At 35.4% G+C, this 655297-nt stretch carries 550 protein-coding genes, 4 tRNA genes and 1 other RNA gene (1 of these 555 only partly in view); 287 read left to right on the top strand and 268 right to left on the bottom strand.

Features of this window, described 5'->3' with window-relative positions:
• The first annotated feature begins 268 nt into the window (after nucleotides 1-268).
• A complete protein-coding gene (locus R2Q59_RS10480) occupies nucleotides 269-1249 on the top strand; it encodes an acyl-ACP desaturase (protein WP_316768593.1) in 981 nt (326 codons plus the stop codon).
• Between the two features lie 58 nt (nucleotides 1250-1307).
• Here R2Q59_RS10480 and R2Q59_RS10475 read toward each other — a convergent pair whose 3' ends face one another.
• From R2Q59_RS10475 to pyrR, 12 genes are all read right to left on the bottom strand, one after another.
• The gene (locus tag R2Q59_RS10475) at nucleotides 1308-4673 is read right to left on the bottom strand and encodes a methylmalonyl-CoA mutase family protein (RefSeq protein ID WP_316785462.1); all 3366 of its coding nucleotides are present in this window, start codon (nucleotides 4671-4673) and stop codon (nucleotides 1308-1310) included.
• Nucleotides 4674-4908: 235 nt separating this feature from the next.
• Entirely contained in the window at nucleotides 4909-6564 is a 1656-nt protein-coding gene (gene pafA, locus R2Q59_RS10470) for an alkaline phosphatase PafA (RefSeq protein WP_316785461.1), read from the bottom strand.
• A gap of 56 nt (nucleotides 6565-6620) precedes the next feature.
• Nucleotides 6621-7907, bottom strand: a complete 1287-nt coding sequence (locus tag R2Q59_RS10465; protein ID WP_316785460.1) for a folylpolyglutamate synthase/dihydrofolate synthase family protein — start codon at nucleotides 7905-7907, stop codon at nucleotides 6621-6623.
• A 71-nt stretch (nucleotides 7908-7978) separates the two neighbouring features.
• Complete coding sequence (locus tag R2Q59_RS10460; RefSeq protein WP_316768585.1) at nucleotides 7979-8242, bottom strand: hypothetical protein; 264 nt, start codon at nucleotides 8240-8242, stop codon at nucleotides 7979-7981.
• Between the two features lie 15 nt (nucleotides 8243-8257).
• On the bottom strand, nucleotides 8258-9073 hold the full coding sequence (locus R2Q59_RS10455) for an energy transducer TonB (RefSeq protein WP_316768583.1): 816 nt from the start codon (nucleotides 9071-9073) through the stop codon (nucleotides 8258-8260).
• Entirely contained in the window at nucleotides 9073-9474 is a 402-nt protein-coding gene (locus R2Q59_RS10450; protein WP_131554519.1) for an ExbD/TolR family protein, read from the bottom strand. Before R2Q59_RS10450 ends, R2Q59_RS10455 begins: the two co-directional genes overlap by 1 nt.
• Nucleotides 9474-10184, bottom strand: a complete 711-nt coding sequence (locus R2Q59_RS10445; RefSeq protein ID WP_316768579.1) for a MotA/TolQ/ExbB proton channel family protein — start codon at nucleotides 10182-10184, stop codon at nucleotides 9474-9476. Before R2Q59_RS10445 ends, R2Q59_RS10450 begins: the two co-directional genes overlap by 1 nt.
• 2 nt (nucleotides 10185-10186) lie before the next feature.
• Complete coding sequence (locus tag R2Q59_RS10440) at nucleotides 10187-11428, bottom strand: hypothetical protein (RefSeq protein ID WP_316768577.1); 1242 nt, start codon at nucleotides 11426-11428, stop codon at nucleotides 10187-10189.
• Nucleotides 11429-11482: 54 nt separating this feature from the next.
• On the bottom strand, nucleotides 11483-13180 hold the full coding sequence (locus R2Q59_RS10435; protein ID WP_316768575.1) for a hypothetical protein: 1698 nt from the start codon (nucleotides 13178-13180) through the stop codon (nucleotides 11483-11485).
• A 9-nt stretch (nucleotides 13181-13189) separates the two neighbouring features.
• Complete coding sequence (locus R2Q59_RS10430) at nucleotides 13190-16207, bottom strand: tetratricopeptide repeat protein (RefSeq protein WP_316785459.1); 3018 nt, start codon at nucleotides 16205-16207, stop codon at nucleotides 13190-13192.
• 224 nt (nucleotides 16208-16431) lie between these two features.
• Complete coding sequence (locus R2Q59_RS10425; RefSeq protein ID WP_316768571.1) at nucleotides 16432-17364, bottom strand: aspartate carbamoyltransferase catalytic subunit; 933 nt, start codon at nucleotides 17362-17364, stop codon at nucleotides 16432-16434.
• Nucleotides 17365-17369: 5 nt separating this feature from the next.
• On the bottom strand, nucleotides 17370-17915 hold the full coding sequence (gene pyrR, locus R2Q59_RS10420; protein ID WP_316768569.1) for a bifunctional pyr operon transcriptional regulator/uracil phosphoribosyltransferase PyrR: 546 nt from the start codon (nucleotides 17913-17915) through the stop codon (nucleotides 17370-17372).
• 272 nt (nucleotides 17916-18187) lie between these two features.
• On the opposite strand from pyrR, the gene R2Q59_RS10415 reads away from it, so the two are divergent.
• Complete coding sequence (locus tag R2Q59_RS10415) at nucleotides 18188-18583, top strand: thiol-disulfide oxidoreductase DCC family protein (RefSeq protein WP_316785458.1); 396 nt, start codon at nucleotides 18188-18190, stop codon at nucleotides 18581-18583.
• A 49-nt stretch (nucleotides 18584-18632) separates the two neighbouring features.
• On the opposite strand, the gene R2Q59_RS10410 is transcribed toward R2Q59_RS10415, so the two are convergent.
• The 7 genes from R2Q59_RS10410 to cmk all read right to left on the bottom strand — a co-directional run bounded on the left by R2Q59_RS10410 (nucleotide 18633) and on the right by cmk (nucleotide 26356).
• Nucleotides 18633-18830 (bottom strand): hypothetical protein, encoded by a 198-nt coding sequence (locus tag R2Q59_RS10410; protein ID WP_316785457.1) that lies wholly within the window; start codon nucleotides 18828-18830, stop codon nucleotides 18633-18635.
• A gap of 2 nt (nucleotides 18831-18832) precedes the next feature.
• The gene (locus tag R2Q59_RS10405; protein WP_316785456.1) at nucleotides 18833-20512 is read right to left on the bottom strand and encodes a beta-N-acetylhexosaminidase; all 1680 of its coding nucleotides are present in this window, start codon (nucleotides 20510-20512) and stop codon (nucleotides 18833-18835) included.
• 469 nt (nucleotides 20513-20981) lie between these two features.
• Nucleotides 20982-22913: a 30S ribosomal protein S1 gene (rpsA, locus tag R2Q59_RS10400; protein WP_316768550.1), complete on the bottom strand. Its 1932-nt coding sequence runs from the start codon at nucleotides 22911-22913 to the stop codon at nucleotides 20982-20984.
• Nucleotides 22914-23246: 333 nt separating this feature from the next.
• Nucleotides 23247-23972, bottom strand: a complete 726-nt coding sequence (locus tag R2Q59_RS10395) for an SH3 domain-containing protein (protein ID WP_316785455.1) — start codon at nucleotides 23970-23972, stop codon at nucleotides 23247-23249.
• A gap of 155 nt (nucleotides 23973-24127) precedes the next feature.
• Nucleotides 24128-24778: a signal peptidase I gene (lepB, locus tag R2Q59_RS10390; RefSeq protein WP_316768544.1), complete on the bottom strand. Its 651-nt coding sequence runs from the start codon at nucleotides 24776-24778 to the stop codon at nucleotides 24128-24130.
• Between the two features lie 6 nt (nucleotides 24779-24784).
• A complete protein-coding gene (locus R2Q59_RS10385) occupies nucleotides 24785-25621 on the bottom strand; it encodes a DUF1080 domain-containing protein (protein WP_316785454.1) in 837 nt (278 codons plus the stop codon).
• A gap of 51 nt (nucleotides 25622-25672) precedes the next feature.
• Nucleotides 25673-26356: a (d)CMP kinase gene (cmk, locus tag R2Q59_RS10380; RefSeq protein ID WP_316785453.1), complete on the bottom strand. Its 684-nt coding sequence runs from the start codon at nucleotides 26354-26356 to the stop codon at nucleotides 25673-25675.
• Between the two features lie 124 nt (nucleotides 26357-26480).
• Here cmk and arfB point away from each other — a divergent pair, with 124 nt between their 5' ends.
• Nucleotides 26481-26891 (top strand): alternative ribosome rescue aminoacyl-tRNA hydrolase ArfB, encoded by a 411-nt coding sequence (gene arfB / locus R2Q59_RS10375; protein ID WP_316785452.1) that lies wholly within the window; start codon nucleotides 26481-26483, stop codon nucleotides 26889-26891.
• Here arfB and R2Q59_RS10370 read toward each other — a convergent pair.
• Complete coding sequence (locus tag R2Q59_RS10370; protein WP_316785451.1) at nucleotides 26888-27838, bottom strand: lipid A deacylase LpxR family protein; 951 nt, start codon at nucleotides 27836-27838, stop codon at nucleotides 26888-26890. The two genes, arfB and R2Q59_RS10370, sit on opposite strands and share 4 nt — an antisense overlap.
• On the bottom strand, nucleotides 27831-30311 hold the full coding sequence (gene lon / locus R2Q59_RS10365; RefSeq protein WP_316785450.1) for an endopeptidase La: 2481 nt from the start codon (nucleotides 30309-30311) through the stop codon (nucleotides 27831-27833). The genes R2Q59_RS10370 and lon overlap by 8 nt, the downstream gene beginning before the upstream one ends.
• Nucleotides 30312-30591: 280 nt before the next feature.
• Between lon and R2Q59_RS10360 the strand changes: the two genes are divergently transcribed.
• Nucleotides 30592-31218, top strand: a complete 627-nt coding sequence (locus tag R2Q59_RS10360; protein WP_316768533.1) for a tetratricopeptide repeat protein — start codon at nucleotides 30592-30594, stop codon at nucleotides 31216-31218.
• 51 nt (nucleotides 31219-31269) lie between these two features.
• Here R2Q59_RS10360 and R2Q59_RS10355 read toward each other — a convergent pair whose 3' ends face one another.
• Complete coding sequence (locus R2Q59_RS10355; protein ID WP_316785449.1) at nucleotides 31270-31800, bottom strand: hypothetical protein; 531 nt, start codon at nucleotides 31798-31800, stop codon at nucleotides 31270-31272.
• The gene (gene gpmI / locus R2Q59_RS10350) at nucleotides 31800-33320 is read right to left on the bottom strand and encodes a 2,3-bisphosphoglycerate-independent phosphoglycerate mutase (protein ID WP_316785448.1); all 1521 of its coding nucleotides are present in this window, start codon (nucleotides 33318-33320) and stop codon (nucleotides 31800-31802) included. The genes R2Q59_RS10355 and gpmI overlap by 1 nt, the downstream gene beginning before the upstream one ends.
• A gap of 162 nt (nucleotides 33321-33482) precedes the next feature.
• On the opposite strand from gpmI, the gene R2Q59_RS10345 reads away from it, so the two are divergent.
• From R2Q59_RS10345 to R2Q59_RS10330, 4 genes are all read left to right on the top strand, one after another.
• The gene (locus R2Q59_RS10345) at nucleotides 33483-33887 is read left to right on the top strand and encodes a DUF4783 domain-containing protein (protein ID WP_316785447.1); all 405 of its coding nucleotides are present in this window, start codon (nucleotides 33483-33485) and stop codon (nucleotides 33885-33887) included.
• A gap of 44 nt (nucleotides 33888-33931) precedes the next feature.
• Entirely contained in the window at nucleotides 33932-34774 is an 843-nt protein-coding gene (gene nadC / locus R2Q59_RS10340) for a carboxylating nicotinate-nucleotide diphosphorylase (RefSeq protein WP_316785446.1), read from the top strand.
• A gap of 53 nt (nucleotides 34775-34827) precedes the next feature.
• Nucleotides 34828-35475 (top strand): glycerol-3-phosphate 1-O-acyltransferase PlsY, encoded by a 648-nt coding sequence (gene plsY, locus R2Q59_RS10335; RefSeq protein ID WP_131554489.1) that lies wholly within the window; start codon nucleotides 34828-34830, stop codon nucleotides 35473-35475.
• A gap of 83 nt (nucleotides 35476-35558) precedes the next feature.
• On the top strand, nucleotides 35559-36362 hold the full coding sequence (locus R2Q59_RS10330) for a M48 family metallopeptidase (RefSeq protein WP_316768523.1): 804 nt from the start codon (nucleotides 35559-35561) through the stop codon (nucleotides 36360-36362).
• Between the two features lie 207 nt (nucleotides 36363-36569).
• Here R2Q59_RS10330 and R2Q59_RS10325 read toward each other — a convergent pair whose 3' ends face one another.
• Nucleotides 36570-37826 (bottom strand): anthranilate synthase component I family protein, encoded by a 1257-nt coding sequence (locus tag R2Q59_RS10325; protein ID WP_316785445.1) that lies wholly within the window; start codon nucleotides 37824-37826, stop codon nucleotides 36570-36572.
• Between the two features lie 84 nt (nucleotides 37827-37910).
• Here R2Q59_RS10325 and R2Q59_RS10320 point away from each other — a divergent pair, with 84 nt between their 5' ends.
• Complete coding sequence (locus R2Q59_RS10320) at nucleotides 37911-38513, top strand: hypothetical protein (protein ID WP_316768519.1); 603 nt, start codon at nucleotides 37911-37913, stop codon at nucleotides 38511-38513.
• Nucleotides 38514-38517: 4 nt separating this feature from the next.
• On the opposite strand, the gene R2Q59_RS10315 is transcribed toward R2Q59_RS10320, so the two are convergent.
• The 4 genes from R2Q59_RS10315 to R2Q59_RS10300 form a co-directional block, all read right to left on the bottom strand.
• Nucleotides 38518-40623 (bottom strand): ATP-binding protein, encoded by a 2106-nt coding sequence (locus tag R2Q59_RS10315; protein WP_316768518.1) that lies wholly within the window; start codon nucleotides 40621-40623, stop codon nucleotides 38518-38520.
• A gap of 113 nt (nucleotides 40624-40736) precedes the next feature.
• Nucleotides 40737-42014 carry an adenylosuccinate synthase gene (locus tag R2Q59_RS10310; protein ID WP_316768517.1) on the bottom strand — a complete coding sequence of 426 codons (1278 nt, stop codon included), beginning with the start codon at nucleotides 42012-42014 and terminating at the stop codon, nucleotides 40737-40739.
• Between the two features lie 33 nt (nucleotides 42015-42047).
• Nucleotides 42048-42539: a transcriptional repressor gene (locus R2Q59_RS10305; protein ID WP_316768515.1), complete on the bottom strand. Its 492-nt coding sequence runs from the start codon at nucleotides 42537-42539 to the stop codon at nucleotides 42048-42050.
• Nucleotides 42540-42716: 177 nt separating this feature from the next.
• The gene (locus tag R2Q59_RS10300) at nucleotides 42717-44930 is read right to left on the bottom strand and encodes a bifunctional (p)ppGpp synthetase/guanosine-3',5'-bis(diphosphate) 3'-pyrophosphohydrolase (RefSeq protein WP_316768513.1); all 2214 of its coding nucleotides are present in this window, start codon (nucleotides 44928-44930) and stop codon (nucleotides 42717-42719) included.
• 110 nt (nucleotides 44931-45040) lie between these two features.
• Here R2Q59_RS10300 and R2Q59_RS10295 point away from each other — a divergent pair, with 110 nt between their 5' ends.
• From R2Q59_RS10295 to R2Q59_RS10275, 5 genes are all read left to right on the top strand, one after another.
• Entirely contained in the window at nucleotides 45041-45658 is a 618-nt protein-coding gene (locus R2Q59_RS10295) for a DUF4294 domain-containing protein (protein WP_316785444.1), read from the top strand.
• Nucleotides 45659-45661: 3 nt separating this feature from the next.
• Entirely contained in the window at nucleotides 45662-46165 is a 504-nt protein-coding gene (locus tag R2Q59_RS10290) for a glutathione peroxidase (protein ID WP_316768509.1), read from the top strand.
• Nucleotides 46166-46270: 105 nt separating this feature from the next.
• Nucleotides 46271-46987: a bacillithiol biosynthesis deacetylase BshB1 gene (gene bshB1, locus R2Q59_RS10285; RefSeq protein WP_316768507.1), complete on the top strand. Its 717-nt coding sequence runs from the start codon at nucleotides 46271-46273 to the stop codon at nucleotides 46985-46987.
• Between the two features lie 69 nt (nucleotides 46988-47056).
• Nucleotides 47057-48418: an acyl-CoA dehydrogenase family protein gene (locus tag R2Q59_RS10280; RefSeq protein ID WP_316785443.1), complete on the top strand. Its 1362-nt coding sequence runs from the start codon at nucleotides 47057-47059 to the stop codon at nucleotides 48416-48418.
• A gap of 13 nt (nucleotides 48419-48431) precedes the next feature.
• Nucleotides 48432-50309, top strand: a complete 1878-nt coding sequence (locus tag R2Q59_RS10275) for a redoxin family protein (RefSeq protein ID WP_316785442.1) — start codon at nucleotides 48432-48434, stop codon at nucleotides 50307-50309.
• An 83-nt stretch (nucleotides 50310-50392) separates the two neighbouring features.
• Here the strand turns inward: R2Q59_RS10275 and R2Q59_RS10270 are convergent, their stop codons facing one another.
• Nucleotides 50393-50803 (bottom strand): hypothetical protein, encoded by a 411-nt coding sequence (locus R2Q59_RS10270; protein WP_316768500.1) that lies wholly within the window; start codon nucleotides 50801-50803, stop codon nucleotides 50393-50395.
• Between the two features lie 129 nt (nucleotides 50804-50932).
• The gene (gene lat, locus R2Q59_RS10265; RefSeq protein ID WP_316785441.1) at nucleotides 50933-52264 is read right to left on the bottom strand and encodes an L-lysine 6-transaminase; all 1332 of its coding nucleotides are present in this window, start codon (nucleotides 52262-52264) and stop codon (nucleotides 50933-50935) included.
• Nucleotides 52265-52520: 256 nt separating this feature from the next.
• Here lat and R2Q59_RS10260 point away from each other — a divergent pair, with 256 nt between their 5' ends.
• Nucleotides 52521-52712: a hypothetical protein gene (locus tag R2Q59_RS10260; RefSeq protein WP_316768495.1), complete on the top strand. Its 192-nt coding sequence runs from the start codon at nucleotides 52521-52523 to the stop codon at nucleotides 52710-52712.
• A 1-nt stretch (nucleotide 52713) separates the two neighbouring features.
• Here R2Q59_RS10260 and R2Q59_RS10255 read toward each other — a convergent pair whose 3' ends face one another.
• Nucleotides 52714-53592: a 1-aminocyclopropane-1-carboxylate deaminase/D-cysteine desulfhydrase gene (locus R2Q59_RS10255; RefSeq protein ID WP_316768493.1), complete on the bottom strand. Its 879-nt coding sequence runs from the start codon at nucleotides 53590-53592 to the stop codon at nucleotides 52714-52716.
• Between the two features lie 53 nt (nucleotides 53593-53645).
• Nucleotides 53646-54668, bottom strand: a complete 1023-nt coding sequence (locus R2Q59_RS10250; protein ID WP_316768491.1) for a DUF6588 family protein — start codon at nucleotides 54666-54668, stop codon at nucleotides 53646-53648.
• Nucleotides 54669-54867: 199 nt separating this feature from the next.
• Between R2Q59_RS10250 and R2Q59_RS10245 the strand changes: the two genes are divergently transcribed.
• Complete coding sequence (locus R2Q59_RS10245; RefSeq protein ID WP_316785440.1) at nucleotides 54868-55896, top strand: RluA family pseudouridine synthase; 1029 nt, start codon at nucleotides 54868-54870, stop codon at nucleotides 55894-55896.
• 4 nt (nucleotides 55897-55900) lie between these two features.
• Nucleotides 55901-56740: an aminotransferase class IV gene (locus R2Q59_RS10240; RefSeq protein ID WP_316785439.1), complete on the top strand. Its 840-nt coding sequence runs from the start codon at nucleotides 55901-55903 to the stop codon at nucleotides 56738-56740.
• Between the two features lie 406 nt (nucleotides 56741-57146).
• On the opposite strand, the gene fmt is transcribed toward R2Q59_RS10240, so the two are convergent.
• Nucleotides 57147-58055, bottom strand: coding sequence for a methionyl-tRNA formyltransferase (fmt, locus tag R2Q59_RS10235; RefSeq protein WP_316785473.1), 909 nt, complete (start codon nucleotides 58053-58055; stop codon nucleotides 57147-57149).
• Nucleotides 58056-58171: 116 nt separating this feature from the next.
• On the opposite strand from fmt, the gene R2Q59_RS10230 reads away from it, so the two are divergent.
• Nucleotides 58172-59227: a DNA topoisomerase IB gene (locus R2Q59_RS10230; protein WP_316785438.1), complete on the top strand. Its 1056-nt coding sequence runs from the start codon at nucleotides 58172-58174 to the stop codon at nucleotides 59225-59227.
• Here R2Q59_RS10230 and R2Q59_RS10225 read toward each other — a convergent pair whose 3' ends face one another.
• From R2Q59_RS10225 to R2Q59_RS10215, 3 genes are all read right to left on the bottom strand, one after another.
• A complete protein-coding gene (locus R2Q59_RS10225; protein ID WP_316768484.1) occupies nucleotides 59228-59584 on the bottom strand; it encodes a hypothetical protein in 357 nt (118 codons plus the stop codon).
• 14 nt (nucleotides 59585-59598) lie between these two features.
• The gene (locus R2Q59_RS10220) at nucleotides 59599-59814 is read right to left on the bottom strand and encodes a hypothetical protein (protein WP_316768483.1); all 216 of its coding nucleotides are present in this window, start codon (nucleotides 59812-59814) and stop codon (nucleotides 59599-59601) included.
• Nucleotides 59815-59911: 97 nt separating this feature from the next.
• Entirely contained in the window at nucleotides 59912-61189 is a 1278-nt protein-coding gene (locus tag R2Q59_RS10215) for a DUF1343 domain-containing protein (RefSeq protein ID WP_316785437.1), read from the bottom strand.
• Nucleotides 61190-61269: 80 nt separating this feature from the next.
• Between R2Q59_RS10215 and R2Q59_RS10210 the strand changes: the two genes are divergently transcribed.
• Nucleotides 61270-62484, top strand: coding sequence for an ABC transporter permease (locus R2Q59_RS10210; protein WP_316785435.1), 1215 nt, complete (start codon nucleotides 61270-61272; stop codon nucleotides 62482-62484).
• 77 nt (nucleotides 62485-62561) lie between these two features.
• On the opposite strand, the gene truA is transcribed toward R2Q59_RS10210, so the two are convergent.
• The 12 genes from truA to R2Q59_RS10150 all read right to left on the bottom strand — a co-directional run bounded on the left by truA (nucleotide 62562) and on the right by R2Q59_RS10150 (nucleotide 75389).
• Nucleotides 62562-63359, bottom strand: a complete 798-nt coding sequence (gene truA / locus R2Q59_RS10205; protein ID WP_316785434.1) for a tRNA pseudouridine(38-40) synthase TruA — start codon at nucleotides 63357-63359, stop codon at nucleotides 62562-62564.
• Nucleotides 63360-63512: 153 nt separating this feature from the next.
• Nucleotides 63513-64181: a hypothetical protein gene (locus R2Q59_RS10200; protein ID WP_316785433.1), complete on the bottom strand. Its 669-nt coding sequence runs from the start codon at nucleotides 64179-64181 to the stop codon at nucleotides 63513-63515.
• Nucleotides 64182-64415: 234 nt separating this feature from the next.
• Nucleotides 64416-65153: an Imm49 family immunity protein gene (locus R2Q59_RS10195; RefSeq protein ID WP_316785431.1), complete on the bottom strand. Its 738-nt coding sequence runs from the start codon at nucleotides 65151-65153 to the stop codon at nucleotides 64416-64418.
• A 3-nt stretch (nucleotides 65154-65156) separates the two neighbouring features.
• Nucleotides 65157-67316: a hypothetical protein gene (locus tag R2Q59_RS10190; RefSeq protein WP_316785430.1), complete on the bottom strand. Its 2160-nt coding sequence runs from the start codon at nucleotides 67314-67316 to the stop codon at nucleotides 65157-65159.
• Between the two features lie 144 nt (nucleotides 67317-67460).
• Nucleotides 67461-68108 (bottom strand): hypothetical protein, encoded by a 648-nt coding sequence (locus R2Q59_RS10185; RefSeq protein WP_316785429.1) that lies wholly within the window; start codon nucleotides 68106-68108, stop codon nucleotides 67461-67463.
• A complete protein-coding gene (locus tag R2Q59_RS10180; RefSeq protein WP_316785428.1) occupies nucleotides 68108-68596 on the bottom strand; it encodes a DinB family protein in 489 nt (162 codons plus the stop codon). Before R2Q59_RS10180 ends, R2Q59_RS10185 begins: the two co-directional genes overlap by 1 nt.
• A gap of 40 nt (nucleotides 68597-68636) precedes the next feature.
• A complete protein-coding gene (locus R2Q59_RS10175; RefSeq protein WP_316785427.1) occupies nucleotides 68637-69476 on the bottom strand; it encodes a ThuA domain-containing protein in 840 nt (279 codons plus the stop codon).
• Between the two features lie 500 nt (nucleotides 69477-69976).
• The gene (locus R2Q59_RS10170; RefSeq protein ID WP_316785426.1) at nucleotides 69977-72400 is read right to left on the bottom strand and encodes a prolyl oligopeptidase family serine peptidase; all 2424 of its coding nucleotides are present in this window, start codon (nucleotides 72398-72400) and stop codon (nucleotides 69977-69979) included.
• Between the two features lie 80 nt (nucleotides 72401-72480).
• Nucleotides 72481-72909, bottom strand: coding sequence for a hypothetical protein (locus R2Q59_RS10165; protein ID WP_316768464.1), 429 nt, complete (start codon nucleotides 72907-72909; stop codon nucleotides 72481-72483).
• Between the two features lie 5 nt (nucleotides 72910-72914).
• Nucleotides 72915-74342 (bottom strand): hypothetical protein, encoded by a 1428-nt coding sequence (locus R2Q59_RS10160; RefSeq protein WP_316785425.1) that lies wholly within the window; start codon nucleotides 74340-74342, stop codon nucleotides 72915-72917.
• An 84-nt stretch (nucleotides 74343-74426) separates the two neighbouring features.
• Entirely contained in the window at nucleotides 74427-74978 is a 552-nt protein-coding gene (locus tag R2Q59_RS10155) for a sigma-70 family RNA polymerase sigma factor (protein WP_316768460.1), read from the bottom strand.
• 3 nt (nucleotides 74979-74981) lie between these two features.
• The gene (locus R2Q59_RS10150) at nucleotides 74982-75389 is read right to left on the bottom strand and encodes a hypothetical protein (protein WP_316785424.1); all 408 of its coding nucleotides are present in this window, start codon (nucleotides 75387-75389) and stop codon (nucleotides 74982-74984) included.
• Nucleotides 75390-75538: 149 nt separating this feature from the next.
• Between R2Q59_RS10150 and R2Q59_RS10145 the strand changes: the two genes are divergently transcribed.
• On the top strand, nucleotides 75539-76837 hold the full coding sequence (locus R2Q59_RS10145) for a DEAD/DEAH box helicase (protein ID WP_316785423.1): 1299 nt from the start codon (nucleotides 75539-75541) through the stop codon (nucleotides 76835-76837).
• A gap of 168 nt (nucleotides 76838-77005) precedes the next feature.
• Here R2Q59_RS10145 and R2Q59_RS10140 read toward each other — a convergent pair whose 3' ends face one another.
• The 14 genes from R2Q59_RS10140 to mnmD form a co-directional block, all read right to left on the bottom strand.
• Nucleotides 77006-77530 (bottom strand): hypothetical protein, encoded by a 525-nt coding sequence (locus tag R2Q59_RS10140; RefSeq protein ID WP_316785422.1) that lies wholly within the window; start codon nucleotides 77528-77530, stop codon nucleotides 77006-77008.
• 68 nt (nucleotides 77531-77598) lie between these two features.
• Nucleotides 77599-78135, bottom strand: coding sequence for a hypothetical protein (locus tag R2Q59_RS10135; RefSeq protein ID WP_316785421.1), 537 nt, complete (start codon nucleotides 78133-78135; stop codon nucleotides 77599-77601).
• Nucleotides 78128-78835 (bottom strand): M949_RS01915 family surface polysaccharide biosynthesis protein, encoded by a 708-nt coding sequence (locus tag R2Q59_RS10130; protein WP_316785420.1) that lies wholly within the window; start codon nucleotides 78833-78835, stop codon nucleotides 78128-78130. The genes R2Q59_RS10135 and R2Q59_RS10130 overlap by 8 nt, the downstream gene beginning before the upstream one ends.
• Before the next feature lie 282 nt (nucleotides 78836-79117).
• Nucleotides 79118-79837: an SCO family protein gene (locus R2Q59_RS10125; RefSeq protein ID WP_316785419.1), complete on the bottom strand. Its 720-nt coding sequence runs from the start codon at nucleotides 79835-79837 to the stop codon at nucleotides 79118-79120.
• Nucleotides 79731-80336 carry a hypothetical protein gene (locus tag R2Q59_RS10120; protein WP_316785418.1) on the bottom strand — a complete coding sequence of 202 codons (606 nt, stop codon included), beginning with the start codon at nucleotides 80334-80336 and terminating at the stop codon, nucleotides 79731-79733. Before R2Q59_RS10120 ends, R2Q59_RS10125 begins: the two co-directional genes overlap by 107 nt.
• Entirely contained in the window at nucleotides 80336-81118 is a 783-nt protein-coding gene (locus R2Q59_RS10115; protein ID WP_316785417.1) for a YHYH protein, read from the bottom strand. Before R2Q59_RS10115 ends, R2Q59_RS10120 begins: the two co-directional genes overlap by 1 nt.
• 78 nt (nucleotides 81119-81196) lie before the next feature.
• Nucleotides 81197-81760: a Spy/CpxP family protein refolding chaperone gene (locus R2Q59_RS10110; RefSeq protein ID WP_316785416.1), complete on the bottom strand. Its 564-nt coding sequence runs from the start codon at nucleotides 81758-81760 to the stop codon at nucleotides 81197-81199.
• A 6-nt stretch (nucleotides 81761-81766) separates the two neighbouring features.
• Nucleotides 81767-82060: a hypothetical protein gene (locus R2Q59_RS10105; protein WP_316768442.1), complete on the bottom strand. Its 294-nt coding sequence runs from the start codon at nucleotides 82058-82060 to the stop codon at nucleotides 81767-81769.
• 4 nt (nucleotides 82061-82064) lie between these two features.
• On the bottom strand, nucleotides 82065-82625 hold the full coding sequence (locus R2Q59_RS10100) for an RNA polymerase sigma factor (protein WP_316785415.1): 561 nt from the start codon (nucleotides 82623-82625) through the stop codon (nucleotides 82065-82067).
• A gap of 262 nt (nucleotides 82626-82887) precedes the next feature.
• Nucleotides 82888-83517, bottom strand: a complete 630-nt coding sequence (locus R2Q59_RS10095) for a hypothetical protein (RefSeq protein ID WP_316785414.1) — start codon at nucleotides 83515-83517, stop codon at nucleotides 82888-82890.
• 94 nt (nucleotides 83518-83611) lie between these two features.
• A complete protein-coding gene (gene mazG, locus R2Q59_RS10090) occupies nucleotides 83612-84418 on the bottom strand; it encodes a nucleoside triphosphate pyrophosphohydrolase (RefSeq protein ID WP_316768434.1) in 807 nt (268 codons plus the stop codon).
• Between the two features lies 1 nt (nucleotide 84419).
• Entirely contained in the window at nucleotides 84420-84725 is a 306-nt protein-coding gene (locus R2Q59_RS10085; RefSeq protein ID WP_316785413.1) for a hypothetical protein, read from the bottom strand.
• Nucleotide 84726: 1 nt separating this feature from the next.
• Complete coding sequence (locus R2Q59_RS10080; RefSeq protein ID WP_316785412.1) at nucleotides 84727-85839, bottom strand: AI-2E family transporter; 1113 nt, start codon at nucleotides 85837-85839, stop codon at nucleotides 84727-84729.
• Nucleotides 85840-85933: 94 nt separating this feature from the next.
• Nucleotides 85934-86605 (bottom strand): tRNA (5-methylaminomethyl-2-thiouridine)(34)-methyltransferase MnmD, encoded by a 672-nt coding sequence (mnmD, locus tag R2Q59_RS10075; protein ID WP_316785411.1) that lies wholly within the window; start codon nucleotides 86603-86605, stop codon nucleotides 85934-85936.
• Nucleotides 86606-86717: 112 nt separating this feature from the next.
• Between mnmD and R2Q59_RS10070 the strand changes: the two genes are divergently transcribed.
• Nucleotides 86718-87056, top strand: coding sequence for an MmcQ/YjbR family DNA-binding protein (locus R2Q59_RS10070; RefSeq protein ID WP_316785410.1), 339 nt, complete (start codon nucleotides 86718-86720; stop codon nucleotides 87054-87056).
• A 156-nt stretch (nucleotides 87057-87212) separates the two neighbouring features.
• Here the strand turns inward: R2Q59_RS10070 and R2Q59_RS10065 are convergent, their stop codons facing one another.
• On the bottom strand, nucleotides 87213-89249 hold the full coding sequence (locus R2Q59_RS10065) for a M13 family metallopeptidase (protein ID WP_316768426.1): 2037 nt from the start codon (nucleotides 89247-89249) through the stop codon (nucleotides 87213-87215).
• Between the two features lie 257 nt (nucleotides 89250-89506).
• Here R2Q59_RS10065 and R2Q59_RS10060 point away from each other — a divergent pair, with 257 nt between their 5' ends.
• The 10 genes from R2Q59_RS10060 to R2Q59_RS10015 all read left to right on the top strand — a co-directional run bounded on the left by R2Q59_RS10060 (nucleotide 89507) and on the right by R2Q59_RS10015 (nucleotide 101552).
• Nucleotides 89507-91471, top strand: a complete 1965-nt coding sequence (locus R2Q59_RS10060) for a heavy metal translocating P-type ATPase (RefSeq protein ID WP_316785409.1) — start codon at nucleotides 89507-89509, stop codon at nucleotides 91469-91471.
• Between the two features lie 35 nt (nucleotides 91472-91506).
• A complete protein-coding gene (locus tag R2Q59_RS10055) occupies nucleotides 91507-91866 on the top strand; it encodes a hypothetical protein (protein ID WP_316768421.1) in 360 nt (119 codons plus the stop codon).
• A 51-nt stretch (nucleotides 91867-91917) separates the two neighbouring features.
• Nucleotides 91918-92550, top strand: coding sequence for a Uma2 family endonuclease (locus tag R2Q59_RS10050; protein WP_316785408.1), 633 nt, complete (start codon nucleotides 91918-91920; stop codon nucleotides 92548-92550).
• A gap of 8 nt (nucleotides 92551-92558) precedes the next feature.
• A complete protein-coding gene (locus R2Q59_RS10045; protein ID WP_316785407.1) occupies nucleotides 92559-93041 on the top strand; it encodes a hypothetical protein in 483 nt (160 codons plus the stop codon).
• Between the two features lie 317 nt (nucleotides 93042-93358).
• On the top strand, nucleotides 93359-96022 hold the full coding sequence (locus R2Q59_RS10040; RefSeq protein WP_316785406.1) for a valine--tRNA ligase: 2664 nt from the start codon (nucleotides 93359-93361) through the stop codon (nucleotides 96020-96022).
• 3 nt (nucleotides 96023-96025) lie between these two features.
• On the top strand, nucleotides 96026-96616 hold the full coding sequence (locus tag R2Q59_RS10035) for a hypothetical protein (RefSeq protein WP_316785405.1): 591 nt from the start codon (nucleotides 96026-96028) through the stop codon (nucleotides 96614-96616).
• Between the two features lie 156 nt (nucleotides 96617-96772).
• Nucleotides 96773-97303 carry a hypothetical protein gene (locus R2Q59_RS10030; protein WP_316785404.1) on the top strand — a complete coding sequence of 177 codons (531 nt, stop codon included), beginning with the start codon at nucleotides 96773-96775 and terminating at the stop codon, nucleotides 97301-97303.
• A gap of 253 nt (nucleotides 97304-97556) precedes the next feature.
• Nucleotides 97557-98912, top strand: a complete 1356-nt coding sequence (locus R2Q59_RS10025) for a Gfo/Idh/MocA family oxidoreductase (protein WP_316785403.1) — start codon at nucleotides 97557-97559, stop codon at nucleotides 98910-98912.
• A gap of 82 nt (nucleotides 98913-98994) precedes the next feature.
• Complete coding sequence (locus tag R2Q59_RS10020; RefSeq protein WP_316785402.1) at nucleotides 98995-100365, top strand: DUF1080 domain-containing protein; 1371 nt, start codon at nucleotides 98995-98997, stop codon at nucleotides 100363-100365.
• Nucleotides 100365-101552: a Gfo/Idh/MocA family oxidoreductase gene (locus tag R2Q59_RS10015; protein ID WP_316785401.1), complete on the top strand. Its 1188-nt coding sequence runs from the start codon at nucleotides 100365-100367 to the stop codon at nucleotides 101550-101552. Before R2Q59_RS10020 ends, R2Q59_RS10015 begins: the two co-directional genes overlap by 1 nt.
• An 88-nt stretch (nucleotides 101553-101640) precedes the next feature.
• Here the strand turns inward: R2Q59_RS10015 and R2Q59_RS10010 are convergent, their stop codons facing one another.
• Nucleotides 101641-102099 carry a type I restriction enzyme HsdR N-terminal domain-containing protein gene (locus R2Q59_RS10010; protein ID WP_316785400.1) on the bottom strand — a complete coding sequence of 153 codons (459 nt, stop codon included), beginning with the start codon at nucleotides 102097-102099 and terminating at the stop codon, nucleotides 101641-101643.
• A gap of 372 nt (nucleotides 102100-102471) precedes the next feature.
• On the opposite strand from R2Q59_RS10010, the gene holA reads away from it, so the two are divergent.
• The 3 genes from holA (at nucleotide 102472) to R2Q59_RS09995 (ending at nucleotide 106622) form a co-directional block, all read left to right on the top strand.
• Entirely contained in the window at nucleotides 102472-103497 is a 1026-nt protein-coding gene (holA, locus tag R2Q59_RS10005) for a DNA polymerase III subunit delta (protein ID WP_316785399.1), read from the top strand.
• A 99-nt stretch (nucleotides 103498-103596) separates the two neighbouring features.
• The gene (locus tag R2Q59_RS10000; protein WP_316785398.1) at nucleotides 103597-103956 is read left to right on the top strand and encodes a VOC family protein; all 360 of its coding nucleotides are present in this window, start codon (nucleotides 103597-103599) and stop codon (nucleotides 103954-103956) included.
• Nucleotides 103957-104054: 98 nt separating this feature from the next.
• The gene (locus R2Q59_RS09995; protein ID WP_316785397.1) at nucleotides 104055-106622 is read left to right on the top strand and encodes a zinc-dependent metalloprotease; all 2568 of its coding nucleotides are present in this window, start codon (nucleotides 104055-104057) and stop codon (nucleotides 106620-106622) included.
• A 59-nt stretch (nucleotides 106623-106681) separates the two neighbouring features.
• Here the strand turns inward: R2Q59_RS09995 and R2Q59_RS09990 are convergent, their stop codons facing one another.
• Entirely contained in the window at nucleotides 106682-107074 is a 393-nt protein-coding gene (locus tag R2Q59_RS09990) for a hypothetical protein (protein WP_316785396.1), read from the bottom strand.
• A 74-nt stretch (nucleotides 107075-107148) separates the two neighbouring features.
• On the opposite strand from R2Q59_RS09990, the gene R2Q59_RS09985 reads away from it, so the two are divergent.
• Together R2Q59_RS09985 and R2Q59_RS09980 are read left to right on the top strand one after the other, a co-directional pair.
• Nucleotides 107149-107553 carry an EVE domain-containing protein gene (locus tag R2Q59_RS09985; protein ID WP_316785395.1) on the top strand — a complete coding sequence of 135 codons (405 nt, stop codon included), beginning with the start codon at nucleotides 107149-107151 and terminating at the stop codon, nucleotides 107551-107553.
• Nucleotides 107553-108059, top strand: a complete 507-nt coding sequence (locus tag R2Q59_RS09980; RefSeq protein WP_316768391.1) for a hypothetical protein — start codon at nucleotides 107553-107555, stop codon at nucleotides 108057-108059. Before R2Q59_RS09985 ends, R2Q59_RS09980 begins: the two co-directional genes overlap by 1 nt.
• Nucleotides 108060-108101: 42 nt before the next feature.
• Here R2Q59_RS09980 and R2Q59_RS09975 read toward each other — a convergent pair whose 3' ends face one another.
• Nucleotides 108102-108623 carry an acyl-CoA thioesterase gene (locus R2Q59_RS09975; RefSeq protein WP_316768389.1) on the bottom strand — a complete coding sequence of 174 codons (522 nt, stop codon included), beginning with the start codon at nucleotides 108621-108623 and terminating at the stop codon, nucleotides 108102-108104.
• Nucleotides 108624-109054: 431 nt separating this feature from the next.
• Between R2Q59_RS09975 and R2Q59_RS09970 the strand changes: the two genes are divergently transcribed.
• Nucleotides 109055-110530 (top strand): alpha-amylase, encoded by a 1476-nt coding sequence (locus R2Q59_RS09970; protein ID WP_316785394.1) that lies wholly within the window; start codon nucleotides 109055-109057, stop codon nucleotides 110528-110530.
• Nucleotides 110531-110769: 239 nt separating this feature from the next.
• Here R2Q59_RS09970 and R2Q59_RS09965 read toward each other — a convergent pair whose 3' ends face one another.
• Entirely contained in the window at nucleotides 110770-112023 is a 1254-nt protein-coding gene (locus R2Q59_RS09965) for a DUF5103 domain-containing protein (RefSeq protein WP_316785393.1), read from the bottom strand.
• Nucleotides 112023-113933: an ABC-F family ATP-binding cassette domain-containing protein gene (locus R2Q59_RS09960; protein WP_316785392.1), complete on the bottom strand. Its 1911-nt coding sequence runs from the start codon at nucleotides 113931-113933 to the stop codon at nucleotides 112023-112025. Before R2Q59_RS09960 ends, R2Q59_RS09965 begins: the two co-directional genes overlap by 1 nt.
• Before the next feature lie 303 nt (nucleotides 113934-114236).
• Between R2Q59_RS09960 and R2Q59_RS09955 the strand changes: the two genes are divergently transcribed.
• From R2Q59_RS09955 to R2Q59_RS09945, 3 genes are all read left to right on the top strand, one after another.
• Nucleotides 114237-114647: an Rrf2 family transcriptional regulator gene (locus tag R2Q59_RS09955; protein WP_316768382.1), complete on the top strand. Its 411-nt coding sequence runs from the start codon at nucleotides 114237-114239 to the stop codon at nucleotides 114645-114647.
• 109 nt (nucleotides 114648-114756) lie between these two features.
• Complete coding sequence (locus R2Q59_RS09950; RefSeq protein WP_316785391.1) at nucleotides 114757-115407, top strand: NAD(P)-dependent oxidoreductase; 651 nt, start codon at nucleotides 114757-114759, stop codon at nucleotides 115405-115407.
• Between the two features lie 180 nt (nucleotides 115408-115587).
• Complete coding sequence (locus R2Q59_RS09945; RefSeq protein ID WP_316785390.1) at nucleotides 115588-116619, top strand: quinone-dependent dihydroorotate dehydrogenase; 1032 nt, start codon at nucleotides 115588-115590, stop codon at nucleotides 116617-116619.
• A gap of 23 nt (nucleotides 116620-116642) precedes the next feature.
• Here the strand turns inward: R2Q59_RS09945 and R2Q59_RS09940 are convergent, their stop codons facing one another.
• The 7 genes from R2Q59_RS09940 to R2Q59_RS09910 all read right to left on the bottom strand — a co-directional run bounded on the left by R2Q59_RS09940 (nucleotide 116643) and on the right by R2Q59_RS09910 (nucleotide 120068).
• Nucleotides 116643-117239, bottom strand: coding sequence for a hypothetical protein (locus tag R2Q59_RS09940; RefSeq protein WP_316785389.1), 597 nt, complete (start codon nucleotides 117237-117239; stop codon nucleotides 116643-116645).
• Nucleotides 117240-117314: 75 nt separating this feature from the next.
• Nucleotides 117315-117716: a GNAT family N-acetyltransferase gene (locus R2Q59_RS09935; RefSeq protein WP_316785388.1), complete on the bottom strand. Its 402-nt coding sequence runs from the start codon at nucleotides 117714-117716 to the stop codon at nucleotides 117315-117317.
• Nucleotides 117717-118082 (bottom strand): iron chaperone, encoded by a 366-nt coding sequence (locus R2Q59_RS09930; protein ID WP_316785387.1) that lies wholly within the window; start codon nucleotides 118080-118082, stop codon nucleotides 117717-117719. It abuts the gene before it with no gap.
• Nucleotides 118054-118353: a hypothetical protein gene (locus R2Q59_RS09925; RefSeq protein WP_316785386.1), complete on the bottom strand. Its 300-nt coding sequence runs from the start codon at nucleotides 118351-118353 to the stop codon at nucleotides 118054-118056. The genes R2Q59_RS09930 and R2Q59_RS09925 overlap by 29 nt, the downstream gene beginning before the upstream one ends.
• A gap of 1 nt (nucleotide 118354) precedes the next feature.
• Nucleotides 118355-118738 (bottom strand): STAS/SEC14 domain-containing protein, encoded by a 384-nt coding sequence (locus R2Q59_RS09920; protein WP_316785385.1) that lies wholly within the window; start codon nucleotides 118736-118738, stop codon nucleotides 118355-118357.
• Between the two features lie 268 nt (nucleotides 118739-119006).
• The gene (locus R2Q59_RS09915) at nucleotides 119007-119444 is read right to left on the bottom strand and encodes an SRPBCC domain-containing protein (protein WP_316785384.1); all 438 of its coding nucleotides are present in this window, start codon (nucleotides 119442-119444) and stop codon (nucleotides 119007-119009) included.
• 66 nt (nucleotides 119445-119510) lie between these two features.
• Nucleotides 119511-120068, bottom strand: a complete 558-nt coding sequence (locus R2Q59_RS09910; RefSeq protein WP_316768367.1) for a YdeI/OmpD-associated family protein — start codon at nucleotides 120066-120068, stop codon at nucleotides 119511-119513.
• Between the two features lie 114 nt (nucleotides 120069-120182).
• Between R2Q59_RS09910 and R2Q59_RS09905 the strand changes: the two genes are divergently transcribed.
• Nucleotides 120183-120503 carry a DUF6686 family protein gene (locus R2Q59_RS09905; protein ID WP_316785383.1) on the top strand — a complete coding sequence of 107 codons (321 nt, stop codon included), beginning with the start codon at nucleotides 120183-120185 and terminating at the stop codon, nucleotides 120501-120503.
• Nucleotides 120504-120683: 180 nt separating this feature from the next.
• Here the strand turns inward: R2Q59_RS09905 and R2Q59_RS09900 are convergent, their stop codons facing one another.
• The 3 genes from R2Q59_RS09900 to R2Q59_RS09890 form a co-directional block, all read right to left on the bottom strand.
• The gene (locus R2Q59_RS09900) at nucleotides 120684-120863 is read right to left on the bottom strand and encodes a spore protein (protein ID WP_131554409.1); all 180 of its coding nucleotides are present in this window, start codon (nucleotides 120861-120863) and stop codon (nucleotides 120684-120686) included.
• A 38-nt stretch (nucleotides 120864-120901) separates the two neighbouring features.
• Nucleotides 120902-120973, bottom strand: a tRNA-Cys gene (locus R2Q59_RS09895).
• A gap of 70 nt (nucleotides 120974-121043) precedes the next feature.
• Nucleotides 121044-121790: an RNA methyltransferase gene (locus tag R2Q59_RS09890; protein ID WP_316785382.1), complete on the bottom strand. Its 747-nt coding sequence runs from the start codon at nucleotides 121788-121790 to the stop codon at nucleotides 121044-121046.
• On the opposite strand from R2Q59_RS09890, the gene R2Q59_RS09885 reads away from it, so the two are divergent.
• The gene (locus R2Q59_RS09885; RefSeq protein ID WP_316785381.1) at nucleotides 121781-124204 is read left to right on the top strand and encodes a BamA/TamA family outer membrane protein; all 2424 of its coding nucleotides are present in this window, start codon (nucleotides 121781-121783) and stop codon (nucleotides 124202-124204) included. The two genes, R2Q59_RS09890 and R2Q59_RS09885, sit on opposite strands and share 10 nt — an antisense overlap.
• Before the next feature lie 258 nt (nucleotides 124205-124462).
• On the opposite strand, the gene R2Q59_RS09880 is transcribed toward R2Q59_RS09885, so the two are convergent.
• From R2Q59_RS09880 to R2Q59_RS09870, 3 genes are all read right to left on the bottom strand, one after another.
• Complete coding sequence (locus R2Q59_RS09880; RefSeq protein WP_316785380.1) at nucleotides 124463-124990, bottom strand: hypothetical protein; 528 nt, start codon at nucleotides 124988-124990, stop codon at nucleotides 124463-124465.
• Nucleotides 124987-127269, bottom strand: a complete 2283-nt coding sequence (locus tag R2Q59_RS09875; protein WP_316785379.1) for a patatin-like phospholipase family protein — start codon at nucleotides 127267-127269, stop codon at nucleotides 124987-124989. Before R2Q59_RS09875 ends, R2Q59_RS09880 begins: the two co-directional genes overlap by 4 nt.
• Nucleotides 127270-127333: 64 nt before the next feature.
• Complete coding sequence (locus R2Q59_RS09870) at nucleotides 127334-127822, bottom strand: TspO/MBR family protein (RefSeq protein WP_316785378.1); 489 nt, start codon at nucleotides 127820-127822, stop codon at nucleotides 127334-127336.
• A gap of 261 nt (nucleotides 127823-128083) precedes the next feature.
• On the opposite strand from R2Q59_RS09870, the gene R2Q59_RS09865 reads away from it, so the two are divergent.
• The 5 genes from R2Q59_RS09865 to R2Q59_RS09845 are packed head-to-tail and all read left to right on the top strand — an operon-like array spanning nucleotide 128084 to nucleotide 138294.
• Nucleotides 128084-129289 (top strand): Pycsar system effector family protein, encoded by a 1206-nt coding sequence (locus R2Q59_RS09865; protein WP_316768353.1) that lies wholly within the window; start codon nucleotides 128084-128086, stop codon nucleotides 129287-129289.
• A 1-nt stretch (nucleotide 129290) separates the two neighbouring features.
• Nucleotides 129291-131345 (top strand): polyphosphate kinase 1, encoded by a 2055-nt coding sequence (gene ppk1, locus R2Q59_RS09860; RefSeq protein WP_316785377.1) that lies wholly within the window; start codon nucleotides 129291-129293, stop codon nucleotides 131343-131345.
• Nucleotides 131338-132222, top strand: coding sequence for an SdiA-regulated domain-containing protein (locus tag R2Q59_RS09855; RefSeq protein WP_316785376.1), 885 nt, complete (start codon nucleotides 131338-131340; stop codon nucleotides 132220-132222). Before ppk1 ends, R2Q59_RS09855 begins: the two co-directional genes overlap by 8 nt.
• 39 nt (nucleotides 132223-132261) lie before the next feature.
• Nucleotides 132262-135867: a BamA/TamA family outer membrane protein gene (locus R2Q59_RS09850; RefSeq protein WP_316785375.1), complete on the top strand. Its 3606-nt coding sequence runs from the start codon at nucleotides 132262-132264 to the stop codon at nucleotides 135865-135867.
• Nucleotides 135868-135876: 9 nt separating this feature from the next.
• Nucleotides 135877-138294: a GAF domain-containing protein gene (locus R2Q59_RS09845; protein ID WP_316785374.1), complete on the top strand. Its 2418-nt coding sequence runs from the start codon at nucleotides 135877-135879 to the stop codon at nucleotides 138292-138294.
• Nucleotides 138295-138459: 165 nt separating this feature from the next.
• Here R2Q59_RS09845 and R2Q59_RS09840 read toward each other — a convergent pair whose 3' ends face one another.
• Nucleotides 138460-139755 (bottom strand): hypothetical protein, encoded by a 1296-nt coding sequence (locus tag R2Q59_RS09840; protein ID WP_316785373.1) that lies wholly within the window; start codon nucleotides 139753-139755, stop codon nucleotides 138460-138462.
• A 151-nt stretch (nucleotides 139756-139906) separates the two neighbouring features.
• Between R2Q59_RS09840 and R2Q59_RS09835 the strand changes: the two genes are divergently transcribed.
• The 4 genes from R2Q59_RS09835 to R2Q59_RS09820 all read left to right on the top strand — a co-directional run bounded on the left by R2Q59_RS09835 (nucleotide 139907) and on the right by R2Q59_RS09820 (nucleotide 146454).
• The gene (locus R2Q59_RS09835; RefSeq protein ID WP_316768342.1) at nucleotides 139907-140506 is read left to right on the top strand and encodes a TetR/AcrR family transcriptional regulator; all 600 of its coding nucleotides are present in this window, start codon (nucleotides 139907-139909) and stop codon (nucleotides 140504-140506) included.
• A gap of 79 nt (nucleotides 140507-140585) precedes the next feature.
• Nucleotides 140586-141782, top strand: coding sequence for an efflux RND transporter periplasmic adaptor subunit (locus R2Q59_RS09830; RefSeq protein WP_316785372.1), 1197 nt, complete (start codon nucleotides 140586-140588; stop codon nucleotides 141780-141782).
• A gap of 4 nt (nucleotides 141783-141786) precedes the next feature.
• The gene (locus R2Q59_RS09825) at nucleotides 141787-144942 is read left to right on the top strand and encodes an efflux RND transporter permease subunit (RefSeq protein WP_316785371.1); all 3156 of its coding nucleotides are present in this window, start codon (nucleotides 141787-141789) and stop codon (nucleotides 144940-144942) included.
• Nucleotides 144943-145044: 102 nt separating this feature from the next.
• Nucleotides 145045-146454, top strand: coding sequence for an efflux transporter outer membrane subunit (locus R2Q59_RS09820; protein ID WP_316785370.1), 1410 nt, complete (start codon nucleotides 145045-145047; stop codon nucleotides 146452-146454).
• A 40-nt stretch (nucleotides 146455-146494) separates the two neighbouring features.
• On the opposite strand, the gene R2Q59_RS09815 is transcribed toward R2Q59_RS09820, so the two are convergent.
• Nucleotides 146495-147661, bottom strand: a complete 1167-nt coding sequence (locus R2Q59_RS09815; protein ID WP_316785369.1) for a GAF domain-containing sensor histidine kinase — start codon at nucleotides 147659-147661, stop codon at nucleotides 146495-146497.
• Nucleotides 147662-147914: 253 nt separating this feature from the next.
• Here R2Q59_RS09815 and R2Q59_RS09810 point away from each other — a divergent pair, with 253 nt between their 5' ends.
• The 4 genes from R2Q59_RS09810 to R2Q59_RS09795 all read left to right on the top strand — a co-directional run bounded on the left by R2Q59_RS09810 (nucleotide 147915) and on the right by R2Q59_RS09795 (nucleotide 152816).
• Complete coding sequence (locus R2Q59_RS09810) at nucleotides 147915-148286, top strand: response regulator (protein WP_316768332.1); 372 nt, start codon at nucleotides 147915-147917, stop codon at nucleotides 148284-148286.
• 119 nt (nucleotides 148287-148405) lie between these two features.
• Nucleotides 148406-149338, top strand: coding sequence for a hypothetical protein (locus R2Q59_RS09805; protein ID WP_316768330.1), 933 nt, complete (start codon nucleotides 148406-148408; stop codon nucleotides 149336-149338).
• A complete protein-coding gene (locus R2Q59_RS09800) occupies nucleotides 149335-150768 on the top strand; it encodes a glycosyltransferase (RefSeq protein ID WP_316768328.1) in 1434 nt (477 codons plus the stop codon). The genes R2Q59_RS09805 and R2Q59_RS09800 overlap by 4 nt, the downstream gene beginning before the upstream one ends.
• Before the next feature lie 8 nt (nucleotides 150769-150776).
• Nucleotides 150777-152816 carry an LTA synthase family protein gene (locus R2Q59_RS09795; RefSeq protein WP_316785368.1) on the top strand — a complete coding sequence of 680 codons (2040 nt, stop codon included), beginning with the start codon at nucleotides 150777-150779 and terminating at the stop codon, nucleotides 152814-152816.
• On the opposite strand, the gene R2Q59_RS09790 is transcribed toward R2Q59_RS09795, so the two are convergent.
• The 3 genes from R2Q59_RS09790 to R2Q59_RS09780 form a co-directional block, all read right to left on the bottom strand.
• Nucleotides 152817-153971, bottom strand: coding sequence for a hypothetical protein (locus tag R2Q59_RS09790; protein ID WP_316768326.1), 1155 nt, complete (start codon nucleotides 153969-153971; stop codon nucleotides 152817-152819). It lies immediately after the preceding gene.
• 5 nt (nucleotides 153972-153976) lie between these two features.
• A complete protein-coding gene (locus R2Q59_RS09785) occupies nucleotides 153977-155209 on the bottom strand; it encodes a YaiO family outer membrane beta-barrel protein (RefSeq protein WP_316785367.1) in 1233 nt (410 codons plus the stop codon).
• Between the two features lie 141 nt (nucleotides 155210-155350).
• Nucleotides 155351-155422, bottom strand: a tRNA-Arg gene (locus tag R2Q59_RS09780).
• A gap of 138 nt (nucleotides 155423-155560) precedes the next feature.
• Here R2Q59_RS09780 and R2Q59_RS09775 point away from each other — a divergent pair.
• Nucleotides 155561-159073, top strand: a complete 3513-nt coding sequence (locus tag R2Q59_RS09775) for a gliding motility-associated C-terminal domain-containing protein (RefSeq protein ID WP_316785366.1) — start codon at nucleotides 155561-155563, stop codon at nucleotides 159071-159073.
• Here the strand turns inward: R2Q59_RS09775 and R2Q59_RS09770 are convergent.
• From R2Q59_RS09770 to R2Q59_RS09755, 4 genes are all read right to left on the bottom strand, one after another.
• Nucleotides 159070-160080 carry a type IX secretion system membrane protein PorP/SprF gene (locus R2Q59_RS09770; RefSeq protein ID WP_316768321.1) on the bottom strand — a complete coding sequence of 337 codons (1011 nt, stop codon included), beginning with the start codon at nucleotides 160078-160080 and terminating at the stop codon, nucleotides 159070-159072. The genes R2Q59_RS09775 and R2Q59_RS09770 overlap by 4 nt on opposite strands.
• 71 nt (nucleotides 160081-160151) lie before the next feature.
• Nucleotides 160152-161150, bottom strand: coding sequence for a Hint domain-containing protein (locus R2Q59_RS09765; RefSeq protein ID WP_316785365.1), 999 nt, complete (start codon nucleotides 161148-161150; stop codon nucleotides 160152-160154).
• Nucleotides 161151-161166: 16 nt separating this feature from the next.
• The gene (locus R2Q59_RS09760; RefSeq protein WP_316785364.1) at nucleotides 161167-162339 is read right to left on the bottom strand and encodes a histidinol-phosphate transaminase; all 1173 of its coding nucleotides are present in this window, start codon (nucleotides 162337-162339) and stop codon (nucleotides 161167-161169) included.
• 16 nt (nucleotides 162340-162355) lie between these two features.
• Nucleotides 162356-163942, bottom strand: a complete 1587-nt coding sequence (locus R2Q59_RS09755; protein ID WP_316785363.1) for a flavin monoamine oxidase family protein — start codon at nucleotides 163940-163942, stop codon at nucleotides 162356-162358.
• A gap of 309 nt (nucleotides 163943-164251) precedes the next feature.
• Between R2Q59_RS09755 and mgtE the strand changes: the two genes are divergently transcribed.
• Nucleotides 164252-165625, top strand: coding sequence for a magnesium transporter (mgtE, locus tag R2Q59_RS09750; RefSeq protein ID WP_316785362.1), 1374 nt, complete (start codon nucleotides 164252-164254; stop codon nucleotides 165623-165625).
• Between the two features lie 756 nt (nucleotides 165626-166381).
• Here the strand turns inward: mgtE and R2Q59_RS09745 are convergent.
• Nucleotides 166382-167071 (bottom strand): tetratricopeptide repeat protein, encoded by a 690-nt coding sequence (locus tag R2Q59_RS09745; protein ID WP_316785361.1) that lies wholly within the window; start codon nucleotides 167069-167071, stop codon nucleotides 166382-166384.
• Nucleotides 167072-167201: 130 nt separating this feature from the next.
• Nucleotides 167202-168296 carry a redox-regulated ATPase YchF gene (ychF, locus tag R2Q59_RS09740; protein WP_316768309.1) on the bottom strand — a complete coding sequence of 365 codons (1095 nt, stop codon included), beginning with the start codon at nucleotides 168294-168296 and terminating at the stop codon, nucleotides 167202-167204.
• Nucleotides 168297-168475: 179 nt separating this feature from the next.
• On the opposite strand from ychF, the gene R2Q59_RS09735 reads away from it, so the two are divergent.
• Nucleotides 168476-168949: a hypothetical protein gene (locus tag R2Q59_RS09735; RefSeq protein WP_316785360.1), complete on the top strand. Its 474-nt coding sequence runs from the start codon at nucleotides 168476-168478 to the stop codon at nucleotides 168947-168949.
• 68 nt (nucleotides 168950-169017) lie between these two features.
• Here the strand turns inward: R2Q59_RS09735 and R2Q59_RS09730 are convergent, their stop codons facing one another.
• The gene (locus R2Q59_RS09730) at nucleotides 169018-169350 is read right to left on the bottom strand and encodes a DUF3276 family protein (RefSeq protein ID WP_131554379.1); all 333 of its coding nucleotides are present in this window, start codon (nucleotides 169348-169350) and stop codon (nucleotides 169018-169020) included.
• Between the two features lie 133 nt (nucleotides 169351-169483).
• A complete protein-coding gene (locus tag R2Q59_RS09725) occupies nucleotides 169484-171268 on the bottom strand; it encodes an ABC transporter ATP-binding protein (RefSeq protein WP_316785359.1) in 1785 nt (594 codons plus the stop codon).
• 102 nt (nucleotides 171269-171370) lie between these two features.
• Between R2Q59_RS09725 and R2Q59_RS09720 the strand changes: the two genes are divergently transcribed.
• The 9 genes from R2Q59_RS09720 to R2Q59_RS09680 all read left to right on the top strand — a co-directional run bounded on the left by R2Q59_RS09720 (nucleotide 171371) and on the right by R2Q59_RS09680 (nucleotide 177530).
• The gene (locus R2Q59_RS09720) at nucleotides 171371-172459 is read left to right on the top strand and encodes a Glu/Leu/Phe/Val dehydrogenase (protein WP_316768301.1); all 1089 of its coding nucleotides are present in this window, start codon (nucleotides 171371-171373) and stop codon (nucleotides 172457-172459) included.
• Nucleotides 172460-172496: 37 nt separating this feature from the next.
• A complete protein-coding gene (gene nusB, locus R2Q59_RS09715) occupies nucleotides 172497-173447 on the top strand; it encodes a transcription antitermination factor NusB (protein ID WP_316768298.1) in 951 nt (316 codons plus the stop codon).
• A 3-nt stretch (nucleotides 173448-173450) separates the two neighbouring features.
• Complete coding sequence (locus R2Q59_RS09710) at nucleotides 173451-173891, top strand: DUF1573 domain-containing protein (protein WP_316768296.1); 441 nt, start codon at nucleotides 173451-173453, stop codon at nucleotides 173889-173891.
• 102 nt (nucleotides 173892-173993) lie between these two features.
• Entirely contained in the window at nucleotides 173994-174320 is a 327-nt protein-coding gene (gene yajC / locus R2Q59_RS09705) for a preprotein translocase subunit YajC (protein WP_316785358.1), read from the top strand.
• 70 nt (nucleotides 174321-174390) lie between these two features.
• Nucleotides 174391-175338, top strand: coding sequence for a YbbR-like domain-containing protein (locus R2Q59_RS09700; RefSeq protein ID WP_316785357.1), 948 nt, complete (start codon nucleotides 174391-174393; stop codon nucleotides 175336-175338).
• Nucleotides 175338-175928: a dephospho-CoA kinase gene (coaE, locus tag R2Q59_RS09695; RefSeq protein WP_316768291.1), complete on the top strand. Its 591-nt coding sequence runs from the start codon at nucleotides 175338-175340 to the stop codon at nucleotides 175926-175928. Before R2Q59_RS09700 ends, coaE begins: the two co-directional genes overlap by 1 nt.
• A 17-nt stretch (nucleotides 175929-175945) precedes the next feature.
• Nucleotides 175946-176902 (top strand): exonuclease, encoded by a 957-nt coding sequence (locus tag R2Q59_RS09690; RefSeq protein ID WP_316785356.1) that lies wholly within the window; start codon nucleotides 175946-175948, stop codon nucleotides 176900-176902.
• On the top strand, nucleotides 176902-177102 hold the full coding sequence (locus tag R2Q59_RS09685; protein WP_316768287.1) for a DUF5522 domain-containing protein: 201 nt from the start codon (nucleotides 176902-176904) through the stop codon (nucleotides 177100-177102). Before R2Q59_RS09690 ends, R2Q59_RS09685 begins: the two co-directional genes overlap by 1 nt.
• Nucleotides 177078-177530 (top strand): MarR family transcriptional regulator, encoded by a 453-nt coding sequence (locus R2Q59_RS09680; protein WP_316768286.1) that lies wholly within the window; start codon nucleotides 177078-177080, stop codon nucleotides 177528-177530. The genes R2Q59_RS09685 and R2Q59_RS09680 overlap by 25 nt, the downstream gene beginning before the upstream one ends.
• A gap of 3 nt (nucleotides 177531-177533) precedes the next feature.
• Here R2Q59_RS09680 and R2Q59_RS09675 read toward each other — a convergent pair whose 3' ends face one another.
• From R2Q59_RS09675 to R2Q59_RS09665, 3 genes are read right to left on the bottom strand one after another with little or no spacing between them, the layout of a single operon-like run.
• On the bottom strand, nucleotides 177534-178259 hold the full coding sequence (locus R2Q59_RS09675) for a ZIP family metal transporter (RefSeq protein ID WP_316785355.1): 726 nt from the start codon (nucleotides 178257-178259) through the stop codon (nucleotides 177534-177536).
• Nucleotide 178260: 1 nt separating this feature from the next.
• Complete coding sequence (locus tag R2Q59_RS09670) at nucleotides 178261-178824, bottom strand: phosphatase PAP2 family protein (protein ID WP_316785354.1); 564 nt, start codon at nucleotides 178822-178824, stop codon at nucleotides 178261-178263.
• Nucleotides 178821-179552: a class I SAM-dependent methyltransferase gene (locus tag R2Q59_RS09665; protein WP_316785353.1), complete on the bottom strand. Its 732-nt coding sequence runs from the start codon at nucleotides 179550-179552 to the stop codon at nucleotides 178821-178823. The genes R2Q59_RS09670 and R2Q59_RS09665 overlap by 4 nt, the downstream gene beginning before the upstream one ends.
• Nucleotides 179553-179723: 171 nt before the next feature.
• Between R2Q59_RS09665 and glmM the strand changes: the two genes are divergently transcribed.
• The 6 genes from glmM to R2Q59_RS09635 all read left to right on the top strand — a co-directional run bounded on the left by glmM (nucleotide 179724) and on the right by R2Q59_RS09635 (nucleotide 186497).
• Complete coding sequence (gene glmM / locus R2Q59_RS09660; protein WP_316785352.1) at nucleotides 179724-181112, top strand: phosphoglucosamine mutase; 1389 nt, start codon at nucleotides 179724-179726, stop codon at nucleotides 181110-181112.
• A 6-nt stretch (nucleotides 181113-181118) separates the two neighbouring features.
• Nucleotides 181119-182267 carry a cysteine desulfurase family protein gene (locus R2Q59_RS09655; protein WP_316768277.1) on the top strand — a complete coding sequence of 383 codons (1149 nt, stop codon included), beginning with the start codon at nucleotides 181119-181121 and terminating at the stop codon, nucleotides 182265-182267.
• A gap of 542 nt (nucleotides 182268-182809) precedes the next feature.
• Nucleotides 182810-183016: a hypothetical protein gene (locus tag R2Q59_RS09650; protein WP_316768276.1), complete on the top strand. Its 207-nt coding sequence runs from the start codon at nucleotides 182810-182812 to the stop codon at nucleotides 183014-183016.
• 59 nt (nucleotides 183017-183075) lie between these two features.
• Nucleotides 183076-183975 (top strand): MBL fold metallo-hydrolase, encoded by a 900-nt coding sequence (locus tag R2Q59_RS09645; protein WP_316768275.1) that lies wholly within the window; start codon nucleotides 183076-183078, stop codon nucleotides 183973-183975.
• A 177-nt stretch (nucleotides 183976-184152) separates the two neighbouring features.
• Nucleotides 184153-185490, top strand: a complete 1338-nt coding sequence (locus R2Q59_RS09640; protein WP_316785351.1) for a cytochrome ubiquinol oxidase subunit I — start codon at nucleotides 184153-184155, stop codon at nucleotides 185488-185490.
• 2 nt (nucleotides 185491-185492) lie between these two features.
• Nucleotides 185493-186497, top strand: a complete 1005-nt coding sequence (locus tag R2Q59_RS09635) for a cytochrome d ubiquinol oxidase subunit II (RefSeq protein ID WP_316785350.1) — start codon at nucleotides 185493-185495, stop codon at nucleotides 186495-186497.
• Nucleotides 186498-186619: 122 nt separating this feature from the next.
• Here the strand turns inward: R2Q59_RS09635 and R2Q59_RS09630 are convergent, their stop codons facing one another.
• The 12 genes from R2Q59_RS09630 to accD form a co-directional block, all read right to left on the bottom strand.
• Nucleotides 186620-187081 carry a YciI family protein gene (locus R2Q59_RS09630; protein ID WP_316785349.1) on the bottom strand — a complete coding sequence of 154 codons (462 nt, stop codon included), beginning with the start codon at nucleotides 187079-187081 and terminating at the stop codon, nucleotides 186620-186622.
• 87 nt (nucleotides 187082-187168) lie between these two features.
• Complete coding sequence (locus R2Q59_RS09625) at nucleotides 187169-187897, bottom strand: N-acetylmuramoyl-L-alanine amidase (protein WP_316785348.1); 729 nt, start codon at nucleotides 187895-187897, stop codon at nucleotides 187169-187171.
• A gap of 41 nt (nucleotides 187898-187938) precedes the next feature.
• The gene (locus R2Q59_RS09620) at nucleotides 187939-188334 is read right to left on the bottom strand and encodes a hypothetical protein (RefSeq protein WP_316785347.1); all 396 of its coding nucleotides are present in this window, start codon (nucleotides 188332-188334) and stop codon (nucleotides 187939-187941) included.
• Nucleotides 188331-188600 (bottom strand): hypothetical protein, encoded by a 270-nt coding sequence (locus R2Q59_RS09615; RefSeq protein WP_316785346.1) that lies wholly within the window; start codon nucleotides 188598-188600, stop codon nucleotides 188331-188333. Before R2Q59_RS09615 ends, R2Q59_RS09620 begins: the two co-directional genes overlap by 4 nt.
• 35 nt (nucleotides 188601-188635) lie before the next feature.
• Nucleotides 188636-188998 (bottom strand): hypothetical protein, encoded by a 363-nt coding sequence (locus R2Q59_RS09610; RefSeq protein WP_316785345.1) that lies wholly within the window; start codon nucleotides 188996-188998, stop codon nucleotides 188636-188638.
• Between the two features lies 1 nt (nucleotide 188999).
• Nucleotides 189000-189773 carry a type I methionyl aminopeptidase gene (map, locus tag R2Q59_RS09605; protein WP_316785344.1) on the bottom strand — a complete coding sequence of 258 codons (774 nt, stop codon included), beginning with the start codon at nucleotides 189771-189773 and terminating at the stop codon, nucleotides 189000-189002.
• Between the two features lie 253 nt (nucleotides 189774-190026).
• Entirely contained in the window at nucleotides 190027-190506 is a 480-nt protein-coding gene (locus R2Q59_RS09600; RefSeq protein ID WP_316785343.1) for a DUF6265 family protein, read from the bottom strand.
• 3 nt (nucleotides 190507-190509) lie between these two features.
• On the bottom strand, nucleotides 190510-190878 hold the full coding sequence (locus R2Q59_RS09595; RefSeq protein ID WP_316785342.1) for a VOC family protein: 369 nt from the start codon (nucleotides 190876-190878) through the stop codon (nucleotides 190510-190512).
• 73 nt (nucleotides 190879-190951) lie between these two features.
• A complete protein-coding gene (locus R2Q59_RS09590; RefSeq protein WP_316785341.1) occupies nucleotides 190952-191764 on the bottom strand; it encodes a helix-turn-helix domain-containing protein in 813 nt (270 codons plus the stop codon).
• 64 nt (nucleotides 191765-191828) lie between these two features.
• Nucleotides 191829-192401: a hypothetical protein gene (locus R2Q59_RS09585; RefSeq protein ID WP_316785340.1), complete on the bottom strand. Its 573-nt coding sequence runs from the start codon at nucleotides 192399-192401 to the stop codon at nucleotides 191829-191831.
• 163 nt (nucleotides 192402-192564) lie between these two features.
• On the bottom strand, nucleotides 192565-193149 hold the full coding sequence (locus R2Q59_RS09580) for a hypothetical protein (RefSeq protein ID WP_316785339.1): 585 nt from the start codon (nucleotides 193147-193149) through the stop codon (nucleotides 192565-192567).
• A 404-nt stretch (nucleotides 193150-193553) separates the two neighbouring features.
• Nucleotides 193554-194399 carry an acetyl-CoA carboxylase, carboxyltransferase subunit beta gene (accD, locus tag R2Q59_RS09575; RefSeq protein ID WP_316785338.1) on the bottom strand — a complete coding sequence of 282 codons (846 nt, stop codon included), beginning with the start codon at nucleotides 194397-194399 and terminating at the stop codon, nucleotides 193554-193556.
• A gap of 197 nt (nucleotides 194400-194596) precedes the next feature.
• Here accD and fbaA point away from each other — a divergent pair, with 197 nt between their 5' ends.
• The 3 genes from fbaA (at nucleotide 194597) to R2Q59_RS09560 (ending at nucleotide 196685) form a co-directional block, all read left to right on the top strand.
• Nucleotides 194597-195676: a class II fructose-bisphosphate aldolase gene (fbaA, locus tag R2Q59_RS09570; protein WP_316768241.1), complete on the top strand. Its 1080-nt coding sequence runs from the start codon at nucleotides 194597-194599 to the stop codon at nucleotides 195674-195676.
• A 111-nt stretch (nucleotides 195677-195787) separates the two neighbouring features.
• Entirely contained in the window at nucleotides 195788-196294 is a 507-nt protein-coding gene (locus tag R2Q59_RS09565) for a low affinity iron permease family protein (RefSeq protein ID WP_316768238.1), read from the top strand.
• A complete protein-coding gene (locus tag R2Q59_RS09560) occupies nucleotides 196260-196685 on the top strand; it encodes a GNAT family N-acetyltransferase (protein WP_316785337.1) in 426 nt (141 codons plus the stop codon). Before R2Q59_RS09565 ends, R2Q59_RS09560 begins: the two co-directional genes overlap by 35 nt.
• Before the next feature lie 114 nt (nucleotides 196686-196799).
• Here the strand turns inward: R2Q59_RS09560 and R2Q59_RS09555 are convergent, their stop codons facing one another.
• From R2Q59_RS09555 to R2Q59_RS09530, 6 genes are all read right to left on the bottom strand, one after another.
• The gene (locus tag R2Q59_RS09555; RefSeq protein ID WP_316785336.1) at nucleotides 196800-197651 is read right to left on the bottom strand and encodes a hydroxymethylglutaryl-CoA lyase; all 852 of its coding nucleotides are present in this window, start codon (nucleotides 197649-197651) and stop codon (nucleotides 196800-196802) included.
• Between the two features lie 85 nt (nucleotides 197652-197736).
• Nucleotides 197737-199044, bottom strand: coding sequence for an NAD(P)/FAD-dependent oxidoreductase (locus tag R2Q59_RS09550; RefSeq protein ID WP_316785335.1), 1308 nt, complete (start codon nucleotides 199042-199044; stop codon nucleotides 197737-197739).
• Nucleotides 199045-199777: 733 nt separating this feature from the next.
• A complete protein-coding gene (gene secDF, locus R2Q59_RS09545; RefSeq protein WP_316768228.1) occupies nucleotides 199778-202747 on the bottom strand; it encodes a protein translocase subunit SecDF in 2970 nt (989 codons plus the stop codon).
• Nucleotides 202748-202855: 108 nt separating this feature from the next.
• Nucleotides 202856-203344, bottom strand: a complete 489-nt coding sequence (locus R2Q59_RS09540) for a dihydrofolate reductase (protein ID WP_316785334.1) — start codon at nucleotides 203342-203344, stop codon at nucleotides 202856-202858.
• A gap of 116 nt (nucleotides 203345-203460) precedes the next feature.
• Nucleotides 203461-204255, bottom strand: coding sequence for a thymidylate synthase (locus tag R2Q59_RS09535; RefSeq protein ID WP_316785333.1), 795 nt, complete (start codon nucleotides 204253-204255; stop codon nucleotides 203461-203463).
• 119 nt (nucleotides 204256-204374) lie between these two features.
• Entirely contained in the window at nucleotides 204375-205685 is a 1311-nt protein-coding gene (locus tag R2Q59_RS09530; protein ID WP_316785332.1) for a Gfo/Idh/MocA family oxidoreductase, read from the bottom strand.
• A gap of 362 nt (nucleotides 205686-206047) precedes the next feature.
• On the opposite strand from R2Q59_RS09530, the gene R2Q59_RS09525 reads away from it, so the two are divergent.
• The 6 genes from R2Q59_RS09525 (at nucleotide 206048) to R2Q59_RS09500 (ending at nucleotide 209976) form a co-directional block, all read left to right on the top strand.
• On the top strand, nucleotides 206048-206632 hold the full coding sequence (locus R2Q59_RS09525) for a DUF1287 domain-containing protein (RefSeq protein ID WP_316768220.1): 585 nt from the start codon (nucleotides 206048-206050) through the stop codon (nucleotides 206630-206632).
• 98 nt (nucleotides 206633-206730) lie between these two features.
• A complete protein-coding gene (locus R2Q59_RS09520) occupies nucleotides 206731-207036 on the top strand; it encodes a nucleotidyltransferase family protein (protein WP_316785331.1) in 306 nt (101 codons plus the stop codon).
• Nucleotides 207026-207361 carry a DUF86 domain-containing protein gene (locus R2Q59_RS09515; protein WP_316785330.1) on the top strand — a complete coding sequence of 112 codons (336 nt, stop codon included), beginning with the start codon at nucleotides 207026-207028 and terminating at the stop codon, nucleotides 207359-207361. The genes R2Q59_RS09520 and R2Q59_RS09515 overlap by 11 nt, the downstream gene beginning before the upstream one ends.
• A 67-nt stretch (nucleotides 207362-207428) precedes the next feature.
• On the top strand, nucleotides 207429-208232 hold the full coding sequence (gene ispE, locus R2Q59_RS09510) for a 4-(cytidine 5'-diphospho)-2-C-methyl-D-erythritol kinase (protein ID WP_316785329.1): 804 nt from the start codon (nucleotides 207429-207431) through the stop codon (nucleotides 208230-208232).
• An 87-nt stretch (nucleotides 208233-208319) separates the two neighbouring features.
• Entirely contained in the window at nucleotides 208320-208736 is a 417-nt protein-coding gene (locus R2Q59_RS09505; protein ID WP_316785328.1) for an OsmC family protein, read from the top strand.
• A gap of 73 nt (nucleotides 208737-208809) precedes the next feature.
• A complete protein-coding gene (locus R2Q59_RS09500; protein WP_316785327.1) occupies nucleotides 208810-209976 on the top strand; it encodes a trans-sulfuration enzyme family protein in 1167 nt (388 codons plus the stop codon).
• A 475-nt stretch (nucleotides 209977-210451) separates the two neighbouring features.
• On the opposite strand, the gene R2Q59_RS09495 is transcribed toward R2Q59_RS09500, so the two are convergent.
• The 5 genes from R2Q59_RS09495 to tgt all read right to left on the bottom strand — a co-directional run bounded on the left by R2Q59_RS09495 (nucleotide 210452) and on the right by tgt (nucleotide 217374).
• Nucleotides 210452-210739, bottom strand: a complete 288-nt coding sequence (locus tag R2Q59_RS09495) for a LapA family protein (protein ID WP_316768204.1) — start codon at nucleotides 210737-210739, stop codon at nucleotides 210452-210454.
• A gap of 4 nt (nucleotides 210740-210743) precedes the next feature.
• Nucleotides 210744-213551, bottom strand: a complete 2808-nt coding sequence (locus R2Q59_RS09490) for a hypothetical protein (RefSeq protein WP_316785326.1) — start codon at nucleotides 213549-213551, stop codon at nucleotides 210744-210746.
• Between the two features lie 695 nt (nucleotides 213552-214246).
• Nucleotides 214247-215140: a DMT family transporter gene (locus R2Q59_RS09485; protein ID WP_316785325.1), complete on the bottom strand. Its 894-nt coding sequence runs from the start codon at nucleotides 215138-215140 to the stop codon at nucleotides 214247-214249.
• Nucleotides 215140-216243: an LptF/LptG family permease gene (locus R2Q59_RS09480; protein WP_316768198.1), complete on the bottom strand. Its 1104-nt coding sequence runs from the start codon at nucleotides 216241-216243 to the stop codon at nucleotides 215140-215142. The genes R2Q59_RS09485 and R2Q59_RS09480 overlap by 1 nt, the downstream gene beginning before the upstream one ends.
• Nucleotides 216244-217374, bottom strand: coding sequence for a tRNA guanosine(34) transglycosylase Tgt (tgt, locus tag R2Q59_RS09475; RefSeq protein ID WP_316768610.1), 1131 nt, complete (start codon nucleotides 217372-217374; stop codon nucleotides 216244-216246).
• Nucleotides 217375-217688: 314 nt separating this feature from the next.
• Here tgt and R2Q59_RS09470 point away from each other — a divergent pair, with 314 nt between their 5' ends.
• Together R2Q59_RS09470 and rsmG are read left to right on the top strand one after the other, a co-directional pair.
• Nucleotides 217689-218708, top strand: coding sequence for a glycosyltransferase (locus R2Q59_RS09470; protein WP_316785324.1), 1020 nt, complete (start codon nucleotides 217689-217691; stop codon nucleotides 218706-218708).
• 35 nt (nucleotides 218709-218743) lie between these two features.
• Nucleotides 218744-219379, top strand: a complete 636-nt coding sequence (gene rsmG, locus R2Q59_RS09465) for a 16S rRNA (guanine(527)-N(7))-methyltransferase RsmG (protein ID WP_316768194.1) — start codon at nucleotides 218744-218746, stop codon at nucleotides 219377-219379.
• A 32-nt stretch (nucleotides 219380-219411) separates the two neighbouring features.
• Here rsmG and R2Q59_RS09460 read toward each other — a convergent pair whose 3' ends face one another.
• Nucleotides 219412-221391, bottom strand: coding sequence for a M56 family metallopeptidase (locus tag R2Q59_RS09460; protein ID WP_316785323.1), 1980 nt, complete (start codon nucleotides 221389-221391; stop codon nucleotides 219412-219414).
• Complete coding sequence (locus R2Q59_RS09455; RefSeq protein WP_316768191.1) at nucleotides 221391-221759, bottom strand: BlaI/MecI/CopY family transcriptional regulator; 369 nt, start codon at nucleotides 221757-221759, stop codon at nucleotides 221391-221393. Before R2Q59_RS09455 ends, R2Q59_RS09460 begins: the two co-directional genes overlap by 1 nt.
• A 158-nt stretch (nucleotides 221760-221917) precedes the next feature.
• Between R2Q59_RS09455 and dprA the strand changes: the two genes are divergently transcribed.
• Complete coding sequence (gene dprA / locus R2Q59_RS09450; RefSeq protein WP_316768189.1) at nucleotides 221918-223009, top strand: DNA-processing protein DprA; 1092 nt, start codon at nucleotides 221918-221920, stop codon at nucleotides 223007-223009.
• Between the two features lie 132 nt (nucleotides 223010-223141).
• Nucleotides 223142-224503, top strand: a complete 1362-nt coding sequence (locus R2Q59_RS09445) for a pyridoxal-phosphate dependent enzyme (protein ID WP_316785322.1) — start codon at nucleotides 223142-223144, stop codon at nucleotides 224501-224503.
• A gap of 70 nt (nucleotides 224504-224573) precedes the next feature.
• On the opposite strand, the gene murA is transcribed toward R2Q59_RS09445, so the two are convergent.
• From murA to R2Q59_RS09410, 7 genes are all read right to left on the bottom strand, one after another.
• Entirely contained in the window at nucleotides 224574-225899 is a 1326-nt protein-coding gene (murA, locus tag R2Q59_RS09440) for a UDP-N-acetylglucosamine 1-carboxyvinyltransferase (RefSeq protein ID WP_316768184.1), read from the bottom strand.
• A 90-nt stretch (nucleotides 225900-225989) separates the two neighbouring features.
• The gene (locus tag R2Q59_RS09435; RefSeq protein ID WP_316768182.1) at nucleotides 225990-226664 is read right to left on the bottom strand and encodes a DUF4290 domain-containing protein; all 675 of its coding nucleotides are present in this window, start codon (nucleotides 226662-226664) and stop codon (nucleotides 225990-225992) included.
• Nucleotides 226665-227169: 505 nt separating this feature from the next.
• Complete coding sequence (locus R2Q59_RS09430) at nucleotides 227170-229455, bottom strand: ATP-dependent helicase (protein ID WP_316785321.1); 2286 nt, start codon at nucleotides 229453-229455, stop codon at nucleotides 227170-227172.
• A 227-nt stretch (nucleotides 229456-229682) separates the two neighbouring features.
• A complete protein-coding gene (locus tag R2Q59_RS09425) occupies nucleotides 229683-230471 on the bottom strand; it encodes a Fic family protein (RefSeq protein WP_316785320.1) in 789 nt (262 codons plus the stop codon).
• 252 nt (nucleotides 230472-230723) lie between these two features.
• The gene (locus tag R2Q59_RS09420) at nucleotides 230724-232229 is read right to left on the bottom strand and encodes a PH domain-containing protein (RefSeq protein WP_316785319.1); all 1506 of its coding nucleotides are present in this window, start codon (nucleotides 232227-232229) and stop codon (nucleotides 230724-230726) included.
• Nucleotides 232229-232762 carry a PH domain-containing protein gene (locus tag R2Q59_RS09415; RefSeq protein WP_316785318.1) on the bottom strand — a complete coding sequence of 178 codons (534 nt, stop codon included), beginning with the start codon at nucleotides 232760-232762 and terminating at the stop codon, nucleotides 232229-232231. Before R2Q59_RS09415 ends, R2Q59_RS09420 begins: the two co-directional genes overlap by 1 nt.
• 59 nt (nucleotides 232763-232821) lie before the next feature.
• Nucleotides 232822-233784, bottom strand: coding sequence for a GDSL-type esterase/lipase family protein (locus tag R2Q59_RS09410; protein ID WP_316768172.1), 963 nt, complete (start codon nucleotides 233782-233784; stop codon nucleotides 232822-232824).
• A 172-nt stretch (nucleotides 233785-233956) separates the two neighbouring features.
• On the opposite strand from R2Q59_RS09410, the gene R2Q59_RS09405 reads away from it, so the two are divergent.
• Nucleotides 233957-235327 (top strand): dipeptidase, encoded by a 1371-nt coding sequence (locus R2Q59_RS09405; protein WP_316785317.1) that lies wholly within the window; start codon nucleotides 233957-233959, stop codon nucleotides 235325-235327.
• 298 nt (nucleotides 235328-235625) lie between these two features.
• Here R2Q59_RS09405 and R2Q59_RS09400 read toward each other — a convergent pair whose 3' ends face one another.
• The 3 genes from R2Q59_RS09400 to R2Q59_RS09390 all read right to left on the bottom strand — a co-directional run bounded on the left by R2Q59_RS09400 (nucleotide 235626) and on the right by R2Q59_RS09390 (nucleotide 237355).
• A complete protein-coding gene (locus tag R2Q59_RS09400) occupies nucleotides 235626-235970 on the bottom strand; it encodes a hypothetical protein (RefSeq protein ID WP_316785316.1) in 345 nt (114 codons plus the stop codon).
• Nucleotides 235971-236027: 57 nt separating this feature from the next.
• Entirely contained in the window at nucleotides 236028-236492 is a 465-nt protein-coding gene (locus R2Q59_RS09395) for a hypothetical protein (protein WP_316785315.1), read from the bottom strand.
• A gap of 188 nt (nucleotides 236493-236680) precedes the next feature.
• A complete protein-coding gene (locus R2Q59_RS09390) occupies nucleotides 236681-237355 on the bottom strand; it encodes a hypothetical protein (RefSeq protein ID WP_316785314.1) in 675 nt (224 codons plus the stop codon).
• Between the two features lie 163 nt (nucleotides 237356-237518).
• Between R2Q59_RS09390 and R2Q59_RS09385 the strand changes: the two genes are divergently transcribed.
• Complete coding sequence (locus tag R2Q59_RS09385; RefSeq protein ID WP_316785313.1) at nucleotides 237519-238370, top strand: glycoside hydrolase family 25 protein; 852 nt, start codon at nucleotides 237519-237521, stop codon at nucleotides 238368-238370.
• A gap of 48 nt (nucleotides 238371-238418) precedes the next feature.
• Here R2Q59_RS09385 and R2Q59_RS09380 read toward each other — a convergent pair whose 3' ends face one another.
• Together R2Q59_RS09380 and R2Q59_RS09375 are read right to left on the bottom strand one after the other, a co-directional pair.
• Complete coding sequence (locus R2Q59_RS09380) at nucleotides 238419-239024, bottom strand: GIN domain-containing protein (RefSeq protein ID WP_316785312.1); 606 nt, start codon at nucleotides 239022-239024, stop codon at nucleotides 238419-238421.
• A gap of 539 nt (nucleotides 239025-239563) precedes the next feature.
• Nucleotides 239564-240661, bottom strand: coding sequence for a dipeptide epimerase (locus tag R2Q59_RS09375; RefSeq protein WP_316785311.1), 1098 nt, complete (start codon nucleotides 240659-240661; stop codon nucleotides 239564-239566).
• A gap of 239 nt (nucleotides 240662-240900) precedes the next feature.
• Here R2Q59_RS09375 and R2Q59_RS09370 point away from each other — a divergent pair, with 239 nt between their 5' ends.
• The 3 genes from R2Q59_RS09370 (at nucleotide 240901) to R2Q59_RS09360 (ending at nucleotide 243932) form a co-directional block, all read left to right on the top strand.
• Nucleotides 240901-242919: a thioredoxin domain-containing protein gene (locus tag R2Q59_RS09370; RefSeq protein WP_316785310.1), complete on the top strand. Its 2019-nt coding sequence runs from the start codon at nucleotides 240901-240903 to the stop codon at nucleotides 242917-242919.
• Nucleotides 242920-242936: 17 nt separating this feature from the next.
• The gene (locus tag R2Q59_RS09365; RefSeq protein ID WP_316785309.1) at nucleotides 242937-243134 is read left to right on the top strand and encodes a hypothetical protein; all 198 of its coding nucleotides are present in this window, start codon (nucleotides 242937-242939) and stop codon (nucleotides 243132-243134) included.
• 294 nt (nucleotides 243135-243428) lie between these two features.
• Nucleotides 243429-243932 carry a peptidylprolyl isomerase gene (locus R2Q59_RS09360; RefSeq protein WP_316785308.1) on the top strand — a complete coding sequence of 168 codons (504 nt, stop codon included), beginning with the start codon at nucleotides 243429-243431 and terminating at the stop codon, nucleotides 243930-243932.
• Between the two features lie 48 nt (nucleotides 243933-243980).
• Here R2Q59_RS09360 and R2Q59_RS09355 read toward each other — a convergent pair whose 3' ends face one another.
• From R2Q59_RS09355 to R2Q59_RS09330, 6 genes are all read right to left on the bottom strand, one after another.
• Nucleotides 243981-244475 (bottom strand): MarR family winged helix-turn-helix transcriptional regulator, encoded by a 495-nt coding sequence (locus tag R2Q59_RS09355; RefSeq protein WP_316785307.1) that lies wholly within the window; start codon nucleotides 244473-244475, stop codon nucleotides 243981-243983.
• A gap of 35 nt (nucleotides 244476-244510) precedes the next feature.
• Complete coding sequence (locus R2Q59_RS09350; RefSeq protein WP_316785472.1) at nucleotides 244511-245965, bottom strand: outer membrane beta-barrel family protein; 1455 nt, start codon at nucleotides 245963-245965, stop codon at nucleotides 244511-244513.
• Between the two features lie 290 nt (nucleotides 245966-246255).
• Nucleotides 246256-246954, bottom strand: a complete 699-nt coding sequence (locus tag R2Q59_RS09345) for a hypothetical protein (RefSeq protein ID WP_316785306.1) — start codon at nucleotides 246952-246954, stop codon at nucleotides 246256-246258.
• 178 nt (nucleotides 246955-247132) lie between these two features.
• Entirely contained in the window at nucleotides 247133-247576 is a 444-nt protein-coding gene (locus R2Q59_RS09340; RefSeq protein WP_316785305.1) for a hypothetical protein, read from the bottom strand.
• Nucleotides 247577-247580: 4 nt separating this feature from the next.
• Nucleotides 247581-248813 (bottom strand): ABC transporter permease, encoded by a 1233-nt coding sequence (locus R2Q59_RS09335; protein WP_316785304.1) that lies wholly within the window; start codon nucleotides 248811-248813, stop codon nucleotides 247581-247583.
• Nucleotides 248810-249439: an ABC transporter ATP-binding protein gene (locus R2Q59_RS09330; protein ID WP_316785303.1), complete on the bottom strand. Its 630-nt coding sequence runs from the start codon at nucleotides 249437-249439 to the stop codon at nucleotides 248810-248812. Before R2Q59_RS09330 ends, R2Q59_RS09335 begins: the two co-directional genes overlap by 4 nt.
• Before the next feature lie 134 nt (nucleotides 249440-249573).
• Here R2Q59_RS09330 and R2Q59_RS09325 point away from each other — a divergent pair, with 134 nt between their 5' ends.
• Nucleotides 249574-249729 carry a hypothetical protein gene (locus R2Q59_RS09325; protein ID WP_316768130.1) on the top strand — a complete coding sequence of 52 codons (156 nt, stop codon included), beginning with the start codon at nucleotides 249574-249576 and terminating at the stop codon, nucleotides 249727-249729.
• A 59-nt stretch (nucleotides 249730-249788) separates the two neighbouring features.
• Here R2Q59_RS09325 and R2Q59_RS09320 read toward each other — a convergent pair whose 3' ends face one another.
• Together R2Q59_RS09320 and R2Q59_RS09315 are read right to left on the bottom strand one after the other, a co-directional pair.
• Entirely contained in the window at nucleotides 249789-251411 is a 1623-nt protein-coding gene (locus tag R2Q59_RS09320) for an ABC-F family ATP-binding cassette domain-containing protein (RefSeq protein WP_316768128.1), read from the bottom strand.
• 204 nt (nucleotides 251412-251615) lie between these two features.
• Nucleotides 251616-252320 (bottom strand): hypothetical protein, encoded by a 705-nt coding sequence (locus R2Q59_RS09315; RefSeq protein ID WP_316768126.1) that lies wholly within the window; start codon nucleotides 252318-252320, stop codon nucleotides 251616-251618.
• Nucleotides 252321-252384: 64 nt separating this feature from the next.
• On the opposite strand from R2Q59_RS09315, the gene R2Q59_RS09310 reads away from it, so the two are divergent.
• From R2Q59_RS09310 to R2Q59_RS09300, 3 genes are all read left to right on the top strand, one after another.
• Complete coding sequence (locus R2Q59_RS09310) at nucleotides 252385-252939, top strand: hypothetical protein (RefSeq protein ID WP_316768124.1); 555 nt, start codon at nucleotides 252385-252387, stop codon at nucleotides 252937-252939.
• Between the two features lie 82 nt (nucleotides 252940-253021).
• Nucleotides 253022-253597: a nitroreductase gene (locus R2Q59_RS09305; protein WP_316785302.1), complete on the top strand. Its 576-nt coding sequence runs from the start codon at nucleotides 253022-253024 to the stop codon at nucleotides 253595-253597.
• A gap of 151 nt (nucleotides 253598-253748) precedes the next feature.
• Nucleotides 253749-254201: a 3-oxoacyl-ACP synthase gene (locus R2Q59_RS09300; protein ID WP_316768120.1), complete on the top strand. Its 453-nt coding sequence runs from the start codon at nucleotides 253749-253751 to the stop codon at nucleotides 254199-254201.
• 130 nt (nucleotides 254202-254331) lie between these two features.
• On the opposite strand, the gene R2Q59_RS09295 is transcribed toward R2Q59_RS09300, so the two are convergent.
• Complete coding sequence (locus R2Q59_RS09295) at nucleotides 254332-255213, bottom strand: polysaccharide deacetylase family protein (RefSeq protein ID WP_316785301.1); 882 nt, start codon at nucleotides 255211-255213, stop codon at nucleotides 254332-254334.
• Between the two features lie 188 nt (nucleotides 255214-255401).
• Between R2Q59_RS09295 and R2Q59_RS09290 the strand changes: the two genes are divergently transcribed.
• From R2Q59_RS09290 to R2Q59_RS09280, 3 genes are all read left to right on the top strand, one after another.
• Nucleotides 255402-257906, top strand: a complete 2505-nt coding sequence (locus R2Q59_RS09290; protein ID WP_316785300.1) for a S9 family peptidase — start codon at nucleotides 255402-255404, stop codon at nucleotides 257904-257906.
• A gap of 221 nt (nucleotides 257907-258127) precedes the next feature.
• Nucleotides 258128-259336, top strand: a complete 1209-nt coding sequence (locus R2Q59_RS09285; protein WP_316785299.1) for an MFS transporter — start codon at nucleotides 258128-258130, stop codon at nucleotides 259334-259336.
• 272 nt (nucleotides 259337-259608) lie between these two features.
• On the top strand, nucleotides 259609-261273 hold the full coding sequence (locus R2Q59_RS09280; protein WP_316785298.1) for a M28 family metallopeptidase: 1665 nt from the start codon (nucleotides 259609-259611) through the stop codon (nucleotides 261271-261273).
• 50 nt (nucleotides 261274-261323) lie between these two features.
• Here R2Q59_RS09280 and R2Q59_RS09275 read toward each other — a convergent pair whose 3' ends face one another.
• From R2Q59_RS09275 to pyrE, 8 genes are all read right to left on the bottom strand, one after another.
• Nucleotides 261324-261977 carry an outer membrane beta-barrel protein gene (locus tag R2Q59_RS09275; protein WP_316785297.1) on the bottom strand — a complete coding sequence of 218 codons (654 nt, stop codon included), beginning with the start codon at nucleotides 261975-261977 and terminating at the stop codon, nucleotides 261324-261326.
• A 288-nt stretch (nucleotides 261978-262265) separates the two neighbouring features.
• A complete protein-coding gene (locus tag R2Q59_RS09270) occupies nucleotides 262266-262886 on the bottom strand; it encodes an outer membrane beta-barrel protein (protein ID WP_316768110.1) in 621 nt (206 codons plus the stop codon).
• A 170-nt stretch (nucleotides 262887-263056) separates the two neighbouring features.
• On the bottom strand, nucleotides 263057-263572 hold the full coding sequence (locus tag R2Q59_RS09265) for a DUF6646 family protein (protein WP_316768108.1): 516 nt from the start codon (nucleotides 263570-263572) through the stop codon (nucleotides 263057-263059).
• 384 nt (nucleotides 263573-263956) lie between these two features.
• Nucleotides 263957-266557 (bottom strand): ATP-dependent chaperone ClpB, encoded by a 2601-nt coding sequence (gene clpB, locus R2Q59_RS09260; RefSeq protein ID WP_316785471.1) that lies wholly within the window; start codon nucleotides 266555-266557, stop codon nucleotides 263957-263959.
• Between the two features lie 420 nt (nucleotides 266558-266977).
• Nucleotides 266978-268693: an alpha-L-rhamnosidase C-terminal domain-containing protein gene (locus tag R2Q59_RS09255; protein ID WP_316785296.1), complete on the bottom strand. Its 1716-nt coding sequence runs from the start codon at nucleotides 268691-268693 to the stop codon at nucleotides 266978-266980.
• An 86-nt stretch (nucleotides 268694-268779) separates the two neighbouring features.
• Nucleotides 268780-271458, bottom strand: coding sequence for an alpha-L-rhamnosidase (locus tag R2Q59_RS09250; protein ID WP_316785295.1), 2679 nt, complete (start codon nucleotides 271456-271458; stop codon nucleotides 268780-268782).
• Nucleotides 271459-271585: 127 nt separating this feature from the next.
• A complete protein-coding gene (locus R2Q59_RS09245; RefSeq protein WP_316768103.1) occupies nucleotides 271586-271984 on the bottom strand; it encodes an SRPBCC family protein in 399 nt (132 codons plus the stop codon).
• 33 nt (nucleotides 271985-272017) lie between these two features.
• Nucleotides 272018-272683: an orotate phosphoribosyltransferase gene (pyrE, locus tag R2Q59_RS09240; protein WP_316768101.1), complete on the bottom strand. Its 666-nt coding sequence runs from the start codon at nucleotides 272681-272683 to the stop codon at nucleotides 272018-272020.
• A 270-nt stretch (nucleotides 272684-272953) separates the two neighbouring features.
• Between pyrE and R2Q59_RS09235 the strand changes: the two genes are divergently transcribed.
• A complete protein-coding gene (locus R2Q59_RS09235; protein WP_316768099.1) occupies nucleotides 272954-273562 on the top strand; it encodes an NUDIX hydrolase in 609 nt (202 codons plus the stop codon).
• A gap of 120 nt (nucleotides 273563-273682) precedes the next feature.
• On the opposite strand, the gene coaD is transcribed toward R2Q59_RS09235, so the two are convergent.
• The 3 genes from coaD to R2Q59_RS09220 form a co-directional block, all read right to left on the bottom strand.
• Nucleotides 273683-274144, bottom strand: coding sequence for a pantetheine-phosphate adenylyltransferase (gene coaD, locus R2Q59_RS09230; RefSeq protein ID WP_316768097.1), 462 nt, complete (start codon nucleotides 274142-274144; stop codon nucleotides 273683-273685).
• 306 nt (nucleotides 274145-274450) lie between these two features.
• A complete protein-coding gene (locus R2Q59_RS09225; RefSeq protein ID WP_316768094.1) occupies nucleotides 274451-275011 on the bottom strand; it encodes an RsmD family RNA methyltransferase in 561 nt (186 codons plus the stop codon).
• Nucleotides 275002-275823, bottom strand: coding sequence for a DUF3822 family protein (locus R2Q59_RS09220; RefSeq protein ID WP_316785294.1), 822 nt, complete (start codon nucleotides 275821-275823; stop codon nucleotides 275002-275004). The genes R2Q59_RS09225 and R2Q59_RS09220 overlap by 10 nt, the downstream gene beginning before the upstream one ends.
• 52 nt (nucleotides 275824-275875) lie before the next feature.
• Between R2Q59_RS09220 and R2Q59_RS09215 the strand changes: the two genes are divergently transcribed.
• Nucleotides 275876-277321, top strand: a complete 1446-nt coding sequence (locus tag R2Q59_RS09215) for an ATP-dependent RecD-like DNA helicase (RefSeq protein ID WP_316785293.1) — start codon at nucleotides 275876-275878, stop codon at nucleotides 277319-277321.
• On the opposite strand, the gene R2Q59_RS09210 is transcribed toward R2Q59_RS09215, so the two are convergent.
• From R2Q59_RS09210 to R2Q59_RS09200, 3 genes are all read right to left on the bottom strand, one after another.
• Nucleotides 277318-278583, bottom strand: coding sequence for a HAMP domain-containing sensor histidine kinase (locus R2Q59_RS09210; protein WP_316785292.1), 1266 nt, complete (start codon nucleotides 278581-278583; stop codon nucleotides 277318-277320). The two genes, R2Q59_RS09215 and R2Q59_RS09210, sit on opposite strands and share 4 nt — an antisense overlap.
• A 232-nt stretch (nucleotides 278584-278815) precedes the next feature.
• Entirely contained in the window at nucleotides 278816-279013 is a 198-nt protein-coding gene (locus tag R2Q59_RS09205) for a cold-shock protein (RefSeq protein ID WP_131554275.1), read from the bottom strand.
• Between the two features lie 238 nt (nucleotides 279014-279251).
• Nucleotides 279252-280097 (bottom strand): S1 RNA-binding domain-containing protein, encoded by an 846-nt coding sequence (locus R2Q59_RS09200; protein WP_316785291.1) that lies wholly within the window; start codon nucleotides 280095-280097, stop codon nucleotides 279252-279254.
• A gap of 156 nt (nucleotides 280098-280253) precedes the next feature.
• Here R2Q59_RS09200 and R2Q59_RS09195 point away from each other — a divergent pair, with 156 nt between their 5' ends.
• Both R2Q59_RS09195 and R2Q59_RS09190 read left to right on the top strand, forming a co-directional pair.
• Nucleotides 280254-280853, top strand: coding sequence for an LURP-one-related/scramblase family protein (locus tag R2Q59_RS09195; RefSeq protein ID WP_316785290.1), 600 nt, complete (start codon nucleotides 280254-280256; stop codon nucleotides 280851-280853).
• A 176-nt stretch (nucleotides 280854-281029) separates the two neighbouring features.
• On the top strand, nucleotides 281030-281182 hold the full coding sequence (locus R2Q59_RS09190) for a hypothetical protein (protein WP_316785289.1): 153 nt from the start codon (nucleotides 281030-281032) through the stop codon (nucleotides 281180-281182).
• Nucleotides 281183-281260: 78 nt separating this feature from the next.
• Here the strand turns inward: R2Q59_RS09190 and R2Q59_RS09185 are convergent, their stop codons facing one another.
• The 3 genes from R2Q59_RS09185 to R2Q59_RS09175 all read right to left on the bottom strand — a co-directional run bounded on the left by R2Q59_RS09185 (nucleotide 281261) and on the right by R2Q59_RS09175 (nucleotide 284152).
• On the bottom strand, nucleotides 281261-281677 hold the full coding sequence (locus R2Q59_RS09185) for a DUF983 domain-containing protein (RefSeq protein WP_316785288.1): 417 nt from the start codon (nucleotides 281675-281677) through the stop codon (nucleotides 281261-281263).
• Nucleotides 281655-282551, bottom strand: coding sequence for a helix-turn-helix transcriptional regulator (locus tag R2Q59_RS09180; RefSeq protein ID WP_316785287.1), 897 nt, complete (start codon nucleotides 282549-282551; stop codon nucleotides 281655-281657). Before R2Q59_RS09180 ends, R2Q59_RS09185 begins: the two co-directional genes overlap by 23 nt.
• 212 nt (nucleotides 282552-282763) lie before the next feature.
• On the bottom strand, nucleotides 282764-284152 hold the full coding sequence (locus R2Q59_RS09175) for an exonuclease domain-containing protein (RefSeq protein ID WP_316785286.1): 1389 nt from the start codon (nucleotides 284150-284152) through the stop codon (nucleotides 282764-282766).
• 192 nt (nucleotides 284153-284344) lie between these two features.
• Between R2Q59_RS09175 and R2Q59_RS09170 the strand changes: the two genes are divergently transcribed.
• Nucleotides 284345-286117, top strand: a complete 1773-nt coding sequence (locus tag R2Q59_RS09170; protein ID WP_316785285.1) for a glycoside hydrolase family 9 protein — start codon at nucleotides 284345-284347, stop codon at nucleotides 286115-286117.
• A 616-nt stretch (nucleotides 286118-286733) separates the two neighbouring features.
• On the opposite strand, the gene R2Q59_RS09165 is transcribed toward R2Q59_RS09170, so the two are convergent.
• Both R2Q59_RS09165 and R2Q59_RS09160 read right to left on the bottom strand, forming a co-directional pair.
• Nucleotides 286734-287375, bottom strand: coding sequence for a phosphatase PAP2 family protein (locus R2Q59_RS09165; RefSeq protein WP_316785284.1), 642 nt, complete (start codon nucleotides 287373-287375; stop codon nucleotides 286734-286736).
• A 154-nt stretch (nucleotides 287376-287529) separates the two neighbouring features.
• Complete coding sequence (locus R2Q59_RS09160) at nucleotides 287530-293883, bottom strand: alpha-2-macroglobulin family protein (RefSeq protein ID WP_316785283.1); 6354 nt, start codon at nucleotides 293881-293883, stop codon at nucleotides 287530-287532.
• 198 nt (nucleotides 293884-294081) lie between these two features.
• Between R2Q59_RS09160 and R2Q59_RS09155 the strand changes: the two genes are divergently transcribed.
• The 3 genes from R2Q59_RS09155 (at nucleotide 294082) to R2Q59_RS09145 (ending at nucleotide 297662) form a co-directional block, all read left to right on the top strand.
• Nucleotides 294082-294906 (top strand): endonuclease/exonuclease/phosphatase family protein, encoded by an 825-nt coding sequence (locus tag R2Q59_RS09155; RefSeq protein ID WP_316785282.1) that lies wholly within the window; start codon nucleotides 294082-294084, stop codon nucleotides 294904-294906.
• Nucleotides 294907-294935: 29 nt separating this feature from the next.
• Entirely contained in the window at nucleotides 294936-296324 is a 1389-nt protein-coding gene (locus tag R2Q59_RS09150) for a Gfo/Idh/MocA family oxidoreductase (RefSeq protein WP_316785281.1), read from the top strand.
• A 258-nt stretch (nucleotides 296325-296582) separates the two neighbouring features.
• Nucleotides 296583-297662 carry an acyltransferase gene (locus R2Q59_RS09145; RefSeq protein WP_316785280.1) on the top strand — a complete coding sequence of 360 codons (1080 nt, stop codon included), beginning with the start codon at nucleotides 296583-296585 and terminating at the stop codon, nucleotides 297660-297662.
• 186 nt (nucleotides 297663-297848) lie between these two features.
• Here R2Q59_RS09145 and R2Q59_RS09140 read toward each other — a convergent pair whose 3' ends face one another.
• Nucleotides 297849-299189, bottom strand: coding sequence for an MFS transporter (locus tag R2Q59_RS09140; protein WP_316768060.1), 1341 nt, complete (start codon nucleotides 299187-299189; stop codon nucleotides 297849-297851).
• A gap of 263 nt (nucleotides 299190-299452) precedes the next feature.
• Here R2Q59_RS09140 and R2Q59_RS09135 point away from each other — a divergent pair, with 263 nt between their 5' ends.
• The 6 genes from R2Q59_RS09135 to R2Q59_RS09110 are packed head-to-tail and all read left to right on the top strand — an operon-like array spanning nucleotide 299453 to nucleotide 305353.
• A complete protein-coding gene (locus R2Q59_RS09135) occupies nucleotides 299453-300118 on the top strand; it encodes a DUF6134 family protein (protein WP_316785279.1) in 666 nt (221 codons plus the stop codon).
• A 1-nt stretch (nucleotide 300119) separates the two neighbouring features.
• Nucleotides 300120-301124, top strand: a complete 1005-nt coding sequence (locus R2Q59_RS09130; RefSeq protein ID WP_316785278.1) for an SDR family NAD(P)-dependent oxidoreductase — start codon at nucleotides 300120-300122, stop codon at nucleotides 301122-301124.
• A gap of 1 nt (nucleotide 301125) precedes the next feature.
• A complete protein-coding gene (locus tag R2Q59_RS09125; RefSeq protein ID WP_316785277.1) occupies nucleotides 301126-301917 on the top strand; it encodes an SDR family NAD(P)-dependent oxidoreductase in 792 nt (263 codons plus the stop codon).
• 45 nt (nucleotides 301918-301962) lie between these two features.
• Complete coding sequence (locus tag R2Q59_RS09120) at nucleotides 301963-302529, top strand: RNA polymerase sigma-70 factor (RefSeq protein ID WP_316785276.1); 567 nt, start codon at nucleotides 301963-301965, stop codon at nucleotides 302527-302529.
• Nucleotides 302530-302533: 4 nt separating this feature from the next.
• A complete protein-coding gene (locus R2Q59_RS09115; protein WP_316785275.1) occupies nucleotides 302534-303490 on the top strand; it encodes a FecR family protein in 957 nt (318 codons plus the stop codon).
• A gap of 3 nt (nucleotides 303491-303493) precedes the next feature.
• A complete protein-coding gene (locus R2Q59_RS09110) occupies nucleotides 303494-305353 on the top strand; it encodes an STN domain-containing protein (RefSeq protein ID WP_316785274.1) in 1860 nt (619 codons plus the stop codon).
• A 62-nt stretch (nucleotides 305354-305415) separates the two neighbouring features.
• Here the strand turns inward: R2Q59_RS09110 and R2Q59_RS09105 are convergent, their stop codons facing one another.
• Nucleotides 305416-305874, bottom strand: a complete 459-nt coding sequence (locus R2Q59_RS09105) for a hypothetical protein (RefSeq protein WP_316785273.1) — start codon at nucleotides 305872-305874, stop codon at nucleotides 305416-305418.
• 388 nt (nucleotides 305875-306262) lie between these two features.
• Here R2Q59_RS09105 and R2Q59_RS09100 point away from each other — a divergent pair, with 388 nt between their 5' ends.
• The 5 genes from R2Q59_RS09100 to R2Q59_RS09080 all read left to right on the top strand — a co-directional run bounded on the left by R2Q59_RS09100 (nucleotide 306263) and on the right by R2Q59_RS09080 (nucleotide 311463).
• The gene (locus R2Q59_RS09100) at nucleotides 306263-307345 is read left to right on the top strand and encodes a glycoside hydrolase family 18 protein (protein WP_316785272.1); all 1083 of its coding nucleotides are present in this window, start codon (nucleotides 306263-306265) and stop codon (nucleotides 307343-307345) included.
• 137 nt (nucleotides 307346-307482) lie between these two features.
• Nucleotides 307483-307980 carry a hypothetical protein gene (locus R2Q59_RS09095; protein ID WP_316785271.1) on the top strand — a complete coding sequence of 166 codons (498 nt, stop codon included), beginning with the start codon at nucleotides 307483-307485 and terminating at the stop codon, nucleotides 307978-307980.
• A 274-nt stretch (nucleotides 307981-308254) separates the two neighbouring features.
• Complete coding sequence (locus R2Q59_RS09090) at nucleotides 308255-309628, top strand: DUF262 domain-containing protein (RefSeq protein ID WP_316785270.1); 1374 nt, start codon at nucleotides 308255-308257, stop codon at nucleotides 309626-309628.
• On the top strand, nucleotides 309621-310727 hold the full coding sequence (locus tag R2Q59_RS09085) for an AAA family ATPase (protein ID WP_316785269.1): 1107 nt from the start codon (nucleotides 309621-309623) through the stop codon (nucleotides 310725-310727). Before R2Q59_RS09090 ends, R2Q59_RS09085 begins: the two co-directional genes overlap by 8 nt.
• 1 nt (nucleotide 310728) lies before the next feature.
• Nucleotides 310729-311463, top strand: a complete 735-nt coding sequence (locus R2Q59_RS09080; RefSeq protein WP_316785268.1) for a hypothetical protein — start codon at nucleotides 310729-310731, stop codon at nucleotides 311461-311463.
• Between the two features lie 131 nt (nucleotides 311464-311594).
• Here R2Q59_RS09080 and R2Q59_RS09075 read toward each other — a convergent pair whose 3' ends face one another.
• The 4 genes from R2Q59_RS09075 to R2Q59_RS09060 all read right to left on the bottom strand — a co-directional run bounded on the left by R2Q59_RS09075 (nucleotide 311595) and on the right by R2Q59_RS09060 (nucleotide 314713).
• The gene (locus tag R2Q59_RS09075) at nucleotides 311595-311984 is read right to left on the bottom strand and encodes a GIY-YIG nuclease family protein (protein WP_316785267.1); all 390 of its coding nucleotides are present in this window, start codon (nucleotides 311982-311984) and stop codon (nucleotides 311595-311597) included.
• A 123-nt stretch (nucleotides 311985-312107) separates the two neighbouring features.
• Nucleotides 312108-312475: a transfer-messenger RNA gene (ssrA, locus tag R2Q59_RS09070) on the bottom strand.
• Between the two features lie 581 nt (nucleotides 312476-313056).
• On the bottom strand, nucleotides 313057-314256 hold the full coding sequence (locus R2Q59_RS09065) for a pyridoxal phosphate-dependent aminotransferase (protein ID WP_316785266.1): 1200 nt from the start codon (nucleotides 314254-314256) through the stop codon (nucleotides 313057-313059).
• A 64-nt stretch (nucleotides 314257-314320) separates the two neighbouring features.
• The gene (locus tag R2Q59_RS09060; protein WP_316768037.1) at nucleotides 314321-314713 is read right to left on the bottom strand and encodes a DUF1573 domain-containing protein; all 393 of its coding nucleotides are present in this window, start codon (nucleotides 314711-314713) and stop codon (nucleotides 314321-314323) included.
• A gap of 208 nt (nucleotides 314714-314921) precedes the next feature.
• Between R2Q59_RS09060 and R2Q59_RS09055 the strand changes: the two genes are divergently transcribed.
• Nucleotides 314922-317348, top strand: a complete 2427-nt coding sequence (locus R2Q59_RS09055) for a thiamine pyrophosphate-dependent enzyme (protein ID WP_316785265.1) — start codon at nucleotides 314922-314924, stop codon at nucleotides 317346-317348.
• An 813-nt stretch (nucleotides 317349-318161) separates the two neighbouring features.
• On the opposite strand, the gene R2Q59_RS09050 is transcribed toward R2Q59_RS09055, so the two are convergent.
• Entirely contained in the window at nucleotides 318162-318914 is a 753-nt protein-coding gene (locus R2Q59_RS09050) for a DUF6498-containing protein (protein ID WP_316785264.1), read from the bottom strand.
• 207 nt (nucleotides 318915-319121) lie between these two features.
• Here R2Q59_RS09050 and R2Q59_RS09045 point away from each other — a divergent pair, with 207 nt between their 5' ends.
• Nucleotides 319122-321440, top strand: coding sequence for a tetratricopeptide repeat protein (locus R2Q59_RS09045; protein ID WP_316785263.1), 2319 nt, complete (start codon nucleotides 319122-319124; stop codon nucleotides 321438-321440).
• 1 nt (nucleotide 321441) lies between these two features.
• Here the strand turns inward: R2Q59_RS09045 and R2Q59_RS09040 are convergent, their stop codons facing one another.
• From R2Q59_RS09040 to R2Q59_RS09000, 9 genes are all read right to left on the bottom strand, one after another.
• Entirely contained in the window at nucleotides 321442-322188 is a 747-nt protein-coding gene (locus R2Q59_RS09040; RefSeq protein WP_316785262.1) for a LytTR family DNA-binding domain-containing protein, read from the bottom strand.
• Nucleotides 322189-322314: 126 nt separating this feature from the next.
• Complete coding sequence (locus R2Q59_RS09035; RefSeq protein WP_316785261.1) at nucleotides 322315-322920, bottom strand: DUF1684 domain-containing protein; 606 nt, start codon at nucleotides 322918-322920, stop codon at nucleotides 322315-322317.
• A 33-nt stretch (nucleotides 322921-322953) separates the two neighbouring features.
• Nucleotides 322954-323520 (bottom strand): hypothetical protein, encoded by a 567-nt coding sequence (locus R2Q59_RS09030; protein WP_316785260.1) that lies wholly within the window; start codon nucleotides 323518-323520, stop codon nucleotides 322954-322956.
• A gap of 182 nt (nucleotides 323521-323702) precedes the next feature.
• Complete coding sequence (gene aroC, locus R2Q59_RS09025; RefSeq protein WP_316785259.1) at nucleotides 323703-324788, bottom strand: chorismate synthase; 1086 nt, start codon at nucleotides 324786-324788, stop codon at nucleotides 323703-323705.
• Nucleotides 324789-324945: 157 nt separating this feature from the next.
• On the bottom strand, nucleotides 324946-326232 hold the full coding sequence (aroA, locus tag R2Q59_RS09020) for a 3-phosphoshikimate 1-carboxyvinyltransferase (protein WP_316785258.1): 1287 nt from the start codon (nucleotides 326230-326232) through the stop codon (nucleotides 324946-324948).
• Nucleotides 326233-326381: 149 nt separating this feature from the next.
• Nucleotides 326382-327518, bottom strand: coding sequence for a chorismate mutase (locus tag R2Q59_RS09015; protein WP_316768019.1), 1137 nt, complete (start codon nucleotides 327516-327518; stop codon nucleotides 326382-326384).
• A gap of 149 nt (nucleotides 327519-327667) precedes the next feature.
• Nucleotides 327668-328501: a prephenate dehydratase gene (locus tag R2Q59_RS09010; protein WP_316785257.1), complete on the bottom strand. Its 834-nt coding sequence runs from the start codon at nucleotides 328499-328501 to the stop codon at nucleotides 327668-327670.
• A gap of 244 nt (nucleotides 328502-328745) precedes the next feature.
• Nucleotides 328746-329675, bottom strand: coding sequence for a hypothetical protein (locus R2Q59_RS09005; RefSeq protein WP_316785256.1), 930 nt, complete (start codon nucleotides 329673-329675; stop codon nucleotides 328746-328748).
• 286 nt (nucleotides 329676-329961) lie between these two features.
• Nucleotides 329962-330471: a hypothetical protein gene (locus tag R2Q59_RS09000; RefSeq protein ID WP_316785255.1), complete on the bottom strand. Its 510-nt coding sequence runs from the start codon at nucleotides 330469-330471 to the stop codon at nucleotides 329962-329964.
• A 23-nt stretch (nucleotides 330472-330494) separates the two neighbouring features.
• On the opposite strand from R2Q59_RS09000, the gene R2Q59_RS08995 reads away from it, so the two are divergent.
• Entirely contained in the window at nucleotides 330495-330665 is a 171-nt protein-coding gene (locus tag R2Q59_RS08995) for a hypothetical protein (RefSeq protein WP_316785254.1), read from the top strand.
• Nucleotides 330666-330703: 38 nt separating this feature from the next.
• On the opposite strand, the gene R2Q59_RS08990 is transcribed toward R2Q59_RS08995, so the two are convergent.
• Genes R2Q59_RS08990 through R2Q59_RS08980 form a run of 3 tightly spaced genes read right to left on the bottom strand, consistent with a single transcriptional unit; the run spans nucleotide 330704 to nucleotide 332911 of the window.
• A complete protein-coding gene (locus tag R2Q59_RS08990) occupies nucleotides 330704-331645 on the bottom strand; it encodes a sterol desaturase family protein (protein ID WP_316785253.1) in 942 nt (313 codons plus the stop codon).
• 1 nt (nucleotide 331646) lies between these two features.
• The gene (gene aroB / locus R2Q59_RS08985) at nucleotides 331647-332705 is read right to left on the bottom strand and encodes a 3-dehydroquinate synthase (RefSeq protein ID WP_316785252.1); all 1059 of its coding nucleotides are present in this window, start codon (nucleotides 332703-332705) and stop codon (nucleotides 331647-331649) included.
• Nucleotides 332705-332911, bottom strand: a complete 207-nt coding sequence (locus R2Q59_RS08980; RefSeq protein ID WP_316785251.1) for an RNA-binding S4 domain-containing protein — start codon at nucleotides 332909-332911, stop codon at nucleotides 332705-332707. The genes aroB and R2Q59_RS08980 overlap by 1 nt, the downstream gene beginning before the upstream one ends.
• A gap of 95 nt (nucleotides 332912-333006) precedes the next feature.
• Between R2Q59_RS08980 and R2Q59_RS08975 the strand changes: the two genes are divergently transcribed.
• Nucleotides 333007-334191, top strand: a complete 1185-nt coding sequence (locus R2Q59_RS08975) for a proline dehydrogenase family protein (protein WP_316785250.1) — start codon at nucleotides 333007-333009, stop codon at nucleotides 334189-334191.
• Nucleotides 334192-334841: 650 nt separating this feature from the next.
• Here R2Q59_RS08975 and katG read toward each other — a convergent pair.
• Nucleotides 334842-337124: a catalase/peroxidase HPI gene (katG, locus tag R2Q59_RS08970; RefSeq protein WP_316785249.1), complete on the bottom strand. Its 2283-nt coding sequence runs from the start codon at nucleotides 337122-337124 to the stop codon at nucleotides 334842-334844.
• A 217-nt stretch (nucleotides 337125-337341) separates the two neighbouring features.
• Nucleotides 337342-337659, bottom strand: coding sequence for a DUF962 domain-containing protein (locus R2Q59_RS08965; protein WP_316768004.1), 318 nt, complete (start codon nucleotides 337657-337659; stop codon nucleotides 337342-337344).
• Between the two features lie 34 nt (nucleotides 337660-337693).
• On the opposite strand from R2Q59_RS08965, the gene R2Q59_RS08960 reads away from it, so the two are divergent.
• Nucleotides 337694-338944 (top strand): carboxypeptidase-like regulatory domain-containing protein, encoded by a 1251-nt coding sequence (locus R2Q59_RS08960; protein ID WP_316768002.1) that lies wholly within the window; start codon nucleotides 337694-337696, stop codon nucleotides 338942-338944.
• On the opposite strand, the gene R2Q59_RS08955 is transcribed toward R2Q59_RS08960, so the two are convergent.
• Nucleotides 338945-339580: an HAD family phosphatase gene (locus R2Q59_RS08955; RefSeq protein ID WP_316785248.1), complete on the bottom strand. Its 636-nt coding sequence runs from the start codon at nucleotides 339578-339580 to the stop codon at nucleotides 338945-338947.
• A 66-nt stretch (nucleotides 339581-339646) separates the two neighbouring features.
• On the opposite strand from R2Q59_RS08955, the gene R2Q59_RS08950 reads away from it, so the two are divergent.
• Nucleotides 339647-339720: transfer RNA gene (locus R2Q59_RS08950), tRNA-Ile, on the top strand.
• Between the two features lie 79 nt (nucleotides 339721-339799).
• Here R2Q59_RS08950 and R2Q59_RS08945 read toward each other — a convergent pair.
• Nucleotides 339800-340588, bottom strand: coding sequence for an SDR family oxidoreductase (locus R2Q59_RS08945; RefSeq protein WP_316785247.1), 789 nt, complete (start codon nucleotides 340586-340588; stop codon nucleotides 339800-339802).
• Between the two features lie 8 nt (nucleotides 340589-340596).
• Nucleotides 340597-340917 (bottom strand): cupin domain-containing protein, encoded by a 321-nt coding sequence (locus tag R2Q59_RS08940; RefSeq protein WP_316767977.1) that lies wholly within the window; start codon nucleotides 340915-340917, stop codon nucleotides 340597-340599.
• A gap of 152 nt (nucleotides 340918-341069) precedes the next feature.
• On the opposite strand from R2Q59_RS08940, the gene R2Q59_RS08935 reads away from it, so the two are divergent.
• From R2Q59_RS08935 to R2Q59_RS08895, 9 genes are all read left to right on the top strand, one after another.
• Nucleotides 341070-341936, top strand: a complete 867-nt coding sequence (locus R2Q59_RS08935) for a DUF808 domain-containing protein (protein WP_316785246.1) — start codon at nucleotides 341070-341072, stop codon at nucleotides 341934-341936.
• A gap of 104 nt (nucleotides 341937-342040) precedes the next feature.
• Nucleotides 342041-343093 (top strand): endonuclease/exonuclease/phosphatase family protein, encoded by a 1053-nt coding sequence (locus R2Q59_RS08930; protein WP_316767975.1) that lies wholly within the window; start codon nucleotides 342041-342043, stop codon nucleotides 343091-343093.
• Between the two features lie 154 nt (nucleotides 343094-343247).
• Nucleotides 343248-343610 carry a hypothetical protein gene (locus R2Q59_RS08925; RefSeq protein ID WP_410478916.1) on the top strand — a complete coding sequence of 121 codons (363 nt, stop codon included), beginning with the start codon at nucleotides 343248-343250 and terminating at the stop codon, nucleotides 343608-343610.
• 164 nt (nucleotides 343611-343774) lie between these two features.
• On the top strand, nucleotides 343775-347857 hold the full coding sequence (locus tag R2Q59_RS08920) for a two-component regulator propeller domain-containing protein (protein ID WP_316785244.1): 4083 nt from the start codon (nucleotides 343775-343777) through the stop codon (nucleotides 347855-347857).
• A gap of 270 nt (nucleotides 347858-348127) precedes the next feature.
• On the top strand, nucleotides 348128-351334 hold the full coding sequence (locus tag R2Q59_RS08915) for a TonB-dependent receptor (protein WP_316785243.1): 3207 nt from the start codon (nucleotides 348128-348130) through the stop codon (nucleotides 351332-351334).
• A 19-nt stretch (nucleotides 351335-351353) separates the two neighbouring features.
• Nucleotides 351354-353231, top strand: a complete 1878-nt coding sequence (locus R2Q59_RS08910; RefSeq protein ID WP_316785242.1) for a RagB/SusD family nutrient uptake outer membrane protein — start codon at nucleotides 351354-351356, stop codon at nucleotides 353229-353231.
• Between the two features lie 70 nt (nucleotides 353232-353301).
• Nucleotides 353302-354213, top strand: a complete 912-nt coding sequence (locus R2Q59_RS08905; protein ID WP_316785241.1) for a DUF5017 domain-containing protein — start codon at nucleotides 353302-353304, stop codon at nucleotides 354211-354213.
• 143 nt (nucleotides 354214-354356) lie between these two features.
• Nucleotides 354357-355934, top strand: coding sequence for a DUF4955 domain-containing protein (locus R2Q59_RS08900; protein ID WP_316785240.1), 1578 nt, complete (start codon nucleotides 354357-354359; stop codon nucleotides 355932-355934).
• 26 nt (nucleotides 355935-355960) lie between these two features.
• Nucleotides 355961-357232, top strand: a complete 1272-nt coding sequence (locus R2Q59_RS08895) for a glycoside hydrolase family 88 protein (RefSeq protein WP_316785239.1) — start codon at nucleotides 355961-355963, stop codon at nucleotides 357230-357232.
• A gap of 100 nt (nucleotides 357233-357332) precedes the next feature.
• Here R2Q59_RS08895 and R2Q59_RS08890 read toward each other — a convergent pair whose 3' ends face one another.
• The gene (locus R2Q59_RS08890) at nucleotides 357333-357926 is read right to left on the bottom strand and encodes a dihydrofolate reductase family protein (RefSeq protein WP_316767958.1); all 594 of its coding nucleotides are present in this window, start codon (nucleotides 357924-357926) and stop codon (nucleotides 357333-357335) included.
• A gap of 199 nt (nucleotides 357927-358125) precedes the next feature.
• On the opposite strand from R2Q59_RS08890, the gene R2Q59_RS08885 reads away from it, so the two are divergent.
• The 4 genes from R2Q59_RS08885 to R2Q59_RS08870 all read left to right on the top strand — a co-directional run bounded on the left by R2Q59_RS08885 (nucleotide 358126) and on the right by R2Q59_RS08870 (nucleotide 366252).
• Entirely contained in the window at nucleotides 358126-359541 is a 1416-nt protein-coding gene (locus R2Q59_RS08885) for a TlpA disulfide reductase family protein (protein WP_316785238.1), read from the top strand.
• A gap of 220 nt (nucleotides 359542-359761) precedes the next feature.
• Nucleotides 359762-362116 carry a family 20 glycosylhydrolase gene (locus tag R2Q59_RS08880; protein WP_316785237.1) on the top strand — a complete coding sequence of 785 codons (2355 nt, stop codon included), beginning with the start codon at nucleotides 359762-359764 and terminating at the stop codon, nucleotides 362114-362116.
• 70 nt (nucleotides 362117-362186) lie between these two features.
• Nucleotides 362187-364400 (top strand): glycosyl hydrolase family 95 catalytic domain-containing protein, encoded by a 2214-nt coding sequence (locus tag R2Q59_RS08875; protein ID WP_316785236.1) that lies wholly within the window; start codon nucleotides 362187-362189, stop codon nucleotides 364398-364400.
• Between the two features lie 7 nt (nucleotides 364401-364407).
• Entirely contained in the window at nucleotides 364408-366252 is a 1845-nt protein-coding gene (locus R2Q59_RS08870; protein WP_316785235.1) for a hypothetical protein, read from the top strand.
• A gap of 3 nt (nucleotides 366253-366255) precedes the next feature.
• Here R2Q59_RS08870 and R2Q59_RS08865 read toward each other — a convergent pair whose 3' ends face one another.
• The 9 genes from R2Q59_RS08865 to R2Q59_RS08825 form a co-directional block, all read right to left on the bottom strand.
• Nucleotides 366256-368175 (bottom strand): LTA synthase family protein, encoded by a 1920-nt coding sequence (locus tag R2Q59_RS08865; RefSeq protein WP_316785234.1) that lies wholly within the window; start codon nucleotides 368173-368175, stop codon nucleotides 366256-366258.
• Between the two features lie 142 nt (nucleotides 368176-368317).
• On the bottom strand, nucleotides 368318-369568 hold the full coding sequence (locus tag R2Q59_RS08860) for a HAMP domain-containing sensor histidine kinase (protein ID WP_316785233.1): 1251 nt from the start codon (nucleotides 369566-369568) through the stop codon (nucleotides 368318-368320).
• Nucleotides 369565-370242 (bottom strand): response regulator transcription factor, encoded by a 678-nt coding sequence (locus R2Q59_RS08855; RefSeq protein WP_316785232.1) that lies wholly within the window; start codon nucleotides 370240-370242, stop codon nucleotides 369565-369567. The genes R2Q59_RS08860 and R2Q59_RS08855 overlap by 4 nt, the downstream gene beginning before the upstream one ends.
• 33 nt (nucleotides 370243-370275) lie before the next feature.
• Nucleotides 370276-371472 carry a DUF3570 domain-containing protein gene (locus R2Q59_RS08850; RefSeq protein WP_316785231.1) on the bottom strand — a complete coding sequence of 399 codons (1197 nt, stop codon included), beginning with the start codon at nucleotides 371470-371472 and terminating at the stop codon, nucleotides 370276-370278.
• A gap of 11 nt (nucleotides 371473-371483) precedes the next feature.
• Entirely contained in the window at nucleotides 371484-371720 is a 237-nt protein-coding gene (locus R2Q59_RS08845) for a DUF4266 domain-containing protein (protein ID WP_316785230.1), read from the bottom strand.
• Entirely contained in the window at nucleotides 371717-372667 is a 951-nt protein-coding gene (locus R2Q59_RS08840; protein WP_316785229.1) for an FAD:protein FMN transferase, read from the bottom strand. Before R2Q59_RS08840 ends, R2Q59_RS08845 begins: the two co-directional genes overlap by 4 nt.
• Complete coding sequence (locus R2Q59_RS08835; RefSeq protein WP_316785228.1) at nucleotides 372648-373094, bottom strand: thioredoxin family protein; 447 nt, start codon at nucleotides 373092-373094, stop codon at nucleotides 372648-372650. Before R2Q59_RS08835 ends, R2Q59_RS08840 begins: the two co-directional genes overlap by 20 nt.
• Before the next feature lie 49 nt (nucleotides 373095-373143).
• Nucleotides 373144-373854: a VIT1/CCC1 transporter family protein gene (locus R2Q59_RS08830; protein WP_316785227.1), complete on the bottom strand. Its 711-nt coding sequence runs from the start codon at nucleotides 373852-373854 to the stop codon at nucleotides 373144-373146.
• Nucleotides 373847-374497, bottom strand: coding sequence for a cytochrome b/b6 domain-containing protein (locus R2Q59_RS08825; protein ID WP_316785226.1), 651 nt, complete (start codon nucleotides 374495-374497; stop codon nucleotides 373847-373849). The genes R2Q59_RS08830 and R2Q59_RS08825 overlap by 8 nt, the downstream gene beginning before the upstream one ends.
• Before the next feature lie 173 nt (nucleotides 374498-374670).
• Here R2Q59_RS08825 and R2Q59_RS08820 point away from each other — a divergent pair, with 173 nt between their 5' ends.
• Nucleotides 374671-375369, top strand: a complete 699-nt coding sequence (locus R2Q59_RS08820; protein ID WP_316785225.1) for a hypothetical protein — start codon at nucleotides 374671-374673, stop codon at nucleotides 375367-375369.
• A 44-nt stretch (nucleotides 375370-375413) separates the two neighbouring features.
• Here the strand turns inward: R2Q59_RS08820 and R2Q59_RS08815 are convergent, their stop codons facing one another.
• From R2Q59_RS08815 to R2Q59_RS08750, 14 genes are all read right to left on the bottom strand, one after another.
• Nucleotides 375414-375665 (bottom strand): hypothetical protein, encoded by a 252-nt coding sequence (locus tag R2Q59_RS08815; RefSeq protein ID WP_316785224.1) that lies wholly within the window; start codon nucleotides 375663-375665, stop codon nucleotides 375414-375416.
• A gap of 61 nt (nucleotides 375666-375726) precedes the next feature.
• Nucleotides 375727-376257, bottom strand: a complete 531-nt coding sequence (locus tag R2Q59_RS08810) for a hypothetical protein (protein WP_316785223.1) — start codon at nucleotides 376255-376257, stop codon at nucleotides 375727-375729.
• Between the two features lie 604 nt (nucleotides 376258-376861).
• Nucleotides 376862-377341 (bottom strand): GyrI-like domain-containing protein, encoded by a 480-nt coding sequence (locus tag R2Q59_RS08805; protein ID WP_316785222.1) that lies wholly within the window; start codon nucleotides 377339-377341, stop codon nucleotides 376862-376864.
• Nucleotides 377342-377351: 10 nt separating this feature from the next.
• Nucleotides 377352-377879 carry a GNAT family N-acetyltransferase gene (locus R2Q59_RS08800; protein WP_316785221.1) on the bottom strand — a complete coding sequence of 176 codons (528 nt, stop codon included), beginning with the start codon at nucleotides 377877-377879 and terminating at the stop codon, nucleotides 377352-377354.
• Nucleotide 377880: 1 nt separating this feature from the next.
• The gene (locus tag R2Q59_RS08795) at nucleotides 377881-378306 is read right to left on the bottom strand and encodes a DUF1801 domain-containing protein (RefSeq protein ID WP_316785220.1); all 426 of its coding nucleotides are present in this window, start codon (nucleotides 378304-378306) and stop codon (nucleotides 377881-377883) included.
• Nucleotides 378307-378323: 17 nt separating this feature from the next.
• Nucleotides 378324-378857: a GrpB family protein gene (locus tag R2Q59_RS08790; RefSeq protein WP_316785219.1), complete on the bottom strand. Its 534-nt coding sequence runs from the start codon at nucleotides 378855-378857 to the stop codon at nucleotides 378324-378326.
• A 95-nt stretch (nucleotides 378858-378952) separates the two neighbouring features.
• On the bottom strand, nucleotides 378953-379651 hold the full coding sequence (locus R2Q59_RS08785; RefSeq protein WP_316767921.1) for a lycopene cyclase domain-containing protein: 699 nt from the start codon (nucleotides 379649-379651) through the stop codon (nucleotides 378953-378955).
• Nucleotides 379648-380118, bottom strand: a complete 471-nt coding sequence (locus R2Q59_RS08780) for a sterol desaturase family protein (RefSeq protein WP_316785218.1) — start codon at nucleotides 380116-380118, stop codon at nucleotides 379648-379650. The genes R2Q59_RS08785 and R2Q59_RS08780 overlap by 4 nt, the downstream gene beginning before the upstream one ends.
• Nucleotides 380102-380641, bottom strand: a complete 540-nt coding sequence (gene idi / locus R2Q59_RS08775; protein ID WP_316767916.1) for an isopentenyl-diphosphate Delta-isomerase — start codon at nucleotides 380639-380641, stop codon at nucleotides 380102-380104. The genes R2Q59_RS08780 and idi overlap by 17 nt, the downstream gene beginning before the upstream one ends.
• Nucleotides 380626-381141, bottom strand: a complete 516-nt coding sequence (locus tag R2Q59_RS08770; RefSeq protein ID WP_316767914.1) for a hypothetical protein — start codon at nucleotides 381139-381141, stop codon at nucleotides 380626-380628. Before R2Q59_RS08770 ends, idi begins: the two co-directional genes overlap by 16 nt.
• A complete protein-coding gene (locus R2Q59_RS08765; protein ID WP_316785217.1) occupies nucleotides 381138-381974 on the bottom strand; it encodes a phytoene/squalene synthase family protein in 837 nt (278 codons plus the stop codon). Before R2Q59_RS08765 ends, R2Q59_RS08770 begins: the two co-directional genes overlap by 4 nt.
• Nucleotides 381971-383470, bottom strand: coding sequence for a phytoene desaturase family protein (locus tag R2Q59_RS08760; RefSeq protein ID WP_316767912.1), 1500 nt, complete (start codon nucleotides 383468-383470; stop codon nucleotides 381971-381973). The genes R2Q59_RS08765 and R2Q59_RS08760 overlap by 4 nt, the downstream gene beginning before the upstream one ends.
• Nucleotides 383463-384359, bottom strand: a complete 897-nt coding sequence (locus R2Q59_RS08755) for a MerR family transcriptional regulator (protein ID WP_316785216.1) — start codon at nucleotides 384357-384359, stop codon at nucleotides 383463-383465. The genes R2Q59_RS08760 and R2Q59_RS08755 overlap by 8 nt, the downstream gene beginning before the upstream one ends.
• 61 nt (nucleotides 384360-384420) lie before the next feature.
• Nucleotides 384421-384783, bottom strand: a complete 363-nt coding sequence (locus R2Q59_RS08750) for a response regulator (RefSeq protein ID WP_316785215.1) — start codon at nucleotides 384781-384783, stop codon at nucleotides 384421-384423.
• A 196-nt stretch (nucleotides 384784-384979) separates the two neighbouring features.
• Between R2Q59_RS08750 and R2Q59_RS08745 the strand changes: the two genes are divergently transcribed.
• Nucleotides 384980-385750 carry a DUF1080 domain-containing protein gene (locus R2Q59_RS08745; protein ID WP_316767907.1) on the top strand — a complete coding sequence of 257 codons (771 nt, stop codon included), beginning with the start codon at nucleotides 384980-384982 and terminating at the stop codon, nucleotides 385748-385750.
• A 267-nt stretch (nucleotides 385751-386017) separates the two neighbouring features.
• Nucleotides 386018-386329 carry a hypothetical protein gene (locus R2Q59_RS08740; protein ID WP_316785214.1) on the top strand — a complete coding sequence of 104 codons (312 nt, stop codon included), beginning with the start codon at nucleotides 386018-386020 and terminating at the stop codon, nucleotides 386327-386329.
• Nucleotides 386330-386340: 11 nt separating this feature from the next.
• On the opposite strand, the gene R2Q59_RS08735 is transcribed toward R2Q59_RS08740, so the two are convergent.
• A complete protein-coding gene (locus tag R2Q59_RS08735) occupies nucleotides 386341-387798 on the bottom strand; it encodes an SDR family oxidoreductase (protein ID WP_316785212.1) in 1458 nt (485 codons plus the stop codon).
• 132 nt (nucleotides 387799-387930) lie between these two features.
• Here R2Q59_RS08735 and R2Q59_RS08730 point away from each other — a divergent pair, with 132 nt between their 5' ends.
• Together R2Q59_RS08730 and R2Q59_RS08725 are read left to right on the top strand one after the other, a co-directional pair.
• On the top strand, nucleotides 387931-389637 hold the full coding sequence (locus R2Q59_RS08730; protein WP_316785210.1) for an FAD/NAD(P)-binding protein: 1707 nt from the start codon (nucleotides 387931-387933) through the stop codon (nucleotides 389635-389637).
• Between the two features lie 290 nt (nucleotides 389638-389927).
• The gene (locus tag R2Q59_RS08725) at nucleotides 389928-390113 is read left to right on the top strand and encodes a hypothetical protein (protein ID WP_316785208.1); all 186 of its coding nucleotides are present in this window, start codon (nucleotides 389928-389930) and stop codon (nucleotides 390111-390113) included.
• 92 nt (nucleotides 390114-390205) lie between these two features.
• On the opposite strand, the gene R2Q59_RS08720 is transcribed toward R2Q59_RS08725, so the two are convergent.
• Nucleotides 390206-390583 carry a hypothetical protein gene (locus tag R2Q59_RS08720; protein ID WP_316767900.1) on the bottom strand — a complete coding sequence of 126 codons (378 nt, stop codon included), beginning with the start codon at nucleotides 390581-390583 and terminating at the stop codon, nucleotides 390206-390208.
• Between the two features lie 207 nt (nucleotides 390584-390790).
• Here R2Q59_RS08720 and R2Q59_RS08715 point away from each other — a divergent pair, with 207 nt between their 5' ends.
• The 4 genes from R2Q59_RS08715 (at nucleotide 390791) to R2Q59_RS08700 (ending at nucleotide 394352) form a co-directional block, all read left to right on the top strand.
• Nucleotides 390791-391186 (top strand): DUF1573 domain-containing protein, encoded by a 396-nt coding sequence (locus R2Q59_RS08715; RefSeq protein ID WP_316767898.1) that lies wholly within the window; start codon nucleotides 390791-390793, stop codon nucleotides 391184-391186.
• 44 nt (nucleotides 391187-391230) lie between these two features.
• A complete protein-coding gene (locus R2Q59_RS08710) occupies nucleotides 391231-392337 on the top strand; it encodes a hypothetical protein (RefSeq protein ID WP_316785206.1) in 1107 nt (368 codons plus the stop codon).
• Complete coding sequence (locus R2Q59_RS08705) at nucleotides 392321-393421, top strand: hypothetical protein (protein WP_316785205.1); 1101 nt, start codon at nucleotides 392321-392323, stop codon at nucleotides 393419-393421. Before R2Q59_RS08710 ends, R2Q59_RS08705 begins: the two co-directional genes overlap by 17 nt.
• 67 nt (nucleotides 393422-393488) lie before the next feature.
• Nucleotides 393489-394352 carry a flagellar motor protein MotB gene (locus tag R2Q59_RS08700; protein ID WP_316767893.1) on the top strand — a complete coding sequence of 288 codons (864 nt, stop codon included), beginning with the start codon at nucleotides 393489-393491 and terminating at the stop codon, nucleotides 394350-394352.
• Between the two features lie 121 nt (nucleotides 394353-394473).
• Here the strand turns inward: R2Q59_RS08700 and R2Q59_RS08695 are convergent, their stop codons facing one another.
• From R2Q59_RS08695 to R2Q59_RS08670, 6 genes are all read right to left on the bottom strand, one after another.
• Nucleotides 394474-394761, bottom strand: a complete 288-nt coding sequence (locus R2Q59_RS08695) for a hypothetical protein (protein ID WP_316785203.1) — start codon at nucleotides 394759-394761, stop codon at nucleotides 394474-394476.
• A gap of 75 nt (nucleotides 394762-394836) precedes the next feature.
• Nucleotides 394837-395229: a response regulator gene (locus R2Q59_RS08690; protein ID WP_316785201.1), complete on the bottom strand. Its 393-nt coding sequence runs from the start codon at nucleotides 395227-395229 to the stop codon at nucleotides 394837-394839.
• A 31-nt stretch (nucleotides 395230-395260) separates the two neighbouring features.
• A complete protein-coding gene (locus R2Q59_RS08685; protein WP_316785199.1) occupies nucleotides 395261-396346 on the bottom strand; it encodes a hybrid sensor histidine kinase/response regulator in 1086 nt (361 codons plus the stop codon).
• Nucleotides 396347-396349: 3 nt separating this feature from the next.
• On the bottom strand, nucleotides 396350-398476 hold the full coding sequence (locus tag R2Q59_RS08680) for a 7TM diverse intracellular signaling domain-containing protein (protein ID WP_316785198.1): 2127 nt from the start codon (nucleotides 398474-398476) through the stop codon (nucleotides 396350-396352).
• On the bottom strand, nucleotides 398473-399015 hold the full coding sequence (locus R2Q59_RS08675; RefSeq protein WP_316785196.1) for a hypothetical protein: 543 nt from the start codon (nucleotides 399013-399015) through the stop codon (nucleotides 398473-398475). Before R2Q59_RS08675 ends, R2Q59_RS08680 begins: the two co-directional genes overlap by 4 nt.
• Nucleotides 399016-399175: 160 nt before the next feature.
• Nucleotides 399176-401503: an Rv1355c family protein gene (locus R2Q59_RS08670; RefSeq protein WP_316785194.1), complete on the bottom strand. Its 2328-nt coding sequence runs from the start codon at nucleotides 401501-401503 to the stop codon at nucleotides 399176-399178.
• Between the two features lie 120 nt (nucleotides 401504-401623).
• Between R2Q59_RS08670 and R2Q59_RS08665 the strand changes: the two genes are divergently transcribed.
• The 3 genes from R2Q59_RS08665 (at nucleotide 401624) to R2Q59_RS08655 (ending at nucleotide 406701) form a co-directional block, all read left to right on the top strand.
• Nucleotides 401624-402079 (top strand): response regulator, encoded by a 456-nt coding sequence (locus R2Q59_RS08665; RefSeq protein WP_316767881.1) that lies wholly within the window; start codon nucleotides 401624-401626, stop codon nucleotides 402077-402079.
• A 135-nt stretch (nucleotides 402080-402214) separates the two neighbouring features.
• On the top strand, nucleotides 402215-405688 hold the full coding sequence (locus R2Q59_RS08660; RefSeq protein ID WP_316785192.1) for a PKD domain-containing protein: 3474 nt from the start codon (nucleotides 402215-402217) through the stop codon (nucleotides 405686-405688).
• A gap of 2 nt (nucleotides 405689-405690) precedes the next feature.
• Nucleotides 405691-406701 carry a type IX secretion system membrane protein PorP/SprF gene (locus R2Q59_RS08655; RefSeq protein ID WP_316767879.1) on the top strand — a complete coding sequence of 337 codons (1011 nt, stop codon included), beginning with the start codon at nucleotides 405691-405693 and terminating at the stop codon, nucleotides 406699-406701.
• 68 nt (nucleotides 406702-406769) lie between these two features.
• Here R2Q59_RS08655 and rpoN read toward each other — a convergent pair whose 3' ends face one another.
• The gene (gene rpoN / locus R2Q59_RS08650) at nucleotides 406770-408242 is read right to left on the bottom strand and encodes an RNA polymerase factor sigma-54 (protein ID WP_316767878.1); all 1473 of its coding nucleotides are present in this window, start codon (nucleotides 408240-408242) and stop codon (nucleotides 406770-406772) included.
• Between the two features lie 176 nt (nucleotides 408243-408418).
• Here rpoN and mscL point away from each other — a divergent pair, with 176 nt between their 5' ends.
• Nucleotides 408419-408853, top strand: a complete 435-nt coding sequence (gene mscL, locus R2Q59_RS08645; RefSeq protein WP_316767877.1) for a large conductance mechanosensitive channel protein MscL — start codon at nucleotides 408419-408421, stop codon at nucleotides 408851-408853.
• Between the two features lie 94 nt (nucleotides 408854-408947).
• Here mscL and R2Q59_RS08640 read toward each other — a convergent pair whose 3' ends face one another.
• Together R2Q59_RS08640 and R2Q59_RS08635 are read right to left on the bottom strand one after the other, a co-directional pair.
• Nucleotides 408948-409823, bottom strand: a complete 876-nt coding sequence (locus tag R2Q59_RS08640) for a ChaN family lipoprotein (protein ID WP_316767876.1) — start codon at nucleotides 409821-409823, stop codon at nucleotides 408948-408950.
• 55 nt (nucleotides 409824-409878) lie between these two features.
• The gene (locus R2Q59_RS08635; protein ID WP_316785190.1) at nucleotides 409879-412155 is read right to left on the bottom strand and encodes a S9 family peptidase; all 2277 of its coding nucleotides are present in this window, start codon (nucleotides 412153-412155) and stop codon (nucleotides 409879-409881) included.
• Between the two features lie 242 nt (nucleotides 412156-412397).
• Here R2Q59_RS08635 and R2Q59_RS08630 point away from each other — a divergent pair, with 242 nt between their 5' ends.
• From R2Q59_RS08630 to tsaB, 7 genes are all read left to right on the top strand, one after another.
• Nucleotides 412398-413231 (top strand): LiaF transmembrane domain-containing protein, encoded by an 834-nt coding sequence (locus tag R2Q59_RS08630; protein ID WP_316767874.1) that lies wholly within the window; start codon nucleotides 412398-412400, stop codon nucleotides 413229-413231.
• A 77-nt stretch (nucleotides 413232-413308) separates the two neighbouring features.
• A complete protein-coding gene (locus R2Q59_RS08625; protein ID WP_316785188.1) occupies nucleotides 413309-414316 on the top strand; it encodes a sensor histidine kinase in 1008 nt (335 codons plus the stop codon).
• On the top strand, nucleotides 414294-415028 hold the full coding sequence (locus R2Q59_RS08620; RefSeq protein WP_316785186.1) for a LytR/AlgR family response regulator transcription factor: 735 nt from the start codon (nucleotides 414294-414296) through the stop codon (nucleotides 415026-415028). The genes R2Q59_RS08625 and R2Q59_RS08620 overlap by 23 nt, the downstream gene beginning before the upstream one ends.
• 477 nt (nucleotides 415029-415505) lie before the next feature.
• A complete protein-coding gene (gene rpmH, locus R2Q59_RS08615; RefSeq protein ID WP_055133745.1) occupies nucleotides 415506-415664 on the top strand; it encodes a 50S ribosomal protein L34 in 159 nt (52 codons plus the stop codon).
• A 65-nt stretch (nucleotides 415665-415729) separates the two neighbouring features.
• The gene (gene rnpA, locus R2Q59_RS08610; protein WP_316785184.1) at nucleotides 415730-416125 is read left to right on the top strand and encodes a ribonuclease P protein component; all 396 of its coding nucleotides are present in this window, start codon (nucleotides 415730-415732) and stop codon (nucleotides 416123-416125) included.
• Nucleotides 416112-416342 carry a membrane protein insertion efficiency factor YidD gene (yidD, locus tag R2Q59_RS08605; RefSeq protein WP_316785182.1) on the top strand — a complete coding sequence of 77 codons (231 nt, stop codon included), beginning with the start codon at nucleotides 416112-416114 and terminating at the stop codon, nucleotides 416340-416342. Before rnpA ends, yidD begins: the two co-directional genes overlap by 14 nt.
• 53 nt (nucleotides 416343-416395) lie before the next feature.
• Complete coding sequence (gene tsaB / locus R2Q59_RS08600) at nucleotides 416396-417085, top strand: tRNA (adenosine(37)-N6)-threonylcarbamoyltransferase complex dimerization subunit type 1 TsaB (protein WP_316767860.1); 690 nt, start codon at nucleotides 416396-416398, stop codon at nucleotides 417083-417085.
• On the opposite strand, the gene R2Q59_RS08595 is transcribed toward tsaB, so the two are convergent.
• Nucleotides 417082-418497, bottom strand: a complete 1416-nt coding sequence (locus R2Q59_RS08595) for a DUF5723 family protein (RefSeq protein ID WP_316767858.1) — start codon at nucleotides 418495-418497, stop codon at nucleotides 417082-417084. The two genes, tsaB and R2Q59_RS08595, sit on opposite strands and share 4 nt — an antisense overlap.
• 14 nt (nucleotides 418498-418511) lie before the next feature.
• A complete protein-coding gene (locus tag R2Q59_RS08590; RefSeq protein WP_316767856.1) occupies nucleotides 418512-420083 on the bottom strand; it encodes a hypothetical protein in 1572 nt (523 codons plus the stop codon).
• A gap of 90 nt (nucleotides 420084-420173) precedes the next feature.
• Between R2Q59_RS08590 and R2Q59_RS08585 the strand changes: the two genes are divergently transcribed.
• On the top strand, nucleotides 420174-420557 hold the full coding sequence (locus R2Q59_RS08585; protein WP_316785180.1) for a DUF423 domain-containing protein: 384 nt from the start codon (nucleotides 420174-420176) through the stop codon (nucleotides 420555-420557).
• The gene (gene priA, locus R2Q59_RS08580; protein WP_316785178.1) at nucleotides 420557-423034 is read left to right on the top strand and encodes a primosomal protein N'; all 2478 of its coding nucleotides are present in this window, start codon (nucleotides 420557-420559) and stop codon (nucleotides 423032-423034) included. The genes R2Q59_RS08585 and priA overlap by 1 nt, the downstream gene beginning before the upstream one ends.
• Here priA and R2Q59_RS08575 read toward each other — a convergent pair.
• Nucleotides 423031-423711, bottom strand: a complete 681-nt coding sequence (locus R2Q59_RS08575) for a hypothetical protein (RefSeq protein ID WP_316785176.1) — start codon at nucleotides 423709-423711, stop codon at nucleotides 423031-423033. The genes priA and R2Q59_RS08575 overlap by 4 nt on opposite strands.
• 205 nt (nucleotides 423712-423916) lie before the next feature.
• On the opposite strand from R2Q59_RS08575, the gene R2Q59_RS08570 reads away from it, so the two are divergent.
• Nucleotides 423917-424573 (top strand): protein-L-isoaspartate(D-aspartate) O-methyltransferase, encoded by a 657-nt coding sequence (locus R2Q59_RS08570; protein WP_316767850.1) that lies wholly within the window; start codon nucleotides 423917-423919, stop codon nucleotides 424571-424573.
• Between the two features lie 118 nt (nucleotides 424574-424691).
• On the opposite strand, the gene smpB is transcribed toward R2Q59_RS08570, so the two are convergent.
• The gene (gene smpB, locus R2Q59_RS08565; protein ID WP_316767848.1) at nucleotides 424692-425141 is read right to left on the bottom strand and encodes an SsrA-binding protein; all 450 of its coding nucleotides are present in this window, start codon (nucleotides 425139-425141) and stop codon (nucleotides 424692-424694) included.
• Between the two features lie 157 nt (nucleotides 425142-425298).
• Between smpB and R2Q59_RS08560 the strand changes: the two genes are divergently transcribed.
• Both R2Q59_RS08560 and R2Q59_RS08555 read left to right on the top strand, forming a co-directional pair.
• On the top strand, nucleotides 425299-427581 hold the full coding sequence (locus R2Q59_RS08560) for a TonB-dependent receptor domain-containing protein (RefSeq protein ID WP_316785174.1): 2283 nt from the start codon (nucleotides 425299-425301) through the stop codon (nucleotides 427579-427581).
• Between the two features lie 2 nt (nucleotides 427582-427583).
• Complete coding sequence (locus R2Q59_RS08555) at nucleotides 427584-428036, top strand: thioredoxin family protein (protein ID WP_316785172.1); 453 nt, start codon at nucleotides 427584-427586, stop codon at nucleotides 428034-428036.
• On the opposite strand, the gene R2Q59_RS08550 is transcribed toward R2Q59_RS08555, so the two are convergent.
• Both R2Q59_RS08550 and R2Q59_RS08545 read right to left on the bottom strand, forming a co-directional pair.
• Nucleotides 428033-429889, bottom strand: coding sequence for an Nramp family divalent metal transporter (locus tag R2Q59_RS08550; protein ID WP_316785170.1), 1857 nt, complete (start codon nucleotides 429887-429889; stop codon nucleotides 428033-428035). The genes R2Q59_RS08555 and R2Q59_RS08550 overlap by 4 nt on opposite strands.
• Before the next feature lies 1 nt (nucleotide 429890).
• Nucleotides 429891-430541: a metal-dependent transcriptional regulator gene (locus tag R2Q59_RS08545; protein WP_316767841.1), complete on the bottom strand. Its 651-nt coding sequence runs from the start codon at nucleotides 430539-430541 to the stop codon at nucleotides 429891-429893.
• Between the two features lie 137 nt (nucleotides 430542-430678).
• On the opposite strand from R2Q59_RS08545, the gene R2Q59_RS08540 reads away from it, so the two are divergent.
• Complete coding sequence (locus tag R2Q59_RS08540) at nucleotides 430679-431149, top strand: Lrp/AsnC family transcriptional regulator (protein WP_055133732.1); 471 nt, start codon at nucleotides 430679-430681, stop codon at nucleotides 431147-431149.
• Nucleotides 431150-431187: 38 nt separating this feature from the next.
• On the opposite strand, the gene ung is transcribed toward R2Q59_RS08540, so the two are convergent.
• Both ung and R2Q59_RS08530 read right to left on the bottom strand, forming a co-directional pair.
• Entirely contained in the window at nucleotides 431188-431874 is a 687-nt protein-coding gene (gene ung, locus R2Q59_RS08535; RefSeq protein WP_316785168.1) for a uracil-DNA glycosylase, read from the bottom strand.
• Nucleotide 431875: 1 nt separating this feature from the next.
• The gene (locus R2Q59_RS08530; RefSeq protein ID WP_316767836.1) at nucleotides 431876-432430 is read right to left on the bottom strand and encodes a thioredoxin family protein; all 555 of its coding nucleotides are present in this window, start codon (nucleotides 432428-432430) and stop codon (nucleotides 431876-431878) included.
• Nucleotides 432431-432584: 154 nt separating this feature from the next.
• Here R2Q59_RS08530 and R2Q59_RS08525 point away from each other — a divergent pair, with 154 nt between their 5' ends.
• Nucleotides 432585-433127, top strand: coding sequence for a DUF2892 domain-containing protein (locus R2Q59_RS08525; protein ID WP_316767835.1), 543 nt, complete (start codon nucleotides 432585-432587; stop codon nucleotides 433125-433127).
• A 128-nt stretch (nucleotides 433128-433255) separates the two neighbouring features.
• On the opposite strand, the gene R2Q59_RS08520 is transcribed toward R2Q59_RS08525, so the two are convergent.
• The 8 genes from R2Q59_RS08520 to R2Q59_RS08485 all read right to left on the bottom strand — a co-directional run bounded on the left by R2Q59_RS08520 (nucleotide 433256) and on the right by R2Q59_RS08485 (nucleotide 440822).
• Entirely contained in the window at nucleotides 433256-433465 is a 210-nt protein-coding gene (locus tag R2Q59_RS08520) for a hypothetical protein (protein ID WP_131554111.1), read from the bottom strand.
• 171 nt (nucleotides 433466-433636) lie between these two features.
• Nucleotides 433637-435346, bottom strand: coding sequence for a lysine--tRNA ligase (gene lysS, locus R2Q59_RS08515; RefSeq protein WP_316785166.1), 1710 nt, complete (start codon nucleotides 435344-435346; stop codon nucleotides 433637-433639).
• 329 nt (nucleotides 435347-435675) lie between these two features.
• Nucleotides 435676-436032, bottom strand: coding sequence for a type II toxin-antitoxin system HigA family antitoxin (locus R2Q59_RS08510; protein ID WP_316767830.1), 357 nt, complete (start codon nucleotides 436030-436032; stop codon nucleotides 435676-435678).
• Nucleotides 436033-436035: 3 nt separating this feature from the next.
• Nucleotides 436036-436329 (bottom strand): type II toxin-antitoxin system HigB family toxin, encoded by a 294-nt coding sequence (locus R2Q59_RS08505; RefSeq protein WP_316767828.1) that lies wholly within the window; start codon nucleotides 436327-436329, stop codon nucleotides 436036-436038.
• Nucleotides 436330-436426: 97 nt separating this feature from the next.
• Complete coding sequence (locus tag R2Q59_RS08500; RefSeq protein WP_316785164.1) at nucleotides 436427-438334, bottom strand: long-chain fatty acid--CoA ligase; 1908 nt, start codon at nucleotides 438332-438334, stop codon at nucleotides 436427-436429.
• A 332-nt stretch (nucleotides 438335-438666) separates the two neighbouring features.
• Nucleotides 438667-438993, bottom strand: a complete 327-nt coding sequence (locus R2Q59_RS08495) for a HesB/IscA family protein (protein WP_316767825.1) — start codon at nucleotides 438991-438993, stop codon at nucleotides 438667-438669.
• An 85-nt stretch (nucleotides 438994-439078) separates the two neighbouring features.
• Complete coding sequence (gene iscU, locus R2Q59_RS08490) at nucleotides 439079-439492, bottom strand: Fe-S cluster assembly scaffold IscU (protein WP_131554107.1); 414 nt, start codon at nucleotides 439490-439492, stop codon at nucleotides 439079-439081.
• A gap of 118 nt (nucleotides 439493-439610) precedes the next feature.
• Nucleotides 439611-440822: an IscS subfamily cysteine desulfurase gene (locus R2Q59_RS08485; protein ID WP_316767824.1), complete on the bottom strand. Its 1212-nt coding sequence runs from the start codon at nucleotides 440820-440822 to the stop codon at nucleotides 439611-439613.
• 121 nt (nucleotides 440823-440943) lie between these two features.
• Here R2Q59_RS08485 and mce point away from each other — a divergent pair, with 121 nt between their 5' ends.
• Complete coding sequence (gene mce / locus R2Q59_RS08480; RefSeq protein WP_316785162.1) at nucleotides 440944-441351, top strand: methylmalonyl-CoA epimerase; 408 nt, start codon at nucleotides 440944-440946, stop codon at nucleotides 441349-441351.
• A gap of 97 nt (nucleotides 441352-441448) precedes the next feature.
• Nucleotides 441449-441736, top strand: a complete 288-nt coding sequence (locus tag R2Q59_RS08475; RefSeq protein ID WP_316767819.1) for a hypothetical protein — start codon at nucleotides 441449-441451, stop codon at nucleotides 441734-441736.
• Nucleotides 441737-441844: 108 nt separating this feature from the next.
• Here R2Q59_RS08475 and R2Q59_RS08470 read toward each other — a convergent pair whose 3' ends face one another.
• Entirely contained in the window at nucleotides 441845-443464 is a 1620-nt protein-coding gene (locus R2Q59_RS08470) for an amidase (protein WP_316785160.1), read from the bottom strand.
• A 188-nt stretch (nucleotides 443465-443652) separates the two neighbouring features.
• On the opposite strand from R2Q59_RS08470, the gene R2Q59_RS08465 reads away from it, so the two are divergent.
• The 7 genes from R2Q59_RS08465 to R2Q59_RS08435 all read left to right on the top strand — a co-directional run bounded on the left by R2Q59_RS08465 (nucleotide 443653) and on the right by R2Q59_RS08435 (nucleotide 449661).
• Complete coding sequence (locus R2Q59_RS08465) at nucleotides 443653-444279, top strand: hypothetical protein (protein WP_316767816.1); 627 nt, start codon at nucleotides 443653-443655, stop codon at nucleotides 444277-444279.
• A gap of 285 nt (nucleotides 444280-444564) precedes the next feature.
• The gene (locus R2Q59_RS08460) at nucleotides 444565-444813 is read left to right on the top strand and encodes a type B 50S ribosomal protein L31 (RefSeq protein ID WP_113653318.1); all 249 of its coding nucleotides are present in this window, start codon (nucleotides 444565-444567) and stop codon (nucleotides 444811-444813) included.
• Nucleotides 444814-444882: 69 nt separating this feature from the next.
• The gene (locus tag R2Q59_RS08455) at nucleotides 444883-446058 is read left to right on the top strand and encodes a putative sugar nucleotidyl transferase (protein ID WP_316785158.1); all 1176 of its coding nucleotides are present in this window, start codon (nucleotides 444883-444885) and stop codon (nucleotides 446056-446058) included.
• Between the two features lie 182 nt (nucleotides 446059-446240).
• Nucleotides 446241-447002: a triose-phosphate isomerase gene (tpiA, locus tag R2Q59_RS08450; protein ID WP_316767809.1), complete on the top strand. Its 762-nt coding sequence runs from the start codon at nucleotides 446241-446243 to the stop codon at nucleotides 447000-447002.
• A complete protein-coding gene (gene prmA / locus R2Q59_RS08445) occupies nucleotides 447002-447841 on the top strand; it encodes a 50S ribosomal protein L11 methyltransferase (RefSeq protein WP_316785157.1) in 840 nt (279 codons plus the stop codon). The genes tpiA and prmA overlap by 1 nt, the downstream gene beginning before the upstream one ends.
• 88 nt (nucleotides 447842-447929) lie before the next feature.
• Nucleotides 447930-449282, top strand: coding sequence for a UDP-N-acetylmuramate--L-alanine ligase (locus R2Q59_RS08440; RefSeq protein ID WP_316785154.1), 1353 nt, complete (start codon nucleotides 447930-447932; stop codon nucleotides 449280-449282).
• Nucleotides 449283-449304: 22 nt separating this feature from the next.
• The gene (locus R2Q59_RS08435; RefSeq protein ID WP_316767803.1) at nucleotides 449305-449661 is read left to right on the top strand and encodes a helix-turn-helix transcriptional regulator; all 357 of its coding nucleotides are present in this window, start codon (nucleotides 449305-449307) and stop codon (nucleotides 449659-449661) included.
• On the opposite strand, the gene R2Q59_RS08430 is transcribed toward R2Q59_RS08435, so the two are convergent.
• From R2Q59_RS08430 to R2Q59_RS08415, 4 genes are all read right to left on the bottom strand, one after another.
• A complete protein-coding gene (locus tag R2Q59_RS08430) occupies nucleotides 449658-450776 on the bottom strand; it encodes a GNAT family N-acetyltransferase (RefSeq protein ID WP_316767802.1) in 1119 nt (372 codons plus the stop codon). The genes R2Q59_RS08435 and R2Q59_RS08430 overlap by 4 nt on opposite strands.
• A 71-nt stretch (nucleotides 450777-450847) precedes the next feature.
• Nucleotides 450848-451060 (bottom strand): hypothetical protein, encoded by a 213-nt coding sequence (locus R2Q59_RS08425; protein WP_316767800.1) that lies wholly within the window; start codon nucleotides 451058-451060, stop codon nucleotides 450848-450850.
• Nucleotides 451061-451574: 514 nt separating this feature from the next.
• Nucleotides 451575-454508 (bottom strand): two-component regulator propeller domain-containing protein, encoded by a 2934-nt coding sequence (locus R2Q59_RS08420; RefSeq protein WP_316767799.1) that lies wholly within the window; start codon nucleotides 454506-454508, stop codon nucleotides 451575-451577.
• Nucleotides 454498-455382, bottom strand: a complete 885-nt coding sequence (locus tag R2Q59_RS08415) for a LytTR family DNA-binding domain-containing protein (protein ID WP_316767797.1) — start codon at nucleotides 455380-455382, stop codon at nucleotides 454498-454500. The genes R2Q59_RS08420 and R2Q59_RS08415 overlap by 11 nt, the downstream gene beginning before the upstream one ends.
• Before the next feature lie 38 nt (nucleotides 455383-455420).
• On the opposite strand from R2Q59_RS08415, the gene R2Q59_RS08410 reads away from it, so the two are divergent.
• Nucleotides 455421-456143: a ferritin-like domain-containing protein gene (locus R2Q59_RS08410; RefSeq protein ID WP_316767795.1), complete on the top strand. Its 723-nt coding sequence runs from the start codon at nucleotides 455421-455423 to the stop codon at nucleotides 456141-456143.
• Between the two features lie 18 nt (nucleotides 456144-456161).
• Nucleotides 456162-457019 carry a ferritin-like domain-containing protein gene (locus R2Q59_RS08405; RefSeq protein WP_316767793.1) on the top strand — a complete coding sequence of 286 codons (858 nt, stop codon included), beginning with the start codon at nucleotides 456162-456164 and terminating at the stop codon, nucleotides 457017-457019.
• Nucleotides 457020-457296: 277 nt separating this feature from the next.
• Here R2Q59_RS08405 and R2Q59_RS08400 read toward each other — a convergent pair whose 3' ends face one another.
• From R2Q59_RS08400 to R2Q59_RS08380, 5 genes are all read right to left on the bottom strand, one after another.
• A complete protein-coding gene (locus R2Q59_RS08400; protein WP_316785152.1) occupies nucleotides 457297-457803 on the bottom strand; it encodes a hypothetical protein in 507 nt (168 codons plus the stop codon).
• Nucleotides 457804-457808: 5 nt separating this feature from the next.
• On the bottom strand, nucleotides 457809-458315 hold the full coding sequence (locus tag R2Q59_RS08395; RefSeq protein ID WP_316767789.1) for a hypothetical protein: 507 nt from the start codon (nucleotides 458313-458315) through the stop codon (nucleotides 457809-457811).
• Nucleotides 458316-458399: 84 nt separating this feature from the next.
• Nucleotides 458400-461222 (bottom strand): TonB-dependent receptor, encoded by a 2823-nt coding sequence (locus R2Q59_RS08390; protein ID WP_316785150.1) that lies wholly within the window; start codon nucleotides 461220-461222, stop codon nucleotides 458400-458402.
• A 2-nt stretch (nucleotides 461223-461224) separates the two neighbouring features.
• Entirely contained in the window at nucleotides 461225-462475 is a 1251-nt protein-coding gene (locus R2Q59_RS08385) for a 6-bladed beta-propeller (protein ID WP_316785148.1), read from the bottom strand.
• Between the two features lie 381 nt (nucleotides 462476-462856).
• Complete coding sequence (locus R2Q59_RS08380) at nucleotides 462857-463981, bottom strand: CofH family radical SAM protein (protein ID WP_316767783.1); 1125 nt, start codon at nucleotides 463979-463981, stop codon at nucleotides 462857-462859.
• Nucleotides 463982-464219: 238 nt separating this feature from the next.
• On the opposite strand from R2Q59_RS08380, the gene R2Q59_RS08375 reads away from it, so the two are divergent.
• From R2Q59_RS08375 to R2Q59_RS08345, 7 genes are all read left to right on the top strand, one after another.
• Nucleotides 464220-465458: a pitrilysin family protein gene (locus tag R2Q59_RS08375; protein WP_316785146.1), complete on the top strand. Its 1239-nt coding sequence runs from the start codon at nucleotides 464220-464222 to the stop codon at nucleotides 465456-465458.
• A complete protein-coding gene (locus tag R2Q59_RS08370; protein WP_316785144.1) occupies nucleotides 465451-466725 on the top strand; it encodes a pitrilysin family protein in 1275 nt (424 codons plus the stop codon). Before R2Q59_RS08375 ends, R2Q59_RS08370 begins: the two co-directional genes overlap by 8 nt.
• 222 nt (nucleotides 466726-466947) lie before the next feature.
• Nucleotides 466948-467412, top strand: coding sequence for a GNAT family N-acetyltransferase (locus R2Q59_RS08365; protein WP_316767777.1), 465 nt, complete (start codon nucleotides 466948-466950; stop codon nucleotides 467410-467412).
• A 213-nt stretch (nucleotides 467413-467625) separates the two neighbouring features.
• Nucleotides 467626-469518, top strand: coding sequence for an alpha-L-fucosidase (locus tag R2Q59_RS08360; protein ID WP_316785142.1), 1893 nt, complete (start codon nucleotides 467626-467628; stop codon nucleotides 469516-469518).
• A 525-nt stretch (nucleotides 469519-470043) separates the two neighbouring features.
• Nucleotides 470044-473166, top strand: coding sequence for a TonB-dependent receptor (locus R2Q59_RS08355; RefSeq protein WP_316785140.1), 3123 nt, complete (start codon nucleotides 470044-470046; stop codon nucleotides 473164-473166).
• An 8-nt stretch (nucleotides 473167-473174) separates the two neighbouring features.
• A complete protein-coding gene (locus R2Q59_RS08350) occupies nucleotides 473175-474740 on the top strand; it encodes a RagB/SusD family nutrient uptake outer membrane protein (protein ID WP_316767770.1) in 1566 nt (521 codons plus the stop codon).
• 55 nt (nucleotides 474741-474795) lie between these two features.
• The gene (locus R2Q59_RS08345; protein WP_316767767.1) at nucleotides 474796-475587 is read left to right on the top strand and encodes a hypothetical protein; all 792 of its coding nucleotides are present in this window, start codon (nucleotides 474796-474798) and stop codon (nucleotides 475585-475587) included.
• Nucleotides 475588-475664: 77 nt separating this feature from the next.
• On the opposite strand, the gene R2Q59_RS08340 is transcribed toward R2Q59_RS08345, so the two are convergent.
• On the bottom strand, nucleotides 475665-476543 hold the full coding sequence (locus tag R2Q59_RS08340) for a helix-turn-helix transcriptional regulator (protein WP_316767765.1): 879 nt from the start codon (nucleotides 476541-476543) through the stop codon (nucleotides 475665-475667).
• Nucleotides 476544-476781: 238 nt separating this feature from the next.
• Between R2Q59_RS08340 and fucP the strand changes: the two genes are divergently transcribed.
• From fucP to R2Q59_RS08260, 16 genes are all read left to right on the top strand, one after another.
• Nucleotides 476782-478032, top strand: coding sequence for an L-fucose:H+ symporter permease (gene fucP, locus R2Q59_RS08335; RefSeq protein ID WP_316785138.1), 1251 nt, complete (start codon nucleotides 476782-476784; stop codon nucleotides 478030-478032).
• A 1-nt stretch (nucleotide 478033) separates the two neighbouring features.
• A complete protein-coding gene (locus tag R2Q59_RS08330) occupies nucleotides 478034-478363 on the top strand; it encodes an L-rhamnose mutarotase (protein WP_316785137.1) in 330 nt (109 codons plus the stop codon).
• Nucleotide 478364: 1 nt separating this feature from the next.
• Entirely contained in the window at nucleotides 478365-480032 is a 1668-nt protein-coding gene (locus tag R2Q59_RS08325) for an altronate dehydratase family protein (protein WP_316785135.1), read from the top strand.
• Between the two features lie 242 nt (nucleotides 480033-480274).
• Complete coding sequence (locus tag R2Q59_RS08320; RefSeq protein WP_316767756.1) at nucleotides 480275-481063, top strand: SDR family oxidoreductase; 789 nt, start codon at nucleotides 480275-480277, stop codon at nucleotides 481061-481063.
• 66 nt (nucleotides 481064-481129) lie between these two features.
• Nucleotides 481130-483694 (top strand): glycoside hydrolase family 95 protein, encoded by a 2565-nt coding sequence (locus tag R2Q59_RS08315; protein WP_316785133.1) that lies wholly within the window; start codon nucleotides 481130-481132, stop codon nucleotides 483692-483694.
• A 144-nt stretch (nucleotides 483695-483838) separates the two neighbouring features.
• Nucleotides 483839-485986: a TIM-barrel domain-containing protein gene (locus tag R2Q59_RS08310; protein ID WP_316785131.1), complete on the top strand. Its 2148-nt coding sequence runs from the start codon at nucleotides 483839-483841 to the stop codon at nucleotides 485984-485986.
• Complete coding sequence (locus tag R2Q59_RS08305; RefSeq protein ID WP_316785128.1) at nucleotides 485986-487152, top strand: alginate lyase family protein; 1167 nt, start codon at nucleotides 485986-485988, stop codon at nucleotides 487150-487152. The genes R2Q59_RS08310 and R2Q59_RS08305 overlap by 1 nt, the downstream gene beginning before the upstream one ends.
• A 33-nt stretch (nucleotides 487153-487185) precedes the next feature.
• Complete coding sequence (locus R2Q59_RS08300) at nucleotides 487186-488391, top strand: glycoside hydrolase family 88 protein (protein WP_316785126.1); 1206 nt, start codon at nucleotides 487186-487188, stop codon at nucleotides 488389-488391.
• A 4-nt stretch (nucleotides 488392-488395) separates the two neighbouring features.
• Entirely contained in the window at nucleotides 488396-489796 is a 1401-nt protein-coding gene (locus R2Q59_RS08295) for a polysaccharide lyase 6 family protein (RefSeq protein ID WP_316785124.1), read from the top strand.
• Between the two features lies 1 nt (nucleotide 489797).
• A complete protein-coding gene (locus R2Q59_RS08290; RefSeq protein WP_316785122.1) occupies nucleotides 489798-491306 on the top strand; it encodes a polysaccharide lyase 6 family protein in 1509 nt (502 codons plus the stop codon).
• Between the two features lie 29 nt (nucleotides 491307-491335).
• Complete coding sequence (locus R2Q59_RS08285) at nucleotides 491336-492769, top strand: alpha-L-fucosidase (RefSeq protein WP_316785120.1); 1434 nt, start codon at nucleotides 491336-491338, stop codon at nucleotides 492767-492769.
• Nucleotides 492770-492794: 25 nt separating this feature from the next.
• Nucleotides 492795-494324, top strand: a complete 1530-nt coding sequence (locus tag R2Q59_RS08280) for a DUF4955 domain-containing protein (protein ID WP_316785118.1) — start codon at nucleotides 492795-492797, stop codon at nucleotides 494322-494324.
• Nucleotides 494325-494331: 7 nt separating this feature from the next.
• A complete protein-coding gene (locus R2Q59_RS08275; protein ID WP_316767738.1) occupies nucleotides 494332-495159 on the top strand; it encodes an alpha/beta hydrolase family protein in 828 nt (275 codons plus the stop codon).
• A 29-nt stretch (nucleotides 495160-495188) separates the two neighbouring features.
• Nucleotides 495189-495551, top strand: a complete 363-nt coding sequence (locus R2Q59_RS08270; protein WP_316785116.1) for a cupin domain-containing protein — start codon at nucleotides 495189-495191, stop codon at nucleotides 495549-495551.
• A gap of 10 nt (nucleotides 495552-495561) precedes the next feature.
• Complete coding sequence (locus R2Q59_RS08265; protein WP_316785114.1) at nucleotides 495562-496692, top strand: glycoside hydrolase family 105 protein; 1131 nt, start codon at nucleotides 495562-495564, stop codon at nucleotides 496690-496692.
• 62 nt (nucleotides 496693-496754) lie between these two features.
• Nucleotides 496755-497822: a heparin lyase I family protein gene (locus R2Q59_RS08260; protein ID WP_316785111.1), complete on the top strand. Its 1068-nt coding sequence runs from the start codon at nucleotides 496755-496757 to the stop codon at nucleotides 497820-497822.
• Between the two features lie 71 nt (nucleotides 497823-497893).
• Here the strand turns inward: R2Q59_RS08260 and purL are convergent, their stop codons facing one another.
• The gene (gene purL, locus R2Q59_RS08255) at nucleotides 497894-501592 is read right to left on the bottom strand and encodes a phosphoribosylformylglycinamidine synthase (protein ID WP_316785470.1); all 3699 of its coding nucleotides are present in this window, start codon (nucleotides 501590-501592) and stop codon (nucleotides 497894-497896) included.
• Between the two features lie 101 nt (nucleotides 501593-501693).
• Between purL and R2Q59_RS08250 the strand changes: the two genes are divergently transcribed.
• The 5 genes from R2Q59_RS08250 to fbp all read left to right on the top strand — a co-directional run bounded on the left by R2Q59_RS08250 (nucleotide 501694) and on the right by fbp (nucleotide 505314).
• Nucleotides 501694-502077 carry a VOC family protein gene (locus tag R2Q59_RS08250; RefSeq protein ID WP_316785109.1) on the top strand — a complete coding sequence of 128 codons (384 nt, stop codon included), beginning with the start codon at nucleotides 501694-501696 and terminating at the stop codon, nucleotides 502075-502077.
• 146 nt (nucleotides 502078-502223) lie between these two features.
• Complete coding sequence (locus tag R2Q59_RS08245; protein WP_316785107.1) at nucleotides 502224-502526, top strand: GIY-YIG nuclease family protein; 303 nt, start codon at nucleotides 502224-502226, stop codon at nucleotides 502524-502526.
• Between the two features lie 364 nt (nucleotides 502527-502890).
• Nucleotides 502891-503592, top strand: coding sequence for a tRNA1(Val) (adenine(37)-N6)-methyltransferase (locus R2Q59_RS08240; protein WP_316767726.1), 702 nt, complete (start codon nucleotides 502891-502893; stop codon nucleotides 503590-503592).
• Between the two features lie 127 nt (nucleotides 503593-503719).
• The gene (locus R2Q59_RS08235; protein ID WP_316785105.1) at nucleotides 503720-504211 is read left to right on the top strand and encodes a metallophosphoesterase family protein; all 492 of its coding nucleotides are present in this window, start codon (nucleotides 503720-503722) and stop codon (nucleotides 504209-504211) included.
• Nucleotides 504212-504234: 23 nt separating this feature from the next.
• Nucleotides 504235-505314 carry a class 1 fructose-bisphosphatase gene (gene fbp / locus R2Q59_RS08230; protein WP_316785103.1) on the top strand — a complete coding sequence of 360 codons (1080 nt, stop codon included), beginning with the start codon at nucleotides 504235-504237 and terminating at the stop codon, nucleotides 505312-505314.
• A gap of 237 nt (nucleotides 505315-505551) precedes the next feature.
• On the opposite strand, the gene R2Q59_RS08225 is transcribed toward fbp, so the two are convergent.
• Nucleotides 505552-506289: a tetratricopeptide repeat protein gene (locus R2Q59_RS08225; RefSeq protein ID WP_316785101.1), complete on the bottom strand. Its 738-nt coding sequence runs from the start codon at nucleotides 506287-506289 to the stop codon at nucleotides 505552-505554.
• 229 nt (nucleotides 506290-506518) lie between these two features.
• Between R2Q59_RS08225 and R2Q59_RS08220 the strand changes: the two genes are divergently transcribed.
• Nucleotides 506519-507103 (top strand): hypothetical protein, encoded by a 585-nt coding sequence (locus R2Q59_RS08220; RefSeq protein WP_316785099.1) that lies wholly within the window; start codon nucleotides 506519-506521, stop codon nucleotides 507101-507103.
• A gap of 97 nt (nucleotides 507104-507200) precedes the next feature.
• On the opposite strand, the gene rnhA is transcribed toward R2Q59_RS08220, so the two are convergent.
• Nucleotides 507201-507665 carry a ribonuclease HI gene (gene rnhA / locus R2Q59_RS08215; protein WP_316767716.1) on the bottom strand — a complete coding sequence of 155 codons (465 nt, stop codon included), beginning with the start codon at nucleotides 507663-507665 and terminating at the stop codon, nucleotides 507201-507203.
• 386 nt (nucleotides 507666-508051) lie between these two features.
• Between rnhA and R2Q59_RS08210 the strand changes: the two genes are divergently transcribed.
• The 12 genes from R2Q59_RS08210 (at nucleotide 508052) to R2Q59_RS08155 (ending at nucleotide 528579) form a co-directional block, all read left to right on the top strand.
• A tRNA-His gene (locus R2Q59_RS08210) sits at nucleotides 508052-508125 on the top strand.
• Nucleotides 508126-508525: 400 nt separating this feature from the next.
• A complete protein-coding gene (locus R2Q59_RS08205; protein ID WP_316785097.1) occupies nucleotides 508526-509548 on the top strand; it encodes a GntR family transcriptional regulator in 1023 nt (340 codons plus the stop codon).
• A 10-nt stretch (nucleotides 509549-509558) separates the two neighbouring features.
• On the top strand, nucleotides 509559-511157 hold the full coding sequence (locus tag R2Q59_RS08200; protein WP_316785096.1) for a solute:sodium symporter family transporter: 1599 nt from the start codon (nucleotides 509559-509561) through the stop codon (nucleotides 511155-511157).
• A 479-nt stretch (nucleotides 511158-511636) separates the two neighbouring features.
• The gene (locus tag R2Q59_RS08195; RefSeq protein ID WP_316785094.1) at nucleotides 511637-514891 is read left to right on the top strand and encodes a TonB-dependent receptor; all 3255 of its coding nucleotides are present in this window, start codon (nucleotides 511637-511639) and stop codon (nucleotides 514889-514891) included.
• Nucleotides 514891-516822 (top strand): RagB/SusD family nutrient uptake outer membrane protein, encoded by a 1932-nt coding sequence (locus R2Q59_RS08190; protein WP_316785092.1) that lies wholly within the window; start codon nucleotides 514891-514893, stop codon nucleotides 516820-516822. The genes R2Q59_RS08195 and R2Q59_RS08190 overlap by 1 nt, the downstream gene beginning before the upstream one ends.
• 36 nt (nucleotides 516823-516858) lie before the next feature.
• Complete coding sequence (locus R2Q59_RS08185) at nucleotides 516859-518094, top strand: DUF5000 domain-containing lipoprotein (protein WP_316785090.1); 1236 nt, start codon at nucleotides 516859-516861, stop codon at nucleotides 518092-518094.
• Nucleotides 518095-518130: 36 nt separating this feature from the next.
• Complete coding sequence (locus R2Q59_RS08180; RefSeq protein ID WP_316785088.1) at nucleotides 518131-519351, top strand: DUF4998 domain-containing protein; 1221 nt, start codon at nucleotides 518131-518133, stop codon at nucleotides 519349-519351.
• 159 nt (nucleotides 519352-519510) lie between these two features.
• Nucleotides 519511-521769, top strand: a complete 2259-nt coding sequence (locus R2Q59_RS08175; protein ID WP_316785085.1) for a glycoside hydrolase family 95 protein — start codon at nucleotides 519511-519513, stop codon at nucleotides 521767-521769.
• A 7-nt stretch (nucleotides 521770-521776) separates the two neighbouring features.
• Complete coding sequence (locus tag R2Q59_RS08170) at nucleotides 521777-523804, top strand: alpha-galactosidase (RefSeq protein WP_316785084.1); 2028 nt, start codon at nucleotides 521777-521779, stop codon at nucleotides 523802-523804.
• Nucleotides 523805-523839: 35 nt separating this feature from the next.
• Nucleotides 523840-526038: an alpha-galactosidase gene (locus R2Q59_RS08165; RefSeq protein WP_316785083.1), complete on the top strand. Its 2199-nt coding sequence runs from the start codon at nucleotides 523840-523842 to the stop codon at nucleotides 526036-526038.
• Between the two features lie 19 nt (nucleotides 526039-526057).
• Nucleotides 526058-528046, top strand: coding sequence for a sialate O-acetylesterase (locus R2Q59_RS08160; protein WP_316785081.1), 1989 nt, complete (start codon nucleotides 526058-526060; stop codon nucleotides 528044-528046).
• 47 nt (nucleotides 528047-528093) lie between these two features.
• On the top strand, nucleotides 528094-528579 hold the full coding sequence (locus R2Q59_RS08155; RefSeq protein ID WP_316785079.1) for an SDR family NAD(P)-dependent oxidoreductase: 486 nt from the start codon (nucleotides 528094-528096) through the stop codon (nucleotides 528577-528579).
• Between the two features lie 11 nt (nucleotides 528580-528590).
• Here the strand turns inward: R2Q59_RS08155 and R2Q59_RS08150 are convergent, their stop codons facing one another.
• The 5 genes from R2Q59_RS08150 to R2Q59_RS08130 all read right to left on the bottom strand — a co-directional run bounded on the left by R2Q59_RS08150 (nucleotide 528591) and on the right by R2Q59_RS08130 (nucleotide 534253).
• Nucleotides 528591-529019 carry an L-rhamnose mutarotase gene (locus tag R2Q59_RS08150; protein WP_316785078.1) on the bottom strand — a complete coding sequence of 143 codons (429 nt, stop codon included), beginning with the start codon at nucleotides 529017-529019 and terminating at the stop codon, nucleotides 528591-528593.
• Nucleotides 529020-529089: 70 nt separating this feature from the next.
• Complete coding sequence (locus R2Q59_RS08145) at nucleotides 529090-530586, bottom strand: alpha-L-fucosidase (RefSeq protein WP_316785077.1); 1497 nt, start codon at nucleotides 530584-530586, stop codon at nucleotides 529090-529092.
• Between the two features lie 6 nt (nucleotides 530587-530592).
• Nucleotides 530593-532239 (bottom strand): sodium:solute symporter, encoded by a 1647-nt coding sequence (locus R2Q59_RS08140; protein WP_316785076.1) that lies wholly within the window; start codon nucleotides 532237-532239, stop codon nucleotides 530593-530595.
• 22 nt (nucleotides 532240-532261) lie between these two features.
• Entirely contained in the window at nucleotides 532262-533479 is a 1218-nt protein-coding gene (locus tag R2Q59_RS08135; RefSeq protein WP_316785072.1) for an enolase C-terminal domain-like protein, read from the bottom strand.
• A 9-nt stretch (nucleotides 533480-533488) separates the two neighbouring features.
• On the bottom strand, nucleotides 533489-534253 hold the full coding sequence (locus tag R2Q59_RS08130; RefSeq protein WP_316785070.1) for an SDR family oxidoreductase: 765 nt from the start codon (nucleotides 534251-534253) through the stop codon (nucleotides 533489-533491).
• A gap of 171 nt (nucleotides 534254-534424) precedes the next feature.
• On the opposite strand from R2Q59_RS08130, the gene R2Q59_RS08125 reads away from it, so the two are divergent.
• The 6 genes from R2Q59_RS08125 to R2Q59_RS08100 all read left to right on the top strand — a co-directional run bounded on the left by R2Q59_RS08125 (nucleotide 534425) and on the right by R2Q59_RS08100 (nucleotide 546702).
• A complete protein-coding gene (locus R2Q59_RS08125; RefSeq protein WP_316785068.1) occupies nucleotides 534425-535306 on the top strand; it encodes an AraC family transcriptional regulator in 882 nt (293 codons plus the stop codon).
• 648 nt (nucleotides 535307-535954) lie between these two features.
• Entirely contained in the window at nucleotides 535955-542242 is a 6288-nt protein-coding gene (locus R2Q59_RS08120; protein ID WP_316785067.1) for an FG-GAP-like repeat-containing protein, read from the top strand.
• Between the two features lie 29 nt (nucleotides 542243-542271).
• Entirely contained in the window at nucleotides 542272-542967 is a 696-nt protein-coding gene (locus R2Q59_RS08115) for a hypothetical protein (RefSeq protein ID WP_316767696.1), read from the top strand.
• 284 nt (nucleotides 542968-543251) lie between these two features.
• Nucleotides 543252-544379 (top strand): sialidase family protein, encoded by a 1128-nt coding sequence (locus tag R2Q59_RS08110; protein ID WP_316785065.1) that lies wholly within the window; start codon nucleotides 543252-543254, stop codon nucleotides 544377-544379.
• Between the two features lie 12 nt (nucleotides 544380-544391).
• Complete coding sequence (locus R2Q59_RS08105; protein ID WP_316785063.1) at nucleotides 544392-545786, top strand: sialate O-acetylesterase; 1395 nt, start codon at nucleotides 544392-544394, stop codon at nucleotides 545784-545786.
• A gap of 52 nt (nucleotides 545787-545838) precedes the next feature.
• Nucleotides 545839-546702, top strand: coding sequence for an ROK family protein (locus tag R2Q59_RS08100; RefSeq protein ID WP_316785061.1), 864 nt, complete (start codon nucleotides 545839-545841; stop codon nucleotides 546700-546702).
• Nucleotides 546703-546914: 212 nt separating this feature from the next.
• On the opposite strand, the gene R2Q59_RS08095 is transcribed toward R2Q59_RS08100, so the two are convergent.
• Nucleotides 546915-547826: an alpha/beta hydrolase gene (locus R2Q59_RS08095; RefSeq protein WP_316785058.1), complete on the bottom strand. Its 912-nt coding sequence runs from the start codon at nucleotides 547824-547826 to the stop codon at nucleotides 546915-546917.
• Nucleotides 547827-548014: 188 nt separating this feature from the next.
• Between R2Q59_RS08095 and R2Q59_RS08090 the strand changes: the two genes are divergently transcribed.
• Both R2Q59_RS08090 and R2Q59_RS08085 read left to right on the top strand, forming a co-directional pair.
• Nucleotides 548015-548965, top strand: coding sequence for a dihydrodipicolinate synthase family protein (locus tag R2Q59_RS08090; protein ID WP_316785056.1), 951 nt, complete (start codon nucleotides 548015-548017; stop codon nucleotides 548963-548965).
• A gap of 153 nt (nucleotides 548966-549118) precedes the next feature.
• Nucleotides 549119-550342, top strand: coding sequence for a sialidase family protein (locus R2Q59_RS08085; protein ID WP_316785054.1), 1224 nt, complete (start codon nucleotides 549119-549121; stop codon nucleotides 550340-550342).
• Between the two features lie 75 nt (nucleotides 550343-550417).
• Here R2Q59_RS08085 and R2Q59_RS08080 read toward each other — a convergent pair whose 3' ends face one another.
• Nucleotides 550418-551656, bottom strand: a complete 1239-nt coding sequence (locus R2Q59_RS08080) for a sialidase family protein (RefSeq protein ID WP_316785052.1) — start codon at nucleotides 551654-551656, stop codon at nucleotides 550418-550420.
• 213 nt (nucleotides 551657-551869) lie between these two features.
• Here R2Q59_RS08080 and R2Q59_RS08075 point away from each other — a divergent pair, with 213 nt between their 5' ends.
• The 30 genes from R2Q59_RS08075 to R2Q59_RS07935 all read left to right on the top strand — a co-directional run bounded on the left by R2Q59_RS08075 (nucleotide 551870) and on the right by R2Q59_RS07935 (nucleotide 599335).
• Nucleotides 551870-553018 carry a sialidase family protein gene (locus tag R2Q59_RS08075; protein WP_316785050.1) on the top strand — a complete coding sequence of 383 codons (1149 nt, stop codon included), beginning with the start codon at nucleotides 551870-551872 and terminating at the stop codon, nucleotides 553016-553018.
• Between the two features lie 127 nt (nucleotides 553019-553145).
• On the top strand, nucleotides 553146-554291 hold the full coding sequence (locus R2Q59_RS08070; protein WP_316785047.1) for a sialidase family protein: 1146 nt from the start codon (nucleotides 553146-553148) through the stop codon (nucleotides 554289-554291).
• Between the two features lie 28 nt (nucleotides 554292-554319).
• Nucleotides 554320-555765 carry a sulfatase gene (locus R2Q59_RS08065; protein ID WP_316785045.1) on the top strand — a complete coding sequence of 482 codons (1446 nt, stop codon included), beginning with the start codon at nucleotides 554320-554322 and terminating at the stop codon, nucleotides 555763-555765.
• A gap of 82 nt (nucleotides 555766-555847) precedes the next feature.
• Nucleotides 555848-559195, top strand: a complete 3348-nt coding sequence (locus tag R2Q59_RS08060) for a SusC/RagA family TonB-linked outer membrane protein (protein ID WP_316785043.1) — start codon at nucleotides 555848-555850, stop codon at nucleotides 559193-559195.
• Nucleotides 559196-559216: 21 nt separating this feature from the next.
• Nucleotides 559217-560674, top strand: a complete 1458-nt coding sequence (locus tag R2Q59_RS08055) for a RagB/SusD family nutrient uptake outer membrane protein (RefSeq protein ID WP_316785041.1) — start codon at nucleotides 559217-559219, stop codon at nucleotides 560672-560674.
• Between the two features lie 178 nt (nucleotides 560675-560852).
• Nucleotides 560853-561569, top strand: coding sequence for a FadR/GntR family transcriptional regulator (locus R2Q59_RS08050; protein WP_316767669.1), 717 nt, complete (start codon nucleotides 560853-560855; stop codon nucleotides 561567-561569).
• Between the two features lie 155 nt (nucleotides 561570-561724).
• Nucleotides 561725-562504, top strand: a complete 780-nt coding sequence (locus R2Q59_RS08045; RefSeq protein ID WP_316767667.1) for a phytanoyl-CoA dioxygenase family protein — start codon at nucleotides 561725-561727, stop codon at nucleotides 562502-562504.
• Nucleotides 562505-562507: 3 nt separating this feature from the next.
• On the top strand, nucleotides 562508-563446 hold the full coding sequence (locus R2Q59_RS08040; protein ID WP_316785039.1) for a dihydrodipicolinate synthase family protein: 939 nt from the start codon (nucleotides 562508-562510) through the stop codon (nucleotides 563444-563446).
• 76 nt (nucleotides 563447-563522) lie between these two features.
• Entirely contained in the window at nucleotides 563523-564641 is a 1119-nt protein-coding gene (locus R2Q59_RS08035; RefSeq protein ID WP_316785037.1) for a galactose oxidase, read from the top strand.
• 22 nt (nucleotides 564642-564663) lie between these two features.
• On the top strand, nucleotides 564664-565899 hold the full coding sequence (locus R2Q59_RS08030; RefSeq protein WP_316767663.1) for an MFS transporter: 1236 nt from the start codon (nucleotides 564664-564666) through the stop codon (nucleotides 565897-565899).
• The gene (locus R2Q59_RS08025; RefSeq protein ID WP_316785035.1) at nucleotides 565892-566848 is read left to right on the top strand and encodes a 6-bladed beta-propeller; all 957 of its coding nucleotides are present in this window, start codon (nucleotides 565892-565894) and stop codon (nucleotides 566846-566848) included. The genes R2Q59_RS08030 and R2Q59_RS08025 overlap by 8 nt, the downstream gene beginning before the upstream one ends.
• A gap of 96 nt (nucleotides 566849-566944) precedes the next feature.
• Entirely contained in the window at nucleotides 566945-568546 is a 1602-nt protein-coding gene (locus R2Q59_RS08020; RefSeq protein ID WP_316785033.1) for a sialidase family protein, read from the top strand.
• A gap of 424 nt (nucleotides 568547-568970) precedes the next feature.
• Nucleotides 568971-570902 (top strand): fasciclin domain-containing protein, encoded by a 1932-nt coding sequence (locus tag R2Q59_RS08015; protein WP_316785031.1) that lies wholly within the window; start codon nucleotides 568971-568973, stop codon nucleotides 570900-570902.
• Between the two features lie 27 nt (nucleotides 570903-570929).
• On the top strand, nucleotides 570930-574160 hold the full coding sequence (locus tag R2Q59_RS08010) for a SusC/RagA family TonB-linked outer membrane protein (RefSeq protein ID WP_316785029.1): 3231 nt from the start codon (nucleotides 570930-570932) through the stop codon (nucleotides 574158-574160).
• An 8-nt stretch (nucleotides 574161-574168) separates the two neighbouring features.
• Complete coding sequence (locus tag R2Q59_RS08005; protein ID WP_316785027.1) at nucleotides 574169-575695, top strand: RagB/SusD family nutrient uptake outer membrane protein; 1527 nt, start codon at nucleotides 574169-574171, stop codon at nucleotides 575693-575695.
• Nucleotides 575696-575698: 3 nt separating this feature from the next.
• Nucleotides 575699-577183, top strand: a complete 1485-nt coding sequence (locus R2Q59_RS08000) for a fasciclin domain-containing protein (protein WP_316767653.1) — start codon at nucleotides 575699-575701, stop codon at nucleotides 577181-577183.
• Between the two features lie 99 nt (nucleotides 577184-577282).
• Nucleotides 577283-580042, top strand: a complete 2760-nt coding sequence (locus R2Q59_RS07995; RefSeq protein WP_316785025.1) for a SusC/RagA family TonB-linked outer membrane protein — start codon at nucleotides 577283-577285, stop codon at nucleotides 580040-580042.
• A gap of 19 nt (nucleotides 580043-580061) precedes the next feature.
• Nucleotides 580062-581606: a RagB/SusD family nutrient uptake outer membrane protein gene (locus R2Q59_RS07990; RefSeq protein ID WP_316785022.1), complete on the top strand. Its 1545-nt coding sequence runs from the start codon at nucleotides 580062-580064 to the stop codon at nucleotides 581604-581606.
• Nucleotides 581607-581740: 134 nt separating this feature from the next.
• Nucleotides 581741-583675, top strand: coding sequence for a sialidase family protein (locus R2Q59_RS07985; RefSeq protein WP_316785020.1), 1935 nt, complete (start codon nucleotides 581741-581743; stop codon nucleotides 583673-583675).
• Nucleotides 583676-583948: 273 nt separating this feature from the next.
• Nucleotides 583949-584854, top strand: a complete 906-nt coding sequence (locus tag R2Q59_RS07980) for a prohibitin family protein (RefSeq protein WP_316785018.1) — start codon at nucleotides 583949-583951, stop codon at nucleotides 584852-584854.
• A 192-nt stretch (nucleotides 584855-585046) separates the two neighbouring features.
• Nucleotides 585047-586381 (top strand): sigma-54 dependent transcriptional regulator, encoded by a 1335-nt coding sequence (locus R2Q59_RS07975; protein WP_316785016.1) that lies wholly within the window; start codon nucleotides 585047-585049, stop codon nucleotides 586379-586381.
• Between the two features lie 269 nt (nucleotides 586382-586650).
• On the top strand, nucleotides 586651-586728 hold the full coding sequence (locus R2Q59_RS20590; RefSeq protein WP_410478277.1) for a potassium-transporting ATPase subunit F: 78 nt from the start codon (nucleotides 586651-586653) through the stop codon (nucleotides 586726-586728).
• A gap of 109 nt (nucleotides 586729-586837) precedes the next feature.
• Nucleotides 586838-588556 carry a potassium-transporting ATPase subunit KdpA gene (gene kdpA / locus R2Q59_RS07970; protein WP_316785014.1) on the top strand — a complete coding sequence of 573 codons (1719 nt, stop codon included), beginning with the start codon at nucleotides 586838-586840 and terminating at the stop codon, nucleotides 588554-588556.
• Nucleotides 588557-588645: 89 nt separating this feature from the next.
• Entirely contained in the window at nucleotides 588646-590676 is a 2031-nt protein-coding gene (gene kdpB / locus R2Q59_RS07965; RefSeq protein WP_316785012.1) for a potassium-transporting ATPase subunit KdpB, read from the top strand.
• A 103-nt stretch (nucleotides 590677-590779) separates the two neighbouring features.
• Nucleotides 590780-591343, top strand: a complete 564-nt coding sequence (locus R2Q59_RS07960; RefSeq protein ID WP_316785010.1) for a K(+)-transporting ATPase subunit C — start codon at nucleotides 590780-590782, stop codon at nucleotides 591341-591343.
• A 119-nt stretch (nucleotides 591344-591462) separates the two neighbouring features.
• Entirely contained in the window at nucleotides 591463-592533 is a 1071-nt protein-coding gene (locus R2Q59_RS07955; protein ID WP_316785008.1) for a porin, read from the top strand.
• 45 nt (nucleotides 592534-592578) lie between these two features.
• Nucleotides 592579-593706 (top strand): sensor protein KdpD, encoded by a 1128-nt coding sequence (locus R2Q59_RS07950; RefSeq protein ID WP_316785006.1) that lies wholly within the window; start codon nucleotides 592579-592581, stop codon nucleotides 593704-593706.
• A gap of 35 nt (nucleotides 593707-593741) precedes the next feature.
• Entirely contained in the window at nucleotides 593742-595490 is a 1749-nt protein-coding gene (locus R2Q59_RS07945; protein ID WP_316785003.1) for an ATP-binding protein, read from the top strand.
• A gap of 170 nt (nucleotides 595491-595660) precedes the next feature.
• Nucleotides 595661-597295: an ABC-F family ATP-binding cassette domain-containing protein gene (locus tag R2Q59_RS07940; RefSeq protein WP_316767632.1), complete on the top strand. Its 1635-nt coding sequence runs from the start codon at nucleotides 595661-595663 to the stop codon at nucleotides 597293-597295.
• A gap of 213 nt (nucleotides 597296-597508) precedes the next feature.
• Complete coding sequence (locus R2Q59_RS07935) at nucleotides 597509-599335, top strand: ABC transporter ATP-binding protein (protein ID WP_316785001.1); 1827 nt, start codon at nucleotides 597509-597511, stop codon at nucleotides 599333-599335.
• 35 nt (nucleotides 599336-599370) lie between these two features.
• Here R2Q59_RS07935 and R2Q59_RS07930 read toward each other — a convergent pair whose 3' ends face one another.
• Together R2Q59_RS07930 and R2Q59_RS07925 are read right to left on the bottom strand one after the other, a co-directional pair.
• On the bottom strand, nucleotides 599371-600777 hold the full coding sequence (locus R2Q59_RS07930; RefSeq protein WP_316784998.1) for an alkaline phosphatase: 1407 nt from the start codon (nucleotides 600775-600777) through the stop codon (nucleotides 599371-599373).
• A gap of 456 nt (nucleotides 600778-601233) precedes the next feature.
• Nucleotides 601234-601785, bottom strand: a complete 552-nt coding sequence (locus tag R2Q59_RS07925; RefSeq protein ID WP_316784996.1) for a dihydrofolate reductase family protein — start codon at nucleotides 601783-601785, stop codon at nucleotides 601234-601236.
• A gap of 215 nt (nucleotides 601786-602000) precedes the next feature.
• On the opposite strand from R2Q59_RS07925, the gene R2Q59_RS07920 reads away from it, so the two are divergent.
• The 3 genes from R2Q59_RS07920 (at nucleotide 602001) to R2Q59_RS07910 (ending at nucleotide 604095) form a co-directional block, all read left to right on the top strand.
• Nucleotides 602001-602270, top strand: a complete 270-nt coding sequence (locus R2Q59_RS07920) for a hypothetical protein (RefSeq protein ID WP_316767625.1) — start codon at nucleotides 602001-602003, stop codon at nucleotides 602268-602270.
• A gap of 348 nt (nucleotides 602271-602618) precedes the next feature.
• Nucleotides 602619-603551, top strand: a complete 933-nt coding sequence (locus tag R2Q59_RS07915; RefSeq protein WP_316784994.1) for a hypothetical protein — start codon at nucleotides 602619-602621, stop codon at nucleotides 603549-603551.
• Between the two features lie 22 nt (nucleotides 603552-603573).
• Complete coding sequence (locus R2Q59_RS07910) at nucleotides 603574-604095, top strand: GNAT family N-acetyltransferase (RefSeq protein WP_316784992.1); 522 nt, start codon at nucleotides 603574-603576, stop codon at nucleotides 604093-604095.
• A gap of 1579 nt (nucleotides 604096-605674) precedes the next feature.
• Here R2Q59_RS07910 and R2Q59_RS07905 read toward each other — a convergent pair.
• The gene (locus tag R2Q59_RS07905; protein ID WP_316784990.1) at nucleotides 605675-605806 is read right to left on the bottom strand and encodes a hypothetical protein; all 132 of its coding nucleotides are present in this window, start codon (nucleotides 605804-605806) and stop codon (nucleotides 605675-605677) included.
• Between R2Q59_RS07905 and R2Q59_RS20585 the strand changes: the two genes are divergently transcribed.
• The 5 genes from R2Q59_RS20585 (at nucleotide 605751) to R2Q59_RS07880 (ending at nucleotide 611029) form a co-directional block, all read left to right on the top strand.
• The gene (locus R2Q59_RS20585) at nucleotides 605751-605915 is read left to right on the top strand and encodes a DUF5763 domain-containing protein (protein ID WP_410478918.1); all 165 of its coding nucleotides are present in this window, start codon (nucleotides 605751-605753) and stop codon (nucleotides 605913-605915) included. The genes R2Q59_RS07905 and R2Q59_RS20585 overlap by 56 nt on opposite strands.
• Nucleotides 605916-606007: 92 nt before the next feature.
• The gene (locus R2Q59_RS07895; protein ID WP_316784987.1) at nucleotides 606008-606424 is read left to right on the top strand and encodes a hypothetical protein; all 417 of its coding nucleotides are present in this window, start codon (nucleotides 606008-606010) and stop codon (nucleotides 606422-606424) included.
• 322 nt (nucleotides 606425-606746) lie between these two features.
• Nucleotides 606747-607487, top strand: coding sequence for a hypothetical protein (locus R2Q59_RS07890; protein WP_316784985.1), 741 nt, complete (start codon nucleotides 606747-606749; stop codon nucleotides 607485-607487).
• A 325-nt stretch (nucleotides 607488-607812) separates the two neighbouring features.
• Nucleotides 607813-609984, top strand: coding sequence for an AAA family ATPase (locus tag R2Q59_RS07885; RefSeq protein WP_316784984.1), 2172 nt, complete (start codon nucleotides 607813-607815; stop codon nucleotides 609982-609984).
• 52 nt (nucleotides 609985-610036) lie between these two features.
• A complete protein-coding gene (locus tag R2Q59_RS07880) occupies nucleotides 610037-611029 on the top strand; it encodes a hypothetical protein (RefSeq protein ID WP_316784982.1) in 993 nt (330 codons plus the stop codon).
• 237 nt (nucleotides 611030-611266) lie between these two features.
• Here the strand turns inward: R2Q59_RS07880 and R2Q59_RS07875 are convergent, their stop codons facing one another.
• Nucleotides 611267-612277 (bottom strand): LacI family DNA-binding transcriptional regulator, encoded by a 1011-nt coding sequence (locus R2Q59_RS07875; protein ID WP_316784981.1) that lies wholly within the window; start codon nucleotides 612275-612277, stop codon nucleotides 611267-611269.
• A gap of 143 nt (nucleotides 612278-612420) precedes the next feature.
• On the opposite strand from R2Q59_RS07875, the gene R2Q59_RS07870 reads away from it, so the two are divergent.
• The 4 genes from R2Q59_RS07870 (at nucleotide 612421) to R2Q59_RS07855 (ending at nucleotide 620027) form a co-directional block, all read left to right on the top strand.
• Complete coding sequence (locus R2Q59_RS07870) at nucleotides 612421-613311, top strand: inositol oxygenase family protein (RefSeq protein ID WP_316784979.1); 891 nt, start codon at nucleotides 612421-612423, stop codon at nucleotides 613309-613311.
• A 119-nt stretch (nucleotides 613312-613430) separates the two neighbouring features.
• Nucleotides 613431-616445 carry a TonB-dependent receptor gene (locus R2Q59_RS07865; protein ID WP_316784977.1) on the top strand — a complete coding sequence of 1005 codons (3015 nt, stop codon included), beginning with the start codon at nucleotides 613431-613433 and terminating at the stop codon, nucleotides 616443-616445.
• A gap of 18 nt (nucleotides 616446-616463) precedes the next feature.
• Nucleotides 616464-618149, top strand: a complete 1686-nt coding sequence (locus tag R2Q59_RS07860) for a RagB/SusD family nutrient uptake outer membrane protein (protein ID WP_316784975.1) — start codon at nucleotides 616464-616466, stop codon at nucleotides 618147-618149.
• A gap of 249 nt (nucleotides 618150-618398) precedes the next feature.
• The gene (locus tag R2Q59_RS07855) at nucleotides 618399-620027 is read left to right on the top strand and encodes a sodium:solute symporter family transporter (RefSeq protein WP_316784973.1); all 1629 of its coding nucleotides are present in this window, start codon (nucleotides 618399-618401) and stop codon (nucleotides 620025-620027) included.
• Between the two features lie 91 nt (nucleotides 620028-620118).
• On the opposite strand, the gene R2Q59_RS07850 is transcribed toward R2Q59_RS07855, so the two are convergent.
• From R2Q59_RS07850 to R2Q59_RS07840, 3 genes are all read right to left on the bottom strand, one after another.
• A complete protein-coding gene (locus R2Q59_RS07850) occupies nucleotides 620119-621444 on the bottom strand; it encodes an SWIM zinc finger family protein (protein WP_316784971.1) in 1326 nt (441 codons plus the stop codon).
• A 6-nt stretch (nucleotides 621445-621450) separates the two neighbouring features.
• On the bottom strand, nucleotides 621451-624534 hold the full coding sequence (locus R2Q59_RS07845) for a DUF6493 family protein (protein WP_316784969.1): 3084 nt from the start codon (nucleotides 624532-624534) through the stop codon (nucleotides 621451-621453).
• 137 nt (nucleotides 624535-624671) lie between these two features.
• Complete coding sequence (locus tag R2Q59_RS07840; protein WP_316784967.1) at nucleotides 624672-625649, bottom strand: GlxA family transcriptional regulator; 978 nt, start codon at nucleotides 625647-625649, stop codon at nucleotides 624672-624674.
• A 137-nt stretch (nucleotides 625650-625786) separates the two neighbouring features.
• On the opposite strand from R2Q59_RS07840, the gene R2Q59_RS07835 reads away from it, so the two are divergent.
• The 5 genes from R2Q59_RS07835 (at nucleotide 625787) to R2Q59_RS07815 (ending at nucleotide 628486) form a co-directional block, all read left to right on the top strand.
• Entirely contained in the window at nucleotides 625787-626212 is a 426-nt protein-coding gene (locus R2Q59_RS07835; RefSeq protein ID WP_316784964.1) for an SRPBCC family protein, read from the top strand.
• Between the two features lie 18 nt (nucleotides 626213-626230).
• Entirely contained in the window at nucleotides 626231-626614 is a 384-nt protein-coding gene (locus R2Q59_RS07830) for a DoxX family protein (protein ID WP_316784962.1), read from the top strand.
• A complete protein-coding gene (locus tag R2Q59_RS07825) occupies nucleotides 626604-627053 on the top strand; it encodes an SRPBCC family protein (protein WP_316784959.1) in 450 nt (149 codons plus the stop codon). Before R2Q59_RS07830 ends, R2Q59_RS07825 begins: the two co-directional genes overlap by 11 nt.
• A 10-nt stretch (nucleotides 627054-627063) precedes the next feature.
• Complete coding sequence (locus tag R2Q59_RS07820) at nucleotides 627064-627453, top strand: glyoxalase (RefSeq protein ID WP_316784957.1); 390 nt, start codon at nucleotides 627064-627066, stop codon at nucleotides 627451-627453.
• A 130-nt stretch (nucleotides 627454-627583) separates the two neighbouring features.
• Nucleotides 627584-628486: an alkaline phosphatase family protein gene (locus R2Q59_RS07815; RefSeq protein WP_316784955.1), complete on the top strand. Its 903-nt coding sequence runs from the start codon at nucleotides 627584-627586 to the stop codon at nucleotides 628484-628486.
• A gap of 2 nt (nucleotides 628487-628488) precedes the next feature.
• Here R2Q59_RS07815 and R2Q59_RS07810 read toward each other — a convergent pair whose 3' ends face one another.
• Nucleotides 628489-628725, bottom strand: coding sequence for an HTH domain-containing protein (locus tag R2Q59_RS07810; RefSeq protein WP_316767591.1), 237 nt, complete (start codon nucleotides 628723-628725; stop codon nucleotides 628489-628491).
• Between the two features lie 295 nt (nucleotides 628726-629020).
• Between R2Q59_RS07810 and R2Q59_RS07805 the strand changes: the two genes are divergently transcribed.
• The 11 genes from R2Q59_RS07805 (at nucleotide 629021) to R2Q59_RS07755 (ending at nucleotide 644762) form a co-directional block, all read left to right on the top strand.
• A complete protein-coding gene (locus tag R2Q59_RS07805; protein WP_316784953.1) occupies nucleotides 629021-630628 on the top strand; it encodes a trypsin-like peptidase domain-containing protein in 1608 nt (535 codons plus the stop codon).
• 341 nt (nucleotides 630629-630969) lie between these two features.
• Nucleotides 630970-631557: an RNA polymerase sigma factor gene (locus R2Q59_RS07800; RefSeq protein WP_316767589.1), complete on the top strand. Its 588-nt coding sequence runs from the start codon at nucleotides 630970-630972 to the stop codon at nucleotides 631555-631557.
• 230 nt (nucleotides 631558-631787) lie between these two features.
• The gene (locus R2Q59_RS07795) at nucleotides 631788-632939 is read left to right on the top strand and encodes a FecR family protein (protein ID WP_316784951.1); all 1152 of its coding nucleotides are present in this window, start codon (nucleotides 631788-631790) and stop codon (nucleotides 632937-632939) included.
• A gap of 359 nt (nucleotides 632940-633298) precedes the next feature.
• Nucleotides 633299-636664 (top strand): SusC/RagA family TonB-linked outer membrane protein, encoded by a 3366-nt coding sequence (locus tag R2Q59_RS07790; protein WP_316785469.1) that lies wholly within the window; start codon nucleotides 633299-633301, stop codon nucleotides 636662-636664.
• Nucleotides 636665-636675: 11 nt separating this feature from the next.
• Nucleotides 636676-638142, top strand: coding sequence for a RagB/SusD family nutrient uptake outer membrane protein (locus R2Q59_RS07785; protein WP_316767587.1), 1467 nt, complete (start codon nucleotides 636676-636678; stop codon nucleotides 638140-638142).
• Nucleotides 638143-638153: 11 nt separating this feature from the next.
• Nucleotides 638154-638987, top strand: coding sequence for a DUF4843 domain-containing protein (locus R2Q59_RS07780; RefSeq protein ID WP_316784949.1), 834 nt, complete (start codon nucleotides 638154-638156; stop codon nucleotides 638985-638987).
• Between the two features lie 19 nt (nucleotides 638988-639006).
• A complete protein-coding gene (locus tag R2Q59_RS07775; RefSeq protein ID WP_316784947.1) occupies nucleotides 639007-640470 on the top strand; it encodes a PKD-like family lipoprotein in 1464 nt (487 codons plus the stop codon).
• 12 nt (nucleotides 640471-640482) lie between these two features.
• Complete coding sequence (locus tag R2Q59_RS07770; protein ID WP_316784945.1) at nucleotides 640483-641427, top strand: hypothetical protein; 945 nt, start codon at nucleotides 640483-640485, stop codon at nucleotides 641425-641427.
• A gap of 139 nt (nucleotides 641428-641566) precedes the next feature.
• Nucleotides 641567-642712, top strand: coding sequence for a TlpA disulfide reductase family protein (locus R2Q59_RS07765; protein ID WP_316767580.1), 1146 nt, complete (start codon nucleotides 641567-641569; stop codon nucleotides 642710-642712).
• Nucleotides 642713-642902: 190 nt separating this feature from the next.
• Complete coding sequence (locus R2Q59_RS07760) at nucleotides 642903-644321, top strand: alpha-L-fucosidase (RefSeq protein WP_316784943.1); 1419 nt, start codon at nucleotides 642903-642905, stop codon at nucleotides 644319-644321.
• A gap of 108 nt (nucleotides 644322-644429) precedes the next feature.
• Nucleotides 644430-644762, top strand: a complete 333-nt coding sequence (locus R2Q59_RS07755) for a Dabb family protein (protein WP_316767578.1) — start codon at nucleotides 644430-644432, stop codon at nucleotides 644760-644762.
• Nucleotides 644763-644805: 43 nt separating this feature from the next.
• Here the strand turns inward: R2Q59_RS07755 and R2Q59_RS07750 are convergent, their stop codons facing one another.
• Nucleotides 644806-645390 carry a DUF4136 domain-containing protein gene (locus tag R2Q59_RS07750; RefSeq protein WP_316784941.1) on the bottom strand — a complete coding sequence of 195 codons (585 nt, stop codon included), beginning with the start codon at nucleotides 645388-645390 and terminating at the stop codon, nucleotides 644806-644808.
• Nucleotides 645391-645975: 585 nt separating this feature from the next.
• On the opposite strand from R2Q59_RS07750, the gene R2Q59_RS07745 reads away from it, so the two are divergent.
• The gene (locus tag R2Q59_RS07745; RefSeq protein WP_316784940.1) at nucleotides 645976-646845 is read left to right on the top strand and encodes a sugar phosphate isomerase/epimerase family protein; all 870 of its coding nucleotides are present in this window, start codon (nucleotides 645976-645978) and stop codon (nucleotides 646843-646845) included.
• A gap of 14 nt (nucleotides 646846-646859) precedes the next feature.
• Here the strand turns inward: R2Q59_RS07745 and cobA are convergent, their stop codons facing one another.
• Nucleotides 646860-647624: a uroporphyrinogen-III C-methyltransferase gene (cobA, locus tag R2Q59_RS07740; protein WP_316784938.1), complete on the bottom strand. Its 765-nt coding sequence runs from the start codon at nucleotides 647622-647624 to the stop codon at nucleotides 646860-646862.
• A 262-nt stretch (nucleotides 647625-647886) separates the two neighbouring features.
• On the opposite strand from cobA, the gene nirB reads away from it, so the two are divergent.
• The 5 genes from nirB to R2Q59_RS07715 all read left to right on the top strand — a co-directional run.
• Nucleotides 647887-650409, top strand: a complete 2523-nt coding sequence (gene nirB / locus R2Q59_RS07735; protein ID WP_316784936.1) for a nitrite reductase large subunit NirB — start codon at nucleotides 647887-647889, stop codon at nucleotides 650407-650409.
• 118 nt (nucleotides 650410-650527) lie between these two features.
• Nucleotides 650528-650872, top strand: a complete 345-nt coding sequence (nirD, locus tag R2Q59_RS07730) for a nitrite reductase small subunit NirD (RefSeq protein ID WP_316767571.1) — start codon at nucleotides 650528-650530, stop codon at nucleotides 650870-650872.
• 59 nt (nucleotides 650873-650931) lie between these two features.
• Nucleotides 650932-651327 (top strand): hypothetical protein, encoded by a 396-nt coding sequence (locus R2Q59_RS07725; protein ID WP_316767569.1) that lies wholly within the window; start codon nucleotides 650932-650934, stop codon nucleotides 651325-651327.
• A 90-nt stretch (nucleotides 651328-651417) separates the two neighbouring features.
• Complete coding sequence (locus R2Q59_RS07720; RefSeq protein WP_316767567.1) at nucleotides 651418-652716, top strand: MFS transporter; 1299 nt, start codon at nucleotides 651418-651420, stop codon at nucleotides 652714-652716.
• Between the two features lie 93 nt (nucleotides 652717-652809).
• Nucleotides 652810-655297 carry the 5' portion of a molybdopterin-dependent oxidoreductase gene (locus tag R2Q59_RS07715; RefSeq protein ID WP_316784934.1) on the top strand. The gene runs 1097 nt beyond the window's last position, so only the first 2488 of its 3585 coding nucleotides appear in the window; its start codon is at nucleotides 652810-652812; the stop codon falls past the right edge of the window.

Raw genomic sequence — 655297 nt, 5'->3', positions numbered from 1 at the left:
ACAGGCTATGCGAAGCAGGATTTGCCAGGGCATTCAGCAGGGCGTCCGATTGAGGGGGACAACCGACCGTCTGGAAAGAAAGCCTGGCCACTTAAACCTGATAGGAGCGAGCACGCCGCGAAGCAAGTAAAGCGGAAAGCAGGACTGCCTTTGATAGCAACTCAATAGCATATTTCCAGAACCTTTTCCTTTTATCTTTGTTTTAATTACAAATAAACCATGGCTAAGCGATACAGAATACTTATCTTTGTGCCTTAATTATAATACGATGAAAATCAATTTTGGATCAAGAAAGGAAGTATTAATGCATGTTGAGAAATATATGCTTAAGATGATGCCTACTTATTTGAAACCTATCGATACCAATTGGCAACCATCTGATTTTTTACCAGATTCTACTAGAGATTCTTTTTATCAAGACATCAAAATTTTAAGGGAGAATGCGAAAGATTTATCTTATGATTTAGTAGCAGTACTTATTGGAGATACGATAACAGAGGAGGCACTACCTACATATGAATCTTGGTTGATGATGATGGATGGTATTTCACGTGATGAAGAAAGTGGTTGGGTAAAATGGAATCGTCATTGGACTGGTGAAGAAAATCGTCACGGTGATCTTCTAAATAAATATTTATACTTATCTGGTCGTGTTGATATGCGTCAGATGGAAATTTCTACGCAATATTTAATAGCTGATGGATTTGATATTGGCACTGGCCATGATCCTTACCGTAACTTTGTATACACCAGTTTTCAAGAATTAGCCACTAACATATCACACAGAAGAGTGGCCTCTTTGGCTAAAAAAGATGGCGATGTATTATTATCTAAAATGTGTGGTGTAATCGCATCAGATGAATTGCGTCATGCAAAAGCGTATAAAGATTTTATGTCTAAAATATTTGAAGTAGATCCAAGCGAAGCTATGATTGCTTTTGAAGATATGATGCGCAAGAAAATTGTTATGCCTGCTCACTTTTTACGCGAAATGGGAATGAAGATTGGACAAACGTTTGGTCACTTTACAGATGCAGCACAGAGATTGGGTGTTTACACAGCAGTTGACTATGTTGAAATTATGCAATCGCTTATTGAAGAATGGAAAATTGATAGTTTACAAGAATTAAATGAGGCTGGAGAAAAAGCAAGAGATTATGTAATGAATCTTCCAGATCGTTTATTACGTGTTGCGGAGCGAATGAAGAATCCAACAATGGATTATAAATTTAGTTGGATTCATTCTTAAACGATATAAATCAAAACAAAAAAAGCTTCGATTTCGAGGCTTTTTCTGTTTATTAAGATTACATGTTTCTTCGATATTGACCACCAACTTCATAAAGTGCTTTGCTAATTTGCCCTAGAGAGCAGATTTTGCAGACTTCCATCAATTCTTCAAAGATATTGTCACCTTTAATTGCCGTTTTTTGAAGTTTTAATAAAGCTTGTTCAGTTTTTTCCTCGTTTCTATCTTGAAAAGCTTTTAATGCCTTAATTTGATATTGTTTTTCTTCTTCAGTAGCTCTTATAACTTCTCCAGGAACAATGGTAGGTGAACCATTTTTATTTAGGAATGTATTTACACCAACAATTGGATATTCGCCATTGTGCTTTAGGGTTTCATAATACAAACTTTCTTCTTGGATTTTACCACGTTGATACATGGTTTCCATTGCTCCCAAAACACCACCCCGATCGTTGATTCGCTTAAATTCTACTAGAACAGCTTCTTCAACTAAATCTGTTAAATCTTCAATAATAAATGCGCCTTGTAAAGGATTTTCATTTTTGGCTAAACCTAACTCCCTGTTGATGATTAATTGAATGGCCATCGCCCTGCGAACAGACTCTTCTGTTGGTGTTGTTATGGCTTCGTCATAAGCATTTGTATGCAATGAATTACAATTATCGTAGATGGCATATAATGCTTGGAGCGTAGTTCTTATATCATTAAAGTCAATCTCTTGAGCGTGTAATGATCGTCCAGAGGTTTGAATATGATATTTTAGCTTTTGAGAACGGTCATTTCCTTTGTACTTATTTTTTATTGCTTTTGACCAAATTCTACGAGCTACACGACCAATAACTGAATATTCTGGATCGATACCATTACTGAAGAAAAAAGAAAGATTTGGTGCAAAATCATCGATATTCATTCCTCTACTTAAGTAGTATTCTACAAATGTAAAACCATTACTTAGGGTAAATGCAAGTTGAGAAATGGGATTTGCTCCAGCTTCGGCTATATGATAACCAGAAATAGAAACCGAGTAAAAATTCCTTACTTTTTCATCTATAAAATATTTCTGAATATCGCCCATCATTCTTAAGGCGAATTCTGTTGAGAAAATACAAGTGTTTTGAGCTTGGTCTTCTTTTAAAATATCAGCTTGCACTGTACCACGAACAGCACTTATGGCGTACGCTCTAATTTTAGCATAAACATCTTGAGGCAAAACTTCCTCACCAGTTACACCTAATAACATTAAGCCTAAGCCATTATTCCCTTGTGGTAAATCTCCTTGGTAAAATGGGCGTTCAATTCCCTTTTTCTTATATAGGTCTTTAATTTTATTTTCAATCTCTTCTTGTAAGCCGTTTTCAATAATGTACTTTTCACATTGCTGGTCAATAGCGGCATTCATAAAAAAGCCTAACAACATTGGTGCAGGGCCATTTATTGTCATTGAAACAGAAGTTGATGACGCACATAGGTCGAAACCAGAATATAATTTTTTCGCATCATCAAGAGTTGCGATGCTTACGCCTGAGTTTCCTATTTTACCATAAATATCTGGACGAATATGAGGGTCTTCGCCATATAAGGTTACAGAATCAAAAGCGGTAGATAAACGATGTGCTGGCTGGCCTAAAGACACATAGTGGAAACGTTTATTGGTTCTTTCTGGCCCACCTTCTCCAGCAAACATACGTGTTGGGTCTTCACCTTCACGTTTTAGTGGAAATACCCCAGCAGCATAAGGAAATTCGCCTGGAACGTTTTCGGTTAATAACCAACGTAGGATATCTCCCCAATCTTCATATCTTGGCAACGAGATTTTTGGGATTTGAAGTTTAGATAATGATTCGTAATATAAAGGTTGTTTAATTTCCTTATCACGAACTTTATAAACAAAAAACTCATCTTTATATTTTGCTTTAGTGGTTGGCCAATGGCGAAGTAAGCGTTTACATTCTCCATCAAGTTGCTCTTCAATAAAGGTGTAAGCATCTTTCAAACCATCTCCAATATTTTCAAAATCACTTGAAAATTCCATCACACCTTTTAGTTGATAGAGTTTTCTGGCTATTTTACATTGCTTATCTACCCATTCATTATAAGTTTCACTAGCTTCAGCAATTTCAGATAAATATCTAATTCTATCAGGTGGAATAATATAAATTTTCTCTGATTGATTGACAGTAGTCAGCATTGCTGATTTAAAATCAACACCTGTTTTTTCTTTAATTTCATTAAGTAATGAAACAAATAAATTATTCATTCCGGGGTCGTTGAATTGAGATGCCATTGTTCCAAAAACTGGAATTTCTTCATCTTTGGAATCAAAAAGATTGTGATTACGCTTGTATTGCTTTCTGACATCACGTAAGGCATCCAGTGCGCCGCGTTTATCAAATTTATTGATAGCAACAAGGTCGGCAAAATCAAGCATGTCGATTTTTTCTAATTGAGTTGCAGCACCAAACTCTGGTGTCATCACATATAAAGAAACATCACAGTGCTCTGTAATTTCCGTATCAGATTGTCCGATGCCAGATGTTTCTACAATGATTAAATCGTATCCTGCTGCTTTGCAAATATCTATACTTTCTTGAACATTTTTAGAAAGAGCCAAGTTAGCTTGACGAGTTGCTAATGAACGCATATAAACCCTTGGGTTGTTTATGGCATTCATTCTAATTCTATCACCTAGTAAAGCTCCACCTGTTTTCCTTTTCGAAGGGTCAACAGATATGATAGCCAAGGTTTTATCCTTTACTTCAATTAAAAATCGCCTTACAAGCTCATCAACTAATGATGATTTACCAGAACCACCCGTTCCTGTGATACCTAAAACTGGAGCTTGATTTTTAAGCGTCAATTTTTTAAGTTCATTAACAAAATGTTGAGCACCTTCGGGGTCATTTTCTGCAACTGTTATTGCAGAGGCTATACTTTTAACTTCTTTATTCGGAATATTCTCTAGTTCTGTGGTTATTTTTTCGGTGGTAATAAAATCTGTTTGCTCTAACATGTTATTTATCATTCCCTGAAGACCCATTTTGCGGCCGTCATCTGGAGAATAAATTTTTGTAATGCCATAAGCTTGTAGTTCTTCAATTTCTGAAGGAAGTATAACACCACCACCACCACCAAAAATCTTGATGTGATTTGCACCTCTTTCTTGAAGCAAATCGTACATATATTTAAAATATTCTATATGACCACCTTGATAAGAAGTCATTGCAATACCTTGCACATCTTCTTGAATGGCACAATTTACAACTTCTTCTACTGAGCGATTGTGACCTAAATGTATTACTTCGGCACCTGAAGATTGCAGAATTCTACGCATGATATTTATGGTAGCATCATGACCATCGAATAATGCTGCAGCAGTAACGAAACGAATTTTATTTTTAGGCTTGTAGACTTGAACTTGTTCCATTTAGGTTTTGTATTTGGTGTACAAAGGTAACAAAAACTAAGGATTGGCAATATTTATAGCTTAATAGATACAAGCTGTTTTGCTAATTGCAACAGTAGTTTCTTGCATTGTTTTTTGTTGATAAACCTGATTGAGTGATTAGCCCACAATGTAGCGAAGCGGAATGAGGACTATAAACGAAAGCAGGACTAACATAAATAGTTGCCCTGCTTTTGCTTTTCAAAAAAAGAAATATTTATTGATGTGTAATCTCAGTAATTGGCGAACCAACACTTCCACTTGGCATTTGAATATGCAGCATTGCCGCTAATGTAGCTGCAATATCAGTCATGTAATAAGTTTGATTGGTTTTTCCTGGTTTCACTTTCCAACCCATGAATAATAAAGGGATGTGAGAATCATAAGGATACCAGGAGCCGTGGGTTGTACCAGTAGCTCCACCATCAAACCAGTTTGGCTTAGAAATGAAATAAACATCGCCACTGCGACGAGCGTTGTAGCCATTTGTTATTCTTTTCCTTATTTCTTCTGGGATTGTAGAATTATTTAAAATTTCTAAATCTACTGCATCAGCAATACCATTTTGTTTCTTTAAGTAGTTTGTTGCAGCTTTTTTAACTAGGGTGAAATCTATTTTTTTATCTTCTATAACGCTATGGTCAAAATATACCTGATTGTTTGTTACTGTAATTACAGATTTTGAGAGATTGAATTTTGTATTCATTAAAGTATCCAATCCTTTGCGCAAGGCGGAATTGCTTACGGTACCTGATGGCAATTTATTTTCTTTCATAAAGCCAGGCACATGGGCAACTGCATGGTCTGCAGATAAAAATACAAGATAGTTTCCTTTACCAATTGTTTTGTCTAAATAATTAAAGAAATCTTCTAAATCTTTATCTAAACGTAAATAAGTGTCTTCTGCTTCAATTGAGTTTGGACCAAATTGATGGCCAACATAATCAGTAGAAGAACAGCTGATTGCCAAGAAATCAGTATTACCTGATTGACCCATTTTTTCATTTTGGATAACCAATTTTGAAAAATCAAAAGTTATGGTGTTCCCATAAGGAGTACTTTTAATCATCTCGAAGTTCTTGTCGATAAACCCTGTTAATTGATGAGGGAAATTAGGCGTTTCTTCTCCTCTGAACTTACCTTCATAAGTTTTATTATCAGCTGTGCTTTGCGTGTAAGTTTCAATTGGATAAAGTGTATTCCAATTTTTGGCAAAGTATCTATTTGCTTCTTTTTTGCTGTTATAATCTGTCACCCAAGTTGGTAGAGATTGCATATAATAAGTGCTAGAAATAAAGTTTGCTCCATCAAGCCAATAGGCCGCATTTGCTGAATGCCCTGCTGGTAAGATAGAACCACGGTCTTTTATAGATACGCCAATTACCTTGCTTTTGAAATTTGTTGCCAATCTAAGCTCGTCTGTAATTGTGGTTACAAGCATATTCTTTGGCGACATTTCGCCCGCTCTCGACGAACTGCCAACTGTTTTTACGCTTTTGTCTTCTGCACAATATACATCTCTCCCTAATTCTGGGTCGTACCAGTTATTGCCAATAATACCATTAATTGCAGGGACAGAACCTGTATAAATTGAAGTATGGCCACAAGCTGTATATGTTGGTGTGTATGGAATAAAGGTGTTTTCTACAGAGAAACCTTCATTTATAAGGCGTTTAAATCCGCCATTGCTATATCTAGAATAATACCTGTATAGATAATCCCATCTCATTTGGTCGATAACCAAACCTACCACAAGTTTGGGTCTTTCTATGTTTGCAGGATAGGTTTTAGTAGTGGTTTTTGATTTTTGTTGGGCATTAACGTTAGTATAGGTTACCACTAACATTAAAAAAAGTAGATGTTTAAATTTCATTATATGCGTTTAGTGTAGTAAAAATACTAATTGATTATGAAGCAGAAGTGAATTTCTTATAATATTTCTGCTACTACAAAGGTGCTTCCGCCAACGAAAATTAAATCGTTATTTTTTGCCTTGGTTTTTGCTGCTTCTAAAGCTGATTTAACATTGATAAATATTTCCCCTTTTAACTTAAAACGAGCTGCTTTTTCCGCTAAGTCTTTTGCAGGCAGAGCTCTTTCTAGGTCGGGCTCACAGAAATAATAGATTGCATTTTTTGGAAGAATTGCTAAAACACCGTTAATATCCTTGTCTTTTACCATACCTATAACAATGTGCAATTTTTCAAAACTGGTATTATTGATATTTTGAATTACTTCTGTAATTCCTGCCTTGTTATGTCCGGTATCGCAAATTACTAATGGATTTGTACTTAAAGTTTGCCATCTGCCTTGTAAACCAGTTAGTTTTTTTACTTTGTTTAAGGATGAATAAATTGCTTTATCAGGAATGTTAAATCCAAGTTCCTTTAATTTAAGGATGGATTGAATTACTGTTACGATGTTTTTACTTTGATAGGTTCCTGTTAAATCAAGTGCTAAATTTTTATAGCCTAAACCTTTACCTTGATAAATATCCATGGATAATAAGGGATTTTTTTGACGCAAGTTTTCCAAACGTAAATTATCCTGTGCAAAGGTAATTTGTGAATTTTCTTGAATTGCTTTCTGTATAAATACATTTTCGGTTTCTGATTGCCTTTCGCCAATAACAACTGGAATATTCTTTTTAATTATTCCTGCTTTTTCAAAAGCGATTTCTGGTAAGGTATTCCCTAAAATGTTTGTATGGTCTAAACTTATATTTGTAATAACAGAAAGTTCTGGTGTAATGATATTTGTTGAATCTAATCTGCCACCTAAGCCAACTTCTATAACGGCTATATCAACTTTTTCCTTAGCAAAATAATCAAATGCCATTGCAACTGTTACTTCAAAAAATGATGGCTCTGTTTCTTGAATAATTTCAGTTTGATTTTTTACAAAATCTTTTACAAACGATTTAGAAACCATTTTTCCGTTGATACGGATTCTTTCTCTAAAATCTTTTAAGTGTGGAGAGGTATATAAACCAGTTTTATAACCTGCTTTTTGTAAAACAGCAGCTAACATGTGAGATGTTGAACCTTTTCCATTTGTACCTGCAATATGTATGCTCTTAAATTTAGCTTGAGGATTATCTAAAGCTGCACACATTGCAATGGTGTTGTGCAAGTCTTTTTTTAATGCAACCGCTCCAACTCGAGTAAACATTGGCAATTTGCTATAAAGAAAATCTAAGGTTTGTTTGTAAGTCATTATTGATTAAAATCTAATATGGTGGTCTGTGTGTAACAGACCACGGTACAGGATTATAGAACAAAAAATGTTTATTGTGCTAATGTGCCAAATATACTGATGATGATTAAAATAAATAAGAGTGTATAAAAACTTTTGACAAACTCTTTTTTAAATAATAAAACGAACATGGAAATAATAAGGATGGTAGAACTTAATGCAGCCAACAATCCGCCTATTAAAATCAATAATCCAACACCTGAAAGTTCTCCAAGGAAAAATATTGGATATGATATGCCTGCAAATATCAAAGGCCTTTCAAATTTTTGGAAAGGATATTTGATGAGGTTTAGCATTGAAATTAAAGTAGGTTACTTCACTTTGAAGTTGAAAACAACAACAGCTGTTCTAACTTCTGGACCATTTTCTATTCTGTCTAAAGTGGCATTCATAACTGCTCTTTCACATTTGCGGAATAAGGCGTCGTTAGAAAAAGTAGTTCCTTTTGCTCCAGCAGTTGCTGAAATAACTTGTCCGTTTCTATTTACACGAATTTTCACTACAATTTTTCCAGTTTCCTGGCCATCATCTGTTGGAGTAACTAGGTTATTAAATTTGCTTAGTGGAATAGGTGTGTTTCCATTCCCAGAACCACCCTCACCATAATTAGGTGCTAAAGGGTCGCCATTAACGCTTCCTTGGTTGCCAGGCGTAGTACCAGTTCCATCACCTTGACCTTTTCCATTATTCTTATTGCCCTTATAAAGTGCGTTAGGGTTAATGGTTGGTTGAGCTGGTTTACTTTCTGTTGCACTTGTGGGTGCATTGGTACTTTTAGTTGCTTTAGTATTGATGGCAACCGCATCTTCAGAATTTTGAGTAATTACATCTTTTGCATCAACTTGAGATGAAGTTGTAGGCGTAACCTTTTGTTCTGGAGTAACTTTGTCAGGCAATTTATTGTTAGCATTCGGGTCCATTGAAGGTTCTTCAATACTTGTATAATCACTGCCCATTCCGGTCTCTGAAGTACCATAATTAACTACCATACCACCCATTCCAACAGGTTCTTCTGGTTGAAATGCTCCAATAACCCAAATAAAGCTAAGGGCAATAAATAAGCCCATCAAAACTGCAGAAATTGCAATTGCTTTTGGATAGTTATTTTCTTCGCCGGTGGTTGTCATTATTTCTTAGGGTCTACAGCTAGAACTAGCTTTAATTTTAATTTATTTGCAACGTCGTATGCCTTCATGATATTCTCTGCTGGTACACTTTTAGCAACGTATAAAATTATGGTTAAATCTGGAGCTATCTTTTGGTAAGCTTCGATAACTGGTTGTAACTGCTCAATGTTAGTTGGTTTTTTATCAACGAAATAATTTAAATTTTCGTCTATGCTAACCGTAACAGCTTTTTTAGCAGTAGATTGTTGACCGCTATCAGATTTAGGCAATAATAGTTTAACCACCCTCGGATTTACTACGGCAGATGCCAATAGAAAAAACAAAAGCAGGAAAAACATAATGTCGTTCAGCGCAGAGGTATGTACCTCTACGGCACCTTTTTTTCTTTTGCGTAAATTCATTATTTACCTGGTTCTTCTAATAAATCTATAAACTCAATTGCATCTGTTTCCATTTTCAGGATGATTTTTTCTACCATCATATTTAAAATGTGGTATAATACATAGGCAACTATACCAATAATTAGACCAGTTGCTGAAGTAATCATTTTAGTATATAAACCACCAGAAATAGTTCCAATTTCAATCTCACCTTTAATAGACACATCGTGGAAAATTGTAATTACCCCAATAATTGTACCTACGAAACCAAGCATTGGTGCAATACCTGCAATGATACCTAAAATACCTATGTTCTTTTCTAGCTTAGATACTTCTAGTTTTCCTGTATTTTCAATTGCACCTTCAATATCTTTAATAGGTCTGCCAATTCTTTTTAAACCTTTTTCTAACATTCTAGCCAAAGGCGATTTTGTGTTTTTACATAAAGCAATAGCACTATCTAGTCTTCCATCATGTATATTCTGCTTAATTTGAAACATTAAGTTCGATTCATCTTTTGATGATTTACGGATAGTTAAATAACGTTCGATAAAAATAACTAGACCTAAAAAGGCCAATAAGGCTAAGGGAAGCATTACCCATCCGCCTTTAAATAATAAATCTATAAAATGTAATTCTGGTTGAGTTGCTGCTGCAGTTGTAGCAACCTTATTTGCGGTATCTAAAACATTTTTTGCTGTGTCTCCAGCCGCCATTAACAATGTAATCATATTTATTTTTTGTGTGTTTTTGGTAATACAGGTTGTATATAAATGCCTTCGTTATTTAATTTTTTTCTTAAACTATCTCGAAGAATTTTGGCGTCAGCCTCTTTTAAAAATGAACCAGCGCTAATATTAATCATTGTCTTTGAAAGCTTGATTTTCTTAGCAGGAACGCCGTTTTTAGCAAGATTTGCAATAATTTTATTGGCCTTTTTGTCAGTTGCTACTGCACTAACTAAAATTTCGTAAACTGTAACCTTGCTACTATCAACAGCAGGTGTGTCAACAGTTAATTTAACCATCGCATTTGCTTTAGCCAAACTATCAGCTGTTAACGAATCTGTTTTATTGCTTAACGAATCAATTGGAGCAACTGGTATGTTTTTGTCGTGTTTGCCTTCAAAATTTTTAAGATATTTATCAAAGAAGGGTGGGTTAATAAAATAAGCGACAGCTCCAGCGGCAATGATTACTAATAAGATGATTAGCACCTTAATTAAAAATGGCATTCCCTTTTTAGGTTCTTCCTCTTCAACATATTCTTCTTCTATTTCATCCTGACCAACTATTTCTGGCTCTTCTTTTTCTTCAGACTCAACAGTTTCAATTACAGGTGGTGTAATAAAAGTGTTTTCAAAAACCTCAGTAGGGCGATTTTCTGCCTCTGCTATTTCTTCAAAAGTTTCTTGCTCATCATGAAGCAATACATTTTCTTCTATTTCATCTATAGTTTCTTGTCCAGGATTTTCTTCTTCTAACTTGTTTTCTTCTTCAATTTCTTCTAAATACTCAGTTTCTACAGTTTCAGGAATTAAAGCTTCCTTTGGAGTAATTTCTTCTTCCGGTGTAATTTCTGTTAGAGTTGGAAGGCCATAAAACTCGTTTCCGAAATTAGCTTCTTGCGCTCCAACTAGAAGCAATTCGTCGTTAACGTATTTAAGTTTTCCGAATGAGCCTAAGTCTGCTTCTTGATTTTCTGCAAGTTGACTCTGAATCCGCTCTGCGAACTCGCCAATGTAATAGTTAGCAGAATCTGAAGTGATATTCCTTTTGCTACTAATATAGTTTGCTAATTCTTCCTCTTCTTTTATTTCTGTTATAAAGGCTATGGTATAAGTAGGAGGTACAAAAGCGTGTTTCTCCACATCATATTTACCAGGCGATTTTTTCTTATACAGTGTGCCCAAGCCCACAATTCCTACGGTTTTGCGAGTTTGTAATAGCTCTGTTAGGTATAACAATATATCCATTCTGGTAAAAATAAATTATAATTCGGTATCAACCAATATTTAATTGCCTAAGGCCTAAAATGAGTAGCTTAATCCGCCAAAAATACTGAAACCATTTGTACGGTAGTACAAGTATTTGCTATAATTAGTATTAAGCAAGTTGGTTGCCCTTGCAAAAGCAGAAAACTTGTTATTGATTTTATAATCTGCCCCGACACCTAAATCTACAAAGCCTTTTACAGTTACTAATGTTTCTTTTGTTACATCTGGAATAGGAGGGTAAATGCCTAAAATTTGTGGGTCTGAAATGTATACTTTCGCATCGCTATCGTCTTGAATGGCAACATTTGCACTAAAACTTAGCTTTTTATTATAAGTATAAGAGAAGTTTGAACCGATGCGCAATTGTGGTTTGTAATAACTTTCTTGCTCTGCTGCAGGTTTATAATCCTCCATATTTATTTTACCAGTCCATTTTAAGTTATCACTTACTTGAACAGAAATTTCTCCTTCTAAGCCTAATAATTTCATTGTTCCAAAATCATAAATCACATCGAACTTATTGAAGTTGGTGAAGTTGTTGACGAACAAAGGCATATCGGTAATTCTTTTGCTGTAGAATCTAGCTTTGTAACCAAAACCTGGACCACCTGTGCCTTTAATACCTCCACTAATACTCATTTTTTCTACAGTGTTTTGAATGGCGATATTTCCATTTAAGAATGGATTTTCATCTGTAAAGTTTTTTAAGCTATTGCGATTAACATCACCTTTAACTTCTCCAAAAATTTGTAGAAAGTCTGGAATTAAAGTAAAGTCGGCAGTTACGGCAGGGAAAATCCTTGTGCTAGAAAACTCGCCAAATTCTTGAACGAAGTTAATTCCAGCTGTAATTTTTACGCCATTTGCTTGTAGTTTGATGTAAGGATTTAATCGTAATATATTATTTGAAACACTTGTATTTACATCTTTTGTACTCCCTAATTCGGCAGCAGCTGCAAGACCTAAATTAAATTTGCTAATCCTTTTGTTTAGATACCCCGTTAAAGTAATAGCGTTTTCTTTGGCAGAAAATTTATCATTTAATAAATAGGCATTAACCTTTGCTGCATAACTTAAAGCATTCTCATCGTTAGTAAATTTATTGATGGCTTCTCCCTCTAACTCAAAGAAATTGATAGCCTGTTTCTCTGGATCTGGGTTTAAGGTTGGATTTGCTTCATCAATACCATAAAAATATAATCCGTGTCTTTCAAAGTTGACACGGCCATTCAATGTGGTTTTATCGCCAATGCTACGGCCAAATGCACTTAATTGTTGCGTGCTTTCGTTCTGTTTATATAGTTTTCCAGCTTGACTAAAATGTCTAAAAAATGCACCAGCTTGTAAGCCTTCATCTTTTCCAGTACCAACATAAGCTTCTGCCAATACGGTTCCCAGAGAGCCAACGCCGCCTTTTACGTAATTATTAATTAGTACGGCAGCACGTTCGTCGGCTAATTGTTGTGCTTGCAACTTCTGAATATCAGAATTTAACTCTAATTTCCTATCCGTTAAGGCGTAGTTGAATTTGGCTTTATAAGTTGCTACGTTATTCAAGTCTGGACTTCTTCTCAACTTAACAGCATCAGCCAAAACAGGTTTATAGGGTCTTATTACTTCAATTTCTTCCGTAACAGTTTTTTCTGGTGGTTTAACATCTTGCGCCTTCGTTGCAAATGAACCAGCAGTAAGAACAATTAATGTAGTATATATAATTTTGTGTAATCTCATCTTCAATGTCTAATTAATTTTAGCTAATTTCTCTTTGGCAGTTGGCACGATGTCATCCTTACCTTCGTAATTGTCTATAATACTTAATAATGTACTTTTTGCCTGTAATTTATCTTTTAGCGCTAAGTAATTATCAGATAATAGAATAAACGATTTCGCTACCCAATAATCATAGGATGGCATATTGTTTATCAAGTCGAAACAAGTTTTCTGAGAATTTTTATAATCGCCTTTGGCATATTGAATAGCTGCAATATTATATTTCGCTTCTGCAGCGGCTAAGGTTTTTGTTTTAGCTATTACATTATTGAATGATTTAACAGCTTGAACAGTATCGGCTTTTACCAAATATGCTTTACCAATAAATAAATCTGAGCTGTTTTTTTCTTCTTCAGATGCTTTATCAGAGTTTTTGATTAAATCTGCATATTTCATCATGTCATCGGCCATACCCAAAGCGTTGTAAGCTTTTAATAAATTGTTGATGGCATAAGTATAGTGCACTTTATAATCAGCTGTGGTCTCTAATCTTTTTAAGTAAACGATAGCCTCATTGTATTTCTTTTCGTCCATTAAAACCTTCGAAACACTCATTAACGAACGTTCTGTGTAATCGCTTGTCCAATCGTTTAGGATATAATCGTAATCAGGTATAGCCTCCGCAGAGCGATTTAATTTCACTAAAGATTCAGCTCTAATAAAACGAGCTTCCTTATCGTGAATTGCTTTTGGGAATTTTTCAAAGTATGCATTTACGGCCTCGTAAGCACCTTGCGCATCACCTTTTAAATATCTATTGTTAGCCGCTTGAAAAACAATGTTATCTTGTTCACTCATCGAGTAATTTCCAAGTGGAGTAGTGGCAGCGTATGCAATAAAACCATTTGCATCACCTCTATCTACATAAATATTTTTGATAGATTCTAGTGCTTGTTTAGCTTCAACAGAACTTGCATAATCTCTAATCACTTTTTTAAATGATTCTAAGGCAGCATCGTCTTGGTCTTGATTGTATTGTACTAAACCGATGGTTACTAAAGCACGAGGAACATAACTACTACGAGGATACTTAGCTACTAAATCAACTAAATCAGATTTAGATTTATCAAAATCCCCTTTATTGAAGTAAGTATAGGCAGTTTCAAAACCAGCGTCGTCAGCATAATTTGAACCTGGGAATTGGCGCAACAAACTTTGCATGGTAGCAATTTTTGCATCGTCTTGTTTTTGCAAACCTTGTATCATTCCACGTTGAAACAATGCATAATCTTCTCCGGTTAATTTACCGTTGATGATTTTGTTATAGTTAGCCATTGCATCGCCATAGTTCTTGTTAACAAAATATGAATCGGCCAAACGAATGGTTGCGTCTGTTACAGTTTTAGCATCCTTATCATCACCATTTAAAAACTTTTCGAAGTAATTAGCCGCTTTGGTGTATTTTTCATCCTCAAAAGCAGCGTATCCTAAAGCATAATTAGCAAAGTTGTAAACATCTGTTTTTTGTGCAGCAGGCATTGCCAAAAACTTCTCAAAAGTTTTAACAGCTTCGCCAAACTTTCTTAATTCATACATCGATTCTGCCATCCAATAAATACTTAAAGCATTTATTTCTTTATCTTCTGGGAAATTGCCAGAACGTAAAAACATAGATAAAGCGTTAGGGAAAGCCCTTTCGTTGTAAAACTCTAAACCTCTAAAGTAAGTTGCCTTTTGATAAGCTTCTTTTGCTTCAGGCGTTTTGTTTTGTAGAGGTTCTAAAATATCGATTGCAGTTTGGTAGTTTTTGCTGGTTAATAAAATTTCACCTTGTAAAACTCTAGCCTCGTTTATTTTTCTAGAGCTTGGAAATTGCTTAATAAAAGCTTGAATTGATTCTAAAGCTTGAGAATTAAATTCTAACTCGTAACTTAATCTAGCATAACTTAACCAAGCTTCTTCTTGTATTACTTTATCGAAATTTAATCTAGACGCCCTAAAAAATGCACTGCGAGCTTTTTCTTTATTATTAAGCTTTAAGGCAGATTTACCCAAGGTGTACATACCGTTTTGCAGGTAAATGTCGTCTGTAGTTAGTTTTTCTAAAACAGGGATAGATTCCTTAAACTTTCCATTTTGATATAGTGAGTATCCGTATTGATAAATGAAAAGATTATTTTTAGTGTTGTTTTTATCTTTTGAATAAAATTCTGCGAAATACTTCTCTGCATTTTTAAATTCTGACTTTGCAAAATAAGAAGCTGCAACTAAGCTTAACATTTCAGGCTCAAACTGTTGTTTTGTTTTAGCCATTGCGGGAATTGCATAATCTATAACATCATCATAACGCTCATCCAAATAATACATCGAAGTAATGTAGTAAGGATAACTTGCCTCATAAGTAGGAGAGCCTTTCAGTTTCTCGAAGTTGGCCAAAGCAGTTTTATACTCTTTATTTAAGTAATTGATATACGCGAAGTAATAAGTAGCACTTTCTTTAAATGGTGAATCTTCTTTTTTAACCGCTTCAAATAGAGGCTCTGCTTTTTCAAAATTTTTCAACTCAAAATAGGCATAACCTTGTTTAAATTGATATTCTGTTCTCTGTTTTTGAGAAAGAGAACTTGGCTCAGTTTTTTCAAACCATTCTAAGGCCTTTGTATAATTCTTTTGCGCAAAATAAGATTTACCTACATGAAAGTAAGCAAGCTTGGTATTCGGATTTAAAGGGTATTCTCTAATAAATTCTAGAAATAGCGATTCGGCATCCTCATTGCCTAGTTCTAAAGCGCAAACTGCTGCATAAAATTTTGCATTTTCTTTTAATAAAGACAATTCTGCATTGCTTTCTTTTTGAGTGCTGGCTTTGCTTCTAACTTGCTCAACCATTTTAAATTGTTGGGCAGCGGCAACATATTTCTCGTTCTGGAGTAATTCTAAACCAGTTTGGTAGTTTTTATTGAGGTTGATTAGCGGGGTTATCTGGGCAAAACTGGCGGTAATGCCGCCGACTAAAAAGAGGGGAACTAATAGAAATTTCTTCTGCATAGGTTTCAAATATGGTTGGTACTAAATTAGAAATAGTATCAAAGCTTATCAACATAAGTAATTAACATCTGTTGATAACAAGGTTTTAACGAAGAGATTTTGAAATTGGTATAAAGGAAATGAAAAGAGGTTGTTGGTTAATGGACAATAGTTAATTGCCAACAAGATTATCCTTCTGGTCTGCCACTCGGCTATGGACCATCAACCATAAGCTATTCAACTACTTAATCATTCTGACTAGCCAATAAATAAAGTACAGCCATTCTAACAGCTACTCCATTTTCTACTTGTTCTAAAATAATAGATTGTTTACTGTCCGCCACATCACTTGTAATCTCTACACCCCTGTTTATCGGTCCAGGATGCATAACGATGATTTCCTTATCAAGATTATCTAGAATTTCTTTATTCAAACCATACATCATTGCATATTCGCGTTGCGATGGGAAATATTTAATGTCTTGTCTTTCTAATTGGATGCGCAACATATTGGCCACATCGCACCAATTTAAAGCTTTCTTTAAATCGTGTTCAACTTTTACACCTAATGAAGCAATATGTTTTGGAATTAATGTTGTTGGTCCGCAAACCATAACCTCTGCACCTAATTTTTGCAGACAAAGAATGTTAGAAATAGCCACTCGTGAGTGTAAAATATCGCCCACAATAACAACTTTTTTACCCCTAACATCACCTAGTTTCTGGCGAATAGAGAAAGCATCTAATAAAGCTTGCGTTGGGTGTTCGTGTGCGCCATCGCCAGCATTTACAATTTGCGCTTTAATGTGTTTACTTAAAAACTGACCAGCTCCAGCATAAGGATGTCGCATCACTACCATGTCAACTTTCATCGCTAAGATGTTGTTTACGGTGTCAATTAGGGTTTCGCCTTTGCTAACCGACGAAGAAGATGCTGCAAAGTTTACCACATCGGCAGAAAGTCTTTTTTCAGCTAATTCGAATGATAGTTTGGTGCGTGTAGAGTTTTCGAAAAATATATTGGCAATGGTGATATCTCTTAGCGAGGGAACCTTTTTAATAGGTCTGTTAATCACATCCTTAAAATTATCAGCAGTTTCGAAAATCAATTCAATATCATTCAGGTTAATATCTTTAATGCCTAAAAGATGTCTAGTTGATAGTTTTTCTGCTGCCATTTTTCTTATTGTTTCTCTGATAATAAAATCACCTTGTCTTCTCCATCATTTTCTTTCCAACTTACCTTAACTTTCTGACTGTCGACACAATCAACTTGCTGGCCAATATAATTAGGCTCAATAGGTAAGTGTCTAGAAAATCTTCTGTCAATTAATACCATTAATTCAACTCTTTGTGGTCGGCCGTAAGCCAGCAATGCGTCCATCGCAGCACGAATTGTTCTGCCAGTCCACAAAACATCATCAATTAAGATAACTTGTTTGCCTTCTATAATAAAGTTAATGGTATTGCTGCTCGCCGTCACTAGGCCATCTTTTCTTCTAAAATCATCCCTAAAAAAAGTAATGTCTAAATGACCTTTTTTAATGGTATTCGTTTTTAAAATTGCTGAAAGTTCTTGGTGTACACGGTCTACGAAATAAGTTCCTCTGGGTTGAATTCCGATTAATACTGTATTCTCAAAATCGGTATGGTTCTCAATTAATTGATGACAAAGTCTCTTAATTGTGATTTGAAATTTTTGACCGTCTAGCAGGGTTCTCTTTTGCATTGAACAAGGATTGGGCAAATATAGATAAATGTTTTAATGTTGGAAAGTTGAAATGTTGGAAAGTTGAAAAAAGGTGTTGAATTGTTTGATTGCTAAATTGTTATGATTTTGATTTGAAAAGCAGGGTTTGGTTTACATGGGAGCGGATAGTCCTGCTGTTCATTTTACTCTCCCGACGAAAATCGGGATTCGTGCTCATTACCATCAGGTTTAGTTTACATAAGTCTGTGTTTTATAGGGAAGTAAATCCCTTAATAGTTTTATATTTGTATATGCAACCAGTAATTTTTTTCGATGGACTTTGTAATCTCTGTAATGGGGCGGTGCAATTTACCATCCAAAGAGATAAGAATAATATTTTCCGATTCGCATCCCTGCAAAGTGAATACGCTGCCGAAAAAATTACACCTTTTAATATTTCTCCAGAAAATCTAGATAGTTTCATCTTATTAGAAGGTGGGAAAGTTTATTTGCGCTCTACAGCCGCATTAAGAGTTGCTCGAAAATTAAATGGACTTTGGCCTTTACTTTACGGTTTTATAATTGTTCCTCCTTTTATTAGAAATGCAGTTTATAACTATATTGCCAAAAATCGTTATAAATGGTTTGGTAAACAAGAAAGCTGTTGGGTGCCTACACCAGAGTTGAAGAGTAAGTTTTACGCCTAAATCCCCTAAAGGGGACTTTGCATAGTCTGTGAAATTAACAGAAGCCCATTTACGAGTTTGGGGTTTTCGGTCTCCATAACCAAAGCGATAAAACCACTAAAGGAATGGTAATACTCAAGGCTATTAATATCAATTGCTTTCTGTGACTGACAATCTCTACATCGCCCGAAGTAAAAATAACCACTGTTTCTTTAATTGCGTATAATGTAAATATGGTTAAAATAACTGCTAAAATCTTGCGTATCATGGTTAGGGGGTTGTATTTAAATATCTTCTGCTGTAAGTAATTCCCATTAAATCATAGCGCTTAAACTGTGTCTTTAAACGTCTTAAAAAATCAGGATAGTTTTTGCCTTGTTTCGGGCTCCAAAGAATTTCGCTTAAAGCATCCAATCTTGGGAAAATTTGGTATTCTATTTTTTTAGGGTTAGCTACATATTCTGACCAGAGATTGCCTTGTCCGCCCCAAACATATTTGGCTTGTTCAACACTCAATTCTGTCGGAACAGGTTCATAATTATATACAGTTTCTAATGGAAGGTATTTGTTAGCAGCTAGGCTATCATCCTGTAAAAATTGCTTATGATTAAAGTACATCATATTTTCTGGTGTCATGATAACTTTATGATTTTGTTTTGCTGCTGCAATGCCACCTTTTTCACCTCTCCAACTCATTACAATAGCATTTGGTGCTAAGCCACCGTCTAAAATCTCATCCCAACCGATAATAGTTTTTCCCTTGCTATTTACAAATTTCTCAATGCGATGAATGAAATAACTTTGTAACGCACTTTCGTCTTTTAGGTTATTGGCTTTCATAATTTGTTGAGTAACTGGAGATTGTTTCCACCATACTTTTGAGCCTTCGTCTCCTCCAATATGAATGTACTGTGAAGGGAATAAAGCCATCACTTCTGTTAATACGTCTTCTAGAAATTTGAAGGTTTTTTCTGTCGGCTGAAAAACATTGTTGTACTTGTTCATCATTCCCCAAGTTTGCGCAACTTCATATTTTTTATTGGGTTCTGTTCCTAACTCTGGATAAGCAGCTAAAACAGCCATACTATGTGCGGGCATTTCAATTTCAGGGATAATGGTGATGTACCTTTTTGCAGCATAATCAATTACATCTTTAATTTCAGCTTGCGTATAATAACCACCGTGTTTAATGCCATCAGTTTTAATTACAGCATCTTTTGGGGTGATTTTAATGTCTGTTGGAAAAACTTCATACTTAATGCCTTCATTTCCTTTTCCTGGCCAAAGACCAATTATACTTCCATTTCTCCAAGCGCCAACTTCAGTTAGCTTTGGATATTTTTTGATTTCAATTCTCCAGCCATGATCATCAGTTAAATGCCAATGGAAATAATTCATTTTATGCAGGGCGAGATAATCGATGTATTCCTTAACTGTTGCCACATCAAAAAAATGGCGACTCACATCTAGGTGCATTCCGCGGTATTCGAATCGAGGATAATCTGTAATTGTAACAGCAGGTATTTTCAAGCTAGTCGCTTTTTCTGTTGGTAACAATTGGATTAAAGTTTGAATGCCATAAAATATTCCTGCATCTGATGAAGAAGTAATCCGGATTTCATCCTTTTTTATGTCTAGGATGTATGCATTTGGGTGCTCTTCCCCAAAAGATTCTCTAATTAAAATTAATCGTTTTTTTGTATCTGGATTTTTGCTTCTTTGTATATTGTATGTTTTTGACAAATAATCATAAAAATACTTGGCTACAGCATTACTTGCTTGTTCTTGAAATGTAGAATTTGTGATAAGCAATAAGTTATTATCCAAAGTAAATTCTTCGCTTTTTAAACCTTTAGTAATACTGACTGGCTTTGGGATAATATTTATTTCCTGAGCAAAAAGACTAAAGCTCAAGGAGAAAAGTAAAAAGCAAAAAATAAATTTCTTCATAACTGGATAAGTTTGATTTTCAAAAGTAGGAAAAATAAACCTCACCCTGTTAAAGCTATTGGTTAAACGCATTTCCTCTGTTTCCCTCTCCTTGAGGAAAGGGATTTGTAGGCAGAAGCCAAAGCACAAAACGTTGATAGGGTGAGGTTGCCAAGAACCACTTGCTTTCAATTATAAACCCGTCCCGATAGTTATCGGGAGGATGGATGCCTTTCTTCAAGGCAGGAAGGAAAGCGGGGCATGGGTAAGCGATGAGCAATGACATTCATTTTCTAATATTTACCATATAAGACATTTAAGGAAATATAAGGCATGGCTTCAATGAACTCATATTTCTTATATGGTTTAAATTCAACAATGAGATTGCCTCAGTCGATGAAAAATCTCCTTCGCAATGACGAATTTTTCTATAAAAAAATCCCGATAAGCATTGCCTATCGGGATTAAATTTATTTAGCGTTTAAAAAGCTTATTTTTTCTTTTTGCTTTCTTCGCCTTCCATTTGCTCTTTTAATTGAGCAAGAACGCTAAGATCACCTAAAGTAGATTTCTCTACAGAATCTTTCACTTTTTTAACTGCACTTACAGAAGCTTTAGCTTCTTTCTTTTTAGCATTTCTTTCTTCAGCAACTGCTTCAGCTTTAGCCTCTTCCCAAATGCGGGCGTGAGATACAACGATACGTTTAGCATCTTTGTTAAACTCAATGATTCTGAAATCATTAGTTTCTTCAGCTTTGATTACAGAACCGTCTTCTTTAGCCATGTGTTTAGTTGGTACGAAACCTTCTACACCGTATGGTAAAGCAATAACAGCACCTTTATCAGTTACTTTAACTACTGTACCTGTATGAACTGAATCAAGGGTAAAGATAGTTTCAAAAGTATCCCAAGGGTTTTCTTCTAATTGTTTGTGACCTAAAGATAATTTGCGGTTTTCAACATCAAGTTCTAAAACTACAACATCTAATGTATCACCAACTTTAGTGAATTCGTTAGGGTGGTTAACTTTTTTGCTCCAAGATAAGTCAGAAATGTGGATTAATCCGTCAATTCCTTCTTCAATTTCAACAAATACACCGAAGTTAGTCATGTTTTTAACAACAGCTTTGTGTTTGCTTCCAATTGGATATCTCTCAGCAACATTACCCCAAGGATCTTGAGTTAATTGTTTAATACCTAAGCTCATTTTACGCTCATCTCTGTCTAAAGTTAAAACTTCAGCTTCGATTTCGTCGTTAACTTTCAAGAATTCTTGAGGTGAACGTAAGTTTTGTGACCAGCTCATTTCTGAAACGTGGATCAAACCTTCAACACCTGGAATGATTTCTAAGAAAGCACCGTAATCAGCAACAGTAACAATTTTACCTTTAACTTTAGAACCAACAGCTAAGTTAGCATCTAAATTTTCCCAAGGGTGAGGAGTTAATTGTTTTAAACCTAAAGCGATACGTTTTTTCTCATCATCAAAGTCTAAAACAACAACGTTGATTTTTTCGTCTAACGATAATACTTCTTTTGGATGCTCTATGCGGCCCCAAGAAATATCAGTAATGTGAAGTAAACCATCAACACCACCTAAATCGATGAACACACCGAAATCAGTAATGTTTTTAACAGTACCTTCTAATACTTGACCTTTTTCTAATTTAGAAACGATTTCAACTTTTTGGCTTTCTAAATCGTCTTCAATTAAGATTTTGTGTGAAACTACAACGTTTTTAAATTCGTGGTTGATTTTTACAACTTTGAATTCCATTGTTTTACCAACGTAAACATCGTAATCACGGATAGGTTTAATGTCGATTTGTGATCCTGGTAAGAATGCTTCTACACCCATGATGTCAACAATTAAACCACCTTTAGTACGGCTTTTCACGAAACCATTAATAATGGTATCATTGTCAAGCGCAGCGTTGATGGTTTCCCAAGAACGTTGTGTTTTTGCTCTCTTGCGAGATAAAATCAACTGACCATTCGCATCTTCTGGAGCTTCTACGAAAACATCCACTGAATCGCCAATTTTCAAATCAGGTGTATCTCTAAACTCTGAAGTAGAAACTAAACCGTCAGATTTGAAACCTACGTTTAATACTACGTCTTTGTTGTTGATTGATACAACGATACCACTAATGATTTCGCCTTGAGTGATTTGGTTGAAAGTATCTGTATACATATCTTCAAACTTTTTACGGTCTGCGTCACTGTAGTTACCAAATACTTTATCATCTGCATCCCAATCAAAATCTTGATCTGGTGTCGCTAATGATGATTTGATTTGTTCGATAGAAACCGAATCAGCTTCTGACTCAATTGTTTCTTTCTCGGTTAGACGAGCGTCTGCACCTTGTAATTCGGCATTTGTTGCCGCTAGTTCTTTTTCTGCTACTTGTTTTTTAGCCATTAATTAATAATCTCCTTTGTTCCCTATTTAGGGACTGCAAAGGTAGAAATTTCTTTTTAAATAGAAAAGAAATTTTTAATTAATGTTGCTGATATTAAGCGATTTATAATTCCCCTCCCTCGGAGGGGTGCCTGAAAGGTGGGGTGGTTATTGCCTGAAAACATTTAAATAAACATTTTTTGAAAAGGAAGTTCAGTGGCATTGATTAATGTTAGTCCCGCTTTTCGTTGCAATCTTTTTTTCAAAAAGGATTTTCACTTCAATCGGGTTTAGAAAACTTAAGAAAGTGCTAAAGGCAAAACCTTTATAGCGTCCTGTAAACAGTTAAAATAACTAATTCTTTTTAAACGTTCCTCTGGTAAAGCCCTCACCAATTAAGGTATTATTATCTCTAATTAATAAGAGAATGGTGTTTTCTTGTTGCTTAAACTTAATCATGTCACCTTCCACATCATATTTTGTGGTTACCAAGGTATCCGTATAACTATCTTCTATCACAACAGCATTTTGGGGTTTAAATTCAAATGACTGGTAATCTCCATCGCCAATGCTCACGTATTTTCCAGAAACAGATTTCTCTACCATAAAATTTAGGTAACTTAAATAACCTACTGCTAAAATTAAGCAGGTAGAAATTCCCATTAGCACTTTGCTGTTCAGGAATTTAAAAACGCAAAACAGCAAGCCAATCATTACTAAAACTACAAAACAGATGAAATAGATTTTTGAGTTATCAGTGCCAACTTTTTGTTCTACCAAAACTTTTGGAGCTTGTGCTTGGGTTTGTGCAGAAGGTACGGGAGATATTCTGGTTAAATATTCCTTGCTAACCCAGCCTTCGCCGTTGGTAACCTTTATTTTAAAAAATTTGGCATCTGTAAGGGAATCTAAAACTTGAACATTTTCATCCTGCGGTACAAAGCCAATTTTTTTGCTAGTTGGGTCTTTTGTTTCTCTAACATTTAATTTATCAGCTGTAACCTTGTACAAATCTTGAGCATCAACGCTAAAAGAAAAAAGAACTAAAGAAATCAGCAGGAAAAAAAATCTATTCATCATTATTACATTTTTTGGCATCAGTGGTTAAAAGATGCCTTTGGAATTGTTTGCAAACTTATGAAACCTCTGTTAAAAGTCTCAATAAATTAATCAACATTTAGTTTGATGAAAGGTTTTAACGATATTAAGTTAGTTGAACTGATAGATCGCTACGGCTAGAGCAAAGTGCTGCTAGCATCTTTTTTATTGATGAATCCTATATATCTTGAATCCGCTGCATTGGATCTATTGTCGCCTAAAACAAAATAATTATCTTTTGGAACTATGACTGGGCCGAAATGATCAGCATTGTATTTTTTACCCCACAAATCACTTATTTGCTCATTTTCTTCAGCTAATTTGGTCACCTCTCGCTTATTTTCAAAATTCAACTTTTTAGCAAGGGAATTTTCAAGGTTAACATTATAAGTTGTATCGTTAACCCGCGTATAATTGTCTAAATTAATTTCTAGATTAACTATTTTATTAAACTCAGTTTTTGATAAAATATAGGGATGTTTCGTCTCAAAATTTTCAAAAGCCATTTTATCATTAATCAGCAATTGTCCATTTCTAATCTCTACTTTATCACCTGAAATTCCACATATTCTGTAAATTATCAATTCCTCATCTTTTTTGATGGTTATAAAGTCAAATAATTTTGGCATTTTTAAGTTAGATGTTACGATTAATTGACCAAGAACTAAATTAGGTTCGTTTGCAGATGATGCAACTTTATAAGTATTAATGATGCCTGTAACTCTAATTATAACCCATAATGTAATAAGAAACGCTACAACACAGATTAATATAATCGGTTTTTTCATTATTGCCTATTCCTCTTTCAACTTAGCCAAAATCTTCTCCAACTTCACTTTGTCTTTTGAATAACTAGCTAAATCGAAAAGTGCTACTTTTCTAAATTCAATTGGGTGACTTTCACTCTGTAAGGAAATGTATCCGCTAGTTAAACGTTTTCCATCTTGTTTAACTTTAGGGTCGAAATTACTTACGCTGCCACCTCCAACTTGAGGTTTTGTGTAGGTTAACACTAATTCTTTATTTACGTAATGTTTAATCACAGAATCTCCTAAAACCAGAAACTCTGCTGTAACCCATTGTTCGCCATGAAAGGTTTTAGAATTAGACTCTAAACAGTGAGCTACCGTCAATTTATCATCCATATAAATAGTAGTGCCTGGGGTACAAACATTACTGGTATGGCGTTCGTGAGTGCCGTCGCCACCTAATAATTGTCCTTCAATAGAAATAGGGAAGTCTTGGTCTTTCAACATTGTTTTTGGGTCTTGACCGTGTAGCATGGCGCCGCTATTTCTAGTTGCCCAACCTTCACCACCTTTAGCTTGATCGCCAACAAAACGATATTCTACCTTTAATAAATAATAAGAAAATGGTTTTTTATAATGAATATGTCCGTATTGTTTGTCGAAATTTTCGTACCCATCATAACTTACTTTCATGACACCGTTTTCTACCCTGAAAGTGTTTGCATAATTCTCGCCAACTTCATGTTTGGCAATTTTAACAGTCCAATCTTTTAAATCCTTACCATTAAATAGGTTTATCCAGCCTTTTTGAGCTTGACAAGCTGAAGTGCAAAATAGAAGAGAGGCGAGGGTTAATAGTCTTAAATAGGAATTTGGTTTCATGCGATTATATTTCGCAGCAAAATACCAAATTATTTAATAAGGTGGGTGAGATTAAATTTTTTCTAGAAATGGCTTTACTTTTTCTAAGGCAAAATCAAGTTGTTCTTCTTGGGTAAGGTCGGTGTTATCTAAAATAATAGCATCTTCAGCTCTAACTAATGGGCTTTCTTTTCTTGTAGTGTCTGCGTAATCTCTATGAGCCAGGTTTTCAAAAACCTCTTCTAAAGTAGTCACATCATCACCTTTGGATAACAATTCTTTATGCCTGCGTTCAGCTCTTATTTTCGGGTCGGCAGTCATGAAAAATTTAACTTGGGCATCTTCAAAAACAGCAGTTCCAATATCGCGGCCATCCATTACTATGTTTTTAGATTTGCCCATTCTTTGTTGCTGTTTCACCATGTCATGACGAACTTGCTTATTTGCCGAAACCTCACTAACGTTTTCAGAAACTGGCATTTGTCTAATTTCTTCGGAAACTTCTTCGCCGTTTAAAAGGATATGAGATTCGTAATCTCTCGAATGAAAATTTAATTCGATATGGTGTAGCGCATCATTAATGGCTTCTTGATTGGTCATATCAACTTTGTTGCGAATAAAGAACAAAGTAACTGCTCTATACATTGCGCCACTATCGATATATATAAAACCTAATTTTTTTGCCAGTGCTTTTGCCAAGGTACTTTTTCCGCAAGAAGAATAGCCATCGATTGCTATAACCAGATTTTTTCTCATGTGAAACAAAGATAATAATCATTGTTGAAATTGTATGGCTAAATTGTTGCATGAAAATTTGTACAGTTCTCCGTTAGGCAGAGGCACAATTTAACAATAGGATAATTCTAATTATCTTTACACTATGACACCCACTAAAGAAGAATTAACTAAGGAAATCACTTTTAAAACATCTCGGAGCGGCGGAAAGGGTGGGCAAAACGTAAATAAGGTTTCTAGCAAGGTTGAACTCATTTTTAATGTACGAGAAACTTTGTTATTTAATGAGGACGAAAAAGCTTTATTACTAGAAAGATTAAAAACGAAAATAGATACCGAAGGTAATTTGCATATAGTTTCTCAAGTTGATAGAAGTCAGCTGGCTAATAAAGAAATTTCAATTACCAAGTTTCTTGATTTATTAGAAAAATCATTAACCGTTCAAAAGAAACGGAAACCAACCAAAACCCCAAAGGCTGTAATAGCAAAAAGATTGGCTAATAAATCTGTAACCGCTGCTAAAAAGCAGAATAGAGCAAAGCCAACTGTAGATTAAAACCTATAATACATCGCTATCGTTCCATACTGATGCGCTTTTGCATTGCTCTTCACCTCTTTAGATTTAAATAGTACACTATAATCAAAAGTAAAACGAGGTGTACTGTAGTTAAAGCCTAATTGTTGTGCAAAAACTAGCGGTTTCGAATCAAAAGTTACCGGACTATCATCGTTAAACATACTTCCTTGGATGGTAGCATCATAAGCCACAAAGTTAATTTGGGGCTTTGCATAAAAGAAAATCTCTTTTTTAACCAGTTTTTCTGTTTTAGAGTTATTGCTTATTACCGAATTGGTAGCTGCAGAGTTGAATAATTGATTAATACTACCTGCTCTAAATAATATTCCTGCTCCAGCTCCACTATAAGTTGTTCCTACATTTGCATATCCTTCAAAAGAGAAGTCTACATCTTTTTTTGCAGAGCGATGTAATAACTGCGTGTATTGGGCAGAAAGGTTTGCAGCTAACTCATTTTTGATTTGATATTGCCAACCATCAATGGTGTAAAACCCAACAATATCGTGTAAAAGTTGTTGAGCTTCTTTTCCTAAAGCATCTGGTCCAATTGTACCAACTTCTAAACCTGCCTTTAAAATGCTTTCTTTTTTATAAAATAGATTAATATTTCCGCCAGCATACAAATAACCTGCAAAAGGTCTGTCTTGAGTTTTTGGGTCGGGTCTATAACCAGAAATTGGGTTATACATTTTCTGACCAGCAGAAATTTCGTAAGTTAATTTCTCTAATTTTTCTCCAAGCTTTTTTTGGTCGGTAGCGTGACGAAAATAGATAAACAAACCATTGGTGTAATAACGATCCTGCCCGTAAAATAGATAAGCATCATTATCACTTTTAAACCCAAATTCGCTCTTTTGTTCTTGAGCAAAGCTGCAAACGCTTGTTGCAAAAATTAGTAGGATAGCAAACGTTAATTTTTTAAGCATTTTGTTGAATTGGTGCTTGATTGTTTTTAATAGTTAAATCTAGCGGATTTTTAACTTTATCTTTCATCAAAGCCAATTCAATTACCTCTTTCATTTCGGTAACATAATGGAATTGAAGGTCTTTAATATAGTCTTCTTTGATTTCTAAAATATCTTTTCTATTCGATTTGCAAAGAATGATTTGTTTGATATTTGCCCTTTTAGCAGCTAAAATCTTCTCTTTAATTCCGCCTACTGGTAAAACTTTCCCACGTAAGGTTATCTCACCAGTCATTGCTAAATTAGATTTTACCTTGCGTTGTGTAAAGGCAGATGTTAATGCGGTTAACATGGTGATACCAGCAGATGGGCCGTCTTTCGGCGTAGCACCAGCAGGAACGTGAACGTGGATATCAAAATGATCAAATAGGGCATTATCAATTCCAAATAAACCTGCATGTGCTCTAAGATAAGCTAAAGCGATAATTGCCGATTCTTTCATTACATCGCCAAGATTACCAGTTAGGGTTAATTTTCCTTTACCTGGGCTTAAACTTGCTTCAATAAATAGAATATCTCCACCAACAGAAGTCCATGCTAAACCAGTTACCACACCAGCAACTTCGTTTCCTTCGTAAGCATCTTTATCATAAATAGGAGCGCCTAGAATGCGTTCAACATCTGCTAAATTTAATGTTGATTCATAAGGTTCTTCCATCGCAATTTTTGTTGCAATACCTCTTACTAACGAACCAATTTTTTTCTCTAGACCACGTACGCCACTTTCACGAGTATAGTCTTCAATCACTTTTTCGATTAAAGAACTTTTTAAAGTGATGTCTTTATTCTGTAGACCATGTTGTTCTTTTTGCTTAGGCAATAGATATTTTTTAGCAATCTCTATTTTCTCTTCAATTGTATAACCATTAACTTCAATAATCTCCATGCGATCTAAAAGCGCTGGTTGTATTGAGCTTAATGAGTTTGCGGTGGCGATGAAAAGCACATTAGATAAATCGTAATCAGCTTCTACATAATGGTCGTTAAAGGCATTATTCTGTTCTGGGTCTAAAACTTCAAGCAAAGCTGATGAAGGATCTCCTCTAAAATCAGACCCTACTTTATCTATTTCATCCAATACAAAAACAGGGTTCGCGGCACCAGCTTTTTTAATAGATTGAATAATGCGACCAGGCATTGCCCCGATGTAGGTTTTTCTATGTCCACGAATCTCAGCTTCATCTCTAACTCCACCCAATGCCATACGAACATATTTACGATTAATGGCTTTAGCGATAGATTTTCCCAACGATGTTTTACCAACTCCTGGAGGGCCAACCAAACAGAGAATAGGCGCTTTCATGTCTTTTTTTAATTTCAAGACTGCCAAATATTCAATGATACGTTGTTTGACTTTTTCAAGACCAAAATGATCTTTATCTAGGATTTTTTGTGCACGTTTTAAATCGAAATTATCTTTAGTAAAATCGCCCCAAGGTAAATCCAATAACAATTCTAGATAATTCATTTGGATAGAATAATCTGGTGCTGCAGGATTCATTCTTCCTAATTTTTCTAATTCCTTAGCAAAATGATCAGCTACGGCTTTCGCCCATTTTTTCTTTTTTGAACGTGTTTGTAAAGCCTCGTATTCTAAATCAGATGAATTTCCACCTAATTCTTCTTGAATGGTTTTTAACTGAGCATTTAAGAAGTAATCACGTTGTTGCTTGTCTAAATCAATACGAACCTTTGATTGGATTTGATTTTTTAACTCTAACATCTGTAATTCAGTTGTTAGCAAATCCATCACCATTTCTGCACGTTTGCGCAAGTTGCCCATTTCAAGCATTTTCTGCTTGTCGGCAACATCTGCATTCATGTTAGAAGAAATGAAATTGATTAGAAATGAAGTGCTTTCAATATTTTTTAAAGCAATTCCTGCTTCACTAGGAATATTCGGTGAAAGCTGGATGATCTGTGATGACATCTCTTTAATAGAGGCCACAAGATTTTTAAATTCTTTATCGGCTTTATGTTTGGTTTCCGTGAATTTGGCAATAATAACCTTGATATATGGCTCAGATTGTACTTCCTCCACTAGTTGGAAACGTTGTTTGCCTTGGATAATTACCGTCGTATTTCCGTCTGGCATTTGCAACATTTTGATAATATGTGCTACCGTTCCCACACTGTTCAATTCATCAAAAGTTGGGTCTTCAATAGAAACATCTTTTTGAGAAACTACTCCAATAATTCTATCACCCTTATAAGCTTCCTTAATTAGTTTGATAGATTTATCTCTTCCAACGGTAATTGGAATAACAACACCTGGAAATAAAACTGTATTTCTAAGTGGTAAAATTGCAAGAATTTCAGGTGTTTCTTCATTGTTCATCTCATCTTCGTCTTGTTGAGACATTAATGGGAAAAACTCAGTATCTTCATTTATAATTGGTAGTGCTTGACTAAAATCAAATTGATCTTTGCTCATTAAGTGGGCCTTTATTTAAATATAGTAAACGACAAACTGACAGCATTGTCGTTATAAAAGTATTAATTAATTGTTGATTGGTGTAATTTCAACTCTTGTGCCAAAAACATAAATTTATATTGTTCCTGTTAAAAAGTCAGCCCTAAAAAATACTTGCTTATCATATTTAACTTTTTTTAACGTTAAGCATATTAATTACAAGTGGTATGATAGTTGTATATTAGTGTCGATATTACAAAATACTAATTGAATTTGTAATTTTAATTAAATAGAACGTTTGATGAATTATTTTAAGAAAATAGCTGCATTGTTTTTATTTCTTTCGGTTTCCGTGTCAACATTTGCTCAAGGTAATTTTGAGAAAATGGGAATGCAAGCCTTTTTGAAATATGATTATAAAACTGCTGCAGCACAATTAGAGAAGGTAGATAGCAATGGTCCTAACTATGCAAATGTGTTAAAAACCTTAGGTTATTCATATTTTCAGTGTGGCGATTTTGAAAAAGCAATAACTGCGTATAGTAACCTAATTGTGTTAAAGCCTAACGACTATTCTGCTTATTATTATAGGGGTAAAGCAAGGCTGAATATTGCAAATGCCCCAAAGGAATCTTTAAATCAGATGAGAGAAAGTTTTTATACTTCAGCCATTAAAGATTTTTCGAAAGCCATAGAAATAAATGGTGAAGAAGATACCCAGATATTGCAAAATAGGGGTATTGCCTACAAGGATTACGCAATTTTTAAATCTTATAAAATTAAAAAATCAACCGAAAAAGCAGCTTGCTTGGCAATATTTAATAATGCGACAAACGATTTTAAAAAGGTTTTGACCTTACAGCCTTCAAGAAAGGATATCCTTGATTTGATGGATTATGTTAAAGCTCAAGTTGCAAGTTTGAAATAAGGTATAAAAAACAATAAAAAAAGTCTCGTTGAGTTTTCAACGAGACTTTTTTTATTTAAACTTTCCAGTAATGCTATATTGCCTAGTTGCCATTAATTTAATGTGTTGTGTCTTCTTAATTTTATAAACACTATCTGGATAGTAACTCAAGCTATCTTGAGAAGTATAGAGGTCGTTAACGTTTGTGATGTAAACTTTAATAGATGTTAACCTATTGTTCTCTAATGACACTTCTAGTTTTTTAACAGGAATTTTATCACTATGAGAAGTATAGGTTGTTTGACCTCCACTCTTAGCTATATTAAAAGAACCTTTCCATGAGGCTTTATTTATATCGGCATCAATAAATGATTTAAATTCCTGCTCCCAGTTTTTAATATTGATGTTTTTTTGCTCTTCTTTTCCATTTATAAAAACAGTTTTATTTAGACTGGGATTTTCTTTTGATAAGCGTATCGCCTCCTTTTTAAAATAACCTGCTAAATCAAAATAAGTAGTTATAACACTAGCTTTTTCCTTTTCTTTTAAATTACAAGAAACACCTAAAAGAACTACTAAACAACAAAGGCCAAGTTTTTTCATTATACCAAACAATTCCCTGTCATAATTTCTGGGATCTCAATGCCCATAATTTTTAATACGGTAGGTGCCACATCACCTAATTTGCCATCTGCAATAGATTTGTAGTCGTTATCTATTAATATGCAAGGAACTAGGTTGGTAGTGTGTGCGGTATTCACGGATCCATCTGCATTAATCATATATTCAGAGTTTCCATGGTCGGCTAAAATGATGAACGAATATCCATTTGCTATACCTGTTTTTACCACTTGTTCGGCACAAGCATCTGCAGTTTCTACAGCTTTTACAACAGCTTCAAAAACTCCCGTATGGCCAACCATATCTGGATTTGCGAAGTTTAAGCATACGAAATCTGGCCACCCACTTTCTAGTTCCTTATTTATCGCCTCAGTTATTCCAGCTGCACTCATCTCTGGTTGTAAATCATAAGTAGCTACTTTTGGAGATGGAACTAAAATTCTTTTTTCATTTTCAAATTCTTTCTCTCTTCCGCCTGAAAAGAAAAAAGTTACATGAGGATATTTTTCTGTTTCCGCTATGCGTATTTGATTTTTATGATTTGCTTCTAAAACTTCGCCTAAAGTATTCGATAAATCATCCTTAGTGAAAACAACATTTACTTTATCAAAACTTTCATCGTAAGTTGTCATTGTAACATAGTACAAAGGCAATTTTTTCATTTCAAATTCTGGGAAATCCTTCTGACTTAAAGCAGTTGTAATTTCTCTGCCTCTATCAGTTCTGTAATTGAAACAAATTACAACATCATCAGCTTTAATTGTAGCTGTGGGTGCGCCGTCCTCATTGGTAATTACTATTGGTTTTGTAAACTCGTCAGTTATACCTTCATTATATGATTTTTGGATTGCAGATTCGGCATTGCTAGCTTTTTCCCCAACACCATTTACCATCACATCATAAGCAAGCTTAACTCTTTCCCAACGGTTGTCTCTGTCCATTGCAAAATAACGACCAATAACGCTTGCAATTTTACCAGCCGAATTTTTTAAATGATTATTTAAAGTTGATATAAAGCCTAAGCCCGAATTCGGGTCGGTATCTCTTCCATCTAAAAAAGCATGAATAAAAACATCTTTTAATCCTTTTTCATTAGCGGCATCACATAATGCCATTAAATGATTAATATGTGCATGTACACCACCGTCTGATACTAAACCTATAAAATGTACAGCTTTATTATTTTCTTTCGCATAATTAAATGCATTAACTAAGATTTCGTTACTGTGTAAAGTTCTATCTGAAATCGCTTTATTAATTCTTCCTAATTCTTGATATACCACACGACCTGCACCCAAATTCATATGTCCAACCTCTGAATTTCCCATTTGCCCAACTGGTAAACCAACAGCTTCTCCAGATGCTTCTAGTTTAGAATTAGGATAATTTTGAATCATTGAATCAAAAAATGGAGTATTTGCTACGTAAGCAGCATCAGATTTATCTTTTTTCCCGTAGCCCCAGCCATCAAGAATTAACAATACAAGTTTCTTAGTAGTCATTAGTTTTTGTTATAAATGGAATTAATAAAGCAAAATTTTAAATATTTAGACTTTTGCTTATCATTGCAAATATAAGGTATTGGGCCCTTAAAGGAAAGTATTTAAACATTATGATTTATAAGTGGCATAATTTTCGCTTGAAATAAATAGTTTTTAACACACATGATAAAACATTTACTCGCTTTATTTGTTATAGTGCTCAATTTTTCGTCAAATAATGGGCCACAGGTCGATATTATTGATGATTTATCGACTTATTTTAAATCCGGCAACTCTAAGGATATTGCCAAAAATTTTGCATCGTCTGTAGAGTTAATTGTAATTGACCAAGAAGATGTATATAGTAAAGCACAGTCTGAACAAATTTTAAGAGATTTTTTCATAAAAAATACACCAAGTAAATCCACAATAATTCATCGTTTAAGTAGCAATCCAAATTACCGTCATTGTATATTATCATTAAATACAAAAAATGGAAAATTTCGGGTTACTATCACGATGAATCTTAAAAAACCATCTAATGCTTTCTTAATCACTGAATTAAGAATTGAAGCAGACAAGGAATAGTTAATTAAGCAGTAAATTCTTATTTTTGAAGAAAATTTACTGCTTTGGATAAACAAATCGTCGACCTATTTATCAAGAATGCCATTGCCGAAGATGTTGGTGATGGAGATCATACTTCCCTTTCTACCATACCAAAAGATACACAAGGCAAGGCTAAACTCATTGTAAAAGAAGATGGTGTATTAGCTGGAGTAGAGCTAGCGATAGAAATCTTTAATCAAATAGATCCTGCCTTAAAAGTCGATGTTTTAATTAACGATGGTGCCATTGTTAAATATGGAGAAATTGCCTTAACAGTTGAAGGTAGTACCCACTCAATTTTACTGGCAGAGCGATTGGTGTTGAACTGTATGCAAAGGATGAGTGGCATCGCAACTAAAACCAATCGTATTGTACAATTATTAAAGCCATATAAAACTCAAGTTTTAGACACAAGAAAAACAACACCTGGTTTAAGATATCTTGAGAAATGGGCGGTCAAAATTGGGGGTGGAGTTAATCATCGTATCGGTTTATATGATATGATATTGATTAAAGATAATCACGTTGATTATGCAGGAGGAATTGCGAATGCAATTATTGCTGCAAATGCATACCTAAAAATTACTAATAGGAAACTAGCAATAGAGATAGAAGTTAGAAATTTAACAGAGTTGAATCAAGTTTTAGCCCAAGGCAATGTTGATCGTATCATGTTAGATAATTTTCCAATACCACTATTAAAAGAAGCTATTGCTCTAATTAATGGAAGATTTATTACTGAAGCATCTGGAGGAATTGTAGAAGAAAATGTAACTGACTATGCAGCTTGTGGAGTTGATTATATTTCTATGGGCGCTTTAACACATTCTGTTAAAAGTTTAGACTTAAGTTTAAAAGCATTTTAATTCATATAAATTCGACCGTCTTGAAACTGTTTTTTTTAGTATAATTGTAGGTTATGATTTCGATCTACTCTATTTCAGCTCTAATTGTTGCCTATCTTCTTGGTTCTATACCTTCTGCGGTATGGTTTGGTCAAGCTTTTTACGGTGTTGATGTTAGGGAATATGGAAGTGGAAACGCTGGCGCAACAAATACCTTTAGAGTACTAGGGAAAAAGGCAGGTATCATTGTGATGTTCTTGGATATTTTTAAAGGATATACAGCAACAAAACTTGCTTTTTTTATTGGCCTATCCGTTACAGGCCCCCAAAACTCTACCCAATTTGTTAACTATGAATTAGCTTTAGGCGTAATAGCTGTTATGGGGCATTTATTCCCAGTATTTGCAGGTTTTCGGGGTGGAAAAGGGGTAGCTACGCTTTTTGGGATGATTTTAGCAGTTAATCCTACTGCTGCTGGACTATGCGTTCTCGTATTTGTAATTGTTTTGTTGTCAACAAAATATGTCTCTTTAAGTTCTATTTGTGCTGGTTTCACCTTTCCCATAGCTACAGTATTCGTTTTGCAAACCTCCATTAAATCTGAAGTACTTTATGGGATTTGCGTATGCCTTTTAATATTGGTTACTCATCAAAAAAACATTGAACGATTGCTAAAAGGTAAAGAATCTAAAGTCTACCTGTTTAAGAAAAAACAGAGTTGAGAAATGTTTTTCAAACTTTGAGGCATACTATTTGTTAAGTAGAAAATGTGATTAACAAATAATTAATACGCTCAAAAAATAATATGAAAAAATTAATGATTCTAGGTATTGCTACAAGTTTGGTAGTAATTTCCTCATGTTCTACTGTTCCCTTGACAGGTAGAAGCAGACTAAGTTTGGTAGATGACTCTCAATTGCAACAACAAGCAGCAATTGGTTACCAGCAATTATTGAGTGATCCGAGTACCAAAGTTGTGTCTACCAATTCAGCAAATACTCAGATGGTTAAAAGGGTTGGAGCAAAAATAGCTGCGGCAGTAACTCAATATATGAATCAAAATGGATTTGCCGACCAGATTAAAAGTTACAAATGGGAATTTAATTTAATTGAAAGTAAAGAAATTAATGCTTGGTGCATGCCCGGTGGAAAAGTTGCAATCTATACAGGAATTTTGCCAGTTACAAAAGATGAAGCTGGTTTAGCTACGGTAATGGGCCATGAAATTGCACATGCCATTGCACAACACTCTGCAGAAAGAGCATCGCACATGACTGCTGCACAAGTTGGTAGTGCTGCTGTTGGTGTTGCAACCAGCAATTCAAAATACGCTGACTATATCAATCAGGCTTATGGTATTGGCGGACAATTGGTAATTTTAAATTACGGAAGAAACCAAGAGTTAGAGGCTGATAAAATGGGACTTTCATTCATGGCTATGGCTGGGTATAATCCTAGCACTGCAGTTGGTTTTTGGCAAAGAATGGCTCAAGCTAGTTCTGGAGCAGCTAAACCACCTGTATTTTTAAGTACGCACCCTTCTGATGATCAAAGGATTGCAAGAATACAAAGAGATTTGCCAGAGGCGATGAAATACTATAAAAAATAAGATTGAAGGCATAAAGGTGGAGGGTTTCTACTCTCCACCTTTTTTATAGATATTCTTTCCACTTTGTCAATCTTTTACAGATTGACAAAGTTTATTATATATTTAAACATTTATTGAAATTATAGTTTTAAACAATTAAGACTAGATTTAATTCCCCCCTAAACCCTAAACCCTAAACCCTAAACCCTAAACCCTAAACCCTAAACACTAATTCTGACCTAAAACTTTCAGAATTGCAGAAGCTTTCAATAAACATTCTTCATATTCATCTTCAGCTCTTGCTGCATAAGTAATTGCTCCTCCAACTTGGAAAGAAAGATATTTTTTTGCGGAATTATACAGTATGCTGCGGATGATTACATTAAAGTCGAAATCTCCATCAGGGCTTATGCAACCAAATGACCCAGAAAATGCACCTCTTTTACTTTTTTCATAAGTATCTATTAATTGCATGGCCTTAATTTTTGGTGCACCCGTCATTGATCCCATTGGAAATGTATTTTTGATGGCATCCACAAAATGAACTTCAGGCTTAAGCTCACAACTAATAGTTGATATCATTTGGTGAACTTGAGGAAATGTATAAATGCCAAATAATTCATCAACCTTAACAGATCCCTTAACCGCACTTTTGGTCAAATCATTCCGTACTAAATCAACAATCATTACATTTTCTGCCTGCTCTTTAGTGCTAGATTTTAAGTTAGTCTTGATTTGTTCATCTTCAATTAAATCTGTACTCCTTTTTGCTGTTCCCTTTATGGGTTGAGATATTAATTGATTCCCTCTTTTACAAAGAAATCTTTCAGGCGTAGCAGATAAAATATATTGATCGTATATTTTAAAAAATCCTGCAAACGGTGTTGGAGATAACTCATTTAATTCTTGATAAACCGATAAGGGATTAATTTTTGCATTATTTGCGAAAAACTCTTGGCAGAAATTAACTTCATAGATATCGCCACGTTTAATGTGTTCTTGTAGTTTTTCAACTGTATTGATATAAGTTTTTTTATCAAAACGACTTTCGATTCTAATGTCAGTTTTTGCAGAAAAATTAATTATAGAAACTTTGTTTATTGTTTCTATAATTTCTTCATCACCTTTTAATACTTTAATTTCATCGCCCTGCAATGCAATTAAATACTTAGGTATAAAGAAGTATAAATCTGGAAAGTCTAATTGATCTTTATGATTTGTGATAAGTTGTTCTGTTTCATTTTTAAGCTCATAACTTAATAAGCCAAACATCCAATCTTTACTGCTATCATAGAATGATTTAAGGTTTGAAAATGCCTTGCCTGCACTGACTTTAATTTCTTCTTGTATGCCAAATGAAATTAAACAATCATATTGAGAATAGAGATCTCTATAATTATTAGAATCTAAGCAACAGCAAACTTCAAAAGTAGAAGCTAACTGCATTGCTTTTTGTTTGAATAAACTAATAGCCGTTTTGTTCATTATATGGCAAAGATAAAAATGAGATTTGGTTATGGGTTACGTTTTATATTTATATCTTGAGTAAATTTTAAAAGCATATTATTTATGAAAAAAGGGTATTTATTTGTCTTCATTTTTACTTTTCTATGTTTCAATTCATATGCCCAGCAAAATATAGAGCATAAAGGCTATGAAGAATTTAAAGAATATAGAAATTCAAACGAAAACAAACCTAAATATCTTGCCAAAATGTTAACCATTTTAGCAGACTCCAGTAAGCTAACCAATAAGCAAATTGTTAATGTCCAATATCATATTGGTAGATTATTTGAGGAAACAGGAAAACCTGATAGTGCAATTGTTTATTATGATGAAATGCTTAAAAGGGAACCTAATTATGAAGTAGTACATAGGGCACTTGGATTTGTTTATTTGGCAAAGACCAAAAATTTTGTGCATGAGATGAACATGGCTACCAAAGAGAAAAATGTAGATGCAAATGCTAAAGCATATGCCAATTATAAAAAACTGGTTTTAAAAGCTATTCCTCATTTAGAAAAATATCAAGCTTGTAGTCCAGACGAGGAAACATTACTTATAATTGGGAACCTGTATAAAAGTATAAGAGACACTCAATCAATAACAACAATAGAGGCCAGATTAAAGGCTCTTAGTTTAAATTGTGTTTCTTTATTAGAAGATGAATAATTATTTATTTAGATCCAAAAAGTTCATCTAACATTTCGAATATTTCTACTTTGTTAATTGGTTTTGAAATATAGTTTGTAAACCCTTCGCTAAGTATTTTTTCTTTATCTTCTGTAGAAGAATAGGCTGTATTGGCAATTATTGGAATAGTTTGATTAAAGGTTCTAATAATACTAAAAGCTTCAAATCCATCCATTATTGGCATTTTAATGTCCATAAAAATTAAGTCGATATTTGGGTTTTCTTTACAAGTATCAACGGCTACTTTTCCGTTAACAGCTCTTAAGATATTGTAATTTTTTAATAAGAGTATTCTTTGTAATAGCATAAAATTGATGTCGTCATCTTCTGCTATTAGGATAGTTTGATTGGTAATTATCTCACTTTTTTGAGCTTCTTCTTTTACATTCATGTTTAGTTTTGTTTCATCATATTTTAAAGGGATGGAAAAAGAAAATTTGGAGCCTTTGCCTACGGTCGAATCCACATTAATAGTACCGCCTAATAATTCCACATATGCTTTAGTAATGGATAAGCCTAATCCTAATCCGCTAACTTGAACAGAGAATTTGTCTTCAATTCTTCTAAATCGGTCAAAAATAATTTGAATGTTATCTTTTTCTATACCTTGGCCAGTATCTTTTACCCAAAACTCTATAGTTTCTGCTTGTTCATTTACGTAGTAACCTATACTTACAGTTCCAGTGATAGTGAATTTTAACGCATTTGTAACTAAATTTGTTAGAATTTGCTTCAATTTAACTTCATCTGTTAAGACTTTTGTTTTTGGTTTTGATAAGCTTTCTTGGATTAAGAATTGTAAATCCTTTTCTTCTGGTACAGTTATTTTTATAGAATTATATAATTCATAAATACATTTTTCTAAGTCAATTGCCTTATAATTTGGTGTAATCAGTTTAGAGTCAATTTTAGACATTTCTAATAAATCTTCTATAATTGAAGTTAAATTTTTCCCGCTATTTCTAATGATTTTGAGGTATTCGTTTCTATCTTTTATGCCAAGATTGGGGTCTATTAACAAATCACTAAATCCCATAATGGCATTCATTGGTGTTCTAATTTCATGAGATAAATTAGCAAGAAAGGAAGATTTTAATTTGTCGCCTTCTTCGGCCTTTTGCTTAGCAATTTCTAGCTCTTTTCTTTGATTATTATTTTCTTCAAAGAGATTACTGATATGAATAAACTCTCCCCTAATATTTCTTAGGTTGTTTATCGATTTCTCATCTTTAGTTTCTAGAATGTTTGTTATTAAGTCTATTGGCCTATAAACCCATTTTCTATAGTAATAGAGATAAACTAATAGGTTAATTATTGTGGCAATTATTATGGTAATTAATATCTTTTTTGAAGTGATGAAATTTAAATGAAATGGTCGTTCAAAAACAATATTTGATACGGTCTCATTTTGTAGGTCATTTAGGTTTAAATTAACATAAATAGCATCTTTATCTGCCTCATTGACTTTAAATTCTTGAACAATTTTTATTTTCGAGCTTGTGATTTTTTCAAGATTTTTAATGAAATCACTACCTAAAATTCTGGCCATAAAAAAGTAACCAGAAGGTTTAAATTTGTTTTTATGTAAATCGCTAGAAGGATGTATGGTTGCTCCAAAAACCTCTAAAATACCTTGGGGAACTTTTTTATAATACCTTACAAGTTTATCCTTATACAGCTTATTTATTACTCCTTGAGGAAGCTCACCGATGCTTTCCAGTTTCTTGGAAGTTGTTTTGCGTATTAATTGGTTGTTGAGGGTATATACTCCGATAAAATCCGCATCATAAGTAGGAAACTGACTTTGTACATATTCTTTATACCACTTTTCATCTTTTGTTTTAAGGAAAGTAACTAATTCGTCCCAAAAAGTTACATCTACAATTGCTGCAATGTGAGTTTTAGAATTTAAGGTAAAAATTGAATTTACCTCATTTTCATATTCCTTAGATGCTGCATTGTATACCTGTTTTTCTTGTTTAATTGTATAAAAATAGAGACTGCAAAAAAGAATAAAAAACAACCCGCTTGTAGCTAGAATTAATAGCAATAAGCGTTGATAGGTATTTAAGCTAGAGATAATTCGCATTAACTTATGACAACTTTTAGGAATAAATATAAAAGATATAATGATTAATCCTACTAAGATTAAAACTCATTAGATAAAATAAATCCCCTTGTTTTTTCAAGGGGATATTTATATTATTTTAAAGTTAAAGTCTGTGTCCTGTCAGGCCCAACAGAAAGATATTTTATCGGCACTTCTAGTTCTTTTTCTAAGAAAGCAATATAATCAGCCAGTTGGCTAGGCACTTGTTCAATTGATCTAATACCTGTTAAATCTGTTTTCCAGCCTTCAATAGCTTTTAAAACTGGTTTAGGCTCAATAGAAATGATGTCATAAGGCATGTAATCAATTGTTTCGCCATTGTGCTCATAATGTGTACAAGCATAAATGGTATCAAAACCATCCAATACGTCTGCTTTCATCATGATCAACTCTGTTACGCCATTTAACATGATAGCATATTTCAAAGCAGGCAAGTCAATCCATCCGCATCTGCGAGCTCTACCTGTAGTAGCACCAAACTCATGACCAATTTGACGAAGATTTTCCCCCACCTCATTGTCAAGTTCAGTAGGGAACGGACCACCACCAACACGAGTACAATAAGCTTTAAAAATCCCGAAAACATCACCGACTTTATTAGGAGCAATACCTAAACCAGTACAAGCACCTGCAGTCGTGGTATTCGATGAGGTAACAAAAGGGTAAGAACCAAAGTCAACATCTAATAAAGTTCCTTGAGCGCCTTCTGCTAAAACTTTTTTGCCAGCTTTTAAGTAACCATTTACAAAGTGTTCACTATCTACGTGAGGAATGTTTTTTATAAATTCTATAGCTTCAAAAAATGCAGCTTCTTTTTCAGTTAAATCATATTCAAACTCATAGTGAGAAAGAATTTCTTTATGTTTTTCTACTAACTTGGTATAACGAGCTTTAAAATCTGGCAAGGTTGTATCGCCAACACGTAAACCGTTACGGCCAGTTTTGTCCATATAAGTTGGACCAATACCTTTTAAAGTAGAACCGATTTTACCAGCGCCCATTTTTTGTTCATTTGCAGCATCAAGTAGTTGGTGAGTAGGTAAAATTAAATGTGCTTTACGAGCAATTACCAATTTACCAGTTGCTACCGGATCATGTCCAGCTTTTTTTAAATTATCTAATTCTCTTTTTAAAATAATTGGATCAATAACAACACCATTACCAATTAGGTTCATGATGTTTTCATTAAAAATTCCAGAAGGGATAGTGTTAAGTACAAATTTTTTGCCATCGAACTCTAAAGTGTGACCAGCATTTGGACCACCTTGGAAACGTGCTATCATATCATATTGTGGACTTAATACGTCAACAATTTTACCTTTACCTTCGTCGCCCCATTGTAGGCCTAGTAGTACGTCTACTTGCGTCATTATTTTAAATTAGAATATATTTATATTGGATGATTAGTTTGTATTTTGTTTTTGTGAAGCGACAGATTTAATAGTAGCGGCTGCGCTACAATCAAAACAGACTCCATACATATTTAGGGAATGATGTTTAATGTCGAATTTTAATAAATCGCCAACCATACTTTGAATTTGATGGATACGTGGGTCGCAAAATTCTACCACTTTACCACAATCAATACAAATAACATGGTCATGTTGGTGGTAACCATAAGATTTTTCGAATTGTGCCATATTTTTACCAAACTGATGTTTAGTAACTAAATCACATGAAACCAACAATTCTAAGGTATTGTAAACTGTTGCCCTGCTAACGCGATATTTTTGATTTTTCATGTGGATATAAAGAGTCTCCACATCAAAATGGTCATTTCTAGAATAAATCTCTTCCAGAATGGCAAAACGCTCAGGGGTTTTTCTTAAGTTTTTATTTTCGAGATAGGCTTCAAATATTTTTCTAACCAACTCACTAGTATTCTGTTCAGACATAGTTTTAAACTCCTCTCCAAAGGTAGGTAAATGATTACACCGATTAAAATGATTACACCGATTAATAATTAACAAAATGTAAAGATTGTTGATTACTTCTTATTGTTTAATTGTTGTATTGCTAAATTGTTATTGTGCAAATTGAAACTCTCAATTGAAAATAGTGAACTGCTAATTCTACTTTGCATCAAATCTTGTTACACCAGTTACGCCTTTTACTTCCAATAAATTCTTAATTAGGTTATCCAAATGCTCTTTATCGTTAACAAAAATCATAATCGAGCCATCAAAAATTCCATCATTGGTATCTACAGTTATAGAACGCATGTTAACTTTAAAATCGTTTGAGATCACTTTGGTAATGTTGTTAATTAATCCAACATCATCTATTCCTATAATATGTAATCCTGTTAAGAAAGTAAGTTCTTGTTGGCCATTCCATTTCGCTTTTACAATTCTATAGCCGTAGTTTGCCATCAGCTGTGCTGCATTGGGACAATTTGTTCGGTGAATTTTTATTCCTTCACTTACCGTTACGAAGCCAAAAACATCATCCCCAGGGATAGGGTTACAACAAGCAGCCAATGTGTAGTCTATTTTTTGTAAATCCTCACCAATTAATAACGTATCTGAGCCTGGTCCTTTAACCTTATTTAATAAGGCCTCAACATTTTTATTGTCAGGTTTAAAATCATTGCCACGATTTTCTATTTCCTTTTCACTTGATAAATATTCCTTTAAATCCTTCAATTCAATTTTTCCATTCGCTACTGCGATAAAAAGGTCTTGATTTGATTGAAGCTTGAAGTAATAAGTAAGCTTATTTAGGTTATCGGTGTTATACGTGATTTTTAAAGATTTGAGCTTTCTTTCTAAAGTTTCCTTCCCATTTTCTGCTACTTTTCGCTTTTCTTCTTTTAGAGATGATTTTATTTTAGACTTAGCCTTAGCGGTAACAACAATGTTTAGCCAATCTTCTTTTGGAACTTGCTTGCCTGAGGTAATAATTTCAACCTGATCGCCATTCTGCAATTTATGAGAAAGCGGAACCAGTTTATGATTTACCTTGGCACCAATACATCTAGCTCCAACATCGGTATGTATTTCAAAAGCAAAATCTAAAGCGGTTGCACCCAAAGGCAATTGTAATAATGCACCTTTTGGCGTAAAAATGAAAATCTCATCAGAGAAAAGGTTCATTTTAAAATCATCCAAAAAGTCTAATGCATTTGCTTCAGGATTGCTGAGCATTTCCCTTACTTTCTGGATCCATTGATCTAAACCGTTATCGTTACTCGATTCTTTGTATTTCCAATGTGCTGCAAAACCTTTTTCAGCAATCTCATTCATCCTTTGTGTACGAATTTGAACTTCAACCCATTGCCCTTTTGGTCCCATTACAGTGGTATGCAGTGATTCGTAACCATTTCCTTTTGGTGATGAAACCCAATCTCTTAAACGATCGGGATTTGGTCGATATAGGTCAGTGACTATTGAATATGCTTTCCAGCAATCTGCTTTTTCGTGTTCTGGAGCACTATCTAAAATAACCCTAATTGCAAAAAGATCATAAACCTCATCAAAAGGAATGTTCTTCTTTTTCATTTTATTCCATATCGAATGGATGGATTTTGGGCGGCCAAAAATATTCGCTACTAAACCCTGTTCTGCTAAAATTTCATTTACTGGTTCAACAAAGGCCTTAATAAATGAATTTCGCTCTGCTTTTTTCTCATTTAGTTGGGTAGCGATAAATTTATAAGTATCTGGCTCCAAATACTTCATCGATAAATCTTCCAATTCAGATTTAATGGCATACAAACCTAATCTGTGAGCTAGAGGAGCATATAAATAAATGGTTTCTGATGCAATTTTCAGTTGTTTATGCCTAGGCATAAAATCCATCGTACGCATGTTATGCAAGCGATCGGCAAGTTTGATTAAGATTACACGAACATCATCTGCCAGTGTAAGCAGCATCTTTCTGAAATTTTCAGCTTGTAAGGAACTGTTGTAGTCAAAAACTCCAGAAATCTTGGTTAACCCATCAATAATTTTTGCTGTTTTTTTTCCGAATTCACGCTCAATATCTTCCAATGTGATGTCCGTATCTTCAACCACATCATGTAATAAGGCGCATACAATTGATGTGGTTCCCAAACCAATCTCTTCAGCGGCAATTTGTGCAACGGCAATAGGATGATAAATGTAAGGCTCTCCAGATTTTCTGCGCATATCTTGATGGCTTTCTAATGCCATCTCAAATGCTTTTCTAATTTCCTTTTTATCTCCTTTTTGTAATGTAGATTTAGACGCACGTAAAAGTGCCCGATACCTTTTTAAGATTTCTTGCTTTTCTGCCTCTATATCAATTACTAAAGTGTTCTTCATTTGTGTTTTCTAGGTAAATTTTTAGTATTTTTAACTATAAAAGATTATATTCGATTTATAGTTAAAACGAATATATAAAAATAGCTATAACTTTGTACAGGCATAAATTTATGAAATATTCTCGTCTCTTTATTCTGTTATTTGTCATTCTTGCATCTATGGGCGCAAAAGCTCAAGGAACAACCGAGAATGTTATTTGGCCTGTTTTGGGTAAAAATGATACCATTCGAGTTGCAGCTACCAATGATGGCGGTTACATGATTCCTTGGATTGCTTTGCAAGAGGTTAAAATTATGGGGCAGCGTATTTGGCGTTCGGCAGCAGACCAAGCTGCTTTTAATAGGTTAAGGTATAATGTGTTAAAGGTAATGCCCTATGCGTTATATGCCAAAAGGCGCTACGAAAAACTAGAGCGTGATTTAGCTTTGGTTGATGATAAAAAAACGCAAAAAAAATTGGTAAAAGAATGTGATAATGAGATCAAAAAAATGTTCAATACCGAAATTAAAGAACTGACCATTACTCAAGGTCAGATATTAACCAAATTAATTGATAGAGAAGTAGGCAGAACAACTTTTGACATTGTTAAGCAAACAAAAGGTGGCTTTGCTGCGTTCTCGTACCAACTGGTGGCAAGGGTTGTAGGTCATAACTTAAAAACCACCTATAGTGCCACAGAAGACAGGGATATTGAATCTATCATTGTCAATTCTGGTTACTACCAATAATATATGAATTCTAACCAAACGATATATCCATTTAAAGCTAAGTTGCTAAGTGGAAAGGAAAAGAACTTGTCTGATTTTAATGGCAAAGTTGTAATGATTGTGAACACTGCATCAGGCTGCGGGTTTACGCCACAATTGAAAGAGCTCCAAGAATTAAGAGATGAATATGCAGATAAGGGATTTGAAATTTTAGGATTTCCATCAAACGACTTTGGTGGGCAAGAACCTTTGGATGGTGCAGCAATTAATGAATTTTGCGAAGTTAACTTTGGAGTTCAATTTCCCATGTTCGAAAAAACAATGGTTAGGGGAGAATTAGCTCATCCATTATTTAAATTTTTGAGTGATAAAAAATTGAATGGCCATGTAAGTTCCTCACCAAGATGGAATTTTCATAAATACATCATCGATAAAAAAGGAGAAGTAGTAGATTATTTTTATCCCTTTACAAAACCAAGTTCTTCAAAAGTAAAAAAGAAAATTCAGCGCCTGCTGGATGAAAAATAATTGAATAATAGAATGAAAGAATGATAGAATGAAGGAATGATGGAATGAAACACAAAATAGCAAATATTCAATCATTCGAAAATCACTCATTCAAAATTAATATAGATGAAATTAGATATACTTGTATTGGCTGTACACCCAGATGATGCCGAATTAGGCTGTTCTGGAACAATTTTAAAACATATTGCCTTAGGTAAAAAAGTAGGAATTATAGATTTTACGCGAGGCGAATTAGGTACACGAGGCACAGCCGAAACTCGTGATTTGGAAGCTGCAGATTCTGCTCAAATCTTGGGTTTACACGCTCGTGAAAACTTAAGGTTTAGAGATGGTTTTTTCAAAAATGATGAAGAGCATCAATTAGAAATTGTAAAGATGGTTCGCAAATACCAACCAGAAATTATCTTAACCAATGCTTTGCATGATCGTCATCCGGATCACGGTAGGGCTGGAGATTTAGCAAATGATGCTATTTTTCTATCAGGCTTAAGAAGGATTGAAACTGAGGTTGATGGGGTAAATCAAGAAGCTTGGCGACCAAGATTAGTTTTGCAATACATTCAAGATAGATACATCAAGCCAGAAGTTATAATTGATATTACAGATTTTATGGACAAAAAAATAGAATCTATAAAAGCCTTTAAAACCCAGTTTGCTAGTAGTGATACAAGTGAGCCTCAAACGTATATTTCCACTCCTGAGTTTTTTGATTCGGTAATTGCTAGGGCTAGAGAGTTCGGAAAGAATATTGGCGCTAAATATGGCGAAGGTTTTACTTCAAGGAAATTATTAGGGGTTGATAACCTTTTCAATTTACTTTAAATAGTTTCATTTTGACCTCTGCTTTATAACAAAGCGGCTAATTATTTGTTACTCTAAAAACGAATAATTATGCCAAATATATTTTCTTCTCTTAAAAACGCTTACAAACTTTTTAAGCATATTGATTTTAATCAGCTCGATGCTTTATCTAAAAAAGTAGACTTGCCAAAAATGGTCGAGACTATTTCGTCGTTGGATGAAAAGCAATTATCAGGGATGATGAAAATGATGGGTGGCAATGGCAAGAAAAAGGAATTACCTCCAATTGAGGGTGATTTTTATCATCTAGGTGATGAAGCCTTAAAGGATGATGATCGAGAATTGCAACTTAAAGTTAGGGCTGTTTTAGAAAAGGAAGTAAAGCCATTAGTAAATCGTTATTGGAATAAAGCCGAATTTCCATTTGAAATCATCCCAAAATTAGCCGAATTAAATATTTGTGGTTTAACTTATCAGGGTTATGGTTGTCCGGGTAAGTCAAATTTAATGGAGGGGATTTTGGCGATGGAAATGGCTAGAATAGATACTTCAGTTTCTACATTTTTTGGTGTGCAAAGCGGCTTAGCAATGGGCTCTATCTATTTATTAGGTTCTGAAGAACAGAAGCAAGAATGGTTACCATCAATGCAACAATTTAAATTGATTGGTGCTTTTGGATTAACGGAACCTGAAGTTGGTTCTGGTGCCGCTGGTGGCTTGGGTACAACGGCAAAAAGACAAGGAAATAAATGGATTATAAATGGTCAGAAAAAGTGGATTGGAAATGCTCCCTTTGCTGACGTGACTATAATTTGGGCAAGGGATTTAGCTGACGATGAGGTAAAAGGATTTCTCGTTAGAAAAGGAAATCGTGGTTTTGCAGTAGAAAAAATGCGTGATAAGATGGCACTTCGAATTGTGCAAAATGGATTAATTACACTAACCAATTGTGAGGTTGATGAGCAAGACAGGTTACAAAATGCAAATTCATTTAAAGACACTGCTAAAGTTTTAAAAATGACCAGAGCTGGTGTTGCTTGGCAAGCAGTTGGTTGCGCAAGAGGAGCTTATGAAGCAGCCTTAAAGTACACCCAAACTCGTAAACAATTTGGCAGACCAATAGCCTCGTTTCAATTGATACAAAATCACTTGGTAGAAATGTTATCTAATTTAACGGCGATGCAAACTTTATGTTTTAGATTATCGCAACTGCAAGACCAAGGTTTATTAACTGATGAACACGCTTCTTTAGCTAAAGTATTTTGCTCTATGCGAACTCGTGATGTGGTAAGTAGAGCAAGAGAGGTGATGGGCGGAAATGGTATTTTATTGGAATATGATGTGGCGAGATTTGTTGCAGATGCCGAAGCGATTTACTCTTATGAAGGCACAAAAGAAATTAATACCCTAATTGTTGGCAGAGCGATAACTGGTTTTTCTGCATTTGTTTAACTATTTTTAAAGTATGAATTTACGTTATCCTTTCTTTGTTTGCCTTTTATTTATCGGATTTACCAGCTCGGCTCAAAAAGAATTGGTACAAATTAAACCTGCCAAACCTGAAATTGGAGAAAAGGTTGTCATCAGTTTTTTATCTAAAAACTTAACATTAAGGCCTGTTTTAACATTTAGCTACAGCAACTTTTTTGAGATGGCTAATACAATTCCGCTAATTCAAAATGGTAACCATTGGGAAACTTCTTTTGTGGTGCCTAGATATGCAAAATATGCCTCATTCTATATTAAACAAGGTGATAGTACTTATCGGCCAGATGCCAAAAGCCACTATGAACTTATTTTTTACAAACATGGTAAACCAGTTTTTGATACTTATTTGTACAAATCTTATAGTTTAAGTACTCAAATGGGTAAATCTGATTCTTTAAAAATAAAGGTTAATCATTTGATAGAGAAAGAAATAGCACTTTATCCTAATAATTACGCAGCCAAGCTAAAACTCTTGGCGAACAAAATGGCAGATGATAAGCCAAATGCCCAAAAATATTTAAAGGAAGCCTTGATGCTGATTGAGAATAAATTGAATGAAAATCCTACGCAAATGGGTAACATTAATCAAGTAACAATGGGTTATTTGATAATGGGAGAAAATAAAAGGATAGACACTTTAAAAGCGATGCTTTTAAAGAAATATCCAAAGTCTGAAGTTGCTTATGAATATCTTTATGAAGATGCCTACAAAACCAAAATTGAAACAGAGCGGATTAAAAAATTAGAGCAATTGTTAGCCTATACTACAAATGGTGAAAGTTCAACACTATCTGGGATTCATCAAAAGTTATTTGAGTATTATGCTAAAGTAAAAAATGAGAAGAAAGCATTGCAACATGCTAGGGTCGTAGCTGCTGTTCAAAATCCTTGGTTACCAAAAGAAATTAAAGAGCTAGCTTTTACACTTGCAGAGAACAATTTAGCATTAGATACCGCCTTAAAGTATGCTGAAAAGTCTCTCAAGATGGTTGAAGAATATCCATTCGGAGTAATTAGGTATTTTCCTGAATATGGTTACATTCCTGGTTATGTTGCTAATAAGCCTGCTTTAATTCAACAGCAAACAGGAGAAATATTATCAATAATTGGAAATATCTATGTAAGACAAAAGAAATATGCTTTAGCAGAAGAAAAATTAAATCAATCTATTGCACTCTCAAAAAATATTGCTGTATATAATAATCTTGCTTACTTATATGAGCAAACTAATCGACCAAAATTAGCATTTGATGCCTATAGAAAAATTCTTTTACAAATGCCTGTAGATTCAGCCATACTATCTTCTTTTAAAAAGAATTATTTAGCTTATAATGGCAAATTTGATGGTTTTGAAGAGCAGTTAACATTGATGCAACAGGATTGGGAAAAACTTAATTTGCCTAAATTACAGGCTGGAAAATTAAACATCACTGCCCCAATGTTTTCAAATGTTTATGACATGAAAGGTCAATTGGTTGATCCTACAGTTTTCAAAGATAAAGTTGTGGTTTTAGATTTTTGGGCAACTTGGTGTGTACCATGCATTGAGGGATTTCCATATATGCAGAAGGTTTACAATCAATATGCTAAAAATAAGGATGTTGTATTTATGATTATGAACTCTGGTTCAAAAAATAGTTTACAAGATGCCATAACCTGGGTTAGCAATAATAAATTCACTTTTCCTATTTATTATAACGATCGCAAATTGGCCGAGGCTTTTAATGTAAATACTATTCCATCTACTTTCATTATCGATAAATCTAGTAAAATTCAGTACAAGACAGTGGGTTTTGAAGGTCCAATTATGGAAGCTAAATTATTGCTTGAAATTAAGGATTTGTTAGCTCAATAAATGGTGCTGATGAAACAAAGGATCAAAAGAAGCTGCAGATTTGCAGATTTAATTTTTTATAATCTGCGAATCTGCGGCCAAAATTAACGGCTATGGAATGGATTTTTAATTAACCCAAAATTACCCATTGCACTTTTTTCATAAAGAGCAAAGCAAGATGAATTGTATTTTACATCGAAATTTACTGCTCCTGGAGAAAGACTTGTTGGTACATTTACTCCTTCCATAAAGTAATAGACTTTCGTGTTTCCATATTTACTGTGCGGCATCAAATTTCCGTAATCAATGAATTGCGCATTGCTTGTATCCTTAACGGTAACTACATAAATTCTTTGGATTGGTCCGGTATTATTGTCATTGCGATAAGTAGCCAACTCCTTAAAACCACCTTTCAAATCTTCAATTCCAGGTTGTGTAAACATATCTTTAAAAACCCATCCAATAATAACAAACACGATGATGAGGATGAATATATTTTGTTTTTTTATGCGCATTGTTTATTTAAGATAGATTTATATTGGCTGGTAAGAACACCAGCCAAGGAGTTAAGCTATTTTTATTTTGGTTGATGAGAACACTAACCAATGAATTTGATTGTAATCAGCGAATCTGTGGCTAAAGAATTAAAGTGTTAGCAAAATCTTTTCCATCACTTCCATTCCCAAATCGATATGTTTTTTTTCTATGCATAACGCAGGGCGGAAACGAATAGTCTGATTACCACAACCCAAAAACATAACATTATTTTCCATCCCTTTTTGCACAAAGGCATTACGCAGATCCTTAGTGGGAAAATCGAAAGCGCACATTAAACCACGACCACGAACATTACTCATCTTATCATATTTTTGAGCTAATTGATGTAAATGATTTTGTAAATAATTGCCAACTTCAGCAGCATTGTCACACAATTTGTCTTCTTCTAAAATGTTTAGAATTTGCGTTGAACGAACCATATCTACTAAATTACCACCCCAAGTAGAATTGATACGTGAAGGAATATTAAACACATTGGTTTCTATTTCTTCTACTTTTTTGCCAACTAATATTCCGCAGATTTGCATTTTTTTGCCAAAGGCGACAATATCCGGACGAGCTTCTTCACTAAAATGTTGGTGACACCAAAACTTGCCAGTTAAACCAACTCCAGTTTGAACTTCATCATAAATTAAAAAAGCCTCATTTTCATCAGCCAGTTGGCGAAGTTGAATTAAGAACTCCTCACGTAAATGGTTATCTCCGCCTTCAGATTGTATTGGTTCTATGATGATTGCACAGATTTCATCTTTGTTTTCAGCAAATGCCTGTTTAACTTGAGCTATTGATAAGGTTTCGGTTTCTTCGGCAGTTGCCAAATTATTGCCAGTTAATGGAAATTTAACCTGAGGAATAGAAACCCTTGGCCAATCGAATTTTGCATACCATTTAGTTTTATCTGGTAAGGTGTTGGTTAAACTCAAAGTGTAGCCAGTACGGCCATGAAAAGCTCTTTCAAAGTGAAGTACTTTGAAACCCTTTTCTTCTTTATAACCTTTGGCAAAATTCTTTTGAACCTTCCAGTCCATTGCTACTTTAATTGCATTTTCTACAGCTAAAGCACCACCAGCTATAAAAAAGGCATGGGGTAAATAGGAAGGTATTCCAACTCGGCCAAATGTTTTAACAAACTCTGCATATTGTTGAGTATAAACATCAGAGTTTGAAGGGTTTGCCATTGCGGCTAACAATAAATTATGTTTAAAAGCTTCATCGTTTACCATTTTAGGATGATTATATCCCAATGGAACAGAAGCAAAGCAAGTAAAAAAGTCTAATAGGTTTCGGTTATATTTCGAATCATAAATATAAGCTCCATTACTTTTCTCCATATCATAGGTGAGGTCGAAACCATCAGCTAAAATATGTTGTTGTAAAGTTTTGTTTACTTGGTCGGGTGCTACACTTAATTTATACATAGGTAATACATTTTGGTCTGTTCAAAAGTAATGAAATGTGCCAAATTATCAAATTTAGGCTGTTTTTAGACTCTGAGTCTAAAAACTAGGTTTAAATGAACTAAAGTTAGTTTTTGCTAAAAAGTTGATGATAAATTAAGAAATGTGGAAAACTTAAATCTTGAATTTATCTGAAATCCTGCTTTTTGGAGGTGATAAAATTTAGAATTTACCAAATTAATAATGACTACCTTACTGAACATTTAAAAACAGGGTTATGAGATACGGAGTAGTGATTAGTTTTAATTCGACAAAAGGGATTGGCAATATTAAAGATAATAGTACCAACATAGAATATGGTTTTACTAAAGCAGATTGCCCGCACGAAGTAGAGATTTTAGATGAGGTTGCTTTTGAGGTAACGACAGAAAATCATAAAATGAGGGCAATCAATGTTAAGCCATCATAGCTTATTTCAAATCATCATTCAATTTATCTTTCATCCCTAAAATACCAAGTAATCCACCGGTGTGGATAGCTAATATTCTGGCTTCTTTTTTAAAAAAGTTTTTATTGTATAAATCATTAATGGCAAAAAACATTTTGGCGGTATAAACAGGGTCTATTAGCATTCCAGTTTCTGCAGAAAATATTTTAATGAATTTTAAGAGTTCTGGTTTTGTTTTGGCGTAACCGCCGAAATGATAATCAGTATGTAAATTCAGTTTATTTAAATCCGATTCGTATTTGCTTATTTCTTTTTCAATAAATTCCCCACCTTTTAAAACTGGGATAACATTTAATTGAGTGTTTAAGCCTGCTTGATTTATTCCCTTTAACAAGCCTGCTGCTGTTGTTCCTGTTCCTGCTGCACAAAAAATGTGGTCGTAATTTTCGGTTAGTTCTGTTATAATTTCTGCACAACCTAAAGTCGCCTCTTCACTTGCACCACCTTCATCGATAAAATAGGCTTGATGGTCATTGCCAAAATGTTCATCAAATAGTTTTTGCTTGTTTTTATAACTTTCTCTGTCGGTAAATATTAATCTCATCCCAAATAACTTACAAAGCAATAACATTTCGTTTTCTACTTGTTCGCCACGTACAAAAGCTGTTGCCTTCAAATTATTTCTTGAGGCAGCTGCGGCAGTTGCCACTAAGTGATTAGAATATGCGCCGCCAAAACTTATGAGATGTGTTTTTTCTTTAGCAACTACATCCTTTAAAATATATTTGAGTTTCCGCCATTTATTTCCAGAAATATAAGGGTCAATTAAATCATCACGCTTAACCCAAATTGGGTTTAACGATTGAAAATTGATTTGATGGATTGGACTATAGATTTGCATTAAACAAAAAAAGCTTCCCCAAAGAGAAGCTTTTTTAATGATGTTTTAAAATATTATTTGCCTATGCCGAAACCAATACCAGCGTTAAGGAAACCGTATTCGGCTTGTGTATAGGAGCTATAAAATCTAAAGAAACCTAAGTTTAACTGAAAGCCTAATGCAGCTTTTAAGCCACTAATGTCATCGTTTTTAAGTGAAACAGGATCTGTGAATGTAGCAGAGCCCGCTGCAGTTTGAAATTCATAAGTGCCGTAAGCATTTAAGCTAGAGTTTGATGAATGATATCCAACACTAGCAAATGGGGTAAAGAATGCTATCTTTTTAGAAATAATAGCTTCTGCTTGAAACCCTTTAAACTTAATTTCTAAATCTTGATTGTCATACTTTCCATTATTTACATCAAGTTCTTTAGTATATGTTGTATTTGTAAAGCCTAAAGCTACAGCTAAGTCAAACGGGACAAGTTTATCTTTTTTACCCATAATTAATGGAAGTAATTCAATCTTGGCACCTGCTCCAAATTGGTCGATCTTGCCAAAATCACTTCCTAATTTTACACCAGGAATATAACGTAGTGATACATCGATATTTTTAGGTAAACCAACAGTTAATTGAATTTGCGGAGATGGTGCAAATTTTAAGCCAGTACCTTGTGGTAAATTAAATGTTTGCACAACAGTATTTCCTGAATAAACTTCCATTTTAGAACCTACAGCATTATTTCCAATAATTGCTGGGCCAATACCGTTTGAGCCTGATGCTGGTCTAATGGATGTTAATCCTAAAGAATTTGTATTATATGTTTGATCTTTAGTCGGAACAAAAGCTGCAGTTACCGTTACCCTTAAATCAAATCTTAAAAAACTTTTTGTTTTAGCTGTATTGTTCCAGCCAGAGTTAAATCCAATGCCCATCCCTTTGAAGAGAGGATTCATGTAGGCATCTACTAATTTAGTAGCATCTTGAGGAGAAGATTTAAATAATTCACCTAAATCATCTTGAGCCATCAAGTTTAATGGCAATAAAAAAGCACTAATAACAACTAAATGTTTTAGTGGAGAGCGTTTTTTGTTCATTTTTTCGTTTATCTGATTGGTTATCAGGGACGAAAATATATTTTTCTTAGCAGATAAGGAAAAAAGTTTAGAACAATTTTAACATTTTGGGTAAAGTTTTCCATAGGTTGTACTTTATTATTGGTGATTTTACAATAACAAAAACTAAGCCATTTGGTTTTTTTTAAAATTATCAAATTGTTAATCCTATTTTTGCAGCATGGAAAACAATAATATTGATCAGGAAGAAGAGCAGGATTTATTTGAGCATTTTAATATTGTTGTAGATAAAGGACAGTCTTTGCTTCGTATTGACAAGTTTTTGATGCACCGCCTAGAGAATGCATCAAGAAATAGAATTCAGAATGCCATAGATGCTGGGAATGTTTTGGTTAACAAGAAAACAGTTAAATCAAGTTATAAGGTTAAACCTAATGACGAGATTTCCATTGTATTTGCTCATCCACCACGTGATACAGAGGTTTACCCGGAAGATATTCCGATAGATATTGTTTATGAGGATGCTGATTTATTGGTTGTAAACAAACCAGCTGGTATGGTTGTCCATCCAGGTTTTAACAATTATACAGGCACCTTAGTAAATGCATTGGCTTATCATTTTGAGCAATTACCAACTTTGCCAGGTAATGATGGTAGACCAGGTTTAGTACACAGAATTGATAAAGATACATCAGGACTTTTGCTAATTAGCAAAAACGAAATTACAATGACCAAACTGGCTAAGCAGTTTTTTGACCACACAATTACCCGAAAATACATAGCACTAGCTTGGGGCGATATAGAAAAGGACGGTAGAGTAGAAGGTTTTATTGGTCGTAGCTTAAAAAATAGAATTATCATGGATGTGTATGATGATGAAGAAAAAGGTAAATGGTCTGCTACAAACTATAGTGTTTTAGAGCGTTTAGGTTATGTGACTTTAATTAGCTGCCAATTAGAAACTGGGCGTACACATCAAATCAGAGCACATATGCAACATATTGGTCACCCATTATTTAGTGATGCAAACTATGGTGGCGATAAAATTTTGAAAGGCACAACCTTTACTAAATACAAACAGTTTGTAAGCAATTGTTTTGAAATGTTGCCTCGCCAAGCTTTACACGCACAAACTTTAGGTTTTATACATCCAACTACACAAAAATACATGGAGTTTCAGGCACCATTGCCAGAAGATTTTAAATCTGTATTGTTAAAATGGAGAAATTACGCAGCATTGCCTCAATAAATTTATGTCTACCTACATTTTATTTAACGATGAATTTTTCGCTTCAGAGCAAGCTGTAATTAAAGCTAGTAATCGCGGTTTTAAATTTGGCGATGGCTTGTTCGAATCTATGCGAATGTGTAATGGGAAATTGCAATTTGCAGAGCAACACGCCGACCGTTTAAAAGCTGGAATGAAAGCCTTAAAAATGGAAGGCCATGCGCTGTTAGATGAATATTTTTTAAGGCAAAAGACCGCGGAGTTGCTCAAAAAGAATAAATTAAATGGGAATGTACGTTTTAGACTTTCTATTTATCGCGATGGAGAAGGTTTGTATACACCACAGAGCAACAAGGTTGGTTATTTATTAGAAAGCATTCCCCTAGAGCAACCTCAGTATGAACTTAATCAGAAAGGTTTAATTATTGATGTTTATGACGATTTAACTAAGCAAATAGACAAGCTCGCTAACTTTAAAACTAGCAATGCATTATTGTATGTAATGGCTGGGCTTTTTCAAAAACAGCATCGTTTAGATGAAGCAATGATTTTAAACCAAAATGGTTTTTTATGCGAAAGTACAAGTTCAAATATCTTTGTTGTATATCAGAACCAAATTTATACACCTGCCTTGTCTGAAGGTTGTGTTGCAGGCGTAATGCGAAGTGTTGTTTTAAAGCTGGCTAAAATGCACAATCTACCTTTAATAGAAGCACAAATCAATCCAGATATTTTAAACGAGGCAGAAGAGGTTTTTGTAACCAATGCCACTAGCGGAATTAGATGGGTAATGGGCTATGGAAAAAAGCGTTATTTTAACGAAGTAGCAAAGGACTTGAGTACAAAATTAAATGGGTTAATTTAATTAGTCTGAAAATCCGTGAAGTACGAAGTTGAATATTAAGCGAACTTTTTAAGGATTAGAAAATGAATGTTAGTGATTCTTAGGGGAATTCAGTCCTTCTTTCCATTTCAAGTTCCGATGAAGAATCGGAAGCTTTCCATTTCAATAAGGTTTATTTAACAAAGTTGCTGGTTCTTGGCTTATGCAACCCTAAATAGTAGCATAAAACCTGCGTAAACTAAACGGGATAGTAGCGAAAATCCTTTTACAAAGTCCCCTTTGGGGGATTTAGGGGTAAAAGATTGTAGTGCATAGCCCGACTAACTTTAATCAATGCTTTTGATTTGCTTTTCTAAAACTTATTAAAAAACTTTGTGCTCAGCAACTGTGTACGATTAACCTATTAACCAATTCAAACAATTAACCACTACAACCTCATTCCCCTCAAGAACTCATCAATCAGCATGCGTTTTTTACCTTCAAACTGAACGTCAGTTACCTTAATAAAACCATCTTTGGTGGCGAATTTTAAATAAGTTTTTCCATCGGTTAAAAAGGCGCCAGCAGAAATACCAGGTTCTTTATATTCAGGTTCTGCTTTAAAAATCTTTAATGTTTTTTCATTTAAAACAGTAAAAGCAGTAGGGTAAGGGCTTAATCCACGGATGTGATTGTATGCTGTTTGAGTATTTTGGTTCCAATCTACCTTGCAAAAATCCTTAAATATTTTCGGTGCTGATTTTAACTCATCGCTCTGCGGTTGAGGCACTTCGTTATAATCGCCTGCTTCAATCGCCTTAACTGTTTTTACAATCAATTTAGCACCAATTGCCATTAATTTATCGTGTAAATCGCCAGCAGTTTCATCTTCTGTAATTTCTACAGCATCAGAAAAAATGATGTCACCAGTATCTATTTCTTGTTTTAAGAAGAAAGTAGTAACTCCAGATTCTTTTTCACCATTAATAATTACGTGATTAATCGGCGCAGCACCACGATATTGAGGCAATAAAGAACCATGTAAATTAATGGTTCCTTTACTGGGCATTTGCCACACAATTTCAGGCAACATTCTAAAAGCTACTACCACAAATAAATCTGCATTTAAAGCCTTAAGTTGCTCAATAAAATCTGGGTCTTTTAATTTTAAGGGTTGTAAAACCTTCAATCCGTTTTCTATAGCATATTTTTTTACAGCACTTTCACTCAGTTTCTGACCACGTCCGGCAGGTTTATCAGCTGCGGTTACTACGCCAACAATATCTAAACCTGCTTGTTGTAAGGCACTTAAAGAAGCTACTGCGAAATCGGGCGTACCCATAAAAACTATTTTCATTCTGTAATTGTTAATGTCAGCGGTAATGAAGCTACCAAGAAATCTTGGTGGTCTCATGATATGTTGTTTTATAGAACAAAATAACTAAAAATTTCACTCATATTTTCCCTTAATCTATGGTTCCAACTTCCGAAGTGATTGATGCTAGTAGCTTGGTCTATGTTCATCCGGCACAACCAGGTATTTATAGAAGGGGGAAACCTGGGCATTTTTATTTTGTAGATAAAAATGGAGAACGTATAAAGAATGAAAAAGATTTAGAAAGAATTAAAAAGTTGGTTTTGCCTCCTGCTTGGACAGATGTATGGATTTCGCCAAAGAAAAATGGCTATTTGCAAGCTATTGGGGTAGATGCAGCTGGCAGAAAACAATACCGTTATCATCCAGATTGGACAGCTAGACGTTCTGATCATAAATATTTTAGGCTCTTGGAATTTGGAAATGCTTTAACAAACGCTCGAAAGCAAATTGCCAAAGATTTAAGGAGAAAAGATTTCGACGAGCGAAAAGTTTTAGCTATTTGCCTGCAAGTAATGCAGAAAACCTTGATTAGAATTGGCAATGAAAGCTATAAAAAGACTTATGGGAGTTACGGGCTAAGTACTTTAAAGGATAATCATTTTAAGGAAAATGGAAGTAAATCTACTTTAAGTTTCGTCGGCAAAAAAGGCGTAAAACAAGAAGTTCAATTGAATGATAAAACCTTGGCTCATCTGGTAAAAAAATGCAAGGATATTCCTGGTCAGGAACTGTTTCAGTTTTACACAAAAGGAAAGGAACACAAATCTGTAGATTCTGGAATGATTAATAACTATATCAGGGAAATTACTGGCGGTGACTTTACAGCCAAGGATTTTAGAACTTGGGGCGGTACTTTGGAGGCATTAAGACAGTTGGCAAAATGTGCAATTACTACTCCAGAGATGCCTAAAAAGAAAGCTGTAGTACAGGTTTTAGACTGTGTGGCTAGTAAATTAGGTAACACAAGAGCGGTCTGTAAAAGTTCTTACGTTTATCCGATGTTGTTAACTGTTTACGAAGAAGATGGTTTAAATAAATATTTAAAGAAAATAAATACAGAAAAACCTGATAGTACAACAGCTATGCAAAATGATGAAAAGGTATTATTGCAGTTTTTGAAACAAGTGAAATCAAAAGTTTCGAAAAAATGATTATTTCATATCTTTTTTAATTAAAAACGCAGATAATATTCCTCCTCCAATTAGACCAATAGGAATATAAAACTGATTGGGTGATAACAGGTAAAATATAGCTGCAGCTGCCAGTCCAATTCCTATTCTAAATAGTGCGACATTATAAAAGGGAGTTAAATGATCAATTTTTTCTTTTTTTTGCTGTATAAATAAATTTTGAATTACACTCTCAATTATTTCTTCAGGAATACCTTGTTTTTCTAGTCGAGCATAAATGATCTCTCTATCCATACCAGATTTTGAAAGTTTTAGGCCTTCTAAGTACGCCTTTTTCTTCAATTCTTCTTGAGATAACATTGAGTTTTCTTCAGTCATATAAGATTAAATTATTATTTTGGGGTATCATTTACAGAATGCACAGGCTGCTCGCTATTTTCTTTTTGCTGCGCCGGGTTTTTAGTTTTAGCCATTGCATCATCTTCTTTGTAAACCTTATCTTCTGTTTTTTTAACAGCTTTATCGCCTTTATCTACCTTACCTTTTGGCTGCGGTTCTAAAAAATTGCTTGATGCTTTTTCGTTTTTCTTTTTTGCTTCGTTGTTCATGACAGTAGCCTATTAGTTTATGTTTAATCAATTAATACTATAGGAATTACCGTCAACGTTCTTCGACAAGCTCAGAATGACAAACGAAGGCTAAATACTATGGATAAAGCAAATATTTTTTACGCATTAACTTATACTTACTTAATCCTGGTTCCCAGCTTGCACGGATTTCCTTTTCAGATTTTCCATCTATAATTTGCTGTCTAAAATCGCCTACACCGATACGAGCCTCAATTGTACCCACTTCAGCGCTCAATTTATTGTTAAAGAAATCAGCTTTGCGAGGCGAAGCTTTGTAGAGTTCTAATATCCAGCTTAGGTTTAACATTTTAGTCTTCCTAAAGTTTTCAGTATCGTAATTTCTTAAATCTAAACCGTAACAAACTTCATTCATAAATAAAGGTGTTTCGCTCATTCCTTTAATGCTTTTTGGAGTAAAAGAGAAATCAAATTTTCCTTTGAGGTAAGGTGCGCCAACAATGGTAAATGGATACATGGTTCCACGACCATGATTTAAATAAGTGCCCTCGAACAAACAAGTAGTTGGGTAAAGTAAAATGGATTGTGGTGTATTTAAGTTTGGTGATGGATTTACTGGCAATACATAAGGCATGTCGTGGGTATAACCAGCATTTTTAATTACTGTGATTTTGCATTTTAATTTATCCTTTAACCAACCTTCGCCGTTTAACATTTGCGCATATTCGCCAACTGTTAAACCGTGTACAATAGGGATCGGTTGTATACCAATACCAGATTTATATTTAGGGTCTAAAACAGGTCCATCAATATAAAAACCATTCGGATTTGGACGGTCTAAAATCATAACCTCTTTGCCATCACGAGCGCAAGCTTCCATTACACGCTGCAAAGTGTTAATGTAAGTGTAAAAACGAACGCCAACATCCTGTATGTCGAAAATCATGATGTCAACATCGGCTAGGTCTTCCTTTGTTGGTGTATTGTGTTTGCCATATAAAGAAATTGCTTTAATGCCAGTTTTCGCATCAACTGCATCGTCTACGCTTACTCCAGCGCTTGCATCACCTCTAAAACCATGTTCAGGGCCAAAAATTTTCACAATTTTTACGCCTCTTTTAACTAAGCTATCAACAGAAGTTTGTTTGCCAATAATTGAAGTAGGGTTAACTACCATCCCGATTCTTTTTCCTTTTAGTAACGGTAAGTAAACTTCAGTTTGTTCTGCCCCAGTTCTAAATTTTGAAGCTTTATTTTTTGGCTTATCAATATCTTCGGCCTTAACTTTGTAAGGATTTGGTACTTTAGGGTTAAGCTTAGTTTTTGGGCTTTGTCCGCAAGCAGTTAATACAACAACAGTAAAAATCAAGGTAAATAGAAAAGATAATTTCTTCATTTCTTAAGGTTTTTAAAAAGAATATACGCTAAATCGATTTCGAATTAGCACTTTTGCTAAGTTACAATTTATTACAAATTTTGAATATAGAATATTTCATAGCGGGGCGAATAGCCATAAAATCTGAACGTACTTTTAGCAAGTTAATTGTTCGCATTGCGATTGCTGGAGTAATGCTCAGTTTGGCTGTGATGATACTTTCTATTGCGATTATCAAAGGGTTTAAAACAGAAATACAAGATAAGGTAAGAGGTTTTATTGGCGATGTACAGATTTATCGTTTCGATTTAAATGGTTCTTTTGAGAAATCTCCTTTCGTACCGAATGATACCACGCTTGCCTATTTAAAAAGCAACAAAAACCTGGCATCATTCTATCCTTTTGCCACCAAGCCTGCAATTATTTCTGCCAATGGCGAAGTAGAAGGCATTAATTTTAAAGGAATTGATAAAACCTACGATTGGGGTTTCATTAAAAAACATTTAGTAGCAGGAACTATTATCAATTTTATTGATAGCTCTATCAATCCGATTTTAATTTCAGATTATACGGCAAAGAGAATGAAACTTAAAATTGGCGACAGTTTTTTAATGCACTTTGTTCAAGACCCGCCCAAAAAAAGGAAGTTTAAAATTGTAGGGATTTACAATGTAGGTATTGAAAATATCGACAAGAGTTTTGCCATTGGCGATATCAATATCATTAGAAGTGTGAACAATTGGGAGCCCAATCAAATGGGTGGAATAGAAGTTAGGGTTAAGAATTTTGCTCGTTTACAACCTGTTGCTGATAGTATTTATGCGAATTTAGAGTTGAAGTTAAGGTCGAGGTCTGTTAAAGAAAGTACACCAGAAATTTTTACTTGGCTTTCCCTCTTAGATGTAAATACAAGAGTTTTACTCATTTTGATGATGATTGTCGGCGTAATTAATATGGTTACTGCTTTGCTAATTATGATTTTAGAACGCACTTCGATGATTGGGTTACTAAAATCAATGGGTATTTCAGATACGAGTGTGATGAAAATATTTCTTTACAACGCCATTTATTTAGTAGGAATTGGTTTGCTTTTGGGCAATATATTGGGATTAGGTATTGCTTACTTTCAAAGTACCACGCATCTCTTTAAACTCGAACAAACAAATTATTATTTAGCTTATGTGCCGATGGAAGTACATTTTTTAGATGTGCTATTGCTAAATATTGCAACTGTGATTATCTGTACAATTGTATTGATTATCCCTTCGCTTTTGGTAAGTAGAATAAGTCCGTTAAAGGCGATTAGGTTTAAGTAATAGGTTTGTCGGTTCATTAGTGTCACTGGTTCATTGGTTTCTAACTAATCGCAATACGCAATACGCTCTACTCAATACTATATTTCAATCCAATCTTTTTGCTGTAAGCCTGAGAACTCTGTTCTAAGTGGTAAATTTAAATAAGGGTAAGTTACTTTAGATAGATATAAACCAGTAGGATGCGCAATCTCCAACATTCCAGGAGTTTCTAAGGTGATTAATAGGTGTTCAAACTCATCAACACTCATATTACCATTACCTATTTTTAAAAGTTTACCCGTAATTATTCTAATCATCTTCCCTAAAAAACGATTAGAAGCGATGTGGAAACGAATATGGTCGCCATTTGCTGTAGTGAATAATTTAGCTTCCATTACATTGCAAATGGTATGTTCATTTTTATCTGGCGTGGTACAAAAAGCCCTGTAATCTTTATATTGAGGTAAGAGCTGAACGGCTTTTTTCATTTCATCCAAATTCAAATCCCTTACATCGTAATAAGAACTCAACTGGTTTAGAAAAGGGTTTTTGTAGGTATGGATGTAATAGTCATACTTGCGTTGTACAGCATCAAACCTAGCGTGTGGCTTGCCTTCCAAGGGGATGATATCAAAAATAGCGATGTTATGAGGGAGGATTTTATTTAATCTAAATGCCAAATCGAAATCCCATTCTTGCTCAATGTCTGCATGGAAAAAGAACTGACTGGCGTGTACACCCGAATCAGTTCTTCCGCAACCATTTATGGCAATTGGTGTTTTGAAAATATTGCTCAGCTTATTTTCAATTACTTCTTGTACGCTGTTTACTTTTGGTTGGCGTTGCCAACCACTGTAAGTATGTCCGTTATAAGCAATGTGAAAGAAGTATCTCATTTGGCAAAGATAGGATTTCTGAGTTTGTTGGTGAAAAACCTACATTTCATATCTATTTAGAATCTTCGAGAAGTCTTCCGTGACCTCTCGAAGATTATGGGATAAAGCAGATTATGGGCTTACTTAAAAATTAATGAATAACTACCAGTTAAATTACTTCAAATTAATTGATGTTAAAATATAAGTTGTTTCTAAACCACTAATTTTATCTATACGTTCGATAATTTCAAGTGGATAGTATTTAGAAAGGATTTCATTCGCTTTCACAGCAAAATGAAATGGAGATTTGAATTGCTCTGTTACCCAAAGTTCTCTTGTATAAACAACAGGAGGCATAAATATTTCTTCGCTTTCTGAATTCTCTTTATATTGATAAATAACCTTGAAGCATTTGTATCCCTGTATAATTTTTGTTTGCTCTCTATGTTCCTTAATTGAAATAATTTGCTCCTGTCTAAAATAATCTACTAATTGACTTTGGTTATAGCTATTGATTACAATATTTTTTAATTTGTCATAATAATACAGTTCATTGCTTTTATTTTCATCATCTAATTGAGTATAAAATATTTTATCTGCCTTGTATTCAAGGGCAAATGATTTCTTGCCTGGCTCGCTTATTGTTTTAAATAAAAGCTCCTTAATTGGTGCAGCAATTTCGTTTAATTGCAAAGTGTCTATTGGCTTATTAGCTAACTTGTATTCTGTAACCATTTTATCTTTCAAACCTTTTATGAACTCTTTTATAAAAATGTTAAAGGTTTCTTCAAAGGCTTTGCCATCTATGATCTTATTTTCCTTTACCAAGAAGATTGAGCCCATTTTTGGTTCAAATGGTTTTGTTTGTGCAAACGTTATATTTGTAATAAATAGAAGTAGAATAAAACATAGTTTATAAATATGTTTTATCACGTACTTTTTCCCTTTCTGCATATGGGTAGTATTTAAATAAACTTTCTATTTGAGTAGCTAAATTAATAGATTTTATGGGCATACCGTAATTAGTAGTTATATAAGTACTAATATCAATATTTATTTTAGCCTCATTTTAACTTATTATAATTCTTTAAAAAAATCGTAATCTTCATAAATTGCTAAAGGCTTAATTGGCATTAATTCTATAGGCACTAAGCTACTTTTCAAATCTATTTGATAACCTTTTAGCCAAGCCAATTTACAAAGGCCCGAAGTGTCTGGAGAAAAAAACTTGTTAATTAAGACATTTTTGTTTCGTTTTTTATCTGTGTTTAAAAGTGTTTGAAGACCTAATTCTATCAGGTTAACTTTTGAATTTAAAAAGCCCTTGAAGATATCGACAATGGGTTCCCAGCTTTTAAATTGGGTCAGTTTAACAAAACGCTCTAAATTCTTTATATTCTCATCAAGTTTTTGCTTATTATCCAAAATGATATTCTGTACAGCATTTGCAATTTGAAATCCAATGCTTAACTGATTATTCTGTTTATTACTCAACACACTGTATTTTTTTATTAATTCTGTATCATCCGAAAGCAAAGCATAACTTAACCTGTCAATACCACTTTCAATAATTCGCCAATCATAATTCAAACTCATATACTCAGCTACTCTACTGGCTCTATAAAAATAGCACTTAGCCATCTCAAAATCTTTTAAAAGATAGATAGAATAGATTGCATAAATAGTTGCGTATCCTTCAAAAGCGGGTATAAAATGAAAACGTCCATTTTCTTCTGAAAAAATTTTTGCTTTTATATCTTTTTCAGAACTTAAATAAGAATTGTAAACTATTTTTAAATGATCTATTCTATCCATTATTTAATATGATTTGAGTTTAAGAATAACTATTTCAGATGATGCTTTATCAACTCCTGTCACAGTTTTAGTTATTTTATTTCTATTGTTATTTAATAACATTCCCAAAACATTAGTATTAGGATTGGCTATCATTTCATTAATTGTCTGGCCAATCCATTCTTCACTCATTTGAGGCCCTTTATTTGGCGTTCTTACATTAAGCTTAATGTTGCCTTTAGAGCCTACTTGTTTGGCTTCATTAATGAAGATTTCTTGAACATTTCCTGCGCCGTCTTTTTTAATATAAACTCCATCAAAGCCATTATTGCTACCGATTTTAGACTCAAACTTCACGAAACCATTAGTTTCGAAAATATCATCACATAAACTTTCAGTTATTGCACCACTTTGATCACCATTTTGAATTATATTGTCAACTTTATTTTTTAATGTTTGAGATATTGGTGCAACCCTATGACCAGCCTGGTCAATTAGTGTTTTACTTAAATTCGTTAAAGTATTATCCGCTGGTTTTATTCCTTTGAGTCCACTCAGTATGGCGTGAGAAAAACTTCCAACGGCTACTTTTACGAACCTTACTGCGCCATTTGAGGATTTAAATGCTCGATATGCAAGCTTTCCTGCGGCATTGGAAAGAGGTTTTGTAAGTACTTTTGTACTAGTTCTTACCCACTTTCCTCCTGTAGCAAACCAACCATATACCGGAATGGCCGAACCACCACTTAGTGCAGCATTTATATAATCGCCTTCGAGATAATAAATTGCGCCATTTAAAATATCAGCAGCTTCACCTCCAACAGGCGCCATCCCAATTACGTCTAATGCAAAATGTAAATTATCTTTTATTACATTCCAAGTAGCTTCTTTTACAAGCTTTAATCCATCCCAGTCCTGATGAATCATCCAAAGGTAATTATATTCTAATATAATTCTTTCACTAAATGTGGCAATCCAGTCATTGGATGCAGGTGCTTGATAATCATTTTCATCAATTATTGCTAATATGGCATTAGGATTGGCAACGTAAAAATCTTCAATCTCTCCATAGGTGAAATTGCGTTCGAATTCAACATTGAATACAGTCTCACTCCTTTGATGAAAACCATCATCAATTGGGTTTGTAGGCAATGGATACAATCCCCCATTATCTTCATCACAAGGTGATGGAGGTACAACAGCTAACTTCAATCCACTACCACTTTTTGTGTAGGAAACAGAAGGTACTTCTCCATCACAAGGGTCATAATCACCTGGAGGGTTTGGAGTTGTACTTCCACCTCCACCACTAGTAGGGGGAGTGGAGACACCTGGTGCACAATTAAGTGCGGTTCCAACATATCTTAAAGCATCATATGGAGGCCAATCATTTCTACCTTCAACTATATTCCAATCGCCATAAAAATCTTGATAATTACAATCCCAACGGCTATAATGACCATTTTTGCAAGGCATCATTACAGTTTCATAGACATCATATTCTTCACATTCCCCTGGTGCAAGACTAATTGTGTTATGGTTAATTGATATTTCGCTAGTAGCATTTCCTTGAGACATTGTAGTTCCTTTTGAACCTTGGCTTGAACTGTTCAGCCCATTAATTTTAGGGATGTCTGACAAGTCAATTTTATTTGCATAAATCTCTCCCTTAAACCCTAAATGTTTTTTGCTTTTCCAATCTTTTACCCATTCTTGAGTAGGTACATATGTGGTTAAGAAAGCAGTTGTTTTATCATTTAAAACCTGAATAGTTAAATTGCGGAATTGAACTGCATGACGTGTTTCTGGTTTTAAGCTTATCACATAGCTAATTGTGTCGCCAAGTGTAAGCCTTTTTATGCTATCAGTACTAATGTTAAAGCCATTTGAGCCAGCACTGACGTTCATTATAGCTCCTTGATTACCTTTCGCAGCATTAGATAGGGTGGTTTTTAAACTTCCTGTATTGTTTAGGTTAATGGAATTTAAAAATTCAGTATAAGAGATGGTTTTAATTTTCTGGTTACCATCGTTAATTGATGGAATTCTAGGTACAAGTAAATCCTTTTTACAGGAGTTAAAGGACAATCCTAAAAGGATCAGAGAAAAAATTATGAAATAATTTTTTCGAATAGGTTTGACATTGCGTAGCCCTGCCATAGAGAAGCGTTTGTTGTTTTTCATTTTGTTTAGTTTTTTGTTTTCCAAAATGAAAGTAATTAATGAGGTTATATTAAGAAATAATTTTATACAGACAGGGTTATTTTCTATTCGAACAGGTGTGTTTTCTATACGAGTTGTAACATTAATATAGGTCGATATTGGCTATTATTTCCCAATTTTTATAGAAGTGAGCAACTCTTCAAACAGTTTTTCATCTTCTTTAACCTCTAAATTATCCGTGAAACTTAACTGGAAAAAATAGTTGCCATAAGGAATTGCATAAACCTTTGTTCGAATTTGATATTTTAAAAGTTGATTTTGCTGAAAATTGCTTCCGCCAATATTAACTTCAAAAGTTTTTGTTCCAGATAAAATAAATTTTCCGCTGAAATAGATAGATTTCTTTCCATTAATAACAACAGGCTGAGGTGATGTAATAAATGAAAAATCTTGGTATAATGATTTGTATAAATTTGCACTTGCTTTCATGTCTACTTCAAAATCATTAAATAAAACAGAGGGGTTATTTAGTACAGTAATTTGAATTACTGGTATAAAACCACTCTTCTTTTCGTCATATTTATGAAATGTTGCAATTGTAATGGAGCCATTGTTAGCTTCAATGGCATTAGATAATAAGCTGTCACTTAATTTATTGCCAAGTAAACTATCTATAAAGGCATTGTTATTTTTAACTATCCAGTTTTTAGGCTCATTAATGCTGATGCCAAAATATTTATCCTTAAATGTTTTTTGAGCAAAAACACCTTTGGATAAGATATATAACATTACCAATAAAGAGACCTTTTTCATTAAGCTTTGTTTTTAACCAGCCTTTTCATTATTAAACTACAACCATAATGCAAGCCGTCATGAGAAACGATAAATGTTACTGCATCACTTACATTGGTTAAAGTTATGCCTGGGTAGGTTGAAATGGAATAAGGAGTATAGTTGTCGAAAGTTCCGTTTGTTAAGTCAATTTCTAACTGGTTAATTGTACTTAACAAATAACCTTTCATTTGCACTATTTCGGCTTCGCTGAATGCTCTTTCTGGTTTAGAGCCATTTTTATATAAGTCGATTAATTCATCTTCGATAACAAATTTTTGACCTGCTAGTTTATAGCATAATATCTGCTGACTAACCACTAAATGCCCGATTTGCCAAGCTAGGTTGTTGTTAAATCCAGCTGGGATATAGTTTAATTCTTCTGTCGTTAGCTCATCTACTAGGCTTAATAATTTAGTTCTTGATGCTTTGATTACTCTGATTGCTTGTTCCATATATTCGTTATTCATTGTTTGCTTGTAACCTTGTCTATTTCCAATTCCCTATTCTCTATTTCCTTCTTTTACCTAGCCACAACAATCCATCAATCATCATTTTGGTTTGTATTTCGTTGTCGAATGTTTGAGATAGGGAAGTAGTGAATTTATTGTATTTATGTTCGTAATCCATATCGTTATGGCCCATGTTTACATAAATCATTTTGTATTTTTTATTGCTCCAAACTACAGGATAATAGCCGCTTTGCCAAATCTCGTGAGCTTTTGGTCCAGTGCCTAGAGGGAAACTTGTAGAGTCGATAGACATTAAGATATCTATATCTGGATTTTTGCGCAAGTCTTTTTCCCATCTATACCACTCATTAGGTTGTGCCTTGAAAGTTTCAGGTAGTTTTTTAGTAGCGGGATGGTTTTTATTTACTCTTAAAACTGCAGATGTCGGTCGCCAAGTATTGCTACCATATTGCCCAGATCCTAAAAACTCGTTATGGTACCAATCCCAATCTTGTTTAAAAGCTGATGGCGTTAAGGCAAATGCCGAAAAGTGAAAACCCATCCAAGCGCCACCATTTTTCATGTATGTTTCAAAGGCGGCACGTTGTTCTGGTTTCTCCGGACGAGTATCTAAGAACAAAACAACCTCATATTTTGATAGGTAGGTTGCATTAAGATTATCCCAATTAGCTGTAGAGTCGTAACTGAAACTGTATTTTTTCGCTAACTCCGGAAATTTTTTGTTTGCCTCATGCACAAAACTTACGTGGGCTTGGTCGTTTTTGCCTGTATAAAAAGCAATTACCTTAAACTTTGGCTTTTGAGCAAATGCTGAATTACTTGTAATAAAACATATAATAAACAGTATTAAAGCTTTGGTTAAAGTTTTTAGGTTCATCGAGATGGTTTAGTTGGAGTGTTGAAGTAAAGGTAATACAAAGCGATAACAGATGTATAAGATTTTTGAAAATGATGGTTGGTGTTATATGGTAATTACAGTCCTGCCATTTGCTTCAATCTTTTTCCCCTAAACCCCCTAAAGGGGAGTGGTAAAAAGGATTTTCGCTACTGTCAGGTTTAGCTATTGAAGTTGGTGGTTCTTGGCGCATTGCAACCTCTCATAGTAGCAAGAGCCTGCGTAAAATAAACCTGATTGCAACGTAAAGCCCGCAGCGAAGCAAGGACTTGAAGTGCAAAGCAGGACTGGACTTACCGAAGTATTACTGCAATTGCTTTTCAAAGAGTTAACACGTAAATCAACTTTAGTCGTCCGATGAGATTTGCAGGTTGCTTTATACTCATCGAATGACAAGCTATAAAAAAAACATCCGATGAATTATGAAACTCATCGGATGTTTAAAGCGTGATGTCTTACATCTCAATACTCATATCTCAAATCTACTTGGCTACTGTTGGTTTAGCGTTTTTAACATAAGTATTTAACCAAGTATTCATTTCCCAAAGCATGTGTAAAATGTTTTCTTTGGCTCTGTAACCATGCGCTTCGTAAGGTAAGTACACAAAACGGGTTGTGCCACCATGACCTTTAATGGCATTAAACAAACGCTCGCTGTTGATAGGGAAAGTACCTTGATTATCATCCATTTCGCCATGGATTAAAAGGATTGGCGTTTTGATGTTGTTTGCATAACTAAATGGGCTCATTTGGTAATACAACTCTGGTGCTTGCCAATAAGTTCTATCTTCGTTTTGGAAACCAAAAGGAGTTAAAGTTCTGTTATAAGCACCACTACGGGCAATACCAGCTTTAAATAAATTGGTGTGAGCCAGTAAATTTGCTGTCATGAATGCTCCATAACTGTGACCGCCAACTGCCATTCTATTTCTGTCTCCAATGCCCATATCGCTTAGTTTGTTAATTGCAGCTTCGGCATTTAACTTTAATTGCTCTACAAAAGTATCGTTAGGTTTTTTGCCATCTTTAGCTACAATTGGCATTTCTGCATTGTCTAAAACGGCATAACCTTGAGTAACAAAAAACAACGGACCGCCAGAACTGATGGTAGTAAACTTATCTTGTGAACCTCTAATTTGAGCAGCATCTGCAGCAGAGTTAAACTCGCGAGGGTAAGCCCATATTAAAACTGGCAGTGGACCATCTTTCTCTTTGTTATAACCAGCTGGTAAGTATAAATCGCCTGTTAAATCGATTCCATCGGCACGTTTATAAGAGATTTTCTCTTTTTTAACACCAGCTAATTGCGCATAAGGATTGGTGAAATTAGTGATTTGAACATCCGCTATGCGTAACATTAAATTTTTAATGAAATAGTTTGGCGCATCTTTTTGACTTTCTCTACGAGTTAATAAAACCAGTTTTTGAGGGTCTAAAACGTCAGTTATCATTTCAAAAGTCCCAGGCTGTGCTCTCCATAAAATCTCTGATTTTTTAGTTGTTAAGTCAAATTTTGCCAAGAAAGGTAAATCGCCTTTGGCAGATGCACCTGTAGTATTATTCAACAATAATTTGGTGCCACCATCGGTAGTTAAAATTACTTGTCGGCCGTATTTATTTTTCTCTGTTACAGGAAAACCTGGATTGTTATAAGCGTCATTTGTACTTAGCTCGTACAACGTTTCTAAAGCGCCCGTTGTTGGGTTAAAACGACTTAGTTTAGAAGTTTGTTTAGTTCTTGAGTTTTCTCTAACCAAGGCTAAAGTAGCATTTCCCCAGCTTATACCGCCGAAACGCATTTTAGTTTTTAAAAGTTCTTTTGGAGCACTAGTAAAAGGAGCAGCCAATTGCATTACGGCATCATGGTATTCAACATTTTTCTTGATTAATCCGCTATCCAAGGCGACTGTCCAAGTTACGGTTGCAGGTTCATCATCTCTCCAATCGAAACCTCTAGGTACGTTTTGTACGTTGTCATAACCAGAAGGTCTTTCTTCTGTAGATGGTAAATCTGCAAGCATTTTAACCACTTTTCCTGTTCTATCTGTAATGTTTAAAACTGATGGGAAACCGCCTGCTGAAACTAAATAAGAGAAAGGTTTTTTAATGGTGCGAACCATCATGTAATTTTTATCTGGAGATAGCGTAATGCCACTGTAAATAGCAGGTTTGCCAATCGGAGTTTCTATACCAGCTTTATTTTGAACGAGCTGAGAAGTTGCAAAAAACTCGAATAATTGTTCATCGTAAGGAGTTTTAATTAAATCTTGTAATGTTGCACTTGGTGCAGCCTTACCTAAGTTTTGCTGAATGGTTGGTCCTTTTGGAGCTAGTGGACGGGCAGGAGCTAAGGTTGCCGCTTTGGTAATTGTTCTATAAAGCAAGGTGTTATCATCAACCCAAGTTGCGCCACCACCCATGATTGCATTGATAGGTTGCTTGTTAACCTTTGTTGCTTTTCCAGTTGCCACATCGATGATGTATAAATCAACTTTAGTTGGTGTGGTGTTGGTAAAAGCAATTTTAGTTTCACTTGGGCTCCAGCTAACCGCACCTGCATATAGAGGCATTGGTAAACCTGTTACAGCTAATGTTTTGCCACTTTTAATGTTTTTTAAACTGAAGTTGTTGATGAAAGTTTGGCGACTTGCTGAATAGTTATTCGGATTGATACGCATACCAGCGATACGGTATTCGGGCATTGCCAATTCCTCAACCGAGGGATAAGAATTTCGTTCACTAAATAACATCCATTCTGCCTTGCTATCTATGCTAACACCTGGAGTTGGTTTTGCTAATAATAAGTCTGCTATTGCCTTTGGAGGCGTTTGGTAGCTAATTGCATCTTGAGCATAAGTTGTACCAGCAAGTGCAATTAAAAAGAGGTTTAAGATAATTTTCTTCATTTTGTAAGTTTAAATTTCCCGATAGGTTAAACTTACAAAATATTGAAGGAATCAAGCTTTTGTATCAAAAATTTGATACGCTATTTCCTTTTGAGAATTATTGTAGCTTGTTTTATTGAACTTGATGTTCCAGTGCCTGGATAAGGGGATAATTCGGTTAATTCTATGGTGTAATTTATATTGTTTAAAGTAATATCCTGACTTTTAGATTTTGACACTATTTCGCAAGCTCCAATACATAATTCTATATTTTGTTCTTTATGATCATCGTTGAATTTAATTTTCAAGGTTCCAACTCCTTGCCAAACACAATCTGCATTAATTGGACAGCGACTATCTGCAAAATCTGAAGCAGTTACAGTTATTAGATTTCTATCTTTCGGAATAGATGAACTTTCTCCTGACTTTATAATATATGTGCCTGATAAATCTAAATAGGTTTGTTTTTTACAACTCGCAAATGTAAGAATTGCTAATATTATAGCTAAGTAAGTCTTGATTGATTTCATGACGTTTATTTTTTGGTGGATGTAAAGTTGAATTTCAAGTTTAAGCCAACAGTATTTATCCTAAGATTTTTCTCTCCCATGTTACCAATGGCAGGCTTAAAATAGGGTTCGAAAGTAAGGCTGTTATTTCCGATGTTTTGGTTAATGCCAATGGCGAAAATGGCACTTGTCGCAAAATCGAAGCCATTAACTTTGCTTTTTTCGGTTTCTTCTTGTTTTGCTGTTTGTGTTATACCTAAGGCATTTTTATTGCTTAAATTATAACCATAGGTATATTTTTGAGAAAGGTAAGTGTTAGAATTAATTCCTGTTGCTATGTAAAAGTTTTGCTTTTTGGTTGGATAATATTTAAGACTTACAGGTATATCAAAGTTTAACAATTGAGCATTTATGCTGATGTCTGAAATGCTTGTACTGTTTGCAGTGCCTTGGTTATTATTTGGTGCTGAGCTTGCCGCATCAAAAGCAGAATAAGACATAGAGCGAGAAACTTCGGTAGGTATACTTTTCTGATATTCTATTTTATTTTGGCTAACACCAGCACCAAAACTAACAAACAGGCTTTTAGTTAATTTAACATTGGCATTTACACCAAAACCTGCATTTAATTTAGCCGTATTATCTGCATAATAATTTAAAAAAGTACCGCTAAAAACTTCGATAGAACTTTTGGTTTCTTTTGTTTTTCGCTCTTCCTTAGGTTTTTGAGCCAAAATTTTACTTTGGTCGATTAAGAATTGGTCGGTTGTTTTTTTAACGATTATTGGGTCTTTAACCACTGCTCCATTATTGTTCGCAATAACTTGATTTTGGTTGTTAATGTTTTGGGCTGTATCAACTTTGTTTGCCACAACAGTATTTTGACTAATAGGGTCTTGTACAACTCCTACCTTCGGATTAATAGTGTTTCCATTTTTAATAGGTTGCTGTACATTAGCAGTTACAGTTTCTTTTTTTATATCTGATACTTTCGGATTTGTGATGGCTTCTTTTTTGATCGGTTGTTTTACTTTGGCGATAACAGTTTCTTTTTTTACATCTGCAATAATTGGTTTTTCAATTATTGAGTTATCCCTTTGTTGCCCATTCTTTTTTGTATTAAAAGAGTTTTTTGCAGATTTTAATTCTTCGTCTTTTTTACTAACTATTTCTTGATTAATAATGCTGTCTATTTTCGGTTTGATGATTGGCTGCTGTTTAACAATTTGATGAGTATTGTTGCTCTCAGTAGTCTTGTTTAAAGTTAAAAGAAAGCCTAGTGCAACTAAAATAGCAGCAGCGGCCATACTAACCCACCAAATTGGTAGTTTTTTGGTTGGTTTTTCAGGAAATTTTTCTCGTAGTTTCGCCCAACCATTTTCGCTTTGTTCATCATCAAAGTTCTCGAAAACAGTTTTAATCTGCGATACTAATTCTTCATCTATATCTTTCATCTTTCATATAATTTATTTTTAACGGTGATGAAGCTATCATGAGCAATAGTCATTTCTGTTTTTGCCTGTTTGCTCATGATGGTTTCATCTTTTATATATTGAATGCGTAATCAATAAATTTTGCAGTGTTTGTTTAGCCCTTGTTAAGTAGGTTCTCGATGAGCTTTCTGGCATATTCAACATCTTCCCAATCTCCTTATGAGAATAACCATCTATTTCATATAAGTTAAAAACCAAACTTTGCGTCTCATTTAAATTCTTCATCAAGTTTAAAATATCTTTTGCAGAAAGGTTTTCTAAAGCAGATGAGTAGGTGGTTTGCGGTTCTGTGTCTACCATTTCTATGGCTTGACTGAAACGCATGTTTTTCCTCTTGTAATCTAAAGCTGTATTTACTAAAACCTTTCTGAACCACGGCTTGAAATTTTTGTCTTCTTGTATAGTATTTATGGCTTTAAATACTTTAATAAACGAGTCATTAACAGCTTCAAGAGCATCTTCTTTATTAAATAAATATCTTAAACAAACACCCAAAGCATAGCCATAGAAACGCTTGTAAAGCAATTCTTGGTAATGTATGTCGCCATTTTTACAACGGTTTATTAGTTCGTTGTCTGGTATTTGCGTGTTAAGCATTTATTAATTGTTGCGCTTTAACCTATATTCATAATAAGGATAAAGATAGCTTGATGCAGGGTTTGTATTTAGGTTTCTTGATAAAATTAAGCTATCTCCTTTAATTTGATATTCAAAGTTTCCATTAAGAATTAAATTCCAGTCAAAGTCGGCAGTCCAAATATTTTTGTCTTCAAAAGTTACTGTTTTGGAGTTGTTAATTTTAAATGTTCCACTGGCTAATTTAGCTCCTTTATTAACTTTAAATAGGTTATCAGAAAAAGTAATCTCAGTATCAGTTATAACCTTGTTTGTACCTAATGAAGTTCTAAAAGTACCAGTATAATTACCCTTAAAATGATTAGAAGTGCTTTCCTTTTTACAAGCCGAAAATGTGATGATTAATGCCAATAAGTAAATCAGTTTCTTCATAATTTAATTTGTTTTATAGCCAATACGAACATCACTTATTAAACGCTACAAGCATTTAAAAAATAAATCAATTTAATAAAATTGTCGATTTACCATACTCCCTTTTATTTTCCGTAATTTTGCCTCATTATCAATTTACAGAACAAAAAGTGTCTTTAGAACAATTAAAATTAAGCAAACCATTAGTATCGGCAATGACAGCTGCAGGATACCTCAGTCCAAAAGAAATTCAGGCTAGAACAATGTCACGTATTTTAGGTGGTCAAGATATTATAGCAATTGGTCCCGAGGGATGTGGAAAAACTACTACTTATATTTTAGGGGTTTTAATGCGTTTAAAATATGGTTTTGAAGAAGCGCCAAGAGCTTTAATTTTAGTGCCAACTAAAGAAAGAGTGCTAGAAGTGATGGAGCAATTTCAGCTTTTAAATAGAAATCAGACTATTCGTATTGTAGGAATACATGCCGATGGAGCAATGGAAACTCAAATTAATGAGTTGACGGATGGCGTTGATATTGTGGTTGCCGTACCTTCTAGAGCTAGGGCTGTTTATTTGAAATTAGGATTAAACACTAATAAAATTCAAATGTTTGTGGTAGATGATGCTGCAGAAATGGTGAAGTTAGGAATGCAATTACCTATTAATGAATTGGCAAACAGCATACAGAAATGTCAACATTTAATTTTTACTGATGTAATGCATGACAGGCTCGATTTAATGATTGAGAACTTTATGAAATTGCCTACCACTATAGAAGTTGATGAATTAGAGGAGAACGAAACAGAAACGTATACACAGCTTTTATATCACGTTCCTAATTTTAGAACGAAGTTAAATTTGCTTAATCTGCTTTTAAAAGATGCTGAAGTATTTGATAAAGTAGTGGTTTTTGTAAATACCCGTTTAACAGCTCAAACTTTATCAAAAGATTTATTTGATGGCAAGGCCGATGATATTTTTGTTTACAAACCTTTATTTTTTGACGAGGCGGGTTTTGATGATATTGAAGACTTTAAAGCTATAAGTGAAGCTCGTGTTTTAATTGTAGCAAATGAAGGCTTACAGCAAATGGATTTGGAAGGCATCCCATTTATTTTCCATTTTGAATTACCTGTACAAAAGGAAACTTACTTAAATAGGGTAATTAAGCAGGGCGATGAAGAAGTTGTTGCTATTACTTTTACCACCGATTTAGAGTTGCCACAAGTTCGTAAAATTGAACAAGCGATTGGTCAGAAAATTGAAGTGGCAGATTTGCCTGAAGATTTGTTGGTAGAAGAAGTAACTAAAGCAAAAGCTCAAAAGAATAAAATATTAGCAGAGCAAGAGGATGAAGAAAATCATCGTGATGCGGCGTTTCATAAAAAGAAGGAGAGTAACTCTAAAACTTCAAATTTTGGTATTGGCCAAAAGGCGATAATGAATAAGAAAAAGAAACACGGGTAATGTTTGTTTGTCATTCTGAGGAACGAAGAATCTCTTAGTAAGGTTAATCTTGAGATGCTTCGCAAGCTACCAATGTAAAATCGGTACAAGTTCTGCATGACAAAATTAAAATATTATTGTCAGTCTCGAGCGTAATCGTTCTTCGACTACGCTCAGACTGACAAACCATTATTTAGCCATCGGATGTTGAATATACTCACTCCAAATGATAACCTTACCGTTTTTGATTCTTAAGTCATTAAAGAAGTTTAAGCTATCTTTTTTGCCATCTTTAGTTTCATGAACTTGTTTGTACCATAAGCTAACCCATTCTTCAGTTTTATCTTTATTGATAACAGATTCGCGGTCTTGCAATGTAATGGTGATGTTTTTGTATTTATTCATCTCTTCTTGAGCAGATTTAATGAATTCGGCCTTTAAACCTTTAAATTCATAACCATCAACCACAAGGTTAATGCTATCTCCAATAAATTCTTTTAAAGCAGCGGTATCTAAATTTTCAAAAGCTTTTACAGCGTTCATAGCTGCCAATAAATTTTTCGGGTCTTTGTTCATTTCCCATTCTTCTGGGTCTTTAATGGTGTAAGGATACTTTGTAGTATCAGCACTTGAACCAGCTGTAGCTGTGGTTTCCTTGTTTTGGCAAGCAGCAAAAGACAAGGCAAGTAAAAATAGAAACGATAATTTTTTCATTGCAATTAATTTTAGTTTGAATTAGTTAATTAAATATACATAATTAACTGAAAATTAATTGGTTGAAATTAGAATAAGGTTTTGGTAAGTTTTATACTGTCACCTTTTTTTCTAAAGCCAAAAAGGAAATCATTTTTTATGATGTACTGGTTAGAATCCGTAGTTAATAAATAACCGTCTTTAACTGACTTGTAATTTCCATTTAAGAATCCGACAGACATTCCTTCAGTATTACTATAAGTCATACTAAAATATTTGTCCTGTTTCTCTCTAGTGATATTAAAAGTGGTATCTGCAATTCTAAAACTCCACTCTTGATATGTATTATCTAAGCTTCTGCTTATTCCCTGTTTAAATAGATAAGACATTAAAAAAGGAGAAATTAAAGCATTCATAATAAAATAGAGAACATATTTTTTCTTTTTAATATATAGAATGAGTGCTATTATCAAATTTAGAATAACTGTAAATGGTAATAGGAAAAGCAAAGCGATAGAACCACTCGGCTCTGGATTCATACTTTTTACCCAAAACCAAATCAGTACATAATCAACTATCAAAAAGATGATTACAATGATTAAATGCCTAAAGAAATTTTTACTCATTTGCAATTTGAGTTGCCTTTTTATCCATCTTATCAGCGTAGGCAGTAGGGAAGATGGCGTGTTTATTTTTAACCATTTTCTCCATCAATTCTTTTAAATGAGATTGTATTGTTGCTGGTAAGCTATAGAATGTTAGATCTACTTGGGTTTTACGTTCATTATCTAAAACGCCATTTTGGTGTCTGATTGCTGTTTTTAACCCTTTATAATAAATTAAGATTTTAGCTCTGCCATCGTCATAACCATTGGCACCGAAAGTTCCATAAACAATAATTGGTTCTACTAAGCCATCGCCATCTAAATCATTAAACTCACAATATTTTGTCCAAAACCATATTGAAGTTTCTTTTTCATTGCCTTTTACGGTTGGGGTTTTAAAATCGTTTATTTCCCATTTTTTTAAGGTTATGGCTTTGTCGACTTTAAAGTTAAAAGCTTTGATGGTATAGTTAACGGTATCTTTTTCCTTATTAACCGTGTCGGCGCTTTCAGTTAAAGCAACATTATAGGTCCCGCTTTTATCGGTATAGGTATAAGCTCTAAATATTGGGAAATTGATTAAGTTTTTCTTTTTAAAAGCTGTGGTAAAAAACTCGTCGGATTCTGTTTTGGATAATGTTTTACTACTTGGTGTTACTGTTTGGGCATTGATTTGAGAGGCGAAAATGCTTAGCAGTAAAAGGGCGTATATTTTTTTCATAGATGTGGTAATTGTTATAGCAAATATATAAAATGATATTTAACCACATAGATACATAGGTTACATAGAAATGAATAATATATTGGGATTGTATAAGGAAACTTCCCGAAGAATTACTGACTTTAAAATATAAACCTTATTGGAACGAGCACGTAGGGGTAACCCTTGCGGTTACCCGAAGTAAAGTGGAAAGAAGGGCTTCACTATCCGAAGAGTGATGACAATATTTTTCTAATGGAAAAACATAGAGTGGTTTTAACTATGTGTCTATGTAGTTATAAATTAATCTTCTTTTCTTAAAATGGCAATATCCTTTATCAGTTGATTAATTTCTAACTCAAGTGTTCCGTTATAAATACCTCTAATTCTCTTGTTTTTATCTATTAATAAAAAGTGTTCGGTATGCAAAAAGTTAGTGCTGTCTTTGGTGAAACCTAAATCTTCTTCAGCGAAATAAGATTGTCTGGCGAGGGTGTAAATATCAGACTTACTGCCTGTTAAAAAATGCCAATTGGGATTGGTCACATTATACCTTTGAGCATAATCCTTTAAAATTTTAACACTGTCTAGCCAAGGAGTAACGCTGTAAGAGAGCAAAACAAGGTCTTTTTCATCCTTATAAACCGAATCAATCTTTTTCATGTGGGTTGTCATTATTGGACAAATACTGCCACAACTTGTAAAAAAGAAATCGGCAATATGGATTTTACCTTCCACATCTTTTTGGGTAATGGTTTGATTATTCTGATTCTTAAAAGCAAAATTTGCAATTTGATGAGGCACCAACAGATTAACCGAATCCTTATTGTTGATGAATAAAGGTGTGAAATTTGGTGTATTGTAATATGGTAAATGTTCTGTTTTTGTTTCGCTTTGGCAAGCATAACAAATTATGCTAACGACTAATAAAAACGCTATCTGCAACGTTGATGCAGTTTTTTGTGCCGAGTAAGCCATATCTTCTTCCGTTTTTAATGATGTAATTTGCTCTTGTTTTTCCATTTATCCACCACATTTTTTGGCTGCCTTCTTCGTAACCTTTAACCATGTGGAATTCTTTAAAAGGGTTTCCCGTATTGTACCATTCTTTGATAAGGCCATTAAATTCATCGTTATCAAATTCGTAAGTGAACTTTAATTTTCCATCTGGCCACCAACCTTTATGTACTCCTTCTTTTTTGCCAGATATGTACAATCGCTCTTCTGCCAACTGTTTATTCGGATACCAAGTTTTAGAAATGCCTTCCTGCAAACCAGCATAACAAGGTTTAACAAATAAAGTATCGCCAGAGGGATATAATGAAAATTGGATACCAGTAAAGAGTTTGTCTTTGTAATAAATTGTATCTGCAACGTTCTTAAAATCCCAACTATCTGCATTTACATAATTTGTTAGTACTTTTTTAATGGTTTTTAAATGGTTATCACTCTTCTCATTTTTACAAGAATGCAAAACAAAAAGAGCGATAACCAAAGAAATATTGAATTTATATTTGAGCATTAATAAGTTACTGTTCCTGCGGTTCCGTAAAAGCCATTTCCATTTAAATATGGTGCATCTGTAGAAAAGTGGTAGTGATAAATGCCCGCAGGGTAGTCTGCAGTTACACTTGTATGTCCGTGGTATGCATCTAAACTTGCTGTTGCCACCGTTGCACCATTCTCTTTAGGGCCATAAACTGGAAATCCATCTAACAAGAAACCCATTAAGGCATCAGAACCTTTTGCTGTTGTTAACTTGATGGGCTCAACGTGGTAGTGGTAATGTGAACCTGGGTCTGGATGTCCCCAACCTTGGTCGAAACTTACAATTTCTCCACTTAAAGCAGCACCACCACCAGCATATTGGTTATACAAAGGTATGCCATTAATAGCCACACCCATTGGGCCCATTGGAGTTGTTGCGTGTGCAGCATTTATTGCAGGATTTAAAGGAATTTTAAAGGTATAATTTTGCGCAGCTAAAGTGCTGGGGTTTTTATTAAAGGCAAAACCACCAAAAGTTGTTCCTGTAAATGCTTCGTAAAGAGCGTTTGAAGTTGCGTAATAAGCACTTTTATGGTCTGGTAAACCAGTTGTTTTTATGGTGATGTAAGTTCCATCTGATGTGATGCTAGATGCACCGTATATTTTTTTGTAAACATCTGGAACATTTGCACCTACTGTTGTAACTACAACAGGATTAGTTACAGTAGGTGTTGCTGTTGTGCTAGATTTTTTGCAGCTCACTAAAATAATAACGGCTGACAAAGCGATGAGTGAGTTAAAGCGGATGGATTTCATATCGTTTATATTATTGGTTTTCTAATGGGTTTTCTTGTTAGACGTATCTAATTTTGAAATCCTTCGCTCTACTAAAAATTAATTTTCTGACGGGGGTGGAGGATGGTTTCCTTCTGTTCCTTCATGTGGTGGTGGCCCATTATGAGGTGGTCCATCCATTGGTGGACCTTGATGAGGTCCTCTGCCTTTTGGATGTTGTTCACCCATCATCTGCATCACTTGTTTTATAATATCGTCAAATTTTTTCTGCTGTGCTGGGTTACAAATGGCCCTAACTTTTGCAAAATGGTTAAAAGTCAATAAATCTAGTTTTTCGGTAGAAGCGCTTACCATTTTTGCTGCTGTCAATTTCTCAACCTCAGTAACATTTGGTTGATTTAAAAGGCTAAAAAAATCATCTTTTGCGTCTTTAATTTCATCTCTAAGCGGACGAACACCTTGCTGATGCTCCTCAACCAAAACTAAATACTGCTCTTGCTGACTTTTATCTAAGCCCAGTTCTTTAATGATAAATTTTGCTGGTCCGCCTTTTAATTGTTGAGGTTTATTCTCTTTTTTAAACCAAAATAGCCCAATAGTTGCCACGTTTGCAATGAGCAAAAGCACGACTAAGGCAGTTAAAATCTTTTTATTTGAGGTCATTGTCTTTTAATAAGATGAAATATTTTGATCGTAAGCATTGGCAAAACCTTCAATATTAGATTCGTCAGTTTTTTGAGGTTTACTTTTTTGAGTTAGTATGATGGTGTTTATTAACAGAAAAACAGCCAAAGTGCAAATCATCCAAGCAGGTTTTAATGGGAAAACCCAGTCTTTTTGTGTTTGTTCATTAGCTAATCGATTTGTTAATCTTGAATAGAAAAAATCTCTTGGCTCTGCTTCTTCAATTCCTTCTAAACTTTTTAAATACTCGTCAGTTATTGGTGTTTTATGTTGTTCCATAACATTAAGAATTTTTGTAGTGTTGTAATTGTTTCTGTAAATTTTGCTTAGCCCTCGATATTAAAGATTCAATGGCTTTAATACTTTGCTGCATGATTTCACTCGCTTCATCGTACTTTATACCTTGAACTTTTATTAGCGTAAAAGCTACTTTTTGTTTTTCTGGCAGTTCATTTATAGCTTTAAATAATTCTGCTGCTCTTTCTTTGTTTTCTAAGGCAATCCCAGGGTGATGAAAAACCTGATTTGGATTTTCATCATTTGGCATCCACCAAGGCAGTAATTTTTGCAATCGCTGCCTATTTTTTCTTTGTCTAAGTTTGTCCAACGCTTTTCTAACCGCAATTCTGTATAACCAAGTTGTTAACGAACTATCTCCCTTAAATGAAGCTATGGCGTGATACACTTGTATAAAAACTTCTTGTGCCGTATCATCAGCCTCTTCCGCGTCTTGCAAAATATTTAAAACTGTATTGAACACACGGGTGCGATAAGCGTTTACCAAGTGATGGTACGCCGCTTCATTTCGCTTCTTTAATTGCAAAATTAAATCTTGTTCGTTCAATATCAATTTGATGTTAGACGTATGAATTTTAAAAATCCTTCGGTTTATTAAAGATATTTAAAAAGGGGAGATTATTGTTATAGTTGACTGTCAGTCTGAGCGTAGTCGAAGACTTGGAAATTAAAGCCAGTAATTCTCGCCCACATCAGTCCCGCTTTACATTACAAGCCCGAGGAAGAATCGGGGCTTTTCATTTTAATCGGGTTTATAAACGAAAACTTATGCCACGAACTACGGCACCTGCATAAACTTAAAAAAGAGTTTACCAAAGCGGTTTCATTAAATCTATCACCTTTTTCTCAGTCGGAACATTTTTTATAATAGGATGGAAAGGTTCTTTTTCGATTATGATTTCAGTAAAATCGCCAATGTAATTAAATATATATTCTTGTTCTATAAAAGTTCTTGCTCTTCTGCCGGTTAATGAAAAATCTCTTTTACCATTTATTTTTATGGAAACTGGTTTTGCTATAGCTAACTCACAAACTTTAAATTCATTGCGTTCCGGAAAGCCAACTTCAAAATATCCAGGTTTTAGATAAAGCTCTACTTTTTCATCTAATTTGATTTGTAGGAAATCGAACTTGTTTTCGCTTTTGTTTCTAAAACAAAGGTTTTTCTCTGAAGTATAAACTACATTTTGAATGGTTTGGAAGTTATCATCTATTAACAAAATTAAATCGCAATGCTCAAAATTTGGCTGCTCTAAAACCGATTCTGGCAAATGCACGACATTATCTTTTACAAAACCAGCAGTAGATTTAATTGGTTTCCAAGCTATTTTGTCTTTTCTATCTTCAAAAGATTTTTCATCCTTCCCATAGGAATTAATGTTCCTGAAAAGTTGAATAACTCTGAAGGGTTTTTGGGAAATGACGGCTTGGGGTTTCATATTAGTATTTATGGATTCATCATGCTGAATTTATTTCAGCATCTGGCTTGTATGAAAGACCCTGAAATAAATTCAGGGTGACGGTTAGAGGGGGCTACAATTTCTTCGCTTCATTCCAATACACATCCATTTCTGCTAATGTCATATCCTGCAAAGCTTTGCCATTTTCTTTTGCCTTGCTTTCCAGAAACTGAAAACGTTTAATGAATTTTTTATTGGTTTTTTCTAGTGCATTTTCAGGATTGATATCAATAAACCTGGCATAATTAACTAATGAGAAAAGCAAATCTCCAAATTCTCCTTCCGCTTTTTCCTTATCTATGTTTTCGTTCTCTGCGATGTTAAACTCATCCTTAAATTCTTGTAATTCTTCTTCAACCTTTGCCCAAACTTGCTCTTTTTCATCCCAGTCGAAACCAACGCCACGAGCCTTTTCTTGAATTCTGCTTGCTTTAACCAAGGCAGGTAATCCAGCAGGCACACCACCTAAAACAGATTTGTTTCCTTCTTTTAACTTGATTTTTTCCCAGTTCCGTTTTACGTCATCTTCATCATTTACTTCAACATCTCCATAAATATGAGGATGGCGATTAATCAATTTATCGCAAACACCATTTAATACATCGGTAATATCGAAATCGTTGGTTTCGCTTCCAATACGGGCGTAAAAAACCAAATGCATCATCAAATCGCCTAATTCTTTTTTAATTTCCTGCATATCGCCTTCCAAAATGGCATCAGAAAGCTCATAGGTTTCTTCGATGGTTAAATGGCGTAAGGTTTCCATTGTCTGTTTTTTATCCCATGGACATTGAGTGCGTAAGGTATCGAGAACAGTTAATAATCTTAAAAATGCGGTATCTGGACTTGTGGTAGCAGGAGGTGGAATGTTTGCAGGCATATTATTTTATGATATTAAAGGAAATAAGCATAGTTGTAATAAATAGAACGATTAATCCGACAAGAAACAAAACGTCTGCACCTCGTTCCATTTTTGATGCACGAACAGTTGTACTTCGCATAGCTAAAAAAGAAAGTAAACAGCTGCTCATAAAAATAATGATTGCTAGGGCAGCCCCTTCATCAATAAAAGATGACTCTTCTAATTTTGAAATCTTAACTGATGTTAAAACAATGAAACAAAATCCCAATAGATTCGCAGAGGTATTTAAAATATGTGGCGACCTGTTTTCTTTTTCAACTTTCATTTTATTCGGCTTCTTCGAGTTTTATTTTTTTGGTAATTCTGTAGGTCCTTCTTTTTCTAGGCATTTTATGTCCTTCGCCAAGCAATGCTCCCCAAGGTTGTAATCCATCTACTCTTTCGAAAATAATTTTCAGCATTGCTAAATACGGAATGCATAAAAACATACCAGAAATTCCCCAAATCATTTCGCCAACTATAATACCAATAAAGGCAAAAAGCGCATTAATTTTAACTTTAGAGCCGACAACTAAAGGCATTAAGATATTTCCATCAATGGTATGAACGCCGACAAATACTAAAATTACCAATAAAGCTTTTGCGGCTCCAGCTGTTGCGAAAGTAATCAATGCACTAATTAATAAAGCGGTAGAAATCCCCAGATAGGGGATGATATTAAAGATGCCAGCAATAAGGCCTAATAAAATTGCATACTTAACGCCCAAAAAAGTTAGCGCTAAAATCATTAAAACGGTTACAATAAACATCTGAATGAATAATCCAGATACATATTTTCTAATGATGCTTTGTATTTCGCTTACAATTTCGGTAACCTTAGTCTTGTGTTGCTCGGCGAAAACTGTTGTTAAAAAACTAAACAATAACCTTCTGTAATTGAGAATGAAAAACGTAAATAATAAAGTAAACGCCAAGAATAATAAACTTGAAGAAAGAGTTAATAACGTCGTGCCAATTACAACTGCACTTGTAGCTAATGATTTCTCTATGCCATCACTTAAATAAGATTTTTGTTTGTCACCATTGATATGAAAAGTTTTTGTAATCCAGCTTTGTATATCATGAAAGGCGGTAGTAACCTGCTTAACTAATAAAGGCCAGTCATTCCATAATTCTCCTAGCTGATTTCCTAAAAAATAGAATATCCCATAAAGTACGGCAATCATTAAAATTACAGCTGTAATAGATGCAATGCTTCTGCCGAACTTAAATTTTCTCTCTAAAAAATTAGCAAATGGCAAAAGTAAAAAAGCCATTAATAGAGAAAATAGCAATGGCGCCAAAAGGCTTTTGCCCAAGATTGCCAAGTAACCCAGCATGATAATAGAAAGCAGTACTAAAGCTAGTTTGGCAACAAATGGCAGAGCGGTTTCTTTCATGGTAGATAATTTCAATAAAGATAAAAGATTTTTCGTGGGATGGGGAATAGAGAATTGGAAATAGGAAATAGACTCAAGACTGATGACTGACGACTCAGGACTGTTTAACTGCCCTAAGCATTTCTCTTTTTCCTGCAGCACCAGGTAATTTTTCTACTTTTAAACCACAGCTCTTAACTGCCCTTTTTAAGTTGCCAGTAATGGAATAACTGACAAAAACTCCTCCTACGTTTAAAAAACTACAAGTATGGGCAATCATTTCATCAGTCCACATTTCTGGTTGGTGTTGTACAGAGAAAGCATCAAAATAAATCACATCGTACTTTGTTGAACTTTTAAAGTTAGCTAAAGTTGTATTGGCTATTTCTAGTTCGCAATAAGATGATAAAGATTGTTTATTATTCAACGCATCATCGTACTTGGAAAAGAAATTCTGCCAAACCGTTGATGAAACATATTCTTCATAACCTGTTTGTTCCATTACTTCTTTTGAAAGAGGAAAGGCTTCTATCCCTGTATAATCTAGTTTGATGTTATTTTCTTCGCAATGCGCAAAACTTAAAATGAAATTTAATCCAGTGCCAAAGCCTACCTCTAAGACAGAAATTTCATTTTCATCTTTTTGTGCTATGGCAAATTTTAACCCTGCTTCTAAAAACACATGTTTACTCTCTTGCAAAGCCCCATTTGAGGAGTGGTAATGTTCTCCCACAGTTTCATTAAATAAAGTGTTGGAACCGTCAGCAGTTTTAGTGAGGATATTCATAGTCAGTATCAGGATTTTAGGATTTTGAAGATAGTGGTTCAAATTTAGCATTTTCCTTTAGCGATTCTTTCCTAACTTTGGACTTTATACTTTAACCTTTTAGCTTGAAAAAATGGATATCGAAAGTTTCAGAGAATATTGTTTGAGTTTCCCAGGAACAACTGAAGGGATAAAATGGGAACACCTTTGTTTCATGGTGGAAGAAAAAATGTTCATCATTATCGCCATCGATGAAGGAAATAGCTTTTCTACAAAGTGTACGCCAGAAGAATTTGATGAATTAACTGCTAGTGATGGAATTAAACAAGCGCCACACATGGCTAAAAAGCAATGGGTTTACATCGAGAATTTGGATGTTTTAAACGAGAAAGAGTTAAAAGAAAGAGTTAAAACTTCTAGGGAATTGGTTTTGGCTAAGCTGCCTAAAAGAGTTCAAGAGAAGTATAAGTAAAAAAGAATCGTCATTTCGAACGAGATTTTTCATAGACGAGAAATCTTTAAATTTTCACCACAAAAACTGATGGTTCAGAAAATGGAGATGACTTAAAGATCTCTCGTCGCTGCGCTCTGTCGAAATGACGATTACGTATTTAGGTGGCTAACAATTCTACCACAATCTAATTCTATCTTCTGGCTTTTTGTAAAGTTTATCACCAGGTTGAACATCAAATGCTTTGTACCAAGCATCCATATTTACAGGTGCACCAATAGTTCTATACGGACCAGGAGAATGTGGATCTGTTTTAATTAACTGAGCTGCAGCATCTGGTAAAATATTTCCTCTCCAAACTTGTGCCCATGACAAAAAGAAACGTTGGTCTGGAGTAAAACCATCAATTTTTTCATTACCTTGACCTTGTTTTGTCATCTTAAAAGCTGTGTAAGCCGCATTTAATCCGCCTAAGTCTCCAATGTTTTCGCCCATTGTTAGTTTTCCTAAAACATGGATGGTATCTACAACTGTGTAAGCATTAAATTGCTCGCCTAAAGCTTTTGTTTTTTCATTGAATTTAGCACGGTCTTCTTCAGTCCACCAATTTTTTAAGTTACCATCTTTGTCGTACTGACTACCAGTATCGTCAAAACCGTGGCTCATTTCGTGACCAATTACTGCACCAATACCACCATAATTTACAGCATCATCAGCATTCGGGTCGAAGAATGGGAATTGTAAAATCCCTGCTGGGAAAACAATTTCATTCATTGTTGGGCTATAAGAAGCATTTACAGTTGGAGGCGTCATGCCGAAACGAGTACGGTCTACAGGTTTTCCTAATCGGCCTATGTTTTCATTGTAGCCCCAAACACCAGCGTTACGTAAGTTTTGGAAGTACGTTCCTCTATTTATAACTAAGCCAGTATAAGTTTGCCATTTGGTGGTGTAACCAACTTTAGGTGTAAATGCGTGTAATTTTTCTAAAGCTTTCTTTTTAGTTGCATCACTCATCCATTCTAAACCATTAATTCTAATCTCGAAAGCCTTGCGCAAGTTTACAATCATCTGGTCCATTCTAACTTTAGCATCTGGCTTGAAATATTTAGCCACATAAAGCTGCCCTAATAATTCGCCAATTGTACCATCGGTTAAAGCTGACATGCGTTGCCAACGTGGAGTGGCAACTTTCTGGCCAGTTTGTGCTTGTGTAAAAGCAAAACTTGCATTAACAAAAGGAGAACTTAAGTTATTTGCAGAAGACTTCAAGACGTTCCACTCCAAATAAGTTTTCCAATCTGCCAATGGCACAGAAGTTAACATACCATCTAGTTTTTCAAAGAAAGATTTAGAGTTAACTAATACGGTGTCTTGTCCAGTAACTTTAAACTTCGGCATCAATGTTTTCCAATTAATGTTTGGCGTAATCTGGTTAAACTCTGCAACAGTAAGTTTGTTGTAGGTTTTGTATTGGTCACGCATCTCAATACGACTCATTTGAGCTTGTGCTAATGCCTTCTCTATTTTAAATACTGTTTCAGCTTTTTGCTTTGCTTCAGCTTCAGTATTTCCTACAAGAGAAAATAACTTAGTCATGTAAACATTATAAGCTGCTTTAATTTTCTGACTACGAGGGTCATCATTTAGGTAAATATCCCTGTCGTTAAGTGTCGTTCCGCCCTGCGAAATATTTACTAAATATTTGGTTACATTTTTTCTGTCTTGCCCAACGCCAAAACCAAACATTCCGCCGCCGATGCCCGAGGTACGCATATAAGCTGTGTGCTCTAGCATTCCCTGCACACTGTTGATTTGCTTAATTTTTTCCAAATCAGCCTTAATAGGAGTGTAGCCAAGCTTTTCGATAGTTAAGCTATCCATTGCGGCGGCATAAAAATCGCCAACACGTTTATTCACAGAACCTGCGGGAGCATTTTTATCTGCAGCCGCGGCTTCTACTAAACCTCTTACTGCTTGTGAATTAAATTCACGAAGTTCGTTAAAAGAGCTCCATCGAGTTTCTTTTGCTGGTACAGGATTGTTTTTTATCCAGGTACCGCTTGCATATTGGTAAAAATCGTTTCCTGGCTTAACGCTCAGATCCATATTAACCGGATCAATATATTTTCTAGGAGACTGTTGCGCATTAGCCGATATGCTAACAGCCAAAATTCCAAGAACTGCAAAATAATTTTTGAGTTGAATTTTCATACTTTATGTTTTATAAAGTCGAAAATTAAGAATTACTAGATAAATTAAAACAAGTTAATAGAAATATTACTTGTTAAACCAGTAGTATATTTTACTTAGTCCAATTCTGCGAAAAATATCACCATTAAAAAGAGATAACCTGAACGATTTCATATTTTGAATCTTTTAATATCTATTTAACATATTTTAACATCTTTTATTGTGCTGAAATTAAAATGTAACCTAAAAAGGCTAATTTTGAATTATTCTAAATAGAAATGGAAAAACCTAAACATCTCCACGAGAAAAAAGACAATGGTTGCTGCAGCCATAACCACTCTCAACATAGCCACGATGAAGATGGTCACGACCATGATCATGGGGATGCTTCTTCTGTTAAAACCTACCTGCCTGCAATTTTCAGTTTGGTGTTATTGCTTAGCGCAATTGCTTTTGATTATTTTAGAGTTGATTTTTTCAGAAGTTATATTCGCATAGTTTGGTATTTGCTGGCCTATATTCCTGTTGCTTTTCCTGTTATAAAAGAAGCGTTTCAAACAATTACTAAAGGCGAAGTTTTTACTGAATTCTTATTGATGGTTTTAGCCACTGTTGGCGCTTTGGCTTTAGGAGAATATCCAGAAGCTGTTGCGGTGATGTTATTCTATACAGTTGGCGAATTATTTCAAGGAGCCGCAGTTGAAGGAGCAAAAAAGAATATTAAAGCATTATTAGATGTAAGGCCAGATATTGCAAATGTTTTGAGGAATGAAAAATTTGAAACCGTAAAACCAGAAACAGTTGTAATTGGAGAGACAATTCAATTAAAAGCAGGAGAGAAAGCGCCTTTGGATGGAGAGCTCATCAATGATGCCGCAAGTTTTAACACAGCGGCTTTAACTGGAGAAAGTACACCAAGAACCATCAGGAAAGGCGAAACTGTTTTAGCTGGAATGCTAAATCTAGACCAGGTTATTACTTTAAAAGTGACCAAAAAATTTGCAGATAGTGCTTTGTCGAGGATATTGGAAATGGTGCAATCTGCAACTTCACGTAAAGCGAAAACAGAATTGTTCATTAGAAAATTTGCGAAGATTTACACGCCCATAGTTTTCTTTTTAGCCGTTGCTTTGGTTGTTTTGCCCTACTTTATTGTAGCTGATTATCAGTTTCAAACTTGGTTGTACAGAGCATTGGTTTTCTTGGTTATTTCTTGCCCTTGTGCTTTGGTTATTTCTATTCCGTTAGGCTATTTTGGTGGTATTGGAGCTGCTTCTGCCCACGGAATCTTATTTAAAGGTTCCAGTTTCCTAGATGTAATTACCAAAATTAATACGGTGGTGATGGATAAAACGGGAACCTTAACTCACGGCGTTTTTAAGGTTAAGGAAATTAAAGCTGAAATAGATGAAACTCAATTTTTTGCTTTGTTGGCAGCTATAGAAAGTAAATCTACACACCCAATTGCAAAAGCTATTGTTAGCCATTGTGGCGATAAAAAATTATTAGAGGTAAGTGAGGTTAAGGAAATTGCTGGTCACGGATTAACAGCTATGATTGAGAAGAAGAATGTTGCTGCAGGTAATTCTAAATTACTTAAAAAATTAAAAATTGTTTACCCTAAGGAACTAGATGAACAAGTAGAAACTATAGTACTTTTAGCCGTTGATAATCAATATGCGGGCTACGTAATTATAGCTGATGAAGTAAAAGCGGATGCAAAACAAGCCATTCAGGATTTGCATAAAAATGGCGTAAATCAGATTGTGATGCTAAGCGGCGATAAAGCGGCAATCACAGAAAAATTAGCTAGAGAACTAGGAATTGATTTTGCCTATGGCGATTTACTGCCAGAAGATAAGGTAAGTAGATTAGAAGAAATTAAAAAGGACAAATCCAGAGTAGTTGCCTTTGTTGGCGATGGAATTAACGATGCTCCTGTTTTAGCGTTAAGCGATTTGGGAATGGCGATGGGAGCGATGGGTAGCGATGTTGCCATAGAAACGGCAGATGTTGTGATACAAAATGACCAGCCAAGCCGAATTGCAACAGCCATCAAAATCGGTAAAGCAACAAAACGTGTAGTTTATCAAAACATCGGATTGGCTTTTGCGGTAAAGGCTGTAGTTTTAATTTTAGGAGCAGGTGGTTTGGCTACCATGTGGGAAGCTGTTTTTGCCGATGTTGGCGTTGCTTTTTTAGCAATTTTAAATGCTATTAGAATTCAAAAAATGAAGTTTTAAATATGAAAGTGTTATGTAAACTAATTTTCTTGTTAATGATTATTCTGACATTACAAGCTTGTGGAGATAAAAAATTAAACGGAGGTTATGAGATTGACAGTTCAGAAGAATCTTCTAAATTAGAACTTGTATATACAGACGAAGAAGGAAATGCTGTAACAGTAATTGAAGAAAATATTGTAGGTGTTGGGCAGAACAGTGACTTTATTATCGTAAAACAACATCCACCAACTTACGGGAATGTTAATTATTGTTACATCATCCCTTTAAAAAATAAAATTTCAACAAACTTTGAAAAAAATATAATCGGACCATTAGTGGGGTCATCCTTCGATGATGAAAGACGAAGATTAGGTGTGCCTGAAAATCTGAATTTTAATGTGCTCGAGAAGTAGTTTTTCTTGGATTAGGGTTTTAATCAACTGTTTATTAGTATATTTGGTTTGATGGCTGCCGAGAAAACATATCCAGATTTAACTGAAACGAAAGTCTATAGTTTCAACGATGTTGATGAATCGTTAACTTATAGCTATTCGCATTATTTGAACTGGCTTTTTGATGAAAGAGTGGAATTAATTAAAGGGAAAATCTTTAAAATGAGTCCTGCTCCATCTCGAGTTCATCAAGAAGTTTTTGGATCAATTTTTTTAGCAATCGGGAATTTTTTAAAAAATAAACCTTGTAAAGTTTATGGTGCTCCATTCGATGTTCGTTTCCCAAAAAGCAGCAAAGCAGATGCAGCTATATTCACTGTTTTGCAACCCGATATTTGTGTGGTTTGTGATTTAAGTAAACTCGATGATAAAGGTTGCGTTGGTGCACCAGATATTGTCGTTGAAATTTTATCTCCAGGAAACAATAAAAAAGAGCTGTTCCATAAATATCAGGTTTATCAAGAGTTTGGGGTTAAAGAATATTGGGTGGTAAGCCAAAGCGACCAAAACATTTTAATTTACACTTTGGATGAATTTGGTAAATTCCAGCCATCAAAAATTTTCACTTTAGGCGAGGAAATTACATCTTCTGTATTGCCAGGTTTTTTTTTAAACTTGGATGATGTTTTTGATGGAATAGAATGAGAATAATTATGAAAAATCTACTGATTATTTTAGGGCTTCTTTTATGTAAAACAAGTTATGCTCAAGATGCAATCCCGAAAGAAGGAGCTAATGTTATACTTATTAGAAATGAGAGAAATAGCCTTGAAAATTTTTTATTTGTCAAATCAATTTTAAGTAAGGAAAAAATTAAAATAGCTACTGAAGATAAAGAGACGTTCACGATAAAAACTAAAGATATTAAAATCTCGAGAACAGGAGCCTTAGCAAATTTCAATATTTTTTGCCAAGAGAAACAAATACAATTGGAAGGTGGCGTTAAGCCAGGAGAAGTTATGTATATTGGCGGTAAAGACTTTAAGGGGGCATACATTAAGATTTCTAATAATGGAAGATTTACACCAGAGGGGATAAAAATTAAGAATAATATGTTTATTGAAGCTTTTGACGCTATGGATTATTTAGCAAAAGCTTTTGGCTCTTCTTTGTTTTACTTAATCAATCATAAATAATTTAGTCCTAAATGTTTAACTGCATTCTTTTGAGATTGCAACTACTGTGTTCTACACTGCCCTAAGTTTTCTAAACCTGATTGACGTGGAAAGCCCACATCCCGATTCTTCATCGGGAGAGGACTTGGAGCAAAAAGCAGGACTACCATTGATAAATCTCACTGTTACTGATTTTCTAATAATTTTCTAAATTAACTTTAGTCTTTGGTCCATGCCTGCGGCAGGCAGGTTTCAGCTTTGGTCTTTTATCCTTTCCGCTTTGGTCTTTTGAGCGTAAAAACGTATTTTTACACGCTATAACGACACCAACAATATAAATGAGCATTTCTACAAAATACAATCCTACAGAAACTGAAGATAAATGGTACAGCTATTGGTTAGACAAGAAGTTTTTCCACTCTGAACCAGACGAACGTGAGCCATATACCATCGTAATTCCGCCACCAAATGTTACTGGCGTATTGCACATGGGGCACATGTTAAACAATACCATTCAGGATGTATTGATTCGTAAAGCTCGTATGCAGGGCAAAAATGCTTGTTGGGTTCCTGGGACTGACCACGCTTCTATTGCTACAGAAGCAAAAGTTGTAGCGATGTTAAAAGAACGTGGAATCAACAAAAAAGACCTTTCTCGTGAAGAGTTTTTGAAATATGCTTGGGAGTGGAAAGAGAAATATGGGGGCATTATTTTAGAACAATTAAAGAAATTAGGTGCAAGCTGCGATTGGGATAGAACTCGTTTTACAATGGAAGACGATATGTCTGAAGCGGTAATAGATTCATTTATCCATTTATACAAAAAAGGATGGATTTATCGTGGTGTACGTATGGTAAACTGGGACCCAGCTGGTAAAACGGCCGTTTCTGACGAAGAAGTTATTCGTAAGGAGGTAAATCAAAAACTGTATTACATTAAGTATCTAATTGCTGGAACTACAGACCAATTTTTAACAATAGCTACGACTCGTCCTGAAACGATTATGGCTGATGCCGCGATTTGTATCAATCCGAATGATGAGCGTTTTACGCATTTAAAAGGGAAGAAAGTTTTTGTGCCGTTGGTTAATCACGAAATTCCTGTTATTGAAGATGAGTACGTTGATATTGAGTTTGGTACAGGTTGTTTAAAAGTTACGCCTGCACATGATTTAAATGATTATGAACTAGGGGTAAAACACAATTTACCAGTAACAGATATTTTGAATGACGATGGAACTTTAAACGAACTAGCTGTTATTTTGGTAGGCGAGGACAGGTTTGTTGCTCGTAAAAAGATTGCCAAAATGTTGGAGGAAGCTGGTCATTTAGAGAAAGTAGAAGATTATAAATCTCAAGTTGGTTTCTCTGAACGTACCGATGCTGCCATTGAACCAAAACTTTCTATGCAGTGGTTTGTGAAGATGAAAGAGATGGCTCAGCCTGCTTTAGATGATGTCTTGAATGGTGATGTAAACTTAATTCCGAATAAATTTGAGAACACTTACCGTCATTGGATGGAAAATGTTCGTGATTGGAATATCTCTCGTCAGTTATGGTGGGGGCAACAAATTCCTGCTTGGTATGATGATAAAGGGAATTGGGTAGTTGCTAAAACGAAAGACGAAGCTTTAGAAGAGTTTTGGAAAAAGAAAAACTTAGAAGATGCAGCAGCGGATAAAGCAGGATTTAAAAAACAATTAGAGCCATTTTTAAGGCAAGATGAAGATGTGATGGACACTTGGTTCTCATCATGGTTATGGCCAATTTCTGTTTTCGATGGTTTTAAAAATCCTGATAATAAGGACATCAATTATTATTACCCAACAAATGATTTGGTAACGGCTCCAGAGATTTTATTTTTCTGGGTAGCTAGGATGATTATGGCTGGTCACGAGTTCATGGGTAAAAAACCATTTACCAATGTTTATTTAACGGGTATTGTTCGTGATAAATTAGGCAGAAAAATGTCTAAATCATTAGGTAATTCTCCAGACCCAATTGGCTTGATTGAAAAATATGGTGCAGATGGTGTTAGGGTTGGGATGCTAATGTCATCACCAGCTGGTAACGACTTAATGTTTGATGAAGCTTATTGCGAACAAGGCAGAAATTTTGCCAATAAAATTTGGAATGCTTTTCGTTTAGTTAAAGGTTGGGAAGTTGATGAAAATTTGGAGAATCCTAATCAACAAGCCATTACATGGTTCGAGAATAGATTTAATCAGGCATTGGCCGAAATAGAAAGCAACTTTAAACAGTATCGTTTATCTGAAGCTTTAATGGATAGCTATAAGTTGGTTTGGGACGATTTCTGTGCTTGGTATTTGGAAATGGTTAAGCCTGCTTATCAACATCCGATAGATGCGGAAACAAAAGCGATAACCATCGGATATTTCGAGCAAATCTTAAAGTTACTGCATCCATTTATGCCATTCTTGACTGAGGAATTGTATCACGATGAATTATTTGGCGAAAGAGCCGAAATGGATTGCTGTATTGTGGCAGATTATCCTGTAATTGGCAAAGCCGATGAACAATTACTAAAAGAAGCAGAGCTGATAAAAGAGTTAATTTCTGAGATTAGGAATGTGAGAAACACTCGTCAAATTTCACCGAAGGATGCTTTGCCTTTAAGTATAAAAGTTAATTCGGGTTTAGATTATGAAAAATGGATTAACATCGTTTTCAAATTGGCAAATATCAGTGAAGTGGAAATAGTTAACGATAAAATACCAGGTGCGGCAAGTTTTATGGTTGGTAATGATGAATTTTTCATCGTGCTAAACGAAAATGTAGATTTAGATGCAGAGAAAGAACGTTTAACGAAAGAATTACACTATTTGCAAGGTTTCTTAAAATCTGTGGATGCAAAGTTGAGTAATGAGCGTTTTGTTCAAAATGCAAAACCAGAAATTATTGAGAACGAACGTAATAAAAAAGCAGACGCCGAATCGAAAATTAAAACGATAACAGAAAGTTTAGCATTGTTAGAGGGGTAAAAAATGAAAGTTAAAATATTAATACTATTTATTTCGCTGGTTGCCATCTTTTTAGGATGTAGTAAACCTAAACCGAAAATTGAAAAAATCAACTATCAATCGAAGATTTTTTTAGAAAACAGGTTAATTGAGTACATAAATAAAAGTGAAGGATTGCATAGCGAAGACAGCTTGAAGTTCTCAAATGCGCTAGATTCATTTCAAAGACACGTTAAAGGATTAAGTAATAACATAGATTTCTTAACTGCCTTCCCCCTTCAAGCAACCGACATTAGAGATACTTTAATGGGCGAACAGCTTTTTAAAATGGCAACTTTTGAAACTTATACGGATATTTCTAGGCCTAAAGAATCATTACTGAACAGAATGCAATTAAGAATAAATGGAATCTTCCAGTTTATTGATGAGGCGCAGGGTTTGCAGTTAGGTGGTAAATATTATCTTAAATCGATGATTTACAAACAAGGCAAACGTGCTGATGTAAATTATTATAAAAAGACTGGCGGTAATATTTATGTGTTGGGCGTTTATCCAATGCAAGTTAAAGAACTAACTCCTGTTCCTACTACACAAAGAGTGGCGAGTTTGAAATAAATTATAATAAGAGCCTATAAAATTTAAGCCCTTTGATTTTTCGAAGGGCTTTTTTATGATGTTAACGATAATCTTACACTTTAGTTTTTCCTTCATTATTATATATATATTAAATTAGGCAGATAATTCTAACCAATAAAAACCAAATTAAACCCAATGAGAAAGCTAGTTTATTTATTAATGGCGGTTACGTTATTCGCCTGTTCTGAGAAACCTAAAGGGACCGATTCCAATATTTTTCTTGAAAAAGAAGTCAGCAATTTTATTGAAACTAATCCGCAGTGGACTAAAAATGTAAATAATGAAGCCGATGTTACTGATAAGTTTAAGCGCAAAATGATTAATTTGAGTAACGAAGCTAATTTTTTAACAGATTTTCCTTTGCAACTTACTGCTATTTCAGATACAACCGTAAGTGACCAACCTGTGAAAATTGCAACTTTTAAAGGTTTTAAAGATGCTGCGAGACCAAAAGAATCACTTTTAAATGATTTGGAGCTAGAAATAAATGGAATTATTACTGCTGAGCAGGCAGGTAATTTAACGGTTGATAAAAAATATACCTTAAAGGGAATGATTTACAAACAAGGTAAAAGAGCCGATGTGAAATTTTTCCATGGTGGAGAAACGCCAGTTTATACCTTAGGAAAATATACTTTTTGGAATATTGAAGCAAAGGCACTATAGTCATTCTACCGCCTAGTTTTTATAACCCAATAAATATTTGGCCACAGATTCTCAGATTTTATACAATTTATAATCTGCGAATCTGCGGCTTATTTTTTTTGGTTAACAGCTTCTAACCAAAATAGAAACGATTGCGCAAAAATTTTACGTTCACTTTTGCGGTTTTTGTTTAAAAAATCATATTATTGACTTGGGTTAAATCATTTTAATCTAACCAGATATATACTTTCTAATCATTTAATTGTTAGCTGAAATGGACAATACAAGACGAAAATTTATCAAGCAATCAGCGTTGATTGCTGCTGCAACTTATGCGGGCACTTTAACAAGTAGCGCTAAAAGCTACAATCGGATTATCGGCGCAAACGATAGAGTTAGAGTGGGTGTTGCTGGATTTTCTGACCGTTTTAGAGAAACACTATTCCCTTGCTTTCAGAATCATAGCAAAGAACTCAATTTTGATATTGTAGGGCTTTCAGATTTATGGAATTACCGTAGAGATTTAGGTGTTGCTCACCTAAAAGAAAAAATGGGACACGATATTAAAGCTTGTAGAAATAACGATGAGCTTTATGCAATGAAAGATTTAGATGCTGTAATTGTGAGCACAGCTGATTTTCAACACGCAATGCATACCATTGAAGCCGTTAAAGCTGGATGTGATGCTTACATTGAAAAACCTTTTGCGGAAACAATGGCCGATGCAAGAGCAGCTTTAAAAGCGGTAAATGAAAGTAAAAAAATAGTCCAAATAGGTTCTCAACGCAGAAGCGGAGAAAATTACGCAACTGCTGCTCAATATATTCAAGATGGGAAATTTGGCGCAATTACAGCTGTAGATTTAGTTTGGAATGTGAACCAACCAGGCAGATGGCGTAGACCAGACCTAGTTGCTAAATTAAAACAAGAAGATATAGATTGGAAAAGGTTTTTGGTTAACCGCCCTGATGATGCATTTGACCCAAGAAAATATTTAGAGTATAGGTTGTTTTGGCCTTATTCATCTGGAATGCCTGGACAATGGATGTCGCACCAAATCGATACCGTACACTGGTTTACTAAATTAAAACATCCAAGAAGTGTAGTTGCCAATGGCGGTATTTATACTTGGAAAGACGGACGTAAAAATTGGGATTCGATGGTTGCAGTATTTGATTATGGACAGCCGGATAGCAGCGATGGTTTTCAAGTAACCTTTACTTCAAGAATGCAAAATAGTGTAGGCAGTGTTGGCGAGGTATATTATTCAAATGGCGGTGAGTTAAACTTAATCACAAATAAGGTTTCGCCAAATGGCGGATTGAAAGAAAAGGAAGCTGCAGCAATGGGATTAAAGCCGAATTTATTAACACCATTTGACCTTTCAAAATCAGAAATTAAAACTGCAAGTGATGCCAATATGGGCGGAGACCCTTTAACATCAGGTCATATGCGTAATTGGATGGAATGTGTAAGAAGCAGAAAAACACCTAATGCACCAGTAGAAGCAGGATATTATCATTCAATTGCTAACATTATGACTAACGCAGCCGTTCGTACAGGTGCAAAAGCTACTTTCGATGAAAAAACACAAGAAGTAATGGCAGGCGGAAAAGTCTTTAAATATTAAAAAATCAAATCGTCATTGCTAGCCCTGTCATTCAGAGCGAAGCGAAGAATCTCTAATAAAAAAAATCAACCCTATAAATAATATGTTCAGTAACCTAAAAAAAATCAGTTTAGTAACGCTCACTTTAGTCGGATTAATATTATCAGCAAATGCTCAAATGAAACCATTGTTTGATGGTAAAACCTTAAATGGCTGGAAAAAGGTGGTTGGAAAAGCGCCTTATGCCATAGAAAATGGAATGATAATCGGCACAATGACCGCAAATTCACCAAACTCATTTTTGGTAACCGAAAAAGAATATGGAGATTTTGTTTTAGAATTAGATGTTAAACTTGAAGGCACTGAAACCAATACAGGAGTACAAACAAGAAGCCATTTTGATCCTGCTGGAAACAAAGGAGCAGGGCAAGTTTTTGGTCGCCAAATGGAAATAGACCCAACTCCACGAGCTTGGACAGGCGGTATTTACGACGAGGCTAGAAGATTATGGTTATATCCTTTAGAAACAAATCCAGCAGCTAAAACCGCTTATAAATCAGAGCAATTTAACCATTATAAAATAGAATGTATTGGTAACGAGACTAAAACTTGGGTAAATGGTATTCCTGTTTCTTATGTGATTGATACTTTAGACAAAACCGGATTTATCGGTTTACAAGTTCACGGAATTGGTAACAAAACTCATTTAGAAGGGAAGAAAGTTTATTTTAAGAACATCAATATTCAAACAACCAACTTAAAACCAACGGCTTTTCCAAAATCTATTTATGTGGTTAACTTAACTCCAAATACTTTATCTACTCAAGAAAAAGCAAATGGATATAAATTGTTATTCGATGGTAAAACCAACAATGGCTGGGTTGGTGCAAACAAAACAGAATTTCCTGCCAAAGGCTGGGAAATTGCTAATGGACAATTAAGTGTGTTGCCTTCAAACGGAGGAGAATCTACCAATGGTGGTGATATTGTAACTAAGGAAGAATTCTCAGCATTTGATTTGTCGTTTGAGTTTAAGTTAACTGAAGGAGCAAATAGTGGTGTTAAATACTTCGTTACTTTAGCCGAAAAAAGTACTGGTTCTGCAATTGGATTAGAATACCAAGTTTTAGACGATGAAAAACACCCAGATGCAAAATTAGGTCGTGATGGAAATAGAACACTGTCATCATTATATGATTTAATTAAAGCGGATAAAAAATTAGGTAGCCCGCGTCCAATTGGTGTGTGGAATAGAGGTAGAGTTGTGGTTTATCCTAATAATAAGGTAGAACATTATTTAAACGGTGTTAAAGTTTTAGAATATACGAGAGGTTCGGAAGAGTTTAGAAAGTTAGTAGCTATCAGTAAATATAAAGACTGGAAAAATTTCGGTGAAGCTCAAAAAGGTCACTTATTGTTGCAAGACCATGGAAATAAAGTTAGCTTTAGGTCTATCAAAATCAAAACTTTGTAATGCATCGTAGGTCGTTTGTTAAAAAATCAACTTTATTGGGGTCGGGTATATTAATGGCCGAAAATCTTTTTGCTGCAACCGCTTTAGCTCCAATTAACATTGCCATGATTGGTTGTGGTGATAGGGGTAAAGGAGTTTTGTCGGTAATTAAAAAAATGCCAAATCAATTTAATACGGTTGCTTATTGCGATGTATTAGATTTTAGATTAGAAGAGACCAAAAATTATATTTCTTCATCAGCAATAGCGGTAAAAGACTACAGAAAGATACTAGACGATAAAAAAATTGAAGCTGTTTTTATAGCAACACCTTTAAGCGAGCATTTCAAAATTGCAAAAGACGCCATCTTGGCTGGGAAAAGTGTGTATGTAGAAAAAACAATGACTTATGATATTGCACAAGCTTTAGAATTAAGAAAATTGGTTAAGCAATACCCAAAACAGGTTTTTCAGGTTGGTTATCAGTATCGTTATTCTCCACTTTATTTTAGGGTTAAGGAGATGATACAAAGCGGATATATTGGTAAAGTTTCGCAAATAGATTGCAGGTGGGATAGAAATTGGAACTGGCGCAGACCAGTGAAAGACCCAAGTTTAGAAAGGCAAATTAACTGGCGGATGTACAAAGAATACTCTGGCGGATTACCTGCTGAGCTTTTATCACATCAGATAGACTTTATCAATTGGGCATTTGAAACACAACCTGATGAGATTATAGGCACAGGTGGAATTGATGTTTACAAAGATGGCAGAGAAACTTATGATAATGTTCAAGCTGTTTTTCGTTACAAAAATGCCGGTATGATAGGCAATTTTGGCGCAACTTGTGGTAATGCCCACGATGGTTATTTGTTTAAAATAAAAGGAACAAAAGGTTCGGTAAATTTACTGCCAGATACAGGTGTTTTTTATCCAGAATTGGAAACGAAAAGACAATTAGGTATTGTTGACGGCGTAACAGGAGCAACCAAATTAGTTGTAAATACCGATGGTGGCATCCCAATTTTAGATAAGCCAACAAAAGATGGAACTTTTTATGCCTTAGAAGAATTTTATAAAGCGATAACTGAAGGTAAAACACCAGTTTCAAACATCAATACCGGCACACAAGCCTCAATTTGTGTGTCTATGTGTAATGAAGCAATTTATACTGGGAAAACGCAGTTTTGGAAGAAGGATTATTTTTAGATGGGGTGTTTGTCATTCTGAGCATCGCGAAGAATCTCAGAGTAGATTTTTCGCAGAGATTCTTCCTTCGTCAGAATGACAAATTGTGTTACAACTCCTTATAACTCGGTAATTCCTCTACAAACAAAAACTTCCCATTGGTATGGTCAATTTTTGCGTAGTAATGGTTTAAGCCGTTGGTAACAGCAAGCCATCGAGCTTTGTAAACAGAATTGTATCTTGCGGCTTGGTCAAAGGTAGCTTGTGTAATGGGAACGGATGGCGCTTTGCATTCTATCACCATTATCTTTTCGCCTAAGTTGTCATAAACTAAAATATCACTTCTTTTTCTTGTCTGGTTTAAACTTAAACCTCCTTCAATTTGCAGCAAAGCCGATGGAAAGCTTTTCTCCTTTAATAAGTAGCGAATAAAATGTTGCCTCACCCATTCTTCTGGCGTTAAAACCAAATGTTTTTTCCGTATCTCATCGAATATGAAATAGAGTTCGTCCTTTTGGGTAATTTTAAAAGGATGATTAGGCAAATTAAGAGGAGTGGGATTAAACATAAAGTGAAGCAAAGATAACTTTTATCACAAATTTTTGTAGCGCAAAGCCTGTGGTTCTTTTGGTAGGTTCGGTCCCGCCAACGCTTCAATCTTTTAACCCTTTAATCCCCTAAAGGGAAAGGGTTAAAAGTATTTCCGCTAATGTCGTGGCTATGTAACTGCTACAGTAGCTTTTGGGTGGGTTTTACTTGCACAAACTCTGATCCTAAACCCGATAGAGCCAAATAGCCCACAGCGAGGTACGAGCGAGGACTATAGGCGATAGCGGGACTGCAGTTGCCAAAATGCTGTGGCATTATTTTTCTGAAAATTTATCAAATACACTTTTTATCCTCGCATCAAATCTAATTTAAATCGTAATTTTACGCTTACATGAGTGCTGTAGAAATTATTAAAGACTTAAAAGCCAGAAAATTTAAACCCTTGTATTTGCTGCAAGGCGAAGAGCCATATTACATTGACCAAGTGGTTGATTACATGGAGAATAATGTATTGAGCGATGGCGAAAGAGGTTTCAATCAAACTGTTTTATACGGTAAGGATACTGATATGGCGACCATTTTAAATGCTGCGAAGCGATATCCAATGATGTCTGAATACCAGGTAATTATTGTAAAAGAAGCACAAGATTTGAAATGGGCAAAAGAAACTGAAGGCAGTAGTAAAGAAGCTGAATTTGCTTTAAATTATTTCGAGAAACCTTTGCCTAGCACCATTTTGGTATTGGCTTACAAATATGCCAATTTCGATAAACGTAAAAAGATTTATAAATCAATCTCAAAAAACGGAGTAATTTTTCAATCCGACCCAGTTAGAGATTATAAGTTAATGCCTTGGATTGAAGAACACATCAAGGACAAAGGTTATAAAATTGCTCCGCAAGCTGCAGCGCTAATGGCAGAATATTTAGGTACAGATTTATCTAAAATTGCAAATGAAGTAGAGAAACTTTGTTTAAATATTAGCAAGGAAACTACAATTACCACAGAACACATCCAGAAAAATATTGGTATCAGTAAAGAATACAATGTTTTCGAATTGCAAAAAGCTTTAGCAACTCGGAATATTTTAAAATGCAATCAGATTATAAATTACTTTGCAGATAACCCAAAAGCTAACCCGATGGTGATGGTAATGGCAAATCTAAATTCTTACTTCACCAAAATTTTAAAATACCATTATTTGCCAAATAAAAATGATGCAGCGAAGGAACTAGGTGTTAGTCCGTATTTTATTAAAGATTACGAAACGGCCGCAAGAACTTTTAATGATGCAAAAACCTTCGATATTATCAGTTTATTAAGAGAATACGATTTAAAAAGTAAAGGCTTGGAAAGCACAGGGAATACCACTGATGGCGAATTAATGAAGGAAATGCTTTTTAAGATGATACACTAGTTAGTATCAAGAATTGAGTATCAAGTATCAAGATTTAGGACCCATAATGCATCCAAAACATTTCAACTTTTTAACCTTCCAACTTTTCAACAATCTCATATGCTAAAAGGACTAAGAACCATTGTCTACCACGTTTCAGATTTAACTAAAGCTAAGGAGTGGTATAAAACCGTTTTCGAAATAGCACCTTACTTTGATGAGCCATTTTATGTGGGTTACAATATCGGTGGCTTTGAGTTAGGTTTAGACCCAGATACTTCTGGCTACACATCGGGAAATGCATCTATAACCTACTGGGGTGTAGATGATATTGAAGCTTGCTTTAAAAGATTCGAGGCATTAGGCATTCAAATTCACCAAGCGCCAAAAAATGTTGGTGGTGCTATTTGGGTGGCTAGTATATACGACCCTTTCGGCAATGTGATTGGCTTAATTGAGAATCCCGAATTCACTTCGTAACTACTTACGTATTTATCGTTTGTAACTAATAAGTTATCCCCTTTATTCAGCTATTGAAGGCAATCGCTATATATTTACAGGATTAACTTATTATTAACATGAAAAGAAATTTACTAACCATTTTATTGGCTTTAGGAGCGATGTCTTTTACCCAAGCTCAAGTAAGACCGCAAGGAGCAGGGGCAGACACTACTCGTAGAGCCGGAATGCCAGGTGCTGCAACTAGGGCACAACCAAAACCTTATGATCAAGTAATTACAAGTAAGGCAGTTACTAGAAAAGGGATGATTACTACTCATAAATTAGATGATAAATTCTTCTTCGAAATTTCTGACACTACATTAAATAGAGATATTTTGGTAGTGAGCCGTATCTCTAAATCTGGTGCAGAAGTAAGAGCGGCTCAAGGATATGCGGGTGACCAGATTGGAAGTTCTGTAATTAGATTTGAAAAAGGTCCGAACAACAGAATTTTTATGCGTAAGATTAGTTTCAGAACTTACGGTCCAGATTCGACTACTTCAATGTATCAATCATTGAAAAACTCAAACATCCAACCAATTGCTGCTGCATTTAATGTTGCTGCTTACACAGCTGATAAAAAAGGAAGTGTAATTGATGTTACAGATTATTTAAATAGCGATAACGATATTTTCTATTTTAGTTCTGCAGCTTCAAAATCTCGTTTCAGATTGGGAACTCAATTGGCAGACCGTAGTTATGTAACTAATTTGCGTAGTTTCCCAACAAACGTAGAAATTACAGCGGTTAAAACCTATACATTGGCTGCGGCTGCAACATCTCCATTTGGTGGTGGTGCTCCTACAGGTGGTGGTGGCGCAGGTGCTTCAACTGGTTCATCTACTGTAGAATTAAATACATCATTGGTTATTTTACCTAAAGTGCCAATGAAACCTCGTTATTTTGACGCTCGTGTTGGTTATTTCACAGTAGGCTACACAGATTTCGACCTTAATCCACAGGGTGTTAAAGAAATTGAAATGGTTAAACGTTGGAGATTAGAACCAAAACCAGCAGATATGGCTAAATATAAAAGAGGTGAATTGGTAGAACCAGTTAAGCCAATTATTTTTTATATCGATCCTGCAACTCCTAAAAAATGGGTTCCTTATTTAATTGCTGGTGTTAACGATTGGGCTAAGGCTTTTGAAAAAGCTGGTTTCAAAAATGCAGTGATTGGAAAAGAAGCACCAACTTTCGCACAAGATTCTACTTGGAGCATTGATGATGCTCGTCACTCTGCAATCGTTTACAAGCCATCTGAAATTGCAAACGCAAGTGGACCAAGTATTTCAGACCCTCGTTCTGGAGAGATTATGGAAAGCCATATCAACTGGTTCCATAATGTTCAATCGTTAGTGCATGACTGGTATATGATTCAAACAGCTGCTGTAGACCCAAGAGCACGTAAAATGACTTTTAGTGATGAGTTAATGGGCGATTTAATTCGTTTTGTTTCTTCTCACGAAGTTGGCCATACTTTAGGCTTACGTCACAATTATGGTTCTAGTTCAACTGTTCCAACCGAAATGTTGCGTAACAAAAAATGGGTTGAAGCAAATGGACATACACCATCTATTATGGATTATGCTCGTTTCAACTATGTTGCACAACCAGAAGATAACATATCGTCAAAAGGATTGTACCCTCGTATTGGCGACTACGATAATTGGGCAATTGAATGGGGTTATAAATATTTCCCTGATAACAAAACCATCGATGCTGATATGGCAGCTTTAGATAAGATGACCATAGAATCAACTAAAAACAGACGTTTATGGTTCGGTACTGAAACTAATCCAGATGATCCTCATTCGCAAAATGAAGATTTGAGCGATAACGCCATGAAAGCTAGTGAGTATGGTATTAAAAACTTAAAAGTTATTTTAACAAACTTACCTCTTTGGACAAAAGAAAAAGGTGAGAATTATGATAACTTAACTAATATGTACACTCAGTTGACTTCGCAGTTTGGTCGTTACATGGGCCACGTAGCTAAAAATGTAGGCGGTATTTACGAAAATCCTAAAACTGTAGACCAAGCTGGTCCTGTTTACGAGCGTACACCTGCTGCAACTCAAAAAGAAGCGATGAACTTCTTAAATGCACAATTGTTTACAACTCCAAAATGGTTATTAAATCAGCCAATTTTAGATAATATCGATGCTAATCCTTTAGAAGTTGTAGCTAGATTACAAAATTCTACCTTAAATCGTTTATTATCGGGCAGCACTTTAGGTAAATTAGTAACAGCAGAAGCAACTGATGGAGCAACAGCATATAAAATCACTGATTTGTTTACTGATTTAAACGGTGCTGTATTTACAGAGTTAAAATCTAGTTCGGCTATCGATGTTTATCGTCGTAACTTACAGAAATCTTATGTTGATAAATTAATTGCGATCGTTAATCCTCCTGCTCCTGCAGCTGCAACACAAGCGCCTACAGGTGGTAGAGGTAGCGCTGCACCAAGTGGCTTAAGCAATTCACAAAGTGATGTAATGTCTGTAGTAAAAGGCCAGTTACGCGATCTTGATGCAAGCATTAAAGGAGCTGCTTCTTCTCAAGCAGATTCATTAAGCAAATACCATTTGTTAGATTTAGCAGACCGTATTGAAAGTGCTTTAGATAAAAAGAAAGACTAATAAATCTTAAATAATTTGAAAGCGTCCCGATGTAAGTCGGGGCGCTTTTTTATGCTTGATTAATACAAATCGGTTTTGGTAATTTTTGATGTAAGCACTTGTTCGGAAAAATTAGAAGTACTAGTGTAGTAATAAGTTTCGCCAACAATTTTTGTGATTTTTACAGTTATCATCGCGTTATCTGGAATCTTAGGAAATTTTTTGTGCGTTTTGGCATCGTGTGCTAAGGTGTAAGTACAATCGTCAAGCCATTTAATTTCAAACGTCATGGTGGGAACTTTAGCCTTGCCCAGATACTCACCTTGTGTATTTCCAAATCTTTTTATGGTGATTGGGGTTCCTTCATACTCCATCGTAAAAATGCCTTCCTTAAATTTCGAACAATCTAGGGTTTGAGCTTGTAACTTTGCCGATGCGAACACGATAAATAAAAGGAGAGCTGCTTTTTTCATTTAGACTTTATTTTGTGTCCTAAATTAATTTATTTACTGCATAAATTGTAAATTCGGACTTTATAAATTATAATATGAAACATTGGTTGGTAAAAAGTGAACCTTTTAAATACAGTTGGGAAAAATTTAATAAAGACGGTCGTACCTTTTGGGATGGTGTTCGCAATTATCAAGCTCGTAACAACCTAAGGGAAATGAAAGAAGGCGACTTAGTGCTGTTTTATCATAGCAATGAAGGCAAAAATGTAGTAGGAATTGCGAAGGTTGTTAAAGAAGCCTATCAAGACCCAACAACTGATGATAAAAACTGGGTAGTTGTAGATTTAATACCATTCCAGACCTTAAAGAATCCAGTAACTTTAGAGCAAATTAAAGCTGAAGAAAGCTTAAAAGATATTTCATTGGTAAAACAAGGTCGCTTGTCTGTTATGCCATTAAAAGCAACTGAATTTGATAAAATATTAGAAATGGCTAGCTAATGAAACTGCTCGTTTTTATTCTACTTTGCTTTTTCTGTATTTCAGTGAAAGGTCAAACAAGTGATTTTGAAATTAAGGTGGTTTCAAAAAAATACCAGACTGTTAGAGGGGTGTTAAAAAAAGTTTCTGCTGAGGGTATTGGTGTGGAAGATTATAAAGGAAATTACCTCACTTTTAGACCGAGTGAAATTACGAGATTAAAAATTAGAAAACGTGGTTTAACGGTTGGCGAAGCCACAGGCGGGGGCGCCGTAGGAGGTTTAGGTATAGGCCTTTTATTAATGTCGCTAGAAAGCGAAGACAGTCAAAATGGCGATGATTTACTCAAATTAACTGCTGCATTAACTGCTGGCGGTGCAGGTATAGGTGTAATTGTTGGTATAATTGCAGAAATTTCCAACACCAAATATATTCTCAAAGTAAATGAGAATTATGAAAAATATAAGGCTGGATATAAAAACCTAGATAAATATATCAACACCGTAGTCTCCCATCATATTAATTAATTGCTGATTATAATATTGTGGACTAAGCAATCATTCGTGGTATTAATCCTTAAAAAACAAGGCTTTAAGTTCACTAGCATCATTAGGTTCCATTTTGCCAGCTAAAATTAAGCGCAATTGCCTGCGACGTAAAGCTCCGTGGAATAGTTCCTTTTCGTCTTCAGTTTCTGGTAAAAGCTCAGGTACTGGAATTGTTCTCCCACTTTGGTCTACTGCAACAAAAGTATAATAAGCCTCGTTACTTTTGGCCCTAGTGCCAGAAGGAATATTTTCTGCCCAAACATCTAAACGAACTTCTACGGAGGTGTGAAATGAACGTGTAACCTTGGCCTCTATGGTAATTACATCACCTAATTTAATAGGCTGTTTAAAAGATACATTATCTACAGATGCTGTAACTACAATTCTATTGCAATGTTTCTGAGCAGAAATTGCTGCTGCAATATCCATCCAATGTAATAAACGGCCGCCCATTAAATTGTTTAACGTGTTGGTGTCGTTAGGTAATACCAACTCGTTCATTATGGTGAAAGAGTTTTTTGGACTTTTAGATTTTGTGCTCATATTGGGGGCGAAAATACAGAAAATAGATAGGTGTTTGTACATTAATTGTATAAATTATAGTTTTTTGAAGCGCAATGCCAGTACTTTTTTTAACGTAAGTCCTGCTTTCGGCTTTAGTCTTTTCGCTTTCAGCTCAAGAGCTATCGCTCTCAATCAGGGCTATTTATTAACAGACTGTGCTATTAAACCCCTCATAGTTGCAGAACAGAAATTAACTAAACCCGATTTAGTGGAAAGCTTTTCGCTTGAAACGAGAGCGGGACAGAATTTACCAATGAAAAATAGGTTTTGCTTTTCAAATGATAGGAAACATTAAGTAGTGAAGAAGATGAAGGTTTAGTACTTCTTAATTTCTTAATGTTTAATTTGAAATAAACTCAAACATTAACCCTAAATTACCGTTATAAACGCATCGAAATCTAAAATTTACTATGCAAAATCAAACGCTCATCCAATATTTTCATTGGTATTACAATGAATCAGATAATTTATGGACCAAGGCAAAAAAAGAAGCTGCAAACTTAGCATCAATGGGTTTTACTGGTGTTTGGTTTCCGCCAGCCTATAAAGGTAGCAATGGAGGTTATTCTATAGGGTATGATACTTATGACTTATTTGATTTAGGCGAATTCAACCAAAAAAATAGCGTTGCTACCAAATATGGAAAAAAGGAAGAATACATTAATGCCATTAATGAACTGCATAAAAATGGCTTAAATGTAATAGCTGATACAATTTTTAATCATAAAGCAGGTGGTGATGAGATAGAAAAAATTAAAGTTAGAAAAGTAAATGAAGATGACAGAAATGAGTTTATTTCTGAAGAAATAGAAATAGAAGCTTGGACCAAATTTACTTTTCCAGGTAGAAAAGGTGCTCATTCTGAATTTATTTGGGACCATAAGTGTTTTAGTGGGGTAGATTATGCCGAAGACAGTAAAGAATCGGCCATATATGCCATACAAAATGAATATGGCGAAGGTTGGGAAGAGGTGCCGTCTAGCGAATTGGGCAACTATGATTATTTAATGTTTAATGATATTGATTTTCGAAATCCGGCTGTTAGGGAAGAATTGAAAAGATGGGGTAAATGGTATCATGAAACTTGTAATTTAGACGGTTTCAGGCTAGATGCTGTTAAACATATTCCAGCAGAATTTTTAATAGAATGGATAGATTGGATGAAGGTTGAGTGCGATAAAGATTTTTTCATAGTTTCTGAAAACTGGAACATTGAAAGTGTTGAAGAGTTAGAAAAGTACATAGAGATAACTGGTGGAAGAACGCAGCTTTTCGATTCGTTGTTACATCACAATTTTTATTTGGCCTCTAAAGCGGGCAAAGAATATGATTTGAATTGCATTTTTGAGAATACATTAGCCCATCGTAATCCTTTATTGGCAGTTACTTTTGTAGATAATCACGATTCGCAGCCGATGCAGGCATTAGAGTCATTTATAGAGTTTTGGTTTAGGCCATTGGCTTACAGTATGATTTTGCTACGTGAAGCTGGTATTCCTTGTGTTTTTTATACTGATGTTTATGGCGCCGAATATGAAGATGATGGGCATCAGGTGGAATTGATTGGTTTGCCAGAATTGCCTCAGCTTTTAAAAGTTAGAGAGAATTTGGCTTACGGGGAACAAAGAGATTTTTTAGACCATAATAATTGCATCGGCTGGACTAGGGCGGGAGATGAGGAACATCCAAACTCTGGTATCGCTGTTTTAATGAGTAATGGTGACGAAGGTTTTAAGAAAATGGAAATTGGAAATCATCTTACTGGGAAAATATTTGTCGATATTTTAGGGAAACGAAATGAAGAGGTAACCATTGATGAAGATGGTTGGGGAGAATTTTTCTGCGAAGCAGGAAGTGTTTCGGTTTGGGTTTTGAAAGTTGATTAGTTCATTTGTTCACTCGTTCATTGGGGATGGGATAGTTTATTAAATTAGTTCATTAGTTCACTCGTTCATTGGGGATGAAGTAGTTCAGTATTAGTTCATATGTTAAAGTTCACGAAGCCTTAAATAATTGCAAGTAGAATTTGTTGTGGTTAAACTTTGCTCTATATGTACCCCGACTAATGAACTAATGATACCAATGAACCAATGATACTAGTGGACCAATGACACAAATGAACTAATTACCTTTTCACCGAATTAACGCTACTAAACCCAACCAATTCGTCCCACCTGCCACCAAGTTTGCGATAATAAACTAATATTTGATAACTGTTATCCGTTTCGAAAAACGAACCTTCGAAAACTTTATCATTAAAGTTTCCATTTTCATCTACCCAAACATATTTGAAGTCGTACAAGCCTTGTTTTAGCTTTAAGTTACCATAAAAACGCTTTCTGCTTGGTTCGTAGCTTAACTTGTTTTCTTCGTTTAAAATGTAATTATTAAAGCGGCCAACAACATAAGCATTACCTTTTGGCGTTGGTGGCGTAGCATTTAAAGTAAATAAAATATTAGCGTAATCGCTATCCGTAATGTTATCTCTACCATCTTGATTGCGGATAAAGAAATTCCCATTCTCATCAAATTGAGTGCTGTATTTTGCAGTTCCGTTCGGTAAATCTGTAAATAGAACAATGTGATTCGCGGTATCTCTATAAAAATCTTGAACGTGTTCTGCCTTAAACCTGAAATTCCTGAAATCGAATTTCCTAAACTCATTGCCAGCCCAAAATTCATTGGCATTAATCTCGTTGTAAATCAACGTGTTTTGCCTAACAAAAGTAGGCTTGGTATTGGTAATAGCTGTTTCTGGAATCCCATTCTGCATTACCACCGCTTTAATCTCCGTAGAAGGATTTTGAATTAACATTTGGGATGTTATCGAGAAATTTACTTTCTGTTTGCTAAATCTATATTCTACAGAGCTACTTGGTAAAAACTCTGCACCAATACCAACTGTGTTATTTACCACATAAAAACGTTGTGTTACTATTAGTTTGTCAGGGTTATTATTCTCGTAGACCTTTAATAAATAGTTGCCAGAAATTTTTGGTTTAATCTGGTCGTTCGGGAAAACCAGCGAATAATGTGTAAATTTTTGAAGTGTATTAAAAGAGAATTTATAGTTAAAGATAATATCCTCACTTAATCCTTCTAGGTAATCTAATTTGTTAATTCGAGAAGGTTTCCAGTCGTAAGTACAATGTTCAATGGTGTAATTGTAATTTTTATTGCCACCTTTTAAATCATCAAAAGCAAATGTGATGGTTTCACTACCACGTAAAATGATGATAGGAAATGATTGTTCTTTTTTAGTATTGTAGCACTCAACAGTTTTAATATAAGGCTGATACACTTTATTGTCATACACTATTTGTGCATTTGCGTTTAAGAAAAACGCAACAAGAAAGAGTATCAATCCTAATTTTTTCATTAAGCCTCTAGCTCCATAATCTCAGAAGCCAATTCTTCCCAAGTTTTTTGAGCATGGTCTAATAAAGCTTTTTCTGCTAAATATCTTTGGTTGGCTTCTTCTAATTTATGTGGATTAGAAAATACTTCTTCCCTTGCTAATTCTGCTTCAACCAATTTAACGCTCAATTCAAAAGCTGCAATTTCTTCTTCAGTTCTTTTCAATTTATCGTTTAATTTTTTTAATTGTTGCTGTGCATTAGCAGGAGCTGGCTCAGTTGGCTTTTTCTTCTCTTCAGTAGTTGGCTTAACAGGAATTGGTTTTGGTGTAGGGATTACCCTTTTGCTGTTCCATTCTTCATATTCAGCATAAGTTCCAGGATATTCCTTGATTTTTTCTTCCTCAATAAACCAGATTTTGTTGGCAACATTATCCAAGAAATACCTATCGTGAGAAACAGAGATAAATGTTCCTTCGTATTGTTGTAAAGCCTGAATTAAGATATTCACTGATTGAATATCCAAGTGATTCGTTGGCTCATCCAGAATTAAAAAGTTCGAATCTGTAGTTAACGATTTCGCTAAAGCAACCCTAGATTTTTCACCTCCAGATAATACTTTGATTTTTTTGAAAACATCATCGCCTGTAAATAAGAAACATCCTAAAATAGAACGTAATTCTGTATCTGTATGTTTAGGCGCAAATGCTTGTAATTCTTCTAAAATTGTATTTTCTAAATGCAATGATTCTAATTGGTGCTGTGCAAAGAAAGTGGTGGTTACATTATGTCCAGTTTCAATTTTTCCAGTAAATCCTTCAGCTCCAGCAATCATTCTTAACAAAGTAGATTTTCCTTTACCGTTCGCACCAATTAAAGCGATTTTATCACCTTTTTCAATCAACCCATCAGCATCTTCTAAAATCTCGATGTTTGGATATGCTTTGGTAACATTATCAACTTTAATGACGTGTCTGCCACTTGGTTTAGAGAATTTAAAACTAAAGTTTACAGTCGGGTTATCATCATCAACATCCTCCACACGCTCCATTTTATCCAAAGCTTTCATTCTCGATTGAGCCATTTTAGCTTTACTTGCTTTAGCTTTAAAACGCTCAATTAACTTTTCTTCTTGCTTAATTTTAGCTTGCTGGTTTTTAAATTCTCCCTTTTGGATTTCACCACGCAAAGATTTCTCTTCTACATAAAATGAATAATTCCCTGCATAAACAGTCAATTTTCCTTTTCTAGATTCAACTGTTTTTCTAACAATTTTATCTAAGAAATACCTATCGTGAGAAACAATTACAATTGCACCTTCAAAACCTCCTAAATAATTTTCCAACCATTTAATTGAAGGTAAATCCATGTGGTTGGTAGGCTCATCCAGTAACAAGATGTCTGGAGTTTGTAAAAGAATTTTAGCCAACATTACACGCATTCTCCAACCTCCAGAGAAGGTGTTTAACGGACGGTGTTGGTCTTCTGTACTAAAACCTAAACCTGCTAAAATCTCGTTTGCACGGTATTCGATATTATAACCGTCTAAAGCTTCAAATTCTTGTTGTTTATCGCTCAGTTTGTATAAAACATCCTCACTATAATCAGTTTCAATTTGTTTTAAAAGCTCTTCAATTTCATCATGTAACTGATTTTGGCGTTCAAAAGCCTCCATTGCTACGTGCAAAATGGTATGATGAGACTCGTAAGAAAGTAAATCTTGGTTCAAATAGCCAATTTTTAAATCTTTTGCCATCGAAATACTACCAGAAGATGGAGCATATTCGCCAACAATAATTTTTAGTAAAGTAGACTTGCCGGTACCATTAGCGCCGATTAGTCCAACTCTGTCGCCTGGTTTAATGTGCCAGTTTGCTTCGTCGTATAAGGCTCTAGAGCCAATTAGGAAGGTTAAGTCGTTTATAGAAATCATTTCGCTGCAAAAATACGGTTTTTTAAGCCTGTTTTCAAGTCTATTTTTTGAAAACAGAAGGCAGTAATTAATGGCAAAATTGGTCCTGCTTTTCGCTACAATCCCCGAAAAAGAATCGGGGTATTTTCGCTGCAATCAGGTTTATTTAACAACGGCTTTTGCAGCTATTAAGTATGTAAAATGTAAGGTGGAAGATGTAAAATGGACTCACACATCTTCCATTTTACATTTACCATCTTCCAACAAAATTTGTAAATACAAATTTTGTTTATACCTTTGTACTGTAATAAAAATAATTACAGAATGAATAACGGAAGATTTGCCATCGCTTTGCATATTTTAACTTTGCTTGATAAGGCTAATGGCGAATTATTGTCTTCGGAATATTTAGCTGGTAGTATAAATATCAATCCTGTTCTGGTGAGAAAGGAACTGATAAATCTTCGTAACTACGGATTTGTTCAAAGCAAGGAAGGTAAAAATGGAGGTTCATCATTAGCTATGTCTTCAAATGACATCACGTTGGGAGAAGTTTATAAAAGTGTTAGGCAGGCGTCATTTCTAGGCCACCAAAAAAATACACCAAATCCGAAGTGTCCCGTTGGAAAAGACATTAATGAACATTTAAATAGTTTATACAATGACACAGAATTAATACTGATTGAACAGTTGAGCAAACAAAGCTTGGCAGACTTCAGTAAAAAGTTCGATTAAAAATTTTTTGACCTAAACTGTAATAAAAATAATTACAATTAACATATATTAACCTTGATAAGTGAAATTTGTCTCATTACGCAATACGCTTATCGCAATACTAAAAAAAATGAAAGTAGCAATTTTAGGCGCCACAGGATTTGTAGGAACAGCCATTTTAAATGAATTATTAAGTCGTGGAAATGAAGTAATAGCCATTGCCCGTAACTTAGATAAAATTGAAAGCAATGATGAAAAGTTAACCAAATTAGCTGTTGATGTTTTAGATACAGTTCAATTAGCGGAAGCATTAAAAGGTGCTGATGCTGTAGTTAGTGCATTTAATGCTGGTTGGACAAACCCAAATCTATACAACGATACCATAACGGGAGCAACAGCAATTCAGGAAGCTGTGAAACTATCTGGCGTTAAACGTTTTATTTTTATTGGTGGGGCAGGGACTTTGCAAATTGATGGTAACCAACTGGTTGATGGTCCACAATTTCCTGCAGAAATTTATCCTGGAGCATCAGCAGTAAGGGATTATTTTAATGTACTTAAACAAGAAAAGGAATTAGATTGGTTGTTTTTTAGTCCAGCGATAGAAATGCACCCAGGTATTACTATTGGTCGTACTGGTAAATATCGCTTAGGTAAAACTAGCCCTGTATTTAATGAAGAAGGCCGTTCTATTTTATCTGTAGAGGATTTAGCTATTGTAATAGCTGATGAATTAGAAAATAATACACATCACCAAGAGCAGTTTACAGCGGCATATTAGGGATGGAAAATGGATGATGTAAGATGGAAGATGGGGTTGAAATGTAATTAGTGAGTATTGCGATTTTGCAAAACAATATAGCAATTCAACAATAGAACAATTCAACAATATTGATTCTAAATTTGCAGCCTTTTCCATCTTCCATTTTACATCTTACCTCACTTTACTTATCTTCGCAATATGTACCGCCTCATCAAACCTATTTTTTTTAAGTTCGATCCAGAAAATGTGCATCACTTTGTGGTAAAACGCTTAAAATGGTTTCACGATTATTTCCCGTTAGGTAAAACCATTCTTCGTAGTAGTTACGATATTAACGTCAAGGGTTTAGAAAGAGAAGTTTTTGGCATCAAATTTAAAAATCCAGTTGGTTTAGCTGCAGGGTTTGATAAAAATGGAGAATATGTTGAAGCTTTAAGCAATCTTGGTTTTGGTTTTATTGAAGTTGGTACCGTAACACCTTTACCGCAACCTGGTAATGATAAACCTAGAATGTTTAGGTTGCAAGATGATAGTGCAATCATTAACAGAATGGGCTTTAATAACAAAGGCGTTGACGTAATGGCAGAACGCCTGAGATTGTTAAAAGATAAAGACCCAAGTATTGTGGTTGGTGGTAATATCGGTAAAAATAAAAACACACCAAATGAAGATGCAACCAGCGATTACATTAAATGTTTTGACCGTTTATTTGATGTTGTAGATTACTTTGTGGTAAATGTTAGCTCGCCAAATACACCTGGATTAAGAGCTTTACAAGAAAAGGAGCCATTAAAGGAATTGCTAAATACTTTGCAACAACGCAATCTAAAAAACGATATTTCTCGTCCAATACTTTTAAAAATTGCTCCAGATTTAACTAATGAGCAATTAGATGATATTGTAGAAATTGTTCAAGAGACTGGTATAGCTGGCGTTATTGCAACCAATACTACAATAGACAGAAACGGACTTTATACTGAAGAAAAAGTAAAAAGTGAAATGGGTGGTTTAAGTGGCAAACCCTTAACTCAACGCTCCACTGAAGTTATTCGTTACTTATCAGAAAAATCTAATAAATCCTTTCCAATTATTGGAGTAGGAGGTATTCACTCTCCGCAAGATGCCAAAGATAAAATTGAAGCCGGAGCAGCTTTAGTGCAATTGTACACAGGCTTTATTTACGAAGGGCCAGGTTTGGTAAAAAGGATTTGTAAGGAATTAGTTAAGTGATTTGAATCGGTTATAGTTCTCTATTACCTGTTAATATCCATTATTTCACCTTTTTCAAGCATAATTTTCAAGTCGTTTTTAACTAAGGAGAATACCTCTTCACTATAACCTTTTTCTTCTAGGTCGGATAATCCGCTTATCTGATTTGTTTCAAATTTATTCGGCATTATAAATACGCTGTCTCCAACAACCTTGTCAACTTTATAAAGTGTGTAACTTTGATTAGGTAATCTGATTTCATAAACATCATTTTTTTGTGGAGATAATATGATTTTTGCATTTTTTGCTTCGTCTTGCTTATTATAGATAAAACCAGCAGCAATGATAATTGCTACAACTAGTACGCCAGAAAAAATCCAAATTGGAGTTTTCGAATTTGATTTAGCATTCTTGTAAGTTTCGGTTATACTGTAAGTAAAATTACTTTGCTCTAAAACCTCATGGCAATGTGTACATTGCGTAATGCCAATTTTTCCAGCGGGAAGAAATGGTATCCAAAAAAGGTGTACATATCGTTGAAAAACATTTAATTGGATAGTAAATTGGTTGCCGCAGTTTAAGCATTTGTCGGCAAGAGTTTCTGTTCCAATTTTAGTAGTTGAGGTTCCGTAAACAATCATTAGAGCTGAGTTAATTTTTACCTAATTTAGTATATCAAACGATTATTCTCAGCTTTTCAAAAAAAATATTGTCGGTTATTTACTTCTTTCAATTAAAAATCCCCTGTCTTCTTTTTTAAAACCCACTTTCGGATAATACTCCATCGCTGTTGGAACAGAAAGCAATAAAACCATCGACTGTTCTCCTACCTTTTCCCTAGTTATTTCGATTAATTTTTTGCCAATTCCAGATTGTTTATAATTAGGATTTACGGCTAAGTCTGCCAAATAACTAGACCATACCCAATCGGTAATTGTTCTGGAAACTCCCACTAAATTTTCACCATCCCAAGCTGTAACGATAAGGTCAGAATTTTTATACATTGCTGCTATTCTTTCTGTATCGTGAGTTGGTCTAGGTAAACCGGAAGCTTCGTACAACTCTATTATTTGAGCGGTAGCAGGTACAATGTCTGTCTTATAGTTAATTTCCAACATTTATTTCAATTTTTTCAGCGTTTCTTCCGCTCTAAACTTCGTAATCCTAGCTATCAAATCTAAAGGCATTGGTTTATCTAATGGAAATTGAACAGAGCCTTTGCCTTGTTTGTAAACAGACAAATCTTTTTCGAATGCTTTATGGCCAGTTGGGGTTGCGTAAAAACCAATATGACCTTTATATCCAGCAAAATAAACTAAGGGTTTTCCTTTTAGTTTAAAGGCTGGCATTGCATAGCTTATTGATTCTTCAGCCTCGGGTATAGCTAGCTGTATTGCTTCTCTAATCTGGTTTAAGTACTCTCTTGTTTGAGGTGGAAAACCAGCTATATACTCATCAACGGTGGTTATTTTGGTTGTTTCCATAAGCCTGCATTTTTTCTGACCTTACCTTTTTGTAAACGAAGTAACCAATATATAAAATGGCAATCACATTTACGATATTCCAAATATTAAAACCAATAACTAGGGCCTTATCAAAGTCTGACATACTTGCCCAACTATAGTATTCTCCTTTAGATGGTGTGTAAGTATCTTCATAAGACATTAATCCAACTCCCAAAATGATGTAGATAAAAAGGTCTATTGTGATTAAAGCAATTGTTAAAATAACAGATATAAACTTTTTAATTACCATTTTACAAATATTGTTTTAACCATTCTTTTGCTTTTTTGTCGTCCGTAAAGCTCTTCATAGGTATAAGTGGCTTTTTTAGGCTGAACAAAATATTCATTATAAATTTTGATAGACCAGGTTTGGAAACCATCGCCATGGCAGTATAAATAATGGGCAATTGAGTTGTAGAAAATTCCCTTGTTTCCTTATCTGGGACTGGAGAATTTGAAAGATAAATTAGCAAAGGTATAGGCTTATTGTTGGTAATCTCCTTAACCAAAGCCACATTCTTTTTAATGCTGTCAACAGTTCGCCTAGGATTTTTAGAAAGCGAAACTAAAATTCCATCTTCCAAATAATAATCAGCTATTTCACCCTTAATGATGTGTTTATCTTTTAAATCCATATCGTCTCAATGCTATCAAATATAAAAAGATAACCATAAAAACTAAAATGGGATATCACCGGTCGTGATATCATTTTGCTTTGGCGTTTTTGTCTCTTTACGTTCGTCATGCTCAGCTTGTCCCGATAACTATCGGGAGGACATCGTAATGCGACTGTAATGTTATTTATTAATTCTTCTCTCCATCATGCCGCATTACGATTCCCTCCTGCGAGGGAATGACGAAGCCCAAATCATCCATCAAATAGCACACGCTCCATAGCTTATGTTAAGCTTCTTCAGGCTCTAAATAACCTTTTAAGGCAGTATGCACAAAATAAGTCCAACCTGCCAAGAAGTTAGCTTTTGCAAAATCAGGCCCGCCTTCTGCAAGTGTCTCCAAACCAGTATGTGTAAGTTGTAATAACGTTTGTTCGCCCTTGTCAAACAATTCCCAAGTAACAAATGAATTGCCTGGATAATTGTCATAACGCCAACTGTAACTTATTTTTCTTCCTTCTACAACCTCTGTAACCTCACATAGGTGGAGGTATTGTATGCCGTCTTCTGGTCCGCCAATAAAATCAAACTTAAAACCAACTTTAGGTTTAAAATCTTCTAATTGGAAATACCAATTTTTCATTTCGTCAACATTTGTAATGGCACTCCAAACTTTATCAATTGGAGCATTGTATGTTCTTTCAACTACAACATTTTCGTTTTTCATAATAACGATTTTAGGTTAATCTAATTTAAAGTATAAAATGTTTTGAATTGTTTTTGGTTAATCAATTTATCTCATTCTTTTTTGGAGTTCACTTTCAGCAATTGCTTTTTCTAGTCGTGAAAGTTGCGTGGCTTCTTGTTTGGCACCCATTATCCAACCTATGATTAATTTTTGATAGGATGGAGCTTGTGTAGAGAAAAAATCCCAAGCCTTTTTATTGGTTCTAAATTTTTTCTCAAAATCTGCACTTAGTATTTTGGCTTCATTTTCGTGAATATAAACCCTTGATTTATCTTCTTTTCGATGCTGAAAAGCAGCTAAGCCTGCAGGTTGCATTAAGCCTTTTTTAGTTAACTCATCCATTTTCTTAATGTTAACGGCACTCCAAATACTTGTTGACTTTCGTGGAGTAAAACGGATGGTATAACTTTTATCATCAATAGATTTCCTAATCCCATCAATCCACCCAAAACAAAGTGCTTCATCAACAGATTGGGGCCATGACATACTTGGTGTTCCACTTCCAATTTTATAAAAACCTACTAATAACTCAGTTTTGGTTTGATGATTTTTTGCTAACCATTTCCTAAATAATAATGGGTTTTCGAAGAATTGAGCTTCCATTTAATAAAGATAAATTTTAGAGAACAATGGCAATAATATGATTTATAAAAATACCGTTGTTTTTATTTGGATTAATTCTAAATAATATGATATTTGTATTTTAAAACATAGCGTATGTGTAAAAGAACAATTATTGCTCAAAAACAAGGTGTTTCCGTAACACAATGTATTAATTGCAGAACGGTAAATATTTGGAAAACAGGTATGTTAATGAGATTTAGCTTTGACCAATTTACTGAATTTGCCAAAATTACAGACAAAATCGATTTTGATAGCTATTTAGAATATGCGCCAGATGGTAGTGAAGTGGTTATTCTTTCAACACCTTGCAACGATATTTGTTTAATGTTCACCAGGCAAGAACTAGCAAACTTTTCTAATGTAATAAATGAAGCCATTTATATGCAAAGCATTTATAAATTGGTTCATGAATAGGTTAATGGTTTTATAATACCATAGCCTTCATGTTAGTAATTGGTATTTAGCTATTAGCCATAAGCTATCGAATATTGACCAATGAACCAATGATACCAATGAAAAAAACCCTAACGCACAAAAAAGCATCCCAAAAATAAATTTGAGATGCTTTTTTAATCTTTTAAAGAAAAAATCTAACTATCCGTTAGCTGCAACTAATTGAGCTAAAATTGCATTGTTTTTAGCTAATTGGTCTGTTTTAGATTGTTTAGAACGGCTTCCCAATTCTAAGTTAGTAGCTAATTTTAAAGTTTTAACTTCTAAACGAGAAACATTTTTATTGTATCTATCTTTTCTTTTTAATCTTGTTACTGCCATGATAATAAGCTTTATTTCTTTTAATTATTGTTAATCTGAGGTCGAGAGCGGATTCGAACCGCTGTAGCAGCTTTTGCAGAGCTGAGCCTAAGCCTCTCGGCCACTCGACCTTTTAAATTCAAGGTTGCAAAAATAACAATTATAAGTTAGTATGCAAAGCTGATTGCTTTTTATTTCAATTTATTTCTTATTTCTACTCAATTCACTACAAAATATGGCGGCAGATACGGCAACATTTAATGATTCGGCCTTGCCAAACCTAGGAATAGTAACTGGAGTAGTAATTTTTTCTAAAAGTAAATCGCTAATTCCATGTCCTTCATTCCCTAATAAAATTAATCCTTCATTACCCCAATTTGTTTCATAAATATTATTTCCATTTAATAAAGCTCCAAATATCGGTAGTTTAATTTTTGATAAAAATGAATTGAGGTCGGTATAACTTACATTAATCCTGCATAAAGAACCCATGGTAGATTGCACAGTTTTAGGGTTATAGGCCTCAACTGTGTTTTCAGAGCAAATCACGTTTTTTAGTCCAAACCAATCCGCAGTGCGAATAATAGTTCCAAAATTCCCAGGGTCTTGTACATCATCCAGCACTAAAGAAAAAGAATTCTTCAAACTATTAAGGTCTAATTCTTGTTTAGCAGGGATATGAACCAAGGCTAAAATTCCTTGCGGGGTTTGCAAAGTACTAATCTTCTCTAATTCGGCGTTGTTTACTTCAAATAACTTTATATTTGTGAGGTTTTTTGGCAATAGCGTAGCGTAGGCGGGGGTGTAATAGATGCTATTTAACTGATAACTTGAATTTATGAATTCTGTTATAGATTTTATACCTTCAATAATAAATATGCCACTTTCTTTACGGTACTTCTTTTGATGTAGCGATTTTATAAAACTGATTTGAGATTTTGAAAGCATACAATAGCAACTTTAAGCAGCAGGTACAAATTCTTACAATATTACTATTTATTCTTGTTTTTGTGGCAGGATGTTCTTCAACAAAATATATTGAAGACTATCAATCTATAGTTAAGAAGGTTAAAATTGATAGCATTGATAAAGCTTATGAAGAGAATGCCTATAATTATATCCAAAAAGACATTCGTCCTTCGATTTTAGGTTTAAATGTGGGTATTTACAATATTTTCAACACTAAAAATGGGAAATATAAAACCAGCAACATCAAGCCTCTTGGCGATCCGCCTCCAATTTTAGATAGTGCCTTGGTTGAGATTTCGCGTAACCAAATAGAGAAATACTTAAAAAGTAAGGGTTTCTTTATGGCAAAAGTAAAATCTGAAATCGAAGTAAAAGATAAAAAAGCAAAGTTGAGGTTTGTGGCTAAACCTGGTCCGCCATTTTTTATAAATGGAATTACTTATCAAATTCCAGATACTACAATTAAAAACCTTTACCTGTCGAACAAAGAGTCCTTTACTCATTTACGGGTTGGCAAACAATATGATGCAGATTCTTTAACCTACGAAAGGGAACAAATCTATCAGCTGATGCGTCAAAATGGATACTATGATTTTGTCCGTCAGTATATTACTTATAGTCCAGATTCAAATCAAAATAACAGTAAGGTGGGGGTAAAGTTAATTATCGAAAATCCACTTGATGGTACTAAACACAAGACTTATAGTATAGGCGAAACAAATATTCTTATTGCCGAAAATTCTGAAGGGTTTACTGATTTAGATAAACTTTCAGATTCATTAAAAAATAAAAAAGCTTTTAGAGGCATAAAATTTACAGACCTTTCGAAAAGATTTAGAAGAAACCCAATTGTTCGTTATGATTTCATTAGAGAAGGAGAAACTTATGATATCAGAAAAGAGGTTTTAACCTATGACAGGCTTTATGAGTTGAACGTTTTCAAAAACGTTAAGATAGATTACACAAAGGCTAAGGATAGTACGGCAAAAATTGACCCAGTTATTTTTTTAATTCCTCAAAAAAGAAGAAGCGATAGAATGGAAATAGAGGTTCCGTTTAACAGTGGTACATTAGGCTTTAACGTAAGTAATACCTATACAGACAATAATTTTTTAAGAGGAGCAGAGCGATTTCAGTTTCAAATAAAGGGCGGTTTGCAAATGCTCAATGAAAAGGGTGTTCCTATCTTCAAAAACATTTATCAGAGAGATTTTTCGGTAAGTGCGGGTTTAACGGTGCCAAGGTTGATGATTCCTTTTGCTATCCCTATGATGGGTAAAAATGGAATGCCCTACACAACGTTTTCAACTAGTTATTTGTATGCATTACAAAAAGATATTACCATCCGTCGTATTTTTATCAACTCTGTAACTTATGATTGGGTGGAAACAAAATCTAAACTTCACTCATTTACTCCATTAAATTTTGAGTATCGTTTTGGTAGTGTATTAATTGATACCAATGATAAAACAAATAAAAATTACTTGGTAAACGAAGAAATTTTAAGGAACAGTTCTTATAATATTCAATTACTCGCTCGTAAGGATTTTACTTTGGGAATGAAGTATGCCTATTCGCTAAACGCCGATAAATTATTACAAAACAGAACCTTCGTTTATTTTAGAGGAAACATAGATATTGCTGGTAATTTATTAGGAGCGATATCTAGCTTGGCGGGAGATAAACACGACCCTCAAAATGGCGATTATGGTACTATTTTTGGCTTACCGTTTAACCAGTATGTAAGGCCTGAGGTAGATGTGCGTTGGTATAAAAGTTTAGGTGCAGAAAGCCAGTTTGTTGCAAGATTAAATGGTGGGGTTGGTTATGCCTATGGAAACTCTATTTCTGTGCCGTTTGAGAAATTATTTTATGCCGGTGGTTCGAACGGTGTTCGTGCTTGGCAAGCTAGAACATTAGGTCCTGGTAACTACAATAGGGCTGTTATTAAAAGTGAGGCTGCAAGAAAGGCATCTTACGGCATCGACCAATTGGGGCAAATGCGAATTGAAACCAATTTAGAATATCGATTCATGTTAGTTAATAAATTGTTTGGCGGCAAACTTAGGGGCGCTACCTTCCTTGATGCGGGTAACGTGTGGAATATTTCTCCTAACAACCCGAAACCAGAAACTTACTTCGATTTTAAACGATTGGGACAGCAAATTGCCATAGGAACAGGTTTTGGTTTCAGATATGATGTTCAGTTTTTTGTGTTTAGGTTCGATTTAGGCTTAAAACTGAAAGACCCTCAATTTGCTGGTTCAGAGCAATGGGTTATTGGAAAATACTTTAATGGAGCAAAAGAGTTTAAAGCTAACTATTTGGCAGACCATTCTCCAGATAGATATCGTTTTATGCAATACAATTTTGGTATAGGAATGCCATTTTAATTGACGATTTAAGGTTTTGATTTACGATTGGCCTAAACGGTTTCTTGGCGATATTCAAGATAATAATTTTCCGAAAAGCAATTTCCAGCGCAGCATTTTAAGTTTGTCTGGCTATCCGCTAAATCTTTGTTAGCTTTTAGCTATCAAAGTATACCGCTGCTATCCAGTTTACTTAACAAGGGTCTGTGCTACTATCCAAAGTTGCATCATGCCAATGAACTAATGACACCAATGATACTAATGAAACAATAAACTTCTTTAAACCAAATTCTTCAAATAGTCAAACGTAGTTTCAAAAAATGTAGAAATATTTAGGCCATTGCTATAACTAAAAATCATAAAAATGATGAATAGAATAACGGCAATGTAAATGAATTTTTTGAAGGCAAAAGCAAGAATTACGATAATTAACGGAACAATAATCAAGAAAATTCTGCTGATGGTGAAAGGATTTAAATTTCCTTCTTTTTTGTAAACATATAATAATTTGCTGTGTGTGCCTTTATCATTCTGGTGTTTAATGTAAACAAAAGTAGATTTATCAATCGCCAATGGCAAAATGGCAACACCATCATTAAAGGTTAATTGTTGTGTAAACCCACTTACGCTAAATGTATAAGTTCCATTAATTTGCTCCAACGGATTTTCTAGTGAATCGGCTGCAATGATGGCGAGTTTACTGTTTTTTAATAAGCTTTCCTTCACTAAAAAGTTATTGATGTCGGCATTTTGCGCAAAACAATTACCGCAAACAAACATTAAAAACAATACAATTATATTTCTCATTCTATAGACCTTTTATTATAAATTAGATATCCTAAATGTAGTAAAACTCCGTGCCTTTTGTTATTATCATCATATAAATTATAACTAAAACTTACTGGGCCAACTGGTGTATGATAAACTAAGCCTGCTGTGCCTGCATAACGCCATTTGCTAAAGGCCTCAGCATATTTTACACCTTGCAATCCATCTTGCTGAAACTCTTTGTAAGGTAGCATTAAATAGCCTTCTAGTCTAAAGTCAAAATTCTTTTTAATGTGGAATACGTTCTTCAATCCGCCAGCTAAATAACTTGTTGCCCTAAAGTTTGATAAAAATAGAGATTTGCTATCCTGCAAAGGGTAAAATGCTGGGGCAGCCAAAATTGATGAATAGTAGTTGAAAAATAAAGGCTGATTTGAAATTACGCCCTCTACTTGATAGCCTAAACTGTATTTTTTAGTATGAAGGAAATAATGTTCATCGCTTAATTTAATGCTTCCCCACTCTCTAAAAGTACGTTGAACGCCAACTTGTTTTGTAAAGGAGGGTAATGTTCTAAAAATATTACCTTGTGTGTAATTTTCTTTTCCTGTGGTATAATTCACACTTAGTAAAAAGCTATGTCCTCTATCGGCATATTGCTTTCGATTTAAGGAATTTTTATCGAATGTCAAACCAGCTTTCAAACCATTAAAAACTGTTCTGTCTAATATGTCTCCAACAGCAAATGAATTGGTTGGGCTATACCTATCGTTATTATTGATAAAAGCAGTGCTTAAAGTTAGTCTGGCATTTTTGTTCAGCGGCATTCCAAATTTCAAATCAATTTTTCTGTCTGCTTGTTCGATATAGGTTGGGTGAGGATTTTCGATAAAAATCTGACTTGTATTATAGAAATTCCAGTGGTTATAAGTCAATTCTGCTGCGAGGTACAATGGTAATCCAGATGGATAATCTAAACGACCACTAACTTGAGCAGATTCATAAAATCTTCCAGAATAAAAATTAGCACCAACCGTATAAGCCTTACGATTAAGGTAATTGTACTGCAGACCTAGGTAAACGTTACTTATTGGCCTTGATGAAATATTTCCGCCGAAATCTATCTTAAAACTCTTTTTCGGCTGTGCTACAATTTCGAAATTATAGCTATCTGTTGCTGGGTGATAGGAAATTTTTGGATAAACGGTTTCGAAAGTTTCATCGGCCACTAACTTGTAATATCCCCGTTTAATATCTGCTAAATTGAATGTCGCATTATCACTTTTAAAAAGGCGCTCTATATATTTTTTTTGTTGAGAATTTACGCCAGACACCGTTACATTGCTAAAAACTAAATCTGGTTTACGTTGGTTAAAAACTAAACGCTTTGCCGTTAATTCTTCATTTTTAACTCTTCTTGATATGGCTTTTTTTATATTAACCATATCTGCCATCGTTGCATCATAACCACGTTTAATGAGCTCTGCAACAGGTGCAAAGTTAGTGGTGGTATAATCGATTAAATCTGGCTGAATGTAAACACCATTTTCGCCAACCAAAGTAGAATCAGATTTGGATAGAAACATATAAACCAAAAACCGGTTCATTAACCTGTCATCATTTTTTGGATAAGTATTAAATGTTTTAGATGAAACATTTGCACCAATAATAAAGTCTGGTTTAAACTCAGTTTTCATCACATCAGCAGGGAAATTATTGTACAAACCACCATCAAAAACATATTTTCCATCTAATTTAATTGGTCTGTAAACCAAAGGAACTGTCATGGTTGCTCTAACTGCTTCTGCTAAACTCCCTTTGCCAACGGTAAGGCTTTTTTGAGATAAAACATCAGATGCCATACAACGAAAAGGAACAAATAAATTATCAAAGTTATCTTTTGAAATGGCTGATGCTTGTGAAAACAGTTCTAAAAGTGCAAAATTAAGTGGAATATCATTTACAATATTCGACCGAAAATTTAACCTTAAACTTGTATCGATTGATAGTTTCGCAGTAAGAATAGAAGCATTTGCACTGGTTTTTTGGAAATAGTAACTATAATCACTTTTGTATTTTCCAGCCACCCAATCCTGAAAATCAGTTCCTAAAGCTATCTTTTCTATTTGGGTGGGGGAGTAACCTGCTGCGTACATAGCGCCAACAATACCGCCCATTGATGTTCCCGTAATGTAGTCTATCGGAATATTATTTTCTTCGAGTGCTTTTAGCGTACCGATATGAGCCAAACCTTTGGCACCTCCGCCACTTAAAACTAAGCCAACCTTTTGTGCTTTAACTTGTAGCACCAAAAGCATAAGGAATAAAACGAATAGCTTTTTAGGATACATCACCCTATAAAAATATCGTTTTCTTTTGAAACTAGTTTAAAATAAAAATAGAATAAGTTAAATAAGACGCAAAACTGACCCAAAGAATATAAGGTATAAATAGCAAGCCAGCGATTTTGTTAATGCGATAAAAAATAAATGCATTTACAATTATGGTTAACAATAAAATGCCAATTTCTATTAATGCAAAACCAATTTGTTGCTGGTAAAAGAACAAGTAAGACCACATTAAATTGAGCAACAATTGCAAGAAATAAACACCAATTGCCCAAGAATATCCAGAGACAATTTTTCTTTTTTGCCAAACTAAATAAGAAGAAATACCCATTAAAATGTATAATGTTGTCCAAACAGGTCCAAATATCCAATTTGGCGGGTTAAATGATGGCTTATTTAATGTAGTATACCATGTTCTAACAGATTCGAAAGTGAAAAAACCACCAACTGCTCCAATAGCAAGTGGAATTAAAAGGCATATTATAAAAGGTAAAAACTGGAATTTGTTACTGCGACTATTCATTTAGCTGTTAATCTATGTTAATGGTAACAAATATTTAATGACCTTGTTTTTGAATTTAAAAGATTCATTAAAAAATGTAATTAACCATTGATTAGAATTATGTCATTATGGATAAAACAATTTTCATTTTATGGGGTTTTTGATATGCCATGAATAAAATTCCTTATCTTTCGTAAATATGTAATTAATTATATAGAATTTGAAAAATCCATCGTTTACGAAAAAAAATACACCATCCAACTACTTCTCAAATAAATAAAAATGAAATACAAACGCCTTTTAGAAGATGTGAAAGAATTTGTAATGGATTATTTCCATACTCATCACAATGAAAATCTGGTTTACCACAACTTAGAGCATACACAAGACGTAGTTAAGGCAACTATGCAAATTGCTAATCACTATCAGTTAAACGATAAAGATTTTTTTATTGTGATGACTGGAGCTTGGTTCCATGATACAGGATATTTTGAAGACACACAGAATCATGAGCAAATTGGTGCAGATTTAGCTGTAGATTTTCTAAAGAAAAACGATGTTCCTGCAGATGTGAGGGATGCTGTTATGCAGGTAATCCTATCAACAAAAATGCCTCAAAAGCCTACTAATCAGCTAGAAAATATTTTGTGCGACGGAGATTTGTTCCACTTGGGTACAGAGGATTTCAGCAAGAAAAGAAAACTGATGCATAAGGAAGTTGAGTTGCTTTACAATAAAGATATCAGCAAAAATGAATGGCGTAAAAAAGACATAGAGTTTTTAGAAAGTCAACAATACCATACAGATTATTGCGTATTGCTGCTTAGCGACCAAAAAGCAGTAAACATTGAAAAATTAAGAAACAAGTTAAAGGAAGAACCTGAAATCGACTTAAAAAAGGATGATAAACCTATTATACAGGAAAAACTTTTAACCAAAAAAGATAAGAAAAGACCTGATAAGGGAATTGAAACCATGTTTCGCATTACTTCGTCAAACAATCAAAGATTAAGTGATATGGCAGATAATAAAGCGCAATTGCTAATTACTGTAAACTCAATTATTCTTTCATTAATTGTGAGTTTGGTTTTAAGAAGGTTAGAAGATAATGCCTTTTTAATTGTGCCTACTTTCATTTTATTAATGGTGAGTTTATCAACCATTATTTTCTCTATTCTGGCTACAAGACCTTCAATTCCAGATGGTTTGTTTACCGATAATGATTTAGAACGTAAAAAAGTAAACCTGTTATTTTTCGGTAATTTCTACAAAATGGCTTTGAACGATTACTCGAAAGGAATGGTTAAAGTGATGAACGACAATGAATTTTTGTACGGCACTTTAATCACCGATGTTTATTCTCAAGGTGTAGTTTTAGGTAGAAAATACAAGCTCATTAGAATAGCTTATAACATTTTTATGTTTGGCTTAATTGCTGCGGTTTTAGCTTACGTGTTTTCTTATATTGGTTACGGTAAATTAAGTTAGAATGCCCACAACTGTAAAAAATGAATTTTTTGACAGAGATTTAAGTTGGCTTTCTTTTAATGAACGGGTACTTGAAGAAGCAAGCAGAGCTGATGTTCCTTTGTTAGAACGCATTAATTTTCTTTCAATTTATTCTTCCAATTTGGATGAATTTTACCGTGTGCGGATGCCTGTTTTATTGGCGTTGGAAAAATTAAGTAAAAAGGAAAAAAATAATGTCTCAATTGCTGATAATTTACTGGAGAATGCCAATCGAGCCATCCGTAATCAGCAGCAGGAATATGGCAAAACGCTAAGGGAAACTATTATTCCGCAACTGCGAGATAACAAAATTAGCTTTATTTATGGGGTAGATATTCCCGAAGAACTGTGCAAAGAAGTTAGAAGATATTTCTTGAGTCAGGTTTTGGCGTTTTTACAACCTGTTAATTTGGCTGATGCGAAATCGTCCTTTTTTCCTAATAACAATGAATTATACTTTCTAATAAATCTAATTGAGGATGGCCTTACAAAAACCATCATCTTAAATATTCCGAGTAACAATTTACAAAGATTTTATAAAATTGAAAAAGGCGATGAAACCTTTATTGTCTTTTTAGATGATATCATTAGAAATAATTTTGATGTGCTTTTTAACGATGGTGAAATTACTGGATGTTTTAGTTTTAAAATTACCCGTACCGCAGAAATAGATTTAAAAGACGAATATGCAGGTAATTTAGCAGAGCAGATAGAGAAGCAACTGCAAAAACGCGATTTTGGTTTGGCAACTCGATTTTTGCATCAACCAGGAGTGCCAGAAGTTACAATGGAGTTTATTAAGGACAAACTAAATCTTCAAAAAGCAAACACAGTTGAAGGAGGAAGATACCACAATCTAAAAGATTTGTCCTCTTTTCCAGTTAAGGATAAAAACCTTTCCAATCAATCGTGGTCTAAAATTAATTATCCAGAAGTTGTAAAAGAGAAATCATTATATGAGGAAATTTTACAAAAGGATATGCTCATTAATCCTCCATATCAATCTTATGATAGTGTTTTAAGGTTTTTTAATGAGGCGGCTACAGACAAACAAGTAGAAGAGATTTACGTGACTTTATACCGTGTCGCTAGCGATTCTAAAATTGTAAATGCTTTAATCAGCGCTGCTAAAAATGGCAAAAAAGTAGCTGTTTTGGTAGAGTTAAAAGCCCGATTTGATGAGGCAAACAACATCAAATGGGCTAAAAAAATGAAAGAGGCTGGTGTAGATATTATTTACAGCGTTACCGCATTAAAAGTCCACGCAAAAATTGCATTGATTAAAAGGGCAGTTGATAATCGTAAAGTTTACACTGGTTTATTTGCCACGGGAAATTTTAACGAAACCACAGCTAATTTTTACACAGACCATATTTTAATGACTGCTCATCAGGGTATGTTAAGAGAAATGGAGTTACTGTTTATGTTTTTAGCTAAACGCGTTAAACCTACCGACCCAGATTTAATAAAGTTTAAATATTTATTGGTTGCACAATTTAACTTACAGCAAAGCTTTTTGAGATTAATAGATAGAGAAATTCTAAATGCTAGTGTAGGGAATGACGCTGCTATACTCATCAAACTTAATAATTTAGAAGAAAAGGTTTTAATCTCTAAACTCTACCAAGCATCGCAAGCTGGGGTTAAGATAGAACTAATCATTCGCGGGATTTGTAGGCTTATTCCTGGTGTAAAAGGAATGAGTGAGAACATTAAAGTTGTAAGAATTGTAGATAGGTATTTAGAACATGGACGAGTTTTTGTGTTTCATAATCAAGGAGATGAAGAGATTTACTTGGGCAGCGCAGATTGGATGAACAGAAACATTTATAGAAGAATTGAAGTGTGTTTCCCAATTTTTGATGAAAAAATAAAAGAAGAAATAAAATCTATTTTGAAACTTCAGTTGTTAGATAATATTAAGGCAGTAGAAATAAATGACAAAATGATTAACATTCCTGTCGTAACAAAACATAAACCAACGCAATCTCAATATCGTATTTATGAATTACTAAAAGAGAAATACAATGCTTAATCAACCTAAAATCAAGAAATTACATTATTTACTTTTATCAGCGTCGCTAATTAGTTTTGCTATTTTATCTTGTTCTCAAACAAAATCAAAAGGTCCTGAGAGCCCAACAGGATACGATTTATCAAAACCAGAAAAATATGGAATGCCAGATATTTTACAAGAAATATCAGGAATTGCATTTAATAAAGGGGATAACAAAATTGTTTATGCTGAAATGGATGAAGACGGAGCTTTATTTAGTCTTCCATTAGGTACAAAAGATGAAACGAAAACAAAATTTGGAAAAAAGGGCGATTATGAAGACGTAGCGATTGCAAAAGGTTGGGTTGTAATGTTGAAAAGCAATGGCGATTTATACTCTTTTCCGCTAAGCGAAACAAAAAATGCAGAGGTTACAAAAGTTACGGAAACAACAGGACTTTTTCCTAAAGGAGATTATGAAGGTTTGTTTGCAGATGAGACCACTGGCAATGTTTACGTGTTATGTAAAACTTGTAAGCAAGATAAAGACACCAAAGTTACAAGTGGTTATATTTTAACTTTGCAAAGCGACGGTACATTAAAATCTACAGGTAATTTTAGCATAGATGTTAGTCAAGTTGACCAGTTATCTGGCAAAAAGAAAGGCACTTTCCATCCATCAGCATTAGCGGTAAACCCTATTACAAAAGAATGGTATATCGTTTCTTCGGTTAATAAGGCATTAGTTGTTGCCGATTCTAAATGGAAAATTAAAGCTGTTTATCACCTAAGTTCTAACGAGTTTAATCAGCCAGAAGGCATTGCTTTTGACAGCGCTGGTAATCTTTATATTTCTAACGAAGGAAGTGAAACCACAGTTGGAAATATTTTAAGGTTCGATTATAAAAAACCTTAAATTTAAAATAAAATTGTTCTTAACTCTCAAAATATCAATATGTTAAAAAAGCTACTTCTAATTATATGTTTATTTCAGGGCTTAACTGCAATTGCACAAAACGATGTTAGATACAGGGTCATCCTAATTGGTGATGCTGGAGAAATGAATACAGGCCAAGGTGCATCTTTAAAAAATGCGGCGAAACATGTAATTAAGGGCAAAACTACTACACTTTATTTGGGAGATAATATTTACCCAGTAGGGATGGCAATTCCTGGGTATGGTGATTTCGCCGAAACCAGTAAAATACTTCAATCTCAATTTCAACCCATGCGTGAGGCTGGGTCAGCTGTTTATTTTTTACCAGGAAACCATGATTGGGATAAATCTGGACCAAATGGGTTAGCAAAAATTCAGGCACAGAGTGATTATTTGGCATCTTTTAACGACCCACTTTTGAGATTAATTCCTGCAAATGGTTGTCCAGACCCTGTTGCGATAAAGCTAACCGATAAATTAACCATTATTGCTTACGATAGTGAATGGTGGTTATTCCCATACAATAAAAGTAATCCAGCAGCAGATTGCGATTGCAACACAAAGGAAGAGGTGATTACCCGTATGGAAGATTTAATGGAGCAAAATAGAGATAAGATTATCATTTTGGCTTCACATCATCCCTTCCAAAGTTATGGTGCACATGGTGGATATTTTACTTGGAGAAACCATTTATTGCCATTAACCCTTTTAAATAAAAGCTTAGTAATTCCCTTGCCAGTTATTGGCTCTGTTTATCCGCTGCTGCGTTCTACTTTATTAAGCCCTGAAGATATAAATCATCCTACATACAAGGATATGATGAAGCAAATTAATAGTGTTTTCGGGAAGAAACCCAACGTAATTTATGCAGCTGGCCATGAACATGGCTTGCAATTAATAAAAGGAGAACAACTGCAAATTGTTAGTGGTGCAGGTTCTAAAATGACACCTAATAAAAAGGGAAAAAATTCTTTGTTTCAAGAGATGAATCAAGGCTATGTTATTGCAGATCAATTGATTAACAATAATATGCGTTATGAATATTATGTTTATGCGGATACAGGCGTAAAAAAAGTTTTTAGCTATACACAACCTTACAAGGAGATCATGGCTAAGCAGCAAAGCGAATACAAAGTAATTAAAGGCGATAGCATTACCATAAAAGTTCATCCATCTTATGATAGTGTTGGGAAAGTTCATCGTTTTCTTTTTGGCGAAAATTACCGTAAAGATTATGCGATGGACACAAAGTTTCCCGTCTTAAGAATATCCGAAGTTAAAGGCGGTTTAACACCAACACAATTAGGCGGGGGTAATCAATCTAAGTCGTTGCGTTTAAAAGATAAAAATGGAAAAGAATGGGTGTTAAGAAGCGTAGAGAAGTATCCTGAAGTTTTATTACCACAAGGGTTAAGAGAAACCTTTGCAAAAGACATCATTAAAGATAACATGTCCGCACAACACCCTTTCGGGGCTTTGGTAGTACCAACACTAGCTAAAGCGGTTAATGTCCCGCATAGTACTCCAATTATTGGTTGGGTTTCCCCAGATGCTAATTTGGGAGATTATTCTTCAATGTTTGCCAATACTTTATGCTTGCTAGAGGAAAGAGAGCCAATTGGCGATTCGGACAACACGGCCAAAATGTTTAAAAAGCTCGATGAAGATAATGACAACACCTACGATGCAGAGCTGATGCTTCGAGCTAGGGCTTTAGACGTAATGGTTGGCGATTGGGATAGACACGAAGACCAATGGAGATTTTATCCTGAAAAAACCGAAAAAGGCAAAAAATATTTAGCCGTTCCTAGAGACCGTGACCAAGTTTTTTATAGTTCTGATGGCTTTATTCAGCGTTATGCACAAGGCTCATCACTATTACCAATGATGCAAGGCTACGAGCGTGAGATTAAAAAAATTGATTGGTTTTTATGGGAGGGCAGAGCAATGAACAGTCGTTTAATGTCTCAATTTACCGAAGCCGAATGGGATAAAGTGATTAAGGATTTCTGCGCAAAACTAACGGATGATGTTTTAGAAAAAGCACTAAAACATTTGCCAGAACCTAATTACAAATTACGTCACGACCAGTTTTTAGCTAGGTTGAAAGAAAGAAGAGCATCAATGCCAAAGTTGATGAATGATTATTATCATTTCTTTAACAGAATAGTTGATATACAAACCAGTGATAAAAATGAGCGTGTTTTAATTACAGACTCTGCTGGTCAGCATTTAAAAGTTCAAATCAATAAAATATCTAAAGATGGAGATATTAAAGATGAAATCTTTAGCAGAACTTTCGACCCTGAAGTAACCAAAGAGATTCGTTTATACACTAAAGATGGAAACGATAGTTTGCTGTTAGATAATAAAACATCAAACATTAAATTAAGGATTATCGCTGGTGCTGGTAAAAAATATTATAATATTCCAAATGCATCGAGGTCGGTTCAATTGTTCGGTAGAAAAAACGGTAATTCAACCTTTGCAGGAGAAGATGAAAATATGCTCCGTAAAAAATTAGCGGTTGATACTTCCAATGTATCCTATTTAGGGAAAGATATGTATAGTCGTTCTTCTTTAAATGCCGCGGTTGGATTTAACAATGATGATGGTTTATTGCTAGGCTTAAATTATAAGATGGTAAATCCTGGTTTTAGAAAACAGCCTTATGGTAATACACAACATTTTTCTTTCTTATATTCATTTGCAACTGGAGCATTTAAGTTTAATTATGCTGGAGATTGGTTAAAAGCAGTTGGCAAGGCAGATTTTGTTTTAAAAGCAATAGCTAATGCCCCAGATAATACCCAAAATTTCTTCGGTGTAGGTAACGAAACAAAGTATGATAAGGATGCGAACAGCATTAGATTTTATAGAGCAAGATTTAACATTTATCAACTTGAACCAGGACTAAGATGGCGCAGACCTAAATCTACTTTTAGTATCGGAACACTGTTTCAATATTACAAATTTGATGCAGATGATAACGTTGGACGTTTTATTACAAATAATTTACAACTCCATTCTTTCGATAGTTTGAAGGTTGAAAAGGACAAACTTTATGGTGGCCTTGTTGTCAATTTCGTTAATAACACACGAGATAACGACATTTTGCCAACTTTGGGAAGTTATGTTGATTTTAAATGGGCTGCTTATAAAAGCCTAAATAAGTACGCAAATTCTTACGGACAGTTCACGGCAAGCATTGCACTATATAAAAATCTCGATGGAAGAGCTAAATTTGTATTAGCAGATAGATTTGGTGGTGGTATAACTGTTGGTAAGCCAGCATTTTATCAGAACTTATTTTTGGGCGGACAAGGGAATTTATTAGGCTATCGTCAATTTAGATTTGCTGGGCAGCACAGCTTTTACAACAACGTAGAGTTAAGGGCAAAACTTGGAGATTTTGTGAGTTATGTTTTGCCAGGCCAAGTTGGTTTAATGGGTTTTTATGATGTTGGTAGGGTTTGGAATAGTAATGAAAAATCAGATTTATGGCATCACGGAGTAGGGGGAGGTTTATACTTTTCACCAGCTTCATTAGCAATTTTCCGTTTTGTAATGGGACATTCTAAAGAAGGGTGGTATCCTTATGCTTCTATGAGTTTTAGGTATTAAAAGAAAGAGATGAACACGAGCGTAATCCAAATTAATAAAAATAACGAGCAAACAAGTTGCCACGTAGAAGCTACGCTGTCTTTTAGGCCGTTAATCTCTTATTTAAAGAGAAGGCTTAAAACAGAGAAGACTTTAAAGGCAGAATTTTATCGTTTTTTATTAGAAAAGATAGAAAAGGAAGATTCGCTCCGTAATGAAATCCACGCAGAAGATTTAGAAAACTATAAAGATACGCTTGAATTAATTTTTACCATTTTAACGCCTTTAATGGCTAATGAGAAAGATTTATATTGGGCGTTAAGTACACCAGTTCCAGATAAAATTTTCTTTAGTACCGATGCTTTTCACGATATTCTTTCTTTACATGCAGAGCAGAAAAAGAACGATGGAGAGGTGGCGTCAAAAGAAAAACAACAATTACAGTTTATTTATAGAATGATTTTGAATAGGTTCTATAACTATACGACTATCCTAAAAAACGAAATTTTATACGCTTACACAAATCCAGAAACTCATTTAACACAGTTTTACAATATAAACGCTGATACACAATTTATCGATATAACTTATGATGGTGATTTACCTGAACTAAATTTCGAGTTAGTAGCGGCTCAAATTCAAGAGGGCACAGAATTAGACCTTTTACAAGAAGTTATTCCATTGAGCAAATTTAAGTTTGATGGTTTTACAGTTATAACTCTTTCAGACGTAACCTTGCAACATGCAATTGATGGTATTCGCAATGCGTTGGTTAATCACACTTATGAAAATGAGGCTTATGAACACGTTATACAAGCCTTAAAAACCTTAGCAGGAGATGGTCACATCGAATTTGGTTTACTTCCATTTTTAATGGTTAACAATAAGTTTGTATTTGATAACGAACAAAACTCTCAAAGTATATTGCTGGATTCTGGTAAGAAATATAATTTATTAGAAGAGTCTTTCTTTGCCTTAGTTGATGAATATAAGGATAATCCGAGACCAGTTTTATTTAATAATTTAACTGATGCTAAAATTCAGAAATTCCCATTTCTAGAGGTTTTGCGAAAAAACGGAATACAATCTTATTCATTTTTGCCAATTTATTATAACAATCAGTTGGCTGGTGTAATGGAAATTTATTCGAGAGAAAGCTTAGAGGTTGATGAAAAATTAGTGTCAAGACTTCATTCTGCGTTGCCACTATTAGGACAATTATTACAATATAGGATAGAAGAATTTAATTTCAAGATGGATGAAGTTTTGAAAGATAAATTCACTGCTTTACAACCTTCCGTACAATGGAAATTTAATCAAGTAGTTTGGGATTTTCTTAAAAAGAGTAAAGGGAAAAAGAAAACTGCAGAAATTGAAACGGTAACATTCAAAGGACTTTATCCACTTTTTGGTGCAATTGATATTCGCAATTCTACAATCGAACGTAATTATGCTTTAAAGGAAGATTTGAAAGTTCAATTGGCACTTTTAAATAAAACGTTAACAGAATTAAGAGTAATAGTTCCACTCGATTTAATTGATAAGATTTTATTTAACTGTAAGGATTGGTTAAGTAGAATTAAGGATGCAATTAGCTCAAGCGAAGAAGCCTTGTTAAACGAATTTTTAGAGTTGGAAGTTTATCCAATGCTGAAACATATCGTAAAAGGTCATCCACAGGCAAAAGATACTGTACAGACTTATTTTTCTAATATCAATTCAGATAGTGGTATTGCATTTGAAAACAGGCGGACTTTAGAAACGTCGATGCAGTTCATTAATACTGCGGTTAGCGAATATCTTGAAGACGCACAACAAACTTTGCAAGCTTCATACCCTTGTTATTTTGCCAAGTTTAGAACAGATGGAGTTGAATATGATATTTATATTGGTCAAGACATCGCACCAGATGTGCCATTTGATTTATTGTATTTAAAAAATATTCGCCTTTGGCAATTAACCGCAATGGTAGAGGTTGCTCGTTTAACCAACAGCTTGGTTAGCCAAATGCCAAGAGCTTTACTTACAACACAGTTGATATTTATCCACAGCAATCCGATTGATATCAGTTTTAGAAACGATGAAAGAAGATTTGATGTGGAAGGTGCTTACAACATTCGCTACGAAGTGGTTAAAAAAAGGATTGATAAGGTTTTAGTGAAGGGAACTGAAGAACGCTTAACACAGCCTGGCAAAATTGCCTTGGTCTATTTTAACAATTACGAAGCAAATGAATATTTAGAATACATCAAATATTTACAAGAGCAAGGGTTTTTACAAGACGACTTGGAAATGCTAGACCTAGAAGAGTTACAAGGTGTAAGCGGATTAAAGGCTTTACGTGTAGGTGTAAATTACATGTCATGCGATTTCTTTGACGAGCAATGGACAAAGATTAAAAAGACGATTAAGAGAAATCCTTTTAGGAAAGCAGATAAAATGCTTTAATTAAGTTTTACTGTGGTTGAGGATAGCATAAATTAAATCGGGGCTATCTAATCGACACGTCATACCCAACTCGATTGGGTATCTTAATGCGATAGAAAAACTAACTAAATTTATGTATGGTTCTTTAGGATTCCGTTTGTACGGGAATGACGTAACGAAACCTATCTACCTATTATTAGGATACTCATTAATCCAATGAAACCCAGTTTTAACCAGATTAAACTGAGTGTGGTCGAACTGTTTAAATTGAATATTTATCGAATCTTTTCCCATTAAACCTTTTACAGTCAGTTGGTCTTTTCCTTGTTTTAAATAACTCCACGTAAATTTATCCTCTGGGTCTTCGTTTGATGTGAAGTGTAATTTTTTTAGGCTTGTGTCTACCTTTAACTTTACCCAAAAGATACTATCATTCATTTTTGTAATTCTGGCATAACCTGGATAACCGATAATCATTCTTTTCCAACGAGTTGAATCTGTTGTCAATGGTGCAAGTAATTGACCTTTTAGGTTAAAAGTTTTTACATCATAAATTCCATATAATGGAGCTTTAGGTGCTGCGTCTCCGTATTCTTTGGCCATATTAAGGTTACTATATAAAGTAGAGTATAGCGCAAATAAAATAGCAATAGACTTTAGTGAAAGCTGAACAATTTTTTTCCACTTTGTGTGATAAGGATATTCAATTGCAGATGGAGTGGTAATTTTATTAAGGAAGAAGAAATTGATTAATCTATCCTTGTCATACCAAGCTATCCAAGTAGCCATAATTAACAGATTGAGCGAAAATATTTTTACAGGAATATCATAGGCAAAATTCATCGCAACGACATTTGCCATCACAGTCATTGCAACCAATGAACCAAAAAGTGTGGTGCGTTTGTAGAATAAAAGAATGCCAGCCAAAACTTCTGCTCCGCCTGTAAATAAGTTATAACCTGATGAATAACCAACAAAAGTCCAAGCTAAGCCCATAGGTGTAGAATCTCCATAAGGCTCAGTTAATCTAATCAAATCGGGAAAAGGGAATTGTAATTTGATAACCTTAACAAATCCGTAAACGAAAAGCATATAGGCTAAAAAGTAGCGTATCACTATTCTCGACCAATATTGAAATTGATGATATGATGGTCGTTTTCTATCTAAAATTGTCCATATAGTTGTGATGAGTAGTGCAAAAATTATCCATAAAAGTTGGAGCACATAATTATAAGTGGTGTCGCCGCTGCCATTTGGTCTAACAGTAATGGGATAACTTAAGTGCAAAACGTGCTCTCCAAACCAAGGCACCATCCAATGCCAAAATTCAGTATATGGAGTCATCAAGACATATACAAAATGAGGAAACAATTCATCGCTACTGGTAAAATCTACCATCAAAAAGGCAAAGTAGATAGATAACAGTGTAAAAAACCTTTTGCTAATTGACCAAGGTTTTAAGTTTTCAGAGCGTGTTTCCATTTTTAAATGTAAAAAATATCATTCAAAAAAGACTGTTAATGTTTGTTAAAAGCACTTTCACATTTATCTGACAAATAAATGATACGCATTTTAAAAACTGTTTATACATTTGCTTAACAGTGTTAGATTATTTTATGGCACTTAAATAAAAATGGGAAGTAAAGAAAGAATACTGCGTCAGAAAGAAGAAACTCGTAAGAGTATTTTGGATGCTGCTTTACAAATTGTAAAACAAGAGGGCTGGGCTGCGTTAAGTATGCGTAAAATTGCTGATGTAATTGAATATACAGCACCGATTATTTACGAATACTTCTCAAACAAAGAAGGTATTTTATTTGAGCTAACAAGGCAAGGATACATGCACCTAGGTGTTAAAGTAAAGGCTGCCAGAGATAGTAAAGAAGATTCCGAAGAACAATTAGAAGCAATGTGGCTTGCCTATTGGGATTTTGCATTTGAAGAAAAAGAATTTTACCAATTAATGTACGGAGTACAAGTTAATTGTTGTGAACTTTACACTAAAATGCCTGAAGCTGAATATACAACAGATTTATTTTATGATGCAATTGAAAAATTACTGACTAAACAACCTGTTTCTGAAGATACGTCTTGCCTAAAATATTATACTTTTTGGTCGTTAATTCACGGCTTGGTATCTATCAATTTAGTTCAAAAAGGAGCTAATGATGAAATTAATCAGCAAATTTTAAGAAGTGCTATTAAGGCAATTATTAAAACCATTAACGACTAAAACTTTTTTTTGCCCAATTATCTAACAGTGTTAGATTAATTATAAACGTTAAAATAAACAAATTAAAATCTCAATAATTATGAATCATATCTCTAAACTTGCCCCAATATCTAACAATGTTAAATTATTTAACGAATGGATAATTTTGTTATTTGTTACAACGCTTTTGTTTTTAGCTAGTTGTACCAGTAATCCAGACCAGATGGCTGCAGCCCCTGCTCCAGCATTGCCGGTTATCACTATTAGCCAGAGTTCACAGGAAACATTTGTAGATTATCCAGCTTCAATACAAGGTGCTACGGATTTAGAAATCCGTCCACAGATTGCTGGTACGATAGACAGAGTTCTTGTTAACGAAGGACAACTGGTAAACAAAGGCCAATTGTTATTTCAAATTTCTGAATTGCCCTTTAGAGCTCAATTAAATACCGCAAAAGCGGCATTGCAAGCTGCAAAGGCTGCCGTTTTAAATGCACAACTTGAAATTGATAAATTGACGCCACTAGTTCAAGCAAAAGTAGTTTCTGCTTATCAGTTGCAAACTGCAAAAACAGCACACGAAATAGCCTTGGCAAACGTAGAACAAGCAAAATCTAATGTTAACAGTGCACAAATTAATTTAAACTACACTCAAATTAAGGCGCCAATAAGTGGTTACATCGGTAGGTTGCCTAAAAAGCAAGGTAGTTTAGTTGGTCCAACAGATGTTGAATCTTTAACCCAACTTTCTGATGTGCATGAAGTACACGTTTACTTTTCTTTAGCGGAAACAGACTTCATCAATTTTAATGCAAAATACCAGGGTAATTCTGTTGCAGATAGAATTAAACATTTGCCTCCAGTTTCTTTGGTATTGGCTGACCAAACAATTTATCCTTCAACAGGAAAAATTGATATGATTGATGGTCAGTTTGATAAAACTACTGGTGCCATCACCTTAAGAGCCAGTTTTGCAAATGCACAAGGTTTATTAAGGTCGGGAAATACAGGTAAAGTAAGATTAGGCATTGAGCACAACGATATCTTGTTAGTGCCTCAATCTGCTACTGTTGAAATACAGGATAAGGTATTTGTGTTTGCTGTAGGTAAAGACAACAAAATAAGTAAACAACCAATTAAAGTGCTGGGTACAAGTGGTACCAATTATTTGGTAGAAGATGGTTTAAAATCAGGAGACCAAATTGTATCTAAAGGTTTCGAAAGCTTAAAAGAAGGAGATTTAATCCAACCTGAAAAAGCAAAAACAGTAACGGCTTATAACGCCTCAAATAAATAATAAGATGTTCAAAATATTTCTAAACAGACCGGTTTTAGCAACGGTTATTTCTATCCTTTTAGTAATTCTGGGTGTACTGGGATTATCTAAATTACCACTTCAACAATTTCCAGATATTGCGCCACCTGCGGTTCAGGTTATGGCTTTTTACCCTGGTGCAAATGCAGAAACTGTATTGCGTTCGGTTGCTCCATCATTAGAGGAGGCAATTAACGGAGTAGAGAACATGAGTTACATGAGCTCTACAGCAAGTAACGATGGCTCATTGGTAATTACAGTTTATTTCAAATTAGGTACAAACCCCGACCAAGCTGCGGTAAATGTTCAAAACAGGGTTTCGCAAGCTACTAGCCAATTGCCTACAGAAGTTGTGCAAGCTGGTATAACAACTGCAAAACAGCAGAATAGTCTAATTATGGTTGTAGACCTTTTTACAGATGATGAGAAAAACTACGACCAAACTTTCTTAGCCAATTACGCTCAAATTAATATCATTCCAGACATTAAACGTATTCCAGGAGTAGGTTCTGCTACTATTTTTGGTGGTAATAAAGATTATTCGATGAGGGTTTGGTTAAACCCCTCTAAAATGGCAACTTACGGATTAACGCCAAAAGAAGTAATGGCTGTTATTCAAGATAAAAACTTAGAAGCTGCGCCAGGTAAATTCGGCGAAAGCAGTAAAGAATCTTTTGAGTATGTAATTACCTACAAAGGAAAATTAAACAAGCCAGAACAATATGGCGAAATGGTTATCAAAGCTAACCCAGATGGTTCTATTTTAAGGTTAAAAGACTTAGCGAGAATAGAATTTGGTGCTTATTCTTATACCAATTTCACAAGGGTAAATGGTAAACCAGGTATCAATATTGGTGTTGTACAGTTAGCAGGTTCTAACTCTAATCAAATTCAAATTGCTATCGCAAAGCTGATGGAAAAATCAGCTAAAAACTTCCCAAAAGGAGTTAAACATTTAATTTTATACAATACTAAAAATGCTTTAGACCAATCTATAGACCAAGTAATTCACACCTTGATTGAAGCGTTTATTCTGGTTTTCATCGTTGTGTTTATCTTCTTGCAAGATTTCCGTTCTACGTTAATTCCTGCTATTGCAGTACCAGTAGCCATTTTAGGAACGTTTTTCTTCATGTGGATTTTCGGCTTCTCTATTAATCTATTGACTTTATTTGCCTTAGTATTAGCAATTGGTATTGTCGTCGATGATGCGATTGTGGTCGTCGAGGCGGTACACGCAAAAATGGAACATCGCCATTTGGCACCAAAAGTTGCAACTGCTGCTGCGATGAGTGAAATTACTGGAGCAATTATTTCCATTACTTTAGTTATGTCTGCTGTGTTTTTACCAGTAGGATTTATGGAAGGCTCAACAGGTCTGTTTTATAGACAGTTTGCCTTTACATTGGCAATTGCGATTGTAATTTCTGCTGTAAATGCATTGACATTAAGCCCTGCTTTGGCAGCGTTGTTTTTGAAAGAAAATCATCACGCAGGTGCGGAAAAGAAAACTTTTAAAGAAAAATTCTTTGCAGGTTTTAACTCTGGGTTTGAGAAAATCACTAATCAATATACCAATACGTTAAGATTTTTAGTTCGTTTTCGTTGGTTAACATTGGTTGGCTTGGCTGCGGTAATTATTGCCACAGGGGTGATGATTAAGAGAACGCCATCTGGATTTATTCCTTCAGAAGACCAAGGATTTTTGGCAATTTCCTTATCAATGCCAGCAGGCGCTTCTTTAGACCGCACAACGGATGTAATTAAACAAGCTGAAAGCTTGTTAGGGACAATGGAATCTAAACAAACCTTGATGGGTTTATCAGGTTTCAATATGCTTACACAATCATCTAGTCCATCATCAGGTGTGTTATTTGTGCTTTTAAAGTTGACAGATGAAAGAGGTAAGATAAAAGACATTGATGGAATCATGAATGAAGTTAGAGGTAAATTGTCAGCCATTAAAGGCGCAAATTTCTTCGTGTTCACTTTCCCAACCGTTCCAGGTTTTAGCAATATCGATGGTTTAGATATGGTATTGCAAGACAAAACAGGTGGCTCATTAGACAAGTTTAGTGCTGTATCTAACAACTTTATAGCAGAGCTGATGAAACGTCCAGAGATTGCCTTTGCCTTTACCTCTTTTAAGTCTGATTATCCACAATTGGAAATGAAATTAGATGAAGTTAAAGCGGCCCAATTGGGTGTAAGTGTTAAGGATATCTTACAAACCATGCAAGCCTATTTTGGTAGTGCACAAGCATCAGATTTTAACCGTTTTGGTAAATATTACAGAGTTGTTGTGCAAGCTGATAAAACAGACAGAGCTAATTCTGCGGCAATGGATGGTGTGTTTGTGAAAAACAAAACTGGCGAAATGGTTCCAATTAATACTTTGGTTAAATTAGAAAGAGTTTACGGACCAGAAACAGCATCACGTTATAATCTATTTAATTCTATTGGTTTAAATGCAATGACAAAACCAGGTTTTAGTTCTGGAGATGCCATTAGAGCAGTAGAAGAAGTTGCGGCTAAACAATTGCCAGGTGGTTATGGCTATGAGTTTTCTGGAATGACTAAAGAAGAACTTTCTTCTGGCGGACAATCGGCTATCATTTTTATCCTTTGTTTATTGTTTGTTTATTTCTTGTTGTCAGCTCAGTATGAGAGTTACATTTTGCCTTGGGCTGTAATTTTATCCATCCCTACAGGAATATTTGGTGTGTTTGCGGCAATTGGCCTAACTGGAATTTCTAACAATATTTATGTTCAAGTGGCTTTGGTAATGCTCATCGGTTTGCTGGCTAAAAACGCCATCCTAATTGTAGAGTTTGCTATTCAGCGAAGAAGAGCAGGTAAATCTTTATTGTCAGCATCGTTAGAAGCAGCAAAATTAAGGCTACGTCCGATTATCATGACTTCGTTAGCATTTATTGTGGGTATGATTCCGATGATGAGAGCAGTTGGTCCATCAGCTTTGGGAAATCACTCCATTAGTATTGCAGCAGCAGGTGGGATGGTTTTTGGCGTTGTTTTAGGTGTGTTTGTTATTCCTGTATTGTTTATCATCTTCCAATTTTTACAAGAGAAAGTTACTGGTGCACCAATAGCAGTTGCGCATGCAGAAGATTATGGAAACTAATCAGCACACACAAACACAACAGCAGGAACAAACTATCTCTAGTGAGTTCTTGCCTTTAATTTCCTTGTGGTTAAGGAAATGGTACAATTAAAATTTAATGAAATGAACACAATTAAAAATATATCTTTTGCCCTATTACTCTTCATATTAAGTAGTTGTGGCATTGCTAGAGAAGTTTTAGCTCCAAAAGAAGAGATCCCAGGAAATTTTAGGGATATATTAAGCACAGATACAAGCAGCATTGGTGCTTTGCCGATTAAGGATTTTTTCAGCACACCTGCAATTCGTAATTTAATTGATAGCGCTTTGCTAAGAAACTTCGATTTACAAATTGCCTTAAAAAATATCGACGCAGCAGAGCTGATTTTGAAAAGAGCAAAACTCGGTAATATCCCTCAATTGAACTTGCAAATTAATGCAAGTTCAAATCGTCCTTCAGACAATAGCTTAAACGGATTAAGTACTTCGCAATTTTTAAACACGAGTCACATTGAAGACTATAATGCAAATTTAGCTTTGACTTGGGAAGCAGACATTTGGGGTAAAATCAAGAAGCAAAAAGAAGCAGCCTACGCTGGGTATTTACAATCAGCCGAAGTTAAAAAGGCAGTGCAAACTAGGATTGTTGCAGAAGTAGCTTCAGGTTTTTACAGATTATTGATGTTAGATGCACAATTAGCCGTGGCTAAAAGAAATGTAGAGTTAAATAACAATACATTAAAAATGATAAAAATGCAGTTTGATGCTGGTCAAGTTACTTCTTTGGCAATTCAACAGGCAGAAGGTCAACAATTAAGAGCTTCTCAGTTGATTCCTCAAATTACTCAAGAAATAAGTATTCAAGAAAATGCATTAAGTGCTTTAACTGGAAGATTTCCTTCGGCTATTGAACGAGCAATAACTTTAGAGCAATTAACCGTTCCAGAGCAATTAGCAACTGGTGTTCCGGCAACAATGTTAAGCATCAGACCAGACGTAAAAAATGTAGAGTTGGGATTAAAAATTGCAAATGCTAAAGTTGGTATTGCAAATGCAAGATTATATCCAAGCTTAGTCATTTCTGCTAGTGGCGGATTAAATTCTTTCCAAGCAAGCAATTGGTTCAATATTCCAGCCTCCTTATTCGGCGTTGTTGGTGGAGGAATTACCCAGCCAATTTTTCAACGTAAAGAGTTAAAAACGCAATTCGAATTGGCAAAAGTAGAAAGAGACCAATCGGTTTTATTATTCAGACAAGCTGTAATCGGAGCTGTGGTTGAGGTTTCTAACGAACAAGCTAAAATTGTTAACCTAAGATCAGAATATTCGATTGCGCAGAACAGGGTAAAAACCTTGCAGTTAGCAGTTAAAAACTCTGATTTACTTTTTAAAAGTGGAATGGCTAACTATTTAGAAGTTATAACTGCTCAAGGAAATTTATTGCAAGGAGAATTAGATTTAACTACTTTAAAAACAGCGCAATTAAATGCAAGTGTTTCTTTATATAGAGCGCTTGGTGGTGGTTGGCAGTAATTTAAAATAAAAGAAAGCCACTTTTTTAAGTGGCTTTCTTTTATTGAGAGATAGTAATTACAAATTTAGCGCCTTTTCCTTCTTCAGAGGTGATTTCCATTTTGCCTTTTAAGCTATCAACTAAATGTTTTACCATAGCTAAACCAAAGCCGTAACCGCTCTCGCCACCTGTACCTTGCGAAGTGGTCTGGCTACCGTTGAGAATATTTGATATAGCACCTTCATCTAAACCTTCTCCAGTATCTGACACTGTTATTTTTAAGGTTTTGTTGTTCATCTCTAAGGCTAAATCTAAATCTACAATAACGCTTCCACCTTGTGGTGTAAATTTAATGGCATTTGAAATAAGATTACCTACAATTTGCAGTAATTTGTTTTTTGAAATTGGTATGGTTGCCAGTTTTGGGTCGTTATTTATATTTAAGGCTATGCCTTTATTTTGTGCCTGAGGTAGGTATAATTTTTCTAATTTTTCTTTAAAAACAGTTAAGTTAAATCCATCACCTTGTGGCTCGCCCAACCTCTTCTTTTCTTCAGTTAAAATTTCATCTGCAAGATCAAGAATTGATCTACTACTTTTATGAATTAGTGTTACAAAATCCATCACCTCATCAAGCTGATTCTCATTGCCTCGTTCGCTAATAATTTCTGAAATGCCAATTATACCAGACAAGGGCCCTCTAATATCATGTGCAACTCTTTTGTGAGTTTCTTTTGCATCGTTTAGCTTGCTTTTTAACTCTTGTAAAAGCTTTATGGTATTTAATCGATTTACAATCTCATTTGCGATTAACTTTAAAAGCTCAACCTTTTCTGGTGTAAGTTTTTTAAAACTAGTGTCTAATACACATAAGGCACCAATATTAAAGCCAGTACTTGTTTTTAAAGGTATGCCAAAATAATAACGTAGGCTAAGAGGTTTGTCTACATAGAATTTATTTGTAAAACGAGCATCGGCTGAAAGATCCTCAACTTCAAAATGATCATCTCCCATTATGGTATATTGGCAAACTGATTCTTCTCTCGGCATTTGGTCAATTTCTAAGCCATGATGAGCTATTGACCATTGAGTGAATGAGTCAATAAGATTAATTAAAGATATCTCTGTGCCAGCAACTCTAGCCGCTAAATGTATAATGTCTTTAAAGTTATTCTCTAAACCAGAGTAGTCAAGATCATAATCGGAAAGCGTAATTATTCTTTCCATCTCATTTAATGGAATTGGGGTGTTTGAACTTGACATATTTTATTATAAATGCTGATTAATAGACTAATACCAAAGCTATTATTTTCATCATTAAATAATAAATTATTTTTCAAAGAAATTTTGTTTAATAAATGTTAAATAATTTAACTAATTGGTAAACAAGTTTTAAATTGATAACTTACATTTGTTCATATAAACACTATTTGAACTAGCTAATGCTCTCTCTTATTGAACTTGAAATAACTATTTGACTATGAAAATACTAATTGCAGAGGATGACGAGTTAATGCTTAAAACTTTAGAATTAAGGTTAAAGAAAGATGGTCATGAAATAATTTCTGCAAGCGATGGACGCGATGCTTTAAGTAAAATTGAACAACATACACCAGACTTAGTGATATCGGACATCATGATGCCTTATGTATCTGGTCTGGAAATTGTTGCATATTTAGCAGAAAATAGTAAAGAAAAAAAAACCCCTATCATAGTGTTATCTGGTATGGGACAGGAAGATATTGTATTGGAAGCCTTTCAATTAGGTGCTGATGATTTTATCACAAAACCATTTAGTCCGAGCGAACTTTCAGTAAGGGTTAAGAGGTTTGCGGCTATAAATTCGAGATGATTTTTTTTGAGATAGTTATCATATTTTTTGTTTGCGTAACTTTCTTGATGATGCTCTTGATGTTCATCACTCTGACCATCAAGAAAGTGAAGGATCGCAGGTATAAAAAACTAAAGAATATGGCAGATATATTAATTAGAAATGCTATTTTCTTAGAACAAACTGAGGAAAATCAGTTAATTCCTATTACTGCAAGGACGGCGAAAATGTTACCGAATAACAATTTCAGATCTATTTTAACCGAAGAGCTCTTGTCTGCAAAAAAGAATATTTCTGGCACTGCAGCCATTAATTTAGAAAGCCTTTACAATCAGCTCAACTTAGATAAATATGCAGTTAAAAGACTTAAAAGTAGGCGTTGGCATATAAAGGCAAAGGCAATTCAAGAGCTTGGCATAATGGGCCAAAAAACCCATTTAAATAAAATCTACAGATCTACTAATAATAAAAATGATTTGGTGAGGATGGAAGCCCAAACTACCATTGTTAAATTATATGGTTTTGAAGGCCTAAGATTTTTAGATGTGGTAAGCTATCAGATTTCTGAATGGCAGCAGATAAAATTATTGCAAGAGCTTTCTCGCCTTGCTCCAGATAATTTCAGTGGTATCGAAAAATGGCTTGATTCGACTAATATAAGCGTAATTGTTTTTGCACTAAAATTGGTAAGAAACTATCATCGATTTGAACTTTATTCCCAAATAACAGAACTTTTAACTCATTCAAATGAGACTATTCGATTAGAAGTAATTTACACTTTAGAAAAAATTTATACCAATGATACTTCAAAGATTCTGATAGATAGGTATCCAGTTGAAACCTTAAAAAATCAAAAAGCCATTGTAAAGGTATTGCAAGATATTGGTTATGACGATGATATTCCTGCTTTGATAGAGTTTTTGGATCAGGAGGAGAACGAATTGAAGAGATTAATTGTTCGTACAATCGCCAACATCAACCCACAGGGATTAGAAGAAGTAGAAAAGCTTCCGCAAAGTAAACAGCATCCTTTAGATCAGATTATTAAACAAATAAAAGGAGAGTTGATATGAGTTGGCAGTCCATTTTAGTTGATATACTTACTTACAGTATTTTACTTTATTCAATCGTACTATTAAGCCTTTATGTGTTTATTGGTTTATATTCTATAGGAGAAATTAGGAGATATTTATTTAAAAATAGCTTTACAGATTATAGGGCATTGGCAAGTTCTACACAAGCACCTGGTATGAGTATATTGGCTCCTGCATACAATGAAGGAGCTAATGTTATTGAAAATGTACGTTCATTACTATCCATACATTACAATAATTTAGAAGTAATTATAATTAATGATGGAAGCAAAGACGATTCACTAGAAAAACTGATTGCCGCCTACGATTTATATAAAAGCGATTTTTTTGTTAACGAGCAAGTGGCAACAAAGCCAGTTAGGGGCGTTTATAAGAGTAGAGCTAAAAAATATCGCAAATTAATAGTTGTAGATAAAGTAAATGGTGGCAAGGCCGATGCCTTAAACGTTGGCATAAATATATCGCAGAAAGAATATATTGTTTGTATTGATGTTGATTGTATACTTGAACAAGATGCACTACTTAAGCTGGCTAAACCATTTTTAGAAAATACTGATAAAAGAGTTATTGCCACAGGAGGTGTGATCAGAATTGCAAATGGATGTACCATTGAAGATGGAATGTTGGTTAAGATAAACCTGCCAAATACTTTTTTACCTAGAATGCAAACCCTTGAATATATTAGGGCATTTTTGTTAGGAAGGATGGCTTGGAGCAGATTGAATGGTCTTTTATTAATTTCTGGGGCATTTGGAGCATTTGATAAAGAAATTGCAGTAAAATGTGGCGGTTATGATCATAATACCGTTGGAGAAGACATGGAACTCGTTGTTAGAATGAGAAGATACATGGAAGAACTGAAGCAGCCTTACAGAGTTAGTTTTATTCCAGATCCATTGTGTTGGACGGAGGCTCCAGTATCCTTTAAAATTTTAGGTAGACAAAGAAATAGATGGGCAAGAGGAACCATCGAAACACTGAGAATGCATAAAGTTATGTTTTTCAATCCTAAATATGGGCTATTAGGAATGTTAAGCTATCCATATTGGTTCTTTTTTGAGTATCTGGCGCCTATTATAGAGTTTGTAGGAATGTCTTGCTTTATTATTCTTGCGCTTTTTGGCTTAACTAATTGGTATTTTTTCTTTGGCTTATTGGGTTTGGTGTTCAGCTTCGGTATCATGTACTCTATTTTTGCTATTCTAATGGAAGTTCTAACTTATAATCAATACAGCAGGTACCGAGACATTGCAAGGTTAATTGGAACTGCATTGATGGAGCCATTTGTTTTTCACCCGTTTGTTGTATGGTCTTCCATTAAGGGAAATATTGATCTTTATCAAAAGAAAAACTCGTGGGGAGAAATGACTAGGCAGGGCCTTTCTTCGCCAAAGAAACCAAATAGTTAATTGCAGATATGGACAAGGATTCAAGAAATAAAAAATTGAAACAACTGTATAATGTAACTAAAGAATTTGCAAGAATTTTTTTAGTGTGGTTGGGTGTTTTACTAATATTAAGTGTTTTTGAAGTTCTATTTAATGGATTTACGCATGAATTTCCAGAACATATATTTAACATTATAGCACTTTCTTTATTTAAAGGTCTGGTTTTTTGGCTCAAATGGTTGTGGCTAGAATACTTGCTGTTTGTGATTATATACTTTGTTTCAAAAAAGGCTGCGGTAGTTATAAGTTATGTTTTAATTTTTCTTTTGGCATTAACACAGTTACTACTGATTAATTATTTTAATGCTTCTTTATTGCCTTTAGGTAGTGATTTATATGGCTACTCTATCGCAGATATTGAACAAACAGTCGGGGCATCAGGAAGTTTAAGCATTTGGATCATCTTGGGCTTTTTGTTGCTATTAGCTGGACTAATATTTGCCTTAAAATTTTTTCCTAAGAGAATTAATATATCAGGAAAGATCGCCTTAATATTTCCAGTAATTTCACTTTTGTTATTGCTTGTTAACGTAAATTCGATTGGCAGTACAGCGTTTCAATCAGATTTTGCAAATAACCTTGTTCTAAATAAGTCTGATTACTTCTTCTCAGCATCTTATAATTATTTCTTCCCTCAGCCTGAAGAGTTAGATATTTATAGTGATAGTTACATCGCTGATTATGAAAGCAGTAACTCAAGCTTAGTGAATTTTGAATATATTAATGAAAGTGAATATCCTTTTTTGCATCAAGAGCAAACAGCGGATGTATTAACTCCTTTTATGAATCCTAGTAAAACGCCACCAAATATTGTCTTTATTTTGGTTGAAGGTTTAGGAAGGGCATTTACAAATGAAGGTGCATACTTAGGTAATTTCACGCCTTTTATAGATTCTCTTGCTAACAAAAGTTTATACTGGAAAAACTTTTTAAGTGAAGGTGGTAGAACATTCGCTGTTTTACCATCATTAATGGGATCGCTGCCATTTGCAAAAAATGGCTTTTTAGAATTAAATGATAAAATGCCAGGCCATTTGTCTTTGTACAGTTTATTGAAATATAATAACTACCGTACATCATTCTATTATGGAGGCGATTCGAAATTCGATAACATGAAAACCTTTTTACAAAAAAATGCAGTTGATGAAATAAAAGATGGTGCAAGCTTTCCAAATGGATATACAAAGTTGCCTGTTCAAAATGGTTTCACATGGGGTTATTCAGATGATCAGTTATTTGATTATTTCTTAAATACAAGAAGCCAATTGCCTCAAAATCCTGAACTAAGTGTGGTTTTAACGGTTGCAACGCATAACCCGTTTTTAATCGATAATCAGGAAAAATACCTAAAGTTATTTGAAAACAGAATGAGTCAGCTGAATTTTAGCGAAGAACAGAAGGCAACTTATCGTAATTATAAACTACAATATTCGAGCATCTTATATACAGATGAAGCATTACGAAATTTCTTTTTTAAGTATCAAAAAAGAAGTGATTATACCAATACTATTTTCGTAATTACTGGGGATCATAGAATGCCAGAAATACCAATGAACAATAAAATTGATCGTTACCATGTGCCATTGATTATCTTCTCACCAATGCTAAAACGTACGGCCCAAATGGAATCTGTCTCAACACATTTTGATATAACACCAAGTATTTTAGCCTATTTGAAAACGAACTATAAACTAAAAATTCCATCTCAATCAAGTTGGATGGGAACTGGACTTGATACAGCTCGTAATTTTAGAAATATACATCAATATCCGATTATTCAGACCAAAACAGATATGATTGATTTTGTTATGGGAGAATATCATTTAAACGGGAATACTTTGTTTAAGCTTGATAATAATATGCAAGAAGTAGCTATTGAAGATGAAGAAGTTCTAAATCAAATAAAAAACAAATTCGAAAATTTTAAGAAGCGAAATAATAAAATAACTAATGGCGCCAAAATTTGGCCAGATTCATTAATAAGGAATTACTCAATACTTAAAAAATAACTATTTTTTGTGGGCTTGTTCTTTTAAAATGGTTGTCATCAATGGCCTGTAAAAATTCCAGAAGAAACTTTTGCGTTCCATTTTGTCTTCTGTGTCATACATTAAGAACTTAAAAAATTCTATTCCTCTAAAGTAAGAGGATGTCATTGATAATGGATTATCACAAAAATCTCCAGAGAAATAATAAAATTGATAATCATTTCCTTTATGCATTAAAATTGCAGGAAAACTAGCAGGAATGCCATACTTGGCTAGTTCGGTTTTTCCTTTTTGATTAGTGCTAATCTCAAAATTTGATACGTTTTGATTGACTTTATTGTTCGGTACAATTACATCAAACCAAAAGGGATATTTCATCCTTTCAGGTAGGCCAAATTTTTCTATGCCAAATTTACTTGTCACAATCATAGGTATGTCATTGGTTAAATGTGTCGTATCTTCTAAAATTACAACTTGATCAAGATCACTTACAAAAGCAATACCAGCTCGTTTAAATGTCCATTTGTTATTATTGGATGTTTTATAGTTTTTTACCAACCATTTTGGAAGTTCGGTATTTCTTAAGGTATCAAGGCTATCAAAATACCTCGCCGTCCAACCTGTCCAATGCATACCAAACATACTTTCGAAACGGCTTCTGTTTTGTGGGGTAGTTGGAGAACCGATTGTGTTAAATTCTGTAACGATGAGCTTTTTTTTAGCTTTCATTAAGGCTAAAAAATCTAAATCCTTTTCACTTAACCCGCCGTACAATATACCCGAGCTACGCTGATCGGTATGTTGATTATACCACTCTTTTTTGTAGATACCATAAGTGTCGGTAAAATAGGCAATATCGGCATCATCACTTAGTTGCTTTAATTGTACATCCGTAAAACGCTCTAAACCTTTAAGTCTAAACTTCTCGTTATCCTTCGGAAAAAAACCAAAGTAGTCATTACGAATATTGTATCTCTTTGTATTAGTTTTAGTTAGTCTCTCGTGATTTAAAATCCAAGTTAGGGAGATATGCTCTTGACCATCGCTTGTTAAAACCGTTTTGTCTACGATGGCCACTACCATTTTATTTTTAGGTTTAAGCCACCAAAAGATAAACATCAGTACTGGAATAGCAAAAATGAAGGCTATAAAAAGAAGGAGTTTGTTTTTTTTCATAATCACTAAAACCTTCTGATATAACCTATGCTCGCATCAAATTGATTACCCTTAACACCTTTCAAATATTCTTGATTTTCTAAACCTAAATTAAAGGTTACAACATTAAAGGTTTTAAATGATTTCCTTAATCCTAAAGAGATACTGTTAGATTTTAGCTTGTAATTGGTGGCATTAATCAATACATTATTTTGATCATCTGGAGACAAACCCGTTCCTAGACTTAAACTTAAATAATCATCGGCACCGCCAAAATAATATCTGGTGTTTAATGAAAATGATTGAGAAACGTTACTTGTTGATGGGGTTAAGTATGTTCTGAAGTTAAACCAGAAGTTTTTATAGTATTTGCCAATGGATGCAGTGTAAATAAAAGTATTGTCACCGAATCTCAAATATCTAAGTCCTGCATCTGCTTCGAAACTATGTGGTAAGTTGGCATAAAGAGAAAAGCCAGCTCTATATTTGGGAAATACACCAGCTTCTGTTGCATAACCACCACTTACATAAGCATAAAAGGTATTCGAAATTCTTGGATAAGCATCAATTTCAAATTGAAGCCCACTGCTGTTAAATCTATTCGCATAATTTACTCTGCCAGCAATAGAACCATATTTCGTTTGCCTGCTATAATCAACACTTGCAATATGCCATGGGTCTGCAAACTGTTTATCGAAATAGATGAAGCTATAATTAACTCCAACTCTATTTTTTGCACTATTTTCTTTAACCCTACTCGCTAAGGAACGAGCTTCTGTAAGTGAAGGGTTTTTCTTTAAGATATCAACTAATAATACATCAGCTTCTTCCCAGCGTTTTAAATCGTTAAGCAATTTTGCCTTTAATAAATTTAAAGGTTCAGAGTTGGGAACCACTTTAAGACCTTTGTTAACAACAATCAATGCTTTATCTGTATTTTCATTCCAGAATTCTAAATTACCTAGGGCCACGTATGCATCCTCGTAAGTAGGTTGTTTATCAATGATGTAGTTAAACTCTGCTCTAGCACTATCCGGTTTTTTGCTCCAAGTATAAACCCTTCCTAAAAACACTCTTATGTCTGCATAATCAGGGCTGGCTTGTAATGCGGTTTTACTTAAGCTAATCGCTTTTGGATAGTTAGACTCATTAAAAGCAGCTTTACGTGCTTGTGTAAAAAGATCATCAGCACTCTGAGCAAAGGTAAAGATGTTACAGGCCAAAAGTAAAAATGTAATAAAGGAAATGCGAAATCTCATCGGCTAGCTATATTTTGGGTCTGATTGACATTCTAAAGTTAACTAAAAAAGCAAAAAAAGCAATGTTTGAGTTAATGTTGTTTAACTAAATAGAAAACTTATGTTAATGAAAAGGCTTGCAAATATTGCAAGCCTTTCTTGTGTCCCCGACGAGATTCGAACTCATATCGATGGTACCGGAAACCATAATTCTATCCATTGAACTACGGGGACATATCTGCAAATATAGATAAACATCTGTTTAAATGGTGTATTGTAAGTGAAACGTGATTATAAAATATGTAAATATTCTTAACTAAACAGTTAGGCAATATATAATGAAAATTGTATTTTGGCTCTTCAAACTATTTTATGCGCTTTCTCAGATTTTTTATCCTTGTTGCAACTCTTTTTTGTTTTAATAAGGTTTTTGCTCAAACTTATAACGTAACAAGCACAGCTGATAGCGGACCTGGAACTTTGAGGCAAGGCTTATTAAATGCAGCTGCTGCTAACAGAACAACACCGTTTGTTATAAACTTTCAGCTTTCTGGAGATCCAACAGATAATGCAAATAGAACAATTAGATTAAGATCAGCATTGCCAATTATAACTTCTAATACTATTATCGATGGAAGTTCACAAGCTTGGCCTGCATTAGGTGTTTCGGGTGCTAAAATTATCATTGAACCAGAGAATTCAAATACTACATTTTCTGGATTAGTTATTGGACAGTTTTCATCCACAGGTTTGCAAACCACCGCGGTAGAAATTTATGGGTTATATCTTAGGAATTTTGCTACGATTACAAATCTGCAATCAGTAAATACAAGTCAGGGTTCTGGAATAATTATAGATTATAGGTCTAATGACATTACAATTGGTGCACCAGGAAAAGGGAATGTCATCAGTGGAAACATTAATGGAATTCTAATTCAGAATTCTACTGTGTTTGTAACCCCTAATCCATTGAGCAAGCTAAAGGTAAGGTCTAATATAATCGGTTTGTTTTACGATGGGATAACTGCAAATACAAACGTTTATGGTGTGTCTGCAAGTTTATACGACTGCTCATTAGATGTTGGTGGAGATAACGCTGGCGAAGGGAATGTAATCGCCGCGAACAGAATAAACTTAGATATTAAAAGGTTTAGTTCTACAAGTACGAGATTTGATATCAATATTATTAATAATAAAATAGGGGTTGATGCAACAGGTTTAAAGGATTTTCACGAATTGCCAATTTTTCTTTCTTCGTCTTCTTTAGAAATCGCCGGCCTTAAGGTTGATGCTGTTAATTCGGCACTATATGTTCGCAATAACGTTATTGGAGGAAATAGGACAGTAGGGGTTTCTATTACTAATTCTGACTTTATTTTAACAGGAAACACCATTGGAACAGATATTATTGGAAACATAAACTTGGGTAATGGCATTGGAGTACAGATTGGTAATAATGCAATTGGAACAATAGGAGGAGGAGCAACCGAAGAGAAAAATAGTATTGCCTATAATAATTTCGGAATAGAAACAACTTCTTCAAAAGCAGTAAAGATTACTAGAAATAGTATGTATTGTAATAAAACATTCGGAATAGGAAAGACTTTAAGTATTCTGCAGCCATACATTCAAATTCTGAAAAAGCGTGCAGATTATGTTTCAGGAAAAGCGACGCCTAACTCTGAAGTTGAATTGTTTTTCTCACAAAACTGTAATGGTATTTGCGAAGGAAAAACATACATTAAAACTGTACAGGCAGGAAGTGATGGAAAATGGGAATATAATGGAGCGCTAAGTGGAAATGTAACTGCTACTGCTAGTTTGTTAAATGCAACAACATCACCTTTCTCAACGGCAGACTTATTACCAAATGAAGCTATTATAGAACCAGTAACTTGTAATGGAAATGGATCAATTACTATTCCAGAAGATCGTGAAGGATTTACATTTAGTTGGGTTAAAATAGAAACAGATAATAGTCGTACATCAAAGGGAAATACTCAAAGCATTACCGGGTTAGATGTGGGTACTTATGAAGTAACAATTGATGATGGGTGTAAAGCTTTTTCAAGTATACATATTGTTAAAGACCAAAAATTAACTAAACCGACTATAATACCTCCAACTCCGGCTTGCGGACAAACTGTTTTTACTTTTACTGCAGAAGTTTTAAGAGGAAAGGGAACTATTCGTTACCAATGGATAAACACTGCGAATGCGGTTGTAAGCAATAATAATCCAGCTTCCTTGCCAGAAGGCACTTATTTTGTACGGGTAACTGATGATGCAAGCTGTAAACTAGACTCTGACCCGATAACTATTAATAGAAAACCACAGCCAAAAATTAAAACACAAGGTGTATCAGTTGCGGCAGCTTGCGGAAAGGCTAATGGCTCTATAAAAGGAATTGTTTGGGATGATGTAACAGGTACAGCAACTTACAAATGGTTTAAGCATGATCCGGTAACTGGTGCAATGGGCACAACTGAAGTTTCAACTTCGTTAGATTTAGAAAATGTAGAAGGTGGAGGTTATACAATCATGATTTATGATCAAGGCCAATGTTCTCCTGTTTCTCAAAGATACAACATCAGTATTTACAATACGGTAGTTATTAGTGGTGGTGCAATTACACCTGGTAGATGCGGCTTAAACAATGGAATAATTAGTAGCCCGACAATTACAGATGCAGATTATTACGAATGGAAAGACGCAGCGGGTGTTTCTCTAAAAAAAGGAACTTATTCAAGTGGTATGCAAATAGGTTTAACGGATTTAGCGCCTGGAACCTATACGCTTACGGCAAGTAATACACTTTATACCTGTGCAATTAGCAGGCCCTTTATAGTTACAGCTTTAGAACCGCAGTTATTTACTTATACTGAAACCAAAATTAATACAACTTGCGAGCTTATTAACGGTAGCGTCACTCTCAATTATACATCAACAGTAAGACCGTCAAGATTCGAATGGAGAAATGAAGCTGGAACCATCATCCCAGGCACAATTTCAGAGATCAAAAACATCCCAGCAGGTAGTTATACCTTATATGCTTGGGATATTAATAATTGCCAATCTGTTCATGGTCCATTTGTAATTACGGCAACACCGAAATTAACAATCTCACCAAATAGCGGTGTTACAGTAAAAGATGGTTGTAGCTTAAAACGCGGCTCTGTAAAAGGTATTCAAGTTGTTGGTGGTGTGCCAGAGTACGATTATAAATGGATAAATGAAGCTGGAGAGGCAGTTCAATTTACCAAAGATTTAATTGATGTGGGGAGTGGTAAATATCGTTTAGAGGTTAGGGATAAATCTAGTTGTGGTTATGCCATTAGTCAGGTTTATGAAATTTTAGATGAGCCATTTAAAATAGAAGCTCCCGTTGTAAGTGATATTAGGATTTGTTATGTGTCTGATATTGCCGTGCCTATCATTGGGAAGCAAGAGGGAACTTATCAATTATTTGCTGATATGGGCGATGATAAACCAATTTTGGAAACTTCAACCGGTGTTTTCAACTTTAAGGTAAGTAAAACTGCCGATTATTATATTAAAAGAAAATTGGGGTCTTGTGAGAGCACGTTCACCAAAATCCATATTGAAGTTACACATGATAACTTAGAGTTAGGTAACGTAATGACACCAAATGGCGATGGATTGAATGATTTTTGGATGGTTAACGGTTTACCAGATTATAAAGGCAACAATATCAAAGTTTACACAAGAGACGGACAATTGGTTTATGAATCTATAGGTAATTATACCAAGCCTTTTGATGGTAGATTTAGAGGAAAAGACTTGCCTGCGGGCGTTTATTTTTACTTGATAGATTTACGTTCAGAATGTAAGCCAATAAGTGGGAGTATAACTATTTTGCGTTAAAACTGTCGAGTAGAACACCTAACCTGATAACGATTATTTAACAAAAAGCCTAGTACAATTTCATGTGTGCCACGATTAACAGAACGCAATGCCGATGTATTGATGTCATAAGAATAACTTAAGTTAACTAATGCTGCAACATTGAAGCCTGCAAGCATTGAGAATGCATCATTATTTCTATAGCTTGTACCAACCCAAAATCTATCCTGATAAGCTAACTTCAAATTGGCATCTACAGCAGCAGGAGAATTTAAATGGTAGCTTGCTAAAAATGAAGGGATCATTGCAATATCTTCATCCAAAAATATTTTATATCCTGCAGTTGCATAAACGGTGGTAGATTGATAAGGTAACGATACCGACTTGTTGTCTTCAATTGCACTTCTAGAGCCTAAAAGTTGTTTTGCAGAAGCGCCCATGAAAAATCTCGGACTGTATAACCATAAACCAAAACCAACATCGGGTCTAAATCTATTGTTGTAATCAGCTGTAAATAATGGGTCGCTACTGCTTTGTGCAATTACATCAGTAGCATTAAAACTTAGAAAATTAATTCCGGCAGATGCTCCAACAGCTAAATTTACATCATTGCTAATGCCCAAGTGATAAGCATAGGTGAAGTTAAAACTACTTTGTCTTATTAAGCCGGCTTTATCTGTCATTGCTATTAAACCTATGCCATGGTGTGGTTCTGCAGCAGTATAAGTGTTTACGTAACTTCTGCTTAACGGATTGTAGCCTTTAGAATTAAATGAATTTACAGAGCTTCTTACAAACTCTTCACCCATGGGCATACTAAGCGAAGCGTATTGTGTGCTAGGTGCTCCGTCTAATCCCGACCATTGTTTTCTGTAGCCTAATTTTACGTCGATATAACTGTCTATGCCAGATAAGGCAGGATTTAATAAATAATTATTGAAAATGTATTGCGTGCTTCGAGGAGTTTCTTGACTGTAACTTAAATTACAAATTAGCAGGGCGATAATAAAAACACAAAAATATTTCATTAAAAATTAGTTACATCTTATTTCGCTAAGATAATAAGTTGTAACTAATTCTATAGTATATTCTAAAACAATTATTTCTGCATTACCATTACGCCATTCATTACAAAAGTAGTTCCTGCAGAGGCAACCATGTTGTATACTTTTTGTGTTCCGCCAGCAAATTCTTCCTTTTTCCAAACTACAAAAGCTTCATATTTGCCAGTTAATTCATTTAAGCAAAGCACTTCTTCGCCTTCTTTTATCGCTCCAATTTTAAAATTGCCATTTTTGGTAAGCATTGGATGATTTGGCGTTGCTTGTAGCACTTTAGTGCTTAATTTAATTTCTGTTGCAGTTGCAGTTTTTATGCTCTTTTCTGCCATTAAGGTTAACTTGGTTAAGGCATAGTTTTTAGCATCGTGCTGGGTTAATTCTTTAACTTTTACCACTGTAGTAATTTTGGTAGATGGGTCTATGGTTAACACATCATCACCAGCTTTAATGTCTTTTAGCAATTTTTTTGAACCATTAGCCATTGCCACTGCCTCATCACCAGGGAAACAGATATCGCTACCATAAGTTGCAGCTTCTTCAGAAAGATTTTTTCCGCTATTTAAAACCTTATATTGCTGATAGCTTAATTCTTTAGAAATGATATAAGATAACTTTAAGATAAAGTTTTTTTCCTCTTTATTGATGTTATCAATATCTTGAAAGTATTTTTCCCATACTGTGCCTTCGGCAGTAAAATTAGGAATTAGTGCCTGATAGATTTTCCCCTTCTCGGTGGTGTAAAAAACCATTACACCCAGCTCTTGCATTCCTTCCTTAGCTAAAAATTTATATAAATCTATACGTTTTTTTAAACCATCATCTCCAGTAATAAAATACGGTTTTCTCGCTTCGTATCTATCTAAAATATAAATGTTATCAAATTTAACATAAGTGTCTTTGTCCAGGTCTGCAATGGTATATTTTTTAGCTTTATCATACTCCAACATTGTAATTGGACGTGGATTTACAGTTTTTTGTTGAGCTTGAGCAAAGTTGATTGTCAGGCTTAAACTTAAAATAAGTAGAAATTTTTTCATTGTATTATTGTTTGTTTTATGAAATATCTTTAAATGCTTCTGCAAATGCTTTCATTTCATCCATTCTTCCGATACTAACCCTGCACCATTCTTTTTCGCTAAACTTCCAAGTTCTAATGCTTACGCCCCTTTTATTCATTTCTTGTGCAAATTTATTTCCTGTTATTTTAATAGGGAACATGACAAAATTTGCCGAGGAAGGAATATAATCATAACCTTCGGCTTTGAGCACACTATATAAGTATTCTTTTGATGCTGTAGTTTTTTCTAGTGCATCTTTTAAAAATTCAGTTTCTTGATAAGCGATAGTGGCTGCTGCAATTGTTGGAGCTGTTAAGCTCATCATACCAGTTGAGTAAGCAGATAGACTTCTTACAGTTTCTGGCAAAGCAACGATATAACCACAACGTAAACCTGCAAAGCCATATAGTTTAGAGAATGTTCTTGCCACAATAACATTTGAACCTTTTTTAACCATATCAATCATGCTTGCGGCTTTGGGGTCTGGTAAATAATCGATATAAGCTTCATCAATAAATACAGGCACTTTTTTACTTACTCTCTCACAAAATGCTGCAAGTTTAGCTGTGTCTAATATTGTAGCTGTCGGGTTATTAGGGTTGCAGATATAAATTAATGCGGTTTTATCATTTATTTTGGCTTCCATTGCATCCAGGTCTATTTTATAATCGCTTGTTAAGGCGGTTTTTATCCATTTAGCGCCGTGTTTTTCAGCGTCTGCTGGAAGGTCGTTATAAGATGGGTCTGCAGAAATGATTTCTCCACCATTTTTCGCGTAAAATAAGGAAGCAGCTAGCAATATAGGCGATGAACCAGCATCCATCATGATGTTGCCACCTTGAATACCTTCATGTGCTGCAATTTTGCTGGTTAACTCACGCATGTGCATGAAAGGATATTGATAACTGGTGTCCAAAGCTTTTTTCATAGCTTTTTTAGCTGCTTTAGATGGTCCAAAGGGATTTTCATTGGCAGACAACCTAGCCTTCATGGTAGGTTGAGCTCTCAATACTGCAAATTTATCAGCAAAACTGTCGCTCAATACTCGTTGTTGAATGCTACGTGGCATTGCTGAGATTTTGTTTAATGCTCCAGAAAAGAAGGTTGCTGCTCCCGCCATAATGGCTGTAGATTTGATCCAGCTTCTACGGTTAAATGTGTTTGCCATAATTTTTTGTTTTAGGTTATCCTTTTGTTTGGGTTGGGTATTTTAATCTCGATTCTGTGGTTCTAGCATGTATATCGGTTACAACACTTCTTGCCGATTCTAATGCACCGGCCATCCATGCGTTTAAATAAGTTAAATGTTCGCCAGCAAAATAAACGTTGCCGTCTGGTTTAAGCATGGCTGGATAAGAATTTTTCCTGGTCTCAGTATTGTAAACAGCCCATCCACCAATGCTGTATTTTGTTTTATGCCAGCTTACCGAAAGCGAACTTTCAAATTCCTTGTCGTACTGCGGATGAATTAACCTTCCTTTTTGTAAAGCTAGTTTCTCTCTGTCAGCATAGCTTAATTCGCTTACTTGTGCGGCCTTTTCATTAAAATTATAGTAGCCAATTAAAATTCCCTTTTTACTCAAGTAATCATAAGATGGATAAAATATTTGCGTTAATTCATTATTGGTATGAGTTATACCTCCATAAATATGTTCATCTTCTTCCCAAAACCTACGTTTAAATTGTAAACCAATTTTTCCAGTTTTGTTGTACTCTATAAAATCTATGGCTCGATTCACGTCGGAAGAAAAATTGTTTTTTACGCTGCTCAATACTGGTAAAGGCAGGGTACAAATACACAAATCTCCTTGTAATTCGTGTTCTCCAGTTTTATCCTTATAAATAATTTTTACCCCATCAGTTGTGTTGTTGATGGATAATACTTCAGCATTTAATTTTAGCATTGGCGCAACTTTCTTTTCAAAAGCTTGGGCAATTTTGTCCATCCCACCTACAGCTTGAAACATAGTCATCTGCAACTCGTAAGTATATTCTGCAACATTGTAAAAATCTGGGTCCATTAAACCCGATTTGATAATGTCTGCCAGTTTGTATGGGTCAGCAATTAGTCCAGGTTTGTTACCCGCACCAGGTGATTCTATGTATCCTCTTCTGGCAGATGCCTTGTATAATTTATCCACATCCAAACCACCTTCGGCCATTAAATATTCTATAACTTTTTGTCCATCTTCTTTTGTTAAAGCGCTATCTAAATTCGAGTCCATCGTTTTAGAAAGCATCTCCGCCATATAACCCCTTATGTCGTTATGAATTTCTCTATTTCGTACCTTTTTATTAGAAAGTGCGCCTTTTCCTTCGGCGAAAAAGTAAGTGCTTTCGTTAACATTGTTGTAAACCTGAATAGGTACACCTAATTCCTTACAATAATGCAAGGTTAATTCATGGTTATGTGGGATGCGTGAAGGACCAGCATTAAAATATAAACCTTCATCAAACTTTGCAAAAACTGAAGGTTTGTCTTGTTCTGCGTGTGAGCTTCCATTTCTAATGCTCCAGCAACGCCCACCTGTTCTTTCACGAGCTTCAAGAATGGTACATTCATAACCTAATTTAGTTAACTCATAAGCGGAAGCCAATCCAGATAAACCAGCTCCTAAAATGATTACTTTTTTGCCATTTCCTTTTTTTTCTAAATTAAATGCGTGGGCAGGTGCCGACTTTAAAAGGCCCAAAGCAATCATTGCTGGGTAACTAGCGCTTGCTAAAAGACCACTTTTACTTAAAAAATCACGTCTTGATATAGATTTCAAAATTTTTGGAGCTTATTATGACAAATATTGAAATTATAAATGAATGTTTTTTGGTAAAATAGTGATTTGTATCGTTTTTTAAGCATAAATTTTGTGACATAACTACTAATTTGGTAGTGTTTTTATTGTAATTAAATTAATTTTTCAATAAAATCTAATTTTAATTTAATATATAAAGGAAAATTTAAGGTTTATTCTTTTGTTTTCTGTTTATTTCTAACGTTTGATCAAAATTTAGGAAAAATATTAAATTGGATTTTTTAAAAAGAAAAAGGCACTTTTGCAGAACGATGAACTAAATTTAAGCTTATGGAAGAACTGCTTGTAGATGAAGTGTTGGAATTGTTGGAAAACGATAGTGACAGGCAGTTAAAAACCTATTTAAATGAGCTTAATATATCAGATGTAGAGCATTTAATCGATGAGCTTCCACAACATGCTGTAAAGTTTATCGAAACACTTTCAATTAAAAGAGCCGTTAACGTTTTTCGTATCCTCGATTTCCCTACCCAAGAGCGGATCATAAAAAAACTACAAAATAATAAGCTAACTGAAATTATACGGGCTTTGCCACCCGATGATAGAACTGCACTTTTAGGTGAACTAAAAGGAGACGCCGTAAAAAAGCTGCTTATTCTTTTGCCAGATAAGGATAGGATAGAAGCGTTACATCTTTTAGGCTATGAAGAAGATAGCGTAGGCAGGATGATGACCCCAGATTTTATTGCTGTAAAAATAGAATGGACGGTTAGCAGAGTGCTTTCGCACATTCGTCGATATGGCAAAAATTCTGAAACCATAGATGTTGTTTATGTAATAGATAAAGATGGCGTGTTGTTGGATGATATTCGAATTCGTGAAATTTTATTAGCAGACCCAGAAGTTAAAATAGGTGAACTAACGGATAATAGACTAATCGCCCTGAAAGTAAATGACCCTCAAGAAGAAGCAATTCAGGTTTTTAAGATGAATAATAGAGTTGCTTTGCCAGTAATAGACGACCAAAATGTACTATTAGGTATTGTAACCATTGATGATATTTTGTGGATTGCCCACGAAGAATATTCAGAAGATATTCAGAAAATGGGGGGTACACAAGCTTTAGACGAACCTTATTTAGATGTTTCTGTTTTTGAACTTTATAAAAAACGTGTGATTTGGCTTATAGTGCTCTTTTTTGGCGAGTTATTAACCATTGCAGCGATGTCGAACTTTGAACATGAAATTGCAAAGGTGGTTATTCTGGCAACGTTTATCCCATTAATTATTTCTAGCGGTGGCAATAGTGGCTCTCAAGCAGCTACACTCATTATTCAGGCCATGGCACTGGGAGAAGTAACCATTAAAGATTGGTGGGATGTCATGAAAAGAGAAATTCTTTCTGGTATTTTCTTAGGTTCAACACTTTGCCTGCTCAGTTTCAGCGTAATTTTAGCCTGGCATTTTATCATGCCTTCATTTAGCGAGCATTACATTTTAATAGGTTTGGTAGTGGGTTGTTCGCTAATTGGCGTTGTACTTTGGGGTACTTTAATGGGGTCTATGTTACCCTTATTGCTTAAAAAACTAGGTGCCGACCCAGCTGCTTCTTCAACCCCTTTTGTGGCAACTTTAGTAGATGTTACTGGTTTGATTATCTATTTTTCTTTTGCCATGTTGTTTTTAAAAGGCATTTTACTTTAGTATCAATTTCGTCATTGCGAGGCACAGCCTGTCCCGATTTCTCGGGAAAGCAATCTTAATGCGTTGTCAGGTTAGATTAATAGTCATCCGATGAATATAATAAGCTGTACAATATTCATCGGATGACTAAAATAAAATTCTCTTAAAAGTTAATTTGAAAATCAATTACAGTAATTCTTTGGAAAATCCTATCCCGCTTTTCGTTGCAATTCCCGATGAAAAAATCGGGAGATTTACACTGCTCCCGATAGCTATCGGGACGGGTTTAGAAAACAATGTTAATAGTTCTTAGGATGTGGCTAAAGCCTGTGCAAACTGCATAAATCCGTCGGTTAAAACCGACGGCAACGAAAAAATTATTATTGAAATTCAAATATTCATTGCCGTAGGCTTCAGCCAACGGAAAAAATATTGAAAGGTTTGGCTTTAGCCACATTTGAGGATTTTATGTTTTTGGTGGGTGACACACCAACTAATAGGTTAAAATTTAGCAACCAATAAGGTCTAAAGCATAATGCAACTTTCAATAGCAGCAATGACCTGTGTTAACTAAACGGGATAGCAACGAAATCCTTTTGTGTCAGCCTGAGCGAGCTTGCACTGAGCGTAGCCGAAGTGAAGGCCACAAAAGATTGTAGTGTATAGCCCGAGTAACTTTAATGAATGCTTCTGCCCTTGCTTTTCAAATCATAAAAAACCATTCAAATTGATTAGCTTTTATGTTTTCGGTTGGTGAGATACTAGCGATAGATACAACTATCGATTACATTTAGCGGTTAATGCTTTTGTGTAGTCTGCAGTTAAAGGTTTGCCGCCAAGTTTTTTGCATTTATCGTGGAAAATCCATGCGTTAGCGCAATCATTTTTATAAAAATAAGCAGCAGAAAGTTTGAATAATACATTTTGATTTTCACTATCAATTGCATACGCTTTCTTGAAAATTTCTATTGCCTTATCTAATTCTTTTTCATTTTTAGTGTTTTCATATATTGCCATGTGGATACTGGCAATATCAGTGATAATGTTTGAACTTTTAGGGTTAATGGCTAAGCCCTCATTGTATTGCTTATTCGCTGCTTCATAATCTCCAAAAGTGAAATATATTCTTCCAAATCCCCAAAAAACATCCTCATTTGTAGGGTCTAATAAAAAGGCCTGGTTAAATCTGTACATTGCAGTTTCTAAATCTCCTCGATGCAAATAATTAAATCCCATTTTCACCAAAGTTTCAGAGGATTTTCTATGTGTTTCATGTTGTTCCAAAAAGGTTTTAACTAATATTGCATCAGCGTCTTTTTGTTGTTCTGTTTTAGGTAGATTGCCATATTTAGGAATCAATGCCATGTTGTTTTTGGCCTCCTCTTTCCATTGACTGTATGTAATCTGCTGGGAAAATCCACTTAAATAAACGAAGGTAAAAGCCAGAAGTGCGAAATAGTATTTCATAATTAATGTTTTTTAAAAGTACAAAAAAAGCCACTTCAATTGAAGTAGCTTTTAATTTTTATGTTTTCGGTCGGTGAGACACCAACCGATAGGCGCAATGTATAAAAGTCCCCTTTAGGGGATTTAGGGGTTAAACGTTAAATCTAAAGTGCATGATGTCGCCATCTTCTACAACGTAAGTTTTTCCTTCTACGCCTAATTTACCAGCTTCTTTACAAGCAGCTTCAGAACCTAGGGTTACAAAATCGTTGTATTTAATAACCTCGGCACGGATAAAGCCTTTTTCGAAATCTGTGTGAATTACACCAGCAGCTTGTGGTGCAGTAAAGCCTTTAGTGATAGTCCAAGCTCTAACTTCTTGCACACCAGCAGTAAAATAAGTGTATAAATCTAACAAACGGTACGCAGCTCTAATCAATTTATTTACACCAGATTCAGTTAAACCTAAGTCAGCTAAAAATTCTTGACGCTCTTCGTAATTATCTAATTCAGCAATTTCAGATTCGATTTTAGCAGAAATAACCAAAACCTCAGCATTTTCTTCAGCAACGCTAGCTTTCACTAAATCAACATATTTATTACCATCAATTACCGAAGCTTCATCAACATTACAAACGTACATTACTGGCTTTTGAGTTAATAACCCTAAATCCTCAATAAAATCGAAATCATCTTTTTCTACTTTCGCAGTGCGGATAGACTTTCCAGATTCTAAATGCGCTTTAAATACAGAAAGAATATCGAAAGTTCTTTTGGCTTCTTTATCAGTTTTAGCCATTTTTTCTACTTTCTGGATACGTTTGGTAACGGTATCTAAATCTTTCAACTGTAATTCAGTATCAATGATTTCTTTATCGCGAATTGGGTCTACTGAACCATCAACGTGAATTACGTTTCCATCATCAAAACAACGTAAAACGTGTATAATTGCGCTTGTAGCCCTAATATTTCCTAAAAACTGATTACCTAAACCCTCGCCTTTAGATGCACCTTTTACCAAACCGGCAATGTCTACAATCTCAATTGTATTAGGCTGTACTTTGTTAGGTTTTACTAAATCAGCCAGCTTTGTTAAACGGTCATCTGGAACGGTAATTACACCAATATTTGGTTCGATTGTACAGAACGGAAAATTAGCTGCTTGCGCTTTTGCGTTAGATAAACAGTTAAATAAGGTTGATTTACCCACATTTGGTAAGCCAACTATACCACATTGTAATGCCATTTATATTTTTTTATTTGTAATGAAATAGTCAATAGTCTATGGTCCATAGTCCATTGACTATTTCCCAAAGGGCGCAAAGATATTAATTTTTAAGGCCTTTGCCTAGTAAATTATTCAATGCTAAACATTAACATTGCTAATATGTTTATATTTGGTAACCGAGAATAATTAAAACTAAAATGGAAGAAATTAACGAAACACAATTAGAACCCAAAGAAGAACAACTTTTAACTGTTACAGAGGAAATAAGAAGTTACATCTATGAAACAGCAAAATGGGCTAGCTTTTTAGCTATTGTTGGTTTTGTATTAACAGGATTGCTTGTTGTTGGTGCTTTTATGTTTGGCGCAATCATGAGTTCGAATCCCGACCTTGCTTTAATGACAGGAGAACTTGCAAAAGCAGGTAGTGCAGTGATAACAGTTGTGTTTTTACTATATGCCTTTGCTATATTTTACCCAAGTTTACTGATGTTTAAATATGCCAATAAAGCAAAGGTTGGCATTTTATATGGCGAACAAGCAAGCTTGAATGAGGCAATGGGTAAAATGAAATCGTTATTTAAATACTGGGGAATTATTACCATCATTATAATAAGCCTTTATGTTATAACAATTGTGGGTGCAATATTGGGTAATAGCGCAGTGGGATAAGTAATAAATTAGCCAAAAAAAAGTCCCCCAATTTTATATCAGGAGACTTTTTTTAATATGTGATTTTCTTAGAAAGAAAAATCGTCGCTATCTGTTTTTGGCGTATGCGTATATTCTGCATTTTCAGAATATTCATAACGTTTTTCAACTACATCCTGATGAGATTTAATATACTCTACAGTTTCAGTTAAACCTTCAGTAAACTTTTCAAAATCTTCTTTGTATAAAAAGATTTTATGTTTTACAAATACACCATCCTCTAATCTCTTTTTACTTTCTGTTAAAGTAAGGTAATAATCGCCTGAACGTGTTGCCTTTACATCAAAAAAATAGGTGCGTTTACCTGCTCTTACTTTCTTGCTAAAAACCTCTTCTCTCTCTTTGTTGTCAAAATCTCCCATTGTTGTGTGTACTAATTAGTTTAAGGTTGCGGTAAATATAAAGCAATAATTATTAAATCAAAACAGAATTTACTATCATTTTCGAATAAATTAAACTACGTATAAACCACAAGTTTATATCGTATCAAATCTTTTATCGATTTTCCTCTTCTAATAATTGATTGTCGTACATTTCAGCATAAGCACCGTTATTTGCAAGTAGTTCATTGTGCGTGCCTTGCTCAATGATTTTCCCGTCGTCTAAAACAATGATTTTATCTGCGTTTTTAATGGTAGAAATACGATGGGCAATTAAAATACTCGTTTTGCCTTTCATTATCTTGCCCAAATTACTTAAGATTTCTTCTTCTGTTTTGGTGTCAACGGCCGAAAGACAATCGTCAAATATCAAGATTTTAGGCTCTTTTATTAAAGCTCTGGCTATAGAAACACGTTGTTTTTGTCCGCCAGATAAGGTGATCCCTCTTTCGCCTAACATTGTTTCAAATTTCAAATCAAAATCAATAATGTTATTATAAACGGCAGCATTTTTAGCAGCTTGTTCAACCTGTCCTTCTTCAACGACGCTTAAGCCAAAGGCGATGTTGTTTTTGATGGTGTCTGAGAATAAGAAAACTTCTTGTGGTACAAATCCAATTTGATTCCTGAAATTGTTGAGGTTTAAGTTCCTCAATTCCTTGCCGTCTATTTCTATCAGCCCTGAATCGGTATCATACATCCGCATAATTAAGTTTGCCAAGGTAGATTTTCCAGAACCAGTTCTTCCAATAATAGCTACAAATTGTCCTTTTTCTACCTCAAAGCTAATATTTCTTAAAGCTTCAATTCCAGTATCTGGGTAAGTAAAGCTTACATTTTTGAAACTGATTTTTCCATCAAATACGGGTTCTTCAGCATTGCTGGATGTAATATCTGGTTGTAATTGTAAAAACTCATTTATCCGTTTTTGCGATGCAGCTGCTCTTTGAATGAGAGTAGTTACCCAACCTAGCATGGTTACAGGAAAGGTTAATTGGTTAACGTAAACTATAAATTCGGCGATGTTCCCTGGCGTAATGGCGCCATCAATTACTTGTTTACCGCCAATATATACCGTTAAAATGGTACTTAATCCTACCAATAAAAGCATGGTAGGGTAAAACAATGCCTGCACCTTAACCAAATTCATCGAGCTGTTTTTATAAGCAATACTTTCAGTCGCAAAAACATCTTGTACCTGTTTTTCTCTTACATAAGATTTAATTACCCTAATGCCCGAAAATCGTTCTTGTACAAAGGAAGACAATCTTGATAATTGCTCTTGGATACGCTCACTTTTTTGGTTGATTAAAGTGTTTACGAAATAAATAGTAACGACTAAAATGGGTAGCGGTAATAAACAATAAATAGCCAATGTGCTATTTACATCAAACATAAAGTAGATAATGAGTAAGAATAGAACAGCCGTGTTGATGGTGTACATGATAGCTGGGCCAACGTACATCCTCACTCTGTTTACGTCTTCGGTGGCACGATTCATTAAATCGCCGGTATTGTTTCTGCGGTAAAAACCTAGACTTAGTTTTTGATAGTGCGCATAAATTTCATTCTTCATGTCGTACTCAATATGCCTCGACATTAAAATGATAGTTTGGCGCATGAAAAACAAGAATAATCCTCTCATTAAATAGAGGATCAATATCAATGCGCCAAAAAAGAATAAGCTATTGCTAAAGATATCATAGATGATTTCTTGACGTTCAAAACCATCAAAAAGCTGGTAGATAGCGATGTTTTCTGTAATTAAATTGAAAGCGTGACCAACCACTTGAGCAGGTACCACACCAAAAATATTAGAGATGATGACAAAGAAAACGCCTGGAATTATCCACCACTTATATTTATAGAAGTATTTGTTTAAAAAGAATAGATGCTTCATTTTTGGTAAAGTTAGCCAAAAGAGTTTCTTTTTTTAATAAAAACTAAGTAAAATAATGGTTTTTTTATCTTAATTTTGCCGCTATCAATTCAACAAATTTGTATGTCTGGTAATAGTTCTATCGTAACTTCTGTTTTAGACCAATTAAGTGCATCAGGCCACAAAAAAGTGGTTTTTTGTAACGACCCCGATACCGGATTAAAAGCCATTATTGCTATTCATGATACTACATTAGGTCCTGCTTTAGGCGGAACCCGTATGTGGAACTACAATTCTGAAGCTGAAGCTTTAGAAGATGTATTGCGTTTGTCTAAAGCAATGACCTACAAATCTGCCATTACTGGATTAAATTTAGGTGGTGGTAAAGCTGTTATTATTGGCGACTCTAGAAAGATGAAAACTGAGGCTTTAATGCGTAGTTATGGTCGTTTCATCAAAAACTTAAACGGTGAATTTATCACTGCTGAAGATATGGGTACAACCACTAGAGATATGGAATATATCCGCATGGAAACCGAACATGTCACTGGTGTGCCAGAATCTATTGGTGGTGGTGGTAATCCAGCTCCAATTACCGCAAGGGGTGTGTTTTTGGGAATTAAAGCTTGCGTTAAAGAAGTTTTTGGAACTGATATGCTTGCAGGTAGATCTGTAGTTGTGCAAGGAATTGGCAATGTTGGCGAACATTTAGTTGAGCTATTAAGACAAGAAAACGTAGAAGTTTACGTTAGCGATATTAACCAAGACCGTTTACAGGAAGTTGCCAGAAAATATAAGGCAAAACCTATAGATGCAGATAAAATATTTACCATTGGTGCTGATATTTATTCGCCATGCGCATTGGGTGCAACGGTTAATGATAAAACCATCAAAAATATGAAGTTCTCTATCATTGCAGGTTCTGCAAATAACCAATTGGCAGATGAAGATATTCATGGCCAGTTATTATTAGATAAGGGAATTTTGTATGCGCCAGACTATTTGATAAATGCTGGTGGCTTAATTAACTGTTACTCTGAGTTAACAGGTTTTGGTAAAAAACGTACCATGCAGCTAACAGAGCATATTTACGACGCAACTCGTGAAGTAATTAAGTTATCGAAAACAGAAAAAATACCAACAAATTTAGCTGCGGCTCGCATCGCAGAAAAAAGAATAAGCGACATTAAAAAAATTAAATCATCATATTAAATATAAACGGTAAAAATTACCACTCGTTCTTACATTCATGTTAAACAGAAGACACTTAAGAATAAAAGCTTTGCAAAATATTTATGCATGGCACATGACAGACAAAAAAGATAGCGTAAGCAGTCAAAAAACGTTAATGCAAAGCATAGACAGTGTTTTTGAAATGTATATTCGTATGCTAGCATTAATAGTTGATGTTACTGAATATACTTCAATTGATGCTATCGAAAGAGCAAATAAACATTTGCCAACAGCAGAAGATTTAAATCCAAATCAGAAATTATTGCACAATAAATTTGCGGTAATTTTAAAGCAAAATCCAGAATACACAGCTTCAGTTAATAAATATCAAGTTAATTGGCATTCTGATCCAGATTTAGTAAAATCAATTTTTATTAAATTAAAGGAGACAAAGGAATATGCTGCTTATTTAGAAGAAACTGAGGAAGACTTAGAAAGTTCTAAAGAAATCATCAAGTTCATTTTCCGTAAAATCTTATTGAAAAACTTAAACATTATCCAAGCATTTGAGGATAAGTTTATCAATTGGCCTGTAGATAGGGAAGTAATGCAAGGTATGATTGCCAAAACATTAAAAAACTTTACTTCCGAAGATCCGTTTAAAAACAAATTAACGCCAATAAGTGCAGATTGGGTTGAGGATAGCAAATTTGTGAAAGACCTTTTTGTGTTTACCTTGAAAAACGACAATGCGTATCAGGAGTTAATTGCAGAGCGTACTAAAAACTGGGAATCTGAAAGGATTGCATTAATGGACACTATTTTAATGAAAATGGCCATTTGCGAAATGATGAATTTTACCTCGATTCCGGTTAAAGTTACCATAAATGAGTATTTGGAGCTATCAAAGGATTACAGTACACCGAAAAGTAACTCGTTCATTAATGGTATCTTAGATAAAATTTTAAACGATTTAAAAAGAACAAATAGCATTAAGAAAATCGGTAGAGGACTTATAGAAGAGTAAAATATGAAAAACCTATTCATAATTGCGTTTGCAGTGATAGCTTTAGCAAGTTGCAAGCAAAAATCAAAATTGGATGAGAAAGTTGCTGAGGCAGCTAACCCTTCTGCTACAGTTGCTGAAGCTGATGCACCGAAAGTTAAATTTGAAAAAGAAATTTATGATTTTGGTGTAATCACACAAGGTGAAAAAGTGCAGTTTGATTTCAAATTTAAAAATACTGGTAAAACACCTTTAATTATTACAGATGCTACTGCAACTTGTGGCTGTACTGTTCCAGAATACCCTAAAACTCCTGTTAAACCTGGTGAAGAAGGTGTAATTAAAGTTGTTTTTGATAGTGCTGGCAAAATAGGTATGCAAGATAAACAAGTAACTATTTTTTCTAATGCTAATCCAGAAGCTGATAAATTACATTTAGTAGGCGAAGTGAAAGAGAAGAAATAAAAGGTTGATGGCTTAGCTGATAGTCTTTGGCTATTGTCTATCAACCATCGACTATTAACCAATGAATCAATTTAACAATAACAAACAATAACACGTAACATAATGACATCAACAGTATTATTACAAGCAGCCGGAGGAGGTTTCAATTATCAAACTTTGGTAATGATGGGTGCAATCATGGTAGTTTTCTACTTTTTTATGATCAGACCACAAGTAAAAAAAGCTAAGGACCACAAAAAATTAGTAGAGAGCTTAGGCATTGGTGATAAAATCGTAACTACAGCTGGTATTCATGGTAAAATTGTAGGCTCAAACGATACAACTTTTTTAATTGAAGTTGAAGGTGGAACAAAAATCCGTTTTGATAAATCGGCTGTTTCATTAGACGCTACAAAAGCAGCTACAACTCCACCAGCTACAAAAGCCTAATCAGATTTTGACTATTAAAGCCGCTCTTCCTCAATTTCGGGAGAGCGGCTTTTTTTTGTAATTTTACACAATGCCATTTATTAAATTAACTAAGATAGAACGAAAACGTTTTGTGCAGCTCATTATCTGTGTAGGTTTTGCAGTTGCGGCTTGGTTATTCATGGCGTTGAATAACAAATATGTATATACCGCTAGAACACAGTTAGTGTATATAAATGAACCTCAGAAAAAAGCTTTTAAACCATTACAACCAGATGCAGTTAACCTTCAAGTGGAAGGCACAGGTTGGCAGTTGCTTTTCTCTCGCTTAAGGATAAATCCTCAATCTATAACCGTTAGTTTAGAAAAGTTAAATAATCGTAATTATATCCTTTTCTCTGAGCAGTTATTCCAGGTAAATAAGCAACTAGAAACCTCTCAAAAAATCATTTCTGTTAAACCAGATACACTTTATTTTGATTTTTCGAAACGAACAAGCAAAAGGGTAAAGGTTAAATTATTGTCAAAGTTAAGTTTCATTAAACAATATGGTCTTTCTAGTCAAACTCGTTTAACTCCATCTTATGTTAATATTTCTGGTCCGTTTGAAGAACTTGTTAAGATTAATGAATGGTACACAGACACCTTAAAACTAACTGATTTACAAAATTCTACAAGCACAAGAATTGCCTTAAAACAAAATAGTTCAAACAACATTAGTATTTATCCATCTAGTGTAGGTGTAAGGGTTAAGGTTGATGAATTTACAGAGAAAACCGTTCTGGTGCCACTTAGAGTAATAAATAACAATGATTTTTACGATATTAAGCTTTATCCGAAAAAGATAGCGGTAACTTTTATGGTTGCTTTGTCGAGCTATCAAGAAGTAGATGAAGATTTTATAGAAGCTGTAGTTGATATAAATGAATGGAAAATCCTTGGTCACCATAAGCTTACAGTTAAAATTAAACGTTTCCCAGATTATTGCAAATTGGTAAAAGTAGTGCCAAATAAAATCAATTTTATTATAGAAAAGTAATGCTAAAAGTCGGAATTACAGGCGGAATTGGAAGTGGAAAAACCACGGTTTGTAAAGTATTCGAAACTTTAGGTATCCCTGTTTTTTATGCTGATGCAGTTGCCAAGCAATTGATGGTTACAGACCTGATTTTAATAGATGGTGTTAAATCAACCTTTGGCGAGGAAAGCTATCTTGAGAATGGCATATTAAACAATAAGCACATTGCTAGCATCGTATTTAATAATCAGCTAGAACTTGATAAACTCAACGCTTTAGTGCATCCGGCCGTATTTAGGGCCTTTGATAAATGGGCAGCAGAAATTCCTTCGTCAGTTCCTTACACGCTTAAAGAAGCAGCTTTGTTATTTGAAAGTGGTTCGTACAAAATGTGTGATAAAAACATTTTAGTCACAGCGCCATTAACACTAAAGATAAACAGGGTTATGCAACGCGATGCTGTTAGTGCCGAACAAGTTCAGGCAAGAATGGACAAACAATTCACAGACGAACAAAAAGCTAAAATGGCCGATTATTTTATAGATAATACTGAAAATACATCTGTTATTTTGCAAGTTTTAGATTTACATCAGCAGTTTTTAAACTATTAAACTGCTCATTCCTCAATATGTTAAACCAAAAAGAAATTATAGACGATTTTATCGTTCAAACAAAAGTTGGATTGTTTTGTAGTTATGGTAATTTTTACCTCGATCCAAAAGAGCCATTTACAGATGCTGTAATTTCTCATGCACATGGAGACCATGCGGTAGGTGGTAATCAAAATGTGTATTGCACCGAGGCAACTTCTATTTTTATGAAGCATCGTTATAAAAAATTTGCTGCCGGCGATTTCTTTATCAAATCTTATAAGGAAGTTTTTAATTTAAACGGAGTTGAGATAAGTTTTTATCCCGCTGGGCATATTTTAGGTTCCGCATTGGTTTTAATGGAGTACAAAGGCGTAAAATATCTTTATACGGGAGATTATAAGTTAGAGGAAGATTCTACTTGCGAACCAATCGAGTTTATTAAGGCTGATGTATTAATTACAGAAACTACTTTTGCAAATCCAGATACTGAACATCCAGATGCTATTGCAGAAATCAAAAAGCTAAATGATGTTAAGCCAAATATCATGTTGGGTTCTTACGCCTTGGGCAAAAGTCAACGGTTAATTTCAATGATTAATCAGCATTGCCCTCAAAAAAGAATTTTAGTGCATCATAGTATCATACCCTTTGTTAAAATTTATGAACAATTAGGTGTCGATTTAGGCAAGTACGAAGTTTACGATAGAAAAGTGATGAAAAATAACCAAATGGATATGATTTATATCGTTCCACCAATGGTTTACCATAGCTATATTAAGGCTATAAATGTGGTAAGAATTTTTGCCACAGGGTGGAAACATTTACAAAATAACAACGAAGTTCAATTATATATTTCTGACCATGTTGATTGGAACGCGATATTAAAAACGATAGAAGAGGTAGAGCCACAACAAGTTTGGACAACCCATGGAAGTGGCACACAATTACAAACTTACTTTTCACCTAATTTGGTAGTTAAATTGCTCAATTGATGGAAGAAGGGGTTGATTATTATTTCAATGACCAGGGTCTAATGGTTTTTACGGAGGCATATCACCTAAATAGGGGGTATTGCTGTAAGAACAAATGCAAACATTGTCCGTGGAATTATGGGAAAAATAATGGACAAAATTCCCCAACACAGCCAACAAACAAAGCAGATACTAAATGGTCCAACTACAAAAAGAAGTAAAAACTTCAAAATTTGAGAATATTTTTCAACAAGCACTGGTAAACGTAATTTTCACTTACCACTGGAGCAATCAAAAAGTTAAAGATATTTTAACACCTTTCGATATTACCACCCAACAATATAATGTACTTCGAATCTTAAGAGGTCAATACCCAAGTCCAGCAACTGTAAACTTGATTAAAAATAGAATTCTAGATAAAATGAGTGACACTTCTAGAATTGTAGATAGATTAATCCAAAAAGGTTATGCTGAGAAATCAGTTAATAGCTATGATAAACGTGCTGTAGATATCATTATATCAGATAAAGGATTAGCCTTATTAAAAAAGATGGATAAAGAAATTGATTTTTCTCAATTTATAGCGCCAAACATTACGGCAGAAGAAGCAGAGCAATTAAATATCCTTTTAGATAAGATGCGTGGCTAGTTATTAATGACTATGCCCAGCAGCAAAAAAGCCGATTAAAGCAACACCAATTCCCAATAAAACTGCTAACATTTTGCGCTTATTAATTTTATGGTCGGCGCTAGATTCAAAAAGGATTGTGGTAGAAATATGTAAGAAAATACCTATCACAATTCCCATCACCTTGTTAAAATAAGGTTCCATTCCGCTAATGCTTCCATTGCTTAGGCTCAAGCTAAAATAATATCCGGCAGGTGCCATGATAGCAAAAATAATTAGGTATAAAACAACTCCTTTTGGCTTGTAATGATTTTGCACTAAAATGCTTGCCAATGCAAATGCAGCAGGAATATGATGTAAAGAAATGCCAAAAATCAATTCGTTGTTTTGGTCTTTCGCTAAAGGCATTCCTTCTAGAAAAGCATGTAAACATAAACTTATCATAATTCCCCATGGAAAAGCGTGGCCATCATGATGTTTGTGGATATGCCCATGTTCTACACCTTCAGAAAACTGCTCTAAAAAGATCTGTAACAGAAAGCCAATTAAAATGAAAATGCCAATTTCTTCCTTATCAGTTCCACTATAAGCATCTGGAATTAAATGTAAAACCGTAATGGCAAATAAATAAGCGCCACTAAAAGATAAAATCAGTTTTAATAATTGAGACTTATCATTTTTTACCAAAAAGATAGCCAAGCCTCCAAAAAGCGCACAGCAAAATAAAACAAGGAATTTCCAGATTTCCATTTTAGGTAATAGGTTTTATTTTCTTGTAAAGATAAAATGTGAATAAGCCAATGCAAGTTCCTAAAATGGCTCCCGCAAAGGTATCTATGGGGTAATGCACACCAACATAAACCTGTGCAAAGCTAATTAAAAATGCCCATCCTAAGCCTAATGGTAAAATGGGTTTCCATTTTTTGTAAAATAAGCCGATTAGAAAAATGCCAATAGCAAAATGGTTAGTAGCATGTGAGGATGGAAAACTATATCCACTACCACAAGGAACACGATGAATGATTTTATTTGCTAATCTCACCTCATTGCAAGGTCTAATCCTCCCAACGCTAGGTTTTATTATTCTCGATGCAATCAAATCGCCCATGGCAAAGGTTACTAGAATCATTCCAATCATAACTAGTCCTTGTTTTTTATATTGTCTAATGCAAAAAGCAATGATAAATAGATAAAGTGGAGACCAAAAGAAGCGATTCCTGACCAATGGCATTAACCAATCGAAAAATCCATTGCTTAAACCACGATGAACTTTCAGAAATAATTCTGCATCAAACTGCTGTAACTGTTCTATCATGCTTTTTTGCAAATCAGTATTAAACGGTCTGATTTAATTTCATCAAATGGTTCTAGGGCATAACTGCCAAAAGTTTCAGTTATAATTAATCCACTTTTAGTTAACATTCTTTCAAAATCTGCCAAGAAAAAGGCTTGAACACGTTCTTCGAAGGCATAAACCTTTAGTTTGTGCTCGAAGTTAATGTGTTTGATAATCTTACCTTCGGAAACAAATTTATGCAAATGGAATTCGATTCCGTCTATGGTTTTAGTTTCTTGATTGGTTAAGTTTTTGATTATTTTTTGCGTGTTAAAATAATCAATAACCAAAGTGCCGTCTTCCTTTAATCCTTTTCTAAAAGCTTTTAAAGCATTAACATGTTCTTTTTCAGTATCAAAATACCCAAAACTAGTAAACAGGTTAAAAGCAAAATCAAAATAGTTAATGTACGATAGCTTGCGCATGTCATGCACATAAAAATGCAGGTTTTTTTGCTCAAACTGTTGTGCGTATTTAATGCTTTGTTCAGATAAATCTATCCCAGTAACATCATAACCTTTTTTGTTTAGATAAATTGAATGTCGACCTCTGCCACAAGCAATATCTAAAATCCGACTATTTTTTTTGGGGGTGAGATAAGCAGAAAGGTTGTCAATTAAAAACTCAGCTTCTGCATCATTACGCTGACTGTAAAGTATGTGATAATAAGGAGAATTAAACCAATATTGAAACCATTTTCGCTGCATTACGCTGAGGAGTTAACGTTTTGTGATGAACAAATATAGTATTTTGAATTTCAACGGCGATGAATTTAATTTTTTAAGCTGATTAAAAAGGCTTTAAAAATTACTTGGATGTGCATTTTTAATACAATCCTTTCCTTAAATTTTTATTATTTTTGAAAAAATTTATAGAACTTGACTTTAATAAAATCTATATCAGGAATTAGAGGGACTATTGGCGGAAAATCTGGCGATGGTCTAACCCCAATCGACATTGTTAAATTTACTGCAGCTTATGGCTCTTGGGTAATTAACAAAACTCAAAACAAAAAAATTATACTTGGCCGTGATGCCCGTATTTCGGGAGAAATGGTTAATAATTTGGTAATTGGTACCCTGCAGGGTTTAGGAATAGAAGTGATAGATTTAGGTTTATCTACAACTCCTACTGTAGAGATTGCTGTTCCGATGGAAAATGCTGGTGGTGGAATTATCCTAACTGCTAGCCATAACCCAAAACAATGGAATGCCTTAAAATTATTAAATGAAAAAGGTGAGTTTATTAGCGATGCAGATGGAAAAGAAGTTTTAGAAATTGCTGAAAACGCTGATTTTGCTTTTGCAGATGTAAATGATTTAGGTAAAGTAATCTCTAATGATACTTATTTACAAAAACACATCGATGTAATTTTAGCATTGCCCTTGGTTGATGTGGAAGCTATTAAAAAAGCTAACTTTAAAATTGCCATTGACTGTGTAAACTCTACTGGCGGGATATTTATTCCAGCTTTACTGAAAGCTTTAGGCGTAGAAACGGTTTATGAATTATACTGTGAGCCAAATGGCGATTTTCCCCACAATCCAGAACCCTTACCAGAAAACTTAACAGAGATAGCAAAAGTTGTTCAGGCTAAAAGAGCAGATTTAGGTATCGTTGTAGACCCAGATGTAGACAGACTTTGTTTTGTTAACGAAGATGGAACCATGTTTGGCGAGGAGTATACTTTAGTTGCTGTAGCCGATTACGTGCTTAAAAACACACCTGGTAATACAGTTTCTAATCTTTCCTCAACTCGTGCCTTGAGAGATGTAACCGAGAAATCAGGTAACACTTATAACGCATCAGCAGTTGGAGAAGTAAATGTGGTAAACCAAATGAAGGCTACAAATGCTGTAATTGGTGGCGAAGGAAATGGTGGAATTATCTATCCAGAATTACATTACGGAAGAGACGCTTTAGTTGGTATCGCTTTATTTTTATCGCATTTGGCAAAAGAAGGTACAACTATTTCACGTTTGCGTAGCACCTATCCAGCTTACCATATCTCAAAAAATAAAATCACTTTAACTCCAGAAATGGATATCGATAGTTTATTGATAAAGGTTCAAGAGAAATATAAAAATGAGCAAACTAGCACTATTGATGGCTTAAAAATCGATTTTGCTAATGAGTGGGTGCATTTACGTCGCTCAAATACAGAGCCAATTATTCGTATCTATAGCGAAGCTGAAAATGAAACCGTAGCAGAAAATTTAGCTAACAAAATCATTTCAGACATTAAAGAAATATTACAACTTAACTAAAAGCCAATGAAACGTGTTTATTTAGATAATGCAGCTACCACGCCATTAGATAAGGCTGTAATAGCAGAAATGACTAATGTAATGGAAAACTTTTATGGTAATCCATCTGCTATTCATTCCTTAGGTCGAGAGGTAAGAACATTGGTTGAAAAAGCAAGAAAAACGGTTTCTGGCTTATTAAATGCATCTCCTTCAGAAATATTTTTTACTTCTGGTGGTACAGAAGCTGATAATACAGCAATTCGTTGCGGTATTTCTGCTTATGGCATTAAACACGCCATTACTTCTAAAATAGAGCATCATGCTGTAGAACATACTTTAGGAATGTTGTTAAAAGATGGTGTAATAGATAAGTTAAGTTTTGTAAATATCGATGAAAAAGGTAATATCGATTACAATCATTTAGAAGAGTTATTACAAACTAACGAACGCACTTTTGTATCGCTAATGCATGCCAATAACGAATTGGGCACTTTAACGGATATGCAAAAAGTGGGCGATATCTGCGAAAGATACAATGCAATCTATCACGCTGATACAGTGCAGACGATGGGGCACTATCCACACGATGTTCGTAAACTAAAAGCTCATTTTATAGTTTGTGCAGCACATAAACTCCACGGACCAAAAGGTGTTGGTTTTCTATATGTAAATAGTAATATCAAAATTCCGCCGATGATTTATGGTGGTGCACAAGAGCGCAACATGCGTGGCGGGACAGAGAATGTTTATGGAATTGTTGGTTTGGCAAAGGCTTTGGAAATTGCTTATGCAGAAATGGATGAACACCAAACCTATATCCAAGGCCTAAAAGATTATTTAAAAGAACAATTGATTGCCGAAATCCCAAACATTGGATTTAATGGCGAAACTGAAGCAGATAAAAGTCTTTATACGGTATTAAATGTTTCGTTCCCTGAAATGGACATGGCAGATATGTTATTGTTTAACTTAGACATAAACGGCATTTGTGCATCAGGCGGAAGCGCTTGTTCGTCTGGCTCAAATATTGGTTCTCACGTTCTAAATGGCATTAAAGCCGACCCAAATCGTCCTTCTGTGCGTTTCTCTTTCAGTAAGTTTACCACAAAAGAAGATTTAGATTACGTTTTAGAAAAAGTGAAGATGGTGGTTAAGCAAAATGCTTTAGCCTAGTCGTCATTAATTGTTTTGTCATTCAGACTTGTGCCGATTTTACATCGGTAGCGTAGCGAAGTCACTAAGATAAATTCAAAGCCTTAACATAATTGTTAAGGCTTTTTGGTTTTGAAAATCAATGATGCTGTTCCATAGGTTCTGCAGCCCCGCTTTGCGCTTCAATCTTTTTGTGCTTCGACTACGCTCAGCATGACAAAAAGTATTTCCGCTTCAATCGAGTTTATTTAACAAAGTTGCTGGTTCTTGGCAACTGCTAGGTGCAAACCTAAATAGCAGCAGAAATCTACGTATCCTAAACCTGACATACGCGGAAATCTCCCGATTCTTCATCGGGAATTGCAGCATTGGCAGGACTGAACATTAATAGCTGCAAATCTTTTGCTTTTCAAATAATTTGCCAAGTATTTAATAAACTAGGAGATTAATTAGTCATCCGATGAATATGGGCAACTTTCTAATATTCATCGGATGACTCAAAAATCAAAAACAAAACATTTCCATCCATTGTTAGTTAAGCATATCTATTTAAAACAAATGTTATGGAAACTAAAGATAAAAAAGACAGCACCATCAAAAAAGATGCAACTGTAACGGATACCAATCAAGAAACACCTAGAAACGAGGAGAATATTGAAAAAAATTCTTCATCTAACATGACTAGCAATTTCGAAAAAAAGCACGGTCGCACTAACAATGCTTTTGGAGATGGTCACGAACCTGGTACAATTCCTGGAAGCGGAGTTTAACCTAAAATTATTATATTTAAACCACGACATAGTTCGTGGTTTTTTAATTTATCCCTATTATGGAAAGAAGAAAATTTATTCAAAACTCGGCATTGGCTGCAGCTGTGCTTGCCTTTTACAAAGGTGATGTTTTTGCCAATACAAATTTTGCTAGAGCTTACCAGTTTAAAGCTTTAAGAAACGATGTAGGCATCTTTACTGAACAAGGTGGGACTATTGCTTGGTTAAATGGTTCGAGTGGTTTTGTGGTAGTAGATTCACAGTTTCCAGCTTCTGCACCTCACGTAATAGAGGAATTGAAAAAGTTAGGAGAAAAACCATTTAAGTATTTACTGAACACTCATCATCACGGCGATCATACTGCTGGTAACATTGCATTTAAGGGCTTGGCAGAGCACGTTGTTGCCCATCAAAATGCATTAGTGAATATGAAATTAGCTGCAGAAAAAGCTAAGAGCGAAGATAAACAGCTTTATCCTGATGTAACTTTTGGTAAAGGTTGGAAAGCGCCTGTGGGTAAAGAAAAAATCAGTTCTTACTATTATGGTTCTGGTCATACCAATGGCGATGTGGTTTATCATTTCGAAAACGCAAACATTGTACACGTGGGCGATTTAGTATTTAATCGTCGCTTTCCTTATATAGACAAAGAAAATGGGGCACACATTGGCAATTGGATTACTGCATTGGATAAAATTTATAATCAATTTGATAAGGATACCATCGTAATTACTGGGCATAGTTTAGACCCTGAAAAAGTGATTGGCGATAAAGAAAATGTAAAAGCATTTAGAAATTATTTAGAAAGTCTGATGACTTTTGTGAAAGCAGAAATGACAGCTGGTAAAACTAAGGAAGAAATTTTAAAGGCAACCACAATCCCTGGTGCACCCGAGTGGCAAGGCGATGGTATTGTGCGTAGTTTAACCGCTGCTTATACGGAACTGACAGTAGGTTAATAATTAGTTTGGAGTTGAGAGTTGGGAGTCGCCTTACTCCAAACGCTCAACTTTTTACTCCAAACTTTCTTCGCAATTTATAAACATTCTATATTAAAATTTTCCTTGCTATTTTGCTGATAGCTAAAGAATTCAAAATTCTATCGGGTATATTTGTTCTATCAAAATCCCTTTTCTATGGATGATTTTTTAGCCGCCCGCTCACAAATGGCCTTGTCTTTAGGCTTTCATATTATTTACGCTTGTATTGGAATGGTGATGCCATTTTTTATGGCGGTATCGCATTACAAATGGTTAAGAACTAAAAACGAAGTTTATAGAGATATCACTAAAGCTTGGAGTAAGGGAGTAGCGATATTTTTTGCAACTGGAGCAGTATCCGGAACAATGCTTTCGTTCGAATTGGGTTTACTTTGGCCAAAGTTCATGGAACATGCAGGACCGATTTTCGGAATGCCGTTCTCCTTGGAAGGAACTGCTTTTTTCATAGAAGCCATTGCCTTAGGCTTTTTCTTATACGGTTGGAATAAACTTAATAAATGGTTTCATTGGTTTACTGGTGTTGTAGTTGGCGTAAGCGGATTAGCATCAGGGATTTTAGTGGTTGCTGCAAATGCTTGGATGAACAGTCCGGCTGGTTTTGACTTTGTAAATGGCGAATACCTAAACATAGACCCAATAGCGGCAATGTTTAATAAAGCTTGGTTTAGTCAGGCTTTACACATGTGTTTGGCTGCGTTTACCGCTACAGGTTTTGCAGTTGCAGGTGTACATGCTTTAATGATTTTAAGAAAACAGAATGCAGATTTTCATTATAAAGCCTTCAAGATTGCCGTTACTTTTGCAACAGTTTGTGCCGTTCTGCAACCTATAAGTGGAGATATTTCTGCAAAAGATGTGGCAAAAAGGCAACCTGCTAAGCTTGCAGCAATGGAAGCTTTGTATGAAACCCAAAAACCAGCGCCTTTATTGATCGGTGGTGTTGTAAATGAAAAAGATAAAACGGTTAAATATGCCCTAGAAATCCCTGGGGCTTTAAGTTTCTTAGCTTATGGAGATTTTAAATCGGAGGTAAAAGGTTTGGATAAAATCCCTGCAGATGAACATCCGCCAGTTGCGGTAACTCATTACGCATTTCAGATTATGGTAGGCATAGGAAGTTTGTTGGTACTTATTTCACTAATTTACTTTGCCCTTCTTTTACGTAAAAAATCCATCTTGGATAGGAGATGGGTTTTGAAGTTATTCGTGCTTGCCATACCACTAGGTTATATCGCTTTAGAGGCAGGTTGGGTAGTTACAGAAGTTGGTAGGCAACCGTGGATAATCTATGGTGTTATGCGTACTAGAGACGCCGTTACGCCAATGCCAGGAATTGCTTGGTCTTTTTATCTTTTCTCCGTCATTTATGCATCATTAAATGTCATCGTTATCTTTTTGTTATATCGACAAATAAAAATGGTACCTACTTTATATAGTCAACCAGCAGTTTCAACTCAAGCTAAAGCAAATTAATTATGGATTTTGTAATCATCATATTTTTGTGCTTGGCTATTCTGCTTTATTTTTTGTTAGGCGGGGCTGATTTTGGAGCAGGAATTATTGAACTGTTTACTTCTCAAAAAAATAGAAGTAAAACTCGTAAAACGATGAACCAAGCTATTGGTCCGGTTTGGGAAGCGAATCATATGTGGTTAATTATTACCATTGTAATTTTGTTTGTTGCTTTCCCCAAAATATACACTACCATGTCGGTTTATCTGCATATTCCTTTAGCGATTATGTTAATAGGAATTATAGCAAGGGGAACAGCTTTTGTGTTTAGGCATTACGATGCTGTTAAAGACCAAATGCAGGAAGTTTATAATAAGATTTTCATTTACTCTAGTTTCATTACGCCTTTGTTCTTGGGCATTATAGCTGGGAGTGTACTTTCAGGCAAAATAGATACGCAAGCCACAGACTTTGTAAGCGCTTATGTTTATAGCTGGTTAAATTGGTTCTCTATTGCAGTTGGTTTGTTTACAGTAACATTATGTGGCTTTCTAGCTGCTATTTATTTAATAGGAGAGAGCAAGGCTGATGAAGATAAAAAACGCTTCATCAAAAAAGCGGAATTTATGAATGTTGGTGCAGTGATTTTTGGTGCGATGGTTTTTACGGCTGCTTATTTTGAAGATGTTCCCTTAATGACTTGGGTTTTTCAAAATGATGTTGCTTTACTGGCTGTAATTTTGGCAAGTTTATCGCTGGTTTTACTATGGTATTTATTGTTAAAAGGAAAAACAAAAGTATTACGAATCTTAGCCGGTTTTCAGGTTACCATGATTTTGGTAGCGATTAGTTATGCGCACTTTCCAAACTTCATCAGACTTAAAAATGGAGATACCATTTCACTTTATGAAACCATGGCTCCAATTAAAACGGTAGAAAGTTTAGGCTGGGCATTGGTTTTAGGTAGCTTTTTAATTTTGCCTTTCTTGGGATATTTGTTTTATAAGTTTCAACAGAAAGAAGAATAAGATTGGTTCACTAGTATCATTTGTTCATTGGTGTCATTTGTTCATTGGGTTAGGCTAATGAACTATTGAACTAATGAACTTTTCCTCTGAACTAATGAACTTTTTCCTTGTGTCTATTGCTATCATTTAAATTTCCTCACTTTATCAACTTCAGTTAAATACGCAGCAAGAGCAGCAGAGCCGTACCAATTAAATAAATCTGCATCTAATAATTTTGCTTTTACAGCAGGGTCAGTAGCCAAAATTGCTTTTGCTTCTTCTATAGATTTAGTATTTAAAATAAATATTCCTCTGTAGTTTTTATCATTTTTACCCATCGGACCAGCAACAATTAGTTTGTTCTCCTTAACCAATTTACCCATATTTGCCATGTGACCTGCAAATGCACTATCTGATTCTAGTTTTGTTGCCGTAGTGTTGGCACCAGTTTTGAAAATAACCAAAATATACATTTTCATTCCATTATCGTCTGCTTCATACTTTTTTGCTAATGCAGCATCGTAACTTGGATTTGTTTTTTTCTCTTGAGCATTTACATTTATGCCTATTGCAAGACAAAAAATTAAGAGTATTAATTTTTTCATGATATTTTTTGATTTAAATTAATAGTTGGATGCAAAATAGATAAACTCGTTACAAGTTGTTTTATAAAATAATACTAAACAACTCAACTAGTTCATATTTTTCTCAGCTAACCATTTAACCAATTCTGCCTTAATCGCTTCACCCATTTTTTTCTGATTATCAGGGTTTTCTAAAAATTCTTTACTAACTCCATTGTCTCCAACTTCTAAAAGTACTCGATATTTAGCAGTATTTATATGCTCATCAAGGCTGTAAAATGCTTTTTTGCCAGTGCTTTTACAGGTGTAATCATTCCTGCCCGTTGAGCTATCTAACTGAACACCTCTATTTTCTAAAGTTGTAACTGCACTAACTGCAGCAATTAATCTTGCAGCCAATTCTCTGTTCTCTGCTTCGTATTGGTCGCCATCATGGATAAAACCCCAAATTGCATTCCGTTTGGTGCCACCATTGTTATGAACCGCAATAAAAACATCTGGTTTTCTTTTATTAGATTCTTGCAATTCATAAGCGTAACCAGATATTTTACCATCTATTATTGATGATGTATGTTCAATAATTGTATTGCTACCTACATTTGGATGGTGTAGGTTCTCCTTTCCTAAACTCCAAACTTTATATTCTTTTAGCTTTGGTTTGCTTGCCATTGCAACTTCAACTATGCCATTGCAAGTTTTGGCTTCACTAAAATCTACGCCAGTATCTGTTTGATGAGATGGTTGCCAAACTATAACTGCCTTCTTTTTAATGTCATTAATGAATGTAAAACTCGAAAGCAGAATTAAACCGAATATGGATAGGAATAGTTTCTTCATTTTGGGAGATTTGATGAACTAATATATGGAATTATCAATTATTAAAATTCAATAGGGTTTGTTTTCAAATCTAATATTTCAATAACTTCGCAATCTGCTGAGAATAAACCTCCCTCTCTAAAATGTCCTTTGATGCCAACTTTAATTTTTTCATAATGAAAAGGTCTCATTTGATTATTAATAATCCACATTCTTGCAGTTCCAGAATTGGGAACTGGCTTATCGTTATAAAGTAACACATCCCCATTTTTATCCTCAAATTCTGGCCAAATCATATACATCCCATTTCCTGTCTCTTCGGCATAGGAGAAATCTGAACGAATTCCTTGATAGGGTTCTCCAGTTTGCCTACCGCCATCTTCAGGTTTTTTAAAGTTGTATTTGACTCTAAAATCTGCTTTGTGATTTAATCTAAGTTCATAAGGTTGATGCATCATTTTGATTTTAGTCTCTTAATTTCAGATATTAATTTTGGAATATCTTCTCTAGCGTGTGCAATAAAGTCTTGATCTGCAGTTGTTGCGCCAGTTAAATAAATATCTTCGCCTCTTTTCTCTCTCCAAATATCTTCGCCTTCAGCAACACCTGTCATTATAAAACTGTCCCCGCTTTCTACATCGCGTCCTTCAATTAAAGATTTCCATGGAACAGGCGAAGCCATTTTATACCGGTCTTCTATTTCCTTAATTTCAATTATAGTCATATCTTCTATGATTAATTACGGCCAAACTTATTAACTTACCACTCCTGAATAATAACACCCACTTGATTATCCATTAAGGCAAATTCTTTTGCACCCCAAGGACGAAGTGTGATTTTACTAAGATTTGGATGAAGGAATTCTGGATGTGATTGAGAGACTTTTTCATAAACTCCTTCAATGTTTTTAGTCTCTAACCTAAATTCTGGATGATGTTCCTTCGCAAATTTAGTGCTTTGAAAAAGATTTATTCTCAAGCCATCTTTATCTAAAACACATAAGGGTTGTTGTGAATTTAAATCAGTATGTCCAATGGTAAAACCAAGGCAGTCTACAAACATTTTTAAACCATCTCTTATGTCTTTATAGAAAATATTAGGGACTAGTTTTTCGAACTTCATTTTATTGTGATAAATTCCATATATCATTCATTTCTGTTAATATGAGTGGTTTGCCATCAGTAACCACAATAGTATGCTCGTGTTGCGCCATAAAACCACCCATATTACCCACCATTGTCCATCCATCTTGCAAGGTTTCGGCATAGGTAGAAGTTGTTGAAATAAACGTCTCAATTGCAACAACTGAATTTTTCTTAAACCTTGTTAAATTATATTTATCTCTATAATTTGCTATTTCGCTAGGTGCTTCGTGCAAGCTTCTTCCAATGCCATGGCCCGTTAAGTTTTTTATAACCCTGTAACCTCTTTTTTTAGCTTCAGTTTCAATTAAGAAACCAATATCTGCAATGCGAACACCACCTTTTATTTGGTGGATTGCTTTATGTAAAATTTGTTTTGAAGCTTCAACTAATTTCTGGTGTTGGTTTACATCATTACCAATCACAAATGAGCCTCCATTGTCCGACCAAAAACCGCCTAATTCGGCTGAAACATCAATGTTGATTAAATCTCCTTCCTTAAGTATTCTTTTTTCTGAAGGTATGCCGTGACAAAATTCATTATTTACGCTGATACATGTCCAACCAGGAAAACCATAAGTTAAAAATGGTGCCGATTTTGCACCTAAATCATTTAGAATTTGCCCACCATAATTGTCCAATTCCTTTGTCGACATACCCGCTTGGGCAAAGTTTCTCATTTCCTTCAAAGTGTAGGCAACGGCTTCACTTGCCTTTTTCATTCCTATTAACTCTGATTCTTGTGTTATTGACATATTTTTTAATTAGGTATTTATTCTATAACTCTAATGTTTGAGGGAATAATACGCTTTATCCTTCATAAACGAATATAAACCTTTATCATCTGATTGCTAAATGTTTTTTGAATTTGCAGGGAACACCTTAAGGAGTCAGAAAAACATTGTATCCTAAACTACAAATTTAGACATAGCTATAAATGTAAAAAGCTGACGTTAATTACAACTTGTCAACCTTTTATTTAGTTATTGCTAATTATATGAACCGCCTTTATTTCACTCGTTTCATCGGGAAAGTCTGCTTACGTTCTTTTCCATTTTTTGTTCCCGAAATTTCAGCAACTAAGGAGTCTGTACTAATTTTTGTATAAGAGATGATTTGAGGAAAGTCGTGTTTTGGATTTTCGAAAACCAATTGTGTGGCTGAAATGGTTTTGGCGATAAAACGAACTGGCAAACCATCATTTTGATTTCTAAGTATAGGAATGTAGAATAATCTATCTTGCTCCTGAACTAATCGTAAGTTTTCAAAAACAATGGTATCTTTTTCTTTAACCATGTAGCTTTTTCCTTTAAGCTCCTTGTCGCTTACTTTATTCCAAGTTTCATACATACTTCCTCTCTGGTTTTTATTTTCCCATGTTCCAACTAGCCAATCTGCTTTGGTAATGTCGTTTAGTTGGTTAGTTGTCCAAGCAGTAAGGATAGTAACACCAACAACTGCGATTAAAAGTTTTATTCCTGTTTTCATTGTTTAGTTGATTGAATGAACGGCCATTTTGTTTCCCTCAGTATCTATAAATATCGCAAAATATCCCATTTCAGGACTTATTTGTGTTTTTGGAACTATTACAATCCCGTTGCATTTTTCCACTTTATCCAATACGTTTTGTAAGTCGTTACCTCCATTAAGGTAAGCAAGTACTCCATCTGTTGATGCTTTGTAATCTTCGCCTTGTACTATTGCACCAGATACATTCGTCCCATCGGTTGGGAAAAAGCCCATTTTTGTGCCGAACATTTCGGTTTCCTTAATTTCTAAACCTAAAATGGTTTTGTAAAAAGATACTGCCCTGTTGAAATCCATTGCAGGAATTTCAAGCCAATTGATTAAATTTTCCATTGTAAAATTATTTTACGTTAAGTAGCAAAGATGCAACCTGTGTAAAACGTAAAATTGTAAAAATGCGACAAATCTAATCGGTTATAAAGAAAGAAGTCATTTTAAAAGAGTTACCATAAAATTCTTTCGGAGTAAGTCCTGTAAATTCTTTGAAATCTTTTATGAAATGGGCTTGATCGTAATATTCGCCTTCATAAGCCAAAGCTGTAAGACTTGTAAACTCTTTGTTCAGCAACATTTTAAGGGTGGCTTGTAACCTTATGGTTTTCGAAAGTTGTTTAGGACTTAAACCAATGGTCGATGAAAATTTCCGTTCCAATTGCCTGCGGTTGATGTTGGTCTGTTTAGAAAGTTCATCAATGGAAAGTTGTCCATTAGCTGTCAAAATTGTTTCAACTGTCGATTTTATAATGCGGTCAATAGTTTCACTATCCGCTAAGCGATTTAATAAAAATGTTTCAATATGTTTTATTCTATCAGCAACCGAAGAAGTAGTTAAGATTTTCTCTTCTAATTCCTCTCCGTCTTTTCCAAACAATTTTTTTAAGGAGACTGCTGTATTTTCCATTTCCTTTATAGGGATAGTTGCAAGCGGTAAAAAGCCTTCTGGATGAAAACGAATAGAGAAAATTCCTGTTTCGCCAGTCGGTTCTATTTCAAGCGGTTGTGTAAGTTGTCCTATTACAAAACATCTTGGTTGGATAATGCTATCTCCGTTTTCGAGGTACTGTTTGTAAAGGTCGCCATAGTGGAAAATCATCTCCATACAGCCATCTGAAATTATGGTTTGTCTTTGAGGATTTTCTTCTTTTGGACTTTCTAATGTCCAATAACATTTGATAAGTGTTGTTAATTCTTGGCTTGGTTCAAATGTTTGGTAATTCATTATTTTCTTCTTTTTTAAAGGGAATTTGGTTTAGGGTTGCACTTAATGAAATTCGCTCATTTTTTCAGTTCGTTCCCCAAAGTTTAGTTCCGTTGTTATTTAATATGTCAGCACCTGGCAAAACTCCATAACTTCCAATTTTCTTTGTCGCTATTTTGTTATGAATTTGATTTTTCAATTTCCTTGATGTCTGTTCAATTATTTTCCAATCCCATTTTTCAACTTTTCCGTTGTTGTGGTTTGTGTCTTGCCATTTCAAAGCACCCTTTTCATTAAAGTGTCCAATGTGGGAATAATACAAAACATTGTCTTTTTGTCCTCCAAAATAAAGTTGAATTAATCCCCAACCATCAGTTGAGTAACGAAAAGTATGTCCGTCGCAATATTTTGGGTTAAGTTCAACTTTCCTAAAAACTATCTCGCCGCCAAAACGTGGTGTCCAAAGTTGAAATGTTGTAGCGGATTGTCCTCCATTTTCAAGGTCAAACTTTGTAACTATTTCATTTGTTGTTTTGTATTCGGACACTTCCTGTCCATAAGGAGATGCAAGGTCAAATATTTTCAAGTCTGTCTCCTTAAATATGAAGTCAAGCAATTTTATCTTGTCCGTTTTATTTGCGAAGAAGTCGTAAGTCATTTTCGTATGATGTTCGTGTTGCCTCGCACATAACGTTTTACGGCTTTGCGAATTTTTGATTTTACCTTCTGCAATTATCCCCAACACTAACTTAATAAATAATTACTGAACTCGCATATCCCTTGTCGCCCAAAAATTTGCAAAGCCGCTGTTATAGCCAATATTACTTTTTATTGTACTCATTTATAATTTTATTCTCCAAAATAAAATCCGAGTATGCTAAATTCCAGCGAGTGTCATTAGGTACTGGGTCATTTGGCTTTCTCATATCACTATTTCCAATCTGAAATATAACATCTTTAGTTTCCCAAGTTTTTAAGTTCCAATAAGTAATCCAAGATTGTAGAGGATGTGTTTCTTGATAAGACTTTTGTTGTCCATCTGCTCCAAATTTTTGAACAAGTATTTTTGATAATTTTTCCTTTTCTTCTTCATTCATATGCGAAACAGTTATATTCATTATGACATTATTTAATAACGTTAAAACAATAGCTGAGTCGTTTTTCAATTGCCAAATTCCAATAGGAAGTCCTTTGTATTTTTTAGGGAGTTTGTCAACGTTATTCATTGTCCAACCGTCTAAATAATTTGGGAAATAAAGATTTCCTTGCTTTGTGAAAAGGGAAGTGTCAACTTTATTTCCTATTCTGTACCCTCTAATTTCTAATTGACCAGGGTATTTATATCCCTGTCCACAAGCCATTAAGAATGAGGTTAAAATTAATAGAAGTATAACAGTTTTTTTCATAATGCTTGGACATCTCAGTATTGGCTATAACTCAAATATATGCGAAACTCTCCATAATAAAAAACGCCTTAGAAGGTGCTCCAAAGCATTTTGATGTTGCGTATTTGAAATTGCTAAAACCGAGTAAGAACGTTTAAAAACAGATGCAATCATTTAATTACAAGAATATTGATTGTTTTTGCATTTGCACGGAAACCCCAAATAGCAGCACAAACCTTTGTTATCTAAACCTGTCCCGATAGTTATCGGGAGCAGCGAACACGGAACGAAGAGGAGTAAAGCAAAAAGCAGGGCTGACATTCCTAAGAATTTCGAACCCTGCTTTTCTATATCATTAGTTCATTAGTATCATTGATTCATTGGTTTGGCAACTTGCCTAATGAACTATTGAACAAATGAAGCATTTAGTTCTTCATCATTTTCAAGAACGTAGCCAGTTTAGCTTTCATTTGTCTTCTATCAACAATAAAATCTAAAAAGCCGTGTTCCAATACAAATTCTGAAGTTTGAAATCCTTTCGGTAAATCTTTCTTTATGGTTTCTTTAATTACACGTGGACCAGCAAAGCCGATTAAAGCGCCTGGTTCTGCAATGTTAATATCGCCCAACATTGCATAAGAAGCCGTTACACCACCAGTTGTAGGGTCTGTTAATAAAGAGATATATGGAATTTTTGCTTGGCTTAACAAAGCCAATTTAGCCGAGGTTTTAGCCATTTGCATTAATGAAAATGCTGCTTCCATCATACGAGCTCCACCAGATTTAGAAATCATTAAAAATGGAACTTTGTTTTTGATGCTATAATCGATAGAACGAGCTATTTTTTCTCCAACTACCGAACCCATAGAGCCACCAATAAAGGCAAAATCCATACAGGCCACCATTAATTCTTGACCATCTACTTTACCGTGAGCAGCACGAATAGCATCTTTTAAGCCAGTTTTAGCTTGACTTTCTACTATTCTATCTGTATAAGGTTTATTGTCGTTAAATTTTAATGGGTCGCCAGAAGTTAGGTTAGCAAATAATTCGGTAAACTGATTATCATCGAAAAGAACTTGGAAATATTCTTTAGAACCAACTCTTAAATGATAATCACAATAATGACAAACGTATTTATTTTCTATTAAATCTGCGCTATGCAGTGCTTTTTTACAGTTAGGGCACTTATTCCACAATCCATCTGGTGCTTCTTTCTTTTCTTGTGTTGTGGTACTGATACCTTTTTTTTCTCTCTTAAACCAAGCCATGTTACTAGTTAAAAATGCGAGTACAAAGAAACGAAAATTTTTTTAACAATAACACCTGTTTTTATGGAAGTGTTTTATGAAAAAGTAATTGGTTATTGTAAAAAATACACCTAGTTATTGTAAAAAGTACACTTAGGTAAAAAATGTAGTTTTTGTTGATTTTTTTTATAACTTCGACATATCAAATTTAAATAGAAATGAGTTTAAAAGGCTATAAAGGCGTAATTTACGGAGCTGCTGTACAAGATTTGTTTGAGCAGGCTAAAAAACATCAATTTGCATTACCAGCAGTAAACGTTACAGGAACCAATACCATAAATGCGGTAATGGAAACTGCAAAGGCAGTAAATTCGCCTGTAATGATTCAACTTTCTAATGGAGGTGCACAGTTTTACGCAGGTAAAACATTAAATAACGATAATTTGAATGCTTGTATTTTAGGTGCGGTTTCTGCAGCTAAACACGTTCATTTATTGGCAGAGCATTACGGTGTTGCTGTAGTTTTACATACAGACCATGCTGCTAAAAAGTTATTACCATGGATTGATGGTCTTTTAACGCATGGCGAAAAATTCTTCGCTGAAACTGGTAAACCTTTATTTTCATCGCACATGTTGGATCTTTCTGAAGAACCAATTGAAGAAAACATGGAAATCTGTGTTGAATATTTCAAACGTATGGCGAAAATGGGAATGACCATTGAAATTGAATTAGGTGTAACTGGTGGTGAAGAAGATGGTGTTGACAATAGCGATGTAGATAGCTCAAAATTATATACGCAACCAAGTGAAGTGGCGTATGCTTATGATGAATTAAGTAAAGTAAGTGACCGTTTTACAATCGCTGCAGCTTTTGGTAATGTTCATGGTGTTTACAAACCAGGTAACGTTAAATTACAACCAATTATCTTGAAAAACTCTCAAGATTATATTAAAGAGAAATATAGCTTAACAGCAGAAAAACCTATCAACTTTGTTTTCCATGGTGGTTCTGGTTCATCTCAAGAAGAAATTAGAGAAGCTATTTCTTACGGTGCAATTAAAATGAACATTGATACTGATATGCAATGGGCATTTTGGCAAGGAATTTTAGATTACTACAAAAAGAACGAGGCATTTTTGCAAGGTCAGATTGGTAATCCAGATGGAGATGATAAGCCAAATAAAAAATATTATGACCCACGTGTTTGGTTACGCAAAGGCGAAGAAGAATTTGTTAAACGTTTAACAGGTGCTTTTGAAGATTTAAACTGCATTAACGCCAACGATAAATTGTAGTAGGTTAAAACATTTTCTAAAGCTTAATGTTTTAGCTAAAAGCGTAACAGATAAACTTGTTACGCTTTTTTATTGCGTTTAAATTTATCAACTTAGTAGAAACATAATCTTATGAAAGCCAAAAAAGGAATAAGCTTATTTGAAAGATTTGCAAATGGCGCAACCAAGTTTACTGGAAGCTCTCCAGCATTTTTAGGTGCAGCAGGAATAGTAGTATTATGGGCTGCAATGGGTCCTTTGTTTGATTATTCTGAAACTTGGCAATTGGTTATTAATACAGGCACAACTATCATTACCTTTTTAATGGTGTTTTTAATTCAGAAAGCGCAAAATAAAGACGGTAAAGCTATTCAGTTAAAATTAAATGAATTAATAGCAGCACAAGAGCATACCAGCAATAGGATGGTAGATATTGAAGATTTAACTGAAGATGAACTAGACCAACTCCATAAATATTACGTTAAATTAGCAGCATTGGCTAAAAAAGAATCCGATATTCATTGTTCTCACTCTATTGACGCCGCCGAAGAGTTAAATACAGAGAAATCTAAAGGCACTAAACACTATAAAAAACCCAAAAAAGATGGACTCACTTCTCGTACAAAAAGCACTAACTAAAGAAGAACTTGAAAAGGTTTTTGCCATTCGTAAAATCGTTTTTGTGGATGAACAAGGTTGTCCGCCAGAACTGGAGTGGGAAAATGAAGATGTTTCGCATCATTTTATAGCCTTATCAGACCATCAGCCTTGTGGCGCTTGCAGATGGCGTAAAACGGATAAAGGTTACAAACTAGAACGCTTTGCGGTACTTAAAGAGTTTAGAGGGCAAGGAGTGGGCAGGGCCTTAATTGCAACAGCTTTGGATGATTTACCTGATGATGCAGATTATATATATTTAAACTCTCAATTAGATGCCATGAGTTTGTATGCAAAATTTGGTTTTGTAGCCGAAGGAGAGCAGTTTGAGGAAGCAGGTATTCAGCATTTTAAAATGGTGAAGAAGGTTTAGGAGTTTTAAAACATTAAGGAGTTAAGAAGGTTTAAGCCTAGAAAGTCTTATTTTATTTAGGTAAGTAATTAACCCATAAATCCTTAATTAAGCTTAATTTCTTAATGTTGAAAATTAATTCCGACTAAAAACTTTTGAAGATAAAAGCATTGCCTCATTCCATTTTGCCATATCGAGATTTAAATTCTCACCCTTGCTTTGCAAGAAAGAAATTAAATCTTCTGTAGCCATATTTCCAGTTAAATCGTCACTTGCCATTGGACAACCACCAAAGCCTTTTAAGGCACTATCAAATCGTGTGCAGCCAGCATTGTAAGCGGCTTCAATTTTTTCTAAGCGAGTAAATGGTGTGCTGTGCAAATGAATACCAACTTCTGTTTGGTCGAATTTTTTTATCAATGCTGGAAGAATGAGCTCTATTTTTTCAGAGGTAGAAACTCCAGTTGTATCAGCCAGTGAAAGTATTTTAACCCCTCTTTTTACTAATTCATCAGCCCATTTTTCAATAATTTCCACATTCCATTCATCACCGTAAGGATTGCCAAAACCCATAGATAAATAAACTACTGCCGTTTTTTGATTTTTGTCACACAGGTTGAGCATCTCTTCGACTGTGTGTAAAGATTGTGTAATGCTAGAATTGGTATTGCGTTGTTGAAACGTTTCTGAGATAGAAAAGGGAAATCCGAGATAAGTGATTGCTTTGTGCTTAACTGCGTCTTCTACGCCTCTTAAATTAGCTACAATGGCAAGTGATTTTGATTTTGTATTTGATAAATCTAATTTCCCTAATACTTCTTCCGTATCTCGCAACTGCGGAATAGCTTTTGGAGATACAAAACTCCCAAAATCAATAGTGTCAAAACCAACTTGAAGTAATAAATTGATGTATTCTGCTTTTAAATCAGTAGGAATAAAATCATGCAAACCTTGCATCGCATCACGTGGGCATTCTATGAGTTTCATTTTATGAGATTTGAGAAATTAGATGTGAGATATGAGATTTGATTTTCGCCCTAACTGAACTAATGAACCAATGACTAGTGAACGATTAAACCTTCTGGCTTTCTGCAGGACCATTAATAGCCTTCCATTTATCAGCTTTAAGAAATGGCCTAATGATTAATCTTGTGCCTCTATCATAGCTAAAATAACTCCAAACCCAGTTTACAAAAACAATCAGTTTATTTCGAAATCCTACCAAAGTCATTAAGTGGACAAACATCCAAGTAAACCAAGCAAATACGCCTTGGAAACGAATTTTGCCAATATCTACAACAGCCCTGTTTCTACCTACTGTAGCCATTGAACCTTTGTCAAAGTACTTAAAGTTTTCGGTTGGCTTACCGTGAATAATATTGATTAAGTTTTTAGCTAATAAAGTCCCTTGCTGTATAGCGGCAGGAGCGACTCCCGGATGTCCATTTGGAGTTTCATCTGTTATCATTGCTGCAACATCCCCAATGGCATAAATATTCTGGTAACAGTCTACCTTATTAATTTTATCTACTTTTAAACGATTCCCTCTTACAGTACATTCTTGCTTTAATCCATCTAAAACAACTCCTTTTACACCTGCACTCCATATTACGGTTGATGATGGAATATTTCTTCCATCAAGCAATGAAATACTCTTACCGTCGTAACTTTTTACCCTCGCTTCTGTGTAAACGATTACGCCCATTTCTTCTAAAAATTCTTGCGATTTTCTTTGTGCTTGTGGAGACATTGGGCCCAATAATTCTGGAGAACCTTCAATTAAATAGATGTTAACTTTATTGATGTCTATTTCTGAGTAATCGTTCTTTAAAACGTGTTTTTTTAACTCTGCTAATGCGCCAGCGGTTTCAACACCTGTAGGACCGCCACCAACAACCACGAAATTTAATAGCTCGGCTTTTTCTTGCGGGTCTTTTGTAATTAACGAGGCTTCGAGATTTTGCAAAATTAGACTACGCAAGTTTAACGCTTCTGGGATAGATTTCATCGGCATCGCATTTTGCTGAATCTCGTCTTGTCCAAAGAAGTTACTTGTAGAACCTGTTGCTATTATTAAAAAATCATAGCTAATTTCTCCGATCGAGGTGATTAGCTTGTTTTCTTCTGGACTTACTTTTTGTACTTCCGTGACTCTAAAAGTTAGATTTTTTTGTCCTTTAAATATTTTTCTAATTGGAAATGCAATTGAATCTGCTTCTAAACCACCAGTAGCAACCTGATATAATAAAGGTTGAAAGGTGTGATAATTATGTTTGTCGAGTATAATTACATCGACGTTTTCTTTCCTCAATCTTTTTGCTAATTCAATGCCACCAAAACCACCACCAACAATTACAATTTTTTGCTTTGCATTTTCCATAGTAGATAAACTAATGAACCTATCATTTAGTTTAACAAATATACTAAGTTATTAAACCAATAAATATTAAACGAGTTTAAGAAAGGAGAATAGTTTGAAAAGCAAAAGTATAGCTACTATTGAAGAGCAGCCCTGCTTTCTGCTTTAGTCTTTTCGCTTTCAGCTCAAGAGCTATCGCTGTCAATCAGGTTTATTGAACTTAGGTTTTGTGCAGCTATTAAGGGTTGCTAGTCGCCAAGAGCCTCACCCTGTTAAAGTTAGTGGTTAAACGCTGTTCCTTTGTTTCCCTCTCCTTAAGGAGAGGGATTGTACAGGCGGTAGTTAAAGCTAAAGTGCTGATAGGGTGAGGTTGTTAAGCTATGAGGGGAGATTCAGTCCGCTAAGAACCTCACCCTGTTAAAGCTAGTAGTTAAACGCAGTTCCTTTGTTTCTCTCTCCTTGAGGAGAGGGATTGAACAGGCAGAAGCTAAAGCTGAAGTGCGGATAGGGTGAGGTTGTTACGCTATGAGGGGAGATTCAGTCCGCCAAGAACCACTTACTTTGTATAATAAACCTGATTGAATGGATGCCATTTTTCATGGCAGGAAGAAAAGCGGGGCTGAAGAAACTATGAAATGCTGACATTCGTTTACTAATTCTTAGAATGAGATTGCTTCGTTCCTCGCAATGACGATTGTCAATAAAAAAAGGGTCCCGAAATTCGAGACCCTTGTATTTTATGATTTAAACTTAATTAAGCTTTTTTGGCTTCGTTTTTAGATAAATCTATTACGATAGGAGTAGAGATACATAATGATGAATATGTACCAATGATACGACCAATTAGCAATGCGAAGATAAATCCACGAATGCTATCACCACCGAAAATAAAGATTACCAATAACACGAAGAATACGGTTAATGATGTTAAGATAGTACGACTTAATGTACTGTTTAATGCGAAGTTGATTAAAGTATCTCTTTCTGCACCATAAACATCAGTTTTACCAGATTCGCCTAATTTCTCACGAATACGGTCAAACACAACTACAGTTTCTGTCATTGTATAACCCATTACCGTTAAAATAGCAGCGATAAAATCTTGTCCAATTTCTAATGGGAAGGGCAATACACCATCTAAAATAGTATAGAATGATAATACCAATAACACGTCATGGAACAATGCGATAACCGCACCTAAGCCATATTGCCATTTTCTAAAACGAACTAAGATGTAGATAAACATTAGCACACATGAGAACAATATTGCTCCATAAGCGCCATAAATGATATCACTAGCAATAGTAGGGGTAACTTTTTGTTGACTTTCGATAGTGAACTTAGCACCAGTTTCTGCTAAACCTTTTCTTAAGGCATTTTCAACAATTTTATCAGCATTTGGGTCTTGATCTTGGATGTGATAAGGAGTAGTAATTTTTAATGAATTATCCGTGCCAGCAGTTTTAACTAAAGCTTCTTCACCTTCAAAATGAGGAACCAATTTGTGAGCAACTTCTTCAGTATTCATTAATTTATCGAACTTAACAATATAAGTTCTACCGCCTTTAAAATCTACACCAAGGTTTAAACCGCCATTTTTAACATAAAAACCAATACCAGCAATAATGATTAATGTAGAGATAATGTAGTATAATTTTCTACGTCCAACAAAGTTGAAGGCAATATTTTTAAATGCGTTTTTGGTGTATTTATTATCGAATGAAATATTTGCTTTTTTAGCTAATAAACCTTCAAATATTACACGAGAGATTAACACTGCTGCAAATAATGAAGTTACAATACCTACCATTAAGGTTACCGCAAAACCACGTACTGGTCCTGTACCGAAGATAGCCAAAATAGCACCTAAGATAAACAAGGTTACGTTTGAGTCGATAATTGAAGACATTGCATGTTTAAAACCTTCTTTAATTGCAACGCCCGTACTCTTACCTTGAGCGAGTTCTTCCCTCACACGTTCAAAGATTAGGATGTTCGCATCAACCGATAAACCTATTGTTAAAACGATACCAGCAATACCAGGTAAAGTAAGTACAGCACCAAATGCTGCAAGTACACCCATGATAAAGAATAAGTTAATTAACAATGCCAAGTTAGCAACCCAACCAGCTTTGTTGTAATATAAAGCCATAAAGGCTAAAATAACTACGAATGCAATGATAAATGATGATAAACCGCTATCAATTGCTTGTTGACCCAATGAAGGACCAACCACGAAATCTGAAACGATTTTAGCAGGAGCAGGTAATTTACCAGCTTTTAAGATGTTAGCTAAATCTTTAGTGTCATCAATAGTGAAACTACCAGAGATAACAGAGCTACCATTTGGAATTTCGCCGTTTACAGTAGGAGCAGTATAAACTGTGTTATCTAAAACAATAGCAATTGCTTTGTCGTCAGAGTGGTCATCTGGAATACCAGCTGCTTCTGCAGTAATTTTTTTCCATTTTGCAGCACCATCAGCAGTCATGTTCATAGAAACTTGAGGCTTGTTGTTCTCACCGTAATCGCTACGAGCATTTGAGATTGCATCACCACCTAAAGCTGGTTTGCCATCCATTGATGTTACTTTGATTGCATATAAATCAAAACGCTTAGTTCCATCTTTAGGTTTAAGACCCCACATGAATTTCAATGTGCCTGGAATAAGTGGTTTAATTTCTGGTTTAGCAAAATATGCCATCACCTTAGCAGTATCTTTTTGTAGCACTGTACCTACAACAGCACCAGGAGCCAATTGAATTTGTCCGTTTTGGTCTTTGTAAGCTTGAATTTCTAATAAAGTGCCAATTAGTGGACTTGCTTTAGCCGCATCAGCATTTTTAGCAGTTGCTGAAGTATCTTTTTTGTTTAATTTACCAAGACCAGCTAATTTATTATCAGCTTTAGTAGTATCTGTTGCTTTAGCCGCAGGAGCAACTGTAGCAGTATCTTTAAGACTAGCAGCAAGAGTTTTATTAATGTTATCTAAAATGCCATATACTTCTGGATTTTGATAAACTTGCCAAAATTGTAATTCAGCAGAACCTTGTAATAATTTACGAACACGCTCTTTGTCTTGAACACCTGGCATCTCAATAAAGATTCTGTTAGAACCTTCTTGTTTTTGCATGTTAGGACTAACCATACCAAAACCATCAATACGACTACGCAAAATGATAAATGAACGGTCAATTGCACTATTAGCTTCTTTAGAAAGGAAACTTTTTACATCAGCATTGCTTGCATTAGCTTTTAACTGCGCAGCATTATCTTGAGTTGAAAAGAAATCGGCTAACTTACCATTCGGTACAAGTTTTTCGTATTCATTAACAAATAACGAAATGAAATCACTACCTCCAGCATTTAATTTTGCTTGTGCGTTTCTTAATGCTTCGTTAAAGTTTGCATCTGTAGTATTATTTGCCAAAGATTTAGTTAGCTCAGCTAAAGAAATCTCCATGGTAACGTTCATACCACCTTTTAAGTCAAGGCCAAGGTTAATCTCTTTACCTTTAACTTGCTGATAGGTTAAGCCAAATACTGGATAAACTGGCTGAGTAGCCATTGAATCTAAATACGCTTTTTCTTTGATTGTGTCGCCTTTGGCGTACGCTTTGGCGTCTTTTTCTACATTATATGTAACTAGATTAAACGAAAGAGAATACAGACAGACAATACCCAATAGTATTGCCATAAATTTAATAAAACCTTTACCTTGCATTTTTTGTTGTATAATTTTTTTCTATTTGCTGTTTTTAAACAAGTCGGCAAATCTAACTATTTTTTTAAATAATAGTTACCTTATTGTAATTTTATTAAGGAAGTTTAATTATTTGCGTTCTAACGTCGAAAAAGTGTAAGCTACGCTATTTTTTTCATCAGGTCCGTGATATTCTTGATAGGTTTCTACCCATTCATCCGCATTTATTTTTGGGAAAAAAACATCAGCCTCATATTCTTTGTGAACCGTTGTTAAATAAATCCTATTGCTCAATGAAATAGAATTCTTATAAATCTCTGCTCCACCTATTATAAACACCTCTTCTTCATTTTTGCAGAGCGATATTGCTTCTTCTAGGCTGTTTACAACTTCCACGTTTTCAATTTGTAAATCAGCTTTGCGGGTAATTACAATATTTCTTCTGTTTGGTAGTGGTCTGCCGATAGAATCATAAGTCTTTCTACCCATAATAATGGTATGTCCAGAGGTGATTTCTTTGAAATGTTTCAAATCGGCAGGCAAATGCCATAACAATTGATTGTCTTTGCCAATTGCTTTGTTTTCTGAGATGGCTACGACGATGGATAGTTTGTTCATTGGTTTTTTTTAAATACTTCACGTCATTGCTAGGCACGAAGCAATCTCCATAGTTGTATTTCGCTTTAAGATTGCTTCGGGCGATGAAAAATCGACCCTCGCAATGACGATATAATTTATACCGCCACAGCTCCTTTAATATGCGGATGCGGGTCGTAATTCTCCAAAGTAAAATCTTCAAATTTAAAATCGAAAATGTCTTTTACAGCTGGATTGATATGCATTTGAGGTAAAGGCTTGGTATTTCTACTTAACTGCAAGTTTGCTTGTTCGATGTGGTTGTTATATAAATGTGCATCGCCAAGTGTATGGATGAAATCTCCATACTCTAATCCGCAAACTTGAGCAACCATCATGGTTAATAAAGCATAAGATGCGATGTTAAATGGTACACCTAAAAATATATCCGCACTGCGTTGGTATAATTGACAACTTAATTTGCCATCTGCTACATAAAATTGAAAAAAGGCGTGACACGGAGGTAATGCCATGTTTTCAACTTCAGCAACATTCCAAGCAGAAACGATAATTCTTCTCGAATCTGGGTTGTTTTTAATGGTATTGATGATTTGAGTGATTTGGTCAATCTTTTCACCATTTGGTTTTGGCCAAGAGCGCCATTGTGAACCATAAACCGGTCCTAAGTTTCCGTTTTCATCCGCCCACTCGTCCCAAATTTTAACACCATTATCTTTTAGGTATTTAATATTAGTATCACCACTTAAAAACCAAATTAGTTCATGTATAATAGACTTAAGATGCAGCTTTTTTGTAGTCACCATCGGAAAACCTTCTTGAAGGTTAAAACGCATTTGATATCCAAAAACGCTAATGGTTCCCGTTCCTGTTCTATCGTGCTTTTGTGTGCCGTTATCTAGCACATGTTGCATTAAATCTAAATATTGTTTCATACCCCAAACCCCTAAAGGGGCCTTTAATTATTTTATACAAAACTAAAAATTTAAATACTCTTAATCTTATTGCTTTTTCCACATTGTGGATTTTCCTAACGGCGAAGCAATAAAAAAAACTACACTGTTGGCAATTTATAACCATTGTGATAGGCCGCAGTTAGGTATTTATTGGCTTCACTATCTGTGAATTTATTTTTATCAGCATCCCAATATATTTTTTTACCTAACCTGTAAGCGATATTTCCCATCTGGCAAATTTTTGCAATATGAGAGCCAGCTTCAATTGGTGCTTTTAGGTCTTCGAATTTTCTAGATTGTACAACATCTAAGAAATTGCTAGTATGTTTTTCCAAACCATTATCAACAGACTTTTGAAATTCTACACGCTCAATTTTGTCTTTTCCATCAGCTTTTTCAGGTATCACTTCCCAACCCTGTCTGTTTACTACCAATGTGCCATTGTTACCAATAAAAGCAACACCGTGGTTTCTATTATAAGGACCTCCATCAATTCCAGTTGCGTGTTCCCATTGTAAGTTGAAATCCTTGAATTGATAGATTGTAGTTAAAGTGTCTGGTGTTTCAGAAGCATCATTAGGGTTAGCAAATTTACCTCCAGAAGCAACAACACTTATCGGTGTTTCTGCTTTCATACCGATTAGGCCAAAATCAATCATGTGCACACCCCAATCTGTCATTAAGCCTCCTGCATAATCCCAGAACCATCTAAATTCAAAATGGAAACGGTTTTTATTGAATGGCCTTTTTGTTGCAGGGCCAAGCCAAGCAGCGTAATCTACACCTTCTGGTACAGGTGAGTCAGCTACAGTTGGTATAGCTTTCATCCAACCTTGATACGCCCAAGCTTTAACCAAGCGTACGTTGCCTAACTTACCAGAATGAACATACGCCATTGCATCAGCAAAGTGTTTTTGACTACGTTGCCATTGTCCAACTTGTACTGCTTTATTATATTTTTTTTGAGCAGCCACCATGATATTACACTCCTCAATTGAGTTGCCCGCTGGTTTTTCTACATAAACATCTTTGCCAGCAGCAAGAGCATCAACCATTATTTTACAATGCCAATGGTCTGGTGTTCCAATTACAACGGCATCAATATCTTTGTTTGCTAATATCGTTTTATAGTCAGATGCTGTAGTTACAGTAATGTTTTTCTTTGCTAATTCTGCAGTTCTTTTATTTAAAACGTTCTTGTCTACATCGCAAATGGCAATACATTGTGCCCTTGAATCCTTTATTAAGGCATTTAAATTAGACCAACCCATCCCGTTTACGCCAATAACTGCAAAACGAATTTTGTCTGCTTTCGCAGCAGATGCTAATAAATCTAAAGGCATTACTGATGCCAAGCCAGTGCTTGCTAATAAAATGGAGCTAGATTGGATGAAGTTTCTACGTTTCATTGTGTTCAGGTTGTGATTATAATTGGTTCGTTCTTACAATAGTTGACACAATATAATAAATCATTTTATGTTAATAGCAAAAGCACTAAAAAATAAACGTTAAATGGACGATTGTTTTTTGTTAGTATATTAAATTGCTATTTTTCAGAGGTTCCAAGAGTAGGATTGTTATTCATTGGTTATCCCAGGGGGATAAAATATTTATAAAAAGGTGCTTAAATAATATACGACCCCAGCTGGGGTCGCACACTTAATTCATTCCTTTCCTATAGATATTAGACCTCTCTGAGGTCTGAAAATTGTTCTAAACTTTTCTATGCCATAAAATTGAATTAGATTTGAAGCAACATAAGTAGATTTATATGTCCAGAAAACTATATTCATTTTTGGTTCTCTTTTTGGTAGCCTTTCAAAGTTTTGGACAGTCTCCACAGGCACTAAAACTTTCTGATGCTGCAATTGCTTTAACCAAGCAAAAAGTAGTTTACGACCCTGCTTATTTTAAAATACCTTATCCCAATGGAGATGTGCCTGCTGGTAAAGGAGTTTGTACCGATGTGGTGATTAGGGCTTACCGAACTTTGGGAACTGACTTGCAAAAGAACGTTCACGAAGACATGAAGCAGAATTTTAAACTTTATCCAAAAGATTGGGGCAGGAAAACGCCAGATGCAAACATAGACCATAGAAGAGTTTATAATTTAATGGTTTTCTTTAAGCGTAAGGGAACTGTAAAACCAATGACTAAAAATGCTGATGATTATAAGCCGGGAGATATTGTGTGTTGGAATTTAAGTGGAAATATATCACACATCGGCTTGGTGGTAAATAAAAAATCTGCCGATGGAAAAAGGTTCTTAATTGTTCATAACATAGGTGCTGGTCAAGTATTGGAAGATTGCCTTTTTTCCTTTAAAATCATTGGCCATTATCAATATAAGGTGTGAGGTTCAGTATTTAATACTTTGGATTTCCCAGATATATATCTGCAAAGGCTTACGACTAGCCTTATCAAACTAAAATCATAAAGTTGTATATTTGCTATATGGATAATCTCAATCAGTTAAAGACAAAAGAAATACAGAGGCTTTGCGAAAAGAACAATGTAAAATCTCTTTTTGCTTTTGGGTCTATTGTTAGAGATGATTTTAATGATGATTCTGATATAGATTTAGTTGTAGACTTTAATGAAAGCGACCCATTTAGTTATACAGATTTGTATTTTAACTTGAAGAGGAAGTTAGAAGATTTATTAAACAGGCAGATAGATTTGTTGGAAGAAAGAGCAATAAGGAATAGGTTTTTTAAACAAGAATTAGAACGTACTAAGGTTAAAATCTATGGAGCCTAAAATTCTAACTTGGTTGCTTGATGTTGAACAAAGTATCGACGAAATTTTTATGTTTATTAATGAAACGAATGGTTTTTTGGAATACAAAAAAGATTTGAAAACAAAAAAGGCCGTTGAGCGAAATATCGAAATAATTGGTGAGGCGATAAACAGAATACTAAAAGAAAAACCTGATTTTTCCATTGAAAATGCCAGGAATATTGTGGGTACTCGCAATAAAATTATCCATAGTTATGATAATATTTCTGACGAAATTATTTGGACTATCATTGTGCGAGAACTTCCGAAGTTAAAAGTAGAAGTTCAGGGCTATTTGCAATCGTAAATCTAATCCTTCGACTCCCGAAGAAGTCGGGACAGGTTCGCTCAGGATGACAATAAAATAAAATAAAATGCTCGCTTTTGCAAATGCTAAAATAAATCTCGGACTATTCTTAACGGAGAAACGTACTGATGGCTTTCATGACCTACAAACCGTTTTTTATCCTGTTAAGCTGTATGATGTAGTAGAATTGATTGATTCTGAAATAACGGAATGTATCATAAAAGGTATCGAAATACCAGGCAATGCCGATGATAATATTTGCTTGAAGGCATTTAAGACCTTACAAAAGGACTTTGATTTACCTCATCAACAAATTGTTTTATTAAAAAACATTCCTGTTGGTGCTGGTTTAGGAGGAGGTTCTGCAGATGCTGCGTTTTTAATTAAATTGGTTAATGATAAATTTGATTTGGGTTTGTCAGTTGAAAAAATGCAAGGCTACGCAAGGGTTTTAGGTGCAGATTGTGCTTTTTTTATCGAAAACAAACCTGCTTATGCTTTTGCCAAAGGCGATGAATTTGAAGATTTACAAGTTGATTTATCCAATCATTTTATGGTACTGGTTAAGCCACCAATTCACGTTTCAACTGCCGAAGCTTACAGCAAAGTAAAAGTTAAAGAACCTGCCACATCCTTAATAGATTTAATACATTTGCCTTTAAGCGATTGGAAAGCCAATATTTTAAATGATTTTGAGGTTTCTGTTTTTGAAAAATATCCAGAAATTGACGAAATAAAAACAAAGCTTTATGCTGCAGGTGCTACATTTGCGCTAATGAGTGGAAGCGGTTCATCTGTTTACGCTATTTTTGAAAAGCCAGTTAAATTGTCAGAATTGGAAAAAGATAACTTGGTTTTTTACGATATTTAAATCCCCTCCCAACCTCCCCAAAAGAGAGGAGCGATGATTACACTCCCTCCTTTGGAGGGTTGGGGAGGATAATACTTGATACTGAAAATGGAAATAAACCTAATCCGCAAAAGCGGGAAATTTAATTTTGAAGCAAGCAACGAAGGCGGTTTTACTGTTGAGTTAGATGCAAATCCCGCAATTGGGGGAGAAGGAAAGGGCTTTAGACCAATGGAAACTTTACTGATTGGTTTAGGTGGTTGTAGTGGAATTGATATGGTAAATATTCTTACCAAACAAAAGGAAGATTTAGCAGATATCAAAATCAATATTAAAGCTTCAAGAGTAACTGCAGAACCTGCAATATTTGAAGAAATTAATATTCAGTTTAACCTTTCTGGCAATTTGAATGAACAAAAAGTAGAACGTGCCTTGGCTTTAACTTTCGATAAATACTGCTCGGTAGCAAATATCTTAGGTCGCTCTGCAAAAATTAACTTTACTTACACAATAAATAAGGTTTAAGGTGTAGGGTTTAAGGTTTAGAACACCTGCAATTCATCTCAAATCTCATATCGCAATACTCAAATCTCATACAATGTCCAAAAATTTTGAAACCATCGCTATTCGTACCCAAACAGAAAGAAGTTTACACAAAGAACATTCTTCGCCTATCTATCTAACTTCAAGTTATAAGTTTGATGATGCAGAGGAAATGCGTGCTTTGTTTGCTAACGAAAAAGAGGGAAATGTGTATAGCCGTTATTCTAATCCAAACACTTCTGAGTTTATAGAAAAAATGTGTTTGTTAGAAGGAGCAGAAGATGGTTTCGCTACCGCAACGGGAATGGCTTCTATTTTTACAACATTTGGTGCTTTCTTAAAAAGTGGCGATCATATTGTTTCGAGCCGTTCGGTTTTTGGTTCAACACACCAATTATTAACTAATGTGTTTTCTAAATGGGGTGTTACTTTCGATTATGCAGATTTAGACAAGCCACAAGATTGGGAAGGTTTAATTAAGCCGAATACCAAAATGCTTTTTGTAGAAACACCTTCAAATCCTGGTATTGATATTATTGACTTGGAGTTTTTAGCTGGTCTGGCAAAAAAACACAACGTTTTGTTAGTAGTCGACAATTGTTTTGCAACGCCATACTTACAACAGCCTATTAAATTAGGTGCAGATATTTCTATCCACTCTGCAACCAAATATATTGATGGTCAGGGGCGTGTGTTGGGTGGTATTATTTTAGGTAGCAAAGATTTGATAACCGAAATAATCAATTTTGCTCGCCATAGCGGCCCATCATTGTCTCCTTTTAACGCTTGGATTTTATCTAAAAGCTTAGAAACTTTGGCAATTAGAATGGACAGACATTGTGAAAATGCCTTAAAAGTGGCCGAATTTTTAGAAGGGCAGGAACAAGTTAAGTTAGTGAAATATCCGTTTCTAAAATCTCATCCTCAATATGAAATTGCTAAAAAGCAAATGAAACAGGGTGGGGGAATTGTAACCGTAGTTGTTAAAAACGGGGTAGAAGGTGCTCGTCAATTTATGGATGGATTGAAAATGTTTTCTATCTCTGCAAACTTGGCCGATACACGTTCAATCGCTACTCACCCAGCAACAAGTACCCACTCAAAATTGACTGAAGAACAACGTTTAGAGGTTGGAATTGAGCAAGGAACAGTTCGTTTATCTATTGGTTTGGAACATATTGATGATATTATCGCTGATATTAAGGGAGCGCTAAACAGTTAGCAGTTTTCAGTTCACAGTATTTAAAAACCTTAGCGTAATCGTTAAGGTTTTTTTGTTTTGAAAACGAATGTCAGTGTTTCATCGGTTCTTCAGTCCTTCTTTCCACTTTACTTCGGGTAACCGAAAGGTTATCCCTACGTGCTCGTTCCAATAAGGTTTAATTAACAAAGTTGGTGGGTCTTGGCAACTGCTAGGAGCAAACCTACATAGTTGCAGCTGCCTGCGTAAAATAAACCCGATAGCAGTGAAAATACTTTTTTGGTTTCGCCAATTTAGTCATCCGATGAATACTTGTACAGCTGGTTATATTCATCGGATGACTATAATAACCCGCAAAAAAGATTGAAACGATAGCGGGGCTAAAATTTCCTATGGAAAAGGAAACTGCTTTACCCCTAAATCCCCTGAAGGGGACTTGCCTTTAATGCGGCCTACATTCCAACTATACAAAGTCCCCTTCAGGGGATTTAGGGGTTTAACTGATATAATCTCTATCCTCGTCGCTTAAATTAGATTTATTCTCTGTGTTTCCAGCATATCCTTTTTCGATTTCTGTATCGTAAGTGCTCACTGTTTTACGTGGTCTGCCTACAATAAAACCAATGATAAAGCCGATTAAAACACAAATGCCAATCACAATTAGTTTTGACACAGAAACTGGCTCCCCAATGATGAAAGTAAATTCTACGGGGTCGCTGTTTGTGACTAAAAAAGTGGTTAATAAAGCGGTAATAACGATGATGAATATGGTTTTTGCTTTCATAGGGTTAAAAACTATAGTTAAACGTGAACTCTAAGATAGGGTTTTGATTGTAGATTTGATTTACAAAAACCAATCTTGCGCCTAAATCAACAATTGGTTGGTAGCGCAACAAGTTCATACTACTACGCAATTCGAGGCCAAAAGTTTTAGGTTGCGATAAATTTGTTTCAGAGCCAATGTTTTCATAATGACTGAAAAAGCCACCCCTAAAATTTCTGATGTAAGCTAAAGAGCCAATTTCTAGGTCTGGAAATGCAATTGGAAAGCGGTAATTCAGCAGCAATGTGTTTCTTAACAGACTCTTCGCAACAATTTGATTGTAGCCGTACACCGTGGTGATTTCGTTGTTGAAATTTAACGTTCCAGAAGTTTTTTGGTAGTTAAAGCCAGCGGTAAATGAATGATTTTTTGCAAAACCTGGAAAATAGAAATTGCTTTCAAAAGCAAATAAATCTCCGTTTAAGCTTTTGTCGAACGGTTGGTTAAAATAACTAAAACTTACAGATTGTGCCCATCGTGGTGCAACATCTCGCTCTGCAACACGAACGCTGTGCGAAAATCCAAATTGATAAGTCATAGGGAAATTGATGTTTTTATTGAAAAGGGCTGCTTCTTTGGCTTCAAAATTTCTTTGCGTGTAGGTTGTTCCGACTTCGCCAACAAAACTGTAATTGTGGTTATACGCACTAAAGCTAACTGGAACTGTTGCTTTAACTTTTAAGTAATTTTCTCTCCACTCGGCTTTGTTAATTGTGCTGCCTTGTTTGTAATAACCCAATCTAGGACGGTTTTTAAAAGTGGCACTTAAAACTGGGTATAAAGCTTTGTAAGCGAAACCTGCATTATATTCTATTTTTCTCAGTTCATCATCATAACCAATTCCAGTATAAAAATCGAAGGTGTTTAGGAGGTCGTTAGATTTTAACTGTAAGTTTAATTTGTCATCATCATCCGTTGAAAGGCTAATGCTGTGAAAATTGAAAAGGTGTGCAAAAGGTTTGTAAGGTTTTGAAACGAAAACTTCTTTAGGGATATTATCAAAAACATTTTTGGTGTTCTCTTGCTTTTCTGCTTCTTCGCCAAAATACACAAAGTGATTTTCTTGAACAGGTTTTTGGTCGATTGGAGTTTTAGCAATTTCATAACCCACCAATTGATAATTGTTAAACAAAATTGATTTCCCATCCATCGATAAACTCGGATTAAAAGCACCAAATTTAGCTGCCGTTAGAGCGATTATCTTCTTGCTTGAGGGTAAAACTTCATAAACATTATCAACGCCGCTTAGATGAGCGTTAAATGCGATATTTTCGTTTAAAAATATGGGTCTGCTTAATTGTTGGTTGGTTTCGCTAATTAATTTGGTCGATTTCCCATTTTCTGAAATCCATAAAGCTTTTCCTTTTTCACTCACGCTTATCCACGTAGTTTTTGAGCCGTCGGCGTTTAGGCTTGGCGTTTGAAGAATTAAATTATCTGGATTTGGTATGGTTTCTAGAATTTTTCCGCTTTGCGTATTCAAAACAATTAAGTTTGATTTGTTGCTCAAATCGATTTGAACGGCAATTAGTTTTTTTCCGTCGGCCGAAAGGGCAGGAGAGAAGTACCTCGATTTAAAAGTTAATTGCTTTTTTGTTTTGGTGGCAAAATCGTAAATGCAGATTACGCTGTAGCTTCTTTGTTTGTATCGAGGGTCATATCTAATCTCGTCCCAAACTAGTTTTCCGTTCCCATAACTAAACCAAGGTTGCTCCTGATAAGCGATTTTAAATAGGCTCTCTTCGCTTTTGTCGGCATTGACCAATACAAACCCTGCTGCATCTCCTTTGGTTTGTTTAAGCGCAAGAATTTGCGTTGTAGAAATTTCGGTGGGCAAAAAATAGTTGCTGGCATATTTCGCAGGGCGATTTAAGCTCACGTAATTTTCACTCTTGTTTTGCTCGTCTTGTTTTTGCCAATCGCTTTTAATTTGAGCGGTAGTTTTCAAATAATAATTTTTCGTGTTTTTGCCAGTATAATTTTTTAGGCTTTGAGAAAAAGGATAAAGTCTGATGGGTTTGTCATGGATGTCGCTCAGTAAGCTGTCCATGATTCCTTTTCCATAATTTTTTCTTAGATCCGAACTCATCAAATAGCCGAGTTGGTAGTAGCCTGGTGTTTGGTCTTTGTTAGAGCCGAAATAGGCTTTTGAATAAGAGAAATTTTTACCGCTAAGGAGCGAAGTTCTGAAAGGCATAATCCAAGATGGTTGCCTTCCTCTGCCTGCATTTGTTAATGATGTTTCTGTGCTTACTGCATCGCCTTCAAAAAACCATGTTGGTACGGTAACGCCCATGTAGGCAAAGTAGATTTCTTCGGTTAAAAATAATTTTTCGTTGCCAGTAATTTTATCGAATTGGGCAACGTGTCTCAGCTCGTGGACTGCCAAATTGTTTAGCCAATCTTGACTATCAAATTGCTGTGGAGGGGTGGTGTAAAATTGCGACTTTTTTGGAGCTAGTTGTACGAAGCCATTTGCTACTGTTCCGCGGTTCTGAAGTACGATTGGAATGGTGGTTTTCTGACGTCCTAAACTCTGACCAACTGAGGGGTAAATTTTGGTGATGGTATTAGCCATTCTTTGTGCATCATTTTCTAACTCGGTAGGGTAGATGATAGAAAAGCCATTCGTGTAAATTTTCTTCCATTTTACACTAAGTGGGCTTTGCTCGCTATCAAAAATTTGTCCAAAACTGCTAAGTGAAATAATACTTGATAATATGATAGTTAAAATACTGGTTTTCAATTTTATATTGCTGTTTAATAATACCATATTGAAAGAGTGCTAATATTTTTAGTTTTTAAATTTCTTGATTGACGGAAATAGATAATATTTTTATTTAATTATAATTATTTAATTGACTGATTTTCAATTTTATATATACTTTAATTAAATTACCTATTTTGTGATGGTTTTGTGTAAATTACGAGATTTTAAACTGCATTTGAATAGATTCTGTAGAATTGTGATGCTCGTTAAAATAACGAAGTTAAGATACACTATTTCTATCTAATTTAAAGCAAATTTTTTCTTCACATTTTTGAAATGTATACGATTTTTGTTGATAAACCCTGTGCTGGGTTAAAGAAAATCCTTGTTAAAATTGGTAAGTTATGGACTTGTTTTGAGTTGTTTTGAGTCTATTTTCCTGCTTGTTTTTGATAGCTATTTGACCTTTAACGGCGAAGGGATTTGAGTTGAAAACTCAGTCTTATTTTTAGTGTTTTTTAGCGTGAATTTAAACAGATTTTTAGCTTAGTTTTTGACTCTTTTGTACTGACATTTTTCTTGTCCCCTACCCTATAGGGCTACCCTTTATGGAAGCCCAAATACATGCGTTTATGCCTTAATGATTGGGTGTTGAAATACTGTTGTAGCTAAAGTTTTGTGTTAGGATTTTTAGAGTCTTTTGGATGGCTCAAAAGCAGGTAAGCCTGTATGTTCAGTGTAGCTTTGTAAGCGGAAAATTAACTTTGATTTTTACGCTTTTTATAGATGGGGTAGATGAATACTGCTGCTAAAATTAAGAGGGAACCTAGGTAAAATCCGCCTGTCATTTGTTCTTTAGAACCGAACAAAATGAAGGCTAAAACGATGCCGTAAACAGGCTCTAAATTGGTAATTAAAGCTACCCTAAAAGCAGACAAAGTTCGCATTACAGACACGCCAGCAACGTATGCTAAAGCAGTACAAATTGTACCTAAAACGAACAGGTAAAACCAGTCTTCCAGACTCAAATTGAAGGTCTCTACAAGTAGGCTTTTATCAAATAAACGATATAAAGTAATCCAAAAAAAGGCGCCGCTCAATTCATAAAAACCTATAATACTTGGGTTGTTTTTCTGCACCAAAGTTGAGTTTATAGTCGAAAATAAGCTTGCGGCAATTGCCGAGGAAAGGCCGAAAATAATCCCTAAGGTATATTTGGATTCGAATTTAAAGATGAGATAAATGCCTAATATGATTAATAATCCTACAAAGATATCACCCTTAGAAATCCTTTGTTTCTTCATTAGCGGCTCTAATATGGCTATGAAAAGCGTAACTGAAGAGAGGCAAATTAAGCTTACAGAGACATTGGCAACCTTAATGGCATGGAAAAAGAATATCCAATGAATGGCTACAATACTCCCAGTAAAAAAGAACTTTAGAAACTGCGATTTGGTTACCTTAATGCTTGTTTTAGTGAGCATAAAATAAACGAATAGGGAGATGCTGGCTATTAAAACCCTGTACCATACCATTTGCACGGCATTAATTGAAATTAAAGCTCCTAAGATGCCTGTAAAGCCCCAAACAAAAACAGTAAGGTGAAGGATTAGTAAGTTTTTATTGTCGTTGGCTTTAGGGTTCGGATTCATTATTTTGGTGCTCTACGCAACAAATATAATCCTAAAAGTCCAAAAAATAGGGTAGGTAATAATACGGCCAAAAGAGGTGGTAATCCACCTTTGGTAGAAAACATCTTAGCAAATTGGTTAAAAACGATGTAGGCAAAACTTAAAATGATGCCTATTCCTAGCGGTAATCCTACGCCTCCGCGTACCTTACGAGAAGACAATGCCACGCCAATTAGCGTTAACACAAAGGCAGATAGCGGTTGAAACCATCTCTTATATTGCTCAAAAAGTAAATCGCTCATGATGCCTGAGCCCCTAATTCTCTCTTTTTTAATCTTATCTGATAATTCCTTGCCACTCATGCTCTCAAAAACATTCTGGTACGCAGAGAAGTCATCAGGTTTCATATCTAAAATGGTGTCTTTTGTTTTAGTGTTAGCATACACCATACTTTCTTTTAAGCCATCTATGTTTCTTGTAGAGTAGTTGACCATTTTCCATACTCTCTTTAAAGAATCCCACTCAATTCGGTCTGCAATGAGCTTTTTCTTTAAATTATCGCCTTGAAATTTATCAAGTGAGAAGCGATAACCTATATTTGTTTTATTGTCAAAATTATCAATATAGATATAGGTATTGTTGTCTACCTTCATGTGTATATTGGTTTTTACAGAAGGGTCTTTCTCATTCACAACTTCATTTTCAAACTTGTTTTTAATTTGATTGGTATATGGAAGTATGTAAAGATTGGAAGCTAGATTAACTGAGAAAATGATAAATGAGGAGATCAAATAAGGTCTTAAAAAGCGATTAAAGCTAACTCCGCCACTTAAAATGGGTACAATTTCAGTTTGGTCGGCCATTTTTGCCGTAAAAAATATTACTGCAATAAAGTTGATAAGGGGAGACAGCATATTCACGTAAAACGGAATTGCACCTGCATAATATTGTGTAATGGTTTGCCAAATACTCAAATCACGCTTTAAAAAATCGTCTAATTTTTCAGATAAATCGAAAATAACGATGATAACCACAAACAAGACCAAGGTGTATACAAAAGTACCTAGGTATTTGCCTATGATAAAGCTATCTATGATTTTTAAGCGTTGCTTGATGAATTTCATTTACAATTTATTGCCTAATATAGTCACCATTTTGTTTTTCCATTCGTAAAATTCACCAGAAATGATTTTTTCTCTAGCTGTGTTTACTAACCATAAATAGAAATGTAGGTTATGTAATGTGGCAATTTGAGCACCCAATATTTCTTTTGAATGCATTAAATGCCTTAAATATGCTTTAGAATAAACTTGGTCTGCATATAAATCGCTTTCGGCATCAATTGGAGAAAAATCATTTGCCCACTTTTTATTGGTGATATTAATCATTCCATTTCTAGTGAATAGCATCCCATTTCTTGCATTTCTGGTTGGCATTACGCAATCAAACATATCTATACCTAACGCAATATTCTCTAAAATGTTGATTGGTGTACCAACGCCCATTAAATATCTTGGTTTGTCAACAGGTAAAACATTGCAAACAACCTCCGTCATTGCATACATTTCTTCAGCGGGTTCGCCAACCGATAATCCGCCAATTGCATTACCTTCCCTGTTCATTGAGGCAATAAATTCGGCAGATTTTACTCTCAAATCCTTATAAACCGAACCTTGTACAATAGGGAATAACGTTTGGTCAAATCCGTATTTTGGTTCTGTGGTATCAAACCTATGGCAGCAACGTTTAAGCCACCTGTGGGTCATATTGATGGAGTTCGCGGCGTATTTGTAATCGCAAGGATAAGGTGTGCACTCATCAAATGCCATGATAATATCTGCACCGATGGTACGCTGTATATCCATTGCGTATTCTGGTGTAAACAAATGTTTTGAACCATCTATGTGCGAATGAAAAGTTACGCCTTCTTCTTTTATCTTACGAACTTTACTTAAAGAGTAAACCTGATAACCGCCACTGTCTGTTAAAATTGGCTTGTCCCAACCTATAAATTTATGTAATCCACCTGCTGGCTCAATAATATCTAATCCTGGTCTAAGGTATAGATGATAGGTGTTCCCCAAAATAATTTGAGCCTTAATATCATCCTTCAGTTCTCTTTGGTGTACTGCCTTAACAGTTCCAGCCGTACCAACAGGCATAAAAATAGGTGTTTGTATATCGCCATGCGCTGTTGTAACTGTTCCAGCCCTAGCTTTTGATAACGGGTCGTTTGCCTGTAAAGTAAATTTCATGTGTGTATCTTCTTCGAAAAATCTGACAAAAATAGCCAAAATATCCCTTATTTTTTGGAAATAGGGAATTGGGAATAGAAAATAGGTCGACTACTTAGCTCGTTCATCTATTCACTATTATCTATTTCCTATTCCCCAATTATTTTTTTATCAACATAAAGCCACTTTACAGATTAAAAATGAGAGATTTGCTAGCTTTCAAAATTTAAATAGTGGAATTAAATATAATAGAGATTTGCCTTCTAGGTGCCCTTACTTTTTGTCTTTTAATACAGCTTTATTTTAGTTTGTTTGTTCATCTAAAACTAGCTTTGGTGAAGATAGACCAAGTTTCAGAACAAGCCAAAAATCCTTTAAGTGTTATTATTTGTGCTCGTAATGAAGCAGATAATTTAAAGAAATATCTTCCAAGTATCCTTCATCAAGATTATCCAAGTTTTGAAGTTATCGTAGTAAACGACCGTTCATGGGATGGAACAGCTGATATTTTAGAAGAATTTGAGAAGAAATATGAAAATTTAAAAGTAGTTACCGTTACCGATGGAAATAAGTTTATCGCTGGAAAGAAATTTGCAGTTACCATGGGTATTAAGGCAGCACAATATGACTGGTTAGTATTTACAGATGCCGATTGTGAACCAGCTTCTTCTAATTGGTTAATGGGAATGCAACAGCCAGAAAATGAAAATACAGAAATTGTATTGGGTTATTCCCCATATTTTAAAAAGTTTGGGATATTGAATAGCTTAATTAGGTTTGAGACATTTTTTACCGCCGTAAATTATCTTTCTTATGCACTTAAGCAAATGCCTTATATGGGAGTAGGGAGGAATATGGCTTATAAGAAAGCTCTATTTTTTAAGAGTAAAGGCTTCGCTGCGCATATGCATATCCCATCTGGGGATGATGATTTATTTGTAAACGCAAATGCAAATCGTGCTAATACTGAAATAAGGATAAATAGAGAAACTCACGTTTGGAGTGACCCTAAAGATTCATTTATTACATATTTAAGGCAAAAGAAAAGACATTATGGTGCAGGGAAAATGTACAAACCAAAGCATAGGTTTATCCTTTCGGTACAAGTTATATTTCAATTCTTATTTTATGGTTTCTTAATTGCTGCAATTTGCATCCCCACTACCAGATACATTGCTTTGGGGATTTTAACCTTAAGTATATTAATTAGGAGTTTTGTTTATCCTAGGCTTTTAAAACGATTAAGTTTTGGAGAATTGAGATGGTGGTTCCCTATATTAGATATTATGCTGTTTGTTTTTCTAGTGTTTAACGCTATTCTGTCTATATTTGTTAAAAAAGTACAGTGGAAATAACCCCAAACCCCTAAAGGGGCTTTAATATGAATACAATGTCTGAAGTAAAACCTGATATCATTTTAAAATACTTTAAAAACCTTACTGAGGAGCAAATTGCACAGTTTTCGCAATTGTATGATTTGTATAGTTTTTGGAATGCACAAATCAATGTAATTTCTAGAAAAGATATTGATGAATTGTATGAACGTCACATCCTTCATTCATTAGCTATTGCGAAATTCTGCAGCTTTAAAGCCGGAGAGAAGATATTAGATGTAGGTACTGGAGGTGGTTTTCCAGGTATTCCATTGGCCATTATGTTCCCAGAAACGCAGTTTCATTTGGTAGATTCGATAGGGAAAAAGATTAAAGTAGTTACTGAGGTTGCAGCAGCTTTGGGTTTAAAGAACGTAAAAGCAAGTCATTTAAGAGCAGAACAAGTAATTGATAAATATAATTTTGTTGTTTCAAGAGCGGTTACCCGTTTAATAGATTTTTACCCATGGATTAAGGGCAAATTTGCTAAAGAGAATAAAAATGCCATCCAAAATGGAATTTTATATTTAAAGGGTGGCGATTTGACTGAGGAGATTAAAGAATCAAAACTGAAAGCAGAATTATATCCGCTTTCAGCTTATTTTGATGAAGAGTTTTTTGAGACTAAGTTTGTGGTTTATATACCGCAGTAATTGCTACCAATATCTTCGTTTCAAGTCAGAAGTTAGTTGCTTTTGCGTTGCAGCGAATCTATTTTACGGATAGTTCTAACTTCACCTCTAAGTTTAAGATTTGGTCTGGCTCGAACAGTATCGCGGCGAGAAGCTTGTGTACCGGTTAGCGAAGTAGCACGAATTGCATAAACTTTCCTGTCTGTCTGAAGCCCTGTAATTGTGGGAGCTCTATCTTTCATTGCACTATCGACCTCTCTTTTAAGTGCTCCTGTAACATTGCGTTTTTCGACAACCCTAAGAGCTTTGCTCGGTTTATATCCAGAAGGTGGCGGCTCCGCAGCTGGTGGGCTTTTTAATCTTTTCTTGTCTGGCTTTACAATAGACGGAGGGAATTTTACTTGGTCTTGTTTTACAATTGGAGGAGGAAATGCATTAAGAGCCTTTTCTCCAGTTATTTCAACAGCCCCAAATTGCCCTACTTCAGCACCATATTTAGCAATTGCATCAGCACTATTTAAGTAGATAATTTTTTCGGCCTCATTTGTGCCGTAATATTGATTTTTATCAACTATAACATTACCATTGACAACTATAGCCCGTTTTTCTAAGGATATAAACTTGTCATCCTTATCTCGTTTATAAGGTGGGTAATAAGTTTTACCGCTGGCCTTATCAGGTCTTACAATTGGTGGAGGAAATCTAACTTTATCTTGTCTCGGCGGCGGTGGCTCAACCGGCGGTGCTGATGGAAGAGTTACCACGGTAAAATACTTAATGTCATTTCCTGTTATCTCTACAGCCCCATTTTTTCCTTTTTCTCCGTATTTTTTTAATGAGCCTTCTTTTGTGCGATATACAATGCTCTTAGCATTATAAACACCATAAAATTTAGTTATATCTTCAACTGGTTTACCATTAATAATAATAAGTCTTGTTTCTGATAATAACGGTTGTCCTGTTTTCTTATCCTTTCTGTACATTGGTGAGAACCTATCATTGCCACTAGCCTGAACAATTGGTGGCGGAAACTTAACCTGGTCCTTCTTCACAGTTTTTGCCTTTGGTGCTGTTTGTTTAACTTCCTTTTCTTGCGGCACTTCTTGTTGTATAGTTTCTGCGGTTTTGCTTTTCTCCGGAAGCAAGTCTACATAACCATAATCTTTAGTAAATGCCATTGTTGATGTGCAGAGCATAACCCCGACTAATGGTACTGTTAACAACAACCTGAGCCTTGCCCAATCTGCTGTTCTTTTTTTGTTTAACATGTTAATTCTCCTTTTTAATATTGATTGATTGAATATTTGATTGGTAAGTGGTGTTGGTACTACACCAAAAGAGTTTTCGATGAGAAACATGGCGTAGTCGTGTTTTTGAATTCCAGAATTGGAACTCAATTCATCGGCAATGTATTCATGTAGTAGTTTGATGTCTTTTTTAATGAAGTAGATAATCGGGTTAAACCAGCAAATGATTTGTAATAATTCAAAAAACAAGATATCCAAACTGTGTTTTTGTTTAATATGCACCATTTCATGATTTAAAACAGTTTGTTTTTCCGCCAGATGCGGATGAATAAATAAGAGATTGAAAAAAGAAAAAGCTGTTGTTTGCTCTTTTAGTTCGATTAATGTGATTTTGCCTGTCTTTGCTTTTTTTGCTTTTAACCAAAGGTGAATGATTTTGAAAAGACTCATGCTTAGTTTGATTGCAAAACCCAATGCAATTATCAAATAAATAGGATACAGCCAATCTGTAACATTAAATGATTCTTGAACTGGGGCAAAGGTCATTTTAGCTAATTGCTCTTCTGTATATAAGATAGGAGGTGGGAAAAGTTCGTTATCTATAATTGGAGTTGGTTTTAAAAAACCGAGTTGCATTATTGGTAATGCAAATGCAATAACGCTAGTTAACAATAAAAAATACCGATTACTGTTATAAAAGGTCTCATTCTGTAAAAACAGACGGTAAAAGCCATAAAATAGGAGCAAATACAGGTTTGCCTCCAATAAGTAATATAACCAATCCATTATTTCTTATTTTTAAGTTGTTCTGCTAAGGCGATTAATTCATCAAGTTCTTCCATATCCATATTTTTTTCTTTTACTAAAAAGGATACTAGACTCTGATAGTTGTTCTCAAAATAATTGTTCATCACCTTGTCAAATGCAAAATGTTTGTATTGCTCTTCTGATATCAGGGGGAAATATATATGAGTGTTGCCTATGGCCTTGTGGTCTAAAAATCCTTTGCCTTCTAAAACCCTAATTACGGTAGATACAGTATTATAGGCAGGCTTGGGTGGTTCCATTTTATCGATCACATCTTTTACCAGGCCTTCCTTCATTTCCCAAAGGATTAGCATCACTTGTTCTTCAGCTTTTGTTAACTCTCTCATTATATAATTTTCTTGATTGTTAAATTAAATCTACTACTATTTTTATAGTTAACAAACTATTTTTGTAGTTTGCTTATAAAATTTGTTTTAATACATTGATATACAGTGTATTAAAATTATTTATTTTACAACTCATTTATTTGATTACATTAGATTTAATGAGTTTAGTACACAAAATAGCCTTAAGTTTGATAAAAAATGTTGGTCCGATGGTGGCCAAAAATCTGTTAATTCACTTCGGTAGTGCCGAAGCAGTTTTTGCTGCTACTAAAGAACAAATCTTAAAATTAGATGGGATAGGAGAGTTTAGGGCAAAGGCTATTTTGCATAATGATGCGATTGAAAAAGCCGAAAAACATATAGCATTTATTGAAAAACATGGCATTCAAGTTTTGTTTTATGCTGATGATAACTATCCTAAAAGATTAAGGAATTGTTATGATGCTCCCTTATTACTTTATTATAAAGGCACGGCAGATTTAAATCACAAAAGAATAGTAAGTGTGGTTGGCACAAGAAATGCCACTGCTTATGGTAAAATGCTGTGTAAACAATTGGCGGAAGTGTTAAAACCTTATGATGTAATTATCATGAGTGGCTTGGCACACGGCATTGATTCAGCGGCACATAAAGAGAGTTTAGCTTTTGAGATTCCTACGGTTGGCGTTTTGGGACATGGTTTGGATAGAATTTATCCGGCTGTACATAAAGAACTAACACAGAAAATGGTTCACAACGGTGGGTTATTAACTGAATTCTTGCCTGGTACAAATCCAGATAGAGAGAACTTTCCTAAGCGGAATAGGATTATAGCTGGTATAGCCGATGTTACTGTTGTAGTTGAAGCATCATTAAAAGGCGGAGCTTTGATAACTGCTGAATTGGCAAATTCATATAATAGAGATGTCTATGCTTTTCCTGGTCGCGTAAATGATGAGTTTTCTGAAGGCTGTAATTTCTTGATTAAAACTAATAGGGCTGCTTTAATTAATAATCCAATGGATTTGATTTATTATTTAGGTTGGGATGATGAAATATCTAAAAAACCTGAAATTCAAGTGCAATTACCTTTGGACTTAACTAAGGACGAAGAAAGAATATATCTGATATTAAAAGAGAATCAATTAAGTATAGATGAATTGAGCTTAGCCGTTAACATAGCTCAAAGTAAATTAGCAATTATATTATTAACACTAGAAATGCAAGGGATAATCATTTCTCTTCCTGGAAAGGTATATAAGGTTGCCTAATTTTATAGTACATAATGCATATAGGATAAATAGATTATAGAATATTATTTTTGCAAATTTTAATATTCAAAATATTATATCGAATAAATATTAGTTGATAAAATACTAAATGCCATTGCTTACTTTTGCAATATGTGGTATAACAATATTTTAGAAACCATTGGCAATACGCCTTTGGTAAAATTAAACAACATTACTAAAGACATTCCAGCTACGGTTTTAGCTAAGATTGAAACTACTAATCCAGGTAATTCTATTAAAGACCGTATGGCGGTTAAAATGATAGAAGATGCAGAGAAAAGAGGTGTTTTAAAACCAGGAGGAACTATTATTGAAGGTACATCTGGTAACACAGGAATGGGATTGGCTATGGCTGCCATTATTAAAGGTTACAAATGTATTTTTACTACCACGGATAAACAATCTAAAGAAAAGGTAGATGCTTTGCGTGCTTTTGGCGCTGAAGTTATTGTTTGTCCAACAAACGTAGACCCTGAAGATCCACGTTCTTATTACTCGGTTTCATCTCGTTTAGAGAGGGAAGTGCCTAATTCTTGGAAACCAAATCAGTATGATAATTTGGCGAATAGCCAAGCTCATTACGAGCAAACTGGACCAGAAATTTGGAAACAAACAGAAGGTAAAATAACCCATTTAGTAGTCGGAGTAGGTACTGGAGGTACAATTTCTGGTGCTGGAAAATATTTAAAAGAGCAAAACCCTGAAATTAAAGTTTGGGGAATTGATACCTATGGTTCGGTTTTTAAAAAGTATAAAGAAACTGGAATTTTAGATAAGGATGAAATTTATCCATACATCACTGAAGGTATTGGCGAAGATTTTTTACCACAAAACGTAAATTTTGATATCATCGATTTATTTGAAAAAGTAACAGATAAAGATGCCGCTTTAATGACTCGTGAAATTGCTCGTAAAGAAGGAATATTTGCGGGTAACTCTGCAGGTTCTGCTATCGCTGGCTTGTTGCAATTAAAAGATAAATTGAAACTAGAAGATGTGGTTGTGGTTATTTTCCATGATCATGGCAGTCGTTACATGGGTAAAATGTATAACGAAGATTGGTTACGTGAACGGGGTTTCTTAAAAGATGAAAAGTTAACGGCTCGTTCTATTTTAGCTAAACGTTCTAATCAAGAGGTTGTTACATTAGATTGTGAAAAAACAATTATTGAAGCTATTAATATCATGAAGACTTTAAGTATTTCTCAATTGCCAGTTACGCAACAAGGAATGGTTATTGGCAAAGTTACCGAGAGTAATGTATTGGATTCGTTGTTAGAAAATCCTTCTTTAAAATCGAGTCCTGTTAAAGATATCATGACTGCTTCTTTACCATTTGTTGACTTGAATACTTCAATCGATAAAATTTCATCGATGATTAATAAAGATGTTAGTGCTGTTTTGGTAGAAGATGAGCAAGGGAAAATAGAAATTATAACGCAGTACGATATTATTGAAGCTATTTCTGGTTAAATAGTTTATTAGTTCATTGGTTCATTTGTTCATCGGTCTTACCAATGAACAAATGAACTAATGACTAAGCTTAATGGCTTGGCCCGCTACCTTCTACACGTTTAATTTGTGCGCCTAAAGCACGTAAACGAATATCTATATCTTGGTAACCACGCTCAATTTGCTCAATATTATAAATTGTTGACGTTCCTTCTGCAGATAAAGCCGCAATTAATAAAGAAACCCCTGCACGGATATCAGGAGAAGTCATACTGATACCACGAAGTTGATATTTCTTGTCGATACCATTAACGGTTGCACGGTGTGGGTCGCATAAAATAATTTGTGCACCCATATCAATCAATTTATCTACAAAGAATAGACGACTTTCGAACATTTTTTGGTGGATAAGCACATTTCCTTTAGCTTGTGTTGCCACAACTAAAACAATACTTAATAAATCTGGCGTGAAACCTGGCCATGGAGAATCGGCTATTGTTAAAATAGAACCATCAATGAAAGTATCAATTTCATAATGTTTTTGAGAAGGAACATAGATATCATCGCCTCTACGTTCTAATTTAATACCTAATTTTTTGAAAACTTCTGGTATTACGCCTAACTCATCATAACAAACATTTTTAATGGTTATTTCTGATTCTGTCATAGCAGCAAGGCCGATGAAAGAACCAATTTCGATCATATCTGGCAACATTCTGTGTTCTGTGCCACCTAGTTTTTTAACACCTTCAATAGTTAACAAATTAGAGCCAATACCTTTAATATCAGCACCCATTCTATTTAACATTTTACATAATTGTTGTAAATAAGGCTCACAAGCAGCATTGTAAATGGTTGTAGTACCTTTTGCCAAAACAGCAGCCATTACAATATTTGCTGTTCCGGTTACCGAAGCTTCATCTAATAAAATATATGCACCTCTTAAATTAGTAGCGTCTACATTAAAGAAAGCTTTTTTAGAGTCGTAAATAAATTTTGCACCTAGTTTTTCGAAACCAATAAAGTGTGTGTCTAAACGGCGACGGCCAATTTTATCACCACCTGGTTTAGGGATTGCAGCTTTACCAAAACGAGCCAACAACGGACCAACAATCATAATTGAACCACGTAAACCACCACCTTTTGCCTTAAAAACATCAGATTCGAAAAAATCGAGATTGATATCTTTTGCTTCAAAAGTATAAGTGTCTTTGTTGATACGCTCCACAATTACACCTAAATCACCCAACAATTCAATCAGTTTATTTACATCTTTAATATCTGGAATATTACTGATGGTAATTTTTTGGTCTGTTAATAAAACAGCTGATAAAATCTGTAGGGCTTCATTTTTAGCGCCTTGAGGAGTAATTTCTCCCTTTAATTTTTTACCACCTATAATTTCAAATGCATTCATATTTTTCTAAATAAATCCGTCATTGCGAGGCACGAAGCCTGCCTGCGGCAGGCAGGCAATCTCAACGTTTTTCGATAGACGAATATGTCTTTAATATCTTTGTTTTGGGTTATTGTTTTTCTGTTGTGGGCGACCACCATTGTTATTTTGGCGACCTTTGTTATTGTTATTCTGGCGACCACGATTGTTATTGCTTGGTCTGTTTACTTGAGGTCTAAATTCAACTTTTTGCAAGTTTACATTTTCATCAAGTTCTAACATACCTCCAGATAGCTCACGTAAGTTTTTGAAAATCACTTCATCAGAAACATTGTCTTTATTCCATTGAACATAAGCCATTTTCATAAAGTTTGCAACACCCTGCACCATAGCGGCTTTACGTTCTGGGTTTTCTTCCTCAATCGTTTTTTCAATTAGCTTCTCGACGGTTTTACCATAGTGTTTATACCTAATTTTTTGTTGAGGATAACCAATATGAGCAGGTTTAAATCTAGCTTCTTCGGGTGTCGGTTTGGGATATGGGCTGTCAACATCAATCTTATAGTCTGAAATGATGTGCAAATGGTCCCAAAGTTTATGTTTAAAATCGGCTACGTCGCGTAAATGTGGATTTAAAAAACCCATTAAATCTATAACTGCCTGTGCATATTTATTGCGTTCTTCTTTAGTTGGCAAATCGATAATGTACTTTACCATGTTTTGTACATTACGACCATATTCGGCCAAAATCAAATCGCTACGAGTTGTATTATAATCGAAATTCATTGAATAAATTAATTATTGAAAATTAGTTATTGTTGGGCACATTATGAAATAACCAAAACAAAAAGTAAATGTTTGAGAAACAATCCATTACTTAATATGAGAAATTTTGGTTAAGAATTCATCGAAATGCTGAAGCCCTTAATAAATCAAAGATATGGAAATTATTGGAAAGTTCGTCATTCCCGTGAAAACGGGAATCGTAATGCGGTAAAAAGGCTTGTTTTAATTTTCCTACATCAGCATTATGATGCCCTTCCGATAGCTATCGGAACAAGCTGAGTATGACGATGCCCTTAGTCTTTGCGAGCTTTGCTTGTTTGCGGTTTTAATTTCACCTGTCTACGCATTACGATGCCCAGTCAGGCTGACCATAACGTGGACTAAACCTTTGTGTTCTTTTTGTCTTTGTGGTTTAACTTGACCTACATACGCATTACGATGCCCTTCCGATAGCTATCGGAACAAGCTGAGCATGACTCCGCATTTAAACTTTGCGGTTAAAAACCTACTTCACAATCCTCAACTTCGCAAACTTCAACAACAATTGTTTGTTACCCAAACCTTGAAAAAACACTGTTGCCTTTACATCTGGCAATATTCCTTCTAAGTTTACAATCTTTCCAAAACCAAATTTTTCGTGTTCTACATCCATTCCGTTCTGAAACTCATTTGCAGCATTTGGCGCAAAACCAGCAGTTGGTACGTGAGCTTTTGGTAAAATAGAGGTAGTTTTTGGTCTAATAACAGTTGTGCTGGTTGTAGGCTTAGGAGTAAATTCACGCTGCTGACTCCAAGTTTTGCGTTCACTATCAAAACTATTTTCACCGAAGCTACTTTTAGCAGGCTTAACCACTTCTAATTCCAAATAAGAAGGGTTAATCTCATTGATAAATCGACTTGGTTCACAAGAAGTTAAAGTTCCCCAGCGATAACGAGAAGTAGAGTAAGTAATGGTTAGTTTCTTTTCAGCACGAGTTATGGCCACATAAAATAATCGGCGTTCTTCTTCCAAATCTACTCTAGATGTTAAAGACATTTGAGAAGGGAAGAGGTTTTCTTCCAATCCAACGATAAAAACATTCTTAAACTCTAAACCTTTTGCAGAGTGAATGGTCATCAAAGAAACCGTATCAGCGTCTTTGTTTTTGTCGTTATCATCATTAGTTAGCAAAGCGATGTCCTGCATAAAAATTGCTAAACTTCTATCTTCAATGTCCTCACGTTCGGCAAATTCCTTAATACCGTTTAATAACTCCTGTATATTTTCATAACGAGAACGACCTTCAACGCTATCATCAGTATGTAATTCCTTTAAAATGCCCGAATGTTGAGCTATATATAAGGCTGTCTCGTAAGCGTCCAACTTTTTAGATTCGGCTGCGAAACTTTGAATCATTACTGCAAAATCATTTAACTGGTTTGCAATTCTACCTTGTATATATTGTTGCGGATTACAGATAACCTGCCACATCGTAATATCGTGTTGGTCGGCAGCAGCTGATATTTTCTCAACTGTTGTATCTCCCAGACCCCTTCTCGGATAGTTGATTACACGTTTTATCGCTTCCTCATCTGCTGGATTAAAAGTTAATCGGAAATAAGCAATTAAATCCTTAATCTCTTTGCGTTGATAAAAAGACAAACCACCGTATATTTTATAAGGGACATTTAACTTACGTAAAGCCTCCTCCATCGCCCTACTTTGCGCATTGGTACGGTATAAAATCGCGAAATCTTTATAGCTTATTCCAGCATTTAATCTGTCTTGAACAATTGCTTCTGCAACTAATTTTCCTTCTTCGTTATCAGAAAAAGCCCTCGAAATCTTAATTCTATCCCCTTTTTCATTTTCAGAGAATACATTTTTCTCCAGCTGATTTTTGTTGTTGGCAATAATACTATTGGCAACTTCAACTATGTTCTGCGTAGAACGATAATTTTGCTCTAGTTTATAAACCTTCAAATCAGGATAATCGCGTTCGAAGTTTAAGATGTTTTGAATGTTAGCGCCACGAAAAGCATAAATACTTTGCGCATCATCACCAACCACGCAAATATTCTCGTTTAAGGCAGCTAGTTTTTTAACAATGGTGTATTGAGAAAAGTTAGTGTCCTGATACTCATCTACCATTAAATATTTAAACTTATGCTGGTATTTATTTAAAACGTCTGGATGATTCTTTAATAACACATTGGTTTTAAACAATAAATCATCAAAGTCCATTGCGCCAGCTTTGTAGCAACGTTTCGAATAAGTATCGTAAATTAAGCCTAAAAGCGGACGTTTATTGCCAGCATCTTCAGCTTGTATTTGACTATTTTCTAAATATTCACTAGCAGAAATTAAATTATTTTTAGCTGATGAGATACGATTATAAACCACATTTGCAGCATATAATTTATCATCTAACTGCATTTCTCTTAAGATGCTTCGAATTAAACTTTTACTATCATCTGTATCGTAAATAGTAAAGTTGCTTGGATAACCAATTTTTTCAGCTTCAACACGTAGAATTTTAGCGAAAACAGAGTGAAAAGTTCCCATCCAAATGTTTTTAGCTTCATTACCAACCACTTTTGCAATACGCTCACGCATATCTTTACTAGCTTTATTGGTAAAGGTTAAAACTAAAATGTTAAAGGCATCAACACCTTTTTCTATTAAATGTGCAACTCTATAAGTGATAACCCTCGTTTTGCCCGAACCCGCACCTGCAACAATCATTACTGGTCCTTGGGTGTTTTCTACTGCTGCTCTCTGTTGTGGGTTTAATCCTGCTAAATAATCCAAATCCGTTCCTTCTTTTTGAACTTCAAAAATAAGAAATCTTAATCTTTTTCACAGACTTGTGGATAAATAGAAATCAAAATCTTTTGAAAAGCAAAAACTGTGTATCATGGCAATGTTAGTCCTTTGCTTTCGCTAATCCCGATGAAGAATCGGGAAACCGCTTCGCCAAGGTTTAAAGTGGTTGGGGCTGTGCAATTATGTCCAGTTGCACTATCGCATAATTCCTATCAAATCGAACTCTGCAACATCAACAAAAATGGTAAAGCTTTTGTGTAATCGAGTTCTTCGTATTCTATTCCTAGCTTTCTAAGGTTGTTGTAATAAGCTTGGTGTTGCTCGTAATAATTTCTTTCAGAAGGTATTAACCAAGCTTTCTCTCCAAGTTTTTCTGATAAAAACCATTTCTCTAATAGTCGACCTGTTCTACCATTTCCATCTTCAAAAGGATGGATTTTTACAAAAACCAAATGTATCAGTGATGCGAAAAATATAGTTTCATTAAATGTAAGTTCAATTTGAATTAATTTCTCAATGTCTTCAAAAAACTTAACTAGTTCCTCTTCAACTTTTTCTGGAGAAACGGCAACGTATTCGATTTTACCATCTTTCGTTACTACAAACATATTTCCTTTTCTCAACTTGCCTTGTTGTGGTTTTTGAAGGATATGCTTAGTAAGTAGTATATGAGCTTTTTTTACGCTTGATTGATTTAAGCTTGTTTGCTGTGCGTAAACATAAGTGTCGTATAGGTCGTCTATTTTTCTGGTATAGTCAGGTAAAAAATGAGCACCTAAGCGTTTGTGCTTAATGTAAGAATCCAATTCAATATCTTCTCCTTCAATCTTTGAGGAAAAAACAGCAGAAACAGAAGTGTAAAAACTAAAATTAGCTACATCTAACTCGCTGTTCTTTAGTTTATTGAATTTGTTTTCTAAATCTTCATTGAGTTGATTAAGATAATCAGAAAGTAAAGTGGTAGGAAGTATTTGTAAATCTAATGCTTCAATTTTGTCCATCAAAATGTCATTCTATGCCACTAATTTACGCTTATGATTTTAAACTTCAAGATTTAATTCTTTTGCCTTGGTTCGTGTCCCCACGCACCATTCGAAGTTTTTCATTGGTTTAAATTGACAAAATAAAGGCAGAGTGCTTAGAATTTTGTCAAAGTAGATGCTAATTTATACCTATTTAAATTAAATTTTCATAAAAATAGATTTGCTTTATATCTACTTTGGTCTTTCAGCTTTAGTCTTTTTGCTTTTTAACTACATCCACTCTTCACTACCACTTTCAATCTGATACAGCCAATAATTTACCAGCTTTTTAATTTCAGTGTAATTGCCGTATTTAAAATGGATTACACCAGCAGCAGTGTGTAAATTAACGTGACCAACATCAACACCTTTATGCCAAGGGTATTGAAACGTAGTAATTGCTTGTATTTTATGAGGAAAAAGCAATGAATTTTTAACATCCCAAATGCCACTCCTTTTGACGATAAATTCTTTATTAACTGTTATTCTGTGTCTTTTATAACTGATGTAAATCATCGGCACTGCCATTAAAAAATAGATGATAGCCGCTGGATAATAAGGTTTAAACTCAGGTATAAAGCTCCAAAATATCATAAATATCCCGATAGGGAAAACCACCCTAAAAAAGATGGGTAAGTTTAAAAATCTCCAATCAGGAATGAACATTTTACCCTTTGCAGGAATTTCTCCCATGATCATTTTAATCAGTTCATCTCTTTCACTAGGATTACAACCAGGTATTAATAGGTTATTACTTTCTAAGTTTTTTCCATCTTTGGCTACACCAGATGATGCTTGTTTCAAATTCATGTTCAGCAAATTCATCTTCTTTTGAAAATAATTCTGACTATATGAAGTAATCTGAACCTTATTCGGACTTAACAAAGTGTTTTTCTTAGCAAATAAACCGTGAGATATTAATAAAGAATGTTTGTGTTTGCTGATATGAAATTCAAAATATTTAACAAAGGTTCTAATTACATTAATGGCTAATATCAAGAACAAAATTACTGCCACTAAAATACCTATAGAGAAAAGCGTGAATAAACTTTCTACAGCATTTTCAACTTGGCCTTCATCCATATCAAATGCCTTTAAAAATTCTTTCGCATTATGAATCAATGGATAAATGAATGCAATCAATAAGGCAATTGTACTGCCATAGTTTGAGGTGAGACCAACTTTAAACAAGGTGCCCAAACTTACTTTCAAGAAAGGAACATCTTCTTGAATGGTAGCAGTTTCATTTGTTGATGTTTCATTAGCTAAAACACTTTTTCTGCTTAATAAATGCTCTCTTAAGCTATTTGCAATCTTTTCATCGATCGCTTTAATACTAACTTCTTGTCCCTCGCTACCTGCTGTATCTACTTTTAAACCATAAATACCTATAATTTTTTGCAACAAGTTTTGGTTAATATTTACTTGTTGAATTTTATCTAACTGAACAGTTAATTGTGTTTTATTGAAAATACCTTTGTTAATGATAAACTCTTGTTTTTGTTCGTCTAAAAAGAAAGTAAAATTTCTATAATTGAAATAAGAGAACACAAAAAGAATGACTACCAAGACAAGTATCGCTAGTCCGATATAAGCTAAGTGTTTGCTATCTACCTTTGCAAAAGCAAAAATAAGCGGAAAAATTAATGCCCTAATCAAGTGTTGTAGGGTATTGGCAGCCATTATAATAATGCCAACGGCCGATTGTCTTTGGGGTTGACTGAAATCGTAGTTCATTATTGATTTTCAATTAAATTCTCAATCTGGTCAAGCTTTCTCAGTAATATTTCCTTAATGTTTTTAGCTCTTTCTACTTCAATACCTGCAATATGTAAATGACCCGTTTGACCACCAGCAGTAAAAATTTGTAAAGTTGCCAATCCATAACTCCTAGAGGTTATTCCTTGGTCTAATGCAACATGTTGAATTCTATTTAATGGAACTATGGTTGTTTTTTCGGCTATAATGCCGCTTTTATAAACTATATCTTTTTCCCTTAATGCATAACCACGTTTTTTAAAGCTAAGCCTATGCACGGTAAAAAGCAAGGCACAAAAAACTAAATATCCGGCAATCAAATAAATCGCTTTTGGTTTATCATCTTCAATAAAATAATAGATTGTAGCCAATCCACCGCCAATAAATAATAAAATGATGGAAAGATTAATGACAATTACATTCCAATATTTTGCATTTGGTGATGTAAGCACAATTTCTTCATATTTTGGCAAACTATCTAGGTCGAAAGTTTCATTGGTAAATTCTTGCATAAATTGTTGTTTAGATTTGTTACTAATATAGCGATGAAGAATAGATATTCGCAATGCGCTTAGCGCACAACAAGCATTTTTCTTGTTGCGGTATGCAATCCTGATAAAGAGACAAGTCTATAGATGTATACGCCTGGTGATAAGAGGCTTAGATTAAGTTCAATGGTATGTTTGCCAGTATTTAAATATTCATTTAATACGGTTTGCACTACATTACCTTGAAGGTTGTAAATTTTAAGTTCTACTTTATCAGCTTCTGGCATTACAATATCTATAGAAGTTCTCTCTCTACCAGGATTTGGATAGTTCTGAGTCAGGGTGAATTCTAAAAATCGTTCTGCAATAATTTTATTAATCACATCAAAAAGCACAAAACTAATTAGCCTATTCCCACGAGCATTAGGATGTACGATATCTTGATAAAGCGAAAAATCTCTGCGAATTACAGCATTAACATCAGCTAGATAAATACCATATTCCTTAACTAGTTTTTTATATAAATTGTTAATGTTTAGCACTTGCAAATTTACTCTTCTTAATCGAGCATCTGTTCTGTCATCAAAATTCTGAATGGTACAAACTATAGGAACTAAATTCTGGTTAAGCGATTTAACAATAAGCGTTCTCATGCTGGCTTCAGTTTCTGCAATTTTTTGTCGGCCAGCCTCTATTTCCAACGCATCGTTTGCTCCCATTAAAATTACAATAAAACCAGTTTTGTAAGCTATTGCATTGTCTATGCGTGCTAATCCTTTTGTGGTTGTCTCGCCAAAGACCCCGTATTTCTGAATATTAACGGTTTTATTGGTATAGCAATTAAGAAAATTGGTGGTTAAATAAGTTTGGAAATCTAAGCCATTTACGCCTGCAACTGTACTAGCTCCAAAAGTGATTACATTTACGCTATCTCTCGAATAAAATTTGGCAGATTCTGGACAGCTCGCACCTGTAATTTGGGCCGAGGAATGTATAGAAAAACCTAATAAAAGTGCAAAGCATAGCGCTAATGCCCGAAATCTCATCCTTAAAATATTTTCTAGCGCATAATAGAGCTAACCAGCTACAAATATAAATATTATATGTTATTTATAAGCTTGATTTGCTTTTAGTTAAAGTTTGTTTACAAATTTTTGGTCATATTGTTTTCGCAATGCTTTTATTGAAAAACCTATATTTGCCTAAAATAAATATGTTATGCAAGAAATCAAGAAATATGTTGAGGAGAATAAACAACGCTTTTTAGATGAGTTGTTTGAATTATTGCGTTTTCCATCGGTTAGTGCTGATCCTAAATATAAAAACGATGTATTAAAAACAGCCGATTTTGTAGCTCAAAAACTAAAGGATGCTGGAGCTGATAAAGTTGAAATTTGTGAAACGGCTGGTTATCCCATTGTTTATGGAGAGAAATTAATTGATGCCAATTTGCCAACAGTGTTGATTTATGGTCATTATGATGTTCAACCTGCAGATCCGTTAGAATTATGGAAAACTCCTCCATTTGAACCAACAGTTCGTGATGGAAAAATCTATGCTCGTGGCGCTTGTGATGATAAAGGTCAGTTTTATATGCACGTTAAAGCTTTTGAGTTGATGATGAAAACCAACACTTTAGCTTGTAACGTTAAGTTCATGATTGAAGGTGAGGAGGAAGTAGGTTCAGCAAACTTGGGTATTTTTGTTAATGCAAATGCAGAACGATTAAAAGCAGACGTAGTTTTAATTTCTGATACTTCTATGATTAGTATGGAAAACCCTTCAATTGAGACTGGTTTACGTGGTTTAGCGTATATGGAAGTAGAAGTTGTTGGTCCAAACCGCGATTTACACTCTGGTGTTTATGGTGGTGCAGTGGCCAATCCTGCAACAATTTTATGTAAAATGATTGCTTCTTTACACGATGAAAATAACCACATCACTATTCCTGCATTTTATGATAAAGTAGTAGAATTAACAGATGCAGAAAAGAAAGCCTTAAATGAAGCGCCTTTTGACTTAACAGAATATAAAGAAGACTTAGAAATTAAAGCTGATTGGGGCGAAAAAGGTTACAGTACTTTAGAGCGTACGGGTACAAGACCAACTTTAGAGGTTAACGGTATTTGGAGTGGTTACATTGGCGAAGGTGCTAAAACCGTTTTGCCAAGTAAGGCAAATGCTAAAATATCTATGCGTTTGGTGCCTAACCAAAATTCTGATGAAATAGCTGAAATTTTCACTAAACATTTCGAAAGCATTGCACCAGATTATGTAAAGGTTAAAGTTACCCCACATCATGGCGGCGAACCTGTTGTTACGCCAACTGATAGTGTTGCTTATCGTGCTGCAGAAAAAGCAATTTTAGATAGCTTTGGTAAAAAGCCAATTCCAACAAGAGGTGGTGGAAGTATTCCTATCGTAGCCTTGTTTGAAGATGTTTTAGGGATTAAATCTGTGCTTTTTGGCTTTGGTTTAGATAGCGATGCCTTACATTCTCCTAACGAGAAATATGATATTTACAATTATTACAAAGGCATTGAAACTTTGCCATTGTTCCATAAATATTTTGCTGAATTGAGTAAATAGCAATAATTCGTTTGATATGAAAATCCCTGGTTAGCTTGCTATACAGGGATTTTTTTTTTGTAAATGAATGTTCAGTTTTTCATAGGTGCTGCAGCTCGCACCATAGGGCAATAAGTTTAAGTTAAGAAGATTCGTCATTGCGAGGATCGATTTTTCATCGTCCGAAGCAATCTCCTTTCTTTATTATGCCCCATTGCAAGAGAGATTGCTTCGTGCCTCGCAATGACGTTAAGGACAGAGAACCAAAAATTAAATTAATAAGATTGCCTTAATGCCTTTAAAAAGCCATTATATTCCTTTATTTTTTCCACTCCTTTATTTCAAAATTTATTACGTTTTTGTTAGAGTCAACTTTGAAATCTAATGATTTTATATAAATTGGGTCAATATCATATCCATAATCCACTATTAATTCATATGAAATAATTGAGGTATCGATTAAGTCAGGTTTGCCTAACAGTTTTATTAATTGTTTTTCACTAATTCCAGTCAGTTTATAATTTTTCTTTAAGTCTTCAACCATAAATTCCCGGCAAGCACAAGGGAACATATCTTCTCTAGTTGCCCAATCCTTCTTGTCAAATTTTATTTGTCTATTGCAAGCCAGAATGAAAAAAACAACAATCAGAAATGTCCATTTCATAAAAATCGATTTTATTAGCTATTGATTTAGGTCTAGCTTTCTATTTCTAAATCAAAGCTAATTTTTTATTTCAATATTTAATTGTCGTCCTTGCGTTAAAGCTTTTTTGTCCAATGAAGCACCAATAGCAAGTCCGATAGCCATACCGATTGGTAAACCTATTCCCAATAAACCTATATTTCCGATGCTTAATCCAAATGCTACTCCTATTGGTAAACCAATTCCTGTAAACCCAAATAACATCCACAAATTTCTGTAATAGTTTTTCGGAACAACCTTAAGTTCTTTTTCAATTTGTTTTAAAAGTGAAGTTTGTTTTTGTGTTATAAGTTTTGTGAGTTGATTTCCCGTAAGTGTTGAAGAATTTATTTCATCAACAAAGTCATTTACTGATTTTTCAATATTTTCAGGCGCTTCTCTTTTTCTTAATTCGTTTAACAATTCTCCAAACTGAGCATAGATCTTGCTTTGTTTATTGTCAGTAGAATTGATTTGTTTGTTGTTTAACTCTATAATATTCATTTTATTGATTGGTAGCAGTTTAAAATTTTTGATTGTTGTTTTGTTAGGTTTAGTGATAACGGTGGGGCTTTGCAAATTTTTGATTTTACTTACCGCAATTATCCGCAGCAGTAACTTAATAAATAATTACTGAATTTGCATAGCGCTTGTCGCCCGAAATTTTGAAAAGCTACTGTTATGTGTAGTGCTTATTTATTTAAAATTTTTAACCTTCCTGTTTCGAAAATTTTTAAGGCAGTTTTCTGTTGGTCCTTAGTCAGATTGCTCGTTAACAACGCTAATGCTTTGGCTCCTCCTATCTTTGCCAAATAAATACCGGTAATTCCATTTTTTGTATCATTAGAGAATACAATCTTTCTATATACGTTTTTAATGGTGTCAATTCTGAAATTTTGCTCTTTGATGTCGTCAGGGATTGATATAGGATAATTAAAATTTTTCTTATTATGCTTACATTCCGCGATAAAGTCATATTTATTTTGTCTTAAATTATCTTTTGCGTTTACTGGTCGAATATTTATGATTTCTACCTTGGGCATATTTGTATCATCGTAAGTAATATTGTCTTTCATTAATTGAAGAGGAAGAGAGGCACGCCAATTTCCTTCTTTTAAGTATTCTTCAATTGTTTGTTCAAAATGGGTTGAGTAAAAGCCAAAATCAAACTCAAAATACATATCATTTCCTTTAATTTTTCCAACATAAGAGTCAATACCATTTTCTTCAATTAATTTATAATCTGGCGGGAAGTCAAATATGTAATCGCCGAATTCGATTGTCTTCCAAAGAGTAGCAGATTTTTTTTCGGTTTCAATACAGCCAAAAAAGAGCGATAGTATTCCAATTGTTAGCAGTTTTTTCATTTTTTATTTGCCATCTTAACATTACACATAAGTCGCTACTTTGTGCAACTCTATTTCGTCCTTAATCATTCATAACGAATATAAACCTTTAAAACCGATTGTTAAATTAAATTTCATCCGTAATCAATTCGTTTTAACCTGTAAATTTTTACCAAATTTGTAAATGCCTCCAATAAAGAGAAAGCCAACAACAAGAAAGCCTACAGTTCGTAAAAAGATAAATAAATCCAACACCACAAAATGGAGAATAGCGATTGCTGGAATATTATTGGTTTTACTTTCTCCATTTTATTATGGTTATGTGTTAAAAGTAGCTTCATCTGCTTGGTTTTGGATACGCCATCCAAACGAAGATAAAAATTACAGAACCTACGAAAGCTTCGATATTAAAATTCCAAAGAAGTACACAGTTCACGGTATTGATGTTTCTTATTATCAAGGTAAAATAGATTGGACAAAAGTAAAGGCAATGGAAGATGATGATGTGAAAATCACTTTTGCCTTCATTAAAGCAACAGAAGGTTTATTAAGTGTAGATCCATATTTTCAGCGTAATTGGCGTGAAGCTCCTAAAGCAGGAATAAAAGTTGGTGCTTATCATTTTTTTAGACCAAAAAGATCTGGTTTATGGCAAGCCAATTTTTTCTTGCAAACTGCCAGCTTCGAAAAAGGAGATTTACCACCTGTTGTAGATATAGAAAGTTTAGATGGTGTTTCTCCAGAAAAAATGAGGAAAGAATTAAATGCCTTTATTATTCAGGTTGAAGAGAAAACCAAGGTAAAACCAATTATCTATTCGGGTATTAGATTTTATAAGGACCATTTACTGGGATACTATGATAACTATCCTTTTTGGGTGGCACATTACCATCAGCCTAAGCTAAAACTAGCAAACAATGCTTATAAATTTTGGCAACATTCAGATAAAGCGAGAATCAACGGAATTAATCACCTAGTAGATTTTAATGCTTTTAACGGCGATAGCTTAGCTTTTTCTAAAATCTTGATTCAATAAAAAAGCCTATCAATTTTTTTGATAGGCCTTCAATTTGTTTGGTGTTTGTTAGTCTCTACTCGAAACATAAACATCAGATTTCATTTCTGTTTTTTTAGATTTAAATCTATCTAGGCTAATTCTAGAAGATTTATCCATATCAACTGTATATAAATCTGTATTTCCTTTTAAAGCTAATTTAGAAGCACCTTTAACGGTTGTATATAAACTCTCAGTATTTGCATTTAATTTCACATTTGCTTTATCAGACACAAAAACTTGAAGATATTTTAAGTTTAATTGGCTATTAGCTGCAACATAAGCATCACCAGAAGCTTCAATTCTATAGATGTCATCTACATAAATAGTAATTTTCCCTGCTTGACCATTTTTTGAACTCACATATAGAGAGCTACCTACTTTTTTAACAGAAACGTCATCGTTTCCTTCGTTTGTATATAACACCTTAGATTTTGAGTTTTGTATAATAGTTACTTCTACGTTTCCACTAACATTTAACTTGTTAATAGAAGAAATCTTAACAGCACTTGCCGATACAGTTGTCTCATTAATAGTTACAATTGGGTCAACGTTGTTGTTTGCGTAAACTGTTGAAGATGTGATTGCTAACGCGATAAAGCCTGTTGCAATGATGGTTTTGATTGAAGTTTTCATAATATAATGATTTGTGGGTTTTTGTAGATAAGACGACCACAATTAAAAAAAGTTGCACCGTGTATTGCACTTTTATACGAAAACTTCGTAAATATCGACGAACGCCAATTTTACTTAGACGAAAATGCTAAGTAATTAAACCACAGATAAAATGGATAGGCACAGATTTGGTTTAAAAGTCTCTGATTTTAAATATTTATGCGATTTGGATTGATTATTTCGCCTTAGAAATCTGTGTTTTCAGCCTACTGTTAATGTCATTAAGTTAGGCTTGTTTGGTTCTGCACCCTGAGCGTCATTGCGAGCAAAGCGAAGCAATCTCTCATAATGATGGCGACATAATAAGAAAAAAGATTGCTTCGGACGATGAAAAATCGGTCTCCGATAAATCGGAGCAGGCCCTCGCAATGACGAATCCTAACTAACCACAGATGAAAAGGATGGGCACAGATAGGATTTTCGATACTATCTGCAACCTAAAATCTGTGTTTATTCTTGTCTGCGGCAGGCAGGTGTGCAAATCTGTGGTTAATATCTTTTTAAATTATCCAACTTTCACAAGTTTTTAAGAAATCTTCATCAGCATCTGCTCCAATACCAATGGTTTCTGGAACATCTAGGAAGTAACCGTCGTAGGTTAATCCACCAACAACGGGGTCAACTAAATGACCAAGTAAACAAGTATCTAAATCGAAAAACACAACATTGGCACTGGCTAAGGCAAAATGTAAGTTGGCACTCAAGGCGATTCTACTTTCAAGCATGCTGCCAATCATACATTTAACACCATGTTGTAAAGCTTCCTCGTGAATTTTTTGTGCACCTAATATGCCACCAGATTTGGCGAATTTGATATTCAAATATTCACAAGCCTTGCTATTAATTAATTTTCTAGCATCGTGATGATTGTAACAGCTTTCATCAGCCATTATTTTAATAGGAGAGTTTAAGGCCAATTCTGGTAATTTGTCATCAAACCAAGTTCTCATGGGTTGTTCGCAGAATTCAATGTTTTGAGATTCTAATTCGCCCAATGCAAAAAGCGCATCATCGAAACTCCAACCTTGATTGGCATCTAAACGTAAAATCATTTCATCGCCTACGGCAGCTCTTATTTGTTTTACCCGTTCAATATCTTCATGAACTTTTTTACCTAGTTTAATCTTGATTATCCTACAACCATTTTTCTGATATTTAAGTGCTGTTTGCGCCATTCCTTCAGGTGTATCAATACCAATGGTCATATCCGTTTCGATGGTTCTTTTATATCCACCTAAAAATTTATACAAAGGAAGTTTTGCATTTTTTGCAGCAATATCAAACAACGCCATGTCAAATGCACTTTTAATAGTTGCATTATGGTCTGCATAAGCTAGTAAATCTTGCATCCTTTCGGGTATTTCTAAGGGATTTTTACCTTTTAAGATTTGTGCAAAATCCTTAGCCATCGCTATGCAAGTCTCCTGGGTCTCTCCAACAATCATCGGAAAGGCTGAACACTCACCAACGCCATGAATGCCTGCATCAGTATAAATTCTAACCAACACATTTTGCGCAAAATGCATTGTGCCAGTTGCAATTACAAAAGGCTCCATTGGAATGCTAAAACGATAGATTTCTGTATGTGTGATTTTCATAATCGGTATTGCGTATTGCGATTTGAGTATAGAGATATGTTCTACTGGTAAAGTTAATTATAAAAAAGAAACCATCATGATTTTCAATCACACAATAATTAGATTAATCATATTCGTTTTATAACGTTTAGTTACAAAATTACAGCCAGATGAAAAACTAAATCTAAATAGGTTTGTAGATAATTTATAGCTTTACGAAATCATACATTTTCCATCTTCCATTTTACCTCTTACATCACATGCAAGAACCCAACAACCTCATTCACGCTTCATCTCCATACTTATTGCAACATGCTTACAACCCAGTTGAATGGTACGAATGGGGTCCAGCTGCACTAGAAAAAGCTAAAAAAGAAAATAAATTAATTTTAGTAAGTATAGGTTATTCTGCTTGCCATTGGTGCCACGTAATGGAACATGAAAGTTTTGAGGACTTTGAAGTGGCAGAAGTGATGAACAAAAATTTCGTTTGCATTAAAGTAGATAGAGAGGAACGACCAGATATTGACCAGATTTATATGTTAGCCGTACAGCTGATGAATGGGAATGGAGGTTGGCCATTGAATGCCATTTGCTTGCCAGACCAAAGGCCAGTTTATGGTGGTACTTACTTCAGAAAAAATGATTGGATAAGTATTTTATTAAATGTTTCAGACCTCTGGAAAAATGAACCTGCAAAGGCATTAAATTACGCAGAGCGATTAACAGAAGGCATTCAACAATCAGAAAAAGTTATCTCTTCAGACCAGGAAGTTGTTTTTGCTCAATCGCATTTGACGGAAATTATTGAACCTTGGAAACGTCATTTTGATATAGATGGAGGCGGATATAACAGGTCACCCAAATTTCCATTACCGAATAATTGGAGCTTTTTATTAAGATATAGTTTTTTGACACCCGATGAAGCTACGTTTATGGCGGTTTGTTCTACACTTGAAGAAATGGCAAAAGGCGGAATTTACGATCAAGTGGGAGGTGGCTTTGCTAGGTATTCAGTAGATGATAAATGGCACGTTCCTCACTTTGAGAAGATGTTGTATGATAACGCACAGCTGATTGGTTTATATGCAGAAGCTTATCAATGCTTAAAATATGAACCATTTGTACAGATAATAATTGATACCATTGATTGGGCTTTTAGGGAAATGAGTGCAGAAAATGGCTTGTTTTATTCTGCCTTAGATGCAGATAGTGAAGGAGTGGAGGGTAAGTTTTATGTGTGGGATAAGGTAACTTTTGATAAAGTTGTTGGTGAGGATGCAGCATTAATAGGTGAATATTTCAATGTTACTGAAGAAGGAAATTGGGAAGAGGAACAAACCAATATTTTAAGAAAGCTAACTACTGATGAGGAATTCATAGAAAAACATAATATAGACATCGAAACCCTTTACGATAAAGTGGCATTAGCGAAAGCTAAATTATTAGATGAAAGAAGTAATCGTGTGCGACCTGGATTAGATGATAAATGTTTAACCGCTTGGAATGCAATGATGATTAAAGCCTTGGCAGATACTTCTCAAATTTTAGATTATGAGATGTATTACGATAGGGCAAAGCTAGCTGCTGAATTCATTTTAGAAAATATGGTCACTCCAGATGGAGGATTATACCGTAACTATAAAAATGGAAAAGCAACTATTCCAGGCTTTTTAGATGATTATGCATTTATGATTGAAGCTTTAATCTCTTTATACGAGGTTGATTTCGATGAAGTTTGGTTGGAAGAAGCTAAATCGTTAACAAATTATGTGCTGCTTAATTTTAAGGACGAAGAGAATGACATGTTCTTTTATACAGCTAGTAACGGCGAAGAGTTAATTGCCCGCAAGCATGAAGTAATGGATAATGTAATTCCGGCATCTAATTCTGTTATGGCGCAAAACCTTCAAAAATTAGGTTTGTTTTTTGATGATGAAAGTTATCGAGACAAAGCATCAGCTATGCTTAAATCGGTTTTACCAAGAATAAAAGCCTACGGCTCAGCTTATTCAAATTGGTGTACGCAATTGCTAAATGAAGTGCATGGCATCAACGAAATTGCAATAATGGGTTTTGATATAAGTGAAGCAAAGAATGAGCTTAACAATATTTACATTCCTAATAAAATTGCATTGGGTGGAGGGAAAAGTGAACTTCCATTATTAAAAGATAAAGAAAGTCAGGAAACCAAAATTTATGTATGCAAAAATAAAACTTGTCAATTACCAGTAAGTACGGTTACCGAGGCGATGAAAAACATTAGGGCTTTAGCCTAATTTAGGTAGATTGCAGGATGTTTGAAAAAGAAGAAGGCATTATTGCAAAAAGAAAATCCTTGGTTAAGGAAATAGCTAAACTTAAAAAAGCTTATTCTGCAATTAGAGATAAAACTGAAAAGCATATTGCAGTGGCTAAAATCGCTGAAAAGCAAAAAGAGTTGGCTCAAATTAGAGAAGAGTTTATAGACGAGCAGATTAAGAATAGGAAATAAAATATCCAAATAAATTTTTAAAGCGTTTTGTCATCCTGAGCGTAGTCGAAGGATTAGCGTTGGGTCTTCGACTACGCTCAGACTGACAATGCTATTATACAATAGTCTATAATTGTTCAAATTAAAAACATTTTTCTGCAACAATTAATCACGGTTTTTGTTAACCTAATAATTAGATTATCTTTGCCCAACTTTTACTTAAAGGCTTTCAAATCTTTAAATATTAGCAAAATTAACTTGCCGAATTCTGGAAAACAAACCCAGAGGTATTAAAAATTATAAAAACAAATAAGAATGAATATTAATGCGAACACAGTAGTGTCTATAACTTATGAACTACACACTACTACTCCAGAAGGTCAGCAAGTTTTTGTTGAAAAAGCAAATGAAGAACAACCATTAGTGTTCTTATATGGCGTAGGTATGATGTTACCTAAATTTGAAGAACATTTAGCTGGTTTAAAAGCTGGTGATGAGTATAGTTTTGAACTTTCTCCTGCAGATGGTTACGGCGAAATTGATGCAACTGCTCACGTAGATTTGCCAATTGACATGTTTAAAGAAGCTGGCGAATTGCCTAAAGTTGGCGATGTAATTCCTTTACAAGATAACCAAGGTAACCAATTCCGTGCTGGTGTTACTGGCGTACACGAAGACATTATCTCAGTAGATTTAAACCACCCAATGGCTGGAAAAAACTTAATCTTTGCTGGTAAAGTTTTAACTGTTCGTGAAGCAACTGCTGATGAATTAAGTCACGGTCACGCTCATGGAGCTGATGGTCATTCAGGTCACTAATAATTCTAGAAAATATAAAACCCAGTTTGCAATGGCAAACTGGGTTTTTTATGCTTGAGTTTTTTGGAGTAGCATATTGAGCTTAATGCGATTATACATACTTTGCTCATTTAAGGCTTGTTCTAACTCTGCTAATATTTTAAGGATGTTGGCACTACTTCCTTCAATCCATTTTTTATTTTCTTCCTTAATTGATGATAATATAGGTTCAATTTTTTCCAATGTCCTTTTTCCATTGGGAGTTAACGAAACCATTCTTTTCCTGCCGTCCTTACTATCTAATGCGGCCTTAATCAGGTTTTTTTGTATTAATTCTTGTACTAGCTGAATAATTGCAGGATGACTAAGCTGTAATGAATCAGCGATTTCTGTTATTGCCATTAACTTTTCTTTCTGCAATAGCGTTAAGATTAAAAACCATCGTGCTTCGAAATCTACATCAGATTCCTTATATATCTTACTTACATCACTTGAAAGTCTTTCACTCAACCTTTTTAATCGAGTTGCTAAGGCAATTTCAGCAAGTTCATGTACTAAATCCATCTATTATTTTTTAACTAAGTTAAGGAATTCAAGCATTAGCCTGCTCTTCTTTTTTCTTCATCTGCCGCACCAGCTCTTTTTGAACTTGAAACTTGAGATTTACCAAATCGATAAGAAAAACTTAAAGTTGCAACCCTGCTATCTCTACTTTGATAAAATTGTTCTCCATAACCAGTAAGGATGGTATAGGCATCAATTTTTGTGGTATAAAAGACATCACTTACACTTAATTTCAAAGATGCTTTTTTGGCTAATAGCTGTTTTTGTAGACCGACTGTTAAGCCCCAATTTCCTTTAATGTCTAAAGGTCCGTAGTAATTTCTACTTTGATAGTTTCCAATTACCTCCCCAGTTACTGTAGGACTAATCTTTAGGATATTATTAGAACTAAAATTAAAGGCAACACGACTATTTTTTAAATCAGTATTCACCAAGTTGCCACTATATAATCCATAATAAACCAAAGCATTATTGGTGCTGTTTAACCATTTTCCAAGTGTAATTGGAAAACCAAAGCTAAAATTGAAGTAGTCAAATTCTGCTAAATTTCTGTTGGTTTGTATAACTGAGTTTGGCTGAGCATCTGGCGAAAGTACAGTAAGGATATTATCGGTTGTTTTACTATAGCCTAATTTAGTAATGTACTTTTGCTGATAAGTATGGGTAAGCTCAAAAGAGTTAGTAAGCTCTGGTTTTAAATAAGGATTTCCCGTGCTGTAAGTTAAAGGGTCTAAGAAAACTTTAAAAGGGTTTAACTGGCGATAAGAAGGTCGATTTATCCTTCTGCTTAACGAGATGCCCAAATCGCTGTTTTCGGTGAATTTATAGCCAACGTATGCACTTGGGAATAACTGCGTATAATTTCGGTCAAATCTACTTTGGTCGGTTAATTGAAATCCATCTGCATTAGTGTTTTCTGCTCTTAATCCTAATTGTACGCTTAGTTTTTTGAATGAACGTGAGGCATTTAAATAAGCCGCATTAATATTTTCGTCGTAAATAAAATGATTGCTTTTATTAGCATCTAAAACATTTCCTCCATTGCTCAAGTCATAAAATTGAACATCATTGTCAGATTTTACCCAACTGCTTTTTACGCCCATTTCTAATTTGGTTTTAATGGCTCTTATTTGTTGTTGGTAATCAACCCTAAAAGATTTAATGCTCAAACTCCCATTTAAATTACCCCTTAATTGATAAGGGCTCTTTGCTTGTGCTCCATTAACATCGAAATAATTTGTAAGGTTGTTTTGTATTTCTTCTGAAGTGAAATTTGCATAATCTAAGTCGATGGCTAATTCTTTGCCAGCTGTATCTAACTTATGACGATAGTTTAAATTGATGCTATTATTTTCGCGGTGAGGTGAATTATCGGCTACAGTATTAAAGGTACCTGTACTTTGAGATTGCCCATTATATGAGTTGCCTAAGTTGTTCGAGTTTACTTCTCCTGAATTGTAATTGCCATTTGCAGAGAAACCAACGGTGATGTCCTTATTGAGGTAAAAATCACTGCCTATTCTAGCGTTGTGGTTATTAAATTGAAATTTACTGTAATTATCATAGTTATTACTACCTTTTAGTTGATTGTTAAGGTTGTAAAAATCCCTGAAAATAGCTAACTGATTAAAATTTTGATTGAAGCCATAACTATAAGAACCGAAAACATTCCCTGTTTTTGTACGATGGTTGAAGTTAAATGATGGATTTAATTTGGCATATTTTCCTTGTCCGTAACTTAATGTTGCATTGCCGTTTGTACCAACATTATTTCCTTTTTTTAGTTTGATATCAATAATTCCTGCATTTCCTGCTGCATCATATTTAGCCGAAGGTTGGTAATTAAATCGATTTTATCAATCTGATTTGCCGATATTCCTTTTAACATGCTCGCTAAATCTTGACCAGACATTGGAACTGGTTTGCCGTCAATCATGACCAATACACCTTGTTTTCCACGCATAGCTATGTTTTCATTTTGGTCTAAGGTAATGCCGGGTGCCTTCGCAAGTACTTCAAGTGCGGTACTACCAACTGCAGAAATCGAATTTTCTACATTGATTACGGTTTTATCGTATTGCTGCTGAATGAATGGGCGGGTAGCGGTTACAGTAACTTCATTTAATTTTTTAGATACAGCTTTAAGGTTGATTTTTCCTAAATCAATATCCTTATTTAGGTTAATCACCGCAGATGAATATTTTTCAAAACCCATACTTTGAGTAATTATCATATAATCGCCTGAAGGTATTTTTTCAAAAATAAAAGCACCTTCAGCATTGCTGTATTCTATTTTAATAAGCGATTTATCGGTGCTTTTTAATAGATGTATATTAATCCCATCAACTTTTACTTGCTCACTGCTTAAAATCCCCTTCAATGTAAATAACTGTTTTTCTTGAGCAATTGCTTTATTTGTGTAAGTACTTACGTAAATAAATAAGACAAATAAATAGCTTATTTTTTTATTGGTTTTCATATTGTGCTATATTTAGTTTGTTTTTTGGATTTAATAAAGCAAATATATAATTATAACAATTCGTGGAAATGTTAAAATTTGTTAAGTATGTAAGTTATTACATAAATATAATTGTCAACAAAAAAGTTCTTGAATTTAAATCAAGAACTTTGTATTGAAATAATCACAGTTAAATCGATTATAGTGCTTTAGCTGCAGTTAAGCTAATTGGTGGCACATCCATGGAGTTTGCAGTGCTTAACTTTAAGTTCCCTTTAATTTTAACGGTTTGATAAGTGAATTTGATGGGTTCAGTTAATTCTACCATCACCATTACAGGAATACCATTTTTACCACAAAAGAAACATTGGTTAATTGGTAAAGTAGAAAGCATGAATTTTGTCTGTTTCATTCCGTCTTTAATTGGAACGATATAACCTTCTAATTCAAAAGGTTTGTTGGCATACTTTTTAATCTCAGGACCGAAAATAGCATACATTTCAGTGTCCTTTACGGTTTTGAAATCTACACTTCCAATTACATCCCAATTCGCAGATAGAATTTGGTCGCTTGGGTCATGTTGTGCCTTGGCAGAAAAAGCAAAGCCGATAAATAATAAAAATATAAAAGTCAGTTTCTTCATTATATTAATTTTTAGCAAGTATTTTAGAAATATTAGAGCGGTAAGCCTGCATTGCAGGAATGATTGATGCAAATATACCAATAGCCAAACCAGCAAGCAATAAATAAACTTCAGATGTAATAAAAATCATACCAGTTAACTTTGCTTGACTACTTTCTTGGTAGTGAGCAATCAGCTCTAATGCGAAATGTCCCAAAGCAATACCCACAAATGTTCCAGCAATGGTTAAGATTAATCCCTCGAGTATTACAATTATAAAAAGCTTAGTTCTCGAGGCGCCAAGTGTTCTCATTATGGCTAAATCGTAGCTTCTCTCTTTTAAAGAGTTGTATAGGTTTACAAAGACGCTGATCGCTGCAATTAGCATAATCAATATGGCAAACCATTGTAAGGTATCTACACCAACGCCAATTAGAGAAAACAGTCTTGTACTTTCCATCGCTGGAGATGCTGATTGTAAATTTGTTCCTTGATTAACCATTCTCGGAAACATCACTACAGACATTGGAGAACGGTATTGGATTAATAAGGAAGTGATTTCTCGGTCTTCATTCTCCTCCCGAAAAGTCGGGATTTCGCTCTGTTCAACATCTTCCGTTTTACCTTTTCCATTTTCCATCTCTTCTTCATGCATTTTCCATACACTGGCAATATTTGTTAAAATCAAATTGTCAGTTACATTTCCTTGAGGGGCTAAAATACCTGCAACTTTATAAGCATGGTCTTTATGTAAATCTTTGTTTTCTGTTAAACCGTGAGCGCCAAAAAAGGTATCACCAACTTTTAGGTTTTGTTCTTTTGCAACGTTTATCCCTATTGTGGCTTCTAAATCTGCATTCCAAAATTTGCCGCTTTGTAATTTTAAGCCATAAAGGCTGATGAAGTTACTGTCTGTACCAACAATGCGAACGCCATTATAATTGTCGCCCAAGGCTAGGGGAGTTGCTCGTTTTACAAAAGGATTATGAGACAATTCGTTTGCATCTTTTAGGGGGATGTTTCCAGTAGGAAAATCAATGTAATAAATGCTACTTAATATTAATTGCAGCGGACTCCCTTTTGCACCAACAACCAAATCAATGTCTTTAGAGTTATTGTTTAATTTCTCTTCAATTTGGGTTGAGGCCAACAATAGAATCGTTAAAATGCCTGTCCCAAAAGCTATCAGCATGATATTTAATCCTGAAGATAGTGGTTTAGACCAAATACTTTTCCAACTTATTTTAAATGGGCTCATGCTAAATCGTAGGTATGGGTAAATGCATCTTTAACTCTTTTATCGTGGGTGGCCACAATTAATGTAGCCTGATTTAAACCAGACTGTTGCATTAATAGTTCTAATACAGCAGCTGCATTTTTATCGTCTAAACTAGATGTTGGCTCATCTGCAATTAATAAGGCGGGTTTATTAATCACTGCTCTTGCAATTGAAACACGTTGTAACTGACCTTGACTCAAGGTAGAAGGATAAGCGTCTTTTTTATGAATAATGTCTAAGGAGTTTAAAACTTCATCAATACGTTGATGGTTTGCTGGAAGTTGGGCAAAACCTTGTGCTAAAAGCAAGTTTTCTGCAATTGTTAAGCTTTTTATTAAATGTGGACGTTGAAAGATTATCCCGATGTTACGACCTCTAAACTGGTCTAAATTTTTGCTAGATAAACTGTAGATAGAAGTATCATTGATATTTACCTCGCCCTGTTTTGGCTTTAAAATGCCTGTTAAAATGTGCAAAAGTGTTGTTTTCCCACTTCCAGATTCACCCAGCAGCAACCATTGTTCTCCATTATTAATTTGCCAATCCTTAAAAATGATTGGTTTGGTGTTTTTATAACTGTGGGATACAGATTTAATTGAAATCATTCTTGTTTAAAAAGCGCTTTAGCTTGATACAAAAATAGCAGATACATTTTAATAGCCGAGTTTAAGCTTGTAAAGTATTTGCTACTGCGATTAATTAAGGGAAATGTGTAAATTCAGAAATTCAAACTAATCAAATGGAAATAAAAACCATAATCCTTATTGCAAGTATACCGTTACTTTTAGCTTTATTAGCCTTCAGGTATCGCGGCTGGTATGATTATGTAAAAAACAGAAAATACAGGGGTGGTAAGCTTAAGAAGTATGCTGATAAAATGGAAAATGAAAAGTAACATAAACTAAAAAGCCTTGAATGGATAATTCAAGGCTTTTAATATAAAATATGTTTCAACTATTTATACATCTCTTCTCTCAACTTTGCTACATCTTCATTGTTGATGTAATCGTCATAAGTCATCATTCTATCGATGCTTCCTTTTGGTGTTAACTCAATAACTCTTGTTGCAACAGATTCGGTTAAGGCATGATCTCGTGAAGTAAACAAGATTGTCCCGTTAAAATCTTTCATTCCGTTGTTTAATGCGGTAATAGACTCCAAATCCAAGTGATTGGTTGGCTCGTCAAACATTAATAAGTTAGCTAATTGTAACATCATTCTAGAGAACATACAGCGCATTTTTTCACCTCCAGAAAGCACTTTTACGTTTTTCAACACCTCATCGCCAGAGAAAAGCATTCTACCTAAAAAGCTTCTTACAAATTGCTCATCTGCATCAGTTCCAGAGTATTCACGCAACCAATCTACCAAGTTTTCGTCTTTGCCTTCAAAGTATTCGGAATTATCATTAGGGATATCAGCTTTGCTAATCGTAACGCCAAACTTAAAATTGCCTTTATAATCTTCATCTCTTCCAGCTAAAATATCATAGAAAGCACTTGTGGCTAAACTATTTTGAGAAAGAATTACAATCTTATCGCCCTTGTTTACCATAAAATTCACATCCTTAAATAGAACTTCACCGTGTGCAGTTTTACTTAATCCTTCAACCTGTAAAATCTGGTCGCCAGCTTCTCTAGCTAAATTGTTGAATAAGATAGCGGGATATTTCCTGCTAGATGCTTTAATTTCGGTAATGTCAATTTTATCTAATGCTTTTTTACGTGAAGTTGCTTGTTTAGATTTCGAAGCATTGGCACTAAAGCGTCTAATAAATTCTTGTAGTTCTTTAACTTTTTCCTCAGTCTTTTTATTCTGGTCACTGCGTTGCTTTAAAGCTAATTGACTCGATTCGTACCAGAAAGTATAGTTACCAGTATAAATATTTAATTTACTAAAGTCAATATCCACAATGTGCGTACAAACTGCATCTAAAAAGTGCCTATCGTGACTTACAACTAAAACAATAGCCTGATAATCTGCCAAGAAATCTTCTAGCCAAGCAATGGTATCAATATCCAAATCGTTGGTAGGCTCATCCAGTAATAAAATATCAGGATTACCAAATAAAGCCTGCGCTAATAAAACACGTACTTTTTGGTTACCATCTAATTCTTTTAATTGTTTGTAATGATGCTCTTCTTTAATACCCAGATTGCTCAATAAAGTTGCTGCATTACTTTCCATATTCCAGCCATCTTTTTCAGCGAAAATATTTTCTAATTCTCCAGCACGCTCACCATCCTTATCGGTAAAATCTTCCTTTAGGTAAATGGCATCTTTTTCCTTCATGATGTCATACAATTCTTTGTGCCCAATCATCACCGTTTCCAAAACCGAAAATTCATCAAATTCATAATGGTTTTGCTTTAAAACAGCCATACGCTCACCAGGAGTAAAGGCTACAGAGCCAGAAGTTGGATTAACTTCACCACTTAAGATTTTTAAAAAGGTAGATTTACCTGCGCCATTAGCACCAATTACACCGTAGCAATTGCCTTGGGTAAATTTAACGTTAACATCTTCAAAAAGAGTGCGTTTGCCGTAACGAAGGGATAGATTAGATACTGAAATCATATTGTTCTGAAATAAAGTGCAAAGGTAGTTAAAAAGGTTGAGGGTTAAAAGGAAGAGGGTAAAAGGTTTTTGGAACCATAAATCGTTTGTTCTTGACAAAATTCCCCCTGCTTACTTTCTATTTTCGGCTAAAGTTTTGTTAAGCGAAAAATAAGGCAAAAAAAAAGCAATCCGAAGATTGCTTTAAGTAAGTTAAAATCTTAATTAATAATTCCAAACAAATCGTCTCATCCCACTTCCATCTTCATAGAACATAATTTTAGCAGGAACCTTAAATTCCGCTTCAACATCCTTCCCATTATAGGTAGATGGGATCCAGTCAATATTAAAATCTATATCTTTTTTATTAATTGGATAGGCATAAACTTGACCCTTTTTTGTGTAATTAACACTATAAGTAACATCTTTTTCAGATTTTACCTTTGCAATAATAGTAATATCAATTAATTGATTGTAGACTAGATTCTCTTTAGGGTAGCCAGCTTTAGCGCTTTCACCTAAAATAGATAAAAATTGATCAATTGAGCAGATTGGGAGTGCTGGAGAAGCATTTTTTGCAGCTTCATCATTTTTGTCTGTAATAGATATTTCAGCTTTTTTAAGAGCAACAGTATCAAGATATAATAATTTTTTTAAGTCATAATTGTATCTCATGAAAACTGTTTTATCACTATTAAAAGCATACCAATTTCCAGCTCTCTTTTCCTCTTTGTAAGTACCTCTAAGCCATATATTCCTTTGAGTATTTTCAACAAAATAAGCTCCATCTAGTTTATTTTTGTCGTTTAAATTATAAGTTATTCTTGAGTTATCAGCAAGAACTTTTGTTTTTTGTACAACCTTACTAGGATTGATAATTGCGGCGATTAATGCGCCTGTTATCATTATTGGAAATGCAATCGCTTTCATAATAAATGGTTTAATGTTAATTTCACTTAAAGATATGTATTAAAAATTTTTGTAGCAAGTTTTTATGGAAAAAACTAAAATCATAGTTGAGTTGAGTAAAACACTTAATAAAGAAGAGATAAATAAACTCTCATCATCTTCAAGTAATATATTATTTGAAGTAAGAGATTTGATAGCAACTTCATTTAATAAAAATGAACAAATAGCTTTTAGGGCTGCTTGGGTTTTAGAAAACATCTACATTAAGCATTTGGAAAGATTTATACCTCAATCAACACATTTCTTAACTGTGTTTTCAACACAAGATAATCTTTCTTGTCGCAGGCATTACGGTAAGATTTTAGCTTTAATGACCAGTAAAAAAGCTCCTTTAGTTATAAAAGAATTGATTCGAAATTACGAAACTGAAAATATTGTGGAAACCGTTTTTAGTTGGTTAATTGATGAAAAAAATCCTGTTGCTATTAAATCACATTGTTTAAATATACTGGCTAACTTAAATTCAAAACATAATTGGATTAAGGATGAACTCTTACAAACAATGGATTTTTTGGTAGATAAGGAAAGTATTGGTTTTTATTCAAAAGTTAAACAGATAAGGAAACAGTTAATTGGTTAACAGTTTTCAGTTAACAATGCAACAATAAAGCAATAAAACAAGCTTTAATAAAAACTCGTAACTTAATATTTTAATTTTGGTTATGAATAATTACGAAGTATTATCGAGCATTATAAAAAGTAGGAGAAGTATTTTTCCTGTAAGCTACATTCAAAAAGAAATTCCAGTTGCTGTAATTGAACAAATACTAGAAAGTGCTAATTATGCACCAACACATAAATTAACACAACCATGGCGTTTTGTTGTTATTCGAAAACAAGCAAAGACTAGATTGGGAATAACACTTGGCGATTTATATAAAAGCACTGTTCCTGCACATCAATTTTTACAGAAAAAGTATAACAGCTTTTCAGAAAAAACAAATCAGGCAGATTGCATTTTAGCAATAAACATTCAATTTCACCCTAATGAATTACCAGCTTGGGAAGAAATTGCTGCGGTGGGTTGTGCCGTTCAGAATATGGCATTAACTGCAGAAGCCTTAAATGTTGGTGCTTATTGGAGCTCTCCGCCGTTAATTGATAATTTGGGAGAATTTTTAGGTCTTGCAGAAAATGAGAAGTGTTTTGGACTTTTTTATATGGGTTATCATAATGAAAAACCAAGAGACGCAAACAGAACGCCTATTGCAGATAAAGTGAAGTGGATAGAGAAATAGTTCTCAGTTATAAGATTTCAATTTTCAGTTAGCAATTTAAGAATTCAACAATCTTACAATTCAACAATCTGATAATTTAACAAAAATTTAAAACCATTGGTATTGCTAGTTAAAATTTAATATATTTAAAATAGCACAAACCATATAAATTATGCAAGAAATCAAGGATTCCCTATATCAACTTTGTTTAAAATTTATTGAAGAAAGAATAAATACTGCTGAAACAGCTTTAAAGCAAGCTCGGGAAGCAAGTAATGATGATACAAAAAGTAGCGCTGGAGACAAATACGAAACCAGTCGCGAAATGATGCAACAAGACATTGATAGAAACAAAAGGTTATTAATAGATGCTGAGGAAAACCAGCGTGTGCTGACTTCCATAAAAGATGCTCCTTATTCTGATTCGGCAAGAAATGGAAGCTTGGTCTATACTAGCCAAGGTAATTTTTACTTGAGTATTAGTGCAGGACAATTACAGTTAGGCAAAGACACGATTTTTGCTATTTCTGCTGTTTCGCCAATTGGCAAATTGTTATTAGGAAAGGAAAAAGGTGCTTCGTTCGATTTTAACGGCAAAAAATACCAGATAAAAGAGGTGGCATAAATTGTAAATAGGGAATGGGAAATAGGGAATAGAGAATAAGAATAAGAAATAGATAATCGCAATTAGGTATAAAAGCAAAATGGGAAATAAAATTGATTTATTTCCCATTTTCTATTCTCTATTTCCTCATTTAAAAACTATTTTTAATGCTATTACTTAACATTTTTGGATTCCAATGACCGCTGGCGATAATACGTCTTACGCTCATTAAAGGGTCTCTTTCATCTCTTTTATCTGCTAATGCAAATGCCATTTTAAATCCTCTCTTTTTTAACTCCGGAAAACCTTGGTTATTCCATAGACCAAAAGGGTATGCAAAATAATCTATCTTTTTACCTATAATTTCTTCTAACCTTTTAGTCGGTTTATCTAATTGCTCTTCCCAATCTTTTCCTTCATATTTTTTGAAGTTTTTATGGTCGTATGTATGACTTCCAATCGTATTTCCTTCGTCAGAGAGTTGTTTAATTTGTTCGGCATTCATATAGTTTACAAACTTTCCTTTTTTACCTATAGAAACAGTCATAATAAAGTATGCGGCTTTAAATCCGTATTTTTTTAAAGTTGGGTTTACTGTTGTATATTGATCTAAAACGGTATCATCAAAAGTTAGCATGATTGGTTTTGATGGCAGTTTAGTTCCATTGTTTAAATAAGCATACAATTGATCTGGCAAAATGGTGTGGTAGCCACTATCAGCTAACATTTTCATTTGGTCTTTAAAGTTCTGTGTTTCTACAGTATAATCTTTAGTCATTGGTCCATCACCTGCTTTCCAATTTCTTATTTGGTGATAACATAAAATAGGAACTTGTTTACGCTCTAAAATTGTTTTAGCATCAGCAACCTTAATTTTAGATACATCAACTTTTTCTGTTGTTGTGCTGTTCGCTTCAACTGCTGTTGTGGTACCGTTTTTTGCAGCATCTTCTGCAGTAGATTGTGATTTAGATTGACAGCCAACTACTAAAATTAGTGCGGCTGCAATAATTGATAAGAAATTCATTTTCATAAGTACAGTATATACCGCAAAACTATAAAATCGATATAGATTCTAAGATATAATTTTCAACACTGTTGATAAAAACTTAATTGTTTAATAATTTGAAATTTGGCTATCTCTTTTATTACAATAAAATTGATTGTTAAACACACATTTTAAATAAATTAGGCCTTTTATTTTACCAACAACAATCATCAATGAAGAAATTCTACTTCCTCTTAACTTTTGTTTCGATAATTGGCGCTCAGGCCTTTGCCCAAACAAAAACAATCTCATTAACAGAAACTACACAAGCTCCAGAAAAGGCAAACTACCAAGCTGCAGCTCGTTTTTCGCCAACAAAACTCAGAAAAATCATTTATTCAACAGCTGTAGATCCGCATTGGTTAAAATTAACCAATAGATTTTGGTATCAATACGAAACTCCAAACGGCAAACAGTGGTACATAGTTGAACCAGCTACAAAAAGTAAAAAACTGCTTTTTAATAGCGAAGAATTAGCTTCAAAAATAACAATGATTATTCGTGATCCGTTTGATGCACAACATTTACCAATTGAGAACTTAAAATTTGCGAAGGATGAAAAAAGCATCAATTTCGAAATAAGAAGTACAATTGACGAAGTTAAAAAAGACAGGAAAGATAAAAAAGCTGCAGATTCGATGCAGAAAAAAATCTTTTTCTTTAATTACGAATTGGCATCAAATAAACTGACAGAAGTTAAAAATTATGAAAAACCAAAGGCAAAACCGAGTTGGGGCTCAGTAGCACCGGATTCTTCAGCTGTAATTTTCTCTCGTAATTACAACTTGTATTGGATGGATAAAGCAAACTATAAAAAAGCTGTTAAAAATGAAGAAGACAGCACAATTGTAGAACATCAATTAACAAAAGATGGTGTTAAATTCTATTCTTACGGTAGCGATGGAGATGGAGAAAATAATGAGGAAGTGGTAAAGAACGATAAAAAGAGGAGAGGTGCTTACGTACTTTGGTCGCCAAATTCTAAATACTTTGTTTTAGATAGAACTGATTCTAGAAAGGTAAAAGACCTTTGGGTAATTAATAGTGTATCTGCTGGCAGACCAACCTTAGAGACTTATAAATATCAAATGCCAGGAGAAAAAGAATCTCCTATTGATGAATTTGTATTGTTCAATTTTGAAGCGAAAACTCAAAAAACAATAAATACTACTGCTTTTAAAGATCAGAGTATTTCTACTTGGGGTAAAGAAAATTTAAATAAAGATAGAGATAATGAATTCCGCCCATCTATTTGGTTAGGAGATAATGAGAAGTTCTATTTCTCCCGTACCAGTAGAGATTTAAAACGCATTGATATTTGCACCATTAACATTAACACTGGTGTTGTAACTCAAATTATCGACGAACGTTTTAACACTTATGTAGAGGTTCAAAGACCTGGTTTAATTAATGGCGGACAAGAAATTATCCATTGGAGCGAACGTGATGGTTGGGGACATTTTTATTTATTTGATGGTGCTGGGAAATTAAAAAATCAAATTACTTCTGGTTCTTTCCATTGTGAAAGTATAGTTCAAATCGACCAAAAAAACAGGGTGTTATATTTTACGGCAAACGGCCGCGAAGCTAAGGAAGATCCATATTTTATGCATTTGTACCGTATTAACTTTGATGGTACAGGGATGAAATTATTAAATAGTGGGGATTTTGATCACGCTGTGAACATGAACGATGAGGCTCAGTTTTTTATTGATAATTTCTCTCGTGTTAATACAGTTCCTAAATCAGTTTTATTAGATAATTTAGGTAATAAAGTAATGGATTTAGAAACAGCAGATTTATCATTGCTAATGGCTGCCGGTTATAAATTCCCAGAACCATTTAAAGTTAAAGCTGATGATGGCGTTACCGATATTTATGGCGTAATGTACAAGCCATTTAACTTCGACCCAAATAAAAAATATCCAATTATAGAGTACGTTTATCCAGGTCCACAAACTGAAGCGGTTAATAAGTCTTTTGGTAGAAGCATGGATAGAACCGACCGTTTGGCTCAATTAGGCTATGTGGTCATCACAGTTGGAAACAGAGGTGGTAACCCAGCTCGTTCTAAATGGTATCATACTTATGGCTATGGAAACTTGCGTGATTATGGTTTGGCTGATAAAAAAGCTGCTATCGAACAATTAGCTGATAGATATTCATTTATTGATGCAAATAAAGTCGGTATAACTGGGCACTCTGGTGGTGGTTTCATGTCAACTGCGGCTTTACTAGTTTATCCAGATTTCTTTAAAGTGGCTGTTTCTGCTGCGGGTAACCATGATAACAGCATTTACAATCGTTGGTGGAGCGAAAAACACCATGGAGTTAAAGAAATTGTTTCTGCCAAAGGCGATACCACTTTCAAATATGCGATTGATAAAAATGCAGATTTAGCCAAAAACTTGAAAGGACATTTGTTATTAATGCATGGCGATGTTGATAATAACGTAAACCCTGCCAACTCAATTAGAGTTGCAAGTGCGTTAATTAAGGCTGGTAAAAGATTCGATTACATGATTGTTCCTGGTCAGCGTCATGGTTTTGGCGACATGACAGAATACATGTTTTGGCGTTTAGCAGATTACTTTAACAACTATTTGTTAGGCGATTTTTCCCAATCGACCAATGTGAATATTACAGAAATGGATAGGGAAGTAGAACGAAAGCAGTAGTTTTTAAACCACTAATTCACAAAGAACAAAAAGCATTGCTAGTGTTTTATTTGGTGTTCTCTTGTCTTTGTGGTTAAATTGAATGAATAGAGAAATAGAAAGAAAACAATGAAATTGATTAAGGCTCCAAATAGGAGCCTTTTTATTTGACGTAATTATGTAGAAACACAGTCAGTTCCCTTGGTTAAATTTTTAAATTTGCCCTTTATAAACTAATGCAAATGAATACTCCATCTCCAAAATTATTAGCCGAACAAACAGTTTTTCCTATACTTTTTGCACTCAGTTTTTCTCATCTGCTTAATGACACCATACAATCGTTAATACCTGCAATTTACCCCATCATAAAAAATAGCTATCATTTAAGTTTTACTCAAATCGGTTTAATCACTTTCACTTTTCAAATGGCGGCTTCATTGTTTCAACCATTTGTAGGTTTGTACACCGATAAAAAGCCACAGCCATTTTCATTAGCCACGGGAATGGGCTTTACCTTAATCGGTCTGATTACACTTTCTCAATCATCTGATTTTTATATGATTTTGTTCGCTGTGGCTTTAATTGGAACAGGTTCTTCTATTTTTCATCCCGAAGCTTCGAGAATGGCACATGCCGCATCTGGCGGAAGAAGAGGATTGGCGCAGTCGGTTTTTCAATTGGGAGGAAATGCAGGAAGCTCTTTAGGACCATTATTGGCTGCTTGGATTATTGTTCCTTATGGTCAGTTTAGTGTAGTTTGGTTCTCGCTAATAGCTCTTTTAGCAATTGTAGTTTTAACTTACGTTGGGAATTGGTACAAAGGTTATTTAGTAAGGTTAAGTGAAAGAGTTAAAACTCAAGCAAAAAAATTAGGACACAATTTAAGTAAGCGAAGAGTTGTTTTTTCGATTTCAATTTTATTGATTTTGATTTTCTCGAAATACTTTTACATGGCTAGTTTAACGAGTTATTTTACATTCTATTTAATTCAAAAATTCCACGTATCCGTGCAAACTTCACAAGTTTATCTATTTGTATTTCTTTTCTCTGTGGCAGCTGGAACATTAATAGGAGGGCCAGTTGGCGATAAAATTGGGCGTAAATATGTAATATGGGCTTCGATATTGGGCACTGCGCCATTTGCATTGCTATTGCCACACGGCAATCTATTCTGGACTGGTGTTTTAATTGTTCCTATCGGGGTAATTTTAGCTTCAGCTTTTTCTGCAATATTGGTATATGCACAAGAATTAATTCCTGGAAAGGTAGGCTTGGTAGCTGGATTATTTTTCGGTTTCGCCTTTGGTATGGGAGGAATCGGCTCTGCTTTATTAGGTAGGCTAGCTGACTCTACAAGCATTAATTACGTTTATAATGTTTGTGCATTTTTGCCATTGATAGGCCTACTAACAGCATTTTTGCCAAATATTTCTACGACAAAGAAAGCCTAAAATTGTACCTTTTTTTGGCTTAATTTTGTTTTGATTAATGATTTTAAACCTTGTAGGTTTTTGGGTTTGTGGTTTTGCCTTCGTATTTTAAACCAGATAGCAGTGTAAATCCTTTTGTCATCCTGAGCTTGTCGAAGGACAAAAGATTGAAACGAATAGCGGGACTGTCGGAAGCTATAAATGTTGAACCTTGTTTTTCCAAAAAAATAGCTGTGTTGGCATAACTATGCGATTAATTCTTTAACTTCAACTATACACCTAAACATAAATTTATGTATCGCAAATTATTAGGCTTGCTGGCTGTAGCAGCTTATTTTTCGTCGTGTCAATCATCGCAATCTGGTTCAGATGTGACAGATTCTGTGGCCTTAAAAGCAATTAATGACACTGCTTTCTCAAAACATATTGCCGTTTTAGCTTCAGACGATTTTGAAGGAAGGAAACCTTTTACCGATGGCGAAACCAAAACTATTAACTACTTAGAAGCAGAATTTAAGAAGCTAGGTTTAAAACCAGGTAATGGAGAAAGTTATTTTCAGGATTTGCCTATGGTTGATATTAAATCTACACCAAGTGATTTAGTCATTAAAACAAATGCTGGTCTTGGTGTAAAGAGTTTGAAATTTCTGGATGATTTTGTGGGTGCAAGTCGCCACGTGACTGAACAAGTTAAGATAGAAAACTCTGAAATGGTTTTTGCTGGTTATGGAATTGTTGCTCCTGAATACAAATGGAACGATTATGAAGGCTTAGATGTTAAAGGAAAAACTGTCGTAGTAATGGTTAACGACCCTGGTTTCACTGATTCTACTCTTTTTAAAGGTAAAACGATGACTTATTACGGTCGTTGGACTTACAAGTTTGAAGAAGCTGCTCGTCAAGGCGCAACAGGGGTGATTATAATTCACGAAGATAAAGCAGCAAGTTATCCTTGGGCAGTGGTTAGAAGTGGTTGGTCTAAATCTAAATTATATCTGGAAGCTGCAGATGGAAATAAGTCGAGAGCTTTAATGGAGGGTTGGATTACACAAGATGTAGCTAAAGCGATGTTTAGAATGGCAGGTAAATCTGCAGATTTAATGTTCCAAGCAGGTAAAAAAGGATTTAAAGCAGTTGATTTAGGTTTAAATATTTCGACTACCATAAACAATACTATAAAAAAATCTATATCTCACAATGTGGCAGCTGTATTACCAGGAACTAAAAGAGCCGATGAGTATATCATTTATTCGGGACATTGGGACCATTTAGGTAAGGGAGAAGCTGTAAATGGAGATTCTATTTACAATGGTGCTGTAGATAATGCCACTGGAACTGCTGCTCTACTAGTTTTAGCCGAAGCCTTTAAAAAAGCAAAACAACAACCAGAGCGCTCAATTATGTTCTTAGCTGTTACCGCAGAAGAACAAGGTTTATTAGGTTCGGAGTATTACGGTGCCCATCCTTTAGTTCCAGTAAAAAAAACTGTAGCCAACATTAATATAGATGCCATGCAGGCCAATGGAAAAACCAAAGACATTATTGCAGTTGGTTTTGGTCAATCTGAATTGGAAGATTATTTAGTAGAAGCTGCAGAAAAACAAGGTAGGGTTGTGGTTAAAGACTCAAATCCATCAGCTGGATATTACTTCAGGTCAGACCATTTTAACTTTGCGAAAGTTGGTATACCTGCTTTATATACAGAGACTGGTGACGAAAATGTAGCCAAAGGTTTAGTTTGGGGTAAAGCACAAAAAGAAGATTATACAGCAAATCGCTATCACGCACCTGCGGATAATTTTGAACCTGCCAAATGGGATTTCTCTGGTATGGTAGAAGACTTAAGATTATTATTTAGTGTTGGTTATCGCCTAAGTAATGAAACTACTTTCCCTGGTTGGAAAGAGGGAAGTGAATTTAAAGCAATTCGTGAAAAAAGTATGATTAAAGTTTTATGATAAAAAGGCCGCTGATTTGCAGATTAATTGCATTCAGCGGCTTTTTTTTATTACAGACTAAAATGAAAGTTTACACCAAATGCTGGTGTAAAATTGTCAAGTACAAGTTGTATATTTCTGCTTCTTCTGAAATGATAATCTTGGCTAGTACCTCTTTCGTTAAAATAGCTAATTAAAGGAAAAGATAATTCGATATCCCATTTTCCTGACGGTAAAAATGCGAAGCCTGGATTTAAACTTGCGCCAAAACCTTTAAATGTATAGTCTGTTCTATATAAATAACCGGTATTATCTATGTTTTTATAGCTGTTGATTTGGAAAGTTAAGGCAGCCTGTCCGAAGAATTTAAAATTGTCTTTAATATGGATGTAATATCGAGCAAACGGAGATAACCCAAAATTTTCTTCTTTGAAACCGAAACCACTTTGTATTGAATTTGTGTTGTTGTCAAAATAATCATAAAATTCTCCATTAAGTTTTGATAGGTTATAATTAAACTCCATTCCAAGAGAAAGATTGTTATCTATAAAATACCCAATTCTGGGATTAATGGCAAAGGAATTTAACCTCGTAGCATTTGAATTTTGGTCTGTAGTGCCAAAGCTTAAACTTAAGCCACCCATAGTTAAGCCTTTTTGGATTTGGGCATGTGTTACAAATCCAATGGCACATAGCGTAGCCATCATAAAGAATTTAATTTTCATATCGATTTAATTTGTGTGTAATCAATATTAAATAAAATCCACAAAATATGCAACAGCTTAAAAGCAGATTTTATGGCATAAGTTGCTGGTAAACAGTTAATATGGAAGCTATTTTTTCAATCTAAATTGAATTTTCGGTTTTTTTTTAGTGTTAGTTTCAGTTGCGAGACCCCGATCCCCATTGTTGTCTTTCCTCAATTCACACTGTATAGCTTCCCTTTTATCAGCAGAAAAGCCGTTAACTTACAATTAAGGCTGTAAATTAACGGCTTTTCTTTTTAGAAAGATTTAAAATAAAATATAAACCTTAAAGCCCAAGTTATTAATAAAACCTTCGCTAGTTAGATTAAAGGAAGTACGTGTATAATCAAAAGTACCGCCTGTTGAATTCTCCTTTTGTTTTGTTTCAGCGTAACTTGCATTTGCTGATAACAGACTAGTCTCAAATGCAAATCTCTTTGACAGAAACCAAGTTATGCCTCCAAATGCACCTACGTTATAAGTATTAGTTGTGTATTCTGTTACCTGATTTGTGCTAGTGCTTTCTTGTGTACCATAATTATACCCAGCCCTACCACCTGCATAAGCATATAAGGTTTTCACCAGGGGAAAATATTTCTGATACGTTACGTTACCACCATAGTTTTTACTCTCATTGTCGTAAGGAGCGTTTGAATAGTTATATTTTGAATAATTTAAATCAAATCCAATTTTGGTATTATCTTTAATAAAATTACCATAACCTATTGAATAAGAATTAGTTTTTATTTCTATTTCTCCTCCAAGATTTTTCTGCTTTTCGGTATTTACATTTACTCCAAAGCTTAGGGCATTAGTACCTTTTTTTTGTGCGTTTGCTGTGAACGCAACGGCGCATAGTACGCCCATGATTAATAGTTTAGATTTCATTTGTGTGTTGTTTTATGTGTATATCAATATTAAAAAGAAAATTTCAAAAAACAACTATCATTTTAGTTTTATAACTAAAAAATAAGTTAAATACCTAATAATCAGGTCAAAAAAAATCATCCTCAGAATTTTTTGAGGATGATATGAATCGTTAAGGTAATTTACTCTTTCTATTTACCTAAATCAAAGGCAACACCAACATTAACAGAAAACTGATTGTTTAATTTTTCGTAATTAATAGCAGCTGAGTTATACTTAGCAATCGGGAACTGTGTTTCGGCAAAAAGACCGAAGCCTTTTGAAAAGAAAATCCTACCGCCAACATGACCGCCAAAATTCTTTAATCCTAAGTTTAAACCAGGGTATACATCAACGTTTGAGGGCAGACCAATTACGCTTCCTAAATTTGCATTAAATCGAGCTTTAAGGTCAAATCTATCACCAAATCCAGCCTTATCCAAACCCGCAATTTTCTTAGTACCTAAAAGGTAGCCTGCTTGTGCGCCAACAGAAAAGCTCTCGCCTAGTCCATAATCTAAGGAGGTTACTATTCCAGTTCCAAATTTTTGTAAACTAGCACCAATATGGTACCTCAAATCGTCTTTTCCCTTGTAAGCATCTGTCTGTGCATTAACATTAACGTAACTTGCAGACAAGATAAGGAAGCTTGTAAAAATCTTTTTCATAAATATTTGCTTTAATAAACCGCCAAAAGTAGCGTATAAAAACCGACAATTTTAAAGGTTCAAAAGATTTAAACTATGGGTTAAAAAAATAAAATTTGGCGATATAATTTGTCGTTAAAAGACATTGTTTTTAACTGTAAGGCAATATGTTAACCAGCTTTTGGAACACTAATATCATTTGTCTTTCTATCGCATCAGATTAGAAGACATTTATAAATCATATCATAAAAATAGGTGGTGAGTATTTGCAATTGTATCTTATCATTTAAGCTGCATTACAAGGCTACAAAAAAGATTGCAATATTTGAATTTAGTATGTGATTGCCAAGGCAGATTTATATAGTTTTTTAAATAAAAGAATGCCCCTATTTTAAGGGCCTTCTTTTATTTTTCATTCTCATTTAAAAACACAAACTGATGGTCGAACATATCCAATTTTATCTTACTGTCTTTATCCACTTTACCAGCTAAAATTGATTTAGATAACTCATTCAAAATCCTTTTCTGAATTACTCTTTTCAATGGCCTTGCACCAAATTGTGGGTCGTAACCAAGCTCTGCCAACCAATCTAGCGCTTCAACACTTGCATCCATAGTAATGCCCATTTCTGCCAAGGTTTGTTGAACGTGTTTAAACTGCAGATCAACAATGTTTCTGATCTCGCTTCTTTGAAGAGGAGTGAACATGATCAGTTCATCAATTCTATTTAAAAACTCCGGACGAATGGTTTGCTTCAATAACTCAAACAACTCATTTTTAGTTTTTGCTATTACCTCTTCACGGTTTTCATCATCTAGCTTTTTAAAGTTATCTTGAATTAAATGTGAACCAATGTTCGAAGTCATGATAATAATTGTGTTTTTAAAGTTCACCACACGACCTTTATTGTCAGTTAAACGACCATCATCCAATACTTGCAATAAAATATTAAATACATCAGGGTGTGCTTTTTCAATCTCATCTAACAACACAACTGAGTAGGGTTTTCTGCGAACAGCTTCAGTCAATTGCCCACCTTCATCATAACCAACATATCCAGGAGGCGCTCCAATTAACCTAGAAACAGCGTGTCTTTCTTGATATTCGCTCATGTCAATTCTGGTCATCGCGTTTTCATCATTGAATAAAAATTCAGCCAATGCTTTTGCTAACTCCGTTTTACCAACACCTGTTGTTCCCAAAAATATGAACGAACCAATTGGTTTTCGTTTATCTTGCAAACCTGCTCTCGACCTACGAATCGCATCAGAAATTGCTTCAATTGCTTCATCCTGTCCAGCTACGCGTTTGTGCAATTCATCTTCCAAGTTCAATAATTTCTCACGTTCACTTGCAACCAGTTTCGTAACCAGAATACCTGTCCAACGCCCAACCACACCTGCAATATCATCAGCAGTAACTTCTTCTTTAAGCATTCTGCTTTCGCTCTGTACGCTTTCTAAATCAACTTTTAGTCTTTCAACTTTGTCTTGTGCTTCTTTAATTTTTCCATAACGGATTTCAGCAACTCTGCCATAATCTCCTGCACGTTCAGCCTGTTCTGCTTCTAATTTATAAGCTTCAATTTGCTCTAGTTGGCTATTAACTGCATCAACCAAGTCTTTTTCACCTTGCCATTTTGCTTTTAATTCATCACGCTCTGCTGATAAATTAGCAATATCCTGTGAAAGCTCTTTTACTTTTTTGTCGTCTTTTTCACGTTTAATGGCTTCGCGTTCAATTTCCAAGCGCATGATTTCACGGTCTAAAGCATCTACATTTTCTGGAACAGAATCCATCTCCATACGCAATTTCGATGCAGCTTCATCCATCAAGTCAATGGCTTTGTCTGGTAAAAAGCGGTCGGCAATATAACGTTGAGACATTTCTACTGCAGCAATAATCGCTTCATCTTTAATCCTCACTTTGTGGTGAGTTTCATAACGTTCTTTCAAACCACGTAAAATAGAAATGGCATCTTGCGTATCTGGTTCCTCAACCATTACTTTTTGGAAACGACGTTCCAAGGCTTTATCTTTTTCTAAATATTTTTGATATTCGTCTAAAGTTGTCGCACCAATAGCTCTTAATTCGCCCCTAGCTAAAGCAGGTTTTAAGATGTTTGCCGCATCCATTGCACCTTCGCCACCTCCAGCACCAACTAAGGTGTGTATCTCATCTATAAACAAAACAATATCACCATCGCTTTGCGTTACTTCTTTAACAACGGCTTTTAAACGCTCTTCAAATTCGCCTTTGTATTTTGCCCCAGCAATTAACGAACCCATATCTAATGAATAAACCGTTTTGCTTTTCAAGTTTTCAGGAACATCGCCCTTAATAATCCTAAACGCAATTCCTTCGGCAATGGCAGTTTTACCCACGCCAGGCTCACCAATTAATATTGGATTGTTTTTCGTTCTACGAGATAAAATCTGAATTACACGGCGAATTTCTTCATCACGACCAATAACTGGGTCTAACTTTCCGCTTTCTGCATATTCATTTAAATTACGGGCATATTTATTTAAAGCCTGATAAGTTGCCTCTGCATTTTGGTCGGTCACACGATTATCGCCACGTAAAGCAATAATTGCTTTTTTTAAGTCTTTTTCGTTAACGCCTTGCTCTTTCAATAATTTTGATGTGGCATCATTAACAGCCAATAAGCCTAATAATAAATGCTCAACTGATACAAAATCATCCTTAAATTCTTTTAAATAGGATGTTGCTTTTTGCAAAGCCGAATTGGAGTTAGCTGACAAATAAACATCGCCACCCGTCACTTTTGGTAGTTTTTCTATAGCAGTGGTTAAGTTTTGCTCAACCGTATTTAGGTTCACATTCAGTTTCTTTAACACATAAGAAACCACGTTTTCATCAACAGTTAGCAAACCTTTTAATATGTGTGCAGTTTCAATAGCTTGCTGCTGATTGCCCTGCGCTATTTCAGAAGCTTTTTGGATAGCTTCTTGTGCTTTGATTGTAAAGTTGTTGAAGTTCATATTTTCCTTTTGTTCAAAACAAATGCCATTGAGATTTTGCTTCACTAATCGGAAATTTTGTCGGTAAGAATTAATTTTTAATGACTAAATGACTGTTAATAAGTGATTTATACTGAAAAATTGTCGTGTCTGCTGATGTTTATCAGATTAAAATGATTTTACTGATAAGAAAAACAGTGGTAGTAATTCTTGGCAAGTGTAGTCCTTCTTTCCATTGCAAGCTCATTGAAAAAATGAGGCTTTCCATTTCAATAAGGTTTATATAACAACGGCAGTTGTTCTTGGGCTGTGGCTAAAGCCTAGGCAAACTGTATAAAAACCCGTCGGTTAAAACCGACGGCAATGAAGGATTAGATTTTGAATTTTGAATAAAATTAATTGGCGCTGGCTTCAGCCAACTGAATATAAAAGGGAAACTAACTACCTTAAAATCTTAACTCCTTTTGGTGCAGAAATAGTCGATTTAACTGTTCCATCAGCCAATTTTTGGTGTTTAACTTTAATTAAACCTAGTGGAGTAGGAAAGGTGCCTTCTGCAAATTTCAAATCGCCCAGATGTGGTTTAATGCGAACAACTTTACAACCTGGTTCAATAACAGAAATGCCTAAAACATGTTCGGTTAGCCAAGGTGTTGGTCCAGAAGCCCATCCATGACAAAGGCTATGTCTAAAACCGACATAACAATAAGCACCATAAGCACCATGAATGTCAATTTTTCCATCAGGAACCAATTCATCAATTCTGCCTGCATTTTTGGTCCAATCCATATTAAAGTCTTCCCAAAAGCTGGTGGCACCAAGATTTAACATTGCTCCCCAGTATTCACGAATAATGTTTATTGCCCCTTGATAATCGCTAGCATTGGCTTTAGCTTGCAACATGTAATAACCAAAAAAGGTAGAGAAATTTTTCGACCCACCATCATTCAAAACCTTATTAGCTTGTTTTGCATCCATCAATTTAGCTAATGAAAGCAAAGCTGCTGCTTGTTTGGAGTTGTTATGTGCTGGAATGTATTTTTTTAATCTATTTACAGCATCTGCACATTTTTTAGCAGTTAAAAGGTCTCCCAATTTAGTTGATAAATCACTACCCGCTTGTAAAGCTAAAACCATCATTGCTTGTAAACCTGCGTGTATGGCTTTTGGATCCTCACTCGATGGCCAATCTAAAAATCTTTGTCCATCAAGTTTCTCTTTGTTATCGCTATCAATTTTTTGAATTAACTGATGGAGTAACGGTGTTAAATAAGCTTGTTGTTCCTTTAAATATTTCAAATTCCCATTATTGTAATACCAGTCTCTTTGATTAATAATCCACCACATGGAATAGGCACTAATCCCGTTCATCCATTCTGGCAGAGGTGTGGTTGCTTTTGCAAAATCTAAGGACTTAGGCACAACTTCATTATAACCAAATACGGCGTTAATGGTAGAAATTTCTGGGTTTAAATCTCCAACCCAGACCAATCTGTCGCGTTTAATGCCATCCCATAAATAATCTTGCATATTTAGCTGAACAGTATAAGCACCGGTTTTCCAAATTTTGTTCAATAAAGTGTCGCTAGAATTGAAAGAGCCTTTGTAAACTAAATCTCTATACCTCGAAATTGCTCTAACTTCTTTTAATATCAATTTAACATCATCCTCAACTACATCAATTCTTACAAATCTAAAACCCGTGTTTCCTATCTCTGCAATGCCTAACCAAGGTAAAATAGTTTCTAAATCTCTAATAGCGTGGTCGTTAGTTGCACCACCTTTTCCACCAATATCAGACATAGCTTCGCTAGCTGATTCCCCAAAACATAAACGAATTTTGATGGGTTTATTTCCACCCCAAATACCTGTTACAATTTGAACACCGCCTTGCAATTCTTTACCAAAATCTAATAAGATACTTGCTTTACTTTCTTTTTTATTTTCTAAAATGCAAATGTTTTTATTGCTTACATCTGCTTGTCCGGTTCCATTTTTTAATAATTGAGCTTCGTTTTTAACAAGACCAGCCTTCCACAAAACTCTAGTGGCACTCACATATTCTGTTACTCTTTCGTTGCCTGTTTTAACTTTTTGAGCATAGGTATTTGCTAAAAAAAACAGACATATTAAGAAGGTAATGTATTTTATTAGCATAGCTATTTAAGGTATTAGATTATTGGATTCATTGCCGTTGGCTTTAGCCAACGGATTAAATGATAGTAATTCTGGCTTTAGCCACATTAATGAATTGATTTAAGTTCAATGATGTATTCTCCAGCTTGTAAATTAAAAGTTCCACTACCTATTTGTTTTCCATTTAATGAAGTTTTTACATCCCTAACAAGCTCTAATTTCACTGTTGCACTAGAATTTGCTGGAATTAAAACCTTGTACTCAATACCTTTTGGAGTTCTTTTCCAAGAAGAAACAATTTTTCCATAAGGCCCATCATGAGTGGCTTCAAAAGAAGCTAATCCTTCCACAAAGTATGGCTGCAACATTACATTTTTAAACCCAGGTTGGTTTTCATCGGGCTTGATGCCACCAGGGGCCTTATATAACCAAGCTCCAATTTCTCCAAACATGATGTGGTTCATAGAAATGTCCGATTTGGCATCAATTGGCCAATTTTCGTAAAGTGTTGTTGCTCCATTGGTAATCCACCAACCCCAACTTGGAAAGGTTTTTTGAGAAGCAACTTTATAGGCAATTTCTGCATAGCCATTCTCGCTTAAGGCATTTAAAATGGCTTTAGTGCCTAATAAACCTACATCTAAGTGCATTCCATCGGCCTCAACTCTTTTAGCTAAATTTTCTGCTACCAAAGCTTTTGATTCTTCGGGCACGATGCCCCAAAATAGTGGAACACTTAATTCTGTTTGCAAACCAGTATGATAAATGCCGGTAGTTTTATTTAAATATTTAGCATTAAAAGCATTTTTGATTTTTAAAGCTAAAGCTGTGTACTTATTATAGTCATTGGCCTTGCCCAATATTTTTGCTGTTTTGGCCAAAATCACAACATCAGCATAATAATAACAAGTAGAAGTTAGCTCAACTGGTGAAACCGATTTAACAGGCACCCAATCGCCCAATCCCCAACTTGTTAAACCGGTAGGGTAGGTTTCATCAATGTGGTTTACGTACTTGCGAATGTTCTCGTAATTGTCTGCCAATATTTTGGTATCGCCATAAAACCGATAAATGTTCCAAGGAATAATGGCAATTGTACTGGTCCAATCTGGGCCATTTCCCCATTCATAACCCCAACCATCTGTAGGGATAATGGAAGGTAAAATCCCATTAGGTTGTTGCTCATCTCTATGGTCGGCCAACCATTTTTCATAAATGGTTATGCCATCAAAGCCATATAATCCAGTTTCTATGGCAATGGCAGCATCACCCGTCCAGCCATTTTTTTCTCGTTGTGGACAATCAGTTGGATAACCAAAAAGGTTCGATAAATAGGAATTATTGGTGGCATAATAAATTTTATCAATCAATGGGTCTGATGCTTTCACACTTCCAGCTACAGGAACATCACTATGCATAAAATAACCCACCAAATCTTCCTTTTTGAGTTCAATTGGCACACTTAAGCTTACCTCCACGTATTGAAAACCTTTGTAATTAAAGTGAGGCATAAAACTTTGCTCGCCTTTGCCACTTAAAATTAGAATGTCAGTCTGGAAAGGGTCTTTATCATCAGTAGGGCGATAATGAACATCAATGTTAGACATATCTGCTCTGCCATTAGCATATAAACGTTCTGTATGTTTTAGCCTAACAATTGTTCCTTCTGGACCGTTTAATTTGATTTTACTCACGCCAGAGATATTCCTCCCTAAATCAAATAGGTAAGTAGTATCATTAAATTTCTTGATGCTTTTAGCAGTAATTTCTTCAATATTTCTGATTGGATGTAATGCCTGAGCCACTATTTGAGCAGAGGGTGCAGAGCGATAAATTACTCGTTTCCATTTACTGTCATCAAAATCAACTTTGTTCCAACCATTTTGTTCTAATCTAGCATCGTAATGCTCGGCAGTGTAAATGCTATTGAAAATTATCGGACTTAAAGCTGTCTTCCAATCCTTTCCAGATTTAATAGTTTCTGAAGTTCCATCAGTGTAAGTAATTTTTAGATCCAAACAAAATGTTGGTCTATTACGCCAAGGTGCTTTTTCGAAATCCCAAACCGCAGTAGATTGATGGTTGTACCAGCCGTTTCCCAAAAGAACACCAATTGCATTTTTACCAGCTTTTAATTGATGGGTCACATCATAAGTAACATATAAATTCCTCCTGTCGTAACGGGTATACATTGGGTCCATTCTATGGTTACCAACTTTTTCTCCGTTTAAAGAAAGTTCATATAAGCCGCCAGCAGTGATATAAGCACGAGCTGATTTTATTTTTTTTGTGGCTTCAAACGTTTTGCGAAAATATGGAGCTGGTTTTATTGCTGGATTTTGATTGTCTGAAATCCACGAACCTTGCCAGTTTTTTCCATCCATCATTCCCATTTCAAAACTTGCAATTTTAACTTTAGCAGATTTTATATTGTTTTTATCTGCAATATCAACTCTCCAATAATATTTAGTAAAAGGTTTTAGTAATTGTCCGCCATAAACTTTTAATGAGGTGCTTGTCTGCAACCATCCAGTGTTCCATAAGTTAGCATTTCCTTGTGTTAAAGCTACAGAGTCTGTGCTCACCATCAATCGATAAGCATTTTGTTTAGCGCCCATTCTTTTATCGTCCATTTGCCATGTAAAACGAGGATTAGGGTTGTCTAGGCCAATTGGATTAAATAGGTATTCTGTTTTTAAATTGATTGGAGATTGAGCAAAAGAGCTGCAGTAGGAAAGGGAACAAAACAAAAAGGTAATTCGTCTTAGTAATTTGGATGAAATCATTTTTAAAAGTTTGATTAACTAAGGTATTAAAAATGAGCTAAAGAACAATGTAACTTAACCCTAAAACATTAAGCATAAAAAAACACCATCAGGTCTTTATGGTGTTTTAAATTTATGAATAGGATTATTACCCTAAAACTTCCTTTAATTTTTGAGTTTGATAGTCGGCCAGTTTTTGAAGTGGCCCTGATGCTAACATTTTCATCATCATGTTCAAATCTGCCGAAAGGATGTGTTTTGCAGTTGTTCCGCCATTATCATTTGGCGTAACTGTCCATTTCAATTCTACATCAAATGGTGGTTTTTCTGTCGGAATAGCAATAATTTCGCTGTTAGGCACACGACTAGATATTTTGATGGCCAATTTTGCCATGTTCTGAATAGTAAAACTTGCTTCATCTGTAGTAGAAGACCAGTTGTAAATATTCTCTGGCATTAATTGTTGATGATTATTTAAATCTTCCAAAAAATTATAAACCTTGTCTATAGGTAAATTTATTTCTGTAGTACTTTCTATAATGGTCATAATTTTATTTTATAATAGCTAACGACTCTAGACTTAAGACTTCGGACTCAAGACTTCTTCACGTCCCCACTCTGAAGGATTTTGTCTCCATTTGTTCAATAAATCAATTTCACCCTGTGCAATAAAACTGTGCTCAGCAGCATAACTGATTAAAGATGTATAATTTGATAAGGTTGAGTATCTGCATTTTGCATTGGCAAAGTTTTCATCAGCTTTATCAAAGCCATAAGTAAATATAGCCACTAATCCCGCAACAGATAAACCGGCAGCACGTAAGGCATCTACCGCTTGTAAACTGCTTTTTCCTGTAGAGATTAAGTCTTCGATTACCACTACACGTTGTCCCTCAACTATTTCTCCTTCAATTAAACTTCCAGTACCATGTTCCTTAGCTTTAGCCCTCACATAAATAAAAGGTAAGCCTAATTCTTGTGCAACTAAAACACCTTGTGGAATACCTGCTGTAGCAACACCTGCAATTACATCAACAGCACCATATTCTTCTTGTATCAGCTGTGCTAATTTCTGACGGATGTATGTTCTTACTGGGGGATGAGATAGCGTAATTCTGTTATCACAATAAATTGGCGATTTCCAGCCTGAAGCCCAAGTAAATGGGTTATTTGGTTGTAGTTTAACGGCTTTAATTTGTAATAAAAATTCAGCTACCTTTAATTCAATATCACTTTTATTATACATGTTCCAAAAATAATCAATTTATCTTAATCTAAATGCTAAGTTTCCCACACAAAGCACATTTATTTAAAACCATCAAATTCAACTTGTTGAGATAGAGATAATTGCTTAGAAAACAGTGTATTTAATTTATTTAAATGGCTTTCTTTATCTCATGCGCTTTTCAATTCATATTTTTTTAATACTTTTAAAACTTACAGTTGATATAAAATTTAAACAAAAACGTTTGTTATTGTATTTAGGCTATGATGCTGTTCATGAGACCCATCTTATATGAAGAACTACCGAATTTATATCAACAACAACACCTTGCTAGTTACTGATGCGATGCCAAAACATGTATCTAAGATCGAACCATTAGATACTGATGGTTTTGACTTCCTGTCTTTTTATAAAAACTTAAAAAAGAGAAGTAGTAAAGATTTTGTGTTAATTAGTAAAAATCCGAAAGAACTATTCGAAACTATTAAAAAGAAACTAACCATTATTAAAGCGGCTGGGGGCTTGGTAGAAAATGCCAAAGGCGAATTTTTATTTATTTTCAGAAACAAAAAATGGGATTTACCAAAAGGGAAGGTAGAAAAAAATGAAAAGGTTAAAGTTGCGGCAGTAAGGGAAGTAGAGGAAGAGTGTGGTGTTAAAATTGAAAAGCGTCAAGAACGTTTATGCAAAACCTACCACATTTATGAGTTAAATGGCAAAGTGATTTTAAAACGAACCAGTTGGTATAAAATGTTTGTGAAAGGAAAACCAAAATTGATTCCTCAAACAGAGGAAGGAATTACAACAGCTTCTTGGGTTGGTCCAGACGGGATTAAAGCTAAAATGAATAATACTTATCCTTTAATTTTAGACGTTTTAGCAGCTGAGAGTTTGGTGTAGATTACATTGTCAATCTCTACTTTGTCAATCTTCTCCAGATTGAAAAAGTTTATATAAGCTTGTATTACTGTTTCAAACTTTGACAATCCAGAAGAAGGATTTTCAAAGTAGCTAAAAGAATTACAAAAACTCAATAACCTCTTTCGGTACAAATGGACTAACATCTCCTTTGTTTCTTAAAATATCACGAACAATGGTTGAGCTAATAGCTGAATATTCTGGTTTGCTTAACAATAGAATGGTTTCCACCTCGGGCATCATTGTTTGATTGATTTGAGCAATTGCTCTTTCATATTCAAAATCTGAGGCAGAACGAATACCTCTAACCATGTATTTCGCATTAATTTTTCTACAAAAATCTACTGTTAAGCCTTCGTAAAGCTGAACTTCAACATTTTCATTTCCAGAAAAAATGGTTTTTACCATTTCCTCTCTTTTCTCTGCAGATAAGAAGTTTTGCTTTGAACTATTCAGGCCAATACCAACTACAATTTTATCAAACAAAGGCAATGCTCTTTTTAAGATATCTACGTGAGCTATGGTAATTGGGTCAAATGAACCTGGGAATAAAGCGATTTTCATCTTTTTGTTATCTGTTTTTCATTGGTGATGAAGCTATGATAATTTTGTTCAATTATAATGGTGATTGTAAAATTATTATGGTTTCATAAAGTAAATATAGAGAAAAATTAGATGTCCGAAAGTCAGAAAAGTCTGAGGTCGAGAAAGTGAAGAAAGACTTCAGTGTTTTTCGTCATTGCAAGGAACGGAGCAATCTCCTCCTAGTAAATACTTTGTCTCATAAAAATGAGATCGCTTCGGGCGATGAAAAACGACCTCCGATAAATCGGAGCAGGCTCTCGCAATGACGAAAATTATTGAACTTTGCTAAGCACTCCCTTCTGGGGAGGGTTGAGTGGGGCTAAAAAAGCTAAACGAACTATTGCCATATTTCCTTACTTCTGTAAAGCCAGGCAAGTTGTTTAATTTTAAAAAAGGAGGGTGTTCTACTATTAAAGTGCCATTTTCTGCCAATAAATTATGTTTCATGACCAATTGAGGAATCATTGGGATATTTGGCAAATCATAAGGTGGGTCGGCAAAAATAATATTGTATTGATGGTTGTCTTGTGCCAAGAACTTAAATGTATCTGCCTGCTGAGGTTCAATTTGGGACAAGTCGAATTTTTCTGAAACAGATTTAATCCAAGCCACACAGCCTCTGTGCAAATCAACCGCTCTTACATGTTTTATTCCTCTCGATGCAAACTCAATACAAATACTTCCAGTTCCGCTAAAAAGGTCTAAAACATCGCACTCTTCAAAGTCGTAAGTATTATAGAGGATGTTAAATAAGGCCTCCTTAGCCATATCTGTAGTCGGACGAACAGGTAAGTGAGCTGGCGCATTAAACTGTCTTCCTTTTAGTATTCCGCCTATTATACGCATTGGTTAAGGGCTAATAAACTGCTATAATAATGAGCTGGCATATCATCTAAAACTTCTTGATTTAAATCAGTGTCGACTGAAATAAAATCAGCTTTGCTGAAATATTTTAATAGACAATGGTACTTTTCATCACCTTTGTTAATGATACCAGTTAGATTTAATGCTGTTTCTTGTAAATTGATGTTTAATTGGTTTATTATCAGTAAAATATAATAATTAAACTCTTCAGTATTTTCTATTTCATAACATTGTTGAAATACAACTTGTTGATTTTTAATGAATAAAACATTAAAAGAAGCGACTGTAAAATCCAAAAGTAGGTTGTAACCATCAAGTTTTTCTGCTAACTGAATTAAACCTGCATTTTGTTCATATTTCTTTGCGTAAGTAAACTCTTCTAAAGTTTTATCTATCGCCCTTAGCAAAGTGAAAATAGTTGTAAAGCCAAAATGATTTTGAGCCTGACAATATAAATTACCTGAATGCGATTCTGTAAAAAATTGAGAATGGCTTTCTAAATTTGCCTCATTATATAAATCATTCGGAATGGCGATTGTATTTGCCGTATGAATTGCAAATTTTACTTCCTGATAAGGTAATTTCAGGTAAGAATCGGTTTTTAATCGCTCTGCAAATTTCTGAGCGCCATTATCACACTCTTGCTCATCAAAAACAGCATTAACTTGTTTGGTTTCTTTGTTAATGATTGCATAAGAGAAACTATCTAAACCAACTTTAACCAAAAGGTTGCAAGTCGAAGCCGAAGCTGGGTCGAAAGTTGGGTCTATTAACAAGATGCTGTTGTTATCCATATGTTGGCAAAAATAACTTTTTTCTATAACATTACCATTGCATCTTTGCTAAATGGACAAAGCCAATTTAATTGCCCAATCTTATCCTTTTGAACCTACAGAAGAACAATTGGTTTTTTGTACTAGAGCCACTGCTTTTTTAAATCATAGGAGTACTAAAAAATGTTTTGTTTTAAGAGGTTATGCGGGTACAGGAAAAACAACTTCTGTAGCTGCATTGGTTAAGGCATTGCCTTATTTCAACTTAAAAGTGGTGTTATTGGCTCCAACGGGTAGGGCGGCAAAGGTAATTAGCAATTACACAGGTAAAAGGGCTCTAACTGTTCACAAAAAGATTTATCGTAAAAAAAGTGCTGTTGCTACAGAAATGGCTTTTCAATTGGCACCAAACTTAGCAGAAAACACACTTTTTATTGTTGATGAGGCTTCTATGATTGCCGATGAATGGAATCCGCAAAGTGGTTCTTCATTTCTAAAAGATTTGATAGAATTTGTTTATCAACCAGGGCCAACTGGCAAAGATAAAAACTGTTCGTTGTTGTTTGTAGGTGATACCGCCCAGCTTCCGCCAGTTGGTAGTATTGATAGCCCAGCATTAAACGAGAAATATTTAGCTAATAATTTCGGGTTAAAAACAGGTGCAGTAGAGCTAAAAGAAGTAGTAAGACAAGAGAAAAAATCGGGTATTTTAGCGAATGCAACAATGTTGAGGAAGCTCATCAATACCTATAATGAGGAAAACAAAGCCTTGCCGAAGTTTATGACCAAAAGTTATAAAGATATTTTCAGTATGACTGGAATTAAGCTGGTGGAGGGTTTAGAATATGCTTACAGTAAATTTGGGATTGAAAATTCCTTGATGGTTTGTCGCTCTAACAAATCGGCTAATGTTTACAATAATCAGATTAGGGCGAGGCTTTTATACAGGGATGAAGAGCTAAGTGGTGGCGACCAAATTATGGTGGTTCGCAATAATTATTTCTGGTTGCCAGAAAACCAAGAAACAGCTTTTATTGCCAATGGCGATATGGCAAAGGTGGTTCGGGTGAGGAAAGAAGAAGAACGTTACGGACTTCGTTTCGCAGAAGTAAGTTTAGATTTTTTAGATTTCCCGGAAGTGGGAACCGTTTCTTGCAAGGTGATTTTAGATACTTTGCAAGCAGAAACACCAAATCTGCCTTACGAAAAAAGTAAACAAATGTTTGAAGGATTAATGTTAGACTATGAACATTTACCCAGCAAAAAGGAAAAAATGGAGGCCATTAAAATTGACCCCTATTATAATGCCCTCCAAATAAAATTTGCTTATGCAGTAACTTGTCATAAAGCACAAGGTGGGCAATGGGATGCTGTTTTTGTTGACCAAGGTTATTTAACCGATGAAATGGTTGACCTTGATTTTTTACGTTGGCTTTATACTGGGGTTACACGTGCGAAAAGAGAGTTGTTTTTGGTTAATTTTTCACAAAACCTATTTGCTACAGCTCAAGAAGATTAACTCATTGGCAATAATATTGTAAAAGCTGTTCCCTCATTCTCTTTACTTTGCATTAATAACCTACCCTTATGGCGTTCAATAATTCGTTTAGAAATATGCAAGCCTAAACCAACAGATTTTTCTCCTTGTAAACCTTTTCTCCCTGCTTTAGAAAACTGTTTAAATATGTGCTTTTGTAAGTAGTCTGGAATTCCAATTCCATTGTCTTTAACAACGATACAAACATTGGTATGATGTAAATTCAAGGTAATTTCAATAGGCTTATCGGTTGGAGAAAATTTTATAGCATTGCTGATTAAATTATCTATTACACGTTCTAATTTTGAGGAATTGATTGCTGTAGCTATTTTTTTGGGCTCAGCTATAAAAAGGATTTCTCTTTTGCTATTTGTTTTCCATCTAGTAATAATTGGAGTAAGAAATGATACTAATTCATGTCTTTTTGTCTCTAAAAGCCCTTGTTCAGATTTAACAGCTTCCAGCAAATCGTTAATGATTTCTTTTGCTTGCTTAGCGGAATTGGCAATCATTTTAGCTTCTAGATTGTTTTGATTTTCCAATAACATCAGCTCACTTAACGCTTCAATGTTATTTAATGGATTTCTCAAATCGTGTGCTACAAAACCTAAAATCTCTCCTTTTTGATTATTAAGAAGCTCAATTTCTAAATTTTTTTCTTCCAGCTGTTTAAGTCTTACAAAGTGTTGAGATTTAAAGTAATAACCATATCTGGAAAAGCAGAGTAAAATGAAACCTAGAATAAAAGCGGCAATTACATTTGTGATTTTTTCTTGAAATGCAATTTTAGGCATCACCATACTTAGTATAAAAAGCACTACAACAAATATAGATATTGCCATAATCTCTCGATATTCAATTGCAAAAAATAAGCTTACAGTAACAATACCAATTAAAAACATCAGTAGTGTATTTTTTGTGTTATGCATTGAAATAACGTAGCTAACACCAAAGGTGATGAGTAACACAAATAAAATAAAGGCCAAGGTTAGTGTTTTCTTTTGTTGCTGACTCCAATTTCCATTTTGAAGCGCAATCCTACTTAAGGTGTAAAATACTACCGCACCAGTAAGCTGAATAACATTTCCTATTGAATGTTCTGTGTAACTTGGGATTTTGACCACTTCATCGTAAAAAATAGCCGTAAGTATTCTTGATGATGCAGTAATAACCAAAAGTATCATACTTAAAATCTTAATTTGCTTAAGATTAGAAGTGCTATAAAAATCTTTAAAATCCTCCATAAACTTTGGAGGGGTTTTGTAGCTGAAGAGTGTTAACAATTTTAGGATGATTGGGATGCTAAAAATACGAAACAAGGACACTTACATGAAATAAACTCAAATGTTCTTAGAGCCATAAGTTGTTAGGCCTTTTATTTAATGACAAATAATAAAAAATAGATAAAATCAAAAATGCCCTGAAAATTTCCAGGGCATTTCTTGCATCAAATAAATAAATAAAAATTTTTACTACTTATCCAACTACTTTTACGTTTTCTGCTTCTGGACCTTTTTTTCCTTCTTTCACATCATACTCTACTACTTGTCCTTCTTGCAAAGATCTTTGTCCGCTAAGAGCTGAATGATGGCAGAATATATCTTTACCACCTTCTTCTGGGGTTATAAAACCAAAGCCTTTAGAATCATTAAACCATTTTACTGTACCTGTCATAACTTCTTTATTATTAAATTAAAAAGTGAAGATAACAATTTCAATATAAAAGCTTAAATTATTTTCATACAATTACAATTTGGTAACTTAAATAAAACAAAAAAGGTGTGACTTTCTCAAGCCACACCTTACAAAAAAACTCCCTTAAGTAGATTCTACTCAATATATGATACGTTTGAAACGTTAAAAAGGTTTGCAATAATTTAATTTTTTTTCTTAAAAATTAAATTCTAATTAACTAATCTGCTAATTGATCAATCACAATTTTAATTTCATAATCGCTAACAGAGATGATTCTTTCCTTATATAGTCCACCAGTTGCCTTTTTAAAGGCACTTTTGCTGATTTGAAAACGGTCATAAATTTCATCAGGCGTACTTTTATCGCCTAAAGCAATTTTACCACCATTTTCTTTTAACTCTTTTAAAATTACATCCTTAGTATCTAAAATATGGCTATAACCCAAAGGTTGTAAACTCAAATCAATTTTACCTTCTATTCGGATTTTTTTAATCCAGCCTTTACGTTTATCTCCAGGTTGTAAATTAGCAAAAAGCTCATTGTGATAAAGTAATCCAATATTTCTGTTATTAATAATCGCGTTAAAACCTAAATCTGTTTTATCACAAATTAATAAACTCACCTCATCACCTTCATCAAAATCAAAATACTCTTCGTCAATAAATTTATCCAATCTCGATGAAGCCAGCATTCGTTGATTATTTTCGTCTAAATAGACATAAACCACATAACTTTCGCCTTTGTGCATTGGTCTTTTTTGTTCACGAACAGGGACATAAATGTCTTTTCCAATTCCTAAATCTAAGTAAGCGCCATCTTCACTTGCGTCAACCACAGTTAATAAGGCAAAACTTTCTATTTCTGCCAAAGCTGTTTGTGTTGTTGCAATGGTGTTTCCATCTTTATTTACAAATACAAAAACTTTCAAAGTATCACCTAGTTCCGCATTTTTTGGTACATCTGAATATGGGAGTAATATTTCTCTATCTCCATCAGATAAACTTAAACCATCACTGTTTTTGGCAACTATTCTTAAGTCGTTGAATTTTCCTGTTTCTATCATTATTTATTTGTTAGTTAAGCCATTTTCTTCAATGACTGTTATTTTTAAAGTGCAAAGTTAAGCATTCTTTAATTGGGAATTTTTAGTTTAAAAATAACATTGGAGAAATGAAAAAATAGGTATTTTAGTCGCAATAAACTAAACAGAAAAAAATTAATGAGTCAATCAATCCCTACGTTTTTCCTCGGAGATGAATATTTTATAGACGAGAAGGTAAGCTTTTTGAAGTTTACAAATGAGTATAAGGTTTATAACGAACTAGGCGTTCAAATTGGTATAATTAAACAACGCATGAGCGGATGGCATAAGGTTTTAACCTTGTTGATTAACAAAAAAATGATGCCATTCCAACTTGAAATTACTGATGCAAACGACCAATTGCAAGCCACAATGAGTAGAGGTTGGACTTTCTGGATGTCGAAAATTACGGTTACTGACGCAAATGGCATTGTTGTGGGCTTAATCAATCAAAAATTCAAGTTCTTTAAACCAGAGTTTTTAATTAATGATGCAAATGGAGTGAATATTGCAAAAATTACCGGCGACTGGAAAGCTTGGAATTTCTCAATTGTAAATCCAGCAGGTGCTGAAATGGGAAAAATCAGTAAAAAATGGGCAGGAGCAATGAAAGAAATCTTTACTACGGCTGATAAATATAATGTTTCAATAGATCCTAACTATGCAGAAAGCAATAACAAAGTAGCAATTGTGGCCACTGCAATTACCATTGATATGGTTTTGAAAGAAGGTAAATAGGAAATCCGTCATTGCGAACCTCTGTTTTTCACAGGGTGAAGCAATCTCCTTTTTGCAACGGTTGAAAGGAGATTGCTTCGTCGTTCCTCCTCGCAATGACGAGCATGCCATAGGCTTTTTTATTGCGCAAACTTTGCAGGGTTTTTAACTGTTATAAAATAGTTAACTCCAATCTTATGTCTAAAGAAAAGCAAAAGCCTCGAGAAGATTTAGTTCAGCTTAAAGAAGAACCTAAAAGTGCTCACGCAACACCTGTAGTAGAAAAGTATGTTGAAAAGCGCAAAGACAAAGCAGAAAAACAGATTGAGGAAGAACAGCATGAGGATTAATCATTGCCGCCGATTAGCAGATTTTGGGCAATTAATTTTTTAGAACTTAATTATCTGCGAATCTGTGGCTTTATTTTTCTACTTACTTCTTTCTGGTTCGTAGTGTAAGCCTGGCGATAACCAATACAATAAAACTATTCTCGAATATCGATAGTTAAAAGGAGAGAAAACTAGTGTTGTTCCCAAAAGCAGTATAACAAAATACCAAAGATTATCATAGTCTAATTTTAAGCCTAAAATATAAGCAGCAACACTTACGGTTATCATTTCTGCCACATTCATGGCATAACTCACAAACATCGCAACGTAGAAATAACCTGGCTCACGCTCAAACTTTAGGTTACAATGCGGACAGTTTTCATTCATCTTTTGAATCTTAAATCCATAAGTTGGTCCACTGAAAACTTGGCCAACCCTACAACGAGGACATTTTGCATTTACAATTCCACTCCACTGAGAAATGTATAACTCTTTATTTTTTGTGTTGGTTTCCATTTTGTGTCGTATTTAGTTTCCTGAATTTTTCTGGTGTTACTCCCTCGTATTTTTTAAAGAATTTGATGAAATAAGATTGATCAGAAAAATTAAGTTTATCTGCTATTTCACTTACCATTAAATCTAGATTAATTAACAATCTTTTAGCCTCCAGAATAATCCTATCTCTTATCAAAGTTCCAGCAGAAACGCCCAAAAAATCATTACATAATGCATTTAAATGATTAGGGGTAATATATAACAGTTCTGCATATTGCTTAGGTAATTTCAGCTGTGCATAATTTGTTTCTATTAAATGCTGAAAGCTCTTTAACAAAGTATGGTTATAAGAGTTTTTGCTTTGTCGTTGAGTTACTTCTGCCGTTCTTGAAACCTCAATAAATAACCTTAGCAATAACGTTTTTACTAAATCATCATTAATGGGATGTTCATTTTGACCTTCTTTTAAAATATCTTCTAAGATTGAAACTGCTTTTTCCTGAACATCAGTAGGAAGTTCAATCACTTGATGATCTGGCTGACCACTAAAAAAGGAGAAGTTATCTAGGTAATCTGGTTTTAATAAAAACGAACTTAAATAATCAGTAGAAAAATTGATGATATAACCATCAGGTTCAGTTTCAAAATCCCAGCTATGTACCTGACCGGGTATCATAAAGTAAATTAAGCCAGGTTTTACATCAAATTTCTTGAAATCTATTTGCTGATTTCCACTTCCTTCAGTAAAAAATACCAAATGGTAAAAAGTATGTCGGTGAGCAGAATGTAGGTGCTGATGTTGCTTTGAATAATACCCAAACCTGCTTACCAAAATACCATCATTTTTATAAGCTTTGAAGTTTTGAATATCATAAACAGGAATATCAGATTTCATATACAAAAGTACCAAATTATAAGCTCTTGCTAAAGGTATAATCTTTAGTTTAAATGGTACTTTTTACTTGTTGTGCCATACTGCTAAGTGTTTGTCATCCAGAGCGCAGCAGCTTGTCCCGACTTCTTCGGGAAAGGATCTTTAGTAGATTCCTCCAAAGTCGGAATGACAAAATTTACTTGATTGTTTGCTTAGTGAGCCGAAAACTACAGTTAATTAGCTGTTTCAAAAACAATAGGTATCATCTTCTGCGGAAACTGATTGCCGTAGGATAGAATCATATTCATGATATAATCGTTTGATGGGTAAGGCGTAATGGCAGATTTTAAGGTTTCTAAGTCGTTTACATCACAGTGGTCTGATATATAGCCCATTCCATAAAATTTACCTTTTTCTACCCATAAACAACTCTTCTCATCTTCAGACCTGCCTTCATCTATCAATGCAAAAGATGGTAATAAATCTTGTAATCCTTTTATAGCTCGTTTTACCCTAAAATTATAAAGCGCAGTACTTTCTTCTCCGATGCAAGCTCCTTGGCAAGTGCCTTCTGCGTGGGCCGTACATGCTAATTTAGGTGTTTGGATAAAACATAGTTTTTCGCAAAGCTGATGGTCGGTTGCAATTGTCCTTAATAATTGATGGCCTTCTAATAGATTATTAAAGCTATAAAGTATAGCACCATTTTTCCTGTATTTATCTATGCCGAGGCGGATGTATCCATTTTGGTCTTCGAAGTGATAAAGCGAATATTTCTGCTCGAAACGTTTCATCGCCCTGTTATTTTCTGGCCAAAGCTTTTTAATTTCTGCAGCTTCCAAAATAAAAGCCATCAACTCTGTGCCACAAGTTTGAAAATCTATGCTATGGATGCTCCTTAAAAAGTTTTGTCGTTGCTGACTAATGCTATGTCCACTAAAATGTGTGCAAACTCTCTTTTTGAGTTGCTTGGCCTTGCCTACATACACTACCTTGCCTTTTTCGTTTTTAAAATAATAAACGCCTGGTGTATTTGGCAATTTATCAATTTCTGAACGCTGCAGGTTAGGAGGTAAGGTTTGTTCTTTTGAAATCTTTTTCAAAGTTTCTCCGAATAAACCAGTAGCATCATTTTCAATTAACATCCCTAAAAGAATGGCAGTTGCGGCAGCATCTCCACCAGCACGGTGACGATTATTTAATGGAACTGATAAAGAAGTGCAAAGCTTGCCTAAACTGTAAGAAGGAAAACCTGGAAATATTTTTCTGCTCATTCTTACGGTGCAAATCTTTTTAGCATTTAAGCCATAACCACAAGCTTCTAAATGGTGACGAACAAAAGAATAATCGAAGTTTACATTGTGTGCAACAAATGTTTTATCGCATAATAAGTTATAGATAGTTTCGGCAACATCCCTAAAATCTGGTGCATTGGCAACCATCTCATTATCAATCCCAGTTAATGCCTGAATATGGATTGGAATATCTTGGTGAGGATTAATTAAGGTTTCAAAAACATCAACTACTTCTAGTCCATTATGAATATGTATGGCAATTTCTGTAATGCCATGTGCTGAAGCATAGCCTCCTGTGGTCTCAATATCTACAACTGCGTACAACATAATTAATGAATGGTTAAACAAATATATGCTAAAAAAATTAGTAATAAAATTTAAATAAAAATTGTTATGCTGAGCGTAGTCGAAGCATTTTCGAACAATTTTAATTAAGCTCAGACTGACAACGCTACGGGGTTTTATATTATCAATTAATAACCTTAATTTTCCTTAATTATCCCCTTATTAATCAATGATATGAAACTATTTTATCGCTCTGCTTTCTGTTTATTGCTTTTCTTCCATTCAATAACTGTTCATGCACAAACTATTTACGTTAACCAGGTTGGTTTTGATAGTAAGGGCTCTAAAGTTGCTGTTTTTGGTATAGATGAAAAAATAGCAAACCCTATCGCTTTCAAATTAATAGATGTTGTTACTAAAAAACCTGTTTTTGAAGGTAAATTGGGTAAGCCAGAACAAGTAAAAAGCTGGGATGCCAATAAATATTATTACCAAGTTGATTTTTCAAATTACCACCTAAAGGGCAAATACACCATTAATATCAACGTAAAGGGAAAACAAATTATTTCATTCCCTTTTCAAATAGCAGAGGATGCTTTGGCAACTTTAACAATTCCATCTATCATTCATTATTATAACAAACAGCGGGCAAATACAGCCCAAGAATTAGCAGCTGATAAACATATTATTTTGCAAGGAAGCACAAACACAGTTGATTTAACTGGCGGCTGGTGCGATGCCTCTGGAGATATCAGTAAGTATTTTTCTCACTTGGCATACACCAATTTCATGATGCCACAGCAAATCCCTTTGATTACATGGTCTATGGTTGGAGCTAGCGAATCAATTCCAACTTTGTTAACCAGAATGCAAGTTAAAGATTCGCTAACGAGCGAAGCTTTGTGGGGTGCAGATTATTTGGTAAGGTCTTTAGCAAAGGAAGAATATTTTTACATGACGGTTTTTAGTTTTTTTAATAAAGACCCAAATGCCAGAAGAGTGGTTGGATTAAACGCGGATAGCAAAGTGACCAATAAGTATCAAAGTGCATTTAGAGAGGGTGGAGGAATGGCTATTGCAGCTTTAGCAAGAATTTCTCGTTGGAAAAAAGATGGTGATTTTACTTCTGCTCAATATTTAAGCACTGCAAAAAAAGCATTTGCACACTTATTGATTAATAATTTAAAGTATGCTGATGATGGTAAAGAGAACATCATAGATGATTACTGTGCACTTTTAGCTGCCACAGAATTGTGGATGGCAACTGATGAAGCCATTTACAGGGATGAAGCAAGAAAACGTGCAACTAACCTAGAGAAACGAATGACAATTAAAGGTTATTTCATCGCTGATGATAACAACAGGCCTTTTTATCATGCTGCAGATGCAGGTTTACCTATCATCGCTTTAGCCCGTTATTTACAAAAGGAGAAAGATTTGAGTTTAAGAAATCATAGTTTGGTGGTGATTAAAAAGGCCTTGGATTATAACTTGGCCATAACCGCAAATACAGAAAATCCCTTCGGCTATGCCAGACAAAGTTTTTTATTAAAAGGAGAATATAAAGAGGGATTTTTTATTCCTCACGAAAATGAAAGTGGCTGGTGGTGGCAAGGTGAAAATGCCAGGTTAGGTTCTTTGGCAACGGCCGCTATTGTTGGAGGGAGATTGGTTTATCCAGCCAATGGAGGATTAGGAATTAAACCAGAATTAGCTAAATATGCCTCGCAACAACTTTCTTGGATTTTAGGAAGCAATCCTTACGAAATGTGTTTCATGTACCAATTTGGGAAGAATAATGTGCCTTATATGGCTTCGTTATTTGGTCACGGCTCAGAAAGAGGAGGGATTTCTAATGGGATTACTGGAAAGGATGGCAATGCCGATGGAAGTGGGATTGATTTTAAAGCCAGTGCAAATGGAAACGAATGGCGCTGGACAGAACAATGGATACCTCACGCAGCTTACTTTTTACAGGCAATAAGTGCAATGGCTGAAAAAAAATAAAAATATTTTAAGGTCGATGTAATAAAACAAAAAATTCATCGTCTATATATACGAGAGCGTTAATTTAGATGGCGGGGATAAGACTTAGGTTTTATCTCCGTCTCTTTTTTTAAGGGCACCACCCATCCTCCGCTGTTCGTCATTGCGAAGCCAATTTTTTATTGGCTGTGGCAATCTCCTTCTTGCAATTAGTAGACTTCGCTACCATTTAAAAAGAAGTTGGACTGCTTAACGTTGTTTTCAGGAATAAAAAACTATTATAGCTAAAAAGAGTAAGAAAAATTAAAACACAACACAACAATTTGCAATTTCGGTTGTTTATATATTCGAGAGCGTTAATTTAGATGACGGGGATAGGACCACAGGTTTTATCCCCGTTTCTTTTTTAAGGAGATTTTTATCCTAATAGTCTTCCCGCTGATTTAGCAGATGACGCAGATTTTAAATTGATTTTCTATTTCATCTGCGAGATTCCCGTCATCTGGGAGAAAAATATTGAGAAAACCTAATGTATTAGAGCTAAAAGGAGTATGAAAATTTCAATACGAAATATAATAATCTAAAATTTTGCTCGTCTATATATATGAGAGCGTTAATTTAGATAACGGGGATGAGTTCAGGGACTTGTCCCCGTTTCTTTTTTAAAGTAAAAATAACAAAGCGGAAATAAGCAGATTAAACCTAGGATAAATCCGCCTATGGTATCACTAAACCAATGTGCGCCTAAATAAATTCTAGAAAAGGCAATGGTTAAAATTAAAAACCAAGAGAAATAAGTAACCGCTCTTCGCAAAGCTTTAGGAATGTCTTTCAACGTTCTCATTAAAATAATCATAAAACCAAAAAAGAGAAAGTAGGAAAGTACGTGCCCACTTGGGAAACTATGAAATCTATTGATCTCTACCAAGCGTACATAAAAAGCCGTTGGTCGTGGTCTATTTACCATGTTTTTTACGCCTAGAATAATTAATCCAGATAATAAAATGGAGGCTATGTAATAAGATTCCCGTTTGTATTTATAAATATGAAATAGGCCAGCAATAATAATTACCAATAAAAGGGAATATGGTAATTCGCCAAAAATACTAATGCCCAACATGATCTTATCTAAAGTGTCTGAATGGTATTTCTGAACAAATAAGGATATTTTATGGTCAAATAACGGTACAGGGTGATGAGATACAAAATTGCCCAATAAAATAAAACTGATGATTAATGCAATAAGTAAAATGATTAAATAGGTAGGTTTTATGCGCATCAATTATTTTATGAATTAAACCAAAGCTAATCAAAAAAAGTTTTAGTGAAATTTATAACTTAATACATTTCCGTTGTTTCTCCCGCAGATTTGGCAGATGACGCAGATTTTCTTTTTATCTGCGTAATTACCGTCATCAGCGGGAAAAACCAATCTATTTAACCGTAACCCTAATCCCTTCACTATGCGTTGTGAATTCTGGGGCATACATACATTGCAAGGAAGTAATGCCATTGCTAAAATTACCTGAATGTGTTACCCTTAGTGCATATTCAAATACATAAGTGCCCTTGCGTAAATAACCAATAAAGAAATTGGTACTGGCATCTTTTGTGCTTTCATAATAACCCAAACCATCTTGATATTTATACTGAGAAATAACGTTTACTGGTTCAAATCCAGATGAACGCATATCTTTTAAATGCACATATTCCATATTTCTATCTGCGTAAATTTCGATACGAACTTTTACCAAATCGCCAGGCGTTAGCACGTTTGTAGATGTTAATGGAGTTAAAATATTTCCCTTTGTAGTAGAATTTTGAATAAACAATTGTTTCTTGATTTTAACACCAGTATTGGCTGGAGTTATTTTATCCAATTGCTCAAAATATTGCCAGTATAATGCACCCCAAGCAATGGTTTTATTATTGTTTTTTACTTCAACTTTTCCCATTTCTGGTTTAACATTCGCACCTGCGATGGTGATTTTCTGATAACCTGTGCCTGCTTCTTTTGGCGCATTGGCAGAACCTAAATCGGCTATGGTTTTATTGCCAATTAATATTTCTGGTTCTGCAGCTTCAGAAAGTAAATCATATCCTTTCATTAATAAAGCATAACAAGCTGTCGCGGTGGCTTTGGTTGTTTTCCAATCGTTGGTTTGTTTGTTTTTAAGCAACCAGATTTTCATTTCCTCAACAGATTTACTATCGGATGCCACTTCATCAAAAGCTTCAATTAATAATGATTGAGTTTCTATCGGACTTTGGTACCACCACCAGCCATTTATGTTTTTTGCCCAATACATTCCCATTTCATCACTCTGTTGAGCAGTTTGTTTTAGCAAGGTAATGATTTTTGCAGGTTCAACTTTGTTACCATTCCTATGTAAAACCAAGGCAGTTTGCCCTAATTGATAACTATCGAATGTTTTCCAATTAGATGTAATTCTTTTTAGGTAATATTCTTTTGCTTTTACAAAATCTGGATTGGTATTGATTTGATTGGTGTAACTTCTGGCAAATAAATAATGCAAAGGCATATAGCCTAAGTATTTACTTGCTAAATCATCTTTGTAATCCTTAACCAGTTCCTTGTCTAAATAAATAATAGCTTTATTGAGCATTGTATTTAGCTTAGGATAGGTTTTCTCATCAATTAACTTTAACTTTTTAAGCTGACCAATGCCTAAAACTATATGCTGAGTAATGTATCTATCACCTGGCATTCCATTAAACCAAGGGAATGAACCATCGTTGTATTGCATTTTTTCTAGCTTTTCGAAATTGCTCTTTAGCTCGTAAGTCATTCTATTTAAATCGAACAAAACGGCTAATCTTTTCTTTCTTTCGGTTTCATTGTCAGCATTTCTAACCCAAGGTGTTTCTTCCAATAAAATTGATTTCAGCTCAGGGTTTTTCTCCAAATTGGATAAAAGTGCTTCGCCGTTATTGGTGTTTTGCCATTGATTAAAAACTTCCTTGATTTTTGGAGAGCTATTGATAATTCCTGTTGCAAAACTATTAGCGTAAAAACGACTGAAAGTTTGCTCTGCACACTCATAAGGATATTCCATTAAATAGGGCAAAGCTTGTACGGCATACCAAATCGGATTAGAAGTAAACTCAAACGTTAAAGCCTGATTGCGCATCGTTTTTGACGAACCTGAGTTAATCAATTTCACCATGTTAAAAGTTTTGTTGGTATTGCCACGAACATTGATTGGCATACTTTCGGTTACCAACATTGAGTTTGGTAAAACAGGAATGGTCATTTCTTCGCCATCGCTAAACTTGCCCGATTTTGCCACCACTTTGTAGGTAATGGTACTTATTCCTTTTGGGATAATTAAATTCCATTTTAATACGATATTACCTTCGTTATCTAATGTAAAAGCTTGATTTGTTTTATCGCCACTGGCTAAGAGCTGAATTACTTTTCCTGTTAAGGCATCTTTTAATTCTAATAAGGCTTCGCCTTTTAAGTTTTTGCCAGATAAATTATTAAGCTTGGCACTAAATAAAATAGTATCTCCTTCTCTAAAAAAACGTGGCGCATTTGCAGAAATAGCTAATTGTTTTTGAGTTACTAGCTCATTGCTAATAGTTGCTATTTTCAAATCCTTAGTGTGCGCAAAGCCCATCATTTTATACCGAGTTAAGGATTGTGGAATGGTAAACTCTATATTAATTTCTCCTTTTTCGTCTGTTCTTAGTTGAGGGTAGAAAAAAGCGGTTTCGTTGAAATTGGTACGAGGGATAATTTTATTGGCCCCCAAATAATTTTTTGCATTAAAATTTAAGGTATCTGCTTTAATTTCTCTTAGTACGAGAGTCCCTTCACCAGTAACTTCTAATCCAGGAATTTTATTTAGCATATCTGCCGGCAAATTAGTTGAGCCTCTAATTTTCAATGACTCACTCGCCACTACTGTAGAAACTGAACCTGTTAAACTCTGCTTTCTTGCCTCACCAGCAGGAGCTATTATTGCAACTTCATTTAAGGCGTTTCCATCTTCTTGTAGAGTAATGTTTATTCTTTTATTTTGTCCAACCTTTACATTAAAAGGTTTATAGCCAATAGATGTGACTATTAACTCATCTCCAACTTTTGCAGCTATGGCGTATACGCCAAAATAATTAGTAACGGTTGATAATTTTCCATTTTTAATTACAGCCCCAGGAATGGTGTAACCATTATTATCGTAAACAACACCATATTTAAGCGTTCCTTTTTCTAGTTCTGCTAATTTTTTTATCGCTTCTTGCGATAAACCTTTTTTAGGTTGATTAACATTATTGATGTAATTTCTATAACCATAATTGTAGCCACCGTAATAAGTGTAACCAAATAAATTAAGGTTTTCGTAAATTCTAGGTTTAACACTGTAGTCGTTGTAAACTCTCAGAAACCAAAGATTATTTCCATAACTTAAACTGTTGCTGTTAAATTTCCAAGTGTAATCTTCATAGTAAAAGTTAGTTCTTAGGTTACTGTTCCAACTCATTTTTTTAAAATCATCTAAAGAAGCATCATATAAAGTAGCTACCATTTCAGCCATTTCTTTTTCTCCATTTCGGTTGCTGATTTGTAATTTCCAACTTTCCTTTTCTCCAGGTTGTAGCTTATTTCTAAAAGTTAAAAATTTAATGTCCAGTTGTTTAGCTTGGTCAATAATGTATACCCTTTGTAATGAATTATAAATCGTACCATTTTGCACCATGGTAAATTGTACAGCGAAACCATCCTCATAATTAGCTTTTGGGGCAATTTTCACAATGGTTTGTTTTGGAGAAAGGTTTAACCATACTTTTTCTACAATGGTATTTTTATAATAAATCTCATAATAAGCCTTACTGTTTTTTGATAAGCCAGCCACTCTAAATACTGCGCTTTCGGATGGTTTGATGGTATTTATTTCTGGCACAATCCATTCTAAACTGCTTTTTATGGTTGACGGTTCTGGACCGTATACAATCACATATCTTTCAATTGTTAAAGTGTCGTTTAAACTATTGTTAGCAGAGAATTTAACCTTGTAATAGCCTGGTGTTAAATTAGTTTGACTATAAGTAAAATAGCCAGTTCCTTTATCAGTGGTAATATTTTGATTGTATTTGTTTTTTAAAACAGGCCACTTAGATAAATCAGATTCATTATTATAATCATCTGTAGGGAAGGTTTTAATAAACTCTTCCTTGCTTAATGTATATTTCTCTGCATAAAATGGACTTTTATTAGTTAACCTAGCAGGTGCTTCAAGCAAAAACCATTCGGCTTTTAAATCAGCTTTAATAGGTTCATAATTTAAATTGGTAACTGAAAAAGGAATGCTATCTGTTTTTGAATTTAAAACGAGCATTTGATTATTGCTTATCACTAATGATATGTCTTTTTTGCCCACATTAATTGTGGTAGTTTTTGTTCTTGTTTCGCCATTTAAATCGGTTATGGTTACTTCAATATCAAAAGCATAGTTTAGTTTTTCATTCGGCCCTTTGGCAAAAAAGCTAAATTCAAATTTACCGCCAGCTTTTGTTAATGTTTTGCCAATGGCGATTTGTTGTCTGGTAAATGCACTTACACCATAAATAGCATAAGATTCACCGTAACCTAGCCTATAATCAAAAATCGCCCTGCGATAAATTTTATAAGATACCTTTGCATTGGCAACGGAATAGCCTGAAAACGCAACAGCCTTACCTAACACTTTTATACTGTCGTTTAGTTTATAATGTTGATTAAACTTATCAAAAACTACTTCAAAAGTTGGTCTTTTATACTCTTCAACTTGAATTTGAATATTACCATAATCAGTTTCAAGTCGCATTTGTCCATTTAATTTTCCCATTGGGATGGTAAATGAACCTTGAAAAGTACCAAATTCATTTGAGGTCAAATCTTTCGATTCTATCTCATCTCCATTGACATCTTCAAATACAACCTCTACGTTTTCATTGGGTAATATTATATTTTTATCATCCTTGTAATCAATACATAGGCCTTTGTAGAAAACGGTTTGGCCAGGGCGATAAATAGGCCTATCTGTAAATAAGATGATTTTCTTATTGTCGTCAATATCATACCTTCTGCTGTAATTATTTATGTTAATTACTAATGAATCTTTAACTAAAGAAACAATTGCAGAATTTATGTTTGCCACATCATCACTTGTAGCATAACCTAATTCGTTTGTAGTTATAGGCTTACTTTCTACTACTTTGCCGTTATAATAGTTTTTTCTTTGCTGAATGTTAACTCCTTTTATAGGAAAGCCAGTAGTACTGTTTACGACGAAATACTCATGATTGGTATTTTCAATAATCCTATCGGTAACTAAGAAAGAGCTAACGTTAAAGTTTGTGTAATTATAAAATGTATATTCATTATTTGCAGCTGTATTTTGTAAAAGAAGTAGGTAATTGCCTACCGGTAGGCCCTCAACTGGAGCAATTAAAGTATGAGATTGATAATCGCTAGATTTAGGAACTATAATAAACCATTCTCTCGTCGTTTTATTCTTTTCCAAAAAGCTGAAGAAATCTTTTTTATTATTCAGCTTGTTGTAAAGCTGCTCAAGCATTGGTCTTTTGTAAAGTTTGAAATAAATTGTATCTACATTTTTATAGGTTAAATGAAGCTGTGCAGGCTTATTTGGCTCAATTATATTTTTGGCTTGAGCGTTCAATTCAACGCTTTTGATTTGCTTAATAAGGTTTGCAGAGTTAAAGGCGCCAATACTTTTTGGAAAGGCTTTAATAGCTTTATTGCTTAGTTCAACTGCCTTAACAAGATTTTGTTGGTTGGTGTCAATTCCTGCCGGTGCATTTTTATAAAGGATGGCTTGCTCATATAAAATGTCAGCATAAACTTCTGTGTTTATGCTTTTGGCAGCTAAATTTTGTAAGGCATTTTGGTAGAGTTCATTATTGTTATTTCTAAGTGAAATAAACTTTAATCTCTTTAAATCAATATCTGCTAATGCGGTCTCATTTTTATCAGCCAGATGGAAAACCATTAAATTTTTAAATAATTGCATAGCCTCTGCATAAAATGAAGTACTATCACTTTGTGGTAATTTTAGATTGATGAAAGTTTGTTGGTCTGCATACCAAGTTGGGTCTGTAAAATCAATGTTTTCATCATCAGCTTGCGTAACATTTATTTGTGTATTAATAAAAATATCTAGTGCTCTGTGCGCCAATAAATCGTATAGCGTTGGCCTAAAAGATCGATTATATTTATCGCCAGCTAAAACTTTGTCTAAAAAATCTACTTTGGTGTTTTGTAAAAGTCTTACCTCTTGTAAAGAGTATAGGAAGTTTTTAATAATCTCATCCGTTAATTTTTGAACAGACCAAGTGTTAATGTCATCGCCAATGTTGGCACTTACATTAGTTCGTTGTGAAATTTTCCATTGATTTTGCTGATAAAATTTCCAGTACGTTTCTGCTAATAAAGATTGTAAAATGCTTTTTTCTGGCTGTTTAGCAAGGCTGATGTCTTTCCTTAAATCAATCAGAATTTTATCAAAGGCATTCTCTTCCAAATAACTTTGAAACATCATTTTGTAGATAACTGATTTAATCAGCAAAGGAGTATTGCCATCTGCTCTAGCTTGATCATTCATTTTTTCAATCAATGCCAGTGCATCTTTCGGCTTTGCTTTGGTTGCAATTGAGTCTACTTTGTAAAAGTCATCTATGGTGTATTGCTGACTAAATCCTGAAAAATTAAAGAGGATAGAGAAGATTAAAAGAACAGAGAAGCGTAAAAGCATTTTCATAAGCAGCGTTTTATTTTTAGATGGTATTAGGTTAGAAATTCCATAAAATAATTCAATGTTCCAAAATAGGGATTACTGTATGGTTATGGAAGAGATACCAATACCAGCAAAAGGTTTACTTTCGATTTTGTAATAAAATTAAGACGAATGTAATTTTTGGTTATAAAATTTAATTGATAATTTGAGCTTCGAAACAAAATGAAACAAATGCACCACTTATCTAGAAAGCTAATTTTCTTATTTACTGCCATTTTATTTTGTGCTTGTTCGGCTAAAATTAGTTCCAATTTAAATGCTCAAACAAATACAGGTTTAGCACTAAAAGTGATGACTTATAATATTCATCATGCAAATCCTCCATCTAAACCTGGCTTAATTGACCTAGATGCTATAGCGGCAGTTATTAAGAAAGAAAACCCAGATTTAGTTGGTTTGCAAGAAGTAGACTGCTTTACCAAACGTTCTGGAAATATTGATGAAGCCAAAGTGTTAGCAGAAAAAACGGGAATGCATTTTCAATTCTTTAAAGCCATTGACCATGATGGAGGCGATTATGGAGTTGCTATTTTAAGTAAGTTTCCTCTTCAAAATGGTACAAAAGTAGATTTACCACAGGTGATAAAAGCAGAGGCAAGAGTGCTTTCTTATGCCACAGTTACACTGCCAAACAAAACAAAATTGATTTTTGCTAATACACATTTAGATGCAACAAGGCCAGATAGCAATCGTGTGGTGCAAATGAAAAGTATTTTATCAGCTTTAAGCTTAAAAAAGGAAGCTATTATTTTAGTTGGCGATTTAAATTGCGAAGCAAGAGCTGAACCTATTATTTTATTAGATCAACAGTATAAAAGGAGTTGTACAGCAAGTTGTGCCCATACTATTCCTCAAGATTTCCCTAAAAAGACAATTGATTACATTGCTCTAAAAAATGCAAACTGGAATGTTAGCGGATATTATGTGATACCAGAAACTTATGCTTCAGACCATAGGCCAGTTGTTTCAGTTTACCAAGTCAAATAGAACCAAATATAAATCCCTCAATAAATCCCATGAATCGTAGAAGTTTAATTAAAAATTTAGGAGTAACGCTAGGGGCAGCCATCATTGCTCCAGAAACCATTGCGAAAATTAGTGATGATACTTTTAGTTATGTCATTCCGGCTAACCCGAATCATAAACCAATACCAAAAGCCGTTACAGCCATTACCTTAGGCGCTGGTAATCGTGGTAACGTATATGGTGGTTTTGCTGCTGCCAATCCAGATCATTTAGATATTATTGGTGTTGCAGAGCCAATTCCTTATCGAAATGATAAATATGCGAAGCTTCATAAAATAGCTGATGAAAATCGTTTCAATACTTGGGAGGATGTATTTAAACGTCCAAAATTTGCAGACGCCATTATCATTACCACACCTGATAATTTACATTATGCGCCTTGTATGAAAGCGCTTGAAATGGGTTATGATATTTTGTTAGAAAAACCAATTGCACCAACTGAAAAGGAATGCAGGGCGATATTAGCTTTAGCTAGAAAAAATAAAAGAATTGTTGCAGTTTGTCATGTGTTAAGGTATGCTCCTTATTTCGTAAAATTGAAGGAGCTACTTGCCGCTGGTGCTGTAGGTCAAGTAATGAGCGTACAACATTTAGAACCAATTGAACACACGCACATGGCACATTCTTACGTTCGTGGAAATTGGCATAACTCAAAACAAACTACACCTATCATATTGGCTAAATCTTGTCACGATTTAGACATTATTAAATGGGTAATTGATAAACCTTGCGAAGAAATTGTTGCCATGGGCGATTTGAAATGGTTTAAGGCATCAAATGCGCCAGCAGGAAGTACTGATCGTTGTACAGATGGTTGCAAGGTAGAAAGAGAATGCCCGTATTCTGCTATTAAAGAATATGTAGAACGAGGTGGTAGAAATAGTGTGTTAGATATTCCTGCTGATACGGTTGATAAAAAAGCAATGGCAATGGAACGGTTAAAAACTACCAATTACGGTCGTTGTGTATATAAAATGGATAACGATCAACCAGATCACTACATTACCAGCATGAGGTTTAAAGATGGCGTAACCGCTAATTTTTCTATGGAAGCATTTGCTTCATATCACGGTAGGAGAACTCGTGTTTTTGGTGCCATGGGCGATATGGTAGGTGATATGACTGAATTGGTGATTACGGATTTTAAAACAGGAAAAGTAACTAAACTTAAACCTATTGCCGAAGATGTAGAAGGTTACAAAAATAGTGGTCACGGAGGTGGAGATTGGTTATTGGCAAGAGACTTTGCGCAAGCTGTTGCACACCAAGATCCTAAAATGTTAACTTCTACTATTGATGAATCTATTGAAAGTCACTTAATGGGTTTCATGGCAGAGCAAAGTAGAAAGACAAAGAAAGTTACTGCGGTTGTTGTTTGACATTAGTTCATTAGTGTCATTGGTTCATTAGCGTGATTAGTTCATTAGCATCATTAGTTCAAGGGTTCATTAATGTAAGTATAAATAAATTAAATCCTATCGGTCGGTGTCTCACCGACCGAAATTAATACTTATAATTTATTAGCAATTAGCCGATGAATTGTTCATTTAGTTAAGTTTAATCAAATAGAAATTTCGCTTATCTTTATAGCTTTTTAGAATGGAAATCAAATATTCATTCTATAAACAAGCGCATTAATGAAAAGAAATTTACAATTAGATTTTTTGAGGTTCATGGGGGTAATATTGGTGGTTATTCACCATGTACCTTTTCATGATACTACAGTGTTTGGTGCGTTTATTTCTGTGATACAAACTGGTGGCTGGTCTGGTGTCGATTTGTTTTTTGTGTTAAGTGGTTATTTAATCGCAGGATTAATCATCAAAGAATATGAAGCCAATCAGACTTTTAACATCAGGTTGTTTTTAATTAGAAGAGGGTTTAAGATTTATCCAGCTTATTATTTCTATCTCATTTACCAGTTTTGGTACAGTGCTAATTTTGCCAAGTACCCTCAACAATTAAATAGATTTTTTCACGAAGTATTTTTCATTACCAATTATACCAAAAACAATAACGGTCACCTGTGGTCTATAAGTGTGGAGGAACACTTTTATGTTTTACTAGCCATTGCCTTTGTGGTGTTGATTAAGTTGAAAAAAGTAAACTTAAAATCGATGCTAGTGCTCTATTTGATTTTACTAGCTATAGGTGTATTTGGAAGAGCGTATAACTTTTTAACTTATCATAATTACAATTTCGACAGAGATTACACCCCAAGTCACTTGCGGTTTGATGCCATGTTTTTTGGTGTGTTGATTGCCTTTGTAGCCAATTACAAAAAGGAATTGATGCAAAGGATTTTAAAAAATAAGTACCGACCATTGTATTTCACTTTGTGTCTTTTATTTATCTCCACTAACTTTATTTATGGTAGATGGGATACCCCTTGGCAAGCAATCATAAGTCTGTCGCTAAACCCAATTTGTTTTGGTTACATTATGATTTGCCTAATCGATTACCATAATCCTACCTTCTTGAAAATCATTAAGCCATTATCTTACATCGGTACTTATTCTTATTCTATTTACTTGTTTCATATTCATTTTTTGGTGTTGGGTTTAAAACTTTACCCTTATGGATTAGCAGTATTTTACATCTCATACGTAACCTTTGCCTTTGTAGGAGGAATTATCGTAAGCAAAGCAATAGAATATCCATTCTTGAAAATAAGGGAGCGGTATTTTCCTAATAGATACAAGCTTAAGAAAGTTTAGGTCTTGCTTGCATTCGTCATGCTGAACTTGTTTTACAAGTAGTTTTAGTATTTTCAATTGTCTTGTAGCTACTTCGTGGTCAGCATCTGGCTGCAGGAAAGACCCTGAAATAAACAGCAGAGCTTTCTTGAAGACAAAAATCAATAGAAACTACTGAAAAATTTAGGGTGACGAAATTACCTAAACCTAATCCTCATCCAATTCAGAAACTTCCTTTGTATCCTTCATGAAAACATACACTAGTAACGAAATAAAAATACAAGCAGTAATGTACCAATAGTAATAATTTTCGTGTTGTATGTCTTTAAGCCATAGGGCGATGTATTCTGCCGTGCCACCAAAAATAGCTACAGTTAAAGCATAAGGTAAACCAACGCCAAGTGCCCTAATTTCTGCAGGAAAAAGCTCTGCTTTTACGATAGCATTAATACTCGTATAGCCGCTCACAATGATGAGTGCAAACATCAACAATAAAAAAGCCTGAAATTGTGATGTGGTATTACTTAACAAGGTTAAAAGCGGAACTGTACAAATAGTTCCCAAAACACCAAAACCAATCAGTAAAGGTTTTCTGCCTATTCTATCAGATAAAGCACCAAATACAGGTTGTAGACAAGCGAAAATGAATAAAGTGGTAAATGACATCAGCGTAGAATCTTCTTTGCTCAAATGCATCGTGTTCACTAAAAACTTTTGCATGTAAGTGGTGTAGGTATAAAATGCCAAGGTGCCACCTAGTGTTAATCCAATTACTGTGATTACTGCCTTTGGATGTTTTAACAAGGCTTTAATTGTTCCCTTTTTATCGCTCGTATGGTTTTTCTGGTTTTCGAAGGCTTGTGTTTCTTCCAGGTTTTTCCTTAGATAAAGTGCCACTAACGAAAGTATGGCGCCAATTAAAAAAGGGATACGCCAACCCCAGTCTAACATTTGTGCTTCTGTTAAAAATAGTTTTTGCAAAGCCAATTGAACGGCCAATGCGAATAATTGTCCGCCAATTAAAGTTACATACTGAAAGCTCGAATAAAAACCTCTTCTGCTTTTTGTAGCCATTTCACTGAGGTAGGTTGCAGAAACACCATATTCGCCACCCACGCTTAAACCTTGCAATAACCTTGCAGTTAACAAAAGAATAGGAGCGGCAATGCCGATGGTTTGGAAAGTTGGAATAAAGGCTATCAACAAAGAACCCATCGACATTAACAGCACCGAAAAGACCATTGATTTTTTACGACCAATTCTATCTGCCAACCTTCCAAAAATATAACCACCCAAAGGGCGCATTAAAAAGCCCAAGGCAAAAATGCCAGCAGTGTTTAATAATTGTACGGTTGCATTTCCTTTCGGGAAGAATGAGGCAGAGAAATAAATCGCAAAAGCCGAATAGGCATACCAATCGTACCACTCTACCAAATTACCAACAGAACCACCAAAAATGGCTTTAAGACGAGAAGTGGAGATTTTATTTGAAGAGGTCTGATTCATCGATTCTAAGCTAAAGAAATTAAACCTAAAATTAAACCACATAGAAACATAGGTTACAGAGAAATGGAATCTTATACCCATCCTCCCCCTTACCCCCTCAAAGAGGGGGATAGTATATTTGCACACCTGCATTTCGACTTGAATATTTAAATTATGAGGGGTTATGCACCACGTGTCCCCCCGCTGGCGGGGGTTAGGGGGTTGTTTAGGATGTTTTTTGACAATATTTTCAAAAAAATAAAATTACACGTAGGGGTAAATCTCTTTTGAGTTGTATTAGCTCTAAATAACACAAAAGAACTATTATGATTCCTGCACTCATTATTTGGCTTTGCAAGAAATACATTGCCCCCAAAATCAACAGAAAAAACTTGGCTCACAAAGCAGTGAGTTTAAAAGGTACTTTATTACTTATACTTTTTATAGGCTCAACCTCAACTTTGTTTGCACAACAAAGTAAATTCAACATCAAGCGAAATGGTTCGGTTATTGGTCAAATGTCTTTTAGCCAAAAAGAAGAAGGCGAGAATGTTTTCCTAAAAATAACATCGAAAGTAAATACCCGTTTTGTTTTTAAAATTGATGTAGAAACAGAAGATATCGCTCATTTTAGAGGTGGAAAACTCATCACCTCTGGTGTAAACAGATTGGTAAATGGCAATACTAAAGAAGCTAAAAAAACCAATTGGGTAAACGATTCCTACGAAATCCAAGCTGGTAATAAGGTAAGCAAGTTAAAGCACCCGATAAGCTATAACATGATGCTTTTATACAGTAAGGAACCTGTAAATATCCCAAATATCTATTCAGATAATTTTCAATGTTTTTTGCCCATTAAAAAAAGTGGAGCACATCAATATAGAATAGATCTGCCCGATGGAAATTATAACGATTACCATTTCGAAAATGGAATTTGTAAACTCGTGGTAGTCCACCATTCATTGTACACCATTACAATGGAAAGGGTTTAAGATGGAAAGGGTAGCAAATAAATATTTAAGGGTTTTGGTTACGGGGGCATCTGGTTTTATTGGTAGAAAGTTATGCCTTAACCTTGCAGAGATGGGTTATGATGTAACTGCATTATGCAGGGATGTTAACCATCCATTTCTTATTCAGCATCATAACATCCACTTTGTGAAGGGCGATGTGCTGGAGCCTGAAAGTTTAGAAAAAGCAATGAAAGGCTGTTGCCAAGTTTACCATACTGCAGCCATGGCTAAAATGTGGTGTAAAAACGAACAAGACTTTTATGATGTTAATGTTTTGGGCACAAGAAATGTTTTAAACTGTGCCCTTAATTTAGGTATAGATAGGGTAGTGCATACTTCTACCTGTGGGGTATGGGGACCAACTTTAAATCTTCCAGTTTCTGAAAATGATCCTAGAGCAGTGGGTTTTCCAATAAGTTATGAACGAACCAAATATTTGGCAGAACTGGAGGTGAAAGAGTTTGTAAAACTAGGATTGGAGGTAGTAATCGTAAACCCATCTCGAGTTTATGGCGATGGTCCAATAACAGGCAGCAATACTGTTAGTAAAATGGTTACAGGTTATATCAAGGGCACGTGGCATTTCATCCCCGGAGACGGGAAAGCCATAGCAAATTATGCATTTGTAGATGATGTGGTTGCTGGACATATAGCTGCCATGCAAAACGGAAGAAATGGCGAACGATATATTTTAGGGGGTGAAGATGTAAGTTTTAATGGCTTTTTTAAAACGTTAAAAGAGATTACTGGAAAGGATAGAAAACTTTATAAAATTCCATTGGGGATTATTAAAACCTATAGTTTAATCGAATCCTTAAAAACTAGGCTATTTAACCTTACTCCTTATTTTTTGCCAGAATTTGCAGATAGGTTAAAGTATAATCAGCAATACAGTAGCCAAAAAGCCATGGCAGAATTAAACTACCAAATTACACCTTTTGCAGTGGGTATTGGGAAAACGATAAATTACTTTAAAAACAATTAAGATGGAACAATTAACAGCTTTAATTACAGGTGCAAGTGAGGGTTTGGGAAAATCTTTTGCTATAGAATCGGCTAAACGCGGACTTAACCTAGTACTGGTTTCATTGCCAAATAGCGGATTAGAATATCTAGCAAATTACCTTCGTGTTAATTTTAATACACAAGTTTTTTGCATTGAGATTGATTTAACTGAAAGTACATCAGCTAGTGAAATTTTCGAAAGACTGCAAGTTCAACAAATAGACGTAAATGTATTAATCAACAATGCAGGCATTGGAAATTGGTCGTGGTTTGAAGATAAAAACAACGAATTTTACAAAACCCAAATAGACCTAAACATTACCAATACCGTGTTGCTTACCCGATTATTCTTAAAACACATAGATAAAAAATTACCTAATTATATTTTAAATGTTGGCAGCTTGGGTGGGCATTTCATCGTTCCAAAAAAACAGGTTTATGGTGCTACAAAATCATTTATTGGTTACTTTACTCGCTGTTTAAGATTAGAGTTAAGTGGTACAAATGTTCGTGTAAGCTTGCTTAGTCCGGGAGGGATTAACACCAAACCAGAACTACTGGTCATGAACAATAATTTAGAAGGTTTTGCAAAGGCAACAATTTTAGAAGCCGACTTTGTGGCTAAAGCCGCAATGGATGGAATGTTGAAAGGAAAAAAAGAAATTATTCCAGGCTTTGCCAATCGTTTGTTAGTGTTGCTAGATAAAATTTTACCAGCATTTTTAAAAGAAATTATAATTAGGCGTAAATTGAGCGAAATTTTGAAAGCATAGCTGATCGACAGGTATTTACAACATATTAATTGAGCAAAACAAAACTTGGATAGTCACGAAATCAATTTTATAGCATTAATTAAAAGCGGAAATAAACAGGCTTTCGACGAAGTGTTTTTAAAACATTTTAAAAGTTTGTATGCCTATGCCTTTACCATCATTAAAGAAAGAGAAGATGCGGAAGAGATTGTGCAGAATGTATTTGTACGTATTTGGACTAAAAGAGACCAGTTAAAAACAGATGGTTTTTTAAAATCTTTTCTCTACCGATCTGTTCACAATGAGAGTTTAAATTATTTGAAACATCAAAAAGTACGCTCAAATTTTAATGTTCATTATACTGACACGGTAAAAAATGAAGTTGGTAATTTAAATACAGAAATTATGGCAACAGAGTTGGAGAAAAATATCCATTCGGCAATAAATGAATTGCCCGAAAAATGCAGGAATGTATTTCAGTTGAGCAGATTCGATCAGATGAAATATCAAGAAATTGCCGATGCACTAAACATTTCAATAAAAACAGTAGAAAACCAGATGGGAAAAGCGCTTAAGATTTTACGTTTGAAAGTTGTAGACTTCTTAATCCTTATTTTCCTTTTCTTTAGTTAAGCTTATGGATCAAAATTTTACCTATATAAACGAAGATTTACTTGCAAAATACTTGCTTGGGGAGGCTACTTTGGCCGAAAGTGAACAAGTACAGATCTGGGCAAACTCACACCCCAATCATCTTAAACAGCTAGAAGATTTTAAAAAGATATTAGAGAAAAGCAAACTAGTAATTGATAATGAGATTGATGAACATAAAGCTTTAGAGCGTTTAAATGTTCGTTTGAAAAAAGATACAAAAGTTGGAAAAATTGCTTATCAAAAAGTTTTAGGTTGGGTAGCAGTGCTAGCTATATTTTTTAGTGGAAGTTGGTTTTTCTATAACAATTTAATTGGTAATCAAATCAGCGTAAATACAACTGGAAATACACTAACTCAAGTTTTACCTGATGGTTCAACAGTTACCTTAAATAAAGAATCCTCATTATCCTTTGTAGGTGGTTTTTTCAACAAAACAAGAGCAGTTAAATTAACTGGCGAAGCCTTTTTTGAAGTAAGTGCTGATAAATCTAAGCCCTTTATCATTCAAATTAATGATGTAGAAGTTACTGTGGTGGGTACTGCTTTTAATGTAAAAGGAAATAGTACTGGTACCATTGTAGTTGTAGAAAGCGGAATTGTAAAGGTAAATAACCAAAAAGATAGTGTTCGATTAACAGCTGGAGAAAAGGTAGACGCCAAGCAAAATCAACTGCATTTAGCTAAAGAGAAAAATCAAGGTAAATTGTATAATTACTATTATTCTAATGAATTGGTTTGCGATGCAACTCCACTTAGTGAACTAGTTCCTGTGCTAAATGAGAAGTTTAAAGCAAATATTGTCATTTCAAATCCAGCCATAAAAGAGCTTCCAATCAGCACTACTTTTAAAAATGAATCGCTTACAGAAATTTTAAAAGTGATAGGCGAAACATTCAATATTAAGGTAGAATATGGACAAGGCATTGTTAAACTCAAATAAGAAATGATGCGCATTGTTACGATTATTTATTTTGTATGTTTTCTTTTTAACACCAGAGCTAATGCTCAATCTATTTTAGGTAGAAAAGTATCCCTAAACATAGTGCAGCAAAAGTTAAGTGTTGTTTTAACAATGTTAGAAGAAAAAGGGGAGTTTAGGTTCTCTTTTAACAGTGATATCTTGCCTGTAGATAGTGTAGTGACGGTTAAAGAAAATAACATCAGCATTGCTGAAACCTTGGAGAAATTACTTACCGGTCGTTTTGAATATCGCCAATCGGGTAATTTTGTAATCATTAGGTATGCGCCTCTTGAGCTAAAGTTGCTTATCCTCGAGGCTGTGGGCACGCCAGAACTTTATACCGTAAAGGGCCAAATTGTAGATAAAAGAACAGAACAACCCATAAGTGATGCCAGTGTTTATGAAAAGTTTTTACTAGTGTCTGAGATTTCTGATGGTGATGGCTTTTTTGTGATGCGGCTAAAAAAAATCACTCAACCTATTTCATTAACCATCAGTAAAGAGAATTATAAATCTACTACCACACATTTTTTGGCAGAAGTAAATATTACCAATAAACAAGAGAATTCTAGCGAAACATTTGTTAACGGAAATTTGGAAGAAATAGCGAAAACTTGGATCGGTAATGCATTGGTAACAGCTAAACAAAAAGTTCAATCTGTTAATATTGGTGGTTTTATTTCAAAGGCGCCTTTCCAATTTGGATTAACGCCTGGCTTAAATTCTCACGGTTCATTAAGCGGACAAGTAGTAAATAAATTTTCTTTCAACGCCGTTGGAGCATACAGTGCTGGGGTAGATGGTGCAGAAATAGGTTTGGTTTTTAATATTGATAAAAGTGATGTAAGGTTTTTCCAGTTTGGTGGGGCATTTAATTTAGTAGGGGGCAATGTACAGGGAACGCAAATTGCAGGTTTCTTTAATTATGTTATTGGTGATGTAAAGGCTGCTCAAATTACTTTAGGTTACAATCACGTAGGTAAAAACTTCGAAGGTTTTCAAGTTGGAGGAGTGTACAATCGAATTAATGAAAACCTGAAAGGGATGCAAGTTTCGTTAGGTTTAAATGCCATTGGGAATAATTTAAATGGTTTTCAAGTTGGTGCCTTAAATTTAATAACTAAAGATACCAGAGGAATGCAGGTTGGTGTTGGAGGGAATGTAGTGAATGGAAAATCAACTGGTGTACAAATTGCTGGTATTGCTAATATTAACAAAGAATCGAATGGCTTAAATATGGCTGCTTTTGCTAACTTAACTGCTCAAACGGCTAGAGGAGCACAAGTTGGCGTTTTAAATTATGCCAAAACTTTAAAAGGCCTTCAAGTAGGGATTTTAAATATATCTGGTGAAAATGATGGTTACTCAATAGGATTAGTAAACATAGCTTTAAAAGGATATCACAAAATCGGAATGAGTACCAATGAAACAACCGAATTAAACGCCGTTTACAAAGGTGGGAGTAAACGTTTTTATAATATGTTGATGTTCGGTATAAATACCAAATCATCTACAAAAATATATACTGGTGGACTAGGCTTTGGGAAAGAAATCAGCTTGTTTAAAAGCCTGTCTTTAAATCCAGAAATCAGTTCGCAATATGTTTATCAAGGCGATTGGGAATGTGTAAACCTTTTAAACAAGTTTGAATTGCCTGTAAATATCAAGATTAACAAATGGTTTGCCATACAAGGTGGCCCATCCGTAAATGTTTATTACACCAAACAACAAACAGCCATAGGGGATTACGGTTTATTGCAGCAAAAACATAAGGATTTTTCATTTAAAAATTCTAATTACACAGGGTGGATAGGATGGAATGTAGGAATTGTGTTGTTGTAGAATGTTAGAGAATAACCATATAGAAACAGGTTATACCATGTGTTGAATAATAACGCGAAGTATTATTGATAATATTTAGAAACCTCATATTTTAATTTTGCACCAAAAAGCTTGGCCACCTCTTTCATCGCTTCGAAACTAAGTTTTGTTGGCGAATCCTTTGTGCCGGTATTGGTAATAGCTTCAAAATCTTTAGTAGATTTATTTTCTCCCTGATTACTCTCATTGCTCTTTTTGGTTTTACCACTGATGATAATTTGATTATCCCTGCAAAAGAATTCATAATAACTACCTCCTGAACCTTTAACTTCAATTAATCCTGTTTTTATATCAAAAGAGTCTTTATTAAGATTGGCTATTTCAATCCCTTTTTTTGTCAATAAAAGCCTTACGTCAGTGAAATTTGCATAAGCAGTTTCTGTATTCATCACTGTAATCAAATTTGCCTTTTCTGGTACTACCTGAGCAAAGCTGAAAATAGGAAATAGTAAAAGTGCAAATAGTAAATTTTTCATCATCATAATAGCATTGAATTAAAACCTAACTCAAACGTATAATGAAAAATCTAAAATTCCTAGGAGAATGTTCAATGTCTGAATTATGCCACTTCGCAAAGGAATGGTAACAGCTTAACTATTTCGATATATTTAACTCGGGGTTAAAACGGGGTTTGGTCGGGTTCATTTGTCATAGGTCCGAACAAAGTCCGAACCAAGCCCGTCTAAAGTCCGTCTTAACCTATGCGCTTTTACAAACTTTTTACAACGCAGGTATTAACCAATGGTTAATTGAAAAATGTGTTTACAAGGGAAAAATTAGTGAATGACAATCACAAAAATTGTTTTAAGGTGTGCTATTTTCTGATGATAAAATCTGTTTAATCTGTGGCTAATAATTATCTTTAGCTTAATGAAAAAACTGCTTCTCCTTTTTGCCTTATCCTTAAGCCAAATTGCCTTTGCCCAACACAAGCCAAAATATAACATCATAGCTTATTACACGGGTAATAGCGAACGTTTGCAGCAATATCCATTGGATAAGTTAACACACCTAATTTATAGTTTTGTTAAACTGCGAAACGATACATTGATGTTAAGAGATGCCAAGCAAGAGCAAAATGTATTGCAAATCGTAGCTTTAAAAAAGAAGTATCCTCAATTAAAGATCATGGTATCTATGGGTGGCTGGAGTGGCTGTGCGCCTTGCAGCGATTTATTTGCAGATGCCAATCACCGAAAAACATTTGCAAAAACAACAGTTGCCTTGCTTAAAAAATACAATTTAGATGGTTTAGACCTAGATTGGGAATATCCTGCCATTGAAGGTTTTCCTGGACATAAATACGATAAGGCAGACCGAGACAATTTTACCGAATTGGTTAAGGTTTTAAGAGCGGAAATGGGAAACAATTACCTCCTCACTTTTGCTGCAGGTGGCTTTGTTAAATATTTAGAAGAATCTGTCGACTGGGCTAAGGTTCATCCCTTGGTAGATTTTATCAATTTAATGACCTATGATTTAGTGGGTGGTTATGCAATCGTAACTGGTCACCATACACCTTTATATGGTTATAGAAAAGACCAAGAGTCGACTGATAAATGTGTGAGCTGGTTAATCAAACATCAAGTTCCAGCAAATAAACTAATTACTGGAGCAGCTTTTTACGGCCGCGTATGGAAAAAGGTAGCGCCAATAAATAATGGTCTGTACCAGTCGGGCGTTTTTAAACAGGGCGTAAGTTTTAAAGACTTCAACAAATATTTTAGTGATACTTCTGGCTTCCAATATTTTTGGGATGAAAAGGCAAAGGCACCTTACCAATATAACGTCAATAAACAATTGTTTGCCACGTTCGACAATGAAAAATCTATCGCCGCAAAAGCAAATTATGTGAAACAGAAAAAGTTAGGCGGTATCATGTTTTGGGAATTGATAGATGACAAAACTCAAAATGGCTTGGTGGAAGAAATGTGGAAGGTTTTGGGGAGGTAGGAGTTTATTGGTGAGTGTCACCGACTTTGATGAATAATTATTGTTTCGACAGGAAAGACGCCAACCAAAGGAATGTTGAAATGTATTTTCATTATACAAATCTAAATTGCTGAACTTTAGAATCTAATTAAATAATTATGGAAATAGAAATTTACAAACACAACGGTAAAGAAAAATCTGATTCAAAATATTACCCAATTTTAAGTTATAAAACCATTGCTCATAATCCAAGCTTGTTGTTGGTAAGTGATGAAAAAATGAGTTTCGAGGACAATTCACAAACAGGTTTTTTTGAGATTAAAAAAATACAATTCATAGCTTCATGTAAAACTGATTTTTCAGATAGTCCACTTCTTATTGCATTTTATTTAGGAGAAGGTTGCGAACTGTATGCTCACAATTTAACAGATTTGCCAGGACATCACTATCAGGGAGGCGAAAGGTTTTTGCTGATCGACTATAAATCATATAGTGAAATTTGTGAATACACAGGAGAAACTAAACTCTCATTTTCAGAATATTTTCAAGAAATAAAATCAGGAAATTTAGGGCCTAATTCACTACTTGAAAATAATGAAAAATTGCTAAACAAGGACGAACAAGATAAGTTATATAAGGAAAAATCAACTTTTTAAATAGTAATATCATAAAACAATTATTTAAAGGATGATATGAATTGATTGTGAATTGAGACAAATTAAAATTTAATTATTCTAATAGATTTAAAGCAGCTAGTGATACGCAGTTAGTGTCCTATTTCGCCAATATCATAGCTTTTTTAATAAAGGGTGTTTATTAATCAATATTTCTTTTAATTGTGATTAAAATTCGCAATTCACTTAAAGCCGTTTATATTTGACTAATTAATCATAGAAAAACTCAATTATCTTTCTTAAGAATAGTCCAAAAATGAAAATAAACGCTACGGTATTAGAAACAGAAAGAGACTTTCAAGTCGTAAACAAAGATGGGCAAGAATGGTTAGCTTATCTGTCTGATAATCCATCTGATGTTACCACCATTAAATTTAATTATGATAATGGGATAATTTCTGCATTAGAAATTCACGAAGATATAGATACCGAACCAGGAATTATTTTAGAGAGATTGATGAATACCTTTCGAGAATTCCAAGAAAGTCAACAGTTAGGGTTCGAAAAAGAAGAAGAAAATGAGGGAAGACTTTCTGATATACTAAAGCCTTACGACCCAGAAGAGATTAGAGTGCGCACTGCATTTTTATCTGCGTTTCAGGTAAACGTTGATATCGGTAAGGGAAAAATAGACCTAAATCCCGACTTTCAGAGAAATTTTGTATGGAGCGATGCCCAGAAATCTCTTCTTATTGAATCTATGCTATTAAAGATTCCTTTACCAGCGTTCTATTTTGCTGAGGACAAAAAGGGAAGATTTCAAGTTGTCGATGGTCTACAAAGACTTACTGTAATTAGCCAATTCTTAAACAATAAATTTAAACTCAAAAACTTACAATACCTTAAACATCTTGAAGGAAAGTATTTTTCTCAAAGTGAAGAAAAAAGAATAAAGGCAGATCAAGCACTTGAGGAGCCGTACGATAGCCGCGTGGAGGGTACGCAATTAAATATAAATATAATTGAGGCATCCTCTCCCTTGAGAGTAAAATATGATATTTTTTATCGTATAAATACAGGGGGCAGGCCACTTAATAGACAAGAAATTCGGAACTGTTTTGCAACAGAAAGAATACGTATTCTGTTAAAACAAATGGCAAGTGCCGAGATTTTTGATCGATCGACTGGTTATAGTGTTAAAGATACTAGAATGGATGCTCAAGAACTAGCATTGAGATTCTGTGGGTTTTTACTTTATCGTGATCGATATGTTGGTGATATCAATGGATTTCTCGATGAGGTTCTTGAAAAATTAAGTGAAATCCCTGAGAATAAACTCTTAGAAATTCAAGCAAGATATTATAAGAGTCTAGAGCTGTCTTTGCATCTATTCGGTCAGTTTGCATTCCGTAAGGTTTTGCCAGACCAACTAATGCAAGGTGCAAGGCGTCAATTTTTAAATAAAGCAATGTTTATGACTTGGACATACATTCTCTCGGAAACAGATGAGAACCTAGTTTACCAAACAGGATATGGAGAGATGGCAAGTATTTTAGCGACCGAACTTTCTCATAATTCAGAATTACTTAACGCATTAACTACAGGTACAACGGATCGGCATAAGTTAGATTATGTAAGTCGATCTTTTACTGAACTCTTAAATATTTACTTATATAGTTCCAATGACTGACTTAAAGTTAACACTCTCGGATTTTAAAGCGTTCGAAGGAGAAACAATTTCCTTTAAAGGCTTAACTGTTTTTGCTGGAGTTAATTCTGCTGGAAAATCTACAATTATTCAAGCTCTTCTAATTTTGCGGATGACAATTGAGGAGAAAGAAAGATATAATATTCAAAGCGGACGAATACGTGTGCCATTGAATGGCAGATACAATCTTGAATTAGGGAATACTTCGGAAATTATCAGACGTACAAAAAGAATAGCGGATTCCTCAATGTCTCTTAAATTGGAAGGCGACAACAACTCTATTGATATTAAATATTTTGGTGACCGAGCAACTCAGACCGTTTACGAACTAACTACAGACGAATATGTAATAAATGGACATAGAATAGATATTTTACATCCCTATTTTTATTATTTATGTGCAGAACGAATAGGTCCTAGATTAAAGTATGAATATGAAGTACAGCCTTTTGATCACGTTGGCTATAGAGGTGAAAATACCTTCCAAATTCTAAGTGGCGAAAATGTAAAAATTTCACAGATTAGAACTTTAGAACAATTGGAAGACGGACTTTTATTTGGAGAGGCGAGGAAGTGGCTTGAATACATTATTCCTGGGGCAAATTTTAATGCTGCTACATTAATTGGGCGTAGTCGAGTAATTGAGGGAACGTTTTCAGATAGTTTACCTACAAACGTGGGATTCGGTATATCGTATGTCCTTCCAATTATTGTAAATGGTTTGATAGCAGCTGAAAATTCTATGTTTATTATAGAAAATCCTGAAGCTCATCTCCATCCTATGGGGCAATCGAGAATTGGAGTGTTTTTAGCGCAAATCTCTGCTTGCGGTGTACGGGTAATTATAGAAACTCATAGCGAGCATATAATTAACGGCATTCGTTTAAGCACTTTGAAGGGTATAGTGCAGAACGAAGAAGTCATAGTAAATTTTATTTCAAGGAGTGAGGAAAATAAACCAGATCCTCAAGAAATTTCCATAAGCAAGCTTGGCGATTTGACGGATTATCCAAGGGGATTCTTTGACCAAGAACAATTTGACATCGCTGAGATGATTATTGAAAAACGAAAAAAAACTTAATATGCGTGCTAATCTCCTTACACATCTAGATAGCTTTAAATGGGAAGACCTTACAATTGATCGGAGAGAGCAACTGGACAGTTTGATTCTTGCTTTAACATGCGCAACTGAAAACGGAGATAAGATTTATTCAACTCCTGGTATGACAGAATTAAAGCTTAAATGGGGATTTCTCTATGAAATTATTTCAATGGATCATATCTCCAAATTAAAAGTCTGTCCTTGGTTATCCCGAGATCATCAAAGAATGTTGGCAAAGGTAATTAATTCGTCTAATACACAGAACCAATCGAAGAGTTTGACAGCGTTGTGTTCAGAATTCGCATCTGAAAATAATGCTTGGTTTGGCATTGATCCTATCGATTTACCTAGATATGTTTCTGATGAAACAACTTGGCAGAATATGCATTCGAACAATGTAGACTCATTTTATTCATCAATTGATAAATCGACAAAATACTTTAAACGTTTTTATATTCCACGCTTAACTGTGAATGCAAATGGATTATCAAAAGCTATAGAACGGGGACATGAACATGAAATCTTTAAACGACTAGATGTGCCAACTATCGTGGAAAATAAAGTCACTCTTCACGGAGAACAGATACAAATGCATTTTAATGATAAAAGTAAATCAGCAATTAACTTAAATGGGGAATGGAAACACGGCGGATTTGCAATACCTAAAGATGCAGTCTTAAAACTTATTGAATGGGGGTTTAAAGTCAATCTTTAAGTTTTTTAGTCGGCTTATTCAATTCTGTTTTTTGCATAAAAGACACCCAACTACACTTCTATGGGTGTGAAATTGGGTGTTAATTAAATAACCATTTCTAGTAGGAATCCAACATCCTTGGTGTTTTGACATTAATTTTGCTCATTTTCTTCTGCAAAGATAAAACTCACTTTTTCAGCATAACCTAAAGTATGCAACGTAGTCCTTAGCATTAATTTTAATGCCTTTTTTCCAGCAGTAGTTTTAAAATAGCTTTCTCGATTTCTGGCATCTTTTTCAAATAAATAAAATTCACAGAATATCAATTTTAGCGGTCGTCTGTATGAAGTACTTTTTGTCCCTCCAGAATTATGATTTAATATTCTGTTGTGAAGATTTGATGTAAAGCCAACATAGAGCATCAAATCTTTCTCGCTAAAAAGTACATACGTACAAAAAGGTAGAGGTTGAAGCATAAGTGATGTTGTTGAAGATAAGCGTTCCAAATAAGGCAAAGGTTGTGTCTGCTTATGATCTTCCAATAAAAGTCAGTTAGAAGAATTAAACAGATGACTTCCCGTAGCAGACAGCGCAAAGCTGTCGCTACGGGCCACCACCACGTAGCGAAAAAGCCACCTTTTGGGGTGGCTTTTTCTGCTACTGTGTGGTGGAGCCGAAGGGGTTCGAACCCTTGTCCAGTTGTGTGATAAATTATGCCTTCTACATGCTTATTTTCCAATTAATTGTCGGGATTGGGCGGGCTGGTAACCGACCTTGCCTTTCTCCTTAGATACTTTGTTTCGCGATGATGCCGTACCCTCATCAAAGCTAGCGCTGTTATTATGATGCCTCTATTACTAACCTAACAATGCAGCAGTTAGCGAGACAAAAGCTTACGAAGTTCTAAACTAGGCAGCTAAGGCGTAAGTATTTTCGCCAGATATAGTGTGAACGTTCTCTTTTAAGTGCTCTCCGTACAACGCACTGCATGCTAACATACTCAGCGCCACCCTGTCAAATCCAAAACGGCCCCTTTTTGTAACTCTAAGTTAATAGTTTATAATTCTCAGTTATCGAACAAAACATTAAACAAACTATCAATCGAACAACAAATATACAAAATAAATGCCAAAACTCCTTTAAGACAAATTGTCAAAATCTAAGTATTTGAGGTAGAAATAAAGAATTATTAGAAAATCAAGGTCAGTAATTCTTTTGTAAATCCAGCCCCACCCTCGCTACAAGTCCTCGGCTCGTACCTCACCTGCGGGCTTTTCGCTATCCCGATAGCTATCGGGACGGGTTTAAATAACAAGGAAGTAGTTCTTTAGGCAATTAGCAACCCCTCATAGTAGCACAACTTTTTGTTCTTAGCCCTGATTGCCGCGGAAAGCTTTTTTAATGTCAGTCTGAGCGTAGTCGAAGACCAATTAAAAAACTTGCAGCAAAAAGCGGGACTGCCATTCCTATGAAATGCTGTACTTGCGCTTCAAAAAAGCTTGATGCACAAAAAAGCCCTGTTTAATGACAAGGCTTTCTTTTATAATATAAGGGTAGTCTAAACGAACAGATATCTCCTCGCTGCGCTGCGTTCGATATGACGATACTAGGTAGTTACAATACCCTTCCTGGATATTTTGCTAACGCAACCTCTAAACAATCCATCGCTCCGTTTAAATCATCCGTATTTAAAACATAAGCCATTCTCACTTCATTTTTACCAGAACCTAGGCTCGAGTAAAAACCAGTAGCTGGTGCCATCATTACCGTAGCGCCATTGTGCTCAAAGCTCTCTAACATCCACTGGCAAAATGCATCAGCATTGTCAATCGGGAATTTAGCCACTACGTAAAATGCACCACCTGGATTAGGGCAAAATACACCTTCAATATTGTTTAGGCGTTTTACCAAAGTATCTCTACGTAAGGTATATTCCTTATTTACTTCCTCAAAATAACTATCTGGCGTATCCACAGCTGCGGTTCCAGCAATTTGCTCTACCATACCCGGACTTAACCTCGCTTGTGCGAACTTTAATCCAGATGCAATTACTTCCTTGTTTTTAGTGATTAAACAACCTAAACGAGCTCCACAAGCACTGTAACGTTTAGAAACCGTGTCCATGATCACTACGTTTTCATCTAATCCATCTAAATGCATTGGTGAGATAAACTCACGACCGTCATAACAGAATTCGCGGTAAGCCTCATCAGAGAACAAGAACAAATCATATTTTAAGCACAAAGCTTTTAAAGCATCTAATTCTTCCCTAGAATATAAATATCCCGTTGGGTTATTAGGGTTACATATAATGATAGCCTTGGTTTTTGCAGTAATCAATTTCTCAAATTCTGCAATAGGAGGCAGAGCGAAACCATTTTCTATATAAGACAAAATAGGTTTAACCACCACATTACTCATACAAGCAAAACCGTTGTAGTTGGCATAAAATGGCTCAGGAATAATAATCTCATCACCTTCGTTTACGCAGGTTTGCATAGCGATGGTAATGGCTTCAGAACCACCAACAGTTACCAAAATGTTTTCTGGCGTAATGTTGTAACCTAATTTGTTGTAATATTCAGTTAGCTTTTTTCTATAAGATAAAGTGCCTTCAGATGGCGTATAAGCCCAAACATCAAAATCTATGTTTTTAATGGCGTTTAACATTCCCTCTGGTGTGGCAATGTCTGGCTGACCAATATTTAAGTGATAAACTTTTTTACCAGCAGCTTTTGCTTTATCTGCAAATGGCGTTAATTTTCTGATAGGCGATGCGGGCATTTGAAACCCTTTTTCTGATATTTTTGGCATAGGCCACAAAAATAAAAAACCCCGTCGGATAAACGGGGTTTTTTATTAAAATATCTTTAAAATATTACTTTGTATTGCCTTCTACATACTTTCCTTTAATTACCAGCACCTTTGTAGCTGTTCTGGCATTTGAAGTTAAGGTAATACCTTTATTAAATGGTAATGCTGGTCCTGATGGGGTTAAAGTAACTTTTACAAAACCTTTTTCACCACTTTTAACAGGTGTTTGTGTGTATTCTGATACAGTACAACCACATGTAGTCTCCACTTTAGAGATAATTAAAGGAGCCTCTCCGGTATTGGTAAAATTAAAGGTAAAAGAAACTGGTTTGCCTAATGCAATGTCTCCAAAGTTATGCACTTCGGTATCAAATTTAAACTCAGCTGGTTTGGTTTGAGCATTTGCTGCAACACCAAAACCTAATATCATGGTAAATAACAAAATTAACTTTTTCATCTGTGCGTTTTTTAGTTTTAATTGTGATGAGCTATTGTAAATTTAAGCATTTAATAGCTTAATAATTATAACGCTTTCATCATTTTCTGGTCTAAACAAATTTAATGTTTTATATCTTAAAACAAAAAGCATTCCAAATATTATTTGCCGTTCAAATTGATAGGGAATTAGAAAGAATTGTATCTTTGCCGTCTAACCAATTCCCAATATGCAGTCAGAAGGAAAAGTTACAACTAATCAAATTGATGCCTCAGAATTAAGTTTCGATGATTTTAAATTAATCGTAATTAATGACTATAAAATTGCTGTAGAGAGTCGTCAGGCTAGTATTTTAGGTAGACGAGAAGTTTTAACTGGTAAGGCGAAGTTTGGTATTTTTGGCGACGGAAAAGAAGTTCCTCAAATTGCCATGGCGAAGGCATTTAAAAAAGGTGACTGGCGCTCAGGCTATTACAGAGACCAGACTTTTGCATTTGCTACAGGAATTTCTACTATAAAGGAATTTTTTGCACAGTTGTATGCAAATCCGAGCGTAGAGGCAGACCCTTCTTCGGCTGGTCGACAAATGAATTGTCACTTTGCAACCCGCTCTTTAAATGAGGATGGCTCTTGGAAAGACTTAACGGAGATTAAAAACTGTTCGTCTGATATTGCACCAACAGGTGGTCAAATGGCACGTTTAGTTGGCTTAGCGTATGCTTCTAAGTTGTTTAGGAAAAACCCAGAACTAGATTATTTAAAAAACTTTTCTGTTAAAGGAAACGAAGTTGCTTTTGGTACCATAGGAAATGCTTCTACGTCTGAAGGTGTGTTTTTCGAAGCGATTAATGCAGCTGGTGTTTTACAAGTGCCAATGGCGATATCTGTTTGGGATGATGGTTATGGGATTTCTGTTCCTGCTAAATTTCAGACTACAAAAGAAGACATTTCGGAGATATTAAAAGGTTTCCAAAGGGAAGAAGGTACAAATGGCTACGAGATATTTAAGGTAAAAGGCTGGGATTATCCCGCTTTATGCGAAACCTACGAAAGAGCAATTAATGTTTGTAGAGAAGAGCATGTGCCTGTTTTAATACACGTTACCGAAGTTACGCAGCCACAAGGTCACTCTACCTCTGGCTCACATGAGCGATATAAAGAGAAAGATCGTTTAGCTTGGGAAAAAGAACACGATTGTATTATACAGATGCGCAAATGGATGATAGAATCGGCCATTGCTACTGACGAACAATTAAATGAAATAGAAAGCGAAGCAAAACGCACTGTAAAAGCTGTACAAAAAGAAGCTTGGGATGAGTTTTTAACTAGCATTAAGCAAGAGCAAGGTCAGGTTATAAAAATGATTCACGCTTTTGCGGATGGAAACGCAGCATTAATTAAAATTGCTAATCAATTAGCTTCAACACCAGATGCATTGCGAAGAGAAGTTTTATCTTCTGCTCGTAAAGCTATTCGTCTAAGTGTAGGTACTCCATCAGCAGATAGAGATGTTTTAGTGAAATGGTACTTAGAACAAGCAGAAATTAACGAAGAAAAATATAGTTCTAAACTATTTACAGACGGGAAAGAAAGTCCGTTTTTGGTAGATCAAGTTGATGCTCAATACAACGAAGACAGTAAAATGTTAGATGGTAGAGAGCTGTTAAATGCTTGTTTCGATGCTAACTTTGCTCGCGACCAACGTTTGGTGGCTTTTGGAGAAGATTTAGGACACATTGGTGATGTGAATCAAGGTTTTGCTGGTTTACAAGCTAAATATGGCGACTTAAGAATTACCGATACTGGCATCAGAGAAGCTACGATTATTGGTCAAGGTATAGGTTTAGCCTTACGTGGCTTAAGACCAATTGCCGAAATACAATACCTAGATTATTTATTATATGCTTTAAACATCTTAAGTGATGATTTAGCAAGTTTATCATACCGTACTAAAGCTGGTCAGAAAGCGCCAGTAATTGTACGCACACGTGGTCACCGTTTAGAAGGCGTTTGGCACTCTGGCTCACCTATGGGGATGATTTTAGGCTCATTGCGTGGCATGCACATCTGTGTTCCGCGTAACATGACACAAGCTGCAGGTATGTACAATACCTTATTTAGGGCAGATGAACCTGCATTGGTAATCGAATGTTTAAATGGCTATCGTTTAAAAGAGAAATTACCCGATAATGTTGGCGAGTTTACTGTCCCTTTGGGCAAAGCCGAAATTATTAAAGAAGGTACAGATATAACAATTGTTACTTATGGCTCTACCCTTAGAATTGTAGAAGAAGCTGCAGAGGAACTAGAACATTTAGGCATTTCAATAGAAATTATAGATCCGCAAACGCTTTTACCTTTTGATACTGATCAACTTTGTAAAAAGTCTTTACAGAAAACCAATAAATTGTTGGTTATTGATGAGGATGTGCCAGGAGGCGGAACAGCATTTATCTTGCAACAAATCTTAGAAGTACAACAAGGTTATTATTTATTAGATGCACAGCCTAAAACATTAACAGCAAAAGCTCACCGTCCGCCTTATGGTTCTGATGGGGATTATTTCAGTAAACCATCGGTAGATGATGTAATTGAAGCTGTTTACGCCATGATGAATGAAAGTAAACCTGATCAGTTTCCAGAGTTGTTTAAGTAATAGTTTAGGGTTTAGCGTTTAGAAGTTAAGAACGATAAAGGTATTTGAAAAACAATGCTAGTTCTTTGTGGCTTAAGCATTCCTGCTGTGCGCTACAATCTTTTTTGTTTGCCCTTCCACTCCCGAAGAAGTCGGGACAGGTTCGCTCAGGGTGACAAAAAAGTATTTTCGCTTCCATCAGGTTTATTAAACAAAAGCTTGTGTTTCAAATGAAAATCTCTCATAAACCAAAAAGACACCAATGACACCAAGATATTATTTGTTAAGCTTTAGTGGCTTGGTGGCTTAGTGGTTAAAACATTAGGTTTTTCGGTTGGTGAATTTAGTCATCCAGAGCGCAGCAGCTTGTCCTTACTTCGTCCTATCATGTGGACACATCTTTTTTGCTCATTGCTTTTTGGGCTATGCAAGGTTCCGTTCATAATATTGTGTCTCTAGCCAAGCACGACCGTCAATCCCCAGTGCCAGCCCAATCAAAAAAACAGTATCACAATAGAAAAACCAGCACTACCAAACCTCAAACGCAGTGGTTTTGTGCTCATTCTTACACTCACTTTCATTTATCACCGACAAACAAAACAAAGTGCCGCTGTTTTTTTGATGAGCGGGAGCCTGTGAAAAGGCACATAGTGGGATTGACAAGCATTTTTGCATACTTTTGATGCTTCAAAAGTTTGATGCCTGCCGGCATAGAGGCAAAAAAGAAACCAATATTTGTGTCCACACGATAGGACTTCTTCGAGAAAGGATCTACTAGGTTTAGTTCTTTGTAATAGATTCCTCGTTCCTCGGAATGACAAAATTTTTATGTTTTTACTTCTCTAAAAAAGAATCAAAGCTCTTTTCAGTTTGCTCAGCATCTTCTAGTTTCTGGTTCTTTTTAAGTCTGCTCACTAGCATTGCTTTGAAATCTTTATTCATACTGGCCTTGTTTAAGAAAAGGTCGACAATTAATCTGAAACCGATAATCATTAGGGCGGCGGCCAGTGCACTACTAATGAAAAACATAAAGAACCAAGCGAAAATGGCCACAAACTGTTGGATAAAAATACGAACGTAAGGCTGAAAATACAGTTTGCTAGTGGTTGTTTTTCTAAATTCTCCAGGCAAAATAAAGTTTTTAAAAGTCATTGCTACGTTACTAAAGGCCAATGTTAGGAATGCCATAAAAACATCGTGTTGTGACAATAAATAGGCATAATTCCCAAAAACATTAAAAGATTCATTTTTACTTGGAAGCATGTCTCCGAGCATGACAAAAATAAAAATGGATTGAACAAAAATGAAAAAGAAGTAATGGATGATAAAAAAGGGAATCACTGTAAAACCACTAAAAATATTTTTTTCAGATTGGTCAATCAAATGCTTATCGCCATAAAGTAGTACAATTAATAATTTAAAAACGTGGATTATACCAATAATTATAGTTTCTAATAGATAAGCCACGATAACTACTTCTGGCTTCCAACCGAGCACAAAAATTCCAACTAACATTAATATGGAGTTGAGCCAGATAAATGCATTTGAAGAACTAGGAATTAGAGCGCTAAAAAGATTGGATTTCATTGTATTGAATATACAAAATATTAAAATTCAAAATGATATGGTATCGCTTAAAAAAATGTCTTATATTGAACAGTTCATCCCAAAATGTATTTGTCATGTATTGGAGCCAGTTTTTAGTGTGGATTAAATTTCCATTTGCTAGCTATTTATCGTTATTAGTATACCGTACCATGGGTATTTTAACACCCCCGATTTTCAATCTTGGCAATGAAAAGTAGGTTTCAAACAGCGGGTTTTCATCTTTCATTAAAGTTTTTGATATTCAATAGCTTGATGTTTTTCTGTATTGCCGTAAATGCTCAAGTAAAAACTACACAACAAAAAGCAGATAGTCTAGTTAGTGTTTATCAAAATCATACAAGAGATGATTCGGCGAAACTGGTTATCGTAAAGCAGGTTTACAAACAATTCATGAAGCTTAAAAACTTCGATAAAAGTGAAGTGTATGTAAATAAAACAATTGCATTGGCAAATAAGATCGATCAGAAAAAATATGCTGGTGATGCTTATTATAATCTTGGTCTTTTTTATCATGGTTTTGCCAATTACATTAAAGCCGAGGGGAATTATTATAAGGCTATTGAAGTTTACACGGCAATGAACAATTTAGATATGGTAGGTGGCACCTATTTGAACCTTGGAGCTTTATATAATGGTATTCCAGATTATGCCAAGGCATTAGAAGCAAATCAAAAAGCTATTCCAATTTATTTGGAACTCAAAAGTGAAGGAGATTTAGCAAGTTGTTATGTTAACGTTGCAGAAATTTATCAGAGCCTAGATCAGCAAGTAGAAGCTTACAATTATTTACAAAAAGCATTGAAGGTTTTTGGTGTGGGTAATCAAAGCAATAGAGGTTTAGCAGTAGTTTATAACATGCTTGGCTCTACTTTTATTCAAGCATCGGAAACTGAGCTTACAAAGCTAGGTATTGCTTCAAATCAAAAATATAATAAGGCGCTGGAGTACTTGGCAAAAGGCTTAAAAGTAGCGGAAGACTTAAAAGATGCATCTGTTTTAGGACCTATTTATCAAGATTTAGGAACTGTTTATGAAGCTAGTGAAAATAAGGATTTAGCACTTATTTCTTATATAAAAGCTATTGAATATACCAACAAGCAAGATGATAAAAGCTATTATGCCATGAGTTTATTGGCTTTAAGCGATTTTTATACTAAAGAAAATGAGTATGAAAAAGCAACGTCTTTATTGTTAGAGGCATTAAAAATTGCACAGCTAAACAAGTTGTTAGAGGTACAAAGAAACGCTTATCAAAAATTAAGTACAATAGAAGAAAAACAAGGAAATTTTAACCAGTCTCTAGTTTATTATAGGTTGTACATTTCATTTAAGGACCAAATTTTTAATAAGGAAAAAGAGAATGAAATTACAAGGAGGCAGTTGCAATTGGATTTCTCAATCAAGGAAAATGATTATCAACTTAAACAGAAAATAACGGATGTTGAACTGCAAAGGCAGGTTTTTTTGGCAAGACAACAACAACAACAATTGACCTTAAGAAAACAAGAATTAGCTTTAAGTGATAAGGAAAAAAGTTTACAACGCATTACTTTTCTTAAAAGACAATCAGATCTAGAAAACGAGAAAAGCGTTTTAGATAAACAACGTTTATTTGCCTTGCTGGCCAAAACAGAAAAAGAGAAAGAAATTGATGTTCAGAGCAATGAATTGAGGGTTAATAAAAATGTGAATACCTTTTTAGTTGTACTTGCTACTATTTTATTCTTATCTGGCGCATTTGTTTTTTATACACAGCGTAAAACAGCAAGGCTGAATAGGATAGTTTCAGAGCAGAAAAGAGAGCTTGAGAACTTGAGTAAGGTAAAAGACACCATATTTAGCGTTGTGAGCCACGATATGCGTTCTCCAGTTAATTCCTTGATTTCTTTTATACAGCTTTTAGAAGATGGAAATATTAGTCAGGGTGAATTAACTAGGTACGCTGGCAATCTTAAAAATACGTTAGGTTATACTTCTTCAATGATGGAAAATTTGCTGAACTGGGCATCGAGCCAGATGCAAGGTTTTGAACCAATTATAGAGAAATTCGATATTCAGCTTTGTATTCAGGAAGTGCTAAACTCTATGTTAACCATAGCTAATCAAAAAGGAATTACCATAAAAAATAATATTCCGTCAGGAACTCTGTGTTTAGCGGATATGAACATGACTTCCCTAATTGTAAGAAACCTGATCAGCAATGCAATTAAATTTACACCCAATAATGGTGTTATTGAATTAAACTCTATTAAAGACGGCAAAAAAGTAAAAATCAGTATAATGGATAATGGGATTGGAATGCCTACGGAACAAGTGGTTAACTTTAATACTTCTACCCATTTAGAGACAGGGAAAAGTACATACGGTACAAATAAAGAAAAAGGAACAGGTATTGGTTTGGTATTATGTAAAACCTTCACAAAAATGATGAATGGATCATTACAAGCAAATAGTAAACTTAATAATGGAAGTGTTTTTACCTTAAGTTTGCCAAAAGCTGTCTAAACTACTCTTTAATATGCCTAGATAAAGTTTTGCCGGCTATCTTCTCTATTAATTCTTTTCTGTTAATTAAGCTAATCGGAGCAGAATGGCCATGATTTAACAATACCTCATAATTAGATATGGTGGCAATTTGATTTACATTAATGACGTATTGTTTGTGAATTCTAACAAATTCAGCAGGTAATTGACGCTCTAAGTTTTTTAGGTTAATTAAGGTAATGTGATTGTTTTGAGCCGTATATATTCTAGAAAAATCGCCCATGCTTTCAATGTAGATCACATCATTGTATTTAAGTTTAGTAAAACCCTTGGTCTCTTTGATAAAGAAAAAATCTTCAGATTCTGGTAGGGGAAGTGGGTTGCTGTTCGGAGTAACCGAACTTTTTAAATCAAGGTATTCTATAGCTTTTGTACTTGCTTTTAACAAACGTTCGAAAGTTGCAGGCTTTACTATAAAATCTAAAGCATCAAGATTAAAACTCTCGGCAGCATATTCTGAGAAACTAGTAATGAAAATAAAGATTGGCGCATTTTTTATACTTTTTAACAAGGCCATTCCAGATAACTCTGGCATATCGATATCAGAGAAAACAATGTCTATAGGCTGATCTAATAAGACTGATGCAGCGTCAATTCCATTATTACAAACGGCAACAATGTCGAGTCTATTAATTTTGCGTAAATGCATTGCTATTGCAGCACGCTCAATTTCATTATCATCTACAATTAAACATTTATAATTTGTCATTGCTTAAATATAATTAAATTATGACTACTAAAATAGCTTTTCTTTTAGGTTAATTATAGCATAGCACTAAAGGTTTTAGTTATTTAAATTATAAAATGTAATATCTTAAAATACAGTTAATTAAAATTAATTATGTTTCTTTTCTCCAGTAAATAATTTCTCTCCAGCTAAAATTGAAGTAGCTAGATCGTTTTCTTCTGGTGGAATTGGGCATCTGTATCCATCGCTATAGGCACAATAGGGATTATAGGCTTTATTAAAATCCAACTCAATTCTACCTTTATTAATTTCTGTAGATTTTAAATCGATATAACGACCCCCACCATAAGTTTCCTTTTTATTGGTTTGATCGGTAAATGGTAAGAAAAGATAATCTTTGTAAGCAGGATTAGCAGAAAGAGCAATGCTTTTATATAGCGTTAATTGTAATGGTTTACCATTTAACTCGAACTTTAAGTTTGCATAACGAATATAATCTGCAGTTGTACCTGCATAAGTAGGCATCTTAAATACTTTCTGGTTTTCCAATAATATTACTTCTGCTGAAACTTTATAACTACTATCTGCATTGTAAAAATGCAAATGCTTTAAATCAGCCTCTTTTAATGGCGAGCGGGTATCTTTAATAAAGTCAGCTTTATATTCTTCTCTGTGTTTTGCAATTTGCTCTTTATAGCTTTGAGCGAAACCAGTAGAACTGATTAATAAGAATAAAACGATAAGGTATTTCATATCACAAATAAAAGCAAATCCTTTTAAAAAGAGTTACAAAGGCAATAATTTTTCCGGAATTGCTAATGGGTGAAATTCTTTTGGAAGATTGATTGTAAAAGCTTTAATGATGTAATAAAGAGATAAACCTACAATGAATATTCTAAGCACAATTATTCCGCTAATAGCAGAGATGAAGGCAGATAGAAGCCAAAAGAGGAAGGATAGAAACAATAAAATCAATGTATTTTCTAGTATAAATTTCCATATTGGCTTGCCAGCATAGAATTTGCAGAAGGGGTTAGCATAAGAAATTTGATTGGTTAGTTTTTTAACGAATTCACTATAGCTTTTTGCTTCATCTTTAAAATCACCAAAAGACACATAACTAATAGATGGAATTTTGATTCTTAAATCCTTCGGAACATTTAAGGTTATTTCGCAGCAATAATTATTGGTTTTAAGACGGGTAGGAAAGTAGATTAACCTAAGCGATTTTATGTTTTGATAAGGGCAGTTTGCAAAATTAACCCCATCAAAAGTGTATCCAAGCCCATCTTCAGTAACGCTATAAGTTTCTGGTTTGGTTAAAACACTTTTTCTAAAGGTATAAGTTGCCACGATAGGTTAATTTCAACCTAAATCTCGACAATAGATTTTGAATTAGAAATACCTAGAAATACGGATTTTAGCCGGCCCCAATGAACCAATGTTGAGCGAACTTGTTCTGATTTTACATCGGAAGCGAAATCCCGATTTCTCGGAGACTAATGAACTAATGACACTAATGAACCAATGAACTTTTACAAACGATTACTTCTTTGTCTTAACAAATGATCAGCTAAAACCAAAGCTGCCATGGCTTCTACAATAATCACCGCTCTAGGTACTACACATGGATCATGACGACCTTTGCCTTTAATTTCGGCAGCTTCACCAGCAGCATTTATTGTTTGCTGGTTATGCATAATTGTAGCTACTGGTTTAAAAGCGGTAATAAATGTAATATCCATCCCGTTAGAAATCCCACCTTGTATGCCTCCTGAATAATTAGTGAGTGTTTTAGGTTTATCTCCTGCTAGGAAAACGTCGTTATGTTCAGACCCTCTCATTTCGCTACCTGCAAAACCAGAGCCGTACTCAAATCCGTGAACGGCATTAATGCTTAGCATGGCTTTTCCTAAATCTGCATGTAGTTTATCAAAAACTGGTTCTCCTAAACCTACCGGGCAATTTTTAATGATACAGCCAACTTTACCTCCAACGGTATCTCCATCTTTTCTAACCGAATCAATAAAGTCTATCATTTGGTTAGCCGTTGCTGGATCAGCACAACGTACTATATTTTCCTCTCTAATATTTAATGCTTCTGCTAAGTTATTCGAATTAAAGTTTGGTGCATTAATTTGTCCTACTGCAGTAACGTGAGCAAAAATTTCAATTCCTTTTTCCTTCAAAAATAATTTAGCAATTGCACCTGCTGCTACACGAGCTGCAGTTTCACGAGCCGAAGAACGTCCACCACCTCTATGATCACGGATGCCATATTTTGCATCGTAAGTATAATCTGCATGAGAAGGACGATATACATCTACATTATGCCCATAATCCTTAGAACGTTGGTCTTCATTCGGAATTAACAAACTGATGGGTGTACCTGTACTTTTACCTTCAAACGTTCCAGAAAGGATTTGAACAATGTCACTCTCCTTGCGTTGTGTGGTTATTTTAGATTGACCAGGTTTACGTTTATCTAATTCTGATTGGATAAAATCGGTATCAATTGTTAATCCAGCTGGACAGCCATCAATGATAACGCCAATAGCCACACCATGTGATTCGCCAAAAGTTGTGATTTTAAATAATTTACCGAATGAATTGCCTGCCATGTTGTTAGTATTGCGTATTGAGTATTGCGTATTGCGATACTGTACCTAGTGATATTTTATTAATAATTTTTCAAGATATATTTAGTTGCACGTGTTTTGTCGTATGCGTCGCCTACTTGTCTCTATACGCACATCGCACTACGCTATACTTAAAGCACTATGCAATACTAAACCCCGCCTTTTCCAAATCATCCCAAAAGTAAGGATAAGATTTTTCTACGACTTGTTTTTCTTCAATTTCTACTTGTTTGATTTTTAAGGCTAATGGCGCAAAAGCCATCGCCATTCTATGATCTTCGTAAGTGCTGATTGTTATTTTTTCCGGGAAGTGTAATCCTGAACAATCTAATTTATAGCTTAAGTTTTTCTCGATAAATTTTACACCAATTTTAGCTAACTCAGTTTGTAAAGCTAAAACACGATTGGTTTCTTTAATTTTTAAAGTCTCTAATCCAGTAAAAGTAGCATCGTGACCTAAAGCTGCACAAATAACAACAATGGTTTGCGCTAAATCGGGACATTCTTTTAAATCGAAAATCTTACGTTCAATTTGTTTAGGTTCTTTTTTAAGGTAAACGCCTCCGTTTTTAAACTGAGAGGTAATTCCGAAGTTTGCCATGATCTCGGTGATTTTACTATCACCTTGTAGGCTATATCCATTTAATCCTGGTAAGAAAATAGAAGCTTCATCAGCCAATGCAGCAATTGAATACCAATAAGAAGCGGCACTCCAGTCTGGCTCTACGTAAAGCTTGGCGCTGTTAAAAGTTTGAGGCTCGATAGTGATGGTATTTTCATTCCAGTCATTTCTAATGCCAACTTGTTCTAGCATCGTTAAAGTCATCTCCACATAAGGCTTCGATGTCAATTCACCTTCAATTTCTAACGTTAATCCCAGTGGGAGAGAAGGGGCAATCATTAATAAAGCAGAAATATATTGACTGCTGATATCCCCTTTTATTTTAACATTTTTTGATGTTTGTTTAAAAGGGCCAAGAATTTGTAAAGGAGGGAATCCTTCATTTTCTTCGTAAGAAATATTCCCTCCAATACTTTTTAAAGCTTCAACCAAAATCCCAATAGGTCTTTGCTTCATTCTTTCAGTTCCTGTTAAAAAGAACTTACCATCTTGTATCGCTAAAAAAGCAGTTAAAAATCGCATTGCAGTCCCAGCGGGACCGATGTCTACAGTTTTCAGTTGGGAGTTGGGAGTTGAGGGTTGAGAGTCGCTTCCAAACTCTAAACTCTTTCCTCCCAACTCATTTAGCACTTTATTAAGCGTAACCGTATCAGCGGCAACAGATAAGTTTTCTACACTTACCGAGCCTTTGCTTAATGCGCTGATAACCAAAGCTCTATTACATTCGCTTTTAGAACCTGTTAGTTTTATTTCTGTATCAATCTGTTTGTTTCCTGTAAAAGAAAGCAATACGTTTTTAGACATTATTTTTAGTTCAATTGTTTATTGGTTCACTAGTTCATTGGGCAAACCTGCCCAGAAATATTAAACCTTTATTGTTTATTATCGGTATTGGTTAGCTCACAAAGCTTATCGCAACTAAAGCAATGAACAAATGAACTAATGAACCAATACTATTTTACTTCCACATGTGCTTCTGCTGCAATTCCTGCTTCAGCTTTGCCAGCATTCATAATTTCTGTTTGTCTGCGGATAGATTCTCCGTGAACTAACTCTAAGAATTTCTCTGTAAAGTTTACATCTAATTTTAACGCTTTAGCAAACGAAGTACGTTTTTGCATGATTTCATCCCAACGGTTAACCTGTAAAATGGTTACTTGGTTATCTCTTTTAAACTCACCAATTTTTTGCGTGATGCTCATGCGTTCAGCTAATTTCTGCAATACCAAGTCATCAATTTTATCAATTTCTTTTCTTAAATCAGCTAATTTATCAGTGAATTCCTCGTTTTTAGATTCTGGTTGACGTAAAGTAAACTTGCTTACCATTTCTGCCAATGCAGCTGGAGTAACTTGTTGTTTAGCATCTGTCCACGCAACTGAAGGATCTAAGTGAGACTCAATCATTAAACCTTGCATGTCTAAATCCAATGCTTTTTGAGAGATATAAGGAATTAACTCACGGTTACCACAAATGTGACTTGGATCGTTAATGATAGGTAACTCAGGGCATAAAGTTTTCAATTGGATAGCCAGTTCCCACATTGGTTCGTTACGGAAAGCACTTTTCTCGAATGAAGAGAAACCTCTATGAATAGCGCCTAATTTAGTAATGCCGGCTTTGTTGATACGCTCTAAAGCACCAATCCATAATTGTAAATCAGGGTTTACAGGGTTTTTTACCAATACTGGGATATCAACACCTTGTAAAGCATCAGCAATTTCTTGAACTGTAAATGGATTTACGGTAGAACGAGCGCCAATCCAAAGGATATCTACACCTGCAGCCAAAGCTTCTTCTACGTGTTTCGCATTTGCAACTTCAACTGCTGTTGGTAAACCAGTTTCTTCTTTAGCACGTTTTAACCATTGTAAACCGATACTTCCAATACCTTCAAACTCTCCCGGACGAGTACGTGGTTTCCAGATACCAGCTCTTAAAACGCTAACTTTTCCTGTTGCTTTTAATAAATGAGCAGTTGATAATAATTGATCTTCTGTTTCTGCACTACAAGGTCCAGAGATTAATAAAGGTTCGTTTTTGATGTTAATCCAACTATCTAAAGGCTGGATGTTTAATTGTAATTTCATTTTTTTGGGATTTTAAATTTTAGTATTGCGTAATGAGTATTGCGTATTGAGATTTGTTATTAATGTCTTTCGGTTTGCGTTTGATTTTACAGATAAAATGATTTCACCGATTGTTCTGGTTCCATTTTACCTTTTCCATCTTACATTTCTCAGACGTTATCGTTCTTTTCGTATTCGCCCATGATGTTAAAGTTCACTGTGTATTTTAGGGCTTTACGGATGGCAGTATCGTAGTTTTCCATATTTTGCCATTCCATGTCTATGTAGAAATAATAGTCGTTTCTTTTTCCCAGAACTGGCATAGATTGGATTTTGGTTAAGTTCACATTCAGCTCTGCAAAAATGTTTAACACTTTAGCTAGTGCGCCAACATAGTTGCCAACTTGAAAACAGATAGAAGCTTTATTAATGTCTTTATTGTCTTCAATTTTTTCTTTTTGAAGGATTAAGAAACGTGTATAATTTTTCTTGTTCGATTCTATTCTGCGTTCAATGATGTTTAACCCGTATAATTCTGCTGCTAGGGTATTAGCTATGGCAACGGTATCAGTTAACTGCTCATCTCTAATTTTTTTGGCACAAGCTGCGGTATCACTGCTTTCAATTACTTGGATGTTTGGGTAATCATCAAAAAAATCAACACATTGTCTAATAGCGATAGGGTGAGAGGTAGCAAATTTGATATCTTTAAACTTAACGCCAGGTAAAGCCATTAAATGCAATTGGATAGGTAGGTAAACTTCTCCACTTACTGCAAAATTATATTCTCTAATTAAAGTGTAGTTAGGTAAAAGGCTACCAGCTATAGAGTTTTCTATGGCCATGATTACAAAATCAGCATTTCCATTTTCTAAAACTTCGCAAGTTTGTTTAAATGAATTGCATTCTATGGTTTCGATATCTCTACCAAAAAACTTAAATGCAGCTTCTTCGTGAAACGATGCTTTGATACCTTGAATAGCTACTCTTGTTTTTGTTTTCATTATTGCGTTTGGCGTTAAAAAAAAAGTCCCGGCTTTAGGCCGGGACTTTTTTATACATTTTAATATTTTTATCTATCTTTTTGCATACTAGCCCCGGCTCTTACTAAAATAGTAGAAGTAACCAAAGTAATATGTGTTTGTTAATTGCATTTTTCTTTCTTGGTGTCAAATGTAGTAATCAGAATTTAATTTGTCAAGTACTATTTGAAAATAATTGAAACAAAATTAAATTTCACATAAAATCTTATTTGTAGGCGTTCTTCTGTACCCATGCCTCAACACCTCCTTTTGTAAATGAAGAGCTTGGTCTAAAATCAACATAAACGCCCTTATAATCCTTGCCATTGCAATTGTACAAGTAATCAAATGTGAGATAGAAATAAGAGGGGCCAGAGCCCGTTTGCCCTGTCCATTTTGCTTTTACTTCCTTCAATCCATAATCACACTCACCATTTCTTGGAATATTCATTTGCACATAAAGTACGTTATCTCTTGTTATAAATCTAATTGAAGGTTTATCCATATTCATGCTACCCTTAACTCCAAATTTATAATTAGGGCTCGCAAAGCCAATATTAGCTGAGGTGATGTTGGCATTCATTGCATCTGCAATTTCCTTGGCCGAATAATAGGTTTCTATTGTTGTTGGAGTTGCAACAGGACTAGCGGTTGGAGTTGTAGTAGAAGAACTGCTTGTTGTAGTTCCCTCTTTAGGCCACATGGTAACCCTATAATAATTATCGTTGGTAGACATGCTATGTCCTGAATACTTGTAATAAATAAGTTTCCCTGTTCCACTGACCTTTTCGCTAGAGTAAGTGAACTTGCTGTTATCCTTAATCTCGGCAATGGCTTTATAGAATTTTTGTGGTGATGATTTAAAATGAACAGAGGTTAACTTGCCCTTCTCATAATTTACATAGAAACTTACATAGTCGTTTTTCGTATAAACATAAGAACCGCTTTCGGTGTCATTTTTTTCATATTTAAATCCCCTTTTTTCCAACACAGATCTATGGTTGTCGATAGTTAATATATCTGTTAATCCGTGTAACTCTTCAATGGTATAACCTTCTGTTAATAAAGCAGTAATGTTATCCATATTTTGGGCATGGCTTTTAGTTGCAAATACAAACAATAAATTACAAATAATAAGGTATTTAATATATCTCATGGCAAGGGCTTTAATTTGGTACAAAAGTAGAAGTTTTTGAAAATAAAATAATACCTACTTTTTGGTATTCTGTTAATGGTGAGATAAGAATTTAGTCATCCGATGAATATTTGCAAATTGTATTCGGATAACTAGTTAATAATTATTTGAAAAACAAGGTCAGTATTTTATGGCTTTTGTAGCCCCGCCATTTGTCGCCTGCCTGCCGCAGGCAGGGGTTTATATTACAGCGTTAGTGGTTCTTGGCAAGTTTTACACTCAAATAGTATAGACTAATCTAAATGACTTAGTGATGAGTGGATTTTGAAATAAGTGCAGTGATTGTTTTACTGTTAAGCATAAATCCCGTAGCGACTATTATTTTAACTGTGTCAATAATTAGAAAACCAAAATCCTGATTCTCACCAAAAGGAATTTTGTCTCTTATTAAGTTGAAAATCTGATAACAAAGTTGAGGAATACTGTTGGCCAAAATTACACCGCTTATTACAATTATAGCTATATTAATAACCTTTGTGTAAGTCATGTTTAACTCTATTCTATCTTCATTAAAGTCTTTTTCTAACTTTAATATTCTTACTAACCAATGTGCTTTGAAAAGGAAAAGAAAGATGAGAAACAGAAAAACAAGAGCAGTTGGTAATATTAATATGAAAACCGTTGACGTCTCACCTCCCGCTTGTCTAACGGTAAGATAGGATGTAAATATAGAATTACTGATTACTGATAAGCTATTAAGTAAAAAAACTAAGCCGATGATTTTAATAACTATAATCCAGAATGTTTTGATTCTCATTACGTAGAGTTTAATTTAGTTGTATGGATAAATATATCATTTTACTTGAATATTTATTGGGCTATGAAATGCTGCCTTGGTTAAATAAAACCTTATTGAAATGGAAAGCTCCCGATTCTTTTTCGGGACTTGGAATGAAAAGAAGGACTGCAGTGACCAAAGAACCATTGCCATTCGTTTTCAAATTTTTATGAATGAGATTGCTTCGCAAAGCTCACAATGACGTATTTTATTACGCTTGCTTTAGCTGTTCTTCTTTTGATGGTACAGTCTCGCTATCCTTTAAGTTCTCTGCATCATGCAATTGTTTTTGCATAACCTTGGCAATTTGTGTGCTGCCATCATGGCTCCATCCTGGAGGATATAAAATGTATTTAACCTTATCTATAAACGTAGGTGCTTTTTTAACATCATTCTTTAAAGCAATAAACTCATGGAAAATAATGTTAACTGGGCCTGTATCTTTTGGCTGTGTAGTTAAACCATACTTAATTGCATCTTCTGGTAGCTCTTCTTGGAAAGTGCCAAACCACCTGTCCCAAAGAATTAAAACCATACCCATATTTTTGTCTAGGTAACGGACATTACTAGCATGATGAACACGATGATGCGATGGCGTTACAAAAATATACTCGAACCAAGGGTGCAATTTGCCAACTGCTTGCGTATGAACCAAGTTGCCGTAAATTTGAGTTACCAAATAAGCAAAAAGGATATCCATTGCAGTAAAACCCATAAAAGCTAAAGGCAAATAGAAGAAAACTCTGTATAATGGCTCAAAAACCGTAGAACGGAAACCAGTAGTTAAGTTAAAATGTTCTGATGAATGATGTGTAACGTGCATCGCCCAAAAGAAACGAATATAATGCCCTACAGTATGTAAAAACCAATATAAAAAGTCTTGTGCTAGGATTAAAACTATCCAATAAACCCAAATATTGGTGATTTGAAAAAGCCTGAACTGATAACAATATTCTAAAAGGAAAAAGGTAGCGGTTTTCATCCCTAAATTAATTACCACAGCTACAGTCATTAAATAGATATTGGTCCAGGTATCTCGTTTGGTGTAAACTTTTTTATCGTGTATGTAACTGATGTACATTTCAACCAAGGTTAAAACAATTACAAACCCAAACAACCCACCTACAGAAATATCGCTACCAGTAAACTTCATTTTACAAACTATTATAGTAATTCAAACTCTCCAAGATATCTTTATCAGTTACCTTACAGTTGAAAGTACAATGGCCAATTTTTTCTAATAAGGAGAACAGAATGTGGCCTTCTTCGTTCTTCTTGTCGCTTTGCATTAAGCCGATTAATGCATCAAAGCTTTTTTCTTTGACGTTATATTTTGGGTAAATACTAAGGATGTAAGTTGATAAATCCTTTAATTCATCTTCAGTTAAATTGCAATACTTTGCCGAAAGAAAACCTTCACAAACCATACCAATTGCAATTGCTTCGCCATGCGTTAAAGGTTTTTTGTCTTTAGAAAGCGAGTAACTTTCTACTGCGTGACCAATAGTATGACCAAAATTTAAGATTTTACGTAAACCTTTTTCTAATGGGTCTTCCGTTACTACTTCATTTTTAATCTCAACAGAGCGATAAATAGCTTGTGCCGTGATGTTTTGGTAATCGCTATTTTTTAACTCTTCGTAATAGGCCGCATCTACAATTAAACCATGTTTAATCATTTCGGCAAAGCCAGATAACATTTCTCTTTTAGATAAAGTAGTTAAGAAAGTACTTTCTATAAATACGGCTTGTGGCAAACTGAATGTACCCACCATATTTTTAACATTATCTATATCAATTCCCGTTTTACCACCAACAGAAGCATCTACTTGAGATAATAAGGTAGTAGGGATATTAATGAAATCTATACCCCTTTTATAGGTTGATGCCACAAAACCACCCATATCGGTAATTACACCACCGCCTAAATTAATCATCAAACATTTACGGTCGGCACCAAAATCTAAAAGTGTTTTCCAAATGCCAATGCAAAAGTCTATGTTTTTGTTTTCTTCGCCAGAATCCGTTTCAATGATGTCGAAATCTTCTATATCATCTAATAAAGACCTGAAAACTGGAATACATAATTCAGCAGTATTGGTATCTGCAAAAACAAAAACCTTACTGTATTTATTTTTTTCTAGTATGTCTTTTAAAGGGCTTAATCCAGATTCGAAGTAGATAGAATGCCCAGCGCTTTTAATTGGTTCCATTAAACTACTTCAATTATTTTGCCCATAAAATCTATTTTATCGCCAATGCGAACTTTAAGGCGCTTTCTATAATCAACCGTTCCGTTATACTTTACCAAACCTTCTTCTACTATAGATTGTGCTTCGCCGCCACTTTGAACCAGTGCCGTAGCTTTTAAGAGTGCAATTAGCGGAATAAATTCGCCTTCGAGTTTGAATTTTATCATTGTGCTGCAAATTTACAATTATTTATAAAGTGTTTTGCCTTAACAACGGTTGTAATTTATATTTTTGCAAACTTCTGACTAACCAAACATCACAAATGGAATCATCACCCAGAAAAAAAATCAATTTTGACAATACAGAAATCGCTTTCCGCAATAAAACTAATGGCGAATTAAATCAGGCTTATTGGCTTTTTAAAATCATTAGCAGCAACTTTTTAACACAAGTTGGTCCACCGATAACTAATTTCTTGTTAAACGTTGGTTTTCCAATTAAGGGAGCGATTAAGGCTACCATCTTTAAGCAGTTTTGTGGTGGAGAGACCATCGATGAATGCGAAAAAACGATTGAGCAATTGAGTTTAGGAAATGTGGGTACTATTTTAGATTACTCTGTAGAAGGAGAGGATGAAGAAGAAGTATTTGATTTTACCTGCGAAGAAATCATTAGAACCATCAATAGGGCAGATGGCGACCCAAGAGTTCCAATTACTGTTTTTAAAATTACAGGCATTGGCCGATTTGCTTTATTAGAGAAATTGGATGCTAAGCAAAAATTAACTGCTATAGAAACTGAAGAATATGCAAGGGTTAAAGCTCGTTGCGAGAAGATTTGTCAGGCTGCATTTGATAAAAAAGTTCCTGTAATGATTGATGCTGAAGATTCATGGGTACAAGATACTATTGATGAATTGGCTTTAGATATGATGATTAAATTCAACAAAGATGGATTAATCGTTTATAACACTTACCAAATGTATCGCCATGATAAACTGGCAGATTTGAAAGCAGACTACCTGATAGCCAAAGAAACTGGATTTATTTTAGGCGTTAAAATGGTTCGTGGTGCTTATATGGAAAAGGAGCGTAAACGTGCTCTTGAAATGGGTTATACATCGCCAATACAGCCAGATAAAGAAGCAACTGATAGAGATTACGATGAAAGTTTAAGGTTCTGTATCAAACACCTAGACCAAATTGCCATTGTCTGTGGAACACATAATGAAGAAAGCTCTCGTTTGTTAACAGAGTTGATAGATGAAAACAACATTGCACACAATCACCCTCATGTTTATTTTGCTCAGTTATTGGGTATGAGCGATAACTTGAGCTTTAACTTATCTGATGCAGGTTATAATGTGGCAAAATATGTTCCTTACGGACCAATTAAAGCTGTAATGCCTTACTTGTTTAGAAGAGCACAAGAAAATACTTCTGTTGCTGGGCAAACAGGTAGAGAATTAGGATTGATTAGTAAGGAGAAAGCAAGGAGGAGACTTTAATAAGGTAAAAGCTTAAAGTCTAAAGATTTTGATTGCTTATTTATTTGAAAATTGAAGGCAGTGCTCATCGGTTTTTTTAGTCCCACTCTCGTTTCAATCTTTTTTGTTCCTTCGACTACGCTCAGGATGACAAAAAAGGATTTTCACTATCCCGATAGCTATCGGGACGGGTTTAGAAACAAAGTGCTGTGCATAAACAAAGAACCCTGCATTAAGCCTTAAAGAATATGATTCTTGAAATATTTTTCATTTAACTATAAAATATCCAATAGCCAACCAGACTAATCCTTTAACCAAGAAAAACATAAAACCCCAAAAGCCGAATTTTTTGCCCCATTTTTTTAGTTTTTCTAGTCTTTCTGGATTCATTTCCATTAAGGTAATTGTTAAGAAAAATTATTAATTATTTGTCATTCCCTGCCTACCGGCAGGCAGGCGACTTCGGAGGAATCTATTAATAAGAATTCAATTCACTAGATTCTTCGCTTCGCTTTGAATGACAAATCACGCTCTGAACGACAAATTATGTTTAAGTTAACATAACTATTATTTAGCCGCAGATTCGCAGATTATGGTATAATTTTAATCTGCGAATCTGCGGCTTATTTTTATTTAAAAACCTTTGCGCTCTTCGTGTCTTTGCGGTTAATTTAGCTTTTAACCAAATCAAATCGGTCTAAATTCATTACCTTATTCCATACTGCAACAAAGTCTTTTACAAACTTATCTTTTGCATCACTACTAGCATAAACTTCAGCTATTGCTCTCAATTCAGAGTTAGAGCCAAATACCAAATCGGCACGAGTTCCAGTCCATTTTACTTCACCTGTACTGATGTCTCTACCTTCAAATGATTGTTGTGAACGATCAACAGACTTCCAAATTGTTTGCATATCTAACAAATTCACGAAGAAATCGTTAGTTAAGGATTCTGTTTTATCTGTTAATACACCATGTTTGGAACCATCGAAATTGGTATTCAATACACGTAGACCACCCAATAAAACAGTCATTTCAGGAGCTGTTAAGGTTAGTAATTGTGCTTTATCAATTAATAATGCCTCGGTAGAAATACTCGAATTACCTTTTTGATAATTTCTAAAACCATCTGCCAATGGCTCCATTGCGCTGAAAGATTCTACATCGGTTTGTTCTTGAGAAGCATCAGCACGACCAGCTGTAAAGGGAACTTTAATGTCTTGACCAGCATTTTTTGCAGCTTTTTCAACTCCAGCACATCCTGCCAAAACAATTAAATCTGCCAATGAAACTTTTTTGCCACCTGTTTGTGCACCATTAAAGTCATTTTGAATTTGCTCCAAAACACTTAATGTTTTATCTAAAGTTCCAGAACTATTTACTTTCCAATATTTTTGAGGAGCCAAACGAATACGAGCGCCATTTGCACCACCACGTTTGTCAGAACCTCTAAAAGTAGAAGCTGATGCCCAAGCAGCAGATACCAATTGAGCAACTGATAAGCCACTTGATAAAATTGTTTCTTTTAAACTAGCAATATCATTATCATCAACTAATTGATGGTTAACCGCAGGGATAGGGTCTTGCCAAAGTAAAACTTCTGTTGGTACATCTGGACCTAGATAAAGTGCTCTTGGCCCCATATCTCTATGCGTTAATTTAAACCAAGCACGAGCAAAGGCATCAGCAAACTGATCAGGGTTTTCTAAGAAACGCCTAGAGATTTTTTCGTATGCTGGATCTAATCTTAAAGATAAATCTGTAGTAAGCATACTTGGTTTATGCTTTTTAGTTGTATCGTATGCATCAGGAATAATTGCCTCAGCATTCTTTGCCACCCATTGGTGCGCACCAGCAGGGCTTTTGGTCAATTCCCATTCGAAAGCGAATAAGTTCTCGAAAAAGTTATTGCTCCATTGCGTAGGTGTGGTTGTCCACGTTACCTCTAATCCACTTGTAATGGTATCAGCACCTTTTCCCGAGCCAAAACTATTGCTCCAGCCAAAACCTTGTTGTTCCATACTTCCAGCTTCAGGTTCTTTGCCTACATGGTCTGAAGAAGCTGCTCCATGTGTTTTTCCGAATGTATGTCCTCCTGCAATTAAAGCAACAGTTTCTTCATCGTTCATCGCCATACGGGCGAAAGTTTCACGAATGTCTCTGGCGGCAGCGATAGGATCTGGATTGCCATCAGGTCCTTCAGGATTTACATAAATTAAACCCATGTGAGCGGCGCCTAACGGTTTTTCCAAATCGTGCGAATGTTGGTTACCTTCTGCATCTTCATCAGATGATACAACACCGTGTGCTGCAACACCTTCCTTACCTCTCGAATAACGTTCATCGTTACCTAACCAAGTCTTTTCAGAACCCCAGTAAATGTCTTCACTAGCTTCCCAAACATCGGCCCTGCCACCACCAAAACCAAAGGTTTTAAAACCCATTGATTCTAAGGCTACGTTGCCTGTTAGCACCATTAAATCTGCCCAAGATATTTTATTGCCATATTTTTGTTTAATAGGCCATAGCAAACGACGAGCTTTATCTAAACTCACATTATCTGGCCAGCTATTTAAAGGAGCAAAACGTTGTTGCCCTTGTCCGGCACCACCTCTACCATCGCCTACACGATAAGTACCAGCACTATGCCAAGCCATACGGATAAACAAACCTCCATAATGACCAAAATCTGCAGGCCACCAATCTTGCGAATCGGTCATTAAAGCATGTAGATCTTTCTTTAAGCCATCTAAGTCTAAACTGTTAAATGCTGCTGCATAATCAAAATCATCCCCCATTGGATTAGATAAAGATGAATGTTGACGCAAGATTTGGACGTTTAATTTGTTTGGCCACCAATCACGATTTTTTGTACCGCCATTAATTGCATTGCTATTCATGCTGCCATTGTGAAATGGACATTTGCTGATGTCGCCGTTTTGGTTATTTTCCATTGTACATTGTTTTGTTTATCCTTAATTTGCTTTAAGAAAATGTTGTTCAAAATTTGGTTGTGGGAGAATGCGTTTATGCTAATTTAGTGAAAGCCATTAAAATTATCAATCATAAAACCGGAATTAATAATTGCTTAACACATCTCGTTATAAACAAATCTATAGAGAATGGATTGTGAAAGCAAAGGCTTTTTATCTATATCGATATAGGCAAAAGCTATTTAACCCTAAAAGGTTGTTTGCCACTTAATAAATCCCAAAAAAGCATAAAGTCACTTGCTAAACTATAGCCAGGATATTGAAAAGTAGCGGGTTTATTTTTTTCGAAAAAGAAGTGACCAACCCAAGCAAAACCATAACCAATGAAGGGAACTGCTACCAAAAATCTCCAATCGTGAAAAAGCATAGCGGCAATGACACATAAGATTAATAAGGCAGTGCCGATGAAATGTAAAATGCGACTGGTTAAATTCTTATGTTCTGATAAATAAAAAGGATAGAATTCTTTTAGGGATGTAAATCTTTTTTCGCTCATTCTAAATCTTTAGTTATATTTCAATATTAAAATTATGAAAAAAATATTAATCTTTTTATTGTTGTTCTTAGCTACAGGAGCGCAAGCACAAACTGTTATCACAGGGAAAGTTGTTGATGAAAAGACAAACGTAAGTCTTGTTGGAATTACCATTTACATCAATAGTAGTACAATTGGAACAACTACAGATAATGATGGTAAATTTAGCCTCAGTGTTCCATATAACGGCAAAGTAGAACTAGTAGCTTCACACTTAAATTACGAAAAGAAGATTGTTCTAATTACGCCAAACAAAAATGAAACAATTTTAATTGCACTGAAACCTCAAAGCAACACTTTAAAAGAAGTAATTGTTAAAGGAAAAAAGATTAAAAGTGAAAATTTTAACAAATGGGGTGATTTATTCACTAAGATATTAATGGGGACAGATCTTCGTTTTGCTGTAAACGCAAAAATAAAGAATCCTGAAACTTTGTCTTTTTATTTCGATAAAGAATCAAATGAGTTGATTACTTATGCAAAAGCGCCATTAATTATTGAAAATTCAATGTTAGCTTATCGCATTAAATTAGATTTAGAAAATTTTAAATACGCTTTTAATACGGATGTATTGCAGTTTGAATACTCTACTTTTTTTGAAGAGTTGCCAATTACAAAGGGAAAAGAAGCTATGGTTAGGGCATGGAGAGCTTCTGCCTATTATGGATCTCAAATGCATTTCATGAGATCTGTTTATCAGAATAATTTAACCAATGATGGGTTTATGCTCTACACCTATAGAACTAATAAAAACAGGGAAAAGGAAAGGATTCGTAAAATTATTCAATTAAAAATAGCGGAAATTTACGCCGAAAAAAATAATCCAAATTATGATATAAAATATCTTTTTAAGGATCGTGATACCATTGGCTATTATCAAATGATCATGAAACAAAATGATATTGTAGCTTTAGATACTTCAAGAGTCTCCTTGAGAAAACTAGCTGTATTGAACAGACAATTAGATGTTGTTAAGTTTAATTTTAAGGATACTTTAATGATCAGTTACAAACACAATGACTTAGCTAGAAAAAATATGAGTGTAAAGCCAATTGAAACTATAGTTGTAAAGGATGGTCATGGCAAGGTTAAAGACCAAGACAGTTACATGTATTTCACTGAAGATGGTGGCATCAATGTGCAAAGCAACGGCTATTACCCTGAGTTAAGAGTGTTTGTTTATGGCAACATGTCTGAAAGGAGAATTTCCCAAGTTTTACCTTGGGACTATGATCCTGATAAGTAACTAAAGAATATTGTTAGCTTCTAAAAACTCCCTTAATTTTTCTGGATGTTTATCCATCAATAAAGTATTTAGCCCTGCTTTTTTAGCACCTGCTAGGTGTTGCGGACTATCATCAATAAATAACGTTTCTGCAGGATTAAGGTTATTGTCTTTAATTACTTGCTCGAAAATGTTAAGGTTTGGTTTGCGCAAACCCATGTGTTGCGAGAAATATGCTTTTTCGAATAGGTCATCGTAGTTACTAATGCCGAATTGTTGCTCAATATGATCAACTATCCAATCGTAGTGAATTTCGTTACTATTACTCAATAAAAAGGTACGGTATTTGGCTTTTGCTTCTTGCAAAACATCGTGATTGCCTTTAGAAACACCAATCAATAAACTGTTCCAGGCCTTGTCAATTTGTTCGTCGCTAAGGTTAGGATTATTAGCTGCGGCTCTAATTCCGTCTCTAAATTCAGTTCTGCTTATCTTCGATATCTCTAAATCGTCAAATAAAGAGTTATGTCCTTTATGGGCAAAAAATGCATCAATATCGTCGATACCTAATTGACTAAAAGCTTCTTGCGTGATTTTAAAGTTGATTTCGAAGATGACATTGCCGTAATCGAAAATAATATTTTTTATATTTTCCATAAAAAGTGTTTCCAAAATTCGATGCAAATATGTAACATTGCACTCGCAAAACCTAATACGTTTTCGGCGCCTATAGCTCAGTTGGTTAGAGTAGAAGACTCATAATCTTTTGGTCCCTGGTTCGAGCCCAGGTGGGCGCACATAAAGCATCTACGCAAGTAGGTGCTTTTTTTATGTCTGGATAGGCGAGTAAGTTCATCTCGATTTCGTATCAGGAACTTAACTACCCTTCCCCAACCCTCCATCTATTGGAATATTTACACCTGTAATATAACTAGCATATTCAGAGGCCAAAAAGCAGGCTAGATGCCCATATTCTTCTGGCTTCCCGAAACGTTTCATCGGTATCTGGCTTTCCCTTTGGTCTTTTATTTCTTGATGGCTTTTTCCAGAAGCTGCGGCTTCAGTGTCGATCAGGTGTTTTAGCCTGTCTGTATAGAATAAGCCCGTCATGATATTATTAACGGTTATGCCATCTGCCGCAACCTCTGTGGCCAATGTTTTTGCCCAAGCCGCAGTGGCTGAACGGATGCTATTAGAAAGCGCCAAATTTGCAATGGGTTCTTTTACAGAAATAGAGGATACGTTAATGATCCTGCCGAATTTTTGGGCTTTCATGTGTTTTAGGGCAAGCAAGGTAGTCAGGCAAACAGATTTGAAAAGCAAGTCAAATGCTTGCTGGTATTGATCTATGCCTAGCTCAGTTGCCTTTCCTGCCATTGGACCATTGGTGTTATTTACCAAAATGTCGATGGTATGGTTTTCGAAAAAGGTAGTGATGTTGGTGTTGAATGTTTGGAAGTCAGAAAAATCGACTTTCAAATAACCATGGCGTTGATTAGGATGAGTGATTGGGAGTTGTTTGATGATTTGCTCCATCCGTTGCTCATCGCGAGCCATCAAGGTAACATTTGCACCACACTGCGCAAGCTCCGTTGCAATGGCAAGGCCAATGCCCTGCGAACTTGCACCCACTAAGGCATTTTTATCTTTCAATTCTATTTTCATAAGCTGGCTTATAAGGCTTTATAATCTTCTCTAACAGGAAGAAAAATATCAAGCAATTTGCAATCGGTTAGCGCAATGCCACTGTGTTCAACGTATGGAGGGATAACTGCAATCATTCCTGGCGTGTAAATATTAGTCTCCCCATTAAAAGTTAGCTGAAATTGACCTTCTCTGACCTCGGTGATTTGCTCATGCAAATGGCTATGAGCAGGTAGAATTGAACCTTTATCAATTACCCAAAAACCAAGGGTAGAGTGGTTAGTATGTACAAACCTGCCATGGAAACCAGGAATTACATCTTTAACGGGAAGGGTGTCGATTGCTATCATATTCGTTTTATCAATTGGGTAAATTTAGCAAATTGCAATTGGTGAAAGATGACTAGATGTAAAATTCTTGGGGAAAAGCTGCAATCATTTAACCTCTTTATTGCATAAGGCAGATCCATTGTCTATTTTGCGGACTTAGAGAAAGATAAAATATGGCTTCAGGCTTTTTTGCAATTTTAGATGATATAGCAGCTTTAATGGATGATGTTGCTTTGGCGGCGAAAGTAGCAACCAAAAAAACGGCAGGGATTCTTGGTGATGATTTAGCAGTTAATGCAGAAAAGGCAACGGGTTTTCTTTCTTCTCGAGAAATACCAGTTTTATGGGCCATCACCAAAGGGTCTTTATTAAATAAGTTAATCATCGTACCCATAGCATTATTATTAAATGCCTTTTTTCCCGTCGCCATTAAGTTTATATTGGTTATTGGTGGCTTTTATCTAGCTTATGAGGGGGTCGAAAAAATAGTCGAATACTTATTCCATAAAAAGAAGGAGGTACACCCAGCAGCCACCGAAGTGATTGAAGATGCCGCACTGGCAGAAAAAGCAAAAGTGAAGTCTGCTGTGCTTACCGATTTTATCTTGTCGGTAGAGATTGTGATTATCGCCTTAGGCACAGCCTTAGAAAGTAGTATCACCATACAAATTCTAACGGTTTCGATAGTGGCATTAATAGCAACCATTGGCGTTTATGGTATTGTTGCACTCATTGTTAGGATGGATGATTTAGGCTTTAGACTAATTAAAAACTCCGGCGAAAAGGGAATTTTAAATTTCTTGGGTGTTCTTTTAGTTAAAGCACTTCCCATCATCATCAAGATATTAGCTGTGGTAGGTACAATTGCACTGATATTGGTATCTGGCGGTATCTTTGTCCATAATATACCTTTCCTTCACCATCTTTTTCCATCTATTCCAAGTATCATCACCGAATTTGGGCTCGGCTTAATCGCCGGACTTATTATTGTTGGCTTGGTCCTTTTAGGTAAAAAGCTTTATTACTTGTTAAGGAAATAATTGGATACAAAGCCGCTCACCCTGATGTAAATTGCTTAGTTTGTTTAACGACTAGCTAGGCAGAATAAATACCAACATTTACTTTTCTATCAAACCGTCTTTCTATGCATCAAAATCTCTTCTACGTCTCTATCATCATGGTGTGCTTAACCTGTATTCCATTGGTGCGTAATGATTTTTGGATTTTTAGGGTATTTGAATATCCTAGGTTACAGAAATTAACTCTAAATGCGTTATTGATTGCATTAAACACTTGGTTTTTACCAATAACGGTTGCAGAGCAAATAATGTTTTTGGCACTGTTTATCAACGCGATTTACCTGCTCTATCAAATTTTACCATTTACAGTGTTCGCTAAAAAACAGATCATAACTGCGAGGAAGCCAAACGGAGACAATAATATTTCACTAATAATAGCTAATGTTTATCAAGATAACCGAATGAGTGAGAGTTACCTGCGGCTGATTGAAAAATGTGATCCCGATGTAATATTGATGGTGGAGACCAACCAGTGGTGGCAAGATAAAATTGATGTTATTGGCAAAGATTATCCACATCAATTAAAGATGCCGCTAGAGAATACTTATGGGATGATTTTTTATTCGAGGTTAGCAATGCGTGAAGGCAGCATAAACTTTTTGGTAGAAAATGATATTCCATCAATTGAAGTAGAAGTAAAGCTAAAATCTGGTCAATGGGTAAGGCTCTATTGCCTGCATCCGCAACCACCTGTTCCTCAAGAAAATCCTCGCTCTACAGAACGCGATAAAGAAATTTTAATTGTGGCAGAAAAGGCAAGGAAATGCAATTTGCCAGTAATTGTAATGGGCGACTTAAATGATGTGGCATGGAGCTACACCACTGAGCTATTCGGAAAAGTAAGCGGATTATTAGATCCTCGAAGGGGAAGGGGATTTTTTAATAGTTTTAATGCAAAGTATTTTTTTCTACGTTTTCCATTAGATCATATTTTCTGCTCAGCAGATTTTACGCTTTCTGGAATTAAAAGAATGGAAAGCTGTGGTTCAGACCATTTCCCAATGTGCGTTAATTTGCAATATGATCCACCTGCTGAAAATTTGAACGAAAAACCGATTGCAGATGCTAGCGATTTGGAAATTGCCGATGAGAAATTAAATGCAGATACATCAGCATAAATTAGGATTGACCTTGCGAATGAAGTTTAACTTAGGTCGTCAAATCTCTTTGGCTCGAAATATGCGAGATTGAATTATGCCAAAACAAATGTTAAAAAATCAAGGCTCCACCACCACAATCCAAAAAATCTTCAGGATCTTTCTAGGCATTTTTATGATAGCTGCTGCTATCGGACACTTGAGTTTCCAACGCAATGAATTTCAAGCTCAGGTGCCAGATTGGATTCCTTTGAGCAAAGATTTAACGGTCATCCTTTCGGGTATTGTAGAAGCAGCTTTGGGCATATGTATGATTTTCTGGAAATCACAAAGGATAAAAGTAGGCATTGCACTAGCCATATTCTATGTGCTTATTTTTCCAGGCAATATTGCGCAGTACCTTAACCATACTGATGCATTTGGGTTAGATACAGATAGTAAAAGATTAGCAAGACTGTTCTTTCAACCGGTACTCATATTATGGGCACTTTGGTCTACTGGTGCATTAAGCCATTTAACAAGAAAATTTAAGGGTTGAGGATATTTGTAAAGCTATAGATTGGTGCCATTAGGTTATTAAAGCTCGTCATTGGTAAGAACGATGCTAAATGCCAAGCAGATGTTATTATAAATTTTGGCTCATTTATCTAATGGAATATTTAGATTTGTTACTCACGTTAAGCCAAAATATTGAACCTTGCAATGCAAATGCTATCCATTAAAAGCATTAAATATTTGTTCGCTATACTCCTTGTATTTGGTTTAGGGCTGATCGGCTATGCCCAAAATCGCTTGGTATTTAATCACTTAGTTGTAGAAAATGGTCTTTCCCCAAATTCAGTATTGTCTATCGTTAAAGATTCACAAGGCTTTATGTGGTTTGGTACAAAATATGGATTGAATAGATACGATGGAAGAGAGATAAAAGTATTTAAAAACAGCCCTCAACATAAAAACAGTATTGCTTCTAATGATTTCGTAAAGGCATTAACCTTAGATAATGACAAGGTGTTGTGGGTTGGATCTTTATGGGGTCTAGATAAATTTAACCCAGAAAGCGAATCATTTACCCACAGTGTTACTGGAGTAGACCGGGCAAATTGCATCTACAAAGATCGAGAGGGCGTGCTTTGGTTGGGTAGTAACAACGGTTTAACCTATTCTACAGATAAAAACAACAAGGTTTTCAGGGCATTTAATTTAGGCCTAAAAGTACCCTACCAGGTTCAAGCTATTTTTCAGGATCATATTAATCGTATATGGGTGGGTACTACTGTGGGTTTGGTTAGATTAACTAAAGTAAAAGGTAGATATCATATTCTATTTTTCAATCATTCAAAAGATGTCAATTCAATAAGTGGGAACTTTATAACAACAGTTACAGAAGATCAAAAGAAAAGGTTGTGGGTTGGAACTAAATACGATGGAATTAGTCTGTATGAGGAAAACAAAAATTCATTTAAGCGCTTTTTACACAGCGATAATTCTTCAAATTCCTTAGTTAATGACCATGTTCGGAAGATTTTGGTTGATCGATGGGGAAAATTATGGATAGGTACCCAAGAGGGATTATCAATAATAAATCCTGAGACAGAGAAATTTGAAAATTACGTACATGACTCTGCAGATCCATCTAGCCTAAGCCAAAACTCGATACATGATATTTATGAGGATAATTGTGGTTCTGTTTGGATTGGTACCTATTTTGGTGGTCTCGATGTGGTACATACCATAGTTACGCCATTTGAAGTTTACCAAGACAATAAGTATAAAAGCAGTATCAGCAGTAATATTATCAGTACTATAGTTGAGGATGGAAAGCATAATTTATGGATTGGTACCGAGGCTGGCGGATTAAACTATTTTAACAGGGAAACAAACACCTTTAAAGCTTATAAAAATACACTGAAAGACGGTGCTAGTTTAAGCTCTAACCTAGTAAAATCTATTTTAATTGATAAATCACAAAGAGTTTGGATAGGGACCGCATTGGGCGGAATAAACCTATTTAGGCCAGAAAAAAACGATTTTGTTCATTACAGAAGTCGTGAGTTTGATAAAAATTCGCTGAGTTCTGATGAGGTAAACTGTGTATTTGAAGATAGTGAAGGCAAATTTTGGGTAGGTACACAATTGGGTTTAGATCGTTTTTATCCAGAAACCGGTTTATTTAAACCAGTAAACCTAAAGAGTATTAGTAATACAGACAAACAGGTTGCAATCGTATTTGAGGATTCAAAACATAACATTTGGCTTGGTACCAGGCATAGCATAAAGTTTAGGCCTAAAGGATCAAGTAATTATGTAACTTTTATTGGTGGCTCAACGCCTGGGCTTGCAAATAGTTATGCAAATTGTTTTTTTGAAGATAAACAAGGTACAATTTGGATTGGTACCTATCATGGTGGTTTAAGCGCTTATGACCCTATAAAAAAGACCTTTAGAACCTATGCTGCAAAAGAGGGATTAGCTGAGGATAATATATTAGCTATTTTAGAAGATGATAGGGGCTTTTTATGGTTGAGCTCTGAAAATGGTCTGATAAAATTCGATAAGCACCGAATCACCTTTAAGGTCTATAATAACAGCGATGGGCTTCCTGGAAATGTTTTCAACAATGCATCCAGTTTAAGAGACAGCAAAGGGCAAATGTTCTTTGGTGGCTATAATGGTTTGGTTTCCTTTTATCCTGATCAAATTAGGGAAAATCATTTTAGTCCACGTGTAGTATTTACTTCACTTAAACTTTTTAATGAGAACGTTCAGTTAGATGCCGAAGATGGTTTATTAAAAAAGGCAATGAGTTTAACTAAGGAAATAACCTTTTCTTCGAAGCAAAATGTTTTTACTATAGAGTTTGCTGCATTAAACTATGTTAAACCTAAAAAAAATAGATACAAGTATAAATTGGAGGGATTTGATAAAAATTGGAGTGAGGGGGCTATACCTTCGGCAACTTATACAAATTTACCCTCAGGAAGATATACCTTTTTGGTAAAAGGTAGTAATAACGATGGTCTTTGGAATGAAACACCAATAAAGATTGAAATTCGCGTTTTGCCACCTATTTGGCGAACTTGGTGGGCTTATTTTCTTTATGCTATTGCAGGTGGTGTTTTGTTCTATTTCATCCTCCGATTTACTCGCCGCCAACAGCGCCTCGAATCTGAGCTTTATTTTGAGCATTTGAATAATGAGCGCCAGCAGGAACTTTATCAGATGAAGCTGGATTTCTTTACGAGGATCTCACATGAGATACGTACACCACTTACCTTGATTTTTGCCCCGCTTGAAAAGTTGATCAAATTGACAAAGGAGAACAACATGGTCAATTATCAATTATATGGCATTAAAAGAAATACCGATAGGCTATTGCGATTGATTAGTGAGTTGTTGGATTTTAGAAAGATAGAAACTGGAAATGCTAAATTACAGGTGTCAGAAAATGATTTGGTTGCTTTTTGTCGTAGCATTTATAATTCTTACGAGGGCCTTGCGGAAATTAAAAATATAGCTTATAGTTTTAGCTGTAAGGAAGAGCAAATCTATACTTGGTTTGACATTAGCCAAATGGAAAAGGTTTTTTATAATATCCTTTCCAATGCCTTCAAATATACCCCAGATGGTGGTAAAATAAGTTTTTCTATTGATAAGGAAACTGAAGGTGTAAAGGTTGTGATTGCTGACACGGGTATAGGTATTCCACTAGAGGTGCAGGATAAAATATTTACCAACTTTTATCAGGTTAATTCAGGGTCTGCTACTATCGAAGGATGGGGGATAGGTTTAGCACTAGTTAAAAACATTGTAGACTTACACAGCGGTGAAATTACTGTTTCAAGTACACCATCTTCAAGTGTCGTTAACGGCAATACTGCACTTTCTGTAACCTTGTTATTGGGTAAGGCTCATTTTAAACCAGATGAATTGTTAGCAGAAGAGATGGTAATTCAGGCTGAAGCTAGCATTCCTGAAATAATGGTATGGAATGAAAATAGCCCTCTTGATAAAATAATTGAGGAGAAGAAATATACCATTCAGGTTGTTGAGGATAATGATGAGTTACGTGGCTTTATAGTGCAGTCTCTACAGTCAACCTACCATGTTCTAGAGAGCTTGAACGGTTTAGAAGGTTGGAAAAAAGCTATTGAACATATTCCTGATCTTATTGTTAGTGATGTAACCATGCCCGAACTTAACGGATTGGAATTTTGCAGTCGTTTAAAGGCTGAAGAAAGTACCAATCACATTCCGGTGATCATGCTTACAGCCATGGCCTCACATTTACACCAAGTTGATGGGTTAGAAGCAGGGGCTGATATTTATATCACTAAACCTTTTAGTATTCAAGTGCTTGAATTAAGTATCCGCAATCTTTTACAAGGACGTGAAAGTTTAAAGGAAAAATACATCAAGCAAATTATGCTGAGCCCAAGAAAGCTTGAATCTGTATCACCAGATGAAAAATTCTTAAACAAGCTGATGTTGCTTATTGAGGAGAACATGGAAGATTCAGAATTTAATGTGAGCAGTCTTGTGGAAAATATTGGAATGAGCCAAACTGTACTCTATAAAAAAATTAAGGCACTTACCGGTTTATCAATTCTCGACTTTACCAAATCTCAGCGACTAAAAAGAGCAGCCCAACTTTTAGCAGAACAAAACTTAAGTATTGCTGAAGTCGCTTACACTGTAGGCTTTAATGACAGAAAGTATTTTAGTAAAGAATTCCGTAAGCAATTCGGAGTTGCACCATCTGAATATAACAAAAAGATAAATGAGTAATTCCCTTTAAACTGAACTGTTGTCTCAAATAGATAGCTTAAATAACTATTTCGGAATTAAAGAAGTTGTCCAAAGCCACTGGATCAAACTAGTTAAACCTTTATCTATCTTTCATTAAAAAAGCTATTATTATAGCTAAATCACCAATTATTACCCCCATAAAAATTAATATCAACCCCCTCTTTTGGCAATAGCTAGGTAATTTTGATGAGTTGTAATTAGGTTTTACAACCAGAATGCCAAGCAAACCAAATTAACCAAATTAAAATTATGAACAAACTTTACAATTTACGTAGGGTGAGAGGACTGAGCTGCTGGATTGTTCCTTATCCAAAGCTTTTGATTCTGTTTATCTCCTTATTATTAAACGCTAATGTTTATGCGCAACAAAAAACTATAGAAGGAGTTGTTATTGATGAAAGGAGCGAACCGTTTCCTGGTGTATCTATCTTAGTAAAAGGCACAAAAGTAAGTGTACAAACAGATAAAGATGGAAAATTCAAAATTAAAGCCCTAGCCACAGACCGATTAGTATTTAACTATATCGGTTACGGTACTCAAGAGGCGGTAGTAGGTACAAAAACTGTTATTAATATTGCACTGCAACCTACTTCAACTAGTCTAAATGATGTTGTGGTAGTGGGTTATGGTACCCAAAAAAGAAGTGACTTAACAGGGTCTATTGGCTCAGTTAATATGAAAGATTTTGCCAAGGCCCCAGTAAAATCATTTGATGAAGCCTTAGCAGGTAGAGTTGCGGGTGTACAGGTGCAGAGTAGCGATGGGCAACCTGGTGCTGTGGCTAATATCGTAATTAGAGGTGCAGGTTCAATTACACAGGATAACTCTCCACTTTATGTAGTAGATGGTTTCCCTTCCGAATCTTCTAACGCAAATTCTATCAGTCCATCTGATATCGAATCTATAGATGTATTAAAAGATGCATCAGCAACAGCAATTTATGGTGCTAGAGGTGCTAATGGTGTTGTTTTAATTACAACTAAAAAAGGTAAATCGGGTCCGCCGCAAGTTGTTTATAATGCCTATTACGGGATTCAAAAGATACCAGAAAAAGTAAAGTTAATGGATGCTTATGAGTTTGTAAGGTATATTAAAGACCTTAACTCGCCTTATGCAGATTCTACCTATTTAAAAAATGGCACCACACTAGATTCTTATAGAAGCGCTACAAGCCTTGATATGCAAGATTACGTTTATCAAACAGGGCAAAATCAAAACCATGATATTGCTATTAGGGGTGGAACAGAAGGTACGCAATATGCTATTTCGGGTAATTTTAACAACCAAAAAGGTATTGTGAAGTTTGGCGGTTTTAAAAGATATCAAGGTAGATTTGTTTTAGATCAGAAAATTAACAACAAAATTAAGGCAGGGATAAATGCTAATTATGCATATAGCGAACAGTTTGGTATCCCTGTAAGTGCAACTAATTTTTATGCCTCATCTGTATTTCTTTATTCTGTATGGGGACAAAGACCAACAAATGGTGTATCCGTTTCAGGAAAAAATTATGATCCATTGGTAGATTTTTATGATCCTGTTAATGAGTTTGGTAATAACCAAGATTATCGCGTAAACCCTTTACTTAATCTTCAAAATCAACAAACTAGATTTAAAACGAATAATTTAACGGCTAATGCTTATGGAGAATATGCCATTTTAAAAAACCTTACCTTAAGAGTAGCCGGAGGCATTACCAAAAATAATGTCGAAACTAATATCCTAAACAATTCTAAAACACAGTCTGGCAGCAAGTATGTGGTATCTGGCCCAAATGGAACTATTGGATTTGCAAATCAAGCAAGTTGGTTATCAGATAACACTTTAAATTATAAAACTAAGTTTGGTAAAAACCATAATTTCAGTGCCTTAGTGAATTATAACGCACAGGGTAACAATAGTTCTAACAGATCTTTCACTGCTTTTCAATTACCTAATGAAGATTTGGGTTTGGATGGACTTGATTTAGCTGCAGCTCTCAATACCAGCAGAGTTTCTAATAGCTCAAGATGGGCGATGCAATCTGTACTGACTAGAGTAAATTATGATTACAAGTCTAAGTATTTGTTTACAGCTTCTATAAGGGCTGATGGTTCTTCAAAATTCCCTCCAGGAAGTAAATGGGGTTATTTCCCGTCTGTATCTGGAGCTTGGCGCTTTAGCAATGAAGAATTCATGAAAAGCGTTAAATGGATTTCTAATGCAAAACTACGTGTTGGTTTTGGTCAGTCTGGTAATAATAGAGTAGGCGATTTTGCCTATATGCAGCAACTTCAGCTGTCAAATACCAACTATTGGTATTCTGCTAACAACGTGCCGGCTCAAAATGGAACCTATCTTTCTGCTATTGGTAATGAAAACTTAAGATGGGAAACTAGTGAGCAAACCAATATTGGTTTAGATTTAGGTTTTCTAAAAGATAGAATCAATGTTACTGCCGATATTTATCGTAAAAGAACTAAAGACCTGTTATTAAGTGCCTCGTTGCCTTACTCGCTAGGGGTAGAGGGAAGCACAGGCTTTAAAAATGTTGGGAGCCTACAAAACCAAGGATTAGAACTTACAATTGATTCTAGGAACATTGTAACCAAAGATTTTACATGGTCAACCAATTTTAACATTAGTTTTAACCAGAACAAGATTTTGGCTTTAACAGATAATCAAAATTACCTTTTAGCAGGTAACGGAACCTTTTTTAACACTACCTACAGTGGTTTGTTCCCTTATATATCTATGGTAGGTAATCCATTAGGTCAAATGTATGGTTTGGCATCAGATGGCGTTTATCAATATAATGATTTTGATAAATTGCCAAATGGAACTTATCAACTTAAATCTACTGTAACTGCAAGTTTAGCGGCTAGAAGTGCGGTGCAACCTGGAGATGTTAAGTACAAGGACATCAATGGTGATTTACTAATCAATAATTCAGATTATACGGTAATTGGAAATGGATTGCCTAAATATACCGGTGGTTTTTCTAATAATTTTAGCTATAAAGGATTTGACCTAAATGTATTGTTACAATGGTCGGTAGGTAATGATGTAATCAATGCCAATAGATACATTTTTGAAGGTGGTATTGTAGCAAACCCCAACTTAAACCAATATGCTACTTATGCTGATCGCTGGACACCAACCAATCCTAATAATTCTTATTTCAGGGCAGGTGGACAGGGAGCTGCTGCCTACGCTTCGAGGGTAATTGAAGATGGTTCGTACTTAAAATTGAGAACAGTTTCTTTCGGGTATACCATTCCCAAAAACACTATTCAAAAATGGGGTATGAGTAACCTGCGTATTAATGTTTCGGCGCAAAATTTGGCTACCATAACTGGCTATTCAGGTATGGATCCAGAAATTTCTTCTAGGCAAAGCAATCTTACACCAGGATTTGACTATGCAGGATACCCGCATTCATTAACTATTGTATTTGGTGTAAACGCTACTTTTTAATCTAAAAATTATGAATGTCATGAAACTAAAATATATACTTCTGATCTGCATTGCGATAAGCATTTGCTCTTGTAAAAAGGCATTAGACACAGAACCAACAGATTTTTATACCCCAGCAAATTATTTTAATACACCTGAACAATTGCAACAAGCACTAAATGGTGTTTACGGACCTATGATGAGCAGTCGCTTGTACGGACAGATATTAACTGGCTACTACGAAACGGCTGATGAATTATTATCCAATAGAGCAGCTGATGGAGATTCAAGAGGGTTTAGGTATACCCTTACGCCTTCAAATGTTAACGTACATGCTATTTGGTTAGGCTGCTATCAGGGAATTAATAATGCCAATATCCTGTTGGAGAATATCAATAAGCCAACTATGAATGAAATCACGAGGAATAGAATTAAAGGACAAACTTTATTCCTGAGAGCTTATTACTATTGGATTTTAACCACGCATTATCAAAATGTAGTGGTTAGTTTAAAACCTTCCACTATTAATGATATTGATATCCCAGCATCTACCCCAAAGCAAGTTTATACGCAAATTGAATTAGATTTAAAACAGGCCGAAACTTTATTGCAAGGCTATACGTCTGCAAGTTTAGGTTATAACGATGTAGTAACCGTTACAGCAGTGCAAGCCATGTTGGCAAGAGTATATTTATACATGGCCGGTTATCCAGTTAATGATGCTACGAAATATCAAAACTGTGTTGATTATTGTGCAAAGGTGATCAATTCTGGGCAGCACGCATTAAACCCAGACTATAAACAAGTTTTTATCAATTTAATGCAAGATAAATACGATGTGAAGGAAAACATTTTAGAATGGGGTTTTGCAACTGCTACAGCCGGAACAGTAACAAAGGGAGCTAATGATATTGGAAATTTCATCGGAATTACTTCAACTATAGTTGCCACAGATCCGTCTTCTTATAGTGCTGTAAGTTGGTTATATGTTACCCGTAACCTGTTCGACGCTTATGAGGTTAACGCAAGCAGTACATCTACACCTAAAACTTCTTTTGATTTAAGAAGGGATTGGAATTGTTCAAACTATGTATACGCTGTTTCTTCAAGTGTTAGGGTGAAAAATGCAGTCACAAATCCTTGGTTAATGCCATCAGGTAAATTTAGAAGGGAGTATGCGCCTGCTGAAGCACGTAACGTGGGGATTTATGGCATAAACTGGCCTGTAATTCGCTATTCAGATATTCTGTTAATGTATGCTGAGGCTGCAAACCAATTAGTAGGGCCAACTGATATCCCAACTGGGGGAAGTTTAACTGCATACGATGCCATCAATATGGTTCGTAAACGAGGTTATGGCATTTTGAATGGGAACGTAGTTAAAACCATTACCGTTTCTAATGGAGGAACTGGTTATACCACAGTACCTACAGTAACCATTACAGGTGGAGGTGGTGCTGGTGCAACTGCCACTGCAACCATCTCTGCAGGTAGAGTAACAGGTATTAATGTAACCAGTCCGGGTATTATTGCAACTGGAAGTTATTATACAACTGCACCTAATGTAACCATAACAGGAGGAAATGGAACGGGTGCAATTGCTACAGCAACTATTACTACAGGTACCGAAGCTAATTTAACACTAGGTTTAAGTAAGGATAATTTTCAACTCGCTTTACGAGATGAAAGATTACGTGAATTTAATGCAGAGTCACTACGCAAAAACGACGTTACCCGTTGGGGCAATTTCTATCAGGACATGATTACGTTTAAGATTTATTGTGAAGCTAATGGCGCAAGTGCAAGTGCAAATGGGTTAGTAGGTGCTAGAAATGTAGCACCCAGAAATGTTTGGCTTCCTATTCCTGATTATGAACTCAATTTAAATAAATCATTGGTGCAAAATGCAGGTTGGTAAACTTTTCCTAATAGGATATCTGCCTATTGTGGGCAGGGCATCATCACTTTAAAAATAAAACTATAAATAGATGAAAAATTATATCATACTTATCTTTTTCGTTTGCCTGTTTGCAAGCTGCGAAAAATCTTTAATAGTTGAAGAACCAAATTGGAATATCCAACTCAGCAATGCAAGATCAAAAAATGGCAATGCATTCGTATTTAAACTTGGCGATACCTGTAAGTATACAGCTACAGGAGATGCAAATACAATTATAACCTATCCTGGTACTGCGGGCTTTAATTATGGTAATAAAAATCGTACAACTGCGGTAGGAGAAGCTAGCCTACAGTTTACATCGTACGCACAATTTGGTGTACAAACCAATACTTTAAAACTGTTGGCCTCTAATAGCTTAACTGTGCTTGATTCCTCAAGTGTTGTCAATGCAAGTTGGACAGATATCACCAACAGGGCAATTCTTTCTACCGGAACTGATAATACCGCATCAGGAAAAATAATGTTGTCAGATTTATATGTAGCAGGCAAGCCATTATATCTTGCTTTAAAATACAATGGGGTAACTGGTTCAACACAAAAAACTTGGACATTTAAGAATTTTGCTGTCAATAACCTATTGCCTGATGGGTCTACTGTTGGGATTGCAAGTCTTACCGATATTTCATGGACAGTATATGGAAACGTGAGAACACCAGCAAATGGTAGTTGGATTGCAACTGCTACCCAAATTCAGGTTGTTGGTGGTGGTGCTACTGCACTTACCAATGAGACTTGGGCCATAAGTAAACCACTTGATTTAACCAAGGTTGCACCTGATGTAAGTATTCCGATTAAAAACCTAACCTCAGCACCATTAAAAAACTATACTTTTCAATACCCTGCTGTTGGAAAATACAAAGTCGTCTTTATTGCTAGCAACAATACTTTAAATGATAATAAACAGGTAATGAAGGAATTTGATGTCGAGATTATCCCTTAGATAGAATAGATTTTGGCTTTTCTTGAAATATAATTTATTAACAGTAATCAAGCTTATGCTTACCCTGTAACGTGTTTTGTAATAACGCTGGGCTTGATTTATGCTTTGCCGTTATAACTAATCTAATTCCTATTAAAAATTTTATGACTTCAATTCATCAAAAAATATTCAGTGGTGCTCTGTTATTTACACTATTTGTAGTGAACAACGCTATGGGGCAGTCAACTGTATCATCACAATTATTCCAAGCCTATCAAAAAGATAAAGAGCGGTCTATATTGCCAGATTTCTCTTATGCTGGTTATCAAAGTGGCGAAAAAGCCATTCCTGATATCAAAGATTACAAGGTGTTTAATGTGCTTGAATTTGGAGCCATACCAAATGATGAGATTTCAGATAAGGATGCCATTCAAGCAGCAATTAACGCTGCTAACAAAAATGGTTCTGGTATTGTCTTTTTCCCAAAGGGAAGGTTTTTGATTAATCAGGATACTGCTCAAGTTAAAGGGATTATATCAAAAGCAAGTAACATCATTTTTCGAGGCAGTGGTGCAGGACAAGGAGGAACTGAATTGTTCATGAAAGAAATGCTATCTCCAATAAATCCAAAGCAAATGTGGACTGGAAGACCTATGATAACCTTTACCGCTGGTGGTAAGGATATGGAAATTGGTCAGGTACAAAAAGCGGCTAAAGTTGGTGATGTAGAACTAACACTAGATAAAATTGGTCAGTTAAAAGTGGGAGATTGGATTGCATTAAAAATGTTAAATAACTCACCAGCATTAATTAAGGAGACATTGGGTAGGCATGAGCTTAACCCAAATTGGAAATACCTTGTTAATAAAGGGGTAGATGTTTGTGTATACTATCAAATAGTTAAAATGGATGGCTTAACCATTGGTTTACATGCGCCAATTGCCATCAATATAGATCCAAAATATGGTTGGACTGTTTCCAAATTTGCAAATGCAGAAGAGGTTGGTATTGAAGATATTTCTTTTGTTGGTAACTGGCAAACCAAGTTTGTGCACCACGCTTCTTGGAAAGATGATAGTGGTTACAATCTTTTCATTTTTTCAAGAATTACCAATTCATGGATGCGCAATTGTAGGTTCACTAACTGTAATGTTGCAGCAATTGTACAACAAAGTGCCAATATAAGTATCTTAAATTGTACGGTAAATGGCAATGCTGGGCATGAAGCAATTACTTCCAATCATTCTACCAATGTTTTACTAGCTAATTTAGTGGATGAAGCTTCTCAATGGCATTCGTTTGGTAGTTCAAATGGAGCGGTAAATACGGTAATTTATAATTGTACTTATCCAGCTAACACATCTTTTGAATCCCATGCCAGTCAGCCCAGAAATACACTTTTAGATAATGTTACTGGAGGTTTTATGGCTGGGCACCAAGGAGGCGCCATAGAAAATTTACCTAATCATTTGCAAGGTTTAGTTTTTTGGAATTATAAACAAACCAACAAGGCGATTAAAGATTTTAATTTTTGGCCTGATGATAAAGAAGATGTTTGGTTTAAAATGGTTCAGCCTATTATTGCAGGATTTATAAGTACGGGTACAACATTTAAAACGGAGAACTTAAGCTTTGTAGAAGGATTGGATAAAAGAGTTTCTCCAAGCTCACTTTACGAAGCACAATTACAACAACGATTAAAAAAAGTGCCTACTTGGTTTAAGCAGTTAAACAACAAGTAGTAACCTTTAACATTCAAAAACATAAAATGAAATCAACTAATTTTAAATTAAAAAAACGAAATCTATTGTTATTGTCAGCCTTTGTGATTGCTGTAACTGCTTCTTCATTTTTATGGCAAACGCCTAAATCGGAGTTACTTAAGAAAGATTTTACAGTTGCTCAAAAACAATATAATGATTTGCTGAAAGCTTCAAACGATATCACTCGTTTTCCACGCACAACTAATAAAGATGGTTCATTAAGAAGTACAGATATAAAGGATTGGACGCAGGGTTTTTTTGCGGGAAGTCTATGGTACCTTTATGATTATACTAAAAATCCACAATGGAAAGCTGCAGCAACCAAGTGGACAGAAGCCTTAGAACAAGCCCAGTTTTTAACGGAACATCATGACATAGGTTTTGTCATGTATTGTTCTTATGGAAATGCAATGAGGTTCGAAAAGGATCCTAATAAATTAGAGAAATACCGTAAAATACTTATCCAGTCTGCCGAATCAGCTTTAACTCGTTTCGATCCCAAAGTTGGATTAATCAAATCATGGAATGCAAAGAAATCTTGGGACCAAAAAACTACTTGGCAGTATCCTGTTATTATAGACAATATGATGAATCTAGAAATGCTTTGTTATGTTTCTAAAATTACAGGCAATCCTAAGTATAAAGATGTAGCGATGAGCCACGCCTTAAATACAATGAAGAACCATTTTAGATCAGATTTTAGTACCTATCATGTGGTTAACTATGATGCTAATGGTAAGGTACTGCACCAGCAAACCAATCAAGGCTATGCTGATAATTCGACTTGGAGTAGAGGACAAGGTTGGGCAATTTATGGTTTTACCATGATGTATCGCGAAACCAAAGACAAACGCTTTTTAGCAGCGGCTCAAAAAGCAGCAGACTTTTATATCAATCATCCCAACTTACCTAAAGATAAAATTCCTTACTGGGATTTTAATGTAGAGCAAAAGGGCTATGTTCCAGACTTTGATTATAACGCCAATAAAATAGCCTACATCCCAAGAGATGCTTCGGCTGCGGCCTTAGTAGCTTCAGCGTTGCTTGAGTTAAGTACATTCTCTAAGGATGGTCATGACAAGTATTTTAAACCTGCCGAACAAATGCTCAAATCATTATCTAGCGACGAATATTTGGCAAAAACAGGAACAAATGCTGGATTTATATTAAAGCATAGTGTCGGTAGTTTACCTCATAAAACTGAAATTGATGTACCTCTAGTTTATGCTGATTATTACTTTATGGAAGCATTGCTGAGGTATGCTAAATTAAGGTAGAACATCAATACCTTTTAATTTAAATTTGTTAATTGTTGAGTTGTGAAACAAGGTTTGTTAAAATATTGACCTTGTTTTGCAATGTTTTAATAGAATCTTTCTAAGCTCCAGCATTACCTGTTTTTACTTCTCCAGCTCGTTTGTAATTCACAAAAATTACTCCACTAGGCGTAACGGTGCTCTCTACCAAAGTAAATGCTGCGGGAATTGGTCCGTCGGTAAATAATTTTTTGCCTTTACCCAATGTTATAGGATGAATCATTAACCAAAGTTCATCAACTAAATCATTCTGAAGTAAGAGCTGGATCAGTTCGGCACTACCCCAAACTTGTATATCAGGACCATTTGAGTTTTTGAGTTGCTTAATGTCTGATAAACTGTTTAAGAAAACGGTATTTTCCCAATCAGATTGAGTGATGGTTGTAGACATTACATATTTTGTTACCTCATTGATACTAGGCCAAAAAGAAGTATTCTTAGGCCAATAAGGTTCCCAAATTTGAAATGTTTTTCTGCCTAATAAAATGTCTGCTGGCTTCATTAATCTTTGCATGATTTGATTAGAATCTTCATCGCCAAATGGTGCAACCCAACCACCGTATTTAAAGTCACCTGAGGTATCTTCTTCAGGGCCACCTGGGGCTTGCATTACTCCATCTAATGTAATCATTGATAACACGATTATTTTTCTCATGGTCTTATATCCTTTAATATTATAACTACTTATCTTCTACATTGTTTTTGTTAAGACAAGGTCGCTAATAAGGAAATGTTATTTCAGTGCGATTGCGCCAATTTTAATGGTCGATTAAGACAAAATATATCGATTAAAACATTTAAGGATGGTAATTCTAAATGTTTTGTTAATTTCAAGGCTTAAACCTAACATCCTTATGAAAAAACTATCGGTTTTTATTTTACTACTATTATCATCCTTTTCTATTTTAGCCCAAAACGTTCGTGATGAGATAAATTACTTTAACAGTTTTCAAAGAACTAAAGCTAAACAACCAGACTCTGCAGTATATTATATGCAGAAATTGGCTGCAAGCAATCCATCAATGGCAGTAGACTTGTTTCACAATAGCTTCGCTCAGTCTTTCCTAAGCGCTGTCCAAGAAAAGATGAGAACCGATACATCATTTTTAGCCCATATCAAAAAGATGAACATGACCATAGATTCGGTGTTTGCTTTAATGAATGAAGAAAAAATGAATGCTCGTGTCATATTGAAAAAAATTGGAAATGATGCTACCCCATTTTTAAAAAATAACAGATTTGTGGTAGCTAAATGGGTAGAAGCGCAAGACAATCAGAAAGACCCTGCCAAATTATTGGCAATTGGTAACGAGTACTTGACCTATTTAACAAGTCAAACCGATTTTTACGCGGAAAGAAAAGCAAGATATGGTTTACTCCTTGCTAAATTAATGGTTGGTAATGCAGCACTAAAGTCAACAGGCGATAAGATTTTTAAGTTAATTTATAGTAACCTTCAACAAAATCAAAAGGAATTAGATCCAAATGACCTTAAAAGGTCAACTAAAGAAATCAGGGCTTGGTATAGGTATATGTTCGCTTATACGAACTTTATTGCTGCTCAAAAAACCCAAGATAAGACGGAGAAAATGACCTTCTTAAAGTTAGCCAATCAATTCAGTCCTGATTTAATGGATAAAACGGTTAAAAGTGCTTATTTCTATGATATGATCTTCTTATTGGGGGAAGAAAAAGATTCCTTTGCTGATGATTATTTAGCAACATTAGCTAATGATGAAGAGAAATTTAAGACCGTTATGGCATTGTCTATGAATGACCCATCCTTCAAGGCAAAAGCAAAGGCACTTTATAAAGATCAAGCTAAATTTAATGACTTATGGCTAAGTCAATTCAATGCTAACTTTAAAACTGCTCCTTCATTTGCGCTACTTCAATTAGATGGAACTCCCTACAAACTTGGTAATCAGAAAAATCAATGGACATTGGTAGATTTTTGGGGAACTTGGTGTGGACCTTGTAGAGCAGAGCATCCTGATTTGCAAAAGGTATATCTAAAAACTCAAAATGGAAAGTTACCAAAGCTTAATGTGATAACAATTGCAAGTAGAGATAATGAGCCAGCCGTAAAAGCATACATGAAAGAATTTAAATATAATTTCCCAGTGGTGATGTCTGATAATGTGATTGAAACCAATTACCAAGTTTCTTCTTGGCCATCGAAATTTTTGATTAGTCCGCAAGGGAAATTTGTTATTATACCATTTGGTGTTAATTGGGAAAAATACATCGAAGATTACATTAGTGAATAGTTAACTGTCATCCGATGAATATAGACAGTTATTCCGGTTTCATCGGATGACTAATGGTAGCTTTCATATAGTCAACCAATGAGATTTGCAGTATGCTTTATACCCATCGGATGACGAAAATACTTCCATCTCAAACGTTTGTGTTGTGTTAATATCTTCCTTTATGTTAAATATTGATAGTTTAGATCAAACCAAATCACGATCCTAAAAAAAACATCAAATGTCTTTGAAAATTAAATGGCTTATAGCCAGTATGATCTTATTGAATTTTCAGTTTAGCAAAGCTCAACAAACAAAGTCAATAGAGGAATTAAAACTAGATGCCGCCGACTCAACAGCTTTTAAATCGGTAATTGCCAGACTATCTTTTTCAGATAAAGTAACACAAGGTATACAACAATTAGTGCTTCCAAAACCTATTGAAGGCTATGAACTTTTTCTTTATGGCTCAAGTAGAAAAACTGTTATAGATTTAAAGGGAAAAATTTATCAGCCCTTGGTTGATTGTGAAGTTCAGTTGGTGCTTAAGTTAAGAAATATCCAAAATAACAAAGCTTATGAATTTCAACAAGGCATAAAGGTAGAAGGCCAGTTTCGTAAGCAATCAGGTGTAAACAAGCAGCCTTTTGTAATTCCATCTTTACAAGAGTGGAATGGTGGCAATGGTCATTTTAAATTATTGCCAAATAGCAGGATCATCATTAGTGCCGATGCTGAAAAACTTTTAATGCCTGCAGCAAAGATCTTTCTTAAAGAACTTAAACAATTAACAGGTTATCCTTCATTAAGTATTGCTAATGGTAAGGCAAAAGCTGGAGATATAGTTCTTGCCATTGATGCAACGCAGAAAAACTTGGGAAATGAAGGTTATGCCATGGCTATTGATCAAGCCATACATATTAAGGCTCCTTATTATAAAGGTACTTTTTGGGCTACTAGAACTGTTTTGCAATTGTTAGAGCAAGATCCAACTCATCATCAAATTGTTAAGGGTAAGGCACGTGATTATCCTAAATATGAGGTAAGGGGATTGGTGCTTGATGTTGGTCGTAAATTTTTTACCCTAGATTTTCTAAAACACTACGTGAAAATGATGGCCTATTATAAAATGGGCGATTTTCATATTCATTTAAACGATAATGGTTTTAAGCAATTTTTTGAAGGTGATTGGAATAAAACCTATTCCGCTTTTAGATTGGAAAGTACTACATATCCTCAATTAACAGCAAAAGATGGACATTATACCAAAGCGGAATTTAAAGAATTACAATTAACAGGACAATTGTATGGGATTCGAATTATACCTGAAATTGATGTGCCTGCACACTCCTTAGCTTTTACCAAAGCCTTTCCTGAAATTGGAAGTAAGGCGTATGGAATGGATCACTTGGATATCAATAATCCTAAAACCTATGAGATCATAGACAATGTTTTTAAAGAATATATAGTCGGCAAAGATCCAGTGTTTGTAGATCCAGAAGTACATATTGGTACAGATGAGTATTCGAAGAAAGAAGCAGAAAGTTTTAGGGCATTTACCGATCATTATATCCGTTTTGTGCAGAGTTTTGGCAAAAAGGTAAGGCTATGGGGTGCATTAACACATGCTCAAGGAAATACACCAGTTAGTGCTGATGGAGTAACCATGAATGCTTGGTACAATGGTTATGCTGAACCTAAAGAAATGGTTCGCTTGGGTTATGATCAAATCAGTACACCAGATGGCTCACTTTATATTGTTCCTGCTGCTGGTTATTATTATGATTTTTTGAATGTAAAGCGACTTTATCAAAATTGGGAACCTAATCAGATTGGAAATGTAAGCTTCCTAATGGGACATCCTAAAATAAGAGGAGGGATGTTTGCCGTATGGAATGACCATGTAGGAAATGGAATTACAATGAAAGACGTCCATCAAAGGGTTTTTCCAGCGATGCAAGTGTTAGCAGAAAAAATGTGGGCAGGAAAAACAGCGCAGTCTGATTGGAATAACTTTGCTAAAAACAGCATTAACATTGGCGAGGGTCCAGGACTAAATATGCGAGCAATTGTTCCTTCAGCAACTGCTGATTCATTAGTTTTAAAGAAAGATTTGTTAGATAAAAGTGCCAAATCAATTCAATTACCTTTAAAGGAAATTGGCTATCCCTATTCAGTTGCCTTTACCTTACAACCTGCAATGGGAAGCAATGCTGATGTAACTTTGTTTCAATCTGAAAATGCCAGGGTATTTTTATTAAAAAGTGATGGATTAAGATTAGGTTTTAGTAGAGAGAACTATACTGATCTTTTCGACTTTGTATTTGAACAAGATAAAGCTTATAAAGTTGTAATTACAGGAAATGAAAAAGGTACTTGGTTATATGTGGATGGAAAGCTAGTCCAAAAAATGGAAGGTAAAAAGTTAAGCTTTGTCAATACAAAAGATACAATGAATAGGATACAGACACTCGTCTTCCCATTAAGCGAGTTAGGAGATGCCAAAAATGGAGTTTATGGATTAGTCTCAGAACTAAAGGTCTATAATAAACGATTGAACGAACAATTAATAACCGATTTAAGTGCAACCCATTAATTGCATCCAGATGCTAATCAAAAACAAACGTTTGTGTAGCTTTAATCTCTAATGTCAATTTAATTAAAAGATGAAAAACTTTAGCAGCCTAACTTTCGTGTTATTATTACTTAGCGTAATTGCAGCAAAAGCTGATACAGGAAATAAAAATAAACTTTGGTATCAGCAACCTGCTGAAAAATGGGAGCGAGAAGCATTGCCTATTGGTAATGGACGGATTGGGGCGATGTTATACGGAGGTATTAAAACAGAACGCATCCAGTTTAACGAGCAAAGCCTTTGGTCGGGTGATAACAATTGGGATGGCGAATACCAAACTGGCGACCGTGGTTTTGGCTCTTACCGCAACTTTGGAGAGTTTATCATCAATTTTGATCAAGTAGATGCAGTAAAAGATTATCGTAGGGAATTGAATGTTAGTACTGGTATACACACTACCACTTTCGAGCTAAACGGAGTTACTTATACTCGTGAAGCTTTTGCTAGTTATCCTGATCAAGTTATGGTTTTCAGGTATACTGCTAGTAAAAAAGGAGCGCTATCAGGCAAAGTTTCCATGTTATCAGCGCAAGGAGCAATTAGTACTTCAAGTGTAGACGGATTGAGTTTTATTGGAGAAATGCCTAATCAATTGACATATGCTGCAAAGCTAAAATTAGTTCAAAGTGGTGGCGCTGTTAATATAGAAGGCAATATAATTAGCTTTAAAAATTGTAATTCAATTATCTTTTACCTCGATGCACGTACCAATTATAAACCTAGCTACATTTCAGGTTGGCGAGGCGAGGATCCAATGCCAAGGATAGATAAGGAATTAACGGCTGCAAATCAATTGAGTTATACTAAATTATTAAGTAGACATATTAAGGATATCAGTAAATTAACGGATGCTGCTATCATCAATATTGGCGAGACAGTCCAAGAACAATTAGCTCTTCCAATTGATTTAAGGTTAAAAAAATATGCCAGTGGTGTTAAAGATCCAGATCTTGAGGAGTTACTTTTTCAATATGGTCGTTATCTTTTGGTAAGTTCATCAAGGCCAGGCGGACTTCCTGCCAATTTACAAGGTTTGTGGAACAACAGTAATAAACCTGCATGGGCAAGTGATTATCATAATAACATTAACATTCAAATGAATTACTGGGCAGCAGAATCAACAAATTTATCTCAATGTCATGTACCATTGATCGATTTTATTGTAGCCGCTCAGGAACCTAATCGCATAGCTACACGCAAAGCCTTTGGCGAAAATACACGAGGCTGGACAGCAAGAACAAGTCAGAGTATTTTTGGAGGTAATGGTTGGGAATGGAATATTCCTGCTAGTGCTTGGTATGCTCAGCATTTATTTGAACATTGGGATTTTACTAGAGATAAATCGTACTTGCAAAATACCGCTTATCCCATTTTAAAAGAACTTTGTCAGTTCTGGGAAGATCGTTTAAAGCTAACTAAAGATAGAACTTTAATGGTTCCGAATGGCTGGTCTCCAGAACATGGACCAAGAGAAGATGGAGTAATGCATGACCAACAAATAGTTTGGGACTTATTCCAAAATTACCTTTTAGCCGCTAAAGAACTTGGTGTAGATGCTGTTTATCAAAAGAAAGTAGCAGAAATGCAAAAAAAGCTCGCTCCTAATAAAATTGGAAAATGGGGACAATTACAAGAATGGCAAGAAGATCGTGACGATCCAGATGACCAACACCGCCATACTTCTCAACTTTTTGCCGTATATCCAGGCCGTCAGATAAGTAAGACGAACACGCCTGATTTTGCGAACGCCGCTATTATTTCTTTGAGAAGCAGAAGTGGTAACTATGGCAAAAACATAAATACACCATTTACAGTTGAGTCTACCGTTGGCGATAGCAGGCGTTCTTGGACTTGGCCATGGCGAGCTGCCTTATGGGCGAGATTGGGCGATGGTGAAAAGGCTGGTATGATGATTAGAGGTCTCTTAACCTATAACACCTTGCCGAATTTATTTGCCAATCATCCTCCTTTCCAGTTAGATGGAAATTTTGGGATTAGTGCGGCAATGGCCGAAATGTTATTGCAAAGCCATGCTGGTGAAATTCACCTATTGCCTTCGATACCAGAAGCGTGGGCTAAAGCAGGTGAGTTTAATGGACTTAAAGCTAGAGGCGGCTTTACTGTTAATTGTAAATGGTTAGATGGGAAGGTAGTCAGTTATCAAATTTATTCTAAAAAACCAGAGAAGGTAAAGCTTCGTGTTAACGGAGAGCTCAAAGAGATACTTTCAGCAAAACTCAATTAATTTTATAATGTCAAATCATAAAGAATATACCCTTAACTCCTACAGTAAAATCATCTTGTTGATGTTGTTAGTCATCGGCTTAATGAATTCAGTAAAAGCTCAAACTAAAACCAAAATCTACAAACTTGCCGATTATGGCATTTTACCAGGTACGGGGAAGAATACTTCTGTATTATTGAATACCGTAGTTCAAAAGATTAAAAGTGAAAACAATGATCAGGTATCTATCGTTATTCAATTCCAAAAAGGGCGATATGATTTTTATCCAGAAGGTGCACAAAGGAAAGAATATTACATTTCTAACCATGATCAGGATAACCCTAAAATAGTAGGTATCGCATTAGAAGGTTGGAAAAACATAACGCTAGATGGAAAAGGTGCAGACTTGATGTTTCATGGAAGGATGTTGCCAATTGCATTAATTGGTAGTACAAACGTAAAGATCAAGAACCTTTCTATTGATTTTGAAAAACCACAAATCTCCCAAATCCAAATTATCGAAAACGATACATTAAAAGGAAATATCGTTTACCAAGTAGCACCATGGGTAGATTATAAAATAAAGGATAGTGTTTTTTACAATCGCGGAGAAGGTTGGGAAATGCGCCCAGGCTCGGGTATCGCTTTTGAGAAAGATACCAAACGCATTGTTTTTAATACTGGAGATATCGCGGTAGGCACCAGAGGGGTTACTGAACTTTCTCCACGGATGATCAGTGTACGTTGGAAGAATAAAAAACTGGTGCCTGGAACAGTAATTGCCATGAGAAGTGGTCCAAGACCATCACCTGGTATTTTTGTGCATAAGGGTAAGGATATTAGCTTTGAGAATGTGAAAGTTCATTACGCAGAAGGAATGGGGCTTTTGGCTCAATTAACTGAGAACATTTACATGGATGGTTTTGGTGTTTGTTTAAGAGGGAAAAATGACCCTCGATATTTTACCACTCAAGCTGATGCGACTCATTTTTCGGGATGCTGGGGAAAGATTATTTCCAAAAATGGTTTATATGAAGGGATGATGGATGATGCAATTAATGTACACGGGACCTACCTTAAACTGATTCAAAAAATAGATGACTATACCGTAATTGGAAGATACATGCATGGACAGTCTTACGGTTTCGATTGGGGCAATGTAAAAGATACAGTCCAGTTTATACGATCTAGCACAATGGAGCTTTGGGATACTAAGAATACCATTACCTCCATTTCACCTGTGCAGGGCGATGCGAAAACGCCTATGAAAGAGTTTAAAATTACCTTTAGTAAACCACTAGATGCAGAGATAGATCCTGCTAAAACAGCTATCGGAATAGAGAACCTATCATGGACACCATCGGTTACTTTTACAGGTAATATCATTCGTAACAATAGAGCAAGGGGAGCCTTATTCAGTACGCCAAAAGCAGTTGTAGTAAGCAAGAATCTTTTCGATCATACATCAGGCTCTGCTATTCTTTTATGCGGAGATGCCAATGGTTGGTATGAAACAGGAACCTGTACAGATGTTACTATTTCTAACAATAAATTTGTAAATGCTTTAACCAGTATGTACCAGTTTACAAGCGCTGTAATTTCTATCTATCCTGAGATTCCTGACCTAAAAGGACAAAAGAAATACTTTCACTCTGGTATCAAAATAGAAAATAATACTTTCGAAACTTTCGATCAACCTATACTTTATGCGAAGTCGGTAGACGGACTTCGCTTTAGCGGCAATAAGATTTTTACCAATACCACCTACCCAGTATTTCATCGTAATAAAAAACGAGTATTGCTAGAAAGAGTTATTGGTTTGGCAATGGATTATAATAAAATTGATGGGAAATTAGTTGAGCTGAAACCTTAAGTTTTATTTAAAACCGTATAACTTATTTTTATAGAGATAAGATGCCAATTGATAATTTGCTATTGCTTCGTCTATTAAAGAAGGGTTAGCTGCAATTGGTTTTGAATTGCCATTTATAAAGTCTGGTGTAAAAGTTTTTACCTTTTTATTCGGATCTAAAATAACAAGCTGGTTGTTCTTGATATAGCCTAAACTTTGGTAAGTACTAATGAATGCTCTTTCCTCACTGTCTTTCATTCTAAAGACATCTTGTCCGAAGAATTTGCTTTGATAACTAAAGTTTAAGTAGCCTAATAAAGTAGGCCCAATATCTATCTGTGCGGTTAACTTCTCAAATTTTGAAGGTTTAATGTGATTTGGTGCATAAAATATCATTGGGATATGATATTTATCTACCGGTAGTTCTACTTTGCCAGCACTTGATGCACAATGATCAGCCACAATAATAAAAAGTGTATTGGCAAACCAAGGCTTTAACTTAGCTTCCCTAATAAATTTACCAATGGCATAATCTGTGTATTTTACAGCACCCTCCCTACCTGTATGAGAAGGAATATCTATCCTTCCTTCTGGGTAAGTATAAGGTCTGTGATTCGACACTGTCATGATCTGCGCAAAGAAAGGTTTTTTTGCTTTGTAGTCTTTATCAAGCTCTCTTAATGATAGCGTAAATAAATCCTCATCGGCAACGCCCCAAATATTAGAATAGTGTATTTCTGAATCCTTTAATGCATCTCTATCCGTCACATCATAACCGTTTTGAGAAAAGAATTCATGCATGTTATCAAAATAACTATAACCACCATATATAAATCTACTGTGGTATCCCTTGTCTTTAAATACAGCTCCAAGCGTAAATAAATTCTTATTGTCTGGTCGCTTAACTATAGATTGACCTGGTGTAGGAGGAATGCATAGCGAAAGCGCTTCTAAACCTCTAACTGTTCTGGTTCCAGAAGCATATAGATTAGTAAATAACATTCCTTGTTTCGCTAAAGAATCCATGCAGGGTGTAATGTTTTGTGTATTTCCAAAACTTCCCAAAAATGATGCACTTAAACTTTCTACACTAATTAACACCACGTTCATTTGATTGGGTTTCTCAGTACTTATTATATTTCTTGTACTATAGTTACCTGTTATTTGTAAGGTATCTTTAATAAAAGTTTTTCTAAATAGGTTAACAGCCTCCTGAATAGGTAAGGTTTTGTAAAAAATATCATAATCTAATTCGTTATGCCAAAAAGCAAAGCCGAAATCATACATTCCATTCCCAGATAATTCATTTACATATTGGTTATCACTTTGTGTTTTCCATTTATGATTTACCAAAAAGTAGGTAGCTACTGGAGCCAAAAGAATTAATAAAGCTATTTTGCTTCTTTGTTTAAACTTGGTTTGATTAGTGGTTGATTGCCAAATTAAATTCTTAAGGCTATAAGTAAGTAAAGCAGAAAATATAAATAATACAGCTAGTATGGTATTGATTGGATAGGATTGACGGATATTTCCAATTACTTCTGTGGTATAAACCAGATAATCAACTGCAATAAAATTAAACCTCACCGAAAACTCTTCCCAAAAGATAAACTCAGAAATGGCATTAGCGATCAGTGTAGAAATGATGATGAAAAAATAAACCAACAATACTATTTTATTGAATCGCTTACCAAACCATCTAGATGGAAAAAGCCATACATAAAGCACCAACGGGATAATGGCATAAGAGGCGGCTGCCAAATCAAAAATTAGGCCGACTATAAATACACGAAGTATATTGAGGATTGTCCAGTCAAACGATGCGTTTGAAAAAGCTAATAAGGTAATTCTAGTGAGTAATGATGTTAGACACAATAAGCAAACAGCTAATAAAATAGTGCCGAACCTGTTTTTAAAGATTGGATAGTTGATTGGAGAGCGCATTTATATTGGTTAGAAACGCAAAGATAGTTTCTAATTCTGAAGAAACCCTGAATTTATATTGTGTTAATTTGTACTTGAAAATCGCTTCAGATTTATTTATTATCATTGCTTAAATGAAGGACATTGAAGAAATTCTGTAGTGCTAAAAAGTTAAGCAGAAAATATGTAACTTATCTTGATAGGCATAGGTAATGTCAAATTGATGAAGCCCAGCGATTTGTTTAACTATTGCTAAGCCTAAGCCCATTCCATCTGATGATGGAGACTTGTAAAACCTTTCAAATATATTATTAGGATTTAAAGGCTCGGCTTCGCTACTATTTTTAATGCAAAGTTTAATTTCATTAAGTTCAATTTTAATAAGTCCATTTTGCTGGCTATGTCTTATGGCATTTCCAATCAAATTATCTAACAGTATATCAGCTAGATATTTGCTCATTGATAGGTAATTATCCTCTAATTGTTGTTCGATTTTAATGTTTTTCTTTTGAATAAATTCTTGGAAATATTGCATTTTTCCTTGAACCAATTCTTTGATATTGAGGTACTCCTTGTCTCTCAATAAATTATTGTCAATTTTTACTAATAATAGTAAAGATTGGTTAAGCTTTGTTAATTTTGAGGTTGCTTTATATAAATCAATAAGATTTTGACTTTGCTCCTCATTTATTTCGTTTGATTGCAACATCATATCCAATTTCGAATTGATGATTGCAATTGGTGTCATCATTTCATGGGATGCGTTTTCAGTAAATAATTTTATTTCCTTATAATCAGATTTAACTCTTTGAGATATATCTACTATGGCATCATTAAGCTCCTTAAATTCTAAAATTGAAGTGTTTACTTGCTCAAAATTTCCCTCTTGATTTAAGTTAAACGATTTGAGGTTCAAAAGCAGTTGTCTAAAAGGAAGCCATAATCTTTTCATCATATACCTGTTAACCAATAAAATGATGATCAATAAGCCCAAAACAGGTAATATAATTACCAAGAAAATGCTTTTTACTTGGTCTATATGAGCAATTTCAGAAGCTATAATAGTAATGCTATAGTTCTGGCCAGCTAAGTTTACGTCCTCTTTTAAATATCTTCCAGATTCTTTTATTCCTTTTTTTGGATTAAAGAAAACTGTGTCTGCGTAATTTCTTTTTCGCTCTATTTTTGTGATTTTTTTATAATCGATTACTAAATCTTCAAATACTTCATGAGCTGGAAATATCTTTCGTTTTTGTGTGTAATCCTTAACTTCTAATAATTCCTCAACAAGGTAACTATCAATTTGCTTATTTAGATAATGACTTAATGTATGATAAAATGAATAACCAATAATTAGCAAACCAAAAATGCTGGTGAATAATAAAACCCTGTTGTAGGTGCTAAATAATTTCATGAGTCGGTGAATTTATAACCAACACCATATATAGAGTGAAAATAATCTTTGCTGCCAGCATCCAATAACTTTTTCCTTAAATTTTTTATGTGGGTATAAATAAAGTCAAAACTGTCTGCCATATCTGCATTGTCGCCCCAAATATGAGTAACTGCGGCAGATTTTGAGATTACTTTTGATTTATTTGCCACAAAATACACCAATAAATCAAATTCCTTTCTTGTTAAGCTTATTGGTTCACCTTTAACTTTAACTTCTTTTGCTTGTATATCTATTGTTAATTCATTAAACATCAATAAATCATTTCCATTAAAAGTTCTACGTCTAACAATTGCCATTATTCTGGCACCAAGTTCAGAAAGGTGAAATGGTTTAATCAAATAATCATCAGCTCCCAAACTCAAACCTTCAATCCGCTGATCAATTGAATTTCTTGCGGTTATAATAATTATACCATCGGTCTTTTTTAGTTTTTTTATTTCTTTAAGCAATGCTAACCCATCTCCATCTGGCAAAGTGAGGTCTAATAATATACAGTCATAATCATATAAGGCAATTTTTTGTGAAGCACTCTCAAATGTTGGAGCAAAATCACAAACATTACCTTCAGCCTTTAAATAAGCTATAATATTAATCCTTAGAAGCTCTTCATCCTCAATAATTAGAATTTTCATTTCTGTTTGGGCTTAGTAGGGATGTCAATTTAGCTATTTGTATTTAATGTTTAATGATATAATATCAGAACTCATATTTATGTTTTTGGTATAATGTCCATACCGTAATTCTAACATACTTAAATGCTGTAATCCTAATATTCCTTTTGGTGGTGCAAAACGGATGCCTGCCCCATAAAAATTACTGTTGAATTTAGATAAGTCATAATTACTATTATAGTATTGGTCGGCAATGGTATGTGTTTGGTAAGGAGCAAAGTATTTAGCCGCAGTTTGGGTGTAATATCTATAAAACGGACTAAGAGAGAAAAATGCATTAAACTTAATTGGAAGTTCAACCTCTGCTGTATTAGATTTTAAGCCCCAGTTATCAGTATAATAACGATAATATGTTTTAACAATTAGATTATCACCAATAAAATAATTTGCCCTAAAACCTAAAGGAATTTTAAAACGGCTATCTGGTAAGTTCTCTTGATGAACAGTTCCATCATGAAAATAAACCCGATGAAAAGGTAAGCTCAAATAACCATTTTGTTGTACAATATCGGCCAAAAACATTAATTGTAAACGTTCATTAATAATTTGAGAGTAGGAGAGTGAGCCTGCAAAAGTATTTCTTGTTGCCGAACCGTATTGATCATGACCATTGTTTCCTATTCTTAATTCGACTGGTTGGATTAAGGTAACCTGATCTAAATAGGTTTGAAATTTAGCTGTAAACTCGCCACTTCTATCTTTCGTTTTAGTAGAGAAGGCAATGTTTCCACCAAAAGATTGGTAATCAAATTCACTAGATGATGATAAGCCTAAAGCCAGCGTAGTTCCCTTTTTCTCATTCTCTACACTCCAACTTAATGATGGATAAAGGCGAGTATCTGCGTGAGAAGCTGATGAGTTGGCTTGTAAATCAATTTTATCAGATGATGCTGAAGTATAGTGGTCTATTCCAACCTCTAAACCGAAAGTATGCTTACGTTGCTTTGAATCATATTTAGTCAGTTTTACATCAAAAACATTGGCAATATCTGTCAATTTCTGAGAACCAATTCCACCAGTTACGGCTGCATTGTTTCCATCTTGAGTGTAATAGCTCGAAACCAAGTTAATTTCTTCCAGTTTAAGTTTTCTACTTTCATAACCAGTAGTATCTTTTTTAGGAACATTTTGGGCAAATGCAGCGTGAAGTAAAAGAAATGCTGTAGCAGCAGTTAAAAATATTTTTTTCATTTGTTAGCTAATTAATTACAACCACAACCACCACCACTTTTGCCTGAGTTTGCTCCAGATGCTCCTTCTCTATAACCTTGAAAACTTAGTTCTGTCTTCTCTACCTTCCGATTGGCGAGTACCATTTCTGCGTCATTCAATTTGTTTTTTTGGTATTCTTTCACAACCGTGCAAGAGGATGCTGAAAATAAAATAAGTACTAAATAAGTTGCTTTAATAAGCACGCTTTTAAGATTCTTTAATTTCATTTGATATTTATGTTATTACTGGTATAAATTTTATTGTTATCATCTATAATAATGCAGGCTAGGTAATTGATTTGATTAATCATATTTAGACCTGCATTTATGCCCATTATGGTTACTGGTGTTGCCATGGCATCAGCTATTTCTGCGTTGGGGCTAATAATGGTTACACTTTTAATTCCCGTTACTGGCAAACCAGTTTTTGGGTTAATGGTATGTGAATATTTAACACCATTTATTTTGATATATTTTTCGTAATTACCTGATGTAGCTACAGCCATATCAGTAACATCTAAATAAGAAAATGGTAGGTTTTTTTGGTCTGGATTAACGATGCCAATGGTCCAAGGTTGGCCATTTGGCTGATAACCCCAAGTAGATAAATCGCCAGATGCATTCACAATGCCATTTTGAACCCCTTCTTTTTTGAGTAATGCCTTTGCCATTTCCGCGGCATAGCCTTTCCCAATTCCACCAAAACCCAAGCGCATACCTTTTTCTTTTAGCATTACCGTGCTGTTTGCCCTATCGAGGATGATGTTATTATAATTGATTAAACTAACCATCGATTGAGCAACCTCTTTACTTGGTAAGGAGGTCATTGACTGGTCGAAATTCCATAATTTTTTATCTATCGAACCGTATGTGATGTCAAATGCCCCATCCGTTACTTTAGAGATTCTGATAGAGCGTTCAATTAAGTCAAATACTTCTTTATCAACTTCTACTTCAGCAATTCCTGCTTGTTGGTTAATTTGATTAGTCTGACTATCTTCATCAAACGTTGTTAAAAGCCTTTCTATTCTTTTGATTTCTTCAACTGCCAAATCTAGTTTGCAGGTTGCCCAAGTTGCATCATCGGCCACAACAGTAATTTCAAAAGCATTACCCATTAACCTTTCTGTTCTTTTGAAAGATTTCAACTCCATATCAACGTTGTTTTGTAGCATCGCAAATTTGTTTTATAGCGGCGGTAAATTGATTAGGAGTTTCATCAGGTAATCCTTCCCATGCTTTAATCACTTTTCCCTCGGCGTTTAATAATACTGTATAGGGGAATTTCCCAGTAGGGTTATATTGATCAGCCAATGCTTCATTTTGCTTTTTAATATTTGCAGGAAGTTGATTTTTTTTATTTCGTGGAAAATCTGCATTCACCATCACTAAATTTTGCTCTGCCATTTTTGAAAACGCTGCATCATCAAAGATTTCTTTATGCATTCTTATACAGGGTCCACACCAATCTGAGCCTGAAAAGTTCAATAGAATAAGCTCATTCTTTTCTTTTGCGGTTTTTTTTGCAGTTTCAAAGTTGGGTTCCCATTTAGTGGTCAATAGACTAAGTGCTATTGCTGTTATAATTAATAAGTTTTTCATTTGTATTTTATTTAGGGTAAATAAATAGGTATAATTTTTAATAAAATAATTAGCCAACCAACTTTGCTATACCAAATGCTGCAGCGGCTGCAACTAATCCTATCATTGTAACTTTTAATGCGCCTTTAAAAGGTGCTTGACCTGTTACTTTGCTTTTAAAATAACCAAAAACGAAAAGACAAATGGTGGTGAAAATTGCAGAGATAACTAAACCTTCTTCTGGGGTTTTTGTGAAAAAATAAGCAGATAAGGGAAGCAAGCCACCAATGAAATATGCAATTCCAATGGTAAGAGCAGAGTTTCTGGCTCTATTTGCATTAGGCTGTTCTAAACCTAATTCAAATTTCATCATAAAATTTACCCACTTTGTTTTGTCTAAGGCCAATTCTTTCGCCAACATATCTTGTCCTTCTTTGCTGATGCCATATGCTGCGAACACTTCTTTTACCTCTTCTATTTCCATTTCAGGAACTCTTTCAACTTCATCATATTCTCTCTTCAATTCGCTTTGGTAATGTTCTTGTTCTGTTTTGCCTGCCAAATAACCTCCTAATCCCATAGCTATGCAGCCAGCAACAATTTCAGCAATTCCGGCAGTTATAATAATTGTGTTGCTACTAACAGCGCTGCTTAACCCAGCTGCCAATGCAAATGGCACAGTTAAACCATCACTCATTCCTATTACCACATCAGTAATAAAATCAGAGCTTTTTAAATGTTTTTCGTGATGGTGTTCAAGTCGTTTTTCTGGATTATTCATTTATTTCTCCTCCATTTATCATATCAGATACAATACCCTTTTGGTCCTTTCTTTCTGCTATGAATACACCTATAATGTGTGTTACGATAAATGCTATAATTAAATACATCACAAATCCATGGATTTCTTTTATAGAATGACTAACTGACTTTGATATCCCAAACTCTTCATCAAATTTAATAGACATACCAGTAATAGCCATAACGAATATTAAAGCATAAAACATCATATACAAAAGCTTGATAAATAAGTCTTTTTTATTTGCTGGAGTTTTTCTCTTAACGCTGAAGTAAAGTTGAAACGTACTTTTTAATTTATTATAAAATTTTTGGTCTGTGCGTTGAAACATTTCTAAACACAATCGATAAAGAAATAGTGCAATCAAAAAATAGCCTAGATAAACATGTAAATCCCAAATTTTATCTTCAAAGCTATGCGCTACTTCTCTTGCCTGTGCACTCGATACAACTGCACCTGCATTTTTAAGCTCGTTGGTAATAAAATCAGTATTATCTTTTTTATCGAATATGGTAGAATTTACAAGTACAGTTAATAAAGATCCACTAATGATAATCGCATTTAACCAATGCCACAATCTTATATTTCCCGAATTTTTTTTGGTTACATTTTTTAGAGCCTTCATTTAAAATGGTTTGCTTATTACCTAATTCCATAAAATTAACATTGAAGTCTGAAGATATTCTGAAGTTACCCTAGCGTTTTATTTTATAATTTTCAACTTCAGTTTTTCTACAGATTTGAAAATTACATTTATTAACTGTAACTTTCTAATAACCAAAAACTAACCAAATCAGTATGAAAAGATCTTTATTAAAACTCTCGGTAATTGCATTACTTTTTGCAAGTTGTGCAAAAGACACAACAACAACAGAAACCTCATTAAAATATAGCTTTAATGCAATCAATTTAAGTTCCACATTAAGCACAACAGCAAGCGCAAGTGGGGTAGTTGTAGCTGCCGGAACAAATGGCAGTATCAATTGGACAGGGGTAAGTGTTAATGTTAGTAAAATAGAATTTAGCGCCAGTCATACAGGTACAAATACAGCTGTAGTGGTTCAAAATTTTACCAATGTTAATGCATTAAAGCCAGATTCGCTTTCAGGTAAAATTGATTTGAAAGCCGGTGTGTATGAGAAAATCCAGTTTAAACTTACAATGACCGAGTCGGCAACTAACCCACCTTTCATATTAACTGGAACTTATACAGAAGCTTCTGGTACAAAAATTCCAGTAATAGTTCAATTAAATCAATCTAAACTAATTAGCCTTGAAGTTGCCAGGTTGGAAGTAGATAAAGGAGTTTATATTGCTAAGGTTACTTTAGAGCTAAATGCTTTAGTTAAAGGTTTGGTTGCTAGTGATTTTGGTCAAACTACAAGAATTGGTGCTGATAATAAAATTGTAGTAAATAGTACAACTAATAGAGCACTTTATGAGAAATTAACGGCAAGACTTAGTTCTGTAGCAGGCATTAGCATTACTAAACAATAATTACAGATTTTAACATTATAGCTTTGTAGAAAAAAGCTATAATGTTATTTCAAATTCCGCTCTTTTAAAAGGGCTTCTAATTCTTTGTTGTCGTATTTTGGTTTATTGATCAACTTATAAGCGAGAAATATAGGAATGAGCATCAAAAGTCCAAAGCTGCTTTTCACTACGCTATAAAACACAACCCCTATTAAAAATCCAATTAATGCCGCATCGATTATGGTAGTTGATTTTCTTTTTTTTGCTTCTTGTAACAGCTCTTGATCTGTTAATTCTGATAGTGGTTTTTTTGTCATTTGTTATTGTAATTATTGTATTATAAAATTTCTCATTACACCCATTATATTGCTGTAGTCATTACTCTAAATTTATCCATTTCTTTTGAAAGTAAACAGTTGTCGATTTGTTTGTCTTGTCAGTCGCTGTTGCTTTAACGAAATTTCCAGTTGTCGAGATGTATTTTAATTTTAATTCTTCCATTCCACCTGTGTCGTAATATGCGCCAAGCTTACATCTAAATGGATTATTTTCAACATCATTTGTAAACACAGATAAAAGTAACAATCGTTCTGATTTGATATTGGGTTTTGTGTAACCAAAGACTCTATGGTCTTTTCGAATATTCGCTGTTAAGTAAATTGTACTGTCTTTGTATTTCAGAGGAACAAAAGCTCTAGTAACATTGTCTCCAGAAGCAACAACACTTTCATTATTTACTTTATCAATGCTGTCAAGTTTTGTAAGTCCAGCCGTTGGTTGGGTTGTTTTAGTTGTGAATGAGGTTGTATCAGCTATTTTAATGCTTTCTTGCTTTTCCGATTTTCGATTTGCCTGTCCGCAAGCGGTGAAAAGCATAGTTAATGTGAATATGTAAATTGCCTTGGTCATATTATTGTGTATTTCAGTAAAAGTATCCACCCTGTTTCGTTCCAAACTGTCCAGCCCGATAAGGGCTTTTTCTTTTTAGGACCTTTCCATCTGCAGCAGCACCAAGCAGCCTGATCCCAGATCCAGCATTTCCCAACAGGGCGCTTTTGCTCCGCAAAAGCCCAGAATCACGCCAAAACCAACTTCAGATTACAGTAATATATATAGGTGAGCTGACACAAGAAAAGAACTGTCTTTTTTAGGCCTTGGACAGGCCAGGAATTATTTTCAATAGGCGTAGCGAACGATGAGTACAGAAGACATCATCACAGTCTTAAAACGCCTTAAAATCAGCCAACTGAACACTTTCAGGCGAAATGCAGTGCACACTTTGGAGCGAAAGATGTGGCCACTTTGCAAAAAAAGAGGTGGCCACTTTTGGAATAACCCCCACAGATATCTCGTCGCTGAATACAATTGTCATCATGGCTAAATGTCAAAATGTTCAGCATCATTTTCGTGCCTGTCGCTATTGAACAATTTAGTCTTTCCTTGGATGTAATTTAACTTGTCAACCTCTTTGATGAATGCTACTTGTTTTAATAAATCCTCAGTTCGCATAATGTTATAATTTCGTTTTTATGGGTATCCAAATTTCTTCTTCTGATGTTGGGTCGTTGTTTTTGTATTTCTCGCCTAAAACTTCAAAATGTGGTCGGTTGTCTAAAATATAGTTAGAATTTGGCAACCAAGTTCCTAAAATATATTGGAAGATGGATGGGTCGGTATTCAAGCCTTTGTAGTTAAAAACAGCGTAAAGCCCACTTGGTAGAACGAAAGATTCCATTCCTATGGGCACATTTTCAAGGTCTATAACTTCAACAGCTGCCCATCTTTCAAATTGGTTGGTTGGACTAAAGTCTGTAAAATGATCTGATTTATAAACAACCAATGAAATTAAATCATCTGTCAAATTGTTGATGATTTCCTTTCGCCTCGGCAAGAAGCTTCGCCAAAGTTCAGCAATTTTATAGTCGGCAAAGCTCATTGTTAGTCGCATTCCGACTAATTTCTTTTCGCTTAATGTTTCAATTCTTGGTGTCATGTTTATCAATTCAACGCTTCAAATAATAACTTACTAATTGCGGATTTGTATCATCAGCTTTCTCTATTTTCTTAAACGAAAGCTTATCCAACAGCTGTATAGAACACTGGTTGTCTTTATGAAGGGAAGCTTCAATTTTTTGCACTTTAATGGTGTTGAATGCGTAATAGATGACTTCTTTTGCAGCTTCCTGCATGATGCCTTGCCCTTGAAAGTTTGTTAAAAGTTCATATCCAATTTCACAGCTCAAATTTTCATCTGAAAAGCCATAAAGACAAATTGTGCCAACCAATGTGTTATCGTCTCCTAAAGTTAGGGCCCAGTATAAGGCATCATTATTAAGAACATACTCGTTAATCTTGATTATAAAATTCCTTGCCTCTTCAAGCGTATGGCTTATTGGCCTATCTAGGTATTTATTGATTTCATCGTCAGAACGCAGGGTGAAAATTTCCTGTTCATCACCAATTTCTAATTGCCTGATTATAAGTCTTTCAGTTTTTAAAATAGGGAAGGTGTTGAAATTTTTATTTAACATATTAAAGACTTTGCTCAACTCCATAACGGATTGCTGCCTCAAGGATATCTAGGTTGATGTCATTTAATTTTTTAAACTTAATACAATAACCTGTTACACTGGCCTTACCTAGCTGTTTTCCATACATTTCGGCCAAGAATTTTTTATCGGCAATGCCTAAGATATAAACAGAGATCCCAGTCGTATTTGCACTCAATCCAATTTGATAAAAGTCTCTGGTTTTACCATCAGCATATTTCATGGTTTGAAATCCATATCCAATATTAGGATTAGAAACAACTTTACCTTCACTGTCTTTTCCATCTAAGAACCATAATTTACATGCTGGTAAGGTATTTAAAATATGATGGTGCAAGGCATCTAGGTCATTGCGTTTTGCCTCAGGCTGACTATCGATATAATCTTTTATTTGTTCTTCTACATTCATAAAATCTTAATTTATTGCTAAACAGATGTTGTGCGTTCTTTTTCTATAATCGAATCGATAAAATCATTAACATTTAGTTCTTTCAATTCAGCATATAGTTTTTTATCCTGATAGGCTTTCTCTGCCAATTCATATTTCATTTGTTGATAGGCTAATCTTGCCCAATCATTCTTCCTTAAAAAATCTCTAGATAAAATATGCCTTTCTAATGCCTTACTGTTAATTGGACAAACATAAAGATGATGTTTGATGGTATCTAAAGTTTCACATATCCATTTTCCATTCCTTTTAAAAACATCACGGTCTTCAATTCCTTGGTTTCCGTGATGGTCATATCCTATTGCTGCTAAACCTGCTTTTATTTTATACCAATCTGCTTCAATTGAATAGATAATGTCGATATCGATTATTGCTTTAGAATCTAAATTTGGTACAGCAGTGCTTCCAATATGTTCAATGCTATAATCAATTCCGTGAAGTCCCTCATCAATTTTAAGCTTGATGTCGGTAAAAATCTTTATCCAATTTGGTGTATATTTTTCAATTAGCATTCTATTTTATGAAATGATGCACAACACCTAAATATATGTAATAGCTATCTTAATTTGATATAGACATTGGAGTAAATCAAATAATAAAAAGAAACTTATAGATGTTGGCGTCTTGATTTACCTTCTAAACTCAGGTAAATTATTAAATTCAATAAAATTAAATCCATCCCATAAAAAATATCTTCTATTGGGATGGTGAGTATTCTAATGCCAATAATTTCTGTGTTGTTATACCAAACCACTGGTGCATCTAAACCAGTTCCGGTTAGTAAACCATTAACTATTAAAAAAGGAATTAATAGAATGAGGTAAACGAAATAAAATTTACCTAGCCAGTTTACCTTTAAAATATATTTAGTGGCGATTATTAGGGCGAAAAATCCAAAGGCAGTAACCGAGGTATATATTTTATCTAAAAAGATAAAACCAACAGATAGGCCTAAAATCATAAATAAAATAGAAAGTATGGTTTCCGTTTTTTGATTAATGTTAAGGTTTAATAATAGATTAAGGCAATGATAAGTGAATACACAGGAGTAGGGAATACAAAGGAAAAAGAGAATTTCCTCTACAGGTAAATTACTGATTTTTAATCCGACTGTATACGTAGGATTAAAGCCCCATACCCCAATCTTAGTGAAATAAATATCCCAAGCAATAAAGATAATTCCTGTTAAAATTACAGCTGGAAAAAAAGATTTCCAAGTTTGGTGGAACTTTAATTTGGGATGAAATGAAAATATAAATGGAATGATAATGGTGAAAAAATCAATCAATAAATAGGTGTATTTCATATTGTCTTAGTTTTTTTGCTCTCTAAGAAATACTTAAAAGGAACCCAAAGCATTCCGAAACATTCTCCATCTTGTTTATTGATATGTTTATGGTGCATTTTGTGCGCTCGTCTAATCGCCTTAAAATACCAGTTATCGGTATTCCTAAATATTTTAAAACGTTGGTGGATAAATATATCGTGAACCAAAAAATAGCAAAAACCATATAAGGTAATGCCGATACCAATGTAAAGCGCTATTCGATAATCATAAAAATTACCTAGTGCTAAGCAAACAATACCTGGAATGGCAAAAATCAAGAAAAAGAAATCATTACGTTCTAAAAAATCGTCATGATCTTTTTGATGATGGTCCTTATGCAAAAACCAAAATACACCATGCATGATGTATTTATGCGTTAGCCAAGCAACACCCTCCATCGCTAAGAAAGTGCCTATTACAATTCCAATGTTAATCAACGTTGCCATTAATAAATAATTGAGGATAGAATTTTAATACTTTATCAAAACAAATTTTTAACCATTCTGTGTATAAATCTGGATTTTTATTGATGTCTACTTTTAAATCTTCCAGAGATGCAAACCTATAAGAAGATACTTCGTCTTTATTAATTTGGGGTAGAGCATCACTAATTCCAAAATAAACATGGTCAAACTCGTGCTCTAAAATGCCTTCATTTACATCAGCTTTGTAAATGAAATTAAAACCATAATATAAGGTGCAACTTATTCCCATTTCTTCTTTAAGCCTTCTATTCGCTGCAGCTAAATTGCTTTCTCCCAATCGGGGATGACTGCAACAGGTATTTGTCCATTTACCACCTGAGTGATATTTGTCTAATGCCCTTTGCTGTAATAATAATTCGCCTTTGCTATTAAAAATAAAAACAGAAAAGGCACGATGTAATTGGCCTTCAATGTGTGCTTGCATTTTAGGCATTAATCCAATTTGATTGTCGTTTTTGTCGACAAGTATTACGTTTTCTGCCAATTTTTTATCCTTTTAATTTCATCACTTGTACAATATTTTGAGGTTAACAAATAGTTAACGATATTTTGCTTCAAATTATCATCTTCAATTTTATTTATTGAGTTGATGAGCATTTCTTTATCCGTTTTGATAGCTTCGTTATAACCCAAAAAGAACGGAAGATTTGTTTGTATGGAAAATCTAATAAACCTAATCTCAATCTGTTTTGGGTCCTTTAATATTGCTTTTTCAATTGCTACTTTGCCTTTATTGAACTTGCTAAATTTGGTAATAGGACTAAACGCATACTTTGCCTCCATCATTTGTGCTGCACCTTTATAGCAAATCAACAAAGCCTTAGATTGCTCATTCACCTTTGTTAGCATACTTGTCAATTTTATTGAAGAAGCTTTGCTCGTTGCAGCTTCATAATAAAGTTTTCGCAAAGCTACTATTTCTATTTCCTCTGCATTCATTTTACAAGGGCTAATCATCAAAAATGTAATGAGCAAAAATTTCATAACACGTTCATCTTATAACGAATCAACGAATCGCACATTAAGCCAAATTTATGTCCATTAGAAATTCTAATTCTCTTATTCATTACTTTTTCTGCAGATGTTCTCTTGATCTTCTTAAAAAGCTCTAAATAATAAATGTAGGCTAAATAAACACCGCTCTTGGCTGGTTTTGGTAACTGCTTAATGCCTTGCAACGCTGCCTTAAATTCGCTTTCTATGTCTTCTTCAATTTGTTTTTTCTCTACATTACTAAACTGCGATAAGTTAACGTTTGGAAAATAAGTTCTGTTCAACAAATTGTAATCCGCATTAATGTCTCTCAAAAAATTAACCTTTTGAAAAGCGGAGCCCAACATCATTGCTGAATCTTTCAGCCGCTCATAGTCTGGTGTATTCTTATCTGTAAAAACCCTTAAGCACATTAAGCCAACTACTTGGGCAGATCCTAAAATATATTGGTCGTACTTATCTGAAGAATAAGTTTGGTAATTTAAGTCCATCTCCATGCTCTGCAGAAATAAATCAATTAGTTCCCTATCAATTTCATATTCATTAACTACTTGTTGAAATGAATTTAATATTGGATTTAAACTAATTCCTTGGTCTATTGCTTCGTAACAGTCATTCTTGAATTTTTTAAGGAGAAAATCTTTGTCGTAATCATGGAAACTATCTACTATTTCATCAGCTAAGCGAACAAAGCCGTAAATAGCGTAAATAGGCTGCCTTAGCTTTTTATTGAGAAAGTAAATTCCTAATGAAAAACTTGTGCTATAACGAAGGGTAGTTAACTTACTGCATTCGGCAGATAAATTGTCAAAAATGGCTTTCATGAGTTATTGATGTAGTTTCTGATTTGTAAGGCAGCCACTTTTCCAGAGATAATGGAAGGAGGAACTCCTGGTCCAGGAACCGTAAGCTGTCCGGCATAAAATAAATTATTGAGCTTTTTATTTTTAATAGATGGTTTAAGGTTTGCGGTTTGCATTAATGTATTGGCTAAACCGTATGCATTGCCTTTGTAAGAATTGTAATCTTTAACAAAGTCATTTATGCAGTAGCTTTTTTTATAGTCTATATGTGGTCTAATAGATTCTGAAGTGTGTTTTTCTAACCTCTCCATGATCATATCGAAGTACTGCTCCCTTAACTCTTCTGTGTCTGTTAAGCCAGTGGCGAGCGGCATGAGTATAAAAATGTTTTCGTGGCCTTCGGGGGCAACCTTAGCATCAGTCTTAGAAGTACAGCAAACGTAAAATAGCGGTTTGCTAGGCCATTGCGGATTTTGATATATTTCATCTTCATGAACTTTTAAATCTTCATCAAAAAACAAATTATGGTGATCGAGCTTACTTATTTTTTTGGTTACACCTAAGTAGAAAATCAGGCTAGATGGCGCCAATAATCGTTTGTCCCAATATTTTTCATCGTAGTTTCTGTAATCATCACCTAGTAAAACATTTTCCACATGGTGATAATCTGCTGCGGCTACAATCGCATCGTATTCTCTTGCTTTTTTATTAACCAATATAACTTGTGAGGCATTTTTATTGATGATATTGATTTTTAAAATTGGTTCATTGATGTAAAAGTTAACGCCTTGTCTTTCGGCTACTTTTTTCATTGCGTCTATTACAGCAGCAAAACCGCCCTTTGGATACCAAGTGCCAAGCTTCAAGCCCGCATAATTCATTAAACTGTACAAAGCAGGCGTGTTTTTCGCAGTTGCGCCCAAAAACAAAATAGGAAACTCCATTAAGGCAATAAGCTTCGGATGTTTAAAATATTTTTTAACGTGTTCACTAAAAGATTGAAAAAGTTGGAGTTTAAATACGCCTGTTATGATGTCTGAATCAATAAATTCTGTGAATGAGAGGCCTGGCTTGTAAACCAATTTTTTCATACCCACATTGTATTTGTATTCTGCCTCCTTCATAAAGGTTGCGAGTTGTTTCGAACTGCCTTTTTCTATCGATTCAAAAATTTCATCAAGTGCAATTGGGTTATCCGGAATGTTAACAATATCATTGTGTCCAAATACAATGGAAAACCCAGGATCTAGCTTTATCAGCTCGTAGAAATCGCTTGGTTTATATCCGAATTCGTTAAAGAATTTTTCAAACACATCTGGCATCCAATACCAACTAGGACCCATGTCAAAAACATAACCATTGTCTGTTCTTAACTGCCTTGCCCTACCACCAATGGTATCATTTTTTTCATAAACATCAACCAAATAACCAGCCTTTGCCAAATGCGCAGCTGCACTAAGTCCGGCGAAACCAGATCCTATAACAGCAACTTTTGGTAGTATATTTTGCTTAGGCATGATTTAAATTGATTAATAGATTTTTAAATTCCTCGATAGAGCTGAAATGGTTAATTCTGTCATTTAAGGAAAGATTATTGATTAATTTTTCATTTCCTGCTAGATGAATTTTAACATCACTAAAATTATTTTCTATTGCTGCTATGTAGCTTCTAGCATCTGCAATCGTTCTTTGGCGTACCATAAAGAATAACAAATGCTCTGCCTTAAAATTTTTCATTACATCTTTTAAAGATTCTATCGGAACTCGATCACCTAGATAAAGAACTTTAAATCCGTATGTACGTAATAGATAACTAGCAAAAAGAAGCGGAATCTCGTGTGCTTCATCTTCAGGAAGAAATAACAACCAAGTTGATTTTGTCTGAATTTTTAAAGGAATGCTATCAATAGCAGTCATTAATTTTTGGCGAATGATGCCAGAAATAAAATGTTCTTGAGCAGGGCAAATGTTATCCCTTCTCCACATTAAACCCAATCTCTGTAATAATGGGTAAATGATTTGCTGATAAGAAACTTCTACACCATGTTCTGTAATAGCTTGAGTTAATAAATCAGCAAATGATAGTTCGTTATAAGCTATTCCGAATTTTAGGAGTTGACTGATGTAAAACTCATATTGGATATTGCTATTAATGGTTTTATCTATATCTTTTTTTAAGAAATCATCAACTTCTAAGGGCGATAAGGCACAGGCTTGTGAAATTTTTAGTCCAGCTTGATTTAAACTAGAAATATCTAGTAGTCTTTTAAGGTCTAAATCGGTGTAAGACCGAGTGTTACCACTAGAACGAGATGGCGTTAAAGCATTGTATCTACGCTCCCAAATTCTTATAGTGTGAATTGGAATTCCAGAAAGCCGCTCTAAATTAGATATTGATAATTTCATTTGTCTAGATATATACGGTATAAATCTAGACAAAGATTTTGTAAAATTGTTTTAATTCAAATTAATTATGAACATATCTTTCTATCCGATTGGTAAAATCATTTAAATCAAAAGGTTTATTGATGTATTCGTCTGCCGGACATTTTGATTTTACCTTGCTCAAATAATTATTTCCAGACATCAGCATTACAGGAACGTCGTGGGTTTTGGCATTGCTTTTTAACTTATTGCAAATTTCTAAACCATTTCCGTCGGGTAGCATCACATCCAATATTACCATATCGGGCATCAAGTTGTTCATCTGTTTCCAAAATGTGCTTGCGTTGGCATAAGCAAATACTTCATAGTCTTCCTCAGTTAATAAATATTCTATGATATCTCTAATACCTGGATTGTCTTCCAATACATATATACACTTTTTCATAATCTTGATATTTGATGTACATTTCATTAACCTAAATGATAGACAAGTGTTTAAGGTAGTTTTCAACTTTGTTGATTTATCCACATTTATAGCAACATTTTTATAATTTTTTAAACCGATTAAAATAATCCAATAAGAAAAACGATATTTAGCTATTCAAAAACTAAATATAGAACCAGCTTTTAAATACGAGAACATGAAACGTTATTTCTTTATCACTACTTTATTAACTACCTCATTTTTTGCAACGCAAGCACAAGCGCAAGCAAAACACGAAGACACTGAATTTTATACGCCAGTACCTGTTGTAGTTACGCCAGGGGCTACAAATACTGCAGCACCATCTGATGCAATTATATTATTTGATGGTAAAAACTTAGATCAGTGGGTTAGTGTGAACGATAAAGGAGCTGCTAAATGGATTGTGAAAGATGGCATTGTAACAGTTGACAAAAAAACTGGAAATATTGAAACCAAAAAGGCATTTAATAATTACCAGTTGCATTTAGAATGGTTAATTCCAAGTAACATAACAGGAACAGGACAAAATCGTGGTAATAGTGGTTTGTTTTTAGCCTCAATTGGCCCTGGTGATGCGGGATATGAAGTACAGATCATGGATTCATATAATAACAAAACTTATACAAACGGACAAGCGGCTAGTGTTTACAAACAAACTACACCTTTGGTAAATGCCAATAAAAAACCAGGCGAATGGCAAACTTATGATGTAATTTGGACTGCTCCGGTATTTAACCAGGATGGAACTTTAAAAAGCGCAGCAAGAGTTACGGTTTTATTTAATGGTGTGTTGGTGCAAAATAACTTCGAATTAACTGGTCCAACGGTATATGTAGGCAAACCTAGTTATTCAAAGGCTCATGGTGCCAGTCCAATTAAGTTACAATCTCACGGCGATCCAAGCGAACCAATTAGCTTTAGAAATATTTGGGTAAGAGAGTTGTAGTGAATTAAGCTTTGTCATTCCAGTTTTGGAGAAATTATGAGTGAAATTCACAAAATAGATTCTTTCCCGAAGAAGTCGGGACAGGCTGCTGTGCTACCGATGTAAATCCGATAGCTATCGGATCGGAACAAGTCTGAATGACAAACCTTTTCGGTCTTGGGAGGAAACAGATTGCTAGAAAAATATGAATCTATTCGAAAAAATCTTCGGACTTTTTAAAAAATCTGAAGCAAAAAATACCACACCAGATTCTAATAATGTTCCTTGGTGACTTTAAAAAATCTGAAGCAAAAAATACCACGCCAGATTCTAATAATGTTCCTTGGTGACTTTTATGTTCAGTGTGACTCATGCACACTGTGTGGTGCACCAGAAGCGGAAGCACCTGACTTAATGGAAATGGGCGAATTTGGGTGTTATTTTAAGAAACAACCTGAAAGCGAAGAGGAAACGGAAAGAGCTATTAATGCTTTAGCAGTATCTTGCATATCAGCTGTCCGTTATCGCGGTACTGACAAGGAAATTTTAAAAAAAATAATTGATTTAGGCGGAAAGGATGAATGCGACTGTTTTTTGTAATGGATGAGAAATTAAAATATTTTCCTACTGGCAGGTTTATACTGCGTAATCTGTTTAGCCATTCCCTTAAATAATACCAAATGAAATGGGAACATGGCATACCAATACATTCTGCCCCACAAACCGTTTGGTCTGAAGGTGGCAATTTGAGATAAATAAGATTTGTCGTGAAATTGGATGATTTTTAATTCTAACCAAGCTTCGCCTGGTACTTTCATTTCTGCATAAAGCAATAATCTCTTATTAGTCTGGTCGGCTAACAAAACTCTCCAAAAGTCCAATACATCACCAGCTTGTAAACTGGTATTGCTTGTGCGACCGCGTCTTGTGCCTACACCTCCAAACAATTTATCTAAAAAACCCCGTAAACTCCACAGCCAATCTAAATAATACCAACCTCTATTACCACCTATGCCCCAAATGTTCTCGAAAACTTCTTCCGCTTTGCGCTCAAATGGCATTTTAACTTTATATTCTAAAGTGCCGTTTTGTGGAACTTTAATTTGATCCATAAACGAAGTTTCCAAGTAACCTCTATTTAATGCATCTTTCCAGCTACTTACTATTGAATTCTGTTCTATTTTTTCAAAAGCTAATTTAAGTGCTTCCTTATAGGTTAAACATTTTCTAGGTACCACATTTTTAATGTGATCGGTTTGGCAAATTACTTCATTCTTCATACTGTCAACCAAACTTCTGGCTAAAGAATAAGGAACAGCGGTTACTAAATTAAGCCATAAGGAAGATAGTTTAGGCGTTAAAACAGGGACAGTTATAATCCATCTTTTGAGATTCCTAGATTCTGCATATTGGAGCAGCATTTGTTTGTAAGTTAAAATATCAGGTCCACCAATATCAAATACTTGGTTGTAGGCTTTTTCATTTGCTCTTACTTCGCTCAAATAAGCTAAAACATCTCTAATGGCAATTGGTTGGCATTTTGTTCTTACCCATTTGGGGGCAATCATAACAGGTAGTTTTTCTGCTAAATCTCTAATAATTTCAAAGGAAGCAGAGCCAGACCCAATAATAATGGCAGCTCGTAAAATAGTGTAAGCTATGCCAGATTGTTTCAACTCTTCTTCAACTGCTAGTCTTGAGCTTAAATGCTTAGATAGTTGTTCATCGTTAACAATTCCAGTTAAATAAATAATTTGTTTACAGTTTGTCTTTTGTATGGCGCTAACAAAATTTTGGGCAGATTTTAATTCTAAATCAGCAAAGTCTCCACTACCAGACATAGAATGAACAAGATAATAGGCAATTTGTATATCTTTTGGTATGTTTTCTAAAGATTCAGGCTTAAGCAAATCTCCATCAATTATTTTCACTTGGTGCCCAAACTCGCTTTCAGTTGCAAATCTGCGTTTATCTCTAACCATGCAAACAACTTCATTACCCTGTTCTAAAAGGATAGGCAATAACCTAGTCCCTATATAGCCATTTGCACCTGTTAAGAGTATCTTCATTGTTGAATTTATTAAGCTATATACGAAACACCAAGTTGTTTAGGATGTTTCGATAGTTTGTTGAAACCATTTAACAAATTTTTGGTTTTAGAGAAGAAATTAGCAGCTACATCTAAATTAATTTGCTCAAGAATGGATAAACTAAAGAAACGCATTGCGATATTAGGTGGCGGACCCAGCGCACTTTTTATGTATAAAAGGTTTGTAGAAGCTAGGAGAGATGATATAGAGATTTCCATTTTTGAAAGAAAACAACAGCTTGGTTCTGGGATGCCATATAGTGCAGAAGGTGCTAATTACGAACACATCACCAATGTTTCTGATAATGAAATTCCTACCATTGTTTGCCACATTACAGACTGGGTAAAAACATTGCCTATTGATTATTTAGCTCAATTTAACATCGATCCTGAAAACTTTAATGAATACAGGGTTTTACCACGATTGTTTTTTGGTAAATATCTTTTTGCCCAATTTGATCTTTTGAAGCAAATGGCCGATAAACAAGGACTTAAAACTAATATTTATTTGGGGGTAGAGGTAATCGACATTGTTGACTTACCAGAAGAACAAAAAGTTAAAGTAAAGTTAGCCAATGATGACACCTTTACTTTTGATCAAGTAATTGTATGTACGGGGCATAATTGGCCTAAAAAGTATGAAGGAAAAACTGATGGTTATTTTGATTCTCCTTATCCTCCATCAAAAATATCACTTCAAATTAATCATCCTGTGGCTATTAAGGGTTCTTCATTAACGGCTATTGATGCCATTAGGACCTTAAGTAGAAAAAATGGAAGGTTTGAATGGGATAAAAATGATGAATTAGTTTACGTTCTAAATAAAAAAAGTGAAGGTTTTAAATTGATCATGCATTCTAAAAATGGAATGTTACCTGCGGTTAGGTTTCATTTAGAAGACCCTCGGCTTTCTGGTAAATCGCTGTTAAGCAAAGAAGAAATACAAGCACATAGAGAAGATAACAATGGTTTTATTTCCTTAGATTATATTTTTGAAAAGGATTTTAAGGAAATCATTAAAACAAAAGACCCTGAATTTTACAGCCAAATTGCTGAAATGAAGTTGGAAGTTTTTGTGGATTTTTTAATGGACTTGAGGGAACGACTAGATCCTTTTCAGTTGCTAAGGGCAGAATACTTGGAAGCGGAAAAATCTATTAAACGTAAACAATCAGTTTATTGGAAAGAGTTGTTGGCCATGTTAAGTTTTGCTATGAATTATCCAGCAAAATATTTAGCCGCCGAGGATATGTTACGTTTACAAAAAATATTAATGCCGCTTATTTCCATTGTAATAGCTTTTGTGCCTCAAACTTCATGTAGAGAATTATTGGCTTTGCACAAGGCTGGTGTATTAGATTTAATTGCTGTTGGAGTTGATAGCGAAATTGAGGTGAAAGAAAATGGAGGTATTATTTATCATTACCAAGCTGAAAATGGAAAGTCTGAATCAGTTTATTACCAAACTTTTATCGATTGTGTTGGTCAGCCTCATTTAAACTATCATCAGTTTCCTTTTAAAAGTTTGGTAGCTGAAGGAACGATTAGTCCGGCTAAATTGAAGTTTAAATCTAAACAAGAAGGAGAAGCCGCTAATTTTGACAATGAAGAAGCGGTAGAATTAACCGAAACTGGCGATTATTACTTAAAAGTACCAGGCATAGCCATTAATGATAATTTTAATGTGGTTGACGAATATGGGGCTTTTAATGATCGGATTTTTATGATGGCCGTACCTTATATTGGCGGATTTAATCCAGATTATTCTGGGCTAGATTTTTCTGAAGAAGCCTCGGCTAGAATTATTAAAAGTGTCTAAGTAACAAATACTTAAACAATTAAAGAATATAGATAATATTTAGCTTTTATAACCGTATATATTATAGGTTAAGTAAATAAAGCGAGGGCAAGGCGGATGAATTGTTCCCGCTTTTTTGTTATCTTGGTAGATAGAAAAAATAGATATTGGTCTGTCTAACTATAGTCGAAGACTTTAGCTGAGCTTCGACTACGCTCAGCCTGACAATCCTTAAAATTATTACTGAATTTAAATGTTTTCTTCGTATTATATCACGCTCCAAAAGAAAGACTCCAATCTTCGGTTATACCATGGCTACATCTGAAAAGCTGATGAAGAGACAATGGAATAAGCGTTTTAGGCGAGTTGCAAAAGCATTGATTTCAATTGAAAAAGAAATTCCTTTTAAAAAACAAGCAGTTAGCGATGTTTGGGAAGGAGGCAAGGATGGTAAGTTTTATTGGAAAGGGTATGCTAAAAAAGATATGCGGAAATAAAAATATTTGCAAAATAGATCCTTTCCCGAAGAAGTCGGGACAGGCTGCTTTGCTCTGAATGACAAACAACCTTATTTTCAATATACTTTGCCTCAATCTCTAAATATAGTTTCTATCAATATGTTTTGGGGCGTATGCAAAAAGATGCGTTTAATTTTTAATTCTGGCACATCCATTAATTTAAAAGGGATTTCCATTGTTATTAATTTTTGTTTAAAAGCATCGTAATCTTCCATTATTAAAGCAAAATGATCTATCGCTTCAGTTGAGTTATTTGTCACATCTTCTGTGCCTACTGGACTTTTGATGATATGTACTAAAGGCGATTCATTCCAATACAGCCAATAACCATCTACTAAAGCCGCAATGGTTTCTGGTCTTTCGCCTTCAACTAAATCAAATACTGAAACCATAAAATCTCTTGTTTCTTTTAGGTGATTAGTGCGAATAGTAGCGTGATCAATATGCATGAGGTGATTTGTTTTTCAAATTTAGGATAAAAATAGTTTGTCATTCCGACTTCAGATGAATTTAAAAATAAGAATTATCGAATAGATTCTTTGCGTTGCTCTGAATGACAAACAACAGATGTTACAACATACTTTTTACAAAAGTTTTATAATCAAAGTACTAGCGAAATTACTTTTTATGTATATTCGATTAAGAATTATAAAATTATGAAAAAATTAATCCTCCTTTTTGCGGTAGTACTAGGTTTTACTGCATTAACATCAATGAATGTTGATACTGAACCACAATTTAAATTTGAAAAAGAGACTTACGATTTTGGTAAGGTAAAACAAGGTACTCCAGTTACTGCAACTTTAAAATTTACAAACGTTGGCGATAAACCATTAATTCTTAGTGCAGTTGAGCCTACTTGTGGCTGTACCGTTGCTGAGTTTACAAAAACTCCAATTAAAAAAGGAGCTACTGGTTCTATTACATTAACTTATAACGCAGCTGCTATTGGTCAGTTTACAAAAGAAACTACCATCAGGTCTAATGCTACTGAAGCTATTAAAAAAGTATACATCAAAGGTGAGGTAGTTGCTTCGGTAACTTCAAAATAAAAAAGCATCGGCTGATGCCTAATTGATTTATTAAAATAATAATTATGAAAAAATCTTATCTATTTCTAGCAGCTTTAGTAGCTGGTGTTTTATTGTTTGCAGGTACTCGCAAAGCAGATAATCCTTATAATTTAGCTGTTGGTACACCAGAAATTAAATCAATTACGGCATTAACTTTTGGTCCGAATGGGGTATTGTTTATTGGTGATTCTCAAAGTGCTGCGGTTTTTGCTGTAGATACCAAAGACACTAAGAAGGTAAACACTGCTAAAGCATTCGAGCTAAAAAACATTGATGTGAAAATCGCTGAGGCCTTAGGTACTGCTAAAGAAAACATCAACATTACTGATATTGCAGTCAACCCTATTTCTAAGAAATTATACATTGCAGTAAAAAGTGCAGATGGTACACCACTTCTGCTAACGCTTAATGCAGACAATGAGATTAAACCTGTTTCATTAAAAGATGTGAAATTCTCATCTATTGAATTAAATAACGTTGCTGCAGCAGATGCGAAAGATCAAAGAGGCAGACCATTAAGGGTTTCTTCAATATCTGACCTTGGTTACTATAATGGTAAATTAATGGTAAGTGGTTTAAGCAATAAAGAATTTAGCTCATCTTTTAGGAGTATAGGTTTTCCTTTTACAGGTAAACAAGAAGATGAATCGTCTTTAGAAATGTATCATGGTGCTCATGGCAGATACGAAACAACTTCCCCAATCCGTACGTTCTCTGTTACCAAAATTGCAGGCAAAGAGTATGTGGTAGCAAGTTATACTTGTACACCTTTAGTTCTTTTTGCAATGGATGATTTAAAACCAGGTGCTAGTGCTAAAGGAAGAACAATCGCAGAAATGGGTAATCAGAATACTCCTGCAGATATGATTTGGTTAAAAACTGACAATAAAGACTTTTTGGTAATGGCTAATGATCGTCGCCCCGCGGCAAAAGTTAGTCATGAGGAAATTCAAAAATTTGAAGGTTCATTAACCTCAAAGGTTGCTACAACTGCTGGTGTTAACTTTACCGCTTTGCCTTATGAAAAAGTAATGCAATTAGATAAATTGGACGATACTAGAGCAGTAGTGATACAGAAAAAAGCCAATGGAGATTTAGATCTTTGGACTTCGGATGGTAAAAATATTTAATTCAATACATGTTAAAAAGACCAGGTTATGTTTCAAATATAGCCTGGTCTTTTTTTTATTAGCCTTTTTTGCAGCTTGTAAAAATGGCGAAAATAAGCTCAGCATTGTTTATGAAAACCAATTCCCAGTAGGTATTCAAATACCAAAAGGATTGATTAAAGGTACGATTAATGACTTAAAAGTTATTGATCAAAATGCTAACACTAAAACTTCAATTCTAGGGGTTTTTAAGGATCAAGATAGTTTCATTCTTTTTAAACCACTAATTCCTTTAACCTTTGGTTTTCAATATCAGATTTATGATAATGAAAAACTGATTGGTTCTATTCAAGTTCCTGCTCCCAAAAACAATTCACCAGAAATTGTCAAAATCTACCCTGATATAGATACGATTCCAGAAAATCTATTGAAGATTTATATTGAGTTTTCAAAACCAATGCGTACTGGTGAATCTTTAAATTATATCGCTTTGCTAGCTAAAAAAGGAGATACCATGCACAATGTGTTTCTAAATTTGCAACCCGAGCTTTGGGATACTACTGGTAAGGTATTGACTGTTTGGTTAGATCCTGGCCGTGTAAAACGGGATTTAACTTTAAATCAGAAATTGGGCAATCCATTAAAAACCGATCAAACTTACCAATTGGTTATTTCACAAAGATGGAAAGACCATCAAGGATTAAAACTTAAAACCGATTATAAAAAAGAGTTTATTGCAGGAGAAAGGGATGATCAAATTCCGAATGTAAATAATTGGTTAATTAGCCAGCCCATTCCTGATACAAGATCAACATTGAATATCAACACCAAAGAATACTTAGATCATTACCTGTTATTAGAATCTATTGAAGTATTGGATGGAAAAGGTAAAAAGGTTAAAGGGAAAGTTATTGTCAATGCGGATGATGCTTGGGTATTTACACCAGAGCAAAATTGGCAAAAAGGTATTTATCAACTCAAAATAAATAACCGATTGGAAGATTTAGCTGCCAATAATTTAAACCGTGTTTTTGATAGGGATGTGAGGAAAAACAAACAGCAAAATAAAAAATTTACTTACCTGAGTTTTAAAGCGGAGCATTAAATAAAAAACTTTAACTCCTATTGGTTGTTATAACATAGTCTTTTAGAAACTTAAAAATTTAAAGATTATGAAATTATCAATATTAATACCCTCAGTTTGTTTAGTCGGTATGATGGCTACAGGCTGTGTGAGTAACAAAAAATTCGCCGAGCTGCAGTCTACCAATACTAAACTACAACAGAGTAACGAACAACTCAATCAGCGTTTACAAGCTAGTGAAAGTGACGCATCTGGCGGAAAAATTAGAATTAAAAGTTTAGAAGAGCAAATTGCTGCAGAAAAAGCTAATGCCGTAGCATTACAGGCCGCTTTAAACAAATGTTTAAATTCAAGTAGCCAAGGAAATGTTAACATTTCTAAATTGGTTGATGAGATTAACAGTTCTAATAAATACATTCAGCAATTAGTAAATGCCAAAAATAAAAGCGATTCGTTGAATATGGTTTTAACCAATAATTTGACTCGTTCTTTAAGTCAGCAAGAAATGAGCGATGTTGATGTACAAGTTCTAAAAGGAGTGGTTTACATTTCCTTATCTGATAATATGTTGTACAAATCTGGTAGTTATGAAATTTCAGACAAAGCAGGCGCTACCCTAGGTAAGATTGCTAAAATTATTTCAGACTATAGTAACTATGATGTGTTGATTGAAGGTAATACAGACAATGTGCCTATCTCTAAACCTAACATTAGAAATAACTGGGATTTAAGTGCTTTAAGAGCCTCTTCAGTGGTTCAAGCTTTGCAGACGACCTATAAGGTAGATCCTAAACGTTTAACAGCAGGAGGGCGTGGAGAATACAATCCTTTGGTCGCTAATGACAATGAAGCTGGTAAAGCTAAAAATAGACGTACACAGATTATCATTACACCGAAGTTAGATCAGTTCATGGAGTTAATTGGTAAAGCACCAGCTGAAACTAAACCTTAGTGAACTAACCGTTAATATTAAGGAATTCTTTTCTAAAGAATGCCTCTAATGAAAAAGCCTCGACATTGTCGGGGCTTTTGTTTTTAGGCTTTTATTAAATTTATGTTTGTTCTGCTTTTGATTAAAACGTCGGCTTATTAGGTCCACTCTCATTCGTGTTTTCCCAGTTGTCGGCCTTTTCGTGTTCTTTTTGAGCATATTCTGCAGCTTCATTATGCACGTTGGCAACTTTATCGGTATCGGCATTTTCTTTAAAATCTTTATTGCCGTCTTTATTGACACTATGGGGCATCATGTCTAGGTTTTCTGCAGCTGGTTGTGCTTCGCTTTGTTTTTTAGCGATATCATGTTCGTGAGCGGCTTTGTCGTGATTTTTTCCTAAGCCTGCAATATTTTCATTGGTTTCCATCTTGGTTAATTTTAGGTTCAGTATAATAACAAAACGCTTAATTAAAAGTTTTTACCAAAAAAGAAGAAATAAAAATTAAACCAGTTGAGTTAATTCTGGTAAGGAAAGAGGTTTTTTTAATAATTTAACCACATACGGGTTGGCTTCGGCTCGCTGAATATCTCCAAAATCTAGAGTTGAAGACAGCATGGCTACTGTGCATTTGTCGGTAAAAGTCTTGCTTAAGTTTTTGTATTGCTCTAGAAAATCAAAACCATCCATATCTGGCATTTGGATATCTAAAAGAATAAAACTTGGTAGTTTTTCTGTCTCATTTGAATGTTTATTAAGGTAATCTAATGCATCTTCTGCAGACTGGCAAATGATAGTTTCATCAAAAAGCTTAAACAAACTAATCAGCTTTGCATTAATTTTTAAATCGATTTCATTGTCATCGATCAGCATAACCTTATTTGTCTTGTTTAACATTACTTATTGATTCTTTTATAGATGATAACTGCTACTTATTATTTGGAATGGTTATCTTAAATGTTGTTCCTTTATCTAGGTCTGAACTTACTGAAATTCGACCATCAATTTTATTTAAAGCTTCTTTTACAATAAATAAACCTAATCCGCTGCCATGATGTACTTTGCTCTTGAAAAATTGAGTAAATATTTTTTCCAAGTGTTCGTTTAAAATACCCATCCCATTATCGCTAATGCTAATGTGGGCAAAGTCTTGGTTTACATCTACTTCAATATTTACTTTTTTGTTTTCCTCGGTTACTTTTTGGTATTTAATCGCATTTGAAATTAAGTTGCCTAGTATAACTTCTATTCTAAATAAATCGCCAATAAAAGGAATTTTTTGATCTACATTGATGGTAAACTGAGTATCTCTGTCTGTATAAGAATAAACATCTACAAGTTCTGATATTAATGTTTTAAAATCTACCTCAGTGGCATCGGTATTATTTTTATTGTTTTTATAATATTGAAGTGTTTTTTGGATATAATAATCTAGTTTATTAGAGCAGGATTCTATTAAACTCCAATATTCACCGCTAGAATTATATAGGCCCTCCATTTTAACTAAATTAACAATGCCTATTACAGAAACTAAAGGCGCTCTTAATTCGTGGGATATGCTATAAATAAACCTATTTAATTCATTATTCGTTTTTTCTAATTCGGCTATTTTATTGCGTAGATCTACTTTTGCTCTATAGGCATCGTAAGCATTTTTGATAGAGTTATGCAATTCCATATCATTCCATGGTTTTTGAATGTATCTGTAAATATCACCATGGTTAATCGCATCAGCTAGTGCATCTATATCGGTATAGCCAGTTAAAAGAATTCTAATTGGGTCAGGGTAAGTTTCTGAGATACTTTTAAAAAACTCTACACCAGTTGTTTTTGGCATTTTCTGATCAGCAAGGATCACGTGCAAATCTACATTTTGCAATATCTTTAAACCTTCAGCAGCAGAAATAGCAGTATAAATTTCATACTGACGCCTAAAACTTGCCTTAAATGCTTGTAGGTTGTTTTCTTCATCATCTATGTATAAAATTCTTACACTTTGGTTTCTTGTTGGCATTGCTTATTCGGGATTTACATTCAAGGTAATAATAAATTCTGTTCCAACACCTAGTTTAGATATAACATCTATATGACCTTTGTGTTTCTCTATGATACTGAACACGATAGAAAGGCCAAGTCCTGTGCCTTCTCCAATATCTTTAGTGGTAAAAAATGGCTCAAAAATTCGATGTTTTGTTTCTTCGGTCATTCCGATGCCAGTATCTTTAATACTAATTTTTACTTGCTGTTCTTCATACCAACTCTTAATAGTTAAAAATTCTTCATCAGCAGGTACCTTTTTACTTTTTATGGCTTGCACTGCATTTGAAACCAAGTTCATGAATACTTGATTAATTTTACCTGGTTGACATTCTACTTTAGGCAAGTTGCCCAATTCATTAATAACCGTTAAATTATGAGGCATGTTATTTCTAACCAAAACCAAAGTAGATTGCAAGCCCTCGTTCAAATCGACAGGTTTCATATCGCTTTCATCCAGCCTGCTAAAGTTTCTTAAACTTCTAATAATCTCTGCGGTTCGTTTAGCACCTTCACTAATTCCAGAAAGTAATGAAACGATTTCATTATTAACAAAGCCAAGGTCAATTTGTTTCTTAAAAGCTTCTATCTCTTCAACTTGAGCTTTCACATCACCATCAAAATCAATTTCTTCGTATTTAGTAATAATGTCTTTTAAATCATTGATGTCTAATTCTAAAGGTTTAATGTTAGAGGTTACGAAATTAATAGGATTGTTAATCTCATGGGCAATTCCTGCAGTTAACTGACCGAGGGCAGCCATTTTCTCGGCATCTACTAATTGAGATTGGGTTTCTTTTAAATTTGTTAAAGTAATATTAAGAGTAGAGTTTGCGCTCTGTAATTCTTCAGTTCTTTCATGTACTTTTTTCTCTAATACTATGTTTTGCTCTTTAATGAGTTTTTGGTTTTCTAACGATGCATTAAGGGCTTGTGCTTGAGCTATTTCATTTTCTTTTTTAAAGAAGTTGATTTTATCCGCTAGTGCAAATGAAAGTAACAGCACTTCTAATGCTGAAGAAATTTGCAAAAGATAGGTTGTGAAGTTGTTGTACGGAATAATGCTATAATCTTTCAAAATAAAGAAAATAGCACCAATAAATAATATTGTCCATGCGATATTATAATAACCAGCAGGTTTAAAGTGCTTTTTAAAGTATACGTAATAAGATGTTGAAAGTGCTAATATTACTCCAGTCATGATGATAACTTGCATGATCATGAAAGCAGTGCGATTATCGAGCAGGAATATGCAACAAATTGTTAACAATATTAATACGATGTAAGTAAGGAATGCTTTATGCGCTCTGGGTGCAAAAACTTTAGTATTAAGGAAAGAAATCGTAAAAAGATCCGCGAATAATAATGCTAGAAGAGAACAGAGTACAACAGAGTAGCTGTTAACTAGTGGAAGACTATTCCAAATATAAATTTCACCGTATCCTTGTATAGAAATTTGTGTGAGCCAAGTAAAAAGTATATAAAAAACGTAATGAATATAGCTTTTGTCTCGTACTACGATAAAGAGGAATAGATTATAGATGAACATAATGAGCATCACACCTGTATAAATACCGAAAAAAACATCTCTAAACGAGTTTTTAGCAACTATATTATCTTGCGTGACAATCGAAATTTTTGCAATAAAATTTTCATGAGATTTTAGCTTTAAATAGATAACCTCATCTTTTCTTATCGTGTCTGTTAGAAGATAGCTAATGCCTTGTACGTTTTTTAGCTTATCGTAACCAGGTAAAACTAAAGGCTGTTGTAGGTGGGGAAGTTCACCTTGCTTCTCCCTATACATTTCATAGCTTTTAACTCTTACCTGTTCGATAAAAAGGACATTTTTATCGAATACTATATCCTTTGTAGTGCTCAATTTGATCCAAAAAGTTGCATCATCTACACCTAGATTTAATACCTCACGGTTTGGTAGCTGAACAAACAACTTTTCATGAACTTGTGTAGCCTTAAGTTTATTGGTATTGTCTTGATAATATGCGACATTAAAAGGCAAGCTATCTTTTTTAAAGCTCCCATAGGTGCATTTGCCCGCAATAAGTAAGAGAACTATCAATAATCTATTGAGAGTGGTTGGCGTCATGTTTTAGGGATATGAAAGGTTAAGTTAACAGTATCGCCTTGCTTAGATAATGCTTCTTGCTTATATATAGCTTGCTCTCTCATTTCAAATACAAAAGTGCGTTGGGGATCCTGAGCAAGAGGCAAATTGACAACATCATGATTAAACATTACAGTGGCCGTCATGTCATCTTTAGGGTAATAAAACTTACCGTTATTTCCTAATGAAGTAACCACTTGAAAGCCACCTCTGAGTACATTTCTATAGGTAGCAGGTGCGGCAAGACCAAATAAGGTGGTAATGCCAACAAACTTTGCATAAGCCATACAAGCTGTACTGAGATGAATGCTCCCTATCCCCAAGCCTGCAACTTCGAATGAATTCCATACACCAGCAACTTCACCAGTACCTACATCTGTAAAATCATCAACCATTTTATAGATGTTTTCATCCATATAGCCAACGGCCTCTTCAATGGGCAACCTATTTTTTCTATTAGCTTTATGTATTCTACCTCCTCCCAATACTTTATTGGTATCTTCATCAGTAACTAGTACCACATATACATCCGGATTAAGAATCCAGTCGGCTTTGGCAGAAGAAATTTGTGTGATTCCGAATATTTCAAGTACCCGTTTGTGTCCCTCAACAAAACTCAGAGAAGCTTTCCTATCATCCACAGCTCTAAAAACTGTGAACTTAATGTTTTTTATATCTGATTTAAGCTCTTCCAATTGAGAATGTTTTTGAGAGTGATTTTCGTATGGTTCTTTCTGGTGACGGAGCGGCTTTAAAAATTCTGAACATAAAGATAGGTTGTTCTATTGAAAGACTAAACAATCGGTTGAAATTTTGTTCGGCCAAAGTTAATTGTGCCTTTTGTTCTAAGGGGATAGTTAAACTATCTTCAATGGTGTTTTTATAGAAAAATATGATGGGAACATTAACTGGATGGATTTGAAGTTGCATTTCTGTAGTGGCTAGCCACAGTTTTTCAGCTGCTCTACCGCCTTCAATAAAGGAGTTGATTTCGCCTTTTGGCATAGTGATTAAGCCAATGGCAGATGATGACATGAATTGCATCATGGTTAATCGCTTAAAGCCACTTCCGCCATTCATTTGCTGCAAAAAGTTGATCATCTTTTTATCTTTTAACAAACGAATGCCAATTGAATCATTATTGCTCAAATCTAGTGTATGTATACCGATCCCGTCTTCTGTTGCCTGAACTTCATCTAAATCCCAACGCATTTCTTTGGTAATGAAGTCTTCGTGTGCTTCTGGGATAAACATTCTAAGTAAGTCTGTTTGTGTAGCGATGGCGCCAATGTTTTTAATCATTTCTGGGTCTGTAACCCATTGTAGTTTGGCATTAGGAATTTGTTCTACGAGATTAGACAGATGGCTTAAATCAGCTTGATTAATTTCTTGCCTAGGGGTAATTTTGCGATTGGTATGTCTTAAATCAATTTGTTTTGCCAAACTTATTTCTTGCTCAGAAGGTTGATAGTTTGGGGTAAAACTAAACCAAGCTAAATGATTTGGTGCAAACTGCGGCGTTAAATTCCAGTTAACAGCTAAATTTAGATGAGCTGCTTTTAACAGAAGATTTTCTATTGCGGCCCCAATTGAAATGTAAGATGATATATATTGGGGGTCTAGATAAGCTTGTGCAACGCTTTGTTCTAAAAACAAATGCAACAAGCCATTTTGATGATGCCACCGCCAAGGCTGATTATTTCCCCCTGATGGCGCTTTTCCTGCGGCAACTATTAATTGATTTAAAATTTCTTCTGGCAATTGTTGTGTATGTTCATCAAAAGCCAAGCGATTGGCCTTAATAAACTCTTCTATATTTTCAATGGAAAGTGGTGATAGGTTTGCTGCAGTTGTTTTTTGATCAGAAATTTTTTCTGGGTCTGCAATTAGCTCATCTAAGTCGAGGAAAAAGCGGCCAGAAACATTAAGGTTGCCTAATAAGATTTTCCTCGATAAATCTGCTGTTACACCACCTCCGTAGGTTACAGCGCTCGCCAATTGTGGCCAAGTAGAAATGGTGGCCATTATTTCTACAGCTGATGCTTTCATTCGGGGCGATAAGGTTTCAACACCTGTAACAGCAGTAATGTATGGTGTTCTCTCATCTAGTGTGGTAAGCTCTTTATATTTGCTCATATCCAGATGTTGAACCATACCGTGTAAAACAGGTCTTTCAGGTTCTAAATCAAACCTTTCGATATCTATTGTGCCCCTATCACTTCCTTCCATTAAAACAGGGATACCTAGTGCTTTTGCTTTGATGCGTGAATTAATTTTAATATCGAAGCTATCACATTCGTCGATTAATAAATCTAGTTTACCGTTTTCTGTTAGAAAGCGATCAATATTTTCTTCGGTTATGCCATCGTCAAAACAAACTACGTTTAAATAAGGGTCTATTTCTGCAATTTCTCTAGCAACGATTACAGTTTTCTGGATTTTAAGGTTGTATACCCCAGTTCTAATTCTGTTAATGTTGCTCAAGTCTAACTCATCAAAATCCGCAATGCGCAATTCTCCAAATCCTCGCTCCATGGCAAGGGTTAAAGAAACCGATTGACCAACGGATAAACCCATTACCCCAATTTTCTTTTGAGCTAAAATAGCCTGTTCTTGAGTAGTGATTTTATATTTATTTCTGTTGGTACGAACTATTGCGAATTCCTGTTCATCTAATAAATGAACCAATTTTTCTGCCCAAGGATAATATACCCATACGCCATATTCTTCAACTGATTTTTCTCCGAAGTGATTTTTAACTGCCTTTTCTAACTCAATGGGAGGTAAAAAAACAATTGTTGGTTGTAAACATTTAATTAATTCTTCAACTTGAGAATAAATATGATCGTAAACATGTAAATTATTCTTAGTAGAAATGAGGTGTTCGAATGCACTTTTTTGGACCGTATCTAACAGGTTGAAAAATACAGGTTTATAAACTGTTTTTTGTCTGGAAGTTTCTGAAATAAGCTGAGATAAAGTAGGGTTTAAGCCAGTTTCATTATGCATTTTAGTATTTAAATGGGGAGATAGAATAAATAAAAATAATTTTAATTGTTAAAACAACTAAATTAGTCTTTTAAGAGTTATAATAAAAAAGTATTTTTATCTTTTTATTGGCAGCAACAAATGAATACGAACATTTTATACGTAGATGATGAACCCCATAACTTAAGTGCTTTTTCTGCTACTTACCGTAGGTTATATAAGATTTTTACAGCAGAGTCTGCAGAGGAGGGAAGAAAAATACTTGATAAGGAAGATATTCATATCATTATTACCGATCAGCGGATGCCTAAGACAACTGGGGTAGAGTTTTTAGCTTCAATTTTAGAAAAACATCCAGAGCCAATAAGGATGATTTTAACTGGATATACAGATATTGACGCGGTTATAGATGCCATCAATAAGGGGCAAGTTTATAGATATATCCAAAAACCTTGGATGGAGGAAGACTTAAGGATTAACATAGAAAAAGCCAAGGAAATTTATACCCTTAGAAAAGAAAATAAAGAACTTACAGAGAAACTTTTGATTGCCAATAGCCAATTAGAGTTTATTGCTAGACAAAATCTTTTATCATAACACATTATCCAATTTAGTTGGCTTTTATCTAGGCAATTAGGTAATTCGTCGATTCTTCCCTAACAAAAGCGTTACTTTAATATAATAATAATTATTATTGTAAAACGGAGTAGATTTTTTGCCCGTCGCTCGTCAATGAAGAAACTTTTACCATCTATAATTATATTACTATTTGCTGGTTTTTTCCAATTAGCAAAGGCACAGAATATTTCTAATGAGGGGTCAGACTTTTGGCTTCCCTTCCCAACACACGATCCAAGTGGAAATAGTTTGGCTAATATGAACGTTTTTGTTACCAGTAAAACTAATTCTGAAGTTACCGTTAGTTGTGGTACATATACTGATACTAAACCCATTTTAGCCAATACCATCGTTACTTTTAGTGTTCCGCGAGCAAATTCATATATTAATGCGGCGGAAGGCAATTTGGTGTTAACCGATAGGGCCATTCATGTGGTGACAACTGCAGGCAAGCCAAATGTTGCTGTTTATGCACATATTTATGCAGGAGCTAGATCTGCTGCTTCATTAATTTTACCAAAAGAAGCCCTCGGACAGAAGTATTATTCGTTAAATTATACGCAGGATAATGGTGGTAGAAACTTTTTAGTTTTGGTTGCTGCTGAAGATAACACGGATTTAATTATACACGAGATTGCGGGAACAACAAGAATAATTAAATTACCTAAAGCTGGAGATGTTTATGAGTATTATGCTGCTACAGGGTCGGATTTAACTGGTACTTTTGTGGAAGTTGATCCATTAACTTCTCAGTGTAAACGCTTTGCTGCATTTTCTGGTAGTACATCACTAACAATAGCTTGCACTGGCTCTAGAGACCCCTTGTTTCAGCAGTTGTACACAACTAATAGTTGGGGAAAAAATTATGGTGCGATACCTTTTATAGGTAGAAGATATATTTTAAGGGTACTCGCACAGGATAATAATACCAAAGTAACGGTAAATGGAATGGTTATAAATTTATCTAAGGGTGAATTTTATGAGACACAACAACTGACTGAAGCAGTTTTAGTATCTGCTGATAAATTGATTAGTGTAGCTCAATACTCATTAACACAAGCATGTTCTACAGTTGCAGGCACAAATATTATTGGAGATCCAGAAATGGTCTTATTAAATCCAACTGAATTTAACATCAAGAATATAACCGTATTCTCTTCTAGTAATCAAGCCATTCAAACTAAATATGTAAATATATTTATGAAAACGGCGAAAACCTCAACCTTTAGGTTAAATGGTAGTATTCCAAGCAATGGCGTTTGGCAACCAGTACCTGCAGATGCTACTTATTCTTATATTCAAATTCAAGTATTTGATGAAAGTTTAACTCTTACCGCAGATGATGGTTTTAATGCAATTGCTTATGGTTTTGGGATGGCAGAGTCCTATGCTTACTCTGCTGGAACAAGTTTAGCATCTACTCAATTTTTGCTCATATTAAACAAAACTAGTGGAGAAGAAAATGCAACAGCTTGCATTGGTCAGCCAGCTGATTTTAAACTAACATTACCTTATCAATTAACTAAATTAATTTGGAAATTTAGTGATGGTTCACCAGATTATATTGATAATGCGCCTAACGGTGTAGCATCTGTTGTTAATGGAGAAACTTTATACACTTACACTGCTCCAGTAAATAAAACATTTATTGTAGCTGGAAAAACGCAAGTTACTGCTCTTGCTACCATACCGCCTAATGGGGGCACCTGTTTCCCCACAAGTGAAATTGAATTAATTTTTAATTTTGATGTTGACCCTTTGCCAAAAGCAGCATTTACAAAAGCAGCAACTGGTTGTGCTAATGAAGAAATAGCATTTAAAGATGCTAGCTCGTCAGAAGTTACAGGTAAAATACTTACAAAATGGTTATGGGATTTTGGAGATGGAAAAACTTCAACCGATCAAAATCCAAAACATATTTACGCAAATGGTGGCAACTATACTGTTAAACTTTCAGTTGGAGCAGAAAATGGCTGTCTATCTGAGGTAGCAATGCAAAACATATTAATAAATCCAAAAGTAGTGTCTTTATTTACTACAAACCAAAATTCCTGTATAGATACAGATATTTCATTTGTTAATCAATCTACTATAGACCCAACTGGTACAATTGTAAAGTGGACTTGGGATATGGGCGATGGTAAGCCTGCCATTCAAGGAGATGGAACTCCGTTTAATTATCATTATACTGCTCCTGGAAAATATACTGTGACCTTAGTAACAGAAAGTGACAAAGGCTGTATTAGCAAACCATTTTCTTTGGAGGTTAACATTACAACCTTGCCTATTGCTGATTTTATTATTCCTGATGTTTGTTTGGCAGATGCACAAGCTGTTTTTATTAACTCATCAACAGATCATGACGGTACAATTCCGGCAGGACTTACTTATTTATGGAATTTTGGTGATGCTTCTTCGGGTATTTTAAATTCTTCAACAGAAAGAGATGGAAAACATAAATACAATGCTCCTGGAAACTACACAGTAACTTTAACTATAACCAATGCAAATGGATGTAAGAAAACACTATCGCTTCCTTTTACAGTTAATGGTTCTTTTCCAAAAGCAGATTTTGAAACTTTAAATGCCAGTAATTTATGTAGTAATCAGATATTCACATTAAAAAATATATCTACTGTAGATTTTGGTAACATTACTAAAGTGCAATGGTACATAGATGGAGTTAAATATGGCGATGATGATTTAGATCCAACGGTAAACAAGCTTTATGAATTTACTTATCCTCAGTTTACCACACCGCTAACAAAAACTTTAGATGTTAAAATGGTGGTTTATTCTGGAGGTACATGCTCAAATGAGATTACACATCAGGTTGTTTTATTGGCATCACCCGTGGTGATATTTGATGCACTTGAACCAGTTTGCTTAAATGGAGGTGTAGTTCAATTTACAGGTTCAGAAACTGGAGGTTTATTAGGTTCTTATGAGTATACCGGTAAAGGAGTAAGTACAACAGGCTTATTTAATCCGATAATTGCAGGTATTGGCGTTCATGCTATTACCTACACTTTTACTGCGAGTAATGGTTGTACGAATTCTCAAACACAATCAATAGAGGTTTACCCAGTGCCAACTGTTGATGCTGGAAGTGATTTTTATATTTTAGCTGGAGGCCAGAAACAAATCTCAGCTACTGCGAAGGGAAATGGATTAACTTATAAATGGACACCTTCCATAGGCTTAAGTGCTGACGATGTTTTAAACCCAATAGCAAATCCAGAGCAAGATACTAGATACACTTTAACCGTTACGTCAAGTCAAGGTTGTTACATGACAGATGATGTTTATGTATACGTATTGCAAAATGTTAATGCTCCCAATAGCTTTACACCTAATGGAGATGGAGTTAATGATGTTTGGAATGTGAAGTATTTAGATACTTATCCAAATGCGAATGTAGAAATATACAATAGAAATGGGGAAAGAGTGTATTTTAGTAAAGGATATGCTGTACCTTTCGATGGGAATTATAAAAATCAGCCTCTGCCTGTCGGAACTTATTACTATATTATCAACCCAAATAGTGGCAGAAAAAGTATTACTGGAAACCTAACAATTATAAGATAGTTTTGAAGAAGATTTTTTACATTTTTGTTTTATCATTGATAGGTATTTCTGCCTTTGGTCAGCAAAAGCCTCAGTATACGCAATATATATTTAATAATTTTCTATTAAACCCTGCATTGAGTGGAATCGAAAACTATACAGATTTTAAAGCTGGATACAGAAAACAATGGTCTGGAATTGATAATGCTCCTCAAACTACATTTGCTTCGGCTCACTGGAGTTTAAGTCCAGATTATTTATGGAAAAATCCATTGTCAATGCCAGAAAAGGGTGAAGATCCAAGAGCAGATGATTATAGCCAAAATTATACTGCATCACCATCTCATCACGGAATGGGGGCAACGGTTGTATTAGATAAGACCGGTCCTATCTCGCGTTTAGATGCAAATTTAACCTATGCTTATCATCTTCAATTAACCGGAACATTAAATTTATCGGTTGGCGCAGCTGCAGGTGTAACTAGAATTGGATTGGATATTAATCAGTTAACCCTCGAAAACCCTAATGATCCTGCTTTAAATAATGCAATAGTTAGTCAGGTTAAGCCAGATTTAAGTTTGGGAGTTTGGTTATATGGTGCTCGTTTTTTTGCAGGAGCATCAGTTCAACAAATATTACCTCAGAAATTGGCTTTTACAAGCGATCCAAACTATAAAACAGGTAAGGAAGTCCCTCATGCTTTTTTAACAGCTGGTTATAAGTTATATATTGATGAAAGTATAACCGCCATTCCATCTGTTATGGTAAAATATGTAAGCCCAACTCCATTGTCTGTTGATGTTAACTTAAAGTTAGGATTTAAAGATAGATTTTGGTTAGGAGGTAGTTATAGACACAATGATTCTTACTCTGCAATGGCAGGATTGAACATCAGTAGACTAGTTAATTTAACTTACTCTTATGATTTCACGACTTCACAGTTGAACAAAGTAAGCTATGGTAGCCACGAAATTGTTTTAGGATTACAACTTAACAATGTATACAATGTGTTAAGCTCTATGAGAATGTGGTAATTTCAGTTAACAGATTACAACGGGCAGTTTTCAGGTTCTGGAACTGTTAACTGAGAATTGCAAACTGACTAAAGTTCTTTTCTCAATCTGGCAACTGGAATATTCATTTGTTCACGATATTTGGCAACAGTTCTTCTGGCAATGTTATAACCTCTTTCTTTTAAGATTTCAGTTAATTTTTCATCTGCCAACGGGCGACGTTTATCTTCGTTTCCAATGCAATCTTCTAATATTTTCTTTACTTCTTTATTAGAAACTTCTTCACCACTTTCAGTTTGAATAGCTTCTGAAAAGAAAGATTTTAATAAGAATGTTCCAAATTCTGTTTGCACGTATTTAGAGTTTGCTACCCTAGATACAGTTGAAATGTCCATTCCTATTTTATCAGCAATATCTTTTAAAATCATTGGGCGCATTTTGCGCTCGTCAGCAGTTAAAAAATACTCATATTGATAATGCATGATGGCATTCATCGTTTTCAATAAAGTCTGTTGTCTTTGTTTAATGGCATCTATAAACCATTTAGCGGAGTCTAACTTTTGCTTTACGAACTGAACAGCTTCCTTCATTTTTTTATCCTTTTGGGATGCTTTATCATAATGATCAAACATGTCCATGTAAGAACGACTAACCCTTAACTCAGGTGCATTTTTAGAGTTTAAGGTTAATATTAAAATTCCATCGTTGTTACTGATGTGAAAATCTGGAATAATTTGCAGTTGTTTCGTAGTAACCTGATTTGAATCTCCTGGTTTTGGATTTAGGCGTAGGATTTCGGCTACAACATCTTTTAGTTCGTCGTTATTTAAACCTACAGATTTCTCCAATTTATCGTAATGCTTACGTGTAAATTCATCTAAGTGATGCTCTACTATAGCTATGGCTTTTTTAATGATTGGATTGTTTACATCCTTACGTTTTAATTGTAAGGATAAACATTCCTGCAAATCACGAGCGGCAATACCTGGAGGGTCAAAACCTTGAATCACCTTTAACATTTCCAACACATCTTCTTCCTCAACCATTACATTCTGAGAAAAAGCTAAATCATCAATCATTGATGTTATAGGTCGGCGTAAATAACCGTCATCATCTAAACTGCCAATGATTTGTTTGCCTACAATAAAGTCCGTATCTGATAGAGGAACAAGGTCTAATTGTTCTTGTAAGCTTTCGAAAAAAGTACTTTCAATGGCAATTGGAGTTTCTTTTTTCTCCTCATCGTCATCTCCGTTATTGTATGAGGTGCTATAATCGTTAGTGTTGTCGTCTTGTAAATAATCTTCTACATTAAATTCATCTGTAGAGGTATCTTCCTTAGTTTCAGAATCATAATCATCACGCTCATTTAGATCATCATATTCATTAACTGGCTCATCGGCAGTCATTAAACTTGGATCTTCTAATGCAGGATTATCTTCTAATTCTTCCTTAATACGTGTATCTAAAGCAACAGTTGGCACCTGTAACAACTTTATAAATTGTATTTGTTGAGGTGATAACTTTTGTAATAATTTTTGCTGTAAATTTTGTCTTAACATATTTGAAGGAAGATGGGATTAATGTTCAAAAATAAACATTTGCTTTACATTTAAGCAATAATAATAATCAAATCGTTATAACTGGCTTATTTTTTGTGCAAAAAGCTTAATTTGGTTTTAAAGTTTATTACTTTTAAACTAACTGAATAAAACGTTAACTAAAATTAAAACTATCTATGGGGTTTGTTAAAGAATTTAAAGAGTTTGCTGTAAAGGGCAATGTTATGGATTTAGCTGTCGGTGTTATCATTGGTGGTGCCTTCGGTAAAATAATTGACAGTGTGGTTAAGGATTTGGTAATGCCAATTGTATCTTCAATCATCGGTCAGCCAGATTTTAGCAAATTATACATTGTGCTGAAAGGAGATGTTCCAAAAGGATTAGATTTAGAGAAAGCGAGAGGAATTCAAGATAGTGCGATTTTTGCTTACGGAAATTTCTTAACTGTAGCTTTAAACTTCTTTTTGTTAGCATTAGTTGTGTTTCTGCTGGTAAAGGGTATTAATTCTTTGAAACGTAAGGAGGAAGCGAAAGCTCCTGCAGCTCCACCAGCTCCTACAAAAGAAGAAGTGCTTTTAACTGAAATAAGAGATTTATTGAAAAATAAATAAGCTACAAAAGAATAAGCCGCAGATTCGCAGATTATCATTCTAAATTAAATAGAAAGAAATCTGCGAATCTGCGGCTTTCTTATACCTGTTATATTTAAAAAGTTCGTTTTAAGCTTGGGTCAGTTACAATAACATAGTCTCCCAGTTTTTCATATTTCTTCCAATCTGGGTTGTTAAAATCATCCGCAGAAAAAGAAGAAATGTTTAACACTTTAAGCTTAGGAGCATACTTTTTTAGCTTTGCTAAAGTGCCTAGCTTCTCATCGCTATGAAAACGGCCGTTAACCTGAAAAATCTTCTTATCCTTGTTTGCTTTTGCATATTTAGCAATAGACCATGACATGGTAGCGTCCCAGAAGTTTTGAGTTTGATAAACTTTCATTCCTCCCATACTGTGACCGCCTAAAGTTTCAATGAACTTTTCTAAATATCTTCCAGTAGCTGTATCGATTGGTAAAGGAGCGATAAATTGTTTTGAACCTTCAGGTAATTGATTTAAAACCTCTAATCCACCTCTGGTAACTGCATTGCTATATCTTGCAGCTCCATTACCACCTATAACATCTAGTTTATTGGCCTTAGCCGTTTCTATCATTGGTCTATAATCTTTGTAATTGTTCCAAGCCCTAGCTTCTTTAATAAAGTTTTTTTCACTAATAAACCCATTTAAATATTCATTTATAACAGGTTGTACATCCGTATGAAACATCTCCATGGTTAAGGCTGCTTTGCCAGGATAAGCAACTGCAATTTTTTTAAATAAAGTAGCTTCTAAATAATGTCCGATTGAATCATTGTGTTCTTCACCAAAAAACAAAACGTTAGCAGTCGCTAAATCAGTTACTATATCGTCAACAGTTACGATCTTTTGCTTTTTAACATCGTAGATTTTATAATGCTTGGTCATATCTTGAGCCATTCCAAACAGAGGAATAGAAAAGCACAAGACAATAAATAATCTTTTAATCATTGTTATTTAGTTTATAGCTACTAATGTATTAAAATTCGTTAGTTCTATAAAATTATTAAGGTTTAGGGATGGTGATATTTGTAGCCCAAGTCCATTCTGGTGGCTCAACTCCCAATAGGTGCTTTACAAAAAAATCACGTCTTTTGTGCTCGCCATAATCGCCACCTAAGGAATGTTTCATTCCTGGTACCATCAAAAAATCAAAGTTTTTATTTGCTTTTACCAATTGATTGATCACTTGCATTGTTGAGGAAGGATCTACATTGTCATCTAACTCACCTAAAATAAGAAGTAATTTTCCTTGTAATCTATAAGCATTGTCAACATTAGAAGATTCTCCATATTCAGGTCCGATAGGATAACCCATCCATTGTTCATTCCACCAAATTTTGTCCATTCTATTGTCATGACATCCAGAAGAAGAAACCGCAACTTTATAAAAGTCTGGATGAAATAACAAGGCACCTAATGAGCTTTGTCCGCCTGCAGAGTTGCCAAAAATGCCCACTCTGCTTAAATCCATATAATTATATTTTTTAGCCGCTTCTTTTATCCATAATATCCTATCGGGAAATCCTCCATCTTTTAAGTTCTTCCAAGCCACATCATGAAATGCCTTCGACCTGTTAGATGTTCCCATACCGTCAATCTGCAAAACGATAAACCCTAGTTCTGCTAATTCATGTAAGGAGCCTCTTGAATCGTTCACAAAACTTTTCGGAACAAAAGAATCGTGTGGGCCAGCATAAATATATTCTATAACTGGGTATTTTTTTGAAGAGTCAAAATTACTTGGACGAATGATCATTCCCCAAATATCGGTTTTGCCGTCTCTGCCTTTTGCGCTAAAAACTTCTGGTAACTTCCATCCAGTTTTTAGCAAGGGATTAATGTCTGCTTGCTCTAATTCTTTTAATATTTTTCCAGTTTTACCATCTCTTAAAACGGTTATTTGTGCTTTGTCTATTCGAGAATAAGTATCAATAAATGAGCTATAATCATTAGCAAAAAATGCTTTATGATTGCCGTTTTCAGTAGTTAGTTTTACTAATCCAGTACCATCAAAATTAACTTTATAATATTGAATGAAATAAGGGTCTTGACCTTTTTCCATTCCACTACCTTCAAATAGGATAGTCCTTTCCTTTTCATTTACATTAATTACGTTTCTTATTACCCATTCACCTTTGGTAATTTGATTCTTTAGTTTTCCTTCTCCATCATAAAGGTATAAATGATTCCATCCATCTCGTTCAGAAGCCCAAATAATCTCTTTGCCATCATTTAAATCGTATCTATACATTTTAGGTCCACTGTAATGGATAAATGTTTTGCTTTCCTCAGTAATTAACTCTCTTAAAATACCTGCGGCATTAACTTCTACAATACTATATTTTTGGTGGCCTCTTTCATTGTAATGAAAGGTAAATGCCCTACTGTCTTTTCTCCATTCTAAATTCGTTAATGCATATTGCAATTGTATTTTACTTTGATCAACGGTTATTTGTTTTTTAGGATCTATATGGAACAACGCAGGTTGCATCTGAGCCAACGCATCACCTGGCTTTAAATAATTTCTAGATTGAAGGATGGGCTGAAGTTGCGTAGTAGGAGAGGATTCGATTAAATAAATTAAATGCGGTTTAGCAGGACGAACTTTATATGTAGCTAGTTTTTTAGAATCGGGCGACCAAGCTAATTCTACATTGTAATACTCTCCTTCGGATCCATCAAAACTCAATTGAAATTCCTTAGCTGTTGTTTCTGTGCCTTTTATGTATACGTTATAATTTTTAATATAAGCATTCCATTTCCCATCAGGGGATTTTACTTTTCTATCTAAAGCATCAGCCGTTCTGTCTCCCCAATATCCTGTTTGTCTTTGATTGTCTTGCCTTGTTATTTCCTTACACTTAAAAATCTCCAAGTCATAAGTCCATTGTTTATCGCCATAATTAAAGCTCAATTCAGTGCCATTATTGTTCATAACCACATTTGTAATTGGAAGTTTAAAGGCTTCTAACCTAGTATTAGTAAGTGAAGAAAGTGCTGTGGCAAGTCTTTCTTGGTCAAAAGCTGATGATTGTGTTAAGCTGTTTGCATCTACTAATAGATATTCGGTTCCTTTTGCAGTAAGGATGTTGTAGAAATATTGTTTCTTATCAACTAGCCATTTGATATTGGTAGGGGCATGATATATTTTATTTTGTATTAAGCCATTAAATAACTCGGCTCGCTGATAATCTTCTATTTTTCCCTGTGCTTTACCATCTGAGGAATTGGAAAATAAAAACAAAAAAGTAAAGCAGCTAAGTAAGATGGATTTCATCATTGTGTTGAGATTTTGGAATAATCAAGATTACGATTAAAATGGAAAAAATATTTTCTCTAATTTAACCAATCGTAAACCTAAATTAATCATTTGTAAGGCTTGCGGGTTTGGGTTTTGCTAAAAACAAAAATACTTACCGATTAATTAATGCTTTTTACCGAGAATTAGCTTGCAATTAACAAAGTAGGGTTTGGTAATGTGAAAGTTCGACTTACATTTGAATAACATTAAAGAAGAAGAAAATGGAAAATAATAATATAAACGAAAATAAAGAACCAATGAACAACTCAGGCAAGTTATGGGCTGGTTTAATCATAGTAGTTGTGGGTTCACTTTTATTGGTGAATAACATTGGTTTTGGTTTACCTAGTTGGTTGTTTCATTGGAGTAACATTTTAATTTTAATTGGTTTATTTATAGGGTTTAAACATAATTTTAAAAATGGGAATGGCTTGATATTGATTATCATTGGTGCGTTTTTTACTTTAAAAGAAGCGTTTGATGATGTTGTTAATTTTGATAAAATTGGGTGGCCTGCTTTAATAATCGCTTTAGGTTTATTCTTGATTTTGAAACCAAAAAGCAGCTTCAATCAGGAGAGATGTGGAAAAAGAAGACGCAGATGGCAAAGAACCAAAGACGGGTGGAAAGAGAGTCTTAGCGAACACGACCCATATATGGCTAATCCAGCAGAAGACCCAAACCTTAACCCAAATGCTGAAAAAACAACCAGTAGCAATGATTTCCTAGATTCTGTAAATGTTTTTGGTGGAAGCCATCAAACTATTTACACTAAGAACTTTAAAGGAGGAGAAGTTACCGCGGTTTTTGGAGGCTGCGATTTAAATTTAACACAGGCAGATTTTGAAGGCGAAATTACAATCGATATCACTGCCATATTTGGAGGGTGTAAAATAATTATCCCCCCAGGCTGGCACGTAAAGTCTGAAGTAACAGCCATATTTGGAGGTTTAGATGATAAAAGGAGTATTCAGCCATTAGCTGAAGGACCGCATAAATTATTAATTATAAAAGGCATAGCAATGTTTGGTGGGGTTGATATTAGAAATTATTAATCAATACACTTAGACCTACCGCTTTGACAACAACTCCCTTATCCATAAAACAAATCAAATCCGTCTGTAGCATCATATTGCTTAGCTGGATTGGAATTTGTGCCTTTCTAATCTATTATACTTTAGATTTTTCTTGGCAAATTGCCTTGGCCGATAGCATTCTTAGTAATGGTCTATTGGCCATTGGCTGTATAACACTAAGTAACATGCTGGGTTATTATCAGCCTAAAAATGAGAAAATGTTATTCTTGTTGCTGCTAACCATCGTACTTACTTTGGTGGTTGTTTTTTTGGCTAAATATGGCCTTAATTACATTTTTAGCAGAGAGATTGATTATGTAGAGTTCTTGAAATTTTCACTTCCTTATAGAGCTTTAATCGTCTTTTTGTGTTTAAGTTGGTGTGCTTTGGCTAATATTTTATGGTACAGAGTTGAAGAACAATCTGCCACACAAGATAGGTTGTTAGCTGCTCAAAATTTAGCAAAGGAAGCAGAGCTGAATAAGTTAAGACACCAATTGCAACCCCACTTTTTATTCAATAGCTTAAATTCTGTTTATGCGTTAACCATTGTAAATCCAACTGAAGCAGGAACAATGATTACCAAGCTAGCTGCATTTTTGCGTGGTACTTTAAAGCGTGATGATGAAGTTTGGGTAAACGTTGCTGAAGAAATGGAGTATATTCAATTATATTTAGATATAGAAAAAGTTCGTTTTAGTCATAGGTTAAATATTGATGTGCAAATTGAAGAAGATACTTTAAATTTATGTTTGCCAGGAACCTTATTACAGCCGATAGTAGAAAATGCCATTAAGTTTGGTTTGTACAACACATCTACAGCTATCACTATTACAATGCGGGTAAAACTAGAAAATCAAGCATTGGTTATCTGTGTTTCTAATCCTTATGACCCAGAAATGAAGGCTAGTAAGGGGACAGGATTTGGTTTGTCGGCAATTAGAAGAAGATTATATTTGTTATTTGCCGATAGCAACTTGCTGCAAACAGAAACACAAAACGATAATTTATACATTACTACGCTTAAAATACCTCAAAAAGATGATAAGAACGATACTAATTGACGATGAAGCTTTAGCAAGGGATGTGGTTAAGCACTATTTGAAATCGTATCCAGATATAGAAATTGTTGCCGAATGTAGCGATGGTTTTGAAGGCTTAAAAGCGATTACGCAACATAAACCTGATTTCATTTTCTTAGATATTCAAATGCCAAAAATAAGTGGTTTTGAAATGCTCGAATTGGTAGAAAATCATCCTGCAGTTATTTTTACAACCGCATTTGATGAGTACGCCATTAAAGCATTTGAGGTAAATGCAGTTGATTATTTGCTAAAACCAATAGAACAAGTTCGTTTTGACCAAGCTATGCAGAAATTACCTGCTAAATTGGCTAAAGGAGAAACAAGTAATGAGTTATTAGAAAGTGCTTCTTTATCGCCTGCACAGAACAATAGAATCGTGGTAAAAAATGCTGGGGTAATAAAAATAATTCCAGTTAGCGAACTTAACTATATTGAAGCTGATGATGATTATGTGAAATTAAATACCACAGAAGGCAATTTCCATAAAAATAAAACAATGAGCTTCTTTGAGCAGACATTAGACCCGAATCAGTTTATTCGTATCCATCGTTCGTATATCATTAATTTGGCTGAGGTAACCAAAATAGAATTGAAGGAAAAAGAGAGCTATATAGTACTTTTAAAATCAGGAATTTGGTTGCCAGTAAGTAAAACTGGTTATGTGAAATTGAAGGCAGCATTGGGATTGTAAGATTCTAATTTTTTGAAAAACTGTGTCAGTGTTTCATAGGTTATTTCGGCCCCGCCAATGTTGCTGCCATTTACCCGATAAAAATCGGGATGGCATCCACGAATGTCGGGTTTATATAACAAAGGCAGCAGTTCTTGGTGATGGCATCCCCTCAGGCAGCCTTAGCAAGCTCAAAAATTTTTCAACGCACTTTGCAGGGAGAACTTTAATTTTTGCACAAAACTTGCATTTTAAACCCGACCATAGCGAGATGCCGTTCTTCGTCGGCAGAAGCGGGGGCGGGACTACACTTTCAAAAGAATTACTAGCTTTGCTTTTCTACAAGAGAATTTAATGTTTGTTGAGCAATAATCTTTCGGACTTTTCCGACTTTCGGACTAAATAAAAAATAAAACTAATTGCCTCTTGCTTTTTTAGAAAAATCGCATTATATTTGCACCTCTTATTTAAAAACTCTAGTTAAGATATTATACAGTTATGAAAAGAACATTCCAACCTTCGCAAAGAAAGAGAAGAAACAAGCATGGCTTCCGCGAAAGAATGGCTACAGCAAACGGTAGAAGAGTATTAGCATCTCGCCGTGCAAAAGGAAGAAAAAGATTATCAGTTTCTGACGAGCGTCGTCATAAAGCATAATTTTTGATTGCCACCTATTTAGGTGTTAGCAGTTAGATTACGCTGCACAAAATGCAATCAAAAAGATGAACAAATTTAACAAAGAAGAACGGTTATGTAGCAAAAAGTCATTAGACTTGCTATTTAAAAACGGTTCTTCTTTTTTATTATATCCATTTCGGCTAACTTTTCTTTTTACAGAAGAACCACATCAATATCCTGCTCAAGTGGTTATTAATGTGGCTAAAAAGCGTTTTAAGCACGCGGTAGACCGTAATTTAATAAAAAGGAGAACTCGTGAAGCATATCGCTTGCAGAAAGAAGCTTTATTGTATAGTGCTTTAGCCAGTCGCAAAGATTTATTATTGTTATCTCTACAATTTATTGGAAAAGAGCATTATGATTATACGTTTTTCGAAAAGAAACTTGCTATTGCCCTGAAAAAGTTAACCAGTCAATTTACAGGAGATGAAAATAATTAAGTTGTTATTTTCTTGGTTGTTTTTAGGTATTATTAAGCTGTACCAGTTACTCTTGTCGCCAATTTTAGGAGCTAGCTGCAGATTTACACCAACTTGCTCTCAATACGGTATAGAAGCCATTAAAAAACATGGGCCATTTTATGGCGGTTGGCTTACTTTAAAGCGTATTGCTAGTTGTCATCCTTGGGGTAAACACGGCCATGATCCAGTTCCTTAGTTAAAAACATCTTCCATTTTACATTTTCCATTTTACCTTCTTATATTTGAGCAATGGCAACCATCTTACAAATTGAAACCGCTACCCAAGTTTGTTCTGTTGCAATTTCTGTTAACGGAGAAACAATTGCATTAAAGGAAGAAACAGCTCAAAATATTCATGCTTCTAGCTTAACACTTTTTATTGAAGATGTGATGAAGTCGGCTAGTTTGAAATTTACAGATTTAGATGCCATTGCAGTAAGTAAAGGTCCTGGATCTTATACAGGTTTGCGAATCGGCGTTTCTACCGCTAAGGGATTGTGTTTTGCTTTAGATAAACCTTTAATTGCAATTAATACATTGCAAATGATGGCAAATGGATTTTTAAGTCAACACCCAAACTATGGTGGCTTAATTTGCCCTATGATAGACGCTAGGAGGATGGAAGTTTTTACAGCAGTTTATGATAACCACCTTCATCAAATAGAGACGGTTAATGCTAAAATTGTAGATGAAAAAAGCTTTGTATTAGAGCTTGATAACAATTATTTAACTTTTATTGGAGATGGCGCTGCCAAATGTGCACCTGTTTTGGTACATCAAAATGCACATTTTTCGGATGTTAACTTCAACTCAGCTGCCAACATGAGCAACTTAGCAAATGCAGCTTTTGATAATGAGAACTTTGAAGATGTGGCTTATTTTGAGCCTTTTTATTTGAAAGATTTTGTTTTTACTACTCCAAAAAACAAGCTGTTCTAAAACTGCTTTGGCTTTACAAAGAAATCATAAATACTTCTAAAGAATCCCTTGTAAGTCCTTTCACCATTTACACCAGGCATTGTGCTCAAATTCATAGGATGGTTTACTGTACGCCCAAACTTAATCCCTAGGCCCATATAAATAGAGCCACCAACATATCCTTTTCCAACTAGCGCATCGCCTTTATTTATACCCCTCCCTAGTGAAATGGATTTGCCAAGATTATCAGTGCCTAAGAAAAATTCAAAGTTTGGTGTTTGGTACATTGCTTGAACACCAACCATGATGAATTTGTTGAAATTATATACGGGTGTTACACTTGCAGATAAATTACCTGTTTTAAATGTGTTTATAAATGCAACATCTCCACCTTGGTGAAACAAATTTTTAGAAATAACTAAACTAGGTTTGTAAAAATTAAATGTTCTTGAAATTAAAAAATCTGCCTTTGCATTTGTTGGTGTAACAAAACTCTTTTGTTCATCTGCATCTTGCGCAATTTCCATTACCTCTTCAGTAACATCAGCAGTTGATGCATTATTTATGGTTTTTATAGTATTAAATTTAGCAAAATGAGATTTTTTGTTCCACCTAATAAAACCTAAATCCTTAATGTTTCCCATTAAAAAATAACCGCTTCTTGAAGCGTAGGTTGTACCCAGACTTACAGATAACCCTGGGTTTTTAAAAGTTGGTACGAGCATTTTCTTTTCAATCTCATCTTCGTAAAGGAAAGTTCCTTTATACATTCCGTTAACGCCTATGTCTAAACGGTTGTTGGTTTGGTCTAGATAAAAATAAGAATTGTTAATATCAATTTTATTATAGGCTATACCGCTTAATAGGCTTAATTTTAACCCAAAGGCTAACCTTTTATCCCAGTTTTCTCTAATACTTACGCTAAATTGATGATAAGATTGCTGATAAGCGTTAGAGTTAAAGACATCTTCATAAGGCCCTGCTTCAAATTTTTTGTAAGAATCTAGAATGGCGAGCGTTTCATTTGTGTAATCTGCATATGCATCCGTTCTTACTTGCCAAGCAAAACCAATTTCTTGATTGAACTTATACGAGCTAAAAATTCTGAAGGTAGCTAAATAAACATTAGAACTTTGAAAGAGTTTATTTCTTATTCCAGCACCTAAAGGAATGTCTCCAGTGTCATATATTCCTGTATTTGCTAATTTTCTAATTACATCATCAGCACTGCCTTTGTGAGCGGCATTTATAGCGAAATTTGGGAAAAACAAATTAGAGGCAAATTTGCCAGAGCTGTCAAGTGTAAAGGATCTTGCAGCTGGATTTTCAAAGGCATCGAACATTGTTCGTGTATTAAATAATGCATACTGCTGAGCCTTTAAGTTACTGATTACAAGTAATAAGACTAATGCTAAAAAGTATTTTTTTCTCATAATTATCTAACTTACTAATTTGTATTTAAAGTATCTGGCAAAATAACTTTCTCAGCCCTTTTGTATAGCAAAACATTACTTAAAAATCTTCCATTGCCTCCAGAGAGTTGGTAAGAAAATGCATCAAAAGCCTTAAATCCTGCATTAGATTGATATTGTTTGTAATACGGCCTCTTTAGGTTTCTTCCGAAAATATCATTTGAATTCTTATTATTAACATAAAATGATATGGTGGCTGATGTAGAAAGTTGATCGGTTAAACTTCTGTAATCTTCATTGTTGATTAACAAGTCTCCATTTCTATAGCTATTTAAGAATGAGTTAATGCTGCTTGCATTGTTTGCCATTATTAAATAATTATCAATTATGGTATAAAATGGTCTTTCGAACTTTTTAAATGGATCACCAAAAAAGATGTAAGGTATATTTGCGTCTTTAAAAATCCTTATATCTGTTGCGTACTCTGCGCTTAAGTCTAATAAAAGTTGATTTAATTTTTCTCCATCATTTAAGGCTATTGCTCCAAATTTTTCCCCAGTATTCAACTGAAAACTTACAAATTGGCGGTTACAGTGTTTAATGAAAATTTGCTCTAAATCAAGTCTATAGGTTTGATTGATGATTGCAATGTTTTTATTAAGTTTTTCAGTTTCTTTTCTGTCGGCTTGTAATTCAATTAATTGTTTTCGCCAACTGTTATAATCATTTAGCGCATAAATGGTATAGTTGGCTGTTTTTGTGGGAAGGATTACATTGATGTTTGTTTTTTGCTCTGGTATTTTAGAAAATAACTTGAAGTAATTATCATCATTTATGTCCGTATTACCATTAAATAATAGCTTTTCCTTACTAAAATTATAACTTAGTGCGGCATAAGTATTTTGCTGACTGAAAATATGGAGTTCTCCTGTTAAACTGCTATTTAGAAGGTTTTTGAGTAATAATGGTGTGTTATTAAAATTGATATACAGATTTGCTAAAGTGTTTTTATTGAACCTAGAATTTGCTTTCACATAATCCACAAACCCTTTTTCAGTTGTTTGATTTGTAAAATTGTCTTCAATTGTAGATGCTGAATTAGAAATTAGAACCAACTTATCTTTAATGCCAATAAAACAACTGCTACTATCTATAAAATTCAACTTGTAGGTATCTTTTATCTTTTCTACTTGAATTTTACTTGACCTTAGGTTGTCTAATATTTTTAATGGGTCTGCATTGGCATTAAGTTGTGTGCTGATTAAAAAATCAATAGTGTTGTCTACCCCAGGTAATATCCCAATATAAATCTTTTGCCCTTCTAACTGATTAAAAACTTCATTGTGTTCAAGAAGGTTTTCTCTTAAGGATTTTAAATTTTTAGATTTTTTCTCACCCAAAACATTTTGAAGTAAATCCTGCCCACTTAATATTTCATAAAAGCTCTTATCGTTATCAAAACTGAAGATAAGGCTAGCCTCTTTTGCAACTGCATTTAAAGATATGTTATTTGCATTTGCTTCTGTATTTAAGTTAGAAAAATACAAATAGGCCATTGCAATTACCCCCAATAATAAAACTCCTAATGTTATGTATATTTTTCTCATGACCGTAACTACAAATTTAATTTAATTTTGGTATTACAGAGATTATAAGGGCATTTTCTTAATTTAGCAATTATATTAAGCCGATTACTCATGAACAAACGTATAATCCTTACTGCCGCTTTTTTAGGTGGACTAGCTGTTGTTTTAGGTGCATTTGGTGCGCATAGTCTTAAAGCATTAGTTAGTGCACCATCATTAGAAATTTGGCAAAAAGGAGTCGAATACCAGTTTTACCACGTTTTTGCACTTTTATACCTTTCTACCTTTGCTCGTTATAAAAACAAACTAATTAGCCTTTCATATATCTTCTTTACACTGGGAATTATTTTATTCTCTGGTTCTCTTTATGTTTTAGCATTAAAAGATATTTACCACTTTTCTGCTCAATTCATTGGTCCAATTACCCCAATTGGCGGTTTGTGTTTTATAATAGGCTGGATTTGTTTATTCCTTGCCGCACTAAAAGATAAATAATGCAGTTTGCAACTTCACTAGATTTTTCTGAAAGGGAAACGCTTTTCGTAGAAGTGATATTGCCTTTGTCATTAGCTATAAATTATACTTATCGTGTACCATTTGAACTCAATGATAAAGTTGCAGTAGGTAAACGTGTAGTTGTTCAATTTGGAAAACATAAAATATATACAGCATTAGTTAAAAGTATTGGCCAGCAACCACCAGAATTTTATCAAGCCAAGTACATAATCGATGTTGTGGATGAAATTCCCGTCATTACAGCAAAACAGTTTGAGTTTTGGGACTGGATTACAGCTTATTATTTATGCAACGAAGGCGATGTAATGGCAGCAGCATTACCAACAGGGCTGAAACTGGCTAGTGAAACTATTTTAGTACTCCGAGAAGAATTACCACTGGATTTAAACTTAACAGAAAAAGAAAGTTTAATAGTTGATGTATTGCATAAACAGCAACGCATTAGCATTGATGATGTAGTTGAATTATTAGGTCAAAAAACAGTTTACCCAATTATCAATTCTTTAATTGGTAAGGAAGTGATTTACGTTGCAGAAGAGGTCATTGAAAAATATAGACCGCTTTTAAAGTCATTTATTTCTCTAAATCCTTTTTATAAGGAGGAAGAAAACTTAAAACAGTTATTTTCTCTTTTAGAAAAAGCACCAAAACAATTGGATGCTTTATTGGCTTATTTGAAACTTTCAAAAAGTGAGATAGCCATTCCTAAACAAAAATTATTAGAGGAATCTGGTAGTGGTCAAGCAACTTTAAAAGCATTGATTGATAAAGATATTTTTACCGTTGAGAAAAGGCAAGTAAGTCGTTTAAATGATTCACAAGATGAGTTTGAAGTTAACTTTGAGCTAAGTTTGGCGCAACAAAAAGCATTTTCGGATATCGAAGCGCAGTTCGTAAATAAGGACGTGGTTTTGCTACACGGTATTACAGCTTCTGGAAAGACTCAATTATATATAAAGTTAATAGAAAAGGCTATTGCACAGGGCGGACAAGTACTTTTTCTATTGCCTGAAATTGCATTGACCACGCAAATAGTAGAACGGATCAAAAAATACTTCGGTGATAAAATAGGTGTTTATCATTCTAAATTTAACGATAACGAAAGGGTTGAAATTTGGAACAAGGTCTTAAATGGCTCTTATCAAGTTGTTTTAGGGGCACGTTCGGCCGTCTTTTTGCCATTTAAAGATTTAAAATTAATTGTGGTTGATGAAGAGCACGAGTCTTCATATAAACAGCACGAACCTGCTCCAAGATATCAAGCCAGAGATGCTGCAGTTTTTCTTGGTCATTTACATCAAACAAAAGTAATACTAGGTTCTGCGACACCATCGATAGAGAGCTTTTATAATGCAGAAACAGAAAAGTATGGCTTAGTTATTTTAAATGAGCGATTTGGAGGTGTTCAATTGCCACTGCAAGAAGTGGTTAGCATAGCTGAAGAAACCAAACGTAAAAAAATGACTTCTTATTTTACAAGTGTGTTAATTGATGACATGACACTTGCTTTAGAGAATAAGGAACAAATCATTTTATTTCAAAATAGAAGAGGATATGCAACTATTTTAATTTGCGCTACCTGTGGTTATGCGCCAAAGTGTATTAATTGCGATGTAAGTTTAACCTATCATAAAACAAGTGGTAAGTTACACTGTCATTATTGTGGTTATCATCAAAGTAGTATTAATATTTGCCCTGCTTGTGGTTCAGTACATATTGAGCAAAAAGGTTTTGGAACAGAAAGGATAGAAGAGGAGTTAAGTCTTATTTTTCCTGATGTGAAAATTGCTCGTTTAGATTTAGATAGTACCAGGACTAAAAATGGAATGCAACAAATCATCTCCGATTTTCAGGATAAGAAAACTCAAATTTTAATAGGCACACAAATGGTGGCCAAAGGATTAGATTTTGATAATGTTAGTTTAATTGGTGTAATAAACGCCGATAGTTTACTCAATTATCCAGACTTTAGAGCCTTTGAGAGAAGCTATCAGTTGTTAGCCCAAGTTGCTGGTAGGGCAGGTAGAAGAGATAAACAAGGTAAAGTTTGTATACAAGCTTATGATGATTCTCATCGGATCATTAAACAAGTAATAGAGAATAATTATACAGAGATGTATAACGATGAAATGATAGAACGTAAACAGTTCAATTATCCACCTTTTACTCGTTTAATATTCATCAACGTAAAGCACAAAGACTCTAATGTTTTAAATATTGCTGCACAAAGTTTAGCCAATGCTTTAAAAGCTCAATTGGGGAATAGGATTTTAGGACCCGAACAGCCTTTGGTTGCGAGAATTAGAAATTACTATATCAAGCAAATTATTATTAAGGTTGAAAAAACTGCACCAATTCAAAAGGTTAAAACTGTATTAAAAGATACTATTAAAGATTTTAATGCGCAAAAAGACTTTAAAAGTGTAATTACTCAGATCGATGTAGATCCCTATTAATTTCTTCCAACAAGATGTATCTGAATTCCTACTGAGATTGGGTTTAATAAAAACTCCCATTTGTTATATTTTACAAATGAACGTGTGTTATCTGCATTTTGCTGAATTGTTTCTTGGCGCTCGTAAGAATAATAGAAATCTAAACTTGTTTCAGCGAAAATAGAAACTTGGCTAATCGGATTAATTTTAAGCCCTAAAACTGGGGCTAGAATAAAACCATTTTTATCTGAATCAACATTGTATGGAGCACTAGTGCTTTTTGGGTTAGCAGTTTTAATCTCTCCCGTAAAATGGTTGGCCCTAAAACCTAGGTCGCCACCAAAATATGGTTGCACTTTAGCATAACTTATGTTTTTTTCAAAGCCTACTTTGAAGCCGAAATCTGTCATTTTCCCTGTTGCAATTTCACAATTTTCGCATTGATTAAGGAAGTCTACATTCTTTCTAAAGTAATTGCCATTTAAGCGAAGACTTATTTGGTTATCATTGAATTTAACAAGAAAACCATTTAAATAAGTGTCAGTATAATCTTGTGAATTAGTTTGGTTTAAAATTTTTGGCATTTGCATTAAAGAATATCCTCTTATGCCAATGCTATAATTATAATTTCCTTCAACCTGAGAAAATCCATCGAAATATAAGAATGCACAAACTATGATAAGTAATATTTTTTTCATAAGCCAAAAAAGTAAATTCGAATCTAAAAGTAGAAATTATTTAGCATTTAAAAGCAATCCATTTACTATACTTTATAAGAATTGCCAATAATCAAGAAACTTAGAGAAATTTTAACGTTGATTTTATGTCTGTTAGAGATTCAGTAATACATTTGTGGATAAAAATTTATTCTCATTAAGTTTAAACAGCTATTTTTGAAATGAAATGGCATACAAATTCGTTGACAATTACAGAGAACAGGGAGCAAGAAAGAAGTTAGTCGCACTACTTAAAGATAGAGGTATCACAGATGAAAAAGTCTTAAAAGCAATTGGTAAAGTTCCTCGACATTTCTTTTTTGATGAAACTTTTTGGAATCAGGCTTACAAAGACATTGCATTTCCCATTGGTGATGGACAAACCATTTCACAACCTTACACAGTTGCTTATCAAACCGAATTGCTACACATTCAAAAAGGTGATAAGGTTTTAGAAATTGGAACTGGTTCTGGTTATCAAACCTGTATTTTAATGGAAGTTGGTGCAAAAGTTTATACCATAGAACGCCAACCAAATATTTATAACCATACCTTAAAAGTGCTGCCTGGAATGGGTTATAAAGCTAATTTCTTTTTAGGAGATGGCTCAAGGGGTATAGAAGAATATGCTCCATACGATAAAATTATTGTAACGGCCGGTGCGCCATTTGTTCCTGAAATTTTATTAAAACAGCTTAAAATTGGTGGGATTCTAGTTATCCCAGTAGGAGATGAGAAGACTCAAAAAATGATTACGGTAATTCGTGTCAGCGAAAATGATTTTGATAGAATCGAATTAGATACGTTCAGGTTTGTGCCTTTAGTAGGAGATCAAGCTTGGTAGATTAGTTCATTTGTTGAAATAGTTCATTTGTTCATTGGGCTAGTTGCAACTTATTAATGAACCAATGAGCCAATGAGCCAATGAACAAATGAGCCAATGAACCAGTGATCCCAATGAACTAGATTTTCATCGCCCTGTCCATCTCACGTTTACTCTCTCTGTCCTTAATGCTGTCGCGTTTATCGAATTCTTTTTTACCTTGAGCAATAGCAATTTCCATTTTAGCAAAGCCTCTCTCGTTGGTAAAAATCCTTAATGGAACTATCGTGAAACCTTTCTCCTCACCTTTAATTTTGAGTTTCTTTAATTCTTTCTTATGTAAGAGCAAAACTCGGTCCCTTTTAATATCGTGATGGTGAAAAGAACTATGGCTATATTCTGAAACGTGGAGATTTCTCACATATAAAACATCTCCAATAAACATACAAAAGGCATCTGTCATATTCGCTTTACCTTGTCTAATCGCCTTAATTTCTGTTCCTAAAAGTGCAATACCAGCAACATAACTGTCTAATATGTGGTAATCAAAATATGCTCTCTTATTTTTTATTTGGATGTCGTTCTTCATATCGTAAAAACAAATATCGGTAATTCTTTAGAAATAAACATTGCCAATCTAAATAAGACCTTTATTTTAAACCATTTCTAAAATATAAGTAAATAATTGTCTAAATTGTTTTTTAGATTAATCTAAATTTATATTTTTGTAAGACTAATTTATCAAGATGCAAAAAATCCTTACACTAATAATAGCTTTATTTTTATTTCAAAATGTTAATGCTCAACAATATAAGTTGGAAGGAGTTGTGTCTTCAGATGCCTCTTCCAATAGGATTTCAGTATCTATTATAGATTTAAAGGTTACGGTATTTACTGACAGTTTAGGAAGTTTTAGGTTTACTAACCTCAAACCAGCTGTTTATAATTTAAAAATTAGTTCCATAGGTTTTAAAACTGTCAATCTTAAAATTGATATAAAATCTGATACCTCATTATCTAAAATAGAATTACAATCATTAGATGAGAAACTAAATGAGGTTGTGATTACCGGAACTCAAAAGGAAGTGAATAGACTAGAAAGCCCAGTTCCTGTAGAAATTTACACAGCACAGTTTTTTAAGAAAAATCCAACCCCAAGTATTTTTGATGCTTTACAAAATGTAAATGGAGTACGCCCACAACTCAATTGCAATATTTGTAATACAGGAGATATCCATATTAATGGTTTAGAAGGGCCATACACTATGGTTTTAATTGATGGAATGCCGATTGTAAGCAGCCTTTCTACTGTTTACGGTTTGTCTGGAATACCAAATGCGTTAGTAGAAAGAATTGAAGTGGTAAAAGGTCCAGCTTCTTCATTATATGGAAGTGAAGCCGTAGGGGGTTTAATTAATATCATAACAAAAAAGGTGCAGAATGCATCATTGTTTTCTGCCGATTTTATGGTAACTGACTATAAAGAATACAATATGGACATTGGTTTTAAAGTGAATCTAAGTCCGAAAATATCCTTTTTAACAGGTGTTAACTATTTTAAATACGCTAACAAAGTTGATCATAACCATGATGGATTTACCGATGTAACTTTACAAGATAGAGTTTCAGTTTTCCAAAAATGGAATATCACCAGAAAAGAAAATAGGCTTTTTTCTATTGCAGGAAGATATTTGTATGAAGATAGATGGGGCGGAGAAATGAATTGGAATAAATTTTTTAGAGGTGGCGATCAGGTTTATGGAGAAAGTATTTACACCAAAAGAATAGAGCTGATTGGAAACTATCAACTTCCAATTAGAGAAAAAATGTTTTTGGCTTTTTCATTAACTAACCATGATCAAGATAGTAGGTATGGTATCACTTCTTATATTGCCAAACAACAAATAGCATTCTCTCAGTTAACTTGGGATAAAAAAATAGGGAACAATGATTTGCTTTTTGGAGCTGCTTTTAGGTATACTTTTTATGATGATAATACTCCGGCAACAGCATCTAACGATATTTTAAATCAAATAAATGCTCCAGAAAAGACACTTTTACCAGGTTTGTTTGTACAGGATGAAATTAAATTAAATAAAAAAAATTCGGTTTTAGCAGGGCTGAGATATGATTACAACTCTATTCATGGCAATATATTTACACCAAGATTTGCCTATAAATGGAGCATAAATGATAAAAATATAATTAGATTAAATGCTGGAACAGGTTTTAGGGTTGTTAATATTTTTACTGAAGATCACGCTGCACTAACAGGAGCCAGGGATGTTGTAATTAATGATGAATTGAGACCTGAACGTACTTATAACCTTAACTTAAACTTTCTAAAAAAGGTATACCTAAAAAGCGGCTCGTTCTTAGGAATAGATTTATCTGCTTTTTATACATACTTCAATAATAGAATTATTGGGGATTATGATTCTAATCCAAATCAAATTATTTACGATAATCTCAATGGTTATGCAGTAAGTAAGGGTTTAACTGCAAATCTTGATATGGCTTTTAGTTCAGGCTTAAAATTAACTTTAGGTTCTACTTACCAGGATGTTAGCGTTATTGAGAATAGCATAAAACAACAACAGATTTTAACAGAAAAGTTTTCAGGAACTTGGGCAGTATCCTATAAAATAAATAAACTCCATCTTGGTATAGATTATACAGGAAATATTTACAGTCCAATGCGTTTGCCTTTGTTAAGTGATTTAGACCCACGTAGGCAGTTTTCTCCAATATGGACAATACAGAATATTCAGTTAGTTTATGATGGGATAAAGGATATAGAGATTTATGGAGGTGTGAAAAACTTACTTAATTTTACGCCAAATAAAGGAACACCATTTATAATTGCTCGTTCAAATGACCCATTTGATAAGAATGTACAGTTTGGTCAGAACGGACAAGTTTTGGTTACACCTGAGAATCCTTATGGTTTAACTTTCGATCCTAGTTATGTGTATGCTCCAAACCAAGGTATAAGAGGTTTCTTAGGTGTGAGGCTTAATATCAAATAGTGATGAAATACTTGTTGATTGCATTATTGATGGTTAGTTCTTTACTCGGTAAAGCGCAAAAGAGCTACAGCTTTAATCAATTAGATAGGCTTCAAAAAATAGAAAAGAAAAATATAATAGTATTTGTTAGTGTAAATTGGTGCAGCTACTGCAAGGCAATGGAACAAACTGTTTTTACAGAGCCAAATGTTGTTAAGTACTTAAACAAGCATTATTATTTTGTTAAGTTAAATGCTGAAGATCAAACGCCAGTTGTTTACCAAAACCATCAATTTTTATTTAACCCTAGTTTAGGTTTTCATGAAATTGCAATAATGTTAGCCAATAAGCAAAAGCTAACTTTCCCATCAATCTATGTATTAAATAAGGATAATGAAATTCTTTATCAAAATAAAGGATTTATAACTGCAATTAGCTTAGTTAAAGTGTTTAACTATTTTATTAATAAGCCTTAACGGACAATTAAAACCGGTATATTAACTTTATGTCTCACTGAATCTACCGTTGTTCCAAATATCAAATCCTTTAAACCCTTATGTCCATGTGCGCCCATTACCAACAATTCTAAATGATTTTGTTTAGTAATTTCAGCTATAGCTTTTGCCGTTCCACCAAATCCTATATGCGCACTTGATTCATAACCAAGGTCTAATAAGTTTGATCTATATTTTTCTAAGTTTTCAGTATCTGTTTGTGTTTCATGGTCCATTGTTGTTTGCCCATGATATCTCGCTGCTGCAGTTTCCACAACGTGTATTAAATAATAATGCGCATCTTTTCCTCCTTGAATTAACGCATGGCGGATGGTATTCCTGTCATTTTTAGAGAAATCTACAGTGATGCCAATTTTTTTGTAATTGATTTTTTCTACTTTTTCAATCGCTAATGCATTCCCATGTGGCACATTTCCAATCCTTTGTTTCTTGCTTAAAAGTGGATATAAGAAAATGTAAACCAACAATAGTCCTATTAATATGGCTAGCGGTATCACAATCACATAAATATACCAACCATCAGCCTCTGCTATCCAACCAGTAATTTCTTCAATCACTAATTTAATATTTAGACTTACAATTACCACAGCACTCATCCAAGCTAAAACCTTAACCCAAGTTTTAATGGTAAAATCTTTCATCTCTTTTTTATCAGAGGTTAGGTGAATTAACGGAATAATCGCAAAACCTAATTGTAAACTTAATACCACCTGACTTAATATTAAAAGTCCGCCAAGTGCATCCTCACCAAAAAATAATATGGTACAAAAAGCAGGGATAATAGCCAATAAACGTGTTATCAACCTCCTTAACCAAGGCTGAATCCTTAGGTTTAAGTGGCCTTCCATGATAATTTGCCCAGCTAAGGTCCCAGTTACTGTAGAACTTTGTCCGGCAGCTATTAATGCGATGGCAAATAAAGCAGGAGCAATATCTCCAAAAATATTGCTTAACAGTTTATGTGCATCTTGTATTTCTGCAACATTATTAAATCCATTTGTAAAAAATGCAGCAGCAGCTAAAATTAGAATGGCAGCGTTTACTAAAAAGGCCAGATTTAGAGCTACTGCGGTATCAATAAAATTGAATTTAATTGCTTCCTTGATTCCTTTATTGTCTCGTTCAAACTTTCTAGTTTGTACCAATGAAGAATGTAGATATAAATTATGGGGCATTACAGTGGCTCCAATTATACCAATGGCAATATACAAAGCTTCTCCAGAAAGCATTGATGGCTTAAATCCTTTAGCAATTTCTTTTAAGGATGGCTCAACAATAAACATTTCTATAAGAAACGAAACACCTACAATAAATACCATAGAAACTATAAAGGCTTCCATTTTTCGCATTCCTTTGTTTAACAAGAAAAGCAAAATAACTGTATCGAAAATGGTAATGGAAACTCCCCAAATTAATGGTAAACCAAACAATAGATTTAATCCTATTGCCATACCAATAATCTCGGCTAAGTCGCAAGCGATAATGGCAGTTTGTGCAAGTATGAACATCGGGAAATTAACCCATTTTGGATAAGCATTTCTTGATGCCTGTGCTAAGTCTAAACCTCTAACAATTCCTAATCTGGCACTTAATGATTGTAGTAGGAGCGCAATCAAGTTAGACATTAGCAAAATCCAAATCAGCTGATATCCAAATTTACTACCACCAGCTATATCCGTTGCCCAGTTTCCTGGGTCCATATAACCTACACTTACTAAATACGCAGGGCCAATGAAGGCTAAAATCCTTTTCCAGCCAGTTCTTTTGTTTGTGGCAACACTTTTATGTACCTCGCTTAGCGATTGTTTCTCCATCTTATTTGCTAATTAATATGTGTTTTGCCACTTCTCTACTAATGTTCAATTTATTTCCATCAATTAATAATTCTACAGAACCATCAAAATCTATGATTTCTGAAACTTCTATTTTTTTTCCTAATGTCAACCCTAATTTTTCTAAGTGTTTTAGAAAAGGAGAGGAATGCTCGCTAACTCCTGTTATAGTGCCCTTGTCGTTTACTTTAAGCTTATTTAGTTTAACAAAAGCAATTGCTGCAAAATTTCCGTGTTGATCTGGTATAGGATCACCATGAGGGTCTACTTTAGGGAATTCTAAGAACTCGTCTAATCTTTCTACTAACAAAGTTGATTTAATGTGTTCCAATTCCTCAGCTACATCATGCACTTCATCCCATTTAAAATTTAATTTTTCTACTAAAAAAACTTCCCATAGCCTATGTTTCCTAACAATATTTATTGCAGCAAGTTTTCCCTTTTCCGTTAAGGTAACACCTTGGTATTTTACATAATCTACCAATTCCTTATCAGATAACTTTTTTAGCATATCTGTAACCGAGGCAGCCTTAGTTTGAATCTTCTCGGCAATAGCATTAGTTTGAACCGGATTACTAATAACCGACAAATGATAGATTATTTTAAGGTAATTCTCTTCAGTATAGGATTGCATTTTTGTTTATCTAATTTTAAATTTAGCCAAATCTAAAAGTATTTTGTAAAATAAAAAGTATTTAATATTAAATTTTTTAGAATAATATTTGGCTAGATTGCATTAGTATACTACCTTTGAACATCAAATCAAATTTTATGGCAACTGAACTAGATAAAACCGATTTTAAAATTTTAAAACTGCTTCAAGAGAATGGTAGAATAACCAATTTACTTTTATCGCAAGAAATTGGCCTATCACCTGCACCAACTTTGGAACGTGTTCGTAAATTGGAGATGTCTGGTTATATTAAAAGTTACCACGCCTTAGTTGATGAAGAAAAATTAGGATTGGGTATTAAAACCTTTATTCAAGTTCAATTAGACTTTCATAAAAACAATACCATTCAAATATTTTTGGATGAAGTTAACCAAATCAATGAAATTACTGAATGCCACCACGTAACTGGTCAGGCAGACTTTTTATTGAAAGTTTATGTAAACGACATCAAAGCATATGAGCGCTTGATCATGGATAAAATTAGCAAGATTTCTGTGGTTAAAACATTCCAAACGATGATGATCATGTCTACTACCAAGAAAGAGCCTATTGTGCCATTGGAGTATTAAGAACCCCCAACCCCTAAAGGGGATAGTATAAAGCTCCTTTAGGGATTGGGGTCTATCTGCCAATTAATCCCTTTCAACCCTTCTTTTTCTAAAATTTCATTAGTCATCTTAAAATGGTTTGAACCGAAAAAACCATTATAAGCAGAAAAAGGAGAGGGGTGTGCAGCCTTCAATACAAAATGTTTGCCCGTATCTATTAAGCTTTCTTTTTGCTGCGCAAATCTGCCCCAAAGCAAGAATACCAATCCAGTTTTTTGGGCAGATAACTGCGAGATAACATAATCAGTAAATATTTCCCAGCCTTGTTTCTGATGCGAGCCAGCTTCATTGGCACGAACTGTTAAGGTTGCATTTAATAATAAAACTCCTTGGTCTGCCCAAGCAGTTAAATCACCGTGATTAGGTATCTTGAAATCTGGGAATTCTTCTGCCAGCTCCTTATACATATTTTTTAAAGAAGGTGGAACTGTAATTCCTTTTTGAACAGAAAAAGAAAGTCCATGAGCTTGCCCTTGCCCATGATATGGATCTTGACCTAAAATAACAACTTTAACTTTGTCGAAAGGTGTATGGTTAAATGCATTGAATATATCAACCCCTTTAGGATAAACAACAAATCCTTTCTGCTTTTCTTCTAGCAAAAAGGATTTAAGGGTCTTCATGTAAGGTTTCTCAAGTTCATTGCTTAACACATTTAACCATCCAGGTTCTAATGTAGCAGCCATATTACTTGGTTTTTGTTTCTGTTTTTGCTGCCTTAGTTTTCTTGGTTACTGCCAAAATTTTAAGCATATCCTTTTCTAACGTTTCTTTTGGATGCTCAGTAATGCGGCCAACTTCTTTTCCTTTTTTATCGAAGAAGATGAATGTTGGAACATTTGTGATTTTTAAGCTATCAATTAAACCATTTTCAGCGTGTTTGGCTCCGTCTACTCCAATAATGGTTATTTTATCTTCATCAATTTTAAGACCGTCCATTATTTTTAAAAAATGAGGAACTTGATATTTACTATCTCCACACCATGTGCCCAAAACAATCGTAATTTTTTTACCTTTTATAAGTTTAGATAAATCTGCGAATGCAGTAGAATCTGGTTTGTAAGCAGCATAGTTAGGGTCATAACTTTCTTTAAATTCAGGGAATGAAGTAATTCCTTCCCTTGTACACAGGTTTAACATGACTTGTTTATGTCTATTTGGATCTTCAATTTTTTTATTTAACTCTTGTGCACTTGCATTCATGGCAAATAATAAGATTAGACTAGTAAGTAAGTTCTTCATGTAAATATAATTTCAAGGTAAGACGATACAACATATAAATAGTTTAACTTTTAAAAAAGTCATTTATTTTCAATTGTAATATTTGATGAAATTATAAATTTTAAATCTATTTTTTGGTATATAAACACGATATTTGCACAAATATTATAATTCTATGCCAAATCTAATACGCCTAATTATAGGCTTTGCTTTTGTTGGTGCAGCAGTTGCACTTTTTATCTTCGGCTTTTGGGGCTGGGGAATCCTTTTAGTCTTTTTAAGCATATTCATTTTTATTACTTATTTCTACAACGAAAATATGTTAATCGCTCAATGGTATTTACGTAAAGATAATATGCCAAAGGCCGAGCAGTTTTTAGGAAGAATTAAAAACTATGAGAAGGAACTAAATAGAGTTCAACACGGTTATTATAACTTGTTAATTGGATTAATCGAATCTAGAAAAGCACCAATGAAATCTGAAAAGTATTTCAAGGCTGCGTTAAACTTGGGTTTACACATGGACCATAACATTGCCTTGGCTAAATTAAGTTTGGCAGGAATTGCAATGGGTAAAAGAAATAAACTAGAAGCAAATAGATACCTGCAAGAAGCTAAAAAAGCAGATAAACAAAAATTATTAGCTGATCAAATCAAACAAATGAAAGATCAGATGGGGATGATGGACAAACAACAACAGGTTCGTTATAGCCGTTAATTAGTCCGAAAGTCGGAAAAGTCCGCAACTCAGAGGTTTGGATATATAACCTTTGGTTTGCGGATTTTTGAATCTATTTATTTTCTAAGTGACTTTTCTTTCGGGCTTCCCGACTTTCGGTCTATTTCTTATTTATCATCCAATCTATCAAAGTTCTCTTCAAATTCTGATGAACTTCTACTGATTAAATCTTCCTCAAAGTCATTTTTACGACTGAAAAATAATTCTTCTGCTTGTATGCGTTTAATTAACTGACGGATTAAAGAAAGGTCGAATGTTTCTTTACTCAGCTTAATGCAATATTCTTTTTCGGTAATTTCTAGGCTAGTGCTATTCATAACATACTTATTTTCAACTGCCTAAAATTAAAGAAGCCTTGTCGTATATTTATACAACAAGGCTTTAAGTTTTTGTTATGATTATGTTAACACTTGTAAGCTAGTCATCCGATGAATATTTGCAACACTACATATTCATCGGATGACTAATCCATCGTTAGAAGACGCTAACTATTTACGCGATAAAAACAAACCATCATCTGTTTTTGTAACTTTTAAAATTGCTTTTCCGGTTAAGCCCTTTAAAGTTGTATCCCATTTTTTGTTGCTCCAATCAGTCAATTTTGCCTTAATATCAGTTAACAGATATTGCTCATCTTCTTTAACTAAGTTAAATAATTCTGTTTCTTCAGTTGTAAGCTCAATTTTCTTCTTCTCGGGGCGCATCTGCGGGAAGAACAATACTTCCTGAATGGTAGATTGATTAGTCATTAGCATTACCAAACGATCTATCCCAATACCTAATCCCGAAGTAGGAGGCATACCATATTCTAAAGCACGAACAAAATCATCATCCATTGCCATAGCCTCATCATCGCCTCTGGCAGCTAATTTCAATTGCTCTTCAAAGCGTTCTTTTTGGTCAATTGGGTCGTTTAATTCAGAGTAAGCATTGGCAATTTCTTTACCATTTACAAATAACTCAAAACGTTCTACCAAACCATCTTTGCTACGGTGTTTTTTAGCTAATGGAGTCATCTCCAAAGGATAGTCGGTAATGTAAGTTGGCTGAATTAAATTTGCTTCAACTTTTTCGCTGAATAATTCATCGATTAATTTACCTCTGCCCATCGAATCATCTATTTCAATGCCCAATTTTTTACATTCAGCAGCAATTTCAGCTTCACTCATGGCAGAAACATCAATGCCTGTATATTTTTCTATCGACTCATACATCGTTAATTTCTCGTATGGTCCACCGAAATTAATTTCATGTTCGCCAACTTTAACAACTGGTTGTCCGTGAATAGCAGTAGCAATTTTCTCTAAACATTCTTCTACCATGGCCATCATCCAGATATAGTCTTTATAAGCTACATAGATTTCCATTGCGGTAAACTCTGGGTTGTGTGTACGGTCCATACCTTCATTTCTGAACATTTTACCGAACTCATAAACACCATCAAAACCTGCAACAATTAACCTTTTTAAATATAATTCATTCGCAATACGAAGGAATAATGGCATATCTAAAGTATTATGATGTGTTGCAAACGGACGAGCAGCTGCACCGCCATGAACCGCCTGTAGGATTGGAGTTTCTACTTCCATCCAGCCTTGATTGTCAAAGTAATTACGCATCGTGTTAATCACTTTAGAGCGATTAATGAAGATTTGTTTATAATCTGGGTTAACCGTTAAATCCACATAACGCATTCTGTAACGTAATTCAGGATTGGTAAAGCCGTCATAAACGTTTCCTTCATCATCACGTTTTACTATAGGTAAGGGACGTAAAGATTTAGAAAGTACAGTAAATTTAGTAACGTGGATAGATATTTCTCCGGTTTGAGTAGTAAATATATAACCCTCAATTCCGATGAAATCACCTATGTCTAATAATTTCTTAAATACAGTATTGTAAAGCGTCTTATCATCACCAGGACAAAGCTCATCACGTTTTAAATAGATTTGAATACGGCCAGTTGCATCCTGTAATTCAGCAAAAGAAGCTGCACCCATGATGTTACGTCCCATTATTCTTCCAGCAAGGCTGATGGTCTTATATGCTGTTTTATCTTTTTCGTAGTTCGCTAAAATGTCTGCTGCATTGGCATTTATTTCATAAGCTTCTGCAGGATATGGGTTGATGCCCAATTCGCGAAGTTGTTTTAACGAATCGCGACGTAATAATTCCTGTTCTGATAATCCTGTACTCATTTATAGTATTTTGTGCAAAAGTAATAAATTCTTCCGTCATTGAGGGACATGAGCTTATCTTATTAAATGATTTGAAAAGCAAATGACTGCAACTATTAAAGTTGGTCGGGCTATGCGCTGCAATCTTTTATCCTTCGCTATGCTCAGTATGATAAAAGGATTTTCGCTGCTATCCCGTTTATAAAACGAAAGCTTGTGCTAGATACCTAGGTTGCTTTTATGCTGTGCTAAAAAATGAGATATAATTATTTCCTGTTAAATTATGATTGCTTAAACTATCAACCAATAGTACAACGCAAACAAAATGAAGTGTTTAAAAGATAATTCGTTTAATAAGCTTGTATTAAAACATCAGTGGGTATTTTTAGGCTCTCATGTAGTTGTCTAATCATTTCTAAAGATAGTTTTCGTTTTCTATTTAAAATTTCGCTAGCTCTACTTTTTAGTCCTACAACTTTTGCTAAATCCGTTTGATTATAACCCATTTGCTCCATTCTAAATTTAATCGCTTCAATTGGGTCAGGTAAATCTATTGGGAAGTGCTCATTTTCATATTTTTCAATCAATATTCCTAATATCTCAAGTTCATCACCTTGTGGAGAACCTTTTTTTGCATCGAAAATTACCTCAAGTCTAGTTAAAGCTTGTTCGTAATCAATTTCGTTTTTTATAGGTTTAATATTCATTGTTTAAATTTTATTAGCATTTATTCTATCATACTCAGAGTGAGTGCCTACAAACCTTATCCAAATCATTTGATAATCATAGTTAATCTTGATAATTATTCGATAATGGTTTCCTTTAATGTTAAAAACAATTCTGTTATCTCCCAATATACTAGCAGAAGGGTAATCTTTTTTAATATCATTTGGACTAAGCCATTCTGAATTTTCAGTTTCCTGATACCAAGATTTTAATTGTTCTTCACAATCTGGATGTTTATTCCAAAATTCTCTAAGGGTCTTTTTAGCAATTATTCTCAAGTTATTAATTCAAAGGTAAATAAAAGTTCCCAATTTGGGAAAAAAATTTATAGGGAGATTGAATTATATAAATTATTGAAGGATTTTAAGATATCGGCTATTCCGCCTCAACACCTTCTTCATACATCGCGTTAATCGCATCAGCGTATTTTTTCTCAACAACCCGGCGTTTAACCTTCATTGTAGGGGTAATTTCACCTTCTTCCATACTAAATGGATTACGCTTTATTTTGAAGTTTTTGATACGCTCGAACTTTGCTAATTCATTAGAAATCTTTTTGATGTCTTTCTCAAACCACTCTTTAATCTCTGGATTTTCAATAAAATCTCCACCTTCTTGGAAGAATGATTCCTTTAAATTAAAAGTCTCCTGTAAAGTTTCCCTATTCGGAATAATAATAGCAGTAATGAACTCACGTTTATCGCCAATTAAGAACAATTGTTCAATCTTAGGGCTTTTTAAATAAATGTTCTCCACGGGTGTGGGATAAACATTTTTGCCATAAGCATTCACAATCATGTTCTTTAACCTATCTGTGATTTGTAGATTCCCTTTATAAAAACGGGCAATGTCACCCGTATGAAACCATTTATCTCTATCAATTGCTTCAGCTGTTTCTGCAGGTTTGTTAAAGTAGCCTTTCATTACACAGTGACCGCGAACAATTAATTCACCTTCCTCACTTTGGAAATCTTCATTGAAACTATCATGTGTTTGGATGGTTAATATTTCCTTGGTGTCGTAGTTCTGGATACCTACTTCAATGCCTGGTATTACACGACCAACTGTGCCATAAACTTGTCTGTGATATTCTGTAACCGACATTACCGGCGAAGTTTCTGTTAATCCAAAACCTTCTAAAATTTTAATTCCTAAATCACCAAAAAACTCACCCACATTTTTAGGTAGGGCAGCACCACCAGAAATCATAAACTTTAAGCGACCACCAGTTTTTTCTTTGATTTTACTGAACACTAATTTCTCTGCAATTGCTTTTTTAGCGCCTAAAATTAAGCCTGGGTTTTTACCTGCTTCTTTTTTAACGCGATAATCATTCCCTGTTGTCAAAGCCCAAGTAAATATTTTAGCTTTTGTTCCGCCACCTGCTGTTCCAGACTTAATTGCTTTATCGTGAATACGCTCTAACAAACGTGGAACGCAAGACATCACTGTTGGCCTTACTTCACCCATGTTTTTAGCTAATAATTCTAAGCTCTGTGCAAAAGCGATTTTACAACCTTGTGCGCAACATACATGGTAAGTGGCGGTGCGCTCAAACACGTGCGAAAGTGGTAAAAAAGAAAGGAAAGTTTCCGTTTCATCAATCACAGGGATCTGTTGCAAACACACATTTACATTTTCTACAAAATTATTGTGGGTTAACATTACGCCCTTTGGAGTTCCTGTAGTTCCCGATGTATAAATTAAGGAAGATACATCTGCAGGTAAAACCTCTCTTCTTCTTTGGTTAATCAAGTGTTGCTCTTCCTTGCTTACCGTTTTTTCCAATAACGTAGTAAAAGCGATAATTTCAGCTTTGTTAGCTTCTGGGATAGCCACTTTTTCATAACCTGCAAAAGCCGGAATGATGTATTTTAGTTCTTGGCAATTGGCCGATATCTTTAAAATCTTCTTGAACAAAAATGGATTACCAATTAGAATAGCTTTAATTCCAGAATCATTGATAATATATTCTACTTCGTGTTCTGATAAGGTTGGATAAATTGATGTATTGATAGCGCCAATCTGCTGAATACCTTGATCGAAATAAACATATTCAGGGGAGTTTTCTATCATTAAACCCAATCTATCGCCTTTGGCAATTCCTTTTTCTAGAAAGAATGCAGAAATCGCATCAGCTCTTAGTAGAGTGTCTTTGAAAGAAATTTCTTCCCAAGTTGTATTTTTTTTATGAATTAAGAATGTCTCTTCAGGTTTATGGATGTTTTCTACTACGTTGCGTAATAAACTAGGAACCGTAGAGAATTCGTTAAAGGATACCATGTATTAAATATTTGGTGTGTTTCTTAAACAATGATAAATGTTTTGCGCTAAACCTACAAGCCTAAAGTAAAGCGGATTACAAAAATACGTAAAAAGATGGAAAATGTAAGATGTAAGGAGTCCGAAAGTCCGAAAGTCAGGAAAGTCCGAGAGTCAGAAAGTAAAAGGAGCAAGTCAAGGCTCAACTGTATAATTAACATCTAAGAAATCTTAGAGCAGTTTAGCTCATTCACAATATTCTTAGATTTTCGAAGAAGTCTTAGGTGGTAAAACCGCTAAAACCAAAAAAGGTCCCGAAATTCGAGACCCTCTAGGAAATTTAATAATTGTTATTAAACAGAAAAACTTTCGCCACAGCCACATGAGCGACTAGCGTTAGGGTTATTGAAGGCAAATCCTTTACCATTTAAGCCGTCAGTAAAATCAAGTTCTGTACCTGCTAGGTATAAAAATGACTTCATGTCTAAGGCTATCCTGATACCACGATCTTCAAAAAATTGATCGCCTTTTTGCTCTTCGTTATCAAAATCTAAATTATAAGACAAACCAGAGCAACCACCTCCTTTTACAGAAACGCGTAAAAAGTAATCAGAACCCATCTCAGAATCCTGCATTAGGTGGTCTATTTTGCTTTTTGCTTTATCGGTTATCGTTATCATTGTAGTAAAGATTTGAGAAGTGAGATTTGAGATTTGAGACTGGGAGCTTAAAACTCATATCTCATATCTAATATCTCACATCTGGTTAGTGGTGTGATTTAGCCAATTCAAATGCTTCTAAACCATTTTTAACGCGGTAATCGTTAATTGCTGATTTAATTGCATCTTCTGCTAAAACAGAACAGTGAATTTTTACTGGTGGTAATGCTAATTCTTCAACAATATCCATATTGTCGATAGTTAAAGCCTCATCAATTGTTTTTCCTTTTAACCACTCAGTAGCTAAAGAAGAAGAAGCAATTGCCGAACCACAACCAAATGTTTTAAATTTAGCATCAGTAATTACATTGTTAGCATCTACTTCAATTTGTAAACGCATTACGTCTCCACACTCAGGAGCGCCAACTAAACCTGTACCAACAGATTTGCTGTCTTTATTTAATGTACCAACGTTACGTGGGTTGGTATAGTGTTCCATTACTTTTTCTGAATATGCCATGTCTTTATTTTCTTTAAATCTCCTTGCGGAGATGAATATGTAAATTAGTTGTGAGTTATTAGTTGAGAGTTGTGAGTGGACTTAACTCCAAACTCTTAACTCCAATCTTCAAACTCTCTTAGTGTTCCGCCCACTCGATTTTACTCAAGTCAATTCCTTCTTTAAACATTTCCCAAAGTGGAGAAAGGTCTCTTAAGTGGTTAACTGCTTTTTTTGTATTCTCTATTGCGTAATCAACTTCTTCTTCGGTAGTAAAACGACCTAATCCGAAACGGATAGAAGAGTGTGCTAAATCATCTGATAAACCTAAACTCTTTAATACGTAAGATGGTTCTAATGAAGCTGAAGTACAAGCTGATCCAGAAGATACAGCTAAATCTTTCATTGCCATCATTAAGCCTTCACCCTCTACATATTTGAAAGAGATGTTAGCTACATGTGGTAAACGATGTTGTGTGTTACCATTTACATAACTTTCTTCCATTGTAGTTAAAGATGTTTCTAATTTATCACGCAAAGTGGATAAACGTTTAGCTTCTTCATCCATTTCTAGTCTGCAAAGCTCACAAGCCTTACCTAAACCTACAATACCAGGTACGTTTAATGTTCCAGAACGCATACCACGCTCGTGGCCACCACCATCCATTTGTGAAGTAACTTTAACCCTTGGGTTTTTTCTACGTACATATAATGCACCAACACCTTTTGGTCCGTACATTTTATGTGCGCTGAAAGCCATTAAGTCAATTCCATCTGCATTTACATCTACCGGAATTTTACCAACTGCCTGTGTAGCATCAGTAAAAAATAAAGCTCCGTGTTTATGTGCAATTGCAGCAATTTCTTTTATAGGCTGAATTACTCCAATTTCGTTGTTACCATACATGATGGTTACTAAAATTGTTTCTGGTGTCATTGCAGCTTCTAATTCAGCTAAGTCAATTAAACCGTCTTCTTTAACCTTTAAATAAGTAACTCTTGCACCTTGTTTCTCTAAGTGTTTACAAGTATCTAAAACTGCTTTATGTTCTGTTGTTGCAGTAATAATGTGATTACCTTTTTCTGAGTACATCTCAAAAACACCTTTAATACCTAAATTATCAGCTTCTGTAGCACCAGAGGTAAATATGATTTCTTTTTCAGTACAACCAATTAATTTTGCCACCTGCTCACGAGCATAATCAACACCTTCTTCGGCTACCCAGCCGAAAGGGTGGTTACGGCTTGCTGCATTACCAAATTTGGTGGTAAAATATGGCAACATCGCTTCTAATACTCTAGGATCTAGAGGTGTGGTAGCATTGTTATCTAAGTAAATCGGAAGTTCCATTATATATTTTTGTTCTTATTAATACACAAAGATACAAAAAAAGTTTCCTAACAATAATAGATTATAGCTATGAACATATAGTTAAAACTCGCATTTTTACATTCACATAACCATAGCTACCATGAATAAGATTGAACATATCGGCATTGCCGTAAAAAACTTGACTAATTCCATAGACATTTATCAACGTTTGCTCAATACAGATTGTTATAAAACTGAGCTAGTTGCGTCTGAATATGTGAACACGGCCTTTTTAAAGCCTGGAGAAAATAAAGTCGAATTATTAGAAGCTACTTCTCCCGACAGCCCGATTGCTAAGTTTTTGGAGAAAAAAGGAGAGGGCATTCATCATATTGCTTTTTTGGTTGATGATATTTTAGAAGAAATGGAAAGGTTAAAGAATGAAGGTTTTACCTTGCTAAACGATGCGCCAAAAAAAGGAGCAGATAACAAAATGGTTTGTTTTGTGCATCCTAAAGATGCAAATGGGGTTTTAATAGAGCTTTGCCAGGAGATTAAGTGGGTATAGTTGGTTCATTGGTTCATTTGTAGCGTGTGGAAATAGAATGGGTTTGATGTTTTTGAAATAATGATACCAATGAACTAATGAACAACAAATTACAAAAATGACTGATACTACCTCTTTACTTAAATTAATCTCTAAACACTTCGATGTTCCTGAAAACATTAGCGAAGCTCATCTTCGTGAAGTATTAATTAAAACATTCGAATATTTGGTAGAGGACGATTTTCCGAAATTACTACAGGTTTTATATCGTGCTGATGTAGACCAATATAAACTGAAAGATTTATTAGAAAATACAGAAGGTAAAAGCACAGCAGAAATTATTGCTGATGCCTACATAGAAAGACAAAAAGCGAAAGTGGAAACTTGGAAAAAATATAGTAATTAAGGCAGGTAAAATGTAAGATGTGAAATGTAAGATGGAACGAATAGCTGAACCTCAAAGGTCGAGGGGTTTGATCCCTTTTCCATCTTACATTTTCCCTTTTCCATTATATTAAACTCCCGATGAAAAATTAGAATTCTTAATGAATTTCGGTGCTGCTCTGTGTTTAGTAGCCTGTTCGAAAGCATAAGCAATGCCCAAAATAACTGGCTCTTGATAAGCACTTGCAAAAATGGATAAACCTACTGGAAGTTCATAAATTCTCCCCATTGGAACGGTAATATGAGGGAAGCCTGCCATAGCAGCTGGGGATGCAAAATAGAAACCACCTCCCGAATCACCATTAAAAAGATCAATTAGTGATGGAATACCATAACTGGTGCCTGCAATAGCATCTAATTGATTTTTTTCCATTAAATCGTTGATGATTTTTTTAGCTGAATTAACTTTCGCTAGGGCTTCCTTGTAGGCAGTACTATTTAAATCAGGAGCTTTGTCACTATTCTCTAGGTTTTCCTGCTTAAAATAAGGCATAGCAGTACTTTCGTTTGCTTTATTAAAAGCAATAACATCACTTAAGGTTTTAACTTTAGCGTTAGCAGTTGCTAAATAAGCATTTACACCTGCTTTAAATTCGGGCTGTAAAACACTTGCATTAATGGTACGCATTTCTTTTTGTAGCTCTATCTCTATAACTTCAGCGCCAAGCTCCTTAAATTTTTCAATTGCTGCTTTATATAAACCAACCACACCTTCGTGACCATTTAAAAACGACTTTTCAAATCCGATTCTCTTCCCTTTCAGTGCATCTGCTTTTAAAAATTGGGTATAATCTAAATAGGTTTTACCCTCACTTGTTTTAGTTACTTGATCTGCTGCATCTATTCCTATTAAGGCACCTAATAAAATTGCAGTATCAGTTACATTTCTAGTCATTGGTCCGGCTGTATCTTGCGTAAAAGAAATAGGAATAATGCCACTTCTACTTAATAAACCTACGGTTGGTTTTAATCCTACAATGCCATTATAACTAGAAGGAGCAATGATAGACCCATTTGTTTCTGTGCCAATGGCAACAGCACATAGATTAGCCGATACCGCTGATCCTGATCCTGAACTCGAACCACTCGGACTTCTATCCAATATGTAAGGGTTTTTTGTTTGTCCGCCTCTGCTGCTCCAACCACTACAAGGCCTGTTAGAACGGAAGTTTGCCCACTCGCTTAAATTCGTCTTTCCTAAAATAACTGCTCCAGCCGCACGTAATTGTTTAATGATAAAGGCATCCGCCGATGCGATATTACCAGCCAAAGCCAATGAACCAGCTGTTGTTTGCATTTGATCTCCGGTATTAATGTTGTCCTTAATTAAAACAGGAATGCCATGCATAGGTCCACGAACTTTTCCTGCCTTTCTTTCGGCATCCATTTCACTTGCAATAGCCAATGCATCTGGGTTTAATTCAATCACTGCATTTAATTTCGGACCAGCCTTATCAATCTCCTGAATTCTTTTCAAGTACGTTTTTGCCAATGACTTGGCGCTTAGCTTACCACTTTCCATCATTATTTGCAGTTGTGTAACCGTAGCTTCGTTTAAATTGAAGTTGTCTGCATAGCTATTATCACCGGTAACAATAGCTTGAGGTATTAACGCATTTGCAGATCCCATGCCGAATGTGGAGATAATACTAGCTGCTGCACCGTTTTTGATAAAGTTTCTTCTGTTCATTGAAGGTTGATTGAAACCTAAATATAGTGAGAAAAGGGGAGAAGTCCGAAAGTCAGTAAGGTATGGTGTTCAGAAAAGGAAAAAGACTAAAGCGGTTCCTTTAGATTTCATTAAATAGTAAACAACCAAATTATTATTATGGGTTGTAACAAACCTTAATTAATTTTATCTATTCCTAAAATTTAGAGATGCAACAAATTATACCTTATCACAACGTTTCGGAAGCATTATCATTATTAGACAATGGTGGTAGGTTTTATAACCTTTTTACAAAAGCAGCCGATGGTGAAATTAATGTAGCCGAATTATCTAAGGTGGCTGGGTTATTTAATGAGAGGCAAAAATTGATTTTATTTTTAGAACTTTCTTTATCTCAGTTAACTAAGGAAGATCAAATTGAGGTTATTGCTAAGTTAGATGATCGATTAAGAAGAGATTTCTTGAAGTACAAGGCCTTGGAATTAATGGCTTCAGAGGCTGAGGAGCGAGGCGTATTATCTGTAAATACCATTATTACTGGAGTGCCAATAATAAAGGATTCGAAATCAGAGTTTAAGGGTATAATTCTCATTCCAATTTCTACTGGTAAGGTAACAACATTCATTCCCATTCCCATTATTGATCAATATGATATCTATGAAATAAAGGATGACTATTCTTCTGAAACTTTTTTGATTGCCCATTACCATGGTAAAGATAAATTACCCTTAGAAAAAATAAAGGTGGCTGGAGTCTTAAAAAAAATAGAAGTTAAAAATAATGAAGCAACAGCATTTCGTAAGTTTTTAGAAATTAATTATTACCAACGCTTCTGACCAGTGTCGTGAGCAAATCATAATATGGATTATTCTGTTGTTTAACATTAAGGTTTCAGTTATCTGGAGGACATTTTTTAATATTTAATTAACCATACAAAACAAAACTTCAATTCTTAAGCAAAAAATCTAAATACCATTTGTATTTAAAAATAAAAATAATGATATTTGCATCCTCTAAAATAGAGATAGAAAAGACAATCAGAAACGTCATAAGCATTGTTGCCAGCAAATTGCAATTAGGTTCTTGAAAGTTTCAGTATAAATAACTTAAATAATATTCAAATGAAAAAAGATTTGCATCCATCAAGCTACAGATTTGTAGTATTTAAAGATATGTCTAACGAGTATCAGTTTTTAACTAAATCTTGTGTTGAGACTAAAGAAACTATCAAATGGGAAGATGGAAATGAGTATCCATTGTATAAATTAGAGATTTCTCATACTTCTCACCCTTTTTACACTGGTAAAATGAAATTGGTTGATACAGCAGGTCGTATCGATAAATTCAAAACTCGTTACGCAAAGAAATAATTTCAGCGAAAGCAGAAAAATATCGAAAGTCCCGTGCATTGCTCGGGACTTTTTTTATTTTTGTTGCTTATGGCAATCAATCTATTTGATGATACGTCTTGGCGCTCGCTCAGACCACTTACTTTCACAAGGCCTGTGGCCGATTTACGCGTAGGAATTTTAACCATCGCAGAAAAATGGGCTAAACAATTAAACACTGATTTCGGCTTTCAAACTCAAGATTACCTTTCTGCAAAATTCACAGCAAAACAGGCTGATTTGTTTATTAATGGTGCTATTTGCCCTAATGAAGCATTGATTGATGTTGTTTCAAATTTAAAGGCTGCTCAAGCACTGTATGCTGATGATTTGCTAATTGCCTTAAGATTAGAGGAAGCGGCGTTTAGCTTTGAGGTTGATAAAATTAAGGGTTTTGAAAAGGTTTTCTTTGATGAACCATATGTACAGTTAAAATTTCCTGAAGACATCTTTAAATCTAATGATTTAGAAATAAAGGAAGACTTTAAATTACTAACAAAAGGCAAAACATCGGCTACGCTAAGTAGTACCAATGTTTTTTTAGGAGATAATATTTTTGTAGAAGAAGGGGCAACAGCAGAATGTGCAACATTTAATAGTTTACAAGGACCAATTTATTTAGGTAAAAATAGTCAGGTTTGGGAGGGATGTTTCATTAGAGGATCTTTTGCTTTATGCGAAGGGTCTTCTGTTAAAATGGGCGCTAAAATTTACCCTCAAACTACAATTGGCCCTCATAGTAGGGTTGGTGGCGAAATCAATAATGCAGTAATTTGGGGTTACTCTTCTAAAGGTCATGAAGGTTATTTAGGTAATTCGGTTATGGGACAATGGTGTAACATAGGCGCTGATACCAATAACTCTAACCTAAAAAATAATTATGCTGAGGTTAAATTGTGGGATTATGAGAATGAAAGTTTCCGTAAAACAGGTTTGCAGTTCTGCGGTTTAATCATGGCTGATCATGCTAAATGTGGTATCAATACCATGTTTAATACGGGAACAGTTGCAGGTGTAAGCGCAAATGTTTTTGGCGCTGGTTTCCCTCGTAATTTTATCCCAGATTTCGCTTGGGGTGGCGCAAATGGTTTTGAAGTGTATACCTTAAATAAAATGTTAGCGACCGCTAAATTGGTTTATAATAGAAGAGGAATGGAATTGGATGATATTGAGGTAGCGATGTTAACCGAGGTATTTGAGAGAACAAAAGCTTTGAGGCATTTTTAAGAGAGAGAAGTTGGAAAGTTGGTGAGTTGGGGAGTTGTTAGAGTTTAGGGGTTTAGGACGAAAGACGAACAACGGAAAACGACTAACAAACAATATAAAATAGAAATTATTGGTAGAAATGTAGTTTTGGTAATATAACCTTACAACGTTTCAACCTTAAAACATTTAAACATAAACAAAAAATGAGAAAGAAAATTGTTGCTGGTAACTGGAAAATGAACTTGGAATATAGCGAAGGCATATCCTTATTTTCGGAAATTGTAAATATGGTTAGAGATGAGAAAAAGGGCGATCAAACGGTTGTGATTTGCTCTCCTTTTATTCATTTGAACAGTTTAGCACAGTTAGGTAATGGCATCGTTAAAATTGGTGCGCAAAACTGTCACCAGAACGAAAGTGGCGCTTATACAGGAGAAATTTCTGCTAAGATGATCAAATCTACTGGTAGTGAATATGTATTGGTTGGTCACTCGGAACGCAGACAATATTTTGCAGAATCTGATGAGCTATTAGCCTCAAAAACAGTTATCGCTTTGCAGAACAATTTAGTGCCTATCTTTTGTATTGGAGAAACCTTAGATGAAAGAAACAACGGTAGTTATTACCACGTTTTAGAATCTCAATTAGAAAATGGCGTATTCGGATTAAGTGCAGAAGATTTTGGCAAAGTAATTTTAGCTTACGAACCAGTTTGGGCAATTGGTACAGGTTTAACTGCTTCACCAGAGCAAGCACAAGACATTCATGCATTTATTAGAGCTAAAATTGACGCTAAATACGGAATGAGTGTTGCTGATGATACCACAATTTTATACGGCGGAAGTTGTAATCCTAAAAATGCAGCAGAATTATTCGCTCAACCAGATATTGATGGTGGCTTAATTGGTGGTGCTTCTCTAAAATCTCGTGATTTTGTAGACATCGTTAAAACTTTCAATTCTTAATGGAATATAAAAAAGTAACCTTCAGTTTTACTGATATTCAAGAGTATCAAAAAGATATCTTGATTGCAGAACTTGGAGATATTGGCTTTGATACCTTCGAAGATACTGAGACTGGTTTTGATGCATTTATCCTAGCTAATCAGTTTAATGAGGCTGAGTTAAAATCCATTTTGACTGGTTATGGCGATGAATTGCAACATACTTATGTGGTAAGTTCCATCGCCCCAGAAAACTGGAATGAAGAGTGGGAAAAGAACTTTACACCACTTATTATTAATGATGATTGTTATGTAAGGGCAACTTTTCATGAACATCAACCTCAATACAAATACGAGATTGTAATAGATCCAAAAATGGCTTTTGGTACTGGTCACCATCAAACTACTACGATGATGATGCTTTACATTTTAGAAGCCGATGTGCAAGATAAAGTTATCCTAGATATGGGCGCTGGTACAGGTATTTTGGGAATTTTAGCAGCAAAAAGAGGAGCAAAGGATATTGTTGCCATTGATAATGACGAGGTATGTTATCGCAGTGCGATTGAAAATGCCGGCTTAAATGAGATTGATAACTTGACATCGCTTTGTGGAAGTAAGGATGTAATTCCTGAGCAAGAATTTAATATCATTTTAGCAAACATCAATAGAAACATTTTGCTAGATCAGATAGAAAGTTACGCTGCGGTATTAACACAAGGTGGATCAATCTATTTTAGCGGTTTTTATGAAACTCCAGATTTGGGTATGATTAAAGATCACTGCGCTAAATTTGGATTAAGTTATATAGACCATAAAAAGATTGGTGATTGGGTAGCGACGAAGTTTGTTAAGAATTAATTATAGGATGACAGAATGATTGAATTTTGAATAACAGCATTTTGCTTATTCCAATCATTCAAAATTCTATCATTCAAAATTTTTAGGGATGAGAATACATTTTATTGCCATTGGCGGAAGTGCGATGCACAATTTAGCCATTGCTTTACATAAAAAAGGTTTTAAGGTTACAGGTTCTGATGATGTGATCTTTGAGCCATCGAGTACTAGGTTGGCTAATTATGGATTATTACCTGCCGAATTTGGTTGGTTTGAAGAAAACATAACGCCAGACCTTGATGCTGTTATATTAGGGATGCATGCTCGTTTAGATAACCCTGAGTTATTGAAAGCTCAAGCAATGGGTTTGAAGATTTATTCTTACCCTGAATATATTTACGAGCAATCTAAAGATAAACTGAGAGTTGTAATTGGTGGCAGTCATGGTAAAACTACTATTACTTCTATGATTTTACACGTGCTTAATTATTATAAAAGAGACTTCGATTACCTAGTTGGGGCGCAATTGGCAGGGTTTGAAACCATGGTAAAGGTTACTGATGCTGCTCCTGTAATCATCATTGAAGGAGACGAGTATTTGGCGTCGCCGATTGATAGACGACCAAAATTTCACTTATACCAAGCCAACATTGCAGTAATTAGTGGCATTGCTTGGGACCATATCAATGTGTTCCCAACGTTTGAGGATTATATTTCCCAGTTCACTCAATTCATTGACACGATATTACCCAAGGGAAAATTAATCTATTGTGAAAATGATTTAGAATTAAGAAAAATTGTTGTTAATTCTAAAGCAAATTTAGACAAGATTCCTTACTCCATTCCGGCTCATGAGGTAATTGATGGTGTAACATATCTTTTGCCTCAAAACACCCCATTGCAGGTCTTCGGCGATCATAATTTAATGAACCTAAATGCAGCAAGATTAGTCTGTGAGACTTTAGCTATAAATGAGGAAGATTTTAATGTAGCTATTGCTTCATTTACTGGTGCAGCCAAGCGTTTAGAGCTTTTAAATGCCACTCAACATACCAGTGTTTATAAAGATTTTGCACACTCACCATCTAAGTTAACGGCTACAATTAGTGCAGTAAAAGCACAATTTAACAATAGAAAATTAGTAGCTTGTATGGAGCTGCATACCTTTAGTAGCTTAAACAAAGAGTTTTTGCAACAATATAAAGATACGATGCACGATGCAGACCTGGCCATCGTTTATATTGATGAAAAAACGTTTAAACATAAAAAGATGGAACCATTAAACGTGCAAGATGTTCAAACATCTTTTAATGATAAAAACATCATTTTTTTTAGCGATGCAGTGGCACTAGAAAGTTATTTAAGGGAATTAGATTTTTCTAATACAAATCTTTTATTAATGAGCTCTGGTAATTTTGGTGGTATAGATTTAGTTAAGTTGGCATTAGAGTTGAACGTTTAGTATAAATCAAATAACTAAACAAATGAGCATCATTGGCAAAAACAGCAATATTGGGAAAAATATAAGGGTACTGCGTCAAAAAAAAGGCTGGAGCCAAGGAGAGGTGGCAAAACGTTTAAAAATTTCCATACCTGCCTTCTCAAAGATAGAAAGCGGCATTACTGATATAAACATCTCTAGGTTAAACCAAATTGCCAATCTGTTTGAAGTTTCCACCTTAGAAATAATTGCTAGGGACGGTATGAATTTCGGACCAGGAAGCACCATAGAAGTCAGGTTGCTAAAAGAAAAGCTTGCCGATCAAGAAGACGAGATTATCAAACTTCAGAAAAAGGTAATTGAATTATATGAGGAAATAAGGAATTACGCCCTACATTAAAAACCTTTACGCATGGTTAGGTGTCGCTTTCCAAAAGTGGCACCCGTTGCTTCATGTATAGCAATCATTTTTTCGTTAAAATCGCCTACCCAAGATAGCTCTAGTTCTACATATTGGTTTTTAGGTAAAACATATTCTCCTAATTTTATGAATAGAGCAGATTCTAGTCCAAGTTTTTGGAATTTAGTTTTTGTCCCCATCACAATAGCACGCATTCGTTTTACGCCAATCCAACGTTTGTAGGCAAACTTTAACTTCTCTAACAAGCCTAGCTTACCATTAAGTCCCCTGATCATTTGGTTGGCATCTGGAATAATTACCACGAAAGCTGCAGGTTCGCCGTTGGCGTAGGCAAACCAAATCAGGTTCTCGTCCATAATAACTTCCATTTGTTTGAAGCTTTCTGTTAATGTTTCTTTTTTAATGGGAACAAAGTTTTCGAAATCTTGCCAGCCATCATTATAAATTTCCATCAAATCATTAATGTACTTTTCGGCATTTGCTTTTTTGAAATGCTCGAAACTATAATCTGGTTTAGCAGCTACCCAATTGGCTATTTTGGTAAATCTGGCTGGGAAAGGAATGGTAAGGTTAATGTGGTTAGTTAACTGCTCATAAGCTGTTATAAAACCATAGTCTACAAAGAATTGCTGATAATAAGGTAAATGATAATTCATCCCGTAAGATGGGGGCGTAAAACCCTCTACCAATAATCCCCAGAAGGTATCATTTTCTCCAAAGTTAATTGGACCTTCCATTGCTTTCATGCCTTTCTCTTGCAACCAGTTTTTAGCAGTATCGAAAAGTAAAAGAGCGGCTTCTTTATTATTTATACATTCGAAAAAACCCATTCCGCCAGTTGGCACTTCATAATTATGGGCTTTTTTCTCATTAATAAATGCAGCAACCCTGCCAATGGTTTTATTATTGTTGTCTTTTAATATCCACCTTGTGCATTGACCATGTTTAAAAAAAGGATTACTATTTACATCAAAAACCTTTTCGATATCATTATCTAACGGACGGATCCAATTTTTATCGTTTTGGTAGATTGATTCTACAACATTTAAAAATTCTTGCTTACTTTTTTTATCCTTAACTGGTACAATCTTCATGCTAGGGTAGCTAATTAAAATAAAAAGCACCCTAAAAGGATGCTTTTACTGATCATATTTTATATTTCAGACTAATATCTATCGTCGTCGTCGTCATCATCGTCATCAAAGCTATCGAATGTGCTGATATCATCTATTGGCACATCAAATTCTTCATCAACTTCAACATCATCATCTAGATCCTCTGTCTCTAGTATGTCGTCGTCTTCATCCTCATCATCCTCTTTACTAGAAAGGGGTTTGTTAATAATGTCTTTACCGGTTGTTTTTTTTGGCGCTTTCATAAAACAAAAATTAATAGTGGGAAAGTATTAATGGTACTCTAAATTACAAAAATCTTTTAATAGAAAGAAGCCTGTTTTTTAGAATTAATATTTAAATCAAAATTATAATAAAAAGATTTTTTATGAAACTTTTTTTCAATTTTTTCTTGGACTGAAATGCAGGTAGTTAGCTGTAAACGAAGATAAAGATTAATTGAAATGAAAATAAACCAAGCATTTTCAGAAAAATTTTTAATTAAAATGTAAAAGTACTGAACTTTTAAAGCCAAAGAAAATGTGCTAAAAGCAAAAAAGCGTCTCAATTTAATTGGGACGCTTTTAACACACAAATGAAACCTGAATTGAGATATAGTTTTAGGTTAGGTTAAAAAATATCTTTCGTCAATCCTATAAGAACGTTTTTTGAACAAACAATTTCTGTTTGTTTAATATCTTATAACAAGTTTAGTGCTATTTGAACGAAGATTTGAGATTATTGAGTAAGTGGTATGAATAATTGAGTAAACGGTAAAAACTAGCTCAATGGAACTAAAATAGTGATCGTTGTACCACTATTTCCGTTCTGTTCTATAAACAGTTGTATTGGTTTTGCTTCAATTTTATTCAATAAATTAATTCTTTCTTGTGTTAAATTCATCCCTTTACTTTGGTGGGCAGAATTTTTAGCTAGTAACGAATTCTTAATTCCAACACCATTATCAATGATTTTAATCCATAAATAATCTTCATCTTTTTGATCGATATTGATTTGTACTTCGCCACCTTCTTCCTTAGGCATGATACCATGCCAAATGGCATTTTCTATATAGGGTTGCAATAACATTGATGGAATTTGAGTCTCTTCCTTGTCAATTTGCTGGTCAACATTAATGCTATAAATGAATTTTTCTCCGAAACGATATTTCTCTAGACTTAGGTAAAGATTCAAATATTCAATTTCCTCTTCCAAGTTAATGTAACTCTTGGTGCAGATTTCTAGGTTTTTTCTAATCAGCTTTGCGAAGCCCGTTAATACCTTATTTGCCGATGAGGTGTTTTGTGTATTGATGTAATGCTGGATGGAATTCATCACGTTAAATACAAAATGAGGATTCATCATGGCTTGCAATGCCTGTTGCTCTAACATCAGGATTTTATTTTTAAGAAGTAACTGTTCTTGTTCCTTGTTTTTTTGCCTTTTGGTAATACGAACGGTTATGATATATAATAAATAAGCACCAATAACCATCATTATGATTAAAAACCACCAAGTTTGCCAAAAATGTTTTTCTATAACAAACTTAATTTTAGCTGGGGCACTCCACTGGCTATCTTGGCTTTTGGCCGAAACTTCAAAACAATACTCACCTGGTTCTAATGACGAAAGTTCTAATCGCCTGTTTCTAGTTTCCGACCAGTTTTCATCATCTTTTAAACGATAACGATAAACGATTTTTTTGTTCTTAAAATCAATTGCACTATAATTAAAAGTGATGTTTCTTTCTTCTGGTTTTAGCGTAAAACTTGAAAAACTTAAATCTAAAAGCTCTTTGTTAACACTTACAGATGAGATATAAGTATTTGGTGCCTTTGTTTGCTGTGATTTCTGACTATGAGCAAAATAAACCAATCCGTTATTGGTTGCAAAATAAGCAGTGTCGGTATCTATATAAATATCATTTAGATCGTCAGATAATAACTCATTCGCATAATCAAAGGAGCTAATGATAAATTGATTTTGATTGACAGATATTCGATTGACACCTGTATTACTAATTGCCCATAAAAAATTATTCTGCACAAAAAGTCGGTTAATGATGTTATTATTTAAGCCATCTTTTTGCTTAAGCTGCTTAATGATTTTGCCATTTTGAATGAAAACAATGCCATAGCCATCTGTTGCTAATGCGATGATGTTATTGTCTAATTGCTTTATGTCATTAATTCTTTTGGTTAATAAACTGTTTTGTTGATAGTATTTCTTTAAAAGGCCTTTTCCAAATTCAGTTAAACCATTGGTATTGGAGAACCATAAATTTTGGAAATGATCATAATAAACACGGTAGGAACGGTCTTTAAAATAGTCTTTGTTCTCTACATAATTTAAGGAAGAAAATTCGAATTTTTTAAATCTATCATTAATGATAACAACCCCAGATGATAAGGAAAGAGCAAGTTTAGATCCTGTATCGATGCTAAAATTTTTAACTACATAAACAGAATTATTGGTCTCTTTTAAGTAGCTAATGCGAGCAGGAGATGGGTTGTTAGTTGAAAGATAACCCAATCCGTAATCTGATGAAAAGAAAATGGTTTGGTTCTTTTTATCGAATGTTAGTTGTTTAATGAGGTTGTATTTTTTTGGGTCTGGGAGGTTTATTTTTTGAACGGCTTTAGTATGAGGATTTAAAATGTTAATACCATTTCCAACCCCCATCCATATTTTTCCATTCTCATCTTTAGTAACACTTTTAATTACATCGTTACTTAAACCGTCTGCTTTATTTAAAATGTACAATCGTTCCTTGGCTTCTGGCAGACGATAAATTCCATTTTTCGTAGTAAACCAAATATTTCTATTATGGTCTTTGATTACTTGGTTAACATCTACGTCCTTTAATAATTGATTTACTTTTCCATCAAAACCAATTGCGTAAACGCCGCTATTGTTGCTCAACCAAATAGATTCTTTATCCACATATAAATAACCTGGACTATTGTTCAATAGCTCTGGATTGATCTTCAATATCAACTCTGTTTCACTTCCATTTTTAATGTTTAATCCTGTGTTATCTAGAAAATAAACAGTTTGATCTTTTCTTGTTAAGGTTTTGTAGGATAAGGGTAATAGTTTATCCTCAACTAAAACAAAATTACTTTTAATGTATAAAAAGGTTGCAGTTGTACTATAAGCCCAAATGTTTCCTTGTTTATCTTCATTGATAAAGGCATTTGCATATTGCTTCTCTAAAGTAGGCGAACTGTATTTGATTAATGATTTTCCGTCCCATACACCAATAATGTTTTTATTAGTGCCAAACCAAATGCGACCCTTACTGTCTTCTAGAAATGAAACAATAACCGCATTAAAATTTAATTGTTTGAGCTGTTTATCGTTATCTGGATTGTAAATTTTTCCATTGTAATAATAGCTTAGCTGTCCGTTTAATGATAAAAACCAGATTCTTCCCTTGCTATCTTCCCGTAATTGTAAAACCTGATTATCAGGCAAGCCATCATCAACAGAAAAATTCTCAAAAACGGCACCATCAAACCTACTTACGCCAGCATCGGTGGCCACCCAAATAAAACCTTTTTTGTCTTGTAAGGTGTAATAACAATTATTACTGGGTAAGCCATTTTTGGTAGTATAATGTGGAAGATATGCAGTTTGAGCATTACTTTTTAATACCGAAACAAAAATGAATGCCGATAAACAAAAAAATAGGTATGGAAATTTAATTCTCACTTTGAAAATCGGTGTAGTTCTTTATTTTATCGAAAAAATCACTGGCTCTTCTACGAGAAACGTTTATGGCATCTCCATTGTTTAATATTACCTGTAAGCCATTTTTAGAATTGTATTCTTTGATGTATTTAAGGTTTACAATACTCGATTTATGAATCCTTACAAACCTATTCTCTGGTAAAATTTCTTCATAATCCTTCAATACTTTAGAAACAGCAATCTTTTCTAAGTTGGTTAAATGAAAAACAGAATAATTGCTGTCAGCCTCAATGTGTATGATGTCATCAATATCTACTAGTCTGTACCCTTGGCCACTTGGTAAGGTTATTTTTTTAATAGCAGTTCTATCAGCTAGGTCTGTAGCTAAGTTTTTTAAGCTTTCATTCCTGTTGTTACCTGCTTTACTTAGGTTAATGTACTTTTCTGCTTTTACAACAGCTTCCTTTAGATCGTCAATATCAATTGGTTTTAACAGGTAATCTAATGCGTTTGCCTTAATTGCTTTGAGGGCATATTGGTCGTAAGCGGTTGTGAAAATTACAGTGGCATTGGCAATTTGTGCTTGTGGAATAAGTTCAAAACCATTTTCGCCTGGCATTGCAATGTCTAAAAAGATTAAATCTATTTGATGTGCATTTAAAAGTGTACGGGCTTCTGCTACAGATTTTGCAATGCCAAGTATGTTTACTTGATCACAATTTTCCTGTAATAAAAAATAAAGAGAAGAGCGGGCAAATTCTTCGTCGTCTACAATAATGGCATTTAACACAGCTGTCATTTTTATTTGGCTCAATTTATCAAAAAATGGAGGTATTAAGAAATATTTATTCCATTGCCAAAACCGAACTAAAATATTTACCGTAAGTGTAAGCATAAGACCTTTAAACGAACCTTAAATTAAAAATCATTCTTATGGAAAATTTAAACGAAAAAGAACAAGATGTGATGCTTAAAGAAAGCAGCATTTTGGATGCTAAACTAGAGCGCCGCTCTTTCTTGCAATTTGCAGGAGCAGGCGCTGCAATTGTTGCCTTAACTGCAGCAGGTTGTAGAAAAGATAGGCCAATTACACCTGCAAGTGGTGTAACACTAGATTTTAAAGACGATTTTGGTGTATTGAATTATGCCTATGCATTAGAGCAACTAGAAGCTGCATTTTATGTTCAAGTAGCATCAGCACCACCATCTGCTTTTACTCAGGTTCAAAAAAACTATTTCCAAGATGTACAATTTCATGAAATTGCACATAGAGAATTCTTTAAAAAAGCTTTAGGTACAGCTGCAATTGGTAGTTTATCGGTAGATTTTTCGAGTATAGATTTTACAAGTGCTACAAGTGTGTTAGCTGCAGCTCAAGCGTTTGAAGATTTAGGTGTTGCTGCTTATAATGGAGCAGGCGTTAGGTTAAAAGATACAGGTTATTTAGTAATTGCCGGACAGATTGTTTCTGTAGAGGCTCGTCACGCTGCTTGGGTTAGGGATCAAATCTCAAATGGAACTTTTGCCGATCTAGCTAGTTTATCTGCCCTTGGTGCAGACAATGCTAACGGACTAGATGGTGCATTAACACCAGATAAAGTTTTGGCGATAGCTGGCAAGTATGTTAAAACCAAAATCAATGTTATTAACCTTTAACCTTAAAAATCAGAAATCATGAATATTGTAAATATATTAGAAGAAATAGAAAAAGTTGATGGTGAAATCTATGAAAGATTAAGTCCACGCAGAGCGGCGATGAAAGATTTTTTTAACGTTGGCAAAAAAATCTCTTTAGCTGCATTGCCTTTAGCTTTAGGTTCAATGTTTCAAAAAGCTTACGGACAGTCGAACCCAACTAACGTTAATGAAGTTTTAAATTTTGCTTTAACATTAGAGTACTTAGAGTATCATTTTTATAACCACGCTTTAACAAATTCTACTATTGCATTCCCAACTCCAGCATCAAATGCTGCTATTACTACTATTCGTAACCACGAGTTGGCACACGTAAACTTATTAAAAGGCGCTTTAGGTGCAGCAGCAGTTACGCCTTTTGTAGATGCCGATTTTGATTTTACTGGAGCAGCCACTTTTGGAACAGCTTTCGCGGATGTTTTTAGTAATTATGCAACATTCTTAAAAGTAGCTACTGCTTTTGAGGATACAGGTGTTAGAGCATATAAAGGACAAGCGCCAGTATTAAAAGGAATGCCAGTTTTAACTACTGCATTGCAAATTCACTCGGTAGAGGCTCGTCACGCATCACATTTACGTCAAATGGCTGCGGCAGCTGGTCTGCCATTAAAACCTTGGATATCTAACATCACAAATGGTAATGATACAGGAATTTCTCAAGTAGATGCAGTTTACGCAGGTGAGCAAAATACAATGATTGCTGGTGTTGAAATTACTGGAATTAATGGAACTGCAGTTACAAAAACTCAAGCGGCAGAATCGTTTGATGAGTTTTTAACAGGTTCAGCAGTAAAAACCATTGCAAACATTTTTATCAAAACAAGAAAATTGTCATAGTTTTAATTGGTTTATATTGAGGGAAGAGGACGAAAGTTTTCTTCCCTTTTTTTATGTAACTTAAAATTGTCTTTGTTCTTTTTGAAAAGCAAAGTCAATCCCTCTTTTTATTGGCAGTCTTGCTTTACGTTACAATCTTTTCGGCTTAAAAGCCAAAAAGGATTTTCACTGCAATCAAGTTTAGATGGCAAAGACAGCAGAAGAAACAATGTTTTAATGCGTGAAATAAAAGCTTATCTGCTTCAAAAGAGTTCCTGCATAACAAATTGAAAAGTTATTATTTGCTAATAGAAAAACCTTTAAAGAAAAAATCCTTGTTTGCAGTGCTGATGCCTGCTGTAACGAAACAAGTTAGAGAATAAGATATATCATTCAATAAAAATATATTGATGTAAACTGTAGATTTATTTTCTTCATTAATACCTTCAAGCGAATAGGTTTTCATATTATTTACTTGGTTAACCTTAATATCGCCTATGGCATATTTTGGCATTTTAGCTTTTATCCCACCTACAACAACATCAAGAAATTTAATTCTTGTAAGTAAAGAATCTGTACTTGTGGCTTCTAAAAAAGAATTTTTGTCAATAGGAACCACAACTACACCAAATACAGTTCCTGTACTATCTCTTGCTATGTAAGTGCTTTCTGATACCTTTTTTGCTTCGGCAGGAAATGCGATAGTTAATTTATCATCAAACTTCTGACTAACCCAGTTTTTCTGAGCCGTTGCATATAGATTCAAGCTAATAAGAATGGCAACTAGGTAGCGTTTTTTAGGCATCTTTTTTATTTACTTATAAAAATATTCGTTAAGAATAGATCTGTGTTTTTAGTGCTTTTACCATCAGGAACAAGACTGGTAACGCTATGGGCAGTTCCATCTACAAAAACAATGTTCATGTAAACTGTAGTTTTAGCTGCGTCATCTCTTCCCGTAACATGGTAAGCAGTTTGTCCTTTTAACTTTATGATTTCTGCAGTTTTAAAAGCAAATTTGGGCATGGTTGGTGTTAATCCTGCCATAAATTCATCTGCCCAGCTTTGTAAGACTATATTTTTATTAAATTCTTCTAACGATAAATTAGTGATTTTTAATAAATCCACAGAACTGACCAAGAAAACTACATCATCCTTGTCTCTAATTCCGTAGCTGTTTTCATTTATTTTCTTAGATTCAACAGGGAAGTTAACAGTTACTTTATCGTTAATCTTTTGTTTAAACCAACCTTCTTGAGCGTTAACATATATACTAACAACTGAAAGGAATAAAATTAGAATGGATTTTTTTAACATGATAAAGGGTTGATTTAAGGTGAAATTTGAGCTCGTTTATTTACCTCGAATTTATAAAAATAAAATTGATTTTTGCTTTAAATACTACTTTTTAACTGCTGTATTGTTTCCAAACTTGCGAGGATAGTAAGATAGTGTTACCATAAAGTATTGTTGCAAAACATTTCTGGTAGAAGTTGTAAATGTATTGGTTCCTGCAAAGTTAAATATAGCCCTGTTTTGTTTCAATAAATCTAATGCAGATAATTTAAGCTCAATATTATTGCCTTTAGTGAAACGATAATTTGCTTCTGCATTCCAAATGGTAAAGTTTACAGTTTCACCAACAGAAGGATTGTTATTATTAAAACTTACGTTACTATTCAAAGAAAGCTTCTTGGTGAAATTATAATTAGCACTTAATGCAGAGGTAAGGGTTGTGTTTTTATAAGCAGTATTTAATGATTTTTGCTTTGATGAGCTTGTTCCGATGCTCTGGCTACCTTCTAATGCAAATTTATCTTTGAAAGTATAGTTAGTTGAGATTTTGTTTTCAGTTGAAGTATTGTTAGAGAAGTTAAAAACTCCATTTAAATAGTTGGGTGTTCGGTTAACATTAAAACTAGTGGTATACCCAAATTTCAGCTCTGAGGATTTAAACTTTAAAGATTTACGTACATCTCCGTATAAACGAGCGTATTTAGTTCCATCGGCATTTGCCAAATAGTTGTTTCTCCTATTTCTGGCATCAATAAATGAGCTATCAATAATTGCATCTTCAGTTAAACCAATTGAAGCGTTTGCACTAAAGTTTAGCGTATTCTTATTTCGCATATCATATCTGTAAATACTTAAGTTTAGCGACTTGGTTTTTGCTTCAGTAAGATTAATGTTTCCTCTTTGTAAATTATATAAATTGGTACTGTCTGTTAATGGTGCTAATTGATTAACGGTAGGGATAATAACTTGTGTATTATAGTTTAATGATATACTTGTTTGATGTGTGCCATATTGGTAATTAGAATAGGAAATACTAGCCGTAGGAACGAAATTGTTGTAATTTCTATTGATGTTTTGAAAGCTCTTTATCGATTTATTGTCTTGATAGCTCAATTGTTGAGCGGCCGCTAATCTAAAGCTTAAATTTTTATTATAGCGATTGCTCAAATTCTTGTAGAAGCTTTTAGATATGGAAAGTCCAGGTGTAAATATCGCCTGATTGGTTTGTAGATTATTAGAGAGGTAATCGTTTGTTAAATAGGTGCTTCCATTTAAATCTGAAACCTGATTTTTGTTTTTATTGTTATCTATATCAAGCTTCGCTGTAAACTCGCCATTAAAGTTTGATAAGTTTTTATTGCCAAAAAATAACGACTTTAAATCACGGATTGCTAAATTGATATTCTGATTAAAACTTTTAGTGTTCGTTTGATAGTTTCTATTAAAATCTCTTTTTAACGCAGGGGTTAACAAATCTCTAAATTCGGTAATTTCATTTCTATCGTTATTTCTATTATTCATTGAAAGGTTATAGCCTAAGGTAAAGCCTTTAAACCTTTGCTTCCAGTTATTATAGTTGTTGTAACTGTAATTTGCTCTTAAATTGAAATTCTGATTTTCGGTATTATTTGTGCTGCTTCCGTTATTTGTACTGGTTGTTTGGTTGTTGTTATCAGAAGCGTTTCTAATATTGGTTTGTACACTGTTGCTGTTATCTGTACTAAAAGTTTCGCTAATATCAATTTGATGATTTTTCTTAAAGTAATTGAACTGTGAATTTTGACGATGACTTTCACTATTGTTAACAGACGTATTTTCTGAAAAAGAGTATATCTTATTATTACTTGAAAGTGTAGTGATATTCTGATTTTGGGAATTATTAATTGATTCTATATTCTTAAAATAGTAATCTGCACTTAACGAACTCTTATTATTCCATTCCTTGCTATCGGGTGTAAAATTATAACTCATTTTGGCACCAGCTACAGTTCCCTTATTAATACCTGCTTGCCTAAAATCTGGTTGATATTCTACACTTGTACCTGTTCCTTTAAAAGTACTGTTTCGAACTAATGTATTAATGTCGTTTGGTGTTTTGTTTACATCATTTGTGGCTCCAATAATTGCAAGTTGTAGTTTAGGCGTGGTAAAGTTAATGTTTCCATCAAGCTGATAATGATTATCAGTTCCATACCCAAGGCCTATCTTTCCAAAGTACGACCTGTCTTTTCCCTTTTTTAGTTTTAGGTTAGCAACCAGGTTACTGTCTAATGGATTATTTCGATCTGCATTATTAAATATCTGGATTTTCTCCAATGCATTTTTTGGTATGTTTTGTAAGGTTACTTTATTATCTCCATCAAAAAACTGTTTGCCATTTACCAATAAACTTTTAACTTCCTTACCATTAACGGTAATAATTCCATCGCCCCAAACAGTAATATTCGGTACTTTTTTAAGCAAATCTTCAACAGTGGCATTGGAGTCTAATTTAAAAGCGGCTGCATTTATTTCTAAGGTATCGTTGTTGTAGGTAATGGGAGGGATGCTGATCACTACCTCTTTCAAAGTTTCATTTCTAGGATTTATGATCAAAGTTTTTAAATCAAGTAAGGTTTCGCCTTTCGGGATTGTTATTTTTTGACGAAAAGTTTCATAACCTACATTACTTACATCTATTCGTAAGATTTGCCCAATTGGCACATTTGTAAATTTAAATTCACCATAGTTATTGCTCAATTGATAGTTTAAGACAGAACTATCAGCACGATAAATAGATACTGTGGCAGACTTTAAAACATAATTATGTGCCGTATCGCGAACTATTCCTTTGATAGTTCCTGTTGTAGGTGTGGTAGCAGGTGTTTGAGCGTATGTAGAGGTGCATAGGCAAAATATGCCTAAGATTATTAAGAGAGAGAAGCGCATGGTTACTTGGTTTTAGGTTTGAAGATTACTAATACAGGATTACTTTTTCTGTCGCCAGTTTTAAAGTAATTTTCTAAAAGTGGAGGATACTTTGTTGTTTTACCTGCACTTCGCTCTTTAAAAGCGAACATGGCTAGAGACGAATAGCTGGTGTAAAACTTTCCATCCTCAAAAGCCAAAAAGCCACGGTTTTCAAAATCATAACCAAAACCAGAATCTGTAATAGGTAAAAAAGAAGAAAGACTATCAGGTTCTAAATCTTGAAATGAAAGTAATTCGCTAGTCTTGATATTATAGATTAAGTTTTTCTTCTGGTCTTTATCCCAAAAAACATTAGAAAATCTTAAGTAAAGGTTATCTCCTAATAGATAGCTTTTTCCCAAACCATGAATAACTTTTTTGTTTTTTTCGAAATAATCGAATCTCTTTTTAACATAAATAGGGTTAGTGATAAAATCTTTAGGTAAAGTATTAATGGCAGGAAGAATGAATTTGTATGCCAATGAAACTTTATCTGGTGATATTCTATAAAGATTATAATCATAAAAAGTACTCCAAAATGCTGCATCGGGAGCGTATTGACTAATTCCCCCATCACCATACCAATCATCTGTTTCGTATAACTTAGTATCAAATTTAAAATAACCAACAGTGTCTTTTTTAACTTTATTAAGGAGGTTTAATTTATAAAAAGTACTGTCTTTACCCTTTTTAATATACATCCCTAACTTTGCAACTACATTACCATTAGCCATTGTAATCTCGTCAGAGTAACTATAGTTTTTTACTTTTTTAACAAATTTGCCTTCGAAAGTAAAATATTGGACATTGTTGCTGGTAAAAATTACAATAAAATCTTTATCATCTTCTTTTACAGTTCTGAAACCGTAAGACTGTGCTTTTTCTTTATCTTCTTTATCAGTTTGAAGTTTGGCAGCATCGATTTTACTGATATACTTTCCTTCATCACTAAAGATGAGGATAGACCTAGTGTCGTAATCATAAACAATAAACTTATTCCCAGCTATCTTAAGTTGTGCTATGTTTCCAAATAAACTTTCTTTGGTAGTTTCTAGGGGGATAAATTTTACTTCATCAAAAATTTGAGAAATGGCAGCACCTCTGGCACTTTGAGGGTCTATCCTTAAAGTAACAATATTAGAACTGTCTACTTTTCCAGTTTGAGCGAAGGTTAATAAGGTTAAAGATTGGGCGTAAAGTAAGACATAGAGGAACAGCTTAAGCGGTTTCATAGAGCGTTAAATTTATTCAGTTAGGATGGTTTATTTTGTGTTGACCAATTATAACTAAAAAGAACGTTATTGTTTTCTATTTTACAATTTTTAACATTATGGTAATTTAAAAGATACAATTAGGGAGATTATTTTAAGAAACGGTTTTAAAATAGATCAAAAATATCATGTCAGTCTGAGCGTAGTCGAAGACCATAAATTAAACCCCTGCCTGTCCGGCAGGCAGGCTTCGAATACGCTCAGGCTGACTCCTAACTATAGATTTTCGATGGAAATTTAATCAACTTTATATGGTTAGCTAAGGGAATACATAACCAAAAAACCCTATCTAGAAATATCTAAATAGGGCTTATAACTTCAAAACTGAAAATGTATTTTTAACTAATAAGTAATAATTTGTTCTTCTAGTTGGCTTGGCAAATCGCGGTAGTTATATTGCTGTCCACGTAATTGTGGTTCAAAACCTGCTTCTTTAATGGCTGTCTGAATTCCATTTGCCGTAAAGCGATGTGGTGCACCTGCTGCAGAAACTACGTTTTCCTCAATCATGATTGAGCCAAAGTCATTAGCACCAGCATGCAAACACATTTGTGCAACTGCTTTACCAACAGTTAACCAACTTGCTTGTATGTTTTTAACGTTTGGCAGCATAATCCTGCTAAGCGCCAACATTCTTACATATTCATCACCAGTAATGTTATTGCTAATTCCTCTTAAGCGTTTAAGCAAAGTGCCATCATCTTGAAAAGGCCAAGGAATAAATGCTAAAAACCCTTTGGCGTGTTCAGGTTTCTCACTTTGTACTTCCCTAATCCACACCAAATGCTCAAAACGTTCTTCAATGGTTTCTACGTGACCAAACATCATCGTTGCCGAAGTAGTGATGTCTAACTGGTGAGCAGCTCTCATCACATCAAGCCATTCTTGCCCACCACATTTTCCTTTAGAAATTAATCTTCTAACCCTGTCATTTAATATTTCTGCTCCAGCACCTGGTAATGAATCCATACCATTTGCTTTTAGTTCCCTTAAAACTTCAGTATGTGAAATTCCTTCTAGTTTAGCAACGTGAGCAATTTCTGGCGGACCTAAAGCGTGTAACTTTAAATCTGGATATAATTCTTTTAATTCTTTGAAAAGGTTTGCGTAAAAACTTAAGCCTAAATCTGGGTGATGCCCACCTTGTAATAAAAGTTGGTCTCCGCCTAAGCGAAAAGTCTCCTCAATTTTAACTTTGTAGGTTTCAATATCCGTGATGTAACTTTCATCGTGACCCGGCCTGCGAAAGAAATTACAGAATTTACAATTGGCAATGCAAACATTAGTAGTGTTTACGTTACGGTCAATTTGCCAAGTTACTTTTCCACTCGGTACCTGTATTTTCCTTAACTCATTTGCAACGTAAGCCAGCTCTGCAGTTTCTGCATTGTGATATAAAAAAACGCCTTCTTCTTTAGTTAAAAAGTCGAATTTTAAAGCCCTCTGTAATAATTCGGCAGTATTCATATACAAAGATAATTGTTTTAGTCGGAAAGTTTTTCGTCCATCGTCTGTCGTTTGTCGTTTTTCGTCCATAGTCCATAGTCCATAGTCCATAGTCCATAGTCCATAGTCCATAGTCCATAGTCCATAGTCCATTTAAATTATTGCCAAGCAAGGTAACAATTCAACAATCAAACAATTTAACACTCCTCCAACAATTTAACCATTTAGCAATTCAACAATTCAATTATCTTTGTCGGCTATGGTAGACTTTAATCGTTTTACACTAGCCAATGGTTTAAAAGTTTTGGTTCACGAAGATCCAACAACACCAATGGCAGTTCTAAATATTTTATATGATGTTGGTGCAAGAGATGAGGAGGAAGGAAGGACAGGTTTTGCGCATTTATTTGAGCACTTAATGTTTGGTGGCTCTGTAAATGTGCCAAATTACGATGAGCCTTTGCAACGTGTTGGTGGCGAGAACAATGCATTTACAAGTAACGACATCACCAACTATTACATCACATTGCCAGCGGAAAACATTGAGACTGCTTTTTGGTTAGAAAGCGACAGAATGTTGAGTTTAGCTTTTTCTGAAAAGAGTTTAGACACACAGCGTAACGTGGTAATGGAAGAGTTTAAGCAACGTTATCTTAATCAGCCTTATGGCGATGTTTGGTTAAAATTACGTCCTTTAGCTTACGAAACGCATCCTTATAGATGGGCAACTATTGGTCAGGATTTAGTGCAAATTGAGACTGCAAAGATGGAAGATGTGAAAGCGTTTTTCAAAAAACATTATACGCCACAAAATGCGATTTTGGTAGTAGGTGGCAATGTGAAAACTGAAGATGTTAAAGCACTTGCCGAAAAATGGTTTGAACCTATCCCAGCAGGAAATAAATACAACAGAAATTTACCTAAGGAACAGCCGCAAACTAAAGCAAGGACACTTACTATTAACGCAAACGTGCCTTTGAATGCCATTTATATTGCATTTAAAATGCCAGCTAGATTAGATAAAACTTATCAGATTTATGATTTATTATCGGATATTTTATCGCAAGGTCATTCATCTCGATTATACAATAGCTTATTGAAAGAACAGAAATTATTTAGCGATATTAATGCTTATATGTCTAGCAGTTTAGATGAAGGATTATTTATTGTTGAAGGTAAATTGATAGCAGGAGTGGAAATGGATGTTGCCGAAAAAGCGATTTGGGCAGAGTTAGAAAAGATTTCTACAAGTTTGGTAACAGATGATGAGTTGATTAAAGTTAAGAATAAGTCCGAATCGATCATGGTGTTTTCTGAGATGAGCTTGTTGGATAAAGCAATGAACTTGGCTTATTACGAATTGTTGGGTGATGCAGAATTGTTAAATATCGAAATCGATAAGTATTTGGCTATTACTGCTGAACAAATACAAGAAGCAGCAAAAACAACCTTTAAAAAAGAAAGATCTTCTACCTTATATTATTTAGCCAATGCTTAATCGTACCATAGCACCTGATTTTATACAGGTAAATGAAATCAATTTTATTAAACCAAAAGCCCAACAACTAGACAATGGGATTAAGGTTTTTACCGTAAATGCAGGTCAGCAAGAATTAGTTCGCATAGAATTTATCTTTCAGAATGTAAATTACGATCAGAATAAGCCTTTGCAAGCGGTTTCTGTAAATAGCCTAATTAATAACGGCACAAAAAAATTATCTGCCAAACAAATAGCAGAACAGGTTGATTATTATGGAGCATATTTGCAGACAGATTATGGAGCAGACCATACTTCGATAACTCTTCACAGTTTAAACAAACATTTGGTTTCTGTATTGCCTATCATTTGGTCTATTTTAAATGAAAGTATTTTTCCTCAAGAGGAGTTAGATATTTTTATTCAGAACCAAAAGCAGAAGTTAAAAGTAAACCTGCAAAAGAATGATTTCTTAGCACGTAAAACCTTTGCCAATACCATTTTTGGTGAAACAGCTTATGGTTCTGATATTTCAATGGAGCATTATGATGATTTAAAAAGAAATGATTTATTAACTTATTTCAAGGCAGCTTTTAAACCTGAAAATTGTACCATCATTGCTGCTGGTAAATTTGAGGCAAAAGAGTTCGATTTACTAAATCATTTCTTCGGTAAATCTTGGGAAAACCACAATCCGTCTACGGTTAATGAATTTAATTATTCCCCAATTGTAGGTAATGATGTTTATATAGAAAAAGCTGATGCAGTACAATCTGCTATCAGAATGGGTAATTTAACCATCAATAGGAAACACGAAGATTTTCCGAAACTGCAAATTATGAATACTTTGTTAGGTGGATATTTTGGTTCTCGTTTAATGGCAAATATTAGGGAAGATAAAGGCTATACTTACGGCATTGGTTCGGGCATTGCTTCTTTAAAAGATGCAGGTTATTTCTTTATCGCAACAGAAGTGGGGACAGAAGTTTGCGTGAGCGCTTTGGAAGAGATTGAAAAAGAGATTAATATTTTAAAGACAGAGTTGGTAGCAGAAGAAGAATTAGGCTTGGTTAGAAATTACATGCTCGGTTCTATGTTGGGCAGTTTAGAGAACGCTTTCTCTCATGCCGATAAATTCAAAAACATTTATTTCTCAGATCTAGATTACGATTATTATACCAAATACATTCAGACTGTAAAAACGATTACACCTGAAGAAATCATCGCGACTGCTAATCAGTATTTAGATTGGAACGCAATGACTAAAGTTGTTGTGGGTAAGAAGTAATAGAATTAACCACATAGTTAATGTAATCGTCATACCCAGCTCAACTGGGTATAGTAATGCGAAAGATTAATTGAATTGTTCAATTAACATAATGGTTAATGTATCACTATAATTATCCCTTATTTCGGTCGGTGAGACACCAACTGATAGTAAAATCAAGAACCAAACTTAACCAAAACATTTACCACTACTTTTCGTTTGTAGTGAACATTTATAATACTGATGAACAACCTAACAGAAAACCCAGCATACACTTATAAAATTAACCCAGATTTAAATAGCATAGATTGGGATTATGTCATTTCTTTATTCTATAAAATAGAATGGAAACATCGCAAAGCGGAAGAAATAGCTCTAGCTTTTAAAAATAGTACCACTACCATTTTTGTGTTTGAAGGAGAGAAAATCATCGCCTTTGGCAGAGTAGTTGGTGATGGTAGATATTACGCCATGTTAGCGGATATTGTTGTAGATCCAGATTTCCAAGGACAAGGTTTGGGCAAGTACTTGGTAACTACTTTAAACAATCAATTAGAAAATTATCACTTTGTAAATTTAAGCGCAGCGCCTGGAGCAGATGCTTTTTATAAAAGTATGGGTTGGAAAAAACAAACTACTGCATTTATTTGGCCACAAGGTCCTAAGCAGTTAAGGCAGCATTGCGAACAGGATGAGCCTTTAACTTAATTCTGTAAGGATTTCTTTTCTATATCATCTGTTTCATAAAAGCAATTCTTCTATGCTAAAATTGAAGAGTGATTTGCTGTTTTAGCAAACTTTATTATCGGCGCTTTTTAATATACTTGTTTGCCGAACTAAATCATGAGGATATGATTCAGTCAAGGCACTACAAATTAAGGCTGGTGGTTTTCAATTCTATCACCATATAATTATGAGCTGATGAAATTTCAAATTGCCAAACACCTAAAAACTTGCTATCTGGTTTTTTCTCTTGTTTTTGCTTCCAATTTTTTGTTTGCGCAAACAGGCGATGAAGAAGCCATGCTTAATCAGGCCAAATTAAGAGATCAAGAACAAATTGATAAGGCTTTAAATGGTTGGTGGAAAGATTCTCAGAAAGGCAAGGCAAACAGATTAGCATGGTGGACGGATGCTCGATTTGGAATGTTTATCCATTGGGGTATTTATTCGTTGCCTGGAGGTGAGTGGAAGGGCAAAAAAGTAGATGGTTATGCCGAACATTTAATGAGGAAGGAAAAAATCTCTCGAGCCGAATACCTAGATGTAGCACATCAATTTAATCCTGTAAATTTTAATGCAAATGAATGGGTTAAAGCTGCTAAAACAGCTGGAATGAAATATTTCATTATTACTGCAAAACACCATGATGGCTTTGCCTTATTCGATTCTAAAGCATCAGGTTTTACGCTAGCTAAACAGAGTCCATGGAAGCATGATCCTTTGGCCGAATTACAAGAAGCTTGTAAAAAGCAAGGCATTAAGTTTGGTTTTTACTATTCTCATGCATTTGATTGGGAACATCCAGATGCCCCTGGAAACGATTGGGAATACAACAATCCAGGGGGAGATAAATTGCTATTTGGAGGTGCAAACTGGTTTGACCAACATCCAGAGTTGTTACCAAAGGCTGTTAAATATGTAAATGAGAAAGCTATTCCGCAGATTTTAGAATTGATCAAGAATTATCATCCAGATATTTTATGGTTCGATACACCAGGTAAATTGCCACTTTCAGAGAATATAAGAATTCTTGAAGCCATTCGAAAAGCCGATCCAAATGTGGTTGTAAACGGTAGATTGGCAAGGGCCTCCAATCTTAATTTAGGCGATTATCAAAATACAGCAGATCGCCCTGCAGAGTTTTTTCCTGTTACAGGGAATTGGGAGGCGATACCTACTACAAATGAATCATACGGTTATTCTAAATTTGATAAACGACATAAGACCAGTGCTTTTTTAATTCAATTACTAGCTAAATCAGCCTCTCGTGGTGGCAATTTGTTAATGAATATTGGTCCGAAAGGGGATGGTGCATTTGATATGGCCGACCAAAAAATACTGACTGAAATTGCTAAGTGGATGGCGGTTAACAATGAAAGTATACATGGTACAACGAAGACTCCATTGCCACTGCAGCCTTGGGGTGTATCAACACAAAAAGGGAATAAGCTTTACTTACATGTGTTTAATTGGCCAAGTAATGGCAAATTGATTATCGGTGGACTTAAAAGTGATATTGCAAAAGCTTATTTGTTAACTGCGCCAAATAAGTCATTAGGTTTTAATAGACTTAATTCAAGTGATTTAGAAATATCGGTTCCTAGAAAAGTTGCCGATACAGCTAGTACAGTAATTATTTTGGAGACAAAAAATCCAATTAAAGTTGATAGTGTTAGACTCTTATCTTCAGCAAGTAATACCTCAAATAAGCTATTGGCATTTGACGCTAACTTAATAGGCAAAGGTTTTAAGTTTGGAGATGGTAAACCCGGTAGGTATTATGTAGATGGATTTACAAAAAATGACCAAGAGATTAATTGGGAATTTAGATTATTGCAACCTACAAGCTTTCATGTTCTACTAAAATATAGCGCAGATAATCAGAATGCTGGAGATTTTGAAGTAATAGTTGATGGTAAGGTATTTAAAAAATCAAGTGCAAAAACAGCGGAGAAGACTGATACAGTCATGGAGATTGATTTAGCTGATCTATCCCTTGTAGCTGGAAAACATCAAATAGCGATTAAGCCAAGCCATATCTTAAAAACAGGATTAATAAGATTGTTAGAAATAGACCTGTCTGTTAATTAAGGTGGTTTTTCCTTGCTAATCTTTGTATTTGAATGGAAGATTTATATCCGAAAATCTTTGCGTTGAAATTCATACCGTTATTCATTTAATTCAACTATTTTGACAATTTATAGATTAGGTCAAATCAACAATGTTTTAAGAGATTAATTCAAAGATCCATTATAGGCTTTAAACTTATTATAGTATAAAAATGCTTATAGAACTTTTAAATAGAAATTATTTCTGTTTTTTGATGCATATAACTTTTGCAAATTCCATCTGTATTTCAAATTTATTTTAATGCTACACTTTAAGCCTTAAAAAGCTGCATGCCAAAATTGTTGAATAATTCGCCAATTCTGATAGTTATTAATTTTAGTATTATCATTTACTTGCATTAACCAAATATACTAGAACAATGAAATTAGAAACCCACCCTTGGACAAATGTCCATTGGAGGTTAACAAGTAATTCGTTAACCTCTTGCTGTTCTTCGATGCAGCACAACGATCAAAATTTAGTTCCTATTACTTTAACTTAAACGATATGAAAAGAAAAATTACCCAAATTTTTCCTGTGAAGGCTATTTTGGTAAGATTTACAATGATTGCTATGCTATGCACATTGTTTATTCTTAACGCAGCTGCCCAGGCGCCAGGCCAGATTAAGGTTACTGGGACAGTAAAAGACGCAAGCGGTGCCCTACCCGGTGTAAGTATCAGGATCAAAAACCAGACAACTGGCGTTTCCACTGACGCTGATGGTAAGTTTACCATCATGGCCGCAAAGGATGCAATATTGGTATTCAGTATTGTGGGTTACACCACAGTTGAAAAACCAGCCACCACCACACCAATTAATGTTACAATGGGAGAGTCTTTGAGCGATTTAGATGAAGTTGTGGTAACAGGTTTTGGAGGAAAGGTAAAAAGGAGCGATCTTACCTCAGCTGTATCTTCGGTTTCAGCAAAGGATATTGAAGATAGGCAGCCTGTAGATTTATTTGGTGCTTTGCAAGGTAAAGCATCTGGAGTATTGGTTACTACAGATGGTGCACCAGGCTCAGAAGGTACCATACAGATTAGAGGCGTAACTACCTTAAATGCAGGCGCAGGACCACTTTATGTTGTCGACGGCGTAATTACCGATAACGGTAGAAATATCAATCCACTAGATATTGCAGGAATTGAAATCTTAAAAGATGCGGCATCAGCTTCCATTTATGGGGCACAAGCAGCAAACGGTGTAATTTTAATTACTACAAAAAAGGGAGTAGAAGGTAAAGCCAGGGTAGATGTACAGTATACACATTTATTTGGTAGGCTTGCCCATAAACTTCCTCAAAGTAATTCTGATGAAGTAAGGGCTTTCCGCAGACTACAAACGCCAACTTCTGCTACAGCTGGTATAAATACGGATTCATTAAACGTTGCATTTAATGCCGATAATGATCTTCAAGATATATTGTTGGGCAATACCGGACACCGCAACCAGGTTAATGCAAGTTTGGCTGGTGCTTCTAAAACTTTCAATTTCTATGCAAGTATCAATTATATTGATGACAAATCAATTGTGGTGAATAGCTATGCTAAATCATTACAGTCGAGGTTAAATATTTCTTATCAAGCGTCGCCTAAATTAAAATACACGGCCAATGTTTCCTTGTATTATCAATTAAAAAATGAGATTCCGTTAGCCAGAACAGTTGCTGTTGTTTTCGACCGACCTGCGTCGTCATTGATTTATTATCCAGATGGATCTTTAACAAGTTATATTGCCTCGAAGAGAAATCCTTTGGCTAATGCTTTGTATGAAACTAATAAAACCGAAACTCATTCTGCCCAAGTTAATAATCAGGTTGATTTTGACCTTACGAAACATATCAAATGGACTACACTTTTCAACATCGCTTTTGATAATCCGCAAAGCACATTTTTCTCACCGCGTTACGTAAGTGCAAATAAAAACACAAACAATGGTATCAATGAAATGCGCAAAAACTTTAGGTACGAAGCGCAGACTTATTTTAATTATAACCAAAAATTTAAGGATCATAGCATAAGTGCTACTTTAGGTGCAAATGCTATTCGTAGAACGTTAAATACATTTCATCTAGAATACTTAAATTCAGTTAGTGAAGAGATTTTTGTAGCATTGCCTTCTTTCCTAACGGTAACCAATACTTATACCAATGGTACGGCAAATACTAACCAGGCAATATTTGCAAGGTTAAACTATGATTACAAAAGCAGATATTTTGCTAGTGCTGTTTATCGTAATGATGGATCTTCAAGGTTTAGCCCTGAAAATAAAAGAGGATCTTTCTATTCAGGTTCATTGGCTTGGCGTTTCTCTGCAGAGAAATTCATGGCTTGGTCTAACAAGTTTTTAGATGATGCAAAAATTCGTGCCAGCTATGGTAGAGTAGGTAATGATCAAATTGAAGATTATGGGTTTATCAACAAAATTGTTTTTGATGCAAGTTACAATGGTGCACCAGGAGCTACCTATAGTACAACACTTGGCAATAGCTTAATTAAATGGGAAACTGGAATTCAAAAAAACTTAGGTTTAGACCTTACTTTCTTAAAAGGTAGGTTGTCGTTTACAGGAGAGATTTATGAAAAAGGATCAAAAGATCTATTGTACCCACGTCAGTTGGTGAAAGAAACAGGGTTTTCTACTGTGCTCATCAACGTAGGAACAATTGCAAACAAAGGCTTGGAACTTTCAGTTTCTGGAACACCAATTTTGAAAAAGAACTTCTCATGGAGTATTGATGCAAATATCTATTTTGAAAGAGGAAGAATTAAAGACCTTGCTGGTGCTGGATCGTTTGTTGCTGGTAACAAATGGTATGTTCAACAAGGCGGAAAAATTGGTGACTTTTATGGCTGGAAAAACCTAGGGGTTTACCAATGGAATGAGTCTAATGCTTACAATGATAGCTGGGATAAATTAACAGTGGTTTTAGGGCCTGATAATAAACCACTGTATGTTGGTGGCAAGCCTCAGTATACCTTCAATGGTCAGCCTTATACTGGTACTGTACACAATATGTACGACCCAGGTGGTAAACTTATAGGTGGTGATACGGAGTGGGCAAATATAAAACGTGATAGCTTAATCGACGATGGCGACCGTCACGTCATCGGCAATGCACAACCTAAATACAATGTAGGATTTGGTAATAACTTTACCTATAAAAGATTTACATTCAATGTTTTGTTTAATGCCTCTGTAGGTGGAACTATCTATAATACCTTGCTTTACAATGCCAATAACCCATCAAATACTGGCCCTGGTAACCCAGATGTATTGTATAATTCATGGCAAAAACAAGGTGATATTGCTAAATATCCTTACTATCCAAATCGCCCAAGTCGTGGTAATTTAAAACAACATGGAAATAGTGCCTATTTGGAGGATGCTACTTTTATAAGGCTATCTAGCATCAGGTTAGCCTATAGCTTGGATTCGGAAATCGCTAAAAAGCTTTATCTCAAAGGAGTAAAAGCATTTGTTTATGGCACCAACATACTGACATGGACAAACTATAGGGGTTATGATCCAGAATTTAGCAGCTCTAATCCGCTTACCCCAGGAGATGATACCGGAAGATATCCAAGAAGAAGAGAATTTGGTTTAGGTTTAAATATTAGTTTATAAATTGAGTCATGATAAAATTATTAAAATATACTTGCATCATCATGCTGTTTCTTACCATGGGCAGCTGTAAAAAGTTTCTTGATGAAAAACCTGTCTCACAGGTTAAAATAAGTGATTTCTACAAATCTAAATTTGATATAGACGCGGCAACTGCTGGTATGCACTCTTCCTTTCAGCAAACAATGGTTGGCGAAGGACAGTATTTAGATCGTTACCACTATTGGGGAGATTTTAGGTCTGATAATTTCGATAGATTCTTGAGTTATACGACAACCCATGTAACAGAAATTGCGATGAACGCCATCACACCAGATAATGCTTTTGCAGATTGGTCTAGACTTTATACCGTTATTGCAAGAGCTAACAGTAATATCAAGTATATCCCTGGTGTAATGGCACTGGATCAAAATGTTACGCAGGCTGTTGTGAATGCAAATTTGGTGCAGTCTTATGCCATGCGTGCCATGTGCTATTTTTACATTGTGAGGGTTTGGGGCGATGCACCTATTTGGTTGGAACCTTATGAAGATGTACAAGTTGATGCGGAACGTCCTCGCGAATCAGCAGCTAAAATTTTAGATGAGATCGTTATTAAAGATTTAACCACGGCATATAACCTTGCAGTGAAAAATCAAACAGCAACTGTTTATACCATTAATGAAGGTGCAATATGTGCAACTTTGGCTGATGCCTACATGTGGAAAAAGGATTATGCCAATGCAATTATCTGGATCAAAAATCTTTTTAAAGCTAGATCTCCAAAAGGGGTAGCTTATACGGGTACTTCTGAGGTAAACTTAGAGCCTACGGCTACTTGGAAAAATATATTTACATCTCCTACAACTAGTTCAGAAACCATTTGGTCGTTGCACTGGGATTTTGTAGCTAATGGATGTGCTTGTAACGTAATTTCGTTTACCGCTAACAATAAAACGTTTCAGGTTGATCCGCTGTTGTATACCAAGTATTTCTTCCCGCATAGCCAAACTGTTCGTCCTAATACAGATATTAGGCCAAAGCAAACCTTAGATTTGTATACTGTTGCTAATCCGGCAAACAATAACAGAGATCGTTTTGTAAAGTGGTATGCGAGTCCAATCAATCCAACTGCCGCAACCTCGGCAGCGGAGCTTGCTCAATTTTACACTCAACAAGCACCGGTCTATCTGACCATGTATAGGTTATCTGATATGTACTTATTGTACGCAGAGGCTTTGAATGGAAGCGATGATCTGCCAAATGCGCTTAAATATTTAAACTTTATTAGAAAAAGGGCTACACTACCAGAATACCTTATAACAGATCCTAAAGTGAGCACAAAAGCGGCCATGGAAAATGCAATCCTTGAAGAACGCCAATATGAATTGATTGGAGAGGGAAAACGTTGGTTCGATTTAGTAAGGACTGGTAAAGTAAAAGAGATCATGGATCCAGTATTAAGAGATCGTCAGACGAGAAATGGAAATACCGATTTAACTGGGTTTGGAGATATTCGTCGTACTTTATGGCCAATAAGTAGGGCAGTGATGAACTCTAATAAAAAACTAATTCAAAATCCAGGATACGGAGAGTAATAATTGTGTATTTGATAATCAGACTTGTTAAAGCAAGCCATTAAATAATATAAAAATGAAGATTTTAAAAAATAGTTTGTTACCAGCAATTATACTTTTGTTGGTTACATTAACTCAAAGCAGTTGCAAAAAATTGTTTGGCTTAAACCGCCAAACCGATTATGATTACGTGAAGAAAACACTTGATCCGAACATTGGTATCTCTGCAGGCAAGTTTCTGCTAGATAGAGCAACAGGTACTGGAGTTGCCAATGGTGTAAACGATACCGTGTTTAAGTACATGAAACTAGGGTTGGAATATGCAGGTATCGACTTAGCAGAATATGAAAAAGCAGATCGTACATTCCTGTTCATGCATAATGATGGGATTAGGGTTTTACCCACAAAAACAACCAATGGCGTAATTACCACTACAAGTAATATTCCTACAGCAGGCCTTTGGTTTGATTTTCCGATTGTTACTTCTGTAAATCCTACTACTGGTGTTCCAGTTACTCGCCCCGCAACAAAGTGGAGTGATTATCCAAAAGAAGATGTCAAGAATTATTTTCTTTACCTTATCGGTGAGGGCAGACATAATTTTGATAACTTAAATGCAAATAATAAAACTGTAAAATCACTGCTGCCTACAGGTGCCGTTTTATCAAAATCAACTATGTTAGGTTATTTTAATGCGGGTAAAGGTTTTGATGAAGGAGGAAATTTCTACCTTAAAATATTGAATAACAGTGATCAGGCACCAATTGTACATAACAACAGAACTAATGATAGAAGTGCTGGTTATGTAGCTACCAATGGTATTGTGCATGTTTTTGGTGCTTCTTTAGCTCCTGGAATGTTAAACTAAGAAAATATTAACTTCTTATCTCAAATAAAAACCTCATGGACTATAAGTTCATGAGGTTTTTTATGATAAGTGATTTCTTAGTTATTATGCCTTGGCATGAACTCTTTCTGGTAGTTCATTGGACTTTTTCCAGTCGTGATCTTAAAATACTTATGGAAACTAGCTAAATTATTAAACCCACTTTCATAGCAAAGCTGTTTCATGTTTAATTTATTCTCCATTAAGAGCTTGCAAGCGTGACCAACCTTAATCTCGGTAAGAAACCTAGAATAAGTTTTACGAGTTTTAGATTTAAAATACCTGCAAAATGAATTCGGACTAATAACTGCTACGCCTGCAATTTCTTCTAATTGTATTTTTCTTCTGAAGTTTTTTAAGGTATAATCATAAATGGCATTGATCCTGATGTTTTCAGATTCATCGTAGTCTTGTTTAAAGCCAATAGAAGATAATTTAGTGGTTTGGTTACAGTTGGCAATGAGGGATAAGGCTTCCAATAACAATAGGATTCGATGAGTACCATCGGCCACTACCATTTGTTCCAATAGATCGGCAACTTTGGTCTTAATCTTGCCATTAACTTGAAGCCCTCTTCTGCTATTTTCTAATAAGGTTTTAATTGCTTTGTTTTCTGGAAGGTTTAGAAATTGATCGCCCCAAAAGTTCTCGCTGAAATGAGCTACCCTTACATCGGCACAGGCTTTTGACTGTTCGCTAAAATAGATGTCATCAAATCTCCAGTAGTGCGCCAAGTGTGCACCTACCAATATAATGTCTCCTGATCTAAAACTTTTAATGCTGTCTCCTATAAACTGTGTGCCTACTCCTTTTTTGAGGTGGATAAGCTCTACTTCTGGATGATAATGCCACTTGTTATTCATGTAAGGAACTACATCTCTCCTTACGCTAAAAGACTGGGCAGGCCCTGTCGAAACTTTTAATAGCTGCGGTTTCATATCGATAATAAGTTTATAAATGGTCAAATAAATATACTGGAAAATTATATAATGTTTCATAATAATGCCAATATTGTTGATTATTTGGGTAATCTTGGCAAGTATTTAAATTCGAATACTTCTTTCTTTGCATTAACCAAATGATATAAACTGTACTGATCGAATTGCCTTTTGCTTAAATAAGCCGAAGCGATTTCCTATAGCGTAAAATTTGGCCAAACCTAGAAACCAAATTTATATGTCGAAAAATAAATACCTGCTTGCATTTATACTTGTTACTTCTCTATTTTTCCTTTGGGCACTGTTACATAACATTAATCCCATCCTCATTCCTCATTTAAAAAAGGCTTGCAGATTAACCGATACAGAATCTTCATTGATAGACCTTTTTGTGTACTTGGCTTATTTTTTAGTGGCGTTACCTGCTGGCTTATTTATGCATAAGTATGGTTATAAAAAAGGAATTATATTCGGACTTAGCCTTTATGCAGTTGGTGCCTTGCTTGTTATTCCTGCAGCAAGCGAAAGAAGCTACATGTTTTTCTTGTGTGCATTTTTTATCATTGCGAGTGGAGCTACATTTTTAGAAACAGTAGCCAATCCATATATCGCAGTGCTTGGACCAAAAGAAAACTCAGAACAACGTTTAAATTTTGCACAATCCTTTAATGGTGTAGGCTCTTTTCTTGCCCCAATTTTGGGTGGTCAATTTATCCTATCGGGAATTGAATACAGTAAAGATGCCTTGGATAAAATGTCAACCACAGAGTTAAATACCTATCTGCAAACCGAAGCGAACACCGTTAAAATCCCATACTTGATCATTGCAGTTATTGTTATCCTATTGATTATTCTTTTTGCATTTATCAAAATCCCAGAAATTAAAGGAGATGACGATAACATTCATGGTCCAACAAAGTTTTCGGCTAAGGTGTTAAGACACTCGCATACCCGTTGGGCTATTATTGCACAATTCTTTTATGTTGGCGCACAGGTTGGTATTGGTAGTTTTTTTATCCGCTATGCCAAGTTTGTAAATGGAGTTAGTGAAAAGGATGCTGCATTAATTTGGGGTTCTATAGCCATGGTAGGTTTTATGGCGGGTAGGTTTTTGGGAACTTTTTTAATGCGTTACATCAAGGCTCCAAAATTATTGGCTATTTATGCCTTAATCAATATGTTACTTTTGGTTTTGGCACTCTTTACTAGCGGAGAAGTTTCGCTATATGCCGTAGTAGCTGTACCGTTTTTCATGTCGATCATGTTCCCAACCATCTTTGCACTTGGCATTAAAGACTTAGGCGAGGAAACAAAGATTGCTGCCTCATTTATTGTGATGTCTATCATTGGTGGTGCTTTAGCACCAGTAGCAATGGGACTTATTTCAGATGCAACCAACAGTATTCAAAAGGCATACATTGTTCCGCTGTTGTGTTTTGCAGTCATTTTATATTACGCAACAAAAACCTATAAAGTGAAACAAGCTTAAGATGAAAAAATTTGCACTCACATTAGAACTTAAAGACGATCCTCAATTAATTGAGGAATATGAAGAATTCCATAAAGTTGTTTGGCCAGAAGTATTAAATAGTATTACTGGTTCTGGCATTCAAGAAATGGAGATATATAGGGTAGGAACCAAACTTTTCATGCACATCAATGCCAATGATGATTTTTCTTTTGAGAGAAAATCAACGATGGATTTAGGGAATGCTAAGGTTCAAGAATGGGAAGAGTTGATGTGGAAATATCAACAAAAGATAGCAGGTGCTGCACCTGATGAAAAATGGGTATTAATGAAAAAAATATTTGAGTTATAATATGTTTACCATCGAAACGGAAATAAGTTATCTACAGATTCATCCAAAAGATAACATGTTAGTGGCATTAAAAGATCTAGAAAAAGGTTTTCCAGTACATTTTCAAGGCGAAACTATTTATCTGAAAGACCATGTGCAATGTAAGCATAAGTTTAGCACCACTGATTTAGCGCTAGGTGCTCAACTTTACATGTATGGCGTTTTAGTAGGGGAAACCACTGCATTTATTCCGGCTGGTTCAGCACTTACCACAGCTAATATCCATCATGCTGCCGCTCCCTTTAACATGGGCAAGCGTAAGCTAGAATGGCAAAAGCCAGATGTTTCGCAGTTTGAATCCTTAACTTTTAATGGATTTGTCCGTGCTGATGGAAGTGTTGGAACTGCAAATTACTGGTTAGTTATCCCTATGGTTTTTTGCGAAAACAGGAATGTAAATGTGCTGAAGGAGGCTTTGGTTGAAAAGCTAGGTTATAAAAAAGCAAAAGGTTGGGCACCAGAGGTGGATCAACTGATAGGTTTATACCAAACCGGAAAATCTGTTCACGATATTTTGGCAACAGAATTTGAACAAAATCCTAACACAGCATTTACCGATCGTGTTTTCTCTAATATAGATGGCATTAAATTTTTAACACATGATTTAGGATGCGGCGGAATTCGCCTTGATTCTGATGCCCTTTGCGGTTTATTAGCAGGTTATATCACACATCCAAATGTAGCAGGTGCAACTGTACTTTCACTGGGTTGCCAACATGCACAAACCAGTATCTTGATGGATGAAATTTATAAAAGAGACATTAAGTTCGACAAGCCGCTGATTGTATTGGAGCAACAGATTTCTGGAACCGAACAACAAATGCTTAAACACGCACTAAAGCAGACTTTTGCAGGGCTGATGAAGGTTAACGAACAACAACGAGTACCTGCACCACTCCATAAACTTTGCATCGGAATGGAATGTGGGGGTTCTGATGGTTTTTCCGGAATCTCTGCAAATCCTGCAATTGGTTATGTTTCTGATTTGTTGGTATCAATGGGTGGTGCTGTAATTCTTGCCGAATTTCCAGAACTTTGTGGGGTAGAACAAGAATTAAGCGACCGATGTATTGATGAAGGTACAGCCAAACGTTTTATGGATTTAATGACAACCTATAATGCAAAGGCAGAGCAAGATGGTTCTGGTTTTTATGCCAATCCTTCACCTGGTAATATTAAAGATGGACTAATCACCGATGCCATCAAATCGGCTGGTGCAGCTAAAAAAGGTGGTAATTCTCCGGTAGTCGCCGTATTAGATTACCCTGAAAAGGTAACCAAACCCGGACTAAATTTACTTTGTACACCAGGCAGCGATGTCGAAAGTACAACGGCAGAGGTTGCTGCAGGTGCTAATATTGTGCTATTTACAACGGGATTAGGGACACCAACTGGTAACCCGATTACGCCTGTAATTAAAATATCAACAAACTCTGCCTTGGCGCAAAAAATGCCAGACATTATCGATATAGATTGTGGTACCATTATAGCAGGTAAAGAAACCATTGAACAGGCAGGTGAAAGAATCTTACGTTACATCATCGCAGTAGCCAGTGGCGAAGAAATTCCTAAAGCAGTACAACTAGAACAAGATGATTTTATCCCTTGGAAAAGAGGGGTGAGCCTTTAATCAGTGGGCAGTTATAAATTGACAGTTAATAGTTATGAGTTTGCAGTTTTGGGTGGATAAATTGAAACTATAAAGGAAGAATAATCAATGTCCTTCGACAACTTGTCCAGACACTTCGGGAAGCTACCGATATAAATCCGATAGCTATCGGATCGGTACAGGTCAGGATGACAACAAATTGAAAAAATAGCTACGTCCTTCGACAAGCTCAGGATGACAAACAAGAAACGAACAACGAAAAAATGAATTTAGAATTAAAAGATAAAGTAATTATTGTAACAGGCGGAGCGAAGGGAATTGGTTTAGGTGTTGCAAAAGTATTGGCTGCTGAAGGTGCTATCCCTGTGGTAATTGGTAGAAATAAACAAGATAACGAGCTTGCCGTACAAGAATTGCAATCTTACAGTGCACAAGCATTTGCAATTCAGGCAGAATTAAGTGATCCAGCTGCATCTGAAATGGCTGTGAAAAGTGTAATTGATGAATTTGGCAGGATAGATGGCATTGTAAATAATGCTGGTTTAAATGATGGGGTTGGACTAGAACATGGAAATTACGAGCGATTCATGAAAAGTTTACATAGCAATTTGGTACACTATTACCTAATTGTGCACCATGCCTTACCTGAATTGAAAAAAAGCAAAGGGGCTATCGTAAACATCACTTCAAAAACTGCTGATACTGGTCAGGGAAATACTTCTGCCTATGCAGCTTCAAATGGTGGCAGAAATGCATTAACCAGAGAGTGGGCAGTAGAGCTTTTGAAATATGGAATTAGGGTAAACTCAGTTGTGGTATCAGAATGTTGGACACCGCAATATGCCAAGTGGATTACAACTTTAGAAAATCCAGATGCCATGTTAAAAGAGATCACGTCTAGAATTCCCTTTGAGAATAGAATGACTACAGCTGAAGAAATAGGCAATACAGCCGCATTTTTATTGAGCAATAAATCAAGCCATACCACTGGGCAGTTAATTTATGTAGATGGTGGTTATGTGCATTTAGACCGAGCACTTGCCAATCAGTAAGTGCTAGTTAAACCTGTAGCGCATTAGTTGGATTGCGTATTTTCTTTAAATTTATAATCTTTAAATATGAATCGATTACTGTTTCTAATCTTATTTTTTTGTGCATTTAAGGCTAGTGGTCAAAATGTGCAAACACTGGCAGATCTAAAGCTTTGGTACAATCGCCCAGCAATTGCTTGGGAAGAAGCCTTGCCTTTAGGTAATGGTAAAACTGGAGCAATGGTTTTTGGTAGCATTAAAAAAGAAAGATATCAGTTAAACGATAATACCTTATGGTCTGGTTATCCAATCTCTGGGAATAATCCAGATGGGCCAATCGTACTTCCGCAGGTGCGTAAAGCAATATTTGACGGCGATTATAATAAAGCGACCACACTTTGGAGAAAGATGCAAGGCCCATATTCGGCCAGGTACCTTCCCTTGGGAGATTTGACCATCAACTACGATCTAAAAGATACTGTTGCCACAACATACTATCGTGATTTGAACCTCCAGAATGCAGTTTCCACTGTACGTTATAAAGTAGGGAATGTGACCTATACCCGCGAAACGCTAGTTAGTTTTCCTGATCAAATAATGGTGGTGCATTTAACAGCAGATCAAAAAGGTGCGCTAAACTTTTCTGTAGGCCTTTCGAGCCTCTTGCGTTTTAAAACCTCAGCAACGGCTGATGATTATTTAACATTAAAAGGTAAAGCACCTAAACACGTTGCCAATCGTGATTACGAACCTTTTCAAGTGGCATACGATGAAGATCCAAAAGGAGAGGGGATGAACTTTGAAATCCATGTAAAAGTAAAACTGGATGGTGGTAGCGTAAAGGCAAATGGAGACCAGCTGACAGTTAAGGATGCAAACTCAGTTACCCTGTATCTATCTGAAGCAACAAGTTTTAATGGTTTTGATAAATCTCCAGGTTTTGAAGGTAAAGATCCTGCTATTGAAGCTAAAGGTAAATTACAAAATGCATTTCTAAAGTCTTTTGCGCAACTTAAAGCCGCACACATTAACGATTATCAACAGCTGTTTAATCGTGTTGCATTTAACTTGGGAGGTAATGAAGAGTTGTTCAAATACCCAACCAACGAACGTCTTTTGAAGTTCAAGGATAATAAAAACGACCATCAACTGCAAGTATTATATTATCAATTCGGTCGTTATTTGATGATTGCCAGTTCACGACCAGGATCTAGACCAACAAATTTGCAAGGCATTTGGAACGATAAAATCATTCCACCATGGGGCAGTAATTACACCACCAATATCAATACCGAAATGAATTATTGGTTGGCGGAAAACACCAATCTCTCAGAATGTCATCAACCCTTATTCGATTTCATGAAAGAGTTAGCCGTTAACGGTGCTAAAACAGCAAAAGTAAACTACGATATTAAAGAAGGGTGGACTGCCCATCACAATTCTGATCTATGGGCAAAAACATCTCCTCCTGGTGGTTACGATTGGGATCCAAAAGGTGCACCAAGATGGTCGGCTTGGCCTATGGCTGGTGGCTGGCTAAGTACACATTTATGGGAGCATTACCTGTATACTGGTGACAAGGTTTTTTTAGGTAAAGATGCTTATCCATTAATTAAAGGTGCAGCGCAGTTCCTGTTAAATTGGCTAATTAAAGATCCTAAAAGTGGATACTTAATTACCAATCCTTCTACCTCTCCAGAAAATACAGTAAAGATACAAGGCAAGGAATACCAATTGAGTTTGGCAAGTACAATGGACATTTCTATTATCAGAGAACTGTTTAACGATTGTATTAAAGCTACAAAGGTTTTAAATATTGATGCTGAATTTAGAACTAAACTAGAAACTGCCAAAAGTAAACTCTATCCTTATCATATTGGTCAATACGGACAATTGCAAGAATGGTATGGCGATTGGGATGAGCCTAAAGATACACACCGACATATTTCACATTTATTCGGCCTATTTCCTGGCAACCAGATATCAGTACTTCAAACACCAGAACTGGCCGCAGCAGCTAAACAAACGCTTATTCACAGAGGCGATATCAGTACAGGCTGGTCTATGGCTTGGAAAATAAACTGGTGGGCAAGAATGAAGGATGGAAATCACGCTTACGAGATTTTAAATACAGCTTTTAACTATATAGACCCAACGCAAAACAAAGCGCAGATGAGTGGCGGTGGAACCTATCCAAATCTTTTTGATGCACACCCACCATTCCAAATTGATGGTAATTTTGGGGGTACAGCAGGTATCACAGAAATGTTAATGCAAAGCCATGAAGGTGAAATTAGTTTATTGCCGGCTTTACCTGATGCTTGGCCTAGTGGTTCCATCAAAGGAATTAAAGCCAGGGGAAATTTCGAAATAGACATTGTTTGGGAAAAGGGAAAGCTTAGTACGGCAAAAATTAAATCTATTATTGGTGGCAACTGCCGATTAAGAACACCTATTCCTGTGAAGTTAGTAGAAGTGTCAATTGGTAATGGGGGAGGAAATACATCAAATGCCTTAATGCCAAATTTTGAGCAAACTCCTTATCAAAACCAAACAAGGGCAAAACTTCAAAAACTTAACGTAAACAATGGTTATACCATTAACTTTAAAACAGAGAAGGGGAAATCTTACAACATTGTTCCGATCAAATAAGATTAGCCAAATTCAGTTCAATAAACAAGAGATTAATTCAATCATTTACTATTGATGTAAATATTGCTGATTAATGAGGTAAAAAGACAGAATAAATCTTCGTTATTTATCCCTTATTTGCATATAACCAAATATACTAAAACAATGAAGGCTGTTAGAATACTGACGTGTATTGTGCTATTGCTATTGCAATTTTTTTCTGCCCGCTCCCAAAATATCAGCTGGACTGAAATTGCACCAGGTGTTTGGAAAGGGATTATCGGTACACCAGAAATCTACGATCTTTTAAAGGCAGCTGGAGCTACACCAAATTTAGATGCATTAACAAAACTAGGTAAAGCAGACTTTCCTTTTCTGCCACAAGCCATCGTAGCAAGTCTTAATGATGGAAAAACACAATTACGGTTCCCACTCGAAAAAAACGAACAGCTTTATGGTTTCGGTCTAAACTTTCAAACCGTACATCAACGTGGTAAAATTCTCGAATTACACGTAGATCATTATGGTGGAAAAGACAATGGACGTACCCATGCACCAACGCCATTTTACATCTCTTCCAAAGGTTATGGCGTCTTTATCAATTCTGCCAGATACATTAAAGTATGGGCAGGAACTGGCGTAAGAAAAGACAGTGAGAACTTCCCTACACCAAAAGATAGAAATACCGATAAAACATGGTCTTCAAGACCTTATTCAGATGCAGTGGAAATCTGGGTTCCTGCTGCTGGGGTAGAAGTTTATGTTTTTGCTGGACCAAAACCTTTAGATGCTGTTAAAAGGTATAACCTCTTTAACGGAGGTGGTTATTTACCTCCAAGATGGGGGTTAGGGTTTACACAACGAGTAATGACTAAATCTACAGCAGCTGATGTAGAAAAAGAAGTAAATGCCTTTACTGAAAAAGGTTATCCACTTGATTTTGTTGGTCTTGAACCAGGCTGGCAAAGCAAAGCCTATCCCGGAACATTTACTTGGGACAGTACTCGTTTTGCTAGTCCTAAAAAGTTCGTAACCGATATGCTAAATAAGGGCATACGCCTTAATTTGTGGCTCAATCCTTATGTTTCTCCTCAAGCACCATTTTACAAGGAAATACTTCCATTAACCAGTTCACATACGGTTTGGCTCGGTGCAGTGCCAGATTTAAGCTTGCCAAAGGCGAGGGAACTTTTCTTTTCGCAGTTACAAAAAAATCAGGTAGACATAGGTGTAAGCGGTTATAAGATAGATGAGGTAGATGGCTACGACCATTACCTTTGGCCTGATGTGGCTACTTTTCCATCAGGATTGAGTGCCGAGCAAATGCGACAAACTTATGGTCTGCTCATGCAAAGGTACAGTGCAGAGATATTTAAGAAACGCAACCAAAGAACTTTTGGCTTAGTAAGGGCATCAAATGGAGGAGGAACTTCATTCCCTTATGTGATATATAATGATTATTACAACCACGAAGACTTTATCACAGCATTAATTAATAGTGGTTTCGCTGGTGTGTTATGGACCCCTGAAGTTCGTGCCTCTAAAACTGGAGAAGAATGGTTAAGGAGATTTCAATCGAATGTATTCTCGCCCATGGCCATGATCAATGCTTGGTCTAGTGGCACCAAACCTTGGACTTATCCTGATGTAGAAAAGCAAGTAAAGGAATTTGCTTTATTAAGAATGAGGATGATGCCTTATTGGTATACTGAATTTGCAAAATATCATTTTGAAGGCACTCCTCCTTTTAGGGCCATGAACTTAGAAGATGGATTTAACCAAGAGCCTAAAAAAGAAGCCACTACTACTGTTAACCTCGAAGAAAATCCTTACGCAGAAGCAACTTCAAAAGAAATTAAGGATCAATACATGGCTGGAGAATACCTTTTGGTAGCACCTATGTTTACTGGTCAGGTAACAAGAAAAGTGGTATTGCCCAAAGGGCGATGGTATGATTTTTATACAGGTGTATTCGTGGGCGATGGTACGGTGATAACAATTACCCCGGGATTAGATCAAATTCCTGTATTTGTAAAAGATGGAGGGATAATCCCGATGATGCCAGCAATGCTCCACGCCCCAAAAGTTGGAGAAAAGGTTGACTTAGAAATACGTTATTACGGAGAGAAAACAGGTGTTTATCATTTATATGATGATGATGGGGAGACTTTCAACTATGAGATAGGACAATACAGCTGGCGAGAGCTAAAAGTGCAACGGCTTGGCAACGGATTAAAAGGAACAATTTCGGCGCCAGAGAAAAATAAGCCAAATACAATTGGTAAAATTACATGGACTTTAATGACTAAATAATGAAACAACTTTGGTTTACCTTTATTTTATTTTTCTGTGTAATTAGCACTTCAAGCAATGTATTGGCGCAATCCTATGCAAACGATGTAGCAAAAACATTAAAAAAACAAATCCTAAGCGAGGCGGCTTGGGCAATGAAACAAAAAGCGGTTACGGTTACCGCACAAAGCTCTAGTAGGAGTGCTGGTGGCAAACATGATTTCTTTTCTGAAGGCGATTATTGGTGGCCAGACCCTCAAAACCCAACTGGTCCATACATTCAAAAAGACGGATTAACCAATCCTGAGATTTTTGTAGCACATCGTTTAGCGATGATTCGATTCAGTCGCATTATTGGTGCGTTGGCTTCGGCTTATAAACTGACTGGCGAGAAAAAATATGCAATAGCCGCAGTGGTGCATTTAAAAGCGTGGTTTAGTGATCCAGCAACGCTGATGAATCCTAACCTGTTATATGCGCAAGCCATACAAGGTAGGTTTACTGGTCGAGGTATTGGTATCATCGATACCATTCAACTGATGGAAGTTGCACAAGGTATATTAGTGATGCAACAAGCCATCGAACCCTCAACTTTAAAAACCATCAAACAGTGGTTTACTGATTACCTCAATTGGTTAACAAGCCATCAATATGGTAAGGATGAATTAAATGCTAAAAACAACCATGGTACGTGTTGGGTCATGCAAGTGGCTTCATTTGCTACATTAACTGGAGATAAAAAGTTACTTGATTTTTGCAGGGAACGCTATAAAAACGTGCTGTTGCCAGACCAAATGGCGATTGACGGAAGTTTTCCATTAGAGCTTGCCCGTACCAAACCTTTTGGCTATTCCATTTTTAACCTTGATGCCATGACCATGATTTGCCAAATATTATCGGTAAACGGTAATGATTTATGGAACTACCAAACCCAATATGGCCGATCAATTAAAAAGGGAATAACATTCCTATATCCATTTGTAGCAGATAAAAATAAGTGGCCTTTTAAAAAGGATGTGATGTATTGGGAAAATTGGCCTGTAGCACAACCCTTTTTAGTCATGGGTGCTAATGCTTATCGCGATACGGATTGGTTGAATACTTGGAAAAAGCTCGAACATCAACCAAATGTTGAAGAAGTGATCAGGAACCTGCCTATTCGCCATCCCTATATCTGGTTAAACTAATAAAAACACGAATACCTAAATACCATAGACAAAATGATACGCAAGACATCGATTTATATCATCACATTTTTAGCCCTTATAAATACTAGTTGCATTGCCCAACAGGTAAACGACGTTAAACAGGCTTTTAACCACGCTTCTAAGCAAACCGAAACGTTATTAAAAGAAGTAGAAAAGGCCAAAAGCAGTGCAAAACCAGAACTTGTTTCACCAAGAACAATAGAGAATGAGCAGCTAAAGTTGGTTGCATCTAAAGATTGGACCAGTGGATTTTTCCCAGGTGTATTGTGGTATTTGTATGAATATGATCACAATACAAAATGGTTAACAGCAGCAAAGCAATATTCAGCAGCCATTGAAAAAGAAAAGCTCAATGGAACAACGCATGACATGGGTTTCAAAATCTATTGTAGCATTGGCAACGGTTATCGTTTAACCAATGACCCTAGCTACCGTGAAGTATTAATTACCGCTGCCAAAACATTGTCTACCCGTTTCAACCCAAAAACAGGCGTGATTTTGTCTTGGGATCATAGCAGGGATAAGTGGGTTAATCCAGTGATTATTGATAATATGATGAACTTGGAGCTTTTATTTGAAGCCACAAAACTGACAGGCGATTCATCATTCTATAAAATTGCAGTCAGTCACGCCAATACAACAATGAAAAATCATTTTCGTGCGGATTACAGTTCTTATCATGTAATAGATTACGACCCGAATACTGGTGTAGTATTAAAGAAAAATACCCATCAAGGTTATAGTCACGAATCTGCTTGGGCTCGTGGACAAGCTTGGGCGATATATGGTTATACGATGTGTTACAGATATACGAAAAACCCAGTATACTTGAAACAGGCAGAAAACGTAGCAAAGTTTATCCTCAACCACCCGAACTTACCTGCAGATTTAGTGCCATATTATGATTTTAACGCACCTGGCATTCCTAATGAACCAAGAGATGCATCAGCTGCTGCGGTGATCTCATCTGCATTATATGAATTGACTAACTATAGTAAAGAAGGAAAGAATTATCGTAACAAGGCAGATCAAATGCTGCAATCCCTAGCTTCTAAATACATTGCACCTATAGGCTCAGCATTTGGCTTTATTTTGTTGCACAGCACTGGTTCTAAACCAAGCAACTCTGAGGTAGATGTGCCTTTAAGTTATGCCGATTATTATTACCTAGAAGCCTTATTGAGAAGTAAAAACCCAATTAAACCTTTAAAGAATTAACATCATGAATAGGAGATTTAAGCTTTTTTTAACCTGCTGTTTGGTAAGTCTTGCGTTACAAGGTTTTTCAAAGAACTATACTGTTAAATCAGCTGCTGAGCTTGCGCAATTGGTTTTAAAACCTGGCGATCAGGTGATGCTTGCTAATGGCAATTGGAAAGACCAACAGTTGGTTTTTAAAGGAAAAGGCACTAGTCAAAATCCAATTCTATTAAAAGCAGAAAATGCGCTGAAAGTTAACTTCACAGGCACATCATCCATTAAAATAGAAGGAGCTTGGTTGTTGGTAGATGGTTTAAATTTTAAAGATGGCGCTACCAATGGTGAAGATGTGATCCTCTTTGCTGAAAATTCTTCTAACTGCCGCCTAAGCAATTCAAGTGTAGTTAATTACAATCCAACAGATAAGGCTAAGGAATATACTTTCGTGTCGCTTTATGGTAGCCGCCATCGCGTAGATCATTGTTATTTTGAAGGCAAAACCAATATCGGTCCAACTCTTGTAGTATGGCTTTCGGCTAGTGCTAATTATCATCAAATAGACCATAACTATTTCGGTCCACGACCAGATATTAATGGCAATGGTGGAGAAACTATCCGTATCGGAACCAGTACTTGGTCTATGTACGATTCTTTTACTATAGTTAATGCCAACATCTTTGCCCAGTGTAATGGGGAAACAGAAATTGTTTCGGTAAAATCTTGTCGCAATACCATTTCTAATAACCTCTTCTATGAAAGTGTTGGTACATTAACCTTAAGACATGGCAATTATAATGCTGTTTTTGGAAACATCTTTATCGGCAATCATATTAAAGACACCGGTGGTATCAGGATCATCGGAGAACACCACAATGTTTACAATAACTATCTGCAAGGTTTAACAGGTACAGGTCTAAGAGCTGCCGTTTCGGTCATGGACGGACTACCCAATCCCATTTTGGTAAGCCATTGGCAAGTTAAAAATGCTACCGTTGTAGCCAATACCATTGTAGATTGTAAAGAAGCCTTTTCTGTAGGTGCAGGGAAAAACGCAGAGCGGATTTTACCACCTCAAAAAGTTATGATTGCTAATAACCTAATCAGCAAGGTAACTAATGGCGTAACAATGGTTGATGAAACTGCTGATGTAACCTTTAATGGAAACATGGTAGATGAAAATGGTGTAACCACAATCTTGCCTACAGGCTTTAAAAAAGTGGATGCCCAACTTAAAAAGACAGATGTGATATGGCAACCTGCATCAACTAGTGCAGTAAAAGGTGCATTCGCTGGAAATTTCTCTTTCATCAAGCAAAAAGATGTTGGCGCAAGTTTAAATGAAGAGCAGTTGTCGATTTTAACACAGAAAAACATTGGTCCAACATGGTTAAACACCAATAAGATAACAATAGCAAGCAAGTAACATGGCATTCACATTATCTCTTAGGGAAATTAAATGTTTCATAGCTGTATTTGCAGCTGTGGCATTATTAGGCGCTTGTAAAAAAGGTGGGCAATCACCCGACCCTCAAGTTCCTGTAATACCCCCTGTAATAGGTAAACCTAAATGTACTGCTTGCAAAATCATTGGTTCTGCTACCGAGTTAAGTGCACTTACTTTAAATGCCGGAGATACAGTGATGATGAAATCTGGCGATTGGAATAACCAACGTTTAGTTTTTATAGGGAATGGTACCGCTCAATTGCCAATCGTATTGATAGCGGAAAAAGCTGGTGATGTTAACCTAAAAGGTACTTCTTCCTTATCTATTGATGGACAATGGTTGGTAGTAGATGGTCTTAATTTTGCCAATGGTGATTTGGGTGTTTCAAAATTGAATGTAGTTGATTTTACTTCGGCTTCAAGAAACTGTAGGTTAACCAATACTTCCATAGTTGATTATAGTCCGGTAGACCAGACCATTGATTACAGATGGATTTCTATGAATGGTAAAAACAATAGGCTAGACCATTGTTACTTGAAAGGAAAAGCGCATCAAGGTCCTACTGTAGTATTGTGGGGAGCAACAACAGCCATAAGTCATAGGATAGACCATAACTATTTTGGAGCTAGAGCCGATTTAGGCAATAATGGTGGCGAAACGATTAGGGTAGGTACTTCAGATTATTACCTCAGCGAAGCTTTAGTACTGATAGAGGAAAACATCTTTGAACATTGCAGTGGTGAAACAGAGATTATTTCCAATAAGATGAGTAAAAACATCATCCGTAATAACTTCTTTTTCGAAAGTAGAGGAACTTTGTCGCTTCGTCATGGCAATGGTACCGAGGTATATGGAAACTATTTTGTTGGTAATGATGTAAAGGATGCTGGTGGTATTCGCATCATCGGCGAAAGCCATCTTGTTTATAACAACTATTTACAAGGCATTGCCACCACCGGACAAACCTGTGCCATTTCTATATTAGATGGTGTACCTAACTCTGAACCTAGTGGTTATTTTCAAGTAAAAAATGCAAAGATTGTAGGTAACACCATTGTGAATTGTGCACAAGGTTTTGATATAGGCGCTGGCAAGGGTGGGAATGGAAGAACTGTTCCGCCTGCAGACTGTACCATTGCCAACAATTTAATTCAAGCAAAAGGAGGCATTGCGATGGCCTATACAGATCAGCCACAAAACTTTGTGTATGATGGAAATATCGCCTTTGGGATGGGTAGTGGGCAAACATTGGTATTGCCAACTGGTTTTTTGCAAGCCGACCCTAAACTGAGTGTGATAGAATTGAATACCTATTTTCCTGCTGCGGGCAGTATTGCCTTAGGTGGTTTTAAAGGTTCCTATTCCTTTTTTCAATCGAACAACGTAGGGTCAAGTGTATTAGATGATTTACATAAAGCGCTTTTAAAGTCTGTAAACATCGGGCCACCGCGTTTAACATTAGGTGCAGCTTTAACCATCAAAAATTAATTAAGCATACGATAATAAAACTATAGATCATGATCAAAAAATTAAGCAGCTTATTCCTTGTATGTCTATTGGCCATATCATCCGCCAATGCGCAACAGACGCTCTCCAAAGAAGAACGAATGAAATGGTGGACAGAAGCTCGTTTCGGTATGTTTATCCATTTTGGGGTATATGCACAAATGGCGGGTCAGTATAATGGTCATGAGCAAGCAAAAGGTGGAGCCGAATGGATTTTGAATAGAATGAAAGTTCCTGTAGTCGAATATAAAGCAATCGCTAAACAATTTAATCCGGTAAAATATGATGCTGATGCTTGGGTGAAAACAGCTAAAGATGCAGGAATGAAATACTTGATCATTACCGCAAAACACCATGACGGATTTGCTTTATTCAATTCTAAAGCGAGTAATTGGGACATCACTGATGCTACACCTTATGGAAAAGATTTATTAAAACCTTTAGCAGAAGCCTGCAAAAAATACGGTATCAAACTAGGGTTTTATTACTCACAAGCACAAGATTGGGGCAATGCAGGTGGCTCAGTTGCCCGTAAATTGATGCGTGAAGGATGGCCTAATCCTGATAGTGCAAAAGTGGATGCTTATACTGCAGCTCATAAAGGCAAATGGGATCCTGTGCAGGATACAAAAACATTTGATCAATACATCAATGATGTTGCGGTACCACAGTTAAAAGAGTTGATGACCAATTACGGTGAAATTGCTGTGCTTTGGTGGGATACCCCAACTAACATGACAGATGAGGCAGCACTGAAACTACAAGATGCCTTAAAATCTCAGCCAAAAATCATTACAAATGACAGATTAAAACGTCCAAACTTCTTAGGTGATACCAAAACGCCAGAGCAGAAAATACCAGATTTAAGCGAATTAGACGGGCAATATTGGGAAACCTGTATGACGATGAATGGTACTTGGGGTTATCGTAAATCAGATCAAAAATGGAAATCATCAACCACCTTGATTCAAAATTTAATAGACATCGCATCAAAGGGAGGAAATTATTTGCTTAATGTAGGTCCAAAACCAGACGGTTCTTTTCCGCAAGAAAGCATTGATCGCTTAAAAGACATTGGCGCTTGGATGAAAGTAAATCACGAAGCTATCTATGCCACAACAGCTAACCCATTAGCAGAAATGCCTTGGGGACGTATCACCAAAAAAAGTACGAAGAACAATACCACCTTGTACCTCTCTGTATTTGATTGGCCAAAAGATGGGAAGTTGAAAGTATCGGGATTATCCAATAAAATAGTGGCGACTAGCTTGTTGTACAATGGCGAAAAGTTAAAAGCAAGTGCACAAGGAGATGTGATTACCATTCAAGTACCAGCAAAAGCTGTAGATCAAATTGCTACTGTCCTTAAGTTGGAAGTAGCTGGGGATGTAAAAGCAAAAAACCTGAAGCCTGCAGCTAAAATGAAAACAGGAGCGATAGATTAAATAATTATAGCTCATTAATAATATCATGAAAAAACTGATAGTAATCGTATTGTTTTTATCCTTAACCAATGCATTGTCTGCGCAAGAAGTAGCCAAAGCTTGGGTAGATTTTGTGAACGCTAAACAAACAGGTAAAACACCTTTATTACCAGATTTTTCTTATGCTGGTTATCATTTCTCTGAGAAGGAAATCCCAAATGTATCGAGTAAAAAGAGATTTAATGTGGTTGATTATGGCGCCAAACCTAACGATGCCAATTACGATGATGAAGCAATTCAGCGAGCCATTCATGCGGCAGAGCAAAATGAAAATGGTGGTGTGGTATTCTTCCCGCCAGGAAAATACCTGCTTGCTAAAGATACCGACAGCACCAAACATATCTTGATCTCTAAAAGTAACATTGTATTAAAGGGTAGTGGTGTTGGGGCAGGTGGAACTGAAATCTACCAAGACAAAATGCGCATCAATGGTCGACAAATACAATTTAAACCTGCCAATACAAGTACTAAAACATTAACAACTATCACCAATGATGCTGATCGTGAAAGTTTCTGGGTAGAAGTGGCAGATGTTTCGGCTTTAAAGCTTGGTCAAGATGTGGTGATTCGCCACCGAAGCGAAGAGTTTACTAAGATCTATTTTGCGCCTCTGCAATTGAAACCAGAGTGGACAAGGCTTTTTGGTGAAAAAGGAGGAATGTTGATCAACGAAATTCATACCATTGAAAAGATTGAAGGTAATAAGGTAAAGTTTAAAAATCCTTTGCATTTTGATGTGAGGATGGTAAAAAGTGCAGCCTTTGAATTAACCAGTTACAATTTTATCGAAGAATGTGGTATTGAAGACATCCTGTTTACCAGTAATTGGAAAACATATAATGAAGAATTTATCCACCATAAAAATGCCATCCATGATTATGCTTATGAAGCAGTAGGGATGGAGTATGTTAAAAATAGTTGGGTAAGGAACTGTGAATTCCGCGATTGGAATGAAGGTTTGTTTATCCGTTCAGGTTACCAAGTAACAGTAGCTAATGTAGATTTTAAAGGCAAAAAAGGGCATGCTTCCATACATGCAAGAACAGGTTATGGCGTATTGATCAAAAACTGCAATTTCAATGGCGCACAACACCATGGAGCTGGTACAGGTTACAGCGCTGTGGGTACAGTCATTACGCAATGTACGCTAGGTGAGGATCAAAATATCGATATACATTCTGGTCAACCTTTTGCCACACTGTATGACGATATTAAAGGTGGGGTGTTTTATAACCTAGGCGGTCCTGAACCTGGGCATCCACATCATGGTAAACAGTTGGTATTATGGAATTTTCAGCATCAATCTATCAAAGACCAGGCTTATAATTTCTGGGATTTGAGTAGGCGACGCAATTATACCATTGCTCAACCCTTATTGGTTGGTTTCCAGTCAAACCGAAAAGTAACTTTTGAAAACGTTGGATTGAACCAAAATCAAGGTAAAGCAGTATTGCCAAAATCTTTATTTGAAGCGCAATTGGCCTTGCGTTTAACTGGGAAAAATATTGTTAAATGAGCTAATCATGAGGTACATCTTTTTATTTCTTCTTTATCTCGGTTTTACTTATTCAGTGATGGCGCAAAACATCACTGAAGAAAAAACAGTGAAGTGGCATCATTTCGATAAAACAGAATTTAAATTCAATGGGCTATCCGCTTGGGTAATCGCTCCCAAAAAGGCCATAACAGGTAATCCTTGGGTTTGGAAAGCTTATTTCCCCGATTGGCATACACAACCAGATAGCATCCTTTTAGAAAGAGGTTTCCATGTTGCCTATCTCCAAACCAATGATTTATTTGGACATGCCAAAGCGTTAGATAGCTGGGATCAGTTTTACAAATACCTTGTTGCCAAAAAAGGCTTCACCCAAAAAGTCGCTTTGGAAGGAATAAGTCGTGGTGGTTTATATGTTTACGGTTGGGCAAAAAGAAATCCTACTAAGGTAAACTGTATTTATGCAGAGGCACCAGTTTGCGATTTCAACAGTTGGCCAGGCGGTAAAGGAACAAGTAAAGGTTCGGCTGCCGATTGGAAGAAATTACTAGCTGTGTACAATTTAACAGAAGAAGAAGCAAAGCAGTATAAAGATCAACCCAAAGACAATTTAGATCAGTTAGCCGCCTTAAAAGTGCCCATCTTGCACGTAATTGGTTTAGATGATCGCATAGTGCCCGTCGCTGAAAATACCATGTTATTGGTGCAGAATTACATCCTAAAAGGAGGGACGGCCACTGTCATTCCCATGACTAAAGGCGTACAAAGCTTAGAAGGACATCATTTCCCGATTGAAGAACCTGCCACCATTGCCGATTTTATTTACCGAAACAGCGTATCCAATATTAAACATTAACCTCATTCATAAACCCTAAAATTTAAACTATGTTACAAGGAAGTTTATTTCAGTTCGACTCCGAGATCCAATGGGAAGATTTAGGAAATGGCATTAAAAGACAACTTTACGGCCATGATCAAAACGTCATGTTAGTGAAAGTAAAGTTCGAAGCAGATGCTGTAGGGCAATTGCATGAACATCATCATACCCAAGTAACCTATGTAGAAAGTGGCGTTTTTGAAATGACCATCGGTGATCAGAAAAAGACCATTAAAAAAGGAGATGGTTATTATGTTCCACCTCACGAGATACATGGCTGCATCTGTCTAGAACCAGGTATGTTAATCGATATTTTTAGTCCGCATAGAGCAGATTTTTTACCTGTTACCTCCAATAAATCAATCAGTTAATCCCTCAGAAATGAAAACGAACATATCTATATTGATTGCGCTATTTTTTAGCGCAACAGCCCTTGCTCAGCCCAAACAATCGGTAAATGAATTTAAAAATTGGCCTAAAGGTGCATCGCCTTTGGTTATCGGAAAGCGCATTGCAGATCGTTTTGTTGCTACACCGCATACCAATTTCGGTAGACCCACACCACCAAAAGTAATTACCTATCCAGAATCCTGTGCTTGGTATGGCGCCTTAAAATTTGCCAAAGAAAGCAACGATACAACATTAAAAGTGCAATTGGCTAAACGCTTCGAGCCATTTTTTGGAGAAGAGGCCTCACTCATCCCTATACCAGACCACGTAGATTATGGTGTTTTTGGCGCTGTTCCCTTAGAACTTTACAGACAAACCAAAGAACAAAGGTACTTGGTCATGGGGCAAAACATAGCCGATAAACAATGGGGGCCACCAGAAGGTAAACGAGTAGTTCCCGAATCGCATGTTTTCTATGGTCGAGGGCTTACTTGGCAAACCAGAATGTGGATTGATGATATGTTCATGATCAATGCCTTACAAACACAAGCTTATCGGGCTACGGGTAATCAAATCTATTTGGATCGTGCCGCCAAAGAGATGGTGGTTTACCTCGATTCTCTACAGCAAAAAAACGGACTGTTTTACCATGCGCCAGATGTACCTTTCTTTTGGGGAAGGGGCAATGGTTGGATGGCAGCAGGTATGGCCGAAATCTTAAGCTCATTGCCCAAAAACCACTCGAATAGACCAAGGATTTTAAAAGGCTACCAAGTGATGATGAGCTCGTTGTTAAAATACCAAGCAACATCTGGCATGTGGCGACAATTAATAGATATGCCCGCATCATGGGAAGAAAGCTCTGGTACGGCCATGTTTACCTACGCCATGGTAACAGGCGTTAAAAAAGGTTGGTTAAACCAAAAACAATATGCGCCAGCTGTACGCAAAGCTTGGCTGGCCTTAGTAGCTAAAATTGATGGCAATGCCGATGTAAGCGATGTATGCGAAGGAACAAATAAGAAAAACGACCTCCAATATTATTTAGACCGAAAACGCATCACTGGCGACCTGCACGGACAGGCACCTTTGTTATGGACTGCGGCTGCCTTTTTACAATAAACAATATCCTACAAATGATTTGACGTGCAAACTATTATTAACCAAATATTAAAACCAAAATCATGAAAAAAATCAACATCATTATGCTTGTTGTTGCGCTTGCCTTAACCCAGCAAAGCTGCAAGAAAAACGCTGAGGCTGACACTACAGCGCTAAATGCAGAAGACCTAACATCTCCAAAAGACCCCACAAAGATTGTAACCGACCAATCTGTTTATCACAATGGAGATGCTTCGCTTGGCAGTGCTGCAGTTTGGAAAGCAATTAACGTAGAACAAAGTGGTACTGTTACCGTTGTGAACGACGAAACTGGTACACCAGTATGGAAATTTCTTAAACCCGCAGGAAGCCATAGGGCAGAAGGACATGGCTCTGTTGGCTTTAGCGCTCCAGAAGGCACTAATTTTTATGTAGGCTGGCAAAGTAAAATTTATATGCCTACTTCACTACAAACAGAAGCCATTTGGCAATGGAAGTCTTATCCAACGGAAGGATCATTGGCGAACCACCCTTTGATGCTCAGGACCAAAAATGGTAATTTAGAATTACAGTATTTTGATGCCAGTCACACGGCTTTTGTATTGTGGTCTACACCACTTGTAACGAGTACTTGGACTGACATTACCATGCGCATTAATGCTTCTTACAGCGCCACTACTGGTTATGTAGAGTTATGGTACAATGGGGTTAAACAAACCTTAAGCAATGGTACGCAACGTTACAACTGCAGAACCTTGGATAGCGATTACTGCGATCCAAAATGGGGTGTGTATGGTGGCGATGATTCACAGGCTACACATTTTGTAAAACACATCAGAATTGCAAGTACTTATGCAGAAGCTGCTGGCACACCACCACCTCCTTCTACCGTAAGCATCTATCAGAATTGTAACTATGGAGGTTGGAGCGCTAGTTTAGGTGTAGGGTCTTATACCATGTCGCAATTAGCTGCTTTAGGTGTAGTCAATGATGATGCTTCTTCGATAAAAGTACCTGCAGGTTTGAAAATAACCATTTACAAAAGCAATAATTATACTGGTACGGTAACCACGTTGACTGCTGATGAAGACTGTTTAACCGATATCGGTTTTAACGATAGTATTTCTTCAGTTGTCGTCGCTGTAAATTAATGATATCAAAAGGAAACTATAACAAAAAATCCTCGACAATTTGTCGAGGATTTTGATTTTTTAATCTTTTATTACTTTTGATTCTCCACCCATTTCCTTGCATTTACAAATGCTTCCATCCATGGCGAAACTTCGTCTTTTCTGCCTTTTGGATAATTTGCCCAATGCCATTGGAACAATGAGCGCTCAATGTGAGGCATCATGACCAAATGTCTTCCAGTTTCATCACATAGCATTGCAGTGTTATAATCAGAGCCATTCGGACTAGCAGGATAGCTTTCGTAAGCGTATTTAGAAACGATTTGATATTTATCCTCTGTGTATGGCAATAGGAATCTTCCTTCGCCATGCGATACCCAAACGCCTAAAGTACTGCCAGCTAAGGTAGAAAGCATGACAGATTTGTTTTCTTGTATGGTTAACGAAGTAAAAATACTTTCGTGTTTATGGCTTTCGTTGTGCAACATTTTTGGTTTCTGTTCGTGGTCTTTATTAATCAAACCAAGCTCAACAAATAACTGGCAACCATTACACACACCAACAGAAAGTGTGTCTTCGCGATTAAAGAAATTCTCCAATGCAATTCTCGCTTTTTCGTTGTACATGAATGCGCCAGCCCAACCTTTGGCCGAACCTAAAACATCTGAGTTAGAGAAACCACCAACGGCTCCAATAAATTTAATATCCTCTAATGTTTCCCTGCCAGAAATTAAATCGGTCATGTGCACATCTTTCACGTCAAAACCAGCTAAATACATTGCATTAGCTAATTCACGCTCAGAGTTACTACCTTTCTCGCGTATAATTGCTGCCTTCGGACGGGGTTTAGTTTCATCTATTACAGGTTTTTTACCATCAAACTGCGTTGGGAAATTGTATTGTAAAGGTTGATTTTTGTAGTTATCGAAACGCTCTTTCGCTTTTACAGCTCCACTTTGCTTTTTATCTAATAAGTAAGAAGTTTTAAACCAAACGTCACGTAAACTGTCAATGTCAAAACTTAACTCTTCCTCAAAGTTTTTCACTTTTAAAGTTGCTGTTGAGCTTACTTCACCAATTTTATGGTAAGTTATTCCGCTTTCGCTTAATGTTTTTTCTACATCGGCACCTGCCTGAAAAACAATGCCAATATTTTCAGAGAACAACAATTTGATGTTATCAGCTTCGCCTAAACTAGTTAAATCTAAAGTTGCCCCTAAATCGCGGTCGGCAAAACAAAGCTCTAATAAAGTAGTGATTAAACCTCCACTGCCAATGTCGTGTCCAGCTTCAATTTTCTCAGCCTTAATTAAATCCTGAATAACATTAAATGTCTTTTTAAATTGAGTGGCATCTTTAACATCAGGCGTTTCATTGCCAATCTTGTTTAAGATTTGAGCGAAAGAAGAACCACCTAATTTATAAGCATCATTAGAAAGGTTAATGTAGTAAATTGAACCACCATCTTTTTGCAAAACTGGCTCGACTACCTTAGTAATGTCGTTACAATTACCACCTGCAGAAATAATAACGGTTCCAGGAGCAATTACATCGCCATCTTTATATTTTTGTTTCATTGATAGTGAATCTTTTCCAGTCGGAATGTTGATTCCTAAATCAATGGCAAAGTCTGAACAAGCTTTAACCGCTTCGTACAATCTTGCGTCTTCGCCTTCGTTTTTACAAGCCCACATCCAATTAGCAGAAAGCGAAACGCTTTTTAAGCCATCTTTTAATGGTGCCCAAACTAAGTTAGAAAGCGATTCTGCAATAGCAATTCTACTTCCCGCACCAGCATCAATTAAAGCAGATAGGGGAGCGTGACCAACCGAAGTTGCAATACCTTCCTTGCCTTGAAAATCTAATGCCATTACACCACAGTTGTTTAGTGGCAATTGTAATGGTCCAGCACATTGTTGTTTGGCAACTCTACCGCCAACACATCTATCAACTTTGTTAGTTAACCAATCCTTGCACGCAACAGCTTCTAATTGTAAAACTTGTTCTAAGTAAGTGTTTAATTGAGTTTTATCATAAGCAACAGCTTGATATTTCCTATCAATCGTTTGATCGGCCATGATCACTTTTGGAGAACTGCCAAACATGTCTTTTAGTTCTAAATCCATCGGTTTTACCCCAGTGGTTTCAGATTTGAAAGTAAAACGATGATCGCCAGTTACTTTACCAACCGTGTACATTGGCGAACGTTCGCGATCTGCAATTTTTTGTAATGTTGCAATGTGTTCGTTTCCAATAACCAATCCCATTCTTTCTTGAGATTCGTTACCAATAATTTCTTTTGATGAAAGTGTTGGGTCGCCTACCGGAAGTTTATCTAAATTGATTAATCCACCTGTTTCTTCTACCAGTTCAGATAAACAGTTTAAGTGGCCGCCTGCACCATGGTCATGGATAGAGATAATTGTATTGTGGTCGCTTTCTACCATTCCACGAACAGCGTTTGCCGCTCTTTTTTGCATCTCTGGGTTTGAACGTTGAATAGCGTTTAATTCGATGCCGGTTCCGTGTTCGCCAGTATCAGCAGACGAAACTGCTGCACCACCCATTCCGATTCTATAATTTTCGCCACCAAGAATTACAATGTTATCGCCCTCTTGTGGTTTCTTTTTCTGTGCTTGACTAGCCTTGCCATATCCAACACCACCAGCTAGCATGATTACTTTATCGTAACCTAGCTTGCGAGAGTTTTCTTCGTGTTCGAATGTTAATACAGAGCCTGTAATTAGCGGCTGACCGAATTTATTTCCAAAATCTGTAGCACCGTTAGATGCCTTGATTAAAATATCCATCGGGGTTTGATACAGCCACTTTCTTTCTTCCACACCTTTTTCCCATTGGCGGTCTTGCTCTAAACGAGAAAGAGCTGTCATGTAAACTGCAGTTCCTGCCAAAGGCAATGAACCTTGTCCACCAGCTAACCTATCTCTAATCTCGCCACCAGAACCAGTTGCTGCACCATTAAAAGGTTCAACTGTAGTAGGGAAGTTATGTGTTTCTGCTTTAATAGAGATAACCGATTCGAAGTCGCTTAAAGCATAATAGTCTGGCTCATCTGCACGTTTTGGTGCAAACTGCTGTACAATTGGACCTTTAATAAAGGCAACGTTATCTTTATAAGCCGAAACAATATCGTTAGGGTTTTCTTCAGATGTTTTACGGATTAATTTGAATAGTGAAGTAGGTTGCTCTACGCCATCAATCACAAATTTACCATTGAAAATTTTATGGCGACAGTGTTCTGAGTTAACTTGAGAGAAACCGAAAACTTCAGAATCTGTTAAAGGTCTTTCTAGTCTACTAGCTAAAGAAACTAGGTATTCTACTTCTTCATCGCTTAGGGATAAACCTTCTTGTTTGTTGTAAGCGGCGATATCGGTAATTTCAAGAATTGGCTCAGGTTTAATGTCAATTGTGAAAACAGCTTGTGTTAAATCTTGGTATTTCTGAGAAAGCATTGGGTCGTAACCAGAAAAATCTTCTGCTACTTTTTTAAATTCTTCAATTCTGATAATGCCCGAAATGCTCATGTTCTGCGTAATTTCTACGGCATTTGTACTCCAAGGGGTAATCATTGCTGCACGTGGACCAACAAAAAAACCGCTCAGCGCAGTTTCATTTTGTTTTTTGGCACCGCCGAATAACCATTCAAGTTTTGTAATATCAGTTGCTGAAAGGGCCTGTTCTGTTTGTAGAACAAAAACCTCGTCGGATTGACTTAAGAAGAAATGAATCATGCTTGTTTTTTGAAGATGCAAATTTAGCTTTAAAATTTTAAAAATGCCAGTTAAACGAGGGATAATATTACCTACTTTTGAACAATTAATGTAATAATTAAGGGGTTTTCCACATTAAGAAATATTAAACTTATCAAATGTTCAACCGCATTCATCATATCGCAATTATTTGTACAAATTATGAAGTTTCTAAAGACTTTTATGTCAATAAATTAGGTTTTGAGATATTGGCTGAAGTTTACAGGGCAGAAAGAAAATCTTACAAATTAGATTTAGCAGTTAATGGATTATATCAGATAGAACTTTTCTCTTTTGAAAATCCTGTATCAAGGCCATCACGACCAGAGGCTGCTGGTTTAAGGCATCTAGCTTTTGAAGTTGATGATGTAAGAAAGGTGAGTGATTTGCTAAAAAGTAAAGGTGTAGAGACTGAAGCCATACGGATTGATGAATTTACAGGGAAGCAGTTTACGTTTTTTACCGATCCCGATGGTTTGCCTTTGGAAATTTATGAGCGATAATCCGCGTTGTCATTCCGACTTCGGAGGAATCTATGAGAAGAGCTAACGAATAGATTCTTCGCTGCGCTCTGAATGACAAGGACGCTCTGAGTGACAAAAACTCTATTGACAATAAAAATGATTGAAAAAACCAGGAAAATTGTAACATGAGAGATCATAATTACTTTGTTTATTTAATGACGAATTTCAATAAGACGGTCTTGTACGTCGGTGTTACAAATGATTTGGGTATTAGAATCGAACAACATAAGAGTGGAGAAAACTCATCCTCTTTCACTAAAAAATATAGTTGTTTTTATTTGGTTTATTATGAAAGGTATCAATATATTAATGATGCTATTGATCGAGAAAAAGAAATAAAAGGCTGGTCAAGGGCTAAAAAGAACGCACTAATAGAAACGGAAAACAAAGAATGGAGATTTCTTAATGATGAAGCTATAGATGGGTAAAGATAATGTGTTGTCATTCCGACTTCGGAGGAATCTGCTGAGGGGAGCAATAAGATATGTTCTTTAATAAGAACTGTCATTCCGACTTCGGAGGAATCTGCTGAGAGGAGCTAACGAATAGATTCTTCGCTGCGCTCTGAATGACAAAATCACTCTGAATGACAAGGATGCTGTGAATGACAAACGCTCTAATAATCAGTCATTCCGACTTCGGAGGAATCTATGAGAAGAGTTCAACTAGATAGATTCTTCGCTGCGCTCTGAATGACAAAATCACTTGGAATGACAAGGATGCTGTGAATGACAAACGCTCTTTGGAGATAAAACAAAATAGAAACATAAAATAAAGATTGTAAATTTCTTAATGAGTATATTCAAATTCAAGCAATTCGAAGTAGATCAAACAGGTTGTGCCATGAAAATCAATACCGATGGCGTATTGTTGGCAGCAATTGCAGAAAGTACTGCTCCTAAACACATTTTAGATATTGGAACAGGAACAGGTGTAATTGCCTTAATGCTGGCGCAGCGTTTTCCAGATGCGTTTATTGAAGCTGTGGAGATAGACGAACAAGCATCAGCTACTGCTAGCAAGAATTTTCAGTTATCAGTTTTCAGTAATCGCTTAACCATCAACAATACAGCAATAGAACAATATAACAATCCTAATAAATTTGATTTAATCATTTCAAATCCGCCATACTTTGTTAATGATTTAAAAAACGCTGAACAAAAAAAGGGAATTGCTAGGCATACTGATGAAGTCTTCTTTAATGAATTGATATTAAAAGTTTCTTCCTTATTAACTGAACAAGGAAGTTTCTGGTTTATTTTACCTGTTAAACAAGCTAGACTTTTAATCGCAAAAGCAGAAAGTTTGGGACTTTATTTAACAACTCAAATTGATTTGCACTCAGATATTTCAAAAGCAGCATTTAGATGGATTGTTTGTTTGAGTAAAAAGCAAACAAAAGTGCAGCTTAAAAACTTTTACATTTACAAAAGTGAAAAGGTTTATAGCAATGCTTACAAAGATTTATTGCAGGATTTCTTTTTGGGATATTAGGTGCTTAACCGCAAAGAAAATAAGAGCTCGCAAAGCAGAAAGAAGAATAAATCGTTTTTCGTCTATCGTTTTTCGCTCATATTTATTAAGGATAACGATCAATGATCAACGAACAACGAAAACAAAAATGAAAAGAATAGGTTTAATTTCTGATACGCACGGTTATTTAGACGAAGCTGTTTTTAAATACTTTGCCGATTGCGATGAAATATGGCATGCAGGGGATTTTGGAGCTGGTGTTGCAGAGCCTTTAGCTGCTTTTAAACCTTTGCGTGGCGTATATGGAAATATAGATGGTAAAACGATTAGGGCTGAGTTTCCAGAACATTTAAGGTTTAATTGTGAAGGGGTAGATGTTTGGATGACCCATATCGGTGGTTATCCTAATCGTTATGCATCGCAAGTAAAAGAAGAAATTTACACTAAGCCGCCAAAATTATTTATATGTGGTCACTCACATATTTTAAAAGTTGTTTTCGATGAAAAAATAAAATGTTTGCATATTAACTCCGGTGCTGCTGGAAAAAGCGGTTGGCATAAAGTAAGAACTTTAATTAGGTTTTGCATTTCTGAAGAAAAAATACATACCTTAGAGGTTATAGAATTAGGGAATAGATAACGTAACAAATACACTAAGTAAATATGGCTGGAATAACTACACTGGGTCAATTCATTATCGAGAAACAAGCAGATTTCTCATACGCAAAAGGGGAACTTTCTAGATTACTTAGAGACATAGGAATTGCTTCAAAAATTGTAAATCGTGAAGTGAATAAAGCAGGTTTAGTAGATATTTTAGGAGATGCAGGTACTACAAATGTACAGGGAGAAGACCAAAAGAAATTAGACATGTATGCCAATGAGCAATTTATTTCTGCTTTAACCAGTGGAGGCGAATGTTGCATCGTGGTAACTGAAGAAGAAGATGAGTTTGTGCCGATTGATTCGCCTGTTTCTAAAAACGCCAAATACATTGTGTGTATTGATCCTTTAGATGGTTCTTCTAATATTGACGTGAACGTAGCAGTTGGTACCATATTTTCAATTTATCGGAGAAAATCTGTGGATGGTTGCGCTACAATTACTGATATTTTGCAAAAAGGAACAGAACAAGTCGCCGCAGGTTATGTAATTTATGGTTCATCAACCATGTTGGTTTATACTACTGGAAATGGAGTGAACGGCTTTACTTTAGATCCATCCATTGGCGAGTTTTGCTTGTCGCACCCTAACATGAAAGTTCCTGAAGATGGCATTATCTATTCTATTAACGAAGGCAATTATGTTCATTTCCCAGCAGGAGTGAAAAAATATATCAAGTATGCGCAAGTGGAAGATTTTGCTACCCGCAGACCTTATACCTCAAGATACATTGGTTCTATGGTGGGTGATATTCATCGTAACCTAATTAAAGGTGGAATTTATATCTACCCAACCACGGCATCATCGCCCAATGGCAAATTAAGGTTGTTGTACGAATGTAACCCAATGGCCTTTATTATTGAACAGGCTGGAGGCGTTGCTTCTGACGGCTTGAACAGGATATTGGATATGCAACCCAAAGAGTTACATCAAAGAACTTCGATATTTATTGGCTCGCCTAAAATGGTTAAAAAGGCAGAAGAATTTATGGCTGAGTTTTCTCCAGTAAACGCCATGAATGCTGATGAAATTGTGGAAGAGAAATTAGAGCAACTAGGCGTAGTAGGGGGGATTGATTAGTTTATTGGTTCAATATAGTTCATTGGGCGCAACTCATTAATTAACCGCAAAGAACGCCAAGGACGCTAAGTTTAAAAGGAATTATATAGTTCCTTTGCTTTGTCTTTTGGTGTTTCGGACTTTACTGACTTTCTGACTTCCCGACTATCTTGTTCTCTTTCTGACTTCCGGACTTTCTGACTTCCCGACTATCTTATTCTCTTTCGGACTTCCGGACTTTCGGACTTCCAGACTATCTCACTTCAAAGCAATCAATTCTCTCATGGATTTTCTTGCCCATATAGCATTGCGTCTGCGCAAGTATTTTGGCAAGAGTTTAATCTCACTTCTAACACGCTGAAATTGTTCACGAGCTTCAGCTTTTTGCTGCTGTTTTTTTAAAAATAGACCATAATAGTACATCGCTTCCAATGAGTGTTGTGTACGTATGATTTGTCTATAACCTTTGTCTGCAAGCTCTGGTGTGCCAATATTTTCTTGTGCTCGTGTATATAAAAGCTCATCTTCGGGCATCAACAATTTATTGCCATTCCTTAAATTAAGTTGATCAAAATAGGCTAAGCTCTCTTCGTATTGGTTATTGTAAAAGTATTGCCTTGCTAATTGGAGCAAAATGGCAGGGTCGTTGCTATAAGCGCCTTTAAGGCAGCTTAATGATAATTTTATGGCTTTATCATATTGTTTTTGCTCAGCATAAGCTTTGGAAAGCCCCAGCTTATTAGTGATACTGTCGGCTATCTGTACTTTCCTTTCCCATTCATTAATTTGCTGTTTTGGAAAAACGTACTTTTTCAAAGACCTTCCTTGGGTTAGTTCAGGTAGCAACTCCATGAAAAAATAAATTACTGCACCTATTAAGGGTAAGAATATCAGTAAGTAGATCCAATCTCTTCTACCTGTTTTAAGGGCATGGATAATGGTTATTACTTGTAAAATAACAGGGATAAAATAAAAGTCGTTCCAGTAGCCAAACATTTGAGCGTTGTTAATTTGCACTGAAAATAAGTAATATCTTTAAAGTAAAAAAGTGTTGTTTCTTTCTGCTTCAAAAGTGTTGAGGGTTAAGGCAAATTTGCTTTGACGACTTGACGTAGTGGGAAGGATTGTATATCGTTTTCAATTGATTTCTAAAGACTGCGGTTTATTCATTTTTTCACCTAGAATAATGGATTTGCTGCCGTATCTTTGCGAAAAAAATAATTGGATGAAAACAGAAGAATACCCAGCTTTAGCCTATATTGTTAACACCTTGGCAAAAGCAATAGCAGGTTCAAAGGTAGAGCAAAAATCAGCAGGTGAATATGTTGTGAGAGACGGCAACGATGAAGTGCTTCTAAAACACGGGCCAGGTGTAAATGGTAGTTCTAACGCAATATTGATTACGGATAAAAGGAGCATCATTTTCAGTGAAGACTTATTAGAGCCATTACAAAACCTTCATGAAACGGTAAGGGGAAATGATGTACTTAAGGCTGCTTTAAAAGATAGTATCATTATTATCAATGGATTAGATATTGAAACCGACTTTGTGTTTCAAGCGGTTAAAGATTTTCTTGACCAAGTAAGTAATAGCTATGAGTTTATGCAAATTGTTGAGGCTGATGTCACTAAAATTGGAGCTGGATTTAAGTTTGGTAAGCACATTTTTAGGTTAAACATTACAAATGAAGCTGATAAAGTTCTTCTTGAACCAAGGTTTGTTGCATCTTTTGATGAAAATATTCAGAAAACTATCGCTCAAGATATTATTAAAGTTCAGCTGGCTGTAAATAAAATGTTGAAGGCCTAAAAGTTTATATTCATATAATGAAGCCCTATATTGATGATATAGGGCTTTGTTTTTTAAAGCTTAAACGATCATGATAATTTTAAGAAAAGAATTTTAATTAAGCGTTTTTGCGTTCGGCTTCGAAAAAAGCATCTATGGCTAGGGCAGCTTTGTTTTGAGAAGCAGCTACGGCTAACCTGTCGCACCTTTCATTTTCTGGATGTTCATTATGGCCTTTTATCCAGATGAATTTAACCTGATGTAGTTTATGTAAATTAAGGTATTGGATCCAAAGATCTTTGTTCTTTTTGTCTTTAAAAGCTTTTTTAACCCAGCCAAATACCCAGCCTTTTTCAACAGAATCTACTACATATTTAGAATCTGAGTACACGGTAACATCCTGTCCGGGGTTTTTGATAGACTTTAACCCTTCGATTACAGCCAATAGCTCCATTCTGTTATTGGTGGTCATTCTAAAGCCGCCACTCAACTCTTTGTAATGAGCGCCCGAACGTAAAATTACACCGTAACCCCCTGGACCAGGATTTCCACTTGCTGCACCGTCTGTATAAATCTCTATCATAAACAGCGCAAAACTAAGTTTTATTGGTCAAAACTCAGTATAGATGTTGAAAAGAAGATTGGATCCTCAGTTATTAATAAGTAACAAGGTTAATTTGAAAATAAAAGGAGGTGTTCCATCGTGAACTGTAGCCCCGCTATCCGCCCATAGTCCTCGCTCGTGCCTCGCTGTGGGCTATTTGGGCTGCTATCGGGTTTAAGAACTAAGCTCGCTGCCATGAAACCCATCCTAAACAAGCACAGTAGAATTTATATTTGCTTTTTAGCTAAGTGCCTCGCATTCGGAAATAATTGTGCACTAGGAAGTTGTGTTTTTTGCGCTTTTTTAGTAGAAAAATATTTGCAGGGAATAATAAAAATCCTACCTTTGTTGCTCTGAAAAACACGGTGGTTGTAGCTCAGTTGGTTAGAGTATTGGTTTGTGGTGCCGAGGGTCGTGGGTTCGAGCCCCATCAGCCACCCCGAAATTTTCAAAAGGTCAAAATCTTAAAGGTTTTGGCCTTTTTTTATGCTGTGAAATGGCTTTTTGCAGTGTTCGATAATTTTAACTTATTTCGATATAAAAATATAGTTTTTTTAAATCCTTATTAATGAGTGTGTTATCTGAATTTTGGTGTTCGAGCACCATTGCCGCGTTTGGCCTATTCTAATTTGCAACACCTAATTTTTTGTAGCCGATCCTCTGGTTTTTACTTGCTTATTAACGCCTTCAATATACTTGAATTTTGTAATTAGCTCCTTTTGTCGACCAGTTTCCGTCTAACTGGATATTCGAGGTTTGCCGAATGGCAAGAGACTTAATGGTAGTTTTATAAATAATTTAAATATTTTTACATTTCGATTTTAATATTTCAATTCTGAATGAACAAAACCAGACTATTCTCCGAAATAAAACTGTTGGCTAACATTAGTAGCTTTTCAAAGCATGAGCAACTTATTCAGGGAATAATAAATGCATTAAATCAGAAGGTCATTGCAAGGGGAGATATTTTGCCTTCTGTTAATGAGATGATAAGGGAGCTGGGGTTTGCCAAGGAAACCATTGGTAAGGCCTATAAGGAATTAATTGCAAGGGGGATCTTGGAATCTAAGAACAGGAAGGGTTATTTTGTCGCAACAGACGATACCGAGCGGCATCTAAAGGTTTGCCTATTGATCTATGCCTTTGATACCTTCCAGGAAACCTTTTACCAAAATTTCAGGAATCACTTAGGACCCAACGTTCAAGTCGACGTTTTTTTTCACCACAATAACCTTACGGTTTTTGAATCAATCATCAATAGCAATAAAGGCCAGTATGGAATGTATGTGATTGCGCCAATTGATAGTCCATCTGCTATCAGTATTCTGGAAGAGCTTCCCATGGATAAGTTTTTGATGGTTGATAGGTACGTGGAGATGAATGTGCCCTATTCATATATCGTCCAAGAATTCAAGCAGTCTTCTTATGATGCCTTTGTAAAACTTGCACCACGAATCAAGGAGTTTTCGGAGTTCGTGTTTTTCTTTAGGCCCAATTCTGCTGAACCTAATGACATCTTGATTTCCTTTGAGCGTTTCATCAAGGACCATAAAGTTAACGGGGTAATCCAGAGTGAATACAAGAGTGGTAGTATAGCTCCTGATAAGGTTTACTTTACGATCCATAACTTGGAGCTTTGGGAAATTTTGAAGGATACGAAAGTGAAAGGCCTCAAGGTGGGTCTAGACTTGGGCATACTTTCCCATAATGATGACAATGTGAAAGAAATCATATTTGATGGGATTACGACTTTCTCTGTCGATTTTGCCGAAATGGGTATAAGAGCAGCAGAATTTGTATTGACAAGAGCTCCTGTTAAGCACGTCATGGAAAACAAATTGATATTAAGGAACTCACTTTAAGATTAGGGAATTGGGAAAAACGGCATTCATAAGTTTTGTGATATTTACTGTCATAGCTGCTATTATTTCATTCTTCAATTCGCGTAAAGGTCAGAATAAAACTACAACTGGATTTTTCTTGGGAAACAGGTCTAATGGGTTTATCATTATAGGGGCCTCCCTGTTTTTTAGCAACATCAGCGCAAATCAGTTTATTGGCGAAAACGAATCTGTTTATATCAATAACATGTCTGTAATTGGCTGGGGGTTATCTTCAGTGCTGGCAATGGTTATCGTTTCAGAATTTTTTATACCCATTTATTTAAAAACAGGAATCCGCACTATTCCAGATTTTTTGGAGAAAAGATATGACAAGGATACCAAGACCTTGGTTTCAGTGGTGTTTCTTTTCAGTTATATCGTAAATTTACTACCTACGGTACTATATGGCGGTGCGGTAGCCTTTGGTGGGTTGCTCAACCTATCCGGAAATCTCCATATTTCTTATTGGGGAAGCATTTGGATATTGGTTTGGGTAATGGGACTTATTGGTTCTTTGTATACGATATTGGGAGGCTTAAAAACCATCACCATGTCTGATACGGTACTAAGTGCAGGTATGTTGGTGTTAATGGTGGCCATCCCTTATTTTGGGCTCCGTTATTTAGGTCATGACGATTTTTTGACGGGACTTAGCACTGTGCTTTCCTCAAAGAAAGAACACCTCAATGCGGTTGGTTCTAAACAAGATGCGATTCCCTTTGCCACGCTTTTTACAGGAATGATTATCATCAATCTGTATTATTGGGGCATGGAGCAATACATCGTTCAGCAGGTTTTAGCGGGAAAAAGCTTAAAAGACAGCCAAAAGGGAATAGCCCTAGCTGGATTTGCAAAACTGCTTTGTCCATTGTTGATCAATGTACCCGGATTGATAGCGGTGCATCTTTATCCAAGCTTAACCAATACCACTGAGGTTTTTCCGTTACTGGTAAAGGATGTTCTTCCACCAATATTAACCGGCCTTGCAGCTTGCATGCTTTTTGGTGCAGCGATAACTACCTTTAATGCAGGTTTAAATAGTTCAAGTACGCTGTTTACCCTAAACCTATATAAGCCCTTTGTAGAAAAACGAAAAAATATTGTTTTAAGTGAGCGCAGCTTACTCAGAACTGGGAAATTGTTTCAGATTTCAATTTCTTTGTTTGCAATGCTATTTGCCCCCTTTATAATTTTTTCCCAAGGAGGTTTCTATGAGTATCTGCAAAAAATTAGTGCAATATTTAGCCTGCCTATCTTTACAATTATATTTTTGGGGTTTTTTACGAAAAAAATGCCACCATCTGCTGCTAAAATCGGGATTTTATTCTTTATCTCCTGTTATATACTCAGCCAGTTTGTTTTTAAGTTCAACATTCACTACCTACATTGCCTTGCGCTTATTTTTTTATTAACGTCTTTCTTAATGTTAGTAATTGGTAAATTTTTTCCCCTGGAGAAAGAGTATGAACTAAAGATGGAAAACATGGTAGATATTAAACCATGGAAACATAGGTATCTTTATAATGGATTTCTAGTTGTATTAATGATCTTGGTTTTTGTCTTATTCTCTAAAGTTGGAATAGCTTAGCCTATTTATTTCCGTTAAAGCAGCTGTTGAATTAGTTTATTTGCTAATGGCTAAGAATTTTTGCTTTAAAAGATTGGTCAATGTCTTCACTGCGCTGTTTCACAGGCTAATTGTTATTCATCCCTTACATTTTTATTTTTTTTTGGAAATATTGTATAATAAAAAAAAATGTCTATTATTGTATTAATAATAGGATAGGATAGGATAGATTAATAAACCTGTTTTACCTTGAAATTTAATGCTACGGTTTAAATCAGTTACAAGTTAACTGTTGCATTAATAAAAAGAAGAAATCAACCAAATATACCATATAATGAACAATTCCCTATCTAATCAATGCTGGAGAATCCCTGTTTTTTTCAGTTCCGTCATTTCAATTGATGAAATATGTTCGTCAGAACATTTAAAGGCAAACAATTTTCTTAAGGTCCAATAATCATGGATTACCTTAGTTTACTCATTTTAAAGTTTAAAAATAAATGACACACTCATTTTTGTTTTACGGGCGCCTTGGTGCGCTTTTAAAGTTGAAACATTTACTGGGATTAACCTGCTTAGCTTTAGTAGTACAATTGTTATTTTGTACTGCACCTGCTTTAAGCCAACAGAATCCCAAGAAAACTATTACTGGTACAGTGCAAGATAGCCTGGGCGCTGTGCTGCCTGGTGTAAACATTGCCGTAGAAAACACTAAGTTAGGCACCCAGACCGACGCCAATGGACGTTTTGTATTAGATGTTTCTACAGGAGCAGTATTAAAGGTATCATTGGTTGGCTACATTGTAAGGACCATAAATGTTACCAACGAGGCTTCCTATACTATAGTGTTGAAAGAAGAAGCTACCACTTTGGCAAATGAAGTGGTGGTTACCGCATTGGGTCAGAGACAACGAAAAGAAGCAGTTGTAGGTTCAGTTACAACCGTAAAGGTGGCCAACCTCAAAGTTCCCTCAAGTAATTTAACCAATGCACTATCTGGTCAGATTGCCGGTGTGATCGGTTATCAGCGTAGCGGACAGCCTGGGCAGGATAATTCTCAGTTTTTTATTCGAGGGGTAACTACTTTTGGATACAAGAGAGACCCGCTTATTTTGATCGATAATGTGGAATTGACCAGTTCAGACCTAGCAAGGTTGCAGGTAGATGATATCGAGAGTTTTTCTATCCTTAAAGACGCAAGTGCAACTGCATTGTATGGGGCTAGGGGTGCAAATGGAGTAATTTTAGTGAGTACCAAGTCTGGTAAGGAGGGTAAGGCTAAAATAGGTTTCCGATTAGAGAATTCTGCTTCGCAATCTGCAGAAAATCTTCAGCTTGCTGATCCAATTACCTATATGAAACTTTTCAACGAAGCATCTATTGGTAGGGGAATGGATCCTATGTTTACCCCAAACCAAATCATCAATACCCAAGCAACGGTAAATAAAAGTTCGGGTTATAACCAATATGTTTATCCTGCTGTTGATTGGTTAGATATGCTCTTTAAAAAGCGCACAAGTACCCAACGTGCCAATATGAACGTAAGTGGCGGTGGTGGTGTTGCTAGGTATTATATAGCTGGCTCGTATAACCTGGATAATGGGGTGCTTAAGCAAGATGACAGGAATAATAACGATAACAACGTAAAATTTCGCAACTACCAGCTTCGCTCAAACATCAACATTGATTTAACCAAAACCACTGAGATGGTAGTGCGTTTATCGGGAAATTTCAGCGAATATAATGGTCCAGTAGCCACCGATGGGGGATTTTCTACTGATCTATATAATATTGCCGTACATACGAGCCCTGTGGCTTTCCCTGCATATTTCCCTGCTGATGCTGCCAACCAAAATACCCAACATATTCTTTTTGGGAACAGGGGCGGAACAGGCGTAAACAGTATATTGGATAATAACCCATATGCAGCCATGTTACGTGGACACAAAAATTCGTCAGAATCTAGGATGTCTGCACAATTTGAGTTGAACCAAAAATTAAATTTCTTTACCGAGGGACTTTCTTTTAAGTCTATATTTAGCACAAACAGGTATTCTTATTTTGATTCGCAAAGGGCTTATTCTGCATTTTATTATAATGTAGGTTCTTATGATAAGGCTAGCAACACCTATGTGTTAAACTGGTTAAACTCTTCTGTGGTTAATGGTGCGCCAAACATTGCGCAAGAATATTTAAGCTACAGCCCCGGTGGAACCAATATCAATACCTTTTTATATGGTCAAGCTTCATTAAATTACGATAGAACTTTCGGAAGCCACAGCGTGAGTGGTACCTTGATAGGTACAGCCCAACAAACCGTTTATAGTAATGCAAGTTCATTACAAAATTCACTGCCTTTTCGTAATTTGGGTTTAGCAGGAAGGTTGACTTATTCTTACAAGAGTCGCTATTTTGTGGAGACAAATTTTGGGTATAATGGTTCAGAAAGATTTTCTGAAGACCATAGATTTGGATTTTTCCCTACAATTGGTGCTGGATGGATTGTTTCTAACGAAAAATTCTGGGAGGGAGGAATTTCCAAAGTAATTAACCGCCTAAAATTAAGAGGTAGTTATGGTATTGTTGGTAATGATGCCATCGGTGCACAAAGATTTTTTTACATTTCTGATGTTAATCTCAATGGAGGTGGTAACTATGCACAGTTTGGATTTAACAATGGATCAAGTAGAGAAGGGGTATTCATCAATAATTATGAAAATAAGGATGTTACTTGGGAAACCTCAAGACAGACCAATCTAGCATTGGAAGCTACATTTTTTAAGAATCTTAATCTAATCGCAGAGTTTTACAATAATTACAGGTACGATATTTACATGACTAGAGCCAATTTACCTACAACGTTAGGTTTAGAGGCTGCGGTTGGTGCAAATGTAGGTGAGGCACGCTCAAGGGGAATGGACTTAACGCTAGATTATAAATTTAAGGTAAACGATTTCTCTTTTGCAGTAAGATCTAATTTAACTTTTGCTAAAAATAAATACATTAATTACGAAGAACCACAATGGGCAGAATCATACCGTTATACTACAGGGCAACCTATTAGCAGAAACTTTGGTTACATTGCAGAGCGTTTATTTGTTGATGATAAAGAGGTGTTGAACTCACCAACTCAAATTTTTTCTACGAATGGAAAGGCACCAAAAGCAGGCGACATCAAGTACCGAGATTTAAATAATGATGGTAGAATAGATGATGCAGACAAGGCATATATTGGATACCCGCAATCGCCAGAATTAGTTTACGGTTTTGGTTTCAGCTCCTCATATAAAGGTTTCGATCTTTCTGCCTTTTTTACTGGGCAAGACAGGATGACATTCTTTATTGATCCCCGTAAGGTTAGCCCTTTTGTACCAAGTGACCAACAATATATTTTAGGGAATACGCAACTGCTTAAAGATTTTGCAGATAACCACTGGTCTCCAGAAAATCAGAACCTTTATGCATTGTATCCAAGGTTGGCTGTTAATTCGGTTGATTTGGAAAACAATGCACAAACCAGCACTTGGTGGATGAGGAATGGCAGGCTGATGAGATTAAAATCTTTAGAAGTTGGTTATACACTTCCAGTAAAAGTTTCCAAAAGCATTAAGCTTTCTTCATGCCGCATCTATTTCAATGGATTAAATTTAATTACTTGGAGTCCATTTAAAATGTGGGACCCAGAACAAGGCGGAAATGGTTTTGCTTATCCGATACAAAAGGTATTCAATGTTGGTTTAAACGTAACATTATAATGAAAACGATAAAAATATATTTCAAATATAGTTGCATCATCATTGCAATTTGGTCTTTTACATCATGTAAAAAGTACCTTGATGTAACACCTGATAATATTGGCACACTTGATTATGCTTTTAGAAATAGAAATGAAGCACAGAATTATCTTTATTCGTGTTATGCCTATTTGCAAAGGATGAATGATGTGGCTTCCAATCCAGGCTTTACAACTTCTTCAGAACTGATTTATTCAAATTCCCTAGATAATTTCCAAGGTTTTAACAGAACGGGTTTCAACTTGTTGAGAGGCACTCAAACTGCAGCAAACCCAGGATTAAATGCTTGGGATGGAAGCGAAGGCAGCTACAGTTTGTGGAGGTCGATTAGGATCTGTAATACAATGCTCGAGAACATAGATCAGCCTATTGATCTGGGGGTTGCAGAAAAAAAACGATGGATAGCAGAAACCAAATTCTTGAAAGCTTATTATCACTATGTGCTATTTAAGATGTATGGCCCAATACCGTTAATTAAAACAAATTTGGCCATTAACAGTACTACAGACGAAGTGCGTGTAAAAAGATCACCCGTTGATGAGGTTGTGGCATACATCGTTTCATTATTGGATGAAGCTGCTCCTGATTTACCACCAAGCATTACAAGTCAGGCCACAGAATTAGGGAGGGTAACCAGTGTAATTGCACTTTCTGTAAAAGCCGAGGTGTTAGCAACTGCTGCAAGTCCACTTTTTAATGGTAACCCAGACTATACGAGTTTTAAAGACAAGGAAGGAGTTAGTTTATTTCCGCTGGTATATGATGCGCAAAAGTGGGAAAAGGCAGCTACAGCAGCCAAAGCGGCCATAAATGCAGTAGAAACACAAGGTGTGAAACTGTATGTTTTTAATTCGCCATCAACAGTAGGTAAACTATCCGATTCGATAAAACGACAACTGGATGTACAAAATGCAGTGACAGAAAAATGGGAATTAAATCCAGAGGTAATTTGGGCTTCAAATCCCGAGTTTAATTATCAAGGACATTCTACTCCAAGGCTAACTGCAAAATCTGCTGTTAATGCTTTTTCAAATCCTTCTACATTTTCTGCTCCTATAAGTACGCAAGAATTATTTTACACGGTAAATGGAGTGCCAATAACTGAAGATAAAACTTGGGATTATGCAGGCAGGCATACGATTAAAACTGGAGATAATGCGAGCCGTTATTACATACAGCAAGGTTATGAAACCATAAAAGGACATTTTGCCCGCGAAACCAGATTTTATGCCGATATGGCTTTTGATGGTGGCGTATGGTTCGGAAATGGAAGAAATAACCAAGACGATCCTGCCAACCCGCTGTACTTTGTTTCTGCAAGGGGAAGTGGTTTTGCGGCACCGAGTGATAATATAAGATTGAACATCACTGGTTATTGGCCTAAAAAATTGGTAAGCTATACCTCGGTTTATGATGATGGTTTCCAATCTTCTCCATTTCGCCTGCCATTGATTAGGTTAGCTGGTTTATATTTACTCTATGCAGAGGCCCTAAATGAAGTAAATGGACCAACTGCAGAGGTGTTTACCTATATTGATAAGGTTAGGCAAAGGGCTGGTTTGCAAGGCGTTCAAGCCTCGTGGACAAACTTCTCTAAAACCCCCAATAAATTTAGTACCAAAGATGGCTTAAGACAGATTATCCATCAAGAAAGAAGGATTGAATTGTGTTTTGAAGGACAGAGTGGTTGGGATTTACGTAGGTGGAAAGAACTACAGGCAGTTTTAAGCAGCCCCATACAAGGTTGGAGCATCAATAATGCTGACGCCATTAACTATTACCGCCCAACTACACAGTTTATTCCAGTATTTGGATTAAAAGATTACTTGTGGCCAATCAAGAGCTATGATTTGGTAGTTAATCCAAACTTGGTTCAAAATCCCTATTGGTAAATGAAATGATGTTTATAAATATTTACATTAAATGATATGAAAAATTTTAAAAATTGGCTGTTTTCGTTAGCCATAATCTCAGCTTTCGCTAGCTTCAGCGCTTGTGAAAAAGTTGAAAGCTATAACGAGCCATCATCTACAGATATGGCTAAGCCAGGTATGGTAACCAATATTAAAGTAGACAATTTTAATGGGGGTGCCTATATCACTTACGATTTGCCCAACACTGCAAACCTTTTATACGTGTTGGCCCGTTATAAGATAAATGGTGTAACGACAAGAGAAACAAAATCTAGTTACTATTCTGATAGTATTATGGTTGATGGTTTTGCCAAGAAACAAGGTTACGATGTTACTTTGTATGCAGTTAGCAGGGCAGAGGTTAAATCGGATCCTGTAGTGGTAAAGGTTAATCCAGATACCCCGCCGTATTTACTATTAAAACCAACAATTAATGCCGATCCAGATTTTGGTGGGATAAAAATAACAGGCTTAAACCCCTTAAAAAAGAATCTGGGGATAATTCTATTAGGTGTAAGCGATAATAATGGCTCTGATGTTATTGATCAGCATTATGGTAAGATAGAAACCATAGATTACTCGGTGAGAGGTTACGCACCTGTTGCAAAAAAAATTGGCTATTATGTAACTGATAATTTTGGCAATATTTCTGATACGACCTATAAAACCGTTACTCCATTTTTTGAAACTATACTGGATAGGACTAAATTTTTCCAATACAGACTTCCTAGTGATGGGGTAATTGCCTATGGATGGGACTTGCCTTATTTATGGGATGGAAAAACAGACGGAAATTCTAATGGATGGCACACTGCACCTGGTGGGGCAATGCCAGCAATTGCAACTTTTGGTTTGGGCATAAGTGCAAAATTAAGCCGCTTTGTTTTATGGGAAAGACCTGATGGAAGCGAAAAATTTGCATTTGGCCACGGTAATCCAAAGGTATTTTCGATATGGGGCTCAAACGCTGCAGCGCCTAGAGATGCGCAGTTGCCGCTATCAGCACCGGTGGGTACAATTATAGGCGATTGGATAAATATGGGTAACTACAATTATCCTCCTCCTCCTTCAGGATTGGCTCCGGTAGTCCATACAACAGCAGATAATGATTTCGTAAAAGCGGGGGTAAGCTTCAACTTCCCTTTAACCAATCCCAAAGTTAGCTATATCCGCCTATCTGTTGCCAGCACTTGGTCTAGCGGTACTTTTGCCCATGCAATGGAAATGGCGATTTATGGTGATCCGAGGTAATAAGATGTAAAAATTATAAAAGCTAAATTTTTGAACATGAAAAATATATATAAAATTAGTGGGCTGTTATTACTATTGGTCATTGTAATCATAAGTTGTACTAAAGATGATGTTGACTTTAAAGATTATTTAAAGAATGGAGAGATTATTTACCCAGGTAAAGTGGCTAATGTGACAGCCAAACCTGGTAATTTAAGAACCGCTTTATGGTGGAATCCAAGTCCAGACCCAAGTGTAAGTAGATATGTGATTTATTGGAACAACAACTTAGATTCTGTGGTGGTTAGTGCATCCAGTCATAATACCTCAGATATCATTAAAGTAACTATTCCAAACCTTAAGGAATACACCTACACCTTTACCATCTATTCCTATGATGCAAAAGGCAATAGGTCCATTCCAATTGCCGCAAATAACGTAAGGGTATTTGGACCTTTGTATCAATCAGGCCTGCTAAACAGACCTTATAATGCTACGACTCCATACGTGGTAAACGGTAATGGATCTGTGCAATTGAATTTTGATACACCAGACACCATTAACGTGAATACCATTATCAGGTATACCAGTACCAGCGGAGCAAGTATAGATAAAACCCTTTTGCCAACCGAGAACAATATTACACTGACAGATTATAAGGCAGGAACCGATATCCTCTATAAATCTTCTTACATCCCTGGACAAGGTTCTTTAGATATTTTCACGGTAACAGATTTCTCTACCTTCCCGAAAATATTTACTTATGTATTGTGCGACCGTTCGTTGTTTAGAGAAGTTCGTCTGCCTAATGATGTTAATACCTATGAATCGGGAACAAGTATTAGCAAATTATGGGATGGAAGCGTAGGTCCACAGGGCTATCCGAATATTTTTCATAGTGATGGAGGTGGTGGAATGCCACATGTGCTCACCTTTGATTTAGGAAAGGTTTATTCAAACCTGGCTAGAATAGAAGAAACAGGAAGAGATTGTTGTAATAACCCAGATCAGTTTGAGGTATGGGGTATTGCTGATTTAACTAATGCGGCTACTACGCTTAGAGCAAACAATAGTGGTTGGGCAAATGAATCAATAGCTAAAGGATGGACCTTGCTAAAGGATGTTGTGCGCAGTGATGATGGAAAAAATGCAATAACTGTAGACCTAGACAGCCAAGGTAAACCAATACGTTATATCAGGATCAGGATTAAACATGTAACAACTGGCGACGGTAATTACAGCAATATGAGTGAGTTGAGATTTTGGAATAAACAATAAATTAATTAACATTTAATTCTGTAGATACATTTTTTGGAGGTAGATTAAATCCAATATAAATTTAAGATAGGTATGTGTAAAAAGCTTTTCGTTTTTATTCTTTGTTCAATTTTATGTCTTGTTACCATTCATAGCTCCTTTGCGCAAGTTAAACCACAGATGTTATGGTATAATTCGCCTGCAAAAATATGGGAGGAAACTCTTCCTCTGGGCAACGGCAGACTGGGTATGACTCCTGATGGTGGAGTGTATAATGAAAATATTGTTTTAAACGATATCACCCTGTGGTCTGGTAGCAAGCAAGATGCGAATAACTACGAGGCTCATAAAAGCCTGCCAAGAATAAGGCAACTTATCTTAGAAGGTAAGAATGATGAAGCCCAAGATTTGGTCAATCGTGATTTTGTTTGTAAAGGTCCCGGATCTGGTGGAGCACAATGGGGCAAATACCAAATGCTGGGCAATTTGCAACTTAACTTTACTTATCCTGGCGTAGAAGGTCAAAAGCCAGATCCCGAAACCTATAGAAGGGAATTAGATTTAAATACAGCTGTGGCTAAAGCGACCTACCGTTTAAATGGGGTTAACTACAAGAAAGAGTATTTTTGCAGTTTTGATAGTGATATAAATATCATCAGGCTTACTGCGGATCAACCAGGTAAGTTAAATTTAACTATTTGCATCACCAGGCCAGAGCGGTCAACAGTAAATGTGGTTGGAAATGAATTGCAAATGTATGGCCAATTAGATAATGGCACAGACGGCAAAGGGATGCGGTATTTGAGTAGGGTAAACGCAAAGCTTACTGGTGGCACCATTGTGGCAGGCCAGAATTCCTTAACTATAAAAAACGCTACAGAAGTAGTCATCTACGTTTCTGCGGCAACAGATTTTAAGGATCCAAATTTCGAAAAGAAAACTGCCGATATTCTTGTTGCAGCTAAGAAAAAGCCTTTTCAACTGGAACTTAGCAACCATATTGCAAAATATGCTAAGCTTTTTAAAAGGGTAAGCATAGATTTGGGTGAAGGAAATTCGACAAAGCTCCCTACTAATTTAAGATTGGATCATTTCTATAAAAATTATGGGGATGATGTGGCTTTGGCACCTTTATTCTTTCAGTTTGGAAGGTATTTGAGTATTAGCAGTACCCGTGTTGGATTACTACCTCCCAATTTACAAGGTTTATGGGCTAATCAAATCAATACGCCATGGAACGGAGATTACCATTTAGACGTCAATGTTCAGATGAACCATTGGGCCGTAGAGCCAGCTAACCTTTCGGAGTTAAATCTTCCCCTTTCAGAGCTGGTGCGTAGTTTACAAAAGCCTGGGGAAAGAACAGCGAAGGCTTATTACAATGCAGATGGTTGGATTGCCCATGTAATTACGAATGTTTGGGGCTTTACAGAGCCCGGAGAAAGTGCTTCTTGGGGAGCGTCTAACGCTGGGTCTGGTTGGTTATGCAATAACCTTTGGGAGCATTATGCCTTTAGCCAAGACTTAAAATATCTTAAAAGTATTTATCCTGTACTAAAAGGTTCAGCATCATTTTACAAAAGTGCGTTAATCAAAGATCCAAAATCAGGTTGGTTGGTTACTTCACCTTCCGTTTCGCCAGAAAATTCTTTTTATCTGCCAAACGGTCGAACGGCTAGCATCTCTATGGGGCCAACTATCGATAATCAGATTGTAAGAGAGTTGTTTGGTAATGTAATTACAGCATCCAAATTATTGGGTATTGATCCTGAATTTAGAGCAGAGCTTCAATCTAGGTTAAAAATGCTTCCACCTGCAGGAGTAATTAGCAAGGATGGGCGTATTCAGGAATGGTTGGAAGATTATAAGGAAACAGACCCGCAACATAGGCACATTTCACATTTGTATGGCTTATATCCTGCGGCTTTAATTAGCCCATATTCAACTCCAGCGTTAGCGGAAGCTGCAAAAAAAACATTAGAAGTTAGAGGTGATGATGGCCCAAGTTGGTCTATAGCTTATAAACAATTGTTTTGGGCAAGGCTGCAAGATGGAAATAGAGCGTTTAAACTACTCAGGGAAATTTTAAAACCTACGCTCAGAACCGACATTAATTACGGAGCAGGAGGTGGTGTTTACCCTAATATGCTGTCTGCTGGACCGCCTTTTCAGATTGATGGAAATTTTGGCGCATCTGCAGCAATTGTAGAGATGTTATTACAGAGCCATGATGGATTTATTGATCTTTTGCCTGCAATTCCAGATGCCTGGAAAAAATATGGCATGATCAAGGGACTTAAAGCAAGGGGTAATTTTACAGTAGATATCAACTGGAAAGATGGTAAGGTAACCAAATATCGAGTGTATTCCTCCAATCCTAGAATGGTAAAGGTTAGACTTAATGGTAAAATAATCAATGTAATGGCTACAAAAGCTTAACCTAAAAATGACCAATAAAAAAATCCTCTTCTTAAGCCTCTTCTTAATGTGCTGTCTCCTTACCAAATCTTGGGGAATCGATATTCCATTTGGCAAAACTGGTAAAATCAGTTATGATTTAAAAAAAGGGAATTTCAAAGTTTTTCAACAAACAACTCAATGGTTAGCAAATGGGTGCTCAGTTGTGAAAAATCACGACAAGATATACAGCTCAAAAGATTATGATAGCAGAATCTATAGTAAAGAATTGCTAAATGATAACATTGGTAAAGGCAAAAAATATATAATTACGCTTAAAGGGAAGGGCTTGCCACAAATGCGCCAGGTCTTCTATGTATATGATGCACTGCCTTACTTTTTATGTCAGGTTCAACTTATAGGCAATTACCTTTCCTCTAATGAGCTATTTCCCATACAAGGTGATGTAAGTTATTTTGGGGATCAATCGGGCATCAATTCAGTATTTGTGCCATTTGATAACGATACATTTATCAGTTATCATACTAAAACGCTAACGAGTGATGCTCCTCAAATGAGTGCAGAAGTAGGGGCGCTGTATAAAAATAGCTCGAGAAAAGGACTAGTTGCTGGCTCAGTTGAACAAGGTAATTGGAAATCTGGTGTCGAAACTAAACTTAATATCGGTAATTCTATTTTTATTGCGGTAAAAAATGGGTTTACAGACCAACGAATTACCAGAGATACCATACCACATGGTTATATAAAGGGCAACCAAATCTCCTCGTCAAGGATATTTTTTGGTGCCTTTGCTGACTGGAGAAAGGGGATGGAAGCTTTTGCCAAAGTTTGTAGGTTGGCAGATCCCCCAATTGTGTTTAAGTGGAAAAAAGCTACACCATTGGGCTGGAATAGTTGGGGGGCTATGCAAGAGCATATTTCTTATGACAAGGTAATTAAAACAGTTGATTATTTTGCTGATAGCCTTAAGGGCTTTAGAAGTGGGGGAACTGCTTTTATCGATTTAGATTCTTATTGGGATAAACTAATTGATGGTGGTTTGGAAGGAGATTTTAGCCAACTAAAGGCATTTGCCGATTATACCAAAAAGAGAGGTTTAAAGCCAGGTGTGTATTGGGCGCCATTTACAGATTGGGGCTTTAAAAGTGGCTCAAACAGGAGAGTGGAAGGAAGTAGTTATACCTATGGTGAATTGTGGACCAAAACGGGAAAAGGTTATCATGATATTGATGGTGCAAGGGCGCTAGATCCTACGCATCCGGGTACGCAAAGAAGGATGGCCCTGGTGATTAATAAATTAAAAGCATGCGGTTTTGAAATGATCAAGATAGATTTTTTGGGCCATGCGGCAATAGAATCAAGTCATTTTTATAATCCCAAAATAACTACTGGTATGCAGGCTTATGGAGAAGGGATGCGGTTTCTTTTGCGCCAATTAGATGGCAAGATGCTCATCTATGCTGCCATCTCTCCAAATATCGCCACTGCAAGGTATGTGCATGTGCGAAGAATTGCTTGCGACGCCTTTCACTCTATAAGCGATACGAAATATACCATGAATAGCCTTACCTATGGCTGGTGGCAAACCTATTTATATGATTACATGGATGCAGACCACATCGTATTAAAGACAGAGAAAGAAGGGGTTAGTAGGGCTCGGTTATTCTCTGCCCTTGCTACTGGAAGCCTGATTGTTGGAGATGATTTTTCTATAAATGGACCATGGAAGAACATGGCTAAAAAGCTTTTTCAAAATCCAGATCTCTTAAAAATCATTGGAGATGGTAGATCTTTTAGGCCATTAGAAACTGATGGAACCGCATCAACACTATTTACTAAACAAGTAAAAGACATTGCTTATTTGGTTGCATTCAATTATAATGATGGCGAGCAAGGAATTTCTATGTCTCCAACTAGCATGGGATTAGACACGAAACAAAACTACATGGCAATAGATATTTTAAGTAATGAAAAGATTTTGCTGAAAGAAAATGCAAATCTCATTTTGCCAGCTGCAGATGCAAGAATATTTATAATATTAAAAATCAATAAATAGTTAGTATAAAAATAACCTATTAAGAAGAAGCAATAATGTTTAAACTAAGATCCAAAATTAAAATAGTTAGCCTTACTTTTTTACTATTAACTTTCGTTTATGGGAAAATCAAGGCCCAAACGAAAACTATTCCTATTGAAACCCAAAATAATGCCCTTGTTTTAACTGCTAACCAAAAGGATGGGCTAAAGATTATTTATTTTGGGAAAAAGCTGGCCAATCAGAGCGAATACAACAATATTTCGGCAATGTACAAAGGCAACGATTATAGTTCTATGTTGAATAATGCATATACACCATCAGGTGGGAAAAACCTAGTAGAGCCTGCTATTTCTGTAGTTCATACCGATGGAAATACTTCATTGGAGCTTCAATATATAAAGCATGACTTGCAAAAAATAGATGAAAATGTTGCTGTGTTAAATGTAACACTTAAAGATCCCGTTTATGATTTTACGGTAACCTTGCACTATAAAACTTTTTTTAAGGAAGACATGATAGAGCAGTGGAGCACCATTCAACATAAAGAAAAAGGAAATGTAACCTTGCAAAAATTTGCCTCGGCAAATCTATGCCTCAAGGCCGATGCTTATTGGTTGAACCAATATCATGGCGATTGGGCAAGGGAAATGCAACCGGAGGAATCTAAGCTTACCCATGGTATTAAAACTATAGACAGTAAACTGGGAACAAGGGCAAATCTTTTTCAACCTTCTGTTTTTATGGTCTCACTAAATCAGCCCGCAACAGAAACTGAAGGCAGCGTTTTTTATGGTGCTTTAGCATATAGTGGTAATTTTAAAATAGACCTTGAACTCGATTATTTGGATAACCTGAGAATTATTGCAGGCATGAATAATTACGCCTCTGTATATACGCTTAAGGCCGACGAAGTTTTTACAACACCACCATTTCTTTTTACGCTTTCTAATCAAGGTAAGGGAAAGGCGAGTAGGCAAATGCAAGATTGGGCCAGAAAATATAAATTATTAGATGGCAGAGGCAATCGTTTAACGCTATTAAATAACTGGGAAGCAACTTATTTTGATTTTAACGAAAGTAAATTATCATCTCTGTTAAAGGATACCAAAAAACTGGGTGTTGATCTTTTTCTTTTGGATGATGGCTGGTTTGCCAATAAATACCCTAGAAATAACGACCATACCGGATTGGGTGATTGGCAGGAGAACCGAGAAAAATTACCTAATGGAATAGCTTCATTGGTTAAAGAAGCAGAAGCTACGGGTGTTAAATTTGGAATTTGGCTAGAACCTGAAATGGTAAGTCCTAAAAGTGAACTGTATGAAAAACATCCTGATTGGGTGATTAAACAAGCTGGCAGAGATGAATTTTATTTCAGAAATCAGTTGGTGCTAGATTTGAGCAATCCAAAAGTGCAAGATTTTGTATATAATACCATTGATGGTATGCTTCAAAAAAATCCTAAACTGGCTTATATCAAATGGGATTGCAATGCAGTTATCTATAATGCCTATTCTAGCTATCAAAAAAATCAGCAACACTTTTATATCGAATATGTTAGGGGGCTTTATAAGATTCTAGAACGTGTACGAGCTAAATATACGCTCCCAATGATGTTGTGTTCTGGTGGTGGGGGAAGGGTAGATTATGCGGCTTTACAATATTTTACAGAGTTTTGGCCAAGTGATAATACAGATCCCTTAGAACGCATTTTCATGCAATGGGAGTATTCGTATTTTTATCCTGCCATTAGCACTTCTAACCATGTTACCGACTGGGGCAAACAACCCATTAAGTTTAGAACAGATGTAGCCATGATGGGTAAGCTGGGCTTTGATATAGTGGTAAGTAAATTGCCAGAAAAAGACCTTCAGTTTTGCAAGGATGCAGTTACACTTTATAATGGCATAAAGTCTATTATCTGGAATGGGGATCAGTACCGTTTATCTAATCCAAGAACTGAAAATGTTGCTTCAGTTTTATACATCGATTCTTTACAGAATAATGGCGTTATTTTTAATTATCTTGTTAATAACAGGTATGAAGAAGGGAGCAAAAAACCGATTAAAATAGCGGGTTTAGCTACTGATAAAAAGTATCAGATAAGAGAAGTTAACGTTTACCCTGGCGAAAAAACAACGATTGATGAAACAAAGATTTATAGTGGCGATTTTTTGATGAACATTGGTCTGAATCCCAATGTAAGTGCAGGTAGGGCAAGCGTAATTTTAAAAATTGAAACCGTAAATTAATCTGGATTGATAAACATAAATGAAGATGATCTTAAAAAAGGAAATCAGGAAAAGTTTACCCTCAATGATATTGTTGACTGCTTTGCTAATGTCATCAGCCTACGTTCAGGCCAAGGTAAAGCTGCCCTCTGTTTTTAGCGATAACATGGTTTTTCAGCAAAAAACAAAAGCAGCGGTTTGGGGTAAGGCTGATCCTGGAAAAACGATCACAATCAGTACCACATGGAGCCGCGTACGTTATACCTCAAAGGCAGATGAAAATGGGAACTGGAAGGTCATGGTGGCAACACCATCTTATGGCGGTCCTTATGCAATGACGATTTCTGATGGAGAGCCCTTGGTATTGATGAATGTGCTGATAGGAGAAGTTTGGATATGTTCAGGACAATCTAACATGGAGATGCCCTTGGCAGGATGGGGAAAGATCAATAATTATGAGCAGGAAGTTACAGCAGCCAAATATCCATCAATAAGGTTACTTCAGGTTGATCATGTGACCAGTAATGTTTCTACCAATGATGCCCAAGTGGCCAATTTAGGATGGAAGCCCTGTATCCCTCAATATGTGGCAGAGTTCTCGTCTGTTGCCTATTTTTTTGCCAGGGAAATATATGAAAAGAAAGGGATTCCAATTGGGTTGATCCACACCTCTTGGGGCGGCACGCCGGCAGAAGCATGGATGAGTGCTGAGGCATTGAGCGGGTTTCCTTATTTTAATGAACAAATAGAAGCGTTAACAAATAACGCTGCGGGAAGTGATGTTCAGCGAATGGCAAAATGGCAAAAAACAGTTGATCAAAAGGATAAAGGCTATGTTACGGGTAAAACGCAATGGAATTCAAAAGACTATGATGATTCTACTTGGTCTACAATGCCTATCGGCACAGCTTGGGAGAACTCGGTATTACCAGATTTTGATGGGGTGGTTTGGTTAAGAAAGAAGGTGGAAATTCCGGTATCTTTAGCCAATAAAGATTTAAAGATCAGTTTAGGTACAATTGATGATAATGACATCACTTATTTTAATGGAGAAAAAATAGGCGAAACAATAGGCTATGATCGCCAACGCATCTATACCATACCCGCAAATATGGTAAAACAAGGTTTTGCAGAAATTACCATTAGGGTTTTTGATGGCATGGGTGGTGGTGGTGTGGTTGCTAAAAATGAAGAACTTTATTTAGCTGCTGGAGATGGTACTCGTATAACGTTAACAGGCGATTGGAAATACAGAGTGGGAGTTAATCTTAATGAAGTAGCACCTGCGCCAATTTCCGGTTCAGGTTCGAGCAGGCCAACAGTTTTGTATAACAAGATGATTCATCCGTTTTTACAGTTCGCAGTACGTGGGGTAATATGGTATCAAGGAGAAAGCAATGCTGATCGGGCAACGCAATATAGAACGTTGTTTCCAGCGTTGATTAACGATTGGAGAAGGAAATGGAATTTGGTAGATATGCCTTTCTATTTTGTGCAATTGGCTAACTTTAAAAAGGCAGACACTGTTCCAGGCCCTTCGGCATGGGCCGAATTAAGGGATGCTCAATTTGGTGCCTTGAAACTGAAAAATACGGGGATGGCAGTAGCCATAGATATTGGCGATGCCAACGATATTCATCCAAAAAACAAACAAGAAGTTGGTCGCAGGCTTGCCTTAATTGCATTGGCTAAAACTTATGGAACAACCACAAATTATTCAGGGCCACTGTATCGCTCTCATGAAATAATGGGTAATAAAATTAGAATAGATTTTGATTTCGCCAATGGACTTAAGAAAGTTGGTAGTGAGGCTTTGCAAGGTTTTACCATTGCTGGAGCAGATCAAAAGTTCTATAACGCTCATGCGGTTATTGTTGGAGACCATATAGAAGTTACTTCAGAAAATGTGAAACTACCAATTGCCATTAGGTATGCATGGGCAGATAATCCAAACCTTAACCTAACCAACAACTCTAATTTGCCAGCTTCACCATTTAGAACGGATAACTGGCCAGGGATTACCAAATAATTTGTTTAAGCCCTTTCGAGGTGCATTGAACAATTAATTTAAACGGGATGATAAAGACAGTATTGATAACGATTACTTCTTCTGGTTTTGGCAAAACAACTGCAAAGTTATTTGCATTTTATGGTTGGAATGTGATTGCTGCGATGCATTTTACAGAAAGTGGAGAAGAATTAAATCGATTGGGAAATGTATTGATCACTCGTCTTGATCTAGAAGACCCTTATGCTATTCAAAGTGCTGTTAAGGCTGGTATAGAACGCTTTGGTAGCATAGATGCCTTTGTGAATAACGCAGGTCATGATTTGATACAACCATTTGAATTGGCAACCCAAGAGCACATCAATAAGCAGTATGAAGTTAATGTTTCAGGTTTAATGGATGTTACGCATGCTGTATTACCTTACTTGAGTAACAACGGTAGTGGTACCATCATTAATGTTTCTTTATTAGGGGGTATTGTTGCCTTGCCTTATGGTAGCCTTTACAAGCGAATGCCTGGAAAGGGCTGGACATATATTGATGCTAAAACTTGAATTAATTTGTATTAGTTTTGATGAAACACTTCTTCCATGGAGCTCCAGGTTTCTCCCTTTGAGGCAGCATCTGGTAATGGAATTTGTGTTGGGGCTGTTTCTTGCCACCAACGTCGTGTAATGGTATCAGCAGCCATTTTTTTCATGTCGTTATTAAAATCATTGCCAGTGTACTCAAAATAACTAAAAAGGTATTGCTTTCCATCTATTTCCTTTAAATAGATGGAATAGTTTTTGATATGACTTGCCGTAATTTGCTTTTGTACAGCTGGCCATACTGCGGCATGCAATTTTTTATAATAGGCTATTTTTTCGGGTTTAAGGCCAGTAACTGAGGCATAACGTTTTACATTGCTTTCCTTCGTTTCTGGTTTTTGAGAACAAGAATTAAAAAATAACAAAAGCATTAAAAGAGGAATAAATGTTTTAAAATTCATCATCTGTTTCATTTGTTGGTTTTAATTAAGATTAATTAGGTGTTAACGTGCCAGTGCTTTTTTCCTACAATTATTAATTATTTATCGGCATATTAATTACACTTAATTCGTATATGGAAGGTGGTGCAGATGCCTTTAACACCTTAAATTGGAGTTTATTGGTTTTATACTGAATAGGAAAACGGATCACTTTATAATCGCCTATGGGTTCGTCTGAAAGATAGATGGTTTGCCATTCGCCATTCTTCATGATAGCTACACTGTATTTTTGAATACGTGAAATCCTAACTTGAGAGAAACCATCTTTTTGATCCTTGATATCCTGATATTCGAAAATGCTGATTTTATTAAATGCCTCATTTGGATCAAGATCTATTTCAACACTCGCCATTAGATCAGCCGAAGCCCACCGGGTGTCAAATTTCCCATCGTTTATGGCATTACCGGCAAATTGATTGTCTTTATCCACCCAAGTACTAGTAGCTGTTACCGGCATGTTAATTGATATAAAATTACCATTTTTTGGGAGAGGCTTGTTAAGTGATAAATTAAGTCGTTTACCTAAACTGATAATGGTATTGGCCGTATACTCACGTATTTTTCCTGTTTGATCTGGTGGTACGTTTACCACTAGGCAATTATCATTATAAGTACTCCAATAAAAAAGTTCTTCCAGCTCATCCAAATCCCTTACAGGCAACTCTTCTTTTTTCTCGAACCAGTTCCAACTTTTGCTGATACAAATGGTGTGTTCAAATGGTAGGTAGTATGATTTTCCTTGATGCAGATATTGTTTTTTGTCAAATCTTGTAATCATTTTTGGGTCCCATAACCGAAAATCAGAAGGGAAATATTGGAAAAAGTATTTATTATCCATAGTCATGTTAGCAGGTAAAGTATAATTACGTTTGCCTTCTTCGTTTACAATGGTTTGGTTAACACTTACAGCGCATGCTTGATTGTATTTTTTTACTAATTTATAAACTTGATCTATGCCCCAATCTTCTGGCTTACGGTCCCAGCCCCCATCTAACCAAAGTTCACCTATTGGTCCATAATTAGTGAAAAGTTCAGTCAATTGGTTTAACATGTAATCGATATATTTTTGAGGGTTTTTATCGTTATAAGATGGTTCGTGCCTATCCCATAAAGAGTAATAAATGGCAAATTGGATACCGTACTTTTTACAAGCTGTTGCAACTTCTTTAACCACATCATTTTTTACTGGAGAAGAGGCCACATCATAATCGGTATATTTACTATCCCATAGGCAAAAGCCATCATGGTGTTTGGTTACCAATAGCACATACCTAAAACCTGCGTCTCTTGCTGTACGTACCCATTGGTCGGGATCGAGCTTTGTGGGGTTATAAGAACTTCCTGGTAAAGTTCCATCAGACCATTCTGTTTCATTAAAGGTATTGATGCCGAAGTGAATAAACATCCCGTATCCACGTTTGATCATGGCTGCCTGCGCCAAATTTGGCGAAGTTGCAGGCAATAATGTTTGTGCGCCGCAATAATTAGATGCCAGTATTAAAAAGAGTAAACCAATTAGTGTCTTTTTCATAGTTTTTTATTTAAAGTAGCTGTATAGCACCACCATAATGGTTAAAAGCAATGCCGATAAAAATTTGTAGTTACCAAAACCTGTCCAACCTTTAACCTGTAGCGGCTCCCAGAAGGAGTTCCAGTATAGCTTTTTGCTTTGTTCTGTATGTACTACAGGATAAATGTAAGAACAAGAAACTTGTATGATCACACAGGCAATAAAAAGATAAAAGGCCATCATCATAAAGGGAATTTTGCCTATTAATGTGTCTGGATTAAGTTTGTTAATGGCAAAAACAACAACACCTAAAAATGAACCTAGCCAAAGGGTATATTGAGCTGCTTTTCCTGATGCCTTTTTCCAGAATACGCCTAGTAAAAATACACAGGTAATAGGAGGGGCAATGTGTGCAATGATATCATTTATGCCCTCGAAAAGACTTGTGTATTGATTTAATAGCGGCAATAGGCCAATGGATACAAGTAAGGCTATGGCAGCAGACCATCGACCAACGGTTACCAATTTTTGATCGGAAGTTGCAGGCTTAAATCTTTTGTACAGATCGTAACTGCTTAAAGTAGCAATAGAGTTTAATGCACCTGCAATTTGGCTCATCAGGCCAGAAAGCAAGGCTGCCACCAAAATGCCAATCAAGCCCGATGGTAGTAATTGGGTAATCATCAAGGTATAAATCCCTTTTGTATTTATAACGGTTTTGCCATCAACTACGGTTTGTAGGCCTGATAAATCCATTAAATTGCTTTTGTACAAGGCATAGGCAAATAAGCCAGGTAATACGAAAATAAATACAGGTAAAATTTTTATGAAACCGCAAAAAAGTACGCCTGCTTTTGCTTGGTCTTCATCTTTTGCCCCTAATGCTCTTTGTACAATAGTTTGATCGGCACACCAATACCATATCCCCAAAATCGGATAGCCTAAAAATATAGAAATCCAGCTCATGCCGCTTTCATCCCCAATTGGCCTGATCATGCTTAGCTTATCCATGGAATCATGCTGCTGCAAAACAGTGGTCAGGTTTTCCCAGCCACCCAATTTATTCCATGAAAAGATAGTAATGATAATAGCTCCTGCTATTAAAACCACGCTTTGAATGGTTTCCGTAACCACAACTGCACGTAATCCGCCAATAATGGTATAAAGCCCAGTTAAAGCAGCTATGGTAATGATACTGATGTACATGTTAATCCCAAAGAGCGTTTCGAGTACAATACCGCCAGCCAAAAAAGAAAAAGCAATATGGATGATAATTGCAGAGATGATAGAAATGAATGCCAACCAGTCTCTACAGGCCCTATTATAACGTCGTTCTAAAAAATCGGGCAAAGTGGTAACGCCAGAGCGAATATAAAAAGGAATAAAAAAAACAGCCAACAAGATCAAGGTAAATGCCGCCATCCACTCAAAGTTTCCATTAAGCAGTCCAGAATCAAATCCACTTTGTGCCAAGCTTACCAAGTGTAGACAAGAAATATTGGTGGCAAAAAGTGCAAGGCCTATCATTGGCCATTTAAGTGTTTTTCCGGCTAAGAAATAGTCGCCACTACTGGTTTTTTCACTTTTCTTTTTACGGGTACCAGCCCATAAACCAATAGTTACAATAAAAAGAATGTAGCCAATGGTTATCACAATATCAGTTGTACTTATCATATCTGGTCTGTTTTTGGGTTGATTATTTTAAATCGCAGCTGCTACCAGGTTCTTGTGGCGTGATATAAACTCCTTTTTCTATTTTTATTGGGTTGAGAAAGTGTTGTTTTAAATGCGGGATATGCTCTAGAAACAACGCTTCATGTCCTATGGCAATGTGGTTAAACAGCACCAAGTGCTGGTGTAGTTGACCCATGTCGCCAACATGTGGCACTACCGGAACATTGAATTTTTTACACAATAAACTGATGGTAATGAACTCGCTAACCCCGCCAACACGAACTGCATCAACCTGGGCAAAACCTGTGCAGCCAGATTGTAGGTAGTTTTTGAAAATAATTCTATTTGGCACGTGTTCACCTAATGCTAATTTCACAGGTGCAATTTTTTTTGCCAGGGTTTGGTGTGCCAAGATATCATCAGGATGGGTTGGTTCTTCAACCCAAAATGGATTCATGTGCCTAAGTTCATTACAAATTGATATGGCTTGTGGCAATGTCCATTGTTGATTGGCATCAAGCATCACTTTTACGTTTTCACCTGCAACTTCTCTTACAATATTTGCCCTTCGTATATCTCGTTTAGGGTCTGCAGAGCCAACTTTAAGTTTCATGGCTGTAAAGCCATTGGCAATCGCTTTTTTGCAATTTTCCCTTACCTTTTCGTCATCGTAGTTAAACCAACCCACAGAAGTATCGTAACCTGGGTAGCCTGTGGCTAATATACCAGTCCTAGTAGTTTTTTGACCTGCCTGGTCTTTCAGTAAATCAATGGCCTCTTCCTTGGTCATTACATCTTCCAGGTAAGAAAGATCTAAGGTGTTTACAATTTCTTCAGGACTAAGGTCTATCAGTAATTTCCATAAGGGAACACCCCGTTTTTTGGCCCATAAATCGTAACAGGCATTGGTTACCGATGCAAGACCGAGGTGTACCACGCCTTTATGTGGCCCCAACCACCTAAACTGTTGCTCGTTTGATAGGTTGCGAAATGTGTTTCCAAAATCGCTCATCAATTCTTCTATTTCCTTTCCTTTAAGGGTATTGGCATAAAATTGGGCAGCCTTACAAACTAAATCATTTCCTGCGCCAAGTGTAAATGCTAATCCGGTTCCAGTTTGATCTCCCTCACTTAGTTGCGTTACTGCATAAGAATACTGAGGGTCTTTATGGATGGCATCGCTTCCTGCACCTTTTACTAAATCGAATCGTTTGTCGGTAACTTCTATTTTGTTAATCATTATATCAAGTTAAATAATGGTTCTGTAGCCCAGTTCTGCACCTCCGCTTACTGGTAAAATGGTTCCGGTTATGAACCTAGCGGCATCGCTTAATAAAAATGTACAAGCATCTGCAATTACATCGCCAGCTGGCATGTTACCTAAAGGCTGTAAGTTGTCTAGGTAATGTTGCATTTGTTCTTGATCAGGCTGCTCTTTACTCCATGATTGAAGGGTTGGTGTATTTATAGCGGCTGGCGAAACAGCATTTACACGTATTTTGTAGGGCGCATAATCTAGGGCCATGGCTTTTGTTAAGGCGTTAATGGCACCCTTTGTGGCTACATATGCAGCATGGTTATCTTGGCCAATGGTTGCTGTTAATGAGCTGGTATTTAAAATGCATCCTTGGCTTTCTTTTAAATGTGCCAAGGTATGGCGTGTAGTGTAAAGGATGCTCTTCACGTTAATGTTCATTAACAGGTCCCATTCCTGATCACTGGTCTGATCTAGCGTTTTAGAAGGATGAGCAATACCAGCATTGTTATGTATGGCATCTATTCGGCCAAATTTTTCAATTATGGTTGTCATGGCTGCGGCCACCTCAGCCTCATTGATCAAATTGCAGGTTATTGCTATTTTTTGCTTGGCCTGAAGTTCGTTAAGTCGTGATACTGGTATTGGGTTCTTATCTAAAATGCAAACATTAGCGCCTGCTCTTGCATAGGCCTTTGCACATTCCCAGCCTATGCCATCGGCACCGCCAGTTAAAACAACGATTTTGTCATGAAGCATAAGGATAATATTTGGTTGGAATTAATAAAGCTAATTTATCAACGAATGGCTACAGTAACTAGAGTTTGATTTGCCAATAATGATGCTATATTAGCTATTTTAGTCAGCTTGTTTTAAATTATAGATAATTCAGCGTATTTTTAAGGATTATTCTTTTAAAAATCAACCTTTATGATGAAGCCTGTATTTGCTAAAATACTTGATGGTAAAATAAATGACACCTATGGCCTAAAGGTGATAGACGTACCTTTTTTTTCTACCGATTTTCATTTTCATGAAGAATGTCAGCTAACTTATACCATAGAGAGCGAGGGGCGTGTCATGGTTGGCGATAGTATAGCGAATTTTAATCATGATGAGTTAATTTTTGTGGGCTCAAACCTACCTCACGTATGGCATAATAATAATCAGTATTTTAACCATGAACTGGAAAACGCTCATGCCCGTTCGGTTTCACTTTTTGTACATCCAGAAAAAATACTGCATATTTTTAAGGAACCAGAAAATATACAACGATTAAAGAATTTTTTTTTGTTGAGCAAACGAGGGATGAAATTTGGTTTGCCTACTAAATTGGCGGTGAGCAAGTTGTTGATCAAGGCGGTGTCAGAAACGGATGAAATCAAGATTCTAATAGTGGTGCTCGAAATTTTAAACCTGCTTTGCCATGCAAAAGATTATCAATTGCTTTCAAGTCCTGGCTATACCAATAATTACCAACTTAAGGATAATGATAAAATGGATAGGGTTTTAAAGTACATCTTTGATAATTTCAATACGGAAATACTGCTTGATGAGGTAGCTGAGATGAGCCATATGAATAAGTATGCCTTTTGTAGGTATTTTAAGAGCCGTACCCAAAAAACTTTCGTAACCTTTGTAAATGAGGTCAGGATTGGCCATGCGTGTAAGCTACTAGCCGAGACCGACCAACCCATAAGCGACCTTGCCTATTGCTGTGGTTTTAATAATCTTTCTAATTTTAACAAGTTTTTTAAGATGGCCAAGGGCGTTACACCCAGAACCTATAAAAAAATGCTTTTGTTGAATTGATGACGTATTTAATAAAAATTATTTTTCTTTAAAATTGCTTTTTCGACTTTGAATCGAGGTGTTCGAGCTTTTTTGGTGATTATGTCATTTATGTGTCAACTCTCCGGTTTTTGCCGTTTTTTGAAGTGGTTTTTTTGGCCTTTTCCAGATTGGGTTTTTGGACCATTTTCTTTGTTCCCGTCAACGAATTGAACTCTTTTAGCCTAATGTCAAGTTCTGCACAAGCCTTCAAATCTGCTATAAATTTGTTCGAAATTTGTACCGCCACTGACCCCTAGTTTTAAAGCAGTTCTGAAAAGAGCTGCTTTTTTTGTTTTCAGGATTCATCCGACAACATCAATTCATAGGGTACCCTTTCTTGCCATTTAGTAGAGTAGAAGCTATTAATTTGTGCAAAAAGCATTCGAAACTAACTTAAACACAAACTACAATGCATTTAAAACTTAGATTTTCTATACGGCTAAATTGTATACAAATCAAGTTTATGTAAGATGCTTCATCATCAGAAAAAACCTTAAAGAGAATCAGAAACACTCATACTCGTTTGTGGTTTTGCAATATCATTTATTCTAAAAAAAACTCTTATTTTAGGAAAAATTATGCTCCGTGAAATCTAAACTACTAACGCTCCTTTGTTCATTTTTTTTAATGTTTGCCTTCCATCAAGCCTATGCGCAATTAAAACAGGTTTATAAGGATAGCAATGAAGATAATGAGGTTCGGAAATTCTGTTTTTACTCAAAAACTGAAGGGTATATTGCATTTAGAGATTGGATTGGCTATACCATAGATGGCGGAGCTACCTTTCAAAAGAAGCGTATCACACTTACCAATGTAAATTTTAATGGCTTTTCCGTAAACCTGACTTTTGGCTTTGCTATTTCAGGAGTGAAAGCCTTCGACAAGAATAATTTGATCATATACGGAGATTACGGACTTGTACCGGTAATCCTCACTTCAGCCGATGGGGGTGAGACCTACAAAATCGTTTATCACCAACAAAGTAGCGACACTAAATTTTCTTATATGATAGATATGGTGTTTCCCGACAATGGTAACATTGGCTATGCCATTGATGAGGATCGCATACTTAAAACGACCAACAAGGGCCAAACATGGGTAAGTATCTATCTTTCCACAGGATCATACTACAAGCAAATTGAGGCTTCAGGTACTTTTGTGGCAGCTGTTGGTGCTAGAGAAGTCATTCGATCTACCAATAGCGGCGTTTCATTTACCAAACTTAAGCTCCCAACTGGTTTTAATGGAATAATAAAAAGTGCAACTCATTTAAGCTCGGCAAAAGTTTGGTTAAATCTTGAAGATTACGGTGGTTACCTATATTCCAGTGCTGATGGAGGAAATACTTGGGACTTAAAAAACAATGCGGAATACGATCCCTTGTATTTTACTAAAATAAAATTTTTTGACGACAACCTAGGCTATGCCATTGGCCCTGACTATATCATATATAAAACTTCAAATGGGGGCAAAAACTGGGAACAATTACCTCGGGATAATAACTTTAGTTATCTGAGTTACACTCATTATGATGCTCAGTTTTGGGATAAGGACAATTTTTGGGTTGGTGGTGGTTATGGTTTTATAGAATCAACAACAAATGGCGGGGGTGTGCCCATTCTCCGACCAGTGTTTGGGATAGATCTCAGTACATTATCAACAACAAATACCGTAAAGTTGTTGAATTTTTCAAAGTCAGATTACAGTTTCAAATGGTTGCTAAATGATGTGGTCATTGCAACTTCCTACGATGTAAATTTTCAAAGGGATAATTTTAACCTAAAAAACAAAATTACCTTGGTGGTTACAAGCGGTATACAGACTGCTTCGTTAACGAAGGAGATCTTGCTTCAGCAGGGTGTTCAAATTATGGATTTTTCTCCGAAAGATGCTGGATTAAATTCAATAGTTACAATAACAGGAATAAACTTTACAGGAGCTTCCAAGGTAACCTTTGGAGGAACAAATGCTTCGTCGTTTACTGTTGTTTCTCCCACTACTATTATGGCAAAAGTGGGTGCCGGAAAATCTGGAGAAGTTTATGTGGCAGGTCCAAGCGGCTTTTCAGTGATGGCAGGCTTTAACTATCTTCCCCCTCCAACCATTACATCTTTTGCACCTACAAGTGCGACTAAAGGGAGAACTGTTACCATTAATGGTAGCAATTTCATTAATGTTACAGCAGTAACATTTGGAGGGGTGCCAGTAATGTCATACTCTGTAGTTTCTCCCACAAGGATTGATGCGGTAGTTGGCGTTGGCGAATCCGGAAGCGTGGCCGTAACATCCTTGGGAGGTACTATTGCATTGCTAGGATTCAATATGCTGCCCACCATTGAATCATTTACCCCAACAAGTGGTACAAATGGAGAGATCGTAGTTATTAAAGGGGCTGGATTTTTAGGGGCTACGGCAGTTAGTATTGGCAATACAGCGGTTAAGTCCTTTACTGTGATAAATACAACCATGATTTCGGCGGTTGTGGGAGCTTCGAGTAGTGGTTCTGTAATCGTTACAACCAAAAATGGCACACATTCCTTGCCTGGCTTTACCTTTTACAACCCTCCAAAAATCAATGACTTCAGTCCGCGTTTCAGTACAAGCGGAGGTAGCATAACTATTACCGGGTCGAACTTTAGTAATGACATTAATGGGAATATTGTGTTGTTCGGTGACATTAAAGGAAAGGTGATTAACGCTACTGCTACGGCTTTAACAGTGGAGGTTCCTGCAATTTCTACCTTCAAACCCCTTTCTGTAACTACAAATTCGCTCACGGCAGATGGAAAAACACCATTCGTAAAGACTTTAAGTAGCGAAAATAGCATTAGCAGCGAATCCTTTGCCGATAAAATTTATCTTCCCATAATAGGAAAACCAAGTGATTTTAAACTCTATGATTTTGATGGAGATGGTTTTTTAGATATCGTTTTGCTTATCAAAGGAAGTATTAACACCAACGAAGTGGCATTCTACCGCAACAAAGGAATTGCTGGCGAGGCTAAGTTCGATGAAAAGACTAGTTTATTTTTTCAATCGTCGGAAATTATTTTTAGCGCAAAAGACATGGATGGCGATGGAAAGCCAGATATGGTAATCTGCGATCGATACGTGTACCCAGGGGTTTTCATCTATCAGAATACTTCAAGTCCTGGAAAGATCTCCTTTTTGGCTTCGCCAAACGTTCTTTCTAGCGTCAACAACCCGTATTTTGGGTTCAGGGACATTGATGGAGATGGGAAACCTGATTTCGTTACAGGTGGATTAATCAGAAAAAATACATCTAGCCCTGGCAACATTAGCTTTGCAAATTACGATGAGATTTTTGGGCCAATTGTAGAAATTGCGGATTTTGATGATGACGGTAAGCTAGATATGATCACCTATGACAGTAGCTCCACGCTAAATAAACTCGATGTTTATAAAAACGAAAGTACCTTAGACAAAATTTCTTTTACAAAAGTGCTAGAGATTCCAACGAGCAGGCCATCAGAATTTGTGGCGGCAGACATTGATGGAGACCGCAAAATTGATTTAGTCACGATAAGCAATAATCTTAACGAATTAAATGTTTATAAAAACACAGGTAATAACTCTTTTGCGTTCGCTACACCATTGAAATATCCGGTAGGAAGCCGTCCAACAAGTCTGTCTATTCACGATCTGGATGGTGATGGATTGATAGACGTACTATTTTATAGTGAGGTAGACAAATCTGCATCTGTTTTAAAAAATATCAGTTCAACTGGAAGCCCTAAGTTAGCGCAGAAAGTGATGTTTGCAACACTCAGCAATGTAAAAACAATTAGTGCAGGCGATATTGATCAAGATGGCAAACCAGACATTGTTTTCCAGAGCGAAGGAAACGCTAAGATTTCCTATCTAAAAAACAAAGTCAATAAGTCTCCATTTTTAGTTTCTTTTACTCCTTCAATTGCTAAAAAAGGTGATGTCGTAGTTATTACAGGTACAAACTTTACTGGAGTGAGTACTGTTAACCTAGGCGGATTGCCAGTTGCCAAATTTATAATCGACTCTCCAACGCAGATAACCGCCACGGTTGGCGACGGTGCAAGTGGATCAGTCACTATAGCCAATTCTTTTGGCTCATCAACCTTACCTGGCTTTTCATACGGTCTACCTCCAATCATCAGTTCGTTTTTCCCAGTGAAGGCTAATGCAGGAACGTCCATCGTTATATCAGGTAAAAATTTTAGCGAAAACATCTCAGAAAATAAAGTATTGTTCGGTTTAGCATATGGAACGGTCACTGCTGCCACTTCTACTACGCTTACTGTCACCGTACCATCTAAAGCGACCTATGCACCGATATCGGTGACTTCCAATGGTTTGATTGGATCTAGTATCAATTCTTTTGTACTTACCTTCGCAGGTGACCAAAGTGGTTTTACTGAAAAATCTTTTGCACCTGCAATTCGTCCTCATTCCACTTATAAAAAGGGGACAGTGGCAGATCTGGATGGTGATGGTCAAATGGATTTCATCTACAGCCTGAATAATTTCAACGATAAGTCTTTACATATCTATCGTGCTGGTAAAAAAAATGGACAAACCATCTACGATGCGCCATTAGTCATCCCAATGATCAATCAGGCCGAAACCAGTCTTGTTACCGATATAGATGGAGATGGAAAAATGGATTTAGTGGTTTATAGCTATTATCAGTTTCATGTATTTAAAAACACTTCCGTTCCCGGTAAAATCTCACTCACTCAATTGGATTTTGCTGTAGATGGAGAGAATGATCATTCATTGTCAGATATCAAAGTAGGTGATGTAGATAATGATGGTAAAACAGATGTTGTAATATCATACTACAGCAATAAAAAAATCTCTATTTTCAGAAATGAAAGTAGCGCAGGAACCATTAAGTTTGGACAGCAAGTAGATTTGTTAGCACAAGGTTGGGTTCCAAAACTGATTTTGCAAGACTTTAATGGTGATGGAAAGATAGATTTGGCTTATACAAGCAATTCTTCACACCAAGCTGTAATCCTTAAAAACACAAGTCAAGGTGGGCAAATTTCATTCGATGCTCCATTAATCTTTCAAATTGCAACTGCAGGATCAGATTTGGTTGCAGGAGATATTGATGGTGATGGCAAAGCTGAATTGTTAGTAGCTAGCAACAGTATTTTGGCCTTTCGAAATACCAGTACCTTAAGTACGATTAGCTTTGCTCCGGCTATAGAGGTACTTAAAGAGACAGAAGCCATTTCTGTTGTTAATCTAGCTGATTTAGATGGAGATGGAAAACCTGATATATTTAGGGCAATCGGTGCGGTTGCAGTTTTGAAAAATACTAGTCAGCCTGGAAATATCTCTTTTGCCGAGGGTGTAAAGTATGCACAGCCGCATACTCCAATATTAGGTATAACGGCAGATATTGATGAAGATGGAAAACCTGACATCATAACATTTTCAGAATTCAGTTCTTCTGCAGTACTTTCTAGTAAACAGATTACTAAACCTGTTTTGAGCTATATGTCTTCAACATCAGGTGCACAAGGAAAAATTATAACGTTAACCGGTTTCAACTTCAATTCGGTTACAGGAGTGAGTTTTGGTGGTGTGCAAGCGTCGTCATTTAAGATTGAATCCTCTACTGTGATTACAGCAGTGGTTGGCCTAGGAGATAGTGGTCCTGTTACTTTGACCAGTGATGAAGGTTCGTTTGATTATCTTCAATTTAAATTTACACCTCCGCCGATAATAACGTCTTTCAGTCCGATGGTTGCCGAAATCGGTGAAACAGTTACAATTAAAGGCAAATATTTTACAGAAACATTCAAGGTTTGGTTCTCAGTTTCCTTCCCTTTCACCTTGGTGGATGACAATACTATTACCGTGAAGCTTCCTGCATCAGAGTTTCTACGATCTGGAGAGATTACAGTGCAGACGACTTATGGAACTGCAAGTTTGCCAGGCTTTGTTTTAGCAAAGGCACCAGGTATTTCAGTTGATAAAAATTCGCCTTACTATCTTGGTACCGTATTAAAGCTTACTGCAAATACCGAGTCTTCTTTCATTCATGAATGGCGAAAAAATGGGGTCATTATCCCAGGAGCAACATCAAACGTACTTACCGTTAGCGAGGCTGGATCATATACTGTAGCAATTAAGCACAAAGAAAAATGGTTGGTTTCGCAACCATTTTTGTTCAACGTTTTGAATACACTACCTCAAACCAATTTTAAAATAAAGGCAACGAATGAAACTTGTAGGTCATCGAATAACGGATCCATTGAAATTAACGCTACAGCCAATATGAACTATACGGCTATAGTGTCAGGACCTAGTTTCAACAAGACGTTAAATTTTACTTCAAATTTACAAGTAGGATCACTACAGGCTGCAAATTATACGATTTGCATTACAGCGGCGGGTTACCCAGATTTTAAGCAGTGTTTTGAAGTAGTAGTTACAGAGCCAAAAGACATTACATTGTTTTCATCAATTGTAAATGCCGATCAAACAGTGACCTTAAATTTGGATGGAGCAAGTACGTATCATATTGAACTCAATGGAAAAAACTATACAACGAGCAATAATGATATTACGCTGCCACTTCGCACTGGGAGTAATAGTTTGATGATAACCTCAGATCTTGCTTGTCAGGGTGTAATCAAAAAAAGCATAACATTGGCGTCTGGTATAATGCCTTACCCAAATCCATTTGAACAAATTTTGAAGGTACAGATTGGATCCGAGTTTCACCAGAGAGTTGTAAAAGTATATGTTTACGACTTAAATGGGAGACAAGTTTACTCAAAAGCCCATACTATAGAGAATATGGAGATTTCGTTAGATTTATCGACTTTAACATCAGGGATATATATGCTAAAAATTGAGTCGGAAAATTTGGTCAGACAATCTAAAATCATCAAAAAATGAGATATATAAAATCAATATTCTTAATAGCGATGGCATCCTGTATGTTTAGTTGCGGCGGCAAATCTAAAGATCCGACTCCCACTCCGCCACCAGTTGTGCCACCTGCGCCCAAGCCTAACGAAACAACAAAGGCAGTGCTGATTGCTCCTGCAAAAGATGAGCTATGCACCACGGGTGTCCCTTACACCAGTACAATGAATAAAATTACATTTAAATGGAACGCTTCTGCTTTTGTAAAAGATTATGCTATAACGGTTAAGAATTTAGTAACATCTGAGTTGACCACTGGTACCACAACTAACACGCAAATTGAATTAGCTTTAGCAAAAAACGCAGCATTCTCATGGTCGGTTAAAACAAATTCGAGTTTGAATTCTAGTTCTTTAGAGAGCGATATTTGGCGATTTTACAATGCTGGAGAAGCGACTTCGTCCTTTACCCCATATCCTGCAGAATTGACTTCACCTCTGATGGATGCAAGCGTTTCCTCAGTCAGCGGAAAAATAAATCTCGTTTGGAGGGGTGATGATCCAGACTTTGACATCCTGAGCTATGACATCTACTTCGGAACAACTGCGAGTCCTCCATTGTTAAAGAATGATCATGTAAGTGCATTATTGTCTGTCTCTGTAACTCCAGCGACCGTTTATTACTGGAAAATTGTAACAAAAGACAAATTAGGAAATAAATCAGAATCTTCAGTTTTCAAGTTCACTGTCTTGTAGTTGTCGGGTCTCAGGAATTTATAAAAAACAATGATTTAAAAGAATATAAAAATTTATTTTGGTCAAAATCTTAATAATTTTAGTCCGCATTTAATTAAATCAATGTTTTTCGAAACCTAGTTATTAGGGGTTTTATTGCCTTTTTGTGTTCGAACAACATTGCCCACCTTAATTACATCTCACCTCCCTCAAAAAAATAATTCTAAAAATTAGGAACAGTAATAAATAATTCTCCATATTTGTTTTATTATGACCTACATAATAACTTATTATTTCGTATGCAAATGACAAGGCTTAATGTTTTGGTCCTGTCATTCTTTTTTTTCATTAACCATTCTTTCAAAAGCAGGATTAATGAAAAGGAAACGTTATTGCATAAAACAACGGTATGGGAAGAAAAGGAGGATAGCATTTTTGCTTATTTTGTATATGGTTTACATGTGACTAGCAAGAGTAGCATCCTTGCGTTTGCAGAAGCAAGAATAACAACTGGTGCTGATGATAGCGCACATCATATTGTCATGAAAAGAAGTACAGACAAAGGTGTCAGTTTTTCAAAGTCGCAGGTTGTGGTAGAAAGTAAGGGTGGACAATCATGGGCAAACCCAACAGTTGTGCAAAATCGAAAGACAAAAGAGATCTTTCTTTTTTATGCCTTAAATTACGAAAATAAACATACTGAGGTTTTCTATAAAGTGAGTAAAGATGATGGTTTGAATTGGTCGGAGGCTAAATCAATTACATCCTTGTTTGAAAATAATTTAAATGGATGGACCTTCCATTTACCGGGTCCAGGTCATGGTATTCAGCTAAAGAATGGTAGATTGGTTATCCCAATTTGGCACCGAAAATCGATAACATTTCCAGCAGCACAAAGGAATTATGGAGTTAATTGTATTTATAGTGATGATCATGGCAAAAGCTGGAAAGTTGGTGGCGATACTCCAATTGGAGAGTTGAACGAGTCGCAATTGGTGTCCCAGCAAAACGGAGACTTGTTGTTAATTGGCAGAACTTTAAATCCCAAGGCAGGAGCTTACCAAGCTAAAGTTTGGAGTAAAGATGGAGGGGTAACTTGGTCTAGGGTTTTACAATATGATACGGCATTAACTGGTAAGGTTTGTGATATAGGTCTAACCAATTATTCACCAACAACTTACCTTATTTCTCAACCAGTTGACCCAACTCAAAGGAAAGACCTCAGCATTAGAATGAGTAAAGATGAAGGTAAAACTTGGCCGATAGCTCGTTTGCTAGAAGCTGGCGGAGCAACTTATTCGGACTTAGCAGTGCTTCCAGATAAAAGTATCATCTGCCTTTATGGGCACGGCGGAAGAAAACACATGCCCCAAAAAGTTTCATTGGCCAGATTTAACATGGAATGGCTATTGGAAAAACGAAATAACGATTAAAATACAATGAAAATGAAAAGAATCATCGTGCTAGTATTGATGCTGTTGAGCTGCATCCAAGTTCTACAAGCAAATGTTGTACTTCCTGCGGTATTTGGAAGCGGAATGGTATTACAGCAAAAAGAAAAAGTTAAAATTTGGGGAAAGGCTAAGCCTAATTCTTTGCTTAGCATTACGGCGTCTTGGGATAAATTGAACCATCAGACTAAGGTTGACGCTGCTGGAAACTGGAACATTAAAATCCAAACACCAAAAGCTGGTGGACCGTATGAAATCTCATTTAATGACGGACAGAAATTAGTCATTAACGATATCTTGATAGGAGAGGTTTGGCTTTGCTCTGGTCAGTCGAATATGGAAATGCCAGTTAAAGGTTTTGGCAATCAGCCAACGCTCAATTCAAATGATATCCTTACTGATGCAGATCAACCAGGCGTTAGACTTTTTAGAATTGAAAAGAACTTGAGCAGAACACCATTAACTGTGCTTTCAAATAAATGGGAACATACAAGTGCCGCTAGCGTAAAAGAATTTAGTGCAATTGGTTATCAATTTGCACGTATGTTACAGCAAAAGTTAAATGTTCCAGTGGGAATTATTCAATCGGCTTATGGAGGAACAGATATAGAAGCTTGGATGACTAAAAAGAGTTTAGATGGGTTTTCTGATTTTAAAAATCCACCAGATAGCGCAAAAATCATAAAAAACGATCCTACAGTATTGTTCAATGCGATGATTAACCAAATTGTAGGTTTTCATATAAAAGGAGTTTTATGGTATCAAGGAGAGAACAACAGATTTAATCCACTAACGTACGATAGGAAAATGGCTGCTATGGTAACCGAATGGCGCAAGTTATGGGATATTGGCAATTGGCCGTTTTATTATGTGCAAATTGCTCCTAATGTTTACAAGGATGTCAAAGAAAACATCCCACTTTTATATGAGGCACAGGCAAAAGCAGCAGCGCTCATTCCGAATTCTGGAATGGTGGTAAGTGTAGATGCTGGAAGTAACACAACCATACATCCTCCAAATAAAACCATCATCAGCAAACGGTTACTTTATTGGGCATTGGCAAAAGATTATGGAAAAGAAGGTATCTCTTTTATGGGTCCAACTTACAAATCATTAAAAATTACTGGAGATAAAGCTGTCTTAAGTTTTGATCATGTTGTGATGGGATTAACGAGTTACGATCAAAAAATCATCTCTTTTGAAATTGCCGGAGAGGATAAAGTCTTTTATCAGGCAAATGCCGTAATAGCAGCCAGAACAATTGCAGTAACTAGCGAGAAAGTAAAAGTGCCTGTAGCGGTAAGGTATGCCTTTAAAGATACTAGTGCTGGTAATTTGTACAATGTTGAAGGATTGCCAATGGCTCCTTTTAGAACTGATAATTGGTAAGCTGTAACGTAAACAATGAAGCCTTAATGGTTTTTGAAATAATAATTTAATAATGAAAACAATATTAGGGGTCGATATTGGCGGCTCACACATTACTTCCCAACTGGTAGATATTGCTAAAAAGGAAGGGCTTAGTTCAACCTGGCAAAGGAATCATTTAAACACCAACGCTAAAACGGATGAAATTATCGATATATGGGCGAATACAATAGAGTCTTCTATGGCTAGTTCTCCATTTAAACCACAATATATTAGCCTAGCCATGCCTGGCCCAATGGATTATAAAAATGGGATTTCCCACATTAAGGGAATGAACAAATACGATGATCTTTATGGTAAGGATATTAAAGAACTCTTGGCTAATAGGCTAGGTTTTGAAAAATCAAATATCCATTTCATGAACGATGCTGCTTCTTTTTTACAGGGTGAGCTTTTTAATGGAAGTGTAAGCGAGTTTGATAATGCGATCGGCTTAACATTGGGGACGGGACTAGGTACAGCACATACAGTTAAAGGCAAGGCACAAGATTCAAACCTTTGGAAAACGCCATTACTTAGTGGCATAGCAGAAGATTATATCTCAACAAAATGGTTTGTTAGCAGATTTAAGGAACTAAGTGGTGTGGCAATTAAAGATGTAAAAGACTTGGTAGATAATCATCATCACTCACCACATTTTCAAACTTTGTTTGAGGAATTTAGTAGAAACCTTTCCTCTTTTTTATATTTCTTCATTACTAAAAAAAGACCATTGGCTGTTGTAATTGGTGGTAATATTATCAAAGCTGAACAATACTTTTTAGACAAAACAAGGAAATACCTAGCAGAAGCCATGGGTTATAGCATTCCTGTTCGCCCATCTCTTTTAGGTGAGCAAGCTATGATTTTAGGTGCTGTTGCTCGTTTTTGTAATTAATTAAAATAACGATAATTTTCCGGCTTGATGTTTTATCTAGCCTTAAATAGCTTGATTAAATACTTGGGCGTTTTAACACGCTGTACGCTGTATCTTTTTGGCTATCCTTCGACTACGCTCAGGATGAGAGCCAAAAAGGATGCCGCTTCCATCGTTAACGCTCGTAAAGCTTAAAAGAACCACTCAAAGTATTTATTAATCAAATAAGAATATTAAAGCCACTTATTGGTCAGCATCCAATTGTAGCAACTTTCTATCCATTTGTCTTTGGTGGTAGGATTATTTAGTCCATAGCCATGACCGCCTGCTTGATAAATATGTAATTCTGCCTTTATACCTAATTTTTGAAGCGCCAGGTAATAATTAATGCTATTTGCTACAGGAACTACTTTGTCGTTACTGCTATGCACTAAAAATGCAGGTGGACAGCTGGCTTTGACCTGAAGTTCTGCAGAATAAGCAATTACTTTTTCCGCAGATGCTTTTTCGCCAATTAATTTCGTTTTAGAGCCAACATGTACCAAGCTATCAGTAAAACTGATAACCGGATAAACCAATACAGAAAAATCTGGCCGTAGGTTGGTGTTTAACTTATTCTCAATTAATTTTCTTTCGAACATAACAGAAGCAGTGGCCGCTAAATGACCTCCTGCAGAAAATCCCATGATCCCAACCTTATTTGGATTAATGTTCCACTTAGAAGCATTTTCTCTTATTAATTTCATCCCTTGTTGTGCGTCTTGCAGTGGACCTATCTCTGTATTTACCATAATTTGTGGACTTGGTAATCTATATTTTAATACAAAAGCAGCAATACCTTTTTTATTTAACTCTAAAGCGATATCCCTTCCTTCCATGTTAACAACCAAATAAGTATATCCACCACCAGGGCAAATCAATACGGCAGTTCCGTTGGCAATTTTTGGATCAGGCAGGTATGCCGTAATTGTTGGAATGGTTACACCGCTCAACCTTGTTTTCTTTACGGTATCTATTTTTTCGACAAGATCATTCTTAATGGAGTTTGGAATATCTGTGTAAAGATTGACGATGGTTTGTGCTTTAGCTGATATGGTTGCAAAACAGATACTTAAAAAACAGGTAATCAAAGTGGTTGTTCTCATGTTAATATTTTTTACTAAAATAAATAATTTGTAATTATGTCCAACATATAAGGTATATTATTTAGCAATAATAGTGCATCTTAATTATGTTCTACATAAGAATTTAAAATTAATATAAAAAAATCATTAAAATGTTTTTATGTATGACATATTAATTTTATGTTTGAGTAATCAATTATAAATAACAGATGAAAATAACAGGCATAGTAGCTGCAACATTTGCTGCATATCAGAAAGATGGATCTTTAAATCTTTCAATCATTCCTTCTTTAGTAGATAAATTAATATCGGAAGGAATTTCTGGAATCTATATATGTGGTACCAATGGGGAAGGCCCGAACATGACTGTTGAAGAGCGTATGGCTATTGCAGAAGCATATGTGAAGGCTGCGAACAAGCGAATTCTTATTTTAGTACATGTTGGACATACGTCAATAGCAGAGTGTAAAAAATTAGCAATTCACGCAGAAAAAATTGGTGCTGATGCATTTTCATCAGTTGCCGCATTCTATTTTAAGCCTGTTTCGGTTTCAAATTTGGTAAACTGCATGGCAGAAATTGCTTCTGCAGCGCCAAACTTGCCATTCTACTATTATCACATGCCTACATTAACTGGCGTTGGAATGGATATGGTAGAGTTTTTGAGACTAGGTGAAGAACGTATTCCTAATTTGGCTGGAATAAAATACACAGCATCGTCACTTCATGAACTTCAAGCTTGCTTAAATTTTAATGAAGGTAAATTTGAAGTACTGTCTGGTTTTGATGAATTATTATTAAGTGCACTTGCTATAGGAGCTGTTGGAGCAATTGGTAGCACCTACACTTTCGCCGCACCAGTTTACATAGAAATTATAAGATTATTTAAGGCGAACGAAATTGACAAAGCACGTGATCTACAATTAAAAGTGGTAGATTTTATCTTGTGTTTTGCTAAATATCCATCTATTGCCGCCCAACGAGCAATCATGAAAATGCTAGGCTTTGATCTTGGCGATGCAAGATTGCCATTGGTTCCATTATCTGATGCTGATTATAACAAGCTAAATGGTGAATTGAAGTCAATTGGTTTCTTCGATTTGCTTCAAACTTATGCTCCTGCGAATATCGTGAGTCAGGAGCAAGCCATCGCCAACTAAAAAAGGCCAATTCTATCACGTAATATATAGCATGTTTTGCTATGTATTACGTGATGTTATTCTATTGTCTTTGCTACAGCAAGAAGTGGAATAGTAAGTATCACTACGTTCAAAATTTTGGTAATAATTTTAACCTAACCCAAATATAATCGTATGAACAAGAAAATTAAACTAAGCTTTGTTGGATTTGGACTATTGACTTTCATGGCCTGTGCTAAACAACAAGAATTCCAAGAAAGTAATTTGCTATTAGACAAAGAACCACAGGTTCAGGCTTTGGCTGCTACACAAGTGCATGAACAGGCAAAAATCTTTGATGGTGGTACTGGTGGGTACCATTCTTTTCGCATTCCATCCCTAATCAGGACCACTAATGGAACATTGATAGCTTTTGCAGAAGGACGAATGTCGGACAATAAGGATTATGGCAATATCAATGTAGTTTTCAAAAGATCAACAGATAATGGTGCTACTTGGTCTGCCATGGGCGAAGTAGTTGGCGTTGGTCCGGGTACTTGGGGAAACCCAACGGCTGTTGTAGATCAATCAAATGGTAGAGTATGGCTATTTATGTCATGGAATGATGATGTACATAATCAGTCTGGAACGGATGGTTATCAACCTATAGACAGTTGGGGAGAACGTAAAGTATACGCTTCATACAGCGATAACCATGGTTCAAGTTGGTCAACCCCATTAGATTTAACTGCTACCTTATTGCCACCCGGACAAACTTGGGACGCGATGGGGCCAGGTGTTGGTGCGCAAAAGAACAAAACAGGAGCAACAGGTAGGTTAATTATTCCTGCTATTGGCAGAAATATTTATAGTGATGATCATGGACAGACTTGGGCTTATCAAACCTTGCCATCTGGAACCAGCGAGGGAACAGTGCTAGAAAAACTAAACGGTGGTCTAATTCGTAACGACAGAGCCGTAGGTAGCCAATGGGAATTATCTAAAAGAAGAAGAATTTCTAATGGGACAATTACAAGTTTCCCAAGTTGGACCGCTGATGATGAACTGCTTGATCCAGCTTGTCAGGCTTCCGTACTTAGGTATACAGACAGCCCTAACCGAATCATGTTCCTCAATTCTGCCAGTACAGAAACCAGAGGAAAAATGAGGGTGAGGATTAGTTACAATGAAGGAAGCAGTTGGCCAATAAGTCGCAGGATTTTTGATAACTTAACAGAGCAACAAGCTATTGATCAGGGAAAGGGTGGTTATTCAAGTATGGCTAAAACGGCTGATAATATGGTTGGTGCATTGATTGAAATCAATGAAAACACTGCTAGCTCGGCAACGAGTAACCGTTCTATAGAATTCCATAAATTTAACTTACCATGGATTTTAAATGGTTCAGTAGAACCTTAATATAAAACTTAAGTAATTGTAAAGAAAAGGCAAGATTTTTAGATCTTGCCTTTTCTTTTTAGCTACCCTATGAACCTAGTTAGTATCACTTTTCTTTCTAAAATCTTTACTATCGGTTAACCATTCGATGTTAAAGCGTGCAAACCATAATTCATCCCAATAGTAAGGCGTTTTTGCATCCTTTCCTCTCTCGTAAACAATCCCAATGGTTTGATCATCTAGTACAACCAGTGAAGAATAAGACGAAGTATATGGATAGATTGTCTTGTTAATTGGCCAGCTTTTGCCTTCATCATAACTTAAACGTACCGACATATTAATACGTCCATAAGGATGTTTTGCGGTTCTTACATTGTTTTTTGGATTGGAAAATAGCAGGCGATTTTGGCCTCCATCTTTCATGGATGATAAACGAATGATGGCTGCATTACAACTAGTTTCTTCCAAATTATTATCGAGGTAACTTTTGCCCCAGGTATCACCGCCATCATGGCTGATGTTAACGATCCGTTTAATATTGGTGCTATCAGTAGTGTTTCCATTTCTAGCGTTTATCATGACATCGCCATTGGCTAATTCTATTAATTGTGCTTCCGATGCTCTTTCTACAGCAACTGGGCCAACCTGCCACGATGTGCCATTGTCATCACTATAAACTACGTGGGTAGCATTTTTTCGCCTTATAGGAACAAGCAATCTTCCATTTCTTTTTCCTGTAATTAAGCGGATGCCCGAATTGCCTGGGCCAATACCATAACTTTGTTGCCAATTTTGCTTCCAGTCCTCAGCTTTGCTAATAGAGTCTGGAGGTGAACTTACCCGATTAGTAGAACCACTGTAACTATCCCATTCAGGTTTTGTTACCTCATTGTGAATAGATTTTGGCGTACTCCAACTTTTGCCATTATCCATCGTATACATCATGTAGAATTGCTTTTTATCCCTCAAAAAGAAAAGATATACTTTTTTGTTTATTCGGTCTACAAGGGTAGTTGGATCAGCATGAGATTCGTTATTGCCACCAAATAATAAAACTTCCTTTTCCCAAGTTGCGCCATTGTCTGTACTTCGAGTCATAATGATGTCTGTATAACCTACATCTGCAACGCTTTTCCTTCGCTTTTCTGCAAAAATTAAGAGGTTGCCATTGCTTGTGCTAACTATGGCAGGAATTCTATAATTAGGTTTGTTTTTTTCTGCAAAAGGAAAAACAAGTGTTTGTTTGATAAATGGTTTTTCAGATTTTTCTTGTGCAAATGAAGGGTGGCAAATGAAGATCAATGCGTAGGTAAGGCATAGAAATAGCTTTGTCATTTGTGAAAAGATTATGCCCTTGTTAGGTGGGCTGGAAGATACTTGGTACATATATCAAATATAAATAAATAGTTATGTAGGACATAAAAATTATGTAATATTTACGATAAAATTTGGAAGTTATTAAAAAAAGCAACACATTTGATATGTAGTACATAATGTGTTTATGTAGGAATAATTTAAACCAAATATTTTACCAGTATGAAGTCCCTAATGCTTAAGCCGCTCCATTATTTAATCTGTTTTGTGTTTTTCATCAGCATTGCTGGATGCAAAGTTCGTATGCAAAATAGTAGTGAATCAACCACGGTTACCGTTTTTGAACCTAAGGGAAGTGCCTACGCTTCAATGCGTATTCCCGCGTTAGTTGTATCTAAAAAAGGAACTTTATTAGCTTTTTGTGAAGGTCGAATTGCAAGTGCAAGTGATTGGGCAGAAATGGATATCGTGTTAAAAAGAAGCTTTGATGGTGGTAAAACCTGGGCAGCAGAGCAAATTGTAGCGCCAAGAAGGGGAATTGAGCCAACTAGTAACGCCACGCCAATTGTAGGTAGTGATGGTACAATCCATTTGTTATACCAACGTGGTTATGCAGAGGCATTTTATATTAAATCTACAGACGATGGTAAGACATGGACTCCGCCAACCGACATAACTTATGCTTTTGAGAAATTTAAAGCAAGTTATAACTGGAAAGTATTAGCCCCTGGTCCTGGGCATTCTATACAATTGCAAAATGGAAGGTTATTGGTGCCTATTTGGTTAGCAGATTCAGATAAACTCTTACCGCATAAAAGTCATCGTCCATCTAGCATTGCCACCATTTATAGTGATGACCAAGGTAAGACATGGCAAAATGGAGATATCATTGCAATCAATAATCCAAACTTTAAAAATCCAAGTGAAACGGTAGCAGTTCAATTAAATGATGGAAGAGTGATGTTAAACATTAGGCATGAAACTGATATTCGAAGAAGGGGTATAAGTTATAGTGCAGATGGTGCTACAAAATGGACAGTGCCAACTTTTGATGAAGAACTTTATGAACCCATTTGCATGGCCAGCTTAATTAAATTGCCAAACCAAGGGACTGATGGTAAAACAGCTTTACTTTTTGTTAATCCTGATACCCAGAACGACCCTAAAATACCACGTAAAAACCTTACAGCTAAAGTTAGCTTCGATGATGGTGAGAATTGGACAGTAAAAAAAATATTGGACGCAGGTTTTGCAGGTTATTCAGATTTGGCTGTAGGAAAGAAGGGCGAGATTTATTGCCTTTATGAATCTAATGAAACGGTAAGTAGAAACTATCGCATTGTATTAAAAACAGTTAAAATCAGAGATCTAATTAGTAAATAATATAAGAGAAAATATCTCTCATCGTAGGTAATAAATTAATTTTATGTACTACATAATGATTTATTATTATATATTTGTTCTAGCTACCTGATTGATTATCGGGCACCAACCAAATTTAAATCTTGCAATGAATATATTCCTAAATCGCTTTGCTATATTAATGATTGGCTTAATTGGGGTTTTTTCCATCAAATCTTCATTTGCCCAATCTTCAGTTACTATACCGCTTAATTTTATTTATAAACCTGGTGATGGGGGATATGCTTGTTTCCGCATCCCAACATTATTAACAACTTCTAAAAATGTAATGCTTGCATTTGCAGAGGCTCGTAAACTTAACTGTGGTGATGCTGGTGATATAGATATAGTCCTAAGACGCTCCATTGATGGTGGCAAAAATTGGTCTGAATTGCAGGTGGTTCGAAGTGACTCAACCAATACTTGTGGTAATCCGGTTTCAATTTTGGATAAAACAAATGGTAGAATCCTATTGGTGACTAGTTGGAATTTAGGAACAGACCATGAGAAACAAATCATAGATTTAAGCAGCCAAAAAGGTCGCCAGGTCTATGTACAACATTCTGACAACGATGGCAAAACCTGGACTTCAGCAAAAGAAATCACTAGTAGTGTTAAAATGAATAACTGGACATGGTATGCAACAGGTCCTTGCCATGGGTTACAAATTGCAAATGGACAATATAAAGGCAGACTAGTTGTGCCCGTTAACCATGTGGAAATGCCTGCCAAAAAGAATTTTGCTAACATTATTTATTCTGATGATCATGGTGATACTTGGAAGCTAGGTAACAATACGCCACAAGATCAAATGAATGAAACCACAGTTGCGGAAATTGGTAATGGTAGATTAATGTTGAATATGCGTAATGCCGATAGAACAATAAAACAAAGACATACTAGTATAAGTAATGATGGCGGACAAACTTGGTCTGATGTGAGAAAGGATAGCATACTTGTAGAACCTATTTGTCAGGGTAGTTTATTGAATAGTGCAATTGGTAAAAAGCCAGTGTTGTTTTTTATCAACCCAGCACACAAAACCAAAAGAATGAATTTAACCCTACGCACAAGTTTTGATGAAGGAACTTCTTGGACAAATGCAAAAGTTATTCATGCTGGACCAGCCGCTTATTCTGATATTACAACCTATAAAAACAAGGGATTGGGTATTTTGTATGAGGCAGGAATAGAAAAACCTTATGAAGGTATTGCCTTTCAGTTGATCAATTTAAAAGAAGCCACAAAACCATAATTAGAAATAACGTCGCAACATTTAAAAGATGACCGATTTTAAATTTATACAAAAACTTAGCTTACTGTTATTTCGATGCGGTTGTTTTGTTTATCTGGTCCTGTTCGCTATTCCTGTGTTGGCGCAGAAGAAAACCAATGTACTCTTCATTGTTGTTGATGATCTACGACCAGCATTAGGCAGTTATGACGATAAAAATGCTTCGTCGCCCAATATAGACCAGTTGGCTGCTAATGGCACCTTATTTACAAATGCTTATTGTCAGCAGGCAGTATGTGCACCATCTAGGGCATCTTTTATGACTGGTAAAAAGCCAGATCACACGCAGGTTTGGAATTTAGAAACACATTTCAGGAAAGCGTTGCCAAACGTAGTTACATTGCCTCAATATTTTAAAAACAATGGTTATTACACCAGGCAGATTGGGAAAATTTACCACGACCCCAAAGTAGCACAAGATCCATTATCTTGGAGTGTACCTGAGTTGTTGGCTGTAACCACTAATAAAGGTAAATATGCTTTAGAATCAAACTTAGCTAAAGCTCCAAAGTCTACCGCTACAGAATGGGCAGATGTTGCTGATAGTGCCTATATAGATGGGATGGTTGCTGACGCAGCTATAAAAGAACTTAATCAAGTTGGTAACAAACCTTTTTTCTTGGCCGTTGGATTTCGTCGCCCTCATTTGCCTTTTACTGCCCCACTAAGTTATTGGAAAAAGAATCAAAATCGGATTTTTCCCTTATCGCCAGATACAGCAAAAGCAACAAAGGTGCCCGATTTCTCCAAACACAACTCCGTAGAATTAAGAGGTTATACCGATATTCCAGATCTTGGACCAATTGACGAGAAAAAATCTGCAGAGCTTATTAAAGGCTACTATACTTCGGTAACTTTTATGGATGAGCAAGTAGGTAAAGTGCTAAATGAGTTAAAAAGACTCAATTTAGATAAAAATACAATTGTCGTTCTGCTCAGTGATCATGGGTTCCATCTAGGAGAACATGGGCTTTGGGGTAAAACCACCAATTCGAAGTTAGACACAAGAGTACCACTCATCATCGCTGACCCAGAAAAATTAGCTGTTGGCAAAAAATCAAGTTCGGTTGTTCAGCTTGTTGATTTATACGCCACATTAAGTGAGCTTTGCGGATTGCAAAAGCCCGATACAGATGGACAAAGTTTTGCTAAAATTATCAAAGGAAAGCCTTTTACAGGGAGTGGCGTAGCCTTTAGTCAATTTCCAAATCAAATGGCATACACCAATAGACCAGCAATAATGGGCTATACCATTCACACCGCAAATTTTAGTTACACAGAGTGGATTGAACTACAAACCAATAAGGTTTTAGCTCGTGAGCTTTATGATTATCGTACTGATCAAGCAGAAAATCATAATGTGGTAGCTGACGCAAAATACAAGAAGCAAATCATTGGCTTCAGCAAACAAATATCAACTTATAGATTGAATTAGTAAGTGGCGAAAAGCTGTGTAAAGAATTTAAAATCAATTATGTAGTACATTAATATTTAATAATCTAACCAATTAAAATAGTATGAAAATAAAACTTAAGTACTTTGTCATGTTCATCATGCTCTTGGGGCCATTAATGCTCAAGGCGCAAACAGGTGGACAAATAACTGTAAGCGGAATAGTTTCCGAAAAAGACCCTGCTAACAAGGATTTACCTGTTCCTGGAGTTAGTGTAAGGGTAAAAGGAGTTACCACAGGTGTGATGACCGATCAAAATGGTCGATATATTATTCAGGCTCCAGCTAACGCCATTTTAACATTTACATCAATTGGCTATACAGCTGTTGAAGCACCATTAAATGGTAAAACTACCTTAAACATTACGATAGTTACAGAGGCTAAATCGCTTAATGATGTAATCATTGTAGGTTATTCGCAACAATCGAAGGCAAAAACAACGGCTGCGGTTTCTAAGCTAGATACCAAACAGCTTGAAAATACAGCTAATGCCAGTCCAATTGCTGCGCTTCGTGGTAAAATTGCAGGTGTATCTATTCCAGTAAGTAATGGTCAGCCAGGTGCCGCACCTCCCAACATTATCATCCGAGGAAGCTCGAAACTAAATGCCTATAGTACTGGTACAGGTAATTCGAATGGAAATAACTTTTTAAGTAGTGATGCAGGTAGTCCATTAGTAATTATTGATGGGGTTTTCCGTACGCTAAAAGATATCAATCCAGATGATATTGCTTCGATGCAAGTGATGAAAGATGCTGCCTCCACTGCGCCTTATGGAGCTAGGGGGGCAAATGGTGTAATTGTAATTGCAACAAAAGGAGGAAAGTTCAATAGCGGAAAGGCTAATATTACCTTTAATTATCGCTCTAACCTAGAAACTCAAGCTAGGGGCTATGATTATTTAAATGCAACTGATTATTTAAGGTTAGCCAGAACTACCGTAAAAAACACCACAGATCCTTATGATAAGAATTTGCTTTTAAACAATGGTGGTTTTTCTGCTGGAACAAGAGTATATACTGCAAAAGGGCAATATGGTTCTAATATCAACCTAACCGCACTTTACAACAATATTGTGAGTGTAGAAGGGCAAAATTATGTAGACAATTTATTGGCAAATGGTTGGATGACAATGGACGATCCGGCAAATCCTGGAACTAAGTTGTTGTATGCTGATAACAATTATCAAGATTTGTTGTGGAATACTGGGCACTCAAACAACTACAACATTGGTGTTGATGGTGGTGGTACTGATGCCAGTTACAATATATCCCTCAACTATGTTAACCAAGAAGGAACGTTTGTGGGCACCAACTATAAACGTTATAGCGCATTGGGTAATTTTTCTTTCAAGGCATCGAATCATATTCAGGTTAATGCGATGTTGAATTACCAAAATGTATTGCCAAATTATGTAGCTGGATATACCAACGATTTAGTTCGTGCAACAAGGATAACTCCATTAATTAGGTTGTTTGATGATGGCGGCTTACCGTTAGCTGGGGAAGTGTTAACTGCAAGAAACAGATTTCATACCTTAATGTACGATGATACACGTGTTTCTACAGAACGAGCCATTTCAAGAGTAGATGCAGATTGGGAAATCATTCCTCAACTTCACTTTAAACCAGCAATGTCTTATGTAATTGATAACGATAAAACCATATTTTCTCGTAAAGCATTTCCTGGTGCTATTCAGTTCGCTACCTCAAGACAAAAGAATGAAAACGTAAATGATATGCGTCAATTAATGATTGACCAAATATTACAGTACAATTTCAAGATAAAAGATAAGCATAACTTTATGGCCTTGGCTGGATTTAACTATACCAAAAACAATGTAAATACAATTGATGTAGGTACACAACGTGCTACCAATGATTACATTGTTACCATTGAAGAACCTACAGTTACTACAGTTAATGGTGCGGTAGTTACCAACGTTACGCAATTGGGTACGGGATTGAGGTTGGATAAATCTGCCAGTTTATTCGGACAGTTTAACTACGATTTTGATGGTAAGTATATACTATCTGGAGTATTGCGTTATGATGGATTTTCGAACTTTGCACCAAATAACAAATATGCTTTATTTCCCTCGGCAGGCTTAGGTTGGAACATTCATAGAGAAAGTTTCTGGAATGTTAAGGCAATTAGTTCTATGAAGCTGAGGGCAAGTTGGGGGCAAGCAGGTTCTAGAGACTTAAGCTTAACTGATACTTATGGTAACTATAATGCCAATGCTTATGCACAATCGCCAGGTATTTTACGTGCTTCTTTAGCCAATCCAAATCTAAAATGGGAAACTACAGAAACCACAGATATTGCATTAGAAACTAGTTTCTTTAATGGCAGGATTGATTTAACCTTAGATTGGTATAATAAATTAACTAAAGATAGGCTTGATTCGAAACCATTGCCACTGGAATCTCCGTTTTCATCAATTGTATACAATAATGGAACTTTACAGAATAAAGGTATCGATATAGAATTGGGTGCAACTGTGTTAAAAAACCGCGATTTTTCTTGGAGAACGAATTTTTCATTCAATTACAACGCCCAAAAGATATTAAAGCTGCCTAGTAATGGAAGAGATAAAAATCGTCAAGGTGGAGGCTCTGTTTATGATGCTGCAGCCGGTAAAGTGATTGAAGTAGGAGGTTATGCAGAAGGAGAACGTCCTTTCGTTTATTATGCCTATAAAGTAGAAAAGGTTTTCTCTACAGAAGCAGAAGCACAGGCTTGGGGAAAAGTAGATCGCTCTGCATCTCCGGCTGGTATTACTAATGGCAAGCATGCAGGAGATTATCAGTTTGCAGATCTTAACAATGACAACATCATTGATACGCGTGATATGGTGAAAGTAGGTTACCGCACCCCTAACAAAGTTGGAGGGATGCAAAATACCTTTACCTATAAGAATTTTAGCATGCGTGTAAACTTTGATTTTGCATTAGGCCATGTAATTAGTGACGGTTCGCTTGCTCGTGCTTTGGGAACTGGTCGTGCCTTTAACGAGGGAGCACCTTCAGAAGCATTGGGTCCAGATATTTGGCAAAAACCAGGTGATGAGGGAAAAAAATACGCCCGTTTCTCTTTTCAAGATTATGATACTGGCCAAAGAAATTACATCCGTTACGATTGGACAGGTAGCGCCTATGCTTCTGATGTAAGTACAATGATCAGCAAAGGCGATTATTTAGCATTCCGTGAGGTTTACCTCAGCTATGATCTGCCAAAAAACTTTATGAAAAAGATAAATGCTACTGGTATGACTCTTTTTGCAAGTGTAAGTAACATTGGCTATTTATCTGCTTACAAAGGACTAAATCCAGAAACAACAACAGGTTTTGATCCAGGAGGTTATCCATTACCACGACAATTTACCTTCGGCGCTTCATTGCGTTTTTAATCACTATTAATTTATAAAGATATGATGTTACGTAAATATATAACCGTTATGCTGGTTGCCACATTAACGGTGTCACTTACATCTTGTGAGAAATTACTCGATGTAAAATCTGAATCGCAAATTACAGATCAGGTGTATTTTAAAAGTGAAGGAGACTTTGCACCCTATGTTACTGGAATTTATGTGCCAATGCGCAGTTTTGCCAACAATATTGTATACGGTACAGAACGTAGTGAAGAGCTAACCAATGCTTTCAATGCACGTTTATCAACTGCTTGGTCTCAAATATTGAGCCCTACTGTTGGTGCTGTTAATTATGGTAGTTTTTACAGTGCCATTGGGCATTGTAACCTTTTGTTAGAGAAAATTAAAACTTTTGAGTTTGCTAATCAGGCTACTAAAAATCGCCTAATGGCTGAAGCTTATAGTCAAAGAGCTTACTTCTATTTTTATTTAGTTCGCATTATTGGCGATACTCCATTGATGCTCCAAGCCATAACCGATGAAAATGTGCCTTTATTGCCAAGGTCAAAAGCTTCAGATGTAATGGTGCAAATCATGGCAGATTTAAATATGGCGATTAGCCTTTTCCCTGAAAAAACTTATGTTTCTAAATATCGTTTTTCTTATGGTGCAGCACAAGCACTTAAAGCTGAAGCTTCTTTATGGAATGCAAAAGTTTTGGGTGGGGGAGCTACTGCATTTAATGATGCTGTTACTGCTGCAACAGAAGTAGAAACATCTGGCGTTTCGTTGTTAGCTAACTTTAGAGATGTGAACACGGTAAAAGCAAATAATGAAGTTATCCTTTCTGCTTATTATCAAAGGGATGAAATTGGTGCCAACTATGCGCTTAATGCATTGCCATTTAGATCGGTAGTTGCTGGTGCTGCAAACTTAGATAGTATTCCAGTTGCCGAAGTTTCTACAAATGGATTGGGCAGTTATCAAATTACAACTAAAAGTCGTGGATTATTTAGTGGTTTGACTGCTACCGACAAACGTATTCCTTTTACATTTATCATCGAGCGCCAAGGTACTACACAAAAATATGCGTGGATTACCAAATTACCAGGAAATAAGTATGCTGATGACAGGATTTCAGATAATGATGTGGTTATTTTCCGTTTAGCAGATATTCACTTAATTAAAGCAGAAGCATACGCTGGATTAAATAATACTGCAGAAGCCATTAAGTCGCTTGAAAAAGTTCGTTTAAGAGCAGGGAATGGCTTGTACACAGGTGCAACCGATAAGGCAAGTGTTGAGCGAGCAATATTTGATGAGCGTGGAAGAGAGCTTTTCTTTGAGAATAAAAGATGGTATGATATTGTTCGTTTCCATACAGGTGGAACAATTAATGCTTACACTTATGTACCAAATCTTGTGGGAAAAACAACACCATTGTACTGGCCACTTGCAGTTAGTGTATTAGCTGCCAATCCGAAATTAAAACAAACTGAGGGATATCTACCCTAGATATTAACTAATACTAAAAGAGTGATGGCATTATCTTGATGTACATCACTCTTTTTCATTAAACGGCTAACCAGCCAACAAAATCATTAATAGGCAATCAACCTTAGTCACATTGCAAAATTAAATATATTTGTAGGGCATAAAATCTTATATTTGATTTGAGAATTAAATTAAACGCATGGCATTAGTAAATGATTTAAGTACACATATTTCAAAAATCCCTACAGATACAATGGCCGACATTGTGGAGTTAAAACTGAGGGATTATTTCAAAAAGAAATCATTCGTCCCAGGAGATGCATTACCAAAAGAGCAAGAATTAGCAGAGGCTTTGGGTGTGAGTAGGAATGTGCTTCGTGAAGCGCTCAGTAGACTAAGAATGCTAGGTATCATCGAAACAAAAAAGAAAAGAGGAATGATTTTATCTAGTCCTGATGTTTTGGGCGGTTTTGAACGTGTAATGGATCCGCTAATCATAAGTCCGGATGCGTTACAAGATTTGTTCGAACTTAGATTAATCTTAGAAATGGGCTTAGCAGAAGTGCTTTTTTTAAATCTTAACGAAAAAAGCATTCTTGAGTTGGAAAAAATAGTAGCCAACGAAAAAAAGAACAATAAAGAACTATTCCGTATTGTAAACGAGGTTGCCTTCCATGGCAAGCTTTACGAAATGGCAGGAAATGATACCTTGAAACGTTTCCAAAATATGCTACTTCCAGTGTTTGGTTATGTGTTGCAGAACGAAAAGGAAAACGAATACAAATCGGGAGCTGTTACCCATCAAGATTTGGTAAACATCTTAAAGTCTGGTAATAAGGAAGAATTCAAAAAAGGAATGTACGAACACCTCAAGCCACATTTCGAGCGCCTTCAGGATATTAAAAAGAACGGATAACATCATAAGGTACAAAAAGTATTAAAAAATATTAATTTTTTATGTAGTACATAATGATTTATTGTTATATTTGTTTAGCGGCTGATTGAGATGATGATGATCTTATAAGCGGCAGAGAAAGCCTACCAAATAGGTGTAATACAAATATAAACGATATGAACTTGGAAACCCTTTTTAACTATAAGAGGCTAACCGATAGCGAGCTCGATTTTTTTAAGGAGAATGGCTATCTGGTAATCAGAGCTATTTTAAGCCCAAACGGATTGGCACAAATGCAGTCTGAAGCAATGGAAGCTTGGGCCAAAGAGAAAGAATCTTTCGATCCAAACAAGAGTTGGCTTCAAAACTCATTGTTGGTTAATATTCATCATAAATCTCCAACAGTAAAAGCCTATTATTTCAATGGACCGCTAGTTGATATTGCTTCGCAATTAATTGGTCCAAATATTAAGGGTGCAACTTCTCAACTTACCTTTAAAATGAGTGGCAATACAAAACCATTTGGTTGGCACCAAGACAATGGTTATGGCGAACTTGAACCTTATAATGCATTAACTACCTTAACCGCTTTAGATGATACAGATAAGGGTAATGGCTGTTTATGGCTAATTCCAGGCAGTCATAAAGATGGCCAAATTAGGGTAGAACAAAATGAAGAACAGAAAAAAAGTGGTTCTGAAATTATAGTAGAAGCTGATGAAAGTTTAGCCATCCCAATGGAAATGAAAGCGGGAGATGTGTTAATCTTCAACTGTTGGATGTTGCATAAATCTGATGGAAACTATTCTGCCGATCGAGACCGTAGAATTCTTTTTCTAAGGTACGCAGATGCGGATGCTATTGAAGTATACAATAATAGCAAACCCCGACTAGGTAAACTAGTAAAAGGTAAAACCAAATTCCCTGAAGTTGAGGCTTTTGAATCAGATTTATAATATATGGAGAAGCTTACCGCAACTAACTTAAGAGGTAATTGGGCTACCTTGCTACTTCCCATAGCTGCCGATGATTCCATAGATTTTGGTTTATTGGGACAAGAAATAGACAAATTAATCTCATTTGGGGTTGATGGAATTTATTCAAATGGAACAGCAGGAGAATTTCATAATCAAACAGAGGCAGAATTTGATCAAATCAGCGAGTTATTGGCTGCAAAATGTAGGCTAGCAGGTATGCGTTTTCAAATTGGTTGCAGCCATCCCTCGCCAATTATTTCATTAGAAAGAATAAAAAGAGCTGTTCATTTAAAGCCAGATGCTTTTCAGGTTATTCTACCAGATTGGGTAACCGCCAAAGAAGAAGAACAACTCTCCTTTTTAAATAGAATTGAAGCAAATGCAAAAGGAATCCCCTTGGTGCTTTATAATCCGCCTCATGCGAAATTAGAATTACAGCCAAAAGATTTCCACGTATTCAAGGAAAACGTACCTACGCTTATTGGAATAAAAGTATTAAGCAAAGACGAAACTTGGGTTAAGGAAATGAAAGAATTTGCATCACATTTATCAGTATTTGTTCCAGGACATTTTTTAGCCAAAGGAGTTAAATCTGGCATAGCCGATGGTGCCTATTCTAATGTAGCTTGCATTAACCCTGTAGCTGCTCAAAAAATGTGGCATCTGATGCAAACTGATTTAGAAGAAGCATTAAAAATCGAAAATACTATACTTGAATTCTTCGCAGAATGTATATCGCCTTATCAAAAAATGGGCTATTCAAATCCTGCATTAGATAAATTTCTTGCTGCAGTTGGCGGTTGGTGCGAATTGCCTACACGATTAAGATGGCCATACAAATGGATACCAGAAGCTGATGTTTTAGCTGCTAGAAAAAAAGCTGAACAATTAATGCCACGTTTCTTGCTCAATGAAATATGAAACCAGCATAAATAAAGAAAATAAAAAGATTTGATGGATGTTTGCAAAACACAACATCAGCTTAAATACATATAAAATGCAATATTTAAAAATTTTACTATTGATCATGCTCACTTCCACAATTACATTTTCAGATGCACAAACATTAAATAAAAATCAATCTTTTACTTGGGGAGAACTTCCTGCTATTCCAGATAAATTTGGCTTCGCCGGTTCTTTTAGCGGAGTTACTGGTGGTGCACTAATTGTCGCGGGTGGTGCGAATTTTCCAGACGGGGGAGCTCCCTGGACAGGTTCAAAAAAGGTGTGGACAGATAAAGTTTTTGCCTTAGATAAAACAGATGGCGAGTGGAAATTGGTGGGTAAACTACCAGAGCCGATGGGTTATGGTGTTGCAGTTAGCATAGATGGAAAAATGATTTGTGTGGGTGGTAGCAATGAATTGGGGCATTCGGCAAAAGTATATGCCATTTCCTACCATAAAGGCGAGCTTCACATCGAAAAATTGAGAGATTTGCCTCAGCCATTGGCGAACATGTCTGGTGCTTTGGTAAAAGGTAAACTTTATATTGCTGGAGGTTTGGCAAAGCCTGATGCTCAAGAGGCAGCTAGTGTTTTTTATAACATTGACTTAGCCAAAGGTAATAAAGCGACTTGGAATGTGTTAGAAACTTGGCCGGGAGAACCTAGAATGTTAGCCGTGGCTGGAAGTTGTTCAGGTAAATTTTACCTGTTTAGTGGAACTAATTTGTTTAAAAACGCAGCTGGCGAATTAGAGCGGAAATACTTGACTGATGCTTTTTCTTATGAGCCAGGAAAGGGATGGAAAAAACTAACCAGTCTGCCAAAGGCAGTAGTGGCAGCTCCTGGCCCTGCTTATGCAAACGGAAATTCATTGTTAGTTTTTGGTGGCGATGATGGTTCACTGGCAAAACAAGCAGCAGGGCTCAAGGAAAAACATCCTGGGTTTTCAGATCAAATACTAGCCTTTAATGTAAAAACCAAACAATGGTCTGTTGCAGGTAAAATCCATAAAGAAATTAAGGCAGATGCAAGCTCTAATCCCAATGGAAGCATTTGGCCAGCTGTTACCTCATCGCTTGTTATGTGGAATAACCTTTTAGTATTCCCATCTGGTGAAGTGAGGCCAGCTATAAGAACGCCAAGAGTAATCACCGTTACTATCCATCAATAATAATTATTAAAAAAAAATTATAATGACTAATACAACACCTTCTAAATATTACGCTTGGGGTCTTGTGGCACTACTTTGGGTAGTTGCCTTCCTTAACTATTTTGATAGGATCATGATCACTTCGATGAGAGATCCTATAGTAAGTGAATTCGGACTTACCGATGCTCAATTTGGCTTACTTACCTCAGTTTTTTTATGGTCGTATGGTTTATTGAGCCCTTTTGGTGGCTTTTTGGCCGATAAATACAGTCGCAAGAAAGTAATCATATTCAGTGTTTCCATTTGGTCGGCTGTTACGTTGTGGACAGGTTTTACCTCTTCTTTTGAGGAAATGTTGGCCTCTAGGTTTTTTATGGGGCTAAGTGAAGCTTGTTATATTCCCGCTGCTTTGGCATTGATTACAGATTACCACAGAGGAAAAACACGTTCTTTAGCTACTGGTCTGCACATGAGTGGATTATACGCTGGTCTGGCATTTGGTGGACTTGGAGGTTACATTGCAGAGTTTTATGGATGGAGATCAGGTTTTCAAGTGTTTGGCGTATTTGGGATCCTTTATTCAATTTTCCTTCTTTATTACCTTAAAGATGTAGAGAAAACAGTAGATGGCGAAGCTGAAGATGGTGAAGCTGATCTTTCACCTCGACTTTCCTTATGGGGTTCGATGAAAAATCTTTTTAAGGCTAAATCTTTTTTAGTGTTACTATTTTATTTTAGTGTACTTGGTATGGCAAACTGGTTGGTTTATGGATGGTTGCCTACTTTTTTAAAAGAACATTTTCACCTTGACCCAGGAAAAGCAGGTTTCTCTGCAACAGGTTATATACAAATCGGCTCTTTCGTAGGGGTGATTTTAGGAGGGATATTGGCAGATCGTTGGTTTGCAAAGAACAAAAAAAGCAGGATATATATGATTGTTATTGGCTTTAGTGTGGGCGCTCCATTTTTATTCTTAATGTCATCTACAACAGTATTTGCCGTTGCCATTTTAGCGATGTTCGTATTTGGAATAGCAAGAGGAATAAATGATGCCAACTTAATGCCTGTTCTCCGTCAGATCGCTGATAACAGGTACATCGCTACTGGATATGGTTTCCTAAATTTTATCAGCACAATTGTTGGTGGTATCATGGTTTATGTTGGTGGCGCTCTTAAAGATGCAAAAGTTGATCTTGCCGTTGTATATCAGGTATCGGCTCTGCTGATGCTGATTGCTACACTATCACTTTTGGCTATTAAAATAAAGAAAAATGCCTAGTGTTGATGAGATTGTAGGTCATAATGGCTACCAATATCGTGTAAAAAAAGATTGGGTAGCTGGCAAAGACCAAAAATTGCCTTTAAAAGATTGCCATGAGATGGTGATGGCTGCTAACGGCTTGTTGTACATGCTGGGCAATGAAACCACAAATAATGTAATCATCTTTAACAAGGATGGTAAAGTGATGGGTTCTTGGGGACACGATTATCCGGGTGGTCACGGTTTAACCTTACACAATGAAAACGGAGAAGAATTTCTTTATATCACTGATACGGCCAGAAGTATTGTCGCAAAGACAACTTTAGCTGGAAAGGTAGTAATGGAAATTCCTTATCCGAAGGAGATAACTGATTACGAAAATGCAGCTACGTATAAACCAACTGAAACCTTAATTATGCCCAATGGCGATATTTATGTAACAGATGGTTACGGATTGCAATTTGTAATTCAGTACAATGCAAAAGGTGAATATATCAGGCATTTTGGTGGTAGGGGTGATGGGCCTTCCAATTTAGATTGTGCTCACGGAATTGCTTTGGATAATCGCAATGCGGATAAAAATATCCTGTTAGTAACCTCAAGAAATCAAAATGCCTTCAAACAGTTTTCTCTTACTGGAGAATATTTAGGAACAATTGATATGCCTGGTTCATTTGTATGCAGACCAGTTGTAAAGGGTAACAACATTTATGCAGCAGTTTTTCGCTCAGGTGATAATCAGAATTTTGGTTCAGGGTATTTAACTATACTAGATGAACATAATCAAGTAATTTCTTCGCCTGGAGCTACTGAACCGATTTATGAAAATGGAGTACTGTTGCCACAACAAAAACTAGCTGGACATTTTATACATCCACATGATGTTTGTGTAGATGATGATGAGAATTTGTATGTGCCTCAGTGGAATTCAAATCAGGTTTATCCTGTTAAGCTAATAAGAGTTTAATAGGCAACATCATCTTTTAAATGAATTGATTATTAAGAATTACAAATTATAAAAATGAACTGTTTTAAAATTTCTTGTCTTTTCCTGTGTCTTTTTTTGAAGTCATTTACACCAGTAGTTCAAGTTGAGGTATCACAATATCAACTCCCTGTATTAAAAGGGAAAAGTAACAATCCAATAATTAAGATAAAGTTATCGAATGTAGAAGAGGGAGAAAAGATAAACCACATTGTGCTAAGCACTAATGGAACTACCGAGCTTAAAGAAATTAAAACGATACGTTTATTTTACTACGGAAAAGATTCTGTACCAGGTAATCCAATGTCTGGCAAAGGCAAACTCATATCGTCCACATCTACAATAAAAAATGAAATTACCTTAAAGAGCGATCAGCTTTTAGTAAAGGGCGACAACTATTTTTGGGTTTCTTATGAACTAAACGAAACCGCAGGTTTAAATAACCTTGTAGATGCACAAGTTGTTGAAGTTGATGTTAATGGCTCAGTAATAAAGCCATCGGCGAGTCAAGATAAGCTTCGCCAACGTTTAGGCGTTGCTGTTAGAACTTATCTGCAAGATGGCATTCATACCTCTCGCATTCCTGGTCTAGTTACCACAAACAAAGGAACGTTAATTGCCACTTTTGATGCTCGCCGTGATAGTGGTAGAGACTTGCAAGGAAATATAGATATAGGTATCCACAGAAGTGAGGATGGAGGAAATACCTGGAAGCCATTACAAATTGCCATGGATATGGGAGAGTGGGGCGGATTACCTGAAAAATTTAATGGAGTGTCTGACGCTTGCATTTTGGTAGATAAAAACAGCAATGCCATATATATAGCTGGTTTGTGGATGCATGGTGTAATAAATGAAGAAGGTAAATGGTTGGAAAACCTTACCAATGAGAGCACCGACTGGAATCATCAGTGGAAGACCAAAGGCTCACAGCCAGGTTTTGGGGTAAAAGAAACTTCTCAATTCATGATTGTAAAAAGTACCGATGATGGGAAAACTTGGTCTAAGCCAGTTAACCTAACAAAAATGATTAAAAGAGAAGAATGGTGGTTGTTAGCTCCTGCACCAGGTCATGGTATTACATTAAAAGATGGAACACTTGTTTTTCCAACACAGGGAAGGGATAAAAAAGGCAAAGGTTTTTCAAATATAACCTATAGTAAAGATCAAGGAAAAACATGGAAGACTAGTAATCCAGCTTCTGTCGAATCAACAACAGAAAATATGGCTGCAGAATTAGAAGATGGCTCAATTTTACTAACCATGCGGTCGGGGGCTAATAAGGGCAGAATGGTTGGCAACGGAAGAATAATGTCTATCACAAAAGATTTAGGTGAAACATGGTCGGTTCATCCAACTTCGAGGAATGCGCTAATTGAACCAGGGTGTATGGCCAGTTTAATTCGTCACGATTATCTACAAGATGGACACCAAAAGTCTTTACTCTTGTTTTCAAATCCAGATTCAAAAACAACCAGAAATAGGATTAGTATTAAACAGAGCTTAGACAATGGAATGACTTGGCCATCAAATAAAGTAATTCGCCTTGATGATTTCAGTGGACGGGGCTATTCTTGTTTAACAAGTATTGATAAAGAAACCATAGGAATTTTTTATGAAAGTAGCCAGGCAGACATTATATTTCAAGCAATTAAATTGAAAGATCTTCTTTCCAATTAAGGTTATCGCCAGCCAATCTGTTTTCACGCAATGTAACACCTTAGTTATGTTAATTCAAAGCCCTTGGATAACTAATATAAATGTGGGTAAAACTCCTGATAACAGACTTAAAAACTAAACCAAAAATAGCTTATTTGCCTTTTAAAATGATATAAATAGCATTTAGTACTTAGTTAGGCTAACCTGCTAAGCTGTTTGTGATTAACATTAAATTAATCTGCATTTTATTACAATATAATTTGGATAATCAAATAATATGTTATTATATTTGATTATGTAAATATGTCCTACATAAGGACGATATCTAAAAGGCATATTTGCGAAACCAAAATAAACTGTATCATATATTAATCAATGCTGAATGAACAAGAAAGCTTGCCGTAAATGGTAAACTTTTCAAATATTCCAGCAACTTTTAAACGGGATGAAAAAAAATAATCGCTACTTAGTAGCCCTATGCGTCTTTCTAACCATATTTAGCATATCCTGTTCAAAGGAATTCGATGAACATTATAATCCTTCTAACCGCATAGATAAAAATATCGTGCAGATATTGGCTGAAGACCAAGAATTCTCTGAGTTTGTAAAACTTATTGATAAGCTTGGTTTAAGAAAAACTCTTGGTGAGAGCGCAATTTACACTTGTTTAGCCCCAAAAAACGATCAGGTTCTTGAATATTTTAAAAATAAGGGTTATGCTTCAATTGATGTTGTTCCCGAAATTATTTTACGCCAGTTTGTAAACAGCCATTTCATTAATGGGATGTATTACAAATATGATATAGAAAAAAGATATAAAGATGCTGTGGGAGGACTTAATCCTACAAAAGCAACCTATTATACTACTCGTGCAGAGAACCTGATACCCGCTAAGTCTATAAGAATATTTACACCTTCTTTCTTCAATCTACAACAAGACGATTATAAAACCTTATTTAACCAAGCAGGAGGAGGTTTTATGGTGGAGACTGCTAAAATTTCTGATACAAAATATGATATTGATGCCAGTAATGGCGTGATTCATGTACTTGAAACGTCTCTTACCATTCAACCACGAATGGACTTGGCAATTGCCGCCGATCCTCAGATTTCTATTTTTAACTCTTGGTTAAATGCACACGTAACTTATGTGCTTGGTCCTAAAGATGAATTTGGTAGAGTAGATACAACACTCTATAAATCATATTCATTAAGTCGAAATATTGCTAGTGAAAGTGTATTGTCTACATTTTTTGCGCCTACAAACGAAGTAGTCATGAGCTATTTCCAACCTTATTTGCCAGACCTTTACAATACAATTGATTCCTTGCCTAAAATTATAAAAACAGAAATTCTTAGGGCTACACTTCTTGGAGATACATGGTATAAAAGCGATATCGTTAGAAACAATCCAGAACTTCGTACCACAACCTACCCACAAATTATTGGTAAAATAGGACCAACCATAGTAGGATCGGTACCCGCAAGTAATGGTATAATATATAAGGTAAACAAGTTTATCGAACCACCTAAGCTTCACAGTGTGGAAGGTGGAGTATACATGAAAAAAAGAATTTATGGGCAGTGGAACGTGATGTTTGAGAAAACAACGCTAGAAGACGGATTAACCGATGGATTGCTTTATCAGCATAGCGATAAAACCATATTAGTACAACCAGATGCCTCATGGGGATTCCCATTGGCAGAAGATATGGATGTTGACGCATTGGCTTTAAGAATGCAGCAATGCAGAACTGGTATCCTTAACATCGATGTAAGAAAAGATGGTGGACTTAGAAGAAGATATTATCCAACCGAGTTTGGTTATATACTTTTTGAAAATGGAAAGTTTATCGACTATACAGGGAAATCGGTCTCGTTATTGAAAACGCAGTCTACTTGGGAGCGTATCAATGGCTCAATATTCGAAATTGATGGTTTTCTTACCCCTATGAATAAACTTGATTTAACTAGGACGGTTTATGCATTGGTAGAAAAGGATACGCAACTATCGTTATTTAAAGATGCGCTGATCAAATCTGGACTTACTGGCGAGTTAAATCTTACTGGCTTTTTTACCTACACCATTCTTGCGCCACCAAATACCGCAATTCAAGCTGCGGGTATTTCTGTACCAGCAATGACTGCAGATCAAGCGAAAACTTTTGTTAGTAAGTATATCATCCCAAACCGATATGTATTTACTGATGGGGTTTTTCAAGGCAACGTGCCAGACAAAGCTGGCAATTTTATTACCATAGCCGGTGCCTGGGAAAACTTTAAAGCCACTAATGTCTCAGGGAAAACAGTAAGTCCAACTACAGCTAATCTACAAGGATCAAACGGTGTGGTCCATAAAATTAACCAGGTTTTTTAGTTTATACCAAATTTATATATGTATATAATGCTACGAAATATTTTTTTTCTTGCCGGTTTATTGTGTTGTTTAGCTCTTCGTGGCCATGCACAAGAGTCGGATGTTATCAGTGGGGCGGTTTATGATGGTTCCAAGAAGTTGGTTTTCCCTGGCGTAACGGTTATGCTTGTAAATCGCAATGATTTAGTGCTAACTGGAGTAACCACAAACGGGGATGGTAAATTTCGCTTAAAGAAAAATCCTGAAGCGAAAAAAATAGTTTTTTCTTTTGTTGGTTATAAAAAGCAGGAATTTGAAATTGGATCAAAAACTAGCTTTGAGGTTATATTGGAAGGTGGATATAGTGAGATGGATGAGATAAAGATTGTTTCCCAACGATCAACAAAAGCCGATATGGGCTTTATCACCATTGATAAAAAAGAGAGCAGCAGTGCAATCACATCGGTAAATGTTGCCGAATTAAAAAATTTGCCAGTTACCTCTGTTGAACAATTGATGCAAGGTGCTGCGCCAGGCTTACAAATTGTAGCTGCCAGTGGGAATCCTGGAGCTTCAGCTTCTGTACGTATACGTGGGATTTCAAGTATATCGGGTATCAATGATCCCCTTTGGGTGGTAGATGGTACAGAAGTAATTGGAAACGATTATAAGGTATCAAGTATAACAGATTTTGGTTTCAGCCCAATTGGGGATATCGATCCTTCAGATATCGAATCAATTGATATCCTAAAAGATGCTTCCGCAACAGCACTTTACGGCTCAAAAGGAGCAAATGGTGTAATTGTAGTCCGCACAAAAAGAGGTAAAAGGGGCAAACCTGAATTTTCCCTTACTTCTAAGCTTACCATGACTGAGGTTCCAAAAACTATCCCGATGATGTCTGGAGATGAAAATCGGATATTTTCCATAGAAAGTTATCGTTCTGGTGCAGATGATGGTAGCTTTTTGCCACAGTTACGTGGCGATTTAACCCGAGCTGATGCTTGGCAATATAACAACAATACCAATTGGATGGATGTGATTACCAGAGATGGTTATTACCAACAATATAACACCGCATTGAGTGGGGGTGGTGAGCGTATCGTTTACTATTGGGGCGTAGGTTATACTACACAATATGGTACTACCAAAGGTACAGGCTACAATAGGTTTAATAACAGGTTTAATTTAGATTATAAGGTTTCAGATAAATTGAAAGTATCTGCAGATTTATCTTACATCAATTCGGTTACAGATAAAAGGGGACAAGAACACCCAATTAATCAGAGCGGTGCGCTTGATTTTACAGACAATGAGATTTCACCAATATTGTATGCTAGGGAAATCAGTTCTTACTATCCAGTTTATTCAAAAACTGGGTTAGATTACTTTGTAGATCGTACCGATCCTGTTTCTTATACTGCTCGTTACAACCCACTGGCGGTAATAGATTATTCAACTTACGTTACTAAATCAAACAGGTTTATGGCGTCGACAGTTTTGAGTTACAATATCTTGAAAAATCTCGACTTCCGCACACAGGTTGGTGTAGATTTCAGGGAATCTGGCGACGAGTATTTTTTACCTGGATATGCTACTGCGGCCCTTCCTGGCGAAGTTTTGTACAATGCGGGATTACAAGCTGAAGGCCATCAGCTGATGATCAACAATAACAATAGGTTGATCTGGGGTGCCATTAATAAAACCAATCATAGGTTAACCGTTACTGGAGTTTTAAATATTACCAGCGATTCGGACAATTCTACCATTATGACCTACAACAATGGTGCATCATCTCGACTTCGTTCTTCAGATGCATCTGCGGTAATAGAAAATGCTTCAGGAGGTTTTGGCGAACGCAGAAACATCGGTACTTTCTTGCAAGGACATTATGCATTAAAAGACAGATATTTTCTAACTGTAACTGGAAAAATGGAAGGGGATTCTAGGTACGGAAGAGACAACCTATACAAAGTTTTTCCGGCAATAGGCGCTGCATGGGAAATGTCTAAAGAAAGTTTTCTTTCCAAAGCTGCATGGATCAACAGTATTAAACCACGATTCGCATTTGGTATTACCGGTAATTTGCCAAACGTTACAAATCTTTACGACGTAGCCTATGCAACTGGTACGGGATATTTAGGTAATACTTATACCTACCCTTCAAAGTTTGCCTACGATAACATCAAACAGGAAAGCACCGCGGAATATAATTTCGGAGTAGATTGGAGCCTTTTCAATTTTAGGGTATCTGGACAAATCGACTACTATTCTAGAACAACAACTGATCTTTTATTAAAGGAAGCACTCTCTTCTACATCTGGATTTCAAACACAGTACCTAAACTTTGGTTCTGTACGTAATAGCGGATTTGAGTTTGGTATCACAGCTACTATCCTAAAAGGTAGCGAAAGGGCATTGCGTTGGAAATCATTTTTCAATATAGCCACCAATAAAAATAAATTATTGAGTTTGCCAGCCAATCTAGATGAAGCATCATTTGTATCTACAAAAGAAGGTTTTTCTTCTAAGCTTCAGGCAGGAGATGTAATTGGTGGATTTTATGGCTTCAAAGCATTGGGTGTATATCCAACAGATGCTGATGCCATATTAAAAGACAGTCAGGGTAATGTTATTTATGAAGCTGACGGATTAACACCTAAATACATGCGTTACGGTTCCAATACCGGACACCAATTTAGGGGTGGCGATATGATTTATAAAGATCTAAATGGCGATGGTATCATCAATGCACTAGATAAGGCACAAATCGGTGATGCAAATCCTACAGCCTTTGGCGGCTGGAACAATAGTTTCACTTTTAGAAATATAGAACTTCAGGTTAATTTACAATACCAATTTGGAAATGATGTGATTAACCTTAGCCGTAAAAACGTTGAAAAGATGGCGGATTCAAGAAATCAGGCACAATCAATAACCAGTCGCTGGCGTAAACAGGGTGATATTAGCGAGATACCAAGAGCAGAGCGACTTGCAGAATGGAACTATGATGCCTCTACAAGATGGGTTGAAGATGCTTCTTACATCCGTTTAAAAACTGTATCTCTTTCCTACAATTTCGCTAAAAAACTAACTAGTAGGATAGGTTTAAGAAATATGAGTGCATTTGTTACTGGGTACAACCTGTATACCTGGACAAAGTATTTGGGTGTAGATCCTGAAGTGCCAATTACGGGTACAGTAAATATGTTCGGTATAGATAACAACAATACCGCACCAGCAAGACAATATACACTCGGATTTAGAGTAGCACTTTAATTTGATAGATGATGAAAGTATTATATAAAATAAAGTATGTGTTTTTAGGCCTGCTACTGATCACATCAGGTTGTAGTAAGTTTTTAGACGTGCAAGCACCAGACAATTTAGTAAAAGATCAATTTTGGCAAAATCGGGAACAGGTATATTCTTCGTTGATGGGGCTATACACTTCTCTAAACAGCTGTGTAAGAAACTTCCAGGTATGGGGAGATAGCAGGTCTAGTCTTTATGCTCCAGGTTTAGCTGCTAATTTTACAAGTTCTTATTCACAGTTCTTGTCGCAAGATATTTATACAGACAATACATTGCTTTCTTGGGAAAGCCAGTATAAAGCAATTGGTTGGATCAATGCATTTATTAAAAATGCACCTTCAGCTTTAAAGAATGATCCCACTTTTAAAGAAGACGAATTAAAGAACATGATGGGTGAGGCACATGCACTGAGGGCTTTACTCTATTTCTATTTGTTAAGGTCTTTTAAGGAGGTGCCAATCGTTAAAGAACCCTACGAGTCTGATTCACAGAATTTAACAACCGCACCTTCATCAGAAGAAACAACACTTAACTTTATAGAAGAAGATTTAACGCAAGCACTACAGAATACTCCAGAAACATTTACAGATGCAAAAGAAAAGTATGGTCGTGTAACAAAAAATGCCGTAAGAGCCATCATGGCAGATGTTAAACTCTGGAGAAATGACTATAATGGTTGCATTAATCTGTGCAAAACACTTGATGCTACTTATGCTAATAAATTAGTTAGCCCACAAGACTGGTACACCATCTTTTATCCAGGAAATTCTCCTGAGTCAATCTTTGAATTGCAATATGGCTTGCAGGGTCCTTCTTCACCATTATATAGTTGGTTTGCTAAAGAGGATAGTCCAACTGCAATATACTCAGCAAATGCTACAAATGTTAAAATTAATGCTGGAGATCTGTTATATCCGAGTGCTAATCCCACTTTGAATTTCTCTGCTGATACCATCAGATTGAAAAATTATAGTGCCTTTTCATTGCCTTCCGCCGGTTCTACTGCCGAAGTGTATAAATTTTTAGGACAGGCACCTTATCAACGTGCTTATAGGAGATCAAACGATAGAACAGCCAATTATATTTTCTATCGCTACAGGGAAATTCTGTTGATGAAGGCTGAAGCATATGGAATGCTTGGTCAATACGATGAAGCGGAAAAAGTAATTAACATCATCCGCCAACATTGTGATCTTCCAGTCCTAACCTCTGGAGAAATGGGTACAGGTGCAGATTTCTTTAACAGATTGTTAATGGAACGGGAATTTGAGCTTGGGTTTGAAGGTAAAGAATGGTTTGCCGCTGTGCGTGTATCTAGAAGAACTGGTTTAAATAATGTTTTGGTAGAAAAAGCTGCTGTAAATAATTCTAGGCAACTTCCTTATCAAGTTATACGGGCAAGATTGCTCGATCCGGAAAGTTGGTTTTTACCTTATTACAGGATTGAGGTAAACAATAATCCACTGCTAACACAAAAAAGCTATTACAAAAACAAATAATTAATGTCAACTAACCTTAAAGACATGAAACAATACACAAGTATACTTTCTTCGAAATGGAAAGCCTGTAGTTATCTAGTTATGGCTACACTATTATTACTTCTGGTTCAGGGCTGCAAACCCGAGTTTTCTAATGCTAGATTTGATGACAACGATGAGCTTCAAATCATGGACTATGTAGATAATCGCCCAGATCTGAGCACGTATAAAGAACTTATCGACTATGTTAAGAAAAGGAACCTGCTAAAAACAGCTGGAACTTATACCGCTTTCATTCCAACTAATGAGGCATTTACCAAGCTTTTTACCCGTTTATCTGCAAATGGAAATAAGGTAACTGCCATTAAGGACAAATCGCCTGAATTCTGGATCAACTATTTCAGTTATCACTTGCTTAATAAAAAAATAAATACAAATTCTCTTGAGCCAGGGCCAATGCCTTCGCCAACCATTTTAACCAATAAATACCTGATTGCAGATATCCGCGAATCTTATAATTCTATCAAGTTGAATAACTTTTCAACGATTAAAGAATCGAATATTGAAATGAGCAATGGATATATCAACATTGTTGATGAAGTGCTTAATCCGCCAGTGGAAACCATTTATGAGACCCTCTCGAAAACAGGGAAATACAATATCATGTTAGGCATCTTTGAGGAAACAGGATTAACCAAATATCTTAAAGATAGTACAGTTACTTTGATTGTTGAACGTGATGAAGTCTTGATTAAAAACAACTTTAACAAAAGTAATATTTCAAACTTAGCTAACTGGGCAGCATATCATATCATTCCAGACTCAGGATACTTTTTAAATCAACTTATTAAACAAAGAATGTACCCTGTTTATAAAAAAAATGCATTAAGCTTTACTGTAAACAGTCAGGGTCAATACTTCATGAACTCCACATTCAAGTTTGATCAATCATTAGAGTTTGGTATAGACAGGGTTTGTTATAATGGTGTTTATCATTCTATGGATGCCGTAGTAGCGATAGTTGAAGCACTACCTGCAACAATTAGGTACAACCTTTATCCCCCAGGTAGCCCTTATGGTGCACAAAATGTGTTTGCAGATGCACCTGCGAAAATTGTGCTGAATAATGGTACAGAGAGTTACCATCAGAATAAAGAGCTTAAAATTGTAGCATTTGATGCGCAACAGGTAGGCGACTTCTTTTACTTGACCATTCCCGATGTGCCAATTGGTAAATACAACATACGAGTTGTACACCGTGCTGGTACCCGTGGTAAGTTTATAACTATTTACAAGGGAGCAATTGTTAAAGACAATATAGACTTTGCAAAAACGGATGGCACCTGGCCAGATTACAGTTATTATATCTATAACAATTGTGGTGTTATAAATGTGGATAGCCAATCAGATGTGAAACTAACATTTGCCCTTACCGCATTTGCAACTGGCAAGATAGGAAGTTACTGTTGCGACGTTTTGATGGATGCAATTGAACTAATACCTCAATAGGAAGAACTTTTAATGAAACCATCATGGGCATACTTTTAATAAACAGCAAAGAATATGCTCATGATAGCTTCATTACCACTGAAAATAAACTAAATACCATTGAAAAAGAAATTTAAATATATGTTAAAGAAAGGATTGCTTTTTGCACTGAGTACGGCATGTCTTACAGCGTTCGGGCAAGAGCGAGTATCCGATTCTCTTCAGCGCAATGTAAATATCAAGACCAGTGCAATGACTTTTAGCGAGTTGTTGGTTGATAAGCCTAGTATTCAGGTTACGCAATCAGGTTCAATCGGTTTTGCATCTCAATTGATGATTCGCGGCGCAGGTTCAATCAATCTCAACGCGTCTCCATACATCTATGTTGATGGTATTCCTGTAAGATATTCTCGAGTTTTGCCATCCTTTTTGTCTATACACCAACCCAATCGCTTCGGGTTTGTTAATCCGAACGACATTAGTGAGGTAAAGATTTTGAGCGAAGGATCAGCATTAGCCGAATTAGGGGGAAGAGGTGCAAATGGTGCTATTTACATCCAAACAAACAGAGGTGAACTTGGCGGTACAAAAATAGATTTCTCTACAAAATTCGGACTTTTAAATTCAAATTTTGATGTAGATAGAATGAATGCTGGCCAATTTAAAAGCTACCTACGTAACTACTATCTTGAAAATGGAAGCACAGAAACCCAAGTAAACCAAAATCCTATATTTAATGCTGCCAACCCAGTGTATAACAACAACACAGATTGGGTTGATTTAATTACAAGGAATGCACTGTATCAGGATTACCATATAAAACTCATGGGTGGCGATGGTGATGCGCAATACATGTTTAGTATAGGATATGTAGATAAGGAGGGAACCATCATGGGTTCTGATCTAAATCAAGTTAATCTTAGGTTTAACCTCGACTATAAATTATCGCCGAAAATAGAAATCTCTAATAGCTTAGCTTATACCCATGGAAAAGGACGGTATTTCGAGCAAGGATTTAACTACAGTGTACACCCCTTATTCATAGCCGCTACTAAAGCACCATTTTTGAGTCCTTATATATTTTCTCAATCAGGACAGGTGTCAACACAATATGGTGATATAGATGAGCTAGGAAAAAGCAATCCTTTGGCATTGGTTAACAAAATGTATAACAGCAATGAGGATAACCGCGTGGATGGAAAAATTAGTGGTAAATGGTTGATTTCTCCTAGAACCTCGCTTAACTCTTCATTTGTATTTAACTACATGAACGTGACCGAGAGGCAATATAGGCCTTCGCTTGGCATTGTTACAGATTTAAATAGGATTAGACAAAACCTGAAAAGAAGTTCTAGTGAAGCCTTCATTTTATGGTCTAGTTGGCTGGCTACCAAAGGGAAGATAGGCAACAATTCTACCTATACTGGACAAACTGGTTTATCTGTTGAATCTTATGATGAAAAGTCGGTATTTGTAAGAAAGATCAATGCGGGTACAGACGATTACGAAACACTGGAGCAAGGTATAGTAGATTCAGCCTCTAATATTAACTATAAATCAAGGTTATTAACCCTTTATGCCAGAGGCAGTGTTGATTTATTCAAAAGAATGCAGGTATTTGCCAATTTAAATATCGAAGGTTCAAGTAATTTTGGCGCTAAAGGTCGTTGGGGTATTTATCCTGGTGTGAAAGCAGTGGTAGACCTATTGGGCAGGGACAGCAAAACGCCACTAGGCTTAAGGGCAGGTTGGGGTCGCACGGGCAATAACGACCTACGTGGATTTTATCATTATAGCCTATATTATCCAGCCAATTATTTTGGATATGGAGGCGTATACCTAGGTAATGTCGCTAACAAATCTATCAAGCCAGAAATTACCAATACCTATGATGTTGGACTTACGCTGGATTTATTTAATCACAAATTAAACTTAGATGGAGGTTATTATTATAAAAATACTTCAAACCTAATTACCCAAAGAGCAGTACCAATAGAACTAGGACTGGATCCACAATTTGAAAATAATGGAGAAATGGCTTCTCAAGGATTGGAGTTGAATTTTAATGCTAAACTCATCGAAAAAAATAACTTATCCTTATTGCTTTACGGTAGTGTATCTACACTCAACAACAAAGTGAAAAAGCTTAACAATGGTAACATCATTAAATCTATAGGTGGCATCTACACTGTAGCTAAAGTAAATGAACAGATAGGTTCTTTCTATGGCTACAAAGTGTTAGGGGTTTTTGGCACCCAAGCAGCAGTTAATTTGCAAAAGGCTGATGGTACTAGTTTTAAAGCAGGCGATTACATCATTGAAGATTTAAATAGAGATTCGAAAATAAACGATCTGGACCGTCAGGTGATAGGCTCTCCGCTTCCTTCAGCTTTCGGCAATTTTGGAACCGTACTTACCTATAAAAAGATTTCTTTTAATGCATTGTTTACTTATGCTGCTGGTAACGATATCTATAATAGTTTTAACCAGCAGATGCACGTCATGAAAGATTATTCAAACCAATCGCAGGATGTACAAAACAGGTGGATATCAGCTTCCAATCAGGGAACTGGACTAAGCCGTGCCGCTTTTGATGATCCTTCAAGGAATGGCGCAGCCTCCAATTTATGGGTAGAAGACGGTAGTTACCTGCGCTTCAAAAACGTAACGGTTAGTTTCGAAATAGGTGTGCCCCCCAAATTGAAATTCATCCGTAAGCTTAATCTATTTATCACCGCAGAAAATCTTGCCACGTTTACTAAATACAGCGGATTTGATGTAGAAGTGGTTACCTCTGCAGATCCAATGTTAAAAGGGGTTGATTTTGGTGCCTCACCATTGCCAAAATCTTATATGATCGGTCTTAAGATGTCATTGTAAATAAATGAAGATGAAGAAAATGAAAACTATACAAAAGATAATCTTAGTATCAGCAACCATAATGAGTGGCGTATGTGTGTCATCATGTTCTAGTTTTTTTGAAGTTACGCCGAGCGATAATATCGTAGAGGGAGACTTTTATAAAAACAGGGAGGATTTGAATGCTTCGGCAGTCGGTATGTATGAATCCTTAGCACAAGAAGCTCATAAATTTTTGTTATGGGGTGATGCAAGAGCTGATATGGTTACTGCCGGACAGGCTGATCCAGATCCTTATATCAACGAGTTTGTGGTTAATAATGTAACCACCGATAATCCATATACCAATTATGCAGGCATTTACAGAACAATAGCCCGCTGCAATAGGCAGATGGAAAAAGTTTATAAGGTTAAACAATTAGATAGTAAAATTGCTGATCGTGATGCCAATGCCTACTATGGTGAAGCTTTATTGCTCCGTGCTATCTGTTATTACCAATTGCTGCGTACCTATGCTAAATTTCCAATTATAACCACTGATTTTGCCGAGCAAATTACCTACGTTAATAGTGCGGGTGAAACGATTAAAGAACCTACGCTGAGCTTAAGTTCAGAAGAAATTAGAAGCATTTATAGAATGCCCGCAAATCAACAAGAGGTGTGGACATTGGTTTATAATGATGTGTTAACGGCTCTGGGAATGATTCCAGTTAATTATCAATGGAATGGTGAAACGCTATCGGCCAATGAAAGATATGGAAGAGTATCACAGCCATTAGCAGCAACTTATGCTGCAGAAATTGCGCTATGGCTTGGTCAATACCAGGTGGCTTCTTCATTTTGCGATCTTATTATCCAGAACGTTAGCCATAACTTAGGTACATCAGGAACTTGGTTTAATCAATTTTCTGCTTCCAATGCCGCGGGTCATTCTATGTTTGCGTTGGGTTATCAATATACCAAAAGCTTTGAGACTAATAGGCTCCAAGAGTTTACATCTTCTGTTAGAGAAGATGGAGGTCGCTATTATTTAAAACCTGTAGCTAGAATGGTTGAACCATTATTTAAAGACGATGTATCGTTAACAGATGCAGATATTAGAGCACAAGCCAGTTATAAAGTAGTTGACGGCGACACCGTGATCTGGAAATACATCGGTCTTGATAACGTGTCATCGATGCGTGCACCTTACGCAAGCAGTGCAAGTTGGCAAATCATGCGTAGTGCAGATGCTTACCTGATTAAGGCATTGGCCGATTTACAATTAAACAACTATGCATCTGCGTTTAACTTTATCAATATGGTAAGAACAGCCAGAGGGTTGGTTATTCTAGACAAGCTTACTTTCCCATATACCAATAAGGCGATAATGGATCAATTGATATTTGACGAAAGAGCAAGGGAATTTGCATTTGAAGGAAAACGTTGGTACGACCTGATGCTTCGTTCAAAATTGAATGGGAAAAATATGCTAGCTGATGCGGTGGCGAATAAATATCCAGCTGCCCAACGTGAAGCAATAAGAGCAAGATTACAAAACGAAATCAACTGGTATATTCCAATTGATCCAGTAAAGTGGCAATAGACAATAAGGTTGTTAGGCATTGTTAAATTGATTGATTGTTGAATTGTTGTTGGCAATGAGGCTAATGGGGCGAACCAGCAATGGAGCAATTCAACAATAAAGCAATGTTTATTACACCATAATAGAGAATGAAGATGATAAAAATATTAAAACATACAGAGATGAAAATGAATCTATTGAAAGTATATCTCATTTTTGCAGTACTTGCAGGTGTCTTACTGACGGGTTGTTATAAGGAAGAACATTTTACTTTTCCTGGGCCATTCGATGCAGGTAAACCCATCAATCCAGATTCGCTTCCTTTTCCTTTTGATAAGACAAGGACTGCGGGAAAATGGTTGATGAAGAATGGGGTTCCAGACTATGAAAACATTCTCGTTAAAGGATATACTGATTATGCAGCAGTAGGAGATGCACTTTCATGGGAACAAAAGCCAGATGGCTTACATGAGCTGCCACATTATAACTTTTATCCATTAGCTACTACAGATCACTTTGCTGCAGATGCCAACAGCTACAAATACAATTGGATCTATTCGAAATATTTTGTTCCTGTGGGTGCGGGAACAAGCTTTTATATGTACGCAAAAGTTACGTTTGGAACATTTAACGGGACTGCGGCAGCATTGGTATTGGGTAAGAACTGGGATACGCAGGCCGTATTTAATTTTGGTATGGATGGTAACTCAACTACAGGTGAGCCCAAGTTCTTTCTGGATTATTATGGGGTAACTGCATCGGTAGATCCTGCGCAAGGTTGGCCTACGGTTAATCAGGTAATGGTTCCAGGTGTACCTGCCGATTTGGAAGTCGTGATCACAAATGGAATATTTTATGTAAAAATCAACAAAATCTTAGTGTTCACTTTTAGGATGGGGAACGATAAACTGCAGTTTTTTACGCCTCAGATTCGTCCATGGAGAAACTTCGTCAATGTACACGAAATGTATATTGAAAGTAACCAAATGTACACCATGAACTATGCCATGCATGAGTATGAAAAAGGATATAATAAAATACAAGCTCCAGCACTGGCTAAAGCAGCTAACGGTAACCTTTTATTGTTTGCTGAAGGGCGCAGTACACCATTAAATTCCATCGAAAGGGTAGCACAAAACACAATGGCTGTAGGTAACACAGACATTATCATGAAACGCTCAACGGATGGTGGCAATACTTGGGACAGCCAAATTAAAGTAATCGCTGGGGATGGGAGTAATTCCACCTTTTGTTTTCCTCAGGTTGTAAGTTTGGCATCAGGTAAGATTATCTTACAATATAGTAGTATCAACTCAACGGTAGCTGGTACTGTATATACTTATACCGATGCGTCACAGAAAATATTTCAGGTAGAATCATCAGATAATGGAAACACATGGACTACTCCAATTGAAGTGACCACGGTGTTAAAAGATGTAGCTGCAGGTTATGTTCAGAATGGCCCTGGTCATGGTATTGAGTTGAAATCTACAACCTATAACAAGCGTTTAATCATCCCACTTAACTACAGCAAGAAAACTGTGAAAGTCGCTATATCAGATAATGGTGGCACATCTTGGAGATTAAGTAAAGTAGTAAGTGGATCTAGTTTAAAAAATGCTTCAGTAATAGAGTTAGCCGATGGACGATTGATGATGATAGTTGGTCATACCAATGCCAGTCCGAAAAATAAATTTGTATCCTATAGTAGTGATGGAGGTGATAACTGGACTGCGGCTGTTAATGTGAAAGCTGATGTGGCTACTAGTGATTATGGGCATCTATTTCCAGGTACTGTGGTAAAAGGTTCAAGTGGAGAAATTTTCTTCATCAACTCTACAGGAAGAGAGACGGATACTGAGGTAAAAAATAGTCCTAGTTATCCTACTGTACCTGTTGTTTTTAAAAGTACTGATAATGGATTGAATTATACAAACGCTGGTGCGCTTTTCACAAAAACTGCCTATTTCGGTTATGCGGCACCATTTGGCGCAATGGATGCTGTAGTTTTGGATAACGGAACATTAGTAGTTGCAGGCGAAGGTGGTGTGGAAAGTCCGACTGAAGGGATTGTTATTTATAAGAAGTAGTTGACGGATTGTATTACTAATAAACTTAAGAGATAGTCAAATTGACTATCTCTTTTTTTATGCCTGTAAAAAGCTTTCTAACATTTAATCTTTTAAAGAAAATATGCAATCACAACCATCCCAAATTGAAAATAACCATACCATTTTGGAAGGGTATCTAGAAATGTGCTAACGTATAATATCTTTTAAATTCAGTTTAAAATGGGTTTTTGAAACCTTTTTGGCTTTGGGCATCTGCTTTGTTGCCTTGCTTATAAATAAATTTAAAAAATTATGTTTCTCATTATTTTAGGTATGCTTATCGTTGTGGTAAGCTTTTTTATGGCCAATGGTGAAAGTCCTTTGGCAAGGTTTAAAGGTGCAATTCGCATTATTGGTATGGTGGTTATCTTTTTAGGAGCAGTTACCTCGATGCTCAAGGTAATTGATGCAGGTGATGTTGGCGTAAAGACCTTGTATGGTAAGGTTGACGATGGCGTGCTCCTTAGCGGGCTGAATGTTGTGAACCCATTAGTAGATGTAACTACATTTGATATCAGGACGCAGAATTATACCATGTCAGCAGTGCACAATGAAGGAAATAAAGATGGAGATGATGCCATTAGGGTTTTGTCTGCCGATGGATTGGAGGTGGTTATCGATCTTTCAGTACTATTCAAGGTTAAGCCTAGTGCTGCTCCAAAAATTCTTTCTACCATCGGCGTTGATTATGTAGATAAAGTAGTAAGGCCTATTACCAGAACTGCCATTAGAGACAATGCAGTTTCTTATGATGCTGTTTCTCTTTATTCTTTAAAACGAGAGGAATTTCAACAAAAAATCTATCAAACCATTGCCAAAAGTTTTGCTGGTCGTGGCTTAGAACTGGAACAGTTGTTAGTCAGGAATGTGACTTTGCCAGCATCAGTTAAAGCAGCAATAGAATCAAAAATCAATGCAGAACAAGAGGCACAAAAAATGACTTTTGTGCTCCAAAAGGAAAAACAGGAAGCTGAGCGTAAACGTGTAGAAGCACAAGGTATTGCCGATTACCAAAAAATCCTTTCTACAGGCTTAAGTGATAAACAGTTGCAATATGAAGCCATCAAGGCACAAAAGGAAATTGCGCTATCTCCAAATACAAAAATCATCCTAATGGGTAATAATAAAAACCCTGTAATTTTAGGAGGGATGAATTAGGCAGTTTGGAGTTTGGAGTTGGGAAATCGGAGTTGAGAGTTGAGAGATTGGAGTTGTGAGTTTAAATCCAACAATTCAACAATCTAACAATGTAACAATTCATCAATCCAACAATAAAGCAATTCAACAATTGATCAATTTATCAATGTAACAATAAAACAAACCTATATTTGTATAAGCGTAACAAATTTTATGGAACATACCATACTCATCATAGACGATGAAAGCAAAATCAGAAGCTTGCTCTCTAGGATCATCGAACTCGAAGGATTTAAGGTTTTGCAGTCAGCTACGGCAAAGGAAGGTTTAAAACTACTTACTACGAACGAGGTGATGGTAGTCCTCAGCGATGTTAAATTACCGGATGCCAACGGTGTTGAATTGGTTGTAGAGATTAAAAAAATAAGGCCTTACGTTGAAGTAATCAATCTAACTGCATTCGGAACCATCGCTGATGGCGTAACGGCCATGCGTAATGGTGCTTTTGATTATATCACCAAGGGTGATGATAACGATAAGATTATTCCACTTTTACATAAGGCACTAGAAAAGGCAAAACTGCAAGCTAGGGTATTTGATTTAGAAAAAAAGGTAGGATTAAAGCATAGTTTCGAAACCATCATTGGAAGTTCTCCTGCAATTAAGGAAGCAATTAGTTTGGCGCAAAAGGTTGCGGTAACTGATACAACGGTATTGTTGCTCGGTGAAACAGGTACGGGAAAGGAAGTTTTTGCACAGGCTATTCACTATGGGAGTCCGAGACGGAATAAACCTTTTGTTGCGCTAAATTGCAGTGGCTTTAATCCAGAATTGTTAGAAAGTGAGCTTTTTGGTTATAAAGAAGGCGCATTTACAGGTGCCAATAAGGATAAAAAAGGATTGCTTGAGGAAGCCAATGAAGGGACTTTATTCCTTGATGAAATTGGCGAAATGAATATCGATCTACAGGCGAAATTACTTCGGGTGCTTGAAAATCAGACTTTCATTAAAATGGGAGGAACCCAAACCAGTAAAGTAAATGTAAGAATTATAGCTGCAACAAATAGGGACTTGAAAGCCGAATCAGACAAGGGTAATTTTAGATCGGATCTTTATTACCGCTTATCGGTTTTTGCAATCGTATTGCCAAGTCTTTCCCAGAGAAAAGGCGACATTGTTTTGTTAGCTAAACATTACCTGAAAGACTTTTCGGCCAAAGTAAATCGTAATGAACTATCTATGGATAAGGCTTTTATAGATTATTTGAATAATCACCATTGGAAAGGCAATATCCGTGAATTGAAGAACATTATAGAACGAGCAGTAATTTTGGCCAACGGCGAAGTGATTGGCGCTGATTTATTACCTTATGAGTTTAACAACAATATAAATGATGCTGGAGGATCAATGGAGATGGCAACCATAGAAAAGCAGCACATTGTTAAAGTACTTAATTATGCCCGTGGCAATAAGACTGAAACCGCAAGGCTACTGGGAATAGGGCTTACCACGCTTTATAGAAAAATAGAGGAGTACAATATATCCTGATTAGAATTTAGTGGCTATTGCCCGATATGAAAAAACCCTTCCATTTTGGAAGGGTTTTTTTATGGTTAAATTTTCGTGATTAAGAACTATTGTTTCATAACTGTCTGTTTTTAAGTGTTTTATGTGTTGTCTGAGTTTTTATGGTACGTAGCTTGGTATAGGGCCTGTAAAACAATTAATGTTATGACTATAATCTTATTTCTCTCATTACTACTGCTCTGTTGGGTAGTCTACAAATCAATCGATTGGTTCGAAAAAATCTAAAACCCATGATCACATTATTCATTATCTCAGTATTGGTATTCCTGTACATGGTTTACGTACTCATCAAACCCGAACAATTTTAAGACGGAAAATGGAAAAGGTAAAACGGAAGATGTGCGAAATGTCGCCAATCTATTCCCCATTTCCTATTCTCTATTTCCTCATTATTAATTCTCACTAAACTAACAAAAAATGAACACAGAATTACTTGGCATCATTGCCACCTTCCTAATTACAATAGCGATTGCTGTCCCTTTAGGAAAGTACCTCGCTAAGGTATTTGCAGGGGAAAAGGTATGGACGGATTTCCTTAAACCGATCGAAAACGGAATCTATAAACTTTCTGGTATCAATACCAAAGAACAGATGAACTGGAAGCAACACCTAAAAGCATTATTAACCATCAATTTGTTATGGTTAGTCTACGGCTTTTTTGTCTTGATATTTCAGGATAAACTACCTTTCAATCCTGATGGTAACCCAGGTATGACTCCTGATTTAGCATTTAACACGATTATAAGCTTTGTGGCTAACTGTAATCTTCAACATTATTCTGGCGAAAGCGGTGTAAGCTACCTCACACAACAATTTGTGCTGATGTTCCTTCAGTTTGTAAGTGCAGCTACAGGAATTGCCGCTGCGGTTGTATTGTTTAAGGCTTTCCGCGATAAGACGGTTACTGAGTTGGGCAACTTTTGGGAGTTTTTTGTAAGGTCTATTACAAGACTTCTTTTACCATTATCTATTGTTGTTGCATTGTTATTGACCTATAATGGTACACCTGCAAGTTACGATGGTAAGGATCAATTTATTTCCATGCAGGGCGATACCGTTAACGTTTCCCGTGGACCAGCTGCTCAGATGATCGCGATTAAACATTTGGGCACCAATGGTGGTGGCTACTTCGGTGCCAACTCTGCTCATCCTTTTGAAAACCCAAGCTACTTTACCAATATGATAGAGGTAATTGCTCAAATGATAATTCCATTGGCAATGGTACTTGCTTTCGGCTTCTTTATACGCAGAAAGAAACTTGCTTGGACAATATTTGGTGTAATGACCATCGGAACATTACTACTATTAATTCCTGCTCTCACTTCAGAATTGGGCGGAAACCCTGCAATTGCAAAAATGGGCATAGCACAAGGTACAGGAGCTATGGAAGGTAAAGAAGTGAGATTTGGTCCTACTGCGACCGCCTATTGGAGCATAGTAACCACGGTAATTTCAACTGGATCTGTAAATGGAATGCATGATAGTACTATGCCACTTACAGGGTTATGGCAGTTGTTAGGTATGATGATCAATTCATTTTATGGAGGGTGTGGTGTTGGGCTGTTAAACTATTTTGTTTACCTCATCATTGCGGTATTCATATCAGGGTTAATGGTTGGCAGAACACCAGAGTTTTTAGGGCACAAGGTGGAAGCTAGAGAGATTAAGATTGCCGCCATCATCACCTTGCTTAGCCCGTTCTTAATATTAGCCGGAACAGCAATAGCAAGTTACGTATTTATGAATGTTGGTGGAGCAGATTGGGCGGTACAACCTAAAAATTGGTTAAATAACCCTAGTTTCCATGGTTTCTCTGAAATGCTTTATGAGGTAACCTCATCCAATGCCAATAACGGTTCTGGATTTGAAGGGCTGGGAGATAACAATGTATTCTGGAACGTATTAACTGGAGTAATTATCTTCTTGGGTCGTTTCCTTCCAATTATTGGACCTGTTGCCATCGCTGGGCTTCTTGCTTCTAAAAAATTCATCCCAGAATCTGCTGGTACATTAAGAACAGATACCAAAACATTTGCACTGATGACCTTTGCCGTGATCTTGGTACTGAACGCACTATCTTATTTCCCTGCACTGGCATTAGGTCCGATTGCAGAATATTTTACGATGGTTAGATAGAATCGTGTCATCCAGAGCAAAGCGAAGGATCTATAAAAGAGATTCCTCGTTCCTGGGAATGACAAAACACAAAAAATAAATTCAACAAAATGAAAACTAACAATAAATTATTCGAACCGGCCTTAGTGCAAACCGCATTAAAACAATCTTTTATCAAACTCGATCCAAGGGTGATGATTAAAAATCCGGTAATGTTTACCGTGGAGATTGGAACTTTGGTAATGGCCTATGTAACCTTTTATTCATTTAGCCATGAAGGGCAGGGTTCTCCACTATATAACTTCTTCATTTTTCTAGTGTTATTATTAACAGTATTGTTTGCCAATTTTGCTGAGGCAATTGCCGAGGCAAGGGGAAAGGCACAGGCAGACAGCTTACGCAAAACCCGTGAGGAGACTCCTGCAAAGGTACTTTTAGAAAATGGAAAGATTGAAGTACGTTCTTCTAGTACATTGAAAAAAGGAGATGTTTTTTTATGCGAAACGGGTGATACCATCCCAACCGATGGAGAGATAATCGAAGGGATTGCTACCATCGACGAATCCGCAATCACTGGTGAATCAGCTCCAGTAATCAGGGAGTCTGGTGGTGATAAATCTTCAGTAACAGGTGGTACAAAGGTACTTTCAGACCAGATCAAGGTAAAAGTAAGCACTGAGCCAGGTGAAAGTTTTCTAGATAAAATGATTGCTTTGGTTGAAGGAGCCTCACGTCAGAAAACACCAAACGAAATTGCTTTGACGATTTTGCTTGCAAGTTTTACCTTGGTATTTATCATTGTATGTGTAACGCTTAAACCTTTTGCTGATTATGCAAATACGCCAATTACCATTGCAGCATTAATCTCTCTTTTTGTATGCCTAATCCCAACCACAATTGGAGGTCTTTTATCTGCCATCGGTATTGCCGGAATGGACAGGGCATTAAGAGCTAATGTGATAACGAAATCTGGTAAAGCGGTAGAAACTGCTGGTGATATAGATGTGTTACTATTAGATAAAACTGGTACAATCACCATTGGTAATCGTAAGGCTACCAATTTCTATCCAACAGCTGGCGTAATCATCAAAAAATTTACTGATGCCTGTGTGCTTAGTTCGCTTTCTGATGAAACACCAGAGGGGAAATCAATTATCGAACTGGCAAAGGGCGATGGTCACATCGTCTTGGAAACAGCACCTGCTGGAGCAGAATTTATCAAGTTTACAGCCGAAACCCGTTCTAGCGGAATTAACACTCCAGATGGTAGAAGAATCCGTAAAGGTGCTTTTGATTCGATCAAAAATATTGTATTGCAAGCAGGTCATGCTTTTCCGATGGATATTGAAGATCAGGTAAAATCGATAGCTAGCAACGGCGGAACGCCGCTGGTTGTATGTGAGAATGAGCAGGCTTTAGGTGTAATCGAACTACAGGATATCATTAAACCTGGCATCAGCGAACGTTTTGAACGCTTGCGTAAAATGGGCGTAAAAACAGTGATGGTAACTGGGGATAATCCACTAACCGCCAAATACATCGCTGAAAAAGCAGGAGTTGATGATTTCATCGCTGAGGCTAAGCCTGAGGACAAAATGAACTACATTAAAGACGAGCAAGCTCTTGGTAAATTGGTGGCGATGATGGGTGATGGTACAAATGATGCTCCTGCATTAGCACAGGCAGATGTTGGCGTAGCGATGAACAGTGGTACCCAAGCTGCAAAAGAAGCGGGTAACATGGTCGATCTGGATAATGATCCTACAAAACTGATTGAGATTGTTGAGATTGGGAAACAGTTACTCATCACTCGTGGTACATTAACTACCTTTTCAATTGCTAATGATGTAGCTAAATATTTTGCAATTGTACCAGCATTATTTATCGCATCTATCCCTGCTTTGCAAAGCTTGAACATCATGGGGCTTCACAGTCCAGAAAGTGCAATCATGTCGGCCGTAATTTTTAACGCCATCATTATTCCAATTTTAATTCCACTGGCATTAAAAGGCGTTGCCTACAAACCGATAGGTGCTACGGCATTACTTAGAAGAAACCTTTTTATCTATGGTATAGGTGGAGTAGTAGCCCCTTTTATCGGTATCAAATTAATTGATTTGGTAGTAGGGCTATTTGTATAATATTAAATATGTCACGTTGAGCTTCCCGAATAATCGGGACAAGTTGTCGAAACGCAATCACAAATCCTTCGACAAGCTCAGGATGACACTAACTTAAAATAAAATGAAAAAATACATCATTCAATCCATTCGCTTAACACTCGTATTAATCGTATTGTTATGCATATTATATCCATTAAGCATCGCCCTAGCAGGAAAATTCTCTATCGGAAACGGTGGCGGTGAAAAGATCACCAAAAACGGAAAAGTAGTGGGATATGCGCTGCTTGGACAGTCGTTTACTAGTCCGGAATATTTCTGGGGTCGTCCTTCTGCTGTTGGCTACAATGCCGCTGGTTCAGCAGGTTCGAATAAAGGTCCTTCTAACGAAGATTACCTAAAAGAAGTTTCAAACAGGATAGACACCTTATTGAAATACAATCCAACAATCAAAAAGGCAGGGATCCCAGCAGATATGGTAACTGCTTCGGGAAGTGGACTTGATCCAAACATCTCTGAGCAGGGTGCCATTATCCAGATTAAAAGAATTGCTGCCATCCGTAAAATCGACGAACGTAAAATAGCTGAATTGGTAGTTAAAAATACAAAAGGTCCTTTTTTAGGAATGTTTGGACCGAGTTCGGTAAATGTGCTCAAATTGAACCTTGCGCTAGACGAACTTAAATAATGATCATCTGCTGCGTTGAGCCCCGCTCTCCACTAAGCGTTTGCCATAACTAAAGGACGGTATGGCTCACCACAATAGATTTTATACAATAATATCAGACCAAAATTTATAATAATAAAATGAAAAGAATACTATTTACAGCAATGGCCTTGGCCACATCTATTTATTCCTATGCACAAGAAGCACCAAAAATTAAAGTATCAGGATATTTAGAAACTTATTACGGCTATGATTTTAACGAACCTGCAAATAACAATAGACCAGGGTTTGTTTATTCTCATAACAGACATAATGAAGTGAACCTAAACCTTGGATTTATCAAGGCAGCTTACGATAGTGGTAAGATCAGGGCAAATGTAGCACTGATGGCCGGTACCTATACCAATGCCAACCTTGCAGCAGAGCCAGGAGTACTTAAAAACATCTTTGAAGCCAATGCTGGAATCAAGTTGAGCGAAAATCAGAACATCTGGGTTGATGCGGGTATCTTCTCTTCGCACATAGGTTTTGAAAGTGCCATCTCAAAAGACTGTTGGGTGCTTACAAGGAATATCTCCTCAGAAAATACACCTTATTATGAATCAGGTGCAAAATTCACCTATGGTTCACCTGAAGGACAGTTTACGGCAACGGTTTTGTACCTAAACGGATGGCAGCGCATCAACCGTGTTGATGGGAACAGTAAACCAGCTGGAGGAGTTCAGTTGACCTACAAACCAACTGGAAAATTGACATTGAACTATAGCAATTATCTTGGAAAAGAGGGAATAAATGCAGTTGCTGTAACTAGGTTCTATCACAACTTTTATGCAATTGCTCAGGTAACGGATGAGTTTGGAATAACTGCTGGATTTGACTATGCCACTCAACAGAAAGTAAAGGGACAGTCGGCAAAGAGCGAGATCATTTCTCCAGTGATGATTGCACAATATAAGTTCGACCCAAAATTTGCCGTTGCAGCAAGGGCAGAATATTACAATGACAAGGATGGGGTTTTCATCGCTACAGGAACGCCAAATGGTTTCAAAACAATGGGTTATTCGCTGAATTTGGATTATTCTCCGATTAGTAATGCAGTTGTAAGATTAGAGGGAAAGGTTTATGACAGTAAGGACAAGGTATTTACAAGAGACCTTAATTTAGTGAACCACAATGCAACACTTACAGCAAGTATTGCGGTATCATTCTAGTGATCCTTCGACAGGCTCAGGATGCCAAATTAACGATCAATAAATATGCAAGATAAAAAAGCTGAATCGGCACTTAGGTTTTTGGATCTGGTTAAAAAATCAAGAAGGGGAAAGCTGAAGGTATATATCGGTATGAGCCCTGGTGTTGGTAAAACCTATCGGATGCTCCAAGAAGCACATGCATTATTGCGTGGTGGAATTGATGTATGTATTGGTTATGTAGAAACACACAAACGTACAGAAACAGAAGCACTGGTAGCCGGTATCCCTATTATTCCAAGAAAAAGTATCTTCTATCGAGGTAAGGAGCTTGAAGAAATGGATGTGCAAACGATCATTAACCGCCACCCTGAAATAGTAATTGTTGATGAACTGGCGCATACCAATGTAGAGGGCAGCAAAAATGCAAAGCGCTGGCAGGATGTGTACGATATTTTGGAAGCGGGTATCAATGTGGTTTCGGCTGTTAATATCCAACACCTAGAAAGTATAAACCAAGATGTTGAGCAAATAACAGGCATTACCATTACAGAACGTATTCCTGATAAGATTTTAGAAATTGCAGACGAAATCGTAAATATTGATTTAACGGCCAATGAGCTGGTAAACAGATTAAAGGAAGGAAAAATTTATGATCAAAGTAAGATCCAACAAGCATTAGGTAACTTCTTCAGACCTGATAAGATATTGCAGCTTCGTGAACTAGCATTAAAAGAAGTTGTGCACCAGGTAGAGCGAAAGATCCATGCAGAAATTCCAAAATCAGTAAAGCTACGACCAGAAAAGTTTTTGGCTTGCATTTCATCCAATGCTGAAACCGCAGGGACCGTAATCCGAAAAACGGCAAGGCTGGCTTCTTATTATCATTCGCCTTGGACTGTTCTTTATGTGCAGAGCGATGGTGAAAGTTTGGACAAGATTAGGTTGGATAAACAACGTCATTTAATCAACCATTTTAAACTAGCAACAGAATTGGGTGCAGATGTAGTTAAAATAAAGAGTAATGCGATCACACAAAGTATTATTGATATGGCGATTGAAAAGGAAATTACGACGATATGCATTGGAAAGCCACACCTCAATATTTTTCAGGTTATTCTTCGCACAGCGATCTTCAATCAATTGTTACGTAACTTAGCGGCCAAGGAAATAGATCTGGTCATTTTATCCTAAAAATTAATCAATGGTATTTTTAATAATAGAAAACAATGAAAATCAAGACTAAATTGCGAGCAGGTTTTGGCCTGTTGTTCTTCATCGTCCTTATTTTTGGTGGTATTGCCCTATACTTTTTAAGCCAGATTTCCTCAAAATCAAAACTGATCCTAAAAGACAACTATAAAACAATTGGTTATGTGTCACAAATGCGTAGCGTAATTGATGAGGGAAATTACCCATTAACAAAAGCTGGCAAACAGCGTTTTGAGCTAAATCTGGAACTTGAAAATAAGAATATTACCGAACCTGGAGAACAACTAGCAGTGAATAAGTTAGCTGCCGCTTACGGCACTCTTTTAACTAACAATAGAGCCGAGGAACGAGAAATGGCGGAAAAGGAAATCCGTTCTGCCCTTGCTCAAATAGAATTTGTCAACATGCAAGCCATCGATCACAAAAATGAAGAAGCCAATAGCGCTTATGCCAGAGCCGAGCTATTTATCGCCCTAGCTGCATCATTTTGTTTCATTGTGCTTTTTACTTTTGTGGTCAACTTTCCAGGCTTTGTTGCTAATCCGTTGGCAGAATTTAGTCAAGCCATTAAGCAGGTTGGCAATGGAAATTATCTGCAACGTTTACATTTCAATAATAAGGATGAATTTTCGGAACTGGCGGTTTCATTTAATGCAATGGCCAAAAAGCTGAATGAATGGGAAAACAGTAATCTTTCGAAGATAAAATCTGAAAAATCTAGGATTGAGGCTATTATAGCGCAAATGCGTGATGCCATCATTGGCGTAAATGAAAAGAACGAAATACTGTTCTTGAATCAAATTGCGGCAAAACTTTTGGGGCTGGATGAACAAAAAGTTATTGGACAAAACGCCAGTGAACTTGCTAAACAGAACCAATTGCTAGGTCAATTGATCAATCACGGTTCAGAAAATGAGATCCTTAAAATATATGCCGATGAAAAAGAATCCTATTTCCAAGTAGAAAGCAGAGAAATTGTGGTTCCAAATGTTGAAACCCAAGAAGAAAAAGCATTAATGACTTCAGCCCAATCTGTAGGCAATGTATATGTGCTAAAAAATGTAACCAAGTTCAAAGAGCTAGATCAAGCCAAAACCAATTTCATCGCTACGGTTTCCCACGAACTTAAAACGCCGTTGTCATCTATAAAGATGAGCCTAAAATTATTGGGTGATAAACGTGTTGGGGAAATGAACAGTGAACAGTATGATTTGATACAACATATCCAAGAGGACAGTGATCGCTTATTGAAAATCACAAGCGAACTATTAGATCTTTCTCAAGTAGAAAGCGGTAACCTAAAGTTAAGCTTTGTACTGGCCAAGCCAATTGAAATTGTACGTTTCGCTGTTGATGCTGTAAAATTTCAGGCAGAGCAGAAATTGATACAACTCGAACTGAATTGTAGTGAGCAATTACCTGAAGTTAATGTTGATATTCAAAAAACAGCTTGGGTATTAGTTAACTTTCTTTCCAACGCTTTACGTTATAGCGCAGAAAAATCGAAGATTGTGATTGAGGTGATCGAGAAAGATGGGCAAATTGAATTTTCAGTAAAGGATTTTGGGAAAGGAATAGAAGAAAAATATCAGAAAAGATTGTTCGACCGTTATTTTCAAGTACCAACCGATGGACAAAACAAATCAGGATCTGGATTGGGATTAGCCATTTCAAAGGATTTCATTGAGGCAGAAAAAGGTATAATATGGGTGGAGAGTGAGATAGGGGAAGGTAGCAGGTTCTGTTTTACTTTGCCAAGAGTTTAAAATAGCTAATGTAAAGATTCTTTACATAAATGAGTTGTCATGTAAAGAAAGTTCACTTTTCTTTACATGATAAATGTTTCATGCTAAAATACTTTGCGGCATTTATTGATTACTTCTCTCCATAATTTACTCAATTCCCTTATCTTTGCCGCCAATTAAAAATTGCAATCTTGATTAATGTAAATAATATTTCCGTTTCATTTGGCGGAACAACCCTCTTTAGCGACGTTACCTTTTCGATAAACCAGAATGATAAAATCGCCCTGATGGGAAAAAATGGTGCAGGAAAGTCTACCATTTTAAAAATTATTGCTGGTGCAACAAAACCTACTTCTGGTAATGTAACTGGTCCGAAAGAAGCTGTAATTGCCTATTTGCCACAGCATTTGCTAACGAAAGATAAGGTTACCGTTTTTGAAGAAACGATGAAAGCTTTCGAAGAGGTAAACCAAATGCAAAAAGAGCTCGACGAGCTAAATGAGCAGTTGACCATTCGTACCGATTACGAAAGTGATGATTACATGAAACTCATAGAACGTGTATCTGAACTGAGCGAAAAGTTTTATTCGATTGAAGAGACTAACTATGATGCAGAGGTAGAAAAAGTGCTAAAAGGATTGGGTTTTGAGCGTAAGGATTTTACTCGCCAAACTTCTGAATTTTCTGGCGGATGGCGCATGCGTATCGAATTGGCTAAAATATTATTAAAGAAACCAGATCTTATCCTATTGGATGAGCCTACCAATCACATGGATATCGAAAGTATCCAATGGTTAGAAGATTTCTTGATGAATTCTGCAAATGCAGTGATGGTTATCTCACACGATAGAGCTTTTGTAGATAACATTACCAATCGCACCATCGAAGTAACGATGGGCAGAATATACGACTACAAAGCTAAATATAGTCACTATTTGCAGTTGAGAGCTGATCGCCGTGTGCATCAATTGAAAGCTTACGAAGAACAACAACGATTTATTGCAGATAACCAAGAATTTATAGACCGATTTAGAGGAACCTATTCTAAAACTTTACAAGTACAATCTCGGGTAAAAATGCTTGAGAAACTAGAAGTAATCGAGATTGATGAAGTAGATACTTCCGCATTGCGATTGAAGTTTCCTCCATCTCCGAGATCGGGACAATATCCGGTAATGGTAGAAGAACTGACCAAAACTTATGGCGATCATACTGTATTCGCAAAAGCTTCAATGGTAATTGAGCGTGGAGAAAAGATTGCTTTTGTAGGTAAAAATGGTGAAGGTAAGTCGACCATGATTAAAGCCATCATGGGCGAGATTGATTTTGAAGGAAGTTTAAAAGTAGGCCACAATGCCAAGATTGGATACTTTGCTCAAAATCAGGCAGCATTGCTTGATGAGAATTTAACGGTATTCGAAACCATTGATCAGATTCCATTGAGTGATGGTAGCATAAAAATCAAGGATCTTTTGGGCGCCTTTATGTTTAGCGGAGATGATACCACTAAAAAAGTGAAGGTGCTTTCAGGTGGTGAGAAAACTCGTTTAGCGATGATTAAATTATTGTTGGAACCAGTGAATGTGCTAATCTTGGATGAGCCAACCAACCACTTAGATATGAAAACGAAAGACATCATTAAAGATGCCTTGAAGGATTTTGATGGTACTTTAATCTTGGTATCTCACGATCGTGATTTCTTAGATGGACTGGCTACAAAAGTATTTGAGTTTGGCAACAAACGAGTTCGTGAGCACTTTGAAGATATCAAAGGATTTTTAGCTTACAAAAAGATGAATAGCTTAAAAGAAATTGAGCAGAACTAAATAAGTATTAGTAAACTTGATAAAAGCAGTTCTAATAAGAGCTGCTTTTTTTTGTTTAATGATTGATGGACATCGGCCTGTTACGGCGGCATTATACGGCGAAATGCGTGTTTTCATCGGCAAAGACCAAAAAGTTACTAAGCACGATAAAAAGTTATCCGTACTTTTGTTGCGTGCTAAATCTAGCATCAATACTATTTTATTATCCATTATATGGCAAGACAAAAATTAAATAGCGGTAACGCAGCTGGTATCGAATTGCCCAAAGCAAAGTTGAATAGAGAGACCTTAAGCCATGTTGCAAAACTATTGAGTTACTTAAGGCCATACCGAGGAAAATTCATTGCCGCATTATTTTTTCTGTTGTTATCAAGTTTGGTCGGCTTGGCGTTTCCATCATTTGTTGGAGCGCTCATAGATACAGCTCAAGGCAAACGTACCAACGATTTTTTGCCAAGTACCATAACGGGCATATTGTTGTTGGCTTTTGTGGTATTGGTGTTTCAAGCTATTATTTCATTTTTTCGAATTTTATGGTTCGTGAGTGTTGGCGAGCGTGCCTTAGCTGATATTAGAAAAGATACCTATCTCAAATTGATTACACTTCCAATGGACTTCTTTTCAGGAAGAAGAGTAGGGGAACTTAACAGCAGAATTTCAGCAGACCTTTCGCAGGTACAAGATACACTCACTACCACCATTGCGGAGATGATTAGGCAGGCGGTACTGTTAGTAGGTGGCATCGTATTCATGTCTATTATTTCTAAAAAGCTTGTTTTCGCATTACTTATCGTTTTGCCCGTACTTATTGTTGCCGCTGTATTTTTCGGTAGATTCATCAAGAAAATTTCTCGGCAAGCGCAAGATAAATTGGCAGAATCTAACATCATTGTAGATGAAACGCTGATGGGTATTGCCAATGTAAAAGCTTTTGTTAACGAACCATTCGAGGCTGGACGATACAGCATGGCGATTCGTGAAGTAGCTAATATCGCCATAAAAGGAGCAAAGTTTAGGGGGATGTTTTCTTCATTTATCGTCTTATGTCTTTTCGGAGGTATTTTAGGGGTGATCGGATATGGCTGTATATTGGTAAGCAATGGGGAAATTACTTTCGGTCAGCTTTTACAATTTTCACTTTACGCTATGTTTTTAGCCAGTTCTCTGGGAAGTTTTCCGGAGATGTTTGCCAATATCCAGAAGACTGTAGGTGCGAGCGAAAGAGTATTGGAAATTTTAGCTGAGCAAGGCGAAGCGGTTTCTATTACCCATCATATTGACTATGTAGAACAAAAAATAGTTGGCGACTTAGCTTTTAAAAATATTTACTTTTCTTATCCTTCTAGACCAGAAGTAGCGGTTTTGAAAGACATTTCCTTTGAAGCCAAAGCTGGGGAAAGGGTAGCTATCGTAGGGCCAAGTGGCTCGGGCAAAACTACAACAGCCGCCTTGATTTTACAGTTCTATCATCCACAAGGTGGTGAAATAATGTTTGATGGCAAACCAGCTAGTGATTACGCTTTAACTGATATTCGTAATCAGGTAGCTATTGTGCCACAAGATGTGATGTTGTTTGGGGGTACAATTCTTGAAAATATCGCCTATGGCAGATTAAATGCTACTAAAGATGAAATCATGATCGCTGCTCAAAGAGCAAATGCACATCAGTTTATCACGTCATTCCCAGAGGGATATGAAACTATAGTCGGCGAACGTGGTGTAAAACTTTCTGGCGGACAAAGACAAAGGATAGCTATTGCGAGAGCCTTATTAAAGAACCCATCGATACTGATCCTTGATGAAGCGACATCGTCTTTAGATTCTGAGTCTGAAAGGTTGGTTCAGGAAGCTTTAGAGGAGCTCATGAAAGGACGTACTTCGATTATCATTGCACATAGACTATCTACCATTCGCGAAGCTCACAAGATCATTGTTATGGAAAAGGGTAGTATTATCGAATCGGGTACTCACAACGAACTGATGGAAAATGAGGAAGGACTTTATCGCTATTTAAGTGGTTTACAGTTTGAAATTAAATAAACCCATCCCAGTCAATCATAACAATGTTAACCTTGCTAAACTTTAACCCCTGTAGCATTTAACATTAAATTATGCAGTTCTGTGTTGCGAACAAAGGGTTTCATTAAGGTGCTACCTGGGCCATAAGCGGCCAGCTCTACATAATCTGCAGAATGCTCCATCGAACCCCAACCAATGGCAGTATAGTTTTCCTGTAGCTGTCCGAATAATTCGAATGGGAGCTTGCGATTGTTGTAAATGCCACCACCATCTAGTTTTTCATAATGCGCTAATAAACTTTTAGCCTCATCAGTAGTAATTGCATAACCTTGCGCTGCGGCTATCAAATCTATTAAGTTGCTTGTGCTGAAGCCAGGCTGAATTGAGTTTAAAATCCAATCGTTGCTATGTTTGAAGTTTTGTAGCATGTCGAACTTTTTATTGCTATCTGTATCTCCAAATAACCCCGGATTGCCATTGCCATGATCTGTTGTAATAATCACCAATGTGTTTTTATCAGCCTCTGCAAATTCGATTGCTTTTTCTACAGCCAAGTCGAACGCAATTTGATCGTAAAGTAAACCTGGTGCATCGTTTGAATGGGCAGCCCAATCTACTTTTCCGCCTTCTACTTGCAAAACAAATCCATTTTTGTTGTCTTTCATCAAATCTATAGCCTTAACAGTCATTTCTGCCAATGTTGGTACACGATCTTGAAGTGCAGTATCAGTTGCATGGTCAACACTAAAAGGAAGTGCATCTTCATCAAAAACCCCAAGAATTGGTTTGCTATTATTTAGATTAAGCATTTCTGCTTTCGAGCGAATAATTTGATAACCTGCTTCTTTAAATTTGCTGTACACATCAACCTTATCCTTTCTTTTGGTAGGGCTGAAATATTGATTGCCACCTCCCATCATCACATCAAATTGAAGCGGTAGATATTGTAAAGCGATTTCACTTTGGTCGCCACGAGAATTATTGGTGATACAAAAACCAGCAGGTGTGGCGTGGGTAATTGGAACTGTGGTTACACAACCTACTTTTTTACCAGCATTTTTAAATTTCTGCAGAATAGGGGTGTTGAAACTGCCATCGGCATTAGCATTTAACTTGCCATTGTTAACCCTCACACCACCTCCCCAAGCAGAACTTGAGGCAGCAGAATCCGTAACCATTGCATTTGCTGAAGCGGTATCCATAAAAGCCCTTACCACTTTGTTTTCCCTGTATAAGGAAATCCATTTGCTTTCACGATTTTCTTTTCTTTCTAAAAGTAAGTTGGCCATGTTTAAGGTGCCAGTACTCATGCCATCACTCACCATGAAAATAATGTTGGTAGCTGTACCCCAAGCTTTTTCTTCAGTTGGCGTAAGTATGGCTGCTGCGGAACTTAATGGGCTTAATAGTGAGGTGCCTAATACGGCTAAGGAACCTTTTTTGAAAAAATCTCTTCTGATCATGTTCCAAAATTAGGGTAGTGATATTAAGTGGGTGTTAATTGTAAGATTGGTTAAGGTTAAGTTTTTTGTGTTTTTTGGGGTATTTATGCTAAGTATCTTGCGAGAGTCGTCATGCTCAGCTTGTCCCGATAGCTATCGGGAGGGCACCGTAATGCGATTGCACAGCTGGTTGTTAATTCTTCGCTCTTCGTATCGCATTACGATTAGCTGCGCTAAGCCCTTCGGGGTTGTGACCTCACCCCCAACCCCTCTCCTTAAAGAGGGGGGAGTGCAAACTGCCTAACACACCACGTACGTCATGCTCAGCTTGTCCCGATAGCTATCGGGAGGGCATCGTAATGCGATTGCATAGCTGCATTAACTCTCGCTCCTTCGTATCGCATTACGATTCCCGTATGCACGGGAATGACGCCAACTATAAAAACGAGTTGTCATACTTATCGTCTAGGTCCAAACCTATCCCTTCAAATAATGCAAGCCCACGCAGCCAGATTTAAAAATCTTAACATCAGCTAGCTTTAAGTTGATGTTTTCTTGGAGTGTAATATCTTCTAACAGGTGTTTACCATTGCCTGCAATAATGGGATGGATCACAAAATAATACTCATCAATTAAACCGAGTACCATTAATTGCGAACGTAGGCTTACACCCCCAATAGAAATCTTCTTGCCTGATTCTTGTTTTAGTTTGATGATTTCAGCCTCAAGGTTATCACTGATAATCTTTGTATCTCCAGCAACATTTTTTAAGGTTTGAGAAACGATAATTTTATTGATGGCATTATGTCTTGCTGCAAATTCATTTGAGGCTTTTGTACCCGACTGTGTTTTTTCAACTTCCGGCCAATAAGGCATCATCAATTCGTAAGTTTTACGACCATAAACAATCAAGTCAACATCATCCATTTGATGGGTGAAATATTCATAAAGTTCCTCATCAGGATTAGCTTTGGTATGATCGCAATTGCCATCAATACTGATGTTCATTCCATAAATTACATTTCTCATCGCTCTTTTTTTGGCTAATCAACAATAATCAAATATAAAATACTTCGACAAACGGAGTAAGGTTTAAATAGGACAAAAAAAGAGGTGTTCGAGACAGAGGGGGAAACATAGATTACAGCTGTAATTAAAAATTACATTATCATAAAACTTTTTAAAGGGTTTTATGCTTATTGTCATATAGTTAACTACAAAGCTTCATCATTAAAATTTCAACGATGTTAAAAATCATAGGTATAAATCTATTAGTGTTTGTGATATATGGCTTGCTCATTATTTTAAACACATCTCCTTCAAATTTGGGATTTAGCATCGCCATTGGTATGGGTTTATGCATCTTTATTCAAGTGATGCTGAATGTAGTTGCAGGTGTTGTCTTTTTAATTATGGGCAAGCGAGAGCTGATGAAGTCATTTTTTATCAGTGCAGGTGTGTTGGTTCCAGTAGGATTTGTTACTTGGCTAATCTTGCTTAGTATTTATGGTTAGTTCTAAGATTTTGATGACTTTCAATCTTTCCAACTGACCCTTTTCCTTGATAATCAACTGTGCTTAGTATGTGCTTCACATGTGCTTAATGTGTGCTTTATCTATGGATGAAGAATGCCTAAGAAACTATAGAAGGATCAAGATCTAAATTGTGTTAATGGTGCAAAAATTAAATAATAAACCTAGTTCCGTCAGCTAAAGCATTCAGAAATACCGACATCTGGCAAACCAATGATACTAATGAACCAATGATACTAATGAACCAATGAACAGTTTATTTGCTTTAAAAACATAGCATTATAAAAACCGCTACTTTTTTCTTTATTTTCGCAGCAAATACCCATGAAAATGAAAAGAACTTTACTAACCATCTCACTTTGTGTTTTACTTTTAATTGCTAAAGCCCAAGAACGATCATTAACACTAGAAGCTAAAAGAAACGACAATAAGAGTATAGATTTTAATTTTATTAAGACAGATCCTGGCACCTATACAGTGGTGGTTAAATTTGCTTCACTTAGTAACGCCATGGATCCGGGGTCTTCATTTACAGCAAATGATTATAATGGTCGACTTTTTAATTTGACTCCAAGCAATAAGGAGCAAGGAGTTGGTTACGGCAGTTATACTACTTTCTATATACGTGGCAAATTAAACCCCAAATATAATCCGGGTTTAATTTACCTCTTGCCCTATAAGAATGAGGCAAAAGTACAGGTTGCTGAATCTGGGTTTTTAGGTGCTGCTTATTTTGGTAAAACTGCACCAGAAGATTGGAAGTCATATCGATTTTATACCGCCGAACAAGATACAGTAACCGCCATTAGAAAAGGATTAGTGGTTGAGGTTAAAGACTTATATGAAGCCGGTGGTGAGGATGTATCCTATACAAGTAGAACAAACGAACTAATCATTGAGCACCCAGATGGCACTTTGGCAACCTATAGAGGCTTTAAAAAAGGGAGTTTCGCAGTAAAGGTTGGTCAAACAGTATTTCCAGGGACTTCATTAGGCTTAAATAGTAAATATGATAGAAACGGGAAGTATAACGTTTCGATAATGATTACTTACCTCAAATCAGTGGATGTTGACAAAACGGATAATTCATCAACAAAATCAAAAAGCTATTATGGCTTTATTACTCCTCATTTTATGACAGCAGATAATGCCGATGAGGTGCTGGTTGCTCAAAAAGTATACATGGCTGGCTCAACACCTGAAGTGGTGCAAAAAGAAATGTCTAAAAGAGAACTGAAGCTTTTGTCTAAGCCAAAAAAGTAGTTTTAGCTATTCAATTAATCAAATGAAAATAACCAGAGCTAACCTTGAAGATGTTAAGGAACTAGATAAATTGGTGAACTCTGCCTATCGTGGCGAGGAATCTAAAAAGGGCTGGACAACTGAGGCTGAAATTCTTGACGGAATCAGGATCAATGAACAGGCATTGGAGCTCATGCTAGCCAAGCCAGAGGTGATGATTCTAAAGATTAATGATGAGAATGGTAAGATATTAGGTACTGTTTGTTTGGAGGTGAAATCTCGTGACCTTTACCTTGGTATGTTTGCAGTTTCTCCACTTTCCCAAGGCAATGGTATGGGTAAGTCGCTTTTAGTTGCTGCAGAGCAATATGGATTAGAAAATAATTGCACTAGGATAGTTATTTCTGTGATTAGTACAAGAGTAGAACTGATCAATTGGTACAGCCGCCATGGGTATGTGCCTACAGGAGGTGCTATTGCATTTGATGAGATTGACGGTAGGTTTGGTGATCCGAAAGTAGAGGAGATTAGTTTGATTGAAATGGAAAAGGTGATTAAGTCTTAATTTGAGAGATTCGTCATGCCAAGCTTTGGGGTTGTGACCTCATCCCCAACCCCTTCCGATAAATCGGAACAGGTCCTCCTTGAAGAGAGGGGAGTGCAAACTGGCTACCTACAAGTTGCGTAATTCCTTAACACACCCAGTCCGTCATTCCCTGCCTACCGCAGGCAGGCGACTTCGGAGGAATCTATGAGTTGACCCCCCTTTAGTAGTTTTTATGCTTCCTGTTTTTTCTTGAACTATGGTGTCCCCCTCTACGAGAGCCTGCTCCGATTTTATATCGGAGGGGTAAGGGGGAGGAATTATTTTGTTTGCCACGCTCTAGGCTTGCCTCGGTTAGCCACCGAATGGCTCTTTGTTTTTCACGAGTGTATATTTTAGGGGTGTTCAAGATTGCTTCGCAATATTCCTTGATGAAAAGAAGCAAAAATCTAGGCTGCACCAGCTTCGCTAAAAATCAAAGGTCAGAACCTAACCCTTCGACTACGCTCAGGGTGACAAATTCGGTACAGCTTTTATTTTTACAATCCCTTCCATTGATTTTCTTGACGTGAATCTGCTGAGGCCGCCCTCGTACTTGGGAAAGGGTTATGGGGTTTTGATGGGTTGCAGAGTTTCCTAACACACCCAGTCTGTCATTGTGAGGGTCGGTTCTTCACCGCCCGAAGCAATCTCCTTTGGTAGGTAACCGACTTTACTAATAATTTATTCCTCACGCTCTAGGCTTGCCTCGGTTCACCGCCACCGAGGGGCTCTTACGTTTTTCACGGTTGTATATTTTAGGGGTGTTCAAGATTGCTTCGCAATATTCCTTGATGAAAAGGTAACCAAAACCGAGCCCTTCAGCGAGCTCATTAATTCCATTAAAAACAACAACAACTCATTAATAAATCAAGGCTGTAAATGCCTAGTCGGATAAGTACGTCAATTGTCTTTATACCGCAAAATGAGCCATTTCGGTTGAAGGACCTCCAGTTTTTCGGTTGTAGTAGTTTTGTTTTTGCCCTCAAGATTGCTGCGCAATTCTCCATTTTGCTAATCTAACGCTAGAGAGAAATCATTTCTTTAAACAATTAACTACTTCTCCCTGCCTGCCGGCAGGCAGGCTTCCTATGCATTCAAGGCCGTCCTTGTACTTGGGAAAGAGTTGTGGGGTTTTGAGGGGTTGCGAAATCTCTAATACATCACGTCATTGCGAGGGTCGGTTCTTCACCGCCCGAAGCAATCTGCTAGAGCGGCGGGCCTTAAACATTCCCTAAAACCTTTAATTGTTAACCCTCAATAAAAAAATATAAAAATAAAAATGTTCAGTCTTTTTACATTTCAAAACCTAAAACCGCATTCACTCATTGCAAACAGCATTTGGGCTAAAAACACCATTACACCTCGAAGTTTTATCGTTTGTAAATCAATTATTTAATAGTTAAGTTTAGCATAACTATTTCAATTAATAGTTAACAAATTAACCCTCACGCTCCAAAAATTTATTGAAAACGCTCCTCCTCTTTATCATCAGTAGCTTGCTATTGTTTACTGCTCCACCACGCAAAACTGTTCCCTTTTCTGGACCAGTGGCAACCTGTTATGGCAACTCGCCTTGCAAAGCCTGCTCTAACTGTTCGGGTTGTAAATATTGCAACAATGGCGGAAGCTGTGGCATTTGTGCCAAACCCAAAACAACTACTACAAACAACTTAACTTCAAATACAAGCACTACTAAAACCAATGTTTATGTTGGACAATGTAAAGCACTCACCAAAAAAGGGGCGAGGTGTAAAAGAAGCGCTAGCAGTAATGGTTATTGTTGGCAACATGGGAAGTAGGATAGAATTAGGGGTGCAAATCCCAATTATAGGTAGACACGACAAATAAAACAAGACATTTGAAATATATTATTAACCAAAAAACAATAAAAATGTGGCCAAGAAATAGATATACAGGTTCAGGCGGTGGACTTTACACCGGCTCTGGAGGAGGAATGTACACAGGTTCAGGTGGTGGCGCTTATTCTGGTTCAGGAGGAGGAATGTATTCTGGCTCTGGAGGTGGTATGTATACAGGTTCAGGAGGAGGTTTGTACACCGGTTCAGGAGGAGGTTTGTACACCGGCTCTGGAGGAGGTTTGTACACTGGTTCTGGAGGAGGTTTGTATACTGGTTCTGGAGGTGGACTTTACCGAGGTTCTGGAGGTGGACTATATACTGGTTCAGATTCCAATCCTTACATGAGCAATTGGCCACCACCAAGAGTATTAATAGCAGAACTTCAAAAAAGAGGAATGAACAGTATTGTTGAATATATGCTTAGCCATGGATTTTTGGATGGTTGTTAATTTTTACTATTGAAGTTACACTAAGTTATTAATCTCAAAAGTATGAGAATTAATGATGTTTCATTAGAAAAGGTCAACTACGACTTCAATTAGCGAACGATGCTCTAAGTATTAGATATATAACAGAAAACTCTTTTTTAGCAACGGCGAAACATCTTTTAGGATGCCTGTATTAAGAAAAAATTATAAAGTGGCAATCTCTAAATTATCTTGATGTAATGGAAGATAAAAATATTAAGACACAAGCGACACGCTTGCGCTAGCGAGGTTGAGCGTAAGAACGAATATGTTACTCAACAAATAATTAAGACTATTGAATAATATGCATTATAGCAAAGAGTTTAATGAATTAATAGAAACAAGTATTGAGAGCTATCAATACATTGGTCTTGGAAATCCAAATGCTAAAATCTTAATAGTAGGAAAGGAAGCGGGAAGCCCTATCGGCGTAGAATCAACACATGGTGGTGGAACTGCTTGGAAAAATAAAGTTGATTATTCTACCCGATTTAAACCAATAGAAGACAACCTTAGAAGCAGAAGACATACTTGGCAAAAGTACCAGAAGCTTTATGAAATTATTTTGGATAAACTTAAAATTGAAGAAAAAGTACAAAAAGAAGAAGAGTACGAAATCACTTTTGTAGAAAATATTTTTACCACAGAATTAAGCAATTTACCAGCACCCAAAACTAGTGAAGCAAAGAAACAAGAGAACTTTAAAGCAGAATTAGAAAAACGGAAGGTTGTTTTTTGGAAGAGTGAGTTTATTAAGCAATTTCCCATTGTAATCATTGTTGCTCTAGATAATAAATATATTGAGACTTATAGCGGAGAAGTTTGTGAACTATTCGGTGTTAAATTCTCCCATCAAAATATTTGTGAAAGTTCAGACAAATGTTGGATTCATTACGCAGAAGAAAATAAAAAAGGTGTTTTACCAAAGATGGTAATACATGCTCGTCAGCTTACAAATGGCGCATCAAATGAATTATTAGATAAAATAGCAGAAGAAGTTAAAGAATTCATCGAAAGATATAGTCTTAATATCGTAGTGAAATAAAAAGTAACTTCAAATGCGCTAATAACTAAAACTAATATTTATCATAAAGCACTTACTAAAAAGAAGCAGAGTGTAAAAGTAGGGCTAGTAATAACGGGTATTGTTGGCAATATGGGAAGTAGAATTACGGAAAACCGTAAGGAATTGAACTCTGTATTTTGCTAGCTTGGCAATTTATAGACCTTAGTTAAAACAAAAAGATTCAAAGAATAAAAAATAGAGATCACAAGTTAGATACTAATGATTTTTACACATAGCTTCCAACGTATACTAATTGTACGAGGCGTTGCTATTTGGAAGCACTCTTACTAATCAATAATGCCGTATGATAAATAAAATCACGCTAAATAAAATAGCTAGTTATAAAAAACAAGCTGTTTTAGAAACTGACAAAAAGGTAAATTTGATCTATGGTCTAAATGGCTCAGGGAAAAGCACTTTTTCAAACTTATTCATCGACCGAAAAAACCCGAAATTTTCTGCTTGTAGCGTTGAAGGTATTCGTGATGATGATGATATCCACGTATATAATCAAAACTTTATATACAATAACTTTTTTGAGCCTGAAAACTTACAAGGAATATTTACTTTATCAAAAGAAAATAAAGAGGCAGAAATAAAAATTCAAAAAGCCACGAAAGAAATCTTAGCTAAAATTAGCTTAAAAGAAGATACTGAAAAAAAGCATCAACAATATCTTGATGTATTTAATGCTAGCCAACTTACTGCAAAAAATAAAATTTGGGAAATCAAAACAAAATACACTGGGGGTGATCGCGTGCTGGAGTTTTGTCTTGAAGGATTAAAAAGTGATGGTAACAAATTACTAAATTACGTAGACCTAATTCAAAAAACAGAAACAAAACCTACAATAACCATCGAAAAAATCAAAGAAGATGTTCATTTTTTGACAAGTGATGATGCGAAAATTCTAGATAAACTTCCATTGGTGAATTTCACTGCTTTTGACATTGAAAACCAAGAACTTTTAGTAAAAGAAATAGTAGGAAATAAGAATAGCTCAGTAGCTGGCCTTATTGATAAATTAGGCAACTCTGATTGGGTAAAGGATGGCCTTAATTTTTTAAATCTCGAAGAAGAACAATCAAACAATATCTGCCCCTTTTGTCAAGAAAAAACAATCACAGAAAAACTCATCTCCGAAATAAAATTATATTTTGATGAAGCATATGAAAGAGATATCAATTCGATAAAGGAATTTTTGGAAGCCTATAATCTTGGAATTAGGGGGATTCCTAAAAAAAATGACTATCTGTTAAATCCAATGTTAGACTCCAAAAAGAAGGATTTCGAAATCAAATATAACGAGGTTGCAAAAGTTATAGGCGATAACAGAAAACTTCTAGAGGAAAAAATCAAGTCACCAAGCGTATCTGTTAAACTAATCAATTCTAAAACTAAGGTCGAAGCGTTAGAAAAATTAATCCAAGAAGTGAATGAACTCATTGAAATTCACAACAAAAGAATGGAGAACAAACCTTCAGCTTTTGAGAAAATTAAAACAGCTTTCTGGGAGTTAATGAGATGGGACTATGATTCTGCGATTTCAGCATTTCAATTGGAAAAAGAGAAAGCAAATACTGAATCAGTATCATTTAACGAAAAAATAGCCAATCTAGGGGGTGAGATAAGAGAACAACAAAATTTAATAGCAGAACAACAAAAACATACAGTAAATATTGAAGAAGCAATAACAAGTATTAATAACAGTCTTTTAATGCTTGGTATCGACGATTTTAGCATAAAGAAACATTCAGATGTGTTATACAAAATAATAAGAAATGATGATGATGCAAGAATCTTTCAAACTCTGAGCGAAGGGGAAAAAATGATAATTAGCTTTCTCTATTTCATTGAACAGTGTAGAGGTAAGAAAAGTGCTTTGGAAGCAAATAAAAATAAATTAATCATTATTGATGATCCTATTTCGAGTTTATCGCACATTTATGTATTCAACATAGGTAGATTAATCAAAAATGAATTTTTAAAAAGTGATAAATATGAGCAAATTTTTATTTTGACTCATAGTTTGTATTTTTTTTATGAGCTGACAGATACAAACAAGGAAAGGCGTAAAGACGAACAGAAGCTATTTAGACTTCGAAAAAATACTGCTGGAACTGAAATATTAGAAATGAGTTATGAAGAGATTCAGAATGATTATCATTCTTATTGGTTAATCATAAAAGATGAACAACAGCCACCTGCCTTAATAGCAAATTGTATGAGAAATATCATTGAGTATTTCTATAATTTCGTTGAAAAGCAAGATTTAAATAATGTCTTTCAGAAACCAAAACTTCAAGAGAATAAGTTTGATGCTTTCAATCGTTTTATAAATCGTGAATCACATTCTCTAGGCCAAAATATCTTCGATTATAAGGAATTTAATTATGACGATTTTAAAGATGCTTTCAAGTTGGTGTTTGTCGAAACTGGTTATGAGAAACACTACAACAAAATGATATTGAAGTAAATAAATTACTATGAAGAATGTTAAAGATTGTCAGTTATAATGAACGTAAGAAATGGACTTCCAAGAATTTAGTGATTATCAAAAAAGCCTGTTACCTTTTGGGCAGCCCATCGTTACAGCTGATAATCTGATGCATTTTGAATTCAATGATGATTACAGAGACTCCCTCTTGGCTACTGCAGAATTTTATCTACAAGCCATAGAACATCATAAAGTTTACCTTAAAATCCCATTAGGACTGATCTTCAGCTCGGAAATTAGTGAAAACGCAAAAGCAGGTGTTCATGAAGGAAGGGGATTAATTGTCTGGAACGGGGGGTTGCTAATAAAACAAATAAAGTTAAAGGAAAAAGAAGCCAAAATAAAATACGCCATTGAACAAACTGAACTTGCTGATTTTCTGAGCCAACTAGATAATCCTCCATCTACTCTGTTTTTTCAGTCGCTACAGCACTTTACGTTCTACCACGAATTTGCACACGTCATTCAACTGCAGGAAAAGGGTGGGATGGAAATTATGCTCAGTCCACAACAGAATGAATATGATGTTAACAAACATTTACTTGAACTCAATGCTGACGAGTTCTCAGCACTTTTGCTGAGCTCTCACATTGAACAATATGCGATGGGAATGTTTGGCAAAGTTGACAAGGAAAATCTGAGCAAATTGCTGTCACTTTTCCTTGTCCCCATTTTAACCGAAAGCATCTCAATTTATCCGGATGACCTGACAGATTTTAATATGGAAAAAGGTAGCCACCCACATCCGATGGTAAGATTGTTGCATACAGTCATAAGCATGATCGAGGCCCTCAATCAAAGACACGTTAAGGGATTTAAACTCAACTCAAAGGAAATTCTAATACAAACAATGGAAGTGGCCTCTCAGCTGACCAAGTTAGATTTGATGACTCTTTGGAAAGACAATCTTAAACCAATAATGGCTTATTTTAATATAATGAAAGATAGTCCATTTCCTGAAGGCTATATAGATCCGATTGATAAGTGGAATGAAGAAATTCAGGCACGTCAAAATCTTGCCTAAGAATTTAGCCTCATTAGGCCACGGATTTTAGATAGCAGAAATAGTTACTTGAAAAATCCAATATTCAACTTTTTCATTTGTAAGATTTTTTTTTTAAAATCCCCGTCTAGCGCAAACATCCGTGCTTGTACTCAAAGCAGGCTGGGTAAAGCAATTTGGCACGATGAACAGATATCTCGTCGCTGCTCTCTGTCGATATGACGCTTCGATAAAATGGTCTCCTACAAAAACTTCAACCTACCCACTCGAATCCCTCACCACCAACGTACTCTGTATCATAAAATCTTCCTTCACTAAACTAAAATTTCTATTCTCTAGTGCTTTAAACAGCAATGTTGCTGCCATTTTACCCATTTCGAATGCTGGTTGGGTAATGGTAGTGAGCGAAGGATTAAGGATAGCTGCAATCTCTAGGTTAGAGAAAGAAACAATTTTTAAATCTTCGGGTACTTTGATTTGCAAATCTTTGCAGGCGGTGTAAATAGGAGTGGTTAGTTTTTCTACCGAAGCTACAATGCCATTGGGTTTGTTTTTCTGTTGCAGTAGCTTTTTAATCAGCAGGTAGTTTTGTTCAGGGTCATTGGTACAGTCCACGATGTAATTTTGGTCGACCTTGATGTTATGATCTTCCAATGCTTTGAGGTAACCTTCCAATCTTTTATTGCTGATAGACAGACTTTTTGAGATGCTTAAAAAAGCAATGCGGTCGGCCTTTTGTTGGATGAGGTGTTCGGTTGCTGTATAGGCACTTTCGAAATCATCCGTTGTAATTTTAGCCGTTTCTACATCATCGCAAGCACGATCGAAAAATACGATGGGTAAACCATTTGTAATCAAATCGCTGATGTGACTGCAATTGGTGGTTTCTGTAGAAACTGATAGGAGTACGCCATCAACTCTTCCCCCTTGAAACTCTTTTAAAATGGTTTTCTCGTTTTCGTAACTTTCATGGGTTAGGCAAATGAGTACATGATAACCCTTTGTTTTGGCTACCGATTCGATGCCGTTAATGGCCAAAGAGAAAAAGCTATCTGCTACTTCGGGGATCACGACGGCAATGTTTTTACTTTTTCTGCCTCGTAAACTGCTGGCATAGGGGTTGGGCACATAATTCAGCCTTGCTGCTGTTTCCAGTACCCGTTGTTTGGTTTCTTCGCTTATTTCGTAACTGTCATTTAAAGCCTTTGATACTGTAGAAACTGAGAGGTTCAGTTCTTGTGCCAATGCTTTAATGTTGATGTGTTTCATTGAGGGGATTTGGTGCTACAACTTACGAAATTTCCTTATCATTTGACTAATTTACGAAAACGGTTTCGTAAATAAATGCCTAACGTTTAGCTACAACCAATTGAAAAAAACTTCAAATTAGATATAACCAAATATAATACCTGATGGAATTATCTCAAAACAAATTAGGCGATAAGGAAGCAAATCCGTTAAACAATCTCGAAGAATGGGAGGACGATTTATTGCAGCGTTATCCTGATCCGGATAGCATCGCCACTGCGAAAAAAACAGAAGAATACCGTACTTATGATGAAAATACCAAAGATCATGTGCGTGAGTTTTATCGCATTAACCATACTTACCAAACCTATGAGTTTGTACAGGAAAAGCGCAACAACTATTTAAAGTTCGATAAAAAGGAAATGCCTATTTGGGATGCCTTTCAATTTTTAAATCAGTTGGTAGATGATTCTGATCCCGATACAGATTTAGACCAGTTTCAGCACTTGCTGCAAACTTCTGAAGCAATTCGTAGGGATGGTCACCCAGATTGGATGGTGTTGGTAGGTTTAATGCATGACATGGGCAAAGTGTTGTGTTTATTTGGCGAACCGCAATGGGCAGTGGTAGGTGATACTTTCCCAGTAGGTTGTGCTTTCTCTGACAAAATTGTCTATTCAGAATTCTTTAAAAACAATCCAGATTATACCAATCCGAAATACAATACCAAGTTAGGCGTGTATGAAGAAGGCTGTGGCTTGCGCAATGTAACCATGTCATGGGGACATGATGAATATGTTTACCACATGCTTAAAGGTCGTATACCAGAGGGAGGATTGTATATGTTGAGGTATCACTCATTTTATTCATGGCATAGAGAAGGGCAGTATGATTACCTATTAGATGATCACGATCGTGAAATGCTGAAATGGGTAGAGCTGTTTAACCCTTACGATTTGTATTCTAAAAATCCAGAACCACCAGATTGGACTAAATTACGACCATATTATGAAGACTTAGTTGCCAAATACATGCCGGCAACGCTGAAGTTTTAATTAACCAAAAGTTAATATTGATAGTACATTGTAGATGACATTGAATGATATTTTTGCGTCGTCTAAAACCTTTTACGTGTTCAATTTTAATTTAAATCATTAAACCCAAAACAAACTATATGAACAAAATTTACTCTCATCATTTACAGCGTTGCCTAAAATTATTTGCAGCGGCGCTAATGATCTGCTGTTGTTTTTTCTCTCCAGAAAGAACATTTGCTATGACTAGCACGGCAAGCATCATCAAACTAAAAACAATTACAGGAAAAATTGTAGATGCCCAAGATGGGATGCCATTGCCAGGCGCAGGGGTCTCGGTTAAAGGCGGTTCACAATCTGCCACTACAGATGGAAATGGAAATTATACCATCGCTGTTCCTGATGAAAATTCGATTTTAGTAGTTAGCTATGTTGGTTATGTGACCCAAGAAATATTGGTAGGGAACAGAACCAAAATAGACATTTCTTTAAAAGGGAACGCTACAGATTTATCGCAAGTGGTAGTTGTAGGTTACGGTACGCAGAATAAAAAAGATGTTACTGGATCTGTGAAATCAATAAAAAGTGAGGATTTTAACAAGGGAATCATCACGTCTCCGCAACAATTGCTACAAGGAAAGGTATCTGGTGTGAACGTAACTTCTGCTAGTGGCGAACCTGGGGGTAGCATGGGTGTAGTGATTAGAGGGTCTGGTGGCGTAAGATCAGGAAGTAGTCCGTTGTATGTAATTGATGGTTTACCGTTAGACAATTCGAATACTGGTAGTGGTGATCCACTTACTTTTATCAATCCGCAGGATATCGAATCAATTGATGTATTGAAAGATGCATCAGCGACTGCTATTTACGGATCTCGTGGTGCGAATGGCGTAATTATCGTAACCACAAAAAGGGGCAAAGCTGGTACTTCGACATTAAATGTTGCCACAAGCTTAGGTGTTTCAAAATTAGCTAGGGCATTGCCACTTTTAACCGCAGATGAATTTCGTGTAGAGGTGCCAAAAACTGGTGCAGTTTTAGATGATAAAGGCGGGAATACCGATTGGCAGAAAGAAGCCATGAGGACTGCCTACACTCAGAATTACAATTTAAATCTGGGTGGCGGAGCTGACAAGTTAGCTTACTTCGCTTCTATCGGTGCGCAAAAACAAGAAGGTATCATCAAGAAAAATGATTTGAACAAGTATTCTGGAAGATTTAATGTAACGCAGAAATTCTTAGATGATCGATTAATATTAGACATGAACGTGAATGTGGCGAATACCAAGCAAACACGTCCACCAATTAGCACTATTTTAGCAAACGTTGTTACTAATAACCCTACCTATCCTGCTAAGGATGCTAATGGTAATCCAATTGCTAGCTTAGTTGTTCCCAATCCAGCGTTTTATTTCGATTTTGAAAAGGAAACCACGGTTTTGAATCGCGTAATCGGCAATGTTTCTCCTTCTTTGAGGCTTATAAAAGGTCTTGTTTATAAGGCAAACTTAGGCATTGATAATTCGACAGCAACTCGTGATGCATTGAACATGCCAAATCCTATCACCACTCGTGAGAGTAGATTAGAAACTTTCAACAACATCAATAAAAACACATTGATCGAAAATTACCTGACCTACAACTGGGCTAATACAAAGCATAATATATCTGCCTTAGCTGGTCATTCTTATCAAAGGATTTTTGTTCAGCAGAGAAACACAAGTATCAATAGATTTGTAAATGGTGGTATTGATCCTATTTACAATCCTGGAGTTGGACAAGATTTAACTTTGGCGAATAACCGTCCGGGTGGTTTTGCATTCATCAATGAGTTACAATCATTTTTCGGTAGGGTAACTTATCAATTTAATAATAAATACTTGTTTACTGCTAATTTCAGGGCTGATGGTTCATCTAAGTTTGGTGCGAATAACAAGTATGGTTATTTCCCTTCTTTCTCGGCAGGTTGGAAAATCTCTGAAGAAGAATTCATGAAGAACTCGATATTCAGCAACTTGAAATTAAGAGCAGGCTATGGTGTAACTGGTAATCAGGAAATTCCACCTAAAATTACACAAGCGTTGTTTAGTTCATTAGCTGCTTCAGGTTATCCGCTTTATCCAACGGGTGCTTATCCGGCAGGTACCACTTATACAAGATTGGCTAATCCTGATATCCAGTGGGAAACTTCAAAACAAACAGATATAGGTCTTGATTTTGGTTTATTCAAAGGAGCGTTAACTGGTACAATTGATGTATTTAGAAAAGTATCAGGTAACATTTTATTACAGGTAATTCCTGCAGATCCGATTCAACCAGCACCAGAGGTTTGGGGTAATGTTGAGGACATGACGGTAACCAACAAGGGTATCGAATTCGAATTAGACTATAGACATAAGGCAGACAATGGTTTTACTTACAACATTGGCGGTAACATTACCTATTCTAAAAACAAAGTTGAAAACTCGCCATATACGGTTATCCCTGCTGGGTCTGTAGGCGGAGCTGGTCTTACTGGGCAAACCATTAATGGCTATGTAAATAATCAACCTATCGGAACGTTCTTTATGAGAGAGTACCTTGGCATTGGTGCCAATGGTTTAAGTATTTATCGTGACCTAGATGGCGATAATTTGAGTACTGACAAGGATAGGGTTTCTGCAGGTACAGCATTACCAACTACAGTTTATAGCTTCTATGCTAGTGCTGCCTACAAAGGTTTTGATTTGAGTGTTAATTTTAATGGCGTAGCCGGAAATAAAGTTTATGACTATACCCATAACCAGAGTTTCTCGAAATTGAATTTATCAAGAAATGCTAATACAACAAGAGAGGCTATCGCAGAAGCAACAGAATCAATCAACAATAATAATTTCGTGAGTACCAGATATCTTAAAAGCGGTGCTTTCTTAAGATTGAACAACCTTGCTTTAGGTTATAGTTTAAATACCAAGGATTTAGGAATTAACAAATGGTTCTCTACTATTCGTTTATCGGTTACCGGACAGAATCTTTTTGTAATTACTGATTATCCTGGTTACGACCCTGAAGTAAATATAGATAGGTCAATTGGTGGGGTATCGTCTTACGGTATTGATTACCTAAGTTATCCAAAAGCGAAATCGTTCATTTTTGGTCTAAACTTCTCATTTTAAGTTTTAAATTTTACAGACATGACAAAGAAAATATTAATAGCGTTACTGGGTTTTGCAACTTTAACAGTAACCTATAGTTGTTCAAAACTAGAAGAAAAAGTACTGGATGAAGCTTCGGTTGTAGGCCTATCAAACAAGCAACAAGCGGAAGGAATTATTGCCCCTGTGTATGCGAAATTAGAAGATGTCTTTCTTCATACCAATTATTTTGCTTTACAAGAAATCTCCACAGATGAAGCAATTTTACCTTATCGTGGAGGTACTGATTGGGGTGACAATGGAATTTATATGCAATTGCACCAACACGCAAACATTAGTTCTGATGCGAACGTAAGAAATACCTGGAACAATATTGTAACTGGAATTTCGAGGAGTGTGACTGCAATTAATTCTTTGCCTAGCAATCCAGACCCTAGCTCTAAATTGTTTTTGGCAGAAGCTAGAGGTATGAGAGCTTATTACAATTTATTGATGTTAGACCTTTTCGGATTAGTATTCGTTAAGGAGGATGCGAGTGAAACTTCAAAAATTTTAAGGGGTGAAGCAGCCATTGGTTATATCAAATCAGAATTGTTGGCCATTGAACCAATTGTAGAGAACACTACAGGTCCGGGCCGTTTGACTAAAGGTGCTGTTTGGGGTTTGTTGGCTCGCTTGCACATGAATGCTGCAGTTTATAGAGATGTTTATGCCACTTCGTTTACCTTTAAAAATGAAGATATGGATGCAGCGATAGATTATTGCAACAAGATCATTAGCTCTGGTCAGTATAATTTAGCAACTGATTATTTCTCTTTGTTTAATGATAATAACCATACGAACAAGGAATTGATTTTTGCAGTTGATCAGCGTGCTGATTTAAATGGTCATAACCGTATGGCATATTTCTCTATTTCTGGCGATCAATTTCCATTGCCAGCCTATACGGGTTCAAATGGAACGGATGGGCCAGGTATTACGCCAGATTTTTACCGCACTTGGGTAAATGCCTATGCACCATTAGATCCAGCTGGGACTGACCCACGTTTTTATAAACAAAACTTGCCACAGGTTACCAGTTGCGTTGATGCTGCTTCTTTCAATATGAATCGTGGTATACTTAGAGGTCAACAATATGGATTGAAGAGAGTTACTACTAATGGTGTTGTTTCATTTGTTAAGTGCCCTGATGGAAAAATGCAGGTGGATAAATTATTCTATGATACACGTAGTAGACCTACCTTGGCAGTTGACTTTACAGAGCAAGTAGATTTTACAATTGCTGGAAGTAATTACAATACAGGTTATAGGGTGTTAAAATATGAGTTCAGTAAAACATCTGTAAGTGGTAGAAACTTTGGTGAGCATGATATTGTGATTTTGCGCTTGGCGGATATTTATTTGATGCGTGCTGAGGCAAAATTAAGAAAAGGTGATGCAACAGCATTGGCTGATGTAAACTTTGTAAGAGCTTCAAGAACTGCTGCTACTCCTGCGCCACCACTTCCTGCGATCACGCTTGATTTGTTGTTCCGCGAAAGAGGATTTGAATTTTATTGGGAGATGGTTAGACGTACAGATATGATTCGTTTTGGTAAATACGAAGGTACTTGGACAGAAAAATCAAATACTGATGTAAGAAAAAGACTTTTCCCTATTCCGCAAACTGCGATTGATGGAGCTTCTAACTTACCAGGCTATTTAGTACAGAATGCAAGTTATTAAGTATTAGATTTTAAAGAGGCTGTCTGAAAGGACGGCCTTTTTATTGTGATTAGTTGTGGGTTTTCGTCATTGCGAGGCACGAAGCAATCCTACAGCCTATGCAAGGCAGCATGACCAAATGCCTTAAGATTGCTTCGTTCCTCGCAATGACGACACGGCTATAAAAGCAAGTTATTTTTGAATTACGATTTCCTTTAATTTGGAAATGACTACCTTGAATAAACTAAACTAACCAAACTAAACCAAATAATGAACCATTTGCAAACCGCAGACTACATTGTCTTTTTCATTTATTTTATTGCCATATCCGCTTATGGTTATTACATCTATCACAAAAAGAAGTCGAAAGATATCAGTTCCAAAGACTTTTTTTTAGCCGAAGGATCACTTACCTGGTGGGCAATTGGGGCTTCCTTAATAGCTTCAAATATTTCAGCAGAACACTTTATCGGGATGTCTGGTTCTGGTTTTGCCTTAGGTTTAGCCATTGCGTCATACGAATGGATGGCAGCGGCTACACTGATCATCGTTGCTATTTTTATTATTCCGGTTTACCTGAAGAATAAGATTTTTACGATGCCGCAGTTCCTTGCTACGCGATATAACGACAAGGTAAGTACCGTGATGGCCGTTTTTTGGCTATTGGTATATGTATTCGTAAACCTAACTTCTATCATTTATCTGGGTGCTTTGGCCATTTCTTCTATCTCTAACATCAGTTTTGAGTGGTGCATTGTTGGCCTCAGTATTTTCTCTATGATCGTAACCCTAGGCGGGATGAAAGTGATTGGCTATACAGATGTTATTCAAGTTTTGGTATTGATTATTGGTGGATTGGTAACTACTTACCTAGCACTTACATTACTCTCTAATGAATACGGTTTCGGCGATGATATTTTTGCTGGACTTTCTGTGTTACGTAAAGAAGCGCCAACTCATTTCCATATGATCTTTAAATCTTCTGATCAATATTATGATAAATTACCAGGGATATCGGTATTGATTGGGGGAATGCTGATTAATAACTTGGCTTACTGGGGCTGTAATCAATACATCGTACAACGTGCTTTGGGAGCAGATTTAAATACAGCACGTAAAGGAATTTTATTCGCTGCATTTTTAAAGTTGTTGGTGCCAGTTATTGCAGTGCTACCTGGAATTGTGATGTTTGTATTGCACAACAAAGGTTTGTTCCAAGCGGAAATGTCGAGCGAAGGTGTATTAAAGCCCGATCACGCTTACCCAACCTTAATGAACTTATTGCCTCCGGGATTAAAGGGTGTTGCTTTTGCTGCACTTACTGCTGCCATTGTAGCATCATTAGCAGGTAAGGCAAATAGTATTTCTACTATTTTCTCATTGGATATCTATAAGAAATTCTTTAACAAAGAGGCTTCAGATCGTAAAATGGTTAATGTTGGTCGCTGGGCAGTAGCTATCTCGATGACCATTGCTGCTATTGTTACTCCCGCTTTAAAATCATTAGATCAGGCTTATCAATTTATTCAGGAGTACGTAGGCTTCATTTCACCAGGGGTATTGGCTATTTTCTTGTTAGGTTTCTTTTGGAAACGTACAACTGCTGCAGCAGCAATGACAGGAGCGTTGATTACCATTCCGCTTTCTACGGTGTTAAAGTTTTTACCAGTGTGGACAAATGGCGCATTCCCAGATTTGCCTTTCTTTAACCGAATGGAAATAGACTTTGTGGTGATTGTATTGTTGATGGTTGGTATCAGTTTACTGAAACCACAGACTTTGGCCAATGAGAAAGCCATTGAAGTGGATACCAAGATGTTCAAGTTCAGCACTAGTTTTGCTATTGGCTCTATTTTAATTATGGGGATTCTTACTGCTTTGTATACTGTTTTTTGGTAAGTAGGGTACATATTCTAAATAAAAAAGCATCCTGAGAATTATTGGGATGCTTTTTTACGCTTGTACTATTTATAAGCTGGGAAATAATCTGTTAGGTTAACATCTTTACGGCCAGTATATGTTTACATATTCCTCGTTTTCCCTGATAGGCGGTAAACCAATCGCAAGTACATCTTTGATCTTCATTATTGATTACTACTTTGTGCAGTACGCCGCTACCTTTAACATTTGCTTCCACATGGTTTTCCGCATTTTTAAGAATTCGAACATCTGCATTGTCAACAAGTTTTTTTGCATTTTTTAGCCTAGGGTTTAAACTTAAAATTCGATCTGTTTTGAAAGGTAATTGTCGGTAAAAGTGATTTCCAGCGGTTAGATCGTAACCAAGCAAACCTATTGAAGATAAACTTGAAGTAAGCTGTTCCATCGTGCCAAAATCAATGTCATTTTCAATGGATAACAAGGTAGGGTCAAATGTTTCATTGGATTTTAACAAGCTGTTTAATCCGTAAACCCACTCTAGGGGAAGATTTTCTGTCATGTTTTCCAATGCTTTCCCTTCACCTGAAAAACCGCGGTATGCATCAGGTGAAAATGCCATCAACAATTGCATCTTTCCAAATTCACATACGATAGCGCAACTTTCCTGATCGGGAGATACATATACATATATTTTATCTACTATGGCTAAAATTCCCTCTAACAATCGGAGTCTATGAATCCCGCCTATGCGAACACCATCCGTTGTTGCCAGGGTAGAGAACATAAATTTACCCGTTCTTTTGGTAATGAAAAAATCACTCTTTACATTTCCTTTGGGCAAGGATTGGAAAAGTTGTATAGTCTGTACCTTATTCAGTTCAAACTTAAGATTCATATTTGCTAGGTATAACTGTACGCTGGTTAATCCTTTAATCCAACGCATGGGCAAGGTTACCTTTTTCTCCTTTATTGTTGTTTTAGAAGTGATGACTTGTAATTCACGATGACCAACAGCAAGGGTTACCTTTTCGTTTTTCTGAATGGAGTTTAATGCATTTAACATAGGGTCATTAAAATCTACATTGGTTGTACCATTGGCAATAAACTCTCCATCAATTGACTCAGGTTTCATATCTAACCTTACATAAACACCATTACATGAAGAGAACCCCTCAAACCTAATCCTCTCTGTTCCTGCAGAAACAATCGGGTCCCGAAGACTAGGTGGTATTGGGCCAAAACTTGACCTTACTACTTTTGCAATGGTGCTCCAGCATTTTGCGGTAATATAGGGTTCTGTAAGGCTGCCCCAAAAGAAACAAGGTATGTTGTTTACAGTTTCAATTTCTGTCTGGTGAGCCAAAACTAAGCTATTAACTCCCTTTACTTTAGTGTAAGTGGACACACCGTTATAATGATATTGTAGATCTGTCATGTGTTTCTATTTTAAGATTTGTTTGGTCAGGGATTTAAGTGAGGCACTGTCCTTATATTTTTCAAAAAAAGTAATTGTCTTTAAAGAAGGCTTTTGATTTGTTCGGTAAAGTAAGTCGACATAGTGCTCAACCAATCTTTTAAAATTAGTCGGTAGTTTGTCCTGTATATCTAGATAGTTAAAAGTGTATTCCATTAATTGCAAAAATGCTGAATTGTGAACTGCAGAAACGTCTTTTAATGTAGCAAGGCTTTCGATTAACCTTGAAAAAACTCCGTATTTATTTGATGAGAGGTATGCTATTTTTACGGCCAGCATATTTATGTCAATTGATCTCTTTTCAATTAAATTGATCAGTACTTCTGCTGCCATTATCCTGATCTCTTTCTTCTCTTGGAAGAATGAGCAAGCAAAAACCAACATGGAAATTTCTGAGAACTGGAAACCAGCTGCATTGATTACATTCAGAAAGCCCTTTAGCTCTAAGCTTCCCCCATTAGCATTCATGCATGATCCGCGAAGTAAAAAATAGCATAATGCATCGTTATGCTGTGGCATAACACTGTTCCAGTAATAAACGTCACCTTCGTTTAACTGATAGTCCCATGACTTTTTTGAACCATAAAGGTCTTGTGCAAATAAATAGTGAGAAGGAGCGAGTTTGTAGGCTGAAAGGTCAAAATTAAGTTCGTACCAAGAGGGTGTTCTTTCTTTTTTCTTGGTCGTATAATTCATATATTCATTCCATTGTTCTTTTATTGTAGGTTTAGGTTTGAATGGTGCAACAGCGAAATCTAAATCTTTAAGATGGGTCTGTTCAAACTCCTTAAAAATTTCATCAGGATAATAAGTTCTAGCAGCTATTGCCCACACATGACTCAGATCATCAGGTGAGGGGCCGCTAATTTTTGTAAATAACTTATTGAACAAGGAAGAAGATTTTATTGAAACATTTCTCGTTATACCTAAGCAAAATGCCATTACTTCTTTTATTTCTCCTGTTAATTGATCTAGTAATGGAATGGCTTCATCTATATTTTCACGAGGCATTCTACTAATGGCGATGCTGAGGTCTAATCTATTTAGCGTTTCATTATATTGTTGACGGGTAATGAGTCTTTCTATTAAAACCTTAGGTGCTACCCAATGGGGATAGTGTGTAGGAAAGGAAAGCAGGGGCGCCTTTAACTGACGTCGCATTCGATCATCTGCCGCTTCTAGCATTTCTTTACCTAATAATAAGGTTTTAATTTTGTGGTACTGGCTAATTTTTACCCTATATGCCGTGTTATAATTCTCTATTTTTTGCTCAAGAAAAACCGAAACATAGGCCTTAAATACGTTATTGAAGTATTTGTTCTCCAATTGCTTTTTATAAGGTTGAAGCTGGGCGGAGTAATCGATAGGAAATAGATTGGTTTGCATTATAAAAGCATTCACTAATATCTCCGAGTGTGCTACATCATCTGATGCAATAAATTTACCGAATAAATAAAGGATGTCGTTCCAGTTTTTTGGGGGTTCGATCGGAGTGGTTAGTACTTTTTCTTCCTGCGACTTGAAAAAATAGGATTCTGCTTCATTAGTAGAACTATTTGTCACTTCCTTACTTAAAAAGTCACTTAAGCTAGAAGAGATATTTCCTTGCATTAATGGAGCGTAACCAGCTAGTTTTTCTTGTAAGTTTTTATCCTTTATAGATGCTATTTTCAAAAGTGTCTTAGTTGCTCTTTCCTGAAGATTCATATCTGGGACAACAAATACATCGGCAATTAGATTAGTGATCTTTTTGTTGAGTTTTGGATATTGTTTATTTAATTTCTCTAAAATCAGAAGTCCATTTTTAATAGCAGCTTTATTGTCGGCACTCATCATTACAGGCTCTATCCAATCAAGAAATGAATTGGCATCAAATTTTGGATGTTCGTGAATATTCTTTATCTGCTCCACCGCAAAATTGATGACAGGTGGCATAGCATTATGTAAACAAGAAAAAAGGCTCTCTTGGTAAACAATGAGCTCTTCTGGGGTTGGTTGTATGTCTGAAAGTCTTTTTCGGAAAAATGACCTTAGATTGCTATTCCAATCCTTGGTCTGAATTAGTAGAACTTGTTCTATAAAATAATTTCTATTGATTTTGGAAACCTGTAGCAAGGTGTTAAAAATAATCTCCCAAGTATTATAAGCATTGTACGGTTCATCTTTATCATCTCTGAAATGGTGATTATGAAGATCGGTTTCGTAGTTGAAAAGTTCAGGAATATCTCGTTCATAGGCTAAAGGATCATTTGTTATATTGCGGATAAAATCTCTGGTTTTTTGTTTGCCAAAATGTTCATTGAAACCTGCTATACATATTGCAAATAGTTCTGGATGATGGACGATCAATTGCTCATTCTCCAATAGACGTAATGTTGGGTAGTTAAATCGCCTCCATTCATTTTTTTTGGTATGTTCAAGTAGGTATTCAGCAATCCAAGATGGGTTGGCCCATTTAATAATTTCTAGAATTAATGGATCCGTTACATTGCCAAATAGATCAAAAGCTTCGTCCCAAGATATGATATCCGTTTTGTTGAATATTGCTACTGCACTTGCCGTGATAATTTGTTTTTGTTTTTCATCTCCACGAGTACCCCAACTGGCGCCATCTCTTCTAAATGTTGGTTCATCTTTGAAATCAATAAACGTCATCCAAAATTTTCTACTCTTTTTGATGTGTTTTTTTAACACTTCGATATTGCCGGTCGAATTTTCTTTTAGAAACGGTAATAATTTAGAAAGTGCTCTAGCTTTGATAATGGAATCATAATCCTTCAAGATTTTATCAATGTCTTTTGCGGCAACATTGCTAACCTTTGATGTTTGGATTTTGATTACATTTCCACTTTCTGAATACCCTTTTTTAATTTTTTCATTTAATAATTTCTCTGCTGCTTTCAGGCATTCGGTATGATCTGCAAATGTTTTAGTCTGTGAAACACCATTGGTGCCATTTTTGCCATAGGTAACTGTATAGGCTGTATTAACTACTTCAATCTGCCAGAATTTATTTGAAGTGTCGTCAATGTATTTAAGATGTTTCTTCATGTTATTACTGAATCATTCAGTTTCTAGGAGCTCTAATTAATTGAAAATCTTGGGAATATTGGTTTCTGGGGCTTGTTTAAAAACACAGATAAATATTAACTTTAGAATATTGGGTGTATTTAAGTAGGTTTTGATACTTAAACCTCATTCGATAACCTTGCAAACTTATTCCTGTACTCTATTGGTGTAAGGCCAGTCAATTTTTTAAATATTTCCCTAAAGGCTTTGGTGTCGGTGTAGCCTACATCAAACATAATCTCTGTAACGTTTTTTCTCGATGCTTCGAAAAAAGTTTTAGCCGCTTCAATTCTTACTCTTTGGATATATTCAAGGGGAGTGTTATTGGTAGCTTCCTTAAATCTTCTTTCAAAAGTTCTGCGACCAGAATTAATTACTTTCGCTAAAGTATCTATAGTTATCTTATCGGAATAATGTTTTTCAATATAATCTTGTACTTTCTGAATATCACTATCGCCATGATTCCTTTGTCCTTTGAAAATGGCGAACTGAGATTGACTATCTCTACCGATATCCAATGCAAAGTATTTTGAAACCATAATGGCCGTTTCTCTATCTGAAAACTTTTCTAGCAAGTATAAGATTAAGTTCCATAAACTACTTGCGCCGCCACTGCTGTAAATATTGCCGTGTTCTGTAATAATCGCTCCATCTTCTACTTCAATATCAGGGTATCTTTCCCTAAACTCATTAATGTGAGCCCAATGTGTAGAGCACTTTTTGCCATTCAGCAAGCCTGTTTCCGCTAAAAGAAAAGCACCAATACATAAACTGGCTAAACTTGAGCCTTGCTCATGCAACTTTTTAAAATAAGGGATGGCTTCAGCATTACCTTTTATCCCTTTTAGGGTATCGCCAAATACTGGGGGTATAATCAATAGGTCTGTTTCGGCTACATCTTTGAGCAAGCGATCAGTTTTTATAACATATTCGCCATTGTTGGCTGGTACATATTCTGTTAAGCCAACATATTCGACCTTAAAAATGGGCTTTTTACCAAATGTAGCTAGAAACTCATTGGCGGTATTAAAGGTTCTGAAGGCCGGCGTAACGGCTTCAATTACCCCATATTCGGGTACAAAGACAGAAATTTGCATATCAACAAAAAATATTGAACCACAAGTTAAAATTATTTTGTCATAATTCACCCCTAATTTGTCGTTTTCGCAACAGCTATAATTTTAGGCAAGCCTGTACTTTTGAATTGTAAAAATTAACCAACAAAAAATAAACAATGGCACAATCGATAAAAGTTACAGTAGAAGCAACAGTAAATGCTCCTGTAGAAAAAGTATGGAAAGCGTGGAATACACCAAGCGATATCATCAAATGGAATACTCCTGACCCAAGCTGGCATACACCAAGCAGTGAAAACGACCTGCGTGTAGGTGGTAAATTCAAAAATAGGATGGAAGCTAAAGATGGAAGTTTCGGTTTCGATTTTGAGGGAGTTTACGACAGTGTAATATTAAATCAAGAAATAACTTATACCATGGGCGATGGCAGACAGGCGACTACCTTGTTTACTGAAGAAGGTGGTAAAACGCATTTGGCAACCACTTTTGATACGGAGACGCAAAATGACCCTGAATTTCAGAAACAAGGATGGCAATTCATCTTAAACAACTTTGTAAAATATGTTGAATCAACCAATTCATAAACCTTAAACTTTAATCAAATGAAAAAGAATAAAATCATCTTTTGGGTGGCCACAGTCATTATTGTACTTTGGGAAGGAGTTATGCCACTTGGCACCCTGCTATTTTCACCCGAATATGTAACATTTGGAACAAGACCTCTTGGTTATCCAGATTACTTTGCTTATGCACTAACCATCTGTAAAGCATTGGGCTCATTAGCAATTGTATTACCTCAAACACCAAGTAGGTTAAAAGAATGGGCATACGCCGGATTAACTTTTAGCTTGATCTTTGCATTCATCAGTCACGCATGCGTAGATAAAAACGTGGTCTATATGTTACTGCCAATTATAGTTTTGGCTATACTTATGGTTTCCTATATCTTCAATCGTAAACTAAATTTTAATAACAATGGAAAGTAATTCAGTTTCTTTACACAGGGTAATCAAGGCGAACCCTGAAAAAGTATTTAAAGCATTTGCAGATCCCACAGCTCATTCAACTTGGTTGCCACCTTATGGCTTTGTATGTACCATACAGGAAATGGATTTTAAAGTAGGTGGCAAATTTAAGATGACCTTTATTAATTTTGGTACAGGAAATGGGCATTCTTTCGGTGGAACTTATCTTGATATTAAAGCTAACGAATTCATCAAATACACGGACAAATTTGATGATCCTAATTTACCGGGAGAAATAACAACCACAATATGGCTGAAGAAGGTTTTATGTGGTACCGAACTTAAAGTGTTACAAGAAGGAATTCCTGCGGTTATACCTGCTGAAATGTGCTATTTAGGTTGGCAAGAATCCTTAGAGAAATTAATAAAATTGGTAGAACCTGATATTCCAGATGCTTAATGTTTCGCCTATGATTAATGCTGAATTTAAGAGTGCTGTCTTCCTTACATTTTCTGGAAATTGTAAGGAAGCACTCTCATTCTATCAAACTTGTTTTGGTGGTACATTGCAATTGGAGACTTTTGAAAAAGAGTTACAGGATTATGCTGAAATGCCTGTTGTTAGTGGCTCGCTCGTTGCGGATCATATCGTTATACATGGTTCTGACTTAGTACACAATGAGGGAAGAATACTTGGGAACTACATGGCGATTTTCATTAGTTGCAAAAATGTAGAGGTTAGAAAAGCGCTAATTGAAAAACTGGAATTGAATAAGAAAGATTCTTCAGCTAGGAATGATGAGGATAAGCTGATTGAGTTAGTTGATGTTTTTGATGTGAGGTGGGTGTTGTCTGTTTAATCCTAAATGAGTTCTTAAGCATAGTCGTATCTTAACTATTGTTTGTTACTTTTTACCAATTTAAGCAAACGTCTTTTGTTTAACTGCAGAATCGGTTACATTTAAGTTGTAAACCATTCATGTTATTTAAATGAGAACATTTCTTTTCCAAATCATCATCTTATTAGCATTTTCTTTTTCAGTTAAAGCGCAGAAAAGTCCTGCAAGGGTACTCATCTTTGGTCTTGATGGCTTTAGTGCAGAAGGTTTTCACAAATCGAAACATCCAAATATTGATAAGCTGTTTGCAGATGGAGTACTTTCATTAACAACCAGACCAGTGATGCCATCAGTTACGATGCCAAATTGGACTAGTCACCTTACTGGCTCTGGACCAGAAGAACATGGTGTTGTAGGAAATGATTGGACTTTGGAAAAGCATACGCTCAATCCATTAGTTACTGATGCAGAAGGGTATTATCCATCCATTTTTAAAGTGCTAAAGGAAAATAAGCCTAATGTTAAGATTGCTTATTATTACAATTGGAAGGAATTGATTTATCCTATCAATAAAAAATACCTTGATGAAATTTCTTTTGAAGAAAAGGATGGTTATAAAGAAAACCACAACAAGGCTTTTGATTTCATCGTAAAAAATGCCAAAAACCCAACATTTGTTTTTCTATATGATGTACATACCGATCATGCTGGCCATCAGTTTGGCTGGATGACCCCACAATACATTACGGCAATTGAAGAAGCTGATGCAGCTATAGGCGAAACAATAGCTAGGTTAAAATCAAGTGGTTTATACAGTACTACTCATTTCATGTTGATTACCGATCATGGCGGAATTAATAAAGGTCATGGTGGTGTAAGTATGAATGAAATGCAAATTCCTTGGGCAATTATTGGTCCGCAGATCAAAAAACGTGGATTGATCAATGATTTTAACAGTAATAAAAATACTTCACTGGTTTTAGCAAAGATTTTTGGTGTGAATGAACTTCCAAAGGCTTGGACAGGTGTTTTACCAAAGTCGATATTTAAATAGTTCTACACGTTTGATCTAAATTCTAATGAAACAATAAACCTTCCTGGAACTTGGTAACAAAAGCTTCTTTTAGATCGGTTATATTGTATTGAAGCGCCATTTTCATTCATCATTTCCAAATATCTGCTAATTGTTCGTTCACTAACGCCAAATTTTTCGGCAAGTTGTTTTCTTGTGCCTGTACTATTTGAAGAGATGAGGTAATCAAGCCTTTCGTAGATGTTAATTTTGCTTCTCATGCAGATTTATTGACATTGTTTAAATGTAAGAGTGAAAAAAGAGGGGTTTAGCCCATTAATTGGTCTATTTTTTTATTCCACCTAAAAAATATCGCTTATTTTCTTTGATTGCCATATTATGGCAACTTTCATTCTTAAAATTGTGCTTTTACTGAAGGATTATAAGATGTCAACTGTCGTAATAGATAAAATTGTAATAAAAGCTAGTTTTTCAATAAAACTAAAAACCTGTATGTTTTTGTTGAGTTTGTTTTTGCTTAGCCTAGTGGTTTCGACTGATTTAAATGCACAGCAAATGAATGTTATAGAAACACAGGCTTATTTAAAAAAGGCAATTAAGAAGGCCTATGGAGCTAGCGTTCGGATTTGGGGATTTGATGTTGAAAGAAATGAGCGTACCTCAGCACAGTTTAGCGGTGTTGTAGTCAGTGAAAAAGGCGTAGTACTTACTGCTGCGCATACCATTTCACCTGGTCGTACTTATAAGATATTCTTCCCAGATGGTAGAGAAGCAATTGCTAAAGCGCTTGGGCGGATAGATTTGGAAGCTGCGCCAGGAACTCCAGATGCTGGCATGTTGCAGATTTTAGACAAAGGCGCATTTCCGTTTGTTGAGATGGGCTTTTCTGCCTCACTTAAAGAAAAAGAAGCGTGTATCAGTATTTCCTATCCAGAAAGGATAAATCTGCTTTTGCCTACTTTAAGGTATGGGAAAGTAGCTGAAGTAAAAAATGAATATGGTTTCATAAGGTCGACTTGTAAAATGGAACCTGGTGATTCTGGAGGTGCGTTGTTTGATCAGTTAGGTAGGTTAATAGGGATTCATAGTGCTATAGATGTTAGTGAAGAGATGAATTTCGAAATCCCTATTGATGTTTATCGGAAGTATTGGACTGCTTTGCAGGAGCAAATAAACTATGTTAAATATCCAAGTCAGGAAGATAGTTTTAATCAAGGTGCAATGGAATCTTCCCCTAAAATTGGAAATCTTGATTTGCCGATTGAGAAGTTTGCAACAAAATTGATTAAGAAAAAACATGATGCATATCTCTTAACGAGCAAGCTAGAAGGAGTGGATAGTGAAGCTATAGGAACTGTAATCAACTATATTAAAAATGAAAAAGTAAAGGAACAATTTGTGCTTAGTAAAAATAGTATTGTTGGAGATTTACCTTGTTTATGGGCTGATGGTGTAAAGATTTCATTGGAAGTTGTTAAAAGAGATGTGCAAACTGATCTGACACTACTAAAAACTAGTAAAAAGCTAAAAGGTGGAATAGATATCATTTCTAGTCAGGTAAATGAAGTTCAGCTTGGTGCAATTGTTATAGCAACACTTCCTGATGGAAAATATAAAAAAGGTATGATTGGAAATGAGCTTATTGCCCTAGAAAAGAGTAGCAGTATTCCTTATTTTGGTGCATCTGTACTATTTAAATCAAAACCTGCAACAACTACCGTTGTTAAAACAGGAAGTCCTGCTGCAAATGCAGGCTTACAAACTGGAGATTTTATTATTAGTATGAATGGTGTCGCCATAAGACAGGCAAGCGAGGTTGCACCTGAATTGGCAAAATATTGGGCAGGCCAAGAGATAACTGTCAATTGGTTAAGAGGCGAACAAACTTTCTCGAAATCTATTAAGTTAATGAACAAGCCTTTTATGGCTAGCAAACATCCAGTAGATCGATTTATTGGAGGTAGTTCAGAAAGACGAGATGGATTTAAGCAGGTCTTTACACATGATGCAGTTTTGTTGCCTAGTCAGTGTGGTGCTCCAATATTCGGCATAGATGGTCAATTTTTGGGGATCAATATTGCAAGATTTAGTAGGGCAGTTAGTTTGGGTATTCCTTGTAGTGTAATCCTTGATTTTTTAAAAGAAATACCAAGCCAAAGATAGAAAGGTGAAGATGTTTTACATAATAGTGTAAAAATAACACTAAGTAGGTCTGATTTTGTAGGTTCATCGTGTGCTCAATAAAGCAAATTTCAAGCTTATTTTCTAATTATCTGGTTATGTTATGTAAATATAGAATTACTGGTAAAATTTAAATTTATGTTATTAAATATTTGATTTTCAATTGTTTGTGGTTTATTTTTTATGATTAACAATCAATTAATCAGTCTTATCATTATAGTTTACAATACAAATTGATAAATGTCTTATTTATAGTCTGTTTAGTTTTTTTGATCAATTAGCAATTTAACATTAAGCAAATTATTTTTAGATTTGATAGCAATATGAAAACGCAAAGGGAAAATCTTCATGGTACTGAGGATTCCGAATTGCTATTAGAACTTACTCAAGGTAATCGGTATGCTTTTGATATCATTTATAACAGGTATTGGAAGATGGTTTTTGATGCAGCTTATAAACGAGTTGAAAACGTAGATGATGCAAAGGATATTGCTCAGGAAGTTTTTGTCCAACTCTGGCGACGCAGTGCTAAAGAGCCCATCAAACAATTGGATAGTTATCTATTTGTGGCTACAAGAAATGGGGTGTTTAAACATTTCGAATTAGAAAGCAGGTTTGTTTCTGAACAATATGCTGGTGATACCTTAGAAGATCCAACATCAGCAGACCAGCATGTCATGTACAAAGACTTTGTTCGTTCATTTGCTAACTTGGTAGATACCCTTCCTCCCCAACAACGACAAATATTTAAAATGAGGTTTGAGCAAGACATGAGTAGTCAAGAAATAGCTCAGGTATTAGATATCTCGCCAAAAACAGTGAGGAACCTATTGGGTAAGTCACTTTCTCGTTTAAAATCTTCTTATTTTGTTGCTTTTTTATTACTTTCTTGCTTTCCGGTAATGAAATAAGCGCTTAGCTTGATTTTTTCCTTAATTATTATATTTCTTGTGCTTTTTATTCTATTAAAAGCAAGAAATAATCGTTGTTTCTAAATTTTGAGATTTTTTTTCATCTCGTGTGGGCGCATTGCATTATTTTTTACTCTTCTATGTAAAGACTATTAAAAAAAGATTAAGAATGTGTGAAAACATTGGTCTTTTAATAGAAAGGTTATAAAAAAAAGTTGACGCTTCAGGTTATGGAAGAAAAAGATCTAAAATATTTTAATGTTATTTTAAGGAAATACAATCAGGGATTAGCAAGCGCTGAAGAAATTGAATTTCTAGAAAAATATTACAAGCTGTTCGATGAAAAAGAAGGCTTTCTTGATTTGCAACAGTTAGAAACTCAAGAAGCCATAAAGAATGAGATTAAAAACAAAGTTGATGAAAACATTGATTTTTTGATTAAAAAACGTTCTCTGTCGATTTTTAACAATCCGTACTTTAAATACATCGCAGCAGCAAGTGTCTTATTGATTTTATCTGTTGGTAGTTATTTAGCCTTTAAAACACCAGTTTATGAAGTGGTGAGTAAGACTAATGATTTTGCTCCTGGAGTAAATAAAGCAACACTTGAACTTGCTAATGGAACAAAAATTTTATTAGATACAGCAGTAAAGGGTATGATAGCCAATCTGGATGGAATTAAGGTTTACAAAAATGCCGCCGGAGAAATAGAATACAAGATTAATTCAATATCTAGTACAGATAAAGTTGGTTTTAATACCATAACAACGCCAAATGGCGGTCAGTATCAGGTAGTACTTCATGATGGGTCTAAAATATGGCTCAATGCCGGTTCAAGTTTAAAATATCCAACAGCTTTTAGAGGTAATGATAGAACAGTAAACATTACTGGTGAGGCTTATCTTGAAGTAGCCAAAAATAAACAGCTGCCTTTTAGAGTAATTAGTGGAAATCAAACCATAGAAGTATTGGGAACTCATTTTAATGTGAATGCTTATGATGACGAGGTAGCCATTAAAACTACTTTATTAGAAGGTGCTGTAAAAGTATTAACCGATAAGGCATCCACTATAATTGCGCCGGGCGAACAAACATATTTTAATAATTCAAACGGCAGTTTACAAAAAAAAGCTGTTGATGTTGAACAGGAAGTTGCTTGGAAAAATGGTCTTTTTTCTTTTAAAGGGGATGATGTACAAGCTATAATGAGACAAATTTCACGTTGGTATAATGTAGAAATCGAATATACTGGTCCAATTACAGATGAAAAATTTTACGGGCAGATTTCTAGAAATAGTAAGCTTTCTGAGATTTTTGCTATTCTAGAACTTAATAATTTACACTTTAAAAGTAACGGTCGCAAAATTACTGTTTCCAATTAAGCAGTTTGTAAATGAACCAATGAACCAATGAACTAATGTTGAGCTTTTGCGAAATCCCGATTTATCGGGAAACCAATGACTAATGAACCAATAAACTAATCAACCATACAACCTAAACCTTTAAACCAAAGAAATTATGAAGAAATAGATACTCCCAACATTCAGAAATAGAGAATCAACCATGACCAAAAAAACCGGAAGTGTTCGAAGCACCCCCGGTTGTAAAAAAGGTCAGCAGCTAGACATTGCAAGACCGGCTGCCATTATTCACCTCATCTTAAATCAAAAGTATGAAATTAACTTTTCTTTACCGCTATGTATGTTCAATACATAGGGTAAAGTATAAATTCCTCATAGTGATGAAATTAATCGCTATTTTATTACTCACCGCAACGATGCATTTATCGGCTGCGAGTTATTCTCAGAACATAACGCTATCGGTACGTAATGCCGATCTGCAAAATGTTTTTAAGGAAGTCAACAAACAATCTGGCTATTTATTTTTTTATGCCGGAAAAAATAACATCTCACAGAAAAAAGTTTCAGTGGTATTAAAATCTGCTACCATAAAACAAGCGTTAGATGAAATTTTAAAAGACCAAGCACTTACTTATACCATTATCAACAATACCATTGTATTGCAGAATAGTGCAGAAGTGCCTAAAGTTGCTGAGCCTGTTTTTATTCCAATCCCTTTATCAGGGAAGGTAGTGGATGCAGTCACAAAAAGTGGCATTGGTGGGGTAAACATTTATCAAAAGGATAACAAGGCAAATGGAACCACAACCTCATCCAACGGCGAATTTAAGATTAATGCAAACCCTGGCGATACATTGGTTTTCAGTTTTATTGGGTATAAGTTAAAACAAGTTAAGGTAATAGATTCTAAACCGATGAATATCTCACTTGAAACCGATGTGAAAGACATGAGCGATGTGGTTATCACGGGTTATCAAACCATTAAAAAGGAGAGTTACACTGGTACTGCCATTACTATTAAAGGTGATGATTTGAAAAAATTAAACTCACAAAACCTAATAAAGAGCATTCAATCTTTCGATCCATCATTTAAAATTCTCGATAACAATTTAGTGGGCGCAGATCCAAATGCGTTGCCAAAAATCAATGTGCGTGGAGCTACAGCTTTACCATCTATTGGCGATAATGTATTAGATCGTAATAACCTTTCGAGCAACTACAATCTTCCTGCGTTTATCATGGATGGCTTTGAAGTGAGCTTGCAAAAAGTAACCGATTTAGATATCAATAGGATTGAGTCAATCACATTGCTAAAAGATGCAGCAGCAACGGCCGTATATGGTTCAAGAGCAGCAAATGGTGTTTTAGTTATTACTACAAAAGCTCCTATTCCAGGTAAGCTTCAATTTTCCTATAACTCAGAATTTGTATTTACCGCTCCCGACTTGTCTGATTATCATTTGCTTAATGCTGCAGATAAACTGCGATATGAAGAAATGGCTGGACTATACTCTTCAAGTATAAATAACACTAACGTTGGTACACCAGACGAATTAGCCGCCGCCTATTATGGTAAATTAAGAAACGTAGCCAGTGGCGTAAATACTTACTGGTTATCGCAACCACTTAGAAATACCTACGGACAGAAACAATCTGTTTTTGCACAAGGTGGAGATTCTACCTTTAGGTATGGTGTTGATTTGCGATATCAAACAAGGCCTGGTGTCATGAAAGAATCTGGTAGAGATCAGTTCAGTGGAGGGATGAGTTTTAGCTATAGCCCAAGCAGAAAGTTAATTATCAAGAACGAAGTTACTTTAACGCAGGTAAATGCAACCAATTCTAAATATGGTGATTTTTCTACCTATGTATACATGAACCCTTATTATCCGATGACTGATGCTAGTGGAAAATTAATAAGGGAAATAGCTAATTGGCGTGTTGATACTAAAAGAAGTGGGGCAGATCAATATAAAAATGTACCCGTATTTAACCCGTTGTTTGAAGCATCATTAGCTAATTTTAATAAGGATGAATATCTGGAATTTGTTGATGCGCTATCTGCTGATTGGAAGCTGACACCAGCATTAAGACTTAAAGGTCAGGTTAACCTAAATAAAACCAGATCAAGTGCAGATCGTTTTGTCTCACCACTAAGCAATACCTTCTTTAATGGGCCAGCTGCAGAGATTCAAAACAGAGGAAGTTATGATTATTCGTCTGCTGACCGATTAACCTTAGATGGAAACATGACTTTATCATATAACAAGATGGTAAAAGATCACTTTTTTAACTTGGTGTTGGGTAGCAATGTAATTTCTTCAAGAGCAGATTTTAAGTTTTTTAGTGCTCGTGGTTTTTCTAACGATCGTTTCACCAACATCGGCTTTGCCAGAACCTATTTGCCAAATGCAGCACCAGCTGGAAATGTATTAAAAAGTCGTTCTATCGGTAATTTCTTTTCTGGAAACTATTCCTTTAAGGATAAATACTTATTGGATGCTACTTTCCGCCTTGATGGCTCATCAGCATTCGGCGCTGCCAGCAGATTTGCGCCGTTCTATGCAGGTGGATTGGGATGGAACATGCACAAAGAGAAATTCATGGAGCCTTTGGCTAACGTGATAAGTAAGTTTAAACTTTCAGTAACTGGGGGTTTAACAGGTTCTGTTTCTTTTCCGCCTTATTTAAGTAAATCGATTTATGGTTACCAGACTTCTAATTGGTACGCAACTGGTTTAGGCGCCATCGTACAAGGTTATGGTAACGAAAACTTGAAATGGCAAAAAACCACAAACTTTGATGCTGGTATTGATTTAGGCTTTTTTAAAGATAGATTAATGCTTACCCCAAGATATTATTACAAGCTAACAAAAGGGCTATTGGTAGATATCAATGTTGCGCCATCAACAGGTTTTACCACTTATAAAGAAAACTTGGGCGATATGGCAAATAAGGGATATGAACTTTATTTAACCTTAAACGCCATGCGCACCACTAATTGGAACATCAATTTAACTGCTAACGTAGCTCACAATACCAATACCATTGTAAAAATTGGAAATGCACTGAAAGCATATAATCAAAGTATTGATGATTTTCAATCTGTGGATAGCAATAAAGTTGCTGGCGTTCCATTGTTGCGCTACAATGAAGGTCAGTCTTTAAACACCTTTTATGCCGTGAAATCTAGAGGTATAGATCCAGAGAACGGAAAGGAAATCTACGTGAAAAGAGATGGGTCGTTAACCTACGATTATGATATTAGAGATACCCAACCAGTAGGTGATGCCACACCAACAGCCGAAGGAAGTTTTGGAGGTAACATTACATACAAGCAATTCTTATTGAGCTTTAGTTTTTACTATCGTTTTGGCGGCGATATGTATAATCAAACATTGGTAGATAGAGTTGAAAATGCTGATCCACGTTACAATGTAGATAGCAGGGTACTTGCACAACGTTGGCAAAAGCCTGGAGACGTAGTGTTCTACAAAAATATTGCTGATTTAGGGCAAACAAAAGCTACATCTAGGTTTATCCAAAAAGACAATTTGCTAGAGCTAAGGTCTGTTTATGTGTCGTACGATCTTAAAAAAGCTTTGGCTAGAAAACTTTGGATGCAAGGACTAAGAGCTTCTGTTACTGCGAACGATATTTTCAAAACATCTAGCGTTCAAATTGAGCGTGGTATTAATTATCCATTTGCAAGAAGTGTAACCTTTGCACTTCAAGCTACATTTTAAACATTAACACGATGAAAAAAATATTTTACCTAATTATTTTAGCGATGGTTACCTCATCATGCAAAAAGTTTCTAGATGTACAACCAGAGTCGCAAGTGGATAAAAATCTTCTCTTTAATACAGAAGATGGATTTAAGGAAGCTTTAAATGGAGTTTACACACTGTGTTCATCTGGCAATTTGTATGGTGAATACCTCACATTTGGCGATTTGGAGGTGAAGGCGCAGAATTATGATTTTATAGATTTCTCTTATCAGAACATTGCGAACTTTGCTTATTCAGACCTAAGCTATATTTCTAGAAATGATAGAGTTTGGACGTCTGCTTATCAAGCCATCGTAAATTGTAATTATATTCTCGAAGCGATAGATTCTAAAAAAGGTCTTTTTACTGGTAATAATTACGAAATTATTAAAGGAGAGACATTAACGCTTCGTGCTTACTTACACTTCGATTTGTTAAGGATTTACGCACCTTCTTTCATTAGCAGGCCAAATGCAAAAGCCATTCCTTACGTAACTGAAGTGAAAATAAAAAGCACTCCGTTTTCTACGGTAGCAGAGGTTCTTGATAAAGTAATCATAGACTTAAATGCTGCGAAAGTATTGCTTAAAAAAGGAGATCCAATTTTATCTAGTGCTTATGTGGTAGGTTATCCATCTACCATTGGCGCTACAGAAACAACCACCAATGATTTGTTTTTACAGAATAGACGTATGCGGATGAATTACTATTCTACCTGCGGCGAACTAGCAAGGGCATATTTGTATAGAAATGAACTGGCACAAAGCCTTTCAAATGCACTTGAGGTAATCAATTCGAACAAATTTCCTTTTACTAAAGAAGCAGATTTTGTGGCCACAGATGTTACTAAAAAAGACAGGATTTTTTACCCAGAACTTATTTCGTCTTGGGCAATTCCTAATCAGGCAAAAAAGCTAGAAGCATTATATGCTAATTCTAATCCAACATTTAGTGCTACAAGCTCACGTATCGATGATGTTTTTGAAAAAAATGGAGTAGGTGGTTATGATTGGCGATTAGCACAATGGTTTTTAAAAGGAACATTAACTACTGGTGGAGCAGAACGTTCATTTCTTCAAAAATACATTAGCAACACCACACCAATTGTAAACCTGCACCCTTTGGTGGCACCAGCAATTAGGTTAAGCGAAATGTATTATATCGCAGCAGAGGCTGGTTATGATTCCAATCCGACAGCAGCAGTTGAGTATTTTAATACATTCAGGCATAAAAGAGGTATCCCAAATAATGTAGTAGTTACTGATAAAGCAAGTTTAATAGAATTACTGATTTTAGATGCAAGGAAAGAATTTTATGGAGAGAGCCAGTTTTTTTATATGCTGAAAAGGCTTAATCATACCATTCGTATTTCGCCAACTCAAATTAGGCCTGGCACCGATGCAGTTTTTGTGTCACCAATACCTGACGATGAACTTGCTTATAGAAACAATTAAACAACATAGACATGAAAAAATATATTATACCAATAATAGTTGTGATCACGGTGTTTGTTGGTTGCAAAAAAGATACTGAGTTTACCTATCAATCAGAAGACAATGTTTATCTCAATTATCCAAACTCTGATACCTTAACTTATTCGTTTTCTTATCGACCAAGTATAGATAAGGATACCGTATGGGTTCCTGTTAAAATTGCGGGTAATAGAGTGGCAAAAGATAGAAAGTTTGTCATGTCTGTTGTAGAGGGATCAACATCCGCTGTGCGTGATTTTCATTATGAAAAGTTAAAGGATTTTTACATTATGCCTAAAGATTCTGGTGTGGTGAAAGTGCCAATCATCTTAAAAAACATAGATACTGGTCTGGCTAATAATTCTGTAGCGCTAACCTTAAGAGTTGTTGGTGGTCTTGATTTTAAGGGAGACCTGCCATCGGCAAAACGAACAAAAAGCATTGTTTTTTCTAATAGGTTAGAAGAACCAACTTGGTGGAAATACTGGGGACAATTAAGGGGCTACGGTAGGGTAAAGCATGAGTTTTTTCTGATTGTAAATGGAAATGTACAACTCGCCGACATGAGTAGTCCTAGTACCGCCTTTTACGATATCCCAAGAACTTTATACTATATAGAAAACATGCGTCTTTTTGTGACATACCCATTCGAATGGGTGAAACAAAATCCGACGAGGGGTTATGAATTGAAATTAAGAACAGATGGAACTGGAGACTATGATTTTTATAATGTTAACGCTGCATCTAAAAAGTTTCGACTAAAATATTTTGCGCAGGCAAATGAGTATGTATTTATTGATGAAAAGGGAAACCAGATCAGAATGTAACCAAATCAAAAAAACAACCATGAAACAAATATTTATATTTATCATAGCCATATTAATGTTCGGTGCCTGTAAAAAGGATTTAGGCAATTATGATTATCATCCGCCATCTGAACCCACAATTTACAACTTAAAAGATACCATTATCAACGCAGTTGTTGGTGATACGCTAACTATTAATCCAAAGGTAACTTTCCCTGATGCTGATCCAATTAAAGACTTGAGTTTTAATTGGGAAATCGAAATCGCAGAAGAATTACGTTCAATTACCTTAAGTGGATATCCTTTAAAAATGCTATACAACTTGGGTACTGGCGAGAGACGTGCGAAATTGCATGTTACCGACAAGAGAAATGGTTTAAAGTATACCATACCCTTCAAAATCAAGGGTACAACACAATTTACGGCTGGTACAATTGTATTGACTGTTGATAATGGCGTAACCAAGCTTGCTTTTATTAGACCAGATAAGAGTGTGATTAACAACCTTTACGAAGGATTAAATGGAAAAGTTTTACCTACTAATCCAGTGCAACTGTACCATGCAAAACCACTTCCTTACCAACCCAATAATAAAGAAGAAATATGGGTGTTGTGTAACGATCCTGCAAAGGAAAGCACCATTTTAGACGGAGCCACCTTGTTGTACCGAAATCCTTTTTCAACGCAGTTTTTTAAAGCGCCACAGACAATAAACATTGGGCGAATAGAAGGCATTGAAGAAATGGGGATTGTTGCCCACGGAACTGTTAACGACAAGCTTTATCGTGGTACGCTATCTACCGCTCCATTTGTACCTGATTATGGCAAGTTTGCAAATTCGGCAGATGGAGATTATCTCTTGTCACCATATTATGCCATGATCATCGGGAAAAACAACCAAGGACAAACCTCAAGCTTTTATTTTGGGTTTAACACTAAGGATAATTCTTTTGTTTCTTTTGACGCTGGAGGAGTTTATCGAGGTAGCGACTACATAGTAGACAATTCCATCAGTCAGCCTAACTCCTTTAATCCGAGAAGTGCAGGACAAGGACAATTGATTTACATGAAGCCATCTTCGGGTACATCTTATGCCTTTATAAAAGATGAGAGTGGAATTGTTCAAGAACTAAGTTTCCGCATTGCGATGGAAAATTATGCTACACGAACGTTAAGCCCTATTTATAAGAGAGTTTTTAAAGGCAATTCGTTGGTAAATGCAGACACCAAATGGCAACGTTCTGCTGTTAATGTTTTCTATTTTTCTGCTAACGATAAAATTTATAAGTACAACCCTGTTAACGAAGATCTGATATTGCTCGAAGGGACCTATAGTGGTAAAAAAGTGACTATGCTTAAACTTAGTGCAGATGGCACAAGACTAACGGCTGGTTATGAAGGCGCAATTTTAACCCTTGATGTAAGTGTAGGTAAAAATGGAAACATTTTACAAACTCAAACGGGTATTCAAGGTGCTGTAATTGATCAAGTAATTAAAAACTAACAAGAGATTACAATGAAAATAGATAAAAAATACTTCGCCTTACTGTTGGCGGGGGTGTTACTCTCATGCGGTAAAACCGAAGAAGTAGAAAGTACAGAAAAAACAGTTCAGGAGCCAACAAAGCAAATTCAAGAGCATTGGCCAAATCATGATCTTTTAGTATCACAAGTATACCAAGATGATAATGTAGCTTTTTATTACGATGGGAAGATGGATAAAACTATTACTTGGCCTTATAAAACAATGTCTGATACTTGGGCTTACGTGAGGAAAACTTATGGAGAGTTTGGCGACGATAAAAGACTATATGTGATTTTCCATAAATCTGAAGTGCTTAATAAAGGCACTCAATTTGAAAAATGCATTACCTGCGGTGGTCACCCTGCTTCTTATTGGGATGCAAGCCATGATTTTAGAAACATAATAGATTGTGGGCTTGCAGGAGACCACGATTGGGAGATTCCAACCGGTCAAGACATCGGTATTCCTATTCATGAGGTGGGACATATTGTATGCGGTGCTAGCCATGGCGTAAAAGGGTCACCGTCTGATGTGTTATGGGGCGATAGTAAGTTCATGGAGATATTTAATTACGATGTCTTGAGAAATATCGGAAGAAAAGATGAAGCCGACAAAGTTTATCTCCAAATGCAAACTACAACTGATGTTTTTCCAAGAAAGGGAACTTATTGGTTTAGAGATTGGTTTTACCCAATTTATAGTAAATATGGCGAAGCATCGGTTTTAAATAAATATTTCGCATTACTGGCAAAAGAATTCCCAAAGAAAAATGGGGAGTATACTAGGAACCTAAATTGGGGAGAGTTTATTCATTTCTGGAGTGGGGCAGCGGGAGCTGATTTAAAAGAACAAGCTAAACTTGCTTTTGGATGGAGCTCTGCTTGGGAAGCCATGCTTAAAAATGCAAAGGAGGATTTTCCAAACGTAAAATATTAAACATTTAATACTCAAACGCCAGAAGATGAAGGAGTTGTTTTATAGCGTCATCATCCCCGTTGTAATTCAACTCTATCTTTTGGTAAATACAATGCACAAATTTTAACCAAAAACATTACATACAATTAAAATAAAGAATATGAAAAAGACACTATTGTTGCTAGCGCTTGCGTTGCCAATTTTTGCTACAGCACAAACTAAGGACCAAGCCAAAAATTTTAGTATTACTGGTAAAATTGGTACACTAAACCAACCTGCAACGGTTTACATAGATTATATGGATGCAGGTGTAAGCCGACAAGATTCGATACCTGTTGTAAATGGAAATTTTACCATTACTGGTCACGTTGATGGAATTACCTATTCTAGAATGGCAATTGGCAGAACTGGAAAAGGAAAAGGTTATTCTATCTATGTAGAAAAGGATGTAATATATTTTTATTTCTCTAAGGATAAAGTTGTGATGGATTCTCCTGATTCATTAATCAATGCCACTATTACTGGTTCCAAAATAAATGACGAATACATTGCTTACAATAAAGTAATTGGTGGAACCATCATGGATTTAACGAAAACCGTAAATGATGAGTTTAACAGCTTAAGCGCCGATGAGAAAAGGGATTCTGTTATTGTGGCTGATGTAAATGCTCGTTTTTTGAAAAGTATGGCCGATAGGAACACCAAAATGCTAAAGTTCGCAAAAGATTTCCCTAACTCTTATTTTGCTGTTGTGGCATTATCTGAAGGTGCAGGAAGCAAGGTGAACGTAGCAGTAGTAAAACCAATTTACGATGCATTAAACCCAGCTTTAAAAGCAACAGATACTGGAAAAGAAATTGCTCAAAGAATTGCTGCATCTAGTTCAACCAAAGCTGGGCAAGCCGCTCCTATGTTTACTCAAAATGATCCTTCAGGGAAACCAATTTCTTTAGCCGATTTAAAAGGAAAAACCGTGTTGGTAGAGTTTTGGGCCAGTTGGTGCGGTCCTTGTCGTTCAGAAAATCCCAACTTGGTAAAACAATACAATCTTTATAAGGATAAAGGATTTACCATTCTTTCGGTATCACTTGATGGCGAGAAAGACAAGTGGTTAGAAGCTATTAAAAGTGATGGTTTAACTTGGTTACATGTATCTGATTTAAAAGGATGGAACAATGAAGTTGGAAGATTGTATGGCGTAAGGGCTGTACCAGCAAGTTTTTTAGTAGATGCTACAGGGAAAATTATTGCTAATGATTTAAGAGGCGAAAGCTTGAATAAAAAGTTGGAAGAGTTAATGAAATAATCGTAATCTACCTTTAGTTAATAGTTATAGTTAAGTTAAATGCGGATCTGGATGGGTTCGCATTTTTAAGAATAAAGTTGTTAAACCCAATTTAAAGTAGCCACATTTTGCTTACAAATGAGAAACAGCAATCTAAATCCATAAATTTATAATACACTAACTTCTAAACGATCACAATTTAAACACACAAATGAAAAACATTAAAATTTCCACAATTACACTTCTAATTCTTGCACTCCTCTCAACAGTTGCTAAAACTCAAGAAAAGAGTGTTACAGCCAAAATGCCATTAAATGAGCTTCAGCAGCAGTTTGTAGATCTTGGATTTGGTATGTTTATCCATTACAACATCCCTACTTATATGGAAGATGATTGGGCAGATCCAGATGCTTCTCCAGCTATTTTCAATCCAAAACAATTGAATACAGATCAATGGGCTATGGCTGCCAAATCTGCTAACATGAGTTACGGATGTTTAACAACCAAACACCATAGTGGTTTTGCAATTTGGGATACTAAAACCACAACATATAATGTGATGAATAGTCCGCTGAAACGCGATGTGGTTAAGGAATACGTCACCTCTTTTCGTAAACAAGGACTGAAAGTAATGCTTTATTATTCCATATTGGATACACATCATAAATTAAGGCCTGGACATATTAATGCTAGCCATATAAAAATGGTTAAAGAACAGCTTACCGAATTGTTAACCAATTATGGAGAAATTTCTGCATTGGTAATAGATGGATGGGATGCACCTTGGTCGAGGATTTCTTATGACGATGTGCCTTTCGAGGAAATCTATAAGTTAATCAAATCAATTCAACCTAATTGTTTGGTAATGGATTTAAATGCTGCAAAATATCCAGCAGAAGCTTTGTTTTACACAGATATCAAATCTTATGAGCAAGGTGCTGGTCAACATATCTCTAAAGAAACTAACAAGTTGCCCGCACTTGCTTGTTTGCCACTGCAAGCCAATTGGTTTTGGAAATCTTCTTTTCCTACAACTGCTGTAAAATCTCCTGCAGTAATGATCAATGAAAATGCATTACCTTATAATCAGGTCTATTGTAACTTTATTCTAAATGTTGCACCAAATCGCGATGGATTAATCGATGAGAATGCGTTAACTGCATTGAAGGAAATGGGTAAATTGTACAAACCAGGATTGGCCCTTCCAAAGTTCCCTAGGGCAGATGCACCAATTATTTCTCATAACCTAGCAAAGGGTCGTCCATGTAATTCTAGTTGGAGCAATGATATGGATATCATGGATTTTGCCGTGGATGATGATTTTGGTACCAGCTGGCATGCTAACCCTAAGGTTGATTCTGCTTGGTTCGAAGTAGAACTGGGTAAAAAAGTGCCTTTGAATATGGTTGTATTGTCAAGGAGAAAAGCAGTACAATCATCTTACGTTTTAGAATATTTCAGTAACAATAAATGGTATCCATTATTGGGTGGCCTACATCAGGTTTCTAGTTCGAGAATAAATATACATCGGTTTGCTCGTGTTTTTGCAGAAAAAGTGAGGGTTAAATTTGATAAAACTGCTTCTGCGCCATCAATAGCCGAACTTGGAATTTTTAACGAGGGGATTTAATTAGTTATGCAATTTAACGATTAAGAATAAAAGAGGACAAGGGTCGTCTAACCGTTATTTTATGTTATTTTGCAATCGTAATCCCAACATTCCTCAGGATAATTAAGTATGAAAAAAAATAATTTAGTTGATCAAGAAATAACTCATTATGTGTTGTTTTGGCTTAAGAAAGAGTTAGCAGAGCAGGAAATTACTGAATTCACGGGCTTTTTTGAATTGCTGAAAACGATACCAGTTCTTAAATCCTTAAAGTATGGCAGGGCAGCGAATACTAATCAAAGAGATGTAGTAGATAATTCCTTTACCTATAATCTAATCTGCACCTTTAAAGATCATACAGATTGTTCAATTTATGAAACTCATCCTATACATTTAGATGCGATTGATCAGTACAATCACTTTTGGGAAAAAGTAGTAGTGCATGATTCTTGTGTCGAATAATAATCCTAAATAAAAAAGCGCCTGTTATTAGGCGCTTTTTTACTTAGGATGAAAGTTTTTTGAAGATATTATCCACCACTTTCGGAATATCATTGATGGCTTTTTCAGGATTGTTAATTTCTCCTTCAGCCCAACCTCTCCAAATCACTTTTCCTGATTTTCTGTCAATCAAGTCGATCATCACGCTTCCTTCTTTCACGTTGATCGTTCTCATTTCAGAGCCTACATATACAGGGTAGGGATTAACATAAGAATAGTAGTAAAATGCACTGCCTCTTGCGTAACCCAATCTCGGTACAATTCGTGCAGGCGGGTTATAATAAACAGGTTCATTATATTCTCTAGTTTTTGTAGTTACACCTGCTGTGTACTTAATCAGTATATCAGGATTTTTATTATCTAACTGATAACCTTTATTAGTCAACGCATTACTTGTTGCTTCAACAATTCTATCTGTTGCGATTTGGTTATTATATAATTTAGACGCTTTCGACTTGCTTTCTGGTAACCAAGCAAAGCTTTTGTAATTTGCAGAAAGTTTTTTGTTGCTAACTGCATAATAGTTGTAATTGCTACAGGCCGACAGTCCAACTGCCAACGCCAGTATTAAGAAAATTTGTTTTCTCATGATTGCTGTGTTTTATTTGTGTTGGATAGTAGTATCGCATAATTCTCCTTTTTTAGCTCATAAACGCAAAGCGAATGCCGAAAGATGTGTTGATGTACAGCAGTTTACAATGTTATGACAGCACATATCGCTTTATTCTTAAGAGGTGTGGCTTTCTTTTTTCCAATTCACTATAATGACCTAAAACGGAAAAAATGTCAGTGGTTAATAATGCCTAAACACTATTTTTTGAAAAGCAAAGACATCAGAATTTTTAAAGGTAGTCTGGCTTTCCATTACAAGTCCTCGGCTCGTTCCTTGCCTGTGGGCTTTCCATTTCTCCCGATAGCAATCGGGACCAGTTTAATAAACGCAGGTTTGTGCTTTTGCAACCCTAAATAGTAGCACCTGCCTTTGTTTCTAAACCTTATTGCAGCGATATACTTTTATTTGCGCAGCTTATAAAAGATTCCTGCCTGCGGTAGGCAGGTAGCGGAAAGAAGGAGCAGCCTCAATATTAGCAGGAGTTTTGCTTTTCAGATGATTGTTTTTTGCTATAAATCTGTACATTAGACTTAGGATAAGTTTTACAAATCATAACCAAATATGAAATTTCTACGTTTAAGTTTGCTATCGTTTTTTTGCCTGCTATCAGTTACTAATACTATTTTTGCTCAAAAACAAACCCCAACTTTGGGTATTGCAAGTAGTTTAAGTCAGGATAGTTTGGTTTATGCTGCCGGTTTTAAAGTGGTTACCGAGTCGGTTAAAAAAATGCTTTCCCCTGCATTAAGTGATGAAGAGTTTAAAGAAAACCTAAAAAAAATAAAGGCGGCAAAATGTAAAGTATTAACCTGTAATGTGTTTTTTCCTGCGGATATTAAGATAGCCGGACCAAATGTAGATGAGGCTAAAGTTTTAGCTTATGCAGAAGGAGTGCTTTCAAGAGCCAAAAAAGCAGGGGTAAAATATATTGTGCTGGGAAGTTCTGGTGCTAGAAGTATTCCTACTGATTATGATGTTAATAAAGCGAAATCTGATTTTGTTAAACTATGTAAAAAACTGGGCGAAATAGCGGGAAAACACCAAGTGCTAGTTGTGCTAGAGAATTTACAGTCATCAGAAACCAATTTTTTGAATACGTTAAAATCTGCAGCAGAAATTGTGAGGGGAGTAAATCATCCAAATTTCAAGTTGAATGCCGATATATTTCACATGATGCGTGAAGGGGAATTACCTAAAGAAATTATTGCGGCTGGAGATGTAATTGCCTTTGTTGAAGTTGCCGAAAAAGAAACTCGTTCGTTACCTGGCGTAAAGGGAGATGATTTTAAGCCGTACTTAACTGCGTTAAAACAAATTAATTATAAAGGTTATCTGTTTATTGAAGGAAGTGTTAAAAACGCTTCGGTAGAAATTCCTGCCGCATTTAAATATCTATCTGCTCAAATAAATGAGGTGTATCTAGGTAAGTAAATTAAGCTAATCATTTAAACTGCCAATAAACGGTTCTGTGCTTCGTAAATTACCTCTCTAGCTTTTACCACATTACCTATTATTATAATTGCAGGGTAGGCTAATCCTTCTCTTGTTGCTGCTTCCGAAAGGTCTTTTACTTCGCAAATTACTTGTTTTTGGTGTGCAAGTGTTGCATTTTGAATAATCGCCGCTGGCATTGACCCCAAACCTCCCTTAATATAAGTACTAGAAATTTCGTCCATTTTTTTCATGCCCATATATATAACTACTGTAGCCGAACTTTTCATGGCGCATTTTAAGTCGTTAGAAAGGCTGCCATCTTTTTTTGTTCCAGTAATCATCCAAACACTTTCGCTTATTCCTCTATGTGTTAAAGGTATGTCCATGAAACCAGCGCCTTGCATGCTACTAATACCAGGGATGTAAGTTGCCTTGATACCCTGTTCTTCTGCATATAATAATTCTTCAAAGCCTCTTCCGAAAATATAAGGATCGCCTCCTTTTAGCCTTACAATAACTTTATGAGTTTTGGTGTGAGCTACAATTAGTCTATTAATTTCTTCTTGAGGAGTATAACATCCATAAGGTTGTTTGCCAACATAGACCATTTTGCAAGACTTTGGTGCTATCTCTAGTAAATCTTTGTTACTTAAGTTGTCATAAAGAACAACATCTGCTCTTTTTAATACATTATATGCCTTCATTGTAATTAATTCTGGGTCACCAGGACCACCTCCTACAATAAATACTTCAAAATCGTTTGTTTTTGCTTCCATAATTTTAAATATTCTAGTATTATTTCGTAAAAATGATAAAAAATATCTTAAAAATTAAATTATTTATGATAAAAATCATAAAAAGTATTGTTTTATTAATTTTAGAGTCTATATTTGGATATCAAAAATCATATAGTTGCTAATTTTATATATTAAATATTATAAATTGTATAAAAAAATGATAGATTTTTAGATTTTGGTATTAAAAAATCAAAATATTTAAGCGAAAGCCTGTTTAATTTTAAGAAAACACTAAAAAATTATGAAAAAAACTCAAATTATCGTGATTGGAAATGGAATGGTGGGATATAAGTTCTGCGAAAAGCTAAAATCTAAGTCTGAGTCTTTTGATTTAATTGTTTTTGGTGAAGAATGCAGAAGAGCTTATGATCGTGTTCATTTAAGTGAGTATTTTAATGGTAAAACAGCAGAAGATCTTTCTTTATCTACAGCAACATGGTATAAAGAACAAAATATTACACTTTTCTTAAGTAATCCGATTGTTAAGATAGACCGCGATTTTAAAATGGTGTATGCTGCAGATGGTTTAAGTTATACTTATGACTATTTAGTGTTCGCTACAGGTTCTGCTGCTTTTGTGCCAACTATTCCTGGTGTAGAGAAAGATGGTGTTTTTGTTTATCGTACCATTGAAGATTTAGAATTAATAAGCGAATTTGCTAAAAAGGCAAAAATCGGTGCTGTAATAGGTGGTGGTTTATTGGGTTTAGAAGCAGCAAAGGCTTTAATAGATTTAGGAATTGAACAAACTCACATTATTGAGTTTGCTCCTCGTTTAATGCCTAGACAAATAGACGCTGCTGGTAGTGAAATGCTAAAATCTAAATTGGCAGATCTAGGATTAAAAATTCATTTGAATAAAAATACAACAAGTATAGAAGGTGAGGAAAAAATTACCGCCATGCAGTTTAGTGATGATACAAAACTAGAAGTGGACATGTTGGTTATTTCGGCAGGTATTAAGCCAAGGGATGAATTAGCTAAAGCTTGTGGTATTGAGGTTGGATCGAGAGGTGGCATTTTGGTGAACGAGAAAATGCAAACTAGCGACCCATCTGTATTTGCCATTGGCGAGTGTGCCTTATATGATGGCATGATCTACGGCTTAATCGCTCCAGGTTATGAAATGGCAGAAGTGTTAGCTGCTAATTTGTGCGAAGGAGCTAAAGAGTTTACCGGTTTTGACATGAGTACCAAACTTAAGCTGATAGGGATTGATGTGGCGAGCTTTGGTGATAATTTTATTGATGAACCAGATTGTAGAACGATCATTTTTGAAAATAAACATAAAGGAATTTACAGCCGAATAAATGTAAGTAATGATGGACAACACCTTTTAGGAGGTATATTGATTGGTGATGCAACAGCGTACAACATGCTGTTGCAAACTGTCAATAACAAAATCGTTATACCAGAAAACCCAGAAGAATTGATTTTTGGTAGTAGAAGTGGCGGCGATGGAGCTGATGGTGCTGGAATTGTAGGCTTACCAGATTCTGCATTAATCTGTAGTTGTGAGGGCGTAAGCAAAGGAGATATCTGTGGAGCGGTAACTAATCAAAACTGCGAAAACCTAGACGATATTAAAAAATGCACAAAAGCAGGTACCGGTTGCGGTGGTTGTATCCCTATGGTTAAGGATTTAATGGTACATACTTTTAAATCGCAGGGCAAATATGTTAAAAATGTAATTTGCGAACACTTTAATTATAGTAGACAAGAGCTTTTTGACTTGATTCATATCCACGAACTGAAAAGTTATGATGAAGTTTTAAACGAATTTGGTAAAAATGATGGTTGTGAGGTTTGTAAACCTTTGGTCTCTTCGTTATTGGCAAGTTTGTGGAATGAAATGATCTTGAAAAAAGGAAACGATGTTGCTCAAGATAGTAATGATCGTTTTTTGGCGAACATACAAAAAGGTGGGTCATATTCTGTGGTTCCTCGAGTTCCAGGGGGGGAAATTACTCCAGATAAATTAATTGTCATCGGCGAGGTAGCCAAAAAATATAATCTCTATACCAAAATTACTGGAGGACAACGCATTGACTTGTTTGGTGCACATGTTAATGATCTTCCAGTTATTTGGGAAGAGCTAATTGCTGCAGGTTTTGAAAGTGGCCACGCTTACGGCAAGGCTTTAAGAACCGTTAAAAGTTGCGTTGGTAGCACTTGGTGCAGGTTTGGCTTACACGATAGTGTAAGTTATGCCATAAGAATTGAAGAAAGATATAGGGGGATTAGGGCGCCACATAAATTGAAATCGGCTGTTAGTGGTTGTATTAGAGAATGTGCCGAAGCCCAAAGCAAGGATTTTGGGATCATTGCAACAGAAAAAGGGTGGAATTTGTATGTGTGTGGAAATGGAGGTAGCAAACCGCAACATGCTTTACTGTTGGCTACAGATTTAGATAGTGATACTTGCATCAAATACATCGATCGTTTTTTAATGTTCTATATCCGTACTGCTGATCCATTAACTAGAACAGCAACTTGGCTAAATAAAATGGAAGGCGGAATTGATTATTTGCGCAATGTGATCATCAATGATAGTTTAGGAATGGCGGCACAGTGGGAGCAAGAAATGGAAAATTTAGTTAATTCATACAAATGCGAATGGAAGGAAGCCATTGAAAATCCTGCCATCAGAAAAAGATTTTCTCACTTTGTAAATGCACCAGAAGAGAAAGACCCAACTATAGAATTTGTTGATATGCGTGGACAGAAACGCGTAGCAGAATGGAATACTTCTAACCAAATATAACCAAGTGTATGGTTGATGGTAGATAGCCCATGGCTTGTATTTTTAAGGTTAACGGCTATTAACTATTGACTAAAAACTATGAACCAGTTTAATTATGAACCCCTAAACCCTCAAGAAGATGACAGAAACATCAAATTGGTTAGCAGCTTGCCGAGTCGAAGATGCCGTAGAAAATGGCGGCGTTTGCGTAAAAAATGGTGAAGAACAAATTGCCCTTTTTTATTTTAAAAGAAGAAATGAATGGTTTGCAACGCAGAATGAATGTCCGCACCGCAAACAGATGGCTTTAAGCCGTGGAATGATTGGATCTACTACCGACGAACCAAAGGTAGCCTGCCCATTCCATAAAAAGACTTTTTCACTTCATACGGGAGAATGTTTAAGTGGCGATGAATGCGCCATTAAAACCTACCCTGTAAAAATTGATAACGGAATTGTCTACATTGGGAAATTCCCAAAATAAATCATAATCGTATGAAATAACCACTCATACGCAATTTAAACCAACCAAAAACTGAAATCATGAATTATAAAAAATTTGTAGCCTTAACTGGCTGCCTAGCGTTAACTATGCTTTTTTTTACCGTTAAAGCTCAAACCAAAGCTGTTTTATTTGAAGGCATTTTCGTAGCAGGATATGTAGATAATGGCGCTTTTATCAATTGCGCAGGACCAAGTATAAAGTTTGCTAAAAAACCATACGCCATATTAGTAGGTATGTTACCAAGTTTAAGAATTAAGGAAGATAAGGTTGCTGCAGGTGCGAAACAAAATAGCATGGTAACTCCAAACTTAGGTTTTGGTGCAACGGCTGTTTTTCATCATGTAGCCTTACAAGTACCATTTTACTATAATGCTAAAACAGCAGCTAAAGATGGAAAATGGAATGTGGGCGTAGGCCTAGGTTATAAATTTTAATTAATTACCCCTTTAAATCAAGCAATCATGACTAATATAACCGCTCAGCCGCTCAGCAGGCTTAATATATTTTCGCTAAAAGGTGTTCAAATGAAAACCTTTCACATTACTTGGCTTACTTTTTTCTTTTGTTTTTTTGCATGGTTTGGGATGGCTCCCTTAATGAAAATTGCAAGAGAACAACTGCATCTTACTAAAGACCAAGTTGGTAACATTCAAATTGCATCAGTGTCTGCCACCATTATTGCCCGTTTATTAATCGGTAGGTTAATAGATAAATTTGGACCAAAATTAATATATACTTGGTTATTGGTTATTTGCGCCATACCTGTTTTGTTAATTGGTACTAGTCAATCCTACACTTCTTTTTTACTGTTCAGATTAGCAATTGGCGTTATAGGCGCATCATTTGTAATTACCCAATTTCATACTTCGATCATGTTTGCGCCAAACATTAAAGGCACAGCTAATGCCACTGCTGGTGGTTTTGGTAATGCTGGTGGTGGAGCAGCTAACTTTTTTATGCCTTTAATTGCATCTGGCTTTACAGCGCTTGGTCTTTGTAGTACCCAGGATAGCTGGAGATTTGCCATGGTTATACCAGGGGTGATGTTATTAGTTTGCGCTTATTTATATCATCGTTATACGTTGGATAGTCCCAAAGGTGATTTTAAAGACTTGCCTGCGACTGAAAAAACCACAAAAAATACCTTCTTAATTGCGGCTAAAGATTACCGTACTTGGATTTTAACTATTGCCTACGCTGCTTGTTTTGGCGTAGAAATTACGGTAGACAATTTTGCACCAATCTTTTTTACAGATTCATTCGGTTCTACCATTGCCATAGCAGGTATGGTAGCTGGTATTTTCGGTTGGATTAATATTTTCGCCAGGCCACTAGGCGGGATCGTTGCTGATAAAATAGGCAAGACTTGGGGCTTTGACGGTAAAACACTTTTGCTTTCTATTTTACTTTTAGTAGAGGGTATTGGCATTGTGTGGTTTGCTAAATCTGGTAACATTAGCATGGCTATTTTAATGATGTTCATTTTTGGCATGAGTTTAAAAATGGCCAATGGGGCAACTTACAGTTTAGTGCCTTTTATTAATCCATTAGCTGTAGGAAGTGTAGCAGGTATTGTAGGCGCTGGTGGCAACATAGGAGCCATGTTAATTGCATTTTTGTTTAAAGCCAAAGCAACACATGTTGTTAAAAACGTAGTAGAAAATGGGGTCACCGTTCAAAAAGACTTGATTGATTATACGGCAGCTTTCACCTTGCTGGGTTATATTATATTAGGAATTGGAATTGCAGTGCTTGTTTTTAGAACCGTTACCGCACAAAAAGGCTCAGGAGTTGAAGACTTGAATATGGCGACTGCTAAGTAGTGAGTTGATAGTGGCTTATAGTCGATGGTTGATGGTCAATGGCCAGGTTGCCTATTGACCATGGACTATCGACCATCAACCCTAAAAAAAAACATGACGAATAAAGAAAACATACCGACAACTCAAACCACAACCTGCTGTTATTGCGGAGTAGGTTGTGGTATTGTTATTTCTAAGGATGCGCATCAGAATATAACCTTGGTAGGTAATGAAAATCATCCTGTTAACAAAGGTATGTTGTGTAGCAAAGGAATGAATTTGCATTATACGGTTAACGATAAAAGTGATCGTTTACTTTATCCGCAAATGCGATACAATAAAAATATGCCTTTGCAAAGGGTAAGTTGGGACGTGGCTTTAGAAAGAACGGCTGCAGTTTTTAAGACGCTGATTAACAAATATGGTCCTGATAGTGTTGCTTTTTATGCCAGCGGACAATGTTTAACTGAAGAATATTACGTTGTAAATAAACTCATCAAAGGTTTTATTGGCAGTAATAACATCGATACGAATAGTCGTTTGTGTATGAGTAGCGCAGTAATGGGCTATAAAATGAGTTTGGGAGAAGATAGCGTCCCGATTAGTTATGATGATTTAGAACTGGCCGATTGTTTGTTCGTTTCGGGTGCGAACCCTGCTTGGTGCCATCCCATTTTATGGAGAAGGGTAGAAGCAGCCAAAGAGAAAAACCCTGCCTTAAAAATTATTGTAAGCGACCCTCGAAAAACGCAAACTTGTTCTTTGGCTGATGTTCATTTACAATTAAATCCGGGAACTGATATTACCTTGCATCACGCCATAGGAAGGTGTTTGATAGAAGACGGTAAAGTAGATCAAGATTTCATTAATAATAGTACTAACGGTTACGAAAAATATAGGGCAACTGTTTTTGAGAAATCTATAGTTGAAGCGGCAATTATTTGTGGAGTTAATGAAAATGATATCCGTCTTGCCGCATCTTTTATTGGGAATGCCAAAGGTTTCATCACTATGTGGACAATGGGTTTGAACCAAAGTGTAATTGGTACGCATAAAAATTTATCGTTAATTAACCTAAATCTCATTACAGGTCATATTGGTAAACCTGGTAGTGGTCCATTTTCATTAACCGGACAACCAAATGCAATGGGTGGTAGAGAAGTTGGTGGATTAAGCAATTTGCTGCCAGCGCATAGAAATCTAGCGAATGAAAGTCACAGAAATGAAGTAGAAAAGTTTTGGCAAATCCCTTTAGGTACAATTAGTGCAAAGCCAGGATTAACGGCTACTGAAATGTTCGAGGAGCTAAATACTGGTAAATTAAAAGCGGTTTGGATTTTATGTACCAACCCATTAATTAGTTTGCCAGATGTTCGCATAGCGGAAGCAGGGCTGAAAAAAGCCAAATTTGTTGTAGTACAGGATATCAGCAACAAAGTTGAAACTTTAAAATATGCTGATGTAGTTTTACCAGCGGCTGCTTGGGCAGAAAAAGAAGGCACAATGACCAATGCTGGTCGTTATATTTCTTACCTCAGTAAAATTGTGGAGGCTCCTGGAGAAGCAATTCCAGATGCTGAAATCATTTGTCGATTTGCGAAAAAAATGGGCTATGAAGGCTTTGATTTTGAAAATTTTGCAGCCATTTATGCAGAACACGCAGCACTAACGGCAGGAACTCATATAGATATTAGCGGATTGAATTATGCCATTTTGAAAGAAAAAGGTGCGGTTCAATGGCCATATCCAAAAGAGGAGAAAGGTTTTGGTACGGCAAGATTATTTACGGACCATCAATTTTATACACCTGATCAAAAAGCAAATATTCAATCTTTTGGTGATGAAAATCAGTCAGAACCATTAACACCTGAACATCCCTTGATTTTAACCACAGGTAGAATTAGGGATCAATGGCATACCAGAAGCAAAACAGGTAAGGTAAATAAGCTTAACCAACATATTAATGAGTCGTTTTTAGAGATTAATCCTGCCGATGCAAAAGTAAGAAATGTAGCTGATAACGATGTAATTGAGGTTTTAAGTTTGAGGGGTAATGTAAGGGTTAAGGCAAAATTCTCTGACGATATTAAAGCAGGCGTTGTTTTTATGCCAATGCATTGGGGCAAGATTTTAGGTAGCGACTTAAACAGGGTAAATAACTTGACCAATAATTTGGTTGATCCTATTAGTAAGGAACCTGATTTTAAATTTACGGCTGTAGAAGTTAAACCTTACCAAAAAGCAAGGCAGAAAATTGTTGTAATCGGTGCAGGAGCAGGTGCTTGTGGTTTTGTGAAGAGTTACCGAGCATTAAACACTACAGATGACATAGAGATTTTTAGTAAAGAGAATTTTCCTTTTTACAATAGAGTTTTATTGCCCGATTATATCATTGGCACTTTGCCTTGGCAAAACCTAATCAAGATGAGCGATAGTGAGGAACATGATTATCGCATTAAATTACATCGCGGTTTAGGTGTTGAAACAATTGACAAACAAAATAAAACCGTAACAGATGACAATGGTATCATCCATAGTTATGACGTATTGTTATTGGCTACAGGAAGCAGGGCGTTTGTTTTAAAAGATATTCCGAAATTGG

The organism is Pedobacter frigiditerrae (genome assembly GCF_032678705.1).
GTDB lineage: Bacteria > Bacteroidota > Bacteroidia > Sphingobacteriales > Sphingobacteriaceae > Pedobacter > Pedobacter frigiditerrae_A.
Note: the sequence above shows the minus strand (reverse complement) of the source record. Positions and strands in the feature narration are given on the sequence as shown.

Excerpts from the sequence above, each read along its gene's own strand:
- R2Q59_RS10095 (WP_316785414.1), bottom strand. The coding sequence starts at position 83,517 with ATGAAACCCCAAGCCGTCATTTCCCAAAAACCCTTCAGAGTTATTCAA.
- R2Q59_RS08080 (WP_316785052.1), bottom strand. The coding sequence starts at position 551,656 with ATGACAAAGCTATTTCTATGCCTTACCTACGCATTGATCTTCATTTGC.
- ung (WP_316785168.1), bottom strand. The coding sequence starts at position 431,874 with ATGGCTGCTACATTAGAACCTGGATGGTTAAATGTGTTAAGCAATGAA.
- R2Q59_RS08290 (WP_316785122.1), top strand. The coding sequence starts at position 489,798 with ATGGCATTCACATTATCTCTTAGGGAAATTAAATGTTTCATAGCTGTA.
- R2Q59_RS08400 (WP_316785152.1), bottom strand. The coding sequence starts at position 457,803 with ATGCCTAAAAAACGCTACCTAGTTGCCATTCTTATTAGCTTGAATCTA.
- R2Q59_RS08310 (WP_316785131.1), top strand. The coding sequence starts at position 483,839 with ATGAAGGCTGTTAGAATACTGACGTGTATTGTGCTATTGCTATTGCAA.
- R2Q59_RS07990 (WP_316785022.1), top strand. The coding sequence starts at position 580,062 with ATGAAAACTATACAAAAGATAATCTTAGTATCAGCAACCATAATGAGT.
- R2Q59_RS09130 (WP_316785278.1), top strand. The coding sequence starts at position 300,120 with ATGGAAAGGGTAGCAAATAAATATTTAAGGGTTTTGGTTACGGGGGCA.
- R2Q59_RS09530 (WP_316785332.1), bottom strand. The coding sequence starts at position 205,685 with ATGAAACGTAGAAACTTCATCCAATCTAGCTCCATTTTATTAGCAAGC.
- R2Q59_RS08965 (WP_316768004.1), bottom strand. The coding sequence starts at position 337,659 with ATGAGCGAAAAAAGATTTACATCCCTAAAAGAATTCTATCCTTTTTAT.
- R2Q59_RS08585 (WP_316785180.1), top strand. The coding sequence starts at position 420,174 with ATGAACAAACGTATAATCCTTACTGCCGCTTTTTTAGGTGGACTAGCT.
- R2Q59_RS08695 (WP_316785203.1), bottom strand. The coding sequence starts at position 394,761 with ATGGAAACCAATGAAAATATTGCAGGCTTAGGAAAAAATCACGACAAA.
- R2Q59_RS08085 (WP_316785054.1), top strand. The coding sequence starts at position 549,119 with ATGAACAAGAAAATTAAACTAAGCTTTGTTGGATTTGGACTATTGACT.
- R2Q59_RS09400 (WP_316785316.1), bottom strand. The coding sequence starts at position 235,970 with ATGAAATGGACATTTCTGATTGTTGTTTTTTTCATTCTGGCTTGCAAT.
- R2Q59_RS08840 (WP_316785229.1), bottom strand. The coding sequence starts at position 372,667 with ATGCTACAAAACAACGTTGATATGGAGTTGAAATCTTTCAAAAGAACA.
- R2Q59_RS10170 (WP_316785426.1), bottom strand. The coding sequence starts at position 72,400 with ATGAAGAAAATTATCTTAAACCTCTTTTTAATTGCACTTGCTGGTACA.
- katG (WP_316785249.1), bottom strand. The coding sequence starts at position 337,124 with ATGGAAAATAACCAAAACGGCGACATCAGCAAATGTCCATTTCACAAT.
- lat (WP_316785441.1), bottom strand. The coding sequence starts at position 52,264 with ATGTATAAATTAAGTGTAGCACCCGACCAAGTAAACAAAACTTTACAA.
- R2Q59_RS08370 (WP_316785144.1), top strand. The coding sequence starts at position 465,451 with ATGCTTAATCGTACCATAGCACCTGATTTTATACAGGTAAATGAAATC.
- pyrR (WP_316768569.1), bottom strand. The coding sequence starts at position 17,915 with ATGCAAAAGAGAACCCTGCTAGACGGTCAAAAATTTCAAATCACAATT.
- R2Q59_RS09035 (WP_316785261.1), bottom strand. The coding sequence starts at position 322,920 with ATGAAATACCTTATCGTTTTATTCTTATTAATCAGTTCTACTGGTTTC.
- map (WP_316785344.1), bottom strand. The coding sequence starts at position 189,773 with ATGTCAATAACACAAGAATCAGAGTTAATAGGAATGAAAAAGGCAAGT.
- R2Q59_RS07835 (WP_316784964.1), top strand. The coding sequence starts at position 625,787 with ATGGCACAATCGATAAAAGTTACAGTAGAAGCAACAGTAAATGCTCCT.
- R2Q59_RS09485 (WP_316785325.1), bottom strand. The coding sequence starts at position 215,140 with ATGAATCCGAACCCTAAAGCCAACGACAATAAAAACTTACTAATCCTT.
- R2Q59_RS09725 (WP_316785359.1), bottom strand. The coding sequence starts at position 171,268 with ATGAAGCATCTATTCTTTTTAAACAAATACTTCTATAAATATAAGTGG.
- R2Q59_RS10385 (WP_316785454.1), bottom strand. The coding sequence starts at position 25,621 with ATGAAACCAAATTCCTATTTAAGACTATTAACCCTCGCCTCTCTTCTA.
- R2Q59_RS08225 (WP_316785101.1), bottom strand. The coding sequence starts at position 506,289 with ATGTTTGGCTACTGGAACGACTTTTATTTTATCCCTGTTATTTTACAA.
- R2Q59_RS07725 (WP_316767569.1), top strand. The coding sequence starts at position 650,932 with ATGAATTATAAAAAATTTGTAGCCTTAACTGGCTGCCTAGCGTTAACT.
- R2Q59_RS10270 (WP_316768500.1), bottom strand. The coding sequence starts at position 50,803 with ATGCGCATAAAAAAACAAAATATATTCATCCTCATCATCGTGTTTGTT.
- R2Q59_RS10060 (WP_316785409.1), top strand. The coding sequence starts at position 89,507 with ATGGAAAAACCTAAACATCTCCACGAGAAAAAAGACAATGGTTGCTGC.
- R2Q59_RS07770 (WP_316784945.1), top strand. The coding sequence starts at position 640,483 with ATGAAAATAGATAAAAAATACTTCGCCTTACTGTTGGCGGGGGTGTTA.
- R2Q59_RS07840 (WP_316784967.1), bottom strand. The coding sequence starts at position 625,649 with ATGCAAATTTCTGTCTTTGTACCCGAATATGGGGTAATTGAAGCCGTT.
- R2Q59_RS09505 (WP_316785328.1), top strand. The coding sequence starts at position 208,320 with ATGGAAATAAACCTAATCCGCAAAAGCGGGAAATTTAATTTTGAAGCA.
- R2Q59_RS08235 (WP_316785105.1), top strand. The coding sequence starts at position 503,720 with ATGAAAAGAATAGGTTTAATTTCTGATACGCACGGTTATTTAGACGAA.
- R2Q59_RS08470 (WP_316785160.1), bottom strand. The coding sequence starts at position 443,464 with ATGAACAGAAGAAACTTTATCAAAAACGGTGCAGCAGCTAGTATTATC.
- R2Q59_RS08155 (WP_316785079.1), top strand. The coding sequence starts at position 528,094 with ATGATAAAGACAGTATTGATAACGATTACTTCTTCTGGTTTTGGCAAA.
- R2Q59_RS09060 (WP_316768037.1), bottom strand. The coding sequence starts at position 314,713 with ATGAAAAAGTTAATTTTGTTATTTACCATGATATTAGGTTTTGGTGTT.
- R2Q59_RS09680 (WP_316768286.1), top strand. The coding sequence starts at position 177,078 with ATGGTCCAACTACAAAAAGAAGTAAAAACTTCAAAATTTGAGAATATT.
- R2Q59_RS09010 (WP_316785257.1), bottom strand. The coding sequence starts at position 328,501 with ATGAAAACAAAAACAAGAGTAGCTATTCAAGGTATCAAAGCATCGTTT.
- nusB (WP_316768298.1), top strand. The coding sequence starts at position 172,497 with ATGTTAAACAGAAGACACTTAAGAATAAAAGCTTTGCAAAATATTTAT.
- R2Q59_RS09955 (WP_316768382.1), top strand. The coding sequence starts at position 114,237 with ATGAATAACGGAAGATTTGCCATCGCTTTGCATATTTTAACTTTGCTT.
- R2Q59_RS10160 (WP_316785425.1), bottom strand. The coding sequence starts at position 74,342 with ATGAAAGATATAGATGAAGAATTAGTATCGCAGATTAAAACTGTTTTC.
- R2Q59_RS09185 (WP_316785288.1), bottom strand. The coding sequence starts at position 281,677 with ATGGAAACCAACACAAAAAATAAAGAGTTATACATTTCTCAGTGGAGT.
- R2Q59_RS09675 (WP_316785355.1), bottom strand. The coding sequence starts at position 178,259 with ATGGAAATCTGGAAATTCCTTGTTTTATTTTGCTGTGCGCTTTTTGGA.
- R2Q59_RS09975 (WP_316768389.1), bottom strand. The coding sequence starts at position 108,623 with ATGAGCACAAAATCTAAAAGTCCAAAAAACTCTTTCACCATAATGAAC.
- lepB (WP_316768544.1), bottom strand. The coding sequence starts at position 24,778 with ATGAAAAAACCGATTATATTAATCTGTGTTGTAGCGTTTCTTATTACA.
- R2Q59_RS09525 (WP_316768220.1), top strand. The coding sequence starts at position 206,048 with ATGTCCAGAAAACTATATTCATTTTTGGTTCTCTTTTTGGTAGCCTTT.
- R2Q59_RS09310 (WP_316768124.1), top strand. The coding sequence starts at position 252,385 with ATGGAAAAAACTAAAATCATAGTTGAGTTGAGTAAAACACTTAATAAA.
- R2Q59_RS08135 (WP_316785072.1), bottom strand. The coding sequence starts at position 533,479 with ATGATTAACAAAATAGAAGTTACCGACAAACGATTCGATTTAGTAAAA.
- R2Q59_RS09670 (WP_316785354.1), bottom strand. The coding sequence starts at position 178,824 with ATGATAGAACAGTTACAGCAGTTTGATGCAGAATTATTTCTGAAAGTT.
- R2Q59_RS08330 (WP_316785137.1), top strand. The coding sequence starts at position 478,034 with ATGAAAAAATTTGCACTCACATTAGAACTTAAAGACGATCCTCAATTA.
- R2Q59_RS10455 (WP_316768583.1), bottom strand. The coding sequence starts at position 9,073 with ATGACAACCACCGGCGAAGAAAATAACTATCCAAAAGCAATTGCAATT.
- R2Q59_RS08360 (WP_316785142.1), top strand. The coding sequence starts at position 467,626 with ATGAAATTTCAAATTGCCAAACACCTAAAAACTTGCTATCTGGTTTTT.
- R2Q59_RS07750 (WP_316784941.1), bottom strand. The coding sequence starts at position 645,390 with ATGAGAAAACAAATTTTCTTAATACTGGCGTTGGCAGTTGGACTGTCG.
- R2Q59_RS09890 (WP_316785382.1), bottom strand. The coding sequence starts at position 121,790 with ATGCTTTCAAAATCTCAAATCAGTTTTATAAAATCGCTACATCAAAAG.
- R2Q59_RS09205 (WP_131554275.1), bottom strand. The coding sequence starts at position 279,013 with ATGACAGGTACAGTAAAATGGTTTAATGATTCTAAAGGCTTTGGTTTT.
- R2Q59_RS09135 (WP_316785279.1), top strand. The coding sequence starts at position 299,453 with ATGATTCCTGCACTCATTATTTGGCTTTGCAAGAAATACATTGCCCCC.
- murA (WP_316768184.1), bottom strand. The coding sequence starts at position 225,899 with ATGAATGCATTTGAAATTATAGGTGGTAAAAAATTAAAGGGAGAAATT.
- ispE (WP_316785329.1), top strand. The coding sequence starts at position 207,429 with ATGCTCGCTTTTGCAAATGCTAAAATAAATCTCGGACTATTCTTAACG.
- R2Q59_RS08120 (WP_316785067.1), top strand. The coding sequence starts at position 535,955 with ATGTTTGCCTTCCATCAAGCCTATGCGCAATTAAAACAGGTTTATAAG.
- R2Q59_RS09995 (WP_316785397.1), top strand. The coding sequence starts at position 104,055 with ATGAAAAGAAATTTACTAACCATTTTATTGGCTTTAGGAGCGATGTCT.
- R2Q59_RS09295 (WP_316785301.1), bottom strand. The coding sequence starts at position 255,213 with ATGAAAATGAATTTCTTATCAATTATTGCAGCCGCACTAATTTTAGTA.
- R2Q59_RS09360 (WP_316785308.1), top strand. The coding sequence starts at position 243,429 with ATGAATATTAATGCGAACACAGTAGTGTCTATAACTTATGAACTACAC.
- R2Q59_RS08105 (WP_316785063.1), top strand. The coding sequence starts at position 544,392 with ATGAAAAGAATCATCGTGCTAGTATTGATGCTGTTGAGCTGCATCCAA.
- R2Q59_RS08700 (WP_316767893.1), top strand. The coding sequence starts at position 393,489 with ATGAAATTATCAATATTAATACCCTCAGTTTGTTTAGTCGGTATGATG.
- R2Q59_RS08555 (WP_316785172.1), top strand. The coding sequence starts at position 427,584 with ATGAAATACTTGTTGATTGCATTATTGATGGTTAGTTCTTTACTCGGT.
- R2Q59_RS09105 (WP_316785273.1), bottom strand. The coding sequence starts at position 305,874 with ATGATGATGAAAAATTTACTATTTGCACTTTTACTATTTCCTATTTTC.
- R2Q59_RS07910 (WP_316784992.1), top strand. The coding sequence starts at position 603,574 with ATGAAAATAACCAGAGCTAACCTTGAAGATGTTAAGGAACTAGATAAA.
- R2Q59_RS09445 (WP_316785322.1), top strand. The coding sequence starts at position 223,142 with ATGTGGTATAACAATATTTTAGAAACCATTGGCAATACGCCTTTGGTA.
- R2Q59_RS09370 (WP_316785310.1), top strand. The coding sequence starts at position 240,901 with ATGCAAGAACCCAACAACCTCATTCACGCTTCATCTCCATACTTATTG.
- fbaA (WP_316768241.1), top strand. The coding sequence starts at position 194,597 with ATGAGTTTAAAAGGCTATAAAGGCGTAATTTACGGAGCTGCTGTACAA.
- R2Q59_RS10450 (WP_131554519.1), bottom strand. The coding sequence starts at position 9,474 with ATGAATTTACGCAAAAGAAAAAAAGGTGCCGTAGAGGTACATACCTCT.
- R2Q59_RS10315 (WP_316768518.1), bottom strand. The coding sequence starts at position 40,623 with ATGCGAATTATCTCTAGCTTAAATACCTATCAACGCTTATTGCTATTA.
- R2Q59_RS08540 (WP_055133732.1), top strand. The coding sequence starts at position 430,679 with ATGGCAACTGAACTAGATAAAACCGATTTTAAAATTTTAAAACTGCTT.
- aroA (WP_316785258.1), bottom strand. The coding sequence starts at position 326,232 with ATGTCTAAAAACGTATTGCTTTCTTTTACAGGAAACAAACAGATTGAT.
- R2Q59_RS08000 (WP_316767653.1), top strand. The coding sequence starts at position 575,699 with ATGTCAACTAACCTTAAAGACATGAAACAATACACAAGTATACTTTCT.
- R2Q59_RS09335 (WP_316785304.1), bottom strand. The coding sequence starts at position 248,813 with ATGAGCCCATTTAAAATAAGTTGGAAAAGTATTTGGTCTAAACCACTA.
- iscU (WP_131554107.1), bottom strand. The coding sequence starts at position 439,492 with ATGGCATATTCAGAAAAAGTAATGGAACACTATACCAACCCACGTAAC.
- R2Q59_RS09700 (WP_316785357.1), top strand. The coding sequence starts at position 174,391 with ATGCCATTTATTAAATTAACTAAGATAGAACGAAAACGTTTTGTGCAG.
- R2Q59_RS07955 (WP_316785008.1), top strand. The coding sequence starts at position 591,463 with ATGAAAAGAATACTATTTACAGCAATGGCCTTGGCCACATCTATTTAT.
- R2Q59_RS09990 (WP_316785396.1), bottom strand. The coding sequence starts at position 107,074 with ATGAAAAAAGCAGCTCTCCTTTTATTTATCGTGTTCGCATCGGCAAAG.
- R2Q59_RS08050 (WP_316767669.1), top strand. The coding sequence starts at position 560,853 with ATGGCATTAGTAAATGATTTAAGTACACATATTTCAAAAATCCCTACA.
- R2Q59_RS09935 (WP_316785388.1), bottom strand. The coding sequence starts at position 117,716 with ATGTTGGAAATTAACTATAAGACAGACATTGTACCTGCTACCGCTCAA.
- R2Q59_RS08810 (WP_316785223.1), bottom strand. The coding sequence starts at position 376,257 with ATGACCAAGGCAATTTACATATTCACATTAACTATGCTTTTCACCGCT.
- cobA (WP_316784938.1), bottom strand. The coding sequence starts at position 647,624 with ATGGAAGCAAAAACAAACGATTTTGAAGTATTTATTGTAGGAGGTGGT.
- R2Q59_RS08180 (WP_316785088.1), top strand. The coding sequence starts at position 518,131 with ATGAAAAATATATATAAAATTAGTGGGCTGTTATTACTATTGGTCATT.
- R2Q59_RS08245 (WP_316785107.1), top strand. The coding sequence starts at position 502,224 with ATGAGAGATCATAATTACTTTGTTTATTTAATGACGAATTTCAATAAG.
- R2Q59_RS07860 (WP_316784975.1), top strand. The coding sequence starts at position 616,464 with ATGACAAAGAAAATATTAATAGCGTTACTGGGTTTTGCAACTTTAACA.
- R2Q59_RS08720 (WP_316767900.1), bottom strand. The coding sequence starts at position 390,583 with ATGCATATTGATCACGCTACTATTCGCACTAATCACCTAAAAGAAACA.
- R2Q59_RS08800 (WP_316785221.1), bottom strand. The coding sequence starts at position 377,879 with ATGTTAAATAAAAATTTCAACACCTTCCCTATTTTAAAAACTGAAAGA.
- R2Q59_RS09910 (WP_316768367.1), bottom strand. The coding sequence starts at position 120,068 with ATGGAAGCTCAATTCTTCGAAAACCCATTATTATTTAGGAAATGGTTA.
- truA (WP_316785434.1), bottom strand. The coding sequence starts at position 63,359 with ATGAGATACTTCTTTCACATTGCTTATAACGGACATACTTACAGTGGT.
- R2Q59_RS09355 (WP_316785307.1), bottom strand. The coding sequence starts at position 244,475 with ATGGATTTAGTACATGAACTTGCTGAAATTGCCTTAGCAACTCGATTA.
- R2Q59_RS07895 (WP_316784987.1), top strand. The coding sequence starts at position 606,008 with ATGTGGCCAAGAAATAGATATACAGGTTCAGGCGGTGGACTTTACACC.
- R2Q59_RS09825 (WP_316785371.1), top strand. The coding sequence starts at position 141,787 with ATGTTCAAAATATTTCTAAACAGACCGGTTTTAGCAACGGTTATTTCT.
- tsaB (WP_316767860.1), top strand. The coding sequence starts at position 416,396 with ATGGCAACCATCTTACAAATTGAAACCGCTACCCAAGTTTGTTCTGTT.
- R2Q59_RS07950 (WP_316785006.1), top strand. The coding sequence starts at position 592,579 with ATGCAAGATAAAAAAGCTGAATCGGCACTTAGGTTTTTGGATCTGGTT.
- R2Q59_RS07920 (WP_316767625.1), top strand. The coding sequence starts at position 602,001 with ATGTTAAAAATCATAGGTATAAATCTATTAGTGTTTGTGATATATGGC.
- R2Q59_RS09920 (WP_316785385.1), bottom strand. The coding sequence starts at position 118,738 with ATGGATTTAAAAGATAAACACATCATTAAGGGTGAAATAGCTGATTAT.
- R2Q59_RS09290 (WP_316785300.1), top strand. The coding sequence starts at position 255,402 with ATGAAGAAATTCTACTTCCTCTTAACTTTTGTTTCGATAATTGGCGCT.
- R2Q59_RS07820 (WP_316784957.1), top strand. The coding sequence starts at position 627,064 with ATGATTAATGCTGAATTTAAGAGTGCTGTCTTCCTTACATTTTCTGGA.
- R2Q59_RS08995 (WP_316785254.1), top strand. The coding sequence starts at position 330,495 with ATGGATAAATATATCATTTTACTTGAATATTTATTGGGCTATGAAATG.
- R2Q59_RS08260 (WP_316785111.1), top strand. The coding sequence starts at position 496,755 with ATGAAAAAAATCAACATCATTATGCTTGTTGTTGCGCTTGCCTTAACC.
- R2Q59_RS10045 (WP_316785407.1), top strand. The coding sequence starts at position 92,559 with ATGAAAAATCTACTGATTATTTTAGGGCTTCTTTTATGTAAAACAAGT.
- R2Q59_RS09960 (WP_316785392.1), bottom strand. The coding sequence starts at position 113,933 with ATGATTTCTATAAACGACTTAACCTTCCTAATTGGCTCTAGAGCCTTA.
- nirB (WP_316784936.1), top strand. The coding sequence starts at position 647,887 with ATGAAAAAAACTCAAATTATCGTGATTGGAAATGGAATGGTGGGATAT.
- R2Q59_RS09050 (WP_316785264.1), bottom strand. The coding sequence starts at position 318,914 with ATGAAATCCAATCTTTTTAGCGCTCTAATTCCTAGTTCTTCAAATGCA.
- R2Q59_RS08130 (WP_316785070.1), bottom strand. The coding sequence starts at position 534,253 with ATGCTTCATGACAAAATCGTTGTTTTAACTGGCGGTGCCGATGGCATA.
- R2Q59_RS09490 (WP_316785326.1), bottom strand. The coding sequence starts at position 213,551 with ATGGTATTATTAAACAGCAATATAAAATTGAAAACCAGTATTTTAACT.
- aroB (WP_316785252.1), bottom strand. The coding sequence starts at position 332,705 with ATGGAACCAATTAAAAGCGCTGGGCATTCTATCTACTTCGAATCTGGA.
- R2Q59_RS09280 (WP_316785298.1), top strand. The coding sequence starts at position 259,609 with ATGTATCGCAAATTATTAGGCTTGCTGGCTGTAGCAGCTTATTTTTCG.
- R2Q59_RS08280 (WP_316785118.1), top strand. The coding sequence starts at position 492,795 with ATGAAAAAACTGATAGTAATCGTATTGTTTTTATCCTTAACCAATGCA.
- R2Q59_RS07790 (WP_316785469.1), top strand. The coding sequence starts at position 633,299 with ATGAAATTAATCGCTATTTTATTACTCACCGCAACGATGCATTTATCG.
- R2Q59_RS09805 (WP_316768330.1), top strand. The coding sequence starts at position 148,406 with ATGGCAGATATATTAATTAGAAATGCTATTTTCTTAGAACAAACTGAG.
- R2Q59_RS07775 (WP_316784947.1), top strand. The coding sequence starts at position 639,007 with ATGAAACAAATATTTATATTTATCATAGCCATATTAATGTTCGGTGCC.
- R2Q59_RS09925 (WP_316785386.1), bottom strand. The coding sequence starts at position 118,353 with ATGGTAATTAAAAAGTTTATATCTGTTATTTTAACAATTGCTTTAATC.
- R2Q59_RS07825 (WP_316784959.1), top strand. The coding sequence starts at position 626,604 with ATGGAAAGTAATTCAGTTTCTTTACACAGGGTAATCAAGGCGAACCCT.
- R2Q59_RS08820 (WP_316785225.1), top strand. The coding sequence starts at position 374,671 with ATGAAAAGATCTTTATTAAAACTCTCGGTAATTGCATTACTTTTTGCA.
- R2Q59_RS10125 (WP_316785419.1), bottom strand. The coding sequence starts at position 79,837 with ATGGAAAAACAAGAGCAAATTACATCATTAAAAACGGAAGAAGATATG.
- R2Q59_RS08725 (WP_316785208.1), top strand. The coding sequence starts at position 389,928 with ATGGCTACATCTGAAAAGCTGATGAAGAGACAATGGAATAAGCGTTTT.
- R2Q59_RS10260 (WP_316768495.1), top strand. The coding sequence starts at position 52,521 with ATGAGATACGGAGTAGTGATTAGTTTTAATTCGACAAAAGGGATTGGC.
- R2Q59_RS08095 (WP_316785058.1), bottom strand. The coding sequence starts at position 547,826 with ATGAGAACAACCACTTTGATTACCTGTTTTTTAAGTATCTGTTTTGCA.
- R2Q59_RS10220 (WP_316768483.1), bottom strand. The coding sequence starts at position 59,814 with ATGAACAACGAAGCAAAAAAGAAAAACGAAAAAGCATCAAGCAATTTT.
- R2Q59_RS10475 (WP_316785462.1), bottom strand. The coding sequence starts at position 4,673 with ATGGAACAAGTTCAAGTCTACAAGCCTAAAAATAAAATTCGTTTCGTT.
- R2Q59_RS10135 (WP_316785421.1), bottom strand. The coding sequence starts at position 78,135 with ATGAGTAAAAATTTCTTTAGGCATTTAATCATTGTAATCATCTTTTTG.
- clpB (WP_316785471.1), bottom strand. The coding sequence starts at position 266,557 with ATGAACTTCAACAACTTTACAATCAAAGCACAAGAAGCTATCCAAAAA.
- R2Q59_RS09850 (WP_316785375.1), top strand. The coding sequence starts at position 132,262 with ATGTTAAAAAAGCTACTTCTAATTATATGTTTATTTCAGGGCTTAACT.
- R2Q59_RS10310 (WP_316768517.1), bottom strand. The coding sequence starts at position 42,014 with ATGACGCAAGTAGACGTACTACTAGGCCTACAATGGGGCGACGAAGGT.
- arfB (WP_316785452.1), top strand. The coding sequence starts at position 26,481 with ATGACACCCACTAAAGAAGAATTAACTAAGGAAATCACTTTTAAAACA.
- R2Q59_RS07890 (WP_316784985.1), top strand. The coding sequence starts at position 606,747 with ATGCATTATAGCAAAGAGTTTAATGAATTAATAGAAACAAGTATTGAG.
- R2Q59_RS08435 (WP_316767803.1), top strand. The coding sequence starts at position 449,305 with ATGAGCATCATTGGCAAAAACAGCAATATTGGGAAAAATATAAGGGTA.
- R2Q59_RS08350 (WP_316767770.1), top strand. The coding sequence starts at position 473,175 with ATGATAAAATTATTAAAATATACTTGCATCATCATGCTGTTTCTTACC.
- R2Q59_RS10050 (WP_316785408.1), top strand. The coding sequence starts at position 91,918 with ATGGCTGCCGAGAAAACATATCCAGATTTAACTGAAACGAAAGTCTAT.
- R2Q59_RS09790 (WP_316768326.1), bottom strand. The coding sequence starts at position 153,971 with ATGAAAAAAAACAAACTCCTTCTTTTTATAGCCTTCATTTTTGCTATT.
- kdpB (WP_316785012.1), top strand. The coding sequence starts at position 588,646 with ATGAAAACTAACAATAAATTATTCGAACCGGCCTTAGTGCAAACCGCA.
- R2Q59_RS10410 (WP_316785457.1), bottom strand. The coding sequence starts at position 18,830 with ATGATACGCAAGATTTTAGCAGTTATTTTAACCATATTTACATTATAC.
- R2Q59_RS10185 (WP_316785429.1), bottom strand. The coding sequence starts at position 68,108 with ATGAAAAAGGTCTCTTTATTGGTAATGTTATATATCTTATCCAAAGGT.
- R2Q59_RS08430 (WP_316767802.1), bottom strand. The coding sequence starts at position 450,776 with ATGAAGATTGTACCAGTTAAGGATAAAAAAAGTAAGCAAGAATTTTTA.
- R2Q59_RS09250 (WP_316785295.1), bottom strand. The coding sequence starts at position 271,458 with ATGATTTCATCCAAATTACTAAGACGAATTACCTTTTTGTTTTGTTCC.
- R2Q59_RS09905 (WP_316785383.1), top strand. The coding sequence starts at position 120,183 with ATGTGTAAAAGAACAATTATTGCTCAAAAACAAGGTGTTTCCGTAACA.
- R2Q59_RS09785 (WP_316785367.1), bottom strand. The coding sequence starts at position 155,209 with ATGAGATTTCGCATTTCCTTTATTACATTTTTACTTTTGGCCTGTAAC.
- R2Q59_RS08885 (WP_316785238.1), top strand. The coding sequence starts at position 358,126 with ATGAAAAAACTATCGGTTTTTATTTTACTACTATTATCATCCTTTTCT.
- R2Q59_RS08570 (WP_316767850.1), top strand. The coding sequence starts at position 423,917 with ATGGCATACAAATTCGTTGACAATTACAGAGAACAGGGAGCAAGAAAG.
- R2Q59_RS10240 (WP_316785439.1), top strand. The coding sequence starts at position 55,901 with ATGTCTACCTACATTTTATTTAACGATGAATTTTTCGCTTCAGAGCAA.
- R2Q59_RS09595 (WP_316785342.1), bottom strand. The coding sequence starts at position 190,878 with ATGGAAAATTTAATCAATTGGCTTGAAATTCCTGCAATGGATTTCAAC.
- smpB (WP_316767848.1), bottom strand. The coding sequence starts at position 425,141 with ATGAAGAACGACATCCAAATAAAAAATAAGAGAGCATATTTTGATTAC.
- R2Q59_RS09690 (WP_316785356.1), top strand. The coding sequence starts at position 175,946 with ATGTTAAACCAAAAAGAAATTATAGACGATTTTATCGTTCAAACAAAA.
- R2Q59_RS09425 (WP_316785320.1), bottom strand. The coding sequence starts at position 230,471 with ATGGACAAAATTGAAGCATTAGATTTACAAATACTTCCTACCACTTTA.
- R2Q59_RS08685 (WP_316785199.1), bottom strand. The coding sequence starts at position 396,346 with ATGCCAACAAGAAACCAAAGTGTAAGAATTTTATACATAGATGATGAA.
- R2Q59_RS07855 (WP_316784973.1), top strand. The coding sequence starts at position 618,399 with ATGAACCATTTGCAAACCGCAGACTACATTGTCTTTTTCATTTATTTT.
- coaD (WP_316768097.1), bottom strand. The coding sequence starts at position 274,144 with ATGAAAATCGCTTTATTCCCAGGTTCATTTGACCCAATTACCATAGCT.
- R2Q59_RS09175 (WP_316785286.1), bottom strand. The coding sequence starts at position 284,152 with ATGTTGTACGCAGTTGTAGATATTGAGACCACAGGAGGCTATGCTTCA.
- R2Q59_RS08175 (WP_316785085.1), top strand. The coding sequence starts at position 519,511 with ATGTTATGGTATAATTCGCCTGCAAAAATATGGGAGGAAACTCTTCCT.
- R2Q59_RS09645 (WP_316768275.1), top strand. The coding sequence starts at position 183,076 with ATGGAAAGAAGAAAATTTATTCAAAACTCGGCATTGGCTGCAGCTGTG.
- R2Q59_RS07815 (WP_316784955.1), top strand. The coding sequence starts at position 627,584 with ATGAGAACATTTCTTTTCCAAATCATCATCTTATTAGCATTTTCTTTT.
- R2Q59_RS10460 (WP_316768585.1), bottom strand. The coding sequence starts at position 8,242 with ATGCTAAACCTCATCAAATATCCTTTCCAAAAATTTGAAAGGCCTTTG.
- R2Q59_RS08945 (WP_316785247.1), bottom strand. The coding sequence starts at position 340,588 with ATGAAAATAGAATTGAAAGATAAAAATGCCTTAGTGGGTGCAAGTTCG.
- R2Q59_RS09915 (WP_316785384.1), bottom strand. The coding sequence starts at position 119,444 with ATGAAAAACGAAAATGTTGTAGTTGAAAGAACATACAATGCTCCAATT.
- R2Q59_RS08485 (WP_316767824.1), bottom strand. The coding sequence starts at position 440,822 with ATGGAACTTCCGATTTACTTAGATAACAATGCTACCACACCTCTAGAT.
- R2Q59_RS09040 (WP_316785262.1), bottom strand. The coding sequence starts at position 322,188 with ATGACAAATTATAAATGTTTAATTGTAGATGATAATGAAATTGAGCGT.
- nirD (WP_316767571.1), top strand. The coding sequence starts at position 650,528 with ATGACAGAAACATCAAATTGGTTAGCAGCTTGCCGAGTCGAAGATGCC.
- R2Q59_RS08025 (WP_316785035.1), top strand. The coding sequence starts at position 565,892 with ATGCCTAGTGTTGATGAGATTGTAGGTCATAATGGCTACCAATATCGT.
- R2Q59_RS08750 (WP_316785215.1), bottom strand. The coding sequence starts at position 384,783 with ATGAAAAAGTGTATATATGTATTGGAAGACAATCCAGGTATTAGAGAT.
- priA (WP_316785178.1), top strand. The coding sequence starts at position 420,557 with ATGCAGTTTGCAACTTCACTAGATTTTTCTGAAAGGGAAACGCTTTTC.
- R2Q59_RS10000 (WP_316785398.1), top strand. The coding sequence starts at position 103,597 with ATGCTAAAAGGACTAAGAACCATTGTCTACCACGTTTCAGATTTAACT.
- R2Q59_RS08520 (WP_131554111.1), bottom strand. The coding sequence starts at position 433,465 with ATGAATAGCACTAGCCTAGAAATTACCGAAAAAGAATATTGCATTAAG.
- R2Q59_RS08145 (WP_316785077.1), bottom strand. The coding sequence starts at position 530,586 with ATGAAAAAGACACTAATTGGTTTACTCTTTTTAATACTGGCATCTAAT.
- R2Q59_RS08790 (WP_316785219.1), bottom strand. The coding sequence starts at position 378,857 with ATGCTAATTGAAAAATATACACCAAATTGGATAAAGATTTTTACCGAC.
- R2Q59_RS09585 (WP_316785340.1), bottom strand. The coding sequence starts at position 192,401 with ATGACTTACGACTTCTTCGCAAATAAAACGGACAAGATAAAATTGCTT.
- R2Q59_RS09870 (WP_316785378.1), bottom strand. The coding sequence starts at position 127,822 with ATGAATAGTCGCAGTAACAAATTCCAGTTTTTACCTTTTATAATATGC.
- R2Q59_RS09385 (WP_316785313.1), top strand. The coding sequence starts at position 237,519 with ATGCCTCCAATAAAGAGAAAGCCAACAACAAGAAAGCCTACAGTTCGT.
- R2Q59_RS09550 (WP_316785335.1), bottom strand. The coding sequence starts at position 199,044 with ATGGAAAATGCAAAGCAAAAAATTGTAATTGTTGGTGGTGGTTTTGGT.
- R2Q59_RS08875 (WP_316785236.1), top strand. The coding sequence starts at position 362,187 with ATGAAAAACTTTAGCAGCCTAACTTTCGTGTTATTATTACTTAGCGTA.
- R2Q59_RS08065 (WP_316785045.1), top strand. The coding sequence starts at position 554,320 with ATGACCGATTTTAAATTTATACAAAAACTTAGCTTACTGTTATTTCGA.
- R2Q59_RS08300 (WP_316785126.1), top strand. The coding sequence starts at position 487,186 with ATGATACGCAAGACATCGATTTATATCATCACATTTTTAGCCCTTATA.
- R2Q59_RS09315 (WP_316768126.1), bottom strand. The coding sequence starts at position 252,320 with ATGAAAGCGATTGCATTTCCAATAATGATAACAGGCGCATTAATCGCC.
- R2Q59_RS09210 (WP_316785292.1), bottom strand. The coding sequence starts at position 278,583 with ATGGAGGATTTTAAAGATTTTTATAGCACTTCTAATCTTAAGCAAATT.
- R2Q59_RS09155 (WP_316785282.1), top strand. The coding sequence starts at position 294,082 with ATGAAACAAATGCACCACTTATCTAGAAAGCTAATTTTCTTATTTACT.
- R2Q59_RS08390 (WP_316785150.1), bottom strand. The coding sequence starts at position 461,222 with ATGCGCTTCTCTCTCTTAATAATCTTAGGCATATTTTGCCTATGCACC.
- R2Q59_RS07830 (WP_316784962.1), top strand. The coding sequence starts at position 626,231 with ATGAAAAAGAATAAAATCATCTTTTGGGTGGCCACAGTCATTATTGTA.
- R2Q59_RS10025 (WP_316785403.1), top strand. The coding sequence starts at position 97,557 with ATGGACAATACAAGACGAAAATTTATCAAGCAATCAGCGTTGATTGCT.
- R2Q59_RS08560 (WP_316785174.1), top strand. The coding sequence starts at position 425,299 with ATGCAAAAAATCCTTACACTAATAATAGCTTTATTTTTATTTCAAAAT.
- R2Q59_RS10325 (WP_316785445.1), bottom strand. The coding sequence starts at position 37,826 with ATGAACAAAACGGCTATTAGTTTATTCAAACAAAAAGCAATGCAGTTA.
- R2Q59_RS09835 (WP_316768342.1), top strand. The coding sequence starts at position 139,907 with ATGGGAAGTAAAGAAAGAATACTGCGTCAGAAAGAAGAAACTCGTAAG.
- R2Q59_RS08935 (WP_316785246.1), top strand. The coding sequence starts at position 341,070 with ATGGCTTCAGGCTTTTTTGCAATTTTAGATGATATAGCAGCTTTAATG.
- R2Q59_RS09285 (WP_316785299.1), top strand. The coding sequence starts at position 258,128 with ATGAATACTCCATCTCCAAAATTATTAGCCGAACAAACAGTTTTTCCT.
- cmk (WP_316785453.1), bottom strand. The coding sequence starts at position 26,356 with ATGAGAAAAAATCTGGTTATAGCAATCGATGGCTATTCTTCTTGCGGA.
- R2Q59_RS10395 (WP_316785455.1), bottom strand. The coding sequence starts at position 23,972 with ATGATGAATAGATTTTTTTTCCTGCTGATTTCTTTAGTTCTTTTTTCT.
- R2Q59_RS09600 (WP_316785343.1), bottom strand. The coding sequence starts at position 190,506 with ATGAAAACAGGAATAAAACTTTTAATCGCAGTTGTTGGTGTTACTATC.
- R2Q59_RS07785 (WP_316767587.1), top strand. The coding sequence starts at position 636,676 with ATGAAAAAAATATTTTACCTAATTATTTTAGCGATGGTTACCTCATCA.
- R2Q59_RS08920 (WP_316785244.1), top strand. The coding sequence starts at position 343,775 with ATGCAAATGCTATCCATTAAAAGCATTAAATATTTGTTCGCTATACTC.
- R2Q59_RS08275 (WP_316767738.1), top strand. The coding sequence starts at position 494,332 with ATGAGGTACATCTTTTTATTTCTTCTTTATCTCGGTTTTACTTATTCA.
- R2Q59_RS10190 (WP_316785430.1), bottom strand. The coding sequence starts at position 67,316 with ATGAAAAACAACAAACGCTTCTCTATGGCAGGGCTACGCAATGTCAAA.
- R2Q59_RS08910 (WP_316785242.1), top strand. The coding sequence starts at position 351,354 with ATGAAACTAAAATATATACTTCTGATCTGCATTGCGATAAGCATTTGC.
- R2Q59_RS10320 (WP_316768519.1), top strand. The coding sequence starts at position 37,911 with ATGAAAAAAGGGTATTTATTTGTCTTCATTTTTACTTTTCTATGTTTC.
- R2Q59_RS08895 (WP_316785239.1), top strand. The coding sequence starts at position 355,961 with ATGAAATCAACTAATTTTAAATTAAAAAAACGAAATCTATTGTTATTG.
- R2Q59_RS08830 (WP_316785227.1), bottom strand. The coding sequence starts at position 373,854 with ATGAATAATCCAGAAAAACGACTTGAACACCATCACGAAAAACATTTA.
- R2Q59_RS08100 (WP_316785061.1), top strand. The coding sequence starts at position 545,839 with ATGAAAACAATATTAGGGGTCGATATTGGCGGCTCACACATTACTTCC.
- R2Q59_RS09225 (WP_316768094.1), bottom strand. The coding sequence starts at position 275,011 with ATGCGTATAATAGGCGGAATACTAAAAGGAAGACAGTTTAATGCGCCA.
- R2Q59_RS09535 (WP_316785333.1), bottom strand. The coding sequence starts at position 204,255 with ATGAAACAATATTTAGATTTAATGCAACATGTGCTAGATAACGGCACA.
- R2Q59_RS08545 (WP_316767841.1), bottom strand. The coding sequence starts at position 430,541 with ATGCAATCCTATACTGAAGAGAATTACCTTAAAATAATCTATCATTTG.
- R2Q59_RS10105 (WP_316768442.1), bottom strand. The coding sequence starts at position 82,060 with ATGGAACAACATAAAACACCAATAACTGACGAGTATTTAAAAAGTTTA.
- R2Q59_RS08475 (WP_316767819.1), top strand. The coding sequence starts at position 441,449 with ATGACTGATACTACCTCTTTACTTAAATTAATCTCTAAACACTTCGAT.
- R2Q59_RS09555 (WP_316785336.1), bottom strand. The coding sequence starts at position 197,651 with ATGAAACTCATAGAATGCCCACGTGATGCGATGCAAGGTTTGCATGAT.
- R2Q59_RS08850 (WP_316785231.1), bottom strand. The coding sequence starts at position 371,472 with ATGAAAAAAATATTTTTAACTGCTGCTACAGCATTTCTTTTACTTCAC.
- dprA (WP_316768189.1), top strand. The coding sequence starts at position 221,918 with ATGAGTTTAGTACACAAAATAGCCTTAAGTTTGATAAAAAATGTTGGT.
- R2Q59_RS08785 (WP_316767921.1), bottom strand. The coding sequence starts at position 379,651 with ATGAAATACACCTATTTATTGATTGATTTTTTCACCATTATCATTCCA.
- R2Q59_RS08305 (WP_316785128.1), top strand. The coding sequence starts at position 485,986 with ATGAAACAACTTTGGTTTACCTTTATTTTATTTTTCTGTGTAATTAGC.
- R2Q59_RS10405 (WP_316785456.1), bottom strand. The coding sequence starts at position 20,512 with ATGAAGAAATTTATTTTTTGCTTTTTACTTTTCTCCTTGAGCTTTAGT.
- R2Q59_RS08590 (WP_316767856.1), bottom strand. The coding sequence starts at position 420,083 with ATGAGAAAAATATACATAACATTAGGAGTTTTATTATTGGGGGTAATT.
- R2Q59_RS09190 (WP_316785289.1), top strand. The coding sequence starts at position 281,030 with ATGTCTAAAGAAAAGCAAAAGCCTCGAGAAGATTTAGTTCAGCTTAAA.
- R2Q59_RS09970 (WP_316785394.1), top strand. The coding sequence starts at position 109,055 with ATGCAAAATCAAACGCTCATCCAATATTTTCATTGGTATTACAATGAA.
- R2Q59_RS08440 (WP_316785154.1), top strand. The coding sequence starts at position 447,930 with ATGAGAATACATTTTATTGCCATTGGCGGAAGTGCGATGCACAATTTA.
- rsmG (WP_316768194.1), top strand. The coding sequence starts at position 218,744 with ATGTCTGAAGTAAAACCTGATATCATTTTAAAATACTTTAAAAACCTT.
- R2Q59_RS08320 (WP_316767756.1), top strand. The coding sequence starts at position 480,275 with ATGAATTTAGAATTAAAAGATAAAGTAATTATTGTAACAGGCGGAGCG.
- R2Q59_RS09855 (WP_316785376.1), top strand. The coding sequence starts at position 131,338 with ATGCTTAATCAACCTAAAATCAAGAAATTACATTATTTACTTTTATCA.
- mazG (WP_316768434.1), bottom strand. The coding sequence starts at position 84,418 with ATGCCTGCAAACATTCCACCTCCTGCTACCACAAGTCCAGATACCGCA.
- R2Q59_RS09795 (WP_316785368.1), top strand. The coding sequence starts at position 150,777 with ATGGACAAGGATTCAAGAAATAAAAAATTGAAACAACTGTATAATGTA.
- R2Q59_RS10440 (WP_316768577.1), bottom strand. The coding sequence starts at position 11,428 with ATGGATATATTGTTATACCTAACAGAGCTATTACAAACTCGCAAAACC.
- R2Q59_RS10065 (WP_316768426.1), bottom strand. The coding sequence starts at position 89,249 with ATGAAAATTCAACTCAAAAATTATTTTGCAGTTCTTGGAATTTTGGCT.
- tgt (WP_316768610.1), bottom strand. The coding sequence starts at position 217,374 with ATGAAATTTACTTTACAGGCAAACGACCCGTTATCAAAAGCTAGGGCT.
- R2Q59_RS09520 (WP_316785331.1), top strand. The coding sequence starts at position 206,731 with ATGGATAATCTCAATCAGTTAAAGACAAAAGAAATACAGAGGCTTTGC.
- R2Q59_RS07980 (WP_316785018.1), top strand. The coding sequence starts at position 583,949 with ATGTTTCTCATTATTTTAGGTATGCTTATCGTTGTGGTAAGCTTTTTT.
- R2Q59_RS08690 (WP_316785201.1), bottom strand. The coding sequence starts at position 395,229 with ATGTTAAACAAGACAAATAAGGTTATGCTGATCGATGACAATGAAATC.
- R2Q59_RS09495 (WP_316768204.1), bottom strand. The coding sequence starts at position 210,739 with ATGAAAGCAAAAACCATATTCATCATCGTTATTACCGCTTTATTAACC.
- R2Q59_RS08795 (WP_316785220.1), bottom strand. The coding sequence starts at position 378,306 with ATGAATGTAGAAGAACAAATAAAAGATTATATCGATAGTCAGCCTGAG.
- R2Q59_RS07755 (WP_316767578.1), top strand. The coding sequence starts at position 644,430 with ATGAAAAAAAATAATTTAGTTGATCAAGAAATAACTCATTATGTGTTG.
- R2Q59_RS10070 (WP_316785410.1), top strand. The coding sequence starts at position 86,718 with ATGGATATCGAAAGTTTCAGAGAATATTGTTTGAGTTTCCCAGGAACA.
- R2Q59_RS09215 (WP_316785293.1), top strand. The coding sequence starts at position 275,876 with ATGGACAAAGCCAATTTAATTGCCCAATCTTATCCTTTTGAACCTACA.
- R2Q59_RS08110 (WP_316785065.1), top strand. The coding sequence starts at position 543,252 with ATGACAAGGCTTAATGTTTTGGTCCTGTCATTCTTTTTTTTCATTAAC.
- R2Q59_RS08990 (WP_316785253.1), bottom strand. The coding sequence starts at position 331,645 with ATGAAGTTTACTGGTAGCGATATTTCTGTAGGTGGGTTGTTTGGGTTT.
- R2Q59_RS08340 (WP_316767765.1), bottom strand. The coding sequence starts at position 476,543 with ATGAAACCGCAGCTATTAAAAGTTTCGACAGGGCCTGCCCAGTCTTTT.
- R2Q59_RS09405 (WP_316785317.1), top strand. The coding sequence starts at position 233,957 with ATGCAAGAAATCAAGAAATATGTTGAGGAGAATAAACAACGCTTTTTA.
- R2Q59_RS09110 (WP_316785274.1), top strand. The coding sequence starts at position 303,494 with ATGATGCGCATTGTTACGATTATTTATTTTGTATGTTTTCTTTTTAAC.
- R2Q59_RS09270 (WP_316768110.1), bottom strand. The coding sequence starts at position 262,886 with ATGAAATCTAAACTATTAATCATGGGCGTACTATGCGCCGTTGCGTTC.
- R2Q59_RS09265 (WP_316768108.1), bottom strand. The coding sequence starts at position 263,572 with ATGAAAAAGATTTTTACAAGCTTCCTTATCTTGTCTGCAAGTTACGTT.
- R2Q59_RS09515 (WP_316785330.1), top strand. The coding sequence starts at position 207,026 with ATGGAGCCTAAAATTCTAACTTGGTTGCTTGATGTTGAACAAAGTATC.
- R2Q59_RS08780 (WP_316785218.1), bottom strand. The coding sequence starts at position 380,118 with ATGGCAACGTTGATTAACATTGGAATTGTAATAGGCACTTTCTTAGCG.
- R2Q59_RS08150 (WP_316785078.1), bottom strand. The coding sequence starts at position 529,019 with ATGATGAATTTTAAAACATTTATTCCTCTTTTAATGCTTTTGTTATTT.
- R2Q59_RS07810 (WP_316767591.1), bottom strand. The coding sequence starts at position 628,725 with ATGAGAAGCAAAATTAACATCTACGAAAGGCTTGATTACCTCATCTCT.
- R2Q59_RS09100 (WP_316785272.1), top strand. The coding sequence starts at position 306,263 with ATGAAAAAACTGCTTCTCCTTTTTGCCTTATCCTTAAGCCAAATTGCC.
- R2Q59_RS09245 (WP_316768103.1), bottom strand. The coding sequence starts at position 271,984 with ATGACCATTATAGAAAGTACTACAGAAATAAATTTACCTATAGACAAG.
- yidD (WP_316785182.1), top strand. The coding sequence starts at position 416,112 with ATGAAAATAATTAAGTTGTTATTTTCTTGGTTGTTTTTAGGTATTATT.
- R2Q59_RS08530 (WP_316767836.1), bottom strand. The coding sequence starts at position 432,430 with ATGAAGAACTTACTTACTAGTCTAATCTTATTATTTGCCATGAATGCA.
- R2Q59_RS07935 (WP_316785001.1), top strand. The coding sequence starts at position 597,509 with ATGGCAAGACAAAAATTAAATAGCGGTAACGCAGCTGGTATCGAATTG.
- R2Q59_RS08040 (WP_316785039.1), top strand. The coding sequence starts at position 562,508 with ATGGAGAAGCTTACCGCAACTAACTTAAGAGGTAATTGGGCTACCTTG.
- R2Q59_RS08090 (WP_316785056.1), top strand. The coding sequence starts at position 548,015 with ATGAAAATAACAGGCATAGTAGCTGCAACATTTGCTGCATATCAGAAA.
- R2Q59_RS09875 (WP_316785379.1), bottom strand. The coding sequence starts at position 127,269 with ATGCTTTTGGTGCTACAAGTTAAAGCACAAAAGGTTGGCTTAGTTTTA.
- R2Q59_RS10030 (WP_316785404.1), top strand. The coding sequence starts at position 96,773 with ATGAGAAAGCTAGTTTATTTATTAATGGCGGTTACGTTATTCGCCTGT.
- secDF (WP_316768228.1), bottom strand. The coding sequence starts at position 202,747 with ATGCAAGGTAAAGGTTTTATTAAATTTATGGCAATACTATTGGGTATT.
- R2Q59_RS08855 (WP_316785232.1), bottom strand. The coding sequence starts at position 370,242 with ATGAAAATTCTAATTATTGAGGATGAAGAGCTTCTAAGGATTAATATT.
- R2Q59_RS08665 (WP_316767881.1), top strand. The coding sequence starts at position 401,624 with ATGAATACGAACATTTTATACGTAGATGATGAACCCCATAACTTAAGT.
- R2Q59_RS10305 (WP_316768515.1), bottom strand. The coding sequence starts at position 42,539 with ATGTCTGAACAGAATACTAGTGAGTTGGTTAGAAAAATATTTGAAGCC.
- R2Q59_RS08115 (WP_316767696.1), top strand. The coding sequence starts at position 542,272 with ATGGCATCCTGTATGTTTAGTTGCGGCGGCAAATCTAAAGATCCGACT.
- R2Q59_RS08035 (WP_316785037.1), top strand. The coding sequence starts at position 563,523 with ATGCAATATTTAAAAATTTTACTATTGATCATGCTCACTTCCACAATT.
- R2Q59_RS08070 (WP_316785047.1), top strand. The coding sequence starts at position 553,146 with ATGAATATATTCCTAAATCGCTTTGCTATATTAATGATTGGCTTAATT.
- R2Q59_RS07745 (WP_316784940.1), top strand. The coding sequence starts at position 645,976 with ATGAAATTTCTACGTTTAAGTTTGCTATCGTTTTTTTGCCTGCTATCA.
- R2Q59_RS10430 (WP_316785459.1), bottom strand. The coding sequence starts at position 16,207 with ATGCAGAAGAAATTTCTATTAGTTCCCCTCTTTTTAGTCGGCGGCATT.
- R2Q59_RS09830 (WP_316785372.1), top strand. The coding sequence starts at position 140,586 with ATGAATCATATCTCTAAACTTGCCCCAATATCTAACAATGTTAAATTA.
- R2Q59_RS07960 (WP_316785010.1), top strand. The coding sequence starts at position 590,780 with ATGAAAAAATACATCATTCAATCCATTCGCTTAACACTCGTATTAATC.
- R2Q59_RS09145 (WP_316785280.1), top strand. The coding sequence starts at position 296,583 with ATGAAAAGAAATTTACAATTAGATTTTTTGAGGTTCATGGGGGTAATA.
- R2Q59_RS08410 (WP_316767795.1), top strand. The coding sequence starts at position 455,421 with ATGGAAAATTTAAACGAAAAAGAACAAGATGTGATGCTTAAAGAAAGC.
- R2Q59_RS07760 (WP_316784943.1), top strand. The coding sequence starts at position 642,903 with ATGAAAAACATTAAAATTTCCACAATTACACTTCTAATTCTTGCACTC.
- R2Q59_RS08010 (WP_316785029.1), top strand. The coding sequence starts at position 570,930 with ATGCTACGAAATATTTTTTTTCTTGCCGGTTTATTGTGTTGTTTAGCT.
- pyrE (WP_316768101.1), bottom strand. The coding sequence starts at position 272,683 with ATGTATAATAAAAGTGATATTGAATTAAAGGTAGCTGAATTTTTATTA.
- R2Q59_RS09650 (WP_316768276.1), top strand. The coding sequence starts at position 182,810 with ATGGAAACTAAAGATAAAAAAGACAGCACCATCAAAAAAGATGCAACT.
- R2Q59_RS08620 (WP_316785186.1), top strand. The coding sequence starts at position 414,294 with ATGATAAGAACGATACTAATTGACGATGAAGCTTTAGCAAGGGATGTG.
- R2Q59_RS08880 (WP_316785237.1), top strand. The coding sequence starts at position 359,762 with ATGTCTTTGAAAATTAAATGGCTTATAGCCAGTATGATCTTATTGAAT.
- R2Q59_RS09085 (WP_316785269.1), top strand. The coding sequence starts at position 309,621 with ATGACTGACTTAAAGTTAACACTCTCGGATTTTAAAGCGTTCGAAGGA.
- R2Q59_RS09480 (WP_316768198.1), bottom strand. The coding sequence starts at position 216,243 with ATGAAATTCATCAAGCAACGCTTAAAAATCATAGATAGCTTTATCATA.
- ppk1 (WP_316785377.1), top strand. The coding sequence starts at position 129,291 with ATGCCCACAACTGTAAAAAATGAATTTTTTGACAGAGATTTAAGTTGG.
- R2Q59_RS08815 (WP_316785224.1), bottom strand. The coding sequence starts at position 375,665 with ATGACAAAAAAACCACTATCAGAATTAACAGATCAAGAGCTGTTACAA.
- plsY (WP_131554489.1), top strand. The coding sequence starts at position 34,828 with ATGATTTCGATCTACTCTATTTCAGCTCTAATTGTTGCCTATCTTCTT.
- R2Q59_RS09500 (WP_316785327.1), top strand. The coding sequence starts at position 208,810 with ATGTCCAAAAATTTTGAAACCATCGCTATTCGTACCCAAACAGAAAGA.
- R2Q59_RS08575 (WP_316785176.1), bottom strand. The coding sequence starts at position 423,711 with ATGAAAAAAATATTACTTATCATAGTTTGTGCATTCTTATATTTCGAT.
- R2Q59_RS07885 (WP_316784984.1), top strand. The coding sequence starts at position 607,813 with ATGATAAATAAAATCACGCTAAATAAAATAGCTAGTTATAAAAAACAA.
- R2Q59_RS08975 (WP_316785250.1), top strand. The coding sequence starts at position 333,007 with ATGGAATCATCACCCAGAAAAAAAATCAATTTTGACAATACAGAAATC.
- R2Q59_RS08825 (WP_316785226.1), bottom strand. The coding sequence starts at position 374,497 with ATGAAGGCTCTAAAAAATGTAACCAAAAAAAATTCGGGAAATATAAGA.
- R2Q59_RS10245 (WP_316785440.1), top strand. The coding sequence starts at position 54,868 with ATGGAAAACAATAATATTGATCAGGAAGAAGAGCAGGATTTATTTGAG.
- R2Q59_RS09800 (WP_316768328.1), top strand. The coding sequence starts at position 149,335 with ATGAGTTGGCAGTCCATTTTAGTTGATATACTTACTTACAGTATTTTA.
- R2Q59_RS10200 (WP_316785433.1), bottom strand. The coding sequence starts at position 64,181 with ATGGGCTCAATCTTCTTGGTAAAGGAAAATAAGATCATAGATGGCAAA.
- R2Q59_RS10295 (WP_316785444.1), top strand. The coding sequence starts at position 45,041 with ATGAAATATTCTCGTCTCTTTATTCTGTTATTTGTCATTCTTGCATCT.
- R2Q59_RS10480 (WP_316768593.1), top strand. The coding sequence starts at position 269 with ATGAAAATCAATTTTGGATCAAGAAAGGAAGTATTAATGCATGTTGAG.
- R2Q59_RS08550 (WP_316785170.1), bottom strand. The coding sequence starts at position 429,889 with ATGGAGAAACAATCGCTAAGCGAGGTACATAAAAGTGTTGCCACAAAC.
- R2Q59_RS08325 (WP_316785135.1), top strand. The coding sequence starts at position 478,365 with ATGTTTACCATCGAAACGGAAATAAGTTATCTACAGATTCATCCAAAA.
- R2Q59_RS10110 (WP_316785416.1), bottom strand. The coding sequence starts at position 81,760 with ATGACCTCAAATAAAAAGATTTTAACTGCCTTAGTCGTGCTTTTGCTC.
- R2Q59_RS10040 (WP_316785406.1), top strand. The coding sequence starts at position 93,359 with ATGAGCATTTCTACAAAATACAATCCTACAGAAACTGAAGATAAATGG.
- R2Q59_RS07880 (WP_316784982.1), top strand. The coding sequence starts at position 610,037 with ATGGACTTCCAAGAATTTAGTGATTATCAAAAAAGCCTGTTACCTTTT.
- R2Q59_RS10055 (WP_316768421.1), top strand. The coding sequence starts at position 91,507 with ATGATTATTCTGACATTACAAGCTTGTGGAGATAAAAAATTAAACGGA.
- R2Q59_RS08670 (WP_316785194.1), bottom strand. The coding sequence starts at position 401,503 with ATGCATAATGAAACTGGCTTAAACCCTACTTTATCTCAGCTTATTTCA.
- R2Q59_RS08265 (WP_316785114.1), top strand. The coding sequence starts at position 495,562 with ATGAAAACGAACATATCTATATTGATTGCGCTATTTTTTAGCGCAACA.
- R2Q59_RS08045 (WP_316767667.1), top strand. The coding sequence starts at position 561,725 with ATGAACTTGGAAACCCTTTTTAACTATAAGAGGCTAACCGATAGCGAG.
- R2Q59_RS08860 (WP_316785233.1), bottom strand. The coding sequence starts at position 369,568 with ATGAAATTATTTAGCACCTACAACAGGGTTTTATTATTCACCAGCATT.
- R2Q59_RS09115 (WP_316785275.1), top strand. The coding sequence starts at position 302,534 with ATGGATCAAAATTTTACCTATATAAACGAAGATTTACTTGCAAAATAC.
- R2Q59_RS09770 (WP_316768321.1), bottom strand. The coding sequence starts at position 160,080 with ATGAAATATTTTTGTGTTTTTATTATCGCCCTGCTAATTTGTAATTTA.
- R2Q59_RS08900 (WP_316785240.1), top strand. The coding sequence starts at position 354,357 with ATGACTTCAATTCATCAAAAAATATTCAGTGGTGCTCTGTTATTTACA.
- R2Q59_RS08345 (WP_316767767.1), top strand. The coding sequence starts at position 474,796 with ATGAAGATTTTAAAAAATAGTTTGTTACCAGCAATTATACTTTTGTTG.
- R2Q59_RS09055 (WP_316785265.1), top strand. The coding sequence starts at position 314,922 with ATGCAGTCAGAAGGAAAAGTTACAACTAATCAAATTGATGCCTCAGAA.
- mce (WP_316785162.1), top strand. The coding sequence starts at position 440,944 with ATGAATAAGATTGAACATATCGGCATTGCCGTAAAAAACTTGACTAAT.
- R2Q59_RS09635 (WP_316785350.1), top strand. The coding sequence starts at position 185,493 with ATGGATTTTGTAATCATCATATTTTTGTGCTTGGCTATTCTGCTTTAT.
- R2Q59_RS07805 (WP_316784953.1), top strand. The coding sequence starts at position 629,021 with ATGAATGTTATAGAAACACAGGCTTATTTAAAAAAGGCAATTAAGAAG.
- R2Q59_RS09195 (WP_316785290.1), top strand. The coding sequence starts at position 280,254 with ATGAGTCAATCAATCCCTACGTTTTTCCTCGGAGATGAATATTTTATA.
- R2Q59_RS10330 (WP_316768523.1), top strand. The coding sequence starts at position 35,559 with ATGAAAAAATTAATGATTCTAGGTATTGCTACAAGTTTGGTAGTAATT.
- R2Q59_RS09090 (WP_316785270.1), top strand. The coding sequence starts at position 308,255 with ATGAAAATAAACGCTACGGTATTAGAAACAGAAAGAGACTTTCAAGTC.
- R2Q59_RS09435 (WP_316768182.1), bottom strand. The coding sequence starts at position 226,664 with ATGAATTTCGATTATAATACAACTCGTAGCGATTTGATTTTGGCCGAA.
- R2Q59_RS08940 (WP_316767977.1), bottom strand. The coding sequence starts at position 340,917 with ATGATAGCAATCGACACCCTTCCCGTTAAAGATGTAATTCCTGGTTTC.
- R2Q59_RS10300 (WP_316768513.1), bottom strand. The coding sequence starts at position 44,930 with ATGAAGAACACTTTAGTAATTGATATAGAGGCAGAAAAGCAAGAAATC.
- R2Q59_RS08455 (WP_316785158.1), top strand. The coding sequence starts at position 444,883 with ATGGCAATCAATCTATTTGATGATACGTCTTGGCGCTCGCTCAGACCA.
- mnmD (WP_316785411.1), bottom strand. The coding sequence starts at position 86,605 with ATGAATATCCTCACTAAAACTGCTGACGGTTCCAACACTTTATTTAAT.
- R2Q59_RS10165 (WP_316768464.1), bottom strand. The coding sequence starts at position 72,909 with ATGAAATCAATCAAGACTTACTTAGCTATAATATTAGCAATTCTTACA.
- R2Q59_RS10370 (WP_316785451.1), bottom strand. The coding sequence starts at position 27,838 with ATGCTTAAAAAATTAACGTTTGCTATCCTACTAATTTTTGCAACAAGC.
- R2Q59_RS10175 (WP_316785427.1), bottom strand. The coding sequence starts at position 69,476 with ATGAACCTAAAAACTTTAACCAAAGCTTTAATACTGTTTATTATATGT.
- R2Q59_RS08805 (WP_316785222.1), bottom strand. The coding sequence starts at position 377,341 with ATGACACCAAGAATTGAAACATTAAGCGAAAAGAAATTAGTCGGAATG.
- R2Q59_RS09640 (WP_316785351.1), top strand. The coding sequence starts at position 184,153 with ATGGATGATTTTTTAGCCGCCCGCTCACAAATGGCCTTGTCTTTAGGC.
- rnpA (WP_316785184.1), top strand. The coding sequence starts at position 415,730 with ATGAACAAATTTAACAAAGAAGAACGGTTATGTAGCAAAAAGTCATTA.
- R2Q59_RS09655 (WP_316768277.1), top strand. The coding sequence starts at position 181,119 with ATGAAACGTGTTTATTTAGATAATGCAGCTACCACGCCATTAGATAAG.
- R2Q59_RS09235 (WP_316768099.1), top strand. The coding sequence starts at position 272,954 with ATGAAGAACTACCGAATTTATATCAACAACAACACCTTGCTAGTTACT.
- R2Q59_RS08760 (WP_316767912.1), bottom strand. The coding sequence starts at position 383,470 with ATGCCTAAGCAAAATATACTACCAAAAGTTGCTGTTATAGGATCTGGT.
- R2Q59_RS09580 (WP_316785339.1), bottom strand. The coding sequence starts at position 193,149 with ATGAAAAAAACTGTTATACTTCTATTAATTTTAACCTCATTCTTAATG.
- rnhA (WP_316767716.1), bottom strand. The coding sequence starts at position 507,665 with ATGATAGAGATTTATACAGACGGTGCAGCAAGTGGAAATCCTGGTCCA.
- R2Q59_RS09220 (WP_316785294.1), bottom strand. The coding sequence starts at position 275,823 with ATGGATAACAACAGCATCTTGTTAATAGACCCAACTTTCGACCCAGCT.
- R2Q59_RS08380 (WP_316767783.1), bottom strand. The coding sequence starts at position 463,981 with ATGAATACTGCCGAATTATTACAGAGGGCTTTAAAATTCGACTTTTTA.
- R2Q59_RS09000 (WP_316785255.1), bottom strand. The coding sequence starts at position 330,471 with ATGAGAATCAAAACATTCTGGATTATAGTTATTAAAATCATCGGCTTA.
- R2Q59_RS08905 (WP_316785241.1), top strand. The coding sequence starts at position 353,302 with ATGAAAAATTATATCATACTTATCTTTTTCGTTTGCCTGTTTGCAAGC.
- rpmH (WP_055133745.1), top strand. The coding sequence starts at position 415,506 with ATGAAAAGAACATTCCAACCTTCGCAAAGAAAGAGAAGAAACAAGCAT.
- R2Q59_RS09375 (WP_316785311.1), bottom strand. The coding sequence starts at position 240,661 with ATGAAAATCACACATACAGAAATCTATCGTTTTAGCATTCCAATGGAG.
- accD (WP_316785338.1), bottom strand. The coding sequence starts at position 194,399 with ATGGCTTGGTTTAAGAGAGAAAAAAAAGGTATCAGTACCACAACACAA.
- R2Q59_RS09560 (WP_316785337.1), top strand. The coding sequence starts at position 196,260 with ATGGACTCACTTCTCGTACAAAAAGCACTAACTAAAGAAGAACTTGAA.
- R2Q59_RS09930 (WP_316785387.1), bottom strand. The coding sequence starts at position 118,082 with ATGGAAACAACCAAAATAACCACCGTTGATGAGTATATAGCTGGTTTT.
- R2Q59_RS08415 (WP_316767797.1), bottom strand. The coding sequence starts at position 455,382 with ATGCTTACACTTACGGTAAATATTTTAGTTCGGTTTTGGCAATGGAAT.
- R2Q59_RS08405 (WP_316767793.1), top strand. The coding sequence starts at position 456,162 with ATGAATATTGTAAATATATTAGAAGAAATAGAAAAAGTTGATGGTGAA.
- R2Q59_RS10355 (WP_316785449.1), bottom strand. The coding sequence starts at position 31,800 with ATGAAAAAACTTGGCCTTTGTTGTTTAGTAGTTCTTTTAGGTGTTTCT.
- lysS (WP_316785166.1), bottom strand. The coding sequence starts at position 435,346 with ATGAGTACAGGATTATCAGAACAGGAATTATTACGTCGCGATTCGTTA.
- R2Q59_RS09005 (WP_316785256.1), bottom strand. The coding sequence starts at position 329,675 with ATGAGATATATTAAATACCTTATTATTTGTAATTTATTGTTTGTATTT.
- R2Q59_RS10280 (WP_316785443.1), top strand. The coding sequence starts at position 47,057 with ATGCCAAATATATTTTCTTCTCTTAAAAACGCTTACAAACTTTTTAAG.
- R2Q59_RS08930 (WP_316767975.1), top strand. The coding sequence starts at position 342,041 with ATGCATCAAAATCTCTTCTACGTCTCTATCATCATGGTGTGCTTAACC.
- R2Q59_RS08425 (WP_316767800.1), bottom strand. The coding sequence starts at position 451,060 with ATGAAAGCGCCAAAAAAAACAACCGGTAAAGACATTATTAACAAACCC.
- R2Q59_RS07915 (WP_316784994.1), top strand. The coding sequence starts at position 602,619 with ATGAAAAGAACTTTACTAACCATCTCACTTTGTGTTTTACTTTTAATT.
- R2Q59_RS20590 (WP_410478277.1), top strand. The coding sequence starts at position 586,651 with ATGATCACATTATTCATTATCTCAGTATTGGTATTCCTGTACATGGTT.
- R2Q59_RS08510 (WP_316767830.1), bottom strand. The coding sequence starts at position 436,032 with ATGAATATTAAACCTATAAAAAACGAAATTGATTACGAACAAGCTTTA.
- R2Q59_RS10345 (WP_316785447.1), top strand. The coding sequence starts at position 33,483 with ATGATAAAACATTTACTCGCTTTATTTGTTATAGTGCTCAATTTTTCG.
- R2Q59_RS09945 (WP_316785390.1), top strand. The coding sequence starts at position 115,588 with ATGTACCGCCTCATCAAACCTATTTTTTTTAAGTTCGATCCAGAAAAT.
- R2Q59_RS09980 (WP_316768391.1), top strand. The coding sequence starts at position 107,553 with ATGAAACTGCTCGTTTTTATTCTACTTTGCTTTTTCTGTATTTCAGTG.
- R2Q59_RS07765 (WP_316767580.1), top strand. The coding sequence starts at position 641,567 with ATGAAAAAGACACTATTGTTGCTAGCGCTTGCGTTGCCAATTTTTGCT.
- pafA (WP_316785461.1), bottom strand. The coding sequence starts at position 6,564 with ATGAAATTTAAACATCTACTTTTTTTAATGTTAGTGGTAACCTATACT.
- R2Q59_RS08635 (WP_316785190.1), bottom strand. The coding sequence starts at position 412,155 with ATGATGAAATCCATCTTACTTAGCTGCTTTACTTTTTTGTTTTTATTT.
- R2Q59_RS10155 (WP_316768460.1), bottom strand. The coding sequence starts at position 74,978 with ATGCTTAACACGCAAATACCAGACAACGAACTAATAAACCGTTGTAAA.
- R2Q59_RS09620 (WP_316785347.1), bottom strand. The coding sequence starts at position 188,334 with ATGATGCATCAACCTTATGAACTTAGATTAAATCACAAAGCAGATTTT.
- R2Q59_RS07720 (WP_316767567.1), top strand. The coding sequence starts at position 651,418 with ATGAAAACCTTTCACATTACTTGGCTTACTTTTTTCTTTTGTTTTTTT.
- R2Q59_RS09300 (WP_316768120.1), top strand. The coding sequence starts at position 253,749 with ATGCAAGAAATCAAGGATTCCCTATATCAACTTTGTTTAAAATTTATT.
- R2Q59_RS08870 (WP_316785235.1), top strand. The coding sequence starts at position 364,408 with ATGTCAAATCATAAAGAATATACCCTTAACTCCTACAGTAAAATCATC.
- R2Q59_RS07925 (WP_316784996.1), bottom strand. The coding sequence starts at position 601,785 with ATGAGAAATGTAATTTATGGAATGAACATCAGTATTGATGGCAATTGC.
- R2Q59_RS08160 (WP_316785081.1), top strand. The coding sequence starts at position 526,058 with ATGAAGATGATCTTAAAAAAGGAAATCAGGAAAAGTTTACCCTCAATG.
- fbp (WP_316785103.1), top strand. The coding sequence starts at position 504,235 with ATGGCTGGAATAACTACACTGGGTCAATTCATTATCGAGAAACAAGCA.
- R2Q59_RS09685 (WP_316768287.1), top strand. The coding sequence starts at position 176,902 with ATGGAAGAAGGGGTTGATTATTATTTCAATGACCAGGGTCTAATGGTT.
- R2Q59_RS09950 (WP_316785391.1), top strand. The coding sequence starts at position 114,757 with ATGAAAGTAGCAATTTTAGGCGCCACAGGATTTGTAGGAACAGCCATT.
- R2Q59_RS08755 (WP_316785216.1), bottom strand. The coding sequence starts at position 384,359 with ATGAAATTATCAATATCTAATTTAGAGCGGCTTTCTGGAATTCCAATT.
- tpiA (WP_316767809.1), top strand. The coding sequence starts at position 446,241 with ATGAGAAAGAAAATTGTTGCTGGTAACTGGAAAATGAACTTGGAATAT.
- R2Q59_RS10360 (WP_316768533.1), top strand. The coding sequence starts at position 30,592 with ATGAATTATTTTAAGAAAATAGCTGCATTGTTTTTATTTCTTTCGGTT.
- mgtE (WP_316785362.1), top strand. The coding sequence starts at position 164,252 with ATGGAAGAACTGCTTGTAGATGAAGTGTTGGAATTGTTGGAAAACGAT.
- R2Q59_RS09880 (WP_316785380.1), bottom strand. The coding sequence starts at position 124,990 with ATGAGAAATATAATTGTATTGTTTTTAATGTTTGTTTGCGGTAATTGT.
- R2Q59_RS09590 (WP_316785341.1), bottom strand. The coding sequence starts at position 191,764 with ATGAATTACCAAACATTTGAACCAAGCCAAGAATTAACAACACTTATC.
- fucP (WP_316785138.1), top strand. The coding sequence starts at position 476,782 with ATGTCGAAAAATAAATACCTGCTTGCATTTATACTTGTTACTTCTCTA.
- R2Q59_RS08495 (WP_316767825.1), bottom strand. The coding sequence starts at position 438,993 with ATGATAACGATAACCGATAAAGCAAAAAGCAAAATAGACCACCTAATG.
- R2Q59_RS10010 (WP_316785400.1), bottom strand. The coding sequence starts at position 102,099 with ATGTTTAATCCCACTCCTCTTAATTTGCCTAATCATCCTTTTAAAATT.
- R2Q59_RS08375 (WP_316785146.1), top strand. The coding sequence starts at position 464,220 with ATGGTAGACTTTAATCGTTTTACACTAGCCAATGGTTTAAAAGTTTTG.
- R2Q59_RS07795 (WP_316784951.1), top strand. The coding sequence starts at position 631,788 with ATGGAAGAAAAAGATCTAAAATATTTTAATGTTATTTTAAGGAAATAC.
- R2Q59_RS08500 (WP_316785164.1), bottom strand. The coding sequence starts at position 438,334 with ATGGTATCCTTTAACGAATTCTCTACGGTTCCTAGTTTATTACGCAAC.
- R2Q59_RS07875 (WP_316784981.1), bottom strand. The coding sequence starts at position 612,277 with ATGAAACACATCAACATTAAAGCATTGGCACAAGAACTGAACCTCTCA.
- R2Q59_RS09275 (WP_316785297.1), bottom strand. The coding sequence starts at position 261,977 with ATGAAAATTAAATTCTTTATGATGGCTACGCTATGTGCCATTGGATTT.
- R2Q59_RS09460 (WP_316785323.1), bottom strand. The coding sequence starts at position 221,391 with ATGGATTGGTTATATTACTTATTGGAGGCAAACCTGTATTTGCTCCTA.
- R2Q59_RS10290 (WP_316768509.1), top strand. The coding sequence starts at position 45,662 with ATGAATTCTAACCAAACGATATATCCATTTAAAGCTAAGTTGCTAAGT.
- R2Q59_RS08770 (WP_316767914.1), bottom strand. The coding sequence starts at position 381,141 with ATGAAATTTTTGCTCATTACATTTTTGATGATTAGCCCTTGTAAAATG.
- R2Q59_RS10035 (WP_316785405.1), top strand. The coding sequence starts at position 96,026 with ATGAAAGTTAAAATATTAATACTATTTATTTCGCTGGTTGCCATCTTT.
- R2Q59_RS10115 (WP_316785417.1), bottom strand. The coding sequence starts at position 81,118 with ATGAAATCCATCCGCTTTAACTCACTCATCGCTTTGTCAGCCGTTATT.
- R2Q59_RS10015 (WP_316785401.1), top strand. The coding sequence starts at position 100,365 with ATGCATCGTAGGTCGTTTGTTAAAAAATCAACTTTATTGGGGTCGGGT.
- R2Q59_RS08190 (WP_316785092.1), top strand. The coding sequence starts at position 514,891 with ATGAAAACGATAAAAATATATTTCAAATATAGTTGCATCATCATTGCA.
- R2Q59_RS09810 (WP_316768332.1), top strand. The coding sequence starts at position 147,915 with ATGAAAATACTAATTGCAGAGGATGACGAGTTAATGCTTAAAACTTTA.
- R2Q59_RS10435 (WP_316768575.1), bottom strand. The coding sequence starts at position 13,180 with ATGAGATTACACAAAATTATATATACTACATTAATTGTTCTTACTGCT.
- R2Q59_RS09165 (WP_316785284.1), bottom strand. The coding sequence starts at position 287,375 with ATGCGCATAAAACCTACCTATTTAATCATTTTACTTATTGCATTAATC.
- ychF (WP_316768309.1), bottom strand. The coding sequence starts at position 168,296 with ATGGCATTACAATGTGGTATAGTTGGCTTACCAAATGTGGGTAAATCA.
- R2Q59_RS09820 (WP_316785370.1), top strand. The coding sequence starts at position 145,045 with ATGAACACAATTAAAAATATATCTTTTGCCCTATTACTCTTCATATTA.
- R2Q59_RS08170 (WP_316785084.1), top strand. The coding sequence starts at position 521,777 with ATGACCAATAAAAAAATCCTCTTCTTAAGCCTCTTCTTAATGTGCTGT.
- aroC (WP_316785259.1), bottom strand. The coding sequence starts at position 324,788 with ATGGCAGGCAATTCATTCGGTAAATTATTTAAAATCACAACTTTTGGC.
- R2Q59_RS09200 (WP_316785291.1), bottom strand. The coding sequence starts at position 280,097 with ATGATAGAAACAGGAAAATTCAACGACTTAAGAATAGTTGCCAAAAAC.
- R2Q59_RS08365 (WP_316767777.1), top strand. The coding sequence starts at position 466,948 with ATGAACAACCTAACAGAAAACCCAGCATACACTTATAAAATTAACCCA.
- R2Q59_RS09625 (WP_316785348.1), bottom strand. The coding sequence starts at position 187,897 with ATGAAGAAACTATTCCTATCCATATTCGGTTTAATTCTGCTTTCGAGT.
- R2Q59_RS08835 (WP_316785228.1), bottom strand. The coding sequence starts at position 373,094 with ATGAAAAACTTATTAATTATAACAGCAATAGCACTTAGTCTATTGACC.
- R2Q59_RS09735 (WP_316785360.1), top strand. The coding sequence starts at position 168,476 with ATGGAAGAAATTAACGAAACACAATTAGAACCCAAAGAAGAACAACTT.
- R2Q59_RS10465 (WP_316785460.1), bottom strand. The coding sequence starts at position 7,907 with ATGACTTACAAACAAACCTTAGATTTTCTTTATAGCAAATTGCCAATG.
- R2Q59_RS09160 (WP_316785283.1), bottom strand. The coding sequence starts at position 293,883 with ATGAAAATGCTTTTACGCTTCTCTGTTCTTTTAATCTTCTCTATCCTC.
- R2Q59_RS10215 (WP_316785437.1), bottom strand. The coding sequence starts at position 61,189 with ATGAAGAAATTATCTTTTCTATTTACCTTGATTTTTACTGTTGTTGTA.
- R2Q59_RS08715 (WP_316767898.1), top strand. The coding sequence starts at position 390,791 with ATGAAAAAATTAATCCTCCTTTTTGCGGTAGTACTAGGTTTTACTGCA.
- R2Q59_RS09940 (WP_316785389.1), bottom strand. The coding sequence starts at position 117,239 with ATGATTGTTTACGGAACCTCAACTACTAAAATTGGAACAGAAACTCTT.
- R2Q59_RS10120 (WP_316785418.1), bottom strand. The coding sequence starts at position 80,336 with ATGCTCAAATATAAATTCAATATTTCTTTGGTTATCGCTCTTTTTGTT.
- R2Q59_RS08315 (WP_316785133.1), top strand. The coding sequence starts at position 481,130 with ATGAATCGATTACTGTTTCTAATCTTATTTTTTTGTGCATTTAAGGCT.
- R2Q59_RS08220 (WP_316785099.1), top strand. The coding sequence starts at position 506,519 with ATGAAAACAGAAGAATACCCAGCTTTAGCCTATATTGTTAACACCTTG.
- mscL (WP_316767877.1), top strand. The coding sequence starts at position 408,419 with ATGGGGTTTGTTAAAGAATTTAAAGAGTTTGCTGTAAAGGGCAATGTT.
- R2Q59_RS09125 (WP_316785277.1), top strand. The coding sequence starts at position 301,126 with ATGGAACAATTAACAGCTTTAATTACAGGTGCAAGTGAGGGTTTGGGA.
- R2Q59_RS08765 (WP_316785217.1), bottom strand. The coding sequence starts at position 381,974 with ATGAAAGCCATTTTTGACAATTTATCTGCCGAATGCAGTAAGTTAACT.
- rpoN (WP_316767878.1), bottom strand. The coding sequence starts at position 408,242 with ATGTTAAGACAAAATTTACAGCAAAAATTATTACAAAAGTTATCACCT.
- coaE (WP_316768291.1), top strand. The coding sequence starts at position 175,338 with ATGCTAAAAGTCGGAATTACAGGCGGAATTGGAAGTGGAAAAACCACG.
- R2Q59_RS08595 (WP_316767858.1), bottom strand. The coding sequence starts at position 418,497 with ATGAGAAAAAAATACTTTTTAGCATTAGTCTTATTACTTGTAATCAGT.
- R2Q59_RS07945 (WP_316785003.1), top strand. The coding sequence starts at position 593,742 with ATGAAAATCAAGACTAAATTGCGAGCAGGTTTTGGCCTGTTGTTCTTC.
- R2Q59_RS09730 (WP_131554379.1), bottom strand. The coding sequence starts at position 169,350 with ATGGGAGATTTTGACAACAAAGAGAGAGAAGAGGTTTTTAGCAAGAAA.
- R2Q59_RS08140 (WP_316785076.1), bottom strand. The coding sequence starts at position 532,239 with ATGATAAGTACAACTGATATTGTGATAACCATTGGCTACATTCTTTTT.
- R2Q59_RS09150 (WP_316785281.1), top strand. The coding sequence starts at position 294,936 with ATGAATCGTAGAAGTTTAATTAAAAATTTAGGAGTAACGCTAGGGGCA.
- R2Q59_RS09340 (WP_316785305.1), bottom strand. The coding sequence starts at position 247,576 with ATGAAGAAACTGACTTTTATATTTTTATTATTTATCGGCTTTGCTTTT.
- R2Q59_RS09630 (WP_316785349.1), bottom strand. The coding sequence starts at position 187,081 with ATGAAAAAATTAATACTCTTAATTTTTTGTCTTGCAATAGGCATAAAT.
- R2Q59_RS08355 (WP_316785140.1), top strand. The coding sequence starts at position 470,044 with ATGAAAAGAAAAATTACCCAAATTTTTCCTGTGAAGGCTATTTTGGTA.
- R2Q59_RS09080 (WP_316785268.1), top strand. The coding sequence starts at position 310,729 with ATGCGTGCTAATCTCCTTACACATCTAGATAGCTTTAAATGGGAAGAC.
- R2Q59_RS09845 (WP_316785374.1), top strand. The coding sequence starts at position 135,877 with ATGAACACGAGCGTAATCCAAATTAATAAAAATAACGAGCAAACAAGT.
- R2Q59_RS08060 (WP_316785043.1), top strand. The coding sequence starts at position 555,848 with ATGAAAATAAAACTTAAGTACTTTGTCATGTTCATCATGCTCTTGGGG.
- R2Q59_RS08165 (WP_316785083.1), top strand. The coding sequence starts at position 523,840 with ATGTTTAAACTAAGATCCAAAATTAAAATAGTTAGCCTTACTTTTTTA.
- R2Q59_RS08980 (WP_316785251.1), bottom strand. The coding sequence starts at position 332,911 with ATGATAAAATTCAAACTCGAAGGCGAATTTATTCCGCTAATTGCACTC.
- kdpA (WP_316785014.1), top strand. The coding sequence starts at position 586,838 with ATGAACACAGAATTACTTGGCATCATTGCCACCTTCCTAATTACAATA.
- R2Q59_RS09045 (WP_316785263.1), top strand. The coding sequence starts at position 319,122 with ATGAAAAGTAGGTTTCAAACAGCGGGTTTTCATCTTTCATTAAAGTTT.
- lon (WP_316785450.1), bottom strand. The coding sequence starts at position 30,311 with ATGAGCAAAGATCAATTTGATTTTAGTCAAGCACTACCAATTATAAAT.
- R2Q59_RS09965 (WP_316785393.1), bottom strand. The coding sequence starts at position 112,023 with ATGAAAAAATTAGGATTGATACTCTTTCTTGTTGCGTTTTTCTTAAAC.
- R2Q59_RS08705 (WP_316785205.1), top strand. The coding sequence starts at position 392,321 with ATGGTAAAAATATTTAATTCAATACATGTTAAAAAGACCAGGTTATGT.
- R2Q59_RS09345 (WP_316785306.1), bottom strand. The coding sequence starts at position 246,954 with ATGAAAACCAATAAAAAAATAAGCTATTTATTTGTCTTATTTATTTAC.
- R2Q59_RS07985 (WP_316785020.1), top strand. The coding sequence starts at position 581,741 with ATGATAAAAATATTAAAACATACAGAGATGAAAATGAATCTATTGAAA.
- R2Q59_RS08005 (WP_316785027.1), top strand. The coding sequence starts at position 574,169 with ATGATGAAAGTATTATATAAAATAAAGTATGTGTTTTTAGGCCTGCTA.
- R2Q59_RS08015 (WP_316785031.1), top strand. The coding sequence starts at position 568,971 with ATGAAAAAAAATAATCGCTACTTAGTAGCCCTATGCGTCTTTCTAACC.
- R2Q59_RS09015 (WP_316768019.1), bottom strand. The coding sequence starts at position 327,518 with ATGAAATTACAATTAAACATCCAGCCTTTAGATAGTTGGATTAACATC.
- R2Q59_RS08465 (WP_316767816.1), top strand. The coding sequence starts at position 443,653 with ATGCAACAAATTATACCTTATCACAACGTTTCGGAAGCATTATCATTA.
- R2Q59_RS10230 (WP_316785438.1), top strand. The coding sequence starts at position 58,172 with ATGGTTCCAACTTCCGAAGTGATTGATGCTAGTAGCTTGGTCTATGTT.
- R2Q59_RS09140 (WP_316768060.1), bottom strand. The coding sequence starts at position 299,189 with ATGTGGTTTAATTTTAGGTTTAATTTCTTTAGCTTAGAATCGATGAAT.
- prmA (WP_316785157.1), top strand. The coding sequence starts at position 447,002 with ATGGAATATAAAAAAGTAACCTTCAGTTTTACTGATATTCAAGAGTAT.
- R2Q59_RS08660 (WP_316785192.1), top strand. The coding sequence starts at position 402,215 with ATGAAGAAACTTTTACCATCTATAATTATATTACTATTTGCTGGTTTT.
- R2Q59_RS09840 (WP_316785373.1), bottom strand. The coding sequence starts at position 139,755 with ATGGAAACACGCTCTGAAAACTTAAAACCTTGGTCAATTAGCAAAAGG.
- R2Q59_RS10085 (WP_316785413.1), bottom strand. The coding sequence starts at position 84,725 with ATGAAAGTTGAAAAAGAAAACAGGTCGCCACATATTTTAAATACCTCT.
- R2Q59_RS07870 (WP_316784979.1), top strand. The coding sequence starts at position 612,421 with ATGGAATTATCTCAAAACAAATTAGGCGATAAGGAAGCAAATCCGTTA.
- R2Q59_RS10445 (WP_316768579.1), bottom strand. The coding sequence starts at position 10,184 with ATGATTACATTGTTAATGGCGGCTGGAGACACAGCAAAAAATGTTTTA.
- R2Q59_RS08030 (WP_316767663.1), top strand. The coding sequence starts at position 564,664 with ATGACTAATACAACACCTTCTAAATATTACGCTTGGGGTCTTGTGGCA.
- R2Q59_RS08955 (WP_316785248.1), bottom strand. The coding sequence starts at position 339,580 with ATGGAAAATATAAAAAATATTATTTTCGATTACGGCAATGTCATCTTC.
- R2Q59_RS08385 (WP_316785148.1), bottom strand. The coding sequence starts at position 462,475 with ATGAAACCGCTTAAGCTGTTCCTCTATGTCTTACTTTACGCCCAATCT.
- R2Q59_RS08925 (WP_410478916.1), top strand. The coding sequence starts at position 343,248 with ATGATAGCTGCTGCTATCGGACACTTGAGTTTCCAACGCAATGAATTT.
- R2Q59_RS09415 (WP_316785318.1), bottom strand. The coding sequence starts at position 232,762 with ATGCAAGAATTTACCAATGAAACTTTCGACCTAGATAGTTTGCCAAAA.
- R2Q59_RS10150 (WP_316785424.1), bottom strand. The coding sequence starts at position 75,389 with ATGAAGAAACTGATTTACTTATTGGCATTAATCATCACATTTTCGGCT.
- R2Q59_RS09815 (WP_316785369.1), bottom strand. The coding sequence starts at position 147,661 with ATGGAAAGAATAATTACGCTTTCCGATTATGATCTTGACTACTCTGGT.
- R2Q59_RS10255 (WP_316768493.1), bottom strand. The coding sequence starts at position 53,592 with ATGCAAATCTATAGTCCAATCCATCAAATCAATTTTCAATCGTTAAAC.
- R2Q59_RS09900 (WP_131554409.1), bottom strand. The coding sequence starts at position 120,863 with ATGGCAGTAACAAGATTAAAAAGAAAAGATAGATACAATAAAAATGTT.
- R2Q59_RS07930 (WP_316784998.1), bottom strand. The coding sequence starts at position 600,777 with ATGATCAGAAGAGATTTTTTCAAAAAAGGTTCCTTAGCCGTATTAGGC.
- R2Q59_RS08270 (WP_316785116.1), top strand. The coding sequence starts at position 495,189 with ATGTTACAAGGAAGTTTATTTCAGTTCGACTCCGAGATCCAATGGGAA.
- R2Q59_RS08640 (WP_316767876.1), bottom strand. The coding sequence starts at position 409,823 with ATGATTAAAAGATTATTTATTGTCTTGTGCTTTTCTATTCCTCTGTTT.
- R2Q59_RS08915 (WP_316785243.1), top strand. The coding sequence starts at position 348,128 with ATGAACAAACTTTACAATTTACGTAGGGTGAGAGGACTGAGCTGCTGG.
- R2Q59_RS08960 (WP_316768002.1), top strand. The coding sequence starts at position 337,694 with ATGAAAAAAATATTAATCTTTTTATTGTTGTTCTTAGCTACAGGAGCG.
- R2Q59_RS09325 (WP_316768130.1), top strand. The coding sequence starts at position 249,574 with ATGGAAATAAAAACCATAATCCTTATTGCAAGTATACCGTTACTTTTA.
- R2Q59_RS10250 (WP_316768491.1), bottom strand. The coding sequence starts at position 54,668 with ATGAACAAAAAACGCTCTCCACTAAAACATTTAGTTGTTATTAGTGCT.
- R2Q59_RS08460 (WP_113653318.1), top strand. The coding sequence starts at position 444,565 with ATGAAAAAAGATTTGCATCCATCAAGCTACAGATTTGTAGTATTTAAA.
- R2Q59_RS10195 (WP_316785431.1), bottom strand. The coding sequence starts at position 65,153 with ATGGATAGAATAGATCATTTAAAAATAGTTTACAATTCTTATTTAAGT.
- bshB1 (WP_316768507.1), top strand. The coding sequence starts at position 46,271 with ATGAAATTAGATATACTTGTATTGGCTGTACACCCAGATGATGCCGAA.
- R2Q59_RS09095 (WP_316785271.1), top strand. The coding sequence starts at position 307,483 with ATGGAAATAGAAATTTACAAACACAACGGTAAAGAAAAATCTGATTCA.
- R2Q59_RS09985 (WP_316785395.1), top strand. The coding sequence starts at position 107,149 with ATGAAACATTGGTTGGTAAAAAGTGAACCTTTTAAATACAGTTGGGAA.
- R2Q59_RS08845 (WP_316785230.1), bottom strand. The coding sequence starts at position 371,720 with ATGAAATTAAAGAATCTTAAAAGCGTGCTTATTAAAGCAACTTATTTA.
- R2Q59_RS09710 (WP_316768296.1), top strand. The coding sequence starts at position 173,451 with ATGAAAAACCTATTCATAATTGCGTTTGCAGTGATAGCTTTAGCAAGT.
- R2Q59_RS09255 (WP_316785296.1), bottom strand. The coding sequence starts at position 268,693 with ATGCTAATAAAATACATTACCTTCTTAATATGTCTGTTTTTTTTAGCA.
- R2Q59_RS09765 (WP_316785365.1), bottom strand. The coding sequence starts at position 161,150 with ATGAAAAAATTTCTACTTATTTTAAGTTTAAGCCTGACAATCAACTTT.
- R2Q59_RS08125 (WP_316785068.1), top strand. The coding sequence starts at position 534,425 with ATGATGAAGCCTGTATTTGCTAAAATACTTGATGGTAAAATAAATGAC.
- R2Q59_RS07800 (WP_316767589.1), top strand. The coding sequence starts at position 630,970 with ATGAAAACGCAAAGGGAAAATCTTCATGGTACTGAGGATTCCGAATTG.
- R2Q59_RS09745 (WP_316785361.1), bottom strand. The coding sequence starts at position 167,071 with ATGAAATACTATTTCGCACTTCTGGCTTTTACCTTCGTTTATTTAAGT.
- R2Q59_RS09320 (WP_316768128.1), bottom strand. The coding sequence starts at position 251,411 with ATGATTTCAGTATCTAATCTATCCCTTCGTTACGGCAAACGCACTCTT.
- gpmI (WP_316785448.1), bottom strand. The coding sequence starts at position 33,320 with ATGACTACTAAGAAACTTGTATTGTTAATTCTTGATGGCTGGGGCTAC.
- R2Q59_RS10180 (WP_316785428.1), bottom strand. The coding sequence starts at position 68,596 with ATGAATAACGAATATATGGAACAAGCAATCAGAGTAATCAAAGCATCA.
- R2Q59_RS09305 (WP_316785302.1), top strand. The coding sequence starts at position 253,022 with ATGAATAATTACGAAGTATTATCGAGCATTATAAAAAGTAGGAGAAGT.
- R2Q59_RS10130 (WP_316785420.1), bottom strand. The coding sequence starts at position 78,835 with ATGAAAAAAATATACGCCCTTTTACTGCTAAGCATTTTCGCCTCTCAA.
- R2Q59_RS09760 (WP_316785364.1), bottom strand. The coding sequence starts at position 162,339 with ATGGCAAACACATTTAACCGTAGAAGCTGGATCAAATCTACAGCCATT.
- R2Q59_RS09065 (WP_316785266.1), bottom strand. The coding sequence starts at position 314,256 with ATGCCAAAAATATCAGAAAAAGGGTTTCAAATGCCCGCATCGCCTATC.
- R2Q59_RS07850 (WP_316784971.1), bottom strand. The coding sequence starts at position 621,444 with ATGACAGATCTACAATATCATTATAACGGTGTGTCCACTTACACTAAA.
- R2Q59_RS08055 (WP_316785041.1), top strand. The coding sequence starts at position 559,217 with ATGATGTTACGTAAATATATAACCGTTATGCTGGTTGCCACATTAACG.
- R2Q59_RS08205 (WP_316785097.1), top strand. The coding sequence starts at position 508,526 with ATGAACAAAACCAGACTATTCTCCGAAATAAAACTGTTGGCTAACATT.
- holA (WP_316785399.1), top strand. The coding sequence starts at position 102,472 with ATGAGTGCTGTAGAAATTATTAAAGACTTAAAAGCCAGAAAATTTAAA.
- R2Q59_RS09775 (WP_316785366.1), top strand. The coding sequence starts at position 155,561 with ATGCGCTTTCTCAGATTTTTTATCCTTGTTGCAACTCTTTTTTGTTTT.
- R2Q59_RS09455 (WP_316768191.1), bottom strand. The coding sequence starts at position 221,759 with ATGAGAGAGTTAACAAAAGCTGAAGAACAAGTGATGCTAATCCTTTGG.
- R2Q59_RS09395 (WP_316785315.1), bottom strand. The coding sequence starts at position 236,492 with ATGAATATTATAGAGTTAAACAACAAACAAATCAATTCTACTGACAAT.
- fmt (WP_316785473.1), bottom strand. The coding sequence starts at position 58,055 with ATGAAAATAGTTTTTATGGGTACGCCCGATTTCGCAGTAGCTTCTTTA.
- R2Q59_RS09380 (WP_316785312.1), bottom strand. The coding sequence starts at position 239,024 with ATGAAAACTTCAATCAAAACCATCATTGCAACAGGCTTTATCGCGTTA.
- rpsA (WP_316768550.1), bottom strand. The coding sequence starts at position 22,913 with ATGGCTAAAAAACAAGTAGCAGAAAAAGAACTAGCGGCAACAAATGCC.
- R2Q59_RS08285 (WP_316785120.1), top strand. The coding sequence starts at position 491,336 with ATGATCAAAAAATTAAGCAGCTTATTCCTTGTATGTCTATTGGCCATA.
- R2Q59_RS08735 (WP_316785212.1), bottom strand. The coding sequence starts at position 387,798 with ATGAAGATACTCTTAACAGGTGCAAATGGCTATATAGGGACTAGGTTA.
- R2Q59_RS10020 (WP_316785402.1), top strand. The coding sequence starts at position 98,995 with ATGTTCAGTAACCTAAAAAAAATCAGTTTAGTAACGCTCACTTTAGTC.
- R2Q59_RS09720 (WP_316768301.1), top strand. The coding sequence starts at position 171,371 with ATGTCTGGTAATAGTTCTATCGTAACTTCTGTTTTAGACCAATTAAGT.
- R2Q59_RS10415 (WP_316785458.1), top strand. The coding sequence starts at position 18,188 with ATGCAACCAGTAATTTTTTTCGATGGACTTTGTAATCTCTGTAATGGG.
- R2Q59_RS07865 (WP_316784977.1), top strand. The coding sequence starts at position 613,431 with ATGAACAAAATTTACTCTCATCATTTACAGCGTTGCCTAAAATTATTT.
- R2Q59_RS09390 (WP_316785314.1), bottom strand. The coding sequence starts at position 237,355 with ATGAAAAAACTGCTAACAATTGGAATACTATCGCTCTTTTTTGGCTGT.
- R2Q59_RS08240 (WP_316767726.1), top strand. The coding sequence starts at position 502,891 with ATGAGTATATTCAAATTCAAGCAATTCGAAGTAGATCAAACAGGTTGT.
- R2Q59_RS07780 (WP_316784949.1), top strand. The coding sequence starts at position 638,154 with ATGAAAAAATATATTATACCAATAATAGTTGTGATCACGGTGTTTGTT.
- R2Q59_RS10425 (WP_316768571.1), bottom strand. The coding sequence starts at position 17,364 with ATGGCAGCAGAAAAACTATCAACTAGACATCTTTTAGGCATTAAAGAT.
- R2Q59_RS09170 (WP_316785285.1), top strand. The coding sequence starts at position 284,345 with ATGAAACTATTTTATCGCTCTGCTTTCTGTTTATTGCTTTTCTTCCAT.
- R2Q59_RS09330 (WP_316785303.1), bottom strand. The coding sequence starts at position 249,439 with ATGATTTCAATTAAATCTGTATCCCACAGTTATAAAAACACCAAACCA.
- R2Q59_RS09420 (WP_316785319.1), bottom strand. The coding sequence starts at position 232,229 with ATGAACTACGATTTCAGTCAACCCCAAAGACAATCGGCCGTTGGCATT.
- R2Q59_RS09365 (WP_316785309.1), top strand. The coding sequence starts at position 242,937 with ATGTTTGAAAAAGAAGAAGGCATTATTGCAAAAAGAAAATCCTTGGTT.
- R2Q59_RS08525 (WP_316767835.1), top strand. The coding sequence starts at position 432,585 with ATGCCAAATCTAATACGCCTAATTATAGGCTTTGCTTTTGTTGGTGCA.
- R2Q59_RS09610 (WP_316785345.1), bottom strand. The coding sequence starts at position 188,998 with ATGAAGTTCGAAAAACTAGTCCCTAATATTTTCTATAAAGACATAAGA.
- R2Q59_RS10275 (WP_316785442.1), top strand. The coding sequence starts at position 48,432 with ATGAATTTACGTTATCCTTTCTTTGTTTGCCTTTTATTTATCGGATTT.
- R2Q59_RS09180 (WP_316785287.1), bottom strand. The coding sequence starts at position 282,551 with ATGAAATCTGATATTCCTGTTTATGATATTCAAAACTTCAAAGCTTAT.
- R2Q59_RS09865 (WP_316768353.1), top strand. The coding sequence starts at position 128,084 with ATGAAATACAAACGCCTTTTAGAAGATGTGAAAGAATTTGTAATGGAT.
- R2Q59_RS09665 (WP_316785353.1), bottom strand. The coding sequence starts at position 179,552 with ATGCAGCGAAAATGGTTTCAATATTGGTTTAATTCTCCTTATTATCAC.
- R2Q59_RS08195 (WP_316785094.1), top strand. The coding sequence starts at position 511,637 with ATGACACACTCATTTTTGTTTTACGGGCGCCTTGGTGCGCTTTTAAAG.
- R2Q59_RS07845 (WP_316784969.1), bottom strand. The coding sequence starts at position 624,534 with ATGAAGAAACATCTTAAATACATTGACGACACTTCAAATAAATTCTGG.
- R2Q59_RS08250 (WP_316785109.1), top strand. The coding sequence starts at position 501,694 with ATGTTCAACCGCATTCATCATATCGCAATTATTTGTACAAATTATGAA.
- R2Q59_RS10080 (WP_316785412.1), bottom strand. The coding sequence starts at position 85,839 with ATGAAAGAAACCGCTCTGCCATTTGTTGCCAAACTAGCTTTAGTACTG.
- R2Q59_RS08745 (WP_316767907.1), top strand. The coding sequence starts at position 384,980 with ATGAAACGTTATTTCTTTATCACTACTTTATTAACTACCTCATTTTTT.
- R2Q59_RS10225 (WP_316768484.1), bottom strand. The coding sequence starts at position 59,584 with ATGACTGAAGAAAACTCAATGTTATCTCAAGAAGAATTGAAGAAAAAG.
- yajC (WP_316785358.1), top strand. The coding sequence starts at position 173,994 with ATGACATCAACAGTATTATTACAAGCAGCCGGAGGAGGTTTCAATTAT.
- R2Q59_RS08630 (WP_316767874.1), top strand. The coding sequence starts at position 412,398 with ATGGAAAATAATAATATAAACGAAAATAAAGAACCAATGAACAACTCA.
- R2Q59_RS09410 (WP_316768172.1), bottom strand. The coding sequence starts at position 233,784 with ATGAGATTTCGGGCATTAGCGCTATGCTTTGCACTTTTATTAGGTTTT.
- R2Q59_RS09540 (WP_316785334.1), bottom strand. The coding sequence starts at position 203,344 with ATGAACAAACTATCCATCGTCGTAGCCATCTCAGAAAACAAAGCAATT.
- R2Q59_RS08680 (WP_316785198.1), bottom strand. The coding sequence starts at position 398,476 with ATGACGCCAACCACTCTCAATAGATTATTGATAGTTCTCTTACTTATT.
- R2Q59_RS08730 (WP_316785210.1), top strand. The coding sequence starts at position 387,931 with ATGGATAAACTAAAGAAACGCATTGCGATATTAGGTGGCGGACCCAGC.
- R2Q59_RS08710 (WP_316785206.1), top strand. The coding sequence starts at position 391,231 with ATGAAAAAATCTTATCTATTTCTAGCAGCTTTAGTAGCTGGTGTTTTA.
- R2Q59_RS08890 (WP_316767958.1), bottom strand. The coding sequence starts at position 357,926 with ATGAGAAAAATAATCGTGTTATCAATGATTACATTAGATGGAGTAATG.
- R2Q59_RS10140 (WP_316785422.1), bottom strand. The coding sequence starts at position 77,530 with ATGAAAAAATTATCGTTTCTATTTTTACTTGCCTTGTCTTTTGCTGCT.
- R2Q59_RS09565 (WP_316768238.1), top strand. The coding sequence starts at position 195,788 with ATGAAAGCCAAAAAAGGAATAAGCTTATTTGAAAGATTTGCAAATGGC.
- R2Q59_RS08865 (WP_316785234.1), bottom strand. The coding sequence starts at position 368,175 with ATGCGCTCTCCAATCAACTATCCAATCTTTAAAAACAGGTTCGGCACT.
- R2Q59_RS08185 (WP_316785090.1), top strand. The coding sequence starts at position 516,859 with ATGAAAAATTTTAAAAATTGGCTGTTTTCGTTAGCCATAATCTCAGCT.
- R2Q59_RS09615 (WP_316785346.1), bottom strand. The coding sequence starts at position 188,600 with ATGACTATAATTGAAATTAAGGAAATAGAAGACCGGTATAAAATGGCT.
- R2Q59_RS08395 (WP_316767789.1), bottom strand. The coding sequence starts at position 458,315 with ATGTTAAAAAAATCCATTCTAATTTTATTCCTTTCAGTTGTTAGTATA.
- R2Q59_RS08295 (WP_316785124.1), top strand. The coding sequence starts at position 488,396 with ATGAATAGGAGATTTAAGCTTTTTTTAACCTGCTGTTTGGTAAGTCTT.
- R2Q59_RS07975 (WP_316785016.1), top strand. The coding sequence starts at position 585,047 with ATGGAACATACCATACTCATCATAGACGATGAAAGCAAAATCAGAAGC.
- R2Q59_RS08075 (WP_316785050.1), top strand. The coding sequence starts at position 551,870 with ATGCTTAAGCCGCTCCATTATTTAATCTGTTTTGTGTTTTTCATCAGC.